The sequence below is a fragment of the Agrobacterium sp. GW821-FHT14E08 genome (genome assembly GCF_058803865.1).
In genome coordinates this window covers 1-794,928 of sequence record NZ_JBXAPJ010000003.1, presented here as the reverse complement: position 1 = coordinate 794,928, position 794,928 = coordinate 1, and the positions used below count along the sequence as shown (strand labels likewise).

689 protein-coding genes, 6 tRNA genes, 1 other RNA gene, 4 pseudogenes and 3 riboswitches are annotated in these 794,928 nt (G+C 59.7%); of the genes and pseudogenes, 292 read left to right on the top strand and 408 right to left on the bottom strand.

Going from position 1 to position 794,928, the window contains the following annotated elements; translation table 11 throughout:
• Nucleotides 1-235: 235 nt before the first annotated feature.
• The 9 genes from AC1ROR_RS16260 to AC1ROR_RS16220 form a co-directional block, all read right to left on the bottom strand.
• Nucleotides 236-1,189: a substrate-binding domain-containing protein gene (locus tag AC1ROR_RS16260; protein ID WP_035220741.1), complete on the bottom strand. Its 954-nt coding sequence runs from the start codon at nucleotides 1,187-1,189 to the stop codon at nucleotides 236-238.
• A gap of 90 nt (nucleotides 1,190-1,279) precedes the next feature.
• A complete protein-coding gene (locus AC1ROR_RS16255; RefSeq protein WP_498590033.1) occupies nucleotides 1,280-2,281 on the bottom strand; it encodes an ABC transporter permease in 1,002 nt (333 codons plus the stop codon).
• Between the two features lie 38 nt (nucleotides 2,282-2,319).
• Complete coding sequence (locus AC1ROR_RS16250; protein WP_498590032.1) at nucleotides 2,320-3,843, bottom strand: sugar ABC transporter ATP-binding protein; 1,524 nt, start codon at nucleotides 3,841-3,843, stop codon at nucleotides 2,320-2,322.
• 187 nt (nucleotides 3,844-4,030) lie between these two features.
• On the bottom strand, nucleotides 4,031-4,654 hold the full coding sequence (locus tag AC1ROR_RS16245; protein WP_498590031.1) for a TetR family transcriptional regulator: 624 nt from the start codon (nucleotides 4,652-4,654) through the stop codon (nucleotides 4,031-4,033).
• A 114-nt stretch (nucleotides 4,655-4,768) separates the two neighbouring features.
• Entirely contained in the window at nucleotides 4,769-7,903 is a 3,135-nt protein-coding gene (locus tag AC1ROR_RS16240; RefSeq protein WP_035220744.1) for a multidrug efflux RND transporter permease subunit, read from the bottom strand.
• Between the two features lie 11 nt (nucleotides 7,904-7,914).
• On the bottom strand, nucleotides 7,915-9,099 hold the full coding sequence (locus AC1ROR_RS16235) for an efflux RND transporter periplasmic adaptor subunit (protein WP_142170412.1): 1,185 nt from the start codon (nucleotides 9,097-9,099) through the stop codon (nucleotides 7,915-7,917).
• 492 nt (nucleotides 9,100-9,591) lie between these two features.
• Nucleotides 9,592-11,097: a sensor domain-containing diguanylate cyclase gene (locus AC1ROR_RS16230; RefSeq protein ID WP_498590030.1), complete on the bottom strand. Its 1,506-nt coding sequence runs from the start codon at nucleotides 11,095-11,097 to the stop codon at nucleotides 9,592-9,594.
• Nucleotides 11,098-11,266: 169 nt separating this feature from the next.
• Entirely contained in the window at nucleotides 11,267-12,091 is an 825-nt protein-coding gene (locus AC1ROR_RS16225) for a bifunctional allantoicase/(S)-ureidoglycine aminohydrolase (RefSeq protein WP_498590029.1), read from the bottom strand.
• Between the two features lie 288 nt (nucleotides 12,092-12,379).
• Nucleotides 12,380-13,426: a class I SAM-dependent methyltransferase gene (locus AC1ROR_RS16220; RefSeq protein ID WP_035220748.1), complete on the bottom strand. Its 1,047-nt coding sequence runs from the start codon at nucleotides 13,424-13,426 to the stop codon at nucleotides 12,380-12,382.
• A gap of 316 nt (nucleotides 13,427-13,742) precedes the next feature.
• Between AC1ROR_RS16220 and AC1ROR_RS16215 the strand changes: the two genes are divergently transcribed.
• Complete coding sequence (locus AC1ROR_RS16215) at nucleotides 13,743-15,737, top strand: putative bifunctional diguanylate cyclase/phosphodiesterase (protein ID WP_498590028.1); 1,995 nt, start codon at nucleotides 13,743-13,745, stop codon at nucleotides 15,735-15,737.
• A gap of 44 nt (nucleotides 15,738-15,781) precedes the next feature.
• On the opposite strand, the gene AC1ROR_RS16210 is transcribed toward AC1ROR_RS16215, so the two are convergent.
• On the bottom strand, nucleotides 15,782-16,858 hold the full coding sequence (locus AC1ROR_RS16210; protein ID WP_498590027.1) for an Ldh family oxidoreductase: 1,077 nt from the start codon (nucleotides 16,856-16,858) through the stop codon (nucleotides 15,782-15,784).
• Between the two features lie 287 nt (nucleotides 16,859-17,145).
• Nucleotides 17,146-19,848: a DNA translocase FtsK gene (locus AC1ROR_RS16205; RefSeq protein WP_498590026.1), complete on the bottom strand. Its 2,703-nt coding sequence runs from the start codon at nucleotides 19,846-19,848 to the stop codon at nucleotides 17,146-17,148.
• Nucleotides 19,849-20,223: 375 nt separating this feature from the next.
• On the opposite strand from AC1ROR_RS16205, the gene AC1ROR_RS16200 reads away from it, so the two are divergent.
• The 7 genes from AC1ROR_RS16200 to AC1ROR_RS16170 all read left to right on the top strand — a co-directional run bounded on the left by AC1ROR_RS16200 (nucleotide 20,224) and on the right by AC1ROR_RS16170 (nucleotide 26,720).
• Complete coding sequence (locus AC1ROR_RS16200; RefSeq protein ID WP_498590025.1) at nucleotides 20,224-21,834, top strand: ABC transporter substrate-binding protein; 1,611 nt, start codon at nucleotides 20,224-20,226, stop codon at nucleotides 21,832-21,834.
• A gap of 9 nt (nucleotides 21,835-21,843) precedes the next feature.
• Nucleotides 21,844-22,833: an ABC transporter permease gene (locus AC1ROR_RS16195; protein WP_498590024.1), complete on the top strand. Its 990-nt coding sequence runs from the start codon at nucleotides 21,844-21,846 to the stop codon at nucleotides 22,831-22,833.
• Nucleotides 22,830-23,660, top strand: coding sequence for an ABC transporter permease (locus tag AC1ROR_RS16190; protein WP_498590023.1), 831 nt, complete (start codon nucleotides 22,830-22,832; stop codon nucleotides 23,658-23,660). Before AC1ROR_RS16195 ends, AC1ROR_RS16190 begins: the two co-directional genes overlap by 4 nt.
• Nucleotides 23,657-24,460 carry an ATP-binding cassette domain-containing protein gene (locus tag AC1ROR_RS16185; protein ID WP_498590022.1) on the top strand — a complete coding sequence of 268 codons (804 nt, stop codon included), beginning with the start codon at nucleotides 23,657-23,659 and terminating at the stop codon, nucleotides 24,458-24,460. The genes AC1ROR_RS16190 and AC1ROR_RS16185 overlap by 4 nt, the downstream gene beginning before the upstream one ends.
• Nucleotides 24,457-25,236 carry an ABC transporter ATP-binding protein gene (locus AC1ROR_RS16180; RefSeq protein ID WP_498590021.1) on the top strand — a complete coding sequence of 260 codons (780 nt, stop codon included), beginning with the start codon at nucleotides 24,457-24,459 and terminating at the stop codon, nucleotides 25,234-25,236. Before AC1ROR_RS16185 ends, AC1ROR_RS16180 begins: the two co-directional genes overlap by 4 nt.
• A 12-nt stretch (nucleotides 25,237-25,248) precedes the next feature.
• Complete coding sequence (locus AC1ROR_RS16175; protein ID WP_498590020.1) at nucleotides 25,249-26,367, top strand: pyridoxal-phosphate-dependent aminotransferase family protein; 1,119 nt, start codon at nucleotides 25,249-25,251, stop codon at nucleotides 26,365-26,367.
• A gap of 164 nt (nucleotides 26,368-26,531) precedes the next feature.
• Nucleotides 26,532-26,720, top strand: coding sequence for a hypothetical protein (locus tag AC1ROR_RS16170; protein WP_003506556.1), 189 nt, complete (start codon nucleotides 26,532-26,534; stop codon nucleotides 26,718-26,720).
• Between the two features lie 351 nt (nucleotides 26,721-27,071).
• Here the strand turns inward: AC1ROR_RS16170 and AC1ROR_RS16165 are convergent, their stop codons facing one another.
• Nucleotides 27,072-28,883 (bottom strand): IlvD/Edd family dehydratase, encoded by a 1,812-nt coding sequence (locus AC1ROR_RS16165; protein ID WP_051796065.1) that lies wholly within the window; start codon nucleotides 28,881-28,883, stop codon nucleotides 27,072-27,074.
• A gap of 520 nt (nucleotides 28,884-29,403) precedes the next feature.
• Here AC1ROR_RS16165 and ytfQ point away from each other — a divergent pair.
• From ytfQ to AC1ROR_RS16140, 5 genes are all read left to right on the top strand, one after another.
• Complete coding sequence (gene ytfQ, locus AC1ROR_RS16160; protein ID WP_035220759.1) at nucleotides 29,404-30,363, top strand: galactofuranose ABC transporter, galactofuranose-binding protein YtfQ; 960 nt, start codon at nucleotides 29,404-29,406, stop codon at nucleotides 30,361-30,363.
• 322 nt (nucleotides 30,364-30,685) lie between these two features.
• The gene (locus AC1ROR_RS16155; protein ID WP_498590019.1) at nucleotides 30,686-32,209 is read left to right on the top strand and encodes a sugar ABC transporter ATP-binding protein; all 1,524 of its coding nucleotides are present in this window, start codon (nucleotides 30,686-30,688) and stop codon (nucleotides 32,207-32,209) included.
• Nucleotides 32,209-33,252: an ABC transporter permease gene (locus AC1ROR_RS16150; RefSeq protein WP_498590018.1), complete on the top strand. Its 1,044-nt coding sequence runs from the start codon at nucleotides 32,209-32,211 to the stop codon at nucleotides 33,250-33,252. Before AC1ROR_RS16155 ends, AC1ROR_RS16150 begins: the two co-directional genes overlap by 1 nt.
• The gene (yjfF, locus tag AC1ROR_RS16145; RefSeq protein WP_498590017.1) at nucleotides 33,249-34,229 is read left to right on the top strand and encodes a galactofuranose ABC transporter, permease protein YjfF; all 981 of its coding nucleotides are present in this window, start codon (nucleotides 33,249-33,251) and stop codon (nucleotides 34,227-34,229) included. Before AC1ROR_RS16150 ends, yjfF begins: the two co-directional genes overlap by 4 nt.
• A gap of 18 nt (nucleotides 34,230-34,247) precedes the next feature.
• Nucleotides 34,248-34,982, top strand: coding sequence for a FadR/GntR family transcriptional regulator (locus AC1ROR_RS16140; RefSeq protein WP_035220762.1), 735 nt, complete (start codon nucleotides 34,248-34,250; stop codon nucleotides 34,980-34,982).
• A 43-nt stretch (nucleotides 34,983-35,025) separates the two neighbouring features.
• On the opposite strand, the gene AC1ROR_RS16135 is transcribed toward AC1ROR_RS16140, so the two are convergent.
• Together AC1ROR_RS16135 and AC1ROR_RS16130 are read right to left on the bottom strand one after the other, a co-directional pair.
• Nucleotides 35,026-36,297: a glycerate kinase type-2 family protein gene (locus AC1ROR_RS16135; protein ID WP_498590016.1), complete on the bottom strand. Its 1,272-nt coding sequence runs from the start codon at nucleotides 36,295-36,297 to the stop codon at nucleotides 35,026-35,028.
• A 4-nt stretch (nucleotides 36,298-36,301) separates the two neighbouring features.
• Complete coding sequence (locus AC1ROR_RS16130) at nucleotides 36,302-36,655, bottom strand: DUF1304 domain-containing protein (protein ID WP_020809459.1); 354 nt, start codon at nucleotides 36,653-36,655, stop codon at nucleotides 36,302-36,304.
• A gap of 233 nt (nucleotides 36,656-36,888) precedes the next feature.
• Between AC1ROR_RS16130 and AC1ROR_RS16125 the strand changes: the two genes are divergently transcribed.
• Genes AC1ROR_RS16125 through AC1ROR_RS16115 form a run of 3 tightly spaced genes read left to right on the top strand, consistent with a single transcriptional unit; the run spans nucleotide 36,889 to nucleotide 42,360 of the window.
• Nucleotides 36,889-37,653 (top strand): ImuA family protein, encoded by a 765-nt coding sequence (locus tag AC1ROR_RS16125; RefSeq protein ID WP_498590015.1) that lies wholly within the window; start codon nucleotides 36,889-36,891, stop codon nucleotides 37,651-37,653.
• The gene (locus AC1ROR_RS16120) at nucleotides 37,568-39,085 is read left to right on the top strand and encodes a Y-family DNA polymerase (protein ID WP_498590014.1); all 1,518 of its coding nucleotides are present in this window, start codon (nucleotides 37,568-37,570) and stop codon (nucleotides 39,083-39,085) included. The genes AC1ROR_RS16125 and AC1ROR_RS16120 overlap by 86 nt, the downstream gene beginning before the upstream one ends.
• Complete coding sequence (locus tag AC1ROR_RS16115; protein WP_498590013.1) at nucleotides 39,082-42,360, top strand: error-prone DNA polymerase; 3,279 nt, start codon at nucleotides 39,082-39,084, stop codon at nucleotides 42,358-42,360. The genes AC1ROR_RS16120 and AC1ROR_RS16115 overlap by 4 nt, the downstream gene beginning before the upstream one ends.
• Nucleotides 42,361-42,374: 14 nt before the next feature.
• Here AC1ROR_RS16115 and AC1ROR_RS16110 read toward each other — a convergent pair whose 3' ends face one another.
• Together AC1ROR_RS16110 and AC1ROR_RS16105 are read right to left on the bottom strand one after the other, a co-directional pair.
• Nucleotides 42,375-43,013: a class I SAM-dependent methyltransferase gene (locus AC1ROR_RS16110; RefSeq protein ID WP_498590012.1), complete on the bottom strand. Its 639-nt coding sequence runs from the start codon at nucleotides 43,011-43,013 to the stop codon at nucleotides 42,375-42,377.
• A gap of 58 nt (nucleotides 43,014-43,071) precedes the next feature.
• Nucleotides 43,072-44,010 (bottom strand): AraC family transcriptional regulator, encoded by a 939-nt coding sequence (locus AC1ROR_RS16105; protein ID WP_498590011.1) that lies wholly within the window; start codon nucleotides 44,008-44,010, stop codon nucleotides 43,072-43,074.
• A gap of 180 nt (nucleotides 44,011-44,190) precedes the next feature.
• On the opposite strand from AC1ROR_RS16105, the gene AC1ROR_RS16100 reads away from it, so the two are divergent.
• Entirely contained in the window at nucleotides 44,191-45,408 is a 1,218-nt protein-coding gene (locus AC1ROR_RS16100) for an MFS transporter (RefSeq protein ID WP_216332637.1), read from the top strand.
• A 136-nt stretch (nucleotides 45,409-45,544) separates the two neighbouring features.
• Here the strand turns inward: AC1ROR_RS16100 and AC1ROR_RS16095 are convergent, their stop codons facing one another.
• The 6 genes from AC1ROR_RS16095 to AC1ROR_RS16070 form a co-directional block, all read right to left on the bottom strand.
• On the bottom strand, nucleotides 45,545-46,732 hold the full coding sequence (locus tag AC1ROR_RS16095; RefSeq protein ID WP_498590010.1) for a Gfo/Idh/MocA family protein: 1,188 nt from the start codon (nucleotides 46,730-46,732) through the stop codon (nucleotides 45,545-45,547).
• 21 nt (nucleotides 46,733-46,753) lie between these two features.
• Nucleotides 46,754-47,806, bottom strand: coding sequence for a sugar phosphate isomerase/epimerase family protein (locus tag AC1ROR_RS16090; RefSeq protein ID WP_498590009.1), 1,053 nt, complete (start codon nucleotides 47,804-47,806; stop codon nucleotides 46,754-46,756).
• A gap of 145 nt (nucleotides 47,807-47,951) precedes the next feature.
• Complete coding sequence (locus AC1ROR_RS16085) at nucleotides 47,952-49,025, bottom strand: ABC transporter ATP-binding protein (protein ID WP_498590008.1); 1,074 nt, start codon at nucleotides 49,023-49,025, stop codon at nucleotides 47,952-47,954.
• Nucleotides 49,026-49,042: 17 nt separating this feature from the next.
• Nucleotides 49,043-49,891 carry a carbohydrate ABC transporter permease gene (locus AC1ROR_RS16080; RefSeq protein ID WP_498590007.1) on the bottom strand — a complete coding sequence of 283 codons (849 nt, stop codon included), beginning with the start codon at nucleotides 49,889-49,891 and terminating at the stop codon, nucleotides 49,043-49,045.
• Complete coding sequence (locus AC1ROR_RS16075; protein ID WP_020809466.1) at nucleotides 49,884-50,822, bottom strand: carbohydrate ABC transporter permease; 939 nt, start codon at nucleotides 50,820-50,822, stop codon at nucleotides 49,884-49,886. The genes AC1ROR_RS16080 and AC1ROR_RS16075 overlap by 8 nt, the downstream gene beginning before the upstream one ends.
• Before the next feature lie 68 nt (nucleotides 50,823-50,890).
• Nucleotides 50,891-52,192: an ABC transporter substrate-binding protein gene (locus tag AC1ROR_RS16070; RefSeq protein WP_498590006.1), complete on the bottom strand. Its 1,302-nt coding sequence runs from the start codon at nucleotides 52,190-52,192 to the stop codon at nucleotides 50,891-50,893.
• 198 nt (nucleotides 52,193-52,390) lie between these two features.
• On the opposite strand from AC1ROR_RS16070, the gene AC1ROR_RS16065 reads away from it, so the two are divergent.
• Genes AC1ROR_RS16065 through AC1ROR_RS16055 form a run of 3 tightly spaced genes read left to right on the top strand, consistent with a single transcriptional unit; the run spans nucleotide 52,391 to nucleotide 55,402 of the window.
• Entirely contained in the window at nucleotides 52,391-53,590 is a 1,200-nt protein-coding gene (locus AC1ROR_RS16065; protein WP_196379089.1) for an ROK family transcriptional regulator, read from the top strand.
• Between the two features lie 52 nt (nucleotides 53,591-53,642).
• Nucleotides 53,643-54,743, top strand: a complete 1,101-nt coding sequence (locus tag AC1ROR_RS16060) for a Gfo/Idh/MocA family protein (protein WP_498590005.1) — start codon at nucleotides 53,643-53,645, stop codon at nucleotides 54,741-54,743.
• A gap of 17 nt (nucleotides 54,744-54,760) precedes the next feature.
• A complete protein-coding gene (locus AC1ROR_RS16055; protein WP_003523774.1) occupies nucleotides 54,761-55,402 on the top strand; it encodes a ThuA domain-containing protein in 642 nt (213 codons plus the stop codon).
• 170 nt (nucleotides 55,403-55,572) lie between these two features.
• On the opposite strand, the gene AC1ROR_RS16050 is transcribed toward AC1ROR_RS16055, so the two are convergent.
• Nucleotides 55,573-56,931: an amidase gene (locus AC1ROR_RS16050; RefSeq protein WP_498590004.1), complete on the bottom strand. Its 1,359-nt coding sequence runs from the start codon at nucleotides 56,929-56,931 to the stop codon at nucleotides 55,573-55,575.
• Between the two features lie 344 nt (nucleotides 56,932-57,275).
• Between AC1ROR_RS16050 and AC1ROR_RS16045 the strand changes: the two genes are divergently transcribed.
• The 3 genes from AC1ROR_RS16045 to AC1ROR_RS16035 all read left to right on the top strand — a co-directional run bounded on the left by AC1ROR_RS16045 (nucleotide 57,276) and on the right by AC1ROR_RS16035 (nucleotide 61,492).
• Nucleotides 57,276-59,594: an EAL domain-containing protein gene (locus AC1ROR_RS16045; RefSeq protein ID WP_498590003.1), complete on the top strand. Its 2,319-nt coding sequence runs from the start codon at nucleotides 57,276-57,278 to the stop codon at nucleotides 59,592-59,594.
• 29 nt (nucleotides 59,595-59,623) lie between these two features.
• The gene (locus tag AC1ROR_RS16040) at nucleotides 59,624-60,517 is read left to right on the top strand and encodes an amino acid ABC transporter substrate-binding protein (RefSeq protein WP_498590002.1); all 894 of its coding nucleotides are present in this window, start codon (nucleotides 59,624-59,626) and stop codon (nucleotides 60,515-60,517) included.
• A 72-nt stretch (nucleotides 60,518-60,589) separates the two neighbouring features.
• Nucleotides 60,590-61,492, top strand: a complete 903-nt coding sequence (locus tag AC1ROR_RS16035) for an amino acid ABC transporter substrate-binding protein (protein ID WP_498590001.1) — start codon at nucleotides 60,590-60,592, stop codon at nucleotides 61,490-61,492.
• A gap of 42 nt (nucleotides 61,493-61,534) precedes the next feature.
• Here AC1ROR_RS16035 and minE read toward each other — a convergent pair whose 3' ends face one another.
• The 3 genes from minE to minC are packed head-to-tail and all read right to left on the bottom strand — an operon-like array spanning nucleotide 61,535 to nucleotide 63,376.
• Nucleotides 61,535-61,795: a cell division topological specificity factor MinE gene (minE, locus tag AC1ROR_RS16030; protein WP_003500829.1), complete on the bottom strand. Its 261-nt coding sequence runs from the start codon at nucleotides 61,793-61,795 to the stop codon at nucleotides 61,535-61,537.
• Nucleotides 61,792-62,607 carry a septum site-determining protein MinD gene (gene minD / locus AC1ROR_RS16025; RefSeq protein ID WP_003510752.1) on the bottom strand — a complete coding sequence of 272 codons (816 nt, stop codon included), beginning with the start codon at nucleotides 62,605-62,607 and terminating at the stop codon, nucleotides 61,792-61,794. The genes minE and minD overlap by 4 nt, the downstream gene beginning before the upstream one ends.
• A 37-nt stretch (nucleotides 62,608-62,644) precedes the next feature.
• Nucleotides 62,645-63,376: a septum site-determining protein MinC gene (gene minC, locus AC1ROR_RS16020; RefSeq protein WP_191856052.1), complete on the bottom strand. Its 732-nt coding sequence runs from the start codon at nucleotides 63,374-63,376 to the stop codon at nucleotides 62,645-62,647.
• Nucleotides 63,377-63,787: 411 nt separating this feature from the next.
• On the opposite strand from minC, the gene AC1ROR_RS16015 reads away from it, so the two are divergent.
• The 9 genes from AC1ROR_RS16015 to aztD all read left to right on the top strand — a co-directional run bounded on the left by AC1ROR_RS16015 (nucleotide 63,788) and on the right by aztD (nucleotide 73,885).
• On the top strand, nucleotides 63,788-64,474 hold the full coding sequence (locus tag AC1ROR_RS16015; RefSeq protein ID WP_498590000.1) for an HAD family hydrolase: 687 nt from the start codon (nucleotides 63,788-63,790) through the stop codon (nucleotides 64,472-64,474).
• 384 nt (nucleotides 64,475-64,858) lie between these two features.
• Nucleotides 64,859-65,575: a FadR/GntR family transcriptional regulator gene (locus AC1ROR_RS16010; RefSeq protein WP_035220791.1), complete on the top strand. Its 717-nt coding sequence runs from the start codon at nucleotides 64,859-64,861 to the stop codon at nucleotides 65,573-65,575.
• A gap of 63 nt (nucleotides 65,576-65,638) precedes the next feature.
• Nucleotides 65,639-66,613 (top strand): sialic acid TRAP transporter substrate-binding protein SiaP, encoded by a 975-nt coding sequence (locus AC1ROR_RS16005; protein WP_110760313.1) that lies wholly within the window; start codon nucleotides 65,639-65,641, stop codon nucleotides 66,611-66,613.
• A gap of 60 nt (nucleotides 66,614-66,673) precedes the next feature.
• A complete protein-coding gene (locus AC1ROR_RS16000) occupies nucleotides 66,674-67,246 on the top strand; it encodes a TRAP transporter small permease (protein ID WP_020809476.1) in 573 nt (190 codons plus the stop codon).
• A 4-nt stretch (nucleotides 67,247-67,250) separates the two neighbouring features.
• Nucleotides 67,251-68,657 (top strand): TRAP transporter large permease, encoded by a 1,407-nt coding sequence (locus AC1ROR_RS15995; RefSeq protein WP_003519850.1) that lies wholly within the window; start codon nucleotides 67,251-67,253, stop codon nucleotides 68,655-68,657.
• A gap of 69 nt (nucleotides 68,658-68,726) precedes the next feature.
• The gene (locus AC1ROR_RS15990; RefSeq protein WP_142170475.1) at nucleotides 68,727-69,773 is read left to right on the top strand and encodes an L-idonate 5-dehydrogenase; all 1,047 of its coding nucleotides are present in this window, start codon (nucleotides 68,727-68,729) and stop codon (nucleotides 69,771-69,773) included.
• 16 nt (nucleotides 69,774-69,789) lie between these two features.
• Nucleotides 69,790-70,998, top strand: a complete 1,209-nt coding sequence (gene uxuA, locus AC1ROR_RS15985) for a mannonate dehydratase (protein ID WP_498589999.1) — start codon at nucleotides 69,790-69,792, stop codon at nucleotides 70,996-70,998.
• A 350-nt stretch (nucleotides 70,999-71,348) separates the two neighbouring features.
• Nucleotides 71,349-72,293 (top strand): oxygen-dependent tRNA uridine(34) hydroxylase TrhO, encoded by a 945-nt coding sequence (trhO, locus tag AC1ROR_RS15980; protein WP_498589998.1) that lies wholly within the window; start codon nucleotides 71,349-71,351, stop codon nucleotides 72,291-72,293.
• Between the two features lie 341 nt (nucleotides 72,294-72,634).
• Entirely contained in the window at nucleotides 72,635-73,885 is a 1,251-nt protein-coding gene (aztD, locus tag AC1ROR_RS15975; RefSeq protein ID WP_498589997.1) for a zinc metallochaperone AztD, read from the top strand.
• A gap of 69 nt (nucleotides 73,886-73,954) precedes the next feature.
• Here the strand turns inward: aztD and AC1ROR_RS15970 are convergent, their stop codons facing one another.
• The 4 genes from AC1ROR_RS15970 to AC1ROR_RS15955 are packed head-to-tail and all read right to left on the bottom strand — an operon-like array spanning nucleotide 73,955 to nucleotide 78,806.
• A complete protein-coding gene (locus tag AC1ROR_RS15970; RefSeq protein WP_142170483.1) occupies nucleotides 73,955-74,953 on the bottom strand; it encodes a TRAP transporter substrate-binding protein in 999 nt (332 codons plus the stop codon).
• A 16-nt stretch (nucleotides 74,954-74,969) separates the two neighbouring features.
• Nucleotides 74,970-76,802, bottom strand: coding sequence for a TRAP transporter large permease (locus AC1ROR_RS15965; protein WP_498589996.1), 1,833 nt, complete (start codon nucleotides 76,800-76,802; stop codon nucleotides 74,970-74,972).
• A gap of 28 nt (nucleotides 76,803-76,830) precedes the next feature.
• Nucleotides 76,831-77,958: an LLM class flavin-dependent oxidoreductase gene (locus tag AC1ROR_RS15960; RefSeq protein ID WP_059758165.1), complete on the bottom strand. Its 1,128-nt coding sequence runs from the start codon at nucleotides 77,956-77,958 to the stop codon at nucleotides 76,831-76,833.
• On the bottom strand, nucleotides 77,955-78,806 hold the full coding sequence (locus AC1ROR_RS15955; protein WP_498589995.1) for an ABC transporter substrate-binding protein: 852 nt from the start codon (nucleotides 78,804-78,806) through the stop codon (nucleotides 77,955-77,957). The genes AC1ROR_RS15960 and AC1ROR_RS15955 overlap by 4 nt, the downstream gene beginning before the upstream one ends.
• Before the next feature lie 211 nt (nucleotides 78,807-79,017).
• Between AC1ROR_RS15955 and AC1ROR_RS15950 the strand changes: the two genes are divergently transcribed.
• Both AC1ROR_RS15950 and AC1ROR_RS15945 read left to right on the top strand, forming a co-directional pair.
• Nucleotides 79,018-79,383 carry an ArsR/SmtB family transcription factor gene (locus AC1ROR_RS15950; protein ID WP_035220809.1) on the top strand — a complete coding sequence of 122 codons (366 nt, stop codon included), beginning with the start codon at nucleotides 79,018-79,020 and terminating at the stop codon, nucleotides 79,381-79,383.
• A 1-nt stretch (nucleotide 79,384) separates the two neighbouring features.
• Nucleotides 79,385-80,014 (top strand): glutathione S-transferase family protein, encoded by a 630-nt coding sequence (locus tag AC1ROR_RS15945; RefSeq protein WP_498589994.1) that lies wholly within the window; start codon nucleotides 79,385-79,387, stop codon nucleotides 80,012-80,014.
• A gap of 6 nt (nucleotides 80,015-80,020) precedes the next feature.
• Here the strand turns inward: AC1ROR_RS15945 and AC1ROR_RS15940 are convergent, their stop codons facing one another.
• Together AC1ROR_RS15940 and AC1ROR_RS15935 are read right to left on the bottom strand one after the other, a co-directional pair.
• The gene (locus AC1ROR_RS15940; RefSeq protein WP_498589993.1) at nucleotides 80,021-81,856 is read right to left on the bottom strand and encodes an ABC transporter ATP-binding protein; all 1,836 of its coding nucleotides are present in this window, start codon (nucleotides 81,854-81,856) and stop codon (nucleotides 80,021-80,023) included.
• A 210-nt stretch (nucleotides 81,857-82,066) separates the two neighbouring features.
• Nucleotides 82,067-83,263: an aminotransferase class V-fold PLP-dependent enzyme gene (locus AC1ROR_RS15935; protein ID WP_498589992.1), complete on the bottom strand. Its 1,197-nt coding sequence runs from the start codon at nucleotides 83,261-83,263 to the stop codon at nucleotides 82,067-82,069.
• Between the two features lie 88 nt (nucleotides 83,264-83,351).
• On the opposite strand from AC1ROR_RS15935, the gene AC1ROR_RS15930 reads away from it, so the two are divergent.
• Nucleotides 83,352-84,188 carry an IclR family transcriptional regulator gene (locus AC1ROR_RS15930; RefSeq protein ID WP_498589991.1) on the top strand — a complete coding sequence of 279 codons (837 nt, stop codon included), beginning with the start codon at nucleotides 83,352-83,354 and terminating at the stop codon, nucleotides 84,186-84,188.
• 6 nt (nucleotides 84,189-84,194) lie between these two features.
• Here AC1ROR_RS15930 and AC1ROR_RS15925 read toward each other — a convergent pair whose 3' ends face one another.
• The 5 genes from AC1ROR_RS15925 to AC1ROR_RS15905 form a co-directional block, all read right to left on the bottom strand.
• Nucleotides 84,195-84,689 (bottom strand): RidA family protein, encoded by a 495-nt coding sequence (locus tag AC1ROR_RS15925; RefSeq protein WP_498589990.1) that lies wholly within the window; start codon nucleotides 84,687-84,689, stop codon nucleotides 84,195-84,197.
• 88 nt (nucleotides 84,690-84,777) lie between these two features.
• Nucleotides 84,778-86,001, bottom strand: a complete 1,224-nt coding sequence (locus AC1ROR_RS15920) for an amidohydrolase/deacetylase family metallohydrolase (RefSeq protein ID WP_498589989.1) — start codon at nucleotides 85,999-86,001, stop codon at nucleotides 84,778-84,780.
• 1 nt (nucleotide 86,002) lies between these two features.
• Complete coding sequence (locus AC1ROR_RS15915) at nucleotides 86,003-86,878, bottom strand: ABC transporter permease (RefSeq protein WP_059758176.1); 876 nt, start codon at nucleotides 86,876-86,878, stop codon at nucleotides 86,003-86,005.
• Nucleotides 86,878-87,819, bottom strand: coding sequence for an ABC transporter permease (locus tag AC1ROR_RS15910; protein WP_498589988.1), 942 nt, complete (start codon nucleotides 87,817-87,819; stop codon nucleotides 86,878-86,880). The genes AC1ROR_RS15915 and AC1ROR_RS15910 overlap by 1 nt, the downstream gene beginning before the upstream one ends.
• Nucleotides 87,820-88,055: 236 nt before the next feature.
• Complete coding sequence (locus tag AC1ROR_RS15905; protein WP_498589987.1) at nucleotides 88,056-89,582, bottom strand: ABC transporter substrate-binding protein; 1,527 nt, start codon at nucleotides 89,580-89,582, stop codon at nucleotides 88,056-88,058.
• A 495-nt stretch (nucleotides 89,583-90,077) separates the two neighbouring features.
• Between AC1ROR_RS15905 and AC1ROR_RS15900 the strand changes: the two genes are divergently transcribed.
• From AC1ROR_RS15900 to AC1ROR_RS15880, 5 genes are all read left to right on the top strand, one after another.
• A complete protein-coding gene (locus tag AC1ROR_RS15900) occupies nucleotides 90,078-91,202 on the top strand; it encodes a glycosyltransferase family 4 protein (protein ID WP_498589986.1) in 1,125 nt (374 codons plus the stop codon).
• A gap of 58 nt (nucleotides 91,203-91,260) precedes the next feature.
• Nucleotides 91,261-92,310, top strand: coding sequence for an acyltransferase family protein (locus tag AC1ROR_RS15895; protein ID WP_498589985.1), 1,050 nt, complete (start codon nucleotides 91,261-91,263; stop codon nucleotides 92,308-92,310).
• Between the two features lie 402 nt (nucleotides 92,311-92,712).
• A complete protein-coding gene (locus tag AC1ROR_RS15890; protein WP_498589984.1) occupies nucleotides 92,713-93,909 on the top strand; it encodes a polysaccharide biosynthesis/export family protein in 1,197 nt (398 codons plus the stop codon).
• Nucleotides 93,910-94,362: 453 nt separating this feature from the next.
• Nucleotides 94,363-95,661, top strand: coding sequence for an efflux RND transporter periplasmic adaptor subunit (locus tag AC1ROR_RS15885; RefSeq protein ID WP_498589983.1), 1,299 nt, complete (start codon nucleotides 94,363-94,365; stop codon nucleotides 95,659-95,661).
• Entirely contained in the window at nucleotides 95,658-98,798 is a 3,141-nt protein-coding gene (locus AC1ROR_RS15880) for an efflux RND transporter permease subunit (RefSeq protein ID WP_498589982.1), read from the top strand. The genes AC1ROR_RS15885 and AC1ROR_RS15880 overlap by 4 nt, the downstream gene beginning before the upstream one ends.
• On the opposite strand, the gene AC1ROR_RS15875 is transcribed toward AC1ROR_RS15880, so the two are convergent.
• The 5 genes from AC1ROR_RS15875 to AC1ROR_RS15855 all read right to left on the bottom strand — a co-directional run bounded on the left by AC1ROR_RS15875 (nucleotide 98,795) and on the right by AC1ROR_RS15855 (nucleotide 106,316).
• Nucleotides 98,795-99,376 (bottom strand): invasion associated locus B family protein, encoded by a 582-nt coding sequence (locus tag AC1ROR_RS15875; protein ID WP_498589981.1) that lies wholly within the window; start codon nucleotides 99,374-99,376, stop codon nucleotides 98,795-98,797. The genes AC1ROR_RS15880 and AC1ROR_RS15875 overlap by 4 nt on opposite strands.
• Complete coding sequence (locus tag AC1ROR_RS15870; protein WP_498589980.1) at nucleotides 99,376-103,179, bottom strand: autotransporter domain-containing protein; 3,804 nt, start codon at nucleotides 103,177-103,179, stop codon at nucleotides 99,376-99,378. The genes AC1ROR_RS15875 and AC1ROR_RS15870 overlap by 1 nt, the downstream gene beginning before the upstream one ends.
• Before the next feature lie 562 nt (nucleotides 103,180-103,741).
• A complete protein-coding gene (gene smoA / locus AC1ROR_RS15865) occupies nucleotides 103,742-104,266 on the bottom strand; it encodes an NADH-dependent FMN reductase SmoA (protein WP_498590044.1) in 525 nt (174 codons plus the stop codon).
• Nucleotides 104,266-105,159: an aldo/keto reductase gene (locus AC1ROR_RS15860; RefSeq protein WP_498589979.1), complete on the bottom strand. Its 894-nt coding sequence runs from the start codon at nucleotides 105,157-105,159 to the stop codon at nucleotides 104,266-104,268. Before AC1ROR_RS15860 ends, smoA begins: the two co-directional genes overlap by 1 nt.
• Nucleotides 105,159-106,316, bottom strand: coding sequence for an LLM class flavin-dependent oxidoreductase (locus AC1ROR_RS15855; RefSeq protein WP_080837395.1), 1,158 nt, complete (start codon nucleotides 106,314-106,316; stop codon nucleotides 105,159-105,161). The genes AC1ROR_RS15860 and AC1ROR_RS15855 overlap by 1 nt, the downstream gene beginning before the upstream one ends.
• A gap of 100 nt (nucleotides 106,317-106,416) precedes the next feature.
• Here AC1ROR_RS15855 and AC1ROR_RS15850 point away from each other — a divergent pair, with 100 nt between their 5' ends.
• The 11 genes from AC1ROR_RS15850 to thiD all read left to right on the top strand — a co-directional run bounded on the left by AC1ROR_RS15850 (nucleotide 106,417) and on the right by thiD (nucleotide 117,964).
• A complete protein-coding gene (locus AC1ROR_RS15850; RefSeq protein WP_035220840.1) occupies nucleotides 106,417-107,121 on the top strand; it encodes a GntR family transcriptional regulator in 705 nt (234 codons plus the stop codon).
• 334 nt (nucleotides 107,122-107,455) lie between these two features.
• The gene (locus tag AC1ROR_RS15845) at nucleotides 107,456-108,532 is read left to right on the top strand and encodes an ABC transporter ATP-binding protein (RefSeq protein ID WP_498589978.1); all 1,077 of its coding nucleotides are present in this window, start codon (nucleotides 107,456-107,458) and stop codon (nucleotides 108,530-108,532) included.
• A 52-nt stretch (nucleotides 108,533-108,584) separates the two neighbouring features.
• Nucleotides 108,585-109,835 (top strand): ABC transporter substrate-binding protein, encoded by a 1,251-nt coding sequence (locus AC1ROR_RS15840; protein WP_498589977.1) that lies wholly within the window; start codon nucleotides 108,585-108,587, stop codon nucleotides 109,833-109,835.
• Between the two features lie 176 nt (nucleotides 109,836-110,011).
• Complete coding sequence (locus AC1ROR_RS15835; RefSeq protein ID WP_162688087.1) at nucleotides 110,012-110,923, top strand: carbohydrate ABC transporter permease; 912 nt, start codon at nucleotides 110,012-110,014, stop codon at nucleotides 110,921-110,923.
• A gap of 4 nt (nucleotides 110,924-110,927) precedes the next feature.
• Entirely contained in the window at nucleotides 110,928-111,782 is an 855-nt protein-coding gene (locus AC1ROR_RS15830) for a carbohydrate ABC transporter permease (protein WP_498589976.1), read from the top strand.
• A 12-nt stretch (nucleotides 111,783-111,794) separates the two neighbouring features.
• Entirely contained in the window at nucleotides 111,795-113,786 is a 1,992-nt protein-coding gene (locus AC1ROR_RS15825) for an alpha-glucosidase (RefSeq protein ID WP_498589975.1), read from the top strand.
• 36 nt (nucleotides 113,787-113,822) lie between these two features.
• A riboswitch (TPP riboswitch) is annotated at nucleotides 113,823-113,925 on the top strand.
• Nucleotides 113,926-114,051: 126 nt separating this feature from the next.
• The gene (locus AC1ROR_RS15820) at nucleotides 114,052-114,837 is read left to right on the top strand and encodes an ABC transporter permease (RefSeq protein WP_269832158.1); all 786 of its coding nucleotides are present in this window, start codon (nucleotides 114,052-114,054) and stop codon (nucleotides 114,835-114,837) included.
• Complete coding sequence (locus AC1ROR_RS15815; protein ID WP_498589974.1) at nucleotides 114,834-115,784, top strand: ABC transporter substrate-binding protein; 951 nt, start codon at nucleotides 114,834-114,836, stop codon at nucleotides 115,782-115,784. Before AC1ROR_RS15820 ends, AC1ROR_RS15815 begins: the two co-directional genes overlap by 4 nt.
• A complete protein-coding gene (locus AC1ROR_RS15810) occupies nucleotides 115,781-116,521 on the top strand; it encodes a hydroxyethylthiazole kinase (protein WP_498589973.1) in 741 nt (246 codons plus the stop codon). The genes AC1ROR_RS15815 and AC1ROR_RS15810 overlap by 4 nt, the downstream gene beginning before the upstream one ends.
• Complete coding sequence (gene thiE, locus AC1ROR_RS15805) at nucleotides 116,508-117,170, top strand: thiamine phosphate synthase (protein ID WP_498589972.1); 663 nt, start codon at nucleotides 116,508-116,510, stop codon at nucleotides 117,168-117,170. The genes AC1ROR_RS15810 and thiE overlap by 14 nt, the downstream gene beginning before the upstream one ends.
• The gene (thiD, locus tag AC1ROR_RS15800; RefSeq protein WP_498589971.1) at nucleotides 117,167-117,964 is read left to right on the top strand and encodes a bifunctional hydroxymethylpyrimidine kinase/phosphomethylpyrimidine kinase; all 798 of its coding nucleotides are present in this window, start codon (nucleotides 117,167-117,169) and stop codon (nucleotides 117,962-117,964) included. Before thiE ends, thiD begins: the two co-directional genes overlap by 4 nt.
• Nucleotides 117,965-118,184: 220 nt before the next feature.
• Here thiD and AC1ROR_RS15795 read toward each other — a convergent pair whose 3' ends face one another.
• Nucleotides 118,185-118,643, bottom strand: coding sequence for an Lrp/AsnC family transcriptional regulator (locus AC1ROR_RS15795; protein ID WP_003500727.1), 459 nt, complete (start codon nucleotides 118,641-118,643; stop codon nucleotides 118,185-118,187).
• Nucleotides 118,644-118,770: 127 nt separating this feature from the next.
• On the opposite strand from AC1ROR_RS15795, the gene alr reads away from it, so the two are divergent.
• Nucleotides 118,771-119,937 carry an alanine racemase gene (gene alr, locus AC1ROR_RS15790; protein ID WP_498589970.1) on the top strand — a complete coding sequence of 389 codons (1,167 nt, stop codon included), beginning with the start codon at nucleotides 118,771-118,773 and terminating at the stop codon, nucleotides 119,935-119,937.
• A 7-nt stretch (nucleotides 119,938-119,944) separates the two neighbouring features.
• On the top strand, nucleotides 119,945-121,201 hold the full coding sequence (locus tag AC1ROR_RS15785) for a D-amino acid dehydrogenase (RefSeq protein ID WP_498589969.1): 1,257 nt from the start codon (nucleotides 119,945-119,947) through the stop codon (nucleotides 121,199-121,201).
• A 49-nt stretch (nucleotides 121,202-121,250) separates the two neighbouring features.
• Here the strand turns inward: AC1ROR_RS15785 and AC1ROR_RS15780 are convergent, their stop codons facing one another.
• Nucleotides 121,251-121,961: a GntR family transcriptional regulator gene (locus AC1ROR_RS15780; RefSeq protein WP_035220875.1), complete on the bottom strand. Its 711-nt coding sequence runs from the start codon at nucleotides 121,959-121,961 to the stop codon at nucleotides 121,251-121,253.
• Nucleotides 121,962-122,140: 179 nt separating this feature from the next.
• Here AC1ROR_RS15780 and AC1ROR_RS15775 point away from each other — a divergent pair, with 179 nt between their 5' ends.
• The gene (locus AC1ROR_RS15775; RefSeq protein WP_035220876.1) at nucleotides 122,141-122,617 is read left to right on the top strand and encodes a BA14K family protein; all 477 of its coding nucleotides are present in this window, start codon (nucleotides 122,141-122,143) and stop codon (nucleotides 122,615-122,617) included.
• Nucleotides 122,618-122,697: 80 nt separating this feature from the next.
• On the opposite strand, the gene AC1ROR_RS15770 is transcribed toward AC1ROR_RS15775, so the two are convergent.
• Together AC1ROR_RS15770 and AC1ROR_RS15765 are read right to left on the bottom strand one after the other, a co-directional pair.
• A complete protein-coding gene (locus tag AC1ROR_RS15770) occupies nucleotides 122,698-124,062 on the bottom strand; it encodes a sigma-54-dependent transcriptional regulator (RefSeq protein WP_498589968.1) in 1,365 nt (454 codons plus the stop codon).
• A gap of 1 nt (nucleotide 124,063) precedes the next feature.
• Nucleotides 124,064-125,905: a sensor histidine kinase gene (locus AC1ROR_RS15765; protein WP_498589967.1), complete on the bottom strand. Its 1,842-nt coding sequence runs from the start codon at nucleotides 125,903-125,905 to the stop codon at nucleotides 124,064-124,066.
• 236 nt (nucleotides 125,906-126,141) lie between these two features.
• On the opposite strand from AC1ROR_RS15765, the gene AC1ROR_RS15760 reads away from it, so the two are divergent.
• Together AC1ROR_RS15760 and AC1ROR_RS15755 are read left to right on the top strand one after the other, a co-directional pair.
• Complete coding sequence (locus AC1ROR_RS15760; RefSeq protein WP_035220882.1) at nucleotides 126,142-127,488, top strand: dicarboxylate/amino acid:cation symporter; 1,347 nt, start codon at nucleotides 126,142-126,144, stop codon at nucleotides 127,486-127,488.
• 190 nt (nucleotides 127,489-127,678) lie between these two features.
• Nucleotides 127,679-128,116 (top strand): EamA family transporter, encoded by a 438-nt coding sequence (locus tag AC1ROR_RS15755; protein ID WP_498589966.1) that lies wholly within the window; start codon nucleotides 127,679-127,681, stop codon nucleotides 128,114-128,116.
• A gap of 55 nt (nucleotides 128,117-128,171) precedes the next feature.
• On the opposite strand, the gene AC1ROR_RS15750 is transcribed toward AC1ROR_RS15755, so the two are convergent.
• Both AC1ROR_RS15750 and AC1ROR_RS15745 read right to left on the bottom strand, forming a co-directional pair.
• Nucleotides 128,172-129,524, bottom strand: coding sequence for an aspartate aminotransferase family protein (locus tag AC1ROR_RS15750; protein WP_498589965.1), 1,353 nt, complete (start codon nucleotides 129,522-129,524; stop codon nucleotides 128,172-128,174).
• A 37-nt stretch (nucleotides 129,525-129,561) separates the two neighbouring features.
• A complete protein-coding gene (locus AC1ROR_RS15745; RefSeq protein ID WP_035220888.1) occupies nucleotides 129,562-130,296 on the bottom strand; it encodes an SDR family NAD(P)-dependent oxidoreductase in 735 nt (244 codons plus the stop codon).
• A gap of 234 nt (nucleotides 130,297-130,530) precedes the next feature.
• On the opposite strand from AC1ROR_RS15745, the gene AC1ROR_RS15740 reads away from it, so the two are divergent.
• A complete protein-coding gene (locus AC1ROR_RS15740; protein ID WP_498589964.1) occupies nucleotides 130,531-132,177 on the top strand; it encodes a GNAT family N-acetyltransferase in 1,647 nt (548 codons plus the stop codon).
• A gap of 60 nt (nucleotides 132,178-132,237) precedes the next feature.
• A complete protein-coding gene (locus AC1ROR_RS15735) occupies nucleotides 132,238-133,392 on the top strand; it encodes an amidohydrolase (RefSeq protein WP_498589963.1) in 1,155 nt (384 codons plus the stop codon).
• A 27-nt stretch (nucleotides 133,393-133,419) separates the two neighbouring features.
• On the opposite strand, the gene AC1ROR_RS15730 is transcribed toward AC1ROR_RS15735, so the two are convergent.
• The 5 genes from AC1ROR_RS15730 to bcsN all read right to left on the bottom strand — a co-directional run bounded on the left by AC1ROR_RS15730 (nucleotide 133,420) and on the right by bcsN (nucleotide 142,468).
• Nucleotides 133,420-135,774 carry a cellulose synthase gene (locus tag AC1ROR_RS15730; RefSeq protein ID WP_498589962.1) on the bottom strand — a complete coding sequence of 785 codons (2,355 nt, stop codon included), beginning with the start codon at nucleotides 135,772-135,774 and terminating at the stop codon, nucleotides 133,420-133,422.
• Nucleotides 135,765-136,820, bottom strand: a complete 1,056-nt coding sequence (locus AC1ROR_RS15725) for a family 8 glycosyl hydrolase (RefSeq protein ID WP_498589961.1) — start codon at nucleotides 136,818-136,820, stop codon at nucleotides 135,765-135,767. Before AC1ROR_RS15725 ends, AC1ROR_RS15730 begins: the two co-directional genes overlap by 10 nt.
• The gene (locus tag AC1ROR_RS15720) at nucleotides 136,817-139,300 is read right to left on the bottom strand and encodes a cellulose biosynthesis cyclic di-GMP-binding regulatory protein BcsB (protein ID WP_498589960.1); all 2,484 of its coding nucleotides are present in this window, start codon (nucleotides 139,298-139,300) and stop codon (nucleotides 136,817-136,819) included. The genes AC1ROR_RS15725 and AC1ROR_RS15720 overlap by 4 nt, the downstream gene beginning before the upstream one ends.
• Nucleotides 139,297-141,486 (bottom strand): UDP-forming cellulose synthase catalytic subunit, encoded by a 2,190-nt coding sequence (gene bcsA, locus AC1ROR_RS15715; protein ID WP_498589959.1) that lies wholly within the window; start codon nucleotides 141,484-141,486, stop codon nucleotides 139,297-139,299. Before bcsA ends, AC1ROR_RS15720 begins: the two co-directional genes overlap by 4 nt.
• A gap of 82 nt (nucleotides 141,487-141,568) precedes the next feature.
• Nucleotides 141,569-142,468 (bottom strand): cellulose biosynthesis protein BcsN, encoded by a 900-nt coding sequence (gene bcsN / locus AC1ROR_RS15710; RefSeq protein WP_498589958.1) that lies wholly within the window; start codon nucleotides 142,466-142,468, stop codon nucleotides 141,569-141,571.
• A gap of 433 nt (nucleotides 142,469-142,901) precedes the next feature.
• Between bcsN and AC1ROR_RS15705 the strand changes: the two genes are divergently transcribed.
• Nucleotides 142,902-144,086: an AGE family epimerase/isomerase gene (locus AC1ROR_RS15705; protein WP_498589957.1), complete on the top strand. Its 1,185-nt coding sequence runs from the start codon at nucleotides 142,902-142,904 to the stop codon at nucleotides 144,084-144,086.
• Between the two features lie 52 nt (nucleotides 144,087-144,138).
• On the opposite strand, the gene AC1ROR_RS15700 is transcribed toward AC1ROR_RS15705, so the two are convergent.
• From AC1ROR_RS15700 to AC1ROR_RS15680, 5 genes are read right to left on the bottom strand one after another with little or no spacing between them, the layout of a single operon-like run.
• Nucleotides 144,139-145,101, bottom strand: coding sequence for a glycoside hydrolase family 26 protein (locus tag AC1ROR_RS15700; protein ID WP_498589956.1), 963 nt, complete (start codon nucleotides 145,099-145,101; stop codon nucleotides 144,139-144,141).
• Between the two features lie 12 nt (nucleotides 145,102-145,113).
• On the bottom strand, nucleotides 145,114-145,617 hold the full coding sequence (locus AC1ROR_RS15695; RefSeq protein WP_080837458.1) for a DUF995 domain-containing protein: 504 nt from the start codon (nucleotides 145,615-145,617) through the stop codon (nucleotides 145,114-145,116).
• A gap of 15 nt (nucleotides 145,618-145,632) precedes the next feature.
• The gene (locus tag AC1ROR_RS15690) at nucleotides 145,633-147,561 is read right to left on the bottom strand and encodes a glycosyltransferase family 2 protein (protein WP_498589955.1); all 1,929 of its coding nucleotides are present in this window, start codon (nucleotides 147,559-147,561) and stop codon (nucleotides 145,633-145,635) included.
• Nucleotides 147,558-148,541 carry a UDP-glucose 4-epimerase GalE gene (galE, locus tag AC1ROR_RS15685; RefSeq protein WP_498589954.1) on the bottom strand — a complete coding sequence of 328 codons (984 nt, stop codon included), beginning with the start codon at nucleotides 148,539-148,541 and terminating at the stop codon, nucleotides 147,558-147,560. The genes AC1ROR_RS15690 and galE overlap by 4 nt, the downstream gene beginning before the upstream one ends.
• Nucleotide 148,542: 1 nt before the next feature.
• Nucleotides 148,543-149,565, bottom strand: coding sequence for a UDP-glucuronic acid decarboxylase family protein (locus tag AC1ROR_RS15680; protein ID WP_035220920.1), 1,023 nt, complete (start codon nucleotides 149,563-149,565; stop codon nucleotides 148,543-148,545).
• Nucleotides 149,566-149,962: 397 nt separating this feature from the next.
• Between AC1ROR_RS15680 and AC1ROR_RS15675 the strand changes: the two genes are divergently transcribed.
• Nucleotides 149,963-150,316, top strand: coding sequence for a hypothetical protein (locus tag AC1ROR_RS15675; protein WP_498589953.1), 354 nt, complete (start codon nucleotides 149,963-149,965; stop codon nucleotides 150,314-150,316).
• Between the two features lie 55 nt (nucleotides 150,317-150,371).
• On the opposite strand, the gene AC1ROR_RS15670 is transcribed toward AC1ROR_RS15675, so the two are convergent.
• Complete coding sequence (locus AC1ROR_RS15670; protein ID WP_142170550.1) at nucleotides 150,372-151,142, bottom strand: helix-turn-helix transcriptional regulator; 771 nt, start codon at nucleotides 151,140-151,142, stop codon at nucleotides 150,372-150,374.
• 906 nt (nucleotides 151,143-152,048) lie between these two features.
• Between AC1ROR_RS15670 and AC1ROR_RS15665 the strand changes: the two genes are divergently transcribed.
• The 5 genes from AC1ROR_RS15665 (at nucleotide 152,049) to AC1ROR_RS15645 (ending at nucleotide 159,427) form a co-directional block, all read left to right on the top strand.
• Nucleotides 152,049-153,008, top strand: coding sequence for a hypothetical protein (locus AC1ROR_RS15665; protein ID WP_035220926.1), 960 nt, complete (start codon nucleotides 152,049-152,051; stop codon nucleotides 153,006-153,008).
• Between the two features lie 148 nt (nucleotides 153,009-153,156).
• Nucleotides 153,157-155,178, top strand: coding sequence for a hypothetical protein (locus AC1ROR_RS15660; protein WP_498589952.1), 2,022 nt, complete (start codon nucleotides 153,157-153,159; stop codon nucleotides 155,176-155,178).
• An 88-nt stretch (nucleotides 155,179-155,266) separates the two neighbouring features.
• Complete coding sequence (locus AC1ROR_RS15655) at nucleotides 155,267-157,480, top strand: type I secretion system permease/ATPase (RefSeq protein ID WP_498589951.1); 2,214 nt, start codon at nucleotides 155,267-155,269, stop codon at nucleotides 157,478-157,480.
• Nucleotides 157,481-157,488: 8 nt separating this feature from the next.
• Complete coding sequence (locus AC1ROR_RS15650) at nucleotides 157,489-158,847, top strand: HlyD family type I secretion periplasmic adaptor subunit (protein WP_498589950.1); 1,359 nt, start codon at nucleotides 157,489-157,491, stop codon at nucleotides 158,845-158,847.
• A gap of 85 nt (nucleotides 158,848-158,932) precedes the next feature.
• Nucleotides 158,933-159,427 carry a hypothetical protein gene (locus tag AC1ROR_RS15645; RefSeq protein ID WP_035220934.1) on the top strand — a complete coding sequence of 165 codons (495 nt, stop codon included), beginning with the start codon at nucleotides 158,933-158,935 and terminating at the stop codon, nucleotides 159,425-159,427.
• Between the two features lie 65 nt (nucleotides 159,428-159,492).
• On the opposite strand, the gene AC1ROR_RS15640 is transcribed toward AC1ROR_RS15645, so the two are convergent.
• The 4 genes from AC1ROR_RS15640 to AC1ROR_RS15625 all read right to left on the bottom strand — a co-directional run bounded on the left by AC1ROR_RS15640 (nucleotide 159,493) and on the right by AC1ROR_RS15625 (nucleotide 164,112).
• Entirely contained in the window at nucleotides 159,493-160,803 is a 1,311-nt protein-coding gene (locus AC1ROR_RS15640) for an O-antigen ligase family protein (RefSeq protein WP_498589949.1), read from the bottom strand.
• Between the two features lie 7 nt (nucleotides 160,804-160,810).
• Nucleotides 160,811-162,070: a polysaccharide biosynthesis/export family protein gene (locus AC1ROR_RS15635; protein ID WP_035220939.1), complete on the bottom strand. Its 1,260-nt coding sequence runs from the start codon at nucleotides 162,068-162,070 to the stop codon at nucleotides 160,811-160,813.
• Between the two features lie 193 nt (nucleotides 162,071-162,263).
• On the bottom strand, nucleotides 162,264-162,944 hold the full coding sequence (locus AC1ROR_RS15630; RefSeq protein WP_003500662.1) for a sugar transferase: 681 nt from the start codon (nucleotides 162,942-162,944) through the stop codon (nucleotides 162,264-162,266).
• A gap of 619 nt (nucleotides 162,945-163,563) precedes the next feature.
• Nucleotides 163,564-164,112: a cupin domain-containing protein gene (locus AC1ROR_RS15625; protein ID WP_035220941.1), complete on the bottom strand. Its 549-nt coding sequence runs from the start codon at nucleotides 164,110-164,112 to the stop codon at nucleotides 163,564-163,566.
• A 146-nt stretch (nucleotides 164,113-164,258) separates the two neighbouring features.
• Between AC1ROR_RS15625 and aptA the strand changes: the two genes are divergently transcribed.
• Nucleotides 164,259-165,593 carry an omega-aminotransferase AptA gene (gene aptA, locus AC1ROR_RS15620; RefSeq protein WP_080837487.1) on the top strand — a complete coding sequence of 445 codons (1,335 nt, stop codon included), beginning with the start codon at nucleotides 164,259-164,261 and terminating at the stop codon, nucleotides 165,591-165,593.
• Between the two features lie 143 nt (nucleotides 165,594-165,736).
• Entirely contained in the window at nucleotides 165,737-167,557 is a 1,821-nt protein-coding gene (locus AC1ROR_RS15615; protein WP_080837490.1) for a methyl-accepting chemotaxis protein, read from the top strand.
• A 199-nt stretch (nucleotides 167,558-167,756) separates the two neighbouring features.
• On the opposite strand, the gene AC1ROR_RS15610 is transcribed toward AC1ROR_RS15615, so the two are convergent.
• The 4 genes from AC1ROR_RS15610 to AC1ROR_RS15595 form a co-directional block, all read right to left on the bottom strand.
• On the bottom strand, nucleotides 167,757-168,542 hold the full coding sequence (locus AC1ROR_RS15610; protein ID WP_080837493.1) for a L,D-transpeptidase: 786 nt from the start codon (nucleotides 168,540-168,542) through the stop codon (nucleotides 167,757-167,759).
• Nucleotides 168,543-168,561: 19 nt separating this feature from the next.
• Nucleotides 168,562-169,617: a L,D-transpeptidase family protein gene (locus AC1ROR_RS15605; protein ID WP_035220950.1), complete on the bottom strand. Its 1,056-nt coding sequence runs from the start codon at nucleotides 169,615-169,617 to the stop codon at nucleotides 168,562-168,564.
• Nucleotides 169,618-169,773: 156 nt separating this feature from the next.
• Nucleotides 169,774-170,559, bottom strand: a complete 786-nt coding sequence (locus tag AC1ROR_RS15600) for an SDR family oxidoreductase (RefSeq protein WP_498589948.1) — start codon at nucleotides 170,557-170,559, stop codon at nucleotides 169,774-169,776.
• Nucleotides 170,556-170,939: a hypothetical protein gene (locus AC1ROR_RS15595; protein WP_035220954.1), complete on the bottom strand. Its 384-nt coding sequence runs from the start codon at nucleotides 170,937-170,939 to the stop codon at nucleotides 170,556-170,558. Before AC1ROR_RS15595 ends, AC1ROR_RS15600 begins: the two co-directional genes overlap by 4 nt.
• Nucleotides 170,940-171,037: 98 nt before the next feature.
• Between AC1ROR_RS15595 and AC1ROR_RS15590 the strand changes: the two genes are divergently transcribed.
• A complete protein-coding gene (locus AC1ROR_RS15590; RefSeq protein ID WP_498589947.1) occupies nucleotides 171,038-171,610 on the top strand; it encodes a DNA-3-methyladenine glycosylase in 573 nt (190 codons plus the stop codon).
• Nucleotides 171,611-171,704: 94 nt separating this feature from the next.
• Here the strand turns inward: AC1ROR_RS15590 and AC1ROR_RS15585 are convergent, their stop codons facing one another.
• The 3 genes from AC1ROR_RS15585 to AC1ROR_RS15575 form a co-directional block, all read right to left on the bottom strand.
• Nucleotides 171,705-171,863: a hypothetical protein gene (locus AC1ROR_RS15585; protein WP_080837499.1), complete on the bottom strand. Its 159-nt coding sequence runs from the start codon at nucleotides 171,861-171,863 to the stop codon at nucleotides 171,705-171,707.
• 231 nt (nucleotides 171,864-172,094) lie between these two features.
• On the bottom strand, nucleotides 172,095-172,292 hold the full coding sequence (locus tag AC1ROR_RS15580; RefSeq protein WP_020011889.1) for a hypothetical protein: 198 nt from the start codon (nucleotides 172,290-172,292) through the stop codon (nucleotides 172,095-172,097).
• A gap of 174 nt (nucleotides 172,293-172,466) precedes the next feature.
• Nucleotides 172,467-173,480 carry a substrate-binding domain-containing protein gene (locus AC1ROR_RS15575; protein WP_498589946.1) on the bottom strand — a complete coding sequence of 338 codons (1,014 nt, stop codon included), beginning with the start codon at nucleotides 173,478-173,480 and terminating at the stop codon, nucleotides 172,467-172,469.
• Between the two features lie 266 nt (nucleotides 173,481-173,746).
• On the opposite strand from AC1ROR_RS15575, the gene AC1ROR_RS15570 reads away from it, so the two are divergent.
• From AC1ROR_RS15570 to AC1ROR_RS15545, 6 genes are all read left to right on the top strand, one after another.
• The gene (locus tag AC1ROR_RS15570) at nucleotides 173,747-175,012 is read left to right on the top strand and encodes an ABC transporter substrate-binding protein (protein ID WP_142170566.1); all 1,266 of its coding nucleotides are present in this window, start codon (nucleotides 173,747-173,749) and stop codon (nucleotides 175,010-175,012) included.
• Nucleotides 175,013-175,076: 64 nt separating this feature from the next.
• Complete coding sequence (locus AC1ROR_RS15565; protein ID WP_498589945.1) at nucleotides 175,077-176,051, top strand: carbohydrate ABC transporter permease; 975 nt, start codon at nucleotides 175,077-175,079, stop codon at nucleotides 176,049-176,051.
• A complete protein-coding gene (locus AC1ROR_RS15560) occupies nucleotides 176,048-176,881 on the top strand; it encodes a carbohydrate ABC transporter permease (protein WP_035220964.1) in 834 nt (277 codons plus the stop codon). The genes AC1ROR_RS15565 and AC1ROR_RS15560 overlap by 4 nt, the downstream gene beginning before the upstream one ends.
• Before the next feature lie 10 nt (nucleotides 176,882-176,891).
• A complete protein-coding gene (locus tag AC1ROR_RS15555; protein WP_498589944.1) occupies nucleotides 176,892-177,920 on the top strand; it encodes an ABC transporter ATP-binding protein in 1,029 nt (342 codons plus the stop codon).
• Nucleotides 177,921-177,977: 57 nt separating this feature from the next.
• A complete protein-coding gene (locus AC1ROR_RS15550) occupies nucleotides 177,978-178,763 on the top strand; it encodes a ThuA domain-containing protein (protein ID WP_046801358.1) in 786 nt (261 codons plus the stop codon).
• Nucleotides 178,764-178,769: 6 nt separating this feature from the next.
• A complete protein-coding gene (locus tag AC1ROR_RS15545; RefSeq protein ID WP_498589943.1) occupies nucleotides 178,770-179,819 on the top strand; it encodes a Gfo/Idh/MocA family protein in 1,050 nt (349 codons plus the stop codon).
• A 242-nt stretch (nucleotides 179,820-180,061) separates the two neighbouring features.
• On the opposite strand, the gene queE is transcribed toward AC1ROR_RS15545, so the two are convergent.
• From queE to queC, 3 genes are read right to left on the bottom strand one after another with little or no spacing between them, the layout of a single operon-like run.
• Entirely contained in the window at nucleotides 180,062-180,817 is a 756-nt protein-coding gene (queE, locus tag AC1ROR_RS15540) for a 7-carboxy-7-deazaguanine synthase QueE (RefSeq protein WP_498589942.1), read from the bottom strand.
• Entirely contained in the window at nucleotides 180,814-181,170 is a 357-nt protein-coding gene (queD, locus tag AC1ROR_RS15535) for a 6-carboxytetrahydropterin synthase QueD (RefSeq protein ID WP_498589941.1), read from the bottom strand. Before queD ends, queE begins: the two co-directional genes overlap by 4 nt.
• A complete protein-coding gene (gene queC / locus AC1ROR_RS15530; protein ID WP_498589940.1) occupies nucleotides 181,170-181,880 on the bottom strand; it encodes a 7-cyano-7-deazaguanine synthase QueC in 711 nt (236 codons plus the stop codon). The genes queD and queC overlap by 1 nt, the downstream gene beginning before the upstream one ends.
• A 223-nt stretch (nucleotides 181,881-182,103) precedes the next feature.
• On the opposite strand from queC, the gene AC1ROR_RS15525 reads away from it, so the two are divergent.
• Both AC1ROR_RS15525 and AC1ROR_RS15520 read left to right on the top strand, forming a co-directional pair.
• The gene (locus AC1ROR_RS15525) at nucleotides 182,104-182,241 is read left to right on the top strand and encodes a hypothetical protein (RefSeq protein WP_498589939.1); all 138 of its coding nucleotides are present in this window, start codon (nucleotides 182,104-182,106) and stop codon (nucleotides 182,239-182,241) included.
• On the top strand, nucleotides 182,234-182,404 hold the full coding sequence (locus AC1ROR_RS15520; protein ID WP_191856065.1) for a hypothetical protein: 171 nt from the start codon (nucleotides 182,234-182,236) through the stop codon (nucleotides 182,402-182,404). The genes AC1ROR_RS15525 and AC1ROR_RS15520 overlap by 8 nt, the downstream gene beginning before the upstream one ends.
• A 96-nt stretch (nucleotides 182,405-182,500) precedes the next feature.
• Here AC1ROR_RS15520 and AC1ROR_RS15515 read toward each other — a convergent pair whose 3' ends face one another.
• The 6 genes from AC1ROR_RS15515 to AC1ROR_RS15490 form a co-directional block, all read right to left on the bottom strand.
• Nucleotides 182,501-183,634, bottom strand: coding sequence for a Gfo/Idh/MocA family protein (locus AC1ROR_RS15515; RefSeq protein WP_498589938.1), 1,134 nt, complete (start codon nucleotides 183,632-183,634; stop codon nucleotides 182,501-182,503).
• 23 nt (nucleotides 183,635-183,657) lie between these two features.
• On the bottom strand, nucleotides 183,658-184,422 hold the full coding sequence (locus AC1ROR_RS15510; RefSeq protein ID WP_498589937.1) for a sugar phosphate isomerase/epimerase family protein: 765 nt from the start codon (nucleotides 184,420-184,422) through the stop codon (nucleotides 183,658-183,660).
• Between the two features lie 59 nt (nucleotides 184,423-184,481).
• Nucleotides 184,482-185,570, bottom strand: a complete 1,089-nt coding sequence (locus AC1ROR_RS15505) for an ABC transporter ATP-binding protein (RefSeq protein ID WP_498589936.1) — start codon at nucleotides 185,568-185,570, stop codon at nucleotides 184,482-184,484.
• 5 nt (nucleotides 185,571-185,575) lie between these two features.
• Nucleotides 185,576-186,517 carry a carbohydrate ABC transporter permease gene (locus AC1ROR_RS15500; protein ID WP_003525110.1) on the bottom strand — a complete coding sequence of 314 codons (942 nt, stop codon included), beginning with the start codon at nucleotides 186,515-186,517 and terminating at the stop codon, nucleotides 185,576-185,578.
• A complete protein-coding gene (locus AC1ROR_RS15495) occupies nucleotides 186,510-187,412 on the bottom strand; it encodes a carbohydrate ABC transporter permease (protein WP_142170584.1) in 903 nt (300 codons plus the stop codon). Before AC1ROR_RS15495 ends, AC1ROR_RS15500 begins: the two co-directional genes overlap by 8 nt.
• A gap of 143 nt (nucleotides 187,413-187,555) precedes the next feature.
• Complete coding sequence (locus AC1ROR_RS15490) at nucleotides 187,556-188,788, bottom strand: ABC transporter substrate-binding protein (RefSeq protein WP_498589935.1); 1,233 nt, start codon at nucleotides 188,786-188,788, stop codon at nucleotides 187,556-187,558.
• Nucleotides 188,789-189,038: 250 nt separating this feature from the next.
• On the opposite strand from AC1ROR_RS15490, the gene AC1ROR_RS15485 reads away from it, so the two are divergent.
• On the top strand, nucleotides 189,039-189,761 hold the full coding sequence (locus AC1ROR_RS15485) for a CPBP family glutamic-type intramembrane protease (RefSeq protein WP_498589934.1): 723 nt from the start codon (nucleotides 189,039-189,041) through the stop codon (nucleotides 189,759-189,761).
• Between the two features lie 107 nt (nucleotides 189,762-189,868).
• Here the strand turns inward: AC1ROR_RS15485 and AC1ROR_RS15480 are convergent, their stop codons facing one another.
• Nucleotides 189,869-191,299 carry a mannose-1-phosphate guanylyltransferase/mannose-6-phosphate isomerase gene (locus tag AC1ROR_RS15480; RefSeq protein ID WP_035220996.1) on the bottom strand — a complete coding sequence of 477 codons (1,431 nt, stop codon included), beginning with the start codon at nucleotides 191,297-191,299 and terminating at the stop codon, nucleotides 189,869-189,871.
• A gap of 457 nt (nucleotides 191,300-191,756) precedes the next feature.
• On the opposite strand from AC1ROR_RS15480, the gene AC1ROR_RS15475 reads away from it, so the two are divergent.
• The 7 genes from AC1ROR_RS15475 to AC1ROR_RS15445 all read left to right on the top strand — a co-directional run bounded on the left by AC1ROR_RS15475 (nucleotide 191,757) and on the right by AC1ROR_RS15445 (nucleotide 200,502).
• Nucleotides 191,757-194,045, top strand: a complete 2,289-nt coding sequence (locus AC1ROR_RS15475; RefSeq protein WP_035220998.1) for an NADP-dependent malic enzyme — start codon at nucleotides 191,757-191,759, stop codon at nucleotides 194,043-194,045.
• 400 nt (nucleotides 194,046-194,445) lie between these two features.
• Nucleotides 194,446-195,282 carry a transporter substrate-binding domain-containing protein gene (locus tag AC1ROR_RS15470; RefSeq protein WP_035221000.1) on the top strand — a complete coding sequence of 279 codons (837 nt, stop codon included), beginning with the start codon at nucleotides 194,446-194,448 and terminating at the stop codon, nucleotides 195,280-195,282.
• 195 nt (nucleotides 195,283-195,477) lie between these two features.
• Nucleotides 195,478-196,221, top strand: a complete 744-nt coding sequence (locus tag AC1ROR_RS15465; RefSeq protein WP_139786080.1) for an amino acid ABC transporter permease — start codon at nucleotides 195,478-195,480, stop codon at nucleotides 196,219-196,221.
• Entirely contained in the window at nucleotides 196,218-197,000 is a 783-nt protein-coding gene (locus AC1ROR_RS15460; protein ID WP_059753232.1) for an amino acid ABC transporter permease, read from the top strand. Before AC1ROR_RS15465 ends, AC1ROR_RS15460 begins: the two co-directional genes overlap by 4 nt.
• Before the next feature lie 12 nt (nucleotides 197,001-197,012).
• A complete protein-coding gene (locus AC1ROR_RS15455) occupies nucleotides 197,013-197,813 on the top strand; it encodes an amino acid ABC transporter ATP-binding protein (RefSeq protein ID WP_020813292.1) in 801 nt (266 codons plus the stop codon).
• Between the two features lie 4 nt (nucleotides 197,814-197,817).
• Nucleotides 197,818-199,164 (top strand): MmgE/PrpD family protein, encoded by a 1,347-nt coding sequence (locus AC1ROR_RS15450; RefSeq protein ID WP_498589933.1) that lies wholly within the window; start codon nucleotides 197,818-197,820, stop codon nucleotides 199,162-199,164.
• 18 nt (nucleotides 199,165-199,182) lie between these two features.
• The gene (locus AC1ROR_RS15445) at nucleotides 199,183-200,502 is read left to right on the top strand and encodes an LLM class flavin-dependent oxidoreductase (RefSeq protein ID WP_167377571.1); all 1,320 of its coding nucleotides are present in this window, start codon (nucleotides 199,183-199,185) and stop codon (nucleotides 200,500-200,502) included.
• Nucleotides 200,503-200,684: 182 nt separating this feature from the next.
• On the opposite strand, the gene AC1ROR_RS15440 is transcribed toward AC1ROR_RS15445, so the two are convergent.
• Entirely contained in the window at nucleotides 200,685-202,421 is a 1,737-nt protein-coding gene (locus tag AC1ROR_RS15440; protein WP_498589932.1) for a methyl-accepting chemotaxis protein, read from the bottom strand.
• 328 nt (nucleotides 202,422-202,749) lie between these two features.
• On the opposite strand from AC1ROR_RS15440, the gene AC1ROR_RS15435 reads away from it, so the two are divergent.
• Entirely contained in the window at nucleotides 202,750-204,003 is a 1,254-nt protein-coding gene (locus AC1ROR_RS15435) for an NAD(P)/FAD-dependent oxidoreductase (RefSeq protein WP_498589931.1), read from the top strand.
• Between the two features lie 56 nt (nucleotides 204,004-204,059).
• Here AC1ROR_RS15435 and AC1ROR_RS15430 read toward each other — a convergent pair whose 3' ends face one another.
• Nucleotides 204,060-204,593: a hypothetical protein gene (locus tag AC1ROR_RS15430; RefSeq protein ID WP_498589930.1), complete on the bottom strand. Its 534-nt coding sequence runs from the start codon at nucleotides 204,591-204,593 to the stop codon at nucleotides 204,060-204,062.
• A gap of 50 nt (nucleotides 204,594-204,643) precedes the next feature.
• Nucleotides 204,644-204,868 (bottom strand): aa3-type cytochrome c oxidase subunit IV, encoded by a 225-nt coding sequence (locus AC1ROR_RS15425; RefSeq protein WP_035221013.1) that lies wholly within the window; start codon nucleotides 204,866-204,868, stop codon nucleotides 204,644-204,646.
• A gap of 417 nt (nucleotides 204,869-205,285) precedes the next feature.
• On the opposite strand from AC1ROR_RS15425, the gene AC1ROR_RS15420 reads away from it, so the two are divergent.
• Together AC1ROR_RS15420 and AC1ROR_RS15415 are read left to right on the top strand one after the other, a co-directional pair.
• A complete protein-coding gene (locus AC1ROR_RS15420; protein WP_035221016.1) occupies nucleotides 205,286-205,825 on the top strand; it encodes a TRAP transporter small permease subunit in 540 nt (179 codons plus the stop codon).
• A 32-nt stretch (nucleotides 205,826-205,857) separates the two neighbouring features.
• Nucleotides 205,858-207,327, top strand: coding sequence for a TRAP transporter large permease (locus AC1ROR_RS15415; protein WP_035221018.1), 1,470 nt, complete (start codon nucleotides 205,858-205,860; stop codon nucleotides 207,325-207,327).
• A 383-nt stretch (nucleotides 207,328-207,710) separates the two neighbouring features.
• Here the strand turns inward: AC1ROR_RS15415 and AC1ROR_RS15410 are convergent, their stop codons facing one another.
• A complete protein-coding gene (locus AC1ROR_RS15410; protein WP_035221021.1) occupies nucleotides 207,711-208,808 on the bottom strand; it encodes a TRAP transporter substrate-binding protein in 1,098 nt (365 codons plus the stop codon).
• A 305-nt stretch (nucleotides 208,809-209,113) separates the two neighbouring features.
• Here AC1ROR_RS15410 and AC1ROR_RS15405 point away from each other — a divergent pair, with 305 nt between their 5' ends.
• The gene (locus AC1ROR_RS15405; protein WP_498589929.1) at nucleotides 209,114-209,869 is read left to right on the top strand and encodes a gamma-glutamyl-gamma-aminobutyrate hydrolase family protein; all 756 of its coding nucleotides are present in this window, start codon (nucleotides 209,114-209,116) and stop codon (nucleotides 209,867-209,869) included.
• 94 nt (nucleotides 209,870-209,963) lie between these two features.
• Here AC1ROR_RS15405 and AC1ROR_RS15400 read toward each other — a convergent pair whose 3' ends face one another.
• From AC1ROR_RS15400 to AC1ROR_RS15310, 19 genes are all read right to left on the bottom strand, one after another.
• Entirely contained in the window at nucleotides 209,964-210,995 is a 1,032-nt protein-coding gene (locus AC1ROR_RS15400) for an ABC transporter permease (protein ID WP_035221026.1), read from the bottom strand.
• 33 nt (nucleotides 210,996-211,028) lie between these two features.
• A complete protein-coding gene (locus tag AC1ROR_RS15395) occupies nucleotides 211,029-212,570 on the bottom strand; it encodes a sugar ABC transporter ATP-binding protein (protein WP_142170605.1) in 1,542 nt (513 codons plus the stop codon).
• A 237-nt stretch (nucleotides 212,571-212,807) separates the two neighbouring features.
• A complete protein-coding gene (locus AC1ROR_RS15390) occupies nucleotides 212,808-213,737 on the bottom strand; it encodes a sugar ABC transporter substrate-binding protein (protein WP_035221030.1) in 930 nt (309 codons plus the stop codon).
• A 357-nt stretch (nucleotides 213,738-214,094) separates the two neighbouring features.
• Complete coding sequence (locus AC1ROR_RS15385) at nucleotides 214,095-215,537, bottom strand: M20 family metallopeptidase (RefSeq protein WP_498589928.1); 1,443 nt, start codon at nucleotides 215,535-215,537, stop codon at nucleotides 214,095-214,097.
• 128 nt (nucleotides 215,538-215,665) lie between these two features.
• Complete coding sequence (locus AC1ROR_RS15380) at nucleotides 215,666-217,210, bottom strand: ABC transporter substrate-binding protein (protein ID WP_498589927.1); 1,545 nt, start codon at nucleotides 217,208-217,210, stop codon at nucleotides 215,666-215,668.
• A gap of 36 nt (nucleotides 217,211-217,246) precedes the next feature.
• On the bottom strand, nucleotides 217,247-218,083 hold the full coding sequence (locus tag AC1ROR_RS15375) for a serine hydrolase (protein ID WP_498589926.1): 837 nt from the start codon (nucleotides 218,081-218,083) through the stop codon (nucleotides 217,247-217,249).
• A gap of 13 nt (nucleotides 218,084-218,096) precedes the next feature.
• Entirely contained in the window at nucleotides 218,097-219,731 is a 1,635-nt protein-coding gene (locus AC1ROR_RS15370) for an ABC transporter ATP-binding protein (protein ID WP_498589925.1), read from the bottom strand.
• On the bottom strand, nucleotides 219,728-220,546 hold the full coding sequence (locus AC1ROR_RS15365; RefSeq protein WP_498589924.1) for an ABC transporter permease: 819 nt from the start codon (nucleotides 220,544-220,546) through the stop codon (nucleotides 219,728-219,730). The genes AC1ROR_RS15370 and AC1ROR_RS15365 overlap by 4 nt, the downstream gene beginning before the upstream one ends.
• Complete coding sequence (locus AC1ROR_RS15360; protein ID WP_003524593.1) at nucleotides 220,543-221,487, bottom strand: ABC transporter permease; 945 nt, start codon at nucleotides 221,485-221,487, stop codon at nucleotides 220,543-220,545. Before AC1ROR_RS15360 ends, AC1ROR_RS15365 begins: the two co-directional genes overlap by 4 nt.
• A 180-nt stretch (nucleotides 221,488-221,667) precedes the next feature.
• Entirely contained in the window at nucleotides 221,668-222,573 is a 906-nt protein-coding gene (locus AC1ROR_RS15355) for a LysR family transcriptional regulator (protein WP_498589923.1), read from the bottom strand.
• A 117-nt stretch (nucleotides 222,574-222,690) separates the two neighbouring features.
• On the bottom strand, nucleotides 222,691-223,635 hold the full coding sequence (locus AC1ROR_RS15350) for an isoaspartyl peptidase/L-asparaginase family protein (protein WP_498589922.1): 945 nt from the start codon (nucleotides 223,633-223,635) through the stop codon (nucleotides 222,691-222,693).
• 44 nt (nucleotides 223,636-223,679) lie between these two features.
• Entirely contained in the window at nucleotides 223,680-225,218 is a 1,539-nt protein-coding gene (locus AC1ROR_RS15345) for a hydantoinase/oxoprolinase N-terminal domain-containing protein (RefSeq protein ID WP_498589921.1), read from the bottom strand.
• Nucleotides 225,215-226,291 carry an S-methyl thiohydantoin desulfurase family protein gene (locus AC1ROR_RS15340; protein ID WP_498589920.1) on the bottom strand — a complete coding sequence of 359 codons (1,077 nt, stop codon included), beginning with the start codon at nucleotides 226,289-226,291 and terminating at the stop codon, nucleotides 225,215-225,217. Before AC1ROR_RS15340 ends, AC1ROR_RS15345 begins: the two co-directional genes overlap by 4 nt.
• A 117-nt stretch (nucleotides 226,292-226,408) precedes the next feature.
• Nucleotides 226,409-228,004 (bottom strand): ABC transporter substrate-binding protein, encoded by a 1,596-nt coding sequence (locus AC1ROR_RS15335; RefSeq protein ID WP_498589919.1) that lies wholly within the window; start codon nucleotides 228,002-228,004, stop codon nucleotides 226,409-226,411.
• 43 nt (nucleotides 228,005-228,047) lie between these two features.
• Complete coding sequence (locus AC1ROR_RS15330) at nucleotides 228,048-229,181, bottom strand: S-methyl thiohydantoin desulfurase family protein (protein WP_059753279.1); 1,134 nt, start codon at nucleotides 229,179-229,181, stop codon at nucleotides 228,048-228,050.
• The gene (locus tag AC1ROR_RS15325; protein ID WP_498589918.1) at nucleotides 229,174-230,730 is read right to left on the bottom strand and encodes a hydantoinase/oxoprolinase N-terminal domain-containing protein; all 1,557 of its coding nucleotides are present in this window, start codon (nucleotides 230,728-230,730) and stop codon (nucleotides 229,174-229,176) included. Before AC1ROR_RS15325 ends, AC1ROR_RS15330 begins: the two co-directional genes overlap by 8 nt.
• Before the next feature lie 17 nt (nucleotides 230,731-230,747).
• A complete protein-coding gene (gene nikE, locus AC1ROR_RS15320) occupies nucleotides 230,748-232,394 on the bottom strand; it encodes a nickel ABC transporter ATP-binding protein NikE (RefSeq protein ID WP_498589917.1) in 1,647 nt (548 codons plus the stop codon).
• A gap of 4 nt (nucleotides 232,395-232,398) precedes the next feature.
• Nucleotides 232,399-233,280 carry an ABC transporter permease gene (locus AC1ROR_RS15315; protein WP_498589916.1) on the bottom strand — a complete coding sequence of 294 codons (882 nt, stop codon included), beginning with the start codon at nucleotides 233,278-233,280 and terminating at the stop codon, nucleotides 232,399-232,401.
• The gene (locus tag AC1ROR_RS15310) at nucleotides 233,280-234,308 is read right to left on the bottom strand and encodes an ABC transporter permease (RefSeq protein ID WP_498589915.1); all 1,029 of its coding nucleotides are present in this window, start codon (nucleotides 234,306-234,308) and stop codon (nucleotides 233,280-233,282) included. The genes AC1ROR_RS15315 and AC1ROR_RS15310 overlap by 1 nt, the downstream gene beginning before the upstream one ends.
• Nucleotides 234,309-234,444: 136 nt before the next feature.
• Between AC1ROR_RS15310 and AC1ROR_RS15305 the strand changes: the two genes are divergently transcribed.
• Nucleotides 234,445-236,796 (top strand): helix-turn-helix transcriptional regulator, encoded by a 2,352-nt coding sequence (locus AC1ROR_RS15305; protein ID WP_498589914.1) that lies wholly within the window; start codon nucleotides 234,445-234,447, stop codon nucleotides 236,794-236,796.
• Between the two features lie 3 nt (nucleotides 236,797-236,799).
• Here the strand turns inward: AC1ROR_RS15305 and AC1ROR_RS15300 are convergent, their stop codons facing one another.
• From AC1ROR_RS15300 to AC1ROR_RS15280, 5 genes are read right to left on the bottom strand one after another with little or no spacing between them, the layout of a single operon-like run.
• Nucleotides 236,800-237,510: a ribonuclease activity regulator RraA gene (locus AC1ROR_RS15300; RefSeq protein ID WP_498589913.1), complete on the bottom strand. Its 711-nt coding sequence runs from the start codon at nucleotides 237,508-237,510 to the stop codon at nucleotides 236,800-236,802.
• Nucleotides 237,511-237,547: 37 nt separating this feature from the next.
• Nucleotides 237,548-239,272, bottom strand: coding sequence for an L-arabinonate dehydratase (gene araD, locus AC1ROR_RS15295; protein WP_498589912.1), 1,725 nt, complete (start codon nucleotides 239,270-239,272; stop codon nucleotides 237,548-237,550).
• 1 nt (nucleotide 239,273) lies between these two features.
• Nucleotides 239,274-240,353, bottom strand: a complete 1,080-nt coding sequence (locus AC1ROR_RS15290) for a Gfo/Idh/MocA family protein (RefSeq protein WP_498589911.1) — start codon at nucleotides 240,351-240,353, stop codon at nucleotides 239,274-239,276.
• Nucleotides 240,350-241,366 (bottom strand): Gfo/Idh/MocA family protein, encoded by a 1,017-nt coding sequence (locus tag AC1ROR_RS15285; RefSeq protein WP_498589910.1) that lies wholly within the window; start codon nucleotides 241,364-241,366, stop codon nucleotides 240,350-240,352. The genes AC1ROR_RS15290 and AC1ROR_RS15285 overlap by 4 nt, the downstream gene beginning before the upstream one ends.
• On the bottom strand, nucleotides 241,359-242,411 hold the full coding sequence (locus AC1ROR_RS15280) for a Gfo/Idh/MocA family protein (RefSeq protein ID WP_498589909.1): 1,053 nt from the start codon (nucleotides 242,409-242,411) through the stop codon (nucleotides 241,359-241,361). The genes AC1ROR_RS15285 and AC1ROR_RS15280 overlap by 8 nt, the downstream gene beginning before the upstream one ends.
• A 117-nt stretch (nucleotides 242,412-242,528) precedes the next feature.
• Here AC1ROR_RS15280 and AC1ROR_RS15275 point away from each other — a divergent pair, with 117 nt between their 5' ends.
• A complete protein-coding gene (locus AC1ROR_RS15275; protein ID WP_035221072.1) occupies nucleotides 242,529-243,242 on the top strand; it encodes a GntR family transcriptional regulator in 714 nt (237 codons plus the stop codon).
• 56 nt (nucleotides 243,243-243,298) lie between these two features.
• Nucleotides 243,299-244,195, top strand: a complete 897-nt coding sequence (locus AC1ROR_RS15270) for an SMP-30/gluconolactonase/LRE family protein (protein ID WP_498589908.1) — start codon at nucleotides 243,299-243,301, stop codon at nucleotides 244,193-244,195.
• Between the two features lie 24 nt (nucleotides 244,196-244,219).
• On the opposite strand, the gene AC1ROR_RS15265 is transcribed toward AC1ROR_RS15270, so the two are convergent.
• From AC1ROR_RS15265 to AC1ROR_RS15220, 10 genes are all read right to left on the bottom strand, one after another.
• Nucleotides 244,220-245,533 carry an HlyD family type I secretion periplasmic adaptor subunit gene (locus AC1ROR_RS15265; RefSeq protein ID WP_498589907.1) on the bottom strand — a complete coding sequence of 438 codons (1,314 nt, stop codon included), beginning with the start codon at nucleotides 245,531-245,533 and terminating at the stop codon, nucleotides 244,220-244,222.
• The gene (locus tag AC1ROR_RS15260) at nucleotides 245,520-247,355 is read right to left on the bottom strand and encodes a type I secretion system permease/ATPase (RefSeq protein ID WP_498589906.1); all 1,836 of its coding nucleotides are present in this window, start codon (nucleotides 247,353-247,355) and stop codon (nucleotides 245,520-245,522) included. The genes AC1ROR_RS15265 and AC1ROR_RS15260 overlap by 14 nt, the downstream gene beginning before the upstream one ends.
• A gap of 14 nt (nucleotides 247,356-247,369) precedes the next feature.
• Nucleotides 247,370-248,125 carry a hypothetical protein gene (locus AC1ROR_RS15255; protein WP_498589905.1) on the bottom strand — a complete coding sequence of 252 codons (756 nt, stop codon included), beginning with the start codon at nucleotides 248,123-248,125 and terminating at the stop codon, nucleotides 247,370-247,372.
• Between the two features lie 103 nt (nucleotides 248,126-248,228).
• Nucleotides 248,229-251,063, bottom strand: coding sequence for a TonB-dependent receptor (locus AC1ROR_RS15250; protein ID WP_498589904.1), 2,835 nt, complete (start codon nucleotides 251,061-251,063; stop codon nucleotides 248,229-248,231).
• Between the two features lie 149 nt (nucleotides 251,064-251,212).
• The gene (locus tag AC1ROR_RS15245; RefSeq protein ID WP_498589903.1) at nucleotides 251,213-252,208 is read right to left on the bottom strand and encodes a FecR family protein; all 996 of its coding nucleotides are present in this window, start codon (nucleotides 252,206-252,208) and stop codon (nucleotides 251,213-251,215) included.
• Between the two features lie 111 nt (nucleotides 252,209-252,319).
• The gene (locus AC1ROR_RS15240) at nucleotides 252,320-252,820 is read right to left on the bottom strand and encodes an RNA polymerase sigma factor (protein WP_020813249.1); all 501 of its coding nucleotides are present in this window, start codon (nucleotides 252,818-252,820) and stop codon (nucleotides 252,320-252,322) included.
• Nucleotides 252,821-253,046: 226 nt separating this feature from the next.
• Nucleotides 253,047-253,799 (bottom strand): ABC transporter ATP-binding protein, encoded by a 753-nt coding sequence (locus AC1ROR_RS15235; RefSeq protein ID WP_498589902.1) that lies wholly within the window; start codon nucleotides 253,797-253,799, stop codon nucleotides 253,047-253,049.
• A complete protein-coding gene (locus tag AC1ROR_RS15230) occupies nucleotides 253,793-254,860 on the bottom strand; it encodes a FecCD family ABC transporter permease (RefSeq protein ID WP_035221106.1) in 1,068 nt (355 codons plus the stop codon). The genes AC1ROR_RS15235 and AC1ROR_RS15230 overlap by 7 nt, the downstream gene beginning before the upstream one ends.
• Entirely contained in the window at nucleotides 254,857-255,996 is a 1,140-nt protein-coding gene (locus AC1ROR_RS15225; protein WP_498589901.1) for an ABC transporter substrate-binding protein, read from the bottom strand. Before AC1ROR_RS15225 ends, AC1ROR_RS15230 begins: the two co-directional genes overlap by 4 nt.
• Nucleotides 255,997-256,090: 94 nt before the next feature.
• Nucleotides 256,091-257,224 (bottom strand): ABC transporter substrate-binding protein, encoded by a 1,134-nt coding sequence (locus tag AC1ROR_RS15220; protein WP_035221108.1) that lies wholly within the window; start codon nucleotides 257,222-257,224, stop codon nucleotides 256,091-256,093.
• A gap of 113 nt (nucleotides 257,225-257,337) precedes the next feature.
• Here AC1ROR_RS15220 and AC1ROR_RS15215 point away from each other — a divergent pair, with 113 nt between their 5' ends.
• Nucleotides 257,338-258,162, top strand: a complete 825-nt coding sequence (locus AC1ROR_RS15215; RefSeq protein WP_498589900.1) for a class I SAM-dependent methyltransferase — start codon at nucleotides 257,338-257,340, stop codon at nucleotides 258,160-258,162.
• Nucleotides 258,163-258,360: 198 nt separating this feature from the next.
• Here AC1ROR_RS15215 and AC1ROR_RS15210 read toward each other — a convergent pair whose 3' ends face one another.
• The 5 genes from AC1ROR_RS15210 to AC1ROR_RS15190 form a co-directional block, all read right to left on the bottom strand.
• The gene (locus AC1ROR_RS15210; protein WP_498589899.1) at nucleotides 258,361-258,855 is read right to left on the bottom strand and encodes a pseudoazurin; all 495 of its coding nucleotides are present in this window, start codon (nucleotides 258,853-258,855) and stop codon (nucleotides 258,361-258,363) included.
• Entirely contained in the window at nucleotides 258,852-259,652 is an 801-nt protein-coding gene (locus AC1ROR_RS15205; RefSeq protein WP_498589898.1) for an ABC transporter ATP-binding protein, read from the bottom strand. The genes AC1ROR_RS15210 and AC1ROR_RS15205 overlap by 4 nt, the downstream gene beginning before the upstream one ends.
• Complete coding sequence (locus AC1ROR_RS15200) at nucleotides 259,649-260,677, bottom strand: FecCD family ABC transporter permease (RefSeq protein ID WP_035221119.1); 1,029 nt, start codon at nucleotides 260,675-260,677, stop codon at nucleotides 259,649-259,651. The genes AC1ROR_RS15205 and AC1ROR_RS15200 overlap by 4 nt, the downstream gene beginning before the upstream one ends.
• Nucleotides 260,674-261,702: an ABC transporter substrate-binding protein gene (locus tag AC1ROR_RS15195; protein ID WP_498589897.1), complete on the bottom strand. Its 1,029-nt coding sequence runs from the start codon at nucleotides 261,700-261,702 to the stop codon at nucleotides 260,674-260,676. The genes AC1ROR_RS15200 and AC1ROR_RS15195 overlap by 4 nt, the downstream gene beginning before the upstream one ends.
• 160 nt (nucleotides 261,703-261,862) lie before the next feature.
• Nucleotides 261,863-262,097: riboswitch (cobalamin riboswitch) on the bottom strand.
• 120 nt (nucleotides 262,098-262,217) lie between these two features.
• Entirely contained in the window at nucleotides 262,218-263,096 is an 879-nt protein-coding gene (locus AC1ROR_RS15190; protein WP_498589896.1) for a GNAT family N-acetyltransferase, read from the bottom strand.
• 226 nt (nucleotides 263,097-263,322) lie between these two features.
• Between AC1ROR_RS15190 and argE the strand changes: the two genes are divergently transcribed.
• From argE to AC1ROR_RS15160, 6 genes are all read left to right on the top strand, one after another.
• On the top strand, nucleotides 263,323-264,447 hold the full coding sequence (argE, locus tag AC1ROR_RS15185; protein ID WP_498589895.1) for an acetylornithine deacetylase: 1,125 nt from the start codon (nucleotides 263,323-263,325) through the stop codon (nucleotides 264,445-264,447).
• Between the two features lie 24 nt (nucleotides 264,448-264,471).
• Nucleotides 264,472-265,395, top strand: a complete 924-nt coding sequence (locus tag AC1ROR_RS15180) for a 2-hydroxyacid dehydrogenase (protein WP_498589894.1) — start codon at nucleotides 264,472-264,474, stop codon at nucleotides 265,393-265,395.
• A 26-nt stretch (nucleotides 265,396-265,421) separates the two neighbouring features.
• Nucleotides 265,422-265,778, top strand: a complete 357-nt coding sequence (locus tag AC1ROR_RS15175) for a cupin domain-containing protein (RefSeq protein WP_498589893.1) — start codon at nucleotides 265,422-265,424, stop codon at nucleotides 265,776-265,778.
• 253 nt (nucleotides 265,779-266,031) lie between these two features.
• The gene (locus AC1ROR_RS15170) at nucleotides 266,032-267,495 is read left to right on the top strand and encodes an aldehyde dehydrogenase family protein (protein ID WP_498589892.1); all 1,464 of its coding nucleotides are present in this window, start codon (nucleotides 266,032-266,034) and stop codon (nucleotides 267,493-267,495) included.
• Nucleotides 267,496-267,508: 13 nt separating this feature from the next.
• Nucleotides 267,509-268,552, top strand: a complete 1,044-nt coding sequence (locus tag AC1ROR_RS15165) for a tartrate dehydrogenase (RefSeq protein WP_498589891.1) — start codon at nucleotides 267,509-267,511, stop codon at nucleotides 268,550-268,552.
• Between the two features lie 15 nt (nucleotides 268,553-268,567).
• Complete coding sequence (locus tag AC1ROR_RS15160; RefSeq protein ID WP_498589890.1) at nucleotides 268,568-270,025, top strand: NAD-dependent succinate-semialdehyde dehydrogenase; 1,458 nt, start codon at nucleotides 268,568-268,570, stop codon at nucleotides 270,023-270,025.
• Between the two features lie 225 nt (nucleotides 270,026-270,250).
• Here the strand turns inward: AC1ROR_RS15160 and AC1ROR_RS15155 are convergent, their stop codons facing one another.
• Nucleotides 270,251-271,525 carry an NAD(P)/FAD-dependent oxidoreductase gene (locus tag AC1ROR_RS15155; RefSeq protein WP_498589889.1) on the bottom strand — a complete coding sequence of 425 codons (1,275 nt, stop codon included), beginning with the start codon at nucleotides 271,523-271,525 and terminating at the stop codon, nucleotides 270,251-270,253.
• 15 nt (nucleotides 271,526-271,540) lie between these two features.
• On the bottom strand, nucleotides 271,541-272,209 hold the full coding sequence (locus AC1ROR_RS15150; protein ID WP_035221404.1) for a haloacid dehalogenase type II: 669 nt from the start codon (nucleotides 272,207-272,209) through the stop codon (nucleotides 271,541-271,543).
• 322 nt (nucleotides 272,210-272,531) lie between these two features.
• Here AC1ROR_RS15150 and AC1ROR_RS15145 point away from each other — a divergent pair, with 322 nt between their 5' ends.
• The 7 genes from AC1ROR_RS15145 to AC1ROR_RS15115 all read left to right on the top strand — a co-directional run bounded on the left by AC1ROR_RS15145 (nucleotide 272,532) and on the right by AC1ROR_RS15115 (nucleotide 280,991).
• On the top strand, nucleotides 272,532-273,368 hold the full coding sequence (locus tag AC1ROR_RS15145; protein WP_035221148.1) for a GNAT family N-acetyltransferase: 837 nt from the start codon (nucleotides 272,532-272,534) through the stop codon (nucleotides 273,366-273,368).
• Nucleotides 273,369-273,394: 26 nt separating this feature from the next.
• Nucleotides 273,395-274,768 (top strand): aspartate aminotransferase family protein, encoded by a 1,374-nt coding sequence (locus AC1ROR_RS15140; RefSeq protein WP_498589888.1) that lies wholly within the window; start codon nucleotides 273,395-273,397, stop codon nucleotides 274,766-274,768.
• 255 nt (nucleotides 274,769-275,023) lie between these two features.
• The gene (locus tag AC1ROR_RS15135; RefSeq protein ID WP_035221152.1) at nucleotides 275,024-275,737 is read left to right on the top strand and encodes an HAD-IA family hydrolase; all 714 of its coding nucleotides are present in this window, start codon (nucleotides 275,024-275,026) and stop codon (nucleotides 275,735-275,737) included.
• Between the two features lie 94 nt (nucleotides 275,738-275,831).
• Nucleotides 275,832-277,442: an ABC transporter substrate-binding protein gene (locus AC1ROR_RS15130; protein WP_498589887.1), complete on the top strand. Its 1,611-nt coding sequence runs from the start codon at nucleotides 275,832-275,834 to the stop codon at nucleotides 277,440-277,442.
• Nucleotides 277,443-277,534: 92 nt separating this feature from the next.
• On the top strand, nucleotides 277,535-278,485 hold the full coding sequence (locus AC1ROR_RS15125; RefSeq protein ID WP_035221158.1) for an ABC transporter permease: 951 nt from the start codon (nucleotides 277,535-277,537) through the stop codon (nucleotides 278,483-278,485).
• Nucleotides 278,485-279,336: an ABC transporter permease gene (locus AC1ROR_RS15120; RefSeq protein WP_498589886.1), complete on the top strand. Its 852-nt coding sequence runs from the start codon at nucleotides 278,485-278,487 to the stop codon at nucleotides 279,334-279,336. The genes AC1ROR_RS15125 and AC1ROR_RS15120 overlap by 1 nt, the downstream gene beginning before the upstream one ends.
• Nucleotides 279,336-280,991 carry an ABC transporter ATP-binding protein gene (locus tag AC1ROR_RS15115; RefSeq protein WP_498589885.1) on the top strand — a complete coding sequence of 552 codons (1,656 nt, stop codon included), beginning with the start codon at nucleotides 279,336-279,338 and terminating at the stop codon, nucleotides 280,989-280,991. The genes AC1ROR_RS15120 and AC1ROR_RS15115 overlap by 1 nt, the downstream gene beginning before the upstream one ends.
• Before the next feature lie 170 nt (nucleotides 280,992-281,161).
• On the opposite strand, the gene AC1ROR_RS15110 is transcribed toward AC1ROR_RS15115, so the two are convergent.
• Nucleotides 281,162-281,638, bottom strand: a complete 477-nt coding sequence (locus tag AC1ROR_RS15110) for an Lrp/AsnC family transcriptional regulator (protein WP_035221162.1) — start codon at nucleotides 281,636-281,638, stop codon at nucleotides 281,162-281,164.
• 228 nt (nucleotides 281,639-281,866) lie between these two features.
• Between AC1ROR_RS15110 and AC1ROR_RS15105 the strand changes: the two genes are divergently transcribed.
• Complete coding sequence (locus tag AC1ROR_RS15105) at nucleotides 281,867-283,192, top strand: NAD(P)/FAD-dependent oxidoreductase (protein WP_498589884.1); 1,326 nt, start codon at nucleotides 281,867-281,869, stop codon at nucleotides 283,190-283,192.
• Nucleotides 283,193-283,279: 87 nt separating this feature from the next.
• Here the strand turns inward: AC1ROR_RS15105 and AC1ROR_RS15100 are convergent, their stop codons facing one another.
• The 7 genes from AC1ROR_RS15100 to AC1ROR_RS15070 form a co-directional block, all read right to left on the bottom strand.
• Entirely contained in the window at nucleotides 283,280-284,215 is a 936-nt protein-coding gene (locus AC1ROR_RS15100) for an ABC transporter substrate-binding protein (protein ID WP_035221165.1), read from the bottom strand.
• A 144-nt stretch (nucleotides 284,216-284,359) separates the two neighbouring features.
• Complete coding sequence (locus AC1ROR_RS15095) at nucleotides 284,360-285,298, bottom strand: ABC transporter substrate-binding protein (RefSeq protein ID WP_035221167.1); 939 nt, start codon at nucleotides 285,296-285,298, stop codon at nucleotides 284,360-284,362.
• 24 nt (nucleotides 285,299-285,322) lie between these two features.
• A complete protein-coding gene (locus AC1ROR_RS15090) occupies nucleotides 285,323-287,119 on the bottom strand; it encodes an amino acid ABC transporter permease/ATP-binding protein (RefSeq protein ID WP_498589883.1) in 1,797 nt (598 codons plus the stop codon).
• Nucleotides 287,120-287,132: 13 nt separating this feature from the next.
• On the bottom strand, nucleotides 287,133-287,690 hold the full coding sequence (locus tag AC1ROR_RS15085) for a GNAT family N-acetyltransferase (protein ID WP_498589882.1): 558 nt from the start codon (nucleotides 287,688-287,690) through the stop codon (nucleotides 287,133-287,135).
• 23 nt (nucleotides 287,691-287,713) lie between these two features.
• The gene (locus AC1ROR_RS15080) at nucleotides 287,714-288,901 is read right to left on the bottom strand and encodes a M20 aminoacylase family protein (protein WP_498589881.1); all 1,188 of its coding nucleotides are present in this window, start codon (nucleotides 288,899-288,901) and stop codon (nucleotides 287,714-287,716) included.
• Nucleotides 288,902-288,985: 84 nt separating this feature from the next.
• A complete protein-coding gene (locus tag AC1ROR_RS15075; protein WP_142170699.1) occupies nucleotides 288,986-290,326 on the bottom strand; it encodes an LLM class flavin-dependent oxidoreductase in 1,341 nt (446 codons plus the stop codon).
• A gap of 23 nt (nucleotides 290,327-290,349) precedes the next feature.
• Nucleotides 290,350-291,354 carry an LLM class flavin-dependent oxidoreductase gene (locus AC1ROR_RS15070; protein WP_498590043.1) on the bottom strand — a complete coding sequence of 335 codons (1,005 nt, stop codon included), beginning with the start codon at nucleotides 291,352-291,354 and terminating at the stop codon, nucleotides 290,350-290,352.
• Between the two features lie 305 nt (nucleotides 291,355-291,659).
• Here AC1ROR_RS15070 and AC1ROR_RS15065 point away from each other — a divergent pair, with 305 nt between their 5' ends.
• Nucleotides 291,660-292,109, top strand: coding sequence for an RrF2 family transcriptional regulator (locus tag AC1ROR_RS15065; protein ID WP_003506886.1), 450 nt, complete (start codon nucleotides 291,660-291,662; stop codon nucleotides 292,107-292,109).
• Between the two features lie 7 nt (nucleotides 292,110-292,116).
• Here the strand turns inward: AC1ROR_RS15065 and AC1ROR_RS15060 are convergent, their stop codons facing one another.
• The 7 genes from AC1ROR_RS15060 to AC1ROR_RS15030 form a co-directional block, all read right to left on the bottom strand.
• A complete protein-coding gene (locus tag AC1ROR_RS15060) occupies nucleotides 292,117-293,061 on the bottom strand; it encodes an acyl-CoA dehydrogenase family protein (RefSeq protein ID WP_498589880.1) in 945 nt (314 codons plus the stop codon).
• 51 nt (nucleotides 293,062-293,112) lie between these two features.
• The gene (locus AC1ROR_RS15055; RefSeq protein ID WP_082185669.1) at nucleotides 293,113-293,658 is read right to left on the bottom strand and encodes a flavin reductase family protein; all 546 of its coding nucleotides are present in this window, start codon (nucleotides 293,656-293,658) and stop codon (nucleotides 293,113-293,115) included.
• Between the two features lie 203 nt (nucleotides 293,659-293,861).
• Nucleotides 293,862-295,031, bottom strand: a complete 1,170-nt coding sequence (gene ssuD / locus AC1ROR_RS15050) for an FMNH2-dependent alkanesulfonate monooxygenase (protein WP_035221178.1) — start codon at nucleotides 295,029-295,031, stop codon at nucleotides 293,862-293,864.
• Nucleotides 295,032-295,200: 169 nt separating this feature from the next.
• The gene (locus AC1ROR_RS15045; RefSeq protein WP_498589879.1) at nucleotides 295,201-295,398 is read right to left on the bottom strand and encodes a hypothetical protein; all 198 of its coding nucleotides are present in this window, start codon (nucleotides 295,396-295,398) and stop codon (nucleotides 295,201-295,203) included.
• A 210-nt stretch (nucleotides 295,399-295,608) separates the two neighbouring features.
• Complete coding sequence (locus AC1ROR_RS15040) at nucleotides 295,609-296,790, bottom strand: YeeE/YedE family protein (RefSeq protein WP_498589878.1); 1,182 nt, start codon at nucleotides 296,788-296,790, stop codon at nucleotides 295,609-295,611.
• Nucleotides 296,791-296,868: 78 nt separating this feature from the next.
• Nucleotides 296,869-297,798, bottom strand: coding sequence for a sulfurtransferase (locus AC1ROR_RS15035; RefSeq protein WP_498589877.1), 930 nt, complete (start codon nucleotides 297,796-297,798; stop codon nucleotides 296,869-296,871).
• A gap of 231 nt (nucleotides 297,799-298,029) precedes the next feature.
• Nucleotides 298,030-298,647, bottom strand: a complete 618-nt coding sequence (locus AC1ROR_RS15030; protein WP_498589876.1) for an alpha/beta hydrolase — start codon at nucleotides 298,645-298,647, stop codon at nucleotides 298,030-298,032.
• 398 nt (nucleotides 298,648-299,045) lie between these two features.
• Here AC1ROR_RS15030 and AC1ROR_RS15025 point away from each other — a divergent pair, with 398 nt between their 5' ends.
• Entirely contained in the window at nucleotides 299,046-300,116 is a 1,071-nt protein-coding gene (locus tag AC1ROR_RS15025) for an LLM class flavin-dependent oxidoreductase (protein WP_498589875.1), read from the top strand.
• A gap of 55 nt (nucleotides 300,117-300,171) precedes the next feature.
• Here AC1ROR_RS15025 and AC1ROR_RS15020 read toward each other — a convergent pair whose 3' ends face one another.
• The 3 genes from AC1ROR_RS15020 to AC1ROR_RS15010 all read right to left on the bottom strand — a co-directional run bounded on the left by AC1ROR_RS15020 (nucleotide 300,172) and on the right by AC1ROR_RS15010 (nucleotide 304,050).
• Entirely contained in the window at nucleotides 300,172-301,347 is a 1,176-nt protein-coding gene (locus tag AC1ROR_RS15020) for an acyl-CoA dehydrogenase family protein (RefSeq protein ID WP_498589874.1), read from the bottom strand.
• Entirely contained in the window at nucleotides 301,344-302,375 is a 1,032-nt protein-coding gene (locus AC1ROR_RS15015) for an ABC transporter substrate-binding protein (protein WP_498589873.1), read from the bottom strand. The genes AC1ROR_RS15020 and AC1ROR_RS15015 overlap by 4 nt, the downstream gene beginning before the upstream one ends.
• Nucleotides 302,376-302,442: 67 nt before the next feature.
• Nucleotides 302,443-304,050 carry an ABC transporter substrate-binding protein gene (locus tag AC1ROR_RS15010; protein ID WP_498589872.1) on the bottom strand — a complete coding sequence of 536 codons (1,608 nt, stop codon included), beginning with the start codon at nucleotides 304,048-304,050 and terminating at the stop codon, nucleotides 302,443-302,445.
• A gap of 268 nt (nucleotides 304,051-304,318) precedes the next feature.
• Here AC1ROR_RS15010 and AC1ROR_RS15005 point away from each other — a divergent pair, with 268 nt between their 5' ends.
• From AC1ROR_RS15005 to AC1ROR_RS14975, 7 genes are all read left to right on the top strand, one after another.
• On the top strand, nucleotides 304,319-305,308 hold the full coding sequence (locus AC1ROR_RS15005) for an ABC transporter permease (RefSeq protein WP_003500392.1): 990 nt from the start codon (nucleotides 304,319-304,321) through the stop codon (nucleotides 305,306-305,308).
• Entirely contained in the window at nucleotides 305,305-306,300 is a 996-nt protein-coding gene (locus AC1ROR_RS15000) for an ABC transporter permease (protein WP_498589871.1), read from the top strand. The genes AC1ROR_RS15005 and AC1ROR_RS15000 overlap by 4 nt, the downstream gene beginning before the upstream one ends.
• Nucleotides 306,297-307,295, top strand: a complete 999-nt coding sequence (locus tag AC1ROR_RS14995) for an ABC transporter ATP-binding protein (RefSeq protein WP_498589870.1) — start codon at nucleotides 306,297-306,299, stop codon at nucleotides 307,293-307,295. Before AC1ROR_RS15000 ends, AC1ROR_RS14995 begins: the two co-directional genes overlap by 4 nt.
• Nucleotides 307,273-308,208 (top strand): ABC transporter ATP-binding protein, encoded by a 936-nt coding sequence (locus AC1ROR_RS14990; RefSeq protein ID WP_498589869.1) that lies wholly within the window; start codon nucleotides 307,273-307,275, stop codon nucleotides 308,206-308,208. The genes AC1ROR_RS14995 and AC1ROR_RS14990 overlap by 23 nt, the downstream gene beginning before the upstream one ends.
• Nucleotides 308,209-308,226: 18 nt before the next feature.
• A complete protein-coding gene (locus AC1ROR_RS14985) occupies nucleotides 308,227-309,282 on the top strand; it encodes an aldo/keto reductase (RefSeq protein WP_003524705.1) in 1,056 nt (351 codons plus the stop codon).
• A gap of 68 nt (nucleotides 309,283-309,350) precedes the next feature.
• Nucleotides 309,351-310,589: an acyl-CoA dehydrogenase family protein gene (locus tag AC1ROR_RS14980; RefSeq protein WP_080837737.1), complete on the top strand. Its 1,239-nt coding sequence runs from the start codon at nucleotides 309,351-309,353 to the stop codon at nucleotides 310,587-310,589.
• Between the two features lie 37 nt (nucleotides 310,590-310,626).
• The gene (locus tag AC1ROR_RS14975; RefSeq protein ID WP_498589868.1) at nucleotides 310,627-311,598 is read left to right on the top strand and encodes a LysR substrate-binding domain-containing protein; all 972 of its coding nucleotides are present in this window, start codon (nucleotides 310,627-310,629) and stop codon (nucleotides 311,596-311,598) included.
• A 16-nt stretch (nucleotides 311,599-311,614) separates the two neighbouring features.
• Here the strand turns inward: AC1ROR_RS14975 and AC1ROR_RS14970 are convergent, their stop codons facing one another.
• From AC1ROR_RS14970 to AC1ROR_RS14930, 9 genes are all read right to left on the bottom strand, one after another.
• Nucleotides 311,615-312,967: an LLM class flavin-dependent oxidoreductase gene (locus tag AC1ROR_RS14970; protein ID WP_498589867.1), complete on the bottom strand. Its 1,353-nt coding sequence runs from the start codon at nucleotides 312,965-312,967 to the stop codon at nucleotides 311,615-311,617.
• 45 nt (nucleotides 312,968-313,012) lie between these two features.
• A complete protein-coding gene (locus tag AC1ROR_RS14965; protein ID WP_498589866.1) occupies nucleotides 313,013-314,608 on the bottom strand; it encodes an ABC transporter substrate-binding protein in 1,596 nt (531 codons plus the stop codon).
• 39 nt (nucleotides 314,609-314,647) lie between these two features.
• Nucleotides 314,648-314,998 carry a DUF3088 domain-containing protein gene (locus AC1ROR_RS14960; protein ID WP_142170730.1) on the bottom strand — a complete coding sequence of 117 codons (351 nt, stop codon included), beginning with the start codon at nucleotides 314,996-314,998 and terminating at the stop codon, nucleotides 314,648-314,650.
• Nucleotides 314,946-315,434: a hypothetical protein gene (locus tag AC1ROR_RS14955; protein WP_498590045.1), complete on the bottom strand. Its 489-nt coding sequence runs from the start codon at nucleotides 315,432-315,434 to the stop codon at nucleotides 314,946-314,948. The genes AC1ROR_RS14960 and AC1ROR_RS14955 overlap by 53 nt, the downstream gene beginning before the upstream one ends.
• Complete coding sequence (locus AC1ROR_RS14950; RefSeq protein WP_035221207.1) at nucleotides 315,431-317,020, bottom strand: ABC transporter substrate-binding protein; 1,590 nt, start codon at nucleotides 317,018-317,020, stop codon at nucleotides 315,431-315,433. Before AC1ROR_RS14950 ends, AC1ROR_RS14955 begins: the two co-directional genes overlap by 4 nt.
• A gap of 34 nt (nucleotides 317,021-317,054) precedes the next feature.
• Entirely contained in the window at nucleotides 317,055-318,254 is a 1,200-nt protein-coding gene (locus tag AC1ROR_RS14945; protein ID WP_498589865.1) for a M20 aminoacylase family protein, read from the bottom strand.
• 90 nt (nucleotides 318,255-318,344) lie between these two features.
• Nucleotides 318,345-319,529: an LLM class flavin-dependent oxidoreductase gene (locus AC1ROR_RS14940; RefSeq protein ID WP_498589864.1), complete on the bottom strand. Its 1,185-nt coding sequence runs from the start codon at nucleotides 319,527-319,529 to the stop codon at nucleotides 318,345-318,347.
• On the bottom strand, nucleotides 319,520-320,410 hold the full coding sequence (locus AC1ROR_RS14935; protein WP_498589863.1) for an NmrA family NAD(P)-binding protein: 891 nt from the start codon (nucleotides 320,408-320,410) through the stop codon (nucleotides 319,520-319,522). The genes AC1ROR_RS14940 and AC1ROR_RS14935 overlap by 10 nt, the downstream gene beginning before the upstream one ends.
• A 7-nt stretch (nucleotides 320,411-320,417) precedes the next feature.
• A complete protein-coding gene (locus tag AC1ROR_RS14930; protein WP_498589862.1) occupies nucleotides 320,418-321,485 on the bottom strand; it encodes an ABC transporter substrate-binding protein in 1,068 nt (355 codons plus the stop codon).
• Between the two features lie 358 nt (nucleotides 321,486-321,843).
• Between AC1ROR_RS14930 and AC1ROR_RS14925 the strand changes: the two genes are divergently transcribed.
• Entirely contained in the window at nucleotides 321,844-323,151 is a 1,308-nt protein-coding gene (locus AC1ROR_RS14925) for an NtaA/DmoA family FMN-dependent monooxygenase (RefSeq protein WP_498589861.1), read from the top strand.
• 74 nt (nucleotides 323,152-323,225) lie between these two features.
• Here AC1ROR_RS14925 and AC1ROR_RS14920 read toward each other — a convergent pair whose 3' ends face one another.
• Nucleotides 323,226-324,254, bottom strand: coding sequence for an LLM class flavin-dependent oxidoreductase (locus tag AC1ROR_RS14920; protein WP_080837753.1), 1,029 nt, complete (start codon nucleotides 324,252-324,254; stop codon nucleotides 323,226-323,228).
• A 438-nt stretch (nucleotides 324,255-324,692) separates the two neighbouring features.
• On the opposite strand from AC1ROR_RS14920, the gene AC1ROR_RS14915 reads away from it, so the two are divergent.
• The 3 genes from AC1ROR_RS14915 (at nucleotide 324,693) to AC1ROR_RS14905 (ending at nucleotide 328,157) form a co-directional block, all read left to right on the top strand.
• A complete protein-coding gene (locus AC1ROR_RS14915; protein ID WP_498589860.1) occupies nucleotides 324,693-325,841 on the top strand; it encodes a mandelate racemase family protein in 1,149 nt (382 codons plus the stop codon).
• 6 nt (nucleotides 325,842-325,847) lie between these two features.
• A complete protein-coding gene (locus AC1ROR_RS14910) occupies nucleotides 325,848-326,477 on the top strand; it encodes an SGNH/GDSL hydrolase family protein (RefSeq protein ID WP_498589859.1) in 630 nt (209 codons plus the stop codon).
• 81 nt (nucleotides 326,478-326,558) lie between these two features.
• Nucleotides 326,559-328,157 (top strand): ABC transporter substrate-binding protein, encoded by a 1,599-nt coding sequence (locus AC1ROR_RS14905; RefSeq protein WP_498589858.1) that lies wholly within the window; start codon nucleotides 326,559-326,561, stop codon nucleotides 328,155-328,157.
• A 379-nt stretch (nucleotides 328,158-328,536) separates the two neighbouring features.
• Here AC1ROR_RS14905 and AC1ROR_RS14900 read toward each other — a convergent pair whose 3' ends face one another.
• From AC1ROR_RS14900 to AC1ROR_RS14885, 4 genes are read right to left on the bottom strand one after another with little or no spacing between them, the layout of a single operon-like run.
• Entirely contained in the window at nucleotides 328,537-329,295 is a 759-nt protein-coding gene (locus AC1ROR_RS14900) for an ABC transporter ATP-binding protein (RefSeq protein WP_498589857.1), read from the bottom strand.
• Entirely contained in the window at nucleotides 329,295-330,131 is an 837-nt protein-coding gene (locus AC1ROR_RS14895; RefSeq protein WP_498589856.1) for an ABC transporter ATP-binding protein, read from the bottom strand. Before AC1ROR_RS14895 ends, AC1ROR_RS14900 begins: the two co-directional genes overlap by 1 nt.
• A 4-nt stretch (nucleotides 330,132-330,135) precedes the next feature.
• Nucleotides 330,136-331,023: an ABC transporter permease gene (locus AC1ROR_RS14890; protein ID WP_498589855.1), complete on the bottom strand. Its 888-nt coding sequence runs from the start codon at nucleotides 331,021-331,023 to the stop codon at nucleotides 330,136-330,138.
• Nucleotides 331,023-332,045, bottom strand: a complete 1,023-nt coding sequence (locus tag AC1ROR_RS14885; RefSeq protein ID WP_498589854.1) for an ABC transporter permease — start codon at nucleotides 332,043-332,045, stop codon at nucleotides 331,023-331,025. The genes AC1ROR_RS14890 and AC1ROR_RS14885 overlap by 1 nt, the downstream gene beginning before the upstream one ends.
• A 312-nt stretch (nucleotides 332,046-332,357) precedes the next feature.
• On the opposite strand from AC1ROR_RS14885, the gene AC1ROR_RS14880 reads away from it, so the two are divergent.
• A complete protein-coding gene (locus AC1ROR_RS14880) occupies nucleotides 332,358-332,990 on the top strand; it encodes a LysE family translocator (protein WP_498589853.1) in 633 nt (210 codons plus the stop codon).
• Nucleotides 332,991-333,015: 25 nt separating this feature from the next.
• Here AC1ROR_RS14880 and AC1ROR_RS14875 read toward each other — a convergent pair whose 3' ends face one another.
• Both AC1ROR_RS14875 and AC1ROR_RS14870 read right to left on the bottom strand, forming a co-directional pair.
• A complete protein-coding gene (locus AC1ROR_RS14875) occupies nucleotides 333,016-333,747 on the bottom strand; it encodes a FadR/GntR family transcriptional regulator (RefSeq protein WP_035221232.1) in 732 nt (243 codons plus the stop codon).
• A 117-nt stretch (nucleotides 333,748-333,864) separates the two neighbouring features.
• Complete coding sequence (locus tag AC1ROR_RS14870) at nucleotides 333,865-334,851, bottom strand: GlxA family transcriptional regulator (RefSeq protein ID WP_035221412.1); 987 nt, start codon at nucleotides 334,849-334,851, stop codon at nucleotides 333,865-333,867.
• A gap of 130 nt (nucleotides 334,852-334,981) precedes the next feature.
• Here AC1ROR_RS14870 and AC1ROR_RS14865 point away from each other — a divergent pair, with 130 nt between their 5' ends.
• The 7 genes from AC1ROR_RS14865 to AC1ROR_RS14835 all read left to right on the top strand — a co-directional run bounded on the left by AC1ROR_RS14865 (nucleotide 334,982) and on the right by AC1ROR_RS14835 (nucleotide 339,775).
• Nucleotides 334,982-335,809 (top strand): alpha/beta fold hydrolase, encoded by an 828-nt coding sequence (locus tag AC1ROR_RS14865; RefSeq protein WP_498589852.1) that lies wholly within the window; start codon nucleotides 334,982-334,984, stop codon nucleotides 335,807-335,809.
• Between the two features lie 26 nt (nucleotides 335,810-335,835).
• The gene (locus AC1ROR_RS14860; protein ID WP_035221237.1) at nucleotides 335,836-336,627 is read left to right on the top strand and encodes an SDR family NAD(P)-dependent oxidoreductase; all 792 of its coding nucleotides are present in this window, start codon (nucleotides 335,836-335,838) and stop codon (nucleotides 336,625-336,627) included.
• A 13-nt stretch (nucleotides 336,628-336,640) separates the two neighbouring features.
• Nucleotides 336,641-337,126 carry a hypothetical protein gene (locus tag AC1ROR_RS14855; protein WP_035221240.1) on the top strand — a complete coding sequence of 162 codons (486 nt, stop codon included), beginning with the start codon at nucleotides 336,641-336,643 and terminating at the stop codon, nucleotides 337,124-337,126.
• A 168-nt stretch (nucleotides 337,127-337,294) separates the two neighbouring features.
• Entirely contained in the window at nucleotides 337,295-338,590 is a 1,296-nt protein-coding gene (blh, locus tag AC1ROR_RS14850; RefSeq protein ID WP_498589851.1) for a bifunctional sulfur transferase/dioxygenase Blh, read from the top strand.
• Nucleotides 338,584-338,937 (top strand): sulfite-sensing transcriptional repressor BigR, encoded by a 354-nt coding sequence (gene bigR, locus AC1ROR_RS14845; protein ID WP_498589850.1) that lies wholly within the window; start codon nucleotides 338,584-338,586, stop codon nucleotides 338,935-338,937. Before blh ends, bigR begins: the two co-directional genes overlap by 7 nt.
• A 29-nt stretch (nucleotides 338,938-338,966) precedes the next feature.
• Nucleotides 338,967-339,341, top strand: coding sequence for a YeeE/YedE family protein (locus AC1ROR_RS14840; protein WP_498590042.1), 375 nt, complete (start codon nucleotides 338,967-338,969; stop codon nucleotides 339,339-339,341).
• Nucleotides 339,338-339,775, top strand: a complete 438-nt coding sequence (locus AC1ROR_RS14835) for a DUF6691 family protein (RefSeq protein ID WP_498589849.1) — start codon at nucleotides 339,338-339,340, stop codon at nucleotides 339,773-339,775. The genes AC1ROR_RS14840 and AC1ROR_RS14835 overlap by 4 nt, the downstream gene beginning before the upstream one ends.
• 68 nt (nucleotides 339,776-339,843) lie before the next feature.
• Here AC1ROR_RS14835 and gpmI read toward each other — a convergent pair whose 3' ends face one another.
• The 6 genes from gpmI to AC1ROR_RS14805 form a co-directional block, all read right to left on the bottom strand.
• The gene (gpmI, locus tag AC1ROR_RS14830) at nucleotides 339,844-341,361 is read right to left on the bottom strand and encodes a 2,3-bisphosphoglycerate-independent phosphoglycerate mutase (RefSeq protein WP_498589848.1); all 1,518 of its coding nucleotides are present in this window, start codon (nucleotides 341,359-341,361) and stop codon (nucleotides 339,844-339,846) included.
• 251 nt (nucleotides 341,362-341,612) lie between these two features.
• On the bottom strand, nucleotides 341,613-342,860 hold the full coding sequence (locus AC1ROR_RS14825; RefSeq protein ID WP_498589847.1) for a dihydrolipoamide acetyltransferase family protein: 1,248 nt from the start codon (nucleotides 342,858-342,860) through the stop codon (nucleotides 341,613-341,615).
• A 2-nt stretch (nucleotides 342,861-342,862) separates the two neighbouring features.
• Nucleotides 342,863-343,876, bottom strand: coding sequence for an alpha-ketoacid dehydrogenase subunit beta (locus tag AC1ROR_RS14820; protein WP_035221255.1), 1,014 nt, complete (start codon nucleotides 343,874-343,876; stop codon nucleotides 342,863-342,865).
• 1 nt (nucleotide 343,877) lies between these two features.
• Entirely contained in the window at nucleotides 343,878-345,116 is a 1,239-nt protein-coding gene (locus AC1ROR_RS14815) for a 3-methyl-2-oxobutanoate dehydrogenase (2-methylpropanoyl-transferring) subunit alpha (RefSeq protein WP_035221257.1), read from the bottom strand.
• A gap of 44 nt (nucleotides 345,117-345,160) precedes the next feature.
• Nucleotides 345,161-346,288: an acyl-CoA dehydrogenase family protein gene (locus AC1ROR_RS14810; protein ID WP_498589846.1), complete on the bottom strand. Its 1,128-nt coding sequence runs from the start codon at nucleotides 346,286-346,288 to the stop codon at nucleotides 345,161-345,163.
• Between the two features lie 11 nt (nucleotides 346,289-346,299).
• Nucleotides 346,300-347,463 (bottom strand): acetyl-CoA C-acyltransferase, encoded by a 1,164-nt coding sequence (locus AC1ROR_RS14805; protein WP_498589845.1) that lies wholly within the window; start codon nucleotides 347,461-347,463, stop codon nucleotides 346,300-346,302.
• A gap of 184 nt (nucleotides 347,464-347,647) precedes the next feature.
• On the opposite strand from AC1ROR_RS14805, the gene AC1ROR_RS14800 reads away from it, so the two are divergent.
• The 8 genes from AC1ROR_RS14800 to panB all read left to right on the top strand — a co-directional run bounded on the left by AC1ROR_RS14800 (nucleotide 347,648) and on the right by panB (nucleotide 356,512).
• Nucleotides 347,648-348,121, top strand: a complete 474-nt coding sequence (locus AC1ROR_RS14800; protein WP_003524741.1) for an Lrp/AsnC family transcriptional regulator — start codon at nucleotides 347,648-347,650, stop codon at nucleotides 348,119-348,121.
• A gap of 81 nt (nucleotides 348,122-348,202) precedes the next feature.
• The gene (locus AC1ROR_RS14795; protein WP_498589844.1) at nucleotides 348,203-349,375 is read left to right on the top strand and encodes an isovaleryl-CoA dehydrogenase; all 1,173 of its coding nucleotides are present in this window, start codon (nucleotides 348,203-348,205) and stop codon (nucleotides 349,373-349,375) included.
• Nucleotides 349,376-349,384: 9 nt separating this feature from the next.
• The gene (locus AC1ROR_RS14790; protein ID WP_498589843.1) at nucleotides 349,385-350,986 is read left to right on the top strand and encodes a carboxyl transferase domain-containing protein; all 1,602 of its coding nucleotides are present in this window, start codon (nucleotides 349,385-349,387) and stop codon (nucleotides 350,984-350,986) included.
• 7 nt (nucleotides 350,987-350,993) lie between these two features.
• The gene (locus tag AC1ROR_RS14785) at nucleotides 350,994-352,985 is read left to right on the top strand and encodes an acetyl/propionyl/methylcrotonyl-CoA carboxylase subunit alpha (protein WP_498589842.1); all 1,992 of its coding nucleotides are present in this window, start codon (nucleotides 350,994-350,996) and stop codon (nucleotides 352,983-352,985) included.
• 1 nt (nucleotide 352,986) lies between these two features.
• The gene (locus AC1ROR_RS14780; RefSeq protein ID WP_498589841.1) at nucleotides 352,987-353,913 is read left to right on the top strand and encodes a hydroxymethylglutaryl-CoA lyase; all 927 of its coding nucleotides are present in this window, start codon (nucleotides 352,987-352,989) and stop codon (nucleotides 353,911-353,913) included.
• On the top strand, nucleotides 353,903-354,679 hold the full coding sequence (locus AC1ROR_RS14775) for an enoyl-CoA hydratase-related protein (RefSeq protein ID WP_498589840.1): 777 nt from the start codon (nucleotides 353,903-353,905) through the stop codon (nucleotides 354,677-354,679). Before AC1ROR_RS14780 ends, AC1ROR_RS14775 begins: the two co-directional genes overlap by 11 nt.
• A gap of 118 nt (nucleotides 354,680-354,797) precedes the next feature.
• On the top strand, nucleotides 354,798-355,676 hold the full coding sequence (gene panC, locus AC1ROR_RS14770; protein ID WP_498589839.1) for a pantoate--beta-alanine ligase: 879 nt from the start codon (nucleotides 354,798-354,800) through the stop codon (nucleotides 355,674-355,676).
• Nucleotides 355,673-356,512: a 3-methyl-2-oxobutanoate hydroxymethyltransferase gene (gene panB / locus AC1ROR_RS14765; protein ID WP_498589838.1), complete on the top strand. Its 840-nt coding sequence runs from the start codon at nucleotides 355,673-355,675 to the stop codon at nucleotides 356,510-356,512. Before panC ends, panB begins: the two co-directional genes overlap by 4 nt.
• Nucleotides 356,513-356,665: 153 nt before the next feature.
• On the opposite strand, the gene rhaI is transcribed toward panB, so the two are convergent.
• Complete coding sequence (gene rhaI, locus AC1ROR_RS14760; protein WP_498589837.1) at nucleotides 356,666-357,958, bottom strand: L-rhamnose catabolism isomerase; 1,293 nt, start codon at nucleotides 357,956-357,958, stop codon at nucleotides 356,666-356,668.
• Nucleotides 357,959-358,109: 151 nt separating this feature from the next.
• Nucleotides 358,110-360,206, bottom strand: coding sequence for a bifunctional rhamnulose-1-phosphate aldolase/short-chain dehydrogenase (locus AC1ROR_RS14755; protein WP_498589836.1), 2,097 nt, complete (start codon nucleotides 360,204-360,206; stop codon nucleotides 358,110-358,112).
• Between the two features lie 200 nt (nucleotides 360,207-360,406).
• Here AC1ROR_RS14755 and AC1ROR_RS14750 point away from each other — a divergent pair, with 200 nt between their 5' ends.
• From AC1ROR_RS14750 to AC1ROR_RS14720, 7 genes are all read left to right on the top strand, one after another.
• Nucleotides 360,407-361,237 (top strand): DeoR/GlpR family DNA-binding transcription regulator, encoded by an 831-nt coding sequence (locus AC1ROR_RS14750; RefSeq protein ID WP_035262536.1) that lies wholly within the window; start codon nucleotides 360,407-360,409, stop codon nucleotides 361,235-361,237.
• A 47-nt stretch (nucleotides 361,238-361,284) separates the two neighbouring features.
• Nucleotides 361,285-362,295 carry a rhamnose ABC transporter substrate-binding protein gene (rhaS, locus tag AC1ROR_RS14745; protein ID WP_003522574.1) on the top strand — a complete coding sequence of 337 codons (1,011 nt, stop codon included), beginning with the start codon at nucleotides 361,285-361,287 and terminating at the stop codon, nucleotides 362,293-362,295.
• 211 nt (nucleotides 362,296-362,506) lie between these two features.
• Nucleotides 362,507-364,042 carry a sugar ABC transporter ATP-binding protein gene (locus tag AC1ROR_RS14740; RefSeq protein WP_498589835.1) on the top strand — a complete coding sequence of 512 codons (1,536 nt, stop codon included), beginning with the start codon at nucleotides 362,507-362,509 and terminating at the stop codon, nucleotides 364,040-364,042.
• A 13-nt stretch (nucleotides 364,043-364,055) separates the two neighbouring features.
• Entirely contained in the window at nucleotides 364,056-365,057 is a 1,002-nt protein-coding gene (locus AC1ROR_RS14735; protein WP_498589834.1) for an ABC transporter permease, read from the top strand.
• Nucleotides 365,054-366,064 (top strand): ABC transporter permease, encoded by a 1,011-nt coding sequence (locus tag AC1ROR_RS14730; protein WP_498589833.1) that lies wholly within the window; start codon nucleotides 365,054-365,056, stop codon nucleotides 366,062-366,064. Before AC1ROR_RS14735 ends, AC1ROR_RS14730 begins: the two co-directional genes overlap by 4 nt.
• An 18-nt stretch (nucleotides 366,065-366,082) precedes the next feature.
• Nucleotides 366,083-366,406 (top strand): L-rhamnose mutarotase, encoded by a 324-nt coding sequence (rhaM, locus tag AC1ROR_RS14725; protein ID WP_498589832.1) that lies wholly within the window; start codon nucleotides 366,083-366,085, stop codon nucleotides 366,404-366,406.
• Nucleotides 366,403-367,785: an FGGY-family carbohydrate kinase gene (locus AC1ROR_RS14720; protein WP_498589831.1), complete on the top strand. Its 1,383-nt coding sequence runs from the start codon at nucleotides 366,403-366,405 to the stop codon at nucleotides 367,783-367,785. Before rhaM ends, AC1ROR_RS14720 begins: the two co-directional genes overlap by 4 nt.
• Nucleotides 367,786-367,981: 196 nt before the next feature.
• Here AC1ROR_RS14720 and AC1ROR_RS14715 read toward each other — a convergent pair whose 3' ends face one another.
• The 5 genes from AC1ROR_RS14715 to AC1ROR_RS14695 all read right to left on the bottom strand — a co-directional run bounded on the left by AC1ROR_RS14715 (nucleotide 367,982) and on the right by AC1ROR_RS14695 (nucleotide 372,990).
• Complete coding sequence (locus AC1ROR_RS14715) at nucleotides 367,982-368,818, bottom strand: alpha/beta fold hydrolase (protein ID WP_003522568.1); 837 nt, start codon at nucleotides 368,816-368,818, stop codon at nucleotides 367,982-367,984.
• A 247-nt stretch (nucleotides 368,819-369,065) separates the two neighbouring features.
• Nucleotides 369,066-369,761 carry an FkbM family methyltransferase gene (locus AC1ROR_RS14710; protein ID WP_498589830.1) on the bottom strand — a complete coding sequence of 232 codons (696 nt, stop codon included), beginning with the start codon at nucleotides 369,759-369,761 and terminating at the stop codon, nucleotides 369,066-369,068.
• Nucleotides 369,762-369,923: 162 nt separating this feature from the next.
• Nucleotides 369,924-371,858, bottom strand: a complete 1,935-nt coding sequence (locus tag AC1ROR_RS14705; RefSeq protein ID WP_498589829.1) for a putative bifunctional diguanylate cyclase/phosphodiesterase — start codon at nucleotides 371,856-371,858, stop codon at nucleotides 369,924-369,926.
• Nucleotides 371,859-371,867: 9 nt separating this feature from the next.
• A complete protein-coding gene (locus tag AC1ROR_RS14700; RefSeq protein WP_035221306.1) occupies nucleotides 371,868-372,374 on the bottom strand; it encodes a putative pterin-binding protein in 507 nt (168 codons plus the stop codon).
• Between the two features lie 103 nt (nucleotides 372,375-372,477).
• Nucleotides 372,478-372,990, bottom strand: coding sequence for a hypothetical protein (locus AC1ROR_RS14695; protein WP_498589828.1), 513 nt, complete (start codon nucleotides 372,988-372,990; stop codon nucleotides 372,478-372,480).
• A 13-nt stretch (nucleotides 372,991-373,003) separates the two neighbouring features.
• On the opposite strand from AC1ROR_RS14695, the gene AC1ROR_RS14690 reads away from it, so the two are divergent.
• Together AC1ROR_RS14690 and AC1ROR_RS14685 are read left to right on the top strand one after the other, a co-directional pair.
• Nucleotides 373,004-374,440: an NAD-dependent succinate-semialdehyde dehydrogenase gene (locus tag AC1ROR_RS14690; protein ID WP_498589827.1), complete on the top strand. Its 1,437-nt coding sequence runs from the start codon at nucleotides 373,004-373,006 to the stop codon at nucleotides 374,438-374,440.
• A gap of 246 nt (nucleotides 374,441-374,686) precedes the next feature.
• The gene (locus AC1ROR_RS14685) at nucleotides 374,687-375,784 is read left to right on the top strand and encodes a DNA alkylation repair protein (RefSeq protein ID WP_498589826.1); all 1,098 of its coding nucleotides are present in this window, start codon (nucleotides 374,687-374,689) and stop codon (nucleotides 375,782-375,784) included.
• 16 nt (nucleotides 375,785-375,800) lie between these two features.
• Here the strand turns inward: AC1ROR_RS14685 and AC1ROR_RS14680 are convergent, their stop codons facing one another.
• The 5 genes from AC1ROR_RS14680 to AC1ROR_RS14660 form a co-directional block, all read right to left on the bottom strand.
• A complete protein-coding gene (locus AC1ROR_RS14680; RefSeq protein ID WP_142170806.1) occupies nucleotides 375,801-376,826 on the bottom strand; it encodes a sulfate/molybdate ABC transporter ATP-binding protein in 1,026 nt (341 codons plus the stop codon).
• 5 nt (nucleotides 376,827-376,831) lie between these two features.
• Nucleotides 376,832-377,719: a sulfate ABC transporter permease subunit CysW gene (gene cysW, locus AC1ROR_RS14675; protein WP_498589825.1), complete on the bottom strand. Its 888-nt coding sequence runs from the start codon at nucleotides 377,717-377,719 to the stop codon at nucleotides 376,832-376,834.
• A 3-nt stretch (nucleotides 377,720-377,722) separates the two neighbouring features.
• Nucleotides 377,723-378,565 (bottom strand): sulfate ABC transporter permease subunit CysT, encoded by an 843-nt coding sequence (cysT, locus tag AC1ROR_RS14670; protein ID WP_080723039.1) that lies wholly within the window; start codon nucleotides 378,563-378,565, stop codon nucleotides 377,723-377,725.
• A 54-nt stretch (nucleotides 378,566-378,619) separates the two neighbouring features.
• Nucleotides 378,620-379,606: a thiosulfate ABC transporter substrate-binding protein CysP gene (cysP, locus tag AC1ROR_RS14665; RefSeq protein WP_142170810.1), complete on the bottom strand. Its 987-nt coding sequence runs from the start codon at nucleotides 379,604-379,606 to the stop codon at nucleotides 378,620-378,622.
• Nucleotides 379,607-379,779: 173 nt separating this feature from the next.
• Nucleotides 379,780-380,850 (bottom strand): enoyl-CoA hydratase/isomerase family protein, encoded by a 1,071-nt coding sequence (locus AC1ROR_RS14660; RefSeq protein ID WP_498589824.1) that lies wholly within the window; start codon nucleotides 380,848-380,850, stop codon nucleotides 379,780-379,782.
• Between the two features lie 282 nt (nucleotides 380,851-381,132).
• On the opposite strand from AC1ROR_RS14660, the gene AC1ROR_RS14655 reads away from it, so the two are divergent.
• Nucleotides 381,133-381,390: a DUF2934 domain-containing protein gene (locus tag AC1ROR_RS14655; protein WP_035221324.1), complete on the top strand. Its 258-nt coding sequence runs from the start codon at nucleotides 381,133-381,135 to the stop codon at nucleotides 381,388-381,390.
• A gap of 66 nt (nucleotides 381,391-381,456) precedes the next feature.
• On the opposite strand, the gene AC1ROR_RS14650 is transcribed toward AC1ROR_RS14655, so the two are convergent.
• A complete protein-coding gene (locus AC1ROR_RS14650; RefSeq protein ID WP_498589823.1) occupies nucleotides 381,457-382,248 on the bottom strand; it encodes an SH3 domain-containing protein in 792 nt (263 codons plus the stop codon).
• 258 nt (nucleotides 382,249-382,506) lie between these two features.
• Here AC1ROR_RS14650 and ubiG point away from each other — a divergent pair, with 258 nt between their 5' ends.
• On the top strand, nucleotides 382,507-383,253 hold the full coding sequence (gene ubiG / locus AC1ROR_RS14645; protein WP_035221428.1) for a bifunctional 2-polyprenyl-6-hydroxyphenol methylase/3-demethylubiquinol 3-O-methyltransferase UbiG: 747 nt from the start codon (nucleotides 382,507-382,509) through the stop codon (nucleotides 383,251-383,253).
• A gap of 129 nt (nucleotides 383,254-383,382) precedes the next feature.
• On the opposite strand, the gene AC1ROR_RS14640 is transcribed toward ubiG, so the two are convergent.
• Genes AC1ROR_RS14640 through AC1ROR_RS14625 form a run of 4 tightly spaced genes read right to left on the bottom strand, consistent with a single transcriptional unit; the run spans nucleotide 383,383 to nucleotide 385,804 of the window.
• A complete protein-coding gene (locus AC1ROR_RS14640; protein WP_035221328.1) occupies nucleotides 383,383-383,811 on the bottom strand; it encodes a DUF1178 family protein in 429 nt (142 codons plus the stop codon).
• Nucleotides 383,808-384,668 (bottom strand): carbon-nitrogen hydrolase family protein, encoded by an 861-nt coding sequence (locus AC1ROR_RS14635; RefSeq protein WP_498589822.1) that lies wholly within the window; start codon nucleotides 384,666-384,668, stop codon nucleotides 383,808-383,810. The genes AC1ROR_RS14640 and AC1ROR_RS14635 overlap by 4 nt, the downstream gene beginning before the upstream one ends.
• 29 nt (nucleotides 384,669-384,697) lie before the next feature.
• Nucleotides 384,698-384,952 carry a glutaredoxin 3 gene (grxC, locus tag AC1ROR_RS14630; protein WP_035221334.1) on the bottom strand — a complete coding sequence of 85 codons (255 nt, stop codon included), beginning with the start codon at nucleotides 384,950-384,952 and terminating at the stop codon, nucleotides 384,698-384,700.
• Between the two features lie 60 nt (nucleotides 384,953-385,012).
• Nucleotides 385,013-385,804, bottom strand: a complete 792-nt coding sequence (locus AC1ROR_RS14625) for a ComF family protein (protein ID WP_035221337.1) — start codon at nucleotides 385,802-385,804, stop codon at nucleotides 385,013-385,015.
• 143 nt (nucleotides 385,805-385,947) lie between these two features.
• On the opposite strand from AC1ROR_RS14625, the gene AC1ROR_RS14620 reads away from it, so the two are divergent.
• Complete coding sequence (locus tag AC1ROR_RS14620) at nucleotides 385,948-386,829, top strand: methyltransferase domain-containing protein (protein WP_498589821.1); 882 nt, start codon at nucleotides 385,948-385,950, stop codon at nucleotides 386,827-386,829.
• Between the two features lie 15 nt (nucleotides 386,830-386,844).
• On the opposite strand, the gene AC1ROR_RS14615 is transcribed toward AC1ROR_RS14620, so the two are convergent.
• The 6 genes from AC1ROR_RS14615 to AC1ROR_RS14590 form a co-directional block, all read right to left on the bottom strand.
• Nucleotides 386,845-387,036: a Flp family type IVb pilin gene (locus AC1ROR_RS14615; RefSeq protein ID WP_035221338.1), complete on the bottom strand. Its 192-nt coding sequence runs from the start codon at nucleotides 387,034-387,036 to the stop codon at nucleotides 386,845-386,847.
• A 96-nt stretch (nucleotides 387,037-387,132) separates the two neighbouring features.
• Nucleotides 387,133-387,447 carry a hypothetical protein gene (locus AC1ROR_RS14610; RefSeq protein ID WP_003500236.1) on the bottom strand — a complete coding sequence of 105 codons (315 nt, stop codon included), beginning with the start codon at nucleotides 387,445-387,447 and terminating at the stop codon, nucleotides 387,133-387,135.
• Between the two features lie 158 nt (nucleotides 387,448-387,605).
• Nucleotides 387,606-388,019, bottom strand: a complete 414-nt coding sequence (gene mutT / locus AC1ROR_RS14605; RefSeq protein ID WP_003500233.1) for an 8-oxo-dGTP diphosphatase MutT — start codon at nucleotides 388,017-388,019, stop codon at nucleotides 387,606-387,608.
• Entirely contained in the window at nucleotides 388,016-388,792 is a 777-nt protein-coding gene (locus AC1ROR_RS14600) for a GNAT family N-acetyltransferase (protein ID WP_498589820.1), read from the bottom strand. The genes mutT and AC1ROR_RS14600 overlap by 4 nt, the downstream gene beginning before the upstream one ends.
• Nucleotides 388,793-388,810: 18 nt before the next feature.
• A complete protein-coding gene (gene argJ, locus AC1ROR_RS14595) occupies nucleotides 388,811-390,052 on the bottom strand; it encodes a bifunctional glutamate N-acetyltransferase/amino-acid acetyltransferase ArgJ (protein ID WP_003500229.1) in 1,242 nt (413 codons plus the stop codon).
• 93 nt (nucleotides 390,053-390,145) lie between these two features.
• Complete coding sequence (locus AC1ROR_RS14590) at nucleotides 390,146-391,009, bottom strand: peptidylprolyl isomerase (protein ID WP_035221432.1); 864 nt, start codon at nucleotides 391,007-391,009, stop codon at nucleotides 390,146-390,148.
• Nucleotides 391,010-391,251: 242 nt separating this feature from the next.
• Between AC1ROR_RS14590 and secA the strand changes: the two genes are divergently transcribed.
• The 5 genes from secA to AC1ROR_RS14565 all read left to right on the top strand — a co-directional run bounded on the left by secA (nucleotide 391,252) and on the right by AC1ROR_RS14565 (nucleotide 399,045).
• Nucleotides 391,252-393,969, top strand: a complete 2,718-nt coding sequence (secA, locus tag AC1ROR_RS14585; protein ID WP_035221344.1) for a preprotein translocase subunit SecA — start codon at nucleotides 391,252-391,254, stop codon at nucleotides 393,967-393,969.
• 145 nt (nucleotides 393,970-394,114) lie between these two features.
• Nucleotides 394,115-395,008 carry a DMT family transporter gene (locus tag AC1ROR_RS14580; protein WP_035221347.1) on the top strand — a complete coding sequence of 298 codons (894 nt, stop codon included), beginning with the start codon at nucleotides 394,115-394,117 and terminating at the stop codon, nucleotides 395,006-395,008.
• A 138-nt stretch (nucleotides 395,009-395,146) separates the two neighbouring features.
• Complete coding sequence (locus AC1ROR_RS14575) at nucleotides 395,147-396,292, top strand: acyltransferase family protein (RefSeq protein WP_237681104.1); 1,146 nt, start codon at nucleotides 395,147-395,149, stop codon at nucleotides 396,290-396,292.
• A gap of 57 nt (nucleotides 396,293-396,349) precedes the next feature.
• Nucleotides 396,350-397,765, top strand: a complete 1,416-nt coding sequence (gene uppV, locus AC1ROR_RS14570) for a Wzx-type polysaccharide biosynthesis protein UppV (protein WP_498589819.1) — start codon at nucleotides 396,350-396,352, stop codon at nucleotides 397,763-397,765.
• Between the two features lie 8 nt (nucleotides 397,766-397,773).
• Nucleotides 397,774-399,045 carry a GNAT family N-acetyltransferase gene (locus AC1ROR_RS14565; protein ID WP_035221352.1) on the top strand — a complete coding sequence of 424 codons (1,272 nt, stop codon included), beginning with the start codon at nucleotides 397,774-397,776 and terminating at the stop codon, nucleotides 399,043-399,045.
• 53 nt (nucleotides 399,046-399,098) lie between these two features.
• Here AC1ROR_RS14565 and uppQ read toward each other — a convergent pair whose 3' ends face one another.
• The gene (uppQ, locus tag AC1ROR_RS14560; protein ID WP_080837887.1) at nucleotides 399,099-399,734 is read right to left on the bottom strand and encodes a polysaccharide biosynthesis GNAT family N-acetyltransferase UppQ; all 636 of its coding nucleotides are present in this window, start codon (nucleotides 399,732-399,734) and stop codon (nucleotides 399,099-399,101) included.
• Between the two features lie 295 nt (nucleotides 399,735-400,029).
• Here uppQ and AC1ROR_RS14555 point away from each other — a divergent pair.
• From AC1ROR_RS14555 to AC1ROR_RS14540, 4 genes are all read left to right on the top strand, one after another.
• Nucleotides 400,030-400,114: transfer RNA gene (locus AC1ROR_RS14555), tRNA-Leu, on the top strand.
• Nucleotides 400,115-400,305: 191 nt separating this feature from the next.
• Nucleotides 400,306-400,719, top strand: a complete 414-nt coding sequence (locus tag AC1ROR_RS14550) for a hypothetical protein (RefSeq protein ID WP_498589818.1) — start codon at nucleotides 400,306-400,308, stop codon at nucleotides 400,717-400,719.
• Nucleotides 400,720-400,803: 84 nt separating this feature from the next.
• Entirely contained in the window at nucleotides 400,804-401,085 is a 282-nt protein-coding gene (locus AC1ROR_RS14545; protein WP_498589817.1) for a hypothetical protein, read from the top strand.
• A 151-nt stretch (nucleotides 401,086-401,236) separates the two neighbouring features.
• Nucleotides 401,237-401,497, top strand: a complete 261-nt coding sequence (locus AC1ROR_RS14540) for a DUF1488 family protein (protein ID WP_309776309.1) — start codon at nucleotides 401,237-401,239, stop codon at nucleotides 401,495-401,497.
• Nucleotides 401,498-401,618: 121 nt separating this feature from the next.
• Here the strand turns inward: AC1ROR_RS14540 and AC1ROR_RS14535 are convergent.
• Nucleotides 401,619-401,833 (bottom strand): annotated as a pseudogene (locus tag AC1ROR_RS14535) (hypothetical protein).
• A 430-nt stretch (nucleotides 401,834-402,263) separates the two neighbouring features.
• On the opposite strand from AC1ROR_RS14535, the gene AC1ROR_RS14530 reads away from it, so the two are divergent.
• Complete coding sequence (locus tag AC1ROR_RS14530) at nucleotides 402,264-402,779, top strand: disulfide bond formation protein B (RefSeq protein WP_498589816.1); 516 nt, start codon at nucleotides 402,264-402,266, stop codon at nucleotides 402,777-402,779.
• A 30-nt stretch (nucleotides 402,780-402,809) separates the two neighbouring features.
• Here the strand turns inward: AC1ROR_RS14530 and AC1ROR_RS14525 are convergent, their stop codons facing one another.
• Nucleotides 402,810-403,367, bottom strand: a complete 558-nt coding sequence (locus AC1ROR_RS14525; protein ID WP_035222725.1) for an HNH endonuclease — start codon at nucleotides 403,365-403,367, stop codon at nucleotides 402,810-402,812.
• A 312-nt stretch (nucleotides 403,368-403,679) separates the two neighbouring features.
• On the opposite strand from AC1ROR_RS14525, the gene AC1ROR_RS14520 reads away from it, so the two are divergent.
• From AC1ROR_RS14520 to AC1ROR_RS14510, 3 genes are all read left to right on the top strand, one after another.
• Nucleotides 403,680-403,982: a hypothetical protein gene (locus tag AC1ROR_RS14520; protein WP_498589815.1), complete on the top strand. Its 303-nt coding sequence runs from the start codon at nucleotides 403,680-403,682 to the stop codon at nucleotides 403,980-403,982.
• Nucleotides 403,983-404,128: 146 nt separating this feature from the next.
• A complete protein-coding gene (locus tag AC1ROR_RS14515; RefSeq protein ID WP_498589814.1) occupies nucleotides 404,129-404,734 on the top strand; it encodes a transglutaminase-like cysteine peptidase in 606 nt (201 codons plus the stop codon).
• 264 nt (nucleotides 404,735-404,998) lie between these two features.
• Nucleotides 404,999-405,790, top strand: a complete 792-nt coding sequence (locus AC1ROR_RS14510) for a metallophosphoesterase family protein (RefSeq protein WP_498589813.1) — start codon at nucleotides 404,999-405,001, stop codon at nucleotides 405,788-405,790.
• 160 nt (nucleotides 405,791-405,950) lie between these two features.
• Here AC1ROR_RS14510 and AC1ROR_RS14505 read toward each other — a convergent pair whose 3' ends face one another.
• From AC1ROR_RS14505 to AC1ROR_RS14485, 5 genes are read right to left on the bottom strand one after another with little or no spacing between them, the layout of a single operon-like run.
• Nucleotides 405,951-407,168: a glycosyltransferase family 4 protein gene (locus tag AC1ROR_RS14505; RefSeq protein WP_498589812.1), complete on the bottom strand. Its 1,218-nt coding sequence runs from the start codon at nucleotides 407,166-407,168 to the stop codon at nucleotides 405,951-405,953.
• Between the two features lies 1 nt (nucleotide 407,169).
• Complete coding sequence (locus tag AC1ROR_RS14500) at nucleotides 407,170-408,504, bottom strand: polysaccharide pyruvyl transferase family protein (RefSeq protein ID WP_498589811.1); 1,335 nt, start codon at nucleotides 408,502-408,504, stop codon at nucleotides 407,170-407,172.
• Entirely contained in the window at nucleotides 408,497-409,975 is a 1,479-nt protein-coding gene (locus AC1ROR_RS14495) for a lipopolysaccharide biosynthesis protein (protein ID WP_498589810.1), read from the bottom strand. The genes AC1ROR_RS14500 and AC1ROR_RS14495 overlap by 8 nt, the downstream gene beginning before the upstream one ends.
• Before the next feature lie 34 nt (nucleotides 409,976-410,009).
• Complete coding sequence (locus AC1ROR_RS14490) at nucleotides 410,010-410,153, bottom strand: hypothetical protein (RefSeq protein WP_498589809.1); 144 nt, start codon at nucleotides 410,151-410,153, stop codon at nucleotides 410,010-410,012.
• Nucleotides 410,154-410,201: 48 nt separating this feature from the next.
• Entirely contained in the window at nucleotides 410,202-411,437 is a 1,236-nt protein-coding gene (locus AC1ROR_RS14485) for a glycosyltransferase family 4 protein (RefSeq protein WP_498589808.1), read from the bottom strand.
• A gap of 484 nt (nucleotides 411,438-411,921) precedes the next feature.
• Here AC1ROR_RS14485 and AC1ROR_RS14480 point away from each other — a divergent pair, with 484 nt between their 5' ends.
• From AC1ROR_RS14480 to AC1ROR_RS14450, 7 genes are all read left to right on the top strand, one after another.
• The gene (locus AC1ROR_RS14480) at nucleotides 411,922-413,250 is read left to right on the top strand and encodes a hypothetical protein (RefSeq protein ID WP_498589807.1); all 1,329 of its coding nucleotides are present in this window, start codon (nucleotides 411,922-411,924) and stop codon (nucleotides 413,248-413,250) included.
• 132 nt (nucleotides 413,251-413,382) lie between these two features.
• Nucleotides 413,383-414,498 carry an acyltransferase family protein gene (locus AC1ROR_RS14475; RefSeq protein WP_498589806.1) on the top strand — a complete coding sequence of 372 codons (1,116 nt, stop codon included), beginning with the start codon at nucleotides 413,383-413,385 and terminating at the stop codon, nucleotides 414,496-414,498.
• Between the two features lie 185 nt (nucleotides 414,499-414,683).
• Nucleotides 414,684-415,580: a hypothetical protein gene (locus AC1ROR_RS14470; protein WP_498589805.1), complete on the top strand. Its 897-nt coding sequence runs from the start codon at nucleotides 414,684-414,686 to the stop codon at nucleotides 415,578-415,580.
• Nucleotides 415,581-415,711: 131 nt separating this feature from the next.
• On the top strand, nucleotides 415,712-417,967 hold the full coding sequence (locus AC1ROR_RS14465) for a polysaccharide biosynthesis tyrosine autokinase (RefSeq protein ID WP_142170856.1): 2,256 nt from the start codon (nucleotides 415,712-415,714) through the stop codon (nucleotides 417,965-417,967).
• On the top strand, nucleotides 417,960-418,637 hold the full coding sequence (locus AC1ROR_RS14460) for a hypothetical protein (RefSeq protein WP_498589804.1): 678 nt from the start codon (nucleotides 417,960-417,962) through the stop codon (nucleotides 418,635-418,637). Before AC1ROR_RS14465 ends, AC1ROR_RS14460 begins: the two co-directional genes overlap by 8 nt.
• A 79-nt stretch (nucleotides 418,638-418,716) precedes the next feature.
• Entirely contained in the window at nucleotides 418,717-420,285 is a 1,569-nt protein-coding gene (locus AC1ROR_RS14455) for an O-antigen ligase family protein (protein ID WP_498589803.1), read from the top strand.
• A 71-nt stretch (nucleotides 420,286-420,356) separates the two neighbouring features.
• Nucleotides 420,357-421,562, top strand: a complete 1,206-nt coding sequence (locus tag AC1ROR_RS14450; RefSeq protein ID WP_498589802.1) for a glycosyltransferase family 4 protein — start codon at nucleotides 420,357-420,359, stop codon at nucleotides 421,560-421,562.
• Here AC1ROR_RS14450 and AC1ROR_RS14445 read toward each other — a convergent pair.
• On the bottom strand, nucleotides 421,557-422,666 hold the full coding sequence (locus AC1ROR_RS14445; RefSeq protein WP_498589801.1) for a glycosyltransferase family 4 protein: 1,110 nt from the start codon (nucleotides 422,664-422,666) through the stop codon (nucleotides 421,557-421,559). The two genes, AC1ROR_RS14450 and AC1ROR_RS14445, sit on opposite strands and share 6 nt — an antisense overlap.
• An 8-nt stretch (nucleotides 422,667-422,674) precedes the next feature.
• Entirely contained in the window at nucleotides 422,675-423,823 is a 1,149-nt protein-coding gene (locus AC1ROR_RS14440; RefSeq protein ID WP_498589800.1) for a glycosyltransferase family 4 protein, read from the bottom strand.
• Nucleotides 423,824-424,244: 421 nt separating this feature from the next.
• On the opposite strand from AC1ROR_RS14440, the gene AC1ROR_RS14435 reads away from it, so the two are divergent.
• Nucleotides 424,245-425,582, top strand: coding sequence for an SGNH/GDSL hydrolase family protein (locus AC1ROR_RS14435; RefSeq protein WP_498589799.1), 1,338 nt, complete (start codon nucleotides 424,245-424,247; stop codon nucleotides 425,580-425,582).
• A 134-nt stretch (nucleotides 425,583-425,716) separates the two neighbouring features.
• Nucleotides 425,717-427,117 (top strand): O-antigen ligase family protein, encoded by a 1,401-nt coding sequence (locus tag AC1ROR_RS14430; protein WP_498589798.1) that lies wholly within the window; start codon nucleotides 425,717-425,719, stop codon nucleotides 427,115-427,117.
• Nucleotides 427,118-427,217: 100 nt separating this feature from the next.
• Here the strand turns inward: AC1ROR_RS14430 and greA are convergent, their stop codons facing one another.
• Nucleotides 427,218-427,700, bottom strand: a complete 483-nt coding sequence (greA, locus tag AC1ROR_RS14425; RefSeq protein WP_498589797.1) for a transcription elongation factor GreA — start codon at nucleotides 427,698-427,700, stop codon at nucleotides 427,218-427,220.
• A 289-nt stretch (nucleotides 427,701-427,989) separates the two neighbouring features.
• Here greA and eglC point away from each other — a divergent pair, with 289 nt between their 5' ends.
• A complete protein-coding gene (gene eglC, locus AC1ROR_RS14420; RefSeq protein ID WP_498589796.1) occupies nucleotides 427,990-429,387 on the top strand; it encodes an endo-1,3-1,4-beta-glycanase EglC in 1,398 nt (465 codons plus the stop codon).
• Nucleotides 429,388-429,470: 83 nt separating this feature from the next.
• Here the strand turns inward: eglC and AC1ROR_RS14415 are convergent, their stop codons facing one another.
• From AC1ROR_RS14415 to AC1ROR_RS14390, 6 genes are all read right to left on the bottom strand, one after another.
• Nucleotides 429,471-430,385, bottom strand: a complete 915-nt coding sequence (locus tag AC1ROR_RS14415) for a TIM barrel protein (protein WP_142170871.1) — start codon at nucleotides 430,383-430,385, stop codon at nucleotides 429,471-429,473.
• A 26-nt stretch (nucleotides 430,386-430,411) separates the two neighbouring features.
• Nucleotides 430,412-431,137: a glycerophosphodiester phosphodiesterase gene (gene ugpQ, locus AC1ROR_RS14410; RefSeq protein WP_498589795.1), complete on the bottom strand. Its 726-nt coding sequence runs from the start codon at nucleotides 431,135-431,137 to the stop codon at nucleotides 430,412-430,414.
• 11 nt (nucleotides 431,138-431,148) lie between these two features.
• The gene (locus tag AC1ROR_RS14405) at nucleotides 431,149-432,261 is read right to left on the bottom strand and encodes an ABC transporter ATP-binding protein (protein ID WP_498589794.1); all 1,113 of its coding nucleotides are present in this window, start codon (nucleotides 432,259-432,261) and stop codon (nucleotides 431,149-431,151) included.
• 5 nt (nucleotides 432,262-432,266) lie between these two features.
• Complete coding sequence (locus AC1ROR_RS14400) at nucleotides 432,267-433,352, bottom strand: carbohydrate ABC transporter permease (protein WP_498589793.1); 1,086 nt, start codon at nucleotides 433,350-433,352, stop codon at nucleotides 432,267-432,269.
• A complete protein-coding gene (locus AC1ROR_RS14395; protein WP_498589792.1) occupies nucleotides 433,352-434,263 on the bottom strand; it encodes a carbohydrate ABC transporter permease in 912 nt (303 codons plus the stop codon). Before AC1ROR_RS14395 ends, AC1ROR_RS14400 begins: the two co-directional genes overlap by 1 nt.
• A gap of 67 nt (nucleotides 434,264-434,330) precedes the next feature.
• Nucleotides 434,331-435,704 carry an ABC transporter substrate-binding protein gene (locus tag AC1ROR_RS14390; protein WP_498589791.1) on the bottom strand — a complete coding sequence of 458 codons (1,374 nt, stop codon included), beginning with the start codon at nucleotides 435,702-435,704 and terminating at the stop codon, nucleotides 434,331-434,333.
• A 93-nt stretch (nucleotides 435,705-435,797) separates the two neighbouring features.
• Here AC1ROR_RS14390 and AC1ROR_RS14385 point away from each other — a divergent pair, with 93 nt between their 5' ends.
• Nucleotides 435,798-436,937 (top strand): ROK family transcriptional regulator, encoded by a 1,140-nt coding sequence (locus tag AC1ROR_RS14385; protein ID WP_498589790.1) that lies wholly within the window; start codon nucleotides 435,798-435,800, stop codon nucleotides 436,935-436,937.
• Nucleotides 436,938-436,945: 8 nt separating this feature from the next.
• On the opposite strand, the gene AC1ROR_RS14380 is transcribed toward AC1ROR_RS14385, so the two are convergent.
• The gene (locus AC1ROR_RS14380; protein ID WP_498589789.1) at nucleotides 436,946-437,287 is read right to left on the bottom strand and encodes a hypothetical protein; all 342 of its coding nucleotides are present in this window, start codon (nucleotides 437,285-437,287) and stop codon (nucleotides 436,946-436,948) included.
• Between the two features lie 163 nt (nucleotides 437,288-437,450).
• On the bottom strand, nucleotides 437,451-437,942 hold the full coding sequence (locus AC1ROR_RS14375; RefSeq protein ID WP_080837970.1) for a hypothetical protein: 492 nt from the start codon (nucleotides 437,940-437,942) through the stop codon (nucleotides 437,451-437,453).
• 172 nt (nucleotides 437,943-438,114) lie between these two features.
• Between AC1ROR_RS14375 and AC1ROR_RS14370 the strand changes: the two genes are divergently transcribed.
• The 7 genes from AC1ROR_RS14370 (at nucleotide 438,115) to AC1ROR_RS14340 (ending at nucleotide 444,480) form a co-directional block, all read left to right on the top strand.
• Nucleotides 438,115-440,067, top strand: a complete 1,953-nt coding sequence (locus tag AC1ROR_RS14370; protein WP_498589788.1) for a BTAD domain-containing putative transcriptional regulator — start codon at nucleotides 438,115-438,117, stop codon at nucleotides 440,065-440,067.
• Nucleotides 440,068-440,075: 8 nt separating this feature from the next.
• A complete protein-coding gene (locus tag AC1ROR_RS14365; protein WP_035222655.1) occupies nucleotides 440,076-440,504 on the top strand; it encodes a hypothetical protein in 429 nt (142 codons plus the stop codon).
• A 16-nt stretch (nucleotides 440,505-440,520) separates the two neighbouring features.
• Entirely contained in the window at nucleotides 440,521-441,729 is a 1,209-nt protein-coding gene (locus tag AC1ROR_RS14360) for a YcaO-like family protein (RefSeq protein WP_498590041.1), read from the top strand.
• Entirely contained in the window at nucleotides 441,729-442,439 is a 711-nt protein-coding gene (locus AC1ROR_RS14355; protein ID WP_498589787.1) for a TfuA-like protein, read from the top strand. Before AC1ROR_RS14360 ends, AC1ROR_RS14355 begins: the two co-directional genes overlap by 1 nt.
• Entirely contained in the window at nucleotides 442,436-443,578 is a 1,143-nt protein-coding gene (locus tag AC1ROR_RS14350) for a hypothetical protein (RefSeq protein WP_498589786.1), read from the top strand. The genes AC1ROR_RS14355 and AC1ROR_RS14350 overlap by 4 nt, the downstream gene beginning before the upstream one ends.
• A gap of 136 nt (nucleotides 443,579-443,714) precedes the next feature.
• Nucleotides 443,715-444,152 (top strand): helix-turn-helix domain-containing protein, encoded by a 438-nt coding sequence (locus tag AC1ROR_RS14345; protein WP_498589785.1) that lies wholly within the window; start codon nucleotides 443,715-443,717, stop codon nucleotides 444,150-444,152.
• Nucleotides 444,153-444,246: 94 nt separating this feature from the next.
• Nucleotides 444,247-444,480 (top strand): hypothetical protein, encoded by a 234-nt coding sequence (locus tag AC1ROR_RS14340; RefSeq protein ID WP_498589784.1) that lies wholly within the window; start codon nucleotides 444,247-444,249, stop codon nucleotides 444,478-444,480.
• 186 nt (nucleotides 444,481-444,666) lie between these two features.
• Here the strand turns inward: AC1ROR_RS14340 and metE are convergent, their stop codons facing one another.
• From metE to xylF, 4 genes are all read right to left on the bottom strand, one after another.
• Nucleotides 444,667-447,012 (bottom strand): 5-methyltetrahydropteroyltriglutamate--homocysteine S-methyltransferase, encoded by a 2,346-nt coding sequence (gene metE, locus AC1ROR_RS14335; RefSeq protein ID WP_498589783.1) that lies wholly within the window; start codon nucleotides 447,010-447,012, stop codon nucleotides 444,667-444,669.
• 100 nt (nucleotides 447,013-447,112) lie between these two features.
• Nucleotides 447,113-447,328, bottom strand: a riboswitch (cobalamin riboswitch).
• A gap of 61 nt (nucleotides 447,329-447,389) precedes the next feature.
• The gene (locus tag AC1ROR_RS14330; protein ID WP_035222645.1) at nucleotides 447,390-448,172 is read right to left on the bottom strand and encodes an ATP-binding cassette domain-containing protein; all 783 of its coding nucleotides are present in this window, start codon (nucleotides 448,170-448,172) and stop codon (nucleotides 447,390-447,392) included.
• 18 nt (nucleotides 448,173-448,190) lie between these two features.
• Nucleotides 448,191-449,495 (bottom strand): sugar ABC transporter permease, encoded by a 1,305-nt coding sequence (locus tag AC1ROR_RS14325; RefSeq protein ID WP_374701182.1) that lies wholly within the window; start codon nucleotides 449,493-449,495, stop codon nucleotides 448,191-448,193.
• Between the two features lie 189 nt (nucleotides 449,496-449,684).
• Nucleotides 449,685-450,725, bottom strand: coding sequence for a D-xylose ABC transporter substrate-binding protein (gene xylF / locus AC1ROR_RS14320; protein WP_035222640.1), 1,041 nt, complete (start codon nucleotides 450,723-450,725; stop codon nucleotides 449,685-449,687).
• Between the two features lie 241 nt (nucleotides 450,726-450,966).
• On the opposite strand from xylF, the gene AC1ROR_RS14315 reads away from it, so the two are divergent.
• Nucleotides 450,967-452,202, top strand: a complete 1,236-nt coding sequence (locus AC1ROR_RS14315) for an ROK family protein (RefSeq protein ID WP_498589782.1) — start codon at nucleotides 450,967-450,969, stop codon at nucleotides 452,200-452,202.
• A 19-nt stretch (nucleotides 452,203-452,221) separates the two neighbouring features.
• Here AC1ROR_RS14315 and AC1ROR_RS14310 read toward each other — a convergent pair whose 3' ends face one another.
• From AC1ROR_RS14310 to AC1ROR_RS14275, 8 genes are all read right to left on the bottom strand, one after another.
• Nucleotides 452,222-453,766: a glycerol-3-phosphate dehydrogenase gene (locus AC1ROR_RS14310; protein WP_498589781.1), complete on the bottom strand. Its 1,545-nt coding sequence runs from the start codon at nucleotides 453,764-453,766 to the stop codon at nucleotides 452,222-452,224.
• Nucleotides 453,767-453,938: 172 nt separating this feature from the next.
• Nucleotides 453,939-454,355 (bottom strand): methylmalonyl-CoA epimerase, encoded by a 417-nt coding sequence (gene mce / locus AC1ROR_RS14305; protein ID WP_498589780.1) that lies wholly within the window; start codon nucleotides 454,353-454,355, stop codon nucleotides 453,939-453,941.
• A 13-nt stretch (nucleotides 454,356-454,368) separates the two neighbouring features.
• Complete coding sequence (scpA, locus tag AC1ROR_RS14300; protein WP_498589779.1) at nucleotides 454,369-456,510, bottom strand: methylmalonyl-CoA mutase; 2,142 nt, start codon at nucleotides 456,508-456,510, stop codon at nucleotides 454,369-454,371.
• 133 nt (nucleotides 456,511-456,643) lie between these two features.
• The gene (locus AC1ROR_RS14295; protein ID WP_498589778.1) at nucleotides 456,644-458,647 is read right to left on the bottom strand and encodes an acetyl-CoA carboxylase biotin carboxylase subunit; all 2,004 of its coding nucleotides are present in this window, start codon (nucleotides 458,645-458,647) and stop codon (nucleotides 456,644-456,646) included.
• Nucleotides 458,647-459,387 carry a PD-(D/E)XK nuclease domain-containing protein gene (locus AC1ROR_RS14290; protein ID WP_498589777.1) on the bottom strand — a complete coding sequence of 247 codons (741 nt, stop codon included), beginning with the start codon at nucleotides 459,385-459,387 and terminating at the stop codon, nucleotides 458,647-458,649. Before AC1ROR_RS14290 ends, AC1ROR_RS14295 begins: the two co-directional genes overlap by 1 nt.
• Before the next feature lie 68 nt (nucleotides 459,388-459,455).
• Nucleotides 459,456-459,833 carry a hypothetical protein gene (locus AC1ROR_RS14285; protein ID WP_003520841.1) on the bottom strand — a complete coding sequence of 126 codons (378 nt, stop codon included), beginning with the start codon at nucleotides 459,831-459,833 and terminating at the stop codon, nucleotides 459,456-459,458.
• Between the two features lie 103 nt (nucleotides 459,834-459,936).
• The gene (gene yghU, locus AC1ROR_RS14280; protein ID WP_498589776.1) at nucleotides 459,937-460,833 is read right to left on the bottom strand and encodes a glutathione-dependent disulfide-bond oxidoreductase; all 897 of its coding nucleotides are present in this window, start codon (nucleotides 460,831-460,833) and stop codon (nucleotides 459,937-459,939) included.
• 92 nt (nucleotides 460,834-460,925) lie between these two features.
• Entirely contained in the window at nucleotides 460,926-462,458 is a 1,533-nt protein-coding gene (locus AC1ROR_RS14275; RefSeq protein ID WP_498589775.1) for an acyl-CoA carboxylase subunit beta, read from the bottom strand.
• A gap of 118 nt (nucleotides 462,459-462,576) precedes the next feature.
• On the opposite strand from AC1ROR_RS14275, the gene AC1ROR_RS14270 reads away from it, so the two are divergent.
• Entirely contained in the window at nucleotides 462,577-463,995 is a 1,419-nt protein-coding gene (locus tag AC1ROR_RS14270) for a helix-turn-helix domain-containing protein (RefSeq protein WP_498589774.1), read from the top strand.
• 6 nt (nucleotides 463,996-464,001) lie between these two features.
• On the opposite strand, the gene AC1ROR_RS14265 is transcribed toward AC1ROR_RS14270, so the two are convergent.
• A complete protein-coding gene (locus AC1ROR_RS14265) occupies nucleotides 464,002-464,658 on the bottom strand; it encodes a DNA-3-methyladenine glycosylase family protein (protein WP_498589773.1) in 657 nt (218 codons plus the stop codon).
• Between the two features lie 38 nt (nucleotides 464,659-464,696).
• On the opposite strand from AC1ROR_RS14265, the gene gluQRS reads away from it, so the two are divergent.
• A complete protein-coding gene (gluQRS, locus tag AC1ROR_RS14260; RefSeq protein ID WP_498589772.1) occupies nucleotides 464,697-465,596 on the top strand; it encodes a tRNA glutamyl-Q(34) synthetase GluQRS in 900 nt (299 codons plus the stop codon).
• Here gluQRS and AC1ROR_RS14255 read toward each other — a convergent pair.
• Nucleotides 465,564-466,481, bottom strand: coding sequence for a YihY/virulence factor BrkB family protein (locus AC1ROR_RS14255; RefSeq protein ID WP_498589771.1), 918 nt, complete (start codon nucleotides 466,479-466,481; stop codon nucleotides 465,564-465,566). The two genes, gluQRS and AC1ROR_RS14255, sit on opposite strands and share 33 nt — an antisense overlap.
• A gap of 180 nt (nucleotides 466,482-466,661) precedes the next feature.
• Between AC1ROR_RS14255 and AC1ROR_RS14250 the strand changes: the two genes are divergently transcribed.
• The 7 genes from AC1ROR_RS14250 (at nucleotide 466,662) to AC1ROR_RS14220 (ending at nucleotide 471,994) form a co-directional block, all read left to right on the top strand.
• A complete protein-coding gene (locus tag AC1ROR_RS14250) occupies nucleotides 466,662-467,495 on the top strand; it encodes an SDR family oxidoreductase (protein WP_498589770.1) in 834 nt (277 codons plus the stop codon).
• A gap of 16 nt (nucleotides 467,496-467,511) precedes the next feature.
• Nucleotides 467,512-467,709, top strand: coding sequence for a twin transmembrane helix small protein (locus AC1ROR_RS14245; protein WP_004445622.1), 198 nt, complete (start codon nucleotides 467,512-467,514; stop codon nucleotides 467,707-467,709).
• Between the two features lies 1 nt (nucleotide 467,710).
• A complete protein-coding gene (locus AC1ROR_RS14240; protein ID WP_498589769.1) occupies nucleotides 467,711-468,304 on the top strand; it encodes a cob(I)yrinic acid a,c-diamide adenosyltransferase in 594 nt (197 codons plus the stop codon).
• A gap of 32 nt (nucleotides 468,305-468,336) precedes the next feature.
• Nucleotides 468,337-469,107 (top strand): rhomboid family intramembrane serine protease, encoded by a 771-nt coding sequence (locus AC1ROR_RS14235; protein WP_035222606.1) that lies wholly within the window; start codon nucleotides 468,337-468,339, stop codon nucleotides 469,105-469,107.
• A 186-nt stretch (nucleotides 469,108-469,293) separates the two neighbouring features.
• Nucleotides 469,294-470,040, top strand: coding sequence for an electron transfer flavoprotein subunit beta/FixA family protein (locus AC1ROR_RS14230; protein ID WP_035222604.1), 747 nt, complete (start codon nucleotides 469,294-469,296; stop codon nucleotides 470,038-470,040).
• Nucleotides 470,041-470,065: 25 nt separating this feature from the next.
• On the top strand, nucleotides 470,066-470,995 hold the full coding sequence (locus AC1ROR_RS14225; protein ID WP_498589768.1) for an electron transfer flavoprotein subunit alpha/FixB family protein: 930 nt from the start codon (nucleotides 470,066-470,068) through the stop codon (nucleotides 470,993-470,995).
• Nucleotides 470,996-471,112: 117 nt separating this feature from the next.
• Entirely contained in the window at nucleotides 471,113-471,994 is an 882-nt protein-coding gene (locus AC1ROR_RS14220; RefSeq protein ID WP_035222597.1) for a 3-hydroxybutyryl-CoA dehydrogenase, read from the top strand.
• A 69-nt stretch (nucleotides 471,995-472,063) separates the two neighbouring features.
• On the opposite strand, the gene tlpA is transcribed toward AC1ROR_RS14220, so the two are convergent.
• Nucleotides 472,064-472,732, bottom strand: a complete 669-nt coding sequence (gene tlpA / locus AC1ROR_RS14215) for a thiol:disulfide interchange protein TlpA (protein WP_498589767.1) — start codon at nucleotides 472,730-472,732, stop codon at nucleotides 472,064-472,066.
• A gap of 24 nt (nucleotides 472,733-472,756) precedes the next feature.
• Here tlpA and argH point away from each other — a divergent pair, with 24 nt between their 5' ends.
• The 4 genes from argH (at nucleotide 472,757) to AC1ROR_RS14195 (ending at nucleotide 478,603) form a co-directional block, all read left to right on the top strand.
• Nucleotides 472,757-474,157: an argininosuccinate lyase gene (gene argH, locus AC1ROR_RS14210; RefSeq protein WP_216333087.1), complete on the top strand. Its 1,401-nt coding sequence runs from the start codon at nucleotides 472,757-472,759 to the stop codon at nucleotides 474,155-474,157.
• Between the two features lie 94 nt (nucleotides 474,158-474,251).
• A complete protein-coding gene (gene lptM, locus AC1ROR_RS14205) occupies nucleotides 474,252-474,455 on the top strand; it encodes an LPS translocon maturation chaperone LptM (protein WP_003497438.1) in 204 nt (67 codons plus the stop codon).
• 13 nt (nucleotides 474,456-474,468) lie between these two features.
• Entirely contained in the window at nucleotides 474,469-475,737 is a 1,269-nt protein-coding gene (lysA, locus tag AC1ROR_RS14200) for a diaminopimelate decarboxylase (RefSeq protein ID WP_498589766.1), read from the top strand.
• Nucleotides 475,738-475,915: 178 nt separating this feature from the next.
• The gene (locus tag AC1ROR_RS14195) at nucleotides 475,916-478,603 is read left to right on the top strand and encodes a TIGR02302 family protein (RefSeq protein ID WP_498589765.1); all 2,688 of its coding nucleotides are present in this window, start codon (nucleotides 475,916-475,918) and stop codon (nucleotides 478,601-478,603) included.
• Nucleotides 478,604-478,874: 271 nt separating this feature from the next.
• Here AC1ROR_RS14195 and AC1ROR_RS14190 read toward each other — a convergent pair whose 3' ends face one another.
• From AC1ROR_RS14190 to AC1ROR_RS14180, 3 genes are all read right to left on the bottom strand, one after another.
• On the bottom strand, nucleotides 478,875-479,234 hold the full coding sequence (locus tag AC1ROR_RS14190) for a response regulator (RefSeq protein ID WP_003497441.1): 360 nt from the start codon (nucleotides 479,232-479,234) through the stop codon (nucleotides 478,875-478,877).
• Nucleotides 479,235-479,376: 142 nt separating this feature from the next.
• On the bottom strand, nucleotides 479,377-479,919 hold the full coding sequence (gene hpt / locus AC1ROR_RS14185; protein ID WP_080838040.1) for a hypoxanthine phosphoribosyltransferase: 543 nt from the start codon (nucleotides 479,917-479,919) through the stop codon (nucleotides 479,377-479,379).
• Between the two features lie 68 nt (nucleotides 479,920-479,987).
• Nucleotides 479,988-480,659 carry a hypothetical protein gene (locus AC1ROR_RS14180; RefSeq protein ID WP_498589764.1) on the bottom strand — a complete coding sequence of 224 codons (672 nt, stop codon included), beginning with the start codon at nucleotides 480,657-480,659 and terminating at the stop codon, nucleotides 479,988-479,990.
• A gap of 200 nt (nucleotides 480,660-480,859) precedes the next feature.
• Between AC1ROR_RS14180 and ftsE the strand changes: the two genes are divergently transcribed.
• The 4 genes from ftsE (at nucleotide 480,860) to AC1ROR_RS14160 (ending at nucleotide 484,277) form a co-directional block, all read left to right on the top strand.
• Complete coding sequence (ftsE, locus tag AC1ROR_RS14175; protein ID WP_003497447.1) at nucleotides 480,860-481,519, top strand: cell division ATP-binding protein FtsE; 660 nt, start codon at nucleotides 480,860-480,862, stop codon at nucleotides 481,517-481,519.
• Complete coding sequence (locus AC1ROR_RS14170) at nucleotides 481,512-482,519, top strand: cell division protein FtsX (RefSeq protein WP_035222576.1); 1,008 nt, start codon at nucleotides 481,512-481,514, stop codon at nucleotides 482,517-482,519. Before ftsE ends, AC1ROR_RS14170 begins: the two co-directional genes overlap by 8 nt.
• A gap of 127 nt (nucleotides 482,520-482,646) precedes the next feature.
• Nucleotides 482,647-483,363, top strand: a complete 717-nt coding sequence (locus AC1ROR_RS14165) for a YdcF family protein (RefSeq protein WP_498590040.1) — start codon at nucleotides 482,647-482,649, stop codon at nucleotides 483,361-483,363.
• Between the two features lie 116 nt (nucleotides 483,364-483,479).
• The gene (locus AC1ROR_RS14160) at nucleotides 483,480-484,277 is read left to right on the top strand and encodes a lysophospholipid acyltransferase family protein (RefSeq protein ID WP_498589763.1); all 798 of its coding nucleotides are present in this window, start codon (nucleotides 483,480-483,482) and stop codon (nucleotides 484,275-484,277) included.
• On the opposite strand, the gene AC1ROR_RS14155 is transcribed toward AC1ROR_RS14160, so the two are convergent.
• Nucleotides 484,250-484,801 (bottom strand): gamma-glutamylcyclotransferase, encoded by a 552-nt coding sequence (locus AC1ROR_RS14155; protein WP_498589762.1) that lies wholly within the window; start codon nucleotides 484,799-484,801, stop codon nucleotides 484,250-484,252. The genes AC1ROR_RS14160 and AC1ROR_RS14155 overlap by 28 nt on opposite strands.
• Nucleotides 484,802-484,850: 49 nt before the next feature.
• Here AC1ROR_RS14155 and AC1ROR_RS14150 point away from each other — a divergent pair, with 49 nt between their 5' ends.
• Entirely contained in the window at nucleotides 484,851-485,852 is a 1,002-nt protein-coding gene (locus AC1ROR_RS14150) for a DUF2125 domain-containing protein (RefSeq protein WP_498589761.1), read from the top strand.
• Nucleotides 485,853-486,033: 181 nt separating this feature from the next.
• On the opposite strand, the pseudogene AC1ROR_RS14145 reads toward AC1ROR_RS14150, so the two are convergent.
• From AC1ROR_RS14145 to AC1ROR_RS14135, 3 genes and pseudogenes are all read right to left on the bottom strand, one after another.
• Nucleotides 486,034-486,984, bottom strand: a pseudogene (locus tag AC1ROR_RS14145) (prephenate/arogenate dehydrogenase family protein); the annotation flags it as partial.
• Nucleotides 486,963-488,069, bottom strand: coding sequence for a histidinol-phosphate transaminase (gene hisC / locus AC1ROR_RS14140; RefSeq protein ID WP_080838062.1), 1,107 nt, complete (start codon nucleotides 488,067-488,069; stop codon nucleotides 486,963-486,965). The gene hisC and the pseudogene AC1ROR_RS14145, both read right to left, overlap by 22 nt.
• A gap of 84 nt (nucleotides 488,070-488,153) precedes the next feature.
• On the bottom strand, nucleotides 488,154-488,915 hold the full coding sequence (locus AC1ROR_RS14135; RefSeq protein WP_035222565.1) for a class I SAM-dependent methyltransferase: 762 nt from the start codon (nucleotides 488,913-488,915) through the stop codon (nucleotides 488,154-488,156).
• A gap of 106 nt (nucleotides 488,916-489,021) precedes the next feature.
• Between AC1ROR_RS14135 and gloB the strand changes: the two genes are divergently transcribed.
• Both gloB and AC1ROR_RS14125 read left to right on the top strand, forming a co-directional pair.
• Nucleotides 489,022-489,792 carry a hydroxyacylglutathione hydrolase gene (gloB, locus tag AC1ROR_RS14130; RefSeq protein ID WP_035222564.1) on the top strand — a complete coding sequence of 257 codons (771 nt, stop codon included), beginning with the start codon at nucleotides 489,022-489,024 and terminating at the stop codon, nucleotides 489,790-489,792.
• Nucleotides 489,792-490,232 (top strand): cupin domain-containing protein, encoded by a 441-nt coding sequence (locus AC1ROR_RS14125; RefSeq protein ID WP_498589760.1) that lies wholly within the window; start codon nucleotides 489,792-489,794, stop codon nucleotides 490,230-490,232. Before gloB ends, AC1ROR_RS14125 begins: the two co-directional genes overlap by 1 nt.
• A gap of 208 nt (nucleotides 490,233-490,440) precedes the next feature.
• On the opposite strand, the gene AC1ROR_RS14120 is transcribed toward AC1ROR_RS14125, so the two are convergent.
• Complete coding sequence (locus AC1ROR_RS14120) at nucleotides 490,441-491,214, bottom strand: DUF3108 domain-containing protein (protein ID WP_498589759.1); 774 nt, start codon at nucleotides 491,212-491,214, stop codon at nucleotides 490,441-490,443.
• A gap of 252 nt (nucleotides 491,215-491,466) precedes the next feature.
• Here AC1ROR_RS14120 and rpmB point away from each other — a divergent pair, with 252 nt between their 5' ends.
• The 3 genes from rpmB to AC1ROR_RS14105 all read left to right on the top strand — a co-directional run bounded on the left by rpmB (nucleotide 491,467) and on the right by AC1ROR_RS14105 (nucleotide 492,988).
• Nucleotides 491,467-491,757 carry a 50S ribosomal protein L28 gene (gene rpmB / locus AC1ROR_RS14115; RefSeq protein WP_003509888.1) on the top strand — a complete coding sequence of 97 codons (291 nt, stop codon included), beginning with the start codon at nucleotides 491,467-491,469 and terminating at the stop codon, nucleotides 491,755-491,757.
• 157 nt (nucleotides 491,758-491,914) lie between these two features.
• Nucleotides 491,915-492,559, top strand: a complete 645-nt coding sequence (locus AC1ROR_RS14110; protein ID WP_498589758.1) for a queuosine precursor transporter — start codon at nucleotides 491,915-491,917, stop codon at nucleotides 492,557-492,559.
• Nucleotides 492,560-492,649: 90 nt separating this feature from the next.
• On the top strand, nucleotides 492,650-492,988 hold the full coding sequence (locus AC1ROR_RS14105; RefSeq protein WP_003497474.1) for a pentapeptide repeat-containing protein: 339 nt from the start codon (nucleotides 492,650-492,652) through the stop codon (nucleotides 492,986-492,988).
• A 2-nt stretch (nucleotides 492,989-492,990) separates the two neighbouring features.
• Here AC1ROR_RS14105 and AC1ROR_RS14100 read toward each other — a convergent pair whose 3' ends face one another.
• From AC1ROR_RS14100 to AC1ROR_RS14085, 4 genes are all read right to left on the bottom strand, one after another.
• Nucleotides 492,991-494,016 carry an esterase-like activity of phytase family protein gene (locus AC1ROR_RS14100; RefSeq protein ID WP_498589757.1) on the bottom strand — a complete coding sequence of 342 codons (1,026 nt, stop codon included), beginning with the start codon at nucleotides 494,014-494,016 and terminating at the stop codon, nucleotides 492,991-492,993.
• The gene (cobT, locus tag AC1ROR_RS14095; protein WP_035222557.1) at nucleotides 494,006-495,910 is read right to left on the bottom strand and encodes a cobaltochelatase subunit CobT; all 1,905 of its coding nucleotides are present in this window, start codon (nucleotides 495,908-495,910) and stop codon (nucleotides 494,006-494,008) included. The genes AC1ROR_RS14100 and cobT overlap by 11 nt, the downstream gene beginning before the upstream one ends.
• Before the next feature lie 107 nt (nucleotides 495,911-496,017).
• Nucleotides 496,018-497,007: a cobaltochelatase subunit CobS gene (gene cobS / locus AC1ROR_RS14090; protein ID WP_498589756.1), complete on the bottom strand. Its 990-nt coding sequence runs from the start codon at nucleotides 497,005-497,007 to the stop codon at nucleotides 496,018-496,020.
• 68 nt (nucleotides 497,008-497,075) lie between these two features.
• Complete coding sequence (locus AC1ROR_RS14085; RefSeq protein ID WP_035222802.1) at nucleotides 497,076-497,711, bottom strand: J domain-containing protein; 636 nt, start codon at nucleotides 497,709-497,711, stop codon at nucleotides 497,076-497,078.
• Nucleotides 497,712-497,825: 114 nt separating this feature from the next.
• Between AC1ROR_RS14085 and AC1ROR_RS14080 the strand changes: the two genes are divergently transcribed.
• Nucleotides 497,826-498,107, top strand: coding sequence for a BolA family protein (locus AC1ROR_RS14080; RefSeq protein ID WP_035222555.1), 282 nt, complete (start codon nucleotides 497,826-497,828; stop codon nucleotides 498,105-498,107).
• A gap of 226 nt (nucleotides 498,108-498,333) precedes the next feature.
• Here AC1ROR_RS14080 and aroB read toward each other — a convergent pair whose 3' ends face one another.
• The gene (gene aroB, locus AC1ROR_RS14075; RefSeq protein WP_035222554.1) at nucleotides 498,334-499,467 is read right to left on the bottom strand and encodes a 3-dehydroquinate synthase; all 1,134 of its coding nucleotides are present in this window, start codon (nucleotides 499,465-499,467) and stop codon (nucleotides 498,334-498,336) included.
• Nucleotides 499,468-499,472: 5 nt separating this feature from the next.
• Nucleotides 499,473-500,054 (bottom strand): shikimate kinase, encoded by a 582-nt coding sequence (locus AC1ROR_RS14070; RefSeq protein ID WP_080838076.1) that lies wholly within the window; start codon nucleotides 500,052-500,054, stop codon nucleotides 499,473-499,475.
• A gap of 189 nt (nucleotides 500,055-500,243) precedes the next feature.
• Between AC1ROR_RS14070 and AC1ROR_RS14065 the strand changes: the two genes are divergently transcribed.
• The 5 genes from AC1ROR_RS14065 to AC1ROR_RS14045 all read left to right on the top strand — a co-directional run bounded on the left by AC1ROR_RS14065 (nucleotide 500,244) and on the right by AC1ROR_RS14045 (nucleotide 504,145).
• On the top strand, nucleotides 500,244-500,417 hold the full coding sequence (locus tag AC1ROR_RS14065) for a hypothetical protein (RefSeq protein ID WP_035222550.1): 174 nt from the start codon (nucleotides 500,244-500,246) through the stop codon (nucleotides 500,415-500,417).
• Complete coding sequence (gene xerD, locus AC1ROR_RS14060; protein WP_498589755.1) at nucleotides 500,414-501,409, top strand: site-specific tyrosine recombinase XerD; 996 nt, start codon at nucleotides 500,414-500,416, stop codon at nucleotides 501,407-501,409. The genes AC1ROR_RS14065 and xerD overlap by 4 nt, the downstream gene beginning before the upstream one ends.
• Nucleotides 501,410-501,471: 62 nt before the next feature.
• Nucleotides 501,472-502,425 (top strand): acetyl-CoA carboxylase carboxyltransferase subunit alpha, encoded by a 954-nt coding sequence (locus tag AC1ROR_RS14055; protein ID WP_035222548.1) that lies wholly within the window; start codon nucleotides 501,472-501,474, stop codon nucleotides 502,423-502,425.
• A 191-nt stretch (nucleotides 502,426-502,616) separates the two neighbouring features.
• Nucleotides 502,617-503,912 carry a L,D-transpeptidase family protein gene (locus AC1ROR_RS14050; RefSeq protein WP_498589754.1) on the top strand — a complete coding sequence of 432 codons (1,296 nt, stop codon included), beginning with the start codon at nucleotides 502,617-502,619 and terminating at the stop codon, nucleotides 503,910-503,912.
• Nucleotides 503,909-504,145: a sulfurtransferase TusA family protein gene (locus tag AC1ROR_RS14045; RefSeq protein WP_498589753.1), complete on the top strand. Its 237-nt coding sequence runs from the start codon at nucleotides 503,909-503,911 to the stop codon at nucleotides 504,143-504,145. The genes AC1ROR_RS14050 and AC1ROR_RS14045 overlap by 4 nt, the downstream gene beginning before the upstream one ends.
• A 219-nt stretch (nucleotides 504,146-504,364) precedes the next feature.
• Here AC1ROR_RS14045 and AC1ROR_RS14040 read toward each other — a convergent pair whose 3' ends face one another.
• Both AC1ROR_RS14040 and AC1ROR_RS14035 read right to left on the bottom strand, forming a co-directional pair.
• The gene (locus AC1ROR_RS14040) at nucleotides 504,365-505,510 is read right to left on the bottom strand and encodes a CobW family GTP-binding protein (protein WP_498589752.1); all 1,146 of its coding nucleotides are present in this window, start codon (nucleotides 505,508-505,510) and stop codon (nucleotides 504,365-504,367) included.
• Nucleotides 505,511-505,700: 190 nt separating this feature from the next.
• A complete protein-coding gene (locus tag AC1ROR_RS14035) occupies nucleotides 505,701-506,759 on the bottom strand; it encodes a D-alanyl-D-alanine carboxypeptidase family protein (protein ID WP_051796207.1) in 1,059 nt (352 codons plus the stop codon).
• Nucleotides 506,760-506,983: 224 nt separating this feature from the next.
• Here AC1ROR_RS14035 and AC1ROR_RS14030 point away from each other — a divergent pair, with 224 nt between their 5' ends.
• Nucleotides 506,984-508,147 carry a M20 aminoacylase family protein gene (locus AC1ROR_RS14030; RefSeq protein ID WP_498589751.1) on the top strand — a complete coding sequence of 388 codons (1,164 nt, stop codon included), beginning with the start codon at nucleotides 506,984-506,986 and terminating at the stop codon, nucleotides 508,145-508,147.
• Between the two features lie 312 nt (nucleotides 508,148-508,459).
• Nucleotides 508,460-508,556, top strand: a tRNA-OTHER gene (locus AC1ROR_RS14025).
• A gap of 192 nt (nucleotides 508,557-508,748) precedes the next feature.
• On the opposite strand, the gene AC1ROR_RS14020 is transcribed toward AC1ROR_RS14025, so the two are convergent.
• From AC1ROR_RS14020 to AC1ROR_RS13990, 7 genes are all read right to left on the bottom strand, one after another.
• Nucleotides 508,749-509,504 (bottom strand): sulfite exporter TauE/SafE family protein, encoded by a 756-nt coding sequence (locus AC1ROR_RS14020; RefSeq protein WP_498589750.1) that lies wholly within the window; start codon nucleotides 509,502-509,504, stop codon nucleotides 508,749-508,751.
• Nucleotides 509,505-509,786: 282 nt separating this feature from the next.
• The gene (gene pbpC / locus AC1ROR_RS14015; RefSeq protein WP_498589749.1) at nucleotides 509,787-511,865 is read right to left on the bottom strand and encodes a penicillin-binding protein 1C; all 2,079 of its coding nucleotides are present in this window, start codon (nucleotides 511,863-511,865) and stop codon (nucleotides 509,787-509,789) included.
• Nucleotides 511,862-517,315 (bottom strand): alpha-2-macroglobulin family protein, encoded by a 5,454-nt coding sequence (locus AC1ROR_RS14010; protein WP_498589748.1) that lies wholly within the window; start codon nucleotides 517,313-517,315, stop codon nucleotides 511,862-511,864. The genes pbpC and AC1ROR_RS14010 overlap by 4 nt, the downstream gene beginning before the upstream one ends.
• 120 nt (nucleotides 517,316-517,435) lie before the next feature.
• Nucleotides 517,436-517,624, bottom strand: coding sequence for a Trm112 family protein (locus tag AC1ROR_RS14005; protein ID WP_035222506.1), 189 nt, complete (start codon nucleotides 517,622-517,624; stop codon nucleotides 517,436-517,438).
• A gap of 11 nt (nucleotides 517,625-517,635) precedes the next feature.
• Nucleotides 517,636-518,307, bottom strand: a complete 672-nt coding sequence (locus AC1ROR_RS14000; protein WP_035222502.1) for an LON peptidase substrate-binding domain-containing protein — start codon at nucleotides 518,305-518,307, stop codon at nucleotides 517,636-517,638.
• A 68-nt stretch (nucleotides 518,308-518,375) separates the two neighbouring features.
• Entirely contained in the window at nucleotides 518,376-519,344 is a 969-nt protein-coding gene (gene trxA / locus AC1ROR_RS13995; protein ID WP_035222499.1) for a thioredoxin, read from the bottom strand.
• A gap of 54 nt (nucleotides 519,345-519,398) precedes the next feature.
• On the bottom strand, nucleotides 519,399-519,908 hold the full coding sequence (locus AC1ROR_RS13990; RefSeq protein ID WP_051796194.1) for a prolyl-tRNA synthetase associated domain-containing protein: 510 nt from the start codon (nucleotides 519,906-519,908) through the stop codon (nucleotides 519,399-519,401).
• Nucleotides 519,909-520,166: 258 nt separating this feature from the next.
• Here AC1ROR_RS13990 and AC1ROR_RS13985 point away from each other — a divergent pair.
• A tRNA-Gly gene (locus tag AC1ROR_RS13985) sits at nucleotides 520,167-520,241 on the top strand.
• A 180-nt stretch (nucleotides 520,242-520,421) separates the two neighbouring features.
• Here AC1ROR_RS13985 and AC1ROR_RS13980 read toward each other — a convergent pair.
• The 25 genes from AC1ROR_RS13980 to ruvC all read right to left on the bottom strand — a co-directional run bounded on the left by AC1ROR_RS13980 (nucleotide 520,422) and on the right by ruvC (nucleotide 546,184).
• Nucleotides 520,422-520,643, bottom strand: coding sequence for a hypothetical protein (locus tag AC1ROR_RS13980; RefSeq protein ID WP_498589747.1), 222 nt, complete (start codon nucleotides 520,641-520,643; stop codon nucleotides 520,422-520,424).
• A gap of 429 nt (nucleotides 520,644-521,072) precedes the next feature.
• A tRNA-Met gene (locus tag AC1ROR_RS13975) sits at nucleotides 521,073-521,149 on the bottom strand.
• A gap of 136 nt (nucleotides 521,150-521,285) precedes the next feature.
• A complete protein-coding gene (gene mnmA / locus AC1ROR_RS13970; protein WP_035222264.1) occupies nucleotides 521,286-522,482 on the bottom strand; it encodes a tRNA 2-thiouridine(34) synthase MnmA in 1,197 nt (398 codons plus the stop codon).
• 206 nt (nucleotides 522,483-522,688) lie between these two features.
• A complete protein-coding gene (locus AC1ROR_RS13965; RefSeq protein ID WP_035222261.1) occupies nucleotides 522,689-523,879 on the bottom strand; it encodes an OpgC family protein in 1,191 nt (396 codons plus the stop codon).
• 514 nt (nucleotides 523,880-524,393) lie between these two features.
• The gene (locus AC1ROR_RS13960) at nucleotides 524,394-525,479 is read right to left on the bottom strand and encodes a Tim44 domain-containing protein (protein WP_498589746.1); all 1,086 of its coding nucleotides are present in this window, start codon (nucleotides 525,477-525,479) and stop codon (nucleotides 524,394-524,396) included.
• Between the two features lie 225 nt (nucleotides 525,480-525,704).
• A complete protein-coding gene (gene serA / locus AC1ROR_RS13955) occupies nucleotides 525,705-527,300 on the bottom strand; it encodes a phosphoglycerate dehydrogenase (protein WP_035222256.1) in 1,596 nt (531 codons plus the stop codon).
• An 83-nt stretch (nucleotides 527,301-527,383) separates the two neighbouring features.
• Entirely contained in the window at nucleotides 527,384-528,562 is a 1,179-nt protein-coding gene (locus AC1ROR_RS13950; protein WP_035222253.1) for a phosphoserine transaminase, read from the bottom strand.
• Between the two features lie 208 nt (nucleotides 528,563-528,770).
• A complete protein-coding gene (locus tag AC1ROR_RS13945; RefSeq protein ID WP_035222250.1) occupies nucleotides 528,771-529,616 on the bottom strand; it encodes an outer membrane protein in 846 nt (281 codons plus the stop codon).
• Nucleotides 529,617-529,801: 185 nt separating this feature from the next.
• Complete coding sequence (gene glmM / locus AC1ROR_RS13940; RefSeq protein ID WP_003497557.1) at nucleotides 529,802-531,154, bottom strand: phosphoglucosamine mutase; 1,353 nt, start codon at nucleotides 531,152-531,154, stop codon at nucleotides 529,802-529,804.
• 191 nt (nucleotides 531,155-531,345) lie between these two features.
• Complete coding sequence (ftsH, locus tag AC1ROR_RS13935) at nucleotides 531,346-533,310, bottom strand: ATP-dependent zinc metalloprotease FtsH (RefSeq protein WP_498589745.1); 1,965 nt, start codon at nucleotides 533,308-533,310, stop codon at nucleotides 531,346-531,348.
• Nucleotides 533,311-533,464: 154 nt separating this feature from the next.
• Nucleotides 533,465-534,802: a tRNA lysidine(34) synthetase TilS gene (gene tilS, locus AC1ROR_RS13930; protein WP_498589744.1), complete on the bottom strand. Its 1,338-nt coding sequence runs from the start codon at nucleotides 534,800-534,802 to the stop codon at nucleotides 533,465-533,467.
• 27 nt (nucleotides 534,803-534,829) lie between these two features.
• A complete protein-coding gene (gene ybgF, locus AC1ROR_RS13925) occupies nucleotides 534,830-535,843 on the bottom strand; it encodes a tol-pal system protein YbgF (protein ID WP_498589743.1) in 1,014 nt (337 codons plus the stop codon).
• A gap of 158 nt (nucleotides 535,844-536,001) precedes the next feature.
• On the bottom strand, nucleotides 536,002-536,535 hold the full coding sequence (gene pal, locus AC1ROR_RS13920) for a peptidoglycan-associated lipoprotein Pal (RefSeq protein WP_035222239.1): 534 nt from the start codon (nucleotides 536,533-536,535) through the stop codon (nucleotides 536,002-536,004).
• 208 nt (nucleotides 536,536-536,743) lie between these two features.
• The gene (tolB, locus tag AC1ROR_RS13915; protein ID WP_035222753.1) at nucleotides 536,744-538,051 is read right to left on the bottom strand and encodes a Tol-Pal system beta propeller repeat protein TolB; all 1,308 of its coding nucleotides are present in this window, start codon (nucleotides 538,049-538,051) and stop codon (nucleotides 536,744-536,746) included.
• 20 nt (nucleotides 538,052-538,071) lie between these two features.
• Complete coding sequence (locus AC1ROR_RS13910) at nucleotides 538,072-539,241, bottom strand: cell envelope integrity protein TolA (RefSeq protein ID WP_035222237.1); 1,170 nt, start codon at nucleotides 539,239-539,241, stop codon at nucleotides 538,072-538,074.
• 9 nt (nucleotides 539,242-539,250) lie between these two features.
• A complete protein-coding gene (tolR, locus tag AC1ROR_RS13905) occupies nucleotides 539,251-539,712 on the bottom strand; it encodes a protein TolR (RefSeq protein WP_003506238.1) in 462 nt (153 codons plus the stop codon).
• 58 nt (nucleotides 539,713-539,770) lie between these two features.
• Entirely contained in the window at nucleotides 539,771-540,490 is a 720-nt protein-coding gene (tolQ, locus tag AC1ROR_RS13900) for a protein TolQ (RefSeq protein WP_003497570.1), read from the bottom strand.
• Between the two features lie 261 nt (nucleotides 540,491-540,751).
• Entirely contained in the window at nucleotides 540,752-541,192 is a 441-nt protein-coding gene (gene ybgC, locus AC1ROR_RS13895) for a tol-pal system-associated acyl-CoA thioesterase (RefSeq protein WP_035222235.1), read from the bottom strand.
• A complete protein-coding gene (locus AC1ROR_RS13890) occupies nucleotides 541,189-541,725 on the bottom strand; it encodes an NUDIX hydrolase (RefSeq protein ID WP_498589742.1) in 537 nt (178 codons plus the stop codon). The genes ybgC and AC1ROR_RS13890 overlap by 4 nt, the downstream gene beginning before the upstream one ends.
• A complete protein-coding gene (locus AC1ROR_RS13885; protein WP_035222231.1) occupies nucleotides 541,722-542,249 on the bottom strand; it encodes an NUDIX hydrolase in 528 nt (175 codons plus the stop codon). Before AC1ROR_RS13885 ends, AC1ROR_RS13890 begins: the two co-directional genes overlap by 4 nt.
• Entirely contained in the window at nucleotides 542,236-542,826 is a 591-nt protein-coding gene (locus AC1ROR_RS13880) for a DinB family protein (RefSeq protein WP_498589741.1), read from the bottom strand. The genes AC1ROR_RS13885 and AC1ROR_RS13880 overlap by 14 nt, the downstream gene beginning before the upstream one ends.
• 120 nt (nucleotides 542,827-542,946) lie before the next feature.
• A complete protein-coding gene (locus AC1ROR_RS13875; RefSeq protein ID WP_498589740.1) occupies nucleotides 542,947-543,858 on the bottom strand; it encodes a metallophosphoesterase in 912 nt (303 codons plus the stop codon).
• Nucleotides 543,859-544,899 carry a Holliday junction branch migration DNA helicase RuvB gene (gene ruvB / locus AC1ROR_RS13870; protein ID WP_498589739.1) on the bottom strand — a complete coding sequence of 347 codons (1,041 nt, stop codon included), beginning with the start codon at nucleotides 544,897-544,899 and terminating at the stop codon, nucleotides 543,859-543,861.
• A 125-nt stretch (nucleotides 544,900-545,024) separates the two neighbouring features.
• Nucleotides 545,025-545,642: a Holliday junction branch migration protein RuvA gene (ruvA, locus tag AC1ROR_RS13865; protein ID WP_035222226.1), complete on the bottom strand. Its 618-nt coding sequence runs from the start codon at nucleotides 545,640-545,642 to the stop codon at nucleotides 545,025-545,027.
• A gap of 29 nt (nucleotides 545,643-545,671) precedes the next feature.
• A complete protein-coding gene (ruvC, locus tag AC1ROR_RS13860) occupies nucleotides 545,672-546,184 on the bottom strand; it encodes a crossover junction endodeoxyribonuclease RuvC (RefSeq protein WP_003523217.1) in 513 nt (170 codons plus the stop codon).
• A 248-nt stretch (nucleotides 546,185-546,432) separates the two neighbouring features.
• Here ruvC and AC1ROR_RS13855 point away from each other — a divergent pair, with 248 nt between their 5' ends.
• Nucleotides 546,433-548,742 (top strand): methyl-accepting chemotaxis protein, encoded by a 2,310-nt coding sequence (locus tag AC1ROR_RS13855; protein WP_498590039.1) that lies wholly within the window; start codon nucleotides 546,433-546,435, stop codon nucleotides 548,740-548,742.
• A 131-nt stretch (nucleotides 548,743-548,873) separates the two neighbouring features.
• Nucleotides 548,874-549,875: an LLM class flavin-dependent oxidoreductase gene (locus AC1ROR_RS13850; RefSeq protein WP_142170985.1), complete on the top strand. Its 1,002-nt coding sequence runs from the start codon at nucleotides 548,874-548,876 to the stop codon at nucleotides 549,873-549,875.
• Nucleotides 549,876-549,930: 55 nt separating this feature from the next.
• Here the strand turns inward: AC1ROR_RS13850 and AC1ROR_RS13845 are convergent, their stop codons facing one another.
• Nucleotides 549,931-550,677 carry a YebC/PmpR family DNA-binding transcriptional regulator gene (locus AC1ROR_RS13845; RefSeq protein ID WP_080838339.1) on the bottom strand — a complete coding sequence of 249 codons (747 nt, stop codon included), beginning with the start codon at nucleotides 550,675-550,677 and terminating at the stop codon, nucleotides 549,931-549,933.
• A 198-nt stretch (nucleotides 550,678-550,875) separates the two neighbouring features.
• Here AC1ROR_RS13845 and AC1ROR_RS13840 point away from each other — a divergent pair, with 198 nt between their 5' ends.
• On the top strand, nucleotides 550,876-551,379 hold the full coding sequence (locus tag AC1ROR_RS13840; protein WP_035222217.1) for a pyridoxamine 5'-phosphate oxidase family protein: 504 nt from the start codon (nucleotides 550,876-550,878) through the stop codon (nucleotides 551,377-551,379).
• 34 nt (nucleotides 551,380-551,413) lie between these two features.
• Here AC1ROR_RS13840 and AC1ROR_RS13835 read toward each other — a convergent pair whose 3' ends face one another.
• From AC1ROR_RS13835 to AC1ROR_RS13805, 7 genes are all read right to left on the bottom strand, one after another.
• Nucleotides 551,414-552,271: an MBL fold metallo-hydrolase gene (locus AC1ROR_RS13835; RefSeq protein ID WP_498589738.1), complete on the bottom strand. Its 858-nt coding sequence runs from the start codon at nucleotides 552,269-552,271 to the stop codon at nucleotides 551,414-551,416.
• A gap of 120 nt (nucleotides 552,272-552,391) precedes the next feature.
• The gene (locus AC1ROR_RS13830) at nucleotides 552,392-553,216 is read right to left on the bottom strand and encodes a TIGR00282 family metallophosphoesterase (protein WP_003497598.1); all 825 of its coding nucleotides are present in this window, start codon (nucleotides 553,214-553,216) and stop codon (nucleotides 552,392-552,394) included.
• A 70-nt stretch (nucleotides 553,217-553,286) separates the two neighbouring features.
• Entirely contained in the window at nucleotides 553,287-553,904 is a 618-nt protein-coding gene (locus AC1ROR_RS13825) for a 5-formyltetrahydrofolate cyclo-ligase (protein ID WP_498589737.1), read from the bottom strand.
• Nucleotides 553,904-555,166: a hemolysin family protein gene (locus tag AC1ROR_RS13820; RefSeq protein ID WP_035222210.1), complete on the bottom strand. Its 1,263-nt coding sequence runs from the start codon at nucleotides 555,164-555,166 to the stop codon at nucleotides 553,904-553,906. The genes AC1ROR_RS13825 and AC1ROR_RS13820 overlap by 1 nt, the downstream gene beginning before the upstream one ends.
• A 228-nt stretch (nucleotides 555,167-555,394) precedes the next feature.
• A non-coding RNA gene (gene ssrS, locus AC1ROR_RS13815) (6S RNA) lies at nucleotides 555,395-555,553 on the bottom strand.
• A gap of 79 nt (nucleotides 555,554-555,632) precedes the next feature.
• Complete coding sequence (locus AC1ROR_RS13810; RefSeq protein WP_035222208.1) at nucleotides 555,633-556,010, bottom strand: cell division protein ZapA; 378 nt, start codon at nucleotides 556,008-556,010, stop codon at nucleotides 555,633-555,635.
• Between the two features lie 10 nt (nucleotides 556,011-556,020).
• A complete protein-coding gene (locus tag AC1ROR_RS13805; protein ID WP_035222205.1) occupies nucleotides 556,021-556,293 on the bottom strand; it encodes a DUF4164 domain-containing protein in 273 nt (90 codons plus the stop codon).
• A gap of 324 nt (nucleotides 556,294-556,617) precedes the next feature.
• On the opposite strand from AC1ROR_RS13805, the gene tkt reads away from it, so the two are divergent.
• Nucleotides 556,618-558,600, top strand: coding sequence for a transketolase (gene tkt / locus AC1ROR_RS13800; RefSeq protein ID WP_035222204.1), 1,983 nt, complete (start codon nucleotides 556,618-556,620; stop codon nucleotides 558,598-558,600).
• A gap of 62 nt (nucleotides 558,601-558,662) precedes the next feature.
• A complete protein-coding gene (gene gap / locus AC1ROR_RS13795; RefSeq protein ID WP_498589736.1) occupies nucleotides 558,663-559,673 on the top strand; it encodes a type I glyceraldehyde-3-phosphate dehydrogenase in 1,011 nt (336 codons plus the stop codon).
• A gap of 192 nt (nucleotides 559,674-559,865) precedes the next feature.
• Here gap and AC1ROR_RS13790 read toward each other — a convergent pair whose 3' ends face one another.
• Complete coding sequence (locus AC1ROR_RS13790; RefSeq protein WP_035222201.1) at nucleotides 559,866-560,135, bottom strand: hypothetical protein; 270 nt, start codon at nucleotides 560,133-560,135, stop codon at nucleotides 559,866-559,868.
• 397 nt (nucleotides 560,136-560,532) lie between these two features.
• Between AC1ROR_RS13790 and AC1ROR_RS13785 the strand changes: the two genes are divergently transcribed.
• The 3 genes from AC1ROR_RS13785 to AC1ROR_RS13775 all read left to right on the top strand — a co-directional run bounded on the left by AC1ROR_RS13785 (nucleotide 560,533) and on the right by AC1ROR_RS13775 (nucleotide 564,885).
• Nucleotides 560,533-562,398, top strand: a complete 1,866-nt coding sequence (locus AC1ROR_RS13785; protein ID WP_498589735.1) for a potassium/proton antiporter — start codon at nucleotides 560,533-560,535, stop codon at nucleotides 562,396-562,398.
• A gap of 67 nt (nucleotides 562,399-562,465) precedes the next feature.
• The gene (locus AC1ROR_RS13780; protein WP_498589734.1) at nucleotides 562,466-563,668 is read left to right on the top strand and encodes a phosphoglycerate kinase; all 1,203 of its coding nucleotides are present in this window, start codon (nucleotides 562,466-562,468) and stop codon (nucleotides 563,666-563,668) included.
• 191 nt (nucleotides 563,669-563,859) lie between these two features.
• Nucleotides 563,860-564,885 (top strand): class I fructose-bisphosphate aldolase, encoded by a 1,026-nt coding sequence (locus AC1ROR_RS13775; protein WP_003523197.1) that lies wholly within the window; start codon nucleotides 563,860-563,862, stop codon nucleotides 564,883-564,885.
• Nucleotides 564,886-564,942: 57 nt separating this feature from the next.
• On the opposite strand, the gene AC1ROR_RS13770 is transcribed toward AC1ROR_RS13775, so the two are convergent.
• The gene (locus AC1ROR_RS13770) at nucleotides 564,943-565,098 is read right to left on the bottom strand and encodes a hypothetical protein (protein WP_003520354.1); all 156 of its coding nucleotides are present in this window, start codon (nucleotides 565,096-565,098) and stop codon (nucleotides 564,943-564,945) included.
• A gap of 136 nt (nucleotides 565,099-565,234) precedes the next feature.
• Here AC1ROR_RS13770 and AC1ROR_RS13765 point away from each other — a divergent pair, with 136 nt between their 5' ends.
• The 3 genes from AC1ROR_RS13765 (at nucleotide 565,235) to rcdA (ending at nucleotide 567,630) form a co-directional block, all read left to right on the top strand.
• A complete protein-coding gene (locus tag AC1ROR_RS13765; protein WP_035222196.1) occupies nucleotides 565,235-566,524 on the top strand; it encodes an MFS transporter in 1,290 nt (429 codons plus the stop codon).
• A complete protein-coding gene (locus AC1ROR_RS13760; protein ID WP_498589733.1) occupies nucleotides 566,521-566,712 on the top strand; it encodes a DUF1192 domain-containing protein in 192 nt (63 codons plus the stop codon). The genes AC1ROR_RS13765 and AC1ROR_RS13760 overlap by 4 nt, the downstream gene beginning before the upstream one ends.
• A 402-nt stretch (nucleotides 566,713-567,114) precedes the next feature.
• Nucleotides 567,115-567,630: a protease adaptor protein RcdA gene (gene rcdA / locus AC1ROR_RS13755; RefSeq protein ID WP_498589732.1), complete on the top strand. Its 516-nt coding sequence runs from the start codon at nucleotides 567,115-567,117 to the stop codon at nucleotides 567,628-567,630.
• Between the two features lie 153 nt (nucleotides 567,631-567,783).
• Here rcdA and rpmE read toward each other — a convergent pair whose 3' ends face one another.
• The gene (gene rpmE, locus AC1ROR_RS13750; RefSeq protein WP_003497640.1) at nucleotides 567,784-568,005 is read right to left on the bottom strand and encodes a 50S ribosomal protein L31; all 222 of its coding nucleotides are present in this window, start codon (nucleotides 568,003-568,005) and stop codon (nucleotides 567,784-567,786) included.
• A gap of 261 nt (nucleotides 568,006-568,266) precedes the next feature.
• Between rpmE and AC1ROR_RS13745 the strand changes: the two genes are divergently transcribed.
• On the top strand, nucleotides 568,267-570,066 hold the full coding sequence (locus AC1ROR_RS13745) for an ABC transporter transmembrane domain-containing protein (protein ID WP_498589731.1): 1,800 nt from the start codon (nucleotides 568,267-568,269) through the stop codon (nucleotides 570,064-570,066).
• Here the strand turns inward: AC1ROR_RS13745 and AC1ROR_RS13740 are convergent, their stop codons facing one another.
• From AC1ROR_RS13740 to AC1ROR_RS13715, 6 genes are all read right to left on the bottom strand, one after another.
• Nucleotides 570,067-571,713, bottom strand: a complete 1,647-nt coding sequence (locus AC1ROR_RS13740) for an FAD-binding dehydrogenase (RefSeq protein ID WP_498589730.1) — start codon at nucleotides 571,711-571,713, stop codon at nucleotides 570,067-570,069.
• Between the two features lie 88 nt (nucleotides 571,714-571,801).
• Nucleotides 571,802-572,833, bottom strand: coding sequence for a peptidoglycan -binding protein (locus tag AC1ROR_RS13735; RefSeq protein ID WP_498589729.1), 1,032 nt, complete (start codon nucleotides 572,831-572,833; stop codon nucleotides 571,802-571,804).
• Nucleotides 572,834-572,835: 2 nt separating this feature from the next.
• A complete protein-coding gene (locus AC1ROR_RS13730) occupies nucleotides 572,836-573,855 on the bottom strand; it encodes a flagellar motor protein MotA (RefSeq protein WP_498589728.1) in 1,020 nt (339 codons plus the stop codon).
• A gap of 201 nt (nucleotides 573,856-574,056) precedes the next feature.
• Nucleotides 574,057-574,857, bottom strand: coding sequence for an inositol monophosphatase family protein (locus AC1ROR_RS13725; RefSeq protein ID WP_498589727.1), 801 nt, complete (start codon nucleotides 574,855-574,857; stop codon nucleotides 574,057-574,059).
• A gap of 164 nt (nucleotides 574,858-575,021) precedes the next feature.
• On the bottom strand, nucleotides 575,022-576,122 hold the full coding sequence (locus AC1ROR_RS13720) for a tetratricopeptide repeat protein (RefSeq protein ID WP_035222181.1): 1,101 nt from the start codon (nucleotides 576,120-576,122) through the stop codon (nucleotides 575,022-575,024).
• Between the two features lie 8 nt (nucleotides 576,123-576,130).
• Nucleotides 576,131-576,784: a thiamine phosphate synthase gene (locus AC1ROR_RS13715; protein WP_035222740.1), complete on the bottom strand. Its 654-nt coding sequence runs from the start codon at nucleotides 576,782-576,784 to the stop codon at nucleotides 576,131-576,133.
• A 104-nt stretch (nucleotides 576,785-576,888) separates the two neighbouring features.
• Between AC1ROR_RS13715 and AC1ROR_RS13710 the strand changes: the two genes are divergently transcribed.
• On the top strand, nucleotides 576,889-577,653 hold the full coding sequence (locus tag AC1ROR_RS13710; RefSeq protein WP_498589726.1) for a sulfite exporter TauE/SafE family protein: 765 nt from the start codon (nucleotides 576,889-576,891) through the stop codon (nucleotides 577,651-577,653).
• A gap of 99 nt (nucleotides 577,654-577,752) precedes the next feature.
• Here AC1ROR_RS13710 and AC1ROR_RS13705 read toward each other — a convergent pair whose 3' ends face one another.
• A complete protein-coding gene (locus AC1ROR_RS13705) occupies nucleotides 577,753-577,929 on the bottom strand; it encodes a YdcH family protein (RefSeq protein ID WP_035222179.1) in 177 nt (58 codons plus the stop codon).
• 236 nt (nucleotides 577,930-578,165) lie between these two features.
• Between AC1ROR_RS13705 and AC1ROR_RS13700 the strand changes: the two genes are divergently transcribed.
• The 6 genes from AC1ROR_RS13700 to AC1ROR_RS13675 all read left to right on the top strand — a co-directional run bounded on the left by AC1ROR_RS13700 (nucleotide 578,166) and on the right by AC1ROR_RS13675 (nucleotide 581,592).
• On the top strand, nucleotides 578,166-578,369 hold the full coding sequence (locus AC1ROR_RS13700) for a YdcH family protein (protein WP_003497661.1): 204 nt from the start codon (nucleotides 578,166-578,168) through the stop codon (nucleotides 578,367-578,369).
• Between the two features lie 47 nt (nucleotides 578,370-578,416).
• Nucleotides 578,417-578,884 carry a 5-(carboxyamino)imidazole ribonucleotide mutase gene (gene purE, locus AC1ROR_RS13695; protein WP_498590038.1) on the top strand — a complete coding sequence of 156 codons (468 nt, stop codon included), beginning with the start codon at nucleotides 578,417-578,419 and terminating at the stop codon, nucleotides 578,882-578,884.
• A 26-nt stretch (nucleotides 578,885-578,910) separates the two neighbouring features.
• The gene (locus tag AC1ROR_RS13690; protein ID WP_498590037.1) at nucleotides 578,911-580,008 is read left to right on the top strand and encodes a 5-(carboxyamino)imidazole ribonucleotide synthase; all 1,098 of its coding nucleotides are present in this window, start codon (nucleotides 578,911-578,913) and stop codon (nucleotides 580,006-580,008) included.
• Between the two features lie 139 nt (nucleotides 580,009-580,147).
• Nucleotides 580,148-580,273 (top strand): type B 50S ribosomal protein L36, encoded by a 126-nt coding sequence (gene ykgO, locus AC1ROR_RS13685; RefSeq protein WP_003497670.1) that lies wholly within the window; start codon nucleotides 580,148-580,150, stop codon nucleotides 580,271-580,273.
• 100 nt (nucleotides 580,274-580,373) lie between these two features.
• Entirely contained in the window at nucleotides 580,374-580,994 is a 621-nt protein-coding gene (locus AC1ROR_RS13680) for a hypothetical protein (protein ID WP_498589725.1), read from the top strand.
• Nucleotides 580,995-581,022: 28 nt separating this feature from the next.
• Nucleotides 581,023-581,592 (top strand): hypothetical protein, encoded by a 570-nt coding sequence (locus tag AC1ROR_RS13675; protein ID WP_498589724.1) that lies wholly within the window; start codon nucleotides 581,023-581,025, stop codon nucleotides 581,590-581,592.
• Between the two features lie 48 nt (nucleotides 581,593-581,640).
• On the opposite strand, the gene AC1ROR_RS13670 is transcribed toward AC1ROR_RS13675, so the two are convergent.
• The 3 genes from AC1ROR_RS13670 to AC1ROR_RS13660 all read right to left on the bottom strand — a co-directional run bounded on the left by AC1ROR_RS13670 (nucleotide 581,641) and on the right by AC1ROR_RS13660 (nucleotide 583,157).
• The gene (locus AC1ROR_RS13670; RefSeq protein WP_080723112.1) at nucleotides 581,641-581,898 is read right to left on the bottom strand and encodes a DUF2312 domain-containing protein; all 258 of its coding nucleotides are present in this window, start codon (nucleotides 581,896-581,898) and stop codon (nucleotides 581,641-581,643) included.
• A 149-nt stretch (nucleotides 581,899-582,047) separates the two neighbouring features.
• Complete coding sequence (locus AC1ROR_RS13665; protein ID WP_035222173.1) at nucleotides 582,048-582,353, bottom strand: DUF1244 domain-containing protein; 306 nt, start codon at nucleotides 582,351-582,353, stop codon at nucleotides 582,048-582,050.
• 15 nt (nucleotides 582,354-582,368) lie between these two features.
• Nucleotides 582,369-583,157 (bottom strand): N-formylglutamate amidohydrolase, encoded by a 789-nt coding sequence (locus tag AC1ROR_RS13660; RefSeq protein ID WP_498589723.1) that lies wholly within the window; start codon nucleotides 583,155-583,157, stop codon nucleotides 582,369-582,371.
• Between the two features lie 246 nt (nucleotides 583,158-583,403).
• Between AC1ROR_RS13660 and AC1ROR_RS13655 the strand changes: the two genes are divergently transcribed.
• Both AC1ROR_RS13655 and pyk read left to right on the top strand, forming a co-directional pair.
• The gene (locus AC1ROR_RS13655) at nucleotides 583,404-583,835 is read left to right on the top strand and encodes a DUF1036 domain-containing protein (protein WP_374701181.1); all 432 of its coding nucleotides are present in this window, start codon (nucleotides 583,404-583,406) and stop codon (nucleotides 583,833-583,835) included.
• Nucleotides 583,835-585,274 (top strand): pyruvate kinase, encoded by a 1,440-nt coding sequence (pyk, locus tag AC1ROR_RS13650; RefSeq protein WP_035222169.1) that lies wholly within the window; start codon nucleotides 583,835-583,837, stop codon nucleotides 585,272-585,274. The genes AC1ROR_RS13655 and pyk overlap by 1 nt, the downstream gene beginning before the upstream one ends.
• A gap of 84 nt (nucleotides 585,275-585,358) precedes the next feature.
• On the opposite strand, the gene AC1ROR_RS13645 is transcribed toward pyk, so the two are convergent.
• Nucleotides 585,359-587,263, bottom strand: a complete 1,905-nt coding sequence (locus AC1ROR_RS13645) for a peptidoglycan L,D-endopeptidase MepK (RefSeq protein ID WP_498589722.1) — start codon at nucleotides 587,261-587,263, stop codon at nucleotides 585,359-585,361.
• Between the two features lie 176 nt (nucleotides 587,264-587,439).
• Nucleotides 587,440-588,984: a sigma-54-dependent transcriptional regulator gene (locus AC1ROR_RS13640; protein WP_035226753.1), complete on the bottom strand. Its 1,545-nt coding sequence runs from the start codon at nucleotides 588,982-588,984 to the stop codon at nucleotides 587,440-587,442.
• A gap of 170 nt (nucleotides 588,985-589,154) precedes the next feature.
• Here AC1ROR_RS13640 and AC1ROR_RS13635 point away from each other — a divergent pair, with 170 nt between their 5' ends.
• Entirely contained in the window at nucleotides 589,155-591,005 is a 1,851-nt protein-coding gene (locus AC1ROR_RS13635) for a M3 family oligoendopeptidase (RefSeq protein WP_498589721.1), read from the top strand.
• Nucleotides 591,006-591,104: 99 nt separating this feature from the next.
• A complete protein-coding gene (locus tag AC1ROR_RS13630) occupies nucleotides 591,105-591,740 on the top strand; it encodes an aminotransferase class IV family protein (RefSeq protein WP_498589720.1) in 636 nt (211 codons plus the stop codon).
• Here the strand turns inward: AC1ROR_RS13630 and AC1ROR_RS13625 are convergent.
• The gene (locus AC1ROR_RS13625) at nucleotides 591,737-592,645 is read right to left on the bottom strand and encodes a GGDEF domain-containing protein (RefSeq protein ID WP_498589719.1); all 909 of its coding nucleotides are present in this window, start codon (nucleotides 592,643-592,645) and stop codon (nucleotides 591,737-591,739) included. The two genes, AC1ROR_RS13630 and AC1ROR_RS13625, sit on opposite strands and share 4 nt — an antisense overlap.
• A gap of 259 nt (nucleotides 592,646-592,904) precedes the next feature.
• Here AC1ROR_RS13625 and AC1ROR_RS13620 point away from each other — a divergent pair, with 259 nt between their 5' ends.
• The 6 genes from AC1ROR_RS13620 (at nucleotide 592,905) to AC1ROR_RS13595 (ending at nucleotide 599,976) form a co-directional block, all read left to right on the top strand.
• Complete coding sequence (locus AC1ROR_RS13620) at nucleotides 592,905-594,350, top strand: homospermidine synthase (RefSeq protein WP_498589718.1); 1,446 nt, start codon at nucleotides 592,905-592,907, stop codon at nucleotides 594,348-594,350.
• A gap of 147 nt (nucleotides 594,351-594,497) precedes the next feature.
• A complete protein-coding gene (omp10, locus tag AC1ROR_RS13615) occupies nucleotides 594,498-594,872 on the top strand; it encodes an outer membrane lipoprotein Omp10 (RefSeq protein WP_003497694.1) in 375 nt (124 codons plus the stop codon).
• Between the two features lie 216 nt (nucleotides 594,873-595,088).
• Nucleotides 595,089-597,017 carry a 5'-nucleotidase C-terminal domain-containing protein gene (locus AC1ROR_RS13610; RefSeq protein ID WP_498589717.1) on the top strand — a complete coding sequence of 643 codons (1,929 nt, stop codon included), beginning with the start codon at nucleotides 595,089-595,091 and terminating at the stop codon, nucleotides 597,015-597,017.
• A gap of 348 nt (nucleotides 597,018-597,365) precedes the next feature.
• The gene (gene hemH, locus AC1ROR_RS13605; RefSeq protein WP_035226770.1) at nucleotides 597,366-598,400 is read left to right on the top strand and encodes a ferrochelatase; all 1,035 of its coding nucleotides are present in this window, start codon (nucleotides 597,366-597,368) and stop codon (nucleotides 598,398-598,400) included.
• A gap of 59 nt (nucleotides 598,401-598,459) precedes the next feature.
• On the top strand, nucleotides 598,460-599,506 hold the full coding sequence (locus AC1ROR_RS13600; RefSeq protein WP_498589716.1) for an SPFH domain-containing protein: 1,047 nt from the start codon (nucleotides 598,460-598,462) through the stop codon (nucleotides 599,504-599,506).
• A 2-nt stretch (nucleotides 599,507-599,508) separates the two neighbouring features.
• Complete coding sequence (locus AC1ROR_RS13595; protein WP_498589715.1) at nucleotides 599,509-599,976, top strand: NfeD family protein; 468 nt, start codon at nucleotides 599,509-599,511, stop codon at nucleotides 599,974-599,976.
• A 3-nt stretch (nucleotides 599,977-599,979) separates the two neighbouring features.
• Here the strand turns inward: AC1ROR_RS13595 and AC1ROR_RS13590 are convergent, their stop codons facing one another.
• Both AC1ROR_RS13590 and AC1ROR_RS13585 read right to left on the bottom strand, forming a co-directional pair.
• Nucleotides 599,980-600,975: a KpsF/GutQ family sugar-phosphate isomerase gene (locus AC1ROR_RS13590; protein WP_035226776.1), complete on the bottom strand. Its 996-nt coding sequence runs from the start codon at nucleotides 600,973-600,975 to the stop codon at nucleotides 599,980-599,982.
• A gap of 60 nt (nucleotides 600,976-601,035) precedes the next feature.
• A complete protein-coding gene (locus AC1ROR_RS13585; protein ID WP_498589714.1) occupies nucleotides 601,036-601,401 on the bottom strand; it encodes a PAS domain-containing protein in 366 nt (121 codons plus the stop codon).
• A 416-nt stretch (nucleotides 601,402-601,817) separates the two neighbouring features.
• Between AC1ROR_RS13585 and uppP the strand changes: the two genes are divergently transcribed.
• Nucleotides 601,818-603,299 carry a polysaccharide biosynthesis protein UppP gene (gene uppP, locus AC1ROR_RS13580; protein WP_498589713.1) on the top strand — a complete coding sequence of 494 codons (1,482 nt, stop codon included), beginning with the start codon at nucleotides 601,818-601,820 and terminating at the stop codon, nucleotides 603,297-603,299.
• 63 nt (nucleotides 603,300-603,362) lie between these two features.
• Here uppP and galU read toward each other — a convergent pair whose 3' ends face one another.
• A complete protein-coding gene (gene galU / locus AC1ROR_RS13575; protein WP_035226781.1) occupies nucleotides 603,363-604,250 on the bottom strand; it encodes a UTP--glucose-1-phosphate uridylyltransferase GalU in 888 nt (295 codons plus the stop codon).
• Nucleotides 604,251-604,445: 195 nt separating this feature from the next.
• Between galU and AC1ROR_RS13570 the strand changes: the two genes are divergently transcribed.
• The 4 genes from AC1ROR_RS13570 (at nucleotide 604,446) to AC1ROR_RS13555 (ending at nucleotide 609,199) form a co-directional block, all read left to right on the top strand.
• Entirely contained in the window at nucleotides 604,446-605,669 is a 1,224-nt protein-coding gene (locus tag AC1ROR_RS13570; RefSeq protein WP_080838431.1) for a lytic murein transglycosylase, read from the top strand.
• A 64-nt stretch (nucleotides 605,670-605,733) separates the two neighbouring features.
• Entirely contained in the window at nucleotides 605,734-606,969 is a 1,236-nt protein-coding gene (locus AC1ROR_RS13565; protein ID WP_142171026.1) for an SGNH/GDSL hydrolase family protein, read from the top strand.
• Between the two features lie 203 nt (nucleotides 606,970-607,172).
• A complete protein-coding gene (locus tag AC1ROR_RS13560) occupies nucleotides 607,173-607,847 on the top strand; it encodes a response regulator transcription factor (protein ID WP_498589712.1) in 675 nt (224 codons plus the stop codon).
• Complete coding sequence (locus AC1ROR_RS13555) at nucleotides 607,844-609,199, top strand: sensor histidine kinase (RefSeq protein WP_498589711.1); 1,356 nt, start codon at nucleotides 607,844-607,846, stop codon at nucleotides 609,197-609,199. The genes AC1ROR_RS13560 and AC1ROR_RS13555 overlap by 4 nt, the downstream gene beginning before the upstream one ends.
• Before the next feature lie 178 nt (nucleotides 609,200-609,377).
• Here the strand turns inward: AC1ROR_RS13555 and AC1ROR_RS13550 are convergent, their stop codons facing one another.
• From AC1ROR_RS13550 to gltB, 3 genes and pseudogenes are all read right to left on the bottom strand, one after another.
• On the bottom strand, nucleotides 609,378-610,832 hold the full coding sequence (locus AC1ROR_RS13550) for a glutamate synthase subunit beta (protein ID WP_035226790.1): 1,455 nt from the start codon (nucleotides 610,830-610,832) through the stop codon (nucleotides 609,378-609,380).
• Nucleotides 610,833-610,847: 15 nt separating this feature from the next.
• Nucleotides 610,848-611,006: a hypothetical protein gene (locus AC1ROR_RS13545; RefSeq protein ID WP_155275992.1), complete on the bottom strand. Its 159-nt coding sequence runs from the start codon at nucleotides 611,004-611,006 to the stop codon at nucleotides 610,848-610,850.
• A gap of 8 nt (nucleotides 611,007-611,014) precedes the next feature.
• A pseudogene (gltB, locus tag AC1ROR_RS13540) lies at nucleotides 611,015-615,661 on the bottom strand (glutamate synthase large subunit); the annotation flags it as partial.
• A 470-nt stretch (nucleotides 615,662-616,131) separates the two neighbouring features.
• Between gltB and AC1ROR_RS13535 the strand changes: the two are divergent.
• Nucleotides 616,132-617,184 carry a threonine aldolase family protein gene (locus tag AC1ROR_RS13535; RefSeq protein ID WP_498589710.1) on the top strand — a complete coding sequence of 351 codons (1,053 nt, stop codon included), beginning with the start codon at nucleotides 616,132-616,134 and terminating at the stop codon, nucleotides 617,182-617,184.
• 30 nt (nucleotides 617,185-617,214) lie between these two features.
• Here the strand turns inward: AC1ROR_RS13535 and AC1ROR_RS13530 are convergent, their stop codons facing one another.
• From AC1ROR_RS13530 to AC1ROR_RS13490, 9 genes are all read right to left on the bottom strand, one after another.
• Nucleotides 617,215-617,904 (bottom strand): response regulator transcription factor, encoded by a 690-nt coding sequence (locus tag AC1ROR_RS13530; protein WP_035226799.1) that lies wholly within the window; start codon nucleotides 617,902-617,904, stop codon nucleotides 617,215-617,217.
• A gap of 51 nt (nucleotides 617,905-617,955) precedes the next feature.
• The gene (locus AC1ROR_RS13525) at nucleotides 617,956-620,658 is read right to left on the bottom strand and encodes a DUF4118 domain-containing protein (protein ID WP_498589709.1); all 2,703 of its coding nucleotides are present in this window, start codon (nucleotides 620,656-620,658) and stop codon (nucleotides 617,956-617,958) included.
• Nucleotides 620,659-620,720: 62 nt separating this feature from the next.
• The gene (kdpC, locus tag AC1ROR_RS13520) at nucleotides 620,721-621,287 is read right to left on the bottom strand and encodes a potassium-transporting ATPase subunit KdpC (RefSeq protein ID WP_142171036.1); all 567 of its coding nucleotides are present in this window, start codon (nucleotides 621,285-621,287) and stop codon (nucleotides 620,721-620,723) included.
• A gap of 11 nt (nucleotides 621,288-621,298) precedes the next feature.
• Entirely contained in the window at nucleotides 621,299-623,383 is a 2,085-nt protein-coding gene (gene kdpB, locus AC1ROR_RS13515) for a potassium-transporting ATPase subunit KdpB (protein ID WP_498589708.1), read from the bottom strand.
• Between the two features lie 44 nt (nucleotides 623,384-623,427).
• Complete coding sequence (locus AC1ROR_RS13510; RefSeq protein WP_498589707.1) at nucleotides 623,428-623,592, bottom strand: hypothetical protein; 165 nt, start codon at nucleotides 623,590-623,592, stop codon at nucleotides 623,428-623,430.
• An 8-nt stretch (nucleotides 623,593-623,600) separates the two neighbouring features.
• Nucleotides 623,601-625,304: a potassium-transporting ATPase subunit KdpA gene (gene kdpA / locus AC1ROR_RS13505; RefSeq protein WP_498589706.1), complete on the bottom strand. Its 1,704-nt coding sequence runs from the start codon at nucleotides 625,302-625,304 to the stop codon at nucleotides 623,601-623,603.
• Between the two features lie 33 nt (nucleotides 625,305-625,337).
• The gene (gene kdpF, locus AC1ROR_RS13500; RefSeq protein ID WP_035226808.1) at nucleotides 625,338-625,427 is read right to left on the bottom strand and encodes a K(+)-transporting ATPase subunit F; all 90 of its coding nucleotides are present in this window, start codon (nucleotides 625,425-625,427) and stop codon (nucleotides 625,338-625,340) included.
• A gap of 319 nt (nucleotides 625,428-625,746) precedes the next feature.
• A complete protein-coding gene (locus AC1ROR_RS13495; RefSeq protein ID WP_142171042.1) occupies nucleotides 625,747-626,700 on the bottom strand; it encodes an asparaginase in 954 nt (317 codons plus the stop codon).
• Nucleotides 626,697-628,154: an amino acid permease gene (locus AC1ROR_RS13490; protein ID WP_142171044.1), complete on the bottom strand. Its 1,458-nt coding sequence runs from the start codon at nucleotides 628,152-628,154 to the stop codon at nucleotides 626,697-626,699. The genes AC1ROR_RS13495 and AC1ROR_RS13490 overlap by 4 nt, the downstream gene beginning before the upstream one ends.
• A 273-nt stretch (nucleotides 628,155-628,427) precedes the next feature.
• Here AC1ROR_RS13490 and AC1ROR_RS13485 point away from each other — a divergent pair, with 273 nt between their 5' ends.
• Nucleotides 628,428-629,855, top strand: a complete 1,428-nt coding sequence (locus AC1ROR_RS13485; RefSeq protein ID WP_498589705.1) for an aspartate ammonia-lyase — start codon at nucleotides 628,428-628,430, stop codon at nucleotides 629,853-629,855.
• Here the strand turns inward: AC1ROR_RS13485 and AC1ROR_RS13480 are convergent.
• From AC1ROR_RS13480 to AC1ROR_RS13465, 4 genes are all read right to left on the bottom strand, one after another.
• On the bottom strand, nucleotides 629,824-630,540 hold the full coding sequence (locus tag AC1ROR_RS13480) for a FadR/GntR family transcriptional regulator (RefSeq protein ID WP_498589704.1): 717 nt from the start codon (nucleotides 630,538-630,540) through the stop codon (nucleotides 629,824-629,826). The genes AC1ROR_RS13485 and AC1ROR_RS13480 overlap by 32 nt on opposite strands.
• Before the next feature lie 197 nt (nucleotides 630,541-630,737).
• The gene (locus AC1ROR_RS13475) at nucleotides 630,738-633,809 is read right to left on the bottom strand and encodes an efflux RND transporter permease subunit (RefSeq protein ID WP_498589703.1); all 3,072 of its coding nucleotides are present in this window, start codon (nucleotides 633,807-633,809) and stop codon (nucleotides 630,738-630,740) included.
• Nucleotides 633,806-634,891: an efflux RND transporter periplasmic adaptor subunit gene (locus AC1ROR_RS13470; protein ID WP_498589702.1), complete on the bottom strand. Its 1,086-nt coding sequence runs from the start codon at nucleotides 634,889-634,891 to the stop codon at nucleotides 633,806-633,808. Before AC1ROR_RS13470 ends, AC1ROR_RS13475 begins: the two co-directional genes overlap by 4 nt.
• A complete protein-coding gene (locus AC1ROR_RS13465) occupies nucleotides 634,891-635,967 on the bottom strand; it encodes an efflux RND transporter periplasmic adaptor subunit (RefSeq protein WP_498589701.1) in 1,077 nt (358 codons plus the stop codon). Before AC1ROR_RS13465 ends, AC1ROR_RS13470 begins: the two co-directional genes overlap by 1 nt.
• Nucleotides 635,968-636,270: 303 nt before the next feature.
• Between AC1ROR_RS13465 and AC1ROR_RS13460 the strand changes: the two genes are divergently transcribed.
• The gene (locus AC1ROR_RS13460; protein ID WP_498590036.1) at nucleotides 636,271-636,885 is read left to right on the top strand and encodes a TetR/AcrR family transcriptional regulator; all 615 of its coding nucleotides are present in this window, start codon (nucleotides 636,271-636,273) and stop codon (nucleotides 636,883-636,885) included.
• A 57-nt stretch (nucleotides 636,886-636,942) separates the two neighbouring features.
• Here AC1ROR_RS13460 and AC1ROR_RS13455 read toward each other — a convergent pair whose 3' ends face one another.
• From AC1ROR_RS13455 to AC1ROR_RS13425, 7 genes are read right to left on the bottom strand one after another with little or no spacing between them, the layout of a single operon-like run.
• Nucleotides 636,943-638,265, bottom strand: coding sequence for an NtaA/DmoA family FMN-dependent monooxygenase (locus tag AC1ROR_RS13455; RefSeq protein WP_498589700.1), 1,323 nt, complete (start codon nucleotides 638,263-638,265; stop codon nucleotides 636,943-636,945).
• Nucleotides 638,266-638,325: 60 nt separating this feature from the next.
• A complete protein-coding gene (locus AC1ROR_RS13450) occupies nucleotides 638,326-639,972 on the bottom strand; it encodes a dipeptide ABC transporter ATP-binding protein (protein ID WP_498589699.1) in 1,647 nt (548 codons plus the stop codon).
• On the bottom strand, nucleotides 639,969-640,841 hold the full coding sequence (locus AC1ROR_RS13445; RefSeq protein WP_498589698.1) for an ABC transporter permease: 873 nt from the start codon (nucleotides 640,839-640,841) through the stop codon (nucleotides 639,969-639,971). The genes AC1ROR_RS13450 and AC1ROR_RS13445 overlap by 4 nt, the downstream gene beginning before the upstream one ends.
• Nucleotides 640,838-641,854: an ABC transporter permease gene (locus tag AC1ROR_RS13440; RefSeq protein ID WP_498589697.1), complete on the bottom strand. Its 1,017-nt coding sequence runs from the start codon at nucleotides 641,852-641,854 to the stop codon at nucleotides 640,838-640,840. The genes AC1ROR_RS13445 and AC1ROR_RS13440 overlap by 4 nt, the downstream gene beginning before the upstream one ends.
• A 46-nt stretch (nucleotides 641,855-641,900) precedes the next feature.
• Nucleotides 641,901-643,523, bottom strand: coding sequence for an ABC transporter substrate-binding protein (locus AC1ROR_RS13435; protein ID WP_498589696.1), 1,623 nt, complete (start codon nucleotides 643,521-643,523; stop codon nucleotides 641,901-641,903).
• Between the two features lie 36 nt (nucleotides 643,524-643,559).
• Nucleotides 643,560-645,197: an ABC transporter substrate-binding protein gene (locus AC1ROR_RS13430; protein ID WP_498589695.1), complete on the bottom strand. Its 1,638-nt coding sequence runs from the start codon at nucleotides 645,195-645,197 to the stop codon at nucleotides 643,560-643,562.
• A gap of 30 nt (nucleotides 645,198-645,227) precedes the next feature.
• On the bottom strand, nucleotides 645,228-646,229 hold the full coding sequence (locus AC1ROR_RS13425; protein ID WP_498589694.1) for an MsnO8 family LLM class oxidoreductase: 1,002 nt from the start codon (nucleotides 646,227-646,229) through the stop codon (nucleotides 645,228-645,230).
• Nucleotides 646,230-646,455: 226 nt separating this feature from the next.
• On the opposite strand from AC1ROR_RS13425, the gene AC1ROR_RS13420 reads away from it, so the two are divergent.
• The 3 genes from AC1ROR_RS13420 to AC1ROR_RS13410 are packed head-to-tail and all read left to right on the top strand — an operon-like array spanning nucleotide 646,456 to nucleotide 649,468.
• Nucleotides 646,456-647,160, top strand: coding sequence for a GNAT family N-acetyltransferase (locus AC1ROR_RS13420; RefSeq protein WP_498589693.1), 705 nt, complete (start codon nucleotides 646,456-646,458; stop codon nucleotides 647,158-647,160).
• Entirely contained in the window at nucleotides 647,157-648,179 is a 1,023-nt protein-coding gene (locus AC1ROR_RS13415; protein WP_498589692.1) for an LLM class flavin-dependent oxidoreductase, read from the top strand. The genes AC1ROR_RS13420 and AC1ROR_RS13415 overlap by 4 nt, the downstream gene beginning before the upstream one ends.
• A 20-nt stretch (nucleotides 648,180-648,199) precedes the next feature.
• Nucleotides 648,200-649,468, top strand: coding sequence for an LLM class flavin-dependent oxidoreductase (locus AC1ROR_RS13410; RefSeq protein WP_498589691.1), 1,269 nt, complete (start codon nucleotides 648,200-648,202; stop codon nucleotides 649,466-649,468).
• A gap of 123 nt (nucleotides 649,469-649,591) precedes the next feature.
• Here AC1ROR_RS13410 and AC1ROR_RS13405 read toward each other — a convergent pair whose 3' ends face one another.
• The 4 genes from AC1ROR_RS13405 to AC1ROR_RS13390 all read right to left on the bottom strand — a co-directional run bounded on the left by AC1ROR_RS13405 (nucleotide 649,592) and on the right by AC1ROR_RS13390 (nucleotide 654,796).
• Nucleotides 649,592-650,548, bottom strand: coding sequence for a PLP-dependent cysteine synthase family protein (locus tag AC1ROR_RS13405; RefSeq protein ID WP_498589690.1), 957 nt, complete (start codon nucleotides 650,546-650,548; stop codon nucleotides 649,592-649,594).
• A 209-nt stretch (nucleotides 650,549-650,757) separates the two neighbouring features.
• Complete coding sequence (locus tag AC1ROR_RS13400; protein WP_498589689.1) at nucleotides 650,758-652,011, bottom strand: acyl-CoA dehydrogenase family protein; 1,254 nt, start codon at nucleotides 652,009-652,011, stop codon at nucleotides 650,758-650,760.
• Between the two features lie 45 nt (nucleotides 652,012-652,056).
• Nucleotides 652,057-653,148 carry a rhodanese-like domain-containing protein gene (locus AC1ROR_RS13395; protein ID WP_498589688.1) on the bottom strand — a complete coding sequence of 364 codons (1,092 nt, stop codon included), beginning with the start codon at nucleotides 653,146-653,148 and terminating at the stop codon, nucleotides 652,057-652,059.
• 40 nt (nucleotides 653,149-653,188) lie between these two features.
• The gene (locus AC1ROR_RS13390; protein WP_498589687.1) at nucleotides 653,189-654,796 is read right to left on the bottom strand and encodes an ABC transporter substrate-binding protein; all 1,608 of its coding nucleotides are present in this window, start codon (nucleotides 654,794-654,796) and stop codon (nucleotides 653,189-653,191) included.
• Between the two features lie 398 nt (nucleotides 654,797-655,194).
• On the opposite strand from AC1ROR_RS13390, the gene AC1ROR_RS13385 reads away from it, so the two are divergent.
• Nucleotides 655,195-656,037 (top strand): NADPH-dependent oxidoreductase, encoded by an 843-nt coding sequence (locus tag AC1ROR_RS13385; RefSeq protein WP_498589686.1) that lies wholly within the window; start codon nucleotides 655,195-655,197, stop codon nucleotides 656,035-656,037.
• 141 nt (nucleotides 656,038-656,178) lie between these two features.
• Here the strand turns inward: AC1ROR_RS13385 and AC1ROR_RS13380 are convergent, their stop codons facing one another.
• The 6 genes from AC1ROR_RS13380 to AC1ROR_RS13355 form a co-directional block, all read right to left on the bottom strand.
• Entirely contained in the window at nucleotides 656,179-657,333 is a 1,155-nt protein-coding gene (locus AC1ROR_RS13380; protein ID WP_080838515.1) for a mandelate racemase/muconate lactonizing enzyme family protein, read from the bottom strand.
• A gap of 24 nt (nucleotides 657,334-657,357) precedes the next feature.
• Nucleotides 657,358-658,566, bottom strand: a complete 1,209-nt coding sequence (manD, locus tag AC1ROR_RS13375; protein WP_142171079.1) for a D-mannonate dehydratase ManD — start codon at nucleotides 658,564-658,566, stop codon at nucleotides 657,358-657,360.
• A 3-nt stretch (nucleotides 658,567-658,569) separates the two neighbouring features.
• Complete coding sequence (locus AC1ROR_RS13370; RefSeq protein ID WP_498589685.1) at nucleotides 658,570-660,264, bottom strand: ABC transporter ATP-binding protein; 1,695 nt, start codon at nucleotides 660,262-660,264, stop codon at nucleotides 658,570-658,572.
• A complete protein-coding gene (locus tag AC1ROR_RS13365; RefSeq protein WP_498589684.1) occupies nucleotides 660,264-661,412 on the bottom strand; it encodes an ABC transporter permease in 1,149 nt (382 codons plus the stop codon). Before AC1ROR_RS13365 ends, AC1ROR_RS13370 begins: the two co-directional genes overlap by 1 nt.
• The gene (locus AC1ROR_RS13360; RefSeq protein ID WP_080838527.1) at nucleotides 661,409-662,395 is read right to left on the bottom strand and encodes an ABC transporter permease; all 987 of its coding nucleotides are present in this window, start codon (nucleotides 662,393-662,395) and stop codon (nucleotides 661,409-661,411) included. The genes AC1ROR_RS13365 and AC1ROR_RS13360 overlap by 4 nt, the downstream gene beginning before the upstream one ends.
• 70 nt (nucleotides 662,396-662,465) lie before the next feature.
• Nucleotides 662,466-664,403 (bottom strand): ABC transporter substrate-binding protein, encoded by a 1,938-nt coding sequence (locus tag AC1ROR_RS13355; RefSeq protein ID WP_035226879.1) that lies wholly within the window; start codon nucleotides 664,401-664,403, stop codon nucleotides 662,466-662,468.
• Between the two features lie 160 nt (nucleotides 664,404-664,563).
• Between AC1ROR_RS13355 and AC1ROR_RS13350 the strand changes: the two genes are divergently transcribed.
• Both AC1ROR_RS13350 and AC1ROR_RS13345 read left to right on the top strand, forming a co-directional pair.
• On the top strand, nucleotides 664,564-665,256 hold the full coding sequence (locus AC1ROR_RS13350) for a GntR family transcriptional regulator (protein WP_035226882.1): 693 nt from the start codon (nucleotides 664,564-664,566) through the stop codon (nucleotides 665,254-665,256).
• A gap of 233 nt (nucleotides 665,257-665,489) precedes the next feature.
• On the top strand, nucleotides 665,490-666,170 hold the full coding sequence (locus AC1ROR_RS13345) for a DUF2161 domain-containing phosphodiesterase (RefSeq protein ID WP_035226884.1): 681 nt from the start codon (nucleotides 665,490-665,492) through the stop codon (nucleotides 666,168-666,170).
• A 93-nt stretch (nucleotides 666,171-666,263) separates the two neighbouring features.
• Here the strand turns inward: AC1ROR_RS13345 and AC1ROR_RS13340 are convergent, their stop codons facing one another.
• The 7 genes from AC1ROR_RS13340 to AC1ROR_RS13310 form a co-directional block, all read right to left on the bottom strand.
• A complete protein-coding gene (locus tag AC1ROR_RS13340; RefSeq protein ID WP_035226886.1) occupies nucleotides 666,264-666,626 on the bottom strand; it encodes a hypothetical protein in 363 nt (120 codons plus the stop codon).
• Between the two features lie 287 nt (nucleotides 666,627-666,913).
• Nucleotides 666,914-667,003: transfer RNA gene (locus tag AC1ROR_RS13335), tRNA-Ser, on the bottom strand.
• Between the two features lie 194 nt (nucleotides 667,004-667,197).
• Entirely contained in the window at nucleotides 667,198-668,079 is an 882-nt protein-coding gene (locus AC1ROR_RS13330; RefSeq protein ID WP_498589683.1) for a dihydrodipicolinate synthase family protein, read from the bottom strand.
• Nucleotides 668,076-669,719, bottom strand: coding sequence for an ABC transporter ATP-binding protein (locus AC1ROR_RS13325; protein ID WP_498589682.1), 1,644 nt, complete (start codon nucleotides 669,717-669,719; stop codon nucleotides 668,076-668,078). Before AC1ROR_RS13325 ends, AC1ROR_RS13330 begins: the two co-directional genes overlap by 4 nt.
• Nucleotides 669,712-670,635 carry an ABC transporter permease gene (locus tag AC1ROR_RS13320; protein WP_498589681.1) on the bottom strand — a complete coding sequence of 308 codons (924 nt, stop codon included), beginning with the start codon at nucleotides 670,633-670,635 and terminating at the stop codon, nucleotides 669,712-669,714. The genes AC1ROR_RS13325 and AC1ROR_RS13320 overlap by 8 nt, the downstream gene beginning before the upstream one ends.
• Nucleotides 670,636-670,650: 15 nt before the next feature.
• Nucleotides 670,651-671,565 (bottom strand): ABC transporter permease, encoded by a 915-nt coding sequence (locus AC1ROR_RS13315; RefSeq protein ID WP_003506052.1) that lies wholly within the window; start codon nucleotides 671,563-671,565, stop codon nucleotides 670,651-670,653.
• A 76-nt stretch (nucleotides 671,566-671,641) separates the two neighbouring features.
• The gene (locus AC1ROR_RS13310; protein ID WP_498589680.1) at nucleotides 671,642-673,150 is read right to left on the bottom strand and encodes an ABC transporter substrate-binding protein; all 1,509 of its coding nucleotides are present in this window, start codon (nucleotides 673,148-673,150) and stop codon (nucleotides 671,642-671,644) included.
• A 322-nt stretch (nucleotides 673,151-673,472) separates the two neighbouring features.
• Between AC1ROR_RS13310 and AC1ROR_RS13305 the strand changes: the two genes are divergently transcribed.
• The 3 genes from AC1ROR_RS13305 to AC1ROR_RS13295 are packed head-to-tail and all read left to right on the top strand — an operon-like array spanning nucleotide 673,473 to nucleotide 676,746.
• Nucleotides 673,473-674,669 carry a sialidase family protein gene (locus AC1ROR_RS13305; protein WP_498589679.1) on the top strand — a complete coding sequence of 399 codons (1,197 nt, stop codon included), beginning with the start codon at nucleotides 673,473-673,475 and terminating at the stop codon, nucleotides 674,667-674,669.
• Nucleotides 674,666-675,622, top strand: coding sequence for a 4-hydroxythreonine-4-phosphate dehydrogenase PdxA (gene pdxA, locus AC1ROR_RS13300; RefSeq protein ID WP_498589678.1), 957 nt, complete (start codon nucleotides 674,666-674,668; stop codon nucleotides 675,620-675,622). The genes AC1ROR_RS13305 and pdxA overlap by 4 nt, the downstream gene beginning before the upstream one ends.
• Nucleotides 675,619-676,746 (top strand): iron-containing alcohol dehydrogenase, encoded by a 1,128-nt coding sequence (locus tag AC1ROR_RS13295; RefSeq protein ID WP_498589677.1) that lies wholly within the window; start codon nucleotides 675,619-675,621, stop codon nucleotides 676,744-676,746. The genes pdxA and AC1ROR_RS13295 overlap by 4 nt, the downstream gene beginning before the upstream one ends.
• 47 nt (nucleotides 676,747-676,793) lie before the next feature.
• On the opposite strand, the gene AC1ROR_RS13290 is transcribed toward AC1ROR_RS13295, so the two are convergent.
• The 4 genes from AC1ROR_RS13290 to AC1ROR_RS13275 all read right to left on the bottom strand — a co-directional run bounded on the left by AC1ROR_RS13290 (nucleotide 676,794) and on the right by AC1ROR_RS13275 (nucleotide 681,546).
• A complete protein-coding gene (locus AC1ROR_RS13290) occupies nucleotides 676,794-677,501 on the bottom strand; it encodes a FadR/GntR family transcriptional regulator (protein ID WP_035225015.1) in 708 nt (235 codons plus the stop codon).
• 4 nt (nucleotides 677,502-677,505) lie between these two features.
• A complete protein-coding gene (locus AC1ROR_RS13285; protein WP_498589676.1) occupies nucleotides 677,506-678,546 on the bottom strand; it encodes a four-carbon acid sugar kinase family protein in 1,041 nt (346 codons plus the stop codon).
• A gap of 198 nt (nucleotides 678,547-678,744) precedes the next feature.
• Complete coding sequence (locus tag AC1ROR_RS13280) at nucleotides 678,745-680,988, bottom strand: polysaccharide deacetylase family protein (protein ID WP_498589675.1); 2,244 nt, start codon at nucleotides 680,986-680,988, stop codon at nucleotides 678,745-678,747.
• A gap of 168 nt (nucleotides 680,989-681,156) precedes the next feature.
• Nucleotides 681,157-681,546 (bottom strand): acyl-CoA thioesterase, encoded by a 390-nt coding sequence (locus AC1ROR_RS13275; RefSeq protein WP_035225019.1) that lies wholly within the window; start codon nucleotides 681,544-681,546, stop codon nucleotides 681,157-681,159.
• A gap of 174 nt (nucleotides 681,547-681,720) precedes the next feature.
• Between AC1ROR_RS13275 and AC1ROR_RS13270 the strand changes: the two genes are divergently transcribed.
• The gene (locus AC1ROR_RS13270; protein ID WP_035225254.1) at nucleotides 681,721-681,915 is read left to right on the top strand and encodes a hypothetical protein; all 195 of its coding nucleotides are present in this window, start codon (nucleotides 681,721-681,723) and stop codon (nucleotides 681,913-681,915) included.
• A 27-nt stretch (nucleotides 681,916-681,942) separates the two neighbouring features.
• On the opposite strand, the gene AC1ROR_RS13265 is transcribed toward AC1ROR_RS13270, so the two are convergent.
• Nucleotides 681,943-683,769: an ABC transporter ATP-binding protein/permease gene (locus AC1ROR_RS13265; RefSeq protein ID WP_498589674.1), complete on the bottom strand. Its 1,827-nt coding sequence runs from the start codon at nucleotides 683,767-683,769 to the stop codon at nucleotides 681,943-681,945.
• Complete coding sequence (locus tag AC1ROR_RS13260) at nucleotides 683,754-683,990, bottom strand: hypothetical protein (RefSeq protein ID WP_498589673.1); 237 nt, start codon at nucleotides 683,988-683,990, stop codon at nucleotides 683,754-683,756. The genes AC1ROR_RS13265 and AC1ROR_RS13260 overlap by 16 nt, the downstream gene beginning before the upstream one ends.
• 72 nt (nucleotides 683,991-684,062) lie before the next feature.
• On the opposite strand from AC1ROR_RS13260, the gene AC1ROR_RS13255 reads away from it, so the two are divergent.
• The 7 genes from AC1ROR_RS13255 to AC1ROR_RS13225 all read left to right on the top strand — a co-directional run bounded on the left by AC1ROR_RS13255 (nucleotide 684,063) and on the right by AC1ROR_RS13225 (nucleotide 696,223).
• On the top strand, nucleotides 684,063-687,389 hold the full coding sequence (locus AC1ROR_RS13255) for a transglutaminase family protein (RefSeq protein WP_498589672.1): 3,327 nt from the start codon (nucleotides 684,063-684,065) through the stop codon (nucleotides 687,387-687,389).
• A gap of 1 nt (nucleotide 687,390) precedes the next feature.
• Nucleotides 687,391-689,796, top strand: a complete 2,406-nt coding sequence (locus AC1ROR_RS13250; RefSeq protein WP_035225027.1) for a circularly permuted type 2 ATP-grasp protein — start codon at nucleotides 687,391-687,393, stop codon at nucleotides 689,794-689,796.
• A 4-nt stretch (nucleotides 689,797-689,800) separates the two neighbouring features.
• A complete protein-coding gene (locus AC1ROR_RS13245) occupies nucleotides 689,801-690,682 on the top strand; it encodes a transglutaminase family protein (protein ID WP_498589671.1) in 882 nt (293 codons plus the stop codon).
• Between the two features lie 166 nt (nucleotides 690,683-690,848).
• Nucleotides 690,849-692,087: a TadE/TadG family type IV pilus assembly protein gene (locus tag AC1ROR_RS13240; protein ID WP_035225029.1), complete on the top strand. Its 1,239-nt coding sequence runs from the start codon at nucleotides 690,849-690,851 to the stop codon at nucleotides 692,085-692,087.
• A gap of 159 nt (nucleotides 692,088-692,246) precedes the next feature.
• Nucleotides 692,247-693,869, top strand: coding sequence for a ribosomal protection-like ABC-F family protein (gene abc-f, locus AC1ROR_RS13235; protein WP_498589670.1), 1,623 nt, complete (start codon nucleotides 692,247-692,249; stop codon nucleotides 693,867-693,869).
• Between the two features lie 62 nt (nucleotides 693,870-693,931).
• Complete coding sequence (locus tag AC1ROR_RS13230; RefSeq protein ID WP_498589669.1) at nucleotides 693,932-694,942, top strand: 2-hydroxyacid dehydrogenase; 1,011 nt, start codon at nucleotides 693,932-693,934, stop codon at nucleotides 694,940-694,942.
• Nucleotides 694,943-695,074: 132 nt separating this feature from the next.
• Nucleotides 695,075-696,223: an alpha-hydroxy acid oxidase gene (locus tag AC1ROR_RS13225; RefSeq protein ID WP_498589668.1), complete on the top strand. Its 1,149-nt coding sequence runs from the start codon at nucleotides 695,075-695,077 to the stop codon at nucleotides 696,221-696,223.
• 50 nt (nucleotides 696,224-696,273) lie between these two features.
• Here the strand turns inward: AC1ROR_RS13225 and AC1ROR_RS13220 are convergent, their stop codons facing one another.
• Nucleotides 696,274-696,618, bottom strand: coding sequence for a hypothetical protein (locus AC1ROR_RS13220; RefSeq protein WP_498589667.1), 345 nt, complete (start codon nucleotides 696,616-696,618; stop codon nucleotides 696,274-696,276).
• 204 nt (nucleotides 696,619-696,822) lie between these two features.
• Between AC1ROR_RS13220 and AC1ROR_RS13215 the strand changes: the two genes are divergently transcribed.
• Nucleotides 696,823-697,800, top strand: a complete 978-nt coding sequence (locus AC1ROR_RS13215) for a MarR family winged helix-turn-helix transcriptional regulator (protein ID WP_498589666.1) — start codon at nucleotides 696,823-696,825, stop codon at nucleotides 697,798-697,800.
• Here the strand turns inward: AC1ROR_RS13215 and AC1ROR_RS13210 are convergent.
• Nucleotides 697,797-698,234: an Lrp/AsnC family transcriptional regulator gene (locus AC1ROR_RS13210; RefSeq protein ID WP_498589665.1), complete on the bottom strand. Its 438-nt coding sequence runs from the start codon at nucleotides 698,232-698,234 to the stop codon at nucleotides 697,797-697,799. The genes AC1ROR_RS13215 and AC1ROR_RS13210 overlap by 4 nt on opposite strands.
• A 133-nt stretch (nucleotides 698,235-698,367) precedes the next feature.
• Here AC1ROR_RS13210 and ocd point away from each other — a divergent pair, with 133 nt between their 5' ends.
• Nucleotides 698,368-699,417 (top strand): ornithine cyclodeaminase, encoded by a 1,050-nt coding sequence (gene ocd / locus AC1ROR_RS13205; RefSeq protein WP_498589664.1) that lies wholly within the window; start codon nucleotides 698,368-698,370, stop codon nucleotides 699,415-699,417.
• 11 nt (nucleotides 699,418-699,428) lie between these two features.
• Nucleotides 699,429-700,352, top strand: a complete 924-nt coding sequence (ctlX, locus tag AC1ROR_RS13200) for a citrulline utilization hydrolase CtlX (RefSeq protein WP_498589663.1) — start codon at nucleotides 699,429-699,431, stop codon at nucleotides 700,350-700,352.
• Nucleotides 700,353-700,358: 6 nt separating this feature from the next.
• Here ctlX and AC1ROR_RS13195 read toward each other — a convergent pair whose 3' ends face one another.
• From AC1ROR_RS13195 to AC1ROR_RS13125, 15 genes are all read right to left on the bottom strand, one after another.
• Nucleotides 700,359-701,390: an L-idonate 5-dehydrogenase gene (locus AC1ROR_RS13195; RefSeq protein WP_498589662.1), complete on the bottom strand. Its 1,032-nt coding sequence runs from the start codon at nucleotides 701,388-701,390 to the stop codon at nucleotides 700,359-700,361.
• Between the two features lie 65 nt (nucleotides 701,391-701,455).
• Entirely contained in the window at nucleotides 701,456-702,130 is a 675-nt protein-coding gene (locus tag AC1ROR_RS13190) for a 4-carboxy-4-hydroxy-2-oxoadipate aldolase/oxaloacetate decarboxylase (protein ID WP_003519667.1), read from the bottom strand.
• A gap of 91 nt (nucleotides 702,131-702,221) precedes the next feature.
• A complete protein-coding gene (locus AC1ROR_RS13185; protein ID WP_142171133.1) occupies nucleotides 702,222-703,058 on the bottom strand; it encodes an ABC transporter substrate-binding protein in 837 nt (278 codons plus the stop codon).
• A gap of 31 nt (nucleotides 703,059-703,089) precedes the next feature.
• Entirely contained in the window at nucleotides 703,090-703,854 is a 765-nt protein-coding gene (locus AC1ROR_RS13180) for an amino acid ABC transporter ATP-binding protein (RefSeq protein ID WP_035264886.1), read from the bottom strand.
• Nucleotides 703,851-704,612 (bottom strand): amino acid ABC transporter permease, encoded by a 762-nt coding sequence (locus AC1ROR_RS13175; RefSeq protein WP_220317619.1) that lies wholly within the window; start codon nucleotides 704,610-704,612, stop codon nucleotides 703,851-703,853. Before AC1ROR_RS13175 ends, AC1ROR_RS13180 begins: the two co-directional genes overlap by 4 nt.
• Entirely contained in the window at nucleotides 704,609-705,316 is a 708-nt protein-coding gene (locus tag AC1ROR_RS13170) for an amino acid ABC transporter permease (RefSeq protein ID WP_498589661.1), read from the bottom strand. The genes AC1ROR_RS13175 and AC1ROR_RS13170 overlap by 4 nt, the downstream gene beginning before the upstream one ends.
• The gene (locus AC1ROR_RS13165) at nucleotides 705,313-706,098 is read right to left on the bottom strand and encodes an SDR family oxidoreductase (protein WP_498589660.1); all 786 of its coding nucleotides are present in this window, start codon (nucleotides 706,096-706,098) and stop codon (nucleotides 705,313-705,315) included. Before AC1ROR_RS13165 ends, AC1ROR_RS13170 begins: the two co-directional genes overlap by 4 nt.
• Nucleotides 706,099-706,267: 169 nt before the next feature.
• Entirely contained in the window at nucleotides 706,268-707,203 is a 936-nt protein-coding gene (locus AC1ROR_RS13160; RefSeq protein WP_498589659.1) for a 2-hydroxyacid dehydrogenase, read from the bottom strand.
• 9 nt (nucleotides 707,204-707,212) lie between these two features.
• A complete protein-coding gene (locus AC1ROR_RS13155; protein WP_035225057.1) occupies nucleotides 707,213-707,968 on the bottom strand; it encodes an SDR family oxidoreductase in 756 nt (251 codons plus the stop codon).
• Nucleotides 707,965-708,951 (bottom strand): D-erythronate dehydrogenase, encoded by a 987-nt coding sequence (denD, locus tag AC1ROR_RS13150; RefSeq protein ID WP_498589658.1) that lies wholly within the window; start codon nucleotides 708,949-708,951, stop codon nucleotides 707,965-707,967. The genes AC1ROR_RS13155 and denD overlap by 4 nt, the downstream gene beginning before the upstream one ends.
• Nucleotides 708,952-708,994: 43 nt before the next feature.
• Nucleotides 708,995-710,506, bottom strand: coding sequence for a tripartite tricarboxylate transporter permease (locus tag AC1ROR_RS13145; protein ID WP_498589657.1), 1,512 nt, complete (start codon nucleotides 710,504-710,506; stop codon nucleotides 708,995-708,997).
• Entirely contained in the window at nucleotides 710,503-710,955 is a 453-nt protein-coding gene (locus AC1ROR_RS13140) for a tripartite tricarboxylate transporter TctB family protein (RefSeq protein WP_080838608.1), read from the bottom strand. Before AC1ROR_RS13140 ends, AC1ROR_RS13145 begins: the two co-directional genes overlap by 4 nt.
• A 72-nt stretch (nucleotides 710,956-711,027) precedes the next feature.
• Nucleotides 711,028-711,696 (bottom strand): 4-carboxy-4-hydroxy-2-oxoadipate aldolase/oxaloacetate decarboxylase, encoded by a 669-nt coding sequence (locus AC1ROR_RS13135; RefSeq protein WP_080838611.1) that lies wholly within the window; start codon nucleotides 711,694-711,696, stop codon nucleotides 711,028-711,030.
• A gap of 96 nt (nucleotides 711,697-711,792) precedes the next feature.
• Complete coding sequence (locus tag AC1ROR_RS13130; protein ID WP_080838614.1) at nucleotides 711,793-712,746, bottom strand: tripartite tricarboxylate transporter substrate binding protein; 954 nt, start codon at nucleotides 712,744-712,746, stop codon at nucleotides 711,793-711,795.
• 94 nt (nucleotides 712,747-712,840) lie between these two features.
• Nucleotides 712,841-713,728 carry a LysR family transcriptional regulator gene (locus tag AC1ROR_RS13125; protein WP_080838617.1) on the bottom strand — a complete coding sequence of 296 codons (888 nt, stop codon included), beginning with the start codon at nucleotides 713,726-713,728 and terminating at the stop codon, nucleotides 712,841-712,843.
• A gap of 198 nt (nucleotides 713,729-713,926) precedes the next feature.
• Between AC1ROR_RS13125 and AC1ROR_RS13120 the strand changes: the two genes are divergently transcribed.
• Complete coding sequence (locus AC1ROR_RS13120; RefSeq protein WP_498589656.1) at nucleotides 713,927-714,856, top strand: DMT family transporter; 930 nt, start codon at nucleotides 713,927-713,929, stop codon at nucleotides 714,854-714,856.
• On the opposite strand, the gene AC1ROR_RS13115 is transcribed toward AC1ROR_RS13120, so the two are convergent.
• On the bottom strand, nucleotides 714,825-715,751 hold the full coding sequence (locus AC1ROR_RS13115) for a DMT family transporter (RefSeq protein WP_498589655.1): 927 nt from the start codon (nucleotides 715,749-715,751) through the stop codon (nucleotides 714,825-714,827). The genes AC1ROR_RS13120 and AC1ROR_RS13115 overlap by 32 nt on opposite strands.
• 193 nt (nucleotides 715,752-715,944) lie before the next feature.
• Here AC1ROR_RS13115 and accB point away from each other — a divergent pair, with 193 nt between their 5' ends.
• Genes accB through AC1ROR_RS13085 form a run of 6 tightly spaced genes read left to right on the top strand, consistent with a single transcriptional unit; the run spans nucleotide 715,945 to nucleotide 720,732 of the window.
• Nucleotides 715,945-716,409, top strand: a complete 465-nt coding sequence (gene accB, locus AC1ROR_RS13110; protein WP_498589654.1) for an acetyl-CoA carboxylase biotin carboxyl carrier protein — start codon at nucleotides 715,945-715,947, stop codon at nucleotides 716,407-716,409.
• Entirely contained in the window at nucleotides 716,406-717,797 is a 1,392-nt protein-coding gene (gene accC, locus AC1ROR_RS13105) for an acetyl-CoA carboxylase biotin carboxylase subunit (protein WP_498589653.1), read from the top strand. Before accB ends, accC begins: the two co-directional genes overlap by 4 nt.
• Nucleotides 717,794-718,234, top strand: coding sequence for an acetyl-CoA carboxylase biotin carboxyl carrier protein (locus tag AC1ROR_RS13100; protein WP_498589652.1), 441 nt, complete (start codon nucleotides 717,794-717,796; stop codon nucleotides 718,232-718,234). Before accC ends, AC1ROR_RS13100 begins: the two co-directional genes overlap by 4 nt.
• Nucleotides 718,231-718,944 (top strand): 5-oxoprolinase subunit PxpB, encoded by a 714-nt coding sequence (gene pxpB, locus AC1ROR_RS13095; RefSeq protein ID WP_498589651.1) that lies wholly within the window; start codon nucleotides 718,231-718,233, stop codon nucleotides 718,942-718,944. Before AC1ROR_RS13100 ends, pxpB begins: the two co-directional genes overlap by 4 nt.
• The gene (locus tag AC1ROR_RS13090; RefSeq protein ID WP_498589650.1) at nucleotides 718,941-719,939 is read left to right on the top strand and encodes a 5-oxoprolinase subunit C family protein; all 999 of its coding nucleotides are present in this window, start codon (nucleotides 718,941-718,943) and stop codon (nucleotides 719,937-719,939) included. Before pxpB ends, AC1ROR_RS13090 begins: the two co-directional genes overlap by 4 nt.
• A 25-nt stretch (nucleotides 719,940-719,964) precedes the next feature.
• Nucleotides 719,965-720,732 (top strand): 5-oxoprolinase subunit PxpA, encoded by a 768-nt coding sequence (locus AC1ROR_RS13085; protein WP_498589649.1) that lies wholly within the window; start codon nucleotides 719,965-719,967, stop codon nucleotides 720,730-720,732.
• A gap of 153 nt (nucleotides 720,733-720,885) precedes the next feature.
• Here the strand turns inward: AC1ROR_RS13085 and AC1ROR_RS13080 are convergent, their stop codons facing one another.
• Genes AC1ROR_RS13080 through AC1ROR_RS13065 form a run of 4 tightly spaced genes read right to left on the bottom strand, consistent with a single transcriptional unit; the run spans nucleotide 720,886 to nucleotide 724,833 of the window.
• Nucleotides 720,886-721,989: an ABC transporter ATP-binding protein gene (locus AC1ROR_RS13080; protein WP_498589648.1), complete on the bottom strand. Its 1,104-nt coding sequence runs from the start codon at nucleotides 721,987-721,989 to the stop codon at nucleotides 720,886-720,888.
• A gap of 9 nt (nucleotides 721,990-721,998) precedes the next feature.
• The gene (locus AC1ROR_RS13075; RefSeq protein WP_035225087.1) at nucleotides 721,999-723,075 is read right to left on the bottom strand and encodes an ABC transporter substrate-binding protein; all 1,077 of its coding nucleotides are present in this window, start codon (nucleotides 723,073-723,075) and stop codon (nucleotides 721,999-722,001) included.
• A gap of 25 nt (nucleotides 723,076-723,100) precedes the next feature.
• A complete protein-coding gene (locus AC1ROR_RS13070) occupies nucleotides 723,101-723,904 on the bottom strand; it encodes an ABC transporter permease (RefSeq protein WP_448732383.1) in 804 nt (267 codons plus the stop codon).
• Entirely contained in the window at nucleotides 723,901-724,833 is a 933-nt protein-coding gene (locus AC1ROR_RS13065; RefSeq protein WP_035264931.1) for an ABC transporter permease, read from the bottom strand. The genes AC1ROR_RS13070 and AC1ROR_RS13065 overlap by 4 nt, the downstream gene beginning before the upstream one ends.
• A gap of 431 nt (nucleotides 724,834-725,264) precedes the next feature.
• Here AC1ROR_RS13065 and AC1ROR_RS13060 point away from each other — a divergent pair, with 431 nt between their 5' ends.
• Nucleotides 725,265-726,467 carry a pyridoxal phosphate-dependent aminotransferase gene (locus tag AC1ROR_RS13060; RefSeq protein ID WP_035225097.1) on the top strand — a complete coding sequence of 401 codons (1,203 nt, stop codon included), beginning with the start codon at nucleotides 725,265-725,267 and terminating at the stop codon, nucleotides 726,465-726,467.
• A gap of 10 nt (nucleotides 726,468-726,477) precedes the next feature.
• On the top strand, nucleotides 726,478-727,170 hold the full coding sequence (locus AC1ROR_RS13055) for an SDR family NAD(P)-dependent oxidoreductase (protein WP_498589647.1): 693 nt from the start codon (nucleotides 726,478-726,480) through the stop codon (nucleotides 727,168-727,170).
• Between the two features lie 63 nt (nucleotides 727,171-727,233).
• Here AC1ROR_RS13055 and AC1ROR_RS13050 read toward each other — a convergent pair whose 3' ends face one another.
• From AC1ROR_RS13050 to cpdR, 11 genes are all read right to left on the bottom strand, one after another.
• Nucleotides 727,234-728,139, bottom strand: a complete 906-nt coding sequence (locus AC1ROR_RS13050) for a LysR substrate-binding domain-containing protein (protein WP_065656638.1) — start codon at nucleotides 728,137-728,139, stop codon at nucleotides 727,234-727,236.
• A 135-nt stretch (nucleotides 728,140-728,274) separates the two neighbouring features.
• The gene (locus AC1ROR_RS13045) at nucleotides 728,275-729,777 is read right to left on the bottom strand and encodes an FGGY-family carbohydrate kinase (RefSeq protein ID WP_498589646.1); all 1,503 of its coding nucleotides are present in this window, start codon (nucleotides 729,775-729,777) and stop codon (nucleotides 728,275-728,277) included.
• The gene (locus AC1ROR_RS13040; protein WP_498590035.1) at nucleotides 729,770-730,612 is read right to left on the bottom strand and encodes a class I fructose-bisphosphate aldolase; all 843 of its coding nucleotides are present in this window, start codon (nucleotides 730,610-730,612) and stop codon (nucleotides 729,770-729,772) included. The genes AC1ROR_RS13045 and AC1ROR_RS13040 overlap by 8 nt, the downstream gene beginning before the upstream one ends.
• Before the next feature lie 2 nt (nucleotides 730,613-730,614).
• A complete protein-coding gene (locus AC1ROR_RS13035; RefSeq protein WP_498589645.1) occupies nucleotides 730,615-732,339 on the bottom strand; it encodes a glycerol-3-phosphate dehydrogenase/oxidase in 1,725 nt (574 codons plus the stop codon).
• A 121-nt stretch (nucleotides 732,340-732,460) separates the two neighbouring features.
• Nucleotides 732,461-733,459: an aldo/keto reductase gene (locus tag AC1ROR_RS13030; protein ID WP_498589644.1), complete on the bottom strand. Its 999-nt coding sequence runs from the start codon at nucleotides 733,457-733,459 to the stop codon at nucleotides 732,461-732,463.
• On the bottom strand, nucleotides 733,456-734,430 hold the full coding sequence (locus AC1ROR_RS13025; RefSeq protein WP_498589643.1) for a sugar-binding transcriptional regulator: 975 nt from the start codon (nucleotides 734,428-734,430) through the stop codon (nucleotides 733,456-733,458). The genes AC1ROR_RS13030 and AC1ROR_RS13025 overlap by 4 nt, the downstream gene beginning before the upstream one ends.
• 41 nt (nucleotides 734,431-734,471) lie before the next feature.
• On the bottom strand, nucleotides 734,472-735,473 hold the full coding sequence (locus AC1ROR_RS13020; protein ID WP_498589642.1) for an ABC transporter permease: 1,002 nt from the start codon (nucleotides 735,471-735,473) through the stop codon (nucleotides 734,472-734,474).
• A gap of 12 nt (nucleotides 735,474-735,485) precedes the next feature.
• The gene (locus tag AC1ROR_RS13015; RefSeq protein WP_498589641.1) at nucleotides 735,486-737,006 is read right to left on the bottom strand and encodes a sugar ABC transporter ATP-binding protein; all 1,521 of its coding nucleotides are present in this window, start codon (nucleotides 737,004-737,006) and stop codon (nucleotides 735,486-735,488) included.
• A gap of 69 nt (nucleotides 737,007-737,075) precedes the next feature.
• Nucleotides 737,076-738,089 carry a substrate-binding domain-containing protein gene (locus tag AC1ROR_RS13010; RefSeq protein ID WP_035225119.1) on the bottom strand — a complete coding sequence of 338 codons (1,014 nt, stop codon included), beginning with the start codon at nucleotides 738,087-738,089 and terminating at the stop codon, nucleotides 737,076-737,078.
• A 756-nt stretch (nucleotides 738,090-738,845) separates the two neighbouring features.
• A tRNA-Val gene (locus AC1ROR_RS13005) sits at nucleotides 738,846-738,920 on the bottom strand.
• Nucleotides 738,921-739,001: 81 nt separating this feature from the next.
• On the bottom strand, nucleotides 739,002-739,364 hold the full coding sequence (gene cpdR, locus AC1ROR_RS13000) for a cell cycle two-component system response regulator CpdR (RefSeq protein WP_003497910.1): 363 nt from the start codon (nucleotides 739,362-739,364) through the stop codon (nucleotides 739,002-739,004).
• 182 nt (nucleotides 739,365-739,546) lie between these two features.
• Between cpdR and AC1ROR_RS12995 the strand changes: the two genes are divergently transcribed.
• Both AC1ROR_RS12995 and hisN read left to right on the top strand, forming a co-directional pair.
• Nucleotides 739,547-740,431 (top strand): N-formylglutamate amidohydrolase, encoded by an 885-nt coding sequence (locus tag AC1ROR_RS12995; RefSeq protein ID WP_498589640.1) that lies wholly within the window; start codon nucleotides 739,547-739,549, stop codon nucleotides 740,429-740,431.
• Nucleotides 740,432-740,751: 320 nt separating this feature from the next.
• On the top strand, nucleotides 740,752-741,528 hold the full coding sequence (gene hisN, locus AC1ROR_RS12990; protein WP_498589639.1) for a histidinol-phosphatase: 777 nt from the start codon (nucleotides 740,752-740,754) through the stop codon (nucleotides 741,526-741,528).
• Between the two features lie 22 nt (nucleotides 741,529-741,550).
• Here the strand turns inward: hisN and AC1ROR_RS12985 are convergent, their stop codons facing one another.
• Nucleotides 741,551-742,492 (bottom strand): alpha/beta fold hydrolase, encoded by a 942-nt coding sequence (locus AC1ROR_RS12985; protein ID WP_498589638.1) that lies wholly within the window; start codon nucleotides 742,490-742,492, stop codon nucleotides 741,551-741,553.
• 389 nt (nucleotides 742,493-742,881) lie between these two features.
• On the opposite strand from AC1ROR_RS12985, the gene hspL reads away from it, so the two are divergent.
• Nucleotides 742,882-743,364: a heat shock protein HspL gene (gene hspL / locus AC1ROR_RS12980; RefSeq protein WP_035225150.1), complete on the top strand. Its 483-nt coding sequence runs from the start codon at nucleotides 742,882-742,884 to the stop codon at nucleotides 743,362-743,364.
• A gap of 65 nt (nucleotides 743,365-743,429) precedes the next feature.
• On the opposite strand, the gene AC1ROR_RS12975 is transcribed toward hspL, so the two are convergent.
• The gene (locus AC1ROR_RS12975; RefSeq protein WP_035225265.1) at nucleotides 743,430-744,449 is read right to left on the bottom strand and encodes a bile acid:sodium symporter family protein; all 1,020 of its coding nucleotides are present in this window, start codon (nucleotides 744,447-744,449) and stop codon (nucleotides 743,430-743,432) included.
• A 99-nt stretch (nucleotides 744,450-744,548) separates the two neighbouring features.
• Here AC1ROR_RS12975 and AC1ROR_RS12970 point away from each other — a divergent pair, with 99 nt between their 5' ends.
• The gene (locus AC1ROR_RS12970) at nucleotides 744,549-745,409 is read left to right on the top strand and encodes a LysR substrate-binding domain-containing protein (protein WP_035225152.1); all 861 of its coding nucleotides are present in this window, start codon (nucleotides 744,549-744,551) and stop codon (nucleotides 745,407-745,409) included.
• A 6-nt stretch (nucleotides 745,410-745,415) separates the two neighbouring features.
• Here the strand turns inward: AC1ROR_RS12970 and glpK are convergent, their stop codons facing one another.
• The 19 genes from glpK to AC1ROR_RS12875 all read right to left on the bottom strand — a co-directional run bounded on the left by glpK (nucleotide 745,416) and on the right by AC1ROR_RS12875 (nucleotide 768,895).
• Complete coding sequence (glpK, locus tag AC1ROR_RS12965; RefSeq protein WP_498589637.1) at nucleotides 745,416-746,915, bottom strand: glycerol kinase GlpK; 1,500 nt, start codon at nucleotides 746,913-746,915, stop codon at nucleotides 745,416-745,418.
• A 69-nt stretch (nucleotides 746,916-746,984) separates the two neighbouring features.
• Entirely contained in the window at nucleotides 746,985-748,706 is a 1,722-nt protein-coding gene (locus AC1ROR_RS12960; RefSeq protein WP_142841717.1) for an ABC transporter substrate-binding protein, read from the bottom strand.
• 75 nt (nucleotides 748,707-748,781) lie between these two features.
• A complete protein-coding gene (locus AC1ROR_RS12955) occupies nucleotides 748,782-749,075 on the bottom strand; it encodes a DUF2160 domain-containing protein (RefSeq protein WP_498589636.1) in 294 nt (97 codons plus the stop codon).
• A gap of 2 nt (nucleotides 749,076-749,077) precedes the next feature.
• On the bottom strand, nucleotides 749,078-749,953 hold the full coding sequence (locus tag AC1ROR_RS12950; RefSeq protein WP_498590034.1) for a carbohydrate ABC transporter permease: 876 nt from the start codon (nucleotides 749,951-749,953) through the stop codon (nucleotides 749,078-749,080).
• Between the two features lie 39 nt (nucleotides 749,954-749,992).
• Nucleotides 749,993-750,859, bottom strand: a complete 867-nt coding sequence (locus AC1ROR_RS12945) for a carbohydrate ABC transporter permease (RefSeq protein WP_035225162.1) — start codon at nucleotides 750,857-750,859, stop codon at nucleotides 749,993-749,995.
• A 2-nt stretch (nucleotides 750,860-750,861) separates the two neighbouring features.
• A complete protein-coding gene (locus AC1ROR_RS12940; protein WP_498589635.1) occupies nucleotides 750,862-751,932 on the bottom strand; it encodes an ABC transporter ATP-binding protein in 1,071 nt (356 codons plus the stop codon).
• Between the two features lie 12 nt (nucleotides 751,933-751,944).
• On the bottom strand, nucleotides 751,945-753,015 hold the full coding sequence (locus AC1ROR_RS12935; RefSeq protein WP_498589634.1) for an ABC transporter ATP-binding protein: 1,071 nt from the start codon (nucleotides 753,013-753,015) through the stop codon (nucleotides 751,945-751,947).
• 37 nt (nucleotides 753,016-753,052) lie between these two features.
• Complete coding sequence (gene glpD / locus AC1ROR_RS12930) at nucleotides 753,053-754,576, bottom strand: glycerol-3-phosphate dehydrogenase (protein WP_498589633.1); 1,524 nt, start codon at nucleotides 754,574-754,576, stop codon at nucleotides 753,053-753,055.
• A 107-nt stretch (nucleotides 754,577-754,683) separates the two neighbouring features.
• Nucleotides 754,684-755,457, bottom strand: a complete 774-nt coding sequence (locus tag AC1ROR_RS12925) for a DeoR/GlpR family DNA-binding transcription regulator (RefSeq protein WP_498589632.1) — start codon at nucleotides 755,455-755,457, stop codon at nucleotides 754,684-754,686.
• Between the two features lie 151 nt (nucleotides 755,458-755,608).
• On the bottom strand, nucleotides 755,609-757,087 hold the full coding sequence (cysG, locus tag AC1ROR_RS12920) for a siroheme synthase CysG (protein WP_498589631.1): 1,479 nt from the start codon (nucleotides 757,085-757,087) through the stop codon (nucleotides 755,609-755,611).
• Nucleotides 757,059-759,707 carry a nitrate reductase gene (locus tag AC1ROR_RS12915; RefSeq protein ID WP_498589630.1) on the bottom strand — a complete coding sequence of 883 codons (2,649 nt, stop codon included), beginning with the start codon at nucleotides 759,705-759,707 and terminating at the stop codon, nucleotides 757,059-757,061. The genes cysG and AC1ROR_RS12915 overlap by 29 nt, the downstream gene beginning before the upstream one ends.
• Nucleotides 759,708-759,921: 214 nt before the next feature.
• Nucleotides 759,922-760,257, bottom strand: a complete 336-nt coding sequence (gene nirD, locus AC1ROR_RS12910; RefSeq protein WP_003519747.1) for a nitrite reductase small subunit NirD — start codon at nucleotides 760,255-760,257, stop codon at nucleotides 759,922-759,924.
• A gap of 5 nt (nucleotides 760,258-760,262) precedes the next feature.
• The gene (gene nirB, locus AC1ROR_RS12905) at nucleotides 760,263-762,710 is read right to left on the bottom strand and encodes a nitrite reductase large subunit NirB (protein ID WP_498589629.1); all 2,448 of its coding nucleotides are present in this window, start codon (nucleotides 762,708-762,710) and stop codon (nucleotides 760,263-760,265) included.
• A 5-nt stretch (nucleotides 762,711-762,715) separates the two neighbouring features.
• Complete coding sequence (locus AC1ROR_RS12900; protein ID WP_498589628.1) at nucleotides 762,716-763,513, bottom strand: ABC transporter ATP-binding protein; 798 nt, start codon at nucleotides 763,511-763,513, stop codon at nucleotides 762,716-762,718.
• A gap of 13 nt (nucleotides 763,514-763,526) precedes the next feature.
• On the bottom strand, nucleotides 763,527-764,420 hold the full coding sequence (ntrB, locus tag AC1ROR_RS12895) for a nitrate ABC transporter permease (RefSeq protein WP_498589627.1): 894 nt from the start codon (nucleotides 764,418-764,420) through the stop codon (nucleotides 763,527-763,529).
• 115 nt (nucleotides 764,421-764,535) lie between these two features.
• The gene (locus tag AC1ROR_RS12890) at nucleotides 764,536-765,828 is read right to left on the bottom strand and encodes a CmpA/NrtA family ABC transporter substrate-binding protein (protein ID WP_498589625.1); all 1,293 of its coding nucleotides are present in this window, start codon (nucleotides 765,826-765,828) and stop codon (nucleotides 764,536-764,538) included.
• 379 nt (nucleotides 765,829-766,207) lie between these two features.
• Nucleotides 766,208-767,503, bottom strand: a complete 1,296-nt coding sequence (locus AC1ROR_RS12885; protein WP_498589623.1) for a CmpA/NrtA family ABC transporter substrate-binding protein — start codon at nucleotides 767,501-767,503, stop codon at nucleotides 766,208-766,210.
• A gap of 36 nt (nucleotides 767,504-767,539) precedes the next feature.
• Complete coding sequence (locus AC1ROR_RS12880; protein ID WP_034500932.1) at nucleotides 767,540-768,127, bottom strand: ANTAR domain-containing response regulator; 588 nt, start codon at nucleotides 768,125-768,127, stop codon at nucleotides 767,540-767,542.
• 102 nt (nucleotides 768,128-768,229) lie between these two features.
• The gene (locus AC1ROR_RS12875) at nucleotides 768,230-768,895 is read right to left on the bottom strand and encodes a GntR family transcriptional regulator (RefSeq protein WP_035225192.1); all 666 of its coding nucleotides are present in this window, start codon (nucleotides 768,893-768,895) and stop codon (nucleotides 768,230-768,232) included.
• A 265-nt stretch (nucleotides 768,896-769,160) separates the two neighbouring features.
• Here AC1ROR_RS12875 and AC1ROR_RS12870 point away from each other — a divergent pair, with 265 nt between their 5' ends.
• The 6 genes from AC1ROR_RS12870 to amyA all read left to right on the top strand — a co-directional run bounded on the left by AC1ROR_RS12870 (nucleotide 769,161) and on the right by amyA (nucleotide 776,979).
• On the top strand, nucleotides 769,161-770,417 hold the full coding sequence (locus tag AC1ROR_RS12870) for an NRAMP family divalent metal transporter (protein ID WP_035225196.1): 1,257 nt from the start codon (nucleotides 769,161-769,163) through the stop codon (nucleotides 770,415-770,417).
• A 20-nt stretch (nucleotides 770,418-770,437) separates the two neighbouring features.
• The gene (locus tag AC1ROR_RS12865; protein ID WP_059758319.1) at nucleotides 770,438-771,205 is read left to right on the top strand and encodes a LamB/YcsF family protein; all 768 of its coding nucleotides are present in this window, start codon (nucleotides 770,438-770,440) and stop codon (nucleotides 771,203-771,205) included.
• A gap of 11 nt (nucleotides 771,206-771,216) precedes the next feature.
• Nucleotides 771,217-772,026 (top strand): putative hydro-lyase, encoded by an 810-nt coding sequence (locus AC1ROR_RS12860; RefSeq protein ID WP_498589622.1) that lies wholly within the window; start codon nucleotides 771,217-771,219, stop codon nucleotides 772,024-772,026.
• 7 nt (nucleotides 772,027-772,033) lie between these two features.
• On the top strand, nucleotides 772,034-773,629 hold the full coding sequence (locus tag AC1ROR_RS12855) for a 5-oxoprolinase subunit B/C family protein (RefSeq protein ID WP_498589621.1): 1,596 nt from the start codon (nucleotides 772,034-772,036) through the stop codon (nucleotides 773,627-773,629).
• A 17-nt stretch (nucleotides 773,630-773,646) separates the two neighbouring features.
• Nucleotides 773,647-775,380, top strand: a complete 1,734-nt coding sequence (locus AC1ROR_RS12850; RefSeq protein WP_498589620.1) for an acetyl/propionyl/methylcrotonyl-CoA carboxylase subunit alpha — start codon at nucleotides 773,647-773,649, stop codon at nucleotides 775,378-775,380.
• 111 nt (nucleotides 775,381-775,491) lie between these two features.
• Entirely contained in the window at nucleotides 775,492-776,979 is a 1,488-nt protein-coding gene (gene amyA / locus AC1ROR_RS12845; protein ID WP_498589619.1) for an alpha-amylase, read from the top strand.
• A gap of 38 nt (nucleotides 776,980-777,017) precedes the next feature.
• Here amyA and soxR read toward each other — a convergent pair whose 3' ends face one another.
• Together soxR and AC1ROR_RS12835 are read right to left on the bottom strand one after the other, a co-directional pair.
• Nucleotides 777,018-777,473 carry a redox-sensitive transcriptional activator SoxR gene (gene soxR / locus AC1ROR_RS12840; protein ID WP_035225210.1) on the bottom strand — a complete coding sequence of 152 codons (456 nt, stop codon included), beginning with the start codon at nucleotides 777,471-777,473 and terminating at the stop codon, nucleotides 777,018-777,020.
• Nucleotides 777,474-777,633: 160 nt separating this feature from the next.
• On the bottom strand, nucleotides 777,634-779,742 hold the full coding sequence (locus AC1ROR_RS12835; protein WP_498589618.1) for a TonB-dependent receptor domain-containing protein: 2,109 nt from the start codon (nucleotides 779,740-779,742) through the stop codon (nucleotides 777,634-777,636).
• 147 nt (nucleotides 779,743-779,889) lie between these two features.
• Between AC1ROR_RS12835 and AC1ROR_RS12830 the strand changes: the two genes are divergently transcribed.
• Nucleotides 779,890-781,359 carry a glycosyl transferase family protein gene (locus AC1ROR_RS12830; RefSeq protein WP_498589617.1) on the top strand — a complete coding sequence of 490 codons (1,470 nt, stop codon included), beginning with the start codon at nucleotides 779,890-779,892 and terminating at the stop codon, nucleotides 781,357-781,359.
• A gap of 4 nt (nucleotides 781,360-781,363) precedes the next feature.
• On the opposite strand, the gene AC1ROR_RS12825 is transcribed toward AC1ROR_RS12830, so the two are convergent.
• The 6 genes from AC1ROR_RS12825 to repA all read right to left on the bottom strand — a co-directional run bounded on the left by AC1ROR_RS12825 (nucleotide 781,364) and on the right by repA (nucleotide 787,319).
• Nucleotides 781,364-782,563 carry a low temperature requirement protein A gene (locus AC1ROR_RS12825; RefSeq protein ID WP_498589616.1) on the bottom strand — a complete coding sequence of 400 codons (1,200 nt, stop codon included), beginning with the start codon at nucleotides 782,561-782,563 and terminating at the stop codon, nucleotides 781,364-781,366.
• Between the two features lie 39 nt (nucleotides 782,564-782,602).
• Complete coding sequence (locus AC1ROR_RS12820; protein ID WP_498589615.1) at nucleotides 782,603-782,947, bottom strand: hypothetical protein; 345 nt, start codon at nucleotides 782,945-782,947, stop codon at nucleotides 782,603-782,605.
• 3 nt (nucleotides 782,948-782,950) lie between these two features.
• Complete coding sequence (locus AC1ROR_RS12815) at nucleotides 782,951-783,163, bottom strand: hypothetical protein (protein WP_498589614.1); 213 nt, start codon at nucleotides 783,161-783,163, stop codon at nucleotides 782,951-782,953.
• Nucleotides 783,164-783,631: 468 nt separating this feature from the next.
• Complete coding sequence (repC, locus tag AC1ROR_RS12810) at nucleotides 783,632-784,867, bottom strand: plasmid replication protein RepC (RefSeq protein ID WP_498589613.1); 1,236 nt, start codon at nucleotides 784,865-784,867, stop codon at nucleotides 783,632-783,634.
• Between the two features lie 227 nt (nucleotides 784,868-785,094).
• Nucleotides 785,095-786,108: a plasmid partitioning protein RepB gene (repB, locus tag AC1ROR_RS12805; RefSeq protein WP_035225245.1), complete on the bottom strand. Its 1,014-nt coding sequence runs from the start codon at nucleotides 786,106-786,108 to the stop codon at nucleotides 785,095-785,097.
• On the bottom strand, nucleotides 786,105-787,319 hold the full coding sequence (repA, locus tag AC1ROR_RS12800; protein WP_080838696.1) for a plasmid partitioning protein RepA: 1,215 nt from the start codon (nucleotides 787,317-787,319) through the stop codon (nucleotides 786,105-786,107). Before repA ends, repB begins: the two co-directional genes overlap by 4 nt.
• A gap of 428 nt (nucleotides 787,320-787,747) precedes the next feature.
• On the opposite strand from repA, the gene AC1ROR_RS12795 reads away from it, so the two are divergent.
• The 4 genes from AC1ROR_RS12795 (at nucleotide 787,748) to AC1ROR_RS12780 (ending at nucleotide 792,504) form a co-directional block, all read left to right on the top strand.
• Complete coding sequence (locus tag AC1ROR_RS12795) at nucleotides 787,748-789,133, top strand: FAD/NAD(P)-binding protein (protein ID WP_498589611.1); 1,386 nt, start codon at nucleotides 787,748-787,750, stop codon at nucleotides 789,131-789,133.
• Between the two features lie 304 nt (nucleotides 789,134-789,437).
• On the top strand, nucleotides 789,438-789,833 hold the full coding sequence (locus tag AC1ROR_RS12790; RefSeq protein ID WP_498589610.1) for a RidA family protein: 396 nt from the start codon (nucleotides 789,438-789,440) through the stop codon (nucleotides 789,831-789,833).
• Nucleotides 789,834-789,865: 32 nt separating this feature from the next.
• Nucleotides 789,866-790,954: a D-TA family PLP-dependent enzyme gene (locus AC1ROR_RS12785; protein WP_498589608.1), complete on the top strand. Its 1,089-nt coding sequence runs from the start codon at nucleotides 789,866-789,868 to the stop codon at nucleotides 790,952-790,954.
• Between the two features lie 71 nt (nucleotides 790,955-791,025).
• Nucleotides 791,026-792,504, top strand: coding sequence for a M81 family metallopeptidase (locus AC1ROR_RS12780; protein WP_498589607.1), 1,479 nt, complete (start codon nucleotides 791,026-791,028; stop codon nucleotides 792,502-792,504).
• Between the two features lie 11 nt (nucleotides 792,505-792,515).
• Here the strand turns inward: AC1ROR_RS12780 and AC1ROR_RS12775 are convergent, their stop codons facing one another.
• The 3 genes and pseudogenes from AC1ROR_RS12775 to AC1ROR_RS12765 form a co-directional block, all read right to left on the bottom strand.
• Complete coding sequence (locus AC1ROR_RS12775; protein WP_498589605.1) at nucleotides 792,516-793,085, bottom strand: HutD/Ves family protein; 570 nt, start codon at nucleotides 793,083-793,085, stop codon at nucleotides 792,516-792,518.
• A 48-nt stretch (nucleotides 793,086-793,133) separates the two neighbouring features.
• Nucleotides 793,134-794,135 (bottom strand): alpha/beta fold hydrolase, encoded by a 1,002-nt coding sequence (locus tag AC1ROR_RS12770; RefSeq protein WP_498589604.1) that lies wholly within the window; start codon nucleotides 794,133-794,135, stop codon nucleotides 793,134-793,136.
• A gap of 244 nt (nucleotides 794,136-794,379) precedes the next feature.
• Nucleotides 794,380-794,928: pseudogene (locus AC1ROR_RS12765) on the bottom strand (urocanate hydratase); the annotation flags it as partial.

The following is a 794,928-nucleotide window of genomic DNA, read 5'->3' as shown; positions in this document are numbered from 1 at the left end:
TCATCACCATCCTCAACGCTATCGCTCGATCAGACACCGCTTTCGCACAATAGGTCCACGGTTGCTTGACCCGGGGATCCACGACCAAGCCGCTTGTGGATCCTCGCCTCAAGGGCGAGGATGACGTCGCGTGTGAGGAAATGTTTGCTGCATTCCCTCTTCGCGTGTTGAAAAAAAGGGTTCCGCCCGCCACTACGCCCGCCTTCCAGCGGGCGTCGCGTGGCCGGACCCCTTATCAGAACGGCGAATCCGGGAAGTAGAACTGCTTGGCATTGTCCTTGGTGATCAGCGTCGCGTCGAGAATATACTCACCCGCAACCGGAACCTGATCATAGAAATGCCCGGCCGTCAGCTGCATGGCGGTCGCCACCATCGCCGGCGGGTAGAGCACGTCGACCGGCACCAGCTTGTCGCCGTCCATGACCTTCTTGATCATGTCCTTGGAGCCGGCACCCGCAACGATATACTGGATATCGGTGCGTTTCGCCTGCTGGATCGCTTCCAGCACGCCAATCGCCATGTCGTCATCCTGACACCAGACCACATCGATCTTCTTGTATTTGGTCAGGTAGTCCTGCATCACGCGGAAGGCGTCGTCGCGGTTCCAGTTGCCGTATTGACGGTCGAGAACCTTGACGCCCGAGCCGGCGATGCCCTTGTCGAAACCGTCCTGACGCTGCTGGTCGATCGGGATAGGCAGACCGCGAATGACCACAACTTCAGCATTCGGCGTGGTTTTCTTGATGTATTCACCCGCCACCTGGCCAAGCGCCGGGTTGTTGCCGGCAACATAGAGATCGCGGATCGAATTGTCGTTGACGCTCGGCGCGCGGTCGACCAGCGCGACGAAGGTGCCCTTGTCCTTGATCTCCTTGATGGCATTGACCAGCGGATCGGGATCGGATGGCAGCACGACCAGCGCATCCAGCCCCTGCACGGCAAGGTCCTGAAGCGCGTTCGCCTGGTTGGCGGCATCCGGCGAGGTCTTGACGATGACGTTCAGACCCGGATGTTCCTGCATCAGAAGTTTCGCCACCCGCTCGGCATGGTAGACGACGCCGGCCGTCCAGCCGTGGTCGGCCGCCGGAATGGATACGCCAATGGTGACCTTCTTGTCCTGCGCATGCGCTGAACCCGCAAGCACCGTGGCCAGCGCGGCAAAGGCCACGCCGATGAATTTACTACGCATAGTCTCTTTCCTCCCAAGACTGGGGCGTTCCTCCTCTTACAACCGCGCCTGCCCCACATAACGCGGCCAAATTCCCCATCGCTCGCCCTGCTATCTGCGGCTGAGCGAACGCTGCACCAGCATGGCGATGATGATGATCGCACCCTGAATGGCGCCGATCAGATATTCGCTGACGAAGTTCGACAGGATCATGATGTTGCCGACGATCTCCAGAATGAAGGCGCCGCAGATCGTGCCCCAGATGCGCCCCACCCCGCCGCGCAGCGCGGTTCCGCCGACAACGACGGCGGTGATGGCCTGCAATTCCCACAACATGCCTGTCGTGGCCGAGGTGGAAGCGAGACGCGGCACATAAAGCAGCACCGCCACCGCAACACAAAGTCCCTGCACGACATAAGCGATGGTGCGGACCCGCGCGACCGAAATGCCGGAATATCGTGCGACATCCTCGCTGGAACCCACGGCTGTCAGATGCCGGCCGTAACGGGTACGGTAAAGCACGAAGGCGGCGATGGCGGCCGTGACGAAGATGACGATAACAGGCACAGGCACGCCGAAGACGTTGCCGAAATAGACCGGGCGATAGAGTGTCTGGATTTCCGGGTTGCGCAGCGTGATCGCACCGCCCTGCGACAGCCAGGTGGTCAGCCCGCGATAGATGCCCATGGTGCCGAGCGTGGCGATGAAAGGTTCGATGCGGCCGATGGTCGTAATGAGACCGTTGGCCAGCCCGCAGGCCGCGCCGATGGCGACAGCCAGCGCCATGGCGGCGAGCAGCATCAACAGCGGACTGGCGATGACACCACTGTTCATGAACAGGATCATCAGGCTGGCGACGAAAGCGACCATCGCACCGACGGAAAGATCAAGCCCGCCGGATGTAATGACATAGGTGGCGCCGAGCGCAATGATGGCGATGAAGGCGCTGCGGGTAACGACATTCAGCAGATTGTCGATGCCGATGAAATTGGGATTGGCGATGGTGCCGAGAACCAGAAGCAGGGCCAGCGCCACAAAAGGCGCCACGGCGCGCAGATCCCAGTCCTTCGAGGTCTTCGGCGTCTTGCCGGTATCAAGTGCGGCCTCAGTCATGTTTCCCCTCAGTATTTTTCCCCTTGCGCATGATCACCTCAGGCAACCTCCTGCGTGTGAACGCCCGTCGCCAGCGCCACGATGTCGTTTTCGGTCATGCGCTCCCCGGTCACCTCGCCGACGATCCTGCCCGAACGCATCACCAGAATGCGGTCGCAAATGCCGATCAGCTCCGGCATTTCCGAGGAAACGACGATGACCGAGCGCCCTTCATCCGCAAGCCCGGCAATGAAGCGGTAGATCTGCTCCTTGGTGCCGATGTCGATACCCCGCGTCGGCTCGTCGATGATGACGATGGACGGATCGAGCAGCATCATCTTGGCAAGCAGCAGCTTCTGCTGGTTGCCGCCGGAAAGCTGGCCCGCCAGCAGATCCTTGCGCCCGGTGCGGATATCGAAATCGTGGATCGCCCCGTCGAGCGCCGCCGTCTCGCGGCGGGTGTCGATCTGGAACAGCCGGCTGAATTTCTTGAGCGAGGCCAGCGTGAGATTGATCCGCAGATCCTTGGTCAGCAGCAATCCCTTGCCCTTGCGGTCCTCGCTCAGGTAAACAATACCGGCCTTCAGGCTGTCTTCCGCCTTGGCGAAATGCACGGGTTTGCCGAGATGGCGGATCGTCCCGCGCCCCGGCCGCAGGCCAAGAACGCCCTCCATAAGCTCCGTTCTGCCTGCCCCAACGAGACCCGCAAAACCGAGAATCTCGCCTTTACGAAGGCTGAAACCGGCATCCTGTGCGTAGCCTGGAACGGTAAAATGCTCCACCTGCAAAACCGGCTCGTGTTCGCCACCGGCGTGCCGGTCCGGATAGAGCTTCGCCACATCGCGCCCCACCATCAGCCGCGCCATATCCGCAGGCTCGAGGGCCGATATCGGATGGGAGGCAACCAGCCTGCCGTCGCGCAGCACCGTTACCCGGTCTGCGATCTCCTTCACCTCCGGCAGGCGGTGCGAAATATAAAGCACGGCCACACCCTTCGCCCTGATGTCGCGGATGACGTTCAGCAGCGCATCGGTTTCAATGGGGGTAAGGCTTGCGGTCGGCTCGTCGAAAATCACCACGCGATGCGGCACCAGCAGCACGCGGGCGATCTGCACCAGCTGCCGCTGGGCAATCGACAGGCTGCCGACGATGGCGTCCGGATCGATCGTGCCGCCAAGATCGCCGATTGCCTTGCGGGCGCCCTCGCGCATGGCGCGGTCGTCCACCATCGGACCTTTGCGCAATTCGCGCCCGAGATAGATGTTCTGCGCCACCGTCAGATCCGGTGCCAGCAATATTTCCTGATGCACGAGAACGATGCCGCGATGTTCGGCATCCACCGGGCCGCTCAGCGTAACAGCCTCGCCGTCAATATGGATTTCGCCGCCCGACGGCTTCTCATTGCCGGCAAGCAGCTTCATCAGCGTGGACTTGCCAGCGCCGTTCTCGCCGATGATGGCGTGAACCTCGCCGGCACGCACCGCGATCTCAATATCCTTGAGAACCTGCACCGGACCAAAAGACTTCGACAGCCCGACCGTCCGGATAAGGGCCGGGTCTGGAGACGCTTCAGCAAAAGCCATGTGCCGTCACCGATATCCGGCGCGAACGGACGGCGCTTGCCCCTTAATTTTATTTGAAATGACCATCTGCGAACTCCTCCCAAAGCTCGAGGAAGAAGCTAGCGTCCGTTTTGAGGTACGTAAAGCAAATTTCGCTGGTCTTTTAGAATACTTAAATTTGACTGCGCCAGCGGGTCCGAAAATCCGGTCATAACGCCGGAAAACGCTGAAAACCCTTCATCAGACGATGCACGGCCTCGGCGCCCTCCTTGGCAAGATCGAAACGCTTGCCGAAAAGCAGCCAGTCGGAACACATGCCCTTTATCAGCCAGTAGATCGCATCGAGTGCCGATTCCGCTGTCCAGTTGTCATTGAAGGCGCCTTCGGCCTCCGCACGCTCGAAAACCGCCTCGAGGCGCTCTTTCTGGGAACGGTCCAATTCCTCCTGCGCGTGCAGAACCGGTGCGAACTCATCGGAATAGTTGGTGCGCAGGCTGATGGTCATGATGCGCTGGCGCTGTTCGTCTCCCGCCAGCAGGGCCAGCCACTTGCAAGCGGCTTCCTCGATTTTGGCGAGAAGCGCCAGGCCTTTCAGATCGGGATCGTCGAAATCGAGCAGATCCGATTCGGGCAAGGCGACCGATTCATAAAGCCCGATGAAAAGGTCGCTCTTGCTGGAAAAATGCCAGTATATCGCACCACGCGTCACACCGGCGGCGGCCGCCACCTCATCCAGGGAGCTGTTGGCCACGCCCTTCTTGAAAAACACCCGCTCGGCAGCGGCAAGAATCGCCTGCCGGGTCTCTTCTGCCTCGGCCTTGGTACGGCGCATGCTGATGTCTCCTTCCAATCATGGCACGGTGCCTTCGCACCGTGCCTTTCTGCATTGCCGGGCTGTCAGTCACATGAACTCAATCAAATGAAAGTGCCGGCCTCTCCATCCGTTTTATTCCGCAGGCGATACGGCGTCAGCAGCAATCTCATTCTCCTTCTTCCGATCCCCGAAAATCTTCATGACAAAAACGAAGAAGACGGGAACGAAGAAGATCGCGAGGATCGTTGCCGAGATCATGCCGCCGAGCACACCGGTGCCGATGGCGTTCTGGCTGGCCGCGCTCGCACCGGAGGCAATCGCCATGGGCAGCACGCCCAGCGAAAAGGCAAGCGAGGTCATCAGGATCGGCCGGAAGCGCAAATGCGCCGCCTCGACTGTGGCATCATAGGTGGATTTTCCCTCTGCCCGCAAATCCTTGGCGAATTCGATGATCAGGATCGCGTTTTTCGCAGACAGTCCGATGATGGCGATGAGGCCCACCATGAAGTAGACGTCGTTCGGCATGCCGCGCAACATCACCGCCGCCACCGAACCGATGACGCCGAGCGGCACCACCAGCATGACGGAGAGCGGAATGGACCAACTTTCGTAAAGCGCTGCCAGAAGCAGGAAGACGAACAGGACGCTGAGCCCGATGAGCGCCGGCGCCTGCGAGCCGGACTGGATTTCCTGCAACGACTGGCCGGTCCATTCGAAACCGAAACCAGCAGGCAATTCACCCGCCAGACGCTCCATCTCGGCAATGGCATCGCCGGAAGAGTAGCCCGGTGCCGATTGTCCGCCGATACGGATGGCCGGATAGCCGTTGTAGCCGACCACCTGCGAGGGACCGCGGACCCATTCAACCGAGGCGAAGGAGCTGATCGGCACCATGCCGCCATTGGCGTTGCGAACGTTGAGGTGCAGAAGATCCTGCGTTTTCATGCGCTGACCCTGCTCCGCCTGCACCGTCACGCGCTGCATGCGGCCGGCATTGGGGAAGTCGTTGACATAGGACGAACCCATATTGGCCGAGATGGTTGCGTTGATGTCGCTGAAGGTCACACCGAATGTATTGGCCTTCTCGCGATCGATGAGAAGATTGACCTGCGCGGAATCCGGCATGCCTTCGATACGAAGACCGGCGAGAACCGGGCTTTGCTGCGCGGCCGCCATCAGTTGCGCACCGGCGGCGCTCAGCGCTGCCTGTCCCGCACCCGCACGGTCCTGCAGGCGGAAAGTGAAGCCGCTGGAATTGCCGAGACCCTGAATGGGCGGTGGCGAAAGCGCAAAGGACATCGCGTCCGGCAAGCCCCACAGCTTGGCGTTTATCCGCGCCGAGATCGCATTGGCGGAATCCTCCGGACCACGCTCGCTCCAGTCCTTCAACGTTGCGAAGGCGAGACCTGCATTCTGGCCGGAGCCCGAGAAGGAGAAACCGGAAACCGCGATCACACGGTCAACCGCAGGCTCTTCCAGAAAGATCTTTTCGATCTGCTGGATGGATTGCAGGGTACGGTCACTGCTTGCTTCCGCCGGCGCCTGGATGTCGACGATCAGGTAACCCTGGTCCTCATTGGGAAGGAAGGAGCTCGGCAACTGCATATAGGCCCAGCCGAGGCCGGCAAGCAGCGCCGCATAGATGACCATGAAGCGGCCAGAGCGCTTGATGATCGACCCAACCGATGAGGAATATTTATGCGACGCCTTGTCGAAGCCGCGGTTGAACCAGCCGAAGAAGCCTTTCTTTTCATGGTGTCCGGCCTTGATCGGCTTCAGGAACGAGGCGCAGAGCGCCGGTGTCAGCGACAGCGCGAGGAAGCCGGAGAACAGGATGGACACCACCATGGTCAGACTGAACTGCTGGTAGATGATGCCGACAGCACCCGGGAAGAAGGCCATGGGCACGAACACCGCCGTCAGAACCAGCGTGATGCCGATGATGGCGCCGGAAATCTGGCCCATCGCCTTGCGGGTCGCCTCCTTCGGCGACAGGTGTTCTTCGGCCATGATGCGCTCGACATTCTCGACGACGACGATCGCGTCATCGACCAGAATACCGATGGCGAGAACCATGGCGAACATGGTCAGAACGTTGATCGAGAAACCCGAGACATACATGATGGCGCAGGTGCCGAGCAGCGCCACGGGCACCACGAGCGTGGGAATGATGGTGTAGCGAATATTCTGAAGAAAGACGAACATCACCACGAAGACGAGGATGATCGCCTCGACCAGCGTATTGATCACCTTCTGGATCGAGATTTTAACGAAGGGGCTGGTGTCGTAGGGGATTTCATATTCCAGACCAGCCGGGAAATAGCGTGACAGTTCCTCCATGGTGGCGCGCACGCCATCGGAAGTCTGCAGGGCATTGCCGGTGGGCGACAGCTGCACGCCGATGGCCGCACTCGGCTTGCCGTTCAGACGGCTGGAAAAGGCGTAGCTTTCACCGCCCACTTCCACCCGCGCCACATCGCGCAGCCGCACGGAGGAGCCGTCCGGATTGGCACGCAGCACGATGGCGCCGAACTCATCCGGCGAGGTCAGCTGACCCTGCACGTTGACGGTGGCCGAAATCTGCTGGCCGATCGGGTTTGGCGACGCGCCGATGCGGCCCGCGGCAACCTGCGAGTTCTGCGCCTGAATGGCGGAGATGACATCGGACGAGGTGAGGCTGAGGCCGAGCATCTTGTCCGGATCCATCCAGATACGCATGGAGCGCTGGGTGGCGAACAATTGCGCGCTACCGACACCCGGCACGCGGCGCAATTCGCCGAGCACGTTGCGGCTGAGATAGTCACCGAGACCGATGGCGTCGGTATTGCCATCCATGGAGGTGAGCGCCACCATCATCAGGAACGAGGTGCCCGCCTGTTCGACGCGCAGGCCCTGCTGCGTGACGGCCTGCGGCAGGCGCGGCTCGACACGGGCGATGCGGTTCTGAACCTCGACCTGCGCCTCGCCGATATTCGTGCCCGGCGCGAAGGTGACGTTGATGGAGATGCTGCCGGAGGCTTCGGAGGTCGATTCAAAATAGAGAAGACCCGGAACGCCGTTCAGCTCCTCCTCGATGGGACGCGTGACGCTCTGATAAATGTCTTCCGGCGCGGCACCCGGATAGGTGGTCGCGATCGAAATCTGCGGCGGTGCCACATTCGGATATTGCGCAATCGGCAGCATGGGAACGGCGAGCAGGCCGGCCAGCATGATGAAGATGGCGACGACCCAGGCAAAAATGGGCCGATCGATAAAAAAACGTGCCATGAAATCGGTCCTTATTGCTTCGCAGCCGGGGCAGCCGCCCCGTCAGCGGCGGCGACATCGGCCTCGCGCGACCACGGTTCGGGCTTCACCTTCGCGCCGGGTGCGGTTTTCTGGAAACCTTCGGCAACCACGCGATCACCATCCTTCAACCCTTCGGAAATCACCCAGCGGTCGCCGATGGCACGGCCGACGCTGACACGCCGCTGCTCGACCGTGTCTTCCGCGTTGACGACAAGCACGCTCGCCTGCCCGCCCGCATCGCGCTGCACGGCCTGTTGCGGCACCGCGAAGGCTGCCCTCTCAATACCCTGCTGGATCTGGACGCGGACATACATGCCCGGCAGCAGATCGCCATTCGGATTGGGGAATTCGCCACGCAACGTCACCTGACCGGTGGTCTCATCGACCGCGGCTTCGGAAAACAGCAGGCGGCCGGGAATAGGATAACGGCTGCCGTCATCGAACAGCAGGTTGACCTCGGCCTCATTCGGGCCGGTCATCAGCTGACCGTCCTGCAGGGCCTTGCGCAGACGAATGAGATCGGCGGCAGGCTGGGTGAAATCGGCATAAATCGGATCAAGCTGCTGGATCGTCGCCAGATTTTCCGAACCGGTGGCGCTGACAAGCGCACCTTCGGTGATCCGCGCCCGGCCGATCATGCCGCTGATCGGTGCGGTCACATTGGCATATTGCAGATTGAGCTTTGCTTCGGCGACACCGGCTTCGGCAACGGCCACCTCGGCATCCGCCTGCGCCAGCTGGGCGATTGCATTGTCGAATTCCTGCTGAGAACCTACGTTGGAACGGCGCAATTGCTGCTGCCTGTCCGCCGTCTGCCGCGCCTGCAGCTGTGCAGCCTGCGCCCGGCGCAGCGTTCCTTCCGCGCTGTCGACACGAACCTGAAACGGTGCGGGATCGATCCGGTAAAGAACGTCGCCTTCCTTGACGAGCGAACCCTGCTCGAACACCCGTTCGACGATGATGCCGGAAACGCGCGGGCGCACTTCGGCAAGCCTTGTCGGCGCGATGCGCCCCGGCAATTCATTGTTGATGGGCAATTCTTCCTGCTTCACCGTCACGACTTTCACCGCGCCGGGTGGAGGCGCGCCGGGCGCAGACGCCTGCTCATCGCTACATCCGACCAGAACGATGCCCGTCAAGAACACCGCCACGATCTGTCCCAATCTCTTCGCCATCCTGCGCTCCGAATCCATAAAATAGGTCACATTTACATACATACTAAGACGTATGTAAAATTCAGGCAATGGATTTGTTGCAGCGCAACAGCGCTCTCACGCGGTTGTGAAAGCTGGCGAGACGGATTGGACAGGGCGTGGTTACAAGGGGCGGAGGATAAATGGCGTTAGAGGCGGGACATATCGCGACTAGCCGGAGGCAACAGTCGGACAAGTGAAGTCCCGCACCCCTTCCGTCATGCCCGGGCCTGTCCCGAGCATCCAAGCCCTTGCGATTCTTAGTGACGTCGGCAAATCCTCGGGACAAGCCCGAGGATGACGTCGAGGCTGAGGGCAAGTCACTCGACAAGCTAAGACCGCTCGCGTCTGCATTCCGGCCAGTCCATCGAAGATCGAGGAATGCGGCTTAGCGGGCATATCGGTGAAGACGATGGGTCCGTTGCCATAAGCAGGAACTGCCCCGCACGTCAAAGAGCCCTGGCCGTCTGAATGTCAGAACAGGCGCTTCAGCGAGGTGCTTTCAGGCTGCGGGCTGGTCTTCGTCGCATCGCTATTATCGGCGGATCTGTTACGCAGCGCCGCATAATAGGCATTTTTCTGCTCGTACATATTCATATCGGCGCGGCGCACCAACGATTCCATCGTCTCGCCAGCCTCGCTGGTTGCAACACCGAGCGACAGGCTGAGCGGCGCGCTGGAATAGAACTGGTTATTGATCTTCAGCAGCTCATAAACGGTATCGACCATGGCCGCGGCGATCTGCTTGTCGGCCCCGGGAAGCAGGATGGCGAATTCGTCGCCGCCGATACGCGCCGCATGGTTGGGCGTCGTCACGACGCCGTTCAGAACCTCGCCCATGCGCCGCAGAAGCGCGTCACCGGCATCGTGTCCCAGCTTGTCATTGGCGTCCTTCAGGCCGTTGAGATCGATGACAATCGCCGAAACCGGGCGCAGCGCGCTGCGATCCAGCCTGTTCAGCTCATCGGAATAAAAAGCGCGGTTATGCAGCTTGGTCAGCACATCGTGCTTGCCCAGATATTCGAGATAGGCTTCCGCCTTCTTGCGCGCGGTGATGTCCGTCAGCGCCACCTGCACCAGCGACCAGTCGCGCTCATGGCCCGGAAAAACGGAGAAGTGCAGCAGCACATGCCGCTCCGAACCATCCAGCGCGTAGTTCACCACCTCGCGGTGATGGGTGAGATTGCCGTTCCAAAGCTCCATCAATTGCTCACGGAAAGGCTTTTCCATCTCGCCGCGGAAAATATCGCCGAGCCGCTGCAACAGAACCTGCCGGTCCGGTGCGCAAAACAGATCCAGCGTCGCCCGGTTGACGTCGATCACCCGGATTTCGCTCATGCATTGGCGAACGAATTCGGGATGCACATCCATGAACACCCGAAAATCGATGATGCCGCGTTCCCTGACTTCCTCGATCAGCCGACGGACCCGGCTAAAATCCTCCACCCAGAGGGAAACCGGCGAATGCTTGAACATGCCTTCGGCATAACGACGGTTGACAAGCTCCTTGCGGCGGGCCTCCTCGCGTTCCGTCACATCTTCGGTCGTCAGCAGCAGCCGCCCGAGCGTTTCTTCATGGCCGGGTATGACCGCGCCGCGCAGCTGGATATCCAGCCGCTTTCCGCCGATCGAATAATTGACGGCATTGCTGGTGAATTCCGTCTTGCCCGCAAAAAGTTCCGAAAGTTCGTTCACGTGGCTTTCGAGCATATCATCGCGAAAAATCCGGTGCAGATTGTCGACGAGATGCGCCTGATCGCGCGCTTCGAACAGCTCCAGCGTTTTGGCGTTGACCTGAAGCACGCGGATTTTCTGCGAACATGCCGCGACGCGGGACAAATCCTCCAGGAGAAAAGTCCTGATATCCTCGACACCCTCCGCACGCCAGATATCAAACTGGTTCTTCACCGCGCTGAAATCTTCGATCCACATCGCCACGGGCGCAAGATTGAAGATATTGGTATCGATCGTCTCAATCATACGGGCAGTCTTCTTCAGGATGAATGCGGGCGGATGCCGAAATCATGCGGAGCAGCGATCGCCAACCGCATATTGGGATTTATTAGGGATATTTGATCTAAAGCAAGCATTTATCGCGCAAGCCCGCGGATTGCGCGATAAATCACGGTTTCAGGCAATATGCCGCCCATTACCAGAGCTTCACATGCCGGTTCACATCCTTGTAGAGCAGATAGCGGAACCGGCCCGGCCCGCCCGCGTAACAGGCCTGCGGGCAATAGGCGCGCAGCCACATGAAATCGCCCGCCTCCACTTCCACCCAGTCCTCGTTCAGCCGGTAGACGGCCTTGCCTTCCAGCACGTAGAGACCGTGCTCCATGACATGGGTTTCCATGAAGGGAATGGTCGCACCCGGCTGGAAGGTGACGATGTTGAGATGCATGTCGTAGCGCACATCCTCCGGATCAATGAACCGGGTCGTCGCCCACTTGCCGTCCGTGTCGGGCATGGCCGACAGGGCAATCTCATCCTCATGCGAAAAGATCGCCGGCGGCGGCTCAAGGCCATCGACTGCCTGAAACGCCTTGCGGACCCAATGGAACTTGACGGGCGCCTTGCCGGAATTGCGCAGCTGCCAGCGCGAGCCGGCTGGCAGGAAAGCAAAAGACCCCTCCCGCAGGGTATGCTGCGCGCCCTCGAACTCCACCGTCATTTCACCGTCGACGACAAAGATAGCCGCCTGCGCCCTTTCATCGGGCTCCGGCCGGTCGCTGCCGCCGCCGGGCTGCACCTCGACGATATATTGCGCGAAGGTTTCGGAAAAACCCGTCATCGGCCGGGCAATGATCCAGGCCCGCGTGCCGGTCCAGTGCGGCAGCACGCTCGTCACGATATCGGACATGACGGTTTTGGGGATGACCGCATAGGCCGTCTTGAAAACAGCCTTGCTCGACAGCAGTTCCGTCTGCCCCGCCAGACCGCCCATATCCGAATAATATCTCTTCATTTCAGCCATTCCATTCTGCAACGCATTCGGCGCGGATTCTTAGGCCCGCAGCAGCGTTTAATCAAATGGTTATTGGCAGCGAGAGACGCTTGCCGAACAGGGGGCGAGATTGGTGGAGTTGCCACCTATTCTTCTCCCAGCTGGGGAGAAGGTGGCCCGAAGGGCCGGATGAGGGGGCAACGTTGCCGAATATCTCGACCCTTGCCCCCTCATCCCGCTGCCGCGACCTTCTCCCCCAACGGGGAGAAGAAGCAGGCGGCACCCGCTCGCTCCAGCTGAACAGCCAGCAGATGGGCCTCAGCCCTTCTTACGCATCGTCGCATAGACGATATTGTGGTTTTCGCCGAAGAACACATCCGCCTCGATGCTCGAGGGATCGGCGCTGGCATTGACGATGCGCCACATATCCGCCTTCGAGCGCAGGAGCAGCGCCCAGTTCATGAAGGTTTCCATATAGCCGTCGACGACGATATCCTCGGAGAAATTGGCGAAGAGGAACATTCCGCCGGGTTTGAGCATCTCCATGCAGCGCCGGGTGAGCTTGATCGCCACCCTGTCATTCAGATAATCATAGAGACCGGCGGCATAGACCAGATCGAAGGTGCCCAGTTCCTGCGTGCGCAGGACGATATCGCGCACGGAGCCGTCGATCGCCTCGATGCGGCTGCCATTGAAATCACGCGCGACGGAGCCGACGCTCAAGGGGTCCTGATCGAGCGCCACCCAGCGCTTTATCCTGCCCTCTTTCAATGCAACGGATGCATCCGCCTCGCGCAGATGTCCCGACGCAATGGTGAGGATTTCCGTTTCCTCGCCATGCCGGGCCGCAGCCTCGTCCACGAAGCGCGTCAGCAGATCCCGCCGCTCGCGCACGGCAACCGAGGAACTGGCGTCCCTGGTGTAGTCATAAAGGGCAGCGCCAAGCGGCGTGGCTTTCTTCACCAGATCGGCAACGCTGTCGTGACCGTAGATGAAGTCGAGAAGCTGCGCATCACCCGAATAACCTCTCGGCTTTTCGAACGACCAGCGTGTGAAGGGATCCTCGAGAAAATAGTCCGACACCGCGTGATTCTGTACCAGCGGAATCAGTTCTGCCCACACGCTGGAGTGGAGCTTTTCGCGCAGGCCATGCAGCGCGCCGGCCGTTCGATGTATTATCTCACGTGCTGAAACACCATTGTCGAACTGCTGCTGTGCCAATTCGAGAATGAGCGCGATTTCTGCTTTCGCAACTGCGAACTGCTCATCGAAATTTTCCGTCCTGCGTGCAAAAATCTCTTTTGCGACAGTATCCGGGGTGATCAGACTTGCCCCGTCAAGATTTTTCTTCTTTACCCGCACCACTTCAGCCTCCAGTATTAACACATTGTTAACTATACGTTTCTGGGAGCCGGAAGGCCACTCGCTTTCGATTTTTGAGCGGTGTAGGGATAGATTAGTAGATTAGCGTATTTTTTTGGTCACACTTAGGGGCGGAGGAGAAAGTGGATACGCAGTTTAGCGAAACTTAATGTTGCGAACGTATGATGCGTTCTTCCTTTCTATGTTTTCCGCTCGCATTGGGAGAGATCGGCAGGAACCCGCACCGGGTGCTACAGCACACGGAAAAGTGGAATAAGCAGTTACTTGATAAAGTATACGCAACACTATGGGAAAGTGCATGAAGCACACATCGGGAGAGGTGAATGGACAGCAAGACTATCGGCAGCCGGACTCCCGGTTTTCTGATGAACTTCTTGCCCTTTACCAGCAGGAAGGTGAGCGCAGCCGCCGTGGTTCGATCAGACAGGGCCTGTGGACGGCTGTTTTTATCTATCTTCTGTTTGCCGTTACCGACATCATTCTGATACCTGACGTTGCTTTTTACACCATCGTCGCACGCCTGCTCGTGGTCCTGTCCTCCCTGCTGACGCTGGAAATACAGCTGCGCATCGGCGCCAGCACCGCAGCGCTCGACCTTACCTGCGCCACCGCCCTCGTCATGGGATATATTGGCTGGCTGGTCCCTTCACTCCTGACCGACAATCTCGAAAACATGTCCTATTACATGGTTTTCGGGGCGATCTTCATGATGGGCGCCAATCTGTTTTTCACCTTCCGCTTCCATCTTTCGCTCGTTTCTTCGGGCATCATTCTCGTCACCTATTTCTTGGCCGTGACACAATTTCCCGAAGACATCTTCTACAAGCTCGCTTTCGGCACCTTTTACATATCCTGCTTCGTCTTCACCTCCTACGTGAACTGGAACCTGAACCGGGAACGGTACCATGTCTTTCTCAACGCGCTGGAGGCCAAGGCCCAGCAGAAGGCGGCGGAAGAGCGGGGACAGGCGCTGCTGCGGCTCTCAAACACCGATTCCCTGACCGGACTGCAGAACCGCCGGGCCATCGATCATCATTTGCGCCTGCTGTGGGACAATTGGAGCAAGAAGGAGGAAGGTTTTGCCGTTCTCCTCATCGATGTCGACTTCTTCAAGAAATACAATGACCGTTATGGCCACCAGGAAGGCGACAGATGTCTGGTGACCGTGGGCAACGCACTGCAGGACGCCATCATCGGCCATGGCGCCTCCATCGGCCGTTATGGCGGCGAGGAATTCATCGTGCTGGCGCCGTTCAGGTCCAAGCAGCAGGTGGGCGAGCTTGCAGAAACCATCCGCCACACCGTCGAAGACCTGTCGCTTGCGCATGACCAGCGCCGAGACGGCACCTTCATCGTCACCGTCAGCATTGGTGCGTCCTTCACCCGCCCCAATGCTGACGGCAAGCTCGAGAAGATCATCAACGAGGCAGACCGGGCGCTATATATCGCCAAGGGCAACGGCCGCAATTGCATGAAACTGTTCGACCCGGACGATCCGCAGACCAGCGACGAGACGGAGAACATCGCCGCACTCTTGAAAATCGCCGTGGCGGAAGACCTTGTTTCCCTCGTCTACCAGCCGATCCTCAATGTATCGACCAACGAAACGGTGGGAGCCGAGGCGCTGATGCGGCTGCGGTTGCTTGATGGCAGCTTTGTCTCGCCAAGCATCTTCATTCCCATTGCCGAGCGCACCGGCACGATCATGGAGCTGGGCCTCTGGACCATCAAGACCGTCTGCAAGCAGATTCTCGCCGATGACAGGGTGGCGGTGGTCAGCGTCAACGTGTCGCCGATGCAATTGAAGAACCCTGGCTTTGCCACCTCGGTCGCGGCAATCCTCGTCGAGGCGGGAATTGCCGGCAACAGGCTTGCCTTCGAAATTACCGAAGGCGTGGACATGGAAATGCATTCGGATGTGCTGCGCTGCCTCAATGACCTGAAGACGCTCGGCATCAATATATGGCTCGACGATTTCGGAACCGGTTTCGCCGGCCTTTCCTGGCTGCGCATGACGGATTTCGACACCGTCAAGATCGACCGCTCCTTCCTGCATGACAGCAAGACGCCGCGCGGCCGGGCGATGTTGCAGGACATGATCCGCCTCATCCGCAATCGTGGTCACAAGATCCTGATCGAAGGCGTGGAGACGGAAGAGCAGTTGAGGCTGATACGCCAGATGGAAATCGATTATGCGCAGGGCTATTATCTCGGACGCCCTGTCGTGGCCGAAAGGTTGAGCCTGGCGACCGCCCCCTATTCACGTCCCAACATGATGCTTCGCCCCGCCTGACGGTGCGATGACGCCGGCAAGCAGCCGCCCCGCGGCAGATCGCTTTAATGATAGGCGGGCGGGCTGATCGAGAATTTTGCCGCAAGCTCGGAAAACGCCTGACGGGTGACGGGATCGACAGGCGCCCCTTCCCTCTCCCGCCTTGCCGCCACGGCCCATTCCCTGTCGCCCGGCGCCATGACCTTGCAATCCTCGCGAACGGGCGAGCCCCGCAGCACTTCGAGATAACGTGTCATGCCCTCATCGAACACCGCGCGTTCGAGGAAGGCTTCGGGTTTCAGCGCCAGAACGAAGGCCCCAAGCCCGCGCGGCGTGGAAAAATCAGGCCCGGGCATGGGGGCTATATCGAAGCTGAGCTTCATGCCGGTAAGAACCGCACTGAAAATCTCCACCATTCCCGCCAGTGCGGCCCCTTTGAAGCCGAACTCGCCACCGACCGGAGCAAGCATTTCAGCGGCATTGGGGTCACGCGTATCGACCCCGTCACCATCCGAGGCGACACCACCAGGCAATTGCTGTCCGAGGCTGCGATAAAGCAGAACGCGGTTATAGGGCACGGCACTTGTCGCCATGTCCAGAAGCCAGGGCATGTCATCGACAGCCGGCACGCCAACGGCAATGGGGTTGGTGCCGTGGAAACGCATCGCGCCATCATGCAGGCGCACAAAACTGTCGGAATTGCAGAAGGCAAGGCCGATAAAACCGTGCCGCGCCGCCTCCAGCGCATAAGCGCCGGCCGGGCCGAAATGCGAGGAATTCCTGATCGCCACCGCGCCGATGCCGAATTTCTCCGCAAGCGCCATGGCGTTATCCATGGCCGCATAGGTAGCGCGGGCGCCATGGGCATGATCGGCATCGATCGTTTCCACCGCGCCGAAGCCGGACACACGGCTGATCTGCGGCCGCGGATTGAGACGCCCGCCTTCAAGCGCCGTGATGTAGTGGGCAAGCAGACGAACGCCGTGGCTGTCCACGCCAAGCCGCGTGCCGTGCATCATGGCGCGGGTCGCCGCATCGGCCGTTTCGTCATCCGTGCCGACGGCTAGGAAAACGGCGCGGCAAAAGCGCTCCAGCTCATCCAGCCTGGCCAGAACGGTGACGTTTTGATTGTCATGCGACATGCGGGGAACCCTCCCGATTCCAGAATCCATGCCGCACACGCTATTCATGGGGCACGTTTTTGCAATCGAATATCGTGCCTGAAGCGCTCATAAATCACAGGACTTGATACGCCCTCAAATCGGTCATTCCAGCCTTGAGCTGGAATCCGGCGCGATCAAATGCTGCTTGATCGGAAAAGGGCCATTTCACGGCGCGGACGCGCCGTGGCTGGATGCCGGGTCAAACCCGGCATCGCGAGGTGAAGGACCTGCATCGGAGGTCTTCACTGTAGAAATCCACGCGACGATCAGTCGTCCGCGCCCATGGCATCGTAGGAATCACGCTCACCGGCGATGATGGCGCGTTTGCCGACATGGTTGGCAGGACCGACAATGCCTTCCTGCTCCATGCGCTCCACCAGCGAGGCGGCGCGGTTATAGCCCACGGACAGGCGGCGCTGGATATAGGAGGTCGAGCACTTCTTGTCGCGCATGACGACTTTCACGGCCTTTTCGTAGAGATCGTCGCTGTCGTCGTCACCCATCGAGGTCTTGTCGAAGACCGCCGTTTCCTCTTCCGCCTCTTCGTCGGCCTCGTCTGCATCTTCCGTGACGGTGCCGAGATATTCCGGACGCCCTTGCGTTTTCAGATGCGCCACGACCTTTTCCACTTCCTCATCCGAAACGAAGGGACCGTGGACACGGGCAATGCGGCCGCCGCCCATCATGTGCAGCATGTCGCCCTGGCCGAGCAGGTGCTCCGCACCCTGTTCGCCGAGAATGGTGCGGCTGTCGATCTTCGACGTCACCTGGAAGGAGATGCGGGTGGGGAAATTGGCCTTGATCGTGCCGGTAATGACATCGACGGACGGACGCTGGGTCGCCATGATGAGGTGGATGCCGGCGGCGCGTGCCATCTGCGCGAGACGCTGGATCGCACCTTCGATCTCCTTGCCGGCGACCATCATCAGGTCGGCCATCTCATCGACGATGACGACGATGTAAGGCATGGCGGTGAGGTCCATTTCCTCCTGCTCATAGACCGCCTCGCCGGTGGCGCGGTCAAAACCGGTCTGCACATTGCAGAACACGGTCTCGCCCTTGGCGCGGGCGGCAGCCGCCCTTGCATTGTAACCGTCGATATTGCGAACGCCGAGACGCGACATCTTGCGATAGCGGTCTTCCATTTCGCGCACGGCCCATTTCAGCGCCATGACCGCCTTTTTCGGATCGGTGACGACAGGCGTGAGAAGATGCGGAATACCGTCATAGACCGAAAGCTCGAGCATCTTCGGATCAACCATGATCAGGCGGCATTCCTCCGGCTTCAACCGGTAAAGCAGCGACAGGATCATGGTGTTGATGGCGACCGACTTGCCCGAGCCGGTGGTGCCGGCAACGAGCAGATGCGGCATCTTGGCGAGTTCTGCAATGACAGGCTCACCGCCGATGGTCTTGCCGAGGCAAAGCGCGAGCTTCTGGCGGGTTTCGCTGTAATCCGTCGCTTCGATCAACTCGCGCAGATAGACCGTCTCGCGCACCGGGTTGGGCAGCTCGATGCCGATGACATTGCGGCCGGGCACGACGGCGACACGCGCCGAAAGCGCCGACATGGAACGGGCGATATCGTCGGACAGGCCGATGACGCGCGAGGACTTCACACCGGGTGCGGGCTCGAATTCGTAAAGCGTCACGACGGGGCCGGGGCGGACATCGATGATCTCGCCCTTGATGCCAAAATCCTCCAGCACGCTTTCGAGAAGCCCGGCGCTCTGTTCCAGCGCTTCCGGGGTCATGGTGGTGGTCTGCTGCACGCGGGCCTGCTGCAGGAGGTCGATGGAGGGATATTCATATTCGCCGTCCGCAAAGACCGGCGCTTCCCGGAACATGGGCTGCGAGGCCTGGATGGGCGCGCGGGGCGTGAAACGTGGCTCGGCCGCGATTCTCTCCACCGGCTGGGCCTGCTCTACAGTCTTTTGCGGTTCGATGACCATTGCCGCTTCCACGACCGGCTGCGGCTGCGGTGCGTTCTCCGGTTCGGTAATCTGAACCGGGGCCGGGACCACGGACTGACGCACGCCGATTTCGCGATAAAGCCTGATTGCCGATCCGCCCGGCACTCTGACGATGGGAGGCTCGGCCGAAAGCCGAATGGGAGCCGTTGCGGCGGTGACGACCGGTGCCGTAACCACCGGCGCTGTCAGCACGGGATTTACCCGTAACTGCCCTGCAAGAACAGCGCGCGTGGATGCGGAAACACCCTCGCCGGCGTCATCAGGCAGGTCGAGCGTCATGACTTCCCAGAAAAGCTCATCCGGCAGGTGGGCGGCAAAAGCGGGGATGGAAGCCTGCGGCGCAGCTGCCTGCCCGGCATCAGCAAGCGGCGCGGCGGGCAGCGGCTGGGCGAGTGAAGCCATCACCGGCGTTTCAACGATCGCGACAGCCTCGGCCTGCGGCGGCATCTGGGCCGCGGCGGCGGCCTCTTCCGCCTGTTTGCGGGCAAGTTCCAGTCGCAATTTGTAGGTCAGCGCCCTGGCGCCACGCGCATCGGGCGGCTGCGGCAGAAAGGGCATGCGCGGCGGCGGAAGACGCCGCTCCGGCGATTTCACGACCGGCTGCGACGCAATCTCCTGCTGCACGACGGCCTCCGGCTGCGCCGCCATCTCAGATTCGGGCAGAACGGCAGCGGACGCTTCCTCTTCCGGAATATTCGGCGTCTCGACCGGCATGCGCCGGCTAAAGGCGCTCTCCGGCGTGCGGGTAAAACGGACATTCGGGCCGAGCACGAAAGCATTCTGCCAGCCCGGCATCTCAGCACGGCCCTCGATAGCGTCGGCAGCACTGACATCGGCATTCGGACGCGGTGTAACGCCCGCCTTCATCGCCGCCGCCTGCTGACCGGCAGCCTGGCCACCGGCATGACGAGCCTTGTCGCTCCCCTCCCCTACGCTATTGGACGAATTCTGGAATCTGGATCGGGAGAAACTCATGGCAGCGTGCACACTCATCATAAACGTACATATTTCGGTCTCCCTGAAATAGAAAATAAAGGTTAATTACCCCTTTCCAAACGGGGTCACGGAGGTAGATTTTCACCTCCGCCGCAGACGCAACACGGCGCGGAGCACTCGGCAGGCCGCATCCCAACCCCATAATTTTATTGCGTTAAATCAAGTTTTTGAGCCGCACCGGCCTCACGCCTCCACAGGGGAGAAAAGCGGTTTGCCGCTCTGAGGCATATTGTTTCCGCAAACGCTCACGCAACGTAAAATCATTGCTGTAAAGCCCGCGAATTAACGTGGACACTGCCGAGGTTGCAGTCTTAAGATCGGGCAGGCCGCGGCCCCGCGGAAAGGCCCGCCCCGCCCTCATTCCGGAGTGAATTCATGTCGCCTGTCCATTTGTCCCGCCGTTCGCTTCTCAAGTCGTCGCTCCTTCTTGCCGCAACCACGGGACTTGCCGGCATTGCCGCAGCACAGCAGGCGGCACCGGCCGGGCGGCTGATCGTCGCGGCCGATTCCGAGCCTAAGAACCTCAACCCGGCCATCGTCGCTTCCAACGGCGTTTTTTATATCGCCAGCAAGATCGTCGAGCCGCTGGCGGAAGCCTCCTTCACCGGCAAGGACGGGCTGGAGCCGCGGCTTGCGACGGAATGGCAGGGGTCGGATGACGGTCTCAGCGCCACTTTCAAGCTGCGTGAAGGCGTGACCTGGCACGATGGCAAACCCTTCACCTCGGCGGACGTGGCCTTTTCGGCGCTCTCCGTCTGGAAACCGCTGCAAAACCTCGGCCGGCTGGTCTTTGCCAATCTGGAAAAGGTGGAAACGCCTGATGACCACACGGCCATCTTCCGTTTCTCCAAGCCCACGCCCTTCCAGCTCATCCGCAATGCGCTGCCGGTTGTCACCAGCGTCGTCCCGAAACATCTTTATGAAGGCACCGATATCGCCACCAACCCTGCCAATACCAAACCAGTCGGCACCGGGCCCTTCATTTTTACGGAATATAAGCCCGGCGAATATTACCGCCTGACCCGCAACCCAAATTATTGGGGCAAGGCTGCGCCGCAGCTCGACGAAATCATTTATCGCATTCTACCAGATCGCGCGGGTGCCGCCTCCGCACTTGAGGCGGAAGAAATCCAGCTCGCCGCCTTTTCCGCCGTGCCGCTTGCCGACCTTGCCCGCATCGCCAAGGTGCCGGGCATCAAGGTGATCGCCGATGGTTACGAGGCGCTGACCTATCAGCTCGTTGTCGAAATCAACCATCGTCGCAAGGAGCTGGCCGATCTCAAGGTGAGAAAGGCCATCGCCCATGCCATCGACCGGAAATTCGTCATCGACAAGGTCTTCCTCGGTTACGCCACGGCGTCCACCGGCCCGGTGCCGAAAAACGCACCGGAATTTTACACCGACGATGTCGAGACCTATGATTTCGACACCGCCAAGGCAAACGCCCTGCTTGACGAGGCGGGTTATGCACGCGGACCGGACGGAAAGCGTTTTTCGCTGAAGCTTTTGCCCGCACCCTACTTCAATGAAACCAAGCAGTTCGGCTCCTACCTTCGTCAGGCGCTTCAGGAAATCGGCATCGATGCCGAGCTGGTCAACAATGATTCTGCCGCACACCAGAAAGCCGTCTACACCGATCACGCCTTCGATCTTGCCGTCGCGCCGCCGGTCTTCCGTGGCGATCCTGCAATCTCGACCACCATTCTGGTGCGCTCCGGCATTCCCGCCGGCGTCGGCTTCTCCAATCAGGGCGGTTACGAGAATAAGGAACTGGACACGCTGATCGATAAGGCGGCGGTGACCGTGGACACCGCGGCCCGCACCGAGCTCTACAAGGATTTCCAGAAACAGGTCGTCGCCGACCTGCCGCTGATCAACGTCGCGGAATGGGGTTTCATCACGGTGGCGCGCGATACGGTCAAGAATGTCGCCAGCAATCCCCGCTGGGCCGTTTCCAACTGGGCCGATACCGCGGTCGATGCCTGAGGAAGCGGCGTGAGACGCGCGGCAACATTGCTGCGGCGAAGGGCGGTCAGCGCCATTCCGGTGCTGCTGATCGTTCTCATCTTCACCTTCGTCCTGCTTGAAAACGCATCCGGCGACGCAGTCGACGCCTATCTCGTCTCCATTGGCGGCGGCGATGCCGGGCTGCGGGATGCGCTGCGCGAACAATATGGGCTGAACGGTTCGGTGCTGGCCCGTTTCTGGCTCTATGCCAGTTCGGTGCTGCGGCTGGATCTCGGCTGGTCGCTCGCCTTCGACCGACCGGTGCTGGGGCTGATCCTCGAGCGCCTGCCGAACACGCTGCTGCTGATGGGCAGCGCCACCGCGCTCGCTTTCATCACCGGCACAGCGCTCGGCATCGTGGCTGGCGCGCGTCCGGGCGGGTTGACCGACCGTGTGCTTTCCGCGCTGTCGCTGGCGCTTTACGCCACGCCGGGCTTCTGGCTCGGCCTCGTGCTCGCCATCGTCTTTGCCGTGCAACTGAGATGGCTACCGACGTCAGGCATCGAAACCATCGCGTCCGGAAAACAGGGCATGGCAAGGGCGCTCGATATTGCGCGCCATCTCGTCCTGCCGGTCGCCAGTCTCGGGCTGATCTATCTGGCGCTTTTCCTGCGTGTCATGCGCACGGCCATGGCGGCGGTTTGGCCACTGGATTTCGTGCTGTTCGCCAGAGCCAAGGGGCTTTCGAGACGCCGTATCGTGCTGCGCCACGTCGCCCGCAATGCTGCCCTGCCGCTTATCACCGTGCTCGGCCTGCAAGCCGCCACCATGCTCGGCGGCAGCGTGGTGATCGAGAGCGTGTTTGCCATTCCCGGTTTCGGCCGCCTCGCGCAGGAAGCCGTCAGCGGCCGCGACACGCCGCTGTTGATGGGTATCATTCTGACGAGCGCCGTCTTCGTCATCCTCGTCAATCTCGTTGTCGATATTCTTTATGCCGTCCTCGATCCGCGCATCGGCAGCGGGGAGCAACAGGCATGAGTTTCGTTCTCCGGCTCCTGCGCAGTTTCGAGGGTTTGGCGGGCGTCATCATTCTGGCGCTGCTTGCCGTGACGGCGCTTGCCGCTCCCCTCCTGTTTCCCGGCGACCCGCTGTCGATCGTCGGCGAGCCGCTCGTTGCGCCCTTCACGGACGCTGCCCTGCCGCTCGGCACCGACCGGCTGGGCCGCAATGTGCTGGCCGGGCTTGCCCACGGCGCACAGGCTTCCCTGCTCGTGGGCATCGGCGCTGCGGCCGCCGCCCTCCTGATCGGCACCGTCATCGGTACCATCGCGGGATTTGCGGGCGGGCTTGTCGATGAAGCCCTGATGCGCCTTACCGACGCCTTCCAGATCGTGCCGAACTTCCTTCTCGCTCTCGCCTTCGTCAGCACCATCGGCCCCTCCATGCCCATCGTCATCCTTGCGATTGCGCTTGGCGCCTGGGCGGATCCGGCACGGCTGATGCGGGCGCAGGTCCTGAGCATCCGCGAGCGCGATTATGTGCAGTCCGCCCGCGCCATCGGCATGCATCCGCTGGAGATTGCCTTTCGGCAAATCCTGCCCAATGCCCTCCCGCCGGTTCTGGCGCTCGCCGCCATCATCGTCGCTGCCGCCATCCTCACGGAAGCGGCGCTGTCCTTCCTCGGTCTCGGCGATCCGAATATCGTCACCTGGGGTTCGATGATCGCCGAAGGACGCAACGTCCTGCGCTCGGCGGCGTTTCTCTCCATCATCCCCGGCATCGGCCTTCTGGTTACCGTCATCGGCGTTTATCTTCTCGCGGAAGGCATCAACAGGGCGATGGCGACAAGGAAAGAAACGCCATGAGCGGCAATGCACTCTGCCGGATCGACGATCTCAACGTCCGTTATGCGGCGGGCGATGCACCGGCGCTGCAGGATGTTTCGCTGACGATCCGGCAGGGACAGAGGCTGGCGATCATCGGCGAAAGCGGTTCGGGCAAATCGACGCTCGCCAGGGCCATTGCCGGGCTTCTGCCCGTGAACGCTAGGGTTTCCGGCGATATTTCCTGGAGCCGCGACAGCGGTATTTTCACCGACAGGCCCATGCCGGGACGTGATATCGGCACCATTTTTCAGGATACCGGCGCAACGCTGAACCCGGTTCTCACCATCGGCGAACAGGTGGCCGAAGGGGCCGTGCGGCATCTCGGCCTCTCATGGCGCCAGGCACGGGATCTTGCCCGTGACCTTCTGGAGCGGGTGCGACTGCCGCATCCCTCCCATCTTCTGACCGCCTATCCGCATCAGCTTTCCGGCGGGCAGAGACAGCGCGTGGCAATTGCCGCCGCCATTGCCGCGCATCCCGCAATCCTGATCGCCGACGAGGCGACGAGCGCGCTCGACACAGTCAGCCAGGCGGCCATTGCCGCGCTGCTGGACGGTCTGGTGCGCGAGGAAGAAAGAACGCTGGTCTTCATCACCCATGATATCGGCCTCGCATCCAGCCTTGCCGACGAGATCGCGGTTCTGCGCGCGGGACGGCTGGTGGAACATGGCGCGACCCGGCGGGTGCTGTCTTCGCCTGCGCATGACTATACGCGCGCATTGCTCTCCAATTATCTCGATCTCTCCACACCGCCTCTCATCAATGAGGCCGCGCCATGAATGAGGCCTTGCTCCGCGTCGAAGACCTCTCGAAAACCTACCGGACCGGCGGACGCACGGTTGCGGCGCTCTCCGACATCTCCTTTTCGCTTCAGCCCGGCGAGACGCTGGGGCTTGCCGGCCCCTCCGGCTGCGGAAAATCGACGCTGGCACGCATCCTGATGCGGTTGATCCCCGCCGACGAAGGCACCGTCAATTTTGAAAACCGTGACTGGCTGGCGCTCGATGGTGCCGAATTGCGCACCGCGCGGCGACAGATGCAGATGGTGTTTCAGGATACGCATGGCGCGTTCAATCCGCGCGCCAGCGTCGAGGACGCCATAGGCGAGCCGCTGCGTATCCACCGCATCGTCGACAGACGGGAGCGACCGGCGGAAATCCGCCGCCTTCTTGACCGTGTCGGCCTGCCCGCCAGCCATGCCGGCCGCTCCGTTTTCGAGCTTTCCGGCGGCCAGAGGCAGCGCGTGGCGATTGCACGGGCGATTGCGCTCAAGCCGTCGCTTCTCATTCTGGACGAAGCGGTTTCGGCACTGGATGTTTCCGTCCGCCGGCAAATCCTTGAGCTGCTGGTCGAAATACAGCGCGAGACGGCCGTTGCCTGCATCTTCGTTTCACACGATCTTTCGGTCATCCGCGCCGTCTGCCATCGCGTCGCCATCATGGAGGCAGGACGGATCGTTGAGATAGGCAGGACCGCAAACATCGTTTCCGCACCGCAATCCTCGACTGCCCGAACCCTGATCGAGGCTGCGCCGCGGCTCACCATCACCACCTAAGGATAAGACGATATGCCCGCCCCGGATTACGCATTGCTTCTCGACCCTCCCGCCTTTCCCGCAGACCGTTACGCCGTCCTTGCCGACCGGCTGGCAGCCCTGATGGGCACGAGGAACGATGTGCTTCTGATACAGGCGGAAGCGGTGCTGGCACTCGAGGCCACCGCCGCCAGCCTCGCGCGGCCGGGTCTGAGGGCGCTCAATATCGTCACCAGCCCCTATGGCGCGTGGTTCGGCGGCTGGCTGGAACGAGGCGGAGCGACGGTCCGCAACCTCATCGCCAGCCCTGCAAAACCGATCTCTCTTCAGGAGGTCGAGCGGGCGCTGGACGACGGAACCGGCTTTAATCTTCTCGCCATCGTCCATGCGGAATCGGCGAGCGGCATTCTCAATCCCCTGCCCGCCATCGCAGCACTCGCCAAAGACAGGGGCATCGTCACCGTGGTCGATGCCGTCGCTTCCATCGGCGGCCATGCCTTCGAGGCGGACCGGCTGGGCATTGATATCGCGGTCATCGGCCCGCAAAAGGCGCTGGCGGGTCCGGCCGGGGTGTCGGCCATCTCGGTCAGCGCAAAGGCGTGGGAGCTTCTGTCCCATGGCGCAGCGCCGGAAAACTCCATGCTCTCGCTTCTCGACCAGAAGAAACTCTGGCTCGATACCGGCCGCGGCGCGCTTCCCGGAACGCCGGCCCCACTGGAATTCTTCGCCCTTGAGGCGGCACTGGACAGGATCGAGGCGGAAGGTCTCGCATCCGCCAATCAACGCCATAAGCGGGCTGCAGCCGCCGCGCGCGCCGGCATCAAGGCGCTTGGCATAACGACATGGGTGGAAGAGACACATGCTTCCGCACTGGTTTCCACGGCAATATTGCCGGATACCGTCGAGGCCGGGGCGTTTCTCTCGGCCGCCTCCAGACAACAGGGCGCCGATATTTCCGGCGGTGTCGGCCCCGGGGCGGAAAGGCTGATAAGGCTCAACCATACCGGCAGGCGCGCCAATCCGGACGCGGTAAAAGCCAATATCGCCGCCGTTTCCAGCGCGCTGAAAAGCCTCGGCCATGTAACAGACACCGATTCCGCACTGGAAGCGGCCGAAAAAAGCTATTCTGAAGCCTCCAACGGTGCTCTGTAATCGCTCCGATAAACGATCATTGCGCGAAATCCGGCACCGGCGGAACGCCGATCACGTCATTGTTGTTAAAAATGGTAGACAAATTCCCCGGCCAATCTTGACGAAATCGTGGCAACGCGCGAAACTTAACGCTACGTTAACTCGCGTGAAGAAGGGAAACGGCCATGGTAGCAGGGTTCAACATGCTCTCCTTTGACCTCTTTGGCATCGGCCGAAGGATGCCCGTCGTCAATGAGCGGGTGGAGACCGAGTTTCAGGACAAAACACCGCGCAGACCCGACGACGAGTCACACGACGACGATCGCGATCAGGAATATGAACTGTTCTTCTGGTCGCTTTACCCGGTGATCTGAATTTCTGAAAGCATGTCCCCCGCGCCTTGTCCGCTCTTGTGCAGCTTGACAGCAAGCTCTGGAGCGAAACGTGGCTGCTTGTTTCTTCTCCCCGTCGGGGAGAAGGTCGCGGCAGCGGGATGAAGGGGAGACGCCAGAGATATTCGGAGAGGGTCCCCCTCATCCGGCCCTTCGGGCCACCTTCTCCCCGGCGGGGAGAAGAAATGTCTGGCAACCCTTGCGCCCTATCCAAAGCCCAGCAACCAGTCAGCCAGCGACGACATCTCGTAAGCAGGTGAGTTTACCCAGGACGTTTCAGCCCCGGGCATAACCCGAGGCTGATGCGAAAGGCGTAAGGCGGCTAACTCCGCCTCAGTGGTTGTCGCGCGGCAGGCCCTTGGTCTGGGCAATGCGCTGATACTTCACGGCCGGTTCCAGAACCGCGCCGGTTTCCATCTGGCTGACGATGCCGCGCTGGATTTCCTGCCATGGCGTCTGGTGATCGGGGAACTTGTAACCGCCCTCGGCGGAAAGCGCCTCGTAACGCTTGGCCAGTTCCTCACCGGAAATCAGGATATCCGCCTTGCCGCGGCCCACATCGATACGGACGCGGTCGCCCGTCTGCAGGATGGCAAGACCGCCACCGGCCGCCGCTTCCGGGGAAGCGTTGAGGATGGACGGGCTGCCCGACGTGCCGGACTGACGGCCATCGCCGATGCAGGGCAGCGAATTGACGCCTTCCTTCAGGAGATAATCCGGTGCACGCATGTTCACCACTTCCGCCGCGCCCGGATAACCAATGGGTCCCGCGCCGCGCATGAAGAGGATGGTGTTGGCATCGATCTTCAGCGACGGATCGTCGATGCGGTGATGGTAGTCCTCCGGACCATCGAACACCACGGCGCGGCCTTCGAAGGCTTCCGGGTCGTTCGGATTGGAGAGGTACCGGTTGCGGAACTCTTCCGAGATCACGCTGGTCTTCATGATGGCGGAGGAGAACAGGTTGCCGCGCAGAACGCGGAAGCCGGCACGTTCCTTGAGCGGCTGCTCATAGGGACGGATGACCTTCTCGTCCTCAATGATGGCGCCACGGCAATTGTCACCAATGGTCTTGCCGTTGACGGTCATGGCGTCTTCCATGATCAGTCCCTGGGTCATCAGCTGGTTGACGACTGCGGGCACGCCGCCGGCATGATAATAATCCTCGCCGAGATATTCGCCGGCCGGCTGCAGGTTGACGAGCAGCGGCACGTCTTCGCCATAGGTTTGCCAGTCATCCACGGTCAGTTCGACGCCGACGTGGCGGGCAAGGCCGTTGAGGTGGATCGGCGCGTTGGTGGAGCCGCCGATGGCCGAATTGACGCGGATGGCGTTGATGAAGGCGTCCTTGGTCATGATATCGGAAGGCTTGAGGTCTTCCTTGACCATTTCGACGATGCGCAGGCCGGTAAGGTAGGAGACTTCCTGACGGTCGCGGTAAGGCGCCGGAATGGCGGCGGAGCCCGGAAGCTGCATACCGAGCGCTTCGGCAAGCGAGTTCATGGTCGTCGCCGTGCCCATGGTGTTGCAGTAGCCGGTGGAGGGAGCTGACGAGGCGACGAGCTTGACGAAGCCCTGGTAATCGATCTCGCCCTTCGCCAGCAGTTCGCGCGCCTTCCAGACGATGGTGCCGGAACCGGTGCGTTCGCCACGGAACCAGCCGTTCAACATGGGGCCGACGGACAGGGCGATGGCCGGAATGTTGACGGTGGCCGCCGCCATAAGACAGGCAGGCGTGGTCTTGTCACAGCCGATGGTCAGAACGACGCCATCGAGCGGATAGCCGTAAAGCACTTCCACGAGGCCGAGATAGGCAAGGTTACGGTCAAGACCCGCCGTCGGGCGCTTGCCGGTTTCCTGGATGGGGTGAACAGGAAACTCGATGGCGATGCCGCCGGCTTCACGAATGCCTTCACGCAGGCGGTTCGCCAGCTCCAGATGGTGGCGGTTGCAGGGCGAAAGATCCGAGCCGGTCTGCGCAATGCCGATGATCGGGCGATCGGACTGAAGCTCGGCCTGGCTGAGACCGAAGTTCATGTAACGCTCGAGATAAAGCGCGGTCATATCCGCATTGGCGGGGTTGTCGAACCACGCGCGCGAACGAAGCTTGCCTTGGGTTGCAGGCAGATTGTCGGATTTGGTCATTATGCAGGTCTCCAGCCGGAAGTGGCCAACGGTAAAATATTACGAAATGCGACAAGCTTATGTTGTGCGCAAGGAAAATGGAATCAGCTTTCGGAGATCACGCATAACCGACAGAGCCGGCGCAGACGAGTGGATCGGGGCCGTTCTTCGGCTTTAGCCGAATATTTTTCGGTGCTTATCACCATACCGGCACTTCTCAACGGTCTCTTCCTCCCTGCTTTTCCGGGTTACGACCGGCCGCTGGCCGGACATTCCCTCACAAGCTGACTTTCTTATTTATATTACTATTTGACGTCACCATGGGCTGTCAAGCTGGGAGGCCGTACATTTCAGGTGCATTTCGGCATCGGAAGTCAGTAAAAAATGGACACATAAGCCGTTGATTCATCATATTTTATGACAAATATCGATAAAATCGGCATTTCTCTAATTACGAAATGGCTAAAAAATCACTTTTCAAGAGTATTACTATATGCTCATAGTGTCGCCGTCACGCTGACATCATCTCTGGGAGGATAAGATGAGAAAAGCTCTTGCGGCATTCACTGTCGCCGTATCCGCATGCCTTGCATCCAGTGTTTCCGCACAATCGCTTACCGTCGGCTTCTCGCAGATCGGCTCGGAATCCGGATGGCGCGCGGCTGAAACCACCGTCACCAAACAGCAGGCCGAAAAGCGCGGCGTCACGCTGAAATTCGCCGACGCTCAGCAGAAGCAGGAAAACCAGATCAAGGCGGTGCGCGGCTTCATCGCGCAGGGTGTCGATGCGATCCTGATTGCGCCCGTCGTCGCCACCGGCTGGGATGCGGTGCTGAAGGAAGCCAAGGAAGAAAAAATCCCCGTCATCCTGCTCGACCGCCAAATCGAAGCGCCGGATGATCTTTACCTGACCGCCGTGACCTCCGATCAGGTGCACGAGGGCAAGGTGGCTGGCGACTGGCTGGTCAAGGATGTCGGCTCCAAGGACTGCAAGGTGGTGGAACTACAGGGCACGACCGGCTCCTCACCCGCCATCAACCGCAAGAAGGGCTTCGAAGAGGCCATCGCTTCCCACGCCAACATCAAGATCGTGCGCTCGCAGACGGGTGACTTCACCCGCACCAAGGGCAAGGAAGTGATGGAAAGCTTCATCAAGGCCGAAGGCGGCGGCAAGGATATCTGTGCCGTCTACGCCCATAATGACGATATGGCCGTCGGCGCGATCCAGGCGATCAAGGAAGCCGGCCTGAAGCCCGGAACCGACATCAAGATCGTCTCCATCGACGCCGTGCCCGACATTTTCAAGGCCATGGCGGATGGCGAGGCCAATGCGACGGTGGAACTGACACCCGACATGGCAGGCCCGGCCTTCGATGCGCTCGAAGCCTATCTGAAGGACAAGAAGGCCCCGCCGAAGTGGATTCAGACGGAATCCAAGCTTTATACGGCATCCGATGATCCGATGAAGGTTTACGAGGCGAAGAAGGGCCTGGGGTACTGAGCCATTTCTTCGGAGAAACGGCGCAAAAGCTGCGCCGTTTCTTTTGGTAATTAAACGAGGACGAAAGCTCTCTCGCCCCGGCACAGAATGAACGCGTATTGAGCGAGCGGATGCCGCTTGTTTCTTCTCCCCGCCGGGGAGAAGGTCGCGGCAGCGGGATGAGGGGGCAAGGGTAGAGATAGACCGCGAGGTTGCCCCCTCATCCGACCCTTCGGGCCACCTTCTCCCCGGCGGGGAGAAGAAACAAGCGGCATTCGCTCGCTCCATAAGCGATCACTCCGCGCCCTTGAGGCGAGACCCATTTCGATACGGAAACTGCTCAATGCCCGAAACCGCACCACTTCTGGAAGCACGCGTCATCGGCAAATCCTTTCTCGGGATCACGGCGCTTGATGGCGTCGATTTCTCGCTCCGGCGCGGTGAAATCCACGCATTGCTCGGCGAAAACGGCGCGGGCAAATCGACGCTGATCAAGATCCTGACCGGGGTTTACCACCGCGACAGCGGCTCGATCTTTTTGGAGGGCGCAGAGATTTCGCCCACCAATGTCGGCGAGGCGCAGGCACTGGGCATCGGCACTGTCTATCAGGAAGTGAACCTTCTCGAAAACCTCACCGTCGCCGAAAACCTGTTTCTCGGCCGTCAGCCGCGCCGCTTCGGACTGATTGACCGCAGCACGATGCAGAAGAATTCGCAGGCGCTGCTTGCCCAATACGGGCTTTCCATCGACGTCAACGCGCTTCTTTCCAGCTATTCCGTGGCCATCCGCCAGATCATAGCCATTGCCCGCGCCGTCGATCTTTCCGGCAAGGTGCTGGTGCTGGACGAGCCGACTGCCAGCCTTGATGCCCATGAGGTCGAGATGCTGTTCGGCGTCTTGAGAAACCTGCGCGCACGCGGCATCGGCATCGTCATCATCACCCACTTCCTCAATCAGGTCTATGACATAGCCGACCGGGTGACGGTGCTGCGCAACGGCCGCCTCGTCGGCACCCGCGATATCGGCAGCCTGCCCCGTTCCGAACTGATCTCGATGATGCTCGGCCGCGAGCTTCAGCACATCACCCATGAACATCAGGCGACCGAAGATACGGTTGCCGAGGGCGAGCCGCCGATCCGGTTCGAAGGTTACGGCAAACGCGGCAGCATCGCGCCCTTCGATCTCGGCATCCGGCCCGGTGAAATCGTCGGCGTCGCCGGTCTCCTTGGCTCCGGCCGAACCGAAACCGCCTTCCTGCTTTTCGGCATCGACCGTCCCGATACCGGCACGGCGACAATCGACGGAAAGACGGCGGCGATTTCGTCTCCTGAAGCCGCCATCTCGGCCGGGTTCGGTTTCTGTCCGGAAGAGCGCAAGACCGACGGCATCATCGGCGACTTTTCCGTCACCGATAATATCGCGCTGGCGCTTCAGGCCCGGCAGGGCTGGGCACGGCCACTCTCGCGCCGGCAGAAGGCGGAGCTTGCCGAAAGCTTCATCAAGTCACTCGATATCCGCCCGGCCGACCCCGACCGGCCGATCAAATTCCTGTCCGGCGGCAACCAGCAGAAGGCCATTCTGGCGCGCTGGCTCGCCACCCACCCCCGGCTGCTGATCCTCGACGAGCCGACACGCGGCATCGATATCGGCGCGCATGCGGAAATCCTGAAAATGATCGAAAAACTCTGCAGCGAAGGCATGTCGCTCGTTGTCATCTCCTCCGAACTGGAAGAGCTTACCGCCGTCGCCCATCGTGTCGTCGTGCTGTCCGACCGTCGCCATGTCAGCGAGTTGAAGGGCGGCGACGTGACCGCCGACAACATCATGCGGGCGATTGCCGATGCGGCAAAAACGGAGGCGGCATGATGGCAGCAGTGACACGCCGCCTGAAAAGGCTCGCTCCGCAGCTTATCGCGCTGTTCGTCATTCTGGCAGCGATTACAATCGTTTCGCCGGGTTTCCTGCATGTCTCGTTCCAGAACGGCAGGCTCTATGGCAGTCTGGTGGATATTCTCGTGCGCGCCGCACCGGTTGCGCTTTTGACCATCGGCATGACGCTGGTCATCGCCACCAAGGGCATCGACCTTTCCATCGGCGCCGTCATCGCCATCTGCGGCGCGGTCGCGGCCACGCTCATCAGCAATGGCCACTCCATTCCCTCGGTCATCGTCATTTCGCTTGCGGTGGGCATTGCCTGCGGCCTCTGGAACGGTGTGCTGGTCGCCCTTCTCGACATACAGCCGATCATCGCCACGCTGATCCTGATGGTGGCAGGGCGCGGCATCGCCCAGCTCATCACCGAGGGTGTCATTCTCACCTTCAACAATGACAGCTTTTCCGCCATCGGCTCCGGCTCGCTCGCAGGCATTCCGCTGCCCGTCATCATCTGGGTGGCGGCCGCACTGCTGATCGGCCTTCTGGTGCGCAAGAGCGCGCTCGGTTTCCTGATCGAGGCCACCGGCATCAATCGCCGCGCCGCAGCGCTTGCCGGCGTCCGGGCCCGCTTTCTGCTGTTTTTCGTCTATGCGGTTTCCGGCCTCTGCGCGGCCATCGCCGGCATGATCGTGACCGCCGATATTCGCGGCGCGGATGCCAACAATGCCGGGCTGTGGCTGGAGCTGGACGCGATCCTTGCGGTGGTCATCGGCGGAACCTCGCTGAATGGCGGGCGCTTCTCCATCACCGCCTCGCTGATCGGCGCGCTCATCATCCAGACCATCAATACCGGCATTCTTGTTTCGGGCTTTCCGCCGGAATTCAACCTCATCATCAAGGCCGGCATCATCATGGTGGTGCTGACGCTGCAATCGCCGGCGATCATGACGGTGCTGGGCTTCGTGAAAGCGCCCAAGCCACACGCTAAACCGGCCGCCTCCAATGGCATGACCAAGGAAGGAACCGCGCGATGATCCACAGCCGCAACCTGCCCTTCCTCACCACGCTGACGATCTTCGTGATCGCCTATCTCCTCTGCGTGCTGCAATATCCAGCGATCCTATCGACACGGGTGATCGGCAATCTCTTGACCGACAATGCCTTTCTCGGCATTGCGGCTGTCGGCATGACCTTCGTCATCCTGTCGGGCGGCATCGATCTCTCCATCGGTTCGGTCATCGCCTTTACCAGCGTCTTCGTCGCCGTGATGGTCGGCACCTATAATATCCATCCGCTGCTCGCCTTCGCCATCGTGCTGGTTGTCTCAACATTGTTCGGCTGCCTGATGGGGGCGATGATCCGCTTCCTCGCCATCCCGCCCTTCGTGGTAACGCTGGCGGGCATGTTTCTGGCACGCGGCGCGGCTTACCTCATCTCCACCCAGTCCGTGCCGATCTCGCATCCCTTCATCGATGCGATACAGGGCTTCTATTACCGCTTTCCCGGCGGCGGCAGGCTGACGGCGCTCGCCATGCTGATGCTTCTCGTCTTTGCCGCCGGCATGCTGATCGCCAGCCGCACCCGCTTCGGCGCCAATGTCTATGCGCTGGGCGGCAACCCGCAATCGGCCGAGTTGATGGGCGTACCGATCGGGGCCACCACCATCGGCATCTATGCGCTTTCCGGTTTCCTCTCCGGCCTCGCCGGCATCGTCTATACGCTCTACACCTCATCGGGCTATTCGCTGGCGACGGTCGGCGTTGAACTCGACGCCATCGCCGCGGTCGTGATCGGCGGGACGTTGCTAACGGGCGGCACGGGGCTGGTGGCGGGCACCTTCATCGGCCTGCTGATCCAGGGGCTGATCCAGACCTATATCGTTTTTGACGGAACGCTTTCTTCCTGGTGGACGAAAATCGTCATCGGCGTGCTGCTTTTCGTCTTCATCGTGTTGCAGCGCGCAATCATCTGGTATTCAAACAGGAGACTGGCCGGACCGCATCCGGCATAATTGCAAACGGAGGCTTGCTTGGGGCTGCTCGAAACAACGATAAGCGGACGAAAACGCCGGAACAGCCACGCCCATGTGGTCTCCGAACTCGGCAGCGCCATCGTTTCAGGCAGAATAGCGGAAGGTTCGCTCTTGCCCAATGATGCCGAACTGTCGCTGCGTTTCGGCGTTTCGCGCACCGTGCTGCGCGAAACCATGAAGACGCTGGCGGCCAAGCGGCTCGTCGAACCCAAGGCCAAGGTCGGCACCCGCGTTCTCGACCGTTCGAGCTGGAACTTCTTTGATCCCGACGTGCTGGGCTGGCGCTGCGAAGCCGGGATAGATGAGGAATTCGTCACGCATCTGGCGGAAATCCGCCTCGCGCTCGAACCGGCCGCGGCCGCCGCTGCGGCCCTGCAGGCCTCGAATGACGATATTGTTTCCCTTTACGTGATCGCCGCCAAATTCGACAATCCGAAACATACGCCGGAGACCATCGCCAAGGTCGATCTCGAATTTCACCTTGCCGTTGCACATATGTCCGGCAACCCCTTCATGCGTTCGGCAAGCGGGCTCATCGAAGCAGCACTGGCCATTTCTTTCCAGCTTTCATCCCCCGCAGCCTCGCCCGGCACCATCGCGGAGATTGCCTCCAATCACCTGCGCATCGTGCACGCCATTGCGGCACGGGATGCCGATGCCGCCGTGAAAGCCATGCGCCACGTGATTGAGGTCGGCAAGGACCGGACGCAGAAGGCGATCAAGGCGCCTTGAGGTCGCCGTACCGCCCTCTCCCCACAAGAGAGGTTTCCACCTCTCACCCGATCAGGATCGCCCTGATATCGTTTACATTCGTCAGTGTCGGCCCCGTCACGACAAGGTCTCCGGCTGCATTGAAAGCCGTGTAACTATCATGGCTCACAAGTGACTGGCGCGGATCGACGCCGGCATTGCGTATGCGGACAAGCGTATCCGGCGTCACCATCGCACCCGCCGCATCCTCCACGCCGTCTATGCCGTCGCTATCGCCGGCAATGGCCCATATGCCGTCTGCGCCCTTCAGCGTCAGCGCAAGGCTCAGCAGGAATTCCGTATTGCGACCACCCTTGCCGGCCGGGCCCTTGCCGATCGTCACTGTGGTTTCGCCGCCGGAAAGCAGTACAGCCGGGCCCTTGACCGGCAGGCCCTTGCGGCTGGCGGAAAGAGCGATACCGGCCATGACAGCGCCGACATCTTTTGACTCGCCTTCCAGCGAATCCCCGAGGATGAGCGGCGTAAGCCCGAGCTTTAAGGCCTCATCCGCGGCCGCCTGCAGGGCGAGCGAGGGGGCTGCGATCAGCCGGATATCCTCCTCAATATCGCCCGCTTTCGGTGTTTCCTCCCCCTTTTCCAGCACCCTGCGCACCGTTTCGGGAAGATCGAGCGCATAACGGGAGACGATTTCCCGCACGGTTTCAATATCGCTCGGATCTGCAACCGTCGGGCCGGAGGCGATTTCGGACGGGTCGTCACCCGGCACATCCGAAATCAGCAGCGAAACAACCTTGGCCGGCCTGGCGGCCAGCGCCAGCCGTCCGCCCTTGATGCGGGAGAGATGTTTGCGCACCGCGTTCATTTCGGAAATCGTCGCACCGCTGGCCAAAAGGGCACGATTGACGGCCATCTTGTCGGCAAGCGTCATGCCTTCGGCAGGTGCCACCATCAGCGCCGAACCGCCGCCGGAAATCAGCGCGATCACCATGTCGTCCGCCGTCAGCCCCTCAACGGCGGCAAGAATGCGTTTTGCCGCTTCCGCGCTTTTATCGTCGGGCACGGGGTGCGAGGCCTCAATGATCTCGATGCGTGTGGTCGGGGCGGCATGGCCGTAACGCGTCACCACTACACCGGAGAGATCGACATGCGGCCATGCCGCTTCAAGCGCGGCGGCCATGGCGGCCGAAGCTTTGCCGGCGCCCACCACCACACATCTGCCCTTGGGCGGGGAAGGAAGATGGTGTTGCAGCACCTTTGCGGGATCGGCGCTCGCGACGGCGGCCATGAATATGCGGTTGAGAGCGTCTCTTGCGGACGTGTCGTTCCATGCGCTCATCGGTTCATACTCCGATCCAGAGGAAGCCGAGCGCGAACAATGCCGGCAACGCCTGAATGAACAGGATCTTCATATTGGCTGTCATGGCGCCGAAAATACCGGCCACCAGAACGCAGGCGAGAAAGAACACCTTGAAACTCAGCCCTTCATCGCCCTGCATCAGCCCATAGATCAGCCCCGCCGCCAGAAACCCGTTATAAAGACCCTGATTGGCGGCCAGCACTTTCGTCTGCCGGGCAAAATCCGCAGAAAGGCCGAAGGCTTTGCGGCCAGCGGGCTTTTCCCAAAGCAGCATTTCCAGAATGACGATGTAGATGTGGATGGCCGCAACCACGGCAATCAGAATGCTGGCGATCATGGGCGGCTTTCCTCCAAAAACCTTGAGGTCCTGCCTCGGTCGCCTTCATGCGAAAACAGACGGCCGTCCGGACAATTCCGTTTTAGCGGCGGCACGCATGGCCGCAAGGCCATAATCCCGCTCCTCCCACGCAAACTGTTGAAGAGTGGCACTGCATTGCTTGACTCTTTGCTGAAATAAGAACAAAACAGGAACAATAGAATTGAAAATCCGGAATTGAAACCTGTCATGCCATGCAAAAGCGCGCGGAACAGTTGCTCGTCGTCGAAGAGCTGCGTGAAAGGCTGGAAAGGATCGGTAACGGGCCTCATCGCCTGCACGAGTCCTTGCCTTTCGGCGTGGATGCCATCGACCATCATCTGCCGGGAGCCGGGCTGAAGCTCGGTTGCCTGCATGAGGTGAGCGGCAGCGGCAATGGCGCTGCCGATGGCGCGGCGGCCGCCCTTTTTGCGGCCGGTGTGGCAGCAAGGCTTTCCGGCAAGGTTTTATGGTGTGTCACCCGCCGGGATCTGTTCATGCCGGGGCTGACGCAGGCGGGCCTGTCGCAGAACCGGGTCATCATCGTTGAATGCCGCGATGAAAAAGGCGTGCTCGACTGTTTCGAGGAAGGCCTTCGCTGCAACGGCTTCGGCGCGGTGATGGGTGAGGTGGCGAAACTGCCGATGAACGCCTCACGGCGGCTGCAACTGGCAGCGGAAACCTCCGGTGTGACCGGCATCGCCATCCGCCGTTTCCGTCGCGCCGCCGATGCGGCGCTGTTCGGCGAGCCGACGGCGGCGGTGACCCGCTGGCGCATCTCCGTCCGGCCCTCATCCCCCTTGCCGGTGCCGGGGGTGGGCAGACCGCGCTGGTTTCTGGAACTTTTGCGATGTCGCGGCGGCGAAAGTGCCGAATTTGAAGTGGAAGCCTGTGATGCAAAGGGTCGTCTCGCTCTACCTGCCGACATGGTCGACGGATCGTTTCCGGCGTCTTTCGGGCAAGGACGCGCCGCCGGTTGAAAAGCCGCTGGTCATGATCGGCCGCCAGGGCAGCCGCCGGCTGGTGCTGGCGCTCGACAAGGCGGCAAAGGCGGCGGGCATCCGGCCCAGCACGCCGGTCAGCAAAGCGCAGGCGCTGGTGCCGGGCCTTATCGTGGAAGATATGGATACGATTGGTGATGCCCGCGCGCTTCAGCAGCTGGCCTTTCATTTCCTGCGCATCTATGCCCCCATTGTCGCCGCCGACCCGCCGGACGGGCTGGTGCTGGACACGGCGGGGGCGGACCATCTGCACGGCAATGAGGCGCTGATGCTGAGCGGCATGGTCAACCGCCTGCATGCCGCAGGCTTTGCCGCCCGCGCCGCCATTGCCGATAGCTGGGGGGCGGCCCATGCGCTGGCGCGTTTCGGCCGTGAGGAAATCAGCATCGTGCCACCGGGCGGGCAGCGGGTGGCAATCAGCGTTTTGCCATTGGCCGCGCTCAGGCTGGAAGAGCGTATTGTTTCCGGGCTGAAGGTGCTCGGTTTCCGCAGCATCGGCGAGCTGGCCGATGCCCCGCGTGCGCCGCTGACCCTGCGTTTCGGCCCCGAACTCGTGCGCCGTCTTTCCCAGGCTTCCGGAGAGATCGGCGAACCCATTGAACCGGTGCGCGTGGCCGAGCTGGTGGAGGTGCGGCGCGCCTTTCCCGAACCCATTGCAGCGGCGGAAACGATTGCCCGTTATACGCAGAAGCTGGTTGCGGAGCTTTGTGTCGCGCTGGAAAAGCGTGGCCTTGGCGCCCGCCGTGTCGATCTGGTACTGCACCGGGTGGATAGCGGCCTGCAGGCGGTGCGGGCCGGCACCTCCAGACCGGTGCGCGATGTCAAACAGCTTGTCCGGCTTCTGACCGACCGTATCGACACCATCGATCCCGGTTTCGGCATCGAGATGATGGTGCTGACCGCCACCCATGCCGAACCGCTTGTTGCCGCGCAGGCCCGTTCCTCGCTTCTGGAGGAAGGCCGTGCGGACATCGCCGATACGGTCGATGTCATCCTCAATCGCGGCCACCGGGTCTATCGTTATGCGGCGGTGGCAAGCGATGTGCCGGAACGCTCCCTTGCCCCCGTTGCGGCGCTTGCGCCTGAGGATACGCTCGGCTGGCCCGGCCACTGGCCGCGTCCGGTCAGGCTTTTTTCAAGACCGGAACCCATCGAAACGCTGGCGCTGCTGCCCGACCATCCGCCGCGTTATTTCCTCTGGAAAGGCGTGCGCCATAATGTGCGGCGCGCCGACGGGCCGGAGCGGGTGTTCGGCGAATGGTGGAAACGCGACCGGGAAAAGGCCGCCGTACGCGATTATTTCATGGTGGAAAACGAAGGCGGCGAGCGCTTCTGGATTTTCCGCTCCGGTGACGGCGAACATGCGGAAACGGGCTCGCAGGGCTGGTTCATCCACGGGGTTTTCGCATGAATACGCCGCTTTATGCCGAACTGCAGGTGACCACGCATTTCTCCTTCCTGCGCGGCGCAAGCTCCTGTGAGGAGCTGTTCGAACAGGCGAAAAATCTCGGCATCCAGACGCTGGGCATCGTGGATCGCAACAGCCTTGCGGGCATTCCCCGCGCTTATGAAGCCGCCAATAATCATGGCATCCGCCTCGTCATCGGCTGCCGGCTTGATCTGGATGATGATATCTCCGTGCTTGCCTATCCCATGGATCGCCCGGCCTACGGACGGCTGTGCCGGCTGCTTTCCGTCGGCAAGAAAAGGGGTGGCAAGGGCAAATGCCGGCTGACATGGGATGACCTCGTCGCCTATGGCGAAGGCCTGATCGTGGTGCTGCTCGCTGACCTCGCGGATGATCTTTGCGCACTGCGGCTGCGACGTCTCAAAGCTGCCTTTGCCGACAGGGCCTATATGGCGCTCAGCCTCCGAAGACGCCCCAACGACCAGATGCGGCTTTTCGAACTGTCGACTATGGCGGAAGCGGCTGGTGTGCCGACCGTGGTGACCAATGACGTGCTGTTTCATGTGCCCGAGCGGCGCATGCTGCAGGATGTCGTCACCTGCATCAGGCACAATTGCACCATCGACGAGGCGGGTTTTCGGCGCGAACGCCATGCCGACCGCTATATGAAGCCGCCGCAGGAAATGCACCGGCTGTTTGCCCGCTACCCCGAGGCGCTGGCCCGCAGTCTTGAAATTGCGAAACGCTGCACCTTTTCGCTGAAAGAACTGGTCTATCAATATCCAGAGGAGCGCACCCTGCCGGGGCTGACAGCGCAGCAGGCGTTGGAAAAACTGGTCTGGGAGGCGGTGCCGGGGCGGTATCCGCATGGTTTGCCGGAGAAGGTGGAAAAGGCGTTGCATCATGAGCTGGCGGTTGTCGGCAGGCTGCAATATGCCTCCTATTTCCTGACCGTGAATGCCATTGTCCGTTATGCGCGCTCAAAAGATATTCTATGCCAGGGACGTGGTTCGGCCGCCAATTCGGTTATCTGTTTTGTGCTCGGCATCACCGCCATCGATCCTGCCCTCTTCAGCAATCTCGTCTTCGAACGTTTCGTTTCCGAAAACCGGGGCGAGCCGCCGGATATCGACGTGGATTTTGAACATCAGCGGCGCGAGGAGGTCATCCAGTGGGTCTATGACACTTACGGCCGTGACAAGGCAGCGCTCTGCTCCGTTGTTACCCGTTATCGCGGGCGTGGGGCGCTGCGCGATGTCGGCAAGGTTCTGGGCCTGCCGGAAGATCTGACGAAGCTTTTGTCCTCGCAGGTCTGGCGCTGGAGCGAGGGGGTGGGCGAAAAGCAGGTGAAGGAGCTGAACCTCAATATGGAGGATCGCCGCCTGAAGCTTGCCTTCGAACTGGCCAACCAGCTTGTGGGCACACCGCGCCATCACAGCCAGCATCCGGGCGGCTTTGTTCTGACCCATGACCGGCTGGACGAACTGGTGCCGATCGAACCCGCCGCCATGGACGACCGCCAGATCATCGAATGGGACAAGGATGATATCGATGTCGTGAAGTTCATGAAGATGGATTGCCTGGCGCTTGGCATGCTCTCCTGCATGAAGCGCGGCTTCGACATGCTGGAGGCACGCACGGGAGAGAAATACGATCTCGCCGCCATGCCGCCGGATGACAAACCCACCTATGCCATGATCCAGAAGGCCGATACGCTCGGCACGTTCCAGATTGAAAGCCGGGCGCAGATGTCGATGCTGCCGCGCCTGAGGCCGAAGGAGTTTTACGACCTCGTCATTCAGGTCGCCATCGTTCGCCCCGGCCCCATTCAGGGGGATATGGTGCATCCCTATCTACGCCGCCGACAGGGAAAGGAGCCGGTTCATTTTCCGAAAAAAGAACTTGAAAGCGTCTTGGGAAAGACGATGGGTGTTCCGCTGTTTCAGGAGCAGGCGATGCGGATCGCCATGGATTGCGCCGGCTTCACCGCAGATGAGGCTGACCAGCTGCGCCGCGCCATGGCGACTTTCAAGAATGTCGGCACCATTTCCAAATTCAGGGAAAAGCTCGTCACGGGCATGGTGGAGCGCGGTTATGAAAAAGAATTCGCCGAACGTATCTTCAAACAGCTCGAAGGTTTCGGCAGCTATGGTTTTCCCGAAAGCCACGCGGCATCCTTCGCGCTGATCGCCTATGCCTCCTCATGGCTGAAGTGCCATCATCCCGATATTTTCTGCACGGCGCTTCTCAATTCGCAACCCATGGGCTTTTATGCCCCGGCCCAGATCGTGCGCGATGCGCGCGATCATGGTGTGGAGGTGCGCCCGGTCTGCGTTAATAACAGCCGCTTCGACTGCACGCTGGAACCGACCGGCAAGACGGACACCAATGGCAAAGAACGTTATGCCGTGCGGCTCGGCATGCGTCTGGTGAAGGGACTTTCCAACAAACACGCTGCCGATATCGTCGCCGGCCGGCAGGACCGGGCATTTGCCTCGGTGGATGATCTCTGGCGAAGGGCCGGCGTTCCTGCCGCTGCCCTCGTCTGCCTTGCGGAAGCGGATGCCTTTCTGCCGTCGCTTTCGCTTGCCAGACGCGAGGCGCTCTGGGCCATCAAGGCTTTGCGGGATGAGCCGCTGCCGCTTTTTGCCGCCGCCGCCAGCCGGGAAAATGCTGTCGTGGACGAGCTTCAGGAACCGGCCGTCGCGCTCAGGCCCATGACGGATGGCGGCGAGGTGGTGCAGGATTACGGTCATGTGGGGCTCACCCTGCGCGAACATCCCATGACCTTCCTGCGGCGCGATCTTTCCCGCCGCCGCATCGTTACCTGCGCGGAGGCGGTGCGTGTGCGTGACGGCACATGGCTGGAAACGGCGGGTCTGGTGCTGGTGCGCCAGCGCCCCGGCTCGGCCAAGGGCGTGATATTCATGACGCTGGAGGACGAGACGGGCATTGCCAATGCGGTGCTGTGGGTCAAGACCTTCGAAAAATACCGGCGCGTGGTGCTGTCCGCCGGCATGGTCGGCATTTACGGCAAGATCCAGCGGGAGGGCGAGGTGGTGCATCTGGTCGCCCACCGGCTGACCGATCTGTCAGAGGCTCTGGCAAGCGTGGGCGAACGCAACCACGCATTCCCCCTGCCGCATGGGCGTGGCGATGAGTTCCACCACGGCATGCCGCCGGAAGATCATCGCACTATTAAGAAACGCCCGCCGCCTACAGTCGATGATGAAGATGATGTGGAGCGGATAAAGGTCATTTCCCGCAATTTTCATTGAAAAGGCGGTTCAGATTATCTTTTACGCGCCACGATATAAGGCCGCTTGTCATTGCCCTTTGTCGCGTGGAATTCCGTGGCCAGAATGTCGAAGCCTCCGGCTGTTATATGCCGGCTCAACTCGGTGGCGGTGAAGATGCCGGCATAGGGGGCCTTGCCGATTGCGCGCATGGCCGGCAACACAAGGCGGATAAACGGATTCATATCCCCGACGCAGGGTGTCTTGGTGATGAACAGCCCCTGCGGGGCAAGCAGGGAATGTATGTGCTGTAATGCACCGGGCAGGTCACGGACTAGATGAAGATAATTGAAACCCAGAACCGCGTTAAACTGCGCGGGGTGAGGCACAAGCGTTTCCACGGTCGCAATGCTGAAAACGAGGTTGGTGAGAGAGCCGGCGGCGTGTTTTCTTTCCTGCGCAATCGCAATCATGTCCCTGGAAATATCCGTCGCAAGATAGTCTTTGACACCGCCTGCCAGCCGGATTGCCGTTGTCCCGGTGCCGCAGCCCAGTTCCAATATACTGTCTTCCGGCCTCAGCAGGCCGCGGGTTCGCTCCAGCGTGCGCTCATATCCCGCTTCATCCGCAATCCTGCCCCCGGCATATTTCCGCGCTGTCCGGTTCCAGAAACGGGCGTCGTCGGCAATGCTCATGGTGGTTGCTCCCCGGACGGCGTCTCACGCAATATCTTATCCGGCTTGTTTGAAGCTTTTAAGCCGCATCCTCCAGCCCTGCCGTGTCCTTCCTGCGGAACTGGCTGGGTGGTGCGCCGATCACGCGTTTGAAAGCGCGGCTGAACGAGGCTTCGGAATCGTAGCCGAGTTTTTCCGCCGCCAGCGTCACACGCATGCCTTCGCGCAGCCATAGCCGCGCCTGATGCATGCGAATGCGCACCACATAACGCGCCGGGCTCTCCCCCACCACGCGGGTGAAGCGTTCCGCAAAACTGGACCGGGATGCGCCCATCAAGGAGGCAAGCTCTTCCACGCTCCAGTCCTTTTCGGGGGTGAGGTGGATGGCGGCCAGCACCCGCCCAAGTTCGGGATTGCGCACGGCGGCAAGCCAGCCGCTGGAGTCGCCGCAGCCATGTTCCACCCATGTGCGGATCAGGGTCGCCGTCAGGACATCGGCAAGCCGTGCCAGAATGCCCCCGGCCCCAACACGGTTCAGTTCCACCTCACGCGCCATGGCTTCCAGGAGATGCGGAATGGCCGGATCGCTTTTGGCGAGATCGCTGGTCAGCATCACATCCGGCATCAGCTGCAACAGCGGATGCAGATTATCCATGTTGAAACGCATCGAGGCCGTGAACGCCACCGTGTCGCCGCCGGCGCTGGCGCATTGCATGTCGAAAATGCCCTGGCACACTTCCTTTTTGCCGAAGCGATCGAACAGGGCGGGCGTCACACCCTCGCCGCTGCCCAGCACATGGGCGTGGCCGCGGGGCAGAAGCACCGCATCGCCACATGTCAGCGTCAGCCACTCCCCGGAAGGTTTCTGCAATTTGGCCTGTCCCACGCCAATGAAATGAAACCGCGCCGCCTCCTGTTGGGGAAAGGCCGTCGCCCAGGGCGTAGCCATGCGGCAGCGGCCATATTCAACGCCGTCAAGCCTGAGACCTCGCAGCATTTCCGTCAGGGCATCGTTCATGACATCTCACAAATTCGGACGTTTGGTTAAGGAATAAGGATTTTCTAGCATGGAAACGCCGGCCTGTCACGCATAGCCTACGACCATCGATTTGCAGGCGATGGACCGGCCTCCCCCGGCCTCGTCGTTTCGCCATTCCGTTTCAGAGCGTATTCCCGCAATGCGCGTCAGGAGATTTTCATGAATAGCCGGACAATCAACGAACTTGAATATACGCCGCGCAAGACAGAGCCGGATGCGAAATGGGCCGCCGTGGTTTCCCTTTCACTCGGCGTCTTCGGGCTGGTGACGGCGGAATTTCTGCCGGTCAGCCTTCTGACGCCGCTATCGGCCGATCTTTCCATCAGTTCCGGCATTGCCGGCCAATCCATCACCGTCACCGCGCTGGTTGCAGCGGTGGCTGGTCCCGGCGTCGTCATCGGCACACGCAGCATCGACCGCCGCTGGACCCTGCTTGGACTTACCACACTGCTGATCATTTCAAGCACGCTTGCCGCCTTTGCCAACGGTCTTTTCATGCTGTTTGCATCACGCGTTCTGCTCGGCATCGGCCTTGGCGGTTTCTGGGCCATGTCGGCGGCGCTGGCGCTGAGGCTTGTTCCGCTGGATAAGATGCCACGCGCCATGGCCATCATTCTGACAGGTGTTTCGGTTGCCACCGTCTGCGCCGCACCGGTGGGCGCGTGGATAGGGGCAACGCTTGGCTGGCGTGCGGCCTTCGTCGTTGCCGGCGTGCTTGGCGTCATTGCACTTCTCGTGCAATTGCTCACCGTTCCGTCCCTGCCGCCAGCCGGTGCGCCCGGTCTTGCCACCATGTTCCGGTTGCTACAGCGCCCGCAGGTCAGGATCGGCCTTCTGACGACGCTGTTCATCGTCGCAGGTCACTTTGCCGGCTTCACCTATGTCCGCCCGTTCCTCGAAGATGTGCCGCACCTTGGCGTCGAAGCGATCTCGCTGGTCCTGCTGGTTTACGGTATCGGTGGCTTCTTCGGTAATCTCTTCGGCGGTTTCCTCGCCGAGAAAAACACGGCATGGGCGGTGACGTTCGCCGCCACCCTGATCGCCGCATCCGCCTCTGTTCTGGTGATTGCCGGCGCATCGCCCCTTGTCGCCGGTCTCGCCATCGCCTCCTGGGGCTTCGCTTTCGGCGCACTTCCGGTCAGTGTGCAGAGCTTCATCACGAGGGTTGCTTCAGACGAGGCCGAAAGCGCCGGCGCCCTGCTGCTCACCACCTTCCAGATCGCCATCTCCAGCGGAGCGGTTCTGGGCGGCCTGCTGATCGACCTTCAGGGCGCAACCATGGTCTTCGTCTTCGTGGCCATAGCGGCACTCCTCGGCGCATCGCTCATGGCATCCCGCCGTGGCGTGGTGCCGCAGGTCGAAGCCTCGCAAATATAAGATGCTGGTTGAAGAAAAGGACCCGCACCGGTGCGGGTCCTTTGATTGATAAGCCACTGCTCAGCGCCGGAGCCCCGAGAGGCTCGCAGCGCATTTTCAATCCGGACCGGGCATGGCGATCATACGCGATCCCATTTCACAATTTCACCCAGCCACCGTTCTTCTTGCCGGATTCGATACACGCCGTAACAAAGGCAACACCTTTGACGCCGTCATCGATGGTTGGATAGGTAACGGCCTTGTCCAGCGCAGAACCTGTGCGGCGGGCCTCGATGGCATGGGCCGCTTCCGTATATATGGTCGCGAAGGCCTCGAGATAACCTTCCGGATGGCCGGACGGGATGCGGGTGACGCGTGCCGCCGCGGCCCCAGCGCCTGCGCCGCCACGGGTGATGAGCTGCTTCGGCTCGCCGAGCTTCGTGAACCACAGATAGTTCGGATCGGCCTGCGTCCATTCGATGCCAGCCTTGTCGCCGTAAATGCGGATTTTCAGCCCGTTCTCGTGGCCAACGGCCACCTGACTGCACCACAAAAGCCCCTTGGCCGCCTGCTTGCCATCCTTCGGCTTGAAGCGCAGCATCACATGGGCATTGTCATCCAGCCGTCGGCCTTCGACAAAAGTGTGCACATCCGCCGCCAGCTCATCGGCTTCCAGACCGGAAATGAAGCAGCCGAGATTATAGGCATGGGTGCCGATATCGCCGGTGGAACCGCCGACGCCCGACTGGGCCGGATCGGTGCGCCAGACGGCCTGTTTCGCGCCGGTCTGTTCCACCGCTTCCGTCAGCCAGTCCTGCGGATATTCCATCTGCACCAGACGGATACTGCCAAGTTCACCGGCCTCCACCAGTTCCCGCGCATGCCGCACCATCGGATAGCCGGTATAATTATGCGTGAGGACAAACAGGGCATCGGCCTTGTCAGCAACCTGCTTCAGCTTTTTGGCATCTTCCAGATTGGAGGTCAGCGGCTTGTCGCAGATGACATGGATGCCGCGTTCCAGAAACGCCTTGGCGGCCGGATAATGCACATGGTTGGGGGTGACGATCGCCACCGCCTCGATACCGTCTTCGCGAAGGGCCTCTTTTTCGGCCATTTCCTCGAAGGACCCGTAGCAACGCTCAGGATCGAGCCCGAGTTCGCGGCCGGAGGCAATGGATTTTTCCGGCGTCGAGGACAGGGCACCCGCCACGAGATCGAAGCGATTGTCGAGCCGCGCGGCCATGCGGTGAACGCCACCGATAAATGCGCCCGAACCACCGCCCACCATGCCAAGGCGAATCCGCTTGTTCGCCTTGTCGGTTGTCTTTCCTTCAATAGCCATAATATCTCCCCTGAAATGCTTTTAAAGCCCGAGCATACGGCGGTTGGCCGCATCGTCGGTGCCACCGGATGCGAAATCGTCAAAGGCTTTTTCCGTGACGCGGATGATATGCGCCTTGACGAATTCCGCGCCTTCACGGGCGCCGTCTTCAGGATGTTTCAGCGCGCATTCCCACTCGACCACGGCCCAGCCATCGAAATCATTGGCGGCCATTTTCGAGAAGACGGCACCGAAATCAACCTGCCCATCACCCAGCGAGCGGAAGCGGCCAGCCCGCTCCACCCAGCCCTGATAACCGCCATAAACGCCTTGCCGCCCGGTCGGATTGAACTCCGCATCCTTGACGTGGAACATCTTGATACGGTCTTTGTAAATATCGATATTGTCGAGATAATCGAGGCATTGCAGAATGTAATGCGAGGGATCGTAGAGCATGTTGGCGCGCTTGTGGTTCTTCACCCGCTCCAGGAACATCTCAAACGTCACGCCATCATGCAGGTCTTCACCCGGGTGGATTTCGTAGCAGACATCCACACCCTGCTCATCGGCATAATCGAGGATCGGCGTCCAGCGCTTCGCCAGCTCATCGAAGGCGGTTTCCACCAGACCGGCCGGGCGTTGCGGCCAGGGGTAAATGAACGGCCAGGCGAGCGCGCCCGAAAAGGTCGCATGTGCCTTGATGCCGAGATTTTTCGACGCTTTCAGCGCCAGCTTCACCTGCTCCACCGCCCATTCCTGGCGGGCTTTCGGATTGCCGCGCACTTCAGGTGCTGCAAAACCGTCGAAAGCCTCGTCATAGGCCGGGTGAACGGCAACAAGCTGGCCCTGCAAATGGGTGGAAAGCTCGGTCACCTCGACACCGTTCTGGCGCGCGACCCCGGCAAACTCGTCGCAATAATCCTTCGATTCCGCCGCTTTTCTGAGATCGATCAGCTGCCCTGCCCATGTCGGCACCTGCACACCGGCATAGCCCTTTTCCGCCGCCCATTTGGTAATGCTGTCCCAGCTGTTGAAAGGGGCGACATCACCGGCAAACTGGCCGAGAAAAATACCCGGTCCCTTGATCGTTCTCATAAAAACTCCTCCCTGTATCGATACAGTTAAGCGGTAAAACCGCTTTGGCTCCCAGCGCCAAGCTAACCGGTCGTAATTTTCAAACAAGCCCCAAAAGCGGAGGGGCGAGAGAATTTCGCTATTTCACTAAAAAAGCGAAAACCGGCTAAAGCGCCAGCCCGCTCGCCCTGTCGAACACATGCACGCGCTCATGATGCACGGTCGCGGCAAAGGGCGTGTTGACCTTGACCGGCTGCTCGCCATCCACCACCGCCGTCACCTGATCGCCCGCCAGTTCGAAGACAACATGGGTCTGCGCTCCCGTCGGTTCCACCAGCACGGTGCGGCCAGACAGCGATATATCGCCGCCGATGGTCGAACCGATATGTTCGGGGCGAAGCCCGATCGTCACCGGCTGGCCGCGCTTGACCCTGCGTGTCGCGGCAATACGGATCGCGGTTCCGTCCTTCAGCCGGGCGGCAGGCTGATCCCCCTCGCCATCGACAACGCCTTCGATGAGGTTCATGGCCGGCGAGCCGATGAAGGCGGCGACGAAGAGATTGGCCGGTGTCTTGTAAAGTTCGAGCGGCGTGCCCTGCTGCTCGATGCGGCCGTGATTGAGCACCACGACCCTGTCCGCCAGCGTCATCGCCTCGATCTGGTCATGGGTGACATAGATGGACGTCGTGCCAACTTTCTGGTGCAAAGTCTTGATTTCGCTGCGCATCTGCACGCGCAGCTTGGCATCCAGATTGGAGAGCGGCTCATCGAACAGGAAAACGGCCGGATTGCGCACCACGGCGCGGCCCATGGCGACGCGCTGGCGCTGGCCGCCGGAGAGCTGCGAGGGCTTGCGATCCAGAAGCTTGCCGAGATCGAGCATGCGGGCGGCTTCCGCCACGCGCTCCTCGATGACGTTCTTTGGCTGGCCGGCGAGCTTCAGATTGAAGCCCATATTTTCGGCCACCGTCATATGCGGATAAAGCGCATAGGACTGGAACACCATAGCGATGTTGCGCTCGCGCGGCGTCATGCCGTTGACCACCCTGTCGCCGATGAGGATATCCCCGCCAGTGATTTCCTCCAGCCCGGCGATCATGCGCAAAAGCGTGGACTTGCCGCAGCCCGAAGGGCCGACCAGCGCGATGAATTCGCCATCCGTAATATCAAGCGAGATGCCGTGAATGACATCGAGCGCGGCATAGGACTTGCGGATATCCCTAAGTTCGACGGAAGCCATGTTTTGCTCCTTTCAAGTCACGATTTGACGGCACCGGCCGTCAGGCCCGCGATGATGTGTTTCTGTGCGAGGAAGAAGACGATGACGGTCGGCAGGATCGTCAGCGTGATGAAGGCGAGGACGAGCTGCCATTCCGTGCCGAATTCACCGCGATATACCATGATGCCGAGCGGCCAGGGATATTTCGATTCCGAATTCAGCATGATCAGCGGCAGGATGTAGCTGTTCCAGCTGCCGACGAAGGACACGATGCCGACGGTCGCCACAATCGGCCGCGAAAGCGGCATGGAAATGTGCCAGAAGAAGCGCAGATAACCGCAGCCATCCACGAAGGCGGCCTGAAACAACTCCTCCGGCAGATTGCGGAAATAATTGCGGAACAGGAGAATGCTCATGCCAAGCCCGAAGGCAACCTGCGGCAGTACCACACCCCAGTAGGTGTCTAGCAGGCCGAGATCGCGGATGCGGATGAACAGCGGCAGGATGGCGGTGGCCGCCGGGAACATCAGCCCCAGCAGGAAATAATTGAGCAGGAAGGACGAGCCGAAGAACTTCACATGCGCGAAGGTGAAGGCGGCCATGGCCGAGACGGTGAGCGTCAGGAACACCGTCAACAGCGCAATTACCAGCGAATTGAATATCTGCAGCCAGTAACGTTTGCCGAAGAGGATATCGCCGTAATTGGCCCATTGCCATTCGGCAGGAATGCCGAACGGGTTGACGCGCAGGTCTCCCAGCGACTTGAAGCCGCCAAGCGCGGTGGTAAGCAACGGGATGAGCACGATGGCCGCGATCAGGCTCAGCGATATGTAAAGGTAGAGCTTGGTTTGCAGCGGCATGCGGACGGAGGTGGATGTATCAGTCATGGCGCATGAAAATCCTTTTGTAACCGAAGGCGAGCGTCACGCAGATGATGAAAAGAACGACGCCGACCGCGCTGCCAAGCCCCACCTGCATGCGCATGACGCCGTAGGTGTAGAGGAAGGTAACCATGGTCTGCGTGGAGTTGGACGGCCCGCCGCCGGTGAGCGGCATGATCATGTCGAACAGCTGCAATGAGCCGATGACCGCAAAGAAGACGGAAAGGCGCACCGTGGAGCCCAGCATCGGCAGCGTGACATAACGGAACTTCTGCCAGCCGGAAGCGCCATCGATTTCGGCGGCTTCCAGCACATTCTTGTCGACGGATTGAAGTCCCGCAATGAACAGCATCATATGAAAGCCGAAATATTTCCAGACGATGACGCCGAGCACGGCATAGATCGCCACATCCTTGTCGGCCAGCACGTAAGGGTTGGCAAAGCCGAAGAAATTGGAGATGGCGGCGAAGAGGCCATAATCGCCGTCATAAACGAAACGCCAGATCAGACCGGCTGCAACATCCGCCAGCACATAGGGCAGGAAGAAAACCAGCCGGAAGGCAACGACGCCGGGAATGCGGTGCGCCAGCATCATCGCAAGCCAGATCGCCAGCGGGATCTGGATCAATACGGAAATCAGGATGATGAGGCCATTATTGAGCAGGGCCTGCGAGAAGGCGGCATTGCCGAACAGGACCTGAAAATTCCGCAGACCCACAAAATCGGTCGGCGTGCCATAGCCGTTCCAGCGATAAAGGCTGTACCATGCCGCCTCGCCCATGGGCAGGATGACGAACAGGGTAAAGAGCAGCAGGGCGGGCGGCAGGAAGACCAGAAGGGTCAGCGCCCGGTCATGCGCGACCGAACTTTGCTTGCGCTTTGTCTTCGCCGCGCCGCGCGCCGGTATCGACGCAGAAGTCATGGAAATATCCGTCATCTCTATCCGCTTTCATGGAGGCAGATATTGCGGCGCCGCGTCCTGCGCGGCGCCGTCATGGAACACAATCAGCGAAGCTCGAAAGCATCCTGAATCTGCTTGGCACCCTCTTCCGCGCTCATCTGGCCGGAGACGATCTCGACGGAGACGTCGTTGACGACGCGGCCGACGGCTGCGCCCAGCGTCTGGTCGAAGAAGTTCTGGTGCCAGGTGGAACCGGCAAGCTGCTTGGCCGAATCCGCCAGCAGCGGGTTCTTGACCGCACCATCCGCACCCGTCGCAACCGGCAGGATCATGCCGGCTGCCGCCATCTTCTCTTCACTTTCCTTGCTGGTCAGGAATGTCGCGAAATCGATCGCTTCCTTGGAAGCGTTTTTCGTGACTGCCCAGCCATTCAGGCCGCCCAGCGTATCGGTGGCCTTGCCCGCGCCGCCTTCGACAACGGGAAAGGCGAAGCGGCCGATATTGTCGGCGGCCAGCCCCTTGCCGTCACCGGCATTCTTGCGCTGATTGGCCTCGGTATTGTCGAAACCGAGGATCATCGCCGCCTTGCCGTCACCGAAGACGCCAAGTGCCTGTGGCCAGGTGGAGCCGAGATAACCGGGCTGGAAGGGTTCCAGCTTGCCGAATTCGGCCAGCTGTTCACCCGCCTTGATGATGGCCGGATCCATGAAACCTTCGCCCTCGCCCTTGCGGGCGGCATCGAACACGGCCTGCCCGCCATTGCGCATGACGAGATAGCTCCAGTAGAAATGGATCGGCCATTTTTCACCGCCGCCACCGGCGATCGGCACGATGCCGGCTTCCTTGATCTTCTTGACCGTGGCGCCGAGATCATCCCAGCTCTTGATGTCTTCCGCCTTCACGCCAGCCTTGGCAAACAGCTCCTTGTTATAAAAGAAGCTGACGAGGCTGACCTTGTAGGGTACGGCCCAGACCTTGCCATCAAAAGACAGGCCGTCGATTGCGGAAGAGTTATAGGCCTGCCGGAGCTTGCCGCCATCGGCGTCGAAAACCTCGGTCAGATCCTTCAGCGCACCGGTTTTGGACTGTTCTTCGAGAACGCCGCCACCCCAGCTATAGAAGAAATCCGGCACGTCGTTGGATTGTAGGAGGGTCGGCAATTTCGCCTTGAAGGCCTCGTTTTCCAGAAATTGCAGCTGCACATCCACATCAGGGTGCTTGGTCTCGAAATCCTTGGCAATCTCCTCCCAGACGGCCACGGCTTTCGGGTCCAGTTCCACATGCATCCATTTAACGACCGTTGCGGCCGAGGCGCCTGCGGCGCCGAGCATGAGAGCAATGCTTGTCGTTGCGGCAAAGCCTGTCAGCCTGCCGCTCAGGCTTGCGCCTGCGTGCCAAATCGTCATGATGATGATCCTCCCTCGGGGATTTCCTCATTTATTCCCCAATGCGGATTAATTCACATTAGGCCTCGCCCAATGTCAAGGCGCTATGCCGATTTTTTGCCCAAACAGCTTGACACACCCCTCCCCTACACCGTTATTTAATCCGCAACCCGATATAAATCGGCTTCACGAACAGGCATCGATCGCAGCAGGACCCCCATGAAGACCGCAGACCCAGAACTGATGCGCGCGATCAACAGGCTGAGCGTGCTGGATAGCATCCGCCGTCACGGGCCGATCTCGCGTGTGGAAATCAGCGAAAGAACACAACTCTCCACCACCACCGTTTCGGCGATCACCGCCTCGCTGCTCGATGACGGGCTGATTCTTACCCGTCATATCGGCGATATCCGCACCGAAGGCGCCCGTGGCAGGCCGCGTGTGATGCTGGAGCTGAACCCGGATGCAGCCCGCGTGGTGGGCGCCAAGATCGCCGCAAGCCGCATGGTCTTTGTCGTCACCGATTTCTGCGGCAACGTGCTTTCAACGCTTGCCCTGCCGATCCGTGTTGACCGCCAGCCCATCGGCGTCATCGCCGACCTGGTGGAGGACGGTGTGCGGCGCTGTGTCGTCGATGCCGGGCTGTCGCTGGAAGATGTGGACATGGTCTGCCTCGGCCTGCCCGGCGTCATCGAACATCGCACCGGGAAAATCCGCAGCAGCCCCATATTGCGGGAAGTGAACGTCAATTTCGCCGAGGAAATGACGGCGCGGCTGAATTCGCCGACCATCATCGAAAGCGACGCCCACGCCATCACGCTCGCCCACCACTGGTTCGGCCATGCCCGCGATCTGGAGGACATGGTGCTGATTTCGCTCGAACAGACGCTCGGGCTTGGCGTTCTGCACCAGAACCAGCTGTTTCGCGGTGCCGGCGGCCTCAGCCACAATCTCGGCGACCTCGTCATCGGCCTTGCCAATGATGGCACGGTGCGGCTGGCGAGCCAGGCGGGTGAAAACGCCATTTTAGGCTCGCGCCCGGTGGACGGACGCTTTGCCGAGGCGATCCGGCTTGGTCGCGGCATGCAGCACGCCCATGCGCTGATTGCGGCTGAAGATCACGATCTCATTGCCGCAGCCCTGCGCGCCGGCGCGGCGCTGGGCCTGACGCTTGCCAATATCGTCACGCTGTTTGCACCGCCACGAGTCATCATCACCGGCTCCAGCCTCGAGCTCGGCGAACCCTTCATCGCCAGTATTCGTGACAGCTACAACGCCGCCGTGCCGCCTTCACTGGCCGGCGTCGCCGAGCTGGTTTTCGACATTGCGAGCGACGAGCTGTGGGCGCAGGGGGCAGCAGCAGTGGCACTCTACGAGCTTTACGAATCGCCATGGAACACCACGGGACCAGCGCTTTAGCCCACGGGTTAAGCACGGGCTTCGGCATTTCTGATTTACGGGAGGAAATCACATGAACAGGGTCGGTATCGGCATCATCGGCTGCGGCAACATCTCCAGCGCTTATCTCAAGGCCATGGCGTCGTTTCCCATTCTCGACATTCGCGGTCTTGCGGATATGAACGCGGAAGCCGCGAAAGCCCGCGCCGATGAATTCGGCCTTAAGGCAACCAGCATCGACGCACTTCTCTCCGATCCTTCCGTGGAGATCATCGTAAACCTGACGATCCCCAAGGCGCATGTGGAGGTGGGGCTGCGCGCGCTTGACGCCGGCAAACACGCCTATTCCGAAAAGCCGCTCGGCATCAATTTCGCCGAGGGCAAACGCCTTGCCGATGCGGCCAAGGCCAAGGGCCTGCGCATCGGCTCGGCTCCGGATACCTTCCTTGGCGGTGGTCACCAGACCGCGCGCCGGCTGATCGATGAGGGTGTGCTGGGCCAACCGGTTGGCGGCACGGCCACCTTCATGTGCCCCGGCCATGAGCGCTGGCATCCCAACCCGGCCTTCTATTACGAGGTTGGCGGCGGGCCGATGCTGGATATGGGACCCTATTACATCACCGATCTCGTCAACCTGTTCGGCCCGGTCGCCAGGGTTGCGGGTTTCGCCATCGCGCCGCGTAATGAACGCCTCATCACCAGCGAACCGAAGAACGGTGAAAAAATTCCCGTTCATGTTGCCACCCATGTCTCCGGCGTGCTGGCGTTCCAGAATGGCGCCGTGGTGCAGGTGGGCATGAGCTTCGATGTGGCGGGCCACAAACATGTGCCGCTGGAACTCTACGGCACCGAAGGCACGCTGATCGTGCCAGATCCAAACCATTTCGGCGGCGAGGTGCAATTGCTGAAAAAGGGCGGCCAGTTCGAGCCGCAAGCGCTGTCTTCGCCCTATTCGGACGGCAATTACCGCTCGATAGGCGTAGCGGATATGGCCCATGCGATCCGCGAAAACCGCCCGCATCGCGCCAATGGCGATCTTGCCCTGCATGTGCTGGAGGTCATGGAAGCCTTCCAGACGGCATCGGACAGCGGCACCACCGTTTCCATCACCACCAAGGCGGAGCGCCCTGCTCCGCTCGAAACATCGCTGGTCGACGGCCAGCTCGGCAAATAATCCGGAGGAGAAAATAAATGCGCGAAGCACTCATCGTCTGGGGCGGCTGGAGCGGCCACGAGCCGCAGGAATGCGCCACCATCGTCAAGGACATGCTGGAGGAAGACGGTTTCAAGGTCTATGTCGAGCACAGCACGGAAGCTTTCGCCGATCCTTCGGTACATGATCTCAGCCTCGTCGTGCCCATCGTCACCATGTCGAAGATCGAAAAGGAAGAGATCAAGAACCTGACGGCCGCCGTCGAAAACGGCGTCGGCATTGCCGGTTTCCATGGCGGCGCGGGCGACAGTTTCCGCGAATGCGTCGAATACCAGTTCATGATCGGCGGCCAATGGGTTGCCCATCCCGGCAATATCATCGACTACCACGTCAACATCACCCGCCCCGACGACCCGCTGATGGAGGGGATTTCCGATTTCCCCTATACATCGGAGCAATATTACATGCATGTCGACCCTTCGAACGAGGTTCTGGCAACGACTAAATTTACGGGCGATCATGCCTGGTGGATCGACGGCGTGGTGATGCCGGTGGTGTGGAAACGCAAATACGGCAAGGGCCGGGTTTTTTATTCGGCGCTCGGCCATCAGGCCAAGGAGTTTTCCGTACCGCAAATGAAAACCATGTTCCGCCGCGGCGCGAATTGGGCGGCTCGGTGAGGCTATAGGTCGAGACGGCCAAATACTCTCTCCGTCATGCCGGACTTGATCCGGCATCCAGCAGCCGCGCGTCTGCGCGGCGTCAGGAGTCTTTTGCGATCAAGGACTTGATCGCGCTGGACCCCGGATCAAGTCCGGGGTGACGGAGAATGGCTGTGTGAACCGCCCTCTTAGCCCCGAACGATCTCTTCCGCAGCCATCGCAACACCCAGCACATGCTCATCCGCACCATGCAGGCCAGAAAGCAGCAAACCAACCGGCATTCCCGCCTCACCTGTTCCGCACGGAATGGAAACGCCGCAGAGATCGAAAAAATTGCCAATCTGGGTGTTGCGCAGGGTCTTTGCATTCATGGCGAAAAAGGCATCGTCATCATCGAGAAGCGGCGTAACCCTGGCCGCAACATGCGGCAATGTCGGCGAGACCAGCAGTTCGTCCTCGCCGATCATCTCGGAAAACGCCGCCGTCATGCGTTCACGCGCTTCCATAATGCCAATATAGTCGGACATGGTGATATTCGCGCCAAGCCTGGTTCTCGCCACCACACGCGGGTCCATCCGCGCGGCATCCGCGCCTTCCAGCCGCGCCTTGTGCAGGGCAAAAGCCTCCGCCGTCACGAGCGCGCCCTTTTCCCTGATAAGATCGAACAATTGCGAAAAGATCGGGAATGCCTGCCGCCGCACTGAGGCGCCGGCACGGGAGAGCCGTTCCACCGCCTGTTCGAAAGCAGCTGCGACGCCCTCCTCGATACCGTCGAAAAACACCGTTTCCGGCACGACGAGCGACAGGCCGGCAAGAGGCTTACGTGCCAGATCGGCAGCAGCCCTGCCACGCATGGCGGCATCCACCCAGACGGCATCCTGTACGGTTTGGGTCAGTGGCCCGAGCGAATCGAGGCTTTTCGCCAGCGGATAAACACCCCGCATCGAATAACGGCCACGGCTTGCCTTGTACCCCACCACGCCATTGAAGGCGGCAGGAATGCGCACCGATCCGCCGGTATCCGTGCCGATCGCCACCGGCACAAGACCTGCGGCCACGGCAACGCCCGCACCGGAGGACGAGCCGCCCGGCAAACGATGACCGTCCGTGGAGGCCGGATTGCGCGGCGTGCCGTAATGCGGGTTGATACCGAGGCCGGAAAACGCAAACTCGCTCATATTGGTGCGGCCGACACAGACCATTCCGGCCCTTTTCAGCGCCGTCACCACATCGGCGTCACGCGAGGCGGGCGCATCGCCCGCCAGCACGGTCGATCCGGCCGTGGTCGCCATGCCTTCAAGATCGAAAAGATCCTTCCAGGCCACCGGAATACCGTCGAGCACACCCAAGGAGCGTCCCTCGCGGATGCGTCTGGAGGCTGCTTCCGCTTCCGCCATGGCCCGCGCCGCCGTCAGGCCGACAAAAATTGCCCGATCGTCCTCTTTACCGATCGCATCCAGCATCTCTTCCGCCAGGGCGCATGGATCGAGATGACCGCTCTGGATGAGAACGGAAAGCTGAGCGATGTTTTTACCCCTGTAAGCCATGATGATCTTTCCTGAAATCCGACAGTGCGCACAACATGCCGTTTATCGGCTGCTTGGCAAGGCCGGTCGGCGTCCCCAGCCGCAGAGAAGTCGACTTGAGAAACGCGCAAAGGTTGTCATACTGACTTGGCCGTTTTGTTTCAGGGCATGACCGCAAGCCTGCGTTTCTTTCAATCTGTGATGCAGGAACGCTGGGGCTTACATGAGCGGCGACTATAAAAAGACGGATTAATTCTTAATCGCATCTAAACTTTGTTGAATTATTTAGCAGACACCGTTGAAATGCATGTCCTATAAAATTCCATAAAACAATTATAACGCGACATCGCGGGGGACTATCGCGCATGGAAGAGACTGCCTATCGGGGGATAGATAGACAGACTGAACCCGGCCACACGCTTCGCACAACGACGCAGCCGGCATCGGGCCGCCTTTCGCGGCGGCGTTCGCTCGCCAGCAAGATAACCCTGATATTTCTGGGCGGCGTGATTTTTTCCTACAGCATCGGCGCGCTTGTCGGCTGGTACATGTTCGTTGCCGCCGCCAGCGAGCAATGGCTCAACCAGGCCCGCGTCAATTCACAGATCGCCAGCGCGACGCTGCGCAGCATCTACACCTATGTCAGCGTCACCGCCGATACGGACGGGCAGGTCAACGGCATATTGACCGACAAACCGATCGGCGACGACGAATCCATCCTCGTCACCGGCTTCAATCCCAGTGACGTTCTCGCCCTCATCGGCGCGCAAACCAAAAACGCCGTCTGGCTTTTCCGGTATGATGAGGACGATTCCGGCTTCCGGCAGATCGCGGCCGCCTTCGACAACGCCACCGACGATGACGAGAAACCGCTCGCCACCGATCCCATCTTCTCAAGAGATGCCGTGGCCGCCCGTTTCGCCACCGGCTTTGCGACCATTGGCGAGTCGAGCCATTATATCGGCCTCTTGCCAATCATCAGCATTGAAACGAAGAAACCGATCGGGGCGGTCGCCGTCAGCATCGGCGGTTCGGATGAGCTGTATGGTGCGCAACGCAAGCTGATCTACAATTCGCTCATTGCACTGATCGTGGTGCTGACCGTGACCGGTGTCCTTGTAACGGTGATTGCGCGGCACTTCCTGAAACCCGTTCCCGCTCTGGTGCAGGCGACGCTGCGCATCGCCCGCGAGGAAACGGATGTCGTCACACCGTTTCAGACGCGCAGGGATGAAATCGGCGATATGGCCACGGCCATCGAAACGCTGCGTGAGGCGGTTCTGGAGCGCGGACGCCTGCGGCAGATACGCGATATGGCGCAGCAGCTGGAGCACATGGCCCACCATGACGCCCTGACCGGACTGCCCAACCGCGTGCTGCTGATGAAGACGCTCGAAAACCGTCTCGAGCACCTTTCCGCCTCGGGCCAGCCGTTCAATGTCATGCTGCTCGATCTCGACCGCTTCAAGGCCGTCAATGACACGCTGGGCCATGCCGCCGGCGATGCCTTGCTGGTGGCGGTGGCATCGCGGATTTCTGCCGTGCTCGGTGAAAACGACATGGTTAGCCGCCTCGGCGGCGACGAATTCGCGATCATACAGTCGGCAAGCGCTGACTGCGAGAGTAGTGCTGCGATGCTGGCGGCGCGGGTGGTGCATGCGGTCTCGCGCAGCTTCAACCTCGAAGGCAGCAAAATCAGTATCGATACCAGTATCGGCATCGCCTGCGCACCGGGCCACGGCACATCCGCCACCCAGCTTCTGCAACATGCCGATCTCGGCCTTTATCGCGCGAAATCCATGGGCTGCGGTTATTTCGTGTTTTACGAACCCGGCATGGACATGGCGGTGCAGCACAAGCATGCGCTGGAAATAGACATGAAATCCGCCCTCGAAAACCGCGAATTCGAGCTGCATTATCAGCCCGTCGTCAATCTGCAGAGCGGTCGCATCGTTGCTTATGAGGCGCTGGCCCGCTGGCGTCACAGCAAGCTTGGCCTCATCGCCCCGGACCGTTTCATCACACTTGCCGAAGAAAACAACTTCATCAAACCTCTGGGTGAATGGGTGCTGGCACAGGCCTGCCAGGACGCCATGAGCTGGCCCCGGGACATCCGGCTCGCCGTCAATCTTTCCGCCGTGCAGCTCTGCAATGACGACATCGTCCCGATTGTCGACAGGGCGCTTGAAACATCCGGTTTTCCGGCGGAGCGGCTGGAGCTGGAAGTGACCGAAACGGCAATGCTGGAGCGCGACAGCAGCGCCCGCGCCCTGAAGCTTTTAAAGGAAAGGGGTGTGCGCCTCGTGCTCGACGATTTCGGCACGGGTTATGCCGGGCTCAGCACATTGACCCACGTTTCCTTCGACAAGATCAAGATCGACCGCGAATTCGTCTCCGGCCTGCCCGGCAATCCCATGTGTTCGGCCATCGTCAACACCATCATCGACATGGCTGAACAGATTGGCCTCAAGGTCACTGCCGAGGGCGTGGAGGACGAGCAGCAGGTCGAGGCGCTCAAGCTTTCGGGATGTGACGAGGCCCAGGGCTATTACTTCGCCGAACCGGCGCCACTTGCCCATATCCTCAAGAACCGTGCCGTCATCACGCCGATCGGGAAAGACGGGTTTGACGACGCCGGTCGGCCGATACAGGAAACCTATTGCCCACCACAAAAAGCGATTTGAGAAACCGGCTACCAGACAAAGGAAATAAAATGCGCCTTGCAGTATTTTGCCTTTTCCTCACATGCTTTGCTCCCATCACCCCGCTGCAGGCCGCCGGCGAAGGCGACACGCTTCAACAGATTGCCAAGACTGCGAAGATCCGCATCGGTTACCGCGAAGCCGAGCCACCCTTCTCCTATCAATTGCCGAATGGAGAAATCACCGGCTTCTCGACCGATCTTTGCCGGGCGATCAGTGAAGACATCCGCAAACAGCTTAAGCTCGACCGGATCGACCTCGAATATGTGAAGGCCACGCCCGCAACCCGCTTCATCCTTGTCCGCAGCGGCCAGATCGATATCGAATGCGCGGCGACGACCAATAATAGCGAACGCCGGAAGATGGTGGATTTCTCCTATCCGAACTTCATGACGGCGACCCAGTTTCTTTCCCGCAAGCAGGACAACCTCAAAAGCCTTGCCGATCTTGCCGGACGGTCCGTTACATCCGCCTCCGGCACGGTCAATATCGAGCAGCTGAATGCCGTGAACCGGCAAAAGAACCTCAATATCTCGGTCATGCCGACGAAAACCAACGAGGAGGCATTCGAACTTGTCGTCGCCGGCAAGGCCTCCGCCTTCGTCATGGACGGCATATTGCTGGCGGCGCTGGCGGCAACCTCCGAAAACCCAGACCTCTATACACTTTCGGAGGATACGTTGAGCGCGCCCGAGCCTTATGGCCTTGTTTTCCGGCGCGACGATCCGGCCTTCAAGGCCGCGGTCAACGAAAGTCTGCGCCATATCTTCACCGGCCCCGCCATTCACGGCCTTTATGAGAAATGGTTCACCAAGCCCATTCCGCCGAACGGCATGAACCTGAACCTGCCAATGGCGGCCTCCCTGAAACAGGCCTATGAAAATCCGGCCGAATACCGGGACTGACGTGCAAGCGGCACGCGGCCTCTATTTTTTACGAAGATATGTTTTGGCATTTATATTAGCTGGAGATGCGCGATGCAGAGATCGACATTGTGGCTTGCTCTTGGGGTTTTAAGTCTTCTGCCCGCCACTGCGGCCGGCGAGGATACCCAGCCACCGACACTTGAAACCATTGCAAAAACCGGCACCATCCGACTGGGTTATGCCGACCGCAACGTCCCGTTTTCCTATCTGGGCACCGGCCCGGAGCCGATCGGCTACAGCATCGAGCTTTGCCTGAGGGTGGCCGACTCCATCAAGAAGAAACTGGGCCTGCAGGAATTGAAGATCGATTTCGTCAAACGTACCCCCAGCAACCGCATCATGCTGCTCAACGACGGCACGATCGACATGGAATGCGTGGCGAGCACGAATACGGAAGAAAGACGCAAGGCCGTGTGGTTTTCCTACAGCCATTTCATCACCGGCACTCGTTATGTCGCGCTGAAATCCAGCGGCCTCAACACCGTCGGCGATCTTGCCGGGCGAACCGTGGTGGTGACGACGGGAACCATCAATATCGCCCAGCTCAATGTGCTCAATCGCAAACTGGGGCTGAATATCGCGGTTCTGCAAAATGACAGCACGGAAGGCGGGTTTGAAATGGTGACGGAAAACCGCGCCTCGGCCTTCGTCATGGACGATATTCTCCTGAGATCCTTCGTCGCCGAAACCGGCAGGCCGGAGGATTATTCCATCTCGAACGAATATCTCGCCCCGCCGCAGCCCTATGGCCTGATGCTGCGTCACGGCGATACCGGTTTCCGGGACGCCGTCAACGACGCGTTGGGAAAAATCTACGCAAGTGGCGAAATCGAGAAAATCTACGACAAATGGTTCAACGCGCCGATCCCGCCGAACGGCATGAACCTCAAACGCCCGCTGCCCGGCGATCTGGAAGAAGTGTTTCGAAAGCCGGTCGATACGACGGCTGAATAAATGAAAACGCCGCCCGGTGGGGCGGCGTTTTCGCAGGAAACATCACGCGGCGCGCAGGTCGGCGCTCAAGGGGATTTCGACGTCGATCTCGAGTATCGAGACATGCTCGTCGCGATCCATCTTCACATGCACCCGGTCATTGTCGATCTGGACATGCTTGGCGATGACGGCGAGAATTTCTTCCCTGAGGATAGCGACGAGGTCGGAGCCCGACGACGCCCTCTCGTGAGCCAGCAGCACCTGCAGGCGCTCACGCGCAAGCGGGGCCGACTTCTGTTTGCGGAAGAGACTGAAGATGCTCATGCAGCCCTCCTTGCGAAGATTTTGGAGAAGATACCCCGCTTCTCGCCCGGAATGACCACCGGAATGTCCTCACCGGACAGGCGGCGGGCGGCATCGAAATAGGCCATGGCCGGCGCGCAGCGGGCGTCCGCCAGAGTGACCGGCGCACCGACGTTGGAAGCGCGCAGCACATCCGTGCTTTCGGGAATGATGCCGAGCAGCGGAATGGAGAGAATTTCCAGGACGTCGTCGACCTTCAGCATGTCGCCGCGTTCGGCTCTGGCGGAATCGTAACGCGTCAGAAGCAGGTGCTTTTCCATGCGCTCGCCGCGTTCGGCCTTCAGCGTCTTGGAATCCAGCAGACCAATGATGCGGTCGCTGTCACGCACCGAGGAGACTTCCGGATTGGTGACGACGACGGCCACATCCGCATGGCGCATGGCCAGCGTCGCGCCGCGCTCGATGCCGGCCGGGCTGTCGCAGATCACCCAGTCGAAATGTTTCTTCAACTCGGCAATAACCCATTCGACACCTTCCGGCGTCAGATTGTCCTTGTCGCGCGTCTGCGAGGCAGGCAGCAGGAACAGCGTTTCGAGGCGCTTGTCGCGGATCAGCGCCTGGGTCAGCTTGGCATCGCCCTGGATGACGTTGACGAGATCGTAAACCACCCGGCGTTCAGCACCCATGACGAGATCGAGGTTGCGCAGGCCGACATCGAAATCGACAACCACGACCTTCTGCTTGTTCTGCGCCAGTGCGGCGCCAAGCGCTGCGGTCGAGGTGGTCTTGCCGACCCCGCCCTTGCCGGAAGTAACAACGACTACCTTCCCCATACGGCTCTCCTGTTCCTGTGTTGTCTTCAGTGTTTCTTCAGCCAAGTTTTTCGGCCTTTATCGTATCGTTTTCCAGCCAGAGCTGAACGGGCTGGCCGCGCAGCTTGTCGTCAATATCCTCAGCCACCTTGTAGACGCCGTCGATGGCGAGCAGCTCCGCCTCCAGCTTGCGGCAGAAGATGCGCGCCGAGACATTGCCGAGCGAACCGGCCATCGCACGTCCGCGCAGCGCACCGTAAATATGCACCGAACCGCCCGCGATGATTTCCGCCCCCGAAGCGACCGAACCGATGACGGTCACATCACCTTCAGGAAACATGATCGACTGGCCGGAGCGAACCGGCTCGTTGATGACCAGCGACTGCACGACGGCACGAACTTCGCCGGAAGCACGCGGCTTCTCCTCCGGCAACTCGACGGCGGTGACGGCAACCGGCTCCACCTCGACATCGGAGGCGGGCTTTCCACCCTTCAGCGACGGCGGCATGCCGGGTTCTATCATCGAGGGGCGAACACCCTCGATCCCCATAATGCCGACATTGCGCTCGGTCAGCGCCGCCAGCAACTCCTTCAAGCCCGCCTTGTCGAGCGAGAGCTCCGACACATCCAGGACCACCGGACGCGACAGGAAGAAACCCGCCGAACGCGCGGCAAGATCATCGAGCCTTTCCAGCCATTGATCGACCGGAGCTTCGGGTGACAGGACGACTGCGAGGAAGGAGCGGCCTTTGATACGGATGGAACGCTGGTCTGTTAGCACTTTGGTCATCTTGGTAAACAAATCGTTGACAATTAGGTACCTCGAATATGGTTAACAAATAGTTAACGGAGCCCTTAAAGCGACGGTTTCGTTAAGAAAATTCGATCCTGAAAATTCTCATGCAAAACATTCGGAAATGCTCATTACCCGCTGATTTTGCTTATTTTCATCGCTCGCGAAAACTCATGATAGCGGCCTATCCTTGCTGCAACCTGACCTCCCGCATCGCCGGATAACGCACCGCCTCCCCTGCCCGCCTCACCCGAGTCGACGGCAGTCTGAAGCGTCCGATTCTGGAACAGCCATCAACGCTACAGACCGAAAGATCGTCATTTGACCCTCCGGCGGAAAAGCGATTCCGTTATCTCCGCCAATGCTGTAGACACGAGGGCAACTCCACACGTCCAACGGAAGAATGACATGCACAGCAAAGTCCCGCCGGCCAGCCATATGTTTTCGCGCGAATATGACGCCTTCCTGTTCGACATGGACGGAACGCTGCTCAATTCGATCGCGGTGGTGGAACGTGTCTGGCGCGAATGGGCCGTGGACAATGGCATAGAACCGAACGCCTTCCTGCAACGCATCCACGGCATGCGCGCATCGGAAGTGGTGCGCCGCGAGGCCATTCCCGGCCTCGATATTCAGGAACAAGCGGATATGCTGCTGCAAAAGGAAATGGAGGATGTCGAGGGCATTCTCCAGATTCCGCAGGCGGCGGCCTTTCTTGCGAAATTGCCGGCCGGAAAATGGGCGATCGTCACCTCCGCCGCCCGCGCACTTGCCGAACTGCGTCTGGCGGCAGCAGGCCTCACACCGCCCCCTGTCATGATCTGCGCCGAGGACGTGGTGAACGGCAAACCGGACCCGGAAGGCTACAGGAAGGCCGCGGAAAAGCTCGGCGTCGCGCCTGAAAACTGCGTCGTCTTCGAGGACGCTCCTGCCGGCATTCAGGCGGGTGAAAACATGGGCGCAACGGTGGTGGTGATCAACGCCACCCATTCGCATCCCATCGAAACGCCGCATCATTCGATTGGTGGGTATGGTGAGCTGGATGTCGTCATTGGTGAGAATGGCGCTCTGAGGCTCGCGGGCAATAGAGGTTGAAGAAGGCTGCTTGCGTTTAAGGCCTCGGCACTATTTTCAACCTTACAGCGGTAAGTCAGTCGCTTCAGACTGTCCGGCGCAACCTTTTCCCGTCATTCCCGGCCTTGAGCCGGAATCCAGCCGACGCGGCTCTCGCGCGACGGGAAGAGTCCTTTCAGCCCAAGGACTTGGGCTGGCTGGATCCCGGCTCAAGGCCGGAATGACGGCAGTGGTAAAAGCCCCGGAATAAGACAACGCCCGACCTGCTGAACGGCCTCAAACTCCTCCCCCCATTTTTCCACCACCGGCCGATTGACAGTACCGTACAAATGCGTCCTAATAAAATTGGTAAGACCATCTTACCGCTTGCGCGATCGGGGGAGACTTTCGCGCTGGGAGGACATCATGTTTGTGGCTCTGGAGCCGCGCCGCCTTTACCGGCTGGTCGCGGAGCAAATTCGCTTGCTCATTGAGACGGGGGAGTTGACCGATGGTCAACGCCTGCCGGCGGAACGCGACCTTGCGGAGCGTTTCGGCGTATCCCGCCCGACGGTGCGGGAAGCGCTGATCGTGCTGGAAGTGGAAGGCCATATCCACATCCGCATGGGCTCGGGCGTCTATGTGAACGCTTCGCGCAAGCCGGACAAGGAAAAGCCGGCAATGCCGGACGCCCACGGCCCGTTCGAAATCCTGCAGGCGCGCTGCATCATCGAAAGCGCGATTGCGGAGGAAGCGGCAAGGCTTGCGACACCGGAATGCATCGCCAAGCTCGATGATATCATCGAACGCATGGCCGGCGCGCTCGACAGCTCGCCACAGGCGCTCAATTTCGACCGGGCCTTCCACACCGCCATCGCCGATATCATCGGCAATTCGGCGCTCAATCGCTTTACCGGCCTGATCTATGACGAGCGCAGCCTGTCACCCTTTTTCGAAAAGCTCGCCAGCTATTTCGAAGGACCGCACACCTGGAACCTTGCCGTTCAGGAACACCGCGCAATCCGCGACGCCATTGCCGCCAACGACCCGGAAGGCGCACGCGAGGCGATGCGGCAGCATCTGACGCTGTCGCAAAAGAGATTTTCCGAGAGTTTCGGGGAGGAAACGATCGGGGAAGAGTGACCGTCGCCGCAACCGGCAACGGAAAAAACAGCACATCTGGCTTTAATTCGGGAGGAGTTAAGAATGAAAATCAGATTGTCGACTTTGATGGGCGCCACAGCCGCCATCCTGCTTTCCGCCCTGGCGGCGCAGGCGCAGACCACGCTGAAATGGGCGCATGTCTACGAGACCTCCGAACCGTTCCACACCGATTCGGTCTGGGCGGCGGAAGAGATCGCCAAGCGCACCGATGGCCGTTACAAGGTGGATGTTTTCCCCGCCTCGCAGCTTGGCAAGGAAGCCGATATCAACCAGGGCCTGAAGATCGGCACCGTTGACATCATCATCTCCGGTTCGAGCTTTGCCGCACGTGATTTCAAGCCGATCGGCGTCACCTATTTCCCTTACATCTTCCGCGATCCGAGCCATTTGATCGCCTATACCAAGAGCGATATCTTCAAGCGCCTCGCCAAGGGTTATGAAGACAAGACCGGCAACCACATCGCCGCCGTCAGCTATTACGGCACGCGCCACACCACATCCAACAAGCCGATTGCCGCCTGCGCCGACATGGCGGGCCTGAAGATGCGCGTTCCCGACGTTCCGGCCTATCTGGCCATGCCGCGCGCCTGCGGCGCCAACACCACGCCGATTGCCTTTGCGGAAGTCTATCTGGCGCTGCAGAACGGCACCGTTGATGCGCAGGAAAATCCGCTGACCACCATTGAGGCCAAGAAGTTCTTCGAAGTGCAGAAGAACATCGTCCTGACCGGCCACATCGTCGACCACCTCAACACGGTGATCTCGAAGAACCTCTGGTCGCAGCTCTCCGATGACGACAAGAAAATCTTCACCGAAGTCATGCAGGAAGCCGCCGAGCGGACCACCAAGACCATCGATGAACGCGAGAAAAGCCTCGTCGAAGACTTCAAGAAGCGCGGTCTGACCGTTGCCGAAGTCGACAAGGCCGACTTCGAAAAGAACGTCATCGAAAAAGTGAAGTTCGAGGACTTCGGTTACGACAAGGCCGACTGGGAAGCCATTCGCGCCGTCAAGTGAGCCAAGATCCGGTGCGGCTCCTTTGCCGCACCGCCCTTTCTCTCCAGACGGGATATCTCAATGTCGCAGGAAATCCATACTCAGGTCACGCCTGAGGAACTCGCCCATACGTTCGATGAGGCGCCGCCCGAAGTCGATCTCAAGGTCTATTCATTCGAAGACTGGGTCACGCTCGGCCTCTTCTGGCTGATGACGGGCTGCGTGTTCCTTCAGTTCTTCACCCGTTATGTGCTCAATAACAGCTACGCCTGGACGGAAGAAATCGCCGTCAACTGCCTGATCGGCGTGGTGTTTTTAGGTTCGGTCATGTGCGTGCGCATGTCGCGCCACATTCAGGTGGATGTGCTTTATCATTACGTCCCGCCGCAGGTGGCCCGCGCCATGTCGATCCTCGTCGATGTGCTGCGCATCCTGTTCTTCGCCTACACCTCATGGCTGATGTGGCGTTATCTGGAAATCGTCGCCGATGAGGAGATGGTCACCGTGGCGCTGCCGCGCAACATCGTTTTCTATACGGTTCTGGCCGCTTTTGTTCTGATGTTCTTCCGCTCGGTGCAGGTCTTCATCGCCAATATGCAGCGTGGCTATTCCGTTCTGGAACGGCCCGAAGAATTCCAGAGCGCGGGGGATTGATCAGATGCTACTTCTTATCGGCTCTTTTCTTCTCCTGATGCTGATCGGCCTGCCGGTCGCCATTTCCATGGCCTCGGCCTCGCTGCTCTACATCGTCTTCTACAATGTCGCGCCTGATATCATCGCGGCACAACGCCTGATCGCAGGTGTGGAAAGCTTTCCGCTCCTCGCCGTCCCCTTCTTCATCCTTGCCGGCAACCTGATGAATACGGCAGGTGTGACGGGACGTATCTATTCCTTCGCCGTCGCGCTCGTCGGCTGGATGAAGGGCGGCCTCGCGCAGGTCAACATCATTGGCTCGGTGATCTTTTCCGGCATGTCCGGCACCGCGCTTGCCGATGCGGCCGGTATCGGCACCATCGAGATCAAGGCCATGAAGGATCACGGTTATCCGGTCGAGGCGGCCGTCGGCGTCACCGCCGCCTCCGCGACGCTCGGGCCGATCTTTCCGCCATCGCTGCCTTTCGTCATCTACGGCATGATGGCGAATGTCTCGATTGGCGCGCTGTTCATGGCCGGCATCGTTCCGGGCGTCGTCATGACGCTTCTGATGATGATCACGGTTGCGGTCTTCGCCTATATCAAGGGCTGGGGCTCCGACACGCCGTTCAGCCTCAGAACCATCTTCGGCGCATCGATAGAAGTCTTCGTGGTGATGATGGTGCCGCTCGGCATCTATATCCTCACGGCGTTCGGTCTGTCGCTCAACCTGTCGATACTGATCGTGCTGGTCATACTGCTCGCCTGCGACTGGTATTTCGACTTCTCCGCCGTGATGGCGCTGATGACGCCTGTCATCCTGATCGGCGGCATGACCATGGGCTGGTTCACACCAACGGAAGCCGCCGTTGCAGCCGTCCTCTGGTCGCTGTTCCTCGGGCTTGTCCGTTACCGGACGATGACCTTCAAGACGCTGGCAAAATCGACCTTCGATACGATAGAGACGACCGCTTCGGTGCTCTTCATCGTCGCGGCGGCATCGGTCTTCGCATGGCTGCTCACGGTCAGCCAGGCGGCACAGCTTCTGTCGGCGGCGATCCTGACGATCACCGACAGCAAGTGGATTTTCCTCGTGCTGGTCAACCTCCTGATGCTGTTCGTCGGCTGCTTCCTCGATACGATTGCGGCCATCACCATCCTCGTGCCGATCCTGCTGCCGCTGGTGCTGCAGTTCAATATCGATCCGGTGCATTTCGGTCTCATCATCACGCTCAACCTGATGATAGGGCTGCTGCATCCGCCGCTCGGCATGGTGCTGTTCGTGCTCTCGCGCGTGGCGAAACTCTCCGTCGAGCGCACCACAATCGCCATTCTGCCGTGGCTGGTGCCGCTGTTCGTGGCGCTGCTGCTGATCACCTTCATTCCGGCCATCACTTTGTGGCTGCCGACCGAAATGGGCCTGATCCGCTGATGAAACGTCATCGCCCGCGCGGTTTCCCGCGCGGGCCTCTTCATTCCATACACATATGAGGGCATCGTCATGCAGACACGCGTGGCACGTCTATACGGCCAGAAGGACATTCGCGTCGAAACGCAGGACCTTCCCGCACCGGGACCCGGCGAAGTGCTGCTCGCCATGGCAGCGGGCGGCATCTGCGGCTCCGATCTGCATTATTATCAGGATGGCGGCTTCGGCCCGGTCCGGGTGCGAGAGCCGATCATCTGCGGGCATGAGGCATCCGGCCATGTGCGGGCGCTGGGAGACGGCGTCAGCGGCCTTGCCATCGGCCAGCTCGTCGCCGTCAATCCGTCCCAGCCCTGCGGCCATTGCCATTTCTGCCTGAAGGGCCAGCCGATCCATTGCCTTGAAATGCGCTTCATGGGCAGCGCCATGCGCCTGCCGCATGAACAGGGCATGTTCCGCGACCGGCTGGTGGTTCCCGCCAAACAATGCGCGACATTTTCAGAGGATACCTCACCGGCTGAAGCCGCCTGCACCGAGCCGCTCGCGGTGTGCCTGCATGCCGTGGCCCAGGCCGGCGATCTGGCAGGTGCAAAGGTGCTGGTGACCGGCGCGGGGCCCATCGGCCTCCTGACCATCGCCGCCGCCCGCCACGCCGGGGCAAGCATCATCATTGCCACCGACCTGACGGATGCCGCACTTGAACGCGCTCCCGCCATGGGTGCCGACCGCACGATCAACGTCGCGAAAGACGCCGAGGCGCTTTTGCCCTATCAGGACAATAAGGGTTATTTCGACGTCATTTTTGATTGCTCCGCAGCCGGTCCGGCACTTCGCACCGCCTTTGCCTGTGTCCGCCCGCGCGGCACCATCGTACAGGTCGGCGTCACCGGTGACATCACCATTCCGCTCAACGCGCTGGTGGGCAAGGAAATCCTCTGGCGCGGCTCACAACGCTTTCATGAGGAATTCGCCGTCGCCGCCGGGCTCATCTCCACCCGCAGGATCGATGTCCGGCCGATCATTTCCCACAGCTTCCCGCTCGGCGAGGCGAAAGCGGCCTTCGAACAGGCCGGAGACCGCTCCGCCGCCTGCAAGGTGCAGCTGACATTTTCCGCAGACTGATATTTGAGGATTTAAGATGAGACATACATGGCGCTGGTTCGGCCCGGTCGACAAGGTCACGGTTCAGGATGCGGCTCAGGCGGGCGCGGAAGGCATCGTCAGCGCGTTGCACCACATCGCCACCGGCGATGTCTGGCCAGTGGATGAAATCACCAAACGGCATGAGGCGATCAAGGCCGGCGGTCTTTATTGGGACGTGGTGGAAAGCGTGCCGGTCTCCGAGGATATCAAGACCCAGACCGGCGACTGGAAAAGCCATATAACCAACTGGCAGGAAACGCTGCGCCGCCTCTCCGCCTCCGGCATCCGCACCGTCTGCTATAATTTCATGCCCGTGCTGGACTGGACCCGCACCGACCTGCGCTGGGAAACAAGGCACGGCGCAAAGGCGATGCGTTTTGATCTTCCCGATTTCGCCGCCTTCGACATCCACATTCTGAAACGCCCCGACGCAAAGGCCGATTATCCAGACTGGCTGCTGGAGGAAGCGGCAAAACGTTTCGCCGAGATGCCGGACACGAAGATCGCAGCACTCGGGCGCAATATCGGCGCGGGCCTGCCCGGCTCGGCGGATGGTTATACACTCGCCCAGCTTCTCGAAAAACTGCGCTCCTATCACGGCATCAACCGCGAAAGGCTACAGCAGAACCTGATCGATTTTCTATCGGAGGTGACGCCGGTTGCCGAAGAGGTGGGTATCAACATCTGCGCCCATGGCGACGACCCGCCATGGCCGCTGCTCGGCCTGCCGCGTATTCTCTCCACCGAAGCGGACTACGCCCATATGCTCTCAAAGGTCGACAGCCGCGCCAATGGCGTGACACTCTGCACCGGCTCCCTCGGCGCGCGGGCGGATAACGACCTGCCCTTCATCGCCAGCCGTTTTGCCGATCGCATCCATTTCGTGCATCTGCGCAACGTGACGCGCGACACGGACACCGTCCCCTGCTCCTTCTTCGAAGACGAGCACCTCGAAGGCGGAACCGATATGGTCGCCGTCATCGCCGCACTCCTCACCGAAGAAGCGCGCCGCCGGGCGGAGGGTCGTGAAGATCACACCATTCCGATGCGGCCCGATCACGGCCAGGAAATCCTCGATGACCTGACACGCGGGGCCCAGCCCGGCTATCCCGCCATCGGCCGGCTGAAAGGGCTGGCAGAGCTGCGCGGCATCGAGCGCACCCTGTCGCACGGACGTTTCGGGCTGGCTAAGGGTGAGCGCTGAGCGAACCTTTATTCCTGCATGACAAGGATTTATTGTGCCGGTGCACATAGTGATCTGTCATCCGACCTTGAGTCTACATCCAGGCTGCCCAAGTCGTTGAACTGAAAAGAGTCATCTCGACGCGCGGACGCGCGTCGGCTGATAGGATCGCTGAAGACGTATGCCTCACGATACTCAAATGGTGGCAAGCCACGCGTTAATGGCAACGGTGGTATGAGAATCCTGACAGTTTTTGTGTTGCAACGAAATATATAGGAAACCTCAAAAGCCAAGAATTTGACGATTTTCAAAATACCCGGACCCGCTGATAAATATTGCTTTGCGGCCGCCGTCGCTGTATTTCAGCGCCCATGACCGACACCACCATTCTCCCCCGCCCGGAAGTCACTGGCGATTTCCTTGTGGCCGCGCTTTATCATTTCGCCCGCCTGCCGCGGTTCGAAAGCATGCGCGAGCCGTTGTTCGAGCTCTGCCAGAACAATGGCGTCAAGGGCACGCTGCTGCTTGCCGCCGAAGGTATCAACGGCACCATTGCCGGGACGGATGCGGGCATTCACGCCGTGCTCTCCTTCCTGCGCGCCCAGCCGGAATTTGCCGCGCTGGAGCACAAGGAAAGCCGGGCGTCGCACATGCCTTTCGTGCGCATGAAGGTGAAGCTCAAGAAAGAGATCGTCACCATGGGCGTGCCGGATATCGATCCGAACCGCATCGTCGGCACCTATGTCGACCCGCGCGACTGGAACGAGCTGATCTCCGATCCGGATACGATCGTCATCGACACCCGCAACGATTACGAGACCGCCATCGGCCTCTTCAAGGGTGCGGTCGATCCGCAGACGAAAACATTCCGCGAATTTCCCGACTGGGTGAAGAACAATCCGGGCCTGCATAACAAGCCGAAGATCGCCATGTATTGCACCGGCGGCATTCGCTGCGAAAAGGCCACTGCCTTCATGAAGGAACAGGGTTTCGACGAGGTCTATCACCTCAAGGGAGGCATCCTCAAATATCTGGAGGAAGTCCCGGAAGAAGAAAGCCTCTGGGAAGGCGCCTGCTTTGTGTTCGACGAGCGCGTCTCGGTCGTTCACGGGCTTGCAGAAGGCGACCATAAGCTCTGCCACGCCTGCCGCAACCCCATCACCCCGGAAGTACGGCAATCGCCGCTGTTCGAGGAAGGCGTTTCCTGCCCAAGCTGTTATGACGACCGCACCGAGGAGGACCGCCAGCGGTTCCGTGACCGGCAGCAACAGATCGAACTGGCAAAGAAGCGCGGCGAACGGCATCTGGGACGGTAAAACGGGCCGGCAGCCGATTTGGCTGGATAGGCTTTACCGGAGACCCCTCCCTCATCCTTGAGGGGTACGAGACTATATTTGATTTCAGTGGGTTGCGTATCCTTGGGGTCAATCCCGGGGATAGTGTCGCGTTTGCGGCCCGGGGCCGATGTTTCAACTCTCATTTGCGTCGCTAACCGCACCTCTGCGGATTTTCAGAACTAAAGGCGACCACATCGGTTGACATGGACCCAGCCGGTAATGCTAATACGTTTACGTAACGTAATAACATTACAATCGTTCTCATAGGGCAGACATCGGCCCTGATCTGTATGGGGATGACAACGTCTGGAAGGAACACCATGAGATTCTCCCTTCACCAGCAACTTGGCATAAGCGCGCTCGCCACATGCCTGGCACTCGCCACCTCCCTATCCTCCGGCACGGTGCAGGCGGAAGAAAGCAAGGACGGCGTCAAGGAATGGCGGCTTTTCGTCGCCGATCATAGCGAACCGGTCGTGCGGGCCATCGATTTCGAAACCGGCAAGGAACTTGGACGCTACGATCTGAAAGGATATGCGGCGCTGACGGCCAGCGCCTCGGGCAAGACGGTTTTCGCCACCCAGTCGGATGCCGACATGGTGCATGTGATCAAGACCGGCATCGTCTTTTCCGATCACGGTGAGCATCGCGATCTGGATGTGGAAGATGCGGCGCTGCTACCCGTCACTTTCGAGGGCAAGCGCCCCTTCCACGTCGTGCCGCACGATGACCATGCCATTCTTTTTTATGACCGTGGCGGCAAGGCGGAGATCATCGATGAAGCAGCCCTGCTGGACGGCAAGGCAAAGGTCCGTACCGTCGATACGACCGCTCCGCATCATGGAGTTGCGGTGACGATGGGCCGTTACGTTCTGGTGTCGGTGCCCAATACCAAAATCGAAACGAAACCCGATACGCTGCCGCCACGCATTGGGCTACGTGTTCTCGACAGGGAGGGCAAGCAGGTGGGCGAGCAGGCGGCATGCACCGATCTGCATGGCGAGGCGACATCCGCACGACTTGCGGCCTTCGGCTGCAAGGAAGGCATTCTTGTTGCCCGCCCCGGCGGCACGGATGGCCCGAAGCTCGAAATGCTGGCTTATCCGGAAGATTTCCCGAAAGCCTATACCGGCACGTTGCTTGGCGGCAAATCCATGCAGTTCTTCCTTGGAAACTACGGTGAAGACAAGGTCGTCCTCATTGATCCGGACAGCAAGGACGCCTTCCGTCTGGTGGAACTGCCGACCCGGCGCGTCGATTTCATTCTCGATCCCGTCAATCCGCGCAATGCCTATATCCTGACGGAAGACGGTGACCTGCATGTGCTTGACGTGCTGGAAGGCGCCATCACCCGCAAGGCGAAAGTCACCGAACCCTACAGCAAGGATGGCCATTGGCGCGATCCGCGCCCGCGTCTCGCGGTTGCCGATGGGCAGGTCGCAATTTCCGATCCGCGCCATTCGCTGGTCCGCGTGGTGGACGCGGAAAGCCTGAAGGAAACCCGCACGGTTGCGGTGGAGGGCCAGCCCTATTCCATCGTCGCCATCGGCGGCTCCGGCGCTTCGCACTGATACCGAACAAAAGAAACCCCGCGCGCCCGAAGGACGCACGGGGTTTCCTGATTTCGATGGGCCGTACTATCAGGCCGACTGCACAGCCTGTATCTTCTCGATGCCGCCAACAATGCCGGAGAAATCCTGCCAGACGCCCTGCGCGCCCTTGCGCCATTCGTCCAGTGCTTCCGGCTGCAGCACCTTGCCGCCCTTCGAAAGCGCAAGCTCGACGGACTTTACTTCGTCCTCGACGATCAGCTGGTTGAAATATTGCGCACCTTCGCTGGAAGCTTCCGAAAGAACCTTCTTTTCTTCGTCGTCCAGTTGGTTCCAGAAGGTCGCACCGTAATAGACGACGCCTGAAGCCCAGATATGGCCGGTTTCCGTTAGGTAGGGCACGACCTCGTAAAGCTTGAAGCCGGCATAGGCGGATTTGGTGAGATCCATGGCATCGGCCACGCCGGTTGCCAGCGCATTGTAGGTCTCGGTAATCGGGATACCGACCGGCGTGGTGCCGAAGGCGCTCCACAGCTTGGTGTGCAGCGGGCTCTGGATGACGCGGATCTTCTTGCCTTCCAGCTGCTCCGGCCGGGTTACCGGCTCCTTGGTCAGAAGATGGCGAGCGCCGTAATTGATGAAATCTGCGGCGATGAATTGCTGGGCGGCGAGCTTCGTCTTCAGATCAGTGCCAGTCTCGCCCGTCACCACCTTGCGCACATGGTCGGCATCGCGGAACAGGAAGGGCAGATCGAGGATCTGCAGTTCCGGCACCCAGCCGGAGAGCGAAGAGACTGTCGAAAGGCTCGCCTGAACCGATCCCAGGCGGATATTTTCCGCCACTTCCTTTTCACCGCCCAGCGCACCGCTCTTGACGATGTTGAAACGGAAACGGCCGGGCAGCTTCGCCTCCACCAGCTCGCTGATCTTCACCCAGATTTTCGTCTCCGGCTTGTCGTCGGCGAAAAGCGACGCGACGGTGAGGTTGCGGGTTCTGGCATTGGCGGTGCGAATGAAGGCGGGTGCGGCAAGTGCGGCAGCGCCCGCGGCAGACAGTTTCAGGAGATTGCGGCGATCGATAATAGTCATGAATGAAACCCCGAATTTAGAAGAGAATGGCCCAGGCGCACAGAATGGCGAGGGAAACGAGAAGAGAGACGAGATAGGGAACGACAGCGCGGAAAAGTGCTGTCGCCGGAATGCGAGTGACGCCGCTGACCACGAAGATCAGCATGCCGAGCGGCGGTGTCAGGCCATGGATCATCAGATTGACCACGAGGATGACGCCGAAATGGATCGGATCGATGCCGGCGGCCACGGCGGCGGGCAGCAGGATCGGCCCGAACAGCAGGATGGCAGCACCAATATCCAGCACCAGTCCCACCACGAGCAGGATAAGGTTGGAGAGCAGCAGCACCGCGATCTTGCTGCCGCCAAGCAAAGTTACGAAGTCAGTGACGAGGCCGGAGACATTATCGACCGCCAGCAGGAAGGCGAAAGGCCCGGCCGTACCGATCAGAAGGCCAATGGCCGCCGCCTCACCGGCCGATTGCCGGAAAGTCGCGAAAATGCGCCCTGCCCCCAGCCGGTAACCGAAGCCCAGAAGCAGCGTGTAAAGCGCCGCAAGTGCTGCCGCTTCCGTGGTGGTGACGATGCCGATGCGGATGCCGACCACCACGATGACGCCAAGACCGAAGGCCGGTATGGCGGCGATGGCCGAGCGCCAGCGCTCCGCACCCGTGGCGCGCGGCAAGGTATCGACGCTGCGCACGCTGAGATGGATCGCCACCGCAAGGCAGACCGCCATCAGCCCACCGGCAAAGAAACCGCCGACCAGCAGCGAGCCGACCGACAGGTTGGTGGCCGTCGCAAGGATCAGGAATGCGATGGAAGGCGGAATGACATTGTCCAGCACGGAGGTGGCCGCAATGATCGCGCCCGCCTGCGCCGGCGGATAGCCATGTTTCACCAGTTCCGGCTGGAAGGTGGAGGCCCCGAAGGCGGCATTGGCGACCGATGAGCCGGATGCGCCGGAAAACAGCACGCTGGTAAGAAGCGTCGTCTGCGCCAGACCTGCCCGCCGGTGCCCGACCATGGAGGCAGCAAAACGGACCAGCTGGTTGGCGACGCCCGATTCCGTCAGCAGGCTTCCGGCCAGCAGAAAGAAGGGAATGGCGAGCAACAGGAATTTCGACATGCCGGTCACGGTTGACGAAACGATGGCCGGTTCCGGCAAGGTGCTGCCGAAGGCGATCGCCACATAGGCGGCGGCAAGGAAGGCATGGGCAAGCGGTGCGGCGAGCACCAGCCCCACCGCCGCCGTCAGCGCCAGAAACAGGCTCGGCGGCAGGCTCGTATCGACGAAAACTTCCGGCAGGCCGACGTAAGCCACAATAGCGATGGCGAGAGATGCGAGAACGGCAAACAGCTTGCCTTCACTGACACGCTGAAGTGCCAGATAAAGAAGGATAAGCGCGCCGCCTGCACCGAGAAAGCCGAAACGCACCCATTCCGGCAGGCCAAGCGTCGGGGACGTGCCGCCGAGCATCGCCGCGATCTCTACCCCGCCGAAGGCGAGGATGAGTGCGGCGACGAAGGAGAAGGCATCGGCCAGAACTTCGGTTACCGCGTGAAATCGCTCAGGCAAAAACCGCACAAAAACGTCGAGCCGCATGGCGAGAGCGCTTTTGAGGCTGAGCGGCGCACCGACCGCGATCATGGCCACATGCAGCCAGATGCCGAGGTCTTCCGCGCCGATAAAGCCGGTATGGAACAGATAACGCAGGGTGACGTTGACCAGCACCACCACGAGAAGCGTTGCAAGGATCGCGGCGGCGACTGCGCCGAGCGCCTTGTCGAGAATGGCAAGCGCCCGCTCCGCTGCGAGCTGCGGGCCGATGCGCCGTTGCGCGATTGTTGTTGCCGGACTTGCCGTCATGTCTTGTCTCTCCACTCCCACACCATGCTCAGGAGGCCTTGGCCGAGAGGTCGCGATCGAACAGGGTCGACCATGTGAATTGTTTTGCCGTCGAGACCTCACGCGATACGTCAAGACGCGGCAGAACCTTTTCGCCGAAGCGGAAAGCCTCTTCCAGCAATGGCATGCCGGAAAGGATGAAGGTATTCACCCCCGCCTTCTTATAGGCCTCCAGCGTGCGGATGACAGTATCCGGCGAACCGACAATCGCGGTTCCCGGGCCCGGACGGACAAGGCCGATGCCGGCCCAGAGGTTGGGCGCGATTTCGAGATCGCGCAGATTCTCCGGCTTCTGCCCGCCATGCATCGCCGTCATGCGCTGCTGGCCGACGGAATCCGTCTTGCCGACGAAACGCTGGTTGGCGGCAATGGCCCTCTCATCCATGCGGCCGTAGAGATCGGCGGCGGCGGCCCATGCCTCTTCATCCGTATCACGTACAATAACATAGAGACGAATGCCGTATTCCAGCTCGCGGCCAAGCTTCTCCGCCCGCGCCTTGACGAGATCGACCTTCGCGCCGATCTGGTCCGGCGTTTCACCCCAGGAAAGATAGGTCTCGACATGTTTGGCCGCGACATCGATGGCCTTGTCCGAGGAGCCGCCAAACCACAATGGCGGAGGCTCGATGCCCTGCCCCACCGGCAGCGCCAGCTTTGCGCCCTCAGTCTGGAAATGTCGGCCCTTGAAATCGACTGTTTCGCCGGCAAAAAGGCGGTGCCAGATCTGCAGATATTCATCCGCCATATCATAGCGCTCATCATGCGGCATGGTCATGCCGTATGCGCCGAGCATCTTCGCATCGCCCGAGACGACATTGATCAGCAGGCGTCCGCGCGAAAATTCCTGAAGCGTTGCCGCCATCTTGGCGAGCAGCGTCGGCGCGACAAGTCCCGGATGAATGGCGACCAGAAACTTCAGCCGCTCGGTATAGGAAAGCAGCGCGCCCGCCAGAACCCAGACGTCATGCGCGCCTGTGGCAAACAGCGCGCCGGTGTAACCCAGCTGGTCGTAAGCGAGCGCGAGCTGTTTGTAATAACCGAGATCGACCTTGCGGGACCCTTCCGGCTGCCAGGGATAAGCGCCGTCGGGCGCGCACATGTACCAGAAAACATTCATCTGCCGCCTCCCGTGCTGGCTGACTGCCCGGTCAGAACCGGTAAAGAGAAATGACCGTGCCTGTAAAGCGTATCAGCCTCCTCCTGCTGTTCGGCAAGGATATTTTCGGCAGCGGCCACGACCGAAAGGTCTCGCGACCTCAGCACCTTGGCCCAGGACTGTGCATCACCTTCGCTGCCAGGTTCCGCGGCGAGAAGGGCGGCGGCTTTGTCGATATCCGCCATCACGGCCCGGCCGACGCGATCCAGTTCAGCCGCAATTGCCTGCCCTGTCTCGCCCGCTATATTGTGGCGCGCAAGCGTCCAGAACAGCGAACGGTTGGGAATGGTGGAACCGCAACGGACAAGAAGGCTGATCTCTTCATGGGTCAGAGCCTTTTCCAGCCGCGGCGACATCGTCACCCAGGCATCGACACGGCCTTCCACGAGATCGCGCAGGCTATCGCTATCGCCGCTTTCGATACGGGTCACATCCGCAAGACCAAGCCCCGCCCCTTCCAGGCTGCGCGCCAGAAGATAGGTGTGAAACGATCCGTCAATCAGCGATATGCGTTTTCCGGCAAGATCCGCTGCGGAGCGGATCGGGCTGTCGCGCCGCACGAGGATCGCGCCATTGGCAGGCCGTGGTGCGGACGCGGCGATATAGACCGCTGAAAGCCCGCGTGCATCCGCCTCGATGGGCGGCGTCGAACCCGTACCGCCGAAATGGATTTCGCCCTTTTCCAGAAGCGCCGCCGTATCGCGGCCTTCACGATAGGCCACGAATTGCGGATCGAATTCTTCAAAGGCGCCGGGCCAGAGCCGGGCGAGACGTAAATGTAGATTGTTGGGATGGACCCCGATTTTCATGTCGACACCTCATTTCGCAATCAATCTACTTTTTTATAGAATGTTTTCGAGGAACGTTTTGGCGATCCTCGGCCGGAAAGCGAAAGAGAAATCTACCAATCCTGTAGATTTTAAAAAATGCGTAATCAGGCCAAACTAGCTTTCATCAAGCCATTGAAATTTATCGTCACACAATATACTTTTTTGTAGTTTGAAAAATGGGCCTGTAGTCGTGACGAAACCGGTTTCCAATCTCATCTGCCGCAGCGTGGTGGAAGCGAGCGAGCTTTTGAAGCTTGTCGCCAACGCCAATCGTCTGGCCATCGTCTGTTATCTCATGGAAACGGAGGCTTCCGTTTCCGCGCTGGAATATGAACTCGGCATCCAGCAGCCAACGCTTTCGCAGCAACTTGCCGAATTGCGCGACGCTGGTGTGATCGAAGGTTCGCGGGAAGGCAAAGCGGTGATCTATCGTGTCACCGATCCGCGAATTATTGAGCTCGTTTTGACGCTACGCGGTCTTTACACGGACCTTTCCGATGTGACCGGGAAGAAAGGCAGACGGGCTTTGCCGCTTGATGAGGCAATGTTCGACTAACATGATCGACCTTTATACCTGGATCACGCCCAACGGCCTTAAAATCTCGATTGCACTGGAAGAACTTGGCTTGCCCTATCAAAGCCATGCCATCGACATCGAAAAAGGCGAGCAATTTGCCGCCGATTATATCAGCATCAATCCCGGCTCGAAAATCCCTGCGATTGTCGACGATGAGAACGGTACCGTCCTGACAGAATCGAACGCGATCCTGATTTATCTTGCCGAAAAGGCGGGCCGGCTTCTGCCCGCCGCCGCGACCGAGCGACTGGTCGTCACCGAATGGCTGATGTGGCAGGCCGCCAATTTCGGCCCGACACTCGGTTATGCCCATTATTTCCTGACCTATCATGCCGGACAGGCACCCTTTGCCGAAACGCGTTTCGCGGCAGATGTGGCGCGGCTTTACCGGACATTGAACGACCGCTTGAACGAGCGGGAGTTCGTGGCCGGCGATTTCTCCATCGCCGATATCGCCATCTGGCCATGGGTCTCGCGTTTCGCGCGCCACAGGATCAACCTCGACGACTTTCCAGCCGTGCAGACATGGTATCGCCATCTCGGACAGCGGGAAAGTTTTAAGCGCGGTTACCGTATACCTTTCGTGACATCGGATGTGCCCGGCCTGTAACCAGCTTCAGCAGGCAACGAGGTGGCCGGGCGAAACCTCGCGATATTCACGCGGCTTGACGACATAATCGACGGCGCGGATCGGGCTTTTCAGCTCGTCATTCGCAGCACCCCGCCGCGTGTTGCGGCGATCCGGATCCGGCACCGGCACGGCCGCCATCAGCTTGCGGGTATAGTCATGCTGCGGATTGTCGAAAACCGCCGCACGTGGGCCGATTTCGACGATCTCGCCGAGATACATCACCGCCACACGATGGCTGACGCGCTCCACCACCGCCATGTCATGGCTGATGAACAGGAAGGCAAGGTCGAGGCTTTGCTGCAGATCCAGCATCAGGTTGATGACCTGCGCCTTGATGGAAACATCCAGCGCCGACACGCTTTCGTCGGCAACGATCACCTTGGGCTGAAGGGCGAGCGCGCGGGCGATGCAGATGCGCTGGCGCTGGCCACCGGAAAATTCATGCGGATAACGCGAAGCCATGTCCGGTGAGAGACCGACCTTCGCCAGCATATCGGCCACCACATCCTTCGCCTCGCGGGCGCTTCCCATGCGGTGTTCCAGAAAAGGTTCGGCAATCGCCGCACCCACCGTCATGCGCGGATTGAGCGAGGCGAAGGGGTCCTGAAAGATCATCTGAACCGTCTTACGCATGTCCCGCATGCCCGTCTTGTCGAGCGCGAGAATGTTTTCGCCGTTGACCACGACCGAACCGGCATCCGGCTCGATCAGCCGCATGATGGCGCGTCCGGTGGTGGACTTGCCGCAGCCGCTTTCGCCCACCAATGACAATGTTTCACCGGCCCTGAGATCGAAGGATACGTTTTCCACCGCATGCACGCGGCCGCTGAGGCGCCCCAGAAGACCGGAGTGGATATCGAAACGCTTGGTCAGCCCCTCCACCTTGAGCACGGGCTGTGCAGCGGCGTCGACGGTATCGGCCGGACGCGCCGGCTCCTGCGTTTCTCCCGTGGTGGTGTTGACGATGGGAAAACGGAGCGGTCTTTCCTCGCCTTTCATCGACCCCAGAACCGGAACGGCGGACAAAAGTGCGCGGGTATACGGATGTTTGCCGCGATGGAAAATATCGGCCGTCGCACCGACTTCCACCTGCTCGCCGCGATACATGACGACCGTGCGGTCGGCGATTTCGGCGACCACACCCATATCATGGGTAATGAAGAGGACCGACGTGCCCTCCTCTTCCTGCAGCGTCTTGATGAGGTCGAGGATCTGGCCCTGAATCGTTACATCGAGCGCCGTCGTCGGCTCGTCGGCGATCAGGAGCTTCGGTTTGGAGGCGAGCGCCATGGCGATCATCACTCGCTGACGCATGCCGCCGGAAAAGCGGTGCGGATATTCATCGAAGCGCGAGGCGGCAGACGGGATGCGGACCTTTTCGAGAAGGCGGATCGTCTCCGCCCGCGCTTCAGCTTTCGACATCGGCTGGTGGCACAGCAAAGCCTCGGAAATCTGGTCGCCGATGGTAAAGAGCGGATTGAGGCTGGTCATCGGCTCCTGAAAGATCATGGCCACTTCATTGCCCCGCACCCGCCGCATGGCATCTTCGGAAAGTGACAGCAGGTTGCGACCGCCGAGCAGGATTTCACCCTGCACCCTGCTGCTTTCGCGGTCCAGCAGCCGCATGATGGAAAGCGATGTAACGCTTTTGCCCGAACCGCTTTCACCGACGATCGCAACCGTCTCGCCCGGCCCGACATCGAAGGAAATATCACGCACCACGGGCTTCCAGCCGCCATCCACGTGAAAAGACGTGGTGAGATTGCGGACGGAAAGCACGGCATTTTCGGCACCAAGCGGTGCTGCCTGCGGCATGGTCATGATCGTTCCCTTCTTTTTATGTTTCAACTCAGGCACAGCGTTGCGGCAAATTTCTTCTCCCCGCCGGGGAGAAGGTGGCCCGAAGGGTCGGATGAGGGGGCAACGCCAGCGATAGACCGCACTCTCGCCCCCTCATCCCGCTGCCGCGGACTTCTCCCCCTCGGGGAGAAGAAGCTCGCGGCACCCGCTCGTTCCATATGCAGTCGTTACTTAGTCCGGCCAGCGCAGCATACCGTCGAAACGGTGGCGGCTGCGGTCTTCGAACGGCGTGGCGATCACCTCGTTGGAGGCGCGCGCCTTGTCCAGCTCCTCGGCCAGACGGGCAGCCACGATGGTTTCCTGGCCGGGATGCAGGTTGCAGGGATCGAGATAGAAATAGCGGTGTTCCACCTCGTGATCGCGGGCAATGATCGGCGGGCTGCCTTTGGCGAGCGCCGTCGTCAGGTCCCAAGCGGTGATATGGGCTTCTTCGGCGTCGATGATGACGCGCAGCCGGTCGAGCGGGTTATTGGTCGGGTCGGGCTCGATCAGCGCCGTCACGCCGGGGCGTCCGTTCAGCGTCTTTTGCCAGAGGTTGAGATAGCCGGTTTCGCGCTCGCGAATGCCGTCATGGTCACGCTTTTCCCAGGCTTCCAGCGCCGCCATGACGCCGTAAATGCTTTCCTTGCCGACCTTCATGCCACGGCCGATGCCCATATTCTGCAGGAAGGCGTTGCGCACGAGTTCCTTTTTGCCGGCGACGATGCCGGACGTGGGACCGCCAAGGAACTTGTGGCCGGAATAGAGGACAACATCCGCGCCCGTCGCCAGAAACAGCTCCAGGTCATATTCGGACGCCGCATCGACGATGACGGGCACGCCCCTGGCGTGGGCAATCTCGACAAATTCGGAAAGATGCAGCAAACCGTAATTCACCACATGGTGCGAGACGACATAGACCGCCGCCGCCGTCTTTTCGGTGATGGCGTTTTCCATGTGGAAACGGTGGGTCGATGTCGCCTGCCCGATCAGCACCACCTTGCCGCCGCCGAGGCGGATCGCCTGATCCACCGGCGCGCCATAGCTCACCACATGCCCCATCTGCACCAGCACTTCGTTCTTTTCAGGCGCGACATCGGGCAGCTTTTCGATGGCGAGCAGATTATTGCCGGTAATGGCGCCCGCCACTGCAAGGCTGATGCCGGAGGAGCAGGACGCCGTGACGAAACCGGCCTCGCCGCCCGTCAGTCTGGCAATGATCGCGCTCGCCTTGCGTTGCAGATCATTGATCTCGACGAATTGCGGCAGGATGGACGCCATGGCCTGAACGGCCTCGGGAACGACAATCGATGCGCCGAGCGAGGTCATGGTGCCCGAGACGTTGATGACCGGGCGAAGGCCGATCCTGCTTCTGATATCCTCGGTCATGTCTTTCTCCTGTCTTTGCGATGCGATGGGCATCGACATATATGCCATAATAATGTAATAGCTTCTCAAAACCCGTGAGGAGCCAAAATTGGACGCCCATAAACTGGACGAAACGTCTTCAACCGCCCTGTCCGAGGCCGCCGAAAACGCAGACGCGAAGGCGGCCAAGCGCTCGCGCGTCAGCGGTATCGACCGTGCGCTTCAGGTTATTGATTACCTTTACGAAACCGGATCGCCAGCCGGCGCTTACGCGATTGCCAAGGCCATCAAGGCGCCGCTTTCCACCGTTTATGTGATCGTCGACGATCTCGTCGAAAAGAACATGCTGGCGCGTAATGCCGACGGCAACATCTGGCTCGGCGCGCGGCTTTATCATTATGGCCTCGCCTATGCCCGCTCGCTGGACTTCATGGGTGTCGCCACCCACGAAATGCACGATTTGTGCCGCCATGCGGGCGAAACCGTGCAGCTTTGTGGCCGCGATGGCGACCATATGCTGGTGTTGGCCATGGCCGATGGTCCGAGCCATTTTCAGGTCGCGTCGCGTGTCGGCACCCGTGTTCCCCTGAACTGGACGGCCTCCGGCCGCCTGCTCGTCGGTCATTTGCCGGAGGCGGAGCGTGTCGAACTGTTCAAGCGCTGCGCCCGCACCTCGCCGACCGGCCGCGCCGAAATCAACCCCGAAACCCTGTCGCAATCGGCAGGTACCGCTTTCCGTGACCGGCTGTCGATACAGGTCGCCGAATCCGATTACGCCGTCGCCTGCATCGCCTCGCCGATCTGCGACAACAGGGGCGAATGCGTTGCGACGATTTCCATCGTGCTGCCGGAGCAGAAGGTGCTGGCGGACGAGAACCATTATACCGAACAGGTCAGGGTTTCGGCGGAACGGATCGAAAAGCTGATGGGCTGGCGCAACCATTGAACGGCCTCAATCCTTGAGCGCGACGATTGCTTCTATCTCAACGGTGATGTTACCCGGCAGCGAGCCGAAACCGACGGCGGAGCGGGCATGTTGTCCCGCCTCGCCGAACACATCGATGAAGAGATCGGAGCAGCCATTGATGACGCTCGGGTGATCGCGGAAGTCGCTCACCGCATTGACCATGCCGAGCAGCTTGACCACCTTTTTCACCCGCGACAGATCACCCAGCGCCTCATGCATGACGGCGAGGAGATTGATGCCGGTGAGCCGCGCATGGTTATAGGCCTCTTCCAGCCCGATTTCCGCGCCCACCTTGCCGGCATAAAGATGGCCGTTTTCCTCCCGGGGGCCCTGTCCCGAAAGATAAAGCATGTTGCCTTCCACCACATGGGTGACGAAATTGGCAATCGGCGGCGGCGGCGGCGGCAGGGAGATGCCGAGCGCGGCGAGCCGGTCATAAGGCGAATGGCGCCCCTCTGCCTCAAGCGAAGACTGTTTCACGCGAATTCCTCATAATACAGGGACGGGTATCCCTTAATCTCTGCGGAAGACGGAGGAGATTGCCTTCCTCCGCCTTGTCCATTTGGGTTCAGCGCCAGGAATAACCATGGCTGTGGCGCACCAGCTTGCGCGCTCTTGGAATATAACGGCTGGCAGCAATCGCTTCCGCGCCGATGACCGCGTAACGCGGCTCGAACAGGCGCGTCAGACGCGCCACGTCGCCATTGGAATCGGTCGCCTCCAGATCGGCGTCCACTAGATCGAAAATGGTGAAGTCGGCGCGTTGGCCAACATCGAGACGGTTTTCCATATCGAGCCGAATGACGGAGGCCGGATTGCGGGTAACGGCCTCGACGACATTTTCGAAGGGCATATCAACCGACAGCAGCTTCGACATGGTCGTCGCCAGATCCCAGACCGGGAAATTCATCGAATGCCCATGCAAATCCGTGGAGATCGAGAATGGCAGCAGCCCGCGTGCAATCGCCGCTTCCGCCACCTTGAAGGAGAAGGAGGCGCCGCCATGGCCGATATCCAGCCGGATGCCTTCGCCCGCGCAGCGTTCGGCAAGGTTGAACAGGTCTTCGTCTTCCATGATGCTGGAGCCCGACTTGCCGTTGAAGCAGTGGGTCACGACATCGCCGGGGCCGAGAATTTCCAGCACCTCGTCATAAAGTGCGGGCGGTTCGCCCACATGCACCATCATCGGCACTTTCAGGATCTTGGCGATCTTCTTGCCGAGCTTGACCGGTGTGACGCCCCAGGAGCCGGTGATGACATGGCTCGCCCGCACCTTGAGGCCGACGATGTGCTCGCTGTTTTCGGCGTAACATTCGATGATACGATCGAGATCGATATCTTTGATGTCGCGCAGTTCCGGCACGCGGTTGCAGGCGACGAGACCGATGGAACCGAGATTGAGGAAGGCCTTGATGCGCTCCCTCGAGGGCTCGATGATATATTCGCGGAAACCGTGGAAATTCGCCTCGCCCGCCGAACCGGCATCCACCAGCGTCGTCACGCCGCGTTCCGCCCCGCATTCGGAGGGGCGAATGGAGATATCGGTGCCGCCGTGCCAGATATGCACGTGCAGATCGACCCAGCCGGGCGAGACGAAGGCACCCTTGGCATCAATGCGCTGCGCATCCGCAGGCGCCTGAATGGCAGGCCCAACCGCAGCGATCTTGCCATCGCCGCCGATCAGAATATCGGTCGAAGCCTGTGATGCACCTTTTCCGAAACCGACGGGTTTCACATTGGAGAGAAGAATGGGAGCTTGAAGAGGCGTTTTCGCCTGTTCACCGGACGTCATATTACAAATCCCTTCGCAGTCTTGGGTCGAGCATGTCCCGCAGCCCGTCACCGACCATTTGCAGCGACAGCACGGAAAGAATGATGGCAAAGCCGGGGAAATAGGTCATCCAGTCGGCCTGGCCGATATATTGGCGGCCGGCGGAGATCATGGTTCCCCAGGTCGGAATTTCGGGGCTGACACCGAGCCCCAGAAACGACAGGCCGGCCTCGGCCAGCATGGCGCTGGCGAAAAGGAAGGTGCATTGCACGAGGATGGGCGAGACCAGATTGCGCAGCACATGCCGCGTCATGATGTGGAAGGTGGAAATGCCAAGCGCCTTCGCCGCCTCCACATAGGGCAATTCACGGATCACCAGCGTCGAGGCGCGCACGATGCGGGCAAGGCGCGGCGAATAAACCACAGCAAGCGCAATGATCACCGTCGTCAGCGACGGGCCGAGGGCCGCCACCAGCGCGATGGCCAGCAGAATATCCGGAAAGGCCATCATCGCATCAATCAGTCGCGCGATCGGCGTATCCAGCTTCTGGAAGAAACCGGCAAGCAGGCCGAGCGTGATGCCGATCAGCGCCGAAAGCGCCACCACGGCGGCACCGACCAGAAGCGACAGCCTTCCAGCATAAATGGTGCGGGAAAACACATCGCGACCGAACTCGTCGGTGCCGAACCAGTAAAGCTCGCTTGGCGGCTTCAGGCGGTTCACGATCGACAGTTTCGATGGTGAATAGGGCGCAATCATCGGTGCGAAAACCGCGAGCAGCACAAACACGAGGAGTACGATGAGACCGGCAGCGACCGTCTTGCGCTTCAGGAGACGCCGAATGAACAGGATAGTAGGGTTGCGTGCCGGCGGGGCGGTGGAAACAATATCGGCCATCAGTAACGAACCCTAGGATCGACCAGCAGATAGAGCATGTCGATTGCAAAATTGATGAGCACGTAAAGCCCGGCGATGATGAGAAGCGCGCCCTGAATGACCGGATAATCGCGCCGGAGAACGGCCGAAACGACGAGATTGCCGACGCCCGGCAGGCCGAAAACGGTTTCCGTGACGACCGCGCCGGAAATCAGCACGGCGGCGGTAAGTCCAAGCACGGTCAGGATGGGAATAAGAGCGTTTTTCAGCGCATGTTTCATCACCACGCGGCGCTCCTTGACGCCCTTGGCACGGGCGGTGCGGACATAGTCGTCGCCTAAAACATCCAGCATCGAGGCGCGGGTGAAGCGCAGAATGAGGGCGGAGGAAACGAGGCCGAGCGCGATTGCCGGCAGGGTCAGGTGATACATGCGCTCAAGGAAGCTCGCGCCCGGACCGCCATAACCCGATACCGGGAACATATCGAGCCGCACAGCGAAGACCTGCATGAGAATGAGGCCAAGCCAGAAGCTCGGTATGCTCGCCGCCAGCATCGCCACCGTGGTCGCTGCCTGATCGACAAAAGAGCCACGCCGGTAAGCGGCATAAATGCCGATGGGAAGCGCGATAACGCTGGCGATCAACAGCGAAAAAATCGTCAGGAAGAATGTCGGTTCGGCCCGGTCCAGCAGCGCTGAGCCGACCGGCATGTTAAGAAAGATCGACTGACCGAGATCGCCCTTCAGCAATTGCCCGATATAATAGACATATTGCACGCCGAGCGACTGATCGAGACCGAGCCGGCTGCGCAGCTCGGCAATGTCCTGCGCCGAGGCATCCGGCCCGAGCATCACGGCCGCCGGGTCTCCGGGTGTTACACGCAGGATGACGAAGACGATGGTGACGACGAGGAACATCACCACGATCATCCCGGCAAGTCTCTGGAAAATATACCGTATCACGTATGTATGCTCCGAAGCGCGTGATGGGCCGCTATCAGGCGACGGTTGAAACGAGTAGTCGATGGGTGCCGATAATTCCGGCACTCACGGTCGGAAAACACTTGCCTCCGTCATGCCGGACTTGATCCGGCATCCAGCCACCACGCGTCTGCGTGGTGAAAGGTTCTCTTGCGACCAGGGACCTGATCGCGCTGGACCCCGGCTCAAGGCCGGGGTGACGGCGTGCGGAGCCGGCCTTACTTCGTGACCGAAGCGTTCCAGAAATACGGCCAGGGAGCCGGATCGACGCCTTCGAGCTTGTTGGACTTGGCCGCCACGGCGTTGAAGTCACCGATCTTGATGAGCGGAAGCTCGGCATAGATCGTCTTCTGCACATTGGCCCAGAGCGCGATACGCTTGTCCGGATCGGCTTCCGAGGTGAAGGCGTCAACCGCGGCCTTGCGCGCCGGCGTATCCCACCAGCCTGGCGAGCCGGTGGAGAGCGCGCCGATCAGCGCCGGCTCCGGCAGGAAGGGGCTGTGGGTGATATAGACATCCCAGAGCTTCGGATCGGCGCGGCGCTGTGTCAGCGTCGCCCAGTCCACCACCTGCATATCCACCTTGAAACCGGCAAGTTTCAGATATTCCGCAGCAACCTGCGCCATCTTGTAGTGGAACTCATACTGCCGGCTGGTGAGGATGCGCAGCGGCTCGCCATTATAACCGGCAGCCTTCAGCTTTTCGGCGGCGGCTTCCGGGTTGCCGACGTTGTAAGTGCCCTTGACGCCCTCTTCCGAATGCCAGGAGAAATTGGACGGATAATAAGCGCCGTCAAGCGCGTAAAAATCCGTGCTGCCAAAGGCAGCCGCCAGCATGTCTTCCATGTTCAGCGCTTCGGTCACCGCCTTGCGGACCTCCAACTTGGAAGAAAGCCCCTCCTTCGTATTGAACACGAAGACCGGATAACCGAAGGGCTTCAGCATCAAAGGCTGCGAGGCAGATGACGACTTCACCTTGTCGAAGGATTCCACCGGAATGGAATCGACATAATCATACTGGCCGGAAACGGCGGCCTCGACACGGGTATTTGGATCGGGCACCGGAACGAAGCGGATTTCATCGAGATACTGATGGCGTGCGCCACCATATCCGTCGCTTTCGCCGTCACGGGACTTGTAGCCATCGAAACGGACGAGCTGGATATATTGATCCGCCTTGCGTTCCTTCAGCATATAGGGGCCGGTGCCGATAAATTCGGCCATTGGTTCGGCCTGCTTCTCGGCCGGCAGAATGATGGCTGCCGAATTGTTGAAGGCAAGCAGCGAGGTCAGCGGCGCATAGGGCTGCTTGAGAGTGATTGTGACCGTTCCGGCATCCGGTGCGGAGATATTGTCGATGAAACCGGCGGCCTGCTTGCCGCGCGAGGCGATCTTCATCCAGCGGCCCAGCGAAGCGACGACATCTTCCGAGGTCATGTCGCTGCCGTCATGGAACTTGATGCCCTGCCGCAGCTTGATCGTATAGGTTTTACCATCAGCACTGATCTCGGGCAGGCTTTCCGCCAGAAGCGGCGTAACCTTCCAGCCCTTGTCGAAGGTGTAGAGCGTTTCAAAAATATGCTGCGTGACGATACCGACGAGGTCGGCAGTCGACGCCATCGCATCAAGCGTCGGCGGCTCGCCGATCGTGGCGACATTGATGACGCCGCCCTTTTCCTGAGCCATCATCACACCCGGCGCAAGCAGCAAAGCAGCGGTGGCGAGAAATGCAAGTTTACGTCTCATTGTTAAGCTCCCAGCTCTTAGTTCCAACCTTATGTGTTCCATTATTATGTTATATGCATCTTTATAACAGAATATCTCGATAAGACGCCTTGTCAATGACCTTGCCGCGAGATGGCTGGATTCATTGATTTGGCAAAATAGGAGAGAGATTTGGGGGGAACGAGAACAGAAGATTTGAAGCGCGAGCTTCAGCCAGAACCGAGTGAAAACGAGCCAACCAGGGCAGACATGGATTCGGCCGGCGTCTGATACTCGCAGATGGAGACCGGGTTTTAAGAAGGTTGGATATTTCGCATTTGCGAACAAAGTGCTATTGAGGTTCTGACCAAGACCAGATTACGACACGCATAACTTCGCATTTCTATTAATCGTTACCTTATCTGCCTCCACCAGCCGTGTTTTTAAAGGCTGCCGACAGACTTATATTCCAGGCCGCCGTGCTTTATTCCAGGGCGGATTATAAATTTTTATTACGTTGAAATTATTGAGGAAATTATGAAGACGGCAATCGTGCATGACTGGCTCACCGACAGAGGTGGGGCCGAAAAAGTGCTTCACAACCTTCTTGAAATTTATCCTCACGCGGATCTCTATTGCCTCGTCGATTTCATGAGCGAGCGCGACCGGGGTTTCCTCGGCGGGCGACCGGTCAACACGTCCTTCATTCAGAAGATGCCCTTCGCGCGAAAAAAATACCGTTCCTATCTGCCGCTCATGCCGCTCGCCATCGAGCAATTCGATCTCAGCAGCTACGATCTGGTGATTTCCTCAAGCTATGCCGTCGCCAAGGGCGTCATCACCGGCCCCGGGCAGTTTCATGTGTCCTATATTCACAGTCCGATCCGTTACGCCTGGGATCTCCAGCACCAGTATCTCAAGGAAACCAAGCTCACTCGTGGGTTTGCCTCTTGGATCGCGCGCGCCATTCTCCATTATATCCGCATGTGGGACATCCGCACCTCTCACGGCGTCGACCTGATGACGGTCAATTCCAAATTCATTCGCAGCCGTGTGCGCAAATGTTACGGGCGTGATTCCACCGTGATCTATCCGCCGGTGGACACATCACATCTGTCGCCCTCCGAATGGAAAGGCGACTATTTCGTAACCGCATCACGGCTCGTGCCCTACAAGAAAGTGCACCTGATCGTCGAAGCCTTTGCGAAAATGCCCGACAAACGGCTAGTCGTCATCGGCGATGGACCGGACATGAAACGCATCCGTGAAATCGCCACGCCCAACGTCGAAATCCTCGGCTTTGTCGGAAATGAAGAGCTTCATAAATATATGGCAGAGGCCAAGGCTTTCGTCTTCGCCGCAGAAGACGATTTCGGCATCGTGCCGGTCGAATCCCAGGCGCTCGGCACACCGGTCATCGCCTATGGTAAAGGCGGGGTATTGGAAACCGTCATCCCCCTCGGTGCCTCAAACCAGCCGACCGGCCTCTATTTCGGCGAACAGACCCCGGAAGCGATCTGCGCCGCCGTCCAGGAATTCGTCGATAATTCCGACCGTTTCGACAAGAACGCCTGCATTGACAATGCCGCCCGTTTTTCCCGCGAACGCTTCCTGCGGGAATTCGCCGATACCGTGAATTTCGCGCTGGCGGAGCGGGCCTGAGGAGAATGGCGTCATTTAATCGAAGGCCACGTCAGCGAAATTCACATTGAGTGCTCGCATGGAACAAAATCAATCGCGCGACAGCAGTTATGACGTTGCCAGAGGCCTGTGCATATGCCTCGTTGTGTTCGGCCATGCGGAAAGAGGCTTGAGCGGCTCAGGCGCACCACCGTATTTCAGCCTCCTGGGTTTCGCTGACTATGCCATCTACACTTTCCACATGCCGTTTTTTTTCTTCGTGTCGGGACTGTTTTTCTCGTCCGGGAAAAATAGGAACTCGATGGAATTTCTCGCCAAACTCGGGAAGAACATCGCTTACCCGTATCTGTTCTGGTCGCTCCTGCATGGCAGCCTGATGGTGGTTATGGGGCAACTGGGACTCACTAATACCACTATCGATTTCACGAGAGTTCTCGAAATCCTGTGGAGTCCTATCAGTCCCTTCTGGTTTCTTTATGCGCTGTTTTTCTGTCAGCTCGCATCATATGGGTTAAAGCAAGTCCCGGCCATTCTTCGTCTAGCGTTCACGTTCGTCGCCTTTGCACTTCTTTATCTCACCAGCCATCCCGTCCTTTCAGATATCGGTTATGGGCTTCTCTATTTCACGCTCGGCATCGTCGCTAAGCAATATGGCCTCCAGGAGAGGCGATATGGGATGCGCTCATTTCTCGTTATTTTCGCTGCCTTTGCGATTTCCACCTATTTTTCATGGCAAGCCGGAATTCCCGAGCGTCTTCCCATCATATCGGCGATCCTTGGTATAGTTATGGTTGTCTTAATATCCCAAATCCTCGCAGACCGTGAAAATGCTATCGCGTCAATTTTCAAGACGCTCGGCAAATTATCCGTTGGCATCTACGTCATGCACATCCTCGCTATCGGCTTTGCTCGGGCAGTTGCGGTAAAGCTGTTTCACTTAACGGATATTGCGAGCCTGCTGGCGATAACCACGATCATCGGCATCTTGCTTCCGACTTTTATTCAAATGGTGGCCATCCGTCTCGGGATACATGAGTGGTTGGCGCTACCCGCCTCTGCCTATCGCAGACCGATAAAAATGTCTGTCGCTCCAGCCCGTCTTTCCAGCGGCACCATTGGTGATAGATGAAAAATATTATTGCAAAACAATTGATTAGATAACTTACTGCATCGGCCGCGAAAGAAACCCTGCAAGCGTGACAAAACTGCACTAGCGCAATGCAGCAATCAAAGAGAATATGGCCGCGAATGAATATTGAAGAGCAGCAATACTGACAGCATGCGGGCGCGCGAATATTGCGAATGGCGCGGGTTTCTCAGGCGCAGTTACGCGTTGAATGAACTTGAAGCATCGCCTGAAATTGGGCATATGCCTGATACGAGCATCAATATTGCGGAATGCGATTCTGCTGAACGACTATATTGCCGATTAGGGTTTCCTTTGTCGGTGTTTTAATGAAGTGCCCATTTTAAAAATTATACGATGTCCGGCCCATCTGCTTTTTCGGACGAAATTCATTTTGAGGACCAAATGCGTTTATTGAATGTTTCGATTCTGCTTGCCTCTGCCGCACTGGCGGGCTGCACGGTCACTGCGGCATCAGGGCCGGATGCGGCGACAATCGAATCCAACGCTTCCGTAAAGTTCAGCACGAAGGACAAGAAGAAGACCGCAGGCGTCGACTACGCGCTCATCGATATAAACAGTTCCGTTCTGAACTATGTTGGCGACACCACCAGCAGCACGCTGCTTGGCAGCTTCGGCGGCGGCAAGGGTGGTGTTCCGGCTTTGCCAATGGGTGTTGGCGACGTGGTGCAGGTCGCGATCTTCGAAAGCCAAGCGGGTGGCCTCTTCATCCCCGCCGACGCAGGCAGCCGTCCCGGCAACTATATCAGCCTGCCGAACCAGACGGTGGACCGGGAAGGCAATATCAGTGTTCCCTATGCCGGCAAGATCCGCGCGACCGGTCGCAATGTCGAGGACGTTCAGAGCGAAATCGAAGAACGGCTGGCCAACCGCGCCATCGAGCCGCAGGTCCTCATCACCAAGATTTCCAGCCGCTCCGCGCAGGCTTCCGTGCTTGGCGACGTCAAGGAGCCAACGAAGGTTCAGCTTTCGGAAGCGGGTGATCGCGTTCTCGACGTCATCTCCTATGCGAAGGGTCTGAGCGCCCCGAACATCGAATCCTACGTCACCCTGATCCGCCGCGGAAAGACCGCGCGTGTCAATTACAACCACCTCGTCAGCACGCCCACCGAAAACATCTATGTGGTTCCGGGCGACACGATCATGGTGGAGCGTGAGCGCCGCACCTATCTGGCCTTCGGCGCTTCCGGTCTCAATGGGCGTTTCGAGTTCGAGGATGCGGATCTGAAGCTGTCGGATGCACTGGGCAAGGCCGGCGGATTGCTGGATTCCCGTGCGGATCCCGCTCAGGTGTATATCTATCGTATCGTCAAGCGCGACCTTCTCGTGAAGCTCGGTATCGACACCTCCAAGTTCCCGGGCCAGGAAATCCCGGTCATCTTCCGTGCCAACCTGCGCGACCCCTCAACTTTCTTCGCCAGCACGAAGTTCCCGATGCAGGATCGCGATATCATCTACGTTACGAATTCGCAGGCAACCGAACTTTACAAGTTCCTGGATCTCGTCGGTTCCGTTCCCGCAACGACGGGCAATGTCGCCGAGGACGTGCTCGCGACGCGCAACGCCATACGGGCCTTCTAATCCACGATATCTTACCGCTCACATCAAAGCCGCCCCGGAAACGTGGCGGCTTTTTCTTTGGAAGGAACCACAAGCTGCGAGCGAACCCGGCCCGCTTTAGACGCGGCCGCATGTCGGGCATGGGCCTGAGACCTGGTCTGCGGTTCAGATGGATACCACGCAGCCGGTTTTCTTCCAGCGCTCCGTCGCGACCAAAATCGATGCAGCTTTCGATATCGAGACCGGGGACGCAGACCGTCAGCGGCCATACGCTGAACCCGGCGGCCAGCCTGTGCGGAAAGTCGCCATCTGCTTTGCATCGCAGGGCGATAGGCCAGCAAACGTTGTCGCCGCCATTACAAAAGTTTAAGGTGATTTCGCAGCGCATTGGGTGTCTTGTGGGGGAAAGCTGCTCCCAAGGCTTGCCGCACATGTTCGGTAAACATGTATCGCTCTCATAAGCGGAATCGTCAGATGAAACGTTTCTGGACCGCCCTCAGCGTCCTTGCCATCGCAGCCGTCGGCGCGTGGTATTTCAAGGACCGCCTGCCGCTCGACCAAATTCCCTATCTCAAACAATTTGCCAGCGTTTCACCGCAGACGCAGACCGAAACGGCCAAAGTGCACGGCGGAACAGCGGCGCAGACCTCACAAAACGGCCAGCCTGCGCCGCAGCAGGGCCAAAGGCAGGGCGGCGGACGGCGCAATGGCGGGCCGCCCACCGTCAGCACCATCGCCGTCAGCAAGGCAACGCTGCCGATGGACGCAACGGCGACGGGTTGGGCGGTTGCGGCCGACATTACCAATATAGCACCGCTTCAGGCGGGCCTCGTCACGGAAATCTCGGCCAAGGACGGCCAGCATATCAAGGCAGGCGATCTTATCCTCAAGATGGATGACCGCATCGCCCGCGCCGCCGTTGACAAGGACAAGGCCAATATCGCCGCCGATCAGGCAACGCTGGAACAGACGGAAGCCGCTTTCCAGCGCGCCGCCAATCTCGTCAAGCAGAGCGCTGAGTCCCAGCAGGTGCTGGATCAGGCAAGGGCGGCACGGGATAGTGCCAGCGCCAAGATCGACGCTGACCGCGCAACGCTCGCTTCCGATCAGGTGACGCTCGAACATATGGAAATTCGCGCGCCCTTCGATGGGCGGCTGGGCGATATCAGCGTCAGCCCCGGCGCCTATCTCAGCGCCGGCGTCAATATCGTCACGATCACGAAATACGATCCGATCTCGGTCAGTTTCCGGCTGTCCCAGCGCTACCTGCCGCAATTGCGCGAAGGTATCCAGAAGGACACGCTGGTGGATGTCGATCCAGCAGCGACGGGCGGCGAGGCCATGCAGGGCATGCTGCGCTTTTATGACAATATCGTGGACCAGACATCCGGCACAGTCCTTGCCAAAGCGGAATTCAAAAACGATCGCGGTCTTTTATGGCCCGGCCAGTCCGTCAATGTCACTGCCCACTTCGTCTCGGACGAGGAAATGATCGTTGTGCCGACGGTTGCCGTCCGGCCAGGGCCGAAGGGCAGCTTCGTCTATACCGTCGATGACAACCACCATGTTCATATGACACCCGTGGAAATCGCCCGCTCGAACGGCGATCTCACCGCTATTGCAAGCGGTCTCACCGGCGGCGAACATGTAATCGTCGAAGGCCAGTCCGAACTGACTGACGGTCAACAGATCGTGGAGCAATTTTCCGAGAAGGGCGGCGCGGCCGGTAATCTGGCCGCCAATGTCACGCCGGAAAAGGTTGGCACCCCATGATCGCGAATTTCTGCATCAACCGGCCCGTCGCAACCACCCTCCTCGCAATCGGCCTTGTGCTGGCCGGGCTTGCGGGTTTCAGCCTGCTGCCCGTCGCCGCGCTGCCGAAGGTCGATTTTCCCACGATCAGCGTTTCGTCGTCCCTGTCGGGCGCGTCCCCGCAAACCATGGCAACCTCGGTCACAACGCCGTTGGTGAAGCAGTTCGAAACCATTCCGGGCGTCAGCGAAATCAGCGCCACCAATACGCTCGGCAACAGCTCTATCGTGCTGCAATTCGATCTCAACCGCGATATTGACGCCGCCGCCGCCGACGTTCAGGCTGCAATTTCACGCGCGCAGCGGCAATTACCGAGCAATATGACGACGACGCCGAGCTATCGTAAGACCAACCCCGCCGATGCGCCGGTGTTGCTGCTTGCCGTCAACAGCAAGGAAATGCCGACCAGCAAGGTGGACGAAATCGCCGAGAATATCATCTCGCCGCTTCTTTCCACCATTTCTGGCGTCGCACAGGTCAGCATCTATGGCGCACAGACCTATGCGGTGCGCATCGGCCTCGATCCGGCCCAGCTTCAGGCAAGGGGGCTCGGGGTCGATACCGTCACCACCGCCATCGCGCAGGCGAACAACCAGGTCCCGGTCGGCGCGTTGCAAAATGACAATCAGCGCCTGACGATCGAGGCGGATACCCAGCGCACAGATGCAGCCGCCTTCCGCTCACTGGTCGTGTCGACGAATAACGGCGCCCCCATCCATCTCGGCGATATCGCCAATGTCACCGACAGTATTGACAACACCAATGCTGGCAGCTGGTTCGATGGCCAGCAGGCCATCGTTCTTGCCGTACAACGTCAGCCGGACGCCAACACCGTGGATGTGGTGGATGCCATCAGGGCCAAGCTGCCGGCGCTTCACCAGCAATTGCCGCCCTCCGTCAACATCAACGTCATGAACGACGCATCGACCGCCATCAAGGACGCGATCTCCGACGTGCAGTTCACACTGCTCCTCACCATCGGGCTGGTGGTTGCGGTCATCTATCTTTTCACAGGCCACCTGACGGCAACCATTATACCGGGCCTTGCCGTGCCGCTGTCGCTCATCACCGCTTTCGGCGCGATGTATGTTCTGGGCTATAGCATCGACAATATCTCACTACTCGGACTGACCCTGTCTGTGGGACTTGTGGTGGACGATGCGATCGTCATGCTGGAAAACATCCTTCGCCTGCACGAAAAAGGCCTGACAATGCGGGAGGCGGCGCTTCAGGGCGCGGCGGAAGTCAGCAGTACCATTCTGTCCATGTCCGTTTCGCTGGTGGCTGTTTTCATTCCCATTCTGTTGATGGGCGGGGTGATCGGCCGGCTCTTCAACGAATTCGGCATGGTCGTCACGCTCGCGATCATGGCGTCTGCACTCGTGTCGCTGACAGTCACACCGATGCTCGCCTCGCGCCTCTCCGGCCAGTCCTCCAGACCTCCGGCCATCATCCGCTGGTTCGACGCCGGTTTCGAGCGCACGCTTCGTGGTTATGGCAAGGCCGTTGGATGGTGCCTCTCACACCGCCGCGTGGTTCTCGCCTCGTTTCTGGCTTCCATCGCCGCCTCGCTCTATTTGTTCGAAACGCTGCCCTCCAGCTTCTTCCCGCAGGAGGATATTGGCCGCCTTTCCGTATCGACGCAGGCGCGCGAGGATATTTCATACACGGCCATGCGCGATCTTCAGGCGCAAGTCGCCGACCAGATCCGCAAGAACCCGGCTGTGGTGCATGTTACCTCCATCGTCGGCGGCAATTCCCGCAATCCGCTGAACAACGGCTCGATGTTCGTTGAACTGAAGCCCAAGGAAGAACGTGCGCCGTTGAGCCAGGTGCTGAGCGAACTGGGGCAGGCCACATCGAAAGTGGCGGGTATCCGCACCTATATCAATCCGCAGCAGAGCCTGCGTTTCGGCGGGCGCAGCTCCGCCAGCCAGTACCAGCTTGTCGTTCAGGGCCTGAATGCCGATACCACCAATGAATGGTCAAACAAGCTGATGGAGGCGATGCGCCGGGACCGGACATTCACCTCCGTCACCTCCGATGCCCAGAACGGTGCGATCGCTGCGACGATCTCGGTCGATCCGGAGAAGGCCGCAGCATTCGGCATCACCAACGATCAATTGCGCAAGACGCTGGAAATGTCATTCGGCGGTTATACAGCGGCGCAGATCCAGTCGACCGGCGACAGCTATGACGTGATCGTGGAGTTTGACAGTTCCAAACAGTGGGACGACAATTTCCTGAGCGATATCAATATCCTCTCCGCAAAGTCTGGCGCTCTTGTTCCACTTTCAAACTTCGCCGCCCTCACCCGGACCCAGGCGCCAGTCACCATCAACCAGACGGGCCAGCTTGTCTCCACAACGATCTCCTTCAACCTGCCGGATGGCGTGGCGCTTTCCGATGCGACGGGCCGGATCAACGAAATCAAAAGCACGATAGGCCTGCCACAGGACGTGTTCACCAGCTATGGCGGCACGGCAGCGATCTTCCAGCAGAGCCAGGGCAACACCGGCATCCTCATTCTGGCGGCAGTGCTGACCATCTATGTGGTTCTGGGCGTGCTTTATGAAAGCTTCATCCACCCGCTGACCATCCTGTCCGGCCTGCCGGCGGCGGCCTTCGGCGCCCTGGTGGCGCTGAAGGTCATGGGCATGGATTTCTCGATCATTGCGCTTATCGGCCTGTTGATGCTGATCGGCATCGTCAAGAAAAACGCCATCATGATGATCGACGTGGCAGTGGAGTTGATCCGCGAACAGGCAGAGCCGCCCGCCCGCGCCATTCACGAAGCCTGCGTACGCCGGTTCAGGCCGATCATGATGACGACATTCTGCGCTCTGCTCGGTGCACTGCCCATCGCGCTTGGCTCGGGCGCAAGCTCCGAACTGCGCCAGCCGCTCGGCGTCGCAGTCGTTGGCGGGCTCATCGTCTCACAATTGCTGACGCTGTTCATCACGCCTGTCATCTTCGTGGAAATGGACCGGTTCGGCAGCTTCCTCACCGGACTGTTTTCCCGCAAAAAACAGGCTGGAAAACATGCCGAACCACAAAAGCCGGAAAGCGCGGACGAACCTGACTCCGTCGCGGCCTAACGCAGGCTTTCGAGGCGCTTCAGCGCCTCGGAAAAACCGCCCGACTGCAGCTGGAACGAGACAGTTCGGCCTTGCAGGTCGGGTGCCTCTATTGTCAGGCTCTTGCCTTCCTTCAGCGCCGAGACAAGCTCGATGAAGGGCGTAAAAGAAACGATGCAGCCCACCGGCAGGCAGGTGCTGACCTGCACTTCCTGCAGGCGCACATTGCCGGATTTCACTGAAAACAGCTTTGTGACGGCGAGGCCGAAGGGCAGAACCATGGTTCCGGAAAGCTTGTCCGGCGTCCCGGCATCGTCAAACCGAAATTCGACGGAGACCACGAGCTTGCGCGTTTTCTCCTCAAGCTGGACCTGCGCGATGGCGCATGGCGGCTTTACCTCCTTCACCGTGGGCGTCTCTGCGGCGGTATCGTTCCTTGGAACAGGTGCCGCGCAAGCAAGCTGCCAGCTTCCGTGAACCTCCCGCAAAGGCGCCGCCGTCTTCTCCGACTCCTGCGCGCGCGCTGCGCCCGACACCGCGGCAGCGACAAGGAGAATGGCGAAAGCCGATTTCCAGAGCCCGTTGTGACTGTTCTTCATCAGAAACGGACCCCTAGTTCAGCAAAAGCGGATTGATCCAGCACACCGCCCCCAAAAACCGCGCCATAGCGGAATGTCAAAGTGGCAGAAGGAGCGAGATCGTAGCTCAATCCCAGCCCGAGCAACGCCACATCGCGTGCCGTTGCGGCACTTGCGACGGAAAATGAGCCGCCGCCTTCATAAAACAAAGCACTCTCCACTGTTGGATCACCATAGGCGTGACGCCAGCCCATATCAAAGGTCGCACGGCCCGGTATAGACTCAAGGGAAATATCACGGCTGATGCGTACACCCAGCGTCGAATAGAGCTGATCGTGACTGGCGGAACCGGAAGAAACGGCTGCAATGCCGCCCTTTTCATTGAAGGCGTCCGTGTGTGTCTTCACGTAGCTAACATTGGCATAGGGTTCTATGCGGGTGAGGTCGAAATCGAAACGCCAGGCGGCTTCGGCAAAGACCTGCGTGGTGGAGGCGTCGTAGCCGGCAGTGAGTTCGTCCTTCAACGTCGAAAGGGAAATTTTCCGGCGGGTTTCTATATCCTGAAAGGCGTGGATTGCACCAAGGCGCAGGGATGCCGGACCGATCGAGCCGCCCGCATAGGCCGCTGCATAATAGCTATCCACATCCGCCTTCGCGGCCAGCGCGGCCTGGCTGACAGCGTCGCGACCGTAACCGGCGGCAAGACCCGTGCGCCATCCATTGCCCCAGTCGCCTTCAAGACCGAAAAGAATGCCCCCGCCCCTGGTATCGACCGATGAACCATTGCCACCGGTCTCGCCGCGCGCGCCAAAACCACTGGACCAGAAAGTGATGGTATCCTCGTCGATGTTCAGCGGCTCCCTTCCGCCCGAAGCTCCGGCAACGGGCAGGACGGAGCCCGCATCGACACTCTCGAACGCGCTGCGCAGCCTGCTGAGAATAACGTCACGGGTCAGCTGGCTGCGGTTGATCAGCGCCATGGCGAGCGACGGGTGATTTTCACCGGAAAGCTGCGAGAAGGCGGTTTGGGTTTCGCCGGACTGGAGAAACAGCGCCGCCCGATAAAGCGGCGAAGCCTCCCCCAGCGCTTCGACCGCATTGGCGGCCGCACGCGCATTCTCCGTCGAAGTTTCAGCGGCAAAAAGCCCCGCCGCTTGGGATGCCCGCGCGAAGGAGAGATAGGCGGTGTTGCTATCGGTGCTTTTCGTAACGAGGGCGGTCAAATAAGCGAAATTCTCGCTTATGCCGGAAAATGTGCCGGTGACCCCGCCCGTTGCCGTCAGGATCGTATATCGGGTGTCGAGACTATAGGCGCCGCCACTCGCAAGCGGCGTGACGACGAGGGCCACATTGTTATCGATGGTAAGCGTGCCGTTCACCATAAGCCTGTCGGAATTGCCTGAAGCATCGATTTCGACCGCGTAGGTCGAGCCGCTGGCAAAGACCGCATCGCCGGTGGAGGTGAGCGTGCCGATGGAATTGCCGGGCGAAAGCGTGCCGCCGGAACCGACGGTCAGGCCGCCAATGGTGCCGGAACCGCCGAGCGCCGCGCCGCTGCCCACGGAAACAGTGCTGGTGAGCGAGCCGTTAACGCTGAGCTTGCCGGACGAAACCGTGGTAATGCCGGTATAGGTGCTGTTGCCGCTGAGGATCAGATTGCCATCGCCCGCCTTTTCAAAGGTGCCGGTGCCGCTGATGACATTCGAAAGCGTACCCGCTCCCTCGACCGCGAGTATTGCATTATTGACGATCTCGCCCGAACCGAAGCTTTTGGCGGCTCCTGTCAGCGCACCGCCCGAAATCGTCGTGCCACCCGAATAGCTGCTATTGCCGGCAAGAATGAGATTGCCGCTGCCGGTCTTCTCGAAGGTCCCGGTGCCGCTGATGACATTCGAAAGCGTGCCGGCCCCATCCACAACGAGTTCCGCATTATTGACGATTTCACCCGAACCAAAACCCGTGGCGGTTCCTTTCAACGTTCCACCTGAAATCGTCGTGCCGCCGGAGTAATTGTTGTAGCCGCTGAGGATCGTAACACCGTTTTCCGCATCGACATGACCTGCCCCGGAAATATCGGCGGACAAGATATAGGCCGTCTCTGAATGGTTGAAAACGATGCGGCCATTGCCCGCGCCGAAGTATATTGCTTCCGCCTCCACCGCTCCGGCCGAGCGGGCCGTCTGCCCCGCGGCGGCGCCAATGTTCAGCACGCCGGTCGAGCCCGCCTCGAAAGCGATCCAGATCGTCGTCGCGGCCAGCGAGGCGCCGCCCGTGACATCAACGACACCGCTGCCGCCATAGCCGATAATAAGAGCGTTGCCGATCTCGACGCGCGACCCCGTGCCGCTCACATGCAATGTGCCGTCTGATCCCGCCTTGGTGCCCAGATAAAGCTTATAGGCGTCGAGCGAAGCGCCGTTGGATACCACCACACTGCCGGAACCGTCATAACCGATATCCATGTAGCCGGAATAGGCAAGGCGGCTGTCGACACGCGCGCTTACACTGGAGCCCGCCCCATCTATCGTCATCGTGCCAGAGGAGCCGGCGAGATCACCCAGCCTCACCTGCCCCGCCTCTATGCCGCCACCAGCGGTCACCGAAACGTCTCCATTGGTGTCTTTCGCATAGCCGACGACCAGAGCCTCGGCCAGCGTCCAGCTCGACCCGCCGCCGTTAACGATGACCGAAGACGTCGAACCCGTGCGCGTCGCGACATATCCGGCATCGCTCGTGACGGTGCCACCCGTCTGAACTTGTAGCGAGCCGTTACCGGCATCGCCCACATAGAGGTTGCCTGTATTGTGGAAGGCGCTTCCCGAACCGGAAACGGTCGCGGAACCTATGCTGCCAGCGTTCGCCGCGAGAACCGTGCTGACGGAAGAAACGAGGCCACCGCCAGACACTGTCAATGAGCCTGTGCCATCAACTCCCACATCGAGACCACCGCTCCCAACCGTCCAGGAGGAACTGCTGCCCTGCACGACCGCACTGCCCGCCGCGCCCGCGACGTTACCGAGGCGCGCGGAAGCGCTTTCCACCGTACCGCCAGTTTCGACGTAAAGCACACCATTTCCGGGAGTTCCCTGAGGACTGGACGCATCGCCGCCGATCAGCAATTCGCCCGTCGTCCATAAACTGTCGGCACCTTTCACCGTCACCAAACTCGCTGAATGCCGGCCGATGATAGCTGTGCCGCTGGCGACGGTCGCTGCGGTGGCGACAACCATGGATGCAGCCCCCTCGTTGCCGACGACCAGCGTGCCTTCGGTTTCCAACAGGGAGCCGGCGCCGTCGATCGTGAGCCCGCTTCCATCCGCCGATACTTGATCCCCAATGATCGCATTACCATTGATGGTGACCACAGCGCCGCCGCCGATCTTGAGTATGCCCTGACCGCTGCGGCCGACAACCATCTCGTCTGAAACGGTGATGTTACTGCCCTGACCCTGCACGGACACCGTATTCATCGAACCGCCGCCACCGGACACGACCAGCCCGCCGGTCTCCAGGCGGCTTGCGCCCAATACTTCCAACATATTGGCGGTACCGCCATAGCCTACAAAAACAGTGCCGGAATTCGCAAAACTCGACGAATTGTCCAGCACGAAGGCACCGATTCCCGTCTCATACTCACCGATGTAGATATCCCTGCCGGAATCGGCCGAACTTCCGCTGAGCTTGAGCGTACCTGAACCGCTTCCACCCACCGACAGAGCGCCGGCATTCGACCATGTTGCACCAGAGAAACTCAGGGTACCGGAAACATCAGCCAGAAATCCTAGCTTGGCATAATCCGTCGATAGGCCGCCATTGACAGACATCGTTCCTTCAGAATCGACCCCAACGAACAAGCCATTGATGTCGGCGCTTGTTCCAGCTGCAATTGTCGGACCCGCAGAATTGATGCTGGCGGTATCGTTCGGTCCGGGAACGCGCGTATAGCCATACCAACTCGAAGCTGAGAACCAGTCATCTGCCGGTGATCCGACCCAAAGGATCGTTTCCGCCAGAGCGGATGGCGCAAGCGCCGCGGAAAACATCAGGGTGAAAAGACGCGTCAATCCTTGCCTGAAACGACCGGATAAGACTTTTGCCCCAGAGGCGGTCCTCTGCGGTTTGCACCGGTCGCGGCGGAAACAATCGGGCATCCAATCTCCCTTACCGGCGCCTCGTTCCGCCTTCTCTCGACCCGGCGAATCGTTTTTGCAATCAACCTAATTATCCCACTTTTAAGGATTGCCTTCAGTATAGATAGAGAAAAAAAGCATTATTTCTGCAGCGAAAAAATAAAACGGAGTGCGGCAGGCGCACTCCGTAATAAAATTAGATATTCATACAAAATAAAACTCTTACATATCAGGCGGTGGGCCCGCCAACATGTGCCTATTGCTTCGAAAACCGGCCGAAGGCTCCGCCCGAAAAGCAGAGGGGATCTCCGTCTCGATGGGCTGCGCGCAGCACTTCGCCAACGATGATGGTGTGGTCACCCGCATCATGGGCGGCAGCCTGCCGGCATTCGAAACGGGCGAGCGTGCCGGGAATGACCGGAACACCCTCGTCATTCATCTCCCAGTCCAGGTCATCGAAGGCGCGGCCGTTCCGCGTAAACCGGGCACTCAGCACATCCTGATCCGCGCTCAGCACGTGGATGGCGAAATGGGTTGCGCCGCTGAAGGCCGGATATCGCGATGAATTTTTGGCGGGCGACCACAATACCAGCGGCGGATCGAGCGACACCGAGGCGAAGCTGTTAACCGTCATGCCGATCGGCCCTTCCGGCGTCGTTGCCGTCACCACCGTAACACCGGTGGTGAAAGCGCCAAGCGCATTGCGAAAGCTGCGGCTGTTTTCGCCGCCGGGAACAAAAACATGCTCATTGGGCATTTTGATCGCCTCTGCGATTGTCATCACGGCACCTCGCTTCCGATTGCAAGTGTGTAAAGTTCAAACCACGTCTGGCGGTCGATCGTGACGCTGAGGGCGTCAGCCGCCGTCTTAATGCGCTGAATATTGTTGGTGCCAAGCACCGGTACGATCTTTGCCGGATGCCGCAGCAGCCAGGCGATTGCCACGGCTGTCGCATCGACGCCCTGTTCCTTGCCGATGCGCTGCAGGGCAGCCATGGTGGCTCCATGAGCGCCGGAGAACAGCGAGCCGCCGCCAAGCGGCGACCATGCCATCGGCGAAACGCGCTTTTCCTGCAGAAAGGCGAGATCACCATTGGTGAAGCTATCCGTGGCAAGAAGGCTCATTTCGATCTGGTTCGTGACGAGCCTGCTGCTCATGGCCGATTGCAGCAGGGAGAAATCCCACGGACGGAAATTGGAGACGCCAACGGCCTTGACCTTGCCTGATGCCACCAGGGCGTCGAGCGCCCTGCCTGTTTCCTCCGCATCGATCAGCGGATCGGGACGGTGAATGAGAAGGAGATCAACGTGGTCCGTTCCCATATCACGAAGCGATGCCTCGACGGAGGCGTTGATGTGACCAGCCGTCGTGTCATAGTGCTTGACGCGGGCGGCGGAGTGACGGCCGGCCGGTGCGACGATGCCGCATTTCGTGACGATCTCGATCTTGTCGCGCAGACCAGGTGCTGCCTTCAGGCCCGCCCCCAGAATGGCCTCTGCCGTGTATCCGCCGTAAATGTCGGCCTGATCCATGGTGGTAATGCCCTGTGCGAGGCAGGCTTCGATCTTTGCTTGCACATGGGCGGGCGAGGTGTCCGTGTCATCGCCGATGCGCCACATGCCATAGACGATGCGGCTGAGTTCCAGGTTTTCAGAAAGAGCGATACGTTCCATCAGTGGCGTTCCCCATTGCCGAGCGGCGTGGCAGGTGTTTCAGAAGGCACCCGGCCGTAAGCATGCGGCAGGGAGCAGGTTTTCATCTGCGGCAGAACCTTGGTGCCGAAGTGCTCCGCCTCATCCAGATGCGGATAACCGGAAAGAATGAAGGCACGAATGCCCATCTTCTGGTACTCCTCCAGCGCCGAAAGAACCCTGTCGGTCGAACCGACCAGCGCAGCACCACAGCCCGAACGTGCCCGGCCGATGCCGGTCCACAGATTGGGTTCGACATAACCGAACTTGTCGGCGAGTTCGCGGGCACGCGCCTGATGCGACACGCCGAGCGAGCCGCTGTCATGCGCGCGGTTGCGGATCAATTGCCCATATTCGTCATCGAGCTTCGAAACAAGATGCTCGGCATATTCTCGCGCTTCCTTTTCGGTATCGCGCACCACCATATGCACACGCAGACCGTAATCCAGCGTGCGACCATGGGCGGCGGCGCGTTCATTGGCGGCGCGCATGCGCTCGGCCAATTGATCCCTGGTCTCCGGCCACATCAGATAGACGTCGCATTGCGCGCCACAAAGCTCCAGCGCATCCGGCGAATAACCGCCGAAATAAAGCAGCGGCCCACCATTCTGCTGGTAGGGTCGCGCCGGCTCGGTGGAAACGCCCTTGAACTGGTAGATTTCACCGTCATGGTCGATGGTGTCGCGCGTCCAGGCCTGGCGCAATATCTGCACGACCTCATGGCTGCGCTTGTAACGAAACGCACTATCGGCCACTTCACCCGGAAAATCGGAACTGATGACGTTGAGCGTCAGGCGGCCCTTCAGCATGTGGTCGAGCGTCGCCACCGTGCGCGCCAGCATGATCGGCTGCATCTCGCCGCAGCGGATCGCGGCGAGGAAATTGATGCGGTCACTGATCGGCGCGCAACCGGCGACAAAGCTCAGCGTATCCTGCCCGACCTGATAGGATGAGGGGCAGAGGATGTTGCGGAAACCGAGTTCCTCGGCCTTTTTGACGATGTCGGAGCAATGGTCGAAACTGGAGCGCAGGGCGCCATCCGGCACGCCAAGATAGGCGTAATCATCGGAGCACAAAGCGGAAAACCAGGAGACCTCGGCAGCATCGAGATCAGCGGATGTAACGGGTACGACGGTCATGCAATTCCTCCTCAGGGCCGCTCTCGTTTTTCTTGCATAACATCAAGAAATATGTAAATCAATGATGTATCAATTTTTGTTTCGGGGAGGAAATAGCATCATGAAACACACTGGCGGCAGCCTGCCCATGTATCTGCAGATCGCCGAAATGCTGGTGCGCGAGGTGGCGGCGGGCCGGCTGATCGACGGCGAAAAGCTGGCGCCGGAGCGGGATATGGCCGCCGAGCTCGGCATTGCCGTCGGCACGCTTCGCAAGTCACTTGCGGAATTGCAGGAGCGTGGCCTGCTGGAGCGCGTGCAGGGTTCGGGCAATTACATCCGTGCCGTCAGCGACCCGCAAAGCGTTTACGCCTTTTTCCGCCTTGAGATGATCGAGGGCGGCGGCCTGCCGACGGCGGAGGTTCTGGATGTGGCGCGGCTTGCCAAACCTGCCAACCTGCCCGCTTTCGGCACATCGGCTGAAGGACATCGCATTCGCCGCCTGCGACGTATTGCCGGAAAACCGGCGGCCATCGAGGAAATCTGGCTCGACGGCTCCTATGTCGACACGATCGCCATCGAGAACATGTCGGAATCCCTTTATCTTTATTACCGCACCCGTCTCAACCTCTGGATATCGAAGGCGGAAGACCGCATCGATCTGGGTGAAGTGCCCGAATGGACGCCCGAGGTCTTCGGCCAGAAACCCGGAGCGCCGGTGCCGCGCGTGCTGCGCCTCAGCCAGGCGCAGGATGGCGCTGTGGCCGAAGTCTCATGGACCTGGTTCGACCATACGGTCGCCCGATATGTTTCGCGTATACGTTGAGATCGACCGGATTTCGCGTGATCCACATGGATGGACGAATTTGACCGGAGACAAGGAAGCAACGACCTGCGCAACCGGGGACTTCGCGGTTATATTTCTTTGAATCAATGGCTTAGTAGTTTTTGATTTCTGTCAGAAATAAAATTGATACACTATTGATTTCCTTTTTGTGAAAGGTAATATCACGAAACTAGGGAGACAGGCGTGAGCCATCCCACGGTATCGCCGGACAATCGGGATAGATTTTCGAAGATGCGATGCGTGGAACTTGAAGGTTAGTGCCGGCTTTTGCGTCCATCCAAATTCTGGACGTGCCGGTCATGAGGAGGAAAATATGGCTTCGGTCAGCCTGCGCAAGCTGGACAAGAGTTACGGTGCCCTGCGCATCGTCAAGGGCATAGACCTTGAAATCAACGACGGCGAATTCGTGGTGTTCGTCGGCCCTTCCGGCTGCGGCAAATCCACGACGCTGCGCATGGTCGCCGGGCTTGAAAGCATTACCGGCGGCGAAGTGCGGATCGGCGACCATGTCGTCAACCGGCTGCCGCCGCGTGAGCGTGACATCGCCATGGTGTTTCAGGACTATGCGCTTTATCCGCACAAGACCGTGCGTGAAAACATGGGCTTCAGCCTGAAGGTGCGCGGCGTGAGCGCCTCACAGGCCAATGCCAGCATCGATGAGGCGGCACGGATGCTCGGCATCGAACACCTTCTCGACCGCCGGCCCGGTCAGCTTTCCGGCGGCCAGCGCCAGCGTGTGGCCATGGGCCGCGCCATCGTCCGACGCCCGCAGGTGTTCCTGTTCGACGAGCCGCTTTCCAACCTCGACGCTAAACTCCGCGGACAGGTGCGCACGGAAATCAAGCGGCTGCACCAGCAGCTCGGCACGACCATCATCTACGTTACCCATGATCAGGTGGAGGCCATGACGCTGGCCGACCGCATCGTCATCCTGCGCGGCGGCGATATCGAGCAAGTCGGCACACCGGACGAGGTCTATAACCGGCCGGAAAGCGTGTTTGTCGGCGGTTTTGTCGGCGCGCCCGCCATGAATTTCGCCCGCGCCAGGGTAAACGGCGACCGGCTGACATTTTCCGACGGCAATTCCCTGCCGATGGCAGCCATCCGGCCAGCCCGCGAAACGGGCCTCGAAGGGCGCGACGTCATTGTCGGCATTCGCCCGGAACATTTCGGCCCCGCCGAGGGCTTTGATACGCAGCTTGCGGTCAAGGTACAGGTGGTGGAACCGCTGGGTTCCGATACGCTCGTCCATTTCAGCCTCGGCGATGCGGCGCTGACCGCAAGAATGCCGCCACAACTGCGGCCGGCGCCGAACGAGGAGCTGAAGATCGGTCTAGATCCGTCCAAGGTCCATCTTTTCGACGCCGCGACGGAGCGCTCTATCCACTGATTGCCGGGCGAAGATACGCTGCGGCCAACAGGTTTAATAACGGGAGGAACACATGACATTTAAAACAATCAGGGGCAAAGCCCTCATGGGTGCCGCGCTCTGCGCAACCATGCTCACTTTCTCGGGACAGGCCTTTGCCGATGCCGAACTGAAGATCTTCGTTTCCAGCCAGCATCAGCCGGATGTCTGGCGCAAGGCGCTTGATCAATATGAGGCGAAGACGCCGGGCGTGAAGGTTGTCATCGAGACAGGCGGCAACACTTCGGAAATGCAGGCGCAATATCTCAACACCGTGATGTCGGCCAAGGATTCCAGCCTCGACGTGCTGATGCTCGACGTCATCCGTCCCGCGCAATTCGCCACCGCCGGCTGGACCAGCGATTTCTCCGGCAAGGACATGTCCGCCTATCTGCCGACCTATGCCGAAGCCAACACCGTGGACGGCAAGATCGTGGCATTGCCCGCCTTCGCCGACTCCATGTTCCTTTATTACCGCAAGGACCTGCTGGACAAATACGGCATTCAGCCGCCAACCACCTGGGACGAGCTGAAGGAAGCATCCAAGAAGGTGATGGAGGGTGAAAAGAACCCCGAGCTTCAGGGCCTGTCCTTCCAGGGCAAGGCGATCGAAGGCGCGGTCTGCACCTTCCTCCTGCCCTATTGGAGCGAAGGCAAGTCGCTGGTCGAAAACGGCAAGCTGAACTTCGATAATCAGGCAGCCGTGGATTCGCTGAAGCTCTGGAAGAGCTTTGTCGATGAAGGCATTTCCAAGAAGAACATTTCCGAAGTCGCGACCGACGACACCCGCAAGGAATTCCAGGCCGGCAAGGTTCTCTTCGCCGTCAACTGGTCCTACGCCTGGACCCATTTCCAGGGCAAGGAATCGCAGGTGAACGACAAGGTCGGCGTCGCCCGCCTGCCGGCCGTCAAGGGCGGCGAGCAGACAACCTGCCTCGGCGGCTGGGAATTCGGCGTTTCCGCCTATTCCAAACAGCAGGATGAAGCCAAGAAGCTGGTGGAATATCTCTCCGGTCAGGATGTCTCGAAGTTCATGGCCATCAACGCCACGCTGCTGCCGACCTATGCCGCGCTTTACAAGGATGCCGACGTGACCAAGGCAATTCCGTGGTTCGCGGATGCCCTGCCCGTGGTTGAAACCGCCAAGGCCCGTCCCGTGACGCCGCGTTACAACGAGGTCAGCGAGACCATCCGCACCACCGTCAACGGTGTGCTTGCCGGCGTCATGACGCCGGAGGAGGGCGCAAAGCAGATGGAAAGCCGTCTGCGGCGCGTTCTGCGCTAAGCTTCAAGGCCGGAAAGCGGCATGAGTTTCATGCCCTTTCCGGCCGCTTCGACTGAACGGGAATAAGTGCGCCCGAACGGCGCGACAGACGGACCGGATAAGAACCGGCCCGATCGGGAGACGATGACGTGAATCCAGTTGCGGGAGTGGCAGACGTGACAATGCCGGAAAGAACCATGGTTAGGGTGGACGAAAAGCAGCTGCCGCGCTGGACGCGGTGGCTCGATCTCGGCGACCGGTCGCTCGCCGTGCTTCTCCTGGCGCCGGCGGCGATCCTGCTGTCGCTCATCATCGTCTATCCGGTGGCGCGGCTCGTTTATACCTCGTTTTTTAGCCTGTCGCTGACCTCTGGCCTGCCGGCGGAATTCATCGGGTTTGAAAACTACACGGCGATGTTCGATGACCCGATCTTCTGGGAAACGACCTGGAACACGGTTCTGATAACGCTGATCACCGTGCCTGGCGCCCTGTTCATGGGTCTCGGCCTCGCGCTGCTCGCCAACCTGCCCTTTTCCATGCAATGGCCGATGCGCCTGTCGCTGCTGATCCCCTGGGCGCTGCCGCTGTCTTTCGCCGGCCTGATCTTCGCATGGTTCTTCCATTACGAATATGGCGTGGTCAACGATGTGCTCAACCGGCTGGGTTTTGAGGGCATCATCTGGTTCAATTCGCCGAACTGGGCATTTGCGGCCATCTGCCTGACGATCATCTGGAAGACATCCTCCTTCATGGCGCTGATGATCCTTGCCGGCCTGCAAACCATACCGCGTTCGCTCTACGAAGCGGCGGATGTGGATGGCGCCGGCAAAATCCGGCAGTTCTTCGAAATCACCCTGCCGCTTTTGAAGCCCTCGATCGTCGTCGCGCTCATCTTCCGCACGATCACGGCGCTGCAGACCTTTGATATTCCTTACATGATGACCGGCGGCGGCCCCGGCACATCCACCACGACGCTTGCCATGTATATCCATCAGAACACCGTCTCCTTCCTCGATCTCGGTTACGGCTCGGCGCTCGCGGTCATGATGTTTGCGCTCTCCATGTGCGTTACCGCCGTTTATCTCCGCATTATCAGGACGAAGGACTGATCCCATGAGCACCGCTGCAAATTCCGGTCTGTCCTCCTTTTTTTCCGGCAAACCGCTGCGCTTCATCGCGGCCTCCATCCTTCTGATCAACGGCCTGTTTCCGGCAATCTGGATCCTCTTCACCTCGCTGAAGACCGAAGCGGAACTGACGGCGAAGCCGATCACCTGGTTTCCGCATGCGCCGACGCTGGCCAACTACATGCAGGCCTTTTCCGACCAGCCGCTGCACCTCTTCCTGTTCAACAGCTTCATGGTGGCGCTGCTTTCCACCGCGCTCACCATCCTGATTTCGGTGCTGGCGGCTTACGCGCTGGCGCGGCTGAACCTGAAGTACCGGGCGCTGATCCTCTCGCTGATCATCGCCGTCTCCACCTTCCCGCTGGTGACGCTTCTGGTGCCGCTGTTCGAAATCATGCGGGCGCTGAACCTGCTCAACAGCTGGACGGCGCTTATCCTGCCCTACACCGTGCTTTCGCTGCCGGTCTGCACCTTGATGCTGGTCTCCTTCTTCGAAAGCATCCCGCGCGATCTCGAAAACGCCGCCATGATCGATGGCTGCACCCGCATCGGCGCGCTGTTCAAGGTGGTGGTGCCGCTCTGCGCGCCGGGCGTTTTCACCGCCGGCATTCTCGCCTTCGTCAATGCCTGGGATGAATTCCTGCTGGCGCTTTCCTTCAACTCCAACCCGGCTCTCCGTACGCTCCCCGTCGGCATCCAGTTGTATCAGGGCGAGTTCGCCTTCCCCTGGCCGGTCATTTCGGCAGCGCTGGTGGTTGGCATCGTGCCGGTCGCGATCCTGATCGTTATCTTTCAGGAACGGGTCGTCTCCGGCCTCACCGCCGGCGGTCTCAAGGGCTAAACAGGTACAGTCATGCATTTCGAAAAGACCAAAGACGGCTTCACGCTCGCCATCGGCGGCCGCAGCATCCTGTCGCATTCCCTCGAAAACCCAGCCTTCTTCGCCGGTTTCGGCAAGGAGCGGATGGACATGTATCGCGGCAATTTCGACATCGAAGACTATGTCATCGAGCGGACAGCCCTGCGCCATGCCGAGTTGAATGGCGACAGCGTTACGCTGTCCTCCGGACCCGGACAAGCCCCGCGCCTTCGCCTGACGCTGGACGGCAACGCCATCCGTCTCACCGCGCTGGATGAAACCATCAACCGCCTCTGGCTGCGCGTTGTCGCGGAAACGGATGAGCACGTCTGGGGCGGCGGCGAGCAAATGTCCTATTTCGACATGCGCGGACGCCGTTTCCCGCTCTGGACCTCCGAGCCGGGGGTCGGTCGCGACAAGACCACCGAGATCACCTTCAAATCCGATGTCAACGGCAAGGCGGGCGGTGATTATTACAACACCAACTATCCGCAGCCGACCTATCTATCGTCGCGCAGATATGCGCTGCATGTGGAAACGACCGCCTATTCCGTCTTCGATTTCCGCAATGGCGATTTCCACGAAATCGAGATATGGGCGATCCCCGAAAGGATCGAGTTTTTCACCGGCGACGCTTTTACCGACATCGTTTCCGCCCTCTCCCTTCGCTTCGGGCGTCAGCCGGAGCTGCCGGATTGGATCTATAATGGCGCGATCATCGGATTAAAGGACGGCGTCAACTCATTTGCCCGGCTGGAGAAAATTCGCGCAGCCGGAACGAAGGTTTCCGGCCTGTGGTGCGAAGACTGGGTCGGCCTTCGCCAGACATCCTTCGGCGCACGCCTGTTCTGGGACTGGCAGGCCAATGAAACGCGCTATCCGCATCTGCGCCAGAAGATCGCCGAGCTTGCAGATCAAGGCATCCGCTTGCTGGGTTACGTGAACCCCTATCTCTGCGTCGACGGCCCGCTCTTTCCGGTTGCCGAAGAAGCCGGCTATTTCGCCACCGGTGCGGATGGCAAGACGGCGCTGGTGGATTTCGGCGAATTCGACTGCGGCGTGGTCGATTTCACCAACCCGGCCGCAGCCGACTGGTTTGCCGAGGAGATCATCGGCAGAAACATGCTCGATTTCGGCCTTTCCGGCTGGATGGCGGATTTCGGCGAATATCTGCCGATCGACATCAACCTCTCCAACGGCATCGATGCCAAGCTGATGCACAATGCCTGGCCCACCCTCTGGGCGGAAGTCAATGCGAAGGGTGTCGAAAGCCGGGGCAAGACGGGCGAAGCACTGTTCTTCATGCGGGCGGGCTTTACCGGCGTACAGGCCCATTGCCCACTGATCTGGGGCGGTGACCAGTCGGTCGATTTTTCCCGTCATGATGGCCTCGTCACCGTCATCTGCGGTGCACTCTCCTCCGGCCTCATGGGCAATGCCTATCACCATTCCGATATTGGCGGTTACACCAGCCTGTTCGGCAATGTGAGAACCGCGGAACTCATCATGCGCTGGGCGGAGATGGCGGCTTTTACCCCGGTCATGCGCACGCATGAGGGCAACCGCCCGCGCGATAACCTCCAGATCGATCAGGATGAGGCGGTTCTTGCCCATTTCGCCCGCATGACGAGGATTTATACAGCACTTGCTCCCTATCTGAAATCGCTCTCCGCCGAGGCGGCCAGGACCGGCCTGCCGGTGCAGCGGCCTCTCTTCCTGCATTTTGAGGATGACCGGCAGACCTACGCCATTCAGGACAGCTATCTCTATGGAGCAGACCTGCTCGTTGCCCCGGTCTGGAAAGCAGACGAAACGCAACGCACGCTGCACCTTCCGGGCGATGTGGAATGGGTTCACCTGTGGAGCGGCGCCGTTCATTCTGGCGGGCGCGAGATCACCGTGGAAGCACCGCTTGGCCAGCCGGCCGTCTTCTATCGCGCCGATAGCAGCCATCGTCAGCTATTTGAACAGCTTCGCACCATCTGAGCCGTTGACAGCCAGCTAAAAAAGCGACAGTTTCCGACCCATTCCGAGGGGAGCACCGAACGGTGCTGAGATGGCGATGAGCCGGACCCTTGAACCTGATCCGGGTCATGCCGGCGTAGGAACGGAAACTGTCGCACCCTTCAGGCGCTGCCATTTCTCTTCTCCGCTTTGCCTGATCTCCGAGATTGTCACATCTGGAGACGAATGATGATGCTGAAACCTTCCGCCCTTCGCACACGGTGCGTCTGCGTCTGAGGTCCGGCTCATGCGTGCCACCCATGCGCTGAACGGTGTCGGCCTTCTGCTGGTTTTCTGGCAGGCGGGAACGTGGCTGTTTTCGCCGCCCCGCTATATCCTGCCATCGCCCGCCGATGTTGCCGGCGCTTTCTGGCGCCAGCCGGGCTTCCTGTTCGGGCAGGCACTGGTAACGCTTGGTGAAATGGCGCTCGGGCTTGCGGCGGGCATCGCCGCCGGCATTCTCGTCGCTTTCACGATTGCCGCCATCCCGCGCCTCGGCCGCCTTGTCTGGCCGATGGTGCTGGTGTTGCAGGCCTTTCCGGTCTTCGTGCTGGCCCCCATCCTCGTCCTCTGGTTCGGTTTCGGCATGGCCTCGAAAGTGGTCATGACGGCGATCATCATCTTCTTCCCCGTTGCCTCCTCTTTCACGGATGGCCTCAACCGCACCGATCGCGCCATCCTCGACGCCGCCTCGCTGACTGAAGCGAGCCACTGGCAGATCCTCACGAGGTTGCGCGTGCCGCTGGCGCTGCCATCGCTCATTTCCGGCCTGAGGGTGGCGGCGCCGCTCGCCCCGCTTGGCGCCGTCATCGGCGAATGGGTGGGCGCATCGGCCGGGCTCGGGTTTGTGATGATCCAGTCCAATGCCCGCATGCAGACCGACACCATGTTCGCCGCGATGGTCATTCTCGCCATCATGGCGGTGCTGCTGCGGCTCATCGTCGACCGGGCGACCGCCAATCTGGCCCCCTGGGCCAAGGAAACAGAACACACCATTCCTTTCAGATCTTTACGGAGACTTTCGGCACCATGAAACGAACTCTTCTTTCCCTCGTCGTCGCGGCAGCAAGCGTGCTTTCACCGATGCAATCGCATGCGGCAGACAAGCTGACCGTGTTGCTCGAATGGTTCGTGAACCCCGATCATGCGCCGATGGTGATCGCCAAGGAACGCGGCCTGTTTGCCGATGCGGGGCTCGAGGTGGAACTGGTTCCGCCCGCAGACCCCTCCGCCGTGCCGCGTCTCGTCTCGGCGAAACAGGCCGATATCGGCGTGCACTACCAGCCGAACCTCTATCTCGATCACGATGCCGGTCTGCCGCTTGTGCGTTTCGGCACGCTGGTCGAAACCCCGCTCAACACTGTCACCGTTCTGGCCGATGGCCCGATCAAGAGCCTAAAGGACCTGAAGGGCAAGAAGGTCGGCTTTTCCGTTTCCGGCTTCGAGGATGCCATGCTGAAACGCATGCTGGAAAAGGACGGCCTGACGAAGGATGATGTCGAACTCATCAACGTCAATTTCTCGCTCTCGCCGTCGCTGATCGCCGGTAAGGTCGATGCAACGCTCGGCGGCTTCCGCAATTTCGAGCTGACGCAGATGAAGCTCGAGGGACATGACGGCCGCTCCTTCTTCCCGGAGGAACACGGCGTGCCGGCCTATGACGAGCTGATCTTCGTCACGCACCGCGATCTCGCAAAGGACAGCCGCCTGCCGCGTTTCCTCTCCGCCGTGGAACAGGCCGCAATCTTCATTACCAATCATCCTCAGGAATCCTGGCAGCTTTTCATCAAGGCCTATCCGAATCTTGACGATGCGCTGAACAAGCAGGCTTTCTTCGACACGCTGCCGCGTTTCGCCAAACGCCCGGCCGCACTCGACCGCGCGCGCTACGCCCGTTTCGGCGCTTTCATGCAGGAGATGCAGCTCATCAAGCAGGCGCCGGCGGCGGACGACATCGCCGTGGAGCTGCAGCAGCCATGACCACGACTTTTCCGACAGCGGCAAAGGCCGCCGAGATTCTGGAGCGGGTGCGGCAAACGCGCCCGCGCGTGCATTGCCTGATGAACACCGTGGTGCAGAAATTCACCGCGGATGGCATCACTGTCGTTGGCGGTATTCCTTCCATGACCACCTCGCTCGAGGAAATCGAGAGCTTCGTCACCAAGGCGGATGCGCTGACCGTCAATCTCGGCACACTGGATGCCGAGCGGCGCAAGGTCATCCGGCTGGCGATCGAAATCGCCAATGCATCCGGCAAGCCATGGATCGTCGACCCCGTGCATTGCGATTATTCGCCGTCGCGGCTGGAATTCGCGCGCGAACTGATTGCACTTTCCCCGACGATCGTGCGTGGCAATCACGCCGAGATGAGCCTGATCGGCGATGTGCCTGGCGTGGTGAGGATCGAGACCGGGCCTGTGGATCATCTCGGTGACACGACCCGCAGCGTCAGGATCGTCAACGGTCATCCGTGGATGGCGAAGGTGACCGGAACGGGGTGCCTTTCGGGCGGCGTCATCGCCGCCTTCATGGCGGTGGAAAAGGACGCACTGACGGCGGCCGCCTCCGCCCTTGCCGTCACCGGCGTTTCCGCCGAACTCGCAGCCAAGCACGCCAGAGGCCCCGGCACCTTCGAACCGGCGTTTCTGGATGCGCTTTCCGAAATTTCCGGTGAGGAGATCACAAATCACGCGAGGATAGAGCATGAACAAGGTTGATTACCGCCTCAACGCGCTGGTCGATGCGAGCCTTGGCGATGTCGCGCCGCTGCCGGAGCTTGCTCTCGCCGCCGCGCTGAACGGCGCGACCATTCTGCAATATCGCGACAAGCACGGCTCGACGCGCGAGATGATCGAAAACGCCCGCGCCATTCATGAGGCCATCGCCGGCACCGGCGTACCGCTGGTCATCAACGACCGGGTGGATGTAGCCCTCGCCTCGGGCACTGATGGGGTGCATCTCGGCGCCGACGACATGGACGCCAAAACCGCAAGGCGCATTCTCGGCGAAAAGGCGATCATCGGCCTCACCGTCAAGAACCGTTCCGATGCCGAACGGGCGGCCTCCATGCCCGTCGACTATGCCTGCATCGGCGGCGTGTTCAAAACCGTTTCGAAGGTCAATCCGGACAAGCCGGTCGGTATCGACGGTTTTACCACGCTGCGCGCCCTGCTGAAGGAGTGGAAGCCGGATATGCCGGTCGGCGCTATCGCCGGCATCGATCTTGCCCGCGTGCCTTCAGTCATTGCCGCCGGCGCGGATGGTGTGGCGGTCATTTCCGCCATTTTCCGCGCGGGGGATATTGCCAGCGCAGCCAAGGACTTCCGCTCCAAAATTGACGCGGCGCTGAAAGCGAGACAGCCATGACATCAATTGCATTGACCATTGCCGGTTCCGACAGCGGCGGCGGCGCGGGCATCCAGGCAGACATCAAGACCTTCTCCGCACTCGGCGCCTATGCCGCCAGCGTCATCACCGCCATCACCGCCCAGAACACCAAAGGCGTGACTGCGGTGGAGGATATTTCAGTCGCCACCATTATCGCGCAGATGGATGCGGTATTCTCCGATCTCGCCGTCAATGCGGTGAAGATCGGCATGGTCTCGCGGATCGAAACCATCGCCGCCATCGCGGAACGGCTTCGGCGGCAATCGCAGCCGGTGGTATTGGACCCGGTCATGGTCGCGACCTCCGGTGACAGACTGCTGCATGAAGACGCCATCGAGACATTGCGGCGCGACTTGCTGCCGCTCGCGACCATCGTTACGCCGAATCTGCCGGAAGCGGCGCTGCTGACCGGGACTTCGATGGCAAAGACGGAGACGGAGATCGCCCGCCAGGCTGAGTTGATCCTGAAGGCGGGCGCAAAAGCCGTGCTCATCAAGGGCGGCCATGGCGACGGGCCTGAGAGCACGGATTACCTGTTTGCGGACGGCGCCATGCAGGCGCTTTCCGCGCCGAGGGTAGGAACGAAGAACGACCACGGCACAGGCTGCACATTGGCGGCGGCGATTACGGCTCATCTTGCAAAGGGTTGTGAGTTGCGGGAGGCGGTGGGGCTTTCGAAGGAGTATCTGAATGGAGCGCTCGATGCCGGACGAGGCCTTGCCGTCGGGCATGGGCGGGGGCCGGTGCATCATTTTTATCGGTGGTGGGGGTGACGACGAGAGGGCAGAGTTTGCCGCTTTACCCCCCTCTGTCCTGCCGGACATCTCCCCCTCAAGGGGGGAGATCGACAAGTGGCTTACTCACCCCATTCCAGTAAGCCGCGGTATCGATATTGAGACGGTTACGAGGGAACGAGCGGGCGCTCCATCCGATCTCCCCCCTTGAGGGGGAGATGTCCGGCAGGACAGAGGGGGGTAGCCGCGAACTCCGACGCTAGCGCGCCTTCGGCGTCGCCAGCACATTCCGGATCGCAAAACTTGAATGAATCCGCGAAACCCCCGGTAATTTCGACAGAATCTCCTTATGAATCCGCTCGAAATCCCCGGCACTTTCCGCCTCGCAGCGCAGGAAATAATCCGAACCGCCCGTCATCAGATAACATTCGCGGATTTCCGGATATCGTCGCACCGCATTTTCAAAACGGTTGAGAAAATCCTCCGTCTGGCGGTCGAGCGTGATCTGCACGATAACCGAAATCACCTCGCCGCCAGCAAGGCCGCTCGTCAGCGCCGTGTAACCGCGAATGATCCCTTCCCGCTCGAGAATATCGACCCGGCGAAGGCAGGCGGATGCGGAAAGCCCGACTTCTGCTGCCAGCTTCGCATTGCTGATACGGGCATTGAGCCGAAGCAGGCGGATGATGTGGCGGTCGGTCGCATCGAGTGACGACATAGAAGATTCCAATTGGCAAAAGAAAATTGCGTGGCTGCCAATTCTATCGCATTTTCTTCGAACAATCGCCAAGAAATTCGATAATCGTTGCAATACCCTCATGGGATAAAAATGAGGGTGAACGACCATGGACATGCAGATCAGCCGCCAGCAGGCCGCCGGTGGTGCAAGCGGCCATTTAACCATCGATCTCGGCGCATTGCGCGACAATTATCTGACCCTTGCGGCCATGGCGCCCGCATCGCAGACGGCAGCGGTCGTCAAGGCCGATGCATACGGTCTCGGCGCGGATATCGTCTCACAGGTCCTGTTCGAGGCGGGTTGCCGCAATTTCTTCGTTGCCCATATCGATGAAGCGTTGGCGTTGCGACTGCGGCTTTCGGCAGAAGCGCGGATTTTCGTCCTTAACGGTCTTCAGCCCGGCAATGAGACCTCCTGCTCCGCCATGGCCATCACCCCGGTTCTGAATTCGCTGGAGCAGATCGCCCAATGGTCGGCCCACGCCAAAAAGCTTGGCAAGACGCTCACCGCCGCCGTGCAGATCGATACCGGCATGTGCCGTCTCGGCCTTTCCCCTGCAGAGCTTGAAATCCTCGCCTCCCATCCGCAATTGCTCGATGGTATCGACATTGCCTTCGTCATGAGCCACCTCGCCTGCGCCGACGAACCGGACCATGCCTCCAATGCCGCGCAGCTTGCGGTGATGCGCAAAGCCGCCATTGCCTTTCCTGAAGCGCCCGTCTGCTTTTCGAATTCCGGCGGCATCTTTCTGGGTAATGATTACCACAACCACCTGCTGCGCCCTGGCATCGCGCTTTACGGCGGCGCACCCTCCGTTGCACGCCCCAACCCGATGAAGCCGGTCGTTCGCCTCGATCTCGCCGTCATCCAGACCCGCACCGTTCCGGCCGGTTCGCTGGTCGGTTACGGCGGCTCCTTCGAGGCGGCCAGTCCCACGCGTCTGGCAACCATCGCCGCCGGTTACGCTGACGGCCTGCCGCGTTCGCTCAGCAATCGCGGCGCGGCATGGTATAACGGCGTGCGCCTGCCGATTGCGGGCCGCGTTTCGATGGACAGCATCATTCTCGACATATCCGCCCTGCCCGAGGGAACATTGACCCAGGGCAGCCTTGTGCAGATGATCGGTCCGGACCAGACGCTGGAAGACATTGCCGAGGATGCCGGCACGATCGCCTATGAAATCCTGACCGGCCTCGGACGCCGCTATCGCCGTAGTTATATTCAGCCGGGAGAAACCCCGGCAGCCGCTTCAACATCAGTCAATCACAAGTGAGACGATCATGAACGTCACTATCCTCGGAGCCGGCGTTGTCGGCGTGACATCCGCCTGGTATCTGGCCAAAGCCGGACACAAGGTGACGGTGATCGACCGCCAGCCGGCCGCAGCGCTCGAAACCAGCTTCGCCAATGCGGGTGAAGTTTCCCCCGGCTATTCGTCGCCATGGGCAGCGCCCGGCATTCCGATGAAGGCGATGAAGTGGCTGTTCATGAAACACGCGCCGCTGATTATTCGCCCAACGGCCGATCCGGCCGCATGGCGCTGGATGAGCCAGATGCTGCGCAACTGCACCTCGGCGCGTTACGCCATCAACAAGAGCCGCATGGTGCGCGTTGCCGAATATAGCCGCGATTGCCTGATGGCGCTGCGCGAAGAAACCGGCATCGAATATGACCAGCGCATGCAGGGCACGCTGGAGGTGTTCCGCACCCAGAAGCAGTTCGACGCCATCGGCAAGGATGTCGACGTGCTGACGGCGGGCGGCGTGCCTTTCGAGATTCTCGACCGCGACGGCTGCGCCGCCATCGAGCCCGGTCTTTCTCCTTCGAAGGAGAAGATCGTCGGCGGCCTGCGCCTGCCCGGCGACGAGACCGGCGACTGCTTCATGTTCACCACCGAACTTGCCCGCATGGCCGAAGAGGCGGGCGTCACCTTCCTTTACGATACCGGCATCATGCGCCCCGTCGTCGAGGCAGGACGCGTCAAGGCTGTGGAGACCACCCGTGGGCTGGTGGAGGCTGATATTTTCGTGGCGGCACTCGGCAGCTATTCGCCGCAGTTCGTGCGCCAGCTTGGCCTTACCCTGCCGGTTTACCCGGTCAAGGGTTACTCCATCACGGTTCCGATCGTGAAAGAGGAGCGTGCACCCGTTTCCACGGTCATGGACGAAACGTTCAAGGTGGCGATTACCCGGCTGGGCTCACGCATCCGCGCCGGCGGCATGGCGGAAATCGCCGGTTTTAGCAAGGATTTGCCAGCAGCACGGCAGGAAACGCTGGCCCATTCGGTGGAAGACCTGTTCGGCGGCGCGGGCGACCAGACCCAGGCAAAATTCTGGTGCGGCCTGCGCCCGATGACGCCGGATGGCACGCCTGTCATCGGCGCCACGCGCTACAGCAATCTTTATCTCAATACCGGCCACGGCACGCTTGGCTGGACCATGTCCTGCGGCTCCGCCCGGGTGCTTGCCGATCTCATCAGCGGCAACAAGCCGGAGATCGACACGCACGATCTGGCGATCAGCCGTTACGCCGCCTGAGATCCGACAGGTCGCTTATCCCCGTCTGGAAGGCGGGGATGGCAGCCGCTCAAAGCGCCAACGCATCTTTCAGCGCCAGACCTTCCTTCATGCGAAGATCGAGATCGGCCTCGATGTGATCGAGATGCTGCAGCATCAGCGCACGGGCCTTTGCCGCATCCTTCGCCTCCAGTGCATCGAGCAGATCGGCATGGTCATTGTGGCCGCAGCTTGAAACACCCGAGCGGCCATAGAGCGCTATCACCAGTGACGAGCGGGCAACCAGCTCGTCCATGAATTTTTCGAGGATAGCATTGCCGGCAAGCGCAGCCAGCATCAGGTGGAAATCGCCGGATGCCTTGATTTCCGCGCGTCTGGCGGTCGGGCCGCGCTCATGCTGGTGGCGGCTTTCCTGCACCAGATGCTCTCTCAGCTGCTTTGCCGCTGCAGGCGTGATCTTTTCGATTGCGGCATCGAGAACGCCGGGCTCGATCAGCCGGCGCGAAGCAAAAACCTGCCGCGCTTCGTCCGGTGTGGGATTGGAGACGAAAGCGCCGCGATTGCGCTCGGCCTTGACCAGCCCTTCGTAAGCCAGCATCTGCAATGCCGCCCGCACCACGGTGCGGCTGACGTCGAACAGCGTTCCCACTTCCGATTCCGACAGCTTCGTTCCCGGTGCAAGCCGTCTGTCGACAATGGCGTCGCGCAGCGTATCTCGAATGGCCTGGGCACGGTCTTCGTGGGATGAATCGGAATTGACGGTTATATGGGCAAGGCTCATGGACGTGTCCTGTTTGAACTTGAGTTCTAGCGCGAAGCGCGGCCTGCGCAAACAGGAATTGCGAGCTGCCCCCAGCCCGCCACAATTCATTCAGCGCCCGTTCAGCAGACGGGCTATATTTCTTTAACCATCGAATTTGCAACTGGCAGCGCCCTGCCACCTGGATGGAAGAACACACCATGTCGTCCTTTGCAGCTAAAACCGTTCTGGCTGTCGCCGTCGCCGCCGCCACCATTGTGCCCTTCAACAGCGCCTCCGCCGGCGACTGGGACCGCCGCGACCGTCGCGATGCTGCCATTCTGGGTGGCGTGCTCGGTCTTGCCGCCGGTGTCGCCGTCGGCTCCGCGATGTCGCGTCCGGCGCCAGCCTACGATGAGCGCGTCTATGTCGATGAGCCGAGCTATGTCTATGAAGAGCCGGATTACCGTTATTACCGCGCAGCACCGCAGCCGGTTTACCGCCCCGCACCGGTCTATCGCGCCCAGCCGGTTTACGACAGCCGCCCGGTCTACAACCAGCGCCGCACCTATCGTACCATCGAGCCCTGGACCAACGCCTGGTACGACTATTGCTCGCAGCGTTACCGGAGCTTCAACACCCGCACCGGCACCTATACGGATTACGACGGCCAGCGCCATTTCTGCGTAGCAGGCTGATTGGGAACACGGTTATTACCGCTATTGTCAGGCCGCGGATGGAAACGTCCGCGGCTTTTCCATCCGCGCTTCGCGCCGTCTTACGCCGTGCCGCTTCTCACATAATCCGCCCGGTTGATGCCATGGCGTTGCAGCTTGTCGTAAAAGGTCTTGCGGGCAATGCCGAGCGTCGCGATCGTTTCCGCCACGTCGCCATTCGATTGTTCCAGCGTTTCGCGGATGATGCGCGCCTCGATCTCGTCCATGCGCTCCGGCAGGGTTCCGGAAGCGGGGATTGTGGATTGCAACGCGGGCGCGGTCGCCGTTTCCGTCTCCAACCCCAGCACCACCCTCTCGGCGAAATGCCCGAGTTCGCGCACATTGCCCGGCCAGTCGTGGTCGTTAAGGCGGCGGGAAATGCCGGCGCTGATCTGCGGCACCGGCATGTTGAAACGGTTGGCCGCCTTGGTGACGAAATGGGAAAACAAGAGCGGAATATCCGCCTTGCGTTCGCGCAGCGGCGGAATGGACAGCGTCACCACATTCAGCCTGTAATAGAGATCCTCACGAAACGTGCCGCGTTCGGCAGGATCGCCAAGATCGACCTTGGCCGCCGCCACCACGCGGATATCGACCGGGCGCTCCTCATTTGAACCAAGCGGCGAGACCTCGCGCATTTCCAGAACGCGCAGCATTTTCACCTGTACGGCAAGCGGCATGCTCTCGATTTCGTCCAGAAACAGCGTGCCGCCGCTGGAATGTTCGATGCGGCCCACGCGCTTTTTCTGTGCGCCGGTGAAAGCCCCCGGCTCATGGCCGAAAAGCTCGCTTTCGATCACCGTTTCCGGCAGCGCCCCGCAATTCAGCGCCACGAAATTGCCCTTTGAGCGTTTCTTGCTCCAGCGATGAAGCGCCGTTGCCACCACTTCCTTGCCGCTGCCCGTCTCGCCCGCCACCAGCACATCCACATCCGTATCGGCAATGTGCCGCAGCGTAGTTCGCAGGCGCTCCATGGCGGGCGTCTGGCCGATCAGTGGTAAATCATCCTCCGCCTGCCCCGCCGCCTGGCGAAGCGCCCGGTTTTCCAGCACGAGGCGGCGCTTTTCCAGCGCCCGGCGGGCGCTTTCCACCATGCGTTCGGCGGGAAAGGGCTTGGCGATGAAATCATAGGCGCCATTGTGAAGCGCATCGACCGCCATCGGCACATCGCCATGGCCGGTGATGAGAATGACCGGAAGATCGGCATCGATCTTGCGGACATGGTCGAAAAATTCGAGCCCGGTCATGCCGGGCATGCGTACATCAGTGATGACGACGCCGTCAAAATCCTCGTTCAGGGCCGCCAGCGCCTGCTCGGCACGGGAAAAGGAGGTGACCGGCAGTCCGTCGAGTTCCAGCGTCTGCACCATCGCCTTGCGCAGCTGGGAATCGTCGTCCACCAGGAATATGGTTCCATCCACCGTCATGTCATGCTCGCTTCAGATATACGGAAAAACACGTGCCCGCCGGGCCGCTCGCCACCTCGATACGCCCGCCATAGTCCGAAGCAATATCGTTTGATATGACGAGGCCAAGGCCAAGGCCGCTTTCCTTGGAGGTGTTGAAGGGTGAAAAAAGCTGCGCGCGGATGGCCTCTGGAATGCCCGTACCATTGTCACTGACGGAAAGCACGACCATGTCGCCTTCATCGCGCACGCGCACCTCCACGCGGGCGGCGTCAATTGCTTCAGTGGCTTCCAGCGCATTTTGCAGAAGATTGATGAGGATCTGCTCCAGCCGGATACGGCTGCCGAGCACCTTCAGCTCCTGATCCGGCAACACGATATCCAGCGCATCCATCTGGCCGGAAAAACGGCTGCGCAGCAGCATGACCGCACCTTCGATGACCAGTCTGACACTGACAGGCTCAGCAGCGGTGCGACCCTTGCGGGCCAATATCTTCAGGTCGCCGGTAATCGTGCCGATACGCTCGGTCAGCGCCGCGATGTTTTCGAGGTTTTCGATGGCCTCCGACATGCGGTCGCGTTTGAGCAGGGTGCGGGCATTGTCGGCAAAGGCGCGGATGGTCGCTACCGGCTGATTGATCTCATGCGCCACACCGGCCGCCACCTGCCCCAGAATGGAAAGGCGGTTGGCCTGCACCAATTCATGCTGCACGTTGCGCAACTCACCCGTGGTCTTTTCGTGCAGGGCGATTTCAGCCTGCAGATGGTCGCGGGTCTTCGTCAGGTCGCGGGTCCGCTCCTGCACCTTCATTTCCAGCTCGGTGCGGGCGCGCTGCTCCTCTTCCTTTTCCTTAAGCGCCTTGTGCCTGCGCCACAGCCACAGGGCCGAAAGCGCCATCAGCGGCATCAGCGTCGCCAGCGCCACCACCCGGCCCTCGCGGATGGCGGCATTCAGCGCCGGTGCGACGGGTTGCAGATAATGCAGCGTCCATGAGGTCGTCGGTACCGGCGTTTCCAGCCGCAAATAATCGCCGCGCTCGCGGCCGGGTTCGTCAACATGGATGAGTGGGGCACCATCCTGCGGCGACCGGGCCGCCCGGAATGGCAATAATGAAAGCGTCTCATTGCCGAATTGCAGGCTTTCGGAAATGGTTTTCCGCCGCGCCTCGTCAATGGGTGCGACGGTTTTGAAGCGCCATTCCGGTACGCTGGTCATCAGCACAACGCCGTTTCTATCCACCACATAGACCGGCTTGCCGCCAATATTCCAATCCGCCTCCAGACGGTTGAACTCGACCTTGGCGATGACGACACCGAGCGGCCGCCCGTCCGCGGCATCAATGCGGCGGGAGATGTAAAGACCCGGCCGGCGGCTGACATTGCCGAGCGCATAATGTTCGGACATGCCGGTATTCATCGCCGCCTGAAAATATTCGCGGAACGCATAATTGGAGCCGACGAAACTATCCGCCTGCCGCCAGTTGCTGGAAGCGATGGTCAATCCGGTCGGCCCGGTCACATAGATGACAGAGGATTGCGTGCCCTCGATCAGCCCTTCCAGCTTGCGGTTCAACCGGTCGAGGGCGGCAGGGCCACCGCCGTCCAGCGCCGCCGCAAGATCAGGATCACCCGACAGCACCAGCGGAATGGCGCGCGGCCTCTCCAGCGCGACATTCAGAAGGGCAATTTTCAGCTCTGCATCCGTGGAAGCCTCGGACGCGGCGGTACGCATCGCCTGGTTACGCGCGAATTCATCGGCCACCAGCAGGATACCCAGACTGACAAGCAGCCACAGGCCGGCCAACGCCAGCCATTGCGCCCGCCGCTTCGCCTGGGAATGAGGTGCCTGATCCTGATAAGTCATGCATTGATTGTGCGGATTTACACACAGACCGCAAGAGATTTTGTCCGGAATTCCGCACAAATGGCTGTGAGCCAGCGAAGTGCCAATTAAAACTACTTTTTAAATCAGTCAGTTACACCAAATAAGCAAGTCTGGCATGCGTATTGCACATGACTCCGCAATCGGCGCGAAGCCGTCAACGTCACGGCGAACCCGGGAGGCCAATAAAGGCAGGGTGAGGCCGAGGAGGAAAAAACATGATCGATACGACAGCCGTGGCCGCGGGCCACGCCAAACTGCCATTTTACAAGCACCTGTATTTCCAGGTTCTGGTGGCCATTATCGCCGGTATCGCGCTTGGCCATTTCTATCCTGCCTTCGGCGAAGAGCTGAAGCCACTGGGTGACGGCTTCATCCGTCTCGTCAAGATGATCATCGCTCCCGTCATCTTCCTCACCGTCGCAACCGGCATTGCCGGCATGAACGACATGAAGAAGGTGGGCCGCGTGGCCGGCAAGGCCATGATCTACTTCCTGGTCTTCTCCACGCTCGCGCTCATTGTCGGCCTCATCGTCGCCAACACCGTGCAGCCTGGCGCCGGCATGAACATCGATCCTTCCACGCTGGATGCCAAGGCCGTCGCGACCTACGCCGACAAGGCTCATGAGCAGACCATCACCGGCTTCCTGATGAACATCATCCCGACCACCATCGTCGGTGCATTCGCCAGCGGTGACATTCTGCAGGTACTGTTCTTCTCGGTTCTGTTCGGTATCGCGCTCGGCATCGTTGGTGAAAAGGGCAAGCCCGTCACCGATTTCATGCATGCCCTGATGTATCCGATCTTCAAGCTGGTCGCGATCCTGATGAAGGCCGCCCCCATCGGCGCTTTCGGCGCCATGGCGTTTACCATCGGCAAATACGGCATCTCGTCCGTCACCAACCTCGCAATGCTGATCGGCACCTTCTACGTCACGTCCTTCCTGTTCGTGTTCGTGGTTCTCGGCGCCGTCTGCCGTTATAACGGCTTCTCCATCGTCGCGCTTATCCGCTACATCAAGGAAGAACTGCTTCTGGTTCTCGGCACCTCGTCTTCCGAAGCCGCCCTGCCGGGCCTGATGAGCAAGATGGAAAAGGCCGGCTGCAAGCGCTCCGTCGTTGGCCTCGTCATCCCCACCGGTTATTCCTTCAACCTTGACGGAACCAACATCTACATGACGCTGGCGGCTCTGTTCATCGCGCAGGCGACCGGCATCCACCTGTCCTTCGGTGAACAGATCCTGCTGCTGCTGGTGGCCATGCTCTCCTCCAAGGGTGCTGCCGGCATCACCGGCGCGGGCTTCATCACGCTCGCCGCAACGCTCTCCGTCGTGCCTTCGGTTCCGGTCGCCGGCATGGCGCTGATCCTCGGCATCGACCGCTTCATGTCGGAATGCCGCGCCCTCACCAACTTCGTCGGCAATGCGGTCGCCACCATCGTCGTTGCCCGTTGGGAAGGCGAACTGGATCAGGACCAGCTTGCCCGCGTCCTGAGCGGCAAGGAAGAATTCACCGGTATCGCCGATGTGGATCAGCTTCCGGCTTCGGTTCAGCCCGCCGAATAATACGACCTCCCAAGGTCCGGCCTGTCCCGGTTTTCCGGGCAGGCTCTCGCATGAAGGCCGGCGCATCGGGATCGATGCTCCGGCCTTTCATCGTTCAAGCCTTCCCGCGCACTGAAAACGGTTTTTATAAGCTTTCCGATGCTGTAGAGCCGAATAGGAAGAACGAATGCGAAGAACGGAGTAGGCCCATATGAAGAACCTGTTTCTGGCCTGGCAATTCTGGGCGCTGTTATCGGCGGCTTTCGCGGCATTGACCGCGATTTTTGCGAAAGTCGGCATCGAAAATGTCAATTCCGATTTCGCCACCTTCATCCGCACCATCGTCATCCTCGCCGCCGCCGGCCTGATGGTTTATGTGACCGGCAACTGGCAGCAGCCCTCCACCCTTTCGGCACGGACGTGGATTTTTCTCGTGCTTTCGGGTCTGGCGACCGGCGCCTCGTGGATATGTTATTTCCGGGCGCTGAAAATCGGCGACGCCGCCCGCGTCGCCCCCATCGACAAGCTCAGCGTCGTCTTCGTCGCCGTCTTCGCGGTTCTGTTTCTGGGGGAACGGCTGTCGCTGCCCAACTGGCTGGGCGTAGTGCTGATCGCCTGCGGCGCGGTGCTTGTGGCATATCGCGGATAAGGCGGGCGAACAGCGCTGCCCGGCCGGATGAACGGCCGGGACATTCGCAAAGTCATCAGGTGCGTGCCGACGCAGCCTTGTCCAGACCACGCTTCACACCGGCAAACAGGTCATCGAGCTGCTCGGCGGTGATGATCAGCGGCGGGCAGAAGCAGATAGATTCGCCGATCGGGCGGGTGATCACACCCTCTTCCTCGATGGCAGCGGCGATGGCGAGCGTCGCATCGCCCGGCTTTGTGCCTTCCCATGGCTTTATCTCCAGCGCGCCGAGAAGACCGACACCGCGCGAGGAGTGCACCAGCGGGTGATCGGCAAGCGCCTTCAGATGATCGAGGAACCTGCCCTCCAGCCGGGCGACATTGCCGACCAGATCGCGCTCCTGAATGATCTTCAGGTTCTCCAGCCCTACGGCCGTCGCAACCGGGTGGCCGGAGGCGGTGTAACCATGGCCGAAGGAGCCGATGCGGTCGGACTCATCGGCGATCGGCTGGTAAAAATTATCATTCATGATGATCGCCGAAAGCGGCATGTAGGATGAGGATATCTGCTTGGAAACGACAAGCACATCCGGCTTGATGCCATAGGTCTCGCAGGCGAACATCTTGCCCGTGCGGCCAAAACCACAGATCACCTCGTCCACGACAAGCAGAATGTCGTATTTCTTCAGGATTGCCTGCACGCCTTCCCAATAACCTTCGGGTGGCAGAAGAACACCGCCGGCACCCATCACCGGCTCACCCCAGAAGGCTGCGATGGTTTCGGGACCTTCGCTGAGGATCAGGTCCTCCAGTTCTTTCAGGATGCGTGCGGTGAACTCCGCCTCGCTTTCGCCGTCCCTTCCGAAATGCACATAGGAGGGGCAGGCGGTATGCAGCATGCGGTCCAGCGGCAGGTCGAAGCTCTCGTGGTTGCGCGGCAGGCCGGTGATCGATGCGGAAGCAATCGTCACGCCATGATAGCCCTTGATGCGGCCAATGATCTTCTTCTTCTCCCTTTTGCCAAGCGCATTGGAGCGATACCACACCATCTTGGCGACAAGATCGTTGGCCTCGGACCCCGAAGAGGTGAAATGCACCTTCGACATCGGCACCGGCGAAAGCTCGATCAGCAACTCGGCAAGATCGACGGACGGGCCGTGCGTCTTGTAGGAGAAGGTGTGGTAATAGGGCAGCTTCTGCATCTGCTTTGTCGCCGCGTCCACCAGCCGCTGTTCGCCGAAACCGAGCGCCACCGACCACAGCCCCGCCATTGCCTCGATATAGCGCTTACCGCTGCTATCAGTCACATAGATACCGTCGCCGCTTTCGATCACCAGACCGCCGGTCTTCTCGAATTTGCGCAGGTTGACGTTCGGATGCATCTGGTAGGCGATATCGCGTGCCTCGACGGAATTCGGCAGAATGGTCATGGGTGAGGGCTCCGTTTCGGTTGGATGGGCTGAAGCGTCAGACGTGCTGGCCGCCATTGATGTGAATTTCCGCGCCGTTGATATAGCTCGACTGCTCCGAGCAGAGAAAATGGATGGTCTGCGCCACCTCGGCCGTGGTGCCGAGCCGTCCGAGCGGCACCTGCGCCTCCACCAGTTCGGCGGTTCCCGGAGAAAGGATCGCGGTGTTGATTTCGCCGGGTGCGATGGCGTTGGCGCGCACGCCACGCGGGCCGAATTCATGCGCCAGCTCCCGCGTCAAGGCCGCGAGCGCCGCCTTCGATGTCGCATAGGCCACGCCGGCAAAAGGGTGCACCCGCGAGCCGACGATGGATGTGACGTTGACGATACAACCCTTCGCCGCCTCCAGTTCCGGCAGAAGCGCGCGGGCAAGCAGCGCCGTCGAGACAAGATTGACGTTGAGCACCCGTGTCCAGATGTCGGCCGTGGTATCGGCAACGCCAAGACGGCTTCCGCCTTCGCCCTTTGGCGAGATGCCCGCATTGTTGACGAGAGCGGCAAGCTTTCCCTCCGGCAGGCGCGAGCGCACTTCATCTGCCAGTTGGTCGATGCGGGAGAGGTCCTCGAGATCGGCCTGGATATGGCTCTCCCGCGCCGAAGGCCAGCGGCACTCCTCCGAAAAGGGTTGCCGCGATACGGTAAGGATTCTCCAGCCTTTTTCCTGAAACAATTTGACGGTGGCATGCCCTATTCCGCGGCTGGCGCCGGTCAGAAGCATATAAGGAACAGCCATATGAGAACTCCTGTGCCATGCGGACCGTTGAGCCGGGCGTGCATTCAGCCCGCATGTTAGAGAGTTACAATCGACGAACAAGGGCTTTTTTGTCGCGGCAGAACGTTGGAAGACGAGCGACGGGCTAATCCCATTTGATGCAGGCCTTTCACCCGAAGGGAATATTTGAAGCCAGCCATTTGCCCATAAAATGAAACCTCCCGAATGTGTGATCAGTATTGGGAGGGGGCAAGAATGCGTATCGACATCATCGACACGGACGCCGGCTTCGAGGCGATCCGGCCAAACTGGGAAGCGGTGTTCATGGCCGATCCCCATTCCCGGCATTTCCTGTCCTGGGGCTGGCTGCGGGATTACATGCCGCGCCGTAAACGATGGTTCATCCTGGCGCTCAGGGAACGCCCGGAAGGATCGCCCTATGTCGCATTTTTTCCGCTGCGCATCGTCACCGAACCGGACAAGAAAACCGGACGCTTCCACGACAGCATCGTCATGGCCGGCAATGCGGCGGCGGATTACACCGGCTTCATCACCCTGCCGGAATATGAAAATCAAGCGGTTGCCGGTTTCTGTTCCTATATTCGGCAACAGAACTGGACCGAACTCAAACTGGACTATCTCTCCGGTCCACCGGAGCGGCGCGACGCGATGATCCGCGCGCTTCAGGGGCCGCTTGTCATGTTCCGAGACAACATGCCGACCAACCCCTACAACATCAACAATTGCATCTGCCCGGTCGTGGCCCTTCCAGACACGTTTGACGGCTATCTCGACAGCCACATGAGCAGCCAGACCCGTCAAAAGCTGCGTCGTTTCATGAGGAAGGTGGAGGGCGGCGACGAATATCGCATCACCTTCGCAACGCGGGATACGATCAAGCGGGACATGGACATCCTGTTTGATTTCTGGCGTATCCGCTGGGCGCCGCACAAGGGCAAGGAACGCACGGAACTGCTGATCGGCGCAACGCGGCAGATGCTGATGGATGTCTATATTCGCGGCGATCTGGAAGTGCCGGTCCTCTGGTTCGGCGACCAGCCGCTCGGGGCGCTGGCCAACATCATCGACCGACAGAAAATGTCGGTTCTGTTCTACATCACCGGTCGCGACGAGAACTGGAAGACCCCCTCACCCGGGCTGGTGCTGCACGGGCACTGCATCCGCAGGGCGATCGAGCAGGGTTTCAAGACCTATGATTTCCTGCGCGGCAACGAGCCATATAAATATTTCTTCGGACCGGAGGAGCACAGGCTAAGCTGCACGCTTTTCCGCACCCGCTCCGGCGATAACCTCGGTGGCACGCTCCACCCGCGCAGCATACGCTTCGTCTATCAGGAGGGCCTCAAGCTTTACAAGATGGGCAAGAAGGCGGCCGCCAATATCGCCTTTTCCCAGGTGCTGGCGGCAGCGCCCGATCATATCGGCGCGCAATTCGGACTGGCCAACCTGACATTTGACCGCGGCGACTTCCGGGAAGCGGAAATCGCATTCCTCGGGCTTCTCGGCAGCGGTCAGGACCCTGTTCTTTTGTGGATGCGCATCGGCGAAACGCGGCTCGCGCAACAGCAATATAATGAGGCTTCCGAGGCCTTCCGTCAGGTGACCAATCGCGCCCCCTTCCATCGCGAGGCGCTCTATAAATGCGCCGTCGCCCTCATCGCCGCCGAAAGGACGGTGGAAGGCGCGGAAATCCTCGACAGGCTGCAACACTACCATTCGGATGACGCGACACATCTGGAATATGCGCAAAAGGCGCGCGCAGCCCTTGCCCGGCTGGATCTGCCGAAAGCGAAGGCTACAATCCCTGCCGATGTCATCACGCTTGCCGCCAAACCGAAAACGACGGGCAAGCGCTGGCACCCGCCAAAGGTTTTGCATTGAACGGAATGATCTGTAAGTTGCGGCAGGCAAAACCGGCCGGACGACTTGCAAGGATTTTATATGTTTCTGACCAACAGGGATATGCTCGACCTCATCGAGCTGCGTCATGATCTGCACCGTCATCCGGAAATTTCCGGCGAGGAGAAGGAAACGGCGCGGCGCATCCGCGATTTCCTTGCGAAGGCAAAACCGGACCGGATTCTTGCCGATCTCGGCGGCCACGGCATGGCAGCGGTCTATGACAGCGGAAAAAGCGGTCCGGCGATCCTCATCCGCTCGGAACTCGACGCGCTGCCCGTTCACGAAAAAAGCGAGGCCGAATACCGCTCAGGCACCGATGGCAAGGGCCATCTTTGCGGCCATGACGGCCATTCAACCATTCTGACAGCGCTGGCGCTCGGCCTTTCCAGAAAACGCCCTGAGACCGGCAGCGTCATCCTGCTTTACCAGCCGGCGGAAGAAACCGGTGCGGGGGCGGCGGCTGTTATCGCCGATCCGCGATTTGGCGCGATAAAGCCGGATTATTCTTTCTCGTTGCACAATCTTCCCGGCCTGCCATTCGGGCATGTCAGCGTGGTGGAAGGGCCGGTCAACTGCGCCTCGCGCGGCATCAAGATCCGTCTTTCCGGCAAGACCGCGCACGCCTCCTCCCCGGAGCACGGCGTCTCGCCGATGCGGGCAATATCAGAACTGATGCCGGCTTTGACCGATCTCGGTTTCGGTTTCCCGCCGCAGCCCGATTTTTCGATGGTGACGATCACCCACGCCGCCATGGGCGAGGCCGCCTTCGGCATTTCCCCGGCTGATGCGGAAATCTGGGCGACGCTCAGGACGCTGACCGACGACCGAATGGAAAAGCTTTGCGCGGACGCGGAATTGCTGGCGAAGAAGATCGCGGATGAACAGCAACTGACCCTCGACATCAGCTATGACGATATTTTCCTGCATTGCGAGAATGCACCGGAAGCCGTCGCCCATATCCTGCAGGCGCTGGTGGAGGAGAAAGTTTCAAGCAGCTCGGAAGGTCTGCCCATGCGGGCTTCGGAGGATTTCGGCCGCTTCCGCGCCGTCTCGTCATCGGCAATGTTTTTCTTGGGCGCTGGCAGGGACTATCCTAACCTGCACAATCCCGACTATGACTTTCCGGACGGGCTGATCGATATCGGCGCACGCATCTTCATGCGCATCATTCGCAATCTCACCGACGCGGGATAAGCAGCGGCCACTCTTTAGCCGCCGCCGTCAGCCGCCGCCCTGCGGCCCATTGCTGGGTCTGGCGGCGCGGACCGCAGCCAGTCCCCTGATGCCTTCCTTATCGCCGATGGACGTCAGGCTTTCGAAAATCTGCGCAGCGTCGGCATAGCGGCGCATGGCAAGGTAGGAATATCCGCGCAGCACCATCAAATCGGTTCGTTCATCGGCAAGCCGCGCCCGTTGATCGAGCAGGAGAAGCGTTTCCGCATAACGTTTCGACTGGAAGGCTGAAACCGCCCTGTCGGCCAGGATCGAGACCTGCAATTCCGTCGCCCGTGGACGCTCCATCTGGGATTTCGTCGCCGAAACGGCAGCATGGTCCGTCAGCCCCATGCGCAGATAGGCAAGGCTCTGACCATAGGCCGCATCGCTTTTCACTGTGGACTGACCGCTTGCAATGGCGGATTCGAAGGCCTTCAGGGCCTCTGCCGGACGGTTCGTTTCCATCAGGCACCAGCCGAGATCAAGCGCCTGCTGCGCCGGCAGGCGCTGCGGATCGGGATAGACGGCGCAGGAACGTGGGCGCGAGGCGGCACTGCTCGTCCTTTGCGTCTGCGACGGCAGGCGCGCCTGCTTGCGCGAGGGTTCCGGGGCTGGCTGCTGGACTACAGGCGGCTGGCTGTAAGCCACCACCGTCTCTGCTGCCTGAGGCGTATAGGGCGCGGACGTTGTTGCCTGAGACGCGGCGGTGGCAGGCGGCGCGGTAGCGGGTGCAATCGGCTGCATGGATTGGTCCACCATGCGTGCCGTTCCGACATCGGCAATGCGTTGTGACCGGCTTGCCCATTGCTGCTGGATGCCGCGCAGCCCGGCGAGATTGCGCAGATCGTGATAGCTGACCGCCATGCCATAGGCCGAAGGCTCATCATCCGCTTTCCAGCCAAGCGCCGTGCCGAACCATTGCAACGCAAGCTGCGTTTGCCGGAAGGCAAGCGAATACCAGCCGAATTGCTGCGCGGTCGCGGCATCCTTGCGGGTCATCGTTTCCGCTGCGATGCGCTGCAACACGTCCGGCGGCAACACGACAGGCGGCTCAAGCGCCAGAAGATTGGCGGTCGCGGCAAGATAGGTCGCAAGCGCATCATCGGATGCATTACGCCATTTATACATGACGTCTTCGGCCTCACGCGGCTCGTTGCGGTCAATCAGCGCAAGCGCCAGCCCCTGCGAGGCCGATGCGCCGTCTTCCTCTTCACGTGCCTTGCGGAACCACTTTTCCGCCTCCGTCATGTTCTTCTGACGGATATTGTACCAGCCGAGCAACAGGGCATCGCTTGCAAGCTTGTCTGTCTCCGCAAGCCTTTCGAGCCGCATCAGGTAAGCGGAGGGAACGGAAATGCCCTCTTTCTCCCCCGCCTTTGCCACGAACTGGCGGGCGAGATCATTCTTGACCGGCTCGAATTCCAGCTGACCGTCCACACCGGGTTTTTCCTTGGCCAGCAACTCGTCCATCATCTGCGATGGCAGAAGCGCTGATGCCTTCTGCACCGTGGCGAGCCGGTCGCTTGGCACCGTGCAATTGCTGAGAATGTAAAGATAGGCGTCCCGCGCCCGTCCCATCCGGTCGGTATTGGCAAAAGCATCGGCAACACGCCACAGCACATCCACCTCGCTGCAGGTGAGCAGGCCGGGATTGTTGGCGGCCGCGTCCACAACCGTCGCATATTGCTTGAGATCGGAAGCGTTGACGAGGCGCTGGCGGGCTTCGGCAAGCGAAAGCATGCCCGTCAGATTGTCGGGCGGTTGCCAGCCGGGCTCCGTCTGCTGCCGGTCGGCAATCGCTTTCCGTACTTCGGCATAACGGCCGTCGGTATAAAGCTGCCACATGGCATCAAGCTGCGGATCGCCGTTCTCAGGAATGGCGAGCGGATCGGCAGGCGGCGTCCAGTTGGGATAAAGCGTGCGAAGGCGGGCAATTTCAGCCTGAAGGCGCTGGGTATCGCCCTTAGCCGCGAAATAGCGCAGCGCACTGAGATCGACATCAGGCATATCGGGTGCTGCCGGCTGGGTCGCTCGCGGTGCCGGCACCTGCGCCGTTTGTGGCTGCGATGTCTGTCCGCGGGTCTCAGTCTGCACCATCGGCTGCGGGTCAGTCGCGGGCACCGTGACCGGTGGCGTCGCAGGCTGCGTTACCTGCGCCATTTCGCGGTTCTGGAGGAAAGCATTGATCTGCGCAGGATTGGCCGTCGCCGGCGATATGCGCGGCACCGCACGATTGTCACCGACCGCCGAAGTATGCACATCCGACACCCGCCCGAGAATGCTGTCACGCCAGTGGAAGGCGGCAAGCGCAATCAGAAGCAGGATGAGAGCCGAGGTCGACAGAGGCTTGTTCATCGGCATTCCCCGTTATTCCTTGCCAGAAACGACAATGCCAGAAGATGCAATGTAGAAGGATAATAAAGCGTTGGCTGGAAGCTCTTCAGTTCAGCGGGAACGCTCGCGCCGCCCGCCGCACAGGCTGCCAGCGCCGGAATGATGCGATAACCGGGATCTGACAGCACGTCCTTGACCGTGCCGTTCTTGAGATCGAAGGTCCCGGCTGCACCGCTTTCCAGTGTCATGCCGCCTTTCAACCGGGCAAGCAGTTCCGGCGAGCCCATTTTTGCCCTCGAAAGATAAAGTGGTATCCGCACCGCATTATAGCCGAACTCTGCCGGAAAACCCGAGGCCGGCTGCGGTTTGGTCTTCACCGACACCCAGTCAGCCGGCAGTTTTTTATCGCTGAAGGCGAATGCGCCAATCTGCGCCGCCCCATCATCGGCAAGGGCCTTCCAGAGCGGCGATGGCGCGACGAGATTAAGGACCGGAAAGGCCTCGAAGATCAGATAGGAGGGATTGACCACCGGCCCGTCATCCCGATCATTCTCACCAAAACCGCTGGCGGCCGGCAAAAGCAACGTCCTACCGCTGCGCTGCACGACGGTCTTCTTCAGGATGGCGGATGCAATGGCTGCCGAGGCCTCGGCATAGTCCTGCCGGTTCCATTGTCCGGCGGCCAGCGCCAGCGCGTAAGCGATCAGAATGTCGCCATCCGTGGCGTTGTTGATATCAGTCACATGCGGTCTGGTACGGGGATCCCATTTCCACGCCGAAAGCCCGTCATCGCGCACGAGCAGTTCGGTGCGGGTGAAACTCCAGATCAGCTCGAAATCGGCAAGATTATCGGAAAGAACAGCAAGCCACATGCCATAGCCCTGCCCTTCGCTGTGGCTGATATTGCCGTTGCCTGTGTCGATGATACGCCCGCCGGGATCAAGGAACACGCCTTTATAGGCCGCCCATGCCTCTGGCGAGACCGATGCGGCGCGGCTGCCGGAGATGTTTGCGGTGAGCGCCATCAGCGAAAGACAAAAAATGCCGACAAATCTCAAAACCCCTGATGTCATCGATGTCGCCCCATCAAACGCAGCATCACGAAGGTGGCGAGGCCCAGAAGCGACACGAAACCGATAAACGCCAGCGAATAGGAAAGCACGTTGGAGGACAGCCAGTTTGCGGCAATCAGCCTCCAGTTGGAGAGAGAGAAATCCCGTGTCGTATAAAAATACGGCCTCTCAACCTCCACCGTCTCGATCTTTTCGGCCGTGGCGTCGTAAGCGGCGACCCGTCCGGTAACGTCTCGCCAATGGTTTTCCCGCACCATCGCCGTCATGCCGTCCCGAAGCTCCGCCGACGTTGGCGCCGTGGCAAGTGTCCAGACCCCTTCACCGGAAGGGCTGAGGCCCTGTGCCATCATGAAGGAGACATTTCCGGGCGGTGCATAAGGCTGCTCTGGTGCAGGCAGGAAACGCAGCGTATCCGAACTGAGGTCGAAATTCCGCTTCATCCACTCCTCCAGGGAGGAGACCTGTCCCTCCCAGACGCCGCCATCCACCCGCTCGCGCCAGTCGTTGAAGAGGGTATCGCTGTTTTGGGCGGGCGGCTGAACGCCGGTCCCGATCTTCCAGGATATCTGGCTGGAAGGAACGAGATTGAACTGGCTGATCAGCGCCTGCGGAATTTGAGAAATCGTTCCGACGAACAGGGCGTCGCGATCACCGATCACCAGCGGCGAGGCGACGGTTTCGACATTGATCGGATGCCCGGACACACTTGCAAGCCGGCTGATGAGCGTCGCGGCCGCCGACATCGTATCGGTATCGAAACGATCGAGCGACAGGGCGACAGGGCCTCCGGCCGCCCTGTAGGGCTGCCCGGCACCCGCCATCGCCGCCAGATCCGGCTTGCGGCCGATCCGCGCGAAATCCGGCACCTGGATTTCCGAAGTATCGAACAGCGCAAAGCGCGGGGTCGCGCTGGCCGGTGCGCCGGGCGCACAGGCCTGATCCTGCGCAGTCATCAAAACGGCCTCGATGGTCACCTTGTTCGGACCCGGCTTGAAATGCCGCATCGTCACCTTGATGGGCAAATGCCGGAAAATACCGCCGCCATTGTTGGAAATCGGCACCGTCGAGGCGATCTCGTCATTGACGTAGATGTCGATATGGCTGCCGGGCAATACCTGCGACGAATAAGCGGCATCGAGCAGCAGGGACGCCTCGCCATAGGCAGAGGCATAAAAATCGGCAGGCATGCCGATGTAGAACTCGTTGCGGAAACGCCGTCCGCTAAATTCAGCGCTCTCTATACCCAGCTCGGAAAGAGCGATGCGGCGGTCCGACATGATGAGCGGGACATCCGGCGCGTGCCAGCTGCGGGTCGAAAAGGTCGTTCTCTGCGCACCGGGCGTGCGCGAAATGGACGAAAACAGCGTTTCTATCGCCGCCTGCACCGCCTGCGTGGTCGGGCCGCTGACGAAGAGCGGAGAGAGGCCACCCGGCGCGGCACTGCCGAAACCGGCAAAGGTGCCCGCCGATGCCTCGGGCGGCAGTGCGCTGGAAAGGCCCTCAATCTCACGCGCGGTGCCGACGAGGACCACCAGCGTTCCAGCCCTTGGTTCGGTGGACGGCGCAGAAACGAAACGGATCGTCTGGTTCGGCATCTGGGTTCTGAGCGCCAGAGCCTGCGAGAGCCGCAGGAGCGAATCCGCAAATGCCGGATTGCCAAGCCCCGGCGCGACGATCTCGATTGAGGTTGCCGCCTTGCCATCCGGCCCGGTTGCCTGAATATCGTCTATATTGGCAAAGTTGCCGGCGACATCGGCATTGAAGGCGATATAGGTGCTCGCCGGATCGACATCGGTCCACAGATCGTAGGTGGACTGGATTGTGCAATCGGTCCTGTGGCGCTGCTGCACGCCAAGCGTCACGACATTCGCCCCAACCTGCAAGACGCCGGGCGGAATTTTGAGCGAAACATTGCCTTCGCTGTCGGGCGCTTCGATACGCGCGGCATCGAGTGAAACATTGTTCAGGCTGACCTGAAAATTCGAACTTTCAGGTGCGACCACAATGGCGTTCTGATAACCGATATTCAGCGCAACGGCGGCATTCACCTGCTCCGGAGTGAGGTAGATACTCCATTGCCGCCTGTCTATCTCACCGGAAAGGCTGAGCTTTTCGTAGGGCAATATATAACGGCGGCGGCTGTCGGCGGCCAATGACGACGCCTGGGCCGGTGCAGGCCTTGCACTTTCCTGACGCGCAGGGACCGTGACGGGAGGCAAAGGTGCCGGGGGAACGGCAGCCGGGCGCTGTGGCGGTTGCGCTTGTGACGGCTGAACCTGCGGCGGCGGCGGGATCTGAGCCGGAGCTTGCTGGCGAGGTGCTGACGGAGGTATGGCGGGCGGCGGCACGGGTGCCGGCGTGGTCTGGGACGGCCTTTCGGGCGACATGTCGAAAGGTGAGGACTGCGCCACAGCACCGGTTGCAGCGGCTCCCCACATCAGCACTGCCAGCGAACTCCTGATCGTTTTGCGGCCGGTCATTTCGCGGCTCCGACAGGTTTGACGGTTTTGGAGGCTGGCCGGAGTGCCTTGGCCAGATAAAAAAGGCCGCGCTGCGTCTGGAAGAGTGAAATCGCCAGGAAGATCGCCGTGCCGCGAATAAGGCCGGGGTTCTTGCGGCGCACGCGCTGGAACTCGCTCCACTGTTCGGAATTGGCAAAGATGAGGTCGGCGATCAGGCGATGATCGACGGCGCGCTGCGGCGAGAAAGTGCAGCCGATTGAAACGAACCCTTCGCCGCGAACTGTCCGGACGACATTGATGGGCATGGTTTCCGGTACGCCCTCGCTATGGGGTTTGACCTTCACGATCGCTGTCGTGTTCTTTTCGATTGCGGTAGAATTGTCGAACAGATTGATCAGCAGGCCATGCACCGAGACGTTCTCGATGGAAGCCGGCACCCATGCCTCGCTACCCTCAAGCTTGACCTCACAGCGCCGCTTGACGGTGATGCGGCGCGACGCCGATTTGTCGCCGCGCTCCGAGACGACGCCGAGCGCACAGCCTGCAAAGATGAGGTTGAGCAGGTTCCAGCCGCCGACGACAAGCGTGACATCCGCCTTGTAGGGCTCGCTGTAGATGCGCCAGGCGGCAAAGGCCATGGCCACGACCAGAAGCGCAAAAATGACGAAGAACGGGCGGCTGATTTCCGAAAGCCGTGCCTCTGCGATGGATTCGTCCTTTGCCGTCACCTTGAAGGTCGGCTTGCCCGGATTGAAGATCACCGAAACGACGGCGGGCAGAAGGTGAACCGTCTGGACATATTCGTAAAGTTCCGAAATCCACGGCCAGCGGAAGCTGCCATAGAGATAGTTCTGCATCATCAGGTTCACGAGCATATAGGCGGCGGTATAGGCAAGGAACTCGCCACCCGAGGCAACGAAAATCTGAAGATCGAAGAACAGGTAGAACAACGGCGCGAACAGAAAGATCGTGCGCGGAAACGGGAACAGCCAGAACAGCGTCGATGACATGTAGCAGAGACGTTGTGTGAAGGAGAGGCCGCGCCGGAAGAGCGGCTGGCGGAAAATCAGAATCTGCATCATGCCCTGCGCCCAACGGCTGCGCTGGCCGATGAAGCTTGCAAAAGTGGCCGGTTGCAGCCCGGCGATCAGCGGCTTGTCGACATAGATGCTGTTCCAGCCGCGCGAATGCAGCGCCAGCGCCGTTTCGCAATCCTCGGTGATGCTGACACCGCTGAAGCCTTCGGTATCCTGCAGCGCCTCACGCCGCAGCAAGGCGGCGGAACCGCAGAAGAATGCGCCGTTCCACTTGTCGAGGCCGCGCTGGATGATGCCGTAGAACATCTCGTTTTCGCTCGGCATCGTCTCGAAGGTGCGCAGATTGCGCTCGATGGGATCGGGATTGACGAAGAAATGCGGTGTCTGGACGAGAAAGAGCCGAGGGTCCTCTTCGAAATAACCCACCGTTTCCAGCAGGAAATCACGGGCGGGTGCATGGTCGGCATCGAACACCGTCACCAGCTCCCCGGTCGAGTGGGCGAGACCGTTATTGAGGTTTCCGGCCTTGGCGTGGACATTGCGCTCACGCGTCAGATAACGCACGTCGAGATCCTCGCAGAGCTTCTTCAGCTCCTCGTGGCGGCGCTGCGCGGCCTGCGCCTCGACAATATTGCTGGCATTGCGCTTCTGCACCGAACCGCCATCGTCCAGCAGCCATACGGTGAACCTGTCGGCCGGATAATCCATGTTCTTGGCCGCCGCCAGCGTATTGGCCAGAAGCTCCGCATCCTCGTTGTAACTCGGAACGAAAACATCGACCGTTGGCCTATAATCGGGCGAGCCGGGCCGGGTCTTGCGCGAAGGCAGCGGCATCGAGACGATGACGAGGCTGAGCCCCAGCATCACGACACTGTACATTTCAGCGAGATAAAGCAGAAAGCCCGGAATGAAGTTCTCGAGCTGGTTGACGGGCGGCAGGGTGCTGGTGGTGCGCCAGTAGACGTAACGCAGCACGATGGCCGTGCCGAAACCGAGCGCCACAAGACGCCAGGCCCCCTGCCCGTTGAAACTCTTGATCGTGGCAAGAAGGACAAGCGAGATCGCCGTGGCGACCAGATGCGTCTGCAGGCTGATCGGCATCGTGATGATGGCCAGAACGCAAAGCGACACAAGCAACCAGACAATGATCGTGATGGCCTTGTTCATCCCGAAATTTTCCGTTCTTTTCCCCACCCGGAATTCTTACCCGGATTTTTTGCAACGACCTCTTCTACCCTTGTTCCAGCGCCTATCTGCATCCCTGAGCCGCTCCCGAACCGGACAGACATGCTGGCGAGGGAATGGACACCTGCGGAACCTGCAAAGGCTGCCGGCTCTCCGCCTGCACACCTTCCGCGCGGCTGCCAGCCACGGCAGGCCGTGCGGGCTGGGCGGGGAAGCCGGCCGATGTTGGCGACGGAATGCTGACTGCCGCTACCGGCGGCAACGGCTGCGGCTCGGGCCGAACAGGCGCGACAGCTGCGGCGGCACGGCGCACAGGCGGTCTCGGCACACTCGCAGTCACTTCGCCCCCAGGCCGCATCGGCACGTCATCCGCCTTGACAGGATAGACCGGATGGCCCGGCCGGCCGAGGTTCTGGTCCACCGCCTGCGGCGTGCCGTAGGGGTTCCAGCTTTGCGAGGCATAGGTGCCGGTAATCGTGTAATTATACATGACGGCCAGAAGCCGTTCGACGCTCGCATTCGACTGGCAGAGCCGCAGTCGCACCTTGATACGGCCAAGGTTGCGGAAATCCTGCCGCATGCTTTCCGGCGAGCGTATGTCCTGCCAGCCATAAAGACAGGTGTCGCCGCCCCTGCCGCTACCGGCCGCATAGGAAAAGGCGCCGTAGCCGTTCTGCAGGTAATTGGCCGACATGGCGATGTTTTCGCCCGGAAACTCCGCGCGGATTTCACGCGCGACAGAGGCGGCCCTGAAACCGGTGAACGTCAGAGCGTCGCGATCGGTATCGCCCGCCTGCTGCGGACCGAAAAATTCCGCCTTGATATAGTTCTGTCCGGGCGTTGCCGCCTCGGAACGCAATATGACCTGCTGCGCCACGGCGTTCGAATAGGTACGGTTGATGACGGTAACGATTTCCGGACCGCCTGGCGGCGGGAAAACAAGCGCCTCGGACGGAGACAACATCTGCGCGCCTCCGAACGACCGAACGCCCGCAGGAGTATTGCAGCCCGCAAGAACCGCAACGGAGAACAGCAATGAAGTATAGGCAGAAAATCTCACTGCCCTGCGCCCCTTTGTTTCCCCAACGCCGCCCAGGTTAAAAGGAGACCGAATCACTAATGACCAGACCATTGTTACGAAATACGTGAGGACTACGAATAAGCAATCTCAAATTTCCGTTGTAATTTCTGAGACTTTATGGCTTTCGAATCACTGCGGATCCGATGTTGGCCATGCCCGACGGCGGAACCAATTGCCGCGGTATGGGTTGGCTCAACGTCAGGTCGATAATTTTTACGGTTGCAGTGCAATATGTCCCATGGTCTACTTGCCCTCATAATTACGTATTTTTATTGGTCTAATTTTTCATTCAACTGTAAAAACAGAGAGTTGACGCATGACTGTGCAATTTCCGAGCATCGCGCAGGCGCTTGCCGAAGAGATCGGAACATTACGGAAATGGCTGGATAAGGACGCCCTGCCCCTATGGTGGGAGGCGGGTTCCGCCCGACCCGACGGCGGTTTTTACGAGCGCCTCGGCCAGGATGCAAAACCGGTTTTTTCCGATGACCGCCGCGCCCGCGTCCAGCCGCGGCAGGCCTATTGTTTCGCCGCCGCCGGCCAGTACGGCTGGCAGGGACCCTGGAAGGAGGCGCTCTCGCATGGCCTCTCCTGGTTCGAAAAGGTCTATCGCCTCGATAACGGCCTTTACGGCAACCTCGCCGACCAGACCGGGAAGCTGATCGATCCATCCTTCGATCTCTACAATCAGGCTTTTGCGCTTTTCGCCGCCGCCCAGACGGCCGCAGCCCTTCCCGACCGCAAGGACGAGATGCGCGGCCGGGCGCTCGACATTCTCGCGATCCTCAAGCGCGACTACAAACATCCCGCCACCGGCTTCGAGGAGGCAAATCCGCCGCGCACGCCGCTCTGCTCCAATCCGCACATGCATCTGTTCGAGGCGATGCTCGCCTGGGAAGCGCAGGACCCGCAGGGTCCGTGGTCAGCGCTGGCCGATGAGATCGCCGATCTTGCGCTGACCCGCTTCATCGATGGCGGCAATGGCGGATTGCGGGAATTCTTCGGCCATGACTGGACGCCCTATGAGGGCGACAAGGGCCGCATCATGGAACCGGGTCACCAGTTTGAATGGGCGTGGCTTCTGGTGCGCTGGGGCAGCCTGCGCAATAATGAAGAGGCGATAGACAAGGCCAAGCGCCTTTTCGAGATCGGTGAGGACCATGGCATCTGCCCGCGCCGCAAGGTGGCGATCATGAGCCTCTATGATGATTTTTCGGTGCATGACGGGCTGGCGCGGCTGTGGCCGCAGACAGAATGGCTGAAGGCGGCGGTGCGCCTTGCCAGCGTCACATCAGGCGAGGAACGGCAGCGTTACCTCGCTTCGGGCCTCAGGGCCATCGGCGCGGTGCAACCCTTCCTCGACACACCGGTCAGGGGATTGTGGTTCGACAAATGGCCGGCCGACAGGCCAATGCTCGACGAGCCAGCGCCGGCCAGTACATTCTATCATATCGTCTGCGCCATCTATGAGGCGGAGGCGGTGCTGGCAATCAGCGGATAATGTCCGGGCGGGCCGAGCGGGCCGGGCGTCCGCTCGGTCCGCTCGGCCTCGGTTAAGCCTTTGCAGGGCGCACCACGCGCCAGTCGGGCTTGCCGAGATTGTGTGGCCAGTTGTGCACGTCCTTGTCGTTGAAATAGACGACCTCTTCCAGCCTGGGAAAATCCGCCTGCTTCAGCGTCACGTCGTTCATCCACGGGCGAACATAGGAATCGCCGCCTTCATAACCGAGTTCGGCGACCCAGATCGGCTTGTTGAAGGTTTCGACAAGCCCATAGCCTTTACGCAGCAGATCGGAGAACTTCTGCGGCCCGCCATATTCGATCTTGTCGTAATCCTCGAGACCGAAGACCGAAAGGCCGACCAGGTCGGCATAGCTGTCGCCGGGATAATAGGCCTTGAGACCATCGAGCCCCTTCGGAGACCACATGATCTTGACGCCGGGGACCGCCTTGCGGGTCATATCCACCATGCGCTTATAGGCTGTGATGTAGTCCTGCGGATTCCACCCCGACCATGAGAAGCGGCCGGACGTGTCTTCCATTTCCTGCCCCCAGCGCAGGATGAGCGGACTTTTCATGGCCGACATGCGTGCTGCAATCGCCTGCATGTTCTTGTCGTAGTCACCTCCCAGCACCTTGCGGCGCAACTCGTCGGAGGTGAGACGCCAGTTGACGTCCCAGGACCAGGGCTCAACCGTGATCATGACATTGCGCTTGCGTTCCAGGGCATAGGCGTCCGCGAGCGCAAGGCTGTCGAGATCCACGTCTTCCCAGGGCAGAAACAGATGTTCCGTCGCCACCCCGGTCTGGCCGGTGAAATCACCGTGCGGATCGTAAGCGCCGAAGCGGATGCCGTCCGCATGCAATGTCGGGCGTTTATCGGCAAGTGTCTTCATGCCCGTGGAACCCATGGGCGCTACCCCCTGGGCGTCCAGCTTGAATATGGGATACATGCTGGCTGAAGCAGCAACAGCGGCCCCACTTGCGAAAAGCAGTCTTCTTCTTGTTATTTGCATGACACTTTCCTCCTACCTCGTCGCGGTCATCGCCTTGTCGTAAGCGGCGATCTGCGGGGTGACATCGTCCTTGCGGACAAGTTTCAGGAATTCATCTCCGGGTCGCGGCGGGTTATGCCGGAACACGTACCAGGGGCCGCCCTGCTTGCGCTGGTAAAGCACCTTGCCGATGCGGCCATGGTCGAAGCAGGTATCGGCCTTGCCGCTTCCCGCAGTACTCTTCCATGTGGCGCGCATGCACAGCGTACCATTGGCATCCACGGTCCAGCGGCCATCGCCGACCGACTTCACGCCCTTTTCTTCCGTGGCGGCAACGAACTTGCGGCCATCGGCAATGAAGCGTCCGCCGCCCGTTTCCCATTTCCAGGTCTTGTCGAAGTACATGTCCACGACTTCGCTGGTTCTGAGCGGTTTCGGCGTCTTCGTGCCGCCTGCGGCGTGGACGGCACTGGGCGCGATCACCGCAAGGCAGAGTACGAAAGCGGAGAATCCGCATTTGCTTATTGTTGTTCTCATCACAGCCTCCTCCTTCTATTGTCCGACCCTATTGTCGGCCAGCATGATTTCTCCGGTTGCCATCACCGGCGGCGGCACCATGGGCTCCGCCTGGATGTTTCGATCTCCGGGCATTCCCGGCAGCACGATGCGCAGTTTCAGGCGCACCGATCTCGCTCCCTCCACGCCCGCACCGGCCACGGTGAACCGCGTTTCGGTGAAGCTGACATAGGGTTGTCCGTGCGACAGCGCCTCCAGCCCGCCAATTGCATGGGAGCTGAGTTCCGCGGCACTACCAGCCACGAGCAGCGCCGAACAGGCGGCGGCAGTCGCCGCGCCACGCAATGCCGGCAGCTTTGGCAAACCGTTTTCCATCGCGTGGCGGATAAGCAGAAACACCGAGAGGCCCGCATAAATTGCCACATTGATCGCAGCGAAAACGAAGAATCCTTCCGCTCCACTTTCCCGCGGCGCCAGCACCATCGCCAGAAGGCTTATCGCGGCCAAAACCATGTAAGGCGCGATTACCCGGAGTGGCAGCGGCGGTGTTGCCTGCGTGCCCTTCGGCGTAATGCGGAAGTCGACAAAGTCGCCACGGACCGTGTCGCGTATCGCCGCAAGCACCCCCATCAGCGACCACGGCCAGCGCAGGAACAGAAACACCATGGCTTCCCAGCTGAACAGCTTGGCATTGTGCGGGCGAAATGCCCCCGTGGCCCGCCAGAAAAAGGCAAAGACGATCATGATCAGCGAAATCGGCAGGAAATGCGCCAGAAACGCCGGATAGGAAGCGTTGACCAGTACATGCCCGCGCATCAGGGCGACGGCGGGAAGCACAAACATCAGCGCCATGAAGCCCGAAAACAGCGGATACCAGAGCTGCGAAAACAGGAACTGGAACTTCAGCCGCAGGGGCAGCTTCGGCACATAATGCCGCGAATATTGCAGCAGGATGGTCATCAGGCTGCGCGACCACTGGAACTCCTGCACGATGAGATCGGCAAAGGTCGACGGCCCGTCGCCATGCGCAATGGCGTTGACGGCATGAACGCCGCGCCAGCCACCGGCATTCATCAGAAGCGTAGTGGAATGGTCCTCGGCAAGCTCGGGTCCAAGCCCGCCCACCTCACGCAATGCTTTCGTGCGCACGGCGTAGTGCGAACCGATGCAAAGCGGCGCCCAACTATTGTTATATCCCAGCTGCAGCGCACCATGCAGGCTCGCCTCGGCATAAAGCCTGCCACGCGCTGCCCAGCTCTCACCGGCATTGGCATCGCAAATGCTTGGCGCCGAGACATAGCCCACCGCAGGATCGGCAAAGGGACGGATGATCTCGCTGAGATATTCCGGCTCCGGCACGTGGTCGGCGTCGAACTGGGCGACGAAATCATACCGCTCATAACCGTAATGATCGTAGAAATAAGCGAGATTACCTTCCTTGCAACGCGTGCGGCGCGGCCAGGTCTTGCGATGATAATCGGCCACACCTTTGCGCGTGGAAACGAAAACACCATGCGCACCGCACCATGTCAGCGTCTGCGTATCCGGGTCTTCATCCGCAAGCCATACGTCGAATTCCAGCCCCTTCTGCTCCAGCATCGCGAGCAGCGTTTTGCGCACAACGGCGAAGGGTTCCGACGGCGCCTTGGTGACGACCATCGCCACCCGCCCCTTCGGCAAAGCAGAGCGTCGATCGACAACCCTGGCGTTCAGGAAAATGAAAATGAAATAGGACGGCAAAAGGGTGATCCACGCGAGCGTCATGGTGACGACGGTGTAATAGGGCCAGTCGATGACCCGGTCCCTATCCAGCCACCAGATCCAGAAATAAGCGAGTGTCACCAGCCAGCCGCCAATACCCAGAAGATAGGCCATGCGGTTCCAGCCGGTAAAGACCGGCAGCATCCGCAATTCGCCTGTAGCGACGCGCGATGATGCGACAGATGGGATGGACCGCGTCTTCATGACAGCACCTCCAGCCCGAAGCCGGGCCCGGCCGTGCGGATGATGGTGTCAATATCCGAACGTTTCGGGGTAAAGCCAAGTGTTTCTTCCGCCCGTCTTATATCCGCAAACAGGGCTGGCGGATCACCGGCGCGCCTTGCGCCGAAATGCACCGGCACCTCCTGCCCCGTCACACGGTGGATCGCCCGGATGATATCGCCAACCGATGTACCGTGGCCGGAACCAAGATTGACACGCAGCGTCTCGCCGCCATCGGCCAGATAGTTGACGGCAGCGACATGGGCATCGGCCAGATCGCTGACATGGATGTAATCGCGAATGCAGGTGCCGTCGCTGGTGTCGTAATCCGCACCGAAGACATCGAGTTGCGGCAGTCGCGAAGCGGCCGCCATCAGGGCCCGCGGGATCAGATGGGTTTCCGGTTCATGGCGTTCACAGAGCTCGCCATCCGGGTCAGCGCCCGCCGCGTTGAAATAGCGCAATGCGACGAAACGCAGTCCGTAGGCTGCAGCATAGTCATCAAGCGCCATTTCGAAAATCAGCTTCGTGCGTCCGTAAGGATTGACGGGCACCTGTGCCGTTTCTTCGCGGATCGGCAATTGCAGCGGCACGCCATAGGTGGCGCAGCTGGAGGAAAATACCAGCCCGTCAATATTCTGCTCGAGGCAGGCATCCAGAAGCGCCAGACTGCCGCCGACATTGTTGCGATAATATTTGCGCGGATCTTCGACGGATTCGCCGACATAGGCATTGGCAGCGCAATGAATGACGAAGGATGGCGCGAACTCCTTGAGCGTGGCCTTCAGCAGACCACGGTCGAGAATGTCGCCCTCGATAAAGGGACCCCAGCGAACCGAATCCGCGTGACCCGTCGAGAGATTGTCGTATGCGATGGGCTTGAAGCCGGATTGAGCCAGCGCCTTGCAGATGTGGCTGCCTATGAACCCGGCCCCGCCCGTGACGAGGATTGTGCGGGGCATCTCATACGGCCTCCGCCACATATCTGCCGGACAGCAGCGCATCGAAATAGACGATGGTTTTTTCCAGTCCTATTTCGAGCGGTACACGTGGTTGCCATCTGAGTTGTTCCTTGGCCCGCGAAATATCGGGACGCCGCTGCTGCGGATCGTCGATCGCTGCAGGCAGATGGACGATCCGCGAGCTGGAATTCGTCATGCGGATGACGATATCAGCCAGTTGCCGCACCGGAATTTCCGTCGGGTTGCCGAGATTGATCGGCCCGATGCAGTCCTTCGGCTTTGCCGAGAAACGCAGGAAACCGTCGATGAGATCGTCGACATAGCAGAAGGAACGCGTCTGGCTGCCATCGCCATAAATGGTGATGTCGGTGCCTTTCAGTGCCTGTACGATGAAGTTGGAAACCACACGTCCATCATCCGGGCGCATGCGCGGCCCATAGGTGTTGAAGATGCGCCCGACCTTGATGTCGACGCCATAAAAGCGGTGATAATCGAAAAACAGCGTTTCAGCGCTGCGTTTTCCCTCATCGTAACAAGCTCGCGGCCCGATTGTATTTACATTGCCGAAATAGCTTTCCGGCTGCGGATTGACGAGCGGATCACCATAGACTTCCGATGTCGAGGACTGCACTACGGTTGCACCGCATCTGCGGGCGACCTCCAGCACGTTGACCGCACCAAGCACATTGGTGAGCAGGGTGCCGACGGGATCGCGCTGATAGTCCGGTGGTGAGGCCGGCGAGGCGAAGTTGAAGATCAGCGAAACGTCGATGTCATAGGGTTTGCGCACGTCGTGCTCAACCAGCAAAAACCGCTTATTGTCCCGTAAATGCTCGACATTCGCCGTCCGTCCGGTGGAAAGATCGTCGAGACAGATCACCTCGTGGCCGCAGGCCAGCAGGCGTTCGCAAAGGTGGGAACCAAGAAAACCAGCGCCGCCATTGACAAGAACGCGCTGGCCTGGCCGCCACTCGGAATAGATTGTGACGCCGTTATCATGCTCGTTGGGAACGAAATTACGCATTACACACTCCTCCCCATGAGGAATCAGCCCGGCTGATTCGACTTGAACTGGATCAAACTCCCGATTGTGCGGTATCTTGAATATCATCCTCCGGTTTTTATTTCTTCTGGAGGTTTTAATATTTCGATTCGATAGATTTCAACTTTTATGATAGGCGCGACGAAAAACAGGTCAACTTCATTTTATAGAAATATTACAATTGATTACCCGTTATTACTCAAATTAGTCCCTTGATTTAATACTTTTTAACTATGCCTCCATTATGCCTTTCTTATTGAGCATTAGCGCAAGCTTCGCTCAACCAGTCGGGACTATCCTGGTTTTGTAAGGCTCGGTCCACCGGGACAAAACCGCCCGGCGAGATGCGACAGACAGTCGATTTCAGGGGACATACACTATGAATGAAATGCCTTATTCCGATAGCGGCAAAGCAGCTCGCCGCTGTCACTTCGCACTTGTTGCCACAGCACTTGCGGCCTTCACCTTCGCCACTGCTTCCTGCTCCGTGGTCGAAGACGCCGTTCTCATCAAGACCGCATCTGCGAATACGGCCACGATGAAGACGCGCGTTGCTCCGGCCAAGGCTTCCTACGGTTACGACAAGGCAGGCAATGCGGCTGTTACGCTTGTTGCCGACGCATCGTCGTCCGAGACGCCGTCGATATCGCGGCCGTCCTACTCCGGTTCTTCCCCCTATATCTGCTCACCGAGCGGATTTGGTCAGAAGTCCCGCTGCTTCCTGAGGCCCTGAGCCTCGGCAGAAAACCTGATGATACTGGCGCCTGGCGATCTTCGCCGCCCGGCGTTCAGTTTCTCCAGCCGGAAAAGGCCGCGTCTTCGTCTTTATTAAAGAAGCGTGAGGCGGCTTCCGTGCGGTTACGCACATGCATCTTCTTGTAGATATTACGAACGTGTACCTTCACCGTGTTTTCCGACAGGTGAAGCCGGTCCGCGATGATCTTGTTCTGCGTTCCCTTGCAGAGAAGGTCGAGAATTTGCACTTCCCGCGTGGTCAGCGCCGACATTTCGCCCCTGCTGACAGCGAGGGCGTCAGCACGATTGGCGATTACGGCATTGTTTTGAACGTTTTTGCCGTTGACGGCCTGGGAATAGGGCGTGAGCTTGCCAAGAAGAGCGGCAGGAAAATGCTCCCCGCCTTTCATGAGCAGGTCGACGGCCGCCATAAAGACGTCAAGCCGGAGGTTAAGCGGCAATACGCCATCTATAATGCGCGTCCCCACCAGTTGCTTCAGTGACTCCTCGCACTTGTCGATGGTTTCGACGACCAGCGCGATAGCCGCGTCGGGGTGTTTTTCGCGAATGGTTGAAAGAACGCCGTGAAGCCGCTCCGACGATAGGCGGTATGGCAATACCAGCCGGACATTGGCGCCGTAATCATCGTCGATCGTCGCCGACGAAGCGACGCTGACCACTGCGAATGTGGGGAACTTTTTGCCCAACGCCTCCACGAGGCACTCGGAAAACAGGTCCGGATCCGCTATGATCAATAAAGTTCCATTTATAGGAGCAACGGCACCACTCTGTTTAGCCGCATAATCTGAAGTTCCCATGAACATTGACGCCTCCCTAAAGCGCTTACGCATTACATTCTTTTGGTTGTGTCGTCTGTGTCTGCCGAGGCCCCCCTGAAAACATAAGGGGCAATTCCCGCCTCAAGCCATGTCAACTATCATTAATTACCCGTTAATTAAGGAGGCTAATACGAAAAGCTGTGTAAATAAATGGCCCAAACGGGTTATTTTTTACAATTGACGTACAAAATAGGTTACGCAGTGACAGAATCACTGATCCCGGAAATGTTGGAAAAACAAACACATCGGAAAAGCTTTCGCTGCGGTTTTGTAATCCGGGAAAATATAACTTTTAGTTGAAATCCCTTTACATACCTCCCCGCCAGGCGCGCCCGGAGGATGTGCCGTTTCGGGATGCAAGACTTTTCTCACCGAAATAAACCATGTTTTTCGAAAAAGCCGCTGGCGATCGCCAAAGCCGCTTTATTCCCGGCGTAAGCGGCGAAACGACCGCTGAGCAACACCCTCCGACATATATATTCGGGGTGAAAGCGCCAATATGTTTAACCCGAATTGATATCTAGGAACGGCAATTTTTCTGCTGCACAGTCTGACCGTCGCTGAAACGGCGACCGATGGAAAGACAATCCCGGCCTTTGACGTGTGTTTGCAGATGCCGGTTCCTTTTCAAGAAACATAAGACCGAAAAGACGAAAGCCACCGCGCTCCCCATTGGGGCGAGGATAGGATTTGTGCGCCTTTTTACCGAGTAGCGCACAAGGGCTGAACGAAAAGAGCCCGGTCACGGGCCGATGCCAAACCGCAGGTGATGCGTAACGAGTACATCTGCAAACATCAATCTTTGTACAACGCGGAGCAAGCGCGAAAAAATCCCATTTAAGATGAGAGGGATTTCGAAAGCTGCTCCGAGCTTTTTCGGAGGAAATCGAAATGGGTTACAATCCACAGCCGGCTGGCGACGACATCACCAAGATCGGCGCTCTTTCCGAGGGTTTTGCCAACACCTCGACCAATGACGCCAAGGTGGAAGACAGCAATGTCGGCACCGCAAACGGTGAAAACCGCAACAACGACAACAGCGACAACAGCACCAATGTGGATGTTGACGCCAAGATCGATGTTGACGCCAATAACGGTGACAATCGCGATAACGACTATGACTGGAGCTATGACAGCAAGTCCTACAGCGACAACGACACGACCACCAAGACAAGCACCGAAACCAACACTGATATCAAGGTCGACTACGACTGGAGCTATGAAAGCAAGTCGTACAGCGACAACGATACCAATGTGAAGACGATCACGGATACGGACACCAAAACGTCCAACTATTCCGACAACGACACCTCCACCAAGACCACAACGACCTCCGACAGCTTCAACTCCGCAGACAGTTTCTACAAGTCGGATGACGACTTCGGCAACATCACGGGCGTCAAGGATGTCGGCAATCTCGGCATCGCCGGCGGAGACCTCACCTTCAACCTGGGTGACGACTTCTCCTTCACACTCGATGTCGACAATATCCTCAACAACTCGCTCGGCGGAGACGGCAACGACACCGGCTTCAGCATGGTGCAGGCCAACCACCTGGCAGACCAGGATCAGGCCTACGACATCAAGATGCAGAATGGCGGTGCGGAAAACCACCTGAGCGCCAATGCCGGCGACGCCTATGGCGCGGAAGGCATGGACGGCAAGGGATGGGACCTCAAGGCCGGCGACGACGCAGCAGGCACCAGCACTGCGGATGCATCGGCAATCCTTGCAAATTCCGGCTTCCATCTGGAACTGGTGCAGGGCGCCAACATGCTCTCCAATGCCGTTGACGTCACGATCACAGGCGGTAACTCGCATGTGTCCGATGTCGGTGAGGATCACTCCTGATACCCACCTCTTGACGAAAAGAGCTGCACCGGCATCCGCCGGTGCAGTTCGCGGTTAAAGGACCGGTTTGCGTGAAAACGAAGCACCGCCTTTGAGACGTGTGCCGCCCGCACCCCAGCCCTGCCGCGATGATCGGGGAGGACCTCCAATGCATATCGACAAGATTTCCGACATGATCGCGCATTTCATCGGCCTTTTCGATACGGTGATCGAGGATGCGCGTCTGAGAACCAACTATAGCGAGGGCCCGGCGCATTCCGATCCGGATCGCTTGCCGGACGATGAAGCAGCAAAGCTGCTCGACAAGAACTACGACGTTGCCCTCGACGACTATGACCCCGGTGTCAAATATCGTGCCGGCTATTATGATTTCGATTACATACGGCCGCATTTCGCCCGTGCTGTCGAATACGACATGCAGCAGCTTGCAAATGTCGTCCCGGCCGATATCTCCGGCGCTAATTTCCGCTTTCCCGGCCGCCTCTCCTTCGAGGAAGAACGCGAACTGGTGGTCCATACCGGACCCGGCTCGGTGATAGGCCATGTTACACAGGTCAATATTCTTCAGGACGACGACTATCTGAACATGACGGACGGCCCGAATGTGGCGCGCGACACGACCTTCGTGACGGAGCGCACCGTCGAGTTCTACAACGAAGCGTCGGTCTTCACGCCTTTCTCCACCTTCCAGCGTACCGACAACTACGATGCGTTGCAGGCGCTTGCCAAATCCGCTCATGACTACATCGAACACGCCCGCGACAATGACGTAACCTCGCTTGGCACCGGCGCGGACCAGGATTTCGTTCTGGCCGGCAACGATATCAACGGTCTTTATATCAATGGCGCGGTGGCCTACGACAAGCCGACGCTCGATGACTTCATGCCGGACCGCGGCATTGCCAAACCCGCCGAGGCACCGGAAAAAAGTGACGTTTCCCTGCACGAAGACAGCCCGGCCGGCAACAGCCTCGATATCGCTGCCGGCGCCAATGTCGTCGCCAACATCGCCACGCTGGTCAATACCGGCGTCATGACCTCCGTTACCGCCGTCATGGGTAACTATCACCAGATCGACGCCATTACCCAAGCCTATATCTATAGCGACCGGGACGAGATTTCTTCCGTCTTCTCCCATTCCGAAGATCAGGCCGCAACGGCCGCATACAACATCGCCAACTTCGAGCGCAGCGTCTATCCCGGCGCGGAAAATGCCGCAGCGGACAACCACGAGACGGGTGAAACGCCGATATTCCCCACCGCCTGGCGCGTCAGCGTTCTGGAGGGGGATGTTTCCTTCGTACACTGGATCGAGCAATACCAGTTCATCAGCGACAATGACACGATGACGATCACCACGTCGGGTGCGACCGTCAGCCTGCTGACGGGTGGCAACGCCGCGCTCAACATCGCCAATTTCCTCGGCATCGGCATGCAGTACGATCTGATCATCGTCGGCGGCAATGTCCTCGACATGAACCTCATCAGCCAGATTGCCGTGCTTTACGACAATGACTGGGCCCGCGCCAATCCTGACGCGCCTGGTGGCGCCACCATTCAATCCGGCAACAACCTGCTCTGGAACGACGCCAGCATTCACAATGTCGGCAGCAATGACCGTTTCGAGACCATGCCTGATTACATGAACCAGACGGTGAACGCGATCAATGAGCGCGACCCGAACATGCCGGATGCACTTGCCCACGACGTCAATTTTGCCGGCTATCAGGGATTGAACGTCCTTTACATTACCGGCAACCTTTATGACGTCAGCATCATCAAACAGGTGAGCGTGCTGGGTGATTCCGACGATGTGACGCAGGCCGCCGCCAAGGTTCTCGAAAACAATGAGAACGCCACCGTCAATATCGATACCGGCAGCAACGCCGTCGTCAACATTGCACAGATCGTCGATTACGACAGCTTCGGTTCGACCACCTATGTCGCCGGCGGCGTTTATTCAGACGCCATTCTGATACAGGGCGGCATCATCGAAAACGATACGTCGCAGCCGGCGCAGCACGGCCAGCTGGCAAATGAGGTCATCGCCTTTCTTCACGACGACCCCGCCACCATCGAAAACGAATCCGACGGCGTCATCAATGCCGGCCACGACCTGTCATGGTCAAACGCCCATTCGGCCGACGTCATGCAAGCGGTCACTGCATAGGTTTGGCAAGCGGGGCGGGAAAAACGCACAACAATACGCCCCGCCCGAACCGCAAACACCGCAAGATCACCGAGGGGACCGATAAAAAATGGATCATATTTCAAGAAAAACCATTGCCGACGGGCGCTCGCTGGATTTGCCGCTTGATCAGGATGCGGAAGACAGCAAGCTAACCGACGCCTGCATTTCGGCCATCAACGAAGCCGTTGAGAACCTTCGCCAATTATCCGGCGCAGAGCAGGCGAAAAACCCATCGACCTCCCAGAACGCAGCGCCCACACAACCCCCTTCACAACCGCCGGCCCAAATGGAACAACCGGCGCAATTGCGCGATGTTCCGCCGGAGAGACCAGCGCCACAGCAGCCCCCACAGCCAACCTCCCCTATTGAACCCCAGGCCAAGGTCGACAATAGCGACCTGCCTTTCGTCAAGACCATCGACAATAATGACGGTCCGATCCGCGAAAACGAGCGCCGGCCGGTGACGGGCGGTGGCGGCAACGGCAAGGAGCCGACGGACAATGGCGGCGGCGGCGGCGGCGGCGGTGGTGGCGGAGGCGGAAGCCAGAGCGGCTTCCACAAGCGCAGCGAGCCGATCAACTTCGCCGCAAGTCTTGCCAAGGGTATCGCCGCGGTTCGCCGCAACATGGTGGTGGTGATGCTATTTACCATCGCCATCAACATCCTGCTGCTTGCGATCCCGCTTTATCTTTTCCAGATCTCGGACCGGGTGCTGACCAGCCGCTCGATGGATACGCTGGTGATGCTGACGGTAGCCGTCCTCGGCGCGGTTCTGCTGCAGGCCTTCATGGACGCGATCCGCCGCTTCATCCTGATGCGCACCGCCGTCGAACTTGAGGTACAGCTTGGGGCGCCGATCCTGTCCGCCGCCGCCCGCGCCTCCCTGCATGGCAGCGGCAAGGACTACCAGATCCTGCAGGATTTGCAGCAACTGCGCTCCTTCCTGACATCGGGAACCTTGATCGCCTTCCTCGATGCGCCGCTAATGCCGCTCTTCATCGTGGTGGTCTATCTTGTGCATCCACATCTCGGCATCATCATCATGGTCTGCTGCGCGGTCCTGTTCATTATCGCCTGGCTGAACCAGCGTTTTACCGCCAAACAATTTGCCGAAGCTTCCGGTTATCTGAGCCGCGCCAATTTCCACCTCGATTCCATGTCGCGCAATTCGCAGATCATCAATGCACTCGCCATGATACCCGAGGCAGTGAAGATGTGGGGCCGTGAAACGGCCGGGTCCCTGAAGTCGCATGTGGCGGCGCAGGATCGTAACATCATGTTCTCCGGCGTCTCCAAAGCCGCCCGCATGATCACCCAGATAGCGCTTCTGGGCTGGGGCGCCCATCTGTCGCTCTCCGGCGAGTTAACCGGCGGCATGGTGATTGCAGCCTCCATCATTTCCGGCCGTGCGCTGGCACCCATCGAAGGCGCGATCGAAGGCTGGCACCAGTTCAACAAATCCGCCGCTTCCTACGGCCGTATCAAGCAGCTTCTGATCAGTTCACCGCTGAACTTTCCACGTCTGCGCCTGCCCAACCCGGAAGGACGCCTGGATGTGGAGCGTATCCTCTTCGTGCCGCCGCCGCAGAAGAAGGTGATATTGAACGGCATTTCCTTTTCGCTGAAAAAGGGGGAATCGCTCGCCATCATCGGTAATTCCGGCTCCGGCAAGACGACGCTTGGGAAGATGCTGGTCGGCTCCATCCTGCCCACGTCAGGCAATGTCCGCCTCGATCTCATGGACCTGCGCAATTGGGACCAGCGGCAATTCGGTGAAAGCATCGGTTATCTGCCACAGGACGTGCAGCTTTTCCCGGGCACCATCAAGGCCAATATCTGCCGCATGCGCGACGATATCGAGGACCGGCAGATTTATGAGGCAGCGGTGCTGGCCGATGTACACGAGCTGATCGCGGGCTTTCCACAGGGTTATGAAACCGTGGTCGCCGCCGATGGCGCACCGCTTTCCGGTGGCCAAAAACAGCGCATCGCACTTGCCCGCGCCTTCTTCGGCGATCCCAAATTCGTGGTGCTGGACGAACCCAACTCAAATCTCGACACACAGGGCGAACAGGCGCTGGCCAAGGCGCTGCTGCACGCCAAGAAACAGGGCATCACCACCGTCACCATCACCCAGCGTCCGGCACTTTTGCAATGCGTCGACAAGATCATGGTGCTGAAAGACGGATCGGTCGCCATGTTCGGCGAAAGAATGGATGTGCTGAAAGCGCTGTCCGGCAATGGCCGCCCGAGCAGCCAGTCCCCGCAGATCGAGGGTTGAGGATCGTCATGTTCAAGAAGAAAAATGCCATTGTCGAAGTCAAACCCCAGGGCCAGCTCGAATGGTACAGTGAAGTACCGCGCTCCATTCGTCTGCACAGCTCCATCGGTCTTGCCGTGCTGCTTGCCTCTTTCGGCGGCTTCGGATTCTGGGCCGGCACCGCGCCGCTCTCCTCGGCCATTATCGCGCAGGGCAGCTTCGTCGCCACCGGCAACAATAAGGTCGTCCAGCATCTGGAAGGCGGCATCATCAAGGAAATGATGGTCAGCGAAGGCGATACCGTCAAGGAAGGCGACGTTCTCCTGACGCTCGACAAGACAACGGCACTTGCCAATGAACGCATGTTGCAGCTGCGGCGGCTTCGCCTCGAAACCATCGTGGTGCGCCTGCGCGCCGAGGCACAGGGCGAAAAGAACTTCAAAGTGCCTGACATCGTCATGAAGGAAGCCGGTGACCCCGATATCAACGCCATCATCCAGAGCCAGAACATCGTATTCCACAGCAAGCTCATCAAGCTTGAGGAACAGCTGAACCTGATCGACAAGAACATCCGGTCGCTGGAGTTTCGCTATGCGGGCTATGACGGTCAAAAACAGTCTTTCGACCGGCAGTTGGCGCTTCTGACACAGGAGCGCGATTCCAAGGAAAAGCTCGCCAAGGACGGCGTTATCCGCAAAACGGACATGCTGGCGCTGGAGCGTGCCATTGCCGACGCCATGGGTGACATCGCGCGCCTGAGCGGCGAGATGAACCAGAGCGAAGCGGAAATCGCCAAGTTCAAGCAGGAAGCGGTCATCGCCGTCAATGCCAACAAGCAGGCCGCGCTCGATGCGCTTGAAACCGCGGAATCCGATCTCGACAGTGTGCGCGAACAGGTTCGCGGTGCCGCCGAAGTGCTGGAACGCACCGTCATCCGCTCCCCCGTCAATGGCACCGTCGTGCGGTCCTATTACCATACGCCGGGTGGCGTCATCACCACCGGCAAGCCGATCATGGAAATCTTGCCCGCCCATGTTCCGCTGATCCTCGAAGCGCAGGTTCTCAGAACCTCCATCGACCAGCTGCACGAAGGCCAGACCGCCGCGATCCGTCTTTCGGCATTGAACCGCCGCACAACACCGGTCCTGAATGGCAAGGTCTTTTATGTTTCCGCCGACAGTATTGAGGAAAATGCCGGCCTGCAGGTCAAGGACGTCTATATCGTGCGCGTGCAGGTTCCCGACGACGAGATCGCCAAGGTCCATAATTTCCACCCCGTTCCCGGCATGCCGGCCGATGTTCTGATCCAGACCTCGGAACGCACCTTCTTCGAATATCTGACCAAGCCCATATCGGACAGCATGTCACGCGCCTTCAAGGAAAGATGAAGAAGTATCAGTAACCTACACTGTCTTTTCCGCAGCGATCAGCATATAATATCCGAATATATTTCGTCGGGGCGGGAGAAGCGGCATGGCGGCGATGTCGGATGTATTGCTGCTGGTCGGCAGGCTGAATTACGTGTGGACCAACACTGAAAGCCTGATGATCTATCTGATCGTCCATCTCCTGAAAGTGGAGAAGGAAGCGGCCATCGTTGTGTTTCTGACGCTCAACACCACGCGGGCGCGTATGGACCTCATCGAGCGCCTCGCAAAACTGCCGTCCACGGAGGCGAAGGACCGCAAGACCATTCTCTCCATCATGGCGCGGCTGAAAAAAGAAGCGAAAACGCGCAACAAATACAATCATTGCATCTATTCCTTCGACGACAAGGGCGAAATCGCCAGCACCCAGCTGATGCGGCTGGTGGAAGACGACAGCAAGGTCCGCTACGGCAAGGTCGAACGCATGGACGAGAAGGAAATAGAGCACCTCGAAAAGTCGATCGCGGATATTGTCGAGGTCAGCAAGGATATTTGGAGCTTCATCCACGCCAGCCCGCACGTTTCGGCGGACTATCTTTAGAAGTATCTCTCCTGCGTCATCCCGACCTTAGTCGACGCGCGTCTGCGCGGCGAAGACGAGTTCTTTCAGCGAAAGGACTTGGGCTGGCTGGTTTCCGTCTCAAGGCCGGAATGGCGGTGAGAAAAACCGCCACGAACGCTGGTCAGGTGCACGCTGCCCCGCGCCGCTTTTACCGGCAGGCACAATTTTCCGGCTGCGAAATAGAGCAGGAACGAACCGATCTGATACGGGAAGATGATGTCGATCTCCACGAAGGAGCGAACGACGAAGAGCGCGCAGATGGCAAAGAGGATAACGCCTTGCGGATCGCTCTTTCGCATCAGCACCGAACGCAGATGGCCAAGCAGCGTTCCGTAAAGCACCATGCCGAGCAGGATCATGCCGACGAAGCCGTTCTCCACAACCGTCTCGATATAGGTGTTATGGAAGTGGAAACCGCTGCGGCCAGTGATGAAGAAGTCGTTCCACAGGCGTTCGGCATCGGCAAAACCCGCCACCCAGAACCCCTGATATCCGACACCGAGGATCGGCGTCTGTTTTGCGGCCTCGATGCCCTGCTGCCAGAGATAGGTACGGCCGGTCAGCGTCGAATCCTTTCCGAAAATGCCGAGAATGGCATCGAGCAGGCCGAATTGCAGGGAGGCAACAACCAGCAATGCGCCAAGACCGCCAAGCGCGAAAAAGGTCATCTTGCGGTTGGCGGGCGAAAGCATGCCGATCGGAATGAAACCGATGATGAGGGCGACCACGGCCGCCGTGGTAATGGTTGATGTGGCCGATTGCGACGCGAGGAGGCTATAGGCCGATAAAAGCCCGGTGACACCGGCAATTGGCAGCCAGATACCCCTTTGCTTGAGGACCAGCACGGAGGAGGCGGCAAAAATGACTCCAAGCGAGGCGTAGAAGCCGAGCTGGTTCTTCGACGAAAAAGCACCGACAAAACTATAGGTTCCATCAAGCGCATCGAAGAGATAGATGCCGAACAGCAATGAATAAAGCAGCACGACCGTGATGCCGATCAGCGCGCCACGCGTCAGCGTGCGGATGGAAATCACGCGCATGGCAATCAGCGCGCAGACGATATGCGTCATGTACTGGATGGAGGCGCGCATGGTCACTGACGCAGCCTCCGACCAGAAGCTGGACAGCACGGTCAGGATACCGAAAGCGAAAATCCACAGATAACGCGGATAATTGCCCAGCACCTGCCGGTAGTTGACCACCACCAGCGGCAGCCACATGCCATAATAGGCCAGCACGGAAATCTGCCCGAAGCGCGACGAATAAGCGAACACGAAGAATGACAGCGCGATCGCCGCCATTCCATAGGCTTCATTGCGTTCGGGATCGATCAGCGCCGATTTGGCAATCCGCATGCAAACCTCACTGCATCAGGATTTCGGATGAAACCTTGATGACGTCACCGGGCTGAAGCATCGCATTTTCATCGACCTTCACTTCCTTCGGCTTGCCGTTTTCCTCACGCACCACGACGTAGCTGATGGTTGCGGATTTTCCCGACGGGTCGAAACGGATCGCCTCGGCAGATTGCGCCAGCGCCTCAGACATCAATTCGCGGCTGGTGGTCAGCTGCAGATTGAGCTTGTCGAGTTCCGCTTCGGTATCCTGCAACTCCTTGGAGCGCTGCGCCACCCAGTCGTTACGCAGGTTGATTTCGTCCTGGGTCGCCTTGTTGATGTCCTGCTTGGCACGCAGCGACTGCGTGTCGATATCGAGCAGGGTGGATTCCACTTCCGCCGCCCGCTCTTCCGCGGAAATACGCCGCTGCGAGAGCGCTAGCCCCTGCTCGTTCAGCCGGTTGACGCGGTCGCGGTCCTCATTGGCAAGCTGGAGCTGGCGGTTCTGTGTTTCCGATTTCTTGTTCAGGGATTCGACTTCGCTCTGCAAAAGGGCATGCAGATCCGTCAACGCCTTGAGCTGCAGCGTGTAACGCTCCGTCCGGGACTTCATCAGCGCGCTTTCGCTGGCGAGAAGCGTATCGATCTCGGCAATCTTTTCCATTTCCGGCGTCTTGGCGATGGCCGCATCACCCTTTACTTCAGCGACGAGGCGCGCCTGACGGGCAAGCAGTCTTGCCCGCTGATTGTCATAAACAGCGGCATCGCCGCGCGCATTGATGAAGTCGCGGGCAAAACGCTGCCCGGCATCGGAACGCCTTAGGCCGCCGGCAAGGCTGACCGCCTTCAGCACCGTCAGATTGGCGGCGTATGGATATTCGCCTGGAGTCTGCACATCGCCGCTCAGAAAGATCGGCCGGAACTGGGCGATTTCGACGGAAGCCGAAGGCAGGTTACGAAGGGCAAATTTGCTCTGAAGCTGCGCGCCGATCGCCTCGCTGACTTCCGACGGCGTTTTCCCCGCCACCTCCAGCTGGCCGATGAAGGGCAAGGACAGCGCGCCGGACGGGCCGACGGAATAATCGCCGTTGATGACATCCCAGTTGCGTATGCTGCCATCGGCCGGCTGCCATTCGGCAACACGGATGCGCAGCTTATCGGCGGTGCCGAGCTTGTATTGGGCGCCATCGGCGGCCAAGGCGGAGAGCGGTGCGGCGAAGGCAACGGATGCAGCAAGCACGAAGGCGGCGAGCGGGTGACGGGTGGCGGCGAAAAGGCCGTTCATCGGGAAACTCCCTGTTTGCGGACCGCCGCGCGGGCGATCAGGCGATAGAGCAACCGGACAGTGCCGGTTGCGCAGCGCCGCAAAAAGCGGCCAGTATGATTAGCACCAATGACGCACCCGAAGACCGGACTTGGGATCCCGGTCAGGGTGCGTGTCGAAACGAAGATCGATAAAGCCGAACTCAATATTGGTTTCAGTAGCTGCCGCGCGACAGGCACACAGCGGGGATGGTCTTGACGATGATGAAGACATCCTGCCGCATCGACCAGTTCTGCACATATTGCGTGTCGAAGGCCACACGGGTCTTGTAGGAGACGTCATTGCGGCCGCTGATCTGCCACAAGCCTGTCAGGCCCGGACGAGTGCTGAGGTAATAAGCGGCAGCGCTTTCATAGTAGCTCAGCTCCTCGTCGACGACCGGGCGCGGGCCAACCACGCTCATTTCGCCGCGAATGATGTTGAGCAGCTGCGGCAGTTCATCGAGGGAGAGCTTGCGCAGCACGGCGCCGACGGCCGTAACACGCGGATCGTTCTTGAGCTTGCGGGTCGCGCGCCATTCCTCGGCGGCTTCCGGATTGGCGGCAAGATATTGCCGCAGCATCTCGTCGCCATTCATCGCCATCGTCCTGAATTTCAGGCAATGGAAATAACGGCCATTATGGCCCACACGCCGGTGGCCGTAGAAGATGGGGCCAGGATCGGAGAATTTCACCAGCGCGGCGATCAACAGGAAAAGCGGGCTGAAGATGAGCAGCGCAAGTGCAGCCGATGTCATATCGAAGCTACGTTTTGCGATGCCCCCGATAGGAAAACTGACATCGAAGTCTTCGGAACTGCTGAGTGTCTGTTCAGCCGATTGGGTCGCGGACTTCATAGAGAGAACTCCATTTATGTTTTGCGATTGGTCGGTGCCCGGAGGCGTGTCTTTCCGTCTAAAAGAGATAACAAGTCTGTGTTCTGAATTTGATGCTAATGGATTTTTTGTAAGGCACATTGCCTATGACCGTCTATGCGATTTCTTGCGGGAGCGGCCGATCAACGTCCGGGCAATATTATCGGTTGCATAAAAAAGAAACAAATGTGCAGGGGGCCATGTTCCCAGAGCATGGGTGTCCGTCCGGCATGTATAGCGTTTTCGGCTCCGGATAGTCTTTTCTTATATGTTTCTTATGACTTGATGAGATGACACAGGAACGCCAAGAACAGCTATGCGTGTAACAGACTATTAAATTTTTTTGCGGCGCAACAGGATTGCGGCAATGCATATAAAATTTGACATATTAGCCGGGATTTTTTTAACCACCACTCACAGTTTGCCAAGAAAAAGCGATGGAAAAATTGCAAGAGCGGCGTAAAAGCGGCAAAACAATGGCGAGAATTCGTATCAAAGCCCCGACACATGGTCGAAAATATTCCTCCCCGGCAGAGATTCTGTAGCCCCCACGATGGCCTAGGTGTCTGCCACATGTCGCATCGGGCAAAAGACGGCAGAATCAGAAAGTGGGCGGCGTGCAGGCGCTGATGACCTCACAGGGTACGGGACCGATACAACGGAAGCGATGCGGCCTGCGGCTTTCGAAATAATAGGCGTCGCCCGGTCCAAGCACCCGCCTCTCCTCGTCGACCGTCACCTCCAGACGCCCCGAAAGTATGATCCCACCTTCCTCACCGTCATGCACCAGCGGAACCTTGCCGGTATCGGCGCCCGGCTGGTAACATTCCTTCAGTATCTGCAGGCTGCGGCCGAAGACATTGTCGCCGACCTGCCGGAAGGATATCGGGCCCTTGCCGATTTCGACCAGTTCGTCCGCCCGGTAAAAAGCCTTGCGGCTTGTCTCGGGCTCGAAGGCGAAGAATTCGGCAAGGCCGATCGGTATGCCGTCGAGAATACGCTTCAGCGCGCCGACAGATGGATTGGAGGTATTGGATTCGATCAGCGAAATCGTCGAATTGGTGACGCCGGCACGTCTCGCCAGTTCGCGCTGGGAAATATTGTGACGCAGCCGCAAATGCCGCAAACGCCCGCCTATATCCACCGACATGCGTGAGCCCCCGTTGCCCTTGTTCGAAATATCGAAAACTCTCGCTCTCACCTATAGCATTTTCAATAGCTTCGCCACTGAGAGAAAAGGGCTTGTTCAGTCAGAAAAATAGCTTTCAATCATCGGCAACGAACAGGAGAACCACCATGGATAACCCCAGCCGATCCAATTCCACCTCGCTCGACAGCTACTGGATGCCATTTACCGCCAACCGGCAGTTCAAGGCCAATCCCCGCCTGCTGACGAGCGCCGAGGGCATGTATTACACCAGCAACGATGGTCGTCAGGTTCTCGACGGCACGGCTGGCCTTTGGTGCGTCAATGCCGGCCACGGTCGCCATCAGATCGCATCTGCCGTCAAACATCAGCTTTCGACCATGGATTATGCGCCCTCCTTCCAGATGGGCCACCCCGTCGCCTTCGAATTTGCCGAACGGCTGGCGGAAATCGCTCCCGGCCCGGAAGGCGCGAAGCTTGACCGCGTCTTCTATACCGGCTCCGGCTCGGAATCGGTCGATACGGCGCTGAAAATCGCCATCGCCTATCAACGCGCCATCGGCCAGGGCACCCGCAGCCGCCTCATCGGCCGTGAACGTGGCTATCACGGCGTCGGTTTCGGCGGCATCTCCGTCGGCGGCCTCGTGAATAACCGCCGCGTTTTCCCGCAAATCCCTGCGGATCATCTGCGTCATACCCACGATCTTTCGAAGAACAGCTTCGTCAAGGGCCAACCCGAGCACGGCGCAGAGCTTGCCGACGATCTGGAACGGCTGGTCGCGCTGCATGGCGCTGAAACCATCGCCGCCTGCATCGTCGAGCCTGTCGCCGGCTCCACCGGCGTGCTGGTGCCGCCGAAGGGTTATCTGGAGCGTCTTCGTGCCATCTGCGACAAGCACGGCATTCTGCTGATCTTCGATGAGGTCATCACCGGTTTCGGGCGCATGGGCTCATCCTTCGCCAGCAACTATTTCGGCGTTACGCCTGATATCGTCACCACTGCCAAGGGCCTCACCAACGGCGCGATCCCCATGGGCGCGGTCTTCACCAGCCGCAAGGTGCATGACGCGCTGATGCACGGGCCGGAAAACCAGATCGAGCTGTTCCACGGTTATACCTATTCCGGCCATCCCGTCGCCTGCGCCGCCGGCATCGCCACACTCGACATCTATCGCGATGAGGGTCTCTTTACCCGTGCCGCCGAATTGCAGGATGTCTGGCACGATGCGATCCATTCCCTGAAGGGCCTGCCGAATGTCATCGACATCCGCACAATCGGCTTCATTGCCGGCATCGAGCTGCAGTCGCGTGACGGTGCCATCGGCGCCCGCGCCTACGAGGTTTTCACGGATTGCTTCGAGCGTGGCCTGCTGATCCGCGTCACCGGTGACATCATCGCCCTTTCGCCACCGCTGATCGCCGAGAAATCGCATTTCGACGACATCATCTCGATCCTCGGCGACGCTCTGAAAAGGGCGAAATAAAATTATACATTACTAATAAAGAAAAGGCTGCAATACAAATTGCAGCCTTTTTGAATTTTATCAAAAACATAGCAAAATAGATCATTTCTTAAGCATGTTCTATTATTTTCCCGCAGTATAACCAACGGAGCGGGAACGGCCCCATGGCGTCGATTCAGAAAAAGATAATATTAGCAAGCATCGCAATATTCTCCCTCACCGGAAGCGCCGTTGGCATCGGCATATGGGCGACGGAGACCCTCAACCGTAACAGCGCGGAAGTATCGCGCTCGGCAGAAATACTTCACAATCATATGCTTGCCGACATGATGCACGATGCGTTGCGCTCGGATGTGCTGGCAGCCGTTCTTTCTACCAATGATATGATGGGCTTGTCCTTTGATGCGGTTAAGGCCGACCTTGCCGAACACGAAGCTACATTCCTTGAAGCCATAAAGAAAAACGAGGCCCTGTCTGAAGGGACGGACGCCAAAGCCGTTATCGACAGCGTGGAAAAGCCACTTCATTCCTATCTGGAAATCGCCAAGAAGGTGGTCGGCCTTGTCAACACCGATCCGGGCGCGGCGATAAAAATGATCCCGGATTTCATGCAGCAGTTCAGCGCCCTTGAGGCAGCGATGGAAAAGGCGGGCGAGCAGATCGACGCGCTTTCCGCGGCCACTGTCGCGGAGAGCCAGGAGACCAAGGCGGTAATCGACCTCCTGTTGAAAGGGTTGCTGGTTCTGGCAACGCTCTTCTGTGTCAGCCTCTTCATCTTCACCCGCAAAACGGTAACGGGTCCCATCCTGCAACTGTCGAAGACGATGGAAACCCTTGCGAGTGGCGATACGTCACAGGCAGCCTCCGGCATTGACCGAAAGGACGAGATCGGCTCCATGTCAGGCGCGGTCGAAATATTCCGGCAGGCGGCGATTGCCAATCGGGCATTGGAACAGGAAGCGGCGGATGCGCGCGAAAAGGCTGAACTCAACCAGCAGGCAGCACGACGCCAGGCGGAAGAGCATGCCTCGGAGCGGCTGCGCATCGCCACATCCGGTCTTGCCGCCGGATTAAAGCGGCTTGCATCGGGCGATCTCGCCTTCCAGCTGGATGTCGCCTTCGCGCCGGAATTCGAGGGCCTGCGCCATGATTTCAACAGGTCAGTCAAGCAGCTCGGCGAAACGCTTCTCGCTATATCCGACGGTGTCGCCACAATTGACGGCAGCACCCGCGAGATCGCGGCGGGGGCGGACGATCTTTCTCGCCGCACCGAACATCAGGCAGCTTCCCTCGAAGAGACGGCCGCCGCCCTTGAAGAAATCACCGTCAATGTCTCGAATGCCAACAAGCGCGCCGCCGAAGCACGCCTTGCGGCGACCGATGCCAACGAAAGCGCCCTGAAATCGGCGGAAGTCGTCGGCCATGCCGAAGAGGCGATGCGCCGCATCGAAACCTCGTCGCGGCAGATCACCGGCATTATCGGCGTCATCGACGAAATCGCCTTCCAGACCAATCTCCTGGCGCTGAATGCAGGCGTGGAAGCCGCCCGCGCCGGCGAGGCCGGCAAAGGCTTCGCCGTTGTGGCGCAGGAAGTGCGTGATCTTGCCCAGCGCTCGGCAAAGGCCGCAAGCGAGATAAGGGGCCATATCCGGCAATCATCGGCGGAAGTGGAAAGCGGCGTGAAGCTGGTTCTCGACACCGGCATGACGCTGAAAGATATCGGCGAGCGGATCGCCGGCATTGACCGCCATATGAACGCCATCGCCACATCGGCAGCCGAACAATCGACCGGCCTTGCCGAAGTCAACGCGGCGGTGAACTCGATGGACCAGGCAACCCAGCAAAATGCGGCCATGGTGGAACAATCCACCGCCGCCTCCGCAATGCTCGCCGCGGAAACGGCAAAGCTGCGCGCGCTGGTATCGCGTTTCCGTCTTGCGATGGAAATTGACGAAAGCCGGGGAGAGACGCGCCGCGTCGCGTGAGTGCATGGTAAAGGGTTTGAGGCCGTCTCTTCCGTGCCGGCCTCGAGCAGACGTCCAGCCATTGCGTGTCTGCGCTGTGAGAAGAGTGTTCGCGATCAAGATTTGGTCGCATCGGACCCCGGATCCAATCCGGGGTGAGAAAATGCAAATAGCGCAGCTTTTCCAGCCGCCGTCTCAGGCGGCTGGAAATCTTTCCATATCAATAGGTCTGCATCGGCTGCGACAGGCCGTCACCGACAACGCCGCCGCCATATTGCGCCACGGGCACGCCCGCCTGCCCGATCGGCACGCCCTGCTGTGCCGGCCCGAGCGCGGTCACCACGATAGGCGTGCCATCCGGCACACGGTTGTAGAGATCGATAATATCCTGGTTCAGCAGGCGCACACAGCCGGAGGAGACGGATTTGCCGATCGTCCACCATTCGGGCGAGCCGTGCAGACGATAGATCGTATCCTTGCCGTCCTTGAAGATATAGAGCGCACGGGCGCCGAGCGGGTTCTTGAGGCCCGGCTCCATGCCGCCGTTGCGGCTGCTATAGGGCTCCAGTTCCGGCTGGCGGGCAACCATCTCATCAGGCGGCGTCCAGCGCGGCCATTGCCGCTTGTACTGGATCACGCCACGGCCGGACCATTCGAAGCCCGCGCGGCCGAGACCGACGCCGTAACGCATGGCCTGATTGTTCTCATAGGTGAGATACAGGAAATGGTTGGCGGTATCGACCACGATAATACCGGGGCGCTCACCGGTCGGATTTTCCACCATTTGCCGCAGGAACTGGCGCGGAATCCGCTTGTAGGGAATTTCCGGCAGCGGAAACTGCTCGTCCGGCTTGGGGCCGTACATCAGGGCATACATCGGGTCGTCGGCCGGAGCGGCTGGCCGTGTCGCCTCGCGCGCCGTGGTGTTACAGCCCGCAAGGCCGGCAAGCGCCAGTCCACCTGCTCCAAGCAGGAAACCCCGCCGGGTCGTTGTCGTATCGTTCAATTGAAAAACCTCATTTACGTCATCTCACACTGGCAAAGGGATCTGCCAGCGCCGCCTCGGGGCGGCTGATAGGGTACTTCGTGCCGGAAACCTGCGATGCCATGGCCTTGGCGCCACTCGATTTCAGGATGGCACGGAAGCTCGGATGCATGCCGCCGTCTACATACGCGCTGAGGGGAGCAGTGGTTCCCTCACTCATGGCGGCGGCAAATTTTTGTTGCTCTTCAGCCAGTTTCGAAGCCACCAGCGGGTCCTGCTGATTGATGGCGGGCGGGCAGGCAGCCAGCGGATCGGCGGGCTCGCCCTCGGCAAATTCACTGTTGAAGACATATCGCCGGCCGCAGACGGACACCTTGGGCTGCCGACGCGTCACCTCGAAATAGTCGTAGCCTTCCTTCAGCGTCTTCCAGAACGGCATGTTGGGATCGTCCCGATGCGCCACCATGTTGCGGGCGCTCATGCGGAAAGGATAGGCCTGCACCTGAAAACGGTCCTGCCCGCCCTGCAGCGCGCGCGCCACGACGGCGTAAATCTCGCCAACCTGTTGATCGGTCATCGCATAGCAGCCCGAAGAGGAACAGGCGCCGTGCACCATCAGCGCTTCACCGGTGTAACCGAGCGCCGATTCCAGCCGGTTGGGATAACCGAGGTTGAAGGAGACGAAATATTGCGAATTCGGGTTCAGCATACCCGCCGAGACATGATAAAAACCTTCAGGCGCCTGCCTGTCGCCGGTTTTCATCTTGGGCCCGAGCTTCCCGGACCAGCGGCACATGGGATAGGTCTTCAGCAGCGCATAATTTCCGGTCTTATCGATCTTCCAGACCTCGAGTTCGCTTTCCTGCTTGAAGATGCGAACGAGGACCGGGCTTTCCGGGCGCATGCTCTTGGCGGACATCTGCGCCATCATCTTGGACGACAGCTTCGGCGGGTCCTTCTTCACACTATCGAGACCCATGGAAGTGCATGCGGCAAGGCTGCCGCCGATCGCAACGATCGCAGCCACCCTCATCCCCGCCTTTACCCTGTACCGCAACTCCGCAACCGCGAAATCCAGCAGTGCCTTCATACCCATGGATCGTTCTGCCCGCCTGATTTGCCCGCCTTTCCGGCAGACGCTTAACTAGCGAAGGTGGCCACAACGCGGCAACCTCGCACATGGACAAAGTCTCGTGAACAGACGTTACCCATTCGTTAATCATATGCACACAAGCCTGTGATGGAGCTGTTGTTACCGAAGCAGCCCCTGCCCGCCATCAATCCATACCGGCGTGCCGGTGATGTGGCGCGACTGGTCGGACGCCAGAAAACCGATCAGCGCGGCGACATCTTCGCCCATCCCTGCAACCCCGCCCGTCACCGGAATGTCGCCCGCCGGAAACCGGACCGGTATCTCGGTTTTGTCGCGCCCGCGTATGTCGGTATTTTCGTCAATTGCCGTTTCGATCTCACCCGGACACACCGCATTGACACGGATGCGATGACGCCCGAGCTCCAGCGCCAGTTGCTGGGCCATGGCAAGCTGCCCCGCTTTCGTGACGGAATAGGCGGTGGCGCCCGGCGAGGTGAACGTGCGGGTGCCATTGATGGAAGAGACGATGACGATGGAGCCGCCACCTGCCGCCTTCAGATGCGGGACACTGGCATGGACGGTAAGATAGGTGCCGCGCAGGTTGATGCGGATCGTGTCGTCCCATTCGGAAGGTTGTAGCTCGTCGATAGGAGCCCATACGCCGTTGACGCCGGCATTGGCCACCACGACATCCAGACGGCCGAAATCTTCCACAAGCGCTGCGACTGCGTGTCGCATGGCCGCCTCATCCGCCACATCGGCGACGAGGACCTTCGAGGCGCCGGAAATGGCGGCAATCTCATTTTCCACCGCCTGCAATTCGGATTCGGTGCGGCCAAGAAGGCCGACGGAGAAACCTGCGGCAGCGAGGTGAAGGGCAGCGGCCCGGCCGATGCCGGAGCCAGCGCCGGTGACGAGTGCGACTTTACCATCCGCCAACGTCACAGCCCTCCTTTTCTCGACGCGATTGACGTGACCGTCGCCGAGACCGGATCGCTCGCCGGGAAGCTGTCTTCCAGCCCCTCTTCCAACTCCTCCTCCAGAATGTCGCGATCCTTCGATGTGCGGGCACTCGCCTGACCATGTGGTGCTTCATCCTGCGCCGTGCCGAGAGCGGAGAATTGCGAGGATGCATCCGCACCCTGTCGCGTTCCGAATGCCGTCAGCTGAACCATCACCGCGCTCGCGCGCTTGATGGCCTCGTCATCGCCGATCCCCTCCAGACCATCAGCAAGGCGAACAGAGACCTGATCACCGTCACTGCCGACGAATTCCACGGAGATCACCCCGTTATTGCGTTTTACATAGGTCGTGGAAAGTTGCATGACATGCCCTCCGGTTTGAAAAGCATCGGCGTAACATCCGACGCGACAACACACTGAAACCTGAATTCACAACGATGGCAGAGCAGAAGGGGTTCCAGATGGATCAGGCCTTTGGCCCGGAAATGCAGGAGAAATTCTTCCTGCGTGATGCGTTGGACGTAGCCCGCGACCTCATCGGCGCCGAGTTTCGCATCGGCAATGCCGGCGGCGTCATCGTGGAAACCGAGGCCTACCATCCGGACGATCCGGCATCCCACAGCTTCAACGGGCAGACCCCGCGCAACAGGGCGATGTTCGGTCCGGCCGGACGTCTTTATGTCTACCGGTCTTACGGCATCCACTGGTGCGCCAACTTCGTTTGCGCGCCGGGTTCCGCCGTGCTTCTGCGCGCCATCGAACCCAGGACCGGCATAGAGATGATGAAACTGCGGCGGGGAACTGACAAGCTGAAACTTCTATGTTCCGGTCCCGGCAGGCTGTGTCAGGCGCTCGCCATTACCGGAGACATGGACGGCAGGCCGCTGGATGCTCCGCCGTTTTTTCTCCACCTGCCAAAAGAAGCGGCCTCAGTCACAAGCGGCAGACGCATCGGCATCAGCCGCGCGCAGGATTACCCCTGGCGTTTCGGACTTGAAGGCTCCGCCTTTGTCAGCAAGAAATTTGAGAGTTAAGAGGGCCACCGGATGTCGAAGCTAGCGCTTGACCGATCATCCACAAGCGACCCTGTCTTCCCGGTGAAACCCGACCAAGATTTCCAGCCACTCATTACAAGACCTTCGGCGGACCATCGTTTTCGTCGGGATTGGGTGTCGGCGCCTCATCCGGCAACCGGTCGGGTTCCGGTTCGTCGACAGGTGGTATGTCGGGCTGCGGCGGCACCGGCATCGGCGGCTCATAACGGGGATCGGCTGGAACGGCGGACATTGCGGCCTCCTGATATCAACGCTCCTTGTCCCAAATAAATCGGGACTGCGTTTTCATCTCGTGGGACAGCGCGTGCGCTGTCGCCATTCAGACGGCGCAACACCCAGTTCGCCCATCGGTCAAATGCCGATCAGGTCCCTTGAGTTCAGTTGCGCCGCCCTGTGGGTCGTGCAAGGAAAACGCGGGGAACGCCGGTCCGTTCCGTTTTTTTGGAAAGCTTTTTGCGACAGCTCAGGCAAAACCGAGCGCGCTACGGGAAATATCGCGGTTTTCGCAATAGTCGCGGGAATGGGCCTCATGGCCATGTTCGCGGGCCGTTGAACGCGTGAGCTCAGGGCTCGGAACGTTGAGCAGCGCATCGGCATAGGTGCCGGTCGCTTCCACATCATCGATCACAGTCTGCTGTTGCGGTTTCAGAAATTCAAACATCCGTCATCCTCCTTCGGCACGTCCCCTCAACGCACCGGCCCGGGTCATGTTCCATATGCCCGTAACAGTTTCGATTATACATGAGACGGCGCCGCCGTATAGATGACGAAAGGCGAACGGCATTCAATTGACGTTCACAAAATGGAATGGAATCAGTGATCTATGACCGAAAGCTCAGGCTGGGCCGACCGATTCCCGCAGGATCAGTTCGACAGGCCACAATTCCTGCACCTCACGGACGGGACGGCCGCCGACGATCTGCAAAAGCAGGTCCGTCACCCGCATGCCCGCCATGCGCATCGGCGACCGCGTGGTGGAAAGCGGCGGCATCATGCTTTGCGGCGTCAGATAGGGAAAAACGTCATCGTGGGCGATGACGGAGACATCCTTGCCGATCGTCAGACCCACTTGAGTTGCAGCGCGATAAACGCCCTGCGCCGTCATCATCGCGCCAGCGACAAAGGCGGTCGGGCGCGGCGTCTGCTCCAGCAGCGAGCGGGCAAAACGGAAAGCGGCCTCCTCGCTGAAATGCTCGCTCATCATGAAGCGTGGATCCGGCGTGAGACCGTGGGTCGCCAGCGCCTCGCGAAAACCCTGTTCGCGATCCTGAACGAAGGTGCGGCCTGTCGGGCCATTGATCAGCGCGATGCGACGATGGCCCCGCTCCAGAAAATGGATCGTCGGACGATAGGTCACATCATGGTTGTCGATATCGAGCCAGGCATGTTCGAACGGCGTTTTGGAGCGGCCATGCACGATGAATGGCACGCCGAGCCTGTTGAGCAAGGCGATACGCTCATCTTCCGGCCGAGGCGAATGCACGATGATGCCATCCACCCGCCCGCTTGACGCAAGCCGGCTGAAAATCGCCAGCTCCTCGTCAATATTATTATCGACGGTCACGCTGACGAGAATGTCGGTCTCTTCCCCTTCCAGCCGGGTCGCCATGCCACCCATGAACTCCGAGAAGAAATGCCCGCCACCCGAACGGCCCATGACGACGCCTATGGCACCGGCCCTGCCGGTCGCCAGCCGTACCGCATTGGCATTCGGCCGGTAGCCATATTTCAGCGCAGCCTCCATCACCCGCTGCCGCGTCTCCTCGCGCACCTCGGGATAGCCGCCAAGCGCGCGGCTGACGGTGGTGGGTGACAGCCCGACCTTTTCTGCGAATTCCTTGAGCTTCATGTTTTTTGCCAATTTGCCACTGCATGCGTTGCCGCCGCGGATTTTTCAAGCCGACAAAATTGAAAACGATTTCAATTTTTCTTCACAGAAAGCCTACATCCCATTATTCTGAAAGGCAAACCTCGAAAAATTGCGTGTCAAAATACCCGAATTCCCCACCATTAGAAAGAGTATTGACAGAGCGTCTGGCTTTTGCGAGCCTCACATCAGTCAAAAGCGCTTTCAATTTTGAGGACGATCGGAAGCGTCAACGGAGGAGTTTGACTATGAATATTTCCATGAAAACTTTGTTCCTGTGCGGAAGCGTGCTTTCCGCGGCAGTTTCCGTGCAAGCCGCCGAGCTTTCCATTGCCGCCAATTCCACCGGCAAGAACGTCGCGTTCTTCCGCGAAAGGATCGCCGCTTTCGAGAAAGAGACCGGCCACAAGGTCAATCTCGTCACCATGCCGTCGTCATCCAGCGAACAGTTCAGCCAGTACCGGCTGTGGCTTGCCGCCGGCAACAAGGATGTCGACGTTTACCAGACGGACGTGATCTGGGCGCCGCAGCTGGCCGAGCAATTCGTGGATCTGACCGAGGCGACGAAGGACGTTATCGGCGATCATTTCCCCTCCATCGTCGCGTCGCAGACGGTTGACGGCAAGCTCGTCGCCATGCCGATGTTCACCGACGCACCGGCGCTTTTCTATCGCAAGGACCTGCTCGATAAATACGGCAAGCAGCCACCAAAGACCTGGAAGGAACTGAGCGAGACCGCAAAGGAAATTCAGGACAAGGAACGCGAAGGCGGCCAGAAGGACCTCTGGGGCTTCGTTTTCCAGGGCAGCGCCTATGAGGGCCTGACCTGCAACGCGCTGGAATGGATCGCTTCCGCCGGCGGCGGCCATATCGTCGAGACCAACGGCGATATCTCGATCAACAACGAGAAAGCCGCAGCCGCGATTGAAGCGGCCAAGGGCTGGGTCGGCACCATCGCACCGCAGGGTGTGCTGGCCTATAAGGAAGAGGAAGCACGCGGCGTCTGGCAGACCGGCAATTCCGTCTTCATGCGTAACTGGCCCTATGCCTATGCGCTTGGAAATGGCGCTGACAGTGCCATCAAGGGCAAGTTCGGCGTTACGCCGCTTCCGGCCGGCGCTGAAGGCGAGGCCCCGGCCTCGACACTTGGCGGCTGGAACCTCGCCGTTTCGAAATATTCCGACGACAAGGAAGCCGCCATTCAGCTCGTGAAATTCCTGGCGTCGAAAGACACTCAGAAAATGCGTGCGATCCAGCTCTCCAACATGCCGACGATCGCATCCCTTTACGATGACAAGGATGTTGCTGACGCGCAGCCCTTCATGCCGACATGGAAGCCGATCTTCCAGACTGCCGTTCCGCGTCCGTCCGCCTCCGCCAAGGTGAAATATAATGAGGTTTCAGCCAAGTTCTGGGGTGCCGTGCACAACACGCTCTCCGGCAATGGCACGGCGGCTGAAAATCTCGAACTTCTCGAGGTTGAACTGACCGATCTCAAAGGCAACGGCTGGTAATCCGGCCCGCGCGGGCAGCGGTCTTGACTGATCGTTTCCCGCGCTCCAACCGCGAGATATCCTCATGAACGACATCGCCCTTCAAAGACCGGTCGTAACATCCCGCGCCGGCTCCGATCTGCAGTCGGAACGTCTGAAATCCGCCTGGCTGTTCCTTGCCCCCACATTTCTGGTGCTGGCGCTGGTGGCCGGCTGGCCGCTGGTGCGCACCGTCTGGTTCAGCCTCACCGACGCCTCGCTCACCAATCTCGAGGGGGCGCAATTTGTCGGCCTCAAGAACTACCTCACCTGGATCACGCTCAGCAGCGGCCGCACCATCTATCGCGGCCTGCTTGCCGATCCCGCCTGGTGGGGCGCGGTTCTCAACACGCTCAAATTCACCATCGTCTCCGTTAGCCTCGAAACGGTACTCGGCCTCATCGTCGCGCTGGTGCTGAATGCCGAATTTAGGGGACGCGGCCTCGTCCGCGCCGCCATTCTCGTGCCCTGGGCCATTCCCACCATCGTTTCGGCGCAGATGTGGGCGTGGATGCTGAACGACCAATTCGGCATATTGAACGACCTGTTCCTCAATCTCGGGCTGATCTCCAGCAAGATCGCCTGGACCGCCAATCCCGAAACCGCGATGGTCGCCGTCTTGATCGTCGACATCTGGAAGACCACGCCCTTCATGGCGCTGCTCATCCTCGCCGGCCTGCAGATGGTGCCGAAGGACATGTATGAGGCGGCCAAGGTGGATGGCATCCACCCCGTCAAGGTGTTCTTCCGCGTCACCCTGCCGATGATCCGCCCGGCCCTGATGGTCGCCGTCATCTTCCGCATGCTGGATGCGCTGCGCGTCTTTGACCTCATCTACATCCTGACGCCAAACAACGCCCAGACCCGCACCATGTCCGTGCTTGCACGCGAGAACCTGTTTGATTTCGACAAGTTCTCCTACGGCGCGGCGGCCTCGACCATGCTGTTCCTCATCATCGCCTCGATCACGGTCATTTATATGTGGCTCGGGCGCGTCAACACCGATGGAGCCGCGCAATGACCCTTACAGATATCGTCAAGACCACGGCCTTTTACGCGCTGGTCGCCGTCATCATCGTCATTTCGGTCTTTCCGTTCTATTACGCGATCCTGACCAGCCTGAAATCGGGAACGGCGCTGTTCCAGATCAACTACTGGCCGCGCGAATTCTCGCTTGCCAATTATAACTTCGTCATTGGCAATGGCAGCTTCCTGCGCAATCTCGGCAACTCGCTGATGGTCGCTTCGTCGGTCGTCGTCTTGTCGCTGTTCCTGGCGGTCACGGCTTCCTATGCACTGGCCCGCGTCCGCTTCCGGGGTCGCGCGCTGCTGCTCCTTACCATCCTGTCGGTCTCGATGTTCCCGCAGATCGCGGTTCTCGCCGGCCTGTTCGAACTGATCCGCTGGGCGGGCATCTTCAACACACCGCTCGCGCTGATCTTTTCCTACATGATCTTCACCCTGCCCTTCACGGTCTGGGTACTGACAACCTTCATGCGCGACCTGCCGATCGAGATCGAGGAAGCCGCGATCGTCGATGGCGCAACGCCCTGGGTCATCATCACCCAAGTGTTCATGCCGCTAATGTGGCCGGCGCTTGTCACGACAGGGCTTCTCGCCTTCATCGCGGCATGGAACGAGTTCCTCTTCGCGCTCACCTTCACCTCATCGAACGAACAGCGCACGGTGCCGGTCGCCATAGCACTCCTGTCGGGCGGTTCGCAGTTCGAAATCCCGTGGGGAACGATCATGGCGGCCTCCGTCATCGTCACCGCTCCGCTCGTCGTCCTCGTTCTGATCTTCCAGCGACGCATCATCTCCGGCCTCACCGCCGGCGGCGTCAAAGGCTAGGAGAAACATCATGACCACCATTCAACTGCGCGATCTTCGCAAATCCTTCGGCGCCTTCGAAGTCATCAAGGGCATCGACATGGACATCCGCTCCGGCGAATTCATGGTTTTCGTCGGCCCCTCGGGCTGCGGCAAGTCCACGCTGCTGCGCCTCATCTGCGGACTTGAGGAAATTTCCAGTGGCACGCTCTCCTTCGACAGCGAGACGGTGAACCGCCTGCCGCCCGCCAAGCGTGGCGTCGCCATGGTGTTCCAGTCCTATGCACTTTATCCGCATATGACCGTGTTCGATAACATGGCCTTTGGCATGAAACTGTCGGGCGCGGACAAGGAACAACGCCGGAACCGCGTCGAAGCGGCGGCCGATATGCTGCAGCTTACGCCCTATCTGGAACGCCTGCCCAAGCAGCTTTCGGGCGGCCAGCGCCAGCGCGTCGCCATCGGCCGCGCCATCGTGCGTGATCCCAAGGTCTTCCTGTTCGACGAGCCGCTCTCCAACCTCGACGCGGCGCTGCGTGTCGCCACGCGTCTCGAAATCGCCAAGCTGCACCGCTCGATGCATGACACGACGATGATCTACGTCACCCATGACCAGGTGGAGGCCATGACGCTGGCCGACCGTATCTGCGTGCTGCGCGATGGCCGCGTCGAGCAGATCGGCACGCCGCTGGAGCTTTACGAAAGCCCGGTCAATACCTTTGTCGCCGGCTTCATCGGCTCACCGAGGATGAATTTCCTCGCCGGCAACTATGCCGAAGCAGAAGGCGCCAAAACCATCGGCGTCCGCCCAGAACACTTCACAATCGTTACCGACGGCAGCGGCTGGAGCGGCGAGATCGTCCATTCGGAAATGCTGGGATCGGACAGCTACGTCTATGTCGAGATCGGCGCCGGCGAACCCGTTGTCGTTCGCGAAGAGGGTGTCACGGGCCGCAAGGCCGGCGAACGCATCGCCATCGCACCGGATGCGGCGCAGATCCACCGTTTCGACGCCGAGGGTCGGGCGCTTGCGCGCAATCCCGCCCGGGGCGCTGCCTGAAGATTCAACTTTCGCCGGGATCACCCAAGGTACCGGCTTTTACCGAGGAGCATGAAAATGACCATCAACACCGTTGTATGGGGCGAAAATATCCACGAACACATCAATGAGACGGTGCGTTCGATCTATCCGAACGGCATGCACAACACCATTGCCGATGCGCTGAACCAGAACCCCGAGATCAACGCCACTACCGCCACGCTGCAGGAGCCGGAACACGGCCTGTCGCAGGAGCGCCTCGACAAGACCGATGTGCTGGTCTGGTGGGGCCACAAGGACCATGGCGCGGTTCAGGACGAGATCGTCGAGCGCGTTGCAAAACGCGTCTGGGAAGGCATGGGTCTGATCGTCCTGCACTCCGGCCATTTCTCCAAGCCGTTCAAGCGCCTGATGGGCACGCCCTGCGCGCTGAAATGGCGTGAGGCGGGTGAACGCGAGCGTCTGTGGACCATCAATCCGCGCCACCCGATCGCCGCCGGTCTGCCGGAACATTTCGAACTGGAAAACGAGGAAATGTATGGCGAGCAGTTCTCCGTGCCGGAGCCTCTGGAAACCGTCTTCATCTCCTGGTTCCAGGGCGGCGAGGTCTTCCGTTCCGGTCTCACCTGGCGTCGTGGTGCGGGCAATATCTTCTATTTCCGCCCCGGCCACGAGACCTATCCGACCTATCATGACGCCAATGTGCAGAAGGTCATCAGCAACTCGGTGAAATGGGCCTATAATCCCGTTGGCGCACTGAAAAGCATTCACGACGCCCCCAATGTTCCCGTCGACAAGGCGCTGGAGCCGATCGAGGAACGCGGCCCCAAGCTGCACAAGGCAGGCGAAGCAGGTTACAGGTAAATAGCCATGAGACTTCTCATTCTCGGAACCGGCGGCATGGCCAACAACCATGCCACTTATTTCTCGCAAATCCCCGGCGTCGAACTGGTCGCGGCGGTGGATGTGGACGATGTGGTGGTGCGCGGCTTTGCGCTCCGCCACAACATTCCGCTCTCCTTCACCTCACTGGATGACGCGATTGCCTGGGGTGAATTCGATGCGGCGGCCAATGTCACGCCGGATGCGATCCACCATCCCACCAGCCTGAAGCTGCTGGCGGCCGGCAAGCACGTCTTCTGCGAAAAGCCGCTGGCGGAAAACTACGCCAAGGCCGCCGAAATGGCCGATGCCGCCGAAAAGGCCGGCCTTGTCGCCATGGTAAACCTCACCTATCGCAATGTCGCACCCTTGCAGGCGGCGCGTGAAATGGTGCTGGCAGGCAAGATCGGCAAGGTGCGGCATCTGGAAGCCTCCTATCTCCAGAGCTGGCTCGTTTCCAAGGCCTGGGGCGACTGGATGACGGAGAGCAAGTGGCTTTGGCGGCTCTCCACCAAGCACGGTTCGAATGGTGTGCTGGGCGATGTCGGCATCCACATTCTCGACTTCGCCTCCTATGGCGCGGGCAGCGATGTGGAGCGCATCTTCACGCGGCTGAAGACCTTCGACAAATATGAAGGCAACAAAATTGGCGTCTACGACCTCGACGCCAATGACAGCTTCACGATGACCGCCGAGCTTGAAAACGGCGCCATGGGCGTCATCCATGCCAGCCGCTGGGCGACGGGTCACCTCAACGAACTTCGCCTGCGCATCCATGGCGACAAGGGCGCATTGGAAGTGATCCACACGCCGGATTATTCCAGCCTGCGCGCCTGCATCGGCGAGGATGTGGAAAAGGCGATCTGGAAGACAATCGATGTCGACCCGGTGCCGACGAATTACGAAAAATTCGCCAGAGCCGTCATGGAAGGCGGCTCCGCCGATCCGGATTTCCGTCATGCGGCCAATCTGCAGAAGGTGCTCGATCTGTCGATCATTGCGGATCGGGAACGGCGCGAGCTGGCCGTTTCGGCTTGATGTGAAAGAACAATACGCGGCACGGCGTTGCCGCGTATTTCTTCTCCCCGCCGGGGAGAAGGTGGCCCGAAGGGTCGGATGAGGGGGCAAGCTCTCCGAATATCGCTGACGTTGCCCCCTCATCCCGCTGCCGCGACCTTCTCCCCGGCGGGGAGAAGAAGCAAGTGGCACCCGCTCGCTCAATCCGCTATGCGCTTTCTCAAAGACGCGGACTACGGCGTGGAATTTCACTCCCGCACAATCTACACGCCGCGCTTATTCCCCCACAACAGCACATGCAGCTGCGGCAGCACCCGGGCGGAAAACCAGCGATCTTCGCTGACCTTGTCCACCAGCCACAACATCCGGTCCATCACCCCATCGATATCCACACGCGCATCGTCATCATCCGGCGGCGGCGGGGTATGGTTGCCGGGCTGGAGATAGACAGGCAGATGCGGAAAACGCGCAGATGCTGCCTTGGCATAGGCGTAATCCGCATCGTCGAACACCACGATCTTCAGCGCCACCTGCGGTCCGTCGCCGGCGGCGGCAAGACAGTCTTCGAAGGCCTGCCAGTCCGTTTCCATGCCGCTTGACGGCGGCTTGGGGCTCAGCACCAGGTGGTCGAGATCGGCAAACCAGTCTTTCGCGATGCTGCCCTGCGTTTCCAGCGCGAAACGATATCCCTCGCCCTGCCCCTTCGCGATCAAGGCCGCGAGCGGTTGAATGGCCGGATTGCCGCCTGAAAGCGAGACCGTCAGCGGCACGCCGCCGGAAAGCCGCCGCACCTCCTGCCAGATCGCCTCGACCGGCATCGGTTTCCACGTGTCGCGATACTCGCTATCGACCGCATGCAACGTATCGCACCAGGAGCAGCGGTAATCGCAGCCGCCGGTACGCACGAAAACGGTTGGCAGACCGATCAGCACGCCTTCGCCCTGAATGGTCGGTCCGAAGATTTCGCTGATGCGGATCGTGGTTTCCTTCGCTGCAATCTTGTGTGCAGCCGCCGTCATGGCCGGTATTCCGCCCAGGTCTTGGCGGTTTCGCTGACCCGCACGGCGCTGGTTTCCGGCAGGCGATCCTTGCACCAGTCGTAGAAATGCTTCGCCAGACATTCCGCCGTCACCCGGTCATGGCCGAGAACGTCGTTCAGGTGGCGATGGTCGAATTGATCGTCGATATAGCGCTTCAGCGGCGCAAGCTCGTGATAGTCGCGCACGAAACCATGTTCGTTAAGCTCTTCGCCCGCAAGCTCGATCTCAACGATGTAATTGTGCCCGTGCAGGCGATTGCACTGGTGATCCGACGGCAGGCTTTTCAACTGGTGCGAGGCGGAGAAGTGAAATTCCTTGGTGATGCGGAACATCAGCGCACCTCCTGCGCCGCATAGGCATGGGTGGCCGCCACCCAGAAATCCGGGTCCTCATAGTCGGTCGGGTCGGTGACGCCCGCCAGATGAAAGGCCTCGCGCCTTTCGACGCAGGTGCCGCAGCGGCCGCAGTGGCGCAAGCCGCCCTTGTAACAGGACCATGTTTCGCCGAAGGGCGTGCCGTATTTCGCACCATCGGTCACAATCGCCGCCTTGGAAACGGTGACATAGGGCGCGAAAAGCTTGACGTCGGCATAACCTTCCAGCGCATGCGCCTGCATGGCGTTGAAGCTTTCGATGAAGCCCGGCCGGCAATCGGGGTAGATGAAGTGATCGCCGCCATGCACGGCAATCGCCACGGCATCCGCCTGCTGCGCGGCAGCCAGCCCGAAAGCGATGGTGAGCATGATGGCGTTGCGGTTCGGCACCACGGTGGAGCGCATGGTCTCCTCCGCATAATGCCCGTCCGGCACCGCAATGTCGTCCGTCAGCGCCGAGCCGGTGAGATGCGCACCGATGGTGCGGATATCGATGACGTGATGCGGCACGCCGAGCCGTTTTGCGCAATCGGCCGCGAAATCCAGCTCCTTCTTGTGGCGCTGGCCATAGTCGAAGGAGACGAGAGCGAGAAGTTCGTGTTCCGCCGCGATTTTATGCGCAAGCGAAACGGAGTCCAATCCGCCGGAGCAGATGACGATGGTTTTCATAATTTGGGATCCCTTGTTTTGACCGGGTGGGCTGCGACCGGATTACGGCGCGGCTTTAAACCAAACCGGACGACTTGTGAAGGGCTTTGCCGAATTCGCAGCAAACCCGCACGATCACAAAATCACCTCGCCATAGCAACAAGACGAAACAATCGGGACATATGGGGGAAACCGGCGCGATCTAGAACGGACTGAAATTTGCTGTTCTTGAAGGGTCTTGCCGATGACGGCGGCTGATACATTTCTGTTTTCGCTGAGCAATCTCAGCTCTCTTGGCACCGGCATCCTGATGGCGATGGCGGGTGTGCTTTATATCACGCTCACCATTCGCGGGCTGATCGCCGCTCTCCGCCATGGATAGAGCACTCGAGCCGAAACGTCACCGGTTCAGGCGCAATCTCACAACCGGCCTCTTCGTCGCCTCTGCAACGCTCGTCACCGCCACCGGCATCGCTTCATTCGTGTTCCTGATCTGGATGGTCAGGACCGTTGCGCGCTGGCTGGGTCTTTTTATCGGCCTGTGAAGTCGAATGAACACGCGACGCTCGCCACTAAATGGCAGAGCGGAAAAGGCCCGGCGAACTGGCAGTGCGCCGGGCCTTTTTTCATTGGCTGTGCGCTCAGCGCAGCAGCGCCTGCGCCTCCTCGATCCCGAGCGCAGCCGGCTGGGTGCAGGTCGTCGTCATTTCGATGAAACGGCCCTCCTCCCCGGATTTGAGGATCGAGGTCATCACATCGATGCCATGCAGGGAGCGATCCAGCGAGCAACGGGCATCGCGGCCTTCCAGAATAGCGATTGCCATATCGGCAAGGCCCGCCGTGCGATAGTTGGCGCGCGGGCCGTTCGGGCTTTCCTGATTGGCAATGCCGAAGGGATGCGCCCAGTCTTCCAGCGGCTGGATATCCTTATCCCGGCCGCTTGCCTCCACCACACCGCCGAAGAAGTTCGGGTCAGGCACGTAGATCGAGCCTTCCGTGCCATAGAGCTCCATATTGGCGTGGCGATGCGACCAGACATCCCAGCTTGCCGAAAGCGTGATCGTCGCGCCGTTCACGAATTCCAGCAGGGCATGGATATTGGTCGGTGTTTCGACAGGAATGATTTCGCCGTTAAGCGGCTGGCTGGTCACCGTACGGGTCGAATTGGCCATGCTGGTCAACGCACCGACGCGCTTCACCGGACCGATGAGGTTGATGAGATTGGCGATGTAATAGGGACCGAGATCGAGGATCGGCCCGCCGCCCTTCAGGAAGAAGAAGCCCGGGTTCGGGTGCCACATTTCCATGCCGGGGCTCATCACATGGCAGGTGCCGGAAGTGATGCGCCCGACCTTGCCGTCATCGATATATTGCCGGGCAAGCTGATGCGCGCCGCCAAGGAAGGTATCCGGCGCGCAGCCGACGGAGAGGTTCTTCTCCCGGGCGATGCGCCGCAGCTCCTCGCCTTCCTCGAGCGAAAGCACCAGCGGCTTTTCCGAATAGACGTGCTTGCCCGCCTCAAGGGCGGCTTTCGACACCGGAAAATGCGCGGCGGGAATGGTGAGGTTCACCACCACATCGATATCCCTGTTGGCGAGCAGTTCCTCGATGGACTGCGCGACAACACCGAATTCTTCCGCCCTCAGCTCCGCCGCATTGCGGTTGAGGTCGGCGCAGGCAAGCACCTTGATGCCCTTGAAGAGCGGTGCCAGCGAGAAATAAGCAGACGAGATATTGCCGCATCCGATGATGCCGACGCCAAGATCCCTGGCCATGATGCAAACTCCGAAATTGAAACTTAGTAGGTTTTGAAAGATGCGATCGAGCGGGTGATCAGCCGGTCGATATCCTTCGGATTGTCGTGCTCGACCACGAAATGTTTTGTGGCGGATTTCGCTTTCAGCGCCGCGACGAGGCCCTTCCAGTCCACTGTACCGTGGCCGACATCGGCCCAGCCGTCCTCATCCGCATTCTCGCCTGCTGGTGCGATGTCCTTCACGTGTACCGCAGTAATGCGTTTGCCATAGCTTTCGATCCATGCGAGCGGATCGGCATTTCCTCTGATAATCCAGGCGATATCCGCCTCCCATTTCAAATCCGGACCACCGGCAAAAATCTGCTCCTGCGGTGTGGAGCCATCGCCAAGCGTCTTGAATTCGAAATCGTGGTTATGCCAGCCGAAGGTCAGTCCTGCATCCACGAAGGGCTTTCCGGCTTCCTGCAGGCGCTTGCCGAAAGCGAACCAGCCTGCGGCATCTGTCGGGCGTTGGTCAGGCATCAGATAAGGGCAATAGATCGCCTCAACACCCAGAACTTTCGCGATGTTCAGCGCCTTTTTCGGATCGCCTTCCAGAAGGTCGAGGCCGAAATGGCCGGTCGGCATGGCAAGGCCATTGGCGTCGAGTTCGGCGCGCAGGCCTTTCAAACCGGCATCATCCAGCGAAGCGTACATCGCGCCATAACCTTCGACATGTTTATAACCCGCCGCCGAAAGCTTCTTCAGAATATCGGAAAAAGGCTGGAAATTACGGGCGCTGTAAAGCTGGAAACCGAGTTCTGTCATTGTCTCCTCCATAGAGATCTGGGTCTTGGGATTGTGTGTGGGGGTAAATCGAAGCTGTTCTAGAGCCGGTCCTCGCTTTGCGCGTCGAACAGTGAGGCCATCGTCATGTCGAGGCCGAGGCGCACCTTGGTGCCGGGTGAAAACCGCCTGTGGCCGCCGACGCGCACGGACATGGTATGCCCGGCATGTTTCAGCCAGATCAGATTGTCGGCGCCCATCGGCTCCTCGATATCGACAATCGCCTCATGCACTTCGCCGCCGACGATATCGGCATCGACGCGCACATGTTCGGGGCGAACGCCCAGAACCACGGCACGGCCGGCGGCGAGCGGCGTTTCCGACTGGTAGCCATCCAGCGCGAAAGTCACGCCATTGGTGGTGAAAACCACCTTTCCGTCCTTCTCGATCAGCTCACCACGCAGGAAATTCATCGACGGCGAGCCGATGAAACCGGCGACGAAGAGGTTTCGCGGCTTGTTGTAGATGGTGACGGGATCGGCCAGCTGCTGGATGACGCCGCTTTTCATGATGGCGATACGGTCCGCCAGCGTCAGCGCCTCGATCTGATCATGCGTCACATAGATCATGGTATTCTTCAGCGACTGGTGCAGCCGCTTGATCTCGACGCGCAGTTCCGAGCGCAGCTTGGCGTCGAGGTTGGAGAGCGGCTCGTCGAACAGGAAAACATCTACATCCCGCACGAGCGCCCGGCCGATGGCCACACGCTGGCGCTGGCCGCCGGAAAGCTCGGCGGGCTTGCGCTTCAGCAGCGGCTCGATCTGCAATATGCCGGCTGCCCTTTTCACACGCCGGACGATTTCCTCTTTCGGTACCTTGGCGACCTGGAGGCCGAAGGACAGGTTCTTCTCCACCGTCATCTGCGGATAAAGCGCATAGGACTGGAACACCATGCCGATGCCGCGATCCTTCGGCTCTTCCCAGGTGACGTTGCGGTCCTTGATGAAGATTTGCCCGTCGGTCGGCTCCAGAAGGCCGGCGATGCAATTGAGCAGGGTCGACTTGCCGCAGCCGGAAGAGCCGAGCAGCACGAGGAATTCGCCGTCGTAAATATCGAGATTGAGGTCTTTCAGCACGGTAACGGCACCGAAGGACAGGGATAGATCGCGGATGGAAACGCTTTTGTTCATATAGCTCAACCTTTTACTGCGCCTGCGGCAATGCCACGGACGAAAAGCCTGCCGGAGACGAAATAAACGATCAGCGGCACGGCACCCGTCAGAAGGGTTGCGGCCATGTTGACGTTGTATTCCTTCACGCCCTGCACGGAGTTGACGATATTATTGAGCTGCACCGTCATCGGGTAATATTCCGGCCGCGTGAACACCACGCCGAACAGGAAGTCGTTCCAGATGCCGGTCACCTGCAGGATCATCGCGACAACGAAGATCGGCAGCGACATGGGCAGCATGATGCGGAAATAGATCTGCCAGAAATTGGCGCCATCGATGCGCGCCGCCTTGAACAATTCTTCCGGCAGAGAGGCGAAGTAGTTACGGAACAGCAGCGTCAGGATCGGCATGCCGAAGATAGTGTGCACGATAACGAGGCCGGTCAGCGTGCCATAGACACCCATTTCGCGCAGCACGATGACGATCGGATAGATCATCACCTGATAGGGTATGAAAGCGCCGATGATGAGGATCGAGAAGAACAGCTCCGACCCCTTGAACTTCCAGTTGGCCATGGCGTAGCCGCTGACGGAAGCGACGACGATCGAAATGACGACGGAAGGAACGAGAATGCGCACGGAGTTCCAGAAGCCGCGCGAAAGTCCGTCGCAGTTCAGGCCCGTGCAGGCATTGGCCCAGGCCTTCACCCAGGGCTCGAAGGTGATTTCCACCGGCGGCGCGAAGATATTGCCAAGCCGGATTTCCGGCATGCCTTTCAGCGAGGTGACGACCATCACGTAAAGCGGCAGCAGATAATAGGCGGCAGCCACGAACAGCGTGCCGTAAAGAATGATGTTGCGGCGGGAAAAGGTCTTCCTCGGCTTCCTGCCGCGCGGGCCGGAAAGGTCTTTGGCAACCGCATCGGTGGCGGCCACGACCGTGTTTAGTGTGCTGATATTAGCCACGCTTCTTGCCTCCGAATTCGAGGTAGGCCCATGGAATGATGATGATCGCGACCGTCAGGAGCATCATTGTCGAGGCGGCGAAGCCCTGCCCCAGATTCTGCGCCTGGAACATGTAGTCATAGACATATTTCGCCGGCACTTCGGACGCGATGCCCGGCCCGCCGCTCGTCTGCGCCACCACCAGATCGTAGACCTTGACGATGCCGCTGGCGATGATGACGAGGGTGGTGATGAAGACAGGCCGCATCATGGGAATGATGATGAGGATATAGGTCTTCCACATGGGAATGCCGTCAACACGCGTCGCCTTCCAGATGTCCTCGTCTATGCCGCGCAGACCCGCCAGCATCAGGCACATGACGAGCCCCGTGCCCTGCCAGAGCGCCGCAATCAGGATGCCGTAGATGACGATCTGCGAATTATAAAGCGGATCGAAGGTGAAGCTTTCCCAGCCCATCGAACGCACCACCGACTGGATGCCGAATTCCGGGTTCAGCAGCCATTGCCAGACAAGGCCGGTAACGATGAAGGACAGTGCGAAGGGATAAAGAAAAATGGTGCGGAAGGTGTTTTCGAACCGGATTTTCTGGTCCATCAGCGCCGCCAGCACGAAGCCGATGACGAGGCTGAAGATGAGCGACAAAACACCGTAGATCGCCAGATTCTGGATGGAAACGATCCAGCGCGGCGCGGCCCACAGACGTTCATATTGGTCAAAACCGATGAAGCTTGCCCGCGGCAGAAGTTTTGAATTGGTGAAGGAATAAACCACCGTCCAGATCGTCCCACCGAGGAAGATCACCATAGCGGTCAAGATCATGGGAATGGAGGCAATCTTGGAATTGAGATTGCGAAAAAGCTGATTTGGACGCCTGGAGCGCGTTTGACCTGCCATGTCACCTCCTCCTGTAACGTTACAGTAAACGGTCAGGCAAAAGCCTTACCGCATGAACCCTCTGCCCGCACTGGTGATTATCGCACGGACCGGACGTTGGAGCGGGGAGCGGCGAACCGCTCCCCGACCCGGAGAGATCACAATCAGTCAGCGGAACCGATGAGGTCCGCAAAGCGCTTCTGGCCGTCTGCCGCCGACATCGAGCCGGCGAAGAATTCGGCCATCAGGTCCTCCTTCTGTTTCTGCGTATCGGCAGAAATCAGCTGGTCGGTACTGGTGAGCGCATTGCCCTTCGCCAGAATTGCCAGGCCCTTCTTCATGCAGTCATTGGCGGCGTTGAGATCGACGTCGCCACGGATCGGCAGCGAGCCTTTCTTCAGGTTGAAGGCGACCTGTGTTTTCGGATCGACGATGGTTTCAGCCAGCACGTCCTGCGCCTTGGTTTTCGCCTCGTCCTTCAGGACCGGGAAATAAAAGGCATCGCCGCCGGTGGTGATATAGTCATTGAGGCCGAGACCCGGCAGGCAGGAATAATCCGTACCGGCCTTCTGGTTTGCAAGCTGGAACTCACCCTGCGCCCAGTCACCCATGATCTGGCCGCCGGCCTTGCCGGTTATGACCAGGTTGGTCGCCTGGTTCCAGTCCTGCACATTGGTGCCCTTGGCCATGTCACGGGCCTCGACGGCCGCCGCGAAAATCTTCGCCATCTCAGGCCCGGCTACCGCTTCGGCATCCTTGTCGCCATAGACTTTCTGGTAGAGATCCTTGCCGCCAATCGAAAGCGTCAGCGTGTCAAACAGGCCGTTGGCCTGCCATGCCTGCCCGCCAAGGGCGAGCGGCTGGATGCCGGCCTTTTTCAGCGCCGGTGCGGCTGCAACGAATTCCGTCCAGTTCTTCGGAACCTCGACACCCGCCTTCTTGAAGGCTTCGTTGGAAAGCCACAGCCATTGCCAGGAATGAATGTTGACCGGCGCGCAATAGATCTTGCCGTCGATAGTGCAGCTATCGAGCAGGCTTGCCGGCTTGATGACCTCTTTCCACTTGCCCTTTTCGGCAACGTCGGAAAGGTCGCGCATCAGGCCGGCCTGCACCAGCTCTTCCGCCTGCCGGCCGTGGTTGAATTGGGTGGCGCCCATCGGGTCACCGCCGGTGATGCGGCTGATCATGATCGGACGGGCCGTGCCGCCCGAACCGGCAATGGCGCCATCAACCCATTTATTGCCGGTGGCGTCGAAAGCCTTGGCAAGCTCGGCAACAGCGGCGGCTTCGCCACCCGATGTCCACCAATGGGTCACCTCAAGATCGGTGGCCCCGGCCATGCCCGCCGGAATCATGACACTGGCCAAAAAGGCCGCAGAAATAACACGCATTCGCATGAGTCTCCTCCCTCACTGAAACGTTGCAGTTGGAACGTATGCGAAGATTTTTGATTAGGCAACCGCCTAAGATACGAATCTCGCCAGCGCTCCCAAGGGTATTTCAAACGGCCGCAATCCATACTGAACAGCCGGCCAGGAGACGTGGTGAGATGGCGTAACCCACAGGTAATGCAGGCCTTTTACAACGCTTCAGAACCCGGCTCCGCTCTCGGCGCAAACCCCACGGGATAGACAGGTGAAGGCGACAATGAAAGCTTGGCACATTCTTTTGATCATCGGATTGGCGGGTGTCGCATCGCTCCTGCTGGTACCGGTTGAGCAACTTGCACCGGGACAGCAGCTATCTTTTCAAATACGCCTGCTGATGCTCATCCAGCCCGCGATGCTGACCGTTGCAGCGGTGGCGATTGGTCAAGCCCTGGCCGGCAAGGCAGGGCTCGGCGCACCACTGATCCATGCCCTTGTCGAAGGAAGCAGCATGCGCGCCGTGCTGCAAAGACAGGCGATGCCCGCGCTTCTGGCGGGCCTCGCCATCGGTTTGCTGATGATTACCTATTCGGCAGCGGTCCTTCCCGCGGTTACGGATGCATCGACCCGGACAATGATGGCCGCCTTTCCCGTTCCACTGACGACACGGATTCTCTACGGTGGAATCACGGAAGAGATTTTGACCCGATGGGGCCTGATGTCGTTTTTCGCATGGGTGCTCTGGCGCGTCACGGGAAGGGGCCGGGCAGGTCCGGCCCTGATGTGGACCGCTATCCTTCTGGCGGCAGCCCTTTTCGCCGCCGGCCACCTGCCACTCTTGTTTGCCGTAGCTACCGATCCGCAGCGATCACTGATCGCCGCGATTCTGCTCGCAAATTTTATCCCCGGCCTGTTGTTCGGTTGGCTTTTCTGGCGGCGGGGGCTTGAGGCGGCCATGCTTTCCCATGCCTTCGCCCATGGCGTGAACGCGCTGGCCTCCTGAGCCGCCGCGATCCCATCAGTCGCGGTCAGAAATCTTTCGGCACCAGATTGCGACACGGGCGAAGGCCCGTCTCGCCCCATGATGCCGCCTGCCTCCGCGCCACAATCCTACTGTCGCTTGTAATCATCCTCGATACGGATGACGTCGTCCTCGCCAATATAGGCTCCGGTCTGGATTTCGACCAGTTCGAGCGGGATCTGCCCTTCATTGGCAAGCCGGTGCGGCTGGCCGATCGGAATATAGACGGATTGGTTTTCCGTCAGCAGCCGGGTCTCCTCGCCAATCGTCACCGTCGCCGTTCCCTTCACGATGATCCAGTGCTCGGAACGATGATAGTGTTTCTGGAAAGAGATGCGGTGGCCGGGATCGACCGTGATATGGCCGACACGATAACGCTCATCGACATACATATGCTCGATATAACCCCACGGACGATAAACACGCTTGTGGCTTTGCGTTCTCGGCGCATGTTCGCCGTCCTTCAGCGTCTCCACCAGCCCCTTCACATCCTGTACCCGGTTTTTCGGCACGACCAGAACCGCGTCCTTGGTGGCCACTACCACCAGGTCCTTGGCGCCCACCACCGTCGTCAGCAATTGCGTGGAATGGATGAGGCAGCCTTCGGAATCGATGAAAACGCCATCGCCTTCCAGCGCATTGTCGTTACCGCGCTTGTCGGCGATCTCCCAGATCGCGTCCCAGCTGCCAATATCCGACCAGCGAAAATGGCCATGCACCACGGCCATGCGCTTGGTCTTCTCGATCACGGCATAGTCGATGGAGTTCTTCGGGGAAGCCTCGAAACTTGCCTGATGCAGACGCACGAAACCGAGGTCGCTTTCATATTGTTCAACCGCCTGCGTCACCGCCGCAAGAATCTCCGGTGCGAAGGCCTTCAACTCGGCGATCATCACATCGGAGCGGAACAGGAAGTTGCCGGAGTTCCAGAGATAGCCCTTTTCCAGATAGGAAATCGCAGTCTTCACGTCAGGCTTTTCCACGAAGGCCTCGACGGTGCTCAAATCTTCTTCGCCATCGATCGCCTCACCCGGCTTGATATAGCCATAAGAGGTACGCGGTTCCGTCGGCACCAGGCCGAAAACGACGATATTGCCCTGATCGGCAGCCTTGGCGCCAAGCTTCACGGCGTCGGAAAATTTATCGGCATCCAGCACCACATGGTCAGCGGCAAGCGCCAGCACCAGACATCCGGGCTCGCGGCGCTCAGCCAGCACGGCGGCGGCGGCCATGGCGGCGGCGCTGTCGCGGCGGGCGGGCTCCAGCACCACCGTTGCCGGCAGATCAATCTCTTCCGCCTGGCGGCGGGCGAAGAAGCGGAAATCCTCGTTGGTGATCACCAGCGGCTCGGAATAAAGCGTCTTGTCACCCACCCGAGTCAATGTCTGCTGATAGGTCGAAAGATTGCCGACCAGCGGCTGGAACTGCTTGGGTAACTGATCACGCGATACCGGCCAAAGCCGAGATCCCGCCCCGCCAGCAAGAAGAACCGGTGTGATCTTTCGAGAATGTGCGCTCACAACAAAACCTTTCCAAATCTAAAAAATTCCCGGCGCGCCGGACAATATACATATTTGCCAATGCTGCCATCATCGGTTCACGGGCGGATAAGCGCAAGCTCATAAGTTCGCCTTGTGAAAGCTTGGTGAACAAGCGGAAGGACATGTTGATTGTTGGCGGCCCCATTTCGCTAACGCGGCGTGGTACGCGAGGTTCCACGGAACCCGGCACGAAAAAAACCTTCGGAAATCGCAGGAATCTGCCCATCTCGAAAACCACACGGATGGCCGAGCCATGGCGCATCAGGTGTGCGGCACCCGCCAACTAAACAAATTAATCGATTGAATCGGCCGCAAATTTCATCACGCTTAAATTTGCTGCACTGAACAACATTCAAGGCTTGGCAGGGGCGCGAAAAATACAATAACAACGGCGGATATTTTTACATTGTTATCGACACGAAAGCGCGCTCAGCCCATGTCCGACACGACGAAACCCGCCAGCACCAGAACATCGGTTACGGATCAGGAAGCCCTGGATTTCCACGCGGAAGGCCGGCCGGGGAAACTGGAAATCACCCCGACCAAGCCGATGGCGACGCAGCGGGACCTGTCGCTTGCCTATTCGCCAGGCGTGGCCGTGCCGGTGAAAGCCATCGCCGAAAATCCGGCAACCGCTTACGATTATACAACGCGCGGCAACATGGTTGCGGTCATCTCCAACGGCACAGCCATCCTCGGTCTCGGCAATCTCGGCGCGCTTGCTTCAAAGCCGGTCATGGAAGGCAAATCTGTTCTCTTCAAGCGTTTCGCCGATGTCGATTCCATCGATCTCGAGGTCGATACCGAAGACGCCGATGAGTTCATCAATTGCGTGCGTTACCTTGGCCCCTCCTTCGGTGGCATCAATCTGGAAGACATCAAGGCGCCGGAATGTTTCATCATCGAAAGCCGCCTGCGCGAGCTGATGGACATTCCCGTTTTCCATGACGACCAGCACGGCACCGCCATCATCGCCGCCGCCGGCCTCATCAACGCCATCGAACTGACGGGCCGCGACTTCAAGACGACCAAGCTGGTCTGCAACGGCGCGGGTGCGGCGGCAATCGCCTGCATGGACCTCATCAAGGCCATGGGGTTCAACCCTGAAAACATCACGCTCTGCGATACCAAGGGCGTGATCTATCAGGGCCGTACCGAAGGCATGAACCAGTGGAAATCCGCGCACGCGGTGAAAACCAGCAACCGCACGCTGGCGGAAGCCATGAAGGGCGCGGATGTCGTATTCGGCCTCTCCCAGAAGGGAGCTTTCAGCGAAGAGATGATCCGTTCCATGGCGCCGAAGCCGATCATCTTCGCCATGGCCAATCCGGACCCGGAAATCACCCCCGAGGAAGTGTCGCGCATCCGTGACGACGCCATCATGGCAACCGGACGTTCGGACTACCCAAACCAGGTCAACAATGTCCTCGGCTTCCCCTATATCTTCCGCGGCGCGCTCGATGTCCGCGCCAGCCAGATCAACGACGCGATGAAGATCGCGGCGGCACAGGCGCTGGCCGATCTTGCCCGCGAAGACGTGCCTGACGATGTGGCCGCCGCCTATCAGGGCAACCGCCCGCGCTTCGGATCGCAATATATCATTCCGGTTCCCTTCGATCCGCGCCTGATCTCGGCCATTCCGGTGGCCGTGGCGAAAGCCGCCATCGAAACCGGCGTCGCCCGCCGTGAACTGCCCGATCTCGACGCTTACGCCCGCGAGCTTTCCGCCCGCCGCGACCCGATGGCCTCAACGACGCAACGCCTTTACGAGCGGGTGCGCCGCTCGCCGAAGCGGGTCGTTTTTGCGGAAGCCGAAGAAGAACAGGTCATGCGCGCGGCGATTTCCTTCACCGCGCAGGGCCTCGGCACCGCCATCCTGCTCGGCCGTGATGATATCATCAAGGCCAATGCGGAACGCGCCGGTATCGATCTCGACCGCGCCAATATCGAGATCACCAATGCGCGCCTTTCCAGCCGCGTCGATGCCTATGTAGATTATCTCTATGCGCGTCTGCAGCGCGGCGGTTTCCTGCTGCGCGACGTACAGCGTCTGGTCCACAATGACCGCAACCATTTCGCCGCCTGCATGGTGGCTATGGGCGATGCGGACGCCGTGGTCACCGGCGTTACCCGCAATTATTCGACGGCGCTGGAGGATATCCGCCGCTGCATCAACACCAAACCCGGCCATCGCGTCATCGGCGTATCGCTTGTTGTCTCGCGCAACCGCACCGTCTTCGTGGCCGATACCGCAGTGCACGACATGCCGAACGCGGAAGATCTTGCCGATATCGCCGAAGAAGCAGCCGGCCTCGCTCGCCGTTTCGGTTACGAACCGCGCGTTGCCATGCTCGCCTATTCCACCTTCGGCCAGCCGACCGGCGAACGCTCCGACAAGGTGCGCGAGGCGGTGAAAATCCTCGACCGGCGCAACGTCAATTTCGAGGTCGACGGCGAAATGTCGGCCGATGTGGCACTGAACCATCACCGCATGCAGAGCCAGTATCCCTTCGCCCGGCTTTCAGGCCCGGCCAATGTGCTGGTCATGCCCGCCATTCATTCCGCCTCCATCTCCACCAAGATGCTGCAGGAACTGGGCGGCGCAACCGTCATCGGCCCGCTTCTCGTCGGCCTCGATAAATCGGTGCAGATCACCTCGATGGGTGCGAAGGACAGCGATATCGTCAACATGGCGGCAATAGCGGCCTATAACGCCGGACGATAAGCACAGGGCGTGCGGCCGGCTTCTTCTCCCCGCCGGGGAGAAGATGGCCCGAAGGGTCAGATGAGGGGGCAAGCTCTCCGCATATCTCTACCCTCACCCCCTCATCCCGCTGCCGCGACCTTCTCCCCGACGGGGAGAAGAGACAAGCCGGATGTGCTCGCTCCACATGTGGCCATCCGGCCCTCAGCGACATCCGGACTACTCTCCCGCCCCTGACAGGCAGGCACGCAGCGACGGAGGAAAGAACAGGATTCTACGATTCCAAATTATTAGGATAATTTTTCTTCCTAAAAGATTTATTGGAACCGGATTTTATTCATACTATTTTTCACGCAATGCCAATTCTCGCTCTTGGCGGGTGCCTCATGTAGTTTCCACCTACAATCAAAAGGAAATACCCATGGCCCTCTCTTTCTCCAGATTTGCCGCAAAACTCATTGCCGGAACCGTTGTCATCGCTTCGATGGCCACCGCCGCTCACGCGGATGCAACGCTCGACCGCATCAAGGGTCGCGGCAAGCTCACCGTTGGCGTCATCCTGTCCGGCGCGCCTTTCGGTTTCATCGATCCGAAGACGCAGGAGCAGAAGGGTCTCAACATCGACGTCGCCAAGGCGCTGGCCGCCGGCCTCGGTGTCGAGCTGGTCACCGAAACCGTGACCCCGCCCAACCGCGTGCAGTTCCTGCAGCAGGGCAAGGTCGATATTCTGATCGCCAACATGCAGTACACGGAAGAACGCGCCAAAACGCTCGATTACGTACCGACCCCCTATGACCGCCAGGGTGGCGCCGCCATCGGCCGCAAGGACAGTGGCATCAAGGACTGGCCGGACCTGAAGGGCAAGATCGCCTGCGTTTCGCAAGGCTCCAACTACACCCAGCCGCTGATCGAACAATATGGCGCGCAGGTTAAAGCGCTGCCGAGCCAGCCGGAATCGCTACTGGCGCTCAAGGGCGGCAATTGCGACGTCTCCGTTCACGTCAACGGCACGCTCAGCCTGATGCTTCAGGACCGCGCCGATGAGTGGAAGGATTACGGCATCCTCATCCCCACCGACCTGATCCCGTCTGATTCCGTGATCTGGCTGCGCAAGGGCGAAAGCGACACGCAAGCCGCTCTCGACAAGATCGTCAAGGAACTGCACGCCTCCGGCAAGATGCTCGAATTCGCCAAGGCCAACCGTCTGCCGAGCATCGGCTATATGGAAGAGCAGCAGAAGAAGCTTTCGGCGCAATAAGACAGGCGCAGGGTCTCTCCGTTCCTTGCATGTCCTCACCGCAGGGTGAGGATGATGCCGAACAGGCGGAGTGATTTCCTATGACCATCAGGAACGGCCGGTTTCGCCTGCCGTTCTTTTCTGCTTTATAAAAAGACAGGTCATTCTGGCGCCGCCTGCAGGGCGGCGCACCCGCGACAACAGCATGGATTTCCGATGCAGGATGGATTTACAGCGCGCTTCATAGAACTGGCCGCGCATCTTGGCCTCAACTATGACTTTCTGAACAGCGGTTACGAGGTTCAGATCTGGCTCGACGGCATGAAGATGACGCTGATCCTCGTCGCCGTCACTTTGCCGCTTAGCCTCCTCTTCGGCTTCATTTTCGCGGCAATGCTGACATCGGGCAAGGTCTGGCTCGCCGGCCCCGTGCGCGCCTATGTGGAACTGACGCGCAACACGCCGACGCTGGTGCAGCTGATGTGTGGTTTCCTCGTGCTCAACATGCTGATTTCCAATGCGCTGGGCGGCGCGCAGAACAACCCGCTGACGCCATTCTTCTGGGTCGTCGCCATCACCGGCCTGCACATCGCCGCTTTCCATGCGGAAGCGTTGCGCGGCGGTATCGAGGCGGTGCCGGCCACCACCATCGAGGCGGCGCGCGCGATCGGTTTCAGTTCCTTCGAGATTTTACGCTATGTGGAGTTTCCGCTGGCCATCCGCACGGCGCTGCCCTCCATCATCAACAACCTCGTCAATCTGGTGAAGCTCACCACGGTCGGTTCGGCAATTGCGGTGGGTGAGATCACCTATGCCTCGATCCTGATCTGGACGCAGCGCGACAATGTGGTCGAGCTAATGATCGTCATCCTGATCTTCTTCAGCGTCATCAATTTCATCGTCGCAAGAGCCGGTCTCTGGCTTGAACGGCGTCTTGCGGTTCCGGGGTTCGGTCAATGAGTGCGGTGGTTTCTCCAACACAGGCGGTAAAGAAGCCGCCCTTCGGCACCATTCTGCTCCTCGGCGTGCTGATATCAGTCATTTTGTGGCTGATCCTCGACCCTTCGCTCGGCCAGGTGCTGCTGCAATGGCTGCCCTATCTGGCCAAGGGTTTTGCCATGAACGTGCTGATCAGCATCCTTGCGATCGCCATCGGCACCTTCATCGGCGTCCTGCTCGGCATCATGGAGCTCGCGCCCTACCGTCTCGTGCGAGCGCCCGCGCTCACCTATGTGCAGATATTCCGCAACGCCCCGCATCTGGTGCTGATCTTCGCCGCGACCTACATCTTCCCCTTCGAGATCGTCGCCTTTGGCAACTACATTCCCTTCCCGGACTGGATCAAGGCCGTCGTCGGTCTCGCCATTCCGGCCAGCGCCCATATCGCCGAAATCACCCGCGGCGCCATCCAGTCGATTCCGACGGCGCAGTGGGAAGCGGCGCAGGGGCTGGGTTTTTCGCGCAACCAGACACTGCGCTGGATTATTCTGCCGCAATGCGTGAAGCGTTCGCTGCCGCCATGGATGAACCTCTATGCTTCGATCACCATGGGTACGGCGCTCGCCTCGCTGGTCGGCGTGCATGAGCTTCTTCATGCCGCGACGGACGCCAGCACCGCCGTGCAGCGCAACGATTTCACCGTCGTGGTCTATCTCACCGTTCTGATGGCGTTCTTCCTGTTCTGCTATCCCGTCTCCCGTTTCACGCAGCGCCTCGAGCGGCGCTTCGCTTCCCGCTGATTGGAACAAGCCATGTCCGCACCCGCACCACAAACCGCCGCAAAAGCCCTGGTCGAACTGGAAGGCATACACCTGTCCTTCGGTGACAATCAGGTCCTGAAAGGCATCGACCTCACGGTCAACAAGGGCGACGCCGTCTCCATCATCGGCCCTTCCGGCTCCGGCAAGTCCACCATCCTGCGCTGCATCAACGGCCTGCTCATTCCGCAATCGGGCAAGATCACCGTCGGCGGCACCCGTGTCGACCAGCTGAAGACCGAGGCTGAGCGCATCGCGCTGCGCAAGCGCATCGGCATCGTTTTCCAGCAGTTCAACCTCTTTCCGCATCTGACGGTGATGGAAAACATCACCATCGCGCCGATCAAGATTCTCGGCACGCCGAAGGCGGAAGCCGAGCGCCATGCCCGCGAATTGCTGGAAAAGGTCCGCCTTTCCCAGAAGGTCGATGCCTATCCCGGCCAGCTTTCCGGCGGCCAGCAGCAGCGTGTGGCGATTGCCCGCGCGCTCGCCATGCGGCCGGAACTGGTGCTGTTCGATGAGGTCACTTCCGCGCTCGACCCCGAAACCGTGGGCGAAGTGCTCGCCGTTATCCGCGATCTCGTCAATGATGGCATGACCAGCATTCTCGTCACGCATGAAATGCGTTTTGCCGAAGAAATCAGCGACAATATCGTCTTCACCGAAAACGGCCTGATCGTCGATCAGGGCACGCCGGAGCATATTTTCTACAAGTCGACCAATCCGCGCATCAACGCCTTCGTCAAGGGTCTCGGCGGACAGGTGGCGCGGGTCAATGACGGCGAAGGGATCTGATGCCATGGCCGCGGACGAAAAACTCACCCTTCATCTCGCCGAAGCGATTGCCGCCTCCGATCCCCTGGGTGACGAAGATGCTGTGGCCATCGCCCGCACGGCGCTGATCGATTTTTTCGCCTGCGTGCTGGGCGGCGCTGCCGACAGAAGCACGAAAATCCTGATCGACAGCTTTACGCCCGGCACGTCAGGCACGGCGGGCATTATCGGCCACGATCTGCGCACGGATGCCTTCACCGCCGCCCTCATCAACGGTCACGCCGGGCATGTGCTTGATTATGACGATGTTCACGGCAGCGTACGCGGCCACCCGACTGTCGCCATCATTCCCGCTTTGCTGGCTATCGCGGTCGAAGAGAGCTCCACGGCGGACGCCTTCATCGCCGCCTATATCGTCGGGCTGGAAACCATGGCGCGTCTCGGCCTCTCGCTCGGAACGAAGCATTACGAAAACGGCTTCCACGCCACCGCCACGCTCGGCCCCATCGGTGCTGCGGCAGCCATAGCCCATCTCCTGAAATTCGACCCGCAAACCACGGCCGTGGCGCTCGGGCTTGCCGCAACCCAATCGGCGGGGCTTCGCCTGCAATTCGGTTATGACGCCAAGCCGCTGCATGCGGGGCTTGCCACGCGTGCCGGCCTTACCGCCGCGCGGCTGGCGCGATCGGGCTTTCAGGGCGCGCCGGATTTTCTGGAAAACCCCATCGGTTTTTATTCCGCCTACGCCTTCGGCGCCGAGCAACCGAAACGTGTTCTCTCCGGCTGGGGCGCACCCTGGCAGATCGTCTCGCCCGGCCTCACCCTCAAGGCCTTTCCCTGCTGCACAGCCAGCCATCCCGTTGCCGTCGGCGCGCTGGCGCTGCGCAACAGCAATGATCTGACGCCGGACGAGATCGAAACGGTCACCATCACCTTCCCGCCAGGCGGCGATGCCGCCCTCGTCGGCCCCGCCACGCCCACGACCGGCATCGACGCCCGCTTCAGCGCCGAATATGTCTTTGCCGCAGCGCTGACGGATGGAGCGCTTGGTATCGGCCATTTCGACGAACGCCCGACGCGCGACGACTTGCTTGCCCTTTCCGCCAAAGTCTCACGCCGGCATGACGAGACCGCCCGCCGCCTCTCGCCCGATCCGACCACACGGTTCGTGGTCATCGACGTGACGAAGAAGGACGGCACGGTGCTGTCGCGCCGTGTCGACGGCCTTCCTGGCATCGATGACCCGACCGAAAAATTTGCCGACGCGACCGGCGGCAATGAGAAATTTTCCGGTATTCCGGCACTGGTGCGGTCCATGAAGACCGCAGCCGACCTCAGGAAGCTCGAAACGCTTCTGGTATCGCAAATATAACTCGACCGACATGAAGGCATGATCCCCATGACCACCACGACACGCAAAAGACAGATGCATCTCGGCCTTTTCCTGCAGGGCGCCGGGCACCACGTTTCCGGCTGGCGTCACCCCGATGCCGAAGCCGGCAGCGAGAATTTCGATCTGCTCACCCGTGTTACGAAAATGGCCGAAGCGGCGAAGTTCGACATGGTATTCCTCGCCGACGGCCTGACCAGCGGCGTCGACGCCCACCCCTCGATGATAGCCCGTTTCGAGCCGCTGACCCTGCTGGCAGCCCTTGCCATGGTCACCGATAAGATCGGGCTGGCCGCCACCGCCTCCACAACCTATGGCGAGCCCTACCACACCGCCCGCGCCTTCGCTTCCATCGATCATCTGAGCCACGGCCGCGCGGCGTGGAACATCGTCACCACCTCCTATGCCCGCACGGCGGCGAATTTTTCCAAGGACCATCCCGAGCATGACGAACGTTATGCGGTGGCGGAAGAATATGTGAATGTCGTTCGCGGCCTGTGGGACAGCTGGGATGACGACGCCTTCGTCAAGGACAAGCAGGCGGGCCGTTACGTCGATCCGGAAAAGGTCCATATCCTCAACCACGAGGGCAAATATTTCACGGTCAAGGGACCGCTTAATATTCCGCGTTCGCCGCAGGGCCACCCGGTTCTCATCCAGGCCGGCTCTTCGGGGCCGGGGCAGGATCTCGCCGCCCGCACCGCCGACATCGTCTTCACCGCCCAGCAGGCGATTTCCGAAGCGCAGGCCTTCTATACCAGCCTCAAGGCACGTGTGGAAAAATTCGGCCGCGACCCGGCCAGCGTCGCCGTGATGCCCGGCTTCATGCCGATCATCGGCAGGAGCTTTGAAGAGGCTGGCGAAAAGCTGAAGGAACTGAACCGCTGGACCGATATCAAGAGCGCAATGCCGCTGCTTGAAGAACGCATCGGCCACAGCCTTGCCGATTACGATCTTGACGGCCCGCTGCCGGACCTGCCGATTTCCGACCAGTTGCGCAGCCGCGCTGAACTTCTGACCGAACTTGCACGCCGCGAAAAGCTGACGATCCGGGAGCTGGCACTGCGCGTTGCGGCAGGCCGCGGCCACCATATCGTCATGGGCACGGCCAAAGACGTGGCCGACCGCATGCAGCAATGGTTCGAAAACGGTGCGGCCGACGGTTTCAACGTCATGCCGCCCTTCTTCCCCGGCGGGCTGGAGGAATTCAATCGCGAGGTCGTTCCGCTGCTGCAGGAACGCGGCCTGTTCCGCAAGGACTACGAAGGTTCGACACTGCGCGACCATCTCGGTATCGAACGGCCGCCATTGCGCGGATGACGGAATGCGGATGCCAGATCAAAGGGGCATCCGCATCAGAAATTCATTCAACGGGCCAAAGCGCTTGCTGCGCCGCCTGGACTTTCAGCAGACATCCGGCGTCATCACGGATCGAGGCCGAAGAATGATGGGGGAGAGGTTTGACTACCTCTCCCACTATCCGAGGGACGTAAGCCCGCCCTTTACGCAGCCGCTCGCCTCGCCGGCTGATCGCGCCGGCTGGCATTCGAAAAATCCGACGGCATGGACGATCCATCTTCACGCTGAACCGTGCGGCGGTTCAGTTTGAACAGGCTGACGAGTTGTGCGAGCACATCGGCGCCCTGCGCCAGCGTGGTGCTTATCACGGTGGTACGGGCACTCATGGAAGCGTTCTCCTGCGTCATCTGGTCAAGCCGGTTAACCGCCCGATTGATTTCGCCTATGCCGATTGCCTGCTCATCGGCCGCCTTCGCGATCATGTCGACATTGCCGTCTATGTGCCTCACCAGCGCGTCGATCTGCTTCAGCGCTTCACCGGTCTCACCCACCAACCTCACACCTTCAAGAACCTCGGTGCCGGAATTGTTGATAAGCGCCTTGATTTCCTTCGCAGCGTTGGCGGAGCGTTGCGCAAGTTCGCGCACTTCCTGCGCCACGACGGCAAAGCCCTTGCCGGCTTCCCCCGCACGCGCGGCTTCCACGCCGGCATTCAACGCCAGAAGGTTGGTCTGGAAGGCAATCTCGTCGATAACACCGATGATCTGGCTGATTTCGCGCGATGCCGTCTCGATACGCTGCATGGCATTGACGGTCCGCTCAACCACTTCGGTCGATGCCGCCGTCGATGTCCTTGCGCTCTGAACGAGCTTGCGCGTCTCCCTGGTATTTTCGGTCGATGAGCGAACGGTGGCGGTAATCTGTTCAAGCGCCGCCGAGGTTTCTTCCAGCGCCACCGCCTGCTCGCGCGAGCGTTCGGCGAGATTGACGGAGGCTTCACTGACTTCCTGGCTGCTCTTGGTCAGGTCATCCGTCTGACCAAGAACATTCTCCAGCGTCTTCTGGAATTCCGCGATGGACTTATTGAAGTCGCGACGCAGCCTTTCGAACTCGCCCACGAATGGTTTGTCCAGCGTGACACGGATATTGCATTGTGAAAGCCGCTCGAGGGCAGCGCCAAGCTCTTCAACCGCATGCATGCGGTCGGTCACGTCGAAAGCGAATTTCACGACCTTGAAGACACGGCCCTGGTCATCGAGGATCGGATTGTAGGACGCCTGAATGAAGACGCGTTTGCCATCCTTGCCAAGCCGCATAAACTGTCCGGATGAAAAGCTGCCCGTGCGAAGCTCATCCCAGAAGCTGCGATAGTCCTGAGACTGTGCATAGGCCGGCTCGCAGAACATCGAATGATGTTTACCGATAATTTCTTCCGCCGTGTAACCCAGCGCGCCAAGGAAATTTTCATTGGCACCAAGGATTTTTCCGTCGGGCGTAAATTCAATCATGGCCTGCGCCCGGGAAAGCGCCGCCAGCTTGCCGTCATCCTCGGCGCTCTTGCGCTTGATTACAGTAATGTCGGTCGCGATCTTGACGACCTTGTAAGGTTTGCCGAAACGAAAAACCGGATTGTAGGAGGCTTCGATCCAGATTTCGTCGCCGTTTTTCGCCCGCCGCCGGTACTGGCCCTGATCATATTCGCCGCGCGAAAGCTTCGCCCAGAAAACCTTGTATTCCGGGGAGGCCGCATCGTCGGGAGACAGGAACATGCTGTGGGAACGCCCGACGATTTCAGATTGCTGATAGCCGATCGCATTGCAGAAATTATCGTTCGCCTTCAAAATCTTGCCGGTAAGATCAAATTCGATGATGGCTTGGGAGCGGCTCAAGGCGTCAAGCACCGCAGATGCATCCAGACCAAATTTGGAAAAGTGAGACATGCCTTTAAACCCCCAGCGATGACCAATATACGGACCTCCTTCACCTCTCGAACAGAAAAGACAAAAAGGGTCGGTCCACCTGCGGGTGAAACTAGCCGGACACCGTTAAATAGCCATTAATGATGATCCATAACTACTTGCATGGCGACAGGATTGGCAGGCAAAAATACTTGAGGCCTGCGTCATTTTTCAGCGCAATATCTCAGGATGGGAACCGCTTATTTGCCACACTGCTGATATTTCTGCGGCCGCGGCGCAATGCGGCCTTTCATCGGAACGGCATTCATTGTTATGGCGGGCCTGAAAGATTTGTGTTGCAGGAGCGCCGATGACCAAAACCCTGAAATGCGACGTGCTGGTAATCGGCAGCGGCATTATCGGTTCCATGGCGGCGCTTTACCTGCAAAATGCCGGGCGCGATGTCGTTCTTCTGGAGCGCGGCGAAGTCGCCCGGGGTGCGAGCGCTGGCAACGCCGGCATCCTGGCCTTTCCCGAAATCATTCCCATTCCCGCTCCCGGCATCATGAAAAAGGCGCCGCGCTGGCTTTTCGATCCGCTCGGGCCACTCAGCGTGCCGCCCGCTTATGCAGCAAAGATTGCGCCCTGGCTGTGGCGTTTCTGGCGCGCCAGCGCCGAGCGCAACTTCCGCCACGGGCTGAAGGCGCTTGGTGACATCAACCGGCTGGCGGCCACGGAAATGGCCCATGTCACGGCCATGCCCGAGCTCTCGTCCTTTGTCTCGAAAACCGGCGCACTCGATCTTTACGACAGCGAAACGAGCTTTAATGCCGCCCGCAAAGAGTGGAGTGAAAAGGAGCAGGCAGGGTTTTCCGTTCAACGTGTCGGCCGTGACGAGATAGAGACCCTGCAACCGGGTCTTGCACCGCAGTTCCGTCACGCCATGTTTTCGCCGGACGGCCTGCAGGTCTCCGATCCCTATGCTTTCACCCGTGCCATTTTTGATCTGGTGATTGCCCGTGGGGCGAGCCTGCGCAAGGGCGAAGCCGAACGCATCGACGCCGTCGGCGAAAGCACGATCGTGACGCTGGAAAACGGTGACAAGATCGATGCCGACAGAGTGGTGATCGCCTGCGGTGCATGGTCGAAGAAACTGGCCGCGGCGCTTGGCAATATTGTGCCCCTGGAAACGGAGCGCGGCTATAACACCACCCTGCCCGCTGGCGCCTTCAACGTTACACGGCAACTTTACTTCAACGACCACGGTTTCACCGTAACCCCGCTATCCTCCGGCATCCGCATTGGTGGCTCTGTCGAACTTGGCGGTCTGGAATTGAAACCCAATTTCAAACGATCCGACGCCATGCTGAAAAAGGCGGGACGTTTTCTGCCGGGCCTCAAGGTGGAAGGCGGTCGGCAATGGATGGGGTTCCGCCCGTCAATGCCGGACTGTCTTCCCGTCATAGGTACGGCGCGCGCCACGCCCTCCGTCATCTATGCTTTCGGTCACGGCCATCTAGGACTGACACAATCGGCAGCCACCGCCCGCCTCGTAACACAGCTCGCAACCGGGGAAGAGACATCGATCTCGGTCGATCCGTTCCGGCCGGGGCGTTTTTCCTGAATATGCGGCAGGCCGGTTGATGCCGGCCATCGTGTTTCCGGTTCGAAACGTTTGGCTTATTTCACCGGCTGCATGGAATCTTCCGGAAATTCCACGTCGGCAAAGGCCGGATAGACTTTTCGCAGGGTCGTCACCTGTTGCTGGTCGCTGACACGCAGCAAGTACCAGTCCGTACCATCGATCAGCGCCAGCGTGTGGGATTTCGCCTCGATTGTCTGGCCACCGGTTTCCATCACCGTTTTTGTCGGAACAAGCGCATAGGGCGTTCCATCGGGCGTTTGCCCGACACTTATCGCCCGCGTGTCCATGGTGAACTCGGTTATCTTGACCGCCGCCAGCGCCATCTGCATCTGCGCCGTCAGGGCGCTGCGCAATTGCTCCACGGTAATACCCGCGTCGCTTGCAATGAACTCGAAGATTTTCGGCGGTACCGTCCTGGAAACGGCCTCGAAATCCTGCTTGTTCAGCGCCGCGCTGAACCGCTCGATCTGCGTCTTGAGACTGTCCTGCTCGGACGGCAATAAATCACGCGACCAGGCGGGATGTGAAATCACCGCCAGCAGGAACAGACAGGATAACAGGCGGTTCATGGCTTTACCTTTTGGCATTGGCCGGCATCGCCCCGTTGCCGCAGGATCGCTCAGCGCAGCAGAAAAAATCCTGCAACCGAAAGGGCGAGGAAGACAATCAGGCCGCCAAGGAAACCTGCAGAGGTGAAGAAACCGGCGACCATGGCAAGCATCAGTACACATACCAGCATGGTGCCATATTTCGTCATGGCCAGAAAAGCGTTGTAGGTCTTTTCGTGCTCGGCGTAATTCATCTCGGCGCCAACTTCGACCGGACCCGTATGGTGTTCGCTCATTCCGCTTCCCCTTTTGCTCCATCCGTCACTGCCGCTGCGCAGAACAATTTGCTCCGCGGACGATCATGGGCTCATGCCGGATTCTCCGGAGCCAGAGGTAACATGAAGTCGCCGAAAAGTGCAATGCATTCGGAACGAAACAGCATCTGCGCGATGTTAGGACAAAGGCGCGCCGGGCAAAGCGTGCGGCTGGGCAACATTCTTTCGCAAACGGTTGAAAAGGGCGGTCGTCCGGCCTGTTTGAGAGTGGTTTCGGTTGCTTTTCGAACAGCCTGCCCATACACGGGATTCTGTGGGGAGGAACGCCGGGACCTGAATCAGCGGATACGCGTGGAGGCGCGACCGCCGCAATGCACGCCCGGCTTTGCTCTCCGCCATAAACCCGAAAAGGGCCCAATAAGGGAAGAGGGGAAAGTCATGAAATCGCTTTTGAAAATAAGTGCGCTCATAGACCTTGCGAGCGAAGCTCTGGGCAAGGTCGCCGGTTATCTGGTGCTTATCTGCTGCCTCGTCAGTGCCGGCAATGCCATGGTTCGTTATGCTTTTAACTACAGCTCAAACGGCTGGCTGGAAATCCAGTGGTACATGTTCGCCTTTATCGTTCTGATCGGTGCGTCCTACACGCTGCGCATGAACGAACATGTGCGGGTGGACATTATCTATGGCGCGATTTCCTCGCGCAGCCGCATCTGGGTTGACCTTATCGGAATAACGCTTTTCCTGCTGCCCGGCTGCTTTTATCTGGCCTGGCTTTCCTGGCCGATGTTCACGCTTTCCTGGTATCAGAACGAAATGTCCTCCAATGCCGGCGGTCTCATTCGCTGGCCGGTGAAACTCATCATCTTTGCCGGTTTCGCCCTTCTGGTTCTTCAGGGATTTTCAGAACTTATCAAGCGCATAGGCGCCCTCAACGGGCTTTATGCGCTGGATACGAAGTACGAAAAACCCCTGCAATGATCGCGCCGATCTGAACCTTCAGGATATTTCCCATGTTTGAATATGGTATTCTTCCGCCACTGATGTTCCTCGGCATGATCATCTTCATGCTTTACGGATTTCCGGTTGCTTTCTCGCTTGCCACCGTCGGTCTGGTTTTCGGCGTCATCGGCATCTTCACCGAACATTTTTCGCCGGCCTTTCTTCAGGCCTTGCCGCTGCGCATCTTCGGCATCGTCTCCAACGACCTTCTGCTCGCCATTCCCTTCTTCACCTTCATGGGCGCGATCCTGGAGCGATGCGGGCTTGCCGAAGATCTGCTTGAAGGAACTGGCAAGCTGTTTGGCGCCATTCCGGGCGGTCTTGCCTATGCCGTCATCATCGTCGGCGCGATCCTCGGCGCAATCACCGGCACGGTTGCGGCCTCCGTCATCACCATGGGCGTCATCTCGCTGCCGATCATGCTGAAATACGGTTACAATCCGCGGCTTGCCACCGGTGTCATCGCGGCATCGGGAACGATCACGCAGGTCATTCCGCCGTCCCTCGTCCTGATCGTTCTTGCCGACCAGCTCGGCAAATCCGTGGGCGACATGTATCTCGGCGCAATCGGCCCCTCGATCCTGCAGGTCGCCATCTTCATGCTCTTCATCCTGCTGATGTCGATCGTGCGGCCGAAGGATTTGCCGGCTTTGCCGCCGGAAGCACGGGGAGAACTCAACCGCGCGCTGGTGTTCCGCGTGCTGGCGGGCATGATCCCTTCCATCGTTCTGATCTTCCTCGTGCTCGGCACCATATTCCTCGGCCTCGCCACCCCGACAGAAGCCGGCGCGCTCGGCGTCGTCGGCGCCATGGCGCTTGCCGCCGCACACCGACGCCTTACATGGGATCTCGTCAAGCAGGGCATGCATTCCACCATGCACATCACCTCCATGGTGGTGTTCATTCTGGTCGGCGCCACCTGCTTTTCCCTGGTCTTTCAGGGCATGGACGGTTCGCTGTGGATCGAACACATGTTGTCGGGCATTCCGGGCGGCCCCATCGGCTTCCTGATCTTCGTCAACATCTTCATCTTCTTCCTCGCCTTCTTCCTCGATTTCTTCGAAATCGCCTTCATCGTCATTCCGATGCTGGCACCGATCGCCCAGTCGCTCGGTATCGACCTGATCTGGTTCGGCGTTCTGATCTGCATCAACATGCAAACGAGCTTCATGCACCCGCCTTTCGGTTTCGCACTGTTTTACCTGCGCTCCATTGCACCGCGCACGGTCAAGACATCGGATATCTACATGGGCGCCATTCCATGGCTCGGCATGCAGCTCATCCTCGTCGCCATCGTGATCTTCTGGCCGGAATCCGTCACCTACTGGCTGGATAAGGCACCCGAAGTCGATCTGAATTCCATCAAGATCGAAGTGCCCGCCTTCGGCAATCAGGGTGGCAACACGATGCCCAATTTCGGGCAGCCGGGTGGATTGCCGGGCATGCCGAATCTTGGCGAGCCCCCGAAGATCGGGCCCTGATCGGCGTCTTGTAAGGACTGGGCGAAACGCTTATGATTGCGGAGTGGAAGACAGGGTTGCGCCCCTGCCTTCCGTTTATTCTCTTTAGAAATGGAACCGGACAGTCACTGACCAGCCTGTCCGGTTTTTCCTAATGACGAATGCAATGCTCAGCGTTTTCCACATCGCATCACCTCCACAGTTGAGAGCAAGGCCTTTGCCGAGGTCGGCGTGGCCAATCCTCGCCGACACTCCGGCTGGTCGCGGAGCCTGCTGCTTCTACGCCCAACGATCAGATCGTAAATCACCCTTTCTTGTCTGGCGCGTGAAGGCTTGAACGCACAACAAAAACCCCGGAGACCGAAATCCCCGGGGTCTTTGCTCGGTCCGCCGTCACCGAATAATCAGAGCTTGCCGTTGCGCTGCTGGATCATCATGAAAGTGTCGAAAGTGTATTCCGCCAGCTGCATCCAGAGATACCCCTCGCGCTTGAAGGCAACCTGATCCTCGTAGATCTTTTTGAAGTCCGGGTTGGTGGCCGAGATATTGGCATAGACTTCCAGCGCCGCCTTGTAGCAGGCTTCGAGGATTTCCTGGCTGAACGGCCGCAATACGGCACCTTCAGAAACCAGCTGCTTGATGGCAATCGGGTTCTTGGCGTCGTATTTCGCCATCATGCTGGTATTGGCGAAAGCGCATGCATCCTGCAGTGCCGTCTGATAGTTCTTCGGCAGGCTGTTCCACTTGTCCAGATTGACGAAGGAATGGATGACGGGGCCACCCTCCCAGAAGGCGGGATAGTAATAATACTTCGCCACCTTCTGGAAACCGAGCTTGTGATCGTCATAGGGGCCAACCCATTCGGCGGCATCGATGGTGCCTTTTTCCAGCGCGGGATAGATGTCGCCGCCGGCGATCTGCTGCGGCACGACGCCGAGCTTTTCCACCACCTTGCCGGCCAGACCGGCAATGCGCATCTTCACGCCCTTGAAATCGTCGACCGTGTTGATTTCCTTACGGAACCAGCCACCCATCTGCGCGCCGGTATTACCCGAGATCATGCCGTAGAGATTGTGCTTGGCATAGAACTCGTTGAGCAGCTTGTTGCCATTGCCCTCATAGAACCAGGAATTGGTCAGGCGGGCATTGAGGCCGAAGGGTATCGCCGTGCCGATGGCGAAGGTCGGGTCTTTGCCGACATAATAATAGGAGCAGGTGTGGCACATTTCCACCGTGCCCGATGATACGGCGTCAGCCGCCTGCAGGCCGGGCACGATTTCGCCGGCGGCAAAGGGCTGAATGGTGAAATTGCCATCGGTAGCGGCCGCAACGTGCTTGGCAATATCTTCGGCGCCGCCATAGATCGTGTCCAGCGATTTCGGAAACGACGATGTCAGGCGCCAGTTGATCTTGGTATTCTGCTGTGCAATGGCGGGCGCGGCCAAGGCTGCCGTAGCAGCTCCCGCCAGCGCACCTTTTTTCATAAAGGAACGGCGATCCATCTATATCCTCCCAGATATGAACGCTGCCCGCAGCTTTGAATTCCCCTCTTTGCTGTTCAGGCATCGCAGCAAAGTAAGCACGGTTACCGCCCGGCTGACAAGCACCCGCCCCAAGAATTAATCGCGCGAAAACCGGCCTTTTGAGGAATTTTCCGGCCGTCTCCTCCGTATTTTATTTGCAACTGAAATATCACAATGCAGCCTTATACTTTAGGCGCATATATTGCCGACAGAACGCAAAAGGCGTGCTTGACTTGCCCCGCCGGCAGTCGCACAAATTTTTGGAGATTCGCCCCGGAGCCACCATGCCAAAACCGATTATCGCCGTTCCCGCCGACATCCGGCATTTCACCGGAGCCGACTGGCACGCCGCGCAGAACCAGTATCTTTCCGCCGCACTGAAGGTGGCGGGCGTCATGTCCTTCATCGTTCCGGCCTTTGAGGAAGGCAATGAGGTGGACGCCATTCTTGACCGGGTCGACGGCCTGCTCGTTTCCGGCTCGGCCACCAATGTACACCCTTCCCTCTACGGAAAAGAGGCACGGGAAAGCGACGGCCCCTTCGATCCGGCCCGTGATGCCACCAGCCTGCCGCTGATCCGCCGCGCGCTGGAACGCGGCATTCCGATGCTTGCCATCTGCCGCGGCATCCAGGAGCTGAACGTGGCGCTGGGTGGCACGCTTGCTTCCGAAATTCAGGAACAACCCGGCATCTGGGACCACCGCAAGCCCGAACATGACGACCGCGACGTGGCCTTCGCCATCCGCCAGCCGGTGCATGTGCGCGAGGGCTCCTGCATTGCAAAGCATCTCGGCATGTCAGGCGAAATCCAGATCAATTCGCTGCATCGGCAGGCGATCGCTGAAACTGCACCACGCCTGCAGGTGGAGGCGACGGCGGCGGACGGCACCATCGAGGCCGTCTCCGTCATTGACGCCAAGGGTTTCGCCGTCGGCGTGCAATGGCATCCGGAATATTGGGCCGAGACGGACGCACCGTCACGCGCTTTGTTCGAGGCTTTCGGCAAGGCCGTTCACGAGTATCGCAACAGCAAGGCCTGAAACCCTCGCCTTCAGATGCAAGCCGGATCCTATCGCCAGGGCATAAAAAAGGGGCAAGCCTGAAAGCTTGCCCCAAGTCCGGGAGGAGGAGTGTTTAACGCTTTGCGCGTTTCTTCTGGCGGTAAACGTCGGCGACAACAGCAGCCACGATGATGAGGCCTTTGACGATCTCCTGGTAATAGGCGTCAACCCTGAGGAATGTGAAACCGGACGTCATGACGCCGAGGATGATGGTGCCTATCACCGTTCCCGTGATGCGGCCGGCACCGCCAGCCAGCGAGGTGCCGCCGATAACGGCTGCGGCGATGGCGTCGAGTTCATACATCACGCCCATGCCGGCCTGCGCCGTCTGCGCGCGGGCAGCGGTGACGACACCGGCAAGACCCGCCAGCATGCCGGCAATGGCATAGACCTTGATAAGATGCGCCTCGATATTGATACCGGAAACACGCGCCGCCTGCTGGTTGGCGCCGATGGCATAGGTGAACTTGCCGTAACGCGTATAGCGCAACGCCACATGGAAGATGACGGCGACGACGAGGAACACCACGACCGGCCAGATGCCCGTGCCGATGAAGTTGAAACCATCGGTGAGCCCCGAAATCGGCTGACCCTTCGTGTACCATTTGGAAAGGCCGCGCGCCGTCACCATCATGCCGAGCGTTGCGATGAAGGGCGGAATTTTGGTGCGGGCGATAAGCTGCCCGTTGATGAAGCCGGCCAAAGCCCCGGCCAATATGCCGACGGCCAGCGGTATGAAGAACGGCAGATCGGTGAGACCCGGATAGAGGGCGCGCGGCCATGTCGAGGATTGCGCCACACTTGCGGACAACATCGCCGTCAGGCCGACGACCGAACCGGAAGACAGATCGATGCCGCCGGTGATGATGACCTGCGTGACGCCGACAGCGATGATGCCGATCACCGACACCTGCAGGATCATGATCGTGAGGCGCTGCTGGTTCATCAGAAAGCTCTGGCCGATGAAAATCCAGCCGAGCAGCTCATAAACCAGCGCGATGCCGATCAGGATGAAAAATATATTGGCTTCCGGCGGAATGCGCCTGTGCGGCTTACGTCCGGATTTTGCATCCAACTCTGCGTTGGCGGCGGCGTTCGTATTCATTACGTGTTCCTCCTCGAGAAATCCCGGCGCGCCTCACCGCGATGCGAGATCCATCACTTTCACCTGTGTGGCTTCACTTCTGTCAAGGAAGCCCGTCACCCGACCTTCATGCATGACCATGATGCGGTCACTCATTCCCAAAACCTCCGGCATTTCGGAGGAAATCATGATGACGGCGACGCCCTGACGCGCCATCTCGCCAACCAGCTTGTGAATTTCAGCCTTCGCCCCGACATCAATGCCGCGCGTCGGTTCATCCAGAATGAGAATGCGCGGTTTTGTCAGCATCCAGCGGCCGATCAGCACCTTCTGCTGGTTACCGCCCGACAGATTCTCAATACGCTCGTATAGATGCGGCGTCTTGACCCTCAGCTTGCGGCACATTTCCTCGCAGGCATCCGAAAGCGCGTTTTCCTGTACAAAGCCATTGGCGACATATTTGTCCTGCAAGACCGCGATCTGCATGTTCTCCAGAATGTTGAGGATCAGCAGACATCCGGTATCCTTGCGGTCCTCCGTCAAAAACGCCATGCGATGACGGATGGCCTCTGTCGGGCTGGCGATGGAAACCGCCTTGCCGTCGATTGCAACCGTGCCCGAGGATGCGGGCGTTACACCAAACACCGTTTCGGCGACATTGGAGCGGCCCGAGCCGACGAGGCCCGCCACGCCGAGAATTTCACCGGCGCGCACCTCGAAGGAAACGTCACGGAACACGCCGTCAAGCGTCAGATTGTTGACCGACAACACCACGTCGCCAATCGGAACCTCTTCCTTCGGAAACATCTGCGTGATTTCGCGGCCCACCATCATGCGGATGATGTCGTCACGCGTCACATCCGTAGACGCATGTGTTCCGATATATTTGCCGTCGCGGAAGACGGAAAACTCGTCGGCGATCTCGAACAGCTCGTTCATCTTGTGGGTGATGTAGACGATGCCGATACCGCGTTCCCTGAGATCCCGGATGATGCGGAAAAGATGCTCGACCTCACGCTCCGTCAGCGCCGATGTCGGCTCGTCCATGATCAGAACATCGGAATCGTAAGACACCGCCTTGGCGATCTCAACCATCTGACGGCTCGCCACCGAAAGCTCGCCGACGCGCGTTTCCGGATCGAGATCGATGCCGAGCCTTTCCAGCAGCGCCTGGGTGCGGCGATACATTTCGCCGTGATCGATGAAGCCGAGCCGGTTTTTCGGCTCGCGGCGTATCCAGATGTTTTCCGCCACCGTCATATAGGCCATCAGGTTGAGTTCCTGATGGATCATCGCAATACCGTTCTCGAGCGCGTCGAGCGGCGAATCGAGGCGTATCGCAGCACCTTTCAGGCGAATTTCGCCGACATCCGGCTGATAGATACCGGCAAGGATCTTCATCAGCGTCGATTTGCCGGCGCCATTCTCGCCCATCAGCGCATGCACGGTGCCGCGCTTGAGATGGAACGAAACATCATCCAGCGCGACGACGCCGGGAAATTCCTTGCGTATGCCATCTGCCGCGAGAAGAAATTCTGCATTCGGCACGGCGCCGCTGGCGCGCACGGCGGCCATTGTCGATGGACTGACGACCATCTCACCCTCCACAATAGACAAAAATAACCGGAAAAATGGCTCTGCCCAACGGCGTCCGTCTTCCGGGGAGGCTTACAGCGCCGTATCGCTCACGACACAAAGGCGCTGTAACACTTTGAATTCACTGAAATTCTATAGCTTTTCCCGTTCCGGGGCCCGGCGCTCCGGGAGCCGTCCATATCCGGCATTTGCTTCCGAGACTGATTTAAACGGTTGCAAATGCCGGAACGGGTTTCGTCAGTTCTTGGCCACGTAGTCCTTGACGTTTTCCGGTGTGACGAGCTGGAAGGGAATGTAAACCTTCTTCTCCACCTTGTCGCCCTTGACGAGCTTCAGCGCCGCGTCGAGAGCGCCCTTGCCCTGGCCTGCGGCATCCTGGAACACCGTCACGTCGAGATCGCCCGCCTGCATGGCGGCAAGCGCATCCTGAGTGGCATCCACACCGGCAACGACATATTCCTTCATGTCCTTGCCTGCGGCCTTCAGGGCCTGGATGGCGCCGATCGCCATTTCATCGTTGTTGGCGATGACCGCGTTGAACTCGATACCGCTGGACAGCCAGTTGGTGACGAGGTCGGCACCCTGCGTGCGCTGCCAGTTTGCCGTCTGTTCTTCAACCACGGAAATGCCCTTGCATTCATCGGTCTTCAGAACATCGTGAACGGCCTGCGTGCGCATGCGCGCGCCCTGATTGGACAATTCGCCCATCATGACCACGGCCTTGCCCTTGCCACCGAGAAGGCGGCAAACTTCCTTGGTTTCCAGCGTGCCGGCAACGGTTTCTTCCGATGCTACGAAAGCCTGGCCATCCGGCAGGCTGTCCACGTTCACCGGCTGACGGTTAACGTAAACCAGCGGGATTTTCGCGTCGGCGGCAAGCTTCGACATGGCTGCCGTCGCATCCGTGTCAACCGGGTTGACAATGATCGCATCCACCTTGGAGGCGATGAAGTTCTGGATCTGGCTCTGCTGCTTGGCAACGTCGTTCTGCGCATCCTCGACCTGCAGGGTGACGCCTTTCTGTTCCTTGGCATAATCCTGCATGCCGTTGCGCAGCACGGTCAGGAAGTTGTCGTCGAACAGGGCCATCGAAACACCGACGGTCTCGGCATGTGCCGCCGTGCCCAAAAGCACAGACATGGCCGCACTGATGATAAGCTTCTTCATTCTTTTCTCCTCCGTGGTGTCCGGCGCCACCTCTCCCAGCCGGAAACGAGCCCAAAAGCCCGCCGCTACCTCCTCACATTCAGAAAACGGAATAATGAAACCGATTTTCTGTTGTTCGATATATTTATTCCATTTTTGGTCTGAACGTCAATGCTTTCTTCGCAGCCCGTCAGCGAAGCGGCACACAAGGCGGTGATGAACGGAAATTATGGGAGGACGTGCCGGCGCGCTCCCGCTTCGGCGGAAGCGGAAACGGCTCACGCGAAAGCTGAAGACTTACCCCCAGGTCATCGGGCAGCCTTCAGCAAAGTGTCTTCGGAGGTAGTCGGGGATGGGCGAGAAAGCTGGCGGGGCGCGTTACGGGTGCGAACCGGGCATCACATCGGCCGGGATTGGGCAGACATAGTCGCTGCCTTCCGTTTTTTCCCGCCACTCTTTTTTAGCGCTGGCAAGCAAATCAGGCGAGGTCATCAGCGCAAGACCCGTCGATGCGAGCGTCTTGGCTGCATGCGCCATGGCCTTATGGGCGGCAGGGCTCTTGCCCTGCGCCACCACCTGCCATGTATGCGGATTGGTGCCGATCGCCCAGGCGGGCGTCCAGCATTGTGCCGTCGGCGTGATCCAGCTGACGTCGCCGACATCGGTAGAGCCGGCCCGGAAATGCGACTCGCCCTCGAAATCGCGCAGGCCCAGATGCAGGGGCATCGATCCGTCGACCTTCCTGTTGGAGAAGACATCGCCCTTTATCTGGTAGAGCCGGATGCTGCTTTTGATCGCCTCGTCGGTGAAAGTATCCTGAATGCTCTTTGCGAAAGCGATATCCGCTTCGTCGAAGGCGATGGGGCCGAGCGTCACCATGTTTTCATGCATCGCCGTTTCCAGCGTGATGTTGGGCAGAAGGTTGGTGGAGGCGGTATCGAAGACGATCTCCACTTCGGTTTCGGTCATCATGGCAGCACCACGCGCGACCTTGTCCACCCGCGCCGCGAGATCGAGCGCCTGGCGCATTTCCGGTGCGCGGATCAGGTAAAGCACTTCCGCCTTCGCTTGCACGACATTGGCCGCCTTGCCGCCGGTATCGGTAATCGCATAATGCACCCGGCAATCCTGCGGCATGTGTTCGCGCAGAAAATTGACGCCGACATTCATCAGTTCCACGGCGTCCAGCGCCGAACGGCCGAGATGGGCAGCGTTGGAGGCGTGGGAAGCCACGCCTTTGAAACGGTAGAAATATTCCAGCACGGCGAGATTGTTGGTGGAACGCACGCCATTGAAGGGAGCCGGATGCCAGGTCAGTGCCGCATCGACATCATCAAACAGGCCGGCGCGCACCATGAAGGTCTTGCCGGAACCGCCCTCCTCACCGGGGCAACCGTAATAACGCACGGTGCCGGGCAGATTATTGGCCTTCAGATGCCGCGTCAGTGCAATGGCCGCCATCAGCGACCCGACGCCGAGCAGGTTGTGGCCGCAGCCGTGGCCCGTAGCACCCGCTTCACGCGGCTGCACCTGCGCCACATCGGCCACCTGGCTCATGCCGGCCAGCGCGTCGAATTCACCGAGGAAGGCAATGACCGGCTTGCCGCTGCCGAATTCACCGATGAAGGCCGTCTCCATGCCTGCCACGCCGCGTCGGACCGCAAAGCCGTTTTCTTCAAGCGCCTTTGCCAGAACTCCGGCGGATTGCCGCTCCTCGAACTTAAGTTCGGCAAAATCCCAGATACTGTCGCTCAGAGTGGTAAAATCGGGCTTCATCATCTCGATTTCGGCGGCAATCGACATCACGGCGTCACGGTTCATGGTTCGTCCTCGCATTCTCGCCCTTTTCGGGCGCACGCAAGCGCTTCGGCGGAGGGGACCACCAAACCCTTACGCTTTATGATGAAAAGACCCGCGCCGGATTTTGCTGCCGACGCGGGCATATTGGATCAGTTGTCGACCGAGACTTCCCAGAGGCGGGCGTTCGACTGCCAGACCGGCTGGCCCTTCAGCTTCTTCGTCGCGCCCCAGACATCGACCATGTCGTAGAGGAAGATGCCCGGCATTTCCTTCAGCATCAGTTCGTGGAACTCGTCGAAAATCTTCTGGCGTTTCGTCTGGTCGGCCTCGACATATGCCGCCTTCATCAGTTCGATCGCTTTCGGATCGTCCCACATCAAGGAGGCGTTCTTGTCCTTGTTACCGACATAGAAGGCATACATCAGCGCCGGGTCGAGACGCGGGGCGACCGACTGTGAGATCACCTGATAATTGCCGGAGCGACGGCGGTCGACCTGCGTGGCGTAATCCAGCACCTCGATCTGCACATTGAGACCCGCCTGCTGCATCATGGCCTGCGCCATGACGGCGGCCGGGAAGCTCGGCACGTTGCCACGCTTGTTGGCGATGATGGAGATCGGCTCGCCCTTGTAACCGGCGGCCTCCAGTTCCTTCTTCGCCGCCTCGATGTCATAGGCCGGACGCTTTTTCTGGGTCTCGTCGAAATAGACCGAGTCCTGCGAGACCATCGAGCCGTTGGCTTCACCCGTGCCGTTGGATGCGGCGGCGACCAGTTCATCGAGATCGAGCGCCATCGCCATGGCGCGGCGCACGCCGGGGTTGCTCAGCACCTTGTCGCGGGTCTGGATGTAGAACAGGTTCTTGCCGTTGTTGCGGGCGACGATGAGCTGCATCTTCTCATTGGTCTTGAACTCCGGAATGAGATCGGGAGAAATCTCGGCCGTATCGAGCACGCCGGATTCAAGACCTGCCTTCACCGTCGAAGCATCGGGAATGACCATGAATTTGATGCCATCGGCGAGCGGCCGCTTGGAGCCGACCATGCCGTCAGGCTTGCCATCATTTGCCGGCGAAACATAATCGGCAAATTTAGCGAGACGGATATATTCGCCTTTCTTCCACTCATCCCACTGGAACGGCCCGGTGCCGATGGGCTTGGCGAAGCTGCCATCGGCAGCAACCGATTCCGGCGAGATCATGCCGGTATAACCGCATTCAGGCCGCGACATGAGGCCGAGGAAAACGGCAGAGGGTTTTTCAAGGGTGATCTCAACCGTGGAGGCATCCGTGGCCTTGACGCCAGTGAGGTGAGCTGCTCCGCCCTCGGCGAAATCGTTGAGGCACGCCCACTTCGTTTCCGGCTTCAGATAGCGCGTCCAGTTCCAGACGACATCCTCTGCGGTGAGCGGCTTGCCATTGTGGAATTTCACGTCCTTACGCAGCTTGAACGTATAGGTCAGGCCGTCAGCCGCAACCTCGACGCTTTCGGCCAGAAGCGGCTTCACCTCTCCGGCATTGTTATAACCGACAAGGCCTTCCACGATGTGCAGGATAACCCCGTCCGTATTGCCGTCGCGGTTCACGCCGGGATTGCTGCTGCGCAGATCCGAGCTTTGCGCAATGGTGATGTCGCGGGCCGCCGCGATGTTGGCCGTTACCAGCAGGGCAACGCCTGCGAGAAGAAGTTTTTTCACTGTTCTACCCTCTTTGTTGTCGTTGATATTGATTGATTAAAACCCGTCCCAGCAGGCCTGTGCCAGCCGGCCGATCGTTTCGAGCGCGATGGTGTATCCCGGCGTACCATCAGGCATGGTTTGCGGCACCTCATCGGTATAGGTGGTGATGATGAAGGACGGCGCGCCGTTTCTGTAGACGATGCCGGCATCCATGCGCCCGCGCTTGCCGCGCCCACTCTTGCTGGCCACCAGGGCCTCGAAAGGCAAGCGCGAGCGGATTCCATAACGCAAAATCTGGTTCTTCAGCGTCTGCATGGCCCATTCGCACAATTGCGGGCTGCAACCGAGCTTTGCCTGCGCCTCGGGCGACGATTGGGCATCCAGAATTGTCTGCAGCAGCAGTACCTGATCCGCCGCGGAGGTGGTCGTAACTGTCTTCAACGGATGGTCGGCCGCCAGCGCCAGCGGCGGGATGAGGAAACGGTGATGGGTATTGGCCATGCCGAGCGATTTGCAATAGCCGTCCACCTCTTCCAGCGTCAGCCGTTCCAGCACCATCTTGGTGCAGACATTGTCGCTCAGCACCATCATGCCGGCAACGGCATCGCGTAGTGAGATGACGATGCCCGGCGTCATATAACGGAACATGCCGCTCGCAACCTCTTCCGCCAGCCGTTTTTCATAGGTCACGGGCTGGTCGAGATCGATCCGCCCTTCGCTGGCGGCCTTGAGCACGGCCATCATGATCGACGTCTTGCGGGTGCTGCCCGATGGCGTCTCCTCGTTTTCTCCGCGCCCGATCTCTTCGCCGGTCAGGAGATTGCGCACCATGAAGCGCGTCACGAAAGGCTGTGCATCGCAGATCGTATTCAGTTGGGCAGCCACGGTCATAGTCATCTTCCTGTTAAACTTCATCTTCCAGACGCCATTTCAGTGTCACGCCGCCCTTTTCATTCTGGTCGAGGGCGGGAATGGCCGAGAGCAGCCGGCGCGTATAGGCCTCCCTCGGACTGTCGAAAATCGTGTCGCGGTCACCCTCTTCGATGATGCGGCCGTCCTGCATGACGACGACACGGTCGGCCACCTGCTCCACCACGCCGAGATCGTGGCTGATGAACAGGCATGAAAAACCGTAACGTTTCTGCAGATCGGAAAAGAGATCGAGCACCTGCGCCCGCACCGTCACGTCGAGCGCCGAGACCGGTTCGTCGGCGATCAGGAACCGCGGGCGGCGGGCAATGGCGCGGGCAATCGCCACGCGCTGGCGCTGGCCGCCGGAAAGCTCATGCGGATAGCGGGCGGCAAAGTCAGCGCCGAGCCCCACTTCCTCCAGCGTTTCCAGCGCCCGCTTGCGCTTGGCGGCCTGATCGAGGTCAGGCACGAGCCGCAATGCCTCTTCCACCAGCGCCTGAATGGTCATGCGCGGATCAAGCGAGGAATAGGGATCCTGGAACACCATCTGGCAGTTGAGGCGATAATCCTTCCAGTCCTCGTTGCGCTCGCGGCCCTGAAAGCGGATATGCCCTTCGCTTTCCTGCACAAGCCCGGCAATGGTGCGACCAAGCGTCGTCTTGCCGGAACCGGAACCGCCGACGAGCGCCACGACCTCGCCCTCATGAATATCGATGCTGACGCCATGCAGCGCCCGCTTCGGTTTGGCCTTCTTCAGCAGGGATTTGCGGCCGGCATAATCGACAACGATATCGCGGGCCGAAACCATCGGCGCCTTAGATGTATCGATGCTGCGCGGCTCGCCGCGAAACGGAAGGGAGGAAAGCAGCTTCTTGGTATAGGGGTGCTGCGGCGCGTCCAGCAGGTCCTCGGTGCGGCCCTGTTCGACGATCGTGCCTTTTTCCATCACCACAATGCGGCTGGTATAACGCGCCACCATCGGCAAATCGTGACTGATGAGGAGAACAGCGGTGCCTTCCGCCCGCGTCAGCTCCACCATCAGTTCCATGACATCGCGCTGGATGACCGCGTCAAGCGCCGTCGTCGGCTCATCGGCGATCAGCAAAGCGGGTTTCAGCAGCATGACCGACGCCAGCATGATGCGTTGGCGCATGCCGCCGGAAAACTCGTGCGGATAGGCCGTCAGCGCACCTTCGGGATCGCGGATGCCCACCCGCCGCAGCATGTCCAAAATTTTCTCGCGGCGCTCTTCGGGCGACAATTTCGTGTGAAGGATCAGCCCCTCTTCCAGCTGCCTGCCAATCGTCATCGATGGGTTCAGGGAGGTCATCGGCTCCTGAAACACCACGCCAATCTCCGCGCCGCGCAGACGCCGAAGCTCCTTCATCGGCAGGGACATGACATCCTGCCCCTTGTAGATGATCGACCCGCCGGTGACGGCGATGGCCGGTGGCAGAAGCGAGATGAGCGCGCGGGTGGCGAGCGTCTTTCCCGAGCCACTTTCGCCGACGATGCCGAAGATTTCGCCCGCGGCAATATCGAAGGAGACATCCTTGACCACCCGATGGCCGGTTCTGGCGACTTCGAGCGAAAGGCCGCGAACGGTGAGAAGTGTATTAACAGTCATTTGAGACCTCTCATGCGCGGGTCAAGCCTGTCGCGAAGGGCATCGCCCAGAAGATTGATGCCGAGCAACGTCAGTGCGATGCAGAGACCGGGGAAAAGCCCGAGCCAAACGGCCTGCTGGATGAAGGGACGGCCGGCGGCCAGCATGTTGCCCCAGGTGGGCGCCGGCGGCGGCACGCCGAGGCCGAGAAAGGAGAGCGCGCTTTCCGACAGGATGGCCCAGCCGAACATGGAGGTGGCAAGAACCGTGATCGGCGCAATGCAATTGGGCAGGATGTGGCGGAACATGGTGTAGATCTCGCCATTGCCCATCACCAGCGACGCCTCGATGAATTCCCGCTCACGCAGGGAAAGCACCGCGCCACGCACCACACGCGCCATGGATGGCGTATAGGCGATGCCGAGCGCGAAGATGATGCCATACTGGTTCGCGCCGAAAACCGCGAGCAGGCCGAGCGCTAGCAGAATGCCCGGAAAGGCCAAGAGCCCATTGTTGATGGCCATGATGACGCCATCCACCCAGCCGCGCGCATAACCGCTGACAAGACCGATCAGCGTGCCGCAGATCGTCGCGAAGCTGACCGTCAGGAAGCCGATCCAGACACTGGCGCGCGCGCCGACCATAAGACGGCTCAAAACATCGCGCCCGAATTCGTCGGTGCCGAGAAGATGGCTGGCGCTTGGACCGGCCAGACGCGAGGCGAAGCCGAGCTTCATCGGATCATAGGGGGTCCAGAACAGACCCGTTGCGGCGGTGATGAGCAGGAGGGCGATGAGAAAGCCGCCGATAAGCCCGTTAAGTGTGAACTTTTTCATTCGGCAACCACACGCGGATCGAAGAGGGGATAAAGAAGGTCGACGAACAGGTTGACCAGCACATAGGACAGCGAGACGAACAGCAGGCAGCCCTGTATGACCGGATAGTCGCGGGCAAAAATACTGTCGACCATCAGCCGTCCGAGGCCGGGAATGGTGAACACCGTCTCGATGACGGCGATACCGCCGAGGAGATTGCCGAGGATGAGGCCGATCATCGTCCATGTCGGACCAAACGCGTTCTTGAAGGCGTGCCGCCAGAGAACGGCGCTTTCCGAAAGGCCCTTGGCGCGGGCATGGGTAATGTAATCCAGCCGCAGCACTTCCAGTGTCGAGGCGCGCGCCATGCGGATCAGAACGCCCATTTCGTGGATCACCAGCGTCATGACGGGCAAGACGAGATAAAGCATGCCACCAACAAGATTATCGCTGATCGACACATATCCCAGCACCGGCAGCCAGCCGAGCTTGAGGCCGAAAAACAGCAGAAGCAGAAGACCCAGCCAGAATGTCGGGATGGACAGAAGCAGGGTTGCCGTTCCAACCAGCGCAAGATCGGTCAGGCTGTTCTGTTTCCAGGCGGCGATCACACCGGCCGGAACCGCAATCAGGCTGGCGAGCAGCACGGCGACCACGACGATCTCGGCGCTGACGAGAAAGCGCGAGACCACCAGCGGCAGCACCGCTTCGTCATTGACGATGGAGCGGCCGAAATCCCCCTGCACAACGTTGCCGGCCCAGATGAGGAACTGTTGCGGCATGGACTTGTCAAGGCCGAGTTCGGTCCTCATCGCCTCGATCTGTTCGGGTTGCGCCATGTCGCCCAGCATCAGGGCAGCTGGATCACCCGGAATGAAGCGGATGAGCGCAAAGACCGTGATCGACACGAATGCGATCGTCGGCAGCGCCATCAAAAGACGGCTCAGTATGAATCTTATCATCGGTTCCCCACGATTGATGGCCGGGAATGATATCCCGCCTCTATCGGTTTCGTTGCTGGTGACTATGACGGATTGATAAATAAGTCGCAATATTATGCATAAACGTCATATATCTATGCAGAATGATGGCGCGTTTCATCCTGACACGGACAATGAGGACTTCCGCGAAAAATCCTGTTTTCAGTCGGTTTTCTGCGAAAACTGGATTTGCTGTTTCAAGGCGTCGCTGAGCGCCTGCGCGGCGATGGACAGCGGGGCGCCAGAGGCGCGGGCAAGACCGAATTCCTGCGTTGACTGCGGGATGAAAGGCCGGGCGACGACGGGAAGGTGCCGGTAAAGATTCGCATAAAAACTGCTGATGATCGTGACCCCCAGCCCATGTGCAACATAGGCGCAGGCGGAACTGTTGGTGTGGGTCTCGATCTTCACCATCGGCTTGACGCCGGCCTTCTTGAACACCTGATCGAGCGCCATGCGGTTCGGCCGCTGCCGGCCGATCAGGATGAGCGGAATATTGCGCAGGTCCTTGACGGTAATTTCATCAAGCTTGGCCAAGGGATGATCCTCCCGCACCACACAGACGCTCTTGCCGGTAGCAACGCGTTCGACATCGATGCCCGGCCCGATCTCGCCTTCCATCCGCAGGAAACCGAGATCGATCACCCGCTCGCCGACGAGCTTGTTGATGGCGATCGTCGTTTCGAAAAAAGTCTCGATGCGAACACCCGGGAAATCCCTGACATAGTCGATCAGCATGGCGGGCGCGAAATTTTCCCACATGCTGCTCGGCAGGCCGATGCGGACAATTTCCGGACCGGCCGCGCCATTGCGCAAATCCTCGGCGTGGCCGGACATGCGATCGACCGCAAGCAGCACGTTTTCCGCATCCCGCGCGAGCAGCACCGCCTCCGGCGTCGGGATCAGCCGCCCCTTGTCGCGGGCAAACAGCGTCAGCGACAAATCCGCCTCTAGCTGAGCCAGAAGCCGGCTGATACCGGACTGGCTGAGCCCCATGGCCTTCGCGGTGGCGATGGTCGAGCCGGTGGAAAGAAGCGTGCGCAGGACTTCGAGCTGCTTGATGTTCATGAGGCCAGCACCATGGGTGAAGAGACGAGCCGGTTTCGGTTCAGACGTTTTGCCGCCGATAGACCTTGATGTCACCGGTTTTTTTTAACGCCGCCACTTAGCCGGCACGGTCGCCGGTTACAATTCCACCTCATAGACCGTGTCATGGGTGGCCACACGCGCCTCTCCCGAGGGCGTCACCCAGCCGCGAAACATGCCTGATGTATTATAGGGCGCGGATATGCCGCCTTCAGCATCAATTGCGACGAGGCCCGCGCCGATATCGTAAGGCGCCAGATCCTTGTGGACCAGATCGCCGGCGGCGGTCTCCAGATCCTGCCCGAGATAGGCGACGCGAGACGCGATCTCGTGGCCAACGACATAACGGATGAAAAACTCGCCCTTGCCGGTACCGGAGACCGCACAGGCCCCATCACGCGCATAGGTGCCGGCCCCGATCACCGGGCTGTCGCCCACCCGGCCATCCGGCTTGTTGGTATAGCCGCCGGTCGAAGTGGCCGCCGCGAGATGCCCCGAAGCGTCAAGCGCCACAGCACCGACGGTTCCGTGCTTTTCGTTTTCCGTCGCTTCCGTACCGGCGGAGGCATGGCGCTTCATCGCCGCCAGAGCCTCAAGGCGCTTTTGGGTGGTGAAATAGGATTGAGGCTCGGTGGCGAGCCCCTTTTCCTTTGCGAAACGGTCGGCCGCCTCCCCCGTCAGATAGACGGCACGCTCATCCGCCATCAGCGCACGAGCTGCCTTTACCGGGTTGCGGATGGCGCGGGAGGCGCTGATCGCACCTGCCGCCAGCGTTTCACCATCCATGATCGAGGCATCGAGTTCATGAATGCCGTTTTCGTTGAGCGCCGCCCCGTGGCCAGCATTGAAATGCGGGCTATCCTCCATGACGACGACCGCCGCCTCAACCGCTTCAAGCGCCGTTCCGCCAGCCTTCAGCACGCCATAACCGGCACGCAGGGCCGCCGCCAGATCGTTGCGCGCAGCAGCCCACTCCCCGGCCGTCATGCTGTTTTCCGGCATCACGCCGCAACCACCGTGAATGGCCAGTGCGATCTTCGTCATGTGCTCACTCCCTCGTCACCCCACTCCCGCAGGGCCTCTTACCATCAATGAAAGGCGATATCGCCGATGACCCTTACACGCACTCTGCGAGCGCCGCCCGGCAGATAGGCGATCGGGATATCCTCGACCTCAAGCGTCTTGAGGCTCGCCCGCTCCGCGCCAGACGCGACCGCAGCGTTCTGCGCCTCGGTCTCGGCTTTCGCAAGGGCTTCGTCCCGGCTCAGGCCGGAAAACACCTGATCGACCTCGCCGGAAACCTGCGCCATCGCCGCCCCCAGTGCATTGGCAACGCCGGCATTTTCGACGCGCAGCACTTCCGATGCACCCGGAACCGTCTCGGGAATCAGGAATGCCCCGCCGCCGACAGCAACCAGCGGCACGTCTTCGGCAGACGTCTTCATCTGGTCGAAACTATCGGCCACCATGTCGCGGATGCGTTGAAGCGAGGCCTGCACGAAGGCCGGATCGAGGTCTTTCACACGGTCGCGGTCACCCATCTCGATCAGGCCGGCGGCAACGGCGATATCCGATGTCGTCAGCGTCTTACCGCCGAAAACGCGGGCTTCCGTCAGAATGCGATAACCGACAGAGCGCGGACCGATCTTGCCCGTCTCAGGGTCGACGATGGTGCCACCGCCGAGCGCAATCGGCAGAAGATCGGGCATACGGAAGAGCGTGCGCACCCCGCCAATATGAACGATATTGTTCGCCTCGCGCGGAAAACCGCCGACAAGGCAGCCGATATCGGAGGTGGTGCCGCCGACATCCACCACCATGGCATCGGAAAGCCCGGTGAGGAAAGCAGCGCCGCGCATCGAGTTTGTCGGGCCGGAGGCGAAGCTGTGCACGGGGTTTGCGGCGGCGACATCCGCGAGCGCCACGGTGCCGTCATTCTGGGTCAGATAGAACGGCGCTTTTACGCCCGCTTCGCGCAGTGCATCCGAAAATGCCTGAACCGTGGTCTTGCCCAGTGTTTGCAGCGCTGCGTTCAGAAGAGCTACATTTTCCCGCTCCAGCAGCCCGATGCGACCAAGCGTATGGGAAAGCGTGATGCGTGCATCAGGGATCACCGAACGGACGATTTCCGCCGCCCGCACCTCGCACTCCGTCGTCAGCGGTGAGAAGGTCGCGGAAATGGCGATGGAGGTGATGCCAGCATCGCGAATTTTCATCGCCGCTTCGCGGATTTCATCGGGAACCATGGGCACTAGCGGACTGCCGTCATATTCATGGCCGCCATGCACCATGAAGATCAGCGGATCGACCGCATCGCGCAGATCCGCCGGCCAGTCGCACATGGGCGGTAGCGAAGAGCCGGTCGGCAGCGCGATGCGGATGGCAGCAACCCGCTCCAGCCGTGCGCGCTCCACCACGGCATTGGTAAAGTGGGTGGTGCCGATCATCACCGCATCAATCGGCCGGTCTGCCGCGCCGACATGGCTCGCCACATGGGCAAGCGCCGCCTTGACGCCGGACAGGACATCCTGCGTGGTCGGAACCTTGATGGAAGCGACAATGGTGTCTCCATCGATCAGAACGGCATCCGTATTGGTGCCGCCAACGTCAATACCGATGCGTTTCATGGGAATACCGATCTGAAGTCAATGTCATAACCGAAGGCGCGCGGGCCGACGGCGGCGATACCGGCAGGTGTCGTCAAAAGCTCCGGCGCCGGCAGGGCGACAACCGTGACGCGCTGGCCGTAGCGCACCGACTCCGTGCCGATGGCGCCACCGGAAACAGTATCGAGAAGGCAGAGCAGGTCCGGCGTCATGGCGACGGGCTGGCCATCACGGAAAGCGACCGCCCATTCGTTCTGGAAGGCCAGCTCCATGCGCGAACCCCGGTCGGCATCGGTGCCTTCAATGGTCGTGCTGCCGCGCAGGAAACCACCGGTAGTCTCACGCGCCACATCCACCACCTTGCCGCGGAACAGCTGCTTTCCGCCCTCGTGGTCGAGAACCGCCTGAACCGGATCGTCATGGCGCGCACGTGCTGCCATCACCGCGCGCCCGAGTTCGGTCGCCTTGGTGACGGTGTAATGAATGCCCCATTCCTTGACTTCCTTGCCTGTGCGGGGCGCCTTGCAGGTGGCGGCGGTAGAGCCGACTTCGGTGCAGACCCTGCGCGAGATGCGCTCCATCCATTTCCAGGAGGCAGCGCGCGTTACGATCACCTCATTGTCGCGCACATCGACGAGCGACAGCGGGAACATCGGCAGGTTGCCGATGGCGAAGGATGTCATCTGCGCTTCAGGATAGGCGCGTCCCATGGCGTCGGCATTAACGACCGGCCGGTCGAGCACGGCGGCGGCGAGGAAGGAAGAAAGAGCATTCGAGCCGCCGATTTCCACGCTCATGATCGCCCGAAACGGCTTGCCAAGATAATCCTCCATCACCTCGACGGCGCGGGCGAGATGCACGGGATCCCCCAACCGCTCCTGACCGACAAGCGGCGCACCCATCTTGGAGACGACGGCAACCATATCGTTATCGGCAAGCGCCATGGGATCCATGACCTTTACCCGCCTGCCCTCGGCATAAAGACGGCTTAGGTTGAGCGTCGATATATAGGGGTTGCCGCCACCGCCGGTTCCCAGAATCCAGGCGCCGGTGGCCAGAGGTTCGATATCGTCTTCGGAAAATTCCTGGATCATGCGTCATCCTCGGGCATGCCGCAGCCTTTCCGGCCGCAGGCGATGCTCCTTCCCTTTGAAGTTCCAAGTCTGGCCAACCCCGCCTTTGTGGCGGGGCCGGTTTTCATGAGGCGGAGATCACTCCGCCTTGCAGTCCCAATGGAAGTTGGAGAAGTTCAGGTCCCAGCTCTGCATGGGAATGAACTCGTAACCCTGAAGGCACTTGTTCGCCGCATAACGGCGGTTCGGCGCAACGGCCCAGACGTCAGGCTGAAGATCGGCGATCTTCGTCTGCAGTTCCTTGTAGGTGGCGTTCTGCTCGTTGACATCTGTGGTGGCGCGGACCTTGTCGATCAGCCCGTCGATCTCGGCATTCTGCAGCCATTCCATCGACATCCAGGTGCCGGATGCCTTGGAGTGATACTGGTTGTAGAACATCGAATCCGGCGACGGATAGGTCGGCGAGATGTTCACCTGCGTCGATGCCGGCGTGGTTTCGGGCTTGGAGGACAGCTCGACGATGCGGTTCCACGGCTCCGGCTTGATGTCGAGCGTGATGCCGATCTGTTCGAGGCTGGATTGCAGAAGCAGCGCCACTTCGGCCTCGAAGGCCAGCGACGCGACATAGCTGTTGACCAGCGTGATCTTCTGGCCGGCATATTTCGACTTCGCCAACTCTTCCTTGGCTTTTTCCAGATCGTAGACGCCCGGCTGGATATCGCCGTTATGCGCATCCTTGAATGCATCGGAAAGTGGTCCGCGCATGTCGAAGCCCGGATAGATCACTTCCTGGATCGTCTTGTAATCCGTCGCATAGGCGATGGCGCGGCGCACATGAACGTCGTCGGTCGGATAGACCTTGGTATTGAGCTTGATGACGAAACCACCGGCGGTGCGGGTCTGGATCAGCTTGTAACCCTTCATGCGGCCGATGGATTCATAGGTGTCGTTGCCAAGCCCGTGCGAGGAAAGGCCGAGTTCGCCCTTTTCCGCCAGCGCCTTGACGGTGGCGTCGTCGCTGGTCTGCACGAAGCGCACTTCGTCAATCGGCTTGCCCTTGGTCCAGCCGAGGAAATAATCGGCATTACGGGCAATGACCATATCGGCGGAACGGTTGTAGCTGACGAGCTTGTAGGGTCCGGAACCGGCGGAATGTTCGCCGACATAGGCCTCGCCCCATTTGTCTTCGGGCTTGGCATTGGCTTCGATCAGCGTCTTGTTCATCGCCATCATCAGCGGCGTCGCCGCCATGAAGGGCGAGAACTGGCGCTCGATCTTCATGACCAGCGTGGCATCGTCAGGCGCGGTAACGTTTTCGGGCTTCAGGACACCGACGATGAGGTTAGACGGGCCCTTGTTGATGCCGAGCAGGCGCTGGATCGACCAGGCAAGATCGGCAGCCTTCACCGCCGTGCCATCCTGGAACTTCGCATCGTCGCGCAGGTGGAAGGTGTAGGTCAGGCCGTCCTTGGAAATCTCCCAGGATTTCGCCAGATGCGGCACGATTTCGCCCTTGGCGTTCACTGTGGTCAGGCCGTCATACATGTTCACGATGGCCATGTAGCCGGTATAATCGGTCACCTTCGCCGGGTCGAGCGAGCTGAATATCTGCATGGTGTTGACCGCGACTGACACCTTGTCTTCCGCAAGGGCTGCGGAAGAAACAAGCGGCAACGCAAGCGCTGTACCGAGCGCCAGCGCGGCGAGACGGGAAGAAAGTACAGGCATTTTCATTATCGTTCTCCTCTTTATTGCGGAGCATTGGCCCCGCTTATGGTTAGGCAGCCTTGCTGACCGGAACGGGCAGCGGTGAGAAAGGAATGTCCGGGTAACCGAAGGCTGCCGGCCCGACGACCTCAAGCGCGCGGGCACTGCGCAGCAGGTCGTGGCAGGGGATGGCGATGACGGCCACACGCTGGCCGTAGCGCAGCACTTCGGTGGTGATCGGATAACCCGTATCGACATCGAGCAGGACGATCAGATCGGGCACCGTCACTTCCACCTTGCCGTCACGGGAAAACAGCAGGAATTCGTTCTGGATGGCGACGCCCGCCGTCTGGCCGGCGCAATCGTCGAAGCCGGAGAGCGTGAGATCGCCGACCGCGAAACCGCCGCGGAGGTGGCGCTTCAGATCGGTGATCTTGCCGTTGAAGATGCGCTTTCCGCCTTCCAGTGCACACACCGCGGCAATCGGGTCTTCCTGCTGCTTGCGGGCGCGGATCACCGCCTCACCGATGGCGATCGCCTTGGTGTAGGTTTTCGGAATGCCGTATTGGTGCACGTAATGCGCCTGCATCGGCGCGGTCGCCAGCATCGCGCCGCCGCCCTGCGAAACGACGCAGGCGCGCGCCATGCGCTCGTGCCAGACTTCGGAAACGGCATGGCTGAAAATGACCGCATTGCCGTGCAGATCGCACATCACCGACGGTGTGGAACTATGACCATAGATGGAGAAGGTGGTCATCTGCATTTCCGGGAATGCCCGGCCCATGCCGTCGCAATCGAGGATCGGCAGGCCGCCCAGCGCCGCAGTGACCAGCGGGTTCATGGAATTGGAACCGCCGATTTCCTCGCAGACGATGGCGTCGACCGGGGTCCGGATCAGCTCTTCCATCGCCCGCAGGCAGCGCAGGCCTTCGCGGCCTTCGCGAATGCGCTCAACACCGACGACAGGCGCGCCGATGCCGCCGATCGACATGCAGAGCGCGTCCGGCTCGATGGCGTCGGTTGCGAGGATCTTCATCTCGTAACCGGCCTTCATGGCCTCCAGCGCCAGCAGCTTGCCGAGATAGGGATTGCCGCCGCCGCCCGTGCCAAGAATGCCGGCGCCGATTTCCAGCGCGTCGAGATCTTCACGGGTCAGCGTCCGCAATGCCGCTTCGTCATATTTCAGCTTGCGTGTCTCAGCCATGATTGGCTCCCATTTCTCCAACAACTTTCACATGAATGCGGGTGGCATTGCCGGGCAGGTAGGCAAGCGGCATGTCCTCGCGCTCGATGACTTCCAGCGTCGCGGCAATCGCACCGGCGGCAATCGCCTTTTCGCGCGCCTCCGCTTCTGCCTCGGCCAGCGCGCTCTCGCGCGTGCGTCCGTCCACCAGCGAGAAGACCCGGTCGGTCTCACCGCTGATCTGCGCAATCGCCGCGCCGACGGCATTGGCCACGGCGAAATTCTCAGGCCGGATGACTTCGAGGTCACCGATACGATCCGGCATCAGGATGGAACCGCCGCCGACGGCAATCACCGGCACCGGCGACGACGAGATGCGGCTGCGCTCCACGCAGGCTTCGAGCATGTCATTGATCTTGTCGACCGCCGCATCCACGAGCTTTTTGTCGAGGCTGGAAACCAGCGCCTTCTCGCCCACATCGGCCTTGCCGGAGGCAACCGCGATATCGGTCGCCGTCAGGGTCGAGCCACCGAAGCAGAGCGCCTCGCGGCGAACACGGTAACCGACGGATTTCGGCCCGACGGTCAGGCCGTGGTCACCATTGACCACCAGCGAACCGCCGCCGAGACCGATGGAGAAGACGTCCGGCATGCGGAAATTGGTGCGCACCCCGCCAATATCCACCGTGGTCGAGGCCTGACGCGGGAAGCCGTGCGACAGCGAGCCGACATCGGAGGTGGTGCCGCCGACATCCACCACCACGGCATCCTTGAGGCCGGTGAGGAAGGCTGCACCGCGCATGGAATTCGTCGGGCCTGAAGCGAAGGTGAGCACGGGGAAGCCGCGCACGACGTCGGCCGCCATCAGCGTGCCGTCGTTCTGGGTAATATAAAACGGGCAGGTAATGCCCGCAGCCTTCAGCGCCTCGCCGAAAGCTGCAACGGTGCGGTCGGCAAGCGACAGCAGGCTGGCATTCATGATTGCAGCACTTTCACGCGCAAGCAGACCGTGACGGCCAATATCCTTGGACATGACCACCGGCAGGCCGGGGCAGCGTTCCTGTAAGATCTCTTTCGCCCGCAGCTCCATCGCTTCGTTGATGCCGCTGAAAACGCAGGTGACGGCAGCAGCCTTCAGACCCTTGGCGCGGATATCGGCGGCGATGCGGACGATCTCGTCCTCATCGAGCGGCGAAATTTCGCGGCCGTCGAATTCGTAACCGCCGCGCACCTGATAACCGTGGTTGCCGACGATTTCCCTGAGATCATCCGGCCAGTCGACCATGGGCGGCAGGCCGGCACCGGAAGGCAGGCCGAGACGGATGGCGGCCACCTCGTCCATATGCCGGCGCTCGATCACCGCATTGGTAAAATGCGTGGTGCCGATCATCACGGCGCCGATGCGCGCCCTGTCTATGCCCGACGCCTCGATGACCTTTTCAAGGGCTTCGATGACACCGGACGTCACATCCTCTGTCGTGGAGGCCTTCACCCCCGCCAGAACGGTTTTATCCTGCAACACAACGGCATCGGTATTCGTGCCGCCGACGTCAATTCCAACGCGATACACGTCAGGCTCCTCTTTCATCAATCGGTCGTTTTTACGAGGAAGCGCATGCGCTCTTCCTCGGTCACGGTGGGTTTGAGACGTTCTTCCTCGTCGGTGACGACGGGGATGGCCGCGATCAGGGCGCGGGTATAGGGATGCGTCGGCTCGGCGAAGACCGCCGACGTCACGCCTTCCTCGACAATCTCGCCGCGCAGCATGATGGCGATGCGCGAACAGAAATTGCGCATCAGCGACAGGTCGTGCGAGATCATCAGATAGGTGAGGCCAAGCTCCTCGCGCAGTTGCAGCAGAAGGTCGATCACCGTCTTCTGCACGGAGACATCAAGTGCTGCCGTCGGCTCATCAAGGATGAGGATTTTCGGTTCTGCCGCCAGCGCCCGGGCAATCGCCACACGCTGCTTCTGGCCGCCAGAAAGCTCGTGCGGATATTTGCCGAGATAGGATTGCGGCAACCGCACCAGCCCCATCAGTTCTTGCATCCGGTTTTCCCGCGCCTGCCCATCCATGCCGATGGATTTCAGCGGCAGTGCCAGCGTCTGTTTCACCGTGCGCTTCGGATTGAGCGAAGTACCGGGATTTTGATAGACGATCTGCGTCAGCCGCTTGCCGCGCTCAGGCGCCGGGGCGTCAATGACAAGATTGCCGGAGGTGGGACGCGAGAGGCCCATGATCATGCGCGCAACCGAGGTCTTGCCGGAGCCAGACTCACCCGCCAGGCCAAAAACCTCGCCCTGCTTCAGCGTCAGGTTCACGTCGCGCACGGCATGGTAACCATTGCGCCTGCCGTAAATCTTGTTCAGGCCTTCGATGGTGATGATCGGCTGCCGCGTGCTTTGCGTAAGGTCGGTGACGCGCGGGCCATAAAGCGGCGGCACGGCATCCAGGAGTGAGCGCGTATAATCCTTGGCAGGGCTATGCAGGATTTGCGTGCATGGACCGGTCTCGACGATATCGCCGTGATGCATGACCACGACCCTGTCCGCCACCTTGCGCACGACGCCGAGATTGTGGGTGATCATCAGCAGCGCCATATTTTCTTCGGCAACAAGCTGGTTGATGAGGTTGAGGATTTCATCCTGCGTCGTCACATCGAGCGCCGTGCCCGGCTCATCGGCGATCAGGAGCTTCGGCTGGTGCAGCAGCGCAAGCCCGATCAGCACACGCTGGCGCATGCCGCCCGAAAGCTCGGACGGATAAGCGTTCATGACCCGCTCGGTATCGGCGAGCTGCACGCGGCGTAAAACGGCTGCGATGCGGTTGCGACGCTCCGCCTTGGACGAATTGACGCCGTCGCGCTTGTCGGCAAAACGCATGACATCATCGAGATGCGTGCCGATCTTGAAGACCGGATTGAAGGACGAGAGCGGGTCCTGCATGATCAGCGAAAACGCCGTGCCCTTCAGGGCCTCGCGCTCCCTGCGCGGCATGGACAGCACATCCCGGCCATCGATGACAATCGCACCTGATGTGATCGCGGCATTCTTCGGCAAAGTGCCGATGATCGCCTTGGCGGTGACGGATTTTCCCGAACCGGTTTCGCCGATCAGCGCCACGCGCTCGCCGGCGGCAACCGTGAAGGCGACATCGCGCAGCACCTGCCGGGTGCGGCCGTAATTGGTGAAGGTGACGTTGAGGTTTTCGACCTTGAGAAGCGGTTCAGTCATGGCCTTAGCTTTCCACGTCGAACATGTCACGCAGGCCGTCGCCCAGCAGGTTGAAACCCAGCGTCACGTAAAGCACGGCCACACCGGGGCAGAGCACTTCCCACCAGAAATCCGGCATGAACTGGCGCCCGTCGGCAACCATCGATCCAAGGTCGGGGGTCGGCGGTTTGACGCCGAAACCGAGGAAGCTCAGCGTCGCACCGAACAGGATGACGAAGGCGGCATCCAGCGTGGTCTTGACCGATATGACGGAGACGCAATTGGGCAGGATTTCGCGAAAGAGGATGTGCAGCGGGCCGGCGCCGGCAAGACGCGCCGCCTCGATATAGTCTTCCGAAGCGATGGACTTCGATACCGAATAGATCAGCCGCGCATGCCAGGTCCACCATAGCAGCGTGATCGCGATCATGGCGTTCATCAGCGTCGGTTCCAGCAGGTTGGAGACCGCCAGCGCCATGACAAGCGGCGGCATGGCCAGCATCACATTCGTCAGGCCGCTGATGAGCTTTTCAGTCCAGCCACCGAAATAACCGGCGATGAGGCCAAGCACGGTTCCGACCGGCACCGAAATGCCGAGCACGCCGATGACGAGAAGCAGCGAGACCCGCAGCCCAAAGATGGTACGCGAAAAGATATCGCGGCCGGCCTTGTCGGTGCCGAACCAGTGCTCCAGATCCGGCGGCATGTGGCGGGCACGAAAATCAACGACCGCGCCGATATGTTTGGGATAGGGCGTGAGCCATGGCGCGAAGACCGCCAGCACCAGCACCGACAGGAGGATCAGCGAACCGATGACCGCCGCCGGATTGCGGCTGAAGCGATACCACATCATGTAACCAGCGCTTAGGCCGCGATCGGTGGGTTCGAGCATTTTCATATCAGCCATCAGCGAGCCTCCTTGCGGCGCAGGCGCGGGTCGATGATCGAGATCAGGACATCCACGATCAGGTTCGCAACGATGAAGAACAGGCCGGCGACCAGCACCACGGCGGTCACGGCATTGAGGTCTTTCTGCAGGATGGCGTTCAGCCCGTAGGAGGCGAAACCGCCCCAAGCGAAGACCATCTCGATGACGAAGGCATTGCCGATCAAGGACGCGAATTCGAGACCCATGATCGTCAGCGGCGCGATGGAAGAGAGCTTCAGCAAGTAACGGAAGATGATGACCCGCTCCGGCACGCCGAAGCTTTGCAGGGTCAGCACATGGTCCTTGCGCTGGTTCTCGATCATCGAGGAGCGGGTGATGCGGGTGATCTGGCCGATGCCTGCCATGGAAAGCGCAAATGCCGGCAGTGCGAGATGCTTCAGCGCATCGAGCACCACATCGAAACGTCCGGCCAGCGTGCCGTCGATCAGGATGAAGCCCGTCGGGCCGCCCTGCCAGCCAAGCCCGTGGTCGAACCTGCCGATGATCGGCCAGCCGGAGAGAAACCGGGCGGCCAGCAATTGCAGTGTGATGGCGAAAAGAAAGCTCGGGATCGTGACCCCGGTGAGCGACAGGATGCGGCCGATATGGTCCAGCGGGCGGTCGCGATAATGTGCCGTGATGACGCCGAGCGGGATGGCGACGGCAAACATGAAGATGACCGAGACAAGTACCAGTTCCACGGTAGCCGGAACGGTCTGCGCCAGATCGGTAGTCACCGGGCGTTGCGACACCAGCGAGAAACCAAGATCGCCGTGCAGGGCATTGCCGATATAGTCGAGATATTGGACGGCGAGCGGCTTATCGAGACCCATCTCGCCGCGCAGCGCATCCACCTGCTCCTGTGTTGCCGCAGGACCGAGCGCCATGCGGGCGGGATCGCCTGGCACCACGCGGGCCAGCACGAAAATCATGATGGACAGGGCGATCATGACCAGCACGAAGGTGCCGAGCCTGTTCAAAATCGCGACCAGCGGATGTTGCTGCATCGGTGGAACGTTCCTTGTGCATCGGTTGCGTGAGCACAAGTTTTCACCACATGTCCGTTTGAACAATTGCCGAAAGGTATAGTTTTTTGAAAGATGAGTATAGGTTTTTAGGCTTAAATCCCCTATGCCTTTGCGAATGACGCTCCTGCCTCGCACCCGCCTCTGCCGCCGCATCGCCAGCGAAACCGCCAGCGTGGTCTTTCTGCGCGCACCTGCGGGTGCGGGAAAAAGCGTGCTGTTGGAAATGCTTGCAAAAGAGCTCGAAACGCCGGTGTGCCGCACGCACCAGCCGCGAAGCGACGAGATCGAAAATGGCTGTCTCCTTTGGGACGTGCCGGTTTTCGCACGGGCAGCGCGCATGCCGGCCGCCATTCTGGAGACGGTGCGCTTGGTGGTCATCGCCTGCCGGCCGGATCAGCGGATCAGCGGGCTGGCCCGGCAAATCCTGCATCGCGGCTCGCTTACCATCGGGCCGAATGAACTGCTTCTTGGCGAGGATGAGGTGGAGGACCTGCCATCTGAGCAGAAACGTCTCGCCCTTCACGACTATGCGGGTTGGCCGGCTTTTCTGTCACTGGCGCGTTTTCCGAATGAAACGCTGTGTGCCAACTATCTGCGGGAAAACTACCTGCCGCATCTTTCTCCCGCCCAGACGGTTGAACTTTCGTTCTGGCTGGAAAATCCCTCTGCGGAACCCGAGGCGGACTGGACCGAACTGCTGCCGCCTTTCCTAACCGGAAATCCCGAAAATCACCCGACTCTGATACGGCTTCTGAGCGTGGCTGCGCGGGAACGTCTTGCTACCCTGCAGGCCGGCAGCGCCGTGGTAGAGGTCGCATCGGCTTTCGAAAAGGAAGGGCGGGCGCTTGCGGCCATGGCGATGCTGCTCGACCGTGGTTATGAGACCCATGCCGCGCAAATCCTGGAACGCGCCCATGGCCGCGAACTCATCTACAGGAGCAGCGTCGACAGGTTTCGCGAGATCATCATGCGGTTTTCGCAGGATATGATCGCAACGAATGAAACCGTGCTCTTCGCCGTTACCCGCGCCCTGCTGAAACAGGGGGAATTGCAGCGCGTGCGCCATCTGCTGGGCAAAAGCCTCGGATCGGACTACCTCGATCCGCTGAAGGTGCTTGCCCGTGGCTCACGCTTTTCCTTCGCCGCCCGCACGTTCCGATTGAACCTGATGATTGCCGAGGACCTGACCCCCAATGACGCGGTAATCACGCGTCTGGGGGAATTCATGGCCGACTATCCCATGAACGATCACGGCAAATGGGCGGCCTATTATAATGCACTGCTGGAATTCGAAATCCGCCGCCGCAATTTCCGCGAGGCGGAGGCGGCCGCCGCACGCGCTCTGATCTATCTGCGCAAGATGGGCGGTCAGCCGCTGCTCGAATTTTTCATCCATCTGCACCAGATCGTGCTGCGGCTGATGAGCGGCGATGTGCTTCTAGCCCGTCGAGCGGCGCAGGAGGCGCGCACACGGCTGGAACAGGTGCCGCATGATGCTGCGCAGGAGTTCCGGATGTTGCGGCTGGCGGAAGCCTGTCTTACCTATGAGGCGGGAAAGCCGCGCGACCTGCTGCATTTCGTCGAACATGAATTCGATCATTTCGCTGCGGCCGAGATATGGCCGAGCCTGATGCAGTTTGCCCTGTTTTACGCCTCGCAGGTGTTGATCGACCATTTTCCCATGACCGTTCGACCGGGCTTTCTCGACGGCCTGTGGATCCACCTTTCAGAAGGGCTGCAATTCCATGCGATGATGGAGATCAGGACGGCTCTTGCCTATCAGAACGCCAACCGCTGGGCGGATGCGGCCGCGACGCTTTCCGCGATCCGCATGCCCATGGGCCGCAACTGGGTGGAGAGCGCGCATGAGGATCTTTCCCGACTGATGCGCCGCGATGAGATCGCCTATGTCATGGCCTGGCTGCGCGATTCGGTGCATCTTTTCACGCCGCGCGCCTATCTCTCCCGCCAGATCGACGCGATGATCGCCAATCCCAAGGTCACCAACCGCGAAAAGGTCGCGCTGAGAATCTGGCAGAGCTATGCCGCGCATCAGCGCCGCGACAATGCCGCCGCCCGCGCCCACATCCTCACGGCCCTTGAATCGGCGACCCGCCTTGGCTGCAGCGGCGTTCTGTCGGAGGAGCGCATCTTCCTGTCGCCGCTTCTGAACAATCGCCGCATCCGCAGCTTCATCGAAACCTCGTCCGATGTCCGCACCGCGCTGTCGATTTTCGCCGCTTCCGTGAATTCACCGCAGGCGCGTGCCCTGCATGGCGGGCTTTCGCAGCGGGAAGCGCAGATGCTGCAACTGCTCGCCAGCGGTATGTCGAACAAGAAGATCGCCCAGACGCTTAATATCTCGGAGGTGACGGTGAAGTTTCATCTCGGCAACCTGTTCCGCAAGCTGGATTGCAAACGCCGCGCGGAGGCGATCCGCGCGGCGAAAGCACTGGGCTGGCTGTAAGGTTCAGCGGTTGTTCTTCTTGCGCCATTCGGCAAAAGCCGTCTGGTGCTCCTCCTTGGTGCAGGGGTAAAGCCCGATGATCGACTGACCCGCCTTGACCTGCTCCACCACGAAATCCTCATAAGCCGTCATTTCCACCGCCTCGGTGGCAATCTCGTCGGCAATGCCGGCGGGAATGACGATGACGCAATCCGCATCACCGACGATGATGTCGCCGGGAAAGACCGGCGCGTCGCCGCAGCCGATCGGGCCGTTGATCTCGATCGCCTCGTGTTTGGTCAGATTGGTCGGGCTGGAAGGGCGTGTGTGGTAGGCCGGAATATCCAGCTCGGCAATCGTGGCGGCGTCACGAAAACCGCCATCGGTCACGATGCCCGCGCCGCCGCGAACCATCAGCCGCGTGACCAGAATATCACCGGCCGAGGCGGCGCTCGCATCCTTGCGGCTGTCGATCACCATCACATGGCCCGCCGGGCAGGTTTCAATGGCGACGCGCTGCGGATGGGCGGGATTGCGAAATTCGACGAGCTGGTTGCGGTCCTCGCGGGCGGGCATGTAACGCAACGTAAATGCCGGCCCGACCATATTCGTGCCCTTGTAACCGAGCGGATGTACGCCCTGAATGACCTGGTTTCGCAAGCCGCGCTTATAAAGCGCCGTTGCCAGTGTTGCGACGGAAATCGTCATCAGCTTTTCGCGCGTCTCGTTGTTCATTCAGTATCTCCTGTCATTCTGCTTGATGGCACCTAGCCTAAAAAATATCCGGCTCACCGGCCGAGCGGCCGAAATCGGTCTGCAGGAAGTCGAAATCGCATCCCTGATCGGCCTGGCTCACATGTTTCGAGAAAATGTAGCCATAGCCGCGCTCATAACGCGGCGGCGGTGCCTGCCAGGCGGCCCGGCGGCTGGCGATTTCCTCATCGCTGACCAACATGTCGAGGCGGCGCTGCGGCAGATCGAGCCGCACGATATCGCCTGACTTTAGCAAGGCGAGCGGCCCGCCGATAAAGCTCTCCGGCGCAACATGCAGCACGCAGGCGCCATAAGAAGTGCCGGACATGCGGGCATCGGAGATGCGCAGCATGTCGCGATGGCCTTGTTTGATCAGCGCCTTGGGGATCGGCAGCATGCCCCATTCGGGAAAACCGGGGCCGCCAAGCGGGCCGGCATTGCGCAGCACCAGCACATGATCCGGCGTCACATCGAGATTTTCATCGTCGATCGCCGCCTTCATCTCGGGATAGCTGTCAAAAACCAGTGCCGGACCTTCATGGATGTGAAATTTCGGATCGCAGGCGGCGGGTTTGATGACCGCGCCATCCGGACAGAGATTGCCGCGCAAAACGGCGAGTGAACCTTCCGCATAAACCGGATTGTCGAGCGAACGGATCACATCGTCATTATAAACCTTTGCGCCCTCGAGATTTTCGCCCATGCTGCGGCCCGTTACCGTCAGGGCGGAACAATTGAGCCGGCTTTCAAGCTGCTTCATCAGAGCGCGCAAACCGCCCGCATAATAGAAGTCCTCCATCAGATAGTCCTTGCCGGAGGGGCGGACATTGGCGATGAGCGGCGTGACACGGCCAAGCTCATCCAGATCGTCAAGCGTCAGCGGCACACCGGCGCGGCGCGCCATGGCGATCAAGTGCACGACGGCATTGGTCGAACAGCCGGTCGCCATCGCGACGATGGCGGCATTGCGGAACGCAGCCGCCGTCAGAATGCCGTCCGGGGTCAGATCCTCACCCACCATTTCCACGATACGGCGCCCACAGGCGGCAGACATGCGCTGGTGTTCGGCATCCACCGCCGGAATGGAGGATGCGCCCGGGAGGGTGAGCCCCAGAGCATCGGCAATAGCCGTCATGGTCGATGCGGTGCCCATGGTCATGCAGACGCCAGCGGAACGGGCGATGCCTCCCTGAAGGCCGCGCCATTCCTCGTCGCTGACATTGCCGGCCCGCCTCTCGTCCCAATATTTCCAGGCGTCGGAGCCGGACCCCAGCACCTTGCCGGCATAATTGCCGCGCAGCATCGGCCCGGCCGGCAGATAGATCATCGGCACGCCGGCGGAGATTGCACCCATGACGAGGCCCGGCGTCGTCTTGTCACAACCGCCCATCAGCACCACGCCATCAAGCGGATGAGAGCGGATCATTTCTTCCGTCTCCATCGCCAGCATGTTGCGATAGAGCAGCGATGTCGGCTTGGTAAAACTCTCATCGACCGAAAGCGAAGGCATCTCGACAGGGAAGCCGCCCGCCTGCAAGACACCGCGCTTCACATCCTTCACGCGTTCGGGAAAATGCGCGTGACAGGTGTTCAACTCCGACCAAGTGTTGAGGATGCCGATAACCGGCTTGCCGACAAAATCCTCTTCCGCATAACCGAGCTGCATCATGCGCGAGCGATGACCGAAACTGCGCAGGTCGTCGGGGGCGAACCAGCGGTCGGATCTCAATTTCCTGTCGGTCATATCAGGCTTCCCGCAAAACCGGCGCCTGCGGCGCCCAGCCCTTGTAGAGATCGTCACCGGAAGTCAGCGGCAACCGCACCGGCTGTCCCTGACGCACGGATTTGTAGATGGCGGTGACGAGTTCAATGGACCGCAACCCGTCAGCCACGGTCACTTCATTGCCGCCACGGCCCTCCACCGCATCCGCGATGGCCTCGAGGAAGCCGGCAAAACCATCCAGCCCGGTGCCGACCTTCGCCAGAACCGCGTCGATCTCCTCCTGCGTCGTCGGCGCGCGTGCCGTGAAGCGCCAGGTGTCTTCGGCCGGCGCATAGGGCTTGGTGCCGCTTTCGGCAGTCAGCCCCTCGAAACAGAAACGCAGTCGCGACGTATCATTACCCGCGCCGAGCGTGACGGAGCTTGTGACCAATGCCCCACTCTTCATGCGCAGGCTGATCGCCGCGCAATCTTCGGTCTCGATGGTGTTCACCCTTGTATCGGCAAACGCGAATACTTCCTCGACGGGACCCAGCACATGGCAGATGAGATCATGGGCATGAATGGCATGGCCGAGGGTCGCGCCGCCGCATTCGCCTTTCCACGTGCCGCGCCAAGGAATGGAGTAATAGTCTGCGCCCCGGTTCCAGTGCACTTCGGAACTGGCGACAAAGGCTTTCCCCGCAAGACCGGCATCGATGAGCGCACGCAGCTGCCGCATGGCATGGCCGAAACGATACTGGAAAACCGGGAAGACCTGACGACCGGTGTTCTTCACCGAAAGCAGCAGCGCATTCGCCTCTTCCAGCGAACGCACGAGCGGCTTTTCGCAAATCACATCCTTGCCGGCGGCATGGGCCTGCAGGGCGACCGGAAAATGCAGGTGCGGCGGCAGGCAGATGTCGATCAGCGAGATGCTCTCATCCGCCAGTACCTCATCCAGGCTGGCGGTCACCTTTATCGAGGGATCATCCTCGACAAGCTTGCGCGCCCGCTCCTGGTCGAGATCGCAGATCGCCTTGACCGCATAACGTCCGGGAAGTGCGCGGTACCCCTTCAGATGCAATGCGCCGATGCCGGCGCCGATGATTGCAACGCCGATCATGCCTTTCTCCCTTCGGCCTTTGCCTGCGCATGAAGCGCGAGTTCGCAAACCTTGAACACATGCGCTTGCGGCATGGCGGTTTCAGTGCGGTTGCGGATATCCGCCGACAGGCGGTCGAAATAGGGCAGGCCGGCATCGGAAGCGTCGATATATTCGCAGCGGTCGCCATTGACGAGAATGAGCCGGTCGGTGCCCGGCTTGTTGCCGAGATCGACATATTTCCGGAGCTCGATATAGCCTTCCGTTCCCAGAATGGTCAGGCGGCCATCGCCCCAAGTGGGCAGCGCATCGGGCGTATACCAATCGACGCGGATGTAACCGTGGCCCCGGTCACCGCGCAGCAACACCTCGCCGAAATCCTGCAAACCCGGATCGCCGGGATTGGCGTAGTTCGCCACTGTCGCCGAAACCACTTCCACGTCTGTCGAGCCGGTAAAGAACATGAACTGGTCGATCTGGTGGCTGGCAATATCGGTCAGGATGCCGCCATAGGATTCGCGGTCGAAAAACCAGTCGGCGCGCAGCGCGCGGTTGAGGCGGTGTGGCCCCATGCCGACGGTCTGCACGACCCGGCCAATGGCGCCGGCAGCCACCAGTTCCGTGGCCTTCGTGACGCTCGGCACTTCGAAACGTTCCGAAAAATTGACCGACCAGATGCGTTTGGTCCGGGCAACGGCCTCGCGCAAACGTTCCAGTTGCGCAAGCGTCGTGCATCCCGGCTTGTCCGACATCACATCCTTGCCCGCATCCATGGCACGGATAGCAAGATCGGCTCGGTTCTTCGGAACATCGGCGATCAGGACAAGGTCGATGGTCGGGTCGGCAAGCACGTCTTCAACGCTCTTCATGCGCGGAACATCGGGGAACCGTTTCAGGAAACCTTCCACGACCTCTGGTTCACCCTCCGTCCACCAGCCGGCAAATTCCGCGCCGGCATTCAGCATGTTCTGTGACATGCCAAAAATATGCCGGTGCTCGATACCGAGAGCCGCAAATTTGATCGGTTTACTCATTGCGCAGTTCCACTTCCTTGCCGCCTTCGGCGGATTTGACAATTGCATCGATCAGTCGGTGAGAAAGGAGCGCGGCCTCGCCGGTAACCACCGGATCACGCTCCGAAACGAGGGCATCGACGAAATCCTCAAGGACAGCCTGATGCCATTCATGGGTGAAAGCCATGGGATCGGCGCCACCGCCGGTGCCGGACGCAGCACCGCCAAAAGCCTCGCTGCGCCCGTCCCTCCAGTCCACATGCAGCACTCCGGAAGCGAGTCTCAGACTCGCGTTTTCGAAATGCAGTGTGATGGTTTCCGCCCCGCCGGGAAAACTGGCGGTACTTGCCACCAGTGAGCCTACGGCACCGTTTTCGAAACGCAGCCCGGCAGAGACGAAATCCTCCGTCTCCATCCTGTGGAACCGCGTCGTTGCCGCCATGGCCTGCACCCGCGCGACCGGACCGGCAAGGCTGAGCGCCAGATCGATCGTATGGATCGCCTGCGATATCAGAACGCCGCCGCCATCCCGCTCCCGCGTTCCACGCCCCGGCTCGTCGTAATAGGCCTGGGTGCGCCACCAGGGCACGGAAATCTCGCAGACACCGAGTGCACCAAGGGTGCCGCTGGCAACCAGCTCTTTCGCCTTTCGGGATGCCGCCCGGATACGGTGCTGGAAAACAATGCCGAGCGTGACACCGGCCCTGCGGCAGAAAGCTACAAGTTCCTCGGCTTCCACTGTGCCGCGGGCAACCGGCTTTTCAAGAAGGATATGTTTGCCGGCGCGCGCGAGCGGCTGGACCACGCTTGCGCGGGCGTTCGGCGGTGTCGCAACAATGGCAAAATCCACCTCGGGATCGTCAGCGACCTCCTCAATGGATCGATAGACGGCGACATCATGCCCGACAAGTTTGGATGCCTCCTCTGCAAGGCGCGCCGCCCGCCCGGAGCCGCCATCGACCAGTCCCTTGAGCGTCATTTTATCGGCACAGGCAGCCGCTGCCAGCACATGGGTTCTGGCCACCATTCCCGCACCAACAATGACAAAAGTTTTGCCTGTCCGCATGACCGCGAGCCTCCCAACCCACGCTTGGCGGTAAAAGTGCATACCGGTATGCCGGTTGTCAATAAATTTGCATTCCGGTAAACAGGATTATGAAAATTGCCGGACGCAGGGGGAAAAATGCGAAAAGGCCTGACGACAGAGCGCCCGGCCCCGGAGATGGAGCCACTGGATTTGAACCGTCCCGCGGTGGACCAGATCTATGCCGCGCTGAAGGGCGCCATCCTCGCAAGACAGCTTGCACCGGGCCAGGCCGTTTCGGAAAACGATATCGGCCAGCTTTTTAATTCCAGCCGCACGCCTGTTCGCGAGGCATTGAGCCGTCTTCGCGATGACGGGCTGATCGTTACCCTGCCAAGCCGGGGAACCTATGTTTCAAAACTTTCGGAACAGCAGATCAGAAGCGCTCAATTCATCCGCGAGGCGCTTGAAGTGGCCGCCATTCGCAGGCTTTGCCAGATGGATTTGTCCACCCGGGCGATGCGTGACATCGAACAGGCTCTGGCCGCCCAGCGCCAGGCGATCGTGGACGGCGACAGAAAAGCGTTCCGCCTGCATGACGATCAGTTTCACAGCGCGCTGGCCGCCGCCACCGGCCTTGACCGTCTGGAAACACTGCTGATGCGGGAAAAGGCGGCACTGGACCGGTTGCGAGTGCTCGCCATAACCGATGAGGCCCATATGGCCCGCCTGCTTTCCGAACATGAAGCCGTCTACGACGCGGTCAAAGCCAGGGATGAAGAGCGCGCTGTGGAATGGCTGCGCCAGCATCTGCGACGTGTCCTTGGCATTTTGTCGCAAATATACGAGGCTCACCGCGAATATTTCGACTAGGGCGGAAATCCTGCAAACATCAGACCGGACGAACTGAAATTACAATGGCAGAGATAATGCGGAATTTGGAACAGGCGGAACTGTTCTGCGACGTGATCGGCACGCTTGCGGAATCCCCCGTATGGGACGAACGGCGACAAGCCCTTTTCTGGTGCGATATCGTGGAGAAAAAGCTCCATTCTTTCGCCCCTTCCAGCCGGACATATTGGACATGCACCCTTGCGGATACCGTCTCCTGTCTTGGCCTTTGTGAAAGCGGCAGGCTGATCGTCGCATGTGGAATGCAGATCCTGCTGGTCGATCCTGAAAGCGACACGGTGCAAACACTCGTCACCATACCCGCGCCCGATGCCCTGCCCTGCCGGCTGAACGACGGGCGCGTCGGTCCGGATGGCGCATTCTGGGTCGGCACCATGGATGGCGGGCCGTTCAGCGAGATACGACCGAAAGGTCAATTATGGCGGGTCACCGCAAACGACATACGTCTTATGGAGACGGGGATGACCTGTCCCAACGGCCTCGCCTTTTCCGCCGATGGCGCGGTGATGTGGCATAGCGATTCCGTTCAGCAATGGATTCGCAGGCGACGTTTCGACAAGAGGAGCGGCATTTTCGACGAAGGCCGGATCATCGCCCGGCCGACCGAAGAAGAGGGGCGCCCGGACGGTGGCTGTGTGGATGGTGACGGCAGATACTGGAGCGCCGGCGTTTCCGCTGGAATGCTGAATGTTTACGATGATGACGGCAAGCCATTCGATAAATTCCGGATGCCCGTGCCGCATCCCACCATGTCCTGTTTTGGTGGCGAGGATTTCAGAACCCTGTTCGTCACCTCACACGGAAACAAGATGAGTGAGGAGGCCCGCACGCGCTTTCCGCATTCCGGCGGCGTCTGGGCCATTCCGGCCGATGTTCAGGGTTTTCCGGCCTTCCGTTTTGCGGACGGGGCATAACCTGTCCGTTGTCTGCCTAAAGTTTTAGTCCTCACGGAAAGCGCGGCTGATCTGGTCCGTCAGCGGTTTGGCGATATAGGACAGCGCGGTCCTTTCGCTGGTCTGGATGAAGGCCTCGGCAGGCATGCCCGGCACCAGCGGCGCTTTGTTCAGCTTTTCTCGCTCGGAGACCGGCACTGAAATTCTCGCCAGATAATAGGACAGACCGCTGCGCTGGTCGGTGGTGATATCCGCCGCGATACGGCTGACATGGCCTTCCAGTTCCGGCGTCACGCGCTGGTTGAAGGCGGTCATGCGCAGCATGGCCTTTTGACCGACCTGGATCTGGTCGATATCCTTCGGTACGATCTGCACCTCCAGCGCCAACTCATCCCCGTCAGGTACGATCAGCATGATTGGATCGGCAGGCGTCACCACGCCGCCCACCGTGTGAACCGCCATTTCATGCACCATGCCGGATTGCGGCGCGATGATATCGATACGTTTAAGATCATCCTCGGCGGCGACCTTCCGCTCGACATATTCGCCCATCTGGGCCTGTATCTCGCGAAGCTCCCGCCCGACCTCGGTGCGCAGTTCCTGATCGATCTGGAGAATTTGCAGTTTTGTTTCGGTGATCCGTCCAGCCGTCTGCGCCTGATAGGCGATTTTTTCGCCACGCTCGCCGCCGAAGGTCGCAGCTTGAGTCTGGAGGCTGTTCAGCCGCTGCACGGAGACGATCCCCTGTTCACGCAGGGATTTCTGTGAGGTGATTTCGGCGTCCAGCACGGCAAGGCCGTTATCATAGGCGACTTCCTGCGCCTTCAGCCCTTCGATTTCATGCTCGAACTGGGTGATACGCTCGGCAAGCTGCGCCTTGCGTCCCTCACGGTAAGATTTGCGGAATTCGAACAGCTTGGTTTCGCTGCGCATGGCGGAAGCCACGTCGGGATTGTCCTTACGCGCCACAAGAGCCTGCGGGAAAGTGAGTTCCGCCAGATCGTCGCGCTCGGCCTCCAGCCTTGCCATGCGTGCGCTGAGCTCGTCCAGCCGCTTGGTGACGATGGCGAGATTGGCGCGCGTCTGCGTCGCGTCGAGACGCATGACGACATCGCCGGCCTTCACCCTGCCACCCTCGCTCACCAGAATTTCGCCTACCACACCACCTTTGGGATGCTGCACTTTCTTGCTATAGGAATCCACAACCAGATGCCCGGACGCCACGACCGCACCGGCAAGATTGGTCGTCGCGGCCCACCCGCCGACACCGGCCAGCAGCGCAACACTTGCGGCAAGGCCGGCAAGAAGATGCTTGCGAATGGAGCGGGACACGTGGGTGCGCTGATCAATTTTTGACATCCGCATCTCCTTCCTGATTAGCCTCTTCCAGTACAACCGGCTGAGCCTGGGTATTGGCAACGACACGCAGCGGTGAGACCGTCTGGGCGGATGCGGCAAATCCCTTGACCGCCTGCCCCTGCGGAACGCGCAGCACCTTCGACAGCACCTCGTCGCGCGGGCCGAAGGCTTTCATCCGCCCCTCTTCCATCATCAGAATGAAATCAACCGCACCGATGGCGCTCGGCCGGTGGGCGATAACGACGGCAATGCCCCCCCGCGCCTTGACCGAGGAAATCGCCCTGACCACGGCGGCTTCGCCTTCCGCGTCAAGATTGGCGTTGGGTTCGTCCAACACCACGATGAAGGGATCACCATAAAGTGCACGGGCAAGGCCGATGCGCTGGCGCTGTCCGGCGGAAAGCGCCGAGCCAGCCTCACCGATATCGCTGTCATAACCTTTTTCGAAACGCAGGATCAGTTCGTGCGCACCCGCGGCTTTGGCCGCTGCGATGATGGCTTCGGGATCGGGATTATCCTCGAAACGGGAGATATTTTCCCCGATCGTGCCATCGAACAGCTCCACGCCCTGCGGCAGATAGCCGATATGGCGGCCGAGCGCCTCACGGTCCCACTGATCGAAACTCGCACCGTCCAGCCGTACCTTGCCGGCCACCGGCATCCACGCGCCGGTGAGAATGCGCGACAGGGTGGATTTACCCGAGCCGGAGGGGCCGATGACGCCAAGCGCGTCTCCGGCGGTCACGATGAAACCAAGTCCGGCAACCGTCGGCTTTCTCTCTCCCGGCGGGACGATGGTAACATTTTCGACGCGTAATTCCTTTTCAGGCTTCGGCAGGGCCATCGCGGCGGCATTGGCCGGCATCTGTGCAAAAAGCTCCTTCAGCCGCGCCCAGCTCTGCCGGGCGGCCACGAAGGACTTCCAGTTGGAAATGGCAAGATCGACGGGCGCAAGCGCCCGGCCCATCATGATCGAGCTGGCGATCATCACGCCGCCCGAAGCTTCCTGGTTGATGACGAGCCACGCGCCGACCGCCAGAATGGCCGATTGCAGCACGACCCGCAGGGATTTCGCAATATTGCCGAGACCGCCGGCCACATCTCCCGCCTTGCGATTGGCGGCGAGATAGGCCTCGTTGGAGATTTGCCAGCGCTTTCCTAGCCGGCCGCCGAGCCCCATGGCCTGCACGACTTCGGCATTGCGGCGCGAGGCCTCCAATTGCCTGTTGCGGGCCATATTCTCGACCATGGTGTCGCGGATCGGCTTCTGCGAAAAGATGTTGGTGAGGATCGTGAGGGAAACGAGCAGCACCGCGCCGGCAAGCGCCGTTACGCCGATCCAGAAATGAAACAGAAAACATATGCCGAGATAAAGCGGCATCCACGGCAGATCAAAAAAGGCGGTCGGTCCCGTGCCGGACAGGAAGCCGCGCACATTGTCGAGATCGCGCAGCGGCTGCAGACCGTCACCCGGCATGCGGTTGACGAGCGGAAGACGTACCACCGCATCATGCACCCTGCCGGAATAACGCATGTCGAAGTCCTCGCCGATGCGGATCAGAACGCGGGCACGGATGATATCGAGCAGGCACTGAAAGCCGTAAAGGCCAAGCGCGAGAAGGGCGAGCCCGACCAGCGTCGGCAGGCTGCCACTTGCCAGAACCCGGTCATAAACCTGCAGCATGAAGAGCGGCGACGTGAGCGCGAGTATATTGACCACGCCACTGACGAGCGCAACGCCGAAAAATGTGCTTTTAAGGGGCGAAACAACCGCCGCAGCGAGGGACTGCGGCGGTGTCTGCTGGTGGTTTTGAAAGCCCACAGCCTGATTTTCCTTTACGCGGCAAGCGCCGTTGCGCTGGCGAAAATGAAGTCCGATGCGTCGAGTACGCTGAAATCTACACCAACAAGGGTGATGGTGTCGCCACCAAAGAGGTTTTCAATGACCGCATCTCCGTTTGCATTGTTGCCGATTATGACATCATCAATGCTTCCGGCGCCCCAGGCGGACACGTCCAGCTTGTCTGCTCCGTCCTGATAACCGTAGGTTCCGGTCGGGCCAGCCTTCACCACATCATTGCCGCCGGAGAAAACGAATGTATCTGCGCCAGCAAAACCTGTCAGGGTGTTGGAGGAAGCGGTGTCTTCGATCACAGTGCCGGTAGCCGCAAAATAGTCATAGAAGCCGGCCAGCGAGCCGAAGCGCGCAAGCTGGTAAACGGCGAGATCGAGCAGGTCGCGCGCGCCTGCGAGCGAGTAGGAACCGTCGGGATCGATCAACAGTTCCTGCTGGCTGACGGCAATGCCGCTGGTGGACTGGCTGTAGCCGGTACCCAGAACGATGCTGTCGACCGAACCCGTCAGGTTGCCCTGGGAGTATTGCAGAGCACCGCTCATGACGATGCCCTTGCCGCCGGAGCTGCCATCGCCCCACGCCTCATAGGTCGTGTTCGGATCGATGGTGGTGGTGGCGAGAGAGCTGGTCTGAGCGTCGTAGAACGCACCATAGGTCGAACCGAAACCGCTCGTCCAACCGTTAAGGTAACCGATCAGGTCGGAGGAAGACTGCGTCAGTTGAATTGTGGTAGCCATAGGTGTACTCCTTTGCTGGCCAATAGGGATACCTTTGTCATGTGACGAAGGCGTTTCATCTCCGGGACGGGCTGCAACCCAGCCCGGAGAATTTCTTCCGCGCTCAGAATTTTACGTTCATCGTCGCGATAAAGGTCCGGCCCGGCGCGGTGTAAGCGCTTGTGGCCGGGATGTATTTGCGGTCCGTCAGGTTGTTGACGGCGAAGCGAAGTGTGGCCTTGTCGTTGAAAGCATAGGAACCATAGAGGTCCACCGTCGTGTAGGGATCGGTCACCTCGCGCAGATTGCCCTCCGTATCGAGCGTGCGTGACTGTGTCGGCGTGACATGGTTGAGCCGCGCTCCCAGAGAGAATTTTTCGTCGAAGAAACGCATGCCGCCATCGAGCGTAAACTTAACCTTCGGTGCGACATCGCCTGGCCATGCGATGATCTCGCCACTTGTCGTGGTTGTGCCGTTGGAAAATACCTGTGTTTTGTCCGGCCAGTCAGTCTTCAGCAGCGTTGCCGAGCCGCCGAGCCAGAAGCTACGCGCATCATAATTGCCCTCGAATTCGAGCCCACGCATATAAGTCGTGCCATCGAGATTGACGAAGCTGGTATAGGTGCGGTTCGCGACCTGATCCGTGACGAGATAACCAAGAGCGATATAATCCTTCACCTCACGGCGAAAGGCGGCCATTTTGATACGAATGGAATCGTGGTCCAGCAGCACGCCATCGAAACTGATATTCGCGCCGATTTCATAGGTTGTTGCTTTTTCCGCCCGCAGGGACTGGTTCGGAGCATATTCATAGCCGACCGAATCTCCAGGACGTGCGCCGGCAAAAAAGGCCTCAAGAATTGTCGGCGGTCGCAGGCTCTGGGAATAGCTCACGTAGGGCCGGAACCAGTCAACGGGTTTTAGTTCTATCGTAGCGGATGGCAACCAGGCACTATAGGTACGGTCTATTTCCACGTCATACGAAGGGTACTCCGTCGAAGAAGTCGTGCCAAAATAGGTAGTTCCAGCATCCCGCCACTGGCCGTTGATGATTTCACCCTTAGTAGCAGGCCAAACGTTGTTCAGAGTGTTGCAGGAACTTGCCCTCTGTGCCGCGGTAAAAGTGCGACCACCAAATACACCCGTAGTGCAAATCGCGTATACGCGATCGTAAGTTGCCCGCGAGTATTGCGAAACATAGGTGAGATAATTGTCTATCGCGCCTACAACACGGTTTGAACCCGTCTCAACCGTCACCTGATCGTAGTAAGTCGCCGATCCTTTCAGACGCGACCAGTCATATCGCACGCCGCCGCTTATCACTATCCAGTCCGCGGGCTCAAGTTCACCGTTTAAAAACAGGCTTGCGACATCACGCCGCCCGGGCGGGCTGAAAGCGGTGTAGCTGCTGGCAAAGGCGGGGTTATTCGTAATGGCAGAGCTCGTGGCAACCGACGAGGAAATGTCCCTGAAAGCTTCCGCGCCATAATTCAGGCTGAGCTCACCCGCTTTGGTATCGAAACGGCTGGTGTTTTCGACGCTACCCCCGAAACTCCGCAAACCCATGTCAAGGTTCGTTTCAACGGCATATCCGGGACGCGCCGACCGCAACTCGTGCGTCATATTATCGTTCAGCCACAGCGAGGACTTGAAGTCTATGAGTTCGCTTTCGGGGTCCCAGTCCAACTTGGCAACGATGCTGTCGTTACGCACGCTCTCCCGGTCTATCTGTTCGGCGGCGCCCTGAACGAAATCATTCTGCTGGTGCATCCACGACAGCGACGTCTTCACGTCCCCGAAGTCACCTTCACCCTTGAAAAAACTAGACCAGCCATCCCGGCCGAGCAGGTCCTTCATGGTCAAGGCGGTGCTTCGGGCCTCGCCTCTGGTGCCGATCTTATATTCATCCATGATTGTACGGCTGTAACCGGCAACGAAGGAGAGTGGGCCATCCGGCTCTCGGACAGCAGCCAAAACCGAACCCTGAAAATCGTAACCATTGGTGCCGCGGGAAATATTCACCTCGCCGCCTTTGTTCGCACCCTCAGGGATAATATCTGCAGCGCTGACGGTACGGAACTCGACCTTTCCGCCCAGCGAACCGGCATTGCCGGATGTGGCGCTGGTCATTTTTTCGACCTCGACAGCGCGTATGAAGGCGGCGTCCACATAGGCCTGGCCGTTATTGGCAGAATAAATCGATGCGCCACCGGTGCTGAACCCACGCTGCGCATTCTGCCGCGCGCCATCGATGGAGACGACCACGCGGCCGCTTTCCTGCAAACCGCGCACATTGGGCGAAACGGTCGGGAAGCTGCCATTACCCTCGCCGGCATAAACGCCGGAGACCCGGTTGAAAACATCGCGGGTGTTGCGCACGCCTGCCGACTGGATCGCCTCGCGGCCGACCACACTGACGCTTGCGGGCGTTTCATAAACCCAGTCTGGCGTCCCCTGATAACCGGAGCCGGCAATGGAGTTGCGCCCGGTTTTACCGGTCAAGGTAATGGTTTCGAGAACCGTCGTGCCTTCCGCCTCCGAAAGATCGACGGTCGATACCCCGGTGCCGATGATGACGGTTCTGCCATTTCCGGCGATGCGGAAATTGACGCCCGTTCCCGCCAGCAACCGCGACAGCGCCTCCCGCACCGTGAAACTGCCGGTGACGGCGTTGGTGCGCACATTGCCGGCCGATGGCGTGGCCAGCGTGACCTGAAGGCCGGATTGCCGCCCGAAGGCGCCGACCACGGATGACAGCGACTGGGCAGGAATGTTGAACGGACGCATTGCGCCCTGCTCGTCATTCGGGCGCTGGCTATTGGCGGCATCAGGTCCGGTCTGCGCAAAAACCGGCATCGAGATTGAAACAACGACAGCCGTCGTCGCCAGCAGCATGGCTGTGCGCGCCTGCTTTCCCGCTTTTCTGCCCGAACCGGTTACACGTATATGGAGGCGCATATTGCTTTAGTCTTCCTGTCTTTCATTCCGGAAATATCTTGACCGGATTACTCAACAAAAAGACGATTGCCTCGGCGATTTTTTTCAGGCTTTTTGAGGAAATTTTATAAATTACTGAAAATAAATATGATTTTTTGTTTTCAACTGTTTCAGAAGCGGGTGATGATGCGGGCGCTGCCGCCAATCGCATGCACCTTGCCCCGGTAAGGTTCCACCAAGGCTTCCAACGCGCGGTCGGGGTCGCGAAGATCGTAAAAACCCGTTACCCGCTGCTCGGCCAGCCTTTTGTCCGCCATCGTCAGCCATGCCGGATGATAGCGCTGTATCTGCTCCACGACCGAGCCGATCGTCGCATCCACCACATAAAGCTCACCATTGCGCCAGCCGCCTATATCCTCCACGGACACGCTCTCCTTTCGGATTGCGCCGGAGGCGTCGACAATCAGCATCTCGCCGGGGATGAGCCGTGTAGGCGCCGCATTGCGGAAGGATGCTTCCACCGAGCCATGCGCAAGCGCGACCTGCGTTATGCCATCCGTGAGATCGACATCGAAAGCCGTGCCCAGCACCTGAACGGTGACGTTCTTCGTCTCCACCACGAAGGGTCGTGCGCTATCCGGCACGACATCAAAAAAGGCTTCGCCCTTCAGCACTTTCACATTACGGCGGCCATCGGTAAAATCGGTGGAAAGCGCACTCGCAGCGGCAAGTTGCACCCTGCTGCCGTCTTCAAGGATTATCGTGCGGCTTTCAGCCGTACTGGTCTGATAATCCGCCTCGATACGGACGAAAAAAGCAGGTACGAAAAACACGGCAAGACAGAGCGACGCCGCAGCCATGGCCATGCCGGCATAGTGGCGAACGGAGAATCGTCGCCGCGGCAGCTGTTTTTCGGCCTTGGCCGGCAGGTGGGGCGCATCTTCCCAGAGGTTCTTGAAAGCCGGTTCAACCAGACCGAGGTTGCGCCATGTCTTGCATGTCCGCTCCCAGGCAAGACGGTTTGCCGGCGAGGCAACCAGCCATCGATCAAACTCCGCCTTCAGCCGCGGCTCCACCGATCCCGCCTGCAGGCGTATCAGCCAGTCAGCCGCCTCTTCCGCCTTCCCGTCAGGCAATTCTATTTTCCTATCTGGATCAATGGTCATTGAACCGGGCCAGTTCCTTTGCGAGGCAGAAAAGCCGCCTCGTCTTCCGCGTTGTTATATAGACGTTTAACGGAAAGTTTTTTTTCACATAATGGGACAATCAGGGCAATTTCACTTCATTTCTCTGGTAATCGCGGCAATGCTACCCTTGATCAGGCGGTGAGCGCTAGCCACGGACACGCCAAGGTGACGAGCGATCTCCTCCATATTGTAACCACCGAATCTGTGCATTTCCAATGCCACGCGCGCCTGAACCGGCAGGGTCTCCAGAATTGTCTGCATCTGCCGAACTTCATCGCAGAACAGCGCATGCTCTTCCGGCGTACCATGATCCTGCGGCACGCCCCAGAAGGGGGTGTCATCCGGTCGCTCCCGCAGGTCTTGCCGGTTGCGCCGGCGGTTGTCGAGCGCAAGATTGCGAACGATGCGAAAAAGATAGGATTTGAGGTTGGAGGGATTGCCGGAGGCTTCCGGCACGAATTTCAGGAATGCTTCCTGAACCACGTCCTCCGCATCCGCCCGCGACCCTAAAATCAGGGTGGCGTATTTGATCAGGTCGACCCTATGCGCGACGTAAGCGTTATAACGCTTGTCATCTTCCCGTATGCCCATGTCTCAACCGAGAGAAATCTGAAGGATCAACGACACTGCCGGCCCCAAAATGACAACGCAGTTTTCCGCCCAAACCTCTAGCATTCAAACTGCGGATCGAACAGATATTTCATGACTATAATTATCAAGAATTTGTGCGAGCTTAACTCGCGACTCGGCCAGCGCAGGACGTGTCTGCGGCGTCGGCAATCGGACCCAGCAGCGGATGCGGCCGGGTCCTCATCCGTCAGATCGCCCCGTCGACGATGACCATCGGCCTGCCCTGCGAACAGGGTTCGATACGCGCATCGATACGATAGATATCGCGCAGCATCGCCGAGGTTATCACCGCCTCGGTGCTACCGCTCACCACCATTTCGCCGCGGGCGATTACCATTGTATTCTCGCAATAACGAAGTGCGTGATTGAGATCGTGCAGGGCGATCAGCACGATCATGCCGGTCTTCTGGGCAAGCTCGGTGACGAAGCCCAGAACCTCGACCTGCCGGTGAAGATCAAGCGCAGAGGTCGGCTCGTCCATCAGCAGCACTTCCGGCTTGCGAGCCAGCGCCTGCGCCAGCGACACCAGCTGCCGCTGGCCACCCGACAGTTCACCCAGACCGCGAAAGGCGAGATCGTGGATTTTCAACGCCTTGAGAATGGCGTCGATCTCGAACAGTTCATCGTCATGCACACGCCAGCCGCCGCCCTGCTTGGCGGAAAGCAGCACGGATTCGTAAACCGTCAGCACGGCATTGGCGCCGGTATCCTGCGGCATGTAGCAGATAGCGCGCTTACCGCGCGCCGTATCGGAAAGTTCGACCAGTCCGGGACCCGAAATCAGGCTGGCGATGCGCTTGAAAAGCGTCGACTTGCCGGCGGCGTTCGGGCCGATGACCGCTGTGACGCTGCCGCTTTCCAGCGTATCGATGCCGACCTTGGAGAGAACGGTGGTGCGCCCATAGGCGGCGCCGACATCCTTCAGTGCGAGCGCTACCATGCGCGTCTCCTGTTGCCGAAAATAAGCGCGAAAAAGAACGGTACACCGACAAGCGCCGTGATGACCCCGATCGGCAGAATTGCGCCGGGAATGAGGATTTTGCTGATGACCGAGGTGGCCGACAGAAGCAGCGCGCCACAGATCACCGATCCGGGCAGGAAGAAGCGCTGATCCTCACCCACCACCATGCGGGCGATGTGCGGACCGACCAGCCCGACGAAACCGATGGTGCCGACAAAGGAGACCGGAATGGCCGCCAGAAGGCTGACCGTCAGCATGGTCGTCAACCGCAGCCGCCGGACATTGATGCCCATGCTCGCCGCCTTGTCGTCGCCCAGCCGGAGTGCGGTCAGCGCCCAGGCATTGCGCATGAACATCGGCACGGTGATGACGAGAATGGCAGCGGTAATATAGACCTTTTCCCATGTTGCCTTCGTCAGGCTGCCCATGGTCCAGAACACGACGGCGGCCAGCGCCTGTTCGGAGGCCAGATACTCCAGCAGCGACAGGGCAGCATTAAAGGTGAAAACCAGCGCGATGCCGAGGAGAACGATGGTCTCCACGGTCACGCCGCGCATCGTCGAGGCGAAATGGATGAAGAGAGCCGCGACCATGGCCATGATGAAGGCGTTGATCGGCACCATGTAATGCACGGCGCCTGGAAAGATCGCCACGCCGCCGACAAGGGCCAGTGCCGCACCGAAACTTGCAGCCGCCGAAATGCCAAGCGTGAAAGGGCTCGCAAGCGGGTTGGACAGGATGGTCTGCATCTGCGCGCCCGCAACAGACAGGGATGCACCAACGGTGACCGCCATCAGCGCGATGGGCATGCGAATATCCCAGATCACCACCCGCAGCTGGTTTGCCGCAGCAGCCGGATCGGCAATGGTGGCCAGAACCTCGGAAATCGTATAGCGCGCCGGGCCGAGCGCCATGTCGGCGGCCATGCTGAAACACAGGGCGATAAAAAGCCCGAACAGAATGACGATCCTGCGAGCGGCAAGGGCGCGATATTGATCGCGCCCACTCACGCCAACGGCGCTTTCATTCAACGAACTCATTGGTTCGAACCTTTTTCGAGAGAGGCGAAATAGCCCGGTCTGTAGGTGACGGGGAGGAATTTCCGGTAAAATTCCTCAAAGTTCTTTTCCGGGTCGAGATCGGCAAAAAGATCGGGATGGAACCACTTGGCGAATTGCTGGATCGGCAGGAACTCGTAGGGAGCGCCATAGAACTGGTGCCAGACGGCGTGGACATTGCCCTGCTTTACAGCCTTCAGTTCCGGAAACGGCGTGCGCGTCATGAGACCGGCCAGCCGTTCGCGCGAGAGCGCCATATCTGCGCCTAGCCCAAGGGGGACGAACTGGTTGATGTCGGATTCCGCCGCCCAGTTGGAACCGGTCACGATGACATGATCGGGATCGGCGACAACCAGCTGCTCGGGATTGAGATCGCCGAAGGTCGTCTTGATGATACCATCAGCAATATTGTGACCGCCGGCGAGATCGACCATGGCGCCGAAATTGGCCGGGCCGAAGGTGCGGCAGCAATTGTTCTCGCCGGAAATGCCGGGCGAGCGCTCGATGAAGACATTCGGACGCTTCAAATCCTTGACGCTCGTTATCCGATCAGTCACGCGGGCGATTTCCGCGCGGCGATAGGCGATGAATTCCCTGGCGCGCTCTTCAGCGCCGAACAGTTTTCCAAGGATTTCAATCGAAGCTTCGCTGTTCTTGTCGGGATCGATGCGGAAATCAAGATAGACGATCTTGATGCCGGCGCCGGCGGCCTTTTCTTCGAAGCCGCTTTCCTTGGCGGTTTTTTCCGTTTCCAGATTGAGGGTGATAACATCAGGCGAGAGGGTGATCGCCGTTTCCAGGCTGAAGTCGCCCTGCGGCAGATAACCGAAACGCGGCAGTTTTTCGATCTGCGGAAAACGTTTCACATAGGCCGTGTAGCTGTCTGGGTCTTTCTTCAGAAGATCGTCACGCCAGCCGACGATATTGTCGAAAGTCTGGTCGCCCTTGAGGGCTGCAATGACATGAATCTGGCGTGCCTCGCCGACGAGGACGCGTTTGGCCGGCAGATCCAGCTCGATCTTGCGTCCGGTGACATCAGTGATCTCCGCTGCCAGGGCGGGCACGGCGAGAAGAGAGAAAACCAGCATCGCAAGATGCCTGAGAGCGTTGAGCCGCATGAGAAGTCCTCTTGGTTCCAAAAGAAAATGATGAAGCCGCATGGCTGCGGCTTCATCCATGGATCAGACGGCGCTCCTCTTCACCGTCCCTGTCTTATTTCGCGTCTTTCAGCGAAACGAAGTAGCCGGGCTTGTAATCGAGCGGCAGGAAGCGGGCATGCAATTCCTTGAAAGTTGCCTCTGGATCGAGATCCTTAAACAGGTCCGGATGCAGCCACTTGGCAATTTCCTGAATGGCCACGAACTGGTAGGGATTGTTGTAGAACTGGTGCCAGATGGCATGGACATTGCCGTCCTTCACCGCCTGCACGCCGGTAAAGGCCGGGCGCTTGGTCAAGTTTTCCAGCTTCCGGTGTGCTTCCTTCACATCCGCGCCATAACCGACGCCGACCCAGTTGCCGCCCGGAACATAACCGTTCCAGTTACCGCCGGTGATGATGATCTGCTCCGGATTGGACGCGATGATCTGTTCCGGATTAACGGTGCCGAAGGTGCCGGGAATGATGCCCTTGGCCATGTTGACGCCGCCGGCAAGTTCCACCATCTTGCCGAAATTCTCATTGCCGAAGGACATGCAGCAATCGTCGGAATAACCGCCGGCGCGCTCGATGAACACGACAGGTTTCTTCGGATTGGCCTTTTCAAGCGTATCGGTGACCCTGGCGATGGAATCGGCGCGGAACTTGATGAAGTCCTCGGCAACCTTTTCCTTGCCGGTCAGCTTACCCATCAGGCGCATGCTCGGCTCGGTATTTTCCATCGGCTTTTCACGGAAATCGACATAGACCAAGGGAATGCCGACCTTGGCGAGCTTTTCAATGTATCCCGCCTCTTCCGTCGCCGTCTTGGCGTCGATATTCATCAGGATTACGTCCGGCTTCAGCGAAACCGCCTGTTCGATGTCGAATGTGCCATCCTTCATGCCGCCGAAGGTCGGGAGCTTGGCGATTTCTGGATATTTGGAGATATAGGCGTCATAGGTTTCCGGATCGGCTTTCGCCAGATCGTCCCGCCAGCCGACCACGTGCTGGAAAGGGTTGTCCTTGTCGAGCGCCGCCAGGAAATAGATCTGCCGACCTTCGCCGAGGATAATATGCGAAACAGGGACGTTGACTTCGACATCCCGGCCCGTCACATCCTTGACGGTGACCTTTTCGGCAAATGCCGGCCAGGCGGCGGAGACGAGAAGGCCAAGGGCAAGTGCCGCAGATTTGGCTGAGATGCGCATCGGATATTGCTCTCCAGTGTTGACTGGCGCGGCTGTATTATTTTCTGACTATACTAGTCAAGTTTTATGTTTTAGAGCCGTTCTCAACTGACCGGCGCATGAGTTGAAGTCTAATGATCGACACTATCCAGTATGGCAAAAACGACAGCCTGAGAGACGAAATCAAGGCTTATTGGTCCGGCCGCGCCGCAACCTTCGACCTTTCACCAGGGCATGAAATTTTCTCGGAAGAGGAGCGCGCCGCCTGGCATGCGCTGGTTTTGAAGCATCTGGGACAGGGTGAAGGCCGCAAGGCACTCGATCTCGCCAGCGGAACCGGCGTCATCTCGCATCTGATGGACGATCTCGGTTTTCAGGTCACCGGCATGGACTGGTCGGAAACCATGCTGGCGCTTGCAAGGGAAAAAGCGAAAGGCCGTGGACGCAACATTCGTTTTTTCGTCGGAGATGCCGAAAACACGATGGAGCCGGACGAAAGCGCCGACGTCATCATCACGCGCCATCTGGTGTGGACACTGGTGGACCCGCAGGCGAGTTTTGCCGAATGGTTCCGCGTATTGAAACCGGGCGGGCGGCTTCTGATCGTCGACGGTGATTTCGTCAATACCGGCTGGCGCGAAAAACTGGTCAAGAAACTGGCTGCCGGTCTGGAAAATATCGGCCTTGTGAAACCCGACCAGCCGCACAGGCCGGCGGATCCGGAAAATACATTCAACAGCATTCTTTCGCGGGTCTATTTTTCAAAGGGCGCAAGGGCCGGCGATGTCGCGGCACTTCTGCGCAAAACGGGGTTCGAGCCCGTCGCAATCGATCAGGAGCTTCAGGCGATTCATCGCGCCCAGGCGAAGAATTTCACCCTGATGAAAGGCATCCTGCGCGGCCTTCAGCACCGTTATGCGGTCTGTGCGGTGAAGCCGGATGTTTCCGAAAAGATCTGAGGAACGCCGCAGCCACCTTCACTATCCGCGTGCACGACATCATCCTCGGGCCTGTCCCGAGGATCCAACCACCTATCGCAAAATCAATGCGTTGAAGATGCTCGGGACAGGCCCGAGCATGACGGAGGAGAGGTTTTCGGACTTTGCCTGCACCCTCCCGGACGATCCAAACCGCCACTCAAGACTGCCGCCCGCGCCTCATTTTTCCGCCCGTTCGAAGAATTCCTCGAAGCGGGGCTTCGCGCGACCGGGCACATCCACCGTCTTGTAGCTCTGCGGCAAGGCTGCCTCACCCACCTTGATCAGCATGACCATGCCCATGCCGTAATGCGGTGAGCATTTGATGCCATAAAAGCCCGGCTGCTCGAAGCCGGTCTCGAATTCTTCATTGATCCGGCTTTTGAACCCCTCGACACCTTCAGGAACCATGCCCTCTATGGTCGCGGCATTGTGGCTCTTATGGGTCGGCACGAAGCGAACGCGATCGCCGGGAGCGATCTCGAGAAAATCGGGTTCGAACACCATCGGGCCTTTTTCGCCCCGGTTCAGCATCTTCACCTCGAAAGTTTCCGCCATGGCGTGAAGGGGAAAACCAGTGATCGCCGCCAGGGCAATTCCAGCAACAACGCGAAGCGTTTTCATGTTTGGAATTACGCCAAAACCAATGTTTTCGAGCGTCATCAATTTCATCATCGTGCCAGTACTTTCCTTGGGTGATCGGCTGCCCCGTGGGCCGGCAGAAAACGAATGTGGGAAAAGCCACCCTCATCCGTGGTGACAACCGACTGCACCCCGAAAACGGAAGCGATCGTCGCTGAAGTCAGAACCTCATGCGGCGGACCGACCGCGATCAATTCGCCCCGGTGCAAGATGGCGACGCGGTCGCAGAACATGGCGGCGTGATTGAGATCGTGCAGCGCCGCGACGACGGTAAGGCCCTGCCGGCGCACCAGATCGAGCAGGCCGATCTGGTGGCCGATGTCGAGATGGTTGGTCGGCTCGTCCAGAAGCAGGATATGTGGCTCCTGCGCCAGCGCGCGGGCGATGTGCAGCCTCTGCCGTTCGCCGCCGGAAAGGTGATGCCAGCTTCGATCCGCCTTGTCCGCCATGTCGACATTTTCAAGCGCCGCATCGACGATGGCATCATCCTTTGACGACCATGCGGAAAGCGGGCCGAGATAGGGTGTGCGTCCAAGTTCGACAGCCTGTCGCGCGCTGATACGTTCGGTGGTTTCGGCCTGCTGCTCCACAAAGGCGAGCCTGCGGGCAAGCTCGCGCCGCCCGAATGAGGCAAGCGGCTCCTCGCCAAGCGTGACGTGACCTCTGCGCGGTTTACGGATGCCGGCCAGCATGGAAAGAAGCGTGCTTTTACCCGAGCCGTTCGGCCCGATAATGCCGAGGAACTCGCCGGAACCAACATCCAGTGAAACGCCGCGGACGATTTCGATGTTGCCGGCATGGAAATGCAGATCGTGGGCGGACAATCTCATGACCGACCCCTTTTCTGCCCAAGGATGAAGGCAAAGGCGGGCGCACCGACGAGCGCGGTGATGACCCCGATGGGCAGCACCTGCCCGGGAATGACGATACGGGAGAGAATATCGGCGACGATCATGAAAATCGCGCCGGTCAGCGCCGTCACCGGCAGCAACAGCCCATGGCGAACGCCGACGAAGATGCGCGCCGCATGGGGAATGACGAGGCCAACGAAGCCGATGGAACCGACCAGCGACACCATGACCGCCGTCATGATCGCCGAAACCGAGATCAGCACCGCATAGACCCAGCGCACGGGGATGCCGAGCGAGGCTGCGGCCTGGCCGCCGAAGGCGAAGGCATCCAGCGCGCGGGCGTACCAGAGGCATACCGCAAGACCGGCGAGGCAGACCGGCAGGGCCAGCCACACATCCGGCCAGCGCACGCCCGAAAGATTGCCCAGAAGCCAGAACATGATGCCGCGCGCCTGTTCGGCATTGGCGGATTTTGTGACAATGAACGAGGTCATGGCATTAAAGAGCTGCGAACCGGCGACCCCCGCCAGGATGATGGCGCTGTTGCCGTGCCCGGCCCTGACCGCCAGAAGGCTGACCAGCGAAAAAGCAACAAAAGCCCCGATCAGGGCGCCCGCCGGCATCGTCAGGAACCCGGCGCCGAAGCCCAGAAGCGCCACGGCGACTGCCCCCGTGGAGGCGCCTGCGGAAATGCCGAGAATATAGGGATCGGCAAGCGGATTGCGCAAAAGCGATTGCAGCACCGCACCGGCGAGCGCCAGCGAAGCACCGCAACAGGCGGCGACGACGGCGCGGCTGAGACGGTAGCTCCACACGATGCCCTCATCCAGCGGCTCCAGCGGATAACCCGCGTGGAAGACACGGTTTGCGATGGTTTTCGCCACCACATCGAAGGGAATGGCGGTCTCGCCGATGGCCGCACCAGCCATCAGCGCCACGAGCAGCAGGGCGAGCGCGGCAAAAGCCAGACCCGCCCTGCCGAGATGGACGGAAAAACCGTTCACTTGGCGAGGCCGGCGGCGGAAATCGCCTCGGCCAGCGTTTCGATGCCCTCAATCGTGCGGATCGTCGGGTTCATCGCCTGTGCGTCCATGTCAAAGACGTGTTTGTCCTTGACGGCGGGCATGATGCTGGCAACCGGATCGGTCGCGAGGAACTTGTGTTTGACGGCAACATCGTCGGCGGGGAAACGGCGACGGTCCATCTTGCCGGCGACGATCACGGTCGGATTGGCCTTGGCGATGGTTTCCCAGCCGACGGTTGGCCATTCCTCATCGCTTTCAATGACATTCTTAAGCCCGAGCGCAGACATGATGTAACCTGGCGCACCCTTGCGGCCGGCTACATAGGGATCGATATCGAGTTCGGCGCTGGAGAACCAGAAGACGGCGGAAAGCTTGCCATTCACCGAGGCAATCTTGGCGCGGGCCGCCTCTTCGCGCTTCTTCAGGTCAGCAACGACGTCTTCGCCGCGCTCCTGCACGTTGAATATCTTGGCGAGGTCGCGGACCTCCTGATAGATCAGGTCCATGGTGAAAACGGTGTTGCGCACGCCATCGCCACCGCCGGAATTGTCCTTGCCCAGGCAATCGGCGGGTGATGTATAAACGGGAATACCGAGCTCGGCGAATTGCGCCGGCGTTCCGACAACACCCTCAGGGCCGATCTGCCACTGGAACTGCGTCGTCACAAGGTCCGGCTTCTTGCCGACCACGGCCTCAAAACTCGGATCGTTGTCGGCCAGCCGCTCCACCTTGGCATTGGCCTCCTCGTAACCCTTCAGAACCGGACCGATCCACAGCGCCGTGCCCACTACCCTGTCGGCGACGCCGAGCAGATAAAGAACCTCGGTCGTGCTCTGCCCCACGGATACGGTGCGGGCAGGCGCCTGTTTGAAGGTGATCTCCTGACCGCAGCTGTTGATCGTCAGGGGATAGACCGTTTCGGCAGCCCTGGCGGAAACGGGCAAAGCCGCAAGGGCAGCGGCCAGAAAGCCGGCATAGGGCGGCAGGCGTCTAGAATGCAACATATGTTCTCCAGTCGAAATTAAATCGCTTGTTCCAGAGCAGCAGGCGTTAGAACGCGCAGCAACAGCGGAACGTCTTGTACGGAGAACAACGACGGGACGCAAACCAAATGTTATGAAATAACATTACAATCTCCTCCTCCGGGCTTCCCCGCCCGTAACGATGGTTCATATTTTGACGGCAGGTCTCCTGGCTCACGAATTTGCGCCGTTCATCTGCCTTCCCGCATTCCGCAGAACACAGTGGCATGACGCGTCGAAGCGTCACGAGGATGAACGGCAATCCGCTTACAGTTGCGGGGGCAGCCACGGCATTGGGTCATAATAATCACCCGCACCATGTTCCCTATTAATCCCTTCGCCTTTCGGCCTCAGGAACCGTCGCTTTCTCACATAAGGGGCAAGAGGCGGGGCGTCAATTGCCAAAGCATGTCTGCCGAAAGTGTGAGGGCGGACCTGAGGCAAAGACATGGATCAAACAAAATCCTGAAGCGCATCGCGTGCGTCGGCGCCGCCGTTCAACACAATGAAGGGCCTGCCAGCGCGAAAACTCTGGCGGCACCGGTGCTCACCGGTTGCGGCACGTTTTTCGACATGGTGGTGAGCGTCTCGATCACGACAAGCCCGGATTGCGTTAGAAAATCGGTGAAGGGGCCACCGCTACAACTATTATCGAGGCGCACCAGCTGATCCTCCAGATCGGCAAAATGCCGTCTCACAAGAGCTATGGCATCCGTCTCTTCACTCGCGACCACCGGGCCAACGATGTGACCCCGCCCCGCCGCACGGCGCAGCGCAAAAGCGATGAGACGATCCGCCTCGAACAGACCATAGCCCGTATTCTCACGCAGAAGTCGCTGCAAGACGCCATGGCGGGAAACACCGAAGGCCGCCCGGTCTATCGCCGCCACCTCCGGCAGATGTTCTTCCGATAGCGACTCTATCCTTCGTTTTTTGCCAGATGGCGGCGTCTCGGCAAGGCACCGTGCCTTTCCGCGAAAAAGATGCACTTTTTCCGTATCGCCGGCAAAACCAAGTCTGGAAAACAGCCGCCGCGACACATCCGTGGCGTTCAGCCGAAGGGAGATGGCGGGAAACTTTCCGATCAGTTGCCGCACCAGCCACGGCGCAACGCCCTGCCCCTGCAAGCGTGGAGACACAATGACCATGCCGAGCGTCGCAAAGCCCTGATCATAGGGAAACAGCATGGCGGTTGCGACAACACGGTCGATCTCGTCCAGCGCCGCAAGGCCAACGCCGCACTGGCGCAGAAAACACCATTCATTAGCGTGATATCGCCACCCGACAGCCATGGAGAGCGCATGCAGATGATCGGCATCCACATCGGCAATATCTACCGTCCGCAACTCGAAACTATCGACTTTGAGCAGGTCCATGACAAGCGGCCCTCATCCCCTCCGATACGGAACCTCCGGCCCCACAGCCCGGTCCACGACATCCGAAGATAACCAGCCACACCAGCAGGAATTTTTTGAAAGCACTGGAAGGACACAACAATCTACCGAAATCACCCGCATTTCAGCAGATAAACGCCGCAGACCATTTTAAGCTTTTGCGATGACAATCCGGTCAAGCGCAAGCGGCCGGCCAGCGGAGACGGCCATGAACGCAATCGAAATCCTTGAGCGTCTTGTCGGCTTCCCGTCGGTGGTCGGAACCGCCAATGGCGACATTGCCGGATGGATCGCAGATTATCTGGAGAGCCACGGCGCGAAAGTATCGCTGCTTCCGGGACCGGAGGGTGACCGGGCCAATCTGTTCGCCACCTTCGGCCCGGCCGATGTCGCCGGCTACATCCTGTCCGGCCATATGGACGTCGTCCCTGCGGCAGAACCTGAATGGTCTTCCGACCCCTTTACGCTGAGAACCGAAGGCGACCGTCTTCACGGACGCGGCAGCACCGATATGAAGGGCTTTCTGGCCACGGTTCTCGCTGCCGCACCGGCATTTTCGCGTCTGGCGTTGAAACGGCCCATGCACATCGCCTTTTCCTATGACGAGGAAGCGGGCTGCCGTGGCGTTCCCCACCTCATTGCCAGATTGCCGGCGCTGTGCGCACCACCGGCGGGCGCCATCATCGGTGAGCCAAGCAATATGCGGGCGGTTCGCGCACATAAGGGCAAGGCTGCGGCACGCATCACCATCCACGGACGGTCCGGCCATTCATCGCGTCCCGATCAGGGCGTAAACGCCATCCACCTGATGACCGGCATCATGGCGAGAGCGGTTGGAACAGCGGATGCGCTGATGCAGGGGCCATTCGAGGCGACATTCGAACCGCCCTACTCCTCGTTGCAGGTAGGCACCGTCAAAGGCGGACAGGCGATCAACATCATTCCCGACCTCTGCGCAATCGAACTGGAAGCGCGGGCGATTTCAGGCGTCTCGCCGCTCGAACTTTTAGAACCAGTGCGCAGGAGCGTCGAAGCGCTTGCCGCAAAGGGCGTCGATATAGAATGGATGCCGATGAGCGATTATCCGGCGCTTTCACTGGAAGCCGACGCGCCGCTCGTTCTGCTTCTGGAGGAACTGACCGGTACTCCCTGCCTTGCAGCCGTCAGCTACGGTACGGAGGCAGGGTTGTTCCAGGCGGCGGGCATTGACGCCATCATCTGTGGCCCGGGCGATATCGGCCGCGCCCACAAGCCGGACGAGTTCATCACCACGGGCGAGCTTTCCACCTGCCAGTCGATGCTGGAAACGCTTGGCCGCCGCTGCGCGGAATAAACCTTCGGGAAGTATGGATTTCAGATGACGTTTCTCTTCAATTCCGACGCAAAACGCGGCGAGATTTTCCGGCAGGCCCTGGCAGCAGAGCTGCCTGATCTGCCCTTTTCGATGGATGCGTCCAGTGTCGACCCAGACGCGGTCCGCTATCTGATTACCTGGACGGTCCCGCAGGATATCGCCCGATATCGCAATCTCGAAGTGCTGTTTTCGATCGGCGCGGGCGTCGACCAGTTTCACATCGAAGCCATCCCTCAAACGGTGAAGGTCGTGCGCATGGTGGATGAGGGCATCACTCGCATGATGCAGGAGTATGTCTGCCTTGGCGTGCTTGCCCTTCACCGCAACCTGCCGGTCTATCTGAAGCAGCAGCGCCAGCAATTGTGGAAAGCCCTGCCCCAGCGGCAGGCGGAAGAGTGCCGGGTGGGCGTTCTCGGCCTTGGCATGCTGGGCATCGCGGCGCTGGAGCGGCTGAAGCCCTTCGGTTTCCCGCTGTCCGGCTGGAGCCGCTCGCCACGCGAGATCGAAGGCGTCACCTGCCACCATGGTGACGACGGGCTGACCACCATCCTCTCCACCAGCGATATTCTCGTCTGCCTGCTGCCGCTGACCGGCGAGACCACGGGACTTCTGAATGCCGGGCGTCTGGCGATGCTTCCCGAAGGCGCCGCTCTGGTTCACGCCGGGCGCGGCAAGCAGCTCGACCATGACGCCCTTATCGATGCCCTGGATGGCGGCAGGCTTTCAGGCGCTGTCGTCGATGTCACCGATCCGGAGCCCCTGCCGGAAGACCATCGTTTCTGGACACACCCGAAAATTCTCCTGACGCCGCATATCGCCAGCGTCACCCAGCCCCATTCCGCCGCCCGCACCGTTGTCGAAAACATCAAACGATACGAATCCGGCCTCGACCCGCTCGGCCTCGTCGACCGCAGCCGTGGATATTGATCACAACGTTCCAAGAAAGGACACCCATGCCGCTCCTCAAGACAATCGACACTCACCCCGCCTTCGAACCGAAGACCGCCAAGGTCGCGCCTGAACGCCTTGTCTCCGGCGATCCGACAACCAGGGTCTGGGCGCTGGACGAAGCCCGCGACGGCACCGTGCGCACCGGCATCTTCGAAGCAACCCCCGGTGAAAACCGCTCGAGCAAGGGCGAGACCTTCGAGTTCTGCCATATCGTTGAAGGCGTTATCGAAATCACCCCGGAAGGTGGCGAACCGCAGCGTTATACCGCAGGCGACAGCTTCGTCATGAAGCCCGGTTTCGTCGGCGTCTGGAAGACCATCGAAACGGTTCGCAAGATCTACGTTACGGTTACAGGGTGATTTGTCAGACGGAATTGTTGGCGTTCCGGCTGGCGGACAGGAAAACCGCCGGCCGGTCATGGGATGTTCGGTCAACGCCAGCAGGGTTGCACGACCCGGCCAAGGTAGTTCTCGGCAGGGGACTTATGCCCGCCGAAGATTGCGCTGTGGGCCGCCTGTAAAACAGGATTTTCGTTCACCGCCCCTACCGCAGTCGGTCGATGCTGCTTGCCATCAGGGGGTAGCGTTAAGGCATATCCAAAGAGGATTCCCCATGACGCTCAGCTTCGATCCAGACAGCCTGTCCCTGCCGATCGGCCACTTCATCGGCGACCGGCTGATCCCGGCTAAAAACGGCATCGACATGCACCGCCCTTCGGACGGCATCGAATATGCCGGTTGCCCCAAGGCGGATGCGGCGTTGGTCGATGAAGCGGTACAAACCGCCAAGGCCGCATTGAAGAGCAGCAACTGGGGCGGCGTGCGCCCGCGCGAGCGCACAAAGGTCTTGCAGCGCTGGGCCGACCTGATCGAGCAGGAAGCGGAGACGCTGGCGAAAATCGAGGCGCTCTCTTCAACGCGGCCGGTGGGCCAGCTGATAACAGGCGATATCGCCGTCACCGCCGAACAAATCCGTTTCTTTGCCGAATTTGCCGACAAGGAAGGCGGCGATCTGGTGCCGACCGACGATGCAAGCCTCGGCATGATCATGACCGAGCCCTATGGCGTCGTCGGCGCCATCACACCGTGGAATTTCCCCGTCTCCATGGCCGGCTGGAAGCTCGGCCCGGCGCTCGCGGCAGGCAATGCCGTGGTGCTGAAACCATCGGAAATGACGCCCTTCTCCAGCATCTTCATGGCGCAACTGGCGATCAAGGCAGGACTGCCGGCCGGCCTCATCAACATCGTATTGGGCGACGGGCCCATGACCGGTAATGCCATCACCGGACACCCTGACATCTCCAAGGTCAGCTTCACCGGCTCCACGGCCGCAGGTTCGGCCATCATGGCCAATATCGCCCGCACCGGCATCAAGCCCATGACGCTGGAACTCGGCGGCAAGAGCCCGCAGCTGGTCTTTGCCGATGCCGACATCGAAAAAGCGGCAGCGGCCATCGCCGGCAATATTCTCTCCAATGCCGGGCAGGCCTGTGTGGCGGGCTCGCGCATCATCGTCGAGGAAAGTGCGGCGGATGCCCTTTCCACGGCCATCATTGCTCGCATGAAGGCAGTGAGACCCGGCCCAACCTGGGACGAGACGACGCAATATTCGCCGATCATCTCCGAGGTGCAGCGCAAGCGCATCGACGGCATCGTGCAGGCAGCGGTCGCCCATGGCGGCGAATGCCTGACGGGCGGCGCAGTGATGGATGGCCCCGGCTATTTCTATCAGCCGACGCTGATCGCCAATGTCGACCAGACCTCCCCTGCCGTCACCGAGGAAATCTTTGGCCCGGTGCTGACGCTGCAGACCTTCCGCACGGAAGAAGAGGCTCTGGCGCTTTCCGACCATCCAACCTACGGTCTGGCGGCCGGGCTTTTCAGCCGGGATATCTCGCGTGTCATGCGCCTGTCGCGCGCCATTCAGGCAGGCACGATCTGGGTCAACCGTTATGGCCGTTCGCGCGACCATATATTGCCGACCGGCGGTTACAAACGTTCCGGTATCGGCAAGGATCTCGGACGGGAGGCCTATCTCGCCAACCGCAAGAGCAAAAGCGTCCTTATCGGACTGTAACAGGGGTAATGTCTTGAAAACGCATCGCATCGCACTCATTCCCGGAGACGGCATCGGCAAAAGCGTGACGGACGCCGCATGGCAGGTGCTCAACGCCGCTGCCGAAGGCTCCGGTTTTGCGCTTGAAGGCACGGAATTCCCCTGGTCCTGCGCCTTCTACAAGGAAACCGGCGCGATGATGCCCAAGGACGGCATCGAAACCCTGCGCGGCTTCGACGCCATTCTGCTAGGCGCAGTCGGCTGGCCAGCGGAAGTGCCGGACTCGGTCTCGCTGCACGGCCTGCTGCTGCCGATCCGCAAGGCCTTCGTGCAATATGCCAATATCCGCCCGCACCGGCTTCTGCCCGGTGTGCAGGGACCCTTGAAGGCCGATGGCTTCGACATTCTCTGCATCCGTGAAAATACCGAGGGCGAATATTCCGGCGCCGGCGGCCGCGTGCATCAGAGCACCGATGATGAAGTCGCCGTCGAAACCTCGATCTTCACCCGCAAGGGCGTGGAGCGCATCCTGCGTTTCGGCTTCGAACAGGCGCAGAAGCGTCGCGGTAAGCTTGCCTCCATCACCAAGTCCAATGCCCAGAAGTATTCGATGGTGTTCTGGGACGAGGTGACCCACAAGCTCGCCACTGAGTATCCCGACGTCGAGGTTTCCAGCTATCACATCGACGCCATGGCGGCCCGCATGGTTATGGCCCCGGAAAGCCTCGATGTCGTGGTCGCCTCCAACCTCTTCGGCGATATTCTGACAGACCTCGGCGCAGCCATTCAGGGCGGCCTCGGTTTTGCCGCCTCCGCCAATATCAATCCCGACCGCAGCGCGCCTTCCATGTTCGAGCCGGTGCACGGTTCGGCCCCGGATATCGCCCATCTCGGCATCGCCAACCCCATCGCCGCCATCTGGTCCGGCGCAATGATGCTCGAGCATCTCGGTGAAAAAGACGCGGCCGTCAGGATCATGGCAGCGCTGGAAACGGCGACCGGCCGGGGTATCGGCACCGTGCCGGGCAAGGACAAGACGGACGCCATTACCGCTGCGGTTTTCGCGGCGCTCGACTGATTTCGGAGAATTATGATGCAGGGCTTGAAGGACAAGGAACTTTTTCGCCAGACGGGCTTGATCGGCGGCGCGTGGAAGGCCGCGGCATCTGGCAAGGCGGTCGACGTGATCGATCCGGCGACGCAGGCGGTGATTGGCACCGTGCCGGATATGGACGGCGGGGAAACCCGCGCGGCAATCGAAGCCGCCAATGCCGCCTTCGGGCCGTGGAAAAAGAAAACCCACGCGGAGCGCGCAGCGCTTCTCGAAAAATGGTTCGCGCTGATGATCGACAATGTCGACGATCTCGGCCTGATCCTGACCACCGAACAGGGCAAGCCGCTCGACGAAGCGAAGGGTGAAATCCGCTACGGCGCATCCTTCGTCAAATGGTTCGCGGAAGAGGCCCGGCGCATCAGCGGCGGCACCATCCCCTCACCCACGCCGGATCGCCGCATCGTGGTGCTGAAAGAAGCGGTCGGCGTCTGCGGTATCATCACGCCGTGGAACTTCCCGAACGCCATGATCACCCGAAAGGTCGCGCCAGCACTTGCGGCCGGCTGCACCGTGGTCATCAAACCTTCGGAATTCACGCCCTATTCGGCCCTGGCGCTCGGCGTGCTCGCCGAACGGGCCGGCATTCCCGCGGGCGTCATCAACATCGTCACCGGTATGCCGACGGAAATCGGCAACGAAATCATGGCCAACGAGACGGTTCGGAAAATTTCCTTCACCGGCTCCACCCGTGTCGGCTCGCTTTTGATGCGCGGCGCTGCCGACAGCGTCAAACGCCTGTCGCTGGAACTGGGCGGCAATGCGCCCTTCATCGTTTTCGACGATGCCGATCTCGATCTCGCCATCGAAGGCGCTCTGGTTTCGAAATTCCGCAACGGCGGCCAGACCTGCGTCTGCGCCAACCGTATTCTCGTGCAGTCGAGCGTTTATGACGCGTTTGCGAAAAAACTGGCGGATCGCGTTGACGCCATGCGGGTCGGACCCGGAACCGAAGCAGGCGTTTCCATCGGCCCGATGATCAACGAGCCGGCCATCGCCAAGATCCGCGCCCATATTGATGACGCCGTTTCCAAGGGCGCAAAGGTCATTACCAAACCACATGATCTGCCGGAAGGTCCGCAATATACCGCCCCGGTGGTGCTGACCGGCGCCACGACCGGGATGCGGCTGGCAAGCGAAGAAACCTTCGGACCGGTAGCACCGCTCTTCCGTTTCGAGACGGAAGAAGAGGCCATTGCCATCGCCAACGGCACGCCCTTCGGCCTTGCCGCTTATTTCTATACCGAAAGCCTGAAACGCGCATGGCGTGTGGGCGAAGCGCTGGAATTCGGCATGGTCGGCCTCAACACCGGCGCGATCTCCACCGAAGTCGCCCCCTTCGGCGGCGTCAAGCAATCCGGCCTCGGCCGTGAGGGCGCACAGGTCGGCATCGAGGAATATCTGGAGATCAAGACGTTCCACATCGGCGGGCTTGCCTGACGCCTGTTTTTCTCCCCGCCTAAAGGGCCGCTCCGCGGCCCTTCTTTTTGTGTGGAGGCAACAAAAAAGCGGCCTGGAGGCCGCTGGGATATCGAGATGCCCTTCTCCTCCGTCATCCTCGGGCTTGACCCGAGGATTCATTCTTCGCGCGGCCGTGGATCCTCGGGTCAAGCCCGAAGATGACGTCGAGTGTGGGAGCAGCCTCTCAGCGTCGACCCTCGACTTCTACTGAATCTTATCCAGCATCTTGTAATAGAGGCCCACGATCGGCAGGAACCACGGCTTGCCGAAATGACCCGGCACCGCTGGCCATTCCAGCCCCTTCAGCGGATTGTTATCCGGCCGTCCGAGAATGGCGTCGGCCATGATCATGCCGAGATGGGTGGAAAGCTGCGCACCGTGGCCGGAATAGCCCATGGCGTACCAGACGCCGTCATGGAAACCGGCGCGCGGATAACGGTCCTTGGTCATGTCCACCAGACCGCCCCAGCAATAATCGATCGGCACATGGACAAGCTGCGGGAAGATGCGATGCAGGCTTTCCGTCAGGATCGCACCGCTTTTGGCGTCCGAACGCTGGTCCGACGTGGCGGAAAAGCGCGCACGGCCGCCGAAGATAAGCCGGTTATCCGGCGCGAGCCGGAAATAATTGCCGATATTCATCGAGTTGACATAGGTGCGGTTACCCGGAACCGAGGCCTGAACCTCGGCATCCGTCAGCGGCCGCGTGGCAATGATGAAACTGCCGACGGCGATGATGCGGCGACGGAAATAACCGAAGCCGGACGGCGTGTAGGCACCTGTCGCCACCAGAACATTGTCGGCCGTCACCTTGCCGCGGGGAGTTTCCAGTTCATGGTTCCTGCCATTCTGGATGTGCTTCGTCACCGCCGCATTTTCGAAGATCACCGCGCCATGACGGCTGGCGGCTTCGGCGAGGCCGGCCACATAGCGGCCCATATGCATCATCGCGCTCTTCTTCGAGAGCATCGCGCCATAAAATGGCGAGCCTATCTCCGCCTTGAGGTCGGCCGCGGAAAGAAGCGCCGTGTCGGGATCGACCTCGGCATGGAGCGCCTCGAAATTCTTCGCCAGACCTTCGAAATGCTGCGGTTTGGAGGCGAGCTTCAGCTTGCCCGAGCGGCGGAAGTTGCAATCGATGCCTTCCTCAGCGATCAGCCCCTCCAGCGTATCGATGGAGGAATCGAGCGCCCTGTAGAGGGCGATCGCGCGTTCCTTGCCAAGCTCGGCCTTGGCGGAGAGATAGGAATGGGCAAGACCATTGTTGAGATGTCCGCCATTGCGGCCGGAGGCGCCCCAGCCGACCCGCTCCCCTTCAAGAACGACCACCCGCGCGCCGGCCTTGGCAAGCTGGCGCGCGGCCCCGAGACCGGTGAAACCTCCACCGATGACGGCGACATCGTAATGACCTTCGACGGGACCTTGCGCGGCACCTGAAAATTGCGGCGCGGTATCGTGCCAATAGGAGACGAACTTCATGGTCCCGACCTTTCCTTACAATCCAACCACGCCTGCCAGGCCGGAAATATCGGCGATTTCGACATAACCGTAATAGGGATTGGCGGGCTCGTGACCACGATTGACCCAGACCTTGTTCTTGATGCCGAGATCATGGGCCGACATCAGATCGTAACGGAACGAGGAGGAAACATGCAGCATGTCTTCCGGACCACAGCCCAACATGTCGAACATATATTCGAAAGCCTTGAAGCGCGGCTTGTAGGCCTGCGCCTGCTCGGCGGTGTAAACCGCGTGGAAGGGCGCGCCAAGCTTTTCGACATTCGACATGATCTGCGAATTCATGGCGTTGGACAGGATGACGAGGGGAATTTCCTTCGCAACCTTGGCAAGGCCGGCCGGAACATCGGCATGCGGGCCCCAGGTCGGAACGCGCTCGTAAACGAAGGTGGCATCTTCATCCTTGAAGGCCACGCCATTGCGCTTGCAGCTGCGCGAAAGCGAATTGTGAACCACCTGGGCATAGGGCTTCCAGTCGCCCATGATCTCATCCAGACGATAGGCCGCAAAATTCTTGATGAACTGCTGCATCTGCGCTTCGTCGAGACGATCGCCATAGAGATCGCGGGCGGCCTCTGCCATCTGGAAATTGATCAGCGTGCCGTAGCAATCGAAGGAGATGTATTTCGGGCGGAAGATGGTCATGTCGTCGTCATCCTTGCTTGGGGATCGGCCGTGCCGGAATGAATTGATCATAGAAAGCCTTTGCCCGGTCGGCGCACCGCAATTGCCATCAGCGGAAGCAGATTGTTGCGTATGCAGCCGCCAGTTTGGCAGAGAGTTGCGTTGAGGCAAACCGCAAGTAATCGTCGGTCCCCGGTTTAAGCCCGGATGCGGATAAGATGCGGCATAAGATGCGGCGGCGGATAAAAGCAACAGCGAAACATATCGAACCTTCCCATTTGTCGGGACAATCTTCTTCCCGCCTCGGTCTATCAATGAATAAGCAGAAAAATGGAGTTCCGGCATGCAAGCGAGCCTGATCGATATCCAAACGTTTCAACCGGACCACCTCGACGCGGCCGTTGAACTTTCCCGTCAGGCCGGCTGGCCGCACCGGAAGGAAGACTGGGCGCTGGTTCTTTCCCTGAGCAAGGGTTTCGTCGCCGTGGAAAATGGACGCGTCGTCGGAACCGCCATGGCGACGATGCTCGGGGATACCTGCGCCACCGTCAATATGGTGATCGTGGACGAGAGCATGCGCGGCCGCGGTCTCGGGCGTCAGCTGATGAAAGCAGCGATGGATGCAGCAGAAAATCGCGAGTGCCGTCTGGTGGCCACGGCTGATGGCCTGCCTCTCTACGAAAAAATGGGCTTCGCCGCCTGCGGTGAAGTACTTCAGCATCAGGGCACTCCCGTAGAGACAAACAGGCCGCAGGGTGTGGCCTGGGCGGAAACCATTGATCCGGCCGAACTTGCCGCACTCGATGCGCAGGCTTTTGGCGCGGACCGCACCGCGCTCTTTGCAGTGCTTGCCGAAAGGGCGCGTTTCGCACTCGTGCAGGAACAGGGCGTCATCAGGGGCTTTGCCGCACTTCGCGCTTTCGGGCGTGGCGAAGTCATCGGCCCGGTGGTGGCGGAAAATGCTGAAATCGCTAAAAAACTGATCGCATTCGTGTTTTCGCAACGTCCCGGCGCTTTTCTTCGTGTGGACACCACGGCCGACACGGGCCTTGCCCCATGGCTTGCCGAACACGGTCTTGGCCATGTCGGCGGCGGCATCGCCATGCGCCGGCCGAAGGCCGAAATCTCCGCCGACAAAAAACTGAAAACATTCGCATTGACCAGCCAGGCGCTGGGCTGACCTGCAGGCTGAATCTGGAGAGACCCATGTTAAGCAATTCACTGATCGAACTGGACCGCGCCCATCTGGTGCACCCCGTCTCCTCCTTCCGCAGCCATGAGAAGCTGGGCGTGCGGGTGCTGCAATCGGCAAAGGGCGCCACGGTCACCGACATGACTGGCCACCAGCTCATCGACGGTTTTGCCGGCCTCTGGTGCGTCAATGCCGGTTATGGCCATGACAGTATCGTCGAAGCGGCGGCAAAGCAGATGCGGGAACTGCCCTATGCGACGGCCTATTTCGACATTGGCAGCGAACCGGCGATCCGGCTGGCCTCCGAGCTTGCGGACCGCGCGCCAGGCGATCTCAACCATGTTTATTTCACCCTTGGCGGTTCCGATGCGGTCGATAGCACCATTCGCTTCATCCGCTATTACTGGCACGCCAAGGGCCAGCCGCAGCGCGACCAGTTCATTTCCATCGAACAGGGTTATCACGGCTCCACCACCGCCGGCTCGGGCCTCACCGCCCTGCCCGCCTTCCATGCCGGTTTCGGCGTGCCTTACGACTGGCAGCATAAAATCCCGTCGCATTACGCCTATCGCAATCCGGTCGGCAACGATCCGGCCGCCATCATCGCTTCCTCCCTGCAAATTCTGAAAGACAAGATCGAAGCCATCGGCCCTGATCGGATCGCCGCTTTTTATGCCGAGCCCATTCAGGGTTCGGGCGGCGTTCTCGTCCCGCCGCCGGGCTGGATCAAGGCGATGCGTGAGCTCTGCCGGTCCTATGGCATCCTCTTCGTCGCCGATGAAGTCATCACCGGCTTTGGCCGCACGGGACCACTGTTTGCCTGTGCCGACGAGGATATCGTGCCGGACTTCATCACCGCCGCCAAGGGCCTCACCTCCGGCTATGTGCCGATGGGCGCCGTCTTCATGGCCGACCATGTTTATGATACAATAGCCGACTTTGCCGGCGATGCGGCCGTCGGGCACGGTTATACCTATTCCGCCCACCCCGTCAGCGCCGCCGTTGGTCTCGAAGTGCTGAAACTTTATGAGGGCGGGCTGCTGGAAAACGGCCGTCGTGCCGGTCAGCGGCTGATGGCCGGACTGGAAAGCCTCAGAAGCCACCCGCTGGTTGGTGATGTCCGTGGTCGCGGCATGCTCGCCGCCATCGAGCTTGTAACCGACAAGGAAAGGAAAACCCCGCTGCCGGCAGCGGCGACCCCTGCACGCAAGGTTTTCGATCGCGCCTGGGAAAACGGTTTGATCGTGCGCGCCTTCGCAAATGGCATCCTCGGTTATGCGCCGCCGCTCTGCTGCACCGATAGCGAAATCGACGCCATTGTCGAGCGCACCCTGAAGACGCTCGACCAGACGCTCGAGGACCCGGCCGTGCGGGCAGCGGTCGCCTGAGGCGAAAGACGGAAATCGTTGCGACATCTTCTCGAAATGTCGCAACGCCGCACATATTCGCAATATTCTGCTAAAGAGCCGATCCTTTTCGGCGAATCCGGTGTGCTGGAAGTGCCAAACTAACCTTAGAAAAAGCACTAAACACCACGAAAACAGGTGTTTTCAAGAATGGGAACGGGGCAAGGATCCCGTCCGGGAACAGAATAAAATGCCGCAACCTCCCCAAGAGACGAGGCGGCACAGCGGAGACCGACATTGTCCAAAAAACTGAGTGACTTCAAATATATGAGCTTCGACGTGGTGGGAACTCTCATCGATTTCGAAGGCGGCCTGAAATCGACCCTGACACAGATTGGCGCCGAACACGGCGTTGAGGTCGATGGTGAAAAAGCGCTGGGTCTTTACCGCGCGGCGCGTTACTCCGATGCGACCGACCTGTTTCCGGACGATCTCGTCCGTGTCTACCTGATCATCGCTCCAGAATTGGGCTTGCCGGCGGAGCGCGCCCTTGGCGAGCGTCTGCGCGATGCTGCAAAGACCTGGAAAGGTTTCGAAGACAGCCGTGCCGCCATGGCAGAGCTTGCAAAGACGCATCGCCTGATCGCCATGACCAATGCCCAGCGCTGGGCTTTCGAATATTTCTCAAAGGAACTCGGCAATCCCTTTTATGCGGCGTTCACGGCGGATGATACCGGCACTGAAAAACCGGACCCCGCCTTCTTCGAAAAGGTTTTTGCCTTTGTTGAGAGCGAAGGCGCATCGAAGGACGACATCCTGCATGTGGCACAAAGCCAGTACCACGATATCGGCATTTCCCGGAAGCTCGGCATGACCAATTGCTGGATCGAGCGTCGTCACGCCCAGAAGGGATATGGCGGCACGATCGAGCCGGAAAACTTTACCGAGCCGGACTATCACTTCACATCCATGGCCGGCCTGGCCGAGGCCGCGAAACAGACAGGCGGCTGAACCGCCTTTGCCTATCGCATGGCGCGAACTGGGACGCGACGTGCCGGAAATTTCTCAAGACGCATTTTAACAAATCATACAAAAGGGGAAAACCATGAGTGACAGGATTACAAACTGGACCCGCTCCGACGATGCCGCCGTTGAACAGGCGATCCGACGCGGTGCAACGCGGCGCGAACTGCTTCACATGATGCTGGCGGGCGGCGTGGCGCTTTCCGCCGGTTCGGCCATTCTGGGCCGTGCCTCGCAGGCCGTGGCGGCCACGCCCGTTTCCGGCGGTTCGCTGAAGGCGGCGGGCTGGTCTTCGTCCACGGCCGATACGCTCGACCCGGCGAAAGCCTCGCTATCCACGGACTACGTCCGCTGCTGCGCGCTCTACAACCGGCTGAGCTTCCTTGATGTTTCCGGCACGCCGCAGATGGAACTGGCCGAATCCATCGAATCGAAAGATGCCAAGACCTGGACGGTAAAACTGCGTTCCGGTGTTACCTTCCATGACGGCAAGGCGCTGACCGCCGACGACGTGGTCTACTCGCTGAAACGCCATCTCGATCCGGCCGTCGGCTCCAAGGTCGCCAAGATCGCCGCCCAGATGACCGGCTTCAAGGCTGTCGACAAGAGCACTGTGGAAATCACGCTTGCAAATGCGAATGCCGACCTGCCATCGATTCTGGCCCTGCATCATTTCATGATCGTCGCCGATGGCACCACGGATTTCTCCAAGGGCAACGGCACCGGCGCCTTCAAGCTTGAAAAATTCGAGCCGGGCGTGCGTTCGATCATGGCCAAGAATACAAATTACTGGAAGTCCGGCGGCCCGCACATCGACAGTTTTGAATTCATGGCGATTTCCGACGACAATGCCCGCGTCAACGCCCTTCTTTCCGGCGATATCCAGCTTGCTGCCGCTATCAATCCGCGTGCGCTTCGCCTGCTGGACAAACAGGAAGGCGTCGTTCTGTCGAAGACGACATCCGGTAACTATACCAACCTCAACATGCGGCTGGACCAAGCGCCCGGCAACAATGCCGATTTCGTTGCCGGCATGAAGTCGATCGTCAATCGCGAACAGATCGTCAAGGCGGCCCTGCGCGGCCTCGGCGAAGTCGGCAACGACCAGCCGGTGCCGCCGATGAACCCCTATCACAATCCGGACCTGAAGCCGAAAGCCTTCGACCCGGATAAGGCGAAGTTCCACTTCGAAAAGGCAGGTCTTATCGGCCAGTCCATTCCGGTGATCGCATCGGATGCGGCAGCCTCTTCCGTCGACATGGCGATGATCATCCAGGCGTCCGCCGCCGAAATCGGCGTTAAGCTCGACGTACAGCGTGTTCCCTCGGATGGCTACTGGAGCAATTACTGGCTGAAGGCGCCGGTTCACTTCGGCAACATCAATCCGCGCCCCACGCCGGACATCCTCTTCTCCCTGCTCTACGCCTCCGACGCGCCGTGGAACGAAAGCCAGTACAAGTCGCCAAAGTTCGACAAGATGATGCTCGAAGCCCGCGGCATGCTGGACCTTGAAAAGCGCAAGCAGATCTACTTCGAACTGGAAACGATGATCGCCGACGAAGCCGGCACCATCATTCCAGCCTATATTTCGAATGTCGACGCCATCAACTCCAAGCTAAAGGGGCTGGAAGCCAATCCGCTTGGCGGCATGATGGGTTACGCCTTTGCGGAATACGTCTGGCTCGAAGCCTGATAGACCATCGGGCCGGGCGTGAAAGCGCCCGGCAACCTTTCCGCTGGTGCGGAAAGCCTATTTGTCAGGCGGGTCGCAGCAGGAGCATGTGAATGAACAGCCGGATATTATCCCTTATCGCCAGGCGGCTGGTCGTCATGCTGACGACCCTGCTTATCGTGTCATTTATCGTCTTTTCCGCCACCAGCCTGCTGCCCGGCGATACGGCGACGATCCTTCTCGGCCAGGCGGCAACGCCGGAGGCCGTGGCTGGCCTGCGCACCGCCATGCATCTTGATGACCCGGCGCTGCTGCGTTTCGTCCGTTGGCTGTTCGGCCTGCTGCAGGGCGAACTTGGCACGTCCTACGCCAACAACATGGCGATCGCCGATCTTATCGGTCCGCGTTTCGTCAATTCCATGAAACTTGCGGGCATAACCACGGTCATTGCCGTGCCGCTGGCGCTGACACTCGGCATCAGCGCCGCCATGCTGCGCGGAACGCTCTACGACCGGGCGGTCACCGTGCTGACCATCGGCGTCATTTCCGTGCCGGAATTTATGATCGCGACGCTCGCCGTTCTGCTTTTCGCCGTGTATCTGAAATGGCTGCCAGCCCTGTCGCTGGTCACAGAGGTCAACACCCTGTTCGACGTGCTGCGTGTTTACGCCATGCCGGTCATCACTCTTACCTTTGTCGTATCGGCACAGATGATCCGCATGAGCCGTGCCGCCGTCATCGAGACGCTCGATACGCCCTATGTGGAAATGGCGCTGCTTAAAGGCGCGCCGCGTATGCGCATCGTGCTGCGCCACGCGCTGCCCAATGCCCTTGGCCCCATCGTCAACGCGGTCGCGCTGTCGCTTTCCTATCTCGTCGGCGGCGTCATCATCGTCGAGACGATCTTCAATTATCCCGGCATCGCCAAGCTGATGGTCGATGGCGTCGCAACCCGCGACCTGCCGTTGATCCAGAGCTGCGCGATGATCTTCTGCGTCGGTTATCTTCTCCTCATCACCACCGCGGACATCATCGCCATCATGTCCAATCCGAGGCTGCGCTGATGGCCGACAATATCAAAACAACTTCGGGGACCTCGCGTTTGGGTTACAAGATCAACGCAGTCGGCGTTTTCGGCTTTCTCGTCATCTTCCTCTGGGCGATGGTCGCGATCTTCGCGTCCTATCTCATTCCGCATCCGGTCGGTGAAATCATCGATCTCGATTATTTCGGGCCCATGACCTCCGATCTCTGGCTCGGCTCCGACTATCTTGGTCGCGATGTCTTTTCCCGCATTCTCATGGGCGCGCGTTTCACGGTCGGCATCTCGCTTGCGGCCGTCACCATCGCCTGCACCTCCGGCGTCGTGCTCGGCATGTGCGCCGCCGTGGTTGGCGGCTGGTTCGATGCGGTGCTCAGCCGGTTTCTCGATGCCGTGAATTCCATTCCGAGCAAGCTTTTCGGCCTTGTGGTCGTCGCCGCCGTCGGCTCCTCCATACCCGTGCTGATCGTCACGCTCTCTGTCATCTATACGCCGGGCGCCTATCGTTTCGCCCGGGCACTCGCCGTCAATGTCAACACCATGGATTTCGTCACCGTCGCCCGCGTGCGCGGCGAGAGCCTGCTTTACCTCATCGGCTCGGAAATCCTGCCGAACATCATACGCCCCGTGCTTGCCGATCTCGGCGTGCGCTTCGTCTTCATCGTGCTGCTTCTGTCGGGCCTCTCCTTCCTCGGCCTCGGCCTGCAGCCGCCCAATGCAGACTGGGGCGCGCTGGTGCGCGAAAATATCGGCGGCCTGCCCTTTGCCGCGCCGGCCGTGATCTTCCCGTCGCTGGCAATCGCCAGCCTGACGATCAGCGTCAACCTGCTGATCGACAATCTGCCGCAGAAAATCCGCGACAGGAGCGAATAATGACCAATCTCGTTGAAATCCGTGGACTGAAAGTCGAGGCCACCACCGATTCCGGCCGCCGTGTCCAGATCATCAAGGGCGTCGACATCGATATCGCCGAAGGCGAGATCGTTGCGCTGATCGGTGAAAGCGGCTCCGGCAAGACCACCATCGCACTGACGCTGATGGGCTATGCCCGCCCCGGCTGCCGCATTTCCGGCGGCAGCGTCACGGTGGCGGGCCGGGACATGGTGCAACTGTCCGAAGCCGAGCGTGCCAGGATTCGCGGCACGAAAATCTCCTATGTCCCGCAGAGCGCCGCCGCCGCCTTCAACCCTGCGCAGAAGATCATCGATCAGGTCATCGAAGTCACACGCATCCATCATCTGATGCCGCCGCAGGAGGCACGCGTCAAAGCGGTGGAACTGTTCAAGGCATTGTCGCTGCCCAATCCGGAAACCATCGGCGAGCGTTACCCCCACCAGGTCTCCGGCGGCCAGCTGCAGCGTCTTTCCGCCGCCATGGCGCTGATCGGCAACCCGGAATTGGTCATCTTCGATGAACCGACCACGGCGCTCGACGTGACGACACAGATCGAGGTCCTGCGCGCCTTCAAGTCGGCGATGCGCAAGGGCGGCATCGGCGGCGTCTATGTTTCCCACGATCTTGCGGTCGTCGCCCAGATCGCCGACCGGATTGTCGTTCTGAAAGGCGGCGAGGTTCAGGAAACCGGTACGACCACCGAGATTCTGGAGAATGCGCAGCACCCCTATACGCGCGAATTGCTGACCGCCTTTAACGACAAGGTGCGTGCAGTCACCCCGCTCAAACGAAATGACGCGACACCGCTTCTCGATATCGAAAAACTGATCGCGGGCTACGGTACCAAGGGTGAAGACCGGATGCCGCTGGTGCGCGCGGTGGATTCCGTCAGCCTCTCGGTCTATCCCGGCCGCAATCTCGGCATTATCGGCGAGTCCGGCTGCGGAAAATCGACGCTGGCGCGTGCCATTGCCGGCATTCTGCCCGCCGGAAGCGGCCATGTCATCTTCGAAGGCCGCGAACTGGATACCGACGCACGACGACGCACGAGCGATCAACTGCGCCGCATGCAGATCGTTTTCCAATATGCCGATACCGCGCTCAACCCCTCGAAACCCATTGAGGATATTCTCGGCCGGCCTCTGACCTTCTATCATGGCATGAAGGGCAAGGCGCGCGATGCGCGGATCGACCAGCTTCTCGATATGGTGAAGTTGCCACGCTCCGTCCGCCACCGCCATCCCTCTGGCCTGTCAGGCGGACAGAAACAGCGCGTCAATTTCGCCCGTGCACTCGCGGCCGAACCGTCGCTCATCATCTGCGATGAAATCACCTCGGCGCTGGATACGGTTGTTGCAGCCGCGATCATCGACCTGCTCGGCGAATTGCAACGCGAACTCGGCCTCTCCTACATCTTCATTAGCCACGATCTTTCAGTGGTGGAAACCATCTGCGACGAGATCGTCGTGATGTATGGTGGGAAGCAGGTGGAACATCTGGAGACCGAGGCGATCAAGGCGCCGACGCATCCCTATTCGAAGCTGCTCTTCTCCTCGGTGCCGAAACTGGACCCGAAATGGCTTGATAATCTTCAGCAGGATGCGGAGCTGGTGCGGGCGTTTTCGAAAAGGTGAGCGGCTTGAAGATAGCCGGACTGACGAGATAGACACACTGCATTCATCTCGACGTCGTCCTCGCCCTTGAGGCGAGGAACCATCCATTTCGACAGGCTATGGATCCTCGGGACAGGCCCGAGGATGACGTCGAGATTGGGGATATACTACTGAGGAAACGCCCTTTTATTTCAAAGCGGAAACAGGCTGGTCAGCGGCATATGGGATTTGACGATCGGCGATTTCAGCACCACGAAGCTGAAATATTTGTCGATACCGACATCCATGTCGATCAGGCGCTCCATGATCGACTGATATTCGACAATGCCGGAAGTCATGAATTTCAGCAGATAATCGTAACCGCCTGAAACGAGGTGACATTCCACCACCTGGTCGATCTTTTCGATGACGCCGAGGAAGCGGGCGAAATCGATCTGGCGGTGGTTTTTGAGCGTGATCTCGGTGAAGACGGTCAGCGTCTGGCCGAGCTTGTTGATGTTGATCTGCGCCGAATACCCTTCGATATAACCTTCGGCCTGAAGCTTCTTGACCCGCATCAGGCAGGGGCTTGGCGAAAGATTGACAAGCTCCGCCAGCTCCACATTGGTGATGCGTCCATTTTTCTGGAGTTCGTAGAGGATCTTGATATCGATCCGATCAAGTTTCATCACGTGAGGAACCCCTTTTTTGTTTTTCTATGCGCGGCATAAAATTCTGACGCCGCGTTAGAAATCTTATCACATGCGCCAGCCCTGTCGACGCGGGGATATTTTTTTCATGCAGCATAAAGAGTTGCAGACATGGCCCTGAACAGCAGGAGATTCCGGCAATCGGCCCAGTCTGGCAGCGTTTACCCGGTGACCAAGGTAAATTAGTAGGAAGATAAGGAGTCCGACATGCCTGCGCCGCTGCAACAGATCACGACCTCACCGGAACTGCCGAAATCCGCGGACGCCGTCATTATCGGCGGCGGCATCGTCGGCGTTTTCGCTGCCTATTATCTCGCCCGGCGCGGCCTGAAGGTGGCTCTTGTCGAAAAGGGCCTGATCGGCGCGGAGCAATCCAGCCGCAACTGGGGCTGGTGCCGGCAGCAGAACCGCGACGCCCGCGAATTGCCGATCTCGACACAGAGCCTGACGCTCTGGGATCAATTTGCTGCCGAAAGCGGTGAGGACACCGGTTTTCGCCGCTGCGGATTGTTTTACCTGAGCGACAATGAGGCCGAACTTGCGGGCTGGGCGCGCTGGCGCGATTTTGCCATCACCGCAGGCGTGACGACACATATGCTGAGCGCGGACGAGGCCAGCGAACGTGGACGCAGCACCGGAAAACGCTGGAAGGGCGGCGTCTTTTCGCCGACGGACGGCACGGCCGATCCTTCGATGGCGGCCCCGGCCGTTGCACGCGCCATCATGAAGCTGGGCGGCACGGTGCATCAGAACTGCGCCGCGCGGGGTCTGGAGACGGAAGGCGGCCACGTCAGCGCCGTCGTCACTGAAAAAGGCACCATTCGTACCAAGACGGCCATCATGTCCGGTGGTGCCTGGGCTTCCTCCTTCTGCCGCCAGCTCGGCATCCGGTTTCCGCAGGCCTCCGTCCGCTCTTCCATCCTGTCCGTCACACCGGGCGCGGAAGGTCTGCCGGATGCGCTGCACACCGCTGCCGTTTCCGCCACCCGGCGCAAAAACGGCGGTTATACCCTCGCCATCAGCGGCCTTGGACGCATCGATCCGACAGCACAGCAGATGCGCTTCGCGCGCGAATTCATTCCGATGTTTCTCAAGCGCTGGCGCAGCCTGCGGCCGGGTGGGCTTGAAGGTATTCGTGGCGGCCATGAAACGCTGAAACGCTGGCGGCTCGATGCGCCAACACCGATGGAGCGGGTTCGCATTCTCGATCCGAAACCCAATGCCGCCGCTATCCGCGAGACCCATAGAAGGGCACAGGAACTTCTGCCAGCGCTCCGCAGAACCCAGATTTCCGCCGCCTGGGCCGGTTTCATCGACAGCACGCCGGATGGCGTGCCCGCAATTGGCGAGACCAGTGAATTGCCCGGTTTCATCCTCGCCGCCGGTTTCAGCGGCCATGGTTTCGGCATCGGCCCGGGCGCCGGCCATCTGATCGCCGATATCGTGACGGGTTCAAACCCAATCGTCGATCCCGCTCCCTATCACCCCAGCCGTTTCCTTGGCTCGTCATGGGGCAAGGTCGCGGATTTCTGATTCTTCTGCCTGGAGCGGCTGGCGGACGGCAATACCCGCAAGGCGTAGCCTGCGGGTATTGCCGTCCGCCGCATTTTTTTCGACCGGTCAGCTCTTCGGCAGGCCGGGTGGGTTGGTTCGCGATTCCGGTAAGGCCTCTTCCGCAAGCTGCCAGCGCTCCAGTATCTTTGCGTAAGCGCCGCTCTTGATCAAATCGTTCGTGGCAAGCGTCAGGGCATCAGCCAGTCCCGAACCCTTGCGCGTGGTGATGGCAACGTCCGAACGCTCCGGCCAGCCCGCGGACAGGGTTCCGACACGCTTGATGGTCTTGTCGCGCGCGGCGATGAAGACCAGCTGCGCATGCGGCTGAACGATCACATCCGCCCGCCCGGCAGAAAGAGCCACAAGCCGGGTGGCCTCGTCATCGTAATATTGCAGCTCGAGCGGCTTTAGCCCCGCGGCGACATTCTCGTCGTTCCATTTCAGCAGGATACGCTCCTGATTGGTGCCGGCGCCGACGATGATCCTCAGACCGGCCGCATCCTTCGGTTCCCGGATGGCGGTAATGCCGCTGTCGGACTTGACGAAGAAACCATGCAGGCCCTGACGATAGGTGGAGAAATCGAACTTCTCCTTGCGCTGCTCTGTCACCCCGACATTGGAGATGACGGCATCATATTTGCCGGAAGCGAGCCCCAGCGGCCAGTCGGCCCAGGCGACAGCCACCAGCTCCAGCTCGAGCCCGAGACTGTCGGCTACAGCCAGGGCATAATCCGGATCGGCACCCACCACTGTCTTCGCATCCGTCGCATAGGTCGCGAGCGGCGGTCCTCCGGGGGCAACCGCGACGGTGAATTTGCCCGGTGTGATGAATTTGAAATCTTTCGGAATGGCAGCAATCGCGCCGGGGTCTTTTTCAACCCTGATCCGGCCGGGCTGGTCCGGCGACAGATCGAAAACATCCGTTGCAAAAGCCGATCCGAAACCGGCGACGGAAAGAAAAGCACCGAGCGTGGCCGAAGCGAGACGAGAGGTGAAGGTCATTCTGGTTTCCCGATAAAATCACTGCGGGACGGAGGTAGCGCGGGCGGGAGGAGCCCGCGCTACCAGCTGAGTGATGTCCCACCTTCAACTCAGCGTGTTGGCAACCCAGCCTCTGGGCGATTTAGCCCGCTGGAAAGTCGACCATCAGCTCTTGGGCAGGCCGGGCGGATTGGTGCGGGATTCGGTGACGGCCTCAGAGCCAAGGTTCCAGCGGGCAAGAACCTTGCCGTAATTGCCGTTCTTGATCTGGGCGTTCAGCGCCGCCGTGATGGCTTCGGCAATGCCGGCATCCTTTTTGGAGGCGACGGCGATTTCCGCCGCTTCCGGCCAGCCGCCGGAGAAGGTGCCAACGAGCCTGGTCTTCTTCTGGCTTGCCGCCTGGAAGGCCGATGTTGCGTTGGGGCCGAGATAGGCGTCCGCGCGACCGGATTGCAGGGCAACATCAAGCACGGCCTGATCGTCGTAATATTGCACCTCGGTGTCGGCCAAGCCCTTGGCCTTGTTATCCTTGATCCATTTCAGCAGGATCTGTTCCTGATTGGTGGCGGCGCCGACGATGACCTTGAGCCCGGCCACGTCCTCAGGCTTGCTGACGGTCGTCACCTTGCTGTTATTGCCCACGTAGAAGCCGAGCAGGTCATTGCGGTAGCTGGAAAAATCGAACTTTTCCTTGCGCGCTTCCGTCACCGTGATGTTGGAAGTGACGGCATCGTATTTGCCGGATGTCAGACCCAGAGGCCAATCGGCCCAGGCGATCGGAACGAGCTGAAGTTCAAGGCCGAGGCTGTCGGCAACCAGCTGGGCGATATCCGGCTCCACGCCAATCGGCGTTTTCGTGTCGCTCGCATAATCGACCAGCGGCAGGCGGAACGGCACGGTCGCGACCGTCAGCTTTCCATCGGCGATGAACTTGTGGCTGGCCGGAAGAAGCTTGATCGCCTCTTCCACTTTCTCGGCGCGCACCCGCCCCTTCTGTTCCGGAGAAAGATCGACCTCCTGCGCGTGTGCGGCCGGGATGAGCGCGGTGGTGGCGGAGAAAAGACCGCCGGCAAGCAATGATAATAGTTTCGATGAAAATGCCATGTGAGTGTTTCCCTTGTTTTTTGGTTAGAGAACTTTTGCGAGGAATTCGGCGGTGCGGGGATGATCCGGGCTGCTGAACACCTTTTCCGGCGTACCCGTTTCGATGATGCGGCCCTGCTCCATGAAGACGACCCTGTCGGAGACTTCGCGGGCAAAACCGATTTCATGGGTAACGATGATGAGCGTGACACCGGAGCGCGAAAGCTCCTTGATGACGTCAAGCACCTCGTTGACGAGTTCAGGATCGAGCGCGGATGTCGGCTCGTCGAACAGCAGCACCTTCGGTCGCAATGCCAGCGCCCGGGCAATCGCCACGCGCTGTTGCTGCCCGCCGGAAAGCTGGCGGGGATAGGCGCCGGCTTTTTCGGCAAGGCCGACGCGGGCCAGAAGATCGCGCGCCTCAGCTTCGGCCTGCTCTTTCGAAATGCCTCGAACGGCGATGGGCGCTTCGATGATGTTTTCAAGCGCAGTCAGATGCGGGAACAGGTTGAAGCTCTGGAACACCATGCCCACTTCGGCGCGGCGCTTGAGGATTTCGCGTTCCTTCAGTTCGTAAAGCGTGTCGCCCTTTTGACGATAGCCGACCAGTTCGCCGTCTATGGCGATGAAACCGTCATCGACGCGCTCCAGATGGTTGATGGAGCGCAGCAAGGTGGACTTGCCGGAGCCGGACTGACCGAGAATGGTGGTGACGCTGCCCGCCGGAATGGAAAGGCTGATATCATCCAGCACCTTGAGCGACCCGAAGGATTTCGAAACACCGTGGATGTTGACCGACCCGCCGCGGTTTCCGAGCTGGAAGCTGGTGGACACCGCGCGCTCGGGTCTGGTCGCAACCGACACCGCCGTTTCCACGGTTTCAGGCAAAGACTTGCGCGGCAGGAAAGTACGGTAGATCGTGGCGAACAGGGACGGCGGCGGGTTGCGCAGCGCACCGCGTGAAAAATGCCGCTCGATATGGTGCTGAACGATCGAAAGCGCGGTCAGGATCACCAGATACCAGACGGTCGCGACCATCAGCAGCGGGATCACTTCCAGATTGCGGCGATAGATGATCTGGATGGTATAGAACAGCTCCGGCAGGGCTAGGATATAGACCTGCGACGTGCCCTTGGCGAGGCCGATGATATCGTTGAAGGCGGTGGGCAGGATGGAGCGCATCGCCTGCGGCAGAACGATGCGGGACGCCTGCCGCCGCCGGGGAAGACCAAGTGCTGCGGCAGCTTCCAGCTGCCCCTGATCGACCGAAAGTATGCCGCCACGCACGATTTCGGATGCGAAGGCGGCCTGATTGAGCGTCAGCCCCAGAACGGCCGCCGCAAAAGGCGTCATCAGCTGCGTCGTATTCCAGCTGAAGAAATTGATGCCGGTATAGGGAACGCCGATCGTCACCGTTTCATAGAGATAACCGAGATTGTTGAGGATCAGCAGCAGAACGATCAAAGGGATCGACCGGAAAATCCAGATATAGGTCCAGGAGACGGCAACCAGCAGCGGCGAGCGCGAAACGCGGGCAAGCGCCAGCAGTGTTCCGAGCACAAAACCGAACAGCGCACCGAGCGCGGTGAGCAGCAGCGTCCTGCCAAGACCGACCAGCACCGGTTCGGCGAAAAACCATTCCGCAAAGACATCCCAGCCCCAGCGCGGGTTGCCGAAGATGGAATGCAGAACGGCCGCTATGATGAGAACGGAGAAGACCGTGCCCACCGTTCGCAAGGGATAACGGGCCGGAACGATGCGAAAATGGGCATAACCGCCCTTTATCGTTTCACCCTTCTGCTCGCTCACCGCCACATGCGGAAAATCAGAGGCTATCGTCATCGGGAAAAACCTTTCACGGGTGGGCCGGGGAAGATTGCGGCCGGGCGGCCGGTATCGGCGTGCCTTCCGCACCAGAGGCTGAGGCGGCATCGGAAAGCCATTTTTCGAAAGGCAGCGTCTTGATCGTCTCGGGATCGGCAGATGTGTCGAACAAAGCGCGATAGCCGTTGGTCAGATAAAGGCCCACCGCTTCCGGCTGACGGAAGCCCGTGGTCAGATAGGCGCGGGCATAACCCTGCCGGATCGCCTGCTGCTCCAACTCCTGAAGCACAATCTTCGCAAGCCCTTGCCGGCGGTAGGCCGAGTGGGTCCAGACCCGCTTGAACTCGGCGCTCTCTTCATCGTAGCGCATGAAGGCACCGCCGGCGATCGCCTTGCCGCCGCGCAGCAACAACAGGAAGTTGCCCGACGGTGGGCTGAAGGCCTCCGGCGGATATTTGTTCATTTCCGCCCTGGCGCCTTCCGCACTGAAATATGTGCCGTAGCGGCTGTCATATTCGAACAGCAGCTCCTCCAGAAGCGGGGCTGCGAGCGGGTCCTTGACCGATGTGTAGAGAAAACCGTCGCTCATCTCGTTGTCCTAAATTCGTTGCGTCAGGAGAGATACGCTTCCGCCAGACGCACCCAGAAGCGCGCCGCAGGCGCGATGATGGCATCGTTGAAATCGTAATGGGGGCTGTGCAGCGGCGCGCTTTCGCCATTGCCGACGAAGAGATAGGAACCTGGCCGCTCGAGCAGCATGAAGGCGAAATCTTCGCTTGCCGTTCGCGGCTGAAAGCCTTCGGCAACCTGTTCGGCGGGGAAATGCCGTTTGGCGACATCGCGGGCGAAGACTGTCTGCCTGACATGATTGATGACGGGTGGGAAACCACGGGAATAGGCGACATCGGCGGTTGCGCCGAAACTTTCCGCCTGCGCTTTCGCAAGGGCGGGAAGCCGCTCCTCCAGCCGGTCGCGAACGGCCGGCGAAAAGGCCCGGGCGGTGATCTGGAGTTCGACGCTCTCGGGAATGACATTGGAGGCCGTGCCGCCATGAATGGAGCCCACCGTCAGGACTGCCATTTCACGCGGATCGACATTACGCGAGACGATGCTCTGCAGGGCGGTGACAAGACTTGCCGAGGCGAGGACCGGATCGACCGTTTCATGCGGCGCCGCCCCGTGCCCGCCCTTGCCGATGATGCGCACCTTCGCCTTGTCCACGGAGGCCATGGCGGGCCCTTCAACGAAGCCGAATTGTCCGGTTTCGACACCCGGCCAGTTGTGCAACCCGAACACCGCATCGACGGGAAACCGCTCGAACAGCCGGTCCTTTATCATCGCTCTCGCGCCTGCGCCGATTTCCTCGGCGGGCTGGAAAATCAGCGTCAGCGTACCGGAAAAACTCGATGTTTCGGCAAGGTAACGGGCGGCGGCGAGCAGGATCGTCGTGTGGCCGTCATGACCGCAAGCATGCATCACACCCTGCGTCTGGCTGGCATAGGCAAGGCCGGTCTCCTCGACGATGGGCAGGGCGTCGATATCGGCGCGAATGCCCAGACGTTTGTCACCGTGTCCGCGTTTCAGGGTGGCGACGACGCCATGGCCGCCGACGCCCTCCGTCACCTCATATCCGAAAGACAGGAGATACCGGGCAACAAGCGCCGCCGTGCGTTTTTCCCCCAGCGAAAGCTCCGGATGCCGGTGGAGATCATGCCGGATGGCGATGCTCTCCTCGATAAAAGCAAGGATTCCCCGTTCGGCGTCGTCCTGGGGACGCGCGCCGTCAATGCGGATATTCATGGTTCTGGTCTCCTGCGCCGCGCTTCACCCGCACAGCACGTTTAAATTTTCTTCGGGCGACAACAGCTGCCGCCCGGCGCTACTTCATGCGATAGCCTTGTCGGGGCCGCTTTCGGTGCGGGAATAGATGCTTTCCTTGAAAGGCAGGCCTAGGTGCTCGCGCAGCGTGGCGCCTTCCAGATGCGGTTCGAAATAACCACGACGCTGAAGCACCGGAATGACGAGGCGGATGAAATCGTCCAGCCCTTCGGCAATGACCGGGAAGCCCAGAATGAAACCATCGGCCGCATCGTGCTCCACCCAGCGGATGATCTCGTCCGCCACCTTGTCCGGGGTTCCGATGAAGCCTTCGCGCGGGGTTGCGGCTTCCAGTGCCGCCTCGTGCAGCGTCTGGTTCTTTTCCTTCGCACGGCGCTTGATGCGGTCGGTCGTCGAACGGAAGCTGTTCTTGCCGATATCTCCGAGTTCGGGGAAAGGCTCATCCAGCGGATAGACGCTGAAATCGTGATGGTCGAAGAAGCGGCCGAGATAGGCAAGCGCATCCTCGATGGTGATGAGGTTGCGGATGATGTCGTATTTCGCTTCCGCTTCCTCCTGCGTTTCACCGACAATGGGTCCGATGCCGGGGAAAATCTTCACGTCGGCAGCGGATCTGCCCTGCGCGACAGCGCTCTGCTTCACACGCTTCAGGAATGTCTGGTTTTCCTCAAGCGAGGCGGAATTGGTGAAGACGGCGTCCGCATGTTTGCCCGCAAGGCCGATACCGGCATCGGAGGAACCTGCCTGGAACACCACCGGTTGGCCCTGCGGCGAACGCTGGATGTTCAGCGGGCCTTCCACCTGGAAGAAACGGCCCTTGTGGCCGAGCGTGTGGAGTTTTTGCCTGTCGAAAAATTGCCCCGTCTCACGGTTGCGCACGAAGGCATCATCGTCCCAGCTGTCCCACAGCCCCTTGATCACTTCCAGATATTCATCGGCGATCTCGTAGCGCAGGGCATGTTCGGGATGGTTGCGGCTGTAGTTTTTCGCCGTGCCCTCGAGCGGCGTCGTCACGGCATTCCAGCCGGCCCTGCCGCCGCTCAGAAGATCGAGCGAGGCAAACTGGCGCGCGACGGTGAAAGGGTCGCTGTAGGAGGTTGAAACCGTGCCGGCGAGGCCGATCTTCGACGTAACGGAAGCCAGCGCCGAAAGGACGGTCAAAGGCTCGAACCGATTGAGGAAATGCGGGATGGACTTGTCATTGATATAAAGCCCGTCGGCCACGAAGGCGAAGGCGATACCGGCTGCTTCCGCCTTCAGCGCTGTTTTCCTGAAAAAATCGAAGTTGACGCTGGCATTGACCGGGCTTTTCGGGTGCCGCCAGGCGTTCATATGCCCGCCCGGGCCCTGGAGCATGATGCCGAAACGGACTGTCTTTTTCGTCATGTCATTTCCTCCTGAGGACAAGTTCACGCCGCTCTGGAAAGGCGGTGTGTGGCCAGCAATTCGATCGAGGCAAGCCGCTGATCGGCTCCGACATGCGGCGGTTCAATGATGAATTCCTCGATACCGTGCTCATCGGAAAGCGCGCGCAGCGCCTTGTGAATATCCTCCGGACCGCCATGCAGGACGTTGGGCTTGCGCTCCTCGATGCGATAATCGGTATCGCCGGACTGGCGGGCAAATTCTTCGGCCTGCTCACGGCGGCCAAGATTGAACGCCTTGCCGTCACTGAGGAACACACGATAGATGCGCTGCCCCTCAACCTGCCTTGCCGCATGCTCTGGATCGCTGGCGGCAAAGACAGAAAGGGCAAGGATCGGCGCTTTCCCGCCGCTCTCCTCGCGGAAAGCCGAGAGGCTGCTGCGAAGAACCTCCGGATCACCATTGAGATGACCGGCAAAGACAAAATTCCATCCTCTTGACGCCGCAAGCCTTGCGCTTTCAGGGCTGGCGCCGAGCAGAAATCTGTCCACCGCAACCGGCGGCACCGGTGTCGCCTGCAACCCGGCCTGCGCATGACTCTGCGGCGCAGCGCCCGAGAGGAACGTGGTGAGTTCACTGAGTGCCGTTTCGAAATCCGGCTTGCGGGCGGGGTCATAGGCCTGCTGCAAGGCGGACGTCGCAAGCGGCAGTCCGCCCGGCGTCTTGCCGATACCGAGATCGACCCGGCCGGGCGCGAGAGAGGACAAAACGTTGAAAACTTCAGCAACCTTGTATGGACTGTAATGCTGCAGCATCACGCCTCCCGAGCCGACGCGGATACGGGAGGTCTTCGCCAGAATCCACGCAACCAGCGCCTCAGGCGCGGAACCGGCAAGCTCCGGCGAATTGTGATGTTCGGCGACCCAGAAACGGCGGTAACCCAGTTCTTCGGCGCGTCTGGCGAGATTGATCGTGTCGCGGAACGCGCTTGCCGCGTTCTCACCCGTCGGAACCGGGCTCTTGTCCAGCAAACTGAGCGTATACATCATCACCTCGCACGTCTTTTGATGCATACTTTGTCTACTGATTTTATATGCTAATAAAGGACGTTCGTTCCACGTTGCGAGGGGATCAGAGAAAATATTATTTCCCGCGATGTTTTCAGCAGTTGTCTTTGGCAAAGCAATCCACAACCATGAATACACTGGCGCAAAAAGGCAGGCAAAGAGGCGTTTCCGGTACCGAGCCCGGACGAAACGGGCTTGCGCCGGAATTCGGTAAAAACTACTTAGTAAGTTGAGAACAACATGATCCGGCATTCCAGACTATGCCGGCTCTCTTTTCGGATCATGCAATGCTGACCAAAAAAGGCAAATATGGGTTGAAGGCTCTTGTCGATCTGGCGCGGTTGCCCCAGGGCGAAACCGCCTTCGTGACCGAGATTGCGACCCGTAACAATATTCCGAAAAAATTTCTGGATACGATCCTTCTCGAGCTGCGCAACAGCGGCATCCTGCGCTCCAAGAAGGGACCGAATGGCGGCTATTCGCTCTCGAAAATGCCATCGGAAATCATGATCGGCCAGGTCATCCGCACGCTCGACGGGCCGCTGGCCCCCATTCGCTGTGCCAGCCGCACCGCGTTTGAAGCCTGCGACGACTGTGACGATCCCGAGACCTGTCAGGTCAGGGTTTCGATGACGGACGTGCGCGACGCCATCGCAACAATCCTGGACAATATGACGCTCGCACAATTCGTCGCCAAGGACGGCCAGGACGCGCGGTCCATTCCTGCGGGCGAATAGGCGCTGCCTATTGCCGGCGCAGATCGTCCCCCAGAGACGCAATCAACCCGGATTCGCTTACGCCATCGATAAGGCCGAGGCGCGCCATCAGGATTTCCAGCGTGATGGCATTGTTCCTGACCGAGCGAAAGGTGACGTTTTCCGCGCCCACCTGCGCCGCATCGATATTGGCCGCAAGCCGGGAGATTTGCGCTTTCAGCAATTCAATGGCGAGAAAGACTTCGCCGACGACCGGCCGTGTTTCGCCCTCGTCGGCCAGCCTGTCGATCAGGAGTGCGGAAAGCTCACGCTGCTTTTCACCCAGTGCCACGGCCGCCTTCAAGAGAGTGGAAACGGAGGCGGCCAGATTTCCAGCCCCCTGGGCAAGGAACGCCACCTGATCGGCACGCAGCAGGCCATCCCATGATGTATTGGGCCGATTGCGCAAAACGACGAGCAGCGTTTGCCCGGCTGCATTGACGGCCGGAACGACGATCCAGTCCGCATCGGCAGTGACCGATCGCATGGCATCATCAGGAAGCCGCAAGGCATAGTCATCACCAGTCACCAGCACTGCCTGATCCACACCAGCGTCAGACGATGCAAGCGCAAATGTCTCACCAAGATCGAGGCGGGCAAAAAGAGCCTTGCGCTGCTCTTCGCTTCCCGCATTCCGGATGAATTCAAGCGCGGTGAAATGTTCGACGAGATCATGCGCCGCTGCCGCATCGGCCGCCGAAATAATCGAAAGCGCCTGCGAAAGAACGTCATTGGTTATATCCGCCCCACCCAACTCATTCGGAACGGAGAGGGCGAGGAGACCGGAACGGGCGATCCGCGCATGGATTTGCCCTGGACTTTCCACGGCGCATTTTTCAGCGATCATACGGGCGACGGTCAGGACATCGCCATCCGCGCCGAGACGCGGGGGCACGAAACGAATTCTTTCGCCGAGTGGCGTGACGGATCCCATGCTCAACTCCCTCAAAGAATGACCGCGTGAAAGCGCCGGAAAGGACGGCGCTCAGTCCAGCGAATGATACCTGCCGTTTTGATAGACCAGCGAGTGCCCAGAGCCGAGGCGGATTGCCTCGACCTTGCCGATGACGATGACGTGGCTGTGCCGCTCGATTGCCTCCTCGATGGTGCAGTCGATTGCGGCAACGGCATCCTCGAGAATGGGCGCGCCACTCGCCAGACGGGTCCATTCCGCGCCGCGATAACGCTCTTCCCCTTTCAGGCCGCCGATGCCCGCAAACTGATTGGCGACGAACTGATGGTTCGGGCCGATAATATTCACCGCGAAATGACCGAAACGCTCCACCACGGGCCATGTGGACGAGGAGCGGTTGAGCGCAACCAGAATTCTCGGCGGATCGACCGACAGGGCGGTGGCGGATGTCACCGTGGCGCCTGTGCGCGCATCACCCTCGCCTGCCGTGATGACGCTGACGCCGCCGCCCAGCGTTCTGAGCGCCGCCTTCAGGCTGTCGGCATCCGGCGCCTTGCCGGAAACGGGATCGCGGAGATTGATGAATTGTTGATCCTTGGCCGCATATTGCAATGTCATCGGTGGCTCCTGAAAACAGCTGATTTGTTCAATAGCTAACAGCGGCGGCGGGGTGTGAAATAGACATCGTTTTCCATAATCGTAATATTCTATAGAAATAATGTTTTATGTAGCCTTTCCCTTTGCCTTCGGGCATCCCGCCGCGTGGGTGTTGCCGGAAACCGCAAAGGAAAGACGGTAGAAACCGCCGTCCCCGTGATTGATCAGGACCCGGACACCAGCTTGACGTTGCCGCCGTGGCCACCACCACCGAAAACCTGTTTCGAACCGAAGGAGGAACGGATCTGGTTGCGCGGACCATCAAGCCCGATTTCCGGGAAGAGGAGTTCGGATATGCGATAGGCTTCCTCCAGATGCGGATAGCCCGAGGCGATGACGGTATCGATGCCCAGAGCCTGATATTCCCGCAGCCGTGCCGCGACAGTCTTCGGCGAACCGACCAGCGCCGTGCCCGCACCCGAACGGACGAGACCGATGCCCGCCCACAAATTCGGGGAGACTTCCAGCCTGTCACGACGGCCATTGTGCAGCGCCTGCATTCTGGCCTGCCCAACGGAATCCGAAGCCTTGGAGAAGGCCTCCTGCGCCGAAGCGATGGTTTCGTCGGAAAGCTTTGAAATCAGCTTTTCGGCATCGGCCCAGGCTTCCTCGTCGGTTTCGCGCACGATGAAATGCAGGCGAATGCCGAAGGTTACCTCCCGCCCCTTTTTTGCAGCGGCGGCGCGAACCTTGGCGATTTTTTCCGCCACCTGTGCGGGCGGCTCACCCCAGGTCAGATATTTGTCGGTGATACCCGCCGAGAAATCGATACCGGCATCGGAAGAGCCGCCGAAGTAAAGAGGCGGACGCGGTTCCTGCACCGGCGGCAGGCCTAGCTTCGCGCCCTGCGCCTTGATGTATTTGCCGTCGAGATCCCCCTTGCCGGTTTCGATCAGCGAATTGAAGACCTGGAAGAATTCGTCGGCGTGATCGTAACGCTCGTCATGCGGCAGAAAGATGCCGTCACCGGCCAGTTCCTGCGCGCTGCCGCCAACCACGATGTTGAGAAGCAGCCGTCCATGGGAAACACGGTCGAGCGTGGAGGCCAAGCGCGCATAATAGGCCGGCGAGGCGACGCCCGGACGGATGGCGACGAGGAATTTCAGCCTCTCGGTATAGGCTGCGAGATTGGCCGCAAGGATGAAGGATTCTTCGCAGGCGACGCCGGTCGGAATAAGCACGCCGGAGTAACCCAGACGATCCGCAGCCTGCGCTATCTCGCGGAAATAGCCGGGATCTGCCGGACGTGACAGATCGTCGGAGCCAAGATAACTGCCATCGCCTGAGGTCGGTATGAACCACAGGAAATCGAGTGGTTTTTCAGCTTTGCTCATCGACAGGTCCTTTGCAATCCGCCCATCGGGCAATGCGGCTTGATGATAGAAGGGTAGCCAATTCCCCGGCGCGTTTAAGAAATTTTGTTCCAATTTCCCGACGGTGAGGAGAGTTTATCTCCAAGAAAACAGGACGGTTCGATTGGAAAGCGAACAATCTTCCCTGATGTCACAGGACCGGATAGAGACCGAGCATCGCGAAATTCATTTCGCAGATCTCTTCCCGTTCGAGTTCGAGATCACTTTTTTCCTGCCGGAAGCGTCCGGAATGATCCAGCGGATGAAGGCTACTCTGCTCATCCTCGCGCGGTCGCCGCCACGTCAAACCAAACAGATTAAAAGTAAACGCATGAGATCCCTGCGGCATGTGCGCCTCCTTTGGTCAGCTCCCTCTATCCTCCGGCGAGCGCCGAAAATGGTCAATATTTTCCATAAAATTACTATTCTATAATTGGCGGATCGCCGACAAATGTGGACTAAGGCTGTGGCGGCGGGAAAAATTCCGTTCCTAACCATCAGAAAGAGGGTGATCGCGCCGGCATCCGGCACGCTGGCTGCGAATTTCGAAGAATGACCGTTACGGCAAGGCAAAACGACGCTTGAAAAGGAGCCCGGCAAAGGCGCCGAAGCCGCAAAAAAACAGGAACACCCAGCCTGACAGCGCACCCGCATGGATGCCCGACAACAGGACGCCAATGGTGCAGCCAAGTGCTGTCATGCCGCCCCATCCCATCAATACGCCACCGGCAAAACGTGTCGCCAAACCACCGGCTGAAGGCCAGGATGGCTGGAATTTTCCGGCAGAAAGGGCGGATGCAAAACTCGCAATAATCAATCCGCCGACGAAGACACCGTTTGGCGACAGGATCGTCGTTTTGACGGCGCTGATGCATCCCCTGACCGTATCAAGACCTGCAAGCGTTTCCGGCACCCAGCCTGCCGAAGCCCCGGCCGTTCTGACAAGACTGCCAAGTTCGGCCGTCACGCCAAGAGGTGCCACGCGGAAATAGGAAAAGGCGCTGATGGCCGCGACAAGCACCCCGGTTACGACGGGTGGCCAGCGTTCGACGAAAACGCTTCGAAGCGCCTGATGCAGCCGGCTTGCCGGGATCGTGGCTGAAGGAGCGGGAGGTGTCTTATCGAAAAAAAGAACGATGAAGATCAGGACAGCCAACAGAACACAGGCGATCAGCAGCGCCGGGCCATATCCCAGATGGTGCGGTAACCAGACGGGAAGATCGTCGAAAATGCTCAGGGTGTAGAGGAAATTCCAGCTGAGAAATGCCAGCAGAAAACCGAAGCCGGCGCCGATTATGGCAAGCACCGACCCGAAAGCCCCCTCGCCCAGCCGGTAAAAATGTCCAGACAGACAGGAACCGGACAGTGCCGCGCCCACGCCAAAGACAGTCGACGCAGCTGCCAAAATCCAGCCAACCGGACCAATATGTGCATTTGGCGGCAGGCGTCCGGGTTGCGGAACCGGCATCCAGGCCATGGTGACGATCTGGTGGAACACCACGCCGGCCAGAAGTGCCACGAGAATTGAAACAATACCGTCCGAGCGCCTGTTGTCGATGAAATCGCGAAAATTGCAGAGAAAGCAGAAGCGCCCGCGTTGCATCACAATGCCGAAAGCGGCACCGGCCAGAAGCGAGAACGCAAGCTGCCTGCCATTTTCAAACGCCCCGAGCGGATAGGCCGCGACGGCCAGTGCGGACAAAATGGCAAGTGCCGCGAGGCGGAGTATGATCGAACGCATGAAATACCGGAGGTGTCGGAAGAACAAATGCCGGCGCGCCTTGTCAGCGCACCGGCCTGAAGGTGAAGCGTCTTCGGCTTATTTGCCTGTCCACACCGTGCCGGTGGGATTGCTGATCGGAACGCCGACCGCATTTCCGTATTCGGTCCAGGAGCCGTCATAGTTGCGGACGTCGTAGCCAAGTATCTTCTTCAGCGCGAACCAGGTGTGGCTGGAGCGTTCGCCGATGCGGCAATAGGTGATAACGGGCGCCGAACCGTCGATACCCTTTTCGGCGTAGATCGCCTTGATCTCGTCTGCCGATTTGAAGGTTCCGTCCTTGTTGACGATGGTACCCCATGGAACATTGACAGCACCGGGAATATGGCCAGCGCGGACGGACAGCTCCTTGACGCCATCGGGGGCGAAAATCTTGCCCGAATATTCATCCGCCGAGCGAATATCCACCAGCTTGATATTGTGCTTGCCCTCGGCCACCGCCACCACATCGATGAACCGCGCCCGGACCGAAGTGTCCGGCTCGCCGAGCTTCAGCTTCGTTTCAGCCGTTGCCGGCGCGGATGTGTCCAAAGGCAGTCCCTGCGCTTCCCAGAGCTTGCGGCCACCATCGAGAAGCTTCACCCGGTCGCCCAGGCCATAAGTCTCGAAAATCCACGCGCCCCAGGCGGCAAACCAGTTGTTGTTGTCGCCATAAAGAACAATGGTGGTATCGTCACCCACACCGGCCTTCTGCAACAGGGACTGGAAATTTTCCCGCGCGGCGATATCGCGCCGCTCCTTGTCGACGAGGTCTGTGTGCCAGTTGAGGTTCACCGCGCCGGGAATATGTCCGCGCTCGTAGACGCCGGTGTCGACGCTGACCTCAAAGACCCGCACCTTCGGATTATCGAGATTTTCCTTCAGCCAGTCCGCCGTAACCAGCGCGTCCGAAGCCCCGGCTGTGGCCAACGATACCGTCGACAACAACAATCCGCCGAGTGCCGACATTGCAAGCTTGATCCTGGACATTTCCTTACCCCTTCCTGATTTGATGACCGATGAAAGGTGACAACAAAACCCGATGGAGCGAAGAAACGCTTTTTCATATTTTCTGTAGAAAATAAATGCAGTCACTCAAAAACAATCAAAAGGTGAGATTCAAAATTTTTTGAGGAAATTTTGAGGTAAAAACCCCCAAAGGTTGTAGTGCGCAGCAAATTGGAGCTGACGCCTGAAGCGCATGCATGGCGAATGGAAAAACTATAGAGCTCCGGCATCTCCCTGCAGCAGCGCACCGTGCATGGCAGGCAATCCGCGCTTCCTCGATCTTGTCCCCGTGATGTCGGATGCCGTTTTCAGGCGTTCGAAAAGAGCATAGCCCTCAGGCCACCGGCCGAAACCGGCAGCAATATTGATGTGCCCAACGGCACCAAGGTTGACGAGATCGCTTCCCCAGTCGGCAGCGGTGCTGGCCAGCTCTTCCGGGCTCATATAGGGGTCGTTCATGCTGCCCACGACAAGGCTCGGAAAGGCGAGCGGCGCTTGAGGAAATGCGCCAAAGCGGACGATGCAGGGATGCATTGCCTCCACCCGGTCAAGATGAGCGGGCGCCACCAGAAGCGCACCCTTGATCCTGCTGGCTATCGGTCGCGACGCCATGTTCGCGACTAGCAGGCAACCGAGACTGTGCGCGACAATATAGGCGCTTTCGGTTGTGGCGAGCGCCGCTTCGAGGCGACCGAGCCAGTCTGCAAGAACCGGGCACTCCCAATTCTCCTGCTCGACCAGCCGCGCCTCAGGATCATCAAGCAGCCAATGTCTCTGCCAATGTCCCTCGTCCGAACCATTGAGACCGGGGACAATCAAGGTGGTACACATGCCTACTCCGTTGTTTGCGGGCGGTGTGCGCCAAGAATGGTGACTTTCCCCATTTTAGTCGACTATTGCCTTGCTCAGCTTTTCCGGCCTTAGGAAAAATCGAACCAGACATTGTCTCGTGAAAAGAAAATGCTTTCTCTGTTGCCGGTTCAACGCCACTTAACGGGAATCATTTCCTCAAATATTTTCTATGGAAAATATGTGCATATTAAAGCTTGGACGCGGAAAGCTTTTCCTCTGCCTCACCCCAAAAGAAACGCCGCTGCTTGGCCCACCGGCCATCGGTTTGCCATTCTCACGCGATCGGAGGCTCTCGCCTGCCGAACCTGAAATGGCAAAGGCCGAAGCCCGGCATCGTCATTTCACCGCGACATAAAACGAAAATTCAGGCGGATAATGTGAGCAGCACGAGCGAATTTCTCTGGTACATCCCCAATGATGTCAAACCCGGCCATCGCGGCGATGCCGTCAGCGAAAACCATAACAGCCTCGATACATTGACCAGCCACGCGACGGCGCTGGAAAACCATGGCTGGAAAGGCGCATTGCTTGGCACCGGCTGGGGCCGGCCAGACACGTTCACGGTGGCGGCAGCGCTTGCGGCGCGTACCACCACATTCGAGCCACTGATCGCCATTCGCCCCGGATACTGGAAGCCGGCAAATCTCGCATCCGCCGCCGCCACGCTCGACCAGCTTTCCGGTGGCCGGGTGCGGATCAATGTCGTCTCGGGTCGGGACGAGCTTGCAGCCTATGGCGATGAGGAAGGCGATCAGGCGCAGCGTTATGCGCGCACCAAAGAGTTCATGCGGCTGGTGCGACGGCTCTGGACCGAGGAAAACGTGACTTTCGAGGGTGACCACTTCAGGGTCAAGAACTCCACCGTATCACCGCGCATCAGAGAGCGCGCCGGCCGGCCGCATCCGAAGCTGTATTTCGGCGGTGCCTCCGAGGCCGCCGAGCAGGTCGCGGCAACCGAGGCCGATGTGCAGCTCTTCTGGGGCGAACCGCTTGCCGGCGTGGGCGAACGGATCGAGCGGCTCAAACATTTCAGCGAGACGCTCGGCCGCGACCTGCCGCCGTTGCAGTTCGGCCTGCGGATCACCACGCTGGTGCGCGAAACGACAGCCGAGGCGTGGCGCGATGCGGAGGCGAAGGTTGCCGAAATGGCAGCAAACAACGGCGTGCGCTGGAATGACCATCTTCAGGGCGTGGCAGTCGGCCAGCGTCGGCTGCTGGACTTGCACAGGCAGAGCGATGTGCTGGACGACAATCTTTACACCGCGCCCGGAAAATTCGGCGGCGGCGGCGCCGCAACGACATGGCTGGTGGGTTCGGCGGAAGATGTCGCCGCGTCGCTGCGCAAATACCGTGCGCTTGGCATCACCCATTTCGTGCTTTCCGACACGCCCTATCTTCAGGAGATTGAACGGCAGGGCGACAAGCTTTTGCCGCTGCTCCAGAACTGATGCGCGCGGCTTGGTCATGGGCGGCCTGCAACAAAGCCGCCCATAGGGTCGCCGGTCAGCCGCCGGCCGCCTTGATGCTCTGACGGCCGAGGATAGTTCGGATCATATGGCTCTGCGGCGCATGCGCCCTCGCCGTTATGGCGTCGCGATGATGGCGCTCAAGGTTGTAATCCCGGCGAAGGCCGCGATTGCCGCCAAGCTCCAGCGCCAGATCCGTCACCGCCACCGCATTGTCGATCACCACATGACGGACAGCGAGCGCATCCGTTCCCAGCTTTTCTCCCGCATCGATATCGCGGGCGACGGAGAGAAGCAGACGCCGGTTCGCCGCAAGCAGAACCTCGATCTGGCCGAGACCTTCCTGAATGCGCGGAATGGAGGATAGCGGCGCACCGAGACTGGCCGGGACATGGCCCGTGAGGTGCCGCAACAGGGCGTCACGCGCCGAAAGCGCAACACCGTGATAGACGGAAGCCAAAAGCACGAAGAAATTATAACCGTCGGCCTCATCGCGTCGCAGCGGCTCGTCCGCCGGCTGTTCGGCAACCAGATCGGCAAGCGGCACCCTTACCTCCTCAAGCACCAGATCGTCGCTTGCGGTCGCATACATGCCGGTCGCTTCCCACGCCTTTTCCTGCGTGATACCAGGTGCATCAAGCGGGACCAGAAGCTGGATGAGGCGTGGCTTCTCTTCTGTCGTCAGAGCAAGCACGATCGCCCATTTCAACCCCGGCAGGCCGGTAACGAAGCTCTTGCGGCCATTGACCACCCAGACATTGCCCTCTATCCGCGCCGTCGTTTCCGGCAGGCCGCCATGGGCCGGCGAACCGATCCCCGGCTCCGCCTGTGCATTGTTCAGAAGCGCCGGCTCGCTATTATTGGCGGCCAGCACCTTTGCCGCGAGAGCCGCCGGCCACTTGCCGCGCCGGATCGCTGCATGGACGCTGTAATGCATGGCAAGGATGAGGGCGGTCGATGGGTCGCCCTTGGCGATGGCCGCAATGACCGCGTGGGCCGTTTCCATACCCTCTCCCCAGCCGCCATCCTTTTCAGCCGTCACCAGTCCGAGCAGTCCCGACTTGAAAAGCGCCTCGAAATTGGCGGCGGCGAATTCGCCGCTTTTGTCATGCTCCGCCGCGGTCAGGCTGAAATCTTCGGCAAGGGCGGCTGCGATGGCGACGGGGTTTGAGGGCTGGTCCGGGCGGGGAATGGCCGATAATGCGCCACTCATGCAACCGCCCTTTCATTTGCCGTGACAAAACGGTCATCGATCCACGCATCGAGATCGAAGTCATTTTCAAGGAAGCCCCATTGATGCAGGAAATCCTTGTAATGGCCGACAGCGGCGACGAGCTCCGCATCGAGGCCGAGGCCAAGATGGCGGTGAACATCCGGCCCGTTGGCGGCCAGAACCTGCTCTTCAGTCGCACCCGCCTCGCGCGCGATGAAACGGCGGGTTTCTTCCGGGTGCTGTTCGGCCCAGAGCGAGGCCCTGGCGATTGAACCAACCAGCCGCTCCACCAGGTCGGGGCGCTCATCGGCAAGCCGTCCGTCAACCGTCAGCACGCGGGGAGAACCGGAATTGATGCGGATTTTCGGGTCGGGGTGAAAACCGAACTCCGCCACCTGCACGGCGCCGATCAGGTTCGCGGCGGCGATACCGGCCGTTCCCTTCACGAAAATCGCATCGACCTCACCCCGCAGCAGCGCGATGATTTCCTCGCCGAAGGATTGCCGGCGCTTCAGGCCGAACAGCGACGGCCCTTCCTGCGAGGCCAGCACCGAATCCTTGATGACGATGTCCTTGAGCTCGACATCCTCGACCTTCAGCCCTTCCAGCGAAAGCGCCGAAACGATGCCTTTCAGCGCCGTCGCGCGCATGAAATCGACAATGCCTTCCGGTCTGCGCGGCACGCCGAAACGGCGGCCAACGAGATCGGCAAGCGAGCGGATACCGGTTTCCGGCAGGGTGATGATTGCCTGAAACTCATCCGTCCAGGTCACACCGATAAGGCGCGTATTGCGCCCCTCTGAACGGGCTCGAATGGGAGGCACATTGCCGCCATGGCGGAAGGACCATTCCAGCGTGTGGTTGAAATGGCTCTGCCGGACGGAACGGTCAGGCGAATCGATGATGGATTTCAACGCTATGCCGACCTCCTCGAAGGTCTGCTCGAGATAACCGAGCTGTGCCGCCAGCCCCACCGGGGTGGGCACCGGGCAGCGTGTGTACCAGATTTCAGAAAGTGTCGTGCTCATGGCTTTGTCCTCGATGAAAGGGAAAAGTCCCGGCCCGCCGCAAAAGGGGCCGGGTCTGGCGAGACGATCAGGATGCGGCGATATGCGCGAAGGCGAGGCTTCCCGCCACACCTTCCGCGCCGATGGTGTGATCGGCAATGCGCTTGTTGAAGATGGTGATCTCCGGTGCCGCGACGATATCGATGGCCGGCACATCATCGACGAGAATCTGCTGGATTTCCTTCCATTGCGCGACGCGCTTGTCCGGGTCGATCTCGATGGCGGCGGCTTCGAGAAGCGCATCCACCTTCGGATTGCTGTAGGCCGCGCCATTGGAGAAAGGCACGCCCTTCTTGAAGTTCTTCGACCAATAAAGCCGCTGCACGCCGACGGTGGGATCGAAGAGGTTGCTCATGCCCTCATAGGCAAAATCGAAATCGCGATCCGTGTAGATGCGTTTGGTATAGGTGGCGAAATCCTGCGTCCGCACCGTCACATCCACGCCGACCTTCGCCAGCGCCTGGCGAATATAGTCCGCACCACGCGGATAGGCCTCGGTGCTCGGCACATAGTCCAGATTGAGCTTGAAACGGATGCCATCCGCACCGCGCTTGTATCCGGCCTCATCGAGAAGCGCTTCGGCGGCCTTCAGATCGATCGGGTAGGTCTTCAGATCATCCACGAACCATTTCGTCAGCTTCGGATTGATCGGCCCGGTGATGGTTGCGCCGTAACCGTAATTAACGGTGTTGAAGATGACGTTGCGGTCGATCACATGCGCGAAGGCGCGACGGACGCGCACATCCTTGAACACATCCTTTTCGAGATTGAACTCCACGCGGCTGACGGAATTCGAATATTGATAGCCGTTTGTCTCAAAACCGAGGCTGGGAAGCTCTTTCAGGCGGTCGAGATCGCTATAAGCGACCGGCGTGCTGGGGGCGAGATCGATCTCGCCGGTTTCAATGGCAATCGCGCGGGCCGAGGCGTCAGGAATGAAGCGAACAATCAGCTTGTCGAGATAGGGGCGCGGCGCATCCCAATAATCGGCATTGCGCTCAAAAACGATATGGCTGCCGCGCACCCACTCCTTGAATTTGAACGGACCGGTGCCGATGGGTGCGAGATTGACCGGATTTTCGGTTACCTTCGTACCTTCATAAAGATGTTTCGGCACGATGGGCGTTTCGGCGGCGGCGAGCGCCGTGATCAGATAGGGCGCGGGTTTGGAGAGAACCAGAACCGCCGTCAGTTCGTCCGGTGTCTCGACAGCAGTGAGGTTCAGGAATGTATTGCGGCCACGCGGATGCACTTCCTTGATGGTATTGATGGAGAACGCCACGTCAGCGGATGTGAAGGGCTTGCCGTCATGCCATTTCACGCCGGGCCTCAGATTGAAGGTGTAACGCAGACCATCCGCGCCCACTTCCCATGATTTGGCCAAGAGCGGCTTGGGATTGAGGTCAAAATCGTAGGTCAACAGCCCTTCGGTGACCTTCGGTGATATATAGACGGAATTATAGGCTGTGTGTGCGATCGTCGTCAGCACCGGCGGCTCCGATGAGATGAGCAGGGTAGCCGTGCCACCGCTTGCCGGCTCAGCCGCGTTGAGCTTCAGCCCCGGCAGCGACACCACGCCAAGCGCCACGGACGCCAGCAGAAATCCACGCCGCGTCGTCTGGTTGAAAATAGTCATGCGATACCCTCTCCTTGATTGAACCGGCGAAAAACCGGCAAACTGAACGGCCGCGTTTAGGAAGAAGTTTGTTCCGCAGACGAGAGCGAGCTTGGCATGAAGAACCAACCATTCTCATAAACAGGAATTATCTTTTCTTTATGGCGCATATTTCCGTAAATTTCAGAAAATAATTCTATTACTCTTTGACAAATTCCATAAAATTAGTCAACTAATACCAACGCCTCAGGGGCCGATTTCATATTTCCACGCTTACGGACTGGAGCCGATGTCGAATTCGAAACGGATTTTATCGCAGGCAAGGCGGGTTGCCATTCAGGCCATTCCGACGGTTCTCGGTATCGTCATCCTGAACTTCTTCCTGCTGCAGCTGGCGCCCGGCGATGCCGCCGATGTACTGGCCGCGGAAGCGGGTTCAGCGACCGTCGAGACCATGGCCGAAATCCGCTCCCGCTTCGGGCTGGATCTGCCTGTCGTGCATCAGCTGATGAACTATCTCGGCAATCTCGCGCAATTCAGCCTTGGCTTTTCGCCACGCTACGGCATGCCGGTGGCAGACCTCATCGGCCAGCGTCTGCCCGGCACACTCGCCCTGATGGGCGCCGCACTTGGCATTGCGATTTTCGTCGGCGTGTTTCTCGGCTCGATCATGGCGCTCTTCTCCGGCAAGCTGCCGGACCGGATCATTTCCATCGGCTCGCTGATCTTTTATTCCGTTCCGGGTTTCTGGATCGGCCTGATGTTGATCCTGACGTTCTCAGTGAAGCTCGGCTGGCTTCCTTCGGGCGGCGACAGCACCATCGGCAGCAGCCTCACCGGTCTCGACGCCCTGCTGGATAGGCTGCGTTATATCGTTCTCCCTGCCCTTTCGCTGGCGCTTTATTTTCTGGCCATCTATGCCCGCCTTACCCGCGCGGCGATGCTGGAAGTGAAATCCCAGGACTATGTGCGCACGGCGCGCGCCAAGGGCGTCTCTCCGCTCCGGCTCACCACGCGCCATATCCTGCGCAATGCGCTCATCCCCATCACCACCATGGCTGGCATGCATATCGGCGGCCTGCTCGGCGGCGCGGTCGTCGTCGAAACGGTCTTCAGCTGGCCGGGCCTTGGCCGTCTTGCTTTCGAAGCCGTCATGGCGCGGGATTTCAGCGTGTTGCTCGGCATTCTGCTTCTCTCCTCCCTCGTCGTCATCATCGTCAATGCAGCCGTGGACCTGTTGCAGGCATGGCTTGACCCCCGCATCGGAGAAAGCCGATGAATTCCTCCCAGACCACCGCTGTTCTCGACACGGCCGAACTCGGCGCCGAAGACAACAATCCCAAACCGAAAAAACCGGAAGAAAAGGCCTGGCCCTATATTCATGCGCCGGATGCGCTTTCGGCCCGTTCCGTCTCCGTGCCACGGCGCGGCCTGCGGCGGGAACTGAAAATCTTCCTTACCAATCCCAACGCCATCGTCGGGTTGCTGTTTCTCGCAACCGTCATCGTCACCGCGCTGATCGCCCCCTTGATCTATCCCGGTGATCCTCTGGAAATGGTGGCCCGCCCGTTCCTGTGGCCCGGCCAGAATGCCGCCTATCCGCTCGGCACCGATTCCATGGGCCGGGATGTTCTGGCCGGCATCGTGCATGGCGCGCGCATCTCGCTCACGGTCGGGGTCGTGGCGACGCTGATCGGGCTCACGATCGGCATCGCGGTCGGCGCTTTCGCCGGTTATTTTGGCGGCGTCATTGATGATATCCTCGTCAAGCTGATCGAAATCTTCCAGACCCTGCCGAATTTCGTGTTGCTGGTGGTGCTCGTCGCCATCGCCCAGCCGTCGGTCACCACGGTCACATCGGCTATCGGCATCATCACCTGGCCGCTCGTTGCGCGCCTCACCCGCGCCGAGTTTCGCGCCATTCGCGAAAAGGACTACGTGCTTGCCGCCCGCAGCCTTGGCTATGGTCACGCGCGCATCGTCTTTCAGGAAATCCTGCCCAATGCGCTGCCGCCGATCATCGTCACCTCCTCGGTTATGGTGGCGGGTGCGATCCTCATGGAAGCGGCGCTTTCCTTCATGGGACTTGGCGACCCCAACCGCGTCTCCTGGGGATCGATGATCGGTTCCGGCCGCGATGTCATCCGCACCGCCTGGTATCTGACAGCCCTTCCCGGCCTTGCCATCGTCTTCACCGTCATTTCGCTGAACCTCATCAGCGATGGTCTCAACGATGCGCTCAACCCCCGTTTTTCGGAGGAACGCCGATGAGCAAACTGATCGAAGTCCATGATCTCTCCGTCAGCTTCGGCTCCGCCCAGCCGGTCAAAGGTGTCAGTTTCGATGTCAGCCCCGGCGAAATGCTCGCCATCGTCGGCGAAAGCGGCTCCGGCAAATCCCTGACCGCGCTCGGCCTCATCGGTCTTTTGCCATCCCACGCCAAGACCGGCGGGCGGGTTCTGCTCGAGGGTCGCGACCTGCTGCCGCTTTCCGAGCGGCAATGGCGCGGCATTCGCGGCCGGGATATCGGCATGATCTTTCAGGAGCCGATGACCTCGCTGAACCCGGTTCTGACGGTTGGCGAACAGATCATCGAGGTGCTGCGCATCCACGAGAAGATCGACCGGCATCAGGCCCGCAAACGCGCCATCGAGCTTCTGGACCTCGTCAACATTCCCGATGCCGGCCGCCGGGTGGATGATTATCCGCACCAGCTTTCCGGCGGCATGCGCCAACGCGTGATGATCGCCATCGGCGTCGCCTGCAATCCGAAACTGCTGATCGCCGACGAAGCGACGACGGCGCTTGACGTGACGATACAGGCGCAAATCCTGCAACTGCTCGACAATCTGCGCCGTGACCTCAACATGGCCGTCATCCTCATCACCCACGATCTTGGTATCGTGGCGCAATGGGCGGACCGGGTGATGGTGATGTATGCCGGCCGCAAGGTGGAAGAGGGATTGCCGGAGCCGGTTTTCTCCAACCCCTATCATCCCTATACGCGCGGCCTGCTCGCCGCCTCGCCGCGTGCAGAAGACGGGCAGCATTATCGCGACGGGCCGCTCATCGAGATTCCGGGCTCCATCGTTTCCGCCACGGGGGAACGCGGCTGCGCCTTCCGGCCGCGCTGTCCGAGCGCCCGCGGTTTCTGCGGGCAGTTCGTGCCACCGCTGCGGCAAATCTCGCAAGGCCGTTACGCCGCCTGCCCCTTCGTTGCTCCCACATCCCAAGAGGTACCCGATGACGCTCTTGTCAGTGCATAGTCTTTCCACCCATTATGCGGGCGGACGCGGCACCGTGCGCGCCGTCGACGATGTCTCCCTCGATATCGAAGCGGGCGAGACCGTGGCGCTGGTGGGTGAATCCGGTTGCGGCAAATCCTCGCTCGGCAAATCGCTGATGCGTCTGGTCGAGCCGTCTTCCGGCCGGATCACCTTCAAGGGCGCCGACGTCACGGCAATGACATCGTCCGAACTGCGCGGCATCCGCCGCCGCATCCAGATGATCTTTCAAGACCCCTTCGCCTCGCTCAACCCACGCCAGACGGTGCGCACCATCCTCACTGGCCCGCTGAAAGTGCATGGCATCGGTGACCGGGCGCGCCAGCGGGAGATCGTCGAGGCCATCGTCGCGCAGGTCGGCCTACCGGCGGATTCGCTCGACCGTTATCCGCATGAATTTTCCGGCGGCCAGCGCCAGCGCATCGGCATTGCCCGCGCGCTGGTTCTGGAACCGGAACTGGTGGTCTGCGACGAGCCGGTTTCGGCGCTCGATCTTTCGATACAGGCGCAAATCCTCAATCTTCTGGTGGAGATGAAGAAGCGGCTTTCGCTGTCCTATCTCTTCGTTTCCCACGACCTTTCCGTGGTGCGTTATTTCTCCGACCGCGTGCTGGTCATGTATCTCGGCAAGATCGTCGAAAGCGCGCCGACATCGGAACTCTGGGCTTCCCCGAAGCACCCCTATACGCGTGCCCTTTTGGCCGCCGTTCCCGATCCCGCTCGCCGCAAGCAGGCGGCACCCATTTCCGGCGACCTGCCGAGCCCGCATAACCCGCCATCCGGCTGCCGGTTTCACACCCGCTGCCCGCTTGCGACCGATCTCTGTCGCGAAAAAGCGCCGGATTACACCCTTTTCGGCAAGAACCACGCCGTGGCCTGCCACCATGCCCAATAAACTGAAGGAGCAACCATAATGGTCGACTATCGCTATCTCGGACGCAGCGCGCTGAAAGTTTCACCGCTGAGCCTCGGCACGATGATGTTCGGAGGCCCGACGCCGGATGACGTGGCCTTCCGCATCATCGACAAGGCGCGCGAGCAGGGCATCAATTTCATCGACACCGCCGATGTCTATCACGACGGCAAGTCGGAAGAGGTCGTCGGCCGCGGCATCAAGGCCAGCCGCGATCACTGGGTTCTGGCGACGAAATTCGTCAATTCCCACACCAAGGGCCCGAACCTGGGCGGCCATTCGCGCAAATGGGTGATCGAGACCGTCGAGAATTCGCTGCGCCGCCTCAACACCGATTATATCGATATTCTCTATTTCCACCGCGCCGTCTTCGATGCGCCGCTGGAAGAGCCGGTACGCGCCATTGCCGATCTCATCCGTGCGGGCAAGCTACGTTACTTCGGCGTGTCGAACTTCCGTGGCTGGCGCATCGCCGAAATTTCGCATCTGGCCGACCAGCTCGGCATCGACCGGCCGGTTGCCAGCCAGCCTCTCTACAACATCGTCAACCGCACGGCCGAGGCCGAGCAACTGCCTGCGGCCAATCATTATGGCCTTGGCGTGGTGTCCTATTCGCCGCTCGCACGCGGTGTGCTGACCGGTAAATACCAGCCGGGCGAACAGCCGGGTGCCGATACGCGCGTCGGCCGTGGCGACAAGCGCGTTCTGGAAACGGAATGGCGTCCGGAATCGGTCGAAATCGCCCAGAAGGTCGCAGCCCATGCCGCTTCGAAGGGCGTTTCGGCGGCGGATTTCGCGCTCGCCTGGGTGCTGAACAACAAGTTCGTCACCGCCGCCATCACCGGCCCGCGCACCGAAGAGCACTGGGACGGATATATCCGTGCGCTCGATGTGAAGATCGATGCGGAAGATGAAGCGCTGGTCGACAGCCTCGTTACCACCGGCCACCCCTCCACCCCCGGTTTCAACGATCCGAGCCATCCCGTCGAAGGCCGCGTGCCGCGCAATCTCGAACCCGCACACCGCCCGGCGCTCAAGCCGCGCGCGGTCGCCTGATCGTCCAGAAGACCATGCCTGCGGCGCGCCGTGCCGCAGGCCCTCACATCCGCTCAGGGAAAACCGCAATGTCCACTCCGAAACTGCAGACAACCACCACCGACAATGCCGGCGTACCGAGCCGTGACGAGATTCTGGCCCGGGCAAAGGACATTGCGGCCATCGCGGCCAAGGATGCCGCCCGTCGCGAACGCCAGCGGGAACTTCCCTTCGATATCTTCGCCCTCATCAAGGAAGCGAAGATCGGTACGCTGCGCGTTCCTGAAGCCAAGGGTGGACCGGGCGGTTCGATTGCCGACTATATCGAAGTGCTGATGATCCTCGGCGAAGCCGACAGCAATATTCCGCACGCGCTTCGCAGCCATTTCAATTTCACCGAAAATCTCGCTCTCGCACCCATCGAGCTGGAGGACCGGCGGCATCTCGAACATGTGCTTGCCGGCAAGCTCTTCGCAGGCGCCAGCACTGAACAGGGCACCAAGCGCCCCGGCGAAATCACCACGCGGCTGAGTGCCGATGGCGACCGCTACCGGCTGAACGGCCGCAAATGGTATGCGACCGGCACGGCCTTTGCCGATTTCGGCACCTTCAGCGCCATTGGCGATGACGAACAACCGATCGGCGTTCTCATTCCGCTCGACCGCGCCGGCATCACCATTCTCGACGACTGGGACAGCATGGGCCAGCGCATGACGGCAAGCGGCGGTGTTCTGCTGGAAAATGTCGAGGTGCTGCCGCATGAATTGACGACCCGCAAGCTCGGCAGCCAGATCGGCCGCCACAGCTCGGCCATGCGGCAGCTGCATCTCGCCGCCTCGGCCGCCGGCGCCGTTCAGGGCGCGCTGAAGGACGGCGTGGAATATGTTCTGCGCCAGGCGCGCACCACGCTTCACAGCAGCGCCGAAACCGCCAATCAGGACCCGTTCGTGCAGAAGATGCTCGGCGAAATCAGCGCTGGCGCTTTCGCCGTGCAGACCCTGATCCGCGAAGCGGCAAGAACGCTCGACCGCACCGCCGCCGCCTTCGCCACCGGGGACGAAGAGGCGATAGAGGCGGCCCTGCTGGAAGGCTCGCTCGCCACCGCCCGCACCCAGATCATCGCCTCGCAGCTTTCGCTCACGGTCGCCACCAATCTCTATGAACTCGGCGGCGGTTCGGCGACATCGAGCGAGCGGAATTTCGACCGCCACTGGCGCAATATCCGCACGGTCTACAATCACAATCCGCTCGCCCACAAGGCGCGGGTGATCGGAGACTATTATCTCAACGGCACCACGACGCATCTCCGGGAAGGCCGGGTGTTCTGACCATGCGGAAGATGCAGGCGGCAAAGGAGGAACAGCAATGAGAACGGAGTTTATCGCTCCCGCCGGGAGCCGGGCGGCTTTTCGCCTGCCGACGCTTTCCCGGCTGCCGCCGCTGACCGCCTTGCGCGCCTTTGTCGTCGCCGCTCGCCATGCGAGCTTCTCACGGGCGGCGGAGGAGCTGCATGTCTCGACCGCTGCCATCGGCCAGCAGGTGCGAATTCTCGAAACCCATCTCGGCCAGCCGCTTTTCAGCCGCCAGCGCGGTGAATTGCTGCTGACCGATGCCGGCAGCGCGCTTTATCCCGGGCTTGCCGATGCTTTCGAGACCATGATCGGCAGTCTTTCCGACCTAATGGTTTCCAACGCCCGGCCGCAGCTGAAGGTTCTGGCGGAAGGTTGCTTTGCCGCCCGCTGGCTGGCGCCGCGGCTGGGCAGTATCGTTCCGGCGCTCGGAGACGTGGAGCTTTCCATCGAGTCTCTTGAAAGCGAAACCATCGACCTCACCCATTTCGATGCCGATTGCGCCATCGTCGCCACCCATGCGCAGATTCCGGGCTTCATTCATGAGCCGCTTTTCGCCGATACCGTCAGCGCCGTCTGCACCCCGGAATTCGCGGCCCGCCATGGGCTTGCAGACGAACCGGAGCGCTTGCGGGATCTCGGCTTTGCGATGTTGCGTGGCAATGGCCTGGATCCAGCCTTCGAATGGGCGAACTGGCTTCGCGCCTGCCGCATTCCGCTCAGGCTCTCTGTGACCGGCCCGCGTTTTTCACGCCAGACGGCGTTGATAGAGGCGATCTCATCCGGCCACGGCATCGGCCTCGTGCGCCATTCGCTGATTTCGGAAGAGCTGAAAAACGGCCGGCTGATCGCTCCTTTTGGCGCACCGCAGCCGACCGCCAGCCGTTATCACCTGCTGACCAGTCCTGACAGGCGGCGGCTGCCGGAGGTCGCATCTCTACTCGCTCTGTTGCGCGAGGATATGCGCTCTCTCGAGGCCGCCGCCTGAACACGCCCGTCCCACCTCAGGCGCGTTCCCTCTGTAACTCTCTGGCCGCATAGATATTTTCCGGCCGGGGCAGGCCATAATGGTCACGCAACGTGTCGCCCTCATAATCTTCGCGGAACAGATTTCGCTGTTTGAGGATCGGCACAACCCCGTCGACGAAGTTGTCGAAGCCGCCATTCAGCCATGGCGGCATGATATTGAAGCCATCGGCCGCACCCTCGCGGAACCAGGTCTCTATCCAGTCCGCCACCTGTTCCGGCGTTCCGGAAATCACCTTGTGGCCGCGCCCGCCGGCAAGCCGGTGCAGCAATTGCCGGATCGTCGGATTTTCCCGGTCGATGACATCGAGAACCAGCTGATGGCGGCTGCTATCCGCCTGCGCCCGCGTCGCTTCCACAGCTTCGTGCGGCAGCGGCTGGTCGAGATCGGCCGATGAGAGATCGATGCCGGTGATGCGCTGCAATTGCCCTAGCGAAAATGCCGGCTGGATGAGATCGTTGAAGGAGGCCTCGAGTTTGCGCGCCTCCTCTTCGGTTGACGCGATGAAGGGGCTGATGCCCGGCAGGATTTTCACATGGGCGGGATTGCGCCCCGTGGCCGCGACGCGCCGCTTGATGTCGGAATAAAAAGACCGCGCACTCTCCAGAGTCTGATGCGCGGTAAAGATTGCCTCGGCATAATGGGCGGCGAAACCGCGCCCTTCCTCCGAGGAGCCAGCCTGCACATAGACCGGCCGGCCCTGCGGTGAACGCGGCACGTTCAGCGCGCCCCGTACCCGATAAAATTCGCCGTCGTGATTGGCAGGATGGATGCGGTCGGTATCGGCGAAAAGGCCGCTTTCCTTATCCGCAACAATGGCGTCATCTTCCCAGCTGTCCCAGAGCTTCGTCACCACGTCGACGAACTCGATCGCCTGACGGTAACGGTCGGCATGCGGCGGATGCTTCTGGAGATTGAAGTTGCCGGCGGCCGCATCGGCCGAAGTCGTAACGATGTTCCAGCCCACCCGGCCGCCGCTGATATGATCGACGGACGCGAACAGCCGCGCGAGATTATACGGCTCGTAATAGGTGGTGGAGGCCGTGGCGATGAAGCCGATCTTTTCCGTGACGGCGGCGAGAGCCGAAAGCATGGTGATCGGCTCCAGCCGGTGGCGGGCGGCATAACGGATATTGGCGTCCAGCACCGGCGCATCGGCAAAGAAGATGGCATCGAGCTTCGCCGCCTCGGCCTTGCGGGCGATAGCCTGATAGAGCCTTATATCGGTGACGCGATGCGGCTCGGAGTCCGGATGCCGCCAGGCCGCCTCGTGATGTCCGCCCGGATAGATGAAGGCATTAAGAACCAGCTTCTCGGATTTTCTGCTCATGGAAATGACCTCTTATTCGCTCTGAACCGAAGGGTTGGGAGGCTCTCACGCCTCCTTCGTCACCCAGGCCTTGGCGAGATTGCCGCTCAGCCCCTCTGCGCCTGTCGCATAGTCCTTGATGCGCACGCTGCCGACGACCGGCTGGATGGGAGAGACGAGATTGATGACGGGAAGATCCCTGGCGACGACGGCCTGAAATTCCTTGAAGAAGGCGGCGCGTTTTTCAATATCCGGCTCCACCGCCGCCGCTTCCAGCAGCCGGTCCACTTCGGGATTGGCGTAGTGGCTGGCATTGGAGAATGGCAGGCCGATCTTGAAATTCTTGCTCCAGTAGACGCGCTGAACGCCGGCTGTCGGATCGAAGGTGTTGGAGAGGGATTCCACCGAAAGATCCCAGGCGCGGTCGGTATAGACCACCTTCACATAGGTGCCGAAATCGAATTTCTGGATATCCGCCTCAATGCCGATCTTCGACAGCGCCTGCGCGATGAAATCCGAATAGGTCTGCGGATTGAACGGGTTGGTGGTAACCCGGAGCTTGAAGCGCTTGCCGCCATCCTTGCGCGGGAAACCAGCCTCATCCAGCAGCTTTTCAGCCTGTGCGACATCGAACTTGGCGAAACCGATATCGGGATTGTGGAACTTCGCAAGGCCGGGGCTGATCGGCGTCGGCGATGGCACGGCGTAGCCATAAAGCACGGTATCGATGAGCGCCGGAACATCGATGGCATGGGCGATGGCCTGCCTGACCTTCAATTCCTTAAGATATTCGTTCTCAAGGTTGATCACCAGCTGGTTTTGCTGGCCGGCATAGGCATAGATGCGGTCATCCACCTTCAGCGTCGGAATGGATTTCAACCGCTCCAGATCAGCAAGCGCCACCGGGTTCGGGCCGATATCGCCCTCCCCGGTTTCCAGTGCCGCAGCGCGGGCGCCCGCATCGTTGATGAGGCGGATGATGACGCGGTCGAGATAAGGGCGGGGCGCATCCCAGTAATCCGCATTTTTTTCCAGAAGAATATGGCTGCCCGGCACCCATTCCTTGAGCACGAAGGGGCCGCTGCCGATGATCTGGGCCGGTTTCGGATTATCCGTCGGCTTGAAGGTCTCGAAGATGTGCTTCGGCACGATTGGCGATTCCGACGAGGCGAGCGCCGTGATCAGGCCCGGCGCCGGCTTGGAAAGCTTCACTTTCGCGACCAGCGGATCGGAGGCATCGACACTTTCAACATGCGAGAAAGTAGCGCGACCGCGCGGATGCGCTTCCTTCAGCCGCAGAATGGAAAATTCCACATCTGCCGATGTCACCGGTTTGCCGTCATGAAACTTCGCCTTCGGCTGCAGATGGAAGACATATTCCAGCCCATCGGCCGAAACGCTCCATTCCCTGGCGAGACTGGGCTTGGGCGAAAGCTCGTAATCGTAAGTCAAAAGCCCATCGTAAATCTTCGAGCCGATAAACTGCGGACCGCCCGCACTGGTATTGATCGCCACGAGCTGGGTCGGCTCGGGAAAATAAACGATCTTGAGCGTGCCGCCCGAAACCGGCTCTTCGGCAGCGGCAAAGGAACCGCCCGGAAGCGCGACGAAAGCGCCGGCGGCAAGTGCAATTTTGTGAAACTGGCGTCTGGAAATGGTCATGTCTGTCTCCGAAAAAATCCGATATGCGGGAGCGGCAACTCAGTGCAGCTGCGGGAACCCATGGCGCTCGGCGAGGATTTGCAAAATGCGTTTGGTGTCCTGAATGAAGTGCGTGTCGCCCTTGGCCGTCGCGTCGCTGGGCGCGTCACCTGCGAAGATGAACAGCGGCAGCGACTGGTTTTCCTCACCCACGGCGGCGATGACAGCCTCACGCGGGCGCTGGAAACCGACGCGGCGGATATCGATCCCGGCGGCAAGGTCAGGAAAGGCGGCAAGCAGGCCTTCGATCTGGTTGCAATGCGGGCAGACGAAGCGGACACCGGGGTGTTTTGGGTCTTCAAAACCGGGGGCGATTAAAAAAAGCGTATCCTTGGCCATGGCATCCATCATGTGAGGGTGAGATTTCCAGCTCACAGTGCAGACGGCCAGAGCGCGGGTCCAGAAAGCAATTCTTGCTTTGAAACGAAGAATTCCTTTGCGCTAAATTATTGATGAAACTTATTTTTTCTAAATTTTCATGGGTGGTATCGCTGTTTCGCCCGACCTGTTTCATGCGCAAAGTTTTTCCCTGAAACGGGCGTGCCGCGCGAAGGTGCAAAAAAGGATGGAAGGCGGATTTCGGCAATAAAAAACCCGGCAAAATTGCCGGGTTAATGTTGATGATCGCAGACCCCTCTTTCGTCATGCCGGGCTTGACCCGGCATCCAGCCACGGCACGTCTGCGCCGTGAAGAAAGTTTCTCGCGATCAAGGACTTGATCGCGCTGGACCCCGGATCCAGTCCGGGGTGACAGAGTTTGGATGAACCCGCTTTGCCAAACGCTCACTCGCCTTTCCAGGCCGTCGCCAGATCGCCATAGGCAATGTCGATAGTCGTCACGAGCGATTTCAGGCTGGTATTGCGCAGAATGACAGTGGGCAAAGCGACGATCGAGAAATTCGGCAGATCGTCGCCGGTGATTTTCTGGATATCGTGGAACTGCTCCGCCCGTTTCGTCTCATCCACTTCAATCGCGGCGGCACGGAAAAGATCATCCACCTTTGGATTATTGTAGTGAGCGGCGTTGACATAGGGCGCAGGTTTCTTGATCCCGTCAGACCAATAGAGGCGTTGCACGCCCGCCGTCGGATCGAACAGCCGGCTGATGCCGTTCACCGTCAGATCAAAACCGCGCTCCGTATAGACCCGCTTGATGAAGGTGGCGAGATCGCCTTCGACAATATCCACCTTCACGCCGAGTTTGCCGAAGGATGAGCGGAGATATTCGGAGGTTTTGCGGAAGACGTCGGAAGGCAGAAAGGCCAGCCGCAGCGAAAAACGGGTGCCATCCGCACCCTTCGGGTAGCCGGCCTTGTCCAGCAATTCGTTCGCTTTGGCGAGATCGAAGGGATAGGTGAAAGGCTTCTCGTCATTATAGGCGGTGAAGACCGCCGGGATGTTTGAACCGGCAGGTTTCGCCGTCCCGAAGAAGATGGCGTCGTTGATGAAATTGCGGTCAATGGCATGCGCCAGCGCGTGCCGAACTTCCTTTTTGGCAAGGATCGGATTTTCGAGATTGAATTCGAACACGGCAGCATTGTTGAGATAGGAGTCGGTATAGACCTCCACGGCAAGCTTCGGATTTTGCCGCAGACGCTCCAGATCGCTGTAGGACACATCGGCGGTATAATCCGCCTCGCCGGTTTCCACGGAAATGGTGGTGGAAGCCGAATCGGCGACGAAACGGGCCACGAAACCGTCGAGATAGGGAAGATCGGCCTGCCAGTAGTTCGGGTTCTTCTTCAGCTTCACATAGCTGCCGCGCTTCCATTCCTCGAAGACGAAGGGGCCGGTGCCGACTGGCGCGTTCCCATTCGGGCTTTCATTGTAATTTTCCGAAGCATAGGCATGGGCCGGCAGAATGGGCGTTTCACCGCCTGTCAGCGCCCGCAGGAGATAGGGCGCGGGCTTGGAAAGCACCACCACGGCCGTCAGCGGATCGGGCGTTTCGATATCGGCAACATTGGCGAAGGTGATGCGTCCACGTGGACCGACCTTCTTGAAGGCCAGCAGCGAAAATTTGACGTCTTGCGACGTGAAATCCTTGCCATCATGCCATTTGACGCCCTTGCGCAGCTTAAAGGTGTGGCGCAGCCCGTCGGCCGATGTTTCCCAGCTTTCGGCCAGAACCGGATGCGGTTTGAACTCGCTGTCGAACCGCACCAGCCCTTCGAGGATTTTCGTGGAAATGGCGCGGGTACGCGTATTGGAATCGGAAAGCGGCACCAGCGTCGTCGGCTCGCCGAGACCCGCAAGAGTGACGATGCCGCCCTTTTTCGGCGTTTCGGCCGCCAGAGCCGGCAGAGAAGGCAACAGCATTGCCCCGGTTAGCGCTGCACTCAAAAGCAATGTCTTACGTCTTGTAATATCCATGGATGTTTCCTCTTGCAGGCTTGTTTTTAAATGTTCAAACGGGCTTCAGCCGGGTTTCCACCAGCCGGGCAAACAGAGTGGCGCCGACGGGCAGAATGGCGTCGTCGACGATGAAACCGGGATTATGGGCGGGCACCGTGCCGGAATGGCCGAGGGTGAAAAACGCGCCGGGCGCGTGTTTCAGGAGATCGGCAAAATCCTCGCTACCCATGAAGCGGCCGGGCTCGGTGGAAACGCGCTCGTCCCCCAGAACCTCACGCGCCACACCGGCGACGATCTCCACAGACGCATCGTCATTGGTGAGAACCGAGAATATGTCGCGAATATCCACCTCGGCGGTGAGGCCGTGCGCCGCGGCAATGTGATCGGAAATCGTGCGGATGCGCTCTCTTATGATTTCGCGCACGCTGTCGGAGAAGGCCCGAACCGTGCCGGCAATCGCGGCCGTTTCGGGAATGACGTTATAGGCCGATCCCGCCTCGATGCGGGTGATCGACAGCACGGCAGGATCGGTCGGCGGCACGTTACGGCTGACGATGGTTTGCAATGCCTGGATCAGTTCACCCGTCGCCGGCACCGGATCACGCGAAACATCGGGGTGAGCAGCGTGGGCACCCCTGCCCTTCAACCGGATGTCGAAGAAATCCGCCCCCGCCAGAATCGTGCCGGGCGAAACCTTCAAATGATTGGGCGCGGCATGGGAGGAATTGTGCAGCCCGTAAATCTCGTCAACGGGGAAGTCCTTGAACAGCCCGTCGGCGATCATGGCGCGCGCGCCGCCGAGACCTTCCTCGGCCGGCTGGAAAATGAACACCACCGTGCCGGCAAAATCGCGGGTTTCCGCCAGATAGCGGGCGGTGCCGAGCAGGATGGTGGTGTGTACATCGTGCCCGCAGCCGTGGAATTTGCCGGAATAGACCGACGCATAGGGCAGACCGGTCTCCTCCGGCATCGGCAGGGCATCCATATCCGCCCTCAGCCCGATGGAGCGGTTGCCCGCATGGCGGCCGCGTAGCACGCCGACCACGCCGGTCTTGCCATAACCGCGATGCACCTCGATGCCCCAGGAGGCGAGCTTTTCGGCAACAATGCCGGAGGTGCGGACCTCCTCGAAACCGATTTCCGGATGCTGGTGCAGATCGTGGCGGATGGAGACGAGTTCGGGAACATAGGTCCCGATCCGGTCCAGGATTTTAGGTACGGGCGTTTTGACGGGATCGACGGCAATATTCACGGTATCTCCTCAGGGCAAAAAATATCGTTTTCGCAATCGGGCGATTGCGAAGTGTGGGTTTCGGGACTGGAAAATGCAGCGGGAGAGGCGTCAGAGCCTCAGGCCCGCCTCCTTCATCAGCGGCAGAATGCGCTCGGCGAAATAATCGAGGTCTTCGCGGAAATCGTAGAAATTCAGCTGAACCCCATCGATCCCGGCCTTTTTCAGGCCGACAAACTGCTCGACCACCTGCTCCGGCGAACCGATGATCTCAATATTGCCGCCAAGATTGCGCCCCTGCTTGTGGCGCGCATCGCCGCGGCCGCGCCAGGCATGGGCGTCGCTGTCGTAATTATTGGTGGCGAAGGCGCGGGTGCCGGGCTGTGGTTTTCCCGCCTCGATGGCATCCGCATAGGCGATTGCCTCCTTCTCCGTATCGCGGCTGACGATGATCGGATTGATGATCGTCTTCACCTGCCGGCCATAGGCCTTTGCGCGGTTTTTAATGTTTGCGACATGATCGGGAAGCGTTTCCAGCGCGCTGTCTATATGCGCGCCACCGGGCGAGGTGACGAAAACCAGATCGGAATGACGGGCGGCGAAGTCGATGCCTGCGGGCGAACCTGTCGCCGTCACCAGCGGCGGGCGGCCGAAAGCGGGCTTCGGCGTGATCCAGCCATTGTTGATCGCCCAGGGATTGAGCTTGCCTTCATAGGAAAAATTCTCGGTCTCACCCCAAAGGCGATGCAGCACATCGAACAATTCGCCCGCCATGTCGTAGCGCTTGTCGTGGTCGATACGCTGCCAGCCAAACATTTCATGCTCGATGGCGCGGTGGCCGGTGACAATATTGATGCCCCAGCGTCCCTTGGCGATATGATCCAGCGTCGCGCCATATTTGGCGAGATGCAGCGGATGCAGCGGCCCATAAAGCACATGGATGGTGGAGATCAGCAGAATGTTCTTCGTGACCGCCGCCATGGCGCCAAGCGCGATGAAGCTGTCGAGCGAGGATTCGCCATCATAACCGCCCTTGGGCAGCCATTGCGTGCGACTGAAGGCGATTTCGAAACCAAGCTCTTCCGCGCGCTTCACCAGTTCGACATTATAATCGAAGGTCCAGCTGTTGCTGGTCGGCAGGCTGGAGAAATTGATGTCCTGCAGATTGAGGAACAGGCCCAGCATCAGCGGCTGCTTCACCGCCCGGCTGAGCGGGCTGTCTTCGAAATCGGCCGGGCTTTTTAGGTCGAGACCTTTCAGCTCGGAACCTTCAGGCAGCGGAACAGTCAACGCCATGTCTTTTCTCCCTCGGAATGATCCTGCGGGGTGGTTGCCAGCCGGACACGCAGATAGTCCTCCACGCTGCGGGGCAACCGGCCGGTAATCTGCTGGACGGTATTGTTGACGGACGCCGCAAGGCCTTTGCGGATGAGTTGGCCGAATTCGCCGATCGCCTTCTGTTCAAACGCGCCGATATGTGGCGGCAAGGCCGGGACGGTATTGTCCGAAATTCCCACGGGCCGATGCTGGATGCGCGCCGCGATGCGAGCGATTTCCAGCGCTGACAGGACTTCACCACCGGTCAGCACCAGGGTGCCGGAAACAGGCGCGCTTGTGGTGAGCGCATGAACCGCGACATCGGCAATATCGTCCGCATCGATGAAGGAGACAGCCGCGTCGCCAAAGCGGGCGGGCACATCCTCCCCCTTGCGCAGCGCGGCGACAACGGGTTCCAGCGCAACCTGCATCCAGGCATTCGGCCGCAGCACCGTATACGCGATACCGCTTGCGGCCAGATGCCGTTCCACCTCGGCATGCGCCGCCCCCGAAATGGAATGTACGGCATTCTCAATGGTCCAGTCGGAGCCGGATATTTTCACGATCCGCGACACACCGGCGGAGAGGGCGGCATCGATGACCGCCTTCTGGTCTGCCGCCAGCGTTTCACCGATGGGGGAAAGCAGAAAGACGGTCCCGATACCGCGCGAGGCCTCCTTCAGGCTGGCCGGGTCGGAGAAGTTTCCCTCCGAGATATCGACCCTGTCGCCCCAGAGCTTGAGCGCATCCTCGCGCCTGCGGGTCAGCACCCGAACCTTCGCCTCTTTCTGCAAAAGACGGCTGACGACACGTCGGCCGAGCTTGCCGGTTGCGCCCGTTACAAGAATGGTGGCTGTCATGACGCCCTCACTTTCCCGCACTGCGTTGCGCAGCATCTTGCTGTAAAGAAAGGGCGCGTGGATCGGCCCAGTCCCGCACATCGAAATCTTCGGGGATAAATTTCCATTCCAGCAGGAAATCCTTGAAGTGGCTCAGCGCATCCAGCTCGGCCGGATCGAGATCGAGCCTCAGATTGCGGTGTACATCCGGGCCATTCGCAGCCAGAACCGCCTCCTCGCTGACGCCGATCTCGCGGGCGATGAAACGCACGGCTTCCGCCGGATTGTCATTTGCCCATTGGGCAACCCGCTGTACGGTGGCGACGAGTTCCGCCACCAGATCGGGCCGCTCATCGGCAAAGGTGGCGTCCACCGTCAAGGGGCGCGGCGTGCCGTTGTTGATGCGGACTTTCGGATCGGGGTGAAACCCCGTCGACACCACGACCTGCGCACCGATGAGATTGGCGACGGTGACGCCTTCCGCGCCCTTGACGAAAAACGCATCGATCTGGCCCCGATGCAGCGCTGCAATCTCCTCGCCATAAGGAAACCGCCGGCGCAGACCATGGAACCTCTCATCCGCTGGACCGAGCAACACCGGCTCTTTCGCCGTGAGATCGACAAGCTCGACATCCGCAACGGCGAGGCCCGAGACCGTCAGCGCCGAAACGATGCCCTTGAGCGATGTCGCACGCTGGAAATCGATGGTTTCATTCGGCCGTTTCGGCTGGCCGATGCGCCGCCCCTTCAGGTCGCTGCCCTTGCTTATTCCGCTTGCCGGCAAAGCGATGACGGCCTGAAACTCATCAGTTCTCGTCAGCCCCACAAGCCGTGTTTTCCGGCCGCCTGATTTCGCCCAGATCGGCGGAATATTGCCGCCCTGACGGAAGGACCAGTCCAGACGATGATCGAAATGGCTCTGGCGAATGGCCGGATCGGCCGCGTCGCGAATGGAGGAAACAGAGATTCCATGGGTGGAGAAACGTTCCTCGATCCAGCCCAGTTGCGCCGCGATGGAAAGCGGCGTGGGCGCCGGGCAGCGTGTGTACCACACGGTTACGGGTTGGGTTATCTGGCGAAGGGCGGCATCAGCCATGGCGTTCGTCCTCGAAATTGCGATCTGGACGGCACGCTACACGCCATAAAATATTTTCTATAGATAAAGTGTACTATTTCAGGCGCGATTGAGGAAATTCGTTTCCATCTTGTGAGCGCTTCGCCAAGAAGACGGAATATCCTTTCGAGAATAGCAAGATTTCGGGTCGGTTTCCCCAGCCTGCCTCACCCATCTCTCACATTCGACCGCCGCTTGGGTGCTGCCACGGATGAAAGTTTTTCTTCTCCGCGCAGCAAGGATTTTTAACTCGCGACCGGCCCCCCGGCTGTTACGCTTCCCGCAATTGCGCCGGTCATATGGGCCGGCAATCCAACAGACCTGAAAGAAACGTGGCAGCATGAGCAAGACCAAACGCCGGCTCAATCTCAATGTCGGCATCAACACCACCGGATACCTCGCCAATGCCTGGAAATACCGGAGCGGAGACCGGCACGACATCAACGACATAGGCTATTATCGCCGGCTGACGGAACTGGCCCACAAGGGCCGGTTCGACGCCGTTTTCCTTTCCGACCATCCGGCATTGCTGACCGACCCAGCAAGCCGCCCGTTTCACACCATCGATCCGCTCATTCTCTCGACATCGCTTGCCGCACAAGTGCCGGATATCGGCTTTGTGGCAACGGTGTCCTCCACCTATAATTCGCCCTATAATTTCGCCAGACGGACCCAATCCATCGACCTCGTCACCGGCGGCCGGCTGATCGTCAACATCGTTTCCTCCTTCAATCCCAATGTCGCCGCCAATTTCGGCAACGATCCGCTGCCGCCGCGCAGCGAGAGATATGCCAAGGCCACCGAATTCCTCGACGTGGCGAAAAAGCTCTGGTCGAGCTGGGATCCACGCCGCGAAGGTGAGGTGCCGGAAGAGCGTTTCTGGGATGCGGCGACAGCCGGAAGCATCGATCATGAGGGGCAATATTTCCATGTCAAAGGCCCGCTCAACGTTCCGCGTGGGCCGCAGGGGCATCCCGTCATCGCGCAGGCCGGCGCCTCCGAAGGCGGCATCGATCTCGCGGCACGCCATGGCGAGATCATCTATTGCAACATCCTGTCCCGCCCGGCGGGTCAGGCCTTCGGCAAGAAGGTGCGTGACCGCGCTGTCTCTTTCGGCCGCGATCCCGCCGGCATCCGCATCGTTCCCGGCCTTGTGGTCATTCTCGGCGAGACCCGTGAGGAGGCGCTGCGCAAGCATGAACTCTTCAGCGGGACAGGCTCTGAAGACGGGCTTCTGATGCGTTTCGCCAAAGAAAACGGTATTGATCCGCGCGACTTCAACCCGGATATAAAACTCGATGGCGAGCGCTTCATTCCCGACCAGAACCGGCAATGGGCCGTTGGCATGGGGCTTGGCCTTTCCGAACTACTGACCCACGAAAAGCTCACCGCCCGTGAGGCCGTGCGCCGTTCCGAGGGGCACCACCGGCTGCTGCTTGGCACGCCGGAAGACGTGGCGGATGGCATTATCGATCTCTGGCAGGACGGCACGGTGGATGGTTACACCCTGCAGCCGCCGCGCGCGCCGGACGATATTGCCGAATTCGTCGAAAAGGTCGTGCCGGTGCTTCAGGATCGCGGTGTTTACCCGCGCGAATACGAAGGCGCGACGATCCGTGACCGCTATGGCCTGCCTTATCCAGATTGATCGGCAGATACGGCACTATTGAAGGTGTCCTCCCGCTACTCCCGCTGGGGCGAGAATAGCGGGAGCGGGACATATTATTGGCCCGTCGCCACTTTCAAAACGGGCCGCCCGCCCGAAAGCTGTGGCAGGGCGGAGGCGAAATCCGTGACGATCTGGCGATAATCTTCCGGCTGGAACTCATAGGGCAGTTCTAGACGGAATTCCGAGACGTGCGGCAGAACGGGATCGCGCGACAGTTTCTCCAGAATCTCGTCCGTCGTTCCAACGATATCAGGCAGGAAAAGCGTGCGGCGCGCGCCATGCGGCGTGGTCGTGCGCCTGTCACGCTCGGCGGCGAATTCCTGATAACGGCGGCGGGTCGCGGGGCTCGCGCTATCGGTCGGCAGGATCACGCGGCCAAGAGCGACACGCGGCTGGCGCTCATGCACCCATTCCTGCCGGAAGCGGCTGACCAATGCCGCCTGCGCGGTCAGAAAATCATCGGTATTTTCGCCGCTGACGATATTCCCCGTCAGAAGATTGAAGCCAGCCTTGCCGGCCCAGCGCGCGGAATTCTGCGATCCGCCGCCGTACCACAGCCGGTCAGTCAAACCCCTGGCGACTGGCCGAAGGCGTGGCACCTGTGCGCCCGCCGCATTGCCCGCTTCCGTCTCGCTGGACAGCGGTTCCGATCTCAAGGCCCTCGCCAGCTTTTCGGCGCGGGCGTGGCTGTAGTCCGCATCGGGAACCGTATCGACATAATCCGAAATGAGATGGGCGAAGGGCGGCGCGCCCACCGAAACCCCGACATTCAATCGCCCACGCGACAGGACATCCACGGTGGCCAGATCTTCCGCCAGCCTGAAGGGATTTTCGTAACCAAGCTGAATGACAGCGGTGCCGAGGCCGATCCGTTTCGTGCGCTGCGATGCCGCCGCGAGGAAAGTTGCCGCCGATGACACGCCCCGTTCCAGATGGCGCTGGCGAACCCAGGCACTGTGATAACCCAGCGCCTCTCCGGCTTCGAAAAGCTGCAGGGTTTCTTCCAGCCCCTCGGCAGGATCATCATCGTGATAATTGCCGGGAACCAGAAAGGCGAAGTGGGAGATATGGGAAAGGGGCATGGCTGTAAGGTCCGGAAATGAGTGTTGAAGCTCAGCAGCGCAGATGCAGCCATCCCCGTTCCGGACAGCCGTTCAATGCGGCGCATACCCACGCAGAATGCATGATGACAGGCACGGCTGGCACGGCATGTTCGTTTATAGTCCCGGCCTTTGTTGAAAGATCATTGCGCGATTCAATAGTCTACTAAAATTATAGATTACCGTGCCCCTCCTTTGAATAGGCCGCGCTCACGCCTCCAGTCAGATTTTCTTTTCCGAAGAAGCAAATATCCCCAGTCGCCCTCTCACATTGAAGAGCTGTGCGACACGGTGCGCAAATGGCCTTGATTTTCCGCACCAACATGTAATACAGATTATCATACATGTTGACAAATAACGCATACATGTATGACATTGCAGCAATCACAAACGCTGCCATACCTGCATGAGGGAGGAATTATGATCATCACCGACGTCGAGGTCCGTGTTTTCCGCACGACGACCCGTCGGCACTCGGACAGTGCCGGTCACGCGCATCCGGGTCCGGCGCATCAGGTGGAACAGGCCATGCTGACCATCCGCACCGAGGACGGTCAGGAAGGCCATTCCTTCACCGCGCCGGAGATCGTTCGCCCGCATGTCATCGAAAAATTCGTCAAGAAAGTTCTGATCGGTGAAGACCATCGCGACCGCGAACGGCTTTGGCAGGACCTTGCCCATTGGCAGCGCGGATCGGCCGCGCAGCTGACCGACCGCACGCTGGCGGTGGTGGACTGCGCCCTGTGGGACCTTGCCGGCCGCTCGCTCAACCAACCTGTATACAAGTTGATCGGCGGCTATCGCGACAAGGTGCTCGCCTATGGCTCCATCATGTGCGGCGACGAGCTTGAAGGCGGGCTGGCGACGCCGGAAGATTACGGCCGCTTTGCCGAAACGCTGGTAAAGCGCGGCTACAAGGGCATCAAGCTGCACACATGGATGCCCCCGGTCAGCTGGGCGCCGAATGTGAAGATGGACCTCAAGGCCTGCGCGGCCGTGCGTGAGGCGGTCGGCCCCGATATTCGCCTGATGATCGATGCCTTCCACTGGTATTCCCGCACCGATGCGCTGGCGCTGGGCCGTGGTCTCGAAAAACTCGGCTTCGACTGGATCGAGGAGCCGATGGATGAGCAATCGCTGTCCTCCTACAAATGGCTCTCCGACAATCTCGATATTCCGGTCGTCGGCCCGGAAAGCGCGGCCGGCAAGCATTGGCATCGTGCCGAATGGATCAAGGCCGGTGCCTGCGATATTCTGCGCACTGGCGTCAACGATGTCGGCGGCATCACCCCGGCGCTGAAGACCATGCATCTGGCCGAGGCCTTCGGCATGGAGTGCGAAGTGCATGGTAACACGGCCATGAACCTGCACGTTGTCGCCGCCACCAAGAATTGCCGCTGGTATGAGCGCGGCCTGTTGCACCCCTTCCTCGAATATGATGACGGCCACGATTATCTGAAATCGCTGTCCGACCCGATGGATCGCGACGGCTTCGTGCATGTCCCTGACCGGCCGGGCCTTGGCGAAGACATCGATTTCACCTTCATCGACAACAACCGGGTGAGGTAACGGGCGATGAAAACGGTGCTCGCCTTCGGAGACAGCCTCACCTGGGGCGCGCACCCGGCCACGGGTCTGCGCCACCCTGCCGAACACCGCTGGCCGGAGGTTCTGGAGGCCGCGCTTGCCGGGAAGGCTAAGGTTCACCCCGAGGGGCTTGGCGGGCGCACCACCTGTTACGACGACCACGCCGGCCCGGCCTGCCGCAATGGCGCGCGGGCGCTGGAAATCGCGCTGTCCTGCCACATGCCGCTCGATCTCGTCATCATCATGCTCGGCACCAACGACATCAAGCCGGTGCATGGTGGGCGGGCGGAAGCTGCGGTTTCCGGCATGCGGCGGCTGGCGCAGATCGTCGAGACCTTCATTTACAAACCGCGCGAGGCCGTGCCGAAACTGCTGATCGTCTCCCCGCCGCCCTGCGTCGCAGGCCCGGGCGGAGAACCGGCGGGCGGGCGGGATATCGGGCAATCGCTGCGGCTTGCGCCGCTTTACAGCAAACTCGCCACCGAACTCGGACATGCCTTCTTCGATGCCGGGTCGGTGGCCAGCGCCTCACCGGTGGATGGCGTGCATCTGGATGCGCCGGCAACGGCGGCAATCGGCCGGGCGCTCGCAGCTCCGGTCAGAGAAATTCTTGGCTGATCCTGCAACGCCCGAGGAGGAACCGGGCGTGTGGATCAAAACGTGGAAAGGCCGTATGAACCGGCCGTATTGGGAGGAAAGATGAAACATTTTCTTGCAACCGCAGCACTTGGCGCATTGCTGATCGGCGCTATGCCGCTCAGCGCCTTTGCCGAAACGCCGAAGGACCAGCTCATCGTCGCCACGACCATGAGCAATATCCTCACCCTCGATCCCGCCGCCATTACCGGCCGCGAGACCGTGCAGGTGCTGAACAATGTCTATGACACGCTGGTCGTGCTTTCCCCGAAAGACCGCAGCGTTCAGCCACGCCTTGCCGAACGCTGGGAGATTGCCGAAGACCGGAAATCCATCCGTTTCCATCTGCGCGCCGATGCCAAATTCGCGTCCGGCAATGCCGTGACGGCCAAGGACGTGGCGTGGAGCCTGAAACGCCTGCTCGCCCGCAACCTGGCGCAATCGTCCTTCCTGAAAACCCGCGGCTTCAAGCTCGAGGAAGCCGACAAGCTGTTCATCGCCGAAAACGACCAGACCTTCGTGCTGAATATCCCGAAGCCCGACGACCCGAACCTGCTGCTCATGATCCTCGCACAGAACGGCCCCGGCTCGATCATCGACAGCAAGACGGCGCTTGAGAACGAGAAGGACGGCGATCTGGGCGGCGCATGGCTGACGCTGAATTCCGCCGGCTCCGGCCCCTTCAAGCTGACGCAGTGGAAATCCAACGAATATATCATCCTCACCCGCAACGACGATTATTGGGGTGAGAAGGCCAAGATGAAGCGCATCCTGATGCGCCATCTGCCTGAATCGCAGTCGCAGCGGCTGATGCTGGAAAAAGGCGATATCGACGTTGCCTATTCCCTGCAGGCCCCGGACCTGAAATCGCTCGAGGCCGACAAGGCCGTCACCATCGAATCCACACCCGGCTCCGGTTTTTATTATCTCAGCGTTTCGATGAAGGATGAGAAGTTCGCAAACAAGAAGGTGCGCGAGGCCCTGCGTTACCTGATCGATTACGACGGTCTCGACAAGGCGGTCATGCCCTATTACGGCAAGCTGCATCAGCGCTCCCTCAGCACCGGTGTCATGGGCGCGCTGCCGGATCAGGGCTACAAGCTCGACATCGAAAAAGCCAAGGCGCTTCTGGCAGAAGCCGGTTATCCGAACGGTTTCAAGACGACGCTGCGCGTACTTTCGGAAGACCCCTTCATGAAGGCGGCAACGGCGATCCAGAACACGCTGGCCCAGGCCGGCATTCAGGCCGAACTGATCAGCGGCTCCGGCGACCAGATTTACGGCGCGATGCGCGAACGTAACTTCGAACTGCTGCTCGGGCGCGGTGGCGGTGGCCAGCAGCCGCATCCCGACAACAACCTGCGCTCCATCGCCTATAATCCCAACAATGCCGATGACGCCAAGCTCACCAATTACCAGAGCTGGCGCACCAGTTTCTTCGATGAGAAGCTGAACAAGATGATCGAGGCGGCGCTGGTCGAGCGCGACGTGGCGAAACAGACGAAGTTTTATGAGGACCTGCAGGGCTATATGGACGAGATCGTCATGTCCATTCAGCCGTTCTCCGAAGTCATCGACACCGCCGCCTTCCGCAGTGACGTCAAGGGCATGATCGTCAGCCCCTGGCTTTCGCGGTTTGAAGAGGTGAGCAAGGAGCGGTAATTCGCCGACACAGCGGTTACTCAGGAAAAGGCGCGGCTTACCCCCGCGCCTTTTTGTTTGCGTCAAGACCCCGTAGAACTGCTCCGATGGGCAAAACATATCGCTTCCGTCATTCCGGCCTTGAGCCGGAATCCAGCCGCCGTGCGTCTGCACGGCGGAAAGAGTCCTTTCAGCCCAAGGACTTGGGCTGGCTGGATGCCGGATCAAGTCCGGCATGACGGAGGAGAGGCTCTGTTTGTCAGCAGCCCAAGGCCCGATCACCACCGGTCTTTTCTATTTGCGGCCATCCCAAAAAAATGCCCGGCAGGGAGGCCGGGCAAGGAAGGAGGATGTTATTATCGTGACGCCCCGGAGGAGGACGGTCACGTTCTTGGAGCCGTCACGCGCCTTCATATTCCAGCGAAGCGCCGATCAATTCACGCGCATAGGGATGCGTCGCGCCATTGCCGGCGATGGCCTCGCGCGGCAGGATTTCGGTGATCTCGCCGCGCAGCATCACCGCGAAACGGTCGCACATGTGATCGACCACGGCGAGATCGTGGGTCACCATGATATAGGTGAAACCGCGCTCTTGCCGTAGCCGCTGCAAAAGATTGAGGATTTCCGCCTGCACCGAGACATCGAGCGCCGAGGTCGGCTCATCCAGCAGAAGCAGCGACGGTTCGAGGATCAGCGCACGGGCAATCGCCACACGCTGCCGCTGGCCGCCGGAAAGCTGATGCGGGAAACGATCGAGAAACGATATCGGCAGACCGACATCGGTGATGACCTTGCGCATGCGCTCTTCACGGTCGCCGAGCTTGTGGATCGCAAGCGATTCCGAAAGCACGGTGCGCACCGACTGGCGGGGATGTAGCGAGCCGTATGGGTCCTGAAATACCATTTGCAGCATGCGGCACCGCTGGATCAGCGGCATGTCACGCACCGACCTGCCGTCGATGAGGATGTCGCCGGTCCAGAAATCGTTGAGCATGGACACGCAGCGCAGCACGGTGGATTTGCCCGAGCCGCTTTCGCCGACCAGCCCGAAGCACTCGCCCGGCTCCACCTTGAAGGAGACGGAGGGCAGCACTTTCAGCGCCGTATGGCCGCTGCCGAAGGTGATGGAAAGATCGCGGATTTCGACGGAAACGGCCATTATACGTTCTCCTCCAGCCATTCGGGGCGGCGATCCAGCACCGCAAGCGGCGCACGCGTGCCGCCTATGCGCGGCTGCGCTGCCAGCAGGCCGCGCGTATAGGGGTGCTGTGCCTGATCGAGATCGCGTGCGGCGAGCGTTTCCACCACCCGGCCGGAATACATGATGAGCACCCGGTCGCAGAAATTGCGCACAAGATTGAGGTCGTGGCTGATCATGATGAGGCCGATGCCGCGATCGCGCACCAGACCGTCGAGAATATTCAGCACCTGCAGCCGCACCGTCACATCGAGCGCCGAGGTCGGCTCATCGGCAATGACGAGATCAGGATCGGCAAGCAGCATCATGGCGATCATGACACGCTGGCCCATACCACCCGAAATTTCATGCGGATATTGCTCGTAAACACGCGCGGCATCGCGGATTTTCACCGCATCGAGCATGGCCAGCGCCTTTTCCCGAGCCTCGGCTTTCGAGGCCTTGAAGTGGCGAAGATAGGTTTCCGTCACCTGTTCGCCAACCCGGCGGATGGGATTAAGGGAGAATTTCGGATCCTGAAGGATCATCGACATGCGCCGGCCTCGAACCTTCAGCATCTCCTTCTCATCGAGCGAGAGAAGATCGAGGCCATCGAAATTCAGCCTGTCGGCGGTGATTGTCGCCGATGGCAGAAGGCGCAGCAGGGCACGGCCGACGGTGGATTTGCCCGAGCCGCTTTCGCCGACGATGCCGAGCCGTTCCCGCCCGAGCGTGAAGGAGATGCCGCGCACCGCCTCGGTTGCTGAGCCGCCGTAACGAATGCGGAGATTTTCGACGTCAAGGATTGGTTTTTCCATGGTCTTATCTCCGGTTCATCTGCTTCGGATCAAGCGCATCCCGCAGGCCGTCGCCGAGAAGGTTGAAGGCGAGGCTGACGGAGAGGATCGCAACACCGGGGAAAGTCACCAGCCACCAGCTATCCAGCATGTAACGTCGTCCCGTAGCGATCATCGCCCCCCATTCCGGCAATGGCGGTTGCGCGCCGAGGCCGAGGAAGCCGAGGCCGGCGGCGGTGAGAATGACGGTCGCCATGTTCAGAGTCAGGCGGATGAGGACCGAGGGCAGGCACATGGGCATGATCGACTTGACGATGATGCGCAGCGGCGATGCACCCTGAAGCCGCGCGGCGGCAATATAATCCGCCTTGCGGAAGGTCATGGCTTCGGCGCGGGCAAGGCGCGCAATCGGCGGCCAGGAGGTGAGCGCAATCGCGATGATCGCATTGTTGAGGCTGGGCCCGAGTGCTGCGACAAAGGCGAGCGACAGGATGAGGCTCGGGAAGGACAGGAAAATATCCGTGATACGCATCATCACCGTATCGAACTTGCCGCCGAGATAACCGGAAGCCGTGCCGACCAGAAGGCCGACGGGGCCGACGATGATCGATACCAGCGAGATGATGGTGAGTGTGATGCGTGCGCCCCAGAGAAGGCGGCTATAGATATCGCGTCCCAGCTCGTCCGTGCCGAAGACGTGGCCATTACCCGGCGCCTGCAGCGTATTGGCGAGATCCTGCGCATAGGGGTCATGCGTCGCAAGCCAGGGCGCGAAAATCGCGGCGATGACGAGCAGCAGCAGCACAGCCAGACCGAAGGCCGATGTCGGGCTTTTCAGGAGGAAAACGACGATGTTCTTCAGCGCGTTCAAGGGCACCGGAAGGCGGAAGGAGGTTTCTGTACGGGCCGTCATCAGCGGGTCCTCGGATCGAAAAAGCGGTAGAGAATGTCGGACAGGAGATTGAGCCCGATGAAGATGACGCCGACGATGAGAACGCAGGTCATCACCGCATTCATGTCGCCGATAATAAGATTGCTGGTGAGATATTGCCCGAAACCCGGCCAGGCGAAGACGGTCTCGATTAGAACCGCCCCTTCCAGCAGCGAGCCGTAAGCAAGCGCAATGATGGTGACGAGCTGCACGCGAATATTGCCGAAGGCATGCAGCCACACCGTCTGCCGCTGCGACAGGCCTTTAACGCGGGCGGTCGTCACATATTCCTGGCCCAGCTGGTCCAGCATGAAGCTACGCGTCATGCGGGTGATGTAGGCCGAGGAGGAATAACCGAGCAGAGCGGCGGGAAGGATGAGGTGGTTGATGGCCGACCAGAAGACCTCCATGTCACCCGCCAGAAGACTGTCGATGAGCAGAAAGCCCGTCCGCTCCTCCACCAGACCGATATAGAACTGGTCCATGCGGCCACCGCCGCCGACAAGGCCGAGATGGGCGTAAAAAACGATCAGCGCGATCATGCCGGTCCAGAAGATCGGCATGGAATGGCCGAACAGGCTGAGCACCCGCACCAGATGGTCCTGCCAGCGATCCTTGTTGACGGCGGCATAAACGCCCATGGGAATGCCGAGGCCGGCGCCGATCAGGATCGCGAAGGTCGCCAGCTCCATCGTCGCCGGCATGACCCTTATGATGTCTTCGATGACCGGGCGGCCGGTGCGGATCGAGGTTCCGAAGTCGCCGGTAAACACGTCTCCCAGATAATAGAAGAACTGTTGCCACATCGGACGGTCGAAACCGAGCGCGTGATAGACCTGTTCATAGGTTTCGCGGGTCGCATCCTCACCCACGATCGCCCGCACCGGATCGGCGGGCATCAGGCGACCGATAAAAAAGGTCAACAGCAGCAATCCAAGCAGCGTAACCGCAATACTTCCGATCTGGCCGGACAGACCATACAGCGAAAGGCGTCTTTTTGGCATGATTCCTCCCTTGCCAGAGATCGACTGCGCAAGTGACAAAGGCGCAATCATGTCTGACAACTATACGAAAGTTGTCACAGGTGTTGGAGGCTGTCAAGCGCATCCCGGTCAAATCCGTATCGGCCAAGTTCCGAAGCATGTGCACGGGACGGAAATTCCGCACCGGGATCACGATGCTTTCGCTTCTGTCCTAGGGGAAATGACCTGTGTTGCTGCGACCGCAAAAGCCTGTATTCTCCCGCCTTGCGGAATGCACGGATGCCTGCCGCAGCTATGATGCCAATGACATCCGCGTCTTCAGAGGAGGAAAATATGGCTGACATGACGCTTCTGGCATTTGCCCTCGTCGCTTTCATCGGCATCGCGACGCCAGGCCCGACCGTTTTGCTGGCGCTCTCGAATGGCTCGAGATTCGGAATTCGCCGCGCTTTGACCGGTATGGCCGGCGCGGTTCTCTCCGATTTCGTCCTGATCGGTGCGGTTGCGCTGGGATTGGGGGCTTTGCTTGCCGCTTCGGAATTCTGGTTCGGCGTCGTCAAATGGGTCGGCGTCTGTTATCTGGCCTTCCTCGGCATCATGCTTTTACGCTCAAGAGGCACGCTTGATGGGCTTCAATCGGCGGGAGCAGACGGAGCCGTCTCCACGCGCGCGATTTTCTTCAAAAGCTTCCTTGTGGCGGTGACCAACCCCAAGGGATACCTGTTCTTTTCGGCTTTCCTGCCGCAATTCATCGATCCGGCGGCCCCGCAAATCCAGCAATATGCGGTGCTGGCGCTGATCTTCGCCGGAATCGATTTCATCGTGATGTGCGGATATGCCCTGCTCGGCACGCAGGCCGTCAGGTTATTGCGAAAATCCGGAGCACTGTGGCTCGACCGGGTTTGCGGCGGGGCGATTTTGACGCTTGCCGCCTCCCTGGCTTTCTATCGGCGGGCAAACGCTTAACCCGCTGAGAAAAATCGTCTTTCTGTCAATCAGCGGCAGCGGTGCGGGAGCGCAGAAGCACCTTGTAGCGCTCAAGACTGCCGCGCAGATGCGCCGCCATATATTGGCGCGCGGCATCGGCATCACCTTCGATGATGGCGTCGACGATCCTCGCATGCTCCTCCTGGAGATGCAGGTTGTAGTCCTTCGGACGCGACCCGGGCGCAGCACCCTGCAATTCGCCGCGGGGAATGATGCCGGAGCGAATGAGCTGAAGAAATTCCGGAAAACGCCTGTTCTGCGTCGCCTGTGCAATGGCCAGATGAAACTCGAAATCGGCATCCCGTGTCGGCAATCCGGCCGCGAGACAGTCGCTGACACGCCGATGCGCATCGACAATCGCCTCCACCTGCACGGCGGAACGGCGCGATGCCGCAAGCCCGGCGGATTCAACCTCGAAAACGGTGCGCAATTCCAGCAACTCAATCACTGAGGAAATCCGCCCCACGGCGAGATCATTAAAAGGCACCTCCTTGGCCGGTTTCGCCTCCACGGCAAACACACCTGCCCCCTTGCGGGCCTCAACCAGACCATCCGCGCGCAGAATGGCGATGGCCTCCCGCACCACCGTGCGGCTGACCGAATACTCCCGCGTCAGCGCGCTCTCGCTCGGAAGACGATCGCCGGGGCGGAACACGCCCTCCGACAAATCCCGCCGCAATGCCGAACTGATCTTCGCCGCAAGCGATATTTGCTTGGTGCTGCTCTCAACGTCCATTTCGGCCCACCTGTTTCAAACTTGTCTGGCATGTTAACAAACACCCGCCACATTGCAAGAGCCGGACGTCTCGACAGTTTCCCCGGCCAACAGGGTTATCGGTGCTGCAGGATATCCTCAGGCAGCCGCCATGGCCGAGCTGGTGGAGAAGCGGCTTCTATATTCACCCGGTGAGAGGCCGAGAATACGGTGGAAGACCCGGCGAAAGGCCGCTGAATCCTCATAACCCACCGACCATGCGATCTGATCGACCGAACGGCGAGTGAATTCCAGCAATTCCCGCGCCTTGCCAACGCGCAGGTGCTGAACATATTCGATGGGCTTCATGCCGGTCGCCGCCTTGAAGCGGCGCAGGAAGGTCCGCTCCTCCAGCCCGGCATGGCCCGCCATGTCGGTAACGCTCGTCGCCCGCCCGGCGCGGGCCTGCAACCAGTGCTGCACCTTCAGGATCGGCTCGTCGCCATGCGTCAGCCGCGGGGCGAAGCTGCTATAATGGCGCTGTTCACGCCCCGAGGGGTCGATCAGCAGGAATTTGCCAGTCTCGATCATCACCGAAGGCCCGAGCAGCCGGTCGACGATGCGCAGGCCAAGATCGGTCCAAGCCATCAGCCCGCCAGCCGTGATGATATCGCCATCCTCGATGACGATCTTGTCTATCTCCAGCCGGATATCGGGAAAGCGGTCACGGAAACGTTCGGCAAACAGCCAGTGGGTCGTGGCCGGGCGGCCGGACAGGAGGCCGGTCGCGGCGATGATGAAGGAGCCGCCGCAACTGGCGGCCAGCGTCGCGCCCTGCGCATGCCGGTCCAGCAGCCAGCGGGCATAGGGCTCGGCCTCATCGATTTCGGCAGGCCCGGTCAGTCGGCCGGGCACGACGAAGATATCGGGATGTCCCGGCCTGTCGGGCTCGGTGTCGTGACAGCGCGAAAACTCACCGCCCTCGCCCATGCTCCAGTGGCTAACGCGCAGTTTCGGTCCGCCGCGATCCTGTGAAAACACCGACGCGATGGCGAAAAGATCGGTGATGCCGTGCACCATGGCGACCTGACAGTCCCGATAGAGAACCAGACCGACTTCAATCGCGCTTCCCGCTACACCCGCCATGCCCCGCATCCCCCGTTTTGTCAGTTTCGGCTCGTTTTCTGTCAGAAGCGCCAATCCAGCCCCGGCTGCGTCAAGAGTATCTCTATTCCCACGGGACGCAAGCAAGCTCCCCGCAACAGGAGAGAGAGCCATGACAACGATCACCACCAGAGACGGAACGCATATTTTCTACAAGGACTGGGGCCCGAAAGACGGCCAGCCCATCATCTTCTCCCATGGCTGGCCGCTCAGCGCCGATGCCTGGGATGCGCAGATGGTGTTCTTCGCTAATAACGGTTTCCGCACCATCGCCAATGATCGCCGCAGCCACGGCCGCTCCGATCAGGTCTGGCACAACAATACCATGGATCAATATGCCGACGACCTGGCCGAGCTGATCGAACAGCTCGATCTTCACGACATCATTCTGGTTGGCCATTCCACCGGCGGCGGCGAGGTCACCCGCTATATCGGCCGCCACGGCACGGCCCGCGTCGCGAAAATCGCCCTCATCGGCGCGGTTCCGCCGCTGATGCTGAAGACGGAAAGCAATGCCATCGGCCTGCCGATCGATGTTTTCGACGGTATCCGCAAGGGCACCTATGATAATCGCAGCCAGTTCTTCAAGGACCTGACCATTCCCTTTTACGGCTACAACCGCGAAGGCGCCGTGATATCCGAAGGCATCCGCGAGGAATTCTGGCGGCAGGGCATGATGGGCGGCCTGAAAGGTCAGCTCGACAGCATTCGCGCCTTTTCGGAAAGCGATTTCCATCAGGACCTGAAGGCCTTCGACAAACCGACGCTGGTTCTGCACGGCGATGACGACCAGATCGTGCCGGTGGGCGCTTCCGCGCTTTCCACGGTCAAAATCGTCAAACATGCGGTTCTCAAAATCTATGAGGGTGCCGACCATGGCCTGACGCAGACCCATCAGGACCGGTTCAACGCCGACCTTCTCGCCTTCATCAACGCCTGAAACCACCAGATACAGGAGACACGGACATGACACGGAATACATTTCTCATCACCGGCGCATCGGACGGCATCGGCGCGGTCTATGCCGAACGTCTGGCAAAACGCGGCCATGATCTCATTCTCGTGGCAAGGCGTGCCGAAAAGCTGAAGGCTCTGGCAGCACAGCTGGAAAAGGATCATCACATCGCAGTCGAGGTTCTCTCCGCCGATCTTTCCAGGGCGGAAGACCTCGAAAAGGTAGAGGCGCGGCTGCGTGAGGACCGACGGATTACCGGTCTCGTCAACAATGCCGGCATTGCCGGTGAAGGCGCGATCACGGCGCTGGACCCGGCCTATGTGACGACGATGATCAACCTCAACATTCTTGCCGTCACCCGGCTTGCGGCCGCCATCGCACCGCGCCTTGCCGCCGATGGCAAGGGCACGATCATCAACATCACCTCGGTCACGGCGCTGATGCCGGCGGCATTCACCGCCGTCTACCCGGCCACCAAGGCCTTCGTGCTTGCATTCACCGAGGCGCTGCAGGCGCAGCTTTCACCCTCCGGTGTAAGGGTTCAGGGCGTCCTGCCGGGCATCACCCGCACGGCGATCTGGGAAGAGGAACGGCTCGACGCCATTCCGGCCGCCATGGTCATGGATGTTTACGAGATGGTGGATGCGGCCCTTGCCGGTCTCGATCTCGGCGAGGTTCTGACCATTCCTTCCCTGCCTGATACGGCCGATCTTGAAAATTTCCTTGCCGCCCGCGCGGCATTGAGGCCCAATCTGTCGCATGCACTTGCCGCCAGCCGGTATCGTGCAACTCAAACCGAATAGAGGGAGACGCATCATGATCCTCGGACTGACCATTCCCCAATTCACTGCATTGCACGTTGCCCTGAGTTTCATCGGCATCGCAACCGGACTGATCGCCCTGCCCGCTTATGCGGCAGGGCGGTGGATGCCGCGCATGATGGCGCTTTTTCTCATCACGACGCTCGCCACCACGCTCACCGGCTTTCTGTTTCCGATCGGCAACTTCACGCCTGCACTCGGCGTCGGCATCATTTCGACCGCCATTCTGGCGATCGCGCTGGTGGCGCTCTATGGATACGGTCTCAATGGCAGGGCGCGCATCATTTATACGATCACCGCCACGATGGGCCTCTATCTGAACATGTTCGTGCTGATCGTTCAGGCCTTCCTCAAGGTCGAAACGCTGAACGCTCTGGCACCGAACGGCAACGAGCCGCCGTTTCTCGTCGCCCAGACGGTTCTGCTCATCGCGGCGATCTGTCTTGGCTGGAAGGCGACACGCCGCAGGCTCGTCGCCTGAGACCAGCCGCCACGCAAACCGGCTTCAGGCAAACACACCCCATACCCGCACAGCGCCGGGCATGGGGTGTGTTTTCCGATAGGCATTTCCGATGAAATGCGCCTCTTGCGGCCAGTCAATATACATTATACAATAACGTATATTAATTTAGAACAACAGGAGATGCCGATGAACGCCGTCAGGATCAACGAACGTCTGACAGTCGCAGGCCAGCCGGAGATCACCGACTTTCCATCGCTCTCGGCTCAAGGATACAAAACCATCATCAATGCCCGACCGGATGGCGAAGAGCCCGGCCAGCCGGGCAATGCGCATGAACGAAGCGCCGCCGGCGCGGCGGGTCTGGCCTATAGTTTCATTCCGGTCAGCGGCCCGACAATGACAGAGGCCGATATTCGTGCCTTCCAACAGACGATGGCTGAAGCCAAGGGTCCGATATTCGCCCATTGCAAGGGCGGCACCCGTGCTCTCACGCTCTACGTTCTCGGCGAAACGCTGGACGGGCGCATGGAGCAATCCGAGATCGGGGCTTTCGGCAAGGAGCATGGCTTCGACCTTTCCGGCGCCGTTCGCTGGCTGGAGCGGCGGGCTCTGGCAAAGCCGCATGTGAAGGCTTTCTTCGATCCGCGTACATCGAGCGTGCAATATATCGTTTCGGATCCTTCGACCGGGCGCAGCGCCATCATCGATCCCGTCTATGATTTCGACGAGAAATCCGGCGCGACCGGAACGATGAATGCCGACGCCATTCTGGACTATGTGAAAGAGCAGAACCTGACGGTGGAGTGGATTCTCGATACGCATCCCCATGCCGACCATTTTTCCGCCGCCCACTATCTCAGCCAAAAAACCGGCGCGAAAACGGCGATAGGTGCCAGGATCACCGGCGTACAGAAACTCTGGCAGGAGAAATACAACTGGCCCGGCCTTGAGTCCGACGGCTCGCAATGGGACCGGCTGTTTGAAGCGGAAGAGCGTTTCAGCATCGGTTCGCTTGAAGCCCGCGTGCTGTTTTCGCCCGGGCACACGCTGGCCTCCGTGACCTATGTGGTGGGGGACGCCGCCTTCATACACGATACTCTGTTCATGCCCGATTCCGGCACGGCGCGGGCCGATTTTCCGGGTGGCAGCGCAAGAGAACTCTGGACCTCCATCCAGGACATTCTCGCCCTTCCAGACGAAACGCGGCTTTTCACTGGCCATGATTACCAGCCCGGTGGCCGCGCCCCGAAATGGGAAAGCACGGTCGGCGAACAGAAGCGCAGCAATCCGCATCTGGCCGGCATGACGGAAGAAGGCTTCATTCAGCTTCGTGAGGCCCGGGATCGCACCTTGCCGATGCCGAAACTTATCCTGCACGCCTTGCAGGTCAATATTCGCGGCGGGCGCCTGCCGGAGCCGGAAGCCAACGGCAAACGTTATCTGAAATTCCCTCTCGACGTGCTGGAGGGCAGCGCATGGTGAAGCAAAACACGCTGAAACTGCCCCTGCACATCAATGAAATCCCGCTTCCCGAGATGGAGGAACGTGCCGTCGAGGTTGCGATACTTTTGAAGACACTCGCCCATCCGGCGCGACTGATACTCGCCTGCACGCTGGCGCAGGGGGAGTTTTCTGTCGGTGAACTCGAGACCAAGCTGGATATCCGCCAGCCCACGCTCTCCCAGCAGCTCGGGGTGTTGCGAGAGGCCGGCATCGTCGAGACCCGACGTGACGCCAAACAAATCTTCTACCGGCTGACGGAGGAAAAAGCGGCGCAGTTGATCGCGGCCCTTTATTCGATTTTCTGTGCGCCGGAGGAAAACCCGTGACGCCCTATTTGCCCTCGCTTTTCGGCGGCATGCTGCTTGGTCTTGCAAGCCTCCTCCTGTTTTTCTTTAACGGCCGCATCGCCGGTATCAGCGGTATCCTGGGCAATGTGCTTGGAAGAGAGCGGCGTTTTACTGATCTGGCATTCGTGGCCGGTCTGTTGGCCGGGCCTTATCTTTATGCCATCACATTCAGCCAGTTTCCTGCCCTCACCATAACAACACCGTGGCCGCTGATCCTCATTGCCGGTCTGCTGGTCGGTTTCGGCACACGCATGGGCTCCGGCTGCACTTCCGGTCACGGCATCATGGGGCTGGCGCGATTTTCCCGGCGCTCCATCGTCGCGACCGTAACGTTCCTGATCACCGGCATGCTCGCCGCGACGATAACGGGAGCCCTCTCATGAAAAATCCAGCCATTGCGCGTGCCGCGCTGGCACTCGCGGCAGGAGCGCTGTTCGGCTTCGGCCTCTCCCTTTCCGGTATGATCGATCCGGCACGCGTTTCAGGTTTTCTCGACGTGGCGAGCGGCCATTGGGATCCTAGCCTGATGTTCGTTCTCGGCGGCGCGCTGCTGGTCGCGGTACCGGGCGTTCAGCTACGCCGTTTCCTTGCCAAACCCGTCCTCGGTGAAGATTTCAGCCTTCCCTCGAAAACGCGCATCGACCGGCCGCTGGTCGTGGGTTCGGCTATTTTTGGCACAGGCTGGGGGCTTGCGGGCTTTTGCCCCGGCCCTGCAATCTCGGCCTTTGCTCTGGGACTGCTGCCGGTCATGCTCTTCGTGGCGGCGATGATTACCGGCATGCTCATCCACGACCGCATCTACGCCAAACAGCGATAGACTTCTTAATTCGATGCGCATGAAACGGCCTGCGCGGAAGCGGAAAACTCCCGCGCAGGCGCGCCCTATTACAGATCGATCAGGCTCTTGCCCGTCATTTCCGCTGGCAGCGGCACGTTCATCAGTTGCAGCAGCGTCGGAGCGACATCGGCGAGAATACCGCTATGCAGCTTTGCACCTTCCGGTCCGCCATACAGGATCACCGGCACCGGATTGGTTGTGTGCGCTGTGTGCGGTCCACCGGTCACCGGATCCACCATGGTTTCGCAATTGCCATGGTCGGCAATCACCAGCATGGCGCCACCCACCTTGTCCAGTGCTTCAACGACGGCGGCAAGCCCCCGGTCCACGGCTTCGCATGCCTTGATTGCGGCTTGCAGGTCGCCGGTATGGCCGACCATGTCCGGATTGGCATAATTGGTGACGATGAGGTCGTAACCTTTGCCGATCGCCTCGACGAATTTCTCCGTCACTTCCGGCGCGCTCATTTCCGGCTGCAGATCATAGGTCGCAACCTTCGGAGACTTGGGCATGAAGCGGTCTTCGCCCACTTCCGGCTCTTCCTTGCCGCCGTTGAGGAAGAAGGTGACATGCGGATATTTTTCCGTCTCGGCCAGGCGGAACTGCCGCAGACCCTGCTTGGCCACCCAGGCGCCCAGCGTATTGACGATATCGCGCTTGGGGTAAGCCGTCGTCATGAAGGTGCTGTGGCGGGTGGAATATTCCACCATGCCAAGCAAGGCCGAAAGCACGGGCTTTTCGCGCGCGAACCCGTCGAAATCATCTGCGCCGATGGCGAGCAGGATTTCGCGGGCGCGGTCGGCGCGGAAATTCAGGCAGAAGAGACCGTCACCGGCCTTGAACCCCTGATAGTCGCCGATCACCGTCGGCAGGATGAATTCATCGGTGACGTTGTTTTTGTAGCTTGCGGCCACAGCGCTCACCGCGTCCGGCGCATGCTCGCCCTTGCCGAGAACCATGGCGTCATAGGCTTTTTCAACGCGTTCCCAGCGATTGTCACGATCCATTGCATAATAACGGCCGATCACCGTGCCGATGCTGGCGCCCTCAGGCAGGCTGGCTGCAAAAGCAGTGACGAAACCCTCTGCCGACTGCGGCGCGACATCGCGGCCATCGGTGATGGCGTGCACAACGACCTTCAGCCCCAGATCGGTCATCAGCTTCACCGCCGCCTGACCGTGGACGATGTGGCCGTGAACGCCGCCATCCGAAACAACACACATCAGATGCGCCACACCGCCAGCTACCTTCACCTTGGCGGCGAAATCGAGAAGCGCGGCATTCTGGAAAAAGCTGCCATCCTCGATCGCTAGGTCAATCTGGCCGAGGTCCATGGCGACGATGCGGCCTGCGCCGATATTGGTGTGTCCGACTTCGGAATTGCCCATCTGGCCGCTGGGCAGGCCCACATTCGGGCCGAAGGTGGTGAGCGTCGCATTCGGGCAGGTGGCAAAAAGCCGGTCCATGGTGGGCGTGTTCGCCAGCACCGGCGCGTTGCTGGATTTGTCCTCGCTCAGCCCCCAGCCATCGAGAATAGTCAGGACAACGGGTTTGGGAGTGCTCATGAAAGGACCTTCTTCTTCATTCGGTTGCCGGCGGACAGCGAAGCGCTGGGCACCGGAGCGCCCCCGTCCGCCACTATGATCATGATGAGAAAACACGGCTTCTCGTTCTTTCTCTTCTATACCCGAAGATCGCGAACGCAAGCCTATACTGACACCGAAACAGTTCCGTAAATGTCGAAAACGACCCATTAAAAAGCTATGCGGGGGCGCCCATTCCTGGGCTTGTCACAGGAATGGGCGCGTCGGGTGCTTTACTCTATGAAGATCAGAGCCGGCTTTTCCAGCAGCGCCTTGACGGCCTGGATGAAGACGGCGGCATCCCAGCCGTCGACAACCCGGTGATCGAAGCTGGAAGAAAGGTTCATCATCTTGCGCGGCACGAAACGGCTGCCATCCCAGACTGGCCGCGTCACGATCTTGTTGACACCGATGATCGCCACCTCGGGGTAATTGATGATCGGCGTCGAAACCACACCACCCAGGGCGCCGAGCGAGCTGATGGTGATAGTTGAGCCCGTCAGCTCGTCGCGCTGGGCAGTGCCGGCGCGGGCCGCCTCGGCAACGCGCGAGACTTCCTCTGCGCATTGCCAAAGGCCAAGCGTTTCCGTGTGGCGAACCACCGGCACCGTCAATCCCGATGGCGTCTGCGTGGCGATGCCGATGTGAACCGCTTCGTAATGGCTGACGACCCCTTTCTCGTCATCGAAGGTGGCATTCATGCCGGGATGATCCGCGACTGTTTTGACAAGCGCACGCATGAGGAAGGGCAGGATCGTCAGTTTCGGTTGTCCGGACCGGCGGCCGCCATTCATGGTGGCGCGCAGATCCTCCAGATCCGTCACGTCGATTTCCTCGACATAGGTGATGTGGGGAATGCGGGAGACGGAAAGCGCCATCTTCTCAGCGATCCTGCGCCTCAGCCCCGTCACCTTCACTTCCTCGACGGCGCTGTCGCGGGGCGCTATCGGCACCGCAGGCCGTTCAGCTTGCGACCGCGTGGTGAGATAGGCATCGAGATCGGCATGGGTGATATGCCCCTCCGGCCCTGTTCCCCGCACCTGTGCGAGATCGATATCGAGATCATCGGCGCGCTGGCGAACCGCGGGGGACGCCAGAGGCTTATGGTGTTCGACCTCGGGAGACGGCGGCGCATCATTGATCTCACGGGCCGGCTGGATTTCAGCCGCTGGCGGCTCTTCCGTCATGTCGGATGGCGCTTCCGGTTCCGGCGCGTCGCCGACCGGAGCGGCGGCAGCCGCTTCGGTTTCGATGCGCACAAGCGGCGCCTTTACCGCCACGGTATCACCCACTTCCGCCGCCAGCCATGTGACGATGCCTGCAACCGGCGAGGGGATTTCGACGGTCGCCTTGTCGGTCATCACCGCGGCCAGCACCATGTCCTCATGCACGGGATCGCCGGGCTTGATGTTCCATTCCACCAGTTCGGCTTCCGCCACACCTTCGCCGACATCGGGCATAGTGAGAACAAATTCCGCCATTTTCAGGCCTCCATGACTTCGACGAGGGCGCGCCCGACGCGGGCAGGACCCGGAAAATAGTCCCATTCCTGCGCATGGGGATAAGGCGTGTCCCAGCCGGCGACGCGGACGACCGGGGCCTCCAGGTGATAAAAGCAATGTTCCTGCACCAGCGACACAACTTCCGCGCCGAAGCCAGAGGTGAGCGTCGCCTCATGCACCATGACGCAGCGGCCGGTCTTGGAAACGGACTTCACGATAGTGTCGAGGTCGAGTGGCAGCAGGCTGCGAAGATCGATGATCTCGGCATCCACGCCGGTCTCTTCCGCCGCCGCCAGCGCCACATGCACCATGGTGCCGTAGGTGATGACGGTGACAGCATTTCCGGGCCGGCGGATTTCCGCCTTGCCGATAGGAATCGTATAGTGCCCTTCCGGCACCTCGCCCATGTCGTGTTTGGACCAGGGCGTGACGGGCCGGTCGTGATGGCCGTCGAAGGGGCCGTTATAAAGCCGCTTTGGCTCCAGAAACATCACCGGATCGGGATCTTCAATCGACGCGATCAACAGCCCCTTGGCGTCATATGGGTTGGAGGGGACCACAACCTTCAGCCCGCAGACATGGGTAAAAAGCGCCTCTGGGCTCTGGCTATGGGTCTGCCCGCCAAAAATGCCGCCGCCAGTGGGCATTCTGAGAACGATGGGGCAGGTAAAATCACCATTGGAGCGATAGCGAATGCGCGCCGCTTCCTGGGTAATCTGGTCGTAAGCGGGATACATGTAATCGGCGAACTGGATTTCGACGCAGGGGCGCAAGCCATAAGCGGCCATGCCGATGGCGGTGCCGACAATGCCGGATTCACTGATGGGCGCGTCGAAACAGCGGGTCTTGCCGTATTTTCCCTGCAGCCCCTGCGTGGCGCGGAAGACCCCACCGAAATAACCCACGTCCTCACCGAACACCACCACATCGTCGTTGCGCTCCATGGATACATCCATGGCGCTGCGGACGGCTTCGATCATCGTCATTCTGGTCATGTCAGTACCCGGCTTTCTGGCGTTGACGGACGAGATGCGGCGGCATCTCGGCATATACGCCCTCGAAAATATCCTTGGTCGGCGGCTTGCCGCCCGCATGCAGCGTGCCGTGGCTTTCCGCCTCGCGCTGCGCCTCGATCACCTCATCGGCGATTTCCGCTTCCGCCTGCCGGTGCCGCTCCTCCGACCAGAAACCGCGCAGAATGAGATGTTTCTTCAGCCTGAGAACCGGGTCGCCCAGCGGCCAGGCCTCGGATTCAGTCTTGGGACGATAGGCGCTCGGATCGTCGGAGGTGGAATGTGCGCCGACACGATAGGTCACATATTCAATCAGCGTCGGGCCGAGATTGCGGCGCGCGCGCTCCACCGCCCATCGCGCCACGGCATAGACGGCGAGATAATCATTGCCGTCGACCCGGAGCGCCGGAATACCGAAACCCAGCCCCCGCGCTGCAAAGGTGCCGGAACCGCCGCGCGCAATGCCCTGAAAAGTGGAAATGGCCCATTGGTTGTTGACGATGTTGAGGATCACCGGCGCCTTGTAGGTGGAGGCAAAGACCAGCGCGGAATGAAAATCCGATTCCGCCGTCGAGCCGTCGCCGATCCACGCGGCTGCGATTTTCGTATCGCCCTTGATGGCCGAGGCCATCGCCCAGCCAACCGCCTGCACATATTGCGTGGCAAGATTGCCGGACACGGTGAAGAAACCATGCTCCTTCGAGGAGTGGAGAACCGGCATTTGCCGCCCATGCAGCGGGTCCAGCTCGTTGGAATAGATCTGGTTCATCATGGTGACGAGCGGATAGTCGTCGGCGATCAGGAGACCCGCCTGCCGGTAAGTCGGGAAATTCATGTCGCCTTTGGAAAGCGCCTTGCGGAAGGCGCAGCTGACCGCCTCCTCGCCCAGATGCTGCATGTAAAAGGAAGTTTTGCCCTGCCGTTGCGCCATCAGCATACGGGCATCGAAAGCGCGAAGCCGCATCATGTTTCTAAGGCCCACCAGCAATTCCTCGTCCGAGAGCAGCCCTGCCCATGGCCCGACGGCCTCGCCCTGGTGGTTGAGGACGCGAATGATGGAATAGGCGAGATCGCGCATGCTTTCCGGCGCTGCATCCACCTCCGGGCGCGGCACGGAGCCGGCCTTGGGTATTTTCACATTGGAGAAATCCGGCTGGTCGCCGGGCCGCACCGCGGGCTCCGGCACATGCAGGCTGAGATGCGTGGTTTCGGTAATATCCATTCTACTCCTCCCATCGCCATCTCCTCCAGACGACGAAACAATTTTCAGAGGTTTCGCGCGATGACCATGCGCTGGACATCGCTGGTTCCCTCGTAAATCTGGCAGATGCGCACATCGCGATAGATCCGCTCCACCGGATAATCCGCCATGTAACCGTAACCGCCGTGAATCTGGATGGCGTCCGAGCAGACCCGCTCGGCCATTTCGGAGGCGAAGAGCTTCGCCATCGAGGCCTCCGAAAGACAGGGTTCACCCGCTTCCTTCAGCGCCGCCGCATGCAGCACCAGCTGCCGCGCCGCCTCAATGCGCGTCGCCATGTCCGCGAGACGAAACGCCACCGCCTGATGCTCGATGATTGCCTGTCCGAAGGCCTTGCGCTCGCGGGCATAATCCCGCGCCGCCTCAAAAGCCGCCTGCGCCATGCCGACGGCCTGCGCGGCAATGCCGATGCGTCCGCCTTCCAGATTGGCGAGCGCGATGCGATAACCCTGCCCCTCGTCGCCCAGCCGCAATTGCGCCGGGACCGCCATGTCGGTAAAGGCAATCTGGCAGGTATCCGAAGAGTGCAGCCCGAGTTTTTCCTCGACTCTGATCACCTCGTAACCCGGCGTATCGGTCGGCACGATGAAGGCCGTGATGCCCTTCTTGCCCGCCGCCGCATCGGTGACGGCAAAAACGATGACGACATCGCCATTTTTGCCTGATGTGATGAACTGTTTCGCACCATCCAGAATGTATCGGTCGCCGTCGCGCCGGGCGCGTGTTTTCAGATTAGAGGCGTCAGACCCGGCCTGCGGTTCGGTCAAGGCAAAGCCGCCAATCCACTCGCCGGAAGACAATTTCGGCAGGAAGCGCTGTTTCTGGTCTTCGGTCCCGAATTTCAGGATTGGCACGCAGCCGACCGAATTGTGAACGCTCATGATGGTGGAACAGGCCCCGTCACCGGCAGCGATTTCCTCCAACGCAAGGGCATAGGCGACGGCGCCGGTTTCCGACCCGCCATAGTCTTCTGAGACCAGCATGCCTAGGAAACCGAGCGCGCCCATCTCCTTCAGCTCGTCTTTCGGGAACCGGCTTTCCCGGTCGCGCGCGCTGGCACCAAGGGCAAGCCGCTCGCGGGCGAAATCGCGGGCCATGTCCCTGATCTGCTGCTGGGCGTCATTCAGGATCATCGCCGCCTCCCTTAATGTCGCTCTATGCCGAGCGCGGTTGCTTCACCGCCGCCGATGCACACGGCAGCAACGCCGCGTTTCAAACCATGGCGCTGCAAAGCGGCCAGCAAGGTGACGACGATCCTCGCGCCGGAAGCGCCAATCGGATGGCCGAGCGCGCAGGCGCCGCCATGCACATTCACCTTGTCATGCGGCAAATCGAGATCGCGCATCGCCGCCATCGCCACCACGGCAAAGGCCTCGTTGATTTCAAACAGATTGACATCCCGCGCCGTCCAGCCGGTTCTATCGAACAGCTTTTTCATCGCGCCGATGGGAGCCGTTGGATATCCGGCGGGCGCATCCGCATGGGAGGCCTGACCAATAATGGTCGCCAGCGGTGAAAGGCCCCGCCTTTCCGCTTCGGAGCGACGCATGAGAACAAGAGCGGCCGCACCATCGGAAATCGAACTGGAATTGGCCGCCGTCACCGTTCCGCCATCGCGGAAGGCGGGTTTCAGCTGCGGGATTTTTTCCGGCTTCGCCTTGCCCGGCTGCTCGTCCACGGCGACATCGCCGACAGGCGCTATTTCCGCTTCGAAAGCCCCCTCGGCGATGGCGCGACGAGCGCGCTCCAGCGAGCTCAGCGCATAGTCATCCTGCATGGCACGGGTGAATTGGTAGGCTTCAGCACAATCTTCCGCGAAAGTGCCCATCAGCCGGCCCTTGTCATAGGCATCCTCGAGGCCATCCAGAAACATGTGGTCGGTGAGTTTGCCGTGGCCTAGACGATAGCCGTTGCGGGCGCGATCCAGCAGATAGGGCGCATTGCTCATGCTTTCCATGCCGCCTGCAAGCACGATGGAAGAGCTTCCCGCCGCAATCTGGTCATGGCCCAGCATGATCGCTTTCATGCCCGAGCCGCACATCTTGTTGATGGTCGTCGCGCCAACCGAGTTGGGGATTCCGGCGGCAATGGCCGCCTGTCTGGCCGGAGCCTGCCCCTGTCCGGCCGTAAGCACACAGCCCATCAGCACATCGTCAATATCAGTGGGTGGAACCGCAGCCCGTTCGACGGCCGCGCGGATCGCCGCGGCCCCCAAGTCGGGCGCGGCCACCGATTTGAATTCGCCCTGGAACCCACCCATAGCAGTACGGGCGGCCCCGACGATCACGACAGGGTCATGCACAGCCAAATTCACCTCCCTTGGCCATTCTCCCGCTTTGAGAAAACGACCGTCATCGTGATCTCCTCCAGACCTCGACTGACGTGAACGCTATCACTATCTCGAATTCATTTCAAAGCTATTTTGATTGACAGTTTTTTGATTGACGATATCTTTGATCCAACAATTAGTCATATCATAGAGCAAATGATCCATGATTGAGCTCGACAGTTTCGACCGGAAGATTCTGCATGTGCTCGGCGATGACGGGCGGGTGAGCTGGCGTGACCTGGCAGCGCGGATAGGCCTTTCCTTCACGCCAACGCTGCGGCGCGTGCGCAAGCTGGAAGAGGAAGGCATCATTCGTGGTTATACCGCCGTGTTCGATGAGAACCGGCTGCTCGGCAATATGGGTGTCTTCATCTCCGTCACGCTGGAACGGCAGATCAAGGAAGCGCTGACGACCTTCGAACACCATGTCGCCTCCATTCCGGAAGTGGTGGGCGGTTATCAGACCAGCGGCAGTTCGGATTATCTGATCCACGCCATGGTGCGGGATCTGCCGCATTATCAGGAACTTCTGGATTTCCTGACCACGGTTCCCGGCGTGTCGCGCATCCAGTCCAATTTCGCCATCAAGACATTCGTGCGCCGTTCCGCCGCCTTCACCGGGGGTGACACGCCGTAAATCAAGGGTTGCCGGCGCGGAGGAGGTGCCGGCTACTGACAAAAGGGACGGCGGCAAAAGCCGTCCGGAGGAGGAGACGCGATGAGTTTGAACCTCGCCGCCATTTTCGATGCCGATCTCGGCCCGGAAATCGCAGCATTGCGCGACAGCGCAAGCGCATTCGCAGACGATAAAATCGCCCCTTTGGCGGCAGAGATCGACCGCGACGACCGTTTTCCACGCAAGCTCTGGCCGGAAATGGGTGAGCTCGGTCTGCACGGCATCACGGTTTCGGAAGAATTCGGCGGTGCCGACATGGGCTATCTCGCCCATTGCGTGGCGATGGAAGAGATAAGCCGGGCTTCCGCTTCCATCGGCCTCTCCTATGGCGCCCATTCCAACCTCTGCATCAACCAGATTCACCGCTGGGGAACGCAAGAGCAGAAGCACAGATATCTGCCGAAACTCGTCTCCGGCGAACATGTCGGTTCGCTCGCCATGAGCGAGACGGAGGCCGGTTCGGATGTCGTGTCGATGCGGCTGAAGGCGGAGCGCAGAGGCAACCGCTATATGCTGAACGGCGCGAAGATGTGGATCACCAATGGCCATGAGGCCGATACGCTGGTGGTCTATGCCAAGACGGATATGTCCGCCGGCCCGCGCGGCATTACCGCCTTCCTGATCGAAAAGGGCTTCAAGGGGTTTCGCCCGGCCCAGAAACTCGACAAGCTCGGCATGCGCGGCTCCCCCACCTCGGAACTGGTATTTACGGATTGCGAGGTGCCGGAAGAGAACATTCTCGGCCGCTTGAATGACGGCGTGACGGTGCTGATGAGCGGACTGGATTACGAGCGCGCCGTGCTGGCCGCCGGCCCGGTCGGCATCATGCAGGCGGCTATCGATCTGGTGCTGCCCTATGCCCGCGAGCGCAAGCAGTTCGGCAAGCCGATCGGCGAGTTCCAGCTGGTGCAGGGCAAACTTGCCGATATCTATTCGGCCATGAATGCATCGCGCGCCTATGTCTATGCCGTTGCCCGCGCTTGCGACAATGGCCGCATCACGAGGCAAGATGCAGCAGGCGCGATTCTCTTCGCCGCCGAACGGGCGACACAGGTGGCGCTGGATGCAATCCAGCTTCTCGGCGGTTCCGGTTATGTCAATGAAAGCCCGGCCGGACGGCTGCTGCGCGACGCCAAGCTCTATGAAATCGGCGCGGGCACCAGCGAAATCCGCCGGATGCTGATCGGCCGCGAACTGGTCAAGGGCAACGGGTGAGGACACGCGATGAAGCTTACATCCAGTCTGAACCGCGATCCAACCTTTGCCGCCAATGTCGATTTCATGTCGGGTCTGGTGGAGGACCTGCGGCAGCACGTCGAGAAAATCTCCAGAGGCGGCGGCGACAAGGCCCGCGAACGGCATCTTTCCCGCGGCAAATTGCTGGCGCGCGACCGGATCGAAGCCCTTCTCGACCCCGGCAGTCCATTCCTGGAATTCTCGCAATTCGCGGCTTACGAGGTCTATGACGAACCCGTTCCCGCCGCCGGCATCGTCACCGGCATCGGCCGGGTCTCTGGCCGCGAATGCGTCATCGTCGCCAATGATGCGACAGTGAAAGGCGGCACCTATTATCCGCTGACGGTGAAGAAACATCTGCGCGCTCAGGAGATCGCCACGGAGAACCGGCTGCCCTGCATCTATCTGGTGGATTCCGGCGGCGCGAACCTGCCCAATCAGGACGAGGTGTTTCCCGACCGCGATCATTTCGGCCGCATCTTCTACAATCAGGCGAATATGTCGGCGGAAGGCATCGCCCAGATTGCCGTGGTGATGGGCAGTTGCACGGCGGGCGGGGCCTATGTACCTGCCATGAGTGACCAGTCCGTGATCGTCAAAAATCAGGGCACGATCTTCCTCGGCGGCCCGCCGCTGGTGAAGGCCGCGACCGGCGAAGTGGTGAGCGCGGAAGAACTTGGCGGCGCCGATGTGCACTCCCGCCAATCCGGCGTTACCGATCATTACGCCAATAATGACCGCCACGCGCTGGCGCTGACCCGGCGGATCGTTTCCACCCTCAACCGCCGTAAACAGGTGGAGATGGATATTCGCGAGCCGACGGAGCCGCTTTATCCAGCCGAAGAGCTCTATGGCATCGTTCCCGCCGATACGAGAAAACCCTTCGAGGTGCGCGAGATCATCGCGCGTCTGGTGGACGGTTCCGAATTCGATGAATTCAAGGCGCTTTACGGCACCACCCTGGTCTGCGGTTTCGCCCATATCCATGGCTATCCCGTTGGTATCGTCGCCAATAACGGCATTCTTTTCTCGGAATCAGCGCTCAAAGGCGCACATTTCATCGAACTCTGCTGCCAGCGCGGTATTCCCCTCGTTTTCCTGCAAAACATCACCGGCTTCATGGTCGGCAAGGCCTATGAGGCTGGTGGTATCGCCAAGGATGGCGCAAAGCTCGTGACTGCGGTCGCTTCAGCCAAAGTGCCGAAATTCACCGTCATCATCGGCGGCTCCTTCGGGGCCGGCAATTACGGCATGTGCGGCCGGGCCTATTCACCACGCTTCCTGTGGATGTGGCCGAATGCCCGCATTTCCGTGATGGGCGGAGAACAGGCGGCTTCCGTTCTGGCGCAAATCCGCCGAGACGGCATCGAGGCCGATGGCCGCCACTGGTCGAAGGAAGGCGAAGAGGCGTTCAAACAGCCGATCCGGGAAAAATACGAGCGGGAGGGACATCCCTATTATGCCAGCGCCCGACTTTGGGACGATGGCATCATAGACCCGAAGGACACCCGCCTTGTACTAGGTCTTGGCCTGTCGGCCGCGCTGAACGCGCCGATTGAACCTACCCGTTTCGGCATATTCAGGATGTGAGGCGACAATGTTCTCGAAAATACTGATCGCCAACAGGGGCGAAATCGCCTGCCGCATCATCCGCACCGCCCGTAAGATGGGCATCCGCACCGTTGCGGTCTATTCCGATGCCGACCGCGACGCCATGCATGTGGCGCTGGCAGATGAGGCCATCGGCATCGGCCCCGCGCCTGCGCGTTCGTCCTATCTCGATGCGGGAAAAATCATTGCCGCGGCGCGCACAAGCAACGCGGAGGCCATTCATCCAGGTTACGGCTTTCTCTCCGAGAATGCCGGTTTTGCGGAAGACTGCGCCGCTGCCGGTCTCGTTTTCATCGGCCCAACGCCCGATGCCATCCGCGCCATGGGCGGAAAAAGCGAGGCGAAGGCACTGATGGCGAAGGCGGGCGTCCCCGTTGTTCCGGGCTATCATGGTGAGGATCAGGCCGATGCGCGGCTTGCCGAGGAGGCCCGCGGCATCGGTTATCCGGTGCTGATCAAGGCCTCGGCCGGCGGTGGCGGCAAAGGCATGCGCATCGTCCGCAAGAAACGCGAATTTGCAGCCGAACTTGCCGGCGCCAAGCGGGAAGCGCTTGCCGCTTTCGGCGACGACCGCATCCTGATCGAAAAATATCTGGAGCGGCCACGCCATGTGGAAGTGCAGGTTTTTGCCGATGGCCAGGGCCATTGTGTTTCGCTTTTCGAGCGCGACTGCTCGATCCAGCGCCGGCACCAGAAGGTCATAGAGGAAGCCCCTGCCCCCGGCCTGCCCGATGCACTTCGGCAGCGCATGTATGAAGCGGCGATCGCCGCCGCCCGCGCCATCGATTATCGCGGCGCGGGAACCGTGGAATTTCTGCTCGACCCTTCCGGCGACTTCTATTTCATGGAAATGAATACGAGGCTTCAGGTCGAACATCCGGTGACGGAATATATTACCGGTCTCGATCTGGTCGAATGGCAGATCCGCGTCGCCAATGGAGAGGCCCTGCCGGAAGACTGGGCCGGTCTCAGCATAAACGGCCACGCCATCGAGGCGCGGATTTACGCCGAAGACCCGGCGCATGATTTTCTGCCGTCGATCGGTACTGTCAGCCATCTCATCTTTCCCGATGAAGGGCCGCATCTCAGGATAGATAGCGGTATCCGCGCCGGCGACACCATTACCGTGCATTACGACCCGATGATCGCCAAGCTGATCGTCTGGGACCATGATCGCCCGTCGGTCGTGCGGCGTCTGCGGTTGGCGCTCGAAAAACTGGCGATCTTCGGCGTCACCAGCAATGCCGCCTTTCTGACGCGGCTTGCGGGATTGGCGGCCTTTGCGAACGCCGATCTCGACACCGGTTTCATCGCCCGTAACGAAGCGGCGCTGTTTGCTCCGGCAGCAACGGAGGGGAACGAGGTAGCCATGGCCGCGCTTGGACTGCTGCTTGCGCGGCAGAAAAACGGAAAGCCGGGTTCGCAGGCCGATCCCCATAGCCCGTGGAACATAACGGCCGCCTTCCGCCTCAACGCGCCGGCAAGGGAAACGCTGTATTTCGTGTTTGACAACCAGCCGCTTGGCGTCGGCGTCACGCATGAGGCGGATGGTTTTTCGCTGGAGATCGACGGACGGGCGATCAGCGCCCATGGCGGCCTCTCGGAGGACGGTAAATTCCGTGCGACCGTGGAAGGCAGGAAAAGGCAGGGCCGTTTCTTTGCGGAGGATGGCCGGTACGCGCTTTTTCTGGATGGCGAGCATTATCGCATCAGCCAGCCGGATCCCGTCGATAGTGCGGAGTCCACTACCCATACCGGCGGTCTCGAAGCACCCATGCCCGGCGTCATTCGCGCCCTGCTGAGCAGCAGCGGTGCTGCGGTGGAAGCCGGCGAAGCGCTTGTGGTGATGGAGGCGATGAAAATGGAACACACGATCCGTGCGCCGGCAAAAGGCACCGTCACGGCCATCAATTGCAACGAGGGCGATATGGTCGCGGCCGGTGCGGTGCTGGTGGATTTCGAGCCGGAGGCCGGTTGAGATGAGCTGGCCCCGAAGGGTAAAAATCGTCGAAGTGGGGGCACGTGACGGCTTGCAGAACGAAAGCGCCGAGGTTCCAGCCGCCATCAAGATCGAGTTGATCGAACGGCTGGCCGCAGCCGGATTGACGGCGGTGGAAGCGGGCGCTTTCGTCTCACCCAAAAAAGTGCCGCAAATGGCGGGTTCGAAAGAGGTGTTTCAAGGCCTCGAACGGCGACCCGGCACCGACTATCCGGCGCTCGTTCCCAATATGAAAGGTTTCGAGGCCGCCCTTGAAGCCGGCGCGACGGAAATCGCCGTTTTCGTCTCCGCATCCGAAGGGTTCAGCCAGCACAATATCGGCTGCTCGCGCGCCGAAAGCCTCGAGCGCCTGCGCGATGTCGCATCAGCCGCAGCCGGCCGGAACATCCTTATGCGCGGTTACGTCTCCTGCATAGCCGGCTGCCCCTATGACGGTACGGTTGCACCCAATGAGGTGGCGGCGATGGCCGATGCGCTCATCGCACTCGGCTGTTACGAAATTTCGCTCGGCGATACGATCGGCGTCGGCACGGCGGACCAGATTCGCAATCTCATCAAGCGGGTGTCTGCCCGCATCCCGCGTGAAAAACTCGCCATGCATTTCCACGACACCTATGGGCAGGGCGTCGCCAATGTTCTGGCCTCGCTGGATGAAGGTATCTCCGTCTTCGACAGTTCGGTGGCCGGGCTGGGCGGCTGCCCCTTCGCACCGGGGGCCAGCGGCAATGTCGCCACCGAAGATGTCGTTTACCTGCTGCACGGGCTTGGCATTAAAACTGGTATCGACCTGATGGCAGTGGCGAAAACCGGAGACTGGATCAGCCGGCATCTCGGCAGGGCGAATGCAGCCCGGGCCGGCAAAGCGCTGCTTGCTGCAAATATGGAAGGTGATACCCATGGCGGATGAATTGTTGAGCGAAAAGCGCAAGGACGTTCTGTGGCTGACGCTCAACCGGCCGGACGTCCACAACGCCATGAACGCCGCAATGACCGACGCCTTGACGGATGCGCTCCGCGCGGCCTCCGGCGATGGCAACCTTCGCGCCGTGGTGATAACGGCTGCGGGAGACCGCAGCTTCTGCTCCGGTGCTGACCTGAAGGAAAGTGCGGGCGGCATGTTCCTCTCCAGAGACGGAACGAACCCCATCGCCGATGTGATACGAGCCATCGAAATCTGCGACAAGATCGTGATTGCCCGCATCAATGGTCGGGTTCTGGCCGGTGGGCTCGGGCTCATCGCGGCCTGCGACCTTGCCTATGCCGCCGATCATGCCGAGTTCGGCCTACCGGAAGTGCGCGTCGGGCTTTTCCCGGCTATGGTGGCGGCGAAACTTCTCACCAGAATACCGCCGGGAAGGCTTCACGAAATGGCCTATCTCGGCCAACCGTTCATCGCCGCGGAAGCCGAGCGCATGGGCCTTGTCAACCGCACTGCGCCATCCGCTGCACTCGATGCCGTGATAGAGGAGGTTCTTGCCCGCTTGCGGCAAAACGCGCCGGGTGCAATCGCAGCTGGAAAGGCGGCATTACTGGCGATGCGCGACATGCCGAGCGGTGACCGGCTCGCTTTTGCCGAAAGCGTCATCGCCACAATCAGTACCGGTGAAGAGGCGCGCGAAGGAAGGAACGCCTTCGCTGAAAAGCGCCCGCCAATCTGGGTTGCTGGGCCTTGAACCGCCCCTCAAGGTGTTAATCGATATAATGCTCAAAGCCGCGTTGACCCCGTTCGGCAAATCGAGTTCTATCCAGCACCTTTCGCCGGACGGCGATCGGGGAGCCGGAGGAGAGCCCATGCGCCTTGTAAAAAACGTCGCCGAATTGCGCGGCCTGACCGCCACATTTCGCCGCGATGGAAAGACTGTCGGCTTCGTGCCGACCATGGGCTTTCTCCATATCGGCCATTTGACGCTCGTTGCCAAAGCGAAGGCTGAAAACGACGTGACAGTGGTGTCGATCTTCGTCAATCCGCTGCAGTTCGGGGCCAATGAAGATCTTGCCCGTTACCCCCGCGATCTCGCCCGCGACAGCGCGCTTCTGGAAGAGGCAGGTGTCGACATTCTTTTCGCGCCGGAGGTGACGGAAATGTATCCGCGCCCCATGCAGACCGTCGTGGATGTGCCGGAACTGGGCCGCGAGCTCGAAGGCGCGGTGCGTCCGGGGCATTTCGCCGGTGTTACGACGGTCGTGACCAAGCTTTTTAATCTCGTCCAGCCGGACGCCGCCTATTTCGGCGAGAAGGATTATCAGCAGGTAACGCTGATCCGCCGCATGGTCGAGGATCTTGCCCAGCCGGTCAGGGTCGTTCCCGTCGCCACCGTGCGTGAGCCGGATGGGCTGGCCTGCTCCTCGCGTAACGTCTATCTGAGCCACGCGGAACGCGCCGCCGCGGTGATCGTGCCGCAGGCACTCGATGAGGCGGAACGGCTTTATGGTGAAGGCTTCGACGACCCCGCCGCATTCGAGGCGGCCATAGAAAAATTCATCGCCGCCGAGCCGCTGGCCTCACCGGAAGTCGTTGCGGTGCGCGATCCCGATACGCTCGCCCCCGTTGCTTCATTGCAGGCGGGAACGGTGCTGGTGGCGCTGTTCGTCAGGCTTGGCAGCACGAGGCTCCTCGACAACCGCGTCATCGGGCGCGACAGGATCAATCAACGGGAGGCGGCCGAATGAGCGCCCATGGAAAACACAAGCGGCTGACGACGGCCTCCATCCGGCAGATGAAGGGCGAGGCGCGCATCGTCTGCCTCACCGCCTATACCACGCCGATTGCCCGTCTGCTCGATCCGCATTGCGATCTGCTCCTGGTCGGCGATTCCCTCGGCATGGTGCTTTACGGCATGGACACGACGGTCGGCGTCACGCTGGATATGATGATCGCCCACGGCCGCGCCGTCATGCGTGGCGTCGAACATGCCTGCGTCATCGTCGATCTTCCCTTCGGCACCTATCAGGAATCCAAGGAACAGGCGTTCCGCAATGCCGTGCGGCTGATGCAGGAAACCGGCTGCGACGGCGTGAAGCTGGAAGGCGGCGAGGAAATGGCCGAAACCATCGCCTTTCTGGTGGCACGCGGCATTCCGGTGTTCGGCCATGTCGGGCTCATGCCGCAGCTGGTGCACACCGCCGGCGGCTTCCGCTCGCTCGGACATTCGGATGCGGAAACGCAAAAAATCTGGCGTGACGCGATTGCGGTCGATCAGGCCGGCGCCTTCGCCATCGTCGTGGAAGGCACCGTCGAGCCGCTCGCCCGCGAACTGACCGAAAAACTCGCCGCACCCACGGTTGGCATCGGCGCATCGCCGGCCTGCGATGGGCAGGTGCTCGTTTCCGACGACATGCTCGGCCTTTTCACCGATTTCAAACCGAAATTCGTCAAGCGTTTCGCCGATCTTGGCCCGGTGGTCTCGGAAGCAGCGGCGGCCTATGCCGATGAGGTTCGCTCGGGGGCGTTTCCCGGGCCGGAGCATACGTTTCAGGTACGCCGGCAATCGCCTTCGGGGAAGTGACACTATTTCCGCCATGCCGGACTCGATCCGGCATCCAGACACGGCGCGACTGCGCCGTGAAAGACTCTTGCGCGATCAAGGACTTGATCGCACTGGACCCCGGATCAAGTCCGGGGTGACGGGTGTGGGGGACGTCCCCAAAAAACAACGCCCTTACACAATACCGCCGCTGCCGCCGATCGAAGCCGGCCGGTCCGCCGCGACACGCTTGCGATAGCCGCTCGCACGATAAGTCGCGACCGGATCGATCGCGCCGCCCGCCAATTGCCGCGCCTGGGCAAGAATCGGTTCGACATCGGTGCGATAGGCCCGCTTCAGCATATCGGAAGCCATCAGCGCATCATTGTCCTGCTGAAAGCCGTCGAGGGCCGCGCGATCCACCAGCAGCGCCTGCGCATAGGCGCGGCGGATTTCGTTGGCGCTGGAGATCAGGCTTTCGATCGGGTCCGTCACATTGTGCGACTGGTCGATCATATGGGCGGGATGGAAACCCTTCACGCCGCGATATTCGGCATCCACCAGCTCGTTGAAAACGAGGAACAGGCGGTATGGCTCGATTGAACCGGCATCCAGATCGTCATCGCCATATTTGCTGTCATTGAAGTGGAAACCGCCGAGCTTGCCGAACTGGATGAGCCGGGCGACGATCATCTCGATATTGGTGTTCGGCGCATGGTGGCCGAGATCGACGAGGCAGAAGGCCTTTTCGCCGAGCGTATTGGCGATGAGGTAATTGGTGCCCCAGTCCTGCACGACGGTCGAATAGAAGGCCGGCTCGTACATCTTGTGTTCGGAAAAAATGCGCCAGTCATCCGGCAGCGCCTTGTAGATATCGGCCATGGCGGCAAGATAACGCTCGAAACTTCTGGTGAAATTGCTCTGGCCGGGGAAGTTCGAACCATCGCCCACCCACACCGTCAGCGCCTTCGAGCCGATGGCATTGCCGATCTCAATGCACTCTATGTTGTGCTCGACCGCCTGTCGGCGCGTGGCGGCGTCCGTGTGGCTGAGCGAACCGTATTTGTAGGAATGGCTCTGGCCGGGCGCATCCGAAAACGTGTTGGAATTCATGGCGTCGAAGCCGAGACCCAGCGCATCGGCATGGGCCTTCAATTGCTTCGGCTCCTCCTTGTCCCACGGAATATGCAGGGAAACATTGGGCGTCGCCCGTGTCAGCTGGTTGATGACGGCGCAATCATCCAGCTTGTCGAAAATGCCGCGCGGCTCGCCCGTGCCGGGAAAACGGGCAAAGCGGGTGCCGCCGGTGCCAACACCCCAGGATGGTACTGCGACGAAAAATTCCGCGACCTTGGCCGTGACGGCCTCGATATCGATATTGCGCCGCGCAAGCTGGTTGCCCAGCGCCTGATAATCGTCCTTCAGCGCCGCGGCGCGTTTGTCGTTTTCGGCCGCGATCACATCGGCGGCGATTTTCGTCTCGGTCATCTTTTCCTCCCGGGTAATGAACACAACAGGTGCTTCGGCCCGCGACACCACCACCTCCGTCATTCCGGCCTTGAGCCGGAATGACGGAGGTGGGGCTTTCGCCACTTCTCAAAGCATCGTGTCTTTTTATATGTCGGTATCCACCGACACCCTACCGCGTAAAACTCTGCGCATTACCGGCATCGACATTGATGATGTTGCCGGTCGACTTGGCGGAGGCGTCGGACGCCAGGAAGTAGATCGCTTCGGCGATATCTTCCGGGAAGACATTGAGCTTCAGCATGGAGCGCTTGCGGTAATGTTCCTCCAGATCGGTCACTTCGATTTTGGATGAGGCCGCCCGCTGTTCGCGCCATTCACCAGTCCAGATTTTCGAACCGCGCAGCACGGCATCGGGATTGACGGTGTTGACGCGAATGCCCGCTTCCGCCCCTTCGAGCGCGAGGCAACGGGCCAGATGAATTTCCGCGGCCTTGGCCGTGCAATAGGCGGACGCATTGGGCGAGGAAGCGAGACCATTTTTCGAGGCGACGAACACCACGTTGCCGCCGAGATTCTGGCGCCGCAGCAGCCGGAAAGCTTCCCGCGAAACGAGGAAATAGCCGGTGGCGAGAATGTCGATATTCTTGTTCCACATGGCAAGCGTCGTGTCTTCCACCGGAGCGGAGGAAGCGATACCGGCATTGGAAACGAGGATATCCACGCCGCCGAATTCCACGCTTGCTTCCGCGAAGGCCGCAATGACGGCATCCTCTTTCGTGACATCCAGCTTGACGGTACGCACCGCGTCAGTGCTGTAACGGTTGACGAAATCGCCCTTGGCGGCTTCCAGCGCCGCTTCGTCAATATCCGCCAGAACCACGCAGGCGCCCTCGCCCGCCAGCCGTTCCGCCGTCGCCCGGCCGATACCGCCAGCACCGCCGGTGACGAAAGCCACCCGGCCGGCAAGGCTCTTCGGCTTCGGCATGCGCTGAAGCTTTGCCTCTTCCAGCAGCCAATATTCGATATCGAAGGCTTCCTGCTCGGGAAGGCCCTGATATTCGGAGACGGTGGACGCACCACGCATGACGTTGATGGCGTTGACGTAAAACTCACCGGCAATGCGGGCGGTGGCCTTGTCCTTCGCGAAGGACAACATGCCGACGCCGGGGATCAGGAAAATCACCGGGTTAGGGTCGCGTATATCAGGCGAATTATCGTGGCGGCAGGCTTCATAGTAGCGGGTATAATCGGCGCGGTAAGCCTCCAGCGCCTTGTCGAGACTTGCCGTCAGAGCGTCCACATCCGGCTTCGCCGTATCGAGATCGAGGATCAGCGGGCGGATTTTCGTCCGCAGGAAGTGATCCGGGCAGGATGTGCCGAGCGCGCCGAGCGGCTTCAGGTCATTCGAGTTGACGAATTCGAGAACCGCGTCCTGATCGTCGAAATGGCCAAGCTTGCGCTCCTCGCGGCCGATGCGGCCACGGATTTCCGGCATCAACCGGGCGGCAATGGCGCGGCGTTCGGCAAGCGGCAGGCTCTTCGCCACCGCGCCGCCAAAAATCGTCTTGCCTTCGGTCTTGGCTGCAAACCATTCGATCGCCTTGTTGATGATGGCGAGCGTCAGTTCGTAACACGTCTTGGCGTCATTATCCCAGGTGAAGAGGCCGTGACTTTCCAGCACGACGCCCTTGGCCTTCGGGTTGGCCTTGACGAAAGCTTCGAGATCGAGACCGAGCTGGAAACCGGGGCGACGCCAGGGCAGCCAGCCGATATCGTCACCGAATATCTGCTGCGTCAATTCTTTCGAATTCTTCGAGGCGGCGATGGCGATGATCGCGTCCGGATGCATATGGTCGACATGATCATAGGGCACGAAACCGTGCAGTGGCGTATCGATGGAAGCCGCGCGCGGATTGAGGTTGAAGGTGCAATGCGGCAGGAAGCCGACCATGCGGTCTTCATCCGCAACGCCCTTGTAAATGCCCTTCAGCGCTTCCAGCTTGTCGAGATAAAGCGTTGCAAAACCATCGAGCTTGATGGTGCCGACATCGCCGCCGGAGCCCTTCACCCACATGACGCGGACCTTCTCGCCCGTCAGCGGGTCGGCCTCAAGCACCTTTGCAGATGTGTTTCCGCCGCCATAATTGGTGATGCGCTTGTCGGCACCGAGCAGATTGGAGCGATAAAGCAGCTTGCCCGGCTCATCGAGCGTTCTGGCATAGGCATCGTCCCAACGGCTTTCGAGAAGGCGGGATTTTCCCGTCATGTCTTCCTCCCAATATCTGTCTGCATTCGCGGAGCCGATACCGGCCCGCCTCCTTTGATGGCAGATATCGCGCATCCAAAAGCATAATGTCAATCAAAAACGATCATAAATTTTCATGTTGCAGCGCGATATTGATTAATTTGATCGTTCTTGATTGACAACGTAAAGAGATTGCGAATAATCACAATCAGGAGGACCCCATGCACGAACGCGAACGCCATCGCATCATCTTGAGCGCCACGCAGGAAAAAGCTGTCGTGACGGTGCAGGATATTGCTGAACTGACGGATGCGTCAGAAGCGACGATCCGCCGGGATATCGCGTCCCTGCATGTTCAGGGCAAGTTGCGCCGCGTGCGCGGCGGGGCGGAAGCGGTGCATCCGCCACAGCTCGGCAATCTGGCCGCCCGGCCGTTCCGGGTGTCCGAATCGGTCAATATCGACAAGAAACGCGCAATTGCGCGCAAGGCGGTCGATCTCTGCCACGATGGCGACGCGATCATCCTGAATGGCGGCACGACGACATTTCAGATGGTGCATTACATGGCAGCGCGACGCCTGCAGGTCATGACCAATTCTTTCGCCATCGCCGAGCATCTGGTCAAGCATTCCAAATGCAATGTCAGCGTGCCGGGCGGCGCGATCTATCGTGATCAAAGCCTCATCCTGTCGCCTTTCGAGAATGATGCGATCCGCAATTTTTATGCGCGGCGGATTTTTCTCGGTGCGCAAGGCGTGGGCGCACTCGGCATCATGGAATCCGACGCACTGGTTATCCAGAGCGAGCAGAAGCTGATGCGGCAGGCGGAAGAGCTGATCGTGATGGTCGATTCTTCGAAATTCAGAAAGCGATCCAGCCTCATTTTATGCCCGCTCGAAAATGTCTCGACCATCATTACCGATGACGGGATTTCCGATGAGGCGGCAAGGATGGTGGAAGATGCCGGCGTCGAATTACTGGTCGTCGGCGCGGTGAGGGATGGCAAGACAGCCGCCCCACCGGATGAAGAGGATTCTTCTTCGGTCGCCTGAGGAGCACCGGAGGGAGGAAAAAGGTTCAAAACGGGAGGAAAAGGGACATGAAACTTACACGCAGAACATTGACGAGCGCTCTCGCGCTCAGCGCGGCGCTCTCCGTCGCAGGGCTGGGCGGCGTTGCCCAGGCCGCCGATGTGAAGATCGCACTGGTGGTCAAATCGCTCGGCAACGGCTTTTTCGAAGCCGCCAACAAGGGCGCGCAGGAAGCAGCAAAAGACCTCGGCGGCGTCGAGATCATCTATACCGGCCCGACCAGCACCACGGCGGAAGGCCAGATCGAAGTCATCAATTCGCTGATCGCGCAGGGCGTAGACGCCATCGCCATTTCCGCCAATGACCCCGACGCCGTGGTTCCCGCACTGAAAAAGGCGGCACAGCGCGGCATCAAGGTCATCTCCTGGGATTCGGGCGTCGCACCGGAAGGCCGCATTCTCCAGCTTAATCCCTCTTCCAACGCGCTGATCGGCAAGATGTGCCTGCAGCTTGCGGCATCGCATCTGGAAGGCGGCAAGGGCGATTTCGCCATTCTTTCGGCCACCACCACCTCCACGAACCAGAATATCTGGATCGATGAGATGAAGAAGCAGCTGAAGGATTTCCCCGGTCTCAACCTTGTCACCACGGTTTACGGCGACGATCTGGCCGACAAGAGCTACCGCGAAGCGCAGGGCCTGCTCTCCTCGCAGCCGAATGTGAAGGTTATCGTTGCGCCGACAACGGTTGGCGTTCTCGCCGCCTCGCAGGCCGTGAAGGACGCGGGCAAGATCGGTCAGGTCTATGTGACCGGTCTTGGCCTGCCGTCTGAAATGGCCGGCGCCATCAAGTCGGGCGCCACCAAGGAATTCGCCATCTGGAACCCGATCGACCTCGGCTACTCCGCCACCCAGATCGCCTATCGCCTGGTGAAGGGCGAAACCGATGGCAAGCCGGGCTCGGAAATCGAAGCCGGCCGCATGGGCAAGATCAAGGTTGGCGAAAACAGCGAAGCGGCGATGGCCGATCCGTTTGTTTATGATGCGAAGAATATCGATCAGTTCTCGAAGATTTTTTGATCTTGAGAAGTGACGGCAGTCTGCGGAGGGCACCCCCCTCTGCCCTGCCGGGCATCTCCCCCTCAAGGGGGGAGATCGATATGCCGCACCCGCTCGATCCATAAGGCAGGGTGCTATCCGCTTGCCGATCTCCCCCTTGAGGGGGAGATGCCCGGCAGGGCAGAGGGGGGTGCCCCTCGCCACTTCACTCAAAACAGACCGGTAAGACGGAATGATGCGTGCTGAAACCCAAACCATAGACATACCAGCGACTTCCAGCGCCACGCCCATTCTCGAAATGCGCGGCATCAGCCAGATATTCCCCGGCGTCAAAGCGCTGGATGGCGTCGATATCGCGCTTTATCCCGGCAAGGTCACCGCGCTGATCGGTGAAAACGGCGCGGGCAAATCCACGCTCGTCAAAATCCTCACCGGCATTTACCGCCCGAACGAGGGCGAAATCCTTCTCGATGGTCAGCCTGTCCATTTTCACAGCGCACAGGACGCCATCGATGCCGGCGTGACCGCCATTCATCAGGAAACCGTGCTGTTCGACGAGCTCTCCGTCGGCGAAAACATCTTCCTAGGCCATGCGCCAAAAGGCCGTTTCGGTCTGATCGACTGGAAGACCATCAACACGCGCGCCAGAACCCTGCTGGAACAACTGGAAAGCACCATCGATCCGACGATCCGGCTGAAGGACCTGTCCATTGCCCAGCGCCACCTCGTCGCCATCGCCCGCGCGCTGTCGGTCGAGGCGCGCATCGTCATCATGGACGAACCGACGGCTGCGCTTTCTCGCAAGGAGATCGACGATCTCTTTCGCATCGTCGAAAACCTGAAGCGGCAGGGCAAGGCGATCCTCTTCATCAGCCACAAGTTCGATGAAGTCTATGAGATCGCCGAGAACTACGCCGTGTTCCGCGACGGCAGGATGGTCGGTGCGGGCAATCTTGCGGCCACGCCGCAGGACGAGATTGTGCGGCTGATGGTCGGTCGCGACGTGACGAACGCCTTTCCCAAGCAGGCCGTCACACTTGGTCAGACGGTTCTTTCGGTCCGTGATTATTCGCATCAGACGGAATTCCGCGATATTTCGCTCGAACTGCGCAAGGGCGAGATTCTCGGCCTTTACGGGCTGATCGGCGCCGGTCGCTCCGAACTCTGCCAGTCGCTGTTCGGCATTACCCGGCCGGCTTCGGGACAGGTATCGCTGGAAGGCCAGCCGCTCACCATCCGCTCGCCGGAAGACGCGATCCGCGCCGGCATTGTTTATGTGCCAGAGGAGCGCGGTCGCCACGGGCTGGCGCTCGACATGCCGATCTACCAGAACATGTCGCTGCCATCGCTCACGCGCACCTCGCGCAAGGGGTTTCTGGCCGCTGCCAATGAATTCGCGCTGGCGCGCAAATATGCCTCGCGGCTCGATCTGCGCGCGGCCGCCCTTTCGGTGCCGGTTGGCACGCTTTCAGGCGGCAACCAGCAGAAGGTGGTGATCGGCAAGTGGCTCGCCACCCAGCCCAAGGTCATCATTCTCGATGAACCCACCAAGGGCATCGATATCGGCTCCAAGGCCGCCGTGCACGGTTTCATCAGCGAGCTTGCCGCCGAAGGGCTCTCCATCATCATGATTTCATCCGAACTTCCCGAAATCCTCGGCATGTCCGACCGCGCCATCGTCATGCGCGAAGGCCTGATGGCGGGCCAGTTCGAACGCGCCGATTTTTCTCCGGAAAAGCTGGTGCGCGCCGCCACCGGCAATGCCTGAGAGGGGCAAAACCATGCAACGTCTACTCAAAAATCGCGAATGGCTGCTGGCAGGCATCATCGTCATCATGATCGCCGGTTTTGCGCTGCGCGCGCCCGGTTTCAGCCGGCCCGGCAATCTCGTCAATATTTTCAATGACACGTCCATCCTCATCATTCTGGCGCTTGGCCAGATGGCGGTCATTCTCACCAAATCCATCGATCTTTCGGTTGCCGCCAATCTCGCCTTCACCGGCATGGCGGTGGCGATGACCAATGCCGCCTTTCCGGGCATTCCCCTGCCGCTTCTCATCGTCATGGCGGTCGGCATCGGCGCCTTTCTCGGCTCGCTCAACGGCGTGCTCGTCTGGTGGCTCGGCATTCCGCCCATCGTCGTCACACTCGGCACGCTCACCATTTATCGCGGCATGGCCTTCGTGCTCTCTGGTGGTGGCTGGGTGAACGCGCACCAGCTTTCGCCCACCTTCCTCAACGTGCCGCGCACCATGATCCTCGGCATGCCCGTACTTTCATGGGTGGCGATCCTCATCATCGCCGGCGCCTGGCTGGTACTCAGCCGCACCTCCTTCGGACGCTCCGCCTATGCGTCGGGCGGTAATCCGAGTGCCGCGGTCTATGCGGGCATCGATGTCGGCCGCACGCGCTTCTTCGCCTTCGTGCTGTCAGGCGCTCTTGCCGGTCTCGCCAGCTATCTCTGGGTCTCGCGTTATGCGGTTGCCTATGTCGATATCGCCGCCGGTTTCGAGCTGGACAGCGTGGCGGCGAATGTGATCGGCGGCATCTCGATTGCAGGCGGCATCGGCTCGGTGCCGGGTGCCGTGCTCGGCGCGCTGTTCCTCGGCGTCATCAAGAACGCCCTGCCCGTCATCGGCATCTCGCCCTTCGCGCAGATGGCGATTTCCGGCGTGGTGATCGTGCTCGCCGTCGTCTTCAACGCCCGTGCCGAAGCTCGAAAAGGCCGTATCATCCTGCGTGACCGCGCAGCAAGCGATCAGGCCAGGGAGGCCGCAGCATGAGCACGACGCCTCAACCAGCACAGAACCCGCGCATCATTCCAGACAAGCTCGGCACGCCGCTACGCCGCATCATGGCCAGCTGGGAAGTGCTGCTGCTTGGCGTTGCGATCCTCATCTTCATCGCCAATTCGCTGGCCTCGCCCTATTTCCTCAATGCCTGGAACCTGTCGGATGCGACCTTCAATTTCACGGAAAAGGCGATCATCGCCTTCGCCATGGCGCTGCTAATCATCGCCGGTGAAATCGATCTGTCCGTCGCCGCCATCATCGCGCTCGCCTCCACCGCCATGGGTGCGGCAGTTCAGATGGGGGTCGGCACGCCCGGCCTCGTCGCCATCGGCATCGGCACCGGGATTTTGTGCGGAGCGTTCAACGGTTTTCTGGTTGCAGGGCTGAAGCTGCCGTCCATCGTCGTCACCATCGGCACGATGAGCCTGTTTCGCGGCATTTCCTATATGGTGCTGGGCGATCAGGCTTATGGCAAATATCCAGCCGATTTTGCCTATTTCGGTCAGGGTTACGTTTTCTGGGTGATTTCTTTCGAATTCGTGCTGTTCATCGCCATGGCCATCCTCTTCGCCATTCTGCTGCACGCCACCAATTTCGGCCGGCAGGTCTATGTGATCGGCAACAATCCCTTCGCCGCCCGTTTCTCCGGCATACCCGTCGAGCGGGTCAAGTTCATCCTCTTCCTGCTCACCGGCCTGATGAGCGGCATTGCCGCCGTCTGCCTCACGTCGCGGCTCGGCTCCACGCGCCCGTCCATTGCTCAAGGGTGGGAGCTTGAGGTGGTGACCATGGTGGTGCTCGGCGGTGTCTCCATCCTCGGTGGCTCCGGCACCATTGCAGGCGTGGTCATTGCCGCTTTCGTCATGGGCCTCGTCACCTTCGGGCTCGGTCTTCTGAATGTGCCCGGTATCGTCATGTCGATCTTCGTCGGTCTGCTGCTCATCGTCACCATCGCCATCCCCATCGTTGTCCGTCGCCTTCGGGCCCTCAGAAACTGAACAATGAGAGGTTGAGCCATGCCGGAACTTGAAAAACACGCCTTCAGGATGAAACTCTTTGCCGGAAAAGAGGCCGAATATAAAAAGCGCCATGACGAGATATGGCCGGAACTGGTGGCGCTGCTGCGCGAGGCGGGTGTAAGCGATTACTCCATCCATCTCGACCCGGAAACCAACATCCTGTTCGGCGTGCTGACGCGCCCGAAGAACCACGGCATGGCGGCACTGCCCGACCATCCCGTGATGAAGAAGTGGTGGGCTCATATGGCCGATATCATGGAGAGCAATCCCGATCATTCGCCGGTCGCAAAAGATCTTGTGACGGTGTTCCATCTGCCATGAGCGAGAGCATCAAACCGGGCCGCGTCGCGGTCATCGATATCGGCAAGACCAATGCCAAGGTCGTCGTCATCGACACCGGCAGCGGCGAAGAGATTGTCGGCGAGAAACAGGCGAACCCCGTCCTTCGTGATGGAATTTATCCGCACTACGATGTGGAAATGCTCTGGCGCTTCATTCTCTCCGCACTTCAGCGTTTCGGCCAGAAGCCCGGTTTCGATGCAATTTCCATCACCACCCATGGCGCTTCGGCAGCACTTCTCGATGGCAACGGCGATCTCGCCATGCCGGTGCTCGATTATGAACACAGCTATCCCGGAGCCATTGAAGAAGCCTATCGCGGCATCAGGCCCGATTTTGCCGAGACCGGCTCACCGCAGCTTCCCGTCGGGCTGAACCTTGGCGCGCAAATCCATTTCCAGAAAACGGCCTTTCCAGACGATTTCTCAAGAGTGCGCAGCATCGTCACCTATGCGCAATATTGGGCGGGGCGACTGACGGGCATTCAGGCCACGGAAACGACCTCGCTCGGCTGCCATACGGATCTCTGGAACCCACGGCGGAAAAGTTTCTCCTCGCTTGTCGCGCGTCTCGGCATCGAGCATTTGATGGCGCCGGTTCGCTCCGCTTTCGATGTGCTGGGAACAATCCGCCCGTCGCTGGCAATGGAAACCGGTCTTTCACCGCATATGCCGGTCTATTGTGGCATCCACGATTCCAACGCATCGCTCCTGCCGCATCTTCTGCGCCGGGACGGAGATTTTTCGGTCGTCTCCACCGGCACCTGGGTGGTGAATTTCGCCATCGGCGGCGCGGCGGGTTCGCTCGACCCCACCCGTGACACACTCCTGAATGTCGATGCTTTCGGCCGTCCCGTTCCCTCGTCTCGCTTCATGGGCGGCAGGGAATATGAAATGCTTGCACAGCAATTCGGGCATGCCCCGGAGGAAGCAATCGAGGCCTCGCTCAAAAGCGTGATTGCCAAAGGCATGATGCTGTTGCCCAGCATTGTCAGCGGTTCCGGCCCCTTCCCCGATAAAACAGCGTGCTGGATAGGCGACGACAATGCCACTGTCGCCGAGAGACACGCAGCGGCAGCGCTTTATCTTGCCCTGATGACGGAGTTCAGTCTTTCGCTTATCGGGCGGAAAGGCCCAGTGCTCGTTGAAGGCCCATTCGCCAGCAACGCCCTTTATCTCAAGGCGCTAGCGGGTTTTGCCGATACGGAAGTGATCGCAGTCAGCGGCTCCACCGGCACCAGCGCCGGTGCCGCGCTCCTTACCGGCACCAGGCCGCTTGCCGGCCGCGAGCGTCATTTTGCCCCGGGCGTCATTGAAGGACTTGGTTCTTATCGCGAGGCTTGGAAGGCAAAGCTCGTCTGATGACATGATGTGGGAAGTACCTCCGTCCGTCTCCCCACACGCAGCGTCATCCTCGGGCTTGACCCGAGGATCCTCCGCCGCACGAAGAATGGATTCTCGGGTCAAGCCCCAGGATGACGTTGCGTGTGGGGGAGAGGTTCTGGACCAATCCCGAAATACGGCCTAATATCAGGCCGTACTCCTTTTCGCCCAAAGATCAGCCCTTGATGAAGGCCAGAAGATCGGCGTTCAGCACATCGGCATTCACCGTCAACATGCCGTGCGAGAAGCCGGGATAGGTCTTCAGCGTGCCGTTTTTCAACAGCTTCACCGATTTCAGGGCGGAGTCGGCAATTGGCACGATCTGGTCGTCTTCACCGTGCAGCACCAGCGTCGGAACGCTGATATTCTTCAGGTCTTCGGTCTGGTCGGTTTCCGAGAAGGCTTTGATGCCGTCATAATGGGCCTTTGCGCCGCCCATCATGCCCTGACGCCACCAGTTCTGGATAACGCCTTCATGAACAGTCGCGCCATCGCGGTTGAAGCCATAGAAGGGACCGGCCGGCACATCGCGGAAGAATTGCGCACGGTTTGCGGCAAGCGACGAGCGGAAGCCGTCAAAAACCTCCATGGGCAGGCCTTCCGGATTGGCCTCGGTCTTGAGCATCAGCGGCGGCACGGCGGAAACGAGAACCGCCTTGGCGACACGGCCGGCGGGTTCGCCATGCTTTGCGACATAACGGGCGACTTCGCCGCCGCCGGTGGAATGGCCGATATGGACGGCGTTCTTCAGATCGAGAGCTTCGACGACGGCAAAGGCGTCGGCGGCGTAGTGATCCATGTCGTGTCCGTCAGCAACCTGGGCGGAACGGCCATGGCCACGGCGGTCATGGGCGACGACGCGAAAACCCTTGGAAACGAAGAACAGCATCTGCGCATCCCAGTCATCGGACGAGAGCGGCCAGCCATGGTGGAACATGATCGGCTGGGCATCCTTCGGGCCCCAGTCCTTGTAGAAGATTTCGGTTCCGTCTGTCGTCTTAACAAAGCCCATGATCGTTACTCCTTCGGTTGCGTTGGCATCTCCGGCGCAGCCTGTTGTGCGCCGGTTTGATGGAGGGATGATGACGCAGGATAACGGTTGCAACAATTGCAACAATAATTGGGAATGAATTGCCGTTTATGAAATTATCTTCTCGGCCCGCATACCATTCCGGCACACGTGTCGACCCGCTCCGCGCCCTCATGCGAGTGTGAGAACGGGGATGACCGGCGAAGGGTTCCGTGAATTCGACGCGGCCTCAGTCTACTTCGGGATCATATTCCCGTGGGCTGTCATCCTTCGAGAACAACACACAGGGACCACGCGAGCCGCGCGGATCATAGGCATATCCCTTGGCGGTCAGCGCCTGCATGATATCGCGAACCCCGGCGAGGCCATAAAGATGGTCATGCAGTTCGACGAATATCCGCTCCACGCCGGCAAGTTCGGCCCTGCCGAGCAGATCGCGTTCCGCGCCCTCGATGTCCATGACGAGGGCTGTGATGCCTTTGCTTGCAATAAATTCATCGATATTCTCGGAAGAGATTTCGATGCGTTTTTCATAGGGGCCCTGGTATTCGTCCATGGACGACATCCAGAGATCCTTGCGGACATAAAAAGCATAGGAGCTTGGCTCGTCGGCGGTAAGAAGCCCCTGTGAAAACTCAACGTTACCGCGGCAATTGGCCTTGATCACCCGCTCTGCCAGCGCCGCCGTCGAGGGGTTGGCCTCGAAGGCCCAGACGGACACGTCCTTTATGCCGGCGATGATCGAGGTGATAATCCCGATACCGGATCCCAGCTCAAGTACGCGGTCACCTGGCTTGATGGCTTTCAGGACGCTGCGGGCCTCTTTCGCCTCATAGCTGCCATCGGTCAGCGCCTGCCAGATGACGGGCGACACCTCATGGGAAGAGAGGGGTAGAGCTACTCCATGCACGTCCAGTATTTCCATGTCTCAAACCTTTTCCCAAAACCCGGTCGCTTTACCCGAATGATCCCGTAGCGACCGGGAGTGGTCTACAGCATCGGCGCGACAACCGGTATCGGTTTTCGCGCTGAACGGCGCATCATCCTGAAATTGGATGCGCTCCGCCGAAGCGGAAGCAATTCTTGTTCAGACGGAACTCCAGGCCACCAGCTCCTTGGCCGGTAAAGGCCGGCTGATCAGATATCCCTGAACCTGATCGCATCCCAGACGTCTGACGCACTCATATTGCTCTTCCGTCTCGATGCCTTCGGCGATCGTGGTCATGCGCAGACTGCGGCCGACACCAACCACGAATTCAACGATCGCCAGCGCATCGCGGTCGCTGGTGATATCGCGCAGAAAGGACCGGTCGATCTTTATCTTGTCAAACGGCACACCGCGCAGATTTGCGAGAGAGGAATAACCGGTGCCGAAATCGTCCATGGCGATCTGGATGCCGACATCCTTCAGCCGCGTCAGCGTATTGATCGTCTGGTCGCTCTTGTTGAGCAGGATGGATTCGGTGATTTCAAGCTCGAGCCGGCTCGGCTCCAGCCCGCTTTTTTCCAGCGCACCCATCACGTTCTGGATGAGGCTGGTGCTGTGGAACTGAACCGGCGAGAGATTGACCGCCACCTTCATGTCCTCGTCCCATCTCATCGCCTCGCGGCAGGCGGTTTCCATCACCCATTTTCCGAGCGAGTGGATAAGGCCCGTTCTTTCCGCGACGGGAATGAACACGCTGGGCGGCACATCGCCCCGCATCGGATGCTTCCAGCGCAAAAGCGCTTCGAAGCCGCAGAGCTCGCGGGTCTGCGTCGCCACCTGCGGCTGGTAATAGACCTCCATCTCGTCGTTCTGCAGCGCGGTTTGCAGATCGGCCTCGAAGGATTTCTTCTCGGTCAGCTGTTTCTGCATGCGGACCTTGAAAACGCTCGCCCGGCCCGGGCCGATGGCCTTGGCCTCATAAAGAGCCAGATCGGCGCGCTTGAACAATTCGTCCGCGTCAACAGCGCCGTGCGATATGGCAATACCGATGCAGGTGCCGATTTTGACCTCCTGCTCGCCAAGCTGATAGGTCCGGCTGATCTGGTCGATGAGCTTTGAGGCGAGACGGCGCGCCGCATCCTCGTTGAGATCGTCGGAGACAACGGCGAACTCATCGCCGCCCAGGCGGCAAACCATATCGTAGTCGCCGCTGATGCCCGAAAGGCGCTGCGCCACGGCCTGAAGCAGCGCATCACCCGCATCGTGGCCGAGTGTATCGTTGACGTCCTTGAAGCCGTCGAGATCAAGCAGGAGGATGGCTGTCGTACCGCTGCCCCCGAAGGAACGGCGCAACCGCTCGATCAACTCCTGCCGGAACAACGAGCGGTTCGGCAGGCCGGTCAGCGCATCATGATAGGCATCATGCTCCAGCCGGACATTCTTCGCCTGCAATTCGAGAGTGGCGGCACGCAGGTCATCCGTCAGCCCGCGCATGCTCTTTTGCGCGCGGTTCAAAAGATCGTTCTGGCGTAGCAGCAATATTACCAGCGCGATGCCGCACAGGATGAGACCACCGGCCAGCGCGGTATAGACGATATGCAGCTTGCGCACATCCTCATGGGCGGTATCGATCAGATTGACGTCATAAGCGACGGAAGACGATGCCAGCGTGGTCATCGGCGCATCGAGCGCACTCATGGCCGAAAGCATAGCCGGCACATCGGCCGGCTCCAGATGGTCAACCCGCTGCTCCATATCGGCCAGAACCGTATCGAGCTGGGTTACGAGATCCCGCCACTGCTGCTTTTCATTGATGAAAGCCCCAAGATTGCCCTGCTTCAACAGCTCAAGCCGACTGAGCATGATATCGAGACGCAGCTGCAATTCGTCCCGGTCGATCTTACCGGGGCTAAGCGCGAAAACGGCCAGCTTGTTCTGGAGGCGCAGATATTCCGCCACGGTCTGGCTGACGGCCCAAGAGTCGTTGTAGCGGGCGAATTTCTGCAGAGCGGTCTGCCGCTCGGCAATGACGAAAGCGATATAGCCCGTTGCCAGGACGAAGCAACAGATGATCACCGCCACAAGTTTTCGCAAACGACACCTTTATTCCACTATCAGTTTGGCGACTTGCCATGCGGACCGCGAATAATAGGTCTGCTTCTGCAGCTCCGGGTCGCTGTCATAGGGATAAATGACAAACAACGGGCCCTTTTCGCGAACTGTCATGTAATTGCCATCCAGCTTGATCGCGAGGATAACGTTGAATTTCTTAAAATCCTCAACCGGTATCGTGCTGACATAATCATTGAGCGCGACCGCCGTGACGGTATCGCCCTTTGCGCCGACGACATCCATCAATTTTGCCAGAGATACGCCATCGAAGCGGACGCGGCCATCGTGCCAGGGCGTCGTCGTCTCCACCGTCACCATGCCAAGCGCTTCCAGCATGTCGCGGTCAAACTGCGCCGCACCCTCCGCATTGGTATTGGTGATGTTTCCGGATATGGTTAATATCGGCTTGCCTTGCGGCTTGGCGATCGTTCCGGCTTCGGCACAGGAAAGCCACATGAGTGACAGGAAAGCACTGAGAAGTACCCGGGCGAAACTCATACTTTTTCTCCATCGATAACGTTCGGGTCGAGGGTTTTCGCCAACCTTTGAAGGTCAAGGGAACCGACATCCGCAATATATATCAGGAATGGATGTTATATCCTCACTGAGATTTTATCCGTATTTTCTCTAGGTTTTGAGTAAACCCTTTGGATAATTTTTCCGTCTTATTGTACTTTTTCATGTTTCGCGCACTGTTATGACGCAAGCAGCAGCCGAGTTTCCCTCCTCCCACCAATCCGTCCGGCGTGACAAAGGCCGAATTGAGGCAAACGCTTTGCCGCCTAAGGATGGAAACAAGTGATTCGCACGAACTCGGCGTAAGGACCGTTGGAAATTCAGCGCCGGATGCGTGCCAAACCGGAATGACCGGAGACTGGTTCCATTTCACAGAAAAATCATGGCGATTGCCGCAGTGGACGGTTGAAACATACCGCCCGGAACTTAATATAAAGATTGTCGCTTCCGTTTCCGGCCATTCGAAAAGCCTGTTTGCCGGAAATACCCAGACATTCGTTCCGCGCAGCGAGAGCCGCAATGCCGGATATCGTCCGGCCAGGAAAATTCTGTTCACGTCTCCGGGCCGGACGGCATTTCGCCGTATCGGCCGCATCATGAAGGTAGCCCCTATGCACACCTATCCCGACATCAAACTTCTCATTGATGGCGAATGGCGAGACGCCGTTTCCGGCAAGACGATCGCCGTGTCCGATCCGGCAACCGACGAGATCATCGGTGCCATCGCCCATGCCGAAAAGGAAGATCTCGATCTGGCGCTTGCCGCCGCCGAGCGGGGTTTCAAGGTGTGGCGCGACACCTCACCCTTCGAGCGCTCGAAGATCATGCGCAGGGCGGCCGATATCCTGCGTGAGCGTAAGGACAGGATCGCCTATATGATGACCCGCGAGCAGGGCAAGCCGCTTGCCCAGTCCGCCGGTGAAATCATCGCCGCCGCCGATACCATCGACTGGTTTGCCGAAGAAGCGCGCCGCACCTATGGCCAGGTCATCCCCGCACGCGCAACCGGCGTTTCCCAGCTCGCCATCAAGCTGCCCGTCGGCCCCGTCGCAGCCTTTACGCCCTGGAACTTCCCGATCAACCAGATCGTCCGCAAGCTCTCCGCAGCGCTTGCCACCGGCTGCTCCATCATCGTAAAGGCTCCGGAAGAAACACCGGCTTCGCCGGCAGAACTGATCCGTGCCTTCGTGGATGCGGGTGTGCCCGCCGGCGTCATCGGTCTCGTTTACGGTGTTCCCGCCGAGATTTCGGAATATCTGATCCCGCATCCGGTCATCCGCAAGATTTCCTTCACCGGCTCCACGCCGATCGGCAAGCATCTCGCCGCGCTGGCCGGCAAGCACATGAAGCGCGCCACCATGGAACTTGGCGGCCATGCACCGGTGATGATCTTCAACGACGCCGATATTGAAAAGGCGATCGAAGTGACTTCGCTGTCGAAATTTCGCAATGCCGGCCAGGTCTGTGTCGCCCCCACCCGCTTCCTCGTGCAGGACGGCGTGGCGGACCGTTTCCTTGAAGGCTTCGTGGAAGCCGCCAAGGCGGTCAAGGTCGGTAACGGCCTCGAAGAGGGTGTCATCATGGGCCCGCTCGCCAATGAGCGCCGTATTCCGGCGCTGGAAGGCCTCATCAGCGACGCCGTTTCCCATGGCGGCGAATTGAAGACCGGCGGCCGCCGCATCGGCAACAAGGGCAACTTCTTCGAACCGACGGTTCTCGCCAATGTGCCGACCACGGCAAAGATCATGAATGACGAGCCCTTCGGTCCTGTCGCCATCATCAACCGCTTCTCGACCTTCGATGACGCCGTCACCGAAGCAAACCGCCTGCCCTTCGGCCTTGCATCCTATGCCTTCACCGGCTCGGTCAAGACCGCACATGCGCTTGGCCAGCAGGTCGAGGCCGGCATGCTGACGATCAACCATAACGGCCTTGCGCTGCCGGAAGTCCCCTTCGGCGGCATCAAGGATTCCGGTTATGGCACGGAAGGCGGCTCGGAAGCGGTTCAGGCCTATCTGGAGACCCGTTTCATCAGCCAGATGAGCTGATTTGCGCCGAAATTTCTTCTCCCCGTCTGGGGAGAAGATGCCCGAAGGGGCAGATGAGGGGGCTAGCTCTCTGCATATCTCTACCCTCGCCCCCTCATCCCGCTGCCGCGACCTTCTCCCCGGCGGGGAGAAGGAGACAAGCCGCGCTCGCTCGATCCGACCTCAATCTCTGAAACTTGCTCAGCCCTCCCTTGCCTGGAACCTCCTCCTGTCATAAAAGAACAAAAAGTGAACTTTGAGGGTGATATGAGCGAGACAGCGGCACCGGCGCTGAAGGAAATCTTCAACCACGAAAAACTGCGGCACATCGCCGATCAGACAAAGGCCGTCTACGCGCCTTTTGACGTTTCCGCCTTCATGGCGCTCGCCACCGAAAATCTCGAGGCTCTGGGCATCATGCAGCGCATGCGGCAGGTGGCGACAAGCCTGCACGCCACGCTTCCCGGGGACTACGCCCGCAATATCGAAATTCTGACCGCCGCCGCCCCCGGAATAGGCAACGGCTTCGCATCCATTTCGCTGCCGGAATATGTGGCCCTTCATGGGCTCGACCATTTCGATATTTCCATGCAGGCGCTGCAATATTTCACCCGCTTCGGTTCCTCGGAATTCGCCATCCGGCATTTCCTGCAGAAGGATATCTCCCGCACCCTTGCGGTGATGGAAACATGGTCTCGGCACGAAAACGAGCATGTGCGGCGGCTGGCGAGCGAGGGCTGCCGGCCGCGCCTGCCCTGGTCGTTCCAGCTGAAGCCGCTAATCGACGATCCGTCCCCGGTCGTGGCGATCCTCGACGCCATGAAGGCCGACGAGGCGCTTTACGTGCGCAAATCCGTCGCCAATCATCTGAACGACATCACCAAGGACAATCCCGCTTTCGTACTGGCGCTCATCGACTCATGGCCGAAGGATAACCCGCATACGCGCTGGATCGTCCGGCAGGCCTTGCGCACGCTGATCAAGAAGGGTGACGCCGCAGCGCTTGCCCATCTCGGCGCGCATCAAGAAGCAGAAATTGCACTCGAAGCGTTTCAGGTGTCTCCGGAAAAAGTTGCCCTCGGCAATCCGGTGCGGATTTCAGCCGCCTTCACCTCGACAGCCAAAGGCGCGCAGAAGCTGGTGATCGACTATGCCGTGCACTACGTGAAGAAGAGCGGTGACGCTTCGGCGAAGGTTTTCAAATGGAAAGAGATCGAGCTTCAGCCGGGCGAAACACTTAACCTGTCGATAAGCCGCGCCATGCGCGATTTCACCACCCGCAAGCACTATGCGGGTGTTCACAAGGTTGATCTCATGCTCAATGGCCGGCTGGCCGCCGAAGCCTCTTTCGAGCTTGTGATCTGAACCTGCCGAGGGCGTCTCACGCCGCCGGGAAAATCTTTGCCCGGCGGATGATGACGGAACCACGGTCTCCGGCAGCGACATCGTTTTCCGGCGGCACATCGAATTCCAGGAGATCGCCGCCATCGGTGTTGGCGATCACGCGGCGCTCACCCGCCCGGTCGAGAACCCGGGCCACGGAAGCCGGAATGCCCTCATGCAGATCCTCCCATTCCAGATCGGAGGGACGGGCATAAATCTCGACAGCGCCATCCGCCTGACCATAGGAGAAAGGCAGCTCATTGTCGCCCACATAGACCTTGCCGCCGCGCGCCACACCGGACACCCGATTGGCATCGCCCAGGAAGCGCATGACGAAGGCGCTGTTCGGCTGGCGGCAGACTTCCTTCGGCGTGCCCTGCTGAACGATCTCACCCTGATTGAGAATGACGACGCGGTCAGCCAGATCGAGCGCCTCTTCCTGGTCATGCGTCACGAAAATCGTGGTGATACCAAGCGCATCGTGAATTTCCCGCAGCCAGCGGCGCAGGTCGCGGCGCACATTGGCATCCAGCGCCCCGAAAGGCTCATCCAGCAAAAGAACTTTCGGATCAACCGAAAGCGCACGCGCCAATGCCACGCGCTGCCTTTGCCCGCCGGATATCTGCGCCGGGAACCGGTCGCCGAGACCATCGAGTTTGACGAGGTTCAGCAGTTCCCTGACGCGGGCGTCGATTGCCGACCTGTCGCGCTTGACCTTCGATACCTTCATGCCGAAGGCAATGTTTTCGTGGAGCGTCATATGCGGGAAAAGCGCGTAATGCTGGAACACGAAACCAACGCCGCGATCGCGCACCGGAATATTGGTGGCGTCCTCGTCTCCGAAAAAGATGCGGCCGCCATCGCTATATTCGAGACCGGCGACCATGCGCAGAATCGTCGTCTTGCCTGAACCGGAGGGGCCGAGCAGCGCCAGAAGCTCACCGCTTTCAATATCCAGCGAAACATCGCGGACGGCACGGAAGGTGTCGAAGGTCTTCACCACATTTTCGAGGCGGATTTTCATAGGAATCAGGTCTCCGTGGCGATGGCGGCACCGCCATTGGTCTTTTTGGCTCCGCGCCCCGCACCGCGCCGTTCCAGCGCCACCTTGGCGATGATGGTGACGACGGCGAGCAAAGCGAGGATGGAGGCCGAAGCAAAGGCACCGGCCGTCTGGTAATCGTGGTAAAGCAGCTCGATATGCAGCGGCAGCGTGTTGGTCTGGCCGCGAATATTGCCCGATACGACCGACACCGCGCCAAACTCGCCCATCACGCGGGCGTTGCACAGCACCACGCCATAAAGCAGCGCCCATTTGATGTTCGGCAGCGTTACCGAAAAGAAGGTGCGCCAGCCGGATGCACCGAGAGACGTCGCCGCCTCCTCGAGATCGCGGCCCTGCGCCTGCATCAGCGGGATAAGCTCACGCGCCACGAAGGGTGCGGTGACGAACATCGAGGCGATGACGATGCCGGGAAGCGCAAACAATATCTTGATGTCATGCGCATCGAGGAATGGGCCGAACAGCCCCTGCAACCCGTAAACGAAGAGATAGGCGACACCGGCGACGATCGGCGAGATGGAGAAAGGTATCTCGATCAGCACCAGCAGGAAGCGCCGGCCGGGGAAATCGAACTTGGTGATCGCCCATGCCGCCGCAACGCCGAAGACCGTATTGACCGGCACGGCGATCAACGCCGTCAGCACCGTCAGCATGATCGCGTGGCGGGTATCTGGATGGGTAATGGTGGCCGAATAGACCTTCCAGCCCTGCGAAAAGGCCTCGACGCCGATGATGATGAGGGGTGCCACAACCAGCAGGGCGCCGATCACAAGAACGAAAGCGATCAGGCCGCGGCGAACCCAGCTTGCATCACCGACGCGCGGCGGCTTGCGATGAGAGGAAATGGCGCTCATGTCTCAGCTCCTCACCGTGTAGCGAAGCGCGCGCGCCTGCAGGTAATTGGTCACCGCCAGCATCACGAAAGCGGTGATGAGCAGCACGGAAGCAATGGCCGCGGCGGCCTGATAATCATATTCCTCGAGCCGGATAAAGATCAGCAATGCCGTGATTTCCGTCGAGAACGGCTGATTGCCCGCGATGAAGATGATGGCCCCGAATTCGCCGAGGCTGCGGGCGAAGGACAGCGAAAGACCGGCGAGCAGTGCCGGCGTCAGGAGCGGCAGGATGACCTTGCGGAAGATTTCAAGATCGGAACCGCCAAGCGACTGTGCCGCTTCCTCCAGCGCCGGATCGAGGTCTTCCAGCACCGGCTGCACGGTGCGCACGATGAAGGGCAAACTGGTGAAAGCCATCGCCACCATGATGCCAAGTGGCGTATAGGCGACTTTAATGCCGAGCGGCGCAAGCAACGAACCGAACCAGCCATTGCCTGCAAACAGCGTGGTAAGCGCGATGCCGGCAACGGCGGTGGGAAGCGCAAAAGGCAGGTCGACAATGGCATCGATAAGACGCCAGCCGGGAAAACGGTATCGTGTCAGCACCCAGGCGAGCGCCAGCCCGAAGATGACGTTGAAGAGCGTGGCGGCGAGCGCGCAGAGCACGGTCACGCGGTAACTTGCAACGGCACGCGGCGAGGAGATGATCGACCAATATTCGGCCGGCCCTAGACTCGCAGCCTTGAACACCAGCGCCGAGAGCGGCAGGAGCACGATGATGGCGACGTAAGTGAGGGTAACGCCAAGGGACAATTTAAGTCCCGGCAGAACATTCCGCTTCAAACCCCGCCCCCATTTCATCATAAAGCGACCCGGCAGTTTCCCGCCGGGTCGTTTGCCTGTTGCATATCGCTGTGATTAACGGCTGCCGTAAAGCGTATCAAGCGTCGCGCCGGATGCAAAATGCTCTTTCTGGATTTTATTCCAGCCGCCGAAGGTATCGTTGACGTTGACGAGGCGGATGGCCGGGAACTTGTCCTTGAACTCGCCGACGACCTTCTCATTGTGAACGCGGTGACCGAATTCGGCGGCGATCCGCTGGCCTTCCTCGGTGTAGAGGAAATCGAGATAGCTCTTTGCCAGATCGCGGGAGCCGCGCTTGTCGACCACCTTGTCCACCACGGCGACAGGGAATTCGGCCAGCAGGCTGACGGAGGGGACGACGCCTTCCACCTTGTCGGCGCCATATTGCTTGGCGATGCCACGGGTCTCGGCCTCAAAAGTGATCAGCACATCGCCGATTTCACGCTCCACGAAAGTGGTGGTGGCGGCACGGCCTCCGGTGTCGAATACCGGGGTGTTGTCGAAGATTTTCTTGACGAATTCCTGAACCTTCTTCTCGTCGCCGTTGAACTTCTCCTTGGCGTAAGCCGTGGCGGCGAGATAAGTGTAGCGGGCATTACCAGAGGTCTTCGGATTGGGGAAAACCACCTTCACATCGTCACGGGCAAGATCGTCCCAATCCTTGATCTTTTTGGGGTTTCCAGCGCGCACGAGGAAGGACGGGAAGGAATAGAACGGTGAAGCGTCGTTCGGGAAATCCTTCTGCCAGTCGGCGGAAACAAAGCCCTGCTTCACCAGAAAATCGACATCGGTGACCTGGTTGAAGGTAACGACATCGGCTTCCAGACCCTCGACGATGGCGCGCGCCTGCTTGGAGGTGCCGGCATGCGACTGATCGACCGTAACGCCCGGATGCTGCTTGATGAACGCCTCGTTTTCGGCGGCAAAGACCTCACGGGCGACGTCGTAGGACGCGTTGAGGATGGTGGTCGGAGACTGTGCCTGCGCCGCGCCAGCAATAAGAGCGGCAATGGCAGTGCCGATGATAAGAAGACGTTTCATGAATACCCCCGGAAAATCGAATGGTCGTCAACATAACGGGCGGCGGCAACGCCCGCGAGAAACAGCCGTGCGTTAGGGAGCCGGGGATTGGAAATTCCACCCAAACAGGAGCAGTTCAAAAGACGATGATTTCATATTTGGCTGCAAGCCGGATTTCTTTTGCGTCGCACAATCTAGAGGCGATGTTCGGGAAACAAATTTCCGGCATGTTCGGCAAAATACGGCGAAAGATCTTCTGCACGCACCTCCTCCAGCCGCGCCGGCCGCCAGCGGGGATTGCGATCCTTGTCGACCAAGGCAGCGCGCACGCCCTCATAAAAATCATGGCCCCGCAATATTTCGGTCCCGGCGGCAAATTCGCGCTCAAGGCATTCGATGAGGCTCGCGCTTTCCCGGCCGAGGCGAAGCAATTTCAGGGTCAGCTTCAGGCTGGTGGGGGAGCGTTTCTGGAGGACCTCGAGGGTCTCGCGCGAAAACGCATCATCGCGTGCAGAAAGTGCCGCGAAAATCTCCTCTACCGTGTCGAAACGGAATGTAGCGTCGATGATATCGCGGTTTAAAGCCAGCACGCCTTCGCCCGCATCGCCGGCATAGGTCGCGATCGCAGCCTCGATACCTTCAATATCCTTCGCCCGCGATAGATCCGCCACGAGAGATTCGAGACCCTCCGAAGGAATGAGATAATCGGCAAAACCGGCATAGATCGCATCGGCGCCAGCGACGGCATTGCCGGTCAATCCCAGCCAGGTCCCGCATTCGCCCGGCGCTTTCGGCAGAAGCCAGGAGCCTCCAACATCAGGAAAGTAACCGATACCCGTCTCCGGCATAGCGAGCCTTGTCCGCTCCGTGACGATGCGGTGGCTGCCATGGGCAGAAATACCGACGCCGCCGCCCATGACGATGCCGTCCATCAGCGCCACATAGGGCTTGCCAAAGCGGGCGATGCGATAATTGAGCGGGAACTCTTCCCGCCAGAAATCAAGCACCTGCGGGTCACCCGCCTTGCCCAGATCATGAATGATGCGAACATCCCCACCGGCGCAAAGGCCCCTTTCACCTTCTCCTGACAGCACCACACAGGAAACCTCGGGGTCATCCTCAAAACGGGCAAGCGCCTGAAACAGGAGGCGAACCATCGGCAATGTCAGACTGTTGATGGCTTTCGGGCGGTTGAGGCGGATGATACCTGCGCCTCCCCGCTGCTCGACGATGACCTGCGCCTCCGCTTCGGTTGCAAGCTCCAAGGTCCCCTCCTGCACTATTGTTCATCCGCCCATCTTGGCGGGGTTGGCGTCATCACGCAACGTTGATGTTGTCGTGTGGGAACGTCTTTCGCCTAAACCGCTTTCACCGGCGTAAAATGCCTGAAATCCGCTTTCGCAATGCAGCATGTTTGCTTGACGCCCGGAAGATCATGGCATGTAATGCAACTTGGAAATGCCGGCATTGATTCCTGTCGAGCGTGTGCCGGACCAAGCGGGATGTCGCCTTCTCAAAGGCGCTGTAAACAGCAACGGGAGACGAGCATGCAGGTTTCGGAAAACGAATGGATCAGTAAACGGGCCTATACCCTCTGGGAAAAGGAAGGCCACCCCCACGGCCGCGATGCGGAACACTGGGCACAGGCAAAACACGAATTTTCGCTTTTGAAGACATCGGAAGCGACGAAACCGGCGCAGCGCAAAAAGGCAGCTCCCAAGGCCGTTTCCGCTGAAGCCGCTCCGGACGCAGAGACGCCTGCAAAACCCAAGGCCCGTGCCCGCAAGGCTGCGGCCGCGAAATAAGCGCCCGACCGATAGCCAAAAGCAGCATATGAAAAGCCCGACGAAATCTCGCCGGGCTTTGTCTTTTTAGCGCGGGTCGCAGCCCGGGTCGCCGATCCGGCATCCACCCTGGGGGTTTTCCGAGGCGGGCGCACGACGTGGGTCGTCCCACTGACGGCGTTCGGGACGGCGCTGACCTTCGTCCTGATTTGGCTGGCGATCGCGATTGCGGTCGCGGTTTTCCTCTTCGAAGCGCGGGCGATTATCCTCGCGACGTGGCCTGTCACCCTGGTTTCTGTCACCCTGGTTCCAGTCACCGTAACGGCGCTCCCAGCGTCCGTCATTCGGTCCGCCGCCCTGGCGCGGATCGCGCCATTCGTCACGGCGGCCGTCTCGCCATTCGTCACGAGGACGCGGCCGGTCCCAGTCGCCACGCGGCGGCGGAGGGGCCACATTCCAGTAACCGCCGGAGGGCGGCGGGCGACGCCAGCGGTCACGCTCGCGATAGAAATCGCGGTCGCGGTAATAACGGTCCCAGTAACGACCGGCTTCGAAGGTGATCACCGGAACGCCGAGATCACGATAATAGCGCGGCTCCACATAGACCCGGTTTTGCCGATACGTCGTCTGGATATAGCGACCGGCGACCCAGCCGCGACCGCTGATGAAAGAGACGTCGCACCAAGGCGTATCGGACAGGCAGCCATGCACCGTCAACGGCGCGCCAGCCGGGATCACAACGACGGCCGGATAGGCCGTGCTCGGGCCGGAGCGCATATTCACATTCGCGGTGGCAAAGCCGCGCGTCGCGGCTTCGGCAAGTGCCGGCGCGGCGAGCATGGCCACCAGCGCTATTGCGCCAAACAGTTTTTTCTTCACTTCTTTCTCCTCAAGCAAAGGCCCGCTTTGCCCATGTCGGCATCCATCGCTGTCGATGGACGAATATGCGTTCCGCATACTGCCACGACCGGAAAATACGCGTTCCTCCATGAACGCAGCATGAAACAAATGAGGCGCCCCATCGGTTCCACCTGCGGCAATGAGGCGCCCGACAATTTGCCGGCGGAATGGACCGCCGGTCTTGACTTCGGGGGGCAATCATCCGACTTCAATGCAACAGCAATATGGAGCAGAACCATGAGCGAAACCGCAAAGACGACCGTCGACCAGAGCGAGGTGGATCGCTTCTCCGCGATGGCTGCGGAATGGTGGAGCCCAACGGGCAAGTTCCGCCCGCTGCACAAATTCAATCCCGTGCGGCTGGAATATATCCGCAACCGCATCTGCGACAATTTCGGCCGCGACCCGAAAGCGCACCGCCCGTTGGAAGGGCTGCGCGTGCTGGATATCGGCTGCGGCGGCGGTCTTCTTTCCGAGCCCGTGGCACGTATGGGCGCGGATGTCGTGGGCGCCGATCCTTCGGAAAAGAATATCGGCATCGCCTCCACCCATGCGCGGGAAAGCGGTGTGACCGTCGACTACCGCGCCGTGACCGCCGAACAATTGCTGGAGGCCGGCGAAACCTTTGACGTCGTCCTCAACATGGAGGTGGTCGAACATGTGGCCAATGTCGACCTCTTCGTCACCACCTGCGCGAAAATGGTGCGCCCCGGCGGGCTGATGTTTGCCGCCACCATCAACCGTACGCTCAAAGCCCGGGCGCTCGCGATCTTCGCCGCCGAAAACGTGCTGCGCTGGCTGCCGCGCGGCACGCACCAGTATGAGAAGCTGGTTCGCCCAGAAGAGCTCGAGCGGCCGCTGGTGGCAAGCGGCATGGATATCGTCCACCGCACCGGCGTCTTCTACAACGTGCTGCAGGACAGCTGGAATCTTTCGCCGGACATGGATGTCAATTACATGATGCTGGCGAAAAGGCCGTCGTAAACTAGTGCGCCCAACTCTCCGTCATGGTCGGGTTTGACCCGACCATCGATTTCCGAACGTTGGGATGCATCCTCGGGTCAGGCCCGAGGATGACCCGGCTTATTGGTCGATATCAAAACCGAATGAAGTTCAATTAACGTCGTCAGGCAGCACCGGCAGCGGTGCAATTTCAATGCCCTCGTCCAGCAGGGCCTTGGCATCCTGAGCCGAGGCATGGCCGATGATGCCGCGTTCGTCGGCCTCGCCATAGTGGATCTTGCGGGCCTCTTCGGGAAATTTATCGCCGACATCTTCCGCATTCGCGCGAATATTGGCGACGGCTTCACGGATTTTTGCCAGCGCTTCTTTTTTCGCCGTGTCCATGGCGAGTGTCTGGCGTTCATCCTTCTTGCGGGCGGTGGAGACCGAAGGCGCCATCAGAAGCTTGGAGACCTGCACCGAATTGCAGACCGGACACGACAGGAAGCCGCGCTGCAACTGATTGTCGAAATCGTCACTCCCGGAAAACCAGCCTTCAAACTCATGGCCCTTGTCACAGGCCAGCGCATAACGGATCACGCCGCCTCACCTCCGGCAGATTTCAGGGGAACAACCGTATCCAGCGCGAATTCGCGGGAATTGCGCAGATTGGGAATTTTTCCGCGCGCGGCAGCCACGAGCGACGTGTCGATCTCGGCGAAGATAATATCTTCACCGCCGCCGCCGGCAATTGCCAGCACCTTGCCCCATGGATCGATGATGATGGAATGACCGAAGGTTTCGCGCCCGTCCTCATGCACGCCGGCCTGTGCGGCGGCAATGACAAAAGCACCATTTTCAATAGCGCGGGCGCGCAGCAGAATTTCCCAGTGGGCTTCCCCCGTCTGGCGGGTGAAGGCGGCCGGAACCGTCAGAACCTCGGCGCCGGCAAGCGCTTCCGCCCGGAAAAGCTGCGGAAACCGAACGTCGTAGCAGATCGCAAAACCGAATTTCGCCAGAGGAAGTTCGGCGACACGCGCCTCGACGCCGGGTTCATAGGCAGCGCTTTCGCGCCAGCTCTCGCCATTGTCGAGATCGACATCGAACATGTGGATCTTGTCATAGCTGCAGATACGCGAACCGTCAGGCGCGAAGAGAAAACCGCGATTGGCGATCTTGCCATCCGGACGGGCAATCGCCGTCGAACCGACATGGACATGAATGCCGAGTTCGCGTGCCAGCCGCGCGGCGGTCGCGACAATAATATCGCCGTCATCATCACGCAGCTGCGCGCGCAGCGCCTGCCGGTCCTTCTGGATGGCGCCGGTCATTTCCGGCGTCTGGACATAGACAGCACCATCAGCCGCAGCGGCACGCACCAGGCGTTCCATAGCGGCGGCATTTTTTACCGGGTCGACGCCGGATCGCATCTGAATGGCGGCAGCCTTGAAAGTCATCACGTCCTCCATGCCCGGAATAGAGCCAATCAGGCGGCCAGCATAATGTCGAGTTTACCCGCACGCTCCAGCGCATGCAGATCATCGCAGCCGCCGACATGCTCGCCATTGATGAAGATTTGCGGGAAGGTCGTGCCGCCGGATTTCTCGATCATTTCCTGCCGGTATTCCGGCGTCGTCGTGGCGTTATATTCAGCGTAGTCGACGCCCTTGCTGTCCAGCAGCGCCTTGGCGCGCGCGCAATAACCACAAAAATCCCGCGTATAGATCGTCACCGGTGCCATGTTTTTCCAAGCCTCGCAAACATGCGCCGAAGCGCACAATTTCCTCATCGCATTCAGGCTTCATATAGGCGCGGAAATGGCCATTGCAAAGGTCAAAACGGTCACTTCCGCGGCACCCGCTTTCCGCAGCGCACGGCTTGCCGCACCGACCGTCGCACCCGTGGTGTAAACATCGTCAACCAGCACAACCCGCTTGCCGAAAATTCCGATTTCCCGACCGGATGATATTGCAAAAGCACCGCGCATATTGTCCCGCCGGGCAAGTGCCGAAAGCCCCACCTGCCGCTCGGTCGGCTTTACCCGCAACAGCGTATCCACAAGCAGGGGCTTGCCGGCGGCCTTGGCCAGATGCCGTGCCAGTTCAGCAGACTGATTGAACCGGCGACGCCAGAAACGATGGCGATGCAAGGGCACGGGCACGATACAATCACAGGCGTCAACCGTCCCATCACTCGCTCTCAGCATCCACAGCGCCATAAGCCGGGCAAGATCCGTCCGGTCCTGATATTTCAGCCGGTGCACGAGCTTGCGGGCGGTTCCTTCATGGCTTGCGGCTGCGCGCAGACGATCAAAGGGCGGCGGATTTGCGATAGCCTCAGCGCTCACAGCGCCTTCGCCGTGATCCCGGGAAAAGGGAATGCCGAGAACCTCGCAAAACGGGCGATCGATGAAGCTGACGTCGCGCCAGCAATCGGGACATAGGGCGCCCTCGCCGCCCGTCATGCGGGCGCATCCGGCGCAGGTCGGCGGATAAACCATACGGAAGGCCGAGCGCAATGTGACGCGTGCCGCCGCCGACACGGCAGCGGACTTCGACAGCAATCCCGAAAACAGATCATCGCCAGCACCCATGAGGTTGACTTTACCGCCGAACGGGTGCCTTTGCGAGAGCGATATGGTCCGGTTTCATCCCGGCAAAACGATGCCCAAGCGGCATGACAGCAACGATGCGGCCCGCCGATCCCAAAGGCGATGGAGGCCGAGCAGGCAAGACGATGGATATTCTCTTTGACCAGGCCCTGATTGAACAAAACCGTCACCGGGCGTGGAGCCGGCGTGACGACAAGGCCCTGTTCCTTCTCGACATGGCAGCCGAGGAGCTTGCCGACAGGCTCGCAATCGTCGAGCGCCGGTTCGAGACCGCAATCGAGCTGCATGGCGGAACGGGCGTCACGGCCCGGCGCGTGGCCGAGACCGGCAAGGTGGATACCATCCGTCGCATCGAGACGGAGAGCAGTTTTACGACGGATGGTAATATCCCCGAGGCCGCTTCCATGGAGCATCTGCCGCTTGAGGAGGTTTCTGCCAATCTCGTCGTTTCGCCGCTTGCCCTGCATCTTACCAATGATACGCCCGGTGCGTTGATCCAGATAAGGCGGGCATTGAAGCCGGACGGGCTGTTTCTCGGCGCCATTCCCGGCAGCGGCACCTTGCAGGAATTGCGCGACGTGCTTTTGACGGCAGAGGCGGAACTGACCGGCGGCGCAAGCCCGCGCGTCATTCCTTTTGCCGATGTGCGCGACGTCGGTGCGCTTTTGCAGCGCGCCGGTTTTGCGCTCCCTGTCACCGATTCGGAAACCTACACGGTACGTTACGACTCGATTTTTCCCCTGATGCGTGACCTGCGCGCCATGGGCATGGCCAATCCACTGGCAAGCCGCAGCAGAAAACCGCTCAATCGCGCGTTTTTCCTGCGGGCAGCGGAACTTTACGCCGAGCGTTATTCCGATCCGGACGGGCGGATCAGGGCGACGTTTTCCATCATCTATGTTTCAGGCTGGGCGCCGCATGAGAGCCAGCAGAAACCGCTAAAGCCCGGCTCCGCCAAGATGCGCCTTGCCGACGCTCTGAAGACAACTGAGGTAAAACTGTCCTGAGCGACCGGGGCGGTTTCAGCTGTTGGCGAAAGTGTCGGCGATAAGCTGGAACACTGTATTGATATTGCCGCTGATGGCGGTTGCGCCACCGATGAGTGCGGCGGAAATCAGTCCGACAATTAAGCCATATTCGACCGCAGTCGCGCCACGTTCGTCCTTATAGAAACCGATCAAAAAATGCAGCACAGGATATTCCCCATCCGCCATCCGGTGCGCTCAGCCAGCCGGCATTATGACATATTGAAATCGGATTTATCTTAAGGCCGAGCGCATGAGGGATTCGTTACCGATGATGGTAAACGATCAGCAACCGCTCTCATTGCTATAGCCAGTGACGACACAGGGCATTTCCGGCATCGGCTGTGTTATGCTGCGACGGATGGAATAGGTTTTGCCGGCATCGGTCTTCTTGATGGAGCCGGTGCTTATCATGTCGTAATTATCGGGGAACTGCGCAACCCGGGTCGAGGACTTGCCTGCCAGCATGGGGGTGACGATCAGGGAGAGAGCGATCACCGCCGTCCCGAAAAGCAGGGCGACGTTGAGAACGCCGGTGCGACGGGATTTATTGGAATAAGAGTGACGACCTTCCACCGTCTTCCAGAAATCCTCGTTCATGACCAACCTCGTCTCGCGCAGTTTACCGCTTCTTTAGATTAACAATCTGCCAGAGGGTGCTGAACGATCTCTTAACGCAGCCCCGTTTTGGCACGGCAAAACCGGGATACATTGCCTTTTCACGAAGCTGTTACGGCGTGAGGCACGCCAGCTGCGCTTTAAAGCAGGTCCTGAAGGAAGGGAATGAGTGGCTCGTCGGCCGGTGGCATGGGGTAGTCGCGCAGAGCCTGCGGCTTCACCCATTTTATCGCCTGCCCTTCCCGCCCATGGGCAATGCCCTCGTAACGACGGCAGACATAGAGCGGCATCAGCAGATGAAAAGTCTCGTAGGTGTGGCTGGCGAAAGTCAGCGGCGCAAGGCAGGCGACCTTGGTTTTCACACCGAGTTCCTCATCCAGTTCACGGACAAGGGTTTCCTCCGGCGTCTCACCGTGCTCCACCTTACCGCCGGGAAACTCCCAGAGACCGGCAAGCGACTTGCCTTCCGGACGCTGGGCCAGAAGGATGCGGCCATCCTGATCGAGCAGGGCACAGGCGGCGACCAGCAGGATTTTTTTGCCCGCTTCACTCATTCTCCCGCACCCTTGCGCCAGTAGCGATAGCTATAGGCCTCGCTGAAACCGAATTTTTCGTAAAGCGCAATCGCGGGTGCATTGGTTGAAACAACCTGCAACCAGGCGCTTTTGGCGCCGCTGATCCTGGCCCACCGCAGCGCTGAGGCCAGAATCTGGGTGCCAAGCCCCCTCTGGCGCTGCGACCTGGCAACATCGAGCGAGAGGATGCCGGCCAGATCGTTGTCCTGCACGCAGATGACGGTCGCAAGCGCGCTGCCTTCAACTTCCTCGTTGATGAACAGGCCAAGCGTCGGCTTGATCGAGCTGACGATTTCCGCAATCGCCGGCCTCTGGGCCGGGTCGCCATCGCTGACCTTGATGCTCGCTTCGACAAAGCGGCCAATATCGTGGCTAGGCAGGCTTACGAGGGTTTCCGGCAATTCCATGCCGGCAAGATCAGCCGTCATGACCTTGACCTCTTCGAAAACGGACCAGCCATCGTCCAAGAGAAAAGCCTTGAGCAGCGGCGGCATCAGCGTCGTTTCACGCACCACCAGCTGGCGGCCGAAATCCTCGAAACGCTTGCGCGCCTTTTCCAGCCGCACCGCGCAATTGCCGTAATCGGAAGGGTCGAGCGGCACCACGCAGTTGATGCGCTTGGAGGGGTGCGAACCCGTGAGGCGAATTTGCCAGCTGCCATCATACATCACCGACGAGGCCGGCCATGCCCGGAAGCTGACGGCTTCCAGACGGCGAACAAGCGGCAGATTGACGGCCTTGTTTTCCTGCATTCTCTTCGGCTCCAACGGTCAGCTCCGGTAGTCGCCGTTGATCGCAACATATTCCTTGGTCAGATCGCAGGTCCAGACAGTGGCGGTGCCCTGACCGAGACCGATATCCACCTTCACCGGAATGTCCTCCAGCCGCATCACGGCCGTGGTCTCGGCTTCCGAATAGGCGGGATCGCGTTCGCCATTGACGGCCACACGCACGTCACCGAACCAGATGGCAAGACGATCACGATCGGCCATTTCGCCGGATTTACCGACAGCCATGACGACACGGCCCCAGTTGGCGTCTTCGCCGGCAACGGCGGTCTTCACCAGCGGCGAATTGGCGATGGACAGGGCTATCTTCTTGGCGGCGGCATCGTTTTCCGCACCCGTGACGGTGACTTCCACCATCTTGCGCGCACCCTCACCGTCGCGCACCACCTGCAACGCCAGATCCTTCAAAAGATCGTTGAGCGCAGCGCGGAAGGAGGACAGACGCTCGTCATCGGCGCTCGTCACCTTCACCTGGCCATCTTCAGCCGCCGCACCCGTGGCAAACAGCATCAGCGTGTCTGACGTGGACGTGTCGCTGTCGACCGTCACGGAATTGAAGGTTGGGCCGACACCGGCGGAAAGCAGGGATTGCAGGACGGCAGGCTCAATATCGGCATCCGTCACCACAAAAGAGAGCATCGTCGCCATATCGGGGGCAATCATGCCCGCCCCCTTGGAAATACCGTTGATCGTCACGATCACGCCGCCGATTTCGGCTGTGCGGGTCGCGACCTTGGGGTAGGTGTCGGTGGTCATGATCGCCTTGGCAGCTTCCTGCCAGAAATCGGCTTCCGCCCTGACGTTCATGTCGCCGAGAACACCGGCAAATTTCGAGGCATCGAGCGGTTCGCCGATCACGCCCGTCGATGCGAGAAACACTTCACCCTCAGAGCAGCCGACGGCGGCGGCGGCAGATTTCGCCGTCAGTTCGGTCGCCGCCTTGCCCTTGACACCGGTAAAGGCGTTGGCGTTGCCGGAATTGACCACCACGGCGCGCGCTACGCCGCCGCCGAGATTGGCGCGGCAGAAATCAACGGGGGCCGAGGGGCACTTCGATTTGGTGAAGACGCCTGCCACACTTGCCGGCTTGTCGAATACCATCAGGAGAACGTCAGTACGGTTCTTGTACTTGATGCCGGCGGCAGCCGTCGCCATGCGAACACCGCGCAGCGCGGGCATCTCGGGATAGGATTTCGGAGCGAGCGGGGAAACGGCAACGGACATGGGGAAGCGCCTGAAATTCTGGAAAAGAGAGGTATGGGAATGCCTGAGATGAAACGGGGCGGCCTGTAAGCCGCCCCGTAACATGGGTCATTATTACTGCTGCGGCTGAGCCTGCTGTTCCTTCGTGGCTTCGTCGTAGCCCTTCTTAAGCGTCTCATCCATGATTTCGATCTTCTGGTCAGCCTTTGCCTTCTCGATGAGGGCAACGTACTTGTCACGCATGACAAGCTGACGAACCTGCGGCTCAACCTGCTCGAAAGCCGGCGGCGGAGCGATGCGCTTGTCTTCCAGCTTGATGACGTGGAAGCCGAACTGCGTCTTCACAGGGGTCTTGGTGTAGGCGCCCTTTTCGAGGCCGAAAGCGGCTTCTTCGAATTCCGGCACCATGCGGCCCTTGCCGAACCAGCCGAGATCGCCACCGTCATCCTTGTTGGAATCGGTCGACTTCTCCTTGGCGAGGGCTGCGAACTCCTTGCCCGAATCAAGCTGCTTGATGATGTCCTTGGCTTCATCTTCGCTCGCGACCAGAATGTGGGCGGCCTTGATTTCTTCTTCCTGAGGCAGGGCTGCGACTTCCTTGTCGTAACGCGCCTTCACTTCGTCGGCGGTAACGGCATCGACCACATGCTTGCGGAAATAGGCATTGTGCAGCTCACGGTCCTGGATGAATTCCATGCGCTTCTTGAAATCCTCGGTCTTTTCGAGACCTTCTGCGCTGGCGTTCTTCACCAGAAGCTTGACGTCGATCGCGCCGGAAAGGGCTGCAACCTTCTTCTGCTCGTCGGGAAGCTGCGCGAGCTGCGGGTCGAGATTGCCCATGGCGAGGTCGAGTTCGGACTGGTGGATTTCCAGATCGCCGACCTTGGCGACAACCTTGTCTTCCTGTGCGAAAGCCGGAAGCTGGAGGCCGAGCGTGGCCACAATCACCGCAGCCGCAATTTTATTATAGCGCAACATTTTGAACCTTTCGGGGACAATGCCGGCTCCAGACATGGTTTCCGGCTCTGAAAAAACTTCCAAACACCGGATTGTGGCCATTCTGTAACGGGCAGAACCGTTGACATCATTTGCCCCCCCTCTTATCTGTCACGCAACCTCGCGTCCAGATACGTTGAAGGGCGAAGTCCGTCATTTGTGCTGAAAACAGCGTGACGGAGAACAGCGCCCGGCAAAACGGAATTTCAGAAAGGGCCAGTAAGATGGTCAGTCTCGGCGGAATAGCCCGCAAGTTGTTCGGTTCGGCAAATGATCGCCGCGTCCGCTCCTATAAAAGCAAGATCGCAGCCATCAATGCGCTGGAAGAGGCCACCAAGGCACTCTCCGACGAAGCGCTGGCGGCCAAGACGGCGGAATTCCGCCAGCAGCTTGCCGATGGCAAGACGCTGGATGACCTGCTGATCCCGGCTTTCGCCGTCGCCCGTGAGGCGTCGCGCCGCGTTCTGCACATGCGCCCCTTCGACGTGCAGCTGACCGGCGGCATGATTCTGCATGGCGGCGCCATCGCCGAAATGAAGACCGGTGAAGGCAAGACACTGGTGGCGACCCTTGCGGTCTACCTCAACGCGCTCGCCGGCAAGGGCGTGCATGTCGTTACCGTCAACGACTACCTCGCCAAGCGCGACGCCGCCACGATGAGCAGGCTCTATGGCTTCCTCGGCCTGACGACCGGCGTCATCGTGCACGGCCTGGACGACGACCAGCGCCGCGAGGCCTATGCCTGCGACATCACCTACGCGACAAATAACGAACTCGGCTTCGATTATCTGCGCGACAACATGAAATATGATCGCGCCCAGATGGTGCAGCGTGGCCACAACTACGCCATCGTCGACGAAGTCGACTCGATCCTGGTCGATGAGGCGCGCACGCCGCTCATCATTTCCGGCCCGCTGGACGATCGCTCCGATCTTTACAACACCATCGACGCTTTCATTCCGCTTCTGTCGCCGGAAGATTACGAGATCGACGAGAAGCAGCGTTCGGCCAACTTCTCCGAAGACGGCACCGAGAAGCTCGAGAACCTGCTGCGTCAGGCGGGCCTTCTGAAGGGCGAATCGCTTTACGACATCGAAAACGTCGCCATCGTCCACCACATCAACAACGCGCTGAAGGCCCACAAGCTCTTTACCCGCGACAAGGACTACATCGTCCGCAACGACGAGATCGTCATCATCGACGAGTTTACCGGCCGCATGATGCCCGGCCGCCGTTATTCCGAAGGTCAGCACCAGGCGCTGGAAGCCAAGGAAAAGGTGCAGATCCAGCCGGAAAACCAGACGCTTTCCTCCGTCACCTTCCAGAACTATTTCCGCATGTACTCAAAGCTTGCCGGCATGACCGGTACGGCATCGACGGAAGCGGAAGAATTCGGCAACATCTACGGCCTCGATGTCATCGAAGTGCCGACCAACCTGCCGATCCAGCGTATCGACGAGGATGACGAGGTTTACCGCACCGGCGAGGAGAAATTCCTGGCCATCATCACCGAGATCAAGGCGGCGCATGAACGCGGCCAGCCGGTTCTCGTCGGCACCACGTCGATCGAAAAATCCGAACTTCTGGCCCATATGCTGCGCCAGTCCGGCTTTACCGATTTCCAGGTCCTGAACGCCCGTTATCACGAGCAGGAAGCCTATATCGTTTCGCAGGCCGGCGTTCCCGGCGCCGTGACCATCGCCACCAACATGGCCGGCCGCGGTACCGACATCCAGCTTGGCGGCAACGTCGACATGCGCCTCGAGCGCGAGCTGGAAGGCATGGAGCCGGGTCCCGAGCTTGATGCCAAGGAAGAGGCGATCCGCGCCGAGATCAAGGTGCTCAAGGAAAAGGCGCTTGCCGCCGGCGGTCTTTACGTCATCGCCACCGAGCGCCACGAAAGCCGCCGTATCGACAACCAGCTGCGCGGCCGTTCCGGCCGTCAGGGCGACCCCGGCCGCTCGAAATTCTATCTGTCGCTCCAGGATGACCTGATGCGCATCTTCGGCTCCGAGCGCATGGACTCGATGCTGCAGAAGCTCGGTCTGAAGGAAGGCGAGGCCATCGTCCATCCCTGGATCAACAAGGCGCTGGAACGCGCCCAGAAGAAGGTCGAAGCCCGCAACTTCGAGACCCGCAAGAACCTTCTGAAATATGACGACGTGCTGAATGATCAGCGCAAGGTGATCTTCGATCAGCGCCTCGAGCTGATGGAAGCCGACAATATCGGCGAAACCGCAGCCGACATGCGCAATGAAGTCATCGAAACGCTCGTCGCCAAGCATATTCCCGAAAATGCCTATGCCGAACAGTGGGATATCGCCGGCCTGAAGGCGGGTATCGCCCAGTTCCTGAACCTCGACCTCCCGGTGGAGGAATGGGCCAAGGAAGAAGGCATCGCCGAGGACGACATTCTTCAGCGCGTTACCGAGGCGGCCGACAAATACGCCGCCGAGCGTGCGGAACGTTTCGGTCCTGAGATCATGACCTATGTGGAACGTTCGGTCATTCTCCAGACGATCGACCATCTGTGGCGCGAACATATCGTCAATCTCGACCATCTGCGCTCCGTCGTCGGTTTCCGTGGTTACGCCCAGCGTGATCCGTTGCAGGAATACAAGGCGGAAGCCTTCGAGCTGTTCCAGGCACTGCTTGCCAATCTGCGTGAAGGCGTCACCGCCCAGTTAATGCGCGTGGAGCTGGTGCAGCAGGAACCGCAGCAGCCGGAACTGCCGGAAATGACCGCACATCACCTCGACCCGGTCACGGGCGAAGACGAGATGTCGCATGGCGGACAAGTCGTGCCGGTTGCTTTCGTGCCGAGCGAGGAGCGCGATCCGGAAAACCCCGCCACTTGGGGCCGTATCGGCCGCAACGAAATGTGCCCCTGCGGTTCGGGCAAGAAATACAAGCACTGCCACGGCGTTTACGAACAGGCCTAAGCCCGGTCGACCAGAAATGAAAAATCGCCCGTAACCCGCGTTACGGGCGATTTTGTTTGTGGCGGATCGTTGCCGCCGATCGGGGTGTTGACTGGTATTGGCACTTTCCATATGGGAGCCGGATCATCTGCTGGAAACTGCCCCCATGGCCCCTCGCGATCTCGCCGCCTATATTTTTCTCGCACTCGCGTGGGGTGTGTCTTTCCTGCTGCTTCTCCATGTTGTGGCCGCCTTCGGCTGGATAGGCGCAGTCACACTTCGCTCGCTGATGACCGCCGTGGCCCTCTTTCTCATCGCGCTCGCGGCGCGCCGGAAGCTCACATTTTCTGCGGGCTGGCGGGCATTTGCAATTGTCGGCGCAACGACGGTCGCTGGGCAATTGATCGGCCTGTCCTACGCGACACCCCAGATCGGCACCGCAATGGCCGCCATTCTGGTCGCCACAATCCCACTTTTTTCCATGCTCATTTCGCAGATATGGGGGATCGAGCGGCTGACGCGACAGGGAATTGCGGGTCTCGTCATTGGTTTTGCCGGCATTGTCCTGCTTGTTGGTTTTCCCGCCGTGCCCGTTACCACCGGCTTCATCATCGGCTGCGCCGCCGCTGTCGCCGCCTGCATCTGCGCCGCCTATGGCAGCAATTATGCGAGCCTTCACCTGAAAGGGGTGGGCTCCTGGGAAATCACCATCGGCTCCTTCCTGACCGGCGGCCTGATGACCTTCCCGCTTCTTCTCGCCGTACCGTTGCCCGGAACGCCGGGTCTTGTCGATTACGGATATCTCCTCATCCAGGCGGTCGTCATGAGCGGCCTCACCTACATCACCTATTTCCGGCTTGTCTCCTCCATCGGCGCGACCAAGGCGATCAGCGTGGAGTTCGCCGTAACTGTCGTCGCGGTGCTCGTCGGCGCCCTGGTGCTCGATGAACCCCTGTCGCTTCCCCAGCTGTTTGGCGCCGGCATCATCATACTGGGCTGCGCATTGGTGCTCGATCTCCTGCCCGGCAGGAAAGCACCGCCCACGCCATCGGGGGCATGAAGGGTTTATTAGCGTTTTCCACTAATAGTCGTGCCGGTCGTAACAGATCACACGGGATCGCGTTTTCAACGCGAGGGAAAAATGCAACCGGGCAATTCAGACTATGAGCATTATTGGGACCCACTCAGGGCTCTCCTGATGCTGCTCGGCATTCCCTATCACGCCTCCCTGCTCTACAGCCACGCCCTGCCCTGGGACATCAAAGATTTCGAGACCAGCCCGCTTCTGAGCGCGCTCGGTGCGGCATTCGTGACTTTCCGCATGCCGGCGTTTTTTCTCGTCGCCGGGTATTTCTCGGTCATGGTCATCGGCAAAAAAGGCAGGATGCGCTGGCTCAAACAGCGCTTCCTTCGCCTCGGCATACCCTTCGTCGTGGCGGTTCTCCTGCTTGGGCCATCACAGCTTTTCATGCTCAAACTGTCGGAACTTGCCAAGGGCGACATCACTGCCGGCGAAATGATGCAGAACCTGCCGGATCTGCTGCAGCCGAGCGAGCAGTGGATCATGCATCTATGGTTCCTGCCTGCCCTTCTCGCCTATTCGGCGCTGCTTGCGGGCCTCATGCATCTCCTGGAGCAACCACCATTTGCAGATGCAAAAGACTGGCTCGACAGGGTGAATGACCGATATCCGCGCCTGTTCTTCACCGCCCTCTGCGCCCTCCCCGTTCTGTGGGAATTGTTGGTTTATGGCTCCGACCTGCTTGCCGCGAAAAGCGAAAACAGCGTTTTTCTTCTTTATGAACGGGCCTCCGACCCCTATGCGCGCTATCTGCCATTCTTTTTAATCGGGGCCCTGCTGCGCCGTGACCGAAGCCTGTTTCACCGCTTTCGCCAGACCGGCATTCTCACGGGTATCGTCGCATCCGGTTCCATCGCGACGGCGGTAACGCTGCGATTGCAAAACCCTTTTTCAAACTCGGCGCCGCTGGTACTGGTTTCGGCGATTGCAGCCGTGACGACGAGCCGGCTCCTGATCGACCTTGCCTGCCGCTATTTTGACAGGCCCAGCCCGCTTGCCAAACGGATGACGGATGCCTCCTTCACCATCTATCTGCTTCATCATCCGCTGATTTATGCCTTCGGCACGCTTTTCATCCTGATTTCACTGCCGCCTGTCTTGGAATTCGGCGTCATCGTCGTGGCCACCACGGCAACGGCCTATATGCTGCACCAGGCAATACGGTGCAGTCCGCTTGCCCTCTTTCTTTTCAACGGCATCCGCAGGCCGCCGGTGGCAAACGATATTGGCACACAAGTCCCCGCCTCCCACACCCTTCGTTAATGATGAAGCCCTTATAATCGGGTTGCCCACTCAACTGGAAATGATGGCGTGTGGATCATGGCTATCCTCAACACGGCGGAAAAAGCCCTGCCCGCAGGCCTGCGTGCGAAACTCGCGCCGCTGGTAGCGAAAATCGCTGCCATTGTGTCCGGCGGAGATGATGTCTCCCGCGCCCAGCGCATGGCGCTGGTCGCTTTTGCGGTGCGCATCGTCAGTGCCGGCATTGCCTTCATCTCCCAGATCATCCTCGCCCGCCTTATGGGCGAATTCGAATACGGCCTGTTCGCCTTCGTCTGGGTTCTGGTGATCCTGTTCGGCAATCTGTCCTGTCTTGGCTTCCACACCACCGTCATTCGCTTTTTGCCCGGCTATCGTCTGGAAGAGGCCCATGACAAGATCATGGGGCTGACCTCGACGGCGCGCATCTTCGCCATGCTTTCGGCCAGCGCTCTGGCGCTTTTCGGCTTCATCTTCCTGTATTTCTTCGGCGAGCGGATCGCAGCCTATTACCTCATTCCCGTTGCGCTGGCGCTTTTCACCCTGCCAATGGTGGCGCTTGGGGACGTGCTGAACGGCACCGCACGCGCCAATGGCTGGGCCATTTCCGCGCTCAGCCCCACCTATATCGTCCGTCCCGTGCTGATCCTGCTGTTCATGCTGGTGGCAATCGGCCTCGGCGCGGAAAAGACCGCAACGACGGCGATGCTGACGGCCCTTATGGCCACCTATGTGACCACGCTTTTCCATTTCGCCTTTATGAACCGAAGGCTCAACCGGCATTTCCGCAGCGTTACCCGCCAGGTGCATTTCCGGCACTGGCTGCGCTTCGCCTTTCCCGTCTTCCTGATCGATGGCATCGGCTTTCTGATGACCAATTCGGATGTGGTGATCGTCGGTCTTTATCTGCCGCCGGATCAGGTCGGTATCTATTTTGCCGCGGCAAAGACCATCGTGCTGATGCAATTCGTGTTTTTCTCGGTACAGGCAGCGGCGGCGCCGCGCCTCGCCGCCCTGATTTCGGCAAATGACAGGCAGGGCCTGGCGGGCTTCGCCAGCCAGGCGGCGCGCTGGGCTTTCTGGCCGTCACTGGCTGTGGGCGGCGTCGTGCTTCTGGCGGGTCCGTTCCTGCTATCGTTGTTCGGTCCGGGCTTCGTTCAGGGTTACGAGTTGATGTTCTTCCTCTTTGCCGGCTTCCTTGCAAAAGCGTTGATCGGACCCGGAGAAACGCTGTTGAATATGGCCGGCAAACAAAAATTGTGCGTAGCGCTTTATATTATTATCTTCGGTTGCAACATTCTGCTCAACATGGCGCTGATTCCGGTCTATGGTCTGACAGGGGCCGCGGCGGCGGTCGCGATAGCCATGTGCATAGAAGCTGTGCTATTGCATATTGCCATTCGCCGTACACTCGGGATCGTCCTTTTTGCCTTCAACGATCCCCGGGCGGGTCAAGACACTGGGAAGGCGGTGTAACGATAAGCATGTCCAGCGACCCAAAGAATCCGGATTTTCAGGACCCGCGCATTGCTGCGCTGATGGCGTCTGCGGAGCGTGACCGCCCCGTTGCAGACAGCAGCCGGCGCGTGGGACGCGACGGCCGCGAATTCTGTATCTATCCGGGCCAGCTCGGTTATGAAATGCAGGAGGAACTCGACTTCCTGTCCAATCGCGTCATGGAAGCGAATGTCTTCTTCACCGGGCGGCTTCTTGCGCCCGCCATGCCGCGTATCGACGACAAGTCCGTGCGCTTCGCCCTTATCCGCGACGAAAACGGCGCCAGAAGCCGCATGCGTTTTCTGATGCCCTTTACCGTCGAAAAGCCGGGCTTTTCCATTGGTCCTTCCATTATCCGCGTCTGGGCGAACCCTTTCGGTCCTCTCGGCACACCGCTGGTCGATACCGAAGGCGCTGCGGAAACGCTCGACAATCTTTTCGACGCGCTCTCCGATCCGGAAATGCGCCTGCCGAATGTGCTCGTGCTGCCGGATGTGCGGCTTGAAGGGCCTTTCGCCAGCATGTTCAGGGCCATCGCCATCAGCCGCAACCTGCCATTGACCACGACCGGAAGTTATCAGCGGCCGGTTCTGGAAAGCCTTCTGGATGGTGAGGCCTATCTGCGCAACTCGCTCGCGCCGCACCATATGCGGGAAATGCGCCGGCAGTGGCGGCAACTCGAGCAGCTCGGCACATTATCCTATACGGTTGCCCGTCAGCCGAAGGACATACGCTACCGCATGGAGGAATTCCTGGCGCTGGAGGCGAGCGGCTGGAAAGGCCGCAAACGCACCGCGCTGGTCAATGACCGTTATCGCGCCGCCTTCGCCCGCGAGGCGATCACCAATCTGGCCGAAGCGGATGCGGTGCGCATTCACACCATCGATCTCAACGGCAGCGCGATTGCATCCATGGTCGTCTTTTTGACGGCCGGCGAGGCCTATACGTGGAAAACTGCCTTTGACGAAAACTACGGGCAGTTTTCTCCCGGCAAGCTGCTGGTTCAGAAACTGACCGGCTGGCATCTGGACGACGCCAATATCATGCGCAGCGACAGCTGTGCGGTGCCCGACCATCCGATCATGAGCCGCTTCTGGCAACAGCGTCAGGAAATGGGCACATTGGTTGTGGGTTTGACCCAGAACAGCGACCGCGACGTGCGGCAGGTTTCCACGCAGGTGGACATGTATCGCAACACCCGCAACCTCGCCCGCAGCCTGCGGCAGAAGATCCTGTCCTTCGGACGCAAGGGCAATTAAAACCGAAGGACGCGGATAGCGTCCTTCGGTCGATGCTGCGGTATCAGACCCGATCAGCGTGAAGCGGTGCGGATCATCTTGCACAATTGCGTCAGGGCCGCATCGTAGCCGCCGCCCAGAATATCGATGCAACGGCGGGCGAGCTTGATCTGCTCGGTCCGTGACATGTCATTATAGGCCTGTATGGCATTGCGCATGCCACCGGGGGAAACCGTTCCCGGATTACCGGGATTTGATGGATTGCCCGGGTTACCGGGATTTCCGGGGTTCGTGGATGAGCCACCGATACCAACCCCGACCCCAAGGCCAAGACCGCTCGATCCACCCACATTGGCGCCGACATTGGCATTGATGCCGCCTGAGCCGCCAACCGAGGCATTAACCCCCGCGTTGACACCGCTCGATCCGCCAACGGAAGCATTGACGTCCGCATTGACGCCGTTGCTGCCACCGACCGAAGCGTTGACATCCGCACCCAGCCCGCCGCCGCTCCTGCCACCGACATCCGCACTTGCATTCACGCCGCCGCTGCCGCCAACGGAGGCGTCGACACCGAGCCCGCCGCTGCCATTGCCGCCCACACTGGCATTCACCCCATTCTCACCGCCAATCCCGATATCCAGCGCATGAGCGTTGACCGGCAGGATGAGACAGGCAGACAATAATAAATTGCGAGAAAGCGCCCTCATAGTTTCCTCCATATGAGTTAGGCCATTCCCGCCCCGCGTGGAAACTCCACCCGGACATCATAATTCAATTAGCAATTGCGTATATTCTAATTTATTAGAGGTGCCTAATATTAGATTGCCGACGCAACTACAGGTGTATCGATGTGGGATGGACGAGGCCGCCCGCACCTTCTCTGCAGGCCCCGTAAAGAGAGCGAATGGTGGCCGCAAACGCGCGCAATTACGAAGGATAAGTCAGCTTTGGGGTTGCACGCATGGCCTTGACCATGATAGACGCCGTGGCATTACCACCGTTGCCCCAATGGCGGAATTGGTAGACGCGCCGCACTCAAAATGCGGTTCCGAAAGGAGTGCTGGTTCGATCCCGGCTTGGGGTACCACTACCTAAAAATCGCATTGATTTTCTTAGGTTTTCCGGCACTAAGTGTCCAATAAACTCCCACCAGCTATGAAAATCCTTATTCGCTTGCGTTAGGCGCCATTCAGGCGCAGTATTGAGTTGTCAGTAGTCATGTTACGGGCGCTACTGATTAAGGGCGGGTTACCCTAGCCCCAATAAGAGGAGGACGAGATGTCTTCCGATTCCAACTTTTCTGGCATCTCCCCCGAGGAAATGGAGATAATCCAGTCAATCTTGAAGAATGCTGGCTATAACGCCGCATTGTTGGGTGATGATCAGCGACAATTTAACACGGCCGCATTTCTCGTAATGAGACTGTTTCTTGCGGGCGAGAAATCCGCAGATGCACTCGCAGCCCAACTAAAACGCCGTCTTGGGAGGGCGACTTTGCATCGACCCTCTTATCAGTCGGCGCTTGCCCCCTATGCCATTCGTGGATTACCCCGCGACATGAGGTACGTGCTTCGAATATCCCGGAAGGGGCGTACCCGATCAATTGAAGCGGAGGAGCAGTCTTGGGAAAATGAAGGCGGCGCGATACGTGGCCCCCTCGGTCATCCTCATCACAGTCCAAAGCTGTTCTGACCAAGAAGAGCGGTTGGCAGTTCCCCATCACTCATTGCGCCTGTCCGCGATAGGCAATGCAATAGAACAGAGGATACTAGGGACATGATAGAGAGAACAACAATCAGCGAGATCACTTTCGCGCACGCGTTTGTACTAAGTAGCTTGGTGGCACCTTTAGACGCAGGAACGTATCGTCTCGTCGTAGACGAAGAACTCATTGAAGGTCTGAGTTTTACGGCCTACAGGCGAGTGGCGACCCACCTTGAGATACCTGCAATTTCCGCTCAAACGGTCAAACGGCAGTTCTTGCAAGTGTCCTCGGCGGAGATCGACAATGCGATACGGAAAGACGCCGAATTAGGGAGCACCGCCGTAACGAACTAGGAGGGCCGATAGGGCGCGCGCCAAAGGTGGAAAGACTACCTTCCTTGCGTCCGGCGGATTTCGTCATCGTCCAGATCGGCCCATCTGCCGATTTGATTTCCCAAGGCCGACTGCCACCAATCGGCTGCACCAGTAGGTAACAAGCTCAGCCATGACTCTAGTCTTTCCAAATCGCAGTCGAAGTTTCGACGACACCAGAAACGCCGTTCGGTTTCTAGGGTACGACGGCATACTAGAGGTACGGTTTTTCATTGAGGCTGCTGCACTCGTGCAATCAAGCTCATCGAACATCAGTTCTGAGTGCCTGTTAGCATTCGATGCAGCACGCGGTTCGATTCTCGAAGCGGCAAAAAAGGCTTACGCGCGTGGCTATCAATCTATGTATATGCTGAATGCCAGAGATTTTAAATAAATTGACCTAACGGCGTATCGTTTCGCCCTTTGGTATCGTTCCCTTATTTCAGGTGCTCAAATATTCCTTGTTATGAAAAGGCCCGCGCGCCGGTAAATCCGTCTGGCATCAATTCGGCAATCTATCCGTGCGAAGTTAACAGACGCGGGTTGCCATACTGCTGCTTTCCTCGTCCACGGTCACGGCGTAGGCCGCAACACCGACAGGGCGCGATGCCAAGGCGCTTGCCATTTTTTCAGCGGATGCTTGATTGGACGCTGGATGCATATCGCCCGGAACGATGCCGCCGTGTCCCTTTTTGAACTGTACTACAATGATCTTTTCAGCGTCAGACATATCTCTCGGCCTCTCGTTTGTTCTATAAATGTTCTCACTTTAGGGGAGAGTCAAGCGTTTGGACACTTCTGGAAAAAACCTAACGTTTGTGTGGAAAGAACGGGTGTCCAACAAAATCACAAGCCGCTGATTTTTCTCAAAATCAGCGGCCCGGCTTGGGGTACCACTTTCCAGAAACAGCATTGATTTTCTTTTATTTTTGCCTCGGCCTTGCAAGGCCGTCCGATTACCGCATGGTCGCCAGCATCCTCACGAAACTTTGCTCACATACCTCGTTTATTACCGGGCTTTCATTTGCCAGATGCAGCAGACTGGATTAGACGCATCCTGTGACACACGTTGAACTGGCGACTTAATTTCGCCATCACGCCCGCCTTTTTGAAAGCCCGTTCGGGATATCTGCTTCTTCGCGAAGTTTGGGGAAAACATCATGGCCACTGCAACGACCGCCGACAACAGCCGCACGCTCGCCGCTCTTGGCGTCACGGCGGGAATGATCTTCACCGTGGGCTCTGCCCTCGCTTTCCAGCATATTGGCGGTTACACGCCCTGCGCCTTGTGCCTGTTGCAGCGCGATCCCTATTATTATGCCATTCCGCTGGGCATATTGGCCGTTGCCACCAGCGTCTTCAAGCTGCCGGTTCAGATCACACGGCTGCTGCTTGCCCTCATCGGCGTGGCGATGCTTATTGGCGCCGGGCTTGGCGTCTATCACGCCGGCGTGGAATGGGGTTTCTGGGAAGGCCCGATCACCTGCGCCACCGGCGCACCGTCCATCACCACCAATGCCGGCGATCTCCTCGGCAATCTGAACGCCATCAAGGCGCCTTCGTGCAACGATGCGGCACTTCGGGTGCTCGGCCTTTCCTTCGCCGGCTGGAATGTCATCGCAAGCGTTGCACTTGCGGCAGTCGCCTTTTTTGGCGCGAGCCGTAAAAGCCGATAAGCGGGAAAACCCCATTGCAGTCCTGAAAGATCAGGGCTGCAACTCGGTGTCCCAGTAAAGATAGTCCATCCAGCTTTCGTGCAGATAATTGGGCGGGAACAGCCGCCCATTATTGTGCAAATCCTGAACCGTGGGCTGGAAAGGCTTCTGCGCCGGGAACATGCCCGCCTGCTTGGGAAGCTTGCTGCCCTTTTTAAGGTTGCAGGGAGAGCACGCCGCAACGACATTGTGCCAGGTGGTTTCACCGCCATGCGCGCGTGGAACCACATGGTCGAAGGTCAGTTCGTCCCGCGTGCCGCAATATTGGCATTCGAACTTGTCCCGAAGGAAAACGTTGAAGCGCGTGAAGGCGGGGTTGCGGGTGGGCTGCACATAGGTCTTGAGGCTGACGACACTCGGCAGCCGCATGGAAAAGCTGGGGGACGACACCGCGTGATCATATTCTGCAATGATGTTCACACGGTCTAGAAAGACGGCCTTGATCGCGTCCTGCCAGGACCATAACGACAAGGGATAATAACTCAGTGGCCTGTAGTCTGCGTTCAGAACGAGCGCCGGCAGGGCCTGTGGTGAAACTGCAATCGTCAAGGGCTTCTCCTGAGCGATTCGGCATCTGCACTTGTATATTAGGTCCGTTGTTACAGGATTGTGAAGCCTATAAATGCAGCGGAGAAGAGCTTAATTTTTCATCGCTAAAAACGTCTTTTTTACGTTCTGACGTCCACACGACGAGTGGGGTTCCCCGCCGCCTTCCGCCGACGCGTGACGACGACACGGCAGCGATTCGGCTGCCGCCGGACGCAAAATCAATTTCACGCACGAAAGGGCATCGGTGATATAATCACCGAGGCAAATGAGCGGGAAACGCTTCTGTCGTTCCATGAACGGAAGGAAACGGCCATGGTCCTGTGCAGGCACCGAGTAGCACCGTTGTGGGCAAGCCTGGCGGCTGGCGTTTTTGCCGCGCTGATGGGTCTCGCCACGTCCGTCCAGGCGCAGCAATATCAGAATTTCGAAGTCACGCCGGATGGCCGTGGCGGTGCGCAGGGCACGGTCGGCGGGCGCAATTTCGAGGTCTATCGCAATTACGACCGGCCACCGGCCGGTGGCCGTGTCTCGCCTGAGACAAGGCGCGAGCAACGCAATGCCGTTCCGCAGCAGACCTGCATTATCGACGCCCCGGGCAAGACCCGCTGCAAGTGAACGTAAGAGCGTCTGATTTGCTGCCTTTTATCAACCGGGAATAAAATTCAATTTCCTTAAAAAGCAATCTATCGACTTAAACGGCCTGCAAGAAAGGGCGGCTATCTTCCCGGGTACAAGAGAAAACAACTGTGCAGGGGCAAGACATGGCGAATAAAGCAATCCGTCTCGCAAAGACTTTGGCAGTCGCTGCCGGTATGGCGGCAAGTATCGCGACAACGGCACCGGCCGTTCCGCTTGGCGGCCTCGCGAAGAATCCCGTCGTATCGCGGCCCGGCCAGTTCATGACAACGAGCCGTCCGACCATCGCGCCCATCGCCTTTGCGAAATTCTGTGATAATGCCGCCGACCAATGTGTGCGGATTGGCGATCGTGACACGGTCGAGCTGACGAAACAGAAGCGTGCGGAGCTTCAGAGTATCAACTCCCAGATCAATAGCTCGATAATCTATGTCAGCGAATCGGCCGGACAGGACGAATGGAAGCTGAACCCGGCGAGCGGCGACTGCGACGACTACGCGGTGACCAAGCGGCAGCGGCTCCTGCGCGCCGGCTGGCCCTCGGGCGCGCTGCGCATTGCCACCGCCCGCACCACTGATGGCATAGGCCACGCAGTTCTCGTCGTCAGCACAAGCCAGGGCGACCTGGTGCTGGACAACCGCACCAACGTCGTCAAACCGTGGAAATCCGTTGACTTGAAATGGATCAAGATTCAGTCGCACGAAAACCCGCGTGTCTGGCTGAAACTCTAGGTTCCAATTTCACGGGATCATATGTTTCAAACAGGACGGAGGGGACTTTGGCCCCCTTCAATTGCGCTGCGGAAACTTGTGAAAAATCGGCGCTGGCTCTGGTTATCGATACCATCGGAACCAGTGCCCCATCCTCCCCGGACTGCGTCCTTCAGCAAGGCTTTGGCGATAGCCCACATGCCTTCCAGCAAACGACATTACCGGGCGAGGGGCATCCGCCTTGAACGCTCTTGACCCGGTGCCTGAGAGACAGTATCGCCAGCTATGCCCAAGGTGCTAAACTGGATTCGCGGTCGTAAACAGCCTGCCCTCCGCGACGACCGGAGGCGGCGCAGAATAGACCTTGGCGACAGGCCGGTATCCTTCCCGATCTACGCCATTGGCGACGTGCACGGTAGCCTGGATTTGCTCCTGCACGCGGAACGGAAAATCCTTGCGGACATGGCTGGCAATCCATCTCCTGCTCTGGTTGTTCTCCTGGGTGACTACGTCGATCGCGGGCGCGATTCCTGCGGTGTCCTCGAACATCTGCTGCGACCACCAGAGGCGCCGCTGCGACGTATCGCGCTTTGCGGCAATCACGAGCAGCTCTTCAGCGATTTTCTCGAAAATCCGCAAGACAACATGCACTGGCTGGATTTCGGCGGTCGCCAGACGCTTTTGTCCTATGGCGTCGACATAGACTATTTCCTGCACAAAGGCCGTCTTCGGCTTCAGCCGTTCAAGGATGCGCTGATCGGCGCCATTCCCCAGACCCACCGTCAGCTTTTGTCCAGCCTGCCAATCTATGCCCGCATCGGGCCTTACATCTTTGTGCATGCCGGTTTCAGACCTGGCACGCCGCTTGAGGCACAGACCGATGAGGATATGCTGTGGATCAGGGAACCCTTCCTTTCGGAAGGCGCGGGTCTCGAGCTTCTCGTCATCCACGGGCACACCCCGGTCGCGGAACCGGAAAGCGGCCCGCAACGTATCGGCATCGACACCGGCGCTTTTACGACGGGCAGGCTTACCGTTCTGAAACTCTCGGATGCCGGGCTGCACCTGATTTCCTGACGGCGTGCTCCTGCCGTTCGCCAGGGCATTTTCAGCAAAAGTGCATAGCGGTTCTACATCCGGAAAATGCATAAAACGAAAAAATAGAGCCCATCGAACGCTTCCATTCAAACAGGCGTGCTCCAGCGCCAAGGCGGTCAGGATTCACCTGAAATCCGGATTACTGACCGCTCAGGATGTTGCCAAGCGCCGTCATCTGCTGACGGTTCCATTCGACCGCATCTTCAAAGGCCTTGTTTCCGAGCGCCTCGCGCTGATCGCGGCTGGAGGAGATTTGCAGGATAGCATCGGCAAAAGCCTGATGGTCACTGTCTTCCACAACGACCACGCCGCGGCGATAGCGCTCCGGCAGCCCCCTTACGCCAGTCCGGCTGGTGATCGTCGGGATACCCGCTGCCAGGGCATCGAGCAGTTTTATGTTGATGCCCGTGCCGAGTGCGATGGGGTTTATCGAGAGCGGCGCGCGCGTAAACGCATCCTTCAAGCGGTCCACACGGCCGAGTTTGACAACCCCTTCCCTGTCTTCGATCTTGCCGCATACGCTGCCGGCCACAACCAGACGAATATCCGGGCGTGCCGCCCTGACGAGAGGCAAGACGTTATCAAGGAATGCATTCAGGGAGATGATATTGGCATCATTGCCTGAGCCAAGGAACAGGAAGTCACTCGAGGTGAGGTCTTCCACCCTTCCGTCAAGGTCGAGAATATGACTGACAGTTGCGACGGCCGGTGCCTCTTTGCCCAGCCGCTGCCTGAAGGTACGCTCCTCTTCCTCCTGTATGGCGACAACCACATCCGCGCGGCGGAACGCTTTACATTCCACCTGCGGGGGAACCGAGAACCAATAGCCGTATTTGTTGGCGGTGTTGATGAATGCCTTGTGACGGTCGGCAAAGGAATCATGGGTATCGAGGATGCGGCGCACATCGTCAGGCAAGCCCAGAAAAGCCCTCGAATGAAAAGCATATTCCACGATAACGGCGTCAATTCCCAGCCGGCGCTGAATATCGCGGACCTGCCGGCCTATTTCAGGGTAATAAAACTCGTCGAGGTAATTGTAGAAACCACTCTCGTGGCCGAGAAGCCGGTGGACCTTGCGGACGCCACGGAAAGCCTTGTGGCTGAACTTGAAACCGAAATCTTCGATGAAGCGGGTTTTCCAGTCTTCGCGGCGACGGGTTATCTTATGGAAGCACCCGATCGAAAACTCGGTGGCGTGGGCCTCTTCCTCAAAATCCAGCACCATCGGCGTGTCGACATAAACGAAATGAACCTCGTGACCAAGCGCCCGCACGGCGCGGGTCAATTGCAATATTCTGCTGCGATTCCCCTCGCTGGCAGGCACGGCTGGTATGGCTGAGATAAAAGCGATTTTCATACTATCGATCAACACTCTTGGAAAAAGTTTCGAATAATTGAAAATTGTTTTTTGACAGGCCAAGTACCTCCGGCAATTTCTGCCTCACGCGTTCACGAATGTCGTCAGCCTGATCGACGAATTGCAGCAGGGCATCCTTGAGGCCCTGATCCGTATAAAAAGCGGATGGCGACAGCAATTCGGATGCGGCTAAACCAAAATGCTGATAGAGCCCCTCGAACTTGCCTTGATAAGCGACACATGTGACGGGAACGCCTTTGCCAAGCCCAGCTATGGCAAGATGCATTCGGCCGCTGACAATTCCGTCAAGCTTGCCGGCGATGCCCTTGAGGACCGGGGCCGACCATCGGCCATCCAGATATCGAACCCGATCAGCCAGTGAATCGGGCACGAGTCCAGAAATGGCCTGAAGGCAGAACTGGTCGCCAAAACCCTCCCGGTAGTCATGCGGAATAAGCAGCCAGCATACCGGCCGTTCATCAGCCACAAACCGCAACGCTTCAGCGCCGCGCGCGATGATCGTGTCAATCTGGTTGCGATCCGCATCCTTGAACAGCATCGGGTGCAGGTTGAACCCCATAACCCTGTAGCCCTCTGCACGTTTTTGCGCGATCCAGGCGCTTGTGTCCTCATCAGGCTCCGAAGAAACGAGACTGAAGGCCGAATCGGCCACCAGCGCCGCATGTGTCCTGGCGAAGGATTTCAGCCGGCCAAGGGACACCGGGTCACGTACATTAATCGCGACGTCAGGATGAAGCGCGCTATAAAACATCGAAAGAGCGGGATGAGGCGTTTCGTTGAAACTGAAGCCCAGGATGACGTTTTTTATTCCAGCCGCTGCCGCCAAATCCGCGGCAGCCAGCAGTTTCGCACTCACCAGGGCATTGTAATAGCCGTCCATGACGTCAGCGCCGACGACGACCACACAATCATATTTTCTTGTCTTGAATTGCTGCTGCAGGGCACTGACGAAATCAGGCCTTCCGAAAATATCGACTGGAACAAAACCACGTGCGCTTAGAACATCGGCGCATTCCAATCCGTTGACGACGACATCGACTTCGACACGATCATTTATGGCCCGCGCGTGTTGCACCACCGCAGTGATCATCGCATCATCGCCGATGGAACCGAAGACGGTTCTGGGATCGCAGGCCACGATCAAAAGGCGCTTCAGAACGGTGCTCGCAGGGCGTGCAAATCGCAGCTTACGCTTCTCTTTCTGCAGGGCCTTGAAGAACTCGTCTATAGTCGGCTCCCTGTTGCGGCGTTCGTTGTACTTGACCCATTCACGATGCAGCGGCGCGGGGAGGATCTTTTTTACCAGTTTACGCATGCGCTTCCTTCCGTGAGAGCACCTTGCTCATGACGAACATCAGCGCCGATCGCGCCTGTGTGCGGGCAACGGTCGCCATGAGCAGGAAATAAGTGACGACGAACGTGGATCCGAGCAGGATGCCGGACAGGAAATCGCCAAGGCCGAGCCCGGCGATTTCAGGTCGCATCCACTGAACCAGCGCAAAGCACAGACCGCTGGAGGCAAAACTCGGCAGCAATACAAGAGCGATGCGCCGGAGCGGGACATTCAGTTCGCGCGAGACAAAAAAGAAAGTGAAGGGCGTGGAGGCGAGTTGCCCAAAAACATAGACGATGACGAGTTCACCGATACTGTCTGTCGGTATCAGGAGGATCATGAGAATTGTCGCGACCGACTTGACGGTACCGGCAATCAGCACCTTGTTCGGGCTTCCGCGCGCGGAGAGAAACGGGCCGTTCTGAAACTGCACACATTGCAAGGCGCCGAGAAGAAGCAGGGGCCGTGCGATCTGATCCGCCCCCTGCCATTGCGTCCCGAACAGGACACGGCAGATCTCCGGTGCCAATGCGGCGAAAAGCACGAAGGCCGGTGTCGAGACGATTGCGGATATGGCGATCAGCTGCTTGTAGAGTTCCGCCATTCGCTCCCGCTCGTGCGATACACGGGAGAGCACCGTCAGGGACACGTCATAAAGCGCCGACTGAAGTAATTGCATCATAAGTTGATAGAGACGGCTGCCAACGGTGTAGAGCCCGAAGGCAGCCACGCCGTATCGTCCGAGAATGAGAAAGTCGATCAGGCGCGTCGACCCGAACTCCACGATGCGCAAGCCGAGCGCCGACGAACCGAAACGAAGCAATCCTATGAAAGTATCCGGCTTGAGCGTAACACCCGGAAGCCAGTAAGGTTTTCGCCAGAGCCAGACGAGGTTGACGACAGTCGCGACATATCCTTGAACGACAAGGCTCCAGACGCCGAGGCCGGTAATTGCGAAAACAATCGCAAAAACACCGCCAATAATATTCGATATGAAGGTTCTGATCGCCAGCGGTTTGAAGGCGAGCGCACGCCGATAGTTCACCTCCTGAAAAAGAGAGGCTGTATTCAGCGGCAGCAATATGCAGATCGCCACGATGATTGGCGCCAATCCATTCACCTCGAACCAGCTTTCCAGCTCAGGTGAGAACACGCAAACAATAGCGGCCAGCAGCGTCGCAACCGCGACCGAAACATAGAATGGCAGATTGACGTCACTGGGCTCCAGATCGCGCTTCTGCACAATCGCATCCGCAAATCCGAATTCCGACAGCATCTGGATCAGCATCAGAACCAGACCGGCCGTAGCGACCATGCCGTAATCCGTGGGGCTGAGGAAACGGGCGAGAACGATGAAAAGGATGGAGGTGAAAAGCTTTCCACCCCAGTTCTGGACAATGGACCAGAAAACTCCTGTCACGGCAGCATTGCCTATCGAGTCTGAGCTTGCCATCAATTCACCGCCGGTCTTCCTCGGTCGCGGCATGTCATGCCGGACCTGCCCAAATCCATTCCCGATTTTGCGAAACCCTGGCTTCGGCCTGCGGGATACAGGACGCACCTTTTTCAGCAGGAGAACGACGGAAATCCGGCATCAGAAAACTTACTTCACCGGCCTTGCCTTCTGCCATGTGTCATTTCCTTCCAAGAAATCCGGTCAGCGAAGAGCCCGAGCTCGTCTACGATGCGCGCAACGTCCTGTTCTCGCTCCGCTTTGCCAAAACGTCCTCGTAGAGTTTCACGTAGTTCTCGCCGACACGGCGCGAGGTGGATTCCTCGACGATGTTTCCGAAATCGGCCTCCGTCGGCAATTCCTCGCGTGAAAGCGTCAAAACCCGACGAATGCGTGCGGCAAGGTCGGTAGCGTTGCCCGGTTCGAACAGCCAGTCGTGATTGGTCTCGCCGATAAGTTCAGGAATACCGCCGGAGGCTGCGCCGATGACCGGCACACCCATGGCATAAGCCTCGTAGATCGTGCGTGGCGAAGGCTCGGCCCAGAAGGATGGGACGATAAGAACATCGATCTCTTCGAAAAATTCCTTCGGCTTCGCCCAGCCGATGAACTCGATCGGCAGATCACCGGCCTGAGCCTTGAACCGCTCGATGGAATCGTCCATCGCTTGGCCGGCAACCAGACAGCGCCAGTTGCCGTGGCCGACTTGCCTGAAAGCATCGACCATGTTGCCGACGCCCTTTTCCGTATTGATGCGGCCAATATAGCCGAAGGTCAGCGGCCGGTCAGCCCGGTCGATCTGCCGGCGCGCTACAGGATCGCCCTCCGGAACCGTGCAGGAATAAAAGATGACGCGGCGCAGGCTTTCCGGAATGTGATGGAACAACCCGTGATTGACGTGCGTCTTGAGGATTTCCGTACCGACGCTTGCAACCGCGCCAATATAACGCTGCGTGAATTTCTTGGTGAAATTCACCACCTGACAGCCAAGATGGATGTGCTCGCACGGCTTTCCGCCCTTGAACATCGCAGCGTTGCCACACAGAAGGTCATATTCGCAGATCGTGTGAACGATCGGAATGCCGCGCTTATGAGCCGCCCGCCATACCAGTGTCGTGACGTCAAGCAAGGAATGGGTGTTGAGAACATCGGGCTTGAAATCGTCAAGCACAGCCTCGAACTGCTTCTCGACATCGAAATTCCATTGCTGCTTGAGCTTCTGCATCCGCCTTTGCTGCGGCGAATATTGCGGCCAGTCCTCAAGCCAGAAATCGTTGTTGTGGAACATGCGGTAAACGCTGACGCCGTTGCGCACCGTTTTTGGTTCGGCCTGCCGCTCTATGCAGGCGGCACCGACCTCATGTCCCATGGAGACGAGTTCCTCGGCCAGATGTTCGACCGAGCGTTCGCATCCACCAACAATATGCGGCGGATAAAGGCTGCTGAGATGGAGAATTCGCATGCGGATACGCTCTATTTTCCTTCATCGAAAATTTATGTATCCACCCCGGCCTCGCCCATATACCCGAACTTTCGAGAACAAACGGGCATGTAGAAAAACAAAAGCCGGAACGGATCTAACGTCTGAAAATATGAATAACCAAAAATCTGCTTTTAAAGAGCACGGTAATCGACGCCATTTCAAGTCATTTTTTTCGCGGCGCGGCAAAAGCCATCCCGTGTTGCGAAAAGAACAGGTCTCGTGTTAGCTTCTTTTTATGAGAGACGTTCAGGCATAGGCGGGAAACTTTCGCCGTGTCAGATTTTGATACTACTGCTTTTTATATTTATTTCATTTCAGAACCATGGATTTGATTGCGACGGAAAATGCCAAAAGCTTCCAGGACATTCTGACATTTTGACAGGCTTTGCTGCCATTTAAGCCAGCGTCGCCCCGCCCTATGGCGGCTACGCTAGACTTTCGCCCGGATTGCCAGGAGACGCAGATGAACGGAAAACTGCCGGTTGCCATGGGCCGCCTGACACGGCGTGGTCTTCTTTCCGTCGCACCTGCGGCATTGGTCGCGGCTGCGGGCCTGCGTTCCACAACCGCGCAGGCTCAGCCCGTCGTTTCTGCCGACACGGAAGCATTTCTGGACAGTGTAGGCGTGTGTGGCCATTTTGCCCGTACGAAGGGCGTCTATCCGGAACGTTTCGAACATATCTTGCCGGAAATGGAAGCCCTTGGAGTGCGCCACCTGCGTGACGAGGGCCTGATAACCGCTTCAGACCGCCGCAACAGCCCCGCATTCCAGCGCCTGCGCCAGATCGTGGCGGCGGATATTCGTCTCACCATCATCTGTTACGATGATCTCAATCCTTACGTCTCCACGCCGCTAGACAGGATCGCGGATTTCTACGACTGGTGCGATGGCGGCGTCGAACTTTTCGAGGGCAGCAACGAACCTGTTTTAACGAAGGATCCCCAGAATGCGCCACGCCGCTCGGCGCAGCATCAGGCAGCACTTTACGAAACGGCCCGCTCCAATCCGCGCCTGAGCGCCATCGGCATTGTCGCACCAAGCTATATCCAGACGAACATACCGCTGGCGCTCAATCTTGAGGAGACGTGCGATTTCGGCAATATTCACCCCTATGCCGGCATGGAGCATCCCGAAACAACTGGGCCGGGGCAGCTTTCAAAATTCGTGACGGCGTCGGCACCCATAGCGGCACGCCGGCCGATACTGGCCACGGAGATCGGATACCACACCTCGCTGAAGACCAAGAGCTTCCATTTCCCCGTCACCGAAGGCATCAAGGCGCGCTATATGCCGCGCACGCTCTTATGGTGTTTCATCAGCGGTATCCGCCGGTCCTATATTTACGAGATGGTCTCCAGTTTCGCTGACGATGAGACCAACCCCGAAACATCGTTTGGCCTGTTACGGCATGACCTGAGCCGTACGCCCGCTTACGAGGCCGTCCGCGCCCTGCTTTCGCTTTGCAGGGCAAAGCGGCAGACGGTGCCGGCTGAACGCCGCATCGATTTCCTCCAGAGCGATACCCAAAGAGTATCCCTGCGGCTGGCGAGACCAGATGGCGCTTTACTCGTGCCGGTGTGGCTTGCTGTCCGGGGCTGGCAATGGCCGGCGCGGATTGAGAATCCGCCTGTTGAACGTCTCACGGCTTTTTCGGTAACAGGCACACATAGTCAGGTCATCGCACACCGGTTCCACGATGATGGGTCCGTTAGCCAGCACGCCATTGTGCAGGAAGGGGGGCAATATAAGCTTCCCGCTAGCGATCAGCTCACGGTTCTGGAAGTGTTTTGAGTGATATAAAACCGGAATTCCACCCCTCGGTTTTATGCATTGCCTCGGTCGGCTGCATGCTGTGAGATGCGGAAATACAGACTGCACGAACGAGCGGCCAGATATTATTAAATATATTTTTTGTAGATGGAAATGATAGCGCAAACATCAAACAAACCGCCAGCCACCGGTTCACAACGTCTGGACGTGCTTCAAATCCTGCGCGCAGCAGCAGCAGCGATGATTGTTGCGCTACACGCCCATGCCAATTGGGAGTTTTCTCTTTTTCCCCTCCCCACCACAAAGCTCGGGGCTGGCGTCGATCTGTTCTTCGTTATTTCCGGCTTCGTCATCGTTTATGCCTCAAGACCCTATTTCGCCACGCCCGGCGGACGATCGGCCTTTTTCCTGCGAAGGCTTATCCGCATTCTTCCCCTTTACTGGTTCGCGCTCACGCTGCGGCTGGTGGCGCTGGCAGCGGCGGCCTTTCTCGGCGTCAAGGCGTTCCCGTCATTGCAGGCAATCCTCACGTCCTATTTCTTCATTCCGCATGACAGCATGGGTTACGGTGACGCCTATCCATTCCCAATCCTGGATCTTGGCTGGACGCTGAACTACGAGATGTTTTTTTATGTCGTGTTCGCATTCTTCATTGTCCTGCCGCTGGAACGCGCCGTTTGGGCGACAGCCGGCACCCTTTCCGCCGGCGTCCTGATCGGCGCCGTTTTTGATTTAGCCCTGCCCTTCAGTTTTTGGCTTCAGCCTATCGTTCTCGAATTCGTCGCGGGAATGGTGCTGGCCGTGTTGTTCCTGCGCGGCCTGCGCTTGCCGGCTGTGATTGGTTTTGCGGCAGCTGTGTCCGGTCTGGCGATCTGGGCACTCGTAGACCTGAGCATGTTCGAATCCTACGGTAATCCGGGCTTCTATTCATTTGCCAGGCTGTTCGTTCTGGGCGGCGGCGCTATTCTGCTTATGGTCGCCGCCACCCTGACGAGGGGGATCACTCTACCGCGCGCCGCGCAGCCGCTTGCAGCGCTTGGAGATTCCTCCTATGCGCTTTACCTGCTGCACCCATTCATTTTTCTCGGGTTCAAGGGGGCTTTGGGAGCCTTGGCACTCCCGCAGGCGTGGACCAATGGCGTCTATCTTGCCGTTGTCGTCAGCACAATCGCGATCGCCCACGCCTTTCACCGCTTCGTCGAAATGCCGACGACGGCATGGCTTCGTGACAGGATCATAGCACCTCAAACGAAGATCGCCGTATCATAAGCCCTTCAAACGAAATCAAAGCTACCTTGCCATTAAGGATAGCTGCAGCTTGCCATCCAGTGCGCATTTTAACACTTGATCGTTTGCTTGGGCTGTGCGATTTAAGAGGAAATTTTAAATGTTGGATAACTCTGTTCAACATTGCGCATACTTAAGTTTGTATTTTAAAAATTTGGAGAGTTGTAATGTCTCGCCTTCGTAACGGCTCGACGCTCGCTGGTGCGATATTGGTTACCAGCATCGGCCTTTTTTCTGCACCTGCAAATGCCCAGACGGTCGAAACCGTGCCTCCGGCTGCTCAGCAGCAGACGCCACCGGTTGAAAGCGCAGCGACAGGCGCTCCCGTCAAAGCTGCAGATGAAACCAACGCCGCGTTTCTGACACGTGTTCATAGCACCAATCCCGGTACCGTCGCTGTTTCCGCCGCAGAACTGTTCAAGCAGTCTCCCGCGCCCGGAACGATCAAAGATCTCATCACCATCGCATCCAGCACCGATACGGCGACCGCCGACGTGGCAGGAGAGGTGACGAGCGGGTTTCCCATCATCGCCGTTTCCACCAGCGCCGCACAATTCTCCGAACAGCTTTCTGCTCTGGTTCTGAGTGATTCCAGCCAGTTGCCCACCATCGTTGCGCTGGCCCAGAAGGTCGCCAACAAGGACTTCTCAGAAGTTGTCGGCGAAGGTCTCGCACTCGCTTATTCCACAGCGATGCAAAGGGGCGACACGATACTTGCCGCCGCCATACAGTTGCAGACGAAGGGCACCGGCGTACCCCCCGATCTTCTGATCGCCTTTAGCGAAAACGTCCAGGGAACGGCCGCCGGCCCGGCTGCACCCGCAGCTGCCGCGGCAGCCGCTTCCCCCATTGGCGGCGCCGGTTCCTCACCTGCAAGCGCCAACAGCATTGGTGGCTCAGGGGATACGGGTGCCGATGGCGGGACGATACAGGCGGGCGGTGGAGCAGCCCCCGTCGGCGGTGGCGGAAGCGGAACAACAACGACCGGTGGCACGAGCACTTTGCTGTCCATAACGGTTTCAACCGGCAGCACCAGCACGCCAACGAGCACAAGTCCCGTTTGAGCTTGGCTTTGCCGCCTTTTCCTTCGGAGATGGCGGCCGCCTGTTCCACGATGCAACCGAGACTTGGCGGGCGCTGCGCCCGCCATAAAGAGCGAGGCTGACAGTTGTTGCAAAGGCACGATCCCCTGACGATGACCGATTACGATAAAAGCGGACTTACAGCCGACTTTATCGATATCGACGCCGCCCTTGCGATGATCCGTCGGCAATGGCGCATCGTCCTTGCCGCGATCGTCGTTGCCGGGGCAATTGGTCTCGCCTTCGCCGCAACGGCCGTTCCAATCTATTCCGCCACGGCAACTCTCCTGATTGACCGCAACAACAGTCAGATCGTCGAGCAGCTTTCGACAATCGGCGGCGTCATCGAGGACGAAGCATCCATTCTCAGCCAGGTCGAAGTCCTGCAATCGGAAACCATTGGTCTCGCTGTCGTCGACAGTCTCAACCTGACGGAAAACCAGGAATTCAGGGCAACCCGCGCATCGCTTCTGAGCTCGATATTCGGCACCGTCCGTTCGCTGGTCAACGTGTCGCAATGGTTCTCACCCGTCAAGAAAGAGACGGTGATTGACGATGGAACCCTGAAAAGATCGCTGTCTGACCGGCTGCTTCAGGGCCTCAGTGTCAAACGCATTGGCCGAACCTACGCACTGGAACTGACCTATAATTCAACCTCGCCGGTTCTCGCCGCACAGATCGTCAACGCGGTGGCGTCGGCCTATCTGGTCGACAAGCTCAACTCCAAATATGAGGCGACGAAGCGGGCCAGCGACTGGTTGTCCGATCGCATCGCCGAGTTGCGCCAGCGCGCACTTGAAACCGATCTGGCCGTGCAGAAATTTCGCGCCGAACATAACCTGATCGAGACCGGCACGAGCGGCCTGCTCTCTGATCAACAACTGGCGGCGTCCAACAGTGCCCTGATACTGGCGCAGTCGGATACGGCGCGGGCGCGGGCGCGGGTGCAACGTATCGAATATATCCTCGCCACCGATGATGTTGATGCGGTCGTCACCGATATTCTCGACAGCGCGGTTGCAAATGACTTGCGCAAAAAATATCTCGAATCCTCAAAGCTTGAAGCGGAAATCACCAGCCGGCTCGGCAGCAACCATGTTCAGGCGGTGCGCCTGCGCAACGAGATGCAGGAATATCGCCGGCTGATGTTCCAGGAAATCAGCCGAATCGCGCAGAGTTACAAAAGCGATCTCGAGGTTTCGGAAGCGCGGGAAAAATCTCTCGCGGAAAGTGTCGCCAAGGCCACCAACGTCAGCACCTCCGCCAGCCAGACCCAGGTTCAGCTTCGCGAATTGCAGCGTGAGGCGGAAACCTACAAGAACATGTATCAGACTTTCCTGCAGCGTTATCAGGAAGCGATGCAGCAGCAGTCCTTCCCCGTGACGGAAGCGCGCGTTATTTCCAAGGCGATGCCGCCTTATACGCCGAGCAAGCCGAACAAAACCATGATCCTGGCGCTGTTCATGATCATGGGGGCTGCAGCCGGCGGCGGTATCGCTGTGTTCCGCGAATTCCGCGACCGCTTCTTCCGCACGGGAGAGCAGGTTCGCGACGTTCTCGGTCTGGAGTTCCTCGGCAACACGCCGCTCGTCCAGGGCAAGCCCGGCGTGGATACCCTGAAGGATCAGGGTGATGCATCCAGCGCCACACGTCCCTCAAGCGTCGCCCGCTACGCTGTCGACCACCCACTTTCATCTTTCGCCGAAACGCTGCGCAGCACACGGCTTGCCATGGATCTCGGCATCGCCTCGAAACACGGCGCAAGGGTGGTCGGCGTCGTATCGGCTTTGCCGAGCGAGGGGAAATCGACGATCTCCATCAATCTGGCGCAGCTTCTGGCTGGGCAAGGTGCGCGGGTTCTGCTGCTGGATGCCGATATTCGTAATCCGGGCGCCACACGTGCCCTGGCGCGTCACGCCACCGAAGGCCTGCTCGAAGTGCTGCTGGAAGGCCGCAATATTCGCGATGTCCTTCTGCACGACGAAAAGACCCGGCTCGCTTTCCTCCCGACCGTCGTCAAGCAACGCGTACCGCATTCTTCCGAGCTGCTGACATCGCCACAAATGCACAAATTACTAGCCGAGGCCGGCAGCGTCTTCGATTACATCATTGTCGATCTGCCGCCGCTCGGGCCGGTTGTCGACGCCCGCGCGATGGCCAGCCGTATAGACGGCTTCGTTTTTGTTACCGAATGGGGCAAGACCGCCCGCAGGGCGGTCCGCAATACCATCGAAAACGAGGTTCATATCCGCAAGAAATGCCTCGGCGTCATTCTCAACAAGGTCGACACTGAAAAGCTGAAGCTCTACCGGGCATATGGTTCGAGCGAATATTATCATTCGCGCTACACCAGATATTACCATGACTAGGCGGGACGGCCTGATGCGCCTTCCCAATATCTTGGTAGTTGTGCCGGTTCTCATCATTTCCGTCTTCGTTTTGTCGGTTGCGGCACAGGCGTTTTCCGAAGCACGGCGCTTTTCCGATATCGTCGCCATGGCGAGAATTGCTGACGACAGAAACGGCCTGGCACCCGATCTACTGGCCACTGCCGTCGACGGACTTCGCCCCGTCGTTGCAGAGAGAATCTGCCGTTCCGATATCGTCAAAGCCGGACTGCGGCTGGTTCTGGCCGATCTCGACGCAAATGGCAAAGACGTGACATCTAAGACCGACGCTACGCGCCTTGGGTTTGCCGAGACCTATATTCGTCATGCCCTATTTTGTTTTCCGGCAAATGGCGATGTTTGGCTGCGTCTGGCCATGGTTCGTTCGCTGCGCAACGCCTCGCCCCTGGAAATCGCCGTGCTGATGAATTTTTCCCATCTCTACGGGCCGGCCGACGCCAATCTGATACGCGGACGCTTCGTGATGTGGCAGCAATTTCCGAAAGAAACGCTACCACAGGCCGAAGCGGCCAGGGAGGCGGATACAGCAGTCGTCTGTGGCAAGGAAGGTGAAATTCTGCGCTGGACCTTGCGGGATGCCTGTCCCCAGGAGCCGGCAAGCGGCACGAAACGGCCCAAGCCGGCGCCATGAGGTAAAATCCGCGAAATAGCGCGAAATGCCTATTCGCTCCTGACACTGTCACAGCAAACGTCTTACAAAGCCGAAAACCATGCCGCCATTCGAAGCCCAACCAGAACCGCTGTCCCTCTCACCGTCCCGACCGGTCGCGTTTCAGGACTATTTCCGGATGGCCGCAATGGTAACATTCTGGGCAATATTCCTTCTCGCTCTTCTCAACCGCGGCGCGACCGAAATCGAAAGCCGCATCGTCGTCACCATAGCAATTTATGTACTGCTGGTGCCTTCCATTCTGGTGTTCGGGCCGCCTCAAGGCGGTTCCGGCAAAGCGCTGGTCGCCGCCTGCTTTTTGCTGGCGGCGCTCATCATCCAGACCCTGCTGCAAACATCGCCTTTACCGGGCATCGCACCCCCTAACCCGGCCTGGGCCACCGCCGCGATGTTCGCGCAGGCCGTGCCCGCCGCCACGATCTCTCTCACCCCGGCGGATGATCAGCTCGGACTTTTGAGCGCTGCCCTGCCCTTCGGGGCTTTCATGGCCGGCCTTGTGATTTTCGATAGCGATGAGCGCGCAGCAAAAGCGCTACGATGGTTTGCAATAGCCGGCGGCTGGTTGGCGCTATGGGCGATCCTGCAATTTCTGCTTTTCCCGGACATGCTCGGCTTTATTCAGAAACGCTTTTATCTTGGCAGCCTGACGGGTCTTTTCGTCAATCGCAACACCGCCGCAACCTTCTTTGGCCTCATCCTTCTCACCCTCGTCGTACTGCTGCACAAAAGGCTCGTGGCGCCTGACTGGAGGATGATCCGAGCACTTGTGGCAAACCGCCTGACGGTGCCGGACGAACAGAAACGGCTCATCCGCAAAGCCGCCTTCATCGGCACCCTCACCGCCTTTTGCTTTCTCGCCCTGATGCTGACCGGATCTCGCGCGGGGATCATGTCGAGCTTCGCCGCGCTGCTTTTCCTTATTCTTCTCACCGTTTTCAACTCCCCATTGAGGGCAGGCCGCAAGGCGGCGGCTTCACGGCGCAGGCGGCGCGGGTTTAAACGCAAGGCGGCAGTCATGCTCGCCATCACCGTCGCCCTGTTCTCGCTTTTCGCCAGTCGGGTGGCGCTGCGCATGGAAACGCGCGTGGAAGACGATATGCGCTTCTGCTACATGCCGGGCATCATGCGCGCCATCGCCGATAATTGGCCCTGGGGGTCAGGCCTTGCAAGTTTTGCGGAAACCTATGCACCCTATCATATGGCACAATGCGGCGTGGATGCCATCGTCACCCATGCCCATAATGTCTATGCCGAAGGCTTGCTGACACTCGGCATCGCATTTCCTTTCTACGCGGCTTTTTTTGTGCTTGCTCACCTCGCTATTTTTATTCGCGGAGCGCGCAAACGCAAAAGCTACCGTTACGCCTCCCATCTCGGCCTTGCGGGGTTATTGCTTGTCGCACTCCATTCCACACTTGATTTTTCGTTACAGGTGCCAGGCTTCGCCATGGCCTATGCGGTCTTCCTTGCCCCCATTGTCACTCTTTGCCTTCGCCCGCCGGGAGTGGAGCGGGAGGGACGACGGCGTAGACAATCTTCGGCCGGCCCCATGATGCCAGGCTCGACCGGGCAGGGTGAGGCGGTGAAAACCGCGTTTTGGCAACCGTAACCGCTATGAGGTGCATATTCGGACAGCGCGAAACAAATAATTGCAGAACCAAATAGGCGCGGGAAATTGGCATGCGGATATTGCAGGTAACATCTCTATTTTCTCCAGACCGGGTGGGCGGCGCGGAGATATTCGTGGAAGACCTTGCACGCGGGCTGGCGGACAAGGGACATGCGGTTGCGGTGGCCGCCATTTCCCGGAAACAACAGCCTGCGGAGCTGCGTGATGGTTTCGCCATCCACCGCCTTGGACATACGACACCGTTTTTCATCGGCGATTGGGAGCAGCAGCCGGGATGGAAGCGCAAATATTACAAAGCCGCCGTGCAACTGGATCCGCGCCTTGTGCACCGGCTCGCACGTGTCATCGATGATTTCCGCCCGGATGTCGTTAACACCCATTCGCTCTCTGAATTGACGCCGCTGATCTGGCCGATGATCCGCAGGCGAGGCATTCCGCTTGTTCATTCCCTGCATGATTTCACCAGCATGTGCACCAACGGATCGCTGTTTCACGATGGGCACATTTGCGATGGCAGCAGCAAGAAATGCCGCACCTTTTCTTATCTGCACCGGCGTTGCCAATGTGCCGTCGATGCCGTGGCCGGCGTCGGCCGCGATATTGTCGACCGCCATGTTCAGGCCGGCTTCTTCACCCATGTGCCCGAAAACCGCCGCGCGGTTATCTGGAACGCCATAGCACCACCGGTCTCACGGAGTTCGCGCAAGCCCCGCACGGCCGGTGAGCCGATTGTTTTTGGCTATCTCGGCCGCATCGAGGCGCCCAAGGGCGCGGATCTGCTGATCGAGGCGCTGCACCTCCTGCCGCCGCAAGGCTGGCGGCTGGTCATGGCGGGTCGGGCACCGGGCGGCATCGAAGCCTATCGGCAGAAGGCCGCAGGCCTTCCCGTCGAATTCCCCGGTTATGTGGAGGCCGATAATTTCTTCGCGGGTATAGATTGTCTTATTGTGCCGCCTTTATGGCCGGAGGCTTTCGGGCGCACTGTCGCCGAGGCTATCCTGCGCAGCGTTCCCGTCATCGGTGCCAATCTCGCCGGGGTTGCCGAACAAATCGGCCACGACAGGCCGGAACGTCTTTTTACACCGGGCAAGGCAATCGAACTCGCCGCACGCATGGTCGATGCCATGCGCAATCCCGAAATTCTCGTGGAGACGCCCGAAACCATGGCGCGAATTTCGCAGGGTGTCTCCCCCGAGCGGGTGGTCGCGGCCTATGAAGCGCTCTATGCGGATCTGCGCAGCAGCATTCGGTCATAAGCCGTGAGAATTGATATTTTTATGGAAAAGCTGCGCATAGCTTTCCGCCGCCTTCTGCCATGAATATAGCTTGCGGTTTTCATAACCCGCCTGGCGAAGATCATCCGCCAGGCCAGGTTCCCGGAAAAGCCGGTCAAGCGCGGCAACAAGGCTGTCGGCGTCGGCGGGGTCGAAGGTAAGCGCGCCCTTGCCGGCTATCTCCGGCGTCGCGGAGCGGTTGGAGCAGACGACCGGACATCCCAGCTGTTGTGCTTCCAAGACAGGCAGGCAGAACCCTTCATAGGTGGAGGGCACACAGAGGCAGGCGGCATGTCGATAGAGTTCGGCCAGTTGCCGGTCGTCTATGCCAGAGAGCCGGACCAGTCGCGCCTTCAACTCCGGATCGTCCAGCGCACTGCCGATTTCCTCGGCATCGTCCTGGCCCACATGCACCACATGCAAATCCGGCCACGCCTTGCCAAGCCGCGCAAAAGCCTTGCCGAGCAGTGCAAAATTTTTATTGGACGTCGCGTTTCCGACCGCCAGTATATAAGGCCCGGCTATCAGCGAGGGCTCGTTTACAGCGTCCGGGTCAACCTTCAGGGTACTGTCGGAATAAATGGTCAGGCTTTTGCCGGCAGCGGAGGGATAAAAGCGCGCCAAGTCCCGTCGTGTCGCATCAGACACGCAGCTTATTCGATCGGAACCAGCCATCATAAGGCGAAAAATGAAATCGGTCGTCAGGGTCGCCCGCCAACCGATCTGTTCCGGGATCGTCTTGAAATAAAGATCGTGAACAAGCGTGACACGCCGTTTGCTGCCAAGAGGACTTCCAAAGGGATCGGCATTAAAAAGCACATCAATCCTGTGCCGGCGGCAAAGTGCAGGCAACGTCAGGGCCTGACGCAGCACATCGAAAACCATGATGCGCGGCCGCGGTGTCTCTATCAATTGAAGGCGGCTGTCACGCAGGCTTTCGGGCAGTTGCGCCCGCATCCAGGGAGAACGCAGAATATAGTCGTCCTGCGTTTGCTCCAGAAGCCGCTCCAGCAGGCTGAATGTCACGCGGGCGACGCCGGAAGCCTTGCCGCCATATTGGCTCGGCATGTTTACGAGAATGCGCATCGACTGCCTCACGCCGCTTCCGCCAGCAACGCGGAAACCGCTCTGCTGGTCTCTTCCAGCGAAAAACGCTGGCTCACATCATCCCGCCCCTTCTGCGCCAGCCTTTCTGCCAGAGCCGGATGCGAAAGAATGCAGCCAAGTGCTGCGGCAAGTGCACTGGCATCGTTCGGTGGCACGAGAAGACCCGTTTCCCCATCCCGAATGATTTCGGTAACCCCGCCACCGCGTGTGGCGACAACCGGCCGGCCACACATCATTGCCTCGACCACCACCCGGCCGAAGGGTTCGGCGACTATCGAGGTGTGAGCAACCGCATCCATTGCAGCCATCAGTTCAGGAACATCCGAACGGAAACCGAGGAAGCGGACGCGACCATCGAGACCGAGACGGGATGCCTGGTCACGGATGCGCGCCTCATAGGCCTCCTGCCCGAAAAGCGCTCCGCCAACGACAACGGCCTGAACACCATCCATCGCTGCAATCGCCTCCAGAAAAACATGCTGTCCCTTCCATTCGCTCAGCCGGCCGAACAACCCGACGAGGGGCTCAGGACCAAGGCCCAGTTCGGCACGCAGCCGTGCGGCCTTGGCAGGATCATAAATGGCTGCCTTCGCGGGATCGAAGCCATTGTAAACGATGCGGACTTTTTCCGCTTCGCCGCCCGCCTCAATGAAAGCCCTGCCCGTTTCCTGTGAATTGACGGCCACAAGCCTGGCAAAATGGCGCGCAAATGCCAGCGAAGCGCGGCGATTGGCGGCGCTGAAAGCCGGATCGGTGACAATGTCATGTAAAACCCAGACAAGCGGGCGGCGGCTGAGCTTCGCTGCAAGAGCACAGACAAAAAGCGCCTTCTGCGAATTGGCACAGATGACATCGTAATGTTTCGCCTCCCGGCTCAACTGCCATGCGACGGCCATCACGTCGGCAGCTCCACGCAGCATTGCACCGACAGATGAATCGCGACGTATCGACAGCATTTTTTTGCCAGCGGACAACATGACTGGTGGCCGCCCTGAGGCCGCAAGATCATCTGCGGCGCCGCCGCCGCTGAGAAAACAGGCACGCCAGGAAGGAGGCCCGGCCTTGACCAGATCCGTCAGGAAAAGCTCGGCTCCGCCCTTCTCACCGGTATGGCTGACAAAAAGAGCGGATGTCATGACATCACCTGTCGTGCGGCGGGGCGTTCGCCATACCATTGCCCCTTATCGCGGGCACGAACAGGAGGCTCGAAAATGGCCCCAGCACGCCTGGCGGCGACGGGCATATCCTGATCATGAGCTTCAGTGTAAGAACGACAATGCTTGCTTACGCTTGAAAAAAATGACATCTAAACCTTCATGCGGATCAAAAATCCGGTCCGCTTAAAATAAAAGAAAAATATTCTATTTTTGTATTTTAAAATAATTCGAAGAAAAATGCGTGACGTTCAATTTCTTATGCTGTTCACCGCTTGGCTTCCTGCGTTTTTCCCCCGGTATCACGGCAGCGCTATAATGCGGCCAGACCAGGAGAACGAACGATGACAGTACTCGAACATAACATATGCATATATATGACGGGAACGAAAGAGGTGCCGGCATGATCGGTGTGTCGCTCGGTATCGTTCCCGGCAATATCCGCGCCCTCGTCCCTTCCCTGAACGCACTCTCACCTTTGCGCGCACGCCTGACCACCGGACGGGACGCCACTATCTTCGTGAATGGCGACAGTACCGCCTATGCCGAAGCCGGACCTTTCCAGCAATTTGCCGTCATGCTTGGCGAGCTGCACGATATGAAAGTGGTGGTATACCGCTGGGCGGAATGGCAGACAAACGCCCCGACAGGACCGAAAGCCTATGCCGAGCCGGTGACACTGCGCGCCGGCACTGGCGGAACGCTCACGGTCTATCTCGCCGCACTGCCGGGGGGAACGGCGGGTTACATGCTTGCGGAACAGCGCGCGGCTGCGCTGAAGATTCCACGTCCCGACCTGTGCATCATGCATCATGGGCATAATATGCAGAGCTTTGAGGCGCCTGGCGGCATCCTGAGTTCGGGACGATCCACTCTGCTTGGGCCGCTGGGTATGACCGAATGGCACTGGCCCGACACTCCGCAACTCATCACCACGCAAAATCCCTGGCGCGATAACACAGCTTACGACAAAGTCTATCAAGCGATCCTCGATGTGGGTCGGACTCACCCCAACCTCACGCTGGTGGATACCCACGCAGCATTTGTAGCAAAAGGTAAGGACGCGACCCTTTATCGTGACAATATCCATCCGAACGACGCCGGCTCTCGGCTCATCGCCCAGACTTTGTTCAGTTGTTATCTGGCGTCGGCACCCGAAAGCAGCTTTCAGACACCCTGCTGGCCGAAGCTTCCCGCCACCAATCTCATAGCCAACGGCGATTTCACCGATTGGTCAGGCTCTGTTCCAACGGGTTGGAACTTGAGCGCGCCAGGCTCCGTTGCCAAAGCCGCCGATGTCACCTTTTCTCCCGCCTTCGCTCATAGCCTTGCCCTGCGTGCGAATGGCAACCAGACGGTCGGGCTACTTCGCTATCTCCGCAACGCGGAGGCGGTAGCAATGATCGGCAAAACCGTTTCATTTGCGGTGCTCTACAAATATTCGGAGGGGCAACGCCCACCCTTTGTTGCACTGGTCGTGAAAAGCGGTGGCACATCCCGCACCATCAACGCCACGGCCCTCCAGTTCGGCGGAGTGAATGGCCTCGGTAACAGCGGCTGGATGTGGGGCACCGCCAACGAGATAACAATAGATTCCGACCTTAGCCCCACCAGTTTCGGCCTGTACGTGCAAATCTATCCAGCCTTCGGTCCCAGCCCGCCAAGCTCCAATGAACCACTTTTTATCCAACGGGTCATCGCCACGGAAGGACCTTTGCCGAAAGGCAATCTGAGCAACTGAGATACATAGAAAAATTGTCTTGCGCGGCCATGCCGTCAAGACCACTATTCACCGTCATCACCCCTATTATCCCGTGGGGATGACGCCCTCTCAACAGGGCCACTCCAGGTCCGCCAGTGAAAGACAGGCCGCGAATGACCCGACGCGCAAATGGGCTGATATCACGTCAGTTCCCGTTACCAGGCTTCGTCATGGCGATGCCGCTCTACCCTTCAAAAACATTCAATGTTCCCACTCGTTTTCTGTCCATCTTTGTTTTTTCGATCGGTTTTTTCATTCAATGCAATGTCTTGACCAGCAATATCGGCCTGCGCTTTCTCAACATCACTGACATGCTGGTGCTGGTGACTTTACCCGTCATCGCACTGCTTTACATTCGGTGCCTTACGCCTTCGATCACCCTGTTATATATCGTTCCGCTGACTGTGCTTTTCGCTCTTACGACTATTTTTGCCGATGAGCGCGGCGATGGCGAATTTTACACCACGGCGATGACCTATTTCTACGCCGTTTATTTTCTGTTCTTCACCTATATGCTATTCAAGGAGAATCTCCTTGAGCTATTCTGCTGGAGTATCTTCGCCGGTTTTATCGCGGTGACGATACTCTTGTTTCTCGATATCGTCATTCATGATCGGCTTGCTTCTCTTGGCCTGTCTTTCATGTTCGATGAAGCCGGGGTGCTGGAGGCCGCGGCAAAAGGTGAAATAAGTCCGCTACTTTTGCGCGTCGAAAAAGCGGGAGGAATCTGGCCCGTGGGAAATACGGCGGGACCGGTATTCGCTCTGGCCGGTGCGGCGGCGGCCTATCTTGCAGAACGCCACAGGCGTCCTGCGCTGTTTGCGGCATTCTTAGTTATCTACTTGGCCGCCTTCACTCTCACGCTCAACCGGTCGGGTGTAATTGCGGTTCTCATCATCGGGCTCTATTACTACGTCAGAAATTTTTCAATCCGGATGCTCCTCAGTACATATTTCGGCTTTGCTCTCCTGGCCCTCAGCATCGCCGCCATTTTGCCATTGGGCGCTTTCGATTTTGCCGAGCAAGCTTTTTCGAAGCGTTTTCTTGAGGACACCAACACGAGTAATAACGCACAGGAACGTTGGGAAACAATTGTCGCCGGCGTCCAGGTCATGCTCAACCATCCGTTGGGTATTGGCTTTACTGCACGATATGGTGAATTGTCTCAAATGACGAGAATCGGCACGCCACATAATGGCTTTCTGGCCACCGCCTATGCATCGGGCATTGGATTTTGCATTCTCAGCGCCTTTGCGACCATCTATGCAGTTTTCCGAAAACGAAAGATCAGTTTCTTTGCCTATTCAGCGATTGGGGTCATAGTCGGCTACCAATTTGAAGAGCTGAATTTCAATCCTGTCTTCATGGCGCATGTTGGACTTGCCCTCGCCTATGCTTTCATCGATCTCGATTTCAGGCTTTTTCTGAAAAATACGATAACGCGGATGGCAGCGATGACGCAGAGCGTACGCAACGGGGATGCAGGCAGCTTCACCGACAAGGTGGGAGCCTGAGACATCCAGCCTTCTGATGGAATAGATTGGTAACGAGCGCCAAACCGATCAAATCATATATCTGCGCGGCGGCCATAGGTTCAGTTTTTTGAGCTGGCGACTAGCCTATTCCGACGACTTCAATCTCGCTGCCACCCAAACTCACGACATCGCCCACCACTTTCCCCATCAACACCCGTGCCACCGGCGACACATAGGAGATTGATCCTGTTGCAGGATCGGCCTCATCCTCGCCGACGATCCGGAACTGTTGCGTGCGCCCGTCATCGCGACTGAAGGTCACGAGGCTGCCGAAGGCAACAATGCCATTTCCAGGCGGGTCCGGCATGAGCTGGGCGGTGCGAATGCGCTCCGCAAAATAGCGAACGTCCCGCAGGGGGCTCGCGGAAAGCCGCCGTCTTTCATTAACGTCTTCGACGGCATTGGCGGCCTCACAGGCCTCGCGCGCCAACCGCAATTGCTGTTCCAGCGTTTTCAGCCCGGCCTCGGTCACCAGATTGGGATGCGGCGAAATCACCCGATCCGGCAGAACGGTTTCGGCTGCGGTTTCGGCACTGTCTTCCTTGGTGAAGGCTACACTCAATCTGATACTCCATTTCGGCGAGACGCCGCTTGAGACATCTCTTTCCGGTCCAATCCTGCCACCACACGCTGGAGCACGGCAAGAGTAGAACCAGCCATAGCTTCAAAGCGGACCGGGCAGAAGCGGAATTCACCGACCGCGCTACTGCTCGTTAATCAAATCGACGCTTTTCAGCACTCTCGCCTGGTACACACGCACCCCTCATATCTTGCCCTAACAGCGGGCTTTTTGCCCTGTTAGGATGTTCCGTGGGAGGAGGAAGCCAACGCTAACGGACAGGAGACGGCTCATGACCCGGACAGTAGTGAATGCGCTTGGAGACACACTTTATTATAGCGGCAATTCCCAAGGTTTCTTTTCCGCCACCGGGTCCGGCCCGCTGCTTGCCGGCACAGCCGGCAATGATTCCATGTGGGGCGACAGCTCCGTGAATGTGACGATGGCGGGTGGCACAGGCGACGATATTTATTATCTCTATTCCAGCATCAATCGCGCCGTGGAAAACGCCGGCGAAGGCATCGACACGATCGACACCTGGATGAGCTACACCCTGCCCGAGAATTTCGAGAATCTACGGGTAACAGGCGATGGCCGTTATGCCTTCGGGAATTCGCTCGACAATATCATCACCGGCGGATCGGGCAGCCAGACCATCGATGGCGGCGCTGGCAACGACGTGTTGATCGGCGGTGGCGGTGCCGACACATTTGTTTTCACCAGTGGCAACGGCACCGACCTCATCATGGATTTCAGCGCCAACGATACGATCCGGCTGAATGGTTACGGCGTTACCTCCTTCGACCAGCTCGTCAGCAATGCCACCCAGCAAGGCAGCGATCTCTGGCTGAACTTCGCGAATGGCGAAGCTGTCGTTCTCGCAGGAACAACCATCGACGATCTTCAGGCCGGCCAATTTGAACTCAGCCTTGACCGGTCCTCACTGACCCAGACCTTTGCCGACGAATTCGACGCGCTTTCTCTGCGCAGCGGGGGTGAGGGAACCTGGGACGCCAAATATTGGTGGGCGCCGGAAAAGGGAAGTTCGCTGACGACGAATGGCGAAGCGCAATGGTATATCAACCCCGCTTATGCCGGGACATCCGAGGTCAATCCCTTCAGTGTGGAAAACGGTGTCCTGACCATCACCGCTGAAGAAACCGCACAATCGGTCGCCGATGAGGTCGAGGGATACGATTATACGTCGGGCATGCTGAACACCTATTCCTCCTTCAGCCAGACCTATGGTTACTTCGAAATCCGCGCCGATATGCCGACCGACCGGGGCGCATGGCCGGCTTTCTGGCTTCTGCCGGAAGACGGATCCTGGCCACCGGAACTGGATATCGTGGAAATGCGCGGCCAGAATCCCAATACGCTGATCATGTCCACCCACTCCAATGCAACGGGCGAACAGACATCTGTTATCAAAAATGTCAGCGTGCCGAGCACGGAAGGGTTCCACACCTACGGCGTGTTGTGGGACGCGGAACACATTACCTGGTATTTTGACGATGTCGCGGTGGCACAGACGGATACGCCCGATGATATGCACGACCCCATGTATATGATCGTCAACCTCGCCGTCGGTGGCATGGCGGGAACGCCATCTGCCGGTGATTTCAGCGATGGTTCACAGATGATGATCGACTACATCAGGGCCTATTCGCTTTCTGACTGGGCCGCGTGAGGAACGACAACGCCGGCAGTCGCGTCCAGAACTGCCGGCGTTTCAGGCATCAGCCTATCGGGGCTGTGCCTTGTGCAAACTCGTCATTCAGCCGCTATCTGCATCCGATCGGCGTGGAGCGACATGAGGTGCCGTGCCGTTTCAAGGCTCGCCGGCTGTTCTGCCCGGTAGCGGCGGCTGATTTCCATCATCAGGACGGTATCGGGCAGGAAGGTCAGCTCCGAGAAGATGCTTTCCCACTCAATATCGCCCCAGCCGAGCGGCATATGCAGGTCGCCAATGCCAAGCGCGGTATTTTCCTGGTCGAAATATGGCTGGTAAAAGCCTTGCGGCCGACCGAAGGAATCGTGGACATGCAGATGGCCGGCGACCGGCGCCATGGCGCGAAGCTGCTCGCGGAAATCAAGACCGCGATAGGTGGATTCGATATAGGCATGGCTGAAATCGATCAGCGCCACGACGTTGTCATGACCAACGGCCTTCACGGTCGCCGCCACTTCGGCGGGCGTCTGGCGATATTGGCCCGGCTCGGTGGAGAAGATATTCTCAAGCGCGATACGCACACCATAGGGCTTGCAGAATTCCGCAAGCTCGAAAAGGGCTTCCCGCTCACGGGCATCGGCGTCGGCACGCTCGGCGATCTGGTCCGCACGCAGCGCACCGCCATGCTGAACGAGAATGCCGGCACCGATACGGTCGCACAGGACGGCCAGCGCCTTGGCGGCATCGATCTGGTAACGGCAGGTTACCGGATCCATGAAATTGGAGGACACCAGCCCGTGCACGGTGTAGCGGAAATCGAACTGTTTCGCGAGCGACACGAACCGGTCGGCACGCTCCTCGATGATGCGGCCGCCTGCGATCAGATCAAGGCTGGTCACAGCCAGTTCGACGGTATCGCAGCCAATATCGGCCAATGCGCGCAGATCGTTTTCAAGGGTGGCCAGTTCGCCGTCGTCCGAGCCGGCGTTAAAACCGGTACCAATAAGATTGCTCATGTCGTCATCTCCAGGGGTAAAGAAGTTTATACGAGTTCAGGCAGCCGCGCGGCACGCCGTACCGTGTCGAACAGGTCCGGGCGGTCGATGTTGACATAGTCTATCCCGGCCAATGCGATCTCATTATGAAGGTCGACATCATCGCCACCATAATAAACCATGACCTCGAGACCCGCATTGCGGCATGCCTCGACAAGTCCGGGCTTGCGCATCTGTTCCGGCGTGATCTCGATGATCGAGGCATGGTGCACGGCCGCCGCGAGCGAAGGCGACCTGGCAATTTCGAGCGTCATCATCTTGCGGAAATCCGGTGCGGCGGCGGCCAGGCCCCGGCGCATTTCCTCGGAAAAGGAGAAAAAGAAGGTATCGCGCACCATGCCGAGGCCGCGCACCAGCGCTGCGACCTTGACGGGATCGCAATATTTCAATTCGACATAGACACCGCAGCGGCCACGCAGATGACGCAGATAGGCATCGAGCCGGGGTACAATCGCACCCTCGAAGCTTTCATCAAACCAGCCGCCGGCATCCAGCGCATCGATTTCGCTCGAAAGAGCATGGCCGATAGGCCCCGTGCCGTTGGTAGTGCGATCCAGCGTTTCATCGTGGAAGACATAAAGAACGCCGTCCGCGCTCTCACGCACGTCAAGCTCGATATAATCTGCCCCATGTCGCAAGGCGAGGTCGGCAGCGGCAAAGGTGTTTTCGGGTGCGAACCGGTTGGCACCGCGATGGGAAACGATTTTGGGCATGGAAAGTCCTGTCAGTTTACGGGCTCCGGCTCACGTGCCGGAATGGTCGAATGGTGGGGAAGATCGGCGTGAAGCCCGGCAATGCGGTTGCCGGATGCGTCGAAAACAAGCGTCAGGCCGGGTTTGCAACCGATACCAACCCGCGCGCCGGGCGCATGACGTATGACTTCACCATATTCCAGCGCATGGATCATGCCTGCGGGCGTGTCGATCGTGTAGAACACCTCGCGCCCCATCGGCTCGACGGTGGCAACCTGGCCCGCAAGCCGCGCTTCCGTAGGTTCAATGAGGGCGATATCTTCCGGGCGCAGGCCAAAGGTCACCTCGCCGTCGCAAGAACCATCGAGATCGAGCAAGGCATCGCCAATCTGCAACTGCCCGCCCTGCGCCCATGCCTTCAAGAGGTTCATCGGCGGCGTGCCGATGAAACCGGCTACGAACAGATTGTCGGGCCGGCGGTAAAGATCATCCGGCGTGCCGATCTGGGCGATCGCGCCATTGTTCATGCAGATGATCCTGTCGGCCATGGTGATCGCCTCGATCTGGTCATGGGTGACGATGAGCGTGGTGATCTTCAGCCGTTTCTGCAGGCTTTTCAGCTCGGCGCGCATGGTGATGCGCAGCGTCGCATCGAGATTGGAGAGCGGCTCGTCCAAGAGGAGGATGTTGGGTTCCTTGACCAACGCCCGGGCAAGCGCCACACGCTGCTGCTGGCCACCGGAAAGCTGCGAGGGCCGCCGGTCAAGCAACGCGCTGATCTGCACGAGGCTTGCCGCCTCCTCCACCCGCCGCGCTGCTTCCTCGCGCGCAACATTCTTGAAACGCAGCGGAAAGGCGATGTTCTGCCGCACCGTCAGGTTGGGATAAAGCGCATAGGACTGGAAGACGATGCCGACGTTGCGGTCGCGCGCATCGATGCGATTGACGTTATGGCCGTCGAAGGCGATCTCTCCGCCGGTCGGCGCGTAAAGCCCGGCGAGCAGAAAAAGCGTGGTCGATTTTCCGCATCCCGACGGGCCGAGAACGGCGACGAATTCGCCGTCTTCGATGGCAAGCGTCATCGGTTGCAGAACACGGGTGTCGCCCCAGCTTTTGGTGACGTTGGTAAGGGTGATCCTGGCCATGGCGATTATCCTTTGATCCCGCCGAAACTCATCTGGGTGATGTATTTCTGCGTGAAGATGTAAATGATCAGCACAGGCAGCAGATAGATGATGCCGACGGCGGCAATCATGCCGTAATTCACGCCAACGCTGTCCTGTGCCACGAAGAAGAGATAGAGGCTCATCGTCATCTGGCTTTTTTCGATGAGCAGGGTCTGGACGAAGACATATTCCTCCCAGCCGCGCAGAAAGGTGAAGGTGGCGACCGCGATCAGCCCGCTTCTCACCTGCGGCAGAACCACCATGCGAAAGGCCTGGAAGCGGGTCGCGCCATCGGTGACGGCGCTCATTTCGATGTCCCAGGGAACATTGTCGAAAAAACCCTTGAGAACGAAGATCGCAAACGGCAGCTCCAGCGCGCTCATGACAAGCACCACGCCGAAGAGATTGTTGAGAAGGCCCATGTAATGCAGCTGCACGAAGATCGCGACGGTGAGCGCAAGCGCCGGAAAGGCGTGCAGCAGCAGAAGGCCTCGCAGCAGGTTTTCGCGTCCGGCAAAGGCAAAGCGTGACAGCGCATAGGCGGCAGGCGTGGCGACCAGCGCGACGATCAGGGTCTGGGAGCCGGCAAATAGCAGCGAACTGCGCATTGCTGTCCAGATGGACGGCATCAGCGCCATGCGCGTGGTGCCGGTTTTCTCGATGTCGCGGCTCCAGAGAAAACTGTAGTTCTCAATGGTCAGATGCGGCAGCACCAGCACGAAAACGAGTGCTGCAACAACGGCGCCGAACGCCAGCCACAACAGCACGGGATTGCGCAGGCGCGCGGAGAAAACTGCGACCGCTATCGCCCCGCAATAAGCGAAAGCGGCGATTGCGCCGCTGCGCCACAGGACAAGCCGGCTGAGATTATCGTCGGAACTCGTCAGCGATTTCACCAGCAGCCACAGATAGGGTAGGAGAACGGGAACAGAGACGACCGTCAGGAACACGAGGATGACTGGAAGAAAGCCGGCGCGATGCACGAGACTGCGCTTTTCAAGGCGCGTCCAGTCCGGCTTCAGATCAGGCGCGCTCCTGTGGGCAGGCGCATGGGAGTGGGCGAGCGTCATCACAGCACCTCGATTTTGGCGGGAGCAAAGGTCGAGCGCATGTTGCTGAGACGCCATTGGATGAGTGTCACGGCAACGCCGATGGCCATGAGGCCGAGTGCCAGCGCCGCGCCATAGGCGTAAGCGCCGTTTTCGAAGGCGCGCCGGTAGATATAAAGCGCATAGGTCGTGCTGTCATAGACCGGACCACCGCCGGTTATCAGCAGGATATATTCATAGGTCGTCATCAGCGACAGCGCCTGATAGAGCGTGATGAAGCGGATGGGAGCGGAGAGCGCCGGTGCGACGACATGGCGAAGCACGCCCCATTCACTGGCGCCATCGACACGCGCCGCATTGGCCAGATGCGAGGGTATGGAGCGGATGGACGATGTGAGGATGACCATGGCGAAGGACGCGCCGACGACGCCGTTCGCCACGACCACCAGAAGCAGCGGAAAGTCGTTGCGCAGGTTGAGAGCGGGTGCACCGAGCGCACCGAGAAACTGGTTGAGCAGACCGGAAGAGGTCGGATCGGCGATCCAGATCCACAGCACGCCATAAAGCACGGCCGGGCTCATGCGCGGCAGCAGCCACAGGCCGCGAAAGAAATTGCCGAGCCGGTCCGGTATCGCCGTCGTCGTGACGGCCAGCAGCGCACCCAGGCCGATATTGAAGAGGAGCAGCGTCGCGCCAACATAGACAAGCGTCGTCATCAGCACGATCGGCAGGCGCATGTCACGCTGAACCATGCGCTGGAAATTCTCGACCGTGAATTTCCCGACCTTCAGATTTGCGCCCATATCGGTAAAGGCGATCACCAGATTGACGACGATCGGCGCGAGAAAAAACAGGCCGAGCAGGACAAGTGCGGGCGCCAGATAAAAGATCGGCCGGGCCGGACGGCGCGCTCTGAGCTGGAATTGGGACATTGCGATATACCGGTGGGAACGCGGAAAAGCCGCCCGGCAAGGCCGGGCGGCGTGGTTTCTGGCAAACTCAGTTGCTTGCGGCTTCGCGGATTTCGATTTCCGCGCCGAATTGCAGTTCGAGTTCGTCGGCGATGAAATCGACCGCCTGCGCAGCGGTCATCTTGCCGGTCTCAACCGCCTGCAGACCGCTGAACAGCACCTTGTTATAGCTGCCGAACTTGGTGTGGTTGGGCACGAACTGCGCATCCTTCATCATCGGCGACGCGGCGGAAAGAACCCAGTTATCGCGATATTTCGGCATCGCCGTCTGGGCGTTGCTGATCGCCGTGTGATAGGAGGTCACGGCATGCTCGTTGTTGAAATAGGGCAATGTCGCGAGCGCCACGAGATCGGCGGCGATGTCGGCATTCTTGCTCTTTGGATTGAGGGTGTAGAGCAACGGGTGCGACAGGTTGGAAGGTTTGCCGCCCTTTTCGGCGGCCGGTGCGGAAATCCAGCCGATCTTGTTGAAATATCCCTCGCCATCGGTCGGCCAGGTCGCGCCGTTCTTTTCACCCACCTGCCAGGCAACCGCCCAGACGCCCTGGTGGAAAATAAAGGCCTTCTCCTGTTTGAATGCGGTCTGGATCGCTTCCCAGCTCATGGCCGTGTTGTCGACCGGGGTCACGCCCTGCTTGGCATTACGCTCGTACCAGCCGAGCGCCTTGGCCATCTCGGCCTTGGGGAACACCAGCTTGCCGGTCTTTTCGTCCATGAACTTCACGCCATAGGACTGAAACACCATCAGATAATCGATGCCGACATTCGGACGGTGCAGCATGCCATATTGCGCGGCCTTGCCATCAACCACTTCTTTCGACAGCGCCGTCAGATCATCGAGCGTGAATTCGCCGGCATCGACCTTGGCCGGCAGGCCCTCGATGAAGGCTTCATCCTTGCCGATCTTGCGCAGCATGTCCTTGTTGTAGAAGAACATGCGGATTTCCGCGTCCTGCGGAATGCCGTAAATCTTGCCGTCCGTCGCCTTGGCCGAATTCCACAGAACCGGCAGAATGTCGCCATAGACCCACGGAGTGGCAGCGATCCTGTCTTCCATCGCCATCGCATAGCCGTCCTGCGCGAACTGGCCGATCCACTCATGCGGCAGAACGTAAATATCCGGCCCCTGCCCCACCGAAAACGCCTTCAGCGTATCCAGCGCGAAAGCATCCCAGCCCTGTACGCTGCTGTTGTTGATGTCGATAACGATGCGCTTGTCGACACCTGCGGCCTTGAACTGCGCGTTCATGATGCCGGCGGCCGCCTCGATGTTGGTGACGCGGCCGGGCGCGTTCTTGTCGGCAAGTGTCCAGAGCTTGATGTTGATGTCTTCGGCGAAGGCAACAGCCGGCAAAAGCGCGCTGAGAGCCACCGTCGCCGCCAAGGAGAGAGACTTGAACATAGGATCCATTCCCGTTGAAACTGATTATTTAATTAAGTTGCTTAATTTACAGCTTTATGACATTCCCGGAGATAAGGCTGGGAGAGCAGAAACTTGGATGACAGACGAAACGGTGCATTGACCGGCATTGGCGCAACACAGGGCGCGCTTCTGGGATATATCAGGCGCAAAGGTTCGGCCTCACGCGTGGAACTGGCCGAGTACTGCAACATAACCCCGGCAGCCGTCAGCATGATGACACGCAATCTGCTTCAGCGCGGCATTATCGAGGAGGGCGCACGCCGGCAGGAAGGTCGCGGTGCACCGCATATCGACCTCACGCTCAAAAAAACCGTCGGCTACGCCCTTGGCGCGCATGCCAACCGCTATTCGGTGATGTTGACGCTCTTGAACTTCGGTGGGGAGATCGTCGGCGAATTGCAGCTGCGCGGCTCCTATGGTGCGTTCTCGGATGTTCAGCGGGCGCTTCAGGACGGATCCGAGGAACTGCTTGCGAAAAACGCGATCAATAGAAGCGACCTCATCGGCGCAGCGATCGCCATGCCGACCCGCTTTCGCAAGGAAGCCATGTCGCTCGATCTTGCCGAGGAGGTGATTTCCTGGGCGGGATCGGACCTTTCCGCCATGCTGCGCGAGGCACTACGTTGCCCGGTCATCATCGAAAACGACGCGAATGCCGCCGCCATGGGTGAGCTCACGCTTGGCAACACGGCCGGGCATGAGAACTTTGCCTATCTTTATCTGTCCGAAGGGATCGGCGGCGGCATCATCATCAAGAACGAGCTTTTTCGCGGTTATCTCGGCAATGCCGGCGAGATTGGCGCCCTGCGCGGCCGTGGCGCGTCACGTCCTTCGTTTGAAGATCTGGCCGCATGGTGTCTCGAGCATGTGGGTGAGAAACCTTCCGGGCGCGCACCAGAGATCTGGGCGGATTATCTGTCCCGCAATTCCGCCGTGTTTGATGGGTGGCTCCAGCGGGCGGGACCCGAAGTCGCCCGTCTAGGCTTCGCCGTCAGCGCCATCCTTGCCCCCACAGCCATCTTTGTCGGAGGCACTTTGCCGCGCATGGTACGCGAGAGACTGGCGCAATGGCTGGATTACGAACGCTCGGACCCGTTCAGCGGTTCAAAGGTGATACAGCCCCAAATCCTGTTGCCCGAGGTCGTGGCGACAGATCCCGTGGCCTTTGGCGCCGCAGCGATGATCCTGCATGGTGTCAGCGAGGCGGGCTAAAAATGGCCTCAGCCGAGATTCTGAACCATGAAATAGATCAGCCAGCAATGCCCGATCACCAGCACCGCCCAGGCCCATTTGGCGGCCCGGATATCGGAATCGACCACGGTATTGCTGATCTCGGTTGCGAGTCCGGCCTCTTCGCCCGCCCGCTCCTGCGGCGGTCGCGGCACAGGCCCCGTTCTGACCTCGGCCTCGCCCACGACATAAAGCCGGTCGTTGTGAACCGGTGGGCGTGGCTCATCGCCGGCGCTCTCCGCGCGGGAAAGGACGCCGTTGTCGGATGCGCAATTCACCGCGAAAAGCTGCGATGACACCCGCCTGTTACGCATGTTACTTCTATTGGGCATCATAATTTTCCACACAATAAAAATAAAAATATTCCCCCGAGATTTCCGATAAAGCCGTGGCTTTACCGGACATGCTTGCGCTTCACGCACGTCGCTCAGCACCTGTCGAACCGCGTCTTCCACGCACCTTTCCGCCCTCCCGGAGCCGATTGGCGCCCGGCGGTTACCGCGCCGGGCTTCCGGGAAACTCCCTTTTTCCCGCGTAAGGCTTGGCCTCCCGCTGGATCAGGAAGACGGATTTCTCCACCGGAAGCGGCTCGGCCGTCCGGTAGCGCTGAAACCGCCTAGAATATTCGAACCGGATCAACCTGTCGTCGAATTTTCCCGCCAGAACGCGATAGCCGTTGACGACCTCGTTCAGGATTTCCAGTTCTTCCCCCCACAGCCAGCCGCCATAGGAGGTGCCTTCGTTCGAGCGCAGGACGATCTCGAAAAAATGCCCGCCTGCCACGACGGGCATGCGGAAGAGAATATCGAGATTGTCCTCGTCCTGGTCGTCGCTCTTCTCCGCCGACAGCCTGGCATGGGCAACTTTCGCGTGAACCAGCGCCGAGACCGGATAGAAAGGACGGCCCTTGAACCACATGAATTCGCTGACCGCATAACCGACGTCATCGGCACGCTGGTAAGGTTCGATACGCGGCTCGAACGCCATGTAGCTTCCGTTAAACGCAATCAATTTCGAAAATTCCCGATGCCTGCCCGCTGCATGTTCGCTGTTTTCCGCCCGTCATCCACGCTTCTGTCTGCGACAATAGCCAGCCCGCGTCACACCAGCGTCAAATGGAACGCTATGATGACTTTCAATTTCCCGGGCACGTTGTTAGATGGTGAATCATGAGGGGACGAATGTGGCTGGGCACGCTGAACTAATATCGATCCGGCTTTTTGGAACCCCGCGCTGTGAAGCGGTGCGGGACGCCTTTTTTCCGTCCAAGGGCTTTGCCCTGACCGCCGCCCTGATCCTTGCTCCGAACCAGTCGCTTTCCCGCCAGCAGGCCGCATCGCTCCTATGGGAAAATGTCGAGCAGAAAAGGGCTCTTGGCAATCTGCGGCAGCTGATCCTGCGCCTTCAGAAGCTCCCCAATGGCGACGAGGCGATTCTCCTGACCGAAGGCAACGACCTGAAGGCCGGAAAGCTTGCGCAGCGCACCGATCTTGCGATCTTCCTTGCCGGTGCGCGGGCCGAAGACCCGATGCGCCGGCTGCACGCCCTGCTTGAATTCGGCGGCGATTTGCTGGAGGGGCTGGAGACCGGGCAGGATCATCTTTATCTCTGGCTGCTATCGGAACGACGCCGCCTCAAGGACCTGTTCTTTTCAAGCTATATGCAACTGCTCGAGGAGCTGACGCGCTTCGGCCGCGCCAGTTCGAACGACATTGGCAGGCTTGCCGAATGCGCCCTCAAGATCGAGCCGGAGCGCGAGGAAACCTACCGCGCCGCCATGGCGGCCTATGCGCGGATCGGAAACACCAGCGCCTGCGAAGGCGTTTTCCAGCTTCTGCTGGAACAGCTGCGTCAGGAAGAGCGCTCTCCGGAAGCCGAAACGGTGGCGTTGAGACGCCGGATACAAAGCCTGGCTTCGACGATAGCTGCCCCCAATGAGCCAGACGAGGGCAGCCGCCGAAAGGCCACGGCAAAACCGCGCGTCGCCTTTGGCCGGCCGGCGCGGGTGGACGGGCTGCCGGTCTCGCCGGTGATGCAGGCCTTCGTCGAGGATGTCGCCAACAGCCTGGTCCGATACCGGACCTTCACGGTCCTTTCGCCGCACAGCACCTTTGCGCTGACGCGCGACCGCACCGACGACAGCTACGCCATGTTGCGGGCGGATTACCGCATCATGTCGACGGTTTTCGATGAGACCCGCATGTCGGTCGCCCTGATCGAGGAAGCGACCGGCGAGATCGTCTGGTCGCTGGAAGCTGTCTTGACGGAGCGGCAGATTCACGCCGCCTTCCGGCTCCTGTCCAAACAGGTCGCAGCCGCACTTGCCCGCGAGATCGAGCGGCTACAGGTGGAACCCGACCGCAATCATAGCGGCGAAGCCTACCGGCAATTGCTGGAGGGCCAGCAGCTTCTGCGCGGCAAATGCGATCTGCCGCTGCTGCGGCGGGCCCGCTCGATGTTCCGCAAGGCCGTCGATATCGACCACAGCATGGCGGTTGCCCGTGCCCGCGTGGCACAGAGCCTGCAGCTGGAGTGGCTGATGCTGGGTGGCAACGACCCACACCTGCTGCACCGCGCCAAGGCCGAGGCCGACGCCTCCATCGAAATCGACCCCGCCCTTGGCGTCGGCCACTGGATGTGCGCGGTGGTGGCGCTCTATCAGCGGGATTTCGACATATCCGCCGAAAAATTCTTCGAGGCCGAAGCGCTTGCGCCCAACTCCGCCGATCTTTTGCTCCAGCACGCCGATGCGCTCGCCCATTTCGGCGATGCGGAGATCGCCTGGGAAAAGTTTCAGCAGGCCATCGACCTCAACCCGCTCGCGCCCGACATCTACTGGTGGGCGGGCGCCAGCATCGCGTTCAAACGCGAAGATTACGGCGCGGCAGTGGAATTATGCGGGCGGATGGAGAATGACGAGCCGGCGCTGCGCGTCTTGACCGCAAGCCATGCACTGCACGGCGATTTGGCCGCCGCCCGGGAAACCGGCGGCAGGCTTCAGGAAAACTATCCGGGTATGACGGCGAGGGAGATTAGCAGCCTGTCTCCAGACCGCGACCCGATAGCGAATGAAAAGTTCTATAACGCTCTTCGATTAGCTGGGATCAAATAGGAGATATTATGTCCTCGCATTTCTTCATTGTCGGAAAAAAGGATTTCGGCGTTCTCTTCATTCGCACGGCGCCGCTCAGGGTTGCGTCCGTATCGCATGAGACGATTGCCGCCTATGAAGCCGCCCATCCCGGCGTGGATGGCTATGCACGCGTTGCAGCGGCTGCAAAATCCATGCTCGTTCGCCAGGACGGCCAGCCCGAGACCGAGCTGGATCAGGTTCAGATCCAGGGCATCGAAGCCCTCGTCGCCGGTGGCGCCGTGGTTTCGGAGGCCGATTTCGCCTTTATCGGCGAAGTGGTCGATGCCGGCTGGGATTTCAACCGCATGGTGCAGGCGCCGATCGAAGCGGCTTTGAAGGCTGTCGGCCCTGCCGGTTCCATCACCGGCGAACTGTTCGACGCCATCCTTGCCGACGACACCAACGCGGCGCCCTGATGGCGGTCCCGCAGCCTTGACCGCTGCCGGTGCTCCCAATTCAGCGACAGCGGCTTCAAGACATGCGGACGCTTCGTTCTTCGATCCCGAACTGCTTCGGCGGTTCGGGATCACCCGCGTTGGCGATGTGACCGGTCTCGATATTATCGGCATACCCGTCTGGTTCGCGACGCGGCCCAATTCACGCGGATTGTCGGTATCGCAGGGCAAGGGTCTTGTTGCAGGGCAGGCCCGGCTTTCGGCCGTCATGGAGGCCATTGAAGGCGCGGTCGCCGAGGACACCCGCAAACATATTGCTGTTTTCGGTTCCATTCAGGACATGCGGAACAAGGGCGTTCCACTCGTTCCATTCGAAACGGTCGGCCGGGTCGACCCGGACATGCTCAATCTGCAAAATGAGCGCGCTTGGATAAAGGGCACATCCATTCGCCAGCAGCGGGACGTTTTTGCTCCCTATGAACTCGTCGGCATGGATTTCCGCGCTGATTTCCCCTGGGACCGGCAAGCCTTCCTCATGAGTTCGCAGGGTCTGGCCGCCGGTTTCGACCATGACCATGCCGTTCTCCACGCCTTGCTCGAACTCATTGAAAATGACGCCTGCTTACTCGTCGATACATTTGAAACCCGCACCGTCGCTCCACGACCGTTGCTGTTTCCGGCCGGTATCGATGCCTCCTTTGACACGCTCGTTCAGCATCTTTCGGATATGGGTCTGCCGCCATCCTTCTTCGATCTCACCAATGCGCTTGGCGTACCGGTGGTGATGGCGAGCCTGCCCCGATCCGTCCATACGCAGGATGGGCTTGCAACGCGCAGCGCTGCCGGCGCCGCCTGCCGTCCAGGCGCCTATGACGCGGCAATTGCCGCCCTGCTGGAGGCAATACAATCGCGTTTGACGGATATTAGCGGCGCAAGGGACGACCTCTCTCCTCTGCGCTACCAGCGGGACATGTCTTCCGCAGGCCATGCGGGATCAGGAGCGCGAGCGGCCCCGGTCAATCTCAATCTTGCCCATGGCGATCCGTCCTTGCCACAATGGCGAAAGCTTGCGGAACATCTGTTCTCCGGCGGGATCGAGGATATCTATGTCTTCCCGCTGGAAACGGACGTCTCCGGCCTGCATGTGGTGCGGGTTCTGGCAAGCGGTCTCTCCCCGGCCGGTGGCGGCCTGCAACACATATCGCAGCGGGCGCTTCAAGGTCTCCTCAACATCGGAGGGCTTTGATGAAGCCCGTCATTTTTGCAGGCCCATCCATCCACGGCATCGCCCCCGACCGCCTTTCCGGTTTCGATCTGCGCGGACCGGCGGCATGCGGGGACATTTTCGATGCGGTCCGGCAGGGTGCGCGCGTGATCGGGCTGATCGACGGTCTTTATGGTGATTGTGCCGCCGTCTGGCACAAGGAAATCCTCCATGCACTCTCAGCCGGTGTCACCGTTCTCGGCGCCGCCAGCATGGGCGCTCTGAGGGCTGCGGAATGTGCGGCCTTCGGCATGGCCGGCATTGGGGAAATCTTCGAAGCCTATCGCGATGGGCAGCGTTTTTCCGATGCCGATGTGGCGGTGAGCCACGCGCCCGGCGAACTTGATTATCGCCCGCTGACGATTGCGCTGGTCGATGCCGAAGCGACGCTGGAAGCGTGCCGCGCCGAAATGGAGCCGGAGGAACACGACGCCCTGCTCCGCGCTGCCCGCAAACTGCATTTTACCCGCAGAACATGGCGTACCATCACAACCGAGGCCGGTAGAGGGTCCGAAACCGCAAATTTGCTGGCGAAGAAGGCAGTTTCCGTCAAACGAAATGACGCGGCCAGACTTCTGGCGATAATTGGCGGCCACCAGCTGCCTCCTCCGGCTCTATCATGGAAATTCCAGAACACGGTGTTTTTTCAGCAATTGGCCACGCAGCGAACAGCGGGAGAAACAGCGTCTTGACCGCCATCCGGTCCCGGTCTCTGGTGCCCGATTGCGGCGGGCTGATCCGTACCATCGCGCTTGCGTTGCCCGCATCTTTTTTTGCGAATGACGGGTCTGACAATATCGTGTCAACGCTCGTTCCGATCAGAAACCTGCTATCGGGACTGCCTCGCGATGTGGCGACGCTCATTCTTATCGATCGCATCAGTCTGGAGCCGGCGCAAAACTGGCTGGACAGGCTGGAAATCCGCTCCGGCGCTGTGCTGGTTCCAATTGATGGAAACACCGGCGTTTCGCATCCCTGGATACAGGATATGTTCCATGTCCGGACCAATGGGGAAGCTGCGGCCGAACTGGTTGTGACAGCGGCAAATGCTGTCGCCGATGCGCTTGCCGATTGCCTGGGGCTTGCAGCGACCGTCACTGATGTGGTTTTGCCGGGCGGCAACCAGCTGGTTGGCCCTGACTTTCGGCTGGTGGGCCATTCCAGCCTGCAGGATGACAGGGGGTTCGGCAGGAGCGCCTTAAGCGACCGCAGCGAAAGGCGGCAGCAGGTTCAGGCGCTTGACGGCAGGGCCGTGCACAGTTTCGGATATCGGCCGGAAGACTTAGGCAATGCCTCGGCGTGGTCGGATCCCTCCACGGTAAAGGCTTCCGCCCCGGCAATCCCCGGCGGAAAAATGCATCAATGCGGTTTCCATGTCGATCAGTTCGTTTCGGTTACGGGCCTGAACCGGGATGGTCATCCGCTGCTGCTTGTCGCCGATCCGGTCGCACCTGGCGATTGCGCCAGCCGTGCCGCCATGGAGCTGAAACGGAAACTGGACGCATCGGCTCTTTCGCTGGCGCGGCAAGGCTTTGCGATTATAAGAAATCCCATTCCGATCTTACCCGCCATCGATACGAATAAATGCCTCCCCCGGCTTTACAACAACGTCTTTCTGGAGAATGTCACACGGTCCGGTCAAAAACGGCCATTTGTCTGGCTCCCGCATTTCGGCGACATGGAGATGGTCGAGGAGTTCGACAATGAAAACCGGCACATATGGGAGAGCCTTGGATTTCACGTTATTGGCGTGGCCGGGTGGAGCCATCTGGCAAGCCGCAACGGAGCACTGCGCTGCGCAACCAAGGTGATAAATCGTGATCCCGTATAGGGTTGGCAAAAGAAAAACCGCGCTATTTTGCCAATAGTGAGCTACAATACCCGTGGAAATTGTGTTGAATGTATACCTTCAACAATATTAATTGATAATTATCCGATTTAAGACCTCACAACTGGAGGAATTCAATATGCAGGCCAAACTACCCAGCCCGATCGACGTACATGTGGGCGCACAGATCAGAATGCGCCGCAAGTCGCTCGGCATGAGTCAGAGTGCGCTGGCGGGTCGATTGGGAATTACCTTCCAGCAAGTTCAGAAGTACGAAAAGGGCGCCAATCGCGTCGGCGCGTCCCGTCTGCAGGCGATTGCGTCGGTTCTCGGTGTCGATGTCAGCTCCCTGTTCGCCAATGCAACGCCCGATGGCGGCGTCGCCAATCCGGCGCTTGGTACGATCAATGCCATGCAGACATTCGTCGCTTCGAATGAAGGCTTTTCGCTGAACCAGGCATTCTCGCGGATCAAGAGCACCTCTGTCCGTAGAAGCATTGTTGCACTCGTCACATCGCTCGCTGCGACCGAAACGGCGGAAAATGCGGCTGTGCCGGCAAACAAAAACGATGATTGACGCAGGTGTGACGCTCGCGTGACGCTCGATGTGGTCGAAAATGAACAACGCAATATCAACGCGTTTTCATACTGTCGATTGTCGAGAGGGAAGCATGGCGGCGTCTACCACAGCAATACTTGAACAGGACAATGCAGACGAGATTCTCGCGCTTGGTAGGATGGTTTCCTATCTTTGCCAGCGTTCGAAATCCATGGATCTGGGCATGTCGACCTATTTCCTCGAAATGGCGTTGTTATCGCTGGCCCAGGACATCAATCAGCACGGTCTGCCGCCGGCAGGCGCAGAGCTGAACGGCAGCGGTTTCGCATCCACCGATCTGCATTGAAAGCCTCCGGGGCAGCAATGGCATAGACCACGAATCGAGCGAGCGTCCACACCGACCTCCAGTCGCAGACGCTCGGGATCGTTCTTCGGTTTTCCGGTCCGGCCGGCTCCATCCTGCCGGACATATACCCCTCCCCAATTTTTCTTCATGCAAGCGAGGCCCGGTTTTGCCGGGCCTCGCTTCATATCAGGGCACTGCCCGGCGAAGTTCGGCGGCCGCGGCGACCATGTTGACGAGCGCGGGCCTCACCTCTTCCCATTTGCGGGTTTTCAGGCCGCAATCCGGATTGATCCAGAGCTGCCGGTCGTCAAGCCGCTGCCGCGCCAGCGCCAGGAGATCGACCATTTCTCCCACGGCCGGCACGCGCGGCGAATGGATGTCGTAAACGCCGGGGCCAATCTGGTTCGGATATTTGTAAGTCCGGAAGGCGTCCAGCAGTTCCATCTTCGACCGCGAGGTCTCGATGGAGATCACGTCCGCATCCATGGCCGCGATGGCATCGATGATCTGGTTGAACTCCGAATAGCACATATGGGTGTGAACCTGCGTCCGGTCCTCAACACCGCTTGAGCAAATACGGAAGGATTCCACCGCCCAGTCGAGATAATCCTGCCAGTCCCGATGCCGAAGCGGCAGGCCCTCACGCAGCGCCGCCTCATCGATCTGGATCATCTTCGCCCCGGCTGCCTCGAGATCATTGACCTCGTCGCGGATGGCGAGCGCGATCTGCCGGCAGGTCAGGCTTCTGGCGATATCATCGCGAACGAAGGACCAGTTGAGGATCGTCACCGGTCCCGTCAACATGCCCTTGACCGGCTTTTCGGTCAGTGACTGGGAATATTCCCACCAGCGGACCGTCATCGGCCTCGGTCGCGACACATCGCCGAAAATGATCGGCGGGCGCACGTAACGCGAGCCGTAGCTCTGCACCCACGCATGCTGGGTAAAGGCGAAACCGGAAAGCTGCTCGCCGAAATATTGCACCATGTCATTGCGCTCGAACTCGCCGTGAACGAGGACGTCGAGGCCGATTTCCTCCTGCCAGCGGATGGTCGCTTCGGTTTCCTTCTGCAGGAATTTTTCATATTGCGCATCGGTCAGCGCGCCCTTCGAATTTGCAGAGCGGGCCTTTCGCACCTCCGGCGTCTGCGGGAAGGAGCCGATGGTGGTTGTCGGGAAAAGCGGCAGCGCAATAGCCTGCGACTGCACCTTCTGCCGCTCGGCAAATGCGCTCGCCCGCTTCTTGTCGGCCTCAGCAATCATCGCGATACGGTTCTGCACGGCGGGGTCCGTTACCTTTGGCGAGGATGCACGTGCGGCGACGGCCCCGGAGGCAGCCGCCAGCTCCACCGCGACTGCGGCCCTGCCCTCGCCAAGCGCCCTGCCGAGCGTGGCAAGTTCGCCGAGTTTCTGGGTGGCGAAGGACAGCCAGCTTTTCAGATCGGCATCGAGGCCGGTCTCCAGTTCGAGATCGACCGGAACATGCAACAGCGAGCAGGACGACGCGATTTGAAACGCCTCCACGCCGCGTTCGGCAATGGCGGTTTCCAACCGGTCGATGATCGCGGCGAGATCTGCGCGCCAGATGTTGCGACCGTCGATGACGCCGAGCGACAGGACACGGCTTGCGGGCAAAGCCTTCAGCACCACCTCAAACTCACCCGGCGCACGCACCAGATCAATATGAAGACCCGCGACCGGAAGCGCTGCGACAGCCTCCAGATTATCCTCAAGACCACCGAAATAGGTCGCGACGAGGATTTTCAGATCCGGCGCGGCTTTCGACAAAGCCTGATAGCTCACGGTAAGCGCATGGCGTTCACCCTCGGAAAGGTCCAGAGCGGCAACCGGTTCGTCGATCTGCACCCAGTCCGCGCCGGCAGCCCGCAGCCGGCGCAGCAGTTCTTCATAGACCGGCAGCAGCCTTGCCAGCAGATCGAGCGGCTTGAACGCTGTCCCACGTGCCTTGGCAAGTTTCAGGAACGTGACCGGGCCGAGAATGACTGGACGCGTGTGGATGCCGAGCGCCTTCGCCTCAAGGAAGTGGTCAACGGGCTTTTGTGAGGTGAGCACGAAATGCTGATCCTCTGAAATCTCCGGCACCATGTAGTGATAATTGGTGTCGAACCATTTGGTCATTTCCAGCGCCGGAACACCCTGTGCGTGATGGGAATGTCCATGCGCATGGCCGCAACCTGCATGGCCTTCGCTCTCGCTGCCGCGCGCCATGGCGAAATAGGTCGACAGGGGAACCTCTCCGTCCGTCCATCCGTAGAGGGATGGAATGGCGCCCACCATCACGGCCGTATCGAGGACATGATCGTAGAAGGAAAAATCGTTGGAGGGGATGTGGGTGATCCCCTTCTCACGCTGAAGCGCCCAATTTTCGGCGCGCAGCCGGGTGGCGGTTTCGCGCAGTTCCGTCTCGGAAATCTTTCCGGACCAGAAGCCTTCAAGCGCGAACTTCAGTTCACGATGGCGTCCGATCCTCGGAAAACCGAGCGATGCGACTGGAATGGTCTTGTTTGGCATTGTCATACCCCATTTGGTTGTGGGGGCATGGGTAAAGCGGACGCGTGCAGGCCCGGCCTTTGCCGGACCATTGCAGCAACCACCGGGACACCCCGCCCGTGGACGTTATTTTGTCCTGGCAGGTCTCCTGGCTTACGGGTCGTCGCCTTTGTCCGTCTTCCCGGGGCTTTCACCCCAGTGACGTGGATGGACAAAGGCTCGCCGCTTACAGTTGCGGGGGCAGCTCCGGTCTTGCCGATAAAACGGCGCACCGGATTCCCTCTTAGCTCCGGGATTGAAATATCAGGCCCGGAGAACCATGACACCCGCATTTCTCACCACGGGCGTCACGATGTCAATAGACATAAAGAAATCTTTATATCTTTATTTCTATGAACTCAGAGCGCGACCGCACCCGGCCCCGGCACCGCACCGGGCGGCACCTTGCCCAGAATGATCATGCCGAGAACCTCGTCCTTGGTGACATCCTCTGTCCGGGCATGGCCCACCACCTTGCCGTTCTTCATTACGAAGACCCTGTCGGCCAGATCGAAGACGTCGTGAATATCATGGCTGATGAGGAAGATGCCGATGCCCTGCCGTTTCAGCTCCTTGACGAGATCGCCCACCTGCGCCGTTTCCTGCGGCCCGAGTGCGGCCGTCGGCTCGTCCATGATGAGGATGCGGGCATCGAACAGAATGGCGCGGGCAATGGCGACGGACTGTCGCTGGCCGCCGGACAACGCCTTCACCGGCTCCTTGAACCGCCGGAAATTGGGGTTGAGACGCCCCATCACCTCGCGGGCCGAGGCTTCCATGGCGACATCGTCAAGTGTGCCCCATTTCGTCTTCAGCTCACGACCGAGATAGAGATTGGCGGCCGCATCGACATTATCGGCCACGGCCAGCGTCTGGTAGATGGTTTCAATGCCGTATTTCTTGGCGTCGCGGGGATTGCGGATATCCGCATCCTCGCCATTGATGAGAATATCGCCGCCATCACGCCGGTATGCGCCCGACAGGATTTTGATAAGCGTCGATTTGCCCGCGCCATTATGGCCGAGAAGGGCAACCACCTCACCGGGGAAAAGATCGACAGATGCGTTTTCCACCGCATGGATACCGCCGAAGGAAATGGAAATATTGCGCATTTCCACGAGGGGCGTGACTTGGTCCGTCATAGGAGTTCTCCTCGGTTCTTACTTGGCGCGGGCGCGGTAGATGGTGTCGAGCCAGACGGCGACGACCAGAACCACACCGACGACGATGCGCTGGAAGGGCGTATCGATGCCCACCAGCACCATGCCGGATTGCAGCGATTGCATGACGAGCGCGCCGAGCATCGCGCCCGCTATGGTTCCGACACCGCCGGCAAGCGAAGTGCCGCCGATGACGGCCGCCGCGATGGTGTAAAGCTCGTCGAGCTCGCCCTGGGCATTGGTGGCGGCATTGAGGCGGGCGGTCGAGATGGCCGCGGCGATGGCGCACAGAACGCCCATCAGCGTGAATATCTTCACCGTGACCCAGCGGGTCTTGATGCCGGCGAGTTCCGCCGCTTCCGGATTGCCGCCGATGGCGAAGACATAACGGCCGAAGCGCAGCCTTGTGGCGATGAAGGTCATGACCGCACCGACGGCAAGAGCCATCAGCACCGGAATGGCGATGCCGTGCGAAATGAACAGACCGCCTTCAGGCCAGGTTATGCCATTGGCATCGGCATAGTTGCGGGCGATGTTGACCGGCCAGGGATAGCTGTTCACTACCGCCACGAAACCGATAACGATGAGGCAGCCGAGCGCCACCAGAAAATATTCGGCCCAGACCGGCCGCAGCGGAAAACCGAAACGGCGGCGTTGGTGGCGGGAATTCAGGATGGCCGCAACGATGGCGACACAGGCGACGACGGCTGCGATCCAGCTCCATGTCGCGCCGATCGAGCCGCTGGTGCCGCCGCCCATCAGGCGGAAGGTGGAATCCATCGGTGCCACGGTGCGGCCGCTGGTGATGAACCAGGTGCCGCCGCGCCAGACTAGCAGGCCGCCGAGCGTAACGATGAAGGACGGCACGTTCAGGAAGGCGATGATGGAGCCCTGCAGCATGCCGATGGCGCCGCCGACGAAAATGCCGACCAGAAGCGTGACGATCCACGTCGCCCAATGTTCGAAGCCGAGGATCTGCGGCAGGATTTCCGCCTGCATGACACCCATGATCATGCCGGAGAAACCGAGGATCGACCCGACCGAAAGGTCGATGTTGCGGGTGACGATGACGAGCACCATGCCGGTTGCCATGACAGCCACGGAGGCGGTCTGCACGGAGAGGTTCCAGAGGTTTCTCGGCGTCAGGAACAGGCCGCCGGACAGGATATGAAATCCGATCCAGATCAGAAGAAGCGCGCCGACCATGCCGAGCAGGCGGGTATCAAGCTCCGTGGCGTTAATGAAACGGGCTATCGAGCCTGTTTTTTCCGTCTTTTGCGACGCTGTAGTATTGGACTGGGTCATATCGGCCATGAACTGCCGGTGCTCCTCACATCTTAGAGCGTTTTCGCTTTTTCCTTAAACGCGAAAACGCTCCAAATCTTTGTTCTGGCGCATTTCCGAAGGGAAAACCGGGCTCCACTTTTCCTGGAAATGCTCTAAAGGCGCCGCGCCATGAGCCATGGCGCAGCGCCCGAACCGGGACCTACTCGATCAATCGCAGGCTTTGACCGTTTTAGCCTTCACGCCCTGGCAGGCCGTTTCCTTCTTGATCCAGCCGGCGTCGATGACGACGTTCAGATTGTCCTTCGTGATGGCGATAGGCTTGAGGAAGACCGACTGCATCTTCACTTTTTTCGGACCGCCTTCAAAGGTGGAGACACCCTTGATCTCGGTCATCTTCTTGCCGCCGGCCAGTTCCAGTGCGATGCCGGCTGCTTCCTTGCCGAGTTCACGGCTGTCCTTCCAGACCGACACCGTCTGCGTGCCGAGCGCGACACGGTTAAGCGCGGCGAAATCGGCATCCTGACCAGAGACGGGAACCGAACCTGCAAGGCCCTGCGCGGCGAGAGCGGCGATGGCGCCACCGGCCGTGCCGTCATTCGAGGCGACGACTGCATCGACCTTGTTGTTATTCTTGGTCAGGAACTGTTCCATGTTCTTCTGGGCATTTTCCGGCTTCCAGCCATCGGTATAGGCTTCGCCGACATTCTTGATCTTGCCGCCGTCGATAGCGGCCTTCAGCACTTCCTGCTGACCCGCGAACAGGAAGTCCGCATTCGGATCGGAAGAGGAGCCCTTGATGAAGACGTAATTGCCTTCCGGCTTCACCTTGAAGACTTCGGCAGCCTGCAGACGGCCGACTTCCTTGTTGTCGAAGGTGATGTAGAAGGCGTTCTGGTTTTCGATCAGGCGGTCGTAACCGACGACCGGGATACCTTCGGCAACGGCCTTTTCAACGGCCGGGCCAATCGCGTCGCTGTCCTGCGCCAGGATGATCAGCGCGTTGGCGCCCTGGGAAATCAGCGATTCCACGTCGGTCAGCTGCTTTGCGGCCGATGATTGCGCGTCGGCGGAAATATATTTCGCACCGGCCTTGTCGAGCGCCGCCTTGATGGCCGCCTCATCCGTTTTCCAGCGCTCTTCCTGGAAATTCGACCAGGAAACGCCGACGACGAGATCAGCGGCCATGGCGGCAGTGTGCAGGGAAACGAGTACGGCCGTACCCGCCAGAAGCTTGGCAAATGAATTCATGATGTCCTCCCGGTAAGGGCGAAACCTGCACCTCCATGCAGAAAAACGCCCGGAAAAAAGCTGCCGGTCTCTGTGGTTTCACAATTTTCTCGACAGTCGAGAAAATTAATGTCAGAGATTCCTAATGCTGTCAACAACGGCCGCGGGCAGCATCCGGGTGTCTTGATCTTGTCTGTGGCATGCGCCATCAGACAGAGGGAGCACGACAGGAAAAAGCCGTTCAGGGAGCAGGCCCCAGCCCATGTCCGCCATTGCAAGTACGGAACTGGTGCGCCAGAAAAACAGCCTGTCTGTGATGGCGGCCCTGCGCCTGCATGGCAGCCTTTCCCATACCGAGATGTCGTCCTTCACCGGGCTTGCCTCCGCCACCGTTTCCGCCATTACCATGGAACTGGAACGTGCCGGCCTCATTTTGCGCAAAGAACAGCTTGCCGCTGCCGGACGTGGACGGCCGCGCATTCTCTTCGGGCCGCGCGGCGGCTATTGCCACGTCGCCATCATCATCATTTCGTCCGACAGCGTGCAATATTCGCTGGTCGACTACGCCGGCAAGCTGGTGGACCGCTTTACCGAACAAAGGATCGCGGCTGAAAAAGGCACGTTCGGACAATCGATTCTGACCGGTCTGGCAAGGCTTGCGGACCGCTCGCGCATCGACCGGTACGATATTCTTCAGGTATCGATCAGCAGCAAGGGGCTCGTGGATGCCGCAACGGCGACCCTCATCTGGTCACCCGTGCTCGGCAATGAAAGGATCGATTTCCAGCAATTGGTTTCCGGGGACGGCCGTATCCGCGTGACGCTGAACAACGAAACCCTGCTTGCCGCAAAAGCGATCTGGATGAGGGAGCAGGCGAAGGAACGCCCGGCGCCGGAGGCGCTTGTTACCCTTTCGCTCGGCCATAGCATCGGTCTGGGCATTGCCCGCACCGGCACCGAAGGGGCGATCGAGGTCAGCGCTCCCAATTTCGGCCACATGCTGCATCTCGCCGATGGCGCGCTGTGCCGCTGCGGCACAAGAGGCTGTATCGAGGCCTATTCCGGGTTTTATGCGATCCTGCGCTCCGCTTTCGAAGCGCCGCCGCAGGCCGAACCGGCGAAATTCGTCCCTGTTGCCGAGGTTGACAAGATTGCCGCCTCAGCCCGTGCCGGCGCGCGCATGGCGCGTTTTGCCTTCCGCACCGCCGGGCTTGCTCTCGGCAACGGTCTTTCGCGCCTGTTCAGCCTGCATGGCCATATGCCGGTTTTCATCACCGGCCCCGGCACACGCTATTTCGATCTTCTGGAAAGCGGCCTTCACGACGGCCTTGCACAATCGCAGGCAGTACGTTTCGGCGGCATGCCAAAAATTGGCATTGCGCCCGACGAACCGGAGCTGGTGTTTGAAGGGCATATGGAGCACGCGCTTTCGGCCGCCGACGACTACATCCTGAGCGCTGACGGCCCTGAGAGAGCGGGAAGGAATTCCGGGAACTGACGAGGCCGGCGGCGGATGCTCAGGCGCGCTCCGCCACGGCTTCAGCCTTTTCCTCGCCACCCGTCAGTGTTGCCAAGAATGCATCCAGACCGGCGGCCTCGTCCTTGCTCAGGCGCAGACCCTGTTTCGTGCGTCGCCAGAGAATGTCCTCGGCCGCGCAGGCCCATTCGTGCTCGATCAGCCAGCGCACCTCGCATTCATAGAGCGTACCGCCGAAATGCCGGCCGAGGCCGGAGACATCGGTGGCGCTGCCCAATAGTTCCGCTGCCTTGGTGCCGTAGTTTCTGACAAGCCGCTCGGCATGACGGCCATCGAGGAAGGGATAACGGGAGACAAGCGCCTGCACCTGCGCCTCATATCTTTGGGCGCCGAAATCGCCGCCGGGAAGATGCGAACCCGCCGTCCACGGCTTACCCTTTTCGCCAATCGCCGCGCCGATCTTTTCCAGCGCATGTTCCGCCAGTCGCCGATAGGTGGTCAGCTTGCCACCGAAAATATTGAGGAGCGGCGCTTCGCCTTCCCCCTCTTCCACTTTCAGCACATAATCGCGCGTCGCTTCCTGCGCTTTCGAAGCGCCGTCATCAAATAGCGGCCTCACGCCGGAATAGGTCCAGACGATATCTTCCGGCCGAACCGGCTCACTGAAATATTCGCTGGCCGCGTTGCAGAGATAGGAAATCTCCTCCTCGGAGATGCGAACGCTGGCCGGATCACCCTTGTAATCGCGGTCCGTGGTGCCGATCAGCGTGAAATCGCGCTCATAGGGAATGGCGAAGATGATGCGGTTATCAGGGTTCTGGAAGAAATAGGCGCGCGGGTCGGAAAACTTCCTGCGCACGATGATATGGCTGCCCTGAACGAGCCGGACATTATGCACGTCGTTGCGGCCGAAGACGCCGGAAAGCACCTTGTCAACCCAGGGGCCGGCGGCATTGACCAGCATACGCGCCTTGTGCGTGGCCATGCGTCCGGTTTTTTCATCCAGCGTCTCAATGAGCCACAACCCGCCTTCGCGCCGCGCCGAAACGACCCGTGTGCGGTTCATGATCGTCGCGCCGCGATTAGCCGCATCGCGCGCGTTGAGAACCACGAAACGGGCATCATCCACCCAGCCGTCGGAATATTCGAAAGCCCTGGCGAAAGCCGGCTTCAGCGGCTTGCCCGCCGGGTCCTTGCGAAGATCGAGCGTGCGGGTCGCCGGCAGAAGCTTGCGGCCGCCGAGATTGTCATAAAGAAACAGGCCGAGCCGCACCATCCATGCCGGGCGCACGCCGCCTTTCTGGATGGGCAAAACGAAACGCATGGGCCAGATGACATGCGGGGCCATGGCCCAGAGGATTTCCCGCTCCATCAGCGCTTCGCGCACCAGACGAAACTCGTAATGTTCGAGATAACGCAGGCCGCCATGAATGAGCTTGGTGGCGGCGGAAGACGTGCCCGAAGCGAAATCACCCTTTTCCGCAAGCGCCACGGAATAGCCCCTGCCCACGGCATCGCGGGCAATGCCGCAGCCATTGATGCCGCCACCGATGACAAAAAGATCGAAAATATTCTCGCCGGACATAGAGCCTCCACGACAGCGTCGGGGGATCGCGTCCCCATCGTTGAAAGACAATTGCCATAAAAACGAAAACAAAACGAATGTCAAAAGAAAACAAACGAAACACGTTCCGGCAAAGATGAACGGCCGCTGCGCGCCGTCCACCGTATGGCCAGCCTCTTACGGGGTCTGTGTTTCAGCTATGTGTCGGGGAAACCTGCTCAAGCTCATAGAGCACGCCGCCCATATCCTTCGGATGCAGGAAAAGAACGGGATTGCCATGCGCGCCGATCTTCGGCTCGCCATTACCCAGAATTCGAACGCCTTTTTTGACCAGATCGTCGCGCGCCGCGACAATGTCAGGCACTTCGAAGCAGAGATGATGCGTGCCGCCGCCCGGATTTCTCTCGAGAAAAGCGGCAATCGGCGAATTTTCGCCGAGCGGATAAAGAAGTTCGATCTTGGTATTGTCAGCCTGAATGAAAACCACGGTCACGCCGTGTTCAGGCAGGGATTGCGGCTCTGAGACATCTGCGCCCAACAGCCTGTATCGGGCAATGGCGGCTTCGAGATCGGGCACCGCGATGGCGACGTGATTCAATCTTCCGAACATGGCCGTCTTTCCCTCACGCGTTCCGCCTGACGCCTTCGAGCAGGTCGAGGACCTTGTTGGCGGCATCCATGACATTGGTGCCTGGTCCGAAAATCGCCGAGACACCGTGGTCGAGCAGGAACTGATAATCCTGCCGTGGAATGACGCCGCCCACGACGACGATGATGTCTTCCGCGCCCTTCTTTTTCAGCGCCTCGACCAGCTGCGGCGCAAGCGTCTTGTGGCCAGCGGCAAGCGACGACATGCCGACCACATGCACCCTGTTCTGGATGGCGAGATCAGCCGCTTCAACGGGCGTCTGAAACAGGGGGCCGGCCAGCACATCGAAACCGATATCGCCGAAGGCGGAGGCGATGACCTTCGCGCCGCGATCATGCCCGTCCTGCCCGAGTTTGGCGACCATGATGCGCGGCTTGGTGCCGATCCTCTCAGCCACACCGGAAAGCCGGGCGGCGAGCGTGGCAAGTTCCGGCTCGTCCTTATAGGCCTCGCCGTAAATATCGCTCACCACCTCCGGCACGGCGGCATGGTCGCCGAAGGCCGCACGCAGCGCATCGGAAATCTCTCCCACCGTGGCGCGGGCGCGGGCGGCGACAACGGCGGCTTCGAGAATATTGCCCTTGCCGCTGCGGGCGATCTCGGAAAGTGCTGCCAAAGCGGCGGTCACGTCCTTGCCATCGCGGCGACGGCGCGTTTCTTCGATGCGGCGGATCTGCGCGGCGCGAACGGCGGCGTTGTCGATATCGAGAACATCGATATCCTCTTCATTTTCGAGACGGTAACGGTTGACGCCGACAATGACCTCCTCGCCCTTGTCCACCGCCGCCTGCCGGCGTGTTGCGGCCTCTTCGATCAGCCGTTTCGGCAGGCCTTCCGCCACCGCCTTGGTCATGCCGCCAAGCGCCTCGACCTCCTCGATCAGCGCCCAGGCCTTCTCTGCCAGTTCATCCGTCAGGCTTTCGACATAATAGGAGCCGGCCAGCGGATCGACCACCTTGGTGACGCCGGTTTCGTGCTGCAGGATAAGCTGGGTATTGCGGGCGATGCGGGCGGAAAATTCCGTCGGCAGGGCAATCGCCTCATCGAAGGAATTGGTATGCAGCGACTGCGTGCCGCCGAGCACGGCGGACATGGCTTCAAAGGCGGTGCGGACGATGTTGTTATAGGGGTCCTGCTCCTGCAGCGAGACGCCGGACGTCTGGCAATGGGTGCGCAGCATCAGCGACGATGCCTTCTGCGGCTTGAACTCCTCCATGATGCGCGACCAGAGCAGGCGCGCGGCGCGCAGCTTGGCAGCCTCCATGAAGAAATTCATGCCGATGGCGAAAAAGAACGACAGGCGCCCGGCGAAATCATCGACATTCAGCCCCTTGGCCAGCGCCGCCCGCACATACTCGCGGCCATCCGCCAGCGTGAAGGCAAGCTCCTGCACCAGCGTCGCGCCCGCTTCCTGCATGTGATAGCCGGAAATGGAGATGGAATTGAATTTCGGCATCTCCTTCGCCGTATATTCGATGATGTCGGCAATGATCCGCATCGAGGGTTCCGGCGGATAGATATAGGTATTGCGGACCATGAACTCCTTGAGGATATCGTTCTGGATGGTGCCGGAAAGGGCGGCGCGAGGAACGCCCTGTTCTTCCCCCGCAACGATAAAACTGGCGAGCACGGGAATGACCGCGCCATTCATGGTCATCGACACCGAGACTTTCTCGAGCGGAATGCCGTCGAACAGGATTTTCATGTCCTCGACGCTGTCGATCGCCACGCCGGCTTTGCCGACATCGCCTTCGACGCGCGGGTGATCGCTGTCATAACCGCGATGGGTGGCGAGATCGAAGGCCACGGAAACGCCCTGCTGGCCGGCGGCGAGCGCCTTGCGGTAAAAGGCGTTCGAGGCTTCGGCCGTGGAAAAACCGGCATATTGGCGGATGGTCCAGGGCCGGCCGGCATACATGGTGGCGCGCGGGCCGCGCGTGAAAGGTGCAAAGCCCGGCAGGCTGCCGAGATGGGAAATCTTTTGAAGATCGTCAGCCGTATAGAGCGGCTTGACCTCGATACCTTCGGGCGTGTGCCAGACGAGCGTTTCCGGTGAGCGCTTCAGCTCCTTTTCGGCAAGCTGCAGCCAATCCCGCACCGTTTTTTCACCCGACATGCATCTCTCCCCTTCTGCATTTCATTTTAGCACCATGACGGGTGATCGTGACGAAAATCGAACGATCCGCCCGCAGGTCCGACCCCGTAAACCGCTCCGGCCCACATGCGTTCCGGAAAAACGGCAGCGGTCTTCACTCGAATTCGAGGATGACTTCATCCACCGCAAGGCTGTCGCCCGGTTTTGCCGCCACTCTGGCAACGCGGCCGCGTTTTTCCGCACGCAGAATGTTTTCCATCTTCATGGCCTCCACCGTCGCCAGCGCCTGCCCGGCCTCCACCTCATCGCCCTCACCCACCGAAATACCGGTGATGACGCCCGGCATGGGGCAGAGCAGCAGTTTCGATGTATCCGGCGGCAGTTTTTCCGGCATCAGCAGCGCCAGTTCCGCCACACGCGGGCTGCGCACATGGGCACGAATATCCATGCCACGCCAGCGCAGGCGGATAGCAGCACCTGCAAGATCGACCTTGGCGGCGATAACCTCACCTTCCACCGTGAACAGGCCAAGGCTCTGGCCGGGAAGCCAGCCGGTATCGACGGTGAGCGCCGCCCCGTCTTCAAAACGGACCGCCGTACCATCCGTGCCGGTTTCAACGCTGACCCTGTGGCGGGATGCGCCTGATGACACCACCCAGTCCTGACCGACAATGCGGCGGTGATTGCCGATGGTGCCGGAAATTTCGACCGCGCGGCTCTGCAGCCGCTGATGGATGATGGCGGCGATGGCGGAAAGCTGGCGCGCCGTGGCCTCATCCGGTTCCACGCCGGAAAATCCTTCCGGAAATTCTTCCGCGATAAAACCCGTCGTCAAGCGGCCAGCGCGGAAACGCTCATGCTGCATGACGGCCGACAGGAAGGGCAGATTGTGGCCGATGCCCTCCACCTCGAAACGATCCAGCGCCTGCCCCATGGCGTCAATGGCGGTTTCACGATCCTTGCCCAGAGCGCACAGCTTGGCGATCATCGGATCGTAATACATCGAGATTTCGCCGCCTTCGAAAACGCCGGTATCGTTGCGGATGACGGTGCCGTTTTCCTGCGCACCTTCCTGCGGCGGGCGATATCGCGTCAGCCGGCCGATGGAGGGCAGGAAGTTGCGGTAGGGGTCTTCAGCATAAAGCCGGCTTTCGATGGCCCAGCCGTTCAGCTTCACATCCGCCTGCCCGAAGGAGAGCTTTTCGCCTGATGCCACACGGATCATCTGCTCAACCAGATCGATGCCAGTGACGAGTTCCGTTACCGGATGCTCCACCTGCAGGCGGGTGTTCATTTCCAGAAAGTAGAAATTCCTCTCGCCATCGACGATGAACTCCACCGTGCCGGCCGAATGGTAACCGACCGCTCTCGCCAGCGCCACGGCCTGCTCGCCCATGGCTTTGCGGGTGGCTTCGTCCAGAAAGGGCGATGGGGCTTCCTCGATGACTTTCTGGTTACGCCGCTGGATCGAGCATTCGCGCTCACCCAGATAAAGTGTGTTGCCGTGCTTGTCGCCCAGCACCTGAATTTCAATGTGGCGCGGCTGGGTGACGAATTTTTCGATGAAAATGCGATCATCGCCAAAGGAGGATTTCGCCTCGTTTTTCGAGGACTGGAAACCCTCGCGCGCCTCAGCATCGTTGAAGGCGATGCGCATGCCCTTGCCGCCGCCGCCGGCCGACGCCTTGATCATGACGGGATAACCGATCTGCGAGGCGATCCTCACCGCCTCATCCGCATCCTCGATCAATCCCATATGGCCGGGAACGGTGGAAACACCCGCTTTCGCGGCCAGTTTCTTGGAGGTGATCTTGTCGCCCATGGCCTTGATGGCGCCAACAGGCGGGCCGATGAAGACGACGCCCGCCTTTTCCAGCGCCTCGGCGAAGGCAGCATTTTCCGACAGGAAACCGTAACCGGGATGGACAGCATCCGCCCCGGTCTTCGCGATTGCCTCAAGAATCCTGTCGATGACGATATAGGACTGCGATGAGGGGGCTGGGCCGATATGAACGGCCTCATCCGCTTGTCTCACATGCAGCGCATTGGCATCCGCATCCGAATAGACCGCGACAGTGGCGATGCCCATTTTCTTCGCCGTCTTGATGACCCGGCAGGCGATCTCGCCGCGATTGGCGATGAGGATTTTCTTGATCATCAATGTTTCACCACGCAAACGCGAACGCCATCTGTGTTCTCAAAACCAGTTTGAAATTCCTGAATATCCCGAAGGACACCGACGTCGTAAACACAAAATAAAACATGAGCATAGCGACTTTTATATGCTGGTATATCGGCACTTAACTGCTCAACAATAGCGGATGGGTGAGTTCCCTCTTTTAGGAGTTTAATTTCCAGTGCCGTGTGGATACTGTGAAAGTTAAAATCAGGTATAAAATCCTTACCAGAAAATCTAACTCGTCCCGATTCACGGTCATAGTGAACACCTTTTTGGTATCCACGGCCGATCAATAAAGCCTCAACAGCATTTTGTACTTCGAGTTCCTTATCTGGCTTACTGAAAATCGCTTTCCGTAGATTTACATACAAAAGATCCGACAATTCAGAGAGCGATGCCTCCGCGCCAAATTCATACTCTGAAAGCTGGGATATTAAGATCAGCAATTCAGCATAAACTTGGTCGAATATGCCTTTTTGGAGAGGCCACAAAGTATCGGCCCAACCGGTTAGTTTACTTTCATCAAATAACATCGCGCCTTCACCAGAGAGCGCGTAATATTTTTCGGCAAACCTATTATAGGCCCTTACAAAAGAGTTTGTGGAGCTCCATTTAGCGTGATCCGGTGTCGTACCCGAAAAAACTTGCTCCATAGCACGCCGCAAAGCGTCCGATTGGCGAAAAAGTCTAGCTAAACTGGCAACTTTGTCTGGTTCCACTGACCTTTTCCCCTCGCACTGCAATTTTAGTTATCGGAGAGCGCAATGATCTCTCCGATTTTATCCACTCAAATCTCGAAAAAGTTCTCGAAGGATTCCGGGAAGTTTTGCCGCGCGACGCGCTCATCGATCACCAGCATTGCCTGATAGGAAAGCGGATCGAAATTCTTCTCCGCCGGTACGACCTCACGGCCGAAGAGCAGGTTGAGGCGGGCGGCGTCGAGATTGCCGCGCTCGAAGGGCTCGGCACCGAAATGGTGCCAGAGCGAGTGCAGGAAGGCGGCATCGATGCGATGCTCCTTGGTGTCGTTGCGCGCCCGGCGGGGTATCATCTTGATAGGTGTTACCCCTTTGGGGTTGGCGCGGCGGATGGTGAACTGGACACCCGTGCTCGGCATGCCGGAGGGAAATCCCTTGTGTTTGGTCATTTCGGGCAGGTTCGCCATCTTTTGTCCTTCCAGAACATTTCCAGTAAAAGCTGCCTTGCTTTTACGTCCGGAAATGCGCCAATTCAAATAGTTAGAGCGCTTTTGGCGCTCTAATCTTTTCTTACGCCCTGCCGATCTTGTCCTGCGTCTTCGTCTCGAAGTCGGAGGCATCGTGGCGCTCATGCAATTGTTCGGACGGATCGCCCGAGGTCTTGTTGACGATCACGCCACGCTTGACCGCCGGGCGTTCGCCGATTTCGAGCGTCCAGCGCATGACGTTCTTGTAACCGTCGGCTTCAAGGAACGCACCGGCATCGCCATAGGCCTGACCGAGCGCGATCTTACCGTACCACGGCCAGACGGCCATGTCGGCGATCGTATATTGATCACCCGCCAGATAGCGGTTCTCGGCCAGATGCCGGTCCAGCACGTCGAGCTGGCGTTTGACTTCCATGGCGTAGCGGTCGATGGCGTATTTGATCTTCACCGGCGCATAGGCATAAAAATGGCCGAAACCGCCGCCGAGGAAGGGGGCGGAGCCCATCTGCCAGAACAGCCAGTTCAGCGCCTGCGTGCGGGCATTGCCCTCTTTCGGCAGGAATGCGCCGAATTTTTCCGCGAGGTAAACGAGAATGGAGCCGCTTTCGAAAACGCGCGTCGGCTCAGGCGTCGAGTGATCCATCAGCGCCGGGATCTTGGAATTCGGATTGACGCCGACGAAACCGGAACCGAACTGGTCGCCCTCGCCGATCTTGATCAGCCAGGCATCATAGTCTGCGCCCTTGTGGCCGGCGGCCAGCAATTCTTCCAGCATGATGGTGACCTTCTGGCCATTCGGCGTCGCCAGCGAATAAAGCTGCAACGGGTGTTTGCCGACCGGCAGTTCCTTCTCATGGGTGGGACCGGCAATCGGGCGGTTGATACTGGCGAACTGGCCGCCATTGCCCTTGTCCCAGGTCCAGACCTTGGGCACTTCATATCCGGCGGGGAAATTATCTGCGGAGGAATTCTCGGCCATAAAAATCTGTCCTTGTGCGTTTCGGGAGGACATCCGGACATCCGGGCGCCTGAACAAACATATAGTAAGGTGGCCGAAGCATTTTTCCAGTCTCAGAGCGGAATAGTGTCGTGTTTCTTCCAGCGGGTTTCCACGCTCTTGTTACGCAGCGACGCGAAGGCGCGGGCGATGCGGCGGCGTGAGGAATGCGGCATGATGACCTCATCGATAAACCCGCGCTCCGCCGCCACAAAGGGATTGGCGAAACGCTCTTCATATTCCTTCGTGCGCGCGGCGATCTTTTCCGGATCGGAAAGCTCGGAACGATAGAGAATTTCCGCCGCCCCCTTCGCGCCCATCACGGCGATTTCCGCCGTCGGCCAGGCGTAATTCACATCCGCGCCGATATGTTTGGACGCCATCACGTCATAAGCGCCGCCATAGGCCTTGCGGGTGATCAGCGTCACCATCGGCACCGTCGCTTCCGAATAGGCGAAGAGAAGTTTTGCGCCGTGCTTGATGACGCCGCCATATTCCTGCGCGGTTCCCGGCAGGAAGCCCGGCACATCCACCAGCGTCAGCAGCGGAATGTTGAAGGCATCGCAAAAACGCACGAAACGGGCGGCCTTGCGCGAACTGTCGATATCAAGGCAGCCGGCCAGCACCATCGGCTGGTTGGCGACAACCCCCACCGTCTGGCCTTCGAGACGGATGAACCCGGTGATGATGTTGCGGGCAAAGGCCTCCTGCAGCTCGAAGAAATCGCCCTCATCGGCCAGCGCGTGGATCAGTTCCTTCATGTCATAGGGCTTGTTGGAACTATCAGGAATCAGCGTATCGAGCCGTGCTTCCAGCCGCGCCGGATCGTCGTGGAAGGGGCGCGCCGGCGGCTTTTCGCGGTTGTTCAGCGGCAGGAAATCGAACAGCAGCCGCACATGCTCCAGCGTCTCGATGTCGTTTTCATAAGCGCCGTCGGCGACGGAGGATTTTTTCGTATGGGTGGAGGCTCCGCCCAGTTCTTCGGCCGTAACGATCTCGTTGGTGACAGTCTTCACCACATCCGGCCCGGTCACGAACATGTAGGAGGTATCACGCACCATGAAGATGAAATCGGTCATAGCAGGCGAATAGACGGCACCGCCCGCGCAAGGTCCCATGATGACGGAAATCTGCGGCACGACGCCGGAGGCAATGACATTGCGCTTGAACACATCGGCATAACCGCCAAGCGAGGCCACGCCCTCCTGAATGCGCGCCCCGCCGCTGTCGTTGAGGCCGATCACCGGCGCGCCGTTGCGCACCGCCATATCCATGATCTTGCAGATTTTCTGGGCGTGGGTTTCCGAGAGCGAACCGCCAAGCACGGTGAAATCCTGCGAAAACACATAGACCTGTCGGCCATTGATGGTGCCCCAGCCGGTAACGACACCGTCACCCGCCACCTTCTGCTCCGCCATGCCGAAATCCACCGCCCGGTGGGTGACGTACATGTCGTATTCCTCGAAGGAACCTTCATCCAGGAGCACATCGATACGCTCGCGCGCCGTCAGCTTGCCCTTGCCATGCTGCGCTTCGATGCGTTTGACGCCGCCGCCGAGCCGCGCTTCGTCGCGGCGCGTCTGCAATTGCTCCAGAATGCTGGGCATGTTTCCTCCATGCGTTTCCCCAAAATCAATAGCTTAGAAAACATTCGCCTAGAAGCCTTGATCGTGCGCGTATGCGTGCCATAAATATTTGCAATGTTTAATTTTGCAAAGTTGCAACATGGCGACGGAAAAACTCTTCATCGGCCGCAAGGTTCGCGGCCTTCGCGAAAACGCCCGCGCCACGCAGGCGCAATTTGCCGAACGGCTGGGCATTTCCGCGAGCTACCTGAACCAGATCGAGAATAACCAGCGCCCGGTTTCGGCCAGCGTTCTGGTGACGCTGGTGGAAAAATTCCAGCTCGATATGGCGGAACTGGCGACCGGTGAAAGCGACCGGCTGGTTTCCGCCGTGCGCGAGGCGCTGAAAGACCCGCTGTTCCTGAATTACGAGCCGGGGCTTCAGGAGTTGAAGCTGATCGCCCAGAACGCGCCGGGTTTTGCCCATGCGCTGCTGCGCGCCCATCAGGCCTATCGCCAGAACAGCGAGCAGCTGGTGCAGCTGGATGACCGGCTTGGCCGCGGCACCGCGCAGGTGGAAAGAACCCCCTATGAGGAGGTGCGCGACTTCTTCCACTTCGTCGACAATTACGTTGCCGAGATCGATCTTCTGGCCGAGGAGCTGGCGGAAGAACTGGAGATAGAAGGCGGCGAGACATACGGCATTCTGGCGGCGCATCTGCGCAGCCGTTACGGCATCCATATCACCCGAACCGAGGCGGCGGGCGGTCTGATCCGGCACTTCGATCCTGCCGGCAAAACCCTTGCCCTCAGCTCCTACATGGCCGCGCCGACCCGCTGTTTTCAGCTTGCATTGCAGATAGCCCAGCTTCACGCCGGTGCGACGGTGGACAGGGTGCTGGCCGGCGCCGGTTTCCGCAACACGGAAGCGGCAGAAATCTGTCGTATCGGACTGCACAATTATTTCGCCGCAGCGCTCATCCTGCCCTATGGCCGCTTTCACCGGGCGGCGCAGGAGCTACGCCACGATCTCGAACTTCTGGCCGTGCGTTTCGGCGCGAGCCTTGAGCAGGTGGCCCACCGGCTGAGCACCTTGCAGCGCCCAGGCATGAAAGGCGTACCGATCTTTTTCGCCAAGATCGACCGCGCCGGCAACATCACCAAACGCCATAGCGCCACGCGGCTGCAATTTGCCCGTTTTGGCGCGGCCTGTCCGCTGTGGAATATCCATCAGGCTTTCGAAAGCTCCGACAGGATCGTGCGGCAGCTGGCGGAAACGCCTGACGGCGTGCGCTATCTTTCCATCGCCACGCAAATCGAAAAGGCCGGCGCTGGTTTCAATACGGAAAGGCCGCGTTACGCCATCGCGCTTGGCTGCGAAATTTCCCATGCGCAGAATTTCGTCTATGCCGATACGCTCGATCTCGGCAATGCGGCGTCCTTCAAACCGATCGGCATTTCCTGTCGGGTTTGCGAAAGAGTGGATTGCGTGCAGCGCGCCGTGCCGCCGCTGAAACGCAAGCTGCATTTCGACCATCTTTCGCGCGGAGCGTTGCCTTACAGTATCGCCGATTTTTAACCCCGCTCAGGGCAGCGGCACCATGGCGCGACGCATGATGTTGGCATAATAACCCCAGAAAAGCCGGGCGGCCACAGAGCGCCACGGCGACCAGATTGTTGCCCGCTCAGCCAGCCACTTCGCTTCCGGCCTCACCTCCAGGGCAAGCGCATGCGCCACTGCCGATCGCAGCGCCACATCGCCGACAGGAAAGATATCCGGATGCCCACCGCAGAACATCAGATAGACCTCCGCCGTCCATGGGCCTATGCCACGAAGCGCCACGAGTTCGGAAAGGGCTGCACTCCCCTCCTTGCGCACCACGCCATCAAGATCGACCCTTCCTTCGGCGACGGCGCGGGCCAGCCCTTCCAGCGTCGTCGCCTTGGCTCTGGAAAGGCCGAATGTGGCGCGCAATTCTTCGGGCGCGGCGAGATAATTTTCCGCCGTGACCACACCATCGGTGCCGGCGATGATTCGCGCCCAGATGGCATTGGCACTGGCGCGCGACACCATCTGCGAGACGACGATATGGGCAAGGCCGGCAAAGCCGGGCTCGTGAATGCGCAGTTCCAGCGGACCGGCTTTTTCGATGACGAGGCCGAGAGCCGGATCGAGGTGGGCGAGATGCTCCAGCCCTTCGCTTATGTCGTCCATCCCGGTGATGATTTTCATGTCCGTCATTCCATATGCCGCGAGCCGCTGGCGGGGTGCTTTAAAACATGGCAGAAGAAACCATGCCTTCGCCTCTCCGTCAAAAACCGGTTTACCGTTTTGCGCCAAGCCCCAATGGCCTGCTGCATCTCGGCCACGCGCTTTCAGCCTTCCTGAACCATGATATGGCGCGAGACAATGACGGCCGTTTTCTGCTGCGCATCGAGGATATCGACCAGACACGCTGCACCCCGGAGCTGGAACAGGCGATCTATGATGACCTTGGCTGGCTGGGTCTCGACTGGGAGAAACCGGTTCGGCGGCAATCGGAGCATTTCGATGAATACCGCCTGGCGTTGGACAGGCTGATCGAGGCAGGGCTCGCTTACCCTGCCTTTTTGAGCCGTGGAGAAACGAAGGCAATCGTTCGTACTTTTGAGGCGGAGGGAGGGCTCTGGCCGCGCGATCCCGATGGCGCGCCGCTTTATCCGGCCATAGACCGGGAAAGGCCAAGGGCGGAGCGGGATGCGCTGCTCGCCTCCGGCCGTCCGCACGCCTGGCGGCTCGATATGGAAAAGGCGATCCGCGCCGCCGGCATCCCTCTATTCTGGGAAGAGAGCGGCGATGGTGAGTCAGGGCAGATCGAGGCCCTGCCCGCGCTTTGGGGCGATGTGGTACTGTCGCGTTCCGACGCGCCTTCGAGTTATCATCTTTCCGTTGTGGTGGATGATGCGCTGCAGGGCATAACCCATGTGGTACGCGGTATGGATCTCTACCACGCCACCGCCATTCACCGGCTGCTGCAATACCTGCTGGACCTGCCGCAACCGGCCTATCACCATCACCGGCTGATCTTGGGCGCGGACGGGCGCAAGCTCTCGAAAAGCGAAGGCAGCACCGGGCTTTCCGCCCTTCGTTCGGAAGGTGCAGCGCCCTCAGATATCCGCCGGCTTGTCGGGCTCCTCTAGAACCTGCTCGCGACGCGCGCTGCCGCCGCCTATATTACGGCGGATGATCTGCCGGACCTTGTATTTCATCAGGGCGGCATTCACCTCCGCTCCGAGCATGAAGATGACGCCGACCATATAAAGAAACACCAGTACCACCATCACCGAGGCGAGACCGGCATAGGTGGCGGCATAATTGGCGAAGGTGGAGAGGTAGTAGGCGAAGATCGCGGCACCGATGACCCAGAAGATCATCGTCAGCAGAATACCGGGCCAGACATCCCAGATGCGGCGCTTGCCGGCCGGAAGCCACAGATGCGCCGCCACCAGCCCCGCCGTCAGAACCACGATGGTACCGTAAAGACCGAGGCTGGAGACGGTGTTCAGAACATCCGTCAGCCAGGGGAATTTCTCCTCCGCAAAGGACATGGCGACCGGCACCGCGACAAGCACGATACTGATGCCGGTGAAGACCACAACGGCGATCAGCACATAAAGCAGACTGAGCAGGCGGGTGACATACCACCAGCGCGTCTCGGTGACTCGATAGGCGCGGTTCAGCGAAATGCGCAGCGCTTCCACACCATTGGACGCAAAATAGGCGGCCGCCAGCACCGAAATCGTCAGCAGCCCGCCGCGCGGAATGGTCAGCACCTGCTGCACCTGCGCCGCCAGCGGCCCGGCAATCGCTTCCGGCCACGTGTCGAAAATCAGATGCACCGCCGTTTCGGAAAACTGGTCGGCGCCCAGAAAACCGGCGAGAGCCGTGCCGAAGATCAGGAACGGAAACAGGGCCAGCAAAATGGACAGCGCCATATGGCTCGCCATCGCCCAGCCGTCATCCTCGGCGAAATGGGAATAGGCATCGAAGGCAACCTTGCCTGCCAGGCGCACTGCGGCAACCATGTCACCTCCATTCATCGGCATTTCATTTGTAACTTCGAGCCGAATATGGGAAATCAGCTTCGCTTTGTACAGCGCGCAAGGTCGGCTTTCGGTTCCGTCACCGAGAAGGATTTTGCGCAATGCGATTTTCACGGACCGGTCAACCGGGCCAGAGCAATAGTCGATTTCCCGGAGCGGCATATGTCTGAAAAGCCCGTCATCATCATCACAGGCTGCTCTTCGGGCATCGGCGCCCATTGCGCCGGCGCGCTCCACCGCGACGGTTGGCGGGTCTTCGCCACCGTGCGGCGCATCGTTGATATGGCCGCGCTGGAAAATCAGGGCATCGAAACGCTGATCATGGACTATACCAAGCCGGAAACCATCGCCGCCCTGGTAGAGACGGTGGCAACGCGCACGGGAGGCCGTATCGACGCGCTCTTCAACAATGGCGCCTATGGCCAGCCGGGCGCGGTGGAAGATCTGCCTGTCGAGGCGCTGCGGGCGCAGTTCGAAACCAATGTCTTTGGCTGGCATGATCTGACACGGCGGGTCATTCCCTTCATGCGTGCCCGCGGCGCAGGCCGGATCGTGCATTGCTCCTCCATTCTCGGCCTCGTCCCCTATCGTTATCGCGGCGCCTATACCGCATCGAAATTCGCGATCGAGGGGCTGGGGGTGACGCTGCGGATGGAGCTTCAGGGCAGCGGCATTCACGTGAGCCTGATAGAACCGGGGCCGATCACCTCTAAATTCACGGCAACCGCGCTTGCCCATATCAAGGGGAATATTGATCTCGAGAATTCTGCCCATGCGGCGGAATACAAACGGCAGCTGGCGCGGATGGACGGTTCCGGCCCTGTCAGCCGCCACAAGCTTGGCCCCGATGCCGTCTACGCCGTACTGAAACACGCCTTGACCGCTGCAAGACCGAAGCCGCATTATCCCGTTACCGTTCCCGCCAAACAGGGGCTCCTGCTGAAACGGCTCTTGCCTGCCGGACTGTTCTATCGTCTGTTGCGCAGGTTCGATTGAGGAGGAATCACCCCGCATGTCCGGCTTCACCACCGTTCTCGCCCTTATTGTCATGGGCCTTGTCGTCATCGTGCTGATACGCGGCCTGTTCAACATGCTGAAGGGGCAGGACGCCAACCGTTCCAACAAGCTGATGCAGCTTCGCCTTCTCCTGCAGGCCATCGCGATCGCGTTGATCATGCTCACCCTCTGGCTCACCGGCGGCGGCCGTTGACATGGTGAAGCTGAACAAAATCTACACCCGCACCGGCGACAAGGGCACGACGGCGCTGGTGTCCGGCCCGCGCCGCCTGAAGCACGATCTTCGCGTCGAGGCCTATGGCACGGTGGACGAGACGAATTCGGCCATCGGCGTGGCGCGGCTTCACACAAGTGGCCTTGATAAGGCAGACATGAAGAAGCTGGATGAGATGCTGTTTCGCATCCAGAACGACCTCTTCGATCTGGGCGCCGATCTCGCCACGCCGGATAGCGGCGAACCGCTCTCCTATGAACCGTTGCGTATCGTCGAAAGCCAGGTCACCCGGCTGGAAAACGAAATCGACGAGCTCAACGCCACACTCGAACCGCTGACCTCTTTCGTGCTGCCGGGCGGCAGCGCTGCGGCGGCCAATCTGCACATGGCGCGCACCATCTGCCGCCGGGCGGAACGGCTGATGGTGGAACTTTCGGTCTCCAAAAACGAGATCGTGAGCGCGGCTGCCCTGAAATATGCCAACCGCCTGTCTGACTTCCTGTTCGTCGCCGCCCGTTTTGCCAATGATGCGGGCAAGGCCGACATATTGTGGATTCCCGGCAAGAACCGCTAAAGCGCGTCAATTGCGCAACCAAAGGGCATTCGATGTTCATACCGCTGCACGATGCGAATTCCCTCAAACACATCCGGCTGCAATATGTCACGATCGGCCTGATTGTGGTCAATGTGCTGGTCTGGCTGTTTACCGGTGTACTTGCCAGCGACACGCAGGCCAATGCCGCCGCACTCGGCCTCGGCTTTATTCCCGCGGTGGTTTTCGATTACGCCTATCTCGAGCCGGCCCTGCAGGTGGTGCCAGACGATGTGACAGTGATCACCTACGCATTTCTGCATCTGGATTTCTGGCATCTGGCCGGCAACATGCTGTTTCTCTGGGTTTTCGGTGACAATGTCGAGGATGCGCTCGGCCATTTCCGTTTCCTGATCTTTTACATCGCCTGCGCCATTGCCGGTGCGCTGTTGCACGGTTTTGTCGCCCCCACTTCGGAAGGGCCGCTGATCGGCGCATCCGGTGCGGTTTCCGGCGTCGTCGCGGCCTATTTCCTGCTGCACCCAAAGGTGCGTGTCTGGGTGCTGGTCTTCATGCGCATTCCGCTTCCTCTGCCCGCCTTCATTCCGCTGGCGCTGTGGATCGGCCAGCAGTTCCTGATGCTGGCGCTCGGGCTGGAAGAGAACGTGTCCTGGGGAGCGCATGTCGGTGGCATAGTGGCGGGCGCAATCATGGTGATTTTCATGCGCAGGCCCGATGTTCCGCTGTTTGACCGCACCATTGTTCCGCCCAAGGCGGCGCAGTTCAAGAATCCGTCGCAAACGGCAGGGTTGTCGCAAATCGAACGGGGCTATGACGGGAGCTGATGAGCCCATGGCGAAGAGATAACGTATTTACGTTAACGTCAACGTAAGATATGCCTTGCGTGCATGTGATAATGAACATTGCTCCGTTGTAATTGCGGGAAAAATGCTTATCCATGTCGCCAACCTGTTTTTGGAGGTCCGCGCGGTCTACTTATCTCGCGGACAGGAGTTTGAGGAAAGCCGCCGATGAAGATCCTTGTCCCCGTCAAACGAGTCGTCGATTACAACGTGAAAATCCGCGTGAAATCGGATGGTTCTGGCGTTGAGCTTGCCAATGTGAAGATGTCGATGAACCCGTTCGACGAAATCTCCGTGGAAGAGGCGCTGCGCCTGAAGGAGGCCGGCAAGGCCGAAGAGGTTGTGGTGGTCTCCATTGGCCCGGCCAAGGCGGAAGAAACGCTGCGCACCGCGCTCGCCATGGGCGCCGACCGCGCCATCCTGATCGAAACCGACGAGACGGTCGAGCCGCTGGCCGTCGCCAAGCTTCTGAAGGGCGTGGCGGAAGCCGAACAGCCCGGCCTCGTCATCGTCGGCAAGCAGGCGATCGACGACGATTCGAACCAGACCGGCCAGATGCTGGCAGCATTGCTCGGCTGGGGCCAGGGCACCTTCGCCTCCAAGGTCGAGCCTTCCGACGGCAAGGTTGCTGTGACTCGTGAAGTCGATGGCGGCTTGCAGACCGTTGAGCTGAAGCTTCCCGCCGTCGTCACCACCGATCTTCGTCTCAATGAACCGCGTTATGCCTCGCTGCCGAACATCATGAAGGCGAAGAAGAAGCCGCTCGACAAAAAGGCTCCGGCCGATTTCGGCGTCGATGTTTCGCCGCGCCTGAAGGTGTTGAAGACCGAGGAGCCGGCAGGCCGCAAGGCTGGCATCAAGGTGGGTTCGGTTGCCGAGCTGGTCGAAAAGCTCAAAGCCGACGGCGTCCTCTAAGGTTTCGGAAAAGGGAGATATTCTTATGGCCATTCTTCTTCTGGCAGAACACGACAACGCAACCCTTTCCGACCTGACGGGCAAGACGCTGACAGCGGCAACCCAGATCGGCGGCGACGTCCACGTTCTGGTTGCCGGTTCCGATGCCAAGGGTGCCGCCGACGCGGCCGCGAAACTCTCCGGCGTTTCCAAGGTGCTGCTCGCCGACGACGCATCCTATGCCAATGCGCTCGCCGAGCCGCTGGCGGCGCTGATCGTCTCGCTCGCCCCTTCTTATGACGTCATCATCGCGCCGGCGACCGCATCGGCCAAGAACGTCACGCCGCGCGTCGCAGCCCTCCTCGACGTGGCCCAGGTCTCGGAAATCATCGAAGTCGTCAGCCCTGATACCTTCAAGCGCCCGATCTATGCCGGCAACGCCATCCAGACGGTGCAGGCGACCGATGCGAAGAAGGTGATCACCGTGCGTCCGACCGCCTTTGCCGCCGCAGCCGAAGGCGGCTCGGCAGCAGTTGAAACCATTGGCGCTGCCGCAAACCCGGGTCTTTCCAGCTTCGTTTCCGATGCTCTGGCCTCGTCCGACCGTCCGGAACTGACATCGGCCAAGATCATCATCTCGGGCGGCCGCGCGCTCGGTTCGTCTGAAAAGTTCAAGGAAGTCATCCTTCCCGTTGCCGACAAGCTGGGTGCAGCCGTCGGCGCCAGCCGTGCGGCCGTCGATGCGGGCTATGCGCCGAACGACTGGCAGGTTGGCCAGACCGGCAAGGTGGTTGCGCCGCAGCTTTACATCGCCGCCGGTATTTCCGGCGCGATCCAGCATCTGGCCGGCATGAAGGACTCAAAGGTCATCGTCGCCATCAACAAGGACGAGGAAGCGCCGATCTTCCAGGTCGCCGATTATGGCCTCGTCGCAGATCTGTTCGTGGCGCTGCCGGAACTCGAAAAGGCGCTGTGATTTTCAACAGCTATCGGGGGCGGTGCGTTTTTTAAACGCACCGCCTTCTCTTTTGCGGCGATATGCGTAACATCGCCGACCAGAACGCAGATGAAATCCCCAAGAGGAGACCAGCATATGACCGCCCCCTTTAAGAATATCGGTGTCATCGGAGCCGGTCAGATGGGTTGCGGCATCGCGCATGTTTCCGCCTTGGCGGGTTACAAGGTTCATATTTACGACCTTTCCAAGGACGGCATTGAAGCCGGTCTTGCCACGATCAATGGCAACCTCGCCCGCCAGGTTACCAACGGCAAACTTTCGGACGACGCCCGAAAAGAGGCGCTGGCGCTCATCAGCGGCTCGACGGATATCAACGACCTCGCACCGATGGATCTCGTCATCGAGGCGGCAACCGAAAACGAAGAGATCAAGCGCAAGATTTATGCGCAGGTCTGCCCCGTGCTGAAGCCCGAAGCGCTTTTGGCCACCAACACCTCGTCCCTCTCCATTACCCGCCTTGCATCCGCTACCGACCGCCCTGAACAATTCATGGGCATCCACTTCATGAATCCGGTTCCGGTGATGAAGCTGGTGGAACTGGTGCGCGGCATCGCCACCAATGAAAAGACCTTCGACGCGGCCAAGGATTATGTGCGGACGCTGGAAAAGGCGATCACCGTCGCCGAGGATTTCCCGGCCTTCATCGTCAACCGCATCCTGCTGCCGATGATCAACGAGGCGATCTATACGCTTTATGAAGGCGTCGGCTCGGTCGAGGCCATCGATACCGCCATGCGGCTCGGTGCGAACCACCCCATGGGACCGTTGCAGCTTGCCGATTTCATCGGTCTCGACACCTGTTTGTCGATCATGCAGGTGCTGCATGACGGCCTCTCCGACAGCAAATACCGCCCCTGCCCGCTGCTGGTCAAATATGTCGAGGCCGGCTGGCTCGGCCGCAAATCCGGCCGCGGCTTCTACGACTATCGCGGCGAGACGCCGGTTCCGACGCGCTAAAGCCCAAGGGACACGTCTTGAAGGCAGCCGGATGAGGGAGGGAGACCCCTCCCCTACGGATCAGCAAATTTATTTGGCCTTCATTGCCGATACCAGCGCCTTGGCATCTTCACTGTCCCAGGCGGCCGGGCCATTCATGGCGGCAAGCAGACAGCCGTTTTCGTCCAGAAGCATGGTCGCGGGCAGGCCGAAAGCGAGGCCTTCTTTTTTCAGCGTGTTGAAGACGCCCATGGAACTGTCGCGGTAGAGCTTCAGCGCGTCGATCTTGTATTCGTCCATGAAGGCTTTCGGCTTTTCGTCCGCGCCAATGTCGATATTGACGGCCACCACCTCGAAATCATTGCCGCCCTTGTCATGTTCCAGAGCGTTCAGCGCCGGCATCTCTTCCCGGCAGGGTACGCACCACGTGGCCCAAAGGTTGAGCAGAACCGTCTTGCCCTTGAGATCGGCAAGCGTCATCTCCTGTGCCTCCGGCCCCTTGAAGGAAAGCGGGATGACGCGCGGCCTGTCTGTGCCCGACATGGCCGCAACCTGCCCTTTCAGAAACGGCTTCAGCGAGGCAATGCGGTTTGCCGCGCCCTCACATAAACCGGCGTCAGTCACCGCTGCCCCTTGAACCGGGCTCTCAGACCCAATATGCCTGAACCAGACCGCGCCCGCGCCGCTTAAGACACCGGCAACGGCAGCAATTGCAACCAACTTGGCGGAAGGAAGCCTGAACGGCCTTTTTTCTGTCATCGAATACTCCAGGGCACTGCGAACATGGCTGACGGCACAGATCAGAAATCCTCCAACCAGATGTGGGGCGGGCGTTTCGCTTCCGGGCCGTCTGCCATCATGGAAGAGATAAATGCCTCCATCGGCTTCGACAAGAAGCTTTACGCCCAGGACATCCGCGGCTCTATGGCGCATGCCGCCATGCTGGCGGAAAAAGGCATTATTTCGCAGGAAGATAAAGACAAGATCACTCACGGCCTGAACACGATCCTGTCAGAGATCGAAGCCGGCACCTTCGAATTCTCGCGCAAGCTCGAAGATATTCACATGAACATCGAGGCGCGGCTTGCAACGCTGATCGGCACGGCCGCCGGCCGCCTGCACACCGCCCGCTCGCGCAACGACCAGGTGGCGCTCGATTTCCGCCTGTGGGTCAAGGAAGAATTGCAGAAGACCGAGGGTATGCTGACGGCCCTCATCGCCGCCTTCCTCGACCGCGCCGAGGAAAATGCCGATACGGTCATGCCTGGCTTCACTCATTTGCAGACGGCGCAGCCCGTCACCTTCGGCCATCATTGCATGGCCTATGTGGAAATGTTCGGCCGTGACCGCGCCCGCGTGCGCCACGCCATCGAGCATATGGACGAAAGCCCGATCGGCGCGGCCGCCCTTGCCGGCACCGGCTATCCCATCGACCGCCACATGACGGCGAAGGCGCTCGGCTTCCGCGAGCCGACCCGCAACTCCATCGACACCGTCTCCGACCGCGATTTCGCGCTGGAATTCCTGTCTATCGCTTCCATCTGCGCCACGCATCTGTCGCGCCTCGCCGAAGAAATCGTCATCTGGTCGACGCCGCAATTCGGCTTCATCCGGCTGTCGGATGCCTTCTCCACCGGCTCCTCGATCATGCCGCAGAAGAAGAACCCGGACGCCGCCGAGCTGGTGCGCGCCAAGACCGGCCGCATCAACGGCTCGCTGATCGCTCTTCTGACAGTGATGAAGGGCCTGCCGCTCGCCTATTCCAAGGACATGCAGGAAGACAAGGAACAGGTTTTCGATGCCGCCGAGAGCCTGGAACTGGCGATTGCCGCCATGACCGGCATGATCCGCGACCTTGAAGTGCGCAAGGACCGCATGCGCGCCGCCGCCGGTTCGGGCTATTCCACCGCTACCGATCTTGCCGACTGGCTGGTGCGCGAAGCGGGCCTGCCCTTCCGCGATGCCCACCATGTGACCGGCAATGCCGTGGCGCTGGCGGAAAAGAAGGGCTGCGATCTCGCCGATCTTTCGCTGGAGGACTTGCAGGCCATCCACCCCGGCATCACCAAGGGGGTTTTCGACGTTCTGTCCGTCGAGGCATCGGTTGCCAGCCGCACCAGTTTCGGCGGCACGGCCCCTTCGGAAGTGAAGAAGCAGATCGCCTGGTGGCGCGGACGCAACTGATAAAATCGCGTTACGCTGCGATCACAAGAAACAGGGTGCACAAGCGCCCTGTTTTTCGTTATCAGAGAGGCACATATTTCCTTTGGACAGGCCCATGCTTTCAAAAACCGCGCGCAAACTCATCGTTCCCATCGGCATGACGCTCGCCGTCAGCCTTGTTCTCAGCGCCTGCGGGCGTAAGGGCGACATCGACCCGCCGAGCACGCCGGTCGAAATGCGCAACAAGCGCAATGCCGACGGAACGGAGACAAAGCCGGCGACGGCGGAACGGCCGTTCATTCTCGACAAGCTTCTCTGACGGATAAAAGCCTGTGAACCATTTTGGCTATATCGACGGCGTGCTGCACGCCGAAAACGTGCCTGTGCCCGAGATCGCCAAGGCGGTCGGCACGCCATTCTACGTCTATTCGACCGCGACGCTGGAGCGCCATTACAAGGTGTTTTCCGGTGCCTTTGCGGATGTGGACGCCATGGTCTGTTACGCCATGAAGGCCAATTCCAATCAGTCGGTTTTGAAGACGCTGGCAAAGCTCGGCGCGGGCATCGACGTCGTCTCGGGCGGCGAATTGCGCCGCGCACTCACAGCCGGCGTGCCGGCAAGCCGCATCATGTTCTCCGGCGTCGGCAAGACGGTTGCGGAAATGGATTATGCGCTGGAAGCCGGCATCTACTGTTTCAACATCGAATCCGAGCCGGAACTGGAAGTTCTCAACCTGCGCGCCGTGAAAGTGGGCAAGCGGGCGCATGTCTCCTTCCGCATCAATCCGGATGTGGATGCGCGCACCCACGCCAAGATTTCCACCGGCAAGAAAGAGAACAAGTTCGGCATTTCCTATGAGCGCGCCCGCGCGGTCTATGCCCATGCCGCCACCCTGCCCGGCATCGAAGTCACCGGCATCGACATGCATATCGGCAGCCAGATCACCGAATTGCAGCCTTTCGAGGACGCTTTCCGGCTGCTGCGCGAACTTGTCGAGGCGCTGCGCGGCGACGGCCACACGATCAGCCACGTCGATATTGGCGGCGGTCTCGGCATCCCCTATCGCGAGGACAATAATCCGCCGCCGCTGCCGGATGCCTATGCCCATATCGTCAAGAATGAGCTGAAGAGCCTCAACTGCAAGATCGTCACCGAGCCGGGCCGCCTGATCGTCGGCAATGCCGGCATTCTGGTGACGGAAGTGATCTATGTGAAAGACGGCGGCGAAAAGACCTTCGTGATCGTCGACGGCGCGATGAACGACCTCATCCGCCCGACGCTTTACGAGGCCTATCATGGCATCCGTCCGGTGGTACAGCCCGCCGCAGACGCGCCGCGCATCAAGGCCGATATCGTTGGACCTGTCTGCGAGACCGGCGATTATCTGGCGCTCGACCGGGAGATGGCTGCGCCGCAGCCGGGTGATCTGATCGCCGTCAGTTCCGCAGGTGCTTATGGCGCGGTGCAGGCCGGCACCTACAACTCGCGCCTGCTGGTGCCGGAAGTGCTCGTTAAGGATGACAAATTCCACGTCATTCGCCCGCGCGGTACCTATGAAGAGCTGATCGCGCTCGATTCCGTGCCCGCCTGGCTCGATTGATCTCGCCTGCATCACCGGTTGGCCGATCACAATCAAGCGAAGCTGCCTAAAAAATGGGGGTGAGGGCTTAGGTGCCCTCGTCTTCGCCACAAAGAATGTTATCCTTGCTCCGTGACATGAAACAGCTCGCCGTTCCGGGAATGGCGTTCGACGTGGCCAGAACCGGGAGAACGGATTGATGACCACAGCCGGAGAGGACAGGACAGGCAGAAAGCGCCCGACCGGCGCGTTCGCGCAGCGGCCGGACCTTGCCCGCCGGGTTGCCGCCAAGCGCTTCTTCGCGAAAATCGTACTGCTTTCGGAAAAAATTGCGCCGAAAACGCTGTGGCCGCTCTCCATCGCCGCCGTGTTTCTGGCGCTTGCCTGGTTCGGCCTCTACCGGCACATGCCGGATTTCCTGCGGCTCGGCGTTGTTTTCGTGCTGGTTTTCAGTTTCATCGCCACGCTTTTGCCAATCCTGCGACTGAAATGGCCGACGGATAGTGATGCATCCCGCCTGCTTGAAGATCGTAATGGTCTCGCGCACCAGCCGGTTGGCGTGCAGGAGGACGAACCGGCCTTCGATACGCCTTTTTCCCGAACGCTCTGGAAAGAACACCAGATCCGAATGGCGGAGCGCATTGCCGCACTGAATGCCGGCCTGCCGAAACCCGATATCGCCCGTTATGACCGCCTCGCGCTGCGCGCCGTTCCCGCCCTTCTTCTGGCGGCTGCGTTCGGTTTTTCCTATTCCAACGGCGCGGGCACGATTGCCGATGCCTTCCGCAGCCGACAGGCCGTCGGTCCGCTCAATCCCGATATCCGTCTCGATGCCTGGGTCACGCCGCCATCCTATACCGGCCGCGCGCCGATTTTCCTGACCGGACGCGACGCAACCAACCGTGACGCGGTTTCCGTGCCGCAATCCTCCAAGCTGACGATCCGCATGACCGGCGGCGATGGCGGCGAGGAAGTGACTTTCGAGCCTGAAATGGCAGGCGCGCTGCAAAAGCTTGCGCCGGAAGCGGCGCGTGCCGATAGCGCAAGCGGCGATATCGCCGTTCAAACGCCGGTTCGTTCGGCAGACCAGCCCGTCGCGCCGCGCACTTTCGCCATGGATGTTACCGAAAGCGGCATGATCACCGCCAATGGCGAACAATGGGTGTTCAACGTCATCCCCGACCAGCCGCCCAGCATCGCCTTCGACAATATGCCGCGCCGGGCCGTTAACGGCGCGCTGGAAATAGGCTTCACCGCCAAGGACGATTATGGGCTGAAGGAAGCCCACGCCATCATCGAACCGATTGGCGTTGCAGAAGGTGCGACCGCACTTTATCCGCCGCCGGAATTCAAGCTCGATCTGCCGCGACAGAATAATCGCGAGATCAAGGGCCTGACCAGCCGCAACCTGACCGAACATCCGATGGCGGGAAAGCGCGTGCGCATAACGCTGGTGGCGACTGACGGCGCCGGCCAGACAGGCCGCAGCCCCGCGCATGAAATGGTGCTGCCGGGCCGAAATTTCTCCGAGCCGCTGGCCGCCTCGATTGCGGAGCAGCGGCAGATATTTTCGCTCGACACGCGCCAGATGCCGAAGGCGATCGCCTATAACGAGGCGGTGGGCCTGCGCCCGGAAGAGACCATTCCCAACACCACCCATTATCTCCTGCTGCAATCGGCGCAGACCCGCATGCGGCTCGCCTATAATGAGGAAATGCTGAAGGACACGGCCGATTATCTCTGGGAAATCGCGCTCGGCATTGAGGATGGCGATCTTTCGCAGGCCGAAAGACGCCTGCGCGATGCGCAGACTGCGCTTTCCGAAGCGCTTCAGCGCAATGCCTCCGACGAGGAAATCGCCAAGCTGATGCAGGAATTGCGGGAAGCCATGCAGCAATTCATGAGCGAGCTTGCGCAGCGCATGCAGAATGCGCCGCAAGCCAACATGAACAGCCAAGCACAGAACGTGCTGCGCCAGCGCGATCTGGAAAACATGATGAACCAGATCGAAAACCTCGCCCGTTCCGGCAATCGCGACGCGGCGCAGGAAATGCTCTCGCAGCTGCAGCGCATGATGAACAATCTGCAGGCCGGCCGGCCGCAGCGTCAGGGCCAGCAGGGGCAGCAGCAGAGCAGCAAGATGCGCCAGCAGATCGACAAGCTGGGCGAAATCCTGCAGCAGCAGCAGAAGCTGATGGACGAAACCTTCAAGCTCGATCAGGCGCTGCGCGACCGGATGCAGCGCGGTGACCCGCAGCAGGGCGACGACGAGCAGCAGATGGGTGAAAACGGCCAGCAGCCGCAAGAGGGACAGCAGGGCCAACAGGGCGAAAATGGCCAGCAGGGCGGACAGCCAAGTGACCAGATGACCGCCGAACAATTGCGCGAGGCGCTGAAAAACCTGCGGGCGCAGCAGGATGCGCTCGGCAAGCAGCTCGGCGAGTTGCAGCAGGGGCTACGCGATCTCGGCATGGAACCGGGCGAAAATTTCGGCAAGGCGCAGCAGGAAATGCAGGGCGCCGGCGAGGCGCTGGGCAAGGGCCAGGGCGAGCAGGCTGTCGAAGGTCAGGGCAATGCGCTGAATGCGCTGCGCCAGGGCGCGCAGGACATGATGGGCCAGATCATGCAGGCCATGCGCCAACAGGGTCAGCAGCCCGGCCAAGGTCAGGAAGGCATGGCGGGCCAGGGCGGCCAGAACGGCCGCGACCCGCTCGGCCGTCCGCGCAGCACCACCGGCCCGGATTTCGGCGATCAGGTGAAGGTGCCTGATGAAATCGACGTGCAGCGTGCCCGCGAAATCCTCGAGGCGATCCGCGAGAAGCTCGGCAACAATCCGCCCGGTGAAATTGAACGGCGGTATCTGGAGCGGTTGCTGGACATACAGTAAGGGTCTGAGGCCATTGCCAGCGATCCGAGCTGTCACTTTAACCTCGCAGCTTTTCCAGAAAAACCAGCAGCGTGGAAAAGGTGCTCAGCGGGTCGCCACACACTCTCCGTCATCCTCGGCCTTGTGCCGAGGATCTGCCAACCTCCCATGAAACCGATACGTCGCAGATGCTCGGGACAGGCCCGAGCATGACGGAGGAGAGAGTTGACAACTCCGCAACAAAAAAGCGGCCCAAGGGGCCGCCTTTCTCAAATCTCTGCGCCCTTATCACTCAGGCCGCCAGCGCCCGCGCCACAGCCTTGCGGATATCCGGAAGCGCAAAGGGTTTGGAGACAACATCCACGATCTTCTCCGCAAGATCATCAGCCCGTTCACGCTGCTCGGCATAACCCGTCATCAGCAGGATGCGCATGGCCGGGAAGCGTTCGGCGGCGCGGTGCGCCAGCTCGATGCCATCCATGACCGGCATGCGGATATCCGAAAGAAGAAGATCGAAACTGGTTTCCTGGAGCTTTTCCAGCCCCTGCTCGCCGTCTGCCGCCTCATGGGTCTCATGACCGTCGAGACGCAGCGCGCGGGCGACGAAAGCCCGCAATGCATCCTCGTCTTCGGTAATCAAAATCTTCGCCATCAATCATTGCTCCTGGGCATCATTTCCAGCCGTGAGCAACATCGCAGGCTCCTCTTTTCAAGAGGTAAACACCCAGCCTTTCGCTGGGTGGATGGTTAACGAGGCGTCTCCGCAATGTGCCATCCCGGCACGGCGAAAAAGCTCAGGCGTCGCCGGTCACGACGCCGACAAAAGGCAGTTCGCGGAAGGCATAAGCCACATCCATGCCGTAACCCACGACGAAATAGTCAGGACATTCGAAACCGACATAATCGGCCTCCAGATCTTCCTTGCGCTTGACCTTCTTGTCCAGCAGAACGGCGATGGTGACGTTGCGGGCGCCGCGTTCGTAAAGCAGTTCCTTGGCGAAACGCAAAGTGCGGCCGGATTCGAGAATATCATCGATCAGGAGGACGTCACGGTCCTTCACATCGCTGTCGATATCCTTGACGATCCGCACACCCTGCGAAACCGTGCCGGCGCCATAGCTCGACAGCGTGATGAATTCGACTTCGGGCGCAAGGCCGCTGTCATGCAGCGCGCGGATAAGATCGGCCGCGAAAATGAACGATCCCTTGAGCACGGCAATGACCAGCAAATCCTTGGTCGGGCCGCTGGCTATGTGCCTGGCCATGTCGCGATTGCGCTCGGCGATCTGCTCGGCGGTGTAAAGCGGCTCGATATTTTTTCCACGGACGACGGGCATTCTTACTCCTGTGCTACGCCTTGCCGATTTTACCTTTCAGTAAAAATACAGGAGACGCGTTAGCACAGTCAGCGTTCGGACGCACCCGCCTCGACGAAGGAAAGCTTGATGTCAGGCATTTTTCCACCGGGATGGCGCAACTTTGCCGAAAAACCATGGCTGAAGCCAGGCTGCATCTGCCTGACCGGCGGCTCGATGACCATGCTGGCCAAGAGCTGTCCCTTGGCAATGAAGAGGTCGGCGCGAAGCGCGGGCACGTCTTCTAGCGTGGTGCCGTTATTTTCAACGATGCCGTTGATGAGCAGGACCTCCATGCCGCCCGCCTCCTGCGGCGTGACGGTGACATGGGAGATGGCAAGCGGGTTTACCGGCGCGGCAACAGCCGACTTTTCCGGCACGACGACCGAGAGGCCGCCCGAGCAGATGAAAACAAAAATGGCAAGCCCCGCGACCAGCGCCGAATAGGCATCCGCAGATAGTCGCGACAATTTGCGATCCACCCAGCCGACGAATGCCAAACCGAGCACGCCCGCGGTGACGGGTGGTTTTTCCTTCTGCCGACACGCCGCACCACGGTTGTCGTTTCCGGGCCGAGGCGAACGGTTTTCCTTGATGGTGACAAATTCCGCGTCTACCACATCGCGATCGGGATTTGCTGCGCGCGCCGAGCGGCGCACCGGCGTTTCCGGCATCAGGAGGTCGAAATCGAATGCCGCTTGCCGGCGAGATGAACGGAACATAGCCATAGAATTCCCCGGTCAGGTTTTCCGGCCCGCAAAACTGGGCATTGCAACGAATCCTGCCAAGTTTTAAATTTAAATGGTTAATGCTTCGCAAAAACGGCTCGCGCAGGCCACCGGATCCAGGTTAAACCCCGACATCCGAACCCCACGCGCCAGCGGCTTGCGAACCACCACGAAACGAAGAGACTGGAAGTCCGTTGATCCATTTCGAAAATGTCGGGTTGCGTTACGGCATGGGACCCGAGATCCTGAGGGACATGACCTTCGACATTCCCAAGGGCTCGTTCCAGTTTCTGACCGGCCCTTCTGGTGCCGGCAAGACCACGCTGCTCCGCCTGCTTTTGATGTCGCTGCAGCCGACGCGTGGCAATATCCGCATGTTCAACCGCGATGTGTCGCGCATTCCGCGCAGCGAGCTGCCGATGCTGCGCCGCCGCGTCGGCATCGTGTTTCAGGATTTCCGGCTGCTCGATCATCTGACGACCTATGAAAATGTCGCCCTGCCGCTGCGCGTGCGCGGCAAGGAAGAGAGCGCCTATCGCAACGACGTGATCGAGCTTCTGAAATGGGTGGGGCTCGGCGAGCGTATCAACGTGCTGCCGGCCATCCTCTCCGGCGGGGAAAAGCAACGTGCCGCCATTGCCCGCGCGCTGATGGACCAGCCGGAAATATTGCTGGCCGACGAGCCGACCGGCAACGTCGATCCGCCGATGGCCAAGCGCCTTCTCAACCTTTTCCTGGAACTCAACCGACTGGGCACGGCCGTCGTCATCGCCACCCATGATTTCGGCCTGATGGACCAGATCGATGCGCGCCGGATGATCCTGACTGAAGGGCGGCTCGATATCTATGAATGAGATCAACCGCAAACCGTTGAAGCCTGAAGCGGCCCAGCCGAAGCGCCCACCCATGCGCATCCGGCCGATGGCGCCTATCCTGCCGCCCTCCAATATTCAGGGCAATGCGCTGATGGTGGTCATCGCCATCATGGCCTTTCTTGCGTGCCTCACACTCGGTGCGGTCTCCATGGTGCGCGCCACCGCCGCCACCTGGCAGAGCCAGATTTCCCGCGAGATCACCATCCAGATCAAGCCCGAGGACGGGCTGGACATGACGGCGGCACTTAACAAGGCGCGCAATCTGGCGCTCACCTTCGTCGGCACGCGCGACGGTACGATCCTCGACGATGCCGCCACCTCACGCCTGCTGGAACCGTGGCTCGGCAGCGGTCTCGACCTTTCCGAACTGCCGATCCCACGCCTCGTCGTCATCACCATCGACGAAAACAACCCGCCCGATTTTCAGGCAATGCGCGACATGCTGAAGGCCGAACTTCCGCAGGCGTTTCTCGACGACCACCGCACATGGGTGGACAGGCTGGTCTCCATGGCCAGAACCACGGTCATGATCGGCGTCGGCGTTTTGATTCTCGTCTTCACCGCCATGGTGCTGACGGTGGTTTTTGCAACCCGCGGCGCACTTTCCGGCAACCGGCACATCGTCGAGGTCCTGCATTTCGTCGGTGCCGAAAGCAGCTTCGTGGCGCGGGAATTCCAGAAGCACTTCCTGAAAATCAGCCTCAAGGGGGCAGCGGCGGGCAGCGCGCTGGCGGCGACGGTTTTTCTTGCAGCCGGTTTCTGGCAGTCGAGCACTGTCGCCACACCGCAGAGCGATCAGGCAAGCGCGCTTTTCGGCTCTTTCTCGGTCGGTCTCGGCGGTTATATCGGCATCGCGACAACCATGATCATCATCGCGCTTCTCACCACCATCACGGCGCGCGTAACAGTTATTCGCACGATTGACGATATCGACCGGGTGCGTTCCGATCCGTCGAAAAGCGATGGTCTTGCGTCTTAAATGCCGGACCGGATTTCCCGAGTAAACTGAAACCGTTGCAAGCCGGATGTAACCTGCGGACGGTGGACAAAAATGCCTGTTCCTTGCCTTAATCGGCGAGTATTCAGGAGGAATGTTTGTGAGTCGGATGGACCAGGATCAGACAGGCACGCGACCGGCAAAAAAGAGCCTGCTGTCGCGGCGCGGTCGTTTGCGCCGTTTTATTCGTGGCCTCATCTTGCTTTGCGTCATCGCCCTCGGCGCTTTTTCCGGCGGCTTCCTGTGGTTTGCCGATTCCGTTGCCTCCATGCGCCCACCGGAAGGCGCGAAGGGCGACGCGATTATCGTTCTGACCGGTGGTTACCAGCGCATTGAACAGGCAGTCGGCCTGCTGCGCGACGGCGTGGGCAAGCGCCTGCTGATCTCCGGCGTCAACCCAGCGACCACCCGTTCGCAAATCCGCAAGATGACCCAGGGCTCTTCGGACATGTTTTCCTGCTGCGTGGATATGGGCTATAAGGCCATGGATACGATCGGCAACGCCAATGAGGCGGCAAGCTGGATACGCGATCACAACTATTCCGCCATCATCGTCGTCACCAACAATTACCATATGCATCGCAGCCTGCATGAATTGCGCAATGCCAGCCCGCAAACGGAGTTCATTCCTTATCCCGTCATCAGCGCGGACCTTGCCCGGACCAACTGGTTCTCCGAGCCGGATGTGGTCAGAACCATGCTTTATGAATATTTGAAGTTCGTAGCGGCGGCGGGACGCGACCTGACCGGCTTCGGCAAGGGTGACGGCCTGCGCAAGGCCTCTGCCGATCATTCCGCGATGAAGGCTGCGAGCACTTCGCCCTGAAAGGGGAGAGAAACGCGCTTGCTGCTTGGCCTTGTTTTCGTGTAGGCGTCTGGCATCGGCATCCGGCATCGAGGCGCTCAAAGTTTCGGAACGGCTGCATCCCGGGAAGGCTGTTGATGCTCAAGCTGCGCTCTTTTCTTTTCAATACGCTGTTTTATCTCAATCTCATTGTCCGCATGATCGTGCTGACGCCGATCTATTTCATCCTGCCACGCAAGATCGCCTTCGAAATTCCCAAGAACTGGGCGCGATCCAACCATTGGCTGATGAAAACCATCGTCGGCACCACCTTCGAGATCGAAGGGCTGGAAAACATTCCCGAGACCGGCTGCATCTTTGCGCCCAAACATCAGTCCTTCTGGGATACCTATGCGCTGCTGCCCAATCTGCCAGACCCCGTCTACATTCTGAAACGGGAGTTGATGTGGATTCCGCTGTTCGGCTGGTATGTGATGAAACAGCGCATGATCCCGGTCAACCGCGCCGCACGCGGCAAGGTGATGCTGAAGGTCATGGAGCGGGCGAAGGAGGAAATGGCAGCCGGCCGCGAGCTCATCATCTATCCCGAAGGCACACGCCGTCCACCTGGTGCCGAACCCGAATATCGTTATGGCATTGCCCGGCTTTACCGCGATCTGCAGGTTCCGGTCATTCCCGTCGCCATGCATCCCGGCCTCTTCTGGCCACGCCGCTCGACCATGCGCTATCCCGGCCATTTCAAGGTGCGTATCCTGCCGGCCATCGAGCCGGGGCTGGACCCCGACGTGTTTTTCAAGCGCCTGATCGACGTGACGGAAAAGGCGAGCGACGAGTTGCTGCTGGAAACCGCGCGCAACAACCCGCACCTGCCGCTGCCGCCGACCGCCATCAAGCGCATCGCCGAACTTCAGGGCAAGGATACAATCGCCGGCTGAGCCGCGAGCGTGCCGACATTGGCGGCAATGCTTTCCAGCAGCGAGTCGCGAATGCCCATATCCTGCAGATGCTGCACGGTATTGAAGACGTAGTCCGTATTCGGCCCGGACCGGCCCGATGCGGCCGCGACGATGACCGCCGCCTCGGTCACGCCCAGACCGCCAATATATTGCTCATGCGCGGGATCGGCCACATAGGTCACCGCGCTGCCGCGCCGGCCATCGGCAAAGGCAATTGCAACAACACGTTCCTTGTAGACATTCGTTATGAGTTCACGTTCACGCAGATAGGTCATGACGGGGTCGTAGTCTTTTCCCCTGACGCGGAAGGCGACGCCAAGGCAGGAACCGCCGCGCTCCAGCCCCAGCACGAGGCCCGGCTTTTCCTCCGTGCCGCGATAGACGCTGGAACTGATGCAGAGCGAGCGACGATAGCCATGCAGCCGCGCCTGCTGCCTCTCCTCAAAGGCGAAGCCGGGGTTCCACATCAACGAACCGTAGCCAAAGACCCAAAAATCGTCCATATCCCAAGCCAAATCAAAATTACCTGAAGTCTGTTCATCGGAGATCAATATGGCAGCGTCAAGCCAATCCGGCACCTCCAAAAAATTCCTCTGGCTTGGCATCGCCATTGTGCTGGTCATCGGACTTTACACGGCCGGGTGGTTTTATGCCGCCGACAGGCTGAAGCAGACGGTGCTGAACGCGATATCCCCCTCACAGGCCAGAAATGTCAGCGGTGAATGCGGCGATATCGCCTTCAAGGGTTATCCCTTCCGCATCGGCCTCTTCTGCTCGAAGGTGATGGTGGACGACAAGCAGAACGGCGTTTCCGCTTCCTTTGGCGAATTGCGCTCGGCAGCGCAGGTCTACAATCCCGGCCACATCATCTGGGAACTGGATTCGCCCGCGGAAATCCGCACCGCCCATGGCCTGACGGTTTCTGCCGCCTGGCAGAACATGCAATCGAGCATTGTCACCAAGCTGAAGGGCATCGATCGCACATCGCTCGTCATCGACGGACTGAAAGCGCAGGCCATTTCTTCCGTCACCGGCCAGACCATCGACTTCGATGCCGTAAAGACGGAAATGCACCTGCGCCAGAACGGCGCCGATCTCGACGGTGCAATCACGCTTACCGACTCGGCGACCGTCATCAAGGACTGGCCGCAGGTTCTTCCCCGCCTCGACGCCATCGTTGATGTCACACTTGCGGGCAAGGCGGGCATGGTCGACGGCAGCGACAGTTCCGGCCTGTACGGCGCAAGCGGCGAGCTTCGCCGGCTGGTGGCCGATATCGGCGAGGGCCGCACGATGCGCATCAGCGGCCCCTTCTCCTTCGACAATGAGGGTTATCTCTCCGGTCAGTTCAAGCTGGAGATCGAAAAACTCGGCGCCTGGTCGGACAATGCCAAGCAGGCGTTCCCACAGCTGCAATCCACCATCGACACGGCCCGCAAGCTGCTCGGCGCGCTTGCCGGCGGCGGCGACAGGGCGTCCGTCGATCTCGTGGTCGATCGCGGTCGCGCCACCGTCAGCGGTTTCATTCCGCTTGGCAAGATCCCGCCGATCTGAGCGGGTGCCCCATATTCAACGTCATCCTCGGGTTTGTCCCGAGGATCTGCAACCGATTGATTGTATCGACGTGTTTAGATCCTTGGGACAAGCCCAAGGATGACGAAGGAAAGAGTTGGTAATTTGCCAGCGAGTCCGATGGCCGGATCAAATCCGGCCATGACGGTACGTCAGAAGCGACTTACTTCTTCTGATCCAGAGCATGCCGTCCAAAGTCCGGCGCGTCGACGTCCTGACCGGCCTGGACGATGGAGCGGCGGATGGCGCGGGTGCGGGAAAACAGCTCGAACAGCTTGTCGCCTTCGCCCCAGCGGATTGCCCTTTGCAGGGAGGCGAGGTCCTCGGAAAAGCGCGCCAGCATTTCCAGGATGGCATCCTTGTTATGCAGGCAGACATCCCGCCACATAGTCGGATCGGAGGCCGCCAGACGGGTGAAATCGCGAAAACCGGAGGCCGAATATTTGATGACTTCCGATTCGGTCACCGTCTCCAGATCATCCGCCGTGCCGACGATGTTGTAGGCGATGATATGCGGCAGATGCGAGACGATCGCCAGAACCTTGTCGTGATGTTCGGCATCCATTTCATCCACGCGCGAACCAAGCGCCCGCCAGAAATCCTTCAGCTTCTCCAGCGCCTCGGCGTCCGTGCCGGGCAGCGGCGTGAAGATGCACCAGCGCTCGCGGAAGAGGCCGGCAAAACCGGCATCCGGGCCGGATTTTTCCGTACCCGCCAGCGGGTGGCCGGGAATGAAATGCACATTGTCAGGCATATGCGGCGCCATCTGCGCGATGACGGAGGCCTTGGTGGAGCCTACATCGGTAACGATGGCGCCGGGCTTCAGATGCGGCGCGATCTGCTGCGCGACGCTTTCCGAAGCCCCGACCGGCACCGAGACGATGACGAGATCGGCATCCTTCGCTGCCTCCGCCGCCGAGACCGTGTAATCCGTGCCGAGCGCCAGTTCCTCCGCCCGTTTCAGCGTGTCTTCGCTGCGGGTGGAAATCGTCACATGCCGGGCAAGTCCCAGTTCCCTGATATCGCGAGCAATCGACGAGCCGATCAGGCCGATGCCGATCAGCGCGATGCGGTCGAACATGATTTCACCCATCACGCCTGCCCCATAAACTCGCCAAGCGCCGCGATGACGCCGAGATTGGCTTCTTCCGACCCGACGGTCATACGCAAGGCATTGGGGAACCCGTAACCGCGTACCGCGCGCAGAATGTAACCGCGGCGGCTCAGGAACTCATCCGCATCCGCCGCACGCCTGCCGTCCTGATCCGGAAAATGGATGAGGATGAAATTGGTGACAGAGGGTGTGACGCTAAGGCCGAGACCGGTGAAGGCGGTCACCAGCTTTTCCATCCACAGGGCATTATGTGCCACGGCCTTTTCCACGAATGCCTGATCACGAATGGCAGCGGTGCCCGCCGCTATTGCCGGCGCACTCATGTTGAACGGTCCGCGAACACGGTTCAGCGCATCGATGATGGCGGCCGGAGCATACATCCAGCCGACGCGCAGCGCCGCAAGACCATAGACCTTCGAGAAGGTGCGGGTCATCACCACGTTGCGGTTACCGGAAACCAGTTCGAGACCAGCCTCGTAATCGTTCTTGCGCACATATTCGGCATAGGCCGCATCCAGCACCAGCACGACATGTTTCGGCAGACCGGCTTGAAGGCGACGGATTTCCGCAACAGGAACATAGGTGCCGGTGGGGTTGCCGGGATTGGCAACAAAAACCATCTTCGTCTTCGGCGTGACGGCGGCGAGGATCGCATCCACATCGACCGCGCAGTCCTTTTCCTTCACCGTCACCGGGGTTGCGCCTGCGCCCATGATCTGGATCTTGTAGACGAGGAAACCGTGTTCGGTGATGATCGCCTCATCGCCTGCACCGAGATAGACATGGCAAAGCAGGCCCAGAAGCTCATCCGAACCGTTGCCGCACATGATGTTTGCGATGTTGAGACCATGCACATCGGCAATCGCCTGACGCAGCGCGATGGCCTGACCGTCCGGATAGATTTCCAGATGGCTGGCAGCCGTGCCGAAGGCTTCAATCGCCTTCGGGCTCGGGCCGAGCGGTGTTTCGTTGGAGGAGAGCTTATAGACCTTCGCAACGCCGTCCACATGTTCCTTGCCCGGAACATAAGCGGCGATATCCAGAATACCCGGACGCGGAACAGGTTGGCTAAGCTCTGCACTCATTTGATCGACCTTTGGAAAAACGCCGGAGAACCCGGCAACAGCAATGCCGGAGGCATTAGACCGGAATGGGCGTTTTGTCGAGGGTCAGCGCGGCTTTCCGTGCTTTGCGGCTGTGCGGGTGGTGGGAACACCTTGCGGCGCGAGCACGGGTACAAAAACCCGGCGCGAGGCGCGCTGGGTGACGGGCAATCCCTGATAGAGACGTTTTTGCGCCTCCACCACGATGACGCCAGAGAACAGGGGCCATAGCCTGCGGCCGGTGAGTTCGAGGTAACGGCGGAATTTCAGCACCGGGCGGCTGGTGGTCGGCGGAAAGAACAGCGCCTCGGCGGAAGCCCCCGGCGTGAAGTTGGTTTCACGCAGCAGCGCTGTCAGCTGGCCGCGCGAATAGGGCCGCCCCGAGCCGAAGGGCGTATGTTCCATGCGCGCCCAGACACCGCGCCGGTTCGGCACCACGATCACCAGACGGCCGCCGGGCGCCAGTACCCGCCACAGTTCCTTCAGGCTCTCGCGCGGATTTTCGGCAAATTCCAGCGCATGCACCATCAGCACCCGGTCTATGGACGAATCGGGAAGCGGCAGTTCCTCGTCAAACACCAGCGCCGTGGAAGACAGCTCGCCAGCCGGCCAGTTCACCGCGCCCTGCCCCGCCGGCATGAAGGCGAAGGTGCGTTCGGTATCGTGGCGGAACCGGTCCAGAAACGGCACCGCATAACCGAGGCCGACCAGTCGCTCTTCCGGCAAAGGCGGCCAGAGCGTCGAAAGCGCCATGGTGATCGCCTGCTCGGCCGAGCGGCCAAGCGGGGAATGATAGAATTCGCGCAGATCGACGATATCAGTGTTCATGGGCGAGAATGTAGCATCAGGCGGTTGGACTTCAAGGCGTCTGCCCCTACATTGAAACCCAGGCGGATAAATGCGTCGGCTCCGGCCGGCAAATGGAGAGGATCAGATGAAACCTTTGGAAATAGACGTCTTTCTTTGCCGCAGCGACAATTTCGGGGTTCTGCTGCACGATCCCGAAAGCGGGGCGACCGCCGCCATCGACGCACCCGAGGAAGGCCCGATCCTGCAGGCTCTCGATGGCCATGGCTGGAAACTCACCCATATCTTTACCACCCACCACCATCAGGACCATGTAGAGGCCAATCTGGCGCTGAAGGACAAATTCGGCTGCGAAGTCCACGGGCCTTACGACGAGGCTATCGCGATCCCCGGTCTCGACCGCTCGCAGGCCGATGGCGACGAGTTCGAATTTGCCGGACGCCGCGTTCAGGTCATTTCCACGCCCGGCCACACGGCGGGACACATCTGTTATTATCTTCCCGATGACGGGTTGCTGTTTGCCGCCGATACGCTGTTTGCCATGGGCTGCGGCCGGCTGTTCGAACGCCCGGCGGCGGATATGTGGCATTCCTTCCAGAAATTGATGGCGCTGCCCGACGACACAAAAGTCTATTTCGGCCACGAATATACACTCGCGAATGCCCGCTTTGCGGTCACCGTCGATCCCGACAATGCGGTTCTGAGCGAGCGTGCGGCACGTGTTGAAAAGGCGCGGCAGGCGAATGAATTCACCATTCCCACCACCATCGGGCTCGAAAAGCAGACCAATCCCTATATGCGGGTCGCCGATGCCGGTATCCGCAGGCATCTTGGCCTGGAGACCGCCGCGGACGCGGACGTTTTTGCCGAAATCCGCACGCGCAAGGACAATTTCTGATGGGCGCCGATCTGTCTGCGGAAGCGATCATTCGCGAACTGGGTCTCGAGCCGCATCCCGAGGGCGGTTTTTATCACCAGACTTTTCGCGACAAGGCGGGCGGCGAACGCGGCCATTCGACGGCGATCTATTATCTTCTCGAAAAAGGCGTTCGCTCGCACTGGCATCGGGTCACCGATGCCGTTGAGGTCTGGCACTATTATGCCGGCGCACCCATCGCGCTGCATCTTTCGGACGACGGCCGGGAGGTGCAGACCTTCACGCTCGGTCCCGCCATTCTCGACGGCGAACGCCCGCAGGTGATCGTGCCGGCCAATTGCTGGCAATCGGCGGAAAGCCTCGGCGATTTCACCCTCGTCGGCTGCACCGTCTCGCCGGGATTTGCCTTTTCAAGCTTCGTCATGGCCGAACCCGGCTGGTCGCCGGGGGATGCGCTCTGAACCTAGAGCAGTCGCCTGCGGAGTGAGTGAGTGCCCCTTGTTTCTTCTCCCCGAGGGGGAGAAGTCCGCGGCAGCGGGATGAGGGGACAAGGATAGAGATATCCGGCACCGTCGCCCCCTCATCCGACCCTTCGGGCCACCTTCTCCCCGGCGGGGAGAAGAAATGCGCGGCAACGTCTGCTTTCAATTGCCCTGTCATCAATCTTGGTCAGCCGCCGTATTTCGTCGCGGTGATGTAGACTTGGCCTACCCGCGTCGGAATGATGGCGTAGACCGGCGCATAAACATCCATATTGTTCGACTTGGCGAACCAGATTTCCATCGAGATGGATTTCAGATATTCGATATCCTTGCGCCCCTGCCGGTAACCCGACTTTGGCACGTAACGCGCCTTGCAGACGATCGCATCACCACTAAAACCGTTGGTCTTGAAGGGCTTGGTACCACTGGAACTCAAAACCAGATCCAGCCGCGATTCGCCGTCATAGATTGGCAGGCGGGTCGGGCAGATACGGCCGCCGGAGGGAATGATCAAACCGGAAATAGGGTCGAGAACCGAGCGCAGATCGCGGTCCTTTACGTCAACCCAATTGTCCGGCCGGGCCTTCGGCTCAGGTTTTACCGTTGTCGATGTGACATTGCCGTTGCGATAGACAACGTCATAGGTCCGTACCCGCTTGCCGTCCTTGTAGACCAGCGAATATTCGTTGGCCTGCAGCCGGTGGCCGCGCTTGGCGCCGGAAACGGTCGTCTTGCCGGAAATATCCTTGAAGATGCTGGCAAGGCCGGCGGCGCTGAAGGAACCGGAGATCGAATAATTCGGTCCATCCATGCGAGTCGAAAAACTCGCCCGGGCAATCGGCAGAATACCGAGATTGATGCTGTATTCGCTTGTGTGGCGCGCTTCGGCGGCGAGCGAGGGGGAAACGCCCGTTAACGCCATTGTCGCGGCCACGAAAATGCTTTTTCCTCTGGCAATCATTCTGATATCACCTTAAAAGAGGCGCGGAAGCGGCCTTATCTGGCGATGATATACGCCGACTTGTGGCAATAAAAAAGCGGACGACGGTTGAAAACGCCGGAATTTCCTTTCATTTGCTCGCGAGCGGCTTGACTGTTAAGTCTCGTCTGACTATAGAACCGCAACTTTCCAATCATGGCCAGTTGGATTGCCACCCCGGTTTTGCCGGTGGCGAGCCAGTGGTGAAACAGACGAAACGAAATAGGTGTACCCATGTCCCGTGTATGCGAATTGACCGGCAAGGGCGTCCAGACGGGCAACAACGTCAGCCACGCCAACAACAAGACCAAGCGCCGGTTCCTGCCGAACCTCTGCCAGGTCACGTTGATCTCCGATGCTCTCGGCCAGCGCTTCCGCCTGCGTGTTTCCGCAGCAGCTCTGCGCTCCGTTGAACACCGTGGCGGCCTCGATGCTTTCCTTCTGAAGTCCGGCGAAAACGAACTGAGCATGCGCGCTCGTCTCCTGCGCCGCCAGATCGCCAAGAAGACGGCCGAAGCTGCTTAATAGCGGTTTCGACATCATCGATATTCAGAGGGCTTGAATGGCTTTTGCCGCTCAAGCCTTTTGTTTGTTCTCAGTTGCATTGGATTTTCCGAAAACCGTTTGAGGCTTTTCGGCCCGATGTTTGGCTCTAACTGGTGGCATCACCCAGGATAAAAAAATGCCCTATCTGCGCTTTACGCTTATCTATGTGCTGCTGATGACACTGGTGGTCGTCGCGTCCAATATTCTGGTGCAATATCCGCTTTCAGGCTCGCTGCTGGGCATCAATCTCGGCGACCTTCTGACCTGGGGCGCTTTCACCTATCCGATCGCCTTCCTCGTCACGGACCTGACCAATCGCCAGTTCGGCCCGTCCATCGCGCGCCGTGTCGTGCTTGCCGGCTTCGTCGTCGGTGTCACGCTGTCCTTCTGGACATCGATCCCGCGCATCGCGGTCGCCTCCGGCACCGCCTATCTGATCGGCCAGCTGCTGGATATTTCCGTTTTCAACCGCCTGCGCCGCCAGCGCTGGTGGCATGCGCCGCTTGCCGGCTCCATGCTGGGTTCGGTGCTGGATACGGCCCTGTTCTTCTCCATCGCCTTTGCCGCAAGCTTCTCCTTTGTCGGCCCCAACGATGCCTTCGCCATCGAAAACGCGCCCATCCTCGGCGTCTTCACCATGGAAGCGCCCCGTTGGATTTCCTGGGCGCTTGGCGATCTGTCGGTGAAGGTTCTCGTCGGCCTTGTCATGCTCCTGCCTTACGGTGCGCTGATGAACACGCTGAAGCCGATGCCTGGCGCCGTCAAATCGAGCCGCGTTTGAGACCGGGCAAGCGTGGATCAAATCACGCTTGCAAACCAGCCGTCAGCATTGCAGTCTGCGGTCCGTGGCACAGCGCGGAGGCGGGTCGACATGCAGATCAAGGACGTTATTGACATCGTGGAGGCTGCCAGCGCCACGCTTTCAGGCTCAACCTTCAACGACGTCAATCTTTCCGGCACGGTCTTCGACAATGTCAATCTTTCCGGGGCGAGCTTCAATAATATCAACTTATCAGGTGCGTCGTTCACGGATAACAACATGTCCGGCTGGTCGATCGATGACGTCAATTTTTCCGGTCTGAAACTGAGCAACTCAAACCTGTCCGGTGCGCAGATAACGTCATGCCGAATGACCGGTATGAAGATCGACGGCATTGCCGTCGAGGACCTAATGGCTGCCTACAAGGCGGCACAGCAGCAGCAGGCCTGATTTTACTCCACCAGCTTGAATTCCAGCATAAGGTTGCGCTGGAGGAACGAGTGATTGTCATCGGAGACGATGATGAGGCGCGTGGAACCGTCCGGCCCCTTCACCACATCCATGCCTTCCATATTGTCGATCTGGTAGGCCATGCCCGCTTCCATGAGGATTTCGCCATCCACCACCGCGCCCGGCCTGATATCGGCACCACGGATGCGGCGGATGCGCATGCCCACACCTTCGGCGAAGTTGAAGCGCCGCTCCAGCAGCAGCAGATCGCCATTGGGCAGGAAAGCGCCATCGGTCACATCGAATGAGGGGTGATGGGTAACGGCGAAAGTGCCCTTCAAAGGGCCCTCCAATATGGCGGCGAGAAGATTGCCATCCGTATCGATGCTTTTTTCAGCCACCACCACAAGAGCCCCGGCAAGTGGCGAATCGGCCGGCGAAACCGCCAAAGCCTCCATGCCGCCATTATGGCGCAACTCGTTATTGGGAATGAGATGCGGCAGGCGACCAAGCGGCTTTGCTGTTTCGAAGCCCGGATCGGGATAGATGTCGATCCTGTGCCGCTGCTCATAGCTGACAAACACCTTGCCGTCACGCAGCGCCAGCCCTTCGGCATCCACCTCCATCTTGCGGGTCGGTTCGCGGCCGCCAGCATCCAGCATGGCCGTAATGCGGACGTCCTCCAGCCCGGACAAAGCACCGGTCGCATCGCGCGTGACCCTGCCCGTCAGCCAGTGGCCGGTATCCAGCACGGAAAAGAATTCCTCCCCGTCAGGGCGGAAGCGGATGGAGGACATAGCGCCGAACAGCTTTTCCGGCGCGCTCATCACCATGCCGCCAATGAATTCCAGCTTGCCGAAACGTTTTGCGCTGGTGCCGACCTCGAAGCCGGACAGCTGGCGAACGGTCACCGGTACATCGATGGTGGAGGCACCAATCGGAACCGGAACAAGCGACCCAACCGCCAGAGCTGCAGCAACGACCAGAGACTTGCAGGAGAAGGAAGCCCGGCTCCGCTTATCCCGCACGGCGAACCCTGCGGGACGAACCGGAAGCACTGCTCGTATCCTCGAAGAGCGCCGCGAGCTGCTCGGTCATTGCGCCAGCCAGCTCGTCCGCATCCACGATGGTTACGGCACGACGATAATAACGCGTCACGTCGTGGCCGATACCGATTGCCAGCAATTCCACCGGCGACCGTGTCTCGATCTGCTCGATGACGGCGCGCAGGTGCCGTTCCAGATAGTTACCCGGATTAACAGACAGGGTCGAATCGTCCACCGGCGCACCGTCGGAGATCATCATCATGATCTTGCGCTGCTCGGGGCGGCCGATCAGGCGGTTATGCGCCCACATCAGCGCCTCGCCGTCGATATTTTCCTTCAGCAGGCCTTCGCGCATCATCAGGCCGAGATTGCGCCGCGAACGCCGCCACGGAGCGTCCGCAGACTTGTAGATGATATGGCGCAGATCATTGAGACGGCCGGGCGAAGCGGGCTTGCCATTGGCGAGCCACTGTTCGCGCGACTGTCCACCCTTCCAGGCCTTGGTGGTGAAGCCCAGAATTTCGACCTTCACGCCCGAGCGCTCCAGCGTGCGCGCCAGAATATCGGCGCAGGTGGCAGCCACGGTAATCGGACGGCCGCGCATCGAACCGGAATTGTCGATGACCAGCGAAACCACCGTATCGCGGAACTTGGTGTCGCGTTCCTTCTTGAAGGAAAGCGGCTGCATCGGGTCGATAATGAGCCTGACGAGACGGGCCGGATCGAGATATCCCTCTTCCAGATCGAAGTCCCAGGAACGGTTCTGCTGCGCCATCAAGCGGCGCTGCAACCGGTTCGCCAGACGCCCGACGGCGCCCTGAAGGTGAGCGAGCTGCTTGTCGAGGAAAGCGCGCAGACGGTCCAGCTCGGCTTCGTCGCACAGTTCCTCGGCGTGGATTTCCTCGTCGAATTCCTGGGTGAAGATGCGGTAATCGACCTTCTCGTTGAAATCGTCGAAGGGGCTGTTGGGACGGCGGGTTTCACCGGGCGTTTCGGAATCCTCGTCGAGATCGTCGGACATTTCCTCGTCCGACATCTCGGCGCCGTCCATCTCGCCTTCTTCCATTTCCTCCTGCGAGGCCTCGTTTTCATCGGCGGGGGTCGCGTCGGAGCCAGCCTCTTCCTCGACCTGTTCTTCTTCGGTCTCGTTGGTGCGCGGCTGGTCCTCGTTGGATTCCGCTTCCTGGCTGTCAGGCTCGTTATCCTCGTCGCCGAAATCTTCCGCCATCTGCATGGAGGTCAGCATCTTGCGCACCAGCCGCGAAAACGCCTTCTGGTCGGTGATGACGCTGGAGAGATCCTTGAGGTCGCCAGCCGCCTTGTCCTCGATGAAATCGCGCCACAGATCAACAACCTTGCCGGCGCTTTCCGGCGGCTTCTCACCTGTCAGCTTCTCGCGCACCAAAAGCGCAACGGCCTCTGCAAGCGGCGCATCATCCTTGTTGTTGATACCGGCGAAATTGGCCTTGGCGTATTTTTCCGTGTTCATGGCCTGGATATTGGAGGCCATGCCCGGCATGCGCAGTGCGCCGATGGATTCCACGCGAGCCTGTTCCACCGCATCGAAGATCAGCCGCGCTTCGGCGCCCTGCGGCGACATTACCGCATGGGTGTCGGCATCATGACAGGCAAGGCGCAGCGCCATGGAATCGCCGAGGCCACGCGTGATGGCGATTTCCTGTTGAGTGGGCTTCTTGGAAATTTCCGGCAGCCGCATGCGCTCGCCGGCAAGACCCGGCCGCTCATTGGCGAAGACGACCTCGACTTCGGCATCACCGGCAACGGATCGCACGCATCCGGCAATCGCCTGACGCAACGGTTCCGTATCGACCGCCGTACCCGGTTTCGCTCTGGAATTGTCGCCGCGCGCTGCCATTGTCTTTCCTGTCATTTGTCGGCGCCTGCGGCACGCGATCAGAAGATCGCGCCCCCCACCGGCGTCTTCAAGTCATGGGTGATCTTCCCCGGACGAGCCGGGGACTATCAGGCGCTGAGAACGATGTTCGCAGCGCTTTCCTTCAGCTCGACGCCGAAAGCCCGCTGATATTGCTCGGCCACCAGCGTGCGCTCCAGTTCGTCGCACTTGTTGAGGAAGGTCACGCGGAAGGCAAAGGCGAGATCGCCGAAGATTTCCGCATTTTCCGCCCAGGTGATGACGGTACGCGGGCTCATGACCGTGGAAAGGTCGCCGTTGACGAAGGCCGAACGGGTCAGATCGGCAACACGCACCATCTTGGAGACGGTTTCGCGGCCCTTCGGATTATCGAGGCTCTTCACCTTGGCGGCAATGATGTCCACTTCCTGCTCATGCGGCAGGTAGTTCAGCGTGGTGACAATGGACCAGCGGTCCATCTGCGCCTGGTTGATCTGCTGCGTGCCGTGGTAAAGGCCGGTCGTATCACCGAGGCCGACCGTGTTGGCGGTCGCAAAAATGCGGAAGGCCGGGTGAGGACGAATGACGCGGCTCTGGTCGAGCAGCGTCAGGCGACCGGACGATTCCAGCACGCGCTGGATAACGAACATCACGTCCGGGCGGCCGGCATCATATTCATCGAAGACCAGTGCGACATTGTGCTGGTAGGCCCAGGGCAGAATGCCGTCCTTGAATTCGGTAACCTGCTTGCCGTCCTTCAGAACGATGGCGTCCTTGCCGACGAGGTCAATACGGCTGACATGGCTGTCGAGGTTGACGCGCACGCAGGGCCAGTTGAGGCGGGCAGCCACCTGCTCGATATGGGTGGATTTACCCGTGCCGTGGAAACCGGAGACCATGACACGTCGGTTGTGAGCAAAACCGGCAAGGATCGCAAGCGTCGTGTCGCGATCAAAAAGATAGTCGGGATCAAGGTCAGGCACATAGGCGTCGCCCTGGGAATAGGCGGGAACCCGCAGATCCGTATCAATGCCGAAAACCTCCCGTACGGACACCGTTGTGTCGGGCAGGTTGGAAATATCAAGGTCGATTTTGCTCATCACGTCTCCAAGGCGGGCGGCAGCCACCCGGCCACATCATCAATCAGGCGGTAAACACGTAAGTTGGCTTAGCAGAAACCTGACTGCTTTAACAATTGATATGCTTGAACAACAGCCCGAAAACGTTCTTCCGAACCACGATCGCCACCATTAGCATCAGGATGGTGCTTTTTGACAAGCTCCTTATAGCGCCTTTTTATCTCTTCCTGCTTCGCACTGGCGGCAAGACCGAGCGTATCGAAGGCTTTCGCCTCCAGCGTCTTCAATTTTCGGTCCTGCTGCATGCGCTGTCCGCCTGCCCTTGCGCCACCCGCAAAGCCGCCGGCGAAGCCGAAGGGATCGCGAATGCGGGCATTGCCGCTCGCAGTGCCGGATCGAAGTGTGGAGTGCAAAGGGCTGTCGCGCGCCGTCTTGTTGACGCCCACCGTCCAGGTGGGGCGATGGCCGGTGATCGCCTCCTTCTGGTAACGGGCGATCTCGCCGTCGGACAGGCCCGAGAAATAATTATAGCCCTTGTTATATTCCTTCACATGCTCAAAACAGAACAGGAAGAATTGCCCCTCGGCATTGCGGCCGACGGGTGCGCGGTGAACGCCCGGTTTGTCGCATCCGTCCCACTGGCAGGTGGGGGCCTGAACCTCAGGTTCCCTCTCCCTTTTCCGGCGCGTGCGGATGCGGTCGAAATATTTCGAATCCAGTTTCATGATGCCCTGATTATGGGGTGCGAAAAGCCGCACAACAAGAATTGACAAAACGGAATGTTACAGGCTTTTAGGTAGCCCCCTTCAAGACCAGCCAACGAGAATGGAGCCCGTCGCATGTCCCTGCGAGAACGCATAGAAACCAAGCTTCGGGAGAGCTTTTCACCGGAGCGCCTGAGGGTCGTCGATGAAAGCCAGATGCATGCGGGCCACCAGCCTGACATAACCGGCACGGGCGAGACGCATATGCGTGTTCAGATAGTGTCGGAAAGCTTTTCCGGCAAGTCTCGCGTCGAGCGCCACCGGGCGATCAACGCGCTTTTGAAGCCGGAACTCGATGCCGGCCTGCATGCGCTGGCGATAGAGGCGGCGGCGCCGGGGGAAGCGGTGCGGTTTTAAACCTCGAGCAAGCCCCCTCATCCGGCCCTACGGGCCACCTTCTCCCCGGCGGGGAGAAGAAAAATCTGCGGCAGCGCCGTGCTCAAAGCTCAGACATCAATGCAGCTGCAGCAATGCTGTTTCGTATGGCATTGCCAAAGCGGCTTGTTCTTCTCCCCGGTCGGGAAGAAGTGCCGGAGCGAAGCGAGGCGATGATGGGGCCACCCTCACCGTATCGCTCAACATTTCACCCCGGATGCTTCTCCGACAGGAACGATTGCACCTCCGACGACGCCACATCATCAGCCACAAAAGACTGGCCGATACCGTGGGTGAGGATGAAGGTGAGCTTGCCGCCCTTGACCTTCTTGTCCTGCGCGATTGCCGTCATCAGCGTTTCGACCGGCGGCAACTCGCCGGGAATATCCTTCATCGTCGTCGGCAGGCCAACCGCCTTAAGATGTGCCTCGACGCGCGCGGCATCATCAGGGCTTGCAAGGTTGAGGCGGGCGGAGAACTGGTGCGCCAGCACCATGCCGATGGCGACGCCTTCGCCATGCACCAGCCGCTTGCTATCGTAATTGGTCGCCGCCTCCAGCGCATGGCCGAATGTATGGCCGAGATTGAGGAGGGCACGCACGCCGTTTTCCTTCTCATCCGCCACCACCACATCGGCTTTCGCCTGGCAGCTCGTTGCAATCGCCTGAATGCGGGCGGGGCCGCCGGTGCGGATGTCATCCCAGTTCTTTTCCAGCCAGAAGAAGAAGTCCGGCTTGTCGATCAATCCGTATTTGACCACTTCGGCATAACCGGCGCGGAATTCACGCGGGCTCAGCGTATCGAGCACCGCCGTATCCGCCAGCACCAGATCGGGCTGGTGGAATACGCCGATGAGGTTCTTGCCATGGCGGCTGTTGATGCCGGTCTTGCCACCGACCGATGAGTCGACCTGCGCCAGAAGCGAAGTCGGTATCTGCACGAAGCGCACGCCCCGGCGCACAATACCGGCCGCAAAACCGGCGAGATCGCCGATCACGCCGCCGCCGAGCGCGATCACCGCATCGTTACGCTCCACCCTTGCTGCCAGAACCGCATCGCAGACGGTGACCAGATGTTCGAAGCTCTTGGTCTTCTCGCCGGCCGGCAGCGTCAGCGAGACGGCCTCGATGCCATCCGTCTGCAGCCCGTCCATCAGGCCTTCGAGGTAAAGCGGCGCGACATGTTCATCGGTGATGATGGCCGCGCGCCGGCCCTTCAGCCGCGCCGAAATCTCGCCGCCCGCCCGGCCGATCAGGCCCGGCCCGATCAGAATGTCATAGGCGCGCTCGCCGAGCGGCACATGGACGAGACGTTCATCGGCGTGGATTTCGGAAGGCGTCATGGGAATCAGTCTTTCTGTTCGATGCCGGCTATGGCGGCCAGCACTTCTGTCACGATGATTTCCTTGCGGACATCGCGGGATTCGATGGTCAGATCCGCTTCGGCATAGATCGGGTAACGTTTTTCCATCAGGGCCGCGAGCGTCGCCTTGGGGTTTTCGGTCTTGAGAAGCGGGCGGTGGTCACGCTTGTTGACCCTTTCCCAGAGCACCTCGAGATCGGCCTTCAGCCACAGCGAAATACCGCCGCGCGTGATGTGCCGGCGGGTATTGTCGTTGATGAAGGCGCCGCCGCCGGTGGAGATGACCTTGGGGCCGCCGCGCAGCAGCCGCTTGATGACCCGTGTTTCCAGCGCCCGGAATTCCTCCTCGCCATAGGTGGCGAAAAGCTCGGCTATCGTCATGCGCGAAACCCGCTCGATTTCGACATCCGTATCGATGAAGGAGACCTTGAGCTGCTGGGCGACCATGCGGCCTATCGCGGATTTTCCAGCCCCCATCAGCCCGACAAAGACGATGTTGCGCCGTCCGAGCTTTGCCCGCGCTTGTTCCCCGAGTGTGGCCGGGACGGATAAATTCGTTTCATTCATAAATTTGAAAGCCCGTTTGGCATGGATATCTGCAAATGTTTACGAAGCGTCAAGCCAAATTGCTGACTGAATTGCGTTGAATCACAATCAACGCCGCATGCGGCGCGGAGTAGACGTCGGCTTTTTGATCTTGCTGCCGCTATCGCCGCACCGCATATAAGTTTCGACCGCCACCTGCACGGAGCCGCCATGCCCACCCTCTTCCGCTTCACGATGATACTGGCGACCATTGCGGGGCTGGTCTATGGCGGCATGGTGCTGCTTGTCATGTTCGTTCAGCCGCGCGACCGCGAAGTGACCGTGCGCATTCCTTCCGAGCGGCTGAACCCGCCGGCGGCTGAGCCGGCCAGGCGCACCCCATGAACGGTCAGGCGGCAGGAGGGCGCGATGGCGCGCGGCTGGAAAGCTTTCTGGAAATGATGAGCGCCGAGCGCGGCGCCGCCACAAACACACTCTCTTCCTATGAGCACGATCTTTCCGATCTGCGTGAATTTCTCGGCCAGCGCGGCCAGTCTTTGACGGAAGCAGGCACCCCGGACCTCTCCGCCTATCTGACCCATCTTTCCGCTCAGGGCTTTGCCGCCACTTCACAGGCAAGACGCCTGTCTTCCATGCGGCAATTCTATCGTTTCCTCTATTCGGAAGGACTGCGCAGCGACGACCCGACCGGCATCATCGACGCCCCGAAAAAGGGCCTCACCCTGCCGAAAACAATGAGCGTCGACGATGTGAACAGGCTTCTTGCCCTTGCCGCGCAGGAAGCCGCCACATCCGGTCCCGGCCAGCTTGCCCGCATCCGCATGCATCTGCTGCTCGAGCTTCTTTATGCCACCGGCATGCGTGTGAGCGAACTTGTCTCCCTGCCGGTTAAGGTGCTGCGTCAGGAAGGCCGCTTCCTGATGATCCGCGGCAAGGGCAACAAGGACCGCATGGTTCTTCTTTCCCGCGCCGCCATCGAGGCGATGGAAAAATACGAGGCTGCCAGAAAGGCGCTCGCGCCGGAGAAAAGCAGGGCGGCCGCTTCGCAGAAAAAACCTGAGGCACAAGAGAGCCCATGGCTGTTTCCTTCGAACAGCAAGGAAGGTCACCTGCCCCGCCAGGTCTTTGCCCGCGACCTCAAGGATATTGCCATTCGTGCGGGTCTGACCCCATCCGCGGTATCACCGCATGTCCTGCGTCATGCCTTTGCCAGCCACCTTTTGCAGAACGGCGCTGACTTGCGCGCCGTGCAGGAACTGCTGGGCCATTCCGACATTTCCACGACACAAATCTATACACATGTGCTGGAAGAACGCCTGCAAGAGCTGGTACAAACACATCACCCCCTTGCCAAACAGGGCAAAAACCTTGATTAGAGCGACCGGAACCGCCGGATAATCCGGTCAAACCTTGCGCAAAACGATCGGAAACGGATCTCATGCACAATTATCTCGACTTCGAAAAACCTATCTCGGACCTTGAAGGCAAGATCATCGAGCTGAAGAAGCTTGCCGATGAAGACGAGAGCATAGACACCTCGGAGGAGATCAACCGTCTGGAATCGCGCGTCAACGATGCGATGCAGGACATCTATTCCAAGCTGAACGCCTGGCAGAAAACGCAGGTCGCGCGCCATCCGCAGCGCCCGCATTTCGTCGATTACGCCAAGGCGCTGTTCACCGATTTCACGCCGCTTGCCGGCGACCGCAAATTTTCCGAGGACGCGGCCATTCAGGCGGGCCTTGCCCGCTTTAACGGTCAGCCCGTCGCCATCATCGGCCAGGAAAAGGGCAACGACACCAAAAGCCGCCTGAAGCACAATTTCGGTAGTCCGCGCCCGGAAGGTTACCGCAAGGCGATCCGCGTGCTGGAGCTGGCTGACCGTTTCTCGCTGCCGGTCATAACCCTCATCGACACGGCAGGCGCCTATCCCGGCGTCGGTGCGGAAGAGCGCGGACAGGCCGAAGCCATCGCCCGTTCAACGGAAATGTGCCTCAACGTCAAGGTGCCGATCGTCTCCGTCGTCATCGGCGAAGGTGGTTCGGGCGGCGCCATCGCGATTGCCACCGGCAACCGCGTCTACATGCTCGAACATGCGATCTATTCGGTGATCTCGCCGGAAGGTGCGGCCTCCATTCTCTGGCGCGATTCGACCCGCGCCAAGGAAGCTGCAACCAATATGAAGATTACCTCGGAAGATCTGAAATCTCTTGGCGTTATCGACGGAATCATTCCCGAACCGATCGGCGGCGCGCACCGTGCTCCGGAAACCGTGATCGGCGCGACCGGCGATGTGATCGCCAAGGCGCTGGCCGATCTGTCCCAGCGTTCCGGCACACAGCTGCGCGCTGAACGCCGCCAGAAGTTCCTGGATATTGGCCGGAATCTCTAACGCCGGCCTTATTTTCCTTGAATATCGCCCCAACTCGGCCATAGTCCGGTCACATCAAAAGATGTATCGGCGGCCGCGGGGCGGGTCCGATTTGAGTTAAGAAGATGTAAACGGTTAATACCGTATTTAAAATACACACGTGCTGGTGTAGAACTTGCGCCGCTTCGTGCCATCGTCTTTCGGATCAGATCATGCGTTTGACACATTTTGCCCTTCTCGCCTGCACCGCGCTCATTCTCACCGGCTGCAACGATACGCTCGAAACCGTGGAACGCGACGTTTCCCACGTCAAGAACAAGGTCGATTACCCGCTGTCTCCGTCCATCCTGGCCGAGATCGACAAAAGGGGCATGGACCGCACCTCGCCGATCATGATCCGCATCTTCAAGGAAGAAGGTGCCTTGGAAATCTGGAAGGCAAGACGCGACAACCGTTTCGAGAAGATCGCCGGTTACGAGATTTGCGCATGGTCCGGCAAACTCGGGCCCAAGGTGAAGGAAGGCGACCGGCAGGCGCCGGAAGGTTTCTACAACCTGACGCCCGCGCATCTCAATCCAAACTCGAAATATTATCTCGCCATCAATACCGGCTTTCCGAACCGCTACGATGCCGCCAATGGCCGCAACGGCACCAATCTGATGATCCATGGCGCCTGCTCATCGTCAGGCTGTTATTCGATGACGGATGCGCAGATTCTTGAAATCTACGGGTTTGCCCGTGACGCCTTCAAGGGCGGCCAGAAGACCGTGCAGCTACAGGCCTTCCCGTTCCGCATGACGGCGGAGAACATGGCCCGCCATCGCCAGAGCGAGCATCTCGAATTCTGGAAGATGCTGAAGGTCGGTTACGACAATTTCGAAGTGACCAAGCGCCCGCCGGAAGTGAATGTCTGCGAGAAGAAATACGTCTTCAACCAGCAGACGGAAGGTGGCAGCTTCAACGCCTCCGCCCAATGCCCGGCCATGAGCACACCGCCGGCGCTCGTCAGCGCGCTTTCGAGCTATGAGAAGACCTATGATATCGCCTATGAAAAGGCAATGTCGAAATATGACGGCATGGCCTGGTACGATCCGAGCGAAGCGGAGCGCAAGGCACTTGTCGCCGAAAAGCGCAAGGGCCGCGAGCCCGCCTATGCCCCGACCGGCTCTGCGCTGAAGGCCGGCAAGCTGATGAAGGAAACGGAATATGCCGCGCTGATGGAGAAGAAGGCGCAGCAGGTGACGTCTTCCTCTCCGGCCACGACCGCAACCGCCTCTTCCCTGCGCGGCCCGCGCCCTTCGGCGACACAGCCCGCCGCACCGCAATCGAACCCGGCCCCTGCAGCACCGACGATGGTTGCCTCGGCCACCCCCGCAGCAGCCACTCAGACTGGCGCTGCCGCCCAGAGCGTTCCGGTTCCGACCATGAACCCGCTTGCCTATTCCGCAGCGCCTGCACCCGAAGCGCCGGAGAAGAAGCCGTTCTGGAAGTTCTGGGCCAAGGAATGAGCGACACGGCCGACATCGTTTATGATTTGAGGGGGCTTAAATGCCCCCTTCCGGTTTTGAGAAGCCGCAAGAAACTCGCAACCCTGAAGGCAGGCGATATTCTAACTGTCGAGACGACCGATCCGATGGCGGTGATCGATATTGCCCATATGTGCAATGAGGATGGGCATAGGCTGGTGGAGACGGTGGCAGTGGGTAAAGGGCATCGGTTTCGGATTGTGAAGGGCGGGTAACCGGCGTTCCACGCTGGCGGCTGTGGTTACCCCCCTCTGCCCTGCCGGGCATCTCCCCCTCAAGGGGGGAGATCGGCAAGGAGCTTTACCACCATTTTAGTCTCAAACGTCGAGATCGGCGAAACGTCGCCACGAGTCGATCTCCCCCCTTGAGGGGGAGATGCCCGGCAGGGCAGAGGGGGGTAACCTCACCCGCCGATTTAAACGCCGTCGCGCGATCTAAAACCGCAACCCCGAAACCGCCAGCGGGTTATCCGTCATCGCCTGCCTGTCCGGCCGGTCGATGCCGGGTGCGCTTGTGAAGGCCGCGAACAGGTCCTGCACGAAAGCCTCCGGCAAATCCTTGGTAATCAGCACCATGCGCGTGCGCTGATCAGCCGGGTCCGGCCAGACTGCAAGGCGCTCAGGCGTGTGGAAAATATTCTGCACCCCATGCAGCACCAGCGGCCGAGCCGGATTATCCGACAGCTTGACGATGGCCTTCATGCGCAACAGCTTTTCCCCATGCGCCGAGCGCAGCAGATCCACGAACATGTCGATCGCCATCGGGCTGATCGGCTGATCGTGAATGATCGAAAAGGAACGGATAGAGGCATCGTGCCGGTTCACATCGTGATGATGGTGATGGTCGTCGTGATCGCCATGATGGTGGTGATGATGGCCATGGTCGTGACCATGATCATGGTGATCGTGTGCCGCCTCTTCGCCCAGCCAGCGGCCGACATCGGCATTCTTGCTGCCGGCATCGTAAAGGCCGTTGTCGAGAAGCCCCGCAGCGCTCCACTTGGTTTTGTCACCATCCTCGATTGTCGCACGCGGATTGAGCGCTTGCAGACGGGCCGTCAGCGCAGAAATCGTGGCGGCATCGGCAAGGGCGCGCTTGGTCATCACCAGACGGTCAGCCACGGCGGCCTGTTTCACCGCTTCCTGATGATTGTCGAGCGTGGAAAGGCCGTTCACGGCATCCACCACCGTAATCATGCCGTTCAGGACGAAATTCTGCGCGATGACCGGGTTGCCCATGATCGATTGCATGACCGGAGCGGGGTCGGCAAGACCGGTGGTTTCAATCACCACCCGCTTTACAGCCTTCAGCTTGCCAGTCTGTATGCCATCCATCAGTTCCGCCAGCGTGTCCACCAGCTCACCGCGCACCGTGCAGCAGAGGCAGCCTTCCGCCAGCTCAATGATGCCCTCGCCGGCGCTCTCCACCAGCAGGTGGTCGATACTGACATCGCCGAACTCATTGATGATGATCGCGGCGTCGTTCATCTCCGGATCCTTGAGAAGCCGGTTGAGAAGCGTCGATTTTCCGGCGCCGAGAAATCCGGTGATGATGGAAACCGGTATACGATCGCGAAACATGCCTTGCCTGTATGTTGAGGGCCGCTCCGATAGATCGTCGGACGATCGTCGACCCGGAACCGCGCGATAAAACAGAAATCGCCCGGAGCCGGAAGCTGCGAGCGACATTGTAATATCATAACAGATCGGACCTGCGAATACCCAATCCGCAAAGCGCATCCGCCCTCATTGAAGAGGGCGGCCCCGACGATCAGAATGTCGGGCGCGGAATAGGGATCGGCACATTGGCGAGTTCGCCCTTGGCCGAGGCACCCTTGGTGGTATTGACCGCCACGGTCTCGCTGCCAGGAATGAGGCCGGCGAAAGAATATTCCGGCGGGCGGGTCATTTCCGTGACGTAGGGAGAATGGATGACCATGCGGCCAGCTTCGTCGCGGCTTTCGCTGCGCACCTTGGCGGCCTTCGGATTGCAGATTTCAGCGCTGACATCGTTCACATCGCCGGTATCGCCATAAGGCGCCAGCGACGCGAGCGAAACGCCCTGGCCCGACGGCGCGGTCAACCCCATCTGCAGCAGATCGGCCGACTGGTCCGTTCGCCCGGCAAGGCTGTCCGCCCCCAGAACGACGGTGATGACCGAGCGACCGTTGCGCACGGCGGATGACACCTGGTTGAAACCCGAGGCACAGATAAAGCCGGTCTTCATGCCATCGGCACCATCGAAACGGCCGACAAGCATGTTGAAGTTGGCGTAATTCTTCTTGCCGGTGGTAACGCCCTCCAGCGAGAAATAATCGGCATATTCCGGGAACTCACGCTTGATGATCAGCGCCAGCAGCGCAAGGTCGCGTGCCGTCGTATATTGCCCCTTGCCGGGCAGGCCGTTGGGGTTGACGTAACGGGTGGAGCTCATGCCCAGCCGCTGCGCCTGCGCATTCATCTGCGCCACGAAATTGTCGCTGGTGCCGCCGATGGTCTCGGCAATCGCCACGGCGATGTCATTGGCGGATTTGATCAGCAGCAGCTTCAGCGCGCTGTCCATGGTCAGTTTCTGACCGGGCTTGAAATACATTTTCGAGGCCGGCTGGTCGGCGGCCTTCTTGCTCATCACCACTTCCGTCTGCGGGCTGATCTTGCCGGCCTTCATCTGCGAAAAGGCGATATAGGCGGTCATCAGCTTGGTCAGCGAGGCGGGATACCACTTGCGGAACGCTTCCTGATGGGAAATCACCTTGCCGGTTTTGACATCCACCACCATTTTCGGATTGGCATTCGCCACGGGTGCTGCGGCAACAAGGCCTGCAGTCATGATGGCAACGGCTGCGGAGAGCCGCCGGGCGGCGTTTGGCGATTTAAATATCTGTGGCAAGGCTTGTCCTCGAATTCCCGTCTTCGGTCGGGGAATGGCAATATTCACCATATATGTCCTAGCAATGGCAAAGTACATTGATTACGTCAATTATGCGGCGCACTATCCACCACGGAGGATAGGATTTTACGACATGCCGCACCGATGAACCCAGGAATGAATGAATGCCGATTTTAAACAGAGCCGCCGAACTCCAGCAGGAAGTCAGCGAATGGCGGCGTCACCTGCATGAAAACCCGGAGATTTTGTATGATGTCGACAACACCGCGGCCTTCGTTGCGGAGAAGCTGAAATCTTTCGGCGTTGACGAAATCGTGACCGGACTTGGCCGCACGGGTGTGGTCGGCATCATCAGGGGCAATCTTCCGGGTAACCGCACCATCGGATTTCGGGCGGACATGGATGCTCTTCCCATCTTCGAGGAAACCGGCAAGCCCTGGGCCTCCAAAACGGCAGGTGCGATGCATGCCTGCGGACATGACGGCCACACGGCCATGCTGCTTGGCGCCGCCAAATATCTTGCCGAGACCCGCAACTTCGCCGGCTCCATCGCGGTCATCTTCCAGCCGGCGGAAGAAGGCGGCGCGGGCGCGCTCGCCATGGTCGAGGACGGCCTGATGGAACGTTTCGGCATTAACGAGGTCTATGGCATGCACAACATGCCGGGCATTCCGCTTGGCGCCTTCGCCATCCGCAAGGGCGGCATCATGGCCGCACCCGACAAGTTCTCGATCACCGTCAAGGGTCGTGGCGGCCACGCGGCACAGCCGCACCGCACCATCGACCCGATTACCATCGGCGCGCAGATCGTCGGCAACCTGCAGATGATCGCCTCGCGCAACGCCGATCCAATCCGTTCGGTCGTCGTCTCCGTCACCCGTTTTCACGCCGGTTCCAGCCACAACATCATCCCCAACGAGGCATTGATCGCCGGCACGGTGCGCAGCCTGGATGAAACGGTGCGCGATCTGGCGCAGGATCGCATCAAGCAGATGGCTGAAGGTATTGCCCTTGCCAACGGCGCGGAAGCGGAAGTCGTCTATGAGCGCTATTGCCCGGTGACCTTCAACCACGCCGCCGAGACCGACCACGCCATCCGTGTGGCGCGCGATGTGGCGGGCGAACCGAATGTCGATCCCGATGTCGATCCTTCCATGGCGGGAGAGGATTTCTCCTTCATGCTGAAGGAAAGACCGGGCTGCTTCATCTTCATCGGTAATGGCGATTCGGCCGGGCTTCACAATCCGGGCTATGATTTCAACGACGACGCCATCGCTTACGGCATTTCCTACTGGGTGAAACTGGCCGAACAGCGCCTGACGAGCTGATTGCCGACCAACGCGAAGAAAGCCGAGGAAGAGATCGACCGCGATGAAGAACGCGGTTGATCCGCAGGCATCGTCAGGTTAAAGAGCAATTCAGTGTCCACGTAGCTCAGCAGGATAGAGCACAGGATTCCTAAGACAAATTGGGGGTTGCGCCCGGAAACGACGCAATCGATCTGCTCAAAGTCGGGGAAAGCTTCGCTGGTCTTCCAGCATGCCAATCCCGAGCCAAGCTCCGGAGAAATCCGGTGAAGGTGTAGAGACTGGATGGGCAGCACCTAAAGGCCTGATGGCTCATGGTGAAGGGACAGTCCAGACCACGAACGTCCTGTCCGATGACGACGGGACGGCTGCGAAAGCCGAAGTGGTATGAATCCTGGGGTCGGAGGTTCGAATCCTCTCGTGGACACCATTTTCCTGTTATCCGTTGCAGCCTGCTCAAGGCAGCAAGTCCTCGGCATACTACAAACGGAGGCAGCGCGCCTGCTTCGGCGTTTCCGACAGCATTCCATCGCCGCAGGCGAAATCGATGAAGGTCCGGTTCGCCCCTACCAACTGAGATTGCCGTTCCCGGCCTCTGGCTGTTTCCACGGCTACAGGCCTTTCAAAGCCCCGTCACGCCATCCCAGATCAGCTTCACCGCCACCAGCGCCACGGAAGTGTAGGTCAGCGGATAAAAGACGGAGGCCCGCATGCGGCGCACCGTCCAGGCGCCGAGCCATGTCGACACGATCGCCAGCGGAACCATCAGGGCGGCTCGCCCGAGGTTCTGCGCGCCGAAACCGCCCAAGGCGGCGTAAGGCACGAGTTTCAGGACATTGGTGATTGCAAAAAACATTACATTGGTACCCGTGAAGACCTTGGGGTCCATCCGAAGCGGCAGGAGATAGACCTGAAGCGGCGGCGCACCCGCGTGCGCCACGAAGCTGGTGTAACCCGCAAGCAGGCTCCAGAACCGCCCAGCCATCGGTCGCTCCCTTGCAACCGTGGTCAGAGCACTTTTCGCGAAGACGACACGCAGGACGAACACCGCCGAGACCACGCCAACGACCAGACGGACGACGGCGTCCGAGGTGATTTCGGCGGTCATCCATCCAAGCCCGATGCCAACGACGGCTGCTGGCAAAAGCTGGCGCATGATCCTCCAGTCGACCCAGCTGCGCCAGGCCGCAACGCCAACCATGTCCATGACGACGAGGATCGGAAGCAGGATGGCGGCCGCGGTTACGGGCGACATCACCAGCGCCATGAGCGGAACGCCAAGCAAGCTCATGCCACCGAGACCGCCCTTGGAGAGACCGACCAGCACGACCGCGAGAATGGTGACACCCAGCTCCAGAGGAGAGTTGAAAAGGGTCAAGCGCATCTCCTCGGCAATGCCGCAGGCATCCCTGCCGGATGCCGCACATAAATATCAGCCCTTTTTAGTCGGACCTTTTGACGGTAGATATCAGCGACGACCGCGCTGACGATGATCGGTTCATGGCGATCTCCTGATAGTAAGCATTCACGCCCAGAAATGTGAAGCCCGACATCAACGAAGCGTGGATCACGACACTGAAAATCTGCACCCAGCCGCCCCACAGAGGCTCGTCAAGAGTTGCTACCGCGATGGCATGACGCGCCGTCGTATTCTAAACGCTCACTCGATAAACACCCGCACGCTCGAAGCGCGGCCATCGGCGTCGATCACCGTCAGCGTCGAAAATCCCTGACCCTCCGGCCGCCATTCGCTGTTGCGGCGAAGGGAGACATCCGGCAGGGGCATGCCGTTGGCGAGCCAGCGGAAGGGCGCACGCCCACCCTGCAGCTTCAGCACCAGCGGCGAAATGCCCGACTGGCTGGAAAGCTCGACCCTTGCCCCTTCCGGCGGGTAAACGATGCGGGGGGCACTTTCCCGTCTCGAGGCGGAAAGGAGACCGCTTGCGGTCAGGGTGAAACGCCGCTGGTTGGCGGGAAGGTCGCTCACGGCGACGCGGGCGACACCGGAAGGTGCCGCCGGCATCGGCGTGATTGCCACGCCGGATTTTTCGAAAGCCTCGAACAGAATAGGGGCCGCGGTCGCGTAACCGGCAATGCCGGGCACCGCGCCGTTGTCGGCACGCCCGACCCAGACCCCGAGTACATGCCGCCCGTCAAAGCCCACCGACCAGGCATCGCGATAACCATAGCTGGTGCCGGTTTTGTAAGCGATGCCGCGCTGCTTCATGCCAAGCGGCGGCAGCACGCCGGAGAGAATGTCGGTAATATTCCAGATTGCCGCATCGGAAAACAGCCGGTCGCCCCCCAGTCGTTCAGGGAAGGAACGGATACCGTCACCCAGCCGCACGGGATCACTACTGCCGGCAAGTCCTGTATAAAGCTGCACCAGATCAACAAGCGAAATGCCGGCACCGCCAAGCGCGATGGCGAGACCCGGCGCTTCGTTTGCGGGAAGCACCAGCTTCACCCCCACCCGCCGGAAACGCACCATCAGCGCAGACGGGCTGACCGCATCCAGAAGCTTGACGGCGGGCACGTTGAGCGACAGTTGCAGCGCCTGCCGGATGCTGACATCACCCTGATAATGCATATCGAAATTGCGTGGCCGGTAACCGGAAAAATCGGCCGGTCGATCCTCGATGATGGTTTCCTGCCCGACAAGACCGTCTTCGAAAGCGAGGCCATAAATGAACGGCTTGAGGGTGGACCCCGGCGAGCGCACGGCCCGGCTCATTTCCACGAAACCACGCCTTGCCGTATCGAGATAATCCGCCGAACCGACTTCGGCGAGAATATCGCCGGTCTGCGCATCGGCCATGACGATGGCGACGGACACCTTGTCTCCAATTTTTTCTGCCGCATGGCGGGCAACGGCTTCCAGTTCCCGCTGGATCGGCAGTTTCAGCGTCGAACGCGCTTCAGCGACATTCGGAAACTTCGTCCGCGCGGCAACGGCCATATGCGGCGCATAGGATGGAAGATCTCGCCGGTTGGATGGCACGTCGGCAAGCGCCGCCCGTTCCGCCTCCCCTTCACCCACCACCCGCTCGACGGCAAGCCGTTGCAAGACGCGCTCCCGCGCCTGCTTCGCCGCCGCCGGAAAACGATCCGGGCGGCGCTTTTCGGGCAATTGCGGCAACGCCACCAGAAGGGCAGCCTCCGCCGTGTCCAGGCGGGCAGGCTCTTTGCCAAACCAGGCGAGACTTGCGGCGCGAACGCCCTCGATATTGCCACCATAGGGCGCGATGTTGAGATAGAGATCGAGGATTTCCGCCTTGCTGAGCCGTCTCTCGATCTGGAGTGCACGTGCGGCCTGCAGGAATTTCGCCGAAAACGACCGATCGGCGCGCGGTTCGATCAGCCGCGCCACCTGCATGGAAAGCGTCGAAGCGCCGGAAACGATCCTGCCGTTACTCACCAATTGCCAGCCCGAGCGCAGCAGCGCCCAGGGGTCGACGCCGTGATGATCGTAAAAGCGCTGGTCCTCATAGGCCACCAGCATGCGCAGGAATTGTGGGTCAACCTCGGCGGCCGCGGTTTTAAGCCGCCAGCGGCCATCCGGTGTCGAAAAGGCGCGCAGCAGCCGGCCGTCGCGATCCAGCACCTCGAAGGATCGTTGCCGCGCAGCCTCAAGCGGCGGCGGATAGGCCTTGTCCAGCGCATCGAGACCGAAGGCCGCGCCGCCCATAAGCAACGCGACCGTCATAGTGCCTGCGATGATTGCCTTTTTCCGGCTCATGGGGTTGCCGAGCGCACCTCCACGCGGCCTGTTGCCGTGCGGGCGGCAAATTGCGGCCGGTACATATCTTCAACCGAAGCTGCCGGATGATCATAGGTCCCGGGGGTAACGGCGCGGACCACATAAGCGAGCGCAATCTCCGAACTGTCGCCGGCCGAGCGGTCGAAGGCCGCCACGAAACGGTCGTAGCGGAATTCCGTATGCGCCGCTTCCGTTTCCGGCAGCCAGTCGAAATTCGACAGTTCCGCCGAATTGACGAGGCTCGGATTGTCGATTTCGAAACCGGAGGGCAACAGGTCCGTCACCAGAATGCGCGACTGCCAGTTATTTTGCGGGACGATATTCAGCGCCACCACATAACGCTCGTTTTGCGTGACCTCGCTCGGGTTCACCTCCTCACCATCCATGGAATAATAGGTGCGGGTGATGGTGAAGCCCTCGCCACCGGCGGCAAGCGGCTGCGAAGGCGGCGCTACCGTGGTGACAACGGCCGTGACCGGATCGGCCGAGGCATTGGCGATTTTCAGGGGAGCCGCCAGCAATTCATCGCCGCTCATCCGCTTGCCGAAGCCGCCGGTCTGCAGGTCACCGTTCACATCGAGGCGGATATCCTTGTCCTCGCCTTTGACGGCGCGGGCGGCAAGCAGCATCCATGCCTGCTCCTGGGTGCTGGTATAGGGCTTCTTTTCCCATTCCTTCGCCACCGCACCGGCAAGCTGCGGCACGACAGCCGGAACCGGGCGGCTTTCCGCCGCAAGCGCGAGTGTCGCCGCGCCATCGCGCAAAGCGGAACCGTAATCCGCTCTTGCGAAGCTGACATTGGTGGCGCGGCTTGCCATGTCGAGCGACGCACCGAACACCGTCTTCGAGCGGGCCTGATCGCCATAGAGCGAAAGGGCGGCGGCAACCTGAGCCTTGGCAAGCGGCGTCGGGAAATCAGCAAGCGCCGTATCCGCGTAATAACGCAGATCGTTGATCGCCGCCTTGCGGTTACGCGCCAGCACGTAGAGCGAATAGGCGATCTCGTTGCCGCGGTCCTTGACATTGCTGTCATAGGAAAGACCGTTCTGCAGGTTGTTCAGCGCCTGCACCATGGCCTCCTCGGGAACATCGTATTTCTGTTCCCGTGCGCGGGTCAGGAAGTCACTGATATAGGCATCGAGCCACAGATCGCCGTAACCGGGCGACCAGAGGCCGAAACTGCCGGAGCTCGACTGGAAGGACAGTACCCGGTAGATCGCCTCCTGAACCCGTTTGCGGGTATCGGGGTCTTCCGCAACGCCGCTATCCCTGGTCATTTCCGAAACATAAAGCAGCGGCAAGGCCCGGCTCGTCGTCTGCTCGGCGCAGCCGTAAGGATATTTGTCGAGCATCATCACCAGCGCCGGAATATCGAAGGCGGGCGAACGCGTGACGTTAACGGCAACCGAAGAGCCGAGCAGCATGCTGTCGGCCAGAAGATCGCCATTGATCGTCAGGCTGCTATTGGGCGCAATCTTGATTTCACGCCGCGACGTGACCGGCAGAACGGCCGGGCGAACCGGAATGTTCAGAACCTGCTCCAGCGAAATGCCGGCAGCATTGGAAACCTTGATGGTGATTGCACCATTGCCGGGCTGTTCGCCCGTCAGCGGAACGGTCAGCGAGGACTTTCCACCTTTCTGAAGCGCCAATGTCTGCGATACCTCGCCCTGATCGACCGTCAGCGCCGTATTACTGGTCACATCCAGCCGGTAATCGCCGGCCCCGCCATCGGTATTGGCGATATCGAGCCGCAATTGCGAGACATCGCCGGGCGCGAGGAATTTCGGTGCACTGGCCGTCACCACGACAGGATCGCGGATGACAGCATCGGAGACCGCATGTCCCACGCCTGTCTTCGTCCAGGCCACCGCCATGATGCGGGCCGTGCCGTTGAACTGCGGAATATCGAAGCTCACCATCGCCTTGCCGTCAACATCGAGTTCGACCGGACCGGCGAAGAAAGCCACGAGCTTTTCGGTGGGCGGGCTGCCCTGAAGTGCTGCGCCTCCGCCATCGCCGCCCGTGCGCAGGCGACCCGTAGCGCCAAGCGAACCGTCGATCAGGCGGCCATAGAGGTCGCGGATTTCCAGCCCCAGCCGGCGCTGGCCGAAATACCATTCATCCGGCTTCGGCGGCTCATAGCGGGTGAGGTTCAATATGCCGACATCGACCGCGGCAACGATGGCATAGGCCTTTTCGCCCACGCCCGCACCGGCCACGCTGATCGGGATTTCAAGCGGCTGGCGCGGCAATGTCTTTTGCGGCGCGCCGAGCGTGACGGCAAGCCTGCGCTCGGCCGGATCGACGGCAAGCCACTTGATGCCGATGGCGCGCATCGGCATGCGGCTTTCCTGCGCATCGCCGGGACGGAACAGCGTGGCCGTGACATAAGCGCCGGCGCCCCATTCTTCGGTGACGGGAATGTCGATCTCGCCGCCATCCTCGCCGATCTCGGCATTCTGCACGGCAATCAGCTTTTCCGAACCGGAAGTGATCATCAATTCGCCGGCAAACCGCGACGAAACCTTGAGTTTGGCCGTATCGCCGATCTTGTAGCTCTGCTTGTCGAGGGCAATTTCAAGCGCATCCGGCGTTTCCGTCGAGCTTGCCTCGACATAAAAACCGGCATCGAACTCAACGCTGGAGACAGGCGCGCCATTGCCCGCGCCCTCCACTTCCAGCCGGTAGCGGCCCCAGGTGACGGGTACGGAAATCTCGCCGCCATTGGCATCGACGGTCAGACTGCCAGCCTCTTGCTGCTTGGTATATTCCACCGGCTCGTAACGCCAGGAATTGCCCTGACGATACCATTGATAGTTCCGCTCGACCTTGATGAGCTTCCAGTTGAGGCCGCTCATCGCTTGTTTGGCACCGTCGGCACTGACACCGATGATGTGGAAACGGCCAACGGAGTTCTGGGCGAGGTCGCCGGAAAATTGCGGTTTGATGCCAATGACAGGCGCTTCCGCCTTGATGGGCAGCGTCAGCGAGCGCTCCACGGCGCGGCCACCGGCCTCGCGCATGCGCACGGTGATGTTGGCGGAGAGAAGCTGCGTGGTGGATGGCAGGTCGGTCAGGTCGACATTGAAGCTCGCCTTCCCCTCTTCGTCCAGCGCCGGCAAATCGGCAAGCGTGGTGCGGTTTTCCTCTTCGCTTTCCTCATCCGCCAGACCGAAGAAATAACCTTCGAAATCCGCATTCGTGCGCGTCGGCTTGATGGCGACTTCGCCTTCCAGCGTCAGGCCGGCGGCGGGAGCGCCATAAAGATACCGGCCATCCACATCAATTACCGTTTCCGCGCCCGGATCGATCTGTTTCGCCTTGCTGGAGAGATCGAACTCGGTGCGATCAGGCACGAAATCATCGACCAGAAAGCTCTTTTCGCTGATGGCCGACGTTTTCGGATCGGTGTGGATGCGCACTGTCCAGGTGCCGCGCATGGCATTTGCCTGCAACGGCAGATCAACCGCATGGCCGCCCAGCGCCTTGCCATCGCTGACGAAGCGCCGGTCCTCGACGCCGTCAGGTCGTGAGAAGATGAAGGTGAGCGGCAGATCCTCAATCGCCTTGCCGTCGACATCACGGGCCAGCGCCGCCGCATGGACGGTCTCGCCGGCGCGGTAGATGCCGCGCTCAGTCCAGCTGAACACATCGATGGCACCGGGTGCTGCACGTCCCGTCACGCCGCGGTCCGAAAGATCGAAGCCGGCGCGTGTCATGTCGAGGAACACGTAATCCTTATCGCCATTGCGCGCCGTCAGGATGGCGGGAGCCTGCGCCGCCGTGCCGCGCATCAGGCCGGCGGAAAACACCGCCCTGCCATCCGCATCCGTCTTTGCAGTACCGAGCACTTCATTATTCTTGGCGAGCAGCTGCAAATCGACGTCCGCAAGCGGCTTGGCGCTGCCAAGGGCGCGGACGAAGACGTTCAGGCCGTCTGTTCCGGCATAGGTGGTAATGCCGGTGTCGGATACGAGGAACCATTGCGTGGCGCGGGAATCCCAGGTTTCCGGCGCAGTGCCCGGCGGCACGGCGGTCAGCACATAGATGCCCGGCTTGCGCTCCGGCAGGGCCTCATCCACCGGAAAGCTTGTCACCACGTCCTTGTTGAGGTCAGGCTGGATGTCGATTGCGCCCTGCCAGACCAGCTCGCCAATCTCGTTTTCAATGCGGTCGGCATTATAACCGTCCATCTGCGTCAGAAATTGAGAGTTGGTGAGCAGCGCGGTGATGTTGCGGTCGCCGACGCGGTAAAGCTTCAGGTCGGCCTTGTCGGCATTGACTGAGACGATGGGAATGCCGCGCCGCGCAGTGCCCGGCAGCACGAAATTCTCACCCGTGAAGCGCACGCTGGCGGCGCGGTCACGCACGTAAAGATCGAGATCGACCTGTTTTTCCAGCGGCTCGTCCACCGAAGAGGGCAGGCCGGCGCGCAGCGCGATCTTGTAACGCTGGCCATGGGTCAGCCCTTCGACGCAAATCTCGCTGCCCTTCGCCTCGATGGCCTTGGGCGCGGTTCCATCAAGCGTGATGAAGGAGGAATAATCGACACCGTTCTTCACCAGAGGTTCCGAAAACTGCACGCAGGCGCGCGGGCTGACGCTATCGGTATCCACCGTATTGTTGATGACGCGGAAACCCTGCCGCGCGCGCAGATCGGCATAGGCCGCCTTCGTCTGCGCATTGTCGGATAGCCCAAGGCTTTCCTTATAGGCATTGAGTGCCGCGCGGTAGTTCTGGGTTCTTTCGAAAGCCTGTGCCAGCCGGTTCAGCGCCTCGGTGCGGGCGCTGACCGTGCGGCTCAGCTGATAGGCGTTGATGGCTGCGGAGGCTGCCTGGCCTGCAATCGCATAATTGTCGGTAACCTGCGCCGCTTTCTGAGAGAGCTCCGCCCAGAGCGCGCCATCATCCGGCGAAATCGCAAGAGCCGCCTTATAGGTCTCGACCGCATCCGGAATATTGCCCGCTGCCGCCTGCTGCCTTGCCGTTTGCAGCAGGCTTTCCAGCCCTTCCTCGCCCTGGCCATTCGCAACGAGGCCCGATTTCAGCTTGCGCGCTTCCTGTTGCAGGCTGTCCGTTACGAAGGACAGGCGCTGGGGCGCACCGATATCGGCCTCAGCCGCCACTTCCACGATCTTGCCGGCAACGGCGCCGGGAAAGGCATTCAGCTGATTGAAATCCGACTTGAGGAAACACCATTTCACCTTGGGATTGTAGGTGAAGGCCTTGCAAGCCGCGTCGCCAACGCAAATCTCGCCGCATTGCTCCAGGGAGACATTCTGTTCGGTTCTGAGATCGAAACCGAAATAATCACCATTCTGAGTGGTGACGACCTTGCGGGAAGGCTCCGCTGCCATGGCTGGAAGAAAAGCAATGGCGGTTGAGACCGCAACCAACGAGATCCGGACGAGCGCGCGCAACGACATCAGTTTTCTCCCCGCAACAGACATGTCGGGCGGGACTCTGGTCAAATCCACGCATGGTTGTCAACGCATCATCGTCAACTTGCGACATGACAATGCGTCGTGGACGCGAGGCGGACAGCACTAGTCTTCTATCTTGCGCGCTTCTGAAATCAGCATGATCGGCACGCCGTCGCGGATCGGGTAGGCAAGTCTTGCGCTTTCGGAGATCAACTCGTTGTGGGCCCGGTCGTAGGAAAGGCGCCCCTTCGTCAAAGGGCAGACCAGCAGCTCCAGCAGCTTCGGATCGACATTGCTCATCCTGTCGTCCATGGCGGCGACCCCTATTGCAGCACGTTGCCGCCCTCGCCCGACCCTTGAGCAAGAACGATTTCGGTGATGGCGATCAATGTTTCGGCCCGCGTCTTCAGGTCGGGCGCCTCCAGCAATGCCTGTTTTTCGGCCGGCCCGAAAGGAGACATCATGGAAAGCGAATTAACGAGAACGCGGTTGCCCGCCCTTTCCACGCTTTCCCAATCCGCCTCCAGCTGGTTGGCATCGAGAAATGCACGGAAAACCCGCAGCAGGTTCTCGCGGTCCACCGCCTCCTCGTCATATTCACCGGAAAGATCGGCGATGAAAGGCGCATGGCGGAAACTGCGATAGGGCTTGCCCGCATCCACCTCTTCCAGCAGTCGGAAACGGCATACTCCGGTGAGCGAAATAATGTAACGGCCGTCACCCGTTTCGGAAAAGGAGGTAATGCGACCAAGGCACCCGACGGCGCTGAGAGGACCGCCCTCCAGCCCCGCCTCGATGACGTTAAGAGCCGGCTGCACCATGCCGATGACACGGTGACCGGCCAGTGCCATATCGATCATGGCGAGATATCGCGGCTCGAAGACATTGAGCGGAAGATGGCCTTCCGGCAAAAGCAGCGCGCCCGACAATGGAAACACCGGCACGGTTTCCGGCAGATCGTCGTTCTTCACATATCTCGCATTTCCGACATGCATGGGATCAAGCCCCCTGTTCACTGCTGCCCGGCCGGCGGATCAACCGCCACGGCCGGGATATGCCCGCATTACGAAAACAGTATAGCCGAAAGCTTCCTGCGACCGGCAACTGTTGCCGGGTCCTTGAAGCCCCAGGCCTCGAAAAACTCCAGAAGCTGGCGGCGCGCGCCGTCATCGTCGAAGGTCCGGTCCTTGCGCATGACATAGAGCAGATGATCCGCCGCCTCGTCGCGTCGCCCCTGGGCGTTCAGGACCTTGGCGAGCTTCACGCGCGCCTCGAAGTGATCGGGATTGATCTCAATATCGCGTTCCAGCGCCACCGGGTCGCCAATCTTTCGGGCTTCTTCATATTGCGCGATCTTTTTCGAGACGAGCTGGATGCCCGCATCCTCGGCCAACTCTGCCGGCAGGGAAGAGAGGAGTTCGCTTGCCCGCTCATATTGACCGGCAGCAACCATGCATTCGGCGATACCGGCAATCGCGGCCGGATTTTCCGGATCAGCCTGCATGACGGCGCCAAACAATTGCGCCGCGCCGTTAAAATCGCCATCCGCCAGAAGCTGTTTCGCTTCGGCCAGAGCGGCTTCGATCTCCGCTTTCGGATCACCCGCATCGGGTCCGGCGATCTTGTCGATGAATTGCTTGATCTGGCTTTCCGGCACCGCCCCCATAAAGCCGTCGACAGGCCTGCCATCCAGGAAAGCAACAATGGCTGGAATGGACTGGATGCCGAGCTGGCCCGGAATGGATGGGTGATCATCGATATTCAGCTTCACGAGTTTCACGCGGCCATTGGCCTCGTTGACGACCTTTTCGAGTACCGGCGTGAGCTGCTTGCAAGGACCGCACCACGGCGCCCAGAAATCCACCAGAACCGGCTGGTGGCGCGATTCCTCGAGAACATCCTTGGAGAAGGCGGCCGTCGTCGTATCCTTGATATGGCCGGAGGACGCACCGTTCAGATCCCCGCTATATTGCGCGCTGCCGGACATCTGCCCGCCATAGGAACTGCCGTAAGGATTGTTCGTGCCGCTCATGCCGGTCTCCCGTAATCTCTGTCGTATTGTCTTAATTGAAGCAAAGATCGTATCTCACTCGCTGACTTTCAAGACAAGCGGCGTATGACCCGTCGCCTCCAGAAAACGAATGAGGTCGCTGTTTCCGATCGTCGTCGTCTGGTCGTTGGAAAGCGGATGGCCATTGATCAACTCGTTTTCGAGGAGCGCGCTGTCGAGCACGAAGGTAACCTGCCCGCCGGCATCGTTAATGGCGCCGAAAACCGTGACGGAACCCGGCACGACGCCCAGATATTCCAGCATTTTTTCCGGCCTGCCAAAGGACACCCGGCTTGCTGCACCAATCGTCTTGTGGACGCTCTTCAGATCGACGACCGCATTTTCCTCGACGGTCAGAACGAAATACTGATCCTTTTTGTCCTTCACAAAAAGGTTCTTCGTATGACCGCCGGGGATAAGATCACGCAGGGACTGGGACTCGGCAACGGTGTAGACCGGCTCATGCTCCTTCGTCGTGTGCGCAATACCGAGCCCGTCCAGAAACGCAAACAAGTCCGTTGCCGTCTTCGGAGAATTTTCCACCATTTCCTGCCGCCCTGTTTTTTCCAATTCCGATATGTTTGCCGCCATGATTAAGGGCGCCACCCCGGCTTGGCAACGCGTGAAAATAGAACGGGACGAAAATTCTCAATCATTTCCGCCGCTTGTCGCATTTCTCAAAGAAATTTTCGCGTTTTTGTCATTTCCCTGTTGCATTCCAAAATCGATTGAGCGATATAGCGCCCGTCGCCGCCAGTCGGACGGCCCACGGTTCAGCTTACTACCCCGGACCGATGGATTTGAGCGGGTGTAGCTCAGGGGTAGAGCACAACCTTGCCAAGGTTGGGGTCGAGGGTTCAAATCCCTTCGCCCGCTCCAAATTTCCAAGCCACAGATTTTACATTGAAATATGTGACCTTTGCTTTGCGCAGGCCGGACAATTAATATTGTTCGGCGTTCAGAGTTGTCATGGTTTTCGTTCCGCAAGCGGGCACGAAATTGCCGGCGCCTGCGGAACTTATGGAGAGAACGAGCGTTTCTCACACGAGGCTCCTAACCTCAGTTCCCCTCTGAATTGCCCGCCGCGAGCGGGCATTTTTTTGCGCTGGGGTCGCCAACGAAAAAATGCGACGCGCCCTGGAACAGCTTTAACATAAAGGGCGTTTTCTTGGGTTGATCAACGCCGGGGAAACAACCCATGTCCTCACATCTCAAAAGCCGCACCTTGATCGCCGCATTCACGATCCTTTTAGCACCGGCCGCATCTTTTGCCGCCGACATGATCGTATATAGCCATGATCAGGCTCCACGGCACAAAACACATTATCAGCAGCGCGCCATACAAAGCGCCTATTCGAATCACGCTGAAATGTGCTGCAGCGAGAATGTCGTGTCCTACCGGTCGCCCTACGAGCGACACACGGAAGTGGTCACGCTCTGCCATCCGCCACTAAACTGGCGAACAAGCCCATCAACGGCAACAATATGGTCGCCATGATCTTGCCATAATTCATTCGATGTGCTTTTGTTCACCCGCCCTTGTGGGAGGGGGTAGAGGTTGAGACCCGCCGGCTGCATTGACAGCAGGCGGGTTTCCCTTTTTTTGGCGACAGGCTACGGGCCAGCACAACGCCAGAGCCGCTTGCAGCCTTCGAAGTGTGAGAAAGGCGCGCGAATGCGCCAACCGGTTTTTTTGATTTTAGGTGAAAATGGTAGCGGGAGAGGGACTTGAACCCCCGACACGCGGATTATGATTCCGCTGCTCTAACCACCTGAGCTACCCCGCCACAGGGGAAACGTGACAGCCATGTGACCGTCCGCTCCATCAGGATGAGCGGCTTATAAGGTGCCGCTCCCCAAAGTGTCAAGCGCATGATGCGCAAAAAATTCGCTTTCCACGAGAGCGATAAAAACCCAACTGTTTCAGGCGGCAGCCGGCTTTTCCAGAAGCGCCTTCAGCGAAGCCTCGGCTTCCACCGAGCGTTCCGAACGTTCGATGAATCCGCCGCCATAAACGCGGGCATCGGCGCCCGGTGCGGAATAGAGCACGCAGGCCTGACCGGGGGCGACGCCGGCCTCGCCGGTCATCAGATCCACATAGATCCCGTTTTCATCGGCATGCAGGATCGCTTCTGTCGGCGGGCGCGTGGACCGCACCTTGGCGAAACAGGCAAAGCCCTGTCCGGCATCCGCTGCAAGCTCGCCATCGCCAAGCCAGTTCATGTCACGCAGATAGACGCGGCGGGTTTCCAGCGCCTCACGCGGTCCGACGATGACCCGGCGGCCCCGCGCATCGAGATGCACGACATAGAGCGGCTCTCCGGTCGCGACACCGATGCCCCGGCGCTGGCCGATGGTATAATGCACGATACCATCGTGGCGGCCGAGCACGCGACCGTCCAGATGAACGATATCACCGGCCAATGCTGCATTCGGCTTCAGCTTGTTGATGATATCTGTATATTTGCCCTGCGGCACAAAACAGATGTCCTGGCTATCGGCCTTCTTGGCGACGACAAGCCCCATATCTTCCGCAAGGGCCCGTGTTTCGGCCTTGGAGAGGCCGCCCAGCGGAAAGCGCAGATAGTCGATCTGCTCCTGCGTCGTGGCAAACAGGAACCAGCTCTGGTCACGGTCGCTATCGATCGGGCGATAGAGCGCACGCCGCCCGGGCTGGCCGGAAACGGGATTGGGGCGCGAACGGATATAATGGCCGGTTGCCAGCGCATCGGCGCCCAGTTCCTGCGCCGTGGCGAGCAGATCGGCAAATTTTACCGTCTGGTTGCAGGCCACACAGGGGATCGGCGTTTCGCCCATGGCATAGGCTTCTGCAAAGGGATTGATGACGGTCTCGCGGAACCGCGCTTCGTAATCCAGCACATAGTGGGGAATGCCGAGCGTTTCGCAGACCCTGCGCGCATCGTCAATATCCTGCCCCGCGCAACAGGAGCCGGCGCGGTGCACGGCCGCACCATGATCATAAAGCTGGAGGGTAATGCCGAGGACATCATAGCCCTCGCGCTTGAGGATACCGGCCACCACTGAAGAATCGACGCCACCGGACATGGCGACAACGATCCGGGTATCTTCCGGCCTCTTGTCAAAATCGAGCGTATTCACGTTTTTTCCCATCGTCAGTCATAACGGGGGTAAAGGCCCCGCCGCCTGTCGGTCATCCGCAACGTGAGCATCCGCCGAAAATCGGACTGTTCTGGCTCACTACCCTGCGGATTTAAGGGCTGCATATAGAAAGGAATGGCCGCGCACGCAAGTACGGGGCGGAAAACCGCCCCGTAAAGCCGTCAGATTCGGGCATTGAGGGTCTGTCAGGCGCCAGCGGTCTTCTGGCCGCTGCTGCCGATCCACTTGTCGCGTTCCCTCCACAGGGCCGGCAAGGCCAGCAAGCCTATGGCCGTGAAGGCGATCAGCGTCTTGCTGACCTGCGACAGTTCCGCCGTGCGGCCATCCAGATAATAGACGCCATAGACGATGGCCACGTGCCAGACATAGACCTGCAGCGAATGGCGGCCGAGCAATTGCAGGAACTTCAGCGAAAGCACCCAGATCACGCCCTCGGCGATGGAGCGCACGAGCGGACGGTGGTGCTTCGGGCCAGCGATCACCAGCCAGGTCAGGCCGACACCCACGGCAAGGAAGTTGATGAGATAGACCGGACCGAAATCGGCACGGATTTCCATGGTGGAAAATTTACCCATCATGAATTCCGGCATCAGACCCCAGGCCGTGGCGATGCGCAGCGGCAGGAAGAACAGGCAGATCAGAAGTGCAGCCTTCGGCAGCCAGGTGTGCTGCGGCGAGAAGATCGCCTTCCACGGAATGCGGTTCTGCGCCGTCATCGCGCCCATCACCAGCGCCGAATAGAACACCAGCTGCCAACCGAGCAGGTTGAAGCTGACACGGATGCCCTGCTCATCCGCACCCTTGACGAGTTCGTTGAGCGGCGTTGTCACGATCTGCTGAAGACCGAGCTGACCGGCCATCCAGACCAGCAGGGAGCCGGCCATCACATAGGCCCACTTGCCGTCGAGGCAGAGCTTCACCAGCACCGGCGCAAACAGCATGTAGACGATGTACTGCGGCAGGATATCCATGAAGGTCGGCTGGAAGAGGAATGTCGCAATCGCCGCCAGACGCAGCGGATCGTCGAAGGTCGTCATGCCAAGCCAGTTATACCAGATATAGGGCGCATGCGGAATGACCATGCGGAAGAACAGCACGGCGATGACCAGACCCATGGCGTAACGATAAAGCTCCATCGCCCGGTTCCAGATCATCTGTTTACCGGCATCATAACCGTACTTCATCATCTTGCGGGCATAGACCATGCCGATCAGCAGACCGGACAGAAACACGAAGCCCTGCGCGTCTTCCACGAAGGCAAACTGACGGTGGTTGATTTCCACCAGCCAAAATCCGCCTGCAAACACCAGATGGTTGATCAGCATGAAAACGAGGAAGTAACCACGCATCCCGTCGATCAGGTCAAAGCGTTTCATCTCGATAGCTCTCCGTTCTCGCGGGCCGTGCATTGCCCGGCCACCCAGCCCGGCTTGCGGGAGGCTGGCCGGGAATTGGATTGTCAACGCTGTTTTGCGCCTGAGGTTCCCTTTCCAAAGCGGTTTAGAACCGGCACGAAAAGTCACATTGACGTGTATGTCCCGTGGTTAAGACGCGGGGACTGAATGCCGGATGAATAAAAAAGGGCAATTCCGTGGAGCAAGCGAGCTATGCGCCAGCACGACACCTCGCTGAAGAGGGCGCAAACCCTTGCATGGCAGGGAGAAACGGACGCCGCCACGCACGGGGGCGATACAGATATCACCCGTGAAATTTATCAGTCATCTTTTTGAAGAGATCCGCTCTTCCGCCGGATCACCTCGGCGCCGGTCGATTCAATGGAAAGCCAAAGACGGAAGTCGATGTCGGGATATCGCGGATCACGACAAACGAAAGCCCGGAGGTACGTAAAGACCTCCGGGCCGTTTCATTCACAAAGGACTATGTCTAGCCTCAGGCGGCGGCCTGAATGGCGGCGACCTGCCAGTTATCGTTGCCGGCGCGGCGTACGAAGGTCCACATTTCCACCGATTCGGACGGATGCTGCTCGTCTCCCTCGATCACCTTGCCGGACGTACGGTCACGCATCACATCGATGGCGGAGTAGCGCATCGCAACCGTTGCATAGTCCTGGCCTTCTTCATGCCAGGCTTCAGCGACATCGCCCTGCAGCAGCGTCACGTCGCGCACGTCGTTTTTCACGCCGCTCGTGGCGTTGTCGCTCAGCTCCTCGGCCAGATAGGACATGGCTTCCGGCGTCGTCAGCTTGCGCAGGGTGCCGTAGTCCTCGGCCGCATAGGCGGACTGAACGTCTTCCAGCATTTTCTGGAAGGTTTCGAGATCTCCCTGGGTGATGCCGATCTCGTCACCTTCGGAAATGGCGTTCTCGTGCACCACCGGCTTCGTCGTTGCGGCAGTGGCAGTGGCCGCGGCCGCGCCGCCCGCAGCACCGGCAAGCGCGCCGATCTTCGGAATCTTGAACGAAGACGCGGAAGGACCTGCCTGTGAGCCGCTATTAAAGGAAGAACCGGAATGATCCGTGCGCTGAGAGCCGCCGGCTGCACCATAAGCGGGCTGACCCTGACGGCGCGATGCGAAGAAACGCATGGCGAGCATGACCAGACCACCGATAAGCAGTACCTGCAGCAGCATGCCGAAGAAACCGGCCATGCCGCCAAAACCGCCGCCCATCAGCATGCCGAACAGACCACCCATCAACAGGCCGCCCATCAGACCACCCATCATGCCGCCAAACAGGCCACGGCTCTGCTGCGGGGCCGCCTGCGCACCGGGACGGGCTGGCTGTGCAGCACTCGGCGCTGCCTGGTTGGTATTGGGGGTCATGCTGCGATTAATCGGCGCGGTCTGGCCCGGCGCAGTGCTGGTCGAGGGCGGTGCGGAATATGTCCGCGTACCGCGGCTGCCGAAACCGCCGCCGGCCCGGCGTGCTTCTGCCATATCAACCGCCACGAAAGACACCGCGATACCAAGCGCGGCGACTGCGAACAAACCCTTGAAGCGCCGAAAGGCAGCAAACATCGTTATCTCCTGTTGGCCGCCCTCCCATGAGCGGCATGTCAGCAGCCGATATAGCAACTCATGATCATCATTTTTAGACCACTCGGCTTAAATTTTTTGTGATATGCAACCGAAACGCGAGACGGACACGCGACGAAGCGAAACCGCCGTTTGGAAAAACGAAAAACCCGGCACAGGGTCTCCCCTGCACCGGGCCTTATTGTCCCCTTGGGAGGAACGATAAGATCAGTCGACGTTGAAAGTCAGCGGCTTGACCTGGCGGATCGCCGGGTTGGCGCGCAGCTTGTCCAGCACGGTTTCGGAAACCGGGCCATCGACATAAAGAAGTGCGATGGCGTCGCCGCCTTCCTTTTCGCGGCCGAGCTGGAAGTTGGCGATGTTGACGCCAGCCTCACCGAGCGTGGTGCCCATGAAACCGATCATGCCGGGAACGTCGGTATTGGTGATGTAGATCATGTGCGATCCGACATCGGCATCCATGTTGATGTTCTTGATCTGGATGAAGCGCGGTTTTCCATCCGAAAACACCGTGCCGGCAACCGAGCGGATCTGGTTTTCCGTCTTGACCGTCAGCTTGATGTAACCGTCGTAAACGCCGGTCTTGTCGCGCTTGACCTCGGAGAGGATAATGCCCTTTTCCTTGATCATGACAGGTGCCGAAACCATGTTCACATCTGCAACCTGGCTGCGGATCAGGCCGGCCAGCAATGCACTGGTCAGTGCCTTCGTGTTCATGTTGGCGGTTGCGCCATCATAAAGGATTTCGATTTCCTTGGTGGCGCTTTCCTGCACCTGGCCAACGAAGGAGCCGAGAACATCCGCCAGACGGATGAAGGGCTTCAGGCGCGGTGCTTCTTCCGCCGTGATCGACGGCATGTTGATGGCGTTGGAAACCGCACCCTTGACGAGGTAATCCGACATCTGCTCGGCAACCTGAAGGGCGACGTTTTCCTGTGCTTCCGTGGTGGATGCACCAAGATGCGGCGTGCAGACGACATTCGGCAGGCCGAAAAGCGGGCTTTCAGTGGCGGGCTCGACTTCGAACACGTCGAAACCGGCACCGGCGACATGGCCGGACTTGATGGCATCGGCAAGGGCCGCTTCATCCACCAGACCGCCACGGGCGCAGTTGACGATACGCACGCCCTTCTTGGTCTTGGCAAGGTTTTCGGCATTGAGAATGCCGCGCGTCTTGTCGGTCATCGGCACATGCAGGGTGATGAAATCGGCCTGCGCCAGCAACTCGTCCAGCTCAACCTTGGTGACGCCCATTTCCTGCGCACGCTCGGGCGACAGGAAGGGGTCATAGGCCAGAACATGCATCTTGAGGCCGAGTGCACGCGAGCAGACAATGGAGCCGATGTTGCCGGCACCTATGACGCCGAGCGTCTTGCCGGTGATTTCGACACCCATGAATTTCGACTTTTCCCACTTGCCGGCCTGCGTGGAGCTGTCAGCGGCCGGAAGCTGGCGCGCAACGGCGAACATCAGCGCAATCGCATGTTCGGCTGTCGTGATGGAGTTGCCGAAAGGCGTGTTCATGACGATGATACCGCGGCGCGATGCAGCCGGAATATCGACATTGTCGACGCCGATGCCGGCGCGGCCGATGACCTTGAGGTTGGTCGCCGCCTCGATCAGCTTTTCGGTTGCCTTGGTGGCGGAACGGATGGCGAGACCATCGTAATTACCGATGATTTCGGCAAGCTTGTCCTTGTCCTTGCCGAGCTTCGGCTGGAAATCGACTTCGACGCCACGATCGCGGAAGATCTGGACGGCGGTTTCCGACAGTTCGTCGGATACGAGTACGCGAGGTGCCATGGTTCACGGGCTCCTTGAAAAACGGTGCAGTTTTGAAAGCGGGGAATGTGCGGCCCTGCATCAGCGCAGGGCCGGTATCAAAATCAGGCGGCAGCCTTGGAAAGTGCTGCCTTCTGCGTCTGGTAGGCCCAGGCGAGCCAGGGCATGACGGCTTCCATATCCGCCGTCTCGATGGTGGCGCCGGCCCAGATGCGCAGACCGGACGGGGCGTCACGGTAAGCGCCGATATCGAGGGCGACATTTTCCTTTTCGAGCAGGGCGACGACGCCCTTGGCGAAATCAGCCTGCGCGGCTGCATCCAGCGCCTGCACCTCGGGATCGACGATCTTCAGGCAGACGGAGGTGTTGGAGCGGGTTTCCGGCTTGACGGCCAGATTGGCGATCCAATTATTCTTTTCGATGAAGTCGTAAATCACCTTGGCATTGGCATCGGCACGGCCGATCAGTGCCTTGAGGCCACCGAGGTTCTTCGCCCACAGCAGCGCGTCAATGTAATCCTCAACGCAGAGCATGGACGGCGTATTGATGGTTTCGCCGGTGAAGATGCCTTCGATCAGCTTGCCGCCGGAAACCATGCGGAAGATTTTCGGCAGCGGCCATGCCGGCGCGTAGCTCAGCAGACGCTCGACGGCGCGGGGCGAAAGGATGATGACGCCATGGCCGCCTTCGCCGCCCAGAACCTTCTGCCAGGAGAAGGTAACTACGTCGAGTTTGGTAAAGTCCATGTCCTGTGCAAAGGCCGCCGAAGTGGCGTCGCAGATGGTCAGGCCCTTGCGGTCAGCCGGGATGAAATCGGCATTGGGGACGCGAACGCCTGAAGTGGTGCCGTTCCAGGTGAAAACCACGTCGCGGTCGAAATCGACTTCGGCAAGGTTCGGCAGGAGGCCGTAATCGGCCTCGAACTTGCGCACGTCCTTCAGCTTCAGCTGCTTGACGACGTCGGTGACCCAGCCAGCGCCGAAGCTTTCCCAGGCGAGCATGTCAACGCCGCGTTCGCCGAGCAGCGACCAGAGCGCCATTTCAACGGCGCCGGTATCAGATGCCGGAACGATACCGATGCGATAATCGGCAGGAACGTTCAGAATTTCACGGGTGAGATCGATGGCCTGCTTCAGCTTGGCTTTGCCAACCTTGGCGCGATGCGAGCGACCGAGCGGCGCATCGGAGAGAGCATCTAGCGACCAACCGGGGCGCTTCGAGCAGGGACCAGAAGAGAAATGCGTATTGCCCGGACGAACGCCCGGCTTCACTATATCTGTCATTTGACTACCCTTTCAGATAGGCGCCTCTCGTTAGGGAGAGGTGTCCTGACGCCGTTGCTATTCCTGTCGCCGGTTTCAGTCAAGCGGAATATGTCGCTACGCAGAAGAATCTTGGTCCATATGCGTCATGGGCGATGCCGCTAAAACAAAAACCGCCCGCACCCGAGGAGGATGCGGACGGCTTGAAGCTATCAGTCTGGCGTGACGTTTATTTATAAACGGCAGGCTGCAGCGGAATATCGGCAGGCGGCATGTATTGCGCGGTATCGCAACCGTTGAAGACATAACGGCCGCCGACGCGCACTTCGTGCGAATAAAGACCCTTGTCACGGCCCGGACCACCATTGTTCTCGTAACCGAACATGTCGCCCTTGTTGATGTGGCGGAAACGGTAGCCAATATCGGCCTTCAGGTTACAGGTAACATCGATGGAGGCACCGGCCATCAGCGCATAAGCAAAGCGCCACTTGCCCTTGCCGCCATGTTCGGTGGTCGGGTCGCAGCCGAGGCCGTTGGTGCTGCACGAGGTGTTGCGCAGCTTGTCCCACTTTACATAGGAACCACCGATACCACCACCGACATAGGGCGTAACGCGGCCATAGGTGCCAAGATCGACATAGGCATTGGCCATCAGTGTATAGGCACGGAGCGAGCTCAGATCAGTCGAGACGCAGGGGCCGGGAACTGAGCCGCAGCCACCGATCGTGGAGCCGCGGAAATCCGACTTGCCCATATAATCGAAGGTCACGTCGCTGCGGAAATAGTTGTTGAACTGATAACCGACACCCGCGCCAATGATATAGCTGTCCTTGATTTTGGCGGTATCAAAATCCTGCAGATAACCGCCCGGCCCACCCTGATAATAATGGGCGCCGCGCAGCTTGTTGAAGGAATAACCAACATCGCCGCGCAGATACCAGCCGCTGGACTGCGTGATCTGAACTTCGGGGGCCTCAACATAGGCCGGCGCAGGTTCGGCTTGATAAAGATCGGCAGCGAAGGCGCTCGTGCCGGTCATCAGAACGGCCAGAATGCCGGCCAAAGCATTTTTCATGACTTCCACTCCAGAAGAGGCACCTGCGTTGCGACAGCAGATGCCAGTGAACTGTTCAGTCACGGAGATTGGCGTAAAATGGTTAAGTCCCGATTAACCACGATCATTCACTATATTTATTAGCGAATACTCAAAGAAAAAGCCGGCTGGACGGCCGGCTTTTCTATTATTGCTATCAGCGTAACTCAGGCAGCGGAACGAGCGCTTGATATAACGCCAACGAGATCATTGACGATCTGCTCCACCTGCGCGCTGTCGTCGCCCTCGGCCATGACGCGGATCAATGGTTCCGTGCCGGAAGGGCGAATGACGAGACGGCCATTATTGGCCAATGCGCTTTCGGCATCCGCAATCGCCTGCTGCACGATAGGGTTTTCAAGCGGCTTGCCACCCGAAATACGCACATTCTTCAAAAGCTGCGGCACAGGCTCAAACTTGCGGCAAACCTCGCTGACAGTGCGGCCGGAGCGTTTGACCTTGGCAAGAACCTGCAATGCCGCAACGAGGCCATCGCCGGTCGTACCGTAATCCGACAGCACGATATGGCCGGACTGCTCGCCGCCGACGTTGAAATTATGGTTGCGCATGTGTTCGACAACATAACGGTCGCCGACCTTGGTGCGGGCAAGAGTGAGGCCCTTGTCACCAAGGAAACGTTCGAGACCGAGGTTTGACATGACGGTGGCGACGATGCCGCCGCCGCGAAGCGTCTTGTCGTCAGCCCAGCTATCGGCAATCACAGCCATCAGCTGGTCACCATCAACGATCTCGCCACGTTCGTCGACGATGATGACGCGGTCCGCATCACCATCGAGCGCGATGCCAATATCGGCCCGCACTTCATGCACCTTCTTCTGCAGGGCTTCCGGATGGGTGGAGCCGCATTCGAGGTTGATATTGATACCATTCGGTTCGTTACCGATGGTGACGACTTCAGCGCCGAGTTCCCAGAGTGCCGCCGGGGCCACCTTGTAAGCGGCGCCGTTGGCGCAGTCGATGGCGATCCGCAAGCCGCTCAGCGTTACATCACGCGGCAGGGTGCGTTTGACGAATTCGATATAGCGGTAGATATCGCCATCCACGCGCTTTGCGCGACCGATCTCGCTCGGCTTGGCAAGCTGCGCGTAAATATCCTTGTCGAGAAGATCCTCGATCTCCAGTTCCAGCTCGTCGGAAAGCTTGTATCCGTCAGGTCCGAAAAGCTTGATGCCATTATCGGAGAAGGGATTGTGCGATGCCGAGATCATTACACCGATATCAGCGCGCAGCGACCGGGTGAGCATGGCGACGGCAGGCGTCGGAATAGGTCCGAGCAGGAAAACATCGAGGCCGGCTGCGGTGAAACCGGCAACCAGTGCGTTTTCCAGCATGTAACCGGAAAGGCGCGTATCCTTGCCGATGACGACACGATGGCGATGATGGCCACGGCGGAAGATCGTGCCGACCGCAATGCCCACACGCATCGCCAGATCCGGCGTCATGGGGAAGACGTTCGATTGTCCGCGGATACCATCGGTTCCGAAATAACGGCGTGCCATTTGAACTCCAAATCTTTTCCAGCATTCCGGCAAAACCTGAAAACAGCCGGAAGCGTTTTTGGCTAGATGCCACAAACCACGATAAACAGCACGTAAATTACCGCAAAAATGGCTTATATCTTGTTACTAAACTGAAAAGGCCACCCGGAAAACCGGGTGGCCTTTTACAATCACTCGCTCGGCGCTGGCGATCAGTGCGGCTGCGGCTCCATGCCGCCTTCGGCCTCACCATCACCCTTGGCTTCGCCATCGCCCTTCACTTCACTCGGACCATCCTTCTTGGTGCCGGCCTTCGGCACTGCCGAACCGCGGCTGCCGGGAGAATCGTCGCCCAGATCGCGGGCGGGCTTCTCGCCCTTCAGCAGGGCCTTGATCTCGTCACCCGTCAGGGTTTCGTATTCAAGAAGGCCCTCGGCAATGGCGACGAATCCATCGTGGTTATCAGTCAGGATACGCCGTGCCTCGGTATAGGCCTCGTCGATCAGGCGGCGGACTTCGGTGTCGATGGTCTGGGCCGTCGCTTCGGAAACATTCTTCGACTGCGAGACGGAATGGCCAAGGAAGACTTCCTGCTGGTTCTCACCGTAAGAAACCTGGCCAAGAGCATCGGAGAAGCCCCATTGCGTGACCATGGCGCGGGCAAGCTTGGTGGCCTGCTCGATATCCGAAGACGCGCCTGACGTGATGTTCTCCTTGCCGAAGGTCAGTTCCTCGGCAACACGGCCACCCATCATGATGACGAGGCGCGACACCATCCACTTGTAGCTCATGGAGTAGCGGTCGCCTTCCGGCAGCTGCATGACCATGCCGAGTGCACGGCCGCGCGGGATGATCGTCGCCTTGTGCAACGGATCCGCCACGGCAACCTTCAGCGCGGTGATGGCATGGCCGGCTTCGTGGTAGGCGGTCAGCTTCTTTTCTGCCTCGGTCATGGCGGACGAGCGGCGTTCCGCACCCATCATGATCTTGTCCTTGGCGTCTTCGAATTCCTGCATGGTGACCACACGCTTGTTGCGGCGGGCGGCCATAAGGGCAGCTTCGTTGACGAGGTTCATCAGGTCCGCACCCGAAAAACCGGGGGTGCCGCGGGCCAGAACCTTGAGATCGACATTCGGCGCCAGCGGCACGTTGCGGATATGCACCTTGAGGATGCGCTCGCGGCCGACGATATCAGGGTTCGGCACGACGACCTGACGGTCGAAACGGCCGGGACGCAGAAGTGCGGGGTCAAGAACATCAGGACGGTTGGTAGCGGCGATAAGGATGATGCCCTCATTCGCTTCGAAACCGTCCATCTCGACCAGCAGCTGGTTCAGCGTCTGTTCGCGCTCATCGTTACCGCCGCCAAGACCGGCGCCACGATGGCGGCCGACGGCGTCGATTTCGTCGATGAAGATGATGCAGGGTGCGTTCTTCTTCGCCTGTTCGAACATGTCACGCACGCGGCTTGCACCGACGCCCACGAACATTTCCACGAAGTCCGAACCGGAAATGGTGAAGAAGGGCACATTGGCTTCACCGGCGACGGAACGCGCCAGAAGCGTCTTACCCGTACCGGGAGGGCCGACCAGAAGCACGCCGCGCGGGATTTTACCGCCGAGACGCTGGAACTTCTGCGGATCACGCAGGAATTCGACGATTTCCTCGAGGTCCTGCTTGGCTTCGTCCACGCCGGCAACATCGTCAAACGTCACTCGGCCATGGGCTTCCGTCAGAAGCTTGGCCTTGGACTTGCCGAAGCCCATTGCGCCACGCGAGCCGCCCTGCATCTGCCGCATGAAGAACAGCCAGACGCCGAGGATGAGGAACATCGGCAAAAGCGTACCGAGATAGCTCAAAAAACCGGAGGATCCGTCGCTTTCAGGACGCGCCACGATGGTCACGTTCTTGCTTTGCAACCGCTCCATCAGGCTGTCGTCGATGACGGGGGAATAGGTCTGAAAGGCCGTGCCGTTTTCGGTATAGGTTCCGAGAACCCGGTTACCGGTGACGGTCACGTCGCGAACTCGCCCGGAATCCACATCGCGAAGAAACTGGGAATACGGAATTTCCCGCGAACCCGTTTGCGTCGGCGACGTCTGGAACATGCTGAACAGCGCGATCAGCAAGATGGCGATCACGGCCCACAAGGCGAAATTTCTGAAATTTGGGTTCATCGAACTCCCCGAACTCACACGGGCATGTTTGCTGCCCGCTCTTACGTGCCCCTAACATAAGGACGACATCTGCCGTTGCCAAGGCGAAGGGCGTTATCTGATGCGTTTTGGTGTAAAAAGTATTCCAAGGCAATTCACGAAAAAGAGGCCGGATTTAAACCGGGGGCTGTGGATATGCCGCCCGTCCGAATAAATTGGCGATTGCATTCGCCAACTCCAGGTCGAAGCGCGGCAGGAAAAGATCAAAAGGTGCAAGCCTCGGCGTAATGATGATGGCATCTGATAACGAACCCGGCCCATCCGTCGCTGCGACGATTTGCGGCAGACCCGCCATTGCCGGCTTCGCCCCCCCAGCCGGTACCGACGAAAAAAGCGCGGCCGCTTGCGCAGCGTCACCGGTCCTGCGCGCTTTGACATGGACTGGAAAAGCCGATCCGTTCTTCACAAGGAAACGATCGTCCCACAGCCCCTGTTGATACGCGCCTACTGGAAGCTCCGGCAGGTTTCGCTGCTCGCGAAACATATAAAGCCCGTCCCTCCGACGATCGAGCAGGACGCGCCCAACCGTCAGTCGCCCGTTTTCACCCGTTTTGAGAAACCGCAAAACGCGCTCCATGCTGTTTGCGGCGGGAAAATATGCCCTTCCGCCCAGTGTGGCGACCAGCGCCGCCAGCCCATGCCGGAACTCGGGAAGATCGGGATCGATGCCATCGCTGGCGAACCTGGCCAGCGCGGCGTGAAAGACCTCTGTGTGACCGCGCAGGAAAATGGCTGTTTTTTCGGAAAGCACCTGTCTTTTGATAGAAGCCTCCACATCGATACGGACAGGGGAAGGGGCAAGCGCCTGCCGCACCCGCACTCTCTCATATCGGATATTCTCATTGCTCGGATCGTCAAACCAGCTGCGTGAGCAGGACGAGACGTAGTCGCGGATCGCTTGCCTCTCGCACATCAGAAACGGCCTCATGATCCAGTGACGGCCATCGTATAGGACTGCGTCCGCCATGCCGGAGAGACCGGGATTCTCAGAGCCGCCGCCGCGGGCGGCGCGCATCGCCACGGTCTCACGCTGGTCGCCGGCGGTATGTCCGGTCACGACAAGATCGGCGCCGATCTCACGGGCAACCTCGGCAATCAGGCGGTAACGGGCAAGCCGGGAGGCTTCGGAAAGGCCCGAGGCCGGTTTGGCATCGTCCCATCGGCGAATGACGTGGGAGATGCCAAGTTCCGCGCAAAGCACGCCGACCTTGAGCGCCTCATCGGCGGATTCCGCTCTCAGCGCATGGTCCACCGTAACGGCGGAAAGTCGCAAACGGTCCTGACTCCATTCCGCTGCTGCCTCATGCAATGCCAGCAACAGGCCTGTGGAATCACTGCCGCCGGAGATTGCGACGAGGATATGGGCGGGTTTGCGAAGATTTTCGACAAAAGATCTTGCCGCCGCAAGCGGCACAACTGTCTTTTCGCTCAAAATACGGGCATCAACCGGCATGGAAATACCCGCCACAGCAGGGGAAAATCAGCAGCTCAGCCGCTTCTGTTCGCTGGCAACCTTGTTCAGCACGGTCTTCGAAGCACTGGGATAACGCTTCGGCACCTCGCGCAGCGTGGCGCAGGCGGTTTCGGTATTGTCGAGAGCGGCAAGCGACATGCCGAGCTTCATCAGCATTTCCGGCGCTTTCGGAGATTTGCCATAGGTCTGGTGACCGTTGAGGAAGGTTTTTGCGGCCTCGTTGAACTTGCCCTGCGAATATAGCGCCTCGCCCAGCCAGAAGCTGGCATCCGCAGCCTTAGCGCCCTTGGGATAACCCTGGAGATATTGCTGGAAACCCTGCTCCGCCAGCTTGTAGTCACCGGAAAGAACATGGCCGTAAGCGGCCTGATAGATATCGCTCTCGCTGGTCAGCGCCGCCGTATTGACCGGATCGGTCTTGCGCGGGCTATTGCCGGTGGTCACACCGGGAAGACTGCCTGACGAGTTGTTGGCGCCCTGATTGAGCGTACCGCCAATCGGCATTCCCTTGGAATCGAGTTCGATGGAGCCGAGCGTCGTCTCTCCCGGTGCGCTTGTCGGCGCATTGGAAGGAGCAGACGGGGAAACGGAAGCGCCACCCTCGGGTGGCGTTTCGATAATCGTTGCAACGTCGTCGGTCGGTGGTGTGGCCGGACTTACCGGACTGGCCTCCGCCTTCTTTTTCGGCGTTGCGGGACTTGCGGCCTTGCCGCCGGCATTGCCGCTTTCTAGTTCCTGGAAGCGGAACTCATTGTCCTCCTGCGCCTTGCGGATCGTTTCCTGCATCTGCAAAAGCTGGAAGCTCATTTCCTCGATACGGCCGTTGAGCTGCCGGATCTGTTCTTCAAGCTGCTGAACCCGATAGGCTTCATTGGCCTGAACCCGGACGACCGGGGCCTGTTGAGAGTTGATCGTGCCGAAGCTACCCCCCGCACCGAACAGCGGACCCGAAACGGCGATGCCGCTCAGGCCGGTGCAGGCTGCAAGCCCCAGCATTCCCGCCACGACAAGTTTCTTCATCTCATTCGTCCTGCCTTAACTGATTTGCACCGGAATGGCGCAAGCCGGATTTTTTCCATATCAACCAAAAAAGCAACTTAACTTCGGCCAAACTATGAAAAAAACAAAAGGCGGCCCGAAGACCGCCTTCCATTTGAGATCACAATAACGTCAGGCAATCACATGCCCGCGCCACCGAGAACCGTAACGGCGCGGCGGTTCTGCGACCAGCAGGAGATGTCGTCGCAAACGGCGACCGGACGTTCCTTGCCGTAGGAGATCGTCTTCATGCGGTTTGCCGGAACGCCCTGGGAAGCCAGGAAGTCACGGGTTGCAGCAGCGCGGCGGGCGCCGAGTGCAAGGTTGTATTCGCGTGTACCGCGTTCGTCGGCATGGCCTTCGACCGTGATCGCGTAGTTCGGGTAACGGGCGAGCCACTGAGCCTGGCGCTGCAGGGTCTGCTGCGCATCGGCGCGGATCGAGGTCGAGTCCGTGTCGAAGAAGATGCGGTCGCCGACATTGACCGTGAAGTCCTGCTGGGAGCCCGGCGTTGCGGAACCCGCGCCACCAAGGCCGAGTTCACCGGCGCTGTTCGGCATGTTCTTCTTGTTCGCGCAGCCTGCGAGAGCAAGCGCGAGCGTCATGGCGATGACAGCCGGGTTACGGGCCAGTTTCTGCATCGGGCTGAGTGCCGAAATGTGTGTACGGCTCATCGCCGGTCTCTCCTTGGAATTTCAATAACGTTGCCAGACACTAACTGATCGCGGTTAATAGCCGGCAAACGCTTATGGTTAACAGAAAGGAAATGTCCCACTTTTTTGCTCCCTCACAAGAGTTTGCGGCAAGAAAGAGGCGCATTCCCGCATGGCATGCATAAAACATGACGGCGCCGGATATTCCGACGCCGTCATGACAGTCATATCAGTCCAGAAGCGGCGACCATGCCGGGTCCGAAGCGAAAGTCGGCGTCTTGATGAGCTGTTCGTTATAGCCCGTCAGGTCGATCGAATAGAGCTGCGGACCGCCGGCACCGGCGTTCTGACGGAAGAACATCAGCACGCGGCCATTCGGCGCCCAGGTCGGGCCTTCATTGTGGAAGCCGCTGGTCAGAATGCGCTCGCCCGAACCGTCGGTCTTCATCACACCGATCGAAAACTTGCCGCCGGACTGTTTGGTGAAGGCGATCAGATCGCCGCGCGGCGACCATACCGGCGTGGAATAGGAGCCGTCACCGAAGGAAAGGCGCTGCTGGCCGGAGCCATCGGCATTCATTACGTAGATCTGCTGACGGCCGCCACGATCGCTTTCAAAGGCGACGCGCTGTCCATCCGGAGAAAATGATGGCGCCGTATCAATCGCGGACGTGTTCGTCAGCCGCGTCGTGGTGCGCGAGCGCAAATCCATGGTGTAGATATTGGCGTTGCCATCCTGCTGCAGGCTCATGATGACCTTCTGTCCATCAGGCGAGAAGCGCGGCGAGAACGTCATGCCGGGGAAGTTGCCGACCACTTCGCGCTGTCCGGTTTCCAGCTGCAGCAGGTAAACGCGCGGCTGCTGGCCCTCGAAGGACATGTAAGTCACTTCCTGACGGTTCGGCGAGAAACGCGGCGTCAGAACGATGTCATTGGAATTGGTGAGGTTACGGACGTTGAAACCGTCCTGATCCATGATCGACAGCTGGCGCTTGCGGGCCGTCTTCGGGCCGCTTTCGGAGACGAAGACAACGCGCGTGTCGAAGTAACCCTTCTCACCCGTGATCCGTTCATAGATGGCGTCGGCGATGATATGGGCAACACGGCGCCAGTTTTCCGGCTGGGTGAAGAATTGCTGGCCGGTCATCTGCTGGCCTGCAAAAGTATCCCACAGGCGGAATTCGGCGCGCAGGCGGCCATCGCTTTCGCGTGTCACGCGGCCGGTCACAAGCGCCTGGGCGTTGATAACCTTCCAGTCCTCAAAACGCGGCTGCTGATCCGGGCTGGTAATCTTTTCGATGAAGGCGCTCTTGTTGACCGGCGCGAAAAGACCGGAGCGCTGCAGATCGGCTGCGATGACGGCCGAAACCTGGGCACCGATGCCGTCTCCCGACATGAAGTCGGTGATGGCGATGGGCAAGGGCTCGACGTTACCCTTGTTGATGTTGATTTCCACCCGCGCAAAAGCCGGTGCGGAGAAAACCGACATGAGGGCCGCGACAGCGAGCACCAGCCGGATCGGCGAGAATATTTTCATGTTGCCAGGCCTTTCAGCATTCATAGCAATTCACTGGGATCGAAGTTCACAACGACTTCGTTCCATGCGTCATATTTGTCGGCAGGAAGGTTCGTGAACGGAGCAGAACGCATGATGGCGCGATAGGCTCCGCCGGAAAGAGCACGGCGCGTTCCTTCGGAACCACCGGTTGCTTCGATCTCGGGCCGGCCGATGATGGTTCCATCACGGTCGAGCTTCATGGTGACCCGAACGCGAACGTCCGAGGCATCCGCCATGCCGGGAATGATCTGCCAGTTCTTCTGGATCGCGCCGCGTAGCGCATCCATTTCCGTCTGGCTGAGCGTCGAACCGCCCGTTGTCTTCTTGCCGCCAAGCGAAGCGGTTTGCGTCGACCGCTTCGCGCCGCCACCGGAGGGTGCCTGCTTGTTCAACAGGGCTGCAACATCGTCGGCGTTGAAATCGCTTTCCTTGGACGAGGCGGATTTCGCCGTCTCCTGCTTCTTCTCGCCCGGCTTCTTATCGGAAGGTTTGTCGGTGGACTTTGCCTGGTCGGGCTTGGTCTCGGCCGGTTTTTCAGCGGGCTTCTGCTCTGCAGGCTTGGTTTCAGCCTGCTTCGGCTCTTCCGGCTTCGGCGGCTCGGGGCGGGAATTCGGGCGTGGAACGTTCTGCGGCACGGGAATCTCGGCCGGCTCCTGCGTGGCCGGCGGCGGTTCTTCCGCCTTGGTTTCCTGCGGCGGCGGCTCCGTCTTCGGCTGGGGCGCAATTTCAGGCTTGGTTTGCGGCAAGGCGGCCATTTCCTGCGGCTTGGGAGCCGAGGTCTCTTCCTTGACGATTTCCTTTACCTCGTTCGCCTTGGTATCGACGACCGGCTGCGGCTTTTCCTGCTTTGGCGGGGCCGCGGCGCTGATATTGTCGTTAGGCTTGGTGGTCGGCGTCGGCGGCGCGTCAAGATCGGCCGTGTTGTTGCCGACATTCTGGGCGTTCTCGATGATGTCAGGACGTGTGGTCGGAACAGGAGCGGACTTTTCCGCCTTCGGTGCCTTCTTGTCGCCCTGCTGGATCTGGGTCAGTTCCTCAATGGGCACCAGTTCCACCGGCAAGGCCTCGGCCTGCGACACGTCGAGCGGTTCCGGCGAGCCCAGGGAAACGAGGGCGAAAGCCAGAAGCGACGCATGCACGATCGCGGATGTGGTGATGCTGCCCTTCATCGTTTTACGTCAATTGTCCTGTTTCTGCTGGGTCACAAGGCCGATATTCTTGAAGCCCGCCGCCTGGATACGCGCCATCACATCGGCGACGACGCCGTATGCGGCAACGGAATCCGCGCGCACGAAGATACGTTCGTTATAACCAGTCGTGGCGATTGCCTGCAGCTTGTCGGCCACTTCGGCCGCCTGGATTTCGGTTTCCTGCAAATGGATCTGGCCATTGGCATTGACGGAAATGGTGATCGGCTGCGTGTCCGAATTCAGCGCATTGGCGGATGTCTGCGGCAGATCGATAGGCACGCCGACCGTCATCATCGGCGCTGCCACCATGAAGATGATGAGCAGCACGAGCATGACGTCGACCAGCGGCGTCACGTTGATCTCGCTTATCGCGCCGCCTTTGCGCCGTCCGCCGCGCCCACCCCGGCGTCCACCGGAACCGCCGCCGCTGCCACCTGCTGACATACCCATATCATCTACTCCATTTTGCCTTGCGGCAAATTACTGCACAGCATGCATTGGGGGCCGCTTATTGGGCGGCCTGCCGTGTCTGAAGTTTTTCATCGATCTGGCGCGACAGGATCGCGGAGAACTCGTCGGCGAAACCTTCCATACGGGCGGAAAGCTTATGCGCGTCGGCCGTGAACTTGTTATAGGCGATAACCGCCGGAATAGCCGCGACAAGGCCGATAGCCGTTGCCAGAAGCGCTTCGGCGATACCCGGCGCCACGACCGCAAGGTTGGTCGACTTCGAACCGGCAATCGCCTGGAACGAGGTCATGATACCAACAACCGTACCGAAGAGGCCGATGAAGGGACCAGCCGAGCCAATGGTGGCAAGCGAACCGAGGCGAGCCTCATATTGTTCGCCTTCACGTGCGATCGTTACATCCATCGCCCGGTCGATACGCATCTGCAGACCGATGGGCGAACGCGCGCCGCGTTCGAATGATTTTTTCCATTCCCGCATGGCGGAAACGAAAATTGCCGCTAGACCGCCATTCTGGCGTTCCGCCAGCGTGCGATAAAGCTCCTCGAGCGACTGGCCAGACCAGAAGACCTGTTCGAACTGGTCGAACTGGCGCTTTGCCTTGCCGAAGCTCACATATTTGTCAAAGACGATCGCCCACGTCCAGACCGAGGCGGCGATAAGTCCGATCATCACGAGCTTCACGATGAGGCCCGCCTGCATAAACAGTGCCCAGAGACTTACATCGTGCGTCGCCGCTGCCAAACCTGCCTGTTCCATAAATATCCAATCCCCGAATCCAAACGCCCGGTACGGGACCGGGCGATTCAAACGCGTGTTAACGCTCGAAGTCATGCGGCGACAGCCGCCAACCCCTTTGCCATACCCCGATACTTGCCAGTAAGCCTTACTTGCCAATAAATTTGGTGAAAGGAAGGCGTGCGCCGCACAAATGCCAGTTGCTAAAGTAAGACACCATTATGGTTAAAGGAGTGTTACAACCGCGCCACGCCTGGTGGATTTACTGGACCGGGCCGTCAATTACTTCAGGAATTTTTCCGCCACCGTCTCCGGAAGACGCCTTGGGCGACCATTGGCATTGATGACGGCAATGATGACCCTGGCGGCAACCAGCAGGGTTTCACCACGCCGGATTTCCTGATTGAGCACCATTTTCGCGCCGCCGGCCTTTTCTGTCACAGTGGTGATTGTCAGCACATCATCCATCCGCGCCGGGGTCTTGAAATCGATCTCCATGCGATGAACGACGAAGACAAGGCCTTCCTCATCGGCGGTAAGAAGCGCGCCCTGCTCGCAACCGAGGCAGCGCAGGTAATCGGTGCGTCCACGCTCGAGAAAATGCAGATAGCGCGCGTGATACACGAGGCCGGAAAAATCCGTGTCCTCATAATAGACGCGCTGCCTCAGGCGGTGCCCATGTTCGATGAGTTCGCCTGAAAGCGAAACCATAAGCTCGCTCATATTGTCTCCCTGGAAAGTTCGGCCGCATCGAAGCAACCTTCGCGGACGATAAGATGCTCGTGGCGCTGGGGCAGATTCTCGATGCGGTCTGCAATAAAACGAGGCCTGAGATCGTGATCCAGCAGGGTGGAAGATTGCGCAGGCAACCAGCGGAATTCTACCTCGACGCCATCCAGCACCCGGTGCACGATATCGCTACCATGGAAAGGAAAGGCCTGGCGAAGCGAAACCAGATAATAAAACGCCAGCTCATGCGCGGCATAATCGTCATAAGCGAAAAAATTCTCGGCCGACCATAGGAGGCGCTCAACGGTACAATGCCGATCAAGCTCCTCGCTGATCTCGCGGATGATGGTTTCCTGCGAGCTTTCGCCTATTTCCGCCCGCCCGCCCGGCAAGGCCCAATAACTGTCCTTGGTGCCGCGCTGGACGAGAATATGGTCGTTCTGAAAAATAAGCGCCGCGACGCGCATGCTGAAGAGCTGCGGTTTCCGGTCCAGCCGGATCATGTGGCGTTCGGGGGCAGAAGTCATTTATCGTCCAGATCGCCGTCATGCCAGACGAGATGTCTCGTCGTCTTCGGTAGGTGTTCTATTTCGTCGGCGATGAAATAGGGCGGAATATCAAGCTCCGTCAATGCCTGCCGGGTCGCGGCGACCCAGCGGAATTCCAGCTCGTTATCGCCGTCCTGAACACGGTGGATGATTGCGGTGGGATGAAAAGCCAGCGTCTCCGGCAGGTCCATCAAGTAATAAAAACCGAGTTCGTGCCAGTCCTTGCCCTCGTAGTGGAAAAAATTCTCAACCGCCCATAAAAGCCGCCCCACCTTGGCCTCGACGCCAAGCTCCTCCACCATTTCGCGCGCCAGCGTTTCCTCCGAGCGCTCGCCCATTTCGGCACGGCCACCCGGAAAGGTCCAGAATTTTTCGTGCGATGCCCGGTGCACCAGCACGTGTCCATCACGAAACGCCAACCCCGCGACACGCATCTGGAAAATTCGCTTCGGCTTGAACTTCATGCGGATGCGGGTGTCCTGCGTCTTGTTATCGTGCGTCATTGTCCGGACCTGCGGCTGGAAACATCAAATCGGTTTCCGTCCACCCTAACGCATCCATCTCTTCTTTTCTCGCCTTTGCGTCATCGCCCACAATGAATTCATCCAGTTGCGGCGGCTTGATCGTGGTGCCGGACAACATGGCATGCGCCTGCCCCCGATGATGCGTCTGGTGCTGGAAGAGATGGGACAGGATATCGTCGCAGCGATCCTGCTGGATGCGCGTGCCGCGATGGATATTGACGGTTGCGGCAAGGCCGTCTTCATCGAGCCCGTCGACAAAGGCGATCAGCACCTCGTCCAGTTCCATCTGGGCGCTCCGTAGCACCCGCATCGTGGCGAAGGGCTCCTCTGAGGCAAAGGCAGCCAGACCGAGCGTCCCGCCCTGGAGGGCATCGATATAGAATCGGTCGACGGTGTAGATGTGGTTCAGCGTGGCGCGGAGCGTTGGAAAGAAGCTGACACGACGGGCGATAAACTCCTCCTGCGAAAGCTGAAGACAGGCTTGGTGCAGCCGGAAATTGGCCAGGCGATTATTGCGCGCGAGTTTGCGGAAGATCCGCAACGGATCGTAAGGCATCAGCATCCCTCCTTTGACGCCGAATGACGGCATCGTTCAATCGGTGCGTTCGAGCTCCGATCTGCTTTTTAGAACGTTCGCGCCGTCTTTCTGGTCGATCGCCGAACGGCTCAGAAAAGCTCAGACGGATGATCCAAGATCAACGACCACGATTTCCGGTGGAACGCCAAAGCGGACGGGCGCGATGGAGCAACCAAGGCCGCCCGAGATAATCAGGTTGCGACCGTCCTCGACCACATGTCCGTAAGCATAGCGATTGCCGTAGCGCGACGGTACCACAGGCGAACGTCCCAAAAGCCGTATTTGTCCGCCATGGGTATGCCCGGACAGCGTTAACGCCACACGGGACGGCACTTTGGGAAAAACATCCGGTTCATGCGCCATAAGGATAACCGGTGCTTCATCCGTCACCTGCATGAGCGTACCGTCGAGATCGTCGAGTCCGCGCATGGTTCGGCGATCCCATTTTTTGCCCGGCAACAATGCAAGCTGGTCCTCCAGCCCTGCGATCCAGAAGCCTTGGCCATTCTTTTCCAGCCGCAAGACACGATTGCCGTAGACGGCAATGCCAACATCGGCAAGCGCCTTGTGACCGAACGTTTCACCGCCACCGGCTTTCTGCGCCGACCGGTCTTCCCACCAGTCATGATTACCCATGATCGCATGAACACCGAGGGGTGCCTTCAATACCGCAAGAGCCTTCGACCAATCTCTCGAATGGACATAGCTTGTCACGAGATTCATACCAGCGGTATAGTCACCAAGCAGCAATACTACGTCGCCGCCGAGACTGTTGGCATGATTGCAAATGGCGGTAATCCGGGCAGCAGACATCCAAGGCTCGCAGGCGTGAATATCAGCAAGCACCACCAGCCGTAATTTTAGACCCGGCGGCCAGCCGGGCGGCGTCAACGCATAACGGGTCACGTTAAGCCGAAGGAGCGGTTCGAAGCCGAAAGCATAGGAACCGAGCGCCATGGCACCCGCAAAGCCACCCCCGAGAACCCTCAGAAAGGCGCGGCGGGAAATCAATCAATCCTCCTCCAGCGTCAGCCGGAACTGCGCCGCCTCAATATCCTTGGGCGGCTGCATTCCCAGATGTTTCCAGGCCGTCCCGGTCAGAATACGCCCGCGCGGTGTACGCTGGATAAAGCCCTGCTGGATCATATAGGGTTCGATGATGTCCTCGATGGCATCGCGCGGCTCCGACAGGCCGGCGGCGATGGTTTCGATGCCGACCGGGCCGCCGCCGAAATTGACGGCGATCATGGTGAGATACCGCATGTCCAACTGGTCGAGACCCATTTTGTCGACCAGCAGCCGCGTCAAAGCTTCGTCGGCGATCTCACGCGTGACCGCTTCCGCCCGCGCCACCTCGGCGAAATCGCGCACGCGGCGCAAGAGCCGGCCGGCGATGCGCGGCGTGCCGCGGGCACGCCTTGCGACCTCGCGCGCGCCTTCGTCGGTCATATTCAGCCCCATCAGCCGCGCGCCGCGCCGGACGATCAGCTCCAGCTCATCCACAGTGTAGAAGGCCAACCGGACGGGGATGCCGAAACGGTCGCGCAGCGGCGTCGTCAGCAAACCGAGACGCGTGGTCGCGGCAACGAGAGTGAATTTGGAAAGATCGATCTTGACCGAACGGGCCGCCGGTCCTTCGCCGATGATGAGATCGAGCTGGAAATCCTCCATTGCCGGATAGAGGATTTCTTCCACCGCCGGGTTGAGACGGTGGATTTCATCGATGAAGAGTACGTCGCGCTCCTCAAGATTGGTCAGAAGTGCGGCAAGATCACCCGCCTTGGCGATGACAGGGCCGGATGTCGACTTGAAGTTGACGCCGAGCTCCTTGGCCATGATCTGTGCCAGCGTCGTCTTGCCGAGGCCGGGCGGGCCAACGAAAAGCACATGATCCAGCGCCTCGCCACGGTTCTTGGCGGCCTCGATGAACACCTTAAGATTGGCGCGGGCTTCCGCCTGGCCGGTAAAATCGTCCAGCGACTGTGGACGCATGGTGGTGTCGATATCCTCACCGCGCTTGTCCGCAGAAATCAGTCTGTCCGCATCGCTCATTCAGGGCATTCCATTGTTCTAAACCGAATTCATGAGATGGTCTTCGCCGCTATATCATGACTGTCGCGTCAAGGCGCTTCACGAAATTCAATTCGCGCCCGAACAGCATGTGTATCGCGCTCAGTCTACCGCGAAAGCTCTTTCAGTCCGAGCCGGATCAGCCTGGCGCTGTCGCCGCCCTCCCCGCCATTCTTCAATGCGGCAGCTACCGCATTGGCCGCCTGATCGCGTGAATAGCCGAGATTGGTGAGTGCGGAAACGGCATCCGCTACCGGCGCGGATGCGACACCCTCGCCAAGCTCCTGCTTCAATCCTATCGAGGCGGAGGCCTCTCCCGCAAAGGCGGGCGCCTTGTTTCGAAGCTCGGTCACGAGGCGCACCGCCACCTTTGGCCCCACACCGGGCGCGCGTGAGATCATCACCTTGTCCTGAAGTGCAATGGCATTGGCCAGTTCGGAAGGCGACAAGGTGGAAAGGACGGCCAAGGCCACTTTCGAGCCTACACCCTGCACGCTCTGCAACAGGTTGAACCATTCCCGCTCCAGCGCCGAGAGAAAGCCGAAGAGTTTCAGCTGGTCCTCGCGCACATAGGTTTCGATGAACAGCACCACCGCCTCCCCGACGGAGCCGATTTTCGACAGCGTGCGGGCCGAACAATAGGCGACATAACAAACGCCATGCACATCCACCAGCACGTAATCCGCGCCGATTTCCTCGATGCTGCCTTTCAGTTTTCCGATCATGATGCCGCCCGCTGCAATGAGACTTTATATTAACCGGCCGCCAGTAGCCGCCGCATTCTGTCACCGCCGCGATTATGGGCGTGGCAGATGGCGATGGCGAGCGCGTCCGCTGCATCGTTACCCTTGAATTCGGCCTTCGGCATCAGGATTTTCAGCATCATGTGAATTTGCTGCTTTTCGCCGTGCCCGACACCGATGACGGCTTTTTTGACCGCATTCGGTGCATATTCAAAAACAGGCAATCCCGCCCGTGCCGGAACCAGCATGGCGATGCCGCGCGCCTGACCGAGTTTCAGCGTGGCCACCGCATCCTTGTTCACGAAAGTCTGCTCCACCGCCGCCTCGTCGGGCTGATGGCTGTGCACGATATCGGCCAGCCCGTCATGCAGCTGGCACAGGCGGGAGGCAAGATCCATATCGCCATCCGATGTCACGGTACCGGAGGCGACAAACCGAAGGCTGTTGCCGAGAGTGTCGATGACACCCCATCCGGTGCGACGCAATCCGGGGTCGATGCCGATGATTCGAATCGTCTTTTGCATGAGTTACCTTATCTTTCCGGCTGCGACCCTGCCAGCGATAAGTGAACAAAACGACAACATTCATCAAATTTGCAGTGCAGCATTTACCTCTGCTTAAACCGCGTACCGCATTGTTCCCGCACAAAATCAAAAAAGGGGAGCTGCGGGCATGATGATCCGCAGCATAATATTCAAGCCATATCAGTCATCCGGTGGCGCCATTCATGCTTGGCGTGGGAACTGATCCGGCATTGGGGGCTGCAACGGCCATGCTGAACCGTTTTCATTCCATATCCACCAAAGTGCTGGTGATTTTCCTCGCACTGATGGCGATCTCGACCGGGGCTCTGACACTTCTTGGCTATCAAAGCAGCAGCGGCGTTCTCGAAGAGCAGGCATCGAAATCCATGGAAAGCATTCTCGTCTTCCGCGGCGACATGCTTCAGGAACGCCTTGAACAGCTGAAAACACAGGCGGATTCCATCGCCAAGATCGAATCCCTGCAAATGGCCGTGGTCTCGATGCGCAGCGGCTGGGGCACCGTGCAGAAGAGCTCCGGCGACGCCAAGGCGGAATTGCAGCGCGTCTTCGTCAAGGAAAACCCCTTCACCGACAGGGAAAAGCTGATCAAGCCCGAAAACCCGAGCGGCTTTTATTATTCCACCCATGAGAAGACCCAGACGGATATCGGCGGTTATCTGAAGGAAACACCGTTCAGCGATGTTCTCTTCATCGATCCCGCCGGCACGGTCTATTACTCTTATCTCAAGGGACCCGCTTTCGGAGAAACGATCACGGGCGGCGCCTGGGCGGAAAGCGGCCTTGGCGCTGCATTTGCCCGCGGAGCCGCCAACGCCGAAAAAGCCGTGAACGACGTGGCGCAGACAAGTTTTTCCGGCCTGCGGATCGACGCTGCAACGAATGAAGCTGGCATTTATTACGGCATTCCGGTCGTCAAATTCGGCGCGTTCAAGGGCATTGTCCTCTTCCGCGTCAAGCAGGAGATCTTCAGCCAGATACTCGAAAAAGGCGTTGCCGCCGGCAGCTCCGAAAAATCCGCGATCATTTCCGCCGATGGCAAGGTTCTGGGCGTGGAGGGCGGCAGGCTCGTCAGCCTCGATCCGGCAATCTACGGCTTCCATGGAGAAGCGCTGAACACGGCCGGAATGACGATTGCCAAGATCGACCGGCCGGACGGCGAGGCCAATGCCTATGCGCGGCCTTTCGCTTTTGCCGGTGAAAAATATCTCGCTGTCGAAAGCATGTTGCGCAGCGAGTTGAATGCAGGTTCCATCTCGATTGCCGGCACACTTGCCGTGATCGGCTTTGGTGTTCTGGCCGCCATGTGCGTGGCGACAGCCTTTTTCGCACGGCGGCTGTTCGCGCCGCTGGAAAAGCTTGCCGGGCTGACCGGCGAAGTGGCGGCTGGCAGGCTGGATGCCGAAATCGGCAATCAGGACCGCAACGACGAGATTGGCCGCATGGCGCAGGCACTCGGCAGTTTCCGCGAAAAGCTCATCCTTCAGCGGGAGATGGAGGAGACCGCATCGCGCACGCGGGAGGAAGCCGAAACGGCGCGACGCGCGCATCTTGCCGAGCGCGAAGCCGAGGCCGGCACGCTGCAAATGGTCGTGCGGTCTCTGGATGAGGGTCTGGACCGGCTGGCGAACGGCAATCTCGCCTATCGCATAGACACTGTCTTCCCGGAGGATCTCGAAAGCCTGCGCCATAATTTCAATACGGCGCTTGCCCGGCTCAGCGAAACGATGCAGGCCATCGGCGGCAATTCCGCCGCCGTTCGCGGTGGCTCGGAAGAAATGCGGGTGGGAGCGGACCAGCTGGCGGAACGCACGGAACGTCAGGCTGCCTCCATCACCGAGACGGCAAGTGCCATCAAGGCGATCACCGAAGCGGTTCGTGACCAGATCGACCGCGCCGAACAGGCGACAAGGATCGCTCGCGATGCCAGCACGGAAGCCACGGCCTCGAGCCGCGTGATGGAACAGACCATCGCCGCCATGGAGGCGATCCAGACCTCGTCGCGTCAGATCAACCAGATCATCGGCGTCATCGACGAAATCGCCTTCCAGACGAACCTGCTTGCCTTGAATGCGGGTGTCGAGGCCGCCCGTGCGGGCGACGCCGGCAAGGGCTTTGCCGTCGTGGCGCAGGAGGTGCGTGAACTGGCGCAAAGGTCAGCCGCGGCCGCAAAGGAGATCACCAGCCTGCTGAAGCGCTCGACCGACGAGGTTTCCGCGGGCGTGGTGCTGGTCGAAAAGGCCGGCGCTTCGCTGACGGGTATCGGCAAACATGTGCAGACCATCAGTTCCCGCATCGAGGAGATCATGGAATCCACCCGCGATGAGGCGCACACGCTTGCGGAAATCAACAGTACCGTCACCAGCCTCGATACCATGACCCAGCAGAACGCCGCCATGGTGGAGGAAACGACGGCAGCCATCCACAATCTCGCCTCCGAAGCGGGCGAAATGGATGGCAGGCTCGGACAATTCGTGCTGGCCCCTGACCAGGATGCGAGAGGGTATCGTGAAACCCGGCAATTCCGGCGGGCGGGCTGAGACAGTGAAAGGGGCCTCTTCGGAGGCCCCAATTTTTTTGAACCATCCATCAATTCTATGCGACTTCACTGGTAAATCGGGACACGCGCCTTACATCCGCAACAAAGATTATATCTCTGCAGGAGCGTCGGATGATCCCCTTTTCCATCCTCGACCTTTCGCCCATTGGCGAAGGCGAGAGCGTCAGCGAGGCGCTTGAAAATTCCCGCCGCATGGCAATCAAGGCTGAAGACCATGGCTATAACCGCATCTGGCTGGCGGAACATCATGGCATGCCGGGTATTGCCAGCGCCGCAACCTCGCTCGTCATCGCCCATGTGGGCGCAGCCACGAAACATATCCGGGTCGGCTCGGGTGGCATCATGCTGCCCAACCATTCCCCGCTTGTCATTGCCGAACAGTTCGGCACGCTTGCGGCGCTGCTGCCCGGTCGTGTCGATCTCGGTCTTGGCCGCGCGCCCGGAACCGACATGCGAACGGCAAGGGCACTGCGCCGCAACCTCGATGCGGGTGCGGAAAACTTCCCGCAGGATATTATCGAACTCCAGCGTTACCTCGGTCCACCGCAGCAGGATCAGGCGATCCTGGCCGTGCCCGGCATGAATTCGAACGTGCCGCTGTGGCTGCTCGGCTCCAGCACCTACAGCGCGCATCTGGCGGCAGCGCTCGGCCTGCCCTATTCCTTCGCCTCACATTTTGCCCCTGACATGCTGATGGAGGCGATCCATATCTATCGCGAGCGCTTCCAGCCATCCGAGGTGCTGGACAAGCCCTATGTGATGGTGGGTGTGATGGGTGTGGGTGCCGATACGGACGAGGAGGCGCAACATCTCTTCACCTCGTCACAACAGCAATTCGTCAATCTGCGCCGCAATGTCCGTACCCCATTCCCGAAGCCGGTGCACAGCATGGACGGTTACTGGAACGAAATGGAACGTTTCTCCGTGGAACATACGTTGCGTTTCGCGGCCGTCGGCTCGCCCGAAACGATCAGCCGCCATCTCGACGGTTTCCTCACCGAGACACAGGCGGACGAGCTGATCGTCTCAATGCCGATCCACGACATCGAAAAACGGCTGCGCTCCGTGGAGATTTTCGCCGATGTGCGGACCTCCATCAGGAAGGCCGCCTAAACAAAAAGCCCCGGAGCGACAACGCTACCGGGGCTTTTTTAGAAGATATGAAATGTCAGGCGGAAAGCTTGGCGAGGATTTCTTCGGAAACCTCGAAGTTGGAATAGACGTTCTGCACGTCGTCATCGTCTTCGAGATTGTCGATGAGCTTCATCAGCGATTGCGCCTTTTCCTCATCCACCGGCACCGTGTTCTGCGACTTCCAGATGGCCTTGACGCTTTCGGCTTCACCCAGCACGCCTTCCAGCGCCTTGGAAACCTCGTTCATCGCTTCGAAACCGCAGATGATGGTGTGGCCGTCTTCGGTGGTTTCGACATCGTCGGCACCCGCCTCGATAGCCGCTTCCATGACCTTGTCGGCATCGCCGACTTCCGGCTTGTAGGCGATTTCGCCGACACGGTCGAAGGAGAAGGATACGGAACCGGTTTCGCCGAGAGCGCCGCCGGCCTTGGTGAAGATGGAGCGCACGTTGGAAGCGGTACGGTTACGGTTGTCGGTCAGGGCCTCGACGATGACGGCGACGCCGCCCGGACCATAGCCCTCGTAACGGACTTCATCGTAGTTTTCTCCGTCTGCGCCGGAGGCCTTCTTGATGGCACGCTCGATATTGTCTTTCGGCATGGACTGGGCCTTGGCGTTCTGGATTGCCAGACGCAGGCGCGGGTTCATGTTCGGGTCGGGCATGCCCGTCTTTGCCGCAACGGTGATTTCGCGCGCAAGCTTGGAAAACATTTTGGACCGTACGGAGTCCTGCTTGCCCTTGCGGTGCATGATGTTCTTGAACTGTGAATGACCAGCCATGGAAAACCTGATTGTCGTAATTTGGAGATTGCGGGCCTTATAAGTGCGATAGGCCCATCGTTCAAGCCCGCAAGCGCTTTCTCTTGCCCGCAAGAATATAAGGAACTGATTTATCCGCTTTTCGTTTTGTTCATGAAAGCGGAAGAGCGGGACATTTTGCCCTCCCGGTTGCCGCAGCGAACCTGAAGGAGGAAGCACATGGTCAGCCTGACTGAAGCAAGAGAAGCCCCTGCCCGCCAGCTCTGGGACGAGGTCAATTCGGTCCATGCCGGCATGCTCGGCCTCGAGGGCCTGCACAATCATATGCAGCCCATGGCACCGCACGCCGACCCCAAGACCAACACGATATGGTTTTTCTCCAAGAAGGATACCGATCTGGTCAAAACGCTGAAGCCGGGTTCGCGGGCGCATTTCTGCCTCGTTGGCAAGGACCATGATTATCACGCCTGCCTTTCGGGCGTGCTTGAGGCGCGTGACGACAAGGCAAAGATCGAGGAATACTGGAACTCCGTTACCGCCGCCTGGTACGAACATGGAAAATCCGATCCGCAATTGACCATGCTGGCGCTTCACGTTGACGATGCGGAAATCTGGGCCTCGACCGACAGCACGCTCAAATTCGGCTGGGAAATCGCCAAGGCCAATATGTCCGACGACAAGACACCGGATGTGGGCGTGCGCCAGCACCTCGCCTTCGCCTGATAAACGGGCTCCCCCGCCTTCCTCGCCGGCCCCTCTATTGCATGCCTTTTGGCACCAGTATCTGCGGCTGGCGGGGAAGATTTCTCATTGAGACCCGGATGATCGGATCGCTCGCATAGGCAATCCGGAAACTTTCACCAAACATGGTCAGAAACTGCTCCAGCGGCGCGCCGGTGCGGTGCATCGGCAAGATCAGCGCGGAACGCAGGCGCTTGACCACGCGGCTCATGCTGTCGGCGCCCATCGTCAGCCCGCCATCAACAGGCACCATCAGTACATCCAGACGGCCTATCTCGGCATAGTGCGTATCCGTCAATTCATGATGCAGATGGCCGAGATGACCAATGCACAGCCCCGCAACCTCGAAGATGAAAATGGAATTGCCGTTTTCCTGAAAGGATTCGTAATCACCCCAGCGATTGCGGATGTCGGTCGCGACATTGCGGATATAGACATCGTCCACGAGAACCTTGTGTTCGGCCTTTTCCCCCGGCGTATCGCTCCAGCCATGCAATACATATTGAATGGCCGGGTCGGGATTGAGGGTGAAATGCGTCGAATGCGCCCGGTTCATCGTCACGACAGTCGGCGTGACGGGCGGACGGTAAACGCCGTTATAATCGGTGGCGATCGTCACGCCGCCGGGGCTTTCGATGAGATAGGTGGAATGGCCGATGAAGCTGATCTTCACCTCTTCCTTTGCCGTCGCCTGTGCCAGCTGGACACTTGGCCGATTGAGGGGCGGTTCGAAGCTCGCGAACATGACGCCGGGAATGTTGCGGGCAATCGCCTGGCACTGGCTGACCGGAGGGCGGCTTTCCGTTTGGGCAAAGGTCGCTCCCGCACAGGTGAGCAGACCCGTTATTGCAAGCATAAGCACACGCAGCATCATGCCACTCCCCTGAACTTGCGAAGGTTGAGAGGATGAGACAGGTTTTGCCGGGCGTCCAGTTTCAAGAACGGCGGGACGCTCACAATCTCGTCATTGTGAACGTCTCAAGGGGGCCGACTGTTAAGCCCAGAAGGACGGGAGGGTTTCGGCAAGCCTCGGGCCGATGCGCAGCGGTGCGATCTTTTCCGCAAGGCCGGTGCGGTCCGATATCTCGACGCCCACGCCGCAGATCGTCGCAGGCCCACTGGCCGCCTCGAAGCGGCCCTTCGGCATCTTGGAAATGAAGCGGTTGATCGGCTCTTCCTTCTCCATGCCGAGCGAGCTGTCATAATCGCCGCACATGCCGGCATCCGACATATAGGCGGTTCCGCCGTTCAATATCTGCGCGTCGGCGGTCGGAACATGGGTATGAGTGCCGACAACGAAGCTTGCACGCCCATCGACGAAATGGCCGAAACACTGTTTTTCGCTGGTCGCCTCGGCATGGAAGTCGAAAATGATGGCGTCGGCCTGCTCTTTCAGCGGGCAGGCAGCGAGAATATTTTCCGCCGACTTGAAGGGATCGTCCAGTTCCGGATGCATGAACACGCGGCCCATAATATTGGCGACGAGCACACGCGCGCCGTTGCGTGCATAAAAGATGCCGGAACCCTTGCCCGGCGTGCCATCGGGATAATTGGCGGGCCGCAGGAACTGATCGTGGCGCTCGCAGAAGGAGACAGCCTCTTTCTGATCCCAGACATGGTTGCCTGTCGTCACCACATCGGCGCCGGCATTGATGGTTTCGAGATAGATATCCTCGGTGATGCCGAAACCGCCGGCGGCGTTTTCACCGTTGACGATGACGAAATCAAGCTTCAGATCGGAAATCAGCCCCGGCAGCCTGTCCCAGACCGCCGTGCGTCCGGTCTTGCCAACCATGTCTCCGAGAAAAAGAAGTCTCATTCACCGCCCCGTTTTGCGTATGTTCTTTGGATTTCGTCCCTCTAGCGGGTAATCCGTCTTTTAAAAAGTGCTAAAGCGCCGTTTGCCCATTATCTGGCATCAACGGCTTGCCGGAAAACCAGCGCAGACCGCTCTCCGTCAGAACAGCATGAAGCGGCACATCGTGGGGCTCTGCCGGCACCGACGGCACTTCCTGACAGTCAAAGGCGACGCCGATGAGAATGGGAAACCAACCCTTGCCATGCAATCTCGCAATGGCTCGGTCATAGTGTCCCGCGCCATAACCGATCCGCTGGCCCTGCCCGTCAAAAACAGACAGCGGCACGAGCAGAATATCCGGATCGAGAACCTGCACGTCCTCCCCCGGGCCGGTCGTGCCGAAGCCGGTCTTCACCAGTGGCGTGTCCGCCTCGAAGGCACGAAAGACGATGGTTTCTCGGTCCAGCACAACGGGGAGAACGAGACGCCCGCCCCTTGTCCGCAACGCTTCCATAAGCGATCGGGTATCGACCTCGGAGCGGATCGGCATGAAGCCGGAAATCACTGTGCCCGGCGCAAAGGGAATGCCAGAGGCACCGTGAGCCGTTATAGACTGGCTCTTCTGCTGCCGCTCGGCCTGTGTCAGGGCGTCGCGCGCGGCAAGCCTTTCGCCGCGCAGTCTCGCTTTTTCGGCAATGTCGCCGGACATCAGGCGGCCCGGCTCACAAGCACCTTGTCGATACGGTGTCCGTCGAGATCGATAACCTCGAAACGCCAGCCGTTGCGGGTGACATGTTCGCCCAGTTCCGGCAGGCGACGGAACTCGTCCAGAACCAGACCGGCAACGGTTTCGAACTCCGCATCCTCGTCAATCTGAAAGCCCATGCGATAGGCAAACTCATCGGCCGGCATCCAGCCGGCAACGAGGAACGAACCGTCCTCGCGCTCGACCATGGCAGGCTCTTCATCATTATCCTCCTGGAAGGCACCGGTGATGGCCTCCAGAACGTCGCCGGAACTGACGATACCTTCGAAATGACCGTATTCGTCATAGACCAGCACCATATGCACCGTGGAACGGCGCAGCGACTGGATGACATCCACGGCGCTCGTCAGATCCGAGACCACAGGAACTTCGCGCAGAAGTTCGCGGACATTCAGTTCTTTTCCGGATGCCAGCGCATCGAAAGCGTCCTTGGCGAAAAGCACGCCCAGAATCTCATCCGAGGCGCCGTTGCGCACGGGCAGACGCGACCGCTGCGTCTCGCGAAGCTGCACGCGGATTTCTTCCGCGCTGTCTTCGATATCGACCACTTCCACATCGCGGCGCGGCGTCATCAGGCCGCGCGCGTTACGGTCGGCAAGGCGCATGACGCTGGTGATCATCGCCGATTCCTCGGTCTCGATCACGCCGGCGCTGTGGGCCTCTGCCAGAACCGTGCGAATTTCATCGTCGGTTACCGATGCATTGGACTCGCCGCTATGGCCGAGAAGGGCGAGAACCGTCTTGCCGGATTTGTCGAGCAGCCACACCAGAGGCGCACCGACCCTCGAAAGCAGCATCATGGTGGGCGCGACGCGGGCGGCCACCTTTTCCGGATCGCGCAACGCGATCTGCTTGGGCACAAGCTCGCCGACGATCAGCGACAGATAGGTGATGGCGACAACCACCGAACCGACGCCAAGCGCATCGGCGGCGCGGTCGGGAATGCCCTGTTCCAGAAGCCAGGCAGTGAAACGGGCGCCGAGCGTGGCGCCGGAAAAAGCACCGGAAAGGACGCCGACCAGCGTGATGCCGATCTGCACCGTGGAAAGGAAGCGTCCGGGATTTTCGGAAAGGCTGAGCGCCATCGTGGCGCCCTTGCTGCCCTGGGAGGCAAGCACCTTGAGCCTCGCCGGTCTGGAGGAGACAACGGCAAGCTCGGACATGGCAAGCACACCGTTCAATACGGTGAGCAGAACCACGATCATAATTTCAGTAAACAAGTTTAGCTCTTTGGGCTGTTGAACGGCACGTCGCGGTTTTGGCCGCAGCGCCCTTTCTGTAAAAGGGCATGACAGACATACCAATCCGGATAATAGGGAATTGTTCCGCCAATGCAATGATGGCGGGATAAAAAAGCCGAGCCCGGCAGCAATGAAAATAACTGTCGACTATATCAGGGTCAGGGAAGAGCCGGGGTTAACCCGGAACTTCAAGCGCGATCCACGGCGACCGATGGAGATTTACGATCCTGGGTGCCTACAAAAGTAGGTGGGCACCGTGTGTCCAGCCCCACGGGACTGGCCAGGGACAGCTCCCTTTGGATCGAGTATGGCCCCAGGGATTGTGGTTCCTGTCGGGAAGCGCAGAACGCGCTACAGATATAAGACGTATCGAACAAAACCACCAGAGGGCCGGCAGCGAAATTTTGCCGGCGCAAAGCTTCTCTGGCGATCAATGCGCCGCAGGCTTCGGCCGCGCCAGCAATTTTTCCGTAATGCCGTTCAGGCGGTCGGCCAGATCGCCGATGGCGAGCGCCACCATCTCGTCCGATTTCGCCCTGTGCTCGGCCATGCCGTCGCGGTTGCGGGAAAGGGAGGTGACTTCGCCCTCCAGTTTCTCGAGCTTGCGATTGATCTCGGAAAGCTCGTCCATCACCATGATGCCCGCCATGACGGTGAGCCTGAGATCGCCGATTTCGCCGAACTGGCTCTTGAGATGTCCGACGTAACGGTCAAAGCGGGTGGCAAGATCGGTCAGGTGGTCTTCCTGTCCCGCTTCGCACGCCATGCGATAGGCCTTGCCGTCGATCATAACAGTAACTTGCGCCATGAAACCGCTCCTATCGATCCAGCACCGCGCGGATCGTCTCCATCGCCGTCACCAGACGGCGGGAAACCTCGCGGTTGACTTCCTCAAGACGGTTGGCGCGAAATTCGGCCTGATCAAGCTCATGCGCGAGCCTGGCGCGGTCGACATGGACCCGCTTGACCTCGTTATCGATCTCGCCCGTCTCCCTTTGCCGTTCGATACGCATATCGATGGCATTTTCGAGATTTGTGATGGCAGCACTCAGCTCCGTCAGCGCAGATTGTACGGTCTTCTCAGCCGACATCGTTTTTTCCAACTTGCAAGCAACCGGCCGAATCGTCCGGTTTCAGGCCTTTTCAACAATCACGAGGTTATTACCCGATTTATCATCCAGTCAATCAAACCAGTGCATTGAGGCGTTTTGCTCTGTGGATGAACGAGGAAGCCTCGGCACATATCGCGCAGATTTTGTCCGGACACCCGATTTTCTAAACGATTTTTATCTTCGACAGAACCGCAAACGCCCGTGGATTTATTGACTTGCCTGCCTCACCTGCTATGGATCAACCCGCTTTTTGGATAGTTGCGTAAAACTATCTCCTTTCACCCGGAAACAGACGGAAAAGCCATGATTTCTCGCGACAAACACAACCGGATGGCAAATGCGATCCGCTTTCTTGCCATGGATGCAGTGGAGAAGGCCAATTCCGGCCATCCCGGTCTGCCGATGGGCGCCGCTGATGTCGCCACCGTTCTCTTCACCCGTTACCTGAAATTCGATCCCAAGGCTCCGCTGTGGGCGGATCGCGACCGCTTCGTGCTGTCGGCAGGTCATGGTTCGATGCTTCTTTACTCGCTGCTCTATTTGACGGGCTACGAGGATATGACGATCGACGAGATCAAGCGCTTCCGTCAATTCGGGTCCAAGACCGCCGGCCACCCGGAATATGGCCACGCCACGGGCATCGAGACGACCACCGGTCCGCTCGGCCAGGGCATCGCCAACGCCGTCGGCATGGCAATCGCCGAACGCAAGCTGGAAGAGGAATTCGGCTCCGACCTGCAGAGCCACTTCACCTATGTGCTGTGCGGTGACGGCTGCCTCATGGAAGGCATCAGCCACGAAGCCATCGCGCTTGCCGGCCACCTGAAGCTCAACAAGCTCGTTCTGTTCTGGGATGACAACAATATCACCATCGACGGTGAGGTGGGTCTTTCCGACAGCACCGACCAGATCGCCCGCTTCAACGCCGTTCACTGGAACACCATCCGCGTCGATGGCCATGACCCGGACGCGATTGCCGCCGCCATCGAAGCCGCGCAGAAATCCGACCGCCCGACCTTCATCGCCTGCAAGACCGTGATCGGTTTCGGCGCGCCCAACAAGCAGGGCACCCACAAGGTTCACGGCAACCCGCTCGGCGCCGAAGAAATCGCCGCTGCGCGCAAGAGCCTCAACTGGGAAGCCGAAGCTTTCGTCATTCCGGAAGACGTGCTGGATGCATGGCGTCTCGCCGGCCTGCGCTCCACCAAGACCCGTCAGGACTGGGAAGCCCGCCTCGAAGCTGCTGAAGCCGGCAAGAAGGCCGAATTCAAGCGCCGTTTCGCTGGCGACCTGCCCGGCAATTTCGACAGCTCCATCGATGCCTTCAAGAAGAAGATCATCGAGAACAATCCGACCGTCGCCACCCGCAAGGCTTCGGAAGACTCGCTTGAAGTCATCAACGGCGTCCTGCCGGAAATGATTGGCGGTTCGGCTGACCTGACGCCGTCCAACAACACCAAGACCAGCCAGATGAAGTCCATCACGCCGACGGATTTCTCCGGCCGTTACCTGCATTACGGCATCCGTGAACACGGCATGGCGGCGGCGATGAACGGCATCGCGCTCCATGGCGGTCTCATCCCCTATGCTGGCGGCTTCCTGATCTTCTCGGACTATTGCCGTCCGTCGATCCGCCTTGCTGCGCTCATGGGTATCCGCGTCGTCCACGTTCTGACGCATGATTCCATCGGCGTTGGTGAAGACGGCCCGACCCACCAGCCGGTGGAGCAGATCGCCGCGCTGCGCGCCATTCCGAACCTTCTCGTCTTCCGCCCGGCGGATGAAACCGAGACGGCGGAATGCTGGCAGCTGGCTCTCGAGCAGAAGCATCGTCCGTCTGCTCTGGCCCTTACCCGCCAGAACCTTGCGCCCTCGCGCAAGGAATATGAAGAGAAGAACCTTTCCGCTTACGGCGCTTACGAACTCGTCTCCGCCAGTGACGCCAAGGTTTCGATCTTCGCATCCGGTTCGGAAGTCGAAGTGGCACTCAAGGCAGCCGCAACGCTGAAGGACAACGGCGTTTCCGCCCGCGTCGTCTCCGTTCCCTGCTTCGAACTCTTCAAGGAACAGCCGGAAACCTATCGCAACGCCATCATCGGCAAGGCGCCGGTCAAGATCGCGGTGGAAGCCGCCATCCGCCAGGGCTGGGATTACTTCATCGGCTCCGACGGCGCATTCGTCGGCATGCATTCCTTCGGTGCGTCTGCACCGGCGAAGGATCTCTTCAAGCACTTCGGCATCACGGCGGAAGCCGTTGTCGCCGCAGTCGAGGCAAAACTCGCGTGAGGGCCCCAAGCCCTCACCATTCAAGCAAAGACCAAGCCCATATCTTGATCGGGAGACTGTAAATGACTGTAAAAGTTGCCATTAACGGCTTCGGCCGCATCGGCCGCAATGTTCTGCGCGCCATCGTCGAATCCGGCCGCACCGATATCGAAGTCGTTGCCATCAACGACCTCGGCCCGGTTGAAACCAACGCCCACCTGCTGCGCTACGATTCGATCCACGGCAAGTTCCCGGCCGAGGTGAAGGTCGAAGGCGACACGATCATCGTTGGCGGCGGCAAGCCGATCAAGGTGACGGCTGTTCGCGATCCCGCAACGCTGCCGCACAAGGAACTCGGCGTCGATATCGCGCTCGAATGCACGGGCATCTTCACCGCCCGCGACAAGGCTGTTGCACACCTGACCGCCGGCGCAAAGCGCGTCATCGTGTCTGCTCCGGCTGACGGCGCTGACCTCACGGTCGTCTTCGGCGTCAATGACGACCAGCTGACGAAGGACCATTTGGTCATTTCCAACGCATCCTGCACCACCAACTGCCTCGTGCCGGTCGTGAAGGTTCTCGATGACGTCGTTGGCATCGACCATGGCTTCATGACCACGATCCACTCCTACACGGGCGACCAGCCGACGCTGGACACCATGCACAAGGATCTGTACCGCGCCCGCGCCGCAGCCCTGTCCATGATCCCGACCTCGACGGGCGCCGCCAAGGCCGTTGGCCTCGTTCTGCCGCACCTCAAGGGCAAGCTCGACGGCACGTCGATCCGCGTTCCGACCCCGAACGTTTCGGTCGTCGACTTCAAGTTCATCGCCAAGCGCGACACGACGGTTGAGGAAGTCAACGAAGCGATCAAGTCCGCTTCCAACGGCAAGCTGAAGGGCATTCTCGGCTATACCGAAGAGCCGCTGGTTTCCCGCGACTTCAACCATGACAGCCATTCCTCGATCTTCGCGATCGACCAGACCAAGGTCATGGAAGGCAAGTTCGTGCGCGTTCTGTCCTGGTACGACAATGAGTGGGGCTTCTCCAACCGCATGTCGGATACGGCCGTCGCCTTCGCGAAGACCATCTAAGCAAATATCACTTTCGTAAAAACCGGCAGGAGCGATCCTGCCGGTTTTTGTTTGCCTGAAAAATGCCGGCGGGAATGAGGGATCCCGCCGGCATCGATCCAGAAGCAAGGCAGGGCGCTTCGGATCGAAAACAATCACCGGCGGAGAGACGATGCAAGCCATCCCTCAACCAGCGCGGGGCACGCGCATCCGTCATTTTCTGTTGTTGATAATGACCGGGCCGGAATTCCCGGCACTGCTCCAGATCGTATCGAACGTCTGTTGCCGCAAATCACTTTGCTGCATGGAAAGCTTCATCATGCAGTCGGCAAAATCCCGAGAACCTTCAGGGTAGCCAAAGACGCGACAACGCTCGCGTTGAGCAGCCATGTTTTCGGCCGTCTGTTCCGTGCTTGAGCAACCCGAAACTATCGAGCCCGCCACCAGCACCATAATAAATCCAGTAATATTTATCCGCTTCATCCGACCGCTCCGGTAATGTTGAAAAGCAATTCGGACGAGAGAAATAACGCCGCTGCATTGTCTCTATGTTACGTCGAAACCCCCGCGCCTGAATTGTTTCGGCGGGGCATATTTCGCGCTGCGCGCCTTGGATTTTTGGCCATACGCCGAAAAAAATCCCATTTCCTGCCTTTGTCTGGTCCATTTTGAAACGGACAAGAAGAACAGGGATAACGGTCGTGCGCAATGCACTTCGGCCCTGCCGTATCATTCGATACACCCCGCCTTGCGTCACCTTTCAACGCCAGCAGAAACCGCGCTGACAGACCGCAACCCGTGGCGCATTGACTGCACGCGCAGAGCATTCATTGCGCCACGGGTTGCGGTCCATCAACGCGGTTTGAATGAGGCGGTGGACGTGGAATCATTTTATCTTCTGTTGCTTGTGGCAACTGTTCTGGTTCTCGTCGCCGCCTTTTCGAGCCTTATCGCCTTCCGGTTCGGCGCGCCCCTCCTTCTTCTTTTCCTGATGATCGGCCTTGGGGCTGGTGTGGATGGCCTCGGCATCGAATTCACCAACAATCCGCTGGCCTATATGCTTGGCTCGCTGGTGCTTGCCGTTATCCTCTTCGATTCCGGGTTCGGCACGTCCATCCAGTCCTTCAGGCTTTCCGCAGCACCCGCCGTCGCTCTCGCTACAGTCGGCGTCATCCTAACATCCGTCTTCTTTGCCGGCGCGGCGGCCCTGCTGCTCGGGCTTTCCTGGCTGGAAGGCCTGCTGCTCGGCGCCATCGTCGCCTCCACGGATGCGGCGGCTGTGTTCTTCCTGCTGCGCATCGGCGGCATCCATATCCGCGATCAGGTGCGTTCGACGCTGGAAGTCGAATCCGGTACCAACGATCCGATGGCGATCTTCCTCACCATCGCCCTGGTCGAAATCATCGCCAAGGGCCAGGGGCTGGCCGGCATCGACAGCGGCTTTCTGCTGCTTTTCATTGAGCAGATGGGGCTTGGCGTGATTTTCGGCCTGCTCGGCGGCGTCATGATCGCCACCGTCGTCAACCGGTTTGCCGCCGACCGCGGGCTTGCGCCGATCTTCGTGCTGGCGCTGGCGCTGCTGGTCTTCTCCTTCACCGGCACAATTGGCGGCAGCGGTTTTCTGGCGGTCTATGTGGCAGGCATCGTTGCTGGCAACCGCCGGATTTTCGCCAAGGAAACCATTCGCCGTTTCCATGAGGGGCTGACCTGGCTTGCCCAGATCATCATGTTCCTGATGCTCGGCCTGCTCGCCACCCCGTCGCAGTTTCCGGCGATCGCCATTCCCGCCGTGCTGCTGGCACTGTTCCTGATCTTCGTCGCGCGCCCGCTCGCGGTCTGGCTCAGCCTCATGCCCTTCAACTATACCCAGCAGGAAACCTCCTTCGTCGCCTGGGTAGGCCTGCGCGGGGCCGTCTCCATCCTGCTCGCCATCATGCCCATTCTCGGCGGGCTTGACGATGCGCAGGTCTATTTCAACGCCGCCTTCATCATCGTGCTGGTGTCACTGCTGGTGCAGGGCTGGACCATCAAGCCGGTAGCGACGAAACTCGGACTGATCGTACCGCCGCGCATGGGCGAAGTGGACAAGCTGGAGGTGGACCTTCCCGGCACCGCCAACCATGAGCTGATCTCCTACCGGGTCGCCAAGGGTAGCGCCATCATGCAGGGTGAGCGCATTCCGCGCTGGGCCATGCCTTCGCTGGTGGTGCGCGACGGCAAGTCGATCCGCTACCAATATGCCGGGCGGCTGCGGGAAAACGATCTCGTCTACCTCTTCATCGCCCCCGGCTATTCCCGCCTGATCGACCGGTTGTTCGCCAGCGCCCTGCCGGTTGCCGATGACGACGCCGATTTCTTCGGCACCTTCGCGATCTCGCCCGCCCGCCCGGCAAAGGAGCTGGACGCAGCCTATGGCCCCGGCCTGCTTTCGCCCGCCGAACAGGCGATGAGCGTCGCGGAACTCATCGAAGCGCGCCTTGCCGGAAAGGCCGACTACGCCGACCGCGTGCGCCTCGGCTCCATCGTGCTGATCGTTCGCACACTGGACGAGCACGAGGCGATAACGGGTGTGGGCATCTCCCTCGAACCGGTGGAACCGGCGACCAGCCTGCCGATCTTCATCAGCTTTTCGGAAATCCTCAATCGTGTGCGCAACCATCTGGCAGAGAAGCGCCAGCCACGCTCCGCCAGCATTGAAGAAAGCGCCCCCGCCGCTCCGAATACAGTGAGAGAAAATGAGGCCTGACCGGCTTGCGTCGTCAATCAGGCATAGTATGGTCCGTGCCGAACTCGCAACAAATCAGGATCGACCTATGCCCGCTTTCAAGACCCTCGACGACCTCAACGACATTGCCGGAAAGCGCGTTCTCGTCCGCGTTGATCTCAACGTACCGGTCGCAGATGGCAAGGTGACGGACGCAACCCGCATCGAACGCGTTGCGCCGACCATTCTGGAGCTCTCATCCAAGGGCGCGAAAGTCATTCTGCTTGCCCATTTCGGCCGTCCGAAGGGCGAACCTGTAGCCGACATGTCGCTTTCCCAGATCGTGCCTGCCGTCGAGGAAGTGCTCGATCACGCCGTTTCCTTCGCAGCCGACTGCATCGGCGCACCGGCGGCGGATGCAGTCGCTAAACTGAACGACGGCGATATCCTGCTTCTGGAAAACACCCGTTTCCACAAGGGCGAAGAAAAGAACGATCCGGCCTTCGTGGAAGCTCTGGCAGCCAATGGCGATATCTACGTGAACGACGCCTTCTCCGCCGCCCACCGCGCCCACGCTTCCACCGAAGGCCTTGCACGCCACCTGCCCGCTTATGCCGGCCGCACCATGCAGGCCGAGCTTGAGGCTCTGGAAAAGGGCCTCGGCCAGCCGGTGCGTCCTGTCGTCGCCATCGTCGGCGGCGCCAAGGTGTCGAGCAAGATCGATCTGCTGATGAACCTCGTCAAAAAGGTCGATGCCTTGGTCATCGGCGGCGGCATGGCCAACACCTTCCTCGCCGCCCGCGGCGCACAGGTCGGCAAATCGCTCTGTGAGCATGATCTCGCCGAGACTGCGAAGCAGATCATGATCGAGGCAGCGACATCCGGCTGCGCCATCGTGCTGCCGGAAGACGGCGTCGTCGCCCGCGAATTCAAGGCCGGTGCCGCCAGTGAAATCGTCGACATCAACGCCATTCCTGCCGACGCCATGGTTCTCGATGTCGGCCCAAAATCAGTTGAAAGCATCAAGGCCTGGATTTCCCGCGCCGAAACGCTGGTCTGGAACGGCCCACTCGGCGCCTTCGAAATCGAGCCCTTCGACGCGGCGACCGTGGCTGCCGCAAAACACGCGGCGGAATGCACCAAGGCCGGCAAGCTCGTCTCCGTCGCTGGCGGCGGCGACACCGTTGCCGCGCTCAACCATGCCGGCGTTTCCGAGGATTTCTCCTATGTTTCGACGGCCGGCGGCGCCTTCCTCGAATGGATGGAAGGCAAGGAATTGCCGGGCGTTGCCATCCTGACCGCCGCCAAGTAAACTCATCCTACTTGCCTGACACGAGGCCGGACAAGCCATGCTTGCCCGGCCTTGCTTTTTGGTAAGCGGCACCGGGAGGAAAAGTTTCAAACGATTGAAATCATTTCAATCGTTTCAATGAGTTAGCGTGCCATTTCCCTGCCTTGGAACTTCTGTTATCGGAAATTTATTGTGCCTTGGGAGAATAGCAAATGACCGAACGTCTCGAAGACATTGCAATCAAAATGGTCGCCGACGGCAAGGGCCTGCTCGCCGCCGACGAATCCACGGGAACGATCAAAAAGCGTTTCGACAGCATCAATCTGGAGTCCACCGAGACCGCCCGCCGCGATTATCGCGAGATGCTTTTCCGTTCCGACGACGCCATGAAGAAATACATCTCCGGCGTCATCCTTTACGAAGAGACCCTGTTTCAGAAGGCCGCCGACGGCACGCCTTTCGTTGATATCATCAAGGCCGCCGGCAGCCTGCCGGGCATCAAGGTGGATATCGGCGCCAAGCCGATGGCTTTCCACCCACATGAATTCATCACCGAAGGCCTCGACGGCCTTTACGAGCGCCTGCGCAAGTATCATGAGGCCGGCGCACGTTTTGCCAAGTGGCGCGGCGTCATCACCATCGGTGAGCAGCGTCCGAGCTGGGGTTCGATCAAGGCAAACTCCCAGTCGCTCGCCCGTTACGCCGCTCTCTGCCAGCAGGCGGATATCGTGCCGATCGTGGAGCCGGAAGTGCTGATGGACGGCGAGCCGGGCACGCATGACATCGACCGCTGTGCGGAAGTCACGCAGTGGGTTCTCCAGACCGTCTTTGCGGACCTGTTCGACGCCCGCGTGAACCTTGAAGGCATGATCCTCAAGCCGAACATGATCATCGACGGCAAGAAGGCCCGCAAGGCTTCTGTCGAGGAAGTGGCGGAAAAGACCGTGAAGGTTCTGAAGGCGACCGTGCCTTCCGCCGTTCCTGGCATCGCCTTCCTTTCCGGTGGCCAGTCCTCCGAAGAAGCAACCGCGCATCTCTCCGCCATGAATGCCGGTTACGACCTGCCTTGGTCGCTGACCTATTCCTACGGCCGCGCGCTTCAGGATACGGCCCTCAAGACATGGGGCGGCAAGCAGGAAAATGTCGCTGCCGGTCAGCGTGCCTTCACGCACCGCGCTGCGATGAACAGCCTCGCCGCCAAGGGCAACTGGAAGCAGGAACTCGAAAAGGCCGCCTGAGGCCCTCACCGCAGGTTTTCAGCCAAACAAAAGCCGCCCCATGGGGCGGCTTTTTTGTTACGGACGCAGAAGCAGCGTCACCGACCAGATGACAAAGGCGGCAACCGCAATCTTCCAGCAATCGCCTCTTTTCTTGAGGCCCGGCAGGCCAAGCGGCCGGATGATCTGGACCACCATGGCCAGCAGTAAAAAAAGGCCGATCGCCTTTGTCATTTATTGAGCCTTTTCTTTATTTCTGCATCGTCACAGGCTGGACATTTTTACCGTTCACCAGAAGAGTGCAACTCATTCGGGTAATCCCGTCCTATGGCCTGTCCGACCGTCCGTCCGAACGCATGAGAGTGTCTTCATGAGCAGAAATCTTCTACCCGTATTCGCTCTTTTATCCAGCACTCTGTTTCTTTTTCTCGGCAACGGCCTTCAGGGCCTCGTGCTGCCGGTTCGCGGTTCGGCGGAAGGTTACTCCAATGAAATACTGGGCTTTCTCGGCACCTCTTGGGCGGCCGGCTTCGTCATCGGCTGCTTCGTGGCGCCCGCCATCGTGCGCCGTGCGGGGCATGTCAGGGCTTTTGGCTCCTTCGTCGCGCTGATCTGCCTGACGGTGCTGATGACCGGCCTCATTGTCGATGATGTCTGGTGGATTGCCCTGCGCGCACTGACCGGCTTCTGCACGGCCGGCACCTCGATGATCATCGAAAGCTGGCTGAACGAGCGTGCGACCAATGAGAGCCGCGGCATGATCTTTTCGCTCTATATCGCCATCACGCTGCTTGGCGTCGTGGCCGGGCAGATGATCGTGCCGATGGGCGACATCAGCAATACCTCGCTGTTCATGATCTGCGGCATCATCTACTGCATCGCCATTCTGCCGGCCACGCTTTCCAAGGCGGCGAGCCCCCAGCCCCTGCAGAAGGTCAGTCTGGATTTACCGGCGCTCTACCGCAATTCACCGGTCTCCTTCGTCGGCATTCTGATGATCGGCATTGCCAACGGTGCTTATGGTACGCTTGGCGCTGTCTTTGGCGCACGAGCCGGTCTCGACCCGACCATGATCGCCATCATGGTCTCCGTCACGATTTTCGTCGGCGCGCTGGCGCAGTTTCCGGCGGGCCGCCTGTCGGACCGGATAGACCGCCGTTATGTCCTGGCCGGGTTGGCCGGGCTCGGCGCGGTCGCGGGCCTTGCCGTTGCGGCGGTGCAACCCCATGATGTCTATGTGCTGATTGCCATGATCGCCGTGTACGGCGCCGCCGCCAACGCGCTCTATCCCATCGCCGTAGCGCATGCCAACGACTATGCCGCCTCGGAAGACTTCGTGAAGGTCTCGGGCGGGTTGCTGCTGCTTTACGGCATCGGCACCATTATCGGCCCGACACTCGGCGGCGCGGTCATGACCTATTTCGGTCCCTATGCGCTGTTTCTGGTAACAGCTGTCGCCCATGTGCTGATCACGGCTTACGCCATCATCAGAAGCCGTCAGCGCGCCGCCCTTTCGACCGACGAAAAAGACAATTTCTCGACCATGATGCCGACGACGCCCTCCCCACTCGTCACGCCGGAAAGCATTGCACTTGATCCGCGCGCGCCGCAATATCCCGGGGACGATGGTAACTATGTTGAAAAAGGAGCAGGCATATGAGCCTCTTTGACGATGACCGTCCGCAAAAACCGGTGGCGCACGAGATCGGCAGCGATCTCAGCCTTCTTTCGGTAGACGAACTGACTGGCCGCATCGACCTCCTGCAAACGGAAATCACCCGGCTTGAAGAGGAGCGGACAAGGAAGTCCGCCGGCCGGCTGGCGGCGGAGAATCTCTTTCGGTCCTGACGACCGATCTCGACAGGGCCTTGAAAGAACCCACAGGCGGCAAGATGCGGCCGGCGGGGTTGTGCGCAAATGAAGAACCTGGCGCAGTCTTTCGTTTACCATTAACCAAAAATTAAGCTTTCTGAGAGATTACTATACATGTCCAGTTCTTCTGGACCTCAGGCATCTTCTCCATTCGGCGAATTGGTCTGATTTTTCTCCCTGTTTTACCTTGAGAGCCGCTTTCGCGGCTCTTTTTTTGCCAGACGGCAAATTCCGTAAAACTGTGGGTATTAACCCTTCTTTAATAATTGCCTTGCGCATTTCAGGTAAAGATACCATCCTGAAAACACTAAAGGCCGGAACAAAATATCCCGGTCGTCGTTGCCTGACAGTGTGGTGCGTGAGCAGGGATTTAAAGAAATGTCGGAACAGGTTTTAAATACCATAAGCTTTGCGGGGCGCGCGGCTGCTTCCAACCAGTTCAAGACCCTCTATACCGAAGGCATGACCTTGGTTGAGGAAACGGCAAGCTATCTCGACGGCGCCGGTCGCGTCGCTTCCAAGGTTCTGCCGCGCATGGCCTCGGTTCTTTATGCGGCGGAATCGATGCGCCTCACCACCCGTCTGATGCAGATGGCCTCTTGGCTGCTGCTGCAGCGCGCCGTTAATAATGGTGAGATGACGCGCGATCAGGTTCTGAACGAAAAGAACAAGGTGCGTCTCGACAGCTTCAATGTCGACCGCAACGCGCCCGGCTGGAACGATCTGCCGGAATCCTTCCGCGACCTCATCGAACGCTCTCTGCGCCTCCAGAACCGCATTGCCCTTCTTGACCGCGAAATCTATCGTCCGTCCGAAGCCACCAAGGTGCCGGACAATGAAAACAGCGTGCAGGCGCAGCTCAACCTTTTGCGCACGGCTTTCTCCATCAACTGAGAAAAGACGACCTTATCCGGACAATTTGAAAAGCAGGCTGAAATGCCTGCTTTTTTTATTTTGACGTATAGGCCCACATCCGCCATTGCCAAAACGGCAACAAAAAAGCCCGGTAAAAACCGGGCTTTTTTAAATGATCCGTCCGCAAGAGGATCAGAGGCCGAGGCCGCCGAAACGCTTGTTGAACTTGGAAACGCGACCACCGCGGTCCATAAGCTGCTGGTTGCCGCCCGTCCATGCCGGATGGGACTTGGGGTCGATTTCAAGGTTCATGACGGCGCCTTCCGAACCCCAGGTAGAGCGGGTTTCGTATTCGGTGCCATCGGTCATGACCACCTTGATCGTGTGATAATCGGGATGGATATCAGCCTTCATGACAATCTTCCTGGTTAAGTGACGTGCGGTCCATTTGCCGCAATTGCGTCAACTGAGCCATTTCAATAAATGAAGCCATAGACCAGATGGGCTATGGCTTCCCAATTCGATGCGGAGCCTATACATGAAGGTCGCCCAGATAACAAGAGCCTGCTATCCCCTTGTGAAAGGAGATGGCCGCAGGGGCAGGAATTTTACCGCAGGCCGGAAATTCGACCCCAAAAGACCGAAAAACGGCGCGGAACGAGGAGCATAAAGGACGTGGCAGATATTGAAGCGCAGAAAGCGGCGAAACAGAGAAGCCTGAAGCCGCTTCTTGGCCTTTTCCCCTATCTCAGGCGTTATCGCGGCCTGATGGCGGCCGCCCTTTTCGCACTTGTCCTGTCTTCCGCCACCACACTCGCCCTGCCGCTTGCCGTCCGCCGTATCATTGATCACGGCTTCCAGACGCCCGATGGCGGCATGATCAACAGCTATTTCGCCATGCTCTTGGCGATTGCCGTCCTCCTCGCGCTTGCCAGCGCCATGCGCTATTATTACGTCATGACGATTGGCGAAAGGGTTGTTGCCGACCTGCGCCGCGACGTCTTTGCCCATCTCACCACGCTGTCGCAGCAGTTTTTCGATACCAATCGATCCGGTGAACTGACCTCACGGCTGACCGCCGACACGGTGCAGATCCGTTCCGCCTTCGGGTCATCCGCCTCTGTAGCATTGCGCAACATCATCATGTGTTGTGGCGCAGTGGCGATGATGATCTATACCAGCCCCGGCCTTTCCGGTCTTGCGCTGCTTGCCATTCCCTTCATCGTATTTCCGCTGATCGCCTTCGGACGTTCCGTCCGCGCCCGCTCGCGCACCACGCAGGACACATTGGCCAATTCCGCCGCCTATGCCTCCGAGACGATTGCGGCGAGTCGCACTGTGCAATCCTTTAATGCAGAGACCCTCGCAAATGCGCGTTATGGCGCTTCCGTGGAGGCCGCCTATCAGGGTGCGCGCGCGGCGATCGGTGCACGCTCCATCCTCACCGCCGTTGCCATTGCGCTGGTCTTCGGCAGCGTCGTCGGCATTCTCTGGTATGGCGCACAGAGCGTCCTGTCCGGCGGCATGACCGCCGGCACGCTCGGCCAATTCGTGCTTTATTCAGTCATCGCTGCAAGCGGCCTTGGCCAGCTTTCGGAAGTCTGGGGTGAACTGGCGCAGGCGGGCGGTGCCGCCGAACGGCTTTCCGAACTGCTGGACGAGCGCTCACCCGTCATCGAACCGACGGCGCCCATTGCCCTGATACAGCCGCCGCGCGGCGAGGCGGCATTTGAGAATGTCGATTTCATCTACCCCCTCGCGACGGGACGGCCAATCATCTCCGGCCTCTCCTTCAAGGTGAACGCCGGTGAAACCGTTGCCATTGTCGGCCCATCCGGCGCGGGCAAGAGCACGGTCTTCTCCCTGCTGATGCGGTTTTACGATCCGCAAAAAGGCCGCATCACCGTTGATGGCACGGATATCCGCCATGTCAGCCTGGCGGACCTGCGCGCGCGCCTTTCCATCGTTCCGCAGGACGTGGCGATATTTGCCTCCTCCATCCACGACAACATCGCCTTTGGGCGGCCGGATGCGACACGCGAGGAGGTCCGTGCGGCCGCGAGCGCCGCACAGGCGGACAGCTTCATCGCGCGACTGACCGATGGTTATGATACGCAGGTGGGTGAACGCGGCGTCACGCTTTCCGGCGGCCAGCGCCAACGCATTGCAATTGCCCGCGCGATCCTGCGCAATGCGCCGATTCTGCTTCTCGACGAAGCGACCTCGGCACTCGATGCGGAAAGCGAAATGCTGGTGCAGAAGGCTCTGGATGAGCTGATGAAGACCCGCACCACCATCGTCATTGCCCACCGTCTTGCCACCGTGCTGAAGGCCGACCGCATTCTGGTGATGGATGAGGGCCGCGTCATCGAGGAAGGCACGCACCAGAGCCTCATTCGCCAGAACGGCCTTTATGCAAAGCTAGCCCGGCTACAATTCCAGACGGGGCCGGACGAATTGCGCGCCCAGGCTTAATCACTCCAGCACCTTGCGCCCTGCAACACGGCCTGAAAACAGGCAACCACCAAGGAATGTGCCCTCAAGCGCATTATAGCCGTGCATGCCGCCACCGCCGAAACCCGCCACCTCACCGGCGGCATAAAGACCCGGCACCGGCGCACCGGCACCATCCAGCACGCGCGCCTCAAGGTCCGTATGCAGGCCGCCCAGCGTCTTGCGCGTCAGCACATGCAGGCGCACGGCGATTAAGGGCCCCATCGCAGGATCGAGCAGCCGATGTGGTTTTGCAGTACGCATCAGCCTGTCGCCGAGATAACGACGCGCACCATGGATGGCCGTCACCTGCGCGTCCTTGCAGAAACCGTTTTCGATCTCCCGGTCGCGCGCCTCTATCTGATGGCGAAGATGGCCTATATCCAGCCGGTCATCGCCGCTGATTGCATTCATCGCCGGTACAAGTTCTTCCAGCGTGTCGCGGACGGCAAAATCCTCCCCGCGCTCCATGAAAGCCCTTACCGGCCCAGGGGGCTCTTTGCCCAGACGTTTGAGGAGCAGCCGCACATCTTTATTCGTCAGATCAGGATTTTGCTCCGAGCCTGAAAGAGCGAATTCTCTCTTGATGATCGCCTTGGTCAAGATGAACCAGCTATGGCCGCTGCCGCGCTCGCCCAGCATTTTAAGCGTGCCGAGCGTATCGAAGCCCGGCATGGCGGGCGCTGTGAGCCGGTTTCCATCCGCATCGCACCAGAAGGATGAAGGGCCGGGCAGGATGCGGATACCGTGGCCCGGCCAGATCGGATCATGGTTTCTCACGCCCTCGGTATAGTGCCACATCCGGTCGCGATTGATGACCGTTCCACCAGCCGTTTCCGAAATTGCGATCATCCGACCATCCACATGAGCGGGTACGCCGCAGACCATGTTCGCGGGAGGCTTGCCGAGCCGCTCTACCGGCCAGTTACGCCGCACCAGCTCCTGATTGCCGCCGATGCCGCCGGAACTGACGATGACGGCCGAGGCTGCAATGGTGAAATCACCCGCTACGTCCCGGCTGCTCTGTTGTCCGCGCAACACCGGATCCGTTGCAAGAACAGCGCCGGAAATGCCAGTCACCCGGCCGTCGGTGATATCCAGCCGATCGACGCGATGACGAAACCGAAGGGTAAGGCGGCCGCCTGCCGCCATGGTTTTCGCCTTTTCAGCAAAAGGCGCCAGCACACCTGGACCCGTGCCCCATGTGACGTGGAAACGCGGCACGGAATTGCCGTGGCCGTGGGCAAGGCCGCCGCCACGCTCGGCCCAGCCAACCACCGGAAACCAGCGCATGCCAAGCCGATGCAACCATTCGCGTTTCTCACCGGCTGCGAAATTGAGATAGGCTTCGGCCCATCGTTGCGGCCAATGATCCTCGGAACGATCAAAACCGGCCGAACCAAACCAATCCTGCCTCGCGAGATCAAGACTGTCGCGCACCCGCATCAGGCGCTGCTCGGGACTATCGATGAAGAACAGCCCACCAAGCGACCAGAAAGCCTGCCCGCCAAGGTTCTGCTCTCCTTCCTGATCCACAAGGCAAACGCTGAGACCACGCTCGACAGCCTCGGTTGCCGCGACCAGCCCGGCAAGCCCCGCACCGACGACAATCACATCATATCGTTCCATCAGCCCCTCCCAGATATGACGGAATTACTTTTACGCGAACGTAAATTCACTCGCGTTACAAGGCAACCGCCAAGATGCGGCTCCTGTCTTAGCGCTCGGTGAGCTTCAGTTCGATACGGCGGTTCTGCTGACGCGCTTCCGGCGTGTCGCCTTCTGCAATCGGTTGATATTCGCCAAACCCGGCGGCAACCAGACGGTTTGACGGAACGCCCTTGGAGATCAGGAATTTCACCACCGAGGTGGCGCGGGCTGAGGAAAGTTCCCAATTGTCGCGGTAACGGCCGGAGCCGGAAAGCTGGACATTGTCCGTATGGCCGTCAACGCGCAGGACCCAGTTGATCTCCGCCGGGATTTCCTTGGCAAGATCGATCAAAGCTGTCGCCAGCTTCTCCATCTCCGCCTGCCCTTCCGGATTGAGTTCGTTGCCACCGGAAGGAAACAGCACTTCGGACTGGAAGACGAAACGGTCACCGACGATACGGATATTTTCGCGATCCGAGAGGATTTCGCGCAGACGCCCAAAGAAATCAGACCGATAACGGTTCAGTTCCTGCACCCTCTGCGCCAGCGCCACATTGAGGCGACGCCCGAGATCGGCGATCTTGACCTGAGACGAGGCATCCTTGGCTTCCGAAGCCTGAAGCGCAGCCTCCACCGAAGCGATCTGCGCCCTGAGTGCCGCAATCTGCTGGTTGAGCAATTCGATCTGGGCAGAGGCACGGGAATTTGCCTGTTTCTGGTCGTCCAGTTCGCCGGTAAGGCTACCGATCCGGGCATTGGCGCTTGCACTGTTGCCCGATCCCGCATCGAGAAGCGACTGCAGGCGCGAGCGCTCGTTTTCGGACGCGGCAAGTGTGGATTGCAGGCTCGCCAGTGCGTCCTCGATATCCTGTTTGTTGCCCTTTTCCATGGCCAGAAGTTCGGTCAGTTCCGCTATCTGGCTGTTGAGGCGCGTCAAAACCTCGTCCTTGCCGGTGATTTCCCGCGACAGCACGAATTGCGCCAGCACGAAAACCGTGAGCAGAAACATGATGGCCATGAGCAGCGTCGAGAGCGCATCGACGAAACCCGGCCAATAATCCACACCCCTGTCGCGGCGGCGGTTGCGCGCAAGCGCCATGGCTACTCGCTCCCGTTATCGTGCCGGGTGCGTCCGGAGGATTTTGTCTCCCCGTCGATGCGTGTCGACAGCCGATCAAGCGTGCGGCGGAGCGATCTCGATTCCTCCTGCTGCGCCTCGATCCAGTCGCGCAGCATCTGCTGTTCGCTGCGCATATTCTTCACCAGGCCCTGAATGCCCTCGGCAAGGCTGGTCATGGCCGCAAGCGAACGCTCGGTGCTGACAACCGCGCCGGATTCAGCCTTGAACTCCCTCGGCATTTCTGCCGAGGTATCCGTCACGGAAGACAGCCAGTTCTCGAGCTGGGTGTAAAAACGGTTCTGGGCGCGACCAGCCTGAAGATCGAGAAATCCGAGGATCAGCGAGCCCGAAAGACCGAGAAGCGATGAGGAAAACGCCGTTCCCATGCCGGCAAGCGGCGCGGTGAGACCAGCTTTAAGCGAGCTTAGGATATCGTTGCTGTCGCCGGCGCTTGGATCAAGCGACTGGATGACGTTGCTGATGGCGCCAATGGTGCCGATCAGACCCCAAAAGGTGCCGAGCAGGCCAAGGAACACCAGAAGGCCAACGAGATAACGCGAGGTATCACGCGTCTCATCAAGGCGAGTCGCGATGGAATCGAGGATCGTGCGCTGCGTAACGGCGGAAAGCCGGACCTCACCGCGCTTGCCGATCAGCGTGCTCATGGGGGCAAGCAACTTTGGCGCACGGCCAACCTTCTCAACGCTGCCAGCGGCGCGGAACGCGTTGAACCAGCGCACTTCCGAACGCAGGCTCATTGTCTGCGTGAACACCAGAATGATGCCGATGGCAAGAACGCCGAGAATGAAACCGTTGAGACCCGGATTCGTCATGAAGGCGGTGTGCGCCTGCCGGTAAAGAATGGCCGCCAGGAAACCGACGAGGATCAGAAACAGAACCATCGTCCAGAGAAACGGTGTCGGGCTGGACAGCTTGTGGCTGTATTGCCGCGTGGTCACCGGCTTCTCGACGCCGAGATCAAGTAACTCCGAATCCGCCATAACGTTCGCATTCCCTTCGGTCAGGTATCCAGCGGAAGCTATTTGAAAATTGCGACGATTTGAAGCGAAAAGCCGGTCTTTCGTCATACGCATTTTGCAAAGACGTGTGGGACCGGCGCTCAGAAAAACAAAAACGCCCGGCAAGGGTTCGCCGGGCGCTTAAAAACTTGCGTTAAACGGCAGGTTTTCTGCCGAAATCGATCAGCGGCCCGGTATCGGGCGGTTGGCGACTTCCACAAGCGACTTGTGGATATATTCATTTCCAGCCGCAACAGTACCGCTGCCGAAGATGTCCGTGCCGCCCTTGATATCAGAGGCAAAGCCACCAGCCTCGCGAATCAGCACCAGACCGGCCGCCATGTCCCAGGGCGAAAGATCCGCCTCCCAGAAACCGTCGAGGCGGCCTGCTGCAACATAGGCAAGGTCGAGCGCTGCCGCGCCCATGCGGCGAATGCCGGCCGTCTCACCCATGACGTGACGAAGCTCGACGAGGAACTTACCGTGATTGCCACGGCCGAGATGCGGCACGCCGCAGCCGATGACGCAATCGGTCAGCGCCTTACGCGCTGCAACACGAATACGGCGATCGTTGAGGAAGGCACCGCCGCCACGCTCGGCGGTATAGAGTTCATCGGTCGCCGGGTTGAAAATCACGCCGGCGACGACCTCACCGTTGCGCTCCAGCGCGATGGAAACGGCGAAATGCGGAATGCCGTGCAGGAAATTGGTCGTGCCATCAAGCGGATCGACGATCCAGCGATGTGCACCATCACTGCCTTTTTCCTCGCCGCCTTCCTCACCCAGAAAGTCGTAGGTGGGGCGGGCCTTCATCAGTTCATCGCGCACGATCTTCTCGGCCTTGAGGTCCGCCTGCGATACGAAATCGCCCGGTCCCTTGACCGAAACCTGAAGGTTCTGCACTTCACCGAAGTCACGCGACAAAGACTTACCCGCCTTGATGGCGGCCTGAACCATGACATTGAGAAGGGCTGAACGGGCCATCGAGTTTGTTTCCTGGAAAGCTTGCGAACCGCCCGAAAGCTTGCCGGGCAGGCACGTCATTATTTTCTTGAATTGAAAGTTTGCGGTTCAAGACCACAAAACGCGCGGAAATTCAAGGCAAAAAGCCCGCGGGCGAATGCCGGCAGCGGTTGAGCCGCCCTGCATCACACCGGGCGGAACCGATTTGCCGCCTCGATCGCCTTTTTCTGCTGCTCGTCGGTGATGCCGAGATAAAAATCCTCAAGAGCCGGATCCTTGAGCCCTGCGCGCCGGGAAAGCACATACCATTTCGCCGCTTCCACCGGGTCGGGTCGGGTGCCCAGTGCCTGAATATAGAGGTGCGCCACCTTGTTCTGGGCCACGACATTGCCGCGCTGTGCAGCGCCATAAAGCCAGCGGAAGCCCTCATCCAGATTTCGCTCGCCGCCAAAACCATTGACCAGCCAGATGCCGAGATCGACCTGCGCGGTATCGTAGCCCGCCTTCGCGGCCCGCATCAGCCAATCCCTTGCCTTGGCCTTCTTTTCGGCAGGCACATCCTTGAGCGACCAGTAAATCTGCGACACCGCATATTGCGCGTCGGCAATGCCCTGTTCGGCGGATTTTTCATAAAACGGCATGGCCATCAGCAATCCCTTGGCACCGGGATTTTCCGAAACCAGAATCTGCCCCCAGTTGAACTGGGCCGAAGCATTGCCGGCTTCCGCGGCCCGGCGCATGTAATCGTCGGCCTTCACCTTGTCGCGGGTGACGAATTTACCTTCCATCAGGATCAGGGCGAATTTAAACATGGCGACCGCATCGCCACCCTGCGCCGCCTGCTGGTACCAGAAAGCCGCGGTCTTCTCGTCACGGGCAATGCCGAGCCCGCGCGACATCATTTCCGCCACCAATGTCTGGGCGGCCGCATCGCCGTTCTGCGCACGGTTCAACGCCTTGTCGAGCGCCTGCACATATTCACCGCGCTGGAAATGACCGTAGGCCTCGTCCACCCTGCCCTTGAACTCCTTTTCAGGCGGCAGGGCCGGCAGTTCGGCACCCATGCGCTGATAGACGTTGACGCCCTGCGATGGTTGCAAATCCTTCTGCTCTTCCGATTGCACCCTGCCCTGACGGGAAGGCTGCGCCTCATCCTCCATCTGCCGGGAAAGCGCGTTGCTTTCGCTCTGCGGTCCGGACTGGGCAAAAGCAACGCCCGCCGACGCGCCAAAAATCAGCGTCATCAGCGAAACGGAAAGGCAGAAGAGAACCGAGCGCATGAACATCGCCTGTATCAACCGCCAAACCGTGGCGCTTTTTCGTCAAGCAACGCGTTGATTTCAGAAACGGCCTGGGCGGCGCCGGCAGCATTGTCGAAAACGCCGCTGCGCATCGCCACAAATTCCACGCCGGTTTCAGCGACGGCAACCACCGACGACGGATCCGTGCCGCCCATGACGATGGCCGGGATTTCGATCATCGAAGCCCACCACTCGCCAAGCGCCAGATTTTTGGGGTGCGCTTCCGGCTTGATGTCGCCTTCGAGCTTGCCGAAAAAGACGTAGTCCGGATTGGACTCACCCTGTTCCAGAGCCTTGTGACGGTCATCCGCATTGCCGCCGCCGACGATCATCTTCGGCGTGAAATTTTCAACGGCTTCGGCAAGCGCCTCGGCATTGCCCGCCACATGCAAGCCATCCGCCTTCACCCGGCCCGCGACCCGGCTGTCGCCAGCGATGAGCGCAGCCGCACCCGCCTTCTGGACGAGAGGCACGATCAGTTCGGCACGCTTCTGGAAAGAGGCGTCATCCAGACCGTATTGCGGAATGATGACCGAGGCCACATCGCCGCCCCGCAGTGCTTCTTCCACATCTGTCGCCTGCTTTTGCGCATCGTCCGATTGCGGGACGATCAGAACAAGGCGGCAACGGTCTTCAACTATGGTCATTGGTTCGTCCATTTCAGGCAGAAGACACTTCCGGCGCGATCTGCACTCGTTTTGATATGATAAATCCGATAAACCGGACCGGCGAAAGGATCAACCATCCATCCATGCTGACCGATTTTCATTTTTTCCTCGTCGCCATCCCCGCAGTCGTGCTTGTCGGCCTTTCCAAGGGTGGTTTGGGCGGCGCGCTGGCGCTGATGGGCGTGCCGCTGATGGCACTTGCAATCCCGCCGGTACAGGCGGCGGCGATCTTCCTGCCGATCCTGATCGTGATGGATCTCGTGGCGCTCTGGGCGTGGCGACACCACAATCACCGGCAGACGCTCCTCATCATGCTGCCCGGCGCAATCGCCGGCATCGCACTCGGCTGGGCCACCTCAAGCCTCATATCCGCAGATGCGATGCGGCTTGTCGTCGCCTCGGTGACAATCCTCTTCGTGCTGCGCTATTTCCACGAGAGCTTCAAAAGCCGCAACGGGCAGCAAATCCCGGCCAGACCGCAACGACCGGCCGCCGCAACGCTCTGGTCCAGCCTTTCGGGTTATGCGAGTTTTGTCGCCCATGCGGGCGGCCCGCCCTTCCAGATCTATGTCCTGCCGCTGAAGCTCGATCCCAAGACCTATACCGGCATGAGCGTGCGTTTCTTCGCCATCATGAATGCGATCAAGCTCATCCCCTATTTTGCGCTGGGCGCGCTGGACGCCACCAACCTCAAGACCTCGGCCAGCCTTTTGCCAGTCGCGATGCTGGCGACGCTCGCCGGTGCGAGGGTGGTGAAATACCTGAAACCATCCGTGTTTTACCCGCTGATGTATACCATGGCGCTGATCGCGGCCCTGAAACTGCTGTGGGACGGACTGCCCTTTTAGGTTTTGGCGGCCACTAAAAAGCCCTGGCAACACCGCAGGTGTCGTCAGGGCCGAAAAGGAACCGTCAGTCCTTCATTGAAGGCTGCGGCATGGCATCATTTAATGCCTTGTGGAGGCTTTAAGCCTCTGCAGTTCATCCTTCAGGCGCAGTTTTCGACGTTTGAGGTCAGCGATCTCTGTGTCGTCCGAAGACGGGGAAGCAAGAATACTTTCGAGCTCTTCCTCCAGAGCACCGTGTTTCTTTTCGAGCGATGCAATATGAGCCTGAATGGTCATGCGGCACGTCCTTCCATTTTTAAGCCTACCTCCAGCTCTCCATCGCTGGAGTTTCAGGTTTGCGACGACAATGTGACATGGATTAATGGTATTGTCGAAGGCGAAATGAAGGCAATTAGTGGGCAATTTGGTCGCAACGGATAACTTCCCGTTACCGCGATTTGATGATAGAGGCTCGAGAACAGACGACATAGGTGCCGGAGGCTATCCGGCTGGCATAAAATGGGGATGACAAGATGCCCGATCAGGACCAGGCGGACATCAGGCTCACGCTGGCGCGGCTGCGCCAGGAGCATGAGGATTACGACGCTGCGATCAATGCGATGATCCAGACCAGCTGCGATGCGCTGAGGATACAGCGCATGAAGAAGAAGAAGCTGGCCGTCAAGGACAAGATGACCCAGCTCGAAGACCAGGTCATTCCCGATATCATCGCCTGAGCCGGAGAAATTACGTGACAGCAGAAACACCCCCCGTCGCCATCATCATGGGCAGCCAGTCCGACTGGGAGACCATGAAGAACGCCGCCGATACGCTGGATGCGCTGGATGTGGAATATGAAGCCCGCATCATTTCCGCCCACCGCACGCCGGATCGACTTTATGATTTCGCCAATGGCGCAAAGGATGAGGGCTTCAAGGTCATCATCGCCGGTGCCGGCGGCGCTGCCCATCTGCCAGGCATGACGGCCGCCATGACCCCTCTCCCGGTCTTCGGCGTTCCGGTGCAGTCCAAGACGATGTCCGGACAGGACAGCCTCTATTCCATCGTCCAGATGCCCGCCGGCATCCCCGTCGGCACGCTCGCCATCGGCAAGGCCGGCGCGATCAACGCCGCCCTTCTTGCGGCAGCGGTTCTGGCGCTCAGCGACGAGGATCTTGCTGACAGGCTTGCTGCATGGCGCGCGCGCCAGTCGGCGGCCGTGGCCGAATATCCCATGGACAACGCCCAGTGACGGCATCCGGGACAGCTGACGCGACGATGGGCACCAATAATCTGACCAAGGGCAACCTCACCATCGGCATTATCGGCGGCGGACAGCTCGGCCGCATGCTGGCAATGGCCGCAGCCCGCCTCAACCACCGCACCATCGTTCTGGAACCCCAGGCCGATTGTCCGGCCGCACAGGTCTGCAACAGCCAGATCGTCGCGGATTATGACGATGAAACCGCGCTTGCCGAACTCGCCGGCCTTTGCGATGTCGTGACTTACGAATTCGAGAACGTGCCCGTGGCGGCAGCCGAAACGCTCGCCGCCTCCGTTCCCGTGTATCCGCCGCCGCAGGCGCTCAGCGCCTCGCAGGACCGGCTGACGGAGAAACGCTTCCTCAATGGTTGCGGCATTCCGACCGCCGATTTTCGCGCCGTGGACAGCCAGGAAGATCTGGACGCAGCATTAGCCGCTTTCGGCGGCAAGGGCGTGTTGAAAACCCGCCGCATGGGCTATGACGGTAAGGGCCAGCGCCTGTTCCGGGGTGGCGAGGACAGCACGGGCGCTTTCGAGGCGCTTGGCGGCGTGCCGCTTATCCTCGAAAGCTTCGTTGCCTTCGAGCGGGAGATCTCGATCATCGCCGCCCGGTTCAGGGACGGCACGGTCACCTGCTACGATCCCGCCGAGAACGTTCACCTGAACGGCATTCTGCATACTTCGACCGTGCCGGCAGCGCTTTCCGACGGGGCGAAGGATGTGGCCGTACAGTCGGCGGAAAAGCTTCTGGCGGCGCTCGATTATGTTGGCGTGATCGGCATCGAGTTCTTCGTCCTGCCCGATGGTTCGCTGGTCGCCAATGAAATGGCGCCGCGTGTTCACAATACCGGGCACTGGACGGAAGCCGCCTGCGTGATCTCGCAATTCGAGCAGCATATGCGTGCGGTCTCGGGTCTTGTTCCCGGCAGCACGGCCCGCCATTCGGATTGCGTCATGACCAACCTCATCGGCGATGACATCAACGATGTTCCGGCATGGCTGTCGAAAAAAGACTGCCTCGTGCATCTCTATGGCAAGACCGAAGCGCGCCCCGGCCGCAAGATGGGCCATGTGACCGAGCTTTTGCACACAGGAAAAGCCTCAGTCTTTTAAGGCAAAGACACCGGCAAGTGTTGACAGGCAGGGGTCAAACGGGTATTTGCCTGCCAACCGAAAAGAGCGCGCCCCGTTGCGCGCTTTTGATTGTTTGAATAAGCACGGTAAAAGCCGTGCAAAACTGCGGACCAGTAAAATGAAAATCAAGAATTCGCTTAAAGCGCTTAAGGCCCGTCATCGCGATAACCGCCTGGTTCGCCGCAAGGGCCGCGTCTACATCATCAACAAGCAGAACCCGCGCTTCAAGGCTCGTCAGGGCTGATTGACTGCGACTGCGGTTCGCGATCAGATCGCGGATCACTTTGTTGACAGAGTAGAACTTTGCATTTGATATTGGGCGCAGTCGGGTTAAGCTTTGACCCATGCGCCCAAATCGTTTTTGCATGGCTATCATCGTCATACAGGGTTTCCTGTTTTCGGCCCTTCCGTTTCCGGGAGTGGCTGCCATTGGCCATGCGGCGGATGCGACGGCTCCCGTAGCGGCGGAACCTGCGCTTTCACCTTCCAAAACCGTCGACACTCTTTTTGCATCCCTGAAGAAAGAGCGAAACGCCGTCAAGGCGCGCAGCATCGCCAACCAGATTGCTTCCGAATGGAATGATTCCGGCAGCGCGACGATCAATCTTCTGATGCAATGGGCGGGCGAAGCTTCAGACGAGAAGCGCAATGCCGCCGCTTACGATTTTCTCGACCAGATTATCCTGCTCGATCCCGACTATGTGCAGGCACCCTATCGCCGCGCCATGGTGCATTTCGCCGATGGCGACACCCGCAAGGCCATGGCGGATATCAACCTGACGCTGGAGAAAGAACCGCGCTATTTTCCGGCGCTGGCAAGCCTTGCCAATATCCTCGAAGCCTCCGGCCGCGAGGAGCTGGCGCTGAAGGCCTGGGAGCGTTATCTGGCGCTTTATCCGGCCGACAGGGACGCCCGCAAACAGGCCATCGATCTTTCCGAAAAGCTGGCCGGCACACGCGGCTAATATTTACTGTATTGAGCAGGGCTGTATTTTGGCAGAGCAGAATGAGTTTAAGGCAGCCGAAAGTCTTTTAAAGTCCGTTGGAGATAATCCAAGTTTCGATATCGGCGAGTTCATAGATCGACTTTCCGTGACTGAGGATTGGGGGAAACTCATAGTCGCCCATATCTATCTGGATCACATCGTCACTGAAGTTTTGAACACTCATCTCAATCATCCTGCCGCGTATTTCAACGGCTACAGATCGTTCGCTGAGAAACTTAGCCTATGTCAGGCGATGGGTTATTTTCGCGATGAATTCGGCAACGTTCTAAAAGCCGTAAATAACTTGCGGAACAGGTTTGCGCACAAGCTGGTATTTCATGTGTCGGATGAAGAAAAGCGTAATTTGTTTCGTACTCTCACGACCGAGCGCCCAATATCCGAAGTAACACGTCCCGGCGGTTTCGAAGAATTTCTGTTTACAGTCGTTATGTTCGCAGAGATTTCACGATCAGCGGAAGAGCGACAAGCCGAACTGTCGAAGGAGCGTAACTTCGTGAGCGAAAAAATACTCGAGCTCCTTATCGCCAATAAAGATTTTCTGGGCGATAAAATTTAGCTGCAGGGCGCATTCGTCTATCGCCCTACAGCAAATTAATGGCGCTGGTTATTCCATGCCAAGCGCGGCCATATAGGTCTGCAGGATGGTTTCTTCCTCAATACGCTCGTTGGCGTCCTTCTTGCGCAGGCGGATGATGGTGCGGATCGCCTTGGTATCGTAACCACGCCCTTTGGCTTCGCCAATCACATCCTTGATGTCACCCTGAATGGCGGCCTTTTCTTCTTCCAGCCGTTCAATGCGTTCAATAATCTGACGCAGTTCGGCGGCGGCGACGGTTTCGGTGGTGCTGGTTTCGTCCATCATATCATCCTTCATTGGCGGCTCGTCTGAGCCTTGTTCATTCGATCCGGCTGGAAGCTCCTGCCGGTCGCCGCCACCCGGGCGGCACAAATTCAGGCCTGTGAACTGCCCATTGCCGGGCCTCACGTCAAGTCGTTTCCGTCGATCAGGGGTTATTCCTTGGGTCGGCTCTGCTCAAAGGCAGCTTTCTGGGCGTCGCTCGCTTCCGCCTGATATTTTGCCTTCCAGTCTTCATAGGGCATCCCATAGACGATTTCCCGGGATTGATCCTTGCTGAGCGGAACACCCGCCTCTTCAGCCGCCTCCCGATACCAGTTGGAAAGACAATTGCGGCAAAAACCGGCGAGATTCATCATGTCGATGTTCTGCACATCATGGCGCTCGCGAAGATGCTGCACCAGACGGCGGAAGGCGGCGGCCTCGAACTCGATCTGCTGTTTGTCGTTCTGTGTCGTCATGGGGCAACTCCAGGCTCAACAGGGGCCGGTGCGAGAGGCGAACAGCTGGTACTCATGCAGGACGGGATCGTCGTTCATTGCGGCAAAAATGGGAGCGAGCCGGTCTGACCAGTCGGCAATCCCCTCCTCATCCGCGATCAGATCCTGCCGAACCTCAAGAAGCGCATGCGGTATGCCCTTCATCATGCAATGGCGGTACATGGTGTCACCCTTCAGCGCTCCGTCATAGGGTTCGTTGTCGCCGACGAGAATGTCGCCGGTCGCGCGCAGATGCGCCAGAAGCGGATCGACCACACGATTATCCGTGTCCCAGAGAACAGCCGCATGCCAGGGCCGCGGCGTTTCCTTCCAGAACGGCGTGTAGGAATGCAGCGACAGAACGAGAGGCGCCTCCCCGGACGACTGCGCAACACCGTTGAGCACTCGATCAACGGCATCGTGATAAGGCCGGTGAAAAATCTCGATGCGCTTCTGCCATTCCTCATCCGAAATCGGGTGATTGCCGGGGATGATAGCGCCGTCCGAAATCTTCATGATGAGAGTGGGATCGTCCTCACCGCGATTCGGATCGATCAGCAGCCGCGAAAAGCGCCCGAGGACCGCCGGCACCCCAAGGCGGGCGGCGAGCGACCGTGTCAACCCTTCTATGCCGATATCAAATGCGATATGGCGATGAAAAGCGGTTTGCGGAAGGCCAAGTTTGCCGTAGTGTGCCGGCAGGAGGTTCATGGCATGGTCCGCCAGAAGAACCATGCCTTTGTCATAATCGCCTTCTATGATTTCATAGGGTATGAAGTCGTTCATCGATGATTTTCTGGGGCAGGATTGAGGAGAAAAGCTTGATGGCATGGCTTGAGGCCGGGCGCAAGTTTCGGCGAAAGAACAGCCATCTACCTTATCGCACTCATGATCCCACGAACAATATAATCGATTAAACTCGCGTTGACTTTCTCTGGCGGCCACGCCAAGAAGTGTGTTCATTATAACCATGGAATCCGGATGGAAGCCGTGACTCAGTCATCTCTCGCTCTTCCTCGCCTTTTTCGGCATATCACCCGTCTTTTTTCCGCAGCGGCATTGTTTCTGACCCCGTTTGTGTTCGTGGAGACCGCCCATGCGGATTTCCGCGTCTGCAACAGCACGCAAAACCTCGTGGGGGTCGCAATCGGCTACCGGGCACAAAACGGCTGGGTCAGTGAAGGCTGGTGGCAGGTTCCCTCCTCTACCTGCGCAACGCTGATAGAGGGTGAGCTGCAGTCGCGTTATTATTATCTTTATGCCGAGGATGCCGCCCATGGCGGCCGCTGGACCGGTGACGTCAACATGTGCGTGGCGGAAAACGAGTTCAAGATCGACGGCGTAGACGATTGTTATGCCCGAAGCTTCCAGAGAATGGGTTTCAAGGAATATGACACGGGCAGACAGGGCAGCTGGATGGTCCAGCTTTCCGATACGCCAGGCACACAGGGAAATCAAAACTGATGAAGCGTAACCGCAAAGTCAAAATTCTTGCAACTCTCGGCCCCGCCTCTTCCGAAGAGGCGATGATCGAGAAGCTGCATCTGGCCGGCGCCGATCTCTTCCGCATCAACATGAGCCATGCGAGCCACGACGTGATGCGGACGCTCATTCAGCGTATCCGTTCGGTCGAGAGCCGCAACGGCCGTCCCATCGGCATTCTGGCCGACCTGCAGGGTCCCAAGCTGCGCGTCGGAAAATTTGCCGAAACCAAGGTCGATCTCGTTCCTGGCCAGACCTTCACGCTGGACAATAATGACGCCCCCGGCGACAACAGCCGCGTTTTCCTGCCGCACCCTGAAATTCTCGAAGCGGTCAAGCCTGGCCATCGCCTGCTGATCGACGACGGCAAGCTGCATCTGCGCGCTGAAAAATGCGACGGCAAGAGCATCGTCACCACGGTCGTTTCCGGCACCCGGATTTCCGACCGCAAGGGCATCAGCCTGCCCGATACCCTGCTTGGCGTCGGCGTGCTGACCGATAAGGACCGCGTCGATCTCGATGCCGTTCTGGCGACCAATGAAGTGGACTGGGTTGCACTTTCTTTCGTCCAGCGTCCGGAAGACCTGGCCGAAGTCCGCAAGATTTCCCGCGGCCGCGTTGGCCTGATGTCCAAGATCGAGAAGCCGCAGGCGATCGAGCGGATCGAGGAAATCATCGAACTTTCCGACGCATTGATGGTCGCACGCGGCGATCTCGGTGTCGAAATGCCGCTGGAAGCAGTTCCGGGCATCCAGAAGCAGCTGACGCGCGCCTGCCGTCGGGCCGGCAAGCCCGTCGTTGTCGCCACCCAGATGCTGGAATCCATGATTACCGCACCGGTTCCGACCCGCGCCGAGGTGTCGGACGTCGCGACTGCCGTGTTCGAAGGCGCCGATGCCATCATGCTTTCGGCTGAATCGGCTTCCGGTGATTATCCGGTCGAAGCCGTGTCGACCATGGCGTCAATCGCCAGCACGGTGGAGCAGGACCCCTATTATTCCAACATCATCTACGCGCAGCGCCCGCAGCCGGAAGCAACCGGCGCCGATGCGATTTCGCTTGCCGCCCGCCAGATTGCCGAAACGCTAAAGCTTGCGGCGATCGTCACCTACACCTCCTCCGGCACGACGGGCCTGCGCGCCGCGCGTGAACGGCCGCAGGTTCCGATCATTGCGCTTTCGCCGATCATCCAGACCGCACGCCGCCTGTCGGTGGTATGGGGCCTGCACTGCGTCGTTACCGGCGATGCCAGCGATCTGGACGACATGGTGAACCGCGCTTGTCGCATCGTCGTTTCCGAAGGTTTCGGCAAGCCGGGCGAGCGCATCATCATCTCCGCCGGCGTACCACTCGGAACCCCCGGCGCAACCAATATGGTGCGCATCGCCTATATCGGTTCGGACGGCCAGAGCGGCGTCTGAAGTCAGAACAAACCGTCATAAAAAAACCCGCCGTCACCGGCGGGTTTTTTGTTGGCCTTTCGGCCGCATTACAACAGCCTGGGCTCAGTGCATTTTCACCGGCGTGCTGAAGCGGCTGGACTCGATTGCCGCAGCTCCCGGCCTGAAGCTTGCCGAAGTGGCAGAGGCCGACATGTCGTGGCTGAGCATGCGGTTGGCGATAACGCGCGGCGCCTTCACCGAACGCCCGGTCGTACCCTTGTTCTGGTTGAGCGCCCAATCAGAGATCAGATCCTGCGTCAGGCGGCCACCACCAACCATCGCCTGATGGGAAACAGCCGCATCCTGCTTGCTCGGGCGCGAACCCTTGGTCGGCAAGCCGGCAGTGAGGCCACCATTGATGGCGGGCTTGAGGTCGAAGGCATCGCCGAAGCCCTGCTTCGGTTCTGCCTTGGCCGTTTCGGCCGGCGCTACCGTAACCTTGTGGTTGACAGCGGCCGGGAACGCAGCAGCTGTCGGAATGGAAGCCGATTGAACCTGCGAACGCGCAGCCTGACCGCTCTGTTCAAGAGCCGCCACCACTGTCGGCGAAAGCGTATCCTGCTGTGCGTCGGCGAGATCGTCTTCGCCTTCGGGGTCAGCATTGGCCGCTGCCAGCAGAGCTTCTGCGACTGCCGGGCGATTGGCGGGAACCGGAACGGAGGCAAGTTCGCCGGTCGCAGCCGGGGTTGCACCATCTGCCGAAGCCGTCAGGATCGATCCCTCGGCATCGCCTCTCATGCCACGCGGCCCGAGAAGTGTCGGCACGGGTACGGATACCTCAGCCAGATCGGCAAATTGCTGACGCTCAGCCGGAGCGGACGCCGGTGTCGGCGTTGTCGCGGCCTGCAGTGCATCCTGCGCAGCATTGCGGGCAGGAGAATAAAGTGCAGTCGCAAGGCCAGTATTGGCCGGCTGATTGCCGAAGGCGGGACGAGCCGTTGGCAGCGGCGCATCGTTCACGCCAGGAAGAGATTGTGCGGAAGCAACGGCAATGGCCTGTTCCGGCTCGGGCGCTGCGGGCTGCGGAGCAGCCGGCCGTGCGACAGCCGGGCGTTCTGCGGGCTCCGGCGCTGCGATGCTATCCGGATCTTCGTCCTCATCGCCTCCACCGCCAAAGAGTGCCTGCAACAGCGTCTTGCGCTTGCCGCCGCCAGAAGAAGCAGGACCAGAACCGGCGCTGGAAGCAACCTGGATAGAGGACGAGCTGACGCGCTTCTTGTAATCCGCCAGAGCCTGTTCGTAACCGGGAAGCGGCTTGCCGTCGGAGGGAAGATGCAGCGTATTGCCGTTCGGGAAGATGCGGACGAGTTCCTGGCGGCTCATGCGCGGCCAGGCGCGAACGCCGCCGACATCCATGTGCACGAAGGGGGAACCGGAACTCGGATAGAAACCAACGCCGCCGATCTGCATCTGCATGCCGATTTCGCGCAGACGCGCCAGCTTCACGCCGGGTATGTAAAAATCCATGGCCTTGCCGAGCATATGCTGGCTTTTTTCCGCGACACCCTTGGTGCGGGTGCGCAGGAGACCATTGGTCTCCGGCGAGCGAAAGGCCGAAACGACGTTGATGTAATCGGTCGCGCCGCTGCGGCGATAAACTTCCCAGACGAGATCGAACAGGCGCGGGTCCATCCGTGTCGGCTGGTTGCGGCGCCAGTCACGCAGGAACCGGTTCAGCTCCTGCAGACCCTTCTGGTCGTATTTGCCATTGCGCTTGAAGGTGATGACCGCCTTCTCGCGTGTATGGATATAATACAGTTTAAGGCTGCGAGTCTCGGCGAGGGCTTCCGTCGCCGAGGCACCTACGAAAGGCATGGCGGCGAGCATCAGGCAGGCAAAGGTGACAGCGCGTGCCGACAGCTTCGTGCATATATCCTTGATCAAGCCGCGCGCGATCTTGGTCGACAGCGCGTTATTCCGATGCAGATATGGCAATTCGATCCCCGCCTGGAAGACAATTTCTGTCACATTGCCTCAAATGAACGTCAAATACGGTGACACGATGGCAAAATTGCCACACACATGCAACCTTCCTCTACATAGTGAATCAGCCACTAACAAGAGGTTTATAGACGGTAAGCGGATATCCTTGCTCAGAAGTTAACGAATCTCACGATCTGCCGGGGAATATGCCATTTGCGGCATCAGGCGGCATCTCGAAGCGGATCATCGGGATCGATGCCATAATCCTTCAGTTTTCGATAAAGCGTCGAGCGCCCTATGCCGAGTTTCCGTGCGACCTGGCTCATCTGCCCGCGATAGAAACGAAGGGCGAAACGGATAAGCTCTTCCTCGATCTCAGCCAGTTTTCGGATATTGCCCGAATCGTCCATGCTGGAGATCAGGTTGCCTCCGCGGTAGATGGTCGTCGAAATATCCGCCGTATCTTCAAGAACGGCGTTAGTTTCGGCCAATGGCGGCGGCGGTGAATAGGCCGCGAGTTTCAGCGACGATCCAGACGGCGACCGGATGGAATCTCCCGCATCATCCCCCGTTGCAAATTCCGGCAGTTGCAGCGCGATCTGCGGAAAATCAGAATCCGCCAGTTCCTCGCCCTGCGACAGCACGACAGCGCGGAAAACGGCGTTTTCAAGCTGGCGGATATTGCCCGGCCAATCATAAGCCGTCAGCAGCGCCAAGGCGCTGGCGTCAAGGCCAACCGGATTGGGCAATTTTTGCTCCGCCGAAAAACGCTCGGCGAAAACCCGCGCCAGATGGGGAATATCCTCCTTGCGGCGGCGCAGCGCCGGAATGGTGATCGGAAAAACGTTGAGGCGATAATAGAGATCCTCGCGGAAACGGCCTTCCTTCACCTCTTCGATAAGGTTCTTGTTGGTGGCGGAAATCAGCCGGACGTTGACCTTCTGGACCCGCGCGGAGCCGACGGTTTCGATTTCGCCCTGTTGAACCGCTCGCAGCAGCTTGACCTGAACGTCCAGCGGCAGATCGCCGATTTCATCAAGGAACAGCGTTCCGCCATCGGCCTCCATGAATTTGCCGACATGTTTTTCCGTGGCACCCGTGAAAGCGCCCTTCTCGTGGCCGAAGAGAATGCTTTCGACCAGATTATGCGGGATAGCGCCGCAATTGACGGTGATGAATGGCTTGTTCGACCTGTCACCGGCCGACTGGATGGCGCGCGCGACCATTTCCTTGCCAACACCGGATTCGCCTTCCAGCACCACGGGAATGCTGGACTGGGCGGCGCGTTGTGCGAGCTCGATGACCCTCAGCATTGCGGGGCTTGCGGAAACGATATCGGTAAAATTCACTGCATTGCTCCGTCCGCGCCTGCCCGTGCGGGCCTTTGCCTCTCTCCTGTCGAGTTTGAGAGCATTGGAGATGGCGGCGCCGATCCTTTCCGGCGAGACCGGCTTGACGACGAAATCGAAGGCGCCGGCGCGCATGGCCTGCACGACGGTGTCGATGCCGCCCTGCCCCGTCTGGACGATGACGGGAACATCGGTGCCAAGTTCACCCACGGCTTTCAAAAAGGTCAGGCCGTCCATTTCCGGCATCATAAGGTCGAGGACAACAACATTGATCTCGCCGCTATATTGCTTGAGCAGCTCCAGCCCCGCTTTGCCGTTTTCGGCAAGCAAGGCGAGATGCCCATAACGTTCCACCGCGTTTTTGAGCAGGCGGCGCTGGACAGGATCATCGTCTATCACGAGAACATGCGCGGTCATTTTTGGCTCCGGTTTCCGGTTTATGGACCTGCGTCATGCGGTCCCTTATGCCGCACTCTGGCACAGGAGACTTGAACATCCAGTTTTGAGATTTGCTTGCATTTTATCCATTGCTACGGGAAACAAAGGCCCCATATGCTTCCAAAAGCATAACCAGAAGGATACGTCCGATGACCCTTAATCGCTCCATTCCGCAACCCGTCTTTTCCCTTGCGGAAACCTCCGGTCCCGTGCTTGGCGACCTGCCCGGCTGGAAGCTTTCGGATCTCTATCCGTCGGGCGATTCGCCAGAATATAAGGGTGATCTCGAGAAGGCTGCGGCGATGGCGACGGCTTTCGAGGATAAATGGAAGGGCAAGCTTGAGACCGCCGCAAAGGCGACGGGCGCCGACGGCATCGGCGCTGCTCTCAAGGAGTATGAAGCGCTGGACGATCTCATCGGCCGCATCGGCTCCTTTGCCGGACTGACCTATTTTTCCGATACGTCGAACCCGGCAAACGGCAAGCTTTACGGCGACGCGCAGGCGAAACTGACGGATATTTCCGCCCACCTCCTGTTCTTTACGCTTGAACTCAACCGCATCGACGATGCGGTGATGGACGCCTGCATGGCAAATGATGCCGCGGCAGGGCATTACCGGCCCTGGCTGGTGGATTTGCGCAAGGACAAGCCGCACCAGCTTGACGACCAGCTGGAACAGCTGTTCCTTGAAAAATCGATGACCAGCGCGAGCGCCTTCAACCGTCTTTTCGACGAGACGATGGCCGATCTACGTTTTGATATTGACGGCGCAAGCCTTCCGCTGGAAGTGACGCTCAACATGCTCCAGGAGCCGGAGCCGGAAACCCGCAGGAAGGCGGCGGAAGCGCTGAGCGCCGCCTTCAAGGAGAATCTGCGGGTCTTCACCCTCATCACCAACACGCTCGCCAAGGACAAGGATATTTCCGACCGCTGGCGCAAGTTCGAAGACATTGCCGACAGCCGCCATCTGGCGAACCGCGTTGAGCGCGAGGTCGTTGATGCCCTGGCTGCCGCCGTTAAAAACGCCTATCCGCGCCTTTCGCATCGCTATTACGCCATGAAGGCGAAATGGCTCGGCATGGAGCAGATGAACTACTGGGACCGCAACGCGCCGCTTCCCGATACGTCCAATACGATCATTCCATGGGATGAGGCGAAGGATACCGTGCTTTCCGCTTATGGCGATTTCGCCCCTGAGATGGCCGATATCGCCCGCCGTTTCTTCGATGAGGAATGGATCGACGCCCCCGCCCGCCCCGGCAAGGCGCCGGGTGCATTCGCACACCCCACCGTGCCATCGGCCCACCCTTACGTTCTGGTCAACTATCTCGGCAAACCGCGTGATGTGATGACGCTCGCCCACGAGCTTGGTCATGGCGTGCATCAGGTGCTGGCCGGCGGCCAGGGCGCGCTGATGTGCGCCACGCCACTGACGCTTGCCGAAACAGCCTCCGTCTTTGGTGAAATGCTGACCTTCCGCAAGCTGCTCGACGACACCAAGGACGTGAGAGAACGCAAGGCCATGCTCGCCCGCAAGGTCGAGGACATGATCAATACTGTCGTGCGCCAGATCGCGTTTTATGAATTCGAACGCAAGCTGCACACCGCCCGCAAACAGGGCGAGTTGACCTCTGAACAGATCGGTGAATTGTGGCTTTCCATTCAGGCCGAAAGCCTCGGCCCGGCGATCCGGATTTCCGAGGGTTATGAGACATGGTGGACCTATATCCCCCATTTCATCCATTCACCCTTCTATGTTTATGCCTATGCCTTCGGTGATTGCCTGGTGAACTCGCTTTATGCGGTCTACCAGAAAGCCGAGACCGGCTTTCAGGATAAATATTTCGAGCTTTTGAAAGCGGGCGGCACCAAGCACCATTCGGAGCTTTTGAAGCCCTTCGGTCTTGATGCGACCGATCCTTCCTTCTGGGACAAGGGCCTTTCAATGATCGAGGGGCTGATCGACGAGCTGGAAGCGCTGGACAATAAACAGGCTTAACCTCGCCAGCCGGCAGGGCTATCCTATTTCGGACAAGCTTTGCCGGTTGATATCGCCGGTATGGACACCAATGATGACGACAGGCGACGAGCAAAGGCAATGAAGCGCAAACCCGCCGATCTGACCCTGAGAGAAACCCTGCGCTGGGAGCCGCAAACGGGCTTTCAGCGCATTGACCAGCATATGCGCCGGCTGTTGCGCTCGGCCGATGCGCTTGGTTTTCGCGCACCGGTCAATGCGGTCCAGGTTCTGGAAAAGAAGGTCGGCGGCGAAACCCCGCTCTGCGTCAAGCTGATCATGAACTATAAGGGCGAACTGGACATCGAAACGGCTGATTTCCGGCCGTTGCAGGAGAATACGGTGTGGCGAGTCCGCATCGCGAAACAAACCACCCTCGATTCCGCCGATACCTTCTATCGCCACAAGTCATCGCGCCGCGAGCCCTATGATGCCGCCCGCGCCGAATTTTCAGCCGCGGATGCGGACGAGGTTTTGCTGCTCAACGAACGCGGGGAGTTGTGCGAGGGATCGTCCACCAGCATCTTCGTCGAAATGCCGGACGGGCAATTGCTGACGCCGCCGCTCGACAGCGGCATTCTGCCGGGCGTCCTGCGCGCTGATCTTATCCGTGAGCGCAAGGCACGGGGACAGGCGCTGAAACTGGAGGATATTGCCGGGCGGCGGCTGTTCGTCGGCAATTCGCTGCATGGATTGATTGCGGCGCAACTGGTCTAAGCCGTTACTGCCAGAAGCCGATCGCGGCCCTTCTCCTTGGCAGCATAAAGCGCCTGATCGGCGCGCATGAAAATCTCGTCGGCGCTTTCCGCCATGCGATAAGACGTCATGCCGGCGGAGCAGCTATAGGAAAAATCCGGAAAATCGGCGAGAGGTCTTGAAAGGCGTACCCTTTGCAGCAACCGCTCGACAATCTCACGGCTTTCCGAAACCGAGCTGCGCGGCAGGACAAGCATGAACTCCTCACCGCCGATCCTGCCGAAACAGTCAACCCGGCGGATAACGGAATGGGCGATGCCGACAAAATCGCGCAGAACCGCATCGCCGCATTTGTGGCCGAAACGATCGTTGATCTGCTTGAAAAAATCGATATCGAGGGTGCAAAGGCAAAAGGGTGCTTCAAGGCCTTTGCCCACCCGCTCCACCTGCAGGGCCAGTTTCGCAAAAACGAAACGCCGGTTTGCCGTTCCCGTCAATTCATCCGTCTGCGAGGCGCGCACCGCAAGATCCCGGTCCTGCCGCAGGGCTCTGTAGCCCTGGCGCAATTCCGTGACGTCGCTTGCAACGCAGAGCATCCAGCCATCCTGCTGCACCGTCTCCGTCATCCAGAACCAGCGACCGTCATACATGTCCATCTCGAAGGCGCGATAGGGCAGCTTGCCGCGCCGAGACTGCGCTGACATCAGCCACCCCTCGAAATCATTGTTTCTGATGACGACGCCGGCGCCCAGCCGCTGGTTCAGCCGCATGATATCCGCCCAGGTCGGGAAATCACCGGCGGCAAGCTGAAAGCTTTCCCGAAATGATGGGTTGGCATGCCGCAACCGATCCCCGGAATCATAGAGGGCAATAAGAACGGGGGTAGCACTCTGAAGCGCTGCGACACGCTCGATAAGACTATCCAACAGGCAACTCTCCTGTGATGGCGAAAAACTCCCCCATCGTCATCCGTCCAAAGCCCCCAAGCCTTTGGACATATATACGAAAAGAAGAACCTAATTATAAACGCACTATCTAAAATGCGAAGAGGCAGAATGTGGTGGAAAGGATGCGCGCGGCCATCTCACCACCGCCACCGTCATATGTCCGTCATCCGCCTGCCCTTTATTGTGGCACGCTTTTATGATCTAGCTTACTTATTGGCTGAAAAAGGAAAATTGACGAATGACGGATGCAAACCACCCGATTTACGGCGATATTGACGGCCCCATCATCATGATCGGCTTCGGCTCCATCGGGCGCGGTACTCTTCCGTTGATCGAACGTCATTTCAATTTCGACAGGACCCGGCTCGTCGTCATCGACCCGCGCGAGGATATCGCAGCATTTCTGGCCGAGAGGAACATTCGCCATATCCGCACACATCTGACCAAGGAGAACTATAAGGAGGTTCTCAAACCGCTTCTCAAAGGGGTTCAGGGTCAGGGCTTCTGCGTCAACCTTTCGGTCGATGCCGCATCCGTGGATCTGATGCGGCTCTGTCGCAAACACGGCATGCTCTACATCGACACCGTGGTGGAGCCATGGCCCGGTTTTTATTTCGACGCCGATGCCGATAATGCCTCCAGAACCAATTATTCGCTGCGCGAGACCATGCTGAAGGAAAAGGCGCGCAAACCGGGCGGCACCACGGCGGTTTCCACCTGCGGCGCCAATCCGGGCATGGTGTCCTGGTTCGTGAAGCAGGCGCTGATCAACCTCGCCAGGGATACGGGTCTCGATATCGAGGAGCCGCAGCCGCATGACCGGGAAGCATGGGCAAAACTCATGAAACAGCTTGGCGTCAAGGGCGTGCATGTGGCCGAGCGCGACACGCAGCGGGCAAAGGAGCCCAAGCCCTTCGGCGCTTTCTGGAACACCTGGTCCGTCGAGGGTTTTATTGCAGAAGGTTTTCAACCCGCCGAACTCGGCTGGGGAACGCATGAAAACTGGATGCCCAAAAACGCAAAAAAACAGAAAAAGGGCAGCAAGGCGGCCATCTATCTCGATCAGCCCGGCGCCAATACGCGGGTGCGGACATGGTGCCCGGGCCAGGGCCCGCAATATGGATTTCTGGTCACCCATAACGAGGCGATCTCGATCTCCGACTATTTCACCCTTCGCAATGACGATGGCGGCGTGATCTACCGCCCTACCTGTCATTATGCCTATCACCCCTGCAACGACGCCATTCTTTCCCTGCACGAACTTTTCGGCAATGGCGGCACGGCCCAGCCGATCCAGCATGTGCTCGGCGAAGACGAACTGGTCGACGGCGCCGACGAGCTGGGTGTTCTTCTCTATGGCCATGACAAAAACGCCTATTGGTACGGATCACGGCTGAGCCTGCAGGAAGCGCGCTCGCTTGCCCCTTACCAGAACGCAACCGGATTGCAGGTCAGTTCGGCGGTTCTGGCAGGAATGGTCTGGGCAATTGAGAACCCACAGGTGGGCATCGTTGAGGCGGACGAAATGGATTACCGCCGGTGCCTCGAGGTGCAGCGCCCCTATCTCGGCCCGGTCGAGGGACATTATACGGACTGGACACCGCTCGATGGTCGACCCGGCCTGTTCCCCGACAATATCGACAAGTCCGACCCCTGGCAGTTCCGCAATATTTTGGTGCGCTGAGAGACGGAGTCTCATATTTGTCACGCCGGCGCTTTCATGCGGGACGTCAGGAACCCGGGAGAGCAAACAACGTTGCCTTGAAATAAGTAACGCTTCACGGCATGGTCGAAGCACAAGGGTTTTATCGAATCGCAGGAGAACAGGCTCATGAACTTCAAGACAAGCGCTGCTTTGCTTTCAGCCGCCATCGCGGTGTCTTCATGCGTCGCGCCGGGTCCCTCCCAGCAGACCTCGATGGCCCCATCGCTTGCCCGCGGGCCGGCCGTCGATGGCCGCTGGATTGACCGTAACGGCATCGTATCGACATTCCAGAACGGCGCTTTCTCCACGCGTTCGACCGATACCAATACGCTTCTGGCCTCCGGCACCTATGTCACGATTTCGCCGACACTCTACGAAATCAACATGACGTCCCTGGTCCGCAATACGCAGTCGCGCGTCAACTGCGCTCTCGTCTCCCCGTCACAATTGAATTGCACGACAGACACGAACAGTCAGTTCTCGCTGACACGTCAAGGCTGATAATATCACCTTTTCAATGAGATGCCCTTATGGAACGCACGCCTCAGGCGTGCGTTTTTCTTTATTGCGTGGCTGTCATAATTTCGCTTGCGGCAGCTGCCGCTAAATGGAAACATCGCGCTTTGAAAGACTGACATGTTTTCAGATTAGAGAATAAGCACGGCCGGATGATGATCGACCGGCCCGGGCTTCCGCTTTGAACAGGAGAGAGGGACCATGAAGAAAATTTTGGGACTGGGCATGCTGAGCGTTTCGGCAATAACGCTTTCAGCCGGAGCGGCCTTGGCCGACTACGAGCTCAACATTCTTCACATCAACGATTTTCACTCCCGTATCGAATCGATCAACAAGTTCGACTCGACCTGCTCGGCGGAAGAAGAAGGCAAAAACGAATGCTTCGGCGGCGCCGCCCGTCTTCTGACCGCCATCAATCAGACCCGCGATGCCCTGAAGGCTGAGGGCAAGAACGTTCTGCTGCTCAATGCCGGCGACAATTTCCAGGGATCGCTGTTTTACACCACCTATAAGGGCACGGTGGAAGCGGAAGTGCTGAACGCCATGAAGTTCGACGCCATGACCGTCGGCAACCACGAGTTCGACGATAGCGAGGACGGTCTTGCAGGCTTCCTCGACAAGGTTCAGTTTCCGGTCGTGACCGCCAATGTGGTCGCCACCGCCGCCTCCAAAATCGGCGATCGCGTCAAGCCTTCCATCGTTCTTGACGTCGGCGGGCAGAAAATCGGCATCGTCGGTGCCGTGGCCAATGACACGGCGGAACTGGCCACGCCCGGTCCCAATATCACCATTGCCGAAGACGTCGCGAAAATCAGCGAACAGGTGCAGAAGCTGAAGCAGGACGGCGTCAACAAGATCATCGCCCTCACCCATGTCGGATATCCGCGCGACCTCGAATTCATCGCGAAAATCCCGGATGTGGATGTCGTAGTCGGCGGTCACTCGCATACCCTGCTTTCCAACACCGACCAGAAGGCCGAAGGCCCCTATCCGACACTCGTCGACAATCCCGGCGGCTACAAGGTTCCGGTCGTTCAGGCCGGCCAATACAGCAAATATCTCGGCGACCTGCGCGTCGTCTTCGATGACAGCGGTGTGGTCAAGGAAAGCAAGGGCGATCCAATCCTGATCGATTCCTCCTTCAAGCCCGATGAAGCCACGCTCAAGCGTATCGATGAGCTGAAAGCGCCGATCGAGGCGCTGAAAGCCAAGGTCGTCGGCACTTCGGAAGGTCCGATCGAGGGCGACCGCAAGATTTGCCGCGTCAAGGAATGCTCCATGGGCAATCTGGTCGCGGATGCAACGCTTGCCCGTGTGAAGGATCAGGGCGTCACCATTGCTTTCGCCAATAGCGGCGGTCTGCGCTCCTCCATTGATGGTGGCGATGTCTCTATGGGCGAGGTCCTGACGGTTCTGCCGTTCCAGAACACCGTTGCAACCTTCCAGCTGAAGGGCGAGGATATTCGTGCCGCTCTCGAAAACGGCGTCAGCCAGATCGATGACGGTGCGGGCCGCTTCATGCAGGTTTCCGGCCTGAAATATTCCTTCGACCGTTCCAAGCCAGCCGGCAGCCGTGTCGTTTCGGTTGAGGTCAAGGAAGGGGACGCTTTCGTGCCGCTCGACCCGGCCAAGACCTATATCGTCGCGGCCAACAACTACGTGCGCACCGGCGGTGACGGCTTCAAGGTCTTCGCGACCAAGGCAATCAACGCCTATGACTTCGGCCCGAACCTCGAAGAGGCAGTCGCCGCTTACATCACCGCAAACAGCCCCTATAAGCCCTATACGGATGGCCGCATCAGCGAAGTCACGCCGGCCGGTTACGTGGCTCCGGCAAAACCCGCAGCACCGGCACCCGCTGCAACCGCCCCGGCGCCTGCAGCAAGCACGCCTGCTCCAGCCGCCACACCGGCCCCGGCACCTGCTGCCACCGCACCGGCCGCTACTGCGCCTGCGGCAGCCGCTGCTGCCGTCAGCAAATATGTCGTTGAAAAGGGTGACTCGCTCTGGAAGATCGCTGCCGAAAAATATGGCGACGGCGCTCTCTGGACCAGAATTGCCAAGGCGAACACGCTGAAGCATCCGAACCACATCGAGATCGGTGAGGAACTGGAGCTTCCGGCGCAATAAGCCGGTAGCGACCAGACAGGGCAATTTGCCGCAGACCGGAAGCCGACCCTCAACCACGGGGTCGGCTTCTTATTTTCCTATAAAAAACAGGTCATTACAGGCCGCACTTTGCAAAAGGGCATCGTGCCTGCCAGCCAGCCCCGGAAATCACCTCCACCGGTGGTTCAATCCTGAAAAATTTCGTCTAGAACACGTGAACAAATTGACGACAGGGGCGTATAGCTCAAGCATTTGCGACAGGATCCGTCAGGGTTCTCGTCGGTATGCATAAAACAAAAGATGGAGCCTTCCGCCCTCTCCCAAACGGAAAGCTCTTGTGCAAACAGTCCGAATTTCAGGGTGTCATTCATGGCGATAGAACTATCCGCACTCCCCGTAGACCATCCCGGCATAAGATTTGGCAAGGTCGGCGTTCTGCTCGTCAATCTTGGCACGCCTGATGGTACGGACTACTGGCCGATGCGCCGTTATCTGGCGGAATTCTTAAGCGACAAACGCGTGATCGAATGGTCCCGGCTCTACTGGTATCCGATACTGTACGGCATCGTTCTCAACAAACGTCCTCAGAAGGTCGGCAAGGCCTATGAGGAAATCTGGAACCACGAGCGGAACGAAAGTTATCTGCGCACCTATACCCGCAGCCAGGGCGAGCTCATGGCAGAGGCGCTGAAGGATTTGCCCAATGTCGTCGTTGACTGGGCCATGCGTTACGGACAACCCTCCATCGCCTCGAAAATCGACGCGCTGAAGGAACAGGGCTGTGAAAAAATCCTGCTTTTCCCGCTGTACCCGCAATATGCCGCATCGACCACGGCAACCGTAAACGACAAGGCATTCGAGCACCTGATGAAGCTGCGCTGGCAGCCTGCGCTTCGCACCGTGCCGCCCTATCATGACGATCCGGCCTATATCGACGCGCTTGCCGCCTCTGTCAAAAACCATCTGGCGACGCTGGACTGGGAGCCGGAGATGCTGATCACCTCCTTCCACGGCATTCCGCAATCCTATTTCAAGAAGGGTGATCCCTATTACTGTCACTGCCAGAAAACCGCCCGCCTGCTGCGCGAGGCGCTGGGACGGACAGACAAGAACTTCATGATCACCTTCCAGTCGCGTTTCGGGCCGGAGGAATGGCTGCAGCCCTATACTGACAAGACCGTGGAAAAGCTCGCTTCAGAGGGTATCAAGCGCATTGCCGTCATGAATCCCGGCTTCGTATCGGATTGTCTTGAGACGCTTGAAGAAATTGCCGGTGAAGCCGGTGAGATTTTCCTGCATAATGGCGGCGAGAAATTCACCCATATCCCCTGTCTTAACGACAGCGCCGAGGGCATGGATGTTCTCGAAAAGGTTGTGCGACGGGAGTTGCAAGGCTGGGTGTAATCTTGCCATAACGATACTGGGGTAAAATCCCTGACGGTTCTTACCCTGGAGGAAATGTGATGATTGAATTGGGCGGTTTCGATATTGTTGTTCTGGCAGCGGTGGTGCTGGTTATGCTGGTGCTGTTTGCCGGTATCAAGACCGTGCCGCAGGGACATCGTTACACGGTTGAACGGTTCGGGCGCTACACCCGCACGCTCGAGCCCGGCCTGAACCTCATCGTACCCTTTATCGAAAGCATCGGTTCGAAAATGAATGTTATGGAGCAGGTGCTCCATATACCGACACAGGAAGTTATCACGCGCGATAATGCCAGTGTCTCCGCCGATGCCGTCACCTTCTATCAGGTGCTCAATGCCGCCCAGGCCGCCTACCAGATTTCCAATCTGGAAATGGCGATCGAAAACCTCACCATGACAAACATCCGCTCGGTAATGGGCTCGATGGACCTCGACGAATTGCTGTCTAACCGCGATGCGATCAATGATCGCCTGCTGCGCGTGGTGGATGAGGCCGTGGGACCATGGGGCATCAAGGTCACGCGCATCGAGATCAAGGATATCGCGCCGCCAAAGGACCTCGTCGATTCCATGGCGCGGCAGATGAAGGCCGAGCGTGAAAAACGCGCGCAGGTTCTGGAAGCCGAGGGTGCGCGAAACGCCCAGATTCTGCGCGCGGAAGGCGCAAAGCAATCCGCTATTCTTGAGGCGGAAGGTCAGCGCGAAGCGGCGTTCCGCGATGCCGAGGCGCGCGAACGCCTGGCAGAGGCCGAAGCCAACGCCACCCGCATGGTGTCGGAAGCCATCGCCGCCGGTAATGTCCACGCCATCAACTACTTCGTTGCCCAGAAATACACCGAAGCGCTCGCCGAGATCGGCACAGCCAAAAATTCGAAGATCGTATTGATGCCGATGGAAGCCTCGGCGCTGATTGGTTCTCTCGGTGGTATCGGCACGATTGCGAAAGAGGTGTTCGGCGACAGGGGCGATGCGCCAACCGCACCCGCCGCCACGCCTTCCCGCTCCGTGCCGCCAACACGGTCTTCCGGACAGACCATCAACGTTACAGTTCCCGGTAATCCCTTCGGTTCTTCATCGGAGAAGTGACGATGCTGCAACGGCTTGCCTCAGAATTTGGACCATGGAGCTGGTGGATCGTCGGCTTCATTCTGCTGGCCGCCGAACTGGTCGCTCCGGGTGTATTCCTGATCTGGATCGGGCTTGCCGCGCTGGTCATCGGCGCGCTCTCGCTGTTTTTCTGGGAAACAGCATTCTGGGCATGGCAATTGCAATTCGTGCTGTTTGCCGCCCTCTCCATCATCTTTGCCCTGCTCGGCCGGAGATATTTCGGCAGGAACCGGGACACCAGCGATGAACCCTTTCTCAACCAGCGGGAGGCAAGCCTTGTCGGTCGCACGGCAACCCTGCAGGAACCGATCGTCGAAGGGCGTGGCCGGATAAGGCTGGATGATACGTGGTGGTCCGTCAACGGTGAAGATATGCCTGCCGGAACACGGGTCAGGATCGCAGCCGCACGCGGTCGCACCTTGGTTATAGAACCACTCGACCGATCCTGACGATCAGGCGACGCCGATCCGCAGAAGATCGTGGAAATGCACCAGCCCGATCGGCCTGTTGTCTTCATCCACCACGATCAGCGCGCCAATATGAAATTTTTCCAGCGTCGCCAGAGCGCTGGTCGCCAGCACCGATTTTTTCACTGTTTTCGGATTGCGGGTCATGATGTCATCCACCGTCAATTCCGCGAGGTTGCGCGACAGGTTGCGGGCCATGTCACCCTCGGTAACGATGCCGCACAGGCGGCCATCCTCGTCCAGAATGCCGACGCAGCCGAAATGCTTGCGGGAGAGAACGCCGACCGCTTCCGGCATGGCCGTTCCCTTATCGACCAGCGGCACACGATCGCCCGTATGCATGATATCGCTGACCAGCGTGAGGCTGGCGCCCAGTTTGCCGCCGGGATGAAACACCTTGAAATCACCGGCAGTGAAATTGCGCGCTTCCAGAAGCGCAACGGCAAGGGCATCGCCGAGTGCCAGCTGCATCAATGTGGAGGTTGTCGGCGCGAGACCGAGCGGGCAGGCTTCCTGTTCATTGGGAACCAGAAGCACGATATCTGAAGCTTTCGCCAGCGACGAATTTTCCGAACAGGTCAGCGCGATCAGCGGAATGGAGAAACGGCGCGAATAGTTGATGATGCTGCGCAGCTCGGCGCTTTCACCGCCCTTGGAAATGGCGAGAATTACATCATCGCCGCCAATCATGCCCAGGTCGCCATGGTTGGCCTCGGCCGCATGCACAAAAAAGGCAGGCGTTCCGGTGGAGGCGAAGGTGGCCGCGAGCTTCGCGCCTATATGTCCGCTTTTGCCGACCCCGGTTATGATGAGACGGCCATTAGACTGGCCAATGGTTTCGATCGCCTTGCAGAAGGGCTCGGAAAGCCCGTTTCTGAGAGCGTCCTCAAGAGCAGCAAGGCCAGCCCGCTCCATCGAAATCGTCCGCACGGCGGATTCGATGGCATTGTCTTCGACCAGTTTGACGGCGCGCGTAATCATGGCCGACTGTTACTCTTTCACCCGGAATAAGTCCACTCTCCAGCCGAAAAGCGCCGTGTTTTAGTGTCGCAAGTCCGGTGGAGAAATCTCCTCCATCGTTCCCAGTCGCTTAAAGGGGATGTTTTCTTCATCGACAAGATACCGTCCGACGGTCCTCACCCACGAAACCGAGCCGTCGTCTCGGCGCACGGCATATTCCTGGCTGTAGAAACTTGCCGCCTTCAGGGTGGTCAACGCGGTCTCGATGACGCTATTTCGATGATCCAGATCCACTTTTTCGAGCATCTGGAAAATACTGATACCCTGCATCGCCTGTCGCAGCGGAATTCCGAAGAGTTCAGCGCATATTTCGTCCAGATAAAATCGATCGTTGGTAATATCCCAGCAATAAAAACCAACCTGATTGATGTTCAAAACGGGATTCATGAAAAGACGCTGTCACAAAAATAAAAATCAATAGGAATTGCTAAGAAATTATAGCCAGTTCCTGCTAACCATAGGGCGATTCCGTGCCAAATTGAAACGTTTAAATCTGATCATATTAGAAATATTTTGCATTATGGCAAATTTCTTCGAGCGGCCTCGCCTCGGGAAACCGGGCTGCCCGATCAGACGACAACGGCGACGGATTTCCTGGCTATGACCGCAGCGCTGAAATCCTGGCGATCTTTATCAACTGTTAACCATAAAAAACCTATTGTTAAAGCGATGTTAAAACTTGCGTCGTCTGCCTGATCGCCGGTTTGTCCACGTCATTCTCACCGGCCTGTCGTCATTGGCCGGCAGAGATGCCTTGGTGAACTTTCGATCCGGCATCGGCCAGATTCGCCGGGTGAAGAGGAATGAATGTGAGGGGCGCCGCCACACGTCTGTCGACGTCGCGGAAAGCAGCAACCATGCTGCTTGCCTGCACGCTTCTTTGCGCGTCCGGAAACGCCTTTGCCCAGAGCGTGGTCACGCCGGTGCCGACTGCGGCTCCTTCCCGCGACGGAACGCCTCCGGGCGTCCCGGCGGAAGAGGCGGAGGCAAACACGACGCAGGCCACAGCCGCATCCGCACCGCAGCAGCTATGGCGGCCTTCCAACAATCCCGGTGATCCTATCTTTGAACAGCAGGACGAGGCGGGACAGCCCTATGCCGAGGCCGAAAACCCCTATGAACCAACGGTCGATGGTGGCGAAAACCCGCAAGTACCGACTCAACCCGGACAGACGCCCGGGATCCGGCTCGGCACATTCCTGCTGCGGCCTTCGATCAGCCAGACGATCAATACGGAAAAACAGAGCAATACCGGCGGGCCTTCAAGACGCAATTACCTGACAACGGGCATACGTGGGACGCTGACCAGCGACTGGTCCCGCCACGCGCTGACCGTGACGGGCGACGGCGCCTGGGAAAGGAATTTCGGCAGCGACAAGGATGGCGAAGAGCCGAGGGCAAGGCTCGAGGCCGATCTGCGCCTCGATCTCGGTGAAGAAACGACCGCCAATCTTACGGCCGGTTACGAATTCAGCCGCGAAGATACGACAGATCCCAACGCTTTGACCGGCGCATCGGTGCAGGGCGGCGAACACCGCTTCACGACCGGCGCATCCATTGAACGGGATTTCGGCAAGCTGCGCGGGTTGGCGGCGCTCGATCTTTCGCGAACGGTCTATACGGATGCGAAGGGCCTGAACGGCCAGCCGATCAGCCTGAGCGACCGCGACCAGAAGGCTGCAAACCTGCGCGGTCGCATTGGCTACGAATTGTCGCCGGCCTTGATCCCCTTCCTCGAACTGAACGTCGGAACGACGAAATATGACAGCCGCCTGGATAATTCCGGTTACGCCCGCTCCTCGAATTCCTACGGTGCGAAGATCGGAACCGAGGTAGACCTCGGCGAGAAGACACGCGGCGAGGCCGCAATAGGCTACCTGCGCAAACAATATGACGACGACCGCCTTGCCGCCATCGGCGCATTGACGTTGGACGGCGAACTGAACTGGTCACCCCAGCGCGGTACCAACGTTAATCTCGGGCTGCGCACGATGATTGAGGACTTCGCCGGCGGCCCGCAGGGTGGCTGGATTTCCTATCGCCTTGACGCCGGTCTGACCCACGAATTGCGCAGCAATCTGGTTGCTCGACTGACGGGGCAGATCGTTCACCGCACCTTCCCCTCCTCCGACATCGATAATGTCGTGGAATATACCGCAGGCGCCGGCCTGACCTGGGGCCTGAACCGCTATCTCGATCTGACGGCAGATGTCAGCTACCAGTGGACGCCAGTTTATGACAGCAACGAACTGCGCGTCGGCGCAGGGCTTGTCCTGAAGCGATAAACTGTCTCCAAAACAGAAATCCCGGCGCGAAGGCCGGGATCCCAATCTCATATTTTGGCTGAATTACTTCAGGCCGTCGATAAGTGCCTTGATCGGCTCCTCGATCGCAGGACGAATATCGCCGCGCTCCAGAGCGAAGGCGACGTTGGCGAGGATGAAACCATCCTTTGCACCGCAATCGAAAGTCTGGCCGCGGAAATGATAGCCGGAGAATTCCTGCGACTTGGCGAGCGTCAGCATGCCATCCGTCAGCTGGATTTCATTGCCGGCACCGCGTTCCTGATTTTCGAGAATGTCGAAAATCTCCGGCTGAAGGATGTAGCGGCCGTTAATATAGAAATTCGACGGCGCCGTGCCCTTGGCCGGCTTTTCGACCATTTCGGTGATCTTGAAACCTTCGCCAACGGTGTCGCCCACGCCGACGATACCGTATTTATGCGTCTGGTCGGGAGCGCATTCCTGCACGGCGATGACGTTGCCGGCGGTCTGGTCGTAAAGTTCGACCATGCCCTTCAGGCAGCTTTTCTGCGAGTGCATGATCATGTCAGGCAAAAGCACGGCGAAAGGCTCATCACCGACGATATCACGCGCGCACCATACCGCGTGGCCAAGGCCGAGCGGCACCTGCTGGCGCGTGAAGCTTGCCGTGCCCGCCTTGGGCAGAAGGCCGGCCAGCAATGTCAGCTCGGCATTCTTGTTGCGCTCACGCAGCATCTGTTCGAGTTCAAATTGAATATCAAAATAATCTTCGATAACCGCCTTGCCGCGGCCGGTAACGAATACAAAATGCTCGATGCCCGCTTCCGCCGCCTCATCAACGACGTATTGAATGACAGGCTTGTCGACGACGGTGAGCATCTCTTTCGGAACCGCCTTGGTTGCGGGCAGGAAACGCGTGCCGAGACCTGCGACCGGAAATACGGCCTTCCGAATTTTCTTCTGTTCTACCACATATCCCTCCTGAGAGATAAAACTTGATCACAATCCCCGCACGCTGTTGTTATTTCAAAAATAACAACGTTTTGTAAAGGGTGACGCTACCATCTATTAATGGTAAAGAATTTGTTGACGTTCTTTTGTTATCCATGATGACGCCCGATGCGTTTTCGCAATCGAAATGACATTCGAGAGAACGAAAGACTGACGATGACAAAGATGATCCTTTCAGGTGTCCGCAAATTCGGCTGCATGATGGCTGCAGGTCTGGCAATCTCGCTGGCGCCCGTTTCTGCTCACGCAGATGCGGGGTTCAGACAGTGGATCAACCAGTTCTACGCAACAGCCGCGAAAGAAGGCATTAGCAAGGCCACATATCAAAAGGCCTTTGCCGGCGTCAGCGAGCCGGATCCGGACGCGCTGCGCAAGGCAACCTTTCAGCCGGAATTCACCACTCAGGTCTGGGATTATCTCGATTCCCGCGTTAACCCCTATACGGTGCGGATCGGTCGGGAAATGAAGATGAAGCATGCGACGACCCTCAACTGGATCGAGCGCAACTTCAATGTCGACAAGCACATCATCCTCGCCATCTGGTCGATGGAATCGAATTACGGCGCCGTTCTCGAAAAGCCGGAGCGACTGCACAATATTCCGCAGGCGCTGGCCACACTCGCCTATTCCGATCCCAAGCGCGCCAAATTCGCGCGCACGCAATTGATCGCCGCGCTCAAAATCCTGCAGGCCGGCGATGTGACGCCGAAGCAACTGACGGGTTCCTGGGCAGGGGCCATGGGCCACACCCAGTTCATCCCGACCAGCTATCTGCTTTATGCGGTGGACGCCGATGGCAACGGTAAGCGCGATATCTGGCATTCGGTTCCCGATGCGCTGGCAACCGCTGCCAATCTTCTTTCCAAGAACGGCTGGGAGCCCGGCCGCACCTGGGGTTATGAAACCGCCGTACCGCGTGGCGGCGCGCGTTATGAAGGCCAGACGAAGACCATTGCCGAATGGGCAAAGCTTGGTTTTACCCGTCCGAACGGGAAGAATTTCACACGCGGCTCCGACCGCGCCATGCTGAAATTGCAGGGGGGCGCAAACGGCCCCGGTTTCCTGATGATGAAAAACTTCTTCACCATCAAGAAATACAACGCATCGGACAGCTACGCGCTGGCAGTTGGCCTGCTTGCGGACGAAATTGCCGGTTATGGCGGCATGCAGCAGAAATGGCCGCGTCCGGACGGCACGCTGGATATTCGTGAAAAATTCGAACTCCAGACGCGCATGAAGGAACTGGGTTATTACGATGGCGAAATCGACGGCAATTTCGGCTCCGGGTCGAAGGCCGCAATCAGCGCCATCCAGTCGCGCATGGGCATGGAAAATGACGGCCAGCCGTCGCAGCGATTGCTGAGAGCCCTGCGCAATTAATAATGTGCCGGCGAATTCGGCGACGGTCGTTACCGCCGCCGAACCATCCGGAAAGGTCGGTGCCATGAGTAGGAAACCTGCGGCGAAAAGCGGAAAGACAGGTTGGCGTGTCTGCGCCATCATCCTTTGTGCTGCGCTGTGCACGCCGCTCGTCCCTTCCCAAAGCTTCGCCCAGGAACAGCGGCGTACCCTGTTCGAAATGCTGTTCGGCAGGCCTGTAGGCCGGGAGGATGCGCCCAGCCGCGAATACCAGCCCCGCAACCGCCGGGATTTCCCATCAGCCCCACGCGAAAGAGCCGTCACTCGCCCGCAACCCGCGAGAAAAGCGCCTTCGGTGGTTCAGATGCGAACCATAAAACCGGAACCCGCCGCCAAGCTTGAAAATGCAAGGCGCGTGCTGGTCGTCGGTGATTTTCTGGCCGGCGGCATGGGGGAGGAACTGGTCAACGCCTTTGCCAGTTCACCGGCAATCGCCGTCGATGTGCGGGCAAACGGCTCCTCAGGTCTCGTTCGCACTGATTATTACGACTGGTTCGCCAATCTGCCGCAATTCATAACCGAGACTAATCCGGCGACGATCGTCATCATGATGGGATCGAACGATCGCCAGCAGATGCAGATCGGCGATATCAGGGAAAAATTCGGCACCGATGTCTGGTTCAAGGAATATGAACGGCGGATCGATGAACTTCTGACTATTGCGGGCCGCAAGAAGGTGCCGCTGTTATGGGTTGGTCTGCCCGCCTTCCAGTCGCCCTCGCTCACCGCCGATCTGGTCGGCTTCAACCGGCTTTATCGCAGCCATGTCGAGAAATATGGCGGCGAATTCGTGGATGTGTGGGACGGCTTCGTCGACGAGGCGGGGAAATTCGTCATTACCGGTTACGACATGAACGGTCAGCAGGCCCGTCTGCGCGAAGCCGATGGCGTCGGCATGACAAGCGCCGGCAAGCGCAAACTTGCTTTTTACGTCGAGAAATTCGTACGCCGGCACCTCGACAGCGCCGGCCCTGATCTCGTGAAACTGGACGGCAGCAACCTGCCAGCGCTTACTTCGCTGCCGGCGCTTGGCATCGACGCGGGACAGGTGCGCACGCAACCGATCAGCCTTACCGATCCGGCGCTTGACGGCGGCGACAAGCTGCTTGGCGATACTCCCCTGACAGCAGGACCAACACGCGTATCGGTGGTGGAATCACCACGCGAGCGGCTGACCAAGCGCGGCGAGATGGCCGATGCGCCGGCAGGCCGCATCGATGACTACCGTATCGTCCCGGATACGGCACAGGCCAGACAATAGACGCTACATCACCAGCATGAGAGCCCGTGAGGGCGTAATGTTTAGGCAATCCGAAAATGGCAGGATAAGTGAAGCTCTGCAGGAATGCGGTCTGTAACCGCGTTTTTGCAAGGCGATATTTCTTCGTTACATCCACGAAGCTGTTGTTTTATTTCATGCGCGGCCCTGCGGGGAAAGTGCGCAGACATTGCCGAGAACACGTCATGCGCCTGCTGCTTGTTGAAGACGAACGCGAAATGGCAGCAGCCCTGTCCGCCGCCCTGCACCGGTTCGATATCATCGTGGATAATGTCGGGACGCTCGACCTTGCCCGCCATGCGATCATGGACGGTGTTCACGATCTTGTCGTGCTTGACCGGCAATTGCCCGATGGCGATGGCATCGAACTCATAGAAGATCTGCGCCTGCTGCCCATCACCCCGCCCGTCATCGTGTTGACGGCGCAGGGAACACTTGCCGACCGGGTGAACGGTCTCAACCTTGGAGCGGACGATTATCTCGGCAAGCCCTTCGCCGTCGAGGAGCTTCTTGCCCGTATCCGTGCCCTGATGCGCAGACCGGCAGGCGCGGTGACGATGACGGCGAGACTGGGCAAGCTGGAATTTTGCTTCGAAACCCGGGAAGTGCGCATCAAGGGGGAGTTTATTCCCCTGACCAGACGTGAACTGCTTATTCTTGAAGCCCTGTTGCGTCGGCAGGGCCGAACGGTGCTTCGTTCGGTGCTGGAGGAGGCCGTCTATAATTTCGACGATGAAATCCAGTCCAATGCGCTTGATTCCCATATTTCACGCCTGCGCCGCAAATTGCAGGCGGCGGATGCAGGCCTTGAGGTCCACGGCATTCGCGGTGTTGGTTACCTTCTGAGGGCGGCCGCATGAAGCTGGCCAGACGGAAGTCGCTCAAACATCGCCTGACAATTCAATTGCTGCTGTTCCAGATCGGCAGCCTTTTCATCGTCAGTGCGGCCTTCGTCGCTTACCTGTCGAGCGGCGGCGCAGGCAGCGCCCTGCTCAGCCCCCAGGCAGCCCAGATCACCGCCAATGCAATCATGCGGGACAAGGATGGCCGGCTGAGGCTGGAGGAAACGGAGGAGTTTGCCGAGCTGCGCAACGACATGCCCGATTTCTGGTTCGTTGCGGTCAGCGAAAAAGGTGAAATCGTGCAGGGCGGGCCGGTACCGGAGGTTTTCAGCAATATGGATCAACAGCTTAGCGACATCAAAGTCTCGGATGTTCGCGACGCGGCATTGTCCTATTCCTATCTCGCCGTCGTGCGCATCGCCGTCGTTCGCCGTGCTTCGGGGCCGGCTGGTGAATTCGTCATGATCGGCAAAGGCGGCCCGTTCAGCATGACATTCCCGGTCCTGCTGTTTTCCAACATATTGATCATGCCCATCCTTATTCTCATGTCCATCGTGACGATCGTGACCATTCCCTGGATCATCCGCAGGGAATTTCTTGCCCTTTCCGCCATTGCGCATGCGGCGGAAACCATCGATATCGACAGACGCGGATATCGATTGCCTGATAGTAACATTCCACAGGAAGTGCAGCCGCTCGTGCATGCCGTCAACGGCGCGCTGCAGCGGTTGGACGATGGTTATGAACGGCACAAGCGTTTCATTCTCGATGCCGCCCATGAATTGCGCACCCCGGTCGCCATTCTCCAGACCCGCGTTGAAACGCTGCTCGACGGGCCGGACCGGAGCAGGATATTGGCCGATGCCAGCCGTATCGCCGTGCTTGCCGAACAATTGCTCGATCTGCAGCGACTTGGCGGGCAAAAGGCGCCCCTTATCCCGCTTGATCTTGTCGGTCTTTGCCGGTCGGTCGTGGCGGACATGGCGCCGCTTGCGATTTCTCAAGGATACGGGCTTTCATTCGAGCCGGAGGAAGAACCGATCCTCGCCCTTGCGGATGACGCCTCGCTGCAGCGCGCCCTTATGAACATCGTGCAAAATGCCATCGAACATGGCGGCAATCGCGGAACCATCAACATAAAAGTCGGGGCCAACCGCGTGATCGACATATCCGATGAGGGCCAGGGAATTCCCGAAGAGGACCGGGAAGCCGTGTTCGACGCGTTCCATCGGTTAAGGCCCAAGGATCGCGGCACCGGACTCGGTCTCAACCTCGTACAGGAAATCGTCCGATACCATGGCGGAGAGATCACCATTGGTGATTCCCCTACCGGCGGCGCCTCCTTCCGCATCAGCCTCCCCTATTGCTGAAACGATCCCGTCTTCGGAAACACGTAATGTCATTGCAATTCTAAGGCGCGATATAGTGTCCGTCCCCTGAATGCGAGACCTTCATTGCATTTCGGTTCTCCAGTCAAACAAAAGGCCTGTTGTGAAACACAACAGGCCTTTCTGTTTTCGGATGGCGACCTGCGCCGCATCGACTGGCTTAGCGCGGCAGGACGGTTGCGCCCATCAGCGCCTCGTCGATTGCGCGTGCCGCCTGGCGGCCTTCACGGATGGCCCACACAACCAGCGACTGGCCACGACGAACATCACCCGCCGCCCACAGCTTGTCGACCGAGGTTCTGTAGTCCGTCTCATTGGCGACCACATTGGTAGAGCCGCGGCGATCGGTGTTGAGCGTCAGCTTGCCATTCATTTCCTTCAGCACGCTATCGGTGAAGGGGCCGGAGAAGCCGATGGCGATGAAGGCGAGATCGGCCTTGATGATGAATTCCGTGCCGGCGATGGGCTTGCGGCGATCATCCACCTGACAGCACTTCACACCGGTCAGAACGCCATCTTCGCCAACGAATTCGAGCGTGGCGACCTGGAACTCGCGGATGGCGCCTTCTGCCTGCGAGGAAGAGGTGCGCATCTTGGTTGCCCAGAAGGGCCAGACCGCGAGCTTGTCTTCCTTTTCCGGCGGCATCGGGCGGATGTCGAGCTGCGTGACTTTCACCGCACCCTGACGGAAAGCCGTACCGACGCAGTCAGAGGCCGTATCGCCGCCACCAACGACGACGACATGCTTGCCGCCGGCGAGGATGGGATCGGCAGGCCAGCCGATGCTGTCGATGTTTTCGCGGCCAACGCGGCGGTTCTGCTGCACGAGGTAAGGCATGGCGTCGTAAACGCCGTTGAAATCAGCGCCGCCGATACCGGCCGGGCGCGGGGTTTCCGAACCGCCGCAATAAAGCACGGCATCGTGGTCTGCCAGAAGCGTCTCAACCGTCACATCCACGCCGACATTGACGCCGCAATGGAAGGTAACGCCTTCGCCCTTGATCTGCTCGACACGGCGGTCGATGAAGTTCTTCTCCATCTTGAAATCAGGAATACCGTAACGCAACAACCCGCCGGGCTTCGATTCACGCTCGTAAACATGCACTTCATGACCGGCGCGGCCAAGCTGCTGTGCGGCCGCCATGCCCGAGGGGCCGGAACCGATGACGGCAACTTTTTTCCCGGTGTGGATCGTTGCCGGCTTCGGCACGATAAAGCCCAGCTCATAGGCCTTGTCGGCGATGGCCTGCTCGACGGTCTTGATCGCGACCGGTGCATCCTCGAGATTCAGCGTGCACGCCTCCTCACAAGGCGCGGGACAGACGCGGCCGGTGAATTCCGGGAAGTTGTTGGTGGAGTGGAGGTTGCGGATCGCCTCTTCCCAGTTGTTGTTATAGACTAGATCGTTCCAGTCGGGGATCTGGTTGTGCACGGGACAGCCGGTCGGGCCGTGACAATAGGGAATGCCGCAATCCATGCAGCGCGCCGACTGCTTCTGCACCTCGGCATCCGACATCGGAATGGTGAATTCGCGGAAATGGCGGATGCGGTCCGATGCGGGCTGATACTTGCCCACCTGCCGGTCGATCTCCAGAAAACCTGTAACCTTGCCCACGTTTATGTCCTCACATCAAAGCGGAGCGCCTGTCGGGCCCCAGTACCAGTAAGCGAAACCAAAAGCCGCCCCCAGCACGATGAACTCAAATCCGGTCTCGCCGCTCGTCCAGTAGATCGCCGTGGGAACGGCGACCGCGATCATCAGCGAGACCAGTTGGTGTAGTATCCTCACGCGGCGGATTACTCCGCCGCCACGCCCATGCGCATGCGCTCCATTTCCTCAAGCGCACGACGGTATTCGACCGGCATGACCTTGCGGAACTTCGGACGGAACTCGCTCCAGCGGTCGAGTATATCCTTGGCGCGCGACGAGTTTGTGTAGTGGAAATGGTTGGAGATCAGCTGGTAGAGACGCTCCTCATCGTGGCGCGTCATGTCCTCGGAAACGTCTACACGCCCCTTGTGCATGAGGTCGCCGCCGTGATGGTGCAGCTTCTCCAGCATGTCGTCCTCTTCCGGAACCGGCTCCAGCTCGACCATGGCCATGTTGCAGCGTGTGGCGAAATCACCCGTCTCATCGAGAACATAGGCCACGCCACCGGACATGCCGGCCGCGAAGTTACGGCCCGTTTCGCCGAGAACGACCACGATGCCGCCAGTCATATATTCGCAACCGTGATCGCCGACACCTTCGACAACTGCGACCGCACCGGAGTTGCGCACCGCAAAGCGCTCACCCGCGACACCGCGGAAATAGCACTCGCCGGTGATTGCGCCATAAAGCACGGTGTTGCCGACGATGATCGAGTTCTCCGCGACGATGCGGGTGTTTTCCGGCGGGCGCACGATGATACGGCCACCCGACAGACCCTTGCCGACATAGTCGTTGCCGTCACCCACCAGATCGAAGGTGATGCCGCGTGCCAGGAACGCGCCGAAGGACTGGCCCGCCGTACCCTTGAGGGTGACGTGGATCGTATCGTCCTTCAGGCCCTTGTGGCCCCAGCGCTTGGCAAGCGCACCCGAAAGCATGGCGCCGGCGGAACGGTCGACGTTCTTGATCGGCACTTCAAAGACCACGGGCTCGCGGTTTTCAAGCGATGGCAGCGACTTCTCGATCAGCTTGCGATCGAGAATATCGTCGATCGGGTGCTTCTGGCGCTCGGTCCAGAAGGTTGCCTCCTTCGGAGCCTCGACCTTGTGGAAGATGCGGCTGAAATCCAGACCCTTGGCCTTCCAGTGCGCCAGCATCTCATCCTTCTCCAGCAGTTCGGAAGCGCCGATGATCTCGTCCAGCCTGGTAACGCCAAGCGAGGCAAGGATTTCGCGCACTTCTTCGGCCACGAAGAAGAAGTAGTTGATGACGTGTTCCGGCGTGCCCTTGAAGCGCTTGCGCAGAACCGGATCCTGCGTCGCGACGCCCACCGGGCAGGTGTTGAGATGGCACTTGCGCATCATGATGCAGCCGGCCGCTATCAGCGGCGCGGTGGCAAAGCCGAATTCATCCGCACCGAGCAGCGCGCCGATGATGACGTCGCGGCCCGTCTTCAGGCCGCCATCCACCTGCAAGGCGATGCGCGAACGAAGGCCGTTCAGCACCAGCGTCTGCTGGGTTTCGGCAAGGCCGATTTCCCAGGGGGAACCGGCGTGCTTCAGCGAAGTCAGCGGCGAAGCGCCCGTACCGCCATCGAAACCGGCAATGGTGATATGGTCGGCGCGCGCCTTGGCAACACCGGCCGCAACCGTGCCGACGCCCACTTCCGACACCAGCTTCACCGAAACATCGGCTTCCGGGTTGACGTTCTTCAGGTCGTAGATCAGCTGCGCCAGATCTTCGATGGAGTAGATGTCATGATGCGGCGGCGGCGAAATAAGGCCGACGCCCGGCGTCGAATGCCGGGTCTTGGCAACGGTCGCATCCACCTTATGGCCGGGCAGCTGGCCGCCCTCGCCGGGCTTGGCACCCTGCGCCACCTTGATCTGCAGCATATCGGCATTGACGAGATATTCCGTCGTCACGCCGAAGCGGCCGGATGCGATCTGTTTGATGGCCGAGCGTTCCGGGTTCGGCTTGCCGTTCAGGAGCGGCATGTAACGGTCGGACTCTTCGCCGCCTTCGCCGGTGTTGGACTTGCCGCCGATGCGGTTCATGGCAATCGCAAGCGTCGTATGCGCCTCACGGCTGATCGAACCGAAGGACATGGCGCCCGTCGAGAAACGCTTGACGATATCGACCGCCGGTTCAACGTCATCGATGGAGACCGGCTTGCGGCCGAGCGCTTCCGCCGACTTGACCTTGAACAACCCGCGAATGGTGTTCATGCGCAGCGCCGTCTCATTCACCATGCCGGCGAATTCGCGGTAACGCTCCTGGCTGTTGCCGCGCACGGCGTGCTGCAGCGAGGCAACCGCATCCGGCGTCCAGGCGTGGCTTTCGCCGCGCATGCGATAGGCATATTCGCCGCCAATATCCAGCGTGTTGGCAAGGATCGGGTCCTTGCCGAAGGCGGCCGTGTGGCGCGTCACGGTTTCTTCCGCAATCTCCGTCAGGCCAACGCCTTCGATCGAGGTGGCGGTGCCGAAGAAATACTTCTCGACGAATTCCGAAGACAGGCCGATGGCGTCGAAAATCTGCGCGCCGCAATAGGACTGGTAGGTGGAAATGCCCATCTTGGACATGACCTTGAGGATGCCCTTGCCGACCGCCTTGATGTAGCGATAGACGACTTCGTCCTCGGAGACTTCCTTCGGGAAAGCGCCGTGCTTGTGCATGTCAAGCAGCGTATCGAAGGCGAGATAGGGGTTGATCGCCTCGGCACCATAACCGGCCAGCAGGCAGAAATGGTGGATTTCGCGCGGCTCGCCGGTTTCCACGACGAGACCGACCGAGGTGCGCAGACCCTTGCGGATCAGGTGATGGTGCACGGCCGCCGTCGCCAGGAGGGCGGGGATCGCGATGCGGTCCGGGCCAAGCTGACGGTCGGACAGAACGATGATGTTGTAACCGCCGCGAACAGCTGATTCCGCACGCTCGCACAGGCGGTCGAGCATATCTGGCATGCCTTCGGCGCCGCGCTCCACATCATAGGTGAAGTCGAGTGTCTTGGTGTCGAAACGGTCTTCCGTGTGGCCGATGGAGCGAATCTTTTCCAGATCGCCATTGGTCAGGATCGGCTGGCGCACTTCCAGACGCTTGGCGCGGGCGGCACCTTCATGGTCGAGAATATTCGGACGCGGACCGATGAAGGACACGAGGCTCATCACCAGCTCTTCGCGGATCGGGTCGATCGGCGGGTTGGTGACCTGCGCGAAGTTCTGCTTGAAATAGGTGTAAAGCAGCTTCGACTTTTCCGACATGGCCGAAATCGGCGTATCGGTACCCATGGAGCCAATGGCTTCCTGACCGGTGGTCGCCATGGGCGACATCAGGAGCTTCGTATCTTCGCTGGTGTAACCGAAGGCCTGCTGACGGTCGAGCAGCGACACGTCGCGGCGCAACGCGCGCGGTTCAACCGGCTTCAGCTCTTCGAGGATGAGCTGCGTGCGGTCGAGCCACGTGCGGTAGGGGTGCTTGGCGGCAAGCTCGTGCTTCACTTCCTCGTCGGAAATGATCGAACCCTTTTCCATGTCGATCAGCAGCATCTTGCCGGGCTGCAAACGCCACTTCTTGACGATGCGCTCTTCCGGCACCGGCAGCGTGCCGGCTTCCGACGCCATGATGATGCGGTCATCATCGGTGACGAGATAACGTGCCGGGCGCAGACCGTTGCGGTCGAGCGTCGCGCCGATCTGCTTGCCATCGGTGAAGGCAACGGCGGCCGGGCCGTCCCACGGCTCCATCAGCGCGGCGTGATATTCGTAGAATGCCTTGCGTTCGGCCGACATGGACTGGTTGCCGGCCCAGGCCTCGGGGATCAGCATCATCACGGCATGGGCCATGGAATAACCGCCGCGCACGAGGAATTCGAGCGCGTTGTCGAAGCAGGCGGTGTCCGACTGGCCTTCGTAAGAGATCGGCCAGAGCTTGGAGATATCGTCGCCGAACAGCGCCGATGAGACGGACGCCTGACGTGCCGCCATCCAGTTGACGTTGCCGCGCAGCGTGTTGATTTCGCCGTTATGGGCGACCATGCGGTAGGGATGCGCGAGCTTCCAGGACGGGAAGGTGTTCGTCGAGAAGCGCTGGTGCACCAGTGCAACCGCGGATTCGAAGCGCGGATCCGCCAGATCCTTGTAATAGGCGCCCACCTGGTAGGCGAGGAACATGCCCTTATAAACGATGGTCGAGGAGGACAGCGATACGGGATAGAAATCCTGCGTCTCCTTGCCGCCGCCCTCGTCATAGATGCGGTTGGACAGTACCTTGCGGATCAGAAACAGCTTGCGTTCGAAATCGGCATTGGTGGCAGCGTCACGCCCCGCGCCGATGAAAACCTGAACATGGTGCGGTTCGGTCCCGGCAATATCCGGAGCCTTGGAGAGCGATGCATTGTCAACAGGCACGTCACGGAAGCCGAGGAACTGCTGCTCCTCCTCGCCGATGACATCGACGATCACCTTCTTGTAGTGCTCGATGCGGGACGGATCGCGCGGCATGAAGATGTGGCCGACGGCATATTCACCGGCCTTCGGCAGCGTCACGCCCTGCGCCGCCATTTCCTCGCGGAAAAAGCGGTCGGGGATCTGCACGAGAATGCCCGCGCCGTCACCCATCAGCGGATCGGCGCCGACTGCGCCGCGATGCGTGAGATTTTCGAGAATGAACAGGCCGTCCTTGACGATCTGGTGCGACTTCTGGCCCTTCATATGGGCCACAAAGCCGACGCCGCAGGCATCATGTTCATTGGCAGGATCATAGAGACCCTGCTTTTCCGGCAAGCCGCCCGCGAAACGCCCCTTCGCAGAAACGGGTGCGGCCGCAGCCGCGGTGGGACAGTCTGTGGTCAGGGTTGCGGCGGCGATCTCTGCCTGCGGCTTGTTCGTCATTTTTGTCCCTCCTGCAATATTACCTGCATGGTTTCATGCGAAGATTCGGCTCGACGCGAATTTTTGCTTCCCGCAAAATCCACACTCAACCCGGCTCGATCAAATTTAGGACAGCAAAGCTGTCTCAATTCGTGAGAATTTTGGCAGAAACCGGTGGATTTAGCAAGGGTACGAATCCAATTAGTCGAACTACCGTTTTGCAGCGAAGTTTCGATACTGACCTATTGCGCGAAACTTTCTTGTCTCAAAGCAGGCCGACCCGTTGCTTTCATTGCTGGATTTGCCAATCGCCACGTTAGGTCCTAGAACTTTTTCCGGTCATCGGCCACGCCTTACCAAATCGAACCCCAGCCATCGGAAAGCCTTCAGAGATGTTTTTTGCTTCAGACAATTGGGCCGGCGCCCATCCGGCCGTCAACGAACGGCTTTCGCGGGAATCCACCCGGTTTGCCGCCGCTTACGGCACCAGCGAACTCGATCTCTCCATCGAAAAGCGCTTCAACGAGATTTTCGAGCGCGAGGTGGCTGTGTTCTTCGTCGCAACAGGCACGGCGGCCAACTCGCTTTCGCTGGCAAGCATCGCCCGCCCCGGCGGCCTGACCTTCTGTCACTCCGAAGCGCATGTGATCGAGGATGAATGTGGCGCACCGGATTTCTTCTCCGGCATGCGTATGGTCGCCGTCGAGGGACCGAACGGCAAGATGCTGCCCGAAAACCTGGTCGAGCGCATTGCGCGTTATCCGCAGGATGCCGTGCATCACGGTCGCGCCGCAGCCATCACCATGACGCAGGCGACCGAGGCCGGGACCGTCTATACGCTCGATGAAATCGACGCCATCGCCAAAATCGCAAAAGACAACGGCCTGCCGCTGCATATGGATGGCGCACGTTTCGCCAATGCGCTGGCCGCGCTCGGCGCCACGCCCGCCGAAATGACCTGGAAACGCGGCGTCGACGTCCTGTCTTTCGGCGGCACGAAAAACGGCTGCTGGTGTGCGGAAGCCATCGTCTTCTTCGATCCCTCGCTCGCTCGGGATTTTTCGTTCCTGCGCAAGCGCACCGCCCAGCTTTTTTCCAAGTCGCGCTTCATCGCCGCGCAGTTCGAGGCCTATCTGCAGGACGACCTGTGGCTCGGTCTCGCCAGCCACGCCAATGCCATGGCCAACCAGCTGCGCGCCGGTTTCGCGTCGCTGAACAGCGCCCGCCTTGCATGGCCGACCCAGGCCAATGAAGTTTTTGCCATTCTGCCGAAGGCTGCCGCCGAAGCCGCCACGGCAAAGGGTGCGAAGTTCTATGACTGGCTGGAGCCGCGCGACATGCCGGAAAAGGTCGGCAAGGATGAAGTGCTGATCCGCATGGTCACCAGCTTCGCGACGACCGAGGCCGATGTCGACGAATTCCTGTCGATCTGCGCCGCCGTCTGAAAGCATCAGGGGCGTCGTATCGCGACGCCCTCACACCTCCTGCAGCCGGTAACCGACACCGGTTTCCGTCAGGATATAACGCGGCTGATCCGGGATTTTTTCGATCTTCTGGCGAAGCTGGCGCACATAGACCCGCAAATATTGCACGTCGGTCAGTTCATCCCACACATGCTCCAGCAGGAAGCGGTGCGTCAGCACCTTGCCCGCATGCTGCACCAGAACCCTGAGGATGTCATACTCCTTGGGCGAGAGCTTCACCTCCCGGTCCTCCACCTTTACAATGCGCCTGACGAGATCGACCGACAGGTCCCCGGTCTGAAACACCGGCCTCTCCCCTTGGGTCTGCAGTCGATGGCGCAGGGCAACGCGGATGCGGGCGACGAGCTCGTTCATGCCGAAAGGTTTGGTGATGTAGTCATCGGCCCCCAGTTCCAGCGCCTTGACGATACCCGCCTCATCCGTGCGGCTGGAGAGGATGATGACCGGCAACGCCAGCCCTTCGCCCCGCCATTTCGCCAGAAGATCATGCCCGGACATATCCGGCAGACCGAGATCGAGAACAACGAGATCAGGCTTGTCCTCACGCATCAGTTCCATCGCAACACGGGCGTTCATCGCCTCGCTGACCGCATAATCCTGCGTCGAGAGACCAACCCGCAAAAGCTTGCGGATAGGCGGCTCGTCATCAACGATCAAAATGCGGACGGCGGAATTGGTCATTCCCGATCTCCTCTGGCGATGGCGTGAATGATTCTCTCCTGAAATCGCGCCCTAATCATGATCTAGCACAGGTGCCTCGGTGGGAGCCGGCAGGCTTATGGTGAATTGCGCGCCTGAGCGACCCGGTCTGTTTTCCGCACGGATCGACCCGCCCATGGCCTCGATGAACCCCTTGCAGATGGAGAGCCCGAGACCCGTCCCGGCCTGCACATGGTCCACCTTGCGCACCCGGTAAAAACTGTCGAAGACCCGTTCCGTATCATCAGGCGGAATACCCGGTCCCGCATCTGCCACGGACAGGACGATATTCTTGCCCTGCCGCCAGCCGCGAATCTCGATAATCGTGTGTTCGGGCGCGTATTTGGCCGCATTGTCGATGAGATTGAACAGGACCTGTTCGAAAAGCACGGGATCGACCTTCAGCATTGGCAGGTCGGAGGGAATATCCAGAACGATTTCATGCCTGACGACGATTTTTGCCGCGCGCGAAAGCGCGGTTCCGACCATGTCGCCGACGAAATGCAGACCGTAATTCGGCTCCATAGCGCCCGAGCCGATCCGGGTCATATCAAGAAGATTGGAGATGAAGCGGTTCAGCCGCTCGGATTCCTCGACGATCGTCGACAGCAGTTCGGCGCGCGCATCCGGCGGGATCTCCTCAGCAAAATCCTTCAGCGTTCCGGCCGAACCCAGAATGGCCGCAAGCGGCGTTTTCAGATCATGGGAAATGGATGTCAGCAGTGCCGTGCGCAGCCGGTCGGTTTCCGCCGCAAGCCTTGCCCGGTCGACATCCGAGACGAGCTGAATCCGCTCGATGGCAAGTGCCGCCTGATCAGCCAGGGCATCGAACAGCCGCTGCTGTTCGGGCGTCAGAAGCGGGCCGAGCCGGTCATCGTCCAGCCCCACCACACCGACGGCGCCGCTGCCGGTGCGCAGGGGCAGATAAAGACGTCTGGCGCCTGGCAGCGTATCCGCGCCCCTGCCCGCAGCCTTGTTATGTTCCCAGGCCCATTGCGCGGCGGCAATATCGGCATCCACCAGCGTATCATCAGGCGGATATCCCGCCTTGACCGTGATCGTATTGTTTTCCGGCAAAAGCAGAACGATCCGGACCTTCAGCATCGAGGCCATCTGGAAAGCGGCCGCCCACAGCACATCGTCCAGCGTTCCCGTTACCGAAAGCTTCTTGGAGAACAGATATAGATCTTCCGTCGTTCGCGCCCTTGCCCGCGCGGCGGCGGCCTGCCGTTGCACCGCCGCCGTGAGGTTGGAGGCAACAAGCGCCACACCAAAATAAAACAGCAGCGCCACGACACTTTCCGGATCGCGAACGGTCAGCGTGTAACGCGGCTCAAGGAAGAAAAAATTGAATGAGAAAGCGCCAAGCAGGGAAGCATAAAGCGCTGGTCCCAGCCCGCCGCGGACAGCGGCGGCCAGAACCGCCATCAGGAACACCAGCGCCAGATTTCTGACATCGAGCGTCTGGTCGAGTACGATGCCAGCCACGATTGCCAAACCGACAAACAGGGTGCTGTTAAGATAGGGCCATATGGAAGGATGCGATTGCGCCGAGGCCGGCTTTGCGGCCTGACCCGGCTTCTCTTCCTTTTTATCGCCGGAAATGACGTGAACGCTGATATCGCCCGCATGGTCAATCAGATCATGCGTCAGCGAACGCTGAAAAATCCGCTGCCACCACGATTTTCGCGGGCGGCCGATGATGATGTGGGTGAAATTATTGGCGTTGGCGTAGGAGATGATCTCACGGGTCAGGTCGAGCGCTGGCAGGGTTACCGTCTCGCCACCGAGCTGCTGCGCGAGCCGCATGGTGCCGGCCAGCCGGTCCTTCTCCACCTCTGACAATTGTTGAGACCGCGGCGTGTCGAGATGCAGTGCCGTCCAGGGCGCCCGCAGCCGATCCGCCTGCCGTCGGGCATAACGCACCAGCCCGGGACCGTTGCCGCCGTGATCGAGACAGACCAGCACCCTGTCTCCCGCAGCCCAGGGGCCTGAAATGGCGTGCGACTGCATGTGGTTGAGCAATTGCTCATCCACCCGCTGCGCGGTGCGCCGCAGCGCCAGCTCGCGCAGCGCCGTCAGATTGCCGCGCGAAAAATAGTTCTCGATGGCGCGCCGCGCCGTGCGCGGCATATAGACCTTGCCATCCTGCAGGCGCTTTATCAGATCGTCGGGGGTGATATCGATGATTTCGACATCGTCGGCCCGGTCGATAATGCTGTCCGGCACCGTTTCGCGCACGCGGATGCGAGTGATCTGCGCCACCACATCGTTCAGACTTTCGACATGCTGGATGTTGAGGGTCGTATAGACATCGATGCCCTGCGCCAGAATTTCCTGAACATCCATATAGCGCTTGGGGTGACGGCTGCCGGCGGCATTGGTGTGGGCCAGCTCATCAACGAGGACCAAAGCCGGGCGACGGGCGAGAATGGCATCGAGATCCATCTCGTCCAGCACCTGGCCGCGATAGTCGATATTCCGTCGCGTAATGATCTCGAAACCGTGCACCAGCGTTTCGGTTTCCTTGCGACCATGCGTTTCCACAACGCCGATGACGGTGTCGACACCCTCCGCCAGCTTCGCCCGGCCGGACATCAGCATTTCATAGGTTTTGCCGACACCGGGTGCCGCGCCCAGAAAAATCTTCAGCCGGCCCCGCGCCTCGCGCCGGGCGTTTTCCAAGAGCGCATCGGGCGATGGTCGGCTCGGCATATCGCGATTGTCGTCAGGCATGAAACCGATCACCAATAATCGAGGCTATGGCGATTCCTCAGAAGCGCCATAGCCATTTCAGTTTATGAGCCGGCTGCGTCAAGGGCCATGTTGAGTGCCAGCACGTTTACGACAGGCTCACCCATGAAGCCGAGTTCCGGTCCCTCGACATGGCGCTCGACGATGGCGCGCAGCGCCGCTTCATCCATGCCCCTTGCCTTGGCGACGCGCGGAACCTGAAAATAGGCGGCATCAGGCGAGACGTGCGGGTCGAGCCCGCTGCCCGATGCCGTCACCAGATCGGCTGGAACCTCCGCTGCGGGATTTTCGGCTTTCGCCGCACCGTAATCCTGCTTCACCCGGTCAATGAGTTTGCCGCTTGTCGGACCGAGGTTTGAGCCGGAAGACGAGGCGGCATTGTAGCCATCGCCAGCAGCAGAAGGTCTGCCGTGGAAATATTTCTCGCCGGTGAAGGCCTGCCCGATCAATTGCGAGCCAACCACCGTGCCATTCTTCTCAATCAGGCTACCATTTGCCTGGACGGGGAAAATCGCCTGAGCGAGACCTGTCATTCCCAAGGGATAAGCAAGGCCGGTGATGGCGGTGGTGGCGAGGATCAGCACCAGTGCTGGACGTAACTGTTTCAACATTTCCATTCTCCTCAGGCGAGACCGAGCGCCGTGATGGCAAGGTCGATGGCCTTGATGCCGATGAAGGGTACGATGATGCCGCCCAAACCATAGATGACGAGATTGCGCGACAAGAGCGCGCCGGCGCCGATCGGGCGGTATTTGACGCCCTTCAGCGAGAGCGGGATGAGTGCGATGATGATGAGCGCATTGAAGATGATGGCGGAGAGGATTGCGCTCTGCGGCGTCGAAAGACCCATGATATTCAGCACGCCAAGCTGCGGATAAAAGGCCAGGAACATCGCCGGGATGATGGCGAAATATTTCGCGATGTCGTTGGCGATGGAGAATGTGGTCAGCGCGCCGCGCGTCATCAGCAATTGCTTGCCGATTTCAACGATTTCGATGAGCTTGGTCGGATCACTGTCGAGATCGACCATATTGCCCGCCTCGCGTGCCGCCACCGTACCCGTGTTCATGGCAACGCCGACATCGGCCTGCGCCAGCGCCGGGGCGTCGTTGGTGCCGTCACCGCACATGGCGACAAGCTTGCCCTTGGCCTGTTCCTCGCGGATAAGCTCCAGCTTGTTTTCCGGTGTCGCCTGGGCCAGGAAATCATCGACGCCGGCTTCTGCCGCAATCGCAGCGGCCGTCATCGGGTTGTCACCCGTGATCATCACCGTACGGATACCCATGCGGCGAAGCTCGGCGAAACGCTCGCGAATGCCGCCCTTCACGATATCCTTCAGCTGTACGACACCCAGCAGCTTTCCGTCCCGCACAACGGCGAGCGGTGTGCCGCCAGTCTTGGCGATTTCTTCCGCAATGGTGCGGATGTCCCGCGTGGCATCCGTTTCGGTTTTAACGGCAAGTGCCGTGTTACCCTGCTGCGCAACGCCGCCGTTAACATAGGCGAGAACGGCGTCGACTGCGCCCTTGCGAATGGAGGAGCCCTCGAAATCGACACCGCTCATGCGGGTCTGGGCGGTGAAGGGGACGAAATTCGCATGCAGCTTCTGCATGTCGCGGGCACGGATGCCGTATTTTTCCTTGGCCAGAACCACGATGGACCGGCCTTCCGGCGTTTCGTCCGCAAGGGATGCAAGCTGGGCCGCATCGGCCAGTTCCTGTTCGGAAACACCGGCGACGGGGCGGAATTCAGTCGCCTGCCGGTTACCGAGGGTGATGGTGCCGGTCTTGTCGAGCAACAAGGTATCCACATCGCCGGCCGCCTCGACAGCACGGCCCGACATGGCCAACACGTTGAAACGAACCAGCCTGTCCATGCCGGCAATGCCGATGGCGGACAGAAGAGCACCGATGGTCGTGGGGATGAGCGTTACGAACAGTGCCACCAGCACGATGATCGGGATGGAACCGCCGGCATAGGCCGCAAAGCTTGGAATGGTCGCGGTGGCCAGAACGAAGATCAGCGTCATGCCGGCGAGCAGAATGTTGAGTGCGATCTCGTTCGGCGTCTTCTGGCGCTCAGCACCTTCGACGAGCGAAATCATCCGGTCAAGGAAGGTGGAGCCGGCAGCGGCAGTGATGCGAACCCTGATCCAGTCTGACAGCACCTGCGTGCCGCCTGTCACGGCCGAGCGATCACCGCCGGATTCACGGATGACGGGGGCGGATTCGCCCGTTATCGCCGCTTCGTTGACGGAGGCTACACCTTCGATGACCTCGCCGTCGGAGGGGATGATATCGCCCGCTTCGACGAGAACGACATCGTTCACCTTCAGGCTGGTGCCTGCGACCATCTTATACTGGCTGCGATCATCGCCGCTCAGCAGTTTCGCCTGGGTTTCGGTGCGGGTCCTGCGCAGCGAATCCGCCTGCGCCTTGCCGCGCCCTTCGGCAACCGCCTCGGCGAAATTGGCAAACAGCACGGTGAACCAGAGCCAGAGGTTGATCTGGAAGGAGAAGCCGAGATTGGCGCTGCCGATGATGAGGTCGCGAATGAACAGAACGGTGGTCAGCACCGATACAGTCGCCACCACGAACATGACGGGGTTGCGCGCAAGCGTGCGCGGATTGAGCTTTTTGAATGCGGCGGCGACCGCCGGTACGAGAATGCGAGAATCGAGGATGCTCGCTTGTTTGGACTGGCTCATGAAGAGGCTCCAGCGTTTGAAACAGGGCGACCGATGAAGGTCGATCAGCCCGTGAGAACTTCGAGAGCGACGACGGCAGCGAACAGGGCCGCCATCATCGCAAGAATGAGATTGGAAGCGCACCAGCCGCCGGGGCCGGCGCTCCTGTTGACAGGAGCACCGGTGCGGACAGGAAGTTTGCGTCCATGTCGGGATGCGTCATTGATCATGGTGCACCTCAAAAGACCTGACCTGCGGCCATCACCAGATGTTCCACGACCGGACCGAGCGCCAGGGCCGGCAGGAAGGTGAGGCCGCCGACGATCAGGATCGTGCCGACAAGCAGGCCGACGAAGAGCGGACCATCCGTGGGGAAGGTGCCGGCCGAAGCCGGAACGGTCTTCTTGGTGATCAGCGAACCGGCAATCGCCAACGCGGGAATGATCACCAGAAAACGGCCCATCAGCATGCCAAGGCCAAGCGTGATGTTGTACCAGGTCGTATTGCCGGTGAGGCCGCCGAAGGCAGAGCCGTTATTGGCGGCCGCCGACGTATAGGCATAGAGGATTTCGGAAAACCCGTGCGGTCCTGCCGTACCGATCGACGCGACGGCCGACGGCAAGACACTGGCGATTGCGGTGAAAACCAGCATGGCGAGCGGCAGGCAGAGAATGGCCAGAACCGCCATCTTCATTTCCTTGGCCTCTATCTTCTTGCCGAGATATTCCGGCGTGCGTCCGACCATCAGACCCGCCACGAAGATGGCGATGATGATGAACAGGAGAATGCCGTAGAAACCCGCGCCGACGCCGCCGACGATGACCTCACCCAACTGCATGTTTATGAGCGGGATAAGACCGCCAAGCGCCGTGAAGCTGCCATGCATGGCGTTGACTGCGCCGCAGGATGCGGCGGTGGTGATGACCGCAAAGAGCGACGAGAGCGCCACGCCAAAACGGACCTCCTTGCCTTCCATATTGCCGCCGGCAAGACCGAAGCTGTGCATCAACGGATTTCCGGCCGCTTCCGCCCAATAGGTAACCGCGACACCGGCGATGAACAGAACACCCATGGCGGCGAGGATCGCCCAGCCCTGACGGGCATTACCGACCATACGGCCGAACACATTGGTGAAGGCCGCGCCGATTGCGAAGATCGACACCATCTGGATCATGTTGGAAATGGCATCGGGATTTTCGAAGGGATGCGCGGAATTGGCGTTGAAGAAACCGCCGCCATTTGTGCCGAGCATCTTGATCGCCAGCTGCGACGCCACGGGGCCGACGGCAATCATCTGCTGCGCGCCTTCCAGCGTCTGCGCATTCACATAGGCGCCGAGCGTCTGTGGCACGCCGAGCCAGACATAAACGAGGGTCAGCACGATGCAGAGGGGTAAAAGCACGTAGAGGGTCGAGCGGACCATATCCACCCAGAAATTGCCGATCGCCTTGCCGGAAGCGCGGGAAAACGCGCGTATCAGGCCCATGGCGATTGCCATGCCTGTTGCGGCGGAAACGAAGTTCTGCACGGTGAGGCCAGCCATCTGGGTCAGATAGGACAGGGTGCTTTCGCCGCCATAATTCTGCCAGTTGGTGTTGGTGACGAAGCTGACCGCCGTATTGAAGGACAATTCCGGCCCTACGGCCGTCATTCCCTGCGGATTATAGGGCAGCACCGCCTGAAAGCGCATCAGGGCATAAAGCAGGGCAAAACCGAAAAGGTTGAAGAGGAGCATGGAAAACGCGTAGGTCGTCCAGTGCTGTTCCTCGCGCTCGCTCGTTCCGGCAAGCGCATAGAGGCCGCGCTCGACGGGTGCGAGCACCGGCGACAGCAGGGTACGTTCGCCATTAAAGACACGCGCCATATAGAAGCCGAGCGGCTTCACCAGCACGACAACGATCCCGCAAAAAAGCAGGATCTGAAACCATCCATTAAGTGTCATGGTATTGAACTTTCAATAGCCGCCGCTTCCCGATCAGAAGCGTTCGGGGCGAATGAGAGCATAGGTGAGATAGGCGGCGATAAAGACGGTGACGGCACCGCTCAAGACATAGTCGAAGATCATCGCAGCCTCCGCCTAAAGCCGGTCGCAGGCGCGCGTATAGGCAAAGCAGAGTGCGAAAAACACCGTGGCCGCGCCGATCAGAATAACATCCATCATCGATGGGGACTCCCTTTTAAATCGAGGAGCCGGACAGGAAGAAAAGCGCCGTCATGTGGGACGTCGCTTCTCATTCTTTCTGGCTTGAGAAGGGAACAGCATCCCTTCCCGCACAGAAGAATGCACCCGAACCGCATAAAGGTTCGAGACGGCGGGGAATGGAATAAAATAGGAATCCTATAGGAATTTTGATGCCCGCAAAGGCGGGCATCCCAGCCGCTTCTTAGTGAGAAAGCGGCTCGCCGAAGGCGGAAACAATGGTTGCCGCCGGGCTTTTGCCAGCCAGCAGCGCCGCCAGCAGAATGCGGGCTTGCCCGGGCCGAAGGGTGGATGAGTGCACGGCGCCCGCCGCAACGAGGTCATGCCCGCCGCCGCCGCCACCATAACTCGCCACCAGTTGCCCTTCCGGCACACGGCTGGAAACGACGACGGGAACGCCATGCTCGGTACAACGCTTCACGGCAACGGCAATGCCCGGATTGGCGTTGCCGGAACCAAGTGCCGCAAGCACGATCCCATCAGCACCGGCCTTTAGGCTGGCCTCGATATGGGCGGCATCGCAACCGGGATAAATGGCAACGATATCCACCCGCAGATCGGCGACGGGAGCGGCAAGGTCCATCGCTGCGGCATGCGCCGCCGGTCGCGCGGAGCGAAAGGCATCCGCCGCATCCGCACTCCGCTTGTAAAGCCCCCAGGCCGGCAGGCATCTGCCGCCGAAGGACAGGAGTACGCCGCGCTCGGCATTCGCCTGATCGAGTGCGGTTTCAATCGCCCGAGCCAGATTGGCCGGCCCATCCGCATTTGGATGGTCCGCGGTGAACTGCGCACCGGTGAAGACAACCGGTTTGGTGATGGCGTGCTGCAAATGCACGAGCAGCGAGGATTCCTCCATAGCATCGGTGCCGTGCAGAACCACGATGCCTGCCACGGCAGGGTCATTGAGCTCCACGCCAACGGCGTCGCTGATGCGCTGCATGTCGGCCAATGTCAGGCTGGAAGAGTCCTTCGCCATCAGATCAACCGGCTTCAGCCGGGCGGTGATCTGCGGAACCAGCGCAAGCAGGTCCTCACCCGAAAGGCTGGGCGTGCTGGCACCATCGGCGCCACGCCGGCTGGCGATGGTGCCACCGGTGGCGATGACCGCCACCAGAGGTATTGCGCCCTGCCCGCTCAATGCGATGCTCCCGCACCTGCACGCTCGGCGGCCAGACGGTGGATACGATCGCGCAGCAGATACCAGCCGATCACCAGCGCCGGGATGATGACCAGCAGCGAGGCGATGGTCCACGAGCCGATGGGATAATCGAAGGCCATCAGCACCAGAACCCCGAAGAGGAAGACAAGTGTGAGGATGCCGGTGTAAGGCGCGCCGAACATGCGGAAATCCGGACGCACCAGCTCGCCGCGCCGGGAAAGCTGCCACAGCTTCAACTGGCAGAGAACGATAACCGCCCATGCGCAGATGATGCCAAGCGCCGAGAGGTTGAGTGCGATCTCGAAGGCAGCGGCGGGAACGACGGCATTCAGCGCCACACCGAGAACGGTGACGACGGCGGTCACGGCGATGCCGCCATAGGGCACACCGGCCTTGTTCATCTTCGCAAGCGCTGCCGGCGCCGAGCCGGAAACCGCCATGGAGTGCAGAATACGGCCGGTGGAATAAAGGCCGGCATTAAGCGATGACAGCACGGCGGTCAGAACCACGAGGTTCATGATCACGTCAGCGCCCTGAACGCCAATGGAACCGAAGAAGGTGACGAAGGGGCTCTCGCCGGCCTTGTAAGCGGTATAGGGCAGAAGCAGCGTGAACAGCAGCACCGAGCCGACATAAAACACGACGAGGCGCAAAACCACGGCGCGGATGGCGCGGGGCATGACCTTGCGCGGGTCTTCGGTTTCGCCTGCCGCCGTGCCGATCAGTTCGATTGAGGCATAAGCGAAGACGACGCCCTGTATGATGACGAAGGCAGGCAAAATGCCGTTCGGGAAGAAACCGCCATTATCGGTAATGATGCTGAAACCCGTAACGTGGCCTTCAATAGGCGTGCCGAAAATGACGAAATAGACGCCGACGACCAGGAAAATGGCGAGCGCCAGTACCTTGATGAGGCTGAACCAGAATTCAAGCTCGCCGAAGACCTTCACCGACAGCATGTTCATCGCCAGCACGACCAGAAGTGCCGTCATCGCAAAGACCCATTGGTCGATACCGGCAAGCCACGGAACATATTGCTTGAAGAAATTCATGTAGAGGGCAACGGCGGTCACATCAGCCACCGAGGTCATGGCCCAGTTCAGCCAGTACATCCAGCCGGCGGCGAAGGCCATTTTCTCGCCGTAAAATTCGCGGGCATAAGACACGAAGGAACCGGAGCTGGGGCGATGCATGATCAGTTCGCCGAGAGCGCGCAGCACCAGAAACGCGAAGAAGCCGCAAAGCGCATAAACGAAGACCAGCGCCGGCCCTGCCTGCGCGAGACGCCCGCCCGCACCGAGGAAAAGCCCGGTGCCGATGGCGCCGCCAATGGCGATCATCTGGATCTGACGCGGCTTTAGGGCCTTGTGGTAACCGAGATCTTCTTCAACGAAGACCTCACGGTCGGCAGACGCCGTTTTCCCAGAATGCATGGATATTTATCCTCCCGATAAAGTGCTTGCAGTCGGCGATAAGCCGGAAATGAAAATGAAACTGGCACAGTCCGCGCTGGAATATGGCCAGCATGCATGCTCATGCACGCTGTAAAGCTGCATGACAGATTTTCGCCCCTCATAATGGCAGATAATGCCGTTCGTCAAGCGTATTCGATGTGATTGACCTTCTCCTCCCCCCGAATTAAGGTCGAAAAATCTGTAAGACAGCTTTACAGATATAGCAACGCTTAAAAGCCAGTGGAGGAAAAAGTGAGCGTGACGCGCAAGGAGCATGATTTGCTCGGGACGAAGGAAATTCCGGCGGATGTCTATTGGGGCGTGCACACGGCGCGCGCCGTGGAAAACTTCAAGATCACCGGGGTGACCATCGGCCACAACCCCTATCTCGTCAGGGGACTGGCCTATGTGAAGGAGGCGGCGGCACGCGCAAATCACGAGCTCGGCCTTCTCGACACCGAACGAATGGAAGCCATCGCCGCAGCCTGCCGTGAAATCCGCGCCGGCGCGCTGCATGAGCAGTTCGTGGTGGATGAAATCCAGGGCGGTGCCGGCACCTCCACCAACATGAATGCCAATGAGGTTATCGCCAACCGCGCGCTCGAACTGCTCGGTCACGAAAAAGGCGATTATGCCCGGCTTCACCCGAATGACCATGTCAATCTCAGCCAGTCGACCAACGACGCCTATCCGACCGCGATCAATATCGGGCTGATCGAGGCCATCGACGATCTGGCGGCTTCCATGGGCGTGCTGAAGGATGCCTTCGACCGCAAGGCGCAGGAATTTGCCGGCTTCATCAAGATTGGCCGCACACAATTGCAGGACGCCGTGCCGATGACACTCGGCCAGGAATTCCGCACCTTCGTGGTGATGCTGGGAGAAGATCAGGCGCGCCTCATCGAATCCGCAGCACTTCTGCATGAGATCAATCTCGGCGCCACCGCCATCGGTACCGGGCTCAATGCGCCGCGTGGTTATGCCGAGCTTGCCTGCCAGCATCTGGCGGAACTGACCGGACGACCGCTGGTGACGGCGGCAGACCTCATCGAAGCCACACAGGACCCCGGCGCTTTCGTGCATCTCTCCGGCGTGCTGAAACGCGTCGCCGTGAAGCTGTCGAAAACGTGCAACGATCTTCGCCTGCTCTCTTCCGGCCCGCGCGCCGGTATCGGCGAAATCACCCTGCCTTCCGTTCAGGCGGGTTCCAGCATCATGCCGGGCAAGATCAATCCGGTCATTCCCGAAGTGGTCAACCAGGTGGCCTATGCGGTGATCGGCAATGACATCACCATCACCATGGCGGCCGAAGCCGGGCAGCTGCAGCTGAACGCTTTCGAGCCAATCATCGTGCGAGCCTTGTCGCAGAGCATCAGCCAGCTAAGCGCGGCCTGCCGCACGCTGGCGGAACGCTGCGTCGACGGCATTGTCGCCAATCCGGCGATCATGGCGCAGCGCGTGGAAGAGTCCATTGGTCTCGCCACCGCGCTCAACCCGCTGATCGGTTATTATGCGGCAACCGAAGTGGCCAAGGAGGCGCTTGCCAGCGGCCGCACCGTGCCGCAGGTGGTTCTGGAACGCGGTTATCTCACCGATGCGCAATTGCAGCAGGCGCTGAGCCCGCGGCACCTTGCAAACCTGCCCGCCGTCACGGCTGGCGAAGCCGATCTTCGCCAATAATCGTGGTCACCACCTGTTTCACCTGCCCAAGGTGAAGCTCCATCGCCTCCCGCGCCTCGGGCGCTGAACCCCGCCGGATCGCCTCGACGATCCGGCGGTGCTCGTAATTCGAAGCAACGCGGCGACCGGCCATCAGGTTCACCATCTCGGATTGCTGGGATACGGCCTCGCGGGCATCCGCCACCACCTTGGCGAACAGTCCATTGGCCGAAGCTTCCGCAATGGCGCAATGGAATTGCCCATCCAGCAGCACCCAGGGATGCGGTCTTTCTTCGGATTCCATCCGATCGCAAAGGTCCAGCAAGACCTCCAGCTGCGCCTCGGTGCGCCTCAGCGCCGCCCAACCGGCCGCAGGAACCTCGATGAAGGGGCGCGCCTCGATCAGGTCGCGGGCGGAATATGTCCCGTAATTCAATTCGGAAGGTGGCGTCGGCGTCATCACATAGGTGCCGCTTCCGGTGCGGGTCTGCGTCAGCCCCAAAGTCTGGAGCGAGCGCAAAGCCTCGCGAATGATCGGCCGGCTGACACCATATCGTGCGGCAAGATCCGCCTCGGAAGGCAGCCGGATGCCAACCGCAAGCTGACCCGAGGTGATGGCGGAACGGATATCATCGAACACCGCTTCTGCAGCATTCTTGCGATTGATCGGCTGCGCATCCGCAAGCCAATCCGACAACCCGCCCATCTTCAAACCCTCCGCACTCTCAATATGTTCGCAATATCAACGCAAAACCAGAATCGTCCAAACGCAAAAAGGACGGCCGCCGCTCTCGCGGCCAAGCCGACCTTCCTAACATTATCCTGCCCGCCGGAACAACGACGGCGGATATTTTTGTTGGAGAGAGGGTGCGCCACCGCCGCACCCTCTCTCCGCGCCCGATATTACGCCTTGATTTCAGCTGCCTCCGGCTTGTCATCCTCACGCGGGATGCGGAACCACGCGACATAGAGCGCCGGCAGGAAGAGCAGCGTAAGCGCCGTACCCACCACAATGCCGCCCATCATCGCATAGGCCATCGGCCCCCAGAAAATTTCCCGGGAGATTGGGATGAGGGCAAGCGTGGCCGCCGCCGCCGTCAGCATGATCGGCCGCATGCGGTGCTCGGTCGCCTCGATGACGGCGCGCCATGCCGAAACCCCTTCGCTTCTCAGATGCTCGATCTGCACGACGAGAATGACCGAGTTGCGGATCAGGATGCCGATCAGCGCCAGCACGCCGAGAATGGCAACGAAGCCCATCGGCGCATTGGAGAAGAGCAGCGCCACCACGACGCCGATCAGGGCTGTCGGCGCCACCGCGAAGACCAGGAACAGCCGGCTGAAGCTCTGCAACTGGATCATCAGGATGGTCGCCATTGCAAACAGCATCATGGGCACGACAGCGACGATCGGCGCTTGCGAATCCGCGCTGGATTCCACCGAACCGCCCGTCTCCAGCGTGTAGCCGACGGGAAGTACCTTCTGGAACGCCTCGATCTTCGGTTTCAACTGCTCCACGATCGTCGCCGGCTGCGTTGGACCGATAATGGCAGCCTTGACGGTGACCGTCGGGATCCGGTCGCGACGCCAGATGGTCGGCTGCTCCAGCTCATAACGGAAATTGGCGATTGCCGAGAGCGGCACGGCCTTGCCGTTGGTTGCCGGCAATTGCAGGTTTTGCAAGGTCTCGATGGAGCCGCGCTCCGAAAGCTGCGCCCGCGCCACCACGTTGACGAGGTAGATATCGTCCCTCACCTGCGTGACGGTGGAGCCTTCGACAATGCTGTTCATGGCATTGGCGATATCTTCCGAGGAGACGCCGAGCTGGCGGGCCTTGTCCTGCAGAACATCCACTTTCACCACGCGCGTCGGCTCGTTCCAGTCCATCACCATGTTGGACAGCAGCCGGTGTTCGCCGACGATGCCCGACAATTGCTGCCCGAGCTCGCGGACCTTCTGGATATCAGAACCGCTGAGGCGATATTGCACCGGCTTTCCGACCGGCGGACCGATATCGAGCAGTTTCACGAAGGCGTCGGTGCCGATAAAAGTCTTGTTCAGATAGTCCTGCAACTCGGCACGGACCTTGTCACGCACATCCAGCCCCTTGGTGACGATGACCGTCTGGCCGAAGGTGACGTCAGGCGTCTGCACGTCGAAGGACAGGATGAAACGCGGCGCGCCTTCGCCGACATAGGTTGTCCAATGGTCGATATCCGGATTCTTGGCCAGCATGTCCTGCTCGAACTGCGCCATCTGCCGGTTGGTCTCGGCAATCGAACTGTTCTGCGGCAGGTTCCAGTCAACGATCAGCTCCACACGGTCGGATGAGGGGAAGAACTGCTGCTGCACAAGGCCCATGCCGCCGACGGATAGACCGAACAGCGCGATGGTGAGGATAATTGTCGCCCAGCGCCAGCGCAGCGCGCGGCCGAGAAGCCAGGAAAAGGCGGAGGCAAAACGGCCCTTTTTCTCATGGTGCGATTTCATCGTCTTCGGCAGGATCGTCACGCCGAGCAGCGGCGTGAACAAAACCGCGACGATCCATGACACGATCAGTGAAACGGCAATCACCACAAAAAGCGTGAAAGTGAATTCACCCGCCGCGCTGTTGTTGAGGCCGACCGGAATGAAGCCGGCAACGGTGACCAGCGTACCGGTCAGCATCGGGAACGCGGTCGAGGTGTAAACATAGGTCGCCGCTTTCCTGAGATCGTCTCCCACTTCAAGCCGCGCCACCATCATCTCGACGGCGATCATCGCATCGTCCACGAGAAGCCCGAGCGCGATGATGAGGGCGCCCAGAGAGATACGCTGCAAGGAAATGCCGGTATATTCCATGTAGACGAAGGTGATCGCCAGCACGAGCGGAATGGACACGGCAACCACCATGCCGGCCCTGAGGCCAAGGCTGATGAAGCTGATGACGAGAACGATGGCGATCGCCTCGAAGAGCGCCGAGGTGAAGCCAGAGACCGCCTCATCGACCACGGCCGGCTGATCGGACACACGATGCACATCGACACCAACAGGCAGGTCCGCAACCACCCGCTTCATCTGCGCATCCAGCGCCTCGCCGAAGTGCAGCAGGTTCGCGCCGGTTTTCATGCCGATCGCAAGGCCGATGGCCGGCTGGCCGTTAAAGCGGAACAGCGAGGACGGCGGATCGACATAACCGCGCCGGATCGTCGCCACTTCCGTCAGAGGGAAGAACCGGTTGTTGACCCGCAGATTGATGGACCGCAGGCTGTCTTCCGAGGTGAACTGGCCGCTGACGCGCAGCGCCACGCGTTCAGGTCCGGCATTAACGAAGCCGGATTGCGTGACGGCGTTTTGCGATTGCAGGGTCTTGATGATCGACTGCTGGTCGATGCCGAGCGCCGCGATCTGCCGTGTGGAGAACTCCAGATAGATCGTCTCGTCCTGCGCGCCGATGACATCGACCTTGCCGATATTGTCGACGGTCAGCACCTTCGCACGCGCATCTTCCACCAGATCGCGCAATTGCCGCTGGCTGAGACCGTCGCTGGTGAAGGCATAGATATTGCCATAGACATCGCCGAAGCGGTCGTTGAAGAAGGGACCGACGACGCCGGAGGGAAACTCGCCCTTGATGTCGCCGATCATGTTGCGCACCCGCACCCATGTCGGCTCGACGTTGCGCGCCTTGGTTTCCGGCACCAGTTCCACAAAGATCGTCGTGCGGCCAGCCACCGTCTGGCTGCGCAGATGGTCGAGATTGTCGAGTTCCTCGAGCTTCTTCTCGATCCTGTCGGTCACCTGCCGGGCCACTTCTTCGGCGGAAGCGCCGGGCCATTGCGCGCTGATCACCATGGTCTTGATGGTGAAGTTCGGATCTTCCTCGCGACCGAGGTTGAGATAGGAGAAAACGCCGGCAAGAACGAAAACCAGCATGAAGTACCAGACGAGCGAACGGTGTTCGAGCGCCCAGTCGGAGAGATTGAATTTCTTCACTGACGGACCTCCTGATCGATCCTGATGGCCTGTCCATCCCTAAGCTTATGAACGCCGGCGCTGGCAACGCGCTCGCCGGGCTTGACGCCGCCGGTGATGCGCACGCTGCCGCCTTCGGCAGGCTCGCCCTCAATCGTGACCGGGCGGAGCGTTACCGTTGCCGTATCGGCATTGACGATCCAGACACCCCATCCATTGTCGGTCTTCAGCAGAGCCGATGATGGAAGCATGATCTGCGGTTCGGAGGCGGCAAGCACCGAGGCAGTAACGACGGAACCGAGCCGGAACGCCGGCGGTGCATCCTGAAGGCTGATTTTCGTGCGGCGCGTGCGCGTCGCCGTTTCGGCTTCCGGAGCAATCTCGCGCACCACGCCGGTGGTGCGAATTTTCGGGTCAAGCTGCAGGGCGATCTCGAAGGTCGAGCCGATTTCCAGCCGCTGGGCCGCAAATTGCGGAACATCGACCACCACATCACGCACTTCCGGGCGGGCGATGGTTACAACCGTCTGGCCGGCCGAAACAACCTGGCCGATTTCGCCTGAGGTTGCTGTCACCACACCGTCAAATTCCGCATGTAGCTGCGCATAACCCAGCTGCTCCTCGGCCTTGTCCAGATTTGCACGGGCCTTGGCAACAGAGGCATTGGCGGTTCGCGTGGCCTGCTCGGCCTCCTCAAGCGCCGCTTCCGTGCCGCTGCGAGCCTCGGCCAGCACACGCTGGCGCTGTTCGGTCGTCACTGCGTTGGCGAGTTGCGCTTCGGCATTGGAAAGATCGGACTGTGCACTTTTCACAGAAAGTTCGAGCGCCAGTGGATCGATCGACGCCACCACATCGCCTTTCTTGACCAGGTCGGCCACATCGACATTGCGGGCTATGATCCGACCAAGAACGCGAAAACCGAGATCGGTCTGAACCCGCGATTCCACCGTACCGGTCAGCCGCAGTGCATCCGCCGCCTTCTCCTCCACAACAACGGACAGAACAGGGCGCGGCGCCTCGGCGGCTGCTTCCTGCTTCTCCTCACAGGAGGAAACCGCAATCGCGACAGCCACCAACAACAAGCTTCTGTATATACTGGACATTATTGTACCTGCCCCTTTTCATAGGCAACCTTTTCGCCGGCGCGGAGAAATTTGGTCCCGACGGTCACGACGAGATCGCCAGGGTTAAGCCCCTGCGTGATGACGAATTGACCGGTCTCGTAATCGGCGACCTCGATGCGCCGCATGGCGATTTCCGAGGATTGCGGATCGACCACCCAGACGGCGGGTAAGCCGTCCTGCGACGTCATCGCCGACCATGGAAGCTCAATCGCATCGACCTGTTTGAAGCGGAAATGGCCGGATACGGGCGCGCCGAGCGGCATGGTCATATCGCCGTTCAGGCCGACCTTGACCCTGATCGTTCCATTATCCGGGTCTATCGTCGGAGAAATTTCCCGCACGGGTGCGGCAACGCTGCGGGTGGGATCCGACAGGAGGCTGACATTGACGAGATTGTCGATGTCCCGCTCAAGGAAGAGAGATTCATAGACATCGAAAACCGCATCACGCGGGCCGTCATGCGCCAGCGTGAAAACGAGCTGGGCGGCCTGCGCCACCTGGCCGACCTCCACGTTGCGGGCCGTGATAACGCCGTCCGCATCGGCCCTGAGTTCCGTATAGGAGAGCGCATCGCGCGCCGTGTCGAGCTGCGCCTGCGCCGATCTCACCGCCCCTTGCGTGGTCAGCAAAGTTTCCTGCGCTTTGTCGACCGCCGAACGTGAGGTCACCTGCGTCTTGAAGAGGCTTTGCTGACGGTCGAATGTCAGTTGCGCCTGCGTCTGCTGCGCTTCGGCAGATTGCAGGTTCGCCAGGGCGACATCGATATCGGCCTTCTGCTCTTCGGGGTCGATGCGGGCGAGCAATTGCCCGGTCGTTACCCGCGCACCCACATCCACCAGCCGCTCGGTAATCTTGCCGCTGACGCGGAAGGACAGGTCCGTCTGGACACGCGCCCTCACTTCACCTGTGATAACGCTGCCGCGATCGACCGGCTTTTTTGTCGCCGTAACCACATCGACGTTGCGCAGCGGCTTTTCCGCGGGAGGCTCTTCATTGCTGCAGGACGACAGGGCGAAAATTCCGCCAACCATCGCCGCTATAAGAATGGTTTTCATGGTGACCTCTTGATCTTCGCCCCATCCTATAATATTTGACTGACTGAATAGTCAATGAAATTCTTGTATCGCCGATCGAAGAACCTTTTGGACACCGGATCGGGCGTCCTGAATGATCATTGCAAGAGTTTTCCCGCCACGCGCTTTCACGCGCATGCGGGATGCTTTGGCATATTGAACCACGCACCACCTCTTGCAAAAATCGATTCCGGTTTTTGCGCCGGTGCTATAGCAAGCGACCTGTCATTCCGCCGATCACGACGGACAAAATGGCACGCGCCCAAATACGTAGGGATCCGGGGTATGGCAAAAGCAAAGCTGACACGTGCTGAACAGAAGATACAACGTCCGCTGCAAATTCTCGACGCCGCATTTGAGGAATTTACCAAAAGGGGATTTACGGCGACGCGGGTTGAAGACATTGCCGAGCGGGTGGGGGTGACGAAAGGCACGGTTTACGTCTATTTCGAAACCAAGGAAGCGCTGTTCGAGGCAATGATCAGACATGCCTCGGCGCCTTTTCAGGAGACCTTCAAGGCCTATGCGCGCACATCCGAAGACCCCGTCGAAGAGCTTCGCCTGCTGCTGGAGTTCCTGTTCGACGCGCTTGTCGACAACAGGATGATGCGGGAGTTGTTCCGCCTCATAGTCGCGGAGGGCGCAAAATTCCCCGATCTCATAGACCAGCACCATGATGTGTTGATGGCACCGGTATTCGCGCGCATCGATGCAATTCTCGAAGAGGGCGTGGCGAAAAAGAGGTTCAGGGCCAACCCGCCGGAACTCGCCAAGGTCGTGATGTCACCAATGGTCGGAACATTGGTGTTCAGGCTGATTTTTGACGACCGGCGTAGTCCGGACAGGAAGGCCGTTCTCAAGATTCATCTGGAATTGATTATGCGCGGGTTGCTGGCTTAACTGCCTTCAGCCGACGCGGCCACTGCCCCGCCGGCTCGCTGGTCTGACGACGAGCACCTAAGCCGTACGCGCGCCGGTGAAATTGTCCGAGGCTGCAAATTCGGGTAGCTGGAGGTTGCCGCGGAAGTCGTCGCTTATATAATCCGTGTCGATGATTGCACGGCGGCGCAGTTCCGGCAAAAGTCCGTTGACCAGGAGGTCTTCCTGCTCGGGATTGCCGAACCCGTGAAGAGAAAGCACGTCGAGAATTCCCGCGCGATACCGCTCCTCGATGGCATCCACAAGTTTCTCGGGCGTACCCGCCACGGACCAATGCCCCGTTTCCTGGGCCTGGATAATCAATTCGCGCAATGACAGCCCCTGCTTGACATAGCGGCGGAAAACTTCCACCCGGCCGCGTCGACGGTTAATACTTGTCACTTCCGGCAGCAAGGTATCGGGTAGGGGCTGGTCCAGCGGCAAGCCGGAAAGGTCGAGATCGCCGCCCAGCATATCCGCCAGTTTCAGTCGCCCCTGTTCGTAGTCGATGCGCTCATGCTTTTCCTTCAATCGACGTGCGACATCCGCATCGGACTCGCCAATGACCGCGTGGAAGGAATTCATGATCAGGGGCAGGCCGCCGGCACGGCCGAAAGCTATTGCCCGCCGCCGCAATTCGGTCGCGAATGCGACGGCATCGTCGAAACGAGGCTGCGACGTGTAGACAACCTCGGCATAACGTGCACCAACGGTAACACCAGCTTCCGACTGGCCGGCCTGGAACAGCACGGCCCTGCCCTGCGGCAGCGGCGGCACATTGAGCGGTCCCTGCACGCTGAAATACCGGCCCTTATAGGCGATGGGGTGAAATTTGGCGGGATCCACTGCGATTGCGCCCGAGGCTTTGCGCTCGGCCGCGTCCCGCTCGTTGGCATCATAAAGGGCGTTGACGACTTCGATGAACTCCGCTGCGCGCTCGTAACGCTCCTCCGGGCTTGGCAAGGCTTCGCCGAAATTTTCCTCGCCGACGGAAGATGTCACCGCATTCCAGCCCGCGCGGCCGCCGCTGAGGTGATCCAGCGTGCCGATCTGGCGCGCAAGATTGTAGGGGTGATGGAAGGTGGTGGAAATCGTCGCGATCAAACCGATCCGCGATGTCGCTTGGCTGAGCGCCGCCAGCGTTATGATCGGCTCCTGAATGCCTGCCGTACCAGCAAGACCGGCGGGATCAATATGAAGAAGATCGGCTGTAAACAGGCCGGTGATCTTTTCAGCTTCGGCCTTTTTCGCCAGTTCCACCGCGCGTTTGATGCCGGTTGTCGCAATGGGGTCGTTCGATGCGGCAACCACGCTGCTTGCACCGGTGAGTGTTTTCAGACGTCGGGGGCGAGTGAGCGCCATGATCGGTTCCTTTTCAAGGCTGGTTCGTGTTTCTTGCCGGATGGCAGGCAAATGGCGGGCTCATGCAAGCACGGGAACCGCATCGATCAGTTTTCGCGTGTAGCCATGCCGGGGAGCGGAGAATACCTCTGCGACATCGCCGCTTTCGACGATGCGGCCGTCTTTCATCACCAGCACCCGGTCGGTCAGGTGGCGCACGACACCGAGATCATGAGAGATGAACAGCAGCGAGGTGCCGGATGCCGCCTGGAGTTCCGCGAGAAGATCGAGAACCTGCGCCTGAACCGAAACGTCCAATGCGCTCACCGGCTCGTCGGCGACCAGGAGGCGCGGGCGCGGAGCAAATGCTCTGGCGATGGCCACGCGCTGGCGCTGCCCGCCTGAAAGCTCGCGGGGATAACGGCTGAGGAAATCGCCGCCCAGCCGGACGGCTTCGAGAACCTCCAGCACACGATCACGGCGCTCGGCTCCATAAAGCCTCGTGACATCGAGGCTTTCGCCAACAATCTTCTCAACCGTATAACGCGGATCGAAGGAACTGAAGGCATCCTGGGCGATCAGCTGCATGGTGCCGCGGCGCGATCTGCGCAGGCTTTCCGCAACATTGTTCCATGGCTGGCCCTCGATCAAAACCGTGCCTTCCTCGGGTTCGACAAGCCCCAGAACCATTTTTGCGACGGTCGTCTTTCCGGAACCGGACTCGCCCACGATGCCGAGCGCCTCACCGGCGGAAAGCTCGAAGGAGACATCGTTGACGACAGGCGCGTTTTCCGGACCGCCGTAGTGCTTGACGAGATTGTGGACCGAAAGAACATGCTTGCCCGGATGGACGGTCCTCGGCGGCAGCGGCTCGCGTTGCGAAAATGGCGCTCCCCCGCCGTCAACCGGCAGCGGCACCGCTGACGAAAGCCGATAACCCTTCGATCCGGCCGATGGCACGGCGTCGAGCAATTGGCGCGTATAGGCGTGTTTCGGCCGACGCAACAGCTCTTGCGTTGGCCCTTCCTCGACGATTCTGCCTTCGTTCATGACAAGAACGCGGTCGGCAAGACGCGAGACCACCGCCAGATCATGGCTGATCAACAGCAGGGTGTGTCCGGCTTTTCGACGTTCGGCCAGCAGATCGAGAATCTGTTTCTGCACCGTCGCATCGAGTGCCGTGGTCGGTTCATCTGCGATCAACAGCGAGGGGTTGCGGGCGATTGCCGTCGCGATCAGGGCGCGCTGCCGCAGCCCACCGGAAAGCTGGTGCGGATATTGGCGCAGCCGGCGAACGGGATCGGGAATGCCGACAGACTTCAACAGCACATGGCTGTCGAAACCTTCCGGCGCACGGGCAAAGAGTTTCCGACGGCCGGCGGCATCGGAAAGCTGCTGCGAAATCCGGCGCAGCGGATCGAGCGAGACCAGCGCATCCTGCAGGACAAAGCCAATCTTCTCCCCGCGAAGACGTCGCCAGTCTGCTTCGCGCAGGCCCAGCACATTTTCTCCCGCTACCTCGAACCTGTCCGCGGTCACTCTGGCGGCATGGCCGGCAAGCCCGATCAACGAACGGGCCGTGACCGATTTTCCTGACCCGGATTCTCCGACAAGCGCGACGGTTTCGCCCCGATAGATGGTCAGATCGATGCCGTGTACGACGATGTTGTCACCGTTGCCGCGCGGAAAACCGATCTTCAGATTGCGCACATCGATAAGCGGCGTCATGCCTGTCTCCTGCCTTCGAATGCGATCTGCCAGCGTTTTCCCAGAATGCTGATGGCAATGACGGTGAGGGTGATGGCGAGGCCCGGCCAGATGCCGATCCACCACGCCACCCGCAGATAATTGCGCGCTTCCGCCAGCATGGCGCCCCATTCGGGGATTGGCGGTTGCGGCCCCATGCCGAGAAAGCTGAGGCCCGCTGCCTGAATGATGGTGGAGCCGAGGCCGATCGTCGCCAGAATGGGAACCTGTGCTATCGCATGCGGCAGCACATGCCGGGTGACCAGCGTAAAGCGGCCGAGACCGAAGGTTTTCGCCTGTTCCACATAACCGCTTCTGGCGATGACGAAGGTTTGGGCGCGCACCACGCGGGCAAAACGCGGCACGGAGGCGACACCGAGCGCGAAAATGAGATTGACCGTTCCCGGCCCGGTAAACGAGATCAGCACCAGCGCCAGAAGCAGATCCGGGAACGACGATACAACATCGAGAAACCGCGATATCAGTTCATCCACCGCGCCGCGTGCAAGGCCGGCGACAAGGCCGAGAAGGGAACCGACCAGCGCGGCAATGGCAATGGCGCTGACACCGATCAGGATCGAATAACGCGCGCCATAGACGACCCGCGAAAAGACATCACGGCCCAGATGGTCGGTTCCGAACCAGTGTTCGGCAGATGGCGGCAGCTGCGCTTGCAGGGGATCAGCCAGCAGGGGATTGGCGGCGGTGACAAATTGCGGCCAGATGGTCGCCGTCGCCACAAAAAGCAGAAACAGCGACGAGAGTGTCAGCCCCGGTCTGGCAAAAAGCACCGATAAAACCTGCCGCAGACGCCCGGTGGCGGACAGGGGCGTGTCGAAGGAAACGCTCATGGCTTTTTCCTCCCACCCTCGTTGCGCAGCCTGGGATCAAGCAGCAGGTACAGGACATCCACGAGCGTGCTCATCACCACATAAATGAGTGCGGACAGGATGGCGACCGCCAGGACCACCGGCATGTCATGTGCGAGAACGGCGTCGACTGTTATCCGCCCGAGGCCCGGACGTCCGAACACCGCTTCGGTGATGACGGCACCGGACAAAAGATTGCCGACCAGCCAGCCGGCAAGGGTTACGGTCGGGAGCGCGGCATGGCGAAGGCCGTGGCGCAGCCTGAGGACAAGATCGCTTGCGCCCCAGCTACGAACCGTCAGCGCAAAAGGCTCCTCAAGCGCCCGTTCCAGCCCTTCGCGCAGGACCTGTCCAAGAACGGCGCCGAGCGACAGGCCAAGCGACAGGGCCGGCAGCACCAGCGCCGATAGGTTCCGGTCGCCGGAAACGGGGAAAATCTTGAAGGTGAATGAAAAGACGTAAAGCAGCAGAATGCCAAGCCAGAATGTCGGCGTGGAGATCAGCGTCAGCTCCAGACCGCCGGCAATGCTGCGCGATATGGGTTTGCCGGCGGTGAGGATGGCGCTTGTGACCGCGAAGATGATGGCGACCGCAAGTGCGGCGGCAGTCAGCTTCAGCGTCGGCAGCATCTGTGTCGCCACAAGGCTCGATATATCGGTCTGCAGAATATAGGATCGCCCGAAATCACCGTGCAGCAATCGTGTCAGATAAGCGAGATATTGATCAAAAATGGACTGATCCAGCCCCCATTCGGCACGGATGGCCGCCTCAACCTCGGGCGTGCGGATCTGTTCACCGATCAGCAGGCTGACAATGTCTCCGGGGGCAAGCTGGATGCTGATGAAGCTCAGCGTCACCGCCGCCCACAGGACCAGTATGCCCGAGCCGATGCGGCCGAGAACCTGAAGCGGCAGGCCGCCCCGCCGCCGGAAACGCCCGCGGCGGAAAAAGGACGTCGGTGCCTGGCCCAGGGATGTCACATTGTCAGCGCTCATGCCGTCCAATCTCACTTTGTTTCAGTTGTCAGCCGGTCCTGAAGGACTATTCGCTCCGCCACACGTCGTAGGCGTTTTCAGGCAATTGCTTGAACTGCCGGAAGCTGATGCCTTTCACATGTTTTGCGGCGGCAACCTGATCTTCGGGCTCATAAAGCGGGATGGCGTAAGCCTGGTCGACAATCGCAAAACGCTGCAGCTTGGCATAAACCTCGAAACGCTTTTTTTGATCGAGGGTCGATGCCGCCGCGTTCAGCCATTGCGCCAGTTCCGGCGCTTCGGCGCGGCTGTAGTTGATGGTGCCACCCTTCTGAAGCGGCAGGTAATGATATTCGATGTCGATCGCATCCGTCGGCGTGTTGGAATTGGCGATGGAGCCGAACTGGCCGGTCTTGCGGCGATCCGTATAGGTGCCCGCATCGACATAATTGATGGCGAGGTCGATGCCCGCCACTTGCCGGGCCTGCGCCTGCAGCGCCTGCAGGAGGACATCGCGCTGATCGCGCACCGTGGCCTGCGCCTGCACGACATCAATGGTCAGACGCTTGCCGTCCTTGGTGCGGAAACCATCCGCATCCTTCTCGCGCCAGCCCGCTTCGTCCAGCAACCTGTTGGCCAATTCAGCATCTGCCCCGTAGGCGTTCTCGATGCTCTTGTCATAAAACTGCGGATCAATCGGCGAGGTGATGCCCCAGGCACGGGTGCGTTCACCGCGATAAACCGCCTTCAGGACCTTGTCGATATCGAGCGAAGCGAGGAGCGCCTTGCGTACTTTGACATCCTGCGTCGGACCCCAGGTGACATTGAGGAAGAGCGAGTAAGGCGTGCCCGTGTTGAGCGCCGTCTGATAGGTGAAGTCGGGATTGTCCTTGAAGAGAGCCGCGTCGTTGCCCGAAATCCCTTCGATCACATCGAGCTGCCCGGAGGTCAATGCACCGGTCCTTACCGAGGATTCCGGCAGGAAACGATAGGTCACCTGATCGAGATAGGCCGCCCCCTGGTGTTTGGCGGTCTTCGGCGCCCAATTATAATCGGGGTTCTTTTCGAACTGGATTTCCTGACCCTTGACGTAGCGCTTGAGAATGAAAGGACCGGTTCCGGCAACTTCCGGTCCGCCAGCCTTGATTTGCGGCGATGCAAAAGCAGCCGGCGACAGGATTTCGAGGCCCGCGACATAATCGAGGAAGGGCGCGTAAATGTCTTTCAGGGTGAAAGATACCGTATGGGAATCGACGGCCTTCAGCTCGGCGATGCGCGAAACCGGACCGGCGCTGACGCTGGTGGAATAGGCAGGATCTTTAAGCTTTTCGAAATTGGCGATCACCGCCTGCGCATCGAATTTCTGGCCATCGGTGAAGGTGACGTCGTGGCGCAGCTTGAACGTATAGGTCTTGCCATCCTCGGAAATGCTGTGGCCGGTCGCGAGCCACGGCACATATCCGCCATCGGCAGTCCGCGCCAGAAGCGATTCATAGGCGTTTCGCAGCAAAAGTTTGGTCTTGTCCTGGCCGTTCAGTTGCGGATTGAGCGTCGCCGGTTCCGTCTCGACACCCCAGGTCAATGTACCGCCACTGACGGGCTTGGCGTCCTGCGCAGAAGAGAGCACCGGGAAGGCCGAAATTGCCAGCAGCGCGGTGCCTGCGACGACGAACTGTCTGCGATTGAGCATGCTTAAACTCCATTAAAATATTGAATCGCCGACGGATCAGGCGTTTTGCTGAAGCCAGATATCGTAGGCATTATCGGGAAGGCGTTTGAAGGGTCTGAAGCCGACGCCCTTGACCGCGACCGAAGCGGCAATCTGGTCGTCGGGCACATAAAGCGGCAGGCCGAGCGCCTGCTCCAGAAGCGCATAACGCTGCAATTTCGCGTAGATTTCGAAGCGTTTTTGCTGATCGAGCGTCGATGCGGCCTCGTCCAGCCAGGTGGATATTTCCGGCGCCTCGGTGCGGCTGTAATTGATCGATCCGCCCTTGTCGCGCGGCAGATAGTGGAAATAGATCGTGACGCCGTTTTCCTGCGTCGTCGTCGAATTCGGAATAATGCCGTACTGGCCATCCTTCTGGCGGCTGGAATAGGTCCCCGCATCGACATATTGCAAGGCGAGATCGATACCGGCATTCTGGCGCAGCTGTGCCTGCACCGCCTGCAGGAGAATATCGCGCTGGTCACGCACGGTCGATTGCGACTGCACGACCTCGATCGTCAATCGCCTGCCGTCCTTCACGCGGAAACCATCACCGTCGCGGGCGGACCAGCCGGCTTCATCGAGCAGGCTATTGGCGAGTTTCGGATTGAAACCATAGGTCTGCTCGATACTCTTGTCGTAGAAATCGGTATCCGCGGGGGTGAGAATACCCCAGGCACGCTTGCGTTCGCCGCGATAGACAGCCTGCAGGATCTGGTCCACGTCAACCGCCGCCTGAAATGCCCTGCGTATTTTAACGTCGGCAGTCGGCCCGTAATTGACGTTGAGGTAAAGCGTATAGGGCGTACCGGTATTGATTGCCGTCTGATAGGAAAATTCCGGGTCGTCCCGGAAGAGACCGGCATCATTGCCCGGAATTCCCTCGATCACCTGGACCTGACCGGAAGACAGAGCGCCACTGCGCACGGCGGATTCCGGCAGGAAACGATAAGTCACCTCATCCAGATAGGCTGGTCCCTGATGGCCGGCGGTCGCCGGTGCCCAGTTGTAACCGGGATTTTTGACGAAACGGATTTCCTGACCCTTGACGTAGCGGTCGAGAACGAACGGGCCGGTGCCGGCAATTCCAGGCCCACCCGATTTCAGCTGCGGTGAGGAGAAGGCCCGCGGCGACAGGATTTCAATACCGGAAGCGCCGTCAAGGAAAGGCGCATAGACCCGCCCGAGCTTAAGGACGAGCGTGTGCTCGTCCACGGCAAGCGCTTCGGTGACGTGAGACAGGTGGCCGGCGCTGATACTGCCGGAATAGGTCGGCTCCTTCAGCTTGGTGAAATTGAGCGCCACCGCGGCAGCGTTGAACTTCTCGCCATCGCTGAACGTCACATCGTCGCGCAGGATAAAAGTGTATTGTTTGCCGTCATCGGAGATCGAATAGCTTTTAGCCAGCCATGGCGCATAACCGCCATCGGGCGTACGGGCCAGAAGCGACTCATAGGCATTGCGTAGAATGAGCTTCGCCTTGGCCTGCCCGTTCAGATGCGGATTGAGCGTGCTTGGCTCGGTCTCCACAGCCCAGATCAACGAACCGCCGCTTGTCGGCGTCTGCGTGGTATCGCCTGCACCGAAGGCGACCCGGCTGCCGGCAAAAATCGCTGCGGCGCCCGTTGCCAGAATGAAATGACGTCTGGTTACCATATCTAATCCCCTGTGCCGAATGGCCTGCCTTCACGCAGCGAGAGCGCGGCTGGCTGCCGCCAGATATTCGATTGTCTTCAGGCGATGCGCGCCGTCGGATACGGGGCAATCGACGACGAACTCGTTGATGCCATGATGGTGATGAAGCCGGAGCAGTTCGGCACGGACAGTGGCCGGCGAACCGCGCACGATAAGTGGGCTGCGTTCCTCGATACGATAATGCGTCGCGCCCGCCTGCCGGGCATATTCCCGGGCCTGCTCCTCGCTGCCGACATTCACGCCCTGCCCGCCTTCGACCTCGACGCGAAAGCGACGGCCTTCAACCGCAAGCGTATCGGCAGCCTCATCGGTTTCGGCAACCACGACGGCCACGGCGAGAGCCGCATATTTGCCGCCGGCGGTTCTGAACGCATCCAGCGCCTCGGAAATGGCCGCCTCATTGCCATGGATATGGCCGGCATAAACGAAGTTCCATCCCAGCCTGCCGGCAAGCCGCCCGCTTTCCGGGCTCGCCCCAAGCAGGAAACGGTTGGGTGGCGAAGGCGGAAGGGGATAGGCCGCAAGCCTGTCTTCACCCCGATTTTCTGCGCCGTCATCGCTGACATACTGCTCGAGATCCTCAAGCTGCTGTTCAAACGAGGGCTTGCGCGCCGGATCATAGGCGCCCTGAAGGGCACGCGTGGAGAGTGGAAGTCCGCCCGGCGCCTTGCCAATGCCCAGATCGACACGGCCGGGCGCAAGCGCTGAAAGGAGCTTGAAGTTTTCGGCGACCTTGTAGGCGCTGTAATGCTGCAGCATGACGCCTCCAGACCCGATATTGATCCGCTGGGTCTGCGCCAACAGAAAACCGATAAGCACTTCGGGAGACGAGCTTGCCAGTTTCGGTGAGTTATGGTGCTCGGCAACCCAGAAGCGCAGGAAGCCGTGCGCTTCCGCTTTTTGCGCCAGCGTCACGGTTCTTTGCAGCGCCGCCACGGCGCTTTCATCGTGATGGATCGGACTCTTGTCGAGAAAGCTCAAACCAAAGGTCATCGACACTCCAGGTAACGGTCGTTAATTTGATAAAATCTATATTTTTAGTGATATAAATAATCGAGCAATGATATTTCCTTATTCAATTGCACAATAAAAGATCATGCCGCGCCAAAGCCGCATGCCTTGCGCCATGCTTCTGCCCGCGGCTGAGGCCGGTGCAAGCTTTCAACGCCTGATCAGCACCGCCCGGACAGCCGGCTTTCGTGTCCAAGCGAGACAAGCCATGCCCGATGTCATCATTCACTCCTCTTTACTTCACCCCTTGACCCAACCTCTCATCGAAGGCCTGATCAGCGAATATGACGGGCGATATGGCGCGACAGATCGCCCCGGCGGTGCGCGCGGCGAGATATTCCGATATCCCGAAGGGCTCTATTCCCCGCCGCTGGGCGATCTCCTGCTGGTGCAGCGAGATGGCAGGACCATTGCCGGCGGCGCCTTCATGAGCCACGACGACGAAACGGCCGAAATAAAGCGGATATGGACCGATCCATCGCTGCGACGTCAGGGACTTGCCCGCACCATCATGTCGGCGCTTGAAGAAAGCGCTGCAGCCCTTGGCTATACCCGCACCTATCTCTCGACCGGATTTCGTCAGCCGGAAGCCGTGGCGCTTTACCTCAGCCTTGGATATCGCCCGCTTTTCGACCCGGCGGCCGATCCGCATCTTTATCGCTCGCTACCTTTCGAAAAGCACATCGGCACCAGGGCCGGGCACAGGGGAGACACGCCCGTCTATCCTCCCGCCGCTTCCTTCGAAGAGGCGACCGCGCGAGTGAAAGCTTTAAAGGAAGGGCAGGAGGCGAAAATCCTGGCTCGCTTTGCCGGGCACAGCGCAGCACGGGCTGGGGCTGGCCGCGATGAACTATCGTACCAGAGCGTGCTTTCCGCCCGTACGGCTCAACCCTCAGCACGGAGTGCGACATGACTTTCGCAACGGATTTTCATCTGGGCATAGACCTCAGTCACCGTTCGCTTGATGTATTCGGGCAAGACAGCAAGTCAAATGGCCTTCTCCGGAGTCTTGACGAAGGTTTCCATCTCATCACCCTTGAAGACGATTTTGCGCGCTCCACAGGCGATGGCCTCGACGCCATATTGCTCGCAAACTGGCTTGGCGCCCGAACCAGCCACGCCGGCATCCTTGCCGGTGCGCCGATCAACTTCCTTGAACCCTTCCATGTATCGACCGCCATCGCCACACTCGATTACGTTACCGAAGGTCGTGCCGGCCTCCTTGCGCAACCGCTTGAGGGCAGCCGGGCGGCTGCGGCAAGACGCGCGACCGGGGAGCTTAACGGCTATCCGGAAAACAACCGCCAGGCGCTCGAACGGGATTTCGATGAAGCGATAGACGTCATCCGTCGGCTCTGGGATAGCTGGGAAGATGACGCCGTCATCCGCGATCCGGAAAGCCAGCGCTTCATTGACGGCGCAAAATTGCGTTATGTCGATTTCAGGGGCGCAAATTTTAACGTCCTCGGTCCGTCGATCACACCGCGGCCTCCACAAGGCCAGCCGGTCATCGCCGCCATAGTGAGACCTGAAGACAGCATCCTTCCGACCTCCGCCGTCGATCTCGCCTTCCTGCGTGCAAGCGAGAGCGAGCTTTTGTCGCTGGTGAAGGGTCTCAAATCCAGACATCCGGAGCTGCGGCTCTTTGCCGACATCGGCATTGGGGCTGACGACCCCGAAAAAGATACGATCCCACAATGGAAGAGTGACGTGGAGACGACGATTTCGCAGGCACATGCATTGGCCGCAGCGGGGCTGGATGGCATCCGCTTCCTGCCACGGCAACCGGAACGGGATCTTGCACCCCTGGCGGATCATATCCTTCCGGCGCTTCGCAATGCCGGACTTGCGCAACCAAGACGCGGATCGACGCTGCGTGACCGCCTGTCATTGCCTGCCGCCGTGAACCGTTACGCCGTCGCAGCCGCCTGAAAGCCATCGGAAGTAACACCATGTCAAAGAAGCAAGTCATCATCGGGGCCCAGTTTCCGGGCGTCAACAACTTCACGGTCTGGAGCGATCCAGCGGCCGGCAGCCAGATCGCCTTCTCGTCTTTCAGGCATTTCGCCGAAACGGTGGAGCGGGGAAAACTGGACTTCATTTTCCTCGCAGAGGGGTTACGGGTACGCGAACAGAAGGGTCGTTTCCACGAACTGGATGTGGTTGGGCGGCCGAACACATTGGCGATCCTGACGGCAATCTCCGCCGTCACCACCAATGTGGGCCTGATCGGAACGCTCACCACAACATTTAACGAGCCCTATCCGTTAGCCCGCCAGCTTGCCACGCTTGATACCCTTTCAAACGGCCGCGCCGGCTGGAATGTCGTCACCTCGCCCGGCGCCTTTACCGGCGCGAATTTCCGAAGAGGCGACCATCTGCCCTTTGCCGAACGTTATGAGCGCGCAAGGGAATTTATCGAGGCGACGCGGGCCATCTGGAAGGGGCAGGATTTTGCCTTCAAGTCCAAGCACTTCGATATCGCCGGCCGTTCCGATCTGCCACCCTCGCCGCAAGGCGCTCCCGTCATCGCGCAGGCCGGAGATTCCGAGACCGGCCGCGAGCTAGCCGCCAGCCACGCCGATGTCATCTATTCCCGCCACGGCACGCTTGAGGATGGGCAGGCCTTCTACAAGGACGTCAAGGCGCGGCTTTCCAGATATGGCCGCAGCGCGGACGACCTGAAAATATTGCCCGGCGCCGCTTTCGTTCTGGGCGACAGCCAGGAAGATGCCGAGGAACGGCAGCGCGCCATTCGTTTGCAGCAGGTAAGCCCGAAAAACGCGATCGTATTTCTGGAGCAGGTATGGAATCGCGATCTCTCTTCTTATGACCCGGATGGACCGCTGCCGGAGATCGACCCCGAAGTCGCCTCTCCTGCAGTTGCGCAAGGCCGTGCAAGCCGTGTCGACGACCGGCTGGAAACCGCCAGCACCTGGCGGGAAATCGCCAGGCGCGAAAAATTGAGCATCCGTCAGCTCATCATCAAGGTGACGGCACGTCAGCATTTCATCGGCACGCCGGAAACGGTGGCGAGACAGATCAACGACTACGTTCAGGAAAACGCCGCCGACGGCTTCGTTTTTGCCCCGCATCTTACGCCAACAGGCTTCGATGAATTCGTCGACAAGGTCATTCCCTATCTTCAGGAATGGGGCGTCTACCGACAGAAATATGAAACGCAGACATTGCGCGGCAATCTCGGCCTCGCCGCGCATTGATCCTTGGTTCACTCCCGGACATACGAGAAATGCCGACAGGCCGCCTTTTTCAAGGCCTGTCGGCACTTGCGTTCAAACGAGTGCGCCACAGAATTCTAAATTCCGTACCCCTTGCTTGATCTTTCAGTCCAGCGCATCAAAAAGCGAAAGATATCGCTCACCACTATCGGGAAAGACGACGGCAATCGTCTTGCCCCTGTTTTCCACGCGCCGTGAAAGTTCGATGGCAACCGCGATGGCAGCGCCGGACGAGGTTCCAACCAGGAGGCCTTCCTCCCTTGCGACAGCAAGTGCAGCCCGCCGCGCCTGCTCGGTCGTAACGGCGACAACCTCATCCACAACGCCCTTGTTGTAAGTCTCCGGCAGGGTGCTTTCCTCCACCTCCGTGACCTTGTGGATGCCTTCGATCGTCGGTGCCTCAGGATTGTCGGGGGACGGAACGGACTCCGGCGTAGGCTCGGCAACGACAATTTTTATTTCCGGGTTTTGCGACTTGAGGAAGCGCCCGGCACCGGAAACGGTGCCGCCCGTACCAACCGTAGCCACCAGAATATCGATGTTTCCGTCGGTATCGCGCCAAATTTCGGGCCCGGTCGTCTCGAAATGCACCTGCGGATTGGCGTCATTGGAGCGCTGACCGGTGTAAAAGGCGTCAGGATTTTCACCCTTGATCCGATCGATAATGCGATGGATCGCATCGGGCTGGAAAAGCTCCTCGTTTTCGATCAGTTCGATCTCGGATCCGAATTGGCGAAGAATATTGATCTTATCCTCGCTGATCGTATTGCGAAGGTAAAATTTCGTGCGATATCCGCGCGCGGCGGCGACAGCCGCAAATCCTATACCGGTATTGCCACTGGTGAGATCGAAAAGAAGATCACCCGGCTTCAATTTGCCGCTCTTCTCCGCTTCGCGAATGATGCCCCATGCGGTTCGGTCTTTCACGCTGCCTGCGGGATTGAGGTACTCGATCTTGGCAAGGATCCTCGACGAAAGATCGTATTTCTCCGCTATTCTGGCGAGTTCCACGAGCGGCGTGTTGCCGACGAGTTCCGTAAAATCACGATAGATCCTGCCCAATTTCGCTATCCTGTTTTGAATTGAAGGGGATGTGAAACGACCCGGACAAGGCGCCGGCTTACCTGGCTTCCATCCGTTGACGAGGAGCAATAGAAGGTTGAAAGCAGGCTTGGCGAAACATCTCCACGCTCAGGCGACACGGTGTTTCGCCCATGATGCAAATCTGCCCAGGCCGATCGTCGCATCGCCACCCGTGCCGCCCAGCTTTCTCACGCGCCAGTTTTTTCGCTCTCACTTCGAGGAGCTACTCCCACACCTCCCTGCGGTGTTGGCAGGGTGCCGTTCACCGCGAAATCTCCCACGATACGGTCGTGATAAATGCGGGGATTGTGCGAAGTTATGGTGCGGGCGTTTCGCCAGTGCCGGTCCAGACCATGGCTGCGCTTTGCCGCGGAGGCGCCAAGGGCATCGAAAAGGATCGTGGAAGCCTCAAGGATCAGATTGCTGACCACGGTCACCGACTGGCTGACCTCAAGATCCGCATTGCGATTTGCCAGCGCAATGCGCTCCTCATCTCCGGAGAGATTGGCCTCATAGGCAGCCTGCAAGGCTTCTGCCGCCTTTAACACGATAACGCCGGCGCTGTAGGCCGCGCCTCTTACCCGCCCCACGACCTGAAGCACCTGTGGGTCTTCGGCAAAACGCGAGGCGTTGCTGCGCTGATACACCCGCTTGCGTTCCGCCACATGACGGGCGATTTCCGTGGCGGCCGCGCGGCCAATGCCGGCAAGCGAGGCCAGATGGACAAGCTGGAAAAAGCCACCTGAATAGCTGAAGCGAAGGGCGCTTGGCTTGATGAGATCATCGGAAATCGCCACGTCCGTAAAACGCGCCGTGCCGCTGGCCGTTAGTGCCTGTCCAAAACCGTCCCAGTCGTTGAGAATCTCAACGCCTTCCGCCTTGGTGGGAACGAGAGCGCCAACCGGTACGCCATCGCCATCCACGGCGCCGAGCGTGATCCAGTCGGCATAAAGCGAGCCGGTCGTATAATATTTCTCGCCGTTCAGCCGCCAGCCGCCGCCATATCGGGTGAGCTGGGTGGAATATGTTCCAATCCGGGCATCTCCCAATTCGGAAAAACCGCTGCCGATGGTTTCGTCCTGTCCGATCCGGGTAAGCCATGCATCCCGCCATGGCGAAGCTGCAGCGTTGAGCAGGTCCTCCGTGAACCCCAGGTGGCTGCGGTAGGCATTGGTGAGATTGGGATCCGCTTCCGCCAGTTCGATGATGAGCCCGAAAAGCTCCGGAAGCGTCAAACCGAGACCACCAAACTCCTCCGGCAGACGCAGCCTGGAAAAGCCGGCTTTTTTCAATGCTTGATAATCATCGAAACGAAGCTCGCGATCGAGATCGTGCCGTATGGAATCCCTGCCAATTTCGGAAAAAATCCCCCGAAAATTCTCGGCTATCGTATCAAAGCGTGCGCTGGGAGCGGAACCCCAGGCCTGGGCGGCATTGGTCATTACAAATTCCTGTCTGTGGACCACTCTGGTGAATATCCCGCCGACCTATGCGGCAGCGGCTTCGGCACCCTGTTCGAAGTCGTGCAAATGAATGGCGATTTCAAAGCCCCGGCGTTTCAGCCAGTGGGCAACCACGCTTGCGCGGGCGCCCAGCAGGTCATCCACCAGAATGACCCGCGCTCCGCGCACGGCAATGGTGCGATAGGCAACACCGAGAAGCTGTCCGCCTTCCGAAGAAATCGAACCTTGCAGGTGTGAGATCGCGAATTCTTCCGGTGTTCTGACATCGAGGAAATAGGTCGTTCGCGCCGTGTCCCGCAACCATGTCTCGGCCGTGACATGATCGATAAACAACACCTCGTCATCGCGGGAGAATGTTTCCAGACGTGTCTTTGCGATGTGCCTGGCGTCATCACTGGCGGGCGAATAGGTTTGTGAAAGACCTGTTTCCAGTTCAAACCCGTCATCCGTCCAGCCGCGCGTCCCATCATGCAAATAGCTGACATCGTTTTCGACACCGGCGTCGATCAATGTCTGGGCGCCAAGGATTGCACGGGGAAGGCCCGCACAGGAGACGACGACCCTTGTTTTGGGTGAGGGCACGAGGTCGGAAAAACGCAGCAGAAGTTCTGCACCCGGCACGCCAATGGCGCCCGGCACGTGCGCCTTTTCATATTCCGCTATTGTGCGGGTGTCGATGACGACAACATCTTCGCCGGCTTCCTTCCACGCCTTGAGTTCGCGGGCGAAAACGACAGGTGTGTTCTTTTCACCGCGTATCTGCTGGACAAAGGGAACGCCAGGAATATCGAATGTCGGCAAGGCGTCAACGCCGCCCTCGATCCACGCCGGAATTCCTCCGCGCAGAAAATGAATGTCGCTCCAGCCTCTGGCGGCCAGCCGCTCCGCCGCCTGCTCAGCGCTTCCCTTGCCATCATCCACCAGAACGGTTCGCACGACGCGGCGTGGAATGAAGCGCTCGATTTCCGCGTCCAGTCTTTCAGCCGGAAGGTTGGTCGCAAACAGCGGCGAGGCATACCCCACCTCTTCCGCGGAGCGAATGTCGAGAACGGCAAGCTCCCTGCCATCTCTCAACCATTCGATGAGACGGTCTTTGGTTACAGCATGTACGGACATTGCGTATCCTCCTGGCAAATCCTGATTTCAGATGCGGGTTTCAGGCGGTGGGATCGAGCCACAGATCGCCGAAACTCCAGTTCAGACCCTGCGCGCCGGTGACGTAGTTCTTGACCCGCTTGTGCGCCACGATCTGGCTTCCCGCCGCGACCAGATCGACCGAGGCGACGTCGTTGTGGATGAGGTGCTGAAACTTGCTCCAGATCACCCAGCGTTTTTTCGGATCCGGCTCGATGGCCGCAGCCTCCAGGAGCGCATCCGCCTCGGGATTGGCGTAATTGGCCGCGTTGGAAAAGGGCAGCCCGATCTTGAAATTCTTACTCCAATAGGCGCGCTGGATGCCGAGCGACGGATCGAAAGTATTGGAAAGGGATTCCACCACCAGATCAAAAGCGCGATCCGTGTAGACCGTCTTCAGATAGGTTGGCAGGTCGTATTTGCGGATTTCGACGGCGACGCCGATCTTCTCAAGCTGGTTGCGAAGCACATCCGCAAAGCCGGGAGCGAGATAGGAATTATAGGTCAAACGCGCTGCAAAACGTTTGCCGTCGTCCTTGCGGGGATATCCCGCCGCATCGAGCAGTTTTTCCGCTTCTCTGGGATCATACCCATGGGCCTTGACCGAGGCGTCGTACCAGTTCGGCAGGGCTGTGCTGACGGGGCTCGGCGATACCTGCGCATAACCGAAGAGCGCCACATTGACGATTTCATCAAGATTGATCGCCTTGGCAATGGCCAGACGGACATCTTTCTTGCGGAAGATTTCGTTATCGTAATTGAAAAACAGCTGTTGCTGCGGACCCGCATAGGCATAGGTGTTGGTGTCCAGAACGAGATCGGGGTTCTGTTTCAACCGTTCGAGATCCGCCAGCGGAACCGGGTTGTCGCCAATATCGACTTCACCCGTTTCCAGTGCCACGGCCCGGGCAGCCGGATCGGTGATGATGCGCAGAATGATGCGATCGAGATAAGGTTTGCCCGCATCCCAATAGTTGGGGTTTCGTTCGAAGATCAGATGGCTTCCCGGTGTCCATTCCGTCAGCTTGAAAGGACCTGTGCCAATCGCGGTCTGCAGCGTCTGGCCGTCGGCAGGCTTCAGCTTTTCGAAAATATGCTTCGGCACAATCGGCGATTCCGAACTCGATTGCGCGGCGATCAGAAACGGCGCCGGTTTGGAAAGAACGATAATCGCGGTCAAGGGGTCCGGCGTCTCCACCGCCTCGACATTCTGATAGGTGATGCGGCCGCGCGGATGGGCTTCCTTCAGGCGGAAAATCGAAAACGCGACGTCTTGCGAGGTGAAATCCTGACCATCGTGCCATTTTACATTTGGGCGGAGTTTGAAAGTGTAACGAAGATGGTCATCCGAAACGGACCATTCCGTGGCCAGCAAAGGCTGCGGATTGAGGTCGAAATCGAATGTGAGAAGACCTTCGACGATCTTCGGGCCGATCGCCTGCCCTGTGCCGGACGACGTGTTGATGGCAAAAAGCGCGTTGCCGGGATCAACACGATAAAGCAGCTTGAGGGTGCCGCCGAACACGGGCCGGCTCGCATCGCTGCTTGCAGCGAATAACGAGCCTGGCAGGGCCGTCCCTGCCGTTGCCAGAAGAAGCATTTTGTTGAACTGGCGGCGTCCTATCGTCATGAAAATCCCCGTTTGAAAACGTCGTTTCGATGACGAAAGCATCGGGGCAAAGCGGCGCGTTCCTAAGAAGAAAATTCTTCTCACCCCGCAAAGAAAACATTTCTTGCAGAATTTTATTCCAATACGTACGCAGCCACACGCCAGAATTTGTGCTGAATTACAGGACTGCCTTGGATCGCCGTTGCGTTTCTTCGCAGCATGGCGAGATAAAAGGAAATCTCGACCGCACGTGTCTGGGACTTGGCATGGAAATGTTGTTTCACTGAAAAAACGCGAATGAGTAAGACATTGCTCGGCACAGAACCTCGCACAGCATATCAAGTCACAGGCGCTTAGCCACCTTCCCCGGCCCTCATCCGGCCCTGCCCTCCACTCCCAACATTCCGGAGTTTCGTACGATGACCCTGCCCAGCTCGATCACCAAACTGGAAATCCCACAGCAGCGGGTCGAGGCCCGTTACGGGGCACAGGCAGCTTTTTCTCCCCCTTTCTGGAACGACACCATCGATGCCTTGCTAAACCATCGAACCGCGCGCGCTTATCTGCCCAAGGCACTGCCGGAAGGCAGCCTGGAACTTCTGGTCGCAGCCGCTCAATCCGCGCCGACCTCGTCCAATCTTCAGGCGTGGAGCGTCGTGGCGGTTCAGGACAAGGATCGCAAGGCGCGGCTTGCAGACTTCACGGGTGGTAACGGCCACATAAAAGATGCGCCTGTCTTCCTCATCTGGCTGATTGACCTGAAGCGCCTGCGAACCGTTGCTTCCAACCATGGCAACAAGGGCGAAGGGCTGGATTATCTGGAAAGCTTCCTTATCGGCGCCATTGATGCAGCATTGGCTGCGCAGAACGCCGTTGCCGCCATCGATTCACTCGGACTTGGCTCCTGCTATGTGGGTGGTATTCGAAACAGACCGGAAGACGTGTCCCGTGAACTGAACCTGCCACCCGAGACGGTGGCGGTTTTTGGCCTTACGGTCGGTTATCCCGACCCTGCGGCGAAAACCGATGTGAAACCGCGCCTGCCGCAATCATCCATTCTCTTTCATGAGACCTATTCGGAAGCGGGAGGGGATGACCTCAATGCTTACGATGAAGTTTTGAAAGTGTTTCAGGAAAAGCAGGGGCTGCCGCAAAATGGCTGGACGGCTCCCATTGCCAAACGCGTGCAGGATGCCGAGGCGCTGAAGGGCCGCGCGGATTTGAGCCACACGTTGCGTCGCCTCGGATTCGGCATCAAATAAACGCCGACGGCCGCAGCCAAGATGTTGCCATCGTCATCACCCGATGGCTAGCCCGTTCACAACCGCTGACAGAATACCGCTGGAAAGAGTTCGGAACCGGCGTCCAGAAGACGCCGGTTGGCGGCCGACCATGGAGGCAGGCTACCAGTTCGTCACCGAACCATCGCGACGTTTCAGATGTGGCGCCTCCCAAAACTCGAAACTCTGTTTGGCCAGCAGGTCTTCATTTACCTCGATACCAAGACCAGGGGCATCAGAAACCGGGTAGAACGCACCTTCGAGCTTCGGCTGGACGGGAAAGAAATCCGAATTGTCGAAACCAAGATGGGTTTCTGCCGGGCTGTTGCGGGTCTCAAGCCAGGAGAAGTTCGGAACGGCCGCGCAGAAATGCACGGTCGCAGCCGTGCAGACGGGTCCAAGCGGATTATGCGGCATCATGTCGACATAGTGGGTCTCGCTCCATGCGGCCACCTTCATCGATTCCGTCAGTCCACCGACATTGCAGACATCGAGGCGGTTGAACTGGTGGATATCCCGCTCGATATAGGGCTGGAACTGCCATTTCGATGAGAACTCCTCGCCAATGGCGAAGGGCACGTCAGTCATCCGCCGCAATGCTTCATAGGCCTCGGGGCTTTCGGCCCGGATAGGCTCCTCCAGGAAATCGAGCGTTCCGGATGGCATCTTCTGGCAGAAGCTTGCGGCCTCCGCGACCGTCAACCGGTGGTGATAATCGATGCCGAGCACGATATCCTCGCCCAGCTCCTCACGCGCTTTCACCAGCCATTTTGCCGTCGCTGCTATATGTTCACGCGGCTCGTAGATTTCTTTCTCTTCATGCCCTGAAGGAGAAAGCCGCATGGCCGTCCAGCCATGGTCGATCAGCATCTTTGCCTGGTCGATCATTTCCGGCCCCGGTGCAGCAAAGGTTGTCGCAAACGTGGGAATACGATCGCGCTGCTTGCCCCCCAGCAATTCATAGACCGGGACGCCAAGCGCTTTGCCCTTGATATCGTGAAGCGCAATATCGATCGCCGAAATCGCCGCCTGCAACACACGCCCGCCCTCGAAATACTGGCTGCGATACATTTCCTGCCAGAGCGCGCCGATCTTGAATGGATCCCGCCCCTTGAGGAATTCCGCATAATGTTCCAGCGCCCCGACCACGGCTTTTTCCCGGCCCGAAAGGCCGCTTTCGCCCCAGCCGAAAATACCCTCATCCGTCTCTATCTTGACGAGAAGCTGGTTGCGAATGCCGACCTTGACGGCATAGGTCTTGATAGTGGTGATCTTCATTGTTTTATCTCCCCTTCGCGTCGCTTACCAATGCCAGAGCGTGCCGTCTTCGAGACGGTTCACGGGTAGATAGGCCCGCTCATAGGGGAATTTGGCGGCAAGCTTTTCGTCGATGTCGACGCCGTGGCCGATCGCCTCACCGGGATGCAGGTAACCGTCGCTGAGGCTCCATGCGCCCGGGAAGACTTCGAGGATCTGAGGCAGATAGCCGGAATATTCCTGGATACCGAAATTCGGCACCCAGAGATCAAGATGCAGGTTGGCGCCGAGGCAGATCGGCGACATGTCCATTGCACCATGGCAGGCGGTGCGAACGTTGTAGATGCTGGCGAAATCCATGATGCGTCGCAGGGCGGTAACACCACCCGCGTGAACACAGGTGGTGCGAATATAGTCGATGAGCTGTTCCTCGATCAGCAGTCGCGCATCCCATATCGTGTTGAAGACCTCGCCGACGGCGAGCGGCGTCGTCGTATGCTGGCGGATCAGACGAAACCCCTCCTGATGCTCGGCTGCGACTGTGTCTTCCAGCCAGAATAACCGGGCGAATTCCAGATCCTTGCCAAGCCTTGCCGCTTCAATCGGCGTCAGGCGGTGGTGGCTGTCGTGCAACAACTCCACGTCCCAGCCATGCGCCTCGCGCACTGCCTCGAACAGTTTCGGTATATGACGCAGATATTTTGAGGTGGACCAGACTTCCTCATGCGGGACGGCGTCGTCCACGGCATTGTTTGTCACCGTCTTGGCACCGGTGCCATAGACATCGGGCAGACCCGGTATCCCGCATTGGACGCGAACCGCCCTGTAACCCTCATCGATGCGCCTGCCGACCGCTTCGACGGCCTCCGCAATGTTGGTTCCCTGCGCGTGGGTATAGCAGAGAACCCTTTCACGGCTCGCGCCACCGAGAAGCTGATAGAGCGGCATGTTGGCGGCCTTGGCCTTGATGTCCCACAGCGCCATGTCAATGCCGGCGATCGCAGCCATCGTCACCGGACCGCGACGCCAATAGGCACCACGATAAAAATACTGCCATATGTCTTCAATGCGGGACGGATCTCGGCCGATCAGAAGCGGTGCGAGATGTTCCTCCAGATAGGCGACGACCGCCTTTTCCCGCCCGTTGAGCGTCGCGTCACCAACACCGGTCAGCCCTTCGTCGGTAAATATCTTCACCGTGACGAAGTTGCGGCCGGGGGAGCAGACGATGACTTTGACATCTGTGATTTTCATGACTTATCCGTTCAATGCATGGTTCGCGACATAGCGCACACGGCTGTGCAAACGCCGATCGCGCGGGTCTGGATGGGGAATGGCGGAGAGCAGCGCACGGGTGTAGTCGTGCGTCGGATTGTTGACGACCTGATCGGTATCGCCGGCCTCAACGATCTGCCCGCGATACATGACCGCAACGCGGTCGCACATGTAACGGATCACCGACATATCGTGGGAGATGAAGACGTAGGAAAGGCCAAGTTCATCCTGCAGCTTCATCATCAGATCGAGAATCTGCGAGCGAAGCGAGACGTCGAGCGCCGACGTCGCCTCGTCGGCGACAATCAACCTTGGCTTGATGGCGATGGCGCGTGCGATGCCGATGCGCTGGCGTTGGCCGCCGGAAAAGGCATGGGGGTAGCGCTCACGCCAGGCAGGCTCCAGACCCACCTGTTCCATCAGCTCCGCCACCCGCTGGTCCAACTCCCTGCCCTTCATGCCGGCAAGCTTCAGCGGTTCGGCAATGATCTGCGCAACCGTTTTGCGGGGGCTGAGCGATCCAACCGGGTCCTGGAAGATCATCCGCACCTCGCGGCGAACCTCCTTCAGCTGCGAGCTGCTCGCCGTCCTCAAGTCGATGACGTTTCCGTCCGGGCGACGATAGTTGATATTGCCGGCTTCGGGATCATAGATACGCAGCAGGCAGCGCCCCATCGTCGTCTTGCCCGAGCCAGACTCACCGACAATGCCGAGTGTTTCGCCCGGCCGGACGGTGAGTGAAACACCGTTCACCGCTTTAACGCCGGATGGAAATGTCAGCGACATGTCGCTGACTTCAAGCAGTGGCGCCGCATCCGCCGGGATCGCGGCACGTTTCAACCTGATGTCTGCCTTGCTCTCCAGTCGCACGACCGAGCCAATCAGCCGCTTGGTATAATCATCCTTCGGTGCGTGGAAGATTTCGTCAACGCTGCCATGTTCCATCACGCGGCCGCGATACATGACGAGCACTTCGTCTGCAATCTCTGCCACCACGCCCATGTCATGGGTGATGAAGATCACGGCCATCCCGTGGCTCTGCTGCAGCTTCCTGATGAGATCGAGAATTTCCGCCTGGGTGGTCACATCGAGCGCTGTCGTCGGCTCGTCGGCTATCAGAACTGACGGATTGCAGGCGAGCGCCATGGCGATCATCACCCGCTGGCGCATGCCACCCGAAAATTCAAATGTGTAGCGATCAATCGCCTGTTCCGCCCGCGGGATTTCCACCTGCTTGAGCAGTTCCAGAACACGCTCACGGCGCTCGCGTTTCGGCGTGCCGAAATGTATGCGCAAGGCTTCACCGATCTGATCACCGATCCGGTGGACGGGAGACAGCGAACTCATCGGCTCCTGAAAGATCATCGCGATCTCCCGGCCGCGAACCTCACGAATCTCCTTGCCGCGGGGGTCGAGCCTCGCAAGATCGACAGTCGATCCGTCCTGGCGCGTCAGGACGATGGAGCCGCCTTCGATCTTGCCCGGCTTGTCGACGATCTGCAGGATCGAGCGCGCAGTAACCGACTTGCCGGAGCCACTTTCACCAACCACGCAGAGCGTCTTGCCGCGTTTCAACTCGAAAGACACACCGTCGACCGCCTTGAAGGTGCCGGTGCGCGTCGTGAAGTAGGTGCGCAGGTCATCAACCCTGAGTATTGTATCATTTGTCATGGTCATCAGGCGTTCTCATAGGGATCGGCCGCATCGCGCAGTCCGTCTCCAAGGAAGTTGAGGGAAAGCACCGCGATGACGATGGCCGCGGCCGGCGTGAAGAGCAGCCAGGGTGCCTGCGCAACGGCACGAATGTTCTGCGCCTCCTGCAGAAGAACGCCCCAGGAGATGATCGGCGGCTGAAGCCCGATGCCGAGGAAGGACAGGGCTGTTTCCGCCAGGATCATCGTCGGAATGGCGAGCGTCACGGTTGCGATGATATGGCTCATGAAGGACGGCACGAGATGGTGGAATATGATGCCAAGTTCACTCATCCCGTCGAGCCTTGCTGCGGTGACGAAATCCTCGTTGCGCAATGAAAGAAACTTGCCTCGCACCTCTCGCGCCAGGCTGGTCCAGCCGAGGAGCGACACAATCAGCGTGATGACGAAATAGGTCCTGAGCGGCGGCCAGCCGACCGGGATTGCGGCCGCAAGGCCCATCCACAGAGGGATCGTCGGTATGGACCGCAGGAGTTCGATGACACGCTGGATCGCCACATCCGTCCAGCCGCCGAAGAAGCCGGAAATGCCGCCGATGGTGACACCAAGCACAAGGCTCATTGCAACGCCCACGAGGCCGATGGAAAGCGAGATGCGCGCGCCATAAACGACACGAGAGAAGATGTCGCGCCCGAGGCGATCGGCACCGAACACATAAAGACTGTCACCAGGGCGCGCATCAACGAGGGCGAACAGCTTGGTCTTCATGGGAATGAAGCCGGCAAGCGTGTAGGGATCGGACGGCACGAAGAAGCCGACGGCAATCGGCTTGGCCGGATCCGCAGAAAACTCGCGCCGCATCGACTGGGTGTTGAGCGTCATCTTAAGCTGATCGACATGCGGCATGAACGCGCCATCGTGGATCAGTGAAAGGCCTTGCGGCGGCGCATAGGTGAAACGCGCATTGGTGGCGTTCGGATCGAATGGTGCGATGAACTCCGCAAACAGCGCGACGAGATACATCAAGGCGATGACAACGAGACTGGCCAGCGCGATCTTGTGCTTCTTGAACTTCAGCCAGAACAGGCGCCACTGGCCGGCAACGGCCAAGTCCTTGCCGCGGAGATCGACAACGGCATCCGTGTCGGAGGGAATCTGGGTCATGTCGGTCATTGCAGTCTAATCCTCGGGTCGGTCAGCGCGAGCAGAAGGTCGGAGATCAACGTGCCGATAATGGTGAGAACGGAGATCAGGAGGATGAGGGAGCCGGCAAGGTACATGTCCTGGGCCAGAAGCGCGCGCAACAGGAGCGGACCGGTCGTCGGCAGGCTCATGACGACGGAGACGATGATCTCACCGGAAATGACAGCCGGCAGTATCCAGCCGAGCGTCGAGATGAGCGGATTGAGTGCCAGCCTGACCGGATAGCGCATCAGAAGCTCGAATTCCGACATGCCCTTGGCGCGTGCGGTGGTGACATAAGGCTTGGAGAGTTCGTCGAGCAGGTTGGCGCGCATGATGCGTACCAAAGCTGCAAGCGAACCAAGGCCAATCACGATCACCGGCAGCCAGACATGTTTGGCGAAATCAGAAAGCTTGCCGAGGCTCCAGGCGGCGTCGGCATATTCGGGAGAAAACAGCCCGCCGACACTCTGACCGAACCATGCGGACATCAAATACATGGCGGAGAGCGCCATGAGGAAGTCGGGCACGGCAAGGAAGAAGAAGGCGAGAAAGGTCGCCGTATAATCCGAGATCGAATACTGACGCACCGCCGAGAGGATGCCGATCGGGATTGCCACTGCCCAGACAAAGCAGAGGGTCAGGACCGACAGCAGCAGGGAAAAACCCAGACGGCTCCAGATCAACTCCGTGACCGGCTTGCCAAGCTCGAACGAAATACCGAAATCACCGCGAAGGACGATACCTGCCATCCATTTATAGTACTGGAAATACATCGGCTGATCGAGACCGTAGCGCTCGCGCATGGCGGCAAGCGTTCCGGCCTCGACCGCGCCGCCCTGGGCGGCCCAGTCGGCCATAAGCGTCGTCAGATAGTCGCCCGGTGGCAACTGGATGATGGCAAAGGCGATGATCGATACGGCGAACAGCGTCGGAATAGCGAACACCAGCCGTTTGGCGATATAGCGAAGCATGAGCAATGACCATTTCGGGGTGTGGTGTGGCCGGAAGCTTCATGCTTCCGGCCAGGATCTCTGGGATCGTTTATTGGGCTTTTTCGAAGTACCACTGCGAGAGGGTCGGTGCCGGGTGCCAGAGGTTGCCGGTGATCGGAATGCCGTTCACGACATTTTTCAGATCCTTGGACACCATCATATATTTGGGCATCGGGCGGGAAATGCCGATATTCAGGAAGTTTTCCGCCGAAAGCGTCAGGAACTCCTTCATCCGCGCCTTGCGATCATCATCGCTGGACGACGCATTGACCTTGTCATAGGCGGCCATCAGAGCCTTGATTTCGGCCGGTGGTTCCTCGCCCGTCTGCGGATTGGCATACCATTCGGCCCACTTTACCGCGAAGAAGATGTCGGCCTTCTGGAACGGCATGTAGCAACGTGGATCGGTATAAACCTCATTCAGCCCGCCGACGCAGTTCCAGATATAGGCATCCTGCTCATTGGCGTTCCACATCGAATTCAGACGCGCGCGATCAGTGGTACGGATCTGGATGTCGATGCCCACTTTCTTGGCATATTCCTGCACCATCTGCATGATGTCGGGATAAGAGAGGCCGAAGGCATCCGCCACCATGAAATTGATCGTGAAGCGTTTGCCCGTCTCGTCGAGACGATATCCCTGACCATCCTTGTTCGGCATGATCTCATCGAGCGCAGCATTGGCCGCAGCCGGATCATATTCCGTGTATTGCGTCGCTTCCTTCTCGTTGAACAGTTCGTTCTCGGGCTGCACCGCCACCTGGGCCGGCGCGCCCTGCCCGACATAGACCAGATCGATGATCTCCTGCCGATTGATCGCATGGCTGAGCGCGATGCGGAAATCCTTGTTCTGGAAAACCTTCCTCTTCACGGGATCGGTGGAGTTGAGGTTAAGCAGGATGACCGCATCGTTGGCCGGCAGGTCCTTGACGTCGACGAAGCGGAAGTTGCCGCTCTCCTGGCCATCAAACAGCACCGACTTGAAAGTCGCGTTGTTGATGTGGCGGAAAGCAAAGTCGAACTCACCGGCGGTCATCTTCAACGCCATCAACTGTGGATCGTCCAGCTTTGCCCAGGTCACATTGTCGATATAGGGCAGCTGGTTACCTTCGCTGTCGACCTTCCAGTAATAGGGATTGCGCTTTGCTGCGACCCGTTCGCCATCCGCATAGGGAATGGTCAGGATCCAGGGATTGAGCGTCGGCAATTCGAGGTTTTGCCAATATGCCGGCTGAAAGGTCAGCGAGACCTTGGAGTTGAACAGTGCGACCCAGTCCCCTGCCGCCGGATTGGCCTTCAGCAGAGCCGGAATGCCGTCCTTGTTGTACTTCTCATGGAACTGGCTGAGATAATGCTTCGGGTAGATGACGGGCAGATGCCCCTGACCATAGGCCAATTGCTGCAGGAACAGGCCGTAAGGCGAGTCAAACTTGAACTCTACCGTCTGCTCATCGATTTTACGCACTTTGACGGGTTTGCCAGCGACCGTGAAGGTAGGATTCTTGGCCGGCGAAAGCGCCGGGTTCATGAATACATCCTCGTACCAGAACATGATGTCGTCGACGGTGAAAGGCTGACCGTCACTCCACTTCAGGCCCTTGCGAAGCGTGAAAGTGTAAGTTGTGGCGTCATCGGAAACGGTGAATTTTTCGGCCAGCGACGGCTCCACCTTGCTCCATTTGGGATCCCACCTGACGAGCAGTTCGTTGGCAATCGTTCGCGTCAGATTGTACTGATCGCCGTTCGCCAGAATGGTCGTCCGTAATGTACCACCATACTTGCCGACACCGTCCACCATCGTCTCGACAAACGGATTTTCCGGCAGCCGCTCAGCCACGGCAGGCAATGTACCCGCCTTCACCTGCTCCTCAAGCGCCGGCGCCTGTTTGTAGTCTGCCGCCCACGTCGGAAACAACCCAGCCGAAAGTGCGACCGTGACGATTGCAGCGGACACACCAAGTCGATTCAGCACACGCTGATAGCTCATAAATTCTCCTCCCGCCGGATACCGGCTCTCCCGAAACGCACCCTCCCCGGGCACACATCACACGATAACTCACAGATCGTACATTATTTGTCAACAGCGATGTATGCTCTTTATGTTTTGCTATTGGCTACGGGACAGAAAATGGATTAAAAGCAACCCCATGAGCACAATTTTAAAGCTTGAAACAACCGACACGGAAAACGCGAAACCGAGTGATGAAGCTGGCGCCTCGATCTACGAGCGCTTGCGTGACGACATCATTTCCGGTCGCGTCAAAGCCAATGAGAGGCTGAAGGTTGCCGAACTCGCAACCCGGCTCGGGACATCAACCAACCCGATCCGCGAGGCGCTGCAACAGCTTCGAGGTGAGGGCTTCGTCGTGATGAGCCCCAACCGGGGCGCACGCGTGAGGCCGATCGACGAAGATTTCGTGCGTGACATCTGCGAAATCGAAGTGCTGATCGAGCCTGCGCTCACACGCTGGTTCGTAAGCATTGCCACGCACAGCGACATCGCCGAACTGGAGCGTCTGCAGGGAGAGATCGAAAAGATGAACTTCGGCGACGAGATGGCTCACTCCAACCTCGACCTGCAGTTCCATCAGCTGATGTACAATCGGCATTACAATCGTCATGCCGTGGAACTCTGGGTGCGTCATCGCCACATCCTTTGGGCGATTAGCAGAGGATTTCCAACCTCTCTCAGCCGGCAGGCCAACGTGCTGGCCGAACACCGAGAACTTATAGCCTGCGTCAAAGCGCAGGATGCGGAAGGTGCTGCTGATGCAATAGCACGCCATGTGGAAGGCTCAGGCAGGCACATCATAGAACGCATGCGCCTTAGCAAAAGGTAAGCGATATCGCTCCCCGCGATACTGGCACGATGGACAAGCTCCAAGAAAGCTGCCTTGCGACCTATCCGTTTTGCGAAGGCCGTCTGCCTCGACGGTCAGCACCGTGGGCGAAAGGCGTGCGTCTCGACACCACCGCCACCAACTTATTACCGCGTCTGCGGCTATAATGGTTGTCCTGCGCAGGCGGATAGATGTATTCAAGGGGCCGAATATTCACTCAAACCTGCAGGCACATGGAAACTTCGCTTTATCTGCCCGTCAAAGGCTTCCTTGAGAAGGCGGGTTACACTGTCAAAGGCGAAGTTGGCGGCTGTGACCTCGTTGGCTTGAGCGATACGGATCCGTCCGTGGTCGTGGTCTGCGAGCTAAAGCTCAGCTTCAATCTGGAACTCATTTTGCAGGCCGTCGATCGCGCAGCTATAGCGGACGAGGTCTGGATCGCGGCCAGAGTTTCAGCCAGGGGTAAAGGCCGCGAGGCCGACAAACGCTACCGCGATCTCTGCCGCAGGCTCGGCGTCGGTATGCTCGGCATTTCCGATGCCGGAGACGTCAGCATTATCGTCAACTCCGTAACACCGATGCCACGAACCAATCCGAAACGGCGTTCGAGGCTTATGCGTGAACACCAAAGGCGACGCGGCGATCCGGCAGTCGGTGGAAGCACGCGCGCGCCTATAATGACCGCCTATCGCCAGCAGGCGCTCGGCTGCGCTTTGGCTCTCGCATCTGGACCGATGCGTGTGCGTGAAATCAGATCAAGCGTCCCGGATGCCGGAAAGATTCTGCTGGCCAACGTCTATGGCTGGTTTGAACGGCTCGACAGAGGAGTGTATGGCTTGACCGAAGCCGGTCGGCAAGCACTCCAGCAATGGCCGCAGCAGGAAGCGCCGGCAACAGCGATGGCGCCCGCCTGATTTCTGTTCCGCACCAGAACGCGACGTTGCCTCACGAAACATCGCTTTCCAGGCCACTCGACCACTCACTGCCAGGAACCAGCCCTGCGGGCTCTACACTTCGACAGGCTCGCGAACATCATCCAAGAGAAAGTGCACGATTACATAATTCGTCGTGTATTTCTGACCGCTATCGGAGACGCTCTCAACGCTGCCACCGTCGGAAGGATGCCATTTCTGATAATGAGGATTGTTGGTGATCAGCGTAATCGCCTTGCCCGAAAACCGGCCATTCAACCGGTAACGGGCCTCTGCCAGATGCCAGATCTTCTCAAAATCCTGCTGGCTGATACGGCTTCTCAAAGCCTTCCTGGATACCACCTCTCCGGGCGAACTATCATCCTGTGCCGCCGATGGAATATGCAGGTCAACCTCTTCCGCACCGTCCAGCAGAAAGGCAAATTCGTCTGGCCACATCCGTCTCACGTATCGCTCCTCCCAAAGCTTAACGTCCTACAACACAGTCATGATAGCGCCTCCGCCGCGAGAGGCAATGGCGGATATGAACATACGTTCTCAGCAGTCCCCACCCCTCCTTATCGTCGCCCCATTTTCTCCGTCGACAACATATGTTCGAGGCATATTCTCATCAGCCAGCATAACGCAAAAAACGCGTCCCGTGGGGCCAGCATATTGCATGCTTCAGCATGGCATTGAATGAAATCAACTAATTTCGGGGGATATCACGCCTCAGCGTTTAATTATGGCGGAGAGGGTGGGATTCGAACCCACGATACCCTTGCAGGTATGCCGCATTTCGAGTGCGGTGCATTCGACCACTCTGCCACCTCTCCGCATGCGCGAACGCTTGCGTTGCGCGCTCCTCTTAAACATCAATGGCCGGGCTGACAAGGGGAATTTCGTGTTTATGTCACAAATTATTCGTCATGGGTGAGGCTGGGGAAATGCATCGGCTTCTGGCCGTTTTCGCAGATATTTTTAAGGTGACGCGCACGATCCGCAGGGGTGCGCGTCACATTCAGCAGCGTCAGATCCGTTGATAACGCCGCAGGATTTCCAGGATTTTTGCATCCTGCGCTTTATCCGGCAGAAGGGCCGGTTGGCGGCTGGCGCCGACGGATGGGTCCTGGAGATAAAGCGAGCGTTTGACCATGGCCGGTGCGAAGCCGAGGGTGTAGAGGTCGGTGCGGAAGTCGGCGTAGATTGCCTGCTGGCGTTCGGCCTCGGTGATGTCACCGGCGTTGAAAGCATTGAGAATGCCGGCCAGCACATCCGGCAGCGCGTTGCCGAGGCCGGAAATGCAGCCTGCCGCCCCGTTCTGCAACGACCAGAGAACGAGGTGATCCGGGCCGGAATAAACCTCGAAGCCGGGCATCTCCTTCGCCACCTGAAGATAGGCTTCGAGCGTCTGCTGAGCGCCGCCGGAATCCTTGATGCCGGCGATATTGCCATGGGTGGCGAGTTTGCGGGCGGTTTCCGGCTCTATGTGGTTCTGAGTGCGGGCGGGAATGTCATAAAGATAGACCGGCGTTTCGACGGCATCGGCCACCGTCGAGAAGTGGCGGATCAGGCCGTCCTGCGTGCAGGCGATGAAGAAGGGCGTGATGACGGCGATACCGTCGACGCCGATGCGGTCGAAGGCTTTGGCAAGTTGCAGGGTTTCGAAAGTGGCGGGCATGCCGGCATTCACGATGACCTTGGCACGGCCTGCAACTTCATCCACCACCTCTTCCGTCAGCCGGATTTTTTCCTCATGCGTCAGCGCGGTAAAATCGCCATTGGTGCCGGCGCACATGATGTTGTTGCCGGCCGCCACCTGGCGGCGCACCTGTGCGCGGGTCGCTTCGTAATTGATGGTTTCGTCCTCGTTGAAACAGGTGACGAGCGCGACGAAAGCTTGTTTGCTCATGAAAGAACTCCGCTTGAATTTGCGATGGCGTTGCCGGCCAAGGCCGGATGACGCTGGGATTGCATATCGGGGTCGGGATCGAGGCTCGCGGATAGAAGGGCACGGGTATAGGCCTCGCGCGGCGCTTCGAACACCTGGCGTACAGTGCCGAACTCCACCACCTCTCCACGCTGCATGACCATGACGTGATCGGCAAAATCCCGAACCACCGGCAAATCATGCGCGATGAAGATGAAGGAGAGGCCCATTTCGCGGCGCAGCTTGTCCAGCAGTGCGATAACCTGCGCCTGAACCGAAACATCGAGCGCCGAGACCGCCTCGTCGCAGATGATGAGCTTCGGCTCCAGCGCCAATGCGCGGGCAATCGCGATCCTCTGCCGCTGACCGCCGGAGAACTGGTGCGGATAACGACGCATATGTTCCGGCGAGAGACCCACCTGATGCAGCAATTCGGCAACCCGCTCACGCCATCTTGCCTTGGGCAATATCTCCGGATGGATGACCCAGGCCTCGGAAATCAGCTGGAACACCGTCATACGGGGATTGAGCGACTGGGTGGGGTCCTGAAACACCATCTGCAAATCGCGCCGGAGCGCAAAGAGTTCGGCAGGCGAAAGCTTGAAGAGGTCGCGACCCTTCCACAAGGCGCTGCCCGCATCCGGCTCGTCGAGGCGAAGTAGAATACGCGCCAGCGTCGATTTGCCGGAACCGCTTTCGCCGACGACCGCGATGGTTTCGCCTTCCATGAGGTCGAAGGAAACGCCCTTCAGCGCCTCGAAGGCGCCGTAACGCTTGCGCACATCACGCACGCTAAGCAGCGCTTCGCCCGCCGCCTGCGGCTCGTGCATGTTGCCCCTGCCGGGTGCAGCGCTGATGAGCTTGCGGGTATAGGGGTGCTGCGGATTGCGATAGACCTCACGAACCGTGCCGGCCTCGACCAGAACACCCTTTTCCATCACCACCACGCGATCGGCGATTTCGGCGACGACACCGAGATCGTGAGTGATGATGAGCACGGCCATGCCGGTTTCCCGCTGCAATTCCTTGAGCAGCGAAAGCACCTCGGCCTGCACCGTCACGTCAAGCGCGGTGGTGGGTTCGTCGGCGATCAAGAGATCGGGCCGAAGCGCCAGCGCCATGGCGATCATCACGCGCTGGCGCTGGCCGCCGGAAAATTCATGCGGATATTTCTTCAAGGCCCCGTCCGGGTCGGGAATGCCGACGCGGGCGACAAGCCGCCTCGCCTCCGCTTCGGCCTTTGCCTTGTCCATGCCGTGGGTGGTCATCGCCTCACGGATCTGCCAGCCGACGGTATAGACCGGATTGAGATGGCTGAGCGGGTCCTGAAAGATCATGGCGATGCGCCGGCCGTTGATTTCGCGGCGCGCCTCCGCCGGCATGGTCAGAAGGTCCTGGCCGTCGAGCAATATCTGGCCGCTACTGATATGTCCGGGCGGCATGTCGATGAGGTTCATGATGGCCGAGGACGATACCGACTTGCCCGAACCGCTTTCGCCGAGGATGGCCAGCGTTTCGCCACGGTCGATATGGTAGGAGACATCCTTCACCGCATGGACGACACCGCTTGCGGTGTGGAATTCCACGGAAAGGTTGCGCACGTCGAGAAGATGGTCAGCCATGCTTGCGGCCTTTCATTTCCAGCCGCCAGCGCTGCACGGGATCAAGCGCGATGCGCAGCCAGTTGGAAAGCAAGTTGAGCGACAGGGTGGTGAGAATGATGGCAAGCCCCGGCCAGAAGGACAGCCACCAGGCATTGGTGAGGTACTGCCGCCCCTGCGAGATCATCAGGCCCCAGGTGATTTCCGGCGGCTGAATGCCGATGCCGAGGAAGGACAGCGCGCTTTCCGCCAGCATCACATAGGCGAAATCAAGCGTCGCAAGCGTCGTCAGCGTCGGCAACACCACGGGCAATATGTGCCGGAACAGGATGCGTTTGCCCGATGCGCCCATCACACGCGCCGCCTGCACGAACATGCGCTCGCGCACCTCCAGCACCTCCGCCCTCGTGGTGCGGATGTAAACGGGAATGCGGGTGATGGCGAGAACCAGCATCAGATTGAGGATGGAGGAGCCAAGCAGATAAAGCACGATGACCGCGATCAAGAGCGACGGGAACGACATGATCACATCGGCGAGCCGCATGATGATCTGGCCGACACGGTTGGAGGAAAAACCGGCGATCAGCCCGAGCACGGTGCCGGTGATGGCGGAAAGAAGCACCGCGCCGGCGGCGATCATCATCGTATTTTGCGTGGCAGCGACAATGCGCGCGAGAAGCGAACGGCCGAGCGCATCCGCCCCCAGCCAGAAATACCATTCGCGCTGCCAGTCGAACGGGGCGAGGTTGCGCCCGCGCAGGTTCTGTTTCGTTGCCAGATCGCCAAGCCAGGTAGGGCCGACAAAAGCGAGGATAATGACAATGATGAGGAAGATCGCGGCGCAGAGCGCGAATTTATCTGCCCATAACATGCGCAGCATACGCGTTGCGAAGGACGGCTCGGCGATGATTTCGGTGTCGGCGCTGGAAAGGCTCATGGCTGAACGGCCTCCTCAGTGCCGGATGCGCGGATCGAGGAGCGCATAGGCGATATCGATCAGAAGATTCATCAGGAAGATCGCCAGCGCGGTGACGAGAATGGCGGCCAGCACGACGTTGAAATCGCGCTGAAGAATGGAGTCGATCATCAGCTTGCCGACACCGGGAAAACCGAAGATCGTTTCGACGATGACGGCACCGTTCAGAAGGCTTGCCGCCTGGTCGCCAATGACGGTGATGACCGGCAGCATGGCGTTGCGCAGGGCATGGATGAAAATGATCGGACCCGACTTCACGCCCTTGGCGCGCGCCGTTTTGACATAGGCCGAGGACAAAGCGCCGATCATCGAGCCGCGCACCACCTGCACGATAATGCCGAAGGGGCGCACGAACAGGACTGCAATCGGCAATATCCAGTGCAGCACGGAACCCGTGCCCGACGTGGGCAGCCAGGCGAGATTGACGGAGAATACGACGATAGCGACAATCGCCAGCCAGAAATCCGGAACGGATGCACCGATGAGCGAGATGCTCGAGGCCATGCGGTCGAAAAAGCCGCCGGAGCGGAAAGCCGCAAGCGAACCGACGACGATGGCGGCGGTGGTAACGAGCGACATGGTGATGACCGCGAGCCACAGCGTCCAGACGAAAGCCTCCAGCACCACATCCAGCGCTGGGCGAGCTTTCCTGAGCGATTCGCCGAGGTCACCCGTCATCACATCGCCCGCATAACGCAGGAATTGCACCATCAGCGGATCGTTCAGCCCGTGCAGCGCCCGGAACTGCTGCTTCAACTCTTCCGAAGCTTCCACCGGCAGAAACAGTGCGGCCGGGTCCCCCGTCAGGCGGGACAGGAAGAAAACCATGACGATGAGGCCGATCAGAGAGATCAGGCTCGCAACGGAACGTTTTCGGATGAAGCTCAGCATGGTTGCCTCCGGTTTTTCAATGCGGCGGCGAAGCTTTCGCCGCGCCGCCGCTTCTCAATTGACAAGACGCGGGGTCTTATTTGATGCCGATTTCCGAGAGCTGCAGCATCGAGTTGGTGGCGATGGTGGGCTTGAAGTCCAGCCGTTCCGAGACGCGGGAGAAGCCGACCATGTGGAACAGCAGCACCTCCGCCACCACATCGTCGTGCAGATAGGCGATGAGTTCCGACCAGAGTTTGGCGCGTTCGTCACCCACGGCTGCGGATGCACGTTCGATCAGATCGTCCACCTTTTTGTCCGAGAAGCCGGACTGGGTACCCTTGGTGGCATATTTGAAGAACATGGTGAAGGACGGGTCGCCCTTGGAATTATCGTGCATGGCGGCGACGATCTGGGGTCCACGGCCTTCCTTGAATGGCTTGGAGTAATAGCTTTCGTGCTCGGCCACTTCCACGAATTTCAGGTCGATCTTGAAGCCGACATCCTGCAATTGCTGCTGGATCGCCTCCATGATCTCGGTGACGTTGGGGAAATTCGCGGTGCGTGCGATGATGGTGATCGGCGTATCCACCTTCACACCGGCAGCCTTGGCTTCCTCGAGCAGCTTTTTTGCACCCTCGGGGTCATAGGGGAAGACCTTGACGTCTGGGTTCCAGCCAAGCGTGGTCGGCGGAACGAGCGCGGTGGCCAGCACGGCACCTTCCGGAACCAGCGTGCCGAGGAAGGCCTGCCGGTCGATGGCAAGGTTGAGTGCGCGGCGCACCCGCACATCGTTCAGCGGCGCAATATTGTGATCGAGACGCATATAGACGGTCTCGCTGTCGAGATAGGAAAAGTCGGTCTTCGTATTGGTAGCGTCGAGCTGCGAAATGGAAGGTGAAAGATCGGCTTCGCCGGTCTGCACCATGGCGGCGCGAACCGAAGGATCGGCGCGGAAAAGATAGGTCGCTTCCGTCACCTGCGGCTTGGCGCCCCAATAATCGTCGCGTGCGGTGAGCACAATCTGCTGGCCCGGTGTCCAGTTGGTCAGCTTGTAAGGCCCGGTGCCAACAGGCTCGCGGATGAATTCCATCTTGGTTTCTTCGGGAACGATAGTGACGAGCGACATCAAGAGCGGCAGAATGGGCTGCGCCGGGTCGGTCTTGAAGTCTATCGTGTGGTCGTCAACGATCGACGGGGTCACCGTCATGCCGCCGAAATAACGACGGGATTCGCAGGCGTTCTTGTCGCTCATGATGCGTTCGAAGCTGTGCTTGACGTCCTTGGCATCGAATGCCGTGCCGTCGGAAAACTTCACGCCTTCACGCAGATGGAAACGCCAGCTTCCGTCGGCATTCTGCTCCCACTTCTCGGCAAGGCGCGGCTGAACACCCTTCTTGCCACGCACATCAAGCTCGGTCAGCGTCTCGCTGACATTTTCCATGATGATGCGGCCGATATTGGAGCGGGTCGCCATGCAGGGCTCGAGCAGGTCCGCCTCTTCCGCCAGCACGATCTTGATCGGCCCCGATGCCGCGAGCGCCGGCGAAACCGCGGCGCTGAGGGAACCCAAGACAAGGGCGCCCGCAATCAATGACTTCTTCATTCCGTTCTCCTCCCAGATTCAGAATTCAGCAACATGGCGGCGCGCCGCAAGGGGCATCTGAAAAATCCCCGTCTCCTGCATTGAGGAGCATGACATGCGGATGATTGTCTCCTCCACCCGTAAGCAGAGCATCGACGTTATCGCATTTTTTGTCAATTTATTTTTCGAACGCAATTTTTATTCAGGTCAAATCTGTTAATTTTATCATTTAAAAACAAAAGGTTAATTCAAAAAACCAAAAACGACAGACCCTCTTTTTTTATCAAATAAACTTGACAACTTTTTTAATATGTCATTTTCATCGGGATAAGAGGAGACCACGATGACCCCTGATGACATCGCTCACGCCATGACCGGAGCCATCCATGCCGTGTCGGAAGACCGGCAGGAAGCGTTCCTGCCGTCGCCCATGATCCAGAACCATGCGAGCTTCCTGCACCTACTGGATGACGGCACCCTGCTCTGCGCGTGGTTTGGCGGCACGCTGGAAGGAAAATCGGATATTTCGATTTTCGCATCCGTGCTGACAGCGGGTGCAACCCACTGGGGACCACCGCAGCGCCTGAGCTACGACCCCGCCCATTCCGAACAGAACCCGGTTCTCTTCACCGCGCCGGATGGCGTTCTCTGGCTGTTTCACACAGCCCAGCCCTCCGGCAATCAGGATGAATGCCGCATTCGCATGGCGCGGGTCACACGCGACTCGGCAATACCGGAAAAGCTGTCCGCCGAGGAAGGCCGTTTTCTCGATCTTCCGCAGGGGTGCTTTATCCGCGCGCCGCTGCGCATCCGCGATGACGGCGCCTGGCTGCTGCCGATCTTCCGCTGCATCCAGCGCCCCGGCCAGAAATGGAACGGCAGCCACGATACGGCAGCGCTCGGCATATCCACGGACAATGGCGCGATTTGGCAATTGCAGGAGCTGGAGGAATCGACCGGCTGCGTGCATATGAGCCCGGTCGCTGTGACGAATGGGGGCTACGCCGCCCTCTTCCGCCGCCGTCAGGCCGATTTCGTTTATCGTACGGAAAGCGCCGATGGCGGCCGCTCGTGGTCAAAGCCGCAGCCGACCGATGTGCCCAACAATAATTCCTCCATTGCGATCATCAGGCTGAACGATGGCAGGCTGGCCATGATCTGCAACCCCGTCAACGCCGCGCAGTCAAGCGACCGCCGCGCCTCGCTTTATGACGAGCTGGGAGAGGAAGACGACAGGCCGGATGCCGATCCGAGCGGTGGCTGTGTGCCGGTCTGGGGCGTGCCGCGCGCGCCGGTTTCGATCTGCCTGTCCGATGATGACGGGCGCAGTTTTACCACCCGGATCCTGATCGAAGACGGGCCGGGCACCTGCCTTTCGAACGATTCGACCGATGGACGCAATCTGGAAATGTCCTATCCGTGGCTTCTGGAAGCGCCGGACGGTACGCTGCATGCGAGCTACACCTATCATCGCCGCGCAATCAAATATGTCCGGCTGGCGCCCGGCTGGGCTAACGAGAACGACGGGAGACAAAGATGAGCAACATCATTGGCATCACCATGGGCGACCCCTGCGGCGTCGGCCCGGAGATCACGGTGCGGGCGCTCGCAGAAATGTCCGCCCCGGATCGCGCGGCGACGCGGATTTACGGCAACCTCGCCACGCTGGAAGCGGCGCGGGATGCGCTCGGCGTTGATATCGATCTTTCTCAGCACACGGTCGACCTGCCCGTGGAGGGCGCGCCGCTGCCCTGGGGTACATTGTCGCCAGTCGCCGGCGACGCCGCTTTCCGCTTTATCGAAAAGGCCGTTCGCGATGCTGAAGCGGGCGCAATCGGCTGCATCGTCACCGCACCGATCAACAAGGAAGCCCTGAATCTCGCCGGTCATCATTATGACGGGCACACCGGCATGTTGCGCAGCCTTACCGGCTCCTCCGCCGCCTATATGCTGCTCGCCTCCGAACGGCTGAAGGTCATTCACGTCTCCACCCACGTATCCCTGCAGGAGGCCATTCGCCGGGCGACAACGGAGCGGGTGCTGGCCACCATCCGCGCCGGCAACGCGCATCTGAAACGTATCGGGTACAATCAACCGCGCATCGCGGTTGCCGGCATCAATCCACATTGTGGTGAAAACGGCCTGTTTGGCACCGAGGATGACGACCAGATCTCACCGGCGGTCGCTGCCGCACGCGCCGAAGGCATCGAGGTGCAGGGACCGATTTCCGCCGATACCGTTTTCCATCGAGCTTATTCCGGCGCTTTCGATCTCGTCGTCGCGCAATATCACGATCAGGGCCATATCCCGATCAAGCTTGTCGCTTTCGACACCGCCGTCAATGTCTCCGTCGATCTGCCGATAGACCGCACCTCCGTCGATCACGGCACAGCTTTCGATATCGCCGGCAAAGGCATCGCCAATCACGGCAACATGAAAGAGGCGATCGCCTATGCGCGCAGGCTCGTGGCGGGCAAGGAGCGGAAGGAATGAGCATCATGTCGACAGCTCCCATTCTCATCCACCAGCCACGACGACTCGCCGTTGGCGCTGGCACCATTTCACAGGTCGGCACCTGGGCGGGAAAAACCGCATCGACCCTGATTATCGCCACACCGTTGACGGCAAAATTTGCCGAACGGCTGCAATTGCAGGGCCCTTTCACGATCTTCGACGCCATTCCCGGCGAGCCCGACACCGCAACGCTCGATGCAGCCCTTGCCGCGGCGCGCGCTGCCCAACCCGATCTCGTCATCGGCCTCGGTGGCGGCTCGGTAATGGATGTCGCGAAGCTGGTTGCGGCGCTCTGGAATTCCGGCCAGACGCTCGCGGATGTGGCCGGGCCGAACAGGGTTGCCGGGCGCGACACACGGCTGGTGCAGATCGCCACCACCGCCGGCACCGGCTCGGAAGCCGGCATCCGCTCGCTCATCACAGACCCGGTGAAAGGCAGCAAGATCGCGGTCGAAAGCCCTCATCTGATCGCGGATTTCGCCGTGCTTGATCCGGAACTCACCTATTCCGTGCCATCGGCCGTAACGGCGGCAACGGGGGTGGATGCCATGGCCCATTGCGTCGAAGCCTTCACCAACCGCAAGGCCCATCCGATGATCGACGGTTTCGCCCGCATGGGCTTTGCACTGGTCGGAAAATATCTGGCGCGAGCCGTCCGCGATGGCGCGGATACTGAGGCGCGGGAAGGCATGATGCTCGCTTCCTATTATGGCGGCATCTGCCTCGGCCCGGTCAATACGGCGGCGGGCCACGCCATCGCCTATCCGCTCGGCACGCTTCTTAACCTGCCGCATGGGCTGGCAAACGCCATCGTCTTTCCGCATGTTCTGGCCTTCAACCAGCCTTCAGTTTCGGCGAAGACGGCAGAAGTGGCGGGAGCGCTCGGGCTTCGCGAACATCTTTCACCTGATGATCTGCGCAAGGCGGCAACGGATTTCTGTGCAGGGCTCGGTATCGAAATGTCGCTTGCGAGGCATGGCGCGATTGAGGCCGATCTTCCCCGCTACGCTGAGGATGCGTATGCCATCCGCCGACTGATGGATAATAATCCGGTCGATATGAGCCTTGAAGACGTGCTCGGTATTTACCGCCGCGCCTTCTGAGCGGAAATCCGTTGCGCGCTCCCGCGCATCGGTCTGCGGCGGCTTCCTTAATCCGCGTGCGAAGACTCAAACAGGCGGTCACGCGATCCCGTCAGATGCTGAAGCATCAGCTGGCGGGCCGCCTCCGCATCCCCTTCCGCAATCGCCTTTGCAATCGCCTCATGCTCGGCAAAAACACGGGCAAGGCCTGACGCCTCACGCTTCACCGACATGCCGTGGAACTTCATCCCCATTGCGATATGATCTTTCAGGGCCTCCATCGCGGTAGAGAAATAGCTGTTCCTTGCCGCCCGTGCGATGGCGAGGTGAAACTGATAGTCGGCATCCTCGCGGTGGGACTGGCGATTGGTGGCGTCCCGCATCAGCTCGAGCGCCTTTTTGATCGCTGCTAGCCTCTCGCCATCATGTCGCAGCGCCGCCGCAGCGGCGGCGGCAGGCTCCAGCGTCAGCCGGAATTCGTAACAGTTCAGAAGGTCCGCGACATTTTCCAATTGCCCGAAACCGAGCGGTTCGCGCAGGCCGAAGGCCCGGACATAGCTGCCGGAGCCTCTGCGGGAATAAATGAACCCCTGCTCACGCAGCCGCCGCAGCGCCTCGCGAACAACCGGCCTCGAGACTTCAAATTCCATGGCCAGTTCATGTTCGGTCGGCAGCCGTTCATCCGGCTTATAGGCACCGGATTTGATCGCCCGATGCATTCTCTCGAAAATAATGTCCGGAAGTGCCTTGCGCGCCGTTTCTTTCATCAGCCCCATCTGGTCAGCTCTCTCCAGCGTCATTATCGCCAAGCATCATTTTCGCGATCCGTTTCAACGTGTCAGCTTGCCCAAAACCGCCGGATTTCGCAATGATACATTGGTCACCGGACCAGCCAACCCCAAGACCGGGCAGGCATTCGCCGGCAAGACGCAGACGCGAAATGCCCATGGCACGCAACACGGCTTCGGCCGTGGCCCCGCCTGACAAAAGCAGCGTGGCAGCCCCGGCGGTAAAGAGTGGAACGACCCCCTGCCCCAGCCGTTCGGAAACGTCGAGCGGCGAAAGATCGTCCGTTCCCTGCGTCGCCTGAATGAGCGTCAAACGGGAACCTGCCTGTGCCTCAGAAGGGACTGCGCCACCGGGCGCGTCGACAATAGACGCCAACCCCTCACCCTTCAGGACTTCAATCTGTCCGACGGTGATCGGGTCTCGCGACCCGATGACAAAAAGCCCATTGCCCGAACGAATGGTTGCCGCTTCAGACACCGCTCTTCCCGTCATCGTCTCGGCCAGCGCCTCGGCAAGCCCGCGCGCACCCACCAGGAGATCAACGCCTTCTGCCCGTCCGGCAACAAGAGCCTCACTCATCTCCGCCTGCGACCGGGTATCGGGTATCGTGCAGCGGCCAGTATGCTGACTCAGCCTTTCACGGACCGGAATGGTGCCATCGACACCGAAACCGGACACCGCCCCATTAATGACAACGCGCCCGAAATCCGGAATGGCGGGAGCGACAAGCGCATGCCGATAGGAAATCGCATCCATTTCCGCCGCGATATGTCCCTTCAGGCGGGAATCGATCTTCTTGAACAAGACAATATCGGCAGGAACCAAGCCCAAAAGCTGCCGGGTGAGGCGGTACGCTTCATCGGCCTCTCCATCACGACATCCCAGATTGACGCTGAGAACCTCCGGCGCATCCGCAAGCGCTGCGCAGACGCCATCAAGGCCGATAGCAACCTCGGTTGCAAGCCCGCGCCCGGCAAAGGGGGCAGCTGCGTCGAGCGCGCCGGTCAGATCGTCGGCAATAATCAACAGCACGGGCAAGGCCTTCAGAAAAGTTGTAATGTTTCTCTTCGAGAAATTTATTTATAATCAATAGATAACAACATGTGAATAACAAAAATAGGCGCTACTTGAATATTTGGATGAGGGCTGAATCTGGAACGGGACGCGCAGCCTCGGGCCGCACCATCACAGGCAGCGCCATGGGAAGACGTAAACGAGCAGGTTTCGTCGTTACAGGAAGCGGAAGGGCAGGCCGGAGATCAGCCCTTTGACAAATCGCTTTTTCTGAAAATGTCCGTTCAGCGATACACGTGGCAGCAGCATCGGCTTTTCAAGGCTATGTGGCCCCAGCACACCGGCCTGCGTGGTGACCGCCACGGGAAAACCCGCGTTAAACACCGCCTTCGCCTCACGCTCTCCGGCGGCCTTTGTCCAGCCATAAGGATAGGAAAAGGACTGAGGCCGACGGCCAACATAGGCCTCCACCCGGTGCGTCGATTTCTCGATCTCGTCAGCAAGACGCGCCGCATCGATCCTGCGCATGTTCACATGCGTCATGGTGTGTGCGCCAAGGTGAGCCAGGGGATCATGCGACAGCGCCTTCAGTTCTGCCGCATCCATGACGAGTTCATCCACGATCGCGATGGGATCGATACCGTGTTGCCTCGCGACATGGTCAATCCGCTCCACCGCCTCATCCTCTGCTGTGGTCTGAACGAAATTTTCAAGACGTGTGAATGCTTCCGCTTTTTGCGAAAGGCTGGCGCATTTGACGTGTTCGGGCCCGGATCCGAAATCAAAGTCAAACGACGTGACTTTTTGCGTCAGTACGGCCGCGGATTCCCACCACACGCTGCGCGTCCTTTCGACAAAGCCCGGCGTGATGAAAATCGTATAGGGAACGCCGAATTTGCGGAAGACCGGGGCGGCATATTCCGCATTGTTGCGATAACCGTCGTCAAGCGTGAAGGCGCAAAAGGCCCTCCTTTCGGAATTATCGGCAAGCAGGCCCGGCAGATCGTGCAGATGAACGGGAACCAGACCACATTCAAGGGCAGCCTCTATCGCCTCTTCCAGAAATTGCGGCGTGATCGACAAATGCGCATTGGGCGCAAAAGCTAATGTTTCTTCGTGCGGGCGAACATGGTGCAGCGTGAAGATAACGCCACGCCCGGTAAAGGATGGAAAGGCCGAACGAACCGCAGGGAGGGAGCTCACCTCCAGCCCTGCCCGTATCGCCCCGTATTTCAGGGAGCGTTTCACCGACTTCAGCAGCATCCCTGCCGATTGGCGTGAATTCAGGCCGGGTAAAACCCGTTTTTTTATGACTCTCCAGACCGTGAGCGGCAGATCGATCAGTCCCGGCAAGGGGTCGTTGGTCGCAAAGGCAGCCCAGCTGCGGATTTTCCGTAACGAGGTGAAATAATCGCCGATACCCGTCTGACCACGCCGGTTCAACGTGAATGCCGCAACGGCATCACGGACGAGATAGGACCAGGATACGCCTTGCCGTGCGCGCACGGCCTGATCGGTCGACACATCATTGGCGACCTGCCACAGCAGGGCGCCAAGATCGATACCGGCTGCCGAACACAGGCCGAACCAGGACCACGGGCGCGGATTGACATCGAGAAGTTTCAGCGATCCGTCCCTGCCGTCCCGCTTGAACTCCACCTCGACCAACCCGCTGTGACCGGCCGACTTCAATATTTTCCGGGCTGCATCGATTGCATCGGCATTATCGACAACCTCAACGCAAGTGCTGGTATAACCGAAATCAACTGGATATTGGCGCGTGCGCCGGGCGGTGAATTCGGCAACCGGCTCACCGTTCCGCCAGAGCGCCGCATAGGAAAACTGGCTTTCTCCTCCGCCGGGAATAAGCTCCTGCACCACGACATTGCCGGCGCCGATCTCGCCGCTCGCCTCGGTAAAGGCGGCTTTCAACGCCTGCCGGTCATCGACGCGGATGACCTTTGCCCGCGAAATCACGGTGTCGCCGCCACCCATGTTCGGCTTCAGGATAACGGGAAATGTCATGTCCAGCGCATCGGCGTCATCGGCAGATGTCAGGGCATAGGTGCGGGGAAAGCTGACACCAAGTTCCGCCGCACGCCTGTAGAGCAGCGGTTTCTCACACAACCATTTAAGGGACGTCCAGTCCGGCAGGACAATTTTGTAAAGGGCGGAAAGCTCCTCGCGATGTTCCGCAACGAGCTGCACCTCACCGTCTCCCGAAGGCACCAGAAGCCAGCCTCTAAGGTCATGCTTCGTGGCCATTTCACGCAAAAACGATATTGCTCCGGCATCGCGCGGACCTGACCAGCGGATCGTTTCCCGCACGAAGCGGGACCAGCCCGGCAGGGGTGAATCATGTGTGAGATAGTGCACAGGCACATTCAGGGCGCCAAGGCTGCGGGCAAGGGCAAGCGTGCCGTGAGCGCCCCCAACAATAACAACTCCTGGAATGGTCAAAGTCTGATCCCCGTCCTACTCCACACCTTGATCGCAAAAATTGTTAAATAAATTGGATATTTCTAAAGTATTGAGCCGCGGCAGATCGAATTGCGGGAACCGAAGCGCCTTGCTCTTTCAACCTGTTGCAAGCAAGCGCTCCGGACTCTGCTTCGCGCGAATACCGCCTCACGCCTCTTTGCGGACGGCGCGCGGCTCACCATTGTCATCCACCGCAACCATGATGAAGACGGCTTCCGTCACCTTTTCCCGGGAATCCTGATAATGCCTGCGGGTCCAGGCCTCGATCTTGAGCGTGACGGAGGTACGCCCGACCTTTTCGATCCTGGTGTAGACGCATAATGTATCGCCGATCTTGACCGGTTTCTTGAAGACGATCTCATTGACCGCCACGGTGACGGTACGGCCGCCGGCCACATCGTTGGCGCGGACGAAAGCGGCAAGGTCCATCTGCGACATCACCCAGCCGCCGAATATATCTCCGGCCGGATTGGCATCCGCCGGCATGGCAAGCGTTCTGAGCGTGAGTTCCATATCTGCGGGCGGTTGCTGGTCCATCTCTCAAAATCCTTTTCACAAACCTCCCGCCGCCGGACTTAAACAACCGCGCGCCATCAGCCAATAGCCGATTTTTCGCGGCAGCCCTTCCAAAACAGCAAGGAATCACAAGGCCATCGTAAGCTTCGGTTAACCATGATGGGGCACGATTCCAAAAAACGCGAGGGCGTGCAAATGGCCTATGACTGGAGTGGAAACAACGCGATACAGCAACGCTACGACCGCATCATTCTGGCGGTCGCCGGCGTCGTCGCCATCAGCCTTGCGACCGGTACCCTCTTCCTGCGCTCGCAGGAAGGGCCGGGCAACACCATAAGCCTTGCCAAACAACAGCGGCTCGATTCGGAAAAATGGCACTTGCGGCTCTGAGCCGGCAAGACCTGTGATACCGCGCCCCTATTGCGGAGCGATATCCGGCTTCAACAGACTTTCTTTTGCAGGGGCATGGTCTTTTGCAGGGGCATGGTCCAGATGGGCCACGGCCGGAGATAGTACCGACAGGAACGTCTCTGACCGGCCGATATAGACAATCGCCACACCTTCAATACCGTGCAGAACCTCGGCCAGCGTATCCTGCGTCTGTTTTTCCAGCCCTTCCAGCAAATCGTCGATGACGATGAATTTCGGTTTGAGCAACAGGGCATTGGCAATCCGGATGCTCGCCTGCTCATCCGAATCCAGTCTCTTGTCCCAGCGAATATTTTCATCGAGACGGGGAGCCATCTCGCCAAGCCCGCATGCGGTGAGCGCCGCGACATAATCTTCCTCGGTAAACCGCTGTGGGGCACGCGGATAGGCAAGAATTTCGCGCAGCGTGCCGGTCGGCAGATAACCATGCTGTGCAATGAAAAGCGTGTCGGATTGTTCGGGCATTTCTATCCTGCCCTGCCCCCATGGCCACAGGCCCGCCATGGCAGCAAACAGTAGCCGCCGGTTCACGCCCTGCTCGCCATTGATCATCAGACGATCGCCGGGACCGATTTCAACCTCGCCCTCGCGCAGCCAGAAACCCCGCTCCAGATCCTGCCCGCCTGCATCGCGGCAGATAATGACCGACTGAAGACGGATTTTTCCGTTGTCGGCGCTTCGCTGAAGATCGATCGCCAGCCCATGCTGTTCGACGCTGTCCATCTGGATCAGGGCGTTGCGAAACACCGAAACGCGCTGCAATGTGGCCTTCCAGCTGGCGATCGGCCCAAAATTGTCGATATACCAGCGAAGAGCCGTATTGACCTGGTTGAAAGCACCAACGGCCATCATCAGGCCGCCAAATGTCAGGTTTCCGGAAAAATAAACCGGCGCGGCGATGAGAATGGGCGCGACGACCGCCAACCAGCCGTAGCCGGAAGACACCCAGGTGAGATGGGTGAGCGCCATGGCCAATCCGCGGATTACGCCGAGTACCGCATCGATGTCGACGCCAATCCGCCGCCGCTCGTTTTTTTCGCCGCGCGCAAGCGTAATCGCCGCCAGATTCTCACTGGCGCGCATCAGGGAAAAGCGCAGTTCGGCCTCTTTTGAATAACGCTCTGCATTGAGCCCAACCAGACGATAGCCGACAAGGTTGCTGAGCAGAGACGCCGAGCCCGCATACAGGATCGCCGCCCAGACCATGTATCCCGGAATGGGGACGAGATCGCCATTGATGGTGATGGAGAAACCCGCCGAAAGTGACCACAAAACGCCGATAAAGCTGATGAGCAGGATCGTCGCATTCACAAGGCCGATGGAAAGCGCCGTACTGCTTTCCGCCAGGTTGCGCACATCGTCATGCAGCCGCTGGTCCGGATTGATCGCAATGGTGCCGAATCCGGCAAGGCGCGCAGCGCGACCCGGTTTCAGCCATTGATCCACCATGTCTTTGGCAAGACCCTCGCGCATGTTCAGCGCCGTCATCTGGTTGAGCCAGGTCTGAATGACGTTGAGCAGCAGCAGCAGCCCGGCAATGATGGCGAAAACCTCAAGCTGGTGAAGGAAGGCGTCGAGATCGCGCCGCTCCAGCGCATTGTAAAACGGGGCGTTCCATTCATTCAGCCTGATCTGCCCATAGGCGGTGAGCAATATCACCGTCAAAAGGGCGATCGACAGCAATATCAGCCGGTTGCGCACGGGAGACGTCCAGAAGGCACGCCCCATCATGCGCAGCTGCGCAGGAAAATCGAGGTCGAAGCCCGAAAGGTTGGCCGCGCTCTTGCGCTGATCGTCGGTCACCGTGGTTGCCATTCATTCCATTCCGAAACGTCAGTCGGCAAAGAAAGCGGGCCGCGACCCTGCGTCTTGCGATGCCAAGCAATAACACGCCGTTGGACCTTGTCCACAATCCTGTCGAAATCCCCGCGGGTACGGTTGAAAAGCCCGGACAATTCTTTGTGCGGGCAAACATCGCGGCCTGCACCAACAATGCGATAGCCCCTGGAAATGATCCTTGCTTTCTTTTCCTGCATTGCACAAAATCCGAATAATTTCAGAGGGGCGGATAAACCGCATAAACCGGAAAAACCGGGCAAGGCAGATTAATGGCGATCAAAGCGAGCATCTATCATCTGACGCATTATAAATATGACAATCCGGTTCGCCTTGGACCACAGATCATAAGATTAAAGCCCGCCTCCCATTCCAGAACCCGCGTCATCAGCCATTCGCTCAAGGTTTCTCCCTCCAACCACTTCGTGAACCTTCAGCAGGACCCTTACGGCAACTACCTCGCCCGTTTCGTTTTTCCCGAGCCGGCGACGGAGTTCAAGATCGAGGTCGATCTTGTCGCCGATATGACGGTTTACAACCCGTTTGATTTCTTCGTCGAGGAAGAAGCGACCAAGTGGCCGTTCGATTATCCGCAGGAACTGCGGGAGGATCTGTCCATCTACATGAAACCGGAGCCGACCGGCCCCCTGTTCACAGCCTTCATGGCCACCGTCGACCGCGCGCCCGGACAGCCGACAGTCGATATGGTCGTCGGTCTCAACGCCCGTCTGCAACAGGAAATCGGCTACGTCATCCGCATGGAACCGGGGGTTCAGGCGCCTGAGGAAACGCTGGCTTCCGGCAAGGGATCGTGCCGCGACACCAGCTGGCTGCTGGTGCAGGTTCTGAGGCACCTCGGCCTTGCCGCACGGTTCGTGTCCGGATACCTCATTCAGCTGACACCCGATCTCAAGGCGCTCGACGGCCCCTCTGGAACCGAGGTGGATTTTACCGATCTGCATGCCTGGGCAGAGGTTTATATGCCCGGCGCCGGCTGGATCGGCCTTGACCCCACTTCCGGACTTCTGACCGGCGAGAGCCATATTCCGCTGGCAGCGACACCGCATTACCGCAACGCCGCACCGATTTCCGGCGGCTATTTCGGCGAGGCCAACACGGAATTTGCTTTCGACATGCAGGTTCGGCGCGTCGCCGAAACCCCGCGCATCACCAGGCCATTTTCCGATGATAGCTGGGAGAGCCTCAACGCACTCGGCGAAAAGGTCGATCAGGTTCTGGACGCTCACGACGTGCGATTGACCATGGGCGGCGAGCCGACCTTCGTTTCCATCGACGATTTCGAATCCGACGAATGGAACACCGGCGCGGTTGGACCGACGAAGCGCGAAAAGGCCGACGCCCTGATCCGCCGCCTGCGCGAACGTTTCGCCCCTGGCGGCTTTCTGCATTACGGGCAGGGCAAATGGTATCCCGGCGAGAGCCTGCCGCGCTGGACCTTTTCGCTTTACTGGCGGAAAGACGGAATGCCGATCTGGCAGGACCCGGCGCTGATCGCTGAAGAGGGGGCAGATGCCGGGGTCAAGGCCGAAGATGCGCAGAAGCTGCTCAGCGGCATCGCCACCCACCTTGGCATTGAAAGGGAACTGGTGCTGCCGGCCTATGAGGATCCGGCAGAATGGATCATCAAGGAAGGCAGCCTTCCCGACAATGTTGACCCATCCAATTCGAAACTGAAGGACCCCGAGGAGCGAAACCGTATTGCCCGTGTTTTCGAACGCGGCCTGACGACACCGACGGGTTATATTCTTCCGGTGCAAGCCTGGAACGCCAAGGCCAACGGCAAGCGCTGGGTCAGCGAGAAATGGAAGACACGGCGCGGCAAGATTTTCCTTGTTCCGGGCGACAGCCCGGTGGGATATCGCCTGCCGCTCGGCACATTGCCTTATGTGCCGCCATCCGCCTATCCCTATATCCACGAGGCCGACCCCTCGATCCCGCGAGGGCCGCTTCCAGACATATTCAAACCTTCCGGACGCACCATGCCGGAAGCCTCTTTCCATGCGGATGGAGTCGCGGCCCAGGAACGCGTCGAGCAGACACTCGGCGAAATTGGCGGTGCCGTGCGCACCGCCATGTCGGTGGAACCGCGCGATGGCCGGCTCTGCGTCTTCATGCCGCCGGTCGAACGCATCGAGGATTATCTCGAACTGATTGCAGCGGCGGAAGCTGCGGCGGCCGATCTCGGATTGCCCGTTCACATCGAAGGTTATGCGCCGCCGCATGATGAGCGCATCAATGTCATTCGCGTCGCGCCCGATCCCGGCGTCATCGAGGTCAATATCCACCCCGCCTCCAGCTGGAAGGATTGCGTCGACATCACGACCGCGGTCTATGATGAAGCGCGCCAGACGCGTCTCGGCGCAGACAAGTTCATGATCGATGGCCGCCATACCGGCACCGGTGGCGGCAACCATGTGGTGGTGGGCGGCGCCAACCCCAATGACAGCCCCTTCCTGCGCCGGCCCGATCTTCTGAAAAGCCTCGTTTTGCACTGGCAGCGGCATCCGTCCCTTTCCTATCTGTTCTCCGGCCTGTTCATCGGCCCGACAAGTCAGGCGCCACGCATCGACGAAGCCCGTCACGACAGTCTCTACGAGCTGGAAATCGCGCTTTCGCAGGTTCCTGCCCCCGGGGAGGGCGTGCCGCCGCTGCCCTGGCTGGTCGACCGCCTCTTCCGCAACCTCCTGACGGATGTCACGGGCAACACCCACCGGGCCGAAATCTGCATCGACAAGCTGTTTTCGCCGGACGGACCAACCGGCCGCCTCGGCCTTGTGGAATTCCGTGGCTTCGAAATGCCTCCGAATGCCCGCATGTCACTTGCCCAGCAATTGCTGGTGCGCGCCCTCATTGCCCGCTTCTGGCAGAACCCAGCCGGTGGTAAATTCGTGCGCTGGGGCACGGCGCTCGCCGATCGCTTCATGCTGCCGCATTATATCTGGGCGGATTTTCTGGATGTGCTTGCCGATCTCAGGGAAAACGGCTTCGACCTGAAGCCGGAATGGTTCACCGCCCAGCAGGAATTCCGTTTCCCCTTCTTCGGCGAAGTGGAATATGAGGGCGCGAAACTGGAATTGCGCCAGGCTCTGGAACCCTGGCATGTGATGGGCGAACAGGGCGCCATCGGGGGAACCGTGCGTTTTGTCGACTCTTCCGTCGAACGCCTGCAGGTTCGCCTCGAAACATCCAATCCGTCCCGTTACACCGTCGCCTGCAACGGACGCGCGGTTCCGCTTGCGACAACGGAGAACCGCAGCGTGGCGGTTGCCGGTGTCCGCTTCAAGGCATGGCAGCCCGCCTCCGGCCTGCATCCCGTTCTGCCCGTCAATTCACCCTTGACCTTTGACATTTATGATACATGGTCGAGGCGATCGATCGGCGGATGCATCTACCATGTTGCTCATCCGGGCGGGCGCAATTACGAGACGTTTCCCGTCAACGGCAACGAAGCGGAGGCACGCCGCCTCGCCCGTTTCGAACCATGGGGGCATACGGCAGGGCAATATCCGCTTCATGCGGAAACCGTGTCGCCAGAATTTCCGCTGACGCTTGATCTGCGTCGGCCATACGGAGTTTAAATTGTCCAAAGCCCCGGCAACGGAACGCAAGACGGAAACGAGCGCGCAACCGCGCGGGCTTGATTATTCCACCTTGCCGGGCGTGGCGGATGAAATGCTCGACACCAATGGCAAGGTCAGGCCGGTCTGGAAGAACCTGCTCGGCGCACTCTCGCGCATGTCTGAGCGCGAACTGCATGAACGCTTTGCCCGCACCGACCGCTATCTGCGCGATGCGGGCGTGTTCTACCGCGATTACGGCAAGGGCAGCAGCGAAAGAAACTGGCCAATCTCCCATATTCCGGTGCTGATCGACGACAGGGAATGGGCGGTTCTTTCCGAGGGGCTCAAACAGCGCGCCAATCTTCTCGAAGCCATGGTCGCCGATTTTTACGGCGAAAACCGGCTGGTGAAGGAAGGTTACGTGCCGCCGGCGCTGATCGCCTCCAATCCGGAATATCTGCGGCCGATGGTCGGCGTAAAACCGGCAAGCGGCCACTATCTGCATTTCTGCTCGTTTGAAATCGGGCGTGGACCTGATGGAAACTGGTGGGTGCTGGCCGACAGGACGCAGGCGCCTTCGGGCGCGGGTTTCGCGCTCGAAAACCGGGTGGCGACCACGCGTGCCCTGTCCGACATCTATGCGGAAACCCATGTGCACCGTCTCGCCTCGTTTTTTGGCGCTTTCCGCGACACATTGCAGGCGCACAGAAAACATCCCGATGACCGTATCGCGGTGCTGACGCCCGGACCCGCCAACGAAACCTATTTCGAACACGCCTATATAGCCCGTTATCTCGGCTTCATGCTGCTCGAGGGTGAGGATCTGACCGTCGTCAACGGCCGTGTCATGGTCAGAACCGTGGCCGGGCTGAAGCCGATCGGTGTGCTCTGGCGGCGTCTCGACGCTTCCTATTCCGATCCGCTGGAACTCAACCAGCAGTCCCATATCGGCACGCCCGGCATGGTGCAGGCGCTGCGCAACGAGGCGCTCACCATCGTCAATGCGCTTGGCAGCGGTATTCTCGAAACGCGAGCCTTGCTTTCTTTCATGCCGCGAGTCTGCCGCCACCTTCTTGGCGAAGACCTGAAGCTGCCATCGATCGCGACCTGGTGGTGCGGGCAGGAATCGGAACGACGCCACGTTGCCGGCAACATCGAAGGCATGGTTATCGGTCCGGCCTATTCCCGGCTTCCCTTCTTCGACGACAACGGCCAATCGGTGCTGGGCTCTTCCCTGCGTGAAACGGCGAAGGAATCGATCAGCGACTGGCTCGCCTCGGACGGCCACAGGCTGGTCGGCCAGGAGGTGGTCACACTCTCCACCACGCCGGCCTATGTCGACAACAAGCTCGTGCCTCGCCCGATGAGCCTTCGCGTTTTTGCCGCCCGCACCCAGGATGGCTGGCAGATCATGCCTGGCGGTTTTGCGCGGATCGGCAGCAGCAACGACGTGTCCGCCATCGCCATGCAATCGGGCGGCAGTGCGGCGGATGTCTGGATCGTCAGTGACAAGCCGGTGGAACGCACCACGCTTTTGCCGGCGGAAGAGAGCTTCACCCGCAACATGCCGGGCAGCCTGCCAAGCCGGGCCGCTGACAACCTCTTCTGGCTCGGTCGCTATATCGAGCGATCGGAAGGCGCATTGCGCATCCTGCGTGCCTGGCACGGGCGTTATGCCGAATCGGCCGATCCGCGCCAGCCGCTGCTTGCCCATGTGACGCGTTATCTCGAAGCGCTGGATGTGGAGATGAACGATGCCGTGCCGGAAAGCCTGCTGAATAATATCAACAGCGCGGTTTATTCCGCCAGCAACATCCGCGACCGCTTTTCACCGGATGGATGGTTGGCGCTGAACGACCTTGCCAAAACCGCCCGCCGGTTCCACGCCAAGGTGGCGCCTGGCGACGACGCAACGCACGCCATGACGATCCTATTGCGCAAGCTTGCCGGCTTTGCCGGTCTCGTGCACGAAAACATGTATCGTTTCACCGGCTGGCGTTTCCTGTCAATCGGCCGCTATCTCGAACGTGGTCTGCATATGACGCGGCTACTCGGCCATATGACCGGACCCGATGCGCCCGATGGATCCTATGACATGCTGCTGGAAATCGGCGACAGCGTCATGACCCATCGCCGCCGCTATAATGTCAGCACGGCGGGATTGACCGTCACCGATCTCCTGGCGCTTGATCCGCTCAACCCACGGTCCATCCTGTTTCAGCTGAACGAGATCCGCACCGAGGTGGAACAGCTTCCGAACGCCTTTGTAAACGGGCAGATGTCGCCCTTTTACCGCGAGGCGATGCGGCTGCATTCCGGCCTTGCCGTCATGACGCCGGAAAACATGAACGGCGCGATTTATCGCCAGCTCGAAACGGACATGGAACATTTGTCCGATGTTCTCGCCCGAACCTATCTCGGATAAATCGATGCTTTACGATCTTTCCCTGCATATGGGTTACACCTACGACACACCGGCCCATGGTGCGCGGCACATCATCCGTGTCCTGCCTTTGTCCATCCCCGGCCGGCAGCGGCTTGTCGCCGGATCTCTCGATGTTTCTCCTGTGCCGGAAGAACGCGTCGTTTTCGACGACTTCTTCCATCAATCGGCCACCTCCGTGCATCTGCGCGCGCCGCATGAGAAGCTGGATATCCGCATGCAGGCGCGTGTGATGGTCGAGGCGGCGGCCCTGACGGCCGATTTTTCACCGGAGCTTTCAAGGTTGCCGCAAGATCTTGCCGATGTCTGGTCGCTCGATTTCCAGTCGCCGCACCATTTCATCGGCACCAGCCCGAGAATAGGGATGGATGCGGCGATCTCGGCCTATGCGCGGGAATTGCTGAAACCCGGAATGACCATTCGCGAAATCGCGCTTGCAATGTGCAAGCGCATCCATAAGGACTTCACCTATGACGGTGAGGCGACGACCGTGGATACGACACCGTCCGAAGCCTTCAAGCTGAAACGCGGCGTCTGCCAGGATTTTTCGCATATCATGATCATGGCGCTGCGCAGCCTCGGCATTCCCGCCGGTTATGTCAGCGGCTTCCTGCGCACCATTCCGCCGCCGGGCAAGGAACGCCTGGAAGGCGCCGATGCGATGCATGCCTGGGTCCGCATCTGGTGCGGCGAGGCCACCGGCTATCTGGAACTCGACCCCACCAATGACATCGTGGCCGGAAGCGACCACATCGTTGTCGGTTATGGCCGGGACTATTCCGACGTCGCGCCGGTGATCGGGGTATTAAAGAGCTATGGCAACCAGCAGATAAAGCAGGCCGTTGACGTCATCCCCGTCCAGCAATGACGCAGGGTGTGTTATTTCGAGCTTTGCACAAACCAATTCTTGAAAATACTTCAAAAACTGCACCAATTTGAACGCTGCATAAAATTGAACCCATAACGTTAGCGGATTTTACATCGTTTACGGGTTTCCTGCGCTCAGTCGTATATTCCAATCGGTGAGCCCTGTCATGACCGCCTCCTCACATCAAAAACTGAAGCGCCGTTTCTTTAGCGATACGAGCGGTAATTTCGGCATCATGACGGCAATATTGCTGCCGGTGCTGCTGGGGTTTGCCGGAGCCGGCATGGAGCTGGCGAATGTGATGCAGGTGAAAGCGGACTTGCAGAATACGGCGGATTCAGCGGCCCTTGCGGCGGCGACCGAGGCTCGTTTGAAGGAAGGCGCACTGACCGACGAACAAATCAAGGAGATCGCCAAGGCCTTCATCGCCAGCCAGCTGGAAAAGAACCTGACGGAGGAAGAGAAGAAGGCAATCGAGAAGAATTCGCCAATCAATGTCGGTACGACGGAAGATACCCGTGGCAAGACTTACACAATCGAGACCACGATCAACCGCGAGATACAGCTCAATCCCCTGCTTGGATTAGTCGGGGTAAAAACACTTGAAGTTTCGGCAACCGGTACCGCAAAGAGCACGGTCAACAAGGGCGCGCCGATTTCCATGTATCTGGTGCTGGACCGCTCGGGTTCGATGTCCTTCAAGACCGATACCGTCGACACCAAAAAAACGTCGTGCCAGAACTACACGTCCGATAACTGGGGCAGCTATCCCAATCTCAAGAACACATCGCCCTGCTACGTTAACAAGGCCGCATCGTTGAAAACCGCAGTCGGCTTTCTCGTCGCCACCTTGAACAAGGCCGATCCTACCTCTGCCCTTAGTGGCGGTTCCCAGCTCGTTCGAACAGGTGCTTCGGTTTACACCCACGAGAGCTACGCGGCTCAGGCAATCAACTGGGGTACGAGCGGCGTTGTCAGCTATGTGGACAAAAACATCCCGGAATTTCCATCCGGTGGCACGGACGCCACGAGCGGCCTGAACGCCGCTTACGCCGCCCTGAAAAAGGCGAATACAACCGAAGCGAACGCCCACAAGGCGAAGAAAAGCGAATCCTTCGAGCGTTACATCGTCCTCATGACAGACGGCGAAATGACGGGGTACAGCGCCAATTGGAACTCCACTATCGACCAGACGGTGCGCAACACCTGCGATACGGCCAAAAAGGACGGCATCAAGATTTTCAGCGTGGCTTTCATGGCGCCGGACAAGGGCAAATCCCTGCTGCAATATTGCGCCTCAAACCTCGACAATTATTACGCGCCGGAAAATATGGAGCAGATCGTCACCGCCTTCGGTGAAATCGCCCGCAAGGCTGCCGGCAGCATAGCCACACTGACCAACTGATGAAAATTCGGCGAGCGAGGCCCTGAGACGGCCTCGTTTGCAAGGAGCGATGCTTCCTGGCGATCCTGTCCGGCTGCATGGCTGGCAAGGCGTGCGCGGCAGGTGACAGCGGCGGCGGCCCGTGGCATAGGAGGGCGCTCCCATTCCCAAGGCCCTGTCATGATCCGTATTGAAAATATCAGCAAGTCGAACAGTCACCGCATTCTCTACATCGAGGCCTCCGCCGCGCTCAATCGCGGTGAGAAGATTGGCCTTGTCGGCCCGAACGGCGCTGGCAAGACCACGCTGTTCCGGATGATCACCGGTGAGGAACAGCCCGATGAGGGACAGGTCGTCGCCGAAAAGGGCATGACGGTTGGTTATTTCAATCAGGATGTCGGTGAAATGTCCGGTCGCTCCGCCGTGGCCGAAGTCATGGAAGGCGCCGGCCCGGTCAGCGAAGTGGCGGCTGAGCTCAGGCAACTGGAAGCTGCCATGTCCGATCCTGACCGGATGGACGAGATGGACGCCATCATCGAACGTTATGGCGAAGTGCAGGCGCGGTATGAGGAGCTGGACGGCTATGCGCTGGAGGGCCGTGCCCGCGAGGTTCTGGACGGCCTCAGCTTCAGCCAGGAGATGATGGACGGTGATGTCGGCAAACTTTCCGGCGGCTGGAAGATGCGCGTGGCGCTCGCCCGCATTCTTCTGATGCGCCCGGACGTGATGCTGCTCGACGAACCCTCGAACCATCTCGATCTTGAAAGCCTGATCTGGCTCGAGGATTTTCTGAAGAATTATGACGGCGCGCTTTTGATGACCTCGCACGACCGCGAATTCATGAACCGCATCGTCACCAAGATCATCGAGATCGACGGCGGCAGCCTCACCACCTATTCCGGCGATTACGGCTTTTACGAACAGCAGCGCGCGCAGAACGAAAAACAGCAGCAGGCACAGTTCGAGCGCCAGCAGGCCATGCTTGCCAAGGAAATCAAATTCATTGAGCGCTTCAAGGCGCGCGCCTCGCATGCCGCGCAGGTGCAGAGCCGGGTGAAGAAACTCGACAAGATCGACCGTGTCGAACCGCCGCGGCGGCGCCAGACGGTCGCTTTCGAATTTGCGCCTGCTCCCAGATCCGGTGAGGATGTCGTCGCGCTGAAAAAAGTGAACAAGGCCTATGGCAGCCGCACGATCTATGGTGAACTGGACTTCATGGTACGCCGTAAGGAACGCTGGTGCATCATGGGCGTCAACGGCGCCGGAAAATCGACATTGCTAAAACTGGTGACCGGCGCAACCGAGCCGGATTCCGGCAATGTCACGATCGGCGCCAGCGTCAAGCTCGGTTATTTCGCTCAGCATGCCATGGATGTTCTGGATGGTGACAGCACCATTCTCGAATGGCTGGAAGAACGCTTTCCGAAAGCCGGGCAAGCGCCGCTGCGCGCCCTCGCCGGCTGTTTCGGCTTTTCTGGCGACGACGTGGAAAAACGCTGCCGCGTCCTCTCCGGCGGCGAAAAAGCCCGTCTCGTCATGGCGGCCATGCTGTTTGATCCGCCGAATTTCCTCGTTCTGGACGAACCGACGAACCATCTCGATCTCGACACCAAGGAAATGCTGATCAAGGCCCTGTCGCAATATGAAGGCACGATGCTGTTCGTTTCCCACGATCGCCATTTCCTCGCCGCCCTTTCAAACCGGGTGCTGGAGCTGACGCCCGATGGCATCCACCAATATGGCGGCGGATACACGGAATATGTGGAAAGCACCGGACAGGAAGCGCCGGGTCTGCGGAGCTAGCCAACGACCGAACGCATAAGGCGCCGCGACGGCAGGTTTCGTAACCGATACTGGAGAAGCAGATGCGGATCGTGGTCTATAGCGCCAAACCCTATGACAGGCAGTTTCTTGACGCCGCTACCCCGTCCGGCATGCGGATGCAATATTGCGAAGCGCGCCTCTCCCTTGAGACGGTGGCTCTCGCTAAAGGAGCTACCGCGATCTGCGCCTTCGTCAACGACGATCTGTCGCGACCCGTGCTCGAGAAGCTGGTGGAGATGGGTGTGCGGCTCGTCGCCCTGCGCTGCGCCGGCTTCAATCAGGTTGATCTCGCGGCGGCCGAGACGCTGGGCCTGACAATCGCCCGTGTCCCCGCTTATTCGCCCTATGCAGTCGCCGAGCATACCATGGCGCTCATCCTGGCGCTCAACCGCAAGATTCACCGCGCCTATAACCGGGTGCGGGAAGGCAACTTCGCCCTTGATGGTCTGCTTGGTTTCGATCTGCACGGCAAGACGGTCGGCATCGTCGGCACGGGAAAGATCGGGGCGATTTTTGCGCGCATCGCGGCCGGCTTCGGCTGCCGTCTCATCGGGCATGATCCATATCCGAATCCCGATTGCGAGGCCCTGGGCATGGTTTATGTTGCCCGGGAGGAATTGCTCCGCACATCGGACATTCTTGCGCTGATGTGCCCGCTTACACCTCAGACCCGCCATCTGATCCGCAGGGAAACGTTACCACTGCTGAAAAAAGGCGTGATGCTCGTCAACACCAGCCGCGGCGCAATCATCGATACGCGGGCCGCGATTGCAGCTCTGAAGGATGGCACGATCGGCAGTCTCGGCATTGATGTCTACGAGGAGGAGGCCGATCTCTTCTTCGAGGATCTTTCCAACGACGTGCTGCGCGACGATGTCTTCGCGCGACTGCTGACCTTCCCCAATGTTCTGGTCACTGGCCATCAGGGTTTCTTCACGCAGGAAGCTCTCAAGAATATCGCGGACACCACGATCGGCAACATCCAGAGCTTCTTCGACACCGGCAAAGCCCTGCACACCGTTTCCACCCAGCAGCTGGCAAACCCTGCCTGAATCGCCGCAGCCGACCAAAAGCCTTTCAACAGGGAACCGAAATCGTCCTTGGTGCAATTGCCCGTGCCAAATCCCCGGTATAGGTTTCGGCGATCTTTTGAACGCTTTCACACCGGACCGGTCGGATAACAGATGCAACTCAAGGACTGCTACAATTTCCACGACTTTCGCCGCATGGCGAAGCAGCGTCTTCCCGGACCGATCTTCAACTACATAGACGGTGCCGCCGATGACGAGGTGACGTACCGCCGCAACACGGCCGCCTTCGAGAACTGTGATCTCGTTCCCGACGTGTTGCGCGGCGTCGCGGATGTGGACATGTCTGTCACCGTCATGGGCCAGAAGCTGGCGATGCCGGTCTATTGTTCCCCGACGGCGCTGCAGCGGCTCTTTCACCATCAGGGTGAGCGGGCAGTCGCGGCGGCTGCGGGAAAATATGGCACCATGTTCGGCGTCTCCTCGCTTGGCACCACCAGCCTCGAGGAAGCGCGCCGCATCAGCGGCGGGTCGCAGGTCTATCAGTTCTATTTCCACAAGGACCGTGGCCTAAACCGCGATATGATGGCACGGGCCAAAACTGCTGGCGTGCAGACGATGATGCTGACGGTGGACAGCATCACGGGTGGAAACCGCGAACGGGACAAGCGCACCGGCTTTGCCATTCCCTTCAAGCTCAATCTGTCCGGCATCGCGCAATTCGCAATCAAGCCTGCCTGGGGCATTAATTACCTGACGCATGAGCGCTTCAGCCTGCCGCAGCTTGACGGCCACATCAAAATGGATGGTGGCGCGCTCTCCATCAGCCGCTATTTCACCGAAATGCTCGACCCTTCCATGAACTGGGACGATGTGGCGCAGATGGTGCGCGAATGGGGCGGCCCCTTTTGCCTGAAGGGGATCATGTCCGTCGATGACGCAAGACGCGCCGTCGAGATCGGCTGCAGCGGCATTGTGCTTTCCAATCACGGCGGCCGCCAGCTGGATGGCTCCCGCAGCGCCTTCGATCAGCTCTCCGAAATTGTCGATGCGGTCGGTGACCGGATCGACGTCATGATGGATGGCGGCGTGCAGCGCGGGACGCATGTTCTCAAGGCGCTCTCTCTCGGGGCGAAGGCCGTGGGGCTTGGCCGCTATTATCTTTTCCCGCTCGCTGCCGCCGGGCAATCCGGTGTGGAGCGCGCTCTTGAGCTGATGCGTATCGAGATCGAGCGCGGCATGAAGCTGATGGGTTGCACCACGGTCGATCAACTGACGCGCCGGAACGTGCGGTTTCGCGACTAAGATGGGTGGAAAAGAGTGAGTTGGGTTTTCACCAGCGAGCCAGAGTAGTGTTAGAGCCGGCCACTGGCATCACATGCCATTTCAGCCGCATTTCGCCGATGTTCCAGAAGCGCCGCGCCGATACTCCAGATAAGCGCCAGACAAATCAGCCCGCAGACACCGCCCGCCATCAATGAACGATGGCGCCTGGCGCCGGAAAGAAACAGCCATCCAACAATGGCGTAGACCGCGAGCGCCGGCACGGCTGCGATCAGCACGGACATCGGCCCATCGCAATCAACGGCATCAATGCCGATAGCGCGATATTGATTTGGCGTTCCCAACACCCCAAGGGCTGCGACGGGAAACATCGCAGCTAAAACGGCATAACGGAAAAATCGAGGCGTATCGGGCATGGCTTCTCCATAGCCGGATAAAAACTGTGCGAACCGGCAAGAGACCCGGTGAATGGACGTTTGCCGACAGCCGCAGCTTCACAATCCTTTTTCCGAGTTATTGGGTTGAGGATTGCCCGCTTTTGCGGAGAAATCCAGCATTTTGACTAATGCGAACTTGGCAGGTCATGCAGATTATGATTATGGTTGCATCGTGCAACCATAATGGATTTCAGCGTGTCTCAGCAACCCTTCCCCATAAACGACATCCGCTCCACCTCGCGACGCCTTGTCCGCGAACTCGGTTTCATGGGCGGGGGTTTCGCTGGCACCGATTTGCCGCCCTCTGCCGTCCATGCGCTGATTGAGCTCGACGCCTGCCCGGGCATCACGGCGCGTGATCTGGGCAAACTGCTCCGGCTTGAGAAATCAAGCATCAGCCGCATGCTCCGCAAGCTTGTTCTATCTGGTGATGTTCTGGAGGAGACGGATGGGGAGGATAGTCGCATCAAACGGCTGTATCTCACCGGACGAGGACAGGAGAGGGTTGGAGCAATTCACGGCTTTGCAAACCGGCAGGTCTCGAGCGCCATGATGCGGCTTACGCCGGCGGACGGACATACGATCCTCGAAGGGCTGCGCCTTTACGCCGATGCGCTGGGAGACCGGGGCGAGGCCGCTACGCCCGCGATCGAAATCGTCGAAGGTTACAGGCCGGGCCTCATTGCCCGCATCACGCAGATGCACGCGCTCTATTACGCCCGGACATCGGGTTTCGGCCAGCGCTTCGAATCCGTTGTCGCCGAAGGTCTCGCCTCCTTTTGCAACCGGCTCGAAAACCCGAAAAATGCAATATGGGTCGCAATGCGGGGACAGGAGATCATCGGCTCCGTTGCCATCGACGGCGAGGATCTGGGATCCGGTATCGCGCATCTGCGCTGGTTCATTGTCGATGATGGCGTGCGTGGAGGCGGGGTCGGACGCCGGCTGCTGGCGGCTGCACTTGCCTTTGCAGATGAAAAGGCCTTCGCTGAGACCCATCTATGGACGTTCAACGGCCTTCTGGCCGCACGGCATCTTTATGAAGCCAATGGCTTTACGTGTATGGAGGAACATCCGGGCAGCCAGTGGGGAAGCGAGGTTCTGGAACAGCGTTTTGTCAGGCACCTGAAGGGTAAAGCTGTTTTCTCCGTCAGTGATTAGACGCTACTCAGCAAGAGGCTGGTTTCGCTGTTCGAGACACCGTCTATCATGCGGACCTCGCGCAGCACGCGATCGAAATCCGAGAGGCTTCCGGCGCGAATATTGGCCACGAGGTCCCAGTTGCCATTGGTGGTGTGCAGCGAGGAAATCTCTGCGATGCCACGCAGCTTGCGGATGACCTGCGTGGTGGATTTGCCCATGACCTCGATCATCATGACCGCATGCACCGCCCGGTCATCATAATCCTCACGCACACGCACGGTAAAACCAAGCAGCGTGCCGGTTTCCGTCAACCGGTCCAACCTGTTTTGAACCGTACCGCGCGCCACGCCCAATACATCGGACAGCTTGGCCAGCGAGGCGCGGCCGTCGACCCTCAGATGGGCAATGATTTGCCGGTCTAGCTCATCGGGCATGTATTTGGCGATGCTCATTGAAATTCCTGACAGAATTGACAACAGGACTGAGCATATTGTGCAAAATAGTTTCAGAAATAACAAGGTTTTGCGATTTCGGTTGAACAGGTGTGGCGGATATCCTCATTCCAACAAGTGAGGAGTTGCCCATATGCCCCTGTCCCCATCCGCCAAAGCCCTTATCCCCTTCGTCAGCGTCGAAAACATGATGCGCCTCGTGCATCATATCGGCATCGAGCAGATGCTCGTTGAGCTAACCGACGCCATCGAAGCCGATTTTCGCCGATGGGAGTGCTTCGACAAGACACCCCGCGTTGCCTCCCATTCCCGCGAAGGCGTCATCGAACTGATGCCAACATCAGACGGTGAGATTTACGGCTTCAAATATGTGAACGGCCATCCGAAAAACATGGCCGAGGGGCTCCAGACCGTGACCGCTTTCGGCCTGCTTGCCTCAGTCTCGACCGGTTATCCAGTGCTTTTGACCGAGATGACGCTCCTGACGGCGCTGCGCACTGCCGCCACCTCGGCAATGGCCGCCCGCCATCTTGCGCCGAAGGGTGCCGACACCATGGCGATGATCGGCAACGGAGCTCAGGCGGAATTCCAGGCGCTGGCCATGAAGGCGGTACTCGGCATAAAGGAAGTGCGCCTTTACGACATCGACCCCCGCGCCACCGAAAAGACAGCCGCGAACCTGAAAGGGAGCGGCCTGACCGTGACCCCATGCAAATCGGCACAGGCCGCAATCGAAGGGGCCGGCATCGTCACCACCTGCACCGCCGACAAGCAATATGCGACAATCCTGACCGACAATATGGTCGGCGCCGGTGTGCACATCAACGCCATCGGCGGCGATTGTCCCGGCAAGACGGAACTGCACAGGGATATATTGCTGCGCGCCGACACCTTCGTTGAATATCCGCCGCAGACGCGTATCGAGGGTGAAATTCAGCAGATGGACCCGGATTATCCGGTGACCGAGCTTTGGAAAGTAATCGTCGGCGAAGCCGAAGGACGGCGGGACGCAGGCCAGATCACCCTGTTCGACAGCGTCGGTTTCGCCATAGAGGACTTTTCCGCACTGCGTTACGTGCGCGGAAAGCTGGAGGGCTCCGCCTTTTACCAGGAGATCGACATCATCGCCGATCCCGATGATCCACGCGATCTCTTCGGCATGCTGCAACGCGCCCGGGCCTGAGGAGCAAGGTTATGAAAAAAACCTATTCCATTCAAGCTCCGGCCGCGGTCGTAATGGTGCGTCCGCACCATTTCACGGTCAATACCGAGACCGCAGCCGACAACCGGTTTCAGGCAACGCCCGACAGCGGCGAGGACTTCAGCGCCATCGCCCATGCGCAAATCACCCGCGCCGCACAGACGCTGGAAAGCCATGGCGTGACCGTGCATCTCTTTGAAGACGAAGGCAGCCGCACACCGGATTCGGTCTTTCCCAATAACTGGTTTTCCACCCATGCGGGCGGCCATGTCGCCATCTATCCGATGAAAGCCGAAAGCCGCAGGCTCGAGCGACGCCAGGACGTCATCGAGATGCTGAAAAACCGCTACCGCGTTCAGGACATCATCGATTATTCCGGCCTGGAGCCGGACGGCCTGTTTCTGGAAGGAACCGGCGCGATGGTTCTCGATCATATCGACCGTGTCGCCTACGCCGTACGCTCCGACCGCACCGATCCGATCGCGCTCGAACGCTTCTCGACCCATTTCAATTTCGAGCCGATGGTGTTCGACGCACGCGACGAAGCCGGCGTGCCGGTCTACCACACCAATGTGCTGATGTGCATCGGCACGGATTACGCGATGATAGGTCTCGACATGATCGCCGACGGCCTGCGGCGCGCGGAAATCGTCAACCGGCTCGAACGCTCGGGACGACAAGTCATCGCGCTTACCAACGCCCAGATTCGCAGCTTCGTCGGCAATGCGCTGGAGCTACAGGGACGCGACGGCCGCATCCTTGCGCTCTCCACCACCGCATTCGCGTCGCTCACACCGGCCCAGATAGATACGATCCGCGAGAGCGCCGTTCCCGTGCCGCTGGATATACCAACAATCGAGAAGGCCGGCGGTTCGGTGCGCTGCACGCTTGCCGGCATTCATCTGATGCCACGGTGAGAGAGATCAGAAGGCGAGTTGAACCTTCATCGACCTGCTTCTGTCACCGGCGGCTTCGAATGCCGCAACCGCCTCTTCCAATGGAAAGGTTCCGGTCAGCAAGGGCTTCAGGTCGACACGGCGCTGGTTGATGAAATCGACGGCAAGTCCGAATTCCTCATGGAACCGGAAAGTGCCCTTCATCTCGATTTCCTTGGCAACCACCATGTTCTGCGGAATGGACACATCGCCGCCGAGACCGAGTTGCACCACCGTTGAGCGCGGCTTCAGCGCTTCAAGACCCGAACGGACGGCCCTTTCATTGCCGGACGCCTCGAATTGCACATCGAAATAGCCCTTGTTTACCGAATAGGCGGAAAGCGCATCCGGATCACTGGCGACATTGATGACACGGTCGGCACCGATGGCGAGCGCCTTTTGAAGAACCGCATCCATGACGTCGGTTGCGACGATTTCTCGCGCGCCATGGGCGCGGGCGGCGATGATGGCAAGCGCACCGATCGGCCCACAGCCGGTGACGAGAACGCGTTTGTCGGTCAATGCGCCGGCGCGGTTGACGCCATGCAGCGTTACCGCGAAAGGTTCGGCCATCGCCGCTTCATGAATGGAGACGCCATCCCGCACCTTGTGGCACTGATAGGCCTCGGCGACGAGACGCTGACGAAACGCGCCCTGAATATGCGGCATGGGCATGGCGGAGCCGTAAAAGCGCATGTTGAGGCACTGGTTCTGCTGACCCTTCAGGCAGAATTCGCAATGGTTGCAGGGCCGGCTCGGCGATACGGCAACACGGTCGCCGACGGCGAGGCCGGAGACACCCTCCCCCAAAGCCTTGATGGTGCCGGCCACCTCATGGCCGAGGATCATCGGCTCCCGCACGCGCACCGTGCCGAAGCCGCCATGATTGTAATAATGCAGATCGGAGCCGCAGATGCCACCCGCTTCGATGGCCACATCGACCTGCCCCGGGCCGGGCTGCTCGGCCTCCCGTTCCTCGATCCGCAGATCCTTCGCCGCGTGGATGACAACCGCTTTCATAGTCTCTCCTCCCATAAGGCTCGCACGGCGGCAGTCGCCGCCGTTGCCCATTGTCCGGACTTGTCTCAAATATCGACCACGAGGCCCTTGGCTTTCAGAACCGGCTCGAGCTTGCTGACCTCGATCACCGACTTGCCCTGCTTGTAGGCTTCGATGTAACCGGCCTCGGCATCTTCGCGGGCCTGCGAAAGCTTGGCCGCTTCCTGCGCTTCTTCGCGCCTGACGACCACAAGGCCATCGGCGTCGCCGACGATGATATCGCCCGGATTGATGATTTCGCCGCCGACGATCACCTGATCGTTGACCGCAGCAATGGTCTCCTTGACCGTGCCCTTGATGCAGACGCTGAGCGAGAAGACCGGGAAGCCGAGGTCCCGCAGTTGCAGCGTATCGCGCACGCCGGTATCCGTCACCAGGCCACCGATGCCTTTTGCGAGGCAGGCATTGGCGAGAACGTCACCGAAGGAACCGGCTTCTTCATATTCGCCGGCGGAAACGACGATGATGTCACCCGGCTTGGCATAGTTGATGGCGAGCTGCAGCATGATGTTGTCGCGCGGCGCGCATTTCACCGTGAAGGCCGGGCCGCAAAGCTTCATGCGATAATCGACCGGTTTCAGTCGAGAGGACAATGCGCCGCGACGTCCCTGCGCCTCATGGATCGTGGCGGGAGAGAATTTGGCAAGGGCGTCGACATCCGCCTTGGCCGGACGCTGCGCGATATCTTTAATGTGGATCATGAAAAACCTCCCACGTTGAAGCTGTCGGCGAGAGCTTCTCGCCGACCGATAGTGTTGAAGAGTTGGAAATTGGCCGAGGCTGAGCCGAAACTCAGGGGATCGGGTCGAACTTCAGTTCGGACAGAGGCACGACCTTGTCGGTGCGTGTCATCTTGTATTCGGTGTTCGGGCCAAGCCACTTGTCCCAGATGCGGTTGATCTCGCCATCCGCATCGAGCTTGCGCAGGATTTCGTTGATCTTTGCGGTCAGCGCCGGGTTGTCCTTGGCCATGCCGATGCCGATGGGCTGGAAGAGCATCGGCTCTTCGATCATGCGCATCGGCTTGCCCTTGGTCTTGGATTCATTGACGAACTTGGTCATCGTCATGGTGTTGCCGACAATGCCGCGCGCCTTGCCCTGCTGGACGGCGAGATAGGCGGATGCCGTATCCTGGAATGTCAGCGGCTCGGACTTGTTGAGCTTGACGGAGAGTTCCGACGTCGACCCCTTGCTGGACGCGATGCGCTGGCCGACGAAATCGGACTTCTTGGTGCCGGGGTCATCGACCGGAACGATCAGCATTTCCTTAGCCAGATAATATGGGTCGCTGAACTGGATCTGTTCGGCGCGGCTCTGGGTGTAAGCGAGGTTGGCGACCGAGAGGTCGACGCGGCCGAGCTTGACTTCGGGAACGCGCGCTTCAACCGACACTGGCTTGATCTCTGCCTTGACGCCGAGTTCCTTGGCGATGGCGCCGCACAGATCGACATCGAAGCCCGCCATTTCGCGCGTCTTCGGGTCCGGCGAGGCGAAAGGCGGCACATCGGCGAATGTCGCGCAACGCAGCGTCTTGTTCGCAATGATCGTATCGAGCTGGTCGGCCTTGGCCGGCAGGACCGCAGCCGAGGTTGCCAATATGGCGGTAAGAGTAATGCACTTCCAGTTCATTTCAGTTCTCCCGTTATTATAGAGGTTGGGTCTAGTGTCTCAAATCGGCAAGAAACCGCTGGGCACGCGGATGTTGCGGATTTTTGAAAAACTCGTCCGGTTTTGCCGTTTCGAGAATGCGCCCGGCATCGATGAACCAGATGCGGTCGGCCACTTCACGGGCAAAGCCCATTTCATGGGTGACGCAGAGCATGGTCATGCCTTCGGCGGCGAGGCTCTTCATGACCGCGAGCACCTCACCGACCATTTCCGGATCGAGCGCTGAGGTCGGCTCGTCGAACAGCATGACCGGCGGCTCCATGGCGAGCGCCCGCGCGATGGCGACGCGCTGTTGCTGACCGCCGGAAAGCTGGGCGGGATAGGAACCGGCCTTATCGGCAAGGCCGACGCGATCGAGAAGCTTCAGCGCCTTGTCATGGGCGACCGCGGGAGAAACACCCTTCACTCGGATCGGCGACATGGAGACATTTTCCACCACCGAAAGATGCGGGAAGAGGTTGAAGCTCTGGAAGACGAACCCGACCCGGCTGCGCAGCGCGTTCAGCTCCTTTGCGCGCATCTGGGCATGGATGTTCCTGCCATCCAGCATGATCGACCCGCTGCTGATCTCTTCCAGACGGTTGATCGTGCGGATGAGGGTGGACTTGCCGGAACCCGACGGCCCGCAAATGACGACGACCTCGCCACGGGTGACGTTTTCGTTGACATCCTTGAGCACCTGATAATCGCCATAGCTTTTGCAGACCTGCGAAAGCGTGATGGTGTAGTCCTGAGTGGCGGAAACTGGCGCGGTCATAGCTGCTCCGTAGCGATATTGGCGGGGGCCGGTGCCGTGTCTGCGGCAAGCTTGCCGCGCGGGCCGGCCCGGCGGCGGGCGATACGTCGCTCGAGAAGATTGGCGACATGGGTGAGCGACCAGCAGATGATGTAATAAACCAGCGCCAGAATGAGGAAGACCTGGAAGGGCTGGGTCAAAAGCTGATTGTTCACCTGGTTTGCCGCAAAGGTCAGATCAGGCACATTGATGACATAACCGAGCGTCGTATCCTTGATGGTGGATACGAAAGTCGAGATCAGGCTCGGGATCATGTTGTAGAGCGCCTGCGGCAGGATGACATAACGCATCGCACCGAAATAACCGTGGCCAAGCGCCCGTGCTGCATCCATCTGCCCCGTGCCCAGCGATACGATGCCGGCACGGACGACTTCACTCATGAAAGCGCCCTGATAGATGACGAGCGTGGTCAGCATCGTCACGAAGCTCGGCACATCGGCGCCGGTCCAGAGCGGAACGAGAAAATAGCTCCAGAGAATGAGCATCAGCAGCGGCACGCCACGGGTGAAATAGACCACCGCGGTCACCGGCCAGCGCAGGGCCCGCCATTTCGACAGCCGCGCCAGCGCCATCAGGATGCTGACGGGAAAGGCGAGCGCGATGCTGAGCGCTGAGAGGATGAGCGTGTTGGCAAGGCCGCCGAGCGGACCATTGGGATATTGGCCGATCAGGAGCAGCAGCCAGTAATCCTGGATGATTGTGATCATGTCGTGGATCATGCCCGCGCCCTCCGCAGAGGATCGGCACGCATGGAGATATAGGCTCCAAGACCCATGATCAGCAGCGAGAAGAACAGATAAAGCACGGTGGCGACCAGATAGACCTCAAACGTCCGGAAACTCAGATTTTCGACCTCCTTGACCGCATGGGTCAGTTCCGGTGCGCCGATCAGAACGCCGAGACTGCTGTTCTTGAAAAGCGAGGTGCTGTGGTTGATGAGCGGCGGCAGCGCGTTGCGAACGCCCTGCGGCATGATGACGAAGCGCATGGCCGAGACATAGCTATGCCCGAGCGCACGCGCCGCCTCCATCTGGCCGGGATTGATGGAGCGAACGCCCGAACGCAGATCCTCGCTGAAATAGGCCGCCTGACAGAGGCCAAGGCCGATAATGGCGAAGATCGCTTCCGCATTGTGGCTGGAAAGCCAGTTGGCCAGCCCGCTCGGCAGCAGCGTGAAGACGCCGAAATACCAGAGCATCAGCTGCACCAGCGTCGGCACGTTGCGATGATAGGACACATAGGCCGCCACCAGTGGGTCGCCGAAGCGGAAGGGCGAGAGGCGGATAGCGAGAAGCACGATGGCCAGCGACATGGCGAGCAGCCACGAGCCGGCATAGATGATGAACGTCATCTGGATGCCATGCAAAAGCATCGAGACATAGTCCGCATTGTTCAAGATTGCGCCGAGGTCAAAACCGCTCACGCGACTTTTCCTCCGGCTCCGCCCGCCGCGACCTTTTCAGAGGTCTGGGGCTTGGCCGTCTGCAGCCCGCCCATGACCTGAAGCGTCGGGGTAATTTCCATGTGGCCGATATTCATGGCCACGGGTGCGGCGATGGCAAACGCAATCGCATCGGCGATATCGGATGCCTGCGGCAATTCGAAACCATCGATGAAACGTTCGCGAATGCTCGGATCATCGCCGTGCACATGGTTGAAAATGTCGGTCGCGACGCGGCCGGGGCAGATTTCCGTCACCCGCACGCGTTTACCGAAAGCATCGATACGCAGCTGGTTGGACAGCATTGCCACGCCGGCCTTGCTGGCATGATAGGTGGAATTGCCGCCGAAATTGTAATTGCCGGCAATGGAGGAGATGTTGATGACATGACCGCGATCGCGCGCCACCATAGCCGGCACCACCATGCGGCACAGATGCAGCACGGCGCGCAGGTTCACATCGATCAGGAGATCGATATCGCTCTCATCCGCTTCCAGAAACTTCTTCGGGCGGTCGACACCGGCATTGTTCACGAGGACATCGAACGCAACTTCACTGGTGAGCTTTGCAAGCGCCGGCCGATCCGTCACATCGATGGCGTGGGCAAAGCAGCCCGTGCGCTTCGCCAGCTTGTTGAGAGCGTCCGCACTTCTGGCAACCGCATGCACTTCCAGCCCTTCGCGGCAAAGGCGCTCCACGACGGCGGCGCCAATTCCGGAAGATGCGCCGGTTACGAGTGCGGTCTTGTAGTCTGAGAATGGCATGTTTGTCCCCTATCGTTGAGCAAACATTAGTGAAGCTTTCATCGCTTGCCTAAGACCGATTTTTTTTGGAGTAATAAGCAACTTGTATGGATGGCGATTGTACCACTTTCAGCGATGCGGCAATCCGGCCGGCAGGGCATGCATCCCCCATGCCGGCCACCGGCACATTCTAGACCACAGCCGTCGGCAGGTCCTGTCCTGCGAAATGCGCATCCAGATTGGCGAGAACCAGAGCGCCCATCTGAAGCCGCGTCTCATGGGTCGCAGCGCCGATGTGCGGGGCGAGAACGACATTGCGCATGCCGATCAGCGCCTCGGGAACATGCGGCTCGTTCTCGAAGACATCGAGCGCCGCCCCCTTCAGCCCGCCTGCCACAAGAATATCGACCAGCGCCTTTTCATCCACCAGCGATCCTCTGGCGACATTGACGAGCACGCCGTCCGGCCCCAGCGCCGTTAGAACCTCGCGGCTGATCGCGTGTCTGGTCTCCGGCGTCGCCGCCGCCGCGACGATCAGGACATCGCAGGCGCTTGCGAGCGACACTGCCGTTGAATGATAGCCATAAGCCACATCCTGCTTCCGCCGGCTGAAATAGGAAATCTCCGCGTCGAAGGCTTCCAGCCGCGCCGCAATGGCGCGGCCTATGCGGCCAAGCCCGTAAATCCCGTAACGCCGCCGCGAGGCCTTGTTGCCAAGCGGCATCTCGGCTTTTTTCCACTCTCCCGAGCGGACATGGTGATCCGCGCTGACAAGCTGGCGCAGCAGCATGATGGAAAGGCCGATGGCGAGATCGGCGACATCCTCGGTCAGCACGTCCGGCGTGTTCGTGACCCTGAAGCCGCGCGCGCGGGCCTGATCGAGATCGACCTTGTCGAAACCGACGCCGTTGATGGCGACGATTTCGAGAGCGGGCAGGCAGTCGGCAAGATCAGGGGCAAGGCCGATATGGCCACCGGTGACGACAGCCTTTATCGAAGCCGCCTCCGCTTGCAGAAACGCCTGTTTGTCGGATATTTCGTGCCAGCGATGGACCCGGAAGCGCTTTTGCAGTTCGGCTTCTATCTGTGGCTGAAGCGGGTAGGTTTGCAGAAGATCGGGCTTCATGCGCGCTCCTTAGCCGCGACCGACGAAAGGCATGCCGCTCGCCATCACCGTCATGGTCAGCACATTCGCCTCGAGCGGCAGCGAGGCCATATGCACCACAGCCCGGGCGACGATGCTGGCATCGATGGTGGGTTCGATAGCGGTGCTGCCATCCGCCTGCAACACACCGGTCGCCATGGCGCGCGTCATTTCGGTGCTGGCATTGCCGATATCGATCTGCCCGCAGGCGATGTTGAATGCCCGGCCATCCAGCGCGGCCGACTTGGTAAGGCCGGTGATCGCGTGTTTGGTCGCGGTGTATGGCGCCGAACGCGGACGCGGCGTGGTGGCCGAAATCGAGCCATTATTGATGATGCGCCCGCCCTGCGGCGACTGCGCCTTCATCTGACGAAACGCCGCCTGCGTGCAAAGGAAAGCGCCGGTGAGATTGGCTCCCACCACGGCATTCCAGGTTTCGAACGGTACATCTTCGATATGGACCGCCGGTGCCGACATGCCGGCATTGTTGACCAGAAGGTCGAGGCGGCCAAAACGTCCGGTGACCTCAGCAAACAGCCGTTCGACATCGACCGGAAGGGAAATATCGGCCGCGACGGCCAGAATACGGTCTCCATGTTCGCGCCATTCGGCGACGGCGGTGTCCAGAACCTCACGCCGCCGCCCCGTGATCGCAACGCTGTAACCCTCTTCCAGGAGCGCCTTGGCAATCGCCTTGCCTACTCCTGTTCCTCCGCCCGTAACGAGCGCGATCTTTCCATCACTCATGCTGCTTTCCCCTCAAGCTCATCTTCCACATGCGCCTGAATGATTTCGGCAAAGGACGTTTCCGCCCTGAAGCCGAGCGACAGGGCGAGCTGCGGATCGTAATCCTCGGCCCAGCCATCGACGATACGGATGATCCGCTCGTCGGGAACGCGCTTGATAAGCGCCACAGCCTTTTCCCCGGCAAAGGCGCGCAGGGCCTCGATTTCATCGGCCACCGTGGCCGAAAGCCCCGGCATGATGAGATTGCGGCGAACGCCTAGCCCGGACAGATCAACACTCGCGGCGCGCAGCAGGAAGGCGACGGCCGAGCGCGGGCTGGCGAACCAGTGGCGCACGGTATCGGCAACGGGCAGCACCGCTTCCTGGCCCACCAGCGGTTCGCGCAGAATATTGGAGAAGAAGCCGGAGGCGGCCGCATTCGGCTTGCCGGGGCGGATGCAGATGGTGGGCAGGCGGATGCTGACGCCATCGAAGAAACCGCGACGGCTATAATCCGCAAGCAACAGCTCCACGATCGCCTTCTGCGTGCCGTAGCTGGTCAGCGGTGCGGGCAGGAACTCGTCGCCGATCACCTTGGGGAAAGGCGATCCGAACACGGCGAGCGACGAGCAGAAGACCACACGCGGCCGGTATCCATCCTTCTGATGCTCCAGCCGGATGGCCTCGAACAGCGAACGCCCGCCATCGAGATTGATACGATAGCCTTTCTCGAAATCGGCCTCCGCTTCGCCCGAAACCACGGCGGCGAGGTTGAAGATCACATCCGGTCGCTTGGCGATCAGCTTTTCGGCGACGCCGGCATTCGACAGATCGCTGCGCTCGATGGTCAGCTTGCCGCCAAAGCCTTTCGGCGCTGCCGGCTCGAAAACATCCGTCAGGGTCATTTCGGTGATATTCGCACCGCCAATCGCTCCGTCAGAAGCGAGACGTTGCGTCAATTTGCGGCCGATCATTCCGGCGGCACCGATTATCAGAATATGCATTGTTTCACCTTTGTTTGGCCGGCCGCGCCGGCTCGATTGATCGTCAGTCGTCATCACCCTGAAACACGACCTCGCGACGGCGCATGATCGCCGGCATCGCCATCATGATGACGACCATGCCGGACAAGGCGAGCAGGGTGGCGCTGATCGGATGGGTGACGAATGTCGAGAAACTTCCCTGCGAAATCAGCAGCCCAAGGCGCATGTTCTGCTCCAGAAGCGGACCGAGAACGAAACCCAGCACCAGCGGTGCTGGCTCGCAGCCGATCTTGCGCAGGAAGAAGCCGACAATGCCGAAGACCGCGCAGAACAGAACGTCCACGACGCTGTAGGACAGGCCATAGGCGCCGATGGCGCAGAACATCAGAATGGCGGGGCACAAAAAGCGGTAAGGAATGCCGAGAAGCCCCACCCAGATGCCGATCAGCGGCAGGTTCAGCACCAGCAGCAGAAGATTGCCCACCCACATGCTGGCGATCAGCCCCCAGAAGAGATCGGGCCGCGACTGCATGACTTCCGGTCCCGGTGTAATGCCCTGGATCATCATTGCACCGACCATCAGCGCCATCAGTCCATTGGCGGGAATACCGAGCGTCAGAAGCGGGATGAAGGAGGTCTGCGCGCCGGCATTATTGGCGCTTTCCGGCCCCGCCAGCCCTTCGATTGCGCCCTTGCCGAAACGGGATGGATCCTTGGCGATCTTGCGCTCCAGCGCGTAGCTCGCGAAAGAACTCATAATCGCACCACCACCGGGCAGCACGCCGAGGAAAGAACCGAGCGCCGTGCCACGCAGGACGGCGGGGAAAGCCTGTTTGAAATCCTCCCGCGTCGGCATCAGCGATCCGGTCTTTACCGCTCCCGCATCCCGCTCCACACCCTGTTGAAGGTTGAAAAGGATTTCGCTGACACCGAGAAGACCGATGGCAAGAACAACGAAATCGATGCCGTCGAACAATTCGGCCATGCCGAAGGTGAAACGCTGCTCCCCGGATGTCGGATCGATGCCGACGAGGCTGAGCGCGATACCGAAGGCGACCATGCCGACCGCCTTGACCGGCGATCCGCTGGACAGGAACACGGCAAACAGCAACCCGAAGATCACCAGACTGAAATAATCGGCCGGGCCGAAGGCAAGCGCAATGGCCGAAAGCGGCTTTGCGACAACGACGATCAGGACAGTCGCCACCGTGCCAGCAAAAAACGATCCGAGCGCCGCCGTGGCCAGCGCCACACCCGCCCTGCCCTGCCGCGCCATGGCATATCCATCGATGCAGGTGACGACGGATGAGGATTCACCCGGCAGATTGACGAGGATCGCCGTGGTCGAACCGCCATATTGCGCACCGTAGAAAATGCCCGCGAGCATGATCAGCGCCGCCGTATCCGGCATGGTATAGGTGATCGGAAGAAGCAGTGCGACGGTGGCGGAAGGGCCAATGCCCGGCAGGATACCGATCATCGTGCCGAGTGTGACACCCAGCAGGCAATAGAAAAGATTGACGGGTGTGACGGCCACGCCAAAACCGAGAACGATATTGGAAAGAAGATCGGTCATGGCAGCAACGGTATCCTCTGTCCGAGGCCCACAACGAAAATGAGGATGCAGGCGAAGATGAGCACGGCGGAAAGCAACAGAACCTCAACCGGCCGGATCCTGCCATAAGCGATGCAGGCGAGCACGATCAGCACGAAGGCAGCGGCGATAAAGCCTAGTGGCTCGATCAGCAGCGCAAAACCGGCAATGCCGGCCACCGCCAGAAACGGGCGCATTTTCGGCGCCACCCAGGCTTCGGACGGTGTCTTTCCCAGCAGATCCTGCAAAAGCAGCGCGATACCCAGCGCAAACATCAAGGCCGCGATGACCGTCGGCATATAGCCGGGCCCGGGCTGGAAATTGGTGCCCATGCTCAGCGGCCGCGCGCCATAATAAAGCCCGGCGGCGGCCGCCAGAAAGAAGGCCCCCGACAGAATATTCGCCGTTAGTTTCGAGCCGTTTTCGGCCATGATTATCTCCCCTCCACACTGAGAATACGCCGCGCTTCCCGACACGGCGTATTCAGATGTCGAAACACCGGCTCAATCGGCCCAGACACATCCTTTCGAGCGCATCATTTCGTAGCGATCCTCGATATCCATCTTGCCCTGCCGGTGCAGTTCCATCATGTGGTTCTCGTGGTCGTCGCGCTCCCGGCAGGCCTTGACGAGTTTCGGGATATCGCTCTCGCGAACGACGACAACGCCGTCATCATCGCCGCAGATTATATCGCCGGGGCTGATCAATTCGCCGCCGACCACGACCGGATGGTTGATGGTGCCGAGCGTGTCCTTGGAGGTGCCCTTCATGCAAAGGCCGAGTGAGAACACCGGGAAACCAATCTCGCGCAGACCCTTGCCATCACGCACGGCGGCGCTGACCACGAAGCCGACAATGCCCTTGCCGATGCAGGCGGCAGCCAGCACATCACCAAAGCCGCCCTGATTGGGATTGTCACCGCCATCGATGACCAGCACATCGCCGGGCTTTGCCAGATTGATGGCTTCGAAAATCATCAAATTGTCGCCGATATGGCATTTCGCGGTGATTGCGGGGCCGCAGATTTTCAGGCCGGGCTTGATCGGCTTGATGCGATAATCGAGAGCGCCGAGCTTGCCCTGCGCCTCGTGAATCGTGGCGGGGCTGAATTTGCTGATTGCCTCGATATCGGCTCTGGAAGGGCGCTGGAAATTGCGGATGACATGGGCCATGGGCCGGATTCCTTTCAACAGTGGGTCATGCCTGGGCCAAACGCGGCCCAAGCGTCATTTTCATTGGGGATGAGAGAAGCGGTCGGTGCCGGCCGCTTATTTTGTCCAGGGCTTGCTTTTCCAGAGCTCGGCCAGATTGGCGTTGCCCTTCTTGAGCGCCTCGGCAAATTCGGCCTGTGTCAGTGGCAGCATCGTCAGCTCGCGCTTTTTGGCATCGGCAAGATAATCCGGGTCCTTCAGCGCCTTCTGGAAAGCATCGACCAGCCTGGCCTCCACATCCGCCGGCAAGCCCTTCGGCGCGCCGAAGCCCGCCAGCAGGCTGAACTGCACATTGTAGCCGGCTTCCTTGAAGGTCGGCACATCAGGCGAAAGCGGCGAACGCTCGGCACCGGAGGTCGCGAGCACACGCAGCGCGCCGGAACGATTGTCGGCGAAGACCTCGTTGAGGTTCATGAAACCGAGCGTCACGTGGTTGCCAAGCATGGCGAGCCGTGCCGGCCCGCCACCATTGAAGGGCACGAAATTGAGCTTCACGCCCGCCGCCTCTTCGAACAGCAGGGCGGTGATCTGGCTCGGATGACCGATGCCCGTCACGCCGACGACGACCGGGTTCGCCTTGGCCGCCTCCACGAATTCCCTGGCGGTCTTGATCGGCGACACCTTGTTGACTGTCAGCGCCAGATCGCCACCGATCTGGTTTGCGAGCGCCGTGAAGGCCTCTTCCTTGTAGCTGGCATTGCCCTGCACGATCGGCGAATACATTGACGGGAAATTCAGCGCCCCGATGGTGTAACCGTCAGGCTTCGCATTGGCGATATAGGTCGCGCCGATCAGCCCGCCGGCGCCTTCGCGGTTTTCCACCACAACGGATGTGCCGAGATATTTTTCAAGATAGGGCACCAGCGCCCGCGACTGGATATCGGTGCCGCCGCCGGCCGGATAACCGATGACGAGCGTCACCGGCCGCTCCGGATATTCCGCCGCCGCCCCTCCCGCAGCCAGCATTCCCGCCGCCGCCAGCATGCCAAACAGAGATGTCTTCAAACGCATATCTTTTCCTCCCCGATACGCTTTCACAGGGGAGGCTAGGAAGAAGCCATCAACAATACAAATACCGAGTTTTCAATTTACCCATACAGATCGTTTATGGGTTGAATGCCGGCTCGCGTCCTGCGACAGCCCGCAAAAGGTCGCGGAACAGCCTGAACGTTCGCTCATCCACCTCCCTGCCCTTCAGCAGATGGACGGAGCGATAAATGACTGGCTCGATGATATGGGCGGCCTGAAGCTGACCGGCCTCCTGCTCCTGCTGCACCGAATTCCATGACAGGATCGTCGCACCGATACCGGCGCTGACGGCGCGTTTGATCGTATCCTGCCCGTCGATCTCCATGGTGACGTTCAGTGTTATCCCGGCACGGGCAGCGGCTTCGTCGATCGATATGCGCAGCGGATTGTCTTTCGGCGGCAGGATCAGGTCGAGCCCTGCTGCAGCCTCAAGCGGCATCGACCGGCCGATAGGCCTTGAAGAAACGGCAAACAGGCTCTCCTTGACGATAAGATCGTCGGCCTTGTCCTCCGCTCCCACCAGCGCAACGGCCATATCCACCTTGCCGAGACGGATGAGCCGCAGGGATTCGTCATTGCGCGCCTCTATCAGCCGCAGCGAAACCTTGGGCATCGAAGCGGCAACCTCGCTGATGATGCTCGGCGCAAAGGCGGTCGCCCAGGAGGGAATGAGGCTCAGCCGGATCACCCGCTCATCCAGATAGGCCATGGCCCGGATTTCCGCCTCCGCCTGCCGCACCTTCTCGGTAATCTCCCGCGCATGGGAAAGCAGGACTTCACCCTTTTCCGTCGCCTTCACGCCCCGCGCCAGCCGGTGCAGCACGGGAAACCCCACCAGCCTTTCCAGTTCCGTAATGTGATGGCTGAGCGCCGGCTGGGCTATCCCCAATTGCCGCGCCGCCGCCGACATGGAGCCGCAATCGGCAATCGCGACCAGATATCGCAGCCTGCGCAAATCCAACATGCCCGCTTAAACCTCCCGCCGGTTCGAGATGCGATCATGACACCAAATCACCGCGCGGGCCTAGGGGAAAAGCGCCGTCCGGCGGTCCTGCCGGCCTTCAAGGAAGTGATGGGGTAAGACAAGATTCTTATGACAGCCGGCTAAGGCTTTTCTCCGCTTCTTCCCCATGACACGGTTTGGGCTGCGATGGGGAGCGGGATGAATCCTAAGACCGGAATTTTGCTCAAGCTGACGGCCATGCTGGCATTCACAGTCATGTCCGCCTGCGTGAAGGGCCTGGACGGGGCGATCCCCGTCGGCGAAGTCGTCTTCTGCCGGGGATTTTTTGCCCTCATTCCCCTCTGTCTCTGGTTCATCGCCTCGTCCGAGCGGATAACCGTGCCGGCCGCAAAGAACATCGGCAGCCTGCTCGCGGGCAGCTCGGCCGGGCTTGGCGGCATGTTCTTCGGCTTTCTCGCCCTCGCCTATCTGCCGCTGGTGAATGTGACGGTGCTGAGCTACACGACACCGCTTTTCACCATCATGCTGGCAGCGCTGCTTCTAGGCGAAAAAGTGCGGATATACCGCTGGTCCGCCGTGCTGACCGGTTTCATCGGCGTCTTCATCACGCTGTCGCCGAAACTGATCTTCGATGCCACCTCAGGCCCCGCTCAAATCGACAGGGTCGCGATGACCGGAACCGCACTGGCGCTGACCGGTGCGCTTTGCGCGGCCTTTTCCTCCATTGCCGTCCGCCATCTGAACAGCATCGAAAAGCCGTCGCGCATCGTTCTCATCTATACGCTGACGGGTGTCGTGGCCGGCCTCGCCACGCTCGGATTTGGATGGAAGATGCCGGATTTTCACCAGTTCCTGCTGCTCGCCGGCGGCGGCCTTGCCGGCGGCATCGGCCAGATCGCCATGACGCTCAGCCTGCGCCACGCCCAGGCCTCGCTGCTGGCGCCGTTCGATTACACCACGATGATCTGGGCAATCGCCCTCGGTTATCTCTTCATGGCCGAAGTGCCGACGGGTGCGACCATCATTGGCGCCTTGACGGTCATCGCCGCCGGACTTTTCGCCATGTGGCGCGAAAACCGGCTGGCGAAACAGGCCATCAGGGAGCCGACAGCGTCAGCTGTTCCGTAACACGCTTTTTGTGCAGCCGCCTTTCCCGCCACAGCGTGAACAAACCGGCGGCAACCACGATAGAAGCCCCCAGAATGGTCGTCAGGGCCGGGACCTGATCCATGAAGGTGTAACCGATCAACAGCGCCCAGATCATCGTGGTGTAATCGAACGGCGCCAGCAGCGAGGCCTCGGCATAACGCAGGCTGAGCGTTACCAATATCTGCGCGATACCGCCAATGAGACCGGTGCCGATCAACAGGGTCCATTGCCACGCGGTCGGCATTTTCCAGCCCATGCCAATGCTGGCAAAGCCGATGACGGTGGTGAGCAGGGTGAAATAGAAGATGATTGCGCCGGTATTTTCCGTCTGCGTCAAATGCCGGATCTGGATCATCGATATGGCGGAGAAAAAAGCCGCCGCCAGACCGAACAGGCCGCCGAGCATAGCGACACCGGAGCCGGAAGCGACATCCGAAACATCGAAGGAAAAATGCGGCGACAGGATCAGCACGATGCCGCACAACCCGACGACCACCGCCGTCCAGCGGTAAATCCTGACGACTTCCTTGAGAAGCAGCACCGCCAGAATGACGGTGAAGAGCGGTGTCGCGTAGCTGATGGCCGTCGCGTCGGCCAGCGGGATATAGGCGAGCGCCAGATAGCTGAAGACCATGCCGCCGGTGCCGGAAAAACTCCGCACCAGATGGCCGCCAATATGGCTGGTGGCCACCTGCCTTCGGAAACCGCCCTGCACCGCCATCCACAGACAGAGCGGCAGCATGGCCACCGCCGACCTGAAGAAGACGACCTGCCCGATGGGTATCTCGCCCCTGAGGCTGCTAATGCAGGCACCCATCAGCACCAGAGCGAGCGCTGCGGAGATTTTGAGGAGAATGCCTTTGCGGGAATCCATGGTTCGTTCCTTCGGAGTCTTCGAACCGTTTCACCATGCGGCGGCGGGATATCAAACCGGAAAGCAATGTCCATAGGAACTTCGTCTGACCCCATCAATCCTGCCTCCATGGTAGCTATTGCTGATGGACAGGGTGCGGATTCCGCTCCGCCCGCCTGCCGCCGTGGGGACAAAAAAGACGTTGGAAACCAATATGGATCTGGAAAAGATCAAGAAACTGATCGAGTTCGTCGGCTCATCGCGAGTATCCGAATTGACCGTGAGCCAGGAGGGAACCACGGTCCGGATCATCCGCGAAAACAATGCCGTTTCACTGCAGGCGCCATCATCGCAGCCCCGGCCCGTTCCGGTAGCCGAAACGGCATCCGAGACACCCCGCGCCGAAGAGCAGGCGCCGGCATCCGCCGCAGCCGCACCGGCGTCATCCGGCATCGTCGCAGCACCCTCATTCGGCCTTTTCCATCGCGCCCCGAGCCCGGGTGCGGCGCCTTTCGCCGAAGCCGGCGACGAGGTGAAGGAAGGACAGGAACTCTTCATCATCGAGGCGATGAAAGTGTTCAACACCGTGAGGGCCGAACGAAGCGGCAGGATCGCCAGATTTATCGCCAATGACGGCGAAGATGTCGAACTCGGACAGCCGGTGCTGGAGTTCGAATGATGAATGAGACACTCCCAAAGGTGGCTGAGCCAAGAACATTCGACAGCGTGCTGATCGCCAATCGCGGCGAGATTGCCTTGCGGGTGCAGCGCGCCTGCCGTGAGCTCGGCCTGAAGACCGTCATGATCTATTCGGAAGCCGATAAGGATGCCGACTATCTGAAGGCGGCCGATACCGCCATCTGCATCGGCCCGGCCTCTCCCGCCCAGAGCTATCTCAACGTGCCGGCCATACTGCTTGCGATGGAGCTGACCGGCGCTGGCGCAGTTCACCCCGGTTATGGTTTCCTGTCCGAAAGAGCGTCTTTTTCGGAAGCCGTGGAGGCGGCGGGAGCGGTCTTCATCGGCCCGCGCGCCGACGCCATCCGCACCATGGGCGACAAGATCGCGGCGAAGCGGGCAATGATGGAGGCCGGCGTGCCCTGCGTTCCCGGTCCCGATTCCGCCCTGCCGGATGACATGGCCGAAGTCTCGAAAATCGCCGCCGAAATCGGCTATCCCGTCATCGTCAAGGCGGCCGGCGGCGGCGGCGGGCGCGGCATGCGTGTCGTGCACGATGCCTCCGCCCTTCAGGATGCCGTTCTCGTCACGCGGGAGGAGGCAAGCCGGGCTTTCGGGACGCCGGAACTCTATATCGAGAAGTTCCTCGAACATCCGCGCCATGTCGAAATTCAGGTTCTCTGCGATGGTCAGGGCGGCGGGGTCTGGGTGGGGCTGCGCGATTGTTCCATGCAACGCCGCCACCAGAAGGTCGTCGAAGAAGGCCCGGCCATCGGCATCCCGCCCGATGTCGCGGCTTTCGTCGGCAATCGCTGCGTCGAAGCCTGCCGCCAGATCGGTTATCGCGGGGTCGGCACCTTCGAGTTTCTTTACGAGAATGGCGAATTTTATTTCATCGAGATGAATACCCGCCTGCAGGTCGAACATCCGGTCACGGAAATGACCTCGGGCGTGGATCTGGTGCGCCAGCAGCTTCTCGTCGCTCTCGGCCATCCGCTTGAGATTTCGCAGGACGATATCGTCTGCGAAGGCCATTCGATCGAATGCCGCATCAATGCCGAAGACCCCTATAGCTTCATTCCCTGTCCCGGCCTGATCACGGCTCTGCACCTGCCGGGCGGTCCCGGCGTTCGGGTCGATACCCATGTGACGGCGGGTTATCGGGTTTCGGCCCATTACGATTCCCTGATCGCCAAGCTGATCGTCCATGCGCCGACGCGCGAACAGGCGATCATGCGCATGCGGCGCGCGCTTGGCGAAATGCGCATCGAAGGCGTCTCTACCAACCTGCCGCTGCAGCGGGAAATATTGGAAGATCCCGCCTTCTCCGAAGGCGGCACAGATATTCATTACCTCGAGCATTGGCTTGCAGCGCGGAGTTCAAAATGAAGCGACAGTCTGTTTCGATATCCCGCTATAGCGAGCCCGGTACGATTGCCGATCTTGCCGCTCACCTCGAGCGCAACAATGTCTCCGCCATTGAAATAGAGACGCCGGATGGATCATTGAAGATCGTTGCCATGGCAGGCGCTCAGCCTCCCGCAGCGCAGCGGCCCATCGAATCGGCCAAAGCGCCGGTAAAGGCGGGGGATATTCTTGCCCGTGCACCGATGGCCGGCATCTTCAAACCCGCGCATCCGCAGCGCTCCGACCGGGCGGTTCAGACAGGACAATCCGTAGCGAAAGGCGAGATCGTCGCATTCATCGCGGCCGGACCCGTGCTTGTTCCGGTCATCGCCGAAAAAGCCGGCACCGTCGGCGAAATCGTGACGGAAGCCGGTGCGCTTGTTGGCTATGGCTCCACCCTTCTCAAGACCGAAACATGATGGTGACGTCGATGAGCAACCTCCCGCTGAAAACACCCCACGTCACCCCCGCCCATCTGGGCCTGCCGAAAATCTCGATGATCGGCAACAAGACGTTTCTGATCGAAGCGCCCGGCGAGCTGGACCTACCCGCCCAGAGGCGCATCTGGGCGCTGACGCGCGCATTGAAGGACCGCCCCGAGGTGCTGGAACTCATACCCGGCATGACCAACCTCTTGATCGTGCTACGCAGCACGCCTGAAGATGCCGGGCGTTTGCAAGATGAACTTCTCGATATCTGGCAAAGGACGGCGGAGCTCGATCTTCTGGGCAAGACCATCGAAGTGCCGACGACCTATGGCGGCGAACCCGCCATCGACCTTGCGGCGATATGCGATTATTCCGGCCTGCCGGACAAAGAAGTCGTGCGCCTGCATTTCGAGCGGACCTATACGGTTTTCGCCGTCGGCAGCGCGCCGGGCTTCGGTTATCTCGGCGGTCTCGATCCGCGCATTTTCATGCCGCGCAAGAAAGTCCCGTCGCTGCGCATGCTGAAGGGCATGGTGACCATCGGCGGTATGCAGTCCGGCATCTCGGTTCTGACCGGGCCGAACGGCTGGAATTCGCTGGGTTTTACCGAAATCACCATGTTCGACGCCACTGCCGAGCAGCCGGCGGTGCTTGCGCCCGGCGACCGCGTTCGTTTCCTTCCTGAAAGGATCGAACTATGATCCATATTCTTGCCTGCGGACCGCTGAACACCGTCCAGGATCTCGGCCGCGCGGGTTACCGCAATATCGGCATCACCGCCACGGGCGCGATGGACCCCATCGCACTCAGGGTCGGCAATATTCTCGTCGGCAATGGCGAGGATGCTGCGGCGATTGAAATCCAGACCTTTCCTTTCCGCATCGAATTCGAAGAGGCGCTGACCTTCGCGGTAACCGGTGCGGATTGCGCCGCACGGCTCAATGGTACTGATCTGCCGCCTTACTGGTGCGCGCGGGCAGAAAAGGGTCAGATCCTCGAATTTTCGACGCCGCTTAAGAATGCGCGCGCCTATCTCTGCCTTCAGGGCGGCGTCGATGTTCCTGTGGTGATGGGATCGCGCAGCACCTCGCTTCGCGGCTCCTTCGGTGGCCATGAGGGACGCCATCTCACCACCGGCGACAGGCTGTCCGTTCTGCCATGCGAGCCACCGGCGCTGCCGGCAAGCGGCCTCGGTGTCATGCCGCTTGCCGAGGCGATGCCGGACATGTTTCCGGTATCCGACAATGGCGAATTGCTGCTGCGCGCCATTCCCGCCGCCGAACATGATCTTTTCGGCGAAGGTGCGGAACGTTTCTGGTCCGAAGCCTGGAAAATCACCTCGCAGAGCGACCGCACCGGTTACCGGCTGGCCGGCACGCCACTTATGCTTTCGGCTCCCGTGGAACTGCGCTCCTATGGCGTCATACCGGGTGTGGTTCAGGTACCGCCGGGCGGCGAGCCGATCATCCAGATGAGCGACGCCAACACCGCCGGCGGTTATCCGAAGATGGCAGGTATTATCGACAGTGACCTGTGGCGTCTCGGCCAGGCCCGCATCGGCAGCCGCATCCGCTTCGTGCAAGCAACGGTACGCGAGGCGCTGGAGGTCGAAAAGGCGATCGACGCCTATTTCGCGGATATCCGCAGAACCCTGCCGCTGGTTACCGCCGCACTCGGCACGCTGACAAAACGATAATCCTGAAGAACAAGGAGAGGGAACCATGAAGATCGATGTTAATTCCGATATGGGCGAAGGTTTCGGCGTCTATAAGGTCTGCGACGACGAGAAGCTTATGGAAGTCGTCTCTTCGGCGAATATCGCCTGCGGCTTCCATGCCGGCGATCCGGAAATGATGGCGCGCATGGTGCGTTTGGCTAAACAGAACGGCGTCGGCGTCGGCGCCCATCCGGGCCTCGCCGACCGTCTCGGCTTCGGCCGCCGCGAAATTCCCGTCGATGCGGAAGAAATGGAACAGCAGGTTCTCTACCAGCTCGGCGCGCTTTCGGCGATTGCGAAAGCGCAGGATGTCGCGCTCTCCCATATCAGTTTCCATGCCGCCATGGGCAACATGATCAACCGCGATGCGGCGCTTGCCGAGCGGATCATGAAAAAGATCAGGGCGGTCGATCCCAATCTCATTGTCTTTTCGATGCCGGACATGCTGATCGAAAAGGCGGCTCTGGATTGCGGGCTGAAAGTGCTCAACCTCTTTCTCGCCGACCGGGCTTATGATGTGAAGGGCCAACTCGTGCCACGCAAGCTGCCAAATTCCGTCATCAAGGAAGAGGGAAAAGTGCGCGCGCGGGTGCGCCAGTTTCTGGAAAAAGGCACGGTCACGACCATCGAGGGCGAGACCATCCCCGTTCGCGCCAGATCGATCCTCATCCACAGCGATACGCCCGGCTCGCTGGAGCTTGCGCGCACCGTGCGCAGCGAAGTGGAAGCCTGCGGCGGTAGTGTCGTGCCGGCTCGCGAAGTGGTTGCCTGAAGCGGCATACGCCTCATATCCTGAAGCACAAAAAGCACGGCACCGCATTCCATGTCAGGAGCGCGGTGCCGTAATTTTTGCCGGCTATGGAATACGACACGGATTTCGATCCGCCGTCAGCCGGGCCGCCTGAGCGACCCGGCCGCAGAAGCATCAATTCAGCTGGATCACGTGATTGCTGTCGCTCGTCCAGCTCAGTCTCACCCGATCACCCGCGGCGCTGACGGCATTGGTGAAACCTTCCGTCTGGGTCTGCCGGTAGGCGATCATCGGCTCGCCATTGTCCAGCCGCAGATAATAATGCAACATGAAACCGCGATAAACGACCTGCTCCACCCGCGCCGTGGTGGAATTGCTGGCGTTTTCACCTGCGTCCACCGCAAGCGGTGAGACCGAGATCGCTTCGGGGCGAACGGTCACGACGACCTTATCGCCCTGAACCGCCCCCATATCCTCGACATCGAGCCGCACGCCGGAACCGGTGACCAGCCTTGCGGAACGACCATTGCGCTCCGCCACGGTCGCCTCGAAGAAGTTCGAGGCGCCGATGAAACCCGCGACAAAGCGGGTCAGCGGCTTCTGGTAGATTTCGCCTGCCGGTGCGATCTGCTCGAGATTGCCATCCCGCATCACGGCAATCTGGTCCGCCATGGTCAGGGCCTCGTCCTGATCGTGGGTCACCATGATCGTGGTGAGGCCAAGCCGCTGCTGCAGGCTGCGGATTTCAACCTGCATGCTTTCCCTCAGGCCCTTGTCGAGCGCACCGAGCGGCTCGTCCAGGAGCAACATCGAAGGCTCGATCACCAGCGCGCGCGCCAGCGCCACACGCTGCTGCTGACCGCCGGAGAGCTGCACCGGCAGTCGGTCGCCGAAGGCGTGTAGCTGAACGAGATCGAGCGCCTGCTTCACGCGCCCTTCCCGGTCAGCCTTCGAGATGCCCCGCATCTCCAGACCGAAGGCGACATTTTCGGCAACGGTCATGTGGGGAAACAGGGCGTAGTTCTGGAAAAGCATGCCAACATTGCGGCGGTGAACCGGGGTACGCGTGGTCGGCTTGCCGCCGACCACGATTTCACCCGAGGTGGGATCGACAAGCCCTGCAATCATGCGCAGGCAGGTCGTTTTCCCGCAGCCACTCGGGCCGAGAAGCGCCAGGATTTCCCCTGCCTTGACGGTAAGCGAAACATCATCGACGGCAACGACCTGACCGCTGTAATGTTTGGTCAGTCTTTCCAAGCGGACTTCTACGGATTTCATCAGCGTTCCTCAGCCGTTAAAGGTCTGGTTGTATTTTTCGAGCCATTGGGCGCGGCGCGGAATGATGTATTTCCAGTCCGGCGTGAAGAGGTTGAGCGATTCCATCTTCGCTTCCGGGTAGGCAAGGAACTTCGCCGTATCTGCGCCGAACTCGATGCCCTTGACGGAAGGGGCGCTCAGCGTCGCTTCCGAAAGCATCTTCTGCACGCCCGGATCGAGGATGCGGTTGATATAGGCAAGCGCGAGATCGCGGTGCGGTCCGCCCTTTACCAGCGCGATGGAATTGATGCCGGTGAATGCGCCTTCCTTCGGGAAGGTCATGTCCAGCGGCACGCCCTTCTTGGTGTGCGGATAAACCGCCTTGGAATATTCGATGCCGCCGAAATCCGCCTGGCCCTGCGCCACCATCATCGTCTGTGCTTCCGCGTCATAGATCGAGAGCACGTTCGGCTTCAGCTCGGCGAGTTTCGCCCAGCCGGCATCGGTATCATATTGCGCTTCCTTCAGCGGCTTGCCGGTCGCAAGGGCGGCCGCCACCATCAGCATCAGAACGCTCTGGGTATTCTTCGGTGTGTTGAGAAGCATGCGGCGGGCATATTTCTTGTCGAACATCTGTTCGTAGCTTTCGAACGGCTTGCCCGTTGTCGGATTGTAGAACAGGCCGGCGATAGAGATCGCAAAACCGACGCCGAAATTGTCTTCGAAAAGATAACGGGAATAGACATTCTTGAGGTTGGGGATTTCGTCCATCGGCAATTGTTCGATCAGGCCTTCCTCCTTGGCCTGCGGAACGCCGACATCGTCCATCGACATCACGCTATATTGCGGATTTTCGCGCGTGGCGCGCAGCGTGGCGATATTGGCGAGCGTCGCGCCTTCGGTCGTCAGGACCCGGCACTTATATTCCTTTTCGAAAGCCGGGATCACTTCCTTCTTGATCAGTCCGCCCTGCGCCGAATTGTAGACGCCGACATACATGGTGCGGTCCTGTGCGGAAGCCGCGGTGTAGAAATAGGGTGTGGCGAGCGCGCCTGCGGTGACTGTCAGGAAACTGCGCCGTTTCATGATGATGGTCTTGTCTGTCATTTCCGGTACCCCTCTTGTTGTTGATTTACATAGCCATTGCCCGGCGCAGACCCACCAGCCTGTCGAGGACGAGCACGACGGTCACCGCCAGAAGGATGATGATGGTGGACATGGTCGCGACCGAAGGATCAAAGACCGTGCCAATCTGGCGATAGAGAACGATGGGCACGGGCAGGTTCGCGGAATCGGCCAGCCACATCGAAACGGGATAATTGTCGAAAGAAACCATGAAGCAGAAGATCGAGCCGGAGGCGACGCCGGGCGCGATCTGCGGAAATATCACCCGCGTGAAAGTCTTCCAGCGCGTGGCGCCAAGCGTGCGCGCCGCTTCCTCGAGGCTGACATTAACGAGCTGAAGGCTGGTCAACACCGTGCGGATCACATAGGGCGACGTCACCACGGTGTGGGCGATCAGAAGCTTCAGCTTGGTATCCATCCAGCCATAACCGGAGAAAAGCTGCAGCAATGCCAGGCCGGTCACCAGCACGGGAAAGATCAGCGGCGAAAGCAGCAGCCCCTTCATCAGCGAGCGGCCGATGAATTTTCCACGGGAGAGCGCGAAGGCTGCCGGAACGCCGAGCGCCAGTGACAGAATGGTGGTCGCCACCGCCAGTGCTGCACTGAAAGTGAGGCCGGCGGTGAATTCCTCGTTCTGCATTACCGCCGCATACCAGCGGAAGGTGAAACCCTGCGGCGGGAAGGTGACGAAATAACTGTCGGAAAACGAGATGGCGACGACGAGAACGATGGGAGCCAGGATGAAGACCATCATGGCGGCGGTGATCGCGTAAAGGACGATGGCGGGAGTGCCGGTCAGCTTGTTGTTCATGACGCGCTTGCCTTGATACGACGTCCGCCGAGCAGCCGCATCGAGACGGCGTTGATCAGAATGACGATGAAAACGAGGATGGTGGCGATGGTGGCGCCGAACGGCCAGTCATAGACCGCGAGAACCTGCTGTTCGACCATGTTGCCGAGCATCTGCGAGCCGGGACCGCCGATCAGAGCGGGAATGACGTAGGATGCCGAGGCCAGAGAGAAGACCAGCGTGAAACCCGCTAACAGACCGGGAAGGCTGAGCGGGAAGGTAATCCGCAGGAACACTTTCCATGCCGGCGCGCCCAAAGTTCTGGCGGCCTGCTGCAGATTCGGATCGATCTTTCCGAGAGCCGAGGACAGCGGCAGTACCATCATCGGGAAGAAAATGTGCAGGGAGCCGATAACCACGGCGGCATCCGAAAACAGCAGCGTCATCGGACTGTCTATGATGCCAAGATTCATCAGCACGTAATTCAGAAGGCCGGTCGGACCGTTGCCAAGAATGAGCTGCCAGCCGTAAGCACGTACCACCACGCTAACGGCAAGCGGTGCAATCACGATCAACGTGATGATACGGGTCGTGACGATATTGCCGCGCACGAGAACGGTCGCGACCGGATAGGCCAGTATCGCCGCAAGAACCGAGGTGATCAGGCTGATGCGGATCGTCGCCCAGAGCACCTTCTGGTAAAGATCGACCTCGAAAAACCTGACATAATGGGCAAGCGTGAAGGGGGAGCCGATCAGCCCCTGCGAATTCTGGGTCATGACGCTGAAGCTCATCAGCCGAACCGCCGGCCAGAAGAAAAAGATCAGCAGAAAGATCAGCAGCGGCAGGATGAGGATGCCGGGCGAAAACAGCCGACGCTCGAGGGCTTTCCAGCCGGAAACTCCACGGCGTGGCGGGGCATGTGGTTCCATGATCGCAATATCCGACATCTATACTCCCGTCGCGTTGAATACGGCACGAGGCATCGCTTTGAGCCGAACGAGATCGTCCAGGCCCTATGACTAGAATTTGCTGGGTGTGCTCCCTGTCGAGGCATCCGGTCTTTTGCCGGCGCCTGTCGCATATTTCTGCATTTTCGCGCCGGTTACCTCTCTGGGTAATATTGCCCCGACGCGTCGTTCCCTTGTTGTTGCGCCAAGCTTAGGGGCTAAGCCGACGGGCTGCATAATATTTTATTCCTCTGAGGTCATCGCATACGCATATGGACTGCCCACCCCATTTTGGCGGCGATGCATCAAAATCCCGTATGACCTCACATCGAAGTCGTATTGGGGAAACGGCGGAAAATTCCCGTAACCTCTTTGTCATGCACTGGCGTCGCGACGATGCCTGCCTTCACCGCTACAATCGGAAATAATCCATGCCCACCATCGCCCAACGCCTTAACAACGTCACCGTGTCAGCTTCGCTCGCCATGACCCAGAAAGCGCGCGATCTCGCCGCTCAGGGCATCAAGGTCATCAGCCTGTCATCCGGCGAGCCGGATTTCCCGACGCCTGCCCACGCGGTCGAGGCGGCGCATGCGGCGGCCCTTGCCGGCGACACGAAATATCCGCCCGCCGACGGAACGCCGGCGCTACGGGCCGCGATCCAGCGGAAGTTCAAGCGCGACAATAATCTCGATTACGATCCGAGCCAGATCCTGGTGGCGGGCGGCGGCAAGCAGATCATCTTCAACGCCATCATGGCCACCTGTGACCCGGGCGATGAGGTCGTCATTCCCGCGCCGTCGTGGATCAGCTATGCCGATATCGTGAAGTTCGCGGGCGCAGTGCCCGTGCCGGTGGTTTGCCCGGAGAATAACGGTTTCCGCCTGCGCGCTGAAGATCTCGAAGCCGCCATCACCCCGAAGACCAAGTGGCTGCTTTTCAACTTCCCCAACAACCCCACGGGCGCCGCCTGCTCGCGCGCGGAAATGAAGGAAATCGCCGAGGTCATGCTGCGGCATCCGCATGTCTGGATCATGACCGACGACATGTATGAGCACCTGATCTATGACGACTTCGAATTCTGCACCATCGCCGAAGTCGAGCCGCGCCTCTATGATCGGGTGCTGACCGTCAACGGCGCATCGAAAGCCTATGCGATGACCGGCTGGCGTCTCGGCTTCTGCGGCGGCCCGAAGGATCTCATCAAGGCCATCAGCAACGTCAATACCCAGAACAGCGGCGGCGTTGCGACCATCGTGCAGGCTGCCGCCGTCGCGGTTCTCGACGGCCCGCAGGATCTGCTGAAAGAGCGCGCCGATATCTACAAGACGCGTCGCGACTTCGTACTAGGCAAGCTTTCGGAAATCGAGGGGCTTCGCTGCCACAAGCCGGAAGGCGCCTTCTATATCTTCCCGAACATTGCCGCGCTGATCGGCAAGACGACGAAGGGCGGCACGAAGATCGAGAACGATACCGATTTCGTCATGGCGCTTCTCGCCGAACATCATGTTGCGACAGTGCAGGGCGCGGCCTATGGCCTCAGCCCCTTCTTCCGGCTTTCCTATGCCACCAGCATGGAAAACCTTGCCGAAGGCTGCGCCCGCATCGCCGAATTCTGCAATGGAATGAAATAGGGAGAACAGCATGTTGGGAGGAAGTGGCCGTGTCATCATGGTTTCCGGCGCATCGCGGGGTCTTGGCCTTGCGATCGCCAAAAGGCTTCACGAAGCCGGTTTCACCGTCGCGGCGGGAGCGAGAAATCCGGCCGCCGTTGCGGTGAAGGACCGGCTTTCGGCCGATCGCTACGATGCGGAAGAGGCTGGCTCGGCGGAGGCCTGGGTTGAGGCCGTTGCCGCCAGATATGGCCGGATCGACGGGCTGGTGAATTGCGCCGGCATCAACCCCAAAGTCCGGGTCATGGATGCGGGTGAAGAAAGCCTCGACCAGATGTGGCGTATCAACGTCAAGGGTCCGCTGAGGGTCACACGCGCCGCCATTCCCCATCTGATAAAGACCGGACAGGGCAGGGTCATCAATGTCGCCTCGCTGGCGGGGCGCCGTGTAGGCTCGAATGTCGGTTATGCGATGACGAAATTCGCCGTCGTCGCCCTCACCCACGGCATCCGGCAGGAATTGTGGGACAGCGGCGTGCGCGCTACCGCGCTTTGCCCCGGCTATATCGCAACCGATATGACCGTTGGCGAAACGGAAGTCAGCCGCGAGGATATGACCCAGCCGGACGATCTCGCCGAAATGGTCGAAACCCTGCTTCGCCTGCCAAACAACCTTTCGGTGGCCGAATTGCTGGTGAACTGCCGCAAGGAAGCAATGCTTTGATCTTTTCCACGCGCGGCACCCGGAAAGGGTGCTGCGCGTGGCTTTAAAACCGGCCTGACCCTTTTATTTCAGGGTCTCCGCCAGTTGCAGCAATATTTCCTTCACGGCAAGCGCCGGCTCGGAGAGCGGCGTATTGTCCGATACGCAGAAGGACAGCGTTTCCTCGATCATCGGGCTGGCGATCTGCCTGACGACAATGTCCTCATTGGATTCCGCCACGATACGGTCAGCGATGGCCTTGGGCGTTATGGTCGCGCCAAGCCCGGCATCCACGCCGCGCGCTATGGTCCTTACCGATTCCAGCTCCGCCATCACGATCAGATCCTTGCGGCTGCGGGTGAAGGCGAGATTGATGGCGCGGCGCACGAAATTATAAGTCGGCGGCAGAAGGAAGGGCAAAAACGCCAGATCGGCGACCGTGATCGGCGCATCGCCCGCTTCCACGCCGAAGCTGCGATGTACGACCAGAACGAATTCCTCACGAAATAGCGGCGTGAACTTGACACCCCGGATCGGCCCGACGCCATGGATCAAACCCATTTCCAGACGGCCGTTCATGATCATCTGGCTATAGGGCTGGCTGACGCTTTCCGTGATGTGCAGCAGAATGCCGGGATGAAGTCGCTTGGTTTCCTCCATCAGACGCAGCGAAAGCGTGGCGGCGCTGCTGAAGGGCGCAAGACCCACCGATACCTTGCCGGAAAGCACAGCGCCCGCTTCCAGCGCCTCCGCCTGCGCCTGCTCCATCTGCCGCAAAATGACCTGTGCATGTCTATAGACGACCTTGCCGGCATCGGTCATGACAACGCCCTGCTGGCTTCGGGTCAAAAGTTTCTGGCGGAAATGCTCCTCGATACTCGCCAGCTGCTGGCTGAGCGCCGGCTGGGCAATATGCAGCACATCGGCCGCTCTTGTTATGCTACCCATGTCGACAATCGTGATAAACGATTTCAGGCGCCTGATATCCATCTGCTGTTGATCATCCCATTGCTGCTTGCAGGAATAAGATGCTCAATTTGCAGACAAAGTCCATCTTCCATTTCCCGCCCGGACTTCCAGCCGTGGCGCAGCTGATGCGCGCCACGGGGCCTTCTGGCGCAGCGACTATCGCTCCTGCAAACGCAGGTCGCTCCAGAAGCTGCGCAACTGTTCGGTCAGCTGCGTATAAAGGCCATAGCGCCGCCGGTAATGCGTGATCTGGCCCGCATCGGGCTGGTACGCATTGGCCACACGCGTCATCGCCGCGACTGCCTCCTCATAGTCCGGATAAAGACGGATCGCCACGGCCGCACCGATTGCCGCACCAAGCGCACCGGTCTCGCGGGCCTCCGCGACGCGCAGGGGAATTTCCAGAACATCCGCCATGATCTGCGGCCAATGCTGACTGCGGGAACCGCCGCCGGACATCACGGCACCCTCGACGGGCAGACCCGCTTCACGCAGGACGCCGATGTGGCGACGGTGTTCGAAACATACCCCCTCGAACAGCGCTCTCAACATATGGCCTTCGCCGTGCCAGCCCGCGAGACCGTAAAATCCGCCACGGAATTCCGCGCCCAGCCGCGAGCCGAAGATGAACGGGTGGAAGAACGGATCGTCGCCGCGTGGCGTGACGGAACCGACCTGCTCGTTGCAGCGCTCGAAGGCATGGTCGCCGTGGTCGGCCCGAACACGATGCACATACCATTCGAGATTGGCTGCGGACGTGGCGCTGGATTCGATATTGACATAGCGGTTGCGGCCGAAGGTCGTGACCATGAAGACATCGGGGCTGATGACCGGCTTATCCGCGAAAACCTGATTGATGCTCCAGGTGCCGGCGATGATGGAGGCCTCCCCGGCATTGATGACACCCGACCCCATGGCACTGGAGACGACATCGAAGAAACCGCCGATAACGGGCGTGCCTTGAGAAAGCCCCGTCAGACCCGAAGCCTCAGCTGTTACATGGCCGACGATATCCGCCGATTCCACGAGGCGCGGGAAAAAATCGACCGCATCGTCAAGCCCGTAGAGCGCCAGAAGTTCCCGGTCGAGCTTCGCTTCGGGGAAGGCGAGCAACCCCGCACCGCTGAGATCGGAAATATCATTCGCGAGGCACCCCGTCAGGCGGAAGTTGACGAAGTCCTTGCAGAATAAGACCGTTCCAGTCTGCGCATATATGTCTGGCGCATGTCGTTTTACCCAAGCCAGCAGGCTGGGCGTTTGCGCAGGCCATGGCCGCTGCAGGCAACGGGCCTGCAATTGCGTTCCGCTTTTTCGGTCAAGCTCGGCCGCCACATCGGCGGCGCGGCTGTCGAGCGACTGGATGCCGATCAGAGGCTGCTGCCCCTTGTCCAGAAGATAGAGACCGTTGCCATGGCCGGCGCAGCCGACCGCAAGGATGCTTGCGGGATCGACGGAGGATTTCGCCAGAAGCTCGCGGATCGCCTCGCATCCATTGCGCCATAATTCCTCAAGATCGCGCTCGACATAGCCGGGCTGCGGAAATTTGGAATGGCCATCAATGGCGTGTTGCGCGACCTGCCGGCCGGCCGTGTCGAACAACACGGCCTTGATCACCGTATTGCCGACATCCAGACCCAATATGTGATTTTTATCAGCCACGATTATAGATATCCCATGCTTCCTCACCGCCCGCACCCTGATGGATGATGGCCATCAAGGCCGCAACGACGGCCTTCGGATTGTCATGCTGATAGATGTTGCGTCCATAAACCATTCCATTCGCGCCCTCGGCCATCAGAGCCGCCGATTTCGCCAGCACGTTGCGCAAGTCCTCACGCCCTCCGCCACGCACCAGCACCGGGCAGCGCGCCGCCTCGATCACGCGGTGAAAATCATGCGGGTTGCTGGTCGGGTCGGCCTTGATGATATCGGCTCCCATTTCCGAGGCAAGACGCACCAGCGTGACGATCTTTTCAGCATCGCCATCCACCTGATACCCGCCGCGCACATCATTGGGCAGCATCACCAGCGGCTCGATCATCAGCGGCATGCCGAAACGATGGCAATCGGCCCGCACGCGGCTGATGTTTTCGACGCATTGGCGAAACAGCTCCGGCTCGTCAGGCAGCATGAACAGGTTAACGACAACGCAGGCGGCATCCATCTCCAGCGCACCGATGATCGGATCGTGATAGTTCTGAAGCTGCGACCACATGGTTCTGTGGCGCGTGGAATTGTAAGGGTTACCCATGTCGATGCGCATGACGAGCGCCGGCTTGTCCCGCTCCGGCCTCTGCTGCAGCAGATCCGCCTGGCCGTAAACCATCTGGATGGCGTCGGGACCGGCCTCCACCAGCCTGTCGACGGTTTGCGCCATATCTTCCAGCCCGACGAGGAAGCTCGGTTCGTTGCAAACCCCGTGGTCGATGGCCACATCCAGGCATCCGCCATTGCGGAACAGCCGGCTCATGCGCGCCTTTTTCGAAATCCGCATCATCATGCATTCTCCTTGCATCTGTGTTGAAGCATTGCCGGCGTGACGCCGTAAAAGGTTTCCAGCTCATCAATGAGCCGCTGCCGTTCCGTCGCCGCTTGGCTCGACGTCCAACCCAGCTCGCGCGCCGCAACATTCAGGATCGCATCGATCAGATCAGCATCAATGACGCCGGTGATGGCAAGCGTCGTGCGTCGCAGGATGAGGTCGGTCAGGTGCCGGACATGTTCGGAGCGGATCAACCAGATCACCTCGGCGGCCGTGATTGGCAGATTTTCGCAAAACGGCGTGTCATCCGGGCGGGCCCGGCAAAAGCCCATCAATTCGAGTGCGCGTGAACCATAGGCCAACGCCAGATGCTCGGCCCTATCCCTCCCGATTGAAAACTCCTCCGCCAGCAGGGCCGGCAGGCGTCCCGCACCGGTGGGGAAATTCCTGCCGCCGCCGATAGGGCGGTCCATCGTGTCGGCCCGCCGCTTGCATCCGAGAAAGGCCAGAACATCGTCGGTCACCTGTTCGCCAAAGGCCCTGAAGGTCGTCCACTTGCCGCCGATCATGCAGAATTGCGGCGGATCGCCCGCAACGCGGTGGACGAAATGGCTGCGGGAAATTCTTCCGGTAAAGGCGGCATCGCTGCGCGGCAGCGGGCGTATGCCGCTGAAACTGAAGACGATGTCGGAATGGGTAATGGCAATCTGCGGAAAGACCTGACGGATCGCCTCGAGAATGTAATCCCGCTCCTCGGGCTCGCACCGCACCCGCTCAGGACGCTCCACCTTTATGTCGGTGGAGCCCGCCAGAACCCGGCCAAGATAGGGAAAAAGGATACAGACGCGGTTGTCGGCATTCTCGAAAAAGATCATATGGCCATTCAGGGCCTTGAGAAGCGCCTCGTTGGCAATGATCAGATGCGATCCCTTGGTTCCGGAAACGGTCGGTTTTGCCTTCTCCGCCGCCGGGGCGGCGGCAAGCGCACCAATCGTCTCATCGATCCAGGCGCCGGTCGCATTGACGATGACCCTTGGCCGGATCGACAGGGTTTCGTCCATTCCCTCAGTCCGAAGTCGATATTCACCATCGAGACGGACAAGCTCGGCATAGTTTAGCGCAATACTTTGTGGCGCATCGGCACAAGTGTCGATCAGAAGCTCCAGCGCAAGCCGTTCGGGCTGGCTGATCCAGGCATCGTAATAAGTTGCCGAATATCTGATCCCCGGGGTCAGACCCGGCCAACGCTCCAGCGTCTTGCCCGCGCTGCGAAACTCATGGCGGGGCAAGATGCGGTTTTTGCGGGTAACGAAGTCATAGAGCATGAGGCCCGCCTTGATGGCGAGCGCCCCCCGGCTGGCGGGTTTTCCGCCGGAGCCGGCAAAGGTTGCCGCCGCGTTGAACAGGCCGCTGAAAGTCGAAAAAATCGGAATTGTCGTCGGCAGCGGATGAACCATATGCGGCGCAAGCCTCAGAAGTGCATCTCGCTCCCGCAGTGATTCCGCAACGAGGCCGAATTCACCGTTTTCGAGATAACGCAGGCCGCCATGGATCATGCGCGAGGGCGCAGCACTGCAACCGGAGGAGAAATCATTACGCTCGACCAGCAGCACCCGCAGCCCCTGCAAGGCAAGATCACGATAGGCGGCAATTCCGTTGATGCCGCCGCCGATGACGACGGCGTCGAAATCACCGTCGAGCCGGATACGGCGCAGAGCGTCCTCGCGAAAACTGGGCATAGAAATACCGTTCGCCGGCTGGTGACCAGCGTCCCAATGTTGTTGACCGTTTAAAGCGACAGGAGAGACGGGAGGCGAAAAATTATGTTGTCTTCGCGAGGCCCCGTCTCAGCGACATTATTTAAGTATCGAGCCCGACAAGATGCTCGGCGACACCGGCGCTGATGAGAGCCAGTTCACCCTCAGTAAGTCGCAGGCGTGCCGCAGCGGCGTTTTCAACCGCCTGAGCCGGATCGCGCGCACCACACAGCGAGAAGGTGATGCCGGGCTGGGCAATCGTCCAGGCAATCACCACCTGCGCTATCGACGCCGCATGCGCCTCGGCCACGGGTTGCAGCGACCGCATCAGCCGCGAGATCTTCTCGCGGTTCGCCTGGCTGAAGCGCGGATTGCCGTGGCGCTGGTCATCCTCCGCAAAAACCCGCTCAGGCCCAACCTTGCCTGACAGGAGACCAAGCGCGAGGGACGAATAGCTCAAAACCGAGACAGCATTCCTTCGGCAAAGCGGCAGCAGGGTCGTCTCGATATCCCGCTTCACCATGGAATATTCTTCCTGAATGGCATCAAGCGCGCCGGTGGCAATATAGGCCTCAAGATCGCCGGGCGAGACATTGCTTGCCCCGATGGAGCGGATTTTCCCCTCCTCCTTCAGCCGCATCAAAGCTCCGACCGTTTCGGCAATCGGCGTCGTGGCATCCTGCCAATGGGTCACGTAGTGATCGATATAGTCGGTTCCGAGCCGTTTCAGGCTTTCTTCGACCTCATAACGGATAGAGGCAGGGCCGAGATAACGGTGAACGGGTTTGCCATCCTGATGGAAGAAATAAGCACCCTCGTTCACGTGCCAGACGAGGCCGCATTTGGTGACCAGCACCACCTTGTCGCGCCTGCCGGCAATCGCCTTGCCGACAATGGTTTCAGCAAGCCCCATGCCATAGGCCGGCGCGGTGTCGATCAGGGAAATGCCAGCGTCAATCGAGGCCTGAATGGCGGCGATGGATTGCCGCTCGTCGGTGCCGCCCCACATCCAGCCGCCGATGGCCCAGGTGCCCAGCCCCACGGCGGATGCGCCAATGCCGCTGCCGCCGATTGTCCGGGTCAATATTGCATTGTCCGTCACGAAGTTTCCCCTTCTTCCTGATCCAGTAAATAGCCGGCGATCGCCTCGTCCACGACGAGCGAGGTCAGATAGCGGCCGGCAAGCGTGGCCGCCACCGGCCCGGCCTTGATGGCGCCTGCCGCCACGCCGATGATATTCGGGCACCGGGCGAGCTGCCCGGGGTCCAGCGCCACCACGCGCGAATTGAGATCGATACGCGCCAGTTGCCCGTCCGCCATGGTGAGATGGGCAAGAAACTCACCGGCAATACCCGCATCCACCAGCGCCTGCCCGCCACGGGCCGCATCCGGCAGAAGATCGTAATAGCCGGAACCGGGCGCTTCCACCGAACCGATGCCGACCAGCGCCACCTGCGCCTGCCGCGCCAGGTCGAACACCTCGCGGATCGATGCGACATTCATCAGCAGATCACGCTGTTCCTCGTCCTCGGCAAACAATGGCGCATGAACGAGCGATGCGCTGCCGCCCAGCTTTTCCGCCAGTTGCGTGGCGAGATGATTGACATCCGTATAGTGCTTGCCCTGCACACCGCCGGTCAGCGGCACCACCCGCACATCGAAACGGCGCTCCGCCTCCAGATTGTCGACGACAGCACTCACCGCCTTGCCGCCGGTAATCGCGATCACATCGCCGTCGCGGATGGTTTCCAGCAAGTGGTTGGCGGCAACCCGACCCACCATCTGCAAGGCGGTCTCCGGATTATCGGAGACCGTCGGAGTCACCACCGACTGCCTGAGGCCGAAACGGTGGGTGATCTCGTTTTCAAGGTCCACCAGCCGCTGATAGGGGCTGGCGATGGTGATCTTCACCATGCCCGCCTTGCGGCCGGCCGCAATCATGCGGTTGACCTTGGTATGGGAAAGATTGAGCCGCTCGGCGATTTCCGACTGCTTCACACCCTCGATGAAATGCAGCACCAGGACGGAATATATCTGCCGCTGCTGATCGAAATCGTCCTTGATGTCCAGCATGATCGTCTTTCTCCAGTTACCCATCGCCACTCAACGGGCGTTCAGCGGCGACGCTTGACCAGATAGTGGTCGAACAGAACCGCAGTCAGCAATATGCTTCCCCTGATGATGTCCTGCCAGTAGACAGACACATTGAGCAAGGCAAGCGAACTGGAAACGACCGAAAGAAGGATCGCACCAAGGATCGCGCCCAAAATGGTGCCTGAACCGCCCGAGAGGCTGGCGCCGCCGATAACCGCAGCCGCAATCACGTTAAGCTCCATGCCGATGCCGAAGCTCGGCTGGGCAGAGCCGAAGCGCGCCATGTATATGACGCCCGCAACGCCTGCCAGCATCGAACAAAGCGTGGTGGTGGCAAAGACGACCCGGCCGACGCGAATGCCGGAATAGGCCGCGGCCTTCGGATTGCTGCCGGTATAGAACACCTTGCGGAAAGCCGTCGCGCGGCGCAGCAGCAGATCGAAGGAAACGACAACCACCGCGAATATGATCAGCACCAGCGGAATGCCGCCAAGCGCGCCCTGGCCGATGAACTTGAATTCCGGCGGCAGCGAGTAGAGGCCGAGCGGGCGGCCGCCCGTTGCCAGCAGGCAAACGCCGCGCGCAATCACCATGACGCCAAGCGACACGATGAAATGATGCAGGCCGACAACTGTTGTCAGAAATCCCATGGCCATGCCCACCAATGTCGTCAGGCAGATCGCCAGCCCAGCCGCGACCCAGGGATCGACACCGTTGAGGAAAAGCCAGCCAGCCGCCACCATGGCAAGCGCCGTGACGGAGCCGACGGAAAGATCGATGCCGCCCGAGATCAGCAGGATCGTCATGCCCACCACGACGATGCTTTCGATAGCGAAGACCATGGCCATGGCCCGCAGATTGTCCACGGTCAGAAAATACGGCGATATGAACGACATCACTGCAAAAAGCGCGAGGATGATGACGATGAGCCCGGTTTCCCGCGCCTTGAGCGCGGGTTCCCACCAGCCGGTACGGCGAACCGCCGTTTCAGCTATGCCCGAAGGTGTTTCCGATGTTGCCATTTTCCCGCTCCCTCAGGCCCCGACAGGGCTCTCTGCAATATTGATCGATGCAAGCTGCATGATCTTTTCTTCCGTCATGTCCTCACCCTCCACCTCACCGGTGATGCGCCCCTCGCGCACGACCAGCACGCGGTCGCTGACGCCGATGAGTTCGGGCAGTTCCGAGGATATGACGACCACGCCCACGCCCTCACGCGCGAGTTCCCGGATCTGCCGGTGGATTTCGGCCTTTGCGCCCACATCCACACCGCGTGTCGGCTCGTCCAGAAAGATGACCTCGGGTTCCACCGACAGCATCTTGGCGAGCGCCACCTTCTGCTGGTTGCCACCGCTCAGGGTCGATACCGCGTCGCCAACGCTGTTCGCCCGCAATTTCAGCCGCCGTCCCAGTTCATCGGCACGCTTCATCTCCTTGCGCCGCTCAATGAAACCCATGCCGTTCGATATCCTGCCGATATCGAGTGCGGAGACATTCGCGGCGATGGACATATTGAGGAACAAGCCGTCGCCCTTGCGATCCTCGGAGAGATAGACGAGCCCCTCGCGAATGCTGTCACGATAGTCTCTCAGCTTCAGCGGTCGCCCCCGCAGCGCAACCTCGCCTTTCGGTTTTCCCTCCAGCCGGCAGACCGCCCGGGCAATCTCGCTTCGGCCTGCACCGATGAGGCCGGCAAGCCCCAGGATTTCGCCCCGACGCAGTTCGAAATCGACATCGAAAACACGCTTTCCTTCATTCAAGCCCCGAACCGAAAGAATGACCTCGTCTGATTTTTCGTTTTCCGCGAGCTTGGGCGGATAGAGCTTGTCGAGAACACGCCCCACCATGCTGTTGACGACCTCCTCCGGGGAAATCTCTGCGATATTCGCCGTCTTGATGTGGCAACCGTCGCGCATCACCGTAATGCGGTCGCAATGTTCGAAAATTTCCGCCATCCGGTGCGAAATATAGATGATCGCAATCCCGCGTTCCGCCAGCCGGTGCATGATCCTGAAAAGGGTCTGGGCCTCGGTCTCGGTCAGGGCCGCCGTTGGCTCATCGAGGATCAGGATACGGCAATCCAGCGTCAGCGCCTTGGCGATTTCGACGATCTGCTGTTGCGAAATCGACAGATCGCCGGCGCGGCTGGCAGGGTCGATGTCGCCGATTTCCTTGAGGATGATTGCCGCCCGCCTGGCAAGGTCACGATAGTTCATGAACCAGGAACGGCTTTGGCCGGTCTCCGACATGAACATGTTTTCAGCAACCGAAATCTCCGGGCAGAGCGCAATCTCCTGATGCACGAAACCGATGCCAAGACGGTTCGCCGCATTGGGTGAGGCTATCCGCACCGGTTTGCCGTCCAACAGGATTTCGCCACCGTCAGGCTGCAGAATACCATCGATAATATGCATCAGCGTCGACTTGCCGGCGCCGTTTTCACCGGCCAGCGCATGGATCTCGCCGCGCCGCAGCTCAAGTGCAGCACTGCGCAACGCCCGCACGGGGCCGAACGCCTTATGAATATTCGTCATGTTGAGGATGACCTCGCCCATAACGCCCTCCCGAAGCTGCTTCCCCTTTGGCCGGCGAGGCTTAAACCTCGCCGGTTTCAGGGCGGCGCGTCAGCGCCCCTTCATATAGTTGTTGAGATCAAAGGAAGCGGCGTTCGCCTTGGTGATCACGGCGAAACCATTGTCCATCGACGGAACCTGCATCGGGTTGAAACCGGACACCTTGTAGTCGTTGAACGGGTCGATCAGGTCCGAATGGGCACCCAGAAAGGTGTTCATGAAACCCATGAAGCCCTGAACGCCCTGATTGGGATTGATGGACATGTAGATATTGCCCTGCTTGATGTGCTCCAGCGTGGCCGGGGTGATATCCGCATGCAGGATCAGGACCTTCTTCTTCGCCTCAAGGACGGCCGCCGTCGCACCTTCGGCCGAACCGGCCTCAGGAATCCACAGAGCGCCCAGATTGGGATTGGCCTGCAACAGGGCGCCGACCGCCTGATAGGCGAGGTTCGAATCCTGATTGGTTGCCTGGCGGCCGACCAGCTTCATCTGCGGATAGGTGCGGCCCATATAGTCGATGAGGGCCGTGACGCGCAGATCGTGATTGCTTTGTCCCGGATTTTCCAGAACGGCATATTCACCTTTTTCGCCGAGCTTCTTGACGATTTCGTCAGCCGCAAATTTCGCCTCGGCGACATTGTCCGAGGTAATATAGGCGGTGCGCTTCGACTTCGGCGAATCCGCCGCGAAAGTCGTCACCGATACGCCAGAACCGATCGCCTTGTTGATTGGCTCGATAAAGGGATCGGCCTGCATCGGATGCAGCAGAATGCCCTTCGGCTTTTTCACCAGCTCCTGCTCGAAGGAGGCGATCTGCTTCGTGATGTCATATTCAGGCGTGCCGGTGAAAACCGCCTCGCAGCCCAGCGCCTTCGCAGCCTGCTTGAATCCCTCAAAGACCGGCACCCAATAGGGATGGCTGGAAACCATGACGTTCATCACATAGGTCTCACCCGGCTCGCAGGCGAATTTGCCCGCAGCAGCGGCCGAAGAACCGGCAGCAGCAGAAATCGCCACGGCAAAAACACCCGCAGCAACGGTCGATTTCAGAAAAGCCAACATATTCCCCTCCCAAGGACAATGACTTAATCCGCAATAAATTTTGAGTGGTGTAATTTATTGCATGTGACTTGAGATATCTGGAAACCGAACACTCGTCAATGCGTGTGAATTTTATTTTTGATGGTGAAATTTATTGCGAGCAATGTGAGAAAGTGTACGGGACCGCCGGCAAGATAAACTGTGACTCGTAGATTCACGCGTCGAATATGCAGGGTGTTCTCGCACACAACGGTTGTCCGGTTTGCACCAGCGGAAGACCGCATGGAGCGCGAAAAAGCTTCGCCGGGCGGGTGAGGCCTAATTAAAGGTATGTTGCCGGAATAGAAGGCAATCCCATTTTCGCTCTGTGCCAGTTTTCAATTTCTTTGCAAAACAGAGGTATGAAGGGGCCGAAAATGATCGGAGCTGTCTCCCCATCAGGCGTGAACCATGGGTGATCCTCCGCATCAAGATGATACGTTCCGAGAAATTCCCCGTCCCGAGTGACGACGGAACCATCCTCCAGAAGGTTGATATTGTATCTCAGCTTCACATCCACCCCCAGTAAAGACTGCAAGCAGAAAACCAGCCCGTAGTTCTAGGCTCCAAACGGGTTGCTATTGCACCCCTCGTTAAGCGACAGCACGTTTAAAGCATGAGGGTTTCATACTGACAAGTGCCCGTCCTGGAAACCTGGCAGGTTCAATGAACCTAGATACCACTACGCAAAAAGGCCCTGCGATTTATCGCAAGGCCTTGATACATAAGGAATTCGGATGGTGGGCGTGACAGGGATTGAACCTGTGACCCCTACGATGTCAACGTAGTGCTCTCCCGCTGAGCTACACGCCCTCCGTGGCGGCGGATAGACCACAAAACCGGTTCATGCGTCAACTGCTTTTTTTCGGTTTTGTGAAGGTTTTTTGAGACCCCTTACGCCACAAGGAGTTTGTTCACCTCATCCACCAGATCGCGCAGATGGAAAGGCTTGGAAAGCACCTTGGCGTCCTTCGGAGCCTTCGAATCGGCGTTCAAGGCGACGGCCGCAAAGCCGGTGATGAACATGACTTTCAGGTCGGGATCGAGTTCGGTCGCACGACGGGCAAGTTCGATACCATCCATTTCAGGCATGACGATATCGGTCAGCAACAGCGAAAAGGGCTCCTCGCGAAGCCGGTCGTAGGCGCTGGCGCCATTGTCGAAGGAAGAAACCTTATAACCGGCTTTTTCCAGCGCCTTGACGAGAAAGCGGCGCATATCGTTGTCGTCTTCAGCAAGAAGAATTTTCTGATTCATCGTTAAGTGACCGTAACTGCTCAATGTTTGGAATACCCTAGCCCGATTATAGGATTTTCACGGTAAATATCCTGTGAAGACGAGAATCGGTATAGCGCTATATGGGCGATAGTATGGACTTGCCGCACTGTAACTGGCAACATGATCATCCTGATTGTTTGCGACATGGTAAATGGGTCTGAATGGACTGGGTAACGGGTGAATATGAGCTGTTCGAAGTAACGGAACCTGCCGTTCAAACCCTGCCATTCGTCTATAATTCACCCCATAGCGGCCGCTGTTACCCCATCTCCTTTCTGGAATCAGCACGGCTTGATTCGCACGAAATCCGGCGCTCGGAAGATCACTTCGTCGACGAGCTGTTCGCCGCAGCGCCCGAAATCGGCGCGCCGCTTTTGAAGGCGAATTTTCCCCGCGCCTATCTCGACGTTAATCGCGAGCCCTACGAGCTTGATCCGCGCATGTTCGAAGGCACCCTGCCGCCCTATGCCAATATAGGTTCCATGCGAGTGGCCGGCGGCCTCGGAACGGTGCCACGCATCGTCGCCGAGAACATGGACATCTATGCCCACCGCCTGCCGGTGGATGAGGCGCTGGCGCGTATCGAGACGATCTACAAACCCTACCATGCCTGCCTGCGCAGGCTTCTCTCCCGCACCCACGCCAATTTCGGCATGGCGGTCCTGATCGATTGCCATTCCATGCCGGGCAATATCCGCGTCGCGGGCTCGAACCTGCGGCCGGACGTGATTATCGGCGACCGTTACGGCACCAGCGCTTCCCAGGAAGTCTCCCGCGCCGCCCTGCATTTTCTCGAGGAGCTGGGCTTCGTTGCGGTCTGCAACAAGCCCTATGCCGGCGGCTTCATCACCGAACATTACGGGCGGCCGATCCGCTCCCTCCACGCTTTGCAGATCGAGGTCAATCGGGCGCTTTATGTCGATGAAAAGACGCTTTCGAAGAAAGCCGATTTTCCAGCCATTCAGGCATCGCTTGAAATCTTCATGCGCCAGCTTGGCGTCTTCGTTTCGGATTATGCGATCGAGACCTCGCTCGCCGCCGAATAACGCCGAATTACCCCGATAGTTCATACGCTTATTCCAGATTTCCTGGCCGCGCGCCGGGCAAAAAAAACCGCGCCTTGGCGCGGTCAAGTCTAGGGAGGAAACACCCAAGGAGGGTATTTACAGTCAAAGACTGTAGCTTGACGTTATGCATTGAATGCACAATTGTCAATCAATTTATTTTATGCATATTTTTTAGGCGCATGCCGAAAATATGGAAACCTCTACTCCGGCAACCGTACGAGTGGACGGCGGATGTGATTCCAGTCTATGCATCTTGCCATACAGTCCAGGCCCCAATGATTCAGGCAATGAGGTTCCATATGCTGCCCGACCGGGATTTCTTCTTCAAACTTGCCGATGCAGCCAGTGCTGAAACGCTTCCCCGCTTCCGCACGGGCATTGCCGTCACCAACAAGCAGGATGGCGGCTATGATCCGGTAACGGAAGGCGATCAGGCCGCCGAAAGCGCCATTCGCGCCCTGATCGAGGCGCACTTTCCGCAGCATGGCATTCTTGGTGAAGAACATGGCAATGTTGGTCTCGACCGCGAGCATATCTGGGTCATTGACCCCATCGACGGCACACGCGCCTTCATTTCCGGCGTGCCGGTCTGGGGCACGCTGATCGGCTTCCAGTCGGCCGGCCGCGCCACGATGGGCGTTATGGACCAGCCCTTCACGAAAGAACGTTATTTTGCCGATGGTCAAGCGGCCTGGTATTTCGGCCCCGATGGCGAGCGCAGGATCCGCACGCGCGAATGCACTTCGCTGTCGGATGCGGTGCTGTTCACCACCACGCCCCATATCTTCACCGCAGAAGAAAAGCCATTTTATGAAAAGGTGGAGGAACAAGTCCGCCTCTTCCGTTATGGCGTGGATTGTTACGCCTATTGCCTGCTCGCGGCCGGCCATGTCGATCTGGTGATCGAGTCCGGCCTGAAGCCCTATGATGTCGGCGCGCTCATTCCGGTGGTCGAACAGGCTGGCGGCATCATGACCACCTGGGATGGCGGGCGTCCGGAAAATGGCGGCCGCATTCTGGCCGCCGGCTCCAACGCCGTGCACGAACAGGCACTCGCCATTCTCTCGAAACTATAAACCGTTTCGTTTCGGCGGCCATTTATTCCGGCGCAAAAAAGGCGTCGATGGCCGCCAGCGCCTGTTTACGGAAAACATCGCGCTCATGCAGCAATTCGTGGCGCGCGCCGGTTATGGGAAGAAGCTGCGCCGCCCGGAAGTTGCGCGAAAGTTCCTCCTGCGCCTTATAGGGCGTGATCGTATCCAGCATCGGCGCGAGAATAAGGGTCGGGATGGTTATGTTTGTCAGGTGGTCCTGGCGGGTTACCCGCGCCATGGCCTTCAAGGCTTCATAGACCCAACGCGCCGTTGGCGCACCAATGAACAATTCCGGAAATTGCCGATGCAGCGAAAGATTCCTGGCAAAACGTCTGGCGTCGGAAGTCAGCGGGTTACCGTCGAAATCCCGTTCGCGCTGGTCCTTACCGAGCTGAACCCTTCCAAGGCCGACGAGACTTAGGACCGTCGAAACCAGCCGGATGACAGACGACGGAACGGATTGCTGACTGTCCAGCTCGATGAATGGCGAACAAAGCGCCAGGCGATCGATCCGGTTCGACAGACGGGGTGCGGCGGCAAGTGCTGCAAGCGCGCCGGTGGAATGGGCGATCATGAAGAATGGCAGACGCGTATCGGGCAGGACCACCTGCTCGAGAAAAAGGCTGATATCCCGCTGATAGTCGGAAAACCGACGCACATGCCCGGCGCCCGGTTTTTTCAGCAGCCTTTCGGAACCGCCCTGCCCGCGCGTGTCAAAGGTCGCGACCCAGAACCCCATGGCTGTCAGATCGTTGACCGTTTCGAAATATTTTTCGATACATTCGTTCCGGCCATGCAGCAGAACGACGGTTCCACGGGCAATGTGCCGGCTGGCGCGGAAGATCGCATATCGAAGCTGTTTGCCGCGATCGCCGGTAAAATAACCGACGGTATGGTTGCCGGGAACCGGGTTGTCTTCGCTTTCGCGCAATGTGGCTTCGATCATCGGTCTTTTCCGGCTTTTCTGCCCTCTGGGGATAGGTCGGCGGCAAGCGAAGGTCAAAGAAAAAATTGCCGGAACCGTCGGTTAAAGCAGTCGCGGTTCCGGCCAGTAAGACAGAAGAAGAAGGGACGTTATTGCTTCTGTCCACGGAGAATGTCTCCGATGACTGAAGTTTTATGGCTCTCAAACTGAACGATGCCGGAACCCGACGTTCAGCCATGGTTCATCTTGCCATTCGCGTTTTTGCTCTCACCGCACCCCCTTGACGTGGCAACGGGCCATTCCCATCTCATTCATGCGGTCGCCAGAACGGGACCGCGCCATATGTCCGGCCGTCGCCAGAACGGGACGCCGGGCTTAACCGCAAACAGTCGCTTCATAAGGAGGACACCATGCGTCACGTCGATTTTTCCCCCCTTTACCGCTCCACCGTCGGTTTCGACCGTCTCTTCTCGATGCTCGACGGCCTTGGACAGCCCGAACAAGCCCAGTCCTATCCGCCCTATAATATCGAGCGGACGGGCGAGAATACCTATCGCATCACCATGGCTGTTGCCGGTTTCGATGAAACCGAACTCAGCATCGAATCCCGCGCCAATACGCTGACGGTGAAGGCCGAGAAGGCCGCAGATGAGAAATCATCCGAAGGTGAGTTCCTGTATCGCGGCATCGCCACACGCGCTTTCGAACGTCGCTTCCAGTTGGCCGACCACGTCGAAGTCCAGACCGCTTCCTTAAAGAACGGCCTGCTTCACATCGATCTCGTCCGCAACATTCCGGAAGCCATGAAACCGCGCCGCATCGCGATCTCGTCCGACAGCGCCGATGCGCCGAAGACGATCGAAGCCCAGATCACGCCGGCCCAGGTCAACTAAGCCGATCCGGATATCAAACGAACGGCCCCGTCATGGGGCCGTTTTTATTTATGAAAATTCACCCTTCAGCGGGTGGAGACGACCGCACCTTCTGCAGCAGCCGCCTCCGATATGGCCGCTTTTTCATGGGCCTTTCGGGCATACCGCTGGGCCAGCACCGCGCAGACCATCAGCTGGATCTGGTGGAAAAGCATGATCGGCAGGACGATTGCGCCAATGCTCTGGCCGGCGAAAATCGCACCCGCCATGGGCACGCCGCTGGCAAGGCTCTTCTTCGATCCGCAGAAAGTGATGGTGATTTCGTCCGCCTTGTCGAAGCCGAGCGCGCGGCTGCCGAACATCGTGACACAGAGAACAAGCGCCAGAAGCACTATGTTGATGACGATGACCACGCCAATATCGCGCAGGGAAAACGTCTGCCAGATGCCTTCGATCACGGCATCCGAGAAGGCAAGATAGACGACCATCAGGATGGAGCCGCGATCGACAGGGGACAGCAACTTCTTACGCGCCCTGATCCAGTCACCGATCCATGGCTGCAGCACTTGACCGGCAATGAACGGCAACAGAAGTTGCAGGAAGATCTGCAGGAAAGCATCCAGCGAGAATCCGCCGCCATGACCGCCCACCGTAAACAGCAGGCCGACCAGCAGCGGGGTCAGGAACATGCCGAAAATATTCGATGCGGAAGCCGAACAGATCGCAGCCGGCACGTTTCCTCCAGCCATGGAGGTGAAAGCGATGGAAGACTGCACGGTGGATGGCAGAACGCAGAGAAACAGCACACCCATATAGAGCGGCGCAGGCAGAATATTCTCGGGAATGAAACCGATCGCCACGCCCAGCAGCGGGAAAAGGCCGAAGGTGACAAGAAGGATCGCCAGATGCAGGCGCCAGTGGAGGATACCGGCAATCACCACATCCCGCGAAAGCCGGGCGCCGTGCAGAAAGAACAGCAATGCGATCGCCAGCTTCGTCGCAAGCCCGAAATAGTCCGCAGGCTCTCCGCTGATGGGCAGAAACGAGGCCAAAATCACGGTGGCAACCAGCATCATGGTGAAGCGGTCGGGCAGGAAGCGGGTCATGGGAAGTCTTTCCGGCATCGGTTTTGCTTGAAACGCGCGTTACTATCGCTCATCATGAATTCGGATGCAAAGATTAACAGTTATCGCGATTCCAGATAAATGCTGAACCTTCAACATCTTGCCAGCTTCGTCATGCTTCAGCAAACCGGCAGCTTCACGCTGGCTGCTGAACGGCTGGGCATTGGCCAATCCACTGTCAGCCAGCATATTCAAAGGCTTGAGGCCGCACTTGGCCGCCGGCTGATCGCGCGCAGCACCCATCAGGTAAGGCTGACCGGTGAAGGTGAGGCGCTGCTTGGTTATGCCCGCAACATGCTGGAAATCGACAGCAAGGTGTCGTCACTGTTCAGCGAGAACCGCCTGCGCGGGCGCTTAAGGCTCGGCGTTTCCGAGGATTTCGTCGCCAGCCGGCTGACGGCCATTCTGGAAGAATTCATCCGCCTTTATCCTTTGGTAGATCTGGAATTGACGGTTTCGCTGAGCGGCGTGCTTTACCAGATGCAGGATAATGGCGAGTTGGACGTCGTGCTCGCCAAACGCCGGCTCGGCGACAAGCTTGGGCATTTTCTTTACCGCGAACCGCTGGTCTGGCTGGCCCGCGACCCGGAGCGGATGCTGAGCCAACCCGACGCCCTGCCGCTGATCGCCTTTCCGCCGCCGAGCATTACCAGAAAGGCGGCGCAGGAAGCACTCGACCGGGCCGGTCTTGCGTGGCGCATCGTCTGTACCTGCGGCAGTCTCAGTGGATTGACCGCTGCCGCAAGGGCGGGCATGGGTATTCTGGTGCAACCGCGCAGCATGGCGCCCGCCGGTCTCAAGGAGATCGCGGCGGATGTGCTTCCGGCGCTTGAAGACGTTGAATTCGTGCTTCAGCCCAGCAAGGGCACCGACACAAAACTGGTGCGCGCTCTTTCCGATCTCGTTTCCAGCAAGAGCATCGCACCGGGCAGTTTCGTTTAAATTCTGTCAGCCTTCCCGCCGCGACAGGCAGCGACCGACGCTATCCCGCCAGCCGGCGATGGCATTTTTCCGCTCAGCCTCATCCATATCGGGATTGAAACGGCGGTCGCGTTTCCAATGGGCGGCGAAGGCTTCACGATCTGGCCAGATACCAGCGCGTGAGGCAGCGAGCCATGCCGCACCCAGAATGGTGGTTTCCAGAAAGACAGGCCGGTCCACCGGTGCGGCGAGAACATCGGCCAACCGCTGCATGGTCCAGTCGGAGGCGACCATGCCGCCATCAACCCTCAGCACCGTCTTGCCATTGTCACCCGCCCAGTCCTTGCGCATGGCGTCCAGCAGATCGAAAGTCTGATAGGCAACGCTTTCCAGCGCCGCACGCGCGAATTCCGCAGGTCCGGTGCCGCGCGTCAGGCCGAAAATCGCGCCCCGCGCCTCTGCATCCCAATAGGGCGCACCGAGGCCGGTGAAAGCCGGCACCAGATAGACCCGCTGCTTGGGATCGGCTTTTTCGGCAAGCGCGCTGACTTCGGAGGCGACCGAAATGAAGCCCAGCTCGTCACGCAGCCATTGCACCGCCGCACCCGCAATGAAGATGGAGCCTTCAAGCGCATAGGTCGTCACCCCGTCGAGACGATAGGCAATTGTCGTGAGCAGCCGATTTGTCGAAGTTACGCGGTCGGTGCCGGTGTTAAGAAGCGCAAAACAGCCGGTGCCGTAGGTCGATTTCATCATGCCCGGTTCGAAGCAGGCATTACCGATCACGGCCGCCTGCTGGTCGCCCGCCACACCGAGGATCGGGATTTCCGCGCCCAGAAGCGACTTGTCCGTCACGCCGAAATCGGCGGCGCAATCCAGCACCTCCGGCAGCATGGCGCGAGGAATATCGAGGATGGACAGCAGCTCGTCATCCCAGGCATTGTCTTCGATATTGTAGATCAGCGTTCGCGAGGCGTTGGTCGCGTCGGTCACATGGTGACGACCGCCGGTGAGGCGATAGATCAGGAAACTATCGACCGTGCCAAAGCAGATTTCGCCCTTCACGGCTTTTTCGCGAAGGCCGCTGACGCTATCCAGAAGCCATTTGAGCTTGGTGCCGGAAAAATACGGGTCGAGCAGCAGGCCGGTCTTTTTCGAAAAAAGCGGCTCCAGCCCCTGTCGTTTCAGATCTTCGCAAATGGGCGCAGCGCGGCGATCCTGCCAGACCACCGCCCGGTGCACGGCCTCGCCGGTGTTACGGTCCCAGAGCACCGTCGTTTCACGCTGGTTGGTGATGCCGATCGCTTCGATGTCGGAAGCGGCGATGCCGGCATCGGCGAGCGCCAGCCGGATGGTTTCGAGCACGCTTTTCCAGATATCCTCTGCATCGTGTTCCACCCAGCCGGAGGCCGGGAAATGCTGCGGAAATTCTCGCTGTCCGACACCGATGACCCGCATGTCGCGATCAAAGACCATCGACCGTGTCGATGTCGTTCCCTGATCGATCGCCAGAATATAACCGCCCATTATGTCACTCCCTTTCAAACGCAATGACCGGGGCGGCTTGCCGCCCCGGTTTAAGATTTCATGCAGAGATTACTTCTGCCAGCTTTTGACCAGTTCGTCGTAATTGACGGTGACCGGCTTTTCCTTTTCGTTGGCAATCTTCAGCTGCGGCGCCAGATTGCCCTTCGAAACAGCGTCCTTGTTCCAGTAGTCGATATCGTGTTCTTCCGCCAGTTTCGGACCGATATCGCCCTGCACGCCGGCACGCTCGATACGGGCCATGACTTTTTCCTGTTCGGCGCAGAGCGAGTCCATCGCGGCCTGAGCGGTCTTCGCACCGGACGACGCATCGCCGATTGCCTGCCACCACAGCTGTGCCAGCTTCGGATAATCAGGAACGTTGGTGCCGGTTGGAGACCATTGCACGCGGGCCGGCGAACGATAGAACTCGATCAGACCGCCGAGCTTGGCGGCACGGTCCGTGAAGCTCTGGTGATGGATAGTGCTGTCACGAATGAAGGTGAGACCCACATGGCTCTTCTTCACATCCACCGTCTTCGAGGTCACGAACTGCGCATAGAGCCAAGCGGCCTTGGCGCGGTCGTCTGGGGTGGATTTCATCAGCGTCCACGAACCCACATCCTGATAACCGAGCTTCATGCCGTCCTTCCAGTAGACGCCATGCGGCGAAGGTGCGACGCGCCATTTCGGCGAACCGTCTTCGTTCACGACAGGCAGGCCGGGCTTGGCCATATCGGCGGTGAAAGCCGTGTACCAGAATATCTGCTGGGCGATGTTACCCTGTGCGGGCACCGGACCGGATTCGGAGAAGGTCATGCCCTGTGCTTCCGGCGGCGCATATTTCTTCAGCCATTCGAGATATTTCTCGATGGAATAGACTGAAGCCGGACCGTTGGTATCACCACCGCGCGCCACGCAGGAGCCGACCGGCTGGGACTTGTCGTTGACCTTGATGCCCCATTCATCGACCGGCAGGCCGTTCGGCAGGCCCTTGTCGCCGTTACCCGCCATGGAAAGCCAGGCATCGGTGAAGCGCCAGCCAAGTGACGGGTCCTTCTTGCCGTAGTCCATATGGCCGAAGACCTTCTTGCCGCCGACATCGCGGCCGGTGAAGAATTCGGCAATATCCTCATAGGCCGACCAGTTGACCGGAACACCGAGGTCATAACCGTATTTGGCCTTGAAATCGGCCTTGTTCTTGTCGTCGTTGAACCAGTCGTAACGGAACCAGTAGAGGTTCGCGAACTGCTGGTCGGGAAGCTGGTAGAGCTTCTTGTCCGGCGCCGTTGTAAAGGCGCTGCCGATGAAATCCTTGAGGTCGAGACCGGGGTTGGTGACGTCCTTGCCTTCATTGGCCATGAAGTCGGTGAGGTTGCGCACCTGTTGGTAGCGCCAATGCGTGCCGATGAGATCGCTGTCGTTGACCCAGCCGTCATAAAGATTCTGGCCGGTCTGCATCTGGGTCTGGATCTTTTCGACGACGTCACCTTCCTGGATGATGTCATGCGTGACCTTGATGCCGGTGATGGCGGTAAAGGCCGGTGCCAGAACCTTGGATTCATATTCATGCGTGGTCAGGGATTCGGAAACGACCTTGATGTCCATGCCGGCGAAAGGTTTCGCGGCATCGATAAACCATTGCAGTTCCTTTTCCTGATCCGCACGTGAAAGCGACGACATATCGCCGATTTCCTTGTCCAGAAACTGCTTTGCTTCCTCCATTCCGGCGAAAGCGGAACCCGTCATTGCCAGCAGCATGGCCGCCGTCGTCGTCATCAGATGCCGTCGCATATCAGTCCTCCCAGGGGTTTGCGATTGCATGAAGTCTGCGGGTGCGGTTTTCCTCCGCCGCACCTTTTTCCTGCTCTAGACAAATCGGAAAACGCCGACGGCGTAGACCAAGGATAGAGCGAGAGCCCACCACAGGTTCGGGCCGACCAGCCCGAGCCATGCGAGATGAATGAAGGCGCTGCCGAGCAGCGAGATAAACAGCCTGTCACCGCGCGTCGTCTCGAAACGCAGCAGGCCGAAGCGGGGATTGCCGCCGGGCGAAAGATATTCCCAGAACCACATGCCGACGAGCAGCACGGCGATGGCAGCGAAAAACGCGGCTGTCGCCCAAGTCCACGCCATCCAGGAAAAATCGGGCATCTTCGTCATGGTCAAACCCTCCCCAGAGCAAAGCCCTTGGCGATGTAATTGCGGACAAACCAGATCACCAGCGCACCCGGAATGAGCGTCAGCACGCCGGCGGCAGCAAGCAGGCCCCAATCCATGCCGGCGGCGGAAACCGTTCGTGTCATCGTCGCGGCGATTGGCTTGGCGTCTGTCGTCGTCAGCGTGCGGGCGATCAGAAGCTCCACCCACGAGAACATGAAGCTGAAAAAGCAGGCGACACCGATGCCGGAGGCGATGAGCGGCATGAAAATCTTCACGAAGAATTTCGGGAAGGAATAGCCGTCAATATAAGCGGTCTCATCGATTTCCTTCGGCACACCAGACATGAAACCTTCGAGGATCCACACCGCCAGCGGCACGTTGAACAGGCAATGCGCCAGCGCCACGGCGATATGCGTGTCGATAAGCCCGAAAGCCGAATAAAGCTGGAAGAAGGGCAGCGCGAAGACGGCGGGCGGGGCCATGCGGTTGGTCAAAAGCCAGAAGAACAGGTGTTTGTCACCGAGAAAACGGTAACGCGAGAAGGCATAGGCCGCCGGAAGCGCTGCGGCGACCGATATCACCATGTTCATGAAGACGTAGATGATCGAGTTGATGTAACCCGAATACCAGGAGGAATCGGTAAAGATCGTCCGGTAGTTCTGCAGCGTCGGCTGGTGCGGATAAAGCGTCATGGACGACACGATTTCCGCATTCGTCTTGAAGCTCATATTGATGAGCCAATAGATCGGCACCAGCAGAAGGATGATATAGATCGTCGGTACCAGCCAGGAAAAGCGCGATGGTCCGTGACGGCGGCGGGAGCGTGCGGCAATGCCTGATAATCCCGCCGAGGCGGCTTTTACCGGCGAATTTCCCATCCGTTCCATGCCTGTGGTGACATCAGAGGCGCTCATGTCTCAAGTCTCCGCGTCGTGGCTGGTCATGACGGTGTAGAACACCCAGGACAACAGCAGGATGATGAGGAAGTAGATCAGCGACATGGCCGCAGCCGGCCCGAGGTCGAACTGGCCGAGCGCCATCTTCACGAGATCGATGGACAGGAAGGTGGTGGAGTTGCCCGGACCGCCGCCGGTGACGACGAAAGGCTCGGTATAGATCATGAAACTGTCCATGAAGCGCAGCAGGAAAGCGATCAGCAACACCCGCTTCATCTTCGGCAATTGAATGAACCGGAATACCGCAAAACGCGATGCGCCATCGATCCTTGCCGCCTGATAATAGGCATCCGGAATGGACACGAGGCTGGCGTAGCACAGGAGCACGACAAGGCTCGTCCAGTGCCAGACATCCATGATGACGACGGTGATCCATGCATCGAGCGGATCGTTGACATAGTTGTAATCGAGCCCCAGTTGATTGGCGTAATAACCGAGCAGGCCGATATCGCTGCGGCCAAACACCTGCCAGATTGTGCCCACGACATTCCACGGCACCAGCAACGGCAGCGCCATGGTGACGAGGCAAACAGGCACGCCGATGCCGGATTTCGGCATCTTGAGCGCGATGAAGATGCCGAGCGGAATTTCAATCGCCAGAATGATGCCGGAAAACAGCAGGTTGCGCCCCAGCGCATCCCAGAACCGGTCCGATGCCAGAATTTCCTCGAACCATTGCGTTCCGGCCCAGAAGAACTGGTTGTTGCCGAACGTATCCTGCACCGAATAATTCACGACGGTCATCAGCGGAATGACGGCGGAAAAGGCAACCAGCACCAGCACCGGCAGCACCATGAACCACGCTTTGTTGTTCCAGCTCTTTTCCATGGTCAGGCTCCCATCTTCACGCGCCAGGAATCGGCAAAGACGCCGATGGCGGCCGGATCGAAGCGAACACCCGCTTCAGCCGGGATTTCCTCGTCTTCGGCAACGACGATCGCGAGTTTCTGGCCGGCGAACCGAGCGCGCACGATCTTCTGTCGGCCAATATCCTCTACCTTGTCGACGATGATCGGCATGCCGCCCCGCTCCAGCCGGATAAATTCCGGGCGGACACCAATCTCGATGCGCTGCGCGCCATCGACCTTTGGTACACCGGCAAGCGGCACACCAAGGCCGCCGACCACCGCGGTCGCGCCGTCTATCTTGGCGGGAAGCACATTCATGCCCGGCGAGCCGATGAAGTAACCGACAAACGTATGTCCCGGCCGTTCGAAAAGCTCGGCCGGCGTGCCGATCTGAACGATCTGTCCGTCATACATCACCACCACCTTGTCGGCGAAGGTCAGCGCCTCGGTCTGGTCATGGGTGACGTAGACCATGGTAAAACCGGATTGCCGGTGCAGGCGCTTCAGCTGTGAGCGCAGCACCCATTTCATATGCGGATCGATCACCGTCAGCGGTTCGTCAAAGAGGATGGCGTTGACGTCGGAGCGCACCAGCCCGCGCGCCAGCGAAATCTTCTGTTTCTGATCCGCCGTCAGCCCCCGAGCACGGCGTTTGGCCATGCCGGAGAGATCGGTCATCTCAAGGATGTCCCGCACCCGGCGGTCCACTTCGGATTCCGGCACATGCCGGTTGCGCAGCGGAAAGGCCAGATTGTCATAGACCGTCATCGTGTCGTAGACGACCGGGAACTGGAACACCTGCGCGATATTGCGGTCTTCGGTGGCGAGATCGGTCACGTCCGTTCCATCAAAGGCGATGCGGCCTTCGGAAGGACGCAGCAGCCCGGAAATGATGTTGAGCAGCGTGGTCTTGCCGCAGCCGGAAGGGCCGAGCAGCGCATAGGCGCCGCCATCTTCCCATTCGTGATGCACCTCTTTCAGGGCATAGTCGCCAGCGGCCTGCGCCTTGGCATTATAGGCGTGGCGGATGTGATCGAGCGTGATGCGTGCCATGACCGATCTCCCTTACGCCGCTTTGCCGATGGCGCGGCCGTCTACATCAAAAGCCATCAGGTGCCGTGTATCGAGAAACAGTTCGATATCCCTGTCCGGCTCGATGTCATGAATGCCATGCGCCAGCATGACCCAGCGCCGGCCCGAAAATTCCACATGGACGAAACTTTCCGACCCGGCGATTTCCGAAATCAGCGTCCGCGCCCGGATGGATTGCCGCGCCTCGCCCTTCGCCTGTGGGAAAAGATGATGCGGCTGGAAGGCGATGGTCAAAGGGCCATCCGGCACGGCGGCAAGATGCGCCGGCACCGCAATCACTGCCTGGTCAGCACGGGTAAATGCGCCGCCCGCCTTGACGACCTCGATGGTGTTGAGCGGCGGATCTGCAAAAATTTCCGCGGTGACGATATCCACCGGACGCCGGTAAACCTCGATGGTGCGGCTGAACTGCGTCACCCTTCCCTCATTGAGCGTTGCGGTATTGCCGCCCAAAAGCAGCGCTTCGGAAGGTTCGGTTGTGGCATAAACGAAGATCGCGCCGGATTCGGCGAAGATGCGCGGCAGTTCCTCGCGCAATTCCTCGCGCAGCTTGTAATCGAGATTGGCCAGCGGCTCATCGAGCAGAACCAGATTGGCGTTCTTGACGATGGCGCGGGCAAGTGCCGTTCGCTGCTGCTGGCCTCCGGAAAGATTGAGCGGCGTGCGGTCAAGATAAGGCGTCAGCTTCAAAAGCTCGGCGGCTTTCCTCACTTCCCTGTCGATGGTAGCCTGATCCTTGCCAGCAACTCGCATGGGCGAGGCGATGTTTTCGTAAACGCTCAGCGCCGGATAATTGATGAATTGCTGATAGACCATGGCGACGTTGCGTTTCTGCACCGGCCATCCCGTCACGTCCTCCCCGTTAAAGAAGATCGCGCCGCCGCTTGGCTTGTCCAGCCCGGCCATCAGCCGCATCAGCGTCGTTTTGCCCGAAAGTGTCGGTCCAAGCAGGACGTTCAGGCTTCCGCGCTGTAACGTCAGATCGGTCGGGTGAATATGATATTCACCACCCGCCATCTTCGAGACGTTTCGCAATTCAAGCATGGTGATCCAAAGCCTCCTCCGCTTGTCGTCCGGATCGTCAGATTGCCTTCAAGCGTTCCCCTGCAATGTCTTCGATATAGGTCTCCAGCCCGCGCACCTCTTCAGGCGTGAAGAAAAGGCCCTGCTTGGTGCGCCGCCACAGAATATCCTCCGCCGTCAGCGCCCATTCCCGCGCCATCAGCCAGCGGACCTCGGCCTCATAAAGCGTGCCGCCGAAATGACGGCCTAGTGCCGACGCCTCCGTGGCAGAGCCGATCAGCGCCGCCGCATCCGTCCCGTAACAACGCACAAGCCGCTTGGCATGACGCTCTTCGAGAAAGGGGTAACGCGACCGCAGGGTAATAACCTCCGCGGCATAGGCCTCGGCACCGAAATTTCCACCCGGCAAATGCGAACCCGCCGTCCATGGCGCGCCCTTTTCACCCAGCGCATCGCCGATTTTTTCAAGAGCATGTTCGGCAAGCCGCCGATAGGTGGTGAGCTTGCCGCCGAAAATATTGAGAAGCGGTGCTTCGCCTTCCGCCCCTTCGGTTTTCAGCACATAATCGCGGGTGGCTTCCTGCGCTTTCGACGCGCCGTCATCGAAAAGCGGCCGCACGCCGGAATAGGTCCAGACGATGTCCGCCTGTGTAACCGGCTCGGCAAAATATTCGCTTGCCGCGCTGCAAAGATAGCTGATTTCCTCCTCGGTGATCCTAACAGCCCGGGGGTCGGCGGTATAGTCGCGATCCGTCGTGCCGATCAGCGTAAAATCCTGTTCGTAAGGGATGGCGAAGATGATGCGCCCGTCCGGATTCTGGAAGAAATAGGCGCGTGGATCGGCAAATTTCCTGCGCACGATGATGTGGCTGCCCTGTACCAGGCGAACATTGTGGACATTGTTTTTGCCGAATGTCGAAGACAGAACCTTGTCCACCCAGGGGCCGGCGGCATTCACCAGCATGCGCGCACGATAGGTAGCGGTTTCACCGGCAGCACTTTTCGTTTCAACCCGCCAGAAAGCGCCTTCGCGTCGCGCCGAAACCACCTGTGTGCGGTTAAGGATCAAAGCGCCGCGATCGGTGGCATCACGGGCGTTCAGCACCACGAGACGGGCATCATCCACCCAGCCGTCGGAATATTCGAAGGCGCGGGCAAAAATCGGCTTCAGCGGTTTCCCGGCGGGGTCGCGGCGCAGATCGAGCGAGCGTGTGGCAGGCAAAAGCTTGCGGCCGCCAAGGTGATCATAAAGAAAAAGCCCGAGACGCACGAGCCAGGCCGGACGCACGCCGCCCTTCTGGAACGGCAGGACGAAGCGCATGGGCCAGATGATGTGCGGCGCCATGGCCCACAGCACCTCGCGCTCCATCAGCGCCTCACGCACCAGACGAAACTCATAATGTTCGAGATAACGCAAACCGCCGTGAATAAGCTTGGTAGCGGCGGAGGAGGTTCCGGAGGCGAAATCGTTCATTTCCGCAAGTGCGACGGAATAGCCTCTGCCGACGGCGTCACGCGCGATACCGCAGCCATTGATGCCGCCGCCGATCACGAAAATATCGTGGATTGCCTCGTCAGACATGAACTCTCCCGTGCTTTCATCGACGCTCTCCTCATCGATATATTGAAAGCACGGACATCTAATTCGAAGACAAAACGAATGTCAAACGAAATTCCGATGACGTAAGATCAGCCCTCTCGCGCCTCGGTTTCAATCAGCCGAACGTCATGATCTGCACAGATGGAACGGATCGAATCAACAGGACAATGATCGGTGATAAAAGTATGCACCTGCGAAAGATGGCCGATGCGCACCGGGGCCGTGCGCTCGAATTTCAGCGAATCCGACACCAGAATAACATGGCGGGCATTGGAAATGATCGCCTGCGCAACCTTGACCTCGCGGAAGTCGAAGTCCAGCAGGGCGCCGTCCTCATCAATGGCCGAAACGCCGATGACGGCGAAATCGACCTTGAACTGGCGGATGAAATCCACTGCCGCCTCGCCGACGATGCCGCCATCGGAACCACGCACGACGCCGCCCGCAATCACCACCTCGATACCCGGGAAAACCCGCAACCTGTTGGCAACATTGATATTGTTTGTGATGACCATCAATTCGTGATGGTCCGCCAGCGCTTCACCCACCGCTTCAGTCGTCGTGCCGATGTTAATGAAAAGCGACGAGTTATTGGGAATGAGGGCGGCAGCGGCAGCGCCGATCGCCTGTTTTTCAACGGAAGCGATGGCGCGGCGCGCCTCGTATTTGACGTTCTCGTTGCCGCTTGGAAAAAGCGCGCCACCGTGGATGCGCGTCAGCACCCGCGTGTCGCAGAGATCGTTCAGGTCCTTGCGGATCGTCTGAGGGGTCACCGAAAACCGTGCCGCCAGCTCATCCACCAGCACCCGCCCGTTCGCTTTTGCCAGCGCAACGATTTCATCCTGACGCGGTGTAAGCAGCATTTCACCCTCCCTCCTCTTTCAATTTTTTCGTTTTATTGAAGAGCGAACGAAAAACCAATGTCAAGGGACGGTTTTATGGCCGCCTCTGGCAAGAGATGGACGGCGGACAAAAGCAATGCCGTAAGCCAAAAGAAGATGCTTGAATGGCTTATTAGCCGGCTCTCTGAGAAAACAGGCCCACCGGCTCCTGCGGACCGACATCTGAAGATGCTGAGGACGCCGTACGGAACGCATCGCCGATGCCGATCAGCAACGGCTCGTTCACGCCCAGCCTGTCCACTGCCGCAGCCAGCTCTGCGAGCGAACCGCACCAGCGCCTTTCATTGGCCCGACTGACCGAAATCATGATGGCAACAGACGTCGAGGCGGGCATGCCGTGGACGAGCAGCGAGGACTGGATATCGGCAGCGGTTCGGCCACCCATGTAAAACACGGTGGTCACGGCGGGATCGGAGAGCGATTTCCAGTTGATATTCTCCGGCAATTTTCCCTGCCGGGAATGACCGGTGACGAAGCGGACCGACTGTGCATGATCACGATGCGTCAGGGAAACACCAAGACGTGAGGCCATGGCGCTTGCGGCGGTAATACCCGGCACAATCTCAACCGGAATATTTTCTGCTTGCAGCGCGGCGATCTCCTCGCCGGCGCGTCCGAAGATCATCGGATCGCCGGATTTCAGCCGCACCACCCGTTTGCCGGCCTTTGCGAGGCGGATCATCATGTCATTAATGTCTTCCTGCCGGCAGCTTTCCCGGCCGCCGCGCTTGCCGACCAGCATGCGTTTCGCCTCCCGCCGCGCCAGTTCCAGCACCTCGGCTGAAACGAGATCGTCGAACAGGATGACATCGGCCGCCTGCAAAGCGCGCACCGCTTTCAGCGTCAGCAATTCGGCATCGCCCGGCCCGGCGCCCACAAGCGTCACAAGGCCGCGCCCCGATCCTGCCCGCGCGGCCTGCATTCCGATATCCGCAAGCAGCCGTTCCTCGCTGCCCTCATCCAGCCTTTCGGTAAAAGCCCGATCGACGAATTTTTCCCAGAAAGAACGCCGCGACGCACCCGGAGCGAGCCGCAGATTGACGCGCTCGCGGATTGTCTGGGCAAGCGCGCCCCAGTCCTTCAGCGACAGCGGCAGTAATGTCTCGATGCGCCGGCGGATGGCCTGCGCCAGAATGGGTGCGGCGCCATCGGTGGAAATAGAAACCACCACCGGCGAGCGATTCACGATGGAGCCGAACTGGAACTGGCAGAATTCCGGCTTGTCGATGACATTGACTGGAACGCCGGCCGCGCGCGCGGCGTCGTAGAAGCTCTCAGCTTCCGTATCGGTTTCGCAATCCGCAAGCGCCAGTTCCGCGCCGTCGAAGATATCCGGACCCCACGGACGGTCATGCCGTGTCAGCATCTGGCTTTTTGCGATAAGCGCTGCAAAGCTTTCCGAAAGCTCGCTTTCCTCGCAATAAAGATGAAGTTCCGCCCCGCAGGCCAGCAGCAGTTCCGCCTTCCAGGCGGCCCCATCCGATCCACCCGCCAGCACCACGCGCTTGCCCTCAAGCCCCCAGAAGACCGGCAACTTGGCTAATCTTTCCATGCGGGCCGGTTCATTCCGCTGCGGTTTTAAGGCATCCATCGATGATCCCCCTGATTTCGGCGCGGCAGGAGCCGCAATTGGTTCCGGCATTCAACGCCTTGCCGATGGCTTCGACGCTGTGGCAGCCTTCGCGGATGGCGGCGGTAATCTGGTTCACCCCGACGTTAAAGCAGGAGCAGACGGTGGCGCCCGGATCGGCGCGGCCGGCACCGGGGCGACCGGCAACCAGCGCAAAACGCATGCGCAGATCCTCATGGCGTTCGGTCAATTGCGAGATCGCCCAGTTGCGGGCGACGGCCACCGGCTGTCTGGCGATGAACAGCGCCGCCAGCAGGATATCGCCATCGAAGAAGGCGAGGCGCAGATCGCCCGTCTGCCGGTCGCTATAGCCCAGCGGCTCGATCCTGACATCAATGCCGAAGACCTGCCGCGCCCAGAATGTCCAGTCCTGCGGCTCCTCGACAAAGGCAAGCTCCATGCGATAGCCGCCATCCGCTTTGGCCGTGGCCCAGTAAGCACAATCCGGCGCATCCGGCCGGATGCGGGAGATGGCGAAACCATAGGCCTTCGCTTCGAAGCGCCTTGCCCTTACCGCCACGTTTTTCGAGGCGGGCTGGCCGGAATGTGGGTCCGTCACCGGCGCAACCACGACATCGATGCGCGCCTGCGAGGCGAACTGGTCGTTCCAGTGCATCGGCGCAAACACCGAGCCGCGCGCCTGCCTTTCGCTCACCAGCGCCCGCAGCAGAACCTTGCCATGGGGGCTTTCCAGCTCTACCAGATCGGCGCTTTCGATTCCCAGCGCCTGCGCATCGCGCGGATGAAGCTCGGCGAAGGGTTCGGCGATATGGGCGGTGAGGCGTGCGCTTTTGCCGGTGCGGGTCATGGTGTGCCATTGATCGCGGATGCGACCGGTATTCAGTGTCAGCGGATAATCCGCCGATGTCCTGCCGGTCTCCGGCAAAGCGGTGGCGATGAACCGCGCCCTGCCATCGGCATGGTAAAACCGGCCATCCGCGAAAAAGCGCGTAACGACGGCATCGCCCGTTCCGGCCTTCGGCCATTGAAAGGGCGGCATCGCATCATAGGAATTCCGTTCGACACCGCTGATATCGAAATCGCGACTGCCCGCATTCTCGAAACCAGAAAGAGCGGCATGTTCGGCGAAAATCTCCGATGGCTGGCCATAGGCGAAGGCAGTGCCGAAACCCATGCGCCGACCCACTTCCGCCATTTGCCACCAGTCTGCTTTCGCTTCGCCCGGCGCATCGAGAAAACCGCGCTGACGGGAAATTCGCCGCTCGGAATTGGTGACGGTGCCGTCCTTTTCACCCCAGCCGAGCGATGGCAGAAGCACATGGGCATGGCGGGCCGTATCGGTATTGGCCATGACATCGGACACCACGACGAAAGGACAGGCCTTGATGGCCGCCTCGACGGCACCGGCATCCGGCAGGGAAACCACCGGATTGGTCGCCATGATCCACAGCGCCTTGATGCGGCCGTCAGCCACCGCCCTGAACATGTCCACCGCCTTCAGGCCGGGTTTTTCCGCAATCGCGGGTGAGGCCCAGAAGCGCCGCACGCGGTCGCGATCCTCGGCATTTTCGATAGCCATATGGGCGGCCAGCATATTGGCCAGCCCGCCGACCTCACGCCCGCCCATGGCGTTCGGCTGGCCAGTTAGCGAAAACGGCCCCATGCCCGGTCTGCCGATGCGGCCGGTGGCGAAGTGGCAATTGATGATCGCGTTGACCTTGTCCGTGCCGCTTTGCGACTGGTTGACGCCCTGACTGTAGCAGGTGACGGTTTTTTCGGTGCGTTCGAACAATTCGTAAAAGGAAATCAGTTCGGCAATCGTCAGGCCCGTGGCTTCGGCGATCTCCGGCAGACTGTGTCCGGTTGCTGCCTGTATCGCTGCATCAAAACCGACCGTGTGATTGTCCACATAACCGCGATCGATTGCAGGACTATCGGAAAGATGCGCCAGCAGGCCGGTAAACAGCGCCACATCTCCATCCGGCCGGATGGCGAGGTGCATGTCGGCAATATCGGCGCTCATCGTCCGGCGCGGATCGATGACAACGACTTTCATTTCCGGCCGCGCGGCCTTTGCCGCCGCAAGCCTTTGGTAAAGCACCGGATGGCACCAGGCGAGATTGGAACCGGTGAGGATCACCAGATCGGCAAGCTCCATATCCTCATAGGTGCCCGGCACCGTATCGGCCCCGAAGGCACGGCGATGGCCGGCAACCGAGGACGACATGCAGAGCCTTGAATTCGTATCGATATTGGCCGAGCCGATAAAACCCTTCATCAGCTTGTTGGCGAGGTAATAATCCTCTGTCAGCAATTGGCCGGAGACGTAAAAGGCAACGGAGTCCGGGCCGTGTTCGGCGATGGCTTGAGAAAACCGGGAAGCGACGAGGTCAAGCGCTTCGTCCCATGCCGCCCGCCTGCCGCTGATTTCGGGGTGGAGCAGGCGACCGTCGAGATCGATGGTTTCGGCCAGAGCCGAACCTTTGGAACATAGTCTTCCGAAATTGGCGGGGTGGTCCTGATCTCCCCTGACGGAAACGACGCCATTATCATTGACGGTGGCGATGACGCCGCAGCCGACGCCGCAATAAGGACAGGTGGTTTTTGTTTCAGTGGGCATGGGTTTGCCCTCTCAGCGCGTGGCGGTTACCCCCCTCTGTCCTGCCGGACATCTCCCCCTCAAGGGGGGAGATCACTTGCGGCACGAACTTCCATTCGCGGTGTGCGTCGCCGCCCGCAGAGATGAAACGGGAAGCCTTCCGCTTGTCGATCTCCCCCCTTGAGGGGGAGATGCCCGGAAGGGCAGAGGGGGGTATCTTCACCGCCATCGCAATTCACTCCGCCGCAATCATCAGAGTTTCGAGTGCGATGGAAAGCCGTCCATCCAGATTGCGGACGGGTATGGTCCGCACCTCACCTTCATCCGCCCCCAGCGCCTTGCCGGTTTCCAGCGAAATCACCCAATTGTGCAAGGGACACGTCACCGAAGCGCCATGCACGATGCCCTGGCTCAGCGGCCCGCCCTTGTGCGGGCAATGGTCCTCGATGGCGAAGACCTGATTTTCCGCCGTGCGAAACACGGCGATCTTGCCCATTGGCGTTTTTACGCAACGCGCGCCGCGCAGGGGAATGTCGGAGATATCGCCAATATCGATCCAGTTGCTGTCCATCGTTCTCACTCCGCCGCCTCGCTGAAACCGATTGCCGCCATGGGCCTGAATTCGTGCTTGTCGTGGCCGGATACACGTTCGGACCAGGGATCGACCTGCGCGAATTTCTGGCTGAAGACGAAGCGGTCGAAATAGGCCTTGCGCTTTTCCGCATCGTCCATGATCTGGCGGCGGATTTCGTCGTAACCGATGCGCTTGGCCCATTTGTAGATGCGCTCGAGATAGCGCGCCTGTTCGCGATACATCTGCGTCAGCGCCACGATATGTTCCAGCGCCTCATCCTCGGTTTTGACGAGACCCAGAACTTCCGTGCCCTTGATATCGAGACCGGCGGCACCGGCAAAATGGATCTCGAAACCGGAATCGACGCAGATGACACCGATATCCTTGCAGGTGGCCTCCGCGCAGTTGCGCGGACAGCCGGAAACGGCAAGTTTCAGCTTGGCGGGCGTCCACGAGCCCCACATGAATTTTTCGATGCGGATGCCAAGGCCGGTGGAATCCTGCGTGCCGAAGCGGCACCATTGCTGGCCGACGCAGGTTTTGACCGTGCGTAAACCTTTGGCGTAGGCCTGGCCGGAAATGAAACCGGCCTTGCCGAGATCGGCCCAGACGGCGGGCAAATCCTCCTTCTCGATGCCGAGAAGATCGATGCGCTGGCCGCCCGTCACCTTCACCATCGGGATTTCGAACTTGTCGACCACATCCGCAATCGCCCTCAACTCGGAGGAAGATGTGACGCCGCCCCACATGCGCGGAACGACGGAATAGGTGCCGTCCTTCTGGATATTGGCGTGGACGCGCTCATTGATGAAACGCGACTGGTAGTCGTCGGCATATTCATCCGGCCAGTCGCAGACGAGGTAATAATTGAGCGCCGGCCGGCATTTGGCGCAGCCGCAGGAGGTCTTCCATTCCAGCTCCTGCATCACGGCTGGGATGGTCTTCAGCCCCTTGGCCTTGATGAGACGGCGCACATCGTCGTGGCCGAGATCGGTGCATTTGCACATGGGCTGCACGGCAGCGGGGTTATAGCTGTCGCCGAGCGTTATCGTCATCAACTGCTCGACAAGGCCGGTGCAATTGCCGCAGGAGGCCGACGCCTTCGTGTGGGCGCGCACATCGTCCAGCGAGGTCAGCCCCTTGGAGGTGATGGCCGAGGTGATCTTGCCCTTGCAGACGCCGTTGCAGCCGCAGATTTCCGCATCATCCGGCAAGGCTGCAACGGCCGCCATAGGGTCCAGCGGCGACCCTCCCTGATAGGCCTGGCCGAAGATCAGGGTTTCGCGCATGGCGGAAATATCGGTCGATTTCTTCATCAGGTCGAAGAACCACGACCCATCCGCCGTTTCGCCGTAAAGCACCGCGCCGATGATGCGGTTTTCCTTGAGGATCAGGCGCTTATAGACACCGGCGGTGGCATCGCGCAGCACGATTTCCTCGCGGTCGTCGCCTTCGGCGAAATCACCGGCGGAAAACAGGTTGATGCCGGTGACCTTCAGCTTGGTATTGGTGACGGAGCCGTGATATTCGGCCGAGCCGCCGCACAGCCGGTCGGCGAGCACCCGCGCCGATTCATAAAGCGGCGCGACCAGTCCGTAGCACATGCCGCGATGCTCGGCGCATTCGCCGAGCGCATAGATCGAGGCGTCCGACGTCATCATGCCGTCATCCACCACGATGCCACGATTGACGGCGATACCGGCCTCCTTGGCAAGACCCGAGGCAGGACGGATGCCGACCGCCATCACCACCATATCGCCCTTGATGACACGGCCGTCTTCCAGCTCGATGCCCTCGACCTTCTCCTCACCAAGAATGCATTTGGTATTGGCCTTGGTGATGATGTCGATGCCGCGCTCATTGAGCGCTTTCTCGAGAAGATAGGCAGCTGCCGGATCGAGCTGGCGCTCCATGATCGTCGGCATCAGGTGGATGACGGTGACATCCATGCCCTGGCGCTTGAGACCATAGGCGGCTTCCAGCCCGAGGAGACCGGCGCCGATGACGATGGCGCGGCCCTTGCCCTCGGCGATGTCAAGCATCTTCGTCACATCGTCAAGATCGCGATAGGCGAGCACGCCGGTCAATTGATGACCGGGAACGGGAATGATGAAGGGCGACGAACCGGTGGCGATCACCAGCTTGTCGTAGGAAACCGTGATGCCGTTTTCGCTGGTCACGGTCTTCCTGTCGCGGTCGATACCGGTGACCTTCGCGCCCTTGTGCAGCGTGACATTGTTAGCCGCATACCATTCGTCATTGTGGATGACGATGTCTTCATAACTCTTTTCGCCTGAGAGCACCGGCGAGAGCATGATGCGGTCGTAATTGACGCGCGGCTCGGCGTTGAAAATGGTGACGTCGTAAAGGCCGGGAGCGGTTTCGAACAGGTTTTCCAGCATGCGCCCCGGCGCCATGCCATTGCCGATGATGACGAGTTTTTGCGTCATGGGCGTTACTCCGCAGCTTCGACGAAGCGGTGACGTTCGTAAAGGAACTTCAGCACGGCCTCGCGGCATTTGAGGTAGGTCTTGTCGGATGCGAGCTCGATGCGGTTGCGCGGGCGTGCCAGCGGCACGTCAAGCACTTCGCCGATATGGGCGGCGGGACCGTTGGTCATCATCACAATACGGTCCGAGAGCAGCACCGCCTCGTCGACATCATGGGTGATCATGACCATGGTGTTGCCGAGCCGGGCGTGGATTTCCATCACCGCGTCCTGGAGATGAGCGCGGGTCAGCGCATCCAGCGCACCGAAAGGCTCGTCCAGCAGCAGGATCTTCGGCTCCATGGCGAGCGCGCGGGCAATGCCGACACGCTGTTTCATGCCGCCGGAAATTTCCGAAGGCTTCTTGTCCTTGGCATGGGCCATCTGCACGAGATCGAGATTGCGCATGACCCAGTCATGCCGCTCGGCCCGGGTCTTGCTATTGCGAAAGACCTTCTCGACAGCGAGATTGACGTTTTCATAAACCGAAAGCCAGGGCAGCAGGCTGTGGTTCTGGAACACAACGGCACGTTCCGGGCCGGGTTCGTTAACCTCGCGGTTTTCGAGAAGCACCGCGCCTGCAGACACTTTCGTCAGCCCGGCGATGAGATTGAGCATGGTGGACTTGCCGCAGCCGGAATGGCCGATGACGGAGACGAATTCGCCTTTTTCGATGGTGAGGTTGATGCCTTTCAGCACCTCGGCGCGCGAACCGCCCTTGTCGAAATATTTGTCGATGTGATCGAGCTTCAGATAAGCGTTCATGATCGTCGCCCTCTTAATTTGCCGCAGCGCCGCGGGTGATGACCTTGCCGAGCGCCGCCACCAGCTTGTCGAGCATGAAGCCGACAACGCCGATGTAAGCGAGCGCCACGATGATGTCGGGCAGGCGCGAGGAGTTCCACGCATCCCAGATAAAGAAGCCGATGCCGACACCGCCGGTCAGCATTTCCGCCGCAACGATGGCAAGCCACGAAAGGCCGACACCGATACGCAGACCGGTGAAGATGTAGGGGGCCGCCGAAGGCAGCATGATCTTGAAGAAGAATTCGAGCTGGTTGAGCCGCAGCACCTGCGCCACGTTGCGATAATCCTGCGGAATATTGCGCACGCCGACTGCGGTATTGATGATGACCGGCCAGATGGAGGTGATGAAGATCACGAAAATGGCCGAAGGATTGCTGTCCTGAAAGGCGGCCAGCGAAAGCGGCAGCCAGGCAAGCGGCGGCACGGTGCGCAGCACCTGGAAGATCGGATCGAGACCGCGCATGGCCCAGACCGACTGGCCGATGACAGCACCGAGGATGATGCCGGCAATGGCGGCGAGGCCGAAACCGTAAGCCACGCGCTCCAGCGAGACCAACACACGCAGGCCGAGGCCGATATCCTGTGAACCATTATGGAAAAAGGGCGATACGATGAGATCGTAGCTCTCCTCGAAAACCTGGCTCGGTGGCGGCAGCGATGAGCCGGGGGCGGAACAGAGCAATTGCCAGACGCCCAGCAGAATGGCGAGAACGATGAACGGCGGTATGATATTGCGGGCCGCCGCCGCACCCCATTTGCGCAGATCGATCCGCGGCGACTGTTTCGGCGCAAGCGACACGACGTTTGCCTTCTGCGCTACCGGCTGCTGCGGCTCTTCGTTGAATTTTCGGGCCAATGCGGACATGGGCGTTTCCTCTTGATTTCGGTTGCGGTCTGGGGCTCGCCCCTCATCCGGTCTTCAGTTGCGCCGGTTGGGCAGCGCACCTGGCGGATGAAGGGCGATACCCCGGGTCTCCTCCTCAGGAGGCCGCCTTGATGGACAGGCTTTCGAGATAGGCCGACGGATTTTCCGGGTCGAAGACCTTGCCGTCGAAGAAGGTTTCCTTGCCGCGCGAGGTGGAGGCGGGAATATCGGCGACGCCGAGATCCTTGGCCGCCGCGCGCCAGATATCCTCACGGTTCACCTTCTCCACCAGCGCCTTCACATCCGTATCGGGTGCGAATTTGCCCCAGCGGATGTTTTCCGCGATGAACCAGCTGTCGTGGCTGCGGAAGGGATAGGAGGCATGGTCCTGCCAGAACTTCATCTGCAGGCCGGTATTTTCCAGCACGCGGCCGTTGCCGTAATTGATGTTGCCCTTGAGACGGCCAAGCACATCCTTCGGCGGCACGTTGAACCATTGGCGCTTGCCGAGGATGGTGGACATTTCCTCCTTGTTCGCCATCTCATCGCACCATTGCTGCGCTTCCATGACAGCCATCAGCAGCGCCTTGGTGGCGTTGGGGTTCTTTTCCACCCAGTCCGCACGCATGCCGAGCGCCTTTTCCGGATGGCCCTTCCAGAGTTCGCCGGTGGTACAGGCGGTGAAACCGATGCCCTGATTGACGAGCTGCTCGTTCCAGGGTTCGCCCACACAGAAGACGTCCATATTGCCGACCTTCATATTGGCGACCATCTGCGGCGGCGGAACGACGATGGTCGAGACGTCCTTGTCCGGATCGATGCCGCCGGCGGCCAGCCAGTAGCGGATCCAGAGATCATGCGTGCCGCCGGGGAAGGTCATGGCAGCCTTGATTTCCTTGCCTTCGGCCTTCTTCTTCTCGAAAGCCGCCTTCAGCTTGGAAGCGTCCAGCTGAACGCCGGTTTCGGCATATTCCTTGGCGACGGAAATGCCCTGACTGTCGAGGTTGAGGCGGGCGAGGATGGTCATCGGCACCGGCACATTGTTCTGGGTCACCTTGCCGGTATGCATGAGATAGGGCATCGGCGTCAGGATGTGTGCGCCGTCGATGCCGTTCGAGGCGCCGCCGAGCACGAGATTGTCGCGCGTCGCACCCCAGGAGGCCTGTTTCAGAACCTCGACGTCAGGCATACCGTGTTTGGTGAACAGGCCCTTTTCCGCCGCAATGATGAGCGGGGCGGCATCGGTGAGCGCGATAAAGCCGATTTTCGCGCCTTTCACCTCGGGCTCAGCGGTGGCTGCGAAAGCACCGGACGGAAAGGCCACGCGCACGGCGCTGACAAGGGCGGCAGTGGCTGTCGTCTTCAGTATCGTGCGGCGGCTGACATCGCCGGAGAATATCTTTTTCATTCGCATGTTCCCCTTATTGGGCCACCTCTGTGGGTGACGTTTTCGCTTGCGAAAAAACCTGAAAATAAAAAAACGCCGCTCGGTGTTTGCGCCTGCGGAACGGGAGGTGTTCCGGGCAGCAAAACCTTGCGACGTCTGTGTCTTTGAAAGCGCCTATGCCGCGCCCTGCTTGCCCCGATCGCCGTTGACCGGTGCAAACAGAAAGAAGCAAAGGGCGTGCCAGTTTATAGATTTAAAACTATAATACTGAAAATAAACGGTAATTTTTGAAATTCAAACGAGTGCTCAGATTTTGATCAACGCGATTTTTGTCTGCTGTTTGTGCAAAACAAAAGGCTCCGCGCTTGAAATTTGCGCAGCCCGCAAGGCTTGACGCCAATCACGCCTCTCCAGCGGGCGGTGAAAACGGCGCGGATGTGCGCACGGAAAAGGCATTGACGTAGCCCGCAATATCGGCCGGATCGAAAACGAAACCATCCACGAAACGGTCCCCCTCTTCCTGGCCTTCAATACGGATATCGGCATCGCCGGGTGCATTGGCGTCTCCCAGCGCCGCCCGATAAATATCGGGTCGATAGGCCGATACAGCAGCCTGCACACCCGCTTCAGAAAATTCGGCCTGCCCCCAGCGGATCATCTGGCTGTAAATCCACAATGCCTGGCTCCGGCGCGGATAATTGGCATGGCCGTGATGGAAGATGAAATAATTGTCGATGATCCGGCGGTTGCCCTGGCTGTCGATATTGAACTCACCGGCGAGCACATGGCGGATGATGCTTTGCGGCGCATCGATATAACGGGGATCGGCGAGCGCCCTGCTGAGTTCGTCGTGATTTTCCGCAAGGTCACACCAACGCGCCGCCGCATCGAGCGCCGTCAGCAGCCGGCCGACCGTTTCCTGCTGGCCTTCCGCCCATTCAGGCCGCATGCCAATCACTTTTTCGGGCGCGGAAGGCCATAGATCCTGCTTGGCCGCAACGATCCTGCCGACGCCACGTTCGGCGGCGACGATGTTCCACGGCGCGCCGACACAGAAGCCGTCGATAGCGCCCGCCGCCAGGGCATCCGATGTCAGGGGCGGCGGTACCACCACCAGCTTGACATCGTGATCGGGGTGAATACCGCCAGCGGCAAGCCAATAACGAAATTCGTAATTGTGAGACGAAAACGGATAGGTCATGCCCAGCGTCGGCGGCGCTTCGCCCCGCGCTCGCATGTCATCGAGCACCTGCTTCAGCGCCTTGGCGTTTTCCAGCGCTCCTGCCGTTTCTGAAAGGCCCGTTAGCGCCTTCATCCGGGCAAAAAGCCGGGTCGAAAGCGTAATCGCATTGCCGCCTCGACCGAGCGAAAAGGGCGTGATCGTCGGTGAAGGGTTGGAGCCGAGCCCGAGCATGGAGGCAACAGGCATTGGCGAGAGCATATGCGCGATATCGAATTGCCTGAATGCCAGCCGGTCGCGCACATTCGCCCAGGACACATCCTTGACGAGATCGAGCGACAGGCCCTCACGCTCGGCGAAACCGAATTCGGCCGCTGCAATTAGAACGGAGGCGTCGACAAGCGGGATAAAACCGGCACGCAGGCGTTTTTGCCGATCGCTGCCCACGATTGCGGGCGCGCCTGTTGCCCGTGTCCCTGCACTATCCGATCCGGCCGTTTTTTCCGGTGCCGCCATATCATACACTCCACACTGTCCAACCGGCGGGGTTCGTCACATCAACAGACCCGCTGCGGTGACCACGCTTTGCGCGATCTCGGAAATTTTCTTTTTCTCGTTCATCGCCGTTTGTCGCAAAAGCGCGAAAGCTTCCTCCTCGGAAAGGCCACGCATCTTCATCAGGATGCCCTTGGCGCGCTCGATGACCTTGCGTTCCTCCAGTGCCGATTTGGCGTCGGCAAGTTCCCGTTGCAGCCGGCTGAAAGCATTAAAGCGGCTGACCGCCATATCGAGAATGGGCTTGACCCGCTCTTTCTTCAGCCCGTCCACCACATAGGCGGAAACGCCCGCTTCGACGGCTGCCTCGATGGAAGCCGTATCGGAACGATCGACAAACATGGCGATTGGACGACCGACCGTGCGCGTTAGCTGGAACAGATGCTCCATCATGTCACGGTTGGGGTTTTCGAGATCGATGAAGATGACATCGGGCTGCAGCGTCTCGATGGTGCGCGCCACACCGTTCACCTCATGGATGACGGTGACGCGATGATAACCGGCCTCGCGCAATCCCTCCTCGATGATGGAGGCTCGGATCGCGTTTTCGTCGATAACGAGAATGGTGAGGTCGCGAAGCGTCATGGACGCATTGATGACGCAGCGCAGCAAACTTGGCAATCGGCTGCGCAAGCAAAAATAAGGCGGAAGCGAAAAGGAGCGTCAGGCCCCTCCTCACCGGACATGTCAGGAAGCGTGTTCGACGGCGCGTTCGAGCGCCTTCAAAACCGTACGCTCTGACAGATTGAGGTAGATTTCCATCTCGTCGCCCGCTTCGCCAGCCTTTCCTTCCTCCATGAGCGACAGGATCTTGCTGTTCATGTCGACGAAGGGAGAATGAAGCTGTTCAGGGTCTTTCAACAGGCCAAAACAAAGCCTGAGTTCAGCGGCGATGCGTTCGTAAAAATCGCTGAGACGCGCGCTATCGAGGAGATCGACCACGGCGGCATGAAATTTCATATTGGCGCTGCCCACGCCCAGCCAGTCGGCCTGGTCGCGCTTCACCTTGGCATCCTCGACCGCCGCGCGCATCGTCCGGATAGCCGGATGCTTGTGCCAGGCCTGACGCAGGGCGCCGCATTCCACCATGCGCCGCACGCGATAGATGTCGATCACGGATGCCATGGTGGGAACAGCAACGAAAACGCCGCGATTGGCCTCGTGGCGCAACAGCCCATCCTTTGTCAGCAGACGGAAAGCTTCGCGCAGGGAATTGCGGGAGACATCAAAGCGCTCGCTGAAGGCTGCCTCCGATAGACGCTGTCCCGGCATCAACTCGCCGGAGATCAGCAGGGTCCGGATACCCTTGGCCAATCGATCCGCAAGCGGAAGACCTTCTATCGTTTCCGTCATGGCGCTTCTTTCCTTAAGGCAATGCAGCATCGGGAATTCCGTGACAGGCAAGTTCGGGCACGGCATGATTGCCCATAGCACAAAGCATTAGCAAAGCACGAAAAAAACGTGATTAAATCCTGCTCATGACGTCCAACAAATAGACAAAATGAAAGAACGATAACTTTATATTGTTGAACAAAGTTGACAATTTCGCAGAACACGACAAGATCGGCGGCATAAAGCATCCGCGAGGGGCGGATTGCGACAGGAGCGGAGAAAATCCATGGAGCAGAAAAAGCTCACGCCCGCCGACCCGAACGAGGTCGCACAGAAGGCGAAAAACCAGCGTTATGCCTTGCTTTCGGCAATGTTCTTGATGTCCATGTCCGCTGTCGGACCGGGCTTCATCACGCAAACAGCGAATTTCACGGTGAAACTGGGCGCCGCATTCGCATTCGCCATCATTATTTCCATCCTGATCGACTTTGTCGTGCAGGCCAATATCTGGCGCATCGTTACCATTACCCGCATGCGGGCACCGGCCATCGCCAATGCCGCCATTCCGGGTTCGGGTTATCTGCTCGCCATTCTCGTCATCATCGGCGGCCTGTTTTTCAACATCGGCAATATCGGCGGCGCCGGCCTCGGCTTTAACGCCATGATCGATCTCGACCCGAAGATCGGCGGCGCGATCGGCGCGCTGGCGGCCATCGGTATCTTCCTGTCCCGTCGGGCGGGCATTGCCATGGACCGCGTCGTTTTCGTGGCCGCCTTTGTCAAACTCGCGCTGATCCTTTACGCAGCTTATGTTTCCGGCCCGCCGGTGGCAGAAGCCTTCCGCCAGACCTTCCTGCCGGATACGATCGATTTCGTCACCATCACCACCATCGTCGGTGGCACGGTCGGCGGCTATATCACCTATGCCGGCGCGCATCGCCTGCTGGACAAGGGAATGGTCGGCGTTGAAAATATCAATGCGGTCAATCGCGCGGCATTGAGCGGCATCGCGATTACCGGCGTTCTGCGCTACATCCTGTTCCTTGCCATTCTCGGCGTCGTCGCAAGCGGCGTGGTCATCGATCTCTCGGGCAAAGCTGCAAACCCGGCGGGCCAAGCTTTCCATGCCGCCGCCGGCAATATCGGCTACCGTCTGTTTGGCGCGGTTTTCCTCGCCTCGGCCATGACCAGCATCATCGGTGCGGCCTACACCTCCGTTTCGTTCCTGACGGCTTTCAAGCCCGACATCACGGAACGCCAGCGCAATTTGGCCACCGTCGGCTTCATCGCCATTTCGCTGATCGCCTATATCATCATCACCACACCGCCCGCAGCCATGCTCGTCTTTGTCGGCGGCCTGAACGGTCTCGTTCTGCCCATCGGCCTTTCGATCTTTATGTATGCCGCCTGGAAACGCGCCGATCTGATGCACGGCTATCACTACCCGCGCTGGCTGCTGGTGCTTGGCGTGCTGACCTGCGTACTCACCTGGTATATGGCCTATAAGTCGGCGGGCGCGATCTTTGCCCTGCTCGGCTACTGATAAATTTAAGGGAGGCAAACATGGCCGCTATCGATCTCAACAGCGATCTTGGCGAAAGCTACGGCGCATGGCGCATGGGAGACGACGAGGCGATGCTCGCCATCGTTTCCAGCGCCAACATCGCCTGCGGATTTCATGCCGGTGACCCGGCCGGTATCTACCGCACCGTCAAGGCCGCCGCCGAAAAGGGCGTGGTCGTCGGCGCCCATGTTTCCTATCCTGACCGCGTCGGCTTCGGCCGCCGCGATCTGGACGCGACTTCGGAAGAACTGATCGCCGATGTCATCTACCAGATCGGCGCACTGAAAGGCGTCGCCGCCGCTGCCGGCACAACGGTGCGTTACGTCAAGCCGCACGGCGCGCTTTACAACCGCATCGCCAATGACGCGAAACAGGGGCAGGCCGTCATTGACGGCATCAAGGCCATAGATCCTTCGCTGGTACTGATGGGTCTCGCGAACGCGCCTATCCTCGATCTTGCCCGCAAAGCAGGCCTTGCCGTTGTCGCAGAAGCTTTCGCGGATCGCGCCTATACGCCTCAGGGCCAGCTCGTCTCCCGCCGCGAGGCCGGTGCCGTGCTGCACGACGCGGCCAAAATCGCCGACCGCATGGTACAGCTTGCCCGCGAAGGCACGCTTGAGGCCATCGATGGCAGCATCATAAAGATCGAAGCGCAATCCATCTGCGTGCATGGCGACAGCCCCGGCGCGGTCGCCATCGCCCAGGAAATCCGCCGTCGTTTCGAGGCTGATGGTATCGACATCCGTTCCTTTGCATCCAATCGCTGAAAGGATAGCCGATGACGATACCGACATCCTATCTCAACCACACGGACGCGGAGGCCGCGCGCCAGGCCCGTGCGACCTATCGCGACGGCCTCGTCGCCCCAACTTCCGGCATTGCACCCGGCTTCACGCAGGCGAACATGATCGTGCTGCCGCGCGACTGGGCCTTCGATTTCCTGCTTTACGCGCAGCGCAATCCCAAACCCTGCCCGGTGCTGGATGTCTCCGATCCCGGTTCGCCCACCACGCTTCTGGCGCCCGGCGCCGATCTGAGAACCGATCTGCCACTCTACCGCATCTGGCGGGACGGCAAGCTCGTCGAGGAAACGGCTGACGCCACCGCCGCCTGGGCGGAGCGTGACGATCTCGTCGCCTTCCTGATCGGCTGCAGCTTCACCTTCGAAACGCCGATGGTGGAAGCGGGCATCGAAATCCGCCACATGACCGACAAGAGCAATGTGCCGATGTATCTCACCAACCGAGCGTGCCGCCCGGCCGGTCGGCTAAAGGGCAATATGGTCGTTTCCATGCGGCCGATCCCGGCCTCGCGCGTGGCCGATGCTGCGACCATTTCGGGACGTTTCCCGGCCGTACACGGGTCACCCGTGCATGTCGGCTCGCCGGAAGAGATCGGCATTACCGATCTTGCAAAACCCGACTTCGGTGACGCGGTACGGATCGAGCCGGGCGAGGTTCCGGTGTTCTGGGCCTGCGGCGTCACACCCCAGGCCGCCGTGATGGCATCCGGCGTGCCCTTTGCGATCACCCATGCGCCGGGACACATGTTCATCACCGACATTCCCGATTCAGCCTATCACGCGTGAGGATATGATGCGTTTTCTCCCCGTCAGCCTCACTACCATTCTCGTAGAACTCGCCGATCTCGATGAAACGCTGGCGCTTTTCGCCTCGCTTCAGAACGATCCGGTCGAAGGCATCGAAGAGACGGTGCCGGCTGCCCGCACCCTTATGATCCGCTTTCGCCCTGAGAAGATCGGTGCCGAAGCGCTGGCCGCGCGGCTGGCAAGCCGTGATCTCTCGGCAAAAATCGCGCCTTCGGACAATCTCGTGGAAATCCCCGTCCACTACAATGGTGAGGACCTCGCCGATGTTGCCGAACTGACCGGCATGAGCATCGAAGAGGTCATCCGCCGCCACACCGAAAGCGAATTCACCGTGGCCTTTTGCGGTTTCGCTCCGGGCTTCGGTTATCTGGTCGGTGGCGATCCGGCGCTGCATGTGCCACGCCGGCAAAGCCCGCGCACCCGCATTCCGGCAGGTTCGGTGGCACTGGCCGGCGCCTTCAGCGGCGTCTACCCGCAAAACAGCCCCGGCGGCTGGCAGATCATCGGGACAACCCCGGTCAAGATGTGGGATATAGACCGCGATCCCGGTGCGCTTTTCCAGCCCGGTTACCGGGTGCGTTTCGTCGACATGGACAAGGCCGGCAAAACGGTCGACATCCCTGTCTCGGCACCGCGAAACGCCACGAAAGAGACTGCAAAAGACGGCCCGCATTTCGAGGTGCTCGCCGCACCCATGCCCGCCATCTTTCAGGATCTCGGCCGCTTCGGCCAGACCGGTCAGGGCGTTTCGGCCTCCGGCGCGCTGGATCGCGGCGCGTTCAATGCCGCAAACCGCATCGTCGGTAATCCCACCAACACGCCCTGTCTCGAACTGACGCTCGGCGGATTTTCCTTTAAAAGCACAAGCCGTGCCGTCATCGGCATTGCAGGTGCGCCCTGCCCCGTCACCATCACCACGACGGATAGCAGCTTCGCAGCAAAGACCCATGGCCCGGTGTCGCTCGAACCCGGTGATGTGGTCACTTTCGGCCAGCCGCCAAAGGGCATGCGCTGTTATCTTGCGGTGCGCGGCGGTTTTGATGTCGAGCCGGTGCTCGGCAGCTTCGCCACCGACACGCTTGCTATCGTCGGTCCCGAGCCGGTGGGCGCGGGCGCCATCCTTTCGCTCAAGGACGAGAAAACTGGTCTTTCCAGCGTATCGATCGACGAGGTTCCGGCCTTCGAGGCGCCGGCAACCGGCGAGGTCGTCACGCTGGACGTCGTTCTCGGACCACGAACGGACTGGTTCACGCAGAAGGGTATCGAGACCCTGACCGGACAGCTCTGGCAGGTCACGCCGCAATCGAACCGCGTCGGCATCCGCCTTGCCGGCGACGTGCCGGTGGAACGCAGGGACAGCGCCGAATTGCCGAGCGAGGGCACCGCGACAGGGGCGATCCAGATTCCCCATAGCGGCCAGCCGGTTCTCTTCCTTGCCGATCACCCGTTGACCGGCGGTTATCCCGTCATCGGCGCGGTCGCCGAATATCATCTCGATCTTGCCGGGCAGATCCCGGTGAACGCCAAAATCAAATTCCGCCCGATCGGCCCCTTCGCCGAAATCGCGGCCAAGAACGCATAATTCCGAGGAGAAGAGCGATGAAAAAAGTGCTGATTGCCAATCGCGGCGAGATCGCGGTCCGCATCATCCGCGCATGTCGCGACTACGGCCTGCAATCGGTCGCCGTTTATGCCGATCCCGATCAGGATGCGCTTTTCGTCCGGCTCGCGGATGAGGCCTATGCGCTGGAGGGCGTGCGTCCCGCCGAGACCTATCTCGATATCACCAAGCTGATCGCGATTGCCAAACGCGCCGGCGCAGATGCCGTGCATCCCGGTTACGGCTTCCTGTCCGAGCGCGCCGAGTTTGCGCGTGCCGTTCTCGATGCCGGCCTCATCTGGATCGGCCCCGATCCGCATGTCATCGAGGCACTGGGCGACAAGGTAGAGGCACGGCGCATTGCCACCGGCGTTGGCGCACCGCTGGTCGCTGGCAGTGACGGCCCGGTAGCTTCCGCCGCCGAAGTCACCGCCTTCGCCGAAGAACACGGCCTGCCCGTCGCCATCAAGGCGGCCCATGGTGGCGGTGGTCGCGGCCTGAAGGTTGCGTGGAAGATGGAAGAGATCGCCGATCTCTACGAATCCGCCGTGCGCGAGGCGACGGCCGCCTTTGGCCGCGGCGAGTGTTTCCTTGAGCGCTTCCTCGACCGGCCGCGCCATATCGAGGCGCAGGTTCTGGCCGATAAGCATGGCAATGTGCTCGTCCTCGGCACCCGCGACTGCTCGCTGCAGCGCCGGAACCAGAAGCTCATCGAAGAGGCTCCCGCCCCCTTCCTCTCAAGCGAACAGCGGCAGAAAATCCATGCGGCCGCCAAGGCTATCTGCGCCGCTGCCGGTTATTCCGGTGCCGGCACGGTGGAATTCCTGCTCGGCGTCGATGGCACGATTTCCTTCCTCGAGGTCAATACGCGCCTGCAGGTGGAACATCCCGTTACCGAAGAAACCACCGGTATCGATCTCGTCATCGAGCAGTTCCGTATTGCGGAAGGCCATAGACTGCGGGTTCTTGAAACGCCGGAACCGCGTGGCCATTCGATGGAATTTCGCATCAATGCCGAAGATCCAGGCCGGGGCTTCCTGCCGACCCCCGGTTCGATCTCGCTTTTCGACGCGCCCTCCGGTCCCGGCATTCGCGTGGATAGCGGCGTCGTCAGCGGTTCCAGCGTGCCGGGCGTGTTCGACTCGCTGATGGCAAAGCTGATCGTCACGGGTGCTGACCGCGATCAGGTCCTGCGCCGCGCCCGCCGCGCGCTCAAAGAATTCCGTATTGAAGGCATCGCCACCGTCCTGCCGTTCCATCGCGCCGCGATCGAGACTGATGATTTCATCGGCACCGACGGGTTCAAGGTTCACACCCGCTGGATCGAAACCGACTTCGCCGCCATGCCGGATGCCATGGAGCGCCCGGCACCGGCCGACGACCCTTCCGTCACCCGCACTTTTCTGGAAATCGACGGCAAGCGTGTATCGGTCGGTCTGCCCAGCCTGCTGCTCTCCAGCCTCGGTGCGGTTAGCCGCGACAGCGCGGCTGCTCCCGGCGCCGCCGCCCCCAAGGAGAAGGAAGGCGAAATCACCGCCCCGGTTTCCGGCACCCTGCAATCCTTCAAGGTAAAAGACGGCGACACGGTTTCGCAAGGCGATCTTCTGGCCGTCATGGAAGCCATGAAGATGGAGACGCAGATTGTCGCCACCAAGGCGGGCAAAGTCCGCCTGATCGTCAAGGAAGGCGACTATCTGCAGGCGGGCGCAGCCCTTCTCGACATAGCCGGCTAACATACGGACAGGCCACCGGCCTCACAATTGCGGATCGCGTATGACCGGCGGCGGAACCCTTTCGCCGCCGGTCCGTTTATGGCGCGACCTGCTAACGACTGTGAGGGAAATATGGCCGGACGCACCTTGCTTCAGTTCTTCCATTGGTATTATCCGGACGGAGGGAAATTATGGAGCGAGGTGGCCGAAAAGGCCGAAAGCCTTGCCAAAATGGGCATTACCGATATCTGGCTGCCACCGGCCTATAAGGGTGCTGCCGGCGGCTATTCGGTAGGTTACGATACCTATGATCTCTTTGACCTCGGCGAGTTCGATCAGAAGGGCACCGTCGCCACAAAATATGGCGATCGCGACGCCCTTGAACACGCAGGCCGGACGCTGAAGGAAAACGGCATCCGCGTCATTCATGACGTGGTTCTCAATCACAAGATGGGTGCGGATGAAAAGGAGAAGGTGCGGGTTCGCCGCGTCAATCCCGAAGACCGTACCGAGATCGATGATGAAGACTTTCAGGCGCTGGCCTATACGCGTTTCACCTTTCCCGGCCGCAACGGCAAACATTCCAAATTCATCTGGGACCTGAAGTGCTTCAGCGGTGTCGACCACATCGAGGAACCGACCGAAGACGGCATTTTCCGCCTCGTCAATGAATATGGCGATGGGGAATGGAATGAGGAAGTCGATCAGGAAAACGGCAATTTCGACTACCTGATGGGTGCCGATGTCGAATTCAGGAACCGGGCGGTCTACGAAGAGCTAAAATATTGGGGCCGGTGGCTCTCCGAGCAGGTGCAGGTAGATGGCTTCCGTCTCGATGCCGCCAAACATATTCCGGCCTGGTTTTTCCGCGACTGGGTCGGCCATATGCGCGAAACGGTCGATCCCGATCTTTTCGTCGTGGCGGAATATTGGCACCCCGATCTCGAGGCGCTGAAAAGCTATCTCGAACTCGTCGACAAGCAGCTAATGCTTTTCGATGTCGCCCTCCACCACCGCTTCCATGATGCGTCCAAACAGGGCGGCGATTTCGACATGCGCAGCATCTTCGATGGTTCGCTTGTCTCCGCCGTTCCAGACCATGCGGTCACGCTTGTCGACAATCACGACACCCAGCCGCTGCAATCGCTGGAAGCGCCGGTGGAGCCCTGGTTCAAGCCTCTTGCCTATGCGATCATTCTGCTGCGCGAAGAGGGTGTTCCCTGTGTCTTCTATCCCGATCTGTTCGGCACGAGCTACACCGACACCGGCAATGACGGCAACGAATATAAAATCGATATGCCCGCCATTGAATGCCTGCCGAAACTCATCGAAGCCCGCAGCCGTTTCGCCAACGGAGCCCAGACGGATATTCTCGACGATGCAAGCTGCATCGCCTTCATCCGCCACGGCACTGCCGATCAGCCGGGCTGCGTGGTGGTGATGTCGAATGGCGAGCCGGCGGAGAAGCAGATCGATCTCGGCGCCGACCGCGCCGGCACAGTATGGCGCGACTTTCTCGGTCACCGTGAGGAAGAGATTACCCTCGATGATAGCGGCAAGGGCGTTTTCCCGACCAATGGCGGCAGCGTCAGTGTCTGGATTGCGGCCGACGCCGAGTGAAGACAATCAGTTTCGAAAGGGCAGGACCAACATCTTGCTCATTCGGCCGGAACAAGGCGGCGCGCACCCGCGCCGCCATCAGCCAGAATATCGTCCGGATTGCGCAAGGGGCAGTCGTCCAGCGAAAGACAACCGCAGCCGATGCAGCCGGTCAGCTGATCCCGTAGCTGGATCAGGCTGTTGATCCGAAACTGAAGCATCTCCCGCCAGGACTGTGAGAACCTGCGCCAGTCAGCCGCCGTCGCCACCCGATCCTGCGGCAGATCCGCCATCGCTTCCCTGATGATGCTGAGCTGGATGCCGGCACGCTGCGCGATACGGATGATCGCGATACGCCGCAGGACGGCGCGGTGATAACGACGCTGGTTGCCGGCGGTTCGCCAGCCTTCTATCAACCCCTTCGCCTCGTAGAAATGAACGGTGGAAACGGCGACGCCGCTACGGTGCGCAACCTCTCCCACCGTCAGGCTGTGTTTAAACACACTATTTTCCATTCTGGCTCCTGTCTCCGGAACGATTTCCGCTCGGGAAACGCGGAAACATATTAAAGAGCAGCCGGTATAATTCCTCAACTATAGTTGAGGTCAATAGGCGAATGGTCAAAAAAAGAGGCGCCCGATGGGCGCCTCAGAAGTCTCATCAATTGGGCCGGGTTCAGAACTTCGCGGTCATGCTGATCCAGAAACGGCGACCTTCCATGACAGTGTTGAAATCGTCGGTGCCGACATCCTTGTCGAAGACATTGTAGACGGCCGCGTTGAGATCGACGTTTTCGGCCACAGCATATTTCGCGCCGATATCGAGGGTCGTGTAGGCCTCGTATTTGCGTCCGGCCTTGCCGTTGATCGTGACCGGCGTCCCATTGGTGCCGATGCGTGGGCCGGCATTGATTTCCGATCCGTGGTAATTCACCGAGGCCCAGGCTTCCAGCCCATCTATCGGCGTCACCCAGTCACCCCGCAGATTGGCCATATGCTCCGGTGTCCGCGCCAGCGGGAAACCTTCATAGTCGCCGGTTTTCTGTTCGGAATGCGTATAGGTGTAGTTGCCGCGCAGCGTCAGTTCCGGCGTGGCGTACCAGGTCGCCGTCAGCTCCACACCCTGAATGACCGCATCGTCGATATTGTAATTATACCAGAGGCGATAATTGCGGTCTTCGCTCCAGCGGGCCGGCGTTCCATCCGCATTGAGCACCAGCGCGTTGGAAATCTTGTCCTTGAAATCGGTATAGAAATAGGTGGCGCCGAGAGCAACGTCGCCATTATCCCAGAGCGCGGCCACTTCGTAGCTTGTGCTCTTTTCCGCCTCGAGGCCCGGATCGCCGATGATCACGCCGCACGTGCCGCTCGGGCCGTAAGTGCAACCACCGCCGCCGGTCGTATAGGCATAACCTGGCGCGATCTGGCGGATTTCAGGCGCGCGAAAACCGGTGGAAATGCCGCCCTTGATCGTCAGCTCGTCCGTGGCACTCCAGACACCGTAAAGACGCGGGCTGAAATGATTGCCGTATTTTTCGTGGTTATCGAGGCGAAGACCGCCCGTCAGTGCAAAATTATCGACGATGCGCCATTCATCCTCGACAAACAGCGCCCATTGCGTCGCCGAGAATGTCTCATCCAGATTGGTGCGACGTCCCGGATTCTGATCCGTCAGCCGCGCCTCGAAATATTGACCGCCCGTGACCAGCGTGTGGTTGCCGAAGAGTTCGAAGGGGGTGGTGAATTTGCCGTCGAGAACGGTGTTGCGCACTTCCGGAGAACGCGGATTTTCGGTGACACGACCCGTGCGGATGTTTCTGGTGAAATTGGTGCGCTCGGCCCATTCCTGCTGGAAGGAGAATTCGGACGTGGTGGGTCCCCACCGGCCGGTATGCGACAATGACCAATGGTCGCGCGTATTGGTATTGTAGGTGCCGTTGGCATCGGTTGCCGCCAGTGTGTCGCCGGGCTCGGCGCTGCGGCGCAGCCTGGTCTTGCCGCCTTCGAGATAAATGTCGTGGTCTTCGTTCGGCGTAAAGGTCAGGCGGCCGTTGAAATCATATTCCTTGGCGCCGGTAGTGCCGCTCAGAATACGGTCTTCGCCGCGATTGAAGCCCCTGCCCCAGACCTGAAGGCCCAGCTGATCCTTGAGGATCGGCCCGTTGGCATACCAGGAGACCTGGCCGCTATTGCCGAATTTGGAATGCTGCTGGACCGTGCCCTCGGTGGTAACAGAACCGGACCAGACATCACCGACCTTGCGGGTAATGATGTTGATGACGCCGCCCATGGCATCGGAACCATAGAGGGACGACATCGGGCCGCGCACGATTTCGATACGCTCGATAGCCGAAACCGGCGGCACGAAGCTTTGTTCGAAACCGGAATTACCGTTGGTGCGGGCGTCGCGGGTACTCTGCCGCTTGCCGTCAATGAGGATCAGCGTATAGGCGCCGGGCAATCCGCGAATGAAGATGTCCTTCTCATTGGCGATGCCGGTGACGGATACGCCCTGCACCTCGCGAAGGGCGTCCGTCAGATCGCGATACGAGCCCTTCTCCAGATCTTCCCGCGTCACGACCGTGATGCTGGCCGGAGCGTCCTTCACATTCTGCTCAAAGCCGGATGCGGTGACGACGATCTGCTGAAGAACGGTGTTTCCGCCAGATGCCTGCTGCGCGAAAGCGGGCGCAGCGAAGCTGAGCGCCGTTCCTGCCATTGCTGTCGAAAGACCGGCCTTTATTATTGTCGCGGCCATATCTCGACCGCGGTACTTCAATTCCATGTTACGCCCCCGCATTTAACTTGAGAATTTAACCCCACTTATTTAGGAGGGAGTGCAGGCGCAACGCGTTTGTTTTCGAACCGTTCTAAATTCCAGAAATTGCAAAAAGGGCTCCACCAATCGGCGGCGGAGTAAAAAAACAGCAAGATGACAACCGGCAAGAGAAAAGAACAATCAGCTTCCCCAACAAAGCCCGACAGGCTTGGACAGCTGAAATTACTTGTCGCTTTCGATGCTTTGCTGCGGGAGGGCAGTGTCAGCCGCGCGGCTGCCGGCATGGGACTGCCGACATCTTCGATGAGCCGGATATTACAGCAGCTGCGCGAAAAATACGGCGATCAGCTGTTCTTACGCACCGGCCAGGGTTTGCGCCCCACACCATTTGCCGAGAACATGCGGCTGCGCATTCGTTCGCTGGCGGCGGAGGCGGACAACCTTATCGATTATTCACAGGAAAAACCGGCAGCACCCGCAGCCGCCAATGCCAGCGGCTGGGAGCGCCCCGTCTTGATGAAGGCGCCGCCGCTTTCGCTTCGTCCCAGCGTTCTTCTGGAAGGACAACCGACACCTGAAAATATCGCGGATCGTCTCGCCCGCATCGGTCACAATGCCGATCCACAGCAGAGGCTCGCCAAATATATCGCGACCTCGGCAATGGGGGTCGGCAACAGCCGCCCGCTCAGCCAGACGGAGGCGATGGATGCGCTCGCAATCATTCTTGATGGCGATGCCGATCCGATACAGATAGGCGCGCTGCTTGCGACCATGCATTATCGTGGCGTAACCGCGGCAGAGCTTGCCGGTTTCATCGAAGCCATGTGGCAGCATATCGGAAGGGACCGGCAAGGGCCTGCTGCCGTCGATCTCGACTGGCCCGCCTATATGTCGCCCAAACATCGCGATGCGCCCTGGTTCCTGCATTCTGCCCGCCTTGTTGCCATGGCGGGATATAGTGTCCTGTTGCATGGCCATGTCGGCCAGGGGGAAAACGGCGGCAAGCTCGAACTTGCGGCTGAAGCCTGCGGGATTCCGCTCTGCCAGTCTCTCTCGCAGGCGGCCCGGGCCACAGCCTCAGAACGCATCGCCTACCTGCCGATCGGAGGTCTTTCCGCACAGTTTCAAAGCCTGCTCGGCCTATACGGCATTCTGGAAATGCGCCTGCCGCTTAATACGGTCGTGCATCTCCTCAATCCGCTTCGCGCCAGAAGCACCGTCATCGGTGTCGCCCGCCCCTCCTATCAGGAGCTTCATCGCGATACCGCGCGGCTGCTTTCGGTCGAGAATCTTGCCATTCTCGGCAATACACGGGACTTCGCGCAATTCACGCCGTTCCGCAGCACCCGGATTTTCGGCCTCTCGAGGGGCAAGGATGTTGAATTCATCATTCCCGCCCGCGAAATACCGCCCGCCGAAATGCCAACCATGTTCACGACTTTTGAATATTGGCGGGCTGTCTGGACAGGTGCCGCAAGGGACGAGAGGGCAGAAACCATCATCGTCTCTACCGCAGCCATCGCACTGATGCTGGTCAATGATATGGCTCTGCCGTTTGATGAGGCCTATGCGCGCAGCCTGCGGCTATGGCACGACAGGGCGCGCAATTTCGCCAGCGCCTGAGCTTTCAGGCATTGGCGACAGATTTTTTCAGCGCCAGATATTCCCATAGAGCAACCAGCAGCAGAATGCCCGTGCTTGCCAGTTGCAGCATATAAAGCGGTATGCCCGGCACCGGCAGAAGCAGACAGAATGCGGCAACGCCGGCGAAATGCGAGATGGGTCGCTGATAGGTGGCGGCTATCTTGACGCCGATATTGCCGGCAAGAAACAGGACAGGGCCGCCCAGAATGGCGATGGCCTCCCTCATCGTCGCAGCTTCATGGGCATGGGACAGGCTGAAATCCTCCCCCACCGCCGTCAGGATGATGCCGGCCACGATGGGCAGGTGCCCATAATTGAAAAGATTATGGGCAATCTTCGCCTTCTCATCGGCATGTTCGGCCTTTCTGGAAGCCTCTTCCTGTCCATGATGGAAATAGATCCACCACATTGCCACGGTGCTGACGAAGGCCGAACAGAAGACGATGAATGTCAGGCCGGAATTCATATATTCCGTGGCAGTGCGGCCCGTGGTGAGGATCGTTTCCCCAAGGCAGATAATAACGAAAAGAGCACATCGCTCCGCAAGGTGCTCGCCGGAGAGGTGCAGCCTGTCCGCATCGCTCGACTTCAGCCCGGGTACGACATAACGGCAGGCAGGCCCCGCATATTCGATCGCGAGTGCGATGCCCCATAACAGGATGCGATCAGTCAGATCGACAAGCCCGCCTGCCAGCCAGAAGAGGCTGGATATGACAAGCCAGATGGTCACACGCACGAAAACCAGAAAAGACTGCCGGTCTTCTCCCTTGAAGGCATAAAGCGCAAAAAGGCTGCGCCCCACCTGCATGGCGCTATAGATCAGGGCAAAGACGAAACCCTGTACCGCAAAGGCATCGGGCAGCGCGATAGCCAGCAGCCCCCCCCCGAACATCAACACGAAGAGGAGAATCCGGACCGGTTCCTTTTCCGTATTCAGAAGGTTGGTGATCCAGGTGGTGTGTATCCACAGCCACCACAACGACAATATCAGGATGCCCGCCTCAAGCGCTGCCGTCGGCCCGAAGTCCTTGGCAAGCGCATGGGAAAGCTGGATGAGTGCAAAAACAAAGACGAGGTCGAAGAACAGTTCAGGAAAGGTCGCTTTTTCAGCCTCCTGCCCCTCCCGTTTGATCCAGCTTCGTGCATCCGGTCTAGATCCGGACGTTTTGCTCTCGGTCCCCATTCTGCCCCTGTATATCAAGTATGAATTATTGCGATCGCCTTATTGCTGCAACAGAACGTCTTCTGCCGAAGAATCAATCGTCGAGACCCGGCCCGGGAACTGCAGCGCCCGCGCATTGTCGGGATAAAAACGAGGGCCCACCAGACGCACTTTCTTGCCCGCTACATCAACGATGTAGTCCGACGCAATATCCTTGGGCGAGAATCCGGCGCTATGGGTTTCTGCCCCTTGCAGAGTGCTAACCTCCATAGGCTGAGCATATGTTGGATGGGCCGCTACGGGGATGAGAATTGCCGTTAGAAAAAGAGGTTTGGAGAGCATCGGCGTATCCTGAAACAATTGATTGCGCCATAAACAGCCCTCACCGGGTTTGGTTCCGGTCACCTCTCAGCTATCCCCGTCCAGATAGGTGCGATATTGCACATAGTCGGCACTTGGCTTCCCATCGACAATTTCCGGCGGACGCCCCTCACCTCCGGTCAGATAACCGGTATTTTCAAGTCCCGTCTTCAAAAGCTTTTCAATGGCCATGTGCCGGGGCAAGGCACCATCCGCCATATAAAGAGCGACGGCCAACTCCATATCGTCCGAGAAAACCATAACACCAGCAATCCGTTGAAGTGATGAAATAGAACGCGGAACCTTCCTGAAGGTTCAATTTCAACGCTCTGGAGTGCGGCCTCTATGCGTTCCTTGGATAGTCACTTGTGAATTTGACGGATTGTTTCTCGCAGCCGCATCCGGCGAGATATCGTTTGAGCTTCGATCATAGTCCGGCAGGCTGTATTATGCATAAATGACGCTTTCCCGTCCGGACCACTGAATTTCCGCTTAAAAAACAGCCTGACTCAAGCGATTGAAACCAATGGCGGAAAACCGCAAACGAAAGCTAATTGGCACTTAGTTTTCATTACCTCGCATTAACCATAGCTCAGCCTTTGGCTGGATTTGCGCCTAGGCGTCACCAGCCTCACACCGAATCTTTCGAGTATCGAGAAAACGATGCAAATGTAACTTCAGACGGCGATTTCCGCAAGCTGCAGCGGCGTCGCTTCACCTGACGCCAACTCACCCTGTCATGCCCTTCTCCATCTCGCCTTTCCGCCCCCGCAGCTGCGCCTGGAGCATGGCCTGAAGATCGAACCCGCCTTCATGAGCCTTGCGTGTCAGATTGCGCAAATATCCGCCTAGCGAGCTTATCTGATCCGCCTTTTGCAGCAGGCAGGCGAGGATGGCTGCAGTTCCCTGCCGGCCGAAGGTCGCCATGGCGTCGTGATAGGCCGACTGGCTGATGTTGAACATGGTTTTGATCACCGATGTTGCCACCTCGAGATCACGCCAGCCGGTAATCGCTCCCCCAGGGGCATAGAGGGAAATATCCGGGCAAGCCTTCAAAACCAAAACAATATCAGGAACAAAAAATTGCTTATGAAGAACGGGCTTTGGCTGCTGCGGCGAAGGTTTCGCACTGGTGGGTGCGGCATATGATGGCTGGATGGTGACCGTGCCTGCAGGCGCAACGGCATCCGGTTCACGAAAATCCTGCGGTTTAGATATGGATTCGGATTCTGAATTCTTTATGAGGTGCTCATTTTGGCAGTCATTGCCGCCCGATTTTTCCGATTTTTCAATATTTTCCAGATAGTTGGTCACTTCTGCGCGCAAGGAAGCCAAAAATCCGGCGATTTCCTTGAGTTCAGCAGGTTTTGAATTGCGGCCAAGGGAACGCGCAATCGCATTGTAGCGAAGCTGGAATGTTTCGAAGGTCGCAACATCACCGCTTGCGGCAATCATTTCGCAAAGTTTCTGGATATCGCGGCGGCAAAGGCTGATGTTTTCACGAAGGCGCTGAAGATCGAGCCGTTCACGAAGGATGCGGTCTGCCAGTTCCTCGATTTCCATTTTGCGGGCAAGAAGCGGCGCCAGCGAAAAACCATAGGCTTCGCTGATTTCCCCACCCCTGTGTTTGCGGGCATAACGTTTTCCGTTCGGACTATCCTTGCGGATGATGAGACCGGCTTCGACAAGGGCCGAGAGATGCCGGCGCAAAGTCTGTTCGGCCATGCCATGGGCCCTGAGCGACAATTGCGTATTGGACGGGAAGACCACCAGTCCGGCTTCGCTGGAAAGTTCGTTTTTCGGATAGAAGCTCAAAAGCGCGTTCAATACCGCCAGAGAACGATCGGTCACGCCGAGCAACGGTCTCGCTTCACAGACCGAACGATAGAGTTTCCATTTATCGACCGCCTCGATCTTCTTGGTCTTTTGCGCGGCAAACTGGGTTGCGAGGACGCCAAACGACATCGCTCGCCGCCCAAAGGGCGTCGTTACACATGTGCTGTCCATGTCTTTCACCTTTCACAAGGCAAAAGAAAATCGCTCACCGAAAAATTCGATGCCAAGACTCTTGACTATGATTCGCGGAAATGAGATTCTTTGGGTGCTTAGATCAAAGAAAGGCTTCCGTGCGGCAACGTTCGGGGGCTTTTTTCTTTTGTGATGCGTCTCCTGTTAGTCGTTAGATTTAGAAATCACTGTTTGGACCGGTATTCGGCAAACAGCGCCTGAAGATGTTCAAGAACGAAATCGGCAAATTCCGGCGCTTCGTTCTTGTCGATGGATATGTCCAGCTTGCGATCGCTCTCCACGACCTTTGCCAGACGGCCGCCGCTTTCCGATGACCAGACACCGGTCTTTTTCGCCTGTGCCTTTGGCTTCAGGAAATCCAGAAGTGACTTGAAACGCTCTTCGGATAGAAGCGCGGCAACCGAAGGTTCCCTGACGTAAGCACGCGCCGCTTCCTTGACCTGCGATGATGAGAGTTGATCGGCCAGATCCATCCAGTTGCGGCGGCCGACGCTGGGGGCCGGACCGATCAGATCCACCAGATCCTCCGGAATGCGGCCGACAACCGACAGCATGTTGGAAAGGTCACCCTTATGCAGCGACATTGCCGCCATGATCGTGTCCCGGGGAAACCGCATCTGCAATTTCTGCGCAAACCGCGCCTTTTCAATATAGGTGAGGTCGCGGCGTTCGTTGTTTTCCTGTCCCTGGGCAACGACGAGCTGTTCGTCGCTGAGATCGCGGACGACGGCTTTGACGGGAATACCGAGGCTGGAAACGGCACGCAGGCGGCGATGACCGAAAGCGACCTGATAACGGCCCGGAAAATCGGGATGAGGGCGCACCAGAATGGGGACTTGCTGCCCCTGCTCACGAATGGCTTCCACCAGACCTGCATCCGCCTCTTCCGATGCTGGCATGCGATCGGGAATGAAGGACGGATCGATATCGGCTGGGCTGAGGGAAACGATCGTCAGGCCCTCTGCAAGCTGCCTTTCGATCTCTTCAGCACGCTTGGCGCGTTCAGATACTTCGTTCAGCGACTGGCCGATCATACCGACCGGAGAATTGACGACATCCGTCACCAGTTCTGGAGAACCGAGGATAGGGCGGATGCGTGGTCGCGACCGCTCCGGTGTAGCATCATTATTGTCGGTGCCCGGCGTGCCGAGATTGGCGAAAATCTGTTTTCTGCTCATGCTGCCCTACCCCACGCTTTCTTAATCAGTCCTTCAATTTCACCGTTGACGTTATTCATGGCTTCAAGCGCGCGATCATAGGTCGAGCGGGTGAATTGCGTTCTTTCCACTTCAAACAGCGTCTGGTTAGTCAAACCCGCATCCGAGACGGCGGTGCTCTTCAGCATTGGGTGAATGAGGACGTTTTCACCGAAGATAGAGCGCAGGAAAGCGACCATCTGGTTTTGCGGGCCGTCGCTCGGTTCAAAACGGGTGATGAGATAACGCATCCAATTATAATCGGACCTTGCACCGGCCCTGCCGATTTCCGCGAGAAGATCGCCCGTCATGGCCAGAAACTGGTTCATGGACATCACATCCAGCATTTGCGGATGAACGGTGACCAGAACCGATGTCGCGGCCGTCAGTGCTGAAAGCGTAAGGTAACCGAGTTGTGGCGGGCAGTCGATGACGACGACGTCGTAGAAGTTCTGAGCCTGGGCGATTGCCTGGCCGATACGGGCGAAGAAAAGCGTATCGCCCGGCGCGCGGCGCATCAGTGCGCGCGGCGTGTCGTGTTCAAACTCCATAAGTTCCAGATTGCCAGGAACGATATGAAGGTTGGGAATATAGGTGCCGCGAACGATCTCAGCCATCGGCCGGCGCTCATCATCGTATCGGATCGCGCCATAGAGTGTTTCGTTCGGCCCGACATCAATCTCCGGCTGGTGGCCGAAGAGTGCGGACAGACTTGCCTGCGGGTCGAGATCGATGGCGAGCACCCGATAGCCGCGAAGCGCCAGATATTGCGCCAGATGCGCGGATGTAGTCGTCTTGCCCGAACCACCTTTGAAGTTCATGACGGCGATGACCTGCAATTCTTCACCGTCGCGACGATGGGGCAGGTAGCGGCGTGTGCCACGTGCGCCCTGATCGAGAAGCCGTCTGATCTCATCCATGTCCTCGACCGAATAGGAACGGCGGCCGGAAGCCTGCGCCGCATCCAGCTCGGGACGCTCGGCAGCGATCTGGCGAAGATAGGCTTCGCCGATGCCAATAAGCCGGGCAGTTTCAGCAGGCGAGAAATGGCGCATACTCTTTTCGGTATGGGGTGAAAACGTATTTGCGTTATGCGCCTGCAATTGGGCTGACAACGCAGCCGAATGCTGTTGTATAAGGCCCGTTAGGTCGGGTGCCCCTGCAGCAAGTCTTGAGTCGGCACTCTGTGTCATTTGTCTTCTTTCGCTCGATATTGCAGTAGCGGTTTTTTTCGAAAAAGGCGGTTTTTTCCGCAACTGAGATATAAGCGCCGATTCTCTTTTTGGCGCAATAGGCTTTTTTCTCAGATACAAAAGAGCCTCTAAGGCATTGTGGAAGAATCAGATTTGCCTTTTATGACAGTTTGACGGTTAGCCGCGGCTAACTTGGCATCCTCTTGATGCAATCAGGCAAGTTTTTCTCACTATCCCGGCTCGACGAGGGAGGTGTGCGAGAAAGTTTGCCGCGGCTAACTTTGGTATCCCCAGCAAACTGATCGGCTCGAGTGGCGGAAAGTGAAGGGTGGACATTCGCAGGTGTTTAATCTCTACTCCCTGACTAGGGTATCAACGAGGTCGCCACCCATCGACCATGTTCATGCTGTTGCAGGTTGGAGGAATAAATGTCCTATGATGTCGCTATCGTCGGGTCCGGTTTCTCGGCCATCTGTACTGTCGCTCATCTTTTATCCTCGCTGCCAGCGGATGCTTCGGTGGCCATTGTCGGCGACGAGTCGGATTTCGGTCGTGGCACGGCCTATCGCACGGAGCTGCCCTATCATCGACTGAATGTGCCGGCAGGGCGAATGAGTGTGTTTCCGGATCGGCCTGATGACTTTCTTGGCTGGTTGACCGAAAACGGGATTGGGCAGGATCCGTTGTTGTTTGCCTCGCGCGGGGATTATGGTCTCTATCTAAGAGACAGGCTGGCCTCGTTGCTGCGCAGCAGGGACCAGCGGGCACGGGTAGATTTCATCCGCGCAAAGGCCTCCGCCTGCCGGCCGGATGGTGAGGGCGGATTTTCTTTCACCCTGGAGAATGGCGAAACATTGCGCGCGCAGAATGTTGTCTTATGCCTGGGTGTTGGCGCCGCGGGTTTGCCGGTGCAAACCGTCGCGAAAGAGGAAGAGAGGTTGCCGCGCATCATTGGTCATTGCTGGCAACCCGGATGGCTGTCGAGAGTGAAGGCGGGAGATCGCATCTGTATTCTCGGCTCCGGTCTGACGATGATCGACCAGGTTCTGACCCTGAGGGGAAAAGGCCATCGCGGTCCTATTCATGTCCTGTCTCGACGCGGTTTGGTACCGCATCCTCACGTCAGCCCGCCACCTGCCTCTACTATTCCGCATTTGCCTGAGAGGTCGACGGAAATCAGCCGGCTACTGCAGTCGTTGCGCAAACAGGTGAGAGAAGGCGCGCCATGGCGTACAGTGATGGATGGCTTACGACCAAGGACACAGGCATTGTGGCAGAGCCTGACAGCTGAGCAGCGCAGCAGGTTTCTGCGGCATGCTTTACCCTGGTGGAATATTCACCGGCACCGTATCGCGCCTGAAGTACACAAGGCCTTTGAGAAACTCCTCGCTGAGGGCGTTCTGGAAATCCATGCAGGTTACCTGGGCTCTCTCGAGGAGCAGGATGAAGGGATCACGGTCTCTTATCGCCGCAGGCATACGCAGATCGTCAAGGAGTTTCAGGTCGACTGGGTCGTGAATTGTACCGGTATGGAGCGAGCAGGGATTGGCCATTCACGTCTTCTCGAAACCATGCAGGGTGATGGCGTCCTTCTCCTCGATCCTCTTGGGCTAGGAGTCGAGGTTGATGCCCAATCCCGTCTGATAAGGGCGGATGGGCAATACTGGCCAGGCCTTTTTGCCGCCGGCGCGCTGACGGCGGGTCGCTTCTGGGAAATTACGGCCGTTCCGGATATTCGTGTACAGGCTCAGAAAATTGCCGAGGCCGTGACGGAAAGAATAACGTCTAACGGACGGATGTCTGCGCTCGGTTGACGTCAGTGACGGGTCGGCCAGGAGTACATTGGGGCTGTAGATGCGACACTCAATGTTCAGTGCATTATGAAGTTTGCCGCGGCAAACTTTCACGTCTTATTGCAGCGGATCCATTGTTTTGGTTGGTTGCCGTCCAGATTGACTTCATATGGAGGCCCCATGTCGAAAGGATGCGCGCTGTCCCGTCGCGATATGATATTTACGTATTTGCTAAATAATTTACATCACTTGTGGAATATGGCCGCAAAACAGGCTATAAATCCGAAAAAATGTGAAATTGATGAAAATTATTTGCGAGGCATCTATGGAAAAGCAGAGGCTGGTAAGATTCGAGACGGCAGATAGCCAGGCAGGTGGCCAGCGCCGCCCCTTCGCCAAAGCCGTCAGGGCAGGGGATTTTGTCTATGTGTCCGGTCAGGTGCCGACCGTCGATGGCGAGGTCGTGACCGGCGGCATCGTGGCGCAGACCGAGCAGGTCGTGGCCAACATCAAAGCTGTTCTGGAACTCGCCGATTGCACGCTCGCTGATGTCGTCAAGGTCAATGTCTGGCTCGATGATGCGCGTGACTTTTCGAGCTTCAATGCTGTTTTCCAGAAATATTTCATCGATCATCCGCCGGCGCGATCAACCGTTCAGTCGCCCCTTATGGTCGATGCCAAGGTGGAAATGGATGTTATTGCCTACAAGCCGCTGGCTTGATGCCCGATATTTCTGATTTTTGAGAGCATATGATGACCTATCCCTGGCCTGATGAAGGTACACCACTCGACGCCATTTCGACACCAATGCCGGTGATCGACGAGGACCGGCTTGCTGCCAATATTCTCAAGGCGCAATCCTATCTCAACGGCCATGGCAAGGCTTTCCGTCCCCACATCAAGACGCACAAGATACCGGCTATCGCGAGACAGCAGCTTGAGGCCGGCGCCATCGGCATCAATTGCCAGAAAGTCAGCGAAGCGGAGGTTTTCGCGGATGCGGGGTTTGACGATATCCTGATTACCTACAATATCATCGGCCCGGCAAAACTTGCGCGGTTGCAGGCGCTCAACGCCCGTATCGGCGGACTGAGCGTTGTTGCCGATAGCGCCGTGACGATTGCCGGACTTGCCGGAACATTCAATGCGCAAAGACCGCTTGCGGTGCTCGTGGAATGCGATACGGGCGGAAAGCGCTGCGGTGTGCAGACCCCGCAGGCCGCATTGGAACTTGCTGAAAAGATCGTCGCGGCACCGGGTCTCGAATTCAGGGGCATTTTGACCTATCCAGCTCCCGGCGGAGCGGAAAAGGTGGAAACCTTTATCAGCGAGACCATGGCGTTGCTGGCGGTAAAAGGTATCAACTGCCCTGTCCGTTCAAGCGGCGGCTCGCCGGATTTCTTCTCCGCTCACCTCGTTCCTTCCGCGACCGAGCACCGGGCGGGCACCTATGTCTATAATGACCGTTCGATGCTGCGTGCCGGACATTGCACCGCCGGCGATCTGGCGATGCATGTCCTTGCCACCGTGGTATCGAGACCCACGGCCGATCGCGCCGTACTTGATTGCGGCTCGAAAGCCCTGACCTCCGATCTTCTGGGTTTCAGCGATTACGGGATGATCGAGGGATATGAGGGCGCAAAAATCATTTCGCTTTCGGAAGAGCATGCGGTCGTCGATTTGTCGGCCTGCGGCTCGGCCCGGCCTGAAATCGGTGACGTCGTCAGGGTCGTGCCGAACCACACCTGTGTCGTCAGCAATCTTTTCGACCGCATGGTTTTCCATCGAAATGGTCTGGTGACGCGCGTGGAGGAGGTCGCGGCACGCGGCACCGTCTGGTGATGTTACCCGGCTAATTAAATTGCGAAACGGGTGCTGCTGACAGGCGGGCACCGGCAAAGAGAATCACAGTCATGCGCATATTCACGGCATCGCTTGCCACCGAGACCAACACGTTTTCACCTGTTCCAACGGATATGGATGCTTTCCGCGCCGCCTTTTATGCCGGGCCGGGCGAACATCCGGAAACGCCGACACTCTGCTCCTCGCCGGTGCCAATTCTGCGCCGCCGTGGCAAGGCGGAAGGGTTCACGGTTATCGAGGGAACGTCCTGCTGGGCGGAGCCGGCTGGACTCATCCAATGCCAAACCTATGAAACGCTGCGCGATACGATTCTTGCGGAGCTTACGGCGGCTTTGCCGGTCGATGCGGTGGTTCTTGGTCTTCATGGCGCCATGGTGGCGCAGGGTTACGACGATCCGGAAGGCGATTTCCTGTCGCGCATCCGGGCGCTTGTTGGACCCGATGTGTTGATAGCGGCGGAATTCGATCCCCACAGCCATTTAACGGCGCTGAGGGTCGCCAATCTTGACATCATGGCAACGTTTCTTGAATTCCCGCATACGGATTTCGAAGAGCGTGGTGAGCATGTGGTGGATATGGCGCTGCGGACCCTGCGTGGAGAAATCAGGCCGGTTATTTCCACTTTCGACTGCCGGATGATTACGATTTATCCCACCAGCCGTGAGCCGATGCGGTCTTATGTCGACCGCCTGAAGGCATTGGAAGGCAAGGATGGCATCCTTTCCGTTTCGGTCATTCACGGGTTTATGGCGGGTGATGTACCGGATATGGGCACGCGTATAGTCGTCGTAACCGACAATGACAGGCAAAAGGGCGACGTACTGGCCGAAAAACTCGGCCATGAGCTTTATGCCATGCGCAAGCTGACGGCCATGCCGATGCTCGATACGGAAGCCGGTCTGGACAAGGCCCTTACGATCCGCGGCAATAATCCAGATATGCCGGTGGTGATTTCGGATATATGGGACAATCCTGGCGGTGGCGTTGCGGGGGACGCGACCCATATTCTGCGGCGCATGGTGGAGCGCGGCATGGACAAGATCGGCGTTGCAACGATCTGGGATCCGATTGCCGTGTCGTTCTGTCATGCGGCAGGTGAGGGCGCCGAAATCGATCTGCGCATCGGCGGCAAATCCAGCCCTGAAGGCGGTGAGCCGCTGGATTTCCGGATAAGGGTAATGCGCACTGCGGAAGCGGGCTGGCAGAGTTTCCGCAACAGTCGCGTCACGCTCGGCCGTGCCGCCGTTGTAAGGCCGGTTGGAACAGAGATTGATATCATTCTCATTACCAGCCGTACGCAAACTTATGAGCCGGATATCTTTTCCAATCTCGGCATCGATTTTGCCGCGAAAGATGTGCTCCTGGTGAAGTCCACCAACCACTTCCATGCCGGTTTTGCGCCGATTGCCTCAGAGATCGTTTATATCGCCGCGCCCACATCCTATCCGACCGATCCGGCAAAAACAGCCTATCGCAAGGCAAGCCTGCAGCTCTGGCCAAGGATTGCAGATCCGCTGGGGCTGGATTGAGGCTGCGGGCTTCAGGCCCGCTGCAGCGTAATCAGAAAGAAAGTGCCTTCATCATGCCCGGCCTCGATGGTGAAGGGCATGTTGTTCTCCATGAAAATGCCATCCAGCTTATCCAGCCGGACAAGCCCGTTATTGACCGAGATAGTTACAGGATCGAGCGCGAGAACCAGCCTTGTGCCCACTTTAGCTTCGGCCGAATAGCTGCCGACAAGCCTCTGGACGTTGTGGGTGAAGGATGAGCGACGGGTCATGATGTTCAGGTCGACGATTGCGCCATCCATCAAGGTGGCGTCCACCGGAACATCCGCGGCGAAGGGGAGGGGCGTGCTCTTCGTCGTCAACGGCACCGGCTCATGCCCCGCAATCGCAAGTGCCATGCCGTTACCTTTGATAATCGCAAGCGTACGGTCTATGCCGGGGAAGCTGGAAAACGGTCCATCCTGAGCAACGGTCGCCATGCTGATGCGCCAGTCAAATGCATCGACGGAAGCGCCAGGCGGGTGGATGGCGATTTCCACCGTAACGCCGCCGCCGTTCTTCCACGGCATGGTCTTGTATTCGGAAGCGCGTACTATTTTCATGTGATATCCAAAATCAGTCTTGGTGGATCAGGCGACAGAGGATTGTCATCAGCGATCATTCTCGATGCGCTGCTCAAGCATTCTCTGGGCCGCTTTTAGATCGGACAGCCGGCCGGCGACCTTTTCGATGGCGGCAATGGCAAGGTCGCTGGCGACATAATCGGATTTATGCCCGAGATTGTGCACGACGATCAAAGTGGAGCCGCTGATATCTCTGGCGAGATGGCGGGAATGCACGTCCGGCGAGACGATGGTGTCCGTATCTCCCGTTATGATGACAGTCGGCGCCTTGATGCGCGGATACTCCAACGAAGCTCCACGCGCCCATTCATTGAGGGCCGCGACCTCCTGGGCGTTATGCCGAAAAGCCCTGGGTCGCAGGGCCGCGACGGCATGCGTCGCCTCCACATAATCGGCAGGCCTGTGGTTGGGTGCAAAAACGCCACGTGTTGCCTGATCCAGCGCCAGAAGACCGGCCGGCGGAGCAATGAAGGTACTGAAGAGCGGGCCGCTGAATGGCGCGTTTGCCGCTGTATAATACCAGGCAATTCCGCCTTGCCACGGATAGACAGCGGGAGACAGGAATACGAGGCCCGCAACCATGTCCGGATGACGCACCGCAAGTGATGCCGCGATGGCGCCGCCAAAGGAATGACCGACGACAATGGCTCTCGGCACGCCGCGTTTTTTCATAAGCTGCGCGATGGCGTCGGCTTGCCCGTCCGGGAGAATATTCCTCTTGCCGCCAATGTCCGAGTTGCCGTGCCCCGGCCTGTCGACAAACAGCAATTTTGCCCTGCCTCCAAGCTTTTCGAGAAACGAGAACATCGGATCGTAAAGACTGGCGCTCGCCCCGTGGATAAAGAGGATCGGCGGGAGTTCTGCTCTCTTTCCGGCTTCGACCAGCACGCTGTTCAGCTTGTAGCCGCCAACGTCGATCCGCACCGGCATGATGAGCTGATTTTCAGACGCCATGGCATGGTTGGCGGATACCGGGAGAAGCGCTCCAAACAGAAGGGTAAAGGCAAGCGGAAGGAATCTCTGCGCCATTCGTCGATCTACCATGTCCTTCATGCTCGCCCTCACGGTTAGCGCGGCTTTCCGACGAGCATAAAGCCGGTCGGTTAAAAACAGCAACGAGCAAAGCCGCAGACAGAGAAGAAGTTCCGCGGGCTGCCGGTGCGGCATTGGAACCGATCATTCCCGACGATTCGCTAATGCGCGAAGGGCTGGCGCGGCCATCCTCTCCAATCTGACAAGCGGCGCAGTGTTCTGCCTGCGCCGCTTTGTCTTTTTAGTTCCCGAGAATTCCAGGCAGGCGCAGGCCCTGTTGCTTTGCGCAATCGAGGGCGATCTCGTAACCGGCATCGGCATGTCGCATGACGCCGGTTGCCGGGTCGTTAAACAGCACGCGTTCAAGCCGCCTGGCCGCATCGTCCGATCCATCGGCGCAGATGACGACGCCCGAATGCTGGGAAAAGCCCATGCCGACGCCGCCGCCGTGATGCAGCGATACCCAGGTCGCACCCGATGCCGTATTGAGCAGCGCGTTGAGCAGCGGCCAGTCGGACACGGCATCCGAGCCGTCCTGCATCGCCTCGGTCTCCCGGTTCGGCGAGGCGACCGAGCCGCTGTCGAGATGATCGCGGCCAATGACGATCGGAGCCTTCAGCTCGCCGTTCCTGACCATTTCATTGAAGGCAAGCCCGAGGCGGTGACGGTCGCCAAGCCCGACCCAGCAGATGCGGGCCGGAACACCCTGGAAAGCGATGCGCTCGCGCGCCATGTCCAGCCAGTTATGCAGGTGTTTGTTATCCGGCAGCAATTCCTTCACCTTGGCGTC

What these genes read in the sequence shown, in the direction of transcription:
- AC1ROR_RS16260 (WP_035220741.1), bottom strand. Translation starts at nt 1,189, where the DNA reads ATGCGTAGTAAATTCATCGGCGTGGCCTTTGCCGCGCTGGCCACGGTG.
- AC1ROR_RS16255 (WP_498590033.1), bottom strand. Translation starts at nt 2,281, where the DNA reads ATGACTGAGGCCGCACTTGATACCGGCAAGACGCCGAAGACCTCGAAG.
- AC1ROR_RS16250 (WP_498590032.1), bottom strand. Translation starts at nt 3,843, where the DNA reads ATGGCTTTTGCTGAAGCGTCTCCAGACCCGGCCCTTATCCGGACGGTC.
- AC1ROR_RS16245 (WP_498590031.1), bottom strand. Translation starts at nt 4,654, where the DNA reads ATGCGCCGTACCAAGGCCGAGGCAGAAGAGACCCGGCAGGCGATTCTT.
- AC1ROR_RS16240 (WP_035220744.1), bottom strand. Translation starts at nt 7,903, where the DNA reads ATGGCACGTTTTTTTATCGATCGGCCCATTTTTGCCTGGGTCGTCGCC.
- AC1ROR_RS16235 (WP_142170412.1), bottom strand. Translation starts at nt 9,099, where the DNA reads ATGGCGAAGAGATTGGGACAGATCGTGGCGGTGTTCTTGACGGGCATC.
- AC1ROR_RS16230 (WP_498590030.1), bottom strand. Translation starts at nt 11,097, where the DNA reads ATGATTGAGACGATCGATACCAATATCTTCAATCTTGCGCCCGTGGCG.
- AC1ROR_RS16225 (WP_498590029.1), bottom strand. Translation starts at nt 12,091, where the DNA reads ATGGCTGAAATGAAGAGATATTATTCGGATATGGGCGGTCTGGCGGGG.
- AC1ROR_RS16215 (WP_498590028.1), top strand. Translation starts at nt 13,743, where the DNA reads ATGAAGCACACATCGGGAGAGGTGAATGGACAGCAAGACTATCGGCAG.
- AC1ROR_RS16210 (WP_498590027.1), bottom strand. Translation starts at nt 16,858, where the DNA reads ATGTCGCATGACAATCAAAACGTCACCGTTCTGGCCAGGCTGGATGAG.
- AC1ROR_RS16205 (WP_498590026.1), bottom strand. Translation starts at nt 19,848, where the DNA reads ATGATGAGTGTGCACGCTGCCATGAGTTTCTCCCGATCCAGATTCCAG.
- AC1ROR_RS16200 (WP_498590025.1), top strand. Translation starts at nt 20,224, where the DNA reads ATGTCGCCTGTCCATTTGTCCCGCCGTTCGCTTCTCAAGTCGTCGCTC.
- AC1ROR_RS16190 (WP_498590023.1), top strand. Translation starts at nt 22,830, where the DNA reads ATGAGTTTCGTTCTCCGGCTCCTGCGCAGTTTCGAGGGTTTGGCGGGC.
- AC1ROR_RS16185 (WP_498590022.1), top strand. Translation starts at nt 23,657, where the DNA reads ATGAGCGGCAATGCACTCTGCCGGATCGACGATCTCAACGTCCGTTAT.
- AC1ROR_RS16180 (WP_498590021.1), top strand. Translation starts at nt 24,457, where the DNA reads ATGAATGAGGCCTTGCTCCGCGTCGAAGACCTCTCGAAAACCTACCGG.
- AC1ROR_RS16175 (WP_498590020.1), top strand. Translation starts at nt 25,249, where the DNA reads ATGCCCGCCCCGGATTACGCATTGCTTCTCGACCCTCCCGCCTTTCCC.
- AC1ROR_RS16170 (WP_003506556.1), top strand. Translation starts at nt 26,532, where the DNA reads ATGGTAGCAGGGTTCAACATGCTCTCCTTTGACCTCTTTGGCATCGGC.
- AC1ROR_RS16165 (WP_051796065.1), bottom strand. Translation starts at nt 28,883, where the DNA reads ATGACCAAATCCGACAATCTGCCTGCAACCCAAGGCAAGCTTCGTTCG.
- ytfQ (WP_035220759.1), top strand. Translation starts at nt 29,404, where the DNA reads ATGAGAAAAGCTCTTGCGGCATTCACTGTCGCCGTATCCGCATGCCTT.
- AC1ROR_RS16155 (WP_498590019.1), top strand. Translation starts at nt 30,686, where the DNA reads ATGCCCGAAACCGCACCACTTCTGGAAGCACGCGTCATCGGCAAATCC.
- AC1ROR_RS16150 (WP_498590018.1), top strand. Translation starts at nt 32,209, where the DNA reads ATGGCAGCAGTGACACGCCGCCTGAAAAGGCTCGCTCCGCAGCTTATC.
- yjfF (WP_498590017.1), top strand. Translation starts at nt 33,249, where the DNA reads ATGATCCACAGCCGCAACCTGCCCTTCCTCACCACGCTGACGATCTTC.
- AC1ROR_RS16135 (WP_498590016.1), bottom strand. Translation starts at nt 36,297, where the DNA reads ATGAGCGCATGGAACGACACGTCCGCAAGAGACGCTCTCAACCGCATA.
- AC1ROR_RS16130 (WP_020809459.1), bottom strand. Translation starts at nt 36,655, where the DNA reads ATGATCGCCAGCATTCTGATTGCCGTGGTTGCGGCCATCCACATCTAC.
- AC1ROR_RS16125 (WP_498590015.1), top strand. Translation starts at nt 36,889, where the DNA reads ATGCAAAAGCGCGCGGAACAGTTGCTCGTCGTCGAAGAGCTGCGTGAA.
- AC1ROR_RS16120 (WP_498590014.1), top strand. Translation starts at nt 37,568, where the DNA reads ATGCAAAGGGTCGTCTCGCTCTACCTGCCGACATGGTCGACGGATCGT.
- AC1ROR_RS16115 (WP_498590013.1), top strand. Translation starts at nt 39,082, where the DNA reads ATGAATACGCCGCTTTATGCCGAACTGCAGGTGACCACGCATTTCTCC.
- AC1ROR_RS16110 (WP_498590012.1), bottom strand. Translation starts at nt 43,013, where the DNA reads ATGAGCATTGCCGACGACGCCCGTTTCTGGAACCGGACAGCGCGGAAA.
- AC1ROR_RS16105 (WP_498590011.1), bottom strand. Translation starts at nt 44,010, where the DNA reads ATGAACGATGCCCTGACGGAAATGCTGCGAGGTCTCAGGCTTGACGGC.
- AC1ROR_RS16100 (WP_216332637.1), top strand. Translation starts at nt 44,191, where the DNA reads ATGAATAGCCGGACAATCAACGAACTTGAATATACGCCGCGCAAGACA.
- AC1ROR_RS16095 (WP_498590010.1), bottom strand. Translation starts at nt 46,732, where the DNA reads ATGGCTATTGAAGGAAAGACAACCGACAAGGCGAACAAGCGGATTCGC.
- AC1ROR_RS16090 (WP_498590009.1), bottom strand. Translation starts at nt 47,806, where the DNA reads ATGAGAACGATCAAGGGACCGGGTATTTTTCTCGGCCAGTTTGCCGGT.
- AC1ROR_RS16085 (WP_498590008.1), bottom strand. Translation starts at nt 49,025, where the DNA reads ATGGCTTCCGTCGAACTTAGGGATATCCGCAAGTCCTATGCCGCGCTC.
- AC1ROR_RS16080 (WP_498590007.1), bottom strand. Translation starts at nt 49,891, where the DNA reads ATGACTGATACATCCACCTCCGTCCGCATGCCGCTGCAAACCAAGCTC.
- AC1ROR_RS16075 (WP_020809466.1), bottom strand. Translation starts at nt 50,822, where the DNA reads ATGACGGATATTTCCATGACTTCTGCGTCGATACCGGCGCGCGGCGCG.
- AC1ROR_RS16070 (WP_498590006.1), bottom strand. Translation starts at nt 52,192, where the DNA reads ATGACGATTTGGCACGCAGGCGCAAGCCTGAGCGGCAGGCTGACAGGC.
- AC1ROR_RS16065 (WP_196379089.1), top strand. Translation starts at nt 52,391, where the DNA reads ATGAAGACCGCAGACCCAGAACTGATGCGCGCGATCAACAGGCTGAGC.
- AC1ROR_RS16060 (WP_498590005.1), top strand. Translation starts at nt 53,643, where the DNA reads ATGAACAGGGTCGGTATCGGCATCATCGGCTGCGGCAACATCTCCAGC.
- AC1ROR_RS16055 (WP_003523774.1), top strand. Translation starts at nt 54,761, where the DNA reads ATGCGCGAAGCACTCATCGTCTGGGGCGGCTGGAGCGGCCACGAGCCG.
- AC1ROR_RS16050 (WP_498590004.1), bottom strand. Translation starts at nt 56,931, where the DNA reads ATGGCTTACAGGGGTAAAAACATCGCTCAGCTTTCCGTTCTCATCCAG.
- AC1ROR_RS16045 (WP_498590003.1), top strand. Translation starts at nt 57,276, where the DNA reads ATGGAAGAGACTGCCTATCGGGGGATAGATAGACAGACTGAACCCGGC.
- AC1ROR_RS16040 (WP_498590002.1), top strand. Translation starts at nt 59,624, where the DNA reads ATGCGCCTTGCAGTATTTTGCCTTTTCCTCACATGCTTTGCTCCCATC.
- AC1ROR_RS16035 (WP_498590001.1), top strand. Translation starts at nt 60,590, where the DNA reads ATGCAGAGATCGACATTGTGGCTTGCTCTTGGGGTTTTAAGTCTTCTG.
- minE (WP_003500829.1), bottom strand. Translation starts at nt 61,795, where the DNA reads ATGAGCATCTTCAGTCTCTTCCGCAAACAGAAGTCGGCCCCGCTTGCG.
- minD (WP_003510752.1), bottom strand. Translation starts at nt 62,607, where the DNA reads ATGGGGAAGGTAGTCGTTGTTACTTCCGGCAAGGGCGGGGTCGGCAAG.
- minC (WP_191856052.1), bottom strand. Translation starts at nt 63,376, where the DNA reads ATGACCAAAGTGCTAACAGACCAGCGTTCCATCCGTATCAAAGGCCGC.
- AC1ROR_RS16015 (WP_498590000.1), top strand. Translation starts at nt 63,788, where the DNA reads ATGCACAGCAAAGTCCCGCCGGCCAGCCATATGTTTTCGCGCGAATAT.
- AC1ROR_RS16010 (WP_035220791.1), top strand. Translation starts at nt 64,859, where the DNA reads ATGTTTGTGGCTCTGGAGCCGCGCCGCCTTTACCGGCTGGTCGCGGAG.
- AC1ROR_RS16005 (WP_110760313.1), top strand. Translation starts at nt 65,639, where the DNA reads ATGAAAATCAGATTGTCGACTTTGATGGGCGCCACAGCCGCCATCCTG.
- AC1ROR_RS16000 (WP_020809476.1), top strand. Translation starts at nt 66,674, where the DNA reads ATGTCGCAGGAAATCCATACTCAGGTCACGCCTGAGGAACTCGCCCAT.
- AC1ROR_RS15995 (WP_003519850.1), top strand. Translation starts at nt 67,251, where the DNA reads ATGCTACTTCTTATCGGCTCTTTTCTTCTCCTGATGCTGATCGGCCTG.
- AC1ROR_RS15990 (WP_142170475.1), top strand. Translation starts at nt 68,727, where the DNA reads ATGCAGACACGCGTGGCACGTCTATACGGCCAGAAGGACATTCGCGTC.
- uxuA (WP_498589999.1), top strand. Translation starts at nt 69,790, where the DNA reads ATGAGACATACATGGCGCTGGTTCGGCCCGGTCGACAAGGTCACGGTT.
- trhO (WP_498589998.1), top strand. Translation starts at nt 71,349, where the DNA reads ATGACCGACACCACCATTCTCCCCCGCCCGGAAGTCACTGGCGATTTC.
- aztD (WP_498589997.1), top strand. Translation starts at nt 72,635, where the DNA reads ATGAGATTCTCCCTTCACCAGCAACTTGGCATAAGCGCGCTCGCCACA.
- AC1ROR_RS15970 (WP_142170483.1), bottom strand. Translation starts at nt 74,953, where the DNA reads ATGACTATTATCGATCGCCGCAATCTCCTGAAACTGTCTGCCGCGGGC.
- AC1ROR_RS15965 (WP_498589996.1), bottom strand. Translation starts at nt 76,802, where the DNA reads ATGACGGCAAGTCCGGCAACAACAATCGCGCAACGGCGCATCGGCCCG.
- AC1ROR_RS15960 (WP_059758165.1), bottom strand. Translation starts at nt 77,958, where the DNA reads ATGAATGTTTTCTGGTACATGTGCGCGCCCGACGGCGCTTATCCCTGG.
- AC1ROR_RS15955 (WP_498589995.1), bottom strand. Translation starts at nt 78,806, where the DNA reads ATGAAAATCGGGGTCCATCCCAACAATCTACATTTACGTCTCGCCCGG.
- AC1ROR_RS15945 (WP_498589994.1), top strand. Translation starts at nt 79,385, where the DNA reads ATGATCGACCTTTATACCTGGATCACGCCCAACGGCCTTAAAATCTCG.
- AC1ROR_RS15940 (WP_498589993.1), bottom strand. Translation starts at nt 81,856, where the DNA reads ATGACCATGCCGCAGGCAGCACCGCTTGGTGCCGAAAATGCCGTGCTT.
- AC1ROR_RS15935 (WP_498589992.1), bottom strand. Translation starts at nt 83,263, where the DNA reads ATGACCGAGGATATCAGAAGCAGGATCGGCCTTCGCCCGGTCATCAAC.
- AC1ROR_RS15920 (WP_498589989.1), bottom strand. Translation starts at nt 86,001, where the DNA reads ATGACGTCCGGTGAACAGGCGAAAACGCCTCTTCAAGCTCCCATTCTT.
- AC1ROR_RS15915 (WP_059758176.1), bottom strand. Translation starts at nt 86,878, where the DNA reads ATGGCCGATATTGTTTCCACCGCCCCGCCGGCACGCAACCCTACTATC.
- AC1ROR_RS15905 (WP_498589987.1), bottom strand. Translation starts at nt 89,582, where the DNA reads ATGAGACGTAAACTTGCATTTCTCGCCACCGCTGCTTTGCTGCTTGCG.
- AC1ROR_RS15900 (WP_498589986.1), top strand. Translation starts at nt 90,078, where the DNA reads ATGAAGACGGCAATCGTGCATGACTGGCTCACCGACAGAGGTGGGGCC.
- AC1ROR_RS15895 (WP_498589985.1), top strand. Translation starts at nt 91,261, where the DNA reads ATGGAACAAAATCAATCGCGCGACAGCAGTTATGACGTTGCCAGAGGC.
- AC1ROR_RS15890 (WP_498589984.1), top strand. Translation starts at nt 92,713, where the DNA reads ATGCGTTTATTGAATGTTTCGATTCTGCTTGCCTCTGCCGCACTGGCG.
- AC1ROR_RS15885 (WP_498589983.1), top strand. Translation starts at nt 94,363, where the DNA reads ATGAAACGTTTCTGGACCGCCCTCAGCGTCCTTGCCATCGCAGCCGTC.
- AC1ROR_RS15880 (WP_498589982.1), top strand. Translation starts at nt 95,658, where the DNA reads ATGATCGCGAATTTCTGCATCAACCGGCCCGTCGCAACCACCCTCCTC.
- AC1ROR_RS15875 (WP_498589981.1), bottom strand. Translation starts at nt 99,376, where the DNA reads ATGAAGAACAGTCACAACGGGCTCTGGAAATCGGCTTTCGCCATTCTC.
- AC1ROR_RS15870 (WP_498589980.1), bottom strand. Translation starts at nt 103,179, where the DNA reads ATGTCTGTCAATGGCGGCCTATCGACGGATTATGCCAAGCTAGGATTT.
- smoA (WP_498590044.1), bottom strand. Translation starts at nt 104,266, where the DNA reads ATGACAATCGCAGAGGCGATCAAAATGCCCAATGAGCATGTTTTTGTT.
- AC1ROR_RS15860 (WP_498589979.1), bottom strand. Translation starts at nt 105,159, where the DNA reads ATGGAACGTATCGCTCTTTCTGAAAACCTGGAACTCAGCCGCATCGTC.
- AC1ROR_RS15855 (WP_080837395.1), bottom strand. Translation starts at nt 106,316, where the DNA reads ATGACCGTCGTACCCGTTACATCCGCTGATCTCGATGCTGCCGAGGTC.
- AC1ROR_RS15850 (WP_035220840.1), top strand. Translation starts at nt 106,417, where the DNA reads ATGAAACACACTGGCGGCAGCCTGCCCATGTATCTGCAGATCGCCGAA.
- AC1ROR_RS15845 (WP_498589978.1), top strand. Translation starts at nt 107,456, where the DNA reads ATGGCTTCGGTCAGCCTGCGCAAGCTGGACAAGAGTTACGGTGCCCTG.
- AC1ROR_RS15840 (WP_498589977.1), top strand. Translation starts at nt 108,585, where the DNA reads ATGACATTTAAAACAATCAGGGGCAAAGCCCTCATGGGTGCCGCGCTC.
- AC1ROR_RS15835 (WP_162688087.1), top strand. Translation starts at nt 110,012, where the DNA reads ATGGTTAGGGTGGACGAAAAGCAGCTGCCGCGCTGGACGCGGTGGCTC.
- AC1ROR_RS15830 (WP_498589976.1), top strand. Translation starts at nt 110,928, where the DNA reads ATGAGCACCGCTGCAAATTCCGGTCTGTCCTCCTTTTTTTCCGGCAAA.
- AC1ROR_RS15825 (WP_498589975.1), top strand. Translation starts at nt 111,795, where the DNA reads ATGCATTTCGAAAAGACCAAAGACGGCTTCACGCTCGCCATCGGCGGC.
- AC1ROR_RS15820 (WP_269832158.1), top strand. Translation starts at nt 114,052, where the DNA reads ATGCGTGCCACCCATGCGCTGAACGGTGTCGGCCTTCTGCTGGTTTTC.
- AC1ROR_RS15815 (WP_498589974.1), top strand. Translation starts at nt 114,834, where the DNA reads ATGAAACGAACTCTTCTTTCCCTCGTCGTCGCGGCAGCAAGCGTGCTT.
- AC1ROR_RS15810 (WP_498589973.1), top strand. Translation starts at nt 115,781, where the DNA reads ATGACCACGACTTTTCCGACAGCGGCAAAGGCCGCCGAGATTCTGGAG.
- thiE (WP_498589972.1), top strand. Translation starts at nt 116,508, where the DNA reads ATGAACAAGGTTGATTACCGCCTCAACGCGCTGGTCGATGCGAGCCTT.
- thiD (WP_498589971.1), top strand. Translation starts at nt 117,167, where the DNA reads ATGACATCAATTGCATTGACCATTGCCGGTTCCGACAGCGGCGGCGGC.
- AC1ROR_RS15795 (WP_003500727.1), bottom strand. Translation starts at nt 118,643, where the DNA reads ATGTCGTCACTCGATGCGACCGACCGCCACATCATCCGCCTGCTTCGG.
- alr (WP_498589970.1), top strand. Translation starts at nt 118,771, where the DNA reads ATGGACATGCAGATCAGCCGCCAGCAGGCCGCCGGTGGTGCAAGCGGC.
- AC1ROR_RS15785 (WP_498589969.1), top strand. Translation starts at nt 119,945, where the DNA reads ATGAACGTCACTATCCTCGGAGCCGGCGTTGTCGGCGTGACATCCGCC.
- AC1ROR_RS15780 (WP_035220875.1), bottom strand. Translation starts at nt 121,961, where the DNA reads ATGAGCCTTGCCCATATAACCGTCAATTCCGATTCATCCCACGAAGAC.
- AC1ROR_RS15775 (WP_035220876.1), top strand. Translation starts at nt 122,141, where the DNA reads ATGTCGTCCTTTGCAGCTAAAACCGTTCTGGCTGTCGCCGTCGCCGCC.
- AC1ROR_RS15770 (WP_498589968.1), bottom strand. Translation starts at nt 124,062, where the DNA reads ATGACGGTGGATGGAACCATATTCCTGGTGGACGACGATTCCCAGCTG.
- AC1ROR_RS15765 (WP_498589967.1), bottom strand. Translation starts at nt 125,905, where the DNA reads ATGACTTATCAGGATCAGGCACCTCATTCCCAGGCGAAGCGGCGGGCG.
- AC1ROR_RS15760 (WP_035220882.1), top strand. Translation starts at nt 126,142, where the DNA reads ATGATCGATACGACAGCCGTGGCCGCGGGCCACGCCAAACTGCCATTT.
- AC1ROR_RS15755 (WP_498589966.1), top strand. Translation starts at nt 127,679, where the DNA reads ATGAAGAACCTGTTTCTGGCCTGGCAATTCTGGGCGCTGTTATCGGCG.
- AC1ROR_RS15750 (WP_498589965.1), bottom strand. Translation starts at nt 129,524, where the DNA reads ATGACCATTCTGCCGAATTCCGTCGAGGCACGCGATATCGCCTACCAG.
- AC1ROR_RS15745 (WP_035220888.1), bottom strand. Translation starts at nt 130,296, where the DNA reads ATGGCTGTTCCTTATATGCTTCTGACCGGCGCCAGCCGCGGAATAGGG.
- AC1ROR_RS15740 (WP_498589964.1), top strand. Translation starts at nt 130,531, where the DNA reads ATGCGTATCGACATCATCGACACGGACGCCGGCTTCGAGGCGATCCGG.
- AC1ROR_RS15735 (WP_498589963.1), top strand. Translation starts at nt 132,238, where the DNA reads ATGTTTCTGACCAACAGGGATATGCTCGACCTCATCGAGCTGCGTCAT.
- AC1ROR_RS15730 (WP_498589962.1), bottom strand. Translation starts at nt 135,774, where the DNA reads ATGCCGATGAACAAGCCTCTGTCGACCTCGGCTCTCATCCTGCTTCTG.
- AC1ROR_RS15725 (WP_498589961.1), bottom strand. Translation starts at nt 136,820, where the DNA reads ATGACATCAGGGGTTTTGAGATTTGTCGGCATTTTTTGTCTTTCGCTG.
- AC1ROR_RS15720 (WP_498589960.1), bottom strand. Translation starts at nt 139,300, where the DNA reads ATGACCGGCCGCAAAACGATCAGGAGTTCGCTGGCAGTGCTGATGTGG.
- bcsA (WP_498589959.1), bottom strand. Translation starts at nt 141,486, where the DNA reads ATGAACAAGGCCATCACGATCATTGTCTGGTTGCTTGTGTCGCTTTGC.
- bcsN (WP_498589958.1), bottom strand. Translation starts at nt 142,468, where the DNA reads ATGTTGTCTCCGTCCGAGGCGCTTGTTTTCCCGCCGCCAGGCGGTCCG.
- AC1ROR_RS15705 (WP_498589957.1), top strand. Translation starts at nt 142,902, where the DNA reads ATGACTGTGCAATTTCCGAGCATCGCGCAGGCGCTTGCCGAAGAGATC.
- AC1ROR_RS15700 (WP_498589956.1), bottom strand. Translation starts at nt 145,101, where the DNA reads ATGCAAATAACAAGAAGAAGACTGCTTTTCGCAAGTGGGGCCGCTGTT.
- AC1ROR_RS15695 (WP_080837458.1), bottom strand. Translation starts at nt 145,617, where the DNA reads ATGAGAACAACAATAAGCAAATGCGGATTCTCCGCTTTCGTACTCTGC.
- AC1ROR_RS15690 (WP_498589955.1), bottom strand. Translation starts at nt 147,561, where the DNA reads ATGAAGACGCGGTCCATCCCATCTGTCGCATCATCGCGCGTCGCTACA.
- galE (WP_498589954.1), bottom strand. Translation starts at nt 148,541, where the DNA reads ATGCCCCGCACAATCCTCGTCACGGGCGGGGCCGGGTTCATAGGCAGC.
- AC1ROR_RS15680 (WP_035220920.1), bottom strand. Translation starts at nt 149,565, where the DNA reads ATGCGTAATTTCGTTCCCAACGAGCATGATAACGGCGTCACAATCTAT.
- AC1ROR_RS15675 (WP_498589953.1), top strand. Translation starts at nt 149,963, where the DNA reads ATGAATGAAATGCCTTATTCCGATAGCGGCAAAGCAGCTCGCCGCTGT.
- AC1ROR_RS15670 (WP_142170550.1), bottom strand. Translation starts at nt 151,142, where the DNA reads ATGTTCATGGGAACTTCAGATTATGCGGCTAAACAGAGTGGTGCCGTT.
- AC1ROR_RS15665 (WP_035220926.1), top strand. Translation starts at nt 152,049, where the DNA reads ATGGGTTACAATCCACAGCCGGCTGGCGACGACATCACCAAGATCGGC.
- AC1ROR_RS15660 (WP_498589952.1), top strand. Translation starts at nt 153,157, where the DNA reads ATGCATATCGACAAGATTTCCGACATGATCGCGCATTTCATCGGCCTT.
- AC1ROR_RS15655 (WP_498589951.1), top strand. Translation starts at nt 155,267, where the DNA reads ATGGATCATATTTCAAGAAAAACCATTGCCGACGGGCGCTCGCTGGAT.
- AC1ROR_RS15650 (WP_498589950.1), top strand. Translation starts at nt 157,489, where the DNA reads ATGTTCAAGAAGAAAAATGCCATTGTCGAAGTCAAACCCCAGGGCCAG.
- AC1ROR_RS15645 (WP_035220934.1), top strand. Translation starts at nt 158,933, where the DNA reads ATGGCGGCGATGTCGGATGTATTGCTGCTGGTCGGCAGGCTGAATTAC.
- AC1ROR_RS15640 (WP_498589949.1), bottom strand. Translation starts at nt 160,803, where the DNA reads ATGCGGATTGCCAAATCGGCGCTGATCGATCCCGAACGCAATGAAGCC.
- AC1ROR_RS15635 (WP_035220939.1), bottom strand. Translation starts at nt 162,070, where the DNA reads ATGAACGGCCTTTTCGCCGCCACCCGTCACCCGCTCGCCGCCTTCGTG.
- AC1ROR_RS15630 (WP_003500662.1), bottom strand. Translation starts at nt 162,944, where the DNA reads ATGAAGTCCGCGACCCAATCGGCTGAACAGACACTCAGCAGTTCCGAA.
- AC1ROR_RS15625 (WP_035220941.1), bottom strand. Translation starts at nt 164,112, where the DNA reads ATGTCGGTGGATATAGGCGGGCGTTTGCGGCATTTGCGGCTGCGTCAC.
- aptA (WP_080837487.1), top strand. Translation starts at nt 164,259, where the DNA reads ATGGATAACCCCAGCCGATCCAATTCCACCTCGCTCGACAGCTACTGG.
- AC1ROR_RS15615 (WP_080837490.1), top strand. Translation starts at nt 165,737, where the DNA reads ATGGCGTCGATTCAGAAAAAGATAATATTAGCAAGCATCGCAATATTC.
- AC1ROR_RS15605 (WP_035220950.1), bottom strand. Translation starts at nt 169,617, where the DNA reads ATGGGTATGAAGGCACTGCTGGATTTCGCGGTTGCGGAGTTGCGGTAC.
- AC1ROR_RS15595 (WP_035220954.1), bottom strand. Translation starts at nt 170,939, where the DNA reads ATGCAACTTTCCACGACCTATGTAAAACGCAATAACGGGGTGATCTCC.
- AC1ROR_RS15590 (WP_498589947.1), top strand. Translation starts at nt 171,038, where the DNA reads ATGGATCAGGCCTTTGGCCCGGAAATGCAGGAGAAATTCTTCCTGCGT.
- AC1ROR_RS15585 (WP_080837499.1), bottom strand. Translation starts at nt 171,863, where the DNA reads ATGTCCGCCGTTCCAGCCGATCCCCGTTATGAGCCGCCGATGCCGGTG.
- AC1ROR_RS15580 (WP_020011889.1), bottom strand. Translation starts at nt 172,292, where the DNA reads ATGTTTGAATTTCTGAAACCGCAACAGCAGACTGTGATCGATGATGTG.
- AC1ROR_RS15575 (WP_498589946.1), bottom strand. Translation starts at nt 173,480, where the DNA reads ATGAAGCTCAAGGAATTCGCAGAAAAGGTCGGGCTGTCACCCACCACC.
- AC1ROR_RS15570 (WP_142170566.1), top strand. Translation starts at nt 173,747, where the DNA reads ATGAATATTTCCATGAAAACTTTGTTCCTGTGCGGAAGCGTGCTTTCC.
- AC1ROR_RS15565 (WP_498589945.1), top strand. Translation starts at nt 175,077, where the DNA reads ATGAACGACATCGCCCTTCAAAGACCGGTCGTAACATCCCGCGCCGGC.
- AC1ROR_RS15560 (WP_035220964.1), top strand. Translation starts at nt 176,048, where the DNA reads ATGACCCTTACAGATATCGTCAAGACCACGGCCTTTTACGCGCTGGTC.
- AC1ROR_RS15555 (WP_498589944.1), top strand. Translation starts at nt 176,892, where the DNA reads ATGACCACCATTCAACTGCGCGATCTTCGCAAATCCTTCGGCGCCTTC.
- AC1ROR_RS15550 (WP_046801358.1), top strand. Translation starts at nt 177,978, where the DNA reads ATGACCATCAACACCGTTGTATGGGGCGAAAATATCCACGAACACATC.
- AC1ROR_RS15545 (WP_498589943.1), top strand. Translation starts at nt 178,770, where the DNA reads ATGAGACTTCTCATTCTCGGAACCGGCGGCATGGCCAACAACCATGCC.
- queE (WP_498589942.1), bottom strand. Translation starts at nt 180,817, where the DNA reads ATGACGGCGGCTGCACACAAGATTGCAGCGAAGGAAACCACGATCCGC.
- queD (WP_498589941.1), bottom strand. Translation starts at nt 181,170, where the DNA reads ATGTTCCGCATCACCAAGGAATTTCACTTCTCCGCCTCGCACCAGTTG.
- queC (WP_498589940.1), bottom strand. Translation starts at nt 181,880, where the DNA reads ATGAAAACCATCGTCATCTGCTCCGGCGGATTGGACTCCGTTTCGCTT.
- AC1ROR_RS15525 (WP_498589939.1), top strand. Translation starts at nt 182,104, where the DNA reads ATGACGGCGGCTGATACATTTCTGTTTTCGCTGAGCAATCTCAGCTCT.
- AC1ROR_RS15520 (WP_191856065.1), top strand. Translation starts at nt 182,234, where the DNA reads ATGGATAGAGCACTCGAGCCGAAACGTCACCGGTTCAGGCGCAATCTC.
- AC1ROR_RS15515 (WP_498589938.1), bottom strand. Translation starts at nt 183,634, where the DNA reads ATGGCCAGGGATCTTGGCGTCGGCATCATCGGATGCGGCAATATCTCG.
- AC1ROR_RS15510 (WP_498589937.1), bottom strand. Translation starts at nt 184,422, where the DNA reads ATGACAGAACTCGGTTTCCAGCTTTACAGCGCCCGTAATTTCCAGCCT.
- AC1ROR_RS15505 (WP_498589936.1), bottom strand. Translation starts at nt 185,570, where the DNA reads ATGAACAAAAGCGTTTCCATCCGCGATCTATCCCTGTCCTTCGGTGCC.
- AC1ROR_RS15495 (WP_142170584.1), bottom strand. Translation starts at nt 187,412, where the DNA reads ATGGCAGGTCAAACGCGCTCCAGGCGTCCAAATCAGCTTTTTCGCAAT.
- AC1ROR_RS15490 (WP_498589935.1), bottom strand. Translation starts at nt 188,788, where the DNA reads ATGCGAATGCGTGTTATTTCTGCGGCCTTTTTGGCCAGTGTCATGATT.
- AC1ROR_RS15485 (WP_498589934.1), top strand. Translation starts at nt 189,039, where the DNA reads ATGAAAGCTTGGCACATTCTTTTGATCATCGGATTGGCGGGTGTCGCA.
- AC1ROR_RS15475 (WP_035220998.1), top strand. Translation starts at nt 191,757, where the DNA reads ATGTCCGACACGACGAAACCCGCCAGCACCAGAACATCGGTTACGGAT.
- AC1ROR_RS15470 (WP_035221000.1), top strand. Translation starts at nt 194,446, where the DNA reads ATGGCCCTCTCTTTCTCCAGATTTGCCGCAAAACTCATTGCCGGAACC.
- AC1ROR_RS15465 (WP_139786080.1), top strand. Translation starts at nt 195,478, where the DNA reads ATGCAGGATGGATTTACAGCGCGCTTCATAGAACTGGCCGCGCATCTT.
- AC1ROR_RS15460 (WP_059753232.1), top strand. Translation starts at nt 196,218, where the DNA reads ATGAGTGCGGTGGTTTCTCCAACACAGGCGGTAAAGAAGCCGCCCTTC.
- AC1ROR_RS15455 (WP_020813292.1), top strand. Translation starts at nt 197,013, where the DNA reads ATGTCCGCACCCGCACCACAAACCGCCGCAAAAGCCCTGGTCGAACTG.
- AC1ROR_RS15450 (WP_498589933.1), top strand. Translation starts at nt 197,818, where the DNA reads ATGGCCGCGGACGAAAAACTCACCCTTCATCTCGCCGAAGCGATTGCC.
- AC1ROR_RS15445 (WP_167377571.1), top strand. Translation starts at nt 199,183, where the DNA reads ATGATCCCCATGACCACCACGACACGCAAAAGACAGATGCATCTCGGC.
- AC1ROR_RS15440 (WP_498589932.1), bottom strand. Translation starts at nt 202,421, where the DNA reads ATGTCTCACTTTTCCAAATTTGGTCTGGATGCATCTGCGGTGCTTGAC.
- AC1ROR_RS15435 (WP_498589931.1), top strand. Translation starts at nt 202,750, where the DNA reads ATGACCAAAACCCTGAAATGCGACGTGCTGGTAATCGGCAGCGGCATT.
- AC1ROR_RS15430 (WP_498589930.1), bottom strand. Translation starts at nt 204,593, where the DNA reads ATGAACCGCCTGTTATCCTGTCTGTTCCTGCTGGCGGTGATTTCACAT.
- AC1ROR_RS15425 (WP_035221013.1), bottom strand. Translation starts at nt 204,868, where the DNA reads ATGAGCGAACACCATACGGGTCCGGTCGAAGTTGGCGCCGAGATGAAT.
- AC1ROR_RS15420 (WP_035221016.1), top strand. Translation starts at nt 205,286, where the DNA reads ATGAAATCGCTTTTGAAAATAAGTGCGCTCATAGACCTTGCGAGCGAA.
- AC1ROR_RS15415 (WP_035221018.1), top strand. Translation starts at nt 205,858, where the DNA reads ATGTTTGAATATGGTATTCTTCCGCCACTGATGTTCCTCGGCATGATC.
- AC1ROR_RS15410 (WP_035221021.1), bottom strand. Translation starts at nt 208,808, where the DNA reads ATGGATCGCCGTTCCTTTATGAAAAAAGGTGCGCTGGCGGGAGCTGCT.
- AC1ROR_RS15405 (WP_498589929.1), top strand. Translation starts at nt 209,114, where the DNA reads ATGCCAAAACCGATTATCGCCGTTCCCGCCGACATCCGGCATTTCACC.
- AC1ROR_RS15400 (WP_035221026.1), bottom strand. Translation starts at nt 210,995, where the DNA reads ATGAATACGAACGCCGCCGCCAACGCAGAGTTGGATGCAAAATCCGGA.
- AC1ROR_RS15395 (WP_142170605.1), bottom strand. Translation starts at nt 212,570, where the DNA reads ATGGTCGTCAGTCCATCGACAATGGCCGCCGTGCGCGCCAGCGGCGCC.
- AC1ROR_RS15390 (WP_035221030.1), bottom strand. Translation starts at nt 213,737, where the DNA reads ATGAAGAAGCTTATCATCAGTGCGGCCATGTCTGTGCTTTTGGGCACG.
- AC1ROR_RS15385 (WP_498589928.1), bottom strand. Translation starts at nt 215,537, where the DNA reads ATGAACCGTGACGCCGTGATGTCGATTGCCGCCGAAATCGAGATGATG.
- AC1ROR_RS15375 (WP_498589926.1), bottom strand. Translation starts at nt 218,083, where the DNA reads ATGACCGTGGCTGCCCAACTGAATACGATCTGCGATGCACAGCCTTTC.
- AC1ROR_RS15370 (WP_498589925.1), bottom strand. Translation starts at nt 219,731, where the DNA reads ATGACTGTTAATACACTTCTCACCGTTCGCGGCCTTTCGCTCGAAGTC.
- AC1ROR_RS15365 (WP_498589924.1), bottom strand. Translation starts at nt 220,546, where the DNA reads ATGAAAAAGTTCACACTTAACGGGCTTATCGGCGGCTTTCTCATCGCC.
- AC1ROR_RS15360 (WP_003524593.1), bottom strand. Translation starts at nt 221,487, where the DNA reads ATGATAAGATTCATACTGAGCCGTCTTTTGATGGCGCTGCCGACGATC.
- AC1ROR_RS15355 (WP_498589923.1), bottom strand. Translation starts at nt 222,573, where the DNA reads ATGAACATCAAGCAGCTCGAAGTCCTGCGCACGCTTCTTTCCACCGGC.
- AC1ROR_RS15350 (WP_498589922.1), bottom strand. Translation starts at nt 223,635, where the DNA reads ATGACGAAGATCGCACTGGCCATTCACGGTGGTTGCGGCGTGATGCCG.
- AC1ROR_RS15345 (WP_498589921.1), bottom strand. Translation starts at nt 225,218, where the DNA reads ATGAAACGCATCGGTATTGACGTTGGCGGCACCAATACGGATGCCGTT.
- AC1ROR_RS15340 (WP_498589920.1), bottom strand. Translation starts at nt 226,291, where the DNA reads ATGATCCAGGAATTTTCCGAAGACGATATCGAACCTCTGGCCACCGGC.
- AC1ROR_RS15335 (WP_498589919.1), bottom strand. Translation starts at nt 228,004, where the DNA reads ATGAAAATGCCTGTACTTTCTTCCCGTCTCGCCGCGCTGGCGCTCGGT.
- AC1ROR_RS15330 (WP_059753279.1), bottom strand. Translation starts at nt 229,181, where the DNA reads ATGGCTGAGACACGCAAGCTGAAATATGACGAAGCGGCATTGCGGACG.
- nikE (WP_498589917.1), bottom strand. Translation starts at nt 232,394, where the DNA reads ATGACTGAACCGCTTCTCAAGGTCGAAAACCTCAACGTCACCTTCACC.
- AC1ROR_RS15315 (WP_498589916.1), bottom strand. Translation starts at nt 233,280, where the DNA reads ATGGCTGATATGAAAATGCTCGAACCCACCGATCGCGGCCTAAGCGCT.
- AC1ROR_RS15310 (WP_498589915.1), bottom strand. Translation starts at nt 234,308, where the DNA reads ATGCAGCAACATCCGCTGGTCGCGATTTTGAACAGGCTCGGCACCTTC.
- AC1ROR_RS15305 (WP_498589914.1), top strand. Translation starts at nt 234,445, where the DNA reads ATGACGCTCCTGCCTCGCACCCGCCTCTGCCGCCGCATCGCCAGCGAA.
- AC1ROR_RS15300 (WP_498589913.1), bottom strand. Translation starts at nt 237,510, where the DNA reads ATGAACAACGAGACGCGCGAAAAGCTGATGACGATTTCCGTCGCAACA.
- araD (WP_498589912.1), bottom strand. Translation starts at nt 239,272, where the DNA reads ATGACCGACAGGAAATTGAGATCCGACCGCTGGTTCGCCCCCGACGAC.
- AC1ROR_RS15290 (WP_498589911.1), bottom strand. Translation starts at nt 240,353, where the DNA reads ATGATCGGCGTTGCAATCATCGGCGCCGGCATCGGCGCATTGCATCTG.
- AC1ROR_RS15285 (WP_498589910.1), bottom strand. Translation starts at nt 241,366, where the DNA reads ATGAGTAAACCGATCAAATTTGCGGCTCTCGGTATCGAGCACCGGCAT.
- AC1ROR_RS15280 (WP_498589909.1), bottom strand. Translation starts at nt 242,411, where the DNA reads ATGCGGACAGGCAAAACTTTTGTCATTGTTGGTGCGGGAATGGTGGCC.
- AC1ROR_RS15275 (WP_035221072.1), top strand. Translation starts at nt 242,529, where the DNA reads ATGCGAAAAGGCCTGACGACAGAGCGCCCGGCCCCGGAGATGGAGCCA.
- AC1ROR_RS15270 (WP_498589908.1), top strand. Translation starts at nt 243,299, where the DNA reads ATGCGGAATTTGGAACAGGCGGAACTGTTCTGCGACGTGATCGGCACG.
- AC1ROR_RS15265 (WP_498589907.1), bottom strand. Translation starts at nt 245,533, where the DNA reads ATGTCAAAAATTGATCAGCGCACCCACGTGTCCCGCTCCATTCGCAAG.
- AC1ROR_RS15255 (WP_498589905.1), bottom strand. Translation starts at nt 248,125, where the DNA reads ATGGCTACCACAATTCAACTGACGCAGTCTTCCTCCGACCTGATCGGT.
- AC1ROR_RS15250 (WP_498589904.1), bottom strand. Translation starts at nt 251,063, where the DNA reads ATGCGCCTCCATATACGTGTAACCGGTTCGGGCAGAAAAGCGGGAAAG.
- AC1ROR_RS15245 (WP_498589903.1), bottom strand. Translation starts at nt 252,208, where the DNA reads ATGACCATTGATCCAGATAGGAAAATAGAATTGCCTGACGGGAAGGCG.
- AC1ROR_RS15240 (WP_020813249.1), bottom strand. Translation starts at nt 252,820, where the DNA reads ATGGGCATACGGGAAGATGACAAGCGTTATAACGCTTACGTCGCGCAT.
- AC1ROR_RS15235 (WP_498589902.1), bottom strand. Translation starts at nt 253,799, where the DNA reads ATGGTAGCGCTCGCACTGAAGGATGTCGGCGCCGCCTATGGGCGCACC.
- AC1ROR_RS15230 (WP_035221106.1), bottom strand. Translation starts at nt 254,860, where the DNA reads ATGAGTTCGTTGAATGAAAGCGCCGTTGGCGTGAGTGGGCGCGATCAA.
- AC1ROR_RS15225 (WP_498589901.1), bottom strand. Translation starts at nt 255,996, where the DNA reads ATGCGGCTCAACGCTCTCAGGCATCTTGCGATGCTGGTTTTCTCTCTT.
- AC1ROR_RS15220 (WP_035221108.1), bottom strand. Translation starts at nt 257,224, where the DNA reads ATGCGCATCTCAGCCAAATCTGCGGCACTTGCCCTTGGCCTTCTCGTC.
- AC1ROR_RS15215 (WP_498589900.1), top strand. Translation starts at nt 257,338, where the DNA reads ATGATCGACACTATCCAGTATGGCAAAAACGACAGCCTGAGAGACGAA.
- AC1ROR_RS15210 (WP_498589899.1), bottom strand. Translation starts at nt 258,855, where the DNA reads ATGATGAAATTGATGACGCTCGAAAACATTGGTTTTGGCGTAATTCCA.
- AC1ROR_RS15205 (WP_498589898.1), bottom strand. Translation starts at nt 259,652, where the DNA reads ATGAGATTGTCCGCCCACGATCTGCATTTCCATGCCGGCAACATCGAA.
- AC1ROR_RS15195 (WP_498589897.1), bottom strand. Translation starts at nt 261,702, where the DNA reads ATGTTGCATTCTAGACGCCTGCCGCCCTATGCCGGCTTTCTGGCCGCT.
- AC1ROR_RS15190 (WP_498589896.1), bottom strand. Translation starts at nt 263,096, where the DNA reads ATGGACCTGCTCAAAGTCGATAGTTTCGAGTTGCGGACGGTAGATATT.
- argE (WP_498589895.1), top strand. Translation starts at nt 263,323, where the DNA reads ATGAACGCAATCGAAATCCTTGAGCGTCTTGTCGGCTTCCCGTCGGTG.
- AC1ROR_RS15180 (WP_498589894.1), top strand. Translation starts at nt 264,472, where the DNA reads ATGACGTTTCTCTTCAATTCCGACGCAAAACGCGGCGAGATTTTCCGG.
- AC1ROR_RS15175 (WP_498589893.1), top strand. Translation starts at nt 265,422, where the DNA reads ATGCCGCTCCTCAAGACAATCGACACTCACCCCGCCTTCGAACCGAAG.
- AC1ROR_RS15170 (WP_498589892.1), top strand. Translation starts at nt 266,032, where the DNA reads ATGACGCTCAGCTTCGATCCAGACAGCCTGTCCCTGCCGATCGGCCAC.
- AC1ROR_RS15160 (WP_498589890.1), top strand. Translation starts at nt 268,568, where the DNA reads ATGCAGGGCTTGAAGGACAAGGAACTTTTTCGCCAGACGGGCTTGATC.
- AC1ROR_RS15155 (WP_498589889.1), bottom strand. Translation starts at nt 271,525, where the DNA reads ATGAAGTTCGTCTCCTATTGGCACGATACCGCGCCGCAATTTTCAGGT.
- AC1ROR_RS15150 (WP_035221404.1), bottom strand. Translation starts at nt 272,209, where the DNA reads ATGACCATCTTCCGCCCGAAATACATCTCCTTCGATTGCTACGGCACG.
- AC1ROR_RS15145 (WP_035221148.1), top strand. Translation starts at nt 272,532, where the DNA reads ATGCAAGCGAGCCTGATCGATATCCAAACGTTTCAACCGGACCACCTC.
- AC1ROR_RS15140 (WP_498589888.1), top strand. Translation starts at nt 273,395, where the DNA reads ATGTTAAGCAATTCACTGATCGAACTGGACCGCGCCCATCTGGTGCAC.
- AC1ROR_RS15130 (WP_498589887.1), top strand. Translation starts at nt 275,832, where the DNA reads ATGAGTGACAGGATTACAAACTGGACCCGCTCCGACGATGCCGCCGTT.
- AC1ROR_RS15125 (WP_035221158.1), top strand. Translation starts at nt 277,535, where the DNA reads ATGAACAGCCGGATATTATCCCTTATCGCCAGGCGGCTGGTCGTCATG.
- AC1ROR_RS15120 (WP_498589886.1), top strand. Translation starts at nt 278,485, where the DNA reads ATGGCCGACAATATCAAAACAACTTCGGGGACCTCGCGTTTGGGTTAC.
- AC1ROR_RS15115 (WP_498589885.1), top strand. Translation starts at nt 279,336, where the DNA reads ATGACCAATCTCGTTGAAATCCGTGGACTGAAAGTCGAGGCCACCACC.
- AC1ROR_RS15110 (WP_035221162.1), bottom strand. Translation starts at nt 281,638, where the DNA reads ATGAAACTTGATCGGATCGATATCAAGATCCTCTACGAACTCCAGAAA.
- AC1ROR_RS15105 (WP_498589884.1), top strand. Translation starts at nt 281,867, where the DNA reads ATGCCTGCGCCGCTGCAACAGATCACGACCTCACCGGAACTGCCGAAA.
- AC1ROR_RS15100 (WP_035221165.1), bottom strand. Translation starts at nt 284,215, where the DNA reads ATGACCTTCACCTCTCGTCTCGCTTCGGCCACGCTCGGTGCTTTTCTT.
- AC1ROR_RS15095 (WP_035221167.1), bottom strand. Translation starts at nt 285,298, where the DNA reads ATGGCATTTTCATCGAAACTATTATCATTGCTTGCCGGCGGTCTTTTC.
- AC1ROR_RS15090 (WP_498589883.1), bottom strand. Translation starts at nt 287,119, where the DNA reads ATGACGATAGCCTCTGATTTTCCGCATGTGGCGGTGAGCGAGCAGAAG.
- AC1ROR_RS15085 (WP_498589882.1), bottom strand. Translation starts at nt 287,690, where the DNA reads ATGAGCGACGGTTTTCTCTACACATCGGTCAAGGACCCGCTCGCAGCC.
- AC1ROR_RS15080 (WP_498589881.1), bottom strand. Translation starts at nt 288,901, where the DNA reads ATGAATATCCGCATTGACGGCGCGCGTCCCCAGGACGACGCCGAACGG.
- AC1ROR_RS15075 (WP_142170699.1), bottom strand. Translation starts at nt 290,326, where the DNA reads ATGACGAAAAAGACAGTCCGTTTCGGCATCATGCTCCAGGGCCCGGGC.
- AC1ROR_RS15070 (WP_498590043.1), bottom strand. Translation starts at nt 291,354, where the DNA reads ATGATGTATACGCTCAGTTTGCTGGACAAGAGCCCGGTTCCGACGGGT.
- AC1ROR_RS15065 (WP_003506886.1), top strand. Translation starts at nt 291,660, where the DNA reads ATGCTGACCAAAAAAGGCAAATATGGGTTGAAGGCTCTTGTCGATCTG.
- AC1ROR_RS15060 (WP_498589880.1), bottom strand. Translation starts at nt 293,061, where the DNA reads ATGGGATCCGTCACGCCACTCGGCGAAAGAATTCGTTTCGTGCCCCCG.
- AC1ROR_RS15055 (WP_082185669.1), bottom strand. Translation starts at nt 293,658, where the DNA reads ATGACATTGCAATATGCGGCCAAGGATCAACAATTCATCAATCTCCGC.
- ssuD (WP_035221178.1), bottom strand. Translation starts at nt 295,031, where the DNA reads ATGAGCAAAGCTGAAAAACCACTCGATTTCCTGTGGTTCATACCGACC.
- AC1ROR_RS15045 (WP_498589879.1), bottom strand. Translation starts at nt 295,398, where the DNA reads ATGCCGCAGGGATCTCATGCGTTTACTTTTAATCTGTTTGGTTTGACG.
- AC1ROR_RS15040 (WP_498589878.1), bottom strand. Translation starts at nt 296,790, where the DNA reads ATGCGTTCGATCATACTCCGCCTCGCGGCACTTGCCATTTTGTCCGCA.
- AC1ROR_RS15035 (WP_498589877.1), bottom strand. Translation starts at nt 297,798, where the DNA reads ATGTCCAGGATCAAGCTTGCAATGTCGGCACTCGGCGGATTGTTGTTG.
- AC1ROR_RS15030 (WP_498589876.1), bottom strand. Translation starts at nt 298,647, where the DNA reads ATGTGTACCACCTTGATTGTCCCCGGTCTCAATGGTTCGGACGAGGGA.
- AC1ROR_RS15020 (WP_498589874.1), bottom strand. Translation starts at nt 301,347, where the DNA reads ATGAGTGGCGCATTATCGGCCATTCCCCGCCCGGACCAGCCCTCAAAC.
- AC1ROR_RS15015 (WP_498589873.1), bottom strand. Translation starts at nt 302,375, where the DNA reads ATGAGCACGACACTTTCTGAAATCTGGTACACACGCTGCCCGGTGCCC.
- AC1ROR_RS15010 (WP_498589872.1), bottom strand. Translation starts at nt 304,050, where the DNA reads ATGACTATTTTCAACCAGACGACGCGGCGTGGATTTCTGCTGGCGTCC.
- AC1ROR_RS15005 (WP_003500392.1), top strand. Translation starts at nt 304,319, where the DNA reads ATGTCGAATTCGAAACGGATTTTATCGCAGGCAAGGCGGGTTGCCATT.
- AC1ROR_RS15000 (WP_498589871.1), top strand. Translation starts at nt 305,305, where the DNA reads ATGAATTCCTCCCAGACCACCGCTGTTCTCGACACGGCCGAACTCGGC.
- AC1ROR_RS14995 (WP_498589870.1), top strand. Translation starts at nt 306,297, where the DNA reads ATGAGCAAACTGATCGAAGTCCATGATCTCTCCGTCAGCTTCGGCTCC.
- AC1ROR_RS14990 (WP_498589869.1), top strand. Translation starts at nt 307,273, where the DNA reads ATGACGCTCTTGTCAGTGCATAGTCTTTCCACCCATTATGCGGGCGGA.
- AC1ROR_RS14985 (WP_003524705.1), top strand. Translation starts at nt 308,227, where the DNA reads ATGGTCGACTATCGCTATCTCGGACGCAGCGCGCTGAAAGTTTCACCG.
- AC1ROR_RS14980 (WP_080837737.1), top strand. Translation starts at nt 309,351, where the DNA reads ATGTCCACTCCGAAACTGCAGACAACCACCACCGACAATGCCGGCGTA.
- AC1ROR_RS14975 (WP_498589868.1), top strand. Translation starts at nt 310,627, where the DNA reads ATGAGAACGGAGTTTATCGCTCCCGCCGGGAGCCGGGCGGCTTTTCGC.
- AC1ROR_RS14970 (WP_498589867.1), bottom strand. Translation starts at nt 312,967, where the DNA reads ATGAGCAGAAAATCCGAGAAGCTGGTTCTTAATGCCTTCATCTATCCG.
- AC1ROR_RS14965 (WP_498589866.1), bottom strand. Translation starts at nt 314,608, where the DNA reads ATGACCATTTCCAGACGCCAGTTTCACAAAATTGCACTTGCCGCCGGC.
- AC1ROR_RS14960 (WP_142170730.1), bottom strand. Translation starts at nt 314,998, where the DNA reads ATGATGGATGCCATGGCCAAGGATACGCTTTTTTTAATCGCCCCCGGT.
- AC1ROR_RS14950 (WP_035221207.1), bottom strand. Translation starts at nt 317,020, where the DNA reads ATGGATATTACAAGACGTAAGACATTGCTTTTGAGTGCAGCGCTAACC.
- AC1ROR_RS14940 (WP_498589864.1), bottom strand. Translation starts at nt 319,529, where the DNA reads ATGGCGTTGACTGTTCCGCTGCCTGAAGGTTCCGAGCTGAAAGGTCTC.
- AC1ROR_RS14935 (WP_498589863.1), bottom strand. Translation starts at nt 320,410, where the DNA reads ATGACAGCCACCATTCTTGTAACGGGCGCAACCGGCAAGCTCGGCCGA.
- AC1ROR_RS14930 (WP_498589862.1), bottom strand. Translation starts at nt 321,485, where the DNA reads ATGGCTGATGCCGCCCTTCGCCAGATAACCCAACCCGTAACCGTGTGG.
- AC1ROR_RS14925 (WP_498589861.1), top strand. Translation starts at nt 321,844, where the DNA reads ATGAGCAAGACCAAACGCCGGCTCAATCTCAATGTCGGCATCAACACC.
- AC1ROR_RS14920 (WP_080837753.1), bottom strand. Translation starts at nt 324,254, where the DNA reads ATGCCCCTTTCCCATATCTCCCACTTCGCCTTTCTGGTTCCCGGCAAT.
- AC1ROR_RS14915 (WP_498589860.1), top strand. Translation starts at nt 324,693, where the DNA reads ATGATCATCACCGACGTCGAGGTCCGTGTTTTCCGCACGACGACCCGT.
- AC1ROR_RS14910 (WP_498589859.1), top strand. Translation starts at nt 325,848, where the DNA reads ATGAAAACGGTGCTCGCCTTCGGAGACAGCCTCACCTGGGGCGCGCAC.
- AC1ROR_RS14905 (WP_498589858.1), top strand. Translation starts at nt 326,559, where the DNA reads ATGAAACATTTTCTTGCAACCGCAGCACTTGGCGCATTGCTGATCGGC.
- AC1ROR_RS14900 (WP_498589857.1), bottom strand. Translation starts at nt 329,295, where the DNA reads ATGGCCGTTTCCGTCGAAATCCGCGATCTTTCCATCACCTTCGGCAGC.
- AC1ROR_RS14895 (WP_498589856.1), bottom strand. Translation starts at nt 330,131, where the DNA reads ATGGAAAAACCAATCCTTGACGTCGAAAATCTCCGCATTCGTTACGGC.
- AC1ROR_RS14890 (WP_498589855.1), bottom strand. Translation starts at nt 331,023, where the DNA reads ATGACGGCCCGTACAGAAACCTCCTTCCGCCTTCCGGTGCCCTTGAAC.
- AC1ROR_RS14885 (WP_498589854.1), bottom strand. Translation starts at nt 332,045, where the DNA reads ATGCCAAAAAGACGCCTTTCGCTGTATGGTCTGTCCGGCCAGATCGGA.
- AC1ROR_RS14880 (WP_498589853.1), top strand. Translation starts at nt 332,358, where the DNA reads ATGGCTGACATGACGCTTCTGGCATTTGCCCTCGTCGCTTTCATCGGC.
- AC1ROR_RS14875 (WP_035221232.1), bottom strand. Translation starts at nt 333,747, where the DNA reads ATGGACGTTGAGAGCAGCACCAAGCAAATATCGCTTGCGGCGAAGATC.
- AC1ROR_RS14870 (WP_035221412.1), bottom strand. Translation starts at nt 334,851, where the DNA reads ATGGCGGGTGTAGCGGGAAGCGCGATTGAAGTCGGTCTGGTTCTCTAT.
- AC1ROR_RS14865 (WP_498589852.1), top strand. Translation starts at nt 334,982, where the DNA reads ATGACAACGATCACCACCAGAGACGGAACGCATATTTTCTACAAGGAC.
- AC1ROR_RS14860 (WP_035221237.1), top strand. Translation starts at nt 335,836, where the DNA reads ATGACACGGAATACATTTCTCATCACCGGCGCATCGGACGGCATCGGC.
- AC1ROR_RS14855 (WP_035221240.1), top strand. Translation starts at nt 336,641, where the DNA reads ATGATCCTCGGACTGACCATTCCCCAATTCACTGCATTGCACGTTGCC.
- blh (WP_498589851.1), top strand. Translation starts at nt 337,295, where the DNA reads ATGAACGCCGTCAGGATCAACGAACGTCTGACAGTCGCAGGCCAGCCG.
- bigR (WP_498589850.1), top strand. Translation starts at nt 338,584, where the DNA reads ATGGTGAAGCAAAACACGCTGAAACTGCCCCTGCACATCAATGAAATC.
- AC1ROR_RS14840 (WP_498590042.1), top strand. Translation starts at nt 338,967, where the DNA reads ATGCTGCTTGGTCTTGCAAGCCTCCTCCTGTTTTTCTTTAACGGCCGC.
- AC1ROR_RS14835 (WP_498589849.1), top strand. Translation starts at nt 339,338, where the DNA reads ATGAAAAATCCAGCCATTGCGCGTGCCGCGCTGGCACTCGCGGCAGGA.
- gpmI (WP_498589848.1), bottom strand. Translation starts at nt 341,361, where the DNA reads ATGAGCACTCCCAAACCCGTTGTCCTGACTATTCTCGATGGCTGGGGG.
- AC1ROR_RS14825 (WP_498589847.1), bottom strand. Translation starts at nt 342,860, where the DNA reads ATGGCGGAATTTGTTCTCACTATGCCCGATGTCGGCGAAGGTGTGGCG.
- AC1ROR_RS14820 (WP_035221255.1), bottom strand. Translation starts at nt 343,876, where the DNA reads ATGACCAGAATGACGATGATCGAAGCCGTCCGCAGCGCCATGGATGTA.
- AC1ROR_RS14815 (WP_035221257.1), bottom strand. Translation starts at nt 345,116, where the DNA reads ATGGATATTACCGAAACCACGCATCTCAGCCTGCATGTGCCGGAGCCC.
- AC1ROR_RS14810 (WP_498589846.1), bottom strand. Translation starts at nt 346,288, where the DNA reads ATGATCCTGAATGACGCCCAGCAGCAGATCAGGGACATGGCCCGCGAT.
- AC1ROR_RS14800 (WP_003524741.1), top strand. Translation starts at nt 347,648, where the DNA reads ATGATTGAGCTCGACAGTTTCGACCGGAAGATTCTGCATGTGCTCGGC.
- AC1ROR_RS14795 (WP_498589844.1), top strand. Translation starts at nt 348,203, where the DNA reads ATGAGTTTGAACCTCGCCGCCATTTTCGATGCCGATCTCGGCCCGGAA.
- AC1ROR_RS14790 (WP_498589843.1), top strand. Translation starts at nt 349,385, where the DNA reads ATGAAGCTTACATCCAGTCTGAACCGCGATCCAACCTTTGCCGCCAAT.
- AC1ROR_RS14785 (WP_498589842.1), top strand. Translation starts at nt 350,994, where the DNA reads ATGTTCTCGAAAATACTGATCGCCAACAGGGGCGAAATCGCCTGCCGC.
- AC1ROR_RS14780 (WP_498589841.1), top strand. Translation starts at nt 352,987, where the DNA reads ATGAGCTGGCCCCGAAGGGTAAAAATCGTCGAAGTGGGGGCACGTGAC.
- AC1ROR_RS14775 (WP_498589840.1), top strand. Translation starts at nt 353,903, where the DNA reads ATGGCGGATGAATTGTTGAGCGAAAAGCGCAAGGACGTTCTGTGGCTG.
- panC (WP_498589839.1), top strand. Translation starts at nt 354,798, where the DNA reads ATGCGCCTTGTAAAAAACGTCGCCGAATTGCGCGGCCTGACCGCCACA.
- panB (WP_498589838.1), top strand. Translation starts at nt 355,673, where the DNA reads ATGAGCGCCCATGGAAAACACAAGCGGCTGACGACGGCCTCCATCCGG.
- rhaI (WP_498589837.1), bottom strand. Translation starts at nt 357,958, where the DNA reads ATGACCGAGACGAAAATCGCCGCCGATGTGATCGCGGCCGAAAACGAC.
- AC1ROR_RS14755 (WP_498589836.1), bottom strand. Translation starts at nt 360,206, where the DNA reads ATGACGGGAAAATCCCGCCTTCTCGAAAGCCGTTGGGACGATGCCTAT.
- AC1ROR_RS14750 (WP_035262536.1), top strand. Translation starts at nt 360,407, where the DNA reads ATGCACGAACGCGAACGCCATCGCATCATCTTGAGCGCCACGCAGGAA.
- rhaS (WP_003522574.1), top strand. Translation starts at nt 361,285, where the DNA reads ATGAAACTTACACGCAGAACATTGACGAGCGCTCTCGCGCTCAGCGCG.
- AC1ROR_RS14740 (WP_498589835.1), top strand. Translation starts at nt 362,507, where the DNA reads ATGATGCGTGCTGAAACCCAAACCATAGACATACCAGCGACTTCCAGC.
- AC1ROR_RS14735 (WP_498589834.1), top strand. Translation starts at nt 364,056, where the DNA reads ATGCAACGTCTACTCAAAAATCGCGAATGGCTGCTGGCAGGCATCATC.
- AC1ROR_RS14730 (WP_498589833.1), top strand. Translation starts at nt 365,054, where the DNA reads ATGAGCACGACGCCTCAACCAGCACAGAACCCGCGCATCATTCCAGAC.
- rhaM (WP_498589832.1), top strand. Translation starts at nt 366,083, where the DNA reads ATGCCGGAACTTGAAAAACACGCCTTCAGGATGAAACTCTTTGCCGGA.
- AC1ROR_RS14720 (WP_498589831.1), top strand. Translation starts at nt 366,403, where the DNA reads ATGAGCGAGAGCATCAAACCGGGCCGCGTCGCGGTCATCGATATCGGC.
- AC1ROR_RS14715 (WP_003522568.1), bottom strand. Translation starts at nt 368,818, where the DNA reads ATGGGCTTTGTTAAGACGACAGACGGAACCGAAATCTTCTACAAGGAC.
- AC1ROR_RS14710 (WP_498589830.1), bottom strand. Translation starts at nt 369,761, where the DNA reads ATGGAAATACTGGACGTGCATGGAGTAGCTCTACCCCTCTCTTCCCAT.
- AC1ROR_RS14700 (WP_035221306.1), bottom strand. Translation starts at nt 372,374, where the DNA reads ATGAGTTTCGCCCGGGTACTTCTCAGTGCTTTCCTGTCACTCATGTGG.
- AC1ROR_RS14695 (WP_498589828.1), bottom strand. Translation starts at nt 372,990, where the DNA reads ATGATGCGGCCGATACGGCGAAATGCCGTCCGGCCCGGAGACGTGAAC.
- AC1ROR_RS14690 (WP_498589827.1), top strand. Translation starts at nt 373,004, where the DNA reads ATGCACACCTATCCCGACATCAAACTTCTCATTGATGGCGAATGGCGA.
- AC1ROR_RS14685 (WP_498589826.1), top strand. Translation starts at nt 374,687, where the DNA reads ATGAGCGAGACAGCGGCACCGGCGCTGAAGGAAATCTTCAACCACGAA.
- AC1ROR_RS14680 (WP_142170806.1), bottom strand. Translation starts at nt 376,826, where the DNA reads ATGAAAATCCGCCTCGAAAATGTGGTGAAGACCTTCGACACCTTCCGT.
- cysW (WP_498589825.1), bottom strand. Translation starts at nt 377,719, where the DNA reads ATGAGCGCCATTTCCTCTCATCGCAAGCCGCCGCGCGTCGGTGATGCA.
- cysT (WP_080723039.1), bottom strand. Translation starts at nt 378,565, where the DNA reads ATGATGAAATGGGGGCGGGGTTTGAAGCGGAATGTTCTGCCGGGACTT.
- cysP (WP_142170810.1), bottom strand. Translation starts at nt 379,606, where the DNA reads ATGAAACGTCTTCTTATCATCGGCACTGCCATTGCCGCTCTTATTGCT.
- AC1ROR_RS14655 (WP_035221324.1), top strand. Translation starts at nt 381,133, where the DNA reads ATGCAGGTTTCGGAAAACGAATGGATCAGTAAACGGGCCTATACCCTC.
- ubiG (WP_035221428.1), top strand. Translation starts at nt 382,507, where the DNA reads ATGAGCGAAACCGCAAAGACGACCGTCGACCAGAGCGAGGTGGATCGC.
- AC1ROR_RS14635 (WP_498589822.1), bottom strand. Translation starts at nt 384,668, where the DNA reads ATGACTTTCAAGGCTGCCGCCATTCAGATGCGATCCGGCGTCGACCCG.
- grxC (WP_035221334.1), bottom strand. Translation starts at nt 384,952, where the DNA reads ATGGCACCGGTGACGATCTATACGCGGGATTTTTGTGGTTATTGCGCG.
- AC1ROR_RS14625 (WP_035221337.1), bottom strand. Translation starts at nt 385,804, where the DNA reads ATGGGTGCTGGCGATGATCTGTTTTCGGGATTGCTGTCGAAGTCCGCT.
- AC1ROR_RS14620 (WP_498589821.1), top strand. Translation starts at nt 385,948, where the DNA reads ATGGATATTCTCTTTGACCAGGCCCTGATTGAACAAAACCGTCACCGG.
- AC1ROR_RS14615 (WP_035221338.1), bottom strand. Translation starts at nt 387,036, where the DNA reads ATGGCGGATGGGGAATATCCTGTGCTGCATTTTTTGATCGGTTTCTAT.
- AC1ROR_RS14610 (WP_003500236.1), bottom strand. Translation starts at nt 387,447, where the DNA reads ATGAACGAGGATTTCTGGAAGACGGTGGAAGGTCGTCACTCTTATTCC.
- mutT (WP_003500233.1), bottom strand. Translation starts at nt 388,019, where the DNA reads ATGAGTGAAGCGGGCAAAAAAATCCTGCTGGTCGCCGCCTGTGCCCTG.
- AC1ROR_RS14600 (WP_498589820.1), bottom strand. Translation starts at nt 388,792, where the DNA reads ATGCAGGAAAACAAGGCCGTCAATCTGCCGCTTGTTCGCCGTCTGGAA.
- argJ (WP_003500229.1), bottom strand. Translation starts at nt 390,052, where the DNA reads ATGTCCGTTGCCGTTTCCCCGCTCGCTCCGAAATCCTATCCCGAGATG.
- AC1ROR_RS14590 (WP_035221432.1), bottom strand. Translation starts at nt 391,009, where the DNA reads ATGTTGCGCTATAATAAAATTGCGGCTGCGGTGATTGTGGCCACGCTC.
- secA (WP_035221344.1), top strand. Translation starts at nt 391,252, where the DNA reads ATGGTCAGTCTCGGCGGAATAGCCCGCAAGTTGTTCGGTTCGGCAAAT.
- AC1ROR_RS14580 (WP_035221347.1), top strand. Translation starts at nt 394,115, where the DNA reads ATGGCCCCTCGCGATCTCGCCGCCTATATTTTTCTCGCACTCGCGTGG.
- AC1ROR_RS14575 (WP_237681104.1), top strand. Translation starts at nt 395,147, where the DNA reads ATGCTGCTCGGCATTCCCTATCACGCCTCCCTGCTCTACAGCCACGCC.
- uppV (WP_498589819.1), top strand. Translation starts at nt 396,350, where the DNA reads ATGGCTATCCTCAACACGGCGGAAAAAGCCCTGCCCGCAGGCCTGCGT.
- AC1ROR_RS14565 (WP_035221352.1), top strand. Translation starts at nt 397,774, where the DNA reads ATGTCCAGCGACCCAAAGAATCCGGATTTTCAGGACCCGCGCATTGCT.
- uppQ (WP_080837887.1), bottom strand. Translation starts at nt 399,734, where the DNA reads ATGAGGGCGCTTTCTCGCAATTTATTATTGTCTGCCTGTCTCATCCTG.
- AC1ROR_RS14550 (WP_498589818.1), top strand. Translation starts at nt 400,306, where the DNA reads ATGTCTTCCGATTCCAACTTTTCTGGCATCTCCCCCGAGGAAATGGAG.
- AC1ROR_RS14545 (WP_498589817.1), top strand. Translation starts at nt 400,804, where the DNA reads ATGATAGAGAGAACAACAATCAGCGAGATCACTTTCGCGCACGCGTTT.
- AC1ROR_RS14540 (WP_309776309.1), top strand. Translation starts at nt 401,237, where the DNA reads ATGACTCTAGTCTTTCCAAATCGCAGTCGAAGTTTCGACGACACCAGA.
- AC1ROR_RS14530 (WP_498589816.1), top strand. Translation starts at nt 402,264, where the DNA reads ATGGCCACTGCAACGACCGCCGACAACAGCCGCACGCTCGCCGCTCTT.
- AC1ROR_RS14520 (WP_498589815.1), top strand. Translation starts at nt 403,680, where the DNA reads ATGGTCCTGTGCAGGCACCGAGTAGCACCGTTGTGGGCAAGCCTGGCG.
- AC1ROR_RS14515 (WP_498589814.1), top strand. Translation starts at nt 404,129, where the DNA reads ATGGCGAATAAAGCAATCCGTCTCGCAAAGACTTTGGCAGTCGCTGCC.
- AC1ROR_RS14510 (WP_498589813.1), top strand. Translation starts at nt 404,999, where the DNA reads ATGCCCAAGGTGCTAAACTGGATTCGCGGTCGTAAACAGCCTGCCCTC.
- AC1ROR_RS14505 (WP_498589812.1), bottom strand. Translation starts at nt 407,168, where the DNA reads ATGAAAATCGCTTTTATCTCAGCCATACCAGCCGTGCCTGCCAGCGAG.
- AC1ROR_RS14500 (WP_498589811.1), bottom strand. Translation starts at nt 408,504, where the DNA reads ATGCGTAAACTGGTAAAAAAGATCCTCCCCGCGCCGCTGCATCGTGAA.
- AC1ROR_RS14495 (WP_498589810.1), bottom strand. Translation starts at nt 409,975, where the DNA reads ATGGCAAGCTCAGACTCGATAGGCAATGCTGCCGTGACAGGAGTTTTC.
- AC1ROR_RS14490 (WP_498589809.1), bottom strand. Translation starts at nt 410,153, where the DNA reads ATGGCAGAAGGCAAGGCCGGTGAAGTAAGTTTTCTGATGCCGGATTTC.
- AC1ROR_RS14485 (WP_498589808.1), bottom strand. Translation starts at nt 411,437, where the DNA reads ATGCGAATTCTCCATCTCAGCAGCCTTTATCCGCCGCATATTGTTGGT.
- AC1ROR_RS14480 (WP_498589807.1), top strand. Translation starts at nt 411,922, where the DNA reads ATGAACGGAAAACTGCCGGTTGCCATGGGCCGCCTGACACGGCGTGGT.
- AC1ROR_RS14475 (WP_498589806.1), top strand. Translation starts at nt 413,383, where the DNA reads ATGATAGCGCAAACATCAAACAAACCGCCAGCCACCGGTTCACAACGT.
- AC1ROR_RS14470 (WP_498589805.1), top strand. Translation starts at nt 414,684, where the DNA reads ATGTCTCGCCTTCGTAACGGCTCGACGCTCGCTGGTGCGATATTGGTT.
- AC1ROR_RS14465 (WP_142170856.1), top strand. Translation starts at nt 415,712, where the DNA reads ATGACCGATTACGATAAAAGCGGACTTACAGCCGACTTTATCGATATC.
- AC1ROR_RS14460 (WP_498589804.1), top strand. Translation starts at nt 417,960, where the DNA reads ATGACTAGGCGGGACGGCCTGATGCGCCTTCCCAATATCTTGGTAGTT.
- AC1ROR_RS14455 (WP_498589803.1), top strand. Translation starts at nt 418,717, where the DNA reads ATGCCGCCATTCGAAGCCCAACCAGAACCGCTGTCCCTCTCACCGTCC.
- AC1ROR_RS14450 (WP_498589802.1), top strand. Translation starts at nt 420,357, where the DNA reads ATGCGGATATTGCAGGTAACATCTCTATTTTCTCCAGACCGGGTGGGC.
- AC1ROR_RS14445 (WP_498589801.1), bottom strand. Translation starts at nt 422,666, where the DNA reads ATGCGCATTCTCGTAAACATGCCGAGCCAATATGGCGGCAAGGCTTCC.
- AC1ROR_RS14440 (WP_498589800.1), bottom strand. Translation starts at nt 423,823, where the DNA reads ATGACATCCGCTCTTTTTGTCAGCCATACCGGTGAGAAGGGCGGAGCC.
- AC1ROR_RS14435 (WP_498589799.1), top strand. Translation starts at nt 424,245, where the DNA reads ATGATCGGTGTGTCGCTCGGTATCGTTCCCGGCAATATCCGCGCCCTC.
- AC1ROR_RS14430 (WP_498589798.1), top strand. Translation starts at nt 425,717, where the DNA reads ATGACCCGACGCGCAAATGGGCTGATATCACGTCAGTTCCCGTTACCA.
- eglC (WP_498589796.1), top strand. Translation starts at nt 427,990, where the DNA reads ATGACCCGGACAGTAGTGAATGCGCTTGGAGACACACTTTATTATAGC.
- AC1ROR_RS14415 (WP_142170871.1), bottom strand. Translation starts at nt 430,385, where the DNA reads ATGAGCAATCTTATTGGTACCGGTTTTAACGCCGGCTCGGACGACGGC.
- ugpQ (WP_498589795.1), bottom strand. Translation starts at nt 431,137, where the DNA reads ATGCCCAAAATCGTTTCCCATCGCGGTGCCAACCGGTTCGCACCCGAA.
- AC1ROR_RS14405 (WP_498589794.1), bottom strand. Translation starts at nt 432,261, where the DNA reads ATGGCCAGGATCACCCTTACCAACGTCACCAAAAGCTGGGGCGACACC.
- AC1ROR_RS14400 (WP_498589793.1), bottom strand. Translation starts at nt 433,352, where the DNA reads ATGACGCTCGCCCACTCCCATGCGCCTGCCCACAGGAGCGCGCCTGAT.
- AC1ROR_RS14395 (WP_498589792.1), bottom strand. Translation starts at nt 434,263, where the DNA reads ATGTCCCAATTCCAGCTCAGAGCGCGCCGTCCGGCCCGGCCGATCTTT.
- AC1ROR_RS14390 (WP_498589791.1), bottom strand. Translation starts at nt 435,704, where the DNA reads ATGTTCAAGTCTCTCTCCTTGGCGGCGACGGTGGCTCTCAGCGCGCTT.
- AC1ROR_RS14380 (WP_498589789.1), bottom strand. Translation starts at nt 437,287, where the DNA reads ATGCCCAATAGAAGTAACATGCGTAACAGGCGGGTGTCATCGCAGCTT.
- AC1ROR_RS14375 (WP_080837970.1), bottom strand. Translation starts at nt 437,942, where the DNA reads ATGGCGTTCGAGCCGCGTATCGAACCTTACCAGCGTGCCGATGACGTC.
- AC1ROR_RS14370 (WP_498589788.1), top strand. Translation starts at nt 438,115, where the DNA reads ATGGTGAATCATGAGGGGACGAATGTGGCTGGGCACGCTGAACTAATA.
- AC1ROR_RS14365 (WP_035222655.1), top strand. Translation starts at nt 440,076, where the DNA reads ATGTCCTCGCATTTCTTCATTGTCGGAAAAAAGGATTTCGGCGTTCTC.
- AC1ROR_RS14355 (WP_498589787.1), top strand. Translation starts at nt 441,729, where the DNA reads ATGAAGCCCGTCATTTTTGCAGGCCCATCCATCCACGGCATCGCCCCC.
- AC1ROR_RS14345 (WP_498589785.1), top strand. Translation starts at nt 443,715, where the DNA reads ATGCAGGCCAAACTACCCAGCCCGATCGACGTACATGTGGGCGCACAG.
- AC1ROR_RS14340 (WP_498589784.1), top strand. Translation starts at nt 444,247, where the DNA reads ATGGCGGCGTCTACCACAGCAATACTTGAACAGGACAATGCAGACGAG.
- metE (WP_498589783.1), bottom strand. Translation starts at nt 447,012, where the DNA reads ATGCCAAACAAGACCATTCCAGTCGCATCGCTCGGTTTTCCGAGGATC.
- AC1ROR_RS14330 (WP_035222645.1), bottom strand. Translation starts at nt 448,172, where the DNA reads ATGACGGACCAAGTCACGCCCCTCGTGGAAATGCGCAATATTTCCATT.
- AC1ROR_RS14325 (WP_374701182.1), bottom strand. Translation starts at nt 449,495, where the DNA reads ATGACCCAGTCCAATACTACAGCGTCGCAAAAGACGGAAAAAACAGGC.
- xylF (WP_035222640.1), bottom strand. Translation starts at nt 450,725, where the DNA reads ATGAATTCATTTGCCAAGCTTCTGGCGGGTACGGCCGTACTCGTTTCC.
- AC1ROR_RS14315 (WP_498589782.1), top strand. Translation starts at nt 450,967, where the DNA reads ATGTCCGCCATTGCAAGTACGGAACTGGTGCGCCAGAAAAACAGCCTG.
- AC1ROR_RS14310 (WP_498589781.1), bottom strand. Translation starts at nt 453,766, where the DNA reads ATGTCCGGCGAGAATATTTTCGATCTTTTTGTCATCGGTGGCGGCATC.
- mce (WP_498589780.1), bottom strand. Translation starts at nt 454,355, where the DNA reads ATGTTCGGAAGATTGAATCACGTCGCCATCGCGGTGCCCGATCTCGAA.
- scpA (WP_498589779.1), bottom strand. Translation starts at nt 456,510, where the DNA reads ATGTCGGGTGAAAAAACGGTGCGGGATTGGCTGCAGCTTGCCGAAAAG.
- AC1ROR_RS14295 (WP_498589778.1), bottom strand. Translation starts at nt 458,647, where the DNA reads ATGATCAAGAAAATCCTCATCGCCAATCGCGGCGAGATCGCCTGCCGG.
- AC1ROR_RS14285 (WP_003520841.1), bottom strand. Translation starts at nt 459,833, where the DNA reads ATGGCGAACCTGCCCGAAATGACCAAACACAAGGGATTTCCCTCCGGC.
- yghU (WP_498589776.1), bottom strand. Translation starts at nt 460,833, where the DNA reads ATGGCCGAGAATTCCTCCGCAGATAATTTCCCCGCCGGATATGAAGTG.
- AC1ROR_RS14275 (WP_498589775.1), bottom strand. Translation starts at nt 462,458, where the DNA reads ATGCCCAGCATTCTGGAGCAATTGCAGACGCGCCGCGACGAAGCGCGG.
- AC1ROR_RS14270 (WP_498589774.1), top strand. Translation starts at nt 462,577, where the DNA reads ATGGCGACGGAAAAACTCTTCATCGGCCGCAAGGTTCGCGGCCTTCGC.
- AC1ROR_RS14265 (WP_498589773.1), bottom strand. Translation starts at nt 464,658, where the DNA reads ATGACGGACATGAAAATCATCACCGGGATGGACGACATAAGCGAAGGG.
- gluQRS (WP_498589772.1), top strand. Translation starts at nt 464,697, where the DNA reads ATGGCAGAAGAAACCATGCCTTCGCCTCTCCGTCAAAAACCGGTTTAC.
- AC1ROR_RS14255 (WP_498589771.1), bottom strand. Translation starts at nt 466,481, where the DNA reads ATGGTTGCCGCAGTGCGCCTGGCAGGCAAGGTTGCCTTCGATGCCTAT.
- AC1ROR_RS14250 (WP_498589770.1), top strand. Translation starts at nt 466,662, where the DNA reads ATGTCTGAAAAGCCCGTCATCATCATCACAGGCTGCTCTTCGGGCATC.
- AC1ROR_RS14245 (WP_004445622.1), top strand. Translation starts at nt 467,512, where the DNA reads ATGTCCGGCTTCACCACCGTTCTCGCCCTTATTGTCATGGGCCTTGTC.
- AC1ROR_RS14240 (WP_498589769.1), top strand. Translation starts at nt 467,711, where the DNA reads ATGGTGAAGCTGAACAAAATCTACACCCGCACCGGCGACAAGGGCACG.
- AC1ROR_RS14235 (WP_035222606.1), top strand. Translation starts at nt 468,337, where the DNA reads ATGTTCATACCGCTGCACGATGCGAATTCCCTCAAACACATCCGGCTG.
- AC1ROR_RS14230 (WP_035222604.1), top strand. Translation starts at nt 469,294, where the DNA reads ATGAAGATCCTTGTCCCCGTCAAACGAGTCGTCGATTACAACGTGAAA.
- AC1ROR_RS14225 (WP_498589768.1), top strand. Translation starts at nt 470,066, where the DNA reads ATGGCCATTCTTCTTCTGGCAGAACACGACAACGCAACCCTTTCCGAC.
- AC1ROR_RS14220 (WP_035222597.1), top strand. Translation starts at nt 471,113, where the DNA reads ATGACCGCCCCCTTTAAGAATATCGGTGTCATCGGAGCCGGTCAGATG.
- tlpA (WP_498589767.1), bottom strand. Translation starts at nt 472,732, where the DNA reads ATGACAGAAAAAAGGCCGTTCAGGCTTCCTTCCGCCAAGTTGGTTGCA.
- argH (WP_216333087.1), top strand. Translation starts at nt 472,757, where the DNA reads ATGGCTGACGGCACAGATCAGAAATCCTCCAACCAGATGTGGGGCGGG.
- lptM (WP_003497438.1), top strand. Translation starts at nt 474,252, where the DNA reads ATGCTTTCAAAAACCGCGCGCAAACTCATCGTTCCCATCGGCATGACG.
- AC1ROR_RS14195 (WP_498589765.1), top strand. Translation starts at nt 475,916, where the DNA reads ATGACCACAGCCGGAGAGGACAGGACAGGCAGAAAGCGCCCGACCGGC.
- AC1ROR_RS14190 (WP_003497441.1), bottom strand. Translation starts at nt 479,234, where the DNA reads ATGGCGAAGATTTTGATTACCGAAGACGAGGATGCATTGCGGGCTTTC.
- hpt (WP_080838040.1), bottom strand. Translation starts at nt 479,919, where the DNA reads ATGCCCGTCGTCCGTGGAAAAAATATCGAGCCGCTTTACACCGCCGAG.
- AC1ROR_RS14180 (WP_498589764.1), bottom strand. Translation starts at nt 480,659, where the DNA reads ATGTTCCGTTCATCTCGCCGGCAAGCGGCATTCGATTTCGACCTCCTG.
- AC1ROR_RS14170 (WP_035222576.1), top strand. Translation starts at nt 481,512, where the DNA reads ATGAATGAGATCAACCGCAAACCGTTGAAGCCTGAAGCGGCCCAGCCG.
- AC1ROR_RS14165 (WP_498590040.1), top strand. Translation starts at nt 482,647, where the DNA reads ATGGACCAGGATCAGACAGGCACGCGACCGGCAAAAAAGAGCCTGCTG.
- AC1ROR_RS14160 (WP_498589763.1), top strand. Translation starts at nt 483,480, where the DNA reads ATGCTCAAGCTGCGCTCTTTTCTTTTCAATACGCTGTTTTATCTCAAT.
- AC1ROR_RS14155 (WP_498589762.1), bottom strand. Translation starts at nt 484,801, where the DNA reads ATGGACGATTTTTGGGTCTTTGGCTACGGTTCGTTGATGTGGAACCCC.
- AC1ROR_RS14150 (WP_498589761.1), top strand. Translation starts at nt 484,851, where the DNA reads ATGGCAGCGTCAAGCCAATCCGGCACCTCCAAAAAATTCCTCTGGCTT.
- hisC (WP_080838062.1), bottom strand. Translation starts at nt 488,069, where the DNA reads ATGAGTGCAGAGCTTAGCCAACCTGTTCCGCGTCCGGGTATTCTGGAT.
- AC1ROR_RS14135 (WP_035222565.1), bottom strand. Translation starts at nt 488,915, where the DNA reads ATGAACACTGATATCGTCGATCTGCGCGAATTCTATCATTCCCCGCTT.
- gloB (WP_035222564.1), top strand. Translation starts at nt 489,022, where the DNA reads ATGAAACCTTTGGAAATAGACGTCTTTCTTTGCCGCAGCGACAATTTC.
- AC1ROR_RS14125 (WP_498589760.1), top strand. Translation starts at nt 489,792, where the DNA reads ATGGGCGCCGATCTGTCTGCGGAAGCGATCATTCGCGAACTGGGTCTC.
- AC1ROR_RS14120 (WP_498589759.1), bottom strand. Translation starts at nt 491,214, where the DNA reads ATGATTGCCAGAGGAAAAAGCATTTTCGTGGCCGCGACAATGGCGTTA.
- rpmB (WP_003509888.1), top strand. Translation starts at nt 491,467, where the DNA reads ATGTCCCGTGTATGCGAATTGACCGGCAAGGGCGTCCAGACGGGCAAC.
- AC1ROR_RS14110 (WP_498589758.1), top strand. Translation starts at nt 491,915, where the DNA reads ATGCCCTATCTGCGCTTTACGCTTATCTATGTGCTGCTGATGACACTG.
- AC1ROR_RS14105 (WP_003497474.1), top strand. Translation starts at nt 492,650, where the DNA reads ATGCAGATCAAGGACGTTATTGACATCGTGGAGGCTGCCAGCGCCACG.
- cobT (WP_035222557.1), bottom strand. Translation starts at nt 495,910, where the DNA reads ATGGCAGCGCGCGGCGACAATTCCAGAGCGAAACCGGGTACGGCGGTC.
- cobS (WP_498589756.1), bottom strand. Translation starts at nt 497,007, where the DNA reads ATGAGCAAAATCGACCTTGATATTTCCAACCTGCCCGACACAACGGTG.
- AC1ROR_RS14085 (WP_035222802.1), bottom strand. Translation starts at nt 497,711, where the DNA reads ATGAAACTGGATTCGAAATATTTCGACCGCATCCGCACGCGCCGGAAA.
- AC1ROR_RS14080 (WP_035222555.1), top strand. Translation starts at nt 497,826, where the DNA reads ATGTCCCTGCGAGAACGCATAGAAACCAAGCTTCGGGAGAGCTTTTCA.
- aroB (WP_035222554.1), bottom strand. Translation starts at nt 499,467, where the DNA reads ATGACGCCTTCCGAAATCCACGCCGATGAACGTCTCGTCCATGTGCCG.
- AC1ROR_RS14070 (WP_080838076.1), bottom strand. Translation starts at nt 500,054, where the DNA reads ATGAATGAAACGAATTTATCCGTCCCGGCCACACTCGGGGAACAAGCG.
- AC1ROR_RS14065 (WP_035222550.1), top strand. Translation starts at nt 500,244, where the DNA reads ATGCCCACCCTCTTCCGCTTCACGATGATACTGGCGACCATTGCGGGG.
- xerD (WP_498589755.1), top strand. Translation starts at nt 500,414, where the DNA reads ATGAACGGTCAGGCGGCAGGAGGGCGCGATGGCGCGCGGCTGGAAAGC.
- AC1ROR_RS14055 (WP_035222548.1), top strand. Translation starts at nt 501,472, where the DNA reads ATGCACAATTATCTCGACTTCGAAAAACCTATCTCGGACCTTGAAGGC.
- AC1ROR_RS14050 (WP_498589754.1), top strand. Translation starts at nt 502,617, where the DNA reads ATGCGTTTGACACATTTTGCCCTTCTCGCCTGCACCGCGCTCATTCTC.
- AC1ROR_RS14045 (WP_498589753.1), top strand. Translation starts at nt 503,909, where the DNA reads ATGAGCGACACGGCCGACATCGTTTATGATTTGAGGGGGCTTAAATGC.
- AC1ROR_RS14040 (WP_498589752.1), bottom strand. Translation starts at nt 505,510, where the DNA reads ATGTTTCGCGATCGTATACCGGTTTCCATCATCACCGGATTTCTCGGC.
- AC1ROR_RS14035 (WP_051796207.1), bottom strand. Translation starts at nt 506,759, where the DNA reads ATGACTGCAGGCCTTGTTGCCGCAGCACCCGTGGCGAATGCCAATCCG.
- AC1ROR_RS14030 (WP_498589751.1), top strand. Translation starts at nt 506,984, where the DNA reads ATGCCGATTTTAAACAGAGCCGCCGAACTCCAGCAGGAAGTCAGCGAA.
- pbpC (WP_498589749.1), bottom strand. Translation starts at nt 511,865, where the DNA reads ATGAGCCGGAAAAAGGCAATCATCGCAGGCACTATGACGGTCGCGTTG.
- AC1ROR_RS14010 (WP_498589748.1), bottom strand. Translation starts at nt 517,315, where the DNA reads ATGTCGTTGCGCGCGCTCGTCCGGATCTCGTTGGTTGCGGTCTCAACC.
- AC1ROR_RS14005 (WP_035222506.1), bottom strand. Translation starts at nt 517,624, where the DNA reads ATGGACGACAGGATGAGCAATGTCGATCCGAAGCTGCTGGAGCTGCTG.
- AC1ROR_RS14000 (WP_035222502.1), bottom strand. Translation starts at nt 518,307, where the DNA reads ATGCATGTCGGAAATGCGAGATATGTGAAGAACGACGATCTGCCGGAA.
- trxA (WP_035222499.1), bottom strand. Translation starts at nt 519,344, where the DNA reads ATGAGCGGCACGAACAATCCTTACGGCAGTTCCTATGGCGGGCAGATG.
- AC1ROR_RS13990 (WP_051796194.1), bottom strand. Translation starts at nt 519,908, where the DNA reads ATGGTGGAAAATTCTCCGAAGACGGCAACGGACTTGTTTGCGTTTCTG.
- AC1ROR_RS13980 (WP_498589747.1), bottom strand. Translation starts at nt 520,643, where the DNA reads ATGTCGGCGGCAAAAGATGCGGCCGGTGCTAAAAGGATCGTGAATGCG.
- AC1ROR_RS13965 (WP_035222261.1), bottom strand. Translation starts at nt 523,879, where the DNA reads ATGAAACGCTTTGACCTGATCGACGGGATGCGTGGTTACTTCCTCGTT.
- AC1ROR_RS13960 (WP_498589746.1), bottom strand. Translation starts at nt 525,479, where the DNA reads ATGTTTGCTGCCTTTCGGCGCTTCAAGGGTTTGTTCGCAGTCGCCGCG.
- serA (WP_035222256.1), bottom strand. Translation starts at nt 527,300, where the DNA reads ATGGCACCTCGCGTACTCGTATCCGACGAACTGTCGGAAACCGCCGTC.
- AC1ROR_RS13950 (WP_035222253.1), bottom strand. Translation starts at nt 528,562, where the DNA reads ATGACAGATATAGTGAAGCCGGGCGTTCGTCCGGGCAATACGCATTTC.
- AC1ROR_RS13945 (WP_035222250.1), bottom strand. Translation starts at nt 529,616, where the DNA reads ATGAAAAATGCTTTGGCCGGCATTCTGGCCGTTCTGATGACCGGCACG.
- glmM (WP_003497557.1), bottom strand. Translation starts at nt 531,154, where the DNA reads ATGGCACGCCGTTATTTCGGAACCGATGGTATCCGCGGACAATCGAAC.
- ftsH (WP_498589745.1), bottom strand. Translation starts at nt 533,310, where the DNA reads ATGAACCCAAATTTCAGAAATTTCGCCTTGTGGGCCGTGATCGCCATC.
- tilS (WP_498589744.1), bottom strand. Translation starts at nt 534,802, where the DNA reads ATGCCGGTTGATGCCCGTATTTTGAGCGAAAAGACAGTTGTGCCGCTT.
- ybgF (WP_498589743.1), bottom strand. Translation starts at nt 535,843, where the DNA reads ATGAAGAAACTTGTCGTGGCGGGAATGCTGGGGCTTGCAGCCTGCACC.
- pal (WP_035222239.1), bottom strand. Translation starts at nt 536,535, where the DNA reads ATGAGCCGTACACACATTTCGGCACTCAGCCCGATGCAGAAACTGGCC.
- tolB (WP_035222753.1), bottom strand. Translation starts at nt 538,051, where the DNA reads ATGAAAATATTCTCGCCGATCCGGCTGGTGCTCGCTGTCGCGGCCCTC.
- AC1ROR_RS13910 (WP_035222237.1), bottom strand. Translation starts at nt 539,241, where the DNA reads ATGAAGGGCAGCATCACCACATCCGCGATCGTGCATGCGTCGCTTCTG.
- tolR (WP_003506238.1), bottom strand. Translation starts at nt 539,712, where the DNA reads ATGGGTATGTCAGCAGGTGGCAGCGGCGGCGGTTCCGGTGGACGCCGG.
- tolQ (WP_003497570.1), bottom strand. Translation starts at nt 540,490, where the DNA reads ATGGAACAGGCAGGTTTGGCAGCGGCGACGCACGATGTAAGTCTCTGG.
- ybgC (WP_035222235.1), bottom strand. Translation starts at nt 541,192, where the DNA reads ATGAGCGAGCTTATGGTTTCGCTTTCAGGCGAACTCATCGAACATGGG.
- AC1ROR_RS13890 (WP_498589742.1), bottom strand. Translation starts at nt 541,725, where the DNA reads ATGACTTCTGCCCCCGAACGCCACATGATCCGGCTGGACCGGAAACCG.
- AC1ROR_RS13885 (WP_035222231.1), bottom strand. Translation starts at nt 542,249, where the DNA reads ATGACGCACGATAACAAGACGCAGGACACCCGCATCCGCATGAAGTTC.
- AC1ROR_RS13880 (WP_498589741.1), bottom strand. Translation starts at nt 542,826, where the DNA reads ATGCCTTACGATCCGTTGCGGATCTTCCGCAAACTCGCGCGCAATAAT.
- ruvB (WP_498589739.1), bottom strand. Translation starts at nt 544,899, where the DNA reads ATGAGCGATGCGGACAGACTGATTTCTGCGGACAAGCGCGGTGAGGAT.
- ruvA (WP_035222226.1), bottom strand. Translation starts at nt 545,642, where the DNA reads ATGATCGGAAAACTGAAAGGCAGCATCGAGGAAATCGGCGCGGATTAC.
- ruvC (WP_003523217.1), bottom strand. Translation starts at nt 546,184, where the DNA reads ATGCAAAAGACGATTCGAATCATCGGCATCGACCCCGGATTGCGTCGC.
- AC1ROR_RS13855 (WP_498590039.1), top strand. Translation starts at nt 546,433, where the DNA reads ATGCTGAACCGTTTTCATTCCATATCCACCAAAGTGCTGGTGATTTTC.
- AC1ROR_RS13850 (WP_142170985.1), top strand. Translation starts at nt 548,874, where the DNA reads ATGATCCCCTTTTCCATCCTCGACCTTTCGCCCATTGGCGAAGGCGAG.
- AC1ROR_RS13845 (WP_080838339.1), bottom strand. Translation starts at nt 550,677, where the DNA reads ATGGCTGGTCATTCACAGTTCAAGAACATCATGCACCGCAAGGGCAAG.
- AC1ROR_RS13840 (WP_035222217.1), top strand. Translation starts at nt 550,876, where the DNA reads ATGGTCAGCCTGACTGAAGCAAGAGAAGCCCCTGCCCGCCAGCTCTGG.
- AC1ROR_RS13835 (WP_498589738.1), bottom strand. Translation starts at nt 552,271, where the DNA reads ATGATGCTGCGTGTGCTTATGCTTGCAATAACGGGTCTGCTCACCTGT.
- AC1ROR_RS13830 (WP_003497598.1), bottom strand. Translation starts at nt 553,216, where the DNA reads ATGAGACTTCTTTTTCTCGGAGACATGGTTGGCAAGACCGGACGCACG.
- AC1ROR_RS13825 (WP_498589737.1), bottom strand. Translation starts at nt 553,904, where the DNA reads ATGTCCGGCGACATTGCCGAAAAAGCGAGACTGCGCGGCGAAAGGCTT.
- AC1ROR_RS13820 (WP_035222210.1), bottom strand. Translation starts at nt 555,166, where the DNA reads ATGATCGTGGTTCTGCTCACCGTATTGAACGGTGTGCTTGCCATGTCC.
- AC1ROR_RS13810 (WP_035222208.1), bottom strand. Translation starts at nt 556,010, where the DNA reads ATGGCGCAAGTTACTGTTATGATCGACGGCAAGGCCTATCGCATGGCG.
- AC1ROR_RS13805 (WP_035222205.1), bottom strand. Translation starts at nt 556,293, where the DNA reads ATGTCGGCTGAGAAGACCGTACAATCTGCGCTGACGGAGCTGAGTGCT.
- tkt (WP_035222204.1), top strand. Translation starts at nt 556,618, where the DNA reads ATGATTTCTCGCGACAAACACAACCGGATGGCAAATGCGATCCGCTTT.
- gap (WP_498589736.1), top strand. Translation starts at nt 558,663, where the DNA reads ATGACTGTAAAAGTTGCCATTAACGGCTTCGGCCGCATCGGCCGCAAT.
- AC1ROR_RS13790 (WP_035222201.1), bottom strand. Translation starts at nt 560,135, where the DNA reads ATGAAGCGGATAAATATTACTGGATTTATTATGGTGCTGGTGGCGGGC.
- AC1ROR_RS13780 (WP_498589734.1), top strand. Translation starts at nt 562,466, where the DNA reads ATGCCCGCTTTCAAGACCCTCGACGACCTCAACGACATTGCCGGAAAG.
- AC1ROR_RS13775 (WP_003523197.1), top strand. Translation starts at nt 563,860, where the DNA reads ATGACCGAACGTCTCGAAGACATTGCAATCAAAATGGTCGCCGACGGC.
- AC1ROR_RS13770 (WP_003520354.1), bottom strand. Translation starts at nt 565,098, where the DNA reads ATGACAAAGGCGATCGGCCTTTTTTTACTGCTGGCCATGGTGGTCCAG.
- AC1ROR_RS13765 (WP_035222196.1), top strand. Translation starts at nt 565,235, where the DNA reads ATGAGCAGAAATCTTCTACCCGTATTCGCTCTTTTATCCAGCACTCTG.
- AC1ROR_RS13760 (WP_498589733.1), top strand. Translation starts at nt 566,521, where the DNA reads ATGAGCCTCTTTGACGATGACCGTCCGCAAAAACCGGTGGCGCACGAG.
- rcdA (WP_498589732.1), top strand. Translation starts at nt 567,115, where the DNA reads ATGTCGGAACAGGTTTTAAATACCATAAGCTTTGCGGGGCGCGCGGCT.
- rpmE (WP_003497640.1), bottom strand. Translation starts at nt 568,005, where the DNA reads ATGAAGGCTGATATCCATCCCGATTATCACACGATCAAGGTGGTCATG.
- AC1ROR_RS13740 (WP_498589730.1), bottom strand. Translation starts at nt 571,713, where the DNA reads ATGGAACGATATGATGTGATTGTCGTCGGTGCGGGGCTTGCCGGGCTG.
- AC1ROR_RS13735 (WP_498589729.1), bottom strand. Translation starts at nt 572,833, where the DNA reads ATGGCGCTTGCGCGCAACCGCCGCCGCGACAGGGGTGTGGATTATTGG.
- AC1ROR_RS13730 (WP_498589728.1), bottom strand. Translation starts at nt 573,855, where the DNA reads ATGGCGGATTCGGAGTTACTTGATCTCGGCGTCGAGAAGCCGGTGACC.
- AC1ROR_RS13725 (WP_498589727.1), bottom strand. Translation starts at nt 574,857, where the DNA reads ATGGCCCGTTCAGCCCTTCTCAATGTCATGGTTCAGGCCGCCATCAAG.
- AC1ROR_RS13720 (WP_035222181.1), bottom strand. Translation starts at nt 576,122, where the DNA reads ATGTTCATGCGCTCGGTTCTCTTCTGCCTTTCCGTTTCGCTGATGACG.
- AC1ROR_RS13715 (WP_035222740.1), bottom strand. Translation starts at nt 576,784, where the DNA reads ATGACCATAGTTGAAGACCGTTGCCGCCTTGTTCTGATCGTCCCGCAA.
- AC1ROR_RS13710 (WP_498589726.1), top strand. Translation starts at nt 576,889, where the DNA reads ATGCTGACCGATTTTCATTTTTTCCTCGTCGCCATCCCCGCAGTCGTG.
- AC1ROR_RS13705 (WP_035222179.1), bottom strand. Translation starts at nt 577,929, where the DNA reads ATGACCATTCAGGCTCATATTGCATCGCTCGAAAAGAAACACGGTGCT.
- AC1ROR_RS13700 (WP_003497661.1), top strand. Translation starts at nt 578,166, where the DNA reads ATGCCCGATCAGGACCAGGCGGACATCAGGCTCACGCTGGCGCGGCTG.
- purE (WP_498590038.1), top strand. Translation starts at nt 578,417, where the DNA reads ATGGGCAGCCAGTCCGACTGGGAGACCATGAAGAACGCCGCCGATACG.
- AC1ROR_RS13690 (WP_498590037.1), top strand. Translation starts at nt 578,911, where the DNA reads ATGGGCACCAATAATCTGACCAAGGGCAACCTCACCATCGGCATTATC.
- ykgO (WP_003497670.1), top strand. Translation starts at nt 580,148, where the DNA reads ATGAAAATCAAGAATTCGCTTAAAGCGCTTAAGGCCCGTCATCGCGAT.
- AC1ROR_RS13680 (WP_498589725.1), top strand. Translation starts at nt 580,374, where the DNA reads ATGCGCCCAAATCGTTTTTGCATGGCTATCATCGTCATACAGGGTTTC.
- AC1ROR_RS13670 (WP_080723112.1), bottom strand. Translation starts at nt 581,898, where the DNA reads ATGATGGACGAAACCAGCACCACCGAAACCGTCGCCGCCGCCGAACTG.
- AC1ROR_RS13665 (WP_035222173.1), bottom strand. Translation starts at nt 582,353, where the DNA reads ATGACGACACAGAACGACAAACAGCAGATCGAGTTCGAGGCCGCCGCC.
- AC1ROR_RS13660 (WP_498589723.1), bottom strand. Translation starts at nt 583,157, where the DNA reads ATGAACGACTTCATACCCTATGAAATCATAGAAGGCGATTATGACAAA.
- pyk (WP_035222169.1), top strand. Translation starts at nt 583,835, where the DNA reads ATGAAGCGTAACCGCAAAGTCAAAATTCTTGCAACTCTCGGCCCCGCC.
- AC1ROR_RS13640 (WP_035226753.1), bottom strand. Translation starts at nt 588,984, where the DNA reads ATGACCGCGCATGTTCTCGTGATAGACGATGATCCTGTCCAGCGCCGC.
- AC1ROR_RS13635 (WP_498589721.1), top strand. Translation starts at nt 589,155, where the DNA reads ATGACCCTTAATCGCTCCATTCCGCAACCCGTCTTTTCCCTTGCGGAA.
- AC1ROR_RS13630 (WP_498589720.1), top strand. Translation starts at nt 591,105, where the DNA reads ATGAAGCGCAAACCCGCCGATCTGACCCTGAGAGAAACCCTGCGCTGG.
- AC1ROR_RS13620 (WP_498589718.1), top strand. Translation starts at nt 592,905, where the DNA reads ATGACGGATGCAAACCACCCGATTTACGGCGATATTGACGGCCCCATC.
- omp10 (WP_003497694.1), top strand. Translation starts at nt 594,498, where the DNA reads ATGAACTTCAAGACAAGCGCTGCTTTGCTTTCAGCCGCCATCGCGGTG.
- AC1ROR_RS13610 (WP_498589717.1), top strand. Translation starts at nt 595,089, where the DNA reads ATGAAGAAAATTTTGGGACTGGGCATGCTGAGCGTTTCGGCAATAACG.
- hemH (WP_035226770.1), top strand. Translation starts at nt 597,366, where the DNA reads ATGGCGATAGAACTATCCGCACTCCCCGTAGACCATCCCGGCATAAGA.
- AC1ROR_RS13600 (WP_498589716.1), top strand. Translation starts at nt 598,460, where the DNA reads ATGATTGAATTGGGCGGTTTCGATATTGTTGTTCTGGCAGCGGTGGTG.
- AC1ROR_RS13595 (WP_498589715.1), top strand. Translation starts at nt 599,509, where the DNA reads ATGCTGCAACGGCTTGCCTCAGAATTTGGACCATGGAGCTGGTGGATC.
- AC1ROR_RS13590 (WP_035226776.1), bottom strand. Translation starts at nt 600,975, where the DNA reads ATGATTACGCGCGCCGTCAAACTGGTCGAAGACAATGCCATCGAATCC.
- AC1ROR_RS13585 (WP_498589714.1), bottom strand. Translation starts at nt 601,401, where the DNA reads ATGAATCCCGTTTTGAACATCAATCAGGTTGGTTTTTATTGCTGGGAT.
- uppP (WP_498589713.1), top strand. Translation starts at nt 601,818, where the DNA reads ATGAATGTGAGGGGCGCCGCCACACGTCTGTCGACGTCGCGGAAAGCA.
- AC1ROR_RS13570 (WP_080838431.1), top strand. Translation starts at nt 604,446, where the DNA reads ATGACAAAGATGATCCTTTCAGGTGTCCGCAAATTCGGCTGCATGATG.
- AC1ROR_RS13565 (WP_142171026.1), top strand. Translation starts at nt 605,734, where the DNA reads ATGAGTAGGAAACCTGCGGCGAAAAGCGGAAAGACAGGTTGGCGTGTC.
- AC1ROR_RS13560 (WP_498589712.1), top strand. Translation starts at nt 607,173, where the DNA reads ATGCGCCTGCTGCTTGTTGAAGACGAACGCGAAATGGCAGCAGCCCTG.
- AC1ROR_RS13555 (WP_498589711.1), top strand. Translation starts at nt 607,844, where the DNA reads ATGAAGCTGGCCAGACGGAAGTCGCTCAAACATCGCCTGACAATTCAA.
- AC1ROR_RS13535 (WP_498589710.1), top strand. Translation starts at nt 616,132, where the DNA reads ATGTTTTTTGCTTCAGACAATTGGGCCGGCGCCCATCCGGCCGTCAAC.
- AC1ROR_RS13530 (WP_035226799.1), bottom strand. Translation starts at nt 617,904, where the DNA reads ATGACCAATTCCGCCGTCCGCATTTTGATCGTTGATGACGAGCCGCCT.
- AC1ROR_RS13525 (WP_498589709.1), bottom strand. Translation starts at nt 620,658, where the DNA reads ATGCCTGACGACAATCGCGATATGCCGAGCCGACCATCGCCCGATGCG.
- kdpC (WP_142171036.1), bottom strand. Translation starts at nt 621,287, where the DNA reads ATGTTGAAACAGTTACGTCCAGCACTGGTGCTGATCCTCGCCACCACC.
- kdpB (WP_498589708.1), bottom strand. Translation starts at nt 623,383, where the DNA reads ATGAGCCAGTCCAAACAAGCGAGCATCCTCGATTCTCGCATTCTCGTA.
- AC1ROR_RS13510 (WP_498589707.1), bottom strand. Translation starts at nt 623,592, where the DNA reads ATGATCAATGACGCATCCCGACATGGACGCAAACTTCCTGTCCGCACC.
- kdpA (WP_498589706.1), bottom strand. Translation starts at nt 625,304, where the DNA reads ATGACACTTAATGGATGGTTTCAGATCCTGCTTTTTTGCGGGATCGTT.
- kdpF (WP_035226808.1), bottom strand. Translation starts at nt 625,427, where the DNA reads ATGATCTTCGACTATGTCTTGAGCGGTGCCGTCACCGTCTTTATCGCC.
- AC1ROR_RS13490 (WP_142171044.1), bottom strand. Translation starts at nt 628,154, where the DNA reads ATGCATTCTGGGAAAACGGCGTCTGCCGACCGTGAGGTCTTCGTTGAA.
- AC1ROR_RS13480 (WP_498589704.1), bottom strand. Translation starts at nt 630,540, where the DNA reads ATGGGCGGGTTGTCGGATTGGCTTGCGGATGCGCAGCCGATCAATCGC.
- AC1ROR_RS13470 (WP_498589702.1), bottom strand. Translation starts at nt 634,891, where the DNA reads ATGTCCAGTATATACAGAAGCTTGTTGTTGGTGGCTGTCGCGATTGCG.
- AC1ROR_RS13465 (WP_498589701.1), bottom strand. Translation starts at nt 635,967, where the DNA reads ATGAAAACCATTCTTATAGCGGCGATGGTTGGCGGAATTTTCGCCCTG.
- AC1ROR_RS13460 (WP_498590036.1), top strand. Translation starts at nt 636,271, where the DNA reads ATGGCAAAAGCAAAGCTGACACGTGCTGAACAGAAGATACAACGTCCG.
- AC1ROR_RS13455 (WP_498589700.1), bottom strand. Translation starts at nt 638,265, where the DNA reads ATGGCGCTCACTCGCCCCCGACGTCTGAAAACACTCACCGGTGCAAGC.
- AC1ROR_RS13450 (WP_498589699.1), bottom strand. Translation starts at nt 639,972, where the DNA reads ATGACGCCGCTTATCGATGTGCGCAATCTGAAGATCGGTTTTCCGCGC.
- AC1ROR_RS13445 (WP_498589698.1), bottom strand. Translation starts at nt 640,841, where the DNA reads ATGAGCGTTTCCTTCGACACGCCCCTGTCCGCCACCGGGCGTCTGCGG.
- AC1ROR_RS13440 (WP_498589697.1), bottom strand. Translation starts at nt 641,854, where the DNA reads ATGAGCGCTGACAATGTGACATCCCTGGGCCAGGCACCGACGTCCTTT.
- AC1ROR_RS13435 (WP_498589696.1), bottom strand. Translation starts at nt 643,523, where the DNA reads ATGCTCAATCGCAGACAGTTCGTCGTCGCAGGCACCGCGCTGCTGGCA.
- AC1ROR_RS13430 (WP_498589695.1), bottom strand. Translation starts at nt 645,197, where the DNA reads ATGGTAACCAGACGTCATTTCATTCTGGCAACGGGCGCCGCAGCGATT.
- AC1ROR_RS13425 (WP_498589694.1), bottom strand. Translation starts at nt 646,229, where the DNA reads ATGACCTTTGGTTTGAGCTTTCTCGACAAGAGTCCGATCCATCACGAT.
- AC1ROR_RS13420 (WP_498589693.1), top strand. Translation starts at nt 646,456, where the DNA reads ATGCCCGATGTCATCATTCACTCCTCTTTACTTCACCCCTTGACCCAA.
- AC1ROR_RS13415 (WP_498589692.1), top strand. Translation starts at nt 647,157, where the DNA reads ATGACTTTCGCAACGGATTTTCATCTGGGCATAGACCTCAGTCACCGT.
- AC1ROR_RS13410 (WP_498589691.1), top strand. Translation starts at nt 648,200, where the DNA reads ATGTCAAAGAAGCAAGTCATCATCGGGGCCCAGTTTCCGGGCGTCAAC.
- AC1ROR_RS13400 (WP_498589689.1), bottom strand. Translation starts at nt 652,011, where the DNA reads ATGACCAATGCCGCCCAGGCCTGGGGTTCCGCTCCCAGCGCACGCTTT.
- AC1ROR_RS13395 (WP_498589688.1), bottom strand. Translation starts at nt 653,148, where the DNA reads ATGTCCGTACATGCTGTAACCAAAGACCGTCTCATCGAATGGTTGAGA.
- AC1ROR_RS13390 (WP_498589687.1), bottom strand. Translation starts at nt 654,796, where the DNA reads ATGACGATAGGACGCCGCCAGTTCAACAAAATGCTTCTTCTGGCAACG.
- AC1ROR_RS13385 (WP_498589686.1), top strand. Translation starts at nt 655,195, where the DNA reads ATGACCCTGCCCAGCTCGATCACCAAACTGGAAATCCCACAGCAGCGG.
- AC1ROR_RS13380 (WP_080838515.1), bottom strand. Translation starts at nt 657,333, where the DNA reads ATGAAGATCACCACTATCAAGACCTATGCCGTCAAGGTCGGCATTCGC.
- manD (WP_142171079.1), bottom strand. Translation starts at nt 658,566, where the DNA reads ATGAAAATCACAGATGTCAAAGTCATCGTCTGCTCCCCCGGCCGCAAC.
- AC1ROR_RS13370 (WP_498589685.1), bottom strand. Translation starts at nt 660,264, where the DNA reads ATGACCATGACAAATGATACAATACTCAGGGTTGATGACCTGCGCACC.
- AC1ROR_RS13365 (WP_498589684.1), bottom strand. Translation starts at nt 661,412, where the DNA reads ATGACCGACATGACCCAGATTCCCTCCGACACGGATGCCGTTGTCGAT.
- AC1ROR_RS13360 (WP_080838527.1), bottom strand. Translation starts at nt 662,395, where the DNA reads ATGCTTCGCTATATCGCCAAACGGCTGGTGTTCGCTATTCCGACGCTG.
- AC1ROR_RS13355 (WP_035226879.1), bottom strand. Translation starts at nt 664,403, where the DNA reads ATGAGCTATCAGCGTGTGCTGAATCGACTTGGTGTGTCCGCTGCAATC.
- AC1ROR_RS13350 (WP_035226882.1), top strand. Translation starts at nt 664,564, where the DNA reads ATGAGCACAATTTTAAAGCTTGAAACAACCGACACGGAAAACGCGAAA.
- AC1ROR_RS13345 (WP_035226884.1), top strand. Translation starts at nt 665,490, where the DNA reads ATGGAAACTTCGCTTTATCTGCCCGTCAAAGGCTTCCTTGAGAAGGCG.
- AC1ROR_RS13340 (WP_035226886.1), bottom strand. Translation starts at nt 666,626, where the DNA reads ATGTGGCCAGACGAATTTGCCTTTCTGCTGGACGGTGCGGAAGAGGTT.
- AC1ROR_RS13330 (WP_498589683.1), bottom strand. Translation starts at nt 668,079, where the DNA reads ATGAGCAAACAAGCTTTCGTCGCGCTCGTCACCTGTTTCAACGAGGAC.
- AC1ROR_RS13325 (WP_498589682.1), bottom strand. Translation starts at nt 669,719, where the DNA reads ATGGCTGACCATCTTCTCGACGTGCGCAACCTTTCCGTGGAATTCCAC.
- AC1ROR_RS13320 (WP_498589681.1), bottom strand. Translation starts at nt 670,635, where the DNA reads ATGAGCCTTTCCAGCGCCGACACCGAAATCATCGCCGAGCCGTCCTTC.
- AC1ROR_RS13315 (WP_003506052.1), bottom strand. Translation starts at nt 671,565, where the DNA reads ATGCTGAGCTTCATCCGAAAACGTTCCGTTGCGAGCCTGATCTCTCTG.
- AC1ROR_RS13310 (WP_498589680.1), bottom strand. Translation starts at nt 673,150, where the DNA reads ATGAAGAAGTCATTGATTGCGGGCGCCCTTGTCTTGGGTTCCCTCAGC.
- AC1ROR_RS13305 (WP_498589679.1), top strand. Translation starts at nt 673,473, where the DNA reads ATGACCCCTGATGACATCGCTCACGCCATGACCGGAGCCATCCATGCC.
- pdxA (WP_498589678.1), top strand. Translation starts at nt 674,666, where the DNA reads ATGAGCAACATCATTGGCATCACCATGGGCGACCCCTGCGGCGTCGGC.
- AC1ROR_RS13295 (WP_498589677.1), top strand. Translation starts at nt 675,619, where the DNA reads ATGAGCATCATGTCGACAGCTCCCATTCTCATCCACCAGCCACGACGA.
- AC1ROR_RS13290 (WP_035225015.1), bottom strand. Translation starts at nt 677,501, where the DNA reads ATGGGGCTGATGAAAGAAACGGCGCGCAAGGCACTTCCGGACATTATT.
- AC1ROR_RS13275 (WP_035225019.1), bottom strand. Translation starts at nt 681,546, where the DNA reads ATGGACCAGCAACCGCCCGCAGATATGGAACTCACGCTCAGAACGCTT.
- AC1ROR_RS13270 (WP_035225254.1), top strand. Translation starts at nt 681,721, where the DNA reads ATGGCCTATGACTGGAGTGGAAACAACGCGATACAGCAACGCTACGAC.
- AC1ROR_RS13265 (WP_498589674.1), bottom strand. Translation starts at nt 683,769, where the DNA reads ATGGCAACCACGGTGACCGACGATCAGCGCAAGAGCGCGGCCAACCTT.
- AC1ROR_RS13260 (WP_498589673.1), bottom strand. Translation starts at nt 683,990, where the DNA reads ATGCAGGAAAAGAAAGCAAGGATCATTTCCAGGGGCTATCGCATTGTT.
- AC1ROR_RS13255 (WP_498589672.1), top strand. Translation starts at nt 684,063, where the DNA reads ATGGCGATCAAAGCGAGCATCTATCATCTGACGCATTATAAATATGAC.
- AC1ROR_RS13245 (WP_498589671.1), top strand. Translation starts at nt 689,801, where the DNA reads ATGCTTTACGATCTTTCCCTGCATATGGGTTACACCTACGACACACCG.
- AC1ROR_RS13240 (WP_035225029.1), top strand. Translation starts at nt 690,849, where the DNA reads ATGACCGCCTCCTCACATCAAAAACTGAAGCGCCGTTTCTTTAGCGAT.
- abc-f (WP_498589670.1), top strand. Translation starts at nt 692,247, where the DNA reads ATGATCCGTATTGAAAATATCAGCAAGTCGAACAGTCACCGCATTCTC.
- AC1ROR_RS13230 (WP_498589669.1), top strand. Translation starts at nt 693,932, where the DNA reads ATGCGGATCGTGGTCTATAGCGCCAAACCCTATGACAGGCAGTTTCTT.
- AC1ROR_RS13225 (WP_498589668.1), top strand. Translation starts at nt 695,075, where the DNA reads ATGCAACTCAAGGACTGCTACAATTTCCACGACTTTCGCCGCATGGCG.
- AC1ROR_RS13220 (WP_498589667.1), bottom strand. Translation starts at nt 696,618, where the DNA reads ATGCCCGATACGCCTCGATTTTTCCGTTATGCCGTTTTAGCTGCGATG.
- AC1ROR_RS13215 (WP_498589666.1), top strand. Translation starts at nt 696,823, where the DNA reads ATGGATTTCAGCGTGTCTCAGCAACCCTTCCCCATAAACGACATCCGC.
- AC1ROR_RS13210 (WP_498589665.1), bottom strand. Translation starts at nt 698,234, where the DNA reads ATGAGCATCGCCAAATACATGCCCGATGAGCTAGACCGGCAAATCATT.
- ocd (WP_498589664.1), top strand. Translation starts at nt 698,368, where the DNA reads ATGCCCCTGTCCCCATCCGCCAAAGCCCTTATCCCCTTCGTCAGCGTC.
- ctlX (WP_498589663.1), top strand. Translation starts at nt 699,429, where the DNA reads ATGAAAAAAACCTATTCCATTCAAGCTCCGGCCGCGGTCGTAATGGTG.
- AC1ROR_RS13195 (WP_498589662.1), bottom strand. Translation starts at nt 701,390, where the DNA reads ATGAAAGCGGTTGTCATCCACGCGGCGAAGGATCTGCGGATCGAGGAA.
- AC1ROR_RS13190 (WP_003519667.1), bottom strand. Translation starts at nt 702,130, where the DNA reads ATGATCCACATTAAAGATATCGCGCAGCGTCCGGCCAAGGCGGATGTC.
- AC1ROR_RS13185 (WP_142171133.1), bottom strand. Translation starts at nt 703,058, where the DNA reads ATGAACTGGAAGTGCATTACTCTTACCGCCATATTGGCAACCTCGGCT.
- AC1ROR_RS13180 (WP_035264886.1), bottom strand. Translation starts at nt 703,854, where the DNA reads ATGACCGCGCCAGTTTCCGCCACTCAGGACTACACCATCACGCTTTCG.
- AC1ROR_RS13175 (WP_220317619.1), bottom strand. Translation starts at nt 704,612, where the DNA reads ATGATCCACGACATGATCACAATCATCCAGGATTACTGGCTGCTGCTC.
- AC1ROR_RS13165 (WP_498589660.1), bottom strand. Translation starts at nt 706,098, where the DNA reads ATGCCATTCTCAGACTACAAGACCGCACTCGTAACCGGCGCATCTTCC.
- AC1ROR_RS13160 (WP_498589659.1), bottom strand. Translation starts at nt 707,203, where the DNA reads ATGAAGCCCGATCTTCTGCAAACCTACCCGCTTCAGCCACAGATAGAA.
- AC1ROR_RS13155 (WP_035225057.1), bottom strand. Translation starts at nt 707,968, where the DNA reads ATGAGTGATGGAAAGATCGCGCTCGTTACGGGCGGAGGAACAGGAGTA.
- denD (WP_498589658.1), bottom strand. Translation starts at nt 708,951, where the DNA reads ATGCATATTCTGATAATCGGTGCCGCCGGAATGATCGGCCGCAAATTG.
- AC1ROR_RS13145 (WP_498589657.1), bottom strand. Translation starts at nt 710,506, where the DNA reads ATGACCGATCTTCTTTCCAATATCGTTCTCGGTTTTGGCGTGGCCGTC.
- AC1ROR_RS13140 (WP_080838608.1), bottom strand. Translation starts at nt 710,955, where the DNA reads ATGGCCGAAAACGGCTCGAAACTAACGGCGAATATTCTGTCGGGGGCC.
- AC1ROR_RS13135 (WP_080838611.1), bottom strand. Translation starts at nt 711,696, where the DNA reads ATGGCCCATGTCATCCGCAATTTCCAGCGCCCTTCCAGAGCCGATATC.
- AC1ROR_RS13130 (WP_080838614.1), bottom strand. Translation starts at nt 712,746, where the DNA reads ATGCGTTTGAAGACATCTCTGTTTGGCATGCTGGCGGCGGCGGGAATG.
- AC1ROR_RS13125 (WP_080838617.1), bottom strand. Translation starts at nt 713,728, where the DNA reads ATGTTGGATTTGCGCAGGCTGCGATATCTGGTCGCGATTGCCGATTGC.
- AC1ROR_RS13120 (WP_498589656.1), top strand. Translation starts at nt 713,927, where the DNA reads ATGAATCCTAAGACCGGAATTTTGCTCAAGCTGACGGCCATGCTGGCA.
- AC1ROR_RS13115 (WP_498589655.1), bottom strand. Translation starts at nt 715,751, where the DNA reads ATGGATTCCCGCAAAGGCATTCTCCTCAAAATCTCCGCAGCGCTCGCT.
- accB (WP_498589654.1), top strand. Translation starts at nt 715,945, where the DNA reads ATGGATCTGGAAAAGATCAAGAAACTGATCGAGTTCGTCGGCTCATCG.
- accC (WP_498589653.1), top strand. Translation starts at nt 716,406, where the DNA reads ATGATGAATGAGACACTCCCAAAGGTGGCTGAGCCAAGAACATTCGAC.
- AC1ROR_RS13100 (WP_498589652.1), top strand. Translation starts at nt 717,794, where the DNA reads ATGAAGCGACAGTCTGTTTCGATATCCCGCTATAGCGAGCCCGGTACG.
- pxpB (WP_498589651.1), top strand. Translation starts at nt 718,231, where the DNA reads ATGATGGTGACGTCGATGAGCAACCTCCCGCTGAAAACACCCCACGTC.
- AC1ROR_RS13090 (WP_498589650.1), top strand. Translation starts at nt 718,941, where the DNA reads ATGATCCATATTCTTGCCTGCGGACCGCTGAACACCGTCCAGGATCTC.
- AC1ROR_RS13085 (WP_498589649.1), top strand. Translation starts at nt 719,965, where the DNA reads ATGAAGATCGATGTTAATTCCGATATGGGCGAAGGTTTCGGCGTCTAT.
- AC1ROR_RS13080 (WP_498589648.1), bottom strand. Translation starts at nt 721,989, where the DNA reads ATGAAATCCGTAGAAGTCCGCTTGGAAAGACTGACCAAACATTACAGC.
- AC1ROR_RS13075 (WP_035225087.1), bottom strand. Translation starts at nt 723,075, where the DNA reads ATGACAGACAAGACCATCATCATGAAACGGCGCAGTTTCCTGACAGTC.
- AC1ROR_RS13070 (WP_448732383.1), bottom strand. Translation starts at nt 723,904, where the DNA reads ATGAACAACAAGCTGACCGGCACTCCCGCCATCGTCCTTTACGCGATC.
- AC1ROR_RS13065 (WP_035264931.1), bottom strand. Translation starts at nt 724,833, where the DNA reads ATGTCGGATATTGCGATCATGGAACCACATGCCCCGCCACGCCGTGGA.
- AC1ROR_RS13060 (WP_035225097.1), top strand. Translation starts at nt 725,265, where the DNA reads ATGCCCACCATCGCCCAACGCCTTAACAACGTCACCGTGTCAGCTTCG.
- AC1ROR_RS13055 (WP_498589647.1), top strand. Translation starts at nt 726,478, where the DNA reads ATGTTGGGAGGAAGTGGCCGTGTCATCATGGTTTCCGGCGCATCGCGG.
- AC1ROR_RS13050 (WP_065656638.1), bottom strand. Translation starts at nt 728,139, where the DNA reads ATGGATATCAGGCGCCTGAAATCGTTTATCACGATTGTCGACATGGGT.
- AC1ROR_RS13040 (WP_498590035.1), bottom strand. Translation starts at nt 730,612, where the DNA reads ATGCGGATTTCGAAAAAGGCGCGCATGAGCCGGCTGTTCCGCAATGGC.
- AC1ROR_RS13035 (WP_498589645.1), bottom strand. Translation starts at nt 732,339, where the DNA reads ATGCCCAGTTTTCGCGAGGACGCTCTGCGCCGTATCCGGCTCGACGGT.
- AC1ROR_RS13025 (WP_498589643.1), bottom strand. Translation starts at nt 734,430, where the DNA reads ATGCTGGACATCAAGGACGATTTCGATCAGCAGCGGCAGATATATTCC.
- AC1ROR_RS13020 (WP_498589642.1), bottom strand. Translation starts at nt 735,473, where the DNA reads ATGGCAACATCGGAAACACCTTCGGGCATAGCTGAAACGGCGGTTCGC.
- AC1ROR_RS13015 (WP_498589641.1), bottom strand. Translation starts at nt 737,006, where the DNA reads ATGGGCGAGGTCATCCTCAACATGACGAATATTCATAAGGCGTTCGGC.
- AC1ROR_RS13010 (WP_035225119.1), bottom strand. Translation starts at nt 738,089, where the DNA reads ATGTTGGCTTTTCTGAAATCGACCGTTGCTGCGGGTGTTTTTGCCGTG.
- cpdR (WP_003497910.1), bottom strand. Translation starts at nt 739,364, where the DNA reads ATGAATCAGAAAATTCTTCTTGCTGAAGACGACAACGATATGCGCCGC.
- AC1ROR_RS12995 (WP_498589640.1), top strand. Translation starts at nt 739,547, where the DNA reads ATGGACTGGGTAACGGGTGAATATGAGCTGTTCGAAGTAACGGAACCT.
- hisN (WP_498589639.1), top strand. Translation starts at nt 740,752, where the DNA reads ATGCTGCCCGACCGGGATTTCTTCTTCAAACTTGCCGATGCAGCCAGT.
- AC1ROR_RS12985 (WP_498589638.1), bottom strand. Translation starts at nt 742,492, where the DNA reads ATGATCGAAGCCACATTGCGCGAAAGCGAAGACAACCCGGTTCCCGGC.
- hspL (WP_035225150.1), top strand. Translation starts at nt 742,882, where the DNA reads ATGCGTCACGTCGATTTTTCCCCCCTTTACCGCTCCACCGTCGGTTTC.
- AC1ROR_RS12975 (WP_035225265.1), bottom strand. Translation starts at nt 744,449, where the DNA reads ATGACCCGCTTCCTGCCCGACCGCTTCACCATGATGCTGGTTGCCACC.
- AC1ROR_RS12970 (WP_035225152.1), top strand. Translation starts at nt 744,549, where the DNA reads ATGCTGAACCTTCAACATCTTGCCAGCTTCGTCATGCTTCAGCAAACC.
- glpK (WP_498589637.1), bottom strand. Translation starts at nt 746,915, where the DNA reads ATGGGCGGTTATATTCTGGCGATCGATCAGGGAACGACATCGACACGG.
- AC1ROR_RS12960 (WP_142841717.1), bottom strand. Translation starts at nt 748,706, where the DNA reads ATGCGACGGCATCTGATGACGACGACGGCGGCCATGCTGCTGGCAATG.
- AC1ROR_RS12955 (WP_498589636.1), bottom strand. Translation starts at nt 749,075, where the DNA reads ATGACGAAGATGCCCGATTTTTCCTGGATGGCGTGGACTTGGGCGACA.
- AC1ROR_RS12950 (WP_498590034.1), bottom strand. Translation starts at nt 749,953, where the DNA reads ATGGGAAATTCGCCGGTAAAAGCCGCCTCGGCGGGATTATCAGGCATT.
- AC1ROR_RS12945 (WP_035225162.1), bottom strand. Translation starts at nt 750,859, where the DNA reads ATGGAAAAGAGCTGGAACAACAAAGCGTGGTTCATGGTGCTGCCGGTG.
- AC1ROR_RS12940 (WP_498589635.1), bottom strand. Translation starts at nt 751,932, where the DNA reads ATGGCACGCATCACGCTCGATCACATCCGCCACGCCTATAATGCCAAG.
- AC1ROR_RS12935 (WP_498589634.1), bottom strand. Translation starts at nt 753,015, where the DNA reads ATGCTTGAATTGCGAAACGTCTCGAAGATGGCGGGTGGTGAATATCAT.
- glpD (WP_498589633.1), bottom strand. Translation starts at nt 754,576, where the DNA reads ATGTCTGACGAGGCAATCCACGATATTTTCGTGATCGGCGGCGGCATC.
- AC1ROR_RS12925 (WP_498589632.1), bottom strand. Translation starts at nt 755,457, where the DNA reads ATGCTGCTTACACCGCGTCAGGATGAAATCGTTGCGCTGGCAAAAGCG.
- cysG (WP_498589631.1), bottom strand. Translation starts at nt 757,087, where the DNA reads ATGGATGCCTTAAAACCGCAGCGGAATGAACCGGCCCGCATGGAAAGA.
- AC1ROR_RS12915 (WP_498589630.1), bottom strand. Translation starts at nt 759,707, where the DNA reads ATGCCCACTGAAACAAAAACCACCTGTCCTTATTGCGGCGTCGGCTGC.
- nirD (WP_003519747.1), bottom strand. Translation starts at nt 760,257, where the DNA reads ATGGACAGCAACTGGATCGATATTGGCGATATCTCCGACATTCCCCTG.
- nirB (WP_498589629.1), bottom strand. Translation starts at nt 762,710, where the DNA reads ATGACGCAAAAACTCGTCATCATCGGCAATGGCATGGCGCCGGGGCGC.
- AC1ROR_RS12900 (WP_498589628.1), bottom strand. Translation starts at nt 763,513, where the DNA reads ATGAACGCTTATCTGAAGCTCGATCACATCGACAAATATTTCGACAAG.
- ntrB (WP_498589627.1), bottom strand. Translation starts at nt 764,420, where the DNA reads ATGTCCGCATTGGCCCGAAAATTCAACGAAGAGCCGCAGCAGCCGGTA.
- AC1ROR_RS12890 (WP_498589625.1), bottom strand. Translation starts at nt 765,828, where the DNA reads ATGAAAAAGATATTCTCCGGCGATGTCAGCCGCCGCACGATACTGAAG.
- AC1ROR_RS12885 (WP_498589623.1), bottom strand. Translation starts at nt 767,503, where the DNA reads ATGGCGGCACCGGAAAAAACGGCCGGATCGGATAGTGCAGGGACACGG.
- AC1ROR_RS12880 (WP_034500932.1), bottom strand. Translation starts at nt 768,127, where the DNA reads ATGACGCTTCGCGACCTCACCATTCTCGTTATCGACGAAAACGCGATC.
- AC1ROR_RS12875 (WP_035225192.1), bottom strand. Translation starts at nt 768,895, where the DNA reads ATGACGGAAACGATAGAAGGTCTTCCGCTTGCGGATCGATTGGCCAAG.
- AC1ROR_RS12870 (WP_035225196.1), top strand. Translation starts at nt 769,161, where the DNA reads ATGGAGCAGAAAAAGCTCACGCCCGCCGACCCGAACGAGGTCGCACAG.
- AC1ROR_RS12865 (WP_059758319.1), top strand. Translation starts at nt 770,438, where the DNA reads ATGGCCGCTATCGATCTCAACAGCGATCTTGGCGAAAGCTACGGCGCA.
- AC1ROR_RS12860 (WP_498589622.1), top strand. Translation starts at nt 771,217, where the DNA reads ATGACGATACCGACATCCTATCTCAACCACACGGACGCGGAGGCCGCG.
- AC1ROR_RS12855 (WP_498589621.1), top strand. Translation starts at nt 772,034, where the DNA reads ATGCGTTTTCTCCCCGTCAGCCTCACTACCATTCTCGTAGAACTCGCC.
- AC1ROR_RS12850 (WP_498589620.1), top strand. Translation starts at nt 773,647, where the DNA reads ATGAAAAAAGTGCTGATTGCCAATCGCGGCGAGATCGCGGTCCGCATC.
- amyA (WP_498589619.1), top strand. Translation starts at nt 775,492, where the DNA reads ATGGCCGGACGCACCTTGCTTCAGTTCTTCCATTGGTATTATCCGGAC.
- soxR (WP_035225210.1), bottom strand. Translation starts at nt 777,473, where the DNA reads ATGGAAAATAGTGTGTTTAAACACAGCCTGACGGTGGGAGAGGTTGCG.
- AC1ROR_RS12835 (WP_498589618.1), bottom strand. Translation starts at nt 779,742, where the DNA reads ATGGAATTGAAGTACCGCGGTCGAGATATGGCCGCGACAATAATAAAG.
- AC1ROR_RS12830 (WP_498589617.1), top strand. Translation starts at nt 779,890, where the DNA reads ATGACAACCGGCAAGAGAAAAGAACAATCAGCTTCCCCAACAAAGCCC.
- AC1ROR_RS12825 (WP_498589616.1), bottom strand. Translation starts at nt 782,563, where the DNA reads ATGGGGACCGAGAGCAAAACGTCCGGATCTAGACCGGATGCACGAAGC.
- AC1ROR_RS12815 (WP_498589614.1), bottom strand. Translation starts at nt 783,163, where the DNA reads ATGGTTTTCTCGGACGATATGGAGTTGGCCGTCGCTCTTTATATGGCG.
- repC (WP_498589613.1), bottom strand. Translation starts at nt 784,867, where the DNA reads ATGTCGTTTGGCGTCCTCGCAACCCAGTTTGCCGCGCAAAAGACCAAG.
- repB (WP_035225245.1), bottom strand. Translation starts at nt 786,108, where the DNA reads ATGAGCAGAAAACAGATTTTCGCCAATCTCGGCACGCCGGGCACCGAC.
- repA (WP_080838696.1), bottom strand. Translation starts at nt 787,319, where the DNA reads ATGACACAGAGTGCCGACTCAAGACTTGCTGCAGGGGCACCCGACCTA.
- AC1ROR_RS12795 (WP_498589611.1), top strand. Translation starts at nt 787,748, where the DNA reads ATGTCCTATGATGTCGCTATCGTCGGGTCCGGTTTCTCGGCCATCTGT.
- AC1ROR_RS12790 (WP_498589610.1), top strand. Translation starts at nt 789,438, where the DNA reads ATGGAAAAGCAGAGGCTGGTAAGATTCGAGACGGCAGATAGCCAGGCA.
- AC1ROR_RS12785 (WP_498589608.1), top strand. Translation starts at nt 789,866, where the DNA reads ATGACCTATCCCTGGCCTGATGAAGGTACACCACTCGACGCCATTTCG.
- AC1ROR_RS12780 (WP_498589607.1), top strand. Translation starts at nt 791,026, where the DNA reads ATGCGCATATTCACGGCATCGCTTGCCACCGAGACCAACACGTTTTCA.
- AC1ROR_RS12775 (WP_498589605.1), bottom strand. Translation starts at nt 793,085, where the DNA reads ATGAAAATAGTACGCGCTTCCGAATACAAGACCATGCCGTGGAAGAAC.
- AC1ROR_RS12770 (WP_498589604.1), bottom strand. Translation starts at nt 794,135, where the DNA reads ATGGCGCAGAGATTCCTTCCGCTTGCCTTTACCCTTCTGTTTGGAGCG.